The organism is Streptomyces sp. Ag109_G2-15 (assembly GCF_900215565.1).
Lineage (GTDB): Bacteria > Actinomycetota > Actinomycetes > Streptomycetales > Streptomycetaceae > Streptomyces > Streptomyces diastatochromogenes.
In genome coordinates this window covers 286,617-1,209,362 of record NZ_OCNI01000001.1, presented here as the reverse complement: position 1 = coordinate 1,209,362, position 922,746 = coordinate 286,617, and the positions used below count along the sequence as shown (strand labels likewise).

745 protein-coding genes, 6 tRNA genes, 3 rRNA genes, 23 pseudogenes and 3 riboswitches (2 of these 780 running past the window's edge) are annotated in these 922,746 nt (G+C 70.8%); of the genes and pseudogenes, 484 read left to right on the top strand and 293 right to left on the bottom strand.

What is annotated here, in order from left to right:
* Both mdlC and CRP49_RS05055 read right to left on the bottom strand, forming a co-directional pair.
* On the bottom strand, positions 1-1,199 hold the 5' portion of the coding sequence (gene mdlC, locus CRP49_RS05060; protein ID WP_097252328.1) for a benzoylformate decarboxylase. It extends 412 nt beyond the left edge of the window; only the first 1,199 of its 1,611 coding nucleotides appear in the window; it begins with the start codon at positions 1,197-1,199; its stop codon lies off the left edge, out of view.
* A 162-nt stretch (positions 1,200-1,361) separates the two neighbouring features.
* A pseudogene (locus CRP49_RS05055) lies at positions 1,362-1,856 on the bottom strand (alpha-hydroxy-acid oxidizing protein); the annotation flags it as partial.
* A 101-nt stretch (positions 1,857-1,957) separates the two neighbouring features.
* Here CRP49_RS05055 and CRP49_RS46730 point away from each other — a divergent pair.
* On the top strand, positions 1,958-2,122 hold the full coding sequence (locus CRP49_RS46730; protein ID WP_179851505.1) for a hypothetical protein: 165 nt from the start codon (positions 1,958-1,960) through the stop codon (positions 2,120-2,122).
* Between the two features lie 42 nt (positions 2,123-2,164).
* On the opposite strand, the gene CRP49_RS05050 is transcribed toward CRP49_RS46730, so the two are convergent.
* Both CRP49_RS05050 and CRP49_RS05045 read right to left on the bottom strand, forming a co-directional pair.
* Positions 2,165-3,337 carry a YbfB/YjiJ family MFS transporter gene (locus CRP49_RS05050; RefSeq protein ID WP_097257198.1) on the bottom strand — a complete coding sequence of 391 codons (1,173 nt, stop codon included), beginning with the start codon at positions 3,335-3,337 and terminating at the stop codon, positions 2,165-2,167.
* 153 nt (positions 3,338-3,490) lie between these two features.
* Positions 3,491-3,781, bottom strand: coding sequence for a muconolactone Delta-isomerase family protein (locus CRP49_RS05045; protein WP_097252327.1), 291 nt, complete (start codon positions 3,779-3,781; stop codon positions 3,491-3,493).
* A gap of 150 nt (positions 3,782-3,931) precedes the next feature.
* On the opposite strand from CRP49_RS05045, the gene CRP49_RS05040 reads away from it, so the two are divergent.
* From CRP49_RS05040 to CRP49_RS05030, 3 genes are all read left to right on the top strand, one after another.
* Positions 3,932-4,855, top strand: coding sequence for a LysR family transcriptional regulator (locus CRP49_RS05040; protein WP_097252326.1), 924 nt, complete (start codon positions 3,932-3,934; stop codon positions 4,853-4,855).
* Between the two features lie 219 nt (positions 4,856-5,074).
* On the top strand, positions 5,075-5,782 hold the full coding sequence (locus tag CRP49_RS05035) for an SDR family NAD(P)-dependent oxidoreductase (protein ID WP_097252325.1): 708 nt from the start codon (positions 5,075-5,077) through the stop codon (positions 5,780-5,782).
* A 9-nt stretch (positions 5,783-5,791) separates the two neighbouring features.
* On the top strand, positions 5,792-6,166 hold the full coding sequence (locus CRP49_RS05030; protein ID WP_097252324.1) for an SgcJ/EcaC family oxidoreductase: 375 nt from the start codon (positions 5,792-5,794) through the stop codon (positions 6,164-6,166).
* Positions 6,167-6,201: 35 nt separating this feature from the next.
* Here CRP49_RS05030 and CRP49_RS05025 read toward each other — a convergent pair whose 3' ends face one another.
* The 11 genes and pseudogenes from CRP49_RS05025 to glgX (CRP49_RS04980) form a co-directional block, all read right to left on the bottom strand.
* On the bottom strand, positions 6,202-7,959 hold the full coding sequence (locus tag CRP49_RS05025) for an ABC transporter ATP-binding protein (RefSeq protein ID WP_097252323.1): 1,758 nt from the start codon (positions 7,957-7,959) through the stop codon (positions 6,202-6,204).
* Positions 7,956-9,674: an ABC transporter ATP-binding protein gene (locus tag CRP49_RS05020; protein WP_097252322.1), complete on the bottom strand. Its 1,719-nt coding sequence runs from the start codon at positions 9,672-9,674 to the stop codon at positions 7,956-7,958. The genes CRP49_RS05025 and CRP49_RS05020 overlap by 4 nt, the downstream gene beginning before the upstream one ends.
* A gap of 24 nt (positions 9,675-9,698) precedes the next feature.
* Entirely contained in the window at positions 9,699-11,558 is a 1,860-nt protein-coding gene (locus CRP49_RS05015; RefSeq protein WP_097252321.1) for an ABC transporter ATP-binding protein, read from the bottom strand.
* On the bottom strand, positions 11,555-13,372 hold the full coding sequence (locus CRP49_RS05010) for an ABC transporter ATP-binding protein (protein WP_097257197.1): 1,818 nt from the start codon (positions 13,370-13,372) through the stop codon (positions 11,555-11,557). The genes CRP49_RS05015 and CRP49_RS05010 overlap by 4 nt, the downstream gene beginning before the upstream one ends.
* 120 nt (positions 13,373-13,492) lie before the next feature.
* Positions 13,493-14,902: a sulfatase gene (locus CRP49_RS05005; RefSeq protein WP_097252320.1), complete on the bottom strand. Its 1,410-nt coding sequence runs from the start codon at positions 14,900-14,902 to the stop codon at positions 13,493-13,495.
* Positions 14,903-14,986: 84 nt separating this feature from the next.
* Entirely contained in the window at positions 14,987-15,082 is a 96-nt protein-coding gene (locus CRP49_RS49065; RefSeq protein WP_373560327.1) for a putative leader peptide, read from the bottom strand.
* 67 nt (positions 15,083-15,149) lie between these two features.
* Complete coding sequence (locus tag CRP49_RS05000; protein ID WP_097252319.1) at positions 15,150-16,397, bottom strand: glycosyltransferase family 39 protein; 1,248 nt, start codon at positions 16,395-16,397, stop codon at positions 15,150-15,152.
* 23 nt (positions 16,398-16,420) lie between these two features.
* Positions 16,421-17,146: pseudogene (locus CRP49_RS04995) on the bottom strand (dolichyl-phosphate beta-glucosyltransferase); the annotation flags it as partial.
* A gap of 140 nt (positions 17,147-17,286) precedes the next feature.
* On the bottom strand, positions 17,287-17,817 hold the full coding sequence (locus CRP49_RS04990) for a hypothetical protein (RefSeq protein ID WP_097252318.1): 531 nt from the start codon (positions 17,815-17,817) through the stop codon (positions 17,287-17,289).
* 11 nt (positions 17,818-17,828) lie between these two features.
* A complete protein-coding gene (locus CRP49_RS04985) occupies positions 17,829-18,335 on the bottom strand; it encodes a SigE family RNA polymerase sigma factor (RefSeq protein WP_094220645.1) in 507 nt (168 codons plus the stop codon).
* 174 nt (positions 18,336-18,509) lie between these two features.
* Complete coding sequence (gene glgX / locus CRP49_RS04980) at positions 18,510-20,756, bottom strand: glycogen debranching protein GlgX (RefSeq protein ID WP_179851503.1); 2,247 nt, start codon at positions 20,754-20,756, stop codon at positions 18,510-18,512.
* Positions 20,757-20,990: 234 nt separating this feature from the next.
* Here glgX (CRP49_RS04980) and CRP49_RS04975 point away from each other — a divergent pair, with 234 nt between their 5' ends.
* From CRP49_RS04975 to CRP49_RS04945, 7 genes are all read left to right on the top strand, one after another.
* The gene (locus CRP49_RS04975; protein ID WP_097252317.1) at positions 20,991-22,217 is read left to right on the top strand and encodes an Ig-like domain-containing protein; all 1,227 of its coding nucleotides are present in this window, start codon (positions 20,991-20,993) and stop codon (positions 22,215-22,217) included.
* 157 nt (positions 22,218-22,374) lie between these two features.
* Positions 22,375-23,622, top strand: coding sequence for an Ig-like domain-containing protein (locus tag CRP49_RS04970; protein WP_179851502.1), 1,248 nt, complete (start codon positions 22,375-22,377; stop codon positions 23,620-23,622).
* 161 nt (positions 23,623-23,783) lie between these two features.
* Entirely contained in the window at positions 23,784-24,551 is a 768-nt protein-coding gene (locus tag CRP49_RS04965) for an enoyl-CoA hydratase/isomerase family protein (protein WP_094220684.1), read from the top strand.
* 194 nt (positions 24,552-24,745) lie between these two features.
* Positions 24,746-25,354: an ATP-binding protein gene (locus CRP49_RS04960; RefSeq protein ID WP_179851501.1), complete on the top strand. Its 609-nt coding sequence runs from the start codon at positions 24,746-24,748 to the stop codon at positions 25,352-25,354.
* A gap of 257 nt (positions 25,355-25,611) precedes the next feature.
* Positions 25,612-27,144: a PQQ-binding-like beta-propeller repeat protein gene (locus CRP49_RS04955; protein ID WP_179851500.1), complete on the top strand. Its 1,533-nt coding sequence runs from the start codon at positions 25,612-25,614 to the stop codon at positions 27,142-27,144.
* A 132-nt stretch (positions 27,145-27,276) separates the two neighbouring features.
* Positions 27,277-28,083: a polysaccharide deacetylase family protein gene (locus CRP49_RS04950; RefSeq protein WP_097252315.1), complete on the top strand. Its 807-nt coding sequence runs from the start codon at positions 27,277-27,279 to the stop codon at positions 28,081-28,083.
* A complete protein-coding gene (locus tag CRP49_RS04945; protein ID WP_097252314.1) occupies positions 28,083-29,270 on the top strand; it encodes a hypothetical protein in 1,188 nt (395 codons plus the stop codon). Before CRP49_RS04950 ends, CRP49_RS04945 begins: the two co-directional genes overlap by 1 nt.
* On the opposite strand, the gene CRP49_RS04940 is transcribed toward CRP49_RS04945, so the two are convergent.
* Entirely contained in the window at positions 29,249-29,896 is a 648-nt protein-coding gene (locus tag CRP49_RS04940; protein WP_097252313.1) for a GNAT family N-acetyltransferase, read from the bottom strand. The genes CRP49_RS04945 and CRP49_RS04940 overlap by 22 nt on opposite strands.
* 48 nt (positions 29,897-29,944) lie before the next feature.
* Here CRP49_RS04940 and CRP49_RS04935 point away from each other — a divergent pair, with 48 nt between their 5' ends.
* Positions 29,945-30,856 carry a MerR family transcriptional regulator gene (locus CRP49_RS04935; RefSeq protein ID WP_097252312.1) on the top strand — a complete coding sequence of 304 codons (912 nt, stop codon included), beginning with the start codon at positions 29,945-29,947 and terminating at the stop codon, positions 30,854-30,856.
* 59 nt (positions 30,857-30,915) lie between these two features.
* Entirely contained in the window at positions 30,916-31,128 is a 213-nt protein-coding gene (locus tag CRP49_RS04930; RefSeq protein WP_097252311.1) for an EF-hand domain-containing protein, read from the top strand.
* Between the two features lie 69 nt (positions 31,129-31,197).
* On the opposite strand, the gene CRP49_RS04925 is transcribed toward CRP49_RS04930, so the two are convergent.
* A complete protein-coding gene (locus CRP49_RS04925) occupies positions 31,198-32,904 on the bottom strand; it encodes a 2-isopropylmalate synthase (RefSeq protein ID WP_097257192.1) in 1,707 nt (568 codons plus the stop codon).
* Between the two features lie 198 nt (positions 32,905-33,102).
* Here CRP49_RS04925 and CRP49_RS04920 point away from each other — a divergent pair, with 198 nt between their 5' ends.
* A complete protein-coding gene (locus CRP49_RS04920) occupies positions 33,103-33,819 on the top strand; it encodes a FadR/GntR family transcriptional regulator (protein ID WP_097252310.1) in 717 nt (238 codons plus the stop codon).
* A gap of 65 nt (positions 33,820-33,884) precedes the next feature.
* Positions 33,885-34,547: an NADPH-dependent F420 reductase gene (locus CRP49_RS04915; RefSeq protein ID WP_097252309.1), complete on the top strand. Its 663-nt coding sequence runs from the start codon at positions 33,885-33,887 to the stop codon at positions 34,545-34,547.
* Between the two features lie 8 nt (positions 34,548-34,555).
* Here the strand turns inward: CRP49_RS04915 and CRP49_RS04910 are convergent, their stop codons facing one another.
* The 3 genes from CRP49_RS04910 to CRP49_RS04900 form a co-directional block, all read right to left on the bottom strand.
* Positions 34,556-35,113 carry a GH25 family lysozyme gene (locus CRP49_RS04910; protein WP_097252308.1) on the bottom strand — a complete coding sequence of 186 codons (558 nt, stop codon included), beginning with the start codon at positions 35,111-35,113 and terminating at the stop codon, positions 34,556-34,558.
* 117 nt (positions 35,114-35,230) lie between these two features.
* Positions 35,231-36,262: a phosphatidylinositol-specific phospholipase C domain-containing protein gene (locus tag CRP49_RS04905; RefSeq protein WP_179851499.1), complete on the bottom strand. Its 1,032-nt coding sequence runs from the start codon at positions 36,260-36,262 to the stop codon at positions 35,231-35,233.
* Positions 36,263-36,501: 239 nt separating this feature from the next.
* Positions 36,502-38,055, bottom strand: coding sequence for a bifunctional phosphatase PAP2/diacylglycerol kinase family protein (locus tag CRP49_RS04900; protein ID WP_097252307.1), 1,554 nt, complete (start codon positions 38,053-38,055; stop codon positions 36,502-36,504).
* A 264-nt stretch (positions 38,056-38,319) separates the two neighbouring features.
* Between CRP49_RS04900 and CRP49_RS04895 the strand changes: the two genes are divergently transcribed.
* The 3 genes and pseudogenes from CRP49_RS04895 to CRP49_RS04885 all read left to right on the top strand — a co-directional run.
* Positions 38,320-39,801, top strand: a complete 1,482-nt coding sequence (locus CRP49_RS04895) for an SDR family oxidoreductase (protein WP_257033647.1) — start codon at positions 38,320-38,322, stop codon at positions 39,799-39,801.
* Positions 39,802-39,874: 73 nt separating this feature from the next.
* A pseudogene (locus tag CRP49_RS04890) lies at positions 39,875-40,231 on the top strand (deoxyribodipyrimidine photo-lyase); the annotation flags it as partial.
* A 7-nt stretch (positions 40,232-40,238) separates the two neighbouring features.
* Positions 40,239-40,625 (top strand): annotated as a pseudogene (locus CRP49_RS04885) (sigma-70 family RNA polymerase sigma factor); the annotation flags it as partial.
* 407 nt (positions 40,626-41,032) lie between these two features.
* Here CRP49_RS04885 and CRP49_RS47705 read toward each other — a convergent pair.
* The 6 genes and pseudogenes from CRP49_RS47705 to gcvT all read right to left on the bottom strand — a co-directional run.
* A pseudogene (locus CRP49_RS47705) lies at positions 41,033-41,173 on the bottom strand (DNA-binding protein); the annotation flags it as partial.
* Entirely contained in the window at positions 41,170-41,337 is a 168-nt protein-coding gene (locus CRP49_RS49060) for a hypothetical protein (RefSeq protein WP_180360519.1), read from the bottom strand. The gene CRP49_RS49060 and the pseudogene CRP49_RS47705, both read right to left, overlap by 4 nt.
* Positions 41,338-41,581: 244 nt before the next feature.
* Entirely contained in the window at positions 41,582-42,949 is a 1,368-nt protein-coding gene (locus CRP49_RS04865; protein ID WP_097252304.1) for an L-serine ammonia-lyase, read from the bottom strand.
* A gap of 83 nt (positions 42,950-43,032) precedes the next feature.
* Complete coding sequence (gene glyA / locus CRP49_RS04860; protein ID WP_097252303.1) at positions 43,033-44,298, bottom strand: serine hydroxymethyltransferase; 1,266 nt, start codon at positions 44,296-44,298, stop codon at positions 43,033-43,035.
* Between the two features lie 14 nt (positions 44,299-44,312).
* Positions 44,313-44,690 (bottom strand): glycine cleavage system protein GcvH, encoded by a 378-nt coding sequence (gene gcvH / locus CRP49_RS04855; protein ID WP_094220633.1) that lies wholly within the window; start codon positions 44,688-44,690, stop codon positions 44,313-44,315.
* Between the two features lie 116 nt (positions 44,691-44,806).
* Entirely contained in the window at positions 44,807-45,925 is a 1,119-nt protein-coding gene (gene gcvT / locus CRP49_RS04850) for a glycine cleavage system aminomethyltransferase GcvT (RefSeq protein ID WP_097252302.1), read from the bottom strand.
* Between the two features lie 151 nt (positions 45,926-46,076).
* Positions 46,077-46,177: riboswitch (glycine riboswitch) on the bottom strand.
* A 178-nt stretch (positions 46,178-46,355) separates the two neighbouring features.
* Here gcvT and CRP49_RS04845 point away from each other — a divergent pair.
* From CRP49_RS04845 to CRP49_RS04800, 10 genes are all read left to right on the top strand, one after another.
* Positions 46,356-47,021, top strand: a complete 666-nt coding sequence (locus CRP49_RS04845; protein WP_097252301.1) for an AAA family ATPase — start codon at positions 46,356-46,358, stop codon at positions 47,019-47,021.
* A gap of 73 nt (positions 47,022-47,094) precedes the next feature.
* Positions 47,095-47,886: an enhanced serine sensitivity protein SseB gene (locus CRP49_RS04840; RefSeq protein WP_097252300.1), complete on the top strand. Its 792-nt coding sequence runs from the start codon at positions 47,095-47,097 to the stop codon at positions 47,884-47,886.
* Positions 47,887-48,077: 191 nt separating this feature from the next.
* Complete coding sequence (locus CRP49_RS04835) at positions 48,078-48,869, top strand: enhanced serine sensitivity protein SseB C-terminal domain-containing protein (protein WP_373560385.1); 792 nt, start codon at positions 48,078-48,080, stop codon at positions 48,867-48,869.
* A 351-nt stretch (positions 48,870-49,220) separates the two neighbouring features.
* Complete coding sequence (locus CRP49_RS04830; protein ID WP_097252298.1) at positions 49,221-50,219, top strand: ABC transporter permease; 999 nt, start codon at positions 49,221-49,223, stop codon at positions 50,217-50,219.
* A 34-nt stretch (positions 50,220-50,253) separates the two neighbouring features.
* Entirely contained in the window at positions 50,254-52,023 is a 1,770-nt protein-coding gene (locus CRP49_RS04825; protein WP_097252297.1) for an ABC transporter substrate-binding protein, read from the top strand.
* A 72-nt stretch (positions 52,024-52,095) separates the two neighbouring features.
* Complete coding sequence (locus tag CRP49_RS04820; RefSeq protein WP_097252296.1) at positions 52,096-53,103, top strand: ABC transporter permease; 1,008 nt, start codon at positions 52,096-52,098, stop codon at positions 53,101-53,103.
* A complete protein-coding gene (locus CRP49_RS04815; RefSeq protein WP_097252295.1) occupies positions 53,100-54,194 on the top strand; it encodes an ABC transporter ATP-binding protein in 1,095 nt (364 codons plus the stop codon). The genes CRP49_RS04820 and CRP49_RS04815 overlap by 4 nt, the downstream gene beginning before the upstream one ends.
* Positions 54,191-55,444: an ABC transporter ATP-binding protein gene (locus CRP49_RS04810; protein WP_097252294.1), complete on the top strand. Its 1,254-nt coding sequence runs from the start codon at positions 54,191-54,193 to the stop codon at positions 55,442-55,444. Before CRP49_RS04815 ends, CRP49_RS04810 begins: the two co-directional genes overlap by 4 nt.
* Before the next feature lie 99 nt (positions 55,445-55,543).
* Complete coding sequence (locus tag CRP49_RS04805) at positions 55,544-56,935, top strand: M1 family metallopeptidase (RefSeq protein ID WP_097252293.1); 1,392 nt, start codon at positions 55,544-55,546, stop codon at positions 56,933-56,935.
* Positions 56,936-57,000: 65 nt separating this feature from the next.
* On the top strand, positions 57,001-57,660 hold the full coding sequence (locus CRP49_RS04800) for a trimeric intracellular cation channel family protein (protein WP_097252292.1): 660 nt from the start codon (positions 57,001-57,003) through the stop codon (positions 57,658-57,660).
* On the opposite strand, the gene CRP49_RS04795 is transcribed toward CRP49_RS04800, so the two are convergent.
* Positions 57,569-58,846 (bottom strand): esterase family protein, encoded by a 1,278-nt coding sequence (locus CRP49_RS04795; protein WP_097252291.1) that lies wholly within the window; start codon positions 58,844-58,846, stop codon positions 57,569-57,571. The two genes, CRP49_RS04800 and CRP49_RS04795, sit on opposite strands and share 92 nt — an antisense overlap.
* 205 nt (positions 58,847-59,051) lie before the next feature.
* Between CRP49_RS04795 and CRP49_RS04790 the strand changes: the two genes are divergently transcribed.
* Positions 59,052-59,915, top strand: coding sequence for a thioesterase family protein (locus CRP49_RS04790; protein WP_097252290.1), 864 nt, complete (start codon positions 59,052-59,054; stop codon positions 59,913-59,915).
* Between the two features lie 3 nt (positions 59,916-59,918).
* Here the strand turns inward: CRP49_RS04790 and CRP49_RS04785 are convergent, their stop codons facing one another.
* Positions 59,919-60,509 carry a TIGR03086 family metal-binding protein gene (locus CRP49_RS04785; protein WP_097257189.1) on the bottom strand — a complete coding sequence of 197 codons (591 nt, stop codon included), beginning with the start codon at positions 60,507-60,509 and terminating at the stop codon, positions 59,919-59,921.
* A 372-nt stretch (positions 60,510-60,881) separates the two neighbouring features.
* On the opposite strand from CRP49_RS04785, the gene CRP49_RS04775 reads away from it, so the two are divergent.
* On the top strand, positions 60,882-61,862 hold the full coding sequence (locus CRP49_RS04775; RefSeq protein ID WP_097252289.1) for a YafY family protein: 981 nt from the start codon (positions 60,882-60,884) through the stop codon (positions 61,860-61,862).
* A 140-nt stretch (positions 61,863-62,002) separates the two neighbouring features.
* Positions 62,003-62,395: a hypothetical protein gene (locus CRP49_RS46725; protein WP_097252288.1), complete on the top strand. Its 393-nt coding sequence runs from the start codon at positions 62,003-62,005 to the stop codon at positions 62,393-62,395.
* A 125-nt stretch (positions 62,396-62,520) separates the two neighbouring features.
* Here CRP49_RS46725 and CRP49_RS04765 read toward each other — a convergent pair whose 3' ends face one another.
* Entirely contained in the window at positions 62,521-63,147 is a 627-nt protein-coding gene (locus CRP49_RS04765) for a TetR family transcriptional regulator (RefSeq protein ID WP_097252287.1), read from the bottom strand.
* Between the two features lie 145 nt (positions 63,148-63,292).
* On the opposite strand from CRP49_RS04765, the gene CRP49_RS04760 reads away from it, so the two are divergent.
* The 3 genes from CRP49_RS04760 to CRP49_RS04750 all read left to right on the top strand — a co-directional run bounded on the left by CRP49_RS04760 (position 63,293) and on the right by CRP49_RS04750 (position 65,098).
* Positions 63,293-63,460, top strand: a complete 168-nt coding sequence (locus tag CRP49_RS04760) for a hypothetical protein (RefSeq protein WP_097252286.1) — start codon at positions 63,293-63,295, stop codon at positions 63,458-63,460.
* A 32-nt stretch (positions 63,461-63,492) separates the two neighbouring features.
* Positions 63,493-63,771, top strand: a complete 279-nt coding sequence (locus tag CRP49_RS04755) for a DUF4190 domain-containing protein (protein WP_097252285.1) — start codon at positions 63,493-63,495, stop codon at positions 63,769-63,771.
* A 157-nt stretch (positions 63,772-63,928) separates the two neighbouring features.
* On the top strand, positions 63,929-65,098 hold the full coding sequence (locus CRP49_RS04750) for a cysteine desulfurase family protein (protein ID WP_097252284.1): 1,170 nt from the start codon (positions 63,929-63,931) through the stop codon (positions 65,096-65,098).
* Between the two features lie 64 nt (positions 65,099-65,162).
* Here CRP49_RS04750 and CRP49_RS04745 read toward each other — a convergent pair whose 3' ends face one another.
* Positions 65,163-65,846, bottom strand: a complete 684-nt coding sequence (locus CRP49_RS04745) for an N-acetylmuramoyl-L-alanine amidase (RefSeq protein ID WP_097252283.1) — start codon at positions 65,844-65,846, stop codon at positions 65,163-65,165.
* Between the two features lie 60 nt (positions 65,847-65,906).
* On the opposite strand from CRP49_RS04745, the gene mnmA reads away from it, so the two are divergent.
* Positions 65,907-67,037 (top strand): tRNA 2-thiouridine(34) synthase MnmA, encoded by a 1,131-nt coding sequence (gene mnmA / locus CRP49_RS04740; RefSeq protein WP_097252282.1) that lies wholly within the window; start codon positions 65,907-65,909, stop codon positions 67,035-67,037.
* Between the two features lie 9 nt (positions 67,038-67,046).
* On the opposite strand, the gene CRP49_RS04735 is transcribed toward mnmA, so the two are convergent.
* Positions 67,047-67,829, bottom strand: coding sequence for an alpha/beta fold hydrolase (locus tag CRP49_RS04735; RefSeq protein WP_097252281.1), 783 nt, complete (start codon positions 67,827-67,829; stop codon positions 67,047-67,049).
* Positions 67,830-67,866: 37 nt separating this feature from the next.
* Positions 67,867-68,190: a DUF427 domain-containing protein gene (locus tag CRP49_RS04730; protein WP_097252280.1), complete on the bottom strand. Its 324-nt coding sequence runs from the start codon at positions 68,188-68,190 to the stop codon at positions 67,867-67,869.
* A 51-nt stretch (positions 68,191-68,241) separates the two neighbouring features.
* Between CRP49_RS04730 and CRP49_RS04725 the strand changes: the two genes are divergently transcribed.
* The 5 genes from CRP49_RS04725 to CRP49_RS04705 all read left to right on the top strand — a co-directional run bounded on the left by CRP49_RS04725 (position 68,242) and on the right by CRP49_RS04705 (position 75,237).
* Positions 68,242-68,781: a TIGR00730 family Rossman fold protein gene (locus tag CRP49_RS04725; RefSeq protein ID WP_097252279.1), complete on the top strand. Its 540-nt coding sequence runs from the start codon at positions 68,242-68,244 to the stop codon at positions 68,779-68,781.
* Between the two features lie 7 nt (positions 68,782-68,788).
* Complete coding sequence (locus tag CRP49_RS04720) at positions 68,789-69,487, top strand: SDR family oxidoreductase (protein WP_097252278.1); 699 nt, start codon at positions 68,789-68,791, stop codon at positions 69,485-69,487.
* 31 nt (positions 69,488-69,518) lie between these two features.
* Positions 69,519-70,526, top strand: a complete 1,008-nt coding sequence (locus tag CRP49_RS04715) for a methionine synthase (RefSeq protein WP_097252277.1) — start codon at positions 69,519-69,521, stop codon at positions 70,524-70,526.
* A 15-nt stretch (positions 70,527-70,541) separates the two neighbouring features.
* Entirely contained in the window at positions 70,542-72,737 is a 2,196-nt protein-coding gene (ligA, locus tag CRP49_RS04710) for an NAD-dependent DNA ligase LigA (protein WP_097252276.1), read from the top strand.
* Positions 72,738-72,996: 259 nt separating this feature from the next.
* Positions 72,997-75,237, top strand: a complete 2,241-nt coding sequence (locus CRP49_RS04705) for a bifunctional diguanylate cyclase/phosphodiesterase (RefSeq protein WP_097252275.1) — start codon at positions 72,997-72,999, stop codon at positions 75,235-75,237.
* Between the two features lie 175 nt (positions 75,238-75,412).
* Here the strand turns inward: CRP49_RS04705 and CRP49_RS04700 are convergent, their stop codons facing one another.
* Positions 75,413-75,991 (bottom strand): TetR/AcrR family transcriptional regulator, encoded by a 579-nt coding sequence (locus CRP49_RS04700; RefSeq protein WP_097252274.1) that lies wholly within the window; start codon positions 75,989-75,991, stop codon positions 75,413-75,415.
* Positions 75,992-76,078: 87 nt separating this feature from the next.
* Here CRP49_RS04700 and CRP49_RS04695 point away from each other — a divergent pair, with 87 nt between their 5' ends.
* From CRP49_RS04695 to CRP49_RS04635, 13 genes are all read left to right on the top strand, one after another.
* The gene (locus CRP49_RS04695) at positions 76,079-76,450 is read left to right on the top strand and encodes a DUF4267 domain-containing protein (RefSeq protein ID WP_097252273.1); all 372 of its coding nucleotides are present in this window, start codon (positions 76,079-76,081) and stop codon (positions 76,448-76,450) included.
* Between the two features lie 36 nt (positions 76,451-76,486).
* The gene (locus CRP49_RS04690) at positions 76,487-76,978 is read left to right on the top strand and encodes a cupin domain-containing protein (RefSeq protein ID WP_094220601.1); all 492 of its coding nucleotides are present in this window, start codon (positions 76,487-76,489) and stop codon (positions 76,976-76,978) included.
* A gap of 276 nt (positions 76,979-77,254) precedes the next feature.
* Positions 77,255-77,551, top strand: coding sequence for an Asp-tRNA(Asn)/Glu-tRNA(Gln) amidotransferase subunit GatC (gatC, locus tag CRP49_RS04685; protein ID WP_018531282.1), 297 nt, complete (start codon positions 77,255-77,257; stop codon positions 77,549-77,551).
* Positions 77,552-77,555: 4 nt separating this feature from the next.
* Positions 77,556-79,049: an Asp-tRNA(Asn)/Glu-tRNA(Gln) amidotransferase subunit GatA gene (gatA, locus tag CRP49_RS04680; RefSeq protein ID WP_097252272.1), complete on the top strand. Its 1,494-nt coding sequence runs from the start codon at positions 77,556-77,558 to the stop codon at positions 79,047-79,049.
* The gene (locus CRP49_RS04675) at positions 79,046-79,285 is read left to right on the top strand and encodes a hypothetical protein (RefSeq protein ID WP_067008367.1); all 240 of its coding nucleotides are present in this window, start codon (positions 79,046-79,048) and stop codon (positions 79,283-79,285) included. Before gatA ends, CRP49_RS04675 begins: the two co-directional genes overlap by 4 nt.
* 16 nt (positions 79,286-79,301) lie before the next feature.
* Complete coding sequence (gatB, locus tag CRP49_RS04670) at positions 79,302-80,816, top strand: Asp-tRNA(Asn)/Glu-tRNA(Gln) amidotransferase subunit GatB (RefSeq protein WP_097252271.1); 1,515 nt, start codon at positions 79,302-79,304, stop codon at positions 80,814-80,816.
* A gap of 109 nt (positions 80,817-80,925) precedes the next feature.
* Positions 80,926-81,264: a hypothetical protein gene (locus tag CRP49_RS04665; RefSeq protein WP_097252270.1), complete on the top strand. Its 339-nt coding sequence runs from the start codon at positions 80,926-80,928 to the stop codon at positions 81,262-81,264.
* Between the two features lie 223 nt (positions 81,265-81,487).
* A complete protein-coding gene (locus tag CRP49_RS04660; protein ID WP_097252269.1) occupies positions 81,488-83,719 on the top strand; it encodes an MMPL family transporter in 2,232 nt (743 codons plus the stop codon).
* On the top strand, positions 83,697-84,272 hold the full coding sequence (locus CRP49_RS04655; protein ID WP_097252268.1) for a GNAT family N-acetyltransferase: 576 nt from the start codon (positions 83,697-83,699) through the stop codon (positions 84,270-84,272). The genes CRP49_RS04660 and CRP49_RS04655 overlap by 23 nt, the downstream gene beginning before the upstream one ends.
* 35 nt (positions 84,273-84,307) lie before the next feature.
* Positions 84,308-84,865: a hypothetical protein gene (locus CRP49_RS04650; protein WP_097252267.1), complete on the top strand. Its 558-nt coding sequence runs from the start codon at positions 84,308-84,310 to the stop codon at positions 84,863-84,865.
* Positions 84,866-85,061: 196 nt separating this feature from the next.
* The gene (locus tag CRP49_RS04645; RefSeq protein WP_097252266.1) at positions 85,062-85,253 is read left to right on the top strand and encodes a hypothetical protein; all 192 of its coding nucleotides are present in this window, start codon (positions 85,062-85,064) and stop codon (positions 85,251-85,253) included.
* Between the two features lie 116 nt (positions 85,254-85,369).
* On the top strand, positions 85,370-88,474 hold the full coding sequence (locus tag CRP49_RS04640; RefSeq protein WP_097252265.1) for a helix-turn-helix transcriptional regulator: 3,105 nt from the start codon (positions 85,370-85,372) through the stop codon (positions 88,472-88,474).
* 37 nt (positions 88,475-88,511) lie between these two features.
* Positions 88,512-88,724: a DUF6191 domain-containing protein gene (locus CRP49_RS04635; RefSeq protein ID WP_097252264.1), complete on the top strand. Its 213-nt coding sequence runs from the start codon at positions 88,512-88,514 to the stop codon at positions 88,722-88,724.
* A 21-nt stretch (positions 88,725-88,745) separates the two neighbouring features.
* On the opposite strand, the gene CRP49_RS04630 is transcribed toward CRP49_RS04635, so the two are convergent.
* The gene (locus tag CRP49_RS04630; protein WP_097252263.1) at positions 88,746-89,906 is read right to left on the bottom strand and encodes a PQQ-dependent sugar dehydrogenase; all 1,161 of its coding nucleotides are present in this window, start codon (positions 89,904-89,906) and stop codon (positions 88,746-88,748) included.
* Positions 89,907-89,946: 40 nt separating this feature from the next.
* Positions 89,947-90,945, bottom strand: a complete 999-nt coding sequence (locus CRP49_RS04625; protein ID WP_097252262.1) for an aldo/keto reductase — start codon at positions 90,943-90,945, stop codon at positions 89,947-89,949.
* A 74-nt stretch (positions 90,946-91,019) separates the two neighbouring features.
* Here CRP49_RS04625 and CRP49_RS04620 point away from each other — a divergent pair, with 74 nt between their 5' ends.
* The 6 genes from CRP49_RS04620 (at position 91,020) to serA (ending at position 100,947) form a co-directional block, all read left to right on the top strand.
* Positions 91,020-91,973: a 2-hydroxyacid dehydrogenase gene (locus CRP49_RS04620; RefSeq protein ID WP_179851498.1), complete on the top strand. Its 954-nt coding sequence runs from the start codon at positions 91,020-91,022 to the stop codon at positions 91,971-91,973.
* Positions 91,974-92,348: 375 nt separating this feature from the next.
* Positions 92,349-95,369: a bifunctional diguanylate cyclase/phosphodiesterase gene (locus CRP49_RS04615; protein WP_179851497.1), complete on the top strand. Its 3,021-nt coding sequence runs from the start codon at positions 92,349-92,351 to the stop codon at positions 95,367-95,369.
* Between the two features lie 243 nt (positions 95,370-95,612).
* Positions 95,613-97,463, top strand: coding sequence for an acetolactate synthase large subunit (locus CRP49_RS04610; RefSeq protein ID WP_179851496.1), 1,851 nt, complete (start codon positions 95,613-95,615; stop codon positions 97,461-97,463).
* Between the two features lie 21 nt (positions 97,464-97,484).
* Positions 97,485-98,009: an acetolactate synthase small subunit gene (ilvN, locus tag CRP49_RS04605; RefSeq protein ID WP_097252258.1), complete on the top strand. Its 525-nt coding sequence runs from the start codon at positions 97,485-97,487 to the stop codon at positions 98,007-98,009.
* Between the two features lie 120 nt (positions 98,010-98,129).
* Entirely contained in the window at positions 98,130-99,128 is a 999-nt protein-coding gene (gene ilvC, locus CRP49_RS04600; protein WP_094220586.1) for a ketol-acid reductoisomerase, read from the top strand.
* A gap of 229 nt (positions 99,129-99,357) precedes the next feature.
* The gene (serA, locus tag CRP49_RS04595) at positions 99,358-100,947 is read left to right on the top strand and encodes a phosphoglycerate dehydrogenase (protein WP_094220585.1); all 1,590 of its coding nucleotides are present in this window, start codon (positions 99,358-99,360) and stop codon (positions 100,945-100,947) included.
* A 166-nt stretch (positions 100,948-101,113) separates the two neighbouring features.
* Here the strand turns inward: serA and CRP49_RS04590 are convergent, their stop codons facing one another.
* Positions 101,114-102,658, bottom strand: a complete 1,545-nt coding sequence (locus CRP49_RS04590; RefSeq protein ID WP_097252257.1) for an MFS transporter — start codon at positions 102,656-102,658, stop codon at positions 101,114-101,116.
* 97 nt (positions 102,659-102,755) lie between these two features.
* On the opposite strand from CRP49_RS04590, the gene CRP49_RS04585 reads away from it, so the two are divergent.
* Positions 102,756-103,331: a TetR/AcrR family transcriptional regulator gene (locus CRP49_RS04585; protein ID WP_097257188.1), complete on the top strand. Its 576-nt coding sequence runs from the start codon at positions 102,756-102,758 to the stop codon at positions 103,329-103,331.
* On the opposite strand, the gene CRP49_RS04580 is transcribed toward CRP49_RS04585, so the two are convergent.
* The 4 genes from CRP49_RS04580 to CRP49_RS04565 form a co-directional block, all read right to left on the bottom strand.
* Positions 103,306-103,995: a dipeptide/oligopeptide/nickel ABC transporter ATP-binding protein gene (locus CRP49_RS04580; RefSeq protein WP_097252256.1), complete on the bottom strand. Its 690-nt coding sequence runs from the start codon at positions 103,993-103,995 to the stop codon at positions 103,306-103,308. The genes CRP49_RS04585 and CRP49_RS04580 overlap by 26 nt on opposite strands.
* Entirely contained in the window at positions 103,992-104,966 is a 975-nt protein-coding gene (locus CRP49_RS04575; protein ID WP_097252255.1) for an ABC transporter ATP-binding protein, read from the bottom strand. Before CRP49_RS04575 ends, CRP49_RS04580 begins: the two co-directional genes overlap by 4 nt.
* 69 nt (positions 104,967-105,035) lie before the next feature.
* Entirely contained in the window at positions 105,036-106,748 is a 1,713-nt protein-coding gene (locus CRP49_RS04570; protein ID WP_097252254.1) for an ABC transporter permease subunit, read from the bottom strand.
* Complete coding sequence (locus tag CRP49_RS04565) at positions 106,745-108,229, bottom strand: ABC transporter substrate-binding protein (RefSeq protein ID WP_097252253.1); 1,485 nt, start codon at positions 108,227-108,229, stop codon at positions 106,745-106,747. The genes CRP49_RS04570 and CRP49_RS04565 overlap by 4 nt, the downstream gene beginning before the upstream one ends.
* 405 nt (positions 108,230-108,634) lie before the next feature.
* On the opposite strand from CRP49_RS04565, the gene CRP49_RS04560 reads away from it, so the two are divergent.
* Together CRP49_RS04560 and CRP49_RS04555 are read left to right on the top strand one after the other, a co-directional pair.
* Entirely contained in the window at positions 108,635-109,714 is a 1,080-nt protein-coding gene (locus CRP49_RS04560) for a hypothetical protein (protein WP_097252252.1), read from the top strand.
* A gap of 49 nt (positions 109,715-109,763) precedes the next feature.
* On the top strand, positions 109,764-111,578 hold the full coding sequence (locus tag CRP49_RS04555; protein WP_101374583.1) for an Ig-like domain-containing protein: 1,815 nt from the start codon (positions 109,764-109,766) through the stop codon (positions 111,576-111,578).
* Between the two features lie 10 nt (positions 111,579-111,588).
* On the opposite strand, the gene CRP49_RS04550 is transcribed toward CRP49_RS04555, so the two are convergent.
* Complete coding sequence (locus CRP49_RS04550) at positions 111,589-112,788, bottom strand: PucR family transcriptional regulator (protein ID WP_373560326.1); 1,200 nt, start codon at positions 112,786-112,788, stop codon at positions 111,589-111,591.
* A gap of 167 nt (positions 112,789-112,955) precedes the next feature.
* On the opposite strand from CRP49_RS04550, the gene CRP49_RS04545 reads away from it, so the two are divergent.
* The 5 genes from CRP49_RS04545 to CRP49_RS04520 all read left to right on the top strand — a co-directional run bounded on the left by CRP49_RS04545 (position 112,956) and on the right by CRP49_RS04520 (position 118,659).
* A complete protein-coding gene (locus CRP49_RS04545) occupies positions 112,956-113,882 on the top strand; it encodes a proline dehydrogenase family protein (protein ID WP_097252249.1) in 927 nt (308 codons plus the stop codon).
* Positions 113,883-113,921: 39 nt separating this feature from the next.
* Entirely contained in the window at positions 113,922-115,553 is a 1,632-nt protein-coding gene (gene pruA, locus CRP49_RS04540) for an L-glutamate gamma-semialdehyde dehydrogenase (RefSeq protein ID WP_097252248.1), read from the top strand.
* Between the two features lie 640 nt (positions 115,554-116,193).
* Entirely contained in the window at positions 116,194-117,219 is a 1,026-nt protein-coding gene (locus CRP49_RS04530; RefSeq protein WP_257033312.1) for a cytochrome P450, read from the top strand.
* Between the two features lie 49 nt (positions 117,220-117,268).
* Positions 117,269-118,123, top strand: coding sequence for an alpha/beta fold hydrolase (locus CRP49_RS04525; RefSeq protein ID WP_097252246.1), 855 nt, complete (start codon positions 117,269-117,271; stop codon positions 118,121-118,123).
* Positions 118,120-118,659: a GNAT family N-acetyltransferase gene (locus tag CRP49_RS04520; RefSeq protein ID WP_097252245.1), complete on the top strand. Its 540-nt coding sequence runs from the start codon at positions 118,120-118,122 to the stop codon at positions 118,657-118,659. The genes CRP49_RS04525 and CRP49_RS04520 overlap by 4 nt, the downstream gene beginning before the upstream one ends.
* A gap of 25 nt (positions 118,660-118,684) precedes the next feature.
* Here the strand turns inward: CRP49_RS04520 and CRP49_RS04515 are convergent, their stop codons facing one another.
* Positions 118,685-119,677 carry an NADP-dependent oxidoreductase gene (locus tag CRP49_RS04515; RefSeq protein ID WP_097252244.1) on the bottom strand — a complete coding sequence of 331 codons (993 nt, stop codon included), beginning with the start codon at positions 119,675-119,677 and terminating at the stop codon, positions 118,685-118,687.
* A 103-nt stretch (positions 119,678-119,780) separates the two neighbouring features.
* On the opposite strand from CRP49_RS04515, the gene CRP49_RS04510 reads away from it, so the two are divergent.
* Together CRP49_RS04510 and CRP49_RS47695 are read left to right on the top strand one after the other, a co-directional pair.
* Positions 119,781-120,686, top strand: coding sequence for a LysR family transcriptional regulator (locus CRP49_RS04510; protein ID WP_097252243.1), 906 nt, complete (start codon positions 119,781-119,783; stop codon positions 120,684-120,686).
* 220 nt (positions 120,687-120,906) lie between these two features.
* On the top strand, positions 120,907-121,038 hold the full coding sequence (locus CRP49_RS47695; RefSeq protein WP_015493350.1) for a hypothetical protein: 132 nt from the start codon (positions 120,907-120,909) through the stop codon (positions 121,036-121,038).
* An 82-nt stretch (positions 121,039-121,120) separates the two neighbouring features.
* On the opposite strand, the gene CRP49_RS04500 is transcribed toward CRP49_RS47695, so the two are convergent.
* Positions 121,121-122,671, bottom strand: coding sequence for a metallophosphoesterase family protein (locus tag CRP49_RS04500; RefSeq protein WP_097257186.1), 1,551 nt, complete (start codon positions 122,669-122,671; stop codon positions 121,121-121,123).
* Positions 122,672-122,814: 143 nt separating this feature from the next.
* Here CRP49_RS04500 and CRP49_RS04495 point away from each other — a divergent pair, with 143 nt between their 5' ends.
* Together CRP49_RS04495 and CRP49_RS04490 are read left to right on the top strand one after the other, a co-directional pair.
* Complete coding sequence (locus CRP49_RS04495) at positions 122,815-123,858, top strand: 3-isopropylmalate dehydrogenase (RefSeq protein WP_097252242.1); 1,044 nt, start codon at positions 122,815-122,817, stop codon at positions 123,856-123,858.
* A 231-nt stretch (positions 123,859-124,089) separates the two neighbouring features.
* Positions 124,090-125,178, top strand: coding sequence for a branched-chain amino acid aminotransferase (locus CRP49_RS04490; RefSeq protein ID WP_097252241.1), 1,089 nt, complete (start codon positions 124,090-124,092; stop codon positions 125,176-125,178).
* Here CRP49_RS04490 and CRP49_RS04485 read toward each other — a convergent pair.
* On the bottom strand, positions 125,175-126,656 hold the full coding sequence (locus CRP49_RS04485) for a cytosine permease (protein WP_097252240.1): 1,482 nt from the start codon (positions 126,654-126,656) through the stop codon (positions 125,175-125,177). The two genes, CRP49_RS04490 and CRP49_RS04485, sit on opposite strands and share 4 nt — an antisense overlap.
* Before the next feature lie 147 nt (positions 126,657-126,803).
* Here CRP49_RS04485 and ureA point away from each other — a divergent pair, with 147 nt between their 5' ends.
* From ureA to cimA, 5 genes are all read left to right on the top strand, one after another.
* Complete coding sequence (ureA, locus tag CRP49_RS04480; RefSeq protein ID WP_097252239.1) at positions 126,804-127,511, top strand: urease subunit gamma; 708 nt, start codon at positions 126,804-126,806, stop codon at positions 127,509-127,511.
* Entirely contained in the window at positions 127,508-129,232 is a 1,725-nt protein-coding gene (locus CRP49_RS04475; RefSeq protein ID WP_097252238.1) for an urease subunit alpha, read from the top strand. The genes ureA and CRP49_RS04475 overlap by 4 nt, the downstream gene beginning before the upstream one ends.
* An 11-nt stretch (positions 129,233-129,243) precedes the next feature.
* Entirely contained in the window at positions 129,244-130,284 is a 1,041-nt protein-coding gene (locus tag CRP49_RS04470; RefSeq protein WP_097252237.1) for an agmatine/peptidylarginine deiminase, read from the top strand.
* 18 nt (positions 130,285-130,302) lie between these two features.
* A complete protein-coding gene (locus CRP49_RS04465; RefSeq protein WP_097252236.1) occupies positions 130,303-130,914 on the top strand; it encodes a TetR/AcrR family transcriptional regulator in 612 nt (203 codons plus the stop codon).
* 300 nt (positions 130,915-131,214) lie between these two features.
* Complete coding sequence (gene cimA / locus CRP49_RS04455; protein WP_097252235.1) at positions 131,215-132,825, top strand: citramalate synthase; 1,611 nt, start codon at positions 131,215-131,217, stop codon at positions 132,823-132,825.
* A gap of 6 nt (positions 132,826-132,831) precedes the next feature.
* On the opposite strand, the gene CRP49_RS04450 is transcribed toward cimA, so the two are convergent.
* From CRP49_RS04450 to CRP49_RS04440, 4 genes are all read right to left on the bottom strand, one after another.
* Positions 132,832-133,446 carry a GPP34 family phosphoprotein gene (locus tag CRP49_RS04450; RefSeq protein WP_097252234.1) on the bottom strand — a complete coding sequence of 205 codons (615 nt, stop codon included), beginning with the start codon at positions 133,444-133,446 and terminating at the stop codon, positions 132,832-132,834.
* Between the two features lie 76 nt (positions 133,447-133,522).
* A complete protein-coding gene (locus tag CRP49_RS04445) occupies positions 133,523-134,002 on the bottom strand; it encodes a hypothetical protein (RefSeq protein WP_257033311.1) in 480 nt (159 codons plus the stop codon).
* Between the two features lie 14 nt (positions 134,003-134,016).
* Positions 134,017-134,163, bottom strand: a complete 147-nt coding sequence (locus tag CRP49_RS46720; protein WP_179851493.1) for a hypothetical protein — start codon at positions 134,161-134,163, stop codon at positions 134,017-134,019.
* A gap of 252 nt (positions 134,164-134,415) precedes the next feature.
* Entirely contained in the window at positions 134,416-136,281 is a 1,866-nt protein-coding gene (locus CRP49_RS04440) for a ricin-type beta-trefoil lectin domain protein (protein WP_097252233.1), read from the bottom strand.
* A 115-nt stretch (positions 136,282-136,396) separates the two neighbouring features.
* Here CRP49_RS04440 and CRP49_RS04435 point away from each other — a divergent pair, with 115 nt between their 5' ends.
* Together CRP49_RS04435 and CRP49_RS04430 are read left to right on the top strand one after the other, a co-directional pair.
* Positions 136,397-139,408: a glycoside hydrolase family 3 N-terminal domain-containing protein gene (locus tag CRP49_RS04435; RefSeq protein ID WP_097252232.1), complete on the top strand. Its 3,012-nt coding sequence runs from the start codon at positions 136,397-136,399 to the stop codon at positions 139,406-139,408.
* A gap of 91 nt (positions 139,409-139,499) precedes the next feature.
* On the top strand, positions 139,500-140,870 hold the full coding sequence (locus CRP49_RS04430) for a hypothetical protein (protein WP_097252231.1): 1,371 nt from the start codon (positions 139,500-139,502) through the stop codon (positions 140,868-140,870).
* A 14-nt stretch (positions 140,871-140,884) separates the two neighbouring features.
* Here the strand turns inward: CRP49_RS04430 and CRP49_RS04425 are convergent, their stop codons facing one another.
* Entirely contained in the window at positions 140,885-141,325 is a 441-nt protein-coding gene (locus CRP49_RS04425; RefSeq protein WP_097252230.1) for a MarR family winged helix-turn-helix transcriptional regulator, read from the bottom strand.
* 62 nt (positions 141,326-141,387) lie between these two features.
* On the opposite strand from CRP49_RS04425, the gene CRP49_RS04420 reads away from it, so the two are divergent.
* Positions 141,388-142,431 (top strand): FUSC family protein, encoded by a 1,044-nt coding sequence (locus tag CRP49_RS04420; RefSeq protein WP_143669961.1) that lies wholly within the window; start codon positions 141,388-141,390, stop codon positions 142,429-142,431.
* Here the strand turns inward: CRP49_RS04420 and CRP49_RS04415 are convergent.
* Positions 142,398-142,634, bottom strand: coding sequence for a hypothetical protein (locus CRP49_RS04415; protein WP_097252228.1), 237 nt, complete (start codon positions 142,632-142,634; stop codon positions 142,398-142,400). The two genes, CRP49_RS04420 and CRP49_RS04415, sit on opposite strands and share 34 nt — an antisense overlap.
* Before the next feature lie 236 nt (positions 142,635-142,870).
* Positions 142,871-143,479, bottom strand: coding sequence for a YceI family protein (locus CRP49_RS04410; protein WP_097252227.1), 609 nt, complete (start codon positions 143,477-143,479; stop codon positions 142,871-142,873).
* A 286-nt stretch (positions 143,480-143,765) separates the two neighbouring features.
* On the opposite strand from CRP49_RS04410, the gene CRP49_RS04405 reads away from it, so the two are divergent.
* The 4 genes from CRP49_RS04405 (at position 143,766) to CRP49_RS04390 (ending at position 148,612) form a co-directional block, all read left to right on the top strand.
* Positions 143,766-144,263: a hypothetical protein gene (locus tag CRP49_RS04405; protein WP_097257184.1), complete on the top strand. Its 498-nt coding sequence runs from the start codon at positions 143,766-143,768 to the stop codon at positions 144,261-144,263.
* Positions 144,264-144,291: 28 nt separating this feature from the next.
* Positions 144,292-146,610, top strand: a complete 2,319-nt coding sequence (locus tag CRP49_RS04400; protein ID WP_097252226.1) for a polysaccharide lyase 8 family protein — start codon at positions 144,292-144,294, stop codon at positions 146,608-146,610.
* Positions 146,611-146,764: 154 nt separating this feature from the next.
* Positions 146,765-148,360, top strand: coding sequence for an acyl-CoA carboxylase subunit beta (locus tag CRP49_RS04395; RefSeq protein WP_097252225.1), 1,596 nt, complete (start codon positions 146,765-146,767; stop codon positions 148,358-148,360).
* Positions 148,361-148,417: 57 nt separating this feature from the next.
* Positions 148,418-148,612 (top strand): acyl-CoA carboxylase subunit epsilon, encoded by a 195-nt coding sequence (locus CRP49_RS04390; RefSeq protein ID WP_094220558.1) that lies wholly within the window; start codon positions 148,418-148,420, stop codon positions 148,610-148,612.
* A 140-nt stretch (positions 148,613-148,752) separates the two neighbouring features.
* Here the strand turns inward: CRP49_RS04390 and CRP49_RS04385 are convergent, their stop codons facing one another.
* The 8 genes from CRP49_RS04385 to CRP49_RS04350 all read right to left on the bottom strand — a co-directional run bounded on the left by CRP49_RS04385 (position 148,753) and on the right by CRP49_RS04350 (position 159,332).
* On the bottom strand, positions 148,753-149,334 hold the full coding sequence (locus CRP49_RS04385) for an ATP/GTP-binding protein (protein ID WP_071369867.1): 582 nt from the start codon (positions 149,332-149,334) through the stop codon (positions 148,753-148,755).
* The gene (locus CRP49_RS04380) at positions 149,315-149,884 is read right to left on the bottom strand and encodes a DUF742 domain-containing protein (protein ID WP_097252224.1); all 570 of its coding nucleotides are present in this window, start codon (positions 149,882-149,884) and stop codon (positions 149,315-149,317) included. Before CRP49_RS04380 ends, CRP49_RS04385 begins: the two co-directional genes overlap by 20 nt.
* A 96-nt stretch (positions 149,885-149,980) precedes the next feature.
* A complete protein-coding gene (locus CRP49_RS04375; RefSeq protein ID WP_003993185.1) occupies positions 149,981-150,394 on the bottom strand; it encodes a roadblock/LC7 domain-containing protein in 414 nt (137 codons plus the stop codon).
* 10 nt (positions 150,395-150,404) lie between these two features.
* On the bottom strand, positions 150,405-153,668 hold the full coding sequence (locus CRP49_RS04370; protein WP_179851492.1) for a nitrate- and nitrite sensing domain-containing protein: 3,264 nt from the start codon (positions 153,666-153,668) through the stop codon (positions 150,405-150,407).
* A 376-nt stretch (positions 153,669-154,044) separates the two neighbouring features.
* Entirely contained in the window at positions 154,045-154,620 is a 576-nt protein-coding gene (locus tag CRP49_RS04365) for an ATP/GTP-binding protein (RefSeq protein WP_067301226.1), read from the bottom strand.
* Positions 154,601-154,999 (bottom strand): DUF742 domain-containing protein, encoded by a 399-nt coding sequence (locus CRP49_RS04360; protein ID WP_019058642.1) that lies wholly within the window; start codon positions 154,997-154,999, stop codon positions 154,601-154,603. Before CRP49_RS04360 ends, CRP49_RS04365 begins: the two co-directional genes overlap by 20 nt.
* Positions 155,000-155,111: 112 nt before the next feature.
* Positions 155,112-155,525, bottom strand: a complete 414-nt coding sequence (locus CRP49_RS04355; RefSeq protein WP_003973453.1) for a roadblock/LC7 domain-containing protein — start codon at positions 155,523-155,525, stop codon at positions 155,112-155,114.
* A 9-nt stretch (positions 155,526-155,534) separates the two neighbouring features.
* Positions 155,535-159,332: a nitrate- and nitrite sensing domain-containing protein gene (locus CRP49_RS04350; RefSeq protein ID WP_097252222.1), complete on the bottom strand. Its 3,798-nt coding sequence runs from the start codon at positions 159,330-159,332 to the stop codon at positions 155,535-155,537.
* Between the two features lie 568 nt (positions 159,333-159,900).
* On the opposite strand from CRP49_RS04350, the gene CRP49_RS04345 reads away from it, so the two are divergent.
* The 9 genes from CRP49_RS04345 (at position 159,901) to CRP49_RS04305 (ending at position 163,926) form a co-directional block, all read left to right on the top strand.
* Complete coding sequence (locus CRP49_RS04345; RefSeq protein WP_097252221.1) at positions 159,901-160,092, top strand: hypothetical protein; 192 nt, start codon at positions 159,901-159,903, stop codon at positions 160,090-160,092.
* A gap of 174 nt (positions 160,093-160,266) precedes the next feature.
* The gene (locus tag CRP49_RS04340; protein ID WP_097252220.1) at positions 160,267-161,052 is read left to right on the top strand and encodes a fumarylacetoacetate hydrolase family protein; all 786 of its coding nucleotides are present in this window, start codon (positions 160,267-160,269) and stop codon (positions 161,050-161,052) included.
* The gene (gene gltX / locus CRP49_RS04335) at positions 161,045-162,529 is read left to right on the top strand and encodes a glutamate--tRNA ligase (protein ID WP_097252219.1); all 1,485 of its coding nucleotides are present in this window, start codon (positions 161,045-161,047) and stop codon (positions 162,527-162,529) included. Before CRP49_RS04340 ends, gltX begins: the two co-directional genes overlap by 8 nt.
* 113 nt (positions 162,530-162,642) lie before the next feature.
* Positions 162,643-163,374, top strand: coding sequence for an HAD family hydrolase (locus tag CRP49_RS04330; RefSeq protein WP_097252218.1), 732 nt, complete (start codon positions 162,643-162,645; stop codon positions 163,372-163,374).
* Between the two features lie 91 nt (positions 163,375-163,465).
* Positions 163,466-163,537, top strand: a tRNA-Gln gene (locus CRP49_RS04325).
* 21 nt (positions 163,538-163,558) lie between these two features.
* Positions 163,559-163,631, top strand: a tRNA-Glu gene (locus CRP49_RS04320).
* 29 nt (positions 163,632-163,660) lie between these two features.
* Positions 163,661-163,733: transfer RNA gene (locus CRP49_RS04315), tRNA-Glu, on the top strand.
* A 20-nt stretch (positions 163,734-163,753) separates the two neighbouring features.
* Positions 163,754-163,825: transfer RNA gene (locus tag CRP49_RS04310), tRNA-Gln, on the top strand.
* 28 nt (positions 163,826-163,853) lie between these two features.
* Positions 163,854-163,926 (top strand) — tRNA-Glu (locus CRP49_RS04305).
* 51 nt (positions 163,927-163,977) lie between these two features.
* Here CRP49_RS04305 and CRP49_RS04300 read toward each other — a convergent pair.
* Positions 163,978-164,622 (bottom strand): MerR family transcriptional regulator, encoded by a 645-nt coding sequence (locus tag CRP49_RS04300; RefSeq protein ID WP_097252217.1) that lies wholly within the window; start codon positions 164,620-164,622, stop codon positions 163,978-163,980.
* 80 nt (positions 164,623-164,702) lie between these two features.
* Between CRP49_RS04300 and CRP49_RS04295 the strand changes: the two genes are divergently transcribed.
* Complete coding sequence (locus CRP49_RS04295; protein WP_097252216.1) at positions 164,703-165,212, top strand: DUF4188 domain-containing protein; 510 nt, start codon at positions 164,703-164,705, stop codon at positions 165,210-165,212.
* Positions 165,213-165,292: 80 nt separating this feature from the next.
* Here CRP49_RS04295 and ndgR read toward each other — a convergent pair whose 3' ends face one another.
* Positions 165,293-166,009, bottom strand: a complete 717-nt coding sequence (gene ndgR / locus CRP49_RS04290) for an IclR family transcriptional regulator NdgR (protein WP_030577649.1) — start codon at positions 166,007-166,009, stop codon at positions 165,293-165,295.
* Positions 166,010-166,216: 207 nt separating this feature from the next.
* On the opposite strand from ndgR, the gene leuC reads away from it, so the two are divergent.
* The 4 genes from leuC to CRP49_RS04270 all read left to right on the top strand — a co-directional run bounded on the left by leuC (position 166,217) and on the right by CRP49_RS04270 (position 169,544).
* Positions 166,217-167,641: a 3-isopropylmalate dehydratase large subunit gene (gene leuC, locus CRP49_RS04285; protein WP_097252215.1), complete on the top strand. Its 1,425-nt coding sequence runs from the start codon at positions 166,217-166,219 to the stop codon at positions 167,639-167,641.
* Between the two features lie 5 nt (positions 167,642-167,646).
* The gene (gene leuD, locus CRP49_RS04280; protein ID WP_097252214.1) at positions 167,647-168,240 is read left to right on the top strand and encodes a 3-isopropylmalate dehydratase small subunit; all 594 of its coding nucleotides are present in this window, start codon (positions 167,647-167,649) and stop codon (positions 168,238-168,240) included.
* A gap of 298 nt (positions 168,241-168,538) precedes the next feature.
* Positions 168,539-168,769 (top strand): hypothetical protein, encoded by a 231-nt coding sequence (locus CRP49_RS04275; protein ID WP_094220546.1) that lies wholly within the window; start codon positions 168,539-168,541, stop codon positions 168,767-168,769.
* 136 nt (positions 168,770-168,905) lie between these two features.
* Positions 168,906-169,544 carry an HU family DNA-binding protein gene (locus CRP49_RS04270; RefSeq protein ID WP_094220545.1) on the top strand — a complete coding sequence of 213 codons (639 nt, stop codon included), beginning with the start codon at positions 168,906-168,908 and terminating at the stop codon, positions 169,542-169,544.
* A gap of 71 nt (positions 169,545-169,615) precedes the next feature.
* Here CRP49_RS04270 and CRP49_RS04265 read toward each other — a convergent pair whose 3' ends face one another.
* Both CRP49_RS04265 and cofC read right to left on the bottom strand, forming a co-directional pair.
* On the bottom strand, positions 169,616-169,819 hold the full coding sequence (locus tag CRP49_RS04265; protein ID WP_094220544.1) for a hypothetical protein: 204 nt from the start codon (positions 169,817-169,819) through the stop codon (positions 169,616-169,618).
* A gap of 257 nt (positions 169,820-170,076) precedes the next feature.
* Positions 170,077-170,715, bottom strand: a complete 639-nt coding sequence (gene cofC / locus CRP49_RS04260; protein ID WP_094220543.1) for a 2-phospho-L-lactate guanylyltransferase — start codon at positions 170,713-170,715, stop codon at positions 170,077-170,079.
* A gap of 199 nt (positions 170,716-170,914) precedes the next feature.
* Between cofC and CRP49_RS04255 the strand changes: the two genes are divergently transcribed.
* The 3 genes from CRP49_RS04255 (at position 170,915) to CRP49_RS04245 (ending at position 173,977) form a co-directional block, all read left to right on the top strand.
* The gene (locus CRP49_RS04255; RefSeq protein WP_257033310.1) at positions 170,915-171,742 is read left to right on the top strand and encodes a 1-acyl-sn-glycerol-3-phosphate acyltransferase; all 828 of its coding nucleotides are present in this window, start codon (positions 170,915-170,917) and stop codon (positions 171,740-171,742) included.
* On the top strand, positions 171,739-172,749 hold the full coding sequence (locus CRP49_RS04250) for an NAD(P)H-dependent glycerol-3-phosphate dehydrogenase (protein ID WP_097252213.1): 1,011 nt from the start codon (positions 171,739-171,741) through the stop codon (positions 172,747-172,749). The genes CRP49_RS04255 and CRP49_RS04250 overlap by 4 nt, the downstream gene beginning before the upstream one ends.
* Positions 172,750-172,819: 70 nt before the next feature.
* Complete coding sequence (locus CRP49_RS04245; RefSeq protein ID WP_097252212.1) at positions 172,820-173,977, top strand: D-alanine--D-alanine ligase family protein; 1,158 nt, start codon at positions 172,820-172,822, stop codon at positions 173,975-173,977.
* 15 nt (positions 173,978-173,992) lie between these two features.
* Here the strand turns inward: CRP49_RS04245 and CRP49_RS04240 are convergent, their stop codons facing one another.
* Positions 173,993-174,508: a DUF3515 domain-containing protein gene (locus tag CRP49_RS04240; RefSeq protein WP_097252211.1), complete on the bottom strand. Its 516-nt coding sequence runs from the start codon at positions 174,506-174,508 to the stop codon at positions 173,993-173,995.
* 20 nt (positions 174,509-174,528) lie between these two features.
* Complete coding sequence (locus tag CRP49_RS04235) at positions 174,529-174,762, bottom strand: Lrp/AsnC family transcriptional regulator (RefSeq protein ID WP_003997603.1); 234 nt, start codon at positions 174,760-174,762, stop codon at positions 174,529-174,531.
* Positions 174,763-174,967: 205 nt separating this feature from the next.
* Between CRP49_RS04235 and CRP49_RS04230 the strand changes: the two genes are divergently transcribed.
* Together CRP49_RS04230 and thiD are read left to right on the top strand one after the other, a co-directional pair.
* Positions 174,968-175,933: a thiamine-phosphate kinase gene (locus CRP49_RS04230; protein ID WP_097252210.1), complete on the top strand. Its 966-nt coding sequence runs from the start codon at positions 174,968-174,970 to the stop codon at positions 175,931-175,933.
* Positions 175,930-176,715, top strand: a complete 786-nt coding sequence (gene thiD / locus CRP49_RS04225) for a bifunctional hydroxymethylpyrimidine kinase/phosphomethylpyrimidine kinase (protein ID WP_097252209.1) — start codon at positions 175,930-175,932, stop codon at positions 176,713-176,715. Before CRP49_RS04230 ends, thiD begins: the two co-directional genes overlap by 4 nt.
* A 124-nt stretch (positions 176,716-176,839) precedes the next feature.
* On the opposite strand, the gene rpmB is transcribed toward thiD, so the two are convergent.
* Complete coding sequence (gene rpmB, locus CRP49_RS04220) at positions 176,840-177,025, bottom strand: 50S ribosomal protein L28 (RefSeq protein WP_009190838.1); 186 nt, start codon at positions 177,023-177,025, stop codon at positions 176,840-176,842.
* 256 nt (positions 177,026-177,281) lie between these two features.
* Between rpmB and CRP49_RS04215 the strand changes: the two genes are divergently transcribed.
* Positions 177,282-179,036 (top strand): DAK2 domain-containing protein, encoded by a 1,755-nt coding sequence (locus CRP49_RS04215; RefSeq protein ID WP_097252208.1) that lies wholly within the window; start codon positions 177,282-177,284, stop codon positions 179,034-179,036.
* Positions 179,037-179,048: 12 nt separating this feature from the next.
* Here CRP49_RS04215 and CRP49_RS04210 read toward each other — a convergent pair whose 3' ends face one another.
* Together CRP49_RS04210 and CRP49_RS04205 are read right to left on the bottom strand one after the other, a co-directional pair.
* Entirely contained in the window at positions 179,049-181,976 is a 2,928-nt protein-coding gene (locus tag CRP49_RS04210; RefSeq protein ID WP_097252207.1) for a hypothetical protein, read from the bottom strand.
* Complete coding sequence (locus CRP49_RS04205; protein WP_097252206.1) at positions 181,973-183,802, bottom strand: HSP90 family protein; 1,830 nt, start codon at positions 183,800-183,802, stop codon at positions 181,973-181,975. The genes CRP49_RS04210 and CRP49_RS04205 overlap by 4 nt, the downstream gene beginning before the upstream one ends.
* Before the next feature lie 215 nt (positions 183,803-184,017).
* Here CRP49_RS04205 and recG point away from each other — a divergent pair, with 215 nt between their 5' ends.
* From recG to mutM, 8 genes and pseudogenes are all read left to right on the top strand, one after another.
* Complete coding sequence (gene recG, locus CRP49_RS04200; RefSeq protein ID WP_097252205.1) at positions 184,018-186,228, top strand: ATP-dependent DNA helicase RecG; 2,211 nt, start codon at positions 184,018-184,020, stop codon at positions 186,226-186,228.
* A 158-nt stretch (positions 186,229-186,386) separates the two neighbouring features.
* A pseudogene (gene rsmD / locus CRP49_RS04195) lies at positions 186,387-186,977 on the top strand (16S rRNA (guanine(966)-N(2))-methyltransferase RsmD); the annotation flags it as partial.
* Positions 186,974-187,483, top strand: a complete 510-nt coding sequence (coaD, locus tag CRP49_RS04190) for a pantetheine-phosphate adenylyltransferase (RefSeq protein WP_094220532.1) — start codon at positions 186,974-186,976, stop codon at positions 187,481-187,483. The pseudogene rsmD and the gene coaD, both read left to right, overlap by 4 nt.
* A 73-nt stretch (positions 187,484-187,556) precedes the next feature.
* On the top strand, positions 187,557-188,609 hold the full coding sequence (locus tag CRP49_RS04185) for a cell division initiation protein (protein ID WP_097252203.1): 1,053 nt from the start codon (positions 187,557-187,559) through the stop codon (positions 188,607-188,609).
* Positions 188,610-188,741: 132 nt separating this feature from the next.
* Complete coding sequence (locus CRP49_RS04180) at positions 188,742-189,386, top strand: DUF177 domain-containing protein (protein WP_097252202.1); 645 nt, start codon at positions 188,742-188,744, stop codon at positions 189,384-189,386.
* A gap of 2 nt (positions 189,387-189,388) precedes the next feature.
* Complete coding sequence (rpmF, locus tag CRP49_RS04175) at positions 189,389-189,562, top strand: 50S ribosomal protein L32 (RefSeq protein ID WP_003951102.1); 174 nt, start codon at positions 189,389-189,391, stop codon at positions 189,560-189,562.
* 8 nt (positions 189,563-189,570) lie between these two features.
* Complete coding sequence (gene rnc / locus CRP49_RS04170) at positions 189,571-190,395, top strand: ribonuclease III (protein ID WP_179851491.1); 825 nt, start codon at positions 189,571-189,573, stop codon at positions 190,393-190,395.
* An 85-nt stretch (positions 190,396-190,480) separates the two neighbouring features.
* Positions 190,481-191,341, top strand: a complete 861-nt coding sequence (mutM, locus tag CRP49_RS04165; protein ID WP_097252201.1) for a bifunctional DNA-formamidopyrimidine glycosylase/DNA-(apurinic or apyrimidinic site) lyase — start codon at positions 190,481-190,483, stop codon at positions 191,339-191,341.
* Here the strand turns inward: mutM and CRP49_RS04160 are convergent.
* Positions 191,314-191,715 (bottom strand): helix-turn-helix domain-containing protein, encoded by a 402-nt coding sequence (locus CRP49_RS04160; protein WP_097252200.1) that lies wholly within the window; start codon positions 191,713-191,715, stop codon positions 191,314-191,316. The two genes, mutM and CRP49_RS04160, sit on opposite strands and share 28 nt — an antisense overlap.
* A 106-nt stretch (positions 191,716-191,821) precedes the next feature.
* On the opposite strand from CRP49_RS04160, the gene CRP49_RS04155 reads away from it, so the two are divergent.
* The gene (locus CRP49_RS04155) at positions 191,822-192,406 is read left to right on the top strand and encodes a flavodoxin family protein (RefSeq protein ID WP_097252199.1); all 585 of its coding nucleotides are present in this window, start codon (positions 191,822-191,824) and stop codon (positions 192,404-192,406) included.
* 28 nt (positions 192,407-192,434) lie between these two features.
* On the opposite strand, the gene CRP49_RS04150 is transcribed toward CRP49_RS04155, so the two are convergent.
* Positions 192,435-193,571 (bottom strand): CAP domain-containing protein, encoded by a 1,137-nt coding sequence (locus CRP49_RS04150; protein ID WP_097252198.1) that lies wholly within the window; start codon positions 193,569-193,571, stop codon positions 192,435-192,437.
* A 187-nt stretch (positions 193,572-193,758) separates the two neighbouring features.
* Here CRP49_RS04150 and CRP49_RS04145 point away from each other — a divergent pair, with 187 nt between their 5' ends.
* The 4 genes from CRP49_RS04145 (at position 193,759) to CRP49_RS04125 (ending at position 200,687) form a co-directional block, all read left to right on the top strand.
* Positions 193,759-194,040: an acylphosphatase gene (locus CRP49_RS04145; RefSeq protein WP_094220523.1), complete on the top strand. Its 282-nt coding sequence runs from the start codon at positions 193,759-193,761 to the stop codon at positions 194,038-194,040.
* A gap of 382 nt (positions 194,041-194,422) precedes the next feature.
* Positions 194,423-194,626: a hypothetical protein gene (locus CRP49_RS04135; protein WP_067004905.1), complete on the top strand. Its 204-nt coding sequence runs from the start codon at positions 194,423-194,425 to the stop codon at positions 194,624-194,626.
* 435 nt (positions 194,627-195,061) lie between these two features.
* The gene (locus CRP49_RS04130; protein ID WP_097252197.1) at positions 195,062-199,066 is read left to right on the top strand and encodes an AAA family ATPase; all 4,005 of its coding nucleotides are present in this window, start codon (positions 195,062-195,064) and stop codon (positions 199,064-199,066) included.
* A 202-nt stretch (positions 199,067-199,268) separates the two neighbouring features.
* Positions 199,269-200,687, top strand: a complete 1,419-nt coding sequence (locus tag CRP49_RS04125) for a sugar porter family MFS transporter (protein ID WP_097252196.1) — start codon at positions 199,269-199,271, stop codon at positions 200,685-200,687.
* A 124-nt stretch (positions 200,688-200,811) separates the two neighbouring features.
* Here the strand turns inward: CRP49_RS04125 and CRP49_RS04120 are convergent, their stop codons facing one another.
* The 3 genes from CRP49_RS04120 to CRP49_RS04110 are packed head-to-tail and all read right to left on the bottom strand — an operon-like array spanning position 200,812 to position 203,702.
* On the bottom strand, positions 200,812-201,171 hold the full coding sequence (locus CRP49_RS04120; protein WP_097252195.1) for a hypothetical protein: 360 nt from the start codon (positions 201,169-201,171) through the stop codon (positions 200,812-200,814).
* Positions 201,172-201,224: 53 nt separating this feature from the next.
* Complete coding sequence (locus tag CRP49_RS04115; protein ID WP_097252194.1) at positions 201,225-202,196, bottom strand: LLM class flavin-dependent oxidoreductase; 972 nt, start codon at positions 202,194-202,196, stop codon at positions 201,225-201,227.
* 54 nt (positions 202,197-202,250) lie between these two features.
* A complete protein-coding gene (locus CRP49_RS04110) occupies positions 202,251-203,702 on the bottom strand; it encodes a cytosine permease (RefSeq protein ID WP_097252193.1) in 1,452 nt (483 codons plus the stop codon).
* A 172-nt stretch (positions 203,703-203,874) separates the two neighbouring features.
* Between CRP49_RS04110 and ftsY the strand changes: the two genes are divergently transcribed.
* A complete protein-coding gene (gene ftsY, locus CRP49_RS04105; RefSeq protein ID WP_097252192.1) occupies positions 203,875-205,077 on the top strand; it encodes a signal recognition particle-docking protein FtsY in 1,203 nt (400 codons plus the stop codon).
* Between the two features lie 96 nt (positions 205,078-205,173).
* Here the strand turns inward: ftsY and CRP49_RS04100 are convergent, their stop codons facing one another.
* Positions 205,174-205,836 (bottom strand): bifunctional DNA primase/polymerase, encoded by a 663-nt coding sequence (locus CRP49_RS04100; protein ID WP_097252191.1) that lies wholly within the window; start codon positions 205,834-205,836, stop codon positions 205,174-205,176.
* Positions 205,837-206,292: 456 nt separating this feature from the next.
* Between CRP49_RS04100 and CRP49_RS04095 the strand changes: the two genes are divergently transcribed.
* The 6 genes from CRP49_RS04095 (at position 206,293) to ftsH (ending at position 215,969) form a co-directional block, all read left to right on the top strand.
* Positions 206,293-207,777: a hypothetical protein gene (locus tag CRP49_RS04095; protein WP_097252190.1), complete on the top strand. Its 1,485-nt coding sequence runs from the start codon at positions 206,293-206,295 to the stop codon at positions 207,775-207,777.
* Between the two features lie 344 nt (positions 207,778-208,121).
* On the top strand, positions 208,122-209,465 hold the full coding sequence (locus CRP49_RS04090; RefSeq protein WP_097252189.1) for an ammonium transporter: 1,344 nt from the start codon (positions 208,122-208,124) through the stop codon (positions 209,463-209,465).
* Positions 209,462-209,800, top strand: coding sequence for a P-II family nitrogen regulator (locus tag CRP49_RS04085; RefSeq protein ID WP_030990174.1), 339 nt, complete (start codon positions 209,462-209,464; stop codon positions 209,798-209,800). Before CRP49_RS04090 ends, CRP49_RS04085 begins: the two co-directional genes overlap by 4 nt.
* A 25-nt stretch (positions 209,801-209,825) precedes the next feature.
* On the top strand, positions 209,826-212,273 hold the full coding sequence (locus CRP49_RS04080) for a [protein-PII] uridylyltransferase (RefSeq protein WP_097252188.1): 2,448 nt from the start codon (positions 209,826-209,828) through the stop codon (positions 212,271-212,273).
* An 83-nt stretch (positions 212,274-212,356) separates the two neighbouring features.
* Positions 212,357-213,907: a signal recognition particle protein gene (gene ffh / locus CRP49_RS04075; RefSeq protein WP_097252187.1), complete on the top strand. Its 1,551-nt coding sequence runs from the start codon at positions 212,357-212,359 to the stop codon at positions 213,905-213,907.
* Positions 213,908-214,031: 124 nt separating this feature from the next.
* Positions 214,032-215,969 (top strand): ATP-dependent zinc metalloprotease FtsH, encoded by a 1,938-nt coding sequence (gene ftsH, locus CRP49_RS04070; RefSeq protein ID WP_097252186.1) that lies wholly within the window; start codon positions 214,032-214,034, stop codon positions 215,967-215,969.
* A 21-nt stretch (positions 215,970-215,990) separates the two neighbouring features.
* Here the strand turns inward: ftsH and CRP49_RS04065 are convergent, their stop codons facing one another.
* Complete coding sequence (locus tag CRP49_RS04065; protein WP_097252185.1) at positions 215,991-216,851, bottom strand: cyclopropane-fatty-acyl-phospholipid synthase family protein; 861 nt, start codon at positions 216,849-216,851, stop codon at positions 215,991-215,993.
* A gap of 523 nt (positions 216,852-217,374) precedes the next feature.
* Here CRP49_RS04065 and CRP49_RS04060 point away from each other — a divergent pair.
* The 23 genes and pseudogenes from CRP49_RS04060 to CRP49_RS03955 all read left to right on the top strand — a co-directional run bounded on the left by CRP49_RS04060 (position 217,375) and on the right by CRP49_RS03955 (position 237,523).
* On the top strand, positions 217,375-217,977 hold the full coding sequence (locus CRP49_RS04060) for a hypothetical protein (RefSeq protein ID WP_094220509.1): 603 nt from the start codon (positions 217,375-217,377) through the stop codon (positions 217,975-217,977).
* A 297-nt stretch (positions 217,978-218,274) separates the two neighbouring features.
* Positions 218,275-218,694, top strand: coding sequence for a 30S ribosomal protein S16 (gene rpsP / locus CRP49_RS04055; RefSeq protein WP_071370664.1), 420 nt, complete (start codon positions 218,275-218,277; stop codon positions 218,692-218,694).
* A 5-nt stretch (positions 218,695-218,699) separates the two neighbouring features.
* A complete protein-coding gene (locus CRP49_RS04050; protein ID WP_005479813.1) occupies positions 218,700-218,939 on the top strand; it encodes an RNA-binding protein in 240 nt (79 codons plus the stop codon).
* 82 nt (positions 218,940-219,021) lie between these two features.
* Complete coding sequence (gene rimM / locus CRP49_RS04045) at positions 219,022-219,564, top strand: ribosome maturation factor RimM (protein ID WP_097252184.1); 543 nt, start codon at positions 219,022-219,024, stop codon at positions 219,562-219,564.
* Positions 219,564-220,397, top strand: a complete 834-nt coding sequence (gene trmD / locus CRP49_RS04040; RefSeq protein WP_097252183.1) for a tRNA (guanosine(37)-N1)-methyltransferase TrmD — start codon at positions 219,564-219,566, stop codon at positions 220,395-220,397. Before rimM ends, trmD begins: the two co-directional genes overlap by 1 nt.
* A gap of 135 nt (positions 220,398-220,532) precedes the next feature.
* A complete protein-coding gene (gene rplS / locus CRP49_RS04035; protein ID WP_094220506.1) occupies positions 220,533-220,883 on the top strand; it encodes a 50S ribosomal protein L19 in 351 nt (116 codons plus the stop codon).
* 45 nt (positions 220,884-220,928) lie between these two features.
* Positions 220,929-221,630 (top strand): signal peptidase I, encoded by a 702-nt coding sequence (gene lepB, locus CRP49_RS04030; RefSeq protein ID WP_097252182.1) that lies wholly within the window; start codon positions 220,929-220,931, stop codon positions 221,628-221,630.
* Positions 221,623-222,762, top strand: a complete 1,140-nt coding sequence (lepB, locus tag CRP49_RS04025; protein WP_116129014.1) for a signal peptidase I — start codon at positions 221,623-221,625, stop codon at positions 222,760-222,762. The genes lepB (CRP49_RS04030) and lepB (CRP49_RS04025) overlap by 8 nt, the downstream gene beginning before the upstream one ends.
* Positions 222,665-223,576, top strand: a complete 912-nt coding sequence (gene lepB / locus CRP49_RS04020) for a signal peptidase I (protein ID WP_116129013.1) — start codon at positions 222,665-222,667, stop codon at positions 223,574-223,576. The genes lepB (CRP49_RS04025) and lepB (CRP49_RS04020) overlap by 98 nt, the downstream gene beginning before the upstream one ends.
* Before the next feature lie 65 nt (positions 223,577-223,641).
* On the top strand, positions 223,642-224,424 hold the full coding sequence (gene lepB, locus CRP49_RS04015; protein WP_097252180.1) for a signal peptidase I: 783 nt from the start codon (positions 223,642-223,644) through the stop codon (positions 224,422-224,424).
* Positions 224,414-224,938 (top strand): NUDIX hydrolase, encoded by a 525-nt coding sequence (locus CRP49_RS04010; RefSeq protein ID WP_097252179.1) that lies wholly within the window; start codon positions 224,414-224,416, stop codon positions 224,936-224,938. The genes lepB (CRP49_RS04015) and CRP49_RS04010 overlap by 11 nt, the downstream gene beginning before the upstream one ends.
* A 56-nt stretch (positions 224,939-224,994) precedes the next feature.
* Positions 224,995-225,303 carry a DUF2469 domain-containing protein gene (locus CRP49_RS04005; protein WP_003965949.1) on the top strand — a complete coding sequence of 103 codons (309 nt, stop codon included), beginning with the start codon at positions 224,995-224,997 and terminating at the stop codon, positions 225,301-225,303.
* A gap of 88 nt (positions 225,304-225,391) precedes the next feature.
* Positions 225,392-225,754, top strand: coding sequence for a YraN family protein (locus CRP49_RS04000; protein WP_179851490.1), 363 nt, complete (start codon positions 225,392-225,394; stop codon positions 225,752-225,754).
* A gap of 1 nt (position 225,755) precedes the next feature.
* Entirely contained in the window at positions 225,756-227,381 is a 1,626-nt protein-coding gene (locus CRP49_RS03995; RefSeq protein WP_097252177.1) for a YifB family Mg chelatase-like AAA ATPase, read from the top strand.
* Positions 227,378-227,842, top strand: a pseudogene (locus CRP49_RS03990) (DNA-processing protein DprA); the annotation flags it as partial. The gene CRP49_RS03995 and the pseudogene CRP49_RS03990, both read left to right, overlap by 4 nt.
* Positions 227,843-227,963: 121 nt before the next feature.
* Complete coding sequence (locus CRP49_RS03985; protein WP_218892954.1) at positions 227,964-229,349, top strand: hypothetical protein; 1,386 nt, start codon at positions 227,964-227,966, stop codon at positions 229,347-229,349.
* A gap of 53 nt (positions 229,350-229,402) precedes the next feature.
* Positions 229,403-231,250, top strand: coding sequence for a hypothetical protein (locus CRP49_RS03980; protein WP_097252175.1), 1,848 nt, complete (start codon positions 229,403-229,405; stop codon positions 231,248-231,250).
* A complete protein-coding gene (locus CRP49_RS47690) occupies positions 231,247-233,409 on the top strand; it encodes an apolipoprotein A1/A4/E family protein (RefSeq protein ID WP_257033309.1) in 2,163 nt (720 codons plus the stop codon). Before CRP49_RS03980 ends, CRP49_RS47690 begins: the two co-directional genes overlap by 4 nt.
* Entirely contained in the window at positions 233,406-233,837 is a 432-nt protein-coding gene (locus CRP49_RS03970) for a hypothetical protein (protein ID WP_097252174.1), read from the top strand. The genes CRP49_RS47690 and CRP49_RS03970 overlap by 4 nt, the downstream gene beginning before the upstream one ends.
* 172 nt (positions 233,838-234,009) lie before the next feature.
* A complete protein-coding gene (locus CRP49_RS46390) occupies positions 234,010-234,459 on the top strand; it encodes a hypothetical protein (protein WP_143669959.1) in 450 nt (149 codons plus the stop codon).
* Between the two features lie 643 nt (positions 234,460-235,102).
* Positions 235,103-235,795, top strand: a pseudogene (locus CRP49_RS03965) (DNA-processing protein DprA); the annotation flags it as partial.
* Positions 235,796-236,058: 263 nt separating this feature from the next.
* Entirely contained in the window at positions 236,059-236,901 is an 843-nt protein-coding gene (gene whiG / locus CRP49_RS03960; protein WP_094220492.1) for an RNA polymerase sigma factor WhiG, read from the top strand.
* 64 nt (positions 236,902-236,965) lie between these two features.
* Positions 236,966-237,523 (top strand): TetR/AcrR family transcriptional regulator, encoded by a 558-nt coding sequence (locus CRP49_RS03955; RefSeq protein ID WP_097252173.1) that lies wholly within the window; start codon positions 236,966-236,968, stop codon positions 237,521-237,523.
* A 201-nt stretch (positions 237,524-237,724) separates the two neighbouring features.
* On the opposite strand, the gene CRP49_RS03950 is transcribed toward CRP49_RS03955, so the two are convergent.
* Positions 237,725-238,282 (bottom strand): murein hydrolase activator EnvC, encoded by a 558-nt coding sequence (locus tag CRP49_RS03950; protein WP_179851873.1) that lies wholly within the window; start codon positions 238,280-238,282, stop codon positions 237,725-237,727.
* Between the two features lie 282 nt (positions 238,283-238,564).
* On the opposite strand from CRP49_RS03950, the gene rpsB reads away from it, so the two are divergent.
* From rpsB to CRP49_RS03925, 5 genes are all read left to right on the top strand, one after another.
* Complete coding sequence (rpsB, locus tag CRP49_RS03945; RefSeq protein WP_097252171.1) at positions 238,565-239,470, top strand: 30S ribosomal protein S2; 906 nt, start codon at positions 238,565-238,567, stop codon at positions 239,468-239,470.
* A 151-nt stretch (positions 239,471-239,621) separates the two neighbouring features.
* Positions 239,622-240,458 (top strand): translation elongation factor Ts, encoded by an 837-nt coding sequence (gene tsf / locus CRP49_RS03940; RefSeq protein WP_097252170.1) that lies wholly within the window; start codon positions 239,622-239,624, stop codon positions 240,456-240,458.
* 203 nt (positions 240,459-240,661) lie between these two features.
* On the top strand, positions 240,662-241,420 hold the full coding sequence (pyrH, locus tag CRP49_RS03935; RefSeq protein WP_094220487.1) for a UMP kinase: 759 nt from the start codon (positions 240,662-240,664) through the stop codon (positions 241,418-241,420).
* Between the two features lie 182 nt (positions 241,421-241,602).
* The gene (frr, locus tag CRP49_RS03930; protein ID WP_097257182.1) at positions 241,603-242,160 is read left to right on the top strand and encodes a ribosome recycling factor; all 558 of its coding nucleotides are present in this window, start codon (positions 241,603-241,605) and stop codon (positions 242,158-242,160) included.
* Positions 242,160-243,353: a phosphatidate cytidylyltransferase gene (locus CRP49_RS03925; protein ID WP_097252169.1), complete on the top strand. Its 1,194-nt coding sequence runs from the start codon at positions 242,160-242,162 to the stop codon at positions 243,351-243,353. Before frr ends, CRP49_RS03925 begins: the two co-directional genes overlap by 1 nt.
* An 86-nt stretch (positions 243,354-243,439) precedes the next feature.
* Here CRP49_RS03925 and CRP49_RS03920 read toward each other — a convergent pair whose 3' ends face one another.
* The 4 genes from CRP49_RS03920 to CRP49_RS49055 all read right to left on the bottom strand — a co-directional run bounded on the left by CRP49_RS03920 (position 243,440) and on the right by CRP49_RS49055 (position 245,367).
* Positions 243,440-244,252, bottom strand: a complete 813-nt coding sequence (locus tag CRP49_RS03920; protein ID WP_097252168.1) for an SMI1/KNR4 family protein — start codon at positions 244,250-244,252, stop codon at positions 243,440-243,442.
* A complete protein-coding gene (locus CRP49_RS03915) occupies positions 244,249-244,578 on the bottom strand; it encodes a deoxyxylulose-5-phosphate synthase (RefSeq protein ID WP_097252167.1) in 330 nt (109 codons plus the stop codon). The genes CRP49_RS03920 and CRP49_RS03915 overlap by 4 nt, the downstream gene beginning before the upstream one ends.
* A gap of 70 nt (positions 244,579-244,648) precedes the next feature.
* Positions 244,649-244,972, bottom strand: a complete 324-nt coding sequence (locus CRP49_RS03910) for a hypothetical protein (RefSeq protein ID WP_097252166.1) — start codon at positions 244,970-244,972, stop codon at positions 244,649-244,651.
* Between the two features lie 320 nt (positions 244,973-245,292).
* Entirely contained in the window at positions 245,293-245,367 is a 75-nt protein-coding gene (locus tag CRP49_RS49055; protein ID WP_099504217.1) for a 50S ribosomal protein bL37, read from the bottom strand.
* Between the two features lie 139 nt (positions 245,368-245,506).
* Here CRP49_RS49055 and CRP49_RS03905 point away from each other — a divergent pair, with 139 nt between their 5' ends.
* From CRP49_RS03905 to CRP49_RS03880, 6 genes are all read left to right on the top strand, one after another.
* Positions 245,507-248,308: a SpoIIE family protein phosphatase/ATP-binding protein gene (locus tag CRP49_RS03905; protein ID WP_097252165.1), complete on the top strand. Its 2,802-nt coding sequence runs from the start codon at positions 245,507-245,509 to the stop codon at positions 248,306-248,308.
* A gap of 85 nt (positions 248,309-248,393) precedes the next feature.
* On the top strand, positions 248,394-249,500 hold the full coding sequence (gene rlmN, locus CRP49_RS03900; RefSeq protein WP_097252164.1) for a 23S rRNA (adenine(2503)-C(2))-methyltransferase RlmN: 1,107 nt from the start codon (positions 248,394-248,396) through the stop codon (positions 249,498-249,500).
* A gap of 24 nt (positions 249,501-249,524) precedes the next feature.
* Positions 249,525-249,632, top strand: a riboswitch (TPP riboswitch).
* A gap of 81 nt (positions 249,633-249,713) precedes the next feature.
* Complete coding sequence (locus tag CRP49_RS03895) at positions 249,714-250,823, top strand: thiamine ABC transporter substrate binding subunit (RefSeq protein ID WP_097252163.1); 1,110 nt, start codon at positions 249,714-249,716, stop codon at positions 250,821-250,823.
* A 41-nt stretch (positions 250,824-250,864) separates the two neighbouring features.
* Positions 250,865-252,466 carry an iron ABC transporter permease gene (locus CRP49_RS03890; protein WP_097252162.1) on the top strand — a complete coding sequence of 534 codons (1,602 nt, stop codon included), beginning with the start codon at positions 250,865-250,867 and terminating at the stop codon, positions 252,464-252,466.
* Entirely contained in the window at positions 252,466-253,488 is a 1,023-nt protein-coding gene (locus CRP49_RS03885; protein WP_097252161.1) for an ABC transporter ATP-binding protein, read from the top strand. The genes CRP49_RS03890 and CRP49_RS03885 overlap by 1 nt, the downstream gene beginning before the upstream one ends.
* A gap of 24 nt (positions 253,489-253,512) precedes the next feature.
* A complete protein-coding gene (locus CRP49_RS03880; RefSeq protein WP_097252160.1) occupies positions 253,513-254,310 on the top strand; it encodes a maleylpyruvate isomerase family mycothiol-dependent enzyme in 798 nt (265 codons plus the stop codon).
* A 115-nt stretch (positions 254,311-254,425) separates the two neighbouring features.
* Here CRP49_RS03880 and CRP49_RS03875 read toward each other — a convergent pair whose 3' ends face one another.
* From CRP49_RS03875 to CRP49_RS03845, 7 genes are all read right to left on the bottom strand, one after another.
* Entirely contained in the window at positions 254,426-255,106 is a 681-nt protein-coding gene (locus CRP49_RS03875; RefSeq protein ID WP_257033308.1) for an LAETG motif-containing sortase-dependent surface protein, read from the bottom strand.
* A gap of 163 nt (positions 255,107-255,269) precedes the next feature.
* Positions 255,270-256,394, bottom strand: coding sequence for an LOG family protein (locus CRP49_RS03870; RefSeq protein ID WP_097252159.1), 1,125 nt, complete (start codon positions 256,392-256,394; stop codon positions 255,270-255,272).
* Between the two features lie 37 nt (positions 256,395-256,431).
* On the bottom strand, positions 256,432-256,839 hold the full coding sequence (locus CRP49_RS03865) for a VOC family protein (RefSeq protein WP_097252158.1): 408 nt from the start codon (positions 256,837-256,839) through the stop codon (positions 256,432-256,434).
* Between the two features lie 128 nt (positions 256,840-256,967).
* The gene (locus CRP49_RS03860) at positions 256,968-258,512 is read right to left on the bottom strand and encodes a hypothetical protein (protein ID WP_097252157.1); all 1,545 of its coding nucleotides are present in this window, start codon (positions 258,510-258,512) and stop codon (positions 256,968-256,970) included.
* Complete coding sequence (locus tag CRP49_RS03855; RefSeq protein ID WP_097252156.1) at positions 258,494-259,234, bottom strand: ABC transporter ATP-binding protein; 741 nt, start codon at positions 259,232-259,234, stop codon at positions 258,494-258,496. Before CRP49_RS03855 ends, CRP49_RS03860 begins: the two co-directional genes overlap by 19 nt.
* A 191-nt stretch (positions 259,235-259,425) precedes the next feature.
* Complete coding sequence (locus tag CRP49_RS03850; RefSeq protein WP_097252155.1) at positions 259,426-260,790, bottom strand: aspartate aminotransferase family protein; 1,365 nt, start codon at positions 260,788-260,790, stop codon at positions 259,426-259,428.
* A 2-nt stretch (positions 260,791-260,792) separates the two neighbouring features.
* Entirely contained in the window at positions 260,793-261,311 is a 519-nt protein-coding gene (locus tag CRP49_RS03845; RefSeq protein ID WP_094220469.1) for an Lrp/AsnC family transcriptional regulator, read from the bottom strand.
* 204 nt (positions 261,312-261,515) lie between these two features.
* Here CRP49_RS03845 and CRP49_RS03840 point away from each other — a divergent pair, with 204 nt between their 5' ends.
* On the top strand, positions 261,516-262,955 hold the full coding sequence (locus tag CRP49_RS03840; RefSeq protein WP_097252154.1) for a gamma-aminobutyraldehyde dehydrogenase: 1,440 nt from the start codon (positions 261,516-261,518) through the stop codon (positions 262,953-262,955).
* Positions 262,956-263,064: 109 nt separating this feature from the next.
* A complete protein-coding gene (locus CRP49_RS03835; protein ID WP_097252153.1) occupies positions 263,065-264,249 on the top strand; it encodes a spermidine/putrescine ABC transporter substrate-binding protein in 1,185 nt (394 codons plus the stop codon).
* Positions 264,250-264,282: 33 nt separating this feature from the next.
* Here CRP49_RS03835 and CRP49_RS03830 read toward each other — a convergent pair whose 3' ends face one another.
* Positions 264,283-264,972 carry a response regulator transcription factor gene (locus tag CRP49_RS03830; protein ID WP_097252152.1) on the bottom strand — a complete coding sequence of 230 codons (690 nt, stop codon included), beginning with the start codon at positions 264,970-264,972 and terminating at the stop codon, positions 264,283-264,285.
* A gap of 114 nt (positions 264,973-265,086) precedes the next feature.
* A complete protein-coding gene (locus tag CRP49_RS03825; protein ID WP_097252151.1) occupies positions 265,087-266,820 on the bottom strand; it encodes a SulP family inorganic anion transporter in 1,734 nt (577 codons plus the stop codon).
* A 218-nt stretch (positions 266,821-267,038) separates the two neighbouring features.
* On the opposite strand from CRP49_RS03825, the pseudogene CRP49_RS03820 reads away from it, so the two are divergent.
* Both CRP49_RS03820 and CRP49_RS03815 read left to right on the top strand, forming a co-directional pair.
* Positions 267,039-267,314 (top strand): annotated as a pseudogene (locus tag CRP49_RS03820) (sensor histidine kinase); the annotation flags it as partial.
* Between the two features lie 244 nt (positions 267,315-267,558).
* Entirely contained in the window at positions 267,559-268,068 is a 510-nt protein-coding gene (locus tag CRP49_RS03815) for a hypothetical protein (protein ID WP_097252150.1), read from the top strand.
* On the opposite strand, the gene CRP49_RS03810 is transcribed toward CRP49_RS03815, so the two are convergent.
* Positions 268,046-269,218, bottom strand: coding sequence for a serine hydrolase (locus CRP49_RS03810; protein ID WP_097252149.1), 1,173 nt, complete (start codon positions 269,216-269,218; stop codon positions 268,046-268,048). The genes CRP49_RS03815 and CRP49_RS03810 overlap by 23 nt on opposite strands.
* Before the next feature lie 312 nt (positions 269,219-269,530).
* Positions 269,531-270,058 (bottom strand): hypothetical protein, encoded by a 528-nt coding sequence (locus CRP49_RS03805; RefSeq protein ID WP_143669958.1) that lies wholly within the window; start codon positions 270,056-270,058, stop codon positions 269,531-269,533.
* A 264-nt stretch (positions 270,059-270,322) separates the two neighbouring features.
* Between CRP49_RS03805 and CRP49_RS03800 the strand changes: the two genes are divergently transcribed.
* On the top strand, positions 270,323-272,068 hold the full coding sequence (locus tag CRP49_RS03800; protein ID WP_257033307.1) for a delta-60 repeat domain-containing protein: 1,746 nt from the start codon (positions 270,323-270,325) through the stop codon (positions 272,066-272,068).
* Between the two features lie 117 nt (positions 272,069-272,185).
* Complete coding sequence (locus tag CRP49_RS03795) at positions 272,186-273,859, top strand: RNA polymerase sigma factor (RefSeq protein WP_097252147.1); 1,674 nt, start codon at positions 272,186-272,188, stop codon at positions 273,857-273,859.
* On the opposite strand, the gene CRP49_RS03790 is transcribed toward CRP49_RS03795, so the two are convergent.
* Positions 273,841-274,200, bottom strand: coding sequence for a helix-turn-helix domain-containing protein (locus CRP49_RS03790; RefSeq protein WP_097252146.1), 360 nt, complete (start codon positions 274,198-274,200; stop codon positions 273,841-273,843). The genes CRP49_RS03795 and CRP49_RS03790 overlap by 19 nt on opposite strands.
* A gap of 77 nt (positions 274,201-274,277) precedes the next feature.
* On the opposite strand from CRP49_RS03790, the gene CRP49_RS03785 reads away from it, so the two are divergent.
* Positions 274,278-274,874 (top strand): NADPH-dependent F420 reductase, encoded by a 597-nt coding sequence (locus CRP49_RS03785; RefSeq protein WP_097252145.1) that lies wholly within the window; start codon positions 274,278-274,280, stop codon positions 274,872-274,874.
* Here the strand turns inward: CRP49_RS03785 and CRP49_RS03780 are convergent.
* Both CRP49_RS03780 and CRP49_RS03775 read right to left on the bottom strand, forming a co-directional pair.
* On the bottom strand, positions 274,871-275,557 hold the full coding sequence (locus CRP49_RS03780) for a glycerophosphodiester phosphodiesterase (RefSeq protein ID WP_097252144.1): 687 nt from the start codon (positions 275,555-275,557) through the stop codon (positions 274,871-274,873). The genes CRP49_RS03785 and CRP49_RS03780 overlap by 4 nt on opposite strands.
* Before the next feature lie 43 nt (positions 275,558-275,600).
* Positions 275,601-276,671, bottom strand: a complete 1,071-nt coding sequence (locus CRP49_RS03775) for an adenosine deaminase (RefSeq protein WP_373560325.1) — start codon at positions 276,669-276,671, stop codon at positions 275,601-275,603.
* Between the two features lie 157 nt (positions 276,672-276,828).
* Between CRP49_RS03775 and CRP49_RS48805 the strand changes: the two genes are divergently transcribed.
* Positions 276,829-277,689, top strand: a complete 861-nt coding sequence (locus CRP49_RS48805) for a DUF4190 domain-containing protein (RefSeq protein WP_179851489.1) — start codon at positions 276,829-276,831, stop codon at positions 277,687-277,689.
* 353 nt (positions 277,690-278,042) lie between these two features.
* On the opposite strand, the gene CRP49_RS03765 is transcribed toward CRP49_RS48805, so the two are convergent.
* The gene (locus CRP49_RS03765) at positions 278,043-278,600 is read right to left on the bottom strand and encodes an NADAR family protein (protein WP_097252141.1); all 558 of its coding nucleotides are present in this window, start codon (positions 278,598-278,600) and stop codon (positions 278,043-278,045) included.
* 209 nt (positions 278,601-278,809) lie between these two features.
* Between CRP49_RS03765 and CRP49_RS03760 the strand changes: the two genes are divergently transcribed.
* The 8 genes from CRP49_RS03760 (at position 278,810) to CRP49_RS03725 (ending at position 288,505) form a co-directional block, all read left to right on the top strand.
* On the top strand, positions 278,810-280,345 hold the full coding sequence (locus CRP49_RS03760; protein ID WP_097252140.1) for a gamma-aminobutyraldehyde dehydrogenase: 1,536 nt from the start codon (positions 278,810-278,812) through the stop codon (positions 280,343-280,345).
* Positions 280,346-280,398: 53 nt separating this feature from the next.
* Positions 280,399-281,646 carry a PotD/PotF family extracellular solute-binding protein gene (locus CRP49_RS03755; RefSeq protein WP_097252139.1) on the top strand — a complete coding sequence of 416 codons (1,248 nt, stop codon included), beginning with the start codon at positions 280,399-280,401 and terminating at the stop codon, positions 281,644-281,646.
* 5 nt (positions 281,647-281,651) lie between these two features.
* Positions 281,652-282,806 (top strand): ABC transporter ATP-binding protein, encoded by a 1,155-nt coding sequence (locus tag CRP49_RS03750; RefSeq protein WP_097257180.1) that lies wholly within the window; start codon positions 281,652-281,654, stop codon positions 282,804-282,806.
* A gap of 2 nt (positions 282,807-282,808) precedes the next feature.
* The gene (locus tag CRP49_RS03745; RefSeq protein ID WP_097252138.1) at positions 282,809-283,738 is read left to right on the top strand and encodes an ABC transporter permease; all 930 of its coding nucleotides are present in this window, start codon (positions 282,809-282,811) and stop codon (positions 283,736-283,738) included.
* Positions 283,739-284,539, top strand: a complete 801-nt coding sequence (locus tag CRP49_RS03740; RefSeq protein WP_097252137.1) for an ABC transporter permease — start codon at positions 283,739-283,741, stop codon at positions 284,537-284,539.
* 38 nt (positions 284,540-284,577) lie between these two features.
* Positions 284,578-286,008, top strand: a complete 1,431-nt coding sequence (locus CRP49_RS03735; RefSeq protein ID WP_097252136.1) for an FAD-binding oxidoreductase — start codon at positions 284,578-284,580, stop codon at positions 286,006-286,008.
* Between the two features lie 145 nt (positions 286,009-286,153).
* The gene (locus tag CRP49_RS03730; protein WP_097252135.1) at positions 286,154-286,621 is read left to right on the top strand and encodes a hypothetical protein; all 468 of its coding nucleotides are present in this window, start codon (positions 286,154-286,156) and stop codon (positions 286,619-286,621) included.
* 69 nt (positions 286,622-286,690) lie between these two features.
* A complete protein-coding gene (locus tag CRP49_RS03725) occupies positions 286,691-288,505 on the top strand; it encodes a chitinase (RefSeq protein ID WP_097252134.1) in 1,815 nt (604 codons plus the stop codon).
* A gap of 55 nt (positions 288,506-288,560) precedes the next feature.
* Here the strand turns inward: CRP49_RS03725 and CRP49_RS47680 are convergent.
* From CRP49_RS47680 to gabT, 3 genes and pseudogenes are all read right to left on the bottom strand, one after another.
* Positions 288,561-288,707: pseudogene (locus tag CRP49_RS47680) on the bottom strand (hypothetical protein); the annotation flags it as partial.
* Between the two features lie 527 nt (positions 288,708-289,234).
* Positions 289,235-289,451: pseudogene (locus CRP49_RS49050) on the bottom strand (phosphoesterase); the annotation flags it as partial.
* A gap of 122 nt (positions 289,452-289,573) precedes the next feature.
* Positions 289,574-290,908 (bottom strand): 4-aminobutyrate--2-oxoglutarate transaminase, encoded by a 1,335-nt coding sequence (gene gabT / locus CRP49_RS03710; RefSeq protein WP_097252133.1) that lies wholly within the window; start codon positions 290,906-290,908, stop codon positions 289,574-289,576.
* A gap of 289 nt (positions 290,909-291,197) precedes the next feature.
* Between gabT and CRP49_RS03705 the strand changes: the two genes are divergently transcribed.
* From CRP49_RS03705 to CRP49_RS03690, 4 genes are all read left to right on the top strand, one after another.
* Complete coding sequence (locus CRP49_RS03705; RefSeq protein WP_097252132.1) at positions 291,198-293,345, top strand: ATP-binding protein; 2,148 nt, start codon at positions 291,198-291,200, stop codon at positions 293,343-293,345.
* 151 nt (positions 293,346-293,496) lie between these two features.
* The gene (locus CRP49_RS03700; RefSeq protein ID WP_097252131.1) at positions 293,497-295,086 is read left to right on the top strand and encodes a PucR family transcriptional regulator; all 1,590 of its coding nucleotides are present in this window, start codon (positions 293,497-293,499) and stop codon (positions 295,084-295,086) included.
* 239 nt (positions 295,087-295,325) lie between these two features.
* The gene (locus tag CRP49_RS03695; protein ID WP_097252130.1) at positions 295,326-296,771 is read left to right on the top strand and encodes an aldehyde dehydrogenase family protein; all 1,446 of its coding nucleotides are present in this window, start codon (positions 295,326-295,328) and stop codon (positions 296,769-296,771) included.
* Between the two features lie 191 nt (positions 296,772-296,962).
* Positions 296,963-298,336, top strand: coding sequence for a S8 family serine peptidase (locus CRP49_RS03690; RefSeq protein WP_097257179.1), 1,374 nt, complete (start codon positions 296,963-296,965; stop codon positions 298,334-298,336).
* A 101-nt stretch (positions 298,337-298,437) separates the two neighbouring features.
* On the opposite strand, the gene CRP49_RS03685 is transcribed toward CRP49_RS03690, so the two are convergent.
* Complete coding sequence (locus CRP49_RS03685; protein WP_097257178.1) at positions 298,438-299,127, bottom strand: serine/arginine repetitive matrix protein 2; 690 nt, start codon at positions 299,125-299,127, stop codon at positions 298,438-298,440.
* Positions 299,128-299,302: 175 nt separating this feature from the next.
* Positions 299,303-302,140, bottom strand: coding sequence for a glycoside hydrolase family 3 protein (locus CRP49_RS03680; RefSeq protein ID WP_097252129.1), 2,838 nt, complete (start codon positions 302,138-302,140; stop codon positions 299,303-299,305).
* Positions 302,141-302,492: 352 nt separating this feature from the next.
* Here CRP49_RS03680 and CRP49_RS03670 point away from each other — a divergent pair, with 352 nt between their 5' ends.
* From CRP49_RS03670 to CRP49_RS03640, 7 genes and pseudogenes are all read left to right on the top strand, one after another.
* Entirely contained in the window at positions 302,493-304,205 is a 1,713-nt protein-coding gene (locus CRP49_RS03670) for an extracellular solute-binding protein (RefSeq protein WP_097252128.1), read from the top strand.
* A 27-nt stretch (positions 304,206-304,232) separates the two neighbouring features.
* Complete coding sequence (locus CRP49_RS03665; RefSeq protein WP_097252127.1) at positions 304,233-305,267, top strand: sugar ABC transporter permease; 1,035 nt, start codon at positions 304,233-304,235, stop codon at positions 305,265-305,267.
* A complete protein-coding gene (locus CRP49_RS03660; RefSeq protein WP_097252126.1) occupies positions 305,264-306,211 on the top strand; it encodes a carbohydrate ABC transporter permease in 948 nt (315 codons plus the stop codon). The genes CRP49_RS03665 and CRP49_RS03660 overlap by 4 nt, the downstream gene beginning before the upstream one ends.
* Before the next feature lie 155 nt (positions 306,212-306,366).
* Positions 306,367-306,567, top strand: a pseudogene (locus CRP49_RS03655) (hypothetical protein); the annotation flags it as partial.
* Complete coding sequence (locus CRP49_RS03650) at positions 306,564-308,534, top strand: beta-galactosidase (protein ID WP_097252125.1); 1,971 nt, start codon at positions 306,564-306,566, stop codon at positions 308,532-308,534. The pseudogene CRP49_RS03655 and the gene CRP49_RS03650, both read left to right, overlap by 4 nt.
* Positions 308,531-310,726, top strand: coding sequence for a glycoside hydrolase N-terminal domain-containing protein (locus tag CRP49_RS03645; protein ID WP_097252124.1), 2,196 nt, complete (start codon positions 308,531-308,533; stop codon positions 310,724-310,726). The genes CRP49_RS03650 and CRP49_RS03645 overlap by 4 nt, the downstream gene beginning before the upstream one ends.
* A 36-nt stretch (positions 310,727-310,762) precedes the next feature.
* The gene (locus CRP49_RS03640) at positions 310,763-311,476 is read left to right on the top strand and encodes a hypothetical protein (protein ID WP_097252123.1); all 714 of its coding nucleotides are present in this window, start codon (positions 310,763-310,765) and stop codon (positions 311,474-311,476) included.
* A 55-nt stretch (positions 311,477-311,531) separates the two neighbouring features.
* Here the strand turns inward: CRP49_RS03640 and CRP49_RS03635 are convergent, their stop codons facing one another.
* Together CRP49_RS03635 and CRP49_RS03630 are read right to left on the bottom strand one after the other, a co-directional pair.
* Positions 311,532-313,574: a TIM-barrel domain-containing protein gene (locus CRP49_RS03635; protein WP_097252122.1), complete on the bottom strand. Its 2,043-nt coding sequence runs from the start codon at positions 313,572-313,574 to the stop codon at positions 311,532-311,534.
* Between the two features lie 86 nt (positions 313,575-313,660).
* Complete coding sequence (locus CRP49_RS03630) at positions 313,661-314,674, bottom strand: LacI family DNA-binding transcriptional regulator (protein WP_097252121.1); 1,014 nt, start codon at positions 314,672-314,674, stop codon at positions 313,661-313,663.
* Between the two features lie 480 nt (positions 314,675-315,154).
* On the opposite strand from CRP49_RS03630, the gene CRP49_RS03625 reads away from it, so the two are divergent.
* Positions 315,155-317,092: an acyl-CoA dehydrogenase family protein gene (locus CRP49_RS03625; RefSeq protein WP_097257177.1), complete on the top strand. Its 1,938-nt coding sequence runs from the start codon at positions 315,155-315,157 to the stop codon at positions 317,090-317,092.
* Here the strand turns inward: CRP49_RS03625 and CRP49_RS03620 are convergent.
* Positions 317,089-317,547, bottom strand: a complete 459-nt coding sequence (locus tag CRP49_RS03620) for a lamin tail domain-containing protein (protein WP_097252120.1) — start codon at positions 317,545-317,547, stop codon at positions 317,089-317,091. The two genes, CRP49_RS03625 and CRP49_RS03620, sit on opposite strands and share 4 nt — an antisense overlap.
* A gap of 198 nt (positions 317,548-317,745) precedes the next feature.
* On the opposite strand from CRP49_RS03620, the gene dxr reads away from it, so the two are divergent.
* From dxr to CRP49_RS03590, 6 genes are all read left to right on the top strand, one after another.
* Positions 317,746-319,017: a 1-deoxy-D-xylulose-5-phosphate reductoisomerase gene (gene dxr / locus CRP49_RS03615; protein WP_097252119.1), complete on the top strand. Its 1,272-nt coding sequence runs from the start codon at positions 317,746-317,748 to the stop codon at positions 319,015-319,017.
* Positions 319,014-320,318, top strand: a complete 1,305-nt coding sequence (locus CRP49_RS03610) for an RIP metalloprotease (RefSeq protein ID WP_097252118.1) — start codon at positions 319,014-319,016, stop codon at positions 320,316-320,318. Before dxr ends, CRP49_RS03610 begins: the two co-directional genes overlap by 4 nt.
* Positions 320,319-320,487: 169 nt before the next feature.
* Positions 320,488-321,645, top strand: coding sequence for a flavodoxin-dependent (E)-4-hydroxy-3-methylbut-2-enyl-diphosphate synthase (gene ispG / locus CRP49_RS03605; protein WP_094221078.1), 1,158 nt, complete (start codon positions 320,488-320,490; stop codon positions 321,643-321,645).
* A 100-nt stretch (positions 321,646-321,745) separates the two neighbouring features.
* Positions 321,746-322,594 carry a GNAT family N-acetyltransferase gene (locus CRP49_RS03600; RefSeq protein WP_097252117.1) on the top strand — a complete coding sequence of 283 codons (849 nt, stop codon included), beginning with the start codon at positions 321,746-321,748 and terminating at the stop codon, positions 322,592-322,594.
* 20 nt (positions 322,595-322,614) lie between these two features.
* On the top strand, positions 322,615-323,145 hold the full coding sequence (locus tag CRP49_RS03595; RefSeq protein WP_097252116.1) for a GNAT family N-acetyltransferase: 531 nt from the start codon (positions 322,615-322,617) through the stop codon (positions 323,143-323,145).
* Between the two features lie 74 nt (positions 323,146-323,219).
* On the top strand, positions 323,220-324,926 hold the full coding sequence (locus CRP49_RS03590; RefSeq protein ID WP_097252115.1) for a proline--tRNA ligase: 1,707 nt from the start codon (positions 323,220-323,222) through the stop codon (positions 324,924-324,926).
* Positions 324,927-325,021: 95 nt separating this feature from the next.
* Here the strand turns inward: CRP49_RS03590 and CRP49_RS03585 are convergent, their stop codons facing one another.
* Positions 325,022-325,339 carry a hypothetical protein gene (locus tag CRP49_RS03585; protein WP_257033306.1) on the bottom strand — a complete coding sequence of 106 codons (318 nt, stop codon included), beginning with the start codon at positions 325,337-325,339 and terminating at the stop codon, positions 325,022-325,024.
* Positions 325,340-325,360: 21 nt separating this feature from the next.
* Between CRP49_RS03585 and CRP49_RS47670 the strand changes: the two are divergent.
* From CRP49_RS47670 to CRP49_RS49045, 5 genes and pseudogenes are all read left to right on the top strand, one after another.
* A pseudogene (locus CRP49_RS47670) lies at positions 325,361-325,888 on the top strand (FAD:protein FMN transferase); the annotation flags it as partial.
* A 112-nt stretch (positions 325,889-326,000) separates the two neighbouring features.
* On the top strand, positions 326,001-326,309 hold the full coding sequence (locus CRP49_RS47665; RefSeq protein ID WP_257033644.1) for an FAD:protein FMN transferase: 309 nt from the start codon (positions 326,001-326,003) through the stop codon (positions 326,307-326,309).
* Positions 326,273-326,881, top strand: coding sequence for a ferric reductase-like transmembrane domain-containing protein (locus CRP49_RS03575; protein ID WP_306459770.1), 609 nt, complete (start codon positions 326,273-326,275; stop codon positions 326,879-326,881). Before CRP49_RS47665 ends, CRP49_RS03575 begins: the two co-directional genes overlap by 37 nt.
* A complete protein-coding gene (locus CRP49_RS03570) occupies positions 326,878-328,092 on the top strand; it encodes an NADH-ubiquinone oxidoreductase-F iron-sulfur binding region domain-containing protein (RefSeq protein WP_179851488.1) in 1,215 nt (404 codons plus the stop codon). The genes CRP49_RS03575 and CRP49_RS03570 overlap by 4 nt, the downstream gene beginning before the upstream one ends.
* A gap of 1 nt (position 328,093) precedes the next feature.
* On the top strand, positions 328,094-328,243 hold the full coding sequence (locus CRP49_RS49045; protein WP_107487105.1) for a ferredoxin: 150 nt from the start codon (positions 328,094-328,096) through the stop codon (positions 328,241-328,243).
* 7 nt (positions 328,244-328,250) lie between these two features.
* On the opposite strand, the gene CRP49_RS03565 is transcribed toward CRP49_RS49045, so the two are convergent.
* Genes CRP49_RS03565 through CRP49_RS03555 form a run of 3 tightly spaced genes read right to left on the bottom strand, consistent with a single transcriptional unit; the run spans position 328,251 to position 330,210 of the window.
* On the bottom strand, positions 328,251-329,159 hold the full coding sequence (locus CRP49_RS03565; RefSeq protein ID WP_097252113.1) for an aminoglycoside phosphotransferase family protein: 909 nt from the start codon (positions 329,157-329,159) through the stop codon (positions 328,251-328,253).
* 50 nt (positions 329,160-329,209) lie between these two features.
* Complete coding sequence (locus CRP49_RS03560; protein ID WP_097252112.1) at positions 329,210-329,695, bottom strand: ferritin-like domain-containing protein; 486 nt, start codon at positions 329,693-329,695, stop codon at positions 329,210-329,212.
* Positions 329,692-330,210 carry a hypothetical protein gene (locus CRP49_RS03555; RefSeq protein WP_097252111.1) on the bottom strand — a complete coding sequence of 173 codons (519 nt, stop codon included), beginning with the start codon at positions 330,208-330,210 and terminating at the stop codon, positions 329,692-329,694. Before CRP49_RS03555 ends, CRP49_RS03560 begins: the two co-directional genes overlap by 4 nt.
* 235 nt (positions 330,211-330,445) lie before the next feature.
* Here CRP49_RS03555 and rimP point away from each other — a divergent pair, with 235 nt between their 5' ends.
* The 9 genes from rimP (at position 330,446) to CRP49_RS03510 (ending at position 342,463) form a co-directional block, all read left to right on the top strand.
* Positions 330,446-330,955 (top strand): ribosome maturation factor RimP, encoded by a 510-nt coding sequence (gene rimP / locus CRP49_RS03550; RefSeq protein ID WP_097252110.1) that lies wholly within the window; start codon positions 330,446-330,448, stop codon positions 330,953-330,955.
* Positions 330,956-330,957: 2 nt separating this feature from the next.
* The gene (gene nusA / locus CRP49_RS03545) at positions 330,958-331,956 is read left to right on the top strand and encodes a transcription termination factor NusA (RefSeq protein ID WP_094221066.1); all 999 of its coding nucleotides are present in this window, start codon (positions 330,958-330,960) and stop codon (positions 331,954-331,956) included.
* Positions 331,957-332,057: 101 nt separating this feature from the next.
* Positions 332,058-332,339, top strand: coding sequence for a YlxR family protein (locus CRP49_RS03540; RefSeq protein WP_094221065.1), 282 nt, complete (start codon positions 332,058-332,060; stop codon positions 332,337-332,339).
* A gap of 166 nt (positions 332,340-332,505) precedes the next feature.
* The gene (infB, locus tag CRP49_RS03535; RefSeq protein WP_097252109.1) at positions 332,506-335,604 is read left to right on the top strand and encodes a translation initiation factor IF-2; all 3,099 of its coding nucleotides are present in this window, start codon (positions 332,506-332,508) and stop codon (positions 335,602-335,604) included.
* Positions 335,605-335,814: 210 nt separating this feature from the next.
* Positions 335,815-336,108, top strand: a complete 294-nt coding sequence (locus tag CRP49_RS03530; protein WP_097252108.1) for a DUF503 domain-containing protein — start codon at positions 335,815-335,817, stop codon at positions 336,106-336,108.
* A 38-nt stretch (positions 336,109-336,146) separates the two neighbouring features.
* Positions 336,147-336,608 carry a 30S ribosome-binding factor RbfA gene (gene rbfA / locus CRP49_RS03525; RefSeq protein WP_097252107.1) on the top strand — a complete coding sequence of 154 codons (462 nt, stop codon included), beginning with the start codon at positions 336,147-336,149 and terminating at the stop codon, positions 336,606-336,608.
* The gene (gene truB / locus CRP49_RS03520) at positions 336,605-337,510 is read left to right on the top strand and encodes a tRNA pseudouridine(55) synthase TruB (RefSeq protein ID WP_097252106.1); all 906 of its coding nucleotides are present in this window, start codon (positions 336,605-336,607) and stop codon (positions 337,508-337,510) included. Before rbfA ends, truB begins: the two co-directional genes overlap by 4 nt.
* Before the next feature lie 271 nt (positions 337,511-337,781).
* Positions 337,782-341,372, top strand: coding sequence for a serine protease (locus CRP49_RS03515; RefSeq protein ID WP_107487104.1), 3,591 nt, complete (start codon positions 337,782-337,784; stop codon positions 341,370-341,372).
* A 131-nt stretch (positions 341,373-341,503) separates the two neighbouring features.
* Positions 341,504-342,463 (top strand): bifunctional riboflavin kinase/FAD synthetase, encoded by a 960-nt coding sequence (locus CRP49_RS03510; protein ID WP_097252105.1) that lies wholly within the window; start codon positions 341,504-341,506, stop codon positions 342,461-342,463.
* Positions 342,464-342,567: 104 nt separating this feature from the next.
* Here the strand turns inward: CRP49_RS03510 and CRP49_RS03505 are convergent, their stop codons facing one another.
* The 3 genes from CRP49_RS03505 to eccE all read right to left on the bottom strand — a co-directional run bounded on the left by CRP49_RS03505 (position 342,568) and on the right by eccE (position 348,375).
* Positions 342,568-345,879 (bottom strand): SCO5717 family growth-regulating ATPase, encoded by a 3,312-nt coding sequence (locus tag CRP49_RS03505; protein ID WP_097252104.1) that lies wholly within the window; start codon positions 345,877-345,879, stop codon positions 342,568-342,570.
* 361 nt (positions 345,880-346,240) lie between these two features.
* Entirely contained in the window at positions 346,241-346,999 is a 759-nt protein-coding gene (locus CRP49_RS03500) for a hypothetical protein (protein ID WP_257033643.1), read from the bottom strand.
* Between the two features lie 5 nt (positions 347,000-347,004).
* On the bottom strand, positions 347,005-348,375 hold the full coding sequence (gene eccE / locus CRP49_RS03495) for a type VII secretion protein EccE (RefSeq protein WP_097252102.1): 1,371 nt from the start codon (positions 348,373-348,375) through the stop codon (positions 347,005-347,007).
* 206 nt (positions 348,376-348,581) lie between these two features.
* On the opposite strand from eccE, the gene eccB reads away from it, so the two are divergent.
* From eccB to CRP49_RS03480, 3 genes are read left to right on the top strand one after another with little or no spacing between them, the layout of a single operon-like run.
* Positions 348,582-350,105: a type VII secretion protein EccB gene (gene eccB / locus CRP49_RS03490; RefSeq protein WP_097252101.1), complete on the top strand. Its 1,524-nt coding sequence runs from the start codon at positions 348,582-348,584 to the stop codon at positions 350,103-350,105.
* Between the two features lie 27 nt (positions 350,106-350,132).
* Positions 350,133-351,398, top strand: a complete 1,266-nt coding sequence (mycP, locus tag CRP49_RS03485; RefSeq protein WP_097252100.1) for a type VII secretion-associated serine protease mycosin — start codon at positions 350,133-350,135, stop codon at positions 351,396-351,398.
* On the top strand, positions 351,398-352,006 hold the full coding sequence (locus CRP49_RS03480) for a hypothetical protein (RefSeq protein WP_097252099.1): 609 nt from the start codon (positions 351,398-351,400) through the stop codon (positions 352,004-352,006). The genes mycP and CRP49_RS03480 overlap by 1 nt, the downstream gene beginning before the upstream one ends.
* Positions 352,007-352,036: 30 nt before the next feature.
* Here the strand turns inward: CRP49_RS03480 and CRP49_RS03475 are convergent, their stop codons facing one another.
* The 3 genes from CRP49_RS03475 to CRP49_RS03465 form a co-directional block, all read right to left on the bottom strand.
* The gene (locus CRP49_RS03475; protein ID WP_257033305.1) at positions 352,037-352,456 is read right to left on the bottom strand and encodes a hypothetical protein; all 420 of its coding nucleotides are present in this window, start codon (positions 352,454-352,456) and stop codon (positions 352,037-352,039) included.
* A gap of 69 nt (positions 352,457-352,525) precedes the next feature.
* On the bottom strand, positions 352,526-352,879 hold the full coding sequence (locus CRP49_RS03470) for a DUF4333 domain-containing protein (RefSeq protein WP_097257174.1): 354 nt from the start codon (positions 352,877-352,879) through the stop codon (positions 352,526-352,528).
* Positions 352,880-353,059: 180 nt separating this feature from the next.
* Positions 353,060-353,749, bottom strand: a complete 690-nt coding sequence (locus CRP49_RS03465; protein ID WP_143669957.1) for a hypothetical protein — start codon at positions 353,747-353,749, stop codon at positions 353,060-353,062.
* Positions 353,750-353,913: 164 nt separating this feature from the next.
* Between CRP49_RS03465 and CRP49_RS03460 the strand changes: the two genes are divergently transcribed.
* From CRP49_RS03460 to CRP49_RS03450, 3 genes are read left to right on the top strand one after another with little or no spacing between them, the layout of a single operon-like run.
* Positions 353,914-354,219, top strand: a complete 306-nt coding sequence (locus tag CRP49_RS03460) for a hypothetical protein (protein WP_143669956.1) — start codon at positions 353,914-353,916, stop codon at positions 354,217-354,219.
* Positions 354,220-354,251: 32 nt separating this feature from the next.
* Positions 354,252-355,523 (top strand): putative T7SS-secreted protein, encoded by a 1,272-nt coding sequence (locus CRP49_RS03455; RefSeq protein WP_097252096.1) that lies wholly within the window; start codon positions 354,252-354,254, stop codon positions 355,521-355,523.
* A gap of 33 nt (positions 355,524-355,556) precedes the next feature.
* The gene (locus CRP49_RS03450; protein WP_179851487.1) at positions 355,557-356,072 is read left to right on the top strand and encodes a hypothetical protein; all 516 of its coding nucleotides are present in this window, start codon (positions 355,557-355,559) and stop codon (positions 356,070-356,072) included.
* Between the two features lie 64 nt (positions 356,073-356,136).
* Here the strand turns inward: CRP49_RS03450 and CRP49_RS03445 are convergent, their stop codons facing one another.
* Positions 356,137-356,850: a hypothetical protein gene (locus CRP49_RS03445; protein ID WP_097252095.1), complete on the bottom strand. Its 714-nt coding sequence runs from the start codon at positions 356,848-356,850 to the stop codon at positions 356,137-356,139.
* A gap of 393 nt (positions 356,851-357,243) precedes the next feature.
* Here CRP49_RS03445 and CRP49_RS03440 point away from each other — a divergent pair, with 393 nt between their 5' ends.
* From CRP49_RS03440 to CRP49_RS03425, 4 genes are all read left to right on the top strand, one after another.
* Complete coding sequence (locus CRP49_RS03440) at positions 357,244-357,753, top strand: hypothetical protein (RefSeq protein WP_097252094.1); 510 nt, start codon at positions 357,244-357,246, stop codon at positions 357,751-357,753.
* A 73-nt stretch (positions 357,754-357,826) separates the two neighbouring features.
* The gene (locus CRP49_RS03435; RefSeq protein ID WP_097252093.1) at positions 357,827-360,127 is read left to right on the top strand and encodes a hypothetical protein; all 2,301 of its coding nucleotides are present in this window, start codon (positions 357,827-357,829) and stop codon (positions 360,125-360,127) included.
* A gap of 254 nt (positions 360,128-360,381) precedes the next feature.
* Positions 360,382-360,690 carry a hypothetical protein gene (locus CRP49_RS46385; protein WP_143669955.1) on the top strand — a complete coding sequence of 103 codons (309 nt, stop codon included), beginning with the start codon at positions 360,382-360,384 and terminating at the stop codon, positions 360,688-360,690.
* A complete protein-coding gene (locus CRP49_RS03425; protein WP_143669954.1) occupies positions 360,677-361,315 on the top strand; it encodes a hypothetical protein in 639 nt (212 codons plus the stop codon). Before CRP49_RS46385 ends, CRP49_RS03425 begins: the two co-directional genes overlap by 14 nt.
* 970 nt (positions 361,316-362,285) lie before the next feature.
* Here the strand turns inward: CRP49_RS03425 and CRP49_RS46380 are convergent.
* The 7 genes and pseudogenes from CRP49_RS46380 to CRP49_RS03395 all read right to left on the bottom strand — a co-directional run bounded on the left by CRP49_RS46380 (position 362,286) and on the right by CRP49_RS03395 (position 368,067).
* Entirely contained in the window at positions 362,286-362,633 is a 348-nt protein-coding gene (locus CRP49_RS46380) for a hypothetical protein (protein WP_143669953.1), read from the bottom strand.
* Positions 362,634-362,996: 363 nt separating this feature from the next.
* Positions 362,997-363,428 (bottom strand): hypothetical protein, encoded by a 432-nt coding sequence (locus CRP49_RS03415; RefSeq protein WP_143669952.1) that lies wholly within the window; start codon positions 363,426-363,428, stop codon positions 362,997-362,999.
* Entirely contained in the window at positions 363,425-364,441 is a 1,017-nt protein-coding gene (locus CRP49_RS03410; protein ID WP_143669951.1) for a hypothetical protein, read from the bottom strand. Before CRP49_RS03410 ends, CRP49_RS03415 begins: the two co-directional genes overlap by 4 nt.
* 119 nt (positions 364,442-364,560) lie before the next feature.
* A complete protein-coding gene (locus CRP49_RS03405) occupies positions 364,561-366,795 on the bottom strand; it encodes a WXG100 family type VII secretion target (RefSeq protein ID WP_097252087.1) in 2,235 nt (744 codons plus the stop codon).
* A gap of 45 nt (positions 366,796-366,840) precedes the next feature.
* Positions 366,841-367,248, bottom strand: a complete 408-nt coding sequence (locus CRP49_RS03400; protein WP_179851486.1) for a hypothetical protein — start codon at positions 367,246-367,248, stop codon at positions 366,841-366,843.
* A gap of 188 nt (positions 367,249-367,436) precedes the next feature.
* A pseudogene (locus CRP49_RS47660) lies at positions 367,437-367,585 on the bottom strand (IS256 family transposase); the annotation flags it as partial.
* 179 nt (positions 367,586-367,764) lie between these two features.
* Positions 367,765-368,067: a hypothetical protein gene (locus CRP49_RS03395; protein WP_257033304.1), complete on the bottom strand. Its 303-nt coding sequence runs from the start codon at positions 368,065-368,067 to the stop codon at positions 367,765-367,767.
* A gap of 120 nt (positions 368,068-368,187) precedes the next feature.
* Here CRP49_RS03395 and CRP49_RS03390 point away from each other — a divergent pair, with 120 nt between their 5' ends.
* The 9 genes from CRP49_RS03390 (at position 368,188) to CRP49_RS03350 (ending at position 379,031) form a co-directional block, all read left to right on the top strand.
* Positions 368,188-368,415, top strand: coding sequence for a GntR family transcriptional regulator (locus CRP49_RS03390; protein WP_097252086.1), 228 nt, complete (start codon positions 368,188-368,190; stop codon positions 368,413-368,415).
* 694 nt (positions 368,416-369,109) lie between these two features.
* On the top strand, positions 369,110-369,538 hold the full coding sequence (locus tag CRP49_RS03385) for a hypothetical protein (RefSeq protein ID WP_097252085.1): 429 nt from the start codon (positions 369,110-369,112) through the stop codon (positions 369,536-369,538).
* Between the two features lie 2 nt (positions 369,539-369,540).
* On the top strand, positions 369,541-371,328 hold the full coding sequence (locus CRP49_RS03380) for a hypothetical protein (protein WP_097252084.1): 1,788 nt from the start codon (positions 369,541-369,543) through the stop codon (positions 371,326-371,328).
* A 90-nt stretch (positions 371,329-371,418) separates the two neighbouring features.
* Complete coding sequence (locus CRP49_RS03375; RefSeq protein ID WP_373560324.1) at positions 371,419-372,660, top strand: S8 family serine peptidase; 1,242 nt, start codon at positions 371,419-371,421, stop codon at positions 372,658-372,660.
* Between the two features lie 144 nt (positions 372,661-372,804).
* Positions 372,805-373,155, top strand: coding sequence for a WXG100 family type VII secretion target (locus CRP49_RS03370; protein ID WP_094221042.1), 351 nt, complete (start codon positions 372,805-372,807; stop codon positions 373,153-373,155).
* Between the two features lie 77 nt (positions 373,156-373,232).
* Positions 373,233-373,532, top strand: a complete 300-nt coding sequence (locus tag CRP49_RS03365; RefSeq protein WP_094221041.1) for a WXG100 family type VII secretion target — start codon at positions 373,233-373,235, stop codon at positions 373,530-373,532.
* A gap of 148 nt (positions 373,533-373,680) precedes the next feature.
* Positions 373,681-374,667, top strand: a complete 987-nt coding sequence (locus CRP49_RS03360) for a serine/threonine protein kinase (protein ID WP_179851485.1) — start codon at positions 373,681-373,683, stop codon at positions 374,665-374,667.
* 11 nt (positions 374,668-374,678) lie between these two features.
* Positions 374,679-376,892, top strand: coding sequence for a protein kinase (locus CRP49_RS03355; protein WP_097252082.1), 2,214 nt, complete (start codon positions 374,679-374,681; stop codon positions 376,890-376,892).
* 39 nt (positions 376,893-376,931) lie between these two features.
* On the top strand, positions 376,932-379,031 hold the full coding sequence (locus CRP49_RS03350) for a protein kinase (RefSeq protein ID WP_097252081.1): 2,100 nt from the start codon (positions 376,932-376,934) through the stop codon (positions 379,029-379,031).
* 67 nt (positions 379,032-379,098) lie between these two features.
* Here CRP49_RS03350 and eccCa read toward each other — a convergent pair whose 3' ends face one another.
* Positions 379,099-383,073 (bottom strand): type VII secretion protein EccCa, encoded by a 3,975-nt coding sequence (gene eccCa / locus CRP49_RS03345; RefSeq protein ID WP_097252080.1) that lies wholly within the window; start codon positions 383,071-383,073, stop codon positions 379,099-379,101.
* Between the two features lie 336 nt (positions 383,074-383,409).
* Between eccCa and eccD the strand changes: the two genes are divergently transcribed.
* On the top strand, positions 383,410-384,918 hold the full coding sequence (gene eccD / locus CRP49_RS03335; protein ID WP_097252079.1) for a type VII secretion integral membrane protein EccD: 1,509 nt from the start codon (positions 383,410-383,412) through the stop codon (positions 384,916-384,918).
* Positions 384,919-384,994: 76 nt separating this feature from the next.
* Here the strand turns inward: eccD and CRP49_RS03330 are convergent, their stop codons facing one another.
* Positions 384,995-385,288 (bottom strand): DUF397 domain-containing protein, encoded by a 294-nt coding sequence (locus CRP49_RS03330; RefSeq protein ID WP_094221036.1) that lies wholly within the window; start codon positions 385,286-385,288, stop codon positions 384,995-384,997.
* A 271-nt stretch (positions 385,289-385,559) separates the two neighbouring features.
* Between CRP49_RS03330 and rpsO the strand changes: the two genes are divergently transcribed.
* From rpsO to CRP49_RS03305, 5 genes are all read left to right on the top strand, one after another.
* Positions 385,560-385,847, top strand: a complete 288-nt coding sequence (rpsO, locus tag CRP49_RS03325) for a 30S ribosomal protein S15 (RefSeq protein ID WP_005479656.1) — start codon at positions 385,560-385,562, stop codon at positions 385,845-385,847.
* A gap of 322 nt (positions 385,848-386,169) precedes the next feature.
* Positions 386,170-388,389, top strand: coding sequence for a polyribonucleotide nucleotidyltransferase (locus CRP49_RS03320; RefSeq protein WP_094221035.1), 2,220 nt, complete (start codon positions 386,170-386,172; stop codon positions 388,387-388,389).
* Entirely contained in the window at positions 388,386-389,765 is a 1,380-nt protein-coding gene (locus CRP49_RS03315) for a pitrilysin family protein (RefSeq protein ID WP_097252078.1), read from the top strand. Before CRP49_RS03320 ends, CRP49_RS03315 begins: the two co-directional genes overlap by 4 nt.
* Before the next feature lie 26 nt (positions 389,766-389,791).
* Positions 389,792-390,544, top strand: a complete 753-nt coding sequence (dapB, locus tag CRP49_RS03310) for a 4-hydroxy-tetrahydrodipicolinate reductase (protein ID WP_097252077.1) — start codon at positions 389,792-389,794, stop codon at positions 390,542-390,544.
* A gap of 25 nt (positions 390,545-390,569) precedes the next feature.
* Positions 390,570-391,022: a hypothetical protein gene (locus tag CRP49_RS03305; protein ID WP_094221032.1), complete on the top strand. Its 453-nt coding sequence runs from the start codon at positions 390,570-390,572 to the stop codon at positions 391,020-391,022.
* A gap of 73 nt (positions 391,023-391,095) precedes the next feature.
* Here CRP49_RS03305 and CRP49_RS03300 read toward each other — a convergent pair whose 3' ends face one another.
* Together CRP49_RS03300 and CRP49_RS03295 are read right to left on the bottom strand one after the other, a co-directional pair.
* Positions 391,096-391,650: a hypothetical protein gene (locus CRP49_RS03300; protein ID WP_097252076.1), complete on the bottom strand. Its 555-nt coding sequence runs from the start codon at positions 391,648-391,650 to the stop codon at positions 391,096-391,098.
* 90 nt (positions 391,651-391,740) lie between these two features.
* Positions 391,741-391,923 (bottom strand): hypothetical protein, encoded by a 183-nt coding sequence (locus CRP49_RS03295; RefSeq protein WP_257033303.1) that lies wholly within the window; start codon positions 391,921-391,923, stop codon positions 391,741-391,743.
* 159 nt (positions 391,924-392,082) lie between these two features.
* Here CRP49_RS03295 and thyX point away from each other — a divergent pair, with 159 nt between their 5' ends.
* From thyX to CRP49_RS03250, 8 genes are all read left to right on the top strand, one after another.
* Positions 392,083-392,826 carry an FAD-dependent thymidylate synthase gene (thyX, locus tag CRP49_RS03290; protein ID WP_097252075.1) on the top strand — a complete coding sequence of 248 codons (744 nt, stop codon included), beginning with the start codon at positions 392,083-392,085 and terminating at the stop codon, positions 392,824-392,826.
* Positions 392,827-393,037: 211 nt separating this feature from the next.
* The gene (gene dapA, locus CRP49_RS03285; RefSeq protein ID WP_094221029.1) at positions 393,038-393,937 is read left to right on the top strand and encodes a 4-hydroxy-tetrahydrodipicolinate synthase; all 900 of its coding nucleotides are present in this window, start codon (positions 393,038-393,040) and stop codon (positions 393,935-393,937) included.
* Positions 393,938-394,093: 156 nt separating this feature from the next.
* A complete protein-coding gene (locus CRP49_RS03280) occupies positions 394,094-395,779 on the top strand; it encodes a ribonuclease J (RefSeq protein ID WP_097252074.1) in 1,686 nt (561 codons plus the stop codon).
* 495 nt (positions 395,780-396,274) lie between these two features.
* Positions 396,275-397,800: ribosomal RNA gene (locus CRP49_RS03270) — 16S ribosomal RNA — on the top strand.
* A 302-nt stretch (positions 397,801-398,102) separates the two neighbouring features.
* A 23S ribosomal RNA gene (locus CRP49_RS03265) occupies positions 398,103-401,221 on the top strand.
* Between the two features lie 85 nt (positions 401,222-401,306).
* Positions 401,307-401,423 (top strand): 5S ribosomal RNA (gene rrf / locus CRP49_RS03260).
* Together the 16S, 23S and 5S rRNA genes form the textbook arrangement of a ribosomal RNA operon.
* A 114-nt stretch (positions 401,424-401,537) precedes the next feature.
* Positions 401,538-402,200: a DegT/DnrJ/EryC1/StrS family aminotransferase gene (locus CRP49_RS03255; RefSeq protein ID WP_094216513.1), complete on the top strand. Its 663-nt coding sequence runs from the start codon at positions 401,538-401,540 to the stop codon at positions 402,198-402,200.
* Between the two features lie 85 nt (positions 402,201-402,285).
* Positions 402,286-402,358 (top strand) — tRNA-Thr (locus tag CRP49_RS03250).
* A gap of 73 nt (positions 402,359-402,431) precedes the next feature.
* Here CRP49_RS03250 and CRP49_RS03245 read toward each other — a convergent pair.
* The gene (locus CRP49_RS03245; RefSeq protein ID WP_097252073.1) at positions 402,432-405,188 is read right to left on the bottom strand and encodes a SpoIIE family protein phosphatase; all 2,757 of its coding nucleotides are present in this window, start codon (positions 405,186-405,188) and stop codon (positions 402,432-402,434) included.
* A 410-nt stretch (positions 405,189-405,598) separates the two neighbouring features.
* Between CRP49_RS03245 and CRP49_RS03235 the strand changes: the two genes are divergently transcribed.
* The 9 genes from CRP49_RS03235 to CRP49_RS03195 all read left to right on the top strand — a co-directional run bounded on the left by CRP49_RS03235 (position 405,599) and on the right by CRP49_RS03195 (position 420,025).
* A complete protein-coding gene (locus tag CRP49_RS03235; protein ID WP_097252072.1) occupies positions 405,599-411,058 on the top strand; it encodes a HAMP domain-containing protein in 5,460 nt (1,819 codons plus the stop codon).
* 272 nt (positions 411,059-411,330) lie between these two features.
* The gene (locus CRP49_RS03230) at positions 411,331-412,011 is read left to right on the top strand and encodes a two-component system response regulator (protein ID WP_094216510.1); all 681 of its coding nucleotides are present in this window, start codon (positions 411,331-411,333) and stop codon (positions 412,009-412,011) included.
* A gap of 124 nt (positions 412,012-412,135) precedes the next feature.
* Entirely contained in the window at positions 412,136-414,880 is a 2,745-nt protein-coding gene (locus tag CRP49_RS03225; protein WP_257033302.1) for a DNA translocase FtsK, read from the top strand.
* 279 nt (positions 414,881-415,159) lie between these two features.
* Positions 415,160-416,005, top strand: coding sequence for a helix-turn-helix domain-containing protein (locus CRP49_RS03220; RefSeq protein WP_094216508.1), 846 nt, complete (start codon positions 415,160-415,162; stop codon positions 416,003-416,005).
* A 93-nt stretch (positions 416,006-416,098) separates the two neighbouring features.
* Positions 416,099-417,571, top strand: a complete 1,473-nt coding sequence (gene rimO, locus CRP49_RS03215; RefSeq protein WP_097252070.1) for a 30S ribosomal protein S12 methylthiotransferase RimO — start codon at positions 416,099-416,101, stop codon at positions 417,569-417,571.
* The gene (gene pgsA, locus CRP49_RS03210; RefSeq protein ID WP_097252069.1) at positions 417,568-418,329 is read left to right on the top strand and encodes a CDP-diacylglycerol--glycerol-3-phosphate 3-phosphatidyltransferase; all 762 of its coding nucleotides are present in this window, start codon (positions 417,568-417,570) and stop codon (positions 418,327-418,329) included. The genes rimO and pgsA overlap by 4 nt, the downstream gene beginning before the upstream one ends.
* Positions 418,326-418,871 (top strand): CinA family protein, encoded by a 546-nt coding sequence (locus CRP49_RS03205; RefSeq protein WP_097252068.1) that lies wholly within the window; start codon positions 418,326-418,328, stop codon positions 418,869-418,871. The genes pgsA and CRP49_RS03205 overlap by 4 nt, the downstream gene beginning before the upstream one ends.
* A 109-nt stretch (positions 418,872-418,980) precedes the next feature.
* Positions 418,981-419,355: a helix-turn-helix domain-containing protein gene (locus CRP49_RS03200; protein WP_097252067.1), complete on the top strand. Its 375-nt coding sequence runs from the start codon at positions 418,981-418,983 to the stop codon at positions 419,353-419,355.
* A gap of 199 nt (positions 419,356-419,554) precedes the next feature.
* Positions 419,555-420,025, top strand: coding sequence for a Dps family protein (locus CRP49_RS03195; RefSeq protein WP_097252066.1), 471 nt, complete (start codon positions 419,555-419,557; stop codon positions 420,023-420,025).
* A 321-nt stretch (positions 420,026-420,346) separates the two neighbouring features.
* On the opposite strand, the gene CRP49_RS03185 is transcribed toward CRP49_RS03195, so the two are convergent.
* The 3 genes from CRP49_RS03185 to CRP49_RS03175 are packed head-to-tail and all read right to left on the bottom strand — an operon-like array spanning position 420,347 to position 427,041.
* On the bottom strand, positions 420,347-421,111 hold the full coding sequence (locus CRP49_RS03185; protein ID WP_097252064.1) for an SDR family NAD(P)-dependent oxidoreductase: 765 nt from the start codon (positions 421,109-421,111) through the stop codon (positions 420,347-420,349).
* Between the two features lie 32 nt (positions 421,112-421,143).
* Complete coding sequence (locus tag CRP49_RS03180; protein ID WP_094216500.1) at positions 421,144-421,989, bottom strand: Fpg/Nei family DNA glycosylase; 846 nt, start codon at positions 421,987-421,989, stop codon at positions 421,144-421,146.
* A gap of 57 nt (positions 421,990-422,046) precedes the next feature.
* The gene (locus CRP49_RS03175; protein ID WP_097252063.1) at positions 422,047-427,041 is read right to left on the bottom strand and encodes an ATP-dependent helicase; all 4,995 of its coding nucleotides are present in this window, start codon (positions 427,039-427,041) and stop codon (positions 422,047-422,049) included.
* 104 nt (positions 427,042-427,145) lie between these two features.
* On the opposite strand from CRP49_RS03175, the gene CRP49_RS03170 reads away from it, so the two are divergent.
* The 3 genes from CRP49_RS03170 to CRP49_RS03160 are packed head-to-tail and all read left to right on the top strand — an operon-like array spanning position 427,146 to position 429,126.
* A complete protein-coding gene (locus tag CRP49_RS03170) occupies positions 427,146-427,985 on the top strand; it encodes an AraC family transcriptional regulator (protein WP_097252062.1) in 840 nt (279 codons plus the stop codon).
* A 53-nt stretch (positions 427,986-428,038) separates the two neighbouring features.
* Positions 428,039-428,821, top strand: a complete 783-nt coding sequence (locus CRP49_RS03165; RefSeq protein ID WP_244201844.1) for an AzlC family ABC transporter permease — start codon at positions 428,039-428,041, stop codon at positions 428,819-428,821.
* Positions 428,818-429,126, top strand: a complete 309-nt coding sequence (locus CRP49_RS03160) for an AzlD domain-containing protein (RefSeq protein ID WP_097252061.1) — start codon at positions 428,818-428,820, stop codon at positions 429,124-429,126. The genes CRP49_RS03165 and CRP49_RS03160 overlap by 4 nt, the downstream gene beginning before the upstream one ends.
* 238 nt (positions 429,127-429,364) lie before the next feature.
* Here CRP49_RS03160 and CRP49_RS03155 read toward each other — a convergent pair whose 3' ends face one another.
* Positions 429,365-430,309, bottom strand: coding sequence for a hypothetical protein (locus CRP49_RS03155; protein WP_097252060.1), 945 nt, complete (start codon positions 430,307-430,309; stop codon positions 429,365-429,367).
* Between the two features lie 80 nt (positions 430,310-430,389).
* On the opposite strand from CRP49_RS03155, the gene CRP49_RS03150 reads away from it, so the two are divergent.
* Together CRP49_RS03150 and CRP49_RS03145 are read left to right on the top strand one after the other, a co-directional pair.
* Entirely contained in the window at positions 430,390-430,584 is a 195-nt protein-coding gene (locus CRP49_RS03150; protein ID WP_097252059.1) for a DUF3046 domain-containing protein, read from the top strand.
* A gap of 60 nt (positions 430,585-430,644) precedes the next feature.
* Positions 430,645-431,877, top strand: a complete 1,233-nt coding sequence (locus CRP49_RS03145; RefSeq protein WP_097252058.1) for an AI-2E family transporter — start codon at positions 430,645-430,647, stop codon at positions 431,875-431,877.
* Between the two features lie 56 nt (positions 431,878-431,933).
* Here the strand turns inward: CRP49_RS03145 and CRP49_RS03140 are convergent, their stop codons facing one another.
* A complete protein-coding gene (locus tag CRP49_RS03140) occupies positions 431,934-432,677 on the bottom strand; it encodes a hypothetical protein (protein ID WP_097252057.1) in 744 nt (247 codons plus the stop codon).
* 314 nt (positions 432,678-432,991) lie between these two features.
* Here CRP49_RS03140 and recA point away from each other — a divergent pair, with 314 nt between their 5' ends.
* From recA to CRP49_RS03125, 3 genes are all read left to right on the top strand, one after another.
* Positions 432,992-434,107 carry a recombinase RecA gene (recA, locus tag CRP49_RS03135; RefSeq protein WP_097252056.1) on the top strand — a complete coding sequence of 372 codons (1,116 nt, stop codon included), beginning with the start codon at positions 432,992-432,994 and terminating at the stop codon, positions 434,105-434,107.
* A gap of 3 nt (positions 434,108-434,110) precedes the next feature.
* A complete protein-coding gene (recX, locus tag CRP49_RS03130; RefSeq protein ID WP_097252055.1) occupies positions 434,111-434,863 on the top strand; it encodes a recombination regulator RecX in 753 nt (250 codons plus the stop codon).
* A 172-nt stretch (positions 434,864-435,035) separates the two neighbouring features.
* Positions 435,036-437,564 carry an ABC transporter permease gene (locus CRP49_RS03125; protein WP_097252054.1) on the top strand — a complete coding sequence of 843 codons (2,529 nt, stop codon included), beginning with the start codon at positions 435,036-435,038 and terminating at the stop codon, positions 437,562-437,564.
* Between the two features lie 41 nt (positions 437,565-437,605).
* Here the strand turns inward: CRP49_RS03125 and CRP49_RS03120 are convergent, their stop codons facing one another.
* The 8 genes from CRP49_RS03120 to CRP49_RS03090 form a co-directional block, all read right to left on the bottom strand.
* On the bottom strand, positions 437,606-438,025 hold the full coding sequence (locus CRP49_RS03120; protein ID WP_097252053.1) for a rhodanese-like domain-containing protein: 420 nt from the start codon (positions 438,023-438,025) through the stop codon (positions 437,606-437,608).
* Positions 438,016-438,561 carry a cysteine dioxygenase gene (locus CRP49_RS03115; RefSeq protein WP_097252052.1) on the bottom strand — a complete coding sequence of 182 codons (546 nt, stop codon included), beginning with the start codon at positions 438,559-438,561 and terminating at the stop codon, positions 438,016-438,018. Before CRP49_RS03115 ends, CRP49_RS03120 begins: the two co-directional genes overlap by 10 nt.
* Before the next feature lie 72 nt (positions 438,562-438,633).
* Positions 438,634-438,705, bottom strand: coding sequence for a putative leader peptide (locus CRP49_RS49040; protein ID WP_309544753.1), 72 nt, complete (start codon positions 438,703-438,705; stop codon positions 438,634-438,636).
* 92 nt (positions 438,706-438,797) lie between these two features.
* Positions 438,798-440,423, bottom strand: a complete 1,626-nt coding sequence (locus tag CRP49_RS03110; protein ID WP_097252051.1) for an FAD-dependent monooxygenase — start codon at positions 440,421-440,423, stop codon at positions 438,798-438,800.
* Between the two features lie 181 nt (positions 440,424-440,604).
* Positions 440,605-441,513 (bottom strand): amino acid ABC transporter permease, encoded by a 909-nt coding sequence (locus tag CRP49_RS03105; protein ID WP_097252050.1) that lies wholly within the window; start codon positions 441,511-441,513, stop codon positions 440,605-440,607.
* The gene (locus CRP49_RS03100; protein WP_097252049.1) at positions 441,510-442,175 is read right to left on the bottom strand and encodes an amino acid ABC transporter permease; all 666 of its coding nucleotides are present in this window, start codon (positions 442,173-442,175) and stop codon (positions 441,510-441,512) included. Before CRP49_RS03100 ends, CRP49_RS03105 begins: the two co-directional genes overlap by 4 nt.
* Positions 442,176-442,250: 75 nt before the next feature.
* The gene (locus CRP49_RS03095) at positions 442,251-443,087 is read right to left on the bottom strand and encodes a glutamate ABC transporter substrate-binding protein (RefSeq protein WP_097252048.1); all 837 of its coding nucleotides are present in this window, start codon (positions 443,085-443,087) and stop codon (positions 442,251-442,253) included.
* Between the two features lie 83 nt (positions 443,088-443,170).
* A complete protein-coding gene (locus CRP49_RS03090; RefSeq protein ID WP_097252047.1) occupies positions 443,171-443,947 on the bottom strand; it encodes an amino acid ABC transporter ATP-binding protein in 777 nt (258 codons plus the stop codon).
* A gap of 295 nt (positions 443,948-444,242) precedes the next feature.
* Here CRP49_RS03090 and CRP49_RS03085 point away from each other — a divergent pair, with 295 nt between their 5' ends.
* A complete protein-coding gene (locus CRP49_RS03085) occupies positions 444,243-444,929 on the top strand; it encodes a response regulator transcription factor (RefSeq protein WP_097257168.1) in 687 nt (228 codons plus the stop codon).
* Positions 444,930-444,938: 9 nt separating this feature from the next.
* A complete protein-coding gene (locus CRP49_RS03080; protein WP_097252046.1) occupies positions 444,939-446,348 on the top strand; it encodes a HAMP domain-containing sensor histidine kinase in 1,410 nt (469 codons plus the stop codon).
* A gap of 23 nt (positions 446,349-446,371) precedes the next feature.
* Here CRP49_RS03080 and CRP49_RS03075 read toward each other — a convergent pair whose 3' ends face one another.
* Complete coding sequence (locus CRP49_RS03075) at positions 446,372-447,370, bottom strand: TAXI family TRAP transporter solute-binding subunit (RefSeq protein ID WP_097252045.1); 999 nt, start codon at positions 447,368-447,370, stop codon at positions 446,372-446,374.
* 106 nt (positions 447,371-447,476) lie between these two features.
* On the opposite strand from CRP49_RS03075, the gene CRP49_RS03070 reads away from it, so the two are divergent.
* Positions 447,477-447,884 carry a MazG nucleotide pyrophosphohydrolase domain-containing protein gene (locus tag CRP49_RS03070; protein WP_097252044.1) on the top strand — a complete coding sequence of 136 codons (408 nt, stop codon included), beginning with the start codon at positions 447,477-447,479 and terminating at the stop codon, positions 447,882-447,884.
* Positions 447,885-447,887: 3 nt separating this feature from the next.
* Here the strand turns inward: CRP49_RS03070 and CRP49_RS03065 are convergent, their stop codons facing one another.
* The 3 genes from CRP49_RS03065 to CRP49_RS03055 all read right to left on the bottom strand — a co-directional run bounded on the left by CRP49_RS03065 (position 447,888) and on the right by CRP49_RS03055 (position 450,467).
* On the bottom strand, positions 447,888-449,306 hold the full coding sequence (locus tag CRP49_RS03065) for a hypothetical protein (protein ID WP_179851484.1): 1,419 nt from the start codon (positions 449,304-449,306) through the stop codon (positions 447,888-447,890).
* Between the two features lie 314 nt (positions 449,307-449,620).
* Positions 449,621-450,061 carry a MarR family winged helix-turn-helix transcriptional regulator gene (locus CRP49_RS03060; protein ID WP_097252043.1) on the bottom strand — a complete coding sequence of 147 codons (441 nt, stop codon included), beginning with the start codon at positions 450,059-450,061 and terminating at the stop codon, positions 449,621-449,623.
* Positions 450,062-450,107: 46 nt separating this feature from the next.
* The gene (locus CRP49_RS03055; protein WP_094216478.1) at positions 450,108-450,467 is read right to left on the bottom strand and encodes a DUF6204 family protein; all 360 of its coding nucleotides are present in this window, start codon (positions 450,465-450,467) and stop codon (positions 450,108-450,110) included.
* Between the two features lie 85 nt (positions 450,468-450,552).
* Here CRP49_RS03055 and CRP49_RS03050 point away from each other — a divergent pair, with 85 nt between their 5' ends.
* The 6 genes from CRP49_RS03050 to CRP49_RS03025 all read left to right on the top strand — a co-directional run bounded on the left by CRP49_RS03050 (position 450,553) and on the right by CRP49_RS03025 (position 458,461).
* Entirely contained in the window at positions 450,553-451,302 is a 750-nt protein-coding gene (locus CRP49_RS03050; protein ID WP_097252042.1) for a PP2C family serine/threonine-protein phosphatase, read from the top strand.
* 141 nt (positions 451,303-451,443) lie between these two features.
* On the top strand, positions 451,444-451,986 hold the full coding sequence (locus CRP49_RS03045; protein WP_094216476.1) for a hypothetical protein: 543 nt from the start codon (positions 451,444-451,446) through the stop codon (positions 451,984-451,986).
* Between the two features lie 98 nt (positions 451,987-452,084).
* On the top strand, positions 452,085-455,819 hold the full coding sequence (locus tag CRP49_RS03040; protein WP_257033300.1) for a CHAT domain-containing protein: 3,735 nt from the start codon (positions 452,085-452,087) through the stop codon (positions 455,817-455,819).
* Positions 455,816-456,589, top strand: coding sequence for a hypothetical protein (locus tag CRP49_RS03035; protein ID WP_097252041.1), 774 nt, complete (start codon positions 455,816-455,818; stop codon positions 456,587-456,589). The genes CRP49_RS03040 and CRP49_RS03035 overlap by 4 nt, the downstream gene beginning before the upstream one ends.
* Positions 456,589-457,260: an RES family NAD+ phosphorylase gene (locus CRP49_RS03030; RefSeq protein WP_097252040.1), complete on the top strand. Its 672-nt coding sequence runs from the start codon at positions 456,589-456,591 to the stop codon at positions 457,258-457,260. The genes CRP49_RS03035 and CRP49_RS03030 overlap by 1 nt, the downstream gene beginning before the upstream one ends.
* Positions 457,261-457,318: 58 nt before the next feature.
* Positions 457,319-458,461: a hypothetical protein gene (locus CRP49_RS03025; protein WP_097252039.1), complete on the top strand. Its 1,143-nt coding sequence runs from the start codon at positions 457,319-457,321 to the stop codon at positions 458,459-458,461.
* A gap of 81 nt (positions 458,462-458,542) precedes the next feature.
* Here the strand turns inward: CRP49_RS03025 and CRP49_RS03020 are convergent, their stop codons facing one another.
* Both CRP49_RS03020 and CRP49_RS03015 read right to left on the bottom strand, forming a co-directional pair.
* Positions 458,543-459,169 carry a TetR/AcrR family transcriptional regulator gene (locus CRP49_RS03020; protein WP_097252038.1) on the bottom strand — a complete coding sequence of 209 codons (627 nt, stop codon included), beginning with the start codon at positions 459,167-459,169 and terminating at the stop codon, positions 458,543-458,545.
* 43 nt (positions 459,170-459,212) lie between these two features.
* Positions 459,213-459,737: a TetR/AcrR family transcriptional regulator gene (locus CRP49_RS03015; protein ID WP_179851483.1), complete on the bottom strand. Its 525-nt coding sequence runs from the start codon at positions 459,735-459,737 to the stop codon at positions 459,213-459,215.
* Between CRP49_RS03015 and CRP49_RS46375 the strand changes: the two genes are divergently transcribed.
* Complete coding sequence (locus CRP49_RS46375) at positions 459,723-460,238, top strand: hypothetical protein (RefSeq protein ID WP_101418582.1); 516 nt, start codon at positions 459,723-459,725, stop codon at positions 460,236-460,238. The two genes, CRP49_RS03015 and CRP49_RS46375, sit on opposite strands and share 15 nt — an antisense overlap.
* A 65-nt stretch (positions 460,239-460,303) precedes the next feature.
* On the opposite strand, the gene CRP49_RS46710 is transcribed toward CRP49_RS46375, so the two are convergent.
* Positions 460,304-466,462 (bottom strand): LamG-like jellyroll fold domain-containing protein, encoded by a 6,159-nt coding sequence (locus CRP49_RS46710; RefSeq protein ID WP_179851437.1) that lies wholly within the window; start codon positions 466,460-466,462, stop codon positions 460,304-460,306.
* A gap of 396 nt (positions 466,463-466,858) precedes the next feature.
* Here CRP49_RS46710 and CRP49_RS03000 point away from each other — a divergent pair, with 396 nt between their 5' ends.
* The 3 genes from CRP49_RS03000 to CRP49_RS02985 all read left to right on the top strand — a co-directional run bounded on the left by CRP49_RS03000 (position 466,859) and on the right by CRP49_RS02985 (position 478,684).
* Positions 466,859-473,494: an RHS repeat domain-containing protein gene (locus CRP49_RS03000; protein ID WP_097252036.1), complete on the top strand. Its 6,636-nt coding sequence runs from the start codon at positions 466,859-466,861 to the stop codon at positions 473,492-473,494.
* Positions 473,495-473,676: 182 nt separating this feature from the next.
* Positions 473,677-473,976: a hypothetical protein gene (locus CRP49_RS02995; protein ID WP_097252035.1), complete on the top strand. Its 300-nt coding sequence runs from the start codon at positions 473,677-473,679 to the stop codon at positions 473,974-473,976.
* Between the two features lie 1,243 nt (positions 473,977-475,219).
* Complete coding sequence (locus CRP49_RS02985) at positions 475,220-478,684, top strand: NB-ARC domain-containing protein (RefSeq protein ID WP_143669950.1); 3,465 nt, start codon at positions 475,220-475,222, stop codon at positions 478,682-478,684.
* On the opposite strand, the gene CRP49_RS02980 is transcribed toward CRP49_RS02985, so the two are convergent.
* From CRP49_RS02980 to CRP49_RS47650, 5 genes and pseudogenes are all read right to left on the bottom strand, one after another.
* Positions 478,666-479,604 carry a M48 family metalloprotease gene (locus CRP49_RS02980; protein ID WP_257033299.1) on the bottom strand — a complete coding sequence of 313 codons (939 nt, stop codon included), beginning with the start codon at positions 479,602-479,604 and terminating at the stop codon, positions 478,666-478,668. The genes CRP49_RS02985 and CRP49_RS02980 overlap by 19 nt on opposite strands.
* 848 nt (positions 479,605-480,452) lie before the next feature.
* Positions 480,453-480,833 (bottom strand): hypothetical protein, encoded by a 381-nt coding sequence (locus CRP49_RS46705; RefSeq protein ID WP_179851481.1) that lies wholly within the window; start codon positions 480,831-480,833, stop codon positions 480,453-480,455.
* Positions 480,834-481,134: 301 nt separating this feature from the next.
* Complete coding sequence (locus tag CRP49_RS02975; RefSeq protein WP_097252031.1) at positions 481,135-481,593, bottom strand: hypothetical protein; 459 nt, start codon at positions 481,591-481,593, stop codon at positions 481,135-481,137.
* A gap of 15 nt (positions 481,594-481,608) precedes the next feature.
* Positions 481,609-483,261: a restriction endonuclease fold toxin-2 domain-containing protein gene (locus CRP49_RS02970; protein ID WP_097252030.1), complete on the bottom strand. Its 1,653-nt coding sequence runs from the start codon at positions 483,259-483,261 to the stop codon at positions 481,609-481,611.
* Positions 483,262-483,756: 495 nt separating this feature from the next.
* Positions 483,757-484,543, bottom strand: a pseudogene (locus CRP49_RS47650) (IS5 family transposase); the annotation flags it as partial.
* 651 nt (positions 484,544-485,194) lie between these two features.
* Between CRP49_RS47650 and CRP49_RS02955 the strand changes: the two are divergent.
* The 3 genes from CRP49_RS02955 to CRP49_RS02945 all read left to right on the top strand — a co-directional run bounded on the left by CRP49_RS02955 (position 485,195) and on the right by CRP49_RS02945 (position 487,012).
* Entirely contained in the window at positions 485,195-485,368 is a 174-nt protein-coding gene (locus tag CRP49_RS02955) for a CsbD family protein (protein WP_097252028.1), read from the top strand.
* Between the two features lie 324 nt (positions 485,369-485,692).
* On the top strand, positions 485,693-486,646 hold the full coding sequence (locus tag CRP49_RS02950; protein ID WP_097257165.1) for a YihY/virulence factor BrkB family protein: 954 nt from the start codon (positions 485,693-485,695) through the stop codon (positions 486,644-486,646).
* Between the two features lie 156 nt (positions 486,647-486,802).
* A complete protein-coding gene (locus CRP49_RS02945; RefSeq protein WP_095849775.1) occupies positions 486,803-487,012 on the top strand; it encodes a hypothetical protein in 210 nt (69 codons plus the stop codon).
* Between the two features lie 71 nt (positions 487,013-487,083).
* On the opposite strand, the gene CRP49_RS02940 is transcribed toward CRP49_RS02945, so the two are convergent.
* Entirely contained in the window at positions 487,084-487,911 is an 828-nt protein-coding gene (locus tag CRP49_RS02940) for a YhjD/YihY/BrkB family envelope integrity protein (protein WP_097252027.1), read from the bottom strand.
* Between the two features lie 154 nt (positions 487,912-488,065).
* On the opposite strand from CRP49_RS02940, the pseudogene CRP49_RS49035 reads away from it, so the two are divergent.
* Both CRP49_RS49035 and CRP49_RS02935 read left to right on the top strand, forming a co-directional pair.
* Positions 488,066-488,230, top strand: a pseudogene (locus tag CRP49_RS49035) (ribonuclease); the annotation flags it as partial.
* Between the two features lie 121 nt (positions 488,231-488,351).
* Entirely contained in the window at positions 488,352-489,398 is a 1,047-nt protein-coding gene (locus tag CRP49_RS02935) for an acyl-CoA desaturase (protein WP_097252026.1), read from the top strand.
* Positions 489,399-489,641: 243 nt separating this feature from the next.
* Here CRP49_RS02935 and CRP49_RS02930 read toward each other — a convergent pair.
* Positions 489,642-489,896 (bottom strand): annotated as a pseudogene (locus CRP49_RS02930) (carbonic anhydrase); the annotation flags it as partial.
* 13 nt (positions 489,897-489,909) lie between these two features.
* Here CRP49_RS02930 and CRP49_RS47640 point away from each other — a divergent pair.
* The 6 genes from CRP49_RS47640 (at position 489,910) to CRP49_RS02905 (ending at position 494,824) form a co-directional block, all read left to right on the top strand.
* Positions 489,910-490,032, top strand: coding sequence for a hypothetical protein (locus CRP49_RS47640; protein WP_257033298.1), 123 nt, complete (start codon positions 489,910-489,912; stop codon positions 490,030-490,032).
* 278 nt (positions 490,033-490,310) lie between these two features.
* Positions 490,311-490,859, top strand: coding sequence for a GNAT family N-acetyltransferase (locus CRP49_RS02925; protein WP_097257164.1), 549 nt, complete (start codon positions 490,311-490,313; stop codon positions 490,857-490,859).
* 74 nt (positions 490,860-490,933) lie between these two features.
* Positions 490,934-491,748, top strand: a protein-coding gene (locus CRP49_RS02920; RefSeq protein ID WP_257033297.1) for an IS5 family transposase whose coding sequence is annotated in 2 segments (ribosomal slippage) — positions 490,934-491,257 and positions 491,260-491,748 — 813 coding nt in all. Because the reading frame shifts where the segments join, the coding sequence is not laid out codon by codon here.
* A gap of 81 nt (positions 491,749-491,829) precedes the next feature.
* Positions 491,830-492,429, top strand: a complete 600-nt coding sequence (locus tag CRP49_RS02915) for a hypothetical protein (RefSeq protein WP_097252025.1) — start codon at positions 491,830-491,832, stop codon at positions 492,427-492,429.
* A gap of 118 nt (positions 492,430-492,547) precedes the next feature.
* Positions 492,548-494,077: a tRNA (N6-isopentenyl adenosine(37)-C2)-methylthiotransferase MiaB gene (gene miaB, locus CRP49_RS02910; protein WP_097252024.1), complete on the top strand. Its 1,530-nt coding sequence runs from the start codon at positions 492,548-492,550 to the stop codon at positions 494,075-494,077.
* A 33-nt stretch (positions 494,078-494,110) separates the two neighbouring features.
* Positions 494,111-494,824 carry a class III extradiol dioxygenase subunit B-like domain-containing protein gene (locus tag CRP49_RS02905; protein ID WP_097252023.1) on the top strand — a complete coding sequence of 238 codons (714 nt, stop codon included), beginning with the start codon at positions 494,111-494,113 and terminating at the stop codon, positions 494,822-494,824.
* An 81-nt stretch (positions 494,825-494,905) separates the two neighbouring features.
* On the opposite strand, the gene CRP49_RS02900 is transcribed toward CRP49_RS02905, so the two are convergent.
* On the bottom strand, positions 494,906-495,178 hold the full coding sequence (locus tag CRP49_RS02900; protein ID WP_097252022.1) for an antitoxin: 273 nt from the start codon (positions 495,176-495,178) through the stop codon (positions 494,906-494,908).
* Between the two features lie 25 nt (positions 495,179-495,203).
* A complete protein-coding gene (locus CRP49_RS46370) occupies positions 495,204-495,476 on the bottom strand; it encodes a hypothetical protein (protein ID WP_097252021.1) in 273 nt (90 codons plus the stop codon).
* Positions 495,477-495,654: 178 nt separating this feature from the next.
* Between CRP49_RS46370 and miaA the strand changes: the two genes are divergently transcribed.
* The 6 genes from miaA (at position 495,655) to hflX (ending at position 504,027) form a co-directional block, all read left to right on the top strand.
* Positions 495,655-496,593, top strand: coding sequence for a tRNA (adenosine(37)-N6)-dimethylallyltransferase MiaA (gene miaA, locus CRP49_RS02890; protein ID WP_094216461.1), 939 nt, complete (start codon positions 495,655-495,657; stop codon positions 496,591-496,593).
* A 108-nt stretch (positions 496,594-496,701) separates the two neighbouring features.
* On the top strand, positions 496,702-497,214 hold the full coding sequence (locus CRP49_RS02885) for a hypothetical protein (RefSeq protein ID WP_097252020.1): 513 nt from the start codon (positions 496,702-496,704) through the stop codon (positions 497,212-497,214).
* 115 nt (positions 497,215-497,329) lie between these two features.
* Positions 497,330-498,223 carry a diaminopimelate epimerase gene (dapF, locus tag CRP49_RS02880; protein WP_097252019.1) on the top strand — a complete coding sequence of 298 codons (894 nt, stop codon included), beginning with the start codon at positions 497,330-497,332 and terminating at the stop codon, positions 498,221-498,223.
* Between the two features lie 282 nt (positions 498,224-498,505).
* Positions 498,506-500,749 (top strand): bifunctional (p)ppGpp synthetase/guanosine-3',5'-bis(diphosphate) 3'-pyrophosphohydrolase, encoded by a 2,244-nt coding sequence (locus tag CRP49_RS02875; protein WP_097252018.1) that lies wholly within the window; start codon positions 498,506-498,508, stop codon positions 500,747-500,749.
* A 104-nt stretch (positions 500,750-500,853) separates the two neighbouring features.
* Positions 500,854-502,392, top strand: coding sequence for a M1 family metallopeptidase (locus CRP49_RS02870; RefSeq protein ID WP_097252017.1), 1,539 nt, complete (start codon positions 500,854-500,856; stop codon positions 502,390-502,392).
* A gap of 144 nt (positions 502,393-502,536) precedes the next feature.
* Complete coding sequence (hflX, locus tag CRP49_RS02865; protein ID WP_097252016.1) at positions 502,537-504,027, top strand: GTPase HflX; 1,491 nt, start codon at positions 502,537-502,539, stop codon at positions 504,025-504,027.
* 64 nt (positions 504,028-504,091) lie between these two features.
* Here hflX and CRP49_RS02860 read toward each other — a convergent pair whose 3' ends face one another.
* Positions 504,092-505,291: a serine protease gene (locus CRP49_RS02860; protein WP_097252015.1), complete on the bottom strand. Its 1,200-nt coding sequence runs from the start codon at positions 505,289-505,291 to the stop codon at positions 504,092-504,094.
* Between the two features lie 135 nt (positions 505,292-505,426).
* Positions 505,427-506,659, bottom strand: coding sequence for a serine protease (locus tag CRP49_RS02855; protein WP_097252014.1), 1,233 nt, complete (start codon positions 506,657-506,659; stop codon positions 505,427-505,429).
* Between the two features lie 290 nt (positions 506,660-506,949).
* Here CRP49_RS02855 and CRP49_RS02850 point away from each other — a divergent pair, with 290 nt between their 5' ends.
* The 4 genes from CRP49_RS02850 to CRP49_RS02835 all read left to right on the top strand — a co-directional run bounded on the left by CRP49_RS02850 (position 506,950) and on the right by CRP49_RS02835 (position 513,590).
* Complete coding sequence (locus CRP49_RS02850; protein WP_179851480.1) at positions 506,950-508,422, top strand: diaminobutyrate--2-oxoglutarate transaminase family protein; 1,473 nt, start codon at positions 506,950-506,952, stop codon at positions 508,420-508,422.
* A 274-nt stretch (positions 508,423-508,696) separates the two neighbouring features.
* The gene (locus CRP49_RS02845) at positions 508,697-510,643 is read left to right on the top strand and encodes an IucA/IucC family siderophore biosynthesis protein (protein WP_097252012.1); all 1,947 of its coding nucleotides are present in this window, start codon (positions 508,697-508,699) and stop codon (positions 510,641-510,643) included.
* Positions 510,644-510,712: 69 nt separating this feature from the next.
* A complete protein-coding gene (locus tag CRP49_RS02840) occupies positions 510,713-511,405 on the top strand; it encodes a GNAT family N-acetyltransferase (protein ID WP_097252011.1) in 693 nt (230 codons plus the stop codon).
* A gap of 211 nt (positions 511,406-511,616) precedes the next feature.
* A complete protein-coding gene (locus CRP49_RS02835) occupies positions 511,617-513,590 on the top strand; it encodes an ATP-dependent DNA helicase (RefSeq protein ID WP_097252010.1) in 1,974 nt (657 codons plus the stop codon).
* Between the two features lie 141 nt (positions 513,591-513,731).
* On the opposite strand, the gene lexA is transcribed toward CRP49_RS02835, so the two are convergent.
* A complete protein-coding gene (gene lexA, locus CRP49_RS02830; RefSeq protein ID WP_094216449.1) occupies positions 513,732-514,511 on the bottom strand; it encodes a transcriptional repressor LexA in 780 nt (259 codons plus the stop codon).
* A gap of 564 nt (positions 514,512-515,075) precedes the next feature.
* On the opposite strand from lexA, the gene nrdR reads away from it, so the two are divergent.
* From nrdR to CRP49_RS02815, 3 genes are all read left to right on the top strand, one after another.
* The gene (nrdR, locus tag CRP49_RS02825) at positions 515,076-515,627 is read left to right on the top strand and encodes a transcriptional regulator NrdR (protein ID WP_094216532.1); all 552 of its coding nucleotides are present in this window, start codon (positions 515,076-515,078) and stop codon (positions 515,625-515,627) included.
* A 163-nt stretch (positions 515,628-515,790) separates the two neighbouring features.
* Positions 515,791-518,685 carry a vitamin B12-dependent ribonucleotide reductase gene (locus tag CRP49_RS02820; RefSeq protein WP_097252009.1) on the top strand — a complete coding sequence of 965 codons (2,895 nt, stop codon included), beginning with the start codon at positions 515,791-515,793 and terminating at the stop codon, positions 518,683-518,685.
* Between the two features lie 146 nt (positions 518,686-518,831).
* On the top strand, positions 518,832-519,620 hold the full coding sequence (locus CRP49_RS02815; protein WP_097252008.1) for a DUF2785 domain-containing protein: 789 nt from the start codon (positions 518,832-518,834) through the stop codon (positions 519,618-519,620).
* A 3-nt stretch (positions 519,621-519,623) separates the two neighbouring features.
* Here the strand turns inward: CRP49_RS02815 and CRP49_RS02810 are convergent, their stop codons facing one another.
* Positions 519,624-520,196: a TerD family protein gene (locus CRP49_RS02810; protein ID WP_097252007.1), complete on the bottom strand. Its 573-nt coding sequence runs from the start codon at positions 520,194-520,196 to the stop codon at positions 519,624-519,626.
* Positions 520,197-520,310: 114 nt separating this feature from the next.
* Between CRP49_RS02810 and CRP49_RS02805 the strand changes: the two genes are divergently transcribed.
* The 3 genes from CRP49_RS02805 to CRP49_RS02795 all read left to right on the top strand — a co-directional run bounded on the left by CRP49_RS02805 (position 520,311) and on the right by CRP49_RS02795 (position 522,675).
* Entirely contained in the window at positions 520,311-520,916 is a 606-nt protein-coding gene (locus CRP49_RS02805; protein WP_097252006.1) for a YdbC family protein, read from the top strand.
* A 181-nt stretch (positions 520,917-521,097) separates the two neighbouring features.
* Positions 521,098-521,757, top strand: coding sequence for a histidine phosphatase family protein (locus CRP49_RS02800; RefSeq protein ID WP_097252005.1), 660 nt, complete (start codon positions 521,098-521,100; stop codon positions 521,755-521,757).
* A 12-nt stretch (positions 521,758-521,769) separates the two neighbouring features.
* On the top strand, positions 521,770-522,675 hold the full coding sequence (locus CRP49_RS02795) for an ADP-ribosylglycohydrolase family protein (protein WP_097252004.1): 906 nt from the start codon (positions 521,770-521,772) through the stop codon (positions 522,673-522,675).
* Positions 522,676-522,854: 179 nt separating this feature from the next.
* On the opposite strand, the gene CRP49_RS02790 is transcribed toward CRP49_RS02795, so the two are convergent.
* Positions 522,855-524,402 (bottom strand): MFS transporter, encoded by a 1,548-nt coding sequence (locus CRP49_RS02790; RefSeq protein WP_097252003.1) that lies wholly within the window; start codon positions 524,400-524,402, stop codon positions 522,855-522,857.
* A 186-nt stretch (positions 524,403-524,588) separates the two neighbouring features.
* Between CRP49_RS02790 and CRP49_RS02785 the strand changes: the two genes are divergently transcribed.
* From CRP49_RS02785 to CRP49_RS02775, 3 genes are all read left to right on the top strand, one after another.
* Positions 524,589-525,212 carry a TetR/AcrR family transcriptional regulator gene (locus CRP49_RS02785; protein ID WP_097252002.1) on the top strand — a complete coding sequence of 208 codons (624 nt, stop codon included), beginning with the start codon at positions 524,589-524,591 and terminating at the stop codon, positions 525,210-525,212.
* Between the two features lie 83 nt (positions 525,213-525,295).
* Positions 525,296-525,997: a ribonuclease HII gene (locus tag CRP49_RS02780; protein ID WP_097257163.1), complete on the top strand. Its 702-nt coding sequence runs from the start codon at positions 525,296-525,298 to the stop codon at positions 525,995-525,997.
* Between the two features lie 68 nt (positions 525,998-526,065).
* On the top strand, positions 526,066-526,698 hold the full coding sequence (locus CRP49_RS02775) for a hypothetical protein (protein WP_097252001.1): 633 nt from the start codon (positions 526,066-526,068) through the stop codon (positions 526,696-526,698).
* A 243-nt stretch (positions 526,699-526,941) separates the two neighbouring features.
* Here the strand turns inward: CRP49_RS02775 and CRP49_RS02770 are convergent, their stop codons facing one another.
* Together CRP49_RS02770 and CRP49_RS02765 are read right to left on the bottom strand one after the other, a co-directional pair.
* Positions 526,942-527,562, bottom strand: coding sequence for a hypothetical protein (locus CRP49_RS02770; RefSeq protein ID WP_094216438.1), 621 nt, complete (start codon positions 527,560-527,562; stop codon positions 526,942-526,944).
* 284 nt (positions 527,563-527,846) lie between these two features.
* Positions 527,847-530,012 (bottom strand): RecQ family ATP-dependent DNA helicase, encoded by a 2,166-nt coding sequence (locus CRP49_RS02765; RefSeq protein WP_097252000.1) that lies wholly within the window; start codon positions 530,010-530,012, stop codon positions 527,847-527,849.
* Between the two features lie 176 nt (positions 530,013-530,188).
* Between CRP49_RS02765 and CRP49_RS02760 the strand changes: the two genes are divergently transcribed.
* The 7 genes from CRP49_RS02760 (at position 530,189) to CRP49_RS02730 (ending at position 541,740) form a co-directional block, all read left to right on the top strand.
* Positions 530,189-531,745, top strand: coding sequence for a DUF4192 domain-containing protein (locus tag CRP49_RS02760; RefSeq protein ID WP_097251999.1), 1,557 nt, complete (start codon positions 530,189-530,191; stop codon positions 531,743-531,745).
* A gap of 248 nt (positions 531,746-531,993) precedes the next feature.
* A complete protein-coding gene (locus CRP49_RS02755) occupies positions 531,994-534,210 on the top strand; it encodes a glycogen debranching N-terminal domain-containing protein (RefSeq protein ID WP_257033296.1) in 2,217 nt (738 codons plus the stop codon).
* Positions 534,211-534,340: 130 nt separating this feature from the next.
* Entirely contained in the window at positions 534,341-535,099 is a 759-nt protein-coding gene (locus CRP49_RS02750; protein ID WP_094216435.1) for an NUDIX domain-containing protein, read from the top strand.
* Between the two features lie 129 nt (positions 535,100-535,228).
* Positions 535,229-537,727, top strand: coding sequence for an ATP-binding cassette domain-containing protein (locus CRP49_RS02745; protein WP_097257161.1), 2,499 nt, complete (start codon positions 535,229-535,231; stop codon positions 537,725-537,727).
* A 162-nt stretch (positions 537,728-537,889) separates the two neighbouring features.
* Positions 537,890-538,777 (top strand): FadR/GntR family transcriptional regulator, encoded by an 888-nt coding sequence (locus tag CRP49_RS02740; protein WP_097251998.1) that lies wholly within the window; start codon positions 537,890-537,892, stop codon positions 538,775-538,777.
* A 435-nt stretch (positions 538,778-539,212) separates the two neighbouring features.
* Positions 539,213-540,757 (top strand): RNA polymerase sigma factor, encoded by a 1,545-nt coding sequence (locus CRP49_RS02735; RefSeq protein ID WP_097257160.1) that lies wholly within the window; start codon positions 539,213-539,215, stop codon positions 540,755-540,757.
* Positions 540,758-540,879: 122 nt separating this feature from the next.
* Positions 540,880-541,740 (top strand): serine protease, encoded by an 861-nt coding sequence (locus tag CRP49_RS02730; RefSeq protein WP_097251997.1) that lies wholly within the window; start codon positions 540,880-540,882, stop codon positions 541,738-541,740.
* A 100-nt stretch (positions 541,741-541,840) separates the two neighbouring features.
* Here the strand turns inward: CRP49_RS02730 and CRP49_RS02725 are convergent, their stop codons facing one another.
* The gene (locus CRP49_RS02725) at positions 541,841-542,071 is read right to left on the bottom strand and encodes a hypothetical protein (RefSeq protein ID WP_067133002.1); all 231 of its coding nucleotides are present in this window, start codon (positions 542,069-542,071) and stop codon (positions 541,841-541,843) included.
* Positions 542,072-542,511: 440 nt separating this feature from the next.
* On the opposite strand from CRP49_RS02725, the gene CRP49_RS02720 reads away from it, so the two are divergent.
* The 6 genes from CRP49_RS02720 to CRP49_RS02695 all read left to right on the top strand — a co-directional run bounded on the left by CRP49_RS02720 (position 542,512) and on the right by CRP49_RS02695 (position 549,502).
* Positions 542,512-544,635 (top strand): type IIA DNA topoisomerase subunit B, encoded by a 2,124-nt coding sequence (locus tag CRP49_RS02720; protein ID WP_094216431.1) that lies wholly within the window; start codon positions 542,512-542,514, stop codon positions 544,633-544,635.
* A 304-nt stretch (positions 544,636-544,939) separates the two neighbouring features.
* Positions 544,940-545,461, top strand: a complete 522-nt coding sequence (locus CRP49_RS02715; protein WP_097251996.1) for a DUF1453 family protein — start codon at positions 544,940-544,942, stop codon at positions 545,459-545,461.
* Positions 545,458-546,609 (top strand): sensor histidine kinase, encoded by a 1,152-nt coding sequence (locus CRP49_RS02710; protein ID WP_097251995.1) that lies wholly within the window; start codon positions 545,458-545,460, stop codon positions 546,607-546,609. The genes CRP49_RS02715 and CRP49_RS02710 overlap by 4 nt, the downstream gene beginning before the upstream one ends.
* Positions 546,606-547,295, top strand: a complete 690-nt coding sequence (locus CRP49_RS02705; protein WP_097251994.1) for a response regulator transcription factor — start codon at positions 546,606-546,608, stop codon at positions 547,293-547,295. Before CRP49_RS02710 ends, CRP49_RS02705 begins: the two co-directional genes overlap by 4 nt.
* A 69-nt stretch (positions 547,296-547,364) precedes the next feature.
* Positions 547,365-547,913, top strand: a complete 549-nt coding sequence (locus CRP49_RS02700) for a DUF485 domain-containing protein (protein WP_097251993.1) — start codon at positions 547,365-547,367, stop codon at positions 547,911-547,913.
* A complete protein-coding gene (locus CRP49_RS02695) occupies positions 547,910-549,502 on the top strand; it encodes a cation acetate symporter (RefSeq protein ID WP_097251992.1) in 1,593 nt (530 codons plus the stop codon). The genes CRP49_RS02700 and CRP49_RS02695 overlap by 4 nt, the downstream gene beginning before the upstream one ends.
* A gap of 50 nt (positions 549,503-549,552) precedes the next feature.
* Here CRP49_RS02695 and CRP49_RS02690 read toward each other — a convergent pair whose 3' ends face one another.
* Positions 549,553-550,245 carry a response regulator gene (locus CRP49_RS02690; RefSeq protein WP_097251991.1) on the bottom strand — a complete coding sequence of 231 codons (693 nt, stop codon included), beginning with the start codon at positions 550,243-550,245 and terminating at the stop codon, positions 549,553-549,555.
* A 159-nt stretch (positions 550,246-550,404) separates the two neighbouring features.
* On the opposite strand from CRP49_RS02690, the gene CRP49_RS02685 reads away from it, so the two are divergent.
* The 3 genes from CRP49_RS02685 to CRP49_RS02675 all read left to right on the top strand — a co-directional run bounded on the left by CRP49_RS02685 (position 550,405) and on the right by CRP49_RS02675 (position 553,225).
* Positions 550,405-551,220 (top strand): ABC transporter ATP-binding protein, encoded by an 816-nt coding sequence (locus CRP49_RS02685; RefSeq protein ID WP_094216424.1) that lies wholly within the window; start codon positions 550,405-550,407, stop codon positions 551,218-551,220.
* Entirely contained in the window at positions 551,210-552,088 is an 879-nt protein-coding gene (locus CRP49_RS02680; protein ID WP_097251990.1) for an ABC transporter permease, read from the top strand. The genes CRP49_RS02685 and CRP49_RS02680 overlap by 11 nt, the downstream gene beginning before the upstream one ends.
* A gap of 84 nt (positions 552,089-552,172) precedes the next feature.
* The gene (locus CRP49_RS02675; protein ID WP_097251989.1) at positions 552,173-553,225 is read left to right on the top strand and encodes an ABC transporter substrate-binding protein; all 1,053 of its coding nucleotides are present in this window, start codon (positions 552,173-552,175) and stop codon (positions 553,223-553,225) included.
* Positions 553,226-553,243: 18 nt separating this feature from the next.
* Here the strand turns inward: CRP49_RS02675 and CRP49_RS02670 are convergent, their stop codons facing one another.
* From CRP49_RS02670 to CRP49_RS02655, 4 genes are all read right to left on the bottom strand, one after another.
* Entirely contained in the window at positions 553,244-553,924 is a 681-nt protein-coding gene (locus CRP49_RS02670; protein ID WP_097251988.1) for a response regulator, read from the bottom strand.
* Positions 553,921-555,600 carry a sensor histidine kinase gene (locus CRP49_RS02665; protein WP_097251987.1) on the bottom strand — a complete coding sequence of 560 codons (1,680 nt, stop codon included), beginning with the start codon at positions 555,598-555,600 and terminating at the stop codon, positions 553,921-553,923. The genes CRP49_RS02670 and CRP49_RS02665 overlap by 4 nt, the downstream gene beginning before the upstream one ends.
* A gap of 98 nt (positions 555,601-555,698) precedes the next feature.
* Positions 555,699-556,640 carry a sucrase ferredoxin gene (locus CRP49_RS02660; protein ID WP_097251986.1) on the bottom strand — a complete coding sequence of 314 codons (942 nt, stop codon included), beginning with the start codon at positions 556,638-556,640 and terminating at the stop codon, positions 555,699-555,701.
* 55 nt (positions 556,641-556,695) lie between these two features.
* Complete coding sequence (locus CRP49_RS02655; protein WP_179851479.1) at positions 556,696-557,952, bottom strand: citrate synthase; 1,257 nt, start codon at positions 557,950-557,952, stop codon at positions 556,696-556,698.
* A gap of 122 nt (positions 557,953-558,074) precedes the next feature.
* Between CRP49_RS02655 and CRP49_RS02650 the strand changes: the two genes are divergently transcribed.
* Together CRP49_RS02650 and CRP49_RS02645 are read left to right on the top strand one after the other, a co-directional pair.
* Complete coding sequence (locus CRP49_RS02650) at positions 558,075-559,238, top strand: citrate synthase/methylcitrate synthase (RefSeq protein WP_097251984.1); 1,164 nt, start codon at positions 558,075-558,077, stop codon at positions 559,236-559,238.
* A gap of 101 nt (positions 559,239-559,339) precedes the next feature.
* Positions 559,340-560,443: a GTP-binding protein gene (locus CRP49_RS02645; RefSeq protein ID WP_257033295.1), complete on the top strand. Its 1,104-nt coding sequence runs from the start codon at positions 559,340-559,342 to the stop codon at positions 560,441-560,443.
* Here CRP49_RS02645 and CRP49_RS02640 read toward each other — a convergent pair.
* Entirely contained in the window at positions 560,440-562,899 is a 2,460-nt protein-coding gene (locus tag CRP49_RS02640) for a DNA topoisomerase (ATP-hydrolyzing) subunit A (protein ID WP_097251983.1), read from the bottom strand. The genes CRP49_RS02645 and CRP49_RS02640 overlap by 4 nt on opposite strands.
* 262 nt (positions 562,900-563,161) lie before the next feature.
* Between CRP49_RS02640 and CRP49_RS02635 the strand changes: the two genes are divergently transcribed.
* From CRP49_RS02635 to CRP49_RS02620, 4 genes and pseudogenes are all read left to right on the top strand, one after another.
* Positions 563,162-564,556 (top strand): pitrilysin family protein, encoded by a 1,395-nt coding sequence (locus CRP49_RS02635; RefSeq protein ID WP_097251982.1) that lies wholly within the window; start codon positions 563,162-563,164, stop codon positions 564,554-564,556.
* Entirely contained in the window at positions 564,553-565,941 is a 1,389-nt protein-coding gene (locus CRP49_RS02630; RefSeq protein WP_094216413.1) for a pitrilysin family protein, read from the top strand. The genes CRP49_RS02635 and CRP49_RS02630 overlap by 4 nt, the downstream gene beginning before the upstream one ends.
* Positions 565,942-566,173: 232 nt before the next feature.
* A riboswitch (cyclic di-AMP (ydaO/yuaA leader) is annotated at positions 566,174-566,336 on the top strand.
* Between the two features lie 12 nt (positions 566,337-566,348).
* Positions 566,349-567,103, top strand: a pseudogene (locus tag CRP49_RS02625) (M23 family metallopeptidase).
* A gap of 197 nt (positions 567,104-567,300) precedes the next feature.
* Positions 567,301-567,996 carry a GntR family transcriptional regulator gene (locus CRP49_RS02620; RefSeq protein ID WP_097251981.1) on the top strand — a complete coding sequence of 232 codons (696 nt, stop codon included), beginning with the start codon at positions 567,301-567,303 and terminating at the stop codon, positions 567,994-567,996.
* Positions 567,997-568,178: 182 nt separating this feature from the next.
* Here the strand turns inward: CRP49_RS02620 and CRP49_RS02615 are convergent, their stop codons facing one another.
* Complete coding sequence (locus CRP49_RS02615; protein ID WP_094216410.1) at positions 568,179-568,460, bottom strand: HPr family phosphocarrier protein; 282 nt, start codon at positions 568,458-568,460, stop codon at positions 568,179-568,181.
* Positions 568,461-568,638: 178 nt separating this feature from the next.
* Here CRP49_RS02615 and CRP49_RS02605 point away from each other — a divergent pair, with 178 nt between their 5' ends.
* The 5 genes from CRP49_RS02605 to CRP49_RS02585 are packed head-to-tail and all read left to right on the top strand — an operon-like array spanning position 568,639 to position 574,436.
* Positions 568,639-571,521, top strand: coding sequence for a bifunctional GNAT family N-acetyltransferase/acetate--CoA ligase family protein (locus CRP49_RS02605; protein ID WP_179851478.1), 2,883 nt, complete (start codon positions 568,639-568,641; stop codon positions 571,519-571,521).
* 19 nt (positions 571,522-571,540) lie between these two features.
* The gene (locus CRP49_RS02600; protein WP_097251980.1) at positions 571,541-571,954 is read left to right on the top strand and encodes a hypothetical protein; all 414 of its coding nucleotides are present in this window, start codon (positions 571,541-571,543) and stop codon (positions 571,952-571,954) included.
* A 1-nt stretch (position 571,955) separates the two neighbouring features.
* Positions 571,956-572,552 carry a DUF5998 family protein gene (locus CRP49_RS02595; protein WP_094216408.1) on the top strand — a complete coding sequence of 199 codons (597 nt, stop codon included), beginning with the start codon at positions 571,956-571,958 and terminating at the stop codon, positions 572,550-572,552.
* Complete coding sequence (locus CRP49_RS02590; RefSeq protein WP_097251979.1) at positions 572,552-573,742, top strand: alkaline phosphatase family protein; 1,191 nt, start codon at positions 572,552-572,554, stop codon at positions 573,740-573,742. Before CRP49_RS02595 ends, CRP49_RS02590 begins: the two co-directional genes overlap by 1 nt.
* A 43-nt stretch (positions 573,743-573,785) precedes the next feature.
* On the top strand, positions 573,786-574,436 hold the full coding sequence (locus CRP49_RS02585) for a thymidine kinase (protein ID WP_094216406.1): 651 nt from the start codon (positions 573,786-573,788) through the stop codon (positions 574,434-574,436).
* Between the two features lie 16 nt (positions 574,437-574,452).
* Here the strand turns inward: CRP49_RS02585 and CRP49_RS02580 are convergent, their stop codons facing one another.
* Positions 574,453-575,244 carry a VOC family protein gene (locus CRP49_RS02580; protein ID WP_097251978.1) on the bottom strand — a complete coding sequence of 264 codons (792 nt, stop codon included), beginning with the start codon at positions 575,242-575,244 and terminating at the stop codon, positions 574,453-574,455.
* Positions 575,245-575,563: 319 nt separating this feature from the next.
* Here CRP49_RS02580 and CRP49_RS02575 point away from each other — a divergent pair, with 319 nt between their 5' ends.
* Entirely contained in the window at positions 575,564-576,415 is an 852-nt protein-coding gene (locus CRP49_RS02575) for a sulfurtransferase (protein ID WP_097251977.1), read from the top strand.
* A 60-nt stretch (positions 576,416-576,475) separates the two neighbouring features.
* Here CRP49_RS02575 and sepH read toward each other — a convergent pair whose 3' ends face one another.
* The 3 genes from sepH to CRP49_RS02560 form a co-directional block, all read right to left on the bottom strand.
* Positions 576,476-577,516, bottom strand: a complete 1,041-nt coding sequence (gene sepH / locus CRP49_RS02570; RefSeq protein ID WP_094216403.1) for a septation protein SepH — start codon at positions 577,514-577,516, stop codon at positions 576,476-576,478.
* A gap of 485 nt (positions 577,517-578,001) precedes the next feature.
* The gene (locus CRP49_RS02565; protein WP_097251976.1) at positions 578,002-579,321 is read right to left on the bottom strand and encodes a D-arabinono-1,4-lactone oxidase; all 1,320 of its coding nucleotides are present in this window, start codon (positions 579,319-579,321) and stop codon (positions 578,002-578,004) included.
* Positions 579,281-580,519 (bottom strand): MFS transporter, encoded by a 1,239-nt coding sequence (locus CRP49_RS02560; RefSeq protein ID WP_097251975.1) that lies wholly within the window; start codon positions 580,517-580,519, stop codon positions 579,281-579,283. Before CRP49_RS02560 ends, CRP49_RS02565 begins: the two co-directional genes overlap by 41 nt.
* 171 nt (positions 580,520-580,690) lie before the next feature.
* Here CRP49_RS02560 and CRP49_RS02555 point away from each other — a divergent pair, with 171 nt between their 5' ends.
* On the top strand, positions 580,691-581,818 hold the full coding sequence (locus CRP49_RS02555) for a ferrochelatase (protein WP_097251974.1): 1,128 nt from the start codon (positions 580,691-580,693) through the stop codon (positions 581,816-581,818).
* Between the two features lie 8 nt (positions 581,819-581,826).
* A complete protein-coding gene (locus CRP49_RS02550) occupies positions 581,827-582,642 on the top strand; it encodes an inositol monophosphatase family protein (RefSeq protein WP_097251973.1) in 816 nt (271 codons plus the stop codon).
* Between the two features lie 77 nt (positions 582,643-582,719).
* Here the strand turns inward: CRP49_RS02550 and CRP49_RS46700 are convergent, their stop codons facing one another.
* On the bottom strand, positions 582,720-582,893 hold the full coding sequence (locus tag CRP49_RS46700) for a hypothetical protein (protein WP_167444141.1): 174 nt from the start codon (positions 582,891-582,893) through the stop codon (positions 582,720-582,722).
* A gap of 413 nt (positions 582,894-583,306) precedes the next feature.
* Here CRP49_RS46700 and CRP49_RS02545 point away from each other — a divergent pair, with 413 nt between their 5' ends.
* The 4 genes from CRP49_RS02545 (at position 583,307) to CRP49_RS02530 (ending at position 586,835) form a co-directional block, all read left to right on the top strand.
* Entirely contained in the window at positions 583,307-583,960 is a 654-nt protein-coding gene (locus CRP49_RS02545; protein ID WP_007387794.1) for a response regulator transcription factor, read from the top strand.
* Positions 583,961-583,966: 6 nt separating this feature from the next.
* Positions 583,967-585,211: a HAMP domain-containing sensor histidine kinase gene (locus CRP49_RS02540; protein WP_097251972.1), complete on the top strand. Its 1,245-nt coding sequence runs from the start codon at positions 583,967-583,969 to the stop codon at positions 585,209-585,211.
* Between the two features lie 393 nt (positions 585,212-585,604).
* On the top strand, positions 585,605-585,901 hold the full coding sequence (locus CRP49_RS02535) for a DUF4193 domain-containing protein (protein ID WP_037654155.1): 297 nt from the start codon (positions 585,605-585,607) through the stop codon (positions 585,899-585,901).
* A gap of 13 nt (positions 585,902-585,914) precedes the next feature.
* Positions 585,915-586,835, top strand: a complete 921-nt coding sequence (locus CRP49_RS02530) for a hypothetical protein (RefSeq protein WP_179851477.1) — start codon at positions 585,915-585,917, stop codon at positions 586,833-586,835.
* A 15-nt stretch (positions 586,836-586,850) separates the two neighbouring features.
* On the opposite strand, the gene CRP49_RS02525 is transcribed toward CRP49_RS02530, so the two are convergent.
* Positions 586,851-587,339, bottom strand: a complete 489-nt coding sequence (locus tag CRP49_RS02525) for a DUF3093 domain-containing protein (protein ID WP_097251971.1) — start codon at positions 587,337-587,339, stop codon at positions 586,851-586,853.
* Positions 587,340-587,451: 112 nt separating this feature from the next.
* On the opposite strand from CRP49_RS02525, the gene CRP49_RS02520 reads away from it, so the two are divergent.
* From CRP49_RS02520 to CRP49_RS02480, 9 genes are all read left to right on the top strand, one after another.
* Positions 587,452-588,036, top strand: coding sequence for a PaaI family thioesterase (locus CRP49_RS02520; protein ID WP_097251970.1), 585 nt, complete (start codon positions 587,452-587,454; stop codon positions 588,034-588,036).
* A gap of 23 nt (positions 588,037-588,059) precedes the next feature.
* Entirely contained in the window at positions 588,060-588,611 is a 552-nt protein-coding gene (gene dut, locus CRP49_RS02515) for a dUTP diphosphatase (RefSeq protein ID WP_097257156.1), read from the top strand.
* Between the two features lies 1 nt (position 588,612).
* Positions 588,613-589,374 (top strand): DUF3710 domain-containing protein, encoded by a 762-nt coding sequence (locus CRP49_RS02510; protein ID WP_097251969.1) that lies wholly within the window; start codon positions 588,613-588,615, stop codon positions 589,372-589,374.
* 157 nt (positions 589,375-589,531) lie between these two features.
* Positions 589,532-590,701 (top strand): alginate lyase family protein, encoded by a 1,170-nt coding sequence (locus tag CRP49_RS02505; protein ID WP_097251968.1) that lies wholly within the window; start codon positions 589,532-589,534, stop codon positions 590,699-590,701.
* Between the two features lie 79 nt (positions 590,702-590,780).
* On the top strand, positions 590,781-591,473 hold the full coding sequence (locus CRP49_RS02500) for an ABC transporter ATP-binding protein (RefSeq protein ID WP_097251967.1): 693 nt from the start codon (positions 590,781-590,783) through the stop codon (positions 591,471-591,473).
* Between the two features lie 124 nt (positions 591,474-591,597).
* A complete protein-coding gene (locus tag CRP49_RS02495) occupies positions 591,598-594,156 on the top strand; it encodes a sensor histidine kinase KdpD (protein WP_097251966.1) in 2,559 nt (852 codons plus the stop codon).
* Entirely contained in the window at positions 594,150-594,869 is a 720-nt protein-coding gene (locus CRP49_RS02490; protein WP_097251965.1) for a response regulator, read from the top strand. Before CRP49_RS02495 ends, CRP49_RS02490 begins: the two co-directional genes overlap by 7 nt.
* Positions 594,870-594,999: 130 nt before the next feature.
* Positions 595,000-595,398 (top strand): OB-fold nucleic acid binding domain-containing protein, encoded by a 399-nt coding sequence (locus CRP49_RS02485; RefSeq protein ID WP_094216389.1) that lies wholly within the window; start codon positions 595,000-595,002, stop codon positions 595,396-595,398.
* A gap of 3 nt (positions 595,399-595,401) precedes the next feature.
* Entirely contained in the window at positions 595,402-596,169 is a 768-nt protein-coding gene (locus CRP49_RS02480) for a DUF3159 domain-containing protein (protein ID WP_097251964.1), read from the top strand.
* 60 nt (positions 596,170-596,229) lie between these two features.
* Here the strand turns inward: CRP49_RS02480 and CRP49_RS02475 are convergent, their stop codons facing one another.
* Entirely contained in the window at positions 596,230-596,898 is a 669-nt protein-coding gene (locus CRP49_RS02475) for a TrkA family potassium uptake protein (RefSeq protein WP_097251963.1), read from the bottom strand.
* Entirely contained in the window at positions 596,898-597,569 is a 672-nt protein-coding gene (locus CRP49_RS02470) for a TrkA family potassium uptake protein (RefSeq protein WP_014675526.1), read from the bottom strand. Before CRP49_RS02470 ends, CRP49_RS02475 begins: the two co-directional genes overlap by 1 nt.
* 436 nt (positions 597,570-598,005) lie before the next feature.
* On the opposite strand from CRP49_RS02470, the gene CRP49_RS02465 reads away from it, so the two are divergent.
* Positions 598,006-600,054, top strand: a complete 2,049-nt coding sequence (locus CRP49_RS02465) for an APC family permease (RefSeq protein WP_097251962.1) — start codon at positions 598,006-598,008, stop codon at positions 600,052-600,054.
* Between the two features lie 186 nt (positions 600,055-600,240).
* Complete coding sequence (locus CRP49_RS02460) at positions 600,241-601,569, top strand: class I SAM-dependent RNA methyltransferase (RefSeq protein WP_097251961.1); 1,329 nt, start codon at positions 600,241-600,243, stop codon at positions 601,567-601,569.
* Positions 601,570-601,859: 290 nt separating this feature from the next.
* Here the strand turns inward: CRP49_RS02460 and CRP49_RS02455 are convergent, their stop codons facing one another.
* Both CRP49_RS02455 and CRP49_RS02450 read right to left on the bottom strand, forming a co-directional pair.
* A complete protein-coding gene (locus tag CRP49_RS02455; protein ID WP_097251960.1) occupies positions 601,860-603,161 on the bottom strand; it encodes an RICIN domain-containing protein in 1,302 nt (433 codons plus the stop codon).
* Positions 603,162-603,260: 99 nt separating this feature from the next.
* The gene (locus tag CRP49_RS02450; protein WP_097251959.1) at positions 603,261-604,691 is read right to left on the bottom strand and encodes an endo-1,4-beta-xylanase; all 1,431 of its coding nucleotides are present in this window, start codon (positions 604,689-604,691) and stop codon (positions 603,261-603,263) included.
* A gap of 983 nt (positions 604,692-605,674) precedes the next feature.
* On the opposite strand from CRP49_RS02450, the gene CRP49_RS02440 reads away from it, so the two are divergent.
* Together CRP49_RS02440 and CRP49_RS02435 are read left to right on the top strand one after the other, a co-directional pair.
* Positions 605,675-607,111, top strand: coding sequence for a non-reducing end alpha-L-arabinofuranosidase family hydrolase (locus tag CRP49_RS02440; protein ID WP_097251958.1), 1,437 nt, complete (start codon positions 605,675-605,677; stop codon positions 607,109-607,111).
* 660 nt (positions 607,112-607,771) lie between these two features.
* Positions 607,772-608,295: pseudogene (locus CRP49_RS02435) on the top strand (diaminopimelate decarboxylase); the annotation flags it as partial.
* Between the two features lie 302 nt (positions 608,296-608,597).
* Here CRP49_RS02435 and CRP49_RS02430 read toward each other — a convergent pair.
* A complete protein-coding gene (locus CRP49_RS02430) occupies positions 608,598-609,107 on the bottom strand; it encodes a peptidoglycan-binding protein (protein WP_179851476.1) in 510 nt (169 codons plus the stop codon).
* A gap of 430 nt (positions 609,108-609,537) precedes the next feature.
* On the opposite strand from CRP49_RS02430, the gene CRP49_RS02425 reads away from it, so the two are divergent.
* From CRP49_RS02425 to CRP49_RS02405, 5 genes are all read left to right on the top strand, one after another.
* On the top strand, positions 609,538-613,773 hold the full coding sequence (locus CRP49_RS02425) for an FtsK/SpoIIIE domain-containing protein (RefSeq protein WP_097251956.1): 4,236 nt from the start codon (positions 609,538-609,540) through the stop codon (positions 613,771-613,773).
* A 154-nt stretch (positions 613,774-613,927) separates the two neighbouring features.
* Positions 613,928-614,227, top strand: coding sequence for a hypothetical protein (locus tag CRP49_RS02420; protein WP_097251955.1), 300 nt, complete (start codon positions 613,928-613,930; stop codon positions 614,225-614,227).
* Positions 614,228-614,239: 12 nt separating this feature from the next.
* On the top strand, positions 614,240-615,976 hold the full coding sequence (locus tag CRP49_RS02415; protein WP_097251954.1) for a hypothetical protein: 1,737 nt from the start codon (positions 614,240-614,242) through the stop codon (positions 615,974-615,976).
* Positions 615,977-616,264: 288 nt separating this feature from the next.
* Positions 616,265-616,543, top strand: a complete 279-nt coding sequence (locus tag CRP49_RS02410; RefSeq protein ID WP_097251953.1) for a pyrophosphorylase — start codon at positions 616,265-616,267, stop codon at positions 616,541-616,543.
* Positions 616,544-616,571: 28 nt separating this feature from the next.
* On the top strand, positions 616,572-618,254 hold the full coding sequence (locus CRP49_RS02405) for a serine/threonine-protein kinase (RefSeq protein WP_097251952.1): 1,683 nt from the start codon (positions 616,572-616,574) through the stop codon (positions 618,252-618,254).
* Positions 618,255-618,338: 84 nt separating this feature from the next.
* Here the strand turns inward: CRP49_RS02405 and CRP49_RS02400 are convergent, their stop codons facing one another.
* Positions 618,339-619,451 (bottom strand): helix-turn-helix domain-containing protein, encoded by a 1,113-nt coding sequence (locus CRP49_RS02400; RefSeq protein WP_179851475.1) that lies wholly within the window; start codon positions 619,449-619,451, stop codon positions 618,339-618,341.
* A gap of 331 nt (positions 619,452-619,782) precedes the next feature.
* On the opposite strand from CRP49_RS02400, the gene CRP49_RS02395 reads away from it, so the two are divergent.
* Positions 619,783-620,715: an XRE family transcriptional regulator gene (locus CRP49_RS02395; RefSeq protein ID WP_101374717.1), complete on the top strand. Its 933-nt coding sequence runs from the start codon at positions 619,783-619,785 to the stop codon at positions 620,713-620,715.
* Here the strand turns inward: CRP49_RS02395 and CRP49_RS02390 are convergent.
* Entirely contained in the window at positions 620,699-621,199 is a 501-nt protein-coding gene (locus CRP49_RS02390) for a peptidoglycan-binding protein (protein ID WP_097251950.1), read from the bottom strand. The genes CRP49_RS02395 and CRP49_RS02390 overlap by 17 nt on opposite strands.
* A 139-nt stretch (positions 621,200-621,338) precedes the next feature.
* Here CRP49_RS02390 and CRP49_RS02385 point away from each other — a divergent pair, with 139 nt between their 5' ends.
* From CRP49_RS02385 to CRP49_RS02370, 4 genes are all read left to right on the top strand, one after another.
* On the top strand, positions 621,339-622,295 hold the full coding sequence (locus CRP49_RS02385; RefSeq protein ID WP_097251949.1) for an XRE family transcriptional regulator: 957 nt from the start codon (positions 621,339-621,341) through the stop codon (positions 622,293-622,295).
* Between the two features lie 543 nt (positions 622,296-622,838).
* Positions 622,839-624,422 carry an FMN-binding glutamate synthase family protein gene (locus CRP49_RS02380; RefSeq protein WP_097251948.1) on the top strand — a complete coding sequence of 528 codons (1,584 nt, stop codon included), beginning with the start codon at positions 622,839-622,841 and terminating at the stop codon, positions 624,420-624,422.
* 13 nt (positions 624,423-624,435) lie between these two features.
* Positions 624,436-626,199, top strand: coding sequence for a thiamine pyrophosphate-dependent enzyme (locus CRP49_RS02375; RefSeq protein ID WP_097251947.1), 1,764 nt, complete (start codon positions 624,436-624,438; stop codon positions 626,197-626,199).
* A 95-nt stretch (positions 626,200-626,294) separates the two neighbouring features.
* Complete coding sequence (locus CRP49_RS02370; RefSeq protein WP_097257154.1) at positions 626,295-627,140, top strand: RNA polymerase sigma factor SigF; 846 nt, start codon at positions 626,295-626,297, stop codon at positions 627,138-627,140.
* Between the two features lie 410 nt (positions 627,141-627,550).
* Here the strand turns inward: CRP49_RS02370 and CRP49_RS02365 are convergent, their stop codons facing one another.
* Both CRP49_RS02365 and CRP49_RS46365 read right to left on the bottom strand, forming a co-directional pair.
* Positions 627,551-628,402: a YihY/virulence factor BrkB family protein gene (locus tag CRP49_RS02365; RefSeq protein ID WP_097251946.1), complete on the bottom strand. Its 852-nt coding sequence runs from the start codon at positions 628,400-628,402 to the stop codon at positions 627,551-627,553.
* Positions 628,403-628,859: 457 nt separating this feature from the next.
* Positions 628,860-629,087: a hypothetical protein gene (locus tag CRP49_RS46365; protein WP_143669948.1), complete on the bottom strand. Its 228-nt coding sequence runs from the start codon at positions 629,085-629,087 to the stop codon at positions 628,860-628,862.
* On the opposite strand from CRP49_RS46365, the gene CRP49_RS02360 reads away from it, so the two are divergent.
* The 4 genes from CRP49_RS02360 (at position 629,086) to CRP49_RS48800 (ending at position 631,466) form a co-directional block, all read left to right on the top strand.
* Entirely contained in the window at positions 629,086-629,256 is a 171-nt protein-coding gene (locus CRP49_RS02360; RefSeq protein WP_097251945.1) for a hydrophobic protein, read from the top strand. The genes CRP49_RS46365 and CRP49_RS02360 overlap by 2 nt on opposite strands.
* 571 nt (positions 629,257-629,827) lie before the next feature.
* Positions 629,828-630,229: an STAS domain-containing protein gene (locus tag CRP49_RS49030; RefSeq protein ID WP_373560323.1), complete on the top strand. Its 402-nt coding sequence runs from the start codon at positions 629,828-629,830 to the stop codon at positions 630,227-630,229.
* The gene (locus tag CRP49_RS02350; protein ID WP_097251943.1) at positions 630,229-631,161 is read left to right on the top strand and encodes an anti-sigma factor RsbA family regulatory protein; all 933 of its coding nucleotides are present in this window, start codon (positions 630,229-630,231) and stop codon (positions 631,159-631,161) included. Before CRP49_RS49030 ends, CRP49_RS02350 begins: the two co-directional genes overlap by 1 nt.
* A gap of 134 nt (positions 631,162-631,295) precedes the next feature.
* On the top strand, positions 631,296-631,466 hold the full coding sequence (locus tag CRP49_RS48800; RefSeq protein ID WP_180360534.1) for a hypothetical protein: 171 nt from the start codon (positions 631,296-631,298) through the stop codon (positions 631,464-631,466).
* A gap of 11 nt (positions 631,467-631,477) precedes the next feature.
* Here the strand turns inward: CRP49_RS48800 and CRP49_RS48795 are convergent.
* A pseudogene (locus CRP49_RS48795) lies at positions 631,478-631,621 on the bottom strand (NAD(P)-binding protein); the annotation flags it as partial.
* A 326-nt stretch (positions 631,622-631,947) separates the two neighbouring features.
* Between CRP49_RS48795 and CRP49_RS02340 the strand changes: the two are divergent.
* Positions 631,948-632,550: an ABC transporter ATP-binding protein gene (locus CRP49_RS02340; protein ID WP_097257153.1), complete on the top strand. Its 603-nt coding sequence runs from the start codon at positions 631,948-631,950 to the stop codon at positions 632,548-632,550.
* Positions 632,547-633,347, top strand: a complete 801-nt coding sequence (locus tag CRP49_RS02335; RefSeq protein ID WP_097251942.1) for a hypothetical protein — start codon at positions 632,547-632,549, stop codon at positions 633,345-633,347. The genes CRP49_RS02340 and CRP49_RS02335 overlap by 4 nt, the downstream gene beginning before the upstream one ends.
* A gap of 420 nt (positions 633,348-633,767) precedes the next feature.
* On the opposite strand, the gene CRP49_RS02330 is transcribed toward CRP49_RS02335, so the two are convergent.
* On the bottom strand, positions 633,768-635,489 hold the full coding sequence (locus CRP49_RS02330) for a SpoIIE family protein phosphatase (RefSeq protein ID WP_097251941.1): 1,722 nt from the start codon (positions 635,487-635,489) through the stop codon (positions 633,768-633,770).
* A 274-nt stretch (positions 635,490-635,763) separates the two neighbouring features.
* Positions 635,764-636,699: a LysR family transcriptional regulator gene (locus CRP49_RS02325; RefSeq protein ID WP_097251940.1), complete on the bottom strand. Its 936-nt coding sequence runs from the start codon at positions 636,697-636,699 to the stop codon at positions 635,764-635,766.
* Between the two features lie 133 nt (positions 636,700-636,832).
* Between CRP49_RS02325 and CRP49_RS02320 the strand changes: the two genes are divergently transcribed.
* A complete protein-coding gene (locus CRP49_RS02320) occupies positions 636,833-638,098 on the top strand; it encodes an MFS transporter (protein WP_097251939.1) in 1,266 nt (421 codons plus the stop codon).
* 431 nt (positions 638,099-638,529) lie between these two features.
* On the top strand, positions 638,530-639,723 hold the full coding sequence (locus CRP49_RS46360) for a M48 family metallopeptidase (RefSeq protein ID WP_143669947.1): 1,194 nt from the start codon (positions 638,530-638,532) through the stop codon (positions 639,721-639,723).
* Positions 639,724-640,231: 508 nt separating this feature from the next.
* On the opposite strand, the gene CRP49_RS02315 is transcribed toward CRP49_RS46360, so the two are convergent.
* Positions 640,232-642,001 (bottom strand): non-ribosomal peptide synthetase, encoded by a 1,770-nt coding sequence (locus CRP49_RS02315; protein WP_097251938.1) that lies wholly within the window; start codon positions 641,999-642,001, stop codon positions 640,232-640,234.
* Between the two features lie 189 nt (positions 642,002-642,190).
* On the opposite strand from CRP49_RS02315, the gene CRP49_RS02310 reads away from it, so the two are divergent.
* Complete coding sequence (locus CRP49_RS02310; protein ID WP_097257152.1) at positions 642,191-642,937, top strand: tryptophan 2,3-dioxygenase; 747 nt, start codon at positions 642,191-642,193, stop codon at positions 642,935-642,937.
* A gap of 22 nt (positions 642,938-642,959) precedes the next feature.
* On the opposite strand, the gene CRP49_RS02305 is transcribed toward CRP49_RS02310, so the two are convergent.
* Positions 642,960-644,543: a (2,3-dihydroxybenzoyl)adenylate synthase gene (locus CRP49_RS02305; RefSeq protein ID WP_097251937.1), complete on the bottom strand. Its 1,584-nt coding sequence runs from the start codon at positions 644,541-644,543 to the stop codon at positions 642,960-642,962.
* Positions 644,544-644,556: 13 nt separating this feature from the next.
* Positions 644,557-645,762, bottom strand: a complete 1,206-nt coding sequence (locus tag CRP49_RS02300) for a cytochrome P450 (protein WP_097251936.1) — start codon at positions 645,760-645,762, stop codon at positions 644,557-644,559.
* 153 nt (positions 645,763-645,915) lie between these two features.
* Between CRP49_RS02300 and CRP49_RS02295 the strand changes: the two genes are divergently transcribed.
* Genes CRP49_RS02295 through CRP49_RS02280 form a run of 4 tightly spaced genes read left to right on the top strand, consistent with a single transcriptional unit; the run spans position 645,916 to position 649,433 of the window.
* On the top strand, positions 645,916-646,662 hold the full coding sequence (locus CRP49_RS02295; protein WP_097251935.1) for a thioesterase II family protein: 747 nt from the start codon (positions 645,916-645,918) through the stop codon (positions 646,660-646,662).
* Positions 646,659-647,747 (top strand): isocitrate/isopropylmalate dehydrogenase family protein, encoded by a 1,089-nt coding sequence (locus CRP49_RS02290; RefSeq protein ID WP_097251934.1) that lies wholly within the window; start codon positions 646,659-646,661, stop codon positions 647,745-647,747. The genes CRP49_RS02295 and CRP49_RS02290 overlap by 4 nt, the downstream gene beginning before the upstream one ends.
* Positions 647,734-649,113, top strand: coding sequence for an NAD(P)/FAD-dependent oxidoreductase (locus CRP49_RS02285; RefSeq protein ID WP_097251933.1), 1,380 nt, complete (start codon positions 647,734-647,736; stop codon positions 649,111-649,113). Before CRP49_RS02290 ends, CRP49_RS02285 begins: the two co-directional genes overlap by 14 nt.
* Complete coding sequence (locus CRP49_RS02280; protein ID WP_097251932.1) at positions 649,104-649,433, top strand: antibiotic biosynthesis monooxygenase; 330 nt, start codon at positions 649,104-649,106, stop codon at positions 649,431-649,433. Before CRP49_RS02285 ends, CRP49_RS02280 begins: the two co-directional genes overlap by 10 nt.
* 52 nt (positions 649,434-649,485) lie before the next feature.
* Here the strand turns inward: CRP49_RS02280 and CRP49_RS02275 are convergent, their stop codons facing one another.
* The 4 genes from CRP49_RS02275 to CRP49_RS02260 all read right to left on the bottom strand — a co-directional run bounded on the left by CRP49_RS02275 (position 649,486) and on the right by CRP49_RS02260 (position 655,109).
* A complete protein-coding gene (locus CRP49_RS02275) occupies positions 649,486-650,460 on the bottom strand; it encodes an NAD(P)/FAD-dependent oxidoreductase (RefSeq protein WP_097251931.1) in 975 nt (324 codons plus the stop codon).
* A gap of 81 nt (positions 650,461-650,541) precedes the next feature.
* Entirely contained in the window at positions 650,542-652,920 is a 2,379-nt protein-coding gene (locus tag CRP49_RS02270) for an excinuclease ABC subunit UvrA (RefSeq protein ID WP_097251930.1), read from the bottom strand.
* A 40-nt stretch (positions 652,921-652,960) separates the two neighbouring features.
* A complete protein-coding gene (locus CRP49_RS02265) occupies positions 652,961-654,277 on the bottom strand; it encodes a DoxX family protein (protein WP_143669946.1) in 1,317 nt (438 codons plus the stop codon).
* A gap of 133 nt (positions 654,278-654,410) precedes the next feature.
* A complete protein-coding gene (locus CRP49_RS02260) occupies positions 654,411-655,109 on the bottom strand; it encodes a class I SAM-dependent methyltransferase (protein WP_218892953.1) in 699 nt (232 codons plus the stop codon).
* A gap of 267 nt (positions 655,110-655,376) precedes the next feature.
* On the opposite strand from CRP49_RS02260, the gene CRP49_RS02255 reads away from it, so the two are divergent.
* The 4 genes from CRP49_RS02255 (at position 655,377) to CRP49_RS02240 (ending at position 673,449) form a co-directional block, all read left to right on the top strand.
* The gene (locus CRP49_RS02255; protein ID WP_097251927.1) at positions 655,377-663,131 is read left to right on the top strand and encodes a non-ribosomal peptide synthetase; all 7,755 of its coding nucleotides are present in this window, start codon (positions 655,377-655,379) and stop codon (positions 663,129-663,131) included.
* Positions 663,132-663,138: 7 nt separating this feature from the next.
* Positions 663,139-672,543: a non-ribosomal peptide synthetase gene (locus CRP49_RS02250; RefSeq protein ID WP_097251926.1), complete on the top strand. Its 9,405-nt coding sequence runs from the start codon at positions 663,139-663,141 to the stop codon at positions 672,541-672,543.
* A 46-nt stretch (positions 672,544-672,589) separates the two neighbouring features.
* Positions 672,590-672,802: an MbtH family protein gene (locus CRP49_RS02245; protein ID WP_097251925.1), complete on the top strand. Its 213-nt coding sequence runs from the start codon at positions 672,590-672,592 to the stop codon at positions 672,800-672,802.
* Positions 672,803-673,068: 266 nt separating this feature from the next.
* The gene (locus CRP49_RS02240; RefSeq protein ID WP_244201831.1) at positions 673,069-673,449 is read left to right on the top strand and encodes a winged helix-turn-helix domain-containing protein; all 381 of its coding nucleotides are present in this window, start codon (positions 673,069-673,071) and stop codon (positions 673,447-673,449) included.
* 120 nt (positions 673,450-673,569) lie between these two features.
* Here CRP49_RS02240 and CRP49_RS02235 read toward each other — a convergent pair whose 3' ends face one another.
* The 3 genes from CRP49_RS02235 to CRP49_RS02225 form a co-directional block, all read right to left on the bottom strand.
* The gene (locus CRP49_RS02235; protein ID WP_097251924.1) at positions 673,570-674,757 is read right to left on the bottom strand and encodes an erythromycin esterase family protein; all 1,188 of its coding nucleotides are present in this window, start codon (positions 674,755-674,757) and stop codon (positions 673,570-673,572) included.
* A gap of 132 nt (positions 674,758-674,889) precedes the next feature.
* Positions 674,890-675,714, bottom strand: a complete 825-nt coding sequence (locus CRP49_RS02230; RefSeq protein ID WP_097251923.1) for an ABC transporter permease — start codon at positions 675,712-675,714, stop codon at positions 674,890-674,892.
* Positions 675,711-676,709, bottom strand: a complete 999-nt coding sequence (locus tag CRP49_RS02225) for an ATP-binding cassette domain-containing protein (protein ID WP_097251922.1) — start codon at positions 676,707-676,709, stop codon at positions 675,711-675,713. Before CRP49_RS02225 ends, CRP49_RS02230 begins: the two co-directional genes overlap by 4 nt.
* A 131-nt stretch (positions 676,710-676,840) precedes the next feature.
* Here CRP49_RS02225 and CRP49_RS02220 point away from each other — a divergent pair, with 131 nt between their 5' ends.
* Positions 676,841-677,590 carry a TioE family transcriptional regulator gene (locus CRP49_RS02220; RefSeq protein WP_097251921.1) on the top strand — a complete coding sequence of 250 codons (750 nt, stop codon included), beginning with the start codon at positions 676,841-676,843 and terminating at the stop codon, positions 677,588-677,590.
* 44 nt (positions 677,591-677,634) lie between these two features.
* Positions 677,635-678,441 (top strand): SDR family NAD(P)-dependent oxidoreductase, encoded by an 807-nt coding sequence (locus CRP49_RS02215; RefSeq protein WP_097251920.1) that lies wholly within the window; start codon positions 677,635-677,637, stop codon positions 678,439-678,441.
* A 6-nt stretch (positions 678,442-678,447) separates the two neighbouring features.
* Here CRP49_RS02215 and meaB read toward each other — a convergent pair whose 3' ends face one another.
* The 4 genes from meaB to CRP49_RS02195 all read right to left on the bottom strand — a co-directional run bounded on the left by meaB (position 678,448) and on the right by CRP49_RS02195 (position 684,074).
* Positions 678,448-679,452 (bottom strand): methylmalonyl Co-A mutase-associated GTPase MeaB, encoded by a 1,005-nt coding sequence (gene meaB, locus CRP49_RS02210; protein WP_097251919.1) that lies wholly within the window; start codon positions 679,450-679,452, stop codon positions 678,448-678,450.
* Positions 679,453-679,457: 5 nt separating this feature from the next.
* Positions 679,458-681,632: a methylmalonyl-CoA mutase gene (gene scpA, locus CRP49_RS02205; RefSeq protein WP_097251918.1), complete on the bottom strand. Its 2,175-nt coding sequence runs from the start codon at positions 681,630-681,632 to the stop codon at positions 679,458-679,460.
* Positions 681,632-683,437 (bottom strand): methylmalonyl-CoA mutase family protein, encoded by a 1,806-nt coding sequence (locus tag CRP49_RS02200; protein WP_097251917.1) that lies wholly within the window; start codon positions 683,435-683,437, stop codon positions 681,632-681,634. The genes scpA and CRP49_RS02200 overlap by 1 nt, the downstream gene beginning before the upstream one ends.
* A 133-nt stretch (positions 683,438-683,570) precedes the next feature.
* Positions 683,571-684,074 (bottom strand): MarR family winged helix-turn-helix transcriptional regulator, encoded by a 504-nt coding sequence (locus CRP49_RS02195; RefSeq protein WP_097251916.1) that lies wholly within the window; start codon positions 684,072-684,074, stop codon positions 683,571-683,573.
* Positions 684,075-684,218: 144 nt separating this feature from the next.
* Here CRP49_RS02195 and CRP49_RS02190 point away from each other — a divergent pair, with 144 nt between their 5' ends.
* Positions 684,219-684,734, top strand: coding sequence for a YceI family protein (locus tag CRP49_RS02190; protein WP_094216333.1), 516 nt, complete (start codon positions 684,219-684,221; stop codon positions 684,732-684,734).
* Here CRP49_RS02190 and CRP49_RS02185 read toward each other — a convergent pair.
* Positions 684,715-686,487 (bottom strand): hypothetical protein, encoded by a 1,773-nt coding sequence (locus CRP49_RS02185; RefSeq protein WP_373560322.1) that lies wholly within the window; start codon positions 686,485-686,487, stop codon positions 684,715-684,717. The two genes, CRP49_RS02190 and CRP49_RS02185, sit on opposite strands and share 20 nt — an antisense overlap.
* Positions 686,488-686,712: 225 nt before the next feature.
* Here CRP49_RS02185 and CRP49_RS02180 point away from each other — a divergent pair, with 225 nt between their 5' ends.
* From CRP49_RS02180 to CRP49_RS02165, 4 genes are all read left to right on the top strand, one after another.
* Positions 686,713-687,102, top strand: a complete 390-nt coding sequence (locus CRP49_RS02180; protein ID WP_097251914.1) for a cell division protein SepF — start codon at positions 686,713-686,715, stop codon at positions 687,100-687,102.
* A 104-nt stretch (positions 687,103-687,206) separates the two neighbouring features.
* Positions 687,207-688,472: an AAA family ATPase gene (locus tag CRP49_RS02175; RefSeq protein WP_097251913.1), complete on the top strand. Its 1,266-nt coding sequence runs from the start codon at positions 687,207-687,209 to the stop codon at positions 688,470-688,472.
* Entirely contained in the window at positions 688,469-688,813 is a 345-nt protein-coding gene (locus CRP49_RS02170) for a nucleotide pyrophosphohydrolase (RefSeq protein WP_094216330.1), read from the top strand. Before CRP49_RS02175 ends, CRP49_RS02170 begins: the two co-directional genes overlap by 4 nt.
* Positions 688,814-689,014: 201 nt before the next feature.
* Positions 689,015-689,479: a DUF6099 family protein gene (locus CRP49_RS02165; protein WP_097251912.1), complete on the top strand. Its 465-nt coding sequence runs from the start codon at positions 689,015-689,017 to the stop codon at positions 689,477-689,479.
* Between the two features lie 52 nt (positions 689,480-689,531).
* Here CRP49_RS02165 and CRP49_RS46695 read toward each other — a convergent pair whose 3' ends face one another.
* Entirely contained in the window at positions 689,532-689,690 is a 159-nt protein-coding gene (locus CRP49_RS46695) for a hypothetical protein (RefSeq protein ID WP_167444138.1), read from the bottom strand.
* Between the two features lie 213 nt (positions 689,691-689,903).
* Here CRP49_RS46695 and CRP49_RS02160 point away from each other — a divergent pair, with 213 nt between their 5' ends.
* The 3 genes from CRP49_RS02160 (at position 689,904) to CRP49_RS02150 (ending at position 692,291) form a co-directional block, all read left to right on the top strand.
* Positions 689,904-690,827 carry an LLM class F420-dependent oxidoreductase gene (locus CRP49_RS02160; RefSeq protein WP_097251911.1) on the top strand — a complete coding sequence of 308 codons (924 nt, stop codon included), beginning with the start codon at positions 689,904-689,906 and terminating at the stop codon, positions 690,825-690,827.
* A 121-nt stretch (positions 690,828-690,948) separates the two neighbouring features.
* A complete protein-coding gene (locus CRP49_RS02155; protein WP_097251910.1) occupies positions 690,949-691,461 on the top strand; it encodes a hypothetical protein in 513 nt (170 codons plus the stop codon).
* Entirely contained in the window at positions 691,458-692,291 is an 834-nt protein-coding gene (locus tag CRP49_RS02150; RefSeq protein ID WP_097251909.1) for a CbrC family protein, read from the top strand. The genes CRP49_RS02155 and CRP49_RS02150 overlap by 4 nt, the downstream gene beginning before the upstream one ends.
* A gap of 50 nt (positions 692,292-692,341) precedes the next feature.
* Here CRP49_RS02150 and CRP49_RS02145 read toward each other — a convergent pair whose 3' ends face one another.
* Entirely contained in the window at positions 692,342-693,262 is a 921-nt protein-coding gene (locus tag CRP49_RS02145; protein WP_097251908.1) for a D-alanyl-D-alanine carboxypeptidase family protein, read from the bottom strand.
* A 178-nt stretch (positions 693,263-693,440) separates the two neighbouring features.
* Between CRP49_RS02145 and CRP49_RS02140 the strand changes: the two genes are divergently transcribed.
* Genes CRP49_RS02140 through CRP49_RS02130 form a run of 3 tightly spaced genes read left to right on the top strand, consistent with a single transcriptional unit; the run spans position 693,441 to position 698,455 of the window.
* Positions 693,441-694,391 (top strand): hypothetical protein, encoded by a 951-nt coding sequence (locus CRP49_RS02140; RefSeq protein WP_097251907.1) that lies wholly within the window; start codon positions 693,441-693,443, stop codon positions 694,389-694,391.
* A 60-nt stretch (positions 694,392-694,451) separates the two neighbouring features.
* Complete coding sequence (locus tag CRP49_RS02135; RefSeq protein ID WP_097251906.1) at positions 694,452-695,918, top strand: 3' terminal RNA ribose 2'-O-methyltransferase Hen1; 1,467 nt, start codon at positions 694,452-694,454, stop codon at positions 695,916-695,918.
* On the top strand, positions 695,915-698,455 hold the full coding sequence (locus CRP49_RS02130) for a polynucleotide kinase-phosphatase (protein ID WP_097251905.1): 2,541 nt from the start codon (positions 695,915-695,917) through the stop codon (positions 698,453-698,455). The genes CRP49_RS02135 and CRP49_RS02130 overlap by 4 nt, the downstream gene beginning before the upstream one ends.
* A 1-nt stretch (position 698,456) precedes the next feature.
* Here the strand turns inward: CRP49_RS02130 and CRP49_RS02125 are convergent, their stop codons facing one another.
* Together CRP49_RS02125 and CRP49_RS02120 are read right to left on the bottom strand one after the other, a co-directional pair.
* Positions 698,457-699,347, bottom strand: coding sequence for an NAD(+)/NADH kinase (locus CRP49_RS02125; RefSeq protein ID WP_097251904.1), 891 nt, complete (start codon positions 699,345-699,347; stop codon positions 698,457-698,459).
* A complete protein-coding gene (locus CRP49_RS02120; protein WP_097251903.1) occupies positions 699,344-700,489 on the bottom strand; it encodes an SPFH domain-containing protein in 1,146 nt (381 codons plus the stop codon). The genes CRP49_RS02125 and CRP49_RS02120 overlap by 4 nt, the downstream gene beginning before the upstream one ends.
* Before the next feature lie 130 nt (positions 700,490-700,619).
* Between CRP49_RS02120 and CRP49_RS02115 the strand changes: the two genes are divergently transcribed.
* From CRP49_RS02115 to CRP49_RS02105, 3 genes are all read left to right on the top strand, one after another.
* A complete protein-coding gene (locus tag CRP49_RS02115; protein ID WP_097251902.1) occupies positions 700,620-701,843 on the top strand; it encodes an arginine deiminase in 1,224 nt (407 codons plus the stop codon).
* Positions 701,844-701,942: 99 nt separating this feature from the next.
* Positions 701,943-702,971 carry an ornithine carbamoyltransferase gene (gene argF, locus CRP49_RS02110; protein ID WP_094216319.1) on the top strand — a complete coding sequence of 343 codons (1,029 nt, stop codon included), beginning with the start codon at positions 701,943-701,945 and terminating at the stop codon, positions 702,969-702,971.
* 112 nt (positions 702,972-703,083) lie between these two features.
* Positions 703,084-704,529 carry an amino acid permease gene (locus tag CRP49_RS02105; RefSeq protein ID WP_097251901.1) on the top strand — a complete coding sequence of 482 codons (1,446 nt, stop codon included), beginning with the start codon at positions 703,084-703,086 and terminating at the stop codon, positions 704,527-704,529.
* Here the strand turns inward: CRP49_RS02105 and CRP49_RS02100 are convergent.
* Complete coding sequence (locus tag CRP49_RS02100) at positions 704,489-704,941, bottom strand: ATP-binding protein (RefSeq protein ID WP_097251900.1); 453 nt, start codon at positions 704,939-704,941, stop codon at positions 704,489-704,491. The two genes, CRP49_RS02105 and CRP49_RS02100, sit on opposite strands and share 41 nt — an antisense overlap.
* A gap of 293 nt (positions 704,942-705,234) precedes the next feature.
* On the opposite strand from CRP49_RS02100, the gene CRP49_RS02095 reads away from it, so the two are divergent.
* From CRP49_RS02095 to CRP49_RS02080, 4 genes are all read left to right on the top strand, one after another.
* Positions 705,235-706,062 carry an enoyl-CoA hydratase family protein gene (locus tag CRP49_RS02095; protein ID WP_097251899.1) on the top strand — a complete coding sequence of 276 codons (828 nt, stop codon included), beginning with the start codon at positions 705,235-705,237 and terminating at the stop codon, positions 706,060-706,062.
* 2 nt (positions 706,063-706,064) lie between these two features.
* Positions 706,065-708,446, top strand: a complete 2,382-nt coding sequence (locus CRP49_RS02090) for a bifunctional salicylyl-CoA 5-hydroxylase/oxidoreductase (protein ID WP_097251898.1) — start codon at positions 706,065-706,067, stop codon at positions 708,444-708,446.
* Positions 708,447-708,495: 49 nt separating this feature from the next.
* The gene (locus CRP49_RS02085; protein ID WP_097251897.1) at positions 708,496-708,999 is read left to right on the top strand and encodes a hypothetical protein; all 504 of its coding nucleotides are present in this window, start codon (positions 708,496-708,498) and stop codon (positions 708,997-708,999) included.
* Positions 709,000-709,142: 143 nt separating this feature from the next.
* Complete coding sequence (locus CRP49_RS02080) at positions 709,143-709,478, top strand: hypothetical protein (RefSeq protein WP_097251896.1); 336 nt, start codon at positions 709,143-709,145, stop codon at positions 709,476-709,478.
* Positions 709,479-709,490: 12 nt separating this feature from the next.
* Here CRP49_RS02080 and CRP49_RS02075 read toward each other — a convergent pair whose 3' ends face one another.
* Together CRP49_RS02075 and CRP49_RS02070 are read right to left on the bottom strand one after the other, a co-directional pair.
* Positions 709,491-710,306, bottom strand: coding sequence for a PaaX family transcriptional regulator C-terminal domain-containing protein (locus CRP49_RS02075; RefSeq protein ID WP_097251895.1), 816 nt, complete (start codon positions 710,304-710,306; stop codon positions 709,491-709,493).
* 15 nt (positions 710,307-710,321) lie between these two features.
* Positions 710,322-711,914, bottom strand: a complete 1,593-nt coding sequence (locus CRP49_RS02070) for an AMP-binding protein (RefSeq protein WP_097251894.1) — start codon at positions 711,912-711,914, stop codon at positions 710,322-710,324.
* 117 nt (positions 711,915-712,031) lie between these two features.
* On the opposite strand from CRP49_RS02070, the gene CRP49_RS02065 reads away from it, so the two are divergent.
* Positions 712,032-713,168: an acyl-CoA dehydrogenase family protein gene (locus CRP49_RS02065; protein ID WP_097251893.1), complete on the top strand. Its 1,137-nt coding sequence runs from the start codon at positions 712,032-712,034 to the stop codon at positions 713,166-713,168.
* Positions 713,165-713,563: a RidA family protein gene (locus tag CRP49_RS02060; protein WP_097251892.1), complete on the top strand. Its 399-nt coding sequence runs from the start codon at positions 713,165-713,167 to the stop codon at positions 713,561-713,563. Before CRP49_RS02065 ends, CRP49_RS02060 begins: the two co-directional genes overlap by 4 nt.
* A 4-nt stretch (positions 713,564-713,567) precedes the next feature.
* Here the strand turns inward: CRP49_RS02060 and CRP49_RS02055 are convergent, their stop codons facing one another.
* The gene (locus CRP49_RS02055) at positions 713,568-713,762 is read right to left on the bottom strand and encodes a DUF5999 family protein (RefSeq protein WP_097251891.1); all 195 of its coding nucleotides are present in this window, start codon (positions 713,760-713,762) and stop codon (positions 713,568-713,570) included.
* Between the two features lie 234 nt (positions 713,763-713,996).
* On the opposite strand from CRP49_RS02055, the gene CRP49_RS02050 reads away from it, so the two are divergent.
* Positions 713,997-714,422, top strand: coding sequence for a DUF6299 family protein (locus CRP49_RS02050; protein ID WP_097251890.1), 426 nt, complete (start codon positions 713,997-713,999; stop codon positions 714,420-714,422).
* Positions 714,423-714,512: 90 nt separating this feature from the next.
* On the opposite strand, the gene CRP49_RS02045 is transcribed toward CRP49_RS02050, so the two are convergent.
* From CRP49_RS02045 to CRP49_RS02030, 4 genes are all read right to left on the bottom strand, one after another.
* On the bottom strand, positions 714,513-714,704 hold the full coding sequence (locus CRP49_RS02045; RefSeq protein WP_097251889.1) for an acyl-CoA carboxylase epsilon subunit: 192 nt from the start codon (positions 714,702-714,704) through the stop codon (positions 714,513-714,515).
* Positions 714,705-714,715: 11 nt separating this feature from the next.
* Positions 714,716-716,260: an acyl-CoA carboxylase subunit beta gene (locus CRP49_RS02040; protein ID WP_097251888.1), complete on the bottom strand. Its 1,545-nt coding sequence runs from the start codon at positions 716,258-716,260 to the stop codon at positions 714,716-714,718.
* A gap of 32 nt (positions 716,261-716,292) precedes the next feature.
* On the bottom strand, positions 716,293-716,727 hold the full coding sequence (locus CRP49_RS02035; RefSeq protein ID WP_097251887.1) for a hypothetical protein: 435 nt from the start codon (positions 716,725-716,727) through the stop codon (positions 716,293-716,295).
* A gap of 122 nt (positions 716,728-716,849) precedes the next feature.
* Positions 716,850-717,635: an AfsR/SARP family transcriptional regulator gene (locus tag CRP49_RS02030; RefSeq protein WP_097251886.1), complete on the bottom strand. Its 786-nt coding sequence runs from the start codon at positions 717,633-717,635 to the stop codon at positions 716,850-716,852.
* 410 nt (positions 717,636-718,045) lie between these two features.
* On the opposite strand from CRP49_RS02030, the gene CRP49_RS02025 reads away from it, so the two are divergent.
* From CRP49_RS02025 to CRP49_RS02000, 7 genes are all read left to right on the top strand, one after another.
* Positions 718,046-719,053: a DUF2156 domain-containing protein gene (locus CRP49_RS02025; RefSeq protein ID WP_097251885.1), complete on the top strand. Its 1,008-nt coding sequence runs from the start codon at positions 718,046-718,048 to the stop codon at positions 719,051-719,053.
* A 28-nt stretch (positions 719,054-719,081) separates the two neighbouring features.
* A complete protein-coding gene (locus tag CRP49_RS46690) occupies positions 719,082-719,231 on the top strand; it encodes a hypothetical protein (protein ID WP_167444137.1) in 150 nt (49 codons plus the stop codon).
* Positions 719,232-719,469: 238 nt separating this feature from the next.
* Entirely contained in the window at positions 719,470-720,585 is a 1,116-nt protein-coding gene (locus tag CRP49_RS02020) for an acyl-CoA desaturase (protein ID WP_097251884.1), read from the top strand.
* 162 nt (positions 720,586-720,747) lie between these two features.
* The gene (locus tag CRP49_RS02015) at positions 720,748-722,115 is read left to right on the top strand and encodes an MFS transporter (RefSeq protein WP_097251883.1); all 1,368 of its coding nucleotides are present in this window, start codon (positions 720,748-720,750) and stop codon (positions 722,113-722,115) included.
* Between the two features lie 28 nt (positions 722,116-722,143).
* Positions 722,144-722,473, top strand: coding sequence for a ferredoxin (gene fdxA / locus CRP49_RS02010; RefSeq protein ID WP_097251882.1), 330 nt, complete (start codon positions 722,144-722,146; stop codon positions 722,471-722,473).
* Positions 722,470-723,237, top strand: coding sequence for an enoyl-ACP reductase FabI (fabI, locus tag CRP49_RS02005; protein ID WP_094216298.1), 768 nt, complete (start codon positions 722,470-722,472; stop codon positions 723,235-723,237). Before fdxA ends, fabI begins: the two co-directional genes overlap by 4 nt.
* A 164-nt stretch (positions 723,238-723,401) precedes the next feature.
* The gene (locus CRP49_RS02000) at positions 723,402-724,388 is read left to right on the top strand and encodes an Ig-like domain-containing protein (protein WP_373560321.1); all 987 of its coding nucleotides are present in this window, start codon (positions 723,402-723,404) and stop codon (positions 724,386-724,388) included.
* A gap of 73 nt (positions 724,389-724,461) precedes the next feature.
* On the opposite strand, the gene serS is transcribed toward CRP49_RS02000, so the two are convergent.
* From serS to CRP49_RS01940, 12 genes are all read right to left on the bottom strand, one after another.
* A complete protein-coding gene (gene serS, locus CRP49_RS01995) occupies positions 724,462-725,739 on the bottom strand; it encodes a serine--tRNA ligase (protein ID WP_097251880.1) in 1,278 nt (425 codons plus the stop codon).
* Positions 725,732-727,213 (bottom strand): APC family permease, encoded by a 1,482-nt coding sequence (locus tag CRP49_RS01990; RefSeq protein WP_097251879.1) that lies wholly within the window; start codon positions 727,211-727,213, stop codon positions 725,732-725,734. The genes serS and CRP49_RS01990 overlap by 8 nt, the downstream gene beginning before the upstream one ends.
* A 108-nt stretch (positions 727,214-727,321) precedes the next feature.
* Entirely contained in the window at positions 727,322-728,542 is a 1,221-nt protein-coding gene (locus tag CRP49_RS01985; protein ID WP_097251878.1) for a beta-ketoacyl synthase, read from the bottom strand.
* Positions 728,542-728,772: a phosphopantetheine-binding protein gene (locus CRP49_RS01980; RefSeq protein WP_020942802.1), complete on the bottom strand. Its 231-nt coding sequence runs from the start codon at positions 728,770-728,772 to the stop codon at positions 728,542-728,544. The genes CRP49_RS01985 and CRP49_RS01980 overlap by 1 nt, the downstream gene beginning before the upstream one ends.
* A gap of 67 nt (positions 728,773-728,839) precedes the next feature.
* Positions 728,840-729,859: a beta-ketoacyl-ACP synthase III gene (locus CRP49_RS01975; RefSeq protein WP_097251877.1), complete on the bottom strand. Its 1,020-nt coding sequence runs from the start codon at positions 729,857-729,859 to the stop codon at positions 728,840-728,842.
* Positions 729,856-730,836 carry a VlmB-like protein gene (locus CRP49_RS01970; protein ID WP_097251876.1) on the bottom strand — a complete coding sequence of 327 codons (981 nt, stop codon included), beginning with the start codon at positions 730,834-730,836 and terminating at the stop codon, positions 729,856-729,858. Before CRP49_RS01970 ends, CRP49_RS01975 begins: the two co-directional genes overlap by 4 nt.
* Positions 730,833-731,381, bottom strand: a complete 549-nt coding sequence (locus CRP49_RS01965) for a flavin reductase family protein (RefSeq protein ID WP_097251875.1) — start codon at positions 731,379-731,381, stop codon at positions 730,833-730,835. Before CRP49_RS01965 ends, CRP49_RS01970 begins: the two co-directional genes overlap by 4 nt.
* Positions 731,378-731,911: a hypothetical protein gene (locus CRP49_RS01960; RefSeq protein ID WP_097251874.1), complete on the bottom strand. Its 534-nt coding sequence runs from the start codon at positions 731,909-731,911 to the stop codon at positions 731,378-731,380. The genes CRP49_RS01965 and CRP49_RS01960 overlap by 4 nt, the downstream gene beginning before the upstream one ends.
* A gap of 18 nt (positions 731,912-731,929) precedes the next feature.
* Positions 731,930-732,415 (bottom strand): type II toxin-antitoxin system RatA family toxin, encoded by a 486-nt coding sequence (locus tag CRP49_RS01955; RefSeq protein ID WP_097251873.1) that lies wholly within the window; start codon positions 732,413-732,415, stop codon positions 731,930-731,932.
* A 2-nt stretch (positions 732,416-732,417) separates the two neighbouring features.
* Complete coding sequence (locus CRP49_RS01950) at positions 732,418-733,725, bottom strand: aspartate aminotransferase family protein (RefSeq protein ID WP_179851472.1); 1,308 nt, start codon at positions 733,723-733,725, stop codon at positions 732,418-732,420.
* Between the two features lie 129 nt (positions 733,726-733,854).
* Positions 733,855-734,997 (bottom strand): acyl-CoA dehydrogenase family protein, encoded by a 1,143-nt coding sequence (locus tag CRP49_RS01945; protein ID WP_097251872.1) that lies wholly within the window; start codon positions 734,995-734,997, stop codon positions 733,855-733,857.
* 27 nt (positions 734,998-735,024) lie between these two features.
* Positions 735,025-736,656, bottom strand: coding sequence for an aldehyde dehydrogenase (locus tag CRP49_RS01940; protein WP_097251871.1), 1,632 nt, complete (start codon positions 736,654-736,656; stop codon positions 735,025-735,027).
* A gap of 161 nt (positions 736,657-736,817) precedes the next feature.
* Here CRP49_RS01940 and CRP49_RS01935 point away from each other — a divergent pair, with 161 nt between their 5' ends.
* The 13 genes from CRP49_RS01935 (at position 736,818) to CRP49_RS01875 (ending at position 756,692) form a co-directional block, all read left to right on the top strand.
* Positions 736,818-737,117: an acyl carrier protein gene (locus CRP49_RS01935; RefSeq protein WP_097251870.1), complete on the top strand. Its 300-nt coding sequence runs from the start codon at positions 736,818-736,820 to the stop codon at positions 737,115-737,117.
* A gap of 11 nt (positions 737,118-737,128) precedes the next feature.
* Complete coding sequence (locus tag CRP49_RS01930; RefSeq protein ID WP_097251869.1) at positions 737,129-742,855, top strand: type I polyketide synthase; 5,727 nt, start codon at positions 737,129-737,131, stop codon at positions 742,853-742,855.
* 25 nt (positions 742,856-742,880) lie between these two features.
* A complete protein-coding gene (locus tag CRP49_RS01925; protein WP_097251868.1) occupies positions 742,881-744,482 on the top strand; it encodes a fatty acid--CoA ligase in 1,602 nt (533 codons plus the stop codon).
* Positions 744,479-745,480 (top strand): LLM class flavin-dependent oxidoreductase, encoded by a 1,002-nt coding sequence (locus tag CRP49_RS01920; RefSeq protein ID WP_097251867.1) that lies wholly within the window; start codon positions 744,479-744,481, stop codon positions 745,478-745,480. The genes CRP49_RS01925 and CRP49_RS01920 overlap by 4 nt, the downstream gene beginning before the upstream one ends.
* A 29-nt stretch (positions 745,481-745,509) precedes the next feature.
* Complete coding sequence (locus tag CRP49_RS01915) at positions 745,510-746,277, top strand: thioesterase II family protein (RefSeq protein WP_097257150.1); 768 nt, start codon at positions 745,510-745,512, stop codon at positions 746,275-746,277.
* A 165-nt stretch (positions 746,278-746,442) separates the two neighbouring features.
* Positions 746,443-747,915, top strand: a complete 1,473-nt coding sequence (locus CRP49_RS01910; RefSeq protein WP_097251866.1) for an MFS transporter — start codon at positions 746,443-746,445, stop codon at positions 747,913-747,915.
* Positions 747,916-748,157: 242 nt separating this feature from the next.
* The gene (locus tag CRP49_RS01905; RefSeq protein WP_097251865.1) at positions 748,158-749,351 is read left to right on the top strand and encodes a cytochrome P450; all 1,194 of its coding nucleotides are present in this window, start codon (positions 748,158-748,160) and stop codon (positions 749,349-749,351) included.
* A 347-nt stretch (positions 749,352-749,698) separates the two neighbouring features.
* A complete protein-coding gene (locus CRP49_RS01900) occupies positions 749,699-750,907 on the top strand; it encodes a cytochrome P450 (RefSeq protein WP_097251864.1) in 1,209 nt (402 codons plus the stop codon).
* A gap of 66 nt (positions 750,908-750,973) precedes the next feature.
* Positions 750,974-752,446 (top strand): MFS transporter, encoded by a 1,473-nt coding sequence (locus CRP49_RS01895; RefSeq protein ID WP_097251863.1) that lies wholly within the window; start codon positions 750,974-750,976, stop codon positions 752,444-752,446.
* Positions 752,447-752,501: 55 nt separating this feature from the next.
* Positions 752,502-753,332 (top strand): alpha/beta fold hydrolase, encoded by an 831-nt coding sequence (locus CRP49_RS01890; protein ID WP_097251862.1) that lies wholly within the window; start codon positions 752,502-752,504, stop codon positions 753,330-753,332.
* A 243-nt stretch (positions 753,333-753,575) separates the two neighbouring features.
* On the top strand, positions 753,576-754,526 hold the full coding sequence (locus tag CRP49_RS01885) for a diacylglycerol kinase family protein (protein WP_097251861.1): 951 nt from the start codon (positions 753,576-753,578) through the stop codon (positions 754,524-754,526).
* A 62-nt stretch (positions 754,527-754,588) separates the two neighbouring features.
* A complete protein-coding gene (locus CRP49_RS01880) occupies positions 754,589-754,957 on the top strand; it encodes a nuclear transport factor 2 family protein (protein ID WP_097251860.1) in 369 nt (122 codons plus the stop codon).
* Positions 754,958-755,123: 166 nt separating this feature from the next.
* Entirely contained in the window at positions 755,124-756,692 is a 1,569-nt protein-coding gene (locus CRP49_RS01875; RefSeq protein ID WP_179851471.1) for an MmgE/PrpD family protein, read from the top strand.
* 20 nt (positions 756,693-756,712) lie between these two features.
* Here CRP49_RS01875 and CRP49_RS01870 read toward each other — a convergent pair whose 3' ends face one another.
* Positions 756,713-757,114 carry a hypothetical protein gene (locus tag CRP49_RS01870; protein WP_097251859.1) on the bottom strand — a complete coding sequence of 134 codons (402 nt, stop codon included), beginning with the start codon at positions 757,112-757,114 and terminating at the stop codon, positions 756,713-756,715.
* 241 nt (positions 757,115-757,355) lie between these two features.
* On the opposite strand from CRP49_RS01870, the gene CRP49_RS01865 reads away from it, so the two are divergent.
* Entirely contained in the window at positions 757,356-759,236 is a 1,881-nt protein-coding gene (locus CRP49_RS01865; RefSeq protein ID WP_097251858.1) for a galactose oxidase early set domain-containing protein, read from the top strand.
* A gap of 65 nt (positions 759,237-759,301) precedes the next feature.
* Positions 759,302-761,632, top strand: coding sequence for a Dyp-type peroxidase (locus CRP49_RS01860; protein ID WP_097251857.1), 2,331 nt, complete (start codon positions 759,302-759,304; stop codon positions 761,630-761,632).
* 4 nt (positions 761,633-761,636) lie between these two features.
* Here CRP49_RS01860 and CRP49_RS01855 read toward each other — a convergent pair whose 3' ends face one another.
* Together CRP49_RS01855 and CRP49_RS01850 are read right to left on the bottom strand one after the other, a co-directional pair.
* The gene (locus CRP49_RS01855; protein WP_097251856.1) at positions 761,637-762,935 is read right to left on the bottom strand and encodes a helix-turn-helix domain-containing protein; all 1,299 of its coding nucleotides are present in this window, start codon (positions 762,933-762,935) and stop codon (positions 761,637-761,639) included.
* Entirely contained in the window at positions 762,935-763,666 is a 732-nt protein-coding gene (locus CRP49_RS01850; protein ID WP_097251855.1) for a GntR family transcriptional regulator, read from the bottom strand. Before CRP49_RS01850 ends, CRP49_RS01855 begins: the two co-directional genes overlap by 1 nt.
* Positions 763,667-763,991: 325 nt before the next feature.
* On the opposite strand from CRP49_RS01850, the gene CRP49_RS01845 reads away from it, so the two are divergent.
* From CRP49_RS01845 to CRP49_RS01805, 9 genes are all read left to right on the top strand, one after another.
* Entirely contained in the window at positions 763,992-765,272 is a 1,281-nt protein-coding gene (locus CRP49_RS01845) for an extracellular solute-binding protein (RefSeq protein ID WP_097251854.1), read from the top strand.
* A 91-nt stretch (positions 765,273-765,363) separates the two neighbouring features.
* Positions 765,364-766,362, top strand: a complete 999-nt coding sequence (locus tag CRP49_RS01840; protein ID WP_179851470.1) for a carbohydrate ABC transporter permease — start codon at positions 765,364-765,366, stop codon at positions 766,360-766,362.
* Positions 766,359-767,189, top strand: a complete 831-nt coding sequence (locus CRP49_RS01835) for a carbohydrate ABC transporter permease (RefSeq protein ID WP_097251852.1) — start codon at positions 766,359-766,361, stop codon at positions 767,187-767,189. The genes CRP49_RS01840 and CRP49_RS01835 overlap by 4 nt, the downstream gene beginning before the upstream one ends.
* 8 nt (positions 767,190-767,197) lie before the next feature.
* Positions 767,198-768,685 carry a glycoside hydrolase family 3 protein gene (locus CRP49_RS01830; protein ID WP_097251851.1) on the top strand — a complete coding sequence of 496 codons (1,488 nt, stop codon included), beginning with the start codon at positions 767,198-767,200 and terminating at the stop codon, positions 768,683-768,685.
* Between the two features lie 194 nt (positions 768,686-768,879).
* Positions 768,880-769,899 (top strand): phytanoyl-CoA dioxygenase family protein, encoded by a 1,020-nt coding sequence (locus CRP49_RS01825; RefSeq protein WP_097251850.1) that lies wholly within the window; start codon positions 768,880-768,882, stop codon positions 769,897-769,899.
* Positions 769,896-771,194, top strand: coding sequence for a DUF6271 family protein (locus tag CRP49_RS01820; RefSeq protein ID WP_097251849.1), 1,299 nt, complete (start codon positions 769,896-769,898; stop codon positions 771,192-771,194). The genes CRP49_RS01825 and CRP49_RS01820 overlap by 4 nt, the downstream gene beginning before the upstream one ends.
* Positions 771,191-772,387 carry a type III PLP-dependent enzyme gene (locus tag CRP49_RS01815; protein ID WP_097251848.1) on the top strand — a complete coding sequence of 399 codons (1,197 nt, stop codon included), beginning with the start codon at positions 771,191-771,193 and terminating at the stop codon, positions 772,385-772,387. The genes CRP49_RS01820 and CRP49_RS01815 overlap by 4 nt, the downstream gene beginning before the upstream one ends.
* 1 nt (position 772,388) lies before the next feature.
* On the top strand, positions 772,389-772,892 hold the full coding sequence (locus CRP49_RS01810) for a GNAT family N-acetyltransferase (protein ID WP_097251847.1): 504 nt from the start codon (positions 772,389-772,391) through the stop codon (positions 772,890-772,892).
* Positions 772,892-774,052: an MFS transporter gene (locus CRP49_RS01805; RefSeq protein WP_097251846.1), complete on the top strand. Its 1,161-nt coding sequence runs from the start codon at positions 772,892-772,894 to the stop codon at positions 774,050-774,052. Before CRP49_RS01810 ends, CRP49_RS01805 begins: the two co-directional genes overlap by 1 nt.
* Before the next feature lie 12 nt (positions 774,053-774,064).
* On the opposite strand, the gene CRP49_RS01800 is transcribed toward CRP49_RS01805, so the two are convergent.
* Positions 774,065-775,054, bottom strand: a complete 990-nt coding sequence (locus CRP49_RS01800; protein ID WP_179851469.1) for a GlxA family transcriptional regulator — start codon at positions 775,052-775,054, stop codon at positions 774,065-774,067.
* A 102-nt stretch (positions 775,055-775,156) separates the two neighbouring features.
* Between CRP49_RS01800 and CRP49_RS01795 the strand changes: the two genes are divergently transcribed.
* Positions 775,157-775,747, top strand: coding sequence for an isochorismatase family protein (locus tag CRP49_RS01795; protein ID WP_097251845.1), 591 nt, complete (start codon positions 775,157-775,159; stop codon positions 775,745-775,747).
* Positions 775,748-775,775: 28 nt separating this feature from the next.
* On the opposite strand, the gene CRP49_RS01790 is transcribed toward CRP49_RS01795, so the two are convergent.
* From CRP49_RS01790 to CRP49_RS01770, 5 genes are all read right to left on the bottom strand, one after another.
* The gene (locus tag CRP49_RS01790) at positions 775,776-776,756 is read right to left on the bottom strand and encodes an NADPH:quinone reductase (protein WP_097251844.1); all 981 of its coding nucleotides are present in this window, start codon (positions 776,754-776,756) and stop codon (positions 775,776-775,778) included.
* Positions 776,757-776,777: 21 nt separating this feature from the next.
* Positions 776,778-777,308: a PadR family transcriptional regulator gene (locus CRP49_RS01785; RefSeq protein ID WP_097251843.1), complete on the bottom strand. Its 531-nt coding sequence runs from the start codon at positions 777,306-777,308 to the stop codon at positions 776,778-776,780.
* A 127-nt stretch (positions 777,309-777,435) separates the two neighbouring features.
* Positions 777,436-778,362, bottom strand: coding sequence for an LLM class flavin-dependent oxidoreductase (locus CRP49_RS01780; protein ID WP_218892952.1), 927 nt, complete (start codon positions 778,360-778,362; stop codon positions 777,436-777,438).
* Positions 778,363-778,502: 140 nt separating this feature from the next.
* Positions 778,503-778,832, bottom strand: a complete 330-nt coding sequence (locus CRP49_RS01775; protein ID WP_097251842.1) for a TfoX/Sxy family protein — start codon at positions 778,830-778,832, stop codon at positions 778,503-778,505.
* Positions 778,833-778,887: 55 nt separating this feature from the next.
* Complete coding sequence (locus CRP49_RS01770) at positions 778,888-779,685, bottom strand: VOC family protein (RefSeq protein ID WP_097251841.1); 798 nt, start codon at positions 779,683-779,685, stop codon at positions 778,888-778,890.
* Positions 779,686-780,095: 410 nt separating this feature from the next.
* Between CRP49_RS01770 and CRP49_RS01765 the strand changes: the two genes are divergently transcribed.
* Positions 780,096-787,139: a polymorphic toxin-type HINT domain-containing protein gene (locus CRP49_RS01765; protein WP_097251840.1), complete on the top strand. Its 7,044-nt coding sequence runs from the start codon at positions 780,096-780,098 to the stop codon at positions 787,137-787,139.
* A 42-nt stretch (positions 787,140-787,181) separates the two neighbouring features.
* Complete coding sequence (locus CRP49_RS01760) at positions 787,182-787,520, top strand: hypothetical protein (protein WP_101418637.1); 339 nt, start codon at positions 787,182-787,184, stop codon at positions 787,518-787,520.
* A gap of 304 nt (positions 787,521-787,824) precedes the next feature.
* Here CRP49_RS01760 and CRP49_RS01755 read toward each other — a convergent pair whose 3' ends face one another.
* On the bottom strand, positions 787,825-789,354 hold the full coding sequence (locus CRP49_RS01755) for a UDP-N-acetylglucosamine 1-carboxyvinyltransferase (RefSeq protein ID WP_097251838.1): 1,530 nt from the start codon (positions 789,352-789,354) through the stop codon (positions 787,825-787,827).
* 149 nt (positions 789,355-789,503) lie between these two features.
* Positions 789,504-789,836 (bottom strand): hypothetical protein, encoded by a 333-nt coding sequence (locus CRP49_RS01750; protein WP_097251837.1) that lies wholly within the window; start codon positions 789,834-789,836, stop codon positions 789,504-789,506.
* A gap of 246 nt (positions 789,837-790,082) precedes the next feature.
* On the opposite strand from CRP49_RS01750, the gene acnA reads away from it, so the two are divergent.
* Positions 790,083-792,800, top strand: a complete 2,718-nt coding sequence (gene acnA / locus CRP49_RS01745; protein WP_097257146.1) for an aconitate hydratase AcnA — start codon at positions 790,083-790,085, stop codon at positions 792,798-792,800.
* Between the two features lie 176 nt (positions 792,801-792,976).
* The gene (locus CRP49_RS01740; protein ID WP_097251836.1) at positions 792,977-794,452 is read left to right on the top strand and encodes an ATP-binding protein; all 1,476 of its coding nucleotides are present in this window, start codon (positions 792,977-792,979) and stop codon (positions 794,450-794,452) included.
* Here CRP49_RS01740 and CRP49_RS01735 read toward each other — a convergent pair.
* The gene (locus tag CRP49_RS01735; protein WP_097251835.1) at positions 794,430-797,126 is read right to left on the bottom strand and encodes a SpoIIE family protein phosphatase; all 2,697 of its coding nucleotides are present in this window, start codon (positions 797,124-797,126) and stop codon (positions 794,430-794,432) included. The genes CRP49_RS01740 and CRP49_RS01735 overlap by 23 nt on opposite strands.
* Positions 797,127-797,428: 302 nt before the next feature.
* Here CRP49_RS01735 and CRP49_RS01730 point away from each other — a divergent pair, with 302 nt between their 5' ends.
* Positions 797,429-798,430 (top strand): lytic polysaccharide monooxygenase, encoded by a 1,002-nt coding sequence (locus CRP49_RS01730; RefSeq protein WP_097251834.1) that lies wholly within the window; start codon positions 797,429-797,431, stop codon positions 798,428-798,430.
* Positions 798,431-798,770: 340 nt separating this feature from the next.
* Positions 798,771-802,034, top strand: coding sequence for a GH92 family glycosyl hydrolase (locus CRP49_RS01725; RefSeq protein WP_097251833.1), 3,264 nt, complete (start codon positions 798,771-798,773; stop codon positions 802,032-802,034).
* Between the two features lie 60 nt (positions 802,035-802,094).
* On the opposite strand, the gene CRP49_RS01720 is transcribed toward CRP49_RS01725, so the two are convergent.
* Positions 802,095-805,838: a GH92 family glycosyl hydrolase gene (locus CRP49_RS01720; protein WP_097251832.1), complete on the bottom strand. Its 3,744-nt coding sequence runs from the start codon at positions 805,836-805,838 to the stop codon at positions 802,095-802,097.
* Positions 805,839-806,251: 413 nt separating this feature from the next.
* On the opposite strand from CRP49_RS01720, the gene ngcE reads away from it, so the two are divergent.
* The 3 genes from ngcE to CRP49_RS01705 are packed head-to-tail and all read left to right on the top strand — an operon-like array spanning position 806,252 to position 809,583.
* Positions 806,252-807,697, top strand: a complete 1,446-nt coding sequence (gene ngcE / locus CRP49_RS01715; protein ID WP_097251831.1) for an N-acetylglucosamine/diacetylchitobiose ABC transporter substrate-binding protein — start codon at positions 806,252-806,254, stop codon at positions 807,695-807,697.
* A 28-nt stretch (positions 807,698-807,725) separates the two neighbouring features.
* A complete protein-coding gene (locus CRP49_RS01710; protein WP_097251830.1) occupies positions 807,726-808,652 on the top strand; it encodes a carbohydrate ABC transporter permease in 927 nt (308 codons plus the stop codon).
* Positions 808,653-808,656: 4 nt separating this feature from the next.
* Positions 808,657-809,583 carry a carbohydrate ABC transporter permease gene (locus CRP49_RS01705; protein ID WP_097251829.1) on the top strand — a complete coding sequence of 309 codons (927 nt, stop codon included), beginning with the start codon at positions 808,657-808,659 and terminating at the stop codon, positions 809,581-809,583.
* A 6-nt stretch (positions 809,584-809,589) separates the two neighbouring features.
* Here the strand turns inward: CRP49_RS01705 and CRP49_RS01700 are convergent, their stop codons facing one another.
* Complete coding sequence (locus tag CRP49_RS01700; RefSeq protein ID WP_257033294.1) at positions 809,590-809,913, bottom strand: hypothetical protein; 324 nt, start codon at positions 809,911-809,913, stop codon at positions 809,590-809,592.
* Positions 809,914-811,230: 1,317 nt separating this feature from the next.
* Between CRP49_RS01700 and CRP49_RS01695 the strand changes: the two genes are divergently transcribed.
* From CRP49_RS01695 to CRP49_RS01655, 9 genes are all read left to right on the top strand, one after another.
* Complete coding sequence (locus CRP49_RS01695) at positions 811,231-812,442, top strand: ROK family transcriptional regulator (RefSeq protein WP_094221953.1); 1,212 nt, start codon at positions 811,231-811,233, stop codon at positions 812,440-812,442.
* 134 nt (positions 812,443-812,576) lie between these two features.
* Positions 812,577-813,677: a sugar ABC transporter substrate-binding protein gene (locus CRP49_RS01690; RefSeq protein WP_097251828.1), complete on the top strand. Its 1,101-nt coding sequence runs from the start codon at positions 812,577-812,579 to the stop codon at positions 813,675-813,677.
* A gap of 188 nt (positions 813,678-813,865) precedes the next feature.
* Positions 813,866-814,657 carry an ATP-binding cassette domain-containing protein gene (locus CRP49_RS01685; protein ID WP_179851468.1) on the top strand — a complete coding sequence of 264 codons (792 nt, stop codon included), beginning with the start codon at positions 813,866-813,868 and terminating at the stop codon, positions 814,655-814,657.
* A complete protein-coding gene (locus tag CRP49_RS01680) occupies positions 814,654-815,955 on the top strand; it encodes a sugar ABC transporter permease (protein WP_097251826.1) in 1,302 nt (433 codons plus the stop codon). The genes CRP49_RS01685 and CRP49_RS01680 overlap by 4 nt, the downstream gene beginning before the upstream one ends.
* Before the next feature lie 241 nt (positions 815,956-816,196).
* Complete coding sequence (locus tag CRP49_RS01675; RefSeq protein ID WP_097251825.1) at positions 816,197-816,649, top strand: hypothetical protein; 453 nt, start codon at positions 816,197-816,199, stop codon at positions 816,647-816,649.
* 130 nt (positions 816,650-816,779) lie between these two features.
* Positions 816,780-818,708, top strand: coding sequence for a 1-deoxy-D-xylulose-5-phosphate synthase (gene dxs, locus CRP49_RS01670; RefSeq protein ID WP_097251824.1), 1,929 nt, complete (start codon positions 816,780-816,782; stop codon positions 818,706-818,708).
* Between the two features lie 151 nt (positions 818,709-818,859).
* Positions 818,860-820,386: an amino acid permease gene (locus tag CRP49_RS01665; RefSeq protein ID WP_097251823.1), complete on the top strand. Its 1,527-nt coding sequence runs from the start codon at positions 818,860-818,862 to the stop codon at positions 820,384-820,386.
* Positions 820,387-820,460: 74 nt separating this feature from the next.
* Positions 820,461-821,909, top strand: a complete 1,449-nt coding sequence (locus tag CRP49_RS01660; protein ID WP_097251822.1) for a glycosyltransferase family 39 protein — start codon at positions 820,461-820,463, stop codon at positions 821,907-821,909.
* A gap of 82 nt (positions 821,910-821,991) precedes the next feature.
* On the top strand, positions 821,992-822,276 hold the full coding sequence (locus CRP49_RS01655; RefSeq protein WP_097251821.1) for a hypothetical protein: 285 nt from the start codon (positions 821,992-821,994) through the stop codon (positions 822,274-822,276).
* Between the two features lie 19 nt (positions 822,277-822,295).
* Here CRP49_RS01655 and CRP49_RS01650 read toward each other — a convergent pair whose 3' ends face one another.
* A complete protein-coding gene (locus CRP49_RS01650) occupies positions 822,296-822,688 on the bottom strand; it encodes an NTP pyrophosphohydrolase (RefSeq protein WP_097251820.1) in 393 nt (130 codons plus the stop codon).
* A gap of 72 nt (positions 822,689-822,760) precedes the next feature.
* On the opposite strand from CRP49_RS01650, the gene CRP49_RS01645 reads away from it, so the two are divergent.
* Positions 822,761-823,777 carry a hypothetical protein gene (locus CRP49_RS01645; RefSeq protein WP_097251819.1) on the top strand — a complete coding sequence of 339 codons (1,017 nt, stop codon included), beginning with the start codon at positions 822,761-822,763 and terminating at the stop codon, positions 823,775-823,777.
* Between the two features lie 159 nt (positions 823,778-823,936).
* The gene (locus CRP49_RS01640) at positions 823,937-825,064 is read left to right on the top strand and encodes a hypothetical protein (RefSeq protein ID WP_097251818.1); all 1,128 of its coding nucleotides are present in this window, start codon (positions 823,937-823,939) and stop codon (positions 825,062-825,064) included.
* A gap of 26 nt (positions 825,065-825,090) precedes the next feature.
* Here the strand turns inward: CRP49_RS01640 and CRP49_RS01635 are convergent, their stop codons facing one another.
* Positions 825,091-826,182: an LCP family protein gene (locus CRP49_RS01635; protein ID WP_097251817.1), complete on the bottom strand. Its 1,092-nt coding sequence runs from the start codon at positions 826,180-826,182 to the stop codon at positions 825,091-825,093.
* A gap of 393 nt (positions 826,183-826,575) precedes the next feature.
* Between CRP49_RS01635 and CRP49_RS01630 the strand changes: the two genes are divergently transcribed.
* Genes CRP49_RS01630 through CRP49_RS01610 form a run of 5 tightly spaced genes read left to right on the top strand, consistent with a single transcriptional unit; the run spans position 826,576 to position 835,715 of the window.
* Positions 826,576-828,204 (top strand): stealth family protein, encoded by a 1,629-nt coding sequence (locus tag CRP49_RS01630; protein WP_373560320.1) that lies wholly within the window; start codon positions 826,576-826,578, stop codon positions 828,202-828,204.
* A 15-nt stretch (positions 828,205-828,219) separates the two neighbouring features.
* Positions 828,220-829,845 carry a sugar phosphotransferase gene (locus CRP49_RS01625; RefSeq protein WP_097251815.1) on the top strand — a complete coding sequence of 542 codons (1,626 nt, stop codon included), beginning with the start codon at positions 828,220-828,222 and terminating at the stop codon, positions 829,843-829,845.
* Positions 829,842-831,605 (top strand): stealth family protein, encoded by a 1,764-nt coding sequence (locus CRP49_RS01620; RefSeq protein WP_097251814.1) that lies wholly within the window; start codon positions 829,842-829,844, stop codon positions 831,603-831,605. Before CRP49_RS01625 ends, CRP49_RS01620 begins: the two co-directional genes overlap by 4 nt.
* Positions 831,602-833,698: a glycosyltransferase family 4 protein gene (locus tag CRP49_RS01615; RefSeq protein WP_097251813.1), complete on the top strand. Its 2,097-nt coding sequence runs from the start codon at positions 831,602-831,604 to the stop codon at positions 833,696-833,698. The genes CRP49_RS01620 and CRP49_RS01615 overlap by 4 nt, the downstream gene beginning before the upstream one ends.
* Before the next feature lie 49 nt (positions 833,699-833,747).
* Positions 833,748-835,715 (top strand): PIG-L family deacetylase, encoded by a 1,968-nt coding sequence (locus CRP49_RS01610; protein WP_097251812.1) that lies wholly within the window; start codon positions 833,748-833,750, stop codon positions 835,713-835,715.
* A gap of 70 nt (positions 835,716-835,785) precedes the next feature.
* On the opposite strand, the gene CRP49_RS01605 is transcribed toward CRP49_RS01610, so the two are convergent.
* From CRP49_RS01605 to CRP49_RS01590, 4 genes and pseudogenes are all read right to left on the bottom strand, one after another.
* Positions 835,786-837,912: a 3-hydroxyacyl-CoA dehydrogenase NAD-binding domain-containing protein gene (locus tag CRP49_RS01605; protein WP_097251811.1), complete on the bottom strand. Its 2,127-nt coding sequence runs from the start codon at positions 837,910-837,912 to the stop codon at positions 835,786-835,788.
* Complete coding sequence (locus CRP49_RS01600) at positions 837,909-839,135, bottom strand: acetyl-CoA C-acyltransferase (RefSeq protein WP_097251810.1); 1,227 nt, start codon at positions 839,133-839,135, stop codon at positions 837,909-837,911. Before CRP49_RS01600 ends, CRP49_RS01605 begins: the two co-directional genes overlap by 4 nt.
* 118 nt (positions 839,136-839,253) lie before the next feature.
* Positions 839,254-840,291 carry a LacI family DNA-binding transcriptional regulator gene (locus CRP49_RS01595; RefSeq protein ID WP_097251809.1) on the bottom strand — a complete coding sequence of 346 codons (1,038 nt, stop codon included), beginning with the start codon at positions 840,289-840,291 and terminating at the stop codon, positions 839,254-839,256.
* Positions 840,288-842,057, bottom strand: a pseudogene (locus tag CRP49_RS01590) (glycoside hydrolase family 2 protein); the annotation flags it as partial. The pseudogene CRP49_RS01590 and the gene CRP49_RS01595, both read right to left, overlap by 4 nt.
* On the opposite strand from CRP49_RS01590, the pseudogene CRP49_RS01585 reads away from it, so the two are divergent.
* Both CRP49_RS01585 and CRP49_RS01580 read left to right on the top strand, forming a co-directional pair.
* A pseudogene (locus tag CRP49_RS01585) lies at positions 842,054-842,617 on the top strand (carbohydrate ABC transporter permease); the annotation flags it as partial. The pseudogenes CRP49_RS01590 and CRP49_RS01585 sit on opposite strands and share 4 nt — an antisense overlap.
* A complete protein-coding gene (locus CRP49_RS01580) occupies positions 842,614-843,444 on the top strand; it encodes a carbohydrate ABC transporter permease (RefSeq protein WP_097251808.1) in 831 nt (276 codons plus the stop codon). The pseudogene CRP49_RS01585 and the gene CRP49_RS01580, both read left to right, overlap by 4 nt.
* An 81-nt stretch (positions 843,445-843,525) precedes the next feature.
* Here the strand turns inward: CRP49_RS01580 and CRP49_RS01575 are convergent, their stop codons facing one another.
* The 3 genes from CRP49_RS01575 to CRP49_RS01565 form a co-directional block, all read right to left on the bottom strand.
* Complete coding sequence (locus CRP49_RS01575) at positions 843,526-844,818, bottom strand: ribonuclease D (RefSeq protein ID WP_097251807.1); 1,293 nt, start codon at positions 844,816-844,818, stop codon at positions 843,526-843,528.
* A gap of 252 nt (positions 844,819-845,070) precedes the next feature.
* Entirely contained in the window at positions 845,071-845,730 is a 660-nt protein-coding gene (locus CRP49_RS01570) for a response regulator transcription factor (RefSeq protein WP_094222346.1), read from the bottom strand.
* Between the two features lie 314 nt (positions 845,731-846,044).
* Positions 846,045-846,722, bottom strand: a complete 678-nt coding sequence (locus CRP49_RS01565) for a DUF3000 domain-containing protein (RefSeq protein WP_097251806.1) — start codon at positions 846,720-846,722, stop codon at positions 846,045-846,047.
* Between the two features lie 110 nt (positions 846,723-846,832).
* Between CRP49_RS01565 and hemE the strand changes: the two genes are divergently transcribed.
* On the top strand, positions 846,833-847,900 hold the full coding sequence (hemE, locus tag CRP49_RS01560) for a uroporphyrinogen decarboxylase (RefSeq protein WP_097251805.1): 1,068 nt from the start codon (positions 846,833-846,835) through the stop codon (positions 847,898-847,900).
* A gap of 10 nt (positions 847,901-847,910) precedes the next feature.
* On the opposite strand, the gene CRP49_RS01555 is transcribed toward hemE, so the two are convergent.
* Positions 847,911-848,735, bottom strand: coding sequence for a rhomboid family intramembrane serine protease (locus CRP49_RS01555; RefSeq protein WP_097251804.1), 825 nt, complete (start codon positions 848,733-848,735; stop codon positions 847,911-847,913).
* Between the two features lie 92 nt (positions 848,736-848,827).
* Here CRP49_RS01555 and CRP49_RS01550 point away from each other — a divergent pair, with 92 nt between their 5' ends.
* The gene (locus CRP49_RS01550) at positions 848,828-849,115 is read left to right on the top strand and encodes a hypothetical protein (RefSeq protein ID WP_097251803.1); all 288 of its coding nucleotides are present in this window, start codon (positions 848,828-848,830) and stop codon (positions 849,113-849,115) included.
* Positions 849,116-849,143: 28 nt separating this feature from the next.
* Here the strand turns inward: CRP49_RS01550 and CRP49_RS01545 are convergent, their stop codons facing one another.
* Entirely contained in the window at positions 849,144-850,538 is a 1,395-nt protein-coding gene (locus tag CRP49_RS01545) for an FAD-dependent oxidoreductase (protein ID WP_097251802.1), read from the bottom strand.
* A gap of 27 nt (positions 850,539-850,565) precedes the next feature.
* Positions 850,566-851,528 carry a DUF4349 domain-containing protein gene (locus CRP49_RS01540; protein WP_097251801.1) on the bottom strand — a complete coding sequence of 321 codons (963 nt, stop codon included), beginning with the start codon at positions 851,526-851,528 and terminating at the stop codon, positions 850,566-850,568.
* A gap of 158 nt (positions 851,529-851,686) precedes the next feature.
* Between CRP49_RS01540 and hemG the strand changes: the two genes are divergently transcribed.
* Positions 851,687-853,165: a protoporphyrinogen oxidase gene (hemG, locus tag CRP49_RS01535; protein ID WP_097251800.1), complete on the top strand. Its 1,479-nt coding sequence runs from the start codon at positions 851,687-851,689 to the stop codon at positions 853,163-853,165.
* A gap of 5 nt (positions 853,166-853,170) precedes the next feature.
* Positions 853,171-853,902, top strand: coding sequence for a hydrogen peroxide-dependent heme synthase (hemQ, locus tag CRP49_RS01530; protein ID WP_097251799.1), 732 nt, complete (start codon positions 853,171-853,173; stop codon positions 853,900-853,902).
* On the opposite strand, the gene CRP49_RS01525 is transcribed toward hemQ, so the two are convergent.
* From CRP49_RS01525 to CRP49_RS01495, 7 genes are all read right to left on the bottom strand, one after another.
* The gene (locus tag CRP49_RS01525) at positions 853,899-855,533 is read right to left on the bottom strand and encodes an alpha/beta hydrolase (protein WP_097251798.1); all 1,635 of its coding nucleotides are present in this window, start codon (positions 855,531-855,533) and stop codon (positions 853,899-853,901) included. The two genes, hemQ and CRP49_RS01525, sit on opposite strands and share 4 nt — an antisense overlap.
* A gap of 151 nt (positions 855,534-855,684) precedes the next feature.
* A complete protein-coding gene (locus tag CRP49_RS01520; protein WP_097251797.1) occupies positions 855,685-856,476 on the bottom strand; it encodes a TIGR04222 domain-containing membrane protein in 792 nt (263 codons plus the stop codon).
* 96 nt (positions 856,477-856,572) lie between these two features.
* Positions 856,573-857,340 (bottom strand): DUF4142 domain-containing protein, encoded by a 768-nt coding sequence (locus CRP49_RS01515; RefSeq protein WP_097251796.1) that lies wholly within the window; start codon positions 857,338-857,340, stop codon positions 856,573-856,575.
* Between the two features lie 231 nt (positions 857,341-857,571).
* Positions 857,572-858,861, bottom strand: a complete 1,290-nt coding sequence (locus CRP49_RS01510; protein ID WP_097251795.1) for a DUF692 domain-containing protein — start codon at positions 858,859-858,861, stop codon at positions 857,572-857,574.
* A gap of 128 nt (positions 858,862-858,989) precedes the next feature.
* A complete protein-coding gene (locus CRP49_RS01505) occupies positions 858,990-859,598 on the bottom strand; it encodes a TIGR03086 family metal-binding protein (protein WP_097251794.1) in 609 nt (202 codons plus the stop codon).
* A 93-nt stretch (positions 859,599-859,691) separates the two neighbouring features.
* Positions 859,692-860,333, bottom strand: a complete 642-nt coding sequence (locus tag CRP49_RS01500; RefSeq protein WP_097251793.1) for a TetR/AcrR family transcriptional regulator — start codon at positions 860,331-860,333, stop codon at positions 859,692-859,694.
* Between the two features lie 10 nt (positions 860,334-860,343).
* On the bottom strand, positions 860,344-861,060 hold the full coding sequence (locus tag CRP49_RS01495) for a peptidyl-tRNA hydrolase (protein WP_179851467.1): 717 nt from the start codon (positions 861,058-861,060) through the stop codon (positions 860,344-860,346).
* Positions 861,061-861,165: 105 nt separating this feature from the next.
* On the opposite strand from CRP49_RS01495, the gene CRP49_RS01490 reads away from it, so the two are divergent.
* Both CRP49_RS01490 and CRP49_RS01485 read left to right on the top strand, forming a co-directional pair.
* Positions 861,166-862,044 (top strand): ATP-binding cassette domain-containing protein, encoded by an 879-nt coding sequence (locus CRP49_RS01490; RefSeq protein ID WP_097251791.1) that lies wholly within the window; start codon positions 861,166-861,168, stop codon positions 862,042-862,044.
* Positions 862,041-862,712: an ABC transporter gene (locus tag CRP49_RS01485; RefSeq protein WP_097251790.1), complete on the top strand. Its 672-nt coding sequence runs from the start codon at positions 862,041-862,043 to the stop codon at positions 862,710-862,712. The genes CRP49_RS01490 and CRP49_RS01485 overlap by 4 nt, the downstream gene beginning before the upstream one ends.
* Here the strand turns inward: CRP49_RS01485 and CRP49_RS01480 are convergent.
* The 8 genes from CRP49_RS01480 to zapE all read right to left on the bottom strand — a co-directional run bounded on the left by CRP49_RS01480 (position 862,704) and on the right by zapE (position 869,181).
* On the bottom strand, positions 862,704-862,886 hold the full coding sequence (locus CRP49_RS01480) for a hypothetical protein (RefSeq protein WP_097251789.1): 183 nt from the start codon (positions 862,884-862,886) through the stop codon (positions 862,704-862,706). The genes CRP49_RS01485 and CRP49_RS01480 overlap by 9 nt on opposite strands.
* Positions 862,887-862,904: 18 nt before the next feature.
* Positions 862,905-863,741, bottom strand: a complete 837-nt coding sequence (locus CRP49_RS01475; RefSeq protein ID WP_097251788.1) for a polysaccharide deacetylase family protein — start codon at positions 863,739-863,741, stop codon at positions 862,905-862,907.
* A gap of 89 nt (positions 863,742-863,830) precedes the next feature.
* Positions 863,831-864,376 (bottom strand): YbhB/YbcL family Raf kinase inhibitor-like protein, encoded by a 546-nt coding sequence (locus CRP49_RS01470; protein ID WP_218892950.1) that lies wholly within the window; start codon positions 864,374-864,376, stop codon positions 863,831-863,833.
* 10 nt (positions 864,377-864,386) lie between these two features.
* Entirely contained in the window at positions 864,387-865,205 is an 819-nt protein-coding gene (locus CRP49_RS01465) for a slipin family protein (RefSeq protein ID WP_097251787.1), read from the bottom strand.
* A 168-nt stretch (positions 865,206-865,373) separates the two neighbouring features.
* Positions 865,374-866,870, bottom strand: a complete 1,497-nt coding sequence (locus CRP49_RS01460; RefSeq protein ID WP_097251786.1) for a SulP family inorganic anion transporter — start codon at positions 866,868-866,870, stop codon at positions 865,374-865,376.
* Positions 866,871-866,878: 8 nt separating this feature from the next.
* The gene (locus tag CRP49_RS01455; protein ID WP_097251785.1) at positions 866,879-867,457 is read right to left on the bottom strand and encodes a carbonic anhydrase; all 579 of its coding nucleotides are present in this window, start codon (positions 867,455-867,457) and stop codon (positions 866,879-866,881) included.
* An 80-nt stretch (positions 867,458-867,537) separates the two neighbouring features.
* Positions 867,538-867,912 (bottom strand): hypothetical protein, encoded by a 375-nt coding sequence (locus tag CRP49_RS01450; RefSeq protein WP_097251784.1) that lies wholly within the window; start codon positions 867,910-867,912, stop codon positions 867,538-867,540.
* Between the two features lie 165 nt (positions 867,913-868,077).
* A complete protein-coding gene (gene zapE / locus CRP49_RS01445; RefSeq protein WP_097251783.1) occupies positions 868,078-869,181 on the bottom strand; it encodes a cell division protein ZapE in 1,104 nt (367 codons plus the stop codon).
* Positions 869,182-869,218: 37 nt separating this feature from the next.
* Here zapE and CRP49_RS01440 point away from each other — a divergent pair, with 37 nt between their 5' ends.
* From CRP49_RS01440 to CRP49_RS01420, 5 genes are all read left to right on the top strand, one after another.
* Positions 869,219-870,091, top strand: coding sequence for a pyrimidine reductase family protein (locus CRP49_RS01440; RefSeq protein ID WP_097251782.1), 873 nt, complete (start codon positions 869,219-869,221; stop codon positions 870,089-870,091).
* 127 nt (positions 870,092-870,218) lie between these two features.
* The gene (locus CRP49_RS01435; RefSeq protein WP_179851466.1) at positions 870,219-870,692 is read left to right on the top strand and encodes an indole-3-glycerol phosphate synthase; all 474 of its coding nucleotides are present in this window, start codon (positions 870,219-870,221) and stop codon (positions 870,690-870,692) included.
* A gap of 192 nt (positions 870,693-870,884) precedes the next feature.
* Complete coding sequence (gene murC / locus CRP49_RS01430; RefSeq protein WP_097251781.1) at positions 870,885-872,276, top strand: UDP-N-acetylmuramate--L-alanine ligase; 1,392 nt, start codon at positions 870,885-870,887, stop codon at positions 872,274-872,276.
* Between the two features lie 24 nt (positions 872,277-872,300).
* A complete protein-coding gene (gene msrB / locus CRP49_RS01425) occupies positions 872,301-872,708 on the top strand; it encodes a peptide-methionine (R)-S-oxide reductase MsrB (RefSeq protein WP_097251780.1) in 408 nt (135 codons plus the stop codon).
* A gap of 78 nt (positions 872,709-872,786) precedes the next feature.
* Positions 872,787-874,079: a PP2C family protein-serine/threonine phosphatase gene (locus CRP49_RS01420; RefSeq protein WP_257033292.1), complete on the top strand. Its 1,293-nt coding sequence runs from the start codon at positions 872,787-872,789 to the stop codon at positions 874,077-874,079.
* Between the two features lie 25 nt (positions 874,080-874,104).
* Here CRP49_RS01420 and CRP49_RS01415 read toward each other — a convergent pair whose 3' ends face one another.
* Both CRP49_RS01415 and CRP49_RS01410 read right to left on the bottom strand, forming a co-directional pair.
* Complete coding sequence (locus tag CRP49_RS01415) at positions 874,105-875,550, bottom strand: cell wall metabolism sensor histidine kinase WalK (protein WP_097251778.1); 1,446 nt, start codon at positions 875,548-875,550, stop codon at positions 874,105-874,107.
* A complete protein-coding gene (locus CRP49_RS01410) occupies positions 875,547-876,239 on the bottom strand; it encodes a response regulator transcription factor (RefSeq protein ID WP_097251777.1) in 693 nt (230 codons plus the stop codon). The genes CRP49_RS01415 and CRP49_RS01410 overlap by 4 nt, the downstream gene beginning before the upstream one ends.
* 151 nt (positions 876,240-876,390) lie before the next feature.
* Here CRP49_RS01410 and CRP49_RS01405 point away from each other — a divergent pair, with 151 nt between their 5' ends.
* Genes CRP49_RS01405 through CRP49_RS01395 form a run of 3 tightly spaced genes read left to right on the top strand, consistent with a single transcriptional unit; the run spans position 876,391 to position 878,932 of the window.
* A complete protein-coding gene (locus tag CRP49_RS01405) occupies positions 876,391-877,728 on the top strand; it encodes a ferric reductase-like transmembrane domain-containing protein (RefSeq protein ID WP_097251776.1) in 1,338 nt (445 codons plus the stop codon).
* A 13-nt stretch (positions 877,729-877,741) separates the two neighbouring features.
* Positions 877,742-878,128: an FMN-binding protein gene (locus CRP49_RS01400; RefSeq protein ID WP_094222378.1), complete on the top strand. Its 387-nt coding sequence runs from the start codon at positions 877,742-877,744 to the stop codon at positions 878,126-878,128.
* A gap of 3 nt (positions 878,129-878,131) precedes the next feature.
* Positions 878,132-878,932 (top strand): FAD:protein FMN transferase, encoded by an 801-nt coding sequence (locus CRP49_RS01395; RefSeq protein ID WP_097257142.1) that lies wholly within the window; start codon positions 878,132-878,134, stop codon positions 878,930-878,932.
* Here the strand turns inward: CRP49_RS01395 and CRP49_RS01390 are convergent.
* Positions 878,925-880,970 carry a glycosyltransferase family 39 protein gene (locus CRP49_RS01390; RefSeq protein ID WP_097251775.1) on the bottom strand — a complete coding sequence of 682 codons (2,046 nt, stop codon included), beginning with the start codon at positions 880,968-880,970 and terminating at the stop codon, positions 878,925-878,927. The genes CRP49_RS01395 and CRP49_RS01390 overlap by 8 nt on opposite strands.
* Before the next feature lie 243 nt (positions 880,971-881,213).
* Between CRP49_RS01390 and CRP49_RS01385 the strand changes: the two genes are divergently transcribed.
* Genes CRP49_RS01385 through CRP49_RS01375 form a run of 3 tightly spaced genes read left to right on the top strand, consistent with a single transcriptional unit; the run spans position 881,214 to position 883,653 of the window.
* Positions 881,214-882,338 (top strand): ABC transporter ATP-binding protein, encoded by a 1,125-nt coding sequence (locus tag CRP49_RS01385; protein ID WP_179851465.1) that lies wholly within the window; start codon positions 881,214-881,216, stop codon positions 882,336-882,338.
* The gene (locus CRP49_RS01380; protein WP_094222380.1) at positions 882,335-882,988 is read left to right on the top strand and encodes an ABC transporter permease; all 654 of its coding nucleotides are present in this window, start codon (positions 882,335-882,337) and stop codon (positions 882,986-882,988) included. Before CRP49_RS01385 ends, CRP49_RS01380 begins: the two co-directional genes overlap by 4 nt.
* Positions 882,985-883,653, top strand: a complete 669-nt coding sequence (locus CRP49_RS01375; RefSeq protein WP_097251774.1) for an ABC transporter permease — start codon at positions 882,985-882,987, stop codon at positions 883,651-883,653. Before CRP49_RS01380 ends, CRP49_RS01375 begins: the two co-directional genes overlap by 4 nt.
* A gap of 3 nt (positions 883,654-883,656) precedes the next feature.
* On the opposite strand, the gene CRP49_RS01370 is transcribed toward CRP49_RS01375, so the two are convergent.
* Genes CRP49_RS01370 through CRP49_RS01355 form a run of 4 tightly spaced genes read right to left on the bottom strand, consistent with a single transcriptional unit; the run spans position 883,657 to position 887,661 of the window.
* Positions 883,657-884,253: an ATP/GTP-binding protein gene (locus tag CRP49_RS01370; protein WP_097251773.1), complete on the bottom strand. Its 597-nt coding sequence runs from the start codon at positions 884,251-884,253 to the stop codon at positions 883,657-883,659.
* Positions 884,240-884,656, bottom strand: a complete 417-nt coding sequence (locus CRP49_RS01365) for a DUF742 domain-containing protein (RefSeq protein WP_097251772.1) — start codon at positions 884,654-884,656, stop codon at positions 884,240-884,242. The genes CRP49_RS01370 and CRP49_RS01365 overlap by 14 nt, the downstream gene beginning before the upstream one ends.
* A gap of 30 nt (positions 884,657-884,686) precedes the next feature.
* Positions 884,687-885,166 (bottom strand): roadblock/LC7 domain-containing protein, encoded by a 480-nt coding sequence (locus CRP49_RS01360; protein ID WP_097251771.1) that lies wholly within the window; start codon positions 885,164-885,166, stop codon positions 884,687-884,689.
* Positions 885,163-887,661 carry a sensor histidine kinase gene (locus tag CRP49_RS01355; protein WP_097251770.1) on the bottom strand — a complete coding sequence of 833 codons (2,499 nt, stop codon included), beginning with the start codon at positions 887,659-887,661 and terminating at the stop codon, positions 885,163-885,165. The genes CRP49_RS01360 and CRP49_RS01355 overlap by 4 nt, the downstream gene beginning before the upstream one ends.
* 245 nt (positions 887,662-887,906) lie before the next feature.
* Here CRP49_RS01355 and CRP49_RS01350 point away from each other — a divergent pair, with 245 nt between their 5' ends.
* Positions 887,907-888,866, top strand: a complete 960-nt coding sequence (locus CRP49_RS01350; RefSeq protein WP_097251769.1) for an ABC transporter substrate-binding protein — start codon at positions 887,907-887,909, stop codon at positions 888,864-888,866.
* 157 nt (positions 888,867-889,023) lie between these two features.
* Here the strand turns inward: CRP49_RS01350 and CRP49_RS01345 are convergent, their stop codons facing one another.
* The 9 genes and pseudogenes from CRP49_RS01345 to CRP49_RS01305 all read right to left on the bottom strand — a co-directional run bounded on the left by CRP49_RS01345 (position 889,024) and on the right by CRP49_RS01305 (position 897,499).
* Positions 889,024-890,049, bottom strand: a complete 1,026-nt coding sequence (locus tag CRP49_RS01345; protein ID WP_257033291.1) for a sulfotransferase — start codon at positions 890,047-890,049, stop codon at positions 889,024-889,026.
* Between the two features lie 88 nt (positions 890,050-890,137).
* Entirely contained in the window at positions 890,138-891,838 is a 1,701-nt protein-coding gene (locus tag CRP49_RS01340; protein WP_179851464.1) for a lectin, read from the bottom strand.
* 265 nt (positions 891,839-892,103) lie between these two features.
* Positions 892,104-892,259, bottom strand: a pseudogene (locus tag CRP49_RS01335) (Lrp/AsnC family transcriptional regulator); the annotation flags it as partial.
* 26 nt (positions 892,260-892,285) lie between these two features.
* Positions 892,286-892,741, bottom strand: a complete 456-nt coding sequence (locus CRP49_RS01330) for a tellurite resistance TerB family protein (RefSeq protein ID WP_097251767.1) — start codon at positions 892,739-892,741, stop codon at positions 892,286-892,288.
* A 123-nt stretch (positions 892,742-892,864) separates the two neighbouring features.
* Entirely contained in the window at positions 892,865-894,487 is a 1,623-nt protein-coding gene (locus tag CRP49_RS01325; protein ID WP_097251766.1) for an LCP family protein, read from the bottom strand.
* Between the two features lie 26 nt (positions 894,488-894,513).
* Positions 894,514-895,491 (bottom strand): sporulation protein, encoded by a 978-nt coding sequence (locus CRP49_RS01320; protein WP_097251765.1) that lies wholly within the window; start codon positions 895,489-895,491, stop codon positions 894,514-894,516.
* A gap of 145 nt (positions 895,492-895,636) precedes the next feature.
* Entirely contained in the window at positions 895,637-896,287 is a 651-nt protein-coding gene (locus CRP49_RS01315) for a M15 family metallopeptidase (RefSeq protein ID WP_097251764.1), read from the bottom strand.
* Between the two features lie 53 nt (positions 896,288-896,340).
* A complete protein-coding gene (locus CRP49_RS01310; protein ID WP_097251763.1) occupies positions 896,341-896,796 on the bottom strand; it encodes a DUF6114 domain-containing protein in 456 nt (151 codons plus the stop codon).
* Positions 896,797-896,800: 4 nt separating this feature from the next.
* Positions 896,801-897,499, bottom strand: a complete 699-nt coding sequence (locus CRP49_RS01305) for a DUF6230 family protein (RefSeq protein WP_097251762.1) — start codon at positions 897,497-897,499, stop codon at positions 896,801-896,803.
* A gap of 672 nt (positions 897,500-898,171) precedes the next feature.
* Here CRP49_RS01305 and CRP49_RS01300 point away from each other — a divergent pair.
* The gene (locus tag CRP49_RS01300; RefSeq protein WP_097251761.1) at positions 898,172-898,825 is read left to right on the top strand and encodes a Tat pathway signal sequence domain protein; all 654 of its coding nucleotides are present in this window, start codon (positions 898,172-898,174) and stop codon (positions 898,823-898,825) included.
* 18 nt (positions 898,826-898,843) lie between these two features.
* Here the strand turns inward: CRP49_RS01300 and CRP49_RS01295 are convergent, their stop codons facing one another.
* The gene (locus tag CRP49_RS01295) at positions 898,844-899,776 is read right to left on the bottom strand and encodes a lytic polysaccharide monooxygenase (RefSeq protein ID WP_097251760.1); all 933 of its coding nucleotides are present in this window, start codon (positions 899,774-899,776) and stop codon (positions 898,844-898,846) included.
* Between the two features lie 436 nt (positions 899,777-900,212).
* On the opposite strand from CRP49_RS01295, the gene CRP49_RS01290 reads away from it, so the two are divergent.
* Positions 900,213-900,860 (top strand): ScbR family autoregulator-binding transcription factor, encoded by a 648-nt coding sequence (locus CRP49_RS01290; RefSeq protein ID WP_094220029.1) that lies wholly within the window; start codon positions 900,213-900,215, stop codon positions 900,858-900,860.
* Positions 900,861-900,882: 22 nt separating this feature from the next.
* Positions 900,883-902,067, top strand: a complete 1,185-nt coding sequence (locus CRP49_RS01285; RefSeq protein ID WP_097251759.1) for a damage-control phosphatase ARMT1 family protein — start codon at positions 900,883-900,885, stop codon at positions 902,065-902,067.
* Here CRP49_RS01285 and CRP49_RS01280 read toward each other — a convergent pair.
* Positions 902,060-903,361: a cytochrome P450 gene (locus tag CRP49_RS01280; protein WP_097251758.1), complete on the bottom strand. Its 1,302-nt coding sequence runs from the start codon at positions 903,359-903,361 to the stop codon at positions 902,060-902,062. The two genes, CRP49_RS01285 and CRP49_RS01280, sit on opposite strands and share 8 nt — an antisense overlap.
* Positions 903,358-904,140: an alpha/beta fold hydrolase gene (locus CRP49_RS01275; protein WP_097251757.1), complete on the bottom strand. Its 783-nt coding sequence runs from the start codon at positions 904,138-904,140 to the stop codon at positions 903,358-903,360. The genes CRP49_RS01280 and CRP49_RS01275 overlap by 4 nt, the downstream gene beginning before the upstream one ends.
* A gap of 165 nt (positions 904,141-904,305) precedes the next feature.
* Between CRP49_RS01275 and cyc2 the strand changes: the two genes are divergently transcribed.
* A complete protein-coding gene (cyc2, locus tag CRP49_RS01270) occupies positions 904,306-906,501 on the top strand; it encodes a germacradienol/geosmin synthase Cyc2 (protein WP_097251756.1) in 2,196 nt (731 codons plus the stop codon).
* Between the two features lie 215 nt (positions 906,502-906,716).
* Here the strand turns inward: cyc2 and CRP49_RS01265 are convergent, their stop codons facing one another.
* Positions 906,717-907,448, bottom strand: a complete 732-nt coding sequence (locus tag CRP49_RS01265) for a hypothetical protein (protein WP_097251755.1) — start codon at positions 907,446-907,448, stop codon at positions 906,717-906,719.
* Positions 907,449-907,541: 93 nt separating this feature from the next.
* Between CRP49_RS01265 and CRP49_RS01260 the strand changes: the two genes are divergently transcribed.
* From CRP49_RS01260 to CRP49_RS01245, 4 genes are all read left to right on the top strand, one after another.
* Positions 907,542-908,408, top strand: a complete 867-nt coding sequence (locus CRP49_RS01260; RefSeq protein WP_097251754.1) for a LysR family transcriptional regulator — start codon at positions 907,542-907,544, stop codon at positions 908,406-908,408.
* Between the two features lie 160 nt (positions 908,409-908,568).
* Positions 908,569-909,126: a PDZ domain-containing protein gene (locus CRP49_RS01255; protein WP_097251753.1), complete on the top strand. Its 558-nt coding sequence runs from the start codon at positions 908,569-908,571 to the stop codon at positions 909,124-909,126.
* 279 nt (positions 909,127-909,405) lie between these two features.
* The gene (locus CRP49_RS01250) at positions 909,406-910,533 is read left to right on the top strand and encodes an aminopeptidase P family protein (RefSeq protein ID WP_097251752.1); all 1,128 of its coding nucleotides are present in this window, start codon (positions 909,406-909,408) and stop codon (positions 910,531-910,533) included.
* A gap of 65 nt (positions 910,534-910,598) precedes the next feature.
* A complete protein-coding gene (locus tag CRP49_RS01245) occupies positions 910,599-911,543 on the top strand; it encodes an aminoglycoside phosphotransferase family protein (protein WP_097251751.1) in 945 nt (314 codons plus the stop codon).
* Positions 911,544-911,656: 113 nt separating this feature from the next.
* On the opposite strand, the gene treZ is transcribed toward CRP49_RS01245, so the two are convergent.
* Positions 911,657-913,402 (bottom strand): malto-oligosyltrehalose trehalohydrolase, encoded by a 1,746-nt coding sequence (gene treZ, locus CRP49_RS01240; protein WP_097251750.1) that lies wholly within the window; start codon positions 913,400-913,402, stop codon positions 911,657-911,659.
* A 174-nt stretch (positions 913,403-913,576) separates the two neighbouring features.
* On the opposite strand from treZ, the gene CRP49_RS01235 reads away from it, so the two are divergent.
* Together CRP49_RS01235 and CRP49_RS01230 are read left to right on the top strand one after the other, a co-directional pair.
* Entirely contained in the window at positions 913,577-914,128 is a 552-nt protein-coding gene (locus CRP49_RS01235) for a DUF1707 and FHA domain-containing protein (protein WP_097251749.1), read from the top strand.
* Positions 914,129-914,231: 103 nt separating this feature from the next.
* Entirely contained in the window at positions 914,232-914,645 is a 414-nt protein-coding gene (locus CRP49_RS01230) for an SSI family serine proteinase inhibitor (protein ID WP_097251748.1), read from the top strand.
* Between the two features lie 51 nt (positions 914,646-914,696).
* Here CRP49_RS01230 and CRP49_RS01225 read toward each other — a convergent pair whose 3' ends face one another.
* Positions 914,697-915,947: a M14 family zinc carboxypeptidase gene (locus CRP49_RS01225; RefSeq protein WP_097251747.1), complete on the bottom strand. Its 1,251-nt coding sequence runs from the start codon at positions 915,945-915,947 to the stop codon at positions 914,697-914,699.
* Positions 915,948-916,081: 134 nt separating this feature from the next.
* Positions 916,082-917,509 (bottom strand): dihydrolipoyl dehydrogenase, encoded by a 1,428-nt coding sequence (gene lpdA, locus CRP49_RS01220; RefSeq protein ID WP_179851867.1) that lies wholly within the window; start codon positions 917,507-917,509, stop codon positions 916,082-916,084.
* 93 nt (positions 917,510-917,602) lie between these two features.
* Between lpdA and CRP49_RS01215 the strand changes: the two genes are divergently transcribed.
* Positions 917,603-918,544, top strand: coding sequence for a LysR family transcriptional regulator (locus CRP49_RS01215; protein ID WP_097251745.1), 942 nt, complete (start codon positions 917,603-917,605; stop codon positions 918,542-918,544).
* A gap of 15 nt (positions 918,545-918,559) precedes the next feature.
* Here the strand turns inward: CRP49_RS01215 and treY are convergent, their stop codons facing one another.
* Complete coding sequence (gene treY, locus CRP49_RS01210; protein ID WP_179851463.1) at positions 918,560-920,929, bottom strand: malto-oligosyltrehalose synthase; 2,370 nt, start codon at positions 920,927-920,929, stop codon at positions 918,560-918,562.
* Positions 920,930-921,010: 81 nt separating this feature from the next.
* On the opposite strand from treY, the gene CRP49_RS01205 reads away from it, so the two are divergent.
* On the top strand, positions 921,011-922,486 hold the full coding sequence (locus CRP49_RS01205) for an MFS transporter (RefSeq protein ID WP_097251743.1): 1,476 nt from the start codon (positions 921,011-921,013) through the stop codon (positions 922,484-922,486).
* Between the two features lie 3 nt (positions 922,487-922,489).
* On the opposite strand, the gene glgX (CRP49_RS01200) is transcribed toward CRP49_RS01205, so the two are convergent.
* Positions 922,490-922,746, bottom strand: the 3' end of a protein-coding gene (gene glgX / locus CRP49_RS01200; RefSeq protein WP_097257139.1) for a glycogen debranching protein GlgX. It continues 1,855 nt past the right edge of the window; only the last 257 of its 2,112 coding nucleotides appear in the window; its start codon lies beyond the right edge, outside the window — the gene reads right to left on this strand; its stop codon occupies positions 922,490-922,492.

Genomic DNA, 922,746 nt, shown 5'->3' with positions numbered 1-922,746 from the left:
GTCGCGAAGAACGATCCGGTCCGGGTGGTGGGGAGCCACTCGATCTGCTGCGCCATCGTGGAGGTCGATTCGTTGACGATGACCGCGTCCGACGGCCGGACCCTGTTCAGGGCGGCATACACCTCCGGCGGAGTGAGCGGGGTGTTCGGCGCCTGCGGCAGCTCACGCGGGCGCGCCATCGGTTCCGGAGCGGTCCGTGCCGATCCCTCCGTGACCATGTCCAGGAGCAGCTCGATCGCCGTCCTGGGATCGCCCAGGAGGCTGTCGCCCACCCGCGCCGCGGCGGCCACCCCCGGATTGCCGGTGATCTGCAGCAGTTGGGTGCCTTCGGGGAGGTAGTCGCCGGGCACGTAGGGGTAGTAGCGGAACACCTCCGCGCCGATCACGACGACCAGGTCGTGCCCGGTCAGCCGGTCGCTGATGGTCTTCACCGACATGCCGAGCGGGCCGCGGAAGAGCGGGTGGTCCTCGGGGAAGGAGGCGCGGTCCAGCAGCGGGGCGCCGTAGACGGCCGCGCGCAGCTTCTCCGCCAGTGCGACGGCCGCGTCCCAGCCGCCGCTGCGGTCGACTTCCGGCCCGAAGACCAGCGCGGGACGGCGGCTCGCGGAGATGCGTTCGGCGAATCCGCGCAGTCGCTCGGCGTCGGGGGCCACGCGGTCGCTCACCGTGCGCACCCGGCTGAAACCGGACAGGGGCCGCTTCCAGTCGTCCATGGGAATCGACAGGTAGACAGGTCCTGTCGGCGGCTGCAACGCCTCCGCGTAGGCCCGCATGAAGGCCTCGGGGACGTCTTCGGCGCGGGCCGGTTCGTAGGACCATTTCACCCACGGCTTCGGAAGTGTGGTGGCCTCGCGGTTGCCGAGGTACGGCTCACCGATCACCAGTTCCCGGTGCTGCTGGCCGGAGGTGATGATCAGTGGCGTGCTTCCGTGGTAGGCCGCCACCAGGTTGCCCACCGCGTTTCCCATTCCGGCCGAGGAGTGCACGTTGACCAGCGCGGGGCGGCCGGTCACCTGGGCGAAGGTGTCGGCCATCGCGATGACGGACGCCTCCTGCAGCGCCAGGACATAGGTGAAGTCCTCGGGGAAATCCTGAAGGAAGGGCTGTTCGGTGGAGCCGGGATTTCCGAAGACCGTGGTGAGGTTCAGGGTGCGCAGCAGGTCGTAGGTCACGCTGCGGACGGTGGATTGCTCGGTCATGGTTGCCATCGACTTTCTTGCTGGGGCTGGGTTTCGGGCGTCGTGGGGGATGCCGTAGCCGGCGCGCCAGTCTGATCCTGCTCGACTAATAGGCTTATGTCCTGAAATGTGATCTGTTCGGGGACGGGCCTGCAGCATCCGGCCCCGGCCGGTCGACGGGTGTCAGCCGAGGCGGCGGAGGGTGTCGGGGGTGAGGTCGGCGAGAGAGGGGTAGCCGTCGACCGCCATGATCAAGTCGGCCTCGGCGAGCAGGGCCCGCAGGACGTGGACGACGCCGGCCTCGCCGCCGTGGGCGAGACCGTAGGTGTAGGGGCGGCCGACGCCGACGGCGGTGGCGCCCAGGGCGACCGCCTTGACGATGTCGGCTCCCGTGCGCACACCCGAGTCGAACAGGACCGGCATGCCGTCGGCCGCGTCGACCACGCCGGGCAGGGCGTCCAGGGCGGGCAGGCCACCGTTGGCCTGGCGTCCGCCGTGGTTGGAGCAGTAGATGCCGTCCACGCCGCCGTCCTTGGCGCGGCGGACGTCATCGGGGTGGCAGATGCCCTTGAGGAGCAGCGGCAGGTCGGTGGTCGAGCGCAGCCACGGCAGGTCGTCCCAGGTGAGGGGGTTGCCGAAGATCCGCGCCCACTCGGTGACCGCTGCCTTCGGGTCGTCTCGGTCCCGCCCTCATCCGCCTGCCCGAGACCCGCAACTGCGCCGCCGTCAGCGGCCCCCACAACCTCATCCTCCAGGCCGGCCTGCACTCCGTCAGCGACGTGCTGCGCCTGGAAACCCAACTCGCCACCGCCCGCCCGAGCCTCGACATCGTCGACCGCGTCATCGCCCTGCGCCAGGACAAACTGCTCGGGCACCTCCTGGACCCCCATGGCCGCTCCGTCGGCGTCGTCCCGCCCGACCTCTGGGCGGAGCCAGCGACTTGACGAGCCGTCAGCCCGTTCCGAGCCTGCCTCGGCTCCGCTCCCTCAGGCGTCGCCCCGGTCGGGGTCCGCCGTGGCCTCCGCAGGTGCGGGCCGTCGTACCGGAGTGCCCTGCCGCACCACCACCCCGTGGTGCGGGAACCCGATGCGCAGTACGGCGGCAGCCGTGGCGGCGGTCAGGACCACGAGGGCGGCCAGGAGCAGGGCCTGGTGGTAGCCGTGGCGGAGCAGGGGCGTGACGGCCAGGGGGCCGAGGATCTGGCCGACGGAGTAGCCGGCGGTCAGCAGCGCGACCGAGCGCGGGAAGCGCAGGCGGGCTCCCGCGGCGAGGGCGAGTGTGCTGACGCCGATGAAGGTGGCGCCGAACAGGAGCGCGGAGACGAGGGCGGCCGCCACCCCGCCGATCAGGGCCGGCAGAGCGATGCCGGCCGCCTGGATGACGAGCGCGACGAGCAGCAGCCCGGGCCGGGACCAGCGGCGTCCGAGCCGGGCCCACAGCGCGCAGGACGGTACGGCCGCCAGACCCACCAGCACCCAGGCGCCGCTGCCGATCCAGCCCGGTGAGCTCTGCCCGATCGCGGCGACGAGGAAGGTCCCGGCGACGATGTAGCCGATGCCTTCCAGGGTGTAGGAGGCGAACAGGACGCCGAACCAGCGGCGGGTGCGGAGGGCAGGAGTGCCGGCCGCCGACCCGGCCGGTGCCGCGGTGACCGCGGGAGCCGGCTCGGGGCGCAGTCGCCACGCGGCGATGGCGAGGATCGCGGTGAGGGCGGCCGAGGCCCACCAGGCGGCCCGCCAGTCGGCGACGGAACGCAGGGCGAGGACGAGCAGGCCGGACAGGGCGATGCCGCCGCCCACCCCGCCGAAGGCCCAGCCGGACAGATGGGCGGGGTGCTCGCGCAGATGGCTGTGGAGGGAGCTGACGGCGATCACGAAGATCACGGCGCTGGCGACGCCGGCCAGCAGCCGCAGCACGATCCACACCGCCGTGCTGTGGGTGGCGGGCATCGCGGCCAGGCTGACGGTCAGCGCGATCAGCGAGGCGCGCAGGAGGGCGGGGGAGCGGACCAGCGCGGGCACGAGGATCCCGGCGAGCGCGCCGACGAGGTAGCCGACGTAGTTGGCGGTCGCCAGATGGGCGCCCGCACCCGCGGACAGTCCCGCGCGGGCGTGCATCAGGGGGAGGATCGGGGTGTAGACGAACCGGCCGACCCCCATGCCCGCGGCCAGCGCGGCGGCGGCTTGGGCGACATGGGGCCAGGGGGAGCGGAGCTGAGCGCTTTCTCGGGCTGTCTCGGCCGAGGAGGGCATGAGGAAGTCCTGGCGGCGATGGGGTGGAGGGAGAGCGGGGTGCGGGCGGCGGCTGTGCCGTCAGTGGCTGCCCGGGTCGTTGGGGTGGGATTCGAGCGGGGTGACGGTCACGGTCATCCACGCGCGCAGGGGCAGGGTGCCGAGCACCTTCTCGTGGAGTTCCGCCTCGTCCGCGGCCCGCCAGACGCCGATGCTGCGCAGCTCGCCGACCGGGCGCCACAGCCGCGCCAGGTTGCCGGTGGCGGCCAGTTCCCGCGCGCGGACCGCCTCGGCGGCCCGCCGCCTGTCGACCTCGTCCTGGCTGGTGCCGTCGGGGACGGTGGTCGTGATCTCGACCAGGAACTCTCGCATGGTCCTGCTCCGCTTCGGTGGGGCGTACGGCCGGGCCCGCCGCGGTCACTTCTCGCCGGGCCTCCATGTCCTCATCGTCCGCCCGCCCCGGCGGGCACGCCACGACAGGCTTCCTCGCTCCTGGGAGGCGCCGCCTCTCACCGACGTAGCATGACCGGCGTGGAGCTGCGCCAACTTCGCTACTTCGTCGCGGTGGCCGAGGAACTCAACTTCGGCCGGGCCGCCAAACGGCTCCTGATCGCCGGGCCGTCCCTGTCCCAGCAGATCAAGGCGCTCGAACGCGACCTGGGGGTGCGCCTGTTCGACCGCGACCGCCGTTCGGTGGCCCTCACCCCGGCCGGCTCGGCGCTGCTCCCGCACACCCGCGCCCTGCTGGAACAGGCCGACGACCTGCAGCGACGCGCGCGTGGGCTGGCGGGTTCGGAACCGGTCCGGCTCGGCTACGTCAACTGGCTGCCCGCGGACCTGATCGCCCGTACCTCCGCCGTGGCCCAGGTTCACATCGACGCATGGGTCGCTCCCTCGCACGCCCAGGCCGCCCGGGTCGCCGACGGCGGCCTGGACCTCGCGGTGTGCTGGGTGCGCACCGAGGACCTGGAGCGGCGCGACCTGTGCGCCCGGCTCATCGGCGCCGACCGGCTCTATGCCGTCGCCACCGGCAAGGACACGAGCGAGGTGACCGCCGGGGAGACCGCCGTGCTCCTGGACGACGACGCCACCTCCTGGTCGTCCTGGAACGCCTACGCCGAGCAACTGGCCCGGGACACCGGGGCCCGCGCGCTGCGCATCTCCGACGGCGGCATCACCGGCCCCGCCTTCTTCGACCACGTCCGCCGCAGCGGCCGCCCCGTCATCAACTCGCCCAAGGGCCAGACGACTCCGCTCCCTCCCGACCTCGTCCAACGCCCTGTCGTCGCACCGCGGATCCACTGGACCTGGTCCCTGGTGTGGCGCCGCGACGAAGTCCGCACGGCGGTCCTCGCCGTCGTCGAGGCCCTGTGCGAGGGCGTCGGCGACCTGGGCATCCACGGCCCGGACAGCTGGCTGCCCGACGGGGACCCGTACCAGCGCTGATCGCTCCGCGGGTAGTGCCGCGATGTGCCGTCAGCCGACTGACGTGCACTGGGAGCCCGCGCCTCTCAGTTGCTAGGAAGCGGGTCCCGGCCCGGGCCTTCCCGACCTTTGACGCCCTTCGGCGAGTCGGCCTACGGTCAAATAGTCGACCGGTCGGCTAGTAACTGGACGTCAGGTCGCGGAATCCCTCGGTCCCACCCCACTCTGGAGAACATCCTCATGAGCACGCAGAAGGTCGCAGTCATCACCGGCGCCTCCCAGGGCATCGGCGCCGGACTCGTCGACGCCTACCGCAAGCTCGGCTACGCCGTCGTCGCCACCTCGCGCGGCATCGCGTCCTCCGGCGACCCGGAGGTCCTGACCGTCCAGGGCGACATCACCGACCCCGCCACGGCCGAACGCGTCATCGCCGCCGGCGTGGAGCGGTTCGGCCGGATCGACACCCTGGTCAACAACGCGGGAATCTTCGTCGCCAAGCCCTTCACCGACTACACCCAGGACGACTACGCCGCCGTGACCGGGGTGAACCTCGCCGGCTTCTTCCGCGTCACCCAGCTGGCCGTCGAGCGGATGCTCACCCAGGGCGGCGGTCACATCGTCAACGTCACCACCAGCCTGGTCGACCACGCGGACTCCCGTGTCCCCTCGGTACTGGCCTCGCTGACCAAGGGCGGACTGCAGTCCGCCACCAAGTCACTGGCCATCGAGTACGCCACCCGAGGCATCCGCGCCAACGCGGTCTCCCTGGGCACCATCAAGACGCCGATGCACCCGGAGGAGACCCATGAGGTGCTCGCCGGCCTGCAGCCGGTCGGCCGGATGGGCGAGCAGAGCGACATCGTGGACGCGGTGATCTACCTGGAGAACGCCCCGTTCGTCACGGGCGAGATCCTCCACGTCGACGGCGGCGTCAGCGCCGGCCGCTGAAGGAGAACCATGACACACACCAAGACGGACACCGAAGCGATCCTGCACAGCGTCCTCGACCGGTGGAAGGCGGGCGTCGACCACCACGAGCCGCGGCGGGTCGCCGCCCTCTTCACCGAGGACGCGATCTTCCAGGGGCTGCACCCCTACAGCGTCGGACGGCAGGGCGTCGCCGACTACTACGCGTCCCAGCCGCTGGGCCTGTCGGCCGAGTACCGCGTCCAGGAGAGCCGGCGCCTTGCCGACGACCTCGTGCTCGGCTACCTGAAGGTCGACTTCTCCTTCACCGACCGTCCCACGCTGACCGTCAACCTCGGCGTCCTGCTGAAGCGTTCGGACGACGACTGGCGCATCGACCACTACCAGGTCTCCCGCCTCGACTAGCGCCCGATCCGCCGGCCTGGTCCAGAAGACACCCCCTAGGGCGCGTCCCCGTGCCAGGTTCGCCACAGGGCCGCGTAGGCCCCGTTCGCGGCCACCAGTTCCTCGTGGGTGCCCAGCTCTGTCAGGAGGCCGTCCTCCATCACCGCCACCCGGTCCGCGTCGTGGGCCGTGTGGAGGCGGTGGGCGATGGCGATGACCGTGCGGGACTCCAGGACCGCGGCCAGGGCGCGTTCGGTGTGGCGGGCCGTGGTGGGGTCCAGGAGGGCGGTGGCCTCGTCGAGGATGAGGGTGTGGGGGTCGGCCAGCACGACCCGGGCCAGGGCGAGTTGCTGGGCCTGGGAGCCGTCGGTGGGGTGGCCGTTCGGACCCAGCGGGGTGTCGAGGGCGGAGGGGAGGGCACGGACCCAGTCGTCGGCGCCCACCGCCGTCAGTGCCGCCCACAGGTCGGCGTCGGTGGCCGTGGGTTCGGCGATCAGGAGGTTGTCGCGGACCGTGCCGAGGAACACGTGGTGTTCCTGGGTGACCAGGACGACCTGACGGCGCAGGCGTTCCGGTTCCAGGGACGCGATCGGTACGCCGCCGACCGTCACCGTGCCCGCCCTGGGGGTGTCGATGCCGGCAAGGAGCCTGCTGAGGGTGGTCTTGCCGGCGCCCGACGGGCCCACCACGGCGAGGCGTTCGCCGGGGCGTACCGTCAGGTCCACCCCGCGCAGCACCTCACCGCCGCGCTCGTACGCGTACCGCACCCCGCGCACGTCGATCCGGTCGTCCGCCGGCTCCGGAGAGCCGTCCTCCGCCTCGGCCCGGGGCGCCTGTGCCAGGCCCTCCACCCGCGCGAACGAGGCACCGCTGCTCTGCAGTTGCTCCACCCGCATCAGGATCTGGTCCAGCGGTTCGGTGAACTGCCGCAGATACAGCGCCGCGGCCACCACCGCCCCGACGCCCACCGCACCCCGCTCGTGCAGCCATCCGCCGAGCAGCAGCACCCCCACCACCGGGACGCTGTACGTCACCTCGACCGCGGGGAAGAACACCGTGCGCAGGTGGAGGGTGTAGAAGCGGGTCCGGCGGGACTTCTCCAGCGTGTCCCGGCTCGCCGTGATCCGCCGCCGCCGGAGCCGGAACGCCTCGACCGTCCGCGCCCCGGCCGCGGTCGCCGCCACGATCTCGGCGACCTCCGAGGTGGCCGCGCCCTCGGCGAGGTAACCGTCCCGCGCCCGGCGCAGGTACCAGCGCAGCGCCAGCCAGATCGGGGTCAGACCCAGCACGCCGAACAGCCCCAGCACCGGGTCGAGCGCGAACACCGCACCGAGCACGAACAGCGCCTGCACGGTGCACACCAGCAGCTCCGGTCCGACGTCCCGCAGCGTGGTGCCGACGGTCGCCACGTCGGCCGTACCGCGCGCGGTCAGGTCGCCGGTGCCGGCCCGCTCCACCGTCGACGCGGGCAGCGCCAGCACCCGGTCGACGTACTCCTCGCGCACCCGGGCCAGCGTCCGCTCCCCGAACCGGTGCCCCACGTATCGCGCCCAGCGCGCCAGCAGCAGCTGGGCCAGCGAGCAGACCAGGATCCACAGCGCCAGCCGGTCCACCGCCCCGACCCCGTGTCCCGCCCGCACCTCGTCGATGATCCGCCCGACCAGCCACGGCCCGGCGAGCCCCGCCCCGGCCGACAGCGCGTTGAGCACCAACGCGGCGGCGAACGCCCGCCGATCGGCCAGCACCAGCCGCCCGGTCGCCCGCCGCACCCCGGCCCGGTCGGCGACCGGCAGCAGTCCCGTGTCCGTGGTCACCGTACGGCCTCCTCGGCAGTGTCATCGGCGTCTCGTGCCACCAGCGCCCGGTACCCGGGCTCCTCCGCGAGCAGCCGTCGATGCGGGCCGCTCGCCGTCACCTTGCCGTCGGTCAGGAACAGCACCGTGTCGGCGCGGTCCAGCACCAGCGGTGAGGTGCTCACCACCACCGTCGTACGGCCCTCCCGGGCCTCCCGCAGCCGCTCGGCGACCGTGGCCTCCGTGTGGGCGTCCAGTGCCGAGGTCGGCTCGACGGCGAGCAGTACCTCGGGGTCCGCCAGCAGCGCCCGCACCAGCCGGATGCGCTGCCGTTGCCCGCCGGAGAGGCTGCGCCCCTGCCCGGTCACCGGCGAGTCCAGCCCGTCCGGCAGACCTCGTACGACGTCCTCGGCGGCGGCCGCGTACACCGCCCGGCGCAGCGCGGCCTCCTCGGCCGGGTGTTCGGCGGCCACGACCTCCCTCAGCGGTCCGGCGAACAGGTCCGCCTCGTTGTCCGCGACCAGGATCCGGGCCCGCACGTCGGCCAGCGGGACGGCGTCGAGCCGTAGCCCGCCCCAGGTGGCCTCGGTGGGGCCGTACCGGCCCAGGCGGTCGATCACGGCGGCGGCCTCCGCGGGGCGGGCGGCGGCCAGCGCGACCAGCCGGCCCGGCGCCACCCGGACCCCGGACGCCGGATCGCACAGCTCGGCCGGCCCGTCCGGTGCGGCCAGGGTGCCCGTGTCCGGCTCCGGCTCAAGGCGCAGCAGCCGTACGACCCGGCGCGCGGCGACCACGCCCCGGTTCAGGTCGTAGGCCATCTGCACGAAGAACGCCACCGGTCCGATCAGCACCGCCACATAGCCGTAGACCGCCACCAACTCGCCCACGCTGATGGACCTCTCGGCCGCCAGCCGGGCCGCGAGCCAGGTCACCACGGCCAGGAACAGCGTGGGCAGACCGACCCCGAGCGCCTGCACCCAGCTGGCCACCGCGCCCACCCGGTAGCCCTGCGCGCGCAGCCGCTGCGAGTCCTTCCGGAAGGCGTCCGAGAACAGCCCCTTGCCACCCAGGCCGTTGAGGACGCGCAGCCCGCCCGCGAGGTCTCCGATGCGCGCCGCCAGCACGCCCTGCCGCTCCCGGTACTCGCTCTCCGCGCCCTGCAGCCGCAGCGTCAGCGGTCCGGTGAGCAGTGCGATCACCGGCACCCCGAGCAGCACCACGGCGGCGAGCGGCGCCGAGATGGCCAGCAGCAGCCCGGCCACGACGATGTACACCACGATCGAGCCCACCCCGGGCCCGACCACCGTCAGCGCCTGCGCGAGGGTCGCCACGTCGCCGACCCCGATGGTGACGACCTCCCCGGCCCCGGCCCGGCGCGGCAGCACCGCCCCCAGTCGGGTCGCGTGTCCGACGACCAGCTTGACCGTACGGAAGTTGGCGTCCATCCGCACCCGGGTCATCGTGCGGTGCCGCATGATGCTCAGCCAGGCGTTCAGCGCCCCGACCCCGAACATCACGGCGGTCCACCAGCCGAGCACGTCCAACCGCCCCGGCACCAGCCCGTCGTCCACGGCCCGCGCCATCATGTACGGCTGCGCCGCCAGCAGCACCATCCACGTACTGCCCAGCAACGCCCCGGCCAGCGACCGCACCGGCTGACGCAGCACCAGCCACCACAGGTAGTGCCAGCCGCCACGGGTGTCCGGCTTGCCGGGGTCCTCGTACGCGTCGATCATCCTGCCCCCGTCCTTCGGCTGTCGCTACGCCAGACTGTCCCGCCACGCCCGGTGCAGGTCCGCGAACCTGCCCGTGCCCGCGATCAGTTCGTCCGGGCCGCCGTCCTCGACGATCCGGCCGTGTTCCATGACCAGGACCCGGTCGGCGATCTCCACGGTGGAGAGGCGGTGTGCGATCACCACTGCGGTGCGGCCGCGCAGCACCGTCGACATCGCTCGCTGGACGGCTCGTTCGCCCGGGATGTCCAGGGAGCTGGTCGCCTCGTCCAGGATCAGGACCGCCGGGTCGGCGAGCAACGCCCGGGCGAAGGCGACCAGTTGGCGTTGGCCGGCCGAGATGCGGCCGCCGCGTTTGCGTACGTCGGTGTCGTAGCCGTCGGGCAGTGCGCTGATGAACTCGTGCGCGCCGATCGCCTTCGCCGCCTGCTCGATCTCCTCGCGGGTGGCGTCGGGCCGGCCGATCGCGATGTTGTCCGCGACCGTGCCGGAGAACAGGAAGGCCTCCTGCGTCACCATGACCACCCCGCGGCGCAGTTCGGGCATGGCCAGTTCGCGCAGGTCGACGCCGTCCAGCTGGACCCGGCCGTCGGAGGGGTCGTAGAAGCGGGCGAGCAGCTTGGCCAGGGTCGACTTGCCCGCGCCCGTGGAGCCGACGACGGCGACGGTCTGCCCGGCGGGGAGGGTCAGGTCGAAGCGGGGCAGTACCTCGCCGCCGGTGCGGTAGGCGAAGCGGACCCCGTCGAAGACGACCTCGCGGCCGGGGAACTCGGACTTCAGCGGCGGGAGTTCACGGGGCGCCGACGGCTCCGGCACGGACGGCGTCTGCGCCAGCAGCCCGGCGATCTTCTCCAGGGAGGCGGCCGCCGACTGGTAGGAGTTCAGGAACATGCCGAGCCGGTCGATCGGGTCGTACAACCGCCGCAGGTACAGCACCGCCGCCGCCAGCACACCCAGCGCCAGCGAGCCGGACGCCACCCGGTAGGCGCCCCACAGCACGATCGCCGCGACCGCCGTGTTGGCCACCAGCCGGGAGCCGACCACGTACCGGGCCATCTCCAGCAGCGCGTCCCCGTTGGTCCGCTCGTGCCGCTTGTTGAGTACGGCGAACTCGGCGTCGTTCGCGGCCTCCCGGCGGAAGGCGCGCACCGGGCGGATGCCGTTCATCGTCTCCACGAACTTCACGATCACCACCGCGATCGCCGTGGACCGGATCCGGTACACCCGTCCCGCGCGCCGCTGGTAGAGCCGTACGAGCAGGTACAGCGGCACGAAGGAGGCCACCGCGACCGCGCCGAGGCCGAGATCCAGCCACAGCAGCATCGCCGAGATGTAGACGAAGGAGAGGATGACGGTCACCAGCTCCTGGAGCCCCTCGTTGAGGAGTTCGCGCAGTGACTCGACGTCCGTCGTGGAGCGGGAGATCAGCCAGCCCGAGGTGTACCGCTCGTGGAAGTCGACGCTCAGCGCCTGCGCGTGCCGGAAGATCCGGCCGCGCAGGTCCAGCAGCACGTCCTGGCTCACCCGGGCGGAGGCCTCGATGAACGCGAACTGCAGCCCGCCGGAGAGCAGCGCGCACAGCAGATAGGCGACGGCGACCGCGATCAGCGGACCGTGGTCGTGGTCCCGCAACGCCGGTACGGCGGTGTCGAGGGCGTACGCCACCAGCAGCGGGCCCGCCTGCACCGCCGCCTGCTGGAGCAGCAGGAGGACGGTGGTGAGGGCGACCCGGGCCCGCAGGGGCGCGAGCAGCGAGCGCAGGAGGGAGGCCGTGGCGCCCGGCGGGGTGGGCAGGACGTCCTGGTCGAAGGGGTCGCCGCCGGTGTCCTGGGGGCGGGGCAGTTCGTCGTCGTCCGTGGTGGGGGCGGCGGTCGTGGTGGTGGTCATCGGTGGTCCCCTCGATCCCCTTCTTCACCTTGTTCGACTTGTTCGCCTTCTTCGCCGGACATCAGGTGCGCGTACTCGGCGTTGGTGCGCAGCAGTTCCTGGTGGGTGCCGACGGCGGCGATCCGGCCGCCCGACAGCAGGGCGACCCGGTCGGCGAGCAGCACCGTGGACGGGCGGTGGGCCACGATCAGCGCGGTGGTGTCCGCGAGGACGTGCCGCAGCGCGGCCTCCACGGCGGCCTCCGTGTGCACGTCCAGGGCGGACAGCGGGTCGTCCAGCACGAGGAAGTCCGGCCGGCCGACGACCGCGCGGGCCAGCGCGAGGCGTTGGCGCTGGCCACCGGACAGGCTCAGGCCCTGTTCGCCGACCTGGGTGGCGGTGCCCTGCGGGAGCGCGTGCGCGAACTCGGCCTGCGCCACGGCGAGGGCGCGGTCGAGGTCCGACTCTCCGGCGTCGTCCGCGGCTCCCATGAGCACGTTCTCGCCCACGCTCGCCGAGAACAGGGTGGGTTCCTCGAAGGCGACGGCGACCTTGGCGCGCAGCTCCTCGCGGGGCATCGCGGTGATGTCGACGCCGTCCAGGGTGATGTGGCCGGAGGTCAGCTCGTGGAGGCGGGGGATGAGCGCGGTGAGGGTCGTCTTTCCGCTGCCGGTGGCTCCCACGAGGGCCATGGACTCGCCGGGGCGCACGTGGAGGTCGATACGGTCGAGGAGGGGCGCGGAGTCGGGCGGGGCGTCGGGGTAGCGGAACCGGACGTTCTCGAAGCGCAGTCCACGTACCTTTTCGGTGCTGGTCCGCTGCTCCGCGACCACGCCGGTGCTTTCCGGCTCCTCGTCCATCACCTCGAAGTACCGCTCGGTCGCCGTCGCCGCCTCCTGACTCATCGCCAGCAGGAAGCCGATCGAGTCCACCGGCCACCGAAGAGCAAGTGCCGTACTCAGAAAGGCGACCAGCGTGCCCGCGGACAGCTCACCGTCGGCCACCCGCAGAGCGCCCAGCACCAGCGCCGCCCCGATCGCCACCTCGGGAAGCGTCACGATGACGCCCCAGATGGTCGCGAGCAGCCGCGCCTTGCGCAGCTCCGTGCCGCGCAGGGTGCCCGACAGCTCCCGGAACGCGCGCGCCTGGCTGCGGTGCCGGCCGAAGCCCTTGATGATGCGGATGCCGAGCACGCTCTCCTCGACCACCGTGGTCAGGTCCCCGACCTGGTCCTGGGCGCGCCGCGCCACCTCGGCGTAGCGCCGCTCGAAGACCACGCAGGTCCACATCACCGGGACGGCCGGCCCGAGGATGACCAGCCCGAGCACCCAGTCCTGCATCAGCATGATCACCACGCCGACAAGGATCGTCACCCCGTTGACCAGCAGGAAGGTCAGCGGGAAGGCGAGGAACATGCGCAGCAGCATCAGGTCGGTGGTGCCCCGGGAGAGCAACTGGCCGGACGCCCAGCGGTCGTGGAAGGACACGGGCAGCCGCTGCAGATGCCGGTACAGACCCGCCCGCATCTCCGCCTCGACGTGCGACAGCGGCCGGGCCACCAGCAAGCGCCGTATGCCGAACAGGACGGCCTCGGCGATGCCGAGCAGGAACAGGTACAGCGCGCCGAGCCACACCCCGGCCGGGTCCCGGTCGGCGACCGGCCCGTCGACCATCCACTTCAGGACGAGCGGGATCACCAGTCCGGTACAGGAGGCGACGATCGCGACGAACGCGGCCGTGAACAGCCGGGCCCGCACGGGGCGGACGTACGGCCACAGCCGCAGAAGGGTGCGTACGGCGGAGCGGTCCTCGGTGGTTGCACGTGTCGTGGGCATCATCGCGAGCCTACGGATCCGCACTGACATCGCCCACCGAGTTTTGGCCGGACCCGCGTCCGTCGCTGGTCCTACGACCTGGGCGTTCGAGGAGTCGTACAGACCGATCCGTGCGGTGCCCTACGGGGCCGGATACGGAAGCAGCCCCGCTGCGATCTCCTCCCACGTCCCCTTCAGTTCGGTGAGCAACTCCGGCCTGTCCGGCGCCAGATCCGCCTGTTCGCGCAGGTCCTCGGCCAGGTTGTACAGGTGGTCCTTGCCGGCCGAGTCCTGGTAGTACTTCCAGTCGCCGCGCCGCAGCGCGCGATTGGCCCGCACGCGCCAGAAGAGGTCCCGCTCCGGCAGCTTCTCGCCGTGCAGCAGATAGCCCGCGAGGCTGGTGCCGTCCAGCGGGTAGGCCGGGTCGGGGCGGGCGCCGCCCAGCTCCAGCAGGGTCGCCGTCCAGTCGGGGGAGAAGTTCGGCTCGTGGCTGACCTGGTGGCCGTCGATGCGGGACGGCCAGCGCAGGATGGTCGGGACCCGGATGCCGCCCTCCTGGAGGACGAACTTCTCGCCGCTGAGCGGCCACAGGTACGACCAGCGCTCGCCGCCGTTGTCGCTGGCGAACAGCACCAGGGTGTTGTCCTCCTGGCCCGAGCGGCGCAGGGCGGCGAGCACCTCGCCGACGGCCGCGTCGAGGCTCTCCACCATCGCCGTGTACTTGGCGACCGAGCCGCCGTCGTAGTGGTTGAGGGCGTTGCTGACCTCCGCCTGGGTCTTGGCGGCACGGATCTTCGCCGCGATCTCGGCGCCGGTCTCCTCGTCGCCCTCAGCCAGCCACGGCCAGTGCGGGGTGGTGAAGTTGAGGTTCAGCAGCCAGGGTTCGTCGTGCTCACGGGTCACGTACTCCACGGCCCGCTCGGTGAGTACGGTCGTGTAGTAACGCAGGTCCTTGTACTCCGCGTCGCCCTCGTACAGGTCGTAGGCGCCCAGTTGGCCCAGCTTGGAGAAGTACTCCAGCACGCCCCCGTGGTTGCCGAAGAACTCGTCCCAGCCGGACTTGGTGGGGCTGTAGTCGGGCAGCCAGCCGCAGTGCCACTTGCCGATGAGGGCGGTGGCGTAGCCCGCCTGCTTCAGGAGGGAGGCGAGTGTGGGGTGGTTCGGGTCCAGGCCCTGCGTCCGGTTCGCGATGGGCTCGGCCAGGCCGCCCTTCGTACGGCCCGGATAGCGGCCGGTGTAGAGGCTGAACCGGGTGGGGGAGCAGGTCGCCGAGCCCGAGTAGGCATCGGTGAAGCGCACGCCCTGGCGGGCCAGCCGGTCCAGGTTCGGGGTCCTGATGTGCGGGGCGCCGTAGGAGGACAGGTCGGCCCAGCCGAGGTCGTCACCGAGGATGACCAGGAAGTTGGGGCGGCTCTTGTGGGACGCGGTCGTACGGGCTCGGAACGGGCGCTCGGCAGGAGCCGCCTCTGCGGTGGTCGCTGTGCCGGCTACGGCGGTGACCGCGCCGCCGCCGATGAGCCCGCCGAACGTACGGCGTGAAATGTCGGACATGCGGGATCCTCAAGACAGCCGTACCCCGGGGCGGGGCACGGCAGGGCGAAGGAAAGGGAGAGGAAGGGTGAGTGAGGCTCCGGCTCAGCGACAGATGGCGCTTGCCTGCCGGCACAGATCGACGTGACGCCGCGCCACGAGCGCGACGCACGCGCACCGGTGTTCCGCGGAAGGCCTCATGATCACAGGACCGTGCCAGCGGTTGGACGCGGCGTCAAGAAGCTGTCCGGCAGGTGGGATCGGGGATCTACGGCACCCCGAGTTCGAACAACGCGTACCCCGCGTACGAGCCGGAGGCCAGGGCCGCCAGGCCGAGCACCGCGCACTGGACGCGCAGGCTGACGCGGCGCATGGCGACGGCCAGGGGGATGAACAGGGGGAAGCAGGGGAGCAGATAGCGGGAGACGTTGGCGAAGATCTGCTGGCTGCCGAGGACCAGGGCGAGGGTGAGGACCGTGTGGATCACCAGGACCGCCGGGGGGCGCAGCCGCAGGAGGAGGGGGAGGAGGGCGAAGGCCAGCAGGACGACCCCGACGCCGATCACGTCCGCGAACGGCCAGGCGAACAGGTACGTGAAGTGGCCCACCGGTACGGACGTCAGCACGTCGAAGGTCTGCTTGCCGTAGTCGAAGCTGTGCGCCCACGCGCCCGACTGGAGCTTGAAGTAGCCGCCGTAGTCGCCCATCCGGTGGCCCACCCAGCCGAGGTAGCCGAGCAGGCCGAGCGGGGCCAGGGCCATGGCGAGCAGGGGGCGCAGGACGCCGTCGCGGCGGTCGCGCAGGGCGAAGAGCGCGGCGACGGCGAGCGCGGCGATCAGGGCAGCGGCCGTGGGGCGGTTGAGGCCGGCCGCGAAGGTGAGGACGCCGGCGGTGAGCCACCGGCGGGTCATGACCGCGTAGCAGGCCCAGGCGGCGAAGGCGACGTAGAGGGAGTCGGAGTAGACGGCCCACTCCACACCGGAGCCGGGCCAGACCGCCCAGAGGCCGGCCGCCGCGAGACCGGCCCGTCGGCCGCCGAACCAGTCGGCGACGGCGTAGATCCCGAGGGCGGCCACGAACGAGGCGAGGATCGAGACCAGGAGGCCGGCGCCGTACGGACCCAGGCCGGTGACCGCCGAGGTCAGCCGCATCAGCGCCGGGTAGAGCGGGAAGAACGCCGCCGAGTTGCCCTCCAGCGTGATCAGGCCGGTGGCGCCGGGGACATGGACGAGCTTCGGGTCGTAGCCGTGCACGGCGATCTGCTGGTACCACCAGCCGTCCCAGGTGGCCAGGACGTCCCAGGCGTGCGCTCCGCCGCCGAAGCGGGGGTGCTTGGTGCGGAAGTCACCGGCCGAGTCCAGCAGGTACATGAAGGAGCAGAAGCCGAGCAGCTTCAGGGCGCCGTAGAAGGCGAGGACCGGGCCGTGGTGACGGGCGGTGGCGCGCAGGCGCTCTCGGAGGGGGAGCGACTGTTCAGGAGCCGGGGTGGGTGTGTGGTGCAGGGGCGTCGTGGTCATACGGCGCTCGATCCCGTACGACGGCCGTGGGCCCGTGCGCGGCGCATCCGGGCGATCCCGCGCAGGTCGGCCAGCGCGGTGGCGAGGATGTCGACCCGGCTGTCGGGGTCGTCCACCCAGTCCACCGGCACCTCGTGGATCCTGAGCCCCGCCCGCTCGGCGAGCACCAGCAGCTCGGTGTCGAAGAACCACTCCCCGTCCCGCACCAGCGGCAGCAGCCGCTCGGCGACATCGCGCCGTACCGCCTTGAACCCGCACTGCGCGTCGGAGAAGCCGACGGAGAGCGTGCAGCGCAGCAGGGCGTTGTAGCAGCGGGAGATGACCTCGCGCTTCGGGCCGCGCACCACCCGGGCGCCGGGCGCGAGGCGGGTGCCGATGGCCAGGTCGGAGTGGCCCGAGATGAGCGGCGCGACCAGCGGCAGCAGCGCCGCGAGCCCGGTGGACAGGTCCACGTCGGTGTACGCCAGCACGGGCGCCCGCGAGCCCGACCAGGCCGCGCGCAGAGCGCGCCCCCGCCCCTTCTCGGGCAGCCGTATGCACTCCACCTCGGCCAGCTCGTCCGCGAGCCCGGTCGCGATGCGCGGGGTGCGGTCGGTGCTGGCGTTGTCGGCGACGGTGATCCGGAACGGGTAGGGGAACGTGTCCCGCAGGTGCGCGTGCAGCCGCCGGACGTTCGGCTCCAGGTCCTGCTCCTCGTTGAACACCGGCACGGCCAGGTCCAGTACGGGCTCGTCGTGATGGGCCGGCAGCGGGGCGCGCCGGGGCAGGGGAGTCCTCGCCGGTGTCGCCCGACGCGGGCGGAGTTTTATCACGTAAGTCCCTTGTGTTCTCGGATGCGAGGCGCGCCGAAGGAAGGCGCGGCGGTGAAGTGACGCAGGAGGGCGGCGCGTTATCCGGTCGGGCTGGCCACCTGGGAGGGGGCGTCCGACGAGTCGGCCGGCGGGCTTGCGGTGTCCGTGGGCGGCGGCGCGGTCTCCGTGTCCCGGAACGTGGGGGTGGCCGTGGCCGTGTTGGTGGGCGTCGGGTCGGAGGCCGGGTCGGAACTGTCCGACGACGCGGGCGGTACGGAGGTCTCCATGGTCCCGCCCGGGTCCGGTGCCTGCGTGGTCGCGGTCGAACTGGGCGGTGGGCTCGGCGAGTCGTCCGGCGAGGGGGACGTGCTCGGGGTGGGCGCCGGGCTGACGGCGGGCCGCGGGTGGGGTGCGCTGGGCCGGTCCGTGGTCGGTGCGTGCGGCCACAGGAACAGGCCGAGGCCGAGCCCGGCGACCGCCAGGACGGACCCGGCGGCCCGGCGGACCGCTCGCACCCGGCGCCGGGTGCGCACGCCCGTGTACAGCCGGTCCTGATGCCTGGCCTCGAAGGGGCTGTGTTCCTGGGTGCTGTGCATCAGCTGCGTCAGCTGCCGTTCGAAGTGATCCATGGCTTCTTTCCTCACCCCACCGGCTCGATGACGTCGGCCAGGAGCCGGCGCAGCCGGGCCACCCCGCGCGCGGCATGGGACCGGGCCGTGCCCACCGGGCAGCCCAGGGCCTCGGCGACCTGCCGGTCGGGCAGGTCCTGGTAGTAGCGCAGTACGACGGCGGCCCGCTGCTGCGGCGTCAGCTGGGCGAGCGCCGCCTCCAGCCGGGAGCGCTCGGCGACGGCCGCGGACATGTCGCCGGCCACCGCCACCTCGGGCAGCTCCTCGACGGGCCGCTCGCCCCACCAGCGCCGGCGGGCCGAGCGGGCCGCGGCCCGGGCCAGCACCTTGCGCACATACGCCTCCGGTGCCTCGTCGGCGACCTTCGGCCAGACGAACCACAGCTTGACCAAGGACTCCTGCAACAGGTCCTCGGCCCGATGCCGATCCCCTCCGGTGAGCAGACGGGCGAGATGGAACAACACCGACCAGCGGGCCGCCACGAACGCGTCGTACTCACCGGCGCGAGCCTGCTCCATTCCCACGGTCCCCGTTCTCGCCGGCTGTCTTCACAGGGGGAAAGGCCCTGGACCCCCTGCCGCGCTGCACTCGGCGAGCGTGATCCGCGTCACGCACAGCTGTCACACAGCGTCAGCCGGCCCAAGGGCCTGTCTGACAATTCCCGCCTGCCCCGCGACGCCTGGCACGCAGCCCTAGTTCACCCGCAGCAGCAGCACGGACCGCGCCGGCACCGTGATCTCCGTACCGGCCGGGTGGACCGTACCCGGCGCCTCGGCCTGCTCCTCGCGGGAGGTGTCGACCACGACCTCGTACCGCTGTGCCCAGGGCGCGCCCGGCAGCACGAAGCCGGTGGGCCGGTCGCCCGCGTGCAGGACCGTGAGGAAGCTGTCGTCCAGGACCGGCGCGCCCCGCTCGTCCCGGCCCGGGATGTCCCGACCGGACAGATACATGCCAAGCGTGGCGGCGGGTGCGTACCAGTCGCCCTCGGTCATCTCCTCGCCCCGGGAGGTGAACCAGGCCAGGTCGCGCAGTCCGTCCGCCGAGTGGGCGCGGCCGGAGAAGAAGGCGCGGCGGCGCAGCACCGGGTGCCGGTGGCGCAGGGCGATCAGCCGGGAGGTCAGGTCGAACAGGGGGCGCCAGGCCGGGTCGTCCAGCAGGGACCAGTCCAGCCAGCTGATCTCGTTGTCCTGGCAGTAGGCGTTGTTGTTGCCGCGCTGGGTGCGGCCGAGTTCGTCGCCGGCGACCAGCATGGGCACGCCGGTGGAGAGCAGCAGGGTCGTCAGGAGGTTCCTGAGCTGCCCGCGCCGCAGGGCCCGTACCCGCTCGTCGTCCGTCTCCCCCTCCGTCCCGCCGTTCCAGGAGCGGTTGTCGTTGGTGCCGTCCCGGTTGTTCTCGCCGTTCGCCTCGTTGTGCTTGGTCTGGTACGACACCAGGTCGCGCAGGGTGAAACCGTCGTGCGCGGTGACGAAGTTGACCGAGGCGTAGGGGCGGCGGCCGCCCCAGGCGTACAGGTCGCTGGAGCCGGACAGGCGGTAGCCCATCTCCCGTACGTCGGGCAGCGCATGGCGCCAGAAGTCCCGTACGGCGTCCCGGTAGCGGTCGTTCCACTCCGTCCACAGCGGCGGGAAGGCGCCCACCTGGTAGCCGCCCGAGCCGATGTCCCAGGGCTCGGCGATGAGCTTCACCCGGCGCAGCACGGGGTCCTGGGCGATGACCGCCAGAAAGGGGGAGAGCATGTCGACGTCGTGCATCGAGCGGGCGAGGGCCGCCGCCAGGTCGAACCGGAAGCCGTCCACGCCCATCTCCGTCACCCAGTAGCGCAGCGAGTCCGTGATCAGGCGCAGCACCTGGGGCTGGACCACGTGCAGCGTGTTGCCGCAGCCGGTGTAGTCGGCGAACCGGCGGGCGTCGTCCTGGAGGCGGTAGTAGCCGCGGTTGTCGATGCCCTTCAGGGAGAGCGTGGGACCCAGCTCGCCCGCCTCGGCGGTGTGGTTGTAGACCACGTCGAGGATGACCTCGATGCCGGCCGCGTGCAGCGCGCGGACCATCCGCTTGAACTCGCCGACCTGCTGGCCCGTCGTACCGGAGGCCGCGTAGGCCGCGTGCGGGGCGAAGTAGCCGATGGAGTTGTAGCCCCAGTAGTTCCTCAGGCCGCGGCGCAGCAGGTGGTCCTCGTGGGCGAACTGGTGCACGGGGAGCAGCTCCACGGCCGTGACGCCCAGCTTCACCAGGTGCTCGATCGCGGCCGGGTGCGCCAGACCGGCGTACGTGCCGCGCAGGTCCTCGGGGATGCCGGGGTGCAGCTTGGTGAAGCCGCGCACGTGCAGCTCGTAGATCACCGAGTCCGCCCACGGCGTCTTGGGGCGGCGGTCGTCCTCCCAGTCGTCGTCATCGTCGACCACGACACCCTTGGGGACGTGCGGCGCCGAGTCCCGGTCGTCGCGCACGGTGTCGGCGACATGCTGCTCCGGCCAGTCCCGGACGTGCCCGTACACCTCGGGCGGCAGCCCGAACTCGCCGTCCACCGCCCGCGCGTACGGGTCCAGCAGCAGCTTGGCCGGGTTCCAGCGGGCGCCGGTCCACGGGTCCCAGCGGCCGTCGACGCGGTAGCCGTAGCGCTGGCCCGGCATCACGCCCGGGACGAAGCCGTGCCAGATCTCGTGCGTCAGTTCGGTCAGCGGGACCTGCGTCTCCCTGCCCCGCTCGTCGAACAGGCACAGCCGGACCGCCTCCGCCCCGCCCGCCCACAGCGCGAAGTTGGTGCCCGCGACCCCGTCCGGACCGACCCGGAACCGGGCCCCCAGCGGGGTCGGCGCACCCGGCCACACGGGTGGGGAGGGCGGCACGGCCCGACGGGCGCCGTCCACCACGGCCGCCGGCTGCCCGCTCTCGGCGGTCCGCCCCGTGGCCCGTGCCCGCTGCTCGGCTGCGCTCGTCACCAGTCGGCCCCTCTTTCAGTGGCTCGCCCCCGGGGCGCAGTCGGCCGCGCCGAAGGGCCGAGCGTGCCCGGACCCTCCCGGATCCGGGCACGCTCGGCCGCCCGGTACGGCTGCGCCCCGGCGGCTCCGACGTGGGCGCGGCGGCTCCCCTTCGCGTCGTCCTCCCCACTGTTCTGCCCAGCCCTGGGGTCGCACTCACGTTTCCCCGGAGCAGGCCCGGTCGTTGAGGCCCACGTGAGGCACGTAAAAGGGCGCGCACGGCGCGCGGGGGCCGCGTTGGCCGCGGCAGTGACATGGGCGGGTCTGCTGGCCGGCTGCTCCTCGGGCAGCCCCGGCGGACTGGATATCGACCGGGTTCTCGGCGGCAAACCCCCGGCACCCGAGGACGTCATCCGGGTCACCCCCGATGACGGCGGCACGGCCGTCAAGCCCGGGGACCGGCTGCGGGTGCGGGTGCCCGACGGGCGCCTGGAGAAGGTGAAGGTCGTCAGATCCCAGGACGCGCAGGACTCCCCGGTCCCCGGGCACATCAGCGCCGACGGGCTCACCTGGGAACCGGACGGCAAACGGCTGGCGCTCGCCGCCAAGTACACCGTGGACGCGGTCGCGCTGGACGCCCACGGCCGCCGCTCGGCCCGGCACACCACCTTCACCACCCTCGTCCCCGGGGAGCGGTTCATCGGCTACGTCACCCCCGAGAACCGCTCCACCGTCGGCACCGGAATGATCGTCTCCCTCGCCTTCAGCCGGGACATCACCAACCGCGCCGCCGTCGAACGCGCCGTACGGGTCACCGCGAAGCCGCCCGTGGAGATCCGCCCGCACTGGTTCGGCGACAACCGCCTGGACTTCCGCCCCGAGCGCTACTGGAAGCCCGGCACCGAGGTCACCGTCGACCTCGGCCTCAGGGACGTCGAAGGGGCGCCCGGCGCCTTCGGCCTGCAGGACAAGACGTTCACCTTCACCGTCGGCCGCAGCCAGGTCTCCCTGGTGGACGCGGCCGAGCACATGATGGAGGTGCGGCGCGACGGGCAGCTGCTGGCCACCGTGCCGATCACCGCGGGCGCCCCCAAGACCACCACCTACAACGGGAAGATGGTGGTGATGGAGATGCTCGAGGTCACCCGCATGAACAGCCGGACGGTCGGCTTCGGCGGCGAGTACGACATCCCCGACGTCCCGCACGCCATGAAACTCACCGACTCCGGCACCTTCCTGCACGGCAACTACTGGTCCCCGGACGCTCCCGGACGGGTCAACGTCAGTCACGGCTGTGTGGGGCTGCGGGACGTCAAGGGCGGTGGTTCGGACACTCCGGCGGGCTGGTTCTTCGACCGCAGCCTGGTCGGAGACGTCATCGAGGTCGTCAACAGCAAGGACAAAACGGTCTCTCCCGACAACGGCCTCGGAGGGTGGAACATGGCCTGGAAGGAGTGGAAAGCGGGCAGCGCGGTCAAGTAACCAGATGAGGGGCGGGGTTTCGGGCGAGGGCGGCCGGTTGAATTTGCGACGGAACGGTGACATTCACCTGACACCTCGCTCAAAACCCTGCGGTTAACATGCGCACACCAAGTGTGGTGGGGAGCGGGCCTGACCTGGCCCGGCGAGGGGAGAACAAGTGAACGTGCGGCCTGTTTCGGGGGCGTCGGTGGGGAGCCGGGGGAGAGGCCGTAAGGGGCTGGCGCTCATAGCCGGCGCCCTGCTCGTGACCCTCACCGCGTGCGGCGGCGGTGACTCGGGGTCCGGGTCCGGTTCCGGTTCCAGCGACGGAAAGGGCAAGGACTCCAGCACGCAGCAGGGCAAGCAGTCGACGGCCGCGGTCAGCATCTCGCCCAAGTCCGGTGCCACGGGCGTCGACACCAGTGGCGCGCTGAAGGTGAACGTCAGCAAGGGCAAGCTGACCGAGGTCACCGTCAAGGACGCCAAGGGCACGAAGGTCGACGGCGCCATCGCCGCCGGCGGCGCCTCGTGGACGCCGTCGACGCATCTGGCCGGCGGCACCAAGTACACGGTGCACGCGGTCGCCAAGGACTCCGAGGGCCGCGAGGCCGCCGAGGACTCCAGCTTCACCACGCTCACCCCGAAGAACACCTTCGTCGGCTACTTCACCCCCGAGGACGGCTCCACCGTCGGCGTGGGCATGCCGTTCTCGGTCCGCTTCACCCGGGGCATCACCAACCCCGACGACGTCAAGAAGGCCATCAGCATCAAGACCGAGCCGGCCGTCGACGTCGAGGGCCACTGGTTCGGCAACGACCGCCTGGACTTCCGCCCCGAGAAGTACTGGAAGGCCGGCACGAAGGTCACCGTCGACCTCAACCTCGACGGCGTCGAGGGCCGCGACGGCGTCTACGGCGAGCAGCACAAGACGGTGAAGTTCACCATCGGCCGCGACCAGGTCTCCATCGTGGACGCCAAGAAGCACACGATGAAGGTCACCCAGGACGGCAAGGTCATCAAGACCATCCCGGTCACCACCGGCAAGCCCGGCTACGACACCTGGAACGGCCAGATGGTCATGAGCGAGAAGCTCACCGTGACCCGGATGAACGGCGAGACCGTCGGCTACGGCGGCGAGTACGACATCAAGGACGTCCCGCACGCCATCCGCCTCACCAACTCCGGCACCTTCATCCACGGCAACTACTGGGGCGGCGGCGCCTTCGGCAACTACAACGCCAGCCACGGCTGCGTGGGCCTGCGGGACGTGCGCGGCGGCTACAGCAAGTCCGTGCCGGCGGCCTGGTTCTTCAACCACTCCATCATCGGCGACGTGGTCGTCGTCAAGAACTCCCACGACCGCACGGTGGACCCGGCCAACGGCCTCAACGGCTGGAACATGAGCTGGGCCGACTGGAAGAAGTGAGCCCCCGCTGACGGACGGGCCCGGTGCTGTGACCTACGGCACCGGGCCTGCTGTCGTTGGTCACCGTGCTGTGCCTGCCCGGGGGCAACCCCCGGACCCCCGGCCGGGTGTGATGGACCGCACCGGACCGGTCGCCGTTAGTCCCCGTTAACCTGCTCCCCATGACCGTCTCTCTCGAAGTCGCCGAAGGCGTCGGAACCCTGCGTCTGGACCGGCCGCCCATGAACGCGCTGGACATCGCCACGCAGGACCGGCTCAAGGAACTCGCCGAGGAGGCCACGCGCCGCGAGGACGTGCGCGCCGTGGTGATCTACGGCGGCGAGCGGGTGTTCGCGGCGGGCGCGGACATCAAGGAGATGCAGGACATGGACCACACCGCGATGGTCCTGCGCGCCCGCGCCCTGCAGGACTCCTTCACCGCCGTGGCCCGTATCCCCAAGCCCGTCGTCGCGGCCGTCACCGGGTACGCGCTCGGCGGCGGCTGTGAGCTGGCCCTGTGCGCGGACTACCGCATCGCCGCCGACAACGCCAAGCTCGGCCAGCCGGAGATCCTGCTCGGTCTCGTCCCGGGCGCGGGCGGCACCCAGCGCCTGCCCCGGCTGGTCGGCCCCTCCAAGGCCAAGGACCTGATCTTCACGGGCCGGATGGTGAAGGCCGACGAGGCCCTCGCGATCGGCCTGGTGGACCGGGTCGTCCCGGCCGCCGAGGTCTACGAGCAGGCGCACGCCTGGGCCGCCAGGCTCGCCCAGGGACCGGCCCTCGCGCTGCGTGCGGCGAAGGAGTCGATCGACACCGGTCTGGAGACCGACATCGACACCGGGCTCGCCGTCGAGCGGAACTGGTTCGCGGGTCTGTTCGCCACCGAGGACCGAGAACGGGGCATGCGCAGCTTCGTCGAGGAGGGGCCGGGCAAGGCGAAGTTCCTGTGACGTTCACCGGGGAACTCCCCCGATGAACTTCCCCGACAGGGCTTGCAGTTGACGCGTTGTCTGATCCGGGTCCCTCGATGGGGCGGTTTATGGGAGCCTTAAGGCACCCTTAAACCTGCCTCGTCGAGGGAGTGCGTCGATTGCCCGGAAGTGAGCCGTCGTCGCAGGTCAGCCGGGCTGTTCCAAGATCGGACATGCCGTCGGCATATGCCGGCAGGCCGGAGCGCGGAGGGGGCGTACGGGGGGCGTATTCCTTCGGAACGGCCACGGAGACGGCTCCGGACGGCCATCATGGGGGCATGGCGGGGCTGGAGGGTATCGAACAGCCGCGGGGACACAGCCGTGCGGCCGCGGCGCGCTGGTCGCCCGCGGTGGAGGACGAACAGGCGCTCAAGGCGCTCGAACTGTACGGCAACCCCACGGAGGCGGAGGTACCGCTGCCGTCCCGCCCGGAGTCCGCCGCCACCGCACGCCGGCTGGCCCAGGTCGTCGTACTGCGGCACTGGGGGCTGACCCCCAAGATGACCGAGGACGCGGTCTTACTCGTCTCCGAACTCGTCGGCAACGCCGTACGGCACACCGGGGCCCGGGTCTTCGGCCTCCGGATGCGCCGCCGCCGCGGCTGGATCCGCGTCGAGGTCCGCGATCCGTCGCGCGGACTGCCCTGTCTGATGCCGGTTCAGGAACTGGACGTCAGCGGCCGCGGCCTGTTCCTGGTGGACAAGCTCTCCGACCGCTGGGGCGTCGACCTCCTGCCGCGCGGCAAGACCACCTGGTTCGAGATGCGGGTGGCCGACCGCTAGGCCCGGTGGCCGGGTCGAGCGGACCTGGCGGCTTGCTCCCTGTGAATGAATCCTCCGCCACGCCCTCCACGCGTGAGCCGTGCCGTGACTGTCAGTCACCACACTGGCCTTGCCGGATGCAGGCGTCCACGCGAGCGGAGACAAGGGCGGATCACATGGCGCGACTCATCACCCCGATGCACCGACGAGGAAGAGGGGAAGGGCAAGGACGAGAACGAGGACGAGGCCTGCTGAGGCCGAGGTCCAAGGCGGCGGCGATGGTGGGTCTCCTGCTGCTCGGGATCGCCGGTCCGTCGCAGGCCGTCGAGTCCACCATCTCGGTGAACAACCTGCGCACCGGGTGGGACTCGCACGAGCCGAAGCTCTCGCCGTCCGTGGTGTCGTCGTCCGCCTTCGGACAGCGCTGGTCGACCCCGGTCAACGGCGTGGTGGCGGCCCAGCCGCTGGTCACGGGCAAGAACGTGGTCGTCGCCACCCAGACCAACTACGTCTACGGCATCGACGCCGTGACCGGGAAGACCAACTGGACCCGCCAGCTCGGTCCGGGCTGGCCCACCTCGACCGTCGACTGCAACTCCGGGACCACCGGGATCACCGCCACCCCGGTGTACGACGCGTCGTCCAACACGGTCTACCTCACCAGCAAGGTCAACGACGGTCCGGACGTGATGCACCCGCACTGGTACATCCACGCGTTGAGCGCCTCCACCGGCGCCGAGCGCGCGGGCTGGCCGGTGACCGTCAAGGGCACGCCGACCAACAGCCCCGGCCACCCGTTCAACCCGCTCACGGCGAATCAGCGCCCCGGCCTGCTGCTGCTGAACGGGTCGGTGTACGCCGGGTTCGCCTCGTACTGCGACCACGGCCCGTACGTCGGCCAGGTGGTCGGCGTGAACGTCAGCAGCCGCAAGCTCACCCTGTGGTCCGCCGAGGCCGGTTCCGACAACAAGGAGGCCGGCATCTGGCAGAGCGGCGGCGGGCTGGTCTCGGACGGCAACGGCCGGATCTTCCTCGCCACCGGCAACGGCGCCGGAACGGGCGCCTCGCCGAGCGCCGGACCCGGCTACCTGCCCCCGGCCGGCCTCGGGGAGTCGGTGGTGCGGCTCGGCGTGAACAGCGACGGCAGCCTCTCGGCCAGGAACTTCTTCAGCCCGACCAACAACAAGACCATGGACGCGCACGACACCGACCTCGGCTCGGGCGGTCCGGTCGCCCTGCCGAACAGCTTCGGCACCACCGCGCATCCGCGCCTGCTGGTCCAGGTCGGAAAGGACGGCCGTATCTTCCTGCTGGACCGGGACCATCTGGGCGGCATGGGCCAGGGGCCGAACGGCACGGACAACCCGGTGAGCGTGGCCGGACCGTTCCAGGGCATCTGGGGCCACCCCGGCGTCTGGGGCGGCGACGGCGGCTACGTGTACACGGTGGCCACCGACACCGGCACCGGCCGCTCGCCGCTTCGGGCGCTGAAGTACTCGGTGAACAGCGCCGGCACCCCGGTCCTGACCTATGTCGGCACCAGCGCCGAGAACTTCGGCTACGGCTCGTCCTCCCCTGTGATCACCTCCAACGGAACGACGCCCGGCTCCGCCCTGGTCTGGACCGTCAACAAATCCGGATCCGCCAGCGCGCTGCGGGTCTACGACCCGGTGCCGGTCCACGGCGTCCTGCAGCTGCGCCGCTCCTTCCCGATCGAGACGGCGTCCAAGTGGTCACCGCCCGCCACCGACGGCGGCCGGGTCTACGTGGCCACCAGGGACGGGCACCTGGTGGCCTTCGGCACCGCGTAGCACCGCTGCACGGGCGTGCCCGACCCTCCTGTGGGCCGGGCCGCCCGTGTGCGCGGGATCCGGTGACGACGGCGACCCGAAATCGCCCCTCGATCGGACCAATCGGTGGTTTTCTTACCCAACGCCCCTTAAATGGTGCGGGTGACCACGACCAACCGACGCGGGGTGCTGCGCGCGGGCGCCGGGCTCGTCGCCGGGGGCGCGCTTGCCGCAGGGTGCGGTACCGGCCAGGACGCGCCGCCCGCCGCCGCGACCACCGGGGCCGCCTCGCCCGCCCGCGCGTCCGGCCATCCTGCGGGGACGTCCCACGCCGCCCCCGCCCCCCGCGCCTACGCCGGCCAACCCGCCCAGATCACCCACGGCCCGCGCACCCGCGCCCAGGTCGCCCTCACCTTCCACGGCCAGGGCGACCCCGACCTCGCCGAGTCCCTGCTCAGCACGGCCGAACAGCGTGGCGCCCGGCTCACCGTGCTCGCCGTCGGCACCTGGCTGGACCAGCACCCGGGCCTGGCCCGCCGGATCCTCGACGGCGGCCACGACCTCGGCAACCACACCCAACGGCACATCTCCGTCAACGCCCTGGCCGAGGCCGAGGCCCGCAAGGAGATCACCGACTGCGCGGACCGGCTGAAGCGGCTCACCGGGTCGATCGGCACCTGGTTCCGGCCCTCCCGCTCCCCGACCGCCTCCCCGCTGGTCACCCGGCTCGCCCGCGCAGCGGGCTACCCGCACGTGCTGTCGTACGACGTCGACTCGCTCGACTACACCCGCCCCGGCGCCGACGCCGTCACCCGCAAGGTTCTCGCCGAAGTGCGCAGTGGATCGGTGGTGAGCCTGCACTTCGGCTACCCGGACACGGTCGCCGCCCTCCCCGCCGTCCTCCACGAACTCGACCGCCGCCACCTGCGCGCGGTCACCACCACGGAGCTGCTGAGCTGATGCGAACCACGAAAGCCGCCCGCCTCCTGGCCGCTGGAGCCGCCCTCACCGCGCTGGCGCTGCTGTCCGCGTGCAGCGGCGGCGCCCAGCACAAAGAGAACGAGGCCCTCGCCAGCAAGGCGCCTGCCCGGCCGCAGGTGAACAAGGAGCAGGTGAACGGGTTGCCCGGGATGCCCCCGGTGCTGGACCCGACCGACGTCTACGCCGCCGACCGGCCGAACCAGCTCTCGCCGGCGGTCCGGGACTTCCCGTCCCGGGTGTACGTCCCCAACACCAACTCCGACACCGTCACGGTCATCGACCCGAAGAACTACCGGATCATCGAGACCATCCCGGTCGGCCGGCAGCCCCAGCACGTGGTGCCGTCCTGGGACCTGAAGACCCTCTGGGTCAACAACGACCTCGGCAACAGCCTCACCCCCATCGACCCGAGGACCGGGAAGGCCGGCAAGCCGGTCGCCGTGCACGACCCGTACAACCTGTACTTCACGCCCGACGGCAAGTACGCGATCGTCATGGCCTCGATGGACCGTCAGCTCGTCTTCCGCGACGCACACACCATGAAGGTCGTGAAGGCCGTCCCGGTCAGCTGCTACGGCGTCAACCACGCCGACTACTCCCTCGACGGCCGCTACTTCATCGTCTCCTGCGAGTTCAGCGGCGAGCTCCTCAAGGTCGACACCGCGCGGATGGAGGTCGTCGCCCAGCAGAAACTGCCGTTGCGCGGGGCGATGCCGCAGGACGTCAAGGTCTCCCCGGACGGCAGGCTGTTCTACATCGCCGACATGGTCGCCAACGGCATGTGGATCGTGAACGGCGACGCCTTCGACAAGCCGGAGTTCCTGCCCACCGGCAAGGGCGCCCACGGGCTGTACATCAGCCGGGACTCCCGGGAGATGTACATCTCCAACCGTGGCGAAGGCACCATCTCCGTCTTCGACTTCACCCGGAACCGGCTCACCAAGAAGTGGCACCTGCCCGGTGGCGGCAGCCCCGACATGGGCGGGGTCTCCGCCGACGGCAAGGTGCTGTGGCTCTCCGGCCGCTACAACTCCGAGGTGTACGCCATCGACACCGGCACCGGCACCGAACTGGCCCGCATCAGGGTCGGCAGCGGGCCGCACGGCCTCGCCGTCTACCCGCAGCCGGGCCGCTACTCACTGGGTCACACCGGTATCTTCCGCTGAAGCAGCACCTCCGAGCCCACCGGACGGTACCCGGCCGCCTGGAACGCCCGCAGACTGCGGGCGTTCCCCGCCGACACCTGGGCCCACACCGGCTCGCCGGCCAGCTGCCGCGCCGCCGTCACCAGGGCCCGGCCCAGCCCGCGGTGCCGTACCGCGTCGTCCACCTCGACCGCCACCTCCAGCCGGCCCGCCACCCCGCGCCCCAGCACCAGCACTCCGCCGTCCGCGGCCCACACCCGGACGTCGTCGCGCCGCAGGCGCGAGCCGACCACCCGCGGATGGGACGGGTCGGCGATCTCTCGCAGCGCGAGCGCCGGACGGCCCGGCAGCGGTGACCCGACGACCATCACGTCGATCGTGTCCGTACGGCGCCCCGTGCGGTCCATCAGCGCGGTCAGGAAGCGCGCGTTCATCGTGGCGGCCAGCGCGTCGCACTCCTCGGTGACCGCGCGCAGCGTCTCGTGCACCCAGTCCGGATCCTCGTCGGTGAACACGACCGAGTGGGCCGTGAAGGCCAGGACACCGGCGTCCCGGGGCGAGGGCTGGGACACGACCGTCGTACCGCCGTCCGCCGGCGGGAAGACGCCCTGCGCCGCCGCGTCGAGAATGTCCCGCAAGCTCTCCAAACCGCGCTCCTTGAGTCTCCACCGACTGGAAGGCCCAGACTCGCAGACGTGATCGATGACGGCACCGGACTTTTCACCATCGGCGAGCTGGCCCGGGCCACCGGCCTGACGGTTCGCACCATCCGCTACTGGTCCGACGAGGGCGTCCTGCCCCCGGTGGGCCGGTCCGCGGGCGGCTACCGGCTCTACGACGCCGCGTCCGTGGCCCGCCTGGAGCTGATCCGCACCTTGCGCGAGCTGGGGCTCGGCCTCGAGGACGTGCGCCGGGTGCTGGTCGGCGAGCGGACCGTGGCCGAGGTCGCGGCCACCCATGTCGCGGCGCTGGACGCGCAGATCCGGTCGTTGAAGGTGACGCGGGCGGTGCTGTCGAGCGTGGCACGACGAGGTTCGAGCGCGGAGGAGATGACCTTGATGAACAAACTGGCCCGACTGTCGGCCGCCGAGCGGCAGCGGATCATGGAGGAGTTCGTGGCCGAGACGCTGCACGGCCTCGACACGGTCGACCCGGAGATCCGGGAGCGGATGCGGCGCACCGCCGTGGACCTGGCGGAGAACCCGACGCCGGAGCAGGTCGACGCCTGGGTGGAGCTGGCCGAGATGCTCCAGGACCCGGAGTTCCGGGCGCAGATGCGCCGGGCGGTCGAGTTCAACGCCGCCGACCGGGGGCCCGACGCGCCGCGCGGGCAGTCCCTGTGGTTCGCCAGGCGGCTGGTGGAGCTGGTGGGCCCGGCGCGGGAGCGCGGCATCGCCCCGGCGGCGCCCGAGGCCGAGGAGGTGCTGCGGGACCTGTTCGGCGACGCGGACCGGACCGCCGTGCTGGACCGCATGACGGCCGGCTTCAACGAGCGGGTCGCCCGCTACCGCGAACTGCTCGCCGTCGTGAACCGGCAGCCCGCACCTCCGCACGCCGAGGACTTCGCGTGGGTGGTCGCCGCACTCCGTGTTCGCGCGGACCGTTAATCTGACCTGCGTCAGTACGCCAGCACGGCATGAGAAACACGAATAAAAGGGGCGGATCGGTGGCGGACATCGAGGAAGCACGCAAGCAGTTCCAGCGGATCGACGCGGACGGTGACGGATTCATCACCGCCGCCGAGTTCAAGCACGCCCTGGCCCAGGAGGGTGACTGGAACGTCACCGAGACGGTCGCCGAGGCCATCATCAAGCAGCGCGACCTCAACGGCGACAAGGTCCTGTCGTTCGACGAGTTCTGGGCCTACCTGAGCAAGTGACCGTGACCGAGGGGGTGCCCGTCCGCGCGGAGGGGCACCCCCTTCGTCATGCGGTGCGCGCGACGACCGTCATCGCGGCGTCGCCCGGTTCACCGCGGACAGCACCGCGCGGACCGAGGCGGACAGGGCGGAGTCGTCCTCGGCCGCGCCCCAGAGCGTGGTCCCGTTCACCCGGCAGCGGGCGTAGGAGAACCGTCCGGTGCGGACCGAGTCCAGGATCCGGACGGTGAACCCGGCGCCGGCCAGTGCGTCGGCGAACGCGGTCAGCGGTCCGGTGCCCGTGCCCTCGTGGTCCCCGGCGCGCCCCCCGTCGAGGCGCAGGGTGCAGACGAAGCGGTGCCGGCCCGGCGCCTCCTCCAGCACCGACCAGGAGTCGAGCCGTACGGCGTCGCCCTCCAGGTAGGCGGTGCGGAAGAGGTCGTACAGTTCCTTCGGGGTGGCCTCCCGGCCGCTGTCGTCGGTCGCCTCCTGGACCAGGCGGGCCACCTCGGGCCGCATCTCCGCCGGCAGGTCCACGCCGTGGTGGGTGTGCAGCAGATACGCCGTACCGCCCTTGCCCGACTGTGAGTTGACGCGGATCACCGCCTCGTAGGACCGGCCCAGGTCGGCCGGGTCGACCGGCAGATACGGCACCGACCAGGGCGCCTGCCGCTCCGGCACCCCCGACTCGGCGGCCCGGCGGGCGTGTTCGGCCAGGCCCTTGCCGATGGCGTCCTGGTGGGTGCCGGAGAACGCGGTGTGCACGAGTTCGCCGGCGTAGGGGTGCCGGGGATGCACCGGGAGGCGGTTGCACTCCTCGACCACCTCCCGGACCGCGTCGATGTCCCCGAAGTCGACCATGGGGTCCACTCCTTGGGCGAACAGGTTCAGCGCGAGGGTCACCAGGTCGACGTTGCCGGTGCGCTCCCCGTTGCCGAACAGACAGCCCTCGACACGCTGGGCGCCCGCCAGCACGGCCAGTTCGGCGCAGGCGACGCCGGTGCCCCGGTCGTTGTGCGGGTGGACGGAGAGGATCACCGAGTCGCGGCGGGACAGGTGGCGGTGGGCGTACTCGATCTGGTCGGCGTAGACGTTCGGGGTGGCGATCTCCACCGTGGCCGGGAGGTTGTGGATGACCGGGCGGTCCGGGCTCGCGTCCCACAACTCCGTCAGCCCGTCGCAGAGTTCGAGGACGAAGTCGGGCTCGGTGAGGTTGAAGGTCTCGGGGGAGAACTGGAAGCGGATCCCGGGCGCGTCCCCGGCCCGGCGGGCCATGTGCTCCGCCGCCGTGCGCAGGGTCCGGCGCACCCCGGCGCGGTCCCGGCGCAGCACCACCTCGCGCCACACCGGGGAGGTCGCGATGTACAGGTGCACGACGGCCCGGGGCAGCCCCTCGATCGCCTCGAAGGTGCGGTCGATCAGCTCCGTTCTGGCCGGGGTGAACACCACCGGGGTCACGTCCTCGGGTACGGCACCGGAGGTCACCAGATGCCGTACGAAGGCGAAGTCCGTGCGGCTGGCGGAGGGGTAGCCGATCTCGATCTCCTTGTAGCCCAGGGAGACCAGCAGGTCGAAGAAGCGGCGCTTGCGCGGGGTGTCCATCGGCTCGGCCAGGGCCTGGTTGCCGTCGCGCAGGTCGACCGGGACCCACAGCGGGGCCCGCTCGATGCGGGCGGCGGGCCAGTGCCGTTCGGTGACGGGCACGTGCACGCGCCGGTCGTGGGGTTGATAGCGGTGGTACGGCATGGGGCCGGGACGCTGGGGGTTCCACAGCGGCTGTGCGGAGGTGAGGGTCATCGTCGTCTGCTGCCTTCGGCTCGGTCGGTCGATGACCGGCAGCACGGCGTCCCGCGGCGGGGCGCCGGTCGCGTCAAACCCCGCCGCGGCAGCCGAGGAGAAGGAGACCGCAGAGCGTCATGCCCGGTACGCTAACCACTCATCAGGTCCTCAGACAAGTCAGAACCGCCCTACTCCTCAGACAAGTTGGTGACGCTCATGCCGCTCGGCGCCCTCCGCCCCAGCCCCCTGGTCGAACAGGCCGCGGAACGGCTGCGCGCGCACATCGCCGCGGGGCACTGGCCCGTGGGCGCGAAACTCCCCGGCGAGACGACCCTCGCGAAGGAGCTGGGCGTGGGCCGCTCCACGGTCCGCGAGGCCCTGCGCGCGCTGGCCGGCGCCGGGCTCGTCCAGCCGCGCCACGGCTCCGGCGTCTTCGTCCTCGCGACCGAACCCGTCGAGGACTGGCCCACGCGGCTGCGCCGGGCCGCCGTGACGGACGTCTACGAGGTCCGCATGGGCGTCGAGGTGCAGGCCGCCGCACTCGCGGCCGGGCGCCGCACCGCGGAGGACGTCACGGCACTGACCGCCGCGCTCGAAGGCCGCCGCACGGCCTCGACGGCCGGCGACGAGGCCTTCGTCGACGCGGACATCGCCCTGCACGCGGCGGTGGTCACGGCCGCGCACAACCCACTCCTGACCGCCCTGTTCGAGGAGTTCATCCCCTCCCTGCGATCCGGCCTCATCGACCTCCTCACCCTGACCGACCTGCGCGCACACGACCCGAACACCGGCGACGACACCCACGAGGCCCTCGTCCGAGCGGTCGTGGCGGGCGACGCGCGGGCTGCCGCCGAGGCACTGCGCGAGGAACTGGGGCGCACGCTGGATCTGCTGCTGACGGGGCAGTCACGTCTGGCGCAGTGTCCGGAATAGTCCCGGGACCCCTGAGGTTGTCGCGGACGAATCATGCACATGCATCGATCATCGGAAGGTCTGTCATGAAGATCGGCATCATCGGCGCGGGCAACATCGGCGGCAACCTCACCCGGCGGCTCACCGCCCTCGGCCACGACGTGTCCGTGGCCAACTCCCGAGGCCCCGAGACCCTGAAGGAGCTGGCCGCCGAGACCGGCGCGACCCCGGTCCCGGCGACGGAGGCCGCGAAGGGCGCCCAGGTCGTCGTGGTCACCGTCCCCCTGAACAGGGTCCCCGACCTCCCCGCCGGCCTGCTGGACGGCGCGGCCGAGGGCGTCGCCGTGATCGATACCAACAACTACTACCCGCAGCAGCGCGACGGCCGGATCGCCGGCATCGAGGACGAGGGCCTGACCGAGAGCCGCTGGACCGAACGGCACCTCGGGCACCCCGTGATCAAGGCCTTCAACGGCACCTACGCCCAGGACATCCTGGACCGCCCCCGCCCGGCCGGCGACCCCGAGCGCCTGGCCCTGCCGGTGGCCGGCGACGACCAGGCCGCCAAGCGGGTCGTCCGCGACCTCATCGACGAACTGGGCTTCGACACGGTCGACGCGGGCGGCCTCGACGACTCCTGGCGCCAGCAGCCGGGCACCCCGGTGTACGGCCTGCAGGCGGGCCTGGAGGCCGTACAGAAGGCCCTGGCGGAGGCGTCCCCGGAGCGGTCGGCGGACTTCCGCGGCTGACTCCGGCCTCAGTCCCCGGCGGCCCACTCCCGCAGCGCGTCCCGGTCCGCGAACGCGGCCACGTCCTTGTCGTGCGGCTCACTGCTGTACTGGTGGATGCGCCACTTGGCCTTGATGCGGGGGTGGCCCGCACTCACGTAGTCGGCGATCCACAGGCCGTCGCCGGCGTATGAGGTGACGTCCACGTTCAGCCAGTACTCCCGGTTGGCGTAGAGCAACACCTTGTTGTGGGGGCGGAGTTCCTTCACCGTCCGGATGAACAGGTCCTTCTCCGCGTTGCTGGCGTGCGTGCCGTCGCTGGTCGTCTCCCAGTCGACGGCGAGCAGGTCGCCCGCCTTCTCCGGGGCGTGCCGGACGAAGTACTCGGCCTGGGCGGTGACGTGGCCCGGCCACAGGAAGTGGTAGAAGCCGACGACGAGTCCCGCGTCACGGCCGTGTTTGGTCTGGGCCGCGAGTCTCGGGTTGACGTACGAACGCCCCTCCGTCGCCTTGATGAAGACGAAGGAGAGGCCGTCCGTGTCGTACGACGACGACTGGAACGCGCTGACGTCGATGCCATGCAGCATGAGGGGGACTCCCTTGAGTGTCAGTGGGGTGACAGGAGTTGACGCTTGTACACCCCACCTTGGCACGGGAGATCCGCCGGTGCACCCGAAATGTCGGGCGCGATGTCAGCCGCGATGTCAGCCGCGCGTCGCCACCGACCCCAGCACCGACGCCGACTTGGCCGACCAGTCCGAGGTGATGATGCTCGCGTGGTCCTTGGCCAGCAGGGCGAGCCGGGCGGCGACCTCGGCGTCCGTCGGGTTGGTGGAGGAGACCGCCGGGGACACGCCGTACGCGTCCGTCATGATCAGGATGTAGTGGTTCGTCGAGTAGAAGGACGTGTCGTAGCCGCTGTTCACGTATGTCGCCGCGTCACCGTCGAAGAACACGAACCAGGGGCGGATCGAGGCGTCGTAACGGCTGGTGCGCGGGTCGCCGTTCGCGGCGCCGAGCACGGCCGGGAAGGCCTGCGCCTCGCCGATCCTCCCCGCCGCGTACAGGTCGCGCAGGTGGTCGCCGTACTCCTCGTCCGTCCAGTACGAGTCGAGGGGGTTGCTCTCCTCGACCGTGCCGGGGATCAGCTCGAAGACGAACTTGCCCTTGAGCGCGTCACGGGTGGGCCAGGCGTTCGCCTTCGCCGCGGCGTCCAGCGTGGAGTACGTCCCGCCCAGCAGGTCGGACGGCTTGTAGACGCTGCTGCCCAGCTTCTTCGACACCAGGGTGTCGAACTCGTCGGGGCCCAGCCCGGCGTCGTTGTTGAAGCCGACCTTCATCTCGACCTTGACGACGATCGGGGCGTGGTCCGGGTGGAGCTGGTTCCAGGCCGCCATGTTGTCCAGGCAGCTGCCGAGGTCCTGGTTGCGGTCCTTGCTGTACAGCTCGCTCGGCTCGTCCGCGTACTCGCAGTTGTTGTCGTTGGCCAGCGGCTTGTCGTGGCTCACCCGCCACCGCCTGCTCACACTGTCCGCGTACACGTCCAGCTCCAGCAGCGAGGCCCCCGAGTCCAACGCCTGCGCCCAGTACGTGTACTTGCCCTTCTCGTACGCGTTGTGCGTGCCGATCGTCGTCGTCTCGGAGAACTTCGGCGACGCCGCCCGGGCGTTGCCCGGTATCGCCACCAACATCGCCGCCGCGCCCACGAGCGCCGCCGTCCGCCCCAGAACCCGCATGGGTCAATTCCCCTTCGCTGTCGCCGAGTTGGCGGCAGCGTAGGAGAAAGCGGTTACTGTGCGGTAGACCCGGAGGGAACATCATGACGGGGTCCGGCCGATCTTTCGGCCGGACCCCGTACTTGTGCCGGTTGTCGAGGCGGACCGAACCCGTGGGAGGCCATGGGGCCCGCGCGACCTCCAGCCGTGTGCCCGCCCCCGGCCCTACCAGCGGAAGGGCGACGGCTCGGCATCGGATATCAGGGCGCCTCGGGCAGCGGGCGGTACACGGTCAGCGCGCTCGGCGCCTTGTCCAGCAGCAGTGCGGGCGGCGCCGGGGCGGTCTCACCGTCGTAGGCCACGTGGGTGGCGCCGTCCAGGCCGGTGAGGCGCAGACGCTCGACGCGCCGAGCGGACAGCACAGGGGTACGGCGCAGGGTGCCGGACAGGGCAGCGGCGACCAGGCGCAGCCAGGCCAGGCGCCCGGACTGTACGACGCGGACGTCGAGCAGTCCGTCGGCCAGGTCGTGGCGGCGTACCGGTGCCAGACCAAGCCCACGGTAGGTGCAGTTGCCGGCGAACAACAGCCACATGCGACGCCGCCGCCCGTCGAACTCGGCCTCCACAGGACGCGCCGTGCGCAGCACGTGCAGCACCGCCAGCGCCCCTGCGGCCACGCTGCCCAGACGCGGCGACCACCTCTCCCGCACTCTGACCAGGTCGGTGTAGGCGCCGATGCTGAAGGTGTTGACGAAGTAGGCCTCGCGTCCGTGCGGCCCGGGCCGGAACCGTGCCACGTCCACGCTCACCGCGTGACCGCCGGTGATGGCCTCGGCCGCGTCCTCGACCGAGTGCAGGTCCAGGTCGTAGGCGAAGTGGTTGAGCGTCCCGCCGGGCAGGACCGCCAGCGGCAGCCCGTGCCGTACGGCCGCGGTGACGGCAGCGTTCACCGTGCCGTCGCCGCCGAGCACCCCCAGCGCGGTGGCGCGTCCGGCGGCCTGCTCGAACAGCTCCTCCAGCGAGGTGTCGGGCTCCGCGGTGACGAACTCCGCCTCCGGCAGTGCGGCGCGCGCCTGCCGCAACGCCTCGACTCCTGTGCCTGCCGCGGCGTTGGCCACGACCACCAGGCCGCGCCCGGCGGCCAGAGCCGGAGCCTCGGTGCGCGGACGGGCCTGCGGGCCCAGTTGCTCCCGGGTGGGAGCAATGCCGCGCACCGCGTACGCCGCGCCCACCCCGAGGGCCATGCCGGCGAGCACGTCGCCGGGGTAGTGCACCCCGGTGAAGACGCGGGAAAAGGCCACTGAGCAGGCCAGGGGAGCCAGGGCAAGGCCCCAGCGGCGGGACTCCAGGCCGGCGCCGAAGGCGAACGCGGCGGCCGAGGCGGCATGGCCGGAGGGAAACGAGGCGGTGAAGGGCAGGCGGGTGAGGTGCCGCACCGCCGGTACGCCATCCAGCGGCGGACGGGCGCGCCGCGCGGACCGTTTGGCCAAGGTGTTGACGGTGGCCGAGGCCACGGCCAGCGACGCGACGGCGCGGACGGCGACCCGCCGCCTGGTCCGCCCGCCGAGCGCGGCCATGCCGGTCGCGACCCCGAACCACAGCAGGCCGTGGTCGGCGCTGCGGCTCAGCCGGGGCAGCACTTGCTCGGCGAGCGGCCAGTGGCGGGCGGCGACCTCCTCGAAGAGGCGCCGGTCGGCACGGGACAGCAGTGTCCGGACCGGGCCGTGGGAGGAGCTGGCCCCGCCCCGGGCGGCGGGCGGCGGTGTGAGCAGGGTGCGCAGCGCGCGTGCGGTGTACTGAGGTCGGGACGCCATGCGATCAGCGTGCCCGCTGGGTGCGGCGTGATGCCATGGGCTGCTCCGGTCGCGCCGGGCGGTCCGCCCGCCCGGTGGCGCCGGACGCCACCCGATCACCGCGCGCACAAGGCGCAACCGGCCGGGCGCCTGCACTGTGGAAGTCCGGGAGAGCGCGATGCGGCGCACCGGCGCACGAGCGAGGACGGGACGGTACCCGTGGCGGACGAGAAGGCCGGGACGACGACCGGGGACGGGGCGACGGCTCACGGGGCGTCGACCTGTCTGGTCACCGGCGCGAGCGGCTATATCGGCGGTCGGCTCGTGCCCGAGCTGCTAGACGCCGGGTACCGGGTGCGCTGCCTGGCCCGCACACCGCGCAAGCTGCGCGACCATCCGTGGGCCGGCCGGGTGGAGGTCGTCCAGGGCGACGTCCTCGACGCCGCGTCGGTGGCACGGGCGATGGAGGGCGTGGACGTGGCCTACTACCTGGTGCACGCACTCGGCACCGGCCGTGGCTTCGAACGGACCGACCGTGACGCGGCCCGCGTCTTCGGCGAGCAGGCCCGCCGGGCCGACGTCCGCCGCCTCGTCTACCTCGGCGGACTGACCCCGGAAGGGATTCCCGAGTCGCAGCTCTCCCCCCACCTGCGTTCCCGCGCCGAGGTGGGCCGCATCCTGCTCGACTCGAGTGTGCCGACCGCCGTCCTGCGCGCAGCCGTCGTCATCGGATCCGGTTCGGCCAGTTTCGAGATGCTGCGCTACCTCACCGAGCGGCTGCCGGTGATGGTCACCCCGCGCTGGGTGCACACCCGCATCCAGCCCATCGCCGTGCGGGACGTCCTGCGCGTCCTGGTGGGCTGCTCAACTCTGCCCCCCGATGTCAGCCGTGCCTTCGACATCGGCGGCCCGGAGGTGCTCACCTACCGGGAGATGATGCAGCGGTACGCAGCCGTCGCCGGGCTGCCCCGGCGACTCATCGTGCCCGTGCCCGTGCTCACACCCGGTCTGTCAAGCCAGTGGGTCGGCCTGGTGACCCCGGTGCCGGCCTCGATCGCCCGCCCGCTCACGGAGTCCCTGCGCCACGAAGTGGTCTGCCGGGAGCGGGACATCGAGCGGTACCTGCCCAGTCCGCCCGGCCATCCGCTCGGCTTCGACCGAGCCGTCACCCTTGCGTTGCAGCGCGTCCGGGAAGCCCAGGTCGCCACACGCTGGTCCTCGGCTTCCGTGCCGGGCGTCCCCAGCGATCCGCTGCCGACCGATCCGGACTGGGCAGGCGGCAGCCTGTACGCCGATGTCCGCGAACGCGAGGCGGACGTGGCGCCGGAGGCGCTGTGGCAGGTCATCGAGGGCATCGGCGGCGAGAACGGCTGGTACTCCTTTCCACTGGCCTGGGCCGTGCGCGGCTGGCTCGACCGCCTCGTCGGCGGCGTCGGCCTGCGCCGGGGCCGGCGGGATGCCCGGCGGCTGCGGATCGGTGACTCGCTCGACTTCTGGCGGGTGGAGGAGATCGAACGCGGCCGGCTGCTGCGGCTGCGCGCCGAGATGCGGCTGCCCGGCCTGGCCTGGCTGGAGATGCGAGTGGACGGTAACGATGACGGAACTGTCCGATACCGGCAGCGGGCGCTGTTCCACCCGCGCGGACTGCTGGGCCACCTGTACTGGTGGAGCGTCTCTCCCTTCCACGCGATCGTCTTCGGCGGCATGGCCCGCAACATCGTCCGCGCCGCCGCCCGTGCCCAGCACGACCGTCCCCCGCACAGCTGAGCCCCTCACGACCGGCCGTACCGTGCCCGGAAGCGCTGAGCCGCCGGGGGACAGTGGAGAGAAGGTGAAGCCCATGCGTGTCTCGGTCGTCCTGTCCACCTCCGACCTGCGTCTGCACGACCACCCGCCGCTGCACGCGGCGCTGGAGTCCGCCGACGCGGCGGTCCCGCTCTTCGTGCGCGACCCGGCCGTCGAAGCCGCCGGGTCCGCCACGCCCAACCGCAGCGCCTTCCTCGCCGACTGCGTGGCCGACCTGGACGCCTCCCTGCGCGAGCGCGGCGGACGGCTCGTGGTCCGCTCCGGCGACCTGGTGGAGGAGGTGTGCCGCGCGGTGCGGGAGGCGGACGCCGGCGAGGTGTGCATGGCGGCGGCACACAGCGCCTTCGCCACCCGCCGGGAGGGCTGGCTCCGGCGGGCCCTGGAGTCCGAGGCCGCCGCAGCTCGCCCGCACATATGAGGAACTGCGCTCCCGACTGGGGCGGACACCGACGACCAAAGAGCTGTCCGAGCTGATGAGCCTGCCGGAGGACGAGGTCGTCGAGGCTCAACTGGCCTCCAACGGCTACAAGTCGGCTTCCTTGGACGCAGCGATCAACGCCAGCGAGGACGGCGAGGCTGCGCCGGCGGACTTCATCGGCGACAAGGACGAGGCTCTGGAACTGGTAGAGGACTTCCACGCCCTCGCACCGATGATCGCCGAACTCACCGAACGCGACCGCAAGATCATCCACTGGCGCTTCGTCGAGGAACTCACCCAGGCCCAGATCGGCGAACGCCTGGGCGTCTCCCGGATGCACGTCTCCCGGCTGATCCCCAGATCCTTGCCGACGCCCTCGAACGTGTTCTTCGGGTCCGACAGGTACAGCGCGACAGCGTCCGCCTTGAACTCCGCCGAATACACCTTCATCCCCATGCGTGACATCTCTTCCTCTGGACCCTCAAGGTCCGGTCTCCGAGGTTTCCACGCTCAGGGGGAAAGGCCCATCCGCTGCCGGCCGGCACACGTGCGGGGGGCAGGGCCCGCGTGAGCCAAGCACGCGAAGGCGGGCTGCAGCCCGATGCCGCGGCTCGCCTTCGCGGAAGCCGGTCAGGGGTTGCCAAGGATGTCCCTGCCGGCGTCCTTGACCTTCTCGCCGGCCTGCTTGACGTTGTCGGCGGCGGCTGAATCGTGACCCACTATCGCATGCGGTTATGAGTCGCCTTTCCGGCTGCGGCGAGGAGCTTGCCGGCCACGTGCATCGACGAGGGTGACGGAGCTGGTGACGACACGGACGTCCTCCGCCTCGGCTGCGGCCGGCCACTCGGTGAGCTCGGGTGCGCGTCGTACGAGTTTGGACAGGCCCTCGCAGTCCAGGCCGAGAGTGCCGCTCACGCGGCGTCCGCCGAGCCTGCACTGTCACCGCGCAAGACGGCTCGCTTCGCCTCGACCGCAGTCTGGCTTACGGGGCCGTGTTCGGCTTCCGCGTCTTCGATGAGCTCGCGCAGCCGGTCGCGCTCCGGCTGGCGCTGGATGAGGGCTTCGACGTAGGCGGACATGCCTCGCTCGCCGGTACGTGCTCTGAGGGCTGCGATGGTGCCTTCGTGAAGCGGTACAGAGACCGGGCGGACGGGGCCTTCGCCGGGAGCCGGGTAGGCGAACCCCAGGTCAGCGGCCGTTTCTAGCGTTTCCCGGGGACTTTTGAGCCTGTCCCAGGGACATTCCGGGGACTTTCCTCCGTATGAGCAGGGAAGGCTCTGACCGCGCTGAAAGACACGAACGCGCTGGTCAGGACCCATCCCCTCAGCACTCGATGATGTTCACAGCCAGCCCACCCCGAGCCGTCTCCTTGTACTTGACGCTCATGTCCGCGCCCGTGTCCTTCATGGTCTTGATGACCTTGTCCAGGGACACCTTGTGCGAGCCGTCGCCGCGCATCGCCATCCGTGCGGCGGTGACCGCCTTCACCGCGGCCATGCCGTTGCGCTCGATGCAGGGGATCTGGACCAGGCCGCCGACCGGGTCGCAGGTGAGGCCGAGGTTGTGCTCCATGCCGATCTCGGCCGCGTTCTCGACCTGCTCGGGGGAACCGCCGAGCACCTCCGCGAGGGCGCCGGCGGCCATCGAGCAGGCGGAGCCGACCTCGCCCTGGCAGCCGACCTCGGCGCCGGAGATGGACGCGTTCTCCTTGAAGAGCATGCCGATGGCGCCCGCGGCCAGCAGGAACCTCACCACGCCGTCCTCGTCGGCGCCGGGGATGAAGTTGATGTAGTAGTGGAGGACGGCCGGGATGATGCCGGCGGCGCCGTTCGTGGGCGCCGTGACCACGCGGCCGCCGGCCGCGTTCTCCTCGTTCACCGCCATCGCGTAGAGGGTGATCCACTCCATCGCGTGCGCCAGCGAGTCGCCCTCGGCGCGCAGCTGGCGGGCCGTGACGGCCGCCCTGCGCTTCACCTTCAGGCCACCCGGCAGGATGCCCTCACGGGACATGCCGCGCGACACGCACGCCTGCATCACCCGCCAGATCTCCAGCAGGCCCGCCCGGATCTCGTCCTCGGTGCGCCAGGCGCGCTCGTTCTCCAGCATGAGGGAGGAGATCGACAGGCCTGTCTCCTTCGTCAGGCGGAGCAGCTCGTCGCCGGTGCGGAAGGGGTACTTCAGGACCGTGTCGTCCAGCATGATGCGGTCCGCGCCGACCGCGTCCTCGTCCACGACGAAGCCGCCGCCGACCGAGTAGTACGTCTTGGAGACCAGTTCCGTGCCCGCGGCGTCGTACGCCCACAGCGTCATGCCGTTGGCGTGGTAGGGGAGCGCCTTGCGGCGGTGCAGGATCAGGTCGTCGTCGTAGGAGAAGGGGATCTCGTGCTCGCCGAGGAGCGAGATCCGGCCCGCCTCCTTGATCGCCTCCACCCGCTCGTCGGCCGTCTCCACGTCCACCGTGCGCGGCGAGGCGCCCTCCAGGCCGAGCAGCACCGCCTTGGGCGTGCCGTGGCCGTGGCCGGTCGCGCCGAGGGAGCCGTACAGCTCGGAGCGTATGGACGTGACGGATTCCAGCACCCCTTCGTTGCGCAGGCGCCGCGCGAACATGCGCGCCGCGCGCATCGGGCCGACCGTGTGGGAGCTGGACGGGCCGATGCCGATCGAGAACAGGTCGAAGACCGAGATGGCCACGGGGAACTCCTCAATGCGGGGGTGGTGCGGGGGGAGGGTGCCCCACTCACCTTCCAGTGTGTGGGGCACCGCTCGAAAAGGAACTACTTGTTCAGACCGGGGTACAGCGGGTGCTTGTCGGCCAGGGCCTTGACCCGGGCCTTCAGGCCTTCCGCGTCGTACGACGGCTTCAGCGCCTCGGCGATCACGTCCGCGACCTCGGCGAAGTCCTCGGCCGTGAAGCCGCGGGTCGCCAGGGCGGGCGTGCCGATCCGCAGACCCGAGGTGACCATCGGGGGGCGCGGGTCGTTCGGGACGGCGTTGCGGTTGACCGTGATGCCGACCTCGTGGAGACGGTCCTCGGCCTGCTGGCCGTCGAGCGCGGACTCGCGCAGGTCGACCAGGATCAGGTGCACGTCCGTGCCGCCGGAGAGCACGTTCACGCCGGCCTCGCGGGCGTCGGCCGAGGTCAGCCGCTCGGCGAGGATCCGCGCACCCTCCACCGTACGGCGCTGGCGCTCCTTGAAGTCCTCCGAGGCGGCGACCTTGAAGGAGACCGCCTTGGCCGCGATCACGTGCTCCAGGGGGCCGCCCTGGAAGCCCGGGAAGACGGACGAGTTCAGCTTCTTCGCGAAGTCCTTCTTCGCGAGGATGATGCCGCCGCGCGGGCCGCCCAGCGTCTTGTGGGTGGTGGAGGTGACGACGTCCGCGTACTCGACCGGGTTCGGGTGCAGACCCGCGGCGACCAGGCCCGCGAAGTGCGCCATGTCGACCCACAGGTACGCCTCGACCTCGTCGGCGATCCGGCGGAACTCGGCGAAGTCCAGCTGACGCGGGTACGCCGACCAGCCCGCGATGATCACCTTCGGGCGGTGCTCCTTGGCCAGGCGCTCGACCTCGGCCATGTCGACCAGGCCGGTCTCGACGTCCACGTGGTAGGCGACCACGTTGAACTGCTTGCCGGAGAAGTTCAGCCGCATCCCGTGGGTCAGGTGGCCGCCGTGCGCCAGGTCCAGGCCGAGGATGGTGTCCCCGGGCTGGGCCAGCGCGAACAGCGCGGCCTGGTTCGCGGAGGCGCCGGAGTGGGGCTGCACGTTGGCGTACTCGGCGCCGAACAGCTCCTTGATCCGGTCGATGGCGATCTGCTCGGCGACGTCGACGTGCTCGCAGCCGCCGTAGTAGCGGCGGCCCGGGTAGCCCTCGGCGTACTTGTTGGTCAGGACCGAGCCCTGGGCCTCCATCACCGCGAGCGGCGCGAAGTTCTCGGAGGCGATCATCTCCAGGGTCGACTGCTGGCGGTTCAGCTCGGCGTCGACCGCGGCGGCGATCTCCGGGTCCAGCTCGTGCAGGGACGTGTTCAGGACAGTCATACGGCTACGACTCCTCAGCCGGCGGTGAAGGCGGTGTACTCGTCGGCGGAGAGCAGGTCGGCCGGCTCGTCCGTGATGCGTACCTTGAACAGCCAGCCGCCCTCGAAGGGGGCCGAGTTCACCAGCGACGGGTCGTCGACGACGTCCTGGTTGACGGCGGTGATCTCACCGGTCACGGGGGCGTACAGGTCGCTGACCGACTTGGTCGACTCCAGTTCGCCGCAGGACTCGCCCGCGGTCACCGTGTCACCGACCTCCGGGAGCTGGACGAAGACGACATCGCCGAGCGCGTTGGCCGCGTGCTCCGTGATGCCGACCGTCGAGACGCCGTCCTCGGCGCCCGACAGCCACTCGTGCTCCTTGCTGTAGCGCAGCTGCTGGGGGTTGCTCATGGCCTGAATTCTCCTGTACGCGCGGGAGTGCTGATGAATGGGGGACTACTGGAACTGCTGGTGAGCAGGGGAAGTGTGCGCAGGGTCACGTTCTCGGTACGGACCGCGCCCAGTGTCTACTTCTGGCGCTTGTAGAACGGCAGCGCCACGACCTCGTACGGCTCGTGGCTCCCCCGGATGTCCACACCGACGCCCTCGGCGCCCGGCGCCGCGTGCGCCGCGTCGACGTACGCCATGGCGATCGGCTTGCCCAGGGTGGGGGAGGGGGCGCCGGAGGTGACCTCGCCGATCACCTCGCCGCCCGCGACGACGGCGTACCCGGCGCGCGGCACCCGGCGGCCCTCGGCGATCAGACCGACGAGCACCCGCGGCGGGTTCTCCTCGGCCTTGGCGGCGGCGTCGGTGAGCGCCTCGCGGCCCACGAAGTCGCCCTCCTTCTCGAACTTCACCACCCGGCCGAGCCCGGCGTCGAACGGCGTCAGGGACGTGCTCAGCTCGTGCCCGTACAGCGGCATGCCCGCCTCCAGGCGCAGGGTGTCCCGGCAGGACAGGCCGCAGGGCACCAGGCCGACGCCCTCGCCGGCCTTGGTCAGCGCCTGCCACAGCTCCACGGCGTGCTCGGGCTTCACGAACAGCTCGAAGCCGTCCTCGCCGGTGTAGCCGGTGCGGGCGATCAGGGCGGGGACACCGGCGACCGTGCCGGGCAGACCCGCGTAGTACTTCAGGCCGTCCAGGTCGGCGTCCGTGAGGGACTTGAGGATGCCGGGGGACTCCGGGCCCTGGACCGCGATCAGCGCGTACGCGTCACGGTCGTCGCGCACCTCGGCGTCGAAGCCGGCGGCGCGCTCGGTCAGCGCGTCCAGCACCACCTGGGCGTTGGAGGCGTTGGCCACGACCATGTACTCGGCTTCGGCGAGGCGGTAGACGATCAGGTCGTCCAGGATGCCGCCGTCGGCCTGGCAGATCATGGTGTAGCGGGCGCGGCCGACGCCGACGGAGGCGATGTTGCCGACCAGGGCGAAGTTCAGGAGGGCGGCCGCCTCGGGGCCGGTCACGGTGATCTCGCCCATGTGGGAGAGGTCGAAGAGGCCGGCCTTCGTGCGCACCGCGACGTGCTCGTCGCGCTCGGAGCCGTAGCGCAGGGGCATGTCCCAGCCGGCGAAGTCGGTCATCGTCGCACCGAGCGAGCGATGGAGTGCGTCCAGCGCGGTGTGACGGAGTTCGGTACTGCTCATCGGGCGGTCGTCTCCCAGGGCATGACGGGCGAGGTCGTTCCTCCCCATCTGTCATCGGAACCTGAGAGGTTCGCCGAGACCGCCACAGGGACGATCACGGCTTGCACCTTGGGTGGAGCCACTGACACAGCGGCCCGCTTTTCAGATGTGCCTCGCCCGCGCGGTAACGGGGCCTGAGAGATTCAAGGGAGGGACTTGCTCCTTCGGCGCCCCAGCGAAGGCTGCTGCTGGGGACTCTCCCGCGCGGATTCAAACGGCCGGTATGCAGTTGGCGGGCACATCATTGCACGCCGCACCCTCACCCGTCAGGGCCGCATCTGTAACCGACCTGTGGCAGTACGCGCACCGAACCACTGGACACGGCGCATTACCTTCTCTTTACATTCGATGGGCAAGAGATGACTGAGGCCCACAGGGGAGGACGATCACGGTGAACAGGACCACTGCCTACGCCGCCACCGGCATCGCGGTGCCGAAGCAGCCCTCCGCCCCGGCCCGCGAGCGCTGCGCCGACCGCCCGGCCCCGGTCGTGCGCGACCTGCGCGAGCGCGGCGGGCGCAGTCCGCGCGCCCTGCTCTTCGGGCCCGCCGACCTGGTGGTGATCACCGGCCTGCCCGGCAGCGGCAAGTCCACCCTGATGCGGCGCGCGGTCCCCGGTCACCGCATCGACTCCCAGGACACCCGCGACCGCTGGGACGCCCGCGCGCCCCGCTTCCTCCCCTACGCGCTCTACCGCCCCCTGGTCCGCCTCGCCCACTACGCCGGACTGCGCCGCGCCCTGCGCACCGGCGAGGGAGTCGTCGTGCACGACTGCGGCACCCAGCCCTGGGTGCGTGCCTGGCTCACCCGCGAGGCCCGCCGCCGCGGCGGCACCCTGCACCTGCTCCTCCTCGACGTCACCCCCGGCACCGCCCGCGAGGGCCAGCGCGAGCGCGGCCGCGGCGTGTCCCGGTACGCCTTCGGCCGCCACCGCCGTACGACCGCCCGGCTGCTGCGCGCGGTGGAGCACGGCGAGCTGCCCGCCGGCTGCGGCTCGGCGGTGCTGCTGGACCGGGACGCGGCGGACGTCCTGCACCGCATAGCCTTCTCGGGCTGATCGGCCCGGCCACTGTCACAGGCACCCGCTAGCCTTCTGATCCACAGCATGGTTCCCAGCAGGCGGTAGGCAGATGGACTTCCCGGCGGACATTCCCGCGGACTTCCCGGCACAGGCGCACCCCCACCCGCACGGCGGTTGGCCCGGCAACGAGCTGGAGGAGGTGCTCTCGGCCTCCCTCGGCATACCCTCCGCGGGCGGCCGGATCATCGAGGTGCTGGGCCGGAGCTTCTTCTGGATCCCGCTGCCGAGCGGCGGCGGCCCGCAGAGCGGTCCGCTGGACCTGCCCACGATGGACATCGAGGGCCAGGTGTACGTCCCGGTCTTCAGCTCCGAGGAACAGCTCCACCAGGCGACCGGCTCCCATATGTCGTACACCATCGCCCCGGCGGTGGAGTTCGCCCGCGGCCTGCCCCCGCAGGTCGGCATCGCCGTCAACCCGGGCGGCGTGGTCGGCATACCGCTCCCGCCCGAGGCGGTGGCCGACCTGTGCCGCGCGGGCCGCACCCCGCTGGACGGCCCCAACTCCGGCGGCCGGGTCCGCCTCTTCGAGCCCGACTGGCAGGACGACCCGGTCGACTTCCTGGCCGCCGCCTCCGCCGAGTTCGCCGCGACCGGCGTGGTCCTCACCGCCCGCCGCTGCCTCGCCGCCATAGAGACGGCCGACCCCGTGATGTTCGTCGGCGTGGAACTCTCCCAGTGGGAAGGCGACCTGCGCGCCCTGCCCCTGGAGGCCCTCGGCAAGGCCCTCGGCAAAGTCCCGGTCAAGTGGCCGGTCAACCTGGTCCTCCTCGACGTGGCCGAGGACCCGGTAGGCGACTGGCTGAAGACAAACGTGCGCCCCTTCTATCAGTACGGGCACTGAACGTACCCAAGGGGCGCGGGGCTGTATCCGATATGCGGCTCCGCCGCGGGGCGCGACCAGCCACCACGCACCCGCAGCGCGCCCGAACACAAGGCCCCGACCCAGTGGGCGCTTAAGCTGTCTCCACACGCGGGCCACTTCAAAGAAGGGCAAGACAGGTGAGCGCGAGCCCAAGCGGCAGCGTCGAGCACATGCTGCGCCAGGTCACCCCCGGGCGCTACGACGCCTACGAGGCACTGCTGCGCGCCCTCGCCACCCCCTCCTCCGGCCAGATCTGGATGCTGCTGTGGCACGGCCAGGCCGGCTCGCCCGACGCCCAGTACGGAAACATGGAGGTCGACGGCTTCAGCTACGCCCCCTGTGTGACCTCCGCCCAGGAGCTCTCGGCGAGCGGCTGGAACCGCTCCTATGAAGTGGTCGACGGCCTGGACGTGGCCCGCACCCTCTACCCCGACCACTTCGGCCTCTGGCTCAACCCGCACGCCCCGGGCGGCGGCGTCGGCATCCCCTGGCTGGATCTGCGCCGCATCGCCACCGGCCTGGACCGCCAGCCCGCCGGCCCGCTGCGCCTGTCCGAACCCGGCATCGAGATCCCGCAGTTCTACGCCCTGCTCGCGCAGAACGCCCACCGCACCCCGGCCCTGCGCTCGCTGCGCCGCGCCTGGGTCCAGCCCGCGCTCGGGGCGCCGTACCTCGCCATCGGCCTGGACGTGTACGACACCTCGCCGGCCGCGGTGGACTCGGTGCGGGCGATGATGCAGCAGTCGGTCGGCGCGGTCCCGGACGGGCTGCCGGTGTCGACGGTCGCGATGACCGACGACTACGACCCGGTCGTGATGTGGATGCGGGCCAGCGCCCGTCCGTTCTACGACCGCGAGGCCCACGCGGCCCCGCCCCCGCCCCAGCCGCAGTTGCAGGCCCCGCCCACCGGCTCCCCGGCCGCCGGCTACGGCTACCCGCCTCCGGTGCACGGCGGCTACTGATCAACGGGCCCGCGCGGGCCCGTTCTTGGACCGGGTTGCAGAATTTACCGTCTCTGGACACTTCTGCGCGCGTAGAAGAGCGCCGATCCTTCCGAACCGCGCAGAATTGCCGTTCTGTCCCAAGTGTCCCCTGTCCGGTGGCCGTTACCCACTGATCGGATAACGGAATCCCCAGGACAGCATCACGGTTGCGCATACTTTCTCCGTCAACTCTGGCGGGTGATCGCGGCCACGCTGAAGACTCCGGATTCAGACACGAGGTCGAGACCATGTGTCTGAGTGCAAGTCGACAAAGCCGCAAACCGCGGCAGGCGCAGGCCGGTCACCACCGGCGAGAGGGGTCGGGTCACTGTGACCGCACCGATCGAGACCACCGGGTCGGCAGCCGAAGCACAGCCGGAAGCTGTGCTGGAGGGTGCCGGTAAGGGGCAGATCGAGGGTCGTTCCCTTGGACAGATCGCCTGGTCCCGCTTCAAGAAGGACCGGGTCGCGGTGGCCGGCGGAGTCATCGTCATCCTGCTGATCGCCCTCGCGATCCTCTCCCGCCCCATCCAGGCCCTGTTCGGACTCGACCCCAACGCCTTCCACCAGGACCTGATCACCTCCGACACCACGCTGCCCAAGGGCGGCTGGGGCGGGATGAGCCTGGATCACCCGCTCGGCGTGGACCCGAAGTTCGGCCGGGACATCGCCACCCGCATCCTGGAGGGCTCCTGGGTGTCGCTGGTGGTCGCCTTCTGCGCCACGATCCTGTCCAACGTGATCGGCGCGATCATGGGTGTCGTCGCGGGCTACTACGGCGGCCGGGTCGACTCGATCATCAGCCGGATGATGGACATCTTCCTCGCCTTCCCCCTCCTGCTGTTCGCGATCGCCATCTCCGCCACGCTGCAGGGCGGCGCGTTCGGCCTCAACGGACTGCCGCTCCACCTGAGCGTGCTCATCTTCGTCATCGGCTTCTTCAACTGGCCCTACCTGGGCCGGATCGTGCGCGGCCAGACCCTCGCCCTGCGTGAGCGCGAGTTCGTCGACGCCTCCCGCGGCATGGGTGCCAAGGGCCCGTACATCCTGTTCCGGGAGCTGATGCCCAACCTGGTCGGCCCGATCATCGTCTACTCGACGCTGCTGATCCCGACCAACATCCTCTTCGAGGCGTCCCTGAGCTTCCTCGGCGTCGGCATCCAGCCCCCGCAGGCGTCCTGGGGCGGCATGCTCCGCGAAGCGGTCACCTACTACCAGGTCGATCCCCAGTACATGATCGTGCCCGGTCTCGCCATCTTCGTGACCGTCCTGGCGTTCAACCTGCTCGGTGACGGTCTCCGCGATGCTCTCGACCCGCGCAGCCGCTGACGCCTGCCACTGAGAGCCCAACAAGTTTCCGACTATGGAGGGGAAAGCGCCCATCATGCGAAGGTCAGCGCTGGCCGCGATCGCGGCCATCGGCTCCGCCAGCCTGCTTCTTGCCGGCTGCAGCAAGGCCGATGACAACAAGAACGAGAAGGACACCAAGTCCGCCGGGGCCAACGCCGCGACCCAGGGTGTCGTCAACGCCTCCGACAAGAAGGGCGGCACGCTCACCTACGAGCTGTCCGACGTGCCGGACTCGTTCGACCCCGGCAACACGTACTACGCGTACATGTACAACATCAGCCGGCTGTACGCCCGCCCGCTGATGACCTTCGCGCCCGGCGCCGGGCAGAAGGGCAACACCCTCGTCCCGGACCTCGCCGCGAGCAAGGGTGTGTCGAGCGACGGCGGCAAGACCTGGACGTACAAGCTGCGTTCGGGCCTGAAGTACCAGGACGGCACGGCGATCACGTCCAAGGACGTCAAGTACGCCGTCGAGCGCTCCAACTTCGCGCGTGACGTGCTCTCCCTCGGCCCGAACTACTTCCAGCAGTTCCTGGTCGGCGGCGACAAGTACAAGGGCCCCTACAAGGACAAGAGCGCCAAGGGCCTGGCGTCCATCGCGACGCCGGACGACACCACGATCGTCTTCCACCTGAAGCAGGCCTTCCAGGAGTTCGACTACCTGGTCGCGGCCCCGCAGACGGCTCCGGTGCCCCAGTCCAAGGACAAGGGCGTCGACTACGTCAAGAACATCGTGTCCTCGGGCTCGTACAAGTTCCAGAGCTACGACGAGGGCAAGCAGGTCGTCCTCGTCCGCAACGAGAACTGGGACGCGAAGACCGACCCGCTGCGCAAGCAGCTGCCGGACAAGATCGTCGTCAACCTGAAGGTCAACCCGGACACGATCGACAAGGACGTCCTCGCGGGCGACGCGATCGACCTCGGCGGCACCGGTGTCCAGACCGCGACCCAGGCGCAGCTGCTCACCGACGCCTCGAAGAAGGCCAACACGGACAACACCTACGGTGGCCGTCTGGTCTACATGGCGGTCAACTCCAAGGTCGCGCCGTTCGACAAGGTCGAGTGCCGCAAGGCCGTGGAGTACGCGATCGACAAGGTCTCGGTGCAGACCGCCGAGGGCGGCCCGATCCGCGGTGACATCGCCTCCACCGTCCTCCCGCCGGACATCCCGGGCTACGCCAAGGCGGACGTCTACGCCTCCAAGGGCAACAAGGGCGACGTGGCCAAGGCCAAGGCGCAGCTGAAGGCCTGCGGCAAGACGTCGATCAACACCAACATCACGGCGCGCTCCGACCGTCCGCAGGAGGTCGACGCCGCCACGGCGATCATCAACTCGCTGAAGAAGGTCGGCATCAACGCCACCCTCAAGACGTACCCGTCGGGCAAGTACTTCACCGACTACGCGGGTGTGCCGAAGTTCACCGAGAAGCAGAACATCGGTCTGATCATGGTCCAGTGGGGTGCCGACTGGCCGTCCGGCTACGGCTTCCTGCAGCAGATCCTGAACGGCAAGGCGATCAGCCAGTCCGGCAACATGAACCTGTCGCAGTACGACAACAAGGACGTCAACTCCCTTCTGGAGAAGGCGATCGGAACTCAGGACAACGCTGAGCGCAACAGCCTCTACACCCAGATCGACCAGAAGACCATGGACGACGCGGTGATCGTCCCGCTGACCTACTTCAAGGTCCTGCTGGCCCGCCCGAACGCCACCAACCTGGTTTCCACGGCGGCCTTCAGCGGTCAGTACGACTACCTCAACATCGGCGTCGCGTCGAAGTAGCAGCCCCGGAAGGCAGGTGAAGGCATTGGTGCCCGCGGGCTTCGCGGCCCGCGGGCACCAGCGCCGGTCCCCGTGATCTCGTACATCCTCCGCCGGACGTTCGCGGCAGTGATCCTGCTGCTGGTCGTCTCCGCGGTCACCTTCGCCATCTTCTTCCTGCTGCCACGGCTCGCCGGCCAGACAGCGGACCAGCTGGCGCAGCAGTACATCGGCAAGAGCCCGTCGAAGGCGGACATCGCCGCGGTCAAGCACAACCTCGGTCTGGACCAGCCCGTCTACGTCCAGTACTGGCACTTCATCAAGGGGATCGTGGCCGGCGCCACCTACGACCTCGGCCCCACCACGGTGCACTGCAACGCACCTTGCTTCGGCTACTCCTTCAAGACCCACGAAGCGGTCTGGCCGCAGCTCACCTCCCGCCTTCCGGTGACCATCTCGCTGGCCGTGGGGGCCGCCGTGCTGTGGCTGGTCTCGGGTGTGGCGATCGGTGTCGTCTCCGCGCTGAAGCCGCGTTCGTTCTTCGACCGCACCTTCATGGGCGTCGCGCTCGCCGGTGTCTCGCTGCCCATGTTCTTCACGGGCAACCTGGCGATCCTGCTCTTCACCTACCAGTGGCCGATCTTCGGCCGCACCTACGTCCCGTTCACCGAGAACCCCGCGCAGTGGGCCAACACCCTCTTCCCGGCGTGGTGTTCGCTGGCGCTCCTGTACTCCGCCATCTACGCGCGGCTCACCCGCTCGGGCATGATGGAGACGATGAACGAGGACTTCATCCGCACGGCCCGCGCCAAGGGCCTGCGCGAGCGCAAGGTGGTGGTCCGGCACGGACTGCGCGCCGCGCTCACCCCGATCATCACCGTCTTCGGCATGGACCTCGGTCTGCTGCTCGGCGGTGCCCTGATCACCGAGTACGTGTTCTCGCTGCACGGCATCGGTCAGTACGCGGTGCAGGCCATCGACGACAACGACCTGCCGCCCATCCTCGGCGTGACCCTGCTCGCCGCCTTCTTCGTCGTGATCGCAAATCTTCTGGTGGACCTGCTCTACGCGGCCGCCGACCCGCGGGTGAGGCTCTCGTGACCGAACTCTCCAAGACCGGCGCCGCAGTGGGGGAGCCCACCTCTCCCGGCCAGGCACCCGAAGCCTTTCTCGAGGTCCGCGACCTCAAGGTGCACTTCCCGACCGACGACGGCCTGGTCAAGTCCGTCGACGGGCTCAGCTTCTCGCTGGAGAAGGGCAAGACCCTCGCCATCGTCGGCGAGTCCGGCTCCGGCAAGTCCGTCACCTCGCTGGCCATCATGGGCCTCCACCGGCTCGGCCCGCGCGGCAAGAACGTGCGGATGTCCGGCGAGATCTGGCTGGACGGCCAGGAACTGGTCGCCGCCGCCCCGGACGACGTGCGCAAGCTGCGCGGCCGCGAGATGGCGATGATCTTCCAGGACCCGCTGTCCGCGATGCACCCGTACTACAAGGTCGGCGACCAGATCGTCGAGGCGTACCGGGTCCACCACAAGGTGAGCAAGAAGGTGGCCCGCACCCGGGCCATCGAGATGCTCGACCGGGTCGGCATCCCCGAGCCGGCCAAGCGCGTCGACGGCTACCCGCACGAGTTCTCCGGCGGTATGCGCCAGCGCGCCATGATCGCCATGGCGCTGGTCAACAACCCCGAGCTGCTCATCGCGGACGAGCCGACCACCGCCCTCGACGTCACCGTCCAGGCGCAGATCCTCGACCTGATCCGGGACCTGCAGAAGGAGTTCGGCTCCGCGGTCATCATGATCACCCACGACCTCGGCGTGGTCGCCGAGATCGCCGACGACGTCCTGGTGATGTACGGCGGCCGGTGCGTGGAGCGCGGCAAGGCCGACGAGGTCTTCGAGAAGCCGCAGCACCCGTACACCTGGGGCCTGCTCGGCTCGATGCCCCGCATCGACCGCGAGACCTCCGAACGGCTCATCCCGGTCAAGGGCCAGCCGCCGAGCCTCATCAACGTCCCCTCGGGCTGCGCCTTCCACCCGCGCTGCCCGTACGCGGACATCCCCAAGGGGAACGTCACCCGCACGGTGCGCCCCGAGCTGGAGCAGGTGGACACCGGGCACTGGTCCGCCTGCCACCTCCCGGCCGAGGACCGTCAGCGGATCTGGACCGAAGAGATTGCGCCGAAGCTGTGAGTGAGACCAAGAAGACGGACACCGTCGCCGAGGCCGTGATCCCGCAGCAGGGGTCGGCTCCCGAGGACCGTGAGGTGCTGCTCAGGGTCGAGGGTCTGACCAAGCACTTCCCGATCAAGAAGGGCCTGCTCCAGCGCCAGGTCGGCGCGGTGAAGGCCGTCGACGGGATCGACTTCGAGGTGCGCAAGGGCGAGACCCTGGGCGTGGTCGGCGAGTCGGGCTGCGGCAAGTCGACGATGGGCCGGGTCATCACCCGCCTCCAGGACCCGACCGGTGGCACGATCACCTTCGACGGGCAGGACATCACGCGGCTGAGCACCGGGCAGATGCGTCCGCTGCGCCGCGACATCCAGATGATCTTCCAGGACCCGTACGGCTCCCTGAACCCCCGTCACACCATCGGCTCGATCGTCTCCGCGCCCTTCCGGCTGCAGGGCGTGGAGCCCGAGGGCGGGGTGAAGAAGGAGGTCCAGCGGCTGCTCGAACTGGTCGGTCTGAGCCCCGAGCACTACAACCGCTACCCGCACGAGTTCTCCGGCGGCCAGCGCCAGCGCATCGGCATCGCCCGGGCGCTCGCCCTGAAGCCGAAGCTGGTCGTGGCGGACGAGCCGGTCTCCGCGCTGGACGTGTCGATCCAGGCACAGGTCGTCAACCTCATGGACGACCTTCAGCAGGAACTCGGCCTCACCTACGTGATCATCGCGCACGACCTCTCCGTCGTCCGGCACGTCTCGGACCGGATCGCGGTGATGTATCTCGGCAAGATCGTCGAACTCGCCGACCGCACCTCGCTGTACGAGGCGCCGATGCACCCGTACACCAAGGCGCTGATGTCCGCGGTGCCGGTGCCCGACCCGAAGCGCCGGGGCCAGAAGAGCGAGCGCATCCTGCTGCGCGGCGACGTGCCCTCGCCCATCGCCCCGCCCTCCGGCTGCCGCTTCCACACCCGCTGCTGGAAGGCGACGGAGATCTGCAGAACGACCGAGCCGCAGCTCGTGGAGCTGAGGCCCGGTCAGCGCGTCGCCTGCCACCACCCGGAGAACTTCGCCGACCAGGCCCCCCAGGACACGGTCCTGCTCTCGGCGGCGAAGGAGGCGTCCGAACTGGTGCCGGACTCGGTGCTGGAGGAGTCCGCGGAAGCGGCGGCCACGCCGGAGGCGACCGAGGAGGCCGTGACCGAGGAGGCCGCGACCGAAGAGGCAGCCGCCGAGGCTCCCGAGACCGACGCCCAGGAGTCAACCGACAAGTAGCACATGACAACTGGGCAAAGTCATGTACATGCATGAACGGGAGAGTGCAGAGTCGTCCGTGTCCGTCCACCGACCGGTACACGATCGAAAGGGACGACCATGGCACTCTCCCGTTCGGCACGCTTAGGGACCCTCGCCACCGCGGCGGCCTCCTTCCTCGTCATCGCTGCCGCCCCCGCCCCCACCGCGGGCGCACCCGGCATCGGCGACCCCTACTTCCCGCAGCTCGGCAACGGCGGCTTCGACGCCCGCCACTACAACCTCGACATCGCCTACGACCCGGACTCCGGCCGCCTGGACGGCCGTACGACCCTCACCGCGCGCGCAACCCAGAACCTCTCCTCCTTCGACCTCGACCTGCAGCAGCTGGAGATCACGAAGGTCGAAGTCAACGGCAGACGCGCCCAGTTCACGCGGGACGGCGACGAGGTCACGGTCACTCCGCGCGGAACCCTCGCCAGGGGCCGCGACTTCACCGTGACCGTCACCTACGGCGGCATACCCGAGCCCCTCGGCGGCCCCATCGTCTTCGGGTCGAAGTACGGCTGGATGAAGACCGCCGACGGCGTCTTCGTCGCCTGTGAGCCCAACGCCGCCTCCACCTGGTTCCCGTCCAGCGACCACCCCGCCGACAAGGCCACCTACGACATCCGGATCAAGGCGCCCAAGGGCCTGACCGGCGTCTCCAACGGCCGGCTCGTGTCGACGTACGACCGGGGCGACTCGACGTACACGCACTGGCGCGAGAGCAGGCCCATGGCCACCTATCTCGCCACCGCCACCATCGGGAAGTTCGACGTGCGGACCGGCCGCACCCCGGGCGGCACCCCGATCTACGTCGCCATCGACCCCGTACTGAAGAACAGCAACAACGTCGACGTGTACGCCGTCACGGCCGCCGCCACCGACTACTGGTCGCAGGTCTTCGGGCCGTACCCCTTCGAGGAGACCGGCGCGATCGTCGACGACATGCCCGAGGCCGGGTTCTCGCTGGAGGTGCAGAGCAAGCCCGCCTACTCGGCCGTGCGCAACGAGACGACCATCGTGCACGAGCTGGCCCACCAGTGGTTCGGTGACTCGGTGAGCGTGGCCCAGTGGAAGGACATCTGGCTCAACGAGGGCTTCGCCACCTACGCCCAGTGGCTGTGGGCGGAGCACCAGGGCACCCGCTCGGCCCACGACTCCTTCCTCGCCGCCTACAACGCCCGCCCCGCCGACGCGGCCTTCTGGCAGATCAAGGTGGCCGACCCGCAGCGCGACACGATGTTCGCCTCCGCCGTCTACCAGCGCGGCGCGATGACCCTCCAGGCACTGCGGGAACGGATCGGCGACCAGGCGTTCTTCAAGCTGCTGCCCACCTGGACCCGGCTCCACCGGTACGGCAACGCGGACACGGCCGACTTCGTCCGCCTCGCCGAGCGGATCAGCGGGCAGCAGCTCGACGACCTCTTCGACACCTGGCTGTTCACGACAGGGAAGCCGAGTCTCTAGGCCCGACCGGCCTGGCTGGCCTGGCTTTGTAAGGTTCACACCCCTTGACGGGTGAGAATGTCAGGGTGCAGCTCCAGCAACTCTTCAGTCCCTCCGTCCAGCACACGCTCGATGTCATCGGCATCTTCGTGTTCGCGATCTCCGGCGCGCTGCTGGCCGTCCGGAAGAACTTCGACGTTTTCGGCATCGCCGTACTCGCCGAGGTCACCGCGCTGGGCGGAGGGCTGTTCCGCGACGTGATCATCGGGGCCGTACCCCCGGCCGCCTTCACGGACCTCGGGTACTTCTTCACCCCGCTGTTCGCCGCGCTCGTGGTCTTCTTCCTGCATCCGCACGTGGAGCGCATCCAGTCGGCGGTCCTCGTCTTCGACGCGGCCGGCCTCGGCCTGTTCTCTGTCACCGGGACGACGAAGGCGTACTCCTACGGCCTCAACCTGACCGCGTCCGCGACCCTGGGCCTCGCCACCGCGGTCGGCGGCGGTGTGCTCAGGGACGTGCTCGCCAACGAGGTTCCCTCGCTGCTGCGCTGGGACCGCGACCTGTACGCGGTCCCGGCGATCGTCGGCGCCACCATGGTGGTGCTGTGCATCCACTACGACGTCCTGACGTCGTTCACCAGCGGGCTCGCGGTCGTCACCGCTTTCGTCCTGCGCCTGCTGGCGATGAGGTTCCACTGGCGAGCGCCGCGCGCGTGGAACCGCCGGTCGACGGTGTCAGAGGAGTAGACCCGGCGGACCCGGTGAGGGACCCGTTGGACCCGGTGAGGGACCGGTCCGCCCCTCTGGCGTGGTTCTGGCCCATCTGCAGGGTCAGCCAGCGGAACACCGTGGTGACCTGCGGCCGCCACAGCGCCATGGTGTGCCCGCCCGCGCTGCGCGGCAGGAACACCACGTGCACGGTCGTCGGCGCCTTGGCGATGGACTCCAGCGCCACGCCCGCCTGGTAGCCGTCGCCGGACTCGCCGGAGAAGTACAGCGCGATCCGGGGCGGTACGGCCGCCTTCTTGAGAAGCAGGTAAGGATTGTTCTCGGCGCGCAGGGTGGGGTTCTGGGCGGCGAGGGAGTTGCGCTCGCCGATCGGGTCGTTGTAGCCGGACATGCTCACCGCGGCCCGGTACCGGTCCGGGTGCGCCACGGCCAGCTTGACCGCGCAGTGCGCGCCGGCCGAGTACCCGGCCACTGCCCAGCCCTGCGGTGCCGGCTGGGCCCGGAAGTTGTCCATGACCATCTTCGGCACGTCGATGCTGAGCCAGGTGTCGGCGTTGACCTGGCCCGGGATGTTGGCGCAGCCGGTGTCCACGCCCGCCAGCAGGTTGGTGCGCGGGGCGACCAGGATGAAGGGCGCCACCTGGCCGCTCTTCATCAGCGGCAGCAGCTGCTCGTGCGTCTTCATCGACCCGAACCAGGCCTTCGCCGAGCCGGGGTAGCCCGGCAGCAGTTCCACGACCGGGAACTTCTTGTTGCGGTAGGCCGGCTCGTTGTACTGCGGCGGCAGCCAGACGTAGACCTCGGCGTTCACGCCGGAGACCCGGCCCTTGAGCTGGGTGACGCGCACCCCGCCGGCCGCGTGCATGCCGGGTCCGTCGGCCGGCTCGAAGTTCTGCTTGACCTTGGGCAACCGTTTCAGCGCTATGCCGCCGGTGCCGTCGCGACCGAGGTCGGCGGCCTGCTGGACGTGGTTGCCGGTGCCGAACAGGTCGGCCCAGTTGTCGTACAGGTTGTTCTGGTTGTTGACCAGTACGAAGACCAGCGTGACGGCCGTGCCCTGGGCGAAGAGCAGCATCAGCACCCGGGCTGCGACGCGCAGGGGCTTGGGCCCCCGCATCCTCGACCACAGGACGAGCGGCAATATGACGGCGACCACGGAGAGCACGATGGTCGTGTAGAGGAACGGAGTCCCGGTGAGGCTCATGTCCCCATAGAGGGGAAACAGGGGCCCGGGGTTGTGGACGTGTCGGGACACTTACCTAGAAATTGCCGGAACCTCACCCGGCAGGGGGGCCTCGGCACCCGGCGGGTGGCCTCGGCCCATCCTGTCATCCGCCCGGCGGGATCATGTCATCTGCCCGCAACATCCAAAGCTACCGCTTAGTAATTTCCTGTTGTACCGTTCAGGCATGCCAGAAGCAGCTTCCGCACCCTCCCCGTCGCGGGCCGTGATCGGCGACAGCGAGTTCGACCGCGACACGGCGGTCACCCGGCGCGAGCCCGGGGTCTACGACATCGACCTCTCCGCCGGCTGGACCATCATCAACGCCGTCAACGGCGGCTATCTGCTGGCCGTGCTCGGCCGGGCCCTCGCGGACACCCTGCCGCACCCGGACCCGTTCACCATCTCCGCGCACTACCTGACCGCGTCCCAGCCGGGCCCGGCGGTCATCCGCACCGAGCCGGTCCGCACCGGCCGCACCCTCTCCACCGGCCAGGCCTCGCTCTTCCAGTACGACGACGAGGGCAACGAGGTCGAACGCATCCGCGTCCTCGCCTCCTACGGCGACCTCACCACCCTCCCCGACGACGTCCGTACGACGGCGACCCCGCCGGCCATCCCGCCGCTGGAGCAGTGCTTCGGCCCGGACGACTCGCCCGCCCCGATCCCGGGCAGCTCGGCCATCACCGACCGGCTGATGCTCAAGCTGGACCCTGCCACCCTCGGCTGGGCGCTCGGCGCACCCTCCGGCAAGGGTGAGATGCGGGCCTGGTTCGGCCTCGCCGACGGCCGCGACGCCGACCCGCTCTCCCTCCTCCTCGCGGTGGACGCCCTTCCGCCCACCGCCTTCGAGATCGGCCTCAAGGGCTGGGTGCCCACGGTCGAACTCACCGTCCACGTCCGCCACCGCCCGGCCCCCGGCCCGCTGCGCGTGTCGATCACCACGCGCAACCTGGCCGGCGGCTTCCTGGAGGAGGACGCGGAGGTCTGGGACAGCGAGGACCGCCTGGTCGCCCAGTCCCGCCAGCTCGCCCGAGCCCGACTCGCCTGACCGTCAGCCCCGGTCGAGGGGGCGGCGGCCCATCCAGGCCGCCAGCTGCTCGTAGACGCCCGCTCCTTCGGGTGCCTGGTGGCGGGCGTCGAAGGGCGTCTGCTCGTCGCGGGGGCGGGAGTCGGGCAGTACCTGGCGGGCGGTGGTGAGAGCGAACTCGGCCAGTTCCGGGTCGAGTTCCTCGCGGTGGCCGAGGGCTTCGGCGAGGTCCCAGGTGTGGGTGACGATCTCCATGACGTAGCCGGAGAGCGCCGCATGGCCGGGGACCTCGCCCCAGGGCACGCGCACCGGGCTCGTCATCCGCTCGTCGGCCTCCCAGGCCTTCAGGACGCGGACGCGCACCTCGTCGTAGGCGGCCGCCCAGCCGTCGTCCGCGACGCCCTCGGCGGAGGGGTGGATCGCGAGTCCGTCGCCGCCCTCGCCGACCACGGCGATCCGCCGGGTGCCGCCGACGATGTGGCTCAGCAGGGCCCGTACGTCGAACTCGGTACAGGGCGTGGGGCCGTCGAGCTGTTCCGGGCGCACCGTCTTGATGAGCGCGGCCGCCTGCTCGGTGGCGCGGGTGTAGACGGGACGCGGGTCGATGGTGTTCATGGGGTGCCTCTCTGTCGGTCGGTGCAGTGAGGCTCCCTCGATAACCTGACAGTTTCCGTCAGGATTTCGGCCCGGTGTCACCACCTGCTCGGGTCGGGCTCGGCCGAGCGGCCTGCGGCCGAGCCAGCCGGCCAGTCGCCCGTAGCTGTCGGCTCCTTCGGCGGCCCGCCCCGGAATCTCGCCCCACGGCACGCGCACCGGTGACGTCATCCGGTCGTCGCTCTCCCAGGCCTTCAGTACCCGTGGCCTGACCTCGTCGTACGCCGCCGCCCAGCGGTCGCCCTCGACGTCGTCGACGAAACAGCGGCACGGTCTGCCCGTCACCGTCGCCGTCGATTGCTCCGGCCACCCGCTCGGCGGGATCCTGTCGGCGTGAAGTCCGACCGGCTGCTGTCGATCCTGCTGCTCCTGCAGACCCGGGGCCGTGTCCCCGCACACGAACTCGCCGACCGGCTGGAGGTGTCGGTCCGCACCATCTACCGGGACATCGAGGCGCTGTCGGCCTCCGGCGTCCCCGTGTACGCCGAGCGCGGCCGGCACGGCGGCATCGAACTCCTCGCCGGATTCCGCACGGACGTCACCGGCCTCACCGCCGACGAGTCCCGCGCCCTGTTCATCCTGGCCGCCCAGGGCGCCCACGCCGCACTCGGTCTGGACGCGGCGCTCGGCTCGGCCCTGCGCAAGGTGATGGCGGCCCTGCCGGCCCCGCACCGGCCCGCCGCCGAGGTCACCAGCCGCCGCATCCTGGTCGACGCCACCCGCTGGCGCACCGGCCCGCAACAGGCCGTCGACCTGGAGGTGCTCCAGGACGCGGTGTTCCTCGACCGGCGGTTGAGGCTGCGCTACCGGCACAGTGGTGAGCGCGAGCCGCGCACGTACACCGTGGACCCCTACGGCCTGGTCGCCAAGGCCGGGGTCTGGTACCTGGTCGCCGACCGGCGCGGCGCGCCCCGGCTGTTCCGCGCCGACCGGGTGCGCTCGGCACGCCTGCTGGACGATCCGGTGCGGCGCCGGCCCGGTGTCGAACTCGCGGACGTCTGGGAGGTGTTGCGCCGCCAGGTGGAGGAGCGGCCGGAGGACGGGATCGACGTCACGGTACGGCTCCGGCGCGAGCGACTCGACATGTTCCAGCGCATGGCCGCCGCGCAGCTGGCCGAACTCCCCGACGACGACGGCGAGAGCGAGTGGGTCACGGCCCGGTTGTCGTACCCGGTGCTGCGCGCCGTGCGCCAACTGCTCGCGTTCTCCGACCAGGTGCAGATACTCGACCCGCCCGAGGCGCGCGCGGAGCTGCTGCGGGCGGTCGGTTCTGTCACGGCCTTGTACCAGGGGGATGGCCCGAGCGACGGGTGAAAGCCCAGGTGGGCGGGGGTACTTGGGGTGCGCTTTACCCGATCGACAGGCGAGGCACAGGGCGGGCCCAAGAACGCCCTAACCGCCGTTGGTTGAGTGCCCGCCTCAGGATTCCCTCATCTTCCGCGGAGCTGACTCCCATGAAGCGTGCACGCCTCGTCCCCGCCGTCGCCCTCCTGGCGCTGTCCCCGCTGCTGCTCACCGCGTGCGGTTCGGGCGACTCGTCCTCCTCGACCAGTGGCACCTCCGGCCAGCAGGCCTGCCAGGCGCCGTCCGGCATGCCGACCGGTGGCACGGGCCGCCGGCCCAGCGGGGCACCGTCCGGCGCGCCTTCGGGCGCCTCCACGGTCAAGCCGACCGGGTCGCCGTCGGCCCGGCCGAGCGGTGCGCCCTCGGGCATGCCGAGCGGCGCGCCCGGCGGCGGGCAGGGCGGTCCCGGTGGTGGGCAGGGCGCTGGGCAGGGTGGCGGCTGCGGCGGTCCGGGCGGTGGCCAGACCGGTGGGCAGGCTGGGGGACAGGCCCAGCAGGGCTGATCGGCGGGGCTGATCGATAGAGCCGATTTGCAGGGCTGATCTGTAGGGCCGTACGGCCGTACGACGGCAGGGGCGGTGCGCTCGGCGGGACGGGCGTGCCGCCCCTGCGCGTGTGCCGCGGCCGGTCAGTCCAGCCAGTGCCGGCGGCCGATGCTGATGAGCCGCATCTGCCGGGTGGCGATCTGGGCGACGCGCTCCCGCTCGTCCTCGGATCCCTCCAGCGTCTCCAGGAAGAGCGAGGCGGTGATGAGCATCTGGTCGACGTAGAGGTGCGCGAGCATCAGCAGGTCGTCGTCGCTCCAGCCCTCGGCCTGCGGGTCCTTGGCCAGCTCGGCCTTCACCTCCTCGGCGAACCGGGCCAGTTGGGACTGGATGGCCTCGCGCACGGGCTGGACCCCGCCGTGCCGCTCGCGGGCGATGAAACGGACGTGGGCGGGATGGGTGTCCACGTGGTGCGCGATCAACTCGATCGCGCGCGTGATGCGTTCCTCGCTGTCGCCCGCCGTGGACACCGTCGTCCGCACCATCGGGTGCAGGCTGCCGAGAGCCTCGTCGACCAGGGCGACGCCGAGGTCGGCGGTGGAGCGGAAGTGCCGGTAGAAGGCGGTCGGGGCGACACCGACGGCGCGGGTGACCTCGCGCAGACCGAGGCTGCTCAGGCTCTGCTCCTCCAGCAGCGCGAGCGCCGCGTCCAGGAAAGCCTGCCGGGTCTTCTGCTTCTGGGCCTGCCGGATGCCGAGGGTGTGACTCATGTCATCCAGTTAACAACTGTTCTCTGGAATTGGAAAGCCGCGGGGCGCGCTAGACTCGAAGTCAGTGAACAAGTGTTACTACAACTGTTCACCGAAACTTCACAGGGGTCAAACCCAAGGCATCCCGGAGGGGGGATCTGATCCCATGCTGTTCCTCGTTGTCGCACTCATGCTGTTCGGCGTCGTGCTGGGCACCGTCGCTCACGCACCGCTGACCGTCACCGTCGCCGGTGCCGCTGTCATCGCCGCCTGGCTCGCCGTCTTCGCGATCCGCGAGCGCCACGGCCGCCGTCGCGGCACCTCGGCCAACTGACCTTCCGGAACGACTTCCAGGAGCTGAGCACCATGCAACTCACCGCACCGGCCACCGGCCGCACCGACACCCGCTCGCAGGCGCGGGACGCCGACGGGATGGCCGTGGCGTCCTTCATCCTCGGCCTGCTCGGCCTGCTCGTCCTCAACATCTTCCTCGGCCCGATCGCCATCGCCCTGGCCGCCGTCGCCCTCTGGCGCGGCACGAACCGCCGCGGCCGCGCCTACCTCGGCCTGACCCTGGGCGTGGCGGACCTGGCGGTCCTGGTGATCGCGATGGAGATGTCCCACACGGTTTCGTGGAGCCTGTGACCAACAGCCGAGAGCCCCGAGGACGACGGGGCACGGCTGTACTGCCGCCACTGCCGGGCGCGCCGCCACCGACCCCAGCCGCAGCACAGGCAAGGCGCACGGCCGTACCCAACCTCGAGCAAGGTCGATGAACAGGGCGCCGTAGAATCGGCTCACCATGGCTTACCTCGACCACGCCGCCACGACCCCGATGCTCCCGGAGGCGGCAGAGGCCCTGACCGCCCAGCTGAGCATCACCGGCAACGCGTCCTCCCTGCACGCCTCCGGCCGCCGGGCCCGCCGCACGGTCGAGGAGTCCCGCGAAACCCTTGCCGAGGCACTGGGCGCCCGCCCCAGCGAGGTCGTCCTCACCTCGGGCGGCACCGAGGCCGACAACCTCGCGGTGAAGGGCCTGTACTGGTCCCGCCGCGACGCCGACCCGGCCCGCACCCGCGTCCTGGCCAGCCCCGTCGAGCACCACGCCGTACTCGACGCGGTGCACTGGCTCGGCGAACACGAGGGCGCCACCGTCGAATACCTCCCCGTCGACTCCCACGGCCGCGTCCACCCCGAGGTGCTGCGCGAGGCCATCGCCCGCAACCCCGACGACGTCGCCCTGGCCACCGTGATGTGGGCCAACAACGAGATCGGCACCGTCATGCCGGTCCGCGAACTCGCCGACGTCGCGGGCGAGTTCGGCGTCCCCCTGCACGCCGACGCGGTCCAGGCCTTCGGTCAGCTCCCGGTCGACTTCGGCACCTCCGGCCTCGCCGCGATGACGGTGTCGGCCCACAAGATCGGTGGCCCGTACGGCATCGGCGCGCTGCTCCTCGGCCGCGAGTACACCCCCGTACCCGTCCTGCACGGCGGTGGCCAGGAGCGCCACGTCCGCTCCGGCACCCTCGACGTCCCCGCCGTCGCCTCCTTCGCGGTGGCCGCCCGCGTGGCCGCCGAGCAGCGAGAGTGGTTCGGGCGCGAGATCGGCGCCCTGCGGGACCAGCTGATCGACGCCGTCCGCACGGCGGTGCCGGACGCCATCCTCGGCGGCGACCCGGCACCCGAGGGCCGCCTCCCGGCCAACGCCCACTTCACCTTCCCCGGCTGCGAGGGCGACTCCCTGCTGCTCCTGCTGGACGCCCAGGGCATCGAGTGCTCCACCGGCTCCGCCTGCACCGCGGGCGTCGCCCAGCCCAGCCACGTCCTGCTCGCCACCGGCACCGACCCGGACCTGGCCCGCGGCACCCTGCGCTTCTCCCTCGGCCACACCTCCACGGACGCGGACGTCGAGGCCCTCGCGAAGGCGATCGGTCCGGCGGTGGAGCGGGCCCGGGCGGCGGGGCTGACGTAGGGCCTGTGCGCGGGGTTGACGTAGGCCCGGGGTGGGGCGCGCTTCAGGCCCGGTGGGGCGCGCCTCAGGCCCGCGCCCGCCGCACCAGCCCCAGATAGCGGTCCCAGTCCCAGTGGCGCCCGGGGTCCGTGTGGTCCGTCCCCGGCACCTCCACGTGCCCGATGACGTGCTCCCGGTCGACGGGTATGCCGTAGCGCCCGCATATCGCGGCCGTGAGCCGCGCCGAGGCCGCGTACATCGCGTCCGTGAAGGAGGAGGGGTCCTCCACGAAGCCCTCGTGCTCGATGCCGACGCTGCGCTCGTTGTACTCCCGGTTGCCCGCGTGGAAGGCCACGTCCAGCTCGCGGATCAGCTGGGTGATGCGGCCGTCCTTGCGCACGATGTAGTGCGCCGCGGCGCCGTGCGCGGGGTCCTGGAAGACCTTCACCGCCGACGCGTACCCGCCCTGCGTGACATGGATGACCACCCGGTCGATCCGGTAGTCGTCCGGCCGGTCCGCCCGCCGGTAGTTCGCCGGTGAGGCCGCCACCCAGCGCGCGCCCCGGAAGTCGACGGCCCCGGCCACCCGCGGCTTCTCCACCCCGGGCAGCCGCCACCACAGACGGGACAGCTCGTCGCGGGCCAGCACGGCCGTGCCCACGGCGGCCGCGGCCCCGCCGATGAGCAGGGCCCGCCGCCCCAGCCGCCGGTCCCCGTCCTTCGCCGCCGCCTCGGTCGTCCCCTCGGTGGTCTCACTCGTCGCCCCCATGTGATCGTCAACGGATATCCGGCGGCCCCGGTTCCCGCGCCCCCGTACTCTGGAAGGGCTATGACTGACACCCCGCAGCGCCCCCGCCCCCTCCGCGTCCTCGCCGCCATGTCCGGCGGGGTCGACTCCGCCGTCGCCGCCGCGCGGGCCGCGGAAGCCGGCCACGACGTCACCGGCGTCCATCTCGCGCTCTCCGCGAACCCCCAGTCCTTCCGCACCGGCGCGCGGGGCTGTTGCACCATCGAGGACTCGCGCGACGCCCGCCGCGCCGCCGACGTCATCGGCATCCCGTTCTATGTGTGGGACCTCGCCGACCGCTTCCGCGAGGACGTCGTCGAGGACTTCATCGCCGAGTACGAGGCCGGCCGCACCCCCAACCCCTGCCTGCGCTGCAACGAGAAGATCAAGTTCGCCGCGCTGCTGGACAAGGCGCTGGCCCTCGGCTTCGACGCCGTCTGCACCGGTCACTACGCGAAGGTGATCGTGGGCGAGGACGGCTCCCGTGAGCTGCACCGCGCCTCCGACATGGCCAAGGACCAGTCGTACGTGCTCGGGGTCCTGGACGACAAGCAGCTCGCCCACGCGATGTTCCCGCTCGGCGACACGGTCACCACCAAGGAGGAGATCCGCGCGGAGGCCGAGCGCCGGGGTCTGGCGGTCGCCAAGAAGCCCGACTCGCACGACATCTGCTTCATCGCCGACGGCGACACCCAGGGCTTCCTGGCCTCCCGCCTCGGCAAGGCGGAGGGCGACATCGTCGACGAGTCCGGCGCCACGGTGGGCACGCACGAGGGCGCGTACGGCTTCACCATCGGCCAGCGCAAGGGGCTGCGCATCGGGACCCCGGCCGCCGACGGCAAGCCGCGCTACGTCCTCGACATCTCCCCGGTGACCAACACGGTGACCGTCGGCCCGGCCGCCGCCCTGGATGTCACCGCGCTGACGGCGATCAGGCCCCGCTGGTGCGGCACCGCCCCGACCGGCCCCGGCACCTACACCGCCCAGCTGCGCGCCCACGGCGGCGAGACCGAGGTCACCGCGGAACTGGTCGACGGCGAACTGCGCGTCAGCTTCACCGAGCCGGTCCGCGGCGTCGCCCCGGGCCAGGCGATCGTGCTGTACGACAACACACGCGTGGTGGGCTCGGCCACGATCGCGTCGACCACGCGCGCGGCCGCAGCGGCGGTGTGACCGGCCCGCTCAGCGGGTGAGGAAGTCGGCCAGCACCGGGCCGAGGACCTCCGGTTCCACCATGTGGGTCTGACCCTCCAGCACGCGGTACGTGCCCTCGGGCACCGCCTCCGCGAGCGCGCGGTTCGCCCCGAGCATCCACTCGGGGCTCGCCCCGCCCGCGGCCACGAGGACGGGCACGGAGATCGCGGCAAGCCGCGCGCGCGGCAGCAGGCCGTCGCCCATGACCGCGTCGTCGTACGCCAGGCTCGGCGCGACGGCCTCCATACCGGCCCACATCGGCGACTGGCGGGCCCCCTGGATCATCTCCTCGCCGAGGCCCGTCAGCCGCAGGAACAGCTCCACGGCGTCCCCGCGCCGCCCCTCCGCGAGCGTCTTGTTCAGCTGCTCCTTGTACGTGGCCTCCCGCTCGGCGCCGCCCGCCAGGAAGTCCGCGAACGGCACCTCGTACACGGCCGCCCGGCGCACCGGCAGGCCGCTCGCCGCCGCCTCCAGCACCAGCGCACCGCCCGAGGAGACCCCGAACAACGCCGCCGCACCGCCCACCGCCTCGATCAGCGCGGCCAGGTCCTCGACCTCGCGCTCCACCGCGTACGGCTCGGTGTCACCGCTCTCGCCGCGACCCCGGCGGTCGTAGACGACGGCCGTGCAGCGGTCCGCGAGCCGGTGCGCCAGGGGCGTCACGGTGCCGCCGGTGGACATCGCGCCGCTCACCAGGATCACCGTCGGCCCCTGGCCGATCACTCCGTACGCGAGGGAGGTGCCGTCGCGGGAAGTCGTCATCTTGTCCATGCCGGTGCAGACTGCCGTACGGCATGGAATTCAGCGGTCACGACACGTCGGCCTCGTAGAAGCAGTAGTGGTCCCTGATCTCCGCCACGTCCGGCTTCGGGTCCGGGTACGCCCAGACCAGGTCGGGCGCGTCCGGCAGCGACCAGTAGGACGCGGTGCCCTTGAAGGGGCAGACGGTGTGGGTGTCGGAGGGCGTGAGCAGGTCCAGGCGGACGTCCTCGGCGGGTATGTAGTACCGCACCGGAGAGCCCGTCTCGCGCAGTACGAGGGGACGGTCGGTCTCCGCGAGCACCTGGTCGCCGTGCACCACGCGCACGTGCTGCTCGCCTCGTTCGATGGTGATCGTGTGTCCTGTGGTCATGTAGGAACAGCGCGCGAGGGCCCGTACTTCTTCCCGCGTACGGTGGGGGACATGAACATCTGCGTCTTCCTCTCCGCGGCCGATCTCGACGAGCGTTACACGCGCCCCGCGCGCGAGTTCGCGGAACTGCTCGGCAAGGGCGGGCACACCCTGGTCTGGGGCGGCTCCAACGTCGGTCTGATGAAGGTGGTCGCCGACGGGGTGCACGAGGCCGGCGGCAGGCTGCTCGGCGTCTCGGTCGAGTTCCTGTCGGCGAAGGCTTGGCCCGGCGCCGACGAGATGCTCATCGCGGCCGACCTCGCCGAACGCAAGAAGCTGCTCCTGGAGAAGGCCGACGCCGTGGTGATCATGGTGGGCGGCACCGGAACGCTCGACGAGGCCACCGAGATCCTCGAACTCAAGAAGCACGGCCACACCGAGAAGCCGGTCGTGCTGCTGAACACGGCCGGCTTCTACGACGGCCTGCGCGAACAGTTCCGCCGCATGGAGGAGGAGGGCTTCCTGCCCCGCCCGCTGTCCGACCTGGTGTTCTTCGCCGAGGAGCCGGCGGCCGCGCTGGCCTACCTGGAGGAGTCGTACGGCGCCCGGTGATGCGAGCATGGCGGGCATGGCTACTCATGTGATCACCGGGGCCGGTTCCGGCATCGGCGCGGCCGTCGCCCGCCGTCTGCACGCGCGCGGGGACGAAGTCGTCCTGCACGCGCGCGACGCGGGCCGCGCGAAGGAGCTGGCCGCCGAGTTCCCCGGGGCGCGCACCCTGGTGGGCGACCTGGCCGACCCCGACAAGCTCTCCTGGGCCTTCTCCCATCAGTCGCTCCCGGACCGGGTCGACTCGCTGCTGCACATCGCCGGAGTCGTGGACCTCGGCGAGGTCGGCGAGCTGACCCCCAAGTCCTGGCGTCACCAGCTCAACGTCAACCTGATCGCCCCCGCCGAGCTGACCCGGCACTTCCTGCCCCAGCTCCGCGCCGCCCGCGGCCACGTGATCTTCGTCAACTCCGGTGCCGGACTCAACGCATCGGCCGGCTGGTCCGCGTACGCCGCCTCCAAGCACGGTCTGAAGGCCCTCGCCGACTCCCTGCGCCACGAGGAGCACGGCAACGGCGTCCGCGTCACCTCCGTCTACCCCGGCCGCACGGCCAGCCCCATGCAGGCCAAGGTCCACCAGCAGGAGGGCAAGGACTACGACCCCGCCCAGTGGATCGACCCCGAGTCGGTAGCGACGACGATCCTGATGTCCCTGGACCTCCCGAGGGACGCGGAGGTGAACGACCTGACGGTGCGACCGGGGCGCTGAGCCCCCTGGTGCGTCGGCATACCCTGCCGAGGTGAGTGAGAACAGCGAGTTCAGGTTCCCGGGCGCCACCGGTGTCGGCTCCCTGCCCGGCGGGGACGCCCGGGAGGCCGCCAAGACCGCCACCGGCAGCTTCGAGGACTTCCCGTTTCTGCCCGAGCTGCCCGCCCGCGGCCCCGGCGCCGACATGATCGGCCGCACTGCCGGGATGCTCGTCGAGCTGTACGCGCGCGTGGAGCCCAGCGGCTGGCGCATCGGCGACCGGCCCGGCCGCGACACCAAGCGGGCCCGGTCCTGGCTGGGCGAGGACCTCGACGCCCTGGAGGAGTTCACCCAGGGGTACGAGGGCGACCTCAAGGTGCAGGCGGTCGGGCCGTGGACGCTGGCCGCCGCCCTGGAGCTGAGGAACGGCGAGTCCGCCCTGTCGGACCCCGGCGCCTGCCGCGACCTCGCCGGCTCGCTGGCGGAGGGCCTGCGGCTGCACCTCGCCGAGGTACGGCGCCGCATCCCGGGTGCCCGGCTCGTCCTCCAGCTCGACGAGCCCTCCCTCACCGCCGTACTGCGCGGACAGGTCCGCACCGCCAGCGGCTACCGCACGCACCGGGCCGTGGACCGGCAGATCGTGGAGGCGACCCTGAGGGACGTCATCGGCGTGCACGGCGACGAACCCGTCGTGGTCCACTCCTGCGCGCCCGACGTCCCGTTCGCCCTGCTGTGCAGGGCCGGCGCGGCCGCCCTCTCCTTCGACTTCTCGCTCCTCACCGAACGTGACGACGACGCCATCGGCGAGGCCGTGGAAGGCGGCACCCGGCTGTTCGCAGGTGTCGTGCCCGGCACGGACGGCCCATTGTCAGACCCTGCCGGTAGCGTCATGGGTGTCAGGACGCTGTGGCGCAGGCTGGGGCTGCATCCGGGGCTGCTCGCGGAGGCGGTCACGGTCACCCCCGCATGCGGTCTCGCGGGCGCTTCTCCCGCCTACGCACGCCAGGTGCTCGCCCACTGCGTCCGGGCGGCGAGATCACTCGCGGACAACCCAGAGTAACGGGAGGACAACACGGTGGCCGGCGACAAGCAAGCGGAGACGACGGCGGTGCCCGCCGAGGCCCGCGAGAAGCACGCCCAGCTCGCGGAGCAGGTCGAGGAGCACCGCTTCCGGTACTACGTGAAGGACGCTCCCGTCATCAGCGACGCGGAGTTCGACAAGCTCCTGAAGACTCTGGAGGCGCTGGAGGAGCAGTATCCGGAGCTGCGCACCCCGGACTCGCCGACCCAGAAGGTCGCGGGGTCGTACGCGACGGAGTTCACGGCGGTCGAGCACCGCGAGCGGATGATGTCCCTGGACAACACCTTCAACGACGACGAGCTGGCCGCCTGGGCCGACCGCATCGCGCGCGAGCTGGGCGAGCAGGAGTACCACTTCCTGTGCGAGCTGAAGGTGGACGGCCTCGCCGTCAACCTCACCTACGAACACGGCCGCCTCACGCGCGCGGCCACCCGCGGCGACGGCCGCACCGGCGAGGACATCACCCCGAACGTCCGGACGATCACGGAGATCCCGGACCGCCTCCAGGGCGACGACGTCCCCGACCTCGTGGAGATCCGCGGCGAGGTCTACTTCCCGATGGAGAAGTTCGAGGAGCTGAACGCCCGTCTGGTCGCGGCCGGCGACAAGCCCTTCGCCAACCCCCGCAACGCCGCGGCCGGTTCGCTGCGCCAGAAGGACCCGCGGGTGACCGCCACCCGTCCGCTGCACATGGTCGTCCACGGCATCGGCGCCCTGGAGGGCTTCACGGGCATGACCCGTCTCTCCCAGGCCTACGACCTGCTGAAGACCTGGGGCCTGCCCACCTCCCGGCACAACCGGGTGGTCGACGACCTCGACGGCGTCCGCGCGTTCATCGCCCACTACGGCGAGAACCGCCACTCCGTGGAGCACGAGATCGACGGCGTCGTCGTCAAGGTGGACGAGATCCGCCTGCAGGGCCGCCTCGGCTCCACCGCGCGTGCCCCGCGCTGGGCGATCGCGTACAAGTACGCGCCGGAAGAGGTCAACACCAAGCTCATCGACATCAAGGTGGGCGTCGGCCGCACCGGCCGCGTCACGCCGTACGCGCAGGTCGAGCCGGTCACGGTCGCGGGCAGCGAGGTCGAGTTCGCCACCCTGCACAACCAGGAGGTCGTCAAGGCCAAGGGCGTGCTCATCGGCGACACCGTGGTGATCCGCAAGGCCGGCGACGTCATCCCGGAGATCCTCGGCCCGGTGGTCGACCTGCGGGACGGCGCCGAGCGGGAGTTCGTGATGCCGAGCGAGTGCCCCGAGTGCGGGACGCCGCTGCGGCCCATGAAGGAGGGCGACATCGACCTCCGCTGCCCCAACGCGCGTACCTGCCCGGCCCAGTTGCGCGAGCGTGTCTCCTACCTCGCCGGTCGTGAGTGCCTGGACATCGAGCACTTCGGCCAGGTGGCCGCCGCCGCGCTGACCCGCCCGCTGGAGCCGGCCGACCCGCCGCTGGTGGACGAGGGCGACCTGTTCGACCTGACGGTGGAGAAGCTGCTGCCCATCAAGGCCTATGTCCTCGACGCGGACAGCGGCCTGCCCAAACGGGATCCCAAGACGGGCGAGGAGAAGGTCGTCACGGTCTTCGCCAACCAGAAGGGCGAGCCGAAGAAGAACACCCTCGCGCTGCTGGAGAACATCGAGGCGGCCAAGACCCGTCCGCTCGCCCGCTTCCTGAACGGGCTCTCCATCCGACACGTCGGGCCGGTGGCGGCGGAGGCGCTGGCCCGTGCCTTCGGTTCGATCGAACGGATCGAGGCGGCCACCGAGGAGGAGCTGAAGGACACCGACGGCGTCGGTCCGATCGTGGCCGCCGCCCTCAAGGAGTGGTTCGCCGAGGACTGGCACCGCGAGATCGTCCGAAAGTGGAAGGCGGCCGGGGTGCCGCTGGAGGACGAGTCCGCCGGCGAGGACGAGGGGCCGCGCCCGCTGGAGGGTCTCACCGTCGTCGTGACCGGCACGCTGGAGAACTTCACCCGGGACGGCGCCAAGGAGGCGCTGCAGAGCCGCGGCGCGAAGGTGACCGGTTCGGTGTCGAAGAAGACCTCGTTCGTGGTCGTGGGTGAGAACCCGGGATCGAAGTACGACAAGGCCATGCAGCTCAAGGTTCCGGTTCTGAACGAGGACGGTTTCGGCGTCCTGTTGGAGCAGGGCCCCGAGGCGGCGGCGGAAGTCGCACTTCCGACCGGGGAGTAGCGGTTGAAGGCCACCCGTTCGGCGCATATCAGTTGCATACGGGTGGCCCGGGCGCATTCGGGCAACCGTCGACGACCGCTGCCCGAGGAAGCCTTCTGCGGCCTACTGTTGAGGTGTGCGCCTGCCGTGCCCAACTGCGGTTGGGGCATCCCCCTGCCCGCCGAGGGCACGGGGAAGGTTTCTTCAACGCGGAGCCGCTGATGGTTGTCGGGCATCGGGCCGCGTGGCGTGGGCACCGCCGGCTGTGAGAGGGACGGGAATGGAACCGACCGAGAGCGCCGCCCCGGACTCACGGCTGCGCCTGCGCCGCCGCGCGGGCGCGTGGCGGGGGATCCGGTGGACCGGGTGGGGCGCCGAGCGCACGGGCACCCCGGCGCGCCCTGCCGGACCGGGCACCGCGACCGAGGCACACACACCGATCCCGCTGGCCATCGAGCCCGCCCCCGTGCTGCCCGGCACCGACCCCGAACGGCACCTGTCCTGGCCCGCGCTGCCCGCGGGCCTCGTGGCAGCCGCCGGGTTCGCCCTGGGCGCGGGCTTCTACCGCGCCTTCAGCGGCAACCACGCGCTCTTCCCGGGCGGCACGCTCGGCTGGTCGCTGGCCGTGCTCACCGGCACCATCGTCGGCCACCTCGTGATGCTCGGCCGCGCCCGCTGGTGGGGCGGCACCGGCTCCGGCGCGGCCCTCACCCTCGCCGTCCTGCTGCTGTACGGCTGGGTGCCCGCCGGGATGGTCAGCCTCACCGTCGTCGTCCTGGTGGGCATAGCCAGGCGGCACCGCTGGCGGCAGGGCGTGCTGCACGGCGCGGTGGACATCCTCGGGATCAGCGCCGGCGCCCTGGTGCTCGGCTCCTTCGGGCGCGTGCCGACCGTCGAGGACCCCTGGAGTCCCGACAGCTGGAGCGTCACCACCGCACCCGAGGTGGTGCTCGTCGCCGCCGCCTATCTCGCGGTCAGCCGCGGCCTGCTGTGGTACCTGCACGCGCCGCGTGGTGGCGGACTGCCCACCGTCGCCCGCACCGCCCTGGTCAGACAGGGTCTGGTCGCCGTCGCGCTGCTCGGCATCGCCCCGCTGGTGTGCGTGGTCGCCGACGCTCAGCCGATCCTGCTCCCGCTCTTCGCCATCCCGCTGATAGCTCTCGACTCCACGCTGTGGATGGCCCGGGCCCGCGCCGAGGAGCAGCTGCGCGACCCGCTCACCGGACTGCCCAACCGGCAGTGGCTGCAGGAGCGGATATGGACCGCCCTCGACGACGCCGAGCGCATCGGCGCTCGCGCCGCCCTCATGCTGATCGACCTCGATCGTTTCCGGTCGGTGAACGACACCCTCGGTCATCTCGCCGGTGACCGGCTGCTGCTGCAGATAGCCGAACGGCTCCGGATCGCCCTGCCGCGCGGCGCGGAGGCCGCCCGGCTCGGCGGCGACGAGTTCGCCGTCTTACTGCCGGTCGCCGACTCCACCACGTCGGCCACGCGCATCGCCCGCGGCCTCGTCGCCGCCCTCAGCTCCCCGCTCGACCTCGACGGGCTCACCCTCGTCCTGGAGGCCAGCGCCGGCGTCGCCGTCTTCCCGGACCACGCGCTGGACGCCGAGGGGCTGCTGCGGCGGGCCGACGTGGCGATGTACCAGGCGAAGCGGGACCGTACGGGCGTCGAGGTCTACGAGTCCAAGCGGGACTCCAACACCCCCGACCGGCTGGGCCTGCTCGGCGATCTGCGCCGGGCGCTGGACGCGCACGAGGTGCAGCTGCACTACCAGCCGAAGGTCCGCTTCGACGGACAGGTCGCCGGCCTGGAGGCGCTGGTGCGGTGGGTGCATCCCGAGCGCGGGAAGGTGCCGCCGGACGAGTTCATAGCGATCGCCGAGTCCTCGGGGCTGATGCCCCATCTGACGGAGTACGTGCTGGAGACCGCGCTCGCGCAGGTCGCCCGGTGGCGGGCCCAAGGGCTGCGGGTGCCGGTGGCCGTGAACGTCTCCCCGCGCGACGTCCACACGCCCGGCTTCGCGGGCTCCGTCGCCGCCCGGCTGGCCCGGCACGGGGTCCCCGCGGGGGCGCTCCAGCTGGAGATAACCGAGCATGTGCTGCTGGAGGACCCGCAGCGGGCCGCCGACACCCTCGCCGGGCTCACCGGACACGGCGTGAAGATGTCCCTGGACGACTTCGGCACCGGGTACTCCTCGCTGGTGCATCTGCGGCGGCTGCCGGTGAGCGAGCTGAAGATCGACCGGTCCTTCGTGGCCCGGCTGGCCGTGGACACCGAGGACGCGGAGATCGTGCGCTGCACGGTCGACTTGGCGCACTCGCTGGGGCTGCTGGTCGTCGCCGAGGGGGTGGAGGACGACGAGACCTGGGAGCGGCTGCGGGATCTCGGGTGTGACGCCGTGCAGGGGTGGCTGGTCGCCGCGGCGATGCCGCCGGAGGAGACGACGGCGTGGCTGCTGGCGCGGGGGTCTCGTGGCTGGCAGCGACCGCGGGCGGCTCTGCCGGCTGCCGAGTAACTTTTCCCACCCCGCCCGCCCGTTCAACCGGGCTGGATGGCTGCCGTCTCCGGTGGGGGCTGATCGCCGTCGGCGGCTGCGGGTGGCGCGGTCGTCGCCCGCCATGTGCCCGTTCAACCTGGCTGGAGCGGTGACCTTTCCCGCAGGGCTGATCGCCGTCGGCGGCTGAAGCTGTTCAGCCGCCTGCGAAGTGGCCGATCAGCAACGCCAACCGCCTCTCGTGCGCCTCCGCCGGCAGTCGTCCGCTGCGCATCAGCGTCACCAGGCCGTGCAGCCCCGCCCAGAACGTCTCCGTGAGGAGGCCGGGGTCGTCGCCCTCGGCTGCGATCGGCTCGACCGCGTGGAGCAGTTCGCCGAAGGCCTCGCGCAGGGGGGCCGGGGCCTCGGGCGTGGCGAACGGCAGGTCCACCAGGTGGGTGAACATCGCGTCGTAGAGGGCCGGCCGACGCTGGGCGAAGGACGTGTACGTCTCCGCCACCGCCGCCAGTGACTCCCGCACGCTCCGCGCCTTCGCGCGCGCGGCCCCCAGCTCGGCTGCCAGGTCCGCGCAGCCCTGCACCGCGACCGCCGCCATGATCGCGTCCTTGCCCTTGAAGTGGCTGTAGAGGACCGGCTGGCTGTACTCGATCTCGGCGGCCAGCCGGCGCGTGGTCACCGCGTCCCAGCCCTCCGCCTCCGCCAGTTCCCGCGCGGCCGTCACGATCAGCCGCTCGCGTTCCGCTCGTTCGCGCTCCCGGCGCGTCTGGATCGTCATGACCGTGATTCTAGCATCGCTAGCCTTTCTGTCGGCGCTCTGATAGCTTCGCTCTTGTCCCTAGCGCTGCTAGCGAGGAGAAGAGACATGACCGTCACCGCGTACACCCTGGCCGTCGTACTCGACCTGTTCTGCGTGTTCCTCGGGTACCGGTTCCTGTTCCAGCCCGCCTCCGCCGCGGCCGGCTACGGCGTCCCCGCCCGGCCGGACGGCGACGCCGGCGCCTACCTCTCGGTCAAGGGCCTCCGGGACGGCGCCTTCGGCCTCGTGGGTCTGGCCCTGCTGGCCTTCGTCGGCGCGCAGGCCGAGGCCTGGTTCATGGTCTGCGTGGCCCTTGTCCCGCTCGGCGACACGCTGATAGTCCTGCGCAACGGCGGTACGAAGGCCGTCGCCTTCGGGATCCACTTCGCCACCGCGGTCGTTGTGCTGATCAGTGCCGGACTGCTCTTCGCGGTCTGAGGACGTACGTCCACGTCATCAACAGGGGGTTCGGAAATGTCGTTGTTCGTACCGAAGTTCGATGAGTCCGTGATCGTGCGGGACGCCGAGGCCGAGGTGGTCGGCGGCGCCCCGGTCGGGGTCAAGCTGCTGGCCGACAGCAGCGCCAGCGGCGGCGCGCTGTCCACCGTGCGCGTCACCCTCGGGGAGGGGGCCGACGGCGCCAGGCCGCACCTGCACCACAACTCCGCCGAGATGTTCTACCTGCTCGACGGCGCCGCCGAGCTGCTCTCCGGCGACGACATCGTCACCGCCGAGCGCGGCGACCTGGTCATCGTCCCGCCCGGCAAGCCGCACGCCTTCGCCGCCGTGCCGGGCAGCACCGCGGACATCCTGATCGTGATCACCCCGGGCGTGGAGCGCTTCGAGTACTTCCGCCACCTCCAGCGCCTGCGCCTCGGCGAGGCGACCCTGGAAAGCCTCCTCGAAGCGCAGGAGCTGTACGACAACCACTACCTCCAGAGCGTGGCCTGGGAGGGGCGCCGCTGACCTCGTCGGACGAGGCCCCGGCAAACCGTTTCACGGGCACGGGCCCCCGCCCCATAGGATTGGGGCTAGTCGTCCCATTCCCGTCTGTCGCGCGACCCCTGGCACGCACGCTCGCCGCGTTGCCGAATCGTCCACGTGGCTCCGCCACGAGGACGCTCCGGCGCCTTGCGATCGCACGCGCCAGACGCCGCGCGACCCGCCCTTCGGGCGGACGACGGGAATGGGACGACTAGCCCCAGCCCCAAACCACACACACTCACCCCAGAGGATCGCTGCATGCCTGGCATCACGCGCGAGGAGGTCGCCCACCTCGCCCGGCTGGCGCGTCTGGAGCTGAAGCCCGAAGAACTCGATCACTTCGCAGGCCAGCTTGACGACATCATCGGCGCGGTCGCCCGCGTCAGCGAGGTCGCCGACCAAGACGTACCGCCGACCTCTCACCCGCTCCCGCTGACGAACGTCATGCGGGCGGACGAGGTCCGTCCGTCGCTCACCCCCGAGCAGGCGCTCTCCGGCGCCCCGGCCCAGGAGCAGCAGCGTTTCAAGGTGCCGCAGATCCTGGGGGAGGACTGATCCCATGACGGACATCATCAAGCTCACTGCGGCCCAGACCGCCGAGAAGATCGCCTCCGGCGAGCTGACGGCCGTCGAGGTCACCGAGGCCCACCTCGCCCGCATCGAGGCCGTGGACGAGAAGGTCCACGCCTTCCTGCACGTCGACCGCGAGGGCGCGCTCGCGCAGGCCCGTGCCGTGGACGAGAAGCGCGCCCGCGGCGAGAAGCTCGGCCCGCTGGCCGGCGTCCCGCTCGCGCTCAAGGACATCTTCACCACCGAGGGCGTGCCCACGACCGTCGGCTCGAAGATCCTCGAGGGCTGGATCCCGCCGTACGACGCGACGCTGACCAAGAAGCTGAAGGCCGCCGACGTCGTCATCCTCGGCAAGACCAACATGGACGAGTTCGCCATGGGGTCCTCCACCGAGAACAGCGCCTACGGCCCGACCGGCAACCCCTGGGACCTCACCAAGATCCCCGGTGGCTCCGGTGGCGGTTCCTCCGCCGCGCTCGCCTCCTTCCAGGCCCCGCTCGCCATCGGCACCGACACCGGCGGCTCCATCCGCCAGCCGGCCGCCGTCACCGGCACCGTCGGCGTGAAGCCGACGTACGGCGCGGTCTCCCGCTTCGGCATGGTGGCGTTCTCGTCCTCCCTCGACCAGGGCGGCCCCTGCGCCCGCACGGTCCTGGACGCGGCCCTCCTGCACGAGGTCATCGCCGGCCACGACCCGCTCGACTCCACCTCCATCGACGCCCCGGTCCCGCCGGTGGTCGAGGCCGCGCGCAACGGCAGCGTCGAGGGCATGCGGGTCGGCGTGGTCAAGCAGTTCCGCGGCGAGGGCTACCAGGCCGGTGTGCTCCAGCGCTTCGACGAGTCGGTCGCGCTGCTCAGGGAGCTGGGCGCCGAGATCGTCGAGCTGGACTGCCCGTCCTTCGACCTCGCGCTGTCGGCGTACTACCTGATCGCCCCGTCCGAGTGCTCCTCCAACCTCGCCCGCTTCGACGGCCTGCGCTACGGCCTGCGGACCGGCGACGACGGCAGCCACTCGGCCGAGGAGGTCACCTCCCTCACCCGTGAGGCGGGCTTCGGCCCCGAGGTCAAGCGCCGCATCATGCTCGGCACGTACGCGCTGTCGAGCGGCTACTACGACGCCTACTACGGCTCCGCGCAGAAGGTCCGCACGCTCATCACGCGCGACTTCGAGAAGGCCTTCGAGCAGGTCGACGTGATCGTCTCCCCGACGACGCCGACCACCGCCTTCGCGATCGGCGAGCGCGTGGACGACCCGATGGCGATGTACCTGGCCGACCTGTGCACCATCCCGACCAACCTGGCGGGCAACGCGGCCATGTCGCTGCCCTGCGGCCTCGCCCCGGAGGACAACCTCCCGGTGGGCCTGCAGATCATCGCCCCGGCGCTCAAGGACGACCGGCTGTACAAGGTCGGCGCCGCCGTAGAGGCCGCCTTCGTGGAAAAGTGGGGGCACCCGCTCCTCGAGGAGGCTCCGTCGCTGTGAGTGCACTGAACAAGGCCAAGGGCTTCAAGAAGTCGAAGTCCGGCACGTACCTGTCGATGGCCGGGACCGCGTTCGGCGCGATCGGTGTGGCCAAGCAGATCAAGAAGGCGCGCGCCGAGCACGACACACTGCGGCTCATCGACGCCACCGTGTCCGCCGTCGCGATCGTCACCGGCCTCGCCATCCTCTACCGCGAGCTGAAGCGGCTGGGCGACGACGACGTCCTGCTGGGCTGAGAGGGAAGTTTTCACCGTGACCACCACGACCGACCTGGTGTCGTACGAGGACGCGCTGGCGTCGTACGACCCCGTCATGGGCCTTGAGGTCCATGTCGAACTCGGCACCAAGACCAAGATGTTCTGCGGCTGTTCGACCGAGCTGGGCGCCGAGCCCAACTCGCAGACCTGCCCGACCTGCCTCGGCCTGCCCGGCTCGCTCCCGGTCGTCAACGCGACCGGCGTCGAGTCCGCGATCAAGATCGGTCTCGCGCTGAACTGCGAGATCGCCGAGTGGTGCCGCTTCGCCCGGAAGAACTACTTCTATCCGGACATGCCGAAGAACTTCCAGACCTCCCAGTACGACGAGCCGATCGCCTTCAACGGCTACCTCGACGTACAGCTGGAGGACGGCGAGACCTTCCGCGTGGAGATCGAGCGCGCCCACATGGAGGAGGACACCGGCAAGTCGACGCACGTCGGCGGCGCCACGGGCCGTATCCACGGCGCGCAGCACTCGCTCCTCGACTACAACCGCGCGGGCATCCCGCTCATCGAGATCGTCACCAAGCCGATCGTGGGCGCGGGCGACCGTGCCCCCGAGGTGGCGAAGGCGTACGTCCGTGAGCTGCGCGAGGTCATCCGTGCCCTCGGCGTCTCCGAGGCCCGCATGGAGATGGGCCAGATGCGCTGCGACGTCAACCTGTCGCTGATGCCCAAGGGCAGCGAGAAGTTCGGCACGCGGAGCGAGACCAAGAACGTCAACTCGCTGCGCTCCGTGGAGCGTGCGGCCCGCTTCGAGATCATGCGGCACGCGGCCGTCCTCTCGTCCGGCGGCACGATCGTCCAGGAGACCCGCCACTTCCACGAGGACACCGGGTCGACGACCTCGGGCCGCGTGAAGGAGGAGGCCGAGGACTACCGGTACTTCCCGGAGCCCGACCTCGTCCCGGTGGCGCCCTCGCGCGCGTGGGTCGAGGAGATCCGCGCCGCGCTGCCGGAGATGCCACTGGCCCGCCGCTCCCGCCTGCTCGCGGAGTGGGGCATCTCGGCCACCGACATGCAGGCGATCCTCAACGCCGGCGCGCTGGACCCGATCGTCGCCACGATCGACGCCGGTGCCGACGCGGCCTCCGCCCGCAAGTGGTGGATGGGCGAACTGGCGCGCAGCGCCAACGAGTCGGGCAAGTCGCTGGACGAGCTGGCGATCACGCCGGCGCAGGTCGCCCGGGTCACCGAGCTGGTCAGCTCCGGCGACCTGAACGACAAGCTGGCCCGCCAGGTCATCGAGGGCGTCCTCGCGGGCGAGGGCACCCCCGACGAGGTCGTCGAGAAGCGCGGCCTGAAGGTCGTCTCCGACGACTCGGCGCTGGGTACGGCCGTCGACGAGGCCATCGCCGGCAACCCGGGCATCGCGGACAAGATCCGCGGTGGCAAGGTGGCCGCGGCCGGCGCCCTGGTCGGCGCGGTCATGAAGGCGACCCGGGGTCAGGCCGACGCGGCCCGCGTCAAGGAACTGATCCTGGAGAAGCTGGGCGTCAGCGAGGGCTGACGTTCGTGAACTCCCTGGGGGGACACACCGGAACCGGTGTGTCCCCCCAGTCATGTGCCTACCGGCCCCGCATCAGGTTTCCCAGCCGGACGCGCTACGCTCGCCCGCCATGAGTGGACGCACCGCTTCCGACACAGCTTCCGACACCGTTTCCGACACCGAGCCCGTCATAACCGAGACGGAGGAGCCGGCGGACGAGGTCTCGGACGCCCGCCGGGCCCGCTGGATCGCCTCCGGCACCGGGGCGTTGCTGTGTCTGGCCGGGCTGGCCGCCGCGCTGCTGCGGCTCACCGGCTCCGCCCCGGCCCTCGTGCCCGCCGCCTATGCCCTCGGCGCCGCCGTCTGTGCCCTCGCCGCCGTCCTCGGCTCTCGTGGCCGTACCCGCCGCGCGCTGTGGCTGCTGATCGTGGGGACGATGGTCATGGCGCTCGGCGACCAGTTCGACTGAGGCGGCGCGAAAGCGTCCTAAAGTACCCGCAGGGACGACAGAGTTCACCTGATTGTCCTGTGACGTCCCTCCCACTCCTGTGAATAAGTCCACGAACGCGGCAAACGATCACTTTCGCCTGCAAGAGTGGCCCCCGTTGCTCATATGTTCTTTGCGGGCTGTTCAGTTCATGGACGATGGTTCCCGGCCAAAGATCCACAAATCGTCCCCTGGGAGCACGTCCTTGGCAGCCCTCACACGGTGGTGTGTCCGGCACCGCCTGATCGCCGTCCTGCTGTGGCTCCTCGCCTGTGGCGGGGTCAGTGCGGCCGCCGCCGTTGCCGGTTCGGCGTACTCGAACGACTACGAGGTCCCCGGCACCGAGTCGGGACGCGCCACCCAGCTGCTCAAGGAGGGCTTCCCGGGCCTGGGCGGCGACAGCGACACCGTCGTCTGGCACACCACCGACGGCACCGTCCGCGCGCACGGCGTGCGGCGGACCATGACCCGCACCCTGGAGCGGATCGCCGACCTGCCGGGAGTGGCCTCCGTGTCCGGCCCGTACGGCCGTCGGGGCGCCCACCGGATCAGCGCCGACGGCCACACCGCCTACGCCACCGTCACCTTCGCCCAGCCGGCCGAGCACGTCAAGAAGTCCCAGGCCGAGGCGGTCGTACGCACCGCAAGGGCCGCCGAACGGGACGGGCTGCGGGTGGAGCTGGGCGGCAGCGCCATCGGGCTCACCGAGTCCGCGCGCGGGGACACGGCCGAGGTGGTCGGTGTGGCCGTCGCCGCCGTCGTACTGTTCCTCGCCTTCGGCTCGCTCGCCGCCTCGCTGCTGCCGATCGCCACCGCGCTGATCGGCGCGGGCACGGCGTACGCCGGCATCGGGCTGCTAGGGCACGCGATGACCGTCGCCGACTTCGCGCCCATGCTCGGCATGCTGATCGGGCTCGGCGTCGGCATCGACTACGCGCTCTTCATAGTGACCCGGCACCGGCGCGGTCTGAAACGCGGCCTGAGTGTCACCGAGGCCGCCACCAACGCCGTCGCCACCACCGGACGCGCGGTCGTGTTCGCGGGTGCGACCGTGTGCATCGCCCTGCTGGGCATGCTGATACTGCGCCTGGGCTTCCTCAACGGGGTGGCCGTCGCCGCGTCGTTGACGGTCGCCCTGACCGTCGCGGCCTCCGTCACCCTGCTGCCCGCCCTGCTGTCGTACATCGGACCGCGCGCGCTGAGCCGCCGCGAACGGCGCCGGCTCGCCGAGCACGGGCCGCAGCCGGAGCTGCCCACCGGTCTCGCCGCCCGCTGGTCCGCGTTTGTGGAGCGCCGTCCCAAGCTGCTGGGCTCCCTCGCCGTCGCGGTCATCGCCCTGCTCGCGCTGCCCACGCTCTCCCTCCACCTCGGCACCTCCGACCAGGGCAACGACCCCCGCTCGTCCACCACACGGCAGGCCTACGACCTCCTCGCGCAGGGCTTCGGACCCGGCGTGAACGGCCCGTTGACCCTGGTGACACGCGTGGACGGCGGCGACGACAAGCTCGCCCTGGACGGCCTCGACACCACCCTGCGCGCCACCCGGGGCGTCGCCTCGGTCACCCCGGTGACCTACGACTCCGGCGGCGACACCGCCTACCTCACGGTCGTCCCCGACTCCGCACCCCAGTCGCAGCGCACCAGCGACCTCGTCGACCGGCTGCGCACCGAGGTGCTCGCGCGCGCGGAGACCGGCACCTCCCTCGACGTGCACGTCGGCGGAGTGACGGCGAGCTACGACGACTTCGCGGATGTGATCGTCGGCAGACTGCCGCTGTTCGTCGGCGTGGTCATCGGGCTCGGCTGTCTCCTGCTGCTGGTCGCCTTCCGCTCGCTCGGCATCCCGCTGAAGGCCGCCGCGATGAACATCGCCGCCGTGGCCGCCGCCTTCGGCATCGTCGTCGCCGTTTTCCAGTGGGGCTGGGGCAGCGAACTGCTCGGCCTCGGCCGGGCGGGCCCCATCGAGCCGTTCCTGCCCGTGATCATGGTCTCGGTGCTGTTCGGGCTCTCCATGGACTACCAGGTCTTCCTGGTCAGCCGGATGTACGAGGAGTGGCTGGAGACCGGCGACAACCGGCGGGCGGTGCGCGTCGGACTCGCCGAGACCAGCCGGGTGATCAACTCCGCCGCGGTCATCATGATCTCGGTCTTCCTCGCCTTCGTGCTCAGCGGCGACCGGGTGATCGCCATGTTCGGCATCGCGCTCGCCTCCGCCGTCGCCCTCGACGCCTTCGTCCTGCGCACCCTGCTCGTGCCCGCCCTGATGCACCTGCTCGGCGCCGCCAACTGGTGGCTGCCCGCCTGGCTGGAGCGCCGGCTGCCGCGCATCAGCATCGAGCCGCCCGAGTGCCGCGCCGCCCATGAGAGGCTCAGCAGGATGCCGGTGGAGGAACTGCGGGAGGAGCAGCAGCGCGATGTACGCGATATCCCTGGGTGACGACGGTGCCGAACTGCGGCCCCTGGAGGTCTGGCACGCCGAGGAGTTCCTCGCGCACCTGGACCGGGGCAGGGAGTTCATCGGGCAGTTCATCCCGTTCGGTTCGCAGGCCACGGACGTGGCGTCCGCGCGGGACACGCTGCAGCGATACGCCGACATGCGCGCCGCCGACACCGCCTCGTACCACGGCATCTGGCTGGACGGGAAGCTCGTGGGCGGGGTGCTGACGCTGAACTTCGACGCCGGGCAGGGCAACTGTGAGGTCGGCTGCTGGCTGGAGCCCGCCGCGACGGGACGCGGACTGATCACCCGCGCGATGCGGGTGCTCGTCGACTGGGCGATCGAGGAGCGGGGCATCCACCGGGTGGAGTGGCACGCGGCGTCCGGCAACCTGCCGAGCATCAACGTCGCCCGGCGGCTGGGGATGACACGGGACGGTGTGCTCCGGGAGAGCCACCCTCACCAGGGCGTCCGGCACGACATCGAGGTCTGGTCGGTCCTCGCCCCCGAGTGGCGTGCCGCACGCGCGCGCGGCGCGCACAACGATCATTAAGAGACCTCTCAGACAGCGTCCGTACGGTGCCGGGCATGGCAACGAAGACTGAGGACGTCACCAAGACCGACGACGAGCAGACGGCGGCCGTCGACACCGAAGCGGACGGTGCGGAAGCGGCCGAGCAGCTGACCGAAGAGCCCGAGGAGTCCGAAGAGGTAACCCAGGAGTCCGAGGAGGCACCCCAGGAGAAGACCCCCTCCGGGGTCGGTCAGGGAGCCGGTGCCGTCGTCTCCGCCGCGCTGGGCCTGGTCTCGCTCAGCGGCGGCTGGATCGGCACGGTCGCCGCCGCCCGCGAGACCCTGGTCGGCCAGCTCCAGACCTCGTCCACGGCGAGCGTCGCCAAGCAGGTCAAGGAGGTCTACGGCGACGCCTGGCACACCACCGCCCTGTGGGCCGGCCTGTTCGCGCTGGCCGCGCTGATCACCGGCGTGGTCGTGCTCGCCCGGCCCGCGTTCGGCGCCCCCGGCCGGCCGCAGGCCGCCTGGATCAAGTCGGCTGCCTGGGCGGGCGTCTCGCTCGGCGTCATCGGCCTGCTCCTGGCCATCCTGAAGTACTCCGACGCGCTCCTCGCCCTGCCCTCGACGGGCTGAGAAACCGCAGGTCGCAGGGGGCCTTAGGGAATCCGTAGGTACCTTACGGAGCCTCTGAGGCCCCTTAGGCGCGTCAACGGCCCGCCACGCGCGCGAAGATGCGGAACTCTCCCGATGTGGCGCACCCCCCTGGGAGACGAAGGTGGAGGCATCGCAGAAAGCGAAGCACGAAACCACCTCTCCCGAAGGACAGGCCATGTTCGAGTACGAACTCCACCGGATGCGTTCCGCCCAGCTGCGCGAGGAGGCCGCACAGGAGCGCCTCGCCCGCCAGGTCCGGCGCTCCCGCCGCACCGCGCGCCGGGAGGAGGCCGCACTGCACAGCACCGCGGGTGCCGAGACCCATACCGACCGCCCCCGCCGGCACCGGCTCCCGCGCACCGCGTGAGCGCGGGGAGGGCAGAGGGCGGCCGCACGGGGGTCGGCCGTCCTCTGCCCCAGATTCGTACGACCATCGCACCGGAGCTGTGGAAAACGGGTGCACCACCGTCCGGACCTCGTGCGATGCTCGGGCCCGTGGAGACCAGGTCCGTCAGTCCCGTGTTCGTCGGCCGCACCGACGAGTTGGACACCTTGAAAGACGCGCTCGCCCGTGCCGCCGCGGGCGAGCCTCAGGCGCTGCTGCTCGGCGGAGAGGCGGGGGTCGGCAAGACCCGCCTCGTCGAGGAGTTCGCCGCGGCCGCCTGCCGCCGCGGTGCCGTCGTCGCCGTGGGTGGCTGTGTGGAGATCGGCGCCGACGGGCTGCCCTTCGCCCCCTTCTCCACCGCGCTGCGGGCCCTGCGCGACGCCCTGCCCGAGGAGTTCGCCGCCGCCGGCGCCGGACAGGAGGAGGAACTGGCCCGGCTGCTGCCCGAGCTGGGGGAGTCGACCTCCAGCCGCCACGACGAGCAGGGCATGGCCCGCCTGTTCGAACTCACCGTCCGGCTGCTGGAGCGGGTCGCCGCCGCGCACACCGTCGTGCTCGTCCTGGAGGACCTGCACTGGGCCGACGCCTCCACCCGCCACCTCCTCGCCTACCTCTTCCGGACCCTGCGCACCGGCCGCCTCCTCGTCCTCGCCACCTACCGCGCCGACGACATCCACCGCCGCCACCCGCTGCGCCCCCTGCTCGCCGAACTCGACCGGCTGCGCACCGTCCGCCGCCTCGAACTCGCCCGCTTCACCCGCGAGGAGGTCGCCCGCCAGATCGCCGGCATCCTCGCCACCGAACCCGACCCGGCCCAGGTCGACGACATCTTCGAACGCTCCGACGGCAACGCCTTCTTCGTCGAGGAACTCGCCGTCGCCGCCACCGAGGGCTGCTGCACCGGGCTCACGGACTCACTGCGCGACCTGCTCCTGGTCCGGGTCGAGGCGCTGCCCGAGAGCGCCCAGGGCGTCGCCCGGATCGTCGCCGAGGGCGGCTCCACCGTCGAGTACCGGCTGATCGCCGCCGTCGCCCAGCTCGCCGAGGACGACCTCATCGAGGCGCTGCGGGCCGCCGTCGGTGCCAACATCCTCACCGCCACGACCGGCGGTGACGGCTACCGCTTCCGGCACTCCCTGGTCCGCGAGGCCGTCGCCGACGACCTGCTGCCCGGCGAACGCTCCCGGCTCAACCGGCGCTACGCCGAGGCCGTCGAGACCGACCCCACCCTCGTCCCCGCCGACGCGCGCGTGATGCGCCTGGCCAGCTACTGGTACCACGCCCACGACGCCGCCCGGGCCCTGCCCGCCGTCCTGGACGCCTCCGTCGTGGCCCGCCGCCGGCACGCCTACACCGAGCAACTGCGGCTCCTGGAGCGGGCGATGGAGCTGTGGGACTCCGCCCCCGACCAGGTACGCGCCGCCCTGCGCCCGGTCGACTACACCGACGTCTACCCTCCCCCACTGCCCGAAAGGCGTGGGGGGACCCCCAGCGGCTGCGATCCGGCCACCACCCCGCTGCGCTACCTCGACCTGATGGCGGAGGCGGCGGTCGCGGGCCGTTTCTGCGGGGAGCGCGAACGCGCCCTGAAGATCACCAAGAAGGCGCTGCGGCTCCTCCAGGACGAGCCGGACCCGCTGCGCGCTGCCTGGTTCTGGGTGCAGCGCTCCCGGCTGGTCCAGGCCCTGGCCCGGGGCGACGGCTGGCCGGAACTCGCCAACGCCCAGGACCTGGTACGTGGTCTGCCGCCCTCGGAGGTGCACGCCGACGTGCTGGCCAACGTGGCCGGCTGGTCCATGCTCCACCGGCCCGGCCCCGAGGCCTTCGCCGCCGCCGAACGGGCCGTGGAGTACGCGCGGATGGTGGGCGCCCGTGAGATCGAGCTGAACGCGCGCATCACCCTCGGCTGCCTGATGGTCGACGCGGGTGACGTCGAGGCCGGGCTGGCGGAGACGGCCCGGGTGATGGAGACCGCGCTGCAGGAAGGCGTGGCCCATGTCGCGGGCCGGGCTCATGTGAACCTGCCCTCCGAGCTGGAGTCGGTCGGCCGCTCCCGGGAAGCGGTGCCCATCCTGCGCGAGGGCATCGCCTTCGCCCGCAAGTACGGGCTGCTGGACTCCGAGGCGTGGATCTGGGGCAACCTCTCCGACTCGCTGTACGCGCTCGGCCAGTGGGACGAGGCCGCCGAAGCCGCGTCGGGCGCCCTGGGCTCCGCGGCCAGCGCCAAGCCCCGGGGCTCCGGCGCGCTGCGCCTCGCGCACATCGCCCTCGCCCGGGGCGACGCCGCCGAGGCCGGCCGCCAGCTGGCCATCTCCCACACCCACTACGGCACCCACGACCCGATGCCCCAGCAGCTGCTGCCCATCGCCCGCATCGCCATCGGTGTCGCCGCCGAGGAGGGCCGGATCCTCGACGCCCGGGCCGAGCTGGACCGCGCTCTGGAGGTCGGCTTCCCGCCCGGCACCCAGCGCTACGGCTGGCCCCTGCTGCTGGCCGCCGCCACCACCGAGGCCGACGCCCGCGCCCTGCCCGTGGCGGCCGACGGCCGCGCCGACGTCCTCGACAGGCTCACCCAAGCCGCACGGAAGCTCACCACCGGAGCACCCGTCTGGGACGCCTACGAGCGCTGGACCCGCGCCGAACTGCACCGCGCCCACGGCACCGACACCGCCGCGGTCTGGTCGGACGTGGTCACCGACTTCGAGTGCCTGGACCGCCCCTACGACCTGGCCCGGGTCCGCCGCCGGCTCGCCCAGGCCCTGCTCGAAGAGGCCGCCGGCGACGACGAACGCGACCGTGCCACGGAGCTGCTCCGCCTGGCCGGGGCGGTCGCCGACCACCTGGGCGCCCGCCCGCTCGCCGAGGCCGTCGCCCTGCTCGCCCAGCGCGCCCGGCTCACCCTCACCCTCCCCGACGCTCGGCTTCGCTCGCGCGGCGGGACCCCCGTCCCCCGCCAGGCCCTCGACCCCGCCGAGAGCCTCGGCCTCACCAACCGGGAGCGGGACGTCCTCCGCCTGGTCTCGACCGGCCGCACCAACCGCCAGATAGCCGAGGAACTCTTCATCTCCCCGAAGACCGCGAGCGTCCACGTCTCCAACATCCTGTCCAAGCTGGGTGTCGCGGGCCGGGGCGAGGCGGCGGCGGTGGCGCATCGGATGGGGTTGTTCCCGGCCGAGCCGGTCACGGCCCGGACGCCGGGCTGAGCCGTACGCTGGAGGAAACCGGCAGGGGGGAGAAGCCGTGTTCAACGCCTTCGAGGAACTGTTCGCGCCCAGTCGCAAGCACACCCATGACGAAGAGAAGCGCCTGGAGCTGACCCGGGAGGACGTCGGGGACAACGACCCGAGCCGGGGACCCATAGACCTCGCCTCGGGAAAGGTCGTCGTACGCCGGCCCGCTCCGCCTTCCCCGGAAGCGGAGCCAGGGGACGAGGAGCCGGGGGACGAGGAGTGAGCCCACGGATGAGCCGGGGAGCTACTTCACCTCCACCTCCAGCACCCGGTCGTCCCCCTTCCTCGGCGTCCCCCGCCCGTCCGTGTTGCTCGTGACCAGCCACACCTTGTCGCCGCCCGCGGCGACCACCGTGCGCAGGCGGCCGTACTCGCCGGTGAGGAAGGCCTGGGGGGCGGCCGAGGCCTTCGTGCCCTGCAGCGGGATGCGCCACAGGCGCTGGCCCTTGAGGGCGGCCATCCAGATGACGCCGTCGACGTAGGCGATGCCGCTCGGGGAGGCGTCGTCGGTGTGCCACTGGGCGATCGGGTTCTGGAAGCCGGGCTTCGAGGAGCTGCCCTCCGCGTCCGGCCAGCCGTAGTTGCCGCCCGGCCTGATCGCGTTCAGCTCGTCCCAGGTGTCCTGGCCGAACTCCGAGGCGAACAGGCGTTGCCTGGAGTCCCAGGCCAGGCCCTGGACGTTCCGGTGGCCGTACGAGTACACCGGGGACCCGGGCAAGGGGTTGCCCGGGGCCGGCTCGCCCTCCGGGGTCAGTCGGAGGATCTTGCCGCCCAGGGACTTCTTGTCCTGTGCGAGGCCCCGGTTGCCGCTCTCGCCGGTGCCGGCGTAGAGCATCCCGTCGGGGCCGAAGGCGATCCGGCCGCCGTTGTGGATGATTCCCTTGGGGATGCCCTTGAAGATCGTGTCCGGGGCGCCCAGTTGCTCGCCGGTCGGCTTCTGCGTGTCGTACAGCATCCGCACGATGCGGTTGTCCGAGGCCGAGGTGAAGTAGGCGTAGATCATGTGGTCCGAGGCGTAGTCGGGCGACAGGGCGATGCCCAGCAGGCCGCCCTCGCCGGCCGGGGAGACCCCGGAGACCTGGCCCAGCTCGGTCTTCCGGCCCGTCTTCTCGTCGATCCGGACGATCGTCCCCTCGTCACGGGACGAGACCAGCAGACCGCCGTCGGGCAGCGGAGCCAGGCCCCACGGTGACTTCAGGCCCTCGGCCACCGTGCGCAGCACCTTCACCGAGCCCTTGGCCGGAGCGGCCGACTCCGTGGCCCGGGCGGAGGAGGCGGCGGCGCCCGGTGACGTCGTACTCCCGCGACCGTCCGGCGAGCCACCGCTGCCGGAGGAACAGCCCGCCGTGAGCAGGAGCGCGGTCGCGGCCAACACGGCCGTCACAACTCGACGTTGCACGATCATGGTCCCTTCGAGGCGGTGACCCGGCGACAGGCGCGCCCTGTCAGTCCCAGGATCCCTGTGCCGCCGGCAGCCGCGACACCTCCGCCAGATCCTGCGCGGTCAGCCGCAGCGCGGCCGCCGCCGCGTTCTGCTCGGCCCAGCGCCGCTGCTTGGTGCCGGGCAGCGCGATCACCTGGCGGCCCTGGGCCAGCACCCAGGCCAGCGCCACCTGGGCCGCGGTGACGTCCTCGCCGTGCCGCCGGGCGACACGCCGCAGACCGGCGACGATCGGCTGATTGGCCGCCATCATCTCCGCCGTGAAGCGGGGGTGGCGGGCGCGGACGTCGTCCGGCTCGAAGCCCTCGCCCGGGGTGAGCGTGCCGGTCAGGAAGCCGTTGCCCAGGGGCATCGCCGCCAGGAAGCCCACGCCCCGCGCCGCGCACCACGGCAACAGCCCGTCCAGCGCCTCCGGCGACCACACCGACAGCTCCGCCTGCACCGCGCTCACCGGGAAGACCTGCTGCATCCGCTGGAGCTGGCGCAGCGTCGTGTCGTGCAGCCGGGACCCGGAGCGGCGCCCGCCGCGCGCACCCACCGCGCACACGCCCAGCGCCCGTACCTTCCCTACCTGCACCAGCTCGGCCATCGCGCCCCACGTCTCCTCGACCGGGACCTCGGGGTCCGCGCGGTGCAGCTGGTAGAGGTCGATCACGTCCGTCTGCAGACGCCGCAGCGAGGCGTCGCAGGCCCGCTTCACATACCCCGGACGGCCGTTGGCCACGATGTGCTGCTCACCCACGAGCAGCCCCACCTTCGTCGACACGAAGGCGTCCTCGCGCCGCTCCTTCAGCACCCGCCCCAGCAGCAGCTCATTGGTGAACGGGCCGTACATGTCCGCCGTGTCCAGGAGGGTCGAGCCCAGGTCCAGCGCCCGGTGCACGGTTCTGAGCGACTCGTCGCCCCGCTGCCGGGACCCGCTGTACGCCCAGCTCATCGGCATGCACCCGAGTCCGACGGCCCCCACCGCGAGCGCCCCCGCGCCGATCGTCCTGCGCTCCACCTGCTCGTGAACCTCCCTCTGCCGGCCCCCAACCTAACCTCTGCACACCTGTACGACTGACATAGCCTCCTGCCATGAGTGCAGACGTGTGGCTTCCCATCCCGCCGGACGAGATCGAGGGGCTCCCCGAGGGGCTCCGGTACCTGTTCTGGGACGGGGGCGAGAGCGGCGACCAGGAGTTTCCCGGCGACCCTGCCGACTGTGCCGTGTACGTGGTGCCGTACATGAAGCGGTGGCCGGTCAAGGTGCGCCCGCTGGAGCATCTGACCCACGTTCAGGTCATCCAGACGCTCACCGCGGGCGTGGACGACGTCACCGCCCGGCTGTCGGCGATCGTGCCTGGCGTGCGGCTGTGCAACGCGCGCGGTGTGCACGAGGCGAGCACGGCCGAACTCGCGCTGACCCTGACCCTGGCCTCCCTGCGCGGCATCCCCGAGTTCGTCCGGGCGCAGCAGGAGGAGCGTTGGCGGAGCGCGTTCCACCCCGCCCTCGCCGACAAGAACGTCCTCATCGTCGGTTACGGCGCCATCGGCAGCGCCGTCGAAGACCGGCTCGTGCCCTTTGAAGTAGCGCGGGTGGCGCGCGTCGCGCGCTCCCAGCGCACCACGGCGCGCGGTCCGGTGCACCCGCTCACCGAATTGCCCTCGCTGCTTCCGGAAGCCGATGTCGTGATCCTCTGCACGCCCTTGACGGAGGAGAGCCGGGGTCTGGTGGACGCCGAATTCCTGGCCCGGATGAAGGACGGAGCGCTGCTCGTCAACGTCGCCCGCGGAGCCGTCGTCGACACCAAGGCGCTGCTCGCGGAGGTGGAGAGCGGACGCGTCATGGCGGCCCTGGACGTCACCGACCCCGAGCCGCTGCCGCCCGGACACCCCTTGTGGCACGCGCCCGGCGTGCTCATCAGCCCGCACGTGGGCGGGCCCACGTCGGCCTTCCTGCCGCGCGCCAAGCGGCTGCTCGTGGACCAGTTGAACCGCTTCGTGAACCAGGAGCCCCTGCGGAACGTGATCCTCACAACAGGGGCGTAATCCGGTTCCGGTACCCTCCGCAATCCTCCGAACGCGGGCCGTGCTCACCCATCTGTTGATCGTCACGGAGCGTAGAGAAGCTATGTCCCTGAGTGACGATACTGGTGTATCGTCCCGACAGGGGCTGCGCCGGTGACGTTCGGCGCCGGGGATGGACATTTCAGATTTGTGAGGGGGGCGACGGGCGATGCACGGCCTATGGACGAACGATCCGACGCGGCGGAGCCGCCGACGGCGACCCTGGCGCACGGCGGCGCGCAGACGCGGCCATCACACGAGCCATCACAGCAGCCACCACCGCAGGCCGGGCGGCCGCAGGAGGCATGCGCACCGGGACCCACGGGACCCGGGGGCGGCGCGGACCGGGAGGCCCCGGTGAACGCGCCGCCCTCCGTGACCACCACCCTCGACGGCGCGCTGCGCGCACCGCACCCGCCGGGGGCCCCGCTGCCACCCCGTCCGCCGGCCGCCGGCGAGGGGAGGCGACTGGTCCATCAGCTCGTCCTCGCCCTGGCCTGCGGCGTCTACGTCATCGGGTCCATGTTCGACTGGGGTTCAGGCCGGCTCGCGCTGATCATGGGCGACTTCGGGCTGACCGCCGCGGCGGGCGCCGCCGCCGTCTCCTGCTTCATCTACGCTCGCAGCCAGCGGGTCCGCTTCCGGCCGGCCTGGCTGCTGTTCGCACTCTCCTCGGCGATGGCGGCCCTGGGCAACGCGGTCTGGGGGTGGTACGAGGTGGTCCTCGAACGCCCCGTGCCCAGCCCGAGCTACGCCGACCTGTTCTTCCTGTGCTTCGCGCCGCCCGCCATCGTGGGCCTGCTGGTCCTCGCCAAACGGCCGGTGACCCGGGCGGGCTGGATCTGCCTGGCGCTGGACGCCTGGCTGATCGGCGGCTCCCTGCTCACCCTGTCGTGGAGCCTCGCGCTCGCCCAGGCGGCCCGGTTCGACGGGCCGAGCGTCGCGCACACCGCGCTGTCCCTGGCGTACCCGCTGCTCGACATCGCGCTCGTCAGCATGGTGCTCGCGCTCCACTTCCGCCGCACCCCGGGCAACCGCACGGCGGTGAACACCGCGATCGGCGCGCTGGCCCTGACCGTGATGTGCGACGCGCTGTTCACCTCGCCGCTGCTGCACAGCAGCTACCACTCCGGACAACTGCTGGACGCGGGCTGGTTCGCCGGTTCACTGCTGCTCGCCTACGCCCCCTGGGCCGCCCCCCGGCGCCCGGGAGCACAGGACGACGAACGGCGCGTACCGGACGGGCACACGCGCGTGGTCCACGAGCACGTGCCCGGCCAGCGCGGCACCGGCCACCCCCATGTGCCCGCGCCCGCGCCGGGCGGCGAGCACACCCGGTACCCGGCCGGGCGGCCGATCACCGGTTCCCTCGCCGCGCTCACCCCGTACCTCGCCGCCGCCGTGTGCACCCTGGGCATCCTGTACAACGTCCTCAACGGCCGCCGGCCCGACCACGTCGTGCTGATCACCGCGGGTGGTGTCGTGCTGGCGCTCGTCATGCGCCAGGGCATCATGCTGCTGGACAACATCACCCTCACCCAGGAACTGGCGCAGACGGAGAACCACTTCCGCTCCCTGGTGCAGGGCTCCAGCGACGTCATCATGATCGCCGCGCCCAACGGCATCCTCCGGTACGTCTCCCCGGCCGCCGCCGGGGTCTACGGACGGCCCGCCGAGGAACTGGTGGGCACCGAACTGGCCGCTCTGATCCACCCGGAGGACCTGGGCTGCGTGGTGCACGAGGTGCGCCGCTTCCTCGCCGCCAGCCCGCCGGAGGAGCCCACCACCCGCATCGAGTGCCGTTTCCGCTCGGGCGAGGGCGGCTGGCTCAACGTCGAGTCGACCGTCAACCGGCACCACGGCGGCCTGATCTTCAACAGCCGGGACGTGACCGAACGCGTGCGGCTGCAGGCCCAGTTGCAGCACAACGCCGAGCACGACCCGCTCACCGACCTGCCCAACCGCGCACTGTTCACCAAGCGCGTCCAGCAGGCCCTGTCCGGCCGCCGCGCCACCGACCGGGGCGCCGCCCTGCGCGGTACGGCCGTGCTCTTCATCGACCTGGACGGCTTCAAGGCCGTCAACGACACGATCGGGCACCAGGCGGGGGACGAGCTGCTCGTCCAGGCCGCCCGCAGACTCCAGGACGCGGTCCGGCACGGGGACACCGCGTCCCGGCTGGGCGGCGACGAGTTCGCGGCCCTGATCGTCGGGGACGGCACCCGTGACCGTGCCGCCCGGGAGCGGAACATCCTGGAGCTCGCCGACCGCCTCAGGGTGACCCTCTCCCAGCCGTACGCGATCGGCGGCAACGATGTCCGCGTCAACGCCTCCATCGGGGTCGCCTTCGCCGAACCCGGCCTCGGCGCGGGCGAGCTGCTGCGCAACGCGGACCTCGCGATGTACCGCGCGAAGTCGGCCGGAAAGGGCCGCGTCGAGCTGTACAAGCCGCAGATGCAGCAGGACGTCGTACGCAAGGCGGAGCTGGCCACCCGGCTGCGTGCCGCGCTGCACGACGGCGAGTTCGCGCTGCTGCACCAGCCGGTGGTCTGCCTGGAGAGCGGCCGGATCACCTCGGTCTCCGCGCAGGCGCGCTGGCGCTCCTCCCAGGGGGTGCTGTTCACCCCGGCCGAGTTCCTGCGGGTGGCCGAGGACGGCGACAAGACGGCCGAGCTGGACCGCTGGATCCTCCAGGAGGCCGTGGAGCGGGCCGCCGAGCGGGCCGCCACCGGGACCGTGGTGCCGGTGTGCGTCCGCACGAGTGCCCGGCGGCTGCTGGAACGCTCGAGTCCGCTCGGCTCCGTGGAGGCGCTGCTGACCCGGCACGGGCTGCCGCCCGGCGCACTGGTCGTCGAGCTGTCGGACACCGACCCCAGGGCCTCCCTGGACGAGCTGGAGCGGCGCCTGACCGCGCTCGGCCGGCTCGGGGTGCGGATCGCGCTCGACGGCTTCGGCAGCGGCTACGCGGCGATCACGGCCCTCAGAAGGCTCCCCGTCGACATCCTCAAGCTCGACCGCGGCCTGGTCGACGGTGTCGTGGAGTCCGCGCGGCTGCACAAGATCACCAGCGGGCTGCTGCGCATCGCCGCCGATCTCGGGCTGCAGTCCGTCGCCGAGGGTGTCGACCTGCCGGAACAGGTGGTCGCGCTGCGCGCGATGGGCTGCACCCACGGGCAGGGCATGGCGTTCGCGGGGCCGCTGGACGAGTACCGGCTGCGCCGGGCGCTCGGATCCGGTCATTATCCCGTGCCGCACGCCCCGGCCGAGCCGGCGTTCGCGGGTGGGGGATCAGGGGTGTACACCGGAGGTGTGTCCGCCGTCTTCGGAGGTGGCAGTGGCCTTCGTTCACATAATGAGACTCCCGTCCCACCCACTTGACACGTGGTGCGCGTCGGGGGGAGGGTCAGTGCCATGCGCACCCGAATTCTCGTACTTGGACAGCGCGTCGGCTGAGCTGGGAACGACCGGAGGACGATCCGGAACCCCCAGCGACCACACCGGCGCGCTCCCCTCGCTTGCCCTACGGCACGAGGGGTTTTTTGTTGCACAGGCACCAGTCGTACCGCAGTCGTACACCGTACAAACCTCGCAAAAACCCTCAGCATCGAGAAGAGAATGCCGATGACCGAGCAGGCCACCGGGGCCCATCCGCAGCCGCGGCCCCGATCCGGAGGACAGCAGTCCGCCCCCGTTGAGCACGTCACGGGTGCGCAGTCCCTCATCCGCTCCCTCGAGGAGGTCGGCGCTGAGACGGTATTCGGTATCCCCGGCGGTGCGATCCTGCCGGCGTACGACCCGCTGATGGACTCCACCCGGGTGCGTCACGTGCTGGTCCGCCACGAGCAGGGCGCCGGCCACGCGGCCACCGGCTACGCGCAGGCCACCGGCAAGGTCGGCGTCTGCATGGCGACGAGCGGCCCCGGCGCCACCAACCTGGTCACGCCGATCGCCGACGCGCACATGGACTCGGTGCCGCTGGTCGCGATCACCGGCCAGGTCGCCTCGAAGTCGATCGGCACGGACGCCTTCCAGGAGGCGGACATCGTCGGCATCACCATGCCGATCACCAAGCACAACTTCCTCGTCACCAAGGCCGAGGACATCCCGCGGGTCATCGCGCAGGCGTTCCACATCGCCTCCACCGGCCGCCCGGGCCCGGTCCTGGTCGACATCGCCAAGGACGCCCTCCAGGCGAAGACCACCTTCTCCTGGCCGCCCACCATGGACCTGCCCGGCTACCGCCCGGTGACCAAGCCGCACGCCAAGCAGATCCGCGAGGCCGCCAAGCTGATCACCTCCGCCAAGCGGCCCGTCCTCTACGTCGGCGGCGGCGTCATCAAGGCGCAGGCCACGGCCGAGCTGAAGGTCCTCGCCGAACTCACCGGAGCGCCCGTCACCACCACCCTGATGGCGCTCGGCGCGTTCCCCGACAGCCACCCGCTGCACGTGGGAATGCCGGGCATGCACGGTGCGGTCACCGCCGTCACCGCGCTGCAGAAGGCCGACCTGATCGTCGCCCTCGGAGCCCGCTTCGACGACCGCGTCACCGGCAAGCTGGACAGCTTCGCCCCGTACGCCAAGATCGTCCACGCCGACATCGACCCGGCCGAGATCGGCAAGAACCGCGCGGCCGACGTGCCGATCGTCGGCGACGCCCGCGAGGTCATCGCCGACCTGGTCCAGGCCGTGCAGAAGGAGCACAGTGAGGGCCACAAGGGCGACTACACCGCCTGGTGGAGCGACCTCAACCGCTGGCGCGAGACCTACCCGCTCGGCTACGACCAGCCCGAGGACGGCTCGCTGTCCCCGCAGCAGGTCATCGAGCGCATCGGGCAGCTCGCCCCGGAGGGCACGATCTTCGCCGCGGGCGTCGGCCAGCACCAGATGTGGTCCGCGCACTTCATCCAGTACGAGCGGCCCGCCACCTGGCTGAACTCCGGCGGCGCCGGAACGATGGGCTACGCGGTCCCGGCCGCCATGGGCGCCAAGGCCGGCCGGCCGGACCGCACCGTCTGGGCGATCGACGGCGACGGCTGCTTCCAGATGACCAATCAGGAGCTGACCACCTGCGCCCTGAACAACATCCCGATCAAGGTCGCCATCATCAACAACGGCGCCCTCGGGATGGTCCGCCAGTGGCAGACCCTCTTCTACAACCAGCGCTACTCCAACACCGTGCTGCACAGCGGCCCGGAGGCGGACGGCAAGCAGCCGAGCGCCGGCACCCGCGTCCCCGACTTCGTGAAGCTGTCGGAGGCCATGGGCTGCTACGCGATCCGCTGCGAGCGCCCCGAGGACCTGGACAAGGTCATCGAAGAGGCGAACTCCATCAACGACCGCCCCGTCGTCATCGACTTCATCGTCCACGAGGACGCGATGGTGTGGCCGATGGTCGCCGCCGGCACCTCCAACGACGAGATCCTGGCAGCCCGGGACGTCCGCCCCGACTTCGGCGACAACGAAGACGACTGAGCGAGAGAGACGCAGAAGAAAATGTCCAAGCACACGCTCTCCGTCCTGGTGGAGAACAAGCCGGGCATCCTGGCCCGGATCGCCGCCCTCTTCTCCCGCCGCGGCTTCAACATCGACTCCCTCGCCGTCGGCGTCACCGAGCACGCCGACATCTCCCGCATCACGATCGTGGTGAGCGTCGAAGCCCTGCCGCTGGAGCAGGTCACCAAGCAGCTCAACAAGCTCGTCGAAGTCCTGAAGATCGTCGAACTGGAGCCGGGTTCGGCCGTTCAGCGCGAACTCGTTCTGGTGAAGGTGCGCGCCGACAACGAGACCCGCTCCCAGATCGTGGAGATCGTCCAGCTGTTCCGCGCCAAGACCGTCGACGTCTCCCCGGAGGCCGTCACCATCGAGGCCACCGGGTCCAGCGACAAGCTGTCCGCCATGCTCAAGATGCTGGAGCCGTTCGGCATCAAGGAGCTGGTGCAGTCCGGCACGATCGCGATCGGCCGCGGCGCCCGTTCGATCACGGACCGCTCGCTGCGCGCTATCGACCGATCCGCGTAAGGCTGAATACGGGCGGTCGGCGCCGCGCCGGTCGCCCGTATGCCGAGACCCGAAGACTTTCCGTCCCCTCACCGGCATACGGTGGGACGCACAACCTGCACACCAAGGAGAGAACCCAAAGTGGCCGAGCTGTTCTACGACGCTGACGCCGACCTGTCCATCATCCAGGGCCGCAAGGTCGCGGTCATCGGCTACGGCAGCCAGGGCCACGCGCACGCCCTGTCGCTGCGTGACTCCGGTGTCGACGTCCGTGTCGGTCTGCACGAGGGCTCCAAGTCCAAGGCCAAGGCCGAGGAGCAGGGCTTGCGCGTGGTGAGCCCGGCCGAGGCCGCCGCCGAGGCCGACGTCATCATGATCCTCATCCCGGACCCGATCCAGGCCCAGGTCTACGAGGAGTCCATCGCCCCGAACCTGAAGGACGGCGACGCGCTGTTCTTCGCCCACGGCTTCAACATCCGCTTCGGCTTCATCAAGCCCCCGGCCGGCGTCGACGTCGCCCTGGTCGCCCCGAAGGGCCCGGGCCACCTGGTGCGCCGCCAGTACGAGGAGGGCCGCGGCGTTCCGGCGATCGCCGCCGTCGAGCAGGACTCCACGGGCAACGCCTTCCCGCTGGCCCTGTCGTACGCCAAGGCCATCGGCGGCACCCGCGCCGGTGTCATCAAGACGACCTTCACCGAGGAGACCGAGACCGACCTGTTCGGTGAGCAGGCCGTGCTGTGCGGTGGCACCTCCGCCCTGGTCAAGGCCGGCTTCGAGACCCTGGTCGAGGCGGGCTACCAGCCGGAGATCGCCTACTTCGAGTGCCTCCACGAGCTGAAGCTGATCGTCGACCTCATGTACGAGGGCGGCCTGGAGAAGATGCGCTGGTCCGTCTCCGAGACCGCCGAGTGGGGCGACTACGTGACCGGCCCGCGCATCATCACCGACGCCACCAAGGCCGAGATGAAGCAGGTCCTCGCCGAGATCCAGGACGGCACCTTCGCCCAGACCTGGATGGACGAGTACCACGGCGGTCTGAAGAAGTACAACGAGTACAAGCAGCAGGACTCCGAGCACCTGCTGGAGACCACCGGCAAGCAGCTGCGCAAGCTGATGAGCTGGGTGAACGAGGAGGCGTAAGCCCCACGTCAGGGGGTCGGGGCAGACTGCTCCGGCCCCCTTTGTCCATCCCGTCCAGCCACGGACGGGTGATCCTTCCGCAGAGGCGTAAGACGCCCTCCGGCACGCCACTACACTGCTGCACAACATACGCGTCAGGCCCACAGCGTCGTGCGTCTTCCGCGGCTAGCCCCCTCCACCGCCAGCGGCCGTCGGGACGGCCGTCCGCATTGGACTTGTGAGGACTCACGTGAGCTCGAAACCCGTCGTACTCATCGCTGAAGAGCTGTCGCCCGCGACTGTCGACGCGCTCGGCCCGGACTTCGAGATCCGGCACTGCAACGGAGCCGACCGAGCCGAACTGCTCCCCGCCATCGCCGACGTCGACGCGATCCTGGTCCGTTCCGCCACCAAGGTCGACGCCGAGGCCATCGCCGCCGCCAAGAAGCTCAAGGTCGTCGCGCGAGCCGGCGTCGGCCTGGACAACGTCGACGTCTCCGCCTCCACCAAGGCCGGCGTGATGGTCGTCAACGCCCCGACCTCCAACATCGTCACGGCCGCCGAGCTGGCCTGCGGTCTGATCGTCGCCACCGCCCGCAACATCCCGCAGGCCAACGCCGCGCTGAAGAACGGCGAGTGGAAGCGCAGCAAGTACACGGGTGTCGAGCTGGCCGAGAAGACGCTGGGTGTCGTGGGCCTGGGCCGCATCGGTGCCCTCGTCGCGCAGCGCATGTCCGCCTTCGGCATGAAGGTCGTCGCCTACGACCCCTACGTGCAGCCCGCGCGGGCCGCGCAGATGGGCGTCAAGGTGCTGTCCCTGGACGAGCTGCTCGAGGTCTCCGACTTCATCACCGTCCACCTGCCCAAGACCCCCGAGACCCTCGGCCTGATCGGCGACGAGGCGCTGCGCAAGGTCAAGCCGAGCGTGCGCATCGTCAACGCGGCCCGCGGCGGCATCGTCGACGAGGAGGCGCTGTACTCGGCGCTCAAGGAGGGCCGCGTCGCGGGCGCGGGTCTGGACGTGTACGCGAAGGAGCCGTGCACGGACTCCCCGCTGTTCGAGTTCGACCAGGTGGTGGCCACCCCGCACCTCGGTGCTTCGACGGACGAGGCCCAGGAGAAGGCCGGTATCGCCGTCGCCAAGTCGGTGCGCCTCGCGCTCGCCGGTGAGCTGGTGCCGGACGCGGTGAACGTCCAGGGCGGTGTCATCGCCGAGGACGTCAAGCCGGGTCTGCCGCTCGCCGAGCGCCTCGGCCGTATCTTCACCGCGCTCGCGGGCGAGGTCGCGGTCCGCCTCGACGTCGAGGTCTACGGCGAGATCACCCAGCACGACGTCAAGGTGCTGGAGCTGTCCGCGCTCAAGGGTGTCTTCGAGGACGTCGTCGACGAGACGGTGTCGTACGTCAACGCTCCGCTGTTCGCGCAGGAGCGTGGCGTCGAGGTGCGCCTGACCACCAGCTCCGAGTCCGCCGACCACCGCAACGTGGTGACCGTGCGCGGCACGCTCGGCAACGGCGAGGAGGTGTCGGTCTCCGGCACGCTGGCCGGTCCGAAGCACGTGCAGAAGATCGTCGCGGTCGGCGACTACGACGTCGACCTCGCCCTCGCCGACCACATGGTCGTCCTGCGCTACGAGGACCGCCCGGGTGTCGTCGGCACCGTCGGCCGCATCCTCGGCGAGGCGGGCATCAACATCGCCGGCATGCAGGTCGCTCGCGCCGGCGTCGGCGGAGAGGCGTTGGCTGTGCTGACGGTTGATGACACGGTGTCCGCCGGGGTTCTGGCCGAGGTCGCCGAGGAAATCGGGGCGGCGTCGGCTCGGTCTGTGAACCTGAGCTGAGGTTGGCCGTACCTGGGGGCCGCCGCCCCCAGACCCCCGCTTCGGCCTGAACGGCCTCGTCCTCAAACGCCGGACGGGCTGAAATGCGGCTGATCGCCGTCGTGAAGCGCCGGGCGGACTGAGGGTTCTCAGTCCGCCCGGCGCTTTGGTGTGCTGTGAGTCGGGCTCAGACCACGGCCTCCTCGCGCTCCCCCGACGGAGTCTCCCGCACGTGGATCCGGCGCAGGGTCGTCGCCGCCCCGATCGCCGCGAGGGCCAGGACCGCCGCTCCCGCGAGGGCCGCGCCGTGCATGCCGGTGGTGAACGCCTCCCGGGCCGCCGTCGCCAGGGCGTCACCCGTGCGCCCCGGCAGCTGTCCGGCGACCGCGAGCGCGCCGCCCAGGGTCTCGTGGGCCTCGGCCGGGGCCGCGGACGGCATCTCGTGGCGGTAGATCGCCGTACCGATGGAGCCGAGGACCGCCATGCCCAGCGCGCCGCCGAACTCCTGGCCGGTCTCCAGCAGGGAGGAGGCGGCGCCCGCCTTCTCCACCGGGGCCGCACCCATGGCCAGGTCGGTCATCTGCGACATCACCATGACGATGCCGGAGGCCAGGACGCCGCAGGCGGCGAGGACGAGCCAGAGGGAGTCCGTGCCGGCCAGGGCCAGCAGGCCGTAGCCCGCCGCGGCGATGACGAAGCCCGCGGTGACCACGTAGGCGCGGTTGACGCCCTTCTGGACGAGGGAGGTCGCGATCGGGGCCGCCATGCCGATCGGCACCGAGGGCAGCAGCGCCCACAGGGCCGCCTCCATCGCGCTCTTGTCGAGCACCGACTGCAGGTACTGCGTGGTGAAGAACGCCGAACCCATCATCGCGAACGCGGAGACGAGGTTCAGGACCACCGCGGGGGCGAAGCCCCGGCCGCGGAACAGGGCCGGCGAGATCATCGGCGAGGCGGCCGTGCGCTGACGGTGGACGAAGAGGGCCGCGAAGAGCAGGCCGACGGTGGCCGAGACGACGTACTGCGGGTGCCAGCCCTCGGACGGGATCTCCTTGAGGCCGTAGACGACCGGGAGCACCGCCGCCATGGACAGCGGCACGCTCACGAAGTCGAAGCGGCCGGGCTCGGGGTTCTTCGACTCCGGCAGCAGGATCGGGCCGAGGACCAGCAGCAGCGCCATCGCGGGCAGGTTGACCAGGAAGACCGAGCCCCACCAGAAGTACTGGACCAGGACGCCGCTCAGCACGGAGCCGAGTGCGATGCCGCCGGTCATCACGCCGGACCAGATGCCGATGGCCTTCGCCCGCTGCCCGGGGTCGGTGAACATCGTGCGGACCAGCGCCATCGTCGAGGGCATCAGGGTCGCACCGCCGATGCCGAGGACCGCGCGGGCCGCGATCAGGGTCTCGGCGCTGTTCGCGTAGGCCGCCACCAGGGAGGCGGCCCCGAAGGCGGCGGCGCCGATCAGGAGGAGCTTGCGGCGGCCGATGCGGTCGCCCAGCGAGCCCATCGTCATCAGCAGGCCGGCCAGGACGAAGGCGTAGATGTCGAAGATCCACAGCTGCTGGGTGCCGCTCGGTTCGAGGTCCGCGCTGATCGCCGGGATGGCGAAGTAGAGGACCGAGACGTCCATGGAGACCAGCAGCAGCGGAAGCATCAGCACCGCCAGTGCGGTCCATTCGCGTCGACCGGCGCGCCCGGCGGGGGAGTTGGTGCTCGTCGAGTTCGTCATGCCGAGAACTGTACGAGCGTCTTAAACGCTTGTCTAGAACGCTTGTATAAGTCATGCGTCTAGGACGGTTGTATGGATCGGCGGTAGGGTGGTCCGCATGGGACACCGTGAAGATCTGCTGGAAGGCGCCAAGCGCTGCCTGCTGGAAAAGGGCTTCGCGCGCACGACCGCGCGGGACATCGTGAAGGCGTCGGGGACCAACCTGGCCTCGATCGGCTACCACTACGGCTCGAAGGACGCGCTGCTCGCGCAGGCCTACATCGCGCTCGTGGAGAACATGTCCGGCGCCTTCGAGGGGGGCGGCCCCGAGATCGAGGGCGCGCCCGGTTCGCTGGAGCGCTTCCGTTGGGTGTGGTCGAACATCGTCGGCACCATGCGGGAGCCGGGCTCGGTGTGGCGGCTGAGCATGGAGGTCATGACCATCGAACTGCCGGAGGTGCGTGACCACTTGGCCCGCGCCCAGCGGGAGGGCGGGCGCGGGCTGGTGGCTCTGCTGATGGGCGTGCCGGAAGAGGAGGTCTCCGACGAGACGGCGGACACGCTCGGCAGGTTCTACCTGACGCTGATGACCGGACTCATCGCACAGTGGACGTTCGACCCGAAGACCGCAGCCGACGGGGACGCCCTCACCGAGGGCCTGCGCCAGATCATCGAAGCGGCCGCGAAGAGCTGATCCGGCCGTCCCGCATCTCCACCACCCGGTCCGCGAAGTGCCGTACGACGGCCTGGTCGTGGCAGATGAACAGGCAGCCGAGGCCCAGGTCGTCCCGGAGGTCGGCGAGCAGGTTCAGGATGCCGGCCCGGACGGACGGATCCAGGGCGGCGACCGGTTCGTCGAGGACCAGCAGCCGGGGCTCGGAGGCCAACGCGCGGGCGATTCCGGCGCGTTGGCACTGCCCGCCGGAGAGTTCGTGCGGAAAACGGTCGCCGAGGGCGGGGGCCAGGCCGACCCGGTCGAGGAGTTCGGCGACCCGGGCCTGCCCGGTCTCCCGGTGCCAGCGGCCCTGCACCTTCAGTGGCTCGGCGACGGCGTCGCGGATGCGGTGGCGGGGGCTGAGGGAGCCGTACGGGTCCTGGAAGACCGGCTGGATGCGGGGGCGGAGCGGGCGCAGCTCCCGTTCCGGGAGGCCGGTCAACTCGCGTCCCTCGAAGCGGACCCGGCCGCTCGCCGGGCGGCGCAGCTGGAGCACCGCCAGAGCCGTCGAGGACTTGCCGCAGCCCGAGGGGCCGTTCAGGGCCAGGGTCTCGCCCACCGCCACGGAGAAGGAGACATGGTCCACGGCGGTGACGGAGCCGTAGCGGACGACCAGGTCCCGGACCTCCAGCAGGGGGTTCATGCGGGCAGCTCCTTCCGGAACAACTCGGCGGCGACGGGCGGGACTTGCTCCGCGTGGTGGCATGCGACCAGTCGGCCCGCCAGCTCCCGTGGCTCGGGCTCCGTGGCGCGGCAGGACTCCGTCGCGAGCGGGCAGCGCGGGGCGAACGCACAGCCCGGGGGCAGCGCACCCGGCGGTGGCGGGGAGCCGGGCAGTGTGGGCAGCCGGGGGCTGTCGGGGGAGTGGCCGGGCAGACAGGCCAGCAGGCCGGCGGTGTAGGGGGCGTGGGGGCGGGTCGACACCGCCTCGGCCGGGCCGAGTTCGACAGCCCGGCCGGCGTACAGCACCAGCACCCGGTCGGCGTGCTCCCGTACGGCGTCCAGGTCGTGCGTCACCAGGACCAGCGCGGCCCCGCGCCGAGCCGTCCGCTCGGCGAGCAGCCGCAGCACCTGCTCGCGGCGCTCCGCGTCCAGCGCGGTGGTCGGCTCGTCGGCGACGACCAGCTCCGGGTCGTTGACGGTCGCCATCGCCACCACCGCCCGCTGACGCATACCGCCGGAGTACTCGTGCGGATACGCCCGGGCCCGCCGCACGGCGTCGGGGATGCCGACCCGGTCCAGCGCGGCTACGGCCAGGGCACGCGCCTCCCGGCGGGACACGCGGCGCACCGACCTCACGGCGGCGGCGAGTTGATCGCCCACGGGGTGTACGGGGGAGAACGCGGACAGGGCGTCCTGCGGGACGAGGGACACGCGCCGTCCCCGGGCTGCGGCGAGGTCGGGCTCGTCGCGCAGCCGGACACTCCCGCTCGTCCTCGCGCCACGCGGCACCATGCCGAGCAGGGCCCGCGCGGTGAGCGACTTGCCCGCACCCGACTCGCCCACCACGGCCAGCACCTCACCCGGCCGCACGTCGAAGGACAGCCCGCGCACGGCGTCCACCCCGCGGAAGCCGATCCGCAGGTCGCGCACGGACAGCAGCACGTCATCCATCGGTTCGCTCATCCATCGGTTCGGTCATCCGTCGGCCGCTCATCCGTCGGCCGTTCCTCGGTCGGTCGCTCATCCATCGGTCCGTTCCTTCATGCGGGGCTGGGTGTACGGCGCCCCCGTGACGGCCAGCCCCGCGAGCAGCGCGAGTGCCGCCGCCGGAGCGAGCGCGGCCCAGGGTGCCCGCTCCACGTAGGCGCGGGACTCGTCGAGGAGGAGCCCCCACTCGGGGGCGGGTGGCTGGGCGCCGAGGCCCAGGAAGCCCAGTGAGGCCAGGGCGAGGGCGATGCCGGGCAGGCGCAGCAGGGCGTGCCGGGCGACCGGGCCGGCCACCGTCGGGAGCACGTGCCGGGTCAGGACCCACCACGGGGGCGCGCCGATGGCTCGCTGGGCCAGGAGGAACGCCGACGCGCGCACCTCCTGCACCAGCGCCGCCGCGTGTGCGGCGAGCGGCGGCCAGGAGATCAGCGCGACCGCGAGGGCGGCGCCGCCCGTGCCGGGGCCGGACACGGCCGCGACCAGGATGCCGACGATCACCGGAGGCAGCGCGTTGGCGATGTCCGCCGCGCCCGCCGCGACGCCGGGCAGGAAACCCAGGGCCAGGCCGGCCAGCAGGCTCAGCAGGCAGACGGCCGCCGCCGTGCCGACGGTGATGGCGGCGCCGTGCCCGAGGCGGGCGAGGACGTCGCGGCCGAGACCGTCCGTGCCGAGCGGATGGGCCACCGTGGGTGCGGCCAGGCGGGCGGTGGTGTGAACGGCGTACGGGTCGCGCAGCAGGCCCCAGCCGATTGCCGCGGCGAGGAGTGTGAACAGGGTCAACGGGACGGCCGGGTGTGTACGGACCGGCCGGGCGGCGGGCAGGGCGAGGGAGGCGTCACGCAGGGCGGGGCCCAGCAGCCGACGCCGGGTGAACGCCGCCGCCGCGCCCACGGCCAGTCCCAGCAGCAACAGCGCCAGCACCGCCCCCTGCAGCAGCGGCAGATCCTGCGACTTCGCCGCACCCAGGGCCGTACGCCCGATGCCCGGCACCGCGAACACCGTCTCGACCGCGACCGCACCACCCGTCAGTCCGACGGCCGCCATCCCGAACTGCGGGACCAGCGGCGGCAGCGCCCGGCGCAGCGCGGCCGCCGCGATCCGCACCCGGCTCACCCCCGCGCCCCGCCACAGCTCCACCCACCGCTCCCCGAGCACCGCGGGGAGCGCGTCCGCGACCAGCCGGCCGAGCAGCCCGCCGGCCGGCACCCCGAGCGCCACCGCCGGCAGCACCAGGTATCCGGGCCCCCGCCACCCGGACGTGGGCAGCAGGCCCAGCCACACCCCGCACACCAGCAACGCGACGGTCGCCAGCAGGAACTCGGGCACGGCCGCGAGCATCGCGGCCACCGCCCCGCCCGACCCCCGCCCCCGTACCAGCACGGGCGCGACGAGCGCGGCGGCCAGCAGCACCGCCACGCCCAGGGCCGCCCCCATCAGCGTCAGCGACACCTGGAGCCCGGCCAGCACGGACGGCAGAACTCCGCTGCCGGACACCCAGGACGTGCCGAGATCGCCGTGCGCGAGACCGGCGGCCCACTGCCCGAGCAGCGGCAGCGGACCGGCGTCCAGACCGAGGTCCCGGCGTACGGCGTCCAGGGCCTCCCGGGTCGGCTCCTGCTCGGCGGAGCGCGCCCGCAGCACGGTCAGTGCCGGGTCCCGGCCGGACAGCCAGGGCAGCACCCCGACCGCGGCCAGCACACCGGCCAGCGCGCCGGCCCGGGTCAACGTGTCGACGGAAGGCCTCACTTGACGTAGGTGTCCGCCGTGACCAGCTCCCGCTCCCGCGGGTCATGGGCCGCGCCCACCACATCCGCCGCGTCACCCTGGATCACCCGCTCGTGCAGCAGCGGCACGGCGGCGTCGGTGGCGAGCACGGCGGACTCGGCCGCGATCACGGCCTTGCGGCGGGCCGCACCGGTCCCGGTCCCGCTCGCCTCCCGCACCGCGCGGTCCACGGAAGGGTCCCGCAGCTGGGAGAGGTTGAAGGAGCCGTCGGAGGCGAAGTCGCTGTAGAGGTAGGCGGCCGGGTCCCCGGAGTCCAGGACGGTGGCCCGGGACAGCAGGAACGCGTCGAACTCGCCGGCCAGCGCGTCGGACTCGATGTTCGCGTACTCGCGCACGTCCAGCTTCACCCTGAACCCGGCCTTCCGCAGCTGCTGCTGGAGCGTGGCGGCGACCTCGGGCAGTTCGGCGCGGTCGGTGAAGGTGCCGAGGGTGAGGGAGCGCCCGCCCGGATCGCCGGCCTTGGCGCGCCGGACGCCCGGCCGCAGCCCGGCCGCCCACGGCAGTGCGGGCCCGAGCAGCCCCTCAGCCACGTCGGCCCGCCCCTCGTACACCCCCTCGACGACCGACCCGGCATCGATCGCCTCGCGCGCGGCCGCTCGCAGACCCCGGTCCTTGAAGGGGCCCTTGGCGGTGTTCAGGTACAGCGTGTTGGTGCGCGGCATCGGGACCTCGGTGACGAGGTCCTGGTCCAGCAGCGCGGCCTGCGACACCGGCACCGCCTCGACGATGTCGGCCTCGCCGCTGCGCAGGGCCGCGGCACGGGCGGTGCCGTCCGGGACGAACGACACGTCGATCCCGGGGGCCTTGGCCCGTCCGCCCCAGTAGCCGTCGTACCGGTCGAGGGTCGCGGAGGCGGTGCCCCGCACGGCGACCAGCGCGAAGGGCCCGGTCCCCGCCCCGACCGGATTCACCGTCTTCCCTTGGTACGCCCTGGCCGCCAGGATCGACAGCTGCGGGGAGCTGAGCCGCTGCGGCACCAGCGGGTCCTCCTCGGCGGTGGTGACGACCACCGAGTGGCCCTTCGCCCGCGCCGTCAGCTCGACGCCGTCCAGGATGCGGGGCTTGGGGGAGGCGGCCGCGGCCCGGGTGAGGGACCGTACGACGTCCTCGGCGGTCAGCTCGGTGCCGTCGTGGAAGGTGACCCCGTCACGGATCACGAACGTCCAACTGCGCCCGGAACGGCTCCACTTGGTGGCCAGCGCGGGCTTGGCGTCGCCGTCCTCGTCCAGCTTCACGAGCGTCTCGGCGGTGGACCAGCGGGACAGCTTGAACGCGTCGTCGGACAGCGGGGACAGGCCGGAACGCGGGGGCTGCATCATCGCGACGCGTATCCGCCCGCCCTCTTCGGAGTCCGGCCCGGCGCCGCTGAAGCAGCCGGTGAGCAGGGCGGAGGCCGCGGTGAGGGCGGCGGCGGGGAGCAGGCGGCGGCCGGGCAGGGGCACGGGACCCTCCGGGTAAAGGGGTGGTCAAGGATGGTGCGCCGACCGTAGCACGATGATAATCATTTTCAACAACTTGCCGTCCGCTGGAGCATCGCACGAGCAGGGTCGGGCGTGTCCGGCCGTTGTCTGTGTGGTTCACCCGAGGCGCGGTCGGACCGAAATGTGCATGCCGCATCTGCCAGGGATTTCCATCAAATAGCGCTGTAGATGCGACCCTTCCTGGCTGATATGGTCCGCATGCTCCAGCGGTCGGCGGGTGCCCCGAGACACCTGGGAGACGCCGCTGCCGCGGTATCGGAGCCAACTCCCCACAGGGAGTGAGTCGGCCCACGCGACGGCCGCCCGGCTCGTCGCCCCTCCGCACGGGGGCTCTCCCCGTAGCGGCATTCCCAAAGGCAGGACTCGATGAGGACAAGACGTCTGCGGCGGCTCGCCGTAGGAAAGACCCTGGTCATCGCCGCCGCACTCGCCCTCGCGGTGTCAGGTGTCGCGTACGCCAACACCGTGGGGGTCACGGTGAAGACCCCCGGCGCCACGGCCGGCCCCGCCTCCACCTTCTCCGAGATCAGCACCAACGCCCACTGCACGAGCGGCCTGATCTCCGGCGGCGGCATCAACCAGGCCATCGGCACCGGCACTTCGTCCAACGGCAACAAGATCAACGGCACCTCGCCCAGCCCCGACGGCAGCACCGAGTACACCGGCTCCACCGGCGTCGTCGGCACCGACGTCGCCTACTGGCTGGGCATCGGCGGCAGCGGGGGAGCGGTCAACGCCGACTTCTCCAGCACCCCGTACGCCCTGTGCCTCACCAGCAATCTCATCAACCACACCCAGGTGGTGATGAACAAGATCGCCGCTCCGACCACCAGCGGCACGGTCGGCCTGGTCACCGCCACCTGCCCGGCGAACACCCGGCTGCTCGGCGGCGGCGCCCGCATCACGCCCGCGAGCGTCGGCAGCCTCAAGCCGATCGCGAGCTTCCCCACCTTCAACAACTCCGCGCACGACTACGGACAGAAGGCCGCGGCCGACGGCGAGACCAACCCCGACTCCTGGACCGCGGTCGGCTGGAACGGCGGTGGCGGCAACAGCAGCAACACCACCTACGCCTACGCCATCTGCAGCGGCAACAACATCAACATCGGCGGTACGACCGTCAAGGTGCGCTTCAGCGAGGTCAGCGGGCCCACCGCCGCGACCAGCGGCCAGACCGTGACCGCCGGCTGCGGCCAGAACGACGGCAAGCTCGTCAGCGGCGGGGCCGCGATCAGCGGAGGCAGCGTCACCACGACCGACTTCACCGGCCCCGGCTCCGTCGGCGACCACCTCAACGGCAGCTACCCCAGCGACTCCGGCGGCACCCCGGTCGCCGACGGCACCACCACGGCCGCCTACTGGACCGCCTTCACCCACACCGGCGGCGGCAGCTCGCCCAGCACCTCCTCCGACGTCTGGGCCCTGTGCGCCGACGACGGCGTCTGATCCCGCCGCGCCGCCCCCGATGATCCGACTCCTCCCTCAGGGAACCCCGTTGAGCCTCCTCAGAACCACGCTCCTGCCCGCGGTCGGCGCGGCCGGCCTGGTCGCGGCGGTCCTCGCGCCGCTCCCGGCCGGGGCCGCCGTCCCGGCCGATCCCGCCGACTCCTCCACCGCCGCCCCCGCGTCGCCCTGCGGCACCGGCGGCCTGTTCACCACCGCCCCGCCCACCTGCACCTACAGCACCGCCGGGAGGACGGACACCTTCACCGTGCCGGACGGCGTGGACGCCATCAGCGTCGACCTGTACGGCGCCGAGGGCGGCAGCGCGGCCGGCTTCGTCGCCCCCAACCCGCCGAACACCGGAGCACCGGGCGGACTCGGCGGGAAGAGCCAGGCCCGGCTGGCCGTCACCGGGGACCAGAAACTCCAGGTCACCGTGGGGGCAGCCGGCATCCCGGGCACCTCGCGGCACGGCGAGTTCGCCCGGCCGGGCGGATTCGGTCACGGGTCCGGCGGCGGGGGCGCCCATGGCGGCGGCGGTTCCGGCGGCGGCGCCTCCGATGTGCGGGTGGGCGACTTCGGCGCCGCCGACCGGGTCCTGGTGGCCGGCGGCGGCGGAGGCGCGGGCAACGGCGGACCGCTCCTGCACGGAGGGGACGGAGGCGGCCCGGTCGGCCAGGACGGCGGCCAGGGCGGCGGCCCCGACGGGTCCGGCATCGCCGGTGGCGGCGGAAGCCGGACCACACCCGGCACCGGCAGCCCCAACTCCGCCCTCGGCGGCCCCGGAGGCGCCGCGAGCGACACCGACCCCAACACCGGCCTGCCCAACCCCGGCAGCGGCGGCACCGGCGGCAACGGTGCCCGGGGCGGCAACGGCGGCGGCGGAGGCGGCGGTGGCTACTTCGGCGGCGGAGGCGGCTCCGGCGGCGGAAACCCGGGCAACCTCTACGGGGCCGGAGGCGGCGGCGGAAGCGGCTACGCGACACCGGCCGCGTCCGAGGTCTCCCTGCTCCAAGGCGTCAACCACGGCACCGGCAAGGCGGTCGTCTCCTTCCGCTACGGGACCACCGTCTCGCTCGCCACGGACACGTCCACCCCGCTCTTCGGCCACCCCGTCACCCTCACCGCCACCGCCGCCCCGGCGAACCCCGCCGCGGGCACCCCGAGCGGCACGGTGACCTTCTCGGACGGCACGACCCCGCTGGCGACCGTGCCGCTCGAAGCCGGCCGGGCCCGCTTCACCACCGGCGGGCTCCGCCCCGGCGCCCACGCGCTCACCGCCACCTACAGCGGCGACGAGAGCTTCACACCGAGTGCCACCGACGGGCCCACGGACCTCACGGTCGGCTTCAGCCGGCCCTGCATCACCACCGCCCACCACGGCGCCCTGACCGTCCCGGCCGACCAGGCGATCTGCATCGGCCCCGGCGGCAGCCAGGACGGCAAGGTCACGGTGCAGACCGGCGGATCGCTCGCCGTCTCGGACGCCCGGATCACCGGAGCCGTCACCGCCGACGGGGCTCTCGCCCTCGCCGTCTGCCGGTCCACGCTCACCGGGCCCCTCACCGTCAGGCACAGCACCGGCTACGTACGGATCGGTGGCGACGCGACGACCTGTGCGGGCAACGTCATCCGGGGTCCGCTGACCCTGGACGCCAACACCGGCGGCATCGGGGCCGGCGGCAACACGGTGACCGGGGCAGTGAGCATCACCGGCAACAGCGGCAGCGGCCCGCTGCCCGACGAGGGCACCCCCACCTTCGAGGACAACCAGGTCAACGGCCCGCTCTCCTGCGACGGCAACGAACCCGCCCTGAACCAGAGCGACAACACGGTGACCGGGCCGCGGTCCGGACAGTGCCGCTGACCCGGAGGCCCTAGAGCCGCGCCCTCTTGAGCGCCATGTGCAGCAGCAGGCGGTCCTCGCCGTCGTCCAGGTCCAGGCCCGTCAGCTGCTCCACCCGGGAGAGGCGGTAGTAGAGGGTCTGGCGGTGGATGCCCAGCTCGGCCGCGGCGCGGCCGGCCTGGCCCGCGCGGTCCAGATAGACCTCGGCCGTGCGGGCCAGTTCCTGGTGGGCGGGGGAGAGGAGGAGGGCGACGGCCGGGTCGCGGGCGGCCTCCGGGGGCAGCGCGGTCAGCAGTCGGTACGGGCCGATGCGCCGCCACTCGGCCACGGGCCCCAGCCGCGGCTCGGCCAGCGCGGCGCGCGCGGCGGCGGAGGCCTCCTGCCAGACCGTGCCCAGTTCGGCGAGGCCGGAGCGGGGTTCGCCGACACCGGCCGCGGCCGCGCCCGACCGCTTCCCCTCCGCCTCCTTCAACAGCCGCGAGGCCGCCGTCAGCGCGGGCACCGCCACATCCGTCGAGCGCAGCCGCACCAGGATCGCGAGACTCTGACCGGTCGTCCCCCACGGCACCGTGCACAGCGCGGTGGCGTGCGGGACCGTCCGGACCGAGGGGGCCTCGTCCGGGTCGGCCGAGGACCAGGGGGCGACGCAGACCAGGGTGTGCGGGGCGTCCGCGCGGGGACCCAGGGCCGTGCGGAACTCGGCCACCGCCATGTCCCGCTGCCACCCGCTCTCCGCCGTCAGCACCGCCCGCAGCTCCCGGCTCAGACCCGCCCCCGCCTGCGCCTCGTCGGCGAGCAGGGCACCGATCCGGCCTGTCACCCGCATCGCGGCGGTCAGCTGGGCGTCCGTGGGGCCGGGGTCGTAGTCCAGGAGCCAGACGTAACCCAGCACCACACCCCGATGGCGTACCGGCAGGCAGATACGGCCCCGGTTCACCCCCGCCTCCGGGGTCCGCGGGATCCGTACCGGTCCCGTCGCGCGCGTGATGCCGAAGCCCTCGAACCATGCCCGCACCGCCGCCGTGGAGCGCCGGGTCAGGATCGAGCGGGTGCGCACCGGGTCCAGCGCGGAGGGATCCAGGTCGCCCTCACTGTCGTACGCACCGAAGGCGATCAGCTCGAAGTCCCGGTTCTCCAGGGTCGCGGGCGCCCCCAGCAGCTCCGAGATCTCGTCCACCAGCTCCTGGTAATCAGCCTTGAATTCCGCCGCCACTCGGGCATTCTCGCGCATTTCCGGGCCGCCTTCATACATCTGTCTGAGATCCAGTGCACGGATGCGTGACAGCTGTCGATGGCCGACGATCGGAGAGATCCTTAGGTTTCACGGTGGTTCTCCGTGCCGTACCCGAATCGTGGGATGTCGGCCGTCTTCTGGTGCTTTTGTTGTGGAGGTGCCCCGTGCTGGGTCCCGTGATTCTCGCCGCGTCGCGCAGCGACCGGATGCGACGCCTGATCTCGGCGGCCCCGGTGACCAAGCAGGTCGTGGACCGCTTCATCCCCGGTGAGACCGTGCGCGACATCGTCCCGATCATCAAGGACCTGACCGCCAAGGGCCTGGAGCTGACGATGGACGTCGTCGGCGAGGACATCACCACCCCCGAGCAGGCCACCGCCGCCCGGGACGCCTACCTGGAGCTGATCGACCGGCTGCGCGACCTGGAGCTGGGCGAGAAGGTCGAGATGTCCGTCAAGCTGTCGATGTTCGGGCAGGCGCTGGAAGGCGGCCACGAACTGGCCCTCGCCAACGTCCGGCCCGTCGTCGTGGCCGCCGCCGCCATCGGCACGACCGTCACGCTGGACGCCGAGGACCACACCACCCTGGACTCGATGTTCGCCATCCACGAGGAGCTGCGCAGGGACTTCCCGCAGACCGGCTGCGTCATCCAGGCCTACCTCTTCCGCACCGAGGCCGACGCCCGCCGCCTCGCCGCGGCCGGCAGCCGCGTCCGCCTGGTGAAGGGCGCCTACAAGGAGCCCGCCGAGGTCGCCTACCAGCAGAAGCACGAGATCGACAAGGCCTACGTGCGCATCCTGAAGACCCTGATGGAGGGCGAGGGCTACCCGATGATCGGGTCCCACGACCCGCGCCTCATCGCCATCGCCCAGGAACTGGCCCACCAGGCCGGGCGCAAACTGGACGAGTACGAGTTCCAGATGCTCTACGGCATCCGCGGCGAGGAGCACCTGCGGCTGGCCGCCGAGGGCCACCGCATGCGCGTCTACACCGCCTACGGCACCGACTGGTACGGCTACTTCATGCGCCGTCTCGCGGAGAAGCCCGCCAACCTGCGCTTCTTCCTCCGCTCCATGGTCAGCAAGGGCTGAGCCCGAACACCCGCTCACGTACAAGGAGTTACGGATCTCATGGACGCTGTGACCCAGGTCCCCACCCCCGTCAACGAGCCGGTGCACGGCTACGCCCCCGGCTCGCCCGAGCGCGCCCGCCTGGAGGCCAAGCTCAAGGAGCTGGCCGAGAACCCGATCGACCTGCCGATGACCATCGGCGGCGAGCAGCGGATGGGCGCCGGCGAGACCATCCAGGTGGTCCAGCCGCACAACCACAAGGCCGTCATCGGCACCCTGCGCAACGCCACCCAGCAGGACGCGCAGGACGCCGTCGACGCGGCCCTGGCCGCCGCGCCGGCCTGGCGCGCGATGTCCTTCGACGACCGCGCGGCGATCATCCTGCGCGCCGCCGAGCTGCTGGCCGGCCCCTGGCGCGAGACCATCGCCGCCTCCACCATGCTCGGCCAGTCCAAGACCGCCCAGCAGGCCGAGATCGACACCCCCTGCGAGCTGGTCGACTTCTGGCGCTTCAACGTCCACTACGCCCGCCAGATCCTCGCCGAGCAGCCCCCGGCGAACTCCCCGGGCGTGTGGAACCGCATGGACCACCGCCCGCTGGAGGGCTTCGTCTACGCGATCACGCCCTTCAACTTCAGCGCCATCGCGGGCAACCTGCCCACCGCGCCCGCGCTGATGGGCAACGTGGTGGTCTGGAAGCCGTCCCCGACCCAGACCCACGCCGCCGTCCTCCTCATGCAGCTGCTGGAGGAGGCCGGTCTGCCCAAGGGCGTCATCAACCTCGTCACCGGTGACGGCATCGAGGTCTCCAAGGTCGCCCTCGAGCACCGCGACCTCGCCGGCATCCACTTCACCGGCTCGACCAGGACCTTCCAGTACCTGTGGAAGACCGTCGGCAACAACATCGAGAAGTACCGCTCCTACCCGCGTCTGGTCGGCGAGACCGGCGGCAAGGACTTCCTCGTCGCCCACCCGAGCGCGGACCGCGCCGTCCTGAAGACCGCCCTCACCCGCGGCGCCTTCGAGTACCAGGGCCAGAAGTGCAGCGCGACCTCCCGCGCCTACATCCCGGCCTCCATCTGGAACTCGGGCTTCAAGGAGGAGTTCGCGGCCGAGGTCGACTACCTGACCATGGGTGATGTCACCGACCTGTCGAACTTCATCGGCGCCGTGATCGACGACCGTGCCTTCGCCAAGAACAAGGCCGCGATCGACCGCGCCAAGGAGGACCCGACCTGCACGATCGTCGCGGGCGGCACCTACGACGACTCGGTCGGCTACTTCGTCCGCCCGACCGTCATCGTCTCCACCGACCCGGAGAACGAGGTCTTCCGCACCGAGTACTTCGGTCCGGTCCTCGGTGTGTACGTCTACGAGGACGACAAGTACGACGAGATGCTGGAGCAGATGGAGTCGGTCTCCGACTACGCCCTCACCGGCTCGGTCATCTCCAACGACCGCGCCGCGGCGGCGTACACGATGGAGAAGCTGCGCTACGCGGCCGGCAACTTCTACATCAACGACAAGTCGACCGGCGCCGTCGTCGGCCAGCAGCCCTTCGGCGGCGGCCGCGCCTCCGGTACCAACGACAAGGCCGGCGCCCCGCAGAACCTGCTGCGCTGGACCCTGACCCGCGCCATCAAGGAGACGCTGGTCGCGCCGACCGACTACACGTACCCGCACATGGGCTGATCCTCAGCCCCCCGAGCGACGGGCCGGGAAGCCTGACATCCGAGCAGGCTTCCCGGCCCGTTTCCAATTCAACCTTATATATCCATACCTGCGACTTACCCGCTAAATGTGCGATATGTGGCAATATGGCACGCGTGGCATTTGGTGCTAGTGGGAACTTCTTTGCCGAAAACCCTCGGCTGGGAGTGCTCAGACAGGCGAGAGGAGTACGTCATGATCGCCAAGCTGCTCGGCAAGCTGTCCTTCACCCGCCACTACGGTGCGTACGGGGAACACGACTGGAACGCGTACGCCGGCGACGACTGGGCTTGACCGCACTGCCGGCGGGCGCCCCCGGGCGCCCGCCGGCGCCAGGGATGATCTCGTGGGCCGAACGAACGAGCCGCCGCGGTTGCCCGGAGGCAGCTTCGCGGCCTGGAGCCGCGACCGGCTGGCACTGGCGCGCCGTGGCGCTGACGAGTGCGGGGACGTCTGGCAGCTGGAGCCGGGTGTCTACGTAGCCGCTACGGCCGGGCCGTGTGAAGACGTTCTGCGCCGCGCGCAGGACTTCCCCAAGGTGCCCTCGCCTCTCTTCCCGCCGTTGAAGCGGTCGAGTGGAGCACCGACACCTGAGGAGCGTGCGCGCGCTCACGCCGCCCGCATGCGTGGACTACGCGCCCAGGCGGTTGCGGCCCGGATCGGTGAGATCGCGCCCGGGGCCGCTCGATTTGCCGACCAGTGGCCCACGGGCCAGGACGTCGAGATTCTGCCCCCGGTCCGGCACGCCCTGGCAGAGATCGGCGTGCGCTACCTCTTCTCCGAAGACGCTCCCACCCTGATGCCCTTTGCCGCACAGCTCTTCCTGGCCCGGGAGGTGCTCGTACGCCCCTCGCGCTGGGTATGGCCGCACTGGGTCCCCACACCGGCACGGCGGTTCCGCACACGGCAGCAAGTCGCCTTCACCGACGCGCTGCGGCCCATCGTCCGCCGGCGCCGTTCATCGGGCCGGCTCGGTGACGACATGCTGGGACAGATACTCCGGCCCTCCTCCCGCTACGGCCTACTGCCGGAAGAGGCCGTCCTCGACACTCTCCCCGGAATCACCGTCGCCACCTTCGAGACACCTACCCGGGCAGCCGGATGGATCCTGCTCCACCTGGCCCGGTACCCCCAGGCAGCGAGCCGCGTCGCGGCCGAAGCCGCCCTGTTGCCCGCGGACCCGGCCGAGACGACCAGCGCCCACCTCGACAGCCTGCAATACACCCAGGCAGTGGTACGCGAGGTGCTCCGACTGCACCCCCCGAGCTGGCTGCTGACCCGGCGCGCCACGCGACAGACTCAGCTCGCCGACTACACCGTCGACGCCGGGTCCACCGTTCTCGTCTGCCTCTACACCGCCCACCGCGACGCACGGGAACACCCCGAGCCGGACCGGTTCCAGCCCGAGCGCTGGCTCGACGATTCGGACTCGTCGGCGAAACCCGGGGTCTTCCTCCCCTTCGGTACCGGGCCGCACGGCTGCGAGGGAGCCGCCCTGGCCATGGCGATGCTGACGCTCCTGACCGCGCAGACCGCCCGCCGCTACCGCTTGAGCGAACCGCCCGGACCGGAACCCGCCTACCAGGTCGCCACCTTCGAAGGTCTCGCAACCGTCGGCTTGCGCCTGCGTGCCACCTCGCGCAGCTGAGGGCACCCGGGAATCCCCCTCCAAAAGGGGGAGCGGTCACACTTGACCCATGACGGTGACGACGGACGACGGAGTACGGCTGTGGGCGGAGCGCTCGGGCGGCGAGGGCGACCCGCTGGTGCTATCCCACGGCGGGCCCGGCCTGTGGGACATGTTCGATGACGTGGCCGAGCTGCTCGCGGACGTGACCCCGGTGATCCGCTGGGACCAGCGCGGCTGCGGGCGCTCCGAGCGCTGCGACGGGCCGTGGACGAGCGAGCGGTTCGTCGCCGATCTGGACGCCGTACGACGACACTTCGGGCTGGAGCGGATGGCGCTGCTCGGTCACTCCTGGGGTGCGCAGCTGGCGCTGAGCTACGCCCTGGCGCACCCGGACCGGGTGAGCTGTCTGGTGTACGTCGCGGGCACGGGCATCGGCCCGGACTCCGACTGGTACGGCGCCTACCACCACAACTTCCTCACCCGTCTCGCCGACCACCCCGAACGCCTGGCCCGCTGGCAGGAGTTGACCGCACGCGCGGAGCGCACGCGGGACGAGGAGCGGGAGCGGGCGGTCCTGCAGTGGTCCGCGGAGTTCGAGGACCGGGACGGCGCCCTGGAGCCCGCCGGGCGCATGGCCGACCCGTGGTTCGGGATCAACGCCGAGTCCAACACGGTGCTCAACGAGGAGCGCAAGCGCGTCTGGGGCACCCCGGAGCTGTACACCGCCTGCCAGGGGCTCGACGTACCGGCGCTGATCATCGACGGTGCCCGGGACATCCGGCCGCGCACGGCCGTCGACTCCCTCGCCAAGGCCCTGCCCCACGCCCGTCGGGTGATCCTCCCGGACGCCGGGCACCTGCCGTGGGCGGAGGACCCGAAGGGCTTCCGGGAGGCGCTCAGGCTGGGGATGCTTGGTCCGTGACCCTTCCTCTGCGCACCGCCCACACCGCCGACCTCGACCCCGCCGACCTCCGCGCCGCCCGCGCCCTCCTGGACGAGGCCTTCGACGGGGGCTTCGCTGACGAGGACTGGGACCACGGCCTCGGCGGCATGCACGTCCTCGTCCACGACGATGCCGGGCTCGCCGCGCACGGCTCGGTCGTGATGCGGCGGATACGGCACCGGGGGCGCTGGCTGCGCACCGGATACGTGGAGGCCGTCGCCGTACGGGCCGATCTGCGCCGGACCGGGCTCGGCGGGCGGGTGATGGGAGCCCTGGAGCGGATCGTCGACCGGGCCTACGACCTCGGCGCGCTCTCCGCGAGCGAGGACGGCGCCCCGCTGTACACGGCCCGCGGCTGGCAGCAGTGGAGCGGGCAGGTGTGCGCCCTCTCGCCGGACGGGATCGTCCGGCTCCCGGAGGAGGAAGGGGGCGTGTACATCAGGCCCGCGCTCGCCGGACCCCTGGACCCGGCCCATGCCCTCGTCCTCGACTGGCGTGACGGGGACGTCGCCTGACGGCATGTCAGGCCAGTAAGGCCAGTCACGCCTTGCGGATCAGGATCTTCCCCGTGTTGCCGCCCCGCAGCATGAGCAGGAACGCCTCCACGATCAGCTCGAACCCGTCGACCACCGTCTCGTCCAGCGCGAGCGCCCCGCTGCGCAGGTGCGGTACGGCGAAGTCGTACAGCTCCTCCTGCGCGTCCAAGTGGCCGCTCACCAGGAAGCCCTCGATGCGCAGGCTCTTCTCCACGACATCCGCGTGGTTGAAGACGACCGGCGGCGCGTCCGGGGTGTTGTACTGGCTGATCGTGCCGATCCGCACCACCCGGCCCCGCTCCCGCAGTGCGCCGATCGCCGCGCCGAGATGGTCGCCGCCGATGTTGTCGACGAACAGGTCGATGCCGTCGGGGGCGGCCGCGGTGAGGAGTTCGGAGACCGGGGCGGAGTGGTAGTCGAAGGCCACGTCGTAACCGACCTGCTCCGTCAGGTACTTCACCTTCTCCGGTGAACCCGCGCTGCCGATCAGCCGGCCCGCGCCCAGCAGCCGGGCGAAGCGGCCGGTGGCCGTGCCGACCCCGCCCGCCGCGCCGGAGACGAACACGTCGTCGCCCTCGCGCAGCCCGGCGATCCGGGTGAGGCCGACGTAGGCGGTCAGGCCCGTGCCGCCCAGCACGCTGAGATACGCCGACAGCGGCACGCCCGCGTGGTGGGGGAGTCGCCTGACCTCCTCGGGGCGGACCACGGAGTGCGTGCGCCAGCCCTGCCGGTGGAAGACGATCTCGCCCTCGGGGAGCGCCGGGGTGCGGGAGGCGACGACCCGGCCCAGGGTGCGGCCCTCCAGCGGGGCGTTCAACTCGAAGTCGCCGTCCATCATTTCGCGGTGGTAGGGGTCCACGGACCAGTACAGGTTCTCCAGCAGGGCCGTACCCGGGGCCGGTTCGGGGACGGGGGACTCGGCGAAGCGGAAGTGGCCGGCGGTCGGGAAGCCGGTCGGGCGGGCGGTCTGCTGCACGGTGAGCGCGATCTCGGTCATGACAGGGGACCGTAGGAAGGAATGCCGGGGCCGGGCAGGGGGTTGCGCTCATGGAACGCGGCGATCCATGAGCCGCCCTCATAGACGCAGGTGGGAGCCCCCGGTGACAGCAGCTGACCTTGCCCCGCAGGAGCTGAGGACCCTGGTAGCCGTGGCCGACGAGGGCGGCTTCTCGGCGGCGGCCGCCCGGCTCGGGGCCACCCAGTCCGCCGTGTCCCACGCCGTGCGCGGCATCGAACGCAAGCTGGGCGTCGTCCTCTTCGAGCGCGGCCGGTTCGGTGCCCGGCCGACACCCGCCGGGGAGCGGGCGGCGGCCCATGCGCGGCGCGTGCTGCGGATGCTCCAGGCGCTGGCCGCCGACGCCCGGGGCGCGGGCACCGGCGAGGCCGCCGGAGCGCTGCGCGTCGCCGCCTTCCGCGGCGCGGCCCTGCATCTGCTGCCGCCCGTCCTGGAGCGGCTCGCGCTACGGCACCCGGGCATCGAGGTGAGCGTCACCGTCGTACGGGAACTGGGCCCCGGCACCGCAGGCGAGGTCGCCGAAGGACGGGCCGACCTCGGCATCGCCACCCTCGGCGGCGGCTCGCCGCTGCCCGCCGGGCTGGTCGGCGACGTGCTGCTGGAGGAGCCGTACTCCCTGGTCCACCCGGCCGGACACCCGGCCCCGCGCACCCTCCCGCTGGTCGACTGGATGGAGAACTGCGGCTCCTACACCCGCGACTGGTGGGCCGCCCAGGACTGGATCCCGGCCGCGACCGTCCGCGCCGAGGACGACGGGGCGGTGCTGTCGATGGTGGGCAGCGGTCTCGGCATGGCGATCATGCCCGCGCTCTCCCTCAGTGCGGCCCCGCCCTCCGTGGCCGTCACCGACCTGGGACCGGAGCGGCCGTCCCGTTCCGTCGGCTACGTCACCACCCCGGAACTGGCCACGACCTCCGCCGTTCGGGCGCTCGTCCGGGAGCTGCGCTCCCTCCACCCGCGTACGGCGAAAGCGCAGGTCACGGCGGTGTGACCCAGTCCACCGTCTCAGATAGTAGGAAGTCCGAGTAATTGTGGAGACAGGCGCGGCCCGCTCCCTTAACTTTGTAGGAGCCGAACGTCTCGCTCGATCAAGCGAATGGCGGTCGTGAGCCGGGCCCCGTGCAGGCAACCCCTGCGGCACCGCTCCCCGCCCCTCCGGCGTCTCGTAACCCCCCTTGCCGCACTCCGGTTTGCCGAAGGAGTCGATTTCCATGGCCGAGACGACCGTCCGCCGCCGAGTCCGCCACGTGTCCCGCACGAGCGAGTCCGACCGCAAGAACGCCGCCGCCGCCCTCCAGCGCGCCCTCGACCGCCGCGACAACGGCGGCGAGACCGGCCACTGAGCCGCCACTGATCCGGGAGCCGCACCCTCCCCCACTCTCGGCTTCGCTCGAGCGGGGGGACCCCCATGGGTGCGGCGCGGCCTCAGCCGCCGCGCCGCACCTCGAAGTGGTCGATCCGCCGTCCGTCCTCGGCCAGCGCCGACACCGTGAGCCGCGGTGACGGACCCGGACGCGCCTCCACCTTCAGCAGCGAGAAGCCGGTGTAGCGCACCCGCGACCACGAGGCCGTCTCCGGTGCGCGCTCCTTGCCCTTGGCCCAGTGGAAGGTCTCCACGTCCTCGTGCCGGGTGACCTGACCCTCGTAGCTGTCCTTGACGCCCGAGGGGAAGGAGTACAGGTCCCGGCCGCCGCCGCCCGCGGTGACGTACACGATCCCGTCCCGCGTCGGATCCGTCGACGCGCCGATCGGGACGGACCTGCCGACCTCACCGCCCTTGATCGCGTCCGTCCGCTCGTACACGTGGTTGTGCCCGTTGATCACCAGGTCCACCTGATGCTTCGCGAACAGCGGCAGCCACTCCTTGCGCACACCTCCGTCCGAGGCGTGCTGCGAGGTGGAGTACGCGCAGTGGTGGAAGTAGACGACCAGGAAGTCCACGCCCTTCGTCGCGCGCAGCTCGCCCAGCTTCGCGTCCAGCCACTTGGTCTGCCGGCCGCCGCTGTTCCCGAAGTTGGCCGGGATCTCGTACGACACGTCGTTGGCGTCCAGCGCCACGAAGCCGGTGTTGCCGTAGGTGAACGCGTAGGCGCCCGGTGTCCCGTGCGGGTCGAAGCCGTTGTCCGGCAGGGAGAACCGGGCCAGCTGTCCGCCGTAGCCGTCCGGCGAGTACCAGGCCTCCATGTCGTGGTTGCCGGTCGTCACCATCCACGGCACCGACCTGGCGACCGGGTCGTTCTGCTTCAGGAACTGGTCCCAGAACGTGGGGTCGTAGCCGTCCTCGGTCTGTCCGGCGCCGTTGACGTCGGCGTAGCAGATGTCGCCCGCGTGCAGATGGAAGGCGGGGTCCTGCTGCTTCACGAGGTGGTCGTTGGCGTGCGCGGCCTGCCCCACGCCCTGGTCGCCGAAGGCCGTGAAGACGAAGTGCTCCGGGGTCGCGGGTGCGGTGCGGAAGGAGGCGAGGGTGGCGCGGTGGGCGGGAGCGGCCGGGTCCCAGCCGTCGTGGCCGACGCCGTAGTAGTACGTCGTGCCGGGCCTCAGGCCGTCCAGGGCCGCGTGCACGTAGTACTGCTCGACCGCGGGCCGCACCCCCTGCACCCCGGGCGTGTTCAGGTTGCGCACCTCGGCCGGGATCCGGCGGCCGAGGTCGTCGGGGCGCAGCCCGACGCGCACGTACGGCCGCCGCACCGCGAACGGCACCTGCCAGGAGACCCGCATCTGTGTCTTCGGGTCGGCGCCGAAGGCCAGATGGCGGCCGAAGGGCCGGACCACCGAGCCGGACACCCTCGAGGCGGCCGGGGCCGGGCGCGCCGTACCGGAGGCGGAGGAACAGCCGGTCAGCAGGCCGCCCGCCACCGCGCCCGCCGTCACCAGGGTGCGGCGGCGGACCAGCCGGGTGTGCAGGTACTCGTACTGTTCCGCCATGCTCATGCGTTCGGCGAGCTGTCGCGGGATGCCGACGTCTGGGGTCTCCATGTCGGGGAAGATGCCACCGGGGTCCAACGCCCGTGTCACATACGGGTGAACGACAGCCGACGGGATGACACCCGCAACCCGTACGGGTGTCCGTATGGCGGACGGGGCATGTCATCACCTGGGACGAGGAGTAGGGTGCCGACATGTCTCGCAGCATCAATCTCGCAGTGATCCCCGGTGACGGCATCGGCCAGGAGGTCGTGGCCGAGGGTCTCAAGGTCCTCTCCGCCGTCCTGCCGCAGGATGTGAAGCTGGAGACCAAGGAGTACGACTTCGGCGCCAAGCGCTACCACGCCACCGGTGAGACGCTCACCGACGCCGACCTCGCCGCCCTCAAGCAGCACGACGTCATTCTGCTCGGCGCGATCGGTGACCCGAGTGTCCCGTCCGGCGTCCTGGAGCGCGGCTTCCTGCTCAAGCTCCGCTTCGCCTTCGACCACCACGTCAACCTGCGTCCGTCGAAGCTCCTGCCCGGTGTCGCGACCCCGCTGGCCGGCCAGCCCGAGATCGACTTCGTCGTCGTCCGCGAGGGCACCGAGGGCCCCTACACGGGCAACGGCGGCACCATCCGCAAGGGCACCGAGCACGAGGTCGCCACCGAGGTCTCCGTCAACACGGCCTTCGGTGTCGAGCGCGTGGTCCGCGACGCCTTCGCCCGCGCCCAGGCCCGCCCGCGCAAGAAGCTCACGCTGGTCCACAAGAACAACGTGCTGACCTTCGCCGGGCACCTGTGGACGAACATCTTCAACAAGGTCGCCGCGGAGTTCCCCGAGGTCGAGACCGACTACATCCACGTCGACGCGGCGACCATCTACCTGGTCACCCAGCCCGAGCGGTTCGACGTGATCGTCACCGACAACCTCTTCGGCGACATCATCACCGACCTCGCCGCGGCCGTCTCCGGCGGCATCGGCGTGGCCGCCTCCGGCAACATCAACCCCAGCCGCGAGTTCCCGTCCATGTTCGAGCCGGTCCACGGCTCGGCCCCGGACATCGCCGGCCAGGGCAAGGCCGACCCCACCGCCACGGTCCTGTCCGTCGCCCTGCTGCTGCGCCACCTCGGCTACGACGCCGAAGCCGACCGCATCGACACCGCGGTCGCCGCCGACCTCACCGAACGCGTCGGCAAGCCGGCCCGCTCCACCTCCGAGATCGGCGACGCGCTCGCCGTACGAGTAGCCGGCTGACCCGCCGCGCTACACACCAAGCCGCCGGGTCGCATCCGCACCCGGCGGCTTTTCCTATGCGGTCGTCGGGTGCCACCATCAACCCTGGGCCGTTTTCACCCCGATTCCCTTCCGGCCGGAGCCCCGCGCGATAATCGAACGCGGAGCCGCGGTATGAGGGAAAGCTCGGACGTCCTAGCAGTGGGCGTGGATGCGGCCCGTCACTACACAACCGGTGAAGGACAACCACTCATGACGACGCCCACGATCGAGCTCAAGCCCTCCGCCCTTCCGCTCGCCGCCGCGGAGCGCGAGGCGATCCTGGCCAGCCCCGGATTCGGCCGCCACTTCACCGACCACATGGTGACGATCAAGTGGACCGAGGGCCGCGGCTGGCACGACGGCCAGCTCGTTCCGTACGCGCCGATCCCCCTCGACCCGGCCACCAACGTCCTGCACTACGCCCAGGAGATCTTCGAGGGCCTGAAGGCCTACCGCCAGCCCGACGGCTCGGTCGCCATGTTCCGCCCCGACCAGAACGCCAAGCGCTTCCAGCGCTCCGCCAAGCGCCTCGCCATGCCCGAGCTGCCGGTCGAGACGTTCATCGAGGCCTGCGACGCCCTGGTCCAGCAGGACAAGGACTGGGTGCCCGCGCACGGCGGCGAGGAGTCCCTCTACCTGCGCCCGTTCATGATCGCCACCGAGGTCGGCCTCGGCGTCAAGCCCGCCAACGAGTACCTGTTCCTCGTCATCGCCTCCCCGGCCGGCGCCTACTTCCCGGGCGGCGTGAAGCCGGTGTCGATCTGGGTCTCCGAGGACCGCGTCCGGGCCGTCCCCGGCGGCATGGGCGACGCGAAGACCGGCGGCAACTACGCCGCGTCCCTGCTCGCCCAGGCCGAGGCCGCCGCCAAGGGCTGCGACCAGGTCTGCTACCTCGACGCGGTCGAGCACCAGTGGGTCGAGGAGCTGGGCGGCATGAACCTGTACTTCGTGTACGGGGACAAGATCGTCACGCCGACCCTGACCGGCTCCATCCTGGAGGGCGTCACCCGTGACTCCCTGCTGGCCGTCGCCCGCGACCTCGGCTACGAGTCCGAGGAGGGCCGCGTCTCCGTCGAGCAGTGGCAGCGCGACTCCGAGAACGGCACCCTCACCGAGGTCTTCGCCTGCGGCACCGCGGCTGTGATCACTCCGGTCGGCACGGTGAAGCGGGCCTCTGCCGAGTGGAAGCAGTCGGATGGAGAGCCCGGCGAGGTGACCCTGCGCCTGCGCCAGGCTCTGCTCGACATCCAGCGCGGTACCGCTGACGACAAGCACGGCTGGATGTACCGGATCGGTTAAGCGCGCGGCTGGAAGTGCCGAGAAGGGGCGTCGGGCGTCTGCGGGTCCGTTGTGGCTGGTCGCGCAGTTCCCCGCGCCCCTTCGGGGCGCGGCCCCACTGCGCCTGACAGCGTCAGCAGCAGATACACCACCCCCCCGACCAGGCCCGACAGCAGGAAGCTGCAGTCCACCCCGCCCGTCAGCTTCAGCAGTGGGCCCTCGTACGACGGCAGGGACACCGCCAGCAGGCCGACCGCCGCGCCGGCCGCCCAGGACACGGTGGCCCGGATGTTCCAGCCGGCCCGGTACCAGTAGATCCCGCCCCGTGAGCGGCGGTTGAAGACCTGGAGGGCGTCGGCGTCGTACACACCGCGGCAGCGGGCGAAGCCGATGAGGGTGATGACCGCCCACGGGGTGCCGATGGCGGTGAGGAGGAGGACGAAGGACGTCATCGCGGACTGGGCGTTCCAGGCGTAGTGGCCGACGAAGACGCAGGCCGTGGCCACGATGGCGACCGTGTAGGTGGCGCGGGCGCGGGAGGCGCGGGGCAGGATCGCGTCCAGGTCGAGGCCCATGGAGTAGAGCATCAGGCCCGCGTTGCCGACCGAGCCCGCGGAGGCGGACAGCAGCAGCGGGACCAGGTACCAGGCGGGGGAGGCGGAGACCAGGGGACCGGCGTAGTCGGTCGCCGCGCGGGCCGCGTACGCCGTGAAGGTGCCGAACAGCTGGGGCACCAGCAGGCCGAGGATCAGCCCGAGCCAGGTGGCGTGCAGGACGCGGCGGCTGGAGTTTCGGGCGGGGGAGATGTAGCGGGTGTAGTCGCCGAGCAGGGTGATGAAGGCGATCGGTCCGGACAGCCCGGCCGCCACCGCCGCCAGGAACCAGGTCGGCCAGAAGGAGCCCAGCAGATAGCCGCCCGCGCCCGGCAGGGCCGAGGTCGTGAAGTGCGGGGCGTAGGCGAAGATCCCGAGGACCAGCAGGGTGGTCATGCCGATCGCCAGCACCCGGGACATGGCGAGCAGCACCCGGTAGCCGTACACCGCGCCGGCGACCGTCGCCGCGGCGAGCAGCGCGTAGACGGCGGCGTACGACACCCCGTCCGCGGGCAGCCCGAACAGCCGGCCGAGCACGCTCAGCATCACGTCGCCGCCGATCCATACGGTCAGGGCGGTGTAGCCGAGGGCCAGCAGCAGGCCGACGACCGAGCCGACCAGCCGGCCCCGCACGCCGAACTGGGCGCCGGAGGACGTGGACAGGTTGGTCGCGGTGCGCAGGGAGACCAGCGCCAGCGGGGCCGTGAACAGCGTGCCGATCACCGTGCCCGCCACGATCGCGGTCACCGACGCCCACCAGCCGAGCCCGAAGGACGGCGGCAGCCAGCCGAAGATGATCACCCCGAGGCAGAGGTTGGACCCGAGCAGGATCGAGACCAGGTCCCGTGGACCGCTGGTCCGTTCCTCGTCCGGGATGGTGTCGACACCGTGCTGTTCGATCGGCATGGCTGAGTCTCCTTCGACGGCCGCCTCTGAGAGTTTGAGCGACGTTCAATGTGACGTGAACAGTGGTCGTCGGTCAATGCTTCTGTTTCATGAAGAGTGCGTTTAGAGTGATGCTCAAACGTGTGGAAGGCAAGGAGGTGCCGCGTCGTGAGACTGACCCCCACGGAACGTGACCGGCTGCTGCTCTTCGGGGCCGCCGAGCTGGCCCGGGCCCGCCGGGCGCGCGGTCTCAGGCTCAACGTGCCGGAGGCCACCGCGCTGATCGCGGACACCGTCTGCGAGGCCGCGCGGGACGGCCGGCGGCTCGCGGAGGCCATCGAGGCCGCCCGGTCGGCCCTCGGTCCCGAGGACGTGCTGCCGGGCGTCGCCGACGTCGTCACCGAGGTGCACGTCGAGGCCGTCTTCGACGACGGCTCCCGGCTCGCGGTGGTCTCCGACCCGATCGGCGCCGGCTCGGGCGCTGAGGGTCCTGGCGCGCTGCTGCCGGGCCCCGAGCACCCCGAGCCCGAGCCGGCGCTCCGGCTCACGGTCACCAACACCGCGACCGTGCCGGTCTCCGTCACCTCCCACTTCCACTTCTTCGAGGCCAACCCGCGGCTGGACTTCGTGCGGGAGAAGGCCTACGGCATGCGGCTCGCCGTACCCGCCGGGTCCTCCGTTCGGTTCGGGCCGGGGGAGAGCGGCGAGGTCGGGCTGGTCCCGATCGGCGGCGAGCGGATCGCGATCGGCTTCGCCGGTCTGGTCGACGGGCCGCTGGACGCGCCCGGAGCGAAGGAGGAGGCCCTGCGCAGGGCCGCCGCCTGCGGATATCTCGGAGTCACGCAAGGAGCCACACCGGAAGGAGGCGAGCGATGAGCCGCTCGAAGGGACGCGAGATCGACGAGTCGATCCATATCGACCCCCATGCCTACGCGGCCACTCACGGACCTCGCGCCGGGGACCGCATCCGCCTCGGCGACTCCGGTCTGACGATCCGCGTCGAGTCCGACTCGCAGAAGTACGGCGACGAGTTCCTCGCCGGGTTCGGCAAGACCGCCCGCGACGGGCTGCACCTGAAGGCCGCCGCCGTCCGCGAGACCTGTGACGTCGTGATCAGCAACGTCGTCGTGATCGACGCGGCACAGGGCATCCGCAAGGTGTCCATCGGTATCCGCGAGGGGCGCATCTGCGCGATCGGGCGGGCCGGGAACCCCGACACCCTCGACGGGGTGGACGTCGTGGTCGGCACCGGTACGTCGATCGTGTCCGGCGAGGGGCTCATCGCCACCGCCGGGGCCGTCGACACCCACGTCCATCTGCTGTCGCCGCGCATCATGGAGGCCTCCCTGGCCTCCGGCGTGACCACGATCATCGGGCAGGAGTTCGGCCCGGTGTGGGGCGTCGGCGTGAACTCGCCCTGGGCGCTGCGGCACGCGTTCAGCGCCTTCGACGCCTGGCCGGTCAACATCGGCTTCCTGGGCCGGGGTTCGTCCTCGCACGAAGCGCCGCTCATCGAGGCCCTGGCCGAGGGCGGGGCGAGCGGCTTCAAGGTGCACGAGGACATGGGCGCCCACACCCGCGCGCTCGACACGGCCCTCAGGGTCGCCGAGGAGCACGACGTCCAGGTCGCCCTGCACAGCGACGGCCTGAACGAGTGCCTGTCCGTCGAGGACACCCTGCGCGTCCTCGAAGGCCGCACCATCCACGCCTTCCACATCGAGGGCTGCGGCGGCGGGCACGTGCCCAACGTGCTCAAGATGGCCGGTGTGCCGAACGTCATCGGCTCCTCCACCAATCCCACCCTGCCCTTCGGCCGGGACGCGGTCGCCGAGCACTACGGCATGATCGTCTCCGTCCACGACCTGAAGACCGACCTGCCCGGCGACGCCGCCATGGCCCGCGACCGCATCCGGGCGGGCACCATGGGCGCCGAGGACGTGCTGCACGACCTGGGCGCGATCGGCATCACCTCGTCCGACGCGCAGGGCATGGGCCGCGCGGGCGAGACGGTCCGCCGTACCTTCGCCATGGCCGGCAAGATGAAGGCCGAGCTGGGCCCGATGGAGGGCGACGGCGAGGCCGACGACAACGCCCGCGTCCTGCGCTACATGGCCAAGCTGACGATCAACCCCGCCCTCGCGCACGGCCTCGCGCACGAGGTCGGCTCGATCGAGGTCGGCAAGCTCGCCGACATCGTGCTGTGGCGCCCGGAGTACTTCGGCGCCAAGCCGCAGCTCGTCCTCAAGTCCGGCTTCCCGGCGTACGGCGTGACCGGCGACCCCAACGCAGCCACCGACACCTGCGAACCCCTCGTCCTTGGCCCGCAGTTCGGCGCGCACGGCGGCACACCCGCGGACATCTCGGTCGCGTTCGTCGCGCAGGCCGCCGTGGACCAGGGCAACGACAAAATGCCCACCCGGCGCCGCAGGGTCGCGGTACGTGGCACCCGGGGCATCGGCCCCGCCGACCTGCGCCTGAACGCCCGCATCGGAGCGGTCGACGTCGACCAGCGCACCGGCCTGGTCACCCTCGACGGCGACCCGCTGCGCTCCGAGCCCGCCGACTCCGTCTCCCTCAACCGCCTCTACTTCCTCTAAGGACCCGCGACATGACCACCCCCGCAGCCGACGGCTTCCGCATGCCCGCCGAGTGGACCCCGCACGAGCGCACCTGGATGGCGTGGCCGGGACCCAACACCACCTTCGAGGACCCGGACGACCTCACCCTGTCCCGCATGGCCTGGGCGTCGGTGGCCCGCGCCGTCCTCCGCTTCGAACCGGTGACGGTCGTGTGCGGCCCCGGCCAGTCGGCGGACGCGCAGGTGCTGCTCGGCCCCGGCGTCGACACCGTCGAGCGCGAGCTGGACGACGCCTGGATGCGGGACATCGGCCCCACCTTCCTCACCAACGGCCAGGGCGAACTGGCCGCCGTGGACTGGACGTTCAACGGCTGGGGCGCCCAGCACTGGGCCAGCTGGGAGCACGACGCGAAGATCGCCTCGTACGTCTCGGACCTCGCGGGTGCGAAGACGTACGCCTCCAGGCTGGTCAACGAGGGCGGCGCGATCCACGTCGACGGCGAGGGCACGGTGCTGCTGACGGAGACGGTCCAGCTGGGCCCCGAGCGCAACCCGGGCTGGTCGCGCGCGGAGGTCGAGGCGGAGATCCACGCCCACCTCGGCACCCGCAAGGCGATCTGGCTGCCGCGCGGCCTCACCGGCGACTACCCGCCCCACGGCTTCGGCACCCTCGGCCACGTCGACATCGTCGCCGCCTTCGCCCGCCCCGGTGTGGTCGTCGCCCACCACCAGCCGGACCCGGCCCACCCCGATCACGAGGTCACCAAGGAGGTCATCGGCATCCTGAGGTCGGCGACCGACGCGCGCGGCCGCAGCCTGGAGGTGGTCGAGGTGCCCGCCCCGACCGTCCTGGAGGCCGACGGCCACTGGGCCGACTACTCCTACATCAACCACTACCTCTGCAACGGCGGGGTCGTCCTGTGCGGCTTCGACGACCCGCGCGACGAGATCGCCGCCGGGATCTTCCGCCGTCTCTTCCCCGAGCGGACGGTCACCCTCGTGGACGCCCGTACGATCTTCTCCGGTGGTGGTGGCATCCACTGCATCACCCAGCAGCAGCCGAAGGTCTGACACACACAGGAGCAGCAGATGGCCGGTGCGGCCCGTGCGCGCAAGAACGCGCCGCCCCGCGAGGAGGTCCTCGTCGCCGCCATGGACATGATCGCCGAGCGCGGTCTGGAGAAGCTCACCATGGCGGGGCTCGGCCGTGAGGTCGGGATGAGCAGCGGCCATCTGCTGTACTACTTCCGCTCCAAGGACGAGCTGCTGCTGCAGACCCTGGAGTGGAGCGAGGGCCGGCTGGGCGCCGAGCGCGGCCGCCTGCTCACCCGCCCCGGGTCCGCCCGGAAGCGCCTGGAGGCGTACGTCGACCTGTACGTCCCCGACGGCCACCGCGACCCGCACTGGACGCTCTGGCTGGAGGTCTGGAACCGCTCGCAGAACGCCGACGACGACGCCCGCGAGCGGCAGGCCGCCATCGAGGGCGCCTGGCACCGCGACCTGGTCGCCCTGATCGCCGAGGGCATCTCGCGCGGCGAGTTCCGCCCGGTCGACGCCGACCGCTTCGCGGCGAAGTTGCGTGCGCTGCTTGACGGCTTCTCCATCCACGTTGCCATCGGGTTGCGCGGCACGGACCGGGAGCAAGTGATCTCCCATGTGCGGGAGTTCCTCGCCCAGACACTCCTCGCTCCGGACGCCTGACGACCGCATCCTGAGACAGTCGGTGAGCCTGGGGCAGGGCTGTGCCAGACTGCCTCCGTGCTCTCGTTCGCCATGATTATTGGCAGCAGGCGCGCCGGTCCGCAGTGACCACCACGTACGACCAGGTACGGGTGGCCACCGTCGTCCTCGACCCGCGCGCAGACCTCTCGCACCCGCGAGGGGTTTTTTCGTTTTCCGGCCCACCTTCAGCCGGGAACGGAGCGCGAGGGAGTATTGGGGGGACGGTGGAGCCGGTCATTCCGGTAAGACCGAAGATCCACAATCAGGAGCCTTGAGACCATGACCGAGACGGCAACCAGCGAGCTCGACGACTCGTTCCACGTCTTCGACACCACGCTGCGCGACGGCGCGCAGCGCGAGGGCATCAACCTCACCGTCGCGGACAAGCTCGCCATCGCACGGCACCTGGACGACTTCGGCGTGGGCTTCATCGAGGGCGGCTGGCCCGGCGCGAACCCGCGGGACACCGAGTTCTTCGCCCGCGCCCAGCAGGAGATCGACTTCCGCAACGCCCAGCTGGTCGCCTTCGGCGCCACCCGCCGCGCCGGCGCCAAGGCCGCCGACGACCCGCAGGTCAAGGCGCTCCTGGACTCGGGTGCCCCGGTGATCACGCTGGTCGCCAAGTCGCACGACCGGCATGTGGAGCTGGCGCTGCGCACCACGCTGGACGAGAACCTCGAGATGGTCCGGGACACCGTGTCCTACCTGCGTGAGCAGGGCCGCCGGGTGTTCGTGGACTGCGAGCACTTCTTCGACGGCTACCGCGCGAACCCCGAGTACGCGAAGGCGGTCGTACGGACCGCCTCGGAGGCCGGCGCCGACGTCGTCATCCTCTGTGACACCAACGGCGGCATGCTCCCCGCCCAGGTCCAGGCGGTCGTCTCCACGGTCCTCGCCGACACCGGCGCCCGGCTCGGCATCCACGCCCAGGACGACACCGGCTGCGCCGTCGCCAACACCCTGGCCGCCGTGGACGCGGGCGCGACCCACGTGCAGTGCACGGCGAACGGCTACGGCGAGCGCGTCGGCAACGCCAACCTCTTCCCGGTGGTCGCGGCCCTGGAGCTGAAGTACGGCAAGAAGGTGCTGCCCGAGGGCCACCTGCGCGAGATGACCCGCATCTCCCACGCCATCGCCGAGGTCGTGAACCTCACCCCGTCCACGCACCAGCCGTACGTCGGCGTCTCCGCCTTCGCGCACAAGGCGGGCCTGCACGCCTCCGCGATCAAGGTCGACCCGGACCTGTACCAGCACATCGACCCCGAGCAGGTCGGCAACACCATGCGCATGCTGGTCTCCGACATGGCGGGCCGCGCCTCCATCGAGCTGAAGGGCAAGGAACTCGGCATCGACCTGGGCGGCGACCGCGAGCTGGTCGGCCGGGTGGTCGAGCGGGTCAAGGAACGTGAGCTGAAGGGCTACACGTACGAGGCCGCGGACGCCTCCTTCGAGCTGCTGCTGCGCGCCGAGGTCGAAGGCAGGCCCCTGAAGTACTTCGACGTCGAGTCCTGGCGGGCCATCGTCGAGGACCGCCCCGACGGCACCCACGCCAACGAGGCCACGGTCAAGCTGTGGGCCAAGAGCGAGCGGATCGTCGCCACCGCGGAGGGCAACGGCCCGGTCAACGCCCTGGACCGGTCCCTGCGCGTCGCCCTGGAGAAGATCTACCCGCAGCTCGCCAAGCTCGACCTGGTGGACTACAAGGTCCGCATCCTCGAGGGCAAGCACGGCACGTCGTCCACCACCCGCGTCCTGATCTCCACCTCCGACGGTTCGGGCGAGTGGTCCACGGTCGGCGTGGCGGACAACGTCATCGCGGCCTCCTGGCAGGCCCTGGAGGACGCCTACACCTACGGCCTGCTGCGCGCCGGGGTCGAGCCGGCCGAGTAGTCGGCCTCAGGGAGCACGCCAGACGTTGTCGAAGGCGTCCTTCTCGATACGCCGCCGCTGCCGCACGGCCTCCAGCTCCGTCAATGCGCCGTTGACGGCAGCCAGGACGGTCACCGTCGCGTCGCCGGGAAGGTCCTCCGGGGCCTGTTCCGGCGCGCCTTCGGGGATCCCCAGGGCGGCCGCGAGACCGACGAGGACGGGTTCGCGGGAGGCCCAGCGGTCGGTGGCGTGCCGGCGTTCCGGCGAGTCGGCCGGAGCGCCTTCGTCCCCGCCCCTCCAGGGCAGCCAGTGGTGCCGTTCTCCGCCGGCCGCCCTCCCGCGCTCCTCCAGATCGTCGGCGTAGGCGGCGGCCAGACCGCGCCCGCGGCGCCACAGCCAGTCCTCGACGGACTCGTACGGCGCCTGCCGGGCGAGCGCCGCCCCCGCCGCGTCCAGCAGCCGGTCACCCGTCGCCGGCTGCAGACCGGGCACGATGCGCTCGTCGTCCAGCCTGACGGCCTCGGCGTCCATCAGGTCGACCAGCTCGGCTCCCGCCAGGGCGAGCGACAGGTCCCCCTGCTCGACGGGCCGACCGGACGGGACGTCCAGAGCGACGATCAACAGGTCCCGCGCTGTGCTCATGTCGGACTCCCTCGGGAAGGCGCCCGGCGGGATGCCGGCTCCCTTCATCGTCCCCCAGCCGGTGAGCGCCCGCCCATCAGCACGCGTCCTCGGCAAGCTTCTCGAAGGCCCCGAGCCGCATCGCCCGGCCGTCGGCCCACACCTGACCGGGCCCGAGCCGGCCGATCTGCTCGGTGGTGAACTCCACGGTCCCGTTGTACGAGTCACCGGTCACGTAGTGCCCGAAGGCCAGCGTGTACCGGTGGCCGGGGAGCAGCCGCTGCGCTCCCCGATGCCGGGCCTTCCACTCCCCGGGAGGGGCGAACAGCGGGAACTCGGCATCCCCGTGGAGCCCCTCCTTCCGCACGTCCCATCCGGTGGTGACGGGCCCGCCACCACCGTGGCGCGCCCGCCCGTCGAGCGAGGGCCCCTGGTAGCCGTCGCCGCCACAGGGCCGGAACAGGGCGTACGGCACCCCGTCCGCCCCGACCCGCACACCGGCGAGCGGCAGATCGACCGCCGTACAGCCGCTGAGCAGCAGCATCCCGCTCACGCCGCCGAGCACGGCGGCCGTCACCCTGCTCCGCCTGCTCAGCACTCGTCGTCCACCAGCTCGTCGAAGGCGTCCCGGCTCAGGGCCCGCTCGTCGGCCCACACCTGGCCGGGCTCCAGCCGGGTCAGGTAGTCGGCGGCGAAGGTGACCACGATGCGGTAGTCGACGTTCTCGCCCCGTCCCACGGTCCCCGAGAACCAGTAGTCGCGGCCGGTCAGCAGCCGCTGCGGGCCCCCTCGGTCCGCCTTCCAGGAGCGGGGCGGCGAGAAGAGCGGGAAGGTGACGGCCCCGGTTCCGGCGCCGGCCGTTCTCCAGAAGGTGTCGTCCGACGCCTCGTCCCCGGAGCCGCTCAGCGTGCAGACCCCCGGCCGCCGCGCCCAGCCCGGCTCCCCTGCGTCTCACGCCCGCCCCCCTCCGAGGGCGGGACGCGACCCGCCCTACTGCAAGTGCCACTTCTGGTTGGCGGCCCCCGTGCACGACCAGATCTGTGCCCTCGCCCCGTTCGCCGACGAGTTGTCCGTCACGTCCAGGCACTTGTTCGCCGCCGTGTTCACCACATCACCGGTGGACGCGTTGTACGACCACTGCTGCGCACCGGTTCCGTTGCAGTCGTACAACTGCGCCTTGGCCCCGTCCGCCGTCGACCCCGAGGTCACGTCGAGGCACTTGCCGAGCGCCCGGATCGAACCGTCGGTCTGGACGGTCCACTGCTGGGCGCTGGTGCCGTTGCAGTCGTAGAGCTGGACGGCCGTACCGTTCGCGCTCGAACCGCCCGTCAGGTCAAGGCACTTGCCCGCCAGGCCCACGAAGGCTCCGCTCTGGCCGCCTCCGCCCGACTGGGTGCCGGACCAGGTGAAGGTCGCCGAGGTCTTGCCGGGGAGGGAGTAAGTGGCGTGCTGCGAGCCCCAGTTGATCGTCACGGTCTTGGCGGCGGAGGAATCGTTGTACGCGATGAGCGCCTTGCTGCCGTCCGGGTTCCGCCACGCCACGTTCGGCACGGCGGACGAGGCCGTCGAGGCGATGCGCTGGGCTCCCGGCCGTACGAACTTCGTCAGATGGCCCATGGTGTAGTACTCGACCGTGTAGTCGACCGTCCCGCTCGCGCCGTCCCCGTTGTGCACGGTGATCAGCCCGGTGCAGGTGCCGCAACCCCCGTTGTGCGGGCCCATGTTCTGGTCCACCGCCAGCGACCACTTGGTCACCGACTTCGCCCAGTTGCGCGTGTAGTCGATGATGTTGGACATGTCCTCGCGCTGCTGGTTGGCGATCCAGGTGCCACCGGAGTGCTCGGTGCCGAAGGCGTCCAGCGTGGGGTACTGGTTGTGCACGGAGGTCTGCTTGCCGATGTCGCCGCCGTAGCCGTGCCAGGCGATCCCGCCGAAGTTGGGGTGGTTGCGGACCGCCGCGTCGTCCACCGTCTGGGCCGCGTAGGAGTCGTAGACGTCCCAGTTCCAGTCGTGCGCCAGCACCTTCGTCGACAGGCCCGCCGCCTGCAGCTTCGGCAGCAGCTCGCTCTTGGTGAAGTACGCGAGACCGCTCGCGTTCCAGCTCATCGACGGGTAACTCGAACAGCACGTCGGCTCGTTCTGCGCGGTGACGTACGAGACGTTGACGCCCTGGTCCTTGTACGCCTGGAGATACTTCACGAAGTAGGAGGCGTAGGCCCCGTAGTCCTCCGACTTCAGCCAGCCCCCGTTGAGCGAGCCGCTGTCCTTCATCCAGGCCGGCGCCGTCCACGGCGAGGCCATCACCGTCAGGGAGGGGTCGAGTTGGAGCGCCTGCTTGGTCAGCGGGACGACGTCCGCGAGGTCGTGGGCGATGGAGAAGCTGTTCAGGTTCGGGTCGGTCTGGCCGGACGGCACGTCGTCGTACGTGTACCCGTACCGCGCCAGGTCCGAGGCGCCCATCGGATTGCGCAGGAACGACAGCCCGATCCCGTCCGTCGGCGAGAACAGCTTGCGCATGGTCGCGTCCCGCGTGCTCTGCGACAGCGCCCCGCTGCTGTTCATCAGCCAGGCCGCGGTGTCCGTGAAGGACGCACCGCCGCCGGTGAAGGTCTGGTAGCGGGTGTTCTCGTCGACCGTGATGTTCTCGCCGCTGCCGCCGGTCCCGGACTGGAAGGCGAACGGCGTCTGCGCCTGGAGGCCGCGGGTGACATGCCGTCCGGCCGAGTCGTCGGTGGTGGTGAGCCAGGCCGTGACCTGCTCACCGGCCGCGTGCGCGGAGGTGGTGGCCGCGGTGAGGCCGGCCGTGGAGAGCAGTCCGGCCAACAGCAGCCGGACCGCGCGGGGGGATCTCCTCATGGGGCGTCGCCCTTCCCGAAATGTCTGACGTGACGTCTTGACGGGTCTGTGGGCCGTTAGTTAACTCACGGCGTGATCTAAGTCCTGAGTGAACCACGAGAGCCGAGGATGGTCCATGCCAAGAACCGCCCTGCTCGTCTCCGCCGCCTTGCTCACCGCTCTGCTGTCACCGACCGCCTCCCAGGCGGCCGACGACCCCGCCCCCGTCCCCGTCGACCGCTTCGAGGGCGAGGTCCCCTTCGCCTCCCAGCCTGCCGAGGGCATCTTCACCTGGGGCAGCGACACCGACGACCCGCCGGCCCTGCAACTGACCGCCCGCACCGACGCCCCAGAGGGCGCCAAGGTCCTCACCGGCAGCTACGACATCAGCGGCTACGGCGGCTTCACCCACGACTTCGCCGCGACCGAACCCGCCCACGACTGGTCCGCCCACAAGGGCATCCGCTTCTGGTGGGACGGCCAGGACAACGGCCGGAAGATCGCCTTCGAGATCAAGGACGGCGGCGCCAACGGCGAGGCCTCCGAGCTGTGGACGACCTCCTTCACCGACGACTGGACCGGCTGGAAACAGGTCGAGATCCCCTTCACCGACTTCGTCTACCGCACGGACTACCAGCCCGTCGGCGGCATCGACCACGTCCTCGGACTGACCGCGATGTGGGGCTACGCCGTCACCCTCCCGGCCGGCACCAAGGGCCGGTTCGCCCTGGACGACGTCGAGTTGTACGGCAGGGCCGACCAGTCCCTGCGGGCGAACGTCACCACGGACGCGGCCGTGTACCCGGTCAGGGAAGGCGGTACCGCGGCCGTGAAGGTCACCGTCGCCACCACCGGCTCCGCGCCGATCGACGATCCGGTGACCGTCACCTACGAGACCACCGGCGGCACCGCCGAACCGGGCAAGGACTACACCCCGGTCTCCGGCACCCTCACCTTCCCGGCCGGCACCGCCTCCGGCGCCTCCCGGACCATCGAGGTGCCCACCCTCAGGGACAGGGCCGCCGAGTCCGCCGAGACCGTCCCGCTCAAGCTCACGGTGACCGGCGCCAAGGCCCCCGCCGAGACCCCGCAGATCGTCGTCGACGCGCACGGACTGCCGTACCTGGACGCCAAGTTGCCGGTCAAGCGGCGCGTCGCCGACCTCCTGTCCCGCATGTCCCTGGCGGAGAAGGCCGGCCAGATGACCCAGGCCGAGCGCGGGGCCGTCGGAGGCGGCGGCGACATCGCGACGTACGCCCTCGGGTCACTCCTCTCCGGCGGCGGCTCGACCCCCACGCCCAACACCCCCGAGGCGTGGGCTGGGATGATCGACGCCTTCCAGCTGCGCGCCCAGGCGACCCGCTTCCAGATCCCGCTGATCTACGGCGTCGACGCGGTCCACGGCCACAACAACCTGGCCGGCGCCACGGTCATGCCGCACAACATCGGCATGGGCGCCACCCGCGACCCCGAACTCGCCGAGCAGGCGGGCGCGGTGACGGCCGCCGAGGTGCGGGCCACCGGCATCCCCTGGGACTTCGCACCCTGCCTGTGCGTGAGCCGCGACGAACGCTGGGGCCGCTCCTACGAGTCCTTCGGCGAGGACCCGGCCCTCGTCCAGTCCATGGAGACGGTCATCCAGGGCCTCCAGGGCCGCGCCAACGGCAGGGACCTGAGCCGGAACGACAAGGTCCTCGCCACCGCCAAGCACTTCGTGGGCGACGGCGGCACCGAGTACGGCTCCTCGACCACGGGGACGTACACGATCGACCAGGGCGTCACCAAGGTCACCCGGCAGCAGTTGGAGGCCGTCCACCTGGCGCCGTTCAAGACCGCCGTCGACCGGGGCATCGGCACGGTCATGCCGTCGTACTCCTCCCTGGACGTGCTCGGTGACGGGCAGGGCCCGGTGAAGATGCACGCCCGGGCCGACATGATCAACGGCGTCCTCAAGGACCGCATGGGCTTCGACGGCTTCGTCATCAGCGACTGGAACGCCATCGACCAGCTGCCCGGCGACTACGCGTCCCACGTCCGCACCTCGGTCAACGCCGGCCTGGACATGATGATGGTGCCGTACGGCTACAAGGACTTCACCGGCACGCTCGTCGACGAGGTGAGGGCCGGCCGGATCAGCGAGCAGCGGATCGACGACGCCGTCGCCCGCATCCTCACGCAGAAGTTCAAGCTGGGCCTCTTCGAGCACCCGTACGCCGACACGACCGGCGCCGCCGCGATCGGCTCCCCGGCACACCGGGCCGTGGCCCGCGAGGCCGCCGCCGAGTCCCAGGTGCTGCTGAAGAACACCGGCGGGCTGCTGCCGCTGAAGAAGAGCGAGAAGGTGTACGTCGCCGGGTCCAACGCCGACGACATCGGCAACCAGAGCGGCGGCTGGACCCTCACCTGGCAGGGCTCCTCCGGGAACATCACCCCGGGCACGACCATCCTCCAGGGCATGCGCGCGGCCGGCGGGAACGTCACTTACTCCAAGGACGCCTCCGCACCGACCGACGGCTACGACGTCGGCGTGGTCGTCGTCGGCGAGACCCCGTACGCCGAGGGCGTCGGCGACGTCGGCAACGGCCACGTGCTCCAGCTGTCCGCCGCCGACCGGGCCGCCGTGGACAAGGTGTGCGCGGCCATGAAGTGCGCGGTGCTGATCGTCTCCGGGCGCCCGCAGCTGATCGGTGACCGGCTCGACCGGATCGACGCGCTCGTGGCCTCCTGGCTGCCCGGCACCGAGGGCGAGGGCGTCGCCGACGTCCTCTACGGCAAGCGCCCCTTCACCGGACAGCTCCCGGTCACCTGGCCCAGGTCCGAGTCCCAGCTGCCGATCAACGTCGGCGACGAGTCCTACGACCCGCAGTTCCCCTACGGCTGGGGCCTGACCACCCTCACCCGGGTCCCGCAGGGCGGCACCGCGACCCTGCGCGCGCTCGCCCTGGCGGCGACGGCGGCCGAGCGGGCGGGCGCCGACCGGGCCGGACGCGAGCTGGTCGCCAAGGCGCGGCTGCTCGTCCAGCAGCAGGTGGGGCAGCGGATCACCGAGGCCGTGGCGAAGCCCTTCGCAGACGCGGACCATCTGCTGCTGACCGGCAGGTACGGAAAGGCGGTGCAGAAGCTGGCGGAGGCGTACCGGGCCGCGTAGGCCATCGGTCAGTCATCCGTCGGCATCCGTCAGTCATCCGTCTGATCTGAAGGGATGCCCACTTTTGGGAGGCTTCGGGTAGCTTCGAAGGATGAAGGCCGTCCTGCGGACCCGAAGCCTCCCAGTGCTTCTGCTGGCCGCCCTCACCCTGGTGATCGTGACCGTGCTGACCCCTGGCGCGATGGCGGCCACCAGCGTCTCCACCATCGCCGAGGCCCTCCGCAAGAGCCCGGTCTACGTCGACCCGGCGGCCTCCGCCCAGCTGTCCGCCGGCGACGCCGACACCCTCGCCAAACAGATCAAGGCCGCGAACAAACCCCTGTTCATCGCGGTCCTGCCGGCCGGCTACCCCACCCGGAACCTCTTCACCGACCTGCGCACGGCCACCGGCGTCACCGGCCTGTACGCCATCCGGCTCGGCGACCGCTTCGACGCCCGCGCCGACTCCTCGGTCCTCCCGCGCAGCGCCGTGCAGAACCTCGTCACCAGTGTCCAGGGGGAGAGCGCCAGGACCCAGCTCACCGACTTCACCGACCGCGCCCTGACCAACATGGGCGGTCACGCCCCCGCGTCCTGGGGCTCCTCCGGCTCGGGTGGCGGAGTGTCCAGCACGGCACTGATCATCACGGCCGCGGTGCTGGTGGCCGGCGGCGCGGGCGCCTACACCCTGGTCCGCCGCAACCGCCGCCGCCACGCCGAGGAGCAGCGGGCCGCCCTGGACCGGCTGCGGGTGGTCGTCGACGAGGACATCACCGCATTCGGCGAGGAACTCGACCGGCTGGACTTCCACCCGGCCGAGGCGGGCGCCGACGACGCCAAGCGCGGGGACTACGAACGGGCCCTGGACGCCTACGACAAGGCCAAGCAGTACATGGCCGACGCGCGGAAACCCGAGGACGTCCGCGCGGTCACCGAGGCCCTGGAGGACGGCCGCTTCTCCCTGGCCCAGCTGGCCGCCCGCCGCGAGGGCCGCCCCCTCCCGGAGCGCCGCCCGCCCTGCTTCTTCGACCCCCGGCACGGTCCCTCGGTCACCGACGCCGCCTGGACCCCGCCCGGCGGGTCCCCCCGCGAGGTCCCGGTCTGCGCGGCCGACGCCACCCGTCTGGCCGACGGCCGCGACCCGGTGATCCGCGAGGTCGACACCGACTACGGCCGCCGCCCCTACTGGGACGCGGGCCCGGCCTACGGCCCCTGGGCCGGCGGCTACTTCGGCGGCGGCATCCTGCCCGGCCTGCTCGTCGGCACCCTGCTCGGCAGCGTGATGGCCACCCCGTCGTACGCGGCCGACTACGGCACCGGGTACGGCGACTTCGGCGGCGCGGACTTCGGCAGCGGCGGCTACGAGGGCGGCGACATGTCCGGCGCGGACTTCGACCCCGGAGACTTCGGCGGCGGCTTCGGCGACGGAGGGGGCTTCGACGGGGGCGGGGGTGGGGGAGGGGACTTCGGCGGGGGCTTCTGAGGCGCGGCGGAGCATCAGCCCGGGCGCACTGGAACGTCGATCGTGCCCAGCCGCTCCATCACCGCCGCGGCCAGCGCCAGCACCCCCCGCTCGGTCTCACCGAGCGCCCCGAGCGCCTCGGCCAGCCAGGCGTCCCGCTCGGCCGTGTCCCGCTCCAGCGCCCGCCGCCCCGACTCGGTGAGCGTGAGCACGGACTGACGCCGGTCCACTGTGCCCGTCTCCCGCACGATCAGCCCATCGGTCTCCAGCTCGGCGAAGACCCGGGTGAGCGACTGCGGCCGCTGCCGTTCCTCCGCCGCGATCTCACCGGGCGTGGCCGACCCGTTCCGCTGTAGATACCCGAGCACCGCGAGCTGATTGGGGCTGAGACTCCCGTCCCCGCGCTCCTGCCTGAGCCGCCGGTTCAGCCGGACGACGGCACGCCGGAGAAGGGCGGCCTCGGAAAGGTGATCCATGGCTCTAGATGATACGCGAATCATTACTTCTGCCGCCCGGGCATCCTCAATACTCTGGGAATGTGACCGAGAAACTAATACGCAATGCGTACGAAGCGGCCCTGACGATGACGGCCGTCCTGCTCTCCTGGGCGATCGCCCTGTGGCTGGAGGGCGTGGCCGGACTGCACACGGACTCGGTCGTCCTCGCGGTGGTCCTGACCGTCACACTCGCCCGGACCCAGCGGACGGCGGACACCCGGGGCCGCCTCAGGGCGCTGGCCCTGCTGCCGGCGGTGTCGGCGGTCTGCGCCCTGGTCGGCCGCCTGATCGCCACCCACTACTGGCTGGGCGCGGCCGTCTTCACCGCGGGCATCTCCCTGGCGATCTGGATCCGCCGCTACGGCCCGGCCGCCACCGGGGCGGGCACCCTGATGACCCTCCCACTGGTGGCGCTCCTGGTGGTCCCGGGTCCTGCTCTGCCGCCCAAGGCGCAGGGGGAGTTGGTGAGTTGGGCATGGTCGGCGCTCATCGGCGTACTGGCGTGGGCGAGCGTGTGGCTGGTGCGGACGGTGGCCGACCGGTACGGCCCCTGGGCGGCCGAAGCCGACCCGGGCACCCCGCGCCGGCCCTCCCGGCTGCACCCCCGCCCCAGCACCCGGATGGCCGTACAGATGGCGGCGGCGGTGGCCGCGTCCTTCACGCTCGGCCGGCTGCTCTACGGCGACCACTGGCCCTGGCTGGTCCTGACGGCGTACGTCGTGGCGAGCGGCAACCGCGGCCGAACCGACGTACTGCGCAAGGGAGTCGAGCGCTTCCTGGGTGCCTGCGCGGGCACCCTGCTCGCCACGGGCGTGGCGGCGGTCGGCATCACCGGCCACGCGGCGGTGGCGGTGCTGCTCGCCGTCCTGGCCGTGGCCCTGTGGCTGCGCCCGCTCACCTACGCCTACTGGGCGGCCGGCATGACCACGGCCCTCTCCCTGCTCCTCGGCTACTTCGGCCAGGACGCGCAGAGTCTGCTCCCGACCCGCTTGGCGGCGATCGCCGTCGGCGCGATCCTGTCCGTCGGGGCGTCCTGGTTCCTGCTGCCGGTTCAGCGGCCGTCGTGGCGCCGGCGTACGGCGTGACGGGAGGCGTAACGCTCACCGGCGGCGTGCCACCAGGTGGGCGGGGAAGGGCCGTTGACGACGGAGGTGGGCTGGTCGGGATGGAGCCCGAGCCGCCACAGCGCCCGGGCGTCCACGTTCAGGCCGAGCGTGCCGTGCCAGTGCCCGTCCTCGGCGATGCGGCACATGAGGTCGATCCGTATCTCTTCCGCTTCGAACGGCATCCAGTCGATGCCGCGGTCACGCAGTCAACCGAGGAGGAATCGACCGGGGTGGGGCCGCCCCGGCACATTCTCGTACGAGGTGATGTGGACCCAGTCGGTCTGTTCGTACTGCCCGGACGATGTCATCGCGCCATCCTGGCACGCACGGGCCAACGCCCGCCCTCCCTTTTCGGGGGAGTGGAGGGCGGGCGCGCTCAGGGTGCGGAGGTCTTGGGACCGGCTCGGCCGCCGGAGGCTCACGCGTTCTTGATCGCCGAGATGTCGAAGACCAGCTTGATCTTGTCGGAGACCAGGAAGCCGCCGGTCTCCAGCGCCGCGTTCCAGGTCAGGCCCCACTCGGAGCGCAGGATCTCGGTCTTGCCCTCGAAGCCGACGCGCTCGTTGCCGAAGGGGTCCTTCGCGGCGCCGTTGAACTCCAGGTCGATGGTGATCGGCTTGGTCTCGCCGAGGATGGAGAGGTCGCCGGTGATGCGGTAGTCGTCGCCGCCCAGGGCCTCCGCCTTGGTGGAGCGGAAGGTCATCGCCGGGAACTCGTCGGTCTTGAAGAAGTCCGAGGACTTCAGGTGGCCGTCGCGGTCGGCGTTGCCGGTGTCGACGCTCTCCATCTGGACGTCGATGGTGGCGGTGGACTTGGCGGGGTCGGTGCCGTCCAGGTGCAGGGAGCCGGTGAAGTCCTGGAAGCTGCCCTTGACGTTGGTGACCATCGCGTGGCGCGCCACGAAGCCGATCGTGGTGTGCGCGGGGTCGAGCGTGTAGTCACCGGTCAGCGCGGCCAGGTCGGGGCTGACGGCGGCGGGCGCCGAGGCGGGGGCGGGGGTGCTTTCCTTGCGGCCGAAAATGCCCATGACGTGCTCCTTGGGGACGGGCGCGGTCGGCGGTGCCGAAGCCGCGGGGGCTTTCTGTTTAACGTTCAACGAATCCAACGACTCCGACCGTAGACCTATTCCGTTCGGTTTTCAACATCATCCGCATCGTGTTTTCACGGTAACCGGGAGTCACCGTGCGCGCCCTCTGGCGAACGCGCGAAGGGCTCGGGCACCATCTGCGTGCACCACCTGCACAGCCGCCCCTCAGGAAGCACGGCCATCCGCAGGAAGGGTCCCCATGAAGGCCACGAAGGTCACGAAGGCCATGAAGGTCCGCTCCGTCCTGACCGCGCTCGCCCTCGTCGTCGCCCCCGGCGTCGCCGTCGTCGGTACCGCCACCGACGCCTTCGCCGTCACCAAGATCAGCCATGCGACCGCCACCCAGATGTTCCGCGACGTCGGCATCACCTGGTCCTCCTCGGGCAACTGCTCCGACCGGAACAACCCCACCTGTACGTCCTTCGAGCAGCTCAACCTCGCCACCGCGCAGGGCGCCCAGACCCTCAAGCGGGCCAGTGGCTGCGCCCTGAACATCACCGGCGGCACCGAGACCGGCCACGCCTCCGGCACCTACTCCCACTGGAACGGCTACAAGCTCGACTACGGCAAGAACACCTGCGTCACGTCGTACATCAAGAACAACTTCACCTACATCGGCCTGCGTGGCGACGGCGCCCCGCAGTACAAGTCCGGCTCCGGCAACATCTACGCCGACGAGGGCAACCACTGGGACGTCCTCTACTACAACTGCGGCGGCTGCTGAGCCGGGGGAGGGGGCGGTGACCAGTCGTATGGGCATGACCCGACGCGCGTTGCTGCTGGCCGCCGCCCTCACCGCCACCCCGGCACCCCGGGCCCGTGCGGCACCCGCCGCCGACCCCTACGACCCCCTCCGCCGCCGCTGGCTCGACATCTCCCTCGGCACCGGATACGACCCGGCCGCCGAGCCGTACGCCTCCCGGCTCGCCCAACTCGGGGAACTGGCCCGGGACTTCCGGGCCACCATGGCCCCGGCCCCCGCCTCCCTCTGGCCCGGCCACCCCTTCGACCCGCCCTCCGGCATCACCTTCAGCTACGGCCGCCTGTGGACCATGGCCCAGGCCTACGTCCAGCCCGGCACCGGCTCCACCGGCGACGACACCCTCCTCGCCGACCTGCTCCGCGGCCTCGACCACCTCTCCACCACGGTCTACAACCCGGCCGCCACCCGCTACGGCAACTGGTGGGAATGGCAGATCGGCAGCCCCCGCCTCCTCATGGACCTCACGGCCGCCCTGTACGACCACCTCGGCGCGGCCCGCGTCGCGGCGGCCTGTGCGGCCGTCGACCACTTCATCCCGGACGCGATGCTCACCGAGTACTCCGGCACCTCCACCGGCGCCAACCGCGTCGACCTGTGCCGATCCGTCGCCCTGCGCGGCATCCTGGGCCGGGACGGCGGCCGCATCGCGCTCGCCCGGGACGCCCTGTCGCCGGTCTTCCCGTACGTCAGCCGGGGCGACGGCCTGTACGCCGACGGCTCCTTCGTCCAGCACACCTGGGTCGCCTACTCCGGCACGTACGGCCAGGTGCTGCTCGACGGCCTCGGGCGGCTGTTCGCCCTGCTCGCCGGCTCGCCCTGGGAGGTCACCGACCCGGCCCGGCAGAACGTCCTGGACAGCGTCGAGCACGCCTACGCGCCCCTGATCCACGACGGGTTGGTGATGGACTGCGTCAACGGCCGTGCCATCAGCCGGGGTTACCTGCGCGGCGACGACCTGCACCTCATGCGCGGCGACCACTACCACGGCCAGGCCCTGATCGCGGCCGTCACCCTGCTCGCCGGCGGCGCGAGCGAGGCGGAGCGGGAGCGGTGGTACGGCCGGATCAAGGGCTGGATCCAACGGGACACCGTGACACCGATCCTGGCGGCAGGTCAGTTCGGGGTCGCCGACCTCGCCCGGCTGCACGCCGTCGCCGACGCGGCCGTACCCGCGAGCCCGGAACCCGTCGGGCACCGCCTCTTTCCGGCCATGGACCGGGCCGTCCACCGTCGCCCCCGCTTCACCGCCGCGCTCTCCATGGCCTCCGACCGCATCGCGCACTACGAGTGCGGCAACGGCGAGAACCCGCGTGGCTGGCACACGGGCTCCGGGATGCTCTCCTGGTGGCCGGCCGGGCAGAGCGACCGGTCCGATCAGTACACGGACTGGTTCTGGCCGACCGTGGACTGGTACCGCCTCCCCGGCACCACCGTGTCGACCAGGCGCCTGGCCGACCGGGCCGGCGGTGAGTGGGGTGCCCCCAAGCCGGACGTCCGCTGGGTCGGCGGCGCGACCGACGGCCAGTACGCGGCCGTGGGCCAGCACCTCAAGGGGCTCGGATCGACGCTGGAGGCCCGCAAGTCCTGGTTCTTCCTCGCCGACGCCGTCGTCTGCCTGGGCGCCGGGATCACCTGCGCCGACGGCGTCCCCGTCGAGACGGTCGTGGACAACCGCAACCTCGGCGAGAACGGCACCCAGACCCTCGTCCACGGCCCCGGCTGGGCCCATCTGGAGGGCCACGGCGGCTGGATCCTGCCCTGCGGCGGCGAGCTGCGCACCCTCCGCGAGGACCGCACCGGCGCCTGGTCCGACATCAACACCACCAGCACGGACGAGCGGCGCACCCGCCGCTGGCAGACCCTCTGGCTCGACCACGGCACCGACCCCGCCGACGCCACGTACCTGTACGTCCTGCTGCCGGGTGCCTCCCGCGGCGAGGTCGCCGCCCGGGCCGCCGACCGTCACTGGCTGTGCGTCCTCGCCAACGACGCCCGCCGTCAGGCCGTCGCCGTGCCCGCGCTCGGCCTGACCGCCGCCAACCTGTGGGAGGCCGGTACGGTGGGTGCCCTGACCGCCTCCGCGGGCGCGAGCCTGCTCGTCCGGCGCCGGGGCCGGGCCGCTACCCTCTGTGTCAGCGAGCCGCCCCGCACGGGCGCACCGCTGGAGATCGTCTGGGACCACCCCGTGCGCTCGGTCGTACGGACCGACGACGCCGTGGAAGTCCTCTCGGCGGGACGCCGTCTGAGGCTCCGCGTCACTCCAGGGATGGCATGTTCCACCCACGAATGTGAGGTGGCTCTCAGGTGATGCCTTTGTGGCCTCCCTACAACGCCGACGCCCCCTGAGCAGTCGGAACGGCTGCATGCCGCTGTGGTTCTGTTCAGTGGCACCAGGAAAACGGGCCGGAGACTGTACGGAGTCGACGGCTCGCTTTCCTTGGTGTCCTTCGTAAGGTCGCTACATGACCGTTTTGGAAGAGACGACGGGTGAGCCGACCGGCGAGCCGACGGACGCGCGCGGACGGGTCGCCGAGCTGCACGAGATCCGTGCGCAGGCCGTGGCAGGCCCCAGCGAGAAGGCGACCGAGGCGCAGCACGCCAAGGGCAAGCTGACGGCGCGGGAGCGCATCGAGCTGCTCCTGGACCCGGGGTCCTTCCAGGAGGTCGAGCAGCTGCGCCGGCACCGGGCGACCGGTTTCGGCCTGGAGGCGAAGAAGCCGTACACCGACGGTGTCATCACCGGCTGGGGCACGGTCGAGGGCCGCACGGTCTTCGTCTACGCGCATGACTTCCGGATCTTCGGCGGCGCGCTGGGCGAGGCCCACGCCACCAAGATCCACAAGATCATGGACATGGCCATCGCGGCCGGGGCGCCGCTGGTCTCCCTGAACGACGGCGCGGGCGCCCGCATCCAGGAGGGCGTCTCGGCCCTCGCCGGCTACGGCGGCATCTTCCAGCGCAACACCAAGGCCTCCGGGGTGATCCCGCAGATCTCCGTGATGCTGGGCCCGTGCGCGGGCGGCGCGGCCTACTCGCCGGCGCTGACGGACTTCGTGTTCATGGTCCGCGAGACCTCGCAGATGTTCATCACAGGACCGGACGTGGTCAAGGCGGTGACGGGCGAGGAGATCACCCAGAACGGCCTGGGCGGCGCGGACGTGCACGCCGAGACGAGCGGTGTCTGCCACTTCGCGTACGACGACGAGGAGACCTGCATCGCCGAGGTGCGCTACCTCCTCTCGCTGCTCCCGCAGAACAACCGCGAGAACCCGCCCCGGGTCGAGTCCGGTGACCCGGTGGACCGCCGCAGCGACGTCCTCCTCGACCTGGTGCCGGCCGATGGCAACCGGCCGTACGACATGGCCAAGGTCATCGAGGAGATCGTCGACGACGGCGAGTACCTGGAGGTCCACGAGCGCTGGGCGCGGAACATCATCTGCGCGCTGGCCCGCCTGGACGGCCAGGTGGTCGGCATCGTCGCGAACCAGCCCCAGGTCCTGGCCGGCGTCCTGGACATCGAGGCGAGTGAAAAAGCTGCGCGCTTTGTCCAGATGTGTGACGCTTTCAATGTCCCGATCGTGACCTTCCTGGACGTACCGGGCTTCCTTCCCGGTGTCGACCAGGAGCACGGCGGAATCATCCGCCACGGCGCGAAGCTGCTCTACGCCTACTGCAACGCGACCGTGCCGAGGATTTCGCTCATCCTGCGCAAGGCGTACGGAGGTGCCTACATCGTCATGGACTCCCAGTCGATCGGCGCCGACCTCACCTACGCCTGGCCCACCAACGAGATCGCCGTGATGGGCGCGGAAGGCGCGGCCAACGTCATCTTCCGCCGCCAGATCGCCGAGGCCGAGGACCCCGAGGCCATGCGGCAGAAGATGGTCAAGGAGTACAAGGCCGAGCTGATGCACCCGTACTACGCGGCGGAGCGCGGCCTGGTGGACGACGTCATCGACCCCGCCGAGACCCGCGAGGTCCTGGTCAAGTCCCTGGCGATGCTGCAGTCCAAGCACGCCGACCTGCCCTCCCGTAAGCACGGCAACCCCCCGCAGTAACCGAGCGGACCCGCCGCGGCAACCCCGCGGACCTCTCTCTCACGGAGACTGACATCCATGAACACGCCTGACATCCGCGTCGAGAAGGGCCACGCCGAGCCCGAGGAAGTCGCCGCCATCACGGCCGTCCTCCTGGCCCGTGCGGCCGCCCAGCCGGCGCCTTCGGCCCAGACCCACCGAGGCCGTGCCAAGGCCGGCTGGCGCCGCCTGGAGCGCGAGCCCGGCTTCCGGGCGCCGCACAGCTGGCACTGAGTCTTTTTGCGCGTGACCACAGCCCCGCTTCTCCTTCGGGAGGGCGGGGCTGTGGTGTGTCCGCAGGCGTAGTACGACCGTCGTACGACGAAGGGGCCCTCTCCATGTGGAGAGGGCCCCTTCGGAAGAGCTGGGTCGAGCTAGCGCAGGCGGGCCATCAGCGCGTGCTCCACCAGCGTGATCAGCGCCGACTTGGCGTCCGCGCGGTGGCGGGCGTCCGTCGTGATGATCGGGGTGTCGGGGCCGATCTGCAGGGCCTCGCGGACCTCGTCCGGCTGGTACGGCTGGTTGCCGTCGAAGCCGTTGAGGGCGATGACGAACGGCAGCCCGCTGTTCTCGAAGTAGTCGACCGCGGGGAAGCAGTCGGCCAGGCGGCGGGTGTCGACCAGGACGATCGCGCCGATCGCGCCGCGCACCAGGTCGTCCCACATGAACCAGAAGCGGTCCTGGCCCGGCGTACCGAACAGGTACAGGATCAGGTCCTGGTCCAGGGTGATACGGCCGAAGTCCATGGCGACCGTGGTGGTCGTCTTGTCCCCGGTGTGGGTGAGGTCGTCGATGCCGGCAGACGCGGACGTCATCACGGCCTCTGTGCGCAGCGGGTTGATCTCCGAGACGGCGCCGACGAACGTGGTCTTGCCCACGCCGAAGCCGCCCGCCACCACAATCTTCGCGGAGGTGGTGGAGCGGGAAGGACCGCCGCTAGAGCTTGCGAAGTCCACTGAGCACCCTTTCGAGCAGTGTCACGTCTGGCTGGCCACCGGCGTTCTCGTCGCCGCCGGGCTGATGGATGGCGACCAGGCCCGCCTCCGCCAAGTCGGCGACGAGGATCCTGGCCACGCCGAGGGGGATCGTGAGCAGGGCCGAGATCTCGGCCACCGACTTGATCTCCCGGCACAGGTTGCAGATCCGCTGATGCTCGGGCAGCTGGCCCTGCATCTGGTGCGGAGCGGCGGTGGTGTGCACCAGTGCCTCGATGGCGAGCTGGTAGCGCGGGCGGGTCCGGCCGCCGGTCATGGCGTACGGACGCACCAGGGGGTTGTTGGAAGCCGTGGCCGGCGCCGGCTCGGGGCGGCGCTGGGGCTGTACCGGCTGGATACGCGGGGCCGGCGGCTGGTCGTACGGCGACGGGCCGGGGCCCTGCGGCGCGTACGGCTGCCGGTGGCTCGGGGCGGAGGGGAAGTTGTACCGGTTCGCGGATCCGTCGCCCTGGCCCTGGGCAGGGCCGTACGACCAGTTGCCCGTATTCGAACCGCCTGGGGGTGTTGCCACTTTCTCTCCTCCTCCGACCGTGCCGGGCACCCATCCCTGTGGAGCCGCGTCCCGAAACCTTACGGCCCCGGGACGCGTATACGCACCGTTCGTCTGTTAGTTGAGAAGGCTTCCCTGGAGTTCCGCGCGGAGATCCGGGGTGAGGACCGTGCCCGCGCGGTCCACCAGAAGTGCCATCTCGTACCCGATGAGGCCGATGTCCGCCTCCGGGTGGGCCAGAACCGCCAGTGACGAACCGTCGGATACGGACATGATGAACAGGAATCCCCGCTCCATCTCCACAACCGTCTGGTTCACGGCGCCCCCTTCGAAGATCCGGGAGGCGCCTGCCGTCAGCGACGTCAGACCGGATGCGACGGCCGCGAGCTGATCGGCGCGGTCGCGGGGGAAGCCTTCGGACATCGCCAGAAGGAGTCCGTCGGCGGAGACCACCACCGTGTGGGACACCCCCGGGGTGTTGTCCACGAAGTTGGTGATCAACCAGTTCAGGTTCTGTGCCGCCTGGCTCATCGGGCTCACACTAACGCTCCTGGTTGTAGGTGCTGTCAGGGCCGAAGCCCTGGCCGTTCGTTTCACTGCCCGCGTTGCGTCCGCGCTGGACGCCTCGACGCAGGTTGCTCAGCCTGCCCCGGACGTCCTCCGGGGCGCGGGAGACCTGTGGGCCTCCCTGAGGGGTGCTCTCGGCGGTGCCCTCGACCAGGTTGGCCTTGGGTACCCGCCGCGGCAGGCCGGAGGCGGTGACCCCGCCTGCCTTGGGCTTCCGGAGCTGCGAGGCCTGCTGCCAGCGCTCGTCGTTCGCCGAACGCCAGCCGCTGTCGCCGTTCTGCCCCAGGGAGTTCCCGGGCGCGGGAGCCGGCGCTTCCTGCTGCACATGTGCCGTGCCGTTGGCGGCACTCGAGCCGTTGGAGCCGCTCGGGGCGGATCCACGGCGGGGCAGCCCGGCGTCGGTCAGCTGGTGGGCGGCGGGAGAAGCCGGTCCCGGACGGTCGAAGCCTACGCGGTTCCGCTGCTCTGCGTCACCGGCCTGCGCGGATTCCGCTTCCGGAGCGTACTGGGCCGGGTAGCCGTTCTGGTAGCCGTCCTGCTGCGGCTGCTGCGGCCAGTCGTCCTGGTAGGACTGGCTCTCGTAGGAGCCGAATCCGTCGGACGCGGAGGCGTGCGCGGGCGCGGGCTCCTCCTGAGCGGGCTCCGCATACGCGGGCTCGGGGTAGCCGGCGCCGTTCGAGGCGAAGCCGTCGTTCTGCGGCAGACCGCCGTTCGGCGCGTAGTACTGGTCGTCGTACGACTTCTCGTACGGCTCCTCGTACGTCTGCTCCTGGTACGCCTGCTGCGGCTGCTCCTGGTACGCCGGCTGCTCGGTGTAGCCCGTGCTGCTGCCGTCGTAGCCCTGCTGCGCGTCGAACTCGCCCCGGAACCCGGGCTGTTCGGCGGACTCCTGCGGTTGGCCGTGGCCCTGGGACTCCAGGGCCGCCCGGCGCTCCTCGCGCATCAGGGAGCGGCCGACGGGGTCCAGGTCGCGGATGTCGTCGGGGACCTCGGAGTAGCGGCTGTCGTCGAAGCCCAGCTCGGCCGCGGTGCGCATCGGCGGCGCCACCTGCCCGAAGCTCTCACCCTGGAACTGCTGCTCCGGGATGATCTGGGAGACCGTGAACTCCTCGCGGTCCAGCGGCGCCTCGCCGCCACCACCGTGCGTGATCGCGTCCGGCAGCATGACCAGGGAGGTCGTACCGGCCTGCTCGCCCGAGGGGCGCAGCTGGACGCGGATGCCGTGCCGGTCGGACAGCCGGCCGACCACGAAGAGGCCCATGCGCTGCGAGATCGCGGCGTCCACGGTCGGCGGGTTGGCCAGCTTGTGGTTGATGTCCGCGAAGTCCTCGGCGGTCAGGCCGATGCCCTTGTCGTGGATCTCGATCATGACCCGACCGTCGGGGAGACGGGTGGCGGTCACGCGAACCTTGGTCTGCGGGGAGGAGAACGTCGTGGCGTTCTCCAGCAGCTCGGCGAGCAGGTGCACGAGGTCGGTCACGGCACGGCCGTGGATCTCGGCCTCCGGGACGCCGGACAGCTCGATGCGCTCGTACTGCTCCACCTCGGAGGAGGCGGCGCGCAGGACGTCGACCAGCGGGACCGGCTGGTCCCAGCGGCGGCCGGGCTCCTCGCCGGCGAGGACCAGGAGGTTCTCGCCGTTGCGGCGCATACGGGTCGCCAGGTGGTCCAGGCGGAAGAGGTTCTCCAGCTGGTCCGGGTCGGCCTCGTTGTTCTCCAGGTCGGTGATCAGGGTCAGCTGGCCCTCGATCAGCGACTGGTTGCGGCGCGACAGGTTGGTGAAGATCGCGTTGATGTTGCCGCGCAGCAGGGCCTGCTCGGCGGCGAGCCGGACGGCCTCGCGGTGGACCTGGTCGAAGGCCCGGGCGACCTCGCCGATCTCGTCGGTCGAGTTGATCGGGATCGGGGCGACCCGGGTGTCGACGCGGCCGGGGTCGGTGCGCGAGAGCTGGTCGACCAGCATCGGCAGGCGCTGCTCGGCGATGCCGAAGGCGGCGTTGCGCAGCTGGCGCATCGAGCGGCTCATCTGGCGGGCCACGGCACCGGCCAGGATGAAGGCGAGGAGCAGGGCCACGACGACCACGGCACCGGTGATGATCGCGGAGGTCTTGGCGTCGTCGGCGATGCTGGAGGCCTCGTTCACCGCCTTGTCGGCGAGATCCGACTCGATCTGGCGGTAGGCCTTGTACTTGAGCGTGTTGACCGCCCACCAGTTCTGGGCGGTGACGCCACCGGCCGCCAGCTGGTCACGGGTGAGCGCGCTGGTGTCCTTCATGGTGACGAGCAGCGAGACCATCTTGGACGGGTCGGACGGCGGGGCGATGTACTTCGGGTTCTTCGCCTTGGCCGCCGCGGCCATGGCGGCCCCGTCCGTCTTCATCTTCGCCTGCGCGTCGGCCAGCTTCTGCGCGTCGGCGTCGGTGCCACCGCCGATGTACTCCTCCAGAGCGATGCGCTCCAGGTAGGCGTACGAGGACAGGGAAACCCGCTGGGTCGCCAGGTTCGGGGCGTCCGGGCCGGGGTTGACCAGCAGATGCGTGCCGATCGACCGCTCCAGCGACAGCGCCGCCTTGGTCAGCGAGATGGCGTAGACGGTACGGCCGTAGGAGGTGATGTTGCCGGTGCCCAGACCGAGTTCGTTGGCGAACTCCATCAGGGGGTGGCTGACCCCGATGTAGCCCTCTTCGGTCTGCACGCCGGGGGTCTTGTACGCGACCTGGCGCAGCTTCGCCAGCTTGGTCTCCGCCTTGCGGAACTGCAGCAGGCGGCGCTGCAGACCGGACTTGTCCGGCATGTTCTGCGCGGCCGCGTCGAAGGAGTCGGCGGCCTGGTCGGTCGCCTTGCGGGCGCCGTCGACGATCGCCTTGCTCGGGGCGTCCTTCTTGTTCAGCAGCAGCGGGGCCGCGGTGACGTCACGCTCGTTCTCGAGGGCGTCGGCGTAGGTGAGGGCGGCACGCACCAGACGGGCGGTGTTCTCCGCGTCCTGGGCCTCCTGCCAGGTGTTGATCGAGCTCTTCACCTGGAAGCCGCCCATGACGAGACCCACCGCCACGGGTATGAGCAGAATCGCGTTCAGCCGGGTCGGCACGCGCCAGTTGCGCGGGGAGAAACGGCCACCGCTCTTCGCGGGAGTGGCCGCCGGCTCCGAACCGGGCACAGGGGTGGGCGCCGCAGCGCGCGGCGGCGGGGTGAAGTTGCCCCGCGCCGACGGCTCGGGACCGTTCTTGCTTCGCCTCACTCGACCAACAACCTCTCGGCGGTCGGCACCTTCGTCGTGCCGCAGTCTCTCAGAGCCCCGTTCGTCATCGACCACTAGGTACGTCTTTGACTATTGGGCAGTTCAGGCATTTGAGCATGTGAACCAGTGCTCTTCCAAACAGCGGAAACCCCAAGTGGGGCGGTTGTAAGCCCCAGATAAAACGGTCATAAAGAGCGAGCCCCGCCAAAAGGCGGGGCCTTCGTGAGCGCAGCGGTACCGCTCGACCGCGTCGCGTGGTGATCCCGGGGGATTCCTCTGCCGAACTGTTATGAACACCGGAGCCGACCGTGTCAAAGGCCACAGCCGGCTCCGATGGGTTTACGACAACTGCCGTACGGCACGTCGTATTTGGGTGCTACCGCAGGCGGGCCATCAGGGCGTGCTCCACCAGCGTGATCAGCGCCGACTTGGCGTCCGCGCGGTGGCGGGCGTCCGTCGTGATGATCGGTGCGTCCGGCCCGATCTGCAGGGCTTCGCGCACTTCGTCCGGGGTGTACGGCTGCTGGCCGTCGAAGCCGTTGAGGGCGATGACGAACGGCAGACCGCTGTTCTCGAAGTAGTCCACGGCCGGGAAGCAGTCCGCGAGGCGCCGGGTGTCCACGAGCACCACCGCGCCGATCGCGCCGCGCACCAGGTCGTCCCACATGAACCAGAAGCGGTCCTGGCCCGGCGTACCGAACAGGTACAGGATCAGGTCCTGGTCCAGGGTGATACGGCCGAAGTCCATCGCCACCGTGGTGGTGGTCTTGTCCCCGGTGTGGGTGAGGTCGTCGATGCCCGCCGAGGCGGACGTCATCACGGCCTCCGTGCGCAGCGGGTTGATCTCCGAGACGGCGCCGACGAACGTGGTCTTGCCCACGCCGAAGCCGCCCGCCACCACGATCTTCGCCGAGGTGGTGGCCCGGCCCGCGTCAGAGCTTGCGAAGTCCACTGAGCACCCTTTCGAGCAGCGTCACGTCAGGAGCGCCACCGTTGTTCTCGTCGCCACCCGGCTGGTGGATGGCGACCAGGCCGGCCTCGGCGAGGTCGGCCACCAGGATCCGGGCCACGCCGAGCGGCATGGCCAGCAGCGCCGACACCTCCGCGACCGACTTGACCTCGCGGCACAGGTGGCAGATGCGCTGGTGCTCCGGGAGCAGTCCCATGAGCGCTGCCGGGTCGGCCGTGGTGCTGATCAGCGCCTCGATGGCGAGCTGATAGCGCGGCCGGGTCCGGCCACCGGTCATCGCGTACGGACGTACCAGCGGCTGGTCGCCCTCGTCCCCGTACGGCTCCGCGTACGGATCATGAGAGGCGGTGGGCGGGGTCATGAATCCTCCGGGCGGGACAGCAAGTCGGTCAGTCAAGCCGTCTGAATGGGGCCGGTGGGGGGATTGTGTCGGCCGGACGGTGTTTTCGTGAGGTGGGTGGTGCCGGGGCGGGTCAGTGGAGCAGACTGCCCTGGAGTTCGGCGCGCAGGTCCGGGGTGAGTACTGCACCCGCGCGGTCGACGAGCAGTGCCATCTCGTAGCCGACGAGGCCGATGTCGCACTCAGGGTGGGCCAGAACCGCGAGGGACGACCCGTCCGAGACGGACATCAGGAAAAGAAAACCGCGCTCCATCTCGACGACCGTCTGCGCCACGTTGCCGCCCTCGAAGATCCGGGAAGCCCCGGCCGTGAGGGAGGTCAACCCGGAGGCGACGGCCGCGAGCTGGTCGGCGCGGTCGCGCGGGAAGCCTTCGGACATCGCCAGCAGAAGGCCGTCGGCGGAGACCACCACCGTGTGCGACACCCCGGGGGTGTTGTCCACGAAGTTGGTGATCAACCAGTTCAGGTTCTGTGCCGCCTGGCTCATCGGACTCAACTAACGCTCCTGCTGGTGAGTGGGGCTCGGGTAGCTGCCGGTCTGGCCGTTGCCGGCCTGGCGACCCTGTGCGATGCCCCGACGGAGATTGGTCAGCCGGCCGCGTACGTCGTCAGGCGCACGCGAGACCTGCGGACCGGCTTGGTGCTGTTGCTGCTGAGCCGTGCCCGGGACGAGGTTCGCCCGGGGCACCCGGCGCGGCAGGCCGGAGGTGGTGATGCCGCCCGCCGCAGGCTGCCGTACGCGCTCCGCCTGACGGACGAGTTCGTCGTTGGGCGAGGTGCGCCACGAGCCGGTGGCGGAGGCGGAGGGAGCACGCTGCGGAGCGGGCGCGGGCGCCTGCTGCTGCGGCGCGGGAGCCGGCGCCGGGGGGTTGTCCTGCTGCCCCGGCTGGTTGCCGTGGAACCAGTTGGTCTCCAGCGTGTCGTACAGCGGGGTACGACCGTCGACCGGACCGCTGGCCGGCGGCAGCGCCTCCGGCTCCCGGCGGGGCGGACGCGGCGCGGCCGGCGGGCGTGCGGCACCGAAGTCGCCGCGGTTGCCCTGCTGCGGCCGCTCGAACTGGCCGGTGTTCGCCGGACCCTGACCCGGGCGGCCGGGCAGCGCGTGCTGGCCGGTGGAACCGGCGTCGAAGCCGGTGTCGTAGGCCTGCGGCGCCGCGAACTGGCCGGTGCTCTGCGGGTCCTGCTGTCCGGGTGCCGACGTGCCGAACACGTCGGAGCGGACGAACCCGCCGCTGGTGTCCTGCTGGCCGTACTGACCGTTGCCCTGCTGGCCGTACTGGCCGTTGCCCTGCTGGCCGTACTGGCCGTTGCCCTGCTGGGTGCCGGGACGCTGGAACTGTCCGGTCGAGCTGCTCGCGCCGTTCAGGTCCGCACGCGGGAACTGGCCCGTGGAGCCGTTCGCGCCGAACTCCGGGCGGGGGAACTCGCCCGTGGCGGCCGGGCCCTGCGCGTCGATACGGGGTATCTCCGAGGTCGAGCCCGGGCCCTGCCGGTCGTCGACGCGCGGCATGCGCGCGGTCTGCGACGGGTCCTGCTCGTCATGGCCGCGCGGGGCGTCCAGCGAGGCGCGCGACAGCGGAGCCTGGGCGTTGTCGCTCCAGTCCGGGGTGCGCGAGGGCGGGTTGGCGCCGGGCAGCTCGGCCCGCGGACCGCCGCGCGGCGGCAGCTGCGGCTGACGGCCCTGGTCGGAAGCGCCCGCGCCACCGCGCGGCTGCGCCGGACCACGGCCACCGAAGGCGTCCTGCTGCGAGCCGCCGAAGCCCGCGGACTGCGAGCCCTGCGCGGCACCCGGACCGCCGAAGCCGCCCGCACCCGCACCGGCCGGAGCCGGCCGGCCCTGCTGCGGCGCACCCGGACCCTGCGGACCACGCGGCGCTCCACCCGGCGCACCGGGACGGCCGCCCTGGCCGGTGCCGGGCAGCGCGGCCCGGGGACCCTGGGCGGAGCCGACCTGGCCGCGCGGGGCGGGACCGGCGCCGAGGAGTCCGCCGCCGGACGGGGCACCGCCGAGGGCGCCGCCCTGGCCGTTGCCGCCGTTGTTGCGGCGGGCGGCGGCAGCACCGGCCGCGGCCTGCGCGGCGGCCGGACCACCGGTCGGCGCGGGCGCGCCGGGCTTGCCCGGAGCGGGCTTCTTGCCGCCCTGGGCGACGTCGACGGGGAGCATGACCAGCGCGGTCGTACCACCGGAGTCGGAGGGGCGCAGCTGGATGCGGATGCCGTGGCGCTGGGACAGACGACCGACCACGAACAGACCCATGCGGCGGGACACCGAGACGTCCACGGTGGGCGGCGAGGCGAGCCGCTCGTTGATCGCCGCGAGGTCCTCGGGGGAGAGGCCGATACCGGTGTCGTGGATCTCGATCAGCACACGGCCGTCGGGCAGCGCGTGACCGGTGACCTTCACCTTGGTCTGCGGCGAGGAGAAGGAGGTGGCGTTCTCGAGCAGCTCGGCGAGCAGGTGCACGAGGTCGTTGACCACGCGGCCGGCGACCTCGGTGGTCGGGACCGCGGCCAGCTCGATGCGCTCGTACTGCTCCACCTCGGACGCGGCGGCACGGAGCACGTCGACCAGCGGGACCGGGCGGGTCCAGCGCCGGCCGGGCTCTTCACCGGCGAGAACGAGGAGGTTTTCACCGTTACGGCGCATACGCGTCGCGAGGTGGTCGAGCTTGAACAGCGAGGACAGCTGGTCCGGGTCGGCCTCGCGGGACTCCAGCTCGGAGATCAGCGACAGCTGGCGCTGGATCAGACCCTGGGAGCGGCGCGAGAGGTTGGTGAACATCGCGTTGACGTTGCCCCGGAGAAGGGCCTGCTCGGCGGCGAGGCGGACCGCCTCGCGGTGCACGTCGTCGAAGGCCGCGGCCACCTGGCCGATCTCGTCCCGGGAGTGCACACCGACCGACTCCACGGACGTGTCGACGTCCTGCGGGTCGGCCTCGGACAGCTGCTTGACCAGCTCGGGCAGGCGGTCCTGGGCGACCTTGGTGGCGGTCTCCTGGAGGCGGCGCAGCGAGCGGATCATGGACCGGGCCACGACGAACGCGCCCACGAGCGAGATGCCGAGGACGATCAGGATCAGCGCACCGGAGATGATCGCGTCGCGCTCGGAGGCGCTGCGCAGCTCGCGGGCCTTCTGCTCCATGTCCTCGAGCAGCGTGTGCTCGATCTTCTTCATCTGGTCGATCTTGGTGGAGCTGTCGTCCACCCAGTCGCGGTACGAGCGCGGCGGCAGACCGTCGAGGCCGGTGGGGGACTCGAGGGTCCGCTTGGCGTACAGGTCGGCGGCCTGGATGATCGGGTTGTTCTCCTCGATCGGCTTGAGGAGTTCGTCCGGGTTCTGGCTGCTGTAGATCTTCCGGAAGATCGCGATCTCGGAGTTCTCGCTCGCGTAAGCCGACTCGCCGTAGAGGCGGTCGTTCGCGGAGAGCTTGCCCTTGGTGTCGCCGCTGGAGGTCAGCGCCGCGGCGATGACGGCACGCTGCACGGACGCGTACTCCTTGGCGGAGGAGAAGGCCGCCAGGGCGCGGGTGCGCGTGATCATCTCGGGGTTGCTGGACGCCTCGGCCATGGCCTGGGAGAGGTCGATCAGCTGCGTGATCAGCCGGTGGTACGACTCGACGGTCTGCGTCGAGTTGTTCTTCGACTGGTACGCGCTCTTGCGGATCTTGGCCAGGTCGTCCAGCTGGTTGGCGAGGCTCACCAGGGTGTCGCGGACGCCCTGGAGGTTGCCGTTCTTGCTCGCCTCGTCGATCTGCTCGGAGGCGTTGAGGAAGTTCTCGCGGGCCCGGTCGGTCTTTTCCTGGTCGCCCTTGATCTGGTAGTCGGTCGCCTTCAGACCGTGCGACAGGGGACCGGCGGACAGGTCACGCTCGTCCTGGAGCGCCTGGGCCAGCTCGGTGGCCTGCTTGGTCATCTCCGTCAGCAGCTTCATGTTGTCGAGCTGCTGGATGTCGGTGATGTTCTGGTCGATACGCAGCGCGCCCAGCGAGGTGGCCGCCACCACGGGGAGCGCGAGCAGCGACACCAGACGCGTGGAGATGCGCCAGTTGCGCAGGGCCATGCGCGAACCGGGGCCGGTGGGGCCCTTGGGGGGCTTCACGGCCGGGGTGGGGTTCCCGGTCTTCGCGGGGCCCGGCGAGGAGGACGCGCCGAGGCGCCCGGGGCGCTCACCGCCGTCTCCGGACGGGGCCGGGCCCGGGATCTGGGCGTGCTGGGGCGATGAGCCGCGGTCGGTCCCGCCGTGCGCCTCCGGCTCCGCCGAAGCGCTGCCATCCCTCTTGAAACGTCCCTGCACTAGCGTCGCAACCTCTGGACCAGGCACCCCTCCGCGTGAACGGAGGGACACGGTGTCGGCGTATCGGAGAGCGCCCTGAATGCACCCTCCGAGTGGTCTGGAGTGACCGGCGCAGGTTCCCCCTATCTCGCCGCCACCCGGCGCTGCTGTTGCGCCCCTTGCGCGCCGGCTCGATCCCGCGGCGGTCCGTGGAATTCCAGCACAGTGCCGGATCTCCAACAAGGGCCGTGCCCCGAGCTGTGACCTACGTGACGGGCTGTGAGGCCCGAGTCACCAGCTGTGGAGCGCGATCCCGACCAAAGTGGGCGTATCCCTGCGAGTCGCCCCCTGGTGTCACGTGTCCCAGTCGCCATGATCAGGAGCGGAATGATTGCTTCAGGGGGTCAATGTCCGTTTCGCAGGGGAGAGTTGTCAGCCGGAATTGACCGGTTTGCCCATGGATTCGTGAGCAAACTCACATGCGGATCATGGGGAGTTCATGACTGTGGCGGGGAATCGGATGTTTAGCCTGACGCTTTACAAGATGGGCAGCTCTGCCAACTCAACCCGAGCCACAGGACGTACAACGGTGAAGACGACGATGATGTTCCGCAACATAGCCAACCCGCGGCGCACGACTCTGGCGCACCTCGAGGACGCCGACGAACTGCAGACGCCCGAGCTGCCGGAGCACCCCGTCGACCTCCCCGCCCAGACGGCGAACCCCAGGCGCACGGTTCTCATGGAGGTCCCGGTGGCGGCGGCCACGGCCGGCGAGTAGCCGAGCGGGCACCGCACACGCACGTGGAGCGCGGCCCGGAAGATCGTCGCAGGTACGACGATCTTCCGGGCCGCGCTCCTCTTCTGCGTCCGTCGCCTTCCCGAACGCGGCAGGCCCGACCGGTTAACCTGGGGCGTCAGTACGCCGGTACTCAGTGAGGGGCGCAAGGATCCCGTGCGCATCGCCAGGTTCTCCATCGACGGGAACGTAGCCTTCGGCGCGGTCGAGGGCGACAAGCAGGACGAACTCGTCCTCGACATCATCAAGGGCATCCCGTTCGCGGACTACGAGCTGTCCGGGACGAAGGTGCCGCTGAGCAAGGTCAGGCTGCTCCCGCCGGTCCTCCCCAACAAGGTCGTGGCGTTCGGCCGCAACTACGCCGACCACGCCAAGGAGCTGGGCAACGAGGTGCCCGACGCCCCGTTCGCCTTCTTCAAGCCGTCCACCTCGGTGATCGGCCCCGGTGACGAGATCCAGTACCCGTCCTTCTCGCAGGAGCTGCACCACGAGGCCGAGCTGGCCGTCGTCATCGGCCGCATGTGCCGCGAGGTGCCGCGCGAGCGCGTCAAGGACGTGATCTTCGGCTACACCTGCGCCAACGACGTCACCGCGCGCGACGTGCAGAAGCGCGAGAAGCAGTGGGCCCGGGCCAAGGGCTTCGACACCTCCTGCCCGCTCGGCCCCTGGGTCGAGACGGACCTGGACCTCGACCGCGCGAACGACCTGACCATCCAGCTCACGGTCAACGGCGAACAGCGCCAGCTGGGCCGCACGAGCGAGATGATCCACTCCATCGAGGACCTGATCGTCAACATCTCCGAGGCCATGACCCTGCTGCCCGGCGACGTCATCCTCACCGGCACCCCCGCGGGGGTCGGCCCCCTGAACGTCGGCGACGAGGTCGCCGTCACCATCGAAGGCATCGGCACTCTCACCAACAAGGTTGTCAAGCGTGGCTAGCGCATCCGGCTCCCCCGTACGCGTCCGTTTCTGTCCCTCGCCCACCGGTAACCCCCACGTGGGCCTGGTCCGCACCGCCCTGTTCAACTGGGCGTTCGCCCGGCACCACCAGGGCACCCTGGTCTTCCGTATCGAGGACACCGACGCGGCCCGCGACTCGGAGGAGTCGTACAACCAGCTGCTCGACGCGATGCGCTGGCTGGGCTTCGACTGGGACGAGGGCCCCGAGGTCGGCGGCCCGCACGCGCCGTACCGCCAGTCGCAGCGCATGGACCTCTACAAGGACGTCGCCCAGAAGCTGCTCGACGCCGGCCACGCCTACCACTGCTACTGCTCCCAGGAGGAGCTGGACAGCCGCCGCGAGGCCGCCCGCGCCGCCGGCAAGCCCTCCGGCTATGACGGCCACTGCCGCGACCTGAGCGCCGAGCAGGTCGAGCAGTACCAGGCCCAGGGCCGCACCCCGATCGTCCGCTTCCGCATGCCGGACGAGACGATCACCTTCACGGACCTGGTCCGCGGCGAGCTGACCTTCACGCCGGAGAACGTCCCGGACTACGGCATCGTCCGCGCCAACGGCGCCCCGCTGTACACGCTGGTCAACCCGGTGGACGACGCCCTGATGGAGATCACCCACGTCCTGCGCGGCGAGGACCTGCTCTCCTCCACCCCGCGCCAGATCGCGCTCTACAAGGCGCTGACCGAACTGGGCATCGCCAAGCAGACCCCGGCCTTCGGCCACCTGCCGTACGTGATGGGCGAGGGCAACAAGAAGCTCTCCAAGCGCGACCCGCAGGCGTCCCTCAACCTCTACCGCGAGCAGGGCTTCCTGCCCGAGGGCCTGCTCAACTACCTCTCGCTGCTCGGCTGGTCGCTCTCCGCCGACCAGGACATCTTCACCATCGGCGAGATGGTCGCGGCCTTCGACATCTCCGACGTGAACCCCAACCCGGCGCGCTTCGACCTGAAGAAGTGCGAGGCGATCAACGGCGACCACATCCGCATGCTGGATGTGAAGGAGTTCACGGAGCGCTGCCGCCCGTGGCTGAAGGCGCCGTTCGCCCCCTGGGCGCCGGAGGCCTTCGACGAGGCCAAGTGGGAGGCGATCGCCCCGCACGCCCAGACCCGGCTGAAGGTCCTCTCCGAGATCACCGACAACGTCGACTTCCTCTTCCTCCCCGAGCCGGCCTTCGACGAGGCGAGCTGGACGAAGGCGATGAAGGAGGGCTCGGACGCCCTGCTGCGCACGGCCCGCGAGAAGCTGGAGTCGGCGGACTGGACTTCGGCCGAGGCCCTCAAGGAGGCCGTCCTGGCCGCCGGCGAGGCCCACGGCCTCAAGCTCGGCAAGGCCCAGGCCCCGGTCCGCGTGGCCGTCACCGGCCGCACGGTCGGCCTGCCCCTGTTCGAGTCCCTTGAGGTGCTGGGCAAGGACGCGACGCTGGCCCGCATCGACGCGGCGCTGACCAAGCTCGCGGCGTAACGAACGCCACACACGAAGGGGCGGCACCCGGGACACCGGGTGCCGCCCCTTCGTCGCACACGTTCGCGGTCAACCACCGGACATCCGGCCGTCCGCCCGGTTACCGTCGGGTCATGAGCATCCGAGCCGTGGTCTGGGACGTGGACGACACCCTTTTCGACTACACGACCGCGGACCGCGAGGGCATGCGGGCTCATCTGGCCGTGGAGGGGCTGCTCGGCGGGTACGACAGCCCGGAGCAGGCCCTGGTGCGGTGGCGGGAGATCACCGATCGGCAGTGGGCGCGCTTCTCGGCCGGGGAGGTCTCCTTCGAGGGGCAGCGGCGCGACCGCGTGCGGGTCTTCCTGGAGCAGGAGCTGTCCGACGCCGAGGCCGACGCCTGGTTCCGGCGGTACATCGCCCACTACGAGGCCGCCTGGAGCCTGTTCCCGGACGTGCTGCCCGCCCTGGACGCCCTCGCCGCCAGCCACCGGCACTCGGTGCTGTCCAACTCCAGCCTCACGGTCCAGGAACACAAGCTGCGCACCCTCGGCGTCCGCGACCGGTTCGAGAGCGTGCTGTGCGCCGCCGAGCTGGGCGTCTCCAAGCCGGAGGCCGGGGCGTTCCTAGCGGCCTGCGAGGCGCTCGACCTGCCCCCGCACGAGGTGGCGTACGTCGGCGATCACCCGGAGATCGACGGGCGGGGCGCGGCCGGGGCCGGGCTGCTGTCCGTCTGGATCGACCGCGGCGGGGTGTACGCGCAGAGCGCGGACGCCATGGCCGCGCACCGGATTTCGACCCTCGCCGAACTCCCCGCGCTGGTGCGCTCGGATACTCGTTTTGGAGCCCCGTCCACCTTCGGGTAATGTTCTTCCTGCGCCGCCGGGGAGCGGGCCGAAAGGCCGGGAACCGGAGGAGCGAACTAGAACGAGATCCCTTCAGGGGCTTGAGTTCCAGTGGCCTATGGTGTAATTGGCAGCACGACTGATTCTGGTTCAGTTAGTCTTGGTTCGAGTCCAGGTAGGCCAGCTCGCAGAGCTCATCTGCAAAGCCCCCGTTGTGTAGCGGCCTAGCACGCTGCCCTCTCAAGGCAGTAGCGCCGGTTCGAATCCGGTCGGGGGTACTGATCCTGATCCTGTCGGGATCGCTAGGGCCCCCGTTGTGTAGCGGCCTAGCACGCCGCCCTCTCAAGGCGGTAGCGCCGGTTCGAATCCGGTCGGGGGTACGACTGGTCTAAACCATCATTGGTCTATGGTGTAATTGGCAGCACGACTGATTCTGGTTCAGTTAGTCTTGGTTCGAGTCCAGGTAGACCAGCTCGGACCTGCGGAAACGCAGAGTCCACGCCCCCGTTGTGTAGCGGCCTAGCACGCCGCCCTCTCAAGGCGGTAGCGCCGGTTCGAATCCGGTCGGGGGTACGCACAGGGAAGGCCCTCCACTTCGGTGGGGGGCCTTCGTCGTACCCGGCCCTACTCGAAGCCGTACCGCCGGCCCGACTCCTCCTCCTGGGCCAGCCGGCGCAGCGCCTGCAGCATCGGCTCGGTCAGTACGGCGCCGAGCACCGCCGTCTCCATCTTCTCCGCCTCCGACTGATGCGTCTCCACGAAGTCCACGTCCAGTTTCGCGACCTCGTGCATCAACTTCCCGTACTCCACCAGCAGTTCGGCGCCCCAGTCGTAGCCCAGTCGGCGGAACGCGGCCACCGCCACCACCAGGGACCGGTACGCGGGCGAGATGGTCGTCAGCAGCCGGGCGTTGGACCAGCCCAGCGTCTCCAGCAGCTTGTCCGCTTCCCGGTGCGCGGCCTGGACGTACTCGTCCTCCTCGTCCGGCTCCGGCACCTGCGGCAGCGCCCACAGGGCCGCGCCCAGCCGGATCGCGCGCCCCAGGGACTCGTCGTCGACGTTCCGCAGCACCTCCCGGACCGTGGCCACCGGGAGCCTGCCGACCTGGATCATCGCGCGCACCAGCCGCAGCCGGCGCAGGTGCTCGTCGTCGTACTCCGCCGTCGTCGTGTTGATCTGGCGGCCCGGCGGCAACAGGCCTTCGCGCAGGTAGTACTTGATCGTCGCGGTGGACACACCGCTGCGTCTGCTCAGTTCGGCGAGCCGCATGTCTTGCGCTCCTTCTTGGATAAGGGCACTATCCAAGCATTCGTACTTGGATAGCGCCGCTCACCAACGAGGGGGAAATCATGGTGTCCCGTACGACCGCCGACGCGAAGGGCGAGGTCGTCGTCCTGCTGATCGGCATGCGGATCAACCGCTTCTGGGCGGTGCATCTGTGGCTGCCGGTGATGGTCGCGATGATCCGCATGCTGCGCGAACTGGAGCGGGCTCCCGAGCGGGGGCTGCGGAGCCGGGTGCTGCTCACCGCGTCGCCTCGGACGTACTACGTCGTGCAGTACTGGGAGTCCAAAGAGAAGCTGTACGCCTACGCGACCGCGCCCGACGCCCTCCATCACAAGGCGTGGGCCCTGCTCAACCGCAAGGAGCGGGCCGGGAAGCTGCGCGGGCAGGTGGGCATCTGGCACGAGTCGTACGTCGTGCCGGAGGGGTCGTACGAGGCGATCTACGGGGACATGCCGGCGTTCGGCCTGGCCGCGGCGCACGGGCAGGTGCCGTTGGAGAAGCGGGGCCGGTATGCGAAGGACCGGTTCGCGTACCGGTCGCAGAAGGCGCCGGCGGCGGAGAAGGCCGGCTGACGGGGAGGGGGAGCGGGGGAGCGAGGAGGGCCTGCCGCGGCGTTGGGGCAGGCCCTCCTCGGTGTTCCGGAAAGCCCGGCTCAGCCCGTGCGGCGCAGGGCCTCCGAGAGGCGGGCTGCCGCGTCGATGACCGCCTGGGCGTGCATACGGCCCGGGTGGCGGGTCAGGCGCTCGATGGGGCCGGAGACCGACACGGCGGCCACCACGCGGTTGGAGGGGCCGCGCACGGGCGCCGAGACGGACGCCACGCCCGGCTCGCGCTCGCCGATGGACTGGGCCCAGCCGCGGCGCCGTACGCCCGACAGGGCCGTCGCCGTGAAACGGGCGCCCTGGAGGCCTCGGTGCAGGCGCTCCGGCTCCTCCCAGGCCATCAGGATCTGCGCCGAGGAGCCCGCCTTCATGGTCAGCGTGGAGCCGACCGGGACCGTGTCCCGCAGGCCGGACAGGCGCTCCGCCGCGGCCACACAGATCCGCATGTCACCCTGGCGTCGGTAGAGCTGTGCACTCTCGCCGGTGACATCGCGGAGGTGGGTGAGCACGGGGCCCGCCGTGGCCAGCAGGCGGTCCTCGCCGGCCGCCGCCGCCAGTTCCGCGAGGCGCGGGCCGAGGATGAACCGGCCCTGCATGTCGCGTGCCACCATGCGGTGGTGTTCCAGGGCCACGGCCAGGCGGTGGGCCGTGGGTCGTGCCAGTCCGGTGGCCCCGACCAGACCCGCGAGGGTGGCCGGACCGGACTCCAGAGCGCTCAGGACGAGGGCCGCCTTGTCCAGAACGCCGACGCCGCTACTGTTGTCCATGCAACGATACTCACGTCTCACTCTGTGAAACGCAAGTTCAATTTTCCGTGGAACGCGCCACCCTGGAACCACACAGCGGCCCGCAGACCAACGGGCCTGGCGGTGGACGCCCGGAATCACGACTTCAGGGGCCCCTAAAAAGGCAGTCGCCGCTTCCTCAAGATCTCTAGTTGGGCCGGTGGACGTTTGCCGGTCGGAGGGAAAGCGATGGGTAGGACACTCGCGGAGAAGGTCTGGGACGACCACGTCGTCCGGCGCGCCGAGGGCGAGCCCGACCTCCTCTTCATCGATCTGCACCTGCTGCACGAGGTGACCAGCCCGCAGGCCTTCGACGGTCTGCGCAAGAGCGGTCGCCAGGTGCGCCGTCTCGACCTCACCATCGCGACCGAGGACCACAACACCCCGACCCTCGACATCGACAAGCCCATCGCCGACCCGGTCTCCCGCGTCCAGCTGGAGACGCTGCGCAAGAACGCCGCCGAGTTCGGCGTGCGCCTGCACTCGCTGGGCGACGTCGAGCAGGGTGTCGTGCACGTCGTGGGTCCGCAGCTGGGTCTGACCCAGCCGGGCACCACCGTTGTCTGCGGTGACTCGCACACCTCCACGCACGGTGCCTTCGGTGCGCTGGCGTTCGGTATCGGCACCTCCCAGGTGGAGCACGTGCTGGCCACCCAGACGCTGCCGCTGGCCCGCCCCAAGACCATGGCCATCACCGTCGAGGGCGAGCTGCCCGAGGGCGTCACCGCCAAGGACCTGATCCTGGCGATCATCGCCAGGATCGGTACGGGTGGCGGCCAGGGCTACATCCTGGAGTACCGCGGCTCCGCCATCGAGAAGCTCTCGATGGAGGCCCGGATGACCATCTGCAACATGTCGATCGAGGCCGGTGCCCGCGCGGGCATGATCGCCCCCGACGAGACCACCTTCGCGTACCTGAAGGGCCGTGCGCACGCCCCCGAGGGCGCCGACTGGGACGCCGCGGTCGAGTACTGGAAGACCCTGAAGTCGGACGAGGACGCCGTCTTCGACGCCGAGGTCGTCATCAACGCCGCCGAGCTGTCGCCGTTCGTCACCTGGGGCACCAACCCCGGCCAGGGCGCGCCGCTTTCGGCGTCCGTCCCCGACCCGGCTTCGTACGAAGACGCTTCGGAGCGCCTGGCCGCCGAAAAGGCCCTGGAATACATGGGGTTGGAGGCCGGTCAGCCGCTGCGCTCCATCAACGTGGACACCGTCTTCGTAGGCTCCTGCACCAACGGCCGGATCGAGGACCTGCGCGCCGCCGCGGACCTGCTGCGCGGCCGCAAAGTCGCCGACGGCGTACGGATGCTGGTCGTCCCGGGCTCCGCGCGGGTCGGTCTGCAGGCTGTCTCCGAGGGCCTGGACGTGGTCTTCAAGGAGGCCGGCGCCGAATGGCGGCACGCGGGTTGCTCGATGTGCCTCGGCATGAACCCCGACCAGCTGGCCCCGGGTGAGCGCTCCGCGTCCACCTCCAACCGCAACTTCGAGGGCCGGCAGGGCAAGGGCGGCCGTACCCACCTGGTGTCGCCGCAGGTCGCGGCCGCGACCGCCGTCCTGGGCCACCTGGCCTCGCCCGCCGACCTGTCCGACGCCCCTGCGCCCGCTGGAGTCTGAGAATCATGGAAGCCTTCACCACCCACACCGGCCGGGCCGTCCCGCTGCGCCGCAGCAACGTCGACACCGACCAGATCATCCCTGCTCACTGGCTCAAGAAGGTGACCCGGGACGGCTTCGAGGACGGCCTGTTCGAGGCCTGGCGCAAGGACGAGAACTTCGTCCTCAACCGGCCCGAGCGGCAGGGCGCCACCGTCCTGGTCGCCGGCCCCGACTTCGGCACCGGCTCCTCCCGTGAGCACGCCGTCTGGGCGCTGCAGAACTACGGCTTCAAGGCCGTGATCTCCTCGCGCTTCGCGGACATCTTCCGGGGCAACTCGCTGAAGAACGGCCTGCTCACCGTGGTTCTCGACCAGAAGGTCGTGGACGCGCTGTGGGAGCTGATCGAGCAGGACCCCACTGCTGAGGTCACTGTGGACCTCGAGGCGCGTGAGGTGCGCGCCGAGGGCGTCACCGCCTCCTTCGAGCTGGACGAGAACTCCCGCTGGCGGCTGCTGAACGGCCTGGACGACATCTCCATCACCCTCCAGAACGAGGGCGACATCGCCGCCTACGAGGCCAAGCGGCCCGGCTACAAGCCGCGCACGCTCCCGGTCTGATCCGGCTCTGATCCAGGTCTGATCCAAGCCTGATCCGGATCCCCCGAGCGAGTCGAGATTCGGCCACCCCAACACCCCGTCTGTACCCCCGATCGCCACGATCGGGGGTACAGCCATGTCTGCACCCGAACGGCCCTCGGCGTTCTCCCAGGTCCGCTCAACTCCCCACGTTAGGAAGGCCGTTGCTGGGGTACGCGAGTGTGGTGAACGCGGCTTCCGCAAGTGCCCGGAAGGCCGTTTGAGGCGGCAGTTGCACCCTGCGCAGGCGACAACTCGCCCCAGATGGCACAATCTGTGCATGGAACACGACGGCCAACTCGAGCTCTATGCGGCGGTCGCGGACCAACTGAAGGAAGCGCACACAAGAGTGCGCGCACTGCAAGTCCCGGAGGGCGTACGGATGGCGCTGACCCGGAAGCTGCTGGTCATTACGGCCGCGGCCAAGCACGATCTCGCCGATGCGGCAAGGCGGCTCGAGCGGTTCAACAAGGACCTCGACGAGGGTCGGATCCCCGACGAGGACCGCTGAACAGCCCGAGACAACCGAGTCCGTTGCGGCACAAGGGTGATAAGCCCGTTTCGTGTTTGATTTGCGGTATATATCTGCCTAACGTGCGAAAAAGCTTGAACACATTCGTTCTGGCGATGTCTCCGAAGGGGAAGACGTGAACAAGGCGCAGCTCGTAGAAGCGATTGCCGACAAGATGGGCGGCCGCCAGCAGGCCGCCGACGCTGTCGATCATGTCCTGGACGCCATCGTCCGCGCGGTCGTCGCGGGCGAGCGGGTCTCGGTCACCGGCTTCGGGTCCTTCGAGAAGGTGGACCGCCCCGCCCGTTACGCCCGTAACCCCCAGACGGGCGAGCGGGTTCGGGTCAAGAAGACCTCCGTGCCGCGCTTCCGCGCGGGCCAGGGCTTCAAGGACCTGGTCAGCGGCTCGAAGAAGCTCCCGCGCGGCGGCGAGGTCGCCGTCAAGAAGGCGCCCAAGGGCAGCCTGACCGGCGGGGCTGCCGCGACGGTCAAGAAGGCCGCGGCGAAGAAGGTCACCAAGGCCGCGGCGAAGAAGGTCACCGCGAAGAAGGCCGCACCGGCGAAGAAGGTCACGGCGAAGAAGGTCACCGCCAAGAAGACCACCGCCAAGAAGACGACGGCCGCCGCGAAGAAGACCACGGCGAAGGCCGCCGCGAAGAAGACGACGGCCAAGAAGGCCCCGGCGAAGAAGGTCACCGCCAAGAAGGCCCCGGCCAAGAAGTCGACGGCCCGCAAGACCACCGCGAAGAAGGCCACTGCCCGCAAGGCGTCGTAAGTCGCCAGGGCACTCACGCGCCGGGCCGGGCTCCCCTGGGGAGCCCGGCCCGCGGCGTTTTCCGGGAAGCCTCAGAGCGTCTGCAGGGTCACCAGCGTGATCCGCAGGCTGTCCCCGGCACCCTCCGTCTCGATCCGCACCCGCTGCCCGGGCCGCAGCAGCCGCAGTCCGCCCGCGTCGAACGCGGCCGCGTCGAAGGGCACGGGGGTGCCGTCGTCGAGCAGCACTTGGCCGCTGCGGGTGTCTGGGTCGTACGTGTATGCGGTTGCCTGCATGACGGCCAGCCTAATGCCCGCGGAGGTCAGGGGGCGCGGCGTCGGGGTTGATGTGCGTTGCCGGGTGGCGGGTCCGTTGTGGCTGGTCGCGCAGTTCCCCGCGCCCCTGGGGAGTTGCAGTCCCGTCGGCCGCACAGTTGCCGTCCGTAGCTGCGGGCAGTCGTGCCGCTTGGGGCGGCACCCGCTCCCAAAGAGAGCGGCACCCTGTCAGCGCCGGTAAGCGGCCCAACCCCCGTCCAGCCAGCGCGCCGGGCGCCTCAGGACCCCGGGATCAGCAACCCCGCCGACGCCGACGCCGTGTACCGCCCCACCCCGAGTACCAGTGCCGAGCGCAGGTCATGGCCGGTGTCCACGTCCTGGCGTACCGAATCGACCTCGGTGAGGGCGAGTTCCGTCGCGCCCGAGATGCGGTGGCGGGCCCGGGAATCCGTACCGAAAGCCGGCCGCAATTCTTCGGCAGGGGCCGCGGCCAGCAGCGTCGTGCCGAGTGCGGCCGCGTCCGCGAGAAAGGCGCGCGGGAATTCGGCCGCCGCGTCCAGTACCCGGGACAATTCCAGCGGGCGCAGAGCGGGAAGATCGGCGTTCAGCGCCGCCACCGCGGCACGGGGTCGCATTTCCCGTACGACGGCCGCTCCGTGCGCCAGAGCGGCGTTCAGGCCGCTCGCCGGAGCGTCCGGGACGATCCGGGCGCCCAGCGCCGCCAGCTCCCGGCCGGCCAGCGCGTCGTCCGTGACGACCGCCACATCCGCGACCGCAGGACAGGCCAGTGCCGCGGCCACCGTGTCCTGTGCGAACGCGAGTGCCAGCCCCGGGCGCACCCCGTCGTCGGCGGTGTCGGAGAGCCTGCTCTTGGCCCGCGCCAGAGGCTTCAGGGGGATGACCAAGGTCCACTGCACCGGCGTACCGCCCCTCTCTTGTCGCGCTCATTGTCACCCGGGGCATCCGGCACGCCGGGATCGGGGAGGGGCGCGAAGCTCCTCGCAAGGGCGGTGGCGGGTGACGGGCGGGCGTACGGTGTTCTCGACAGACCGGCGGCCTGGGGCGACACTTGTGCGGCCCCCGGGCCCCGAGCAAGTCCTAGAGGAAGGTGTCCGCGTGTCCCGCCGCAGAATCGGGTTCTGGTACCGCTTCGCAGCGGTCCTCTGCAAACCGCCACTGGTGGTTCTGATCAAGCGGGACTGGCGTGGAATGGAGCACATTCCGGCCGACGGCGGATTTATCACCGCGGTCAACCACAATTCCCACGTGGACCCCTTCGCGTACGCGCACTATCAGTACAACACCGGACGGGTTCCGCGATTCCTGGCGAAGAGCGGGCTTTTCAAGAAGGGATTCGTCGGTGCCGCGATGCGCGGCACCGGGCAGATCCCGGTCTACCGCGAGAGCACGGACGCGCTCAGCGCCTTCCGGGCCGCGATCGACGCCGTGGAGCGCGGCGAGTGCGTCGCGTTCTACCCCGAGGGCACCCTCACCCGCGACCCGGACGGCTGGCCGATGACCGCCAAGACCGGTGCCGCCCGGGTGGCCCTGCAGACCAAGTGCCCGGTGATCCCGGTCGCCCAGTGGGGCTGCAACGAACTGCTGCCGCCCTACGCCAAGAAGCCCCACCTCTTCCCGCGCAAGACCCACCACGTCCTGGCGGGCCCGCCGGTGGACCTCTCCCGCTTCTACGACAGGGAGATGACCGCGGACGTCCTCAAGGAGGCCACCGAGGTCATCATGGCGGCCGTCACCCGCCAGCTGGAGGAGATCCGCGGCGAGAAGGCGCCCGAGACGCCGTACGACCCGCGCCGCGAGCGGATCGAGCAACGGCGCAAGACCCGTGCGCAGAGCGGCGAGGAGGCCTCGCTGAGCGCGACGGAGGCGGCCCCGGCCGGCACGGAGGTCGCGCGGAGCGGCACGGAAGAGGAGAGCGGCAAGTGAGCAAGCCTGTCCGGGCGGCCGTCATGGGCACCGGCTCGTGGGGCACCGCCTTCGGCATGGTCCTCGCCGACGCGGGCTGCGAGGTCACCCTGTGGGCCCGCCGCCCCGAGCTGGCCGAGGCGGTCAACTCCACGCGGACCAACCCCGACTACCTGCCGGGCGTCGAACTCCCGGAGAACCTGCGCGCCACCGCGGACCCGGCCGAGGCGCTGCGGGACGCGGACTTCACCGTCCTCGCCGTCCCCTCCCAGACCCTGCGCGCCAACCTCGCCGAGTGGACCCCGCTGCTCGCGCCCGGCACCGTGCTCGTCTCCCTGATGAAGGGCGTCGAACTCGGCTCCACCATGCGGATGAGCGAGGTCATCGACGACGTCGCCAAGGTCGGTGCCGACCGCATCGCCGTGGTCACCGGACCCAACCTGGCCCGGGAGATCGCCGCCCGCATGCCGGCCGCCGCCGTGGTGGCCTGCACCGACGAGACGGTCGCCCGGCGGCTCCAGGCCGCCTGCCACACGCCGTACTTCCGGCCGTACACGGAGACGGATGTGGTCGGTTGCGAGCTGGGCGGTGCCGTGAAGAATGTCATCGGCCTCGCCGTCGGCATCGCGGACGGCATGGGGCTCGGCGACAACGCCAAGGGCTCGCTCATCACCCGCGGCCTCGCCGAGACCGCGCGGCTCGGTGTGGCACTCGGCGCCGACCCGATGACCTTCTCCGGACTCGCGGGCCTCGGCGACCTGGTGGCCACCTGTTCCTCGCCGCTGTCCCGCAACCACACCTTCGGCACCAACCTCGGCAAGGGCATGACCCTCGAGGAGACCATCGCCGTCACCAAGCAGACCGCCGAGGGCGTCAAGTCCTGCGAGTCCGTGGCGGATCTGGCCCGCCGGCACGGCGTGGAGATGCCGATCACCGAGACGGTCGTGGACATCGTGCACGAGGGCAAGCCGCCGGTGGTCGCCCTCAAGGAGCTGATGTCGCGCAGCGCGAAGCCCGAGCGACGCTGAGCGACGCCCCCTTTCCGGCGGCCCGTCGACGCTGTATCCGGGCTCTACCAACGGGTACTCTCAACGCGATATGAGCACCGAGAACCTCCCCCAGAGCCCTGAGCAGCCGTCCCGCAAGCCGCGCGTGGCCGTCGTGTTCGGCGGACGCAGCTCCGAACACGGGATCTCCGTGGTCACCGCCGGCGCTGTCCTCAAGGCCATCGACCGGACGAAGTACGACGTCCTGCCGATCGGTATCACCGCGGACGGCCGCTGGGCCCTGACGGCGGACGAGCCGGAGCGGATGGCCATCACCGACCGCCGTACCCCCAACGTGGCGGAACTGGCGGAGTCGAGCGAGGGCGGCGTGGTGCTCCCCGTCGACCCCGCCAGCCGCGAGGTCGTCTACAGCGAGCCCGGTTCCGTGCCCAAGGCCCTCGGCGAGGTCGACGTGGTCTTCCCGGTGCTGCACGGCCCGTACGGCGAGGACGGCACCCTCCAGGGCCTCCTGGAGCTCTCCGGTATTCCGTACGTGGGCGCGGGTGTGCTCGCCTCGGCCGTCGGCCAGGACAAGGAGTACATGAAGCGGGTGTTCACCTCCTTCGGGCTCAAGGTCGGCCCGTACGTGGTGATCCGGCCCCGCGAGTGGGAGCAGGACGAGTCCGCCGCCCGCAAGAAGATCATCGACCTCGCGGGCGAGCACGGCTGGCCGCTGTTCGTGAAGCCCGCGCGCGCGGGTTCGTCGATCGGCATCACCAAGGTCGACGACCTGTCCGGCCTGGACGAGGCGATCGCCGAGGCACAGCGGCACGACCCGAAGATCCTGGTGGAGGCCGCGGTGCGCGGCCGCGAGATCGAGTGCGGCGTCCTGGAGTTCGAGGACGGGCCGCGCGCCTCCGTGCCGGCCGAGATCCCGCCGCCGGACGCGCACGCGTACTACGACTTCGAGGCCAAGTACATCGACTCCACGCCCGGCATCGTCCCGGCCCCGCTCACCGACGAGGAGACCGCCGAGGTGCGGCGGCTCGCGGTCGAGGCGTTCGACGCGGCCTCCTGCGAGGGCCTGGTCCGCGCGGACTTCTTCCTCACCGAGGACGGCGAGTTCGTCATCAACGAGATCAACACCATGCCCGGCTTCACGCCCATCTCGATGTACCCGCAGATGTGGCAGGCCACCGGCATCAGCTACCCGGAGCTGGTGGACCGCCTGGTGCAGGCCGCACTGCGCCGCTCGACCGGGCTGCGCTGACCCGCACCGGCACCGTCATCTCATGGAGGCGATCCCCTTGGGGATCGCCTTCTTCACGGCGGGCGCGAGTCCGGTGAGCACGGGCGTGGCGTCCTCGCCGGGCATCCCCTCGGGCAGGTTCACCTGCACATAGGCCTCGCGGTTGGCGGTGGTGAACCGCCAGGTGCCGTCGCCCTGCTTCTCCATCAGCCAGTCGACACCGTCGACCCCGCCCGCCACGGCGTCCCGGTCCCCGCCCTCGGCCACCTTCGGATCGACCATCTTCGGCGGCCGTACGACACCGCAGCGCAGTATGATCGCCGGGCTTCCCCAGCCCGCCGTGTAGGCGGACCGGGGCTCGGGGTCGTGACGTCCCCGTCCGTCCAGCTTCTCGGGAAGCACCCGGTGCAGATCCCGGCACACCTTCGCCGTCCTCGCGTCGGGGCTGGGAACCGCCACCGTGGCGCTGTCGTCTGCTGTTGAGCAGCCCGCGACCGCGATCAGCAGCACGGGCGCGAGCAGGCCGAAGGGCCGGTGACGGAAGATGTTCACCGGCCAAGCGTAGACGGGGGCTACAGGTGCACGACCGGACAGGTCAGGGTGCGGGTGATGCCGTCCACTTGCTGGACCTTCGCGACCACCATGCGACCGAGGTCGTCGACGGTGTCGGCCTGGGCGCGCACGATGACGTCGTACGGACCCGTCACGTCCTCGGCCTGGATCACTCCAGGGATCTTGCTGATCGTCTCGGCGACGGTCGACGCCTTGCCGACCTCCGTCTGGATCAGGATGTACGCCTGTACCACGGAACCTCCAGGGCGGCCACGAGGATCATGTGGGGAAAAGGAACGCCACGGTATCGCGTCGCCGCTCCCCGCGGGGAGACCTGCGGGAACCGGGCTTGCGCGCCAGGGTGCAGGCACGACAGAAGTTGACGGTCACCTCGACCGTATCGGGGACACTGGTGGGGCGCGACCGGGCACGGCAAGGGACAGAAGGGGAGCAAGGGTCATGAAGGGCACTGTTGGTGAGCTGGGGGAGTTCGGGCTCATCAGGGAGCTCACCTCCCGTCTCACCACCACCCCGGCGGTCCGGATCGGCCCCGGCGACGATGCCGCGGTGGTCGCCGCGCCCGACCGACGGGTGGTGGCGAGCACCGACATCCTGCTGGAGGGGCGGCACTTCCGCCGCGACTGGTCCACGGCCTACGACGTCGGCCGCAAGGCGGCGGCGCAGAACCTCGCGGACATCGCCGCGATGGGCGCCGTACCGACCGCGCTGCTGCTCGGCCTGGTCGTCCCGGCCGAACTCCCGGTCACCTGGGCCAGCGAGCTGATGGACGGGCTGCGCGACGAGTGCCAGGTCGCGGGCGCCTCCGTGGTCGGCGGGGACGTCGTACGCGGGGACACGATCATGGTGTCGATCACCGCGCTCGGCGATCTGCGCAACCAGGAGCCGGTGACCCGCGCCGGCGCCCAGCCCGGCGACCTGGTGGCCGTCACGGGCTGGCTGGGCTGGTCCGCGGCCGGCTACGCGGTGCTCTCCCGCGGCTTCCGCTCCCCGCGCGCGTTCGTCGAGGCCCACCGGCGCCCCGAGCCGCCGTACCACGCGGGCCCGGCCGCCGCCGCGCTCGGCGCGACCGCGATGTGCGACGTGAGCGACGGACTGATCGCCGACCTCGGGCACATCGCCGAGGCCAGCAAGGTCCGCATCGACATCCGCTCCGGCGCGATCGACATCCCCACGCAGATGAACGACATCGGGCAGGCCGTCGGCGTGGACCCGCTGCAGTGGGTGCTGACCGGGGGAGAGGACCACGCGATCGTGGCGACCTTCCCGTCGGACACCAAGCTGCCGGCCCGCTGGAAGGTCATCGGCGAGGTCCTCAACCCCTCGGCGCTGCCCCAGGTGACGGTCGACGGGGCGCCCTGGACCAGCAAGGGCGGCTGGGACCACTTCGGGGACATCGAGTCATGATTCCCAGGGTCCTCACGGTGGCGGGCTCCGACTCCGGCGGCGGGGCGGGCATCCAGGCCGACCTGAAGACGATGCTGGCGCTCGGCGTGCACGGGATGAGCGTGATCACCGCTGTGACCGCGCAGAACTCCCTGGGCGTGCAGGGGGCCTGGGAGCTGCCCGTGGAGGCGGTGCGGGCGCAGTACCGCAGCGTCGTGGACGACATCGGCGTACAGGCCGTGAAGACCGGGATGCTGGCCTCGGCCGAACTGGTCGAGGCGGTCGCCGAATTGATCTCCGGCACGGACGCGCCCTCGGTCGTGGACCCGGTGGGCGTCTCCAAGCACGGGGACTCGCTGCTGGCCACGTCCGCGCTGGAGTCGGTGCGCACGAAGCTGCTGCCGGTGGCGACCGTGGCGACCCCGAACCTCGACGAGGTGGCCCAACTCACGGGGGTGCGGGTCGATTCGGAGGATGATCTACGACGGGCCGCCGAGGCCGTGCTGGAGTACGGTCCGCGCTGGGTGCTGATCAAGGGCGGGCATCTGTCCGGGGACGCCGTGGACCTGCTCACGGACGGCTCCGCGGAGCACTGGCTGCGGGCGCCCCGCCATGACAACCGGCACACCCACGGCACGGGCTGCACGCTCGCCTCGGCGGTCGCCTCGGGCCTGGCGAAGGGGCTCTCCGTGCCGGAGGCGGTCACCGAGGCCAAGGCGTACGTCACCGGGGCCATCGCCGCCGGGTTCGCGCTGGGGGCGGGGATCGGGCCGGTGGATCACGGGTGGCGGTTCCGGAAGTGAGCTGACGCGCGCGTACGGCACGCGTACGGCAAAAGAGCGCGGGGGCACGGCAAAAAGCCGGCCCACCCTGAGGTGGACCGGCTCAGTGCAGCGAACCAGCAGTGGCCGCGCGCTTAGCTGTGCGTCAGCGCGAGACCTTGCCGGCCTTGATGCACGAGGTGCAGGCGTTCACGCGCTTCGGCGTCCCGCCGACCACGGTACGCACACGCTGGATGTTCGGGTTCCAGCGACGGGACGTACGGCGGTGCGAAAACGAGATGTTGTTGCCGAAGCCCGGCCCCTTGCCGCAGACGTCGCAGTTGGCAGCCACGGGTCACTCCAAAGACTTCAGATGCACTTACGGATAATCCCGGCAGGCCGGGATCGAGATCGCAGGATCAGAGATCTGAGTGGCTTTGCCAGGGGAACGGCCCGATCTGGATCGAGCAACCGGAGCAGCATACAACGACTGCGCCAGTACAACGAAACTACCATGGCTGATCAGGGGCCCGCTCCCGGCCCTCTTCCGGAACACACCACTCCGGGGTCTACGCTGCGTCCACGTCCAGCCAGTCAGGGAGGCGCAGGTGGCGCAGGTGCCGCAGACATTCTTCGATGCTCTCGCGGTGCGCACCTGGTGCGGTCTGGCGCTGGGGGCGCTCGGGAGAGCGCGCGAGGAGATCGACGCGATCAACGTCTATCCGGTGGCCGACGGGGACACCGGGACGAATCTGTACCTGACCCTGGAGTCGGCGGCGACCGCCGTGGAGGCCGTGTTCGCCGGGTACGGGACGGGCGCGCAGGAGCCCTCTCTCGCGGACGCCGTGCGCGCGATGGCCCACGGGGCGCTCATAGGCGCCCGGGGCAACTCCGGGACGATCCTCGCCCAGCTGCTGCGGGGCATGGCCCAGGTGCTCGCGGACGACGCGTCTCTCGCCGACGGCGCGGGACTGCGGCTCGCCCTGCGGCAGGCCGCCGACTCCGCGCGCCAGGCCGTGGCCCACCCGGTCGAGGGCACGGTGCTGACGGTCGCCTCGGCCGCGGCGGACGCCGCCGAGGGAGCCGAGGGCGACTGCGGGACGGTCGCGCGGGCCGCCTACGAGGGCGCCAGGACGGCCCTGGCGGCGACTCCGGGACAGCTGGCCGTGCTGGAGCGGGCCGGGGTGGTCGACGCGGGCGGCAGAGGGCTCGTGGCCGTGCTGGGGGCGCTGGTGGAGGCGTTCACCGGGGAGGCGGTACGGGAGGCCGCGAAGGCACCGGAAGCCGTCCCGGGGGCCGCAGCCGTTTCCGACGCGCGCGTGGAGGCTGTTTTCGATTTCGACGCCCACGCGCGCGTGGAGGCAGTTTCCGAGTCCGACGCCCACGCGCGCGTGGAGCCCGTTTCGGATGCGGACCTGTGCGCCGAGGGCTCCGAGACCGGCGGACCCGCCTACGAGGTGATCTATCTCCTGGAGGCCGGTGACGAGGCCGTCGCCCGGCTGCGGGAGCGGCTCGACGGTCTCGGGGACTCGCTTGTCGTGGTCGGCGGCGACGGGCTGTGGAACGTCCACGTGCACGTCGACGACGCGGGCGCCGCCGTGGAGGCGGGCGTCGAGGCCGGGCGGCCGTACCGGATCCGGATCACGCACTTCGGGCTCGGCGACGTGCACACCGGCGGCGCGCGGCCGCCGCGCGAACGCGCCCAGCGGGCCGTCGTCGCCGTCGTGCCCGGCGAGGGCCTGGCCGGGCTGTACACCGAGGCCGGCGCGACCGCCGTCCTCGCGCGCCCCGGGGAGCCGCCCGCCAGCGGGGAGCTGGTGCAGGCCGTACGGCGTGCCCACGCGCGCGAGGTCGTGCTGCTGCCCAACGACGCCGAGCTGCGCCACACGGCCGCCGCGGCCGCCGAGCAGGCCCGCACCGAGGGCATCCGGGTGGCCCTGATCCCGACCCGTTCGGCGGTCCAGGGCATCGCCGCGCTCGCCGTGCACGAGCCGCAGCGCCGCTTCGACGAGGACGTCGTCCAGATGACCTCGGCGGCGGGCGCCACCCGGTACGCCGAGGTCGTCGTGGCCGAACGCCAGTCCTGGACCATGGCCGGCATCTGCCAGGCCGGGGACGTCCTGGGCCTGATCGACGGCGATGTGGCGGTGATCGGCGCGGACGTCACCGCCACCGCCGAGACCGTCCTGGACCGCATGCTCCAGGCCGGCGGCGAGCTGGTCACCCTCGTCGTCGGCGACGAGGCGCCCGAGAGCGTCGCCGACCGCCTGGAGGCACGCGTGCGCGAGTCCTACCTCGCGGTGGACACGGTGGTGTACCGGGGCGGCCGGCAGGGGGCGCTGCTGCTCATCGGCGTGGAGTGAGCGGGCGCGACCTCACTGCTCCAGCTGGAGCATCTGCGTCGCCTCCGCCCGCCGTGCCTGGACGGTCTCGTCCGCGTCGTCGGCGCCTTCGTAGGCCGCGAGCACGCCACGCGCGCGTGCCGCCGCCTCGGCGGGGCGGCCGAGGTCGGCCTCCAGCCAGCCCGCGGCGAGTTCCGCACCGGTACGGCCGTGCAGCCCCTCCGCGCCGAGCGCGCCGAACACCGCGCCCGCGCGGTCCATCTGGGTCAGCGCCGCCTCGAACGCGCCCTGGATCACCTCGTCCCGGTCCTCGTCGCCCTCGGCCGTCGAGCGGGCCAGCAGGTCGCCGAACTGGCGGTGGGTGTTGCCGAGTTCGGCGGTGAGCTGTTCCCGGGCCACCGGATCCGCGGCGTCCTCCAGCGCACGCTCGCACCCGCGCACCGCCTCCGTCATCAGCTCCCGCGCGCCCTCCGCTCCGGCCTTCCCGCGCAGCGCCAGCCAGGCACGGGCGCGCAGCGAGCGGACGAGGAAGTGCGGGTTGCCGAGCGAGCGCCACAGCTCGCCCGCGCGCGCGTAGGCCTGATCGGCCTCGTCCAGCAGCCCGGCGTTGCTCAGGGACTCGGCGGCCAGGTGGGCGAGCGTGGCATGGTCCTGCTGCTCGGGCCAGTGCCGGGCGATCTCGGCCGCCTGCAGCCGGCGTTCGGCGGCCGCCCGGTGCTCGCCCAGTTCGCTCAGGCAGTCCCCGAGCCACCACTGCGCCTGTACGACGGCCCCGTCGCCATGCGTCTCGGCGGACAGGTCGGGCAGCGCCGACTCCAGCACCTCGGCGGCCTCCGCGCACCGCCCCTGGCGCAGCAGGAAGCCGCCCAGCTGGTACCGCGCCCAGGCGCCCAGCGCGGCGCTCTCGCCCGCCTCGTCGGCCCAGTGCGCGGCTTCCAGGGCGTGCTCCGCCGCCTCCACGGCCTCGTCCCGGACGCCGAGCACCTCGGCGAGCTGGAGATGCAGCTGGGCCCGCCCGGTGGGCTCCACGTACGGTGCGCCGTGCTCCAGGGCGGCCCGCAGCGCCCGCTCGGCCTCGGCCAGCTCGCCGAGCTGGTGCGCCAGCGCCGCGACCTGCACCTCGTACTCCACCGCGAACCACGGCAGCCCGGCGCCCACGTACTCCGCGGCGGCCTGCCGGAACAGCTCAGCGGTCCGCTCGACGTCCCCGGACTCCCCGGCCAGTTCGGCGAGCATCGCCCGCGCCTCGGCGGCCCGCGCGGCCAACCGGACGTCGTCGCCGGCCCGCCCGTCGACGAGCGCCAGCACCTCGAGCACGGCCCGCTCGGCCGCCGCCCGCACGTCCGGGCTCTCCGTGTCCTCGGCGTCCTCGTGCACCCGCCGCATCAGGATCCGCGCCCGGCTCATCACCACCGACGCCGTCTGCCGTACTCCGGTGGCGTCCTCGGCGTACAGCGCGAGTGCCTCGTCGTACAGTGCGGCGACCGTTGTCAGGGCCGCGTCCACCTCGCCCGTCAGCGCGCGTACGTACGCCCCACGCGCGCGTGCCGCCAGGGCCTCCCCGGGGTCGCCCGCCTCCGCATACAGCACGGCGGCCTCATCGAACAGGGCGATGCCCTCGGGCCCCTGGGACATCGCCTCGTGATCGGCGATCTCCGCGCGGTCGCGGGCGTCGAGCTCGGTCCCCTCGGCGGCCCGCGCGACCGCCGCCCACGCCTCCAGGGCGTGCGGCTGCAGGGTGCGGGACAGCCGGCGTGCCTCGGTGAGCAGGTCGGCCAGATCCGGTTGCCCGGGAACCTCGGGAGCCTCGGGTGCCGGGGACGTGATCACGGGCTGCGGCGCGGAGCGCACCGTACGGACGCCCAGCGGCAGCCGGTCCACCAGCGGGCGCTGGGCCATGCGCGCGCGAACGCGGTCGCCGACGTACGACGTGCCGTTGCGCCGGTCGAACCGCTCCGCCAGCTCCAGTGCCTCCGCGCGCGCGTGGGCGGCCAGTTCCCGTGCCGTCCAGGACTGCCCGGCAGGCCCCGGCACCTGCCGCTCGCCGAGCCCCAGCCCGGTCAGCCGGTCCGTCAGCAGCGTCACCACGGCCATGAAGTCCAGCCGGCTGCGCGGATGCCCGGTGTCCGTGAAGTACGCCGGCCGCTCGGCGAGCAGCTCCAGACCGCGCGCCTCGTTGCCGGTGAGCGCGCAGAACTCCACGTGGTCCGCGTAGGCGCCCCGCATGCTCTCCATGGGGCGTACAAGGCGGAAGCCCCGCAGATGGTGGGCGCGGGCCTCGTCCAGGCGGCCCAGGCGCAGCAGGGGAGTCAGCGAGGAGGCGAGGACCGTGTGCGGCTCGTGGGCGCAGCTGTACTCGCCCTCCAGCACCGGCCGCCACAACTCCAGCGCCTCCGCGTCCCGGTCGCACTTCACCTGCCAGGCGCCCTGGCCGTGCAGCTCGCAGGCGTGGCAGTCGGCCATCCGGTCCCGGTCCGCGGCCAGCCAGGCGCCGTACGCCCGCTCCGCGCGCTTCAGGTCGCCGACGTGCGCGGCGACACTGAACTCGGCGCTGCGCACGGCCCGTTCGGAGTGCCCCGCGAGCCGGTAGCGGTGCTCCATCTCGCCGAGCCACTTCTCGATCGAGGCGAGCGGGATGTGCGGCTGGTCCAGCATGCCCGCCGACACCCACTTGAAGACCCAGTGCAGCGAGTGCGCCTCGTACTCGTCGAAGTCCTCCGGCCGTTCGTCCCACAGGCGCAGCAGCCGCGCGAACGGGACGAACATCCGGTCCTTCTCGGAGCTGTAGTTGTAGACCTTCAGCTGGTGCCCGAGCGCCTCGATCACGGCGAGCGGGATGTTCAGCTTCTCGGCCTCGGCGAGCAGCTGCTCCGCGCGCGCGTTGCGTGCGGGACCCTCCGGCTGCTCGGAGTTCTCCGCCATCGCCCGGCGCAGCGCGTCGAAGTCCGTGTTCTCACTCATCGGTGACCGTCCTCCCCGTGTGTGGCCCATTCCAGGAGGCCGATGAACGCGCGGTTCAGCAGCGCGGAGTCCGCGGGCCTGAGAGGACGCTGCGCCATCAGCAGCGCCTGCCCGTACAGCGACTCGGTGGCGGTGCCGATCAGTTCCGGATCCCTCAGTGAACTGATCCGCCGGATCAGCGGGTTGAGATGGTTGAGCACCAGACGCGCGCGGGGGGCGCTGCCGCGCAGCGAGCCCAGGATGCCCGCCCACAGGTCGTCGGCCTGCTCCTCGGCCTCGGCCCGCGCCTGCTCGTGCCGGGCGGCCCGGTCGTCCAGGTGCAGCGCGGGCACGGACAGCGGGTGGAAGGCGCGCAGCACCACGTCACAGCCCAGCGGATCGAGCTTCGCGCGCGCGGCCGCCAGGAACCCGGACAGCGCCAGCTCCTCGGCCGGGTCCACCGCGTCCAGATGCGCGGTCACGGTGTCCGCGTCCAGCTCCGCGACCACCGTCCCCGGCCGCACCGACGGCAGCGCCTCGACCAGCTCGCTGTCGTACGTGTAACCGCCGTTGACGACTCCGACGCCCTGCGCCGAGGCGATCGGCGCCACCTGCCGGTACTCCTCGACCGTCCGCGTGAAGTGCACCACCGGGTGCCGCTGCGCGAACTCCTCCAGGGACAGCTGCCCGTCGGTCGTCTCGAACGGCAGCCACGGCAGCATCGTGCGCAGCATGTCGCCGTCGTGCCGGGCCAGCGACTTCACGCCCAGGTGGTGCACGGCGAGAAACGCGGCCAGCCGCTCCGGATCGCCGGCCGCGAGGCCCGTGAGCCAGGACCGGATCCGCTCGCCGAGCGCCTCCCGAACGGCCGCCAGGGTCTCGTCCTCGTACAGCGACTCCCGCGAGGCCGTGGGCCGCAGGCTGTCGGTGTCCAGGACGCAGCGCACGAAGAACGCCCAGTCGGGCAGCAGCTGTTCGGCCCGCTCGGTCAGGAGCATGCCCTTCAGGTGCACGCGGTGCGTGGCCCGCTGGGCCGGGCTGACCGCCGACGGCAGCACGTACGCCACCCCGCGGATCCCGGCCAGCGGCACGTCCAGGTCGATCGAGTCCAGCGGGGTGAAACCGAACAGCTCGTGGCAGTGCCGGGCCAGCGCCACCCTGCGCGTGGCGGGACTCGGGTAGGCGCGGTCCCAGGGCGCCGGGAGGTCCGTGACCGCCTCCTCGCCCACCCGGACGTCGTACGGCAGCAGCGAGCCGAAGTCCCGGGCCAGGGTGCGGACCCGCTCGGGCGACAGCCACTCGGCCGCCCCGGCCCGCGCCACCAGGTGCACGGTGGTGCCGGGCTCGGGCCGCTCGGCGTCGGGCAGCGTCCGCACGGTGTACGAGCCGTCGTCGCGGGCCGTCCACTCCACGGGCGGGGCCTCGGGGGTACGGGCGCTGCGGCTGACCACCCGGATCCGCTCGGCGACCACGAAACAGGCCAGCAGACCGATGCCGAACTGGCCGAGGAAGTCGGACCGGGCCTCCTGCAGGCCGTCCGCCCGCTTGGAACTGCGGCCGATCGTCGCCAGCAGGCTGTGCACGTCCGACTCGGTGAGCCCGATACCGCTGTCCTCCACCCGCAGGGCGCCGTCCGCGGCATGCAGACGTACCCGGGCCGGGGCGTCCGGTTCCTCGGTCCGGCGGGCGGTGATGGCGTCCACGGCGTTCTGCAGCAGCTCGCGCAGGTAGACCTTGGGACTGGAGTAGAGGTGATGGGAGAGCAGGTCCACCAGACCACGCAGGTCGACCTGGAACGTATGAGGTGACTGGGATGCCTGGGATGACTGTGAGGTCTGGGAGTCCATCGTCGCAGCGCCGGTGGGGGGAGCCTGCGTTCGGCGCGGGGTCGGGCGGTCCCGGGTGGGGCGGTGACCGCGGGGGATGGCCGGAGCGGGCCATCCTAGGCCCGGAACAGCACCCCTGACCAGGGCTTCCGGGTACGTATACGGCACCTGTGCACACGGCACGAGGGCGGGGACCCGAGGGGACGTCTTCGGCATTGTCAGTGCCGTGGTGTGCAATGGATCTCGTGCCCGCACTGGAAGAACCACTGAAGAAGGTGCTCGGCCCCGCCACCGCGAAGGTGATGGCCGAGCACCTCGGCCTGCACACCGTCGGCGACCTCCTGCACCACTACCCGCGCAGATACGAGGAGCGCGGCCAGCTCACCCACCTCGCCGACCTCCCCATGGACGAGCACGTCACGGTGGTCGCCCAGGTCGCCGACGCCCGCCTGCACACCTTCGCCTCCGCCAAGGCCCCGCGCGGCAAGGGCCAGCGCCTCGAAGTGACGATCACGGACGGCAGCGGCCGGCTCCAACTGGTCTTCTTCGGCAACGGCGTTCACAAGCCCCACAAGGAGCTGCTGCCGGGCACGCGCGCGATGTTCGCGGGCAAGGTCTCCGTCTTCAACCGCCGTCTCCAACTCGCCCACCCCGCCTACGAGTTGCTGCGCGGCGACAGTGACGAGAGCGTCGAGACCTGGGCCGGCGCCCTGATCCCCATCTACCCGGCCACCGCCAAGCTGGAGTCCTGGAAGATCGGCAAGGCCGTCCAGACGGTGCTGCCCAGCGCCCAGGAGGCCCTCGACCCGCTGCCGCCGGGCCTCCGGGAGGGGCGGGGCCTGGTCACCCTCCCCGAGGCGCTCCTCAAGATCCACCGCCCGCACACCAAGGCCGACATCGCCGACGCCCGCTCCCGCCTGAAGTGGGACGAGGCCTTCGTCCTCCAGGTCGCCCTGGCCCGCCGCCGCTACGCCGACACCCAACTCCCGGCGGTGCCGCGCAGCCCGAAGCCCGACGGCATCCTCACGGCCTTCGACGACCGCCTGCCCTTCACCCTCACCGAGGGCCAGCAGAAGGTCTCCAAGGAGATCTTCGACGACCTGGCGACCGAGCATCCGATGCACCGGCTGCTCCAGGGGGAGGTCGGTTCGGGCAAGACCATGGTCGCCCTCCGCGCCATGCTCGCCGTGGTGGACGCCGGCGGCCAGGCCGCGATGCTCGCGCCCACCGAGGTCCTCGCCCAGCAGCACCACCGGTCGGTCGTCGAGATGATGGGCGAGCTGGCCGAGGGCGGCATGCTGGGCGGCGCCGAGCACGCCACCAAGATCGTGCTGCTCACCGGTTCCATGGGCGCGGCCGCCCGCCGTCAGGCCCTGCTGGACCTCGTCACCGGCGAGGCGGGGATCGTGATCGGCACGCATGCCCTGATCGAGGACAAGGTCCAGTTCCACGACCTCGGCCTGGTGGTCGTCGACGAACAGCACCGCTTCGGCGTCGAGCAGCGCGACGCCCTGCGCGGCAAGGGCAAGCAGCCCCCGCACCTGCTCGTCATGACAGCCACCCCCATCCCGCGCACGGTCGCGATGACCGTCTTCGGCGACCTGGAGACCTCCGTCCTGGACCAGCTCCCGGCCGGCCGCTCCCCGATCGCCACTCACGTCGTCCCCGCCGCCGACAAACCGCACTTCCTGGCCCGCGCCTGGGAGCGGGTGCGCGAGGAGGTGGGCAACGGCCATCAGGCGTACGTCGTCTGCCCTCGGATCGGAGACGACATCGACGAGGCGGCCGACCCCAAGAAGGCGAAGAAGTCCCCCGAGGACGAGGCCGAGAAGCGCCCGCCCCTCGCCGTCCTCGACGTGGCCGACCAGCTCGCCAAGGGCCCCCTCCAGGGCCTCGGGGTCGAGGTCCTCCACGGCCGTATGCACCCCGACGACAAGGACGCGGTCATGCGCCGCTTCGCCGCCGGCGAGACCGACGTCCTGGTGGCCACCACGGTCATCGAGGTCGGCGTCAACGTCCCCAACGCCACCGCCATGGTGATCATGGACGCCGACCGCTTCGGCGTCTCCCAGCTCCACCAGCTCCGCGGCCGCGTGGGCCGAGGCTCGGCCCCCGGCCTGTGCCTCCTGGTCACCGAGATGCCCGAGGCCAGCGCGGCCCGTCAGCGCCTGAACGCCGTGGCCTCCACCCTCGACGGCTTCGAACTCTCCCGCATCGACCTCGAACAACGCCGCGAGGGCGACGTCCTGGGCCAGGCCCAGTCCGGCGCCCGCACCAGCCTCCGCGTCCTGGCGGTCATCGAGGACGAGGAGGTCATCGCGGAGGCCAGAGAGGAGGCGGCGGAGGTCGTAGCGGCCGACCCGGAGCTGACCAACCTCCCCGCTCTGCGAACGGCCCTGGACGCCCTTGTGGACGAGGACAGGGAGCAGTACTTGGAAAAGGGGTGAAGTGGACCCACTCAGGGGCGCGGGGCTGTATCGATATGCGGCTCCGCCGCGTGGCCGCGACCAGCCACAATGAACCCGCACCGGCCGAAGGCGACCAGGCACCCACCCCCGACCGCCTGCCAAACTGAACCGTAAAGCCGCCCACGAAGAAGGACCCCGAAATGACCCGCGTGATCGCCGGCGCAGCCGGCGGACGCCGTTTGGCCGTCCCGCCAGGGACAGGCACCCGGCCGACATCCGACCGCGCACGCGAGGGCCTCTTCTCCACCTGGCAATCCCTCCTCGGCGGCCCCCTGGACGGCGAACGGGTCCTGGACCTCTACGCCGGCTCAGGCGCCGTAGGCCTTGAGGCCCTGTCCCGGGGCGCCGGCCACACCCTCCTGGTCGAGGCGGACGCCCGCGCAGCGAAGATCGTCCGCGAGAACGTGAAAAACCTGGACCTACCCGGCGCCGAGGTAAGAGCGGGCAAAGCGGAACAGGTCATCAGGACGGCACCCCCCGCAGAGCCGTACGACCTCGTCTTCCTGGATCCCCCGTACGCCGTCACTGACGACGATCTTCGGGAGATTCTGCTCACACTCCGCTCGGAGGGCTGGCTCACGGACGAAGCCCTCGTCACCGTGGAGCGCAGCACCAGAGGCGGTGAATTCCGCTGGCCGGACGGTTTCGAGGCCCTCCGGTCCCGTCGTTACGGCGAGGGAACGTTTTGGTACGGTCGCGCCGCCTCTACGTGCGAAGACGCACGATGACCGGACCGGAGAGCGAGGGATCTCAAGTGCGCCGCGCCGTCTGTCCCGGGTCGTTCGACCCGATCACCAACGGACATCTCGACATCATCGCCCGCGCTTCCCGTCTGTATGACGAGGTCTACGTCGCGGTGATGATCAACAAGTCCAAGAAGGGCCTGTTCGAGATCGACGAGCGGATCGAGCTGATCCGCGAGGTCACCGCCGAGTACGGCAACGTGATCGTCGAGGCCTTCCACGGCCTCCTCGTCGACTACTGCAAGCAGCGCGACATCCCGGCCATCGTCAAGGGCCTGCGCGCGGTCAGCGATTTCGACTACGAACTCCAGATGGCCCAGATGAACATGGGGCTCACGGGCGTCGAGACGCTGTTCGTGCCCACCAACCCCACCTACAGCTTCCTGTCCTCCTCGCTCGTCAAGGAGGTCGCGGCCTGGGGCGGAGACGTCTCCCACCTGGTGCCGCCCCAGGTTCTCGGGGCCCTGAACGAACGTCTCCGCAAGGCCTGATGGGACTAAGGCCTGATGGGACTAGAGTCGTCCCGTCCGTCTCCAACACAGCTGTAGAGAGTGGCGAGCACAGGTGGACGTCCAGAAGAAGCTCGACGAGATCGTCTCCACGGTCTCCGGCGCCCGGTCCATGCCCATGTCGGCCTCGTGCGTGATCAACCGTGCCGAGCTGCTCGCGATGCTCGAAGAGGTGCGCCAGGCCCTGCCCGGCTCCCTCGCGCAGGCGCAGGAGCTGATCGGCGACCGTGAGCAGATGGTCGAGCAGGCCCGTCAGGAGGCCGAGCGGATCATCGGGAACGCGCACGCCGAACGCGGCTCGCTGATCTCCGACACCGAGATCGCCCGCCGCTCCCAGGCCGAGGCCGACCGGATCCTCGCCGAGGCCCGCGCGGAGGCCGAGGAGGTCCGCGCCGAGGCCGACGACTACGTCGACTCCAAGCTCGCCAACTTCGAGGTCGTCCTCACCAAGACCCTCGGCTCGGTCGGCCGCGGCCGCGAGAAGCTCCTCGGCACCGGGCCCGGCCTGGACGAGAACGGCTACGAGGACGAGGACGCCCCCGAGCGCAGCCAGGACCCGGAGACCCTGCGCCACAACGCGGACGCCTACGTCGACACCAAGCTGGGCGCCTTCGAGGCGGTCCTCGCCAAGACCCTGGAGGCCGTGGGCCGCGGCCGGCAGAAGCTGCACGGCCGGATCGCCACGGACGACCTCGGCGCGCTCGCCGACGACACCACGACCTTCCAGCACTCCAGCGACGCCGACTACCTCGCCGACCTCGCGGCCATCGCCGACACCCCGGCCGAGCGCCCGGCACAGCCCCAGCAGCAGCCGCCGCAGCCGTCGTACGAGCCGCAGCCGGCCTACGGCTACCAGCAGCAGCCGGACGCGTACGCGGGCTTCCCGCAGCAGCCCGACTACGCCCAGCAGGACCCGTACGGCTACCAGCAGGCCGATCCCTACGCCTACCAGGGCTACGACGCCCAGCAGGCCGCCTATGAGCCTCAGCAGCCCCAGCAGCAGCCCCAGCCCCAGCAGGGCTACGCTCTCGACGAGACCAGCCTCTTCGACACGAGCATGATCAGTGCGGAGCAGTTGCGGGCGTACGAACAGGGCCGGGGTCTGTAGCAGGGCACCGGATTGGGCCCTGAGCGAAAGGTCCAGTATCCTGGCTCTTCGGTCGCGCGTACGTCCGCGATCAACGCTGCCCGGGAACACCGACGGGCGGCGTCCCTCCGAGTTTGAAGATCGAAAGCAGGAATGGCTCCCAACGCCCGCCTCGACCACCGCAACCCCCTCGTGTTCGACACGCACGAGCTGGGTCGGCGTCCTGGCGCGCTGCAGCGCCTGACCCGCGAGATCGACGCCCCCGTGGATCTCGGTATCCAGGGAGTCGTCGGAGTGCCGGAAGGCGCCCCGGTGGAGCTCGAACTCCGGCTCGAGTCGGTCATGGAAGGGGTGCTCGTCACAGGCACCGCCCGTGCACAGGCCGAGGGGGAGTGCGTAAGGTGTCTGGAGCCGGTCGAGCTGGAGCTCGAAGCGGACTTCCAGGAGCTGTTCTCGTACCCTGACGCCGACGACCGGGGCCGTGTGATCGCGGAACCGGGCGACGACGCCGAGGACGACGAGGACAGGTTCTTCCTCGAGGACGGACTCTTCGACCTCGAACCTCTGCTGCGCGATGCGGTGGTGCTCGCACTGCCGATGCAGCCGGTGTGCCAGGACGACTGTCCCGGCCTGTGCTCCGAGTGCGGAGCGCGGCTCTTGGACGACCCGGACCACCACCACGACGCCGTCGACATCCGTTGGGCGGCTTTGCAGGGACTCGCCGGTTCGCTCGAACCAGGCGAGAAGGACGAGATGAGCGGCGCCGAAGCGGGCGTCGACGAGAAGCAGGAGAAGTAGCCGTGGCTGTTCCGAAGCGGAAGATGTCGCGCAGCAACACGCGCCACCGCCGGTCGCAGTGGAAGGCTGCGGTCCCCACCCTGGTTGCGTGCGAGCGCTGCCACGAGCCCAAGCAGCAGCACATTGCGTGCCCGTCTTGCGGCACCTACAACAAGCGCCAGGTCCTCGAAGTCTGAGCGGGCTGGTGAGAGGCACTGTGTCCAGTCCCAAGAAGGCGGAAGACGCCAAGGCGGACGCACCCGCCAAGAAGAAGGCGGACAACACGGCCTCGTCCCACACGCTTCTGGAAGGGCGGCTCGGCTACCAGCTCGAGTCCGCCCTTCTGGTGCGTGCGCTGACCCACCGTTCCTACGCGTACGAGAACGGCGGTCTGCCGACGAACGAGCGGCTGGAGTTCCTCGGGGACTCCGTGCTCGGCCTCGTCGTCACGGACACGCTGTACCGCACCCACCCCGACCTGCCCGAAGGCCAGCTGGCCAAGTTGCGGGCCGCGGTGGTCAACTCGCGTGCGCTGGCGGAGGTCGGCCGTGGCCTCGACCTGGGCTCCTTCATCCGGCTCGGCCGGGGTGAAGAGGGCACGGGCGGCCGGGACAAGGCGTCCATCCTCGCCGACACCCTTGAAGCGGTGATCGGTGCGGTCTATCTCGATCAGGGCCTCGACGCGGCGTCCGAGCTGGTGCACCGGCTCTTCGACCCGCTCATCGAGAAGTCCTCGAACCTCGGAGCCGGCCTGGACTGGAAGACCAGTCTCCAGGAGCTGACCGCGATCGAGGGGCTCGGCGTGCCCGAGTACCTGGTCACGGAGACCGGCCCCGACCACGAGAAGACCTTCACTGCTGCCGCCCGCGTCGGAGGCGTCTCGTACGGCACCGGCACCGGCCGCAGCAAGAAGGAGGCGGAGCAGCAGGCCGCCGAGTCCGCCTGGAGGTCCATCCGGGCCGCGGCGGACGAGCGAGCCAAGGCGGCCAAGGAGCCCGCCGAGGACGACACGTCGTCCGCGACCGCCTGACCACAAGAGCACCACCCGAGCGCCCGTCCGAAGCCTGTCTCCGGGCGGGCGCTCGGTTCATCCACCGGTCCGTACGGGGGTCCAGATGCCCGAGTTGCCCGAGGTCGAGGTCGTCCGGCGGGGCCTTGCGCGGTGGGTCGCCCATCGCACCGTCGCCGATGTCGAGGTGCTGCACCCGCGTGCCGTGCGCCGGCACATAGCGGGCGCCGACGACTTCGCGCACCGGCTCAAGGGCCACCACATCGGTACGCCCAGCCGACGCGGCAAGTACCTGTGGCTGCCGTTGGAGGAGACGAACCAGTCCGTCCTCGCCCACCTCGGGATGAGCGGACAGCTGCTGGTGCAGCCGCACGAGGCGCCGGACGAGAAGCATCTGCGTATCCGCGTCCGCTTCGCCGACTCCCTGGGCACCGAGCTGCGCTTCGTGGACCAGCGCACCTTCGGCGGTCTGTCGCTGCACGACAACACCCCCGAGGGCCTGCCCGACGTCATCGCGCACATCGCCCGCGACCCCCTCGACCCGCTGTTCGACGACGAGGCCTTCCATCTGGCCCTGCGCCGCAAGCGGTCCACCATCAAGCGGGCCCTGCTGGACCAGTCGCTGATCAGCGGTGTCGGCAACATCTACGCGGACGAGGCCCTGTGGCGCGCCCGCATCCACTACGAGCGCCCCACGGCCAACTTCACCCGCCCGGTCACGGCCGAACTGCTCGGCCACGTCCGGGACGTGATGAACGCGGCCCTGGCCGTGGGAGGCACCAGTTTCGACAGCCTGTACGTCAACGTCAACGGCGAGTCGGGCTACTTCGACCGGTCCCTGGACGCGTACGGCCGTGAGGGCCTGCCCTGCAAGCGCTGCGGCACACCCATGCGCCGCCGCCCCTGGATGAACCGGTCCAGCTACTTCTGCCCGAAGTGTCAGAGGGCGCCGCGCGTCTCGTCGTAACGCGCACGGGACGCGAGGACGTCGTCCATCGAGCCCTCCACGCAGTGGATGAGGGCGAGCAGCCGCTCGGCGACCTGGCGGCCCAGGGGAGTCAGGTCGTAGTCCACGCGGGGCGGGTTGGTCGGCTGGGCCTCGCGGTGCACCAGGCCGTCGCGCTCCAGTGCGTGCAGGGTCTGGGACAGCATCTTCTCGCTCACGCCGTCGACGCGGCGGCGCAGTTCGTTGAAGCGCAGCGAGCCCTCGTACAGCGCGCCGAGCGTCAGCCCGCCCCAGCGGCCCGTGACGTGCTCCAGCGTGCCGCGCGACGGGCAGGCCTTGGCGAACACGTTGTACGCGAGGTCGTCCTCTGGGGTGAGCTGCTGAGTGCTGTCCATATCACAAGCGTACTCCAGGGCAGCGCTACCCACTAGGTTGCACTAACTAGAAGTTAGTGCTTTCCTGTGGTCACTGCTTCCGAGCTGCCCCTTCGAGGAGATACCTATGACCACCCCTGTCGTTTCCATCGCCTACCACTCCGGTTACGGCCACACCGCCGTGCTCGCCGAAGCCGTCCGAGCCGGTGCCGCCGAGGCCGGTGCCGAGGTGCACCTGATCAAGGTGGACGAGATCACCGACGAGCAGTGGGAGACCCTGGACCGCTCCGACGCGATCGTCTTCGGCTCGCCCACCTACATGGGCACCGCCTCCGGCGCCTTCCACGTCTTCGCCGAGGCGTCCTCCAAGCGCTGGTTCGGGCAGGACTGGAAGGACAAGCTGGCGGCCGGCTTCACCAACTCCGGCTCCAAGAGCGGCGACAAGCTGCACACCCTGCAGTTCTTCCAGATCCTCGCCGCCCAGCACGGCATGCACTGGGTCAACCTCGGCCTGCACCCCGGCTGGAACAACAGCGAGGGCTCCGAGCACGACCTCAACCGCCTCGGCGTCTTCGCCGGCGCGGCCGCCCAGACCAACGTGGACGAGGGCCCGGACGCCGTGCACAAGGCCGACGTGGCCACGGCCGAGCACCTGGGCCGCCGGGTGACGGAGACGGCGAAGGTGTTCGCGCTGGGCCGCGCCGCCGCGTGACCGCGGCCGCGGCCGAAGGGCTGCTGTCTCAGTAGCCGAAGTCCTGCGTCCACCAGGGGCCGCCCGGCCCGAGGTGCACGCCGACGCCGAGGGTCTTGAAGTCGCAGTTCAGGATGTTGGCGCGGTGGCCGGGGCTGGCCATCCAGGCCTCCATCACGGCGGCCGCGTCCGCCTGGCCGCGGGCTATGTTCTCGCCGCCGAGGTCGGTGATGCCCGCCTTCGCCGCCCGGTCCCACGGGGTGGCCCCGTCCGGGTCGGTGTGGTCGAAGAAGTTCCGCGCGGCCATGTCGTCGCTGAACGCCTCGGCCAGCTTGGTCAGCGAGGAGTTCGCCGCCAGCGCGCTGCACCCGACCTTCGCCCGCTCCTCGTTGACGAGCTTCAGCACCTGCGCCTCGGTGGCGGCCTGCGTCGACACCGTCACCGGGGCGGAGGACGCCGTCGGCGCCTTGGTCGCCTTGCGCGACGGGGTGGTCTTCGGCTTGGCGGCCGTGGCGGCCGGCTTCGGCTTCTGCGACGGCTTCTGCGACGGCTGCTTCGTCGGGGTGGCGGAGGCCGAGGCGGACTCGGAGGCGGAGGCGGAGGCGGAGGGTGAGGCGGAGGCGGAAGCCGAGGCGGACGGGGTCGGCGATGTCGCGGGCCGGGTCTCGCGGCTCGGGGCCGGGCTGTCCGCGCTGCCCGAGGTGCCGCCCTGCTCGGTGGCCGTGTTGCTGGGGGAGTCCGCGGCCTGTATTCGGTCGCCGCCGGTGGTGTGCGTACTGCCGCCCAGCTGGTAGTTCTGCAGCCCGGGCACCACACCTGTGGCCACCGCGACCGTGCCGAGGGCGACGGCGGCCGAGACCCCGAGCAGGCCGGTGCGCACCGGCTTCGCGACCCTCTTCTTGTGCCGGTGGCCACGGGACGGACCGCCGGCCGGAGTGAAGCCGCCCCCGCCGGAGGCGGCCGACGACGACTCGTCGCCCGTCGCGTACAGGTAGGCCGTGCTCCTGGCGTTGGTCTCGGCGTACGCCTCCGGGTTCAGGTACGGCGCGATGCCCATGGGGGCGCGGTCACCCGCGTACGAGTTCTGCGGGTCTTCGCCGCCCGTGACGGAGCGGTTCGTGTGGGTGACCCCCGTGGCGCGGCCCGTGGCGGCGCGGCCGGCGGCGGAGCGTCGGTGGCGTCCCATGTCCTTGCCCTCTTCCTCGTCTCGCGGGGTCGACCCGGCGCCCGGCGCCGTGGTGGCGATTGACCTCCGGTCAACCCGACTCACTCGATCGAGTGAGTTTCATATGAGATGTATTGGGTCGGGACGGTACCCCATACGGGTGAGGGGGGAAGTGTTCCGAGCGACTTTGGCCCGTTAGGTTGCACCCATGAGCGAGGATGTTCGACTGGTTGCCTGGGTCCGAGGACGCGTCCAAGGTGTGGGTTTTCGCTGGTTCACGCGGGCCAAGGCGCTGGAGATCGGTGGTCTGAGTGGTTTTGCTCTCAATTTGGGCGACGGCCGCGTCCAAGTGGTCGCGGAAGGGCCGCGGCCGGGTTGCGAGGGACTGCTGGACTGGCTGGGGGGCGGCGACACGCCCGGGCGCGTGGACGGTGTCACCGAGATCTGGGACACACCCCGTGGCGGCTATGACGGCTTCGCCATCCGCTGAACCGATTCTGTAAAGAGCCGCAGGCCGGCCCGCGGCGATCTGCCCCGGGCACATGCCCGAAGCAGAAATGGGCTGGTGGTTGCCAAGAAGAGCGTGGCATGGCAGGCTCCACCGATACAGCTGATCGTCACGCCCTGAGGGCCCCGCAGGAGCAGCAGCGCCGCCGTTCGAAGGCCGCGCGCCCCGGGTCTGCCCGCCAATACAGGGCGTGATCGTGTTGACCGTCAAACTTTTTGGTGAGACGCTGAAAGCCCCGCGCACCTTAGCTGTTTGGCATGTAAGAACGGCAGAGCAACACTCGAGTGTGTCAAGCACCGCGGGTGCGAATCCCTCACGACCCACACCGCATCGGTCGGTCACTCAGTGTGGAGGACCATCCATCATGGCAAAGGCGCTTCTCGGTTACGTCGGCGGCTCCGACCCTCGACTCCTCGCCGAGATGCGACGGCTGCAGCAGCGTGTCCAGGACCTGGAGTCCGAGCTCGGACGGATCCAGGCGGAGAACGACGCGCTGACGGCTGCCGCCTCTCAGGACAGGATCATGGAGAGCATCGACGCACACCAGGCGGAGCCTGCGCTCACCTGATCGCTGCATCAGCTCCACAACAGCAGTCGCAGCGGTTGGGCTGCCCGTATCAACCGCACAGTTGCCAGACGACTGAAACCCAGTCGTCAGATTTGCAAGGGACGCTTCGGCGTCCCTTCTTTCTTTCCCCCGCGCATCCTTTCACCTTCTTTAACGTCTGGTGTGCCCTGCATGTTCAACGGCGAAACCGTGGGACACGCACTCCCGGAAGGGAACGGGAGTTCTTGCATCGAATGTGTGACCTTTGCCGATGGCGGCCGAGCTGGGCGTCACCGTCGGTGGCTCCGGGGCGTGAGGGACCCCGCCCCCGCATTCCCGGACCGCGGACATGATCCGTGTCGCCGAATGCGGAGAGAAAGCGGGTGACCAGGGTGTCCAGCACCTGTTGCGAGTGTTCGTGGAGTGAGATAGCGGCGGAAGGTAGAGTCCAGCGGCGTGCACCTCAAGGCCCTGACCCTCCGCGGGTTCAAGTCGTTCGCCTCGGCGACCACGCTCCGGTTCGAACCGGGGATCACGTGCGTCGTCGGCCCGAACGGCTCGGGCAAGTCCAACGTCGTGGACGCGCTCAGCTGGGTCATGGGTGAGCAGGGTGCCAAGTCGCTGCGCGGCGGCAAGATGGAGGACGTCATCTTCGCCGGCACCACGGGGCGTCCACCGCTGGGCCGCGCCGAGGTGTCCCTGACCATCGACAACTCCGACGGGGCGCTGCCCATCGAGTACGCCGAGGTCACCATCACGCGGATCATGTTCCGCAACGGCGGCAGCGAGTACCAGATCAACGGCGACACCTGCCGCCTCCTGGACATCCAGGAGCTCCTCTCCGACTCCGGTATCGGCCGCGAGATGCACGTCATCGTCGGCCAGGGCCAGCTCGACAGCGTCCTGCACGCGGATCCGATGGGCCGCCGCGCCTTCATCGAAGAGGCCGCCGGTGTGCTCAAGCACCGCAAGCGCAAGGAGAAGGCGCTGCGGAAACTGGACGCGATGCAGGCCAACCTCGCGCGCGTGCAGGACCTCACCGACGAGCTGCGCCGCCAGCTGAAGCCGCTCGGCCGCCAGGCCGCGGTCGCCCGCCGGGCCGCCGTCATCCAGGCCGACCTCCGCGACGCGCGCCTGCGCCTGCTCGCCGACGACCTCGTACGCCTGCGCGACGCCCTGAAGACCGAGATCGCCGACGAAGCGGCCCTGAAGGAGCGCAAGGAAGCCGCAGAGCAGGAACTGAAGAAGGCGCTCCAGCGCGAGGCCCTGCTGGAGGACGCGGTACGGCAGCTCACACCGCGCCTCCAGCGTGCCCAGCAGACCTGGTACGAGCTGTCCCAGCTCGCCGAGCGGGTGCGGGGCACGATCTCGCTGGCCGACGCGCGGGTGAAGAGCGCCACCTCCGCACCCCCCGAGGAGCGGCGCGGCCGCGACCCCGAGGACATGGAGCGCGAGGCCGCCCGCATCCGCGAGCAGGAGGCCGAGCTGGAGGCGGCCCTGGAGGCGGCCGAGCGGGCCCTGGAGGACACGGTCGCGCACCGCGCCGAGCTGGAGCGCGAACTGGCCCTCGAGGAGCGGCGCCTGAAGGACGTGGCCCGCGCGATCGCCGACCGCCGCGAGGGCCTGGCCCGGCTCAACGGCCAGGTCAACGCGGCCCGTTCGCGCGCCGCCTCCGCCCAGTCCGAGATCGACCGGCTGGCCGCCGCCCGCGACGAGGCGCAGGAACGTGCCGTCGCCGCCCAGGAGGAGTACGAGGCGCTCAAGGCCGAGGTCGACGGCCTCGACGCCGGCGACGCGGACCTCGCCGAGCAGCACGAGGCGGCGAAACGGCAGCTCGCCGAGGCCGAGTCCGCGTTGACCGCGGCCCGCGAGGCGGCCACCGCGGCCGAACGCAGGCGCGCCGCGACCCAGGCCCGCCACGAGGCGCTGGCGCTGGGCCTCAGGCGCAAGGACGGCACCGGCATACTGCTGGGCGCCCGGGACCGCCTCACCGGACTCCTGGGCCCGGCCGCGGAACTGCTGACCGTGACCCCGGGCCACGAGGTCGCACTGGCCGCCGCCTTCGGCACGGCGGCCGACGCGATCGCCGTGACGACACCGGCATCGGCGGCCGAGGCGATCAGACTGCTGCGCAAACAGGACGGGGGCCGCGCGGCACTACTGCTGGCGGCTGCACCGGAGGAGGCAGCCCCCGCCGAAGTCCCGAGCGGGCAGGCGGCCGCGCGCTGGGTGAGTGCGAGTGGTGACGCAGGTGGACGCGGCTTGGCAGGCGGTGCCGGTGCGGGGCATCGCGCGCCGGAGGAGGCAACCTCGGCTGATGACCCGAGCGGGCAGGCTGCCGAGCGCTGGGCGAGTGCGGGCGGTCCGAGCGATGGCGCAGGCGGACACGGCCCGGCAGGCGGTACTGGTACCGGGCATGGCGCGCCGGAGACGGCCACCCCTGCTGAAGTCCCGAGCGGGCAGACGGCCGAGCACTGGGCGAGTGCGGGCGGTTCGAGCGGTGGCGCAGGCGGACACGGCCCGGCAGGCAGTACCGGCGCCGGGCATGACACGCCGCCCGCACCCACGCCGGGCGCGGCCACTGCCCCGGTGTCAGAGGCCGCCGCTTCGGGGCAGTACGCCCCGGACGCCGGCGCCCTGCGCCGCCCCCGCCCCGATGGGCACCCCTTCGCCGCCGACCTGGTCAGTGGCCCCGCGGAACTCATGCCCGCCGTGCGCCGCCTGCTGCGCGGGATCGTCGTCGTGGGCACGCTCGAGGATGCCGAGGATCTTGTCTACGCCCACCCCGAGCTGACCGCCGTCACCGCCGAAGGCGACCTGCTCGGTGCGCACTTCGCGCACGGTGGGTCCGCCGGGGCGCCCAGTCTGCTGGAAGTGCAGGCCTCCGTGGACGAGGCCGCGGCGGAGCTGGAAGAGCTGGCGGTGCGGTGCGAGCAACTCACCGAGGCGCAGCAGGCGGCGGCCGGGCGGCGTACCGAGGCCGCCGCGTTCGTGGAGGAGCTGGGGGAGCGGCGCCGGGCCGCCGACCGGGAGAAGTCGGCCGTGGCCCAGCAGCTGGGGCGGCTCGCCGGGCAGGCGCGCGGTGCCGCCGGGGAGGCCGAGCGGTCCACGGCAGCGGCGGCGCGTGCGCAGGAGGCGCTCGACAAGGCCGTACAGGATGCCGAGGAGCTGGCCGAGCGGCTGGCCGTCGCCGAGGAGATGCCGGTCGAGGAGGAGCCGGACACCTCGGTGCGGGACCGGCTCGCGGCCGACGGCGCCAACGCCCGGCAGACCGAGATGGAGGCCCGGCTCCAGGTCCGTACACACGAGGAGCGGGTCAAGGGGCTCGCCGGGCGGGCCGATTCCCTGGACCGTGCCGCCCGCGCCGAACGCGAGGCACGCGCGCGTGCCGAGCAGCGGCGGGCGCGGCTGCGGCACGAGGCGGCCGTGGCGGAAGCCGTCGCCTCCGGTGCGCGCCAGCTGCTCGCGCACGTCGAGGTGTCCCTGGCCCGCGCCGAGCGGGAGCGGGCCGCGGCCGAGGCCGCCAAGGCCGCGCGGGAGCAGGAGCTGACCGCCGCGCGCACCGCCGGCCGCGACCTCAAGGCCGAGCTGGACAAGCTCACCGACTCCGTCCACCGCGGCGAGGTGCTCGGCGCCGAGAAGCGGCTGCGGATCGAGCAGCTGGAGGCCAAGGCGCTGGAGGAGCTGGGCGTGGAGCCGGCGGGGCTCGTGTCCGAGTACGGCCCCCATCAGCTCGTACCGCCGTCCCCGCCCGCCGAGGGCGAGGAGTTGCCGGAGGACCCCGAGCACCCGCGCAACCAGCCGAGGCCCTTCGTGCGCGCCGAGCAGGAGAAGCGGCTCAAGGCCGCCGAGCGGGCGTACCAGCAGCTGGGCAAGGTCAACCCGCTGGCGCTGGAGGAGTTCGCGGCCCTGGAGGAGCGGCACAAGTTCCTCAGTGAGCAGCTGGAGGATCTGAAGAAGACCCGCGCCGACCTTCTCCAGGTGGTGAAGGAGGTGGACGAGCGCGTCGAGCAGGTCTTCACCGAGGCCTACCGGGACACGGCCCGGGAGTTCGAGGGCGTCTTCAGCCGCCTTTTCCCGGGCGGCGAGGGGCGTCTGATCCTGACCGATCCCGACAACATGCTCACCACGGGTGTGGACGTCGAGGCCCGGCCGCCGGGCAAGAAGGTCAAGCGGCTCTCCCTGCTGTCGGGCGGCGAGCGGTCGCTGACCGCGGTGGCGCTGCTGGTGTCGATCTTCAAGGCCCGGCCGAGCCCGTTCTATGTCATGGACGAGGTCGAGGCCGCCCTCGACGACACCAACCTCCAGCGGCTGATCCGGATCATGCAGGAGCTGCAGGAGGCCTCGCAGCTGATCGTGATCACGCACCAGAAGCGCACGATGGAGGTCGCGGACGCGCTCTACGGCGTCTCCATGCAGGGTGACGGCGTGTCGAAGGTCATCTCTCAGCGCCTCCGCTAGTCAACCCTGAAGATCAACTGACTCCGTCTTCACTTCTTGAACACAGAGCCCTTCGGCATATCTAAAAACTCACAGCAGTTGAACTATTGACTTCGAAACTTGAAGGCATAGTCTCTGCAACGTTGCTTTTACCTTCAGGTGTCACCACCTGAGAGGGCTCACCCCCACCCGGCAGCGTTGCCGGGCCCCGAGGAGATTTTTCGTGACCAGCACAGCGCAGGCACCTCAGCAAGGAGCCAGGACGGCTCACCCCGAACATCTGGGGCACGTCATCTTCATCGCGGCGGCGGCCGCCATGGGCGGTTTCCTCTTCGGCTACGACAGCTCCGTGATCAACGGCGCGGTCGAGGCCATCCGCGGCCGCTACGACATCGGCTCCGCGGCCCTTGCGCAGGTCATCGCCATCGCTCTGATCGGCTGTGCCATCGGCGCCGCCTACGCCGGACGGATAGCCGACCGCATCGGCCGCATCCGGGTCATGCAGATCGCCGCCGTGCTGTTCACGGTCAGCGCCGTCGGTTCGGCGCTGCCCTTCTCGCTGTGGGACTTCGCCCTCTGGCGCGTCGTCGGCGGCTTCGCCATCGGCATGGCCTCGGTCATCGGCCCCGCCTACATCGCCGAGGTCGCCCCGCCGGCGTACCGCGGCCGCCTCGGCTCCTTCCAGCAGGCGGCGATCGTCATCGGCATCGCCATCTCGCAGCTGGTCAACTGGGGTCTGCTCAACGCCGCCGGCGGCGACCAGCGCGGCAAGCTGATGGGCCTGGAGGCCTGGCAGGTCATGCTCGGCGTGATGGTCGTCCCGGCCGTGCTGTACGGCCTGCTCTCCTTCGCGATCCCCGAGTCCCCGCGCTTCCTGATCTCCGTCGGCAAGCGTGAGCGCGCCAAGGAGATCCTCGCCGAGGTCGAGGGCCAGGACCGTGACCTGGACGCCCGCGTCGCCGAGATCGAGCACGCGATGAACAGCGAGCACAAGTCCACCTTCAAGGACCTGCTCGGTGGCGGCTTCTTCTTCAAGCCGATCGTCTGGATCGGTATCGGCCTCTCGGTCTTCCAGCAGTTCGTCGGCATCAACGTCGCGTTCTACTACTCCTCGACGCTGTGGCAGTCGGTCGGTGTCGACCCGACGGACTCGTTCTTCTACTCCTTCACGACGTCGATCATCAACATCGTCGGCACCGTGATCGCGATGATCTTCGTGGACCGCGTCGGCCGCAGGCCGCTCGCGCTGATCGGCTCGGTCGGCATGGCCGTCGGTCTCGCCCTGGAGGCCTGGGCGTTCTCGTACCACCTGGTCGACGGCAAGCTGCCCGCGACCCAGGGCTGGATCGCCCTGATCGCCGCCCACGTGTTCGTCCTCTTCTTCGCCCTGTCCTGGGGTGTGGTCGTCTGGGTCATGCTCGGCGAGATGTTCCCGAACAAGATCCGCGCCGCCGCCCTGGGCGTGGCCGCCGCCGCGCAGTGGATCGCCAACTGGGCCATCACCGCGAGCTTCCCGTCGCTGGCCGACTGGAACCTCTCCGGCACGTACATCATCTACACGGTCTTCGCCGCGCTCTCCATCCCGTTCGTCCTGAAGTTCGTCAAGGAGACGAAGGGCAAGGCGCTGGAGGAGATGGGCTAGGCCCCACAGTCCCGAGGAGACGGGCCAAGTCCCCGCTGCCCGCCTCCTCGTACCGTCCGCCGCCCCCGCTCGGTCACTGTCCGAGCGGGGGCGGCGGTCCGCTGTCTCACCAGATTCTGCTGTCTCACCAGATGAGGACGCCGGCCCCGAGTCGACGGGCGCGCAGCGCCGCCGCCTCGATGTTGTCCAGGCGGCGGCCGATCCCCCACGGATCCACCCCGGTCGCCCCTCCGATCAGGTCCAGGTGGGCACGCAGCAGGGCGATCTCCGCCAGGAACTCCGGCACCTCCTCGGTCGCGACCTCGACCCACTCCCCGTCCAGCAGCGGAAACCAGCGGGCCCCGAGCGAGCGCACCGCGTCCGATCCCCATACCTTCCAGCGCCAGGACTCGAATCCAGCCGAGTCGTTGCAGCCCTCGGGCACGTCGAGCACGTCGAACTCCCCGTCCGGTCCCCGGACGACCACATCCACGCTCAGACTCATGACCCCAGTGCAGCACCGCAGCTCCCGGCCGGACCACCGGTTATCGCCGCAGCTCAGCTCCCCAGCACCGGAACCACCCGCTCCGCGAACAACCGCAGGCTCCGCCACCCCTCCGCCGCCGGCATCCCACCCGCCAGCGGATGCAGTACGAGACTGTCCAGGCCCTGCGCCACGCACTCCTCCGGTGTGAGGATCCGGTACACGCCCTCCGCGCGCAGCTCCTCGACCGTCGTGGCCGCCGATTTCACCGCCGAGCGGATGTCGCCGGACTGCCAGGAGGCGTAGGTCCGGGCCTCGTGCAGGAAGTGCTCGCCGTACGTGGACCACGCCCGGTCCGGATCCTCGGCGACGTGCAGCAGCGGAGTCTCGGCGGCGGGCATCATCGTCCAGCCCTCGGTGCCGTACTCCGTCAGCTGCTCCTTGTAGTACGCCTCCAGCTCCGGCAGATGCGCGCTGGGGAAGAACGGCAGGCCGAGCCGGGCGGCCCGGCGGGCGGCGGCCTTCGACGAGCCGCCGACCAGCAGCAGGGGGTGCGGATCGGTGTACGGGCGCGGGGTGAGCCGTACCGTACGGCCCCGGTAGGTGAACTCCTCGCCGGTCCACGCCTTCAGCAGGGTCTCCAGCAGCTCGTCCTGGAGCCGGCCGCGCCGCTTCCAGTCCACGTCGAACAGGGCGTACTCCTCGGGCCGGTAGCCGATCCCGGCCACCGTCACCAGCCGCCCGCCGCTGAGCAGGTCCAGCACCGCGATCTCCTCGGCCAGCCGCAGCGGATCGTGCAGCGGGCCGATCACCGCCGACACCGTCACCGCGATGTTCCGGGTCGCCCCGAACACCGCGCCCGCGAAGGCGAACGGCGAGGGCAGCCAGTTGTTGTCCGCGCCGTGGTGCTCCTCGGTCTGCACGGTGGTGATCCCGTGCTGGTCCGCGTACGCGGCCATCTCCAGGGCGGCCCGGTAGCGGGCGGCGAGAGCGGCGGGGGTGGCGCCGGGAGCGACGAGGTTGAAACGTACGACCGTGACGGGCATGGGAAGTCCCCCTCCGGTGCGGCTCGGTGGAGGGGGACGGTAGCTGACGGAGCGTCAGACGGCCAGAGGCTCGGCCTCCTTGGCCTCCTCCTCCGCCGCCCGCGGTGTGACCACCGCCGGCTTCGGCAGCGCCAGGTACAGCAGGCCGGAGATCACGATCGTGGCGACCCAGCCCAGGCCGTACTCGCCGATGACGTTGTTCTTCGCCAGCGGGCCGGTGAACCAGTCCGAGGTGGTGAACATCAGGCCCGCCACCAGGCCGATCGCCCAGGCGGCCACCGCGGCGGGGGAGAAGCCGCCCCGGTACCAGTAGGCGCTGGTGCGGGTGGTGTCGGTCATGGCGCGGCCGTCGTACTCCGTGCGGCGCAGCATGTCCGCGCCGAACACGCCGACCCAGGCGGAGAAGGCCACCGCGAGCAGGGAGAGGAAGGCGATGAAGGAGCCCATGAAGCTGGTCGCCACCAGCATCAGCACCCCGCCGAAGACCAGCGAGATCACGGCGTTGACCGAGACCGCCCAGTGCCGCGGCACCTTGAAGCCGAGGGTCTGCGCGGTGAAGCCGGCCGAGTACATCGACATGGAGTTGATCAGCAGCATGCCGATCAGCGCGATCAGCAGGTACGGCACCGCGATCCAGGTCGGCAGGATCTCGCCGAGGAAGGAGACCGGGTCGGAGGCCGAGGCCAGGTCGGGGGTGGCGACCGCCATCACCGCGCCCATCAGCACCATCGGCAGCACGACGATGCCGGCACCGCCCACCGCCGTGCCCACGATCGCCTTCGACGACGCCGTGCGCGGCAGATACCGGGTGAAGTCGGGTGCCGACGGGATCCAGCTGACGCCACCCGCCGCGATCATGCCGATACCGGTGATCACCGCCGCCGTGGAACCGGCGCTGTGGGCCGTCACCTTCGACCAGTCGGTGTTCACGGCCAGGTACACCAGGACCAGGAGCGAGAAGACGCCGAAGAAATAGGTCGCGTACTTGTTGCACTTCTGGACGGCGTTGATGCCCAGCCCCGAGATCGCGAAGGTCGCGACCACGAACACCAGCAGCGTCACCAGGTCCAGCGCGCTGTTGGCCTTGATGCCGAACACGATGTCCAGGATGGTGAGCATCGCGTAGGCGCCGGTCACCGCGTTGATCGTCTCCCAGCCCCAGCGGGCTACCCAGATCAGCGAACCGGGCAGCAGATTCCCGCGCTGCCCGAACACCGCGCGCGACAGCGCCATGCCGGGCGCCCCGCCGCGCTTGCCCGCGATGCCGATCAGCCCGACCAGGCCGTACGACACGATCGGCGCGGCGACCGCGACGACGAGCGCCTGCCAGATGTTCAGGTGGTAGGCCACCACCAGGCTCGCGCCCATGGTGAGCAGCAGCACGCTGATGTTGGCGCCGACCCAGGTCGGGAACAGCTCCCGGGTTCTCGCGGTGCGCTCGTGGTCCGGTACCTGCTCGATGCCACGGGTCTCGAGAGCGCCTTCGGTCTCGGCTGTCTTGCTCATGAAAGACGATGCCCTAGGGGTGGGGGGACAGGGGACGTGGGGACTCTACGCGCGTTGATAGAGTCGCTGCCATCGTACTTTGGTCCGACTCCTCGCCTTACGGGTCGTTTGTCTCTCAGAGGAAGGTACAAGCAGGGCTCTGCCGTAACCCATGGCTGATACTGGACGGGTTATGGAAACCGTCATCCTTGCTGTAGTCATCGCCGTGGTCGTGCTCGGCGCGCTCGGCGGGCTCATCGTCGGCAGCCGGCGCAGGAAGCCGCTGCCCCCGCCGCCGCCCGCCGCGCCCGACATCACCGCGCCCCCGGCCGAGCCGCACGTCGGCGACGAGGCCGAGACGCCGCGCGACGAACCGCGCCGGACGATCGAGGAGGTGGATCTCCCCGGCGGCTCGGCACCGGTCGCCGTGGAGGAGCCTCCCGTCATCGAGGCTCCCGAGATCGAGATCCCGGAGCCCACCGCGGGGCGGCTGGTCCGCCTGCGCGCCCGCCTGTCCCGCTCGCAGAACGCCCTCGGCAAGGGCCTGCTCACGCTGCTGTCCCGCGAGCACCTCGACGACGAGACCTGGGAGGAGATCGAGGACACGCTGCTCACCGCCGACGTCGGTGTGCAGCCCACGCAGGAGCTGGTCGAGCGGCTGCGCGAGCGCGTGAAGGTGCTCGGCACCCGCACCCCGCAGGAGCTGCGCGGCCTGCTGCGCGACGAGCTGCTCAAGCTGGTCGGCACCGACTTCGACCGCACGGTGAAGACCGAGCCCGAGGACCGCAAGCCCGGCATCGTGATGGTCGTCGGCGTCAACGGCACCGGCAAGACCACCACCACCGGCAAGCTCGCCCGCGTCCTGGTCGCCGACGGCCGTACGGTCGTTCTCGGCGCCGCCGACACCTTCCGTGCCGCCGCCGCCGACCAGCTGCAGACCTGGGGCGAGCGGGTCGGCGCCTACACCGTGCGCGGGCCGGAGGCCGGCGACCCCGCCTCCGTCGCCTTCGACGCGGTCAAGGAAGGCAAGGAGATGGGGGTCGACGTGGTCCTCATCGACACCGCAGGGCGTCTGCACACCAAGACCGGCCTCATGGACGAGCTGGGCAAGGTCAAGCGTGTGGTCGAGAAGCACGCCCCGCTGGACGAGGTGCTGCTCGTCCTCGACGCCACCACCGGCCAGAACGGTCTGGTGCAGGCCCGGGTGTTCGCCGAGGTGGTGGACATCACCGGCATCGTGCTGACCAAGCTGGACGGCACCGCCAAGGGCGGCATCGTGGTCGCGGTCCAGCGCGAGCTGGGCGTGCCGGTCAAGCTGATCGGCCTCGGCGAGGGCGCGGACGACCTGGCGCCGTTCGAGCCGGAGGCGTTCGTGGACGCCCTGATCGGTGACTGACTCAGGCAGTAAATTTACTGAGTCGCGAAAGAAGCGCCCGCCCCCAAGGTGCAGTTGGGGACGGGCGCTTCGCCATGTGCGTCGCGGATACGGCCGTCACGCCCGCGCCCGCGACCGGTGCGCCACATACGCCAGCGTGCCCAGCAGCAGCCGGGCCGCCGGTGGCCGGGTCGCCGAGTCCAGGGCCGGCGGGCGCAGCCAGCGCACCGGACCGAGGCCGCCCCGGTCGGAGGGCGGGGCGGTGACGTACGTGCCCGGGCCGAGGCCGCGCAGGTCCAGGGCGGAGGGGTCGTCCCAGCCCATGCGGTAGAGCAGCTGGGCGAGTTCGGCCGCGGCACCGGGGGCGACGAAGAAGTGGGCGCGGCCGTCCGGGGTCGCGGCGACCGGGCCGAGCGGGAGGCCCATGCGCTCCAGGCGGACCAGGGCGCGGCGCCCGGCGGGCTCGGCGACCTCGACGACGTCGAACGCGCGGCCGACGGGCAGCATCACGGACGCGCCCGGGAACTCGGCCCAGGCCTTGGACGCCTCGTCGAGCGTGGCCCCGGCCGACACCTGCGGCGCGAAGTCGAGCGGGTGCGCGCCCGGCGCCGGACAGTCCGGGTGCCCGCAGGAGCAGGCGCCCGCCGCGGCCCGTGCGCCCGGCACCACGTCCCAGCCCCACAGCCCGGTGAACTCGGCGACGGCGGTGCACTCCGACGAGCGGCCGCGCCGACGCGTGCCGGAGCGGATCTCGCGAATGCCGCCGATCGTGAAGCCCATGCCCCCTCCAACGGGTCCAGCGCGCCGGTGGTTACGACACGGAGCGAGACGGAAGCGGAACGTGACCCTACGGCTCCGCCTTCCCCCGCTCCCGCGAGGCCAAGGCGGCGCTTTGCAGCGCCACGGGTGGTGCATCGGACTTCGCGCGCCCCTGCGCGCATCACTCCGCCCACTTCCGGCCGTCCTATGTCAAGTGAATCGCGTGGAGGCGATCGGGAGTTCATTCGAAGGGGTGGCGAATGGTGGCGTTTCAGGGATCGCCATGGCTGGGTCGGTGATCGTAGGATTACTGTGAGTGTGCGAGGCCTGGGGGCACATGCACCCGTGGGTATGCCGGAGGCAAGTCGTCAGCTCGTTCGAAGGGTGAGAACCGGCGGACGGAGGCCGTATTTACCGGCATTCTGATAGGGCTTGGCGCATTCGGCGACAAGTGGTCTCAGGGATGGGGGCGTTCCAGTGGGCGGCAACGGCGGTAGCGGTACGAACGCTGACAAGCGCCCCAACGAGCTGCTCGGTTCGTGGTTCGTGCGCAGCGGCTGGTCCAAGGGCGAGCTGGCCCGCCAGGTGAACCGAAGGGCACGCCAGTTGGGTGCCAACCACATCTCCACGGACACCTCACGGGTGCGCCGCTGGCTGGACGGGGAGAACCCGCGCGAGCCGATCCCGCGGATCCTCTCCGAGCTGTTCTCGGAGCGCTTCGGCTGTGTCGTCTCCATCGAGGACCTCGGTCTGCGCGCCGCCCGTCAGTCACCCTCCGCGTCCGGCGTCGACCTGCCCTGGACGGGTCCGCAGACGGTGGCCCTGCTCAGCGAGTTCTCGCGCAGCGACCTGATGCTGGCGCGGCGCGGCTTCCTCGGGACCTCGCTGGCCCTGTCCGCGGGCCCGTCCCTCATCGAGCCCATGCAGCGCTGGCTCGTGCCGGCCCCCTCCTCGCCGGTCCCGCCCGAGTTCGAGCCCGAGCCCGTCTTCGAGTCCCGCAGGCCCGGCCGGCTGTCCAAGCCCGAGCTGGACCTGCTGGAGTCCACCACCCGGATGTTCCGCCAGTGGGACGCCCAGTGCGGCGGCGGCCTGCGCCGCAAGGCGGTCGTGGGCCAGCTGCACGAGGTCACCGACCTCCTCCAGGAACCCCAGCCCGAGGCCACCACCCGCAAGCTCTTCAAGGTCGCCGCCGAACTGGCCGAGCTGGCCGGCTGGATGTCGTACGACGTCGGGCTCCAGCCCACCGCGCAGAAGTACTTCGTCCTCGCCCTGCACGCCGCCAAGGAGGCCGGCGACAGGCCGCTGGGCTCCTACATCCTCTCCAGCATGAGCCGCCAGATGATCCATCTCGGCCGGCCCGACGACGCCCTGGAGCTGATCCACCTCGCCCAGTACGGCAGCCGCGACTGCGCGAGCCCGCGCACCCAGTCCATGCTGTATGCGATGGAGGCCCGCGCCTACGCCAACATGGGCCAGCCCGGCAAGTGCAAGCGGGCGGTCCGGATGGCCGAGGACACCTTCGGCGAGGCCGACGAGTGGGACGAGCCGGACCCCGACTGGATCCGCTTCTTCTCCGAGGCCGAGCTGTACGGGGAGAACTCCCACTCCTTCCGCGACCTCGCCTACGTCGCCGGACGCAGCCCCACCTACGCCTCGCTGGCCGAGCCGCTGATGCAGCAGGCCGTGGAGCTGTTCGCCAAGGACAGCGAGCACCAGCGGTCGTATGCGCTGAACCTGATCGGCATGGCCACCGTGCACCTGCTCCAGCGCGAGCCCGAGCGCAGCACGGAGTACGCCTCGCAGGCCATGGACATCGCCAAGAAGGTCCGCTCCGAGCGTGTGAACACTCGTATTCGAAAGACGGTCGACACGGCCGTGCGCGACTTCGGCGATCTCAGCGCCGTCGTCGACCTCACCGACCAGCTCGCCGTCGACCTCCCGGAGACCGCCGAGGCCGTCTGACCCCGAAGGACACGCATGCCCCGGCCGCGGCCGGTCCTCCCGAACTGCCCGACTCGGCTCCCCCACGCCAGGTCATCGAGAGGCCCGCCGCGGCCGGCCCTTTCCTCCGGAGGGATCCTCCGGAGAAGGTTGCGCCACGATAACGATCCCGCAGCCAGACATCTCGCACTTCATCTACGCGTAACACACAGGGCGCCTTCGTCACCCCGGCGAAACAACGAGGGGCTTCCACCGAAACCGCGCTGCGCCAATCTCATGGCGCATAACCGGCCCACCCCTCACTGAACCGGACCGCTCTCAGGCTTCGCCCGCACGGGGCCGTACCAACCGACGAGGAGACGCCGATGGCACCAGCCATCACGCTTGCCGCGGAGGCACCCAAGCTGTCCTCCGCGAACACAGGCTTCATGCTCATCTGTTCCGCCCTGGTGCTGCTCATGACCCCGGGCCTGGCCTTCTTCTACGGAGGCATGGTCCGGGTCAAGAGCACCCTCAACATGCTGATGATGAGCTTCATCAGCATGGGCATCGTCACCATTCTGTGGGTGCTCTACGGCTTCTCCCTCGCATTCGGCACGCACAACAGCCTCATCGGCTGGAACTCCGACTGGTTCGGCCTCAGCAACATCGGGCTGACGGAGCTGTGGGACGGCTACACCATCCCGATCTTCGTCTTCATGGTGTTCCAGCTGATGTTCGCGATCATCACGCCGGCCCTGATAAGCGGCGCGCTCGCGGACCGCGTCAAGTTCTCCGCCTGGTCGCTCTTCATCGCCCTGTGGCTCACGATCGTCTACGTCCCGGTCGCCCACTGGGTCTGGGGCGCCGACGGCTGGGCCTACAAGCTCGGTGTGATCGACTTCGCCGGTGGTACGGCGGTGCACATCAACGCCGGTGCCGGTGCCCTCGGCGTGATCCTGGTCATCGGCAAGCGCGTCGGCTTCAAGAAGGACCCGATGCGCCCGCACAGCCTCCCGCTGGTCATGCTCGGTGCCGGTCTGCTGTGGTTCGGCTGGTTCGGCTTCAACGCCGGTTCGTGGCTCGGCAACGACGACGGCGTCGGCGCGCTGATGTTCGTCAACACGCAGGTCGCGACGGCCGCCGCCATGCTGGCCTGGCTCGCCTACGAGAAGATCCGGCACGGCGCGTTCACCACGCTGGGCGCCGCCTCCGGTGCGGTCGCCGGTCTGGTCGCGATCACCCCGTCGGGTGGCGCGGTCTCCCCGCTCGGCGCGATCGCCGTCGGCGCCATCGCCGGTGTCGCCTGCGCCGCGGCCGTCGGGCTGAAGTTCAAGTTCGGCTACGACGACTCGCTCGACGTCGTCGGTGTCCACATGGTCGGCGGCATCATCGGCTCCCTGCTCATCGGCTTCTTCGCCACCGGCAAGGGCCAGTCCGCCGCCACGGGCGTCTTCTACGGCGACCACACCTTCACCCAGCTGTGGAAGCAGTGCGCCGGTGTCGGTGCGGTCCTGGCCTACTCGCTGATCGCCTCCGCGGTCCTCGCCTTCCTCCTCGACAAGACCATCGGAATGCGGGTCAGCGAGGACGAGGAGGTCTCGGGCATCGACCAGGCCGAGCACGCCGAGACCGCATACGACTTCAGCGGCGCCGGCGGCGGTGTCATCGGATCCGCCGCGGCCTCCCCGGCCCTGGCCGCCACGCACAGCAAGAAGGTGGACGCATGAAGCTCATCACCGCCGTCGTCAAGCCTCACCGGCTGGATGAGATCAAGGAGGCCCTGCAGGCCTTCGGCGTCCACGGGCTGACGGTCACCGAGGCAAGCGGTTACGGTCGTCAGCGGGGCCACACCGAGGTCTACCGCGGTGCCGAGTACACCGTCGACCTGGTCCCCAAGATCCGTATCGAGGTACTGGCCGAGGACGACGACGCCGAGCAGCTGATCGAGGTCATCGTCAAGGCGGCCCGCACCGGCAAGATCGGTGACGGCAAGGTCTGGTCCCTGCCGGTCGAGACGGCCGTACGGGTCCGTACCGGCGAGCGCGGCCCGGACGCGCTCTGACACGACAGAAGACAGGAGTCGCTGGGTGACGGGTACGGATGTGCGGAACGAAGCGGATGACTCGGGACCCAGCGGCTACGCGGCGGCCCGGCTGCGCCTCCTCACCGAAGGAGCGCGGTCCGGGCCGCCGCGCCGTGCCGCCCTCGCCGAACTGACCGACGACTGGCTCGCCGGGCTGTTCACGGCGGCGGCCGACGGACTCACGGGCGTCTCACTGGTCGCCGTCGGCGGCTACGGCCGTGGCGAGCTGTCCCCGCGCAGCGATCTCGACCTCCTGCTGCTGCACGACGGGAGCGACCCCGGCGCGGTCGCCGCCCTGGCCGACCGCCTCTGGTACCCGGTGTGGGACCTGGGCCTCGCCCTCGACCACTCCGTCCGCACCCCGGCGGAGGCCCGCAAGACCGCCACAGAGGATTTGAAAGTCCAACTCGGCCTCCTGGACGCCCGCCATCTCACCGGTGACCTCGGCCTCACCGCCGGACTGCGTACGGCCGTCCTGGCCGACTGGCGCAACCAGGCACCCAAGCGCCTCCCCGAACTCCAGGAACTCTGCACCGACCGCGCCGAACGCCAGGGCGAGCTGCGGTACCTCCTGGAACCCGACCTCAAGGAGGCCCGCGGCGGCCTCAGGGACGCCACCGCCCTGCGTGCCGTGGCCGCCTCCTGGCTGGCCGACGCCCCGCGCGAGGGCCTCGCGGACGCGCGCCGGCGCCTGCTCGACGTCCGGGACGCCCTGCACCTGGCCACCGGCCGGGCCACCGACCGGCTCGCACTGCAGGAACAGGACCAGGTGGCGGCCGAGCTGGGACTGCTGGACGCCGACACCCTGCTGCGGCAGGTCTACGAAGCGGCGCGCGTCATCTCGTACGCCAGTGATGTCACCTGGCGCGAGGTGGGGCGCGTGCTGCGCTCGCGCGCCGTCCGCCCACGCCTGCGCGCCATGCTGGGCGGCGGCAAGCCGGTCGCCGAGCGCTCCCCGCTGGCCGAGGGGGTGGTGGAGCAGGACGGCGAGGTGGTGCTCGCCCGGACCGCACGCCCCGAACGCGACCCCGTGCTCCCCCTGCGTGCCGCGGCCGCCGCCGCGCAGGCCGGACTCCCGCTCTCCCTGCACGCCGTACGGCGCATGGCCGCCACCGCGCGCCCCCTGCCCACGCCCTGGCCCGCCGAGGCCCGCGAACAGCTGGTGACCCTGCTCGGCTCCGGCCGCCCGACCGTCGACGTCTGGGAGGCCCTGGAGGCGGAGGGCCTGATCAGCCGCCTCCTGCCGGACTGGGAGCGGGTCCGCTGCCGCCCGCAGCGCAACGCCGTCCACATCTGGACCGTGGACCGGCACCTGATCGAGACGGCCGTCGGCGCCTCCGAGCTGACCCGCCGGGTCGGCCGCCCCGACCTGCTCCTCGTCTCCGCCCTCCTGCACGACATCGGCAAGGGCTGGCCCGGTGACCACTCGGTTGCGGGCGAGATCATCGCCAAGGACGTGGCCGCGCGGATCGGCTTCGACCGCGCGGACGTGGCGGTGCTGTCCACGCTGGTACGGCACCATCTGCTGCTCGTCGAAACGGCCACCCGGCGCGACCTGGAGGACCCGGCGACCGTCCGCTCGGTCGCCGAGGCCGTCGGCACCCAGAGCACGCTGGAACTCCTGCACGCCCTCACCGAGGCGGACGCCCTCGCCACCGGACCCGCCGCCTGGTCGTCCTGGCGCGGCTCCCTCGTCGCCGACCTGGTGCGGCGCGTCTCCGCCGTCCTCGCCGGGGACGCCCCCGAGGAACCCGAGCCCGCCGCGCCCACGGCCGAGCAGGAACGCCTCGCCATCGAGGCCTTCCGCACCGGCAGCCCGGTCCTCGCCCTGCGCGCACAGACCGAGCCGGTGCCGGAGGAGGCCGCCGGCTCGCCCGAGCCGCTCGGTGTGGAGCTGCTCATCGCCGTACCGGACCAGCCCGCCGTGCTGCCCGCGGTCGCCGGCGTCCTCGCGGTGCACCGCCTGACCGTCCGCACGGCCGAGCTGAGCGCCCTGAGCCTGCCCGACGACGTCGACGACGGCGCGGTCCTGCTGCTGAACTGGCGGGTCGCGGCCGAGTACGGCTCCCTGCCCCAGGCCGCCCGGCTGCGCGCCGACCTCGTCCGCGCCCTCGACGGCTCCCTCGACATCGCGGGCCGCCTCGCCGAGCGGGACGCGGCCTACCCGCGCCGCCGCGGCTGGGTGGCCCCGCCGCCCCGCGTGACGGTGGCCCCGGCGGCCTCCCACCACGCCACGGTGATCGAGGTGCGGACCCAGGACGCCCCCGGACTGCTGCACCGGATCGGGATGGCCCTGGACAAGGCCGGGGTGCGGGTGCGCAGCATGCATGTCAGCACTCTGGGCGCCAACGCCGTCGACGCGTTCTACGTCACCACCGGCACGGGTGCGCCCCTGCCCGCACAGGACGCGAACTCGCTGGCCCGGGTGCTCGAGGAGACCCTGCGGGGATGACCCTTCCCCGATGAGTTCACCGCCGGGATACCCTGGAGGGCGATTCCCAGCAGCCATCACCGACCCCGAGGACCGCGAGCGCCGTGTTCGACACTCTCTCCGATCGCCTGTCAGCGACTTTCAAGAGCCTGCGCGGCAAGGGACGGCTCTCCGAGGCGGACATCGACGCCACCGCGCGCGAGATCCGTATCGCGCTCCTCGAAGCCGACGTGGCCCTGCCGGTCGTCCGGACGTTCATCAAGAACGTCAAGGAGCGCGCGCTCGGCGCCGAGGTCTCCAAGGCGCTGAACCCGGCCCAGCAGGTGCTGAAGATCGTCAACGACGAACTCGTCACCATTCTCGGTGGCGAGACCCGGCGCCTGCGCTTCGCCAAGCAGCCCCCGACCGTGATCATGCTGGCGGGTCTGCAGGGTGCCGGTAAGACCACCCTCGCGGGCAAGCTCGGCAAGTGGCTCCAGGAGCAGGGCCACTCGCCGCTGCTGGTCGCCGCCGACCTCCAGCGCCCGAACGCCGTCAACCAGCTGAGCGTCGTCGCCGAGCGCGCCGGTGTCGCCGTCTACGCCCCGGAGCCGGGCAACGGCGTCGGCGACCCGGTCAAGGTCGCCAAGGACTCCATCGAGCACGCGCGGACCAAGGTCCACGACATCGTGATCGTGGACACCGCCGGCCGCCTCGGCATCGACCAGGAGATGATGCAGCAGGCCGCGGACATCCGCGACGCCGTCTCTCCGGACGAGATCCTGTTCGTCGTCGACGCGATGATCGGTCAGGACGCCGTCAACACCGCCGAGGCCTTCCGCGACGGCGTCGGCTTCGACGGTGTGGTGCTCTCCAAGCTCGACGGTGACGCCCGTGGTGGTGCCGCCCTGTCGATCCGCCAGGTCACCGGCAAGCCGATCATGTTCGCGTCGAACGGCGAGAAGCTCGAGGACTTCGACGCGTTCCACCCGGACCGGATGGCCTCCCGCATCCTCGACCTGGGTGACCTGCTCACCCTGATCGAGCAGGCGGAGAAGACCTTCAGCCAGGAAGAGGCCGCCAAGATGGCCTCCAAGCTGGCGTCGAAGAAGGGCCAGGACTTCACCCTGGACGACTTCCTGGCCCAGATGGAGCAGGTCAGGAAGATGGGCTCCATCTCCAAGCTGCTCGGCATGCTGCCGGGCATGGGTCAGATCAAGGAGCAGATCAACAACGTCGACGAGCGGGACGTCGACCGCATGGCCGCGATCATCAAGTCGATGACCCCGGCCGAGCGCCAGGACCCGACGATCATCAACGGCTCGCGCCGCGCCCGTATCGCCAAGGGTTCCGGCGCCGAGGTCAGCGCGGTGAAGGGCTTGGTCGAGCGGTTCTTCGAGGCCCGCAAGATGATGTCCCGCATGGCCCAGGGCGGCGGCATGCCCGGCATGCCGGGGATCCCGGGCATGGGCGGCGGCCCCGGCCGGCAGAAGAAGCAGCCGAAGCAGGCCAAGGGCAAGCAGCGCTCCGGCAACCCGATGAAGCGCAAGCAGCAGGAGCTGGAGGCGGCGCAGCGCCGTGAGGCCGCCGCACAGGGCGGAGGCGCCTTCGGGCTGCCGCAGCAGGGCGCTCAGGACTTCGAGCTGCCGGACGAGTTCAAGAAGTTCATGGGCTGAGTGCCGTAGCACGGCGGTACGGCCTGTAGCACGTCAGTACGACCTTGGGGGCGCCCCTCTTCGGAGGGGCGCCCCCGTCGTATCTGCACGTGCCGGTGCCGGATCGGTGTCGTAACGTCCCGATATGACCAACCCTGCGCCGCCGCGCAAGTCGCCGGACCAGCCCTGGCGTACCGAGGGTGCTCCCGAGGAGCCGCCGAAGTCGCCGCCCGGCGGGCGCAAGCTGCGCGGCGGCTGGTGGCGGCTTGTCTTCACCGCGCTGGTCGTGTACCTGATCGCCAACCTGGTGCTGTCCTTCTTCGATCAGGCCAACGAGCCGACGATCTCGTACACCGAGTTCAGCAAGCAGGTGAACGACGGCAACGTCAGCAAGATCTACGCCAAGGGCGACGCCATCCAGGGCAAGCTCAAGACGGAGCAGAGCAACCCGAGCGGCGGGAAGTACACCGAGTTCAACACCCAGCGGCCGTCCTTCGCCGACGACCAGCTGTGGGCGAACCTCACCAAGCACAACGTCACCGTCACGGCCGAGCCCGTCGTCCAGCACCGCAGCTTTCTCGCCAACCTGCTGATCTCGCTGGCGCCCATGCTGCTGCTGATCGCGGTGTGGGTGTTCATCGCGCGGCGGATGAGCGCGGGGATGGGCGGCGCGGGCGGCATGCTCGGCCGCAAGGCACCGCCGAAGCCGGTGGAGCTGATCCCGGGGGAGAAGCGCACCACCTTCGCCGACGTGGCGGGCATCGACGAGGTCGCGGGCGAGCTGAACGACGTCGTGGACTTCCTGAAGAACCCCGACGCCTACCGTCGCATGGGCGCCAAGATGCCCCGCGGTGTGCTGCTCGCCGGCCCGCCCGGCACCGGCAAGACACTGCTCGCGCGCGCGGTCGCGGGAGAGGCGGGCGTGCCCTTCTTCTCCGCCTCCGCCTCCGAGTTCATCGAGATGATCGTCGGCGTGGGCGCCTCCCGGGTGCGGGAGCTGTTCGCGGAGGCCCGCAAGGTCGCCCCGTCCATCATCTTCATCGACGAGATCGACACCATCGGCCGGGCCCGCGCCGGCGGTTCCGGGATGGGCGGGCACGACGAGCGCGAGCAGACCCTGAACCAGATCCTCACCGAGATGGACGGCTTCTCCGGCGCCGAGGGCGTCATCGTCCTCGCCGCCACCAACCGGGCCGACATCCTCGACCCGGCGCTGACCCGCCCCGGCCGCTTCGACCGGGTGGTCCAGGTCTCGCCCCCGGACCGCGGCGGCCGCGAGGCCATCCTGGAGATCCACACCCGCGACATCCCGCTCGCCCCGGGCGTCGACCTCGCCCAGGTCGCCCGTACGACCCCGGGCATGACGGGCGCGGAACTGGCCAACCTCGCCAACGAGGCCGCCCTGCTCGCCGTGAAGCGCAAGCAGGAGCAGGTGACACAGACCGACCTCTCGGAGGCGCTGGAGAAGGTCCAGCTGGGCGCCGAACGCCCGCTGGTGATGCCCGAGGAGGAACGCCGGCGCACCGCCTACCACGAGAGCGGCCACGCCCTGCTGGGCATGCTCCAGCCCGGCGCCGACCCGGTTCGCAAGATCACCATCGTGCCGCGCGGCCGGGCGCTCGGCGTCACGCTGTCCACGCCGGAGGCGGACCGGTACGCGTACACCGAGGACTACCTGCGCGGCCGGATCATCGGCGCGCTCGGCGGCATGGCGGCCGAGCAGGTCGTCTACGGCGTGGTCACCACCGGCTCCGAGAGCGACCTGGAACAGGTCACCAACATCGCGCGCGGGATGGTCTCCCGCTGGGGCATGAGCCACCAGGTCGGCCGCCTCTCCGCCCTGCCCAACGACGCCCAGCAGGCCTACGGCCTCGCCGCCGCCCCGCAGACCCTCGACGTGATCGACAGTGAGATGCGCCGGATCGTCGACGAGTGCTACGAGGAGGCGTGCCGCAAACTCCGCGACCACCGCGGCCAGTTGGACGCCCTCGCCCAGGCCCTGCTGGAGAACGAGACCCTGGAGGAGGCGGACGCCTACCGCATCGCCGGCATCACACGCCTCACCAAGGACCTTGACACCTAGTGCCTGTCCGGCGGATCAGCCCTAGGGCACGCGGGCGATCAGATAGCGGAAGACGTTCGGCATCCACACGGTGCCGTCCGGGCGCCGGTACGGATGCAGCGCCTCCGTCAGCTCCTTGTCCACCTGCTTGCGGTCGGTCGCCGCGATCGCCGCGTCGAACAGGCCTGTGGACAGCAGACCGCGTACGGCGTTGTCGAGATCGGCGTACCCGAACGGGCAGGCCACCCGCCCCGAGCCGTCCGGCTTCAGACCGGCCCGCTGGGCGACCTCCTCCAGGTCGTCACGGCGGGCGGGGCGCCAACTGCCCGCGCTGCGCAGGGGATCGGCCAGTTTCGTCGCCACCCGCAGCACCGAGGAGGTCGCGCAGCGCTCCGGCGGCCCCCAGCCGGCCAGCACCACGGCCGCCCCGCGCGCGGCCGGCGGCAGCGCGGCCGCCAGCAGCTCGCCGAGCCCCTCGGCGTCACCCGCCAGGCAGCCGATCGGCTCGAAGACGGTCACCAGGGTGTACCCGGGCGTGTCCGCGTCGGCCGCGTCCCCGGGAGCGCCCTCGACGAGTCGCGCGCCCGTACGCGCGCGCGTGCCGCGCGGAACGTCCGGCAGCAGGCGCTCGCGTGCGAGGGCGAGCCGTTCGGGGCAGGTGTCGACACCGGTGACCGCGGCACCTCTGGAGGCCGCCATCAGCAGGGCGAGCCCGGAACCGCAGCGCAGGCCCAGCAGCCGTGTGGCAGGGCCCACTTCAAGTCGCTCGTGGACGGTCTCGTAGAGCGGCACCAGCATCCGCTCCTGGATCTCGGACCAGTCACGCGCGCGTGCGCACAGGTTCGCCCGGGGAGGTACGGAGCCCGGGTGGGACAGGTGTTCCCGCACGAGCGTAGGTGTCATAGGTAAGCGCCCCATTCCGCCGACAGTTCGCCGTGTGCCCGATTGCGTGGCCCCCGATGCCGTGCGCTCGCACTATCCACGTATGTCAGGTAACTCCCGGCTCGCGGTGCCGTCCAGGGGTCGTGGGCCCCGGCTTGGGGGTCGGTGCCGAGTGTGGCGAGATTTCACATCCACGCAATCTGGGTGACCGTACGGTGTCCACTCGCCCGGGACGGGCCGGTGGCCGGGCGCGTGCACGTACCCGGTAACGTCGCGATCGTCACGGACGCTGTATGAGGTGACGGCCTCGTGCGAGAGCGACCGAAACACTTCTTGCGCATCCGCCGGGCACCGCTGTCCTCGCCGCTACAGGGCGGGCCGTACGTCAGACTACGCACCGGCTTGGTATGAGCTGTGCGTCTTCTCCGCAGATCAGCGCACCCGCCCTCGTCAGGACGCATCAGCGGCAACTGACGGGTACGTGCAAATTATTTGGGATGGCCCGGAATAGGAACACAGCGGCACCCCCGCTCGTTGTCATTACGTGAGCACGACACAGACACCACCTGTTCTCGCCGCAGAGCTGGCGCAGGCGTGGGCCGACATTCAGCGGTACCACCCCGAGCTGCCGGACCTTGCCGCGCCAGAGTCCCTGATCGGGGAGTCGTCGTCCGCGTGCGGTCACGAACTCTCCTTCGAGCGACTGCTCCATGAAGCAGTCCACGGCATCGCCGCCGCCCGCGGCGTGCGCGACACCTCCCGGGCCGGCCGCTACCACAACCGCAGATTCCTCGCGATCGCCGAGGAGCTGGGCCTGGACCACCCCGAGGAACCGCACCCGAGCAGCGGTTTCTCCCTGGTCACGCTCAACCCCGAGGCCAAGCGCCGCTACCGCCCGACGATCGAGCGGCTCCAGCGCGCCCTGAAGGCCCACACGGTGGCCACCTCCGCAGACACCTCACGCACGTTCCGCGGCCCGGCAGCCCGGCACGGCTCCTCCGGCGGCGGCGTCCGTGTGAAGGCCGTCTGTGACTGCGGGCGCAACGTCCGGGTGGTCCCGTCGGTCCTGGCCCAGGCCCCCATCGTGTGCGGCGGCTGCGGCAAGCCGTTCCGCATCCCGGAGGTCGTGGGGGCGGCGGCGAGCTGACACCGCGGCTGCTCGTGGCAGCCGCGGTGTGCGCGGACGGCAACTTCACAGCGCCGGGCAGCGCACCCGACGTAGGTCACCTCCACGCCGGGTGCGCCCCAGGCATGCCCGGACGCGGTCCGACCCCCTCGGCCGGAAGCGACCCGCAGGGTGTGGCACAATGGCTAGCTGTACTCGACAGCCGCACAGGACCCCTCTCTCCTCCGGCTGACGCGTCCATCGGGCACTCGGGTACCGCAACCCCACGCGGCAGTCTCGCCGTGCCCAACCACGTCAAAACCAGGAGAACCCACTCCCGTGGCAGTCAAGATCAAGCTGAAGCGTCTGGGCAAGATCCGTTCGCCTCACTACCGCATCGTCGTCGCCGACTCCCGCACCCGCCGTGACGGCCGTGCGATCGAGGAGATCGGCAAGTACCACCCGACCTACAACCCGTCGGTCATCGAGGTGGACGCCGACCGCGTGGCGTACTGGCTGGGTGTCGGCGCGCAGCCGACCGAGCCCGTCCTCGCCATCCTGAAGAAGACCGGCGACTGGCAGAAGTTCAAGGGCGAGCCCGCCCCGGCGCCGCTGCTCGTGGCCGCTCCGAAGGCCGCGCGTCCGTCGTTCGAGGCTCTCGGCGGTGACGACGAGGGCAAGGGTGAGGCGATCACCCAGAAGAAGAAGGCTGAGAAGAAGGACGAGGCCGCTGCCGAGTCCGAGTCGACCGAGGCCTGAGCAGCATGCTCGAAGAGGCGCTTGAGCACCTCGTGAAGGGCATCGTCGACAACCCTGACGATGTGCAGGTCGCCTCGCGCGACCTGCGCCGCGGGCGCGTGCTGGAGGTCCGGGTCCACCCCGACGACCTCGGCAAGGTGATCGGCCGCAACGGCCGTACCGCGCGCGCTCTGCGTACCGTCGTGGGCGCCATCGGCGGCCGCGGTGTCCGCGTCGACCTCGTCGACGTGGACCACGTCCGCTGACGCTTCATCGCAACCGGCTCGGGCCGGGGAGGGCCACTGGGCCGTCCCCGGCCCGCAGTCGTATGACAGGAGATCTGTACTCGTGCAGCTGGTAGTCGCACGGATCGGCCGCGCCCATGGCATCAAGGGCGAGGTCACCGTCGAGGTACGTACCGACGAGCCGGAGCTGCGGCTCGCCCCGGGCGCCGTTCTGGCCACCGACCCGGCCTCCACCGGGCCCCTCACCATCGCCACCGGCCGCGTCCACAGCGGTCGCCTGCTCCTGCGCTTCGAGGGCGTCAGCGACCGCAACGGCGCCGAGGCCCTGCGCAACACCCTGCTGATCGCCGAGATCGACCCCGAGGAACTCCCCGAGGGCGAGGACGAGTACTACGACCACCAGCTCATCGACCTCGACGTGGTGACCGAGGACGGCACGGAGGTCGGCCGGATCGCCGAGATCTCCCACCTGCCCTCCCAGGACCTCTTCATCGTGGAGCGCCCCGACGGCAGCGAGGTCCTGATCCCCTTCGTGGAGGAGATCGTCACCGAGATCGACCTCGAGGAGCAGAAGGCGGTCATCGCGCCCCCGCCGGGCCTGATCGACGACCGCGCGGTGATCGACTCGAACCGGGATGAGTCCTGATGCGCCTCGACGTCGTCACGATCTTCCCCGAGTACCTGGAACCGCTGAACGTCTCCCTGGTCGGCAAGGCACGCGCGCGTGGACAGCTGAACGTGCACGTGCACGACCTGCGGTCCTGGACGTACGACCGGCACAACACCGTCGACGACACGCCGTACGGTGGCGGCCCCGGCATGGTCATGAAGACCGACCCCTGGGGCGACGCCCTCGACACGGTCCTCGCCGACGGCTACGAGGCCGGCGCCCAGGCCCCCGCGCTGATCGTGCCCACCCCGAGCGGCCGCCCCTTCACCCAGGAACTCGCGGTCGAACTCTCCGAGCGCCCCTGGCTGATCTTCACCCCGGCCCGCTACGAGGGCATCGACCGGCGCGTGATGGACGAGTACGCCACCCGGATGCCGGTCTACGAGGTCTCCATCGGCGACTACGTGCTCGCCGGCGGCGAGGCGGCCGTCCTGGTCGTCACGGAGGCCGTGGCCCGGCTGCTGCCCGGCGTCCTCGGCAACGCCGAGTCCCACCGGGACGACTCCTTCGCGCCCGGCGCGATGGCCAACCTCCTGGAAGGCCCCGTCTACACCAAGCCGCCCGTCTGGCGTGGCCGGGACATCCCGGACGTGCTGCTCAGCGGCCACCACGGCAAGATCGCCCGCTGGCGCCGCGACGAGGCCCTGAAGCGTACGACGGCCAACCGGCCCGACCTGATCGAGCGCTGCGACCCCAAGGCCTTCGACAAGAAGGACCGCGAGATGCTCTCCATCCTGGGCTGGGAGCCGGACCCCGAGGGCGAGCCGTACGGCCGATTTTGGCGCCGGGCCGACGGCGTGGAAGAATAGGCCGTTGCTGTGCGTCCGTCCGGCGTGCGCCCCTGCCGCAGGGGGACACGACGCCCGCCCCGACCCGCACGGCAGACCTCTTGTACACCTAGTTCCCGTTGATGACCTGTGGCATCAGCGAAGAAAGCAGACGAAATGTCTCACCTGCTCGACACCGTCGACGCCGCGTCGCTGCGCAGCGACATCCCGGCCTTCCGCCCGGGTGACACTGTCAACGTCCACGTCCGCGTCATCGAGGGCAACCGCTCCCGTGTGCAGCAGTTCAAGGGCGTTGTGATCCGCCGCCAGGGCTCCGGTGTCCGCGAGACCTTCACGGTCCGCAAGGTCTCGTTCTCCGTCGGCGTCGAGCGCACCTTCCCGGTGCACACCCCGATCGTCGAGAAGATCGAGCTGGTCACCAAGGGTGACGTGCGCCGCGCCAAGCTGTACTACCTCCGTGACCTGCGCGGCAAGGCCGCGAAGATCAAGGAGAAGCGCGAGAGCTGAGCGCTTTCCCGGAGTCACAGCGGGGCCGGATAACATCTGGCCCCGATGGACACCGAAGCACAGCCGACGGAACGCGACCGCTCCTCCCACCCCGGTACTCCGGGGACGGAGGGCCGGTCGCGTTTCGCGTTGGTGTCGCGGCTCGCCGAGTGGCTGCCGGGCGGCAGGATCACCCTCACCCTCTTCGCCTGCCTGGCGTTTTTGCTGCTCCTCAACGCTTTCGTGGTGCAACCGTTCCAGATTCCGAGCGGATCCATGGAACAGGGATTGAGGATCGGCGACCGCGTTCTCGTAAATAAGTTGGCGTACCGTTTCGGTGCCGAGCCGCGCCGCGGTGACGTGGTTGTCTTCGACGGCACCGGGTATTTCGGGGACGCCGACTACATCAAGCGCGTTGCAGGGGTGGGCGGAGACCATGTGGTCTGCTGCGACAAGGAGGGGAGGCTCCAGGTGAACGGCCGGCCGGTCGACGAGACGGCGTTCCTCTATCCCGGGGACACCCCGTCCTCCGTCCCCTTCGACGTCGTCGTGCCCGCGGGCCGCCTGTTCGTCCTCGGGGACCACCGCAGCGACTCCAGCGACTCCCGCGACCACCTCGGCTCGCCCGGCGGCGGCATGATCCCCGTCGGCGAGGTCATCGGCCGGGCCGACTGGATCGCCTGGCCGTACGACCACTGGACGCACCTGACGCGGCCGTCCGCGTACGCGCGCGTGCCCGCGGCCTCCGCGGAGGGCGCGCATGGGTAACCGCGGCAAACCGCGCGGGGTGCCCAGCACGCCCGCCGACAACCTGCTGCCCACCGGCTCGCGCCGCACCTCCACGCCCGGTGGTGGCCGCACGCGTGCGGAGCGGCGCAAGCTCCAGCGCAAGGTGAAGCGCAAGCGCAGGCGGTCGGCTGTTCGGGAGATTCCCCTTCTGGTCGGTGTCGCCGTCCTCATAGCGCTGGTCCTGAAGACCTTCCTCGTCCAGGCGTTCGTGATCCCGTCGGGCTCCATGGAGCAGACGATCCGGATCGGCGACCGCGTCCTGGTCGACAAGTTCACCCCGTGGTTCGGCTCCAAGCCGCAGCGCGGGGACGTCGTCGTCTTCCACGACCCGGGCGGCTGGCTGGCCGACGAGCAGACCGCCAAGAAGCACGACCCCGTCGTCGTCAAGCAGGTCAAGGAGGGCCTGACCTTCATCGGCCTGCTGCCCTCCGACAACGAGAAGGACCTGATCAAACGGGTCATCGGGGTCGGTGGCGACCACGTCAAGTGCTGTGACGCGCAGGGCCGGGTCACCGTCAACGGCGTGCCGCTGACCGAAGCGGACTACCTGTACCCGGGCAACAACCCCTCCTCCACTCCGTTCGACATCACCGTGCCCAAGGGGCGGCTGTGGGTCATGGGCGACCACCGCGACAACTCCGCGGACTCCCGCGCCCACCAGAACACCCCGTACGGCGGCACGGTCTCCGAGGACTCCGTGGTCGGCCGTGCCATGGTCATCGGCTGGCCCGTCGGCCACTGGACCAGCCTCGACGAACCTAAAACCTTCGCAAGCGTTGCGAACTCCGTGTCGGGGTCGTCCGCGGCCCCTCCGCTGTCGCATAGGGTTGCCTCCGACGATCCGAACGCAATGACCCAACTCCCGACCCCTGCGGAACTCCCGCTCGTTATGGGAGTGGTGGGCCTGCACCGTGCTTGGGGCAGGCGGCGGCACAGAGTAAGGAGTTGGCGTGGGGGATGTGGCGGTTGGCGCACGGTCGGGACACGACGGCGAGGAGCACCGCGGGCACCCCGTGGACGGGAACGTTCCGGCTCCGGACGCAGCCGTGACCTCGGACTTCTCGGCGGCCGACGACGGCGCTCCCGGGGAGCAGCCGCAGACGGGGAGTGAGGGCACGGACGAGGCCGCACCCTCGCCGAAGAAGCCGCGCTCCTTCTGGAAAGAGCTGCCGATCCTGGTCGTCATCGCGCTGGTCCTGGCGCTGCTGATCAAGACGTTCCTGGTGCAGGCGTTCTCGATTCCGTCCGACTCGATGCAGAACACCCTCCAGCAGGGTGACCGCGTCCTGGTGGACAAACTCACCCCGTGGTTCGGCTCCGAGCCCGAGCGCGGTGAGGTCGTCGTCTTCCACGACCCGGACAACTGGCTGGCGGGCGAGCCGGCGCCCAACCCGAACCCGGTGCAGAAGGTGCTCAGCTGGATCGGCCTGATGCCGTCCGCGGAGGAGAAGGACCTGATCAAGCGGGTGATCGGGGTCGGCGGCGACACGGTCCAGTGCAAGGGCACCGGCCCGCTGACGGTCAACGGCAAGGCGCTGAACGAGCCGTACGTCTACCCCGGCAACACGCCGTGCAGCCAGGACGACCAGGGCGGCCAGTTCAAGGTGAAGGTCCCCAAGGGCTACATCTGGGTGATGGGCGACCACCGCCAGAACTCCCGCGACTCGCGCTACAACCAGTCCGACAAGCACCACGGCATGGTCCCCGTCGACAAGGTCGTCGGCCGCGCCATCGTCAAGGCCTGGCCGATCAACCGCTGGGGCACCCTGCCCGTCCCGGACACCTTCGACCAGGGCCTGGACCAGAAGTCCTCGGCTGCGGCGTCCCTGTCGGTCGCGCCGGAGGGCGTCGCCGTGGCGGCGGTCCTGCCGGTGGCGGTGTGGCGGCGCAGGCGGGCGGACCGCCCGGAGTCCAAGAAGCGGTAAGCAGTGGCCCAGGCCGCGAAAGAGGGGCTGCCCCTGCTCGGTACCGCCGGGTAGGGTGCGGGTCCATGGGTGGCGAGAGCACGACGCGTACGGCCCCGCGCAGCGCGGGCACAGGCACGGCACAGGCCGGCGGCAGCCGGATCGGGCACCGGCTGTCCGGGGTGGCCATGGCGCTGGGCCTGGTGCTGTTCCTGGCGGGCTTCGGCTGGGCAGCGCTGGTCTACCGGCCGTACACCGTGCCCACCAGCTCGATGAGCCCGACGATCGCCATCGGCGACCGGGTGCTGGCCCAGCGCGTAGACGGCACCGACGTCCGGCGCGGTGACGTGGTCGTCTTCCGGGACAAGAGCTGGGTCACCGACGCGAACGTGGTCAAGCGGGTCGTCGCGGTCGGCGGCGACACCGTCTCCTGCTGCACGAACGGCAAGCTCACCGTCAACGGCAAGCAGATCGACGAGCCGTACCTGCCCGCGGGCAGCCTGGCCGAGAACCAGAACTTCCCGACCGTGACCGTCCCCAAGGGCCGGCTCTTCCTCCTCGGCGACGAACGCCAGGGCTCCCTGGACTCCACCGCCCACCTCACCGACGCCGCCAAGGGCACCGTGTCCCGAGACGCCGTCTCCGCCCGCGTCGACTCCGTCGTCTGGCCCATGAAGGGCATGCTCAAGCGCCCCACCGGCTTCGAGACCCTGGGTGCCCTCTCCCAGCCGGGCCCGCTCCGGATCATCGAACTCATGATCGTCGTCGGCGCCGTCCTGGTCCTCGGCGGCGGCGCCTACGGCCCGATCGCCAAGCTGCTGGGCCGCTCCCGCAGCCGTACCAGCGCGGAGCCCGCCGGTGTCCGCTGAGACCACGCGGACCGGCGAGGACACCTACGAGGGCGGTCTGCGCAAGGTCGCCCGGGTGGTCCTGCTCGACCCCCAGGACCGCATCCTGCTGCTGCACGGCCATGAGCCGGAGGACCCGGCCGACGACTGGTGGTTCACCCCCGGCGGCGGCCTGGAGGGCACCGAGACGCGCGAAGAGGCGGCGCTCAGGGAACTCGCCGAGGAGACCGGCATCACCGACGTCGAACTCGGTCCCGTGCTGTGGCGCCGGCGGTGCTCCTTCCCGTTCGCAGGCCGCCGCTGGGACCAGGACGAGTGGTACTACCTGGCCCGTACGACCCAGACGGCCACCGAAGCCGTGGGGCTCACGGAGCTGGAGCGGCGCAGCGTCGCCGGAGCGCGCTGGTGGACGTGTCAGGAACTGACCCGGGCACATGAGACGGTGTATCCGACCAGACTCGCCGAGCTGCTGCGTACGCTGCTCGACGAAGGTCCCCCGGCCAGGCCCGTGACCCTTGACACGGAAATCGTCTGAGGGCTCGTCGGACTGGCGCACAATGGTGGGATCGCACGGCTGAAGGGGAACATGCCATGAGCGCCGAGGACCTCGAGAAGTACGAGACCGAGATGGAGCTGAAGCTCTACCGGGAGTACCGAGACGTCGTCGGTCTGTTCAAATACGTGATCGAGACCGAGCGGCGCTTCTACCTCACGAACGACTACGAGATGCAGGTGCACTCGGTCCAGGGCGAGGTGTTCTTCGAGGTGTCGATGGCGGACGCCTGGGTCTGGGACATGTACCGGCCGGCCCGTTTCGTGAAGCAGGTCCGTGTCCTCACGTTCAAGGACGTGAACATCGAGGAGCTGAACAAGAGCGACCTGGAGCTTCCGGGCGGGTGACGGAGTTATCCACAACCGCTGAGTAATCCACCAAGATCCACTTCTCCGGGTGTGATGCGTGACGGTTGGCGCCGGAGGTGGTGCCGACATGAACGCACGAGGTGCACTCGGCAAGTACGGCGAGGAACTGGCCGCGCGGCGGCTGACCGAGGCCGGAATGACCGTCCTGGAGCGCAACTGGCGCTGCGGCAGGACGGGCGAGATCGACATCGTCGCGCAGGACGGCGACGTCCTGGTGGTCTGCGAGGTGAAGACCCGCAGGGGCGGGCGCTTCGAACACCCCATGGCCGCGGTGACGCCGGACAAGGCGGAGCGGCTGCGCGGCCTCGCCGAACGCTGGATCCAGACCCACGGAGGAGCCCCTCCCGGCGGCGTCCGCATCGACCTGATCGGTGTCGTCCTCCCCGACCGCGGCGCCCCCGTGGTCGAGCACGCGCGGGGGGTGGTCTGAGATGGGATTCGCCCGTACGTGCTCCGTGGCCCTGGTCGGCGTCGAGGGCGTGGTCGTCGAGGTCCAGGCCGACCTGGAACCCGGAGTGGCCGCCTTCACCCTGGTGGGCCTCCCGGACAAGAGCCTGACGGAGAGCAGGGACCGGGTCCGGGCGGCGGTGGTGAACTCGGGCGGCGAGTGGCCGCAGAAGAAGCTCACCGTCGGACTCAGCCCGGCGTCCGTGCCCAAGGCCGGCTCCGGATTCGACCTGGCCGTCGCCTGCGCGGTGCTCGGCGCCGCCGAGCGCATCGACCCCCGGGTCCTCGCCGACATCGTCATGATCGGAGAACTCGGACTGGACGGCCGGGTGCGGCCGGTGCGGGGCATCCTGCCCGCGGTCCTCGCGGCCGCCGACGCGGGCTACGAACAGGTGGTCGTACCGGAGTGCGCCGCCGCCGAGGCCTCGCTCGTTCCCGGTGTGTCGGTGCTCGGCATCCGCAGCCTCCGGCAGCTGATCGCCGTGCTGACCGACGAGCCCGTGCCCGAGGAAGAGCCGGACGACCAGGGACGTCCGGACCCCCTGCTGGCCGGCCTGCGGGTGCCGGGCACGGGAGCCGCCACCGGTATGCACAGCGTCGGTGCGGCACAGCACGAACAGGACCACGACCTGGCCGATGTCGTGGGCCAGACCTCGGCGCGTACGGCTGTGGAGGTGGCCGCCGCCGGAGGGCACCATCTGTTCCTCGAGGGACCGCCGGGCGCGGGCAAGACCATGCTCGCCGAACGCCTGCCCGCCGTGCTTCCCCGGCTCACCCGGGAGGCGTCCCTGGAGGTCACCGCGGTCCACTCGGTGGCCGGGCTGCTGCCTCCGGGCAAGCCGCTCATCGACGTCGCGCCCTACTGCGCCCCGCACCACTCGGCCACGATGCAGTCACTCGTCGGCGGCGGCCCGGGCATCGCACGGCCCGGCGCGGTCTCCCTCGCGCACCGGGGCGTGCTGTTCCTCGACGAGGCGCCCGAGTTCCACAGCCAGACCCTGGACGCCCTGCGGCAGCCGCTGGAGTCCGGACACGTGGTGATCGCGCGCAGCGCGGGCGTGGTCCGGTTCCCCGCGCGCTTCCTCATGGTCCTGGCGGCCAACCCCTGCCCCTGCGGACGCTTCTCGCAACGGGACTCCCTGTGCGACTGCCCGCCGTCGGCGATCCGCCGCTACCAGGCCCGGCTGTCCGGCCCGCTGCTGGACCGGGTCGACCTGCGGGTCGAGGTCGACCCGGTCACCCGCGCCCAGCTCACCGAACCCGGCGCCCGGGGCGAATCCACCGCGACCGTCGCCGACCGGGTCAGGGCAGCCCGGGAGCGGGCGGCCGTCCGGCTCGCCGGAACCCCATGGCGCACCAACAGCGAGGTGCCCGGACGGGAGCTGCGCAGCCGCTTCCATGCCGCCGCCGGCGCGATGGACGACGCCGAACGGAACCTCGAGCGGGGCGTGCTCACGGCTCGCGGGATCGACCGGGTGCTGCGCGTCGCCTGGACGGTCGCGGACCTCGTCGGCCACGACCGCCCGGACGCCACCGACGTGTGCCTCGCCCTGCAACTGCGTACCGGAGTGCCGAGGGGCGTGCCCATGGCCCTCGGGGCCCTGACATGACCGGAGACGGTGAGCTGATGGCCCGGGTCTTCCTCGCCCGGGTCATCGAGCCCGGGGACGAAGCCGGTGGGCGGTGGCTGCGGGAGTTCGGGGTTCGGGAGGTGGTGCGGCGGCTGCGGGACGGTGGGGAGCCGTTGCCGGGGGTGAGCGGGACCCGGTGGGGCGGGCTGGTCGGGCGGGCCCGGCGGGCCGAGCCGGAGCGTGATCTCGAGGTGGCGCGGGCTGCCGGGGTGCGGTTCGTCTGTCCCGGGGACGCGGAGTGGCCGAGGCAGCTCGACGATCTCGGGGACGCCCGGCCCACGGGGCTCTGGGTGCGCGGGCCGGCCGGTCTGCGGATGTGGGCGCTCAGGTCCGTCGCCGTCGTGGGCGCACGCGCCTGCACCGAGTACGGCGCCCATGTCGCGGCCACCCTCGCCTCCGGGCTGGCCGAGCGAGGCTGGGTCGTCGTGTCGGGCGGCGCGGCCGTTCTGTAACCAGTGACTGTTGTTGCGGAGGCTCGTTGTCACGCGTATGGCGGAGTTGGAGTCGAGCGCGCGGTGCTGGCAGCTGCATAAGTACGCCTCGAGCCGTACGGCGGATGCCGTGGCCGAGTTACTGGGGGACGTGCTGCCGGGCCGTGCTGTTCCTATGGCGGACGTGGTTGTACGTGATGGGCAGCGCTTTGTGATCGGCCCCGACGGCCGGCCCGATCTACGAGTGAACTGGTGCCTGGGCTCGGCGAAGTGGCGAAAACTCGCCTGGCGGACACAGCGTGACTACGCGTACTCGCTGGTGGTGTGGCTGAACTACCTGCTCACGATCGATGTGAACTGGTGGGACGCTGATGACGAGGTGGCTTCTGACTTCGAGTTCTGGCGCATCACGGATCCCGTGAACGAGGACACGGTCGAGACCGGGACCTTCGCCCGGGACGTCGCCGGTCTGAAGAAGTTCTACAAGCTGGCTCGGCGCTTCGGGGTGGCTGACCCATTCGCGGACATGGAGCCGCAGCGCATCGTCCGGCACGCGGACGTCAAGTGGCTCGACCCCGGCGGATACGCCCGTTGGGTTGATCTGGGGGTCAGGGGCTTCGATCTCCATGGGCGGCCGGATCCGTGGTGGAAGGGTCGCAACGACCAGCGGGATCGAGCGTTCTGCGACGGCCTTTACGGCACCGGCCTGCGCGTCTCGGAGTGGGCCAGTGTGGTGCTGCCCGAGCTGCCTTCCTACGACCGGCGGCGGGGGTTCTTCACCTGCGAACTCGCTGATAAATGCGCGAAGGGCGGCTACGGGCACAAGTACTGGATGTCGCGATCGGCCCTGCGCGGGGTGCTGGGCTATGCCGAGGGGGCCAGGGCAGCGGCGGTCCGGCGGGCTCAGGCCGCGGGCCGTTACGAGCGGATCGCCGACCGGCGCATCGTGCTGGCTACCCACGGCAGGCACTCGGTGACCATGTCCTCGCTTGCTGGTCCCAAGCGGGAGCGGTGGAACGACGTTGGGCCGCAGACCCGGAGGCTTCTGTTCCGCAACACTGCCCAGGGCCTGGAGCCGGTGACCCTCTGGTTGAACGAGGACGGCTTGCCACGTGACGGCGGCGGCTGGGAGCACACCTTCGACGTCGCGAACGAGCGGATCGAGTCGCTCGGACTGGAGAACTTCAGCTGCACGGCCCACATGTTGCGGCATTCCTTTGCGCTGAGGTGGTACGCGGTCGGCAAGCTGATCAAGTACGGGCGGCTGGGGCATCTGACGGAGGACGAACAGCGTGATTTCCGTGAGGAGGTCGGCGACACCTGGCACTTGGTTCAGACGATGCTCGGACACCTCTGCGTCGAGACGACCAAGAACGTCTATCTCGAGCCCTTCCGGACGATGGAGGTGGAGGCATTGCTGGCTCATGCCGACGGCTTCCCGGTCGCGTCGTTCATGGCGGACGTGTTCGCCGAGCATCCGTGGGTTCGCACGGATCCGCTGGCGGTGGCCCGGTGAGCCGAGGACGGCGGGCCGCCCTGCCGGCTGGACGCAGGACTCGGCATGGACTGATGACGGCCGAGGACGGCCGCCGGGTCGTCCGGCGCTACAACCAGGACGGCGAGAGCCGCGTCGACCTGGACGTGTCGGTGCTGACGATGCCCGAGGCACTGCGCGAGCCGCTGATTGCGGCCCTGGCGGCCCGCACGGCACCCGGTGCGGGCCTGACGTCCCACCACTCCTTCAAGAAGTCCTATCTGTCCCTGGTGGCGTTCGACCGCTACCTCACGGAGTTGGACAGGGTCCCGCAGAGCGCGGCTGAGGTCGTCCCCAAACACTTCGATGGGTTCTACGAACACCGCAAGGCGGAGGGCGTCAAGACGGCCTCGCACGATCTGGCAGAGGTCCGGTTGCTGCTGCTTCGGACGGCGGGCATCAGCGACGCACTGGCGGGCCGGCTCGCGGGGGCGATGCCGTCCCGGCCCGACGGCGAGCCCGCCCACAGCTACAGCCGAGCCGAGTTGAAGAGGATCGCGCAGGCCGCCAGAACGATGTTGCGTTCGGCGGAGACGCGCATCCGCGGCAACCGCGAGTGGCTCGGGCAGTTCCGCGCGGGAAATCTCGACGTCAGCACCGACGTCCATCTGCGGCGTCGGCTGCAGATCCTCGATCATTTGGACCGATTCGGCGACGTCCCCCGTCGGATGCGCAACACCGCCGGGAAGATTCAGTACGCCCCCGAGGTCTGGGTTACCTTGCGCGGCTCGGTCAGGGACATCGTCGGTTGGCTCTATCTGACCCCGGAGGAGATCGCGGCCGCCGCGGTGCTGTTCGGCGTGATGACCGGCCAGAATCCGGAGCCGATCGTGAAGTTGACGGCCGCCCACCACCGGGCGGACGGCGGCGTCGGGCCCGGGACGGCGATTGTCGGCCTGCGCAAGCCGCGTCGCCAGAGCCGGGCCTACATGGATCTGGCGCTGTCGGAAGTCCCGGACTGGATCAGCATCCCGGACCAGCCTGATCAGCTGTCCACTCGAGACGTCCTGCACACGCCTTTCGGCCTCTATGTCCTCATCCACGACCTGACCGCGCGGGCCCGGCACTTCGCGGGCGGCAACCGCCTCCTGGTCACCTACATGTCCTCCGGCGGCGGCCCGCGCGCGGCCAAGGGCCGGGGATGGCGTCCGATGAGGACGGACGGGACCCTGATCAGCAGGCTCGGGAGAATCTGGAACCTGCCCTCGGACGAGACGGACAAGGAGGGCCGACCCATTCCGATGGCACCGCTGCGGCTGGAGACGCTGCGGATGACCTACATCGAGCTCCACCAGAAGCCCACGGCCCACACAGAGCGGACCGCGGCAACCCGCTACCTGGTCCGCAACCGCGGCAACATCAACGAATACCGCACGGTCGTCGCCCAGACGCTGACCGCTGAGGTCGCCAAGGCCCGAGCCCGCTCCAAGATCACCGTGATGACCGCAGAGCAGGTGGCCCAAGCCCTGGAGAACGTTGACCAGTCAGCTGCCGAGATGGGCCTGGAACCGACCGTGCTCAAGCGGATGCTCACGGGGGAGCTGGACACGGTGCTGGGAGCCTGCACCGACAACACCAACGGCGCCTACAACCCCGGAGAGCCCTGCCGGGCCTCGTTCCTGCTCTGCCTGGACTGCGAATGCGCCAGAGCCCTGCCCCGACACCTTCCGCTGCAGGTCGTCGTCCACGACCGGCTCGCAGAGCGACGCGAGCAGATGGACCCACTTCAGTGGGGCAAGCGTTTCGCCGGCCCGCACGCACAACTGGCCGACCTGCTGGACCAGGCGGACGACACCGCGGTCGAGGACGCCCGCAAGACCGCCGGACCGGCCGAGCACAAACTCGCCGACCGCCTGCTGAACAGGGAACTCGACATCCGATGACATCCCCAGCCCCGAACCTGCCCGTCGAGACGGACGGGCTCCCCGAAGGGCTCCCGGGCGGCACCGTCTGGCCGGGCCCCAGCACGCTCGTCCTGATGAACCGCCCGGTCAGGAGCGATGCCGATCCGGCCCGGATGTCACGCTTCGCAGACAACCGCTGGGACCTCAACCCTGGGATCTTCGAGGACCATGCACGGTCCGAGACCCTCAACTTCGAGATCATCCCCGAGCCGCTGCGGCTGGCCGCCAAGTTCTACGTCTGGCAGTTGATCAACCATCCGAAGGCCCGCACGATGCGGCGCTCGACGACGAGCCGGATGGCCCTCCACACGATCGAGATCTTCTTCTACGGCTCCCTGCAGCATGTCCTGAAATGGTTCGCAGCTCAGGGGATCACCGAGTTCTGCCAGGTCACCCACGAGATGCTCTGGGACTACCTGGACGCGCTCGACGCGGACGGCATCGCCATCTACAAGCGCTACCGCCGCATCACCGAGGTGAGACGGCTGTGGATCCACCGCGACCTTCTGCCGTTCTACCTGCGGCTTCCCGAAGCCCCTCCCTGGGACGGCGAAGACACCCAGGACCTGCTGGAACGGACCCGCGGCGACCGGGAAAACCGCACGAAACGGATCGGCGAGCACACCATGCAGGCCCTCCTGCGGTGGGCCATCCGCTTCCTGGAGGACTTCAGCGAGGACGTCCTGGCGGCCTGGGACGAGTACCGGACACTGCTGTCCCGGCGCCCCGAGCACATGCGGGGCAAACGGCGCCGCCGGCAGTCCGGCGAGCTGCAGGCCGACGTCACCGCCTACCTCGACCGGCTCCGCAGCCGCAGTGAGAGCCTTCCCGGCACCCGACGGGACGACGGAACCCTGGAGATCGCATGGCGTCACATCGCGTCCCAGCTGAACTGCGCGGGCTCGTTCCAGGTCACGACGTCCGGCCGCATGATCACGGAATCCGGCCTGCCCATCGATGAGGACGCCTACCTCGACACTCCTGTCACCGCCGAGTTGGACGGGCGGCCCTGGCACCCGCGGATCCCGTTCGACCAGGCACCGCAGCTGGCCCGGCTGCTGAGCACGGCCTGCTTCGTCATCGTCGCCTACCTTTCGGGCGCCCGCGTCGGAGAGGTCCTCAACCTGCGGCGGGGCTGCACCAGCCGCGATAAGGACACTGGCCTGTGGTTGATGGAGGGGCTCTACTTCAAGGGAGCCCAGGACGAGGACGGCAACAAGATCCCGGAAGGCACCGTTCGCGAAGAACCCTGGGTGGTCATCGAGCTCGTCGCGCAGGCGGTCGTGGTCCTGGAACGACTGCACGAGAGCCACCTGCTCTTCCCGAACCGGCTCAAGCCGATCAAGAACACCCCCGGCAAGGAACCCAAACGGCGTGGTGAAGCCCGCTCGGACCGTCTCATCGCCGAGGACCTGGCCAAGTTCGCCATCTGGGTCAACGAGCGCTGCCAGCAGGTGGGCCGCAAGGACCACATCCCCGCGGACGCGGGCGGCCCCATCGCCCCCAGCCGCTTCCGGCGGACGCTTGCCTGGTTCATCCGGCGCAAACCCCGCGGCCTGATCGCCGCATCCATCCAATACGGACACGCCTACACCCGGATGCTCCAGGGCTACGCGGGCTCCTACGAGGCCGGATTCCTGGACGACTACGCCTTCGAGGACTGGCTCTTCCGCATGGAAGGCATCGCCGAAGACGAACGCCGACTCCTTGCAGGCGAGCACGTCAGCGGACCCGCCGCCGACGCCTACCGCTACCGCGTCCAGGCAGCCAGCCGGGAGTTCGCCGGCCGCGTCCTGAACAGCGAACGGAACGCGCGCGACCTGCTCGGCAACCCTCTCCTGCAGATCCACCACGGCGAGGGCATGACCTGCGTCCTCAACCCCGCCGTCGCTGCTTGCCAGCTCAGAGGCTCGGCGGAGGACCCCATGGTCACCCCCGACATCGACGATTGCCGTCCCCGCTGCCAGTGCCTCGCCCGCACCGACCGCGACATCGAGGTCATCCAGGACCGCGTGGACGAGCTCGCCGAGATAGTCGCGGACCCCCTCGCCCCACCCATCCGTCACGCGCGCGAGCAGCATGAACTCGACCGGCTCCGCGCAATCATCCAAGATCATCAGTGCGGGGCCCAGAGATGACCGTCCTCTCTCTCGACGGCGAGACCGACCCAGTCCGCCGCGAGATCATTGCCGCAATCAACCGCCTCCTCGCCGGCACCCCGCACCGATCCAACGGACGCCTGAACGTCAGCCAGCTGGCGATCGAGGCCGACGTCAAGCGCTGGCACCTCACCCACCAGCACACGGATCTCAAGGACCGCTTCCAGGCCGAGATCGCACTCGCAGAAGCCAAGCGGGCAACCGCCGCCCAGTCCGTCGACGCCTACGAAGAACTGAAACGGGAGAACGCTGAGCTCCGCCAGCACTGCCGTCACCTGCAGAGCCGCCTAGAGATCTACGCGACGGCCCTCAACCAACTCGCACTGGAGCACGCAACCCTCTCCGGGCGCGATGCCGACGCCGCGAAGGTCAGAGCCCTGCCGCGAAGGAGACAGCCGCTGCCTTGATCGGGAGCTGACACCCTTGCACGTTGGCTTGGAACAAGCCCTGCCAACCCTGCCAATGCCTCAACGCGGTGTCGGCCAGTACGCTAAGAGCATGGTCTCGCGCCCACAGCATGATCACCGCGCAGCGGACAGTCCCGCTGCTGCGAATCATGGGCAGAGGCATGCCTCGACTTTGATCAAGAGCACCAGCTCAGCCAAGAAGGGCGAAGGACTGGCGCTGCTGGCAGCTCACATCAGGAGAAACCAGCCCGATCTCTCGCCGCTATGGCACCTCCTCCTTGCCGGCAGCCTCGGGCATCGAACTTCCATCAGACATGACCTGGAAGACATTGACGTTCTCGTGCGCCTGGGCACCTTCCGCAATGAGCACAGCCGTTCGATAGCGGCTATTCGCCGGGTGCTGGCTGATCTCCACGAGCAGGGCACCGGCATCGCTTGCCGCGTGAGCTACCCCCCGCAGCGAGGCCTTGTTCCTGGCCCCAGGCGGCTCCGCACCAGAGGAGTCGGCAAGCCGCTGATCGAGCAGATCAAGGCTCCGATGACTTCAACTCAGGCTCAGGCGATCAACGAGCGTCTAAGCGCGGAAGACGGTCCCCGTCGAAAGTTGCCGCCTAGGCCGTGAGTGCTTTCACATGGAGAACCCCGGAGAAGCAAGATCGCAGGCTGCTGCAGACTTTTACCTGTGCGGACGGCAAGCCTCCCAGTGGTCGCCCACTCTTCTGGGAGGAAGAGGTTCAGAAGTATTTCCGCCAGGAGGCTCTGGCGGATACGAACCGTTCAGCCCGCCTTGACCAGCGCTTTCGTATAGCCGAAGACCCCTCAGGGGTTGCTGCCGCCTATACCCATGCGCGACCGGAGAGCCTTCACCCAGACCTGCACCTTCCCGCAGGGCAAGCCTGCCGGTGCCTCCTCATGCTCGGGGTCGCCTTGCGGCACCGTTTCCAAGGCGGCAAGGTCGCTGACGAGGCGCTAGTCGATGCGCTCTACGACATCGTCGGGCGTGAGCCCGACAGTGAGTCTGTTGCCGTTTTGGCGCGCGTTGACCGCCGCAACGTTCCTAGCCAGACGTTGCTTCTCCGTTGGGGCTTTGAGGAAGTAATCCCAGGGACGGTCTCAGAACGACTCGGTTCGTGGCTACTGGTTGTGGAGCGCTGACCTCCGCGCCGGATGCAACAGGGCTGTTGCGCCACTAGCCCGAGCAAACCCCACTATTGGCCAGGCAGAACGTCGACCAACCACTTTGACTCGGGGTCGAAGCTACTGGCGGAAGAACCTATGGGATCGACGGAGCGGCCCACCGCGGCGCCCTCGCCGCCGGCGGAGCCACCGTCGCCGTCCTGGCCTGCGGCGTCGACCGGCCCTACCCCCGCGGCCACACCGCCCTGATCAACAGGATCGCGGAACAGGGGCTGGTGGTCGGGGAGTTGCCGCCCGGTGATCACCCGACCCCTAGCCGGTTCATCCTGCGGAACAGAGTGATCGCGGCGCTCACCCGGGGCACCGTCGTCGTGGAGGCCGCCTGCCGCAGCGGCTCGCTGGTCACCGCTCGGGCCGCCGCCCGCCTCGGGAGGTACACGATGGGCGTCCCCGGGCCCGTCACCAGCGGACTCTCCGCCGGAGTGCACGAGCTGCTGCGCGGCGAGGCCGTCCTGGTCACCGACGCCGCCGACGTCGTCGAACTCGTGGGCGACATCGGCGAGCTGGCCCCGCCCAGGAGAGGCCCCGTACTCCCGCGTGACCTGCTGGAACCGGCCGCCCGGGCCGTCCTCGCCGCCCTGCCCGGCAGCCGTGCGGCCCCCGTCGGGGAGATCGCGTGCGGCGCGCGCACCACGCCCGACGACGCGATCGCGAGGCTGTACGAACTCCGAGCACTTGGTTACGTCGAACGACACGGCGACGGCTGGAAGTTGACACGCCAGGCGATGATCTCGGCCCGGAGCCGTCACGGTCCGTGCTGACCGAGCGGGTTCGGCCGTCCGGGGGAATCCCCTACGCCCTTGGGATTTCCCGGAGTTGACCCCTTTGCCCGGTCACGCAGAGCGAGCTGCGGGGTGCGGTGGTGCGAGCAATGGAAGGGGCCCGCGCAGGGGTGGACCCTCACTGTTCGCACACCGCGACTCCTCGGTCACGCTACGCTCACGAAAGCCCCGGCGCAGACCGCGCCAACTCGACATCAGACCGACAGCTCACTCAGGTACGGCAGAACGGCACAAGGCGACGAATGCCCCAGCACACCTCCGGGTCCGACCGGGCGGCGATCCCCCCAGCCGTCCGCGACGGTGGCAGCGTGCGGCCGCCCGCTCCCTCGACGCTCGACGAGCTGTGGCGGTCGTACAAGGCGACGGGGGACGACCGGCTGCGGGAGCAGCTGATCCTGCACTACTCGCCGCTCGTCAAGTACGTGGCGGGCCGGGTGAGCGTCGGTCTGCCGCCCAATGTGGAGCAGGCCGACTTCGTCTCCTCGGGGGTGTTCGGGCTGATCGACGCGATCGAGAAGTTCGACATCGACCGGGAGATCAAGTTCGAGACGTACGCGATCACCCGGATCCGGGGCGCGATGATCGACGAGCTGCGGGCGCTGGACTGGATCCCGCGGTCCGTCCGGCAGAAGGCGCGGAACGTCGAGCGGGCCTACGCCACCCTGGAGGCGCGGCTACGGCGGACGCCGACGGAAGGGGAGGTCGCCACCGAGCTGGGCATGGAGGTCGACGAACTCCATGCCGTGTTCAGCCAGTTGTCGCTGGCCAACGTGGTCGCCCTGGAGGAGCTGCTGCATGTCGGCGGCGAGGGCGGGGATCGGCTCAGCCTCATGGACACGCTGGAGGACACCGCCGCCGACAATCCGGTGGAGGTGGCCGAGGACCGGGAGCTGCGGCGGTTCCTGGCGCGGGCGATCAACACGCTGCCCGAGCGGGAGAAGACCGTCGTCACGCTCTACTACTACGAGGGGCTCACCCTCGCCGAGATCGGCAACGTGCTCGGGGTCACCGAGAGCCGGGTCAGCCAGATCCACACCAAGTCGGTGCTGCAGCTGCGGGCCAAGCTGGCGAGCTTCGGGCGCTGACTCCTCCCTTCCGGGGTGGGTGGTCCGTAAAGTGGTTGACGTGCCAAGGATTCGAGCGGCCTCCGTGGCCGAGCACCGGTCGATGCAGCGAGCCGCCCTGCTGGACGCGGCTCGGTCCCTGCTGTCCGAAGGCGGGACGGAGGCGCTGACCTTCCCGGCCCTCGCCGAGCGGACGGGGCTTGCGCGGTCGTCCGTGTACGAGTACTTCCGCTCGCGGGCCGCTGTGGTCGAGGAGCTGTGCGAGGTCGACTTCCCCGTGTGGGCGGCGGAGGTCGCGTCGGCGATGGAGCGGGCGTCGTCGGCCGAGGGCAAGGTCGAGGCGTATGTGCGGCAGCAGCTGGCGCTGGTCGGGGACCGGCGGCACCGGGCTGTGGTGGCCATCTCGGCGAGTGAGCTGGACGCGGGGGCGCGGGAGAAGATCCGGGCCGCGCACGGGGGGCTGGTCGCGATGGTCGTCGAGGCGTTGGGGGAGATGGGGCACGGGCAGCCTCGGCTGGCGGCGATGTTGCTGCAGGGGGTTGTGGATGCGGCCGTGCGGCGGATCGAGCTGGGTGCCGCTGAGGATCCTTCCGTGGTGACGGACGCGGCGGTGGCCATGGCTCTGCGGGGTGTGAGGGGCTGACGTCGGCTGCGGCTGCGGCTGCGGCTGCGGCTGGGCGGGGGTGGGGTCGCTTGCCCGCGCTTGCGGGGTGCCGCTGCGCCCACCCGTGCCGCCCCTAGCGGCATGACTGCCCGCAGTTACGCAGGCGTGACGGCCGCTGCTGGGTGGGCGCCGCGCCGGCGGCATGACTGCCCGCAGTTACGCAGGTATGACTGCTCGCAGCTACGTAGGCAGCGGTACGCCGAGTACCGGCAGCAGTCTCGACGGCCCCCTCCGCAGAAGCCATGGCGGTAGCAAGGACAAGGGGTCCAGGTAGGTCTCGCCGCTGAGCAGGCCCCAGTGCACGCACGTGCCGGAGCAGTGCGACCCCGTTGCCTCGACCGTGCCCACCGCCTCACCCGCTCCCACCGCGTCCCCCTTCCGCACCGACGGGCTGACCGGCTCGTACGTCGTACGTAGGTCCGTCCCCGTCAGCTGGAGCGATACCACGCCACGCCCGGCCACGCGGCCCGCGAAGGTCACCCGGCCGGCCGCTACCGCTCGTACCGGGGCGCCGGGTGGTGCGGCCAGGTCGACGCCCCGGTGGCCGGGGCCGTACACCGTCGCCGGGGGCTGCCAGCCCCGTAGCACCAGTGGGCGGACGCCCACCGGCCAGGTGCGGGCGATGGCCGGAACCGGTGCCTCCCGGGCAGGTGGGGGCAGGGAGGCCCAGGCCGGGGGAGTCGGCGCCGTCGCCGCCGAGACCAGCAGCAAGACTGCCCACACGCCCACGCATCGCATCACTCGTCGCATGCGAGAACCCTCCCGCGCCCCCGCCGATCATGGCCGGGATCTGTGGACTACTCACCGGTTGTGGAGAGCGGCGTCACCCGGTGCCTCGTCGGTCCCGTACACTTCTTCTGGCGATCCGGGTCACCGGGTCGACTTCGCACGCCCCGACATCTGGTGATCACAAGCCGGTGTCAGCGCCTCTCGGTCCTTGTGGCACGGCGCAGGTGGGCGTCAGGCGCGGGAGCCGTCCGGCATCCGCGGCACAACCGAGGACTTCAAGGAGATACGGCCATGGCCGTCGTCACGATGCGGGAGCTGCTGGAGAGCGGCGTCCACTTCGGTCACCAGACCCGTCGCTGGAACCCGAAGATGAAGCGCTTCATCTTCACCGAGCGCAACGGCATCTACATCATCGACCTGCTCCAGTCGCTGTCGTACATCGACCGCGCCTACGAGTTCGTCAAGGAGACCGTCGCCCACGGCGGCACGGTCATGTTCGTCGGCACGAAGAAGCAGGCGCAGGAGGCCATCGCCGAGCAGGCCACCCGCGTCGGCATGCCCTTCGTCAACCAGCGCTGGCTGGGCGGCATGCTCACCAACTTCTCGACCGTCTACAAGCGTCTGCAGCGCCTCAAGGAGCTCGAGCAGATCGACTTCGAGGACGTCGCGGCCTCCGGTCTGACCAAGAAGGAGCTCCTGGTCCTCTCCCGCGAGAAGGCCAAGCTGGAGAAGACCCTCGGTGGTATCCGCGAGATGCAGAAGGTGCCCAGCGCCGTCTGGATCGTGGACACCAAGAAGGAGCACATCGCGGTCGGTGAGGCCCGGAAGCTCAACATCCCGGTCGTCGCCATCCTCGACACCAACTGCGACCCCGACGAGGTCGACTACAAGATCCCGGGCAACGACGACGCGATCCGCTCCGTCACCCTGCTCACCCGTGTGATCGCCGACGCCGTCGCCGAGGGCCTCATCGCCCGTTCCGGCGTCGCCACCGGCGACAAGGGCGAGAAGGCCGCGGGCGAGCCGCTCGCCGAGTGGGAGCGCGACCTGCTCGAGGGTGAGAAGAAGGACGAGGCTCCGGCCGCCGAGGCTCCGGCCGCCGAGGCTCCGGCCGAGGCTGCTCCGGCCGCCGAGGCCGCTCCCGCCGAGGCCCCCGCGGCCGAGGCCGAGACGGCCACCGAGGGCGAGCAGGCCTGACGTCAGCGTTGACGGCGGGGGCGGCGACATGAAGTCCGCCCCCGCTGTTCACCCGTAGGTCGGCGCGCCGTCCGCGATCCACGTTCACATGTGGACCGCAGACCGTACCGATCTCCGATCTCCCAAGACTTCGAGAAAGACTCACAGACTCATGGCGAACTACACCGCCGCCGACGTCAAGAAGCTCCGTGAGCTGACCGGCGCCGGCATGATGGACTGCAAGAAGGCGCTGGACGAGGCCGAGGGCAACGTCGAGAAGGCCGTCGAGGCGCTGCGTATCAAGGGCCAGAAGGGCGTCGCCAAGCGCGAGGGCCGCTCCGCCGAGAACGGCGCCGTGGTCTCCATCATCGCCGACGACAACTCCTCCGGTGTCCTGGTCGAGCTGAAGTGCGAGACGGACTTCGTCGCCAAGGGCGAGAAGTTCCAGGCCGTCGCCACGGCGATCGCCGAGCACGTCGCCAAGAGCTCCCCGGCCGACCTCGAGGCCCTGCTCGCCTCCGAGATCGAGGCCGGCAAGACCGTCCAGGCGTTCGTGGACGAGGCCAACGCCAACCTCGGCGAGAAGATCGTCCTGGACCGCTTCGCGCAGTTCGCCGACGGCTTCGTGCTGGCCTACATGCACCGCACGATGCCCGACCTGCCCCCGCAGATCGGTGTCCTCGTCGAGCTGGACAAGCCGAACGCCGAGGTCGCCAAGGGCATCGCCCAGCACATCGCCGCCTTCGCGCCGAAGTACCTCTCCAAGGACGACGTGCCGGCCGAGGTCGTCGAGACCGAGCGCCGAGTCGCCGAGGAGACCACCCGCGCCGAGGGCAAGCCCGAGGCCGCGATCGCCAAGATCGTCGAGGGTCGCGTCAACGGCTTCTTCAAGGACGCCACGCTGCTCGGCCAGCCCTACGCGCTGGACAACAAGAAGTCGGTCCAGAAGGTGCTGGACGAGGCCGGTGTCACCCTGAAGCGCTTCACGCGCATCAAGGTCGGCATCTGAGTCCGTACCGCGATCGACGCGCGACCCGAGGAGAATTCTCGATAGGGTCGACAGCAGTCGTCCGCGCACACCGCCACACCCAGGCACGTGGCGGACGGCAGCAGATCTGACGAGGAGGCCATTGCCGCGCATGGGAGCGAAAAGCGACCCCACCGGCAATGGCCTTCTTCGTATGTGCAACACGTGAAAGAGGCGGGATCTCCATGACCACCAAGGCCCAGAAGAGCGACGACGGCAAAGTACGCGGCCGGTTTCTGCTGAAGCTGTCCGGAGAGGCCTTCTCCGGTGGCGGGGGCCTGGGCGTGGACCCGGACGTGGTGCACAAGATCGCCCGCGAGATCGCGGCCGTCGTCCGGGACGGCGCCGAGATCGCGGTCGTCATCGGCGGCGGCAACTTCTTCCGGGGCGCCGAACTCCAGCAGCGCGGCATGGACCGCGCCCGCTCCGACTACATGGGCATGCTCGGCACCGTGATGAACTGCCTCGCCCTCCAGGACTTCCTGGAGAAGGAGGGCATCGACAGCCGGGTGCAGACCGCCATCACCATGGGCCAGGTCGCCGAGCCGTACATCCCGCTGCGCGCCGTGCGCCACCTGGAGAAGGGCCGCGTGGTCATCTTCGGCGCCGGTATGGGCATGCCGTACTTCTCCACCGACACCACCGCCGCCCAGCGTGCCCTGGAGATCGACGCCGAGGCGCTGCTCATGGGCAAGAACGGCGTGGACGGGGTCTACGACTCCGACCCCAAGACCAACCCCGACGCCGTCAAGTTCGACGCCCTCGGCTACGGCGAGGTCATCACCCGCGACCTCAAGGTCGCCGACGCCACCGCGATCACGCTGTGCCGCGACAACAAGCTGCCGATCCTCGTGTTCGAGCTGCTGGCGGAGGGCAATATCGCGCGGGCCGTCAAGGGTGAGAAGATCGGCACGCTGGTGGGTGACCAGGACAGCCGGGCCTGACCGGCACCCCCGTCACCCGGGATACGCCACCTGTCCGGGGGACGGACGGGACGCACCCTGGCCGGGGGATGGACAATGTCCTGCCGGTCGGGAACCGTGCAGGAAGAAGACGCGACGCAGCCGGCCGCCGCTCCGACGAGGAACCGCAGCCGGGCCTTACTCAAGACACGCAGGAGCAAGTGGTGATCGAAGAGACCCTCCTCGAGGCCGAGGAGAAGATGGAGAAGGCCGTCGTGGTCGCCAAGGAGGACTTCGCCGCGATCCGCACCGGCCGTGCGCACCCGGCGATGTTCAACAAGATCGTGGCCGACTACTACGGTGCGCTGACGCCGATCAACCAGCTGGCCTCGTTCTCCGTACCGGAGCCGCGCATGGCGGTCGTGACCCCGTTCGACAAGAGCGCCCTGCGCAACATCGAGCAGGCGATCCGCGACTCCGACCTGGGCGTCAACCCGAGCAACGACGGCAACATCATCCGTGTGGTGTTCCCGGAGCTCACCGAGGAGCGTCGTCGCGACTACATCAAGGTCGCCAAGGCCAAGGCCGAGGACTCCCGGGTCTCCATCCGCTCCGTGCGCCGCAAGGCCAAGGACGCCCTCGACAAGGCGGTCAAGGACGGCGACATCGGCGAGGACGAGGGCCGCCGTGCGGAGAAGGAGCTGGACGACACCACCCACAAGTACGTGGCCCAGGTGGACGAGCTCCTGAAGCACAAGGAAGCGGAGCTGCTCGAAGTCTGATGAGCGACTCTTCCTGGGGGGCACCGCCGCCGGCGGGGCAGGCCGGGTACTGGGGGCCCACCGAGGGTGGGCCTGTCCAGGGCGCTGCCCCGGCGGGTCCCGCGTACGATGCGCCTGAGGCGCAGCACACTCGCCCCATGCCCATCGTGCCCGACGTACCCGCGTATGGCGGAGACCAGGACGACGACCGGGGGGCCGCTCGGCTGGGCGGCCCCTTGTTCCGAGACGAGACGTTCCAAGGCGACACGTTCCACAACGGCACGTTCCACAACGACACCTTCCGCAACGACGCGTTCCCCGACGACACGTTCCGAGCCGACACGCAGAATCCGGAGCCCATGCCCGACGCCCCGCAGCCGGCGCCAGCGCCGCAGAAGAAGAGCGCGGGCCGTGACCTGAGCGCGGCCATAGGGGTCGGCGTCGGGCTCGGTGTGGTGATCATCGCGTCCTTGTTCATCTACAAGGCCGTGTTCGTCGGTGTGGTCGCGGTCGCCGTGGTCGTGGGTCTGTGGGAGCTGACCAGCAGGCTGCAGGAGCGCAAGGCCATCAAGGCGCCGCTCGTGCCGCTCGCGGTCGGCGGTGCGGCGATGGTGGTCGCCGGGTATGTGCGGGGTGCCGAGGGCGCCTGGGTCGCCATGGCCCTGACGGCGCTGGCCGTCCTGGTCTGGCGCATGACCGAACCGCCGGAGGGCTATCTCAAGGACGTCACGGCCGGCGTCTTCGCGGCGTTCTACGTGCCGTTCCTGGCGACGTTCGTCGCCATGATGCTCACCGCCGACGACGGCCCCTGGCGCGTCCTCACCTTCCTGCTCCTGACGGTCGTCAGCGACACCGGTGCGTACGCCGTCGGCTGGCGCTTCGGCAAGCACAAGCTCGCCCCGCGCATCAGCCCCGGCAAGACCCGCGAGGGTCTGCTCGGCGCGGTGCTGTTCGCGATGGTCGCGGGCGCGCTGTGCATGCAGTTCCTGATCGACGACGGCAGCTGGTGGCAGGGCCTGCTGCTGGGCCTCGCGGTCGCGGCCAGCGCCACCCTGGGCGACCTCGGCGAGTCCATGATCAAGCGCGACCTGGGCATCAAGGACATGGGCACCTTGCTTCCCGGGCACGGCGGCATCATGGACCGGCTGGACTCGCTGCTGCCTACGGCTCCGGTGGTGTGGCTCCTCCTGGTGATTTTCGTCGGGAGCGGCTGATCCGCGCTACGACTTCCGGGCCTCGTCCTGAACACAGGGCGGGGCCCGTTGTCGTACCCGGCGGGGGCCCGTTCGGTCTCGGCCGCCTAGCCGTCTGAATCCTCGGCGTCGTCGGAGTCGTCGGCGTCCCAGTCCGGCAGTGGCCGGCCCGTGGTCGAGGTGATCTCCAGGACCGTGCAGCCCATGAGGCGTACGGCGGCGAAGAGGCGGTCGCGGGCCTGCGTGCGGGCTTCGGGCGGGAAGGAGACGCGGATCTGGTGGGGGTGGGAGCGGTCGTAGGTGAGGTGCCAGTCGGTGTCGACGGTCGCGAAGTGGTCCTGGCCGTGGACACCGTCCTCGTCCTGCCACGATCCCCGGTCCGCGGTCGGCGCCAGCACGTCCCGGAGTATGCGCAGCCGCTCGGCGTACGGCCGGGGGCCCTCGGACAGGCGCAGGCACCGGTGCAGCCGGGGCCGGAAGGCGCTGAACCAGGGCGCCAGGTCCGGCTCCATGTCGGCCAGGACCGCGGAGCGCATCCGTCCCGTCACCCACCCCTCGACGAACCCGGCCGCACCCGGTGCGAACTCCTCCTGCTGCCGGATGCCCCGGCCCCGGACCACCACCGGCCACTCCTCGGGGTCCCCGTCGGTACGCCAGCACAGCCGGTCGGCGTCCATCGTGGTGCCCCAGACCAGCAGGCCGTCGTGCCACTCCAGGCCGTTGTGCGGGCTCGTGCCGAAGGGCGTGCGCAGGTACAGGTGGTCGCAGAACTCACCCCACCCGTACGTCTTCACCAGCAGCCTGTAGTCACCGGGCAGCCGCACCCCGAGCCGTGCCTCCACCTCGGCCCAGTCCCCACGGGCGTCGACCGGGTCGGCCGGCGGTGGCACGGCCCGGACCAGGGAGTCCAGGCCCGTCACGGCAGATCGACCCGGCGTAGCGCCGTCGCGGCGGGCTCACCGGTACGGCGGGCGTACGCCATCCGCTCGCGCACCTCGCGCAGTGTGCGCGGCCGGTAGCCCGGGCCGCCGCAGCAGCCCTTGTGGAAACCGGCGCCCGCGTTCAGCAGGACGGTGAGCGTCCGCCAGGCGGCTCTGTCCCGCTTCGGGGGCGCCGCGAAGGCCGAGCCCGCGTACGTCAGCGCACCCGCGCAGTGCGGGCAGGTCCGCTCCCGCCACGGGTCGTAGCACTGCTTGTACGAGACCCGGCAGGACAGACAGACGTACGACGTCTTGGCGGCAGGCATGCGGCCAGACTAGGGAGGCCCGGGAGCCCGGCCAAGCGGGTTTCCGGCACCCGGCCCCGAGGACGGTCCGTCAACGCCAGACCTGGATCCGGACCGAGAAGGCGCCGGACCCGTTTCCGGGCGTGTCGTCGTTGATGCGCAAGGCCAGGCGCGTCTCTCCCGGGCCGAGGCTCTCGTTCTGATAGGTGCGCCTGAGGGAGGAGCCGACGAAGAAGTAGCCGTCCTCCGCCGTCTTCCCGAGCAGGCTGAACGGAGCCGCTCCCGGAAGGGGGCTGTCGTTGCCGGCGCTCCATCCGGTCCACCCGTTGGGACCGTTCTCGCCGGTGAACCACACACCGGCCCAGATACTGCCGCTGGCACTGATGTCGACCCAGTCGCCGTTCCTGAAGTTCACGTTGGTGTCGACGTCGGTGTTCCATTCCGCGACGGGTGATGTACTTGTCCACGATGACAGGCATTTACCCTCAGTTCTTTGGTCGCGTCATCTTTCCCGGATACCTCTGGGAATTCACCTTCCAGCTTGGTGCCGGCTGATCGCAACGCCTGAACTGTCGTATATTTTCTGGCCGGGTGATTTATGGCTACGCCCGTCGCCGTGTCATGGTCCGCCGACGTGAGGGGGCTGATTACGGTCGACGCGGAATAGCCTCTGGGGCACGCCGAACACGAATTGCCTCAACCCCCTCAGATGGCACACTGTTGCCACATGTTCGCTCAGGCGTTGGGGCGCTTTCCGTGGTTGGCCTTCTTCTTCTTGCGGCCGCGTCGCTTGTTCCCTCGCTTGGCCATGGTCTACATCTCCCTAATTCGGAACTTTCCATTCTCCGGCCAGTCTAGATTCGGCCCGGGACGTCGGCATCAGCTGCGGGCACACGCTCACTGCCTCGGCAGGGACCCACATCACCGGAACCGGTGTTATCAAGGGTGTATGGAAGTATTTTCCGGGCGCCCTCGGGGTCCGGAACGTCATCCGCCCGTCGGGGGCTCGCGCGCACGTCGCGCCTCCCTGCTGGACCTGCGCAGTGCGGCCGGTCAGGTGTTCCTTCTCCAGGTCGTGATCGTGGTCCTGCTGGTCGTGGCCGCGGTGGGGGCCATGGTGCTCCAGGCGGCAAGTGCCGCCTTGCAGCAGGGGCGTAGGGAGTCGATCGTCGCGGCGCAGTCGTTCGCGAGTGCTCCTGGCGTGGCCGAGGCGCTGCAGAGCCCGGATCCGACGGCGGTGCTCCAGCCTCGGGCCGAGGAGGCGCGGAAGCGCGCGGGCGTGGACTTCGTCATCGCCATGAACACGGACGGGATTCGCTATACGTATCCCTACCCGCGGGAGATCGGGAAGAAGTTCGTCGGCACCATCGAACCGGCGCTGAAGGGCCGTACCGTCGTCGAGCAGGCCGGCGGGCCGCCTCTGCCCGCGGGCAAGGGGACGGACGTGCAGGCGGTGGTCCCGGTGACCGACTCGCACGGCAAGGTGGTCGGCCTGGTCTCCGCCGGAATCACGGTCAGGAACGTGGCGGGACTGTGGGTGCCGGAGCTGCAGATCATCCTGGGCAGCGGCGCGGCCGCGCTGGTGCTGGCCGTGACGGGAACGTCGCTGGTGTCCCGGCGGCTGCGGCGGCAGACGTTCGGCCTGGCACCGGAGGAGCTGGCGGAGCAGTACGAGCACCACGACGCGGTCCTGCACGCGGTGCGGGAGGGAGTGCTGATCACCAGCGCCGACGGACGACTGCTGCTGGCCAACGACGAGGCGACAAGGCTGCTCGGGCTGCCGGCGAAGGTGCGGGGGCGTCCGGTGGGGGAGCTGGGGCTGCCGGAGCCGATCATGCGTCTGCTGTCGTCGTCGGAGGAGGTCACCGATGAGGTGCGGCTCGTGGGGGACCGGATGCTCGCGGTGAACAAGCGGCCGACGTACCCGCGGGCCGGCCGGCCGGGCAGCGTGGTGACCCTGCGGGACACCACGGAGCTGGCGGCGGTCTCGGGACGGGCCGACGTCGCGCGGGAGCGGCTGAAGCTGCTGTACAAGGCGGGGGTGGGGATCGGGACCACGCTGGATGTGGGGCGTACGGCCCAGGAGCTGGCCGACGTGGCGGTGCCGCAGTTCGCCGACCTCGTGACGGTGGATCTGCTCGAAGCGGTGCTGCGGGGGTGGGAGCCCACCGCGGAGGGCTGGCGGCATCTGCGCCGGGCGGCGATCGGCGGCGACCGGCGGATGATTCCGGTGTATCCGCTGGGCCAGATGATCTCGTTCTCGCGCCTGACGCCGCAGATGCGGGCGCTCCAGGAGCAGCGGGTGATGCTCGAGGCGGACCTGCGGCAGGCACAGGGCTGGCGGGAACAGGATCCGGAGCGTGCCAGGAGGGCCCTGGAGTCCGGGCTGTGTTCGCTGGTGGCCGTGCCGCTGCGGGCGCGGAACGTATCGCTGGGCGTGGCGAACTTCTACCGGACGGCGGATTCCCCGGAGTTCGAGCCGGACGATCTCACCTTCGCGGAGGAACTGGCCGCGCGGGCGGCGGTGGCCATCGACAACGCCAGAAGGTTCACCCGGGAGCACGCGATGGCGGTGACGTTGCAGCGCAGCCTGCTGCCGCGGAGGCAACCGGAGCAGGACGCGCTGGAGGTGGCCTGGCGGTATCTGCCCGGGGAGGCGGGGGTGGGCGGGGACTGGTTCGACGTCATCCCGCTTCCGGGCGTCCGTGTGGCTCTGGTGATGGGTGACGTCGTCGGTCACGGGCTGCACGCGGCGGCGACGATGGGCCGGCTGCGCACCGCCGTGCACAACTTCTCCACCCTGGACCTGCCGGTGGACGAGGTGCTCGGGAACCTGGACGACCTGGTCGTGCGCATGGACAACGAGGAGCACACGGGGGACGCCGGAGAGGGCCACGAGGGGGAAGGCGTGACCGGAGCGACCTGCCTCTACGCGGTCTACGACCCGGTGACGGAGGTCTGCACGATGGCCCGTGCGGGGCATCCGGAACCGGTGGTGGTGCACCCGGACGGGACGGTCACCTGTGCTGACGTGCCGGCCTCGGCGCCGCTCGGCCTGGGCGGCTACCCCTTCGAGACCGCGGAACTGTCCCTGCCGGAGGGTTCGCAACTGGTGCTGTACACCGACGGCCTCGTGGAGGACCGTACCCACGACATCGACGTCGGGATGGAGCGACTGCGCCGGGCGTTGGGTGGGTCCGGGGGCCGCACGCCGGAGGAGACGTGTCAGGCGGTGATCGACTCGTTGAAGCCGTCGCACTCCTCCGACGACATCGCGCTGTTGACGGCACGTACCCGGAGGTTCCCGCGCTCGGATGTGGTCATGTGGGACGTGCCGCCGGACCCGGCGGTGGTTCCCTCGGTGCGGGCGCGCTGCCGGGAGACGTTGCTGGAGTGGGGGCTGGAGGAGACCGCATTCGCCACGGAGCTGATCGTCAGCGAGTTGGTCACGAACGCGATCCGGTACGGCTCGCCGCCGGTCCGCGTACGGCTGCTCCACGGACGCTGTCTGATCTGCGAGGTGTCGGACGGAAGCGGCACCTCGCCGCGCATGCGGCGGGCGGCGACCACCGACGAAGGCGGGCGGGGGCTGTTCCTGGTGGCGCAGTTCGCCCAGCGATGGGGGACGCGGTACACCACTCACGGCAAGGTCATCTGGACGGAGCAGCTTCTTGACGAGGGCGCATCCGCCGCCTTGGGCCTCGCCCCGGTCGACTTTCTTCTCGACCAGTTCGATGATCCTGACCTGTGAGTCGGCGTTGAGCACAGGTGGACGCCCCCCAGTGCACGGCTCGCGCCGCAAGTCACCCAATTGGATCTGCGACACTGGTACAGCCATGCCTAAGCCCGGAGAACTCACTTTCGTCGCCCCGCGCGGAGCCAAGAAGCCGCCGCGGCACCTTGCCGATCTCACGCCTGCCCAGCGCAAGGACGCGGTGGCCGAGATCGGGGAGAAGCCGTTTCGTGCCAAGCAGCTCTCGCAGCACTACTTCGCGCGGTACGCGCACGACCCCGAGCAGTGGACCGACATCCCGGCCGGCTCGCGGGACAGACTGCGCGAGGCGCTGTTCCCGGAGCTGATGACCGTCGTGCGGCATCTGTCGACCGACCAGGGGGACACGCGCAAGACGCTGTGGCGGCTGTTCGACGGCACGCTCGTGGAGTCGGTGCTGATGCGGTACCCGGACCGGGTGACCATGTGCATCAGCTCGCAGGCCGGGTGCGGGATGAACTGTCCCTTCTGTGCCACCGGGCAGGCGGGGCTCGACCGGAATCTGTCGACCGCCGAGATCGTCCATCAGATCGTCGACGGGATGCGGGCGCTGCGGGACGGTGAGGTCCCCGGTGGGCCGGCTCGGCTGTCCAACATCGTCTTCATGGGGATGGGCGAGCCGCTCGCCAACTACAACCGGGTCGTCGGAGCCATCCGCGCGCTCACCGATCCCGCGCCGGACGGGCTCGGGCTCTCGCAGCGCGGGATCACCGTGTCGACGGTCGGGCTCGTGCCCGCCATCCACCGGTTCGCCGACGAGGGCTTCAAGTGCCGGCTCGCGATCTCCCTGCACGCCCCCGACGACGAGCTGCGCGACACCCTCGTCCCCGTGAACACGCGCTGGAAGGTGCGTGAGGTGCTGGACGCCGGGTTCGAGTACGTCGAGAAGTCCGGGCGCCGGCTGTCGATCGAGTACGCGCTCATCCGCGACATCAACGACCAGGCCTGGCGCGGTGACCGGCTCGGACGGCTGCTCAAGGGCAAGCCCGTGCACGTCAATCTCATCCCGCTGAACCCGACGCCGGGGTCCAAGTGGACCGCCTCGCGGCCGGAAGACGAGAAGGCGTTCGTCGAGGCGATCGCCGCCCATGGGGTGCCGGTCACCATCCGGGATACGCGGGGGCAGGAGATCGACGGGGCTTGTGGTCAGCTCGCGGCCACCGAGCGGTAATCTGGCCACGTCAATCACATCTTCATATTCCGACAGGGGAGCGCCACAGCGCTGAGAGTGCGGCAAGCGGGCCGCAGACCCTCTGAACCTCGCCCAGGTCATTCTGGGTAGGAAGTTCGGTCACCACTCATGCTGTTGCGCCCTGCCCGGATCCTTCCCCGAAGGACCGGGCGGGGCCGCGTTCTTCCTGGCCAACCCCAGGAGGACACTCACGTGCACACCAAGACCCTCGTGGCCACGGCGGTCGGCCTCGGCCTGCTCACCTTGTCCGCGTGCGGATCGACGGACACCAAGGGCTCCGCGGACTCCAAGACCGTCACCCTCGTCAGCCACGACTCGTGGGCCGTCTCGAAGAACGTGCTCAAGGACTTCGAGAAGCAGTCCGGGTACAAGGTCAGGGTCCTGAAGGGCGGCGACGCGGGCCAGGCCGTCAACAAGGCGATCCTGACCAAGGACAACCCGCAGGGCGACGTCTTCTTCGGCGTCGACAACACGCTGCTGTCCCGGGCCCTCGACAACGGTCTCTTCCAGCCGTACGAGGCGAAGGGCCTCGGCACCGTCGGCGCCGCCTACCAGCTCGACCAGGACAAGCACCGGGTCACGCCCATCGACTACGGCGACATCTGCGTCAACTACGACAAGGCGTACTTCGGCGAGCACAAGCTGACCCCGCCGCAGACCTTCGCCGACCTGGCCAAGCCCGCGTACAAGAACCTCCTCGTCACCGAGAACGCGGCCACCTCCTCGCCCGGCCTCGGCTTCTTGCTCGGCAGCGCCGCGCAGTACGGGGATGGGGGCACCTCCCGCTCGAGCGAAGCCGAGAGTGGGGGAGGCTGGCAGGGCTACTGGCAGAAGCTCAAGGCCAACGGCGTCAAGGTCGTCGACGGCTGGGAGCAGGCCTACTACCAGGAGTTCTCCGGGTCGTCGGAGGGCAAGAAGGCGGGCGGTGACCGGCCGCTCGTCGTGTCGTACGCCTCCTCCCCGCCCGCCGAGGTGATCTACGCCAAGAAGCGGCCCAGCACCGCTCCGACCGGTGTGGCCACCGGCACCTGCTTCCGGCAGATCGAGTTCGCCGGGCTGCTGAGCAACGCGAAGAACACCAAGGGCGGCAAGGCGTTCATCGACTTCCTGCTCTCCAAGGAGTTCCAGCAGGACATGCCGCTGAACATGTTCGTGTACCCGGTGGTCAAGGGCGCCGCGGTGCCCGCCGACTTCACCAAGTACGGGCCGGCCGCCAAGGATCCCGAGACCATGGCCCCCGCCAAGATCGCCGCCAACCGCGACCAGTGGGTCAAGTCGTGGACGTCACTCGTACTGAAGTAGCCACGAGGCGGACGCGCGGGAGCGCGGCGCGGCTGGGGCTCATGGCCCTGCCCGTCGCGTTCTTCGCCGTCTTCTTCGCCTGGCCCGTGGCCGCGATCGTCGCGCGCGGGCTGAAGGTGGACGGCGTCTGGCAGTTCGGGCGGATGGCGGACGTCGTCACCCAGCCCGACATCCGGCACGTGCTGTGGTTCACCACCTGGCAGGCGCTCGCCTCCACCGCGCTCACCCTGCTGCTCGCCCTGCCCGCCGCCTACGTCTTCGCCCGCCTGGACTTCCCCGGCAGACAGCTGCTGCGAGCCGTCGTCACGGTCCCCTTCGTGCTGCCGACCGTCGTCGTCGGTACCGCGTTCCTCGCGCTCGTCGGCCGTGGCGGGCTCCTCGACGACCTGTGGGGCGTACGGCTCGACACCACCGTGTGGGCGATCCTGCTGGCGCACGTCTTCTTCAACTACGCGGTCGTCGTCCGCACGGTCGGCGGCCTGTGGGCCCAGCTCGACCCCCGGCAGGAGCAGGCCGCCCGGATGCTCGGCGCGTCCGCGCTGCGGGCCTGGCGGAAGGTGACGCTCCCCGCCCTCGCACCCGCCGTGGCCGCCGCCGCGCTGATGGTGTTCCTGTTCACCTTCACTTCCTTCGGCGTGGTGCAGATCCTCGGCGGGCCCACCTTCTCCACCCTCGAAGTGGAGATCTACCGCCAGACCTCAGAGGTCTTCGACCTGTCCACGGCCGCCGTCCTCACCCTCGTCCAGTTCGTCGCGGTGGGCGCGATCCTCGCCGTGCACGCCTGGACGGTACGGCGGCGGGAGACCGCCCTGCGACTCGTCGACCCGAAGGTTACCGCCCGCCGGCCGCGCGGTGCCGGGCAGTGGGCGCTGCTCGCCGGGGTCCTGGTCACCATCGCCCTGCTGCTGGTCCTGCCGCTCGCCGTGCTCGTACGGCGCTCCCTCGACGCGCCGGGCTTCGGCTACTACCGCGCCCTGACCGACGCCGACGGCGGCACCTTCCTCGTCGCGCCGCTGCACGCCGTGTGGACCTCCCTGGAGTACGCCGTCGCCGCCACGGCCATCGCCGTGCTGATCGGAGGCCTCGCCGCCGCGGCGCTGGCCCGCCGGGACGCGGGCCGGCTGATGCGCGGCTTCGACGCGCTGCTGATGCTGCCGCTCGGCGTCTCCGCGGTGACGGTCGGCTTCGGCTTCCTCATCTCGCTGGACAAGCCCCCGCTGGATCTCAGGCAGTCCTGGATTCTCGTCCCGCTCGCCCAGGCGCTGGTGGGCGCCCCCTTCGTCGTACGGACCATGCTGCCCGTGCTGCGGGCGGTGGACGGACGGCTCAGGGAGGCGGCGGCCGTGCTCGGGGCCTCGCCCTGGCGGGTGTGGCGGGAGGTCGACCTCCCGCTGGTGCGGCGGGCGCTGCTGATCGCGGCCGGGTTCGCGTTCGCCGTGTCCCTAGGGGAGTTCGGAGCGACCGTGTTCATCGCCCGGCCGGACAACCCGACGCTCCCGGTCGCCGTGGCCCGGCTGCTGAGCCGGCCCGGGGACCTCAACTACGGGCAGGCGATGGCCCTGTCGACGATTCTGATGGTGGTCTGCGCGGCCGCGCTGCTGGTCCTGGAGCGGCTGCGCACCGACCGGACGGGGGAGTTCTGATGCTGCTGAGCCTCGCGGCCGCGACCGTGCGCTTCGGCGGACGGCCGGTGCTCGACGCGGTCGACCTCGACGTCGCCGAGCACGAGGTGGTGTGCGTGCTCGGGCCCAGCGGCAGCGGAAAGTCGACGCTGCTCAGGGCGGTGGCCGGGCTGCAGCCCCTGGACGCCGGGCGGGTGCTGCTCGACGGCCGGGACCAGGCGGGCGTGCCCGCGCACCGGCGGGGCGTCGGGCTGATGTTCCAGGACCACCAGCTCTTCCCGCAGCGGGACGTCGGCGGCAACGTGGCCTTCGGGCTGCGCATGCACGGCGTGCCGAAGGGTGGACGGGACGCGGAGGTCGGGCAGTTGCTGGAGCTGGTCGGGCTGCCGGGCGCCGCCGGGCGGGCCGTCGCCGGGCTGTCCGGCGGCGAGCAGCAGCGGGTGGCCCTCGCCCGGGCGCTCGCACCCCGGCCCCGGCTGCTCATGCTGGACGAACCCCTCGGCCAGCTCGACCGCTCGCTGCGCGAACGGCTGGTGGTCGAACTCCGGGAACTGTTCGGCCGGTTGGGTACGACCGTGCTCGCGGTCACCCACGACCAGGGCGAGGCCTTCGCACTGGCCGACCGGGTGGTGGTGATGCGGGACGGGCGGATCGCCCAGTCGGGGACGCCGCTGGAGGTCTGGCAGCGGCCCGCCGACGAGTTCGTGGCGCGCTTCCTCGGCTTCGACAACGTGGTCCCGGCGACCGTCGCCGACACGGCGGCGGACACCCCGTGGGGCAAGCTGCCCGTGCCCGACGGCTCGCCCCAGGGCAGCCGCCCGCTGCTGGTCCGGCCCGCCGGGGTCCGGCTCGTCGCGGCCGACGAGGGCCTGCCGTGCACGGTGACCGCCCGCACCTTCAAGGGCACCCATGTGACCGTCCACCTCCGGCCCCGGGACGGCGGCCCGCGCCTGGAGGCGGCCTGCGCACTCCGGGACGCGCCGGAGGCCGGGGCGGAGGTGGGAGTCGGGTTCGACGTGGCCGAAATCGTCGTGCTCGGCTGATCACCCCGCCCCTAGGGTGAGGGCATGACTTTGCTCGCCCATGACCGTTACTGCGACGAAATCGCCCTTCAGGTAGGGCAGTTGAGGGCCGTGCTGACCTCCGGCACGGACCTCGCCACCACCGTGCCGACCTGCCCGGACTGGTCGCTGGAGGACCTCGTACGCCATATGGGTGGCGCCCTGCGCTGGGTGGACACCCTGGTGCGCAGCCGGGCGCAGGAGAACATCCCGCAGGAGGAGATCCCGCTCGGTGCCGGACCCGAGGAGCGGGGTGACGCGGCGGCCCTGGACAAGTGGCTGGCGGAGACCGGCGAGCTGGTCGTGGCGGCGCTGCGCGAGGCCGGGCCCGACACCACGGTCTGGGCGTGGGCCGGGAGCCTCGACTCGGGCTTCTGGGCCCGGCGCATGACGCACGAGATCACCGTGCACCGCGCCGACGCCGCGCTCACGGCCGGGCTGCCCTACGAGGTCGCGCCCGACATCGCCGCCGACGCCCTGGACGAGTGGCTGCAGCTCGTGGAGTGGGTGCAGCGGAACGCGGCGCTCCCGGCGGCCGGGGAGCTGCGTGGAGACGGACGCAGCATCCACCTGCACGCCACCGACACCGCCCCGGCCCTGAACGCCGAGTGGCTCGTCGAGCTGGGGGAGGAGGGCGTGAGCTGGCGCCGGGGCCACGAGAAGGCCACGGTCGCCCTGCGCGGCCCGCTCACCCCGGTGATGCTCGCCTTCTTCCGGCGGCTGCCGCTGGACACCCCCGGCCTGCAGGTGCTGGGCGAGCGCGAGGTGCTGGAGTTCTGGCTGGAGCGGACCAGCTTCGGCTGAAGGCCGAAGGCCGAGTGCTGAAAGCCGAGTGCTGAAAGCCGAGAACGCCGAACACGACCGCGGCCCGTCCCCCGGGGATACGGGGACGGGCCGCAGCGATGTGCGAAGTGAGGCGTCAGCGGCTGCTGTTCGCCCCACGGCGGCGCATGCCGAAGTAGACCGCGCCACCGCCGGCGACGACGAGGGCGCCCGCGACACCGGCGATCAGACCGGTGTTGGAGTTGGCACCGGTCTCGGCGAGGTTGCCGTCACCGGCAGCCGGGGACGGCGCGTTGCTCGGCGTGGTCGCCGGGGCGGAGCTGCTCTCGGAGGCCGACGGAGTCGGGGTGGAGGTGGACGCCGACGGCTTCGGCGTCGGGGTGGCCGGCGGAGTCGGAGTCTGGGACTCCTCCTTCTTGCAGGCCGTCGACGGGGTCACCAGGTCGGGCTTGACGTCCTCGTCGACCAGGTTGCCGGCCTTGACGTGGACGCGGTAGGTGGCGTTGGGCTTCCAGTCCTCCTGGAAGGTCACCGTGGTGCCCTGGGCGGAGCCCTTGACGTCCTGCGGCTCACCGACCTGCTTCTCGACACCGGCGGCGTTCTTCGAGAAGACGGTGATGGTGGCCGGGGTGCCGGAGCCGTCCTTGTCGGTGACGACGATGACACCCTTGTTGCCGTCGCACTGGGCTTCGGCGGAGAACTCACTGATGTTGCAGGCGAGCGCCTGGCCGGCGACACCGAGGGCCAGTGCGGCGGAGGCGGAGGCGACACCCAGGACGCGCACGGAACGGCGTGCGTTGCGGCGGGTTATGGACAACGTTTGTCCTTTACAGAGTGCAGAACTGCGGGGGGCTGAGAGGGGAGATGGGGCGACGGATGAGGTGAAGCCCCAGCACCCCCAAGAGGCTCACAGGTTTATAAGCGCTCCATAAGGAGTGTCAATGCATATGCCCACGAGGGCGGTTGGCTTTGCCTGCTTATTAACCACCGAGACGTTTCAACGCCTCCGGGGCCTGCTCGATCCGGTCAACAAGGGCGATACGGGACTCCATCGCCCGCCCCCGGGCCAGCGACCGCAGCAGCGGCCAGGTCGGCAGTTCCCGCGTCCAGTGCTCCTCGTTCACCAGCACCATCGGCGTGGGCTCGCCCCGCGACTCGTAGTAGTTCGGCGTCGCGTTGTCGAAGATCTCCTGTACGGTGCCGGCGGCGCCCGGCAGGAACACCACCCCGGCGGTGGAGCGGGCCAGCAGGCCGTCCTCACGGGTGGCGTTGGCGAAGTACTTGGCTATGTGCGCGGCGAAGGCGTTCGGCGGCTCGTGGCCGTAGAACCAGGTGGGGATGCCCACCGACTCCGCACCTCCCGGCCAGCGTTCGCGCACCTCGAAGGCCGCCCGCGCCCAGTCGGTGACGGACGGCCGGAACGAGGGCGCCTTGGCCAGGAGTTGGAGCGCCTCCTCCAGCATGCCGTCGGCGAAGGGGGCGGCGTACGCGCCGAGGTTCGCCGCCTCCATCGCGCCGGGTCCGCCGCCGGTGGCGACCGTGAACCCGGCGCGCGTCAGCTCCCGGCCCAGCCGCGCGGCTCCCGCGTACTCGGCCGTGCCCCGCGCCATCGCGTGGCCGCCCATGACGCCCACCACCCGGGTGCCGACGAGGAGTTCGTCCAGGGCGTCGGAGACGGCGTCGTCGTGGATCGCGCGCAGCATCGAGGCGTAGATGTCACCGTCGGCCTTGGTGCGCTGGAACCAGGCGTACGCCTGCGCGTCCGGTGTCGCCTCGTAGCCCTCCTCCAGCGACTCGAACAACTCGTCGGGCGAGTAGACGAAGCCGCGGTACGGGTCGAAGGGGAGCCCCGGAACCGGCGGGAACACCAGGGCGCCGGACGACCGGACGCGGGCGGCCGCCTCGGGGTCCATCGGGCACCCGAGGAAGACGGCGCCGGTGGTGTCGAGGCCGAGCAGTGCCTCCGTACGGCCCGTCAGATCGACGGCTTGGACACGGAACTGGGCCAGTGACCCGTGCGCGGCGACGACCTCGTCGAACTCGGCGAGTGACTCGATCTCGCGGTCGCGGGCGGCTGGGTGTGGCTGGGCGGATGTCGGTTGCACCCGCCCATGCTAGGCACGGATGTTCGGTCCGGAGGGGTCAGCCCTGAACCGCAGCCGGGTCCATCCACATGACCTCCCAGGTGTGGCCGTCGAGGTCGTCGAAGGCACGCCCGTACATGAAGCCGTGGTCCTGCGTCTCGCCGCTGGGCTTCCCGCCCGCCGCGATCGCCTTGTCCACCAGCTCGTCGACCTTCTCGCGGCTCTCGGCGCTCAGACACACCAGCACCTCGCTGGACGCCGTCGAGTCGACGATCTCCTTCTTCGTGAAGGTGGCGTAGTGCTGCTTGCTGAGCAGCATCGCGATGATCGTGTCGCTGATCACGACGCAGACGCAGTCGTCGGTGCTGAACTGGGGGTTGATCGTGTAGCCGAGTGCGGTGAAGAACTTCTTGGACGCCTCGACGTCGGCGGTGGCCAGGTTCACGAAGATCATCTGCTGGTACATGGGGTCTCTCCCTGGGGTCCGTGCGCTTGCTGCGGTTCGCTGGGGTAGACGCCGGGTCGGTGCGGAACTCATCGGCGGCCGGAGATTTTTCTCGGGAGAATTCCCGGGAGGGTTTTCTCGTACGGCGCTCAGTGGGCCATCGGCAGCGCCGCCAGGTTGGCGATCACCAGCGTGAGCGGGCCGAACAGGGCGAGCAGGGCGGCGGCGCGGAGAGCGGCGGCACTGCGCAGCATCGAGCCGGGGGCGCCGAGGCGCAGCAGGGCGGCGGTGGTGTCGGCGCGGCACTGGCGGGCCTCGGTGGCGGCCGTCAGCAGGGTCGCCACCGTGCTGCCGGTGACCACGAGCGCGCCGAGGGTGGTCAGCGGGCCGAAGGTGGGGGTGGGACCGTCGTACAGGGCGGTCATGGCGTAGGTGGCGGACGCCACCGCGCACACCACCCCGAGGGGGCGGCCGATCCGGGTGGCCTCCCCCATCAGGACCCGGCCGGCGAGCAGCCTGAGGGCGCCCGGACGGACGGCCTGGAGAAGGCGCCCGCACAGATGGGTGAGGCCGGGGGAGGCGAGGACGAGCCCGAGGGCGGTCAGGACCCAGCCGACCAGCACGGTGAAGGCCTCGACGGGCAGGTCGGTGAGGTCGGGGGCGGGAGTGGTACGGCCGGCGTAGGCCTGCACGGCGAGTCCCGCGGCGATGGTGGCGATGCCCCAGGGGAGGCCGACGGGGGCTTCGCGGGGCGGCGGGAGGTGGGTGGGGGTGCCGGCCTGGTCGGCGTACTGTGCTGGCGCCTCGGGGTTGGTGAGCCGGGGGTCGGTGGTGCTGGATTTGGTGAGCCGGGAGTCGGTGGCGCCGGGGCCGGTGGCCCGGGAGTCGGTGGTGCCGGAGTCAGTGAGCCGGGAGTCGATGACGCTGGGGCCGGTGGCCCGGGAGTCGACGACCCCGGAGCCGGTGGCCCGAGAAGCGATGGCCCCGGAGCCGCAGCCCCCGGAGTCGGTGCTCCGGGGATCGGTGACCTCGGGCGGAGCCTCCGGCGTGGTCCCCTTCCTCCCCGCCGCCGTACGCCACCGCGCCCCGAACCTCCCGTACGCCCCGAACGTCTCCCGCTGTGCCGAGTGGCCGTACGCGCCGAAGCGGCCGAAGGCGCGGGTGGCCTTGGCGGGTGGGCGGGGGTCCCTGGGGCGGAGGGCGACGGCCACCGTCGTCGAGGCGATCACCGGGACCAGGGTCAGCAGGGTCAGGGCCGCCGGCAGCGGGAGGGGCTGGTCCGCGGCCAGGAACTGGGCCGCCGCCCCGTCGAAGGGCATGCCCGTCAGGTCGCCGCGCAGGTGCAGGAAGACCAGCAGCGCCAGCATCGAGCCGAGGGTGGCGGACAGCGCCGTCGTCAGGGCCGAGATCGCCATCAGGCGGGCCGGGCCCAGGCCCACCGCCGACAGGCCCGGGCGGGGTCGGGTGCCGGGGTCCGTGCGGGCCACCGCGAGCGCGAAGTACACCGTGGCGGCGAGCGGAACCAGGCACCAGGCCAGCCGCAGCACGGCCGCGCCCGGGGTCTGCGGGTGGCCCAGCGCGTAGCCCAGGGCGCCGAGCAGGAGGAAGCCGGTGCCCCCCGAGGCGGCGGCCACCAGCAGGCGGCGCAGCTGGACGGCGGGCCGGGCCGCGCGGGTCAGGCGGAGAGCGAGCACGCGGCCCGGCCCTCCGTCTCCGGGCTCTCCGGCAGATGGACGGTCTTCACGCGCCGCCCGTCCAGCAGGGAGACCGCGCGGTCGGCGAGGGCCGCGGTCTCGGAGTCGTGCGTGGCCAGCACGACGGTGATGCCGTGCGAGCGGGCCGCCGTGGTGAGCGTGCGCAGCACATGGGCGCGGTCGGCGCGGTGCAGCGGGGCCGTCGGCTCGTCCGCGAAGAGGATCGTGGGCCCGGGGGCGAGCGCGCGGGCGATGCACACGCGCTGGCGTTCCGCCTGCCGCAGCTCGTGCGGGCGTCTGCGGGCCCGGTCGCCGACGTCCAGCCGCTCCAGCCACTCCAGCGCGGCCACCTTGGCCCGGCGGCGGCTGGTGCCACGCAGCATCAGCGGGAGGGCGGCGTTCTCCCAGACATTCAGCTCCGGTACGAGCACGGGGGCCGGGTCGATCCAGCAGAAGCGGTCGCGGCGCAGCCGCTCACGGGCCATCGGCCCCAGCGTGTGCATGGGCGCGCTGTTGAACCAGACCTCGCCCTGCTGCGCCTTGACCAGACCGGACAGACACCTGAGGAGCGTGGTCTTGCCGCTGCCGCGCGGGCCGCTGACGGCGAGGATCTCGCTCTGCCGCACCTCGAGCGAGACACCGGCCAGGCCGGGCGAGCCGTCGCGGTGCGTGAAGTGCAGGGAGCGTGCCCACATCACGTCGTTGTCCGGCGGGGCCTCCATGGGCGTACACCTCGGTTCTGATCCGTTGTTCCCGTGCTCCATCCCCCGTCCGGGGGAACGAAGGCTGGGCCGATCGGTCACTGGAACGCTAGGCAGCCGGTACCGGGAGGCCGGACAGCACACGGCCCCGGGCCGCCGTTCTCACTCGAACGGACGGCGCCGGGGCCGGTATTGATCATCCAGTCGGATGATCAGAGCTTGGTCCACGCCTCCGTGAGGGTGGCCCGCAGGATCTGCTCGATCTCGTCGAAGGTCTCCTGGTTGGAGATCAGCGGCGGGGCGAGCTGGATGACCGGGTCACCGCGGTCGTCGGCACGGCAGTACAGGCCGTTGTCGAACAGGGCCTTGGAGAGGAAGCCGTACAGGACGCGCTCGGTCTCCTCCTCGTTGAAGGACTCCTTGGTGTTCTTGTCCTTCACCAGCTCGATGCCGTAGAAGAAGCCGTTGCCGCGGACGTCGCCGACGATCGGCAGGTCGTGCAGCTTCTGCAGGGTCTGCAGGAAGGCGCCCTCGTTGTCGAGCACGTGCTGGTTGATGCCCTCGCGCTCGAACAGGTCGAGGTTGGCGAGACCCACCGCGGCCGACACGGGGTGGCCGCCGAAGGTGTAGCCGTGCAGGAAGGTGTTGTCGCCCTTGTAGAACGGCTCGGCGAGCTTGTCGGAGATGATGCAGGCGCCGATCGGGGAGTAGCCCGAGGTCATGCCCTTGGCGCAGGTGATCATGTCCGGGACGTAGCCGAACTTGTCGCAGGCGAACATCGTGCCCAGGCGGCCGAAGGCGCAGATGACCTCGTCCGAGACGAGCAGCACGTCGTACTGGTCGCAGATCTCGCGCACGCGCTGGAAGTAGCCGGGCGGGGGCGGGAAGCAGCCGCCGGCGTTCTGCACGGGCTCCAGGAAGACCGCGGCGACGGTGTCCGGGCCCTCGAAGAGGATCTGCTGCTCGATCTGGTCGGCGGCCCAGCGGCCGAAGGCCTCCGGGTCGTCGCCGAAGAGCGGGGCGCGGTAGATGTTGGTGTTGGGCACCTTGTGCGCGCCCGGCACCAGCGGCTCGAAGGGGGCCTTCAGGCCCGGAAGGCCGGTGATGGACAGGGCGCCCTGCGGGGTGCCGTGGTAGGCGACCGCACGGGAGATGACCTTGTACTTGGTCGGCTTGCCCTTGAGCTTGAAGTACTGCTTGGCGAGCTTCCAGGCGGTCTCGACGGCCTCGCCGCCGCCGGTGGTGAAGAAGACCTTGTTCAGGTCGCCCGGGGCGTAGTCGGCCAGGCGCTCGGCCAGCTCGACGGCCTTGGGGTGGGCGTAGGACCACACCGGGAAGAAGGCCAGCTCCTGGGCCTGCTTGAAGGCGGTCTCGGCCAGTTCCGTGCGGCCGTGACCGGCCTGGACCACGAACAGACCCGCGAGACCGTCGAGGTAGCGCCTGCCCTTGTCGTCGTAGATGTAGGTGCCCTCGCCCCGGACGATGGTCGGGACGGGGGAGTTCTCGTACGAGGACATGCGGGTGAAGTGCATCCACAAGTGGTCGTACGCGCTGCGGCTGAGGTCCTTCTCGGTCACGGTTATCGGGTTCCCCACATGTAGGTCTGCTTCTTCAGCTTCAGGTAGACGAAGCTTTCGGTGGAGCGCACGCCGGGCAGTGCCCGGATGCGTTTGTTGATGACGTCCAGCAGGTGGTCGTCGTCCTCGCAGACAATCTCGGCGAGGATGTCGAACGAGCCCGCGGTCATCACCACGTACTCGACTTCCGACATGCCGGTCAGCACATCCGCGATCGACTCGACATCGCCCTCGACGTTGATCCCGACCATCGCCTGCCTGCGGAAGCCCACGGTGAGCGGGTCCGTGACGGCGACGATCTGCATCACGCCCTGGTCCAGCAGCTTCTGGACGCGCTGGCGCACGGCCGCTTCGGAGAGGCCCACGGCCTTGCCGATCGCGGCGTACGGCCTACGACCGTCCTCCTGGAGCTGCTGAATGATGGCGAGGGAGACGGCATCCAGCGTTGGGGTGCCGTTCCTGGACTCGCGGGACGAGTCCCTCTGGTCTGCGCTTCGACTGGCCACGACCTCACTGTGCACGACGTCTCGACAGTTTCGCAAGGTCCGATCGATGAAATTCGTTGTTTTCGAGTCCGAGACTTGCGGATTTCGCAGAACTGGTGGCGACGGGGGTGTTGAAAACGTGGGTCTGCCGATTAGGGTGGGTGTCTCAGTGATTGGACAGCCGCACAGGCTGGACGAGCTGCACAGCTTGAACCCTCGAACCAGATCAGGAGGCCGGCAGTGAGCACCGAGCTGCGTCGTCTGCGCAACTACATCGACGGTGAGTTCCGGGACGCCGCCGACGGACGGACCACCGAGGTGGTCAACCCCGCGACGGGCGAGGCGTACGCCACCGCTCCGCTGTCCGGACAGGCGGACGTGGACGCCGCGATGGCGGCCGCCGCCGCGGCCTTCCCGGCCTGGCGCGACACGACCCCCGGCGAGCGGCAGAAGGCCCTCCTGAAGATCGCGGACGCGTTCGAGGAGCGCGCCGAGGAGCTGATCGCGGCCGAGGTGGAGAACACGGGCAAGCCGACCGGGCTGACCCGCTCCGAGGAGATCCCGCCGATGGTCGACCAGATCCGCTTCTTCGCGGGTGCGGCCCGGCTGCTGGAGGGCCGCTCGGCCGGCGAGTACATGGACGGGATGACCTCGATCATCCGCCGCGAGCCGGTCGGCGTCTGCGCGCAGGTCGCGCCGTGGAACTACCCGATGATGATGGCCGTGTGGAAGTTCGCCCCGGCCATCGCCGCAGGCAACACGGTCGTCCTCAAGCCCTCGGACACCACCCCCGCCTCGACCGTCCTGATGGCCGACATCATCGGCTCGATCCTGCCCAAGGGCGTCTTCAACGTCATCTGCGGCGACCGTGACACCGGCCGCGCGATGGTCGAGCACGACACCCCGGCGATGGCCTCCATCACCGGCTCCGTACGCGCCGGCATGTCCGTCGCCGAGTCCGCCTCCAAGGACCTCAAGCGGGTCCACCTGGAGCTGGGCGGCAAGGCCCCGGTCGTCGTCTTCGAGGACACCGACATCGCCAAGGCCGTCGAGGACATCTCCGTGGCGGGCTTCTTCAACGCCGGCCAGGACTGTACGGCCGCGACCCGCGTCCTCGTCCAGGAGGCCATCCACGACGAGTTCGTCGCGGCGCTCGCCAAGGCGGCCGCCGAGACCAAGACCGGCCAGCCGGACGACGAGGACGTCCTCTTCGGCCCGCTGAACAACCCCAACCAGCTCAAGCAGGTCTCCGGCTTCATCGAGCGCCTGCCCGCGCACGCCAAGGTCGAGGCGGGCGGCCACCAGGTCGGCGAGAAGGGCTACTTCTACGCCCCGACCGTCGTCTCCGGTCTGAAGCAGGACGACGAGATCATCCAGAACGAGGTCTTCGGCCCGGTCATCACCGTCCAGTCCTTCAGCGACGAGGACCAGGCCGTCCAGTGGGCCAACGGCGTCGAGTACGCCCTCGCCTCCTCGGTGTGGACCAAGGACCACGGCCGCGCGATGCGCATGTCCAAGAAGCTCGACTTCGGCTGCGTGTGGATCAACACCCACATCCCGCTGGTCGCCGAGATGCCCCACGGTGGCTTCAAGAAGTCCGGCTACGGCAAGGACCTGTCGGCGTACGGCTTCGAGGACTACACGCGGATCAAGCACGTGATGACGTCTCTCGACAGCTGATCGACAAGGTGTCGGGTCCCACCCGGTGGGCTCGACGCACCGTCGATTGTTCAGGTCTGGGGCACCACGGCATCCTGCCGTGGTGCCCCAGACTTCTTCGCGCCACCCCATGTCGTCCCGCCGTTCCGCGCTGTCCCGCCGCTCCCTGCTGACCGCGCTCGGCGGCACCGCCGCACTCGGTGCGCTGGCCGGCTGCGGGGTGCCCGCCGCCTACGTCGAGCCCGGCGACCGTGCCGTGACCGACGTGTCCGCCACCGACAAGAAGCTGACCTGGGCGAACTGGCCGCTGTACATCGACACCGATGACGACAACCCCAACAAGCGGCCCACTCTCGAGGCCTTCGAGAAGCGCACCGGCATCTCCGTCGACTACGTCGAGGAGATCAACGACAACGACGAGTTCTTCGGCAAGATCAGCCCCGCGCTGATGAACCACCAGTCGACCGGCCGCGACCTGATCGTCATCAGCGACTGGATGTGCGCGCGGTTCGTCCGCCTGGGCTGGGTGCAGCGGATGGACCGCGCCCACCAGCCCGATGTGGCGAAGTACCTGGACCCGCTGCTGCGCTCACCGGCCTTCGACCCGGGCCGCAGGTTCACGGTGCCGTGGCAGTCGGGGATCACCGGCATCGCGTACAACCGCCGCAAACTCGGCCGCGAGATACGCCAGGTCTCGGACCTCTGGGCGAGCGACCTCAAGGGCCGCGTGACCCTGCTCTCCGGCCTGGACGAGTCGTTCGCGCTGCTGATGCAGGGCAACGGCGTGGACATCACCCAGTGGACGGCGGCCGACTTCCACCGGGTCTGCGACCAGGTCGAGCGCGAGGTCCACCGGGGCCAGATACGCCGCTTCACGGGCAACGACTACACCAAGGACCTGGTCAGCGGCGACGTCCTCGCCTGCCAGGCCTACTCGGGCGACGTCATCCAGCTCCAGGCGGACAACCCCGACATCCGCTTCGTCGTCCCCGAGGAGGGCGCCGAACTGTGGTCGGACTCCCTGATGATCCCCAACCGGGCCCGCCACAAGACCAACGCCGAGCGGCTGATCGACTACTACTACGACCCCGAGGTCGCCGCGGAACTCGCCGCCTGGGTCAACTACGTCTGCCCGGTCCCGGCGGCCAGGGAAGTCCTGGCAGCCTCCAAGGACAAGGACACCGCGGCCCTGGCCGACAACCCCTTGATCTTCCCGGACACCACCATGCGCAAGCGGCTGGCCATCGCCCGGGACATCACCTCCACGGAGCGGGTGGAGTTCGCGAAGCGGTGGAACAAGATTGTGGGGTTGTAGGGCCCGGGAACTTCGCGCCAGTCGCGCCGCCCCTCAACCCCGTTCACCCTGCTGCTCCAGCTGCGAGGCCAGGACCGCTGCCTGGACCCTGCGTTGTACGCCCAGCTTGGCCAGTAGGCGGGAGATGTGGTTCTTGACGGTTTTCTCGGACAGGTAGAGCTCGGTGCCGATCTCGCGGTTGGTCAGGCCGTCGCCGATCAGGGCGAGGATGTCGCGTTCGCGCGGGGACAGGCTTGCCAGTTCGGGCGGCAGTGCGGGGGTCTCGGCGGGGCCGGCGCGCAGGGAGCGCATGAGGCGGGCGGTGGTCGCGGGGTCCAGCATCGACTGGCCCGAGGCGACCGTGCGGACAGCCGAGACCAGGTCGGAGCCCTTGATCTGCTTCAGGACGTACCCGGACGCCCCGGCCATGATCGCGTCGAGCAGGGCGTCCTCGTCGTCGAAGGAGGTCAGCATCAGGCAGGCCAGCTCCGGCATCCGGCTGCGCAGCTCCCGGCAGACCGAGATGCCGTCCCCGTCGGGCAGGCGGACGTCGAGCACGGCGACGTGCGGGCGCAGTGCGGGGCCGCGGGTGAGGGCGTGCTCGGCGGTGTCGGCGTCGCCGACCACGCGGATGTCCGGTTCGGCGTCGAGCAGGTCGGCGAGGCCGCGTCGTACGACCTCGTGGTCGTCCAGCAGGAACACCCGGATCGGGTGCTGCTCGGTGAAGGTGTGTGCCTCGGTCATGACGACCCCTCGTTCCCCGGCCGGGACAGCCTGAGGGCCGTCCTCAAGGCCGATCATCATCCGTGGGTGCCGTCCGCACCAGGGCCGATCGGCCCCATTGGCGGCGAAAGCGGGTCAGCGGTCGCGGCACCATGCCCGGTACGCGGCCACCGCCGTGGGCAGCGTCGGGAAGATGCGGCCGGCGCCGACGGACTCCGCGAGGCCGTACGCCTCGAGTTCGTCCAGCAGGTCCTGCTTGACCCGGGCGAGCGCGAACACGATGCCTCGGTCCGTGAGCACCCCGCGCAGCTCCTCCACGGCGTCCAGGGCGGTGATGTCGACCTCCACGTTGGCCTCGGTGTTGAGGACGAACCAGCGGACGGATTCGTTCTGTGCGTCCACGGCGGCCAGCGCCCGGCGCCGGAAGTCCTCCGCGTTGGCGAAGAACAGGGGCGAGTCGTAGCGGTACACGAGCAGACCGGGGATCGTGCGTGCCTCCGGGTAGTCGTCGACGTCGTGCATGCCGGCCACCCCGGGGACCAGGCCCTCGATCGCGTCGTGGGGCCGGGCCACCCGGGTCAGCAGTTCGGCGACCGACAGGCCGACGGCCACGAGCACCCCGTACAGGATGTCCAGGGCGAGCACCCCGGCCAGGCAGCCCAGGGCGAGGAACAGTTCCCGGCGCCGGAAGGAGGCGAGCCGGCGGAAGCCCGCGACATCGATCATGTGGGCGGCGGCGTAGACGACGAGCGCGCCGAGCGCGGCGGCGGGCATGCGGGACAGCAGCGGGCTGAGGAACAACAGGACGGCCAGCACCGCCGCCCCCGCGATCAGTGAGTACACCTGGCTGCGGGCGTGCGCGGAGGACGCGAGCGCCGTACGGCTGGCGCTGCTGCTGACGGGGAAGCCGTGCACGACACCGGCGCCGAGGTTGGTGGCGCCCAGGGCGAGGAACTCCCGGTCGGCGTCGAGCGGCTTCTGCTCGCCGCGGTCCGCGAACGCCCGCGCCGTGAGGATCATGTCGGTGTACGCGACCAGCAGCACACCGACCGCGGGCAGCGCCAGGTCCGGTACCTCGGCGAGATCCGGCAGCGCGAGGTCCGGAAGGCCGGAGGGCACCGTGCCGATCACCGCGACGCCGTACCGGCCGTCCAGGTCGAAGGCGACGACGGCCGCGGTGGCGAGGACCACGGCCAGCAGCGGTCCGGGGAGAGCGGGGAAGAAGTGGGCGACGGTGAAGAGGAAGACCAGTACGGCGGCGGAGAGGATCACGGTCGCCGTGTGGGCCTGCGCCAGATGGCCGAAGAAGGACCACAGCTGCGGGAAGAACTTCGTGCCGCTCGTCCGCACACCGGTGAGCCTGGGCAACTGGTCCACCGCCATGATCAGTGCCACGCCCGCGAGATAGCCGACCAGGACCGGCCGGGAAAGCAGATCCGCGAGGAAGCCCAGCCGGATCACCCGGGCCACCAGGCACAGCAGCCCGACCGTGACGGCGAGGGCGGATGCCAGAGAGGCGTAGCGGGTCGGGTCGCCGCCGGCCAGGGGGCCCACCACCGTGGCCGTCATCAGGGCCGTCGTGGACTCGGGGCCGACCGACAGCAGGTGCGAGGAGCCGAACACCGCGTAGAGGCCGAGCGCCGGAAGGATCGCCCAGAGCCCGGTGACCGGTGGCAGACCGGCCACGCCCGCGTACGCCATGACCTGCGGCACGAGGTACGCGGCCACCGTCACGCCCGCCGGCAGGTCGTCCCGGAGCCGGCTCCACAGGCCCGCGAGGAGTGCACCGGGTCCGGGCACGCGAGCGCGCAGCCCCGGAACCCGGCCGGCCCAGCCTTGGGCAATCCGCCCGGCCCAGCCTTTGGCCATGCGTCGACCTCCGCCGTCCGCCCTCAGGATCCACCGGCGTACGAGCCACCGCGAGGCGTACGGGCGATCAGGCGTCCTCGTCCTCCGGCACCTCGCCTCTCGTGGTCAGGAGCATGCCCGTGACCAGGACGGGATGGATACGCACCGCGTGGTCCATGCCCGGCAGGGCCGCCCACGGCTGCAACAGCGCAGGGATGCGGGCCAGGTCGTCCGCGTCGGTCGCCGACCACGTCGTGGCCGTGCTCTCCGAGGCCCTCGCCAACACCGCCCGGCACGCCCTCGCCGACCGGGCCCAGGTCGTCTTGCGGACCGACGGCCACGACGTGTCACTGACGGTCACCGACAACGGCGTGGGCATCCCGCCCGGCGGCCGCCGCAGCGGGCTGCGCAACATGGCCGAGCGGGCGGAGCGGCTCGGCGGGCACCTCGACGTGTCCACCCCTGACGGCGGCGGCGCCACGCTGGAATGGCGGGTACCGCTGCCCGCGCAGTAGACGCCGGGCCGGCGTGACGGCATGAAGGGCGGGAAGGGCGTCATCCACTTCTCGCGGATCCCGATTGCGCGGTGCACGGCAGTGAGCCGCTTCCCCGCGTCTCCAAGAGGTCCTTCCCGCCACGTCCAGCACACCACGGGAACGGCTGGTCCACCAGTGCCCGAAGGGCCTGGATCTCTCAGAAGACGCCAGAACGGGGAGGGGTGGTTTTGAACGTGTTCAAATGCAGGCGTACGCTCCTGCCATGAGCGACAGAGCCGCCCTGCTCAAGGGCATTCGCGTCTGGCTGGTCACCTTCGTCGTGTGTCTCGTGCTCAGCGGGTCCACCGCCTTTCCGCTGGTGCACGAACTCCGGTGGACGGAGAGCGTGCTGCGGGCGCTGTCCGTGCCCGAGCATCTGCCGGGGCTCATGGCGTGGATCTCGCGGGTGCGGGACGGACTCGAAACCGTCGACGCCAAGTACCCGTTCGTGCTGTACGGCACGGACTGGCTGGCGTTCGCGCATCTCGTCATCGCCGTCGCCTTCTACGGGCCGTACCGCGACCCGGTCCGCAACATCTGGGTCGTGGAGTTCGGGATGATCGCCTGCGCGGGGATCATCCCGCTCGCCCTGATCTGCGGACCGATCCGGGGAATCCCCTTCTGGTGGTCGCTGATCGACATGTCGTTCGGGGTGTTCGGGGTCGTCCCGCTGTACGTCGTACGGCAGAAGATCAAGCGGCTGGAGGCGCTCAGCGCTCCGGCTGCTGCTTGAGGGTGGCCATGATGATGCGCTGGGCGACCGCGTTCGCCGACTCGCCCTTGGCGTCCGTGGAGTTGACCGAGTAGACGAGGGTGCGGCTCAGGTTCTGGGTGGCGGCGATCGCCGTGCTGTATCCGTAGCGGGCGCCGGACTTGAGCCAGTACACCGTGCCCTTGTACTCGAACCGCTGCAGACCGGCGCTGTACGTGGCACCTGTGATGTTCGCCGGCACCGTGAACATCTCCCGCAGTTGCGGCTCGGGGACGATCTGCCCCCGGAACAGTGTCCTGATCAGCCGCTCCAGGTCGGCGGTCGTGGAGATCATGTCGCCCGCCGCCCAGCGGTCCGCCTGGTTCCAGTCGCTGACGTCCACGAACCGTGTGGTCCCGTCGGCGTCCTTCACCAGCTGGTAGCCGTGGTTGTGCGGGCCGTGGATCACGGGGTCGGTGCCCGGGAAGTAGGTGTGGCGCATGCCGGCCGGGCGCAGCACCAGCCGGGTCGCCTCGTGCGCGTACGAGTGTCCCGTCACCTTCTCGATCAGCATCCCGAGGATCGTGTAGTTGATGTTCAGGTAGTCCTGCTGGTCACCGGGGTCGAACTCCGGCCCCTTCGCCACCGCCGAGGCCACCACCTGCTCCGGGGTGATCGTGTCGAAGCGGTGCGGGTACTGGTCCGCGAAGTCGTCGCCCCAGCCGTCGCCCGGCTTGATCCCGCTGGTGTGGTTCAGCAACTGCCGTACGGAGATGGGCTTGAAAGCCGGGGTGAGCAGTCCGGGCAGGTAGCGCTGGACGGGAGTGTCCAGGTCGACCCTGCCCTCGGCCGCCAGCTTCAGCACGGTCGCCGCCGTCACGACCTTCGTCGTGGAACCGGCCCGGAAGAGGGCGTCCGGATCCGCCGCCCGCCCGCTCGCCAGATCGTGCACACCCGCGCTGCCCCGCCAACTGCCGTCGGTGCCGCCGATCCGCACCAGCGCGGCGGTCGCGTCGGAGTCGGGCAGCCCGGCGAGGGCGGCCTGCAGGGCCGCGGGATCCGGGACGGTCTTCGCCGTTCGCGCCGTCACCGCGGCCGTCGGCGCGGCGAAGGCGGGCGCCACCAGCGGGCTGGCCGTCAGGGCCAGGACGAGGGAGGCGGCGAGTACGGTGCTGCGGCTGCGCAGACGCATGGAGGCTCCTGGGGAGGATGAGGTGGGCTTTCGTGATCATCCTCGGCCGGTGCGCCGTGATCGGGATCGTCGGCAGGGAGGGGTCGCGACCCTGACACATCCCCCAGCAACCAGGGCGTGGATCAGGGGAGTTGTACGGGATGGCCCCTAGGCGTGGTGTCCGCATGCGGTCCGGATGTGGTTCGGATGGGGTTCGGAAAGGAGACGGGGCCCGGCTTCCCGGGCCCCGATCTCACTGCGGTGGCGGGTGCGTGAGCGTGGTCACGACGCCCCGCCCGTGAGCCGGTCCTGTGCGGCCGGCCCGTGCCTCTGTCAGGTGTAGTAGTTGCTGGGGATCCCGCAGACGTGGAGGTGGGTGGGGTTGTCGAACCCCACGCCGATGTTCTTGACCGGCGCGTGGAGGTCCTCGTCCGACTCGATGCCGTTGGGGAAGCCAGGCGCGCCGTAGCTGTAGAAGTTGGAGCTCGACCCGCCTTCGACGATGATCCCGCGGGCGGCGTACGGCCCGTTGATCGTGAAGTCGACCAGTTGAGCGGTGGAGGGGCCGTGAACGTCGAGGGTGACCGAACCGTTGTCGTTCGGGGAGTCGAAGGTGAAGGTCCCGTCGTTCACGGGTTGCTGCCTGAAATCGAACGTGAACGCGCCGGCCCCCAGGATGTCTTCGCAGCTCGGGTGCTGGTCGTACTCGACGGGCTGCACGCCCGCCGCGCTCGGCGGCCCCGGCTCCCGAGCGGCCGACGCGGGGCTGGCGGCGATGCCGAGAGCCACTGCCGTGGTCAGGCCGGCGCAGGCGAGCCGCGCTCCCCACACCTGTCTCTTCGAACGGGTAGTCACTCGCATGACGAGCACTCCTCCTTGTTGCTAGGGCCCCAGATCTCGGGCGCCTGATCTCGCCCTCACGAACTCCCAGGCTTCTTCTGTTGGGAGTTCGAGCGCTGGACGTCTGTCCACCAGGCGCCGTGAACATTTCCACAGCACGGTGGCCTGCACGCTTTGCGACTCCATTCCCTGGGCCATTTGAGTCCTATAAAAGGACCAGAAAGGCGATGTGGATGTCGGTGAAGCCGGGGAAACTCGGCCGAGCGAAGGGCCTGGTGCGCGGACATGCGGGCATTGCGAAACGGGCGCCCCGGGATGCTGCCGACGGGTGACGCGACGGTCGACGTCGGCCTGGGAACCACCCCGGCAAGGTGTGTAATTCGTATAGTTTGCGGGGCTTTCGTCACCCTCTCCCCTTCCGGCCACCCCTATACCACTTCCATCCCGGGATGTTCCATGCGTCTGAGGAAATGCACGACGAGGCTCGTCACCACGGCCTCGACCGTGGCCCTTCTCGCGGCCGCTCCGCCCGCGACCGCCCACGGCTCGCCGGCACGCGCCGAAAAGATCCTGACCGCCGCCCCTTTGGCGACATGGCAGACCAACGGCATCGTCTGGTCGGTCGCCTACGCGCGCGGTGTCGTGTACGTAGGCGGCACCTTCGACAGCGTCCGCCCGCCGGGCGCGGAACCCGGTCAGAAGGAGGTCGCCCGGAAGAACTTCGCCGCGTTCGACGCCGTCACCGGCAAGCTGCTGCCGTGCGCCCACTCCTTCACGGAGGCCGAAGGGACCGTACGGGCCCTGAAGGCGTCGCCCGACGGCAAGGTGCTGTATGTCGGCGGATCGTTCGGCAGGGTCGACAAGACCGGCGTGGCCAGCGCGGTCGCGCTCAACACGGCCAAGTGCTCGCTGCGCGAGGACTTCCGCCCCGCGGTGGGGGCCACGGTTCGGGCCATCGACACCACCAAATCCACGGTGTACCTGGGTGGCGACTTCGAGGCCGTCAACGGGGAGACCAGAAACCACATCGCCGCGCTCAGTACAAAGGGCTCACTCCTGCCCTTCACGGCGGACATCGATGAGCCGGTGCGGGCCGTCCTGGCCGCGCCCAAATACGGCAAGGTTCTCGTCGGCGGTGACTTCCACCAGGTCAACGGCGCGTCGGAAGGGTCGCTGGTCGCGCTGAATCCCTCGACGGGCTCGACCGTGACCTCGTTCCGGCGGTGGCTTCCGAAGTACTCGTCGGTGAAGACACTGGCACGCGACAAGACCAACTTCTATGTGGGGGCCGAAGGCAGAGGGACGGGCGTCTTCGACGGTCGCATCGCCGGCCGTCTGTCCGACGGCAAGATGGTCTGGAAGGACTACTGTCAGGGTGCCACCCAGGCCATTCTCGTGCACTACGGTGTTCTCTACAGCGCATCCCACGCCCACAACTGCGTGCGCACTCCCGGCGGCTTCCCCGATGGACGTCGTCGGCACTTCCTGGTCCAGTCCGTCAGCGACAGACGCATCCTGCACTGGTTCCCCGACACGGACGACGGACTCGGGGAGGCGGTCGGTCCCCGCGCACTGGTGATGGCCAAGGGAATCCTCTGGGCGGGCGGCGAGTTCACGACGGTCAACGGCAAACCCCAGCAGGGCCTGACACGCTTCTCGGCCGGCCCCGCGAACACCGCTCCCGAAGCAACCCCCGAGCTCACGGCCAAGAGTTCAGGCGACGGCAAGGTCACGCTCGCCTGGCAGGCCACCTGGGACCGGGACGACGCGGAGCTGACGTACCTGATCTATCGCGACGGAGTCCGTGTGGCTTCGCTGAAGAAGCGTTCGGTCGACTGGAACCTTCCGGAGATGACGTACGCAGACTCCGTCACCCCTGGCTCTCGCCACCGCTACACGATCGCCGTCACCGACGGCAGGAACACCACACGTCGATCGAAGCCGCTCGCCGCAACCGCAACCGCAACCGCGACCGCGGCGAAGCGATCGACGGGAGAACCTTGGTGGGTGAACCCCACCTCCACCCAGTAGAGCGAAAGCAGAGCGAAGACAGCCCGGAAAACTGTTATCCGGCCCCCGCCGAGCCCGTCTCCTCACTGTGATCCACGGCATTGCACGCAGGACGGCCCGGGCTGAGAAGGTGCGGGCATGAGGACGGACGTCAGCGGGCGGGAGTGGTCCGCCACCGTCGCCGCCGCGCAGGCCGGTGACCGGCGGGCCCTGGAGGAACTGCTGGAGGGCTGGCTGCCGCTGGTCTACAACGTCGTCGGCCGCGCCCTGAACGGCCACGCCGACGTCGACGACGTCGTCCAGGAGACCATGATCCGCGCCGTCGACAACCTCGGCACCCTCCGCGACCCGGACAGCTTCCGGTCCTGGCTGATGGCCATCGCCATGCGGCAGATACGCGACCGGGCGCGCCGGGGGAAGGGCCGGCGGTCCGCCGAGTGCCCGTCGCAGGACGGAGACTTCGCCGAACTCTCCGTCCTGCGGCTCCAGTTGGAGGGGCAGCGGCGCGAGGTCGCGGAGGCCGTGCGCTGGCTGGACGCCGAGGATCGGCAGCTGCTGTCGCTGTGGTGGCTGGAGGTGGCCGGCGAGCTGACCCGGCGCGAGCTGGCGGCCGCCGTCGGCATCAGCAGACAGCACGCCGCCGTCCGCGTGCAGCGGATGAAGGAGCGCCTCGCGACCTCCCGGGGCATCGTCCGGGCCCTGGCCGGAGCCTGCCCCGAGCTGCGCGAACTGACCGCCCGCTGGCCCGGCCGGCCCGACTCGGTGTGGCGCAAACGGCTGGCCCGGCACATCCGGGGCTGCGGCTACTGCGGCGACGCCCGCGAACCCGTCGTACCGGCCGAGCGGCTCATCGTCGGGATCGCCCTGGTGCCCGTACCGGCCGGGTTCACCCTGTCGCTGGCCCTCGGCGGCAAGACGGCGGCCGCGGCCACCACCGCCGGCTGGTCCACCAAGGTGCTGGGCGCCCTGACCAAGCCCGCCGTGGCCGTGACGGCCGGCGCGACACTCGTCGCGGGCGGCGCCTACATCGCCGTACGCACCCCCGGCGCACCGCCCGCCCGCACGGCACCCACGCCCACGGCGGACCGCACGGCCGTCCAGCCCCTCGTCACTTCGGCCTCGCCGCCTCGGTCGGCCTCACCCACCCCCTCACCCACGCCCTCTCCGACCCGGCAGAAGGCCGTCTACGGCAGGGTCGTCGACGCCGTCGACCGGGCACCCGACCCGGACACGCCTCCGGCCGCGCTGCCCCACCGGCCCGAGACCGGCATCACCAGCACCGGTGGCGCCAAGGCCGTGATGCAGCACCGCGGGGACAGCGTCACGCTCAGCGGCCGGGGCTATGTCCAGGTCCGCTGGCAGATCCTGCCCAAGTCCCGGCCCGGCTCGCTGGTCCCGCCGGCCTGGACCGGGCTGAAGGGCAAGCTGTTCCACGTCGCCTCGGGCGGCGGCCGCCGGATGGACGACCCCCTCGCGGGCAGCCCCGACGGCTACGCCACCGGCATGGGCGGCCCCACCATCGGCTACGCGGTGCTGCCCGCCGGCACCCAGCAGATGTGGCAGAACGAGTACTTCTACCTGGACGGCACGGTCACCCTCACCGTGAACGAACGCGGCTGCGACTACGGCGTCATCGTCTTCCCGTCCACCTGGCAGGCCGTGCACCAGGACGTCACCACCGGCCCCCCGCAGGGCACCATCCGCTACGGCCTGGTCCGCGACGACGGCAAGGACTCGGCGCCCGTCCCGCAGTACCTCACCCGCGCCACCCCCGCCGATCCGGCGACGGTCCCTCAGCGCTCGCGCGTGTAGCGCTCCTGCGCGGCCACGACCTCGTCCCCGTGCGCGAACGCCCAGGCACCGAAGGCGTCGATGGGCGCGAGCAGGGTCCGGCCGAGGCCGGTGAGCCCGTACTCCACCCGGGGCGGCGCACCGTCGTACGCCCGCCGCTCCACCAGGCCGTTGAACTGCAGCCGCCGCAGCGTCTCCGTCAGCACCTTCTGACTGATCCCGCCGATGTGTTCGCGCAGGGCGCCCGGGCGCCGGGGGCCGTCCTTGAGCGCCCACAGCACCACGGAGTTCCAGGTGTTGCCGAGCAGGTCGAAGGCGAGCCGGGCGCGGCAGTCGGCGAGGAAGTCCTGGTCTTCGGTCACGTACCGAATGGTGCCCGAGCCGCTCCCTACTGTCGTGGCCGTAGGTGAATCCAACCGACCTGGACGGGGTGGCAGTTGTGCGCATCGGAATTCTCGGCACGGGTGGCATGGCGGACGCGCTGGGGGAGCAGTGGAAGCGGGCCGGGCACGACGTGCTCGCGGGCAGCCGGTCGCGCGGGGACGTACGGGCGGCGGCGGGGCACGGGACGGACGCGGTGCTGCTGGCGGTGCCCTACGCGGCGGTCGTGGAGGTGGTCGCCGGACTCGCCGACGTCCTGCGCGGGAGGGTGCTGATCGACTGCACCAACCCGGTCGGCCCGGACTTCGGGCTGCTCACGGCCGGTGGCCCCGCGGCCGCCGAGCGGATCGCCTCCGCCGCTCCCACCGCCCGCGTGGTGAAGGCCTTCAACCTCTGCCACGAGAGCGTCTGGCGGCTGACCCCGCCGGTCTTCGCCGGCCGCCCCCTCGCCGTCCCGCTGTGCGGGGACGACGAGGACGCGCTCACGGTCGTACGACGGCTCGTACGCGATCTCGGCTGCGAACCCCTGCACGCCGGCGGCCTCGACCGGTCCGGCCTGCTGGAGGCCACGGCCGCGCTGCTGATCCGCCTGTGGGTGGGCGAGGGCGCGGACGCCCAGGCGATCGCGCCGCCGCTGGAGTTCGCCGCCGGTTAGCCGCCGTTGCGCAGGGCGTGCAGGGCGTCGATGCGGTTCGTGGTGATCGAGTCGACGCCCAGCTCGAGGAGGCGGCGCATGGAGCGGCGGGTGTCCGGGGTCCAGACGGACAGGAGGTATCCGTCGTGGTGGACGCGGGCCGCCAGGTCCCGGTCGACCAGGGAGAAGCGGTAGTTGAGCCAGCGGGGGCGCACCACGTCCAGCAGCGCCGGCCGGGGCGGGGCCAGGGTCGTCCAGGTCAGGGCGATCTCGGCGGCGGGGTCGGCGGAGCGGACGGCGAGCATGGCCTCGGCGTGGGCGCAGTAGTACACGCGGTCCCGGGCCCCGCTCTGCCGGACCACGTCCATCACCCGCTGTACGGTCCGGCGGTCGACCCGTCCGCACAGGTCCACCATCACCCGGCTGTCGCCGGTCGCGGCCAGCGCCTCGGCCAGCGTCGGTACCCCGCCCGCCGTGAGCCCGCGCACCTCGTCCGCCGACAGCGAGAGCAGGGGCCGGTCGTGCTCCCACAGCCGCTTCAGCGTCCCGTCGTGCAGCAGCACGGGGACGCCGTCGCGGGTGAGGCGTACGTCGATCTCGACCGCGTCCGCGCCCAGGTCGAGCGCGGAACGCAGCGAGTCGAGGGTGTTCTCCCGGAAGCGGTAGGGGGCGCCGCGGTGGGCCACGGCGGTCACGGTCTGCATGGCCCCCATTGTGACCATGGCGCGGTGGTCGATCGCGCAGGGATCAGGGGGCGAGCCACGTGGTGGTGTACGTGTTGATCTCCTGCGCGATCCTGGCCTTGCCCGGCGCGTCCAGGAAGGACGCCTCCACGGCGTTCTTGGCGAGGTCGGCGAGGCCCCGTTCGTCCAGGTCGAGGAGACGGGCGGCGACCGCGTACTCGTTGTTCAGGTCGGTGCCGAACATCGGCGGGTCGTCGGAGTTGATCGTGACCAGCACACCGGCCCGGGTGAACTCCTTGATCGGGTGCTCGTCCAGGGTGCGGACCGCCCGGGTGGCGATGTTGGAGGTCGGGCAGACCTCCAGCGCGATGCGGTGCTCGGCGAGGTGGGCGAGCAGCTTGGGGTCCTGCGCCGAGCTGGTGCCGTGCCCGATCCGCTCGGCGCGCAGCTCGGTCAGCGCGTCCCACACCGTCTCCGGGCCGGTCGTCTCCCCGGCGTGCGGCACGGAGTGCAGGCCGGCGGCGATGGCCCGGTCGAAGTACGGCTTGAACTGCGGCCGGGGCACGCCGATCTCGGGCCCGCCGAGCCCGAACGACACCAGGCCCTCCGGGCGGATCCGGTCGTCGGTGGCGAGGCGGGCGGTCTCCTCGGCGGACTCCAGACCGGCCTCGCCGGGGATGTCGAAGCACCAGCGCAGCATGGTGCCGAACTCGGCCTCGGCCGCCTTGCGCGCGTCCTCGATCGCGGCCATGAAGGCCAGTTCGTCGATGCCGCGCCGGGTCGAGGAGAACGGGGTGATCGTCAACTCGGCGTACCGCACCTGCTGGCGGGCCAGGTCACGGGCCACCTCGTAGGTCAGCAGCCGGACGTCCTCCGGGGTGCGGATCAGGTCCACGACGGACAGGTACACGTCGATGAAGTGCGCGAAGTCCGTGAACGTGAAGTAGTCGGCCAGCGCCTCGGGGTCGGTGGGGACCTTGGAGTCGGGGTGGCGGGCAGCCAGTTCCGAGACGATGCGGGGGGAGGCGGAGCCGACGTGGTGGACGTGCAGTTCGGCCTTGGGCAGTCCGGCGATGAAGGCGTGCAGATCGCGGTCGGGCGTACCGGCGGCGGGCACGGAGCTGCGGTCGGTCAAGGTTCCTCCCCGGGAACGGCGCCCGTGGAGCGAGGTCCGTGGTCCGGGCGCGGGTGATCGGCTGATCGATGACTCGGGATCATCGTAGGCCCCCGCCCACGACGCCCCGGCCCCCGCCGTAGCATGACGGGACATCGATCACAGGGGGGCCTGAGCCATGTCCGACGAGGCGCCACAGCCGACGCCACGGGAGCACAGCGCCGAGGGCGGGCCCGAGTCACCCCGGGTCTCCCTGAACAAGGGGAGCGCGGCGGATCAATGGGCGTCTCCGGCGACTGGGCCAGGTGAGCAGGGAGCCGGCGACACGGTCCTCTCCGGAGCACCGGGAACCCCGGCACCGCCACCGCACCCTTCCGTCCACGATCAGCAGACGGTCACCTCCTTCCCCACGCCGGACGCCCCTGCCGACGCGGTCCCACCGGCCTGGGCCAGACCGGCCGACCCGTACGCCCCTCCGGCCTCCGCGCCGGCGAACCCGTTCGCTCCGCCCACAGGAGCCCCGCAGAACCCGTTCGCTCCGCCCGCCGCCCCGCCCTCGGCGACGCCGTACGCCCCTCCGGTCGCCCCCGCCAACCCGTACGGGCCACCCATGGCCCAGCCCTACGAGACGGCCCCCGTACCCCCGCCGCCCGTATCCCCCGACGGCCCCGGACAGGTTCCGTACGGCTACCCGCCCCAGCAGCCGCACCCGCAGCCGGGCTACGGCGCACCCGGCATCCCCTCCTACCCCGCGGCGGGCGGCTACGGCTGGCCGGGCCTGCAGCCGCAGCCGAACAACGGCATGGGCACGGCCTCCCTGGTGCTGGGCATCCTGGCGACGGTCGGCTTCTGCGCGTGGCCGCTGGCCCTGGTGATGGGCGTCGTGGCCGTGATCCTCGGCGCGCTGGGCCGCGGCAAGGCCCGCCGGGGCGAGGCCACCAACCCTGGCGTGGCCCTGGCCGGGATCATCTGCGGCGCCGCGAGCATCGTGCTGATCCTGGGCCTCTTCGCGTTCGTGATCGCGGCGTACAAGAGCTGACCCGCGCGCCGGCCGTCCCGACCGGCACCCGCCGTACGACGGCCTGCCCCGTGCGTCGGCCGCCCCCGCCGACATCGCCTCCGCCTGGAAGCCGCCCCGCCCGACGGCCACCCCGCCCAACGACTGCCCCGGCCGCTCGGACGGAAGCGGACCCAGCCCAGCCCCCTGCGGTCCGGCTGACGGCGGGCCGGCCAGGGCTCAGCCCACCGGTCTGGCTGCCCCGCCCCGCTCATCCTCGCCGTGGGCCCGCAGGGTCAGCCTGCCCCCGCCCACTACCCCCGCCGTGGCCGCGCAAGGTCACGCCCCGCCCCACTCACCCCCGCCGAAGCCCCGCAGGGACACGCCCCGCACAGTCACACCCCCGCCAACCGCTCCCGAGCCTCCATAAGCGCGAACCCCAGGAGGTTCGGACCCCGCCACCGCTCGGGGTCCGCGGCCGCCTCGTCGTCGGCCGTCAGGCCGATGCCCCACACGCGGTCCACGGGGCTCGCCTCCACCAGCACGCGGTTGCCGGTGTTCAGCAGGAAGGTGCGGAGGCTGTCGTCCGAGGAGAACTTGTGGACGCTGCCCTCGACGACGATCCCGAAGCGCTCCCGCTCCCAAGTCGCGTCGTCGAAGTCGCGGACCAGGCGCCCCGCCTTCTTGGCCTCGGCGGGATGCTTCGCGGCCAGCGCCCGGCGCTCCGCCTCCGCGTCCCCGAACAGTCGCGCCTTGCCGGCCATCATCCAGTGCTCGGCCGTCGCGTATTCGACACCGCCGACCACGAAGGGTGACGGCCACCACTGGCTCAGACAGCTCGCGCCGACCCGGCCGTCAGGCCGCGGCCGGTGCCCCCAGAAGTGGAGGTACTTGATCTGAGCCCCCGCCCTGACTTCCCTGATCAGGGCTTCCAATCCGTCGATCTTTCCCATGCACGCGAGTCTGGCACGCACCACTGACACTCCGTCCGCCCTTTTCCGCGCCGACTCGACACCTGGTCGACAGATTCCGTCGCGTAACCAAAAGGCAACAACGGAATCACTTGTTGGAGTCCTATTGCTCTGTCAGGATCGGCACTCAAATCGAGCTGGAGCTACGCCACCCACCCCCCGGGACGGGGCAAACGGCGGAGGAGAGCGACATGCACAACCCGGGCACCGCCACCCCGGAACGATTCCCCGCACAGGAGCGCTTCGCGGACGGCGCGCAGTTCATCGCGGGCCGCCTGACGAAGGGCACCTCGGGCCGTACCCACGCCGTGGTCGACCCCGCCACCGGCGAGGAGGTGTACACCTACGAGCTGGCCGGCACCGACGACGTCGACGCCGCCGTCGCCGCCGCGCGCGACGCCTTCCCGGGCTGGGCCGCCACCACCCCGGGCGAGCGCTCCGACGCGCTGCACCGGTTCGCCGCCGTACTCGCGGACCGTGCCGAGGACTTCGCCCGCGCCGAGTCCCTGCAGTGCGGCAAGCCGCTGAAGCTGACCCGCGAGTTCGACGTACCGGGGACCATCGACAACACCGCCTTCTTCGCGGGCGCGGCCCGGCATCTGCAGGGTCAGTCCGCCGGCGAGTACTCGGGCGACCACACGTCGTACATCCGGCGCGAGCCCATCGGTGTCGTCGGGTCGATCGCCCCCTGGAACTACCCCCTCCAGATGGCCGCCTGGAAGATCCTTCCAGCCATCGCCGCGGGCAACACCATCGTGCTCAAGCCCGCCGAGCTGACCCCGCTGACCTCGCTGCTGTTCGCCCAGGCCGCCACCGACGCCGGGATTCCGGACGGCGTCATCAACATCGTCACGGGTACCGGCAAGGAGGCCGGTGAGCACCTCGTCGGGCATCCCGACGTGGCCATGACCTCCTTCACCGGGTCCACCCCCGTCGGCAAGCGGGTCGCCGAGGTCGCCACCGCCACCGTCAAGCGCCTCCACCTGGAGCTGGGCGGCAAGGCGCCCTTCGTCGTCTTCGACGACGCCGACCTGGAGGCCGCCGTGCACGGCGCGGTCGCGGGCGCGCTCATCAACACCGGGCAGGACTGCACGGCTGCCACGCGCGCGTACGTGCAGCGACCGCTGTACGAGGCCTTCGTGGAGCAGACGGCCGCGCTGATGGAGACCGTGCGGCTCGGCGATCCGTTCGCCCCGGGCACCGACCTCGGTCCGCTCATCTCGCACGTCCAGCGCGACCGGGTCGCCGGCTTCGTGGACCGGGCGCGGGCCTACGCGCGCGTGGTGACCGGAGGCGAGGCCCCGCAGGGGGACCTCAAGGACGGCGCCTACTACCGGCCCACCCTGATCGCGGACGCCGCCCAGGACAGCGAGATCGTCCAGTCCGAGATCTTCGGTCCCGTACTGGTCGTACTGCCGTTCGACAGTGATGATGAGGGCATCCGGCTGGCCAACGACACTCCCTACGGCCTCGCCGCCTCCGCCTGGAGCGGCAACGTCTACCGGGCCAACCGCGCCACCCGCGAGATCAAGGCGGGCTGCGTGTGGATCAACGACCACATCCCGATCATCAGCGAGATGCCGCACGGGGGCTACCAGGCCTCCGGCTTCGGCAAGGACATGTCGGCGTACTCGTTCGAGGAGTACACGCAGGTCAAGCACGTAATGTTCGACAACACTGCGGTGGCCAGGAAGGACTGGCACCGCACCATCTTCGGGGACCGCTAGAGACCGACCAGGCCAGTCACCAGGCCGATCCCTCCCGAAAGGGCACCAAGCGCATGGAGCAGTACGAGCCCGACCGCCTGACCCCGCCCCAAGTGGCCGCAATGCGGCGCAGCCTGCGTAACGGCCGGGCGGCGATGACCCGCCGGTCGCTGCTGCGCGCCTCCGCGGGCGGCGCGCTCACGGTCGGCGGACTCGGGGCGCTGAGCGCCTGCGGGATCCCCGCGGCGGGCAAGACGCAGGGCGGCATGTCCGCTCAGGACCACTCGGCCGCCGAGAAGGTCGTGAACTTCTCCAACTGGACCGAGTACATCGACGTCGACGACAGCGGCAAGCACCACCCGACGCTCGACGCCTTCCAGAAGCGGACCGGCATCTCGGTCAAGTACACCGAGGACATCAACGACAACAACGAGTTCTTCGGCAAGATCAAGCCGCAGCTCGCCGCGGGCCAGGACACCGGCCGCGACATCATCGTCCTCACCGACTGGCTGGCGGCCCGGCTGATCCGCCTCGGGTGGGTCCAGAAACTGGACCCGGCCAACCTGCCGCACGCCTACACCAACCTGTCGGCCCAGTTCCGCAACCCCGACTGGGACCCGGGACGCGCGTACTCGTACCCCTGGCAGGGCATCTCGACGGTCATCGCCTACAACAAGAAGGCGCTCGACGGCATCGAGGTGAAGTCGGTCTCCGACCTGCTCGACAACCCCAAGCTCAAGGGCCGCGTCGGCTTCCTGTCGGAGATGCGCGACAGCATCGGCATGACCCTGCTCGACATGGGCAAGGACCCGGCGAACTTCACCGACGACGACTTCGACGCGGTGATCGCCCGGCTCCAGAAGGCCGTCGACAAGGGCCAGATCCGCCGCTTCACCGGCAACGACTACACGTCCGACCTGACCAAGGGCGACTTCGCGGCCTGCATCGCGTGGGCCGGAGACGTGGTCCAGCTCAAGGCGGACAGCCCGGACGTGGACTTCATCATCCCGGACAGCGGCTACATGACGTCGACCGACAACATGTGCGTCCCCAACAAGGCACGTCACAAGACGAACGCCGAGCGGCTGATCGATTTCTACTACGAGCCCGAACAGGCCGCAGCGCTCGCCGCCTACATCAACTACGTGACTCCGGTCGACGGCGTGAAGCCCTACCTTGCGAAGATCGACAAGGATGCGGCGAACAACCCGCTGATCGTTCCCGACAAGGCCATGCAGGCAAAGTCCCACGCCTTCCGCTCCCTGAGCCAGAAGGAAGAGACGGCCTACGAAGAGAAGTTCGCGAAGCTCACAGGGGCGTGACGAAGATGACGACGACAGACAGCAGCGGCGACGTCCGCCTCACCGGTATCGGCAAGACCTACGGCTCCTTCACCGCCGTACACCCGCTGGACCTGACCGTGCCACAGGGCTCCTTCTTCGCCCTGCTCGGCGCCTCGGGCTGCGGCAAGACGACCACCCTGCGCATGATCGCGGGCCTGGAGGAGCCGACCAGCGGCACCGTGTACCTGGGCGACCAGGAGGTCACCCATCTGCCGCCGTACAAACGGCCGGTCAACACGGTCTTCCAGTCCTACGCCCTCTTCCCGCACCTCGACATCTTCGAGAACGTCGCCTTCGGCCTGCGCCGGCGCGGCATCAAGAGCGTGAAGAAGCAGGTCGAGGAGATGCTGGAGCTGGTCCAGCTCGGCGAGCAGGCGCGCAAGAAGCCGCACCAGCTCTCCGGCGGCCAGCAGCAGCGTGTCGCGGTGGCCCGGGCGCTGATCAACCACCCGAAGGTCCTCCTCCTCGACGAGCCGCTCGGCGCCCTCGACCTGAAGCTGCGCCGCCAGATGCAGCTGGAGCTCAAGCGCATCCAGACCGAGGTCGGCATCACCTTCATCCACGTCACGCACGACCAGGAGGAGGCCATGACCATGGCCGACACGGTCGCCGTGATGAACGCGGGCCGCGTCGAGCAGCTCGGCTCGCCGAGCGACCTGTACGAGAACCCGCAGACCACCTTCGTCGCGAACTTCCTCGGCACCTCCAACCTGATCGAGGCCGAGGTCGACACGAAGAACGGCGACGGCATCGTGCTCAAGGCGGGCGGCGACAAGCTCGTCCTCCCCGAGTCGCGCTGTGCCGCCCCGACGAAGACCGGCGGCAAGGTGCTGGTCGGCATCCGCCCCGAGAAGATCGCGCTCACCCACGCCGACGACGCCGGCTCCATCCCCGAGGGCCGCAACCGCATCACCGGCAAGATCGCTGACGCCAGCTTCATCGGCGTCTCCACGCAGTACGTGATCGACACCCCGGTCTGCGACGAGTTCGCGGTCTACGTCCAGAACGTCGAGCGCGACGGCCGGCTCGTCCCCGGTGCCGACGTCGTCCTGCACTGGAGCCCGGCCCACACCTTCGGCCTCGACGCGGCCCAGGACATCGACGCCGGCGTGGAGACCGTCGAGGAAGAGGCCGCGTAGACATGTCGACGCTCACCGAGGCGCCCCCGCCTCTCGCCCCCGCCGAGCCGGCGAAGCAGTCCCCGCGCAAGCGGGGCCGGTTCACGCCGTACTGGCTGCTGCTCCCCGGCCTGCTGTGGCTGGTCGTCTTCTTCGCGCTGCCGATGATCTACCAGGCCTCCACGTCCGTGCAGACGGGCTCCCTGGAGGAGGGCTACAAGGTCACCTGGCACCTCGCGACCTACTGGGACGCCCTGGTCGAGTACTGGCCGCAGTTCCTGCGGTCCGTGTTCTACGCCGCCGCGGCGACCGTCCTGTGCCTGCTGCTCGGCTACCCGCTGGCCTATCTGATCGCATTCCGCGCGGGCCGCTGGCGGAACCTGATCATGATCCTGGTGATCGCGCCGTTCTTCACCAGCTTCCTGATCCGCACCCTGGCCTGGAAGACGATCCTCGCCGACAACGGCCCGGTCGTGCACACCCTGAACACGCTGCACATCCTGGACCTCACCAACTGGATCGGCTGGACGGCCGGCGACCGTGTGCTGGCCACGCCACTCGCGGTGGTGTGCGGTCTGACGTACAACTTCCTGCCGTTCATGATCCTGCCGCTCTACACCTCGCTGGAGCGGATCGACGGGCGGCTGCACGAGGCGGCCGGCGACCTGTACGCCAAGCCGTGGACCACCTTCCGCAAGGTGACCTTCCCGCTGTCGATGCCGGGCGTAGTCTCCGGAACCCTGCTGACCTTCATTCCGGCGGCCGGTGACTACGTCAACGCCGAACTCCTCGGCTCGACCGACACCCGCATGATCGGCAACGTCATCCAGACGCAGTTCCTGCGCATTCTGGACTATCCGACGGCGGCCGCGCTTTCCTTCATCCTCATGGCCGCGATCCTGTTCATGGTCACGGTCTACATCCGCCGCTCCGGGACGGAGGATCTGGTCTAAATGCCCTTCGTCACCTGGCTCAAGCGCCGTCTCGTCGTCATCGCGGGCCTGTGTACGCTCGCCTATCTCCTGCTGCCGAACGTCGTCGTGACGGTGTTCTCCTTCAACAAACCGAAGGGGCGCTTCAACTACGAGTGGCAGCAGTTCTCCACGGACGCCTGGAAGGACCCGTGCGGCGTCGCCGACATGTGCGGCTCGCTGTCGATCAGCCTCCAGATCGCCGTCTGGGCGACGGTCGGCGCCACCATCCTCGGCACGATGATCGCCTTCGCGCTGGTCCGTTACCGCTTCCGCGCCCGCGGCGCCGTCAACTCGCTGATCTTCCTGCCGATGGCGATGCCCGAGGTCGTCATGGCGGCCTCGCTGCTCACCCTGTTCCTCAACATGGGTGCACAGCTCGGCTTCTGGACGATCCTGATCGCGCACATCATGTTCTGCCTCAGCTTCGTCGTCACCGCGGTCAAGGCGCGTGTGATGTCGATGGACCCGCGCCTGGAGGAGGCCGCCCGGGACCTGTACGCCGGCCCGGTGCAGACCTTCGTGCGGGTCACCCTGCCGATCGCGGCACCCGGAATCGCCGCGGGCGCGCTGCTTTCGTTCGCGCTCTCCTTCGACGATTTCATCATCACCAATTTCAACGCGGGCTCGACCGTCACCTTCCCCATGTTCGTGTGGGGTTCGGCGCAGCGCGGAACACCCGTTCAGATCAACGTCATCGGTACGGCCATGTTCCTCGTCGCCGTACTGTTCGTCCTGGTCTCGATGCTCGTCACCAACCGCCGTAACAGTCAAAAGGCGTAAAGCCCAAAGGCATGAACCCTCTGTAGGGAGTTGAAATCATGGCCCCAAGCGCCATGAGTCGTGGCAAAGACAACTGGATCGCCTCTCTTTCCGAAGCCCAGCCGGTCCCGTACTGGCTGGAAGACCCCGGCAAGCCACCCGCCGAGCCCGCCCTCACCGGCAACGAGACCTGCGACCTGCTGGTCGTCGGCGGCGGCTACAGCGGACTGTGGACCGCGCTCAACGCCAAGGAGCGCGACCCGCAGCGCGATGTGGTCCTGCTGGAAGGCCGCGAGGTGGGCTGGGCCGCCTCCGGCCGCAACGGCGGCTTCTGCGCCGCCTCCCTCACCCACGGCCTGCCCAACGGCCTGACCCGCTGGCCGGACGAGATCCAGCGGCTGGAGGAGCTGGGCCGGCGCAACCTCGACGAGATCGAGGCCGCCGTCGCCCGGCACGGCATCGACTGCGACTTCGAGCGCACCGGCGAGATCGACGTCGCCACCGAGACCTACCAGGCCTGGGAGCTGCGTGACTGGCACCGGGAGCTGGACGAGAAGGGCCTCGCGGACGGCATCGAGTTCCTCGACGCCGACGCCGTGCGCGAGCAGGTGAACTCGCCCACCTTCGAGGCGGGTCTGTGGGACCGCCGGGGCGTGGCCATGCTGCACCCGGCCAAGCTGGCCTGGGGCCTGAAGCAGGCGTGCGTCAGGCTCGGGGTGCGCGTGTACGAGCACACGCCCGCCCTCACCCTGAAGCAGTACGGCGCCGGCATGGCCGTACGCACGCCGTACGGCTCGGTCCGCGCCCGCCGGGTCGCGCTCGGCACGAACATCTTCCCGAGCCTGCTGCGGCGCGTGCGCTCGTACACCGTCCCGGTGTACGACTACGCCCTGATGACCGAGCCGCTGAGCGCCGGGCAGCTGGACTCGATCGGCTGGAAGAACCGCCAGGGCCTCGGGGACTCGGCGAACCAGTTCCACTACTTCCGGCTGTCCGCCGACAACCGGATCCTGTGGGGCGGCTACGACGCGATCCACCACTACGGCGGCCGGGTCCGCGCCGAGTACGACGACCGCCCCGAGACCTACGCCAAGCTGGCCGGCCACTTCTTCACCTGCTTCCCGCAGCTGGAGGGCGTCCGCTTCACCCACGCCTGGGGCGGCGCGATCGACACCTGCTCGCGCTTCTCGGCGTTCTTCGGCACGGCCCACCAGGGGAAGGTGGCGTACGCGGCGGGCTACACCGGTCTCGGCGTCGGCGCCACCCGCTTCGGCGCCGATGTGATGCTGGACCTGCTGGACGGGGAGCGCACCGAGCGGACCGAGCTGGAGATGGTCCGCAAGAAGCCGCTGCCGTTCCCGCCGGAGCCCTTCGCCTGGACCGGCATCGCCCTGACCAAGTGGTCCCTGGCCCGCGCGGACGCGCACGGCGGCCGCCGCAATCTGTGGCTGCGGACGATGGACCGGCTGGGTCTGGGCTTCGACAGCTGAGCCCTCTCCGGCGAGCCCTGCCGGACCGCAGCGGGAGTGACCCGGGTCACTCCAAAGAGGAGCCGGAAACCGCGTAATGCCCGCCGGAAGGCCTCCCTCTCCCTCGTGACGCGATCGCGTCCACAAGGGAAAGGGAGGCCTTCTCATGACTGGGGCGAAGACGGCGGTCGAATGGCTGGCATCCGTCGCACCGGATCCCGAGGCCTGCCGCTGGGAATGGGAGCGCAACCCCCTCGGGGTCGCGCTGCTCCCCGCCGGCAAGGTCTGGGACGTGCTGATTCTGCCGGGTGACCTCGGTTACCCCACGCTCGACGTGCTCACCCGGGTGCTCGATCAACCCGGCCCGGTGCTGGCCGACTTCGGCGACAACCGGGTCGGCTTCTTCGTGCCGCCGGGCACCGCGGCCCGCTGGCTCGGCACCGGCATCCGTACCGCCGGACCCGGCACCTGGATCGTTGTGCCGCACCCGGGCCGGGCCGCGCGGGGCGTGCGCTGGCTGGTGCCGCCGGACGGCTCCGGCACGCTGACCGACCCGGCGTTGCTGGAGCTGGCGATGCACGAAGCGGCGGCCGGGCTGGCCGGGGAGGGGGAGGGGGAGCACCGGACACCTTGACAAGAGGATTGGTCTGGACCAAGTTGAGTGCGCTCCACCCCTCCAACTCCCCCTTCACCGGAGGCCCTTGTGGACCGCGCCCGACGCGCCAGACGCCCCAGATCCGTCCTCGCCCTGCTCACGGCCGCGCTGCTGGCCGTGCCCGGGATCACCGCGCTCTCGTCGGCCGCCCGTGCGGCCGACGCGGACCTGGCCAAGAACGGCGGCTTTGAATCCGGCCTCGACGGCTGGACCTGCACGGCCGGTTCGACTGTCAACTCACCTGTGCACAGCGGGAGTTCGGCGCTGCAGGCGACCCCGGCCGGCAGCGACAACGCCCAGTGCGCGCAGACGGTGACCGTCCAGCCGAACGCCCAGTACACGCTGTCCGGTTACGTCCGCGGCTCCTACGTCTACCTGGGCGCGAACGGCACCGGAACCACCGACGTCTCCACCTGGACCCAGTCCGCCCCCGACTGGCAGAAGCTGACCACCACGTTCACCACCGGCGCCACCACCACGAAGGTCACCCTCTACACGCACGGCTGGTACGGCACCGGCGCCTACTACGCCGACGACATCTCCCTGATCGGCCCGGGCGCGAGCACCGGACAGCCGCCCGCCGCGCCCACCGGCCTCAAGACGGGGACGGTCACGTCCTCCTCCGTCGCCCTGTCCTGGAGCGCGGTGACCGGCGCCACGAGTTACGCGGTCTACCGCGACGGGGCCAAGGTCCAGACGGTGAGCGGCACTTCGGCCACCGTCACCGGACTCGCGCCCTCGACGGCGTACGGTTTCCAGGTCACCGCGAGCAACGACGCCGGCGAGTCCGCCAGATCGGCCGCGGTGACCGCGACGACCACGGCGGGCACCGGCGGCGGCTCGACCGACCTGCCCGCCCACGCCCTGGTCGGCTACCTCCACGCGAGCTTCGCCAACGGCTCCGGCTACACCCGCCTCGCCGACGTACCCGACAGCTGGGACGTCATCGACCTCGCCTTCGGCGAGCCCACCTCGGCCACCTCCGGCGACATCCGCTTCAACCGCTGCCCGGTCACCGAGTGCCCGAACGTCGAGAGCGACGCCGACTTCAAGGCGGCCGTCAAGGCCAAGCAGGCGGCCGGCAAGAAGGTGCTGATCTCGATCGGCGGCCAGAACGGCCAGGTCCAGCTGACGACGACGGCGGCCCGTGACGCCTTCGTCTCCTCGGTCTCGAACATCATCGACACCTACGGCCTCGACGGCCTGGACATCGACTTCGAGGGCCACTCGCTGTCCCTGAACGCGAACGACACGGACTTCAAGAACCCCACCACACCCGTGATCGTCAACCTCATCTCGGCCCTGAAGACCCTGAAGGCCAAGTACGGCTCGAAGTTCGTGCTGACCATGGCCCCGGAGACCTTCTTCGTCCAGATGGGCTACCAGTACTACGGCACCGGCAAGTGGGGCGGCCAGGACCCGCGCTGCGGCGCGTACCTCCCGGTCATCTACGCCCTGCGCGACGACCTGACCCTGCTCCACGTCCAGGACTACAACTCGGGCCCGATCATGGGCCTCGACAACCAGTACCACTCCATGGGCGGCGCCGACTTCCACATCGCCATGACCGACATGCTGCTCACCGGCTTCCCGGTCGCGGGCGACGCGAACAACGTCTTCCCGCCGCTGCGCCCGGACCAGGTGGCGATCGGCATGCCGGCGTCGACGAACGCGGGCAACGGGTACGTCGCTCCGTCCGAGGTCACCAAGACCCTGGACTGCCTGACGAAGAAGACGAACTGCGGCTCGTACCCGACCCACGGGACGTGGCCCGCTCTTCGGGGCCTGATGACATGGTCGGTGAACTGGGACCGCTACTCGAACTGGGAGTTCCAGCGGAACTTCGACGCGTACTTCGGCTGAGCACCACGGACAGGGTGGTCAGCAGCACCGTGCCCAGGCACCAGCTGGCCACCACGTCCAGCGGCCAGTGCCAGCCCCGGCGGACCAGGCCGTAGGAGACGCCGAGCACCAGAGCCACGCAGCCGCCGACGAGGGCCCGGCGGGCGGCGGGCGAGCGGAGCCAGGGGAGCAGGAGCAGGGTCGCTCCGCCGTACGCGATCATCGCCGTCGCCGTATGACCGGAGGGGAAGTAGCCGACCCCCGGCGGCATCAGCGGGGTCCCCGGGCGTGCGGTCCAGTCCTTCAGCGGTACGACGAACGCCGGGACCAGCGCCATCAGTACGGCCGCCGCGGCGGGCGGCAGCCACCAGCGGTCCGTACCGGTCGCGCGGCCGCGCCAGGCGGAGTACGCCAGGGCGAGGACGAGCACCGGCACGGCGACCTGGACGTTGCCGAGATCGGAGAGGCCTGCGGAGAAGCGGTCCGGGTGGAGGAGGTCCCGGCTCAACCGCGCGTCGAGGCGCAGGAGCGGGCCGTGGGTGACGACCTGCCAGGTGATCAGGGCGAGCAGGAGCGCGGGAAGGGCCAGGAGCGTGGGCAGGGCCAGGAGCGCGTACTTCGGGCGCGGATCCGGTGACGTCGACACGCGCTCCAGCTTCTCAAACCCGGCAGGGGAGGAAGGGGCTTCTCGGACCCGGCGGGGGAGGAAGGGGCTTCTCGGACCCGGAAAGGGGAGAAAGGGAAGGAGGTCGGCCGCCCCGGAACAGGGGGGGTGGTTCCGAGGCGGCCGTCCGGATCGGGACGTCGCGCGCCCCGGGGGGTTTGGGGCGGCGACCGTCCGATCGGTGAGGAGATCCCGGAGCCGTCAGGCCCCGGTTGTGTGCGCGAGGGCACGACCAGGTCGAAGCTGGGGAGGCCCCGGCCTGAGATCGCCCACAGTCCCCTGTGGGCGGGGTGTATCTCTCATCTGGGTAGAACCTACGGCAGCCCGAGGCGCTTGGGCAGACGGAATCGCGTTACGCCATCCACCCCGCACACCTTCTTCACACGGCCTGCCGTAGGCACCCTTCAGAGGTGCGAACCAGTCGCTCAGATGCGCGCGAAGGCCTGCTCGATGATGTCGAGACCCTCGTTCAGGAGGTCCTCGCCGATCACCAGCGGGGGCAGGAAGCGCAGCACGTTGCCGTAGGTGCCACAGGTCAGGACCAGCAGGCCCTCCTGGTGGCAGGCCTTGGCGAGGGCGGCGGTCGCCTCCGCGTTCGGCTCCTTGGTCGCGCGGTCCTTGACCAGCTCGATGGCGATCATGCCGCCACGGCCACGGACGTCGCCGATGATGTCGAACTTCTCGGCCATGGCGGTGAGGCGCGCCTTCATGATCGCCTCGATGTTCTTCGCCTTGGCGTTGAGGTCCAGCTCCTTCATGGTCTCGATCGCGCCGAGCGCACCGGCGCAGGCGACCGGGTTGCCGCCGTAGGTGCCACCGAGGCCGCCCGCGTGCGCGGCGTCCATGATCTCGGCGCGGCCCGTGACGGCGGCCAGCGGCAGACCGCCGGCGATGCCCTTGGCGGTCGTGATCAGGTCCGGGACGATGCCCTCGTCCTCGCAGGCGAACCACTGGCCGGTGCGGCAGAAGCCGGACTGGATCTCGTCCGCGACGAAGACGATGCCGTTGTCCTTGGCGAACTGGCTGATCGCGGGCAGGAAGCCCTTGGCCGGCTCGATGAAGCCACCCTCACCGAGCACCGGCTCGATGATGATCGCGGCCACGTTGTCGGCGCCGATCTGCTTGGTGATCTGGTCGATGGCCTGCGCGGCGGCCTCCGGGCCCGCGTTCTCCGGGCCGGTCAGCCAGCGGTAGGCGTACGCGACCGGGACGCGGTAGACCTCGGGCGCGAACGGGCCGAAGCCGTGCTTGTACGGCATGTTCTTGGCCGTCAGCGCCATCGTCAGGTTGGTGCGGCCGTGGTAGCCGTGGTCGAAGACGACGACGGCCTGGCGCTTGGTGTACGCACGGGCGATCTTGACGGCGTTCTCGACGGCCTCGGCGCCCGAGTTGAACAGCGCGGACTTCTTGGCGTGGTCACCCGGCGTGAGCTCGGCCAGCGCCTCGGCGACGGCCACGTAGCCCTCGTACGGCGTGACCATGAAACAGGTGTGGGTGAAGTCGGCCAGCTGGGCGCTCGCGCGGCGTACGACGGCCTCGGCGGAGCCGCCGACCGAGGTCACGGCGATACCGGAACCGAAGTCGATCAGTCGGTTGCCGTCGACGTCCTCGATGATGCCGCCGTCCACGCGGGTGGTGAAGACGGGCAGCACCGAGCCCACGCCCTGCGCGACCGCGGCGAGGCGGCGGGCCTGCAGCTCCTGCGACTTCGGACCGGGGATGGCGGTGACGACGCGGCGCTCCTGCGGAAGTGCGGTCATGAGGGCTCCCTGATGATCTTGCGTACCGGGTGTTCCCGGGCGGTTCCGGACGGTGCGTTTTTCGGACGCTTGTCTCTTTCTTCGCAGGCTAGGGCCGGAAATGGAGGGTGGGCATGCTCCATGTGGGCGTTGTCGGGAAGATTGGTTGTCCGTCGTGGACATAGCAGTAGGGGAGGGATGCGCCCGGTCGGCGCGTCCTTACGGCCGCGTAAGCGGTGAACTCCCTTTGTCGGGGCGTTAGATTGGCTCGCTGATGGTGGACGGAACGGCTGGTCAGGGGGCAAGGGCGATGGACAGCGACGGGACGCGGGACGCGCGCGGTACGCATGCGAATCCTGTGCCGCGCCCGGCGGTGCCCCCGGAGGGCCAGCCGGGGCCGGTCGAGGGTTCCGCCCTGCCGCCCATGCCGCCCGGGCCACCTGGGGTTCCGCCCAGGCCGGACGGCTCGGCCTTCCTGGCCTGGCTGCGGGCGTCCCGGCCGCAGGCCGCCCCGGGTGTGTGGCGGTTCGGGTACCGGCCCCGGCCCGAGCAGGAGCCCGAGCGGATCCCGGCCCGGCAGCTGCTGAGTGGTGCACTGATCGCCTTCCTCGTGGGCTGGCTGGTGTGGTCCCTGCTCTGGAACGGCTACCTCGGGGGCTGGTGGGTGCTGCCCCTGGAGCTGTTCACCCCGGACTCCTGGCGCCAGAGCAACGACCGCGTCGGCAACGCCCTCCTCTGGTACTCGTACTACACGCTCATCGCCGTCATCATCATGCTCGTCGTCGGCCGTCTCGGCCGCTGGGGCGAGGTCTGGCGCCGCTATGGTCCCCCCGCCTGGCGGGAGGCCGTACCCGCCGCCGAGCCCGCGCCCGCCCCGGAGCAGGACCCCGCCGAATGGCCCCAGCTGCGGAGCGCCGGAGCCCATGAGGCGGCCGAGCGGCTGGCCGCCGAGGCGAAGGCCGGACTCATGCGGGACGTCGACCACGCCCGGATCAGCCGGGCCTGGCAGGGCGTACGGTCCGGCACGCACACGCTCGCCTCCTTCACGGGCGCCGTACTGAAGGACGGCTCGGCCGCCTGTCTGCACCCCTCCGGAGAGCGCGACCTGCCCGCCCGGCACGCCCGGCACGACCTGCTCACCGGGCAGGTACGGCTCGGCACCACCGCGGACGACCCCCGCAACCCGTACCACTACCGCGGCTCCGGACTCGCCCTCGGCCCCGAGCTGCTCGCCACCTCGCTGCTCGCCGTCGGCCCGGCCGGCTCCGGCAAAACCGGCGCGGTCATCCGGCCGCTCACCGAGTCGCTGTGCCTGCACGCCCTCGCCGGACGGGCCGCCGTCGTGACCGTCGGCGCGGCGGGCGCCGGGCTCGGCCCCGCCGAGGCGTACGACGTCGTCGTACGGATCGGCCACCCCGAATCCGTCTACGACCTCGATCTGTACGGCGGCACCACCGACCCGGACGAGGCCGCCGCCATACTCGCCGAGGCCCTCGTCGGCGACCTCGCCGACCCGCACCCCGGCGGAGACAGCCGCCGCTCCACCACCGTCCTCGCCCAGCTGCTCGGCCCCTTCCGTGCCGTCCACGACCGCTTCCCCTCCGTCCCCGAGCTGCGCCAGCTCCTCGACGGCACACCGGGACCGCTGGCCGCACTCCGCAAGGGGCTCACGGACACCGGGCAGGAGTCGCTGCTCAGGGAACTGGACGCGCGCGAGCGGCAGATGGCCCACCCGGGCGATGTCGGCGCGGTGCTCGCCGACCGGATCGCCCTGCTCGACCGGCCCGCCTTCGCCGCCTTCTTCGACACCTCCGGGCAGTCCCGGCCGTTCTCTCTCAAGGCCCTCGACCACCCGGTCCGGGTCCGTATCGACCTGCCCCAGCGCGGGCACGCCGACGCCTCCCGGATCCTCGCCCGGCTGGTCCTCGCCCAGTTCACGGCCAGCGTGACGGTACGGGAGGACCGGTCGCTGTTCGCCTGCCTGCTGCTGGACGACGCCTCCGGGGTGATCACCCCGGAGTCCGTGCGCGGCATCCAGCGGCTGCGGTCCGCCCACGCGGGCACCGTGCTGACGCTGCGCACCCTCGACGACGTGCCCCGGCCGCTGCGCGGACCGCTGCTCGGCGCCACCGGATGCCGGATGGCGCTGTCCGGGCTCACCCCCTGGGACGGGCAGGACTTCGCCGAGGTGTGGGGCAAGGAGTGGACCGAGACCCGGGACGTCACCGACCGGCAGATCATCGCCGAGACCCCGGCCGGCAAGGCCGTGCACATGCTGCGCCGGGTCATCACCGGCCAGGCGCCCACCGCCCGGGCCGTCACCGTGCGCCAGGTGGAACGCGAGCGCTGGTCGGCCTCCGAGCTGGCGCACGGGGTGCCGCCCGGGCACGCGGTGCTGTCGCTGACGACCGTGCAGGGGGAGCACGCTCCGCCGTTGCTGGTCGATCTGCGGAGCTGAGGGCGCTCGGGGCAAGGGGCACCCGGGGACCGTACGGTGAGGCAGAATCGGCATAGGCTGTTCATACGCGGCGGCCAATTGATCTCCGTGATCACAGTGATCAACGGTTCTCCCCACCCGCTGTCCCGGTTCTCCCCTCCCTGAAGGCCTCATGCCCCCGACCCTCGCCTCGCTCGTCCACCACTCCGCGCTCAAGCTGACCGTGCGCGCGGGCGAGGACCGTCTCGACGTGCCCGTCCGCTGGGCGCACGTGAGCGAGCTGGCCGACCCCGTGCCCTACATGGAGGGCGGCGAGCTGCTGCTGATCACCGCGCTCAAGCTGGACGCGGAGGATCCCGAGGCGATGCGGCGCTATGTGAAGCGGCTGGTCGGCGCGGGTGTCGTAGGGCTCGGCTTCGCGGTCGGCGTGAACTACGACGACATCCCCAAGGCCCTCGTCGACGCCGCCGAGGAGGAGGGGCTGCCGCTGCTGGAGGTGCCCCGCCGCACCCCCTTCCTCGCCATCAGCAAGGCCGTCTCCGCCGCGATCGCCGCCGACCAGTACCGGGCGGTCACCGCGGGCTTCGCCGCCCAGCGGGAGCTGACCAAGCAGGCCCTGAACGCGGGCCCCGAGGGGCTGCTCGGCGCGCTCGCCGCGCAGGTCGACGGGTGGGCGGCGCTGTACGACGCCTCGGGCGCCGTCGTCGCCACCGCACCCGAGTGGGCCGGGCGCCGGGCCGCCCGGCTCACCGCGGAGGTCGAACGGCTGCGGGAGCGGCCCGCGCCCGCCTCCTCGGTCGTCGGCGGACCCGACAACGAGGACCGCGTGGAGCTGCACTCCCTGGGCACGGGCCGGCGCCCGCGCGCCGCCCTCGCCGTCGGTACGGCCGCTGCCCTCGGCACCGCCGAGCGGTACGCCGTCCACTCCGCGATCGCCCTGCTCACGCTCACCACCGAACGGTCCCGTTCGCTGCACGCGGCCGAGCAGCGGGTCGGCGCGGCCGTGCTGCGCATGCTGCTGGCCGGGGAGCCGGACCATGCCCGGGCCGTCGCCGGTGACCTGTACGGCGGGCTCCTCGACGCGCCCTTCCGGGTGATCGTCGCCGAGTCGGCGACCGGCTCCGCGGCGCGGGCGGACGCCGATGGGCTGGGCGGGATCGTGGAGGCCGTGGAGTCGGCGGCCGCCCGCGCCGGGGAGGCCGTGCTGGTCGTGCCCGAGGGAGAGCGGTTGGTGGTGCTGGCCGCGGACGGGGGTGCGGCGGTGTCCGCGTGTGCCGCGTACGCGGCTGCGCTGGAGGCGGGGCGGGCCGTGCCCGAGCAGGCGGCCGGGGACGAGGAGGAGCTGGTCGTCGGGCTGTCGGCCCCGGCCGGACCGATCGCCGCGGCGGCGGCCTACAAGCAGGCCGAGCAGGCGCTGTCCGTCGCGCGGCGGCGGGGGCGGGTGCTGGTGGAGCACGAGCAGCTGGCGGCGGGGTCGGTGCTGCCGTTGCTGGCCGACGACGCGGTGAAGGCGTTCGCGGACGGGTTGCTGCGGGCGCTGCACGAGCACGATGCGACGGGGCGGGGGGATCTGGTCGCCTCGCTGCGGGCGTGGCTGTCCCGGCACGGGCAGTGGGACGCGGCCGCGGCGGATCTGGGGGTGCATCGGCATACGTTGCGGTACCGGATGCGGAGGGTGGAGGAGATCCTGGGGCGCTCTCTGGACGACCCGGACGTCCGGATGGAGCTGTGGCTGGCTTTGAAGGCGACGTCCCCGGAGTAGCCGTCTCAGGGGGCTCCGCCCCCTGGACCCACGGCCTATGCCCACCCACCACCCGACTCGGTGGGTCGAGAAGTGGCCGAGACCCAAGAACACCCCACCTCAGCCCCCCCACCACGCCAAACCGGAGCATCCCCCACCCTCACCACTCCGACTCGGACAAGCGACCCCCGGCCACCCCCGCCCTACCGTGGGACACGCAAGCACACGCACACCCCCTACGCGGAAGGGCCGGGACTCATATGACTTCCACCCACGCCTTCTGGCTCGCCGGCCGCCAGGTCACCGGCGAGGACACCTTCGACGTCACCTCCCCGTGGGACGGCCGTCTCGTCGGCAAGGTCAGCGTGCCGACCGACGCCCAGGTCGAGGAGGCCGTGGCCGCCGCGTACGCCGTGCGGGACGAGTTCGCCGCCACCCCGGCGCACGTCCGCGCCGCCGCCCTCGACCACGTCAGCAAGCGTCTGGTCGAGCGCACCGAGGAGATCGCCCAGCTGATCTCCGCCGAGAACGGCAAGCCGATCAAGTGGGCGCGCGGCGAGGTCGGCCGTGCCGTGTCCGTGTTCCGGTTCGCGGCCGAGGAGGCCCGGCGGTTCAACGGCGGCGAGGCCCAGCGCCTCGACACCGACCTCGGCGGCCAGGGGCGCCTCGCGCTCACCCGGCGCTTCCCGAAGGGTGTCGTCCTCGGCATCGCGCCGTTCAACTTCCCGCTGAACCTGTGCGCCCACAAGGTCGCCCCCGCGATCGCCGCCGGCGCGCCCATCATCCTCAAGCCGGCCCCGGCCACCCCCCTCTCCGGCCTGATCATCGGCGACCTGCTCGCCGAGACCGACCTGCCCGCCGGCTCCTGGTCGATCCTCCCGGTCGCCAACGAGAAGATGCCCGCGCTGGTTCAGGACGAGCGCCTGCCGGTCATCTCCTTCACCGGTTCCGAGAAGGTCGGCTACGCGATCATGGACTCGGTGCCGCGCAAGCACTGCACCCTGGAGCTGGGCGGCAACGGTGCCGCGGTCGTCCTCGGTGACTTCGCCTCCGACGCCGACCTCGACTGGGCCGCGACCCGCATCGCGACCTTCTCGAACTACCAGGGCGGCCAGTCCTGCATCTCCGTGCAGCGCGTGATCGCCGACGCCTCCGTCTACGACCGCCTGCTGCCGCGCATCGTCGCCGCCGTCGAGGCCCAGGTCACCGGTGACCCGAGCGACGCCAAGACCGATGTCGGCCCGCTGGTCAGCGAGGACGCGGCCAAGCGCGTGGAGTCGTGGGTGAAGGAGGCCGTCGAGGCCGGCGCCACCCTCCTCACGGGCGGCGACCGCGACGGCGCCTCCTACGCGCCGACCGTCCTCACCGACGTGCCGGCGGACACCACCGTCGCCTGCGAGGAGGTCTTCGGACCGGTCCTCACCGTGCAGAAGGTGGACGGGGAGGCGGAGGCCTTCGCCGCCGTCAACTCCTCCAAGTACGGCCTCCAGGCGGGCGTGTTCACCCACGACCTCCAGGTCGCCTTCCGCGCCCACCGCGCGCTGGAGGTGGGCGGCGTGGTCATCGGCGACGTCCCGTCCTACCGCGCCGACCAGATGCCGTACGGCGGCGCCAAGCAGTCCGGTGTGGGCCGCGAGGGCGTGAAGTTCGCGATGGAGGACTACACATACGAGCGCGTGCTGGTTCTCACCGGTCTCGCGCTCTGACCTGCCACGGACAGGTCGGACGGAACGGCCGCAGCCCACTGTGCGGGGGCTGCGGCCGTTCCTTTTGCCGTTCCTATTGCCGGGTAAAGGATTCGGCATCGTCCGTTCAATAGTCTTGTTCTGTGCATGACTCACTCGATGGGATGCGAGTCGACCACTTCGTCCGACTCACGGACCACTCAGGGGAATTCATGCACATAGCCCGTACCGGGCGCGGCGTCGCGGCTTCCGCGGCCGCCACCGCTGCCCTCGTCGCCGCCGCGCTGGCGACCACCTCGCAGGCCGGCGTCACCCTCGCCGCGCCCGCCGCCGTGCCGCACACCAAGGCGGTTCCGGCCATCGCAGGGCACACCCTGGTTCACGGCGTGGCCAGCCCGCTCTCCAGCGAGCAGTGCCAGGCCAAGTGGCACATCAACTGCTACAACCCGCTCCAGTACCGCACCGCGTACAACCTCAACCCGCTGTACCGCAAGGGCATCACGGGCAAGGGGCGCACGATCGTCATCGTGGACTCGTTCGGTTCTCCGACCGTCCAGCACGATCTCGACGTCTACAGCAGGCAGTTCGGCCTGCCCAGCACCAAGGTCAAGGTGGTCAAGTGGGGGCACGTCCCCGCCTTCGACCCCAAGAACTCCGACATGACCGGGTGGGCCGGCGAGACCACCCTGGACGTCGAGATGGCCCACGCGGTGGCGCCCGGCGCCAAGATCGTCCTGGTGGAGACGGCCGTCTCCGAGACCGAGGGCACCACCGGTCTCCCGGAGATGATGTCCGCCGAGAAGCACCTGATCGACCAGGGCGTCGGCGACGTCATCACCCAGAGCTTCGGTGCCACCGAGAACACCTTCCCGGGCTTCAACCGGGGCGACTTCTCCAGCATCAAGAAGCTGCGGTACGCCTTCCAGGCCGCGAACCGCAAGCACGTGACGGTCCTCGCCTCCTCGGGCGACGGTGGTGCCACCGACATGAAGGCGGACGGCAAGCACTACTACGACAAGCGCGTCAACTCCTGGCCGTCCTCGGACCCGCTGGTCACCTCCATCGGTGGCACCCAGCTCCACCTGAACGACAAGGGTGACCGCGTCAAGCCGGACAGCGTCTACAACGACTACGGCGCGGGCGGCGGCGGCCAGTCCCACGTCTTCACCCGCCCGGGCTTCCAGGACGGCGTGAAGAACATCGTCGGCACCCGCCGCGGCACCCCGGACGTGTCGATGGCCGCCGCGGTCAACGGCGGCGCCTGGATCTACTCCAGCTACGACCCGACCGCCACCGGCTGGGACGTCACCGGCGGCACCAGCGAGGCCAGCCCGCTCTTCTCGGGCATCATCGCCCTCGCCGACCAGGCGGCGGGCCACCGGCTGGGCAACATCAACCAGGCGCTGTACAACCTCGCCAAGCACCGCAACACCGGCGTCGTCGACGTCAACGACGGCACGAACAACAGCTACGAAGGCGTCACCGGCTACAAGGCCGTCAAGGGCTACGACATGGCCACGGGCGTGGGCACGGTGGACGCACTCCACTTCGTCAACGCCATCGCGGCAGCGAGCCACCACAGCTGACGCGGCACTGATCCTTCGCATGCGAACGGCCCGGGTTCCACACCCGGGCCGTTCGTCTGTGCATGTAGGTCTCTGTCGACCGCCGCTCGGCTACCGCCGGACTAATACTGCGGGCCTGGCGGGGGCCCCGGTGGGGGACCGGCGGGCGGTGGACCCCACTGCGGTGGAGGGCCCCACTGCGGCGCAGGCGCCCAGCCGGCGGTGAGCCGCCGACGGTGGCGGCTGCGGCGGACGGCGGTGACGATGGTGATGGCCGCGGCCGCGACGAACGCGGTGAGGAAGCACACGACCCCCGCGGCGATGCTGCCGATCGTGGCCCCCACCTGGGGCTTGTCTCCCAGCGCGAAGTCGGCCGGCAGCTCCGAGGTGCAGGTGAGCGCGTACTCGCCGGTGCTGTCGGGCTTCACCTCGAAGACGCGCTCCCAGGTGCGGGACCCGATGGTGATGTGGAAGGTGCTGTTCGGTTGGGTCAGCGACCCGGGCCGCAGGTCCGGGATCCGGCACTGGACCCGGCCCTTCCCGGACTGGGAGACGTAGATCGCCTTGGTCTCCCCCTGGACGAAGTGGAACGTCTGCGAGTCGCCGCTGGAGAAGCTCCGGGTGGTGTCGATCAAGTCCACCGTGTTCTTCACCGTCACCACGATGAAGGCGGTGCCGACACCGGCGAGTACGAGCCCCAGCAGGGCTGCTACCAGGTACCAGATGCGCCGAGGCCGCAGGTCCTTCGCCGGGATGTTCGGCGGCGGAGGCCCGCCGCCGTAGGGCCCTCCCCAGGGCGTTTGTATTGCCACGACGTCGCATCGTACGGGGTACGCCATGACCGACGCACCACATCGGTACCGACCTAGCTAATGGGAACCATTTTCATGTAGGCTGCGTGCGACGCGGGCCCGGCGTCTGCGAAGGGGCCCGGCACCGCTGCCTTCCGGTGCCGGGCCCCTTCCTGGTGTCGGCTTCTCCGGACCCTCAACCGGTGAAGCCGACATGCGCGAGCCGCAGTGGGCCGCGCAGTCTGAGGTGGACGTCGTGGACGCCCTCGGTGACGATTCCGGCGCCCAAGGTGGTGTAGGTGTAGGCGTCCGCGGTGGGAGTGGGGAGGGTCAGGGCGGCCAGGGTCGGGCCGCCGTCCAGGGACAGTTCCAGGACGCCCTCGCCCGCCAGTTGAGCCGTCACCTCGATCACGCCGTCGCCGAAGTCGCAGGCGCGGTAGACCAGTTCGGCCGAGCCGCCGTCCACCGGGGTCACCGCGTCGCCCGCCGTCTTCGTACGGTCGACTATCGCGATGCCGGACTGCTCGTCGAAGTCGGCCGCCTCCAGGCCCCGTCGGACCACCGAGCGGGGCGCCGGGGCCTGACCGTCGAGGGTGACGGTCGTACGCAGCCGGATGTCCTCGCTGGACGCGCCGAGTAGGAGGTCGTACGGGCCCTGTTCCAGGCGCCAACCGCCCTGTGCCACATCCCAGAACTCGAAGGCGGACAGCGGGACTTCGAAGCGGAGTTCCGTCCGCTCGCCGGGCGCGAGCGTCACCCGGCGGTGGGCGAGCAGCTCGCGGCGCGGCCGGGTCACGGACGGGTCCACCGCCCGGGTGTAGAGCTGGGCGACCTCGTCGGCCGTGCGGTCGCCCGTGTTGGTGAGCGTGCAGCCGACGTGGACCGTGCCGTCCTGCACCCGGGCCGACAGGTCGGCGTAGCCGAAGGACGCGTACGACAGGCCGTGGCCGAAAGGGAAGAGCGGGGTGCCCTCGAAGTAGAGGTAGGTCTGGCGGCCGCCGATCACGTCGTAGTCGAGCAGGTCCGGCAGGTCTGCGTCGGACTCGTACCAGGTCTGCGGGAGGCGGCCCGCGGGGGAGACGTCACCGGCCAGCACCCGGGCCAGGGCCGTGCCCGCGGCCTGGCCGCCGTGCGCGGTCCAGAGGACGGCCGGCAGACGGGACGGCGCCTCCAGCGCGTACGGGTACGCCGACGTCAGGACCAGGGCCGTGCGCGGGTTCGCGGCGCGTGCCGCGAACAGCAGCCGCTGCTGGTGGGCGGGGAGGTCCAGGGTCGTACGGTCCTCCGTCTCACGGCCGTTGATGTGCGGGTCGTTGCCCGCGATCACGAGGACCACGTCCGCCTGCTCGGCGGCCCGGGCCACCGCCTCCTCGCCCCGCTCGACCGTGATCACCTCGAAGATCTCGCCCGCGTCGGCAACCTTCACGCCATCGGCGGCGACCGAGACAGGGCGACCCGTGCCCAGATGCCGGAGGAGGTGACCGTTCTGGTGGGGTTCCAGGCGGAACGTCTCCTGGACCACCCAGCCGCCGGGCTGGTCCGCGGAGGCACGGACGTGGCCGTCCTCGGCGACGGAGAGATAGCGGCCGTCGGGCGCGCGCAGGGTCAGGACGCCCTCGCCCCAGTCGGCCAGCGCGAACTCGGTGCCGGTGGCGTCCGTGGTGAGCGGGGGCAGGTCGGTGCGGCCGGACAGCAGGGCCGGGTCGAGGGCGCCCTCGGTGCCGCGCACCGTGTCGGGGGCGTCCGTGGGCGGCACATGGAGGAAGGCGCCGGCGGTGGTGCGCAGACGGACGCGGTCCACGCCCTCCGCGAACTCCACCCGCTCCGCGCCGAAACGCTCGTACAGGCCCTCCAGGGGTGTGGACCGGTGCAGGAGGCTGCCGCTGTACCAGTCGAGTTTGCACTCGTCGGCGAGCGGGCCGACCACGGCGATGCGGGTGTCGGGTGCGAGGGGCAGCAGGGCGTCGTCGTTCTTCAGGAGGACCACGGCCTGTTCGGCGGCCTCCTGGGCGAGCGCCCGGTGGGCCGGGGTGTCGAACTCGCCGGTGCCCCGGTGCGGGTCGTAGTGCGGGTCGAACTCGCCGAGGCGGAAGCGGACCGAGAGCTGGCGGCGGACCGCGGTGTCGATGTCCGCCTCCGTCAACAGGCCCTGTTCGAGGGCGCCCTTGACCCGTGCGGTGATCTGGGTGGCGTCCGTGCCGTGGTCGGTGAAGCTGTCCACACCGGCCAGGAGGGCGGCTGCGGTCGCCTCCTCGTGGGTGTCGAAGTAGTGCTCGGCGTCGACCAGGTTGGATGGCGCGCCCGCGTCCGAGCAGACCAGCAGGTCCTCCTCGGTCCAGGCGCGCAGGTGGGCGCGCAGGTACGGGGAGACATGGTTGGGGCGGCCGTTGACCAGGTTGTACGCGGGCATCGCGCCGGCCACCGCGCCCGCCTCGACCGTCTCCCTGAAGGCGCGCAGGTCGTACTCGTGCAGCACCCGCGGGCGGACGGAGGCCGACGACGTCGCGCGGTCCGTCTCGTTGTTGTGGGCCAGCCAGTGCTTCAGGACCGGGGCGGTGCGCCAGTACGTCGGGTGGTCGCCGCGCAGTCCGTGGGTGTACGCGGTGGCGATCGCCGAGGTCAGCTTCGGGTCCTCCGAGTAGCCCTCCTCGTTGCGGCCCCACAGCGGGTGGCGCAGCAGGTTGACCGTCGGGGACCAGACGTTGAGGCCGATCCGCTCGTCGTGGGCGCGCATCGCCCGGACCTCCCGGGACACCGCCTCGCCGACCCGCCGTACGAGGTCCGGGTTCCAGGTCGCGCCGAGGCCAACGGCCTGCGGGAACACCGTCGCCGGGCCCATCCAGGCCACCCCGTGCAGCGCCTCCTGGCCGGTACGGAACGCGGCGATGCCCAGACGCTCGACCGCGGGCGCGAACTGGTGCAGGAAGGAGACCTTCTCGTCCGGGGTGAGCCGCGCCAGCAGGTCGTCGAGGCGCTTCGCGACCGGCAGATGCGGATCGCGGAAGGGCGGCGTGGTCGGCGAGTGAACGGTCACGGGCGGTTCCCCTTGCGATGGAACGACGAGGAGCTGACTGAGAGGCTTTCGAAGCGCTTCGATGCTCATTCGACCACCCATGGGGTGTCAAGGCACTGTGTCGAATCAGCCCGGACTTCTCACCTACAAGGCATGCGGGACGGATGATCTGAGGGTGACGTGGCACATCGGAGGAATCTTGGGATCGACCCTTGTGCGCCCCCAGGTGTTCACTTAACCTCGCAGCAACATCGAAGCGCTTCGACTAGCCGCCCCCGCACTGCGAGCGCTTCAGCTCAGCCAGATCCACTCGAGACACCGCAGCCGACGGCCCACCGCCGGGTGTCCTGGTGCGCCATGAAGGGTTGACGCAATGACGCCGAACGCCGCCTCCGCATCCTCCGCGCCCAGCCGGAGAAGCTCCCCCAGCCGGAGAAGCTTCCTCGCCTCCACGGCGGTCGCCACTGCAGCGGTGGCGGGTGGCGTGCCGCTACTCGCCGCCTGCGGCGGTTCGGACAGCGGCTCGCGCGGAGGCACCACCTCGGGCAAGGGCGCGAAGAAGCTGCTGCCGGCCTACGTCGCGAGCAACGTGGTGACGCCCGACATCCCCGCCAGGAACGGTTCGGCGATGGGCTTCACCCGCGGGCTCGCGATCGCCGACCTCAAGACCTCCGTCCCGAAGAAGCTCGGCAAGGGCGGCAAGGTCACCATCATGTCGCCGTTCTGGGGCTCGCCGCCGAAGCAGAACAACGCCTACTACACGTCGATGAACGACCTGATCGGCGTCGACGTCCAGTGGCAGAACCAGGACGGCAACACCTACGACCAGAAGCTCGGCGCGGTCCTCGCCTCCAGCGACATCCCGGACGTGGTGGTCATCCCGGGCTGGAACATGACCGCCAAGATACCCAGCGCCATCATCGGCAAGTTCGCCGACCTCGGTCCCTACCTGTCCGGCGACAAGGTCAAGGAGTACCCGAACCTCGGGGCGATCCCCAGCGACGCCTGGCAGCGGTCCATCTTCGGCGGCAAGCTGATGGGCCTGCCGATGCCCGCTTCGTACGTCCAGAACATCGTGCCCCTCTACCGCCAGGACATCTTCGACAAGCAGGGCTACGAAGTCCCGAAGTCCGCCGACGAGTTCACGGCCCTGTGCAAGGAAATCACCAACGCCAGGGGCAAGCGGTGGGCCTGCGGTGACATGAAGTGGACCGCGTTCAACACCTTCGGTGTGATCAGCGGCGGGGAGAAGTCGCTCAGCTGGACCGTGCTCGACGGCAAGATGACCCACCGCATGGAGACCCCGGAGTACCTCGAAGCGCTGGAGTGGACGCGCAAGCTGTTCGCCGCTGGGTACGTCCACCCCGACTTCGAGCTGGGCAAGAGCCAGGCCACCGACCCCAGCTCCAAGTTCGCCGCCGGCGAGTTCCTGATCTGGAACAACGACATCTCCAACTGGTATGGACAGCAGGCCATCCAGGCCGCCCAGAACCCGGACTTCAAGGTCTGGGGCATGGATCTCTGGGGCCACGACGGCAGCAACCCCGTCCTGTGGGCCGCGAACCCGGCCACCATCTTCGCCTTCGTCAACAAGAAGGCCTCCGAGTCCGTCATCCGCGACGTGCTGGCCGTCGCCAACGTCACCGCGGCGCCGTACGGCACCAAGGAATGGATGATGACCAACTACGGCGTCGAGGGCACCCACTACACGCTCAAGAACGGTGTCCCCGTCAAGAACGACAAGGGCAACAACGAGGTCGCCAACGCCTACGTCATGGTCGCGAGCCCCGCCGCGACCATCGCCCACCCCGACTTCCCGGACTACACCAAGGGCATGGTCGAGTGGCAGCAGCGAATGGGTTCCTTCACCAAGAAGTCGTCCTTCTGGGGCCTGCAGGTCGTCGAGCCCAACCGCTACACCAACCTCACCAATGACATGGAGCAGCTGGAGGACGACATCGTCCGCGGCCACAAGAAGATCAGTGACATGCAGCAGTTCATCTCCGACTGGAAGAGCAAGGGCGGCGACAAGCTGCGCGACTGGTACAAGAGGCTCCTCGACGACAACGGCTCGGCGGCGAGCTGATCCGGCACCGAGGCAAGGAGGTCCGCGGTGTCCCACAGCACGGTGCCTCGAAGCAGTGCCGAGGCCAGTACGCCGGTGAAGACCCCGGTGGCGTCCGGCGGCGCCACCGGATCCAGGAAGAAGAAGGAGCCCGGCAAGCTGAGCTTCCGGCTCAGGTTCCGCCGCGACCGCGGCCTGCTCCTGATGACGCTGCCGGCCGTCGTGCTGGTCCTGGTCTTCAACTACCTGCCCATCCTGGGCAATGTCGTCGCCTTCCAGGACTACGACCCCTACATCAGCGACAACGGCGTCGTCGCGATCCTGCACAGCCCCTGGGTGGGTCTGGACAACTTCCAGCAGATCTTCGCGGACTCGGCCTTCTGGAACGCCGTGCAGAACACCCTGGTGCTGTTCTTCATCCAGCTCGTGCTCTACTTCCCGATCCCGATCCTGCTCGCGCTGCTCATCAACAGCGTGGTCCGGCCCCGGGTCCGGGCGCTCTCCCAGGCGATCCTCTACCTGCCGCACTTCTTCTCCTGGGTGCTGGTCATCGCTGTCTTCCAGCAACTCTTCGGGGGCGCCGGGCTGTTGTCGCAGCTGCTCAGGCAACACGGCTTCGACGGCCTGGACATCATGACCGACCCGTCGACCTTCAAGTTCCTCGTCACCGCGCAGAGCGTGTGGAAGGACGCCGGGTGGGGGATCATCGTCTTCCTCGCCGCGCTCGCCTCCGTCCCGCCGGACCTGTACGAGGCCGCCGCGATGGACGGCGCCGGGCGCTGGCGGCGGATGTGGCACGTCACCCTGCCGGCACTGCGGCCGGTGATCGCCCTGCTGCTGGTGCTGCGCGTGGGTGACGCCTTGACGGTCGGCTTCGAGCAGATCCTCCTCCAACGCGACGCCGTCGGACCGGGAGCGGCGGAGGTCCTCGACACCTTCGTGTGGTGGAACGGCGTGCGCAACCAGGACTTCGGCTACGCGGCCGCCGCAGGTCTCATCAAGGGCGTAGTCAGCCTCGGACTGGTCCTCGCCGCGAACAAAGTGGCCCATCTCATGGGCGAGCAGGGGGTGTACAAGAAATGACCGCCGTCATCGACAAGCCCGTGCGCGAGGTCGCGGCCGAGCGGGGCCGGTGGGCCGCCCCGCCCCGGCCGGTGTGGGAGGAGGAGCCCGGCAAGGTCGGTCTGGCGAGCAAGGGGCTCGTCCTCACCCTCGCCTGCCTGGGGATCCTGTTCCCGCTGTGGATCGTCGTGGTCACCAGCCTGTCCTCCCGGAAGACCATCGACGAGGCCGGCGGGCTGGTGATGGTGCCCAAGGGCATCACCTTCATCGCGTACAAGGAACTGCTCAGCGGGGGGCAGGTCACCCGGGCCGCGGTCATCAGCGTGCTCATTACCCTGGTCGGCACGTTGTTCTCGATGACCGTGTCCGTGTTGTGTGCGTACGGCCTCTCCCGGACCGGCTCGCTGGGGCACCGGTGGATCCTGATGGTCCTGCTGGCGACCATGTTCTTCAGCGCCGGTCTCATCCCGACGTATCTGCTGGTGCAGTCCCTCGGACTGATGGACAGTTACCTCGCGCTGATCCTGCCGAGTGCGATCAGCGTGTTCAACATCCTTGTGCTACGCGGCTTCTTCATGGGGATATCGCAGGAACTCATCGACAGTGCACGGATCGACGGAGCCGGGGACTTCCGGATTCTGCGGCAGATCGTGATGCCGTTGTCGCGGGCGGTGCTGGCGGTTATCACCCTGTTCTACGCCGTGGGGTATTGGAGCGCCTGGTTCAACGCGTCCCTGTATTTGAACAACCAGGACATGATGCCGCTGCAGAACGTGATGATCCAGCTGGTGCAGAAGCAGCAGGCGCCGGTGGGGTTGGGGCAGGCGATCCGGACTGGGCAGTTGTCGGGGTTGGCTGTGCAGATGGCGGTCATGGTCCTGGCGCTGCTGCCGGTTGCCGTGCTGTCGCCGTTCGTCCAGCGGCATTTCAAGAAGGGAATGCTGACGGGGGCGATCAAGGGGTGAGGGGCGTGCATACAGAGCTGCGGGTAGTTGTGCAGGCGGGTTTCCTCACGCCCCCGCCAGTGCTGGGCGCCCCAGCGGCTGGTGTAGGCAGGGTCGACGGCGATGAGGTCGATGCCAAGTCAAACCGCAGTAAACCGGCAGCGGATCCGAACCTTGCGATCTACCAGGCCGGCACCACGGACCCCATGACCGCCGTCCACCGTTCCGACGACGAGGCGAAGAGCTGGGTGCGCATCAACGACGACGCCCACCAGTGGGGGTACATCGGCGACGCCATCACCGGTGATCCGCGCGTCTACGGCCGTGTCTACCTCGCCACCGACGGACGGGGCATCCAGTACGGGGAGCCCGCATGAAGCCGACCCTCGCCGACGCCACCCGCGGGCGCATCCTCTTCGGCGGCGACTACAACCCGGAGCAGTGGCCCGAGGAGACCTGGCACGAGGACGTCCGGCTGATGCGGGACGCCGGCGTCAACTCCGTGACCCTCGGCGTCTTCTCCTGGGCGAAGCTCGAACCCGAGCCGGGACGGAGGGAGTTCGGCTGGCTGGACCGGCTGATGGATCTGATGCACGAGAACGGCATCGGCGTCGTCCTCGCCACCCCGACCTCCTCCCCGCCGCCCTGGCTGGGCCGGCTGCACCCGGACACCCTGCCCCGGGACGCCGACGGGCGGATCGAGTGGTGGGGCGGGCGCCAGCACTTCTCGCACTCCAGCGCCACCTACCGCCGTTACGCCGCCGCCATCACCGAGGACCTGGCCGCCCGCTACGCCGCCCATCCGGCCCTCACGATGTGGCACATCAACAACGAGTACTGCACCTTCGACCACGGCGACGAGGCGGCCGCCGCCTTCCGCCGCTGGTTGCGGGAGCGGTACGGCACCCTCGACGCCCTCAACTCCGCCTGGGGCACGGCCTTCTGGAGCCAGGGCTACGACACCTGGGACGGCATCCTGCCGCCGCGACGCGTGCACTACCTGCACAACCCGGCCCAGGTGCTGGACTTCCGCCGCTTCACGTCCGACATGCTGCTGGAGTGCTGCACCGCCGAGCGGGACATCGTCCGAAGGCACACCCCGCACCTCCCGGTGACCAGCAACTTCATGCCGCTGTGGTTCGGGCAGGACGCCTGGCGCTGGGCGGAGGAGGAGGACGTCGTTTCCGTCGACCTCTATCCCGATCCGCGTGACCCGCTGGGCGCCCAGCGCGGGGCCCTGGTGCAGGACCTCACCCGCTCGCAGGCGCGCGGCCCCTGGATGCTCATGGAGCAGGCGGCCGGACCCGTCAACTGGCGTGGTGTGAACCACCCCAAGCCGCGCGGTCTCAACCGGCTCTGGTCCTTCCAGGCCGTCGCCCGGGGCGCCGACGCCGTCTGCTACTTCCAGTGGCGCCAGTCCCGGCAGGGCGCCGAGAAGTTCCACTCCGGCATGGTCAGCCACGCAGGAGAGCAGGGTCGGACGTATCAGGAGGTCAGGCAGCTCGGCAACGAACTCGCCCGGATCGGACCCCAGGTGGCGGGGCAGCACAGCGGCGCCGAGATCGCGATCCTGCACGACTGGCACTCCTGGTGGGCCGGTGCCCACGAGGGCCGGCTGTCCACCGAGGTCGACCTGCCGGACGTGCTGCACGCCTGGCACCGGGCCCTGTGGGAGTCCCACCTCGGCACCGACTTCGCCCATCCGGAGCACGACCTGTCCCCCTACCGGGTCGTCGTGATCCCCCAGCTCTACCTCCTCACCGACACCGCCATCGCCAACCTCCTCCAATACGTCCGCGACGGCGGCACCCTGGTCTCCGGCTTCCTCACCGGCATCGCCGACGAGGACGACCGGGTCAGGCCCGGCGGGATGGACGCCCGGCTGCGCGAGCTGTTCGGCATCCGCACGTTGCACGAGTGGTGGCCGCTGGAGCCGGGGGAGACCGTGGAGTGCGACGGCTTCCGCGGCACCCTGTGGTCGGAGGAGATCGAGCCGGAGCCCGGCGCCGCCGAGACGGTGCCGTACAAGGGCGGCGAGCTGGACGGACTGCCCGCCGTGCTGCGCAGGGGCCGCGCCTGGTACGTCTCCACGCTCCCCGAACCGGACGCGCTGCGCGCACTGCTCGCCCGGATCGCCGCCGAGGCGGGCGTGCGCCCGGTGCTCGACGGGCTCCCGGCGGCCGTCGAGGCGGTGCGCCGGGGCGAGCTGCTGTTCCTGCTCAACCACGGGCGTGAGCCGGTCGCCGTCGAGGTCCCGGGCACCCACCACGAGCTGCTCGGCGATACGACCGTCACCGGCGAGGTCACCCTCGGCCGCTACGGCGTGGCGGTGCTGCGGTCATGAGCCACGCACCCGTCCACGGCAGCTGGGAGCCGGCCCCGGCCGCACGCTGGGAGGACGCCTTCCTGAGCGGCAACGGCCACCACGGCGCCCTTGTGTTCGGTGATCCGAACGATGACCGGGTCATCGTCACCCAGCACACCCTGGTCCGCCCCAACGGCAGCGAACACGCCCGGCCGCCCCGCCTCGCCGCTGAACTCCCCGCGCTCCAGGACCGGTTGCTCGCTGGAGACCGCCTGGCTGCCGAGAGTTTCACCGACGGGCGTCCGCTCCAGTGGGTGCAGCCGTTCCACCCGGCCTTCCAGATACGGCTGAGCAGGCCGGCCGACAGCGTGCGCGGCGGCTACCGCCGGGCCGTCGACTTCACCACCGGCGAGGCCACGGCCGCCTGTGCCGACTGGAACAGCCGCCTGTTCGTCTCCCGCGCGGACGACGTGATCGTGCAGGAGGTCACGGCGGCCGACCTGGTCGTCTCGCTGGACCACCGGCTCCCGGGCGCCCCGGCCGGCCTGGGCGTCGGCCACGGCGCGCTCCTCACCCCCGAGGGCGCCTTGCTGAGCCTGCGCGCCCGCTACCCCGACAGCGACCGCGCCTACACCGGCGTGACCCTGGTCGCGGCCTTCGGCGGCACCACCGAACTGGTCCCGCCGGGCGTCCGCGTCACCGGCGCCCGCTCGGTGCTGCTGCTGACCCGGGTGCGCCGGCACACCGGCGACCTGGACGTGGTGGCCGAGGGCCGGGAGCTGCGCGATCTCCTCGGGAGCGGCGAGGGGTCGTACGAGGATCTCCTCGGCCGCCACCTGGACCGCCACCGCACCGCCTACCGGCGGGTCACCCTCGACCTCGGCGCCGACCCGGCCGACCGCGCCCTGCCCGGCTCGGAGCTGCTCAAGCGCCCGCACACCACCGCCCTGCTGGAACGGCTCTTCGCCGCCGGCCGCTACCACCTGCTCTCCAGCAGCGGCCTGCTCCCGCCCCGCCTGACCGGCCTGTGGACCGGCGACTGGAACACGGCCTGGTCCGGGGCGTTCACCACGAACGCCAACCTCAACCTGCAGACCGCCTCGGCTGCTGCCGCCGCCCTGCCCGAAGTGACGGACGCGCACGCCAACTTGATCCACCGCCGGCTCGCGGACTGGCGGGAGAACGCGCGCGCCGTCTTCGGTGCCCGTGGCGTGGTCGCCCCCACGCACACCGACGGCGAGTCCGGGTACACGTACCACTTCGACCGCGAGTACCCCCACCAGCTGTGGACGGCCGGCGCCGACTGGCTGCTCAAACCGCTGGTCGACCACGACGAGACCCGGGGCGCACAGGATCCGCGCACGGCCGCCGTGCTCGCCGAGATCGCCGCCTTCTACGAGGACTTCCTCACCCGCACCGACGCCGACGGCCACCTCGTCGTCGTCCCGTCCTACTCACCCGAGAACCGTCCCGCGAACGCGAGCTGGGGCACGCTCAACGCGGCCATGGACCTCTCCGCCGCCCGGCACGCCCTGCTGACCGCTGCCCGCTATCACCCCGAACAGGCAGGGAAATGGCGCGAGTTGGCCGACCGTCTGCCCCCGCACCGGATCAATGCCGACGGCGCCCTCGCCGAGTGGGCCTGGCCCGGCCTGGACGACACCTACGACCACCGGCACCTGAGCCATCTCTACGGCGTCTGGCCTCTTGACGAGATCAGCCCCTACGACACCCCGGACCTGGCCGCCGCCGCCCATCGCGCCCTCGCACTGCGCGGCGCGGAGAACCACTCGGCCCACGGCCATCTCCACCACGCCCTGATCGCGGCCCGGCTCAGGGAGCCCGACCGGGTCGCGCACGCCCTGCGCCAGGTCCTGCGGGGCGACTTCTTCCACGCCTCCCTGATGAGCGCCCACTACCCGAACCGGGACGTCTACAACGCCGACGCCGCGCACACCCTCCCCGCCGTGCTGATCGAGATGCTCGTGCAGTCCACCCCGGACCGGCTCGTCCTGCTGCCGGCCGTCCCGGGCGCCTGTCCGCGGGGCGAACTGAGGGGCGTACGCACCCGGTTCGGCGCGGAGATCGACCTCAGCTGGTCCCCCGACAGTGCCCGAGCCGTCATCAAGCCCGGCCGCACCCACCGCATCGAACTGCGGACCTCCTCCGGCGCGGAGCCGCTCGACCTCGTCGCCGGAGAAGACCGCGTCCTCACCCTGGGGGCGCGGTAACCCGGAGAACTCCCCCCACCCATGGAAGGGACACCCATGGCAACAAGCACGCTGAGCAGGGTCGCCAAGGCCCTGATCGCCCCCGCCCTGGCCCTCGGCGCCACCGTCGGCCTCGCCTCGGCACCCGCCTCCGCCGCCGTCTGGAACTCCTGCGACCAGTGGGGCAACACCACGCTGAACGGCTACACCCTCTACAACAACATCTGGGGCTCCGGCGCCGGCAGCCAGTGCGTCTGGGCCAACTCCGGCACCAACTGGGGCGTCTGGGCCGACCACCCGAACACCGGCGGCATCAAGTCCTACCCCAACGCCAAGAAGGTGATCAACAAGTCGATCACCTCCCTCTCCTCGCTCACCAGCAGCTACAACGTCACCGTGCCGTCGTCCGGCGCGTACAACACGTCGTACGACATCTGGGACACCGGCTACAAGTACGAGGTCATGCTCTGGGTCAACAAGACCGGAGCCGTCGGCCCGCTCGGCACCTCACAGGGCTCCCTCACCCTCGGCGGCTCCACCTGGACCGTCTACAAGGGCAACAACGGCTCCAACGACGTCTTCTCCTTCGTCCGCAGCTCCAACTCCGGCTCCGGCACGGTGAACATCCTGCCGATCCTGAAGTGGATCAAGGACACCAAGGGGTGGTTCGGCGACGTGACCATCGGTGACCTCCAGTTCGGCTACGAGATCACCTCGTCGTCCGGCGGGATGGACTTCGTCACCAACAGCTACGGCGTCAGCAGCAGCTGAGCAGCGCGGAAGCGAAAGGGGCCGGTCCCGCCCGGGACCGGCCCCTCTTCCGTGCTCAGCCGGCGATCGGCAGCTCCGCGCCGTCCCGCAGGAACAGCGGGATGCGGTCCAGCGGGGCGTCCACCGTCACCGCCGTACCGCCCTCGTACGTCTCACCCGTCCAGGCGTCCGTCCAGCGCGCGCCCGCCGGAAGGTACGTCGTCCGGGCCGTGGCCCCCGCCGTCAGCACCGGGGCGACCAGCAGGTCGCGGCCGAAGAGGTAGGCGTCGTCGACGGACCAGGCCGCCTGGTCGTCGGGGAACTCCAGGAACAACGGCCGCAGCACGGGCTGTCCTTCCTCGTGCGCCTCCCGCATCACCTGGAGCACATACGGCTTCAGGCGCTCGCGCAGCCGCAGGTACTTCTCCAGGATCGCGCCGGCCTCCTCGCCGTACGACCACACCTCGTTCGGGCCGCCGGTCATGTCCGGGCCCAGCGGCATGCCAGGGTCACGGAAGCCGTGCAGGCGCATCAGCGGGGACAGTGCGCCGAACTGGAACCAGCGGACCATGACCTCGCGGTACGCCGGGTCGTCCGGGTCGCCGCCGTGGAAGCCGCCGATGTCGGTGTTCCACCAGGGGATGCCGGAGAGCGCGGTGTTGAGGCCGGCCGCGATCTGGCGGCGCAGGGTCGCGAAGTCGGTGCCGATGTCACCGGACCACAGGGCGGCGCCGTAGCGCTGACTGCCCGCCCACGCCGAGCGGTTGAGGGAGACCACCTCCGACTCGCCCGCCGCCAGCAGGCCCTCGTAGAAGGTGCGGGCGTTCTCGCGCGGGTAGAGGTTGCCGACCTCCAGGCCCGGGCCCGCCCAGTAGCGCAGGTTCTCCGGGAAGCCCGGCTTCAGCTCCGGCTCGCAGGCGTCCAGCCAGAAGGACGTGATGCCGTACGGGGCGAGGTAGTTGTCGCGGACGCGGGACCACACGAACTCCCGTGCCTCGGGGTTCGTGGCGTCGTAGAAGGCCACTTGGACGGTGGAGTCGACGCCCTTGTCCGGCCAGTCGGCGTGCGCCATCGGGGCGTACTGGGTGCCGATGAAGTAGCCGCGCTGTTCCATCAGCGGGTGGTTCTCGGACAGCGGCGAGACCGAGGGCCAGACGCTGACCACCAGCTTGATGCCCAGCTCGTCCAGCTCGCGGACCATCGCGGCCGGGTCGGGCCACTCCTTCGGGTCGAACCTCCACTCGCCCAGGTGGGTCCAGTGGAAGAAGTCGCAGACGATCGCGGAGATCGGCAGGCCCCGGCGCTTGTACTCCCGTGCCACGGCGAGGAGTTCGTCCTGGGTGCGGTAGCGCAGCTTGCACTGCCAGAAGCCCGCCGCCCACTCGGGGAGCATAGGCGAACGCCCGGTCACCGCGCTGTAGGCGCGCTGGCCGTCGGCCGGGGTGCCCGCGGTGATCCAGTAGTCGAGCTGCCGCGCCGAGTCGGCCACCCAGCGGGTGCCGTTGGCCGCCAGCTCCACCCGGCCGATCGCCGGGTTGTTCCACAGCAGGGTGTAGCCCCGGCTGGAGACCAGCACCGGGACGCTCACCTCCGTGTTGCGCTGCACCAGGTCCAGCACGAGGCCCTTCTGGTCGAGGCGGCCGTGCTGGTGCTGGCCGAGGCCGTACAGCTTCTCGCCCTCGTAGGCGGAAAAGCGCTGTTCCAGGCGGTGGTGGCCGTTGCCGACCGCCGTGTACAGGCGGGAGCCGGGCCACCAGAAGTGGGCGCGCTCCTCGGCGAGCAGTTCCGAGCGGTCGTCGGTGCGCAGGAAGCGGACCAGCCCCTCGGCGGTCACCTCGACGGTCAGCGCCCCGACCGTCAACTGGCCGTGCTCTTCGGCGATCTTGACGGTGCTCGCGGTGGCCGGCGGCGCGTCCAGGAGTGCGCCCGGCAGATCCTCCAGCACCGGTCCGCCGAGGCGGGCGCGCACCCGGACCGCGTCCGGACCCCACGACTCGATCCGCACGGTCTCCTGGCGGCCGCTCCACTCCAGCGCGCCGTCCCGCTCACGGAAGGTGCCGACGGTGGGGGAGGACTGGGCGAGGCTGACCTCGGGCTGAATTCCGGCAGGCTGATTCACGGGCATGCTCCTGAAGTAAGGAGTGCAGACAGGGACAGCAGGCAGAGGTGTGCCCCGCAGCCGCGAGGCAGTGAGAAGGGGGTACGTCAGGACGCGGCGGGCGCCGGTCCCGAACTCGCCCGTACCGTCAGCTCGGGCGCGATCAGCACGACCTCGTCGCTGCCCCGCCCGTCCAGCTTGGCCACCAGGTGCTGCACGGCGTGCCGGCCCATCTCCTGCGCGGGGATGGCGACCGAGGTCAGCCGCACCGAGGCCTGCACCGCGACCTGGTCCGGGCAGATCGCGACCACCGACACGTCCTCGGGCACGGCCCGGCCCTGCTGGCGCAGCAGCGCGAGCAGCGGCTCCACCGCGGACTCGTTCTGCACGACGAACCCGGTGGTGCCCGGGCGCTCGTCGAGGATCCGGGCCAGGGTCACCGCCATCGCGTCGTAGCCGCCCTCGCACGGGCGGTGCAGCACCCGCACGCCCGTCTCGCGGGCGCGGGAGCGGAGCCCGTCGAGGGTGCGCTCGGCGAAGCCGGTGTGCCGCTCGTAGACGGCCGGGGCCTCGCCGATGACAGCGATGTCCCGGTGTCCGAGCCCCGCCAGATGCTCCACGCACAGCGCACCCGTCGCACTCCAGTCCAGATCCACGCAGGTCAGACCGGTGGTGTCGGCGGGCAGGCCGATCAGCACCGAGGGCTGGTCGGTCCCGCGCAGCAGCGGCAGCCGCTCGTCCTCCAGCTCGACGTCCATCAGGATCATCGCGTCGGCAAGGCCGCTGCCGGTGACCCGGCGTACCGCGTCGGGGCCCTCCTCGCCGGTGAGCAGCAGGACGTCGTACCCGTGCATGCGTGCCGTGGTGGCCACCGCGATGGCGATCTCCATCATCACCGGCACGTACATGTCGGTGCGCAGCGGGATCATCAGCGCGATGATGTTCGACCGGTTGCTCGCCAGGGCGCGCGCGCCCGCGTTCGGGTGGTAGCCGAGGTCCCGGATGCTCTGCTCGACCCGCTGCCGGGTGGTGGCGGAGATGGACCGCTTGCCGCTGAGGACATAGCTCACCGTGCTCGCCGAGACTCCGGCGTGCTGGGCGACCTCGGCGAGGGTGACCATCCAGCTCTCCAAGATTGTGAAGCGCTTCGACACTGCGCAGGGGCTGACAAGGGTGAGTGAGGGTGTATTGACAGTAGCTTCAGTGGGGGTGGGTGTCCATAGGCTGTCGAAGCGCTTCGACAGCAATTCCGGAGCCGGGGGTTCGGCAGCCATTCGGCGGGCCGGCGACCACAGGGAGGCGGCAGGCGAACCGTCCCCCGGAAGGACCCCCCGACGCAACACCGCAGACCGCGCCTGTCGAAGAAGGCGAAGACGCTCCTGTCGGCCCACCGACGAGGTCATCAGGGCGACATCTTCAAGGGCTCCGGGCGGCTGGACACGAAGTCGTACTCGGTCGACATCGGCTGAACCCGTCCGGTGCCGTCCACCGAACGGCGCGCGAGGACTGGTGGGGGCGGCCGGATTCGGGTACGAACGATCCAGTAGCACTGGTCGGTAAGGATCGGTCCTCAACATCCCTATTGCGGCGAGGTGAGCCTCATGTCCGCCCCCACCACCCAACGCACCAACGTCACCGAGCGCGAGGCCCGGCAGGTGGCGGAGGCCGCCCGCGAGCAGGACTGGCGCAAGCCCAGTTTCGCCAAGGAACTGTTCCTCGGGCGCTTCCGGCTCGACCTCATCCATCCCCATCCGCTCCCGGAGGCCGAGAGCGTGCGCCGCGGCGAGGAGTTCCTCGCCAAGCTGCGCGTCTTCTGCGAGACGACGATCGACTCGGCCCGGATCGAGCGCGAGGCCCGCATCCCCGACGAGGTCGTCGCCGGCCTGAAGGAACTCGGCGCGCTCGGCATGAAGATCGACCCCAAGTACGGCGGTCTCGGCCTCACCCAGCTGTACTACAACAAGGCCCTCGCCCTGGTCGGCTCCGCCAGCCCCGCGGTCGGGGCCCTGCTCTCCGCCCACCAGTCGATCGGCGTACCCCAGCCGCTGAAGCTCTTCGGCACCCAGGAGCAGAAGGACGCCTTCCTGCCCCGCTGCGCCCGCACCGACATCTCCGCCTTCCTGCTCACCGAGCCGGACGTCGGCTCCGACCCGGCCCGCCTCGCCACCACGGCCGTACCCGACGGCGACGACTACGTCCTCGACGGGGTGAAGCTGTGGACCACCAACGGGGTGGTCGCCGACCTGCTCGTCGTCATGGCGCGCGTGCCGAAGTCCGACGGGCACAAGGGCGGCATCACCGCCTTCGTGGTGGAGGCGACCGCCGAGGGCATCACCGTGGAGAACCGCAACGCCTTCATGGGCCTGCGCGGCATCGAGAACGGCGTCACCCGCTTCCACCAGGTCCGGGTCCCGGCCGCCAACCGCATCGGCCCCGAGGGCGCGGGGCTGAAGATCGCGCTCACCACCCTCAACACCGGCCGGCTGTCGCTGCCCGCGATGTGCGCCGGCGCCGGCAAGTGGTGCCTGAAGATCGCCCGTGAGTGGGCCGCCGAGCGGGAGCAGTGGGGCAAGCCGGTCGCGCTGCACGAGGCCGTCGGCTCCAAGATCAGCTTCATCGCGGCCACGACCTTCGCCCTGGAGGCCGTCCTCGACCTGTCCTCGCAGATGGCCGACGAGGACCGCAACGACATCCGCATCGAGGCCGCCCTCGCCAAGCTCTACGGCTCCGAGATGGCCTGGCTGATGGCCGACGAACTGGTCCAGATCCGCGGCGGTCGCGGCTACGAGACGGCCGAGTCCCTGAAGGCGCGCGGCGAGCGGTCCGTCCCGGCCGAGCAGATCCTGCGCGACCTGCGCATCAACCGCATCTTCGAGGGCTCGACGGAGATCATGCACCTGCTGATCGCCCGCGAGGCCGTCGACGCCCACCTCTCGGTCGCCGGCGACCTCATCGACCCCGACAAGTCCCTGTCGGACAAGGCGAGGGCGGGCGCGAACGCGGGCGTCTTCTACGCCAAGTGGCTGCCGAAGCTGGTCGCCGGACCCGGCCAACTGCCCTCCTCGTACCACGCGTTCAAGCGGGAGACCGACCTCTCCGGCCATCTGCGCTACGTCGAGCGGCACGCCCGCAAGCTGGCCCGCTCCACCTTCTACGCCATGTCCCGCTGGCAGGGCCGGATGGAGACCAAGCAGGGCTTCCTCGGCCGGATCGTGGACATCGGCGCCGAGCTGTTCGCGATGAGCGCGGCCTGTGTGCGCGCCGAGCGGCTGCGCGGCGAGGGCGAGCACGGCCGCGAGGCCTACCAGCTCGCCGACGCCTTCTGCCGCCAGTCCCGGCTCCGGGTCGAGGAACTCTTCAACCGCCTGTGGGCCAACACCGACGACCTCGACCGCAAGGTGGTCAAGGGAGTGCTCGGCGGGGCCTACGAGTGGCTGGAGGAAGGCATCGTCGACCCCTCGGGCGAGGGCCCGTGGATCGCCGACGCGACCCCGGGCCCGAGCGAGCGTGAGAACGCCCGCCGCCCGTTCGGGGGCTAGCAGTACTTGTCGCTCGGATCCCGCGTCGTCCAGGAGCAGGAGTCGACCTTGGTGCCGCTCGCCTTGGTCAGCGTGGCCGTGTCCTTGTCGTTGTTCCAGACGTAGGCACGGCGGCCCTGGTACTTGGTCGACGCGGTGTCCGAGCCGCTGCCGGTACGGATCTTCATGTACTTCCCGGCGCCGATCTTGACGTCCGGGAAGACGTACTTGTGGTTCGAGGCGTCCTTCAGGACCCAGCCCTTGAGCGAGACGGCCGAGCTGCCGCCGTTCTTGATCTGGACCCACTCGGCGTTGAGGCTCTTGTTGGAGCGGTCGTCCGGGCCCGGGCTGTCGAACCAGACGTGGTGGATGTGCACGCCACCGGCCGCCTGGGCCGGGGTGCTGAGCAGGGTTCCGGTGAGCAGGGCCGCGCCCGCGAGGGCGGGCAGGGCGGCGCGTATACGCACAGTACGCATGGAGAGATCCCCCCAGGATGTCGTCCGCGAAGTCGTACCCGGGCCGGTCGTCCACCGGCCCGACTGAAGTGTTATCACATGATCTTCACTCGGACTTCACAAGCGGAAAAACGCTCCATCGGGCGACGAAAGCTGTTAACGCACCCGCCCGAGGGATGCCCTGTCCGCCTGCCCACGGCTTGCGGCCACAATGGGGGGATGACCGACAGTCCCGCCAGTCCGGCGCCCCTCGCCGATCCGCACCTCGTCTACGACCCCCTCGCGGCCGACGGCCCGAAGGACGTGGTGATCCTCGGCTCCACCGGGTCCATCGGAACCCAGGCCATCGACCTCGTGCTGCGCAACCCCGACCGCTTCCGGGTCACCGCCCTCTCCGCGAACGGCGCCCGCACGGCCCTGCTCGCCGAGCAGGCGCACCGCCTGCGGGTGCGCACCGTGGCGGTCGCCCGCGAGGACGCCGTACCGGCACTGCGCGAGGCGCTGACCGAGCGGTACGGCGCCGGGGAGCCGCTCCCCGAGATCCTCGCCGGACCGGACGCGGCCACCCAGGTCGCCGCCTCCGACTGCCACACGGTGCTCAACGGCATCACCGGGTCCATCGGCCTCGCGCCCACCCTCGCCGCCCTGGAGGCGGGCCGCACCCTCGCGCTCGCCAACAAGGAGTCGCTGATCGTCGGCGGCCCGCTGGTCAAGGCGCTCGCCAAGCCCGGGCAGATCATCCCGGTCGACTCCGAGCACGCCGCGCTCTTCCAGGCGCTCGCCGCCGGCACCCGCGCCGACGTGCGCAAGCTGGTCGTCACCGCCTCCGGCGGCCCCTTCCGCGGCCGCAGCAAGGCCGAGCTGGCGCACGTCACCGTCGAGGACGCCCTCGCGCACCCCACCTGGGCGATGGGCCCGGTGATCACGATCAACTCGGCGACCCTCGTCAACAAGGGCCTGGAAGTCATCGAGGCGCACCTGCTCTACGACATTCCCTTCGACCGCATTGAGGTCGTCGTGCATCCCCAGTCGTATGTTCACTCGATGGTCGAGTTCACCGACGGATCCACGATCGCCCAGGCGACGCCCCCCGACATGCGCGGGCCGATCGCCATCGGTCTGGGCTGGCCCGAACGCGTTCCCGACGCGGCGCCCGCCTTCGACTGGAGCAAGGCCTCCACCTGGGAGTTCTTCCCGCTGGACAACGAGGCCTTCCCCTCGGTGAACCTCGCCCGGCACGTGGGGCAGCTCGCGGGCACCGCCCCGGCGGTGTTCAATGCGGCCAACGAGGAGTGCGTCGAGGCCTTCCGCACCGGCGCACTGCCCTTCAACGGCATCATGGAGACCGTCACCCGGGTGGTCGAGGAGCACGGCACCCCGGTCACGGGAACTTCACTCACCGTGTCGGACGTCCTCGAAGCGGAGACCTGGGCACGGGCCCGGGCCCGCGAACTGACAGACCGGACGGCAACCGCGGAGGCGCGTGCATGACGACCTTGATGTTCATCCTCGGCATAGTGGTCTTCGCGGTCGGCCTGCTCGTCTCGATCGCCTGGCACGAGCTGGGGCACCTGTCCACGGCCAAGCTCTTCGGCATCCGCGTCCCGCAGTACATGGTCGGCTTCGGCCCGACCGTCTGGTCGCGGCACAAGGGCGAGACCGAGTACGGCATCAAGGCGATCCCGCTCGGCGGCTACATCCGGATGATCGGCATGTTCCCGCCCGACGACGCCGGCCGGATCTCCGCCCGCTCCACCTCCCCGTGGCGCGGCATGATCGAGGACGCCCGCTCGGCGGCCTTCGAGGAGCTCAAGCCGGGTGACGAGACGCGCATGTTCTACACGCGCAAGCCGTGGAAGCGGGTCATCGTCATGTTCGCGGGCCCGTTCATGAACCTGGTGCTCGCGATCGGCCTGTTCCTCACCGTGCTGATGGGCTTCGGCATCCAGCAGCAGACCACCACGGTCGCCTCGGTCTCGCCCTGCGTCATCGCGCAGAGCGAGCATCGCGACAGCTGCAAGAAGTCCGACGCCCCGTCCCCGGCCCAGGCCGCCGGCATGAAGAACGGCGACAAGATCGTCTCCTTCGACGGCACGCCGACCAAGGACTGGAACACGCTGTCCGACCTCATCCGGGACAGCGCGGGCAAGACCGTGCCGATCGTCGTCGAGCGGGGGGGCCAGGAGCTGACCCTGCACGCGAAGATCGCCACCAACCAGGTCGCCAAGAAGGACTCCAGTGGCACCTACGTCCAGGGCAAGTACGTGGAGGCCGGCTTCCTCGGCTTCAGCGCCGCCACCGGCGTCGTCCAGCAGAACTTCGGCGACTCCGTGACCTGGATGACCGACCGGGTCGGCGACGCCGTCGACTCGCTGGTCGCCCTGCCCGGCAAGATCCCGGCCCTGTGGGACGCGGCCTTCGGCAACGGCCCGCGCGAGCCGGACTCCCCGATGGGCATCGTCGGCGCGGCCCGGATCACCGGTGACATCGCCACCCTGGACATCCCGGCCTCGCAGCAGGTCGCCATGTTCGTGTTCGTGCTCGCCGGCTTCAACCTCTCCCTGTTCCTGTTCAACATGCTTCCGCTGCTCCCGCTCGACGGCGGGCACATCGCGGGCGCCCTGTGGGAGTCCCTGCGGCGGAACGTGGCCCGGGTGCTGCGCCGGCCGGACCCTGGTCCGTTCGACGTGGCCAAGCTGATGCCGGTGGCCTACGTGGTGGCCGGGATCTTCGTCTGCTTCACCGTCCTGGTGCTGATCGCGGACGTGGTTAACCCGGTGAAAATCTCCTAGCCATCCGACGTTCCAGGCGGCCCGGAACCCCGCGTTCCGGGCCGCCTTCCATTGAGTGGGTTTACCGGGTGGGATGTGCTGGCGCCGGGGCCGGTGCCGTAATCTCGAAGCCTGGAGCCCGCCGTCCACGGGACCGGACCTTGATCCACGACTTGGGGTTGCACAGCAGATGACTGCGATTTCTCTCGGCATGCCGTCCGTTCCGACCAAGCTCGCCGAGCGCCGGAAGAGCCGGCAGATCCAGGTCGGATCCGTGGCGGTCGGCGGAGACGCGCCCGTCTCGGTCCAGTCGATGACCACGACCCGTACGTCCGACATCGGCGCCACCCTCCAGCAGATCGCCGAGCTGACCGCGTCCGGCTGCCAGATCGTCCGCGTCGCCTGCCCCACCCAGGACGACGCCGACGCCCTCGCGACCATCGCCCGCAAGTCGCAGATCCCGGTCATCGCCGACATCCACTTCCAGCCGAAGTACGTCTTCGCCGCCATCGAGGCCGGCTGCGCCGCCGTCCGCGTCAACCCCGGCAACATCAAGCAGTTCGACGACAAGGTCAGGGAGATCGCCAAGGCCGCCAAGGAGCACGGCACGCCGATCCGCATCGGCGTCAACGCCGGCTCCCTCGACCGCCGCCTGCTCCAGAAGTACGGCAAGGCGACCCCCGAGGCCCTGGTCGAGAGCGCCCTGTGGGAGGCCTCCCTCTTCGAGGAGCACGACTTCCGCGACATCAAGATCTCGGTCAAGCACAACGACCCGGTCGTGATGATCGAGGCCTACCGCCAGCTCGCCGAGCAGTGCGACTACCCGCTGCACCTCGGCGTGACCGAGGCGGGCCCGGCGTTCCAGGGCACCATCAAGTCGGCCGTCGCCTTCGGCGCCCTGCTCTCCCAGGGCATCGGCGACACCATCCGCGTCTCCCTCTCCGCGCCCCCCGTCGAGGAGGTCAAGGTCGGCATCCAGATCCTGGAGTCGCTGAACCTGCGCCAGCGCGGCCTGGAGATCGTCTCCTGCCCGTCCTGCGGCCGCGCCCAGGTCGACGTCTACAAGCTCGCCGAAGAGGTCACCGCCGGCCTGACCGGCATGGAGGTCCCCCTCCGCGTCGCCGTCATGGGCTGCGTCGTCAACGGCCCCGGCGAGGCCCGCGAGGCCGACCTCGGCGTCGCCTCCGGCAACGGCAAGGGCCAGATCTTCGTCAAGGGCGAGGTCATCAAGACCGTCCCCGAGTCCAAGATCGTGGAAACCCTCATCGAGGAGGCCATGAAGCTGGCCGAGCAGATGGAGGCCGAGGGCATCGCCTCCGGCGAGCCGTCGGTCTCGGTCGCGGGCTGAACCCAGCAGGATCCCGGCGCCGCTCCCACGGGGGCGGCGCCTCCTGGTTTCGCCAGGTACAGTCTGGAGATCAGCAGAACCCCAGGGTGAGGCCCCGCACGTGTTGACCCAGACCACCTCTCGGGTGCTCGAACCGAGTGACCTGGACGCCGCGCTCGCCGTCCTCGACCGCGAGCCGGTCGCGAACGCCTTCGTGACGTCCCGGGTGCAGATCGCCGGGCTCGACCCCTGGCGCCTCGGCGGCGAGATGTGGGGCTGGTACGAGGACGGCATGCTCACGTCGCTGTGCTACGCGGGCGCCAACCTGGTCCCGATCTGCGCCTCCCCGCGCGCCGTCCGCGCCTTCGCCGACCGCGCCCGCAGGGCCGGCCGCCGCTGCTCCTCCATCGTCGGGCCCGCCGAATCCACCGCCCAGCTGTGGCGCCTGCTCGAACCGCACTGGGGCCCGGCCCGCGAGGTCCGCGCCCACCAGCCCCTGATGGTCACCGACCGCATGCCCGCCCACATCGCCCCGGATCCCTACGTCCGCCGCATCCGCAAGGACGAGATGGAGACGATCATGCCGGCGTGCGTGGCGATGTTCACCGAGGAGGTCGGCGTCTCGCCCATGGCCGGCGACGGCGGCCTGCTCTACCAGGCCCGGGTCGCCGAACTGGTCGGCTCCGGCCGCTCCTTCGCCCGCCTCGACGAGCACGGCAAGGTCGTCTTCAAGGCGGAGATCGGCGCTGCGACGAACCAGGCCTGCCAGATCCAGGGCGTGTGGGTGGCACCGGAATACCGCGGCAGGGGCCTCGCGGCGCCCGGCATGGCAGCGGTCCTGCGCTACGCCCTGGCCGACGTGGCCCCGGTGGTCAGCCTCTACGTCAACGACTTCAACACGGCGGCGAGAAGGACGTACCGCAGGGTGGGCTTCCAAGAGGTCGGAGCCTTCATGAGCGTGCTCTTCTGACCCACCTGTACCCTCCCCGCATGGACCTCGTGATCGGCCCCCTGGACCTCGCAGCCCACGTGGACGAGGCCCTCGCCGTCCAAGCCGTGGCTTTCGGACTCGAACCGGACGAAGTCGCCGTACGCCGCCAGATCGTCCAGCGCCACATGCAGTACCCGGGTGCCCGAGCCCTCGGCGCGACCACCCGCGGACAGCTCGTCGGATTCGTCTACGGCATGCCCAACTCCCGCACCCACTGGTGGTCCACGGTCGTGGAGCCCTACCTCCGCGCCCAGCACAACGACTTCTGGCTGGACGACTCCTTCGTCATCACCGAGCTGCACGTCCACCCCGCCCACCAGAACCGCGGCATCGGCCGCCGTCTGATCACCACCATCACCGACGGCGCCGCCGAACCCCGCTCCATCCTCTCCGCGATCGACACCGACAGCCCGGCCCGCGGCCTCTACCACTCCCTCGGCTACGTCGACCTCGCCCGGCAGGTCCACTTCCCGAGCGCCCCGAAGCCGTACGCCGTGATGGGCGCCCCTCTGCCCCTGCGTCGGCGCTAACCGATTTCCACCGGAACAGCCAGCCCGGCTAACCTCCTATGCCAGAACCCTTACCCGGCAGGAGTACGAGAACCATGGCGAACGCACCGGTCCAGCGCATGTCCCAGTTGATGGCGAAGACGCTGCGCGACGACCCGGCGGACGCCGAGGTCCTCAGCCACAAGCTCCTCGTCCGCGCCGGCTACGTCCGTCGCACCGCCGCCGGCATCTGGTCCTGGCTGCCCCTCGGCAAGAAGGTCCTGGCCAACGTGGAGCGGGTCGTCCGCGAGGAGATGGACGCCATCGGCGCCCAGGAGGTGTCGCTCCCCGCCCTGCTGCCCCGCGAGCCCTACGAGGCGACCGGCCGCTGGGACGAGTACGGCCAGGAGCTGTTCCGGCTCAAGGACCGCAAGGGCGGTGACTACCTTCTCGGCCCGACCCACGAGGAGATCTTCACCCTCCTGGTCAAGGACCAGTGCACGTCCTACAAGGACCTGCCGGTGATCCTGTACCAGATCCAGACCAAGTTCCGTGACGAGGCCCGTCCCCGCGCCGGAATCCTGCGCGGCCGCGAGTTCCTGATGAAGGACTCGTACTCCTTCGACACGGAGGACGAGGGCCTCGCCCAGTCCTACGCCCTGCACCGCGAGGCCTACCGGCGCACCTTCGAGCGCCTCGGCCTCGACTACCGCATCGTCGCCGCCACCGCCGGCGCCATGGGCGGATCCAAGTCCGAGGAGTTCCTCGCCCCGGCCGAGGCCGGCGAGGACACCTTCGCCGACTGCCCGAACTGCGACTTCGCCGCGAACACCGAGGCGGTCTCCTACGAGCTCAAGCCGGTGGACGGCTCGGACGTCCCCGCGCTGGAGGAGATCCCCACCCCCGACACCCCGACCATCGAGACCCTGGCCGCCTCCCTCGGCGTCCCGGCCTCCGCCACGCTGAAGAACCTGCTGGTCAAGGTGGACGGCGAGATCGTCGCCGTCGGCGTGCCCGGCGACCGCGAGGTCGACCTGGGCAAGGTCGAGGAGCACTTTGCCCCGGCGGTCGTCGAGATGGTCACCGAGGCGGACTTCTCGGGCCGCCCGGACCTGGTGCGTGGCTACGTCGGCCCGCAGGGCCTGGGCGAGAAGGTGAAGTACATTGCCGACCCGCGCGTGGCCCCCGGCACCGCTTGGATCACCGGCGCCAACAAGGACAACACGCACGCCAAGAACGTCGTCGCCGGCCGTGACTTCGAGGTCGACGAGTACGTGGACGTCGTCGTGGTCGTGGAGGGCGACCCCTGCCCCAAGTGCGGCACCGGCCTGAAGCTGGACCGCGCCATCGAGATCGGCCACATCTTCCAGCTGGGCCGCAAGTACGCCGACGCCCTCAAGCTCGACGTCCTCGGCCAGAACGGCAAGCCGGTCCGCGTCACCATGGGCTCCTACGGCATCGGCGTCTCCCGCGCCGTCGCCGCGCTCGCCGAGCAGACCGCCGACGAGCACGGCCTGTGCTGGCCCAAGGAGGTCGCCCCGGCCGACGTGCACGTCGTCGCCGCCGGCAAGGCCCTGCAGACCGAGCTGGCGCTCGACGTCGCCGACAAGCTGGCCGCCGCGGGCGTCCGGGTCCTGGTGGACGACCGGGCCGGGGTATCCCCGGGCGTGAAGTTCACCGACGCCGAGCTGATCGGCGTACCGCAGATCCTGGTGGCCGGCCGCCGCTCCGGCGAGGGCGTGCTGGAGCTGAAGGACCGCAAGACCGGTGAGCGCGAGGAGCTGTCCGTCGAGGACGCGATCGCCCGCCTCACCGCGCAGTAAAGGAAACCCTCAGGGAGTTCTCCCGGGGCCTATAGGCACCGCACAGGGTTCTCTCAGGCCGTTCCCCGACCGTAGGACGTGACACAGCGTCACGATCACCACGGGAGGGGAACGGTCATGGAGACCAGGGAACGGGATGCCGCGGCAGCGGTCCGCAGAGGGGCCCGGCGGACGGCGACCGTCGCGGCGGCGGTCACGCTGTCGGCGGCCGCCGGAATGTTCGCCCTGATCGGCACGATGCACTCGGCCACCGACACGGCGGCCGGCACCAGCAGCAGCACCAGCGCCGGCACGAGCACGAGCACCGGTACGAGCGGCAGCGGGTCGAGCGGCACGGGGTCGAGCAGCAGCTCCGACGACTCCGCGAGCCTGCAGTCCTCGGACGGTCTCGCCTCCTCCTCCGGCGGATCCACCGACGCCACCTCGGGGGCGTCGTGAGAACCGCCGCCGCCGACTGGCGTGCCCTCGGCACCACCGTCCGCCTGGTCGTCACCGACCCGGCCCTGCTGGACTCCTGCAACCTGCTCCTGGCCCGCCACCTCGCCGAGGTCGACGCGGCGTGCAGCCGCTTCCGGGACGACTCCGAGCTGACCGCCCTCGACACCGCCGCCGGCCGCCCGACCCGGGTCAGCCCGCTGCTCGCCGAGGCCCTGGCCGTGGCCCTGCGCGCCGCCGAGGCCACGGACGGTGCCGTGGATCCCACGGTCGGCTCGGCACTGGACGCGATCGGCTACGACCGCGACTTCACCCTGGTCCGCGAGGACGACCGCCCGGTGGCGCTGCGCCTGCGCCGGGTCCCCGGCTGGCGCCGGGTACGCCTGGACCGCGCGACCGGCACCGTCACCGTCCCCGAGGGCGTCCACCTCGACCTGGGCGCCACGGCCAAGGCGTGGGCCGCCGACCGGGCCGCGGCCACCCTGGCCCGTGCGGCGGGCTGCGGGGTGCTGGTGAGCCTGGGCGGCGACACCGCCGTCGCGGGCGAGGCACCGGCCGACGGCTGGCAGATCCGCGTGCAGGACGTCATGGGACCGGTCGGCCCACCCCCCCGCGCGGGGCTCGTACGACACCGTCGCCCTGCGCCACGGCGGCCTCGCCACCTCCGGCACCGCCGCCCGCCGCTGGCGCCGCGGCGGCCACGACCTCCACCACATCGTCGACCCGCGCACCGGCCTGCCCGTCCGCACCCCCTGGCGCACGGTCTCCGTGTCAGCTGCGACCTGCGCGGACGCGAACGCGGCGAGCACGGCGGCGCTGGTGAAGGGGGAGGGGGCGCCGCGCTGGCTGACACGGCGCGGGCTGCCGGCCCGGCTGGTGCGGCAGGACGGGCTCATCCTCACGACACCGGGATGGCCGACGTCGGCTCGTGCGGAGGTCGCCGCATGACCTCCGAGACCCTCTGGTACGCCAACCGGGCCACGGGAGGCGTCTGTCTCGCCCTGTTCACCCTGGTCGTCCTGCTCGGCATCGCCGTCCGCCTGCGGATCAGGCTCCCCGGCCTGCCCCGCTTCGGCACCGTCTCGCTGCACCGCACGCTCTCGCTGTCCGCCACGGCCTTCCTGGCGCTGCACATCGGTGTCGCGGTGACAGACGGCTACGTGAACATCGGCGCCCTCGACGTCCTCGTCCCCTTCGTCTCCGACTACCAGCCCCTGTGGCTCGGCCTCGGCACGGTCGCCGTGGACCTGATGCTCGCGGTCCTGATCACCAGCCTGCTCCGCGAGCGCGTCGGACAGCGCACCTGGCGTGCCGTCCACTGGCTGGCGTACGCCTCCTGGCCCGTCGCCCTGGCCCACGGCCTCGGCACGGACACCGGCATCGACTGGATGACGTGGCTGACGGTCTGCTGCGCGGCCGCCGTTCTCGCAGCCCTCGGCATCCGCGTGGCGCACTCCGCCCGTGCGGCCCGCCGCACCCCCGCCGCCCTTCTCCGCACGGCCGAAGGAGCCCGCCCGTGACCGCGACCTTCCCCGACCTCCACATGTCCCCGCGGCTGCTCGCCCCCGGCGCCACCCCGGCCGACCACACCACCCACGTGCGGCGCTACGGCCCCCTCGCGTACGGCGACCCCGCCGGGCTGCTGCGCACGCTCGCCGAGTCCGGGCTCACCGGGCGCGGGGGAGCGGCGTTCCCGGCGTACCGCAAGTTCGTGGCGGTCGCCCACGCGGCCCGGCGCACCGGGCGGGCGCCCGTGGTCGTGGCCAACGGCGCGGAGAGCGAACCCGCGAGCCACAAGGACCGCACCCTGCTGAGACTGTCCCCCCACCTCGTCCTGGACGGGCTCCAGGTGGCAGCCTCGGCGCTCGGCGCGGAAGAGGCGTGTCTCGCGGTCGAGGACGGCGCCTCCTGGCTGGAGGCCGCGCTCGCCGAGCGCCACGACCCGCTGCCCGTGACCGTCGTACGCCTGCCCCGCCGGTTCCTCGCCGGACAGGCCTCGGCCCTCGCCCGGTACGTCTTCGGCGGCCCCGCCCTGCCCACGCACCCCGACCCGCCGGTCCGTGAGCGCGGAGTGCGCCGGGTGCCGACCCTGGTCCAGAACGTCGAGACCCTGGCCCACCTCGCGCTGATCGCCTGCTACGGCGCCGACTGGTTCCGCGCCGCCGGCACACCGGCCCAGCCGGGCAGCGCGCTGTGCACCCTGCACGTGCCCGGGCGTGAAGTCCGGGTGGTGGAGGCCCCGTTCGGAATGCCACTGGCCCGGCTGCTGCCCCTGAACGGCACGGCGGCCGCCCTCGTCGGCGGCTACCACGGCACCTGGATCCCGACCGCCCAGGCAGCCCAACTCCCCCTCGACGCCGGCACATTGGGTGCCGGAGTCCTGGCCGCCCTCCCCGCCGACCGCTGCGGCCTCACCGAGACCGCCCACGTCCTGCGCTACCTGGCCCTCCAGTCGGCCGGCCAGTGCGGCCCCTGCCTCAACGGCCTCCCGCGCATCGCCGCCGCCTTCCGTACCCTGGCCGAGCCCGGCCCCCAGGGCGCCACCCGCGACGACATCACCCGCTGGACGGCCCTGACGGAGGGCCGCGGCGCCTGCCACCACCCCGACGGCACGATCCGCCTGGTCCGCAGCGCACTGACCACGTTCGCGCCCGAACTCGACGCCCACGCACGGGGCTTGTGCACCGCGACCGACCGCACACCCTTGCTGCCCGTTCCCCAGGAGACCTGACATGGACCAGCGAATCGACATCGACCGGACAACCTGCGAGGGCCATGGCTTGTGCGCCGAACTGCTCCCCGAGCAGATCACGGGTGCGGGACTGTATCGATATGCGGCTCCGCCGCGTGGGCGCGACCAGCCACGAATCACCCGCAGCTGAACACGGCCTAAAGCCACCCCGCAAACTCCAGCAACAACTCCGCATCCTTCGGCCGCCCAACCCGAAGCGCCCGCACCCCCGACTCCACGGCCCGGAACAACGTCCACCCCCGCAGCCGCTCCTGATCCACATCCAGCGACTCAGCCAACCGCTTCACCCGCCGCCGCGTCGTGGCCGCCCCCGACGGCGAGGCAATGAGGTCCTCCACCCGATCCCGCACCAACCGCGCCAGATCAAAGGCACACTCACCAACGACCGGATCGGGCCCCACGGCCAGCCAAGGCATCCGCTCCCCGGCAAGTACCTTGCTCTGCCGAAAGGTCCCATGCAGCAGCCGATCCTCGGGCGGCGCCGCCGACAACTCCGCGCGTGCAGCCAACGCGGCGTCGACCAACTCCGCCACTTCGGCGAACGCGGACGCGGTCGCCCGCATCGCCTCCGCCTGCCGTCCCGTCCGCTCGGCCACCGTCTCGAACGCGTGGCCGCCCGGCGGCTCCACCCACAGCCGCCGCAGCGTCCCCGCCGCCTCCAGCAGCGCCTTCGCCTCCGGCAGCGACCGCACCGACACGTCCGGGTGCAGCCGCTCCAGCAGCAGCACCCCCTCGGCGGCGTCCTCGGCATCCGTCTCCAGGAGCTGTACGGCGCCCAGGCCGGCCCAGTGCGCCAGCGCCGCCCGCTCGCTCTCGGGGCGGGCCCGGGCCGGGGCCAGCTTCAGTACGGCCGGGCTGTCGTCCGCCCGCCGCACCAGCACCACCAGGCTGCTGCGCCCGCCGGGCACCTGGACCCGCTCCACGGTCAACTCGCGCCGGGCGACCGCCCGCTCGGCCGTCCCGGGCAGCCGCGCCAGCCAGTCGTCCCCGGCCGGCGCCGTCTCACCGAGCGCCCGCACCAGCCGCTGGGGCGGTTCGAAAGCCATGCGCGAGTTGTTCCCTTCCTCCTGGGCCTGCCGTACGGGCGGCTACACGATCACGTCGTCGGGGACGCCGAGGTACGGGGGCCGGCCGCACCTGCGTCCTCACCGGCCCGCTCGGCGAGCCCAGGGAAGGCTACGCTCTCCCCGCTCCAGCCCACCGCCCGCACCGCCGCCTCGCGCAGCGCCGCGGCCGCCGAGCCACGCCGCGCGCCGGTCGCCGCCCGCACCAGGTCCGAGTACACCCCGGCCACCCGCTCCTCCAACTGGGCGGCCAGCCGCACCGCTGCGGCCGCGTCCGGCACCTGGAACGGCAGCGCGTACGCGGCGCTCGCGGCGACCGGCACGCCGCCCAGGTCGCGTACCTCGCGCACCAGCGCGTCACGGCGGGCGCGATGCGCGTCGTACGCCGCCCGCGCCTCCGCCCGGCGCCGCTGGTCGATCCGCCCGCCGACGACGCCGTACCCGTACACCGCCGCGTGCTCCGCGCCCAGTGCCGCCTGCAGCGCGGTCAGCTCGGCCTTCTGGGTCTCGTCGCTCACTTGGCCCCCTCGGTCAGCAGGTACGCGTGGGCCGCCCCGGCCGCCGCCACCGACGCCATCAGCCGGGCCAGCTCGCCCGGCACGTCCAGCAGGGCCTTGGTCCGCCGGTCGGCGAGGCCGCGCTCGGCGGCGGCGAGATCGGCGAGGGCGTCCTTCTCGGCGGCCGGAACGGCCGGGGGAGTCGCCGTGGAGGCCGTGGGGGAGGGGGACTTGGTGGCCCTGGCCCCGGCGCCCCCGAACGCCTGCGCGTGCGCCGCCACCTCCGCGCGCAGCGGGCGCAGCCGCTCGGCCAGCGCCGGATGGGCGGCGAGCACGGCGTCGTAGCGCTCCAACAGCCCCGCGCTGTCCTTGGCCGCACGCGCGCGTGCCCGTTCGGTCGCCGAGGGGGTGTCGCCGTCGCCCCCGGAGTCCGGATCGGCCGAGCAGCCCACCAGCAGGGCGGCCGCGGCGGCCGACGCGAACAGGGATCTTCTGCGCGGCCCCGAGGGGGTGCGCGGCGGCGGGGGGTACGGCACTGCAGACGTCCTCGGGGAACTCGTACGAAAGGAAGAACTATGAAAGGAAGAACTACCAAAGGAAAAACAGCGACGGGCGGCACGCCCGTGATCACGGTACCCGCGCTCCCCGCGCACACCACTCACCGGCACCGCGCGTACACAGGTGGACGGCAACACTCCCCTCGACCGGATACCCTTTGACCAGACACGCGACCCATCCCACAACAGCACACGCGGCCGAGGAGTCACCCGGATGAGCACCACCCAGAGCGAGAGGCTGCGAGAGCTGCTGGAACCGCTCGTCACCTCCCAGGGGCTGGATCTCGAAGAGATTGCCGTGGACTCCGTCGGACGCAAGAGGGTGCTGCGCGTGACCGTCGACTCCGACACCGGAGCCGATCTGGACCAGATCGCCGATGTGAGCCGCGCGCTCTCGGCGAAGCTCGACGAGACCAACGCGATGGGCGACGACGCCTACGACCTGGAGGTCGGGACCCCCGGCGCCGAGCGCCTCCTCACCGAGCACCGCCACTATGTGCGTGCCGTGGACCGCCTCGTGAAGTTCCAGCTGGCCGAGGGCGGCGAGCTGGTCGCGCGGATCCTGACGGTCGACGACGAGGGCATCGACGTCGAGGTTCCCGGGGTGAAGGGCCGTAAGGCGACCGCCCGCCGGCTCGGCTTCCCGGAGATCGCCAAGGCGCGCGTTCAGGTCGAGTTCAACCGCAAGGACAAGAAGGACATGAAGGAAGAGGAGGAGGCGTAGCCGTGGACATCGACATGAGCGCCCTGCGGGGCTTGGTTCGGGAGAAGGAGATCTCCTTCGACCTGCTGGTCGAGGCGATCGAGTCGGCCCTCCTCATCGCGTACCACCGCACCGAGGGAAGCCGCCGGCACGCGCGCGTGGAGCTCAACCGGGAGACCGGGCATGTGACCGTGTGGGCGAAGGAGGATCCCGAGGACCTGGAGGAGGGGCAGGAGCCGCGCGAGTTCGACGACACCCCGTCGGGCTTCGGGCGGATCGCCGCCACCACCGCCAAGCAGGTGATCCTGCAGCGGCTGCGGGACGCCGAGGACGACGCCACGCTCGGCGAGTACGCGGGGCGCGAGGGCGACATCGTCACCGGAGTGGTCCAGCAGGGCCGCGACCCGAAGAACGTGCTCGTGGACATCGGCAAGCTGGAGGCCATCCTGCCGGTGCAGGAGCAGGTGCCCGGCGAGTCGTACCAGCACGGCATGCGGCTGCGCTCGTACGTCGTCCGGGTGGCCAAGGGTGTGCGCGGCCCGTCCGTGACCCTCTCCCGTACGCATCCCAATCTGGTGAAGAAACTCTTCGCCCTGGAGGTGCCGGAGATCGCCGACGGGTCGGTCGAGATCGCGGCCATCGCCCGTGAGGCCGGCCACCGCACCAAGATCGCCGTACGGTCCACCCGTTCGGGCCTGAACGCCAAGGGCGCCTGCATCGGCCCCATGGGCGGCCGGGTGCGCAACGTGATGGGCGAGCTGAACGGCGAGAAGATCGACATCGTCGACTGGTCGGACGACCCGGCCGAGATGGTGGCGAACGCGCTGTCACCCGCCCGGGTGAGCAAGGTGGAGGTCGTGGACCTCGCCTCCCGCTCCGCCCGGGTGACCGTGCCGGACTACCAGCTGTCGCTGGCGATCGGCAAGGAAGGGCAGAACGCCCGGCTCGCGGCCCGGCTCACCGGCTGGCGGATCGACATCCGTCCGGACACCGAGCAGGCCGGGGAGCCCGCCGGGGAATAGATCTCGGCCGTACGCCGCTGAGATCACGACAGCCTGCAGCAGGCAACTGTTCGACTTTTCCCCCGAAGGGGTGAGGTCGGTACGGGGAGGTAGACTTAGGAGTGTCTGGCCGGACGCGTGCCCGCGCATGCCCTGAACGCACCTGTGTGGGGTGCAGGCAGCGAGCGGCCAAGGACGATCTGCTGCGCATCGTGGCGGATCAGGAACAGTGCGTTCCCGATCCTCGCGGTACGCTGCCCGGCCGGGGTGCCTATGTACACCCCGACCTGGTCTGTCTCGACCAGGCGGTACGCCGCCGGGCGTTCCCACGGGCGCTGCGCGTCCCGGGGCCGCTCGACATAAAGGCGTTGCGCCGGTACGTCGAGCAGTCAGACAGTTGCTGAGCAGGCAACACAGTAAGAAAGCGAGCCGTACGGATCCTCCTGTACGGCCTGGTACACCTCGCGAGTCGAAAGCAGGTCGAGATTGCGATGAGCACTCGATGAGTACGCGATGAGTACGCCCATGAACTAGCGACGGTCCGGCTTCCCCGGACCTCAAAGGAGCGAAGTGGCTAAGGTCCGGGTATACGAACTCGCCAAGGAGTTCGGTGTTGAGAGCAAGGTCGTCATGGCCAAGCTCCAGGAACTCGGTGAATTCGTCCGTTCGGCGTCTTCGACGATCGAAGCGCCTGTCGTACGCAAGCTGACCGACGCCTTCCAGGGTGGCTCCGGCAAGTCCGCCGGCAAGCCCGCCCCGCGCAAGGCCACCCCCAAGCCCGCCGCGCCCTCTCCGGCGCAGGCGGCCCGTCCGGCTGCTCCGAGGCCGGCGGCCCCCAAGCCTCCGACGGCTCCGCAGCCCGCTGCTCCGGCGGCGGCCGCGACTCCGTCGGCCCCTCTGACCCCCTCGCCGGCCCCGGGCCCGCGTCCGGGTCCGAAGCCCGCGCCGCGTCCGGCTCCGGCCGCCCCGGAGTTCACCGCTCCGCCGGCCGCTCCGGCCGCACAGGCTCCGGCCGCGCAGGCCCCGCAGGCTCCGGCCGCGCAGGGTCCGCGTCCCGGCGGCGCCCGTCCGGGTGCGCCGCGTCCCGGTGGCCGTCCGTCGGCTCCCGGTCAGGGCCAGGCCCGTCCGGGTCAGGGTGCCCCGCGCCCCGGTGGCCAGGCTCCGCGTCCCGGTGCCCGTCCGGCCGGTCCGCGTCCGGGTAACAACCCCTTCACCTCCGGTGGCTCCACCGGCATGGCCCGTCCCCAGGCTCCGCGCCCGCAGGGCGGACCTCGTCCCGGCGGCCACGGTGGCCCCGGTGCCCCCGGCGCCGGTCCCCGTCCGCAGGGCCCCGGTGCCCAGGGCGGCGGTCCGCGTCCGCAGGCTCCGGGCGGTGCCCGTCCGTCGCCCGCCGGTATGCCCCGTCCGCAGGGTGGTCCGCGTCCCGGCCCGGCCGGTCCGCGCCCGAACCCCGGCATGATGCCGCAGCGTCCCGCTGCCGGCCCGCGTCCCGGTGGCGGTGGCCCCGGCGGCCGCGGTCCCGGTGGCGGCGGTCGTCCCGGTGGCGGCGGCGGTCGTCCGGGTGGCGGCGGCTTCGCCGGTCGTCCCGGTGGCGGCGGTGGCGGCTTCGCCGGTCGTCCCGGTGGTCCCGGTGGCGGTGGCGGCGGCTTCGCCGGTCGTCCCGGTGGTCCCGGCGCCGGTACCGGCGGCGGTGGCCGTCCCGGCTTCGGTGGTCGTCCCGGTGGTCCCGGTGGCCGCGGTGGCACGCAGGGCGCCTTCGGTCGTCCCGGTGGTCCCGCGCGTCGTGGTCGCAAGTCGAAGCGGCAGAGGCGCCAGGAGTACGAGGCCATGCAGGCCCCGAGCGTCGGCGGCGTGATGCTGCCGCGCGGCAACGGCGAGACCATCCGTCTCTCCCGCGGCGCGTCGCTCACCGACTTCGCGGAGAAGATCAACGCCAACCCGGCGTCCCTCGTCGCGGTCATGATGAACCTCGGCGAGATGGTCACGGCCACGCAGTCCGTCTCCGACGAGACGCTGCAGCTCCTCGCGGGCGAGATGAACTACGAGGTTCAGATCGTCAGCCCCGAGGAGGAGGACCGCGAGCTGCTCGAGTCCTTCGACATCGAGTTCGGCGAGGACGAGGGCGACGAGGAGGACCTGGTGGTCCGTCCGCCGGTCGTCACCGTCATGGGTCACGTCGACCACGGTAAGACCCGACTGCTCGACGCCATCCGCAAGACGAACGTCATCGCGGGCGAGGCCGGCGGCATCACCCAGCACATCGGTGCCTACCAGGTCTCGACCGAGGTCAACGACGAAGAGCGCAAGATCACCTTCATCGACACCCCGGGTCACGAGGCGTTCACCGCCATGCGTGCCCGTGGTGCGAAGTCGACCGACATCGCGATCCTGGTCGTCGCGGCCAACGACGGCGTCATGCCGCAGACGGTCGAGGCGCTCAACCACGCGAAGGCGGCCGACGTCCCGATCGTCGTCGCGGTCAACAAGATCGACGTCGAGGGCGCCGACCCGACCAAGGTGCGCGGTCAGCTGACCGAGTACGGCCTGGTGGCCGAGGAGTACGGCGGCGACACGATGTTCGTCGACATCTCCGCCAAGCAGGGTCTGCACATCGACTCGCTGCTGGAGGCCGTGGTCCTCACGGCCGACGCCTCGCTCGACCTGCGGGCCAACCCGGCCCAGGACGCGCAGGGCATCTCGATCGAGTCCCGTCTCGACCGCGGCCGTGGTGCCGTGGCGACGGTCCTCGTCCAGCGAGGCACGCTGCGGGTCGGCGACACGATGGTCGTGGGCGACGCCTACGGTCGCGTGCGCGCCATGCTCGACGACAACGGCAACAACGTCGCCGAGGCCGGCCCGTCGACGCCGGTCCAGGTCCTGGGCCTGACCAACGTCCCGGGTGCGGGCGACAACTTCCTGGTGGTGGACGAGGACCGTACGGCCCGTCAGATCGCCGAGAAGCGCGCCGCCCGTGAGCGCAACGCCGCGTTCGCCAAGCGCACGCGCCGCGTCTCCCTCGAGGACCTGGACAAGGTGCTCAAGGCCGGCGAGGTCCAGCAGCTCAACCTCATCATCAAGGGTGACGCTTCTGGTTCCGTCGAGGCGCTCGAGTCCTCCCTGCTCCAGCTGGACGTCGGCGAAGAGGTCGACATCCGCGTCCTGCACCGCGGCGTCGGTGCGGTCACGGAGTCGGACATCGACCTGGCGATGGGCTCCGACGCCATCGTGATCGGCTTCAACGTCCGTGCGGCCGGCCGCGCGGCGCAGATGGCCGAGCGCGAGGGTGTGGACGTCCGGTACTACTCGGTCATCTACCAGGCGATCGAGGAGATCGAGGCGGCCCTCAAGGGCATGCTCAAGCCGGAGTACGAAGAGGTCGAGCTCGGTACGGCGGAGATCCGCGAGGTCTTCAAGTCGTCCAAGCTGGGCAACATCGCCGGTGTCCTCATCCGGTCCGGCGAGGTCAAGCGCAACACCAAGGCGCGCCTGGTCCGCGATGGCAAGGTCATCGCGGAGAACCTCAACATCGAGGGTCTGCGTCGCTTCAAGGACGACGTCACCGAGATCCGCGAAGGCTACGAGGGTGGTATCAACCTCGGAAACTTCAACGACATCAAGGTCGACGACGTCATCGCGACGTACGAGATGCGGGAGAAGCCGCGGGCGTAACGCCTACGGTTCGCTGCTGGCCGACGGGACTCCGGTCCCGTCGGCCAGCACGCCGTTCCAGGGGCTCCGCCCCCAGACGGGAGCCGCAGCCCAGGGTGCGGTAAAACCCCGTCGAGCCTCCGGCAGGAACGGGGTACCGTTCTTGATGTCCCCGGCCCGCACGGACCCGGGGCCATCGATCCCGTACCGGCGGGTGAACCGGCTACACACATGTACGTGGGGACTCTGTCCTTCGACCTCCTCCTCGGCGACGTCCACTCGCTGAAGGAGAAGCGCTCCGTCGTCCGCCCGATCGTCGCCGAACTCCAGCGGAAGTACGCCGTGAGCGCGGCCGAGGTGGACCACATGGACCTCCACCGGCGAGCGATCATCGGCCTGGCCATGGTCTCCGGCGACGCGGCGCACCTCACCGACGTACTGGACCGGTGCGAACGGCTGGTCGCCGGCCGCCCCGAAGTGGAGCTGCTGTCCGTGCGACGGCGCATCCACGGCGACGACGACTGACCACAGAACGAGAAGAAGAAAGAACGGGAGACGGACCAGTGGCCGACAACGCGCGGGCGAAAAGGCTGGCGGACCTCATCCGGGAGGTGGTGGCCCAGAAGCTGCAGCGCGGGATCAAGGACCCGCGGCTCGGCTCGCACGTCACCATCACGGACACCCGGGTCACGGGTGACCTGCGGGAGGCGACCGTCTTCTACACGGTCTACGGGGACGACGAGCAGCGGCAGGCCGCGGCCGCCGGCCTGGAGAGCGCCAAGGGCATCCTGCGCTCCGAGGTCGGCCGCGCGGCCGGCGTGAAGTTCACTCCGACCCTCACCTTCGTCGCGGACGCCCTCCCCGACACCGCCCGGACCATCGATGACCTCCTCGACAAGGCACGGCAGTCCGACGCGAAGGTCCGCGAGGCCTCCGCGGGCGCGTCCTACGCGGGCGGCGCGGACCCGTACCGCAAGCCGGCCGAGGACGAGAGCGCCGAGACGGACGGCGACGCCGCGGAATGACCCAGAAGCACACCACGCCCGACGGCCTTGTCATCGTCGACAAGCCGTCGGGCTTCACTTCGCACGACGTGGTCGCCAAGATGCGCGGCATCGCACGCACGCGCCGCGTCGGCCACGCCGGCACCCTCGACCCGATGGCCACCGGCGTCCTCGTCCTCGGTGTGGAGCGCGCCACCAAGCTCCTCGGGCACCTCGCCCTCACCGAGAAGGAGTACCTGGGCACCGTCCGGCTCGGCCAGAACACCGTCACCGACGACGCCGAGGGGGACATCACCTCCTCCACCGACGCGTCCAAGGTGACCCGGGACGCCATCGACGCCGGCATCGCCAAGCTGACCGGCGACATCATGCAGGTGCCGTCCAAGGTCAGCGCCATCAAGATCGACGGCGTACGGTCGTACAAGCGGGCCCGCGAGGGCGAGGACTTCGAGATCCCCGCCCGGCCGGTGCGCGTCTCCTCCTTCACGGTGTACGACGTCCGGGACGCCGTCGCCGAGGACGGCACCGCCGTGCTCGACCTGGTGGTCTCGGTGGTCTGCTCCTCCGGCACCTACATTCGCGCCCTCGCCCGCGACCTCGGCGCCGACCTGGGCGTCGGCGGCCACCTCACCGCGCTGCGCCGCACCCGCGTCGGGCCGTACAAGATCGACTCCGCGAAGACGCTGGACCAGCTCCAGGCGGAGCTGACCGTGATGCCGATCGCCGAGGCCGCCGCGGCCGCGTTCCGACGCTGGGACGTGGACGCCAAGCGCGCCCGGCTGCTCCTCAACGGCGTCCGGCTGGAGATGCCCGAGACGTACGCGGGCGCCGGCCCCGTCGCCGTCTTCGACCCCGAGAGCCGCTTCCTCGCGCTGGTCGAGGAGCACAAGGGCAAGGCGAAGAGCCTGGCCGTCTTCGGCTGACCGGCGTCCGGACCGCGCCGCTCCACGGGTACCAGCCCGTGGAGCGGCGGCCACGGGGTACTGCCCTTGCCGCCGCTCCACGGTCCCCCCTCGGTTCCCCCACCCCTAGGGTGTATCCAGCCGCCCCCGCCTATTCACCCGACCGGGCAGGCGCTCGGAGTGAAGGGGGGGAGCGGAAGGGGGCGCTTTCACCCCGAGTGCTGTCCCGCTGATCACCACGCCCCTACCGTCGATCGCGAGGGCACGTGTGTACGGGCGGGGAGGTACGGCCATGGCGGGTCGGGTCGGCGATGCGAACCGTACCGGCGTCTTCGGCCGGGGCCGGGACGAGAGCCACAGAGACCAGGACGAGAGCCGTAGGGGCCACGGCGAGCGCCGTGGGGACGGCACGGACTGTGCCGGCGATCCGCGCACGGGCCGTGCCGGCGATCCGGCTCGCACAGACGTCCTCGTCCGGATCCGAGACCTGGCCGGCCGCCCCCGCGGCGTCGGCTTCCTGGCCGACCATCACGGCACCCTCCTCACCAGCCACGAGGTCGTCGACGGACTCGCCCGGCTGGTCCTGCACACCGCCACGGACCGCACCCGCGTGGTCGACGCCGCCGACGTCACGCCGCTGCCCGCGCTCGGCCTGGCCCTGGTCCGCACCGAGGGCCTGGACGTGGACCCCCTGCCGCTGACCGTCCGGGAGCGCGTCGAGGCCGGCACCTACGTCCGGATCGCCGCCGGCTGCTGGCGCGAGGCACGGGTGCTGGCCGCCACCCAGGTGACGTACACCGCCACCGACCGCTTCCACCTCGTCGAGGACGCCCTGGAGCTGGCCATCGGCACGGCGGGCCGGGACGCGCTCCGGCTCGGCGGCGGCGCCTGCGGGGGACCGGTGCTGGACGCGCGGACCGGCGCCGTCCTCGGCGTCCTCGGCACGGCCCTGCACTCCACCGCGCCCTCCCCTGTGCACTCCGCCCAGCGCGACGCCTGCTTCGCGGTGCCGCTCCGGCCCGCCGACGGCCCGCTGGCCGAGCTGCTCGCCCGCAACGCGGCCACCGTGCCCGCCTACGGCGCCGACCTCAACCTGGCCGGCGTCCTGGAGCTGACCGCCACCTCGGTGGGCCAGGACGGCCCGCCCGGTGCCCTCGCCGGGCACGTCGGAACCGCCGGTCCCGGCCGCGTGCAACCGGTCGAACGCGCCGACGTGGCACGGGAGTTGTCCGACTTCGCCGACGGTGAACCCGACCGTGCCGTGCTCGGTCTGGTCGGCGCACCGGGCAGCGGCCGTACCACGGAACTCGCGGCCCTCACCGCCCGTCGGGGCCGGGCCGAGCGGCCCGCGCCCACGCTGTGGCTGCGCGGCGCCGACCTGAGGGACGCCGACGACTCCGTGGCCGACGCGGCCCGCCGCACCCTCCAGCGCGCCGCCCGGATCGTGGCCGCCTCCCGCTCCGCGCACCCCGCCGACCTGGGTGACCTCACCCCCGAGCGCCTGGCCCGCCTCGCCGGGCGGGCCGGCCGCCCGCTGCTGCTCCTGCTCGACGGCCCGGAGGAGATGCCCCCCGTGCTCGTACACCGGCTGCCCGAGTGGACCAAGGGGACGGCCGCGTGGCTGCGGGAGACCGGGGCGCGGCTGGTGGTGGCCTGCCGGGAGGAGTACTGGGAGCGCGCCGCGGCCGAGTTCCCGGCGGACCCGCTCCCTTGGCCCGCGTGCGTACGGCTCGCCGACCTCACCGAGGACGAGGCCCGCCGGGCCCGGACCCGCTACGGCATCCCCGACGGCGCCCTCACCGACCGCGACGCCAGGCACCCGCTCACCCTGCACCTCCTCTCCGAGGTCCGTGCCGCCCTCCCGGACGTCCCGCCCACCGGGCCGCTCGACCGGCACGAGGTCTTCGCCGCCCACCTCGACCTGATGTGCCTGCGCATCGCGGTCCGCCTCGCCGCCGAGAACGGGCTGCGCGGCACGGCCGTACGGCGGCTCGCGGCCCGGGTCGCCGGGCAGGTGCACGAGGCCGCCCGGTGCAGCCTCGGCCCCGGCCAGGGCGAGCTGGACCGGGCCTCCTTCGAGGCGGTGTTCCCCTGGGGGCCCGCCCCGGCCCGGCTCGGCGGCGGCTCCGGCTGGGCCTCCGCCGTCCTCACCGAAGGCCTGCTGGTCCCGGCCGGCGGCGGCTACCGCTTCGCGTACGAGGAGCTGGCCGACTGGATCCAGGGCATGCACCTCGACCTGGACGAGGCCCTGCACGCCCTGGTCCACCGCCCCCGCACCCCGCAGGGACCGCACCCGCTCCCCGTCCCGCACCACCGGATCGGCCCCGTCGTCCAGGCCATGCTCCTCCTCGGCCGCCAGCAGGGCCCCCGCCAACTCTCCCTCCGGCTAAGGGAGTTGGTGGATGCCCTGGACCTGGACCCCACCTCCTGGTGGGCCGCCCGGCTGCTCGCCCACACCCTCCTCCAGGTCCCGGACGCGACGCCGTACACCGACGTACTCCGCCTCCTCGCCGACCACATCGCCGGCTGGCGCCTGGCCCGACGCCCCGTACCCTCCGAGTTCGGCCCCGCCTTCTGGACCGCGCTGCCCCTCCCTGATGCGGAGCGCTTCGCACTGCTGCGGGGGCTGGTCCTGGCGGACGGGGAAGCGTCGGACCCGGGGTGCGCCGCCGCGGGTGAGCGCCACCTGGACGCCGTGGCCCGGCTGCTCGCCGCCGAGCCCGCTGTCGTACAGCCGCACCTCACCCGCTGGTTCGACGACGAGCGGCCGTTGCCCGCGACGCCGCACGCCACCGTGGCGACCGCCGCGCAGGCCCTGCTGCACACGCACCGGCACGGGGCCCTGGACGACCTCACCGAGGTGCTCGTGGAGAGCGCGCACCGCAGGGCCGACGAGCTGCTCGCCGTCCTCGCCGAGGACGAGCCCTCGGCGCTCTGCCGGGCCGTCGACCGCTGGGCGCACGACGAGCGCCCCGCCCGCCGGGTCGCCGCCGTGGCGTACGGGCTGCGCGCGGCCCCCCACGTCCGCTCGGCGGCCGACCGCGAACTGCTGCGCTACGCCGCCCTCGCCCTGCTCGCCCGCCCCGCCGACCGCACCCTGCCCGGCGGCGCCCTCGCCCTCCTGGTGCGCGACCCGGACACCCGCGACCGGTATCTCGCCGAGGCCCTGCGCCACTTCGCCGACGGCGACCCGCAGTTCCCGCCCGCCGCCCTGGTCCCGGCCCTGACCAGCCACACCGAGCCCGTCCTCGAGGCCTTCCGCGCCCGCCTGCGCGGCGCCCCGGACGCCGGGGAGACGCTCCGCACCCTCGCCGACGTCACCACGCCGGCCCTGGCCTGCCGGGTCGCCGCCCTCGTCCGGGAGGCCGCCGGGCTGCGGCCGGAGACCGCCGGACACGTGGCCGCGTACGTCGACCGCCGCCTCGACCAGGGCCCCGCCGCCCGCCCCGTCCTGCTGCCCCTGGTCACCCGCCTCCTCGATGGCGGCCCCGAAGGGGTCCGGGCGGCCCTCGCCACCGTGCTCGCCGCCCCCGGCACCCCCGTCTCCCGCCCCCTGCGCCGCGAGCTGCTGGACTTCCTGCTCGCCCGCGAGCACGAGCCGGACGTCCTGGACGCCGTCCTGCAGGCGGCGGCCCCGCACGGCGAGGACCGGGACGCGGAACTGCGCGCCCTGGTCCACCGCACCGGCCTGCTCCTCGTCCGCACCCCCGAAGGTGCGACCCGGTTCGACTGGGGCCTGGTCGTCCTGGCCCGGCACGTGCCCGGCTTCGCCGCCCGGATGGCCCGCTGGCTGGGCGAGACCCCTCAGGACTGGGCCGCGGTGGTGGGCCCCAGCACCCGCCGCATGATCGAGAACCTGGCCGGGGTACGCGTACCGGCCTGACCGGCCGCCGCGAACGTGCGCCCGGTCACAGCCCCCATGCCGATGCCGGACCGGGGCACCCGGCATGGCACCCTTAGACCTGCACAAGAGGTCAACGGTAGACACGGACACGGGTTCGAGGAGCGGTCACAGTGCAGCGCTGGCGTGGCTTGGAGGACATCCCCCAGGACTGGGGGCGCAGCGTCGTCACCATCGGTTCCTACGACGGTGTTCACCGCGGCCATCAGCTGATCATCAAGCACGCCGTCGACCGCGCCCGCGAGCTGGGCGTCCCGGCCGTCGTCGTCACGTTCGACCCGCACCCCAGCGAGGTCGTCCGCCCCGGCAGCCACCCGCCCCTGCTCGCCCCGCACCACCGCCGCGCCGAGCTGATGGCGGAGCTGGGCGTCGACGCGTGCCTCATCCTCCCCTTCACCACCGAGTTCTCGAAGCTGTCGCCGGCCGAGTTCGTCGTCAAGGTGCTGGTCGACAAGCTGCACGCCCGGGCGGTCGTCGAGGGCCCGAACTTCCGCTTCGGCCACAAGGCGGCCGGCAACGTGGAGTTCCTCACCGAGCAGGGCAAGATCTACGACTTCGAGGTCGAGGTCGTGGACCTGTACGTCACCGGTGAGGCGGGCGGCGGCGAGCCGTTCTCCTCGACCCTGACCCGGCGCCTGGTCGCCGAGGGCGACGTGGCCGGCGCCCGCGAGATCCTGGGCCGCCCGCACCGGGTGGAGGGCGTGGTCGTCCGCGGCGCCCAGCGCGGCCGCGAGCTGGGCTTCCCCACGGCCAACGTCGAGACGCTCCCGCACACCGCGATCCCCGCCGACGGCGTGTACGCCGGCTATCTGCACGCGCAGGGCGAGGTCATGCCGGCCGCGATCTCCGTCGGCACCAACCCGCAGTTCGACGGCACCGAGCGCACGGTGGAGGCGTACGCCATCGACCGCGTCGGCCTCGACCTGTACGGCCTGCACGTCGCCGTCGACTTCCTCGCCTACGTCCGCGGCCAGGCGAAGTTCGAGTCGCTGGAAGCCCTGCTGGAGCAGATGGCCGAGGACGTGAAGCGCTGCCGGGAGATCGTGGCGGCGGAGGCGGCGGCGGAGGCGTAGGCGTAGGCCTTCGCTTCTCTTCGGCTTCGCTTCTCTTCGATTTCGCTACGACACGAAAGGGCGGCCGGTGCGGTGAGCACCGGCCGCCCTTTCGTCGTGCCGTCCTACTGCTGGGGCGGCGGCGGGGCCTGCGGAGGCTGCCCGCCCTGCGGGGGCTGCGGGTAGCCGTACAGCTCGGGCTGGGGCGGCTGTCCCTGCTGCGGCGGGTACGGCTGGCCGGGGGCGGCCTGCGGGTACGGCTGTCCCTGCTGCTGCGGCGGGTAGGGCTGGCCCTGTTGCGGCGGGTAGGGCTGTCCCGGCTGCTGCGGATACGGCTGGCCGGGGTACTGCTGGCCCGGGACGGGCTGCCCCGGCATCGGCTGGCCCGGCATCGGCGGGGCGGCCACCGGCGGCGGGTTGCCGTTGCTGGTCCACAGTCCGTGCGACTGCTGGTGGCGTACGAAGTCCTCGGCGACCATGGCGGCGAGGTTGAAGTACGCCTCCCGCACCTTGGGCCGCATCATGTCGAGGTCGACCTCGGCACCGGCGGCCAGGTGCTCGTCGAACGGCACCACGACCACACCGCGGCAGCGCGTCTCGAAGTGCGCCACGATGTCCTCGACCTTGATCATCTTGCCGGTCTCGCGGACCCCGGAGATCACAGTGATGGAGCGGGAGACCAGGTCGGCGTAGCCGTGCGCGGACAGCCAGTCCAGCGTCGTACTGGCGCTGCTCGCACCGTCCACGGACGGCGTCGAGATGATGATGAGCTGGTCGGCGAGGTCGAGCACCCCGCGCATCGCGCTGTACAGCAGACCCGTGCCCGAGTCGGTGAGGATGACCGGGTACTGCTTGCCGAGCACGTCGATGGCGCGCCGGTAGTCCTCGTCGTTGAACGTGGTCGACACGGCCGGGTCCACGTCGTTGGCGATGATCTCCAGGCCGGAGGACGCCTGGGACGTGAACCGGCGGATGTCCATGTACGAGTTGAGGTACGGGATCGCCTGCACCAGGTCGCGGATGGTCGCACCGGTCTCCCGGCGCACCCGTCGGCCGAGCGTGCCGGCGTCCGGGTTCGCGTCGATGGCGAGGATCTTGTCCTGCCGCTCGATGGCGAGGGTGGAGCCGAGGGCGGTGGTGGTGGTCGTCTTGCCGACACCGCCCTTGAGGCTGATCACCGCGATCCGGTAGCAGGACAGCACCGGCGTGCGGATCAGCTCCAGCTTGCGCTGCCGCTCGGCCTCCTCCTTCTTGCCGCCCAGCTTGAAGCGGGACGAGGCGGCCGCGGGCCGGCCGCTCTTCGCCTTCTGCTTCTTGTTGTTGAGCAGCCGGTCCGAGGACAGCTCCACGGCCGCGGTGTAACCCAGCGGCGCCGCACCCGGGTTGGTCATCTGCCGCTGGTCGTGCTGGATGGGCTGCGGCCAGGCGGCACCGGCACGGGGGTCGGCGGTCGGCTGCGGGGCACCCGCGGCGGACTCGGGGTTCTGCGGGGGCTGAGGCTGCTGCCCCGGCTGCGGGAAGCCGTAACCACCGGGCTGGGCCGGGGGGTTGGGGGCGTCGGGCTGGGGGAAGCCGTAGCCGGACTGGGGGTTGGGGCCGTTCTGCGGGGGCTGAGGCTGCTGCCCCGGCTGGGGGAAGCCGTAACCGCCGGGCTGGGCCGGGGGGTTGGGGGTGCCTGGCTGCGGGAAGCCGTAGCCGGATTGCGGGTTGGGGCCGTTCGGCGGGGATGGCTGCTGTCCCGGCTGGGGGAAGCCGTAACCACCGGGCTGGGCCGGGGGGTTGGGGGTGCCGGGCTGGGGGTTGGGGCCGCTCGGCGGGGGCGGCTGCTGTCCCGGCTGCGGGAAGCCGTAGCCGCCGGGCTGGGCCGGAGGGTTGGGGGTGCCGGACTGCGGGTGGGGGCCGCCCGGCGGCGTCGGCTGCGGTGCCGGAGGCGGCGGGAAGCCGTAACCGCCCGGCGGGGTCGGCTGCGGTGCCGGTGCGGGGGGCGTCGGCTGGCCGGCGGTGGGGGCGGGGACACCGGGGACGCCAGGAACCGGCGGGGCGTAGGGCTGGCCGGGCTGCGGTGCGGGCTGCGCGGGCGCCGGAGCCGGCGGAGTGGGGGTGCCGGGCTGGTTCCAGGCGGCGGGCGCGGGCTGGGGTGCCTGCGGGTGGAACGGCGGCTGCTGCTGGGGCGGCACGGGCGGCTGCGCCTGGGCGGCGTACGGCTGCGGCGCCGACGGGTCGGTCGGCTGCGGCTGCGCGGGCCACTGCGCGGCCGGGGCCGGGGCGGCGGGCTGGTAGGAGGGCGGCAGCGGCGGCACGTTGCCCTGCGGCGCCGGTGGGGGAGCCCAGGCGGGCTGAGGGCCCGGTGTGGCTTCGGGGGCTGCGGAGGGGGAGCCGGCGTCGCCCTGTGCGGCGTCGGGGCCTGCGGGGGCGGATGCGGGGACCTGTGCGGCCTCGGCGCTCGCGACGGCGGGTCCGTCGGCCTGCGCGTCCGCGCTCACGGCGGGAGCCTCGCCCGCCTGGGCGCCGCTGTTCTCCGGGGCGGGCGCCTGCGTCTGCTCGCTCGGTGCGGAGGCGTCCGGGGACGCGCCCTCGGCCTGGGCGGCGTCCGCGCCTGCCGTGTCGCCTTCACCGGGCTCGGTGTCGGGCGCGGACTCGGCGTCGGTGTCCGGGAGGCCGGTCTCCGTGGCGTCCGCGCGGGCGTCCGTCTCGGCGTCGTCCTCGGACGCGGCGTCCCCGCCGTTCCCGTCGTCCTGTGCTGCGCCGTCGTGCGCGGTGGCCGCACGGGAGGACGTGTCCACGGCGGCTGCGGCTGCGGCTGCGGCCGCGGCCACGTCAGCGTCCGCCTCCGGACCGCCGTCGCCGTCTCCGCTCGCAGCCGACTCGGCAGCACCACCCGGCTGTTCGGCAGAGGGTTCACTGCCGTGCGTCTGGCTGCCGGTCTCGGCGTCGGTCCCTGCCTGGTCGGCAGTGGCAGCGGCTGCCGCGGCCGACCGCTCCGCGATCTCCCGCTTCACCGCCGAGGCGGAGATCCGCATGGTCGCGCCGCTGACGAGGTCACCGCTGTCCTCCTCGCTCGGCACCAAGGGCGCGACGGCAGGGGTGGCCGGGGCCGCGGGCGGGGCGACAGGGTCTGCCGGAGCCACGGGCGGAGCGACCGGGGTGGGCGGCGCCGTCCAGGCCGGCTGGTAGCCGCTCCCGGGCGGCACGTCAGGAACCGCGAAGGGCTGACCGACCGGCGGCGGCGGAGGCGTGGCGGGCGCGGCCGCCGGGGGCGGCACCGGGGCCGCGGTCGGCGTACCCGACGCACCACCCGACGCGTTCTGCGTGTACCAGGCGGGCGGCGCGTAGTCGATCGTGAACTCGCCCGTCATCTCGATGCCGGACTCCGCGTCGGTCTGGTCGTCGTCGGGTGTGTCCCAACCCCCGCGGATCCCGTCCCGATCGCTGTTCACAGTTCCTCCTGGTGTGGTCGAACACCCTCATGCCGTGCCTGGGGGCGACCGTTCCTGTCGTACGATTCGCCGGGCTTCCCCCTTGGGCCAGTTGGCCCCTTTTGTCGCGGAGCGCGCACTGCCCGCTCGCGGAAACCCGCGACGTGCCCGGTCCCAGCCTAATCACCTGAACCGTGGGCCCGGCAGGCCCGGCGGCCCCTTCACGCCCGTCCGACGCGTCACACCGGGCCTTCGACCTCCGCGGCACACACGTACGTACACCAAAACGTGACGAAGACGCGGCGCGCTCAGCCCCCGATAGTGCGCGAATTCACGCGATAGCGCGCCAGTCCCCGTGAAAACGGGCCAAGTTGGACGCCCGTCAGTCCATCCGGCGTGCCACGCCCAGCAGTCCGGTCTCGGGGTCCGTCGCCCGCGTCACCACGTACTGCCGGTCCCGCTCCGTGCACCACAGCGTCACACCGTCCGCCAGCGTGGGCAGCGACTCGACCTCCGGGCGCGGCAGCCCGAGCACCCGCCCGATCTCCGCCGCCTCGTCCGGCGACACCCGCTGCACGCCCACCAGACGCGCCTGACGCATCAACCGCGGCGCCACCGGGCTCAGATACGGCAGCAGCGTCAGCACGGACTGCCACGGCGCCGACACCACGCGCCCGCGCGGCGGCCGCATGCCGCAGTCCCGCACCACCAGCACGGGTGTGCCGGCCGAGGCGCCCTGCGGGGGCACGCGGCCGACGTCGTACACCGCGAGGCCGTTCTGCCCGCCGCCCATGGCGTGCACCATCGGCATCCAGGCCTGCGCCCGCCCCGTCTCGACCGCCACGCGCGCGCCCGTCGCCGCGGCGCGCAGCGCCATGACCTGTGCGGTCCACAGGCCGCCGATGAGCACGATGTCGTACGGCGTCGGACGGTTCACCCCGAGCACGGCGGGCTGGCCCTCGGCGTTGTCGCCGACCACCACACCGTCGTCGCCGATGGGCAGGGACAGTGCGTCGACCTGCTCCAGGGGCAGCGTGTGCCGCGGATGGCGGGGGCCCAGCAGGCCGAAGCCGGTGCGCAGCCGCTCGCCGAGGCCCGGCGCCGACCCGTTCGTGCCCGACGGTGCGGGCGAAGTCGTCATGGCCATCAGCGGGAACCTCCGAGCGGCAGGGTGGCGAGAACGCCGGGGAGTTGTTCACGGTCGAGACGCGCGAGCCCGGTCCGCGTCTGCCGCGCCGCATGCTCCAGATCGCGCCGCGCGTCGGTCAGCTCCTGGTTGCTGCGGCCGGTGATCCGCAGATGACCCGTGATGGCCACGTCCTGCTGCGCACCCTTGGCCAGCGTCAGGCTGAAGGTCGTCGCCAGCGCGGGAACCGCGGTCAGCTGCGCCACCAGCTGCGCCAGCGAGCCGCCCGATCCGCCCAGTTGGGGCCAGCGGCGCACCCAGTAGGTGGTGTGCCGGCGGTTGTCGCAGCGCCAGCTGCGGCTGGACTCCTCGGTACGGCGCTGCGGCGCCTCGCCCCGCCCGGCCTGGGCCGCCTGGGCCGTCACCATCGGGTTGGCGCAGGCGGAGGTGGCGATGGCGGCCGTCAGCTCCTCCTCGGTGAGCACGCTCGCCTGGAACCCGGCGCCGGTCAGCCGGCTCGCCAGGTGCTCGGCCGCGCGCGTCAGGCACTTCTGCGCGCCCGGCAGCCCGCCGCCACGCGCGGCCACGGCCTCCGGGCACAGCTCGGGATCGAGCTTCAGCGCGATCCACGTGATGCGCACCGCGGGGGAGCCGGTCTGGGCCTGCAGCGGCGCGTAGTTGCTGACCACGACCGACTGCTGGGGCAGGTGCAGCGCGGGAGCGGGCTGCGTGTGCACCACGATCTGCGCCGACTCCAGCCGGATCCCGTCGACTTCGAGGACGTCCCGTACGAGGGCCAGCGGCAGCGGTCTGCGGCTGCGCTCCGCGCGCAGCGCGTCGGCGTCCGACTCCACCTGGAGCACCGCGGTCAGGAAGCCGCCGTCGCCCACCATGCCGATCGGCCGCTGGTCGCGGTCGTCGCCGCGGCTGTAGCTGTACGTGCGCAGGGTCGGGTCGCACTCCACGGCGGGCGCGAGACCGGAGTCGGTGCCCGGCGGCAGCGGCGTGCTCGCGGCCCGCCGCCTGCGGGCCCGCAGCGCCAGCAGCGTGCCGAGCCATTCCGGCAGGGAGCGCCCCCGGCGTCGTACGACCGCGAGCACCACGAACAGCGCGGCGACCGCGACGGCGGCGATCAGCGCGACCGTACCCAGGAGCCACCCGCTCACCACGAGCGCACCCGCGATCTCCAGCAGCACCAGCCGCTGCACCGCGAACGAACCGCCGCGCCCCGAACGGGACTCCACATGCGGCGCGAACGCGCCCTGGTACGCCGTGGGTGCCTGCTGGGCGCCCGGCCGGGAGGAAGAAGTGCCGCGACCACGCGACCGGCGCGCGCCGCCCGATCGTGACCCCGATTGCGATCGCGACCGGGTCCGCGTTGCGGAAGCCATCACTCCAAAACCCCCGAACTCTCCCGAAAACCCTGGCGCTCCGGTCCCTTCAAGCCCTGAGCACCCTACCCGTGCCACACGCACGTCCTGGCAACAGGCATAGTAGGGGCCGGGTCTGACAGTCGAGACACCAGAGGCAACCGAGGGCGGGGGACGGATCTTCACAGGTCCCCCACGGCTCCGCAACGGGGAGAGAGCGGACACAGATGGCATCACGGCGGGACGAACTCAACGCCTACACCTTCGCGAAGCGCCGTACGCTCGCATCATTCCTGCAGCCCTCCCCCTCCGGCTCGGAGGAGGGCGCCCCCAAGCCGCTGAGCGCACTGGTGCCCGGCCTCGTCGTCGGCGCCGTGGTCCTCGCGGTGTTCGGCGCGATCGGCATGTTCAGCCCGACCGCGCCCAAGGGCTGGGACGACCCGGAAGCGCACGTCATCGTCGCCAGCGAGTCGACCACGCGGTACGTCGTCCTGAAGACGGGCAAGCAGAAGCAGCTGCACCCGGTCCTCAACATGGCCTCGGCCAAGCTCCTGCTGGACCCCGACAAGGACAGCGTCATCACCGTCGACGAGAAGATCCTCGACAGCGGCAAGCCCCCGCACGGCGCCACGATCGGCATCCCCTACGCCCCCGACCGCCTGCCCTCCCCGGACGAGGCCTCCGCCGCCAAGCGGTGGGCGGTCTGCGAACGCCCCGGCGACGGCGGCCGCGCCATCCAGAAGGCGGCGTTCGTCCTCGCGAAGAAGGAATGGCCCAAGACCGAGGGGTCCGACAAGCTCACCGGCGGCGACCTGATGTACGTCGTCGCCCCGGACGGCAAGACCCAGTACGTCGTCGACGCGCGGGGGACGGCGTACCAGATCGCCAACCCGAGCGACAAGGAACTGCTCAAGGCCCTCGACACCCAGGGCCGCGCCCCCCAGCGCGTCTCCCAGGACTGGCTGGACACCCTCAACAAGGGCGACGCGATCTCGATCCCGCCTATCGAGGGCACGCCCGGATCGAAGGCCGGCGCCGGCAGCCTGCTGGGGCAGTACGACAAGGTCGGCGAGATCCTCACGGCGCCCGACGGCCAGACCATGCAGTACTACGTCGTCCTGCGGGGCAAGGTGGCCCGCATCTCCGAGTTCACGGCCACACTCCTGCTCAACAGCGGTGCCCTCATCGACGTGGGCCAGGCGGGCGAGGCGCAGAAGGTCAGCCCCGCCGCGGTCGCGGACAGCACGACGTTCGACGGCAACCACAACTGGCCGACGTACAAGCCGAAGACGGTGAACGACGGCTCCAGCACCACCAGCGGCCGCAACACGGTCTGCAACGTCCTGCTCTCGGTCGCCGGCAAGGGCAAGACCACCCTGTCGACCTGGGTGGGCAAGGACTTCCCCGCCCAGCTGCCCACCGGCTCCTCCAGCGGCTACGTCACCGCCGGCTCCGGCCAGCTCTACCGTCAGTTCCAGGGCACGGAGACCGACGCCGGCGGTGTCTTCCTGGTCACCGACACGGGCCTGCGCTACGCCCTGCAGTCCAACAGCGACAGCGCCACCGACGACCAGGGCATCGGCACCTCCGCCAAGCAGCGCAAGGAGGAGCTGAGCGAGGCGCAGATCGCCCAGACCCGCCTCGGCTACGAGAAGGTCAAGCCCACGCCCATCCCCCTGGAGTGGTCGACGTTCCTACCGACGGGCCCGCGCCTGTCGGAGGCGGCGGCGCGGCAGCCGCAGGGTTCGTAGCGGCGCGGGCAGAGGAGAAGCGAACTGATGCTGAAGGCAAGGACGTCGGGGACCGTGGCCCGGGCAGGGGGCGTGGCCGCCGCAGTGGTCCTCACCGCGACGACCACGATGGTCGCCCTCCCCGCTTCCCCGGCCCGGGCGGACGACGGCCAGTGCACGTTCCCGTCGAAGCCCTACGCGGGCCGGCCCTGGGCGCTGCAGCGCGTCAACCTGGACGAGCTGTGGGCGCAGTCGACGGGCAAGGGGGTGCAGGTGGCCGTGATCGACACCGGTGTGGACGTAAAGAACGCGCAGCTCACCAAGGCCGTGGACGCCTCGAAGGGCAAGAACCTGCTGCCGCCCAAGAACGCCAAGGGCGAGAAGATAGAGCGCGGCAACAACTCGGGCACCACGGACACGGTCGGCCACGGCACGCGCGTGGCCGGCATCATCGCGGCCCGCCCGCTCAAGGGCACGGGCTTCGTGGGCCTGGCCCCAAAAGCGACGATCATCCCGATCAAGCAGAACGACGCCGAAGGCGACGGCACGGCGGACACGCTGGCCACGGCGATCAAGTACGCGGTCCAGGCGGGCGCCGACGTCATCAACATCTCCCAGGACACAGCCAAGGCGCTCGACCCGAAGGATTCGACCCTGAAGGACGCCGTCGACTTCGCCCTGCGCCAGAAGGTCGTGGTCGTGGCCTCGGCCGGCAACGACGGCCTGGGCGGCAACGTCAAGCAGACGTACCCGGCGTCGTACCAGGGCGTCCTGGCGGTGGCGGCGTCCGACCGCAACAACGAACGGGCCCCGTTTTCACAATCGCAGGACACGGTGGGCGTCGCCGCACCCGGTGTCGACATGATCTCCACAGTTCCCGGCGGCGGCCACTGCTCGGACAACGGCACGAGTTTCTCGGCCCCCTATGTCGCGGGCGTGGCGGCCCTGTTGAAGGCCAAGTACCCCAACTGGACGGCCCAGGAGGTCGTCGCCCAGATCGAACAGACCGCGGAACGCTCGATCCCCGGGCACGACCGGCTGGTGGGCTGGGGCGTGGTGGACCCGGTGAAGGCGCTGACCGACGTGGACCCGGGCCACCCCGTCGAGTCCCCGAAACCCGAGAACGGCGTCGCCAAGGGCGAGGCCCCGTCGGTCACGCCCCTGCACTTCGGCGAGACCGCGGACGAACGGAACTCCCGCATGGGGACGTACGTCGTGGTCGGGGGCCTGGTCGTGGTGGCGGGGCTGAGCGGTACGGCGGTGGCGGTGCGGGATGCGCGGCGCCGGCGCGGGCGGAGCCTGGGGGCCGGTTGATGGACACTCTGACCAAGCTGAACACACTGAGTCTGATCCTCTGCGCCGGCCTTGTCGCCATGGCGTGCGTGAAGGCGGACCGGGTGCGCGCCTGGCGCTCGAGCATCAATCCCTCGGCACCGGAACTGCCCGACGCCGCCTTCGTCGTCGGCCGCGTCACACTCGTGACCATGGCCGCCATCGGCGTCTACGCGTCGATCCAGGGATTCGGTGTCGCCGACGACTTGTCGTGGGACGACAGGGAGCTGAGCAGCGCGGTACAGCACGCCACGGACGACCTGGACGGCTACATGTTCAGGGTCGACGACTCCGGTACGCCGGACTACTTCAACAGCTACGAGTCGCTGCTGGAGGACAAGGTGATCGAGAACGGCGGCGGCGACGCCCCGCAGGACGGCGTGACCGCCACCGCGGCCGACGACAACACGGCCGACGACGCGTACTTCACGGTCACGGCCGAGGGCGCGGACAGCGCGTTCTGCACGCACATCGAACGCACCCGCTCAAAGAAGGACGACTACTCCCCGCCGGGTCTCAACGGTCGGGAGAGCTTCCTGAAGTATCGGGGATACAGGATGGCTGTGACGGCGCAGCAGGGGGAGTGCTGACCAAGGGGAGTGTCGGCAGGCCGAATGACCTCACAGATTGCCGAAGACCACTCCCCGCCAGGTCCAGCCGGACTTGAGGACGGTGTTCCGCAGTGGCTCGCGCAGCCGCGCGCTGTCGAAGCGGAAGGTCTCCGTCGCTTCGAGGCCACCGCTCTCCCCGCGTCCGATGGTCCACCGGCGGCTGACAGTCCGGCTCGGCCCACGCGTGTACTCCGACGTCCTCCGGAGCGTCGTCGAAGTCCCGACCCGGCTGACCTCCCACTGCTCCTCGAGAGCGCGCACCTCGTGCTCCTTGTGGTCCAGCCGCACCCGGATCCGCACGGCGTGACTGACCTGGGACTGGACGAAGAGGTGCTGCCAGGCGGGCTCCGTAAACCGCCACTCCGCGAGCAGGTCGCACTGCTCACCGCCGCCGTAACGGATGACGTACGGAACATCGGGCTGATCCAACCTACGAAGGAGTCGGCCCCGGCGGAACCGGGGAGCCTTCGACATCGCCCAAGTGGCCGTCGACGTCGCTCAGTTCGCGGCCGGCGAAGCCTTGGCGTCGGCCTTGATGTCGAAGTTGATCTGATCTCCCTTGACGGAGGAGACGGTGACCGTCACTCCCAGAGTGCTGCCATCGCTCGCCGTGAGCGTGCAGCGAGTGGTGGTGCCGACCTTCCCGGCGAGGTCCTCGGGGCAGGTGATCTTCGGCTTCGGCTGACCCGTCTGGGCGGCGAGCTTCTCGGAGACCGTGGTGGCCAGCTTGTCGGCGGACAACTTCGGCTCGGACTTCTCCACCTTGACCGAGGCAGAGCAGCCGACGAGCAGCACACCGGTGGCCACGGCCGAAAGGCTCCAAGCTGCTGCGGATACACGGCCTATGGTCATGTTGAGCTCCATTTCAGGTGATCAAGACAAGGGGACGCCCGAAGCATACCGACAGCATTCCTCCGGACTTCGTACCGAAGGAGCCGCCTGGCGCGAGCCGGAGGATATTGCCACTGCCACCCTGCAAAAGATCCTCACCGATAAGGAGAAGGATCGGCAATTGTGAGGGGTGAGTGAACGTCAGTCCCACACGGACGTCGGCGTGTGCTCAAGAACGTCACAAAGGAAATTGAGCTTCGGCAGCACGTCCGTGGGGCGTAGACGCCCCTCGAACCAGGTGATCAACTCGCCCTTGTCGAACCGAAGAGGAACGCCGTCGGCCCGGGGGTCGGTGCGGAGGAAATTCTCCAGCTTCCCGTTGGCGAACTTCCCGTCGAGATCGCCCGGTTCGTGGACCACGGCGCGGGGGACGGTGCCGGGTGTGGTGACCGAGAAGACGGAGTAGTACGTGGTCTTCGTGTCAAGGCGCTTCGGCCCCGCCGACCGGACGGTCTCCTCGTCGCGGTACTCGAAGCAGCGGATGCTACGGCCCCGGTGACGGCCCTCGATGTCGTCCCAGGCACTCAGCCCCGACGACAGGTTCGGGAAGGGGGCGACGCCTTCGTAGCGGTCGACGCCACCTGCGTCCTGCGCCTTGTACGTCCACCCGTGCTCGCTCGCGAGGGCAGTGAGGCGGGACAACTCCTCGTCGCTACGGGAATCTTTCCGCGCACTTGACCAACTGGCCCAGACGATACCGCCGAAGGCACCGGCGAAGAGCACGACGATTCCGGTGCCGGCCAGGAGGAAGTAACGCCGTGGAATTTCACGGTCGTTGACGATGACCACACGGCGTCGCTCGGCCGGGCGGGACGGGGCCTCATTGTTCATGGCACAGGAGGTTACCGGCGCTCTGGGTGGCGCTGAGCGGTAGGAGTCGTGTGGGGGTAGTGAGCTGGTGCAGAGGGGGCCGGTGTTGGTGCTAGCGTGAGCGAGCTAATTCGCCAAGGCATATATGTGCAGGCGGGGTTGAGGAAAGGGGGGACTGGGGTCTCGTGTCGACTGATCTGGGAGTGGAGCCGGGGGTCCTGAAGAAGGGCGCCTCGGACATTCTGGAATGTCTGACGCCGGTCCAGAAGGTGGACCTGAAGGGCCTGGCCGAGCAGGGTTCCGCGATCGGAGATGACTCTGCGGCCGAGGCGCTGGTCACGTTCTGTGGCACCTGGGAGCTGGGGGCCGAGTTCCTCGCCGACTGCGCGGCATCCCTGGCAGAAGGCCTGAACTCGGCCAACAACAACTTCACGGAGACGGACCAGGCCATCCGCGATGCGGTGAATTCGGTCAAGTCGGACTTGAGTTAGAAGACTGAATCAGAGACGGGGAATCCGAATCCATGGCAACCGAGCTGGGGTCGACGACCGACCCCAAGGAGCTCATCCCGGGAGACACCGGAAAGCTGACCGAGCTCGCCTCCTCCCTCACCGGCTGGTCCAAGAAGTTCGACAAGATCGGCGACGGCCTGCGCGACCTGAAGATCTCAGGCTGGAAGGGCGAGGCCAGTGACGCCTTCTGGCCCACTCTGGCCAAGGAGAAGTCCAACTGGTACCTCGCGGCCGACGCGATGTCGGGCGCGGCCGACGCGGTCACCTCGTACTCCTCCACCCTCGGATGGGCACAGAAGCAGGCATCGACGGCGATCGAGCAGTGGAAGTCCGGCGACCACGACGCGGCGCAGACGACGCTGAACGCCGCGCGCAAGCAACTCAAGCCCGAGCTCGAGAAGATGACGAAGAAGCTCGGCGACCTCGCGGGGGGTGCGGCACACAGCCCTGGCTGGCTGGTGAATGCCAGGCAACGGGTCGACGACTGGAAGTGGATCCAGGATCACAGCGTCGGCAAGACGAGTCAGAACCGGTGGAAGCTGGAGACCGAGCGCTGGCTCCCGAAGGGCGACGGCCACTATCGCGCCGACAAGGTCTGGGGCAAGGACGAGGACGGCAACTGGTTCATCCGGGACAAGCCCGAGCCGACCGGGGACGAGGAGGACGGGACCACCCCCGGCAAGAAGACCAACCTGACCGTCAAGCTCGCCGAGTGGCAGGGCGGTGCCAACGTCTGGTCGGACGGCACGAAGGGAGAGACGTCCTTCGCGGGTGACGGCAAGCTGACGGGGTCGTTGGGCGTCTCGGCGCTCGGTGTCGACGGCTCCGCCGGTGCGAGCATCACCAACGGACGGCTCCAGGCCGGCGTCTCGGGCAGCGCGTACCTCGCACAGGCCTCCGCGAACGGCAGTGTCGAATACGGCTATGCGGCGGCCCAGGCCGAAGGGAAGGCCTATGCGGGTGCCGAGGCCTCCGCGAACCTGGGCGTCGGCAAAGACGGCCTGCACGCCGGCGCCGAGGCGTTCGCCGGCGCCAAGGCCACCGGCTCGGTCTCCGGTGACGTCGCCGGTGTCGGCGCCGGTGTCGGCGGCGAGGCGTGGGCGGGTGCGGGTGCGTCCGCCAGCGCTGACCTGGGGATGAAGGACGGCAAGTTCACCATCGGCGGCGAGGTCGGAGTCGGCCTCGGAATCGGCGGCAAGGTCTCCTTCGACGTCACCGTCGATCCGCACAAGCTGGTCGACTCGCTCGGTGACGCGGCCGACGCGATCGGCGACTGGTTCTAGGCTGAGCTGACGCTCATCAAGGAAGGGAGCATCATGGCGACCACACTGCCGGTCAAGATCTCGTTCTCGTTGCCGGACGGCTGGCAGGCGGCGCCGCCGGACGAGGTGGGAGCCCCCGGCGCCGCCTTCGTCGCGCTCCACCCCGCCTCCATCGACGGCGGGTTCACGGCGAACATCACCATCGCCGGGCAGATGCGCAACGACAGCGCCACCATGTGGCAGATCGCCGACGAGTCGGTGCCCCGGCTCGAACAGGCGGGAACCGTTGAGGTCGTCAAGAAGTCCGAAGTAGGCACCCCGGACATCCCGGGCCTGACGGACGCCCCTGGCGTGGTCCAGAACCTCCGCCTCCACACCACCCTGAAGGGCGAGCCACTGGAGCTGCTCCAGAGCCAGGTGTACCTCGGCATGGAGGACGTCAGGAACACGGCGAAGCGCGCGGTGATCGAACTCGTCCTCACCGCGAAGCCGAGCCAGATGGCCGAGGTGCTGGACGACTTCAAGGCCTTCCTGCGGACGGTGCGCCCGGCCGAGGAAGACTCCGACTGAACGACAGAGTGCCCGTTTTCCCGCGACCCTGCCGGCCTCGGGAAAACGGGCACTCTGATTTTGCTCAGGCAGCGCTCCAAGCCCGTTCCGGAACCCGGTCCAGGACATCGCACAGGTAGTTCAGCTTCTCGTCGACGGCCTGTGGAGTCAGGGGGCCCCTGTACCACGTGAACAGTTCGTTGTCGCGCAGCTGGAGCGAGGACCTGGTCTTCGGGTCTGTCGTCAGATAGGGCACCACGGTGTCGCTCAGAGCGTTGCGGACAAAATCCTCATCCCGGGTGATGACCCGGAAATTCTTGTCGAATTCCGGCACACCGAGCTGCATCTTGGCCCTCCGGTCGAACAGTGTGTCCAGCACGCTCGGACGGAGTATCTGCACGAACGGCCCGGAGCCAGGCGCCGTGACGATGAAAACAGACTCGATGTTGGGCTGCTTGCGTTCCCCGGTGTCCGCGCCCGACTGGAGGTTCATGGAGCGGTACTCGAAGTACTTGAAGGTGCGACCGCGGAACTCTCCCGTGGTGTAGTGCCAGGCACGCAGATTGCTCCCGCGGCCCGGAAAGGGGCGCACGCCGCAGTACTGATCGATCTCCCCTTGCACGCGTGTCTGATATGTCCACCCACGTTCCGGTGCGATCCGGGCAAGCTGCGCGTAGCCCTCTCTGATCCGCGCATCCTTCTTACGCCCGCGCGCCGACACCGTGAACACGAGGATGAACATTCCCGCGATGAAGGCGAACAGCGACCACTTGATCAGTTCCCCAGCCCAATGCTCCATGGCCCCGATTATGGCGGATGGGGGTGGTGGGGTGAACCGGGGCTTCCGCTTGATGGCACAGGCCTGGAGACGTGAGGTCGTAGGGGTATGGAGCAGAAGTAACTGAGCCGACACGTAGCTCAGTTGGGGGGTGCTGAGCGACCCGGCCGATGGGGGTGCTGGCAGTAGACGCGCATCGGGTTCCTCCGCCCAGCCCCCGCCTCTGCAGCCGGCCCTCGCTCGTCACGGCGTGCATCTGCTTCGAACATTCACACCTGACAAACATCACACAACGGACGTGACGCAAATTTTCCATGGGATGGGTTGCTATTTTGACCGGGCACCGGAATTACGGCTCAGCGCCGACCGCCCGACGCGGTCACCGAGCGCCGGGCACGGGGGAAGGGGTCACCCATGGCATGGGACGAGTGGGAGCAGCTCAAGGCACAGGCAGCCGAGCGTCAGTCGACGCGCATGCAGCTGAACCAGGTCGACGGTGGCGGTGGTTACTCCGCCATGCCCAGCCAGACCGGTGACCTCAAGGTCAGGCACGACGATCTGGTGAAGATCGGCAGCGCTGCGCACCACCTGTACAACCAGCTGTGGGACAAGGCCCGCGTCGCCGTCCCCACCAGCGATTCCGCGGCCGGAGACCTTTCGAAGCAGGGATTCGCACTCGGGTCCGGACTGCAGCACGTGTCGAACCGGTGGGACGAGCAGCTGAAGTCCCTGATGGACGCGTGCGCTCAGATCTCCAACCACATGCAGGTCACCAAGGCCGTTCACGCGAACGACGACAACTACATCCAGCGGCAGATGAGCAGCATCGACGCATTGGACGCCGGGTTCGACGAGCGGGTCGGGGCGCCGGGCGAGAAGAACCCCTACTACGGGGAGAAGGACAAGAGCAAGAAGAAGGAGTAACGGCGCCGGGGAGCAGACGACGACACCCGCCATGTCCGCCTGATGCCGCTACTCCTGGGGACGAAGACAACCAATGGACTTCAACGCTCTGTTCCACGCCAACTTCAAGCTGCTCGACGACGCCGTCACCGACTGGCGGACGCTCGTCAAACAGCTGGAAGAACTGAAGAAGGACGCCGAGGACAGCCTGCACAAGGCCGCGAACAAGGCCGACTGGGCCGGCGTCAACGCGCAGGTGTCCAAGGAGTTCATCGGCAAGACCGCCGGCGAGTTCACCGACGCCCACACGCAGGCCACCACCATCCACAACATCCTGAGCGACACCCGGGACGAGCTGAAGGAATACCACCTGCAGCTGACCGACGCGGTCTCGTGGGGCCGGGGGAAGAACCTCACCGTGGTCGACACCGGCCACGGCGGCTTCACGGTCACCGGCAACACCCGCCCCGACTGGCACTCGGACCCGAGCGGCAACACGAGCACGACCAGCCAGAAGGACGTGGACGACCTCCGCGACAAGATCCAGGGCATCCTCAACAAGGCCACCGAGAGCGACAACACGGCCAAGGACGTCCTGACGGCCATCGCGGACCAGAGCGCGATGGGCTTCTCCGACGCCAGCTACAAGAACCGGGACGAAGCCGCAGAGGCCGTCAAGGAGGCCGACGAGCTGGCCAAGCTCGCGAAGAAGGACCCCGACGACCTGTCGCTCAAGGACTTCGACCGGCTGAACGCGGGGCTGAAGAAGTACCACGACGACCCGCTGTTCTCCGAGCGCTTCGCGAAGGACCTCGGCCCGGAGAAGACACTGTCGTTCTGGGCCGCCGTCGCCGACCCGGCCGTCAGCCCCGACATCACCAGGGACCGGCGCGAGCAGCTGGGCGAGCTGCAGAAGAACCTCAGCCTCACCCTCGCCACGGCCAGCCAGAGTGACACGGTCGACATGACCGAGTGGAAGCGGCACATGATCGACATCGGCGGCCAGCCGGTCAATGGCCAGCGCGGCAACATCCTCGGATTCCAGGTCATGAGCAACCTCATGCGCGCCGGTGACTACAACGACGAATTCATGACGCAGTACGGCAAGAGCCTCATGGAGACGGAGCGCAGGTTCACGGGCGACGGCAAGCACGCTGCATGGCAGCGGCTCGGCTTCGATCCGTACCTCAATCACATGTCGGGCGACTCCGGTTGGGACCCCATGTCGGGTTACCTCAAGGGACTCTCCAACAGTCCTGATGCGGCTACCCAGTTCTTCAACGACGACTTCATCCCGAAGGACGGGGACCACGAGCACGCCGTCTCCAACTTCAAGTACCTCTTCGAGGACCGGCACTGGCCGCACGAGAGCAACAGCGACCTCAGCCAGGGCGAGAGCATCGACGGCCGCAACAGCCTGGCCGCGGCGCTCGAGGCGGCCACCACAGGGCATCCGGCGGGTGAACTGCCGACGCACGACACGCCTGCGCACAATCCGGGGCAGACCAAGCTGTTCGAAAGCATCATCTCTTCGATCTCGGACGACAACGAGCGCCTCACGGACCACGTCTACATGTCCGACAGCATGGGTCAGATCGCCTCCGAGTACCTGCCCGACATCGACCGTGCGACAACCGACGTGGATCAGCACCCGGGCAAGGGGGATGAAGACGGCCAGGCGGCGTGGGAGCGTATTCAGAAGCTCTATCCCGTGGAAGGCTCGGCGGCTGAACTGGACCATCGCGAGGTCGCAAGGTTCCTCTTCGCCGTAGGCCAAGATCCCGAGGGCTACGCAGCGGTCGAAGTGGGCCAGAAGAAGTACATGGGTAAACTCATGGACTATCACCTTAATCCTGACCTTCCGGAAAATATGCGCCCGAATCACGATCCGGAACTTACAGTTCGGGCCATCGCCGAACACTCGGGCCAGGTTTCTGGAACCTTGGCGATGGGGCGAAGCGAAGCAATCGCGGGACCCGCCGACGTGAAGGACAAGGACTTCGATCACTCGGTGTCCCAGTGGAAGAACGTCCTGTCCGGCGGAATTGGCACAGGCGTGGGTGTCGGTACCTCCTTCATTGCGTCTCCTGCGGTCGGAGCCGGAGTGGGGGGTGCCGCTGGAACCGCGACCAGCGTCATTCTGGAGGAACTGTTCAAGGACGCCGAAGGAAGTGCCAAGGACGAGGCGGGTGCCAAGATGGGCGATAGTTGGCAGAGGGGATCGGTCGAAAACGTTAAATACACCCGCGGTGGCGCGTTTGCGGCAGCCTCTACCTACCATCTCGCGCACCGAGACGACATCGCCACGTGGGCGGAGGACGCTGCCTCCAAGGGATTTCTGGGCGCCAGCTCCTACATGCAACAGGTCGGACCCGAACTTGTTACGGACATCTAAGACCTCATGTCGCCCCGGTCGAAGGAGAGGCTCGGTATTTAATGGCTCGGCGAGTTATGGAAGCCACGGTGGTGCTTGCAGTTTTCGGCATGCTCGTCGGCTGCTCAGGGCCCCAAGAGAAGAAGGCATACGCCGTACCCGGGAAACTGTGCGGCGTCCCGGTGGACCCGAAGCTGGTCTCTCCCTTCCTCCCGCCGGGCAAGCAGGCTGAGGTTCGGGGTACGCATCCAGTGCCCAGTAGAAGAATCTGTCAGGTGAACGTCGACGACAAGTGGGCGCTGATCGCGAACCAGGAGTGGTGGGAGGAGGACGTGCCCATCACCACGTTGGCCCTCGGCAACCGGGCAGTGAAGTCGGGAAATCTGTCCGACGACGGTACCTTCATCTATAGCGGGACAGGGGCAGTGATGCGCGTCAAGGGTTGCAAGAAGCCTGATCGAGCTGGGCACACCCTTTACACCTCGATCCAGGTACGCGCCTCGGACCTCGGAAATGCACCCGCCATGAAGAAGTTGGCCACCGCGTACACCAAGGCTGTTGGGAACACCGATGAATGTTCGTAAGGCGGCTGTGGCGATCGGTGCCTCCCTTGCTCTCCTGAGCGGGTGCGGCGGCGGAACAGGAGAAGCACCCAGCCTCGACGCGAAGCAGACCGTGGCGACGCTCCCAGACGCCAAGTCCGTCCCCGGCTGGGAGGTCTCACTGGAGCCGGTGGCTTACTCCCTGAAGAAGGCGCTGTCGATGGGCGTGGGCCGTTGCTACGGGGAAGCGCCGGATTCCTGTGCGCGTGTGCGCTTCCTCGGAGTCTCGGCTTTCCATCAGCAGGGGAAGCCCGACCTTTCCTTCATCGTCCAGACGTACAAGGACTCAGCGACCGCGAAATCCGCGTACAGGGCAGTCTGGAAGGGCTGGAAGGGGCGAGTGCCCTCGTCGCGGCCCGTGAATGTCGGCGAGGTCGGTGAACAGCGTGATGCCGTGGCCGGTTTGAGTGCATCCATGGCGAAGGACTCGAAGGGGACGCTGGTTCAGGTGCGTGTTGGCAGCGTCATCATGTTGAGCATGGCCGAATCCGTTCCGCGTATCGAGATGGCGGATTCGTTCCTGACCAAGTTCGCCACGGTCTTCGCGCAGCGGGCCGACCAAGTGCAGGAGGGCAAGACGCCGACGGCCGGGCTGCGTGGCGTGTGAGGCCTCTTCAGCACTGCCCTGCCCGGCTCGTCACCGCGAACACGAAATTCGGTGCCGTGGCCGTGGACCGCACTCACTCGGCAAGACTGGGTCTGACCGCGGCCGGGACGTCGACCGCCTCCCGTAGCGAAGCGGCAGACGGCGGAGACGCCGATCCGGAAGATGGCGGCCAGTTGGGGTGTAGGTGTCGCCGCAGCGCAGGAGATCTTCATCGTCGACGGCTACCCGGACCCAGCCGACCTGTCCTCCAGGCCCTGATCGGCCCGTGTCTGGCCAACGACCCCGCACACCGGCCCGCCCCGGCCGCGATCGCTCAGGCGTTCGCCCTGCCGCGCGGCACCGACCGCGTTTGGCGTCACGGGCCCGTTGCCGCGGACATCCAGCGGCGGGAACGCCACCTGTACGAGCTGACCACCCTGCCCGGAACCAGTGGGCCGGGCGACCTCTCCGTCGCCATCTGTTGACGACCCTCGCGGTCGGCGGCCCGGTCGCCCTTGCCGACGCGGGCGGCACCGCCTGGTGGCTCTGGGGGGCGTAGGTCGAACCCGGGGCCGATGGCCGGTGGGGAGCGCGCTCGAGCGGGCCGTTCGACTGAGGTCAGCGCAGTTTGTTGAGGGCGTCGGTGCGGGCGGCGGCCGCGTTGTCGCGGGAGTCGTACGGCAATGAGTCTTTCGACCCCTGGTCGAGCCCAGCCCCTGGGTCCACAGACGGGTCATGTCCATGCTCTGCGCCTCCAGCCGCGTGAGCGCGTTCTTCGGGCCAGCGTCCTTCAGCTCGCGCTTCCACGAGTTCAGCAGATGACCGGTGGGGTTCGCACTGTAGGCGGGCGGGGCTTCGGCGTTCGCCGAGAGGCGCGCGATAACGTCCGCGCCCCACTTTTGCGCCTCACCCCGCCCCTGTGCCTGTGTGACCTTCTCCGCCACGCCGTCCAGGGAGCCCAAGACCCGGGCGCCGAGCTTGGCGCGGAGGCTCAGCGTGTCCTTCCCGGCGCTGCGGGGGGTCGCCGCGAGGTCGGCCGCGATGTGCCAGGTGGCGGCCTCCCGCACTGTGGCGTATGCGGCGGGCTGTGCGATATCGCCCGTACGACATGGAGCAGGGAGTCCACCGAGACGGACATGTGCACGCCGGCCTCGTCCTGCCACGGGGACGTGGACGAGGTCTCCGCTCGGATGTAGTCGACGTTCACTGAGGTCAGGATCTGGTCCGTGTCGTCCGCGTAGTCGGCCAGCGCCTCGGAGAAGGGAACGGCCAGGGCGGGCTCCACCTCCGCCGAGCCGGTTCCCGCCGTGTCGTCCATGGCCAGCAGCAGGTTCTGCATGGACCGCGCCTGCTGAAGGGAGTGTCTGCCCGCCGTGGCCCCCATGGTGGCCCGCTTGACAGCGGCTCCCAGCTCAGAGCAGCTGAGATCGCCCCGGTAATGCGCCCCGAGGGCTGAGCGCACGCGCTTGTCTTCCAGAAGCGGGTGACAGGTCCCGTCCTCATCGGTCGCTCCGAGACATAGCCAGGCCCCGACGGTACCGGCCGTGATCACGCCTGCAGCACCGACCGCGACGGTCAAGAGCAGGACACGCCGCTTCGCGCTGTTGGTGGTCACTGCCGCCACCCGTCTTCAGCAGCGCGACCGTCTCGGTCCTCATTTCCCGCCTGTCAGTCGAGCGCGGTCGTCCCCGCCAGAGCATTTTCACTTGGTTGCAGCGGAATAGGACATGTACGCGTTCTGAGAGGTGCAGTTCGCCTGGACCACGGCGCGGTCGCTTCCGATCGACGCATGCCCTGGGAAGGACACGTCCCGCTCGGCGGCGTACTTGTAAGACGATCTCACTGTCTTCCAGTTCACGGGATCCGGGGCGCGGTCCCAGCGCGTGATGTCGACGTACAGCACCCGGTGGCCGTCGACACTCAGGGCGCAGGCCGCACCCGGCTGTGCCTGGGTGGCCGTGTACGTCTGCTTTACCGATCCGTTTTTCGGGATGAGCGGTGAGAGGACCCCCTTCGGCACCGGGACCTTGCAGAACTCCGCGGGGACGGTGGCACGGGTGCTGCTGCAGCCCGCCGCCGCTGCCATTAGGGCAGTGCACAACAGGGCTGTGACCATCCGCCCGGATTTCTTCATGCCCGGGACATCATCTGCACGGCGGTGCAGCCGCGCTGCGTCGTTTCGTGGTCGGCGAAGGCCTTCAGTGCGAATTCGGCGAACGACGCGGAGTAGTGCGGGACCGGATAGCTGTCTGTGTCCCTGTCGTACAGGTGGTACAGCACGAACACCGCCGACTGCGCGGACTGAGGGCACGTCGCGGTGGCCCAGCTATAGTCCCGGTCGCTGTTGGTGGGGCCGTAGCCCTTCTTAAGGTGGCTGCGCTCGCTCGTGAGGAAGTCCTTGGCGGCGGCACCGTAATAGGCGTACAGGCCGTAGCCGGGCTTCCCGGTCTTCGTCACTAGGTAGCAGTTGGTCTGCGGAGCGTCGGGATCCGCTGGGTACTCCATGACCTCAGGGGTGCCGTTCTGGGCCGCCGCCGTACCCCGCAGCGCGACGCACGAGCCCTCGGCCTGTTGCAGCAGCTTGGCCGTGTCGGGCGTGCCGAGCCGTGCGGTGGACAGGCCGGTGAGCCGCTTGCCGGTCTTCACCTGGCAGCCGTACTTCTCGGCTGCCTTCTGGGCGGTCTCGGTGGTCACCCGGCCGAGTCCGCCCAGAGTCGTACTGTTCGCCGTACCGAGCAGGTCACCGTAGGCAACCAGAGCCTTGCTCTTCTGGTTCACGCAGTCGAGCGCGACCATGACCTGGTAGGTGCCGCTGTCGTACCTGACGACGCCAGACCAGCCGTGGCCGAGTGGGGCCGCCTGCGCCTTCACCCCGTTGTAGTCCGCGTTGTACCAGGCGAGGGTCCCGGAGGGGGCCGCCGCACTGCTCCAGCGCAGCTTCAGCTCCAGGGAACTGCCCTGTGGGCCGGATGCCGAGTTGTGGACGCTGCAGGCGGCCAGGTAATCGCTGTCGCCCTCGTCACCGGCGCTCAGGTGTGACGAGTGCAGAGCCGCCCGGAGCCCGTCCTGGGCCAGGGTGCCGTCACAGGCCCGGTCCAGTGAGCGGTCGTCACTCCCCGAGTCGAAGGCCCCAGTGCCGTAGAGCACGAGCCCCAGAAGCGCCAGAGCCAGCAGGCACGCCCCTGCGTACCACCCGGCGTGTATACGTCGGAACCCGGATTTCATCTGCATCGTGCTCATTCTGTCGGGGGACGTTCGGTGCCGTGTCAGCGGTCGGCGCGAAGCGTGCTCAGCGTCCGGTCACGGCCGTGCTCGTAGTCGTTCTGACCTGCGTGGACGTAGTACTTCGTCCAGTCGCTGTCGACGGCATGGCCGCGGCTGTCCGCCCATGCTCTGACCAGCTTCTCGACATCGTGCTGGCCGGCGTCGTAGGTCTTCGCGTTCTTCTCGGTCGCCTCGAGGTTCGCCTCGGACACGTGCTCCTTGTTCGACTCGTACGCCCACACGTCGAGGGTTCTCTGGCTGAGGTCTCCCACGGGGCTGAGATCACTGACGGGGTTGAACATCAGCGCCGTGCTGAGGGACGTGCCCAGGCCGTGGTTGAAGTCGGCGGCCCACTGCGTCTTCTTAAACCGCTCGTCGTAGATGATGTCCGACCGGATGCCGTCATAGGCGCCCATGGCACGGGACGACTCCACAACTCGATCCCGGATCGTCTTGTCTCCGGCGTCCGCGGGGATCCCGTCCATGACATGGTGTGCGTACTGCTGTTCGGCCCCATAGAGGTGTCCGAACGCCTCCGGGTCGTTGGCGACGCCGCGCATGACGGCAGCGAGGCGCTGGTGCCCCACGGCCATGTGCGAGCCGTCCTTGTCGCTCCAGACGGAACCCTCGCTGTCCCAGTCGATGTCGTACTTCGACGACGACTCCGCGTAGGTCTCGTGCGTGTCGGCCGTGTACGACGTCAGGATGTGGGCCAGCGGCTGGACCAGGTTCTTCGGCAGGTCCTGGGCATGCTTGTCGGTGTACAGCGTATTGATCGTGTGCTGCAGGATGCGTGCCTGCGGCTCGGTGTGCTGACCGATCGGGTGATAGCCGCCCGGCGCCTGGCCGGTCGTCGCGGCCTCCAGGGCCGCGCCGAAGCCCTTGCGGACGTCGCCGTCCTCCGCCAGGACGGGTATGCCCGTCGTCGTACCGCCGGGCGGGGTCGCGAAGTGGTCCACGACGGTGTCCCAGTCCCGCCCGTGGAGCAGGTACTCCAGGTTGTCGTTATGGGCCGGGTCCAGGTACTCGGTGCTGGTCTTGGGATCATGGGACATGATGCCGAGCACGCCGTCGAGCGGGTCGTTGGCGAACCAGCCCCGGTGGTTGTCGCTGAACTTGTCCCGCAGGGCCCAGATGGACTCGGTCGGGTTGTCCCCCTTGGCCGTGTACGACTCCTCCGCGTGCCGGATGTCGTCCGCGGTGTCCTCCAGGAACTGCCCGTTGTAGCCGTGACCCTGCTGCATCAGCGTAGCGAGGCTCTGGTAGCCGCGGACCTTCTCGTCCGGGATGGGACTGAGGCCATCGACCTTGAACTGTTCGGTTCCGGCCTTGCGCATGTCCTCGCGGAAGTCCTTGTAGAAGGACGAGTGCGGGTCCTGGGTCGCGGTCGCCAGCGTGGTGGCGAGGCCTTTCTGGATGTCCAGGTACTGGCCGCTGTGCTGTTTGTCGTTGTGGTACGCAAGGCCGTCGAGGCTGTTGGAGAGCTGCAGCGTGCCCTTGGCGCCCAGTTCGTCCAGCAGCGTCTGGCTGAACGCCTTGTCGCCGGAGTTGTCGTGGAAGAGGCGTTGCAGTTCCCGGTAGTCGGCCGCCGTGGCCTTGCCGGAGTTGACGCGCTGCGCGATGTCCTTGCCCTCGTCGGCCTCGTACTTCTCGATGTCGCCCTGAGCCTTACCGTTGAAGTCGGGGACCTTGCCGAGGCCCGTGTCGGGGCCCTTCACGACAGCGGTGAAGGCGACCTCGACGCCCTTGTCGGCGTCGTCCACGTCCTTCACGCACTGGTCGATGCTGGCCTGCCAGGAGGCGACGGCTTTGCGTACGCTCTCCTGGTAGTCGGGATCATGCGCGAGTGCCTGGCGATCTCCCTGGCTGAGCTTCCCGGTGTCGTACGAGACCACGCCCTGGTCCGACACCTTCATCCCCTGGGCGATGGCGTCGTCCCGGGCCGACTCCAGCTTCTTGCGCAGGTCCACGAACTGGGTGTGCGCATCGCGCAGGAGTGAGGCGATCGCCTTGGCCTCGGTCTGGGCGTTCTGGAACTCCGTGAGCCTGATTCCGAAGCGCGCGTTGGCGGCCTGCTGGCTCTCGCCGACCCACGTCGGGCGCAGGGTGATGCCGTGCACGTCCCGCCGGTAGGCGGTCTCCTGCTTGTGGAGCTCCTTCGCCATGCCGTCCCAGCGTTCGGCGGCCGTGGTGAGCGTGGACACGTCTGTCGTCAGGATCTCGTGGTATGTCGGCATGGGTCCCCGTTAGTCCAGTGGCGTGCGAGACGGCTCGGCTGTCTGTCAGTGCTCCGGTGGCGGTGAGTACGTGTCGAGCACGGAGACCTTGCGCACCCCGGCGCCCACTCCGACGTCCGTCCCGGTCATCAATGTGTTGTTGTTCCGGAGGGCCGATTCGTCCCCCGACAACTGGTTCACCAGGTTCTGGACCTGTTCACTCCAGGTCTTGTGCGCCTTGCTCACGGCACTGGACGTGACCCAGCCATGCCCGTCCTTCGCATCGAACGCCTTCACCACGGCGCTCGTCTCGTCGTCCGCCCAGGCCCCCGCCGTCGTGGTGTGTGGCTCGATCTCGTTGTGGAGCGTGTTTGCCGCGGCCTTCTTCTCGGCGGGAGAGGACGCGAGGTCCGGCTGCCCACCGCCCGGGGAGCTACCACCGCCCAGGTCGGCCGGCAGCTGGTTCAACCGCATTCCAACGGGCTGCCCCGTTCCAGCGTGGTGCTCGCCTTGAGTACTTCCTGCCATGGCCCCTATCCCCATCAGCTCTCTGGCGTACCGCGTCACATTGGCAACGGCATTGTCACATATGGCAGTTGAACAGCATGGCTCGGCATCGTTTCAACGGCCACCGGCCTGCCGGTGGCCCGCCAGAGTAATCGTCATCCTGGAGCGATTGAGGTGGCTGAGGCGGCGCTGAGCTCGTGGCGTTCGACGAGCTGGCCGCTTTCGAACGGGCTCCGGCCTGGACAAGGGCGACAAGGTAGGGCGCGTTCACCGTGCGCCAGCGGGCCTGGGCGGATTTGACGAGCATTTGAATCGCGGGGGCGGGTCATCGGTGATCTTCTTGACGGCCTTGGGGGGCTTCGCGTCGCAGAGTGTGCGGTTTCGTCGGCAAACAGCAGCTTGGCGTTCTGGGAGCCGAGAAGGTGCCGGAGCCCCGAGACGCGTCAGAACGAGCATGTCTTGGGGCTTGTCGTTCAGGGGTGACTACTTCTCGTCAGCGTACGGGGGGATTCGTCGGCTGCGGCTCTCAGCGATGTTGAGTACGTCCGTCAGTGACTCGATGAGGCGGCGGGTGATGAAGCGCAGTTCGTCGGCGGTGAGGTTCGCCTCTTCCTCGATCATCGGCTGCGCCAGGCTCAGGACGACGGCGGCCGTCTCCATCTGCTGGACCTCAACTCTGTCCGCCAGCAGAGCCAGCGGGCTGGCTGTGCCGTCCGTGACGAGATAGGCGGGCTTGCCCTCCGGGCCGCTCCAGGGCAGTAGGCGAAGGCGACTGGGCTGGCTCACTGGGGTCAGCTCCTCGGTAGCTCGTGTACATGTTCGCGGGCCGTTCGCTTCGGTTGCTAGTATACGCGCATACGCGCATTCGCGGTCGCGGGAATCCGAGGCTACGCGCATCCTCTCCGTATGGATCTCGACCGCAGCAAACCTGTATGGCCCCAGATCGCGGACGAACTGCGCCGTCGTATCGACGCGGGTACGTACGCCCCGGGGGCGCGGTTTCCCGCTGTAGTGGATCTCGCGACGGAACTGGACGTTGCCCCGTCCACGATCCAAAAGGCCGTGGCCGCCCTACGCGAGGAGGGCAGGCTCTACACCGTCCTTGGCCAGGGCTCGTTCGTTGCTGACAGCTGAGATGGGGCGGGGGCTTTGGTCTCCTTCCGTTGGATAGGGCGACTGATCTGCGGTGCAGACAGGGCGGCCGCGGGCAAAGTGCTCGCCGGGGCCATATGCTCGAACCGTGATGTTCTTGGCGGGAGTTGCTCGGCTGCGATCGATCACGCCTTCAACTCTGCAGAGCGTCTTCGGTAGGCTGCTCGCCTTTGAGTAGCCGATCGCGGGTGGCCTACACCGACACTCTGAGCTGCACCAGGCGCCTGCGGCGTGTTATCCCGGCGAGCGCTGTGCACGAACATGTTGATCACGAGGGTGATCATCCCGCCCATGGTCAGGATCATGAGAGTCGGCACCAGTAGGTTCATGGCACTCGCTTGTGTCTGATGTTCCGTACGGCGGGCAGCAGCGTGTGAGTTCGATGAAGATCTGGCGCAGACGGCGTCGAGCATGGTCATGGTGGGGCGGTGTCGCACCTGCGGTGTGATCGAGGAGCCAGTGCAACCACTGCCGCACACCGGCAAACCGGGCATAGTGCGGCACCGGGTTCGGTCTCGTAACTGAGTTAACACACAGCCAGGTTGGAGCCGTTGTACAGGTTGACTACAGTGTTAAAAGCGTTGTGAGGCGCGGCTCGCTTTGCGATCGTACGGCGAGCGGGTGGTCGGTCTCGATCCCCTCGGGGCCGATGGTGTACGGGGAAACGGGGAGGAACATGAGCGGGGGCGGGTCGGGGCCGAACCTGGAGGCCAACCGGGACGCGCTGAAGAAGTTCGTGGGGCGGGTGGACGCCGTGCTTCGTCAGCTCGAAGAGTCCGCCGGCAACCCGACGAGAGTTGGTGCGCAGACGGTCAGGCCCGCGTCACTGACTTCGGGACCGGCGAGCATCTTCCCTGAAGCGCACGATCTGTACAACCAGTACAAACGAGTCCATAAAGACCTCACGGACCTGTCCAAGAGCCTGCATCTGCAGATCGAGGCGATGGGCATCGCGGTTGACGGTGCGAGCAATGGCTTCGACGGGCTCGAAGAGGAGCAGCGCCAGCGGTTCTGGGCCATCCAGGAGCACATCCAGGACAGCCAGGATGTGAAGGATGGCAAACAGCACACCGGCAACAACGCCAAGAGTGGTGCGGGGTTGTAACGATGACTGACAAGCACGACGCCGATCTGAAGCGAGTCGGCAATCAGAACGACGCCACCGACTGGGTTCGCGGTTACGAGAGCAGTCCGCACAGCGGGTTCCTTCTCGGAATGGTTGACGTGGCCATCAGGGCCACACCCGTCGGGCGAGCGGTCGCCACTCGGACGGACTTCGGCAAGAGCGATCTCCCTCTCAACAAGATGATCGACTTGGTCGAGCAGATGGACCCGGAGGACCTCGAGACCTCCGGCAAGGCCCTATGGGATGCGCGCGACGCCATCAAGTCAGCAGCCGACGACCTTCATGCCTACATCGAGGGTGTGCACTGGGTTGGCCAATCGGGCAGTGACTTCCGTACCTGGGGCAGGAATCTCGTCAAAAATACGCACCACCTGAGCGAGTTCGCCGGAGCGGCAGGCGACGAGATCACGGCTGCCGCAGTGGGCCTTGCCGCCGTCCGCGGAGCCATGCCGCCTCGTGACACGGAAGCGAACCGGACGCGGCCCAAGGATTTCACGGCGGCCGAGAAGGCGGCAGACAAAGAGGGGTACGCCACTGCCGTAAAGGTGGAGAAGGACCGCCAAGAGGCGATCAACCAGATGAACCGGTTGGCGTCGTACTACGCGGTGTCCGAAGAAGTGATGTCGTCTTTGCCGACGAACGAGCCGAAATTCACGAGCATGCCGCCCAACGTGGGGGTTCCCAAGCCCGCGAAGAGATACGGCGTCGGCAGTCCGGGGTCCTCCACGGGTTCGGGCTCGCACGGAGATACGGGATCGGTATCCAGCGGCAGCCATCACGTGACGGCGCCGAGCGCTGACGTCACTAGGCATGTCACAAGTGACGGCCCGACGCCCACGCAGCACGTCCCGGACAAGATCCCGCACCCCGACCAGCCCGTCGGTACGCACATCGACACCACCGGCACGCTGCCACCACCCACGACAACGACGCCTGGGCCCAGCCACACTCCTCCGGTCACAGGCGCGCCTCCCACAAGTGGCAGCCAGCCCAATGTGTTCGACGGTGGTGGCTTCAAGCTGCCCATGCCCAACCCCACATCGGGCCGGAGCTTGAACGGCGCCGGCGGGTTCCGTAACCCTGCGACCGCTCAGGGGCGCGTGGGTACGTCCGAGTCGACCAGTCCAGGCTCCGGGCGCTCCACGGGGCGAGGGCCCATGGACCAGATGGGCCGCGCCACGTCGACCGGCCAGTCTGCGGTCAAGGGCGCTGGTGCCGGACCGAGGGCGTCCTCGCCGATGGGCCGAGGAGTCACGGGTGGCACGCCGCGCCCAGCAGGCACGGCGGGGCAGCGTACGACCAGCGGGCCGACCACCGGCGCCGGCCGGTCCAACGGAGTTGTCGGGGGACGGCCCTCCACCACGAATCCGTCGTCGAAGAACGGGTCGAGGATCCCTCGCGGCACGGTCATCGGCGGTGAGGAAGAGGCCAACTCCCGGTCTGCGACTGGCCGGCTCGGCCAGCGCGGTGTCTTCGGAGCGCCTGAGTCCGCGGCGCGGCCCGGTTCGAATGCGGCGGGCTCCCGTGCCGCTTCGGGATCGTCCGAGGCCGTCACCGGCAGGCCGACCGCGCGCAACTCCGCGGCAGGAGCTGAGCGTAACGGAATGACCCGTGGTGGTGCCGGTCTCGCGCGCGGCGTCGGCCACAACGGAAGGCCCGGCGAAGAGCGGAAGACGGATGGGACACCGCGACCGGACTACCTGGTCGAAGAGGAAGAGACACACCTGCCCGACAAGCCCCGGCGTGATGTGCCGCCGGTGATCAACTGAGCGCGAGCGAGGACACGAAAGACGATGAAGTCAGGGATCAGCCGACGAGCCGAGCAGGCTACGGTTCACAGAGCACGCTCCGGTAGACGAGTGCGTGCTGTAGCCGCGGTCGTTGGCGCCCTGGCCGCCACGACGGTGGGCTTGGCTCCGAGTGCCGCTGCGGACGACGTTCAGTCGAAGCAGTGGTACCTCGGTCCGATGCAGGCCGAAAAGATGTGGAAGGTCAGCACTGGGACGGGGGTGAAGGTCGCTGTCATCGACAGCGGAGTGAACGCAAACACCTCGTCGCTCAAGGGACAGGTCCTGACGGACGAAGTTCCGAAATCAGTCGCGTACCGGGCCACCGACGATTACGACGGCCACGGCACAACCATTGCCGAGTTGATTGCGGGTACTGGAGCGGGTGGCGGCCTGAAGGGTCTGTCACCTGGAGCGAAGATCATCCCGATCCGTGTCAAGTTCGAAGACCTGAAGGGCAGCGCGGAGGAGCTGAAGAAGACGGCCGACACCACCACCGCCATCCGGGCTGCAGCTGACACTGACGCGAAGATCATCAATATGTCCTTCGGTTCTGACGGACCTGACTCCGACGAACAGGCTGCTATCGACTACGCCGCTTCGAAGGGAAAGTTGCTGATTGCCGCAGTCGGGAATGACGGCGAGAAAGGCGGTCACATCGGTTATCCGGCGGCTGACGATTACGTGGTCGGTGTAGCTTCGACCGATGCAGCTGGCACGGTTTCCAAGTTCTCCTCGTCTGGCGGCTACGTCGACTTCTCGGCACCGGGCCAGAACTTCCCCGGCTGGTGCGACGGTACCTTCCGCTCGTACTGCGACAACATGAACGGTACGAGTTCGGCGGCGGCGATCGCCTCAGGCTCTGCCGCACTGATCTGGTCTGCGCACCCTGACTGGACGGTGAACCAGGTCACCCGCGCGCTGATCGACACGGCTGGACGTAAGTGGCCGAAGAACAAACCGAGCACGTACCTCGGCTATGGTGCCGTTCGCCCCCGAGTGGTTCTGGCGGATTCCCGCTACAACCCTGGCCCGGCGAACGTCGATCCACTCCGCAAGGAGAACGGCGGGGACCTGCTGGCCAAGTCGGCAAGTTCCTCTTCGTCTTCCAACTCGACCTCGCCCTCCGCTTCTGCATCAACCCCGTCACAAGCCCCGGAAAAGGGTTCTAGCGGCGCTACTTCAGCGGAAGGATCAAGCGCGAAGTCGTCGAGCGACAGCAACACCCTCTGGATCGCACTCGGCGCCGTCGCCGCGGTCGTCGTGATCGGCGGTGGAGGCCTGGCGGTCATGCGGGCGCGACGCGCCAGGTGACGTCCATAGCCGTCAACAGCCGCAGCAGCTCAATGCTGTTCGGATAGGGCAGGGCACTGCGTACTCACCGCTGCAGAGCGACAAGAACAGCGGTGAGCCGAAACCATCAGATCAACAACGGACACACGAAAGGCAGGGCCGATCATGGCCGGCGGAAAGCAGAAGCTCGAAGATGCCGCAGTAGTCCACCTGCAGAAGCAGATGGTGGAGAAGTACGAGGGCATCCAGAAGCGCGTGCACGGGCTTCAGGGCGTCATCGACGGCCTGGAAGGCCAGTGGCAGGGTATCGGTCGTGCCGCGTTCGACAAGAAGCAGTTCGAGATCAACGAATCGCTGCGGAACATCGGCAACATCCTCGGTGACGTCATCGAGGCGATGACCTCGACGCGCAACATCAAGGACAGCAAGGAAGACGAGGTGCGTGCGGCGGTCAACAAGATCGACCTCCAGGACGGCGCTCCCACGGTTCCGACGTCTTCCCTCAGCTCCTACTGAGTCGAGCGGCACCCAGGACAACTGCCGGGCAGCCGGCGCACCCACCAGCTACACACCAGTGAGACGAGGTAACAGGCATGGCCAACAACGCTGAGGGACTGTCAGTCACTTATGACGGGCTCGACGTCGCGGCAACCAAGATCGGTAACGAGGCGAGCACGCTCGAGCAGGACCTGCAGGAGCTCCGCAAGATGGTCGTGAGCAGCCTGCAGTACTGGGAGGGCGAGGCCCAGGGCACCTTCAACGAGAAGCTGCACCGCTGGGACAAGGAGGCGAACGACATCCACCAGGCCCTGACCGGCATCGGCCACGTCGTCGCCCAGTCCGGCGGTACGTACATGGAAGGTGACAAGAAGGCGGCCTCCTACTTCCGGTAGGCCGAACCTCGCAGAAGCAACTCCAGGGTGGGCGCGCGCGGGAGGCGCCCACCCTGTCGTTGGGCCGCAGCCCGATCTCGCACCGGTCGCCCGATTCTGTGTCGCGGCTGAGGCGTCGGGAAGCGCACAGACAAGGACTGGGAATCAGGTGCACGCGACAACTGCCGGAACCGGTGAAGCGCAGCAGGGCGTCCCGGCCTCCCGACGGATCGGCCCCTACGTCCTGATCACCGCGCTGGACGACCCCCGTAGCCATAACCCGGTGCCCGAGCGGCGCTACATCGCCCGCAGCGCCGACGGTGAGCACACCGTCTTGCTCAGCACTCCGCTCGCAGGCACCGATCCACAGCGCTTCATGGCGGAAGCCGAGGCCTCTCGTTACCTTCTCGGTCAGTTCATGTCGCCCGCCGTCACATGCGCCGCCTCCGGTGAGGCCGCCTGGCACGCCCGCCCCTATCTGCCTGCGCTTCCTCTGCCCACCGCACTCGCCGTCCACGGCGGCCCACTTCCCGAGCGGACCGTCCGAGCCCTCGGAGCGGCTCTTGCCGAGGCTCTTGTCATCGCGCACGGGCAGGGACTGACATACGCCGGTGTGTCCCCAGCAGCCGTGCTGCTCGCCGCCGACGGGCCACGCCTCACTTGCTTCGGAGCCGTACGGGCCGCGGCCCCGGACGGCACGCCCCGTTCCGGCCTGCCGGGACTCGAGCCGGGCAGCCTGCCGCCCGAGCAGGCGTCCGGCGGGCGTCCACGGCCACTGGGTGATGTGTACGCTCTGGGCGCCACGCTCGCCTACGCGGCCACCGGTCACACCACGCCCGAACGCGACGAACTTCCCTCCGCACTGCGTACGATCCTCAGCCGCTGCCTGGCCCGGGACCCGGGCGCCCGGCCTCAACTGGCCGAACTGCTCGACCTGTTCGCTCCAACCGCGGCGATCACGCCCTCGGCGCCCCATCCTGCCGACCCCGCCATGGTCCAAGTGCCGGTCGATGCCGGCTTCGCCACCAGAACCGCCGCGCTGCTCGGCCCGGGATGGCTGACGAGCCCCGTGATCGCCGCCATCGCCCACCAGTCGGCCGCCGTACTCAGCGCCGAGATTCCGCGCTCCACCGTGCCCACCTCACGCCAGGACTGACGACCACCGCCATGCCCACTCCGCTCACTCACGACGACCCGCAAGCGTTCGGACCGTACCGCCCGATCGTCCGCCTCGGCAGCGGTGGCATGGGCACGGTCTACCTGGCGCGCTCGGGCGGTGGACGGACCGTCGCGGTCAAGACGATGCACGCCGGCATAGCCTCCGACTCCAGTGCCCGAACCCGGTTCCGGCTGGAGGCCGATGCCGCCCGCGTCATCGGAGGGCTGCACGGCGCTCAGGTCGTGGAGGCGGACACGCAGGCCGAGACGCCATGGATCGCCACTGAGTATGTACTCGGCCCGCCGCTCGACGAGGCCGTCGAACTTGCCGGACCGCTCACCGAGGCAACCGTGCGTGCTCTCGGGGCGGCTCTGTGCGGGGCGCTCGGTCAGCTGCACAGCACCGAAGTGGTCCACCGCGACCTCAAGCCGTCCAACATCCTGGTCACGGCCTACGGGCCAAAGGTCATCGACTTCGGCATCGCACGCGCGATCGGCGACGACCGTCTCACGAGAGTCGGGGCGGCCGTGGGCACCCCGGCGTTCATGTCACCGGAGCAGGCGAGCGGAGAGGAGCACACCGGGGCGGGCGACGTGTTCGCGCTGGCCGGAGTGCTCGTCTTCGCCGCCACCGGCCGTGCCCCGTTCGGCCACGGTCAGACCGCCGATCTTCTCTACCGGGTCCGGTACGGCGATCCGGACCTGAGCGACGTACCCGCCGCCTTGGTCCCGATTCTCGGCCCGTGCCTGGACAAGAACCCGTTCCGCCGACCGACAACCTCGGAACTCGCCGCTCAACTGCACGACGGATCGGGCGAGTTCGCGGAGCACCTGCCGGACTCGCTGCTCGCGGAGATCGCCCGCCGTGCCACCGAGGTCTGGCAGATCGCACCTCGGCGACTCCCCGCACCGTCGGCACCGTACGCGGAATCGCCGACTGTACCGGCCGCGCCGACGTCCCGTCGCCGGCTGCTGCTGGCAGGCAGTGGACTGGCGCTCGGCGCGGCGGTCGCCGGGGCGGGAGCCTGGGCCTGGAGCCGGCGGTCCGGATCGCACGAGAAGCAGCCTGTCGCGAGTCCCAGCAACAACCTCCTGCCGAAGAAGAAGCTTGACTCGATCTGGCAGATCCAGGTCGCCGATCCGCCGTATGGCACGGTCCTACCCGCACAGCCGCTCGCCGTTGGAGATCTTGTAACGCTGGTGGCCGGTACCGGTCTGGGCGGAATCGACGCCGGCTCGGGACAAGTCCGGTGGACGTCGGAGCAGATGGAGATCCACTGGCAGATCGCCACCGACGGTGAGCGACTCGTGCGCATGGTGGCCCCGCCAGGATCCGAGGGGAACGCGGGCAAGCCTGGCGGATTTCCGCTCATCCTGGCGTCCGTCAACACTGGCACGGGAGCGGCGGCCAAGCCGTTCGCCCAGCTCACGGACTTCAACGGGGTCATTGACGAGAACCAGGTGCTGTGCACGGCCGATGGCGTCGTGTACGCGGCGGCCGGCAAGGGGAAGTACGACATCGCGTACTTCCTGGCATCCCAGTCCTGGTCCGTCTTCGCCGTCGACATCAGCACGGGGAAGAAGCTCTGGGCCGCGCCGCTGCCCTCACGACCGGACAAGACGGACCGCCTGCACTTTCTCACGGCCCGAGTCGTCGGCCACAACCTGGTGGCCCTGCAGGAGACGAACGCCGGCAAGGTACGCATCGTCGTACGGGACACACGTACGGGTGCCGTCCGCTGGGACAAGCCATTCGAAGGCGTCGCACCGGACCGCGTACAACTGCCGCTGGCGACAGACGCCGAGAACCTGTACCTGGGTAACGGGCGGTTGCAGGCTCTCCGGCTGAGCGACGGCGCTCAGGTGTGGGACTCCAAGACGGAGCGTCCCGGGCGCACCTACGGACCCCCGGCGGTCAAGGACGGCGTGGTCTACGCCGTCGAGAAGGGCCTCGGCCTCGTCGCCTTCGACTCCGGCAGCGGGCGAGTGCGGTGGGAGGAGAAGGGCGGCGCGGGAACGAAAGCGGATGTGTCCGCCGCACCGGTCATCGGCACGGACTACGCATACAGCAAGCGCTCCTCGGCACTCTGGGCGATCGATCTCGCGTCGCACACGCCCACGGCCTCCTACAAGACCACCGGGGACCGCTTCGTCGCCCACGAGAAGGCGAAGGTGACCATCGCGCTGGGCGGCAAGTTCCTCGCGGCATTCCCCCTCAAGTGAGCGCCGTCATCCGATGGACAGAAGAGAAGGCAGTCAGCGATGAAACCCCTGGGTACCGGTGACCCGATCCGCCTCGGGCCGTACCGTCTGCTCGGTGTGCTGGGCGAGGGCGGCATGGGGAAGGTGTACCTCGGCCAGGATGGCGCTGGGGCCATCGCCGCGATCAAGGTGCTCCGCCCGGAACTGGCCCACGACGCGAACCTCGCCCAGCGCTTCGTACGTGAGGCGCTCGCGGCGCAGGCGGTGCGAAGCCCGGGCGTGGCGGCGGTCCTGGGCGCACAGACCGAGGGCGGGCGACCCTGGATCGCTACCGAGTTCCTCGCCGGACCGACCCTGGACCAGGCGGTCGACAAGCACGGACCGCTCGATGAGACGGGCGTGCGCGCCTTGGCGGCGTCGATCGCGCAGACCCTGGCGGACATCCATGCGGTGGGCTTCATTCATCGCGACCTCAAACCCCAGAACATCGTGCTGACGTCGACCGGACCACGGGTCATCGACTTCGGCATCGCCCGCCCGGAGCACGGCCTGACGCTCACCACGACCGGCCAGATCCCGGTCACGCCGGGGTACGGCGCCCCCGAGCAGGTGCTGGGGCGGCGAGTGACACCCGCCGCGGACGTGTTCTCCCTGGGCGCCGTTCTCGTCTACGCGGCCACCGGCCGACGCGCGTTCGAGGGGGCCCATGTGGCCGCCGTACAGTACGAGGTCGTTCACGGCGAGCCGCGCTGGGACGGCCTGCCTCCTCAGCTGCACACGCTCGTCGCCCCCTGTCTGGCCAAGGACGGTGCGTCACGGCCGGCCCCGGGGCAGATCGCCACGGCATTCGCCCCACCGAAGAACAGCGGCCGCGTGTGGCAGCGCGGCCCGGTGGGGGACGAGATCAAGGAGCGGGAACGCCAGGTACGCCAGTTCACCGCGCCGCCCACGACGGGCTCCTCGACGACCGTGACGAGGCGCCGCCTGCTCACCGGCCTTGCCGCCGGTGGCACGGTGCTCGCCGCGGGGGGAGGTACAACGGGATGGTGGCTGCTCCGGCAGCAGGCACGCCGGGACAAGAAGGACGGCCTGTTCGACATCCCCCCCGCCGTGACGACGCCGAAGGCCCGGCTGCTCCTCGCGGATGACGGTGACTACATCGTCGGGGGGTCGCCCAAACCCCTGTGGAGCCGTCACGAGATCGTCGACAAGGACTCTGCCGCTCCGCTGCCCGTGCGGGACGTTGTCGTGGTCGGGGACTACGGCAACGGTGAACGCGGGATCGCGGCCTACAACGTCGTGGACGGAAAACTGCGCTGGGCGGCACGAGATGTACAGCCGGATCACTACCTCTCGCTGTCCGACCGCCTGATCGTCGCCGTCGACGCCGAAGGAACTCTGCATACGTTCGTGCCGTCCACCGGCGAGCGCAAGTGGACCGCGGACGCCGAGGCCGCGGTTGTCGTGGCAGCGGACGACAAGGCTGTCTACGTTATGACGAAGGACCACCGGCTGCGCAGCGTGGGCCGCTCGGATGCCAAGGTCCGCTGGACGGCACGGATTCCGTCGGAATACCGCGGAAAGATCTCCCCGAGGGTAGTTGTCGGCCTTGGACGTCTGGTGCTCCCGACGGTCGACGGCCACGTACTGACAGTGGCGACAGGTGATGGCCGTCCGGCGTGGCAGCGCCGCAACCAGGCGAAAGAGATCTCGATCAATCCCGTCGTGCGGGACGGGGTCGTGTACCTCAACGGCAGGACACTGACCGCGCTGAGGCTCGCTGACGGCCACAAGATCTGGAGCAGTACGACCACAGACATGTACGACGCCCCCGCAGAATGGGGTCCGGTGAGCGTCCACGGAGACTCCGTCTACGCGGTCGGCGGGACGTTTCCCGAACGCCGCGCCCTCACCGACGGCAGTAGCACCTGGACGTCCCGGCTCGACGGCAGCAGCGACAGCCCCGTCCTCATCCAGGGCACTGGCGTGTGGACGATCGACCACTCCTACAAGACCGAGGTCAACGCCGTGAACGTGTCGAACGGCTATCCGGGCTGGACGTACAAACTGCCCGAAGCCGAGCACCATGCGATCGTGGTCGCCGGCAACAGGGCGTTCATCAGAAACGACAGTTCGCTTTACGCGTTGCCGGTGTTCTGAACGCACACCAAGGGGCCGTGGTCGCCAGGCGACCACGGCCCCGAGTTCTCCATTCGTCAGCCCACCGTCACACGTGCTCGTCCGCCACCAGCCCCACCTGCACCATCGGCTTCCCCCTCTTCCGAGAAACGAAGATCCCCCGCCCCGCAGGCATCGCCCGCGGCCGCACCCCGCCGAGCAGGTCGCCCTCCGCCGGATCGCCCGCGAGGACCACGCCCTGGGCGCCGAGTTCCTTGATGCGCTGCATGAAGGACTCGTAGCCGGCGCGGGACGCGCCCGCCGTGGAGCGGGCGATGATGAAGCGGACGCCGACGTCGCGGGCGAACGGCAGCATTTCCGTGAGGCCCGCCAGCGGGTTGCCGCTGGACGTGGACACGAGGTCGTAGTCGTCGATGACGACGTACACCGTGGGGCCCCGCCACCAGCTGCGCTCGCGCAGCTGCTCCGGGGTCACGTCGGCCGTCGGGGTGCGGCGCTGCATCAGGTCGGCCAGTGCGTCCATGTGGTGCTGCATCTGGTTGGACATGGGGATGTACTCCGCCAGGTGGGACGGCGGGGTCACCCCGAGCAGCGAGCGGCGGTTGTCGACGACGAACAGCTTGCAGGTGTTGCCGTCGTAGCGCTCGGTGAGGCGCTTGATCAGCAGCTTCAGCAGGTTCGACTTGCCGGACTCGCTCTCGCCGAACACCAGGAAGAACGGGTCCTGTTCGAAGTCCACGAACACCGGCTCGAGGTTGTCCTCGTCGAGGGCGAAGGAGATGCCGCGGTTCGGGAAGCGGTCGCCCGGGGGAAGCTGGGCCGCGGAGAACTCGCGGGGCAGCAGGCGTACCTCCGGCGCGCCGGGCTCCTGCCAGTGACGGGTGACCTCGGCCGCGAGGGCGGTCGACGCCTCCGCGAGGTCCGTGTCGGAGGAGAGGCCGTCGATGCGCGGGACCGCAGCCATGAAGTGCTGCTTCTGCGGGGTCTGACCGCGACCCGGCACTCCGGTGGGGACGTTGGCCGCGACCTTGCGGTCGATCTCGGAGTCCATCGGGTCGCCCAGCCGCAGCTCCAGGCGGTTCATCAGGTGGTCCTTGAGGTTCGCGCGGACCTCCATCGTGCGCGAGGCGGTGAGGACGAGGTGGATGCCGTAGCCCAGGCCGCGCGCGGCGATGTCCAGGACCAGCGGCTCCAGGGCCTCGTAGTCCGAGCGGAAGTTGCCCCAGCCGTCGATGACCAGGAAGACGTCTCCCCAGGGCTGGTCGGTCACCGAGATCTCGCCCCGCGCGCGGCGGGAGCGGAACTCCGCGATGGAGGAGATGCCCGCGGAGCGGAAGTACTCCTCGCGGCGGGTCATGACGCCGTACACCTCGGCCGCCGTACGCCTGACCTTCTCGGGGTCCAGTCGCGAGGCGACACCGCCCACGTGCGGCAGGCCGGCCACCGCGGCCATACCGCCACCACCGAAGTCCAGGCCGTAGAACTGCACTTCCTGCGGGGTGTGGGTGAGCGCGAACGACGCGATGATCGAGCGCAGCAGCGTCGACTTGCCGGACTGCGGGCCGCCGACGATCTGCATGTGGCCGGCCGCGCCGCCGAAGTCGAGCCACAGCGGGTCGCGGCGCTGCTCGTAGGGCTTGTCGATGAGGCCGACGGGGACCACGAGCCGGCCCGCGCCCTCGTAGCCCGGCTGGGTCATGCCGCGGCCGGGCACCGGGGCCAGGCCCGGCAGCAGCGCGTCGAGCGACGGCGGGCTGTCCAGCGGGGGCAGCCACACCTGGTGGGCGGCCGGACCCTGCGCCTCCAGGCGCCGCACGATCACGTCGAGCACGGTGTCGGCGAGCGCGTCGTCCTTCTGCTCCTCGGGCGCCTCCTGGCGCTGCTTCGGAACCGGCGCGTACTGCACCGCGACCTCGGCCGCCGTGAAGAGGACCGGCCTGCGGTCCACGGGCAGCGGACCGCCCAGCGCGGCGACCTGCTGCGAGCTGGTGCGGTACACCCCGGAGACGTACGCCGCCTTGAAGCGCACCATCTCGTCCGTACCGAACTTCAGGAAGCCCGAACCCGGGACGTTCGGCAGCTCGTAGGCGTCCGGGACGCCGAGCGCGGCGCGCGACTCGGCCGCCGAGAACGTCCGCAGACCGATGCGGTAGGAGAGGTACGTCTCCAGGCCGCGCAGCCGGCCCTCCTCCAGGCGCTGGGAGGCGAGCAGCAGGTGCACGCCCAGCGAACGGCCGATGCGGCCGATCTGCACGAACATCTCGATGAAGTCCGGCTTCGCGGTCAGCAGTTCGCTGAACTCGTCGATCACCAGGACCAGGGACGGGATCGGCTGCAGCGGCGCGCCCGCCGCGCGGGCCTTCTCGTAGTCGTGGATGTTCGCGTAGTTGCCCGCGTCGCGGAGCATCTCCTGGCGGCGGTTCAGCTCACCCCGGATCGAGTCACCCATACGGTCGACGAGGGTCAGGTCGTCCGCGAGGTTGGTGATCACGGCCGCCACGTGCGGCATCTGGGCCATGCCCGCGAACGTGGCACCACCCTTGAAGTCGGCGAGGACGAAGTTCAGCGTCTCGGAGGAGTGGGTCACGGCGAGGCCGAGCACCAGCGTGCGCAGCAGCTCCGACTTGCCGGAACCGGTCGCACCGACGCACAGGCCGTGCGGGCCCATGCCCTCCTGGGCGGCCTCCTTGAGGTCCAGCATCACGGGCCGGCCGTCCTCGCCGAGACCGATCGGCACGCGCAGCCGCTCCGACTGCGAGCGCGGCCGCCAGGTCCGCTTCGTGTCGACCGAGGCCGCGTCGCCCAGGTTCAGCAGGTCCGTGAACTCCAGGTTGGCGAGCAGCGGTTCGTCGTCGTCGCCGCCCGACGCCATGCGCAGCGGTGCCAGCTGGCGGGCGAGCGCCTCCGCGGCCTCGTACGACAGGACGTCCGGCGTCCCGTCGTAGACCATGCCGTGCGCCGACTCCAGGCGCAGCTCCTTGGGCTGCACGAGGACGGAGAGGTCGCCGCGGCCGAAGGTGAGGTCGCCGGGCACGACCTCCAGGACCGTCACGCCCTGCATGCCCTCAGGGCTGGCCAGCAACGACGTCGGCGGCAGGGAGATGCCGTCGAGTACGACCACCACGTGCGGCTGCTCGGGCACCGGCGGTCCGCCGGGGTGGAAACGCGGGCGGCCCTGGAGGCGGGAGGCGAGCCGGTCCTCCAGCTCCACCGGGTCGGTGGTGATCAGACGCACGCTGCCGGCGCCGTCGGCGACGCCCGGTGCCTGCACGTGCGGCAGCCACTTGGCCCACTCCCACTCGGGCGCCGACGCGCGTCCGGTGACGACGGCGATGACCAGGTCCTCGGGGGAGTGCAGCGAGGCGAGGGAGGCGGTGACGGCCCGGGCGGTGCCGCGCACGGTGCCCGGCTCGCCGCTGATCGTCACGTGGTAGAAGGCGCGCAGCGACACTGCCATCGGCAGGTCGTCGAGGGCGCTGTGCGTGGCCAGGAAGCGCTGCATGGCGCCCGCGGTCAGTGGCTCCAGCTCGTCGACCGGGGCGGTCTGCGGTGGGATCAGGGGAGTTGCCAGGGCCTGTGGGCCGAGGCCCACCCGCACTTGCCCGAAGTCCTCGTCACCGGTGCGCCGTTCCCACACCCGGCTGCCCTCGGCGACCAGGGCCCACAGTTGCTCCGGCGAAGGGTGCAGGTAGTACTGGGCGTCACGCTGCGCCTGCGCGGTCTCCAGGGCGCCGCGCCGCGTCTGCGACAGGTAACGCAGGTAGTCACGGCGCATGTCGGCCATCTGCCCCTGGCTGCCGCGGCGGTAGCGGATCAGCATCGAGATGCCCATGCCGATCGTCGAGGCCACCATCACCATGCCCATGATCTTCATGAAGGGCTGGGCCTGGGGGTTGAAGAAGAACACCACGGACCCGCCCATGCCGAGCATGGGCAGGAGCTGCATCAGAGCGCCTTCCTGCTGGCCGCGCGGAAGCTCCGGCGGCGCTTGCAGTACGACCTCGTCCGTGGGCACTTCCTTCGGCAGTGCCCGCGGTGGGCGCTTGACGACGATGTGGCTCACTACGCACCAATTCCCTTGCCGGACCGAGATGTTTCGTCCGCCGCCCCGTGTCAGGCGGACGTCGACCGCGAAGCGCGATCCTACTGACAACCACTGACAACGGCGGGCGGTAGGGTGCCGGTGAGACGCGTGAGCAGTTGCGAATCGTGCCGGGAAAACCCGGGCAATCCGCAACGGTTCGAAGCAAGCGCCACCCCGCAACCCCCGGATACGACCGCTCGGTTGGCCGGCGGTGCGGATGGCGCGGCACAACCTACACAGGATCTTTACGGGCGGAAGGGTGCGCGGCGGCACGCAGGCCGCCCCACCACCGACGAGGGGGAACAGCAGGTGAGCATGACGGCCTCCGCGCCTGCCGGCGCGACCGGTGGACCGGGCACCGGAGCCCCTTCCGGGGCAGGCATGGGATTCGGCTTCTGCCGGGTCACCATCGTGGCGCCCGACAGCCGCATAGACGTGGCGCTGCCCGACGACGTACCGGTCGCCGACCTGTACCCGGAGATCCTGCGCCTGTCCCAGCAGAGCCCCTCCGAGGGCGCGCCGGTCGGCTACCACCTCGTCCGGCGTGACGGCACCGTCCTCGACGGCGCCCGCTCCTTCACGGCGCAGCGCATCCTCGACGGCGAGCTGCTCACCCTGCGCCCGTTCGCCGAGTCGCTGCCGCCCGCGGTCCTCGACGACGTCTCCGAGGCGGTGGCCTCCGCCGTCACCCGCGACCGCACCCTGTGGAGCGGCGACCTCACCCGTGCCGCCGGCCTCGTCGCGGGCGGCATCCTGCCCGCGCTGCTCGCGTTCGTGGCCTGGAGCTCCCAGATCCGCCACGACATGAACAGCCTGCAGGGCATCATCGCGGGCGTCACCGGCATCCTGCTGGTCACCATCGCCTGCGTCCGCGCGCGTGTGTACGGCGACCGGGGCTCCGCGGTCGCGCTGGGACTCGGAGCCCTGCCGAACGTGGCCGTGGCCGGTTCGGGGCTGCTGACGCTCTCCGCCGGCCAGGGCATCGGACGGCTCCAGTTCCTGCTCGCCTGCACGGCGGTCCTGGTCGCCTCCGTGGTGCTCACCCTGGTGTCGCCGGGCGGCGACGGACCCTTCGTGGCGTTCGTCTTCGCCTCCGCCATCGGTCTGATCACCAGCTTCATCGCGATCCTCACCGAGCTGAAGCCCATCGAGACGGCCGCGATCTGCGCCCCGCTGTCCGTCGTGGCGCTGGCCTTCCTGCCGGGCCTGTCCATGCGCTTCGCACGGCTGCCCATCGGCTTCGAGCCGCCCAACCCCTCGCGCGGCGGCTACGACAGCGGCGAGCCCGCCCCGCAGGAGCCCGTGGACCTCGAGCGGGTGGCCGCCCAGGCCCGGCGCGGCCACGAACTCCTCGTCGGCCTCGTCGGCGGCTGTGCCCTCGTCGCGGTGGGCGCGTCGATCGTCCTCGGCTTCTCCAGCAACCTCTGGGCCCAGCTCCTGGCCCTCGCGACCGGCGTGGCGATGCTGATGCGGGCGCACCTGTTCCGCTACACCGCGCAGGTCGGCGCCACCCTGGCCGCGGGCCTCGCCGCGATCGTCTTCCTCGGCCTCGGGCTCGCCCTGAACCCGCCCCGGAACTACCTGATCGACGCCTTCCAGGGCGACCACACCGCCCTCGACATCCGCAGCGTCTGGCTCGCCGCGGCGGTCGGCGCCGCCACCGCCCTGGTCACCGCGATCGCTCTGATCACTCCGCGGCGCGGTGTCACCCCCTTCTGGGGGCGCTTCCTGGAGATCGCCGAGAGCTTCGTCCTGCTCACGCTGATCCCGCTGGCGCTGGCCGTGTTCGACGTGTACGAGCAGGCGCGCGCGATGACCAGCTAGGTTCTCGCAGGCTCACCAGACGCGGAAAAAGGGCGGCACGCGCGCGTGCCGCCCTTTCTCACGTCTTACGTCGCGCTCACTGCGCCGCGAGCCCGCCGTTCTCCGGCGTCGGCTTCAGATCGAACTCCCCGTCCCGGGCACCCAGGACGAACGCCCGCCACTCCGCCTCCGTGTACCGCAGCACGGTGTCGTGGTCGAGGGAGGACCGCATCGCCACCGCCCCTTCCGGGAGGTATGCGATCTCGACCCGCTCCTCGTGCTCCTCCGTACCCGGGGCGCTGTGCCACTCGACGCCCGAGATGTCGAGCGCGTACAGCTCGTCGCGCTCCCGCTCCTTGCGCGCCTTGATCTCCGCTTCCGTCTCCGCCATCCCGAAGCGACCCCTTCCCGACGTCCGTACGATCAGCACGCTCACCCTAGTGGCCGCCTCCACCGTGCCCGGGGCGTTCCAAAAGGCGGGAGAGGGTTCCCGCCACTGGCTGGTACCCTGTGTGACGGCCGTTTGTGTACGCACCCCCGGAGCCCTCTCAGAAGGTTCTGGAGGCCGCGCCCAGCGGATCCCCGCCTCCCGAGTTACGGAAGCTCCCCCGAGAAGTGGACCGGGGGCACTCGATGGCACTCACAGACTATGAGGAGTACGCGTGTCGCTCGACGCCGCTACGAAGAAGCAGATCATCACCGAGTTCGGTACCAAGGAGGGCGACACCGGCTCCCCCGAGGTCCAGGTCGCCATGCTCTCGCGTCGGATCTCCGACCTGACGGAGCACCTCAAGACCCACAAGCACGACCACCACTCCCGCCGTGGTCTGCTGATCCTGGTCGGTCAGCGCCGTCGCCTGCTGCAGTACCTGGCGAAGAAGGACATCCAGCGCTTCCGTGCGCTGGTCGACCGCCTGGGCATCCGCCGCGGTGCTGCGGGCGCCAAGTAAGACGCCGTGAGGGGAGCGGTTCCCGGAAGGACTCCGGGACCGCTCCCTTTGCGTATGCACGAAGCCCTCGTCGTCAGGGCCGAAACGTGCGGAGTGTCACTCACGCTTTGTAGTGTGGTAGCACAACGCAATACGGACGACACAGCACGATAAAAAGAGGAGAAGTGCACCTCGCCGCCGCCGGTCCTCGGTAGTGGCCCCCGGGGGAAGCGAGCCCCGGGTGCTTCGATCGAAGACCGGCCCGCACCGCACGGCGCGCTTCTCCGTAACCGTCCCCCTGCCACACGGGCAGCCCAGGGACGAAGACGAGGAGAAAACGCTAGTGGAGAACGAGACCCACTACGCCGAGGCCGTCATCGACAACGGCGCCTTCGGCACCCGTACCATCCGCTTCGAGACGGGCCGCCTGGCCAAGCAGGCCGCCGGTTCCGCCGTGGCGTACCTGGACGACGACACCATGGTGCTGTCGGCCACCACCGCATCCAAGAACCCCAAGGACCAGCTCGACTTCTTCCCGCTGACGGTGGACGTCGAGGAGCGGATGTACGCCGCCGGCAAGATCCCCGGCAGCTTCTTCCGCCGTGAGGGCCGTCCCTCCGAGGACGCGATCCTCACCTGCCGTCTGATCGACCGCCCGCTGCGCCCGTCCTTCAAGAAGGGCCTGCGCAACGAGATCCAGGTCGTCGCGACGATCATGGCCCTCAACCCCGACCACCTGTACGACGTCGTGGCGATCAACGCCGCGTCCGCGTCCACGCAGCTGGCCGGTCTGCCCTTCTCCGGCCCGATCGGCGGCGTCCGCGTCGCGCTGATCAACGGCCAGTGGGTCGCGTTCCCGACGCACACCGAGCTCGAGGACGCCGTCTTCGACATGGTGGTCGCCGGTCGCGTCCTGGAGGACGGCGACGTCGCGATCATGATGGTCGAGGCCGAGGCCACCGACAAGACCATCCAGCTGGTCGAGGGTGGCTCCGAGGCGCCGACCGAGGAGGTCGTCGCCGCCGGTCTGGAGGCCGCGAAGCCCTTCATCAAGGTCCTGTGCAAGGCCCAGGCGGACCTCGCCTCGAAGGCTGCCAAGCCGACCGGCGAGTTCCCGATCTTCCTGGACTACCAGGACGACGTCCTGGAGGCCCTGACGGCCGCCGTCCGCCCCGAGCTGGCCCAGGCGCTCACCATCGCCGGCAAGCAGGAGCGCGAGGCCGAGCTGGACCGCGTCAAGGGCCTGGCCGCCGAGAAGCTCCTGCCGGAGTTCGAGGGCCGCGAGAAGGAGATCTCCGCCGCGTACCGCTCGCTCACCAAGCAGCTGGTCCGCGAGCGCGTGATCAAGGAGAAGAAGCGCATCGACGGCCGTGGCGTCACGGACATCCGTACGCTCGCCGCCGAGGTCGAGGCCATCCCGCGGGTGCACGGTTCCGCCGTGTTCGAGCGTGGCGAGACCCAGATCCTGGGCGTCACCACCCTCAACATGCTCCGCATGGAGCAGCAGCTGGACACCCTCTCCCCGGTGACCCGCAAGCGCTACATGCACAACTACAACTTCCCGCCGTACTCCACCGGCGAGACCGGCCGCGTCGGCTCCCCGAAGCGCCGCGAGATCGGCCACGGTGCGCTTGCCGAGCGCGCCCTGGTCCCGGTCCTGCCGACGCGTGAGGAGTTCCCCTACGCGATCCGCCAGGTGTCCGAGGCGCTCAGCTCGAACGGCTCGACCTCCATGGGCTCGGTCTGCGCCTCCACCATGTCGCTGCTGAACGCCGGTGTGCCGCTGAAGGCCCCGGTCGCCGGTATCGCCATGGGCCTGATCTCCCAGGAGATCGACGGCGAGACGCACTACGTCACCCTCACCGACATCCTCGGTGCGGAGGACGCCTTCGGTGACATGGACTTCAAGGTCGCCGGCACCAAGGAGTTCGTGACCGCCCTCCAGCTCGACACCAAGCTGGACGGCATCCCGGCCTCCGTCCTGGCCGCGGCCCTCAAGCAGGCCCGCGACGCCCGGCTCCACATCCTCGACGTGATGATGGAGGCCATCGACCGGCCCGACGAGATGTCCCCGCACGCTCCGCGGATCATCACCGTCAAGATCCCGGTCGACAAGATCGGTGAGGTCATCGGCCCCAAGGGCAAGATGATCAACCAGATCCAGGAGGACACGGGCGCCGAGATCACCATCGAGGACGACGGCACGATCTACATCGGTGCCGCCGACGGCCCCTCCGCCGAGGCCGCCCGCGCCACGATCAACGGCATCGCCAACCCGACGATGCCCGAGGTCGGCGAGCGCTACCTCGGTACGGTCGTGAAGACGACCACCTTCGGTGCGTTCGTCTCCCTGCTGCCCGGCAAGGACGGTCTGCTGCACATCTCGCAGATCCGCAAGCTCGCCGGCGGCAAGCGCGTGGAGAACGTCGAGGACGTCCTCGGTGTGGGCCAGAAGGTCCAGGTCGAGATCGCCGAGATCGACTCCCGCGGCAAGCTCTCCCTCGTTCCGGTGATCGAGGGCGAAGAAGGCGACGAGACGAAGAAGGACGACGCCGAGCAGTGACGTCCCGTAGCTCCAAGGCGACGGCCCGCACCTCTTCGGAGGCGCGGGCCGTTGCCCGTACCCAAACCCTGATCAAGGGCACAGCCGGCATCGGCACGGTCCGCAAGACCACCCTCCCGGGCGGCCTGCGCATCGTCACCGAGACCCTGCCCTCGGTCCGCTCCGCGACCTTCGGTATCTGGGCGCACGTCGGTTCCCGCGACGAGACGCCGTCCCTGAACGGCGCCACGCACTACCTGGAGCACCTGCTCTTCAAGGGCACGCAGAAGCGCAGCGCGCTGGACATCTCCGCCGCCCTCGACGCCGTCGGCGGCGAGATGAACGCGTTCACGGCGAAGGAGTACACGTGCTACTACGCGCGCGTGCTCGACACCGACCTGCCGCTCGCCATCGACGTCGTCTGCGACATGCTGACCGGCTCGCTCATCCTCGAAGAGGACGTCAACGTCGAGCGCGGCGCGATCCTCGAAGAGATCGCGATGACCGAGGACGACCCGGGCGACTGCGTGCACGACCTGTTCGCGCACACGATGTTCGGCGACAACGCCCTCGGCCGCCCCGTCCTCGGCACGGTCGACACGGTCAACGCCCTCAGCGCCGACCGCATCCGCCGCTTCTACAAGAAGCACTACGACCCGACCCACCTCGTGGTCGCCTGCGCGGGCAACATCGACCACAACAAGGTCGTACGACAGGTCCGCGCGGCCTTCGAGAAGGCGGGCGCCTTCAAGAACCTGGACGCGCAGCCCATCGCCCCGCGCGACGGCAGCCGTACGATCCGCACGGCCGGCAAGGTCGAGCTGCTCGCCCGCAAGACCGAGCAGGCGCACGTCGTCCTCGGCATGCCCGGCCTGGCCCGCACGGACGACCGCCGCTGGGCCATGGGCGTGCTCAACACCGCCCTCGGCGGCGGCATGTCCTCCCGCCTCTTCCAGGAGGTCCGGGAGAAGCGCGGCCTCGCCTACAGCGTGTACTCGTACACCTCCGGCTTCGCCGACTGCGGCCTGTTCGGCGTGTACGCCGGCTGCCGCCCGAGCCAGGTGCACGACGTGCTGAAGATCTGCCGCGACGAACTCGACCACGTCGCCGCCAACGGCCTCTCCGACGACGAGCTCGGCCGCGCCATCGGTCAGCTCCAGGGCTCCACGGTCCTGGGCCTGGAGGACACCGGCGCGCTGATGAACCGTATCGGCAAGAGCGAGCTGTGCTGGGGCGAGCAGATGTCCGTCGACGACATGCTGGCCCGGATAGCCGCGGTCACCCCGGACGAGGTCCGCTCGGTCGCCCGCGACATCCTGGGACAGCGTCCGTCGCTGTCGGTCATCGGCCCGCTGAAGGACAAGCAGGCCTCCCGGCTGCACGACGCCGTCGCCTGAAACACCACCGGTTAGGAAGCAGGAACATGAGCAAGCTGCGCGTGGCGGTCCTCGGTGCCAAGGGCCGGATCGGGGCCGAGGCGGTACGGGCGGTCGAGGCCGCCGAGGACATGGAGCTGGTCGCCGCCCTCGGCCGGGGCGACAAGCTGGAGACGCTGGCGGAGACCGGTGCCCAGGTCGCCGTCGAGCTGACCACCCCCGCCTCCGTCATGGGCAACCTCGACTTCTGCGTGCGCCACGGCATCCACGCGGTCGTCGGTACGACGGGCTGGACCGACGACCGCCTCGCGCAGCTGAAGGGCTGGCTCGCCCAGTCCCCTCAGACCGGCGTGCTCATCGCGCCGAACTTCTCCATCGGCGCAGTCCTGACCATGAAGTTCGCGCAGATCGCCGCGCCGTACTTCGAGTCGGTCGAGGTCGTCGAGCTGCACCACCCGAACAAGGTGGACGCCCCCTCGGGGACCGCCACGCGCACGGCCCAGCTCATCGCCGAGGCCCGCCGCGCCGCCGGCACGGCCCCGGCGCCGGACGCCACGGTGACGGCCCTGGACGGCGCCCGGGGTGCCAATGTCGACGGCGTCCCCGTGCACGCCGTCCGCCTGCGCGGCCTCCTGGCCCACCAGGAGGTGCTGCTCGGCGGCGAGGGCGAGACCCTCACCATCCGCCACGACTCCCTGCACCACAGCAGCTTCATGCCGGGCATCCTGCTCGGCGCCCGCCGCGTGGTCTCGACTCCGGGCCTGACCTTCGGCCTGGAGCACTTCCTGGACCTGAGCTGAGACCTGAGCCGAGCCTGAAGACGTCATGCGCGCGAAGATCACCTACCTCGTCACGGCCGCCGTCCTGCTGTTCTACTTCGTGCTGGTCGGCAGCCGCGGCGTCATGCTCATCCAGTCCGGCACGGTCCTCACCGTCACCTTCGGGATCGCGGTGCTCATCCTGCCGGTCATCGGCCTGTGGTTCCTGTGGAAGAACACCCAGTTCGTCCGCAAGGCCAACCAGCTCGCCGCCGAACTCGACGCGGAGGGCGGTCTGCCCGTCGACGAGCTGAAGCGCACCCCGGGCGGCCGTGTCGACCGCGACTCGGCCGACGAGGTGTTCGCCAAGCGGAAGGCCGAGACGGAGGCGGCTCCGGACGACTGGCGCAGCTGGTTCCGGCTCGCCGTCGCCTACCACGACGCCCGGGACACCCCGCGTGCCCGCAAGGCGATGCAGCGCGCCATCGCCTTGCATGACGGCAGGCCCGTCCAGGCCTGAGCCGTACGGCCGGGACGCCGGAGGGGCCGATCCGCAGCACAGCGGACCGGCCCCTCCGGCTTGTCGGCTTCGGTCAGCGGCGCACGTACTCCGCGGCCCACGCCTCCACCGTGTCCGCCGCCCGGTCGAAGGCCGCGGGGCGGTTCAGGAAGTCCAGGCCGTGCGAGGTCAGCAGGGGCGCGGTGTCCTCGGCGGCCCGGTCCTTGCGTACGAGCGCCAGGGCCTGTCCCTGCACCGTGCGCGGCAGCGCCAGCCAGCGCACCGGCTGCTGGGCCGTCCGCACCGAGACCACCCGCTGCCAGGGCACCGTACGCGTCACCAGGAAGCCGACCTGGCGCAGCCCGCGTGCGCTCACCCACACGCCCATGCGCAGCATCCGCAGCGTGCAGGCGATGACCGCCAGCGCCAGGCCGAGGACCACGCCGGCCGAGGACACCGAGCCGGTCAGGGCGATCGCGACCGCCGCGAACAGCACGAACGAGGAGAGCAGCAGCCCCAGGGCCGCCCCGCCCACCCGCCCGGGACCGGGCCGGTAGGGGCGCCGCCAGCGCTCCAGGTCGTCGAAGGGCAGCGGGCTCTCGGAAGCCGCCTCGAAGGTGCGGTCGGCCGTCAGGAAGGGCAGGGGCACGGCTGGTCCTCACTCAATCCTTGCTGGGGCTGTGCCCGGTGAGGCTATCCGGCCGTGTTCCCGCTCACCACCCTGGAGCGGCCGGAAGGGTCAGTGCCCCTGCGAGGCCTGGGACTGCTGGGCCGGCGTACTGGACGGCGTGGACAGGGCCGGCATGCCGATGACCACCGAGCCGACGAGCCCGGCCACGATGGTGAGGCCCAGCAGCCAGCCTCCGGCTATCTGGCGGGCGGACGCCCGCTGACGGGGCGGGGGAGTGACATTGCTGAGCACGGGGGGCACCGCTCCTCTCGGGTTCGAACACGCAGGCCTCATCGATACAGACGCACGAGTGACACAAAAGGTGCCCATGTCCGAAAAAATCCCCGACAAGGCCACGGTTCGGGCTCTGTCAGTGGGCCCCCGTACAGTGGGCGCGAACCTGAAGAAGTGATGGGAAGGACCCCCGTGACCACCCCCGAGTCGCTCACCCTGCGCAGTGACGTCACCGTCGAGCTCGTGAAGTCCAGCGCTTCGGATGCCGACGTCCTCTTCGCCGCCCGCGTCTCCACGCTCGGCGAGCAGTCCCTGGACGAGCTGAAGAAGGACCCCGAGCGCTCCAAGGGCCTGATCAACTACCTGATGCGCGACCGGCACGGCAGCCCGTTCGAGCACAACTCGATGACGTTCTTCATCAGCGCCCCGATCTTCGTCTTCCGCGAGTTCATGCGGCACCGGGTCGGCTGGTCGTACAACGAGGAGTCGGGCCGCTACCGGGAGCTGGAGCCCGTCTTCTACGTCCCCGGCGAGTCCCGCAAGCTCGTGCAGGAGGGCCGCCCGGGCAAGTACGTCTTCGTCGAGGGCAGTCCGGCCCAGCACGAGACCGTGCGCAGCACCCTCGAGGAGTCCTACGAGCAGGCCTACGCGGCCTACCAGAAGCTCCTCGCGGAGGGCGTCGCCCGCGAGGTCGCCCGCTCGGTCCTCCCCGTCGGTCTCTTCTCCTCCATGTACGCCACCTGCAACGCACGCTCCCTGATGCACTTCCTCGGCCTGCGCACCCAGCACGAGCTGGCCAAGGTGCCGTCCTTCCCGCAGCGGGAGATCGAGATGGTCGGCGAGAAGATGGAGGCGGAGTGGGCCAGGCTCATGCCGCTCACCTACGCCGCCTTCAATACGAACGGACGTGTGGCCCCGTAACGAAGCCCTGTTCCCCCACGCGGAACGGATGTACGGATCAGTCGCGCGAAGTGTCCGTATTGCGGCATTTGGAGAAGTTCATCTAGCCTGATCAAACGGACCCGGCACTGCTTGAACCCCCGAGCAGGCAGTGCCGGGCTCCGCATTTGTCCTGACTTTCCCGGCACCCCACGGGCAGACCCCGCATGGAGCACCGAGTAGCGTGTTACCCATGGCTCCGACCTCGACTCCGCAGACCCCCTTCGGGAGGGTCCTCACCGCCATGGTCACGCCCTTCACGGCGGACGGCGCACTCGACCTCGACGGCGCGCAGCGGCTCGCCACCCACCTGGTGGACGCAGGCAACGACGGCCTGATCATCAACGGCACCACCGGCGAGTCCCCGACCACCACCGACGCGGAGAAATCGGACCTCGTACGAGCCGTACTGGAGGCGGTCGGAGACCGCGCCCACATCGTGGCCGGTGTCGGCACCAACGACACCCACCACAGCATCGAGCTGGCCCGCGAAGCGGAGCGCGTCGGCGCGCACGGCCTGCTGGTCGTCACGCCGTACTACAACAAGCCCCCGCAGGAGGGCCTGTACCGGCACTTCACGGCCGTCGCGGACGCCGCCGGCCTTCCGGTCATGCTCTACGACATCCCCGGCCGCAGCGGCGTCCCGATCAACACCGAGACGCTCGTCCGCCTCGCCGAGCACCCCCGCATCGTCGCCAACAAGGACGCCAAGGGCGACCTCGGCCGCGCCAGCTGGGCCATCGCCCAGTCCGGCCTCGCCTGGTACTCCGGCGACGACATGCTGAACCTGCCGCTGCTCTCCGTGGGCGCGGTCGGCTTCGTCTCGGTCGTCGGCCACGTCGTCACCCCCGACCTGCGGGCCCTCGTCGAGGCGTACACCTCGGGCGACGTCGTCAAGGCCACCGAGATCCACCAGAAGCTGCTCCCGGTCTACACCGGCATGTTCCGCACCCAGGGCGTGATGACCACCAAGGCGGCGCTCGCCCTCCAGGGCCTCCCCGCCGGGCCCCTGCGCGCCCCCATGGTCGAGTGTTCGCCCGAGGAGATCGCCCAGCTCAAGATCGATCTTGCCGCCGGCGGGGTACAGCTCTGACAACAGACTTGGCACCACCCGAGCTTCACAACTGAAGAGACAACCGCATAAGCGGGCCACCGGTGCCCGCACCCCACAACGACAACTGCTTCTGCACGAACGTCATGCGCGCCACGTGCCCGACCGGTACGTGGCGCGTGTGGTGAGGAGAGTCTTTTGAGTCATCCGCATCCTGAACTCGGCCCGCCCCCGCCGCTCCCCGAGGGCGGCCTCCGGGTCACCCCGCTCGGCGGCCTCGGTGAGATCGGCCGAAACATGACGGTCTTCGAGTACGGCGGCCGTCTGCTGATCGTCGACTGCGGAGTGCTCTTCCCCGAGGAGGAGCAGCCCGGAATCGACCTGATCCTGCCGGACTTCTCGTCCATCCGGGACCGCCTCGACGACATCGAGGGCATCGTCCTCACGCACGGGCACGAGGACCACATCGGCGGCGTCCCCTTCCTGCTCCGCGAGAAGCCGGACATCCCGCTGATCGGCTCCAAGCTGACCCTCGCCCTCATCGAGGCCAAGCTCCAGGAGCACCGGATCCGGCCGTACACCCTGGAGGTGGCGGAGGGGAACCGCGAGCGCATCGGCCCCTTCGACTGCGAGTTCGTCGCGGTCAACCACTCCATCCCGGACGCCCTGGCGGTCGCCATCCGCACCCCCGCCGGCATGGTGGTGCACACCGGCGACTTCAAGATGGACCAGCTGCCGCTGGACAACCGCCTCACCGACCTGCACGCGTTCGCCCGGCTGAGCGAGGAGGGCATCGACCTCCTGCTCACCGACTCCACGAACGCCGAGGTCCCGGGCTTCACCCCGCACGAGCGGGACATCTCCAACGTCCTGCGCCAGGTCTTCGCCGGCGCCCGCAAGCGGATCATCGTGGCGAGCTTCGCCAGCCACGTCCACCGCATCCAGCAGATCCTGGACGCGGCGCACGAGTACGGCCGCCGGGTCGCCTTCGTCGGCCGCTCCATGGTCCGCAACATGGGCATCGCCCGCGACCTCGGCTACCTGAAGGTCCCGCCGGGCCTGGTCGTCGACGTCAAGACGCTGGACGACCTGCCGGACCACGAGGTGGTCCTGGTCTGCACGGGCTCCCAGGGCGAGCCGATGGCGGCCCTGTCCCGCATGGCCAACCGGGACCACCAGATCCGCATCGTCGACGGCGACACGGTCATCCTGGCCTCGTCCCTCATCCCCGGAAACGAGAACGCGGTCTACCGCGTCATCAACGGCCTGACCCGCTGGGGTGCCAACGTCGTCCACAAGGGCAACGCCAAGGTGCATGTTTCCGGCCACGCCTCCGCGGGCGAGCTGCTGTACTTCTACAACATCTGCCGCCCGAGGAACCTGATGCCGGTCCACGGCGAATGGCGCCATCTGCGCGCCAACGCCGAGCTGGGCGCGATGACGGGTGTTCCGCACGACCGGATCGTCATCGCCGAGGACGGCGTGGTGGTGGACCTGATCGAGGGCAAGGCGAAGATCTCGGGCAAGGTCCAGGCGGGTTACGTCTACGTCGACGGCCTCTCCGTCGGCGATGTCGGCGAGCCGGCCCTGAAGGACCGCAAGATCCTCGGCGACGAGGGCATCATCTCGGTCTTCGTGGTGGTGGACTCCTCCACCGGCAAGATCACGGGTGGCCCGCACGTCCAGGCCCGCGGTTCCGGCATCGAGGACGCGGCCTTCGCCGACGTCATCCCGAGGATCACGGAGATCCTGGAGCGCTCGGCCCAGGACGGCGTGGTGGAGCCCCACCAGCTGCAGCAACTCATTCGGCGCACCCTCGGCAAGTGGGTCTCCGACTCGTATCGCCGCAGGCCGATGATCCTGCCGGTCGTGGTGGAGGTCTGACACCCCGTCCGCGTGAACTTGGAGCGGGGCGCCTCGATTTGCATCGGGGCGCCCCGCTCCAGTACGTTTACGGCTCCGCCCAACCGGGAACCCGAGTGCCTCATACGTAGGACGACGGCGCCCCGGAGCGGGTGGGAAATCCGGCTCAGAACTTCTGATAAAGTCGGAACCGCCGGAAAGGAAACCGCGAGAGCGGAAACCTGGAAAGCACCGAGGAAATCGGATCGAGAAAAGATCTGATAGAGTCGGAAACGCAAGACCGAAGGGAAGCGCCCGGAGGAAAGCCCGAGAGGGTGAGTACAAAGGAAGCGACCGTTCCTTGAGAACTCAACAGCGTGCCAAAAATCAACGCCAGATATGTTGATACCCCGTCTCCGGCCATCACGGCTGGGACGAGGTTCCTTTGAAATAACACAGCGAGGACGCTGTGTCCGAGAGGATCATTCCTCCTCTTGGACCGCTCTCGTGATGTGTGCACCGGATTACCGGTAAACATTCACGGAGAGTTTGATCCTGGCTCAGGACGAACGCTGGCGGCGTGCTTAACACATGCAAGTCGAACGATGAAGCCCTTCGGGGTGGATTAGTGGCGAACGGGTGAGTAACACGTGGGCAATCTGCCCTTCACTCTGGGACAAGCCCTGGAAACGGGGTCTAATACCGGATACGAGCCTCCAAGGCATCTTGGGGGTTGGAAAGCTCCGGCGGTGAAGGATGAGCCCGCGGCCTATCAGCTTGTTGGTGAGGTAATGGCTCACCAAGGCGACGACGGGTAGCCGGCCTGAGAGGGCGACCGGCCACACTGGGACTGAGACACGGCCCAGACTCCTACGGGAGGCAGCAGTGGGGAATATTGCACAATGGGCGAAAGCCTGATGCAGCGACGCCGCGTGAGGGATGACGGCCTTCGGGTTGTAAACCTCTTTCAGCAGGGAAGAAGCGAAAGTGACGGTACCTGCAGAAGAAGCGCCGGCTAACTACGTGCCAGCAGCCGCGGTAATACGTAGGGCGCAAGCGTTGTCCGGAATTATTGGGCGTAAAGAGCTCGTAGGCGGCTTGTCACGTCGATTGTGAAAGCCCGAGGCTTAACCTCGGGTCTGCAGTCGATACGGGCTAGCTAGAGTGTGGTAGGGGAGATCGGAATTCCTGGTGTAGCGGTGAAATGCGCAGATATCAGGAGGAACACCGGTGGCGAAGGCGGATCTCTGGGCCATTACTGACGCTGAGGAGCGAAAGCGTGGGGAGCGAACAGGATTAGATACCCTGGTAGTCCACGCCGTAAACGGTGGGAACTAGGTGTTGGCGACATTCCACGTCGTCGGTGCCGCAGCTAACGCATTAAGTTCCCCGCCTGGGGAGTACGGCCGCAAGGCTAAAACTCAAAGGAATTGACGGGGGCCCGCACAAGCGGCGGAGCATGTGGCTTAATTCGACGCAACGCGAAGAACCTTACCAAGGCTTGACATACACCGGAAAGCATTAGAGATAGTGCCCCCCTTGTGGTCGGTGTACAGGTGGTGCATGGCTGTCGTCAGCTCGTGTCGTGAGATGTTGGGTTAAGTCCCGCAACGAGCGCAACCCTTGTTCTGTGTTGCCAGCATGCCCTTCGGGGTGATGGGGACTCACAGGAGACCGCCGGGGTCAACTCGGAGGAAGGTGGGGACGACGTCAAGTCATCATGCCCCTTATGTCTTGGGCTGCACACGTGCTACAATGGCCGGTACAAAGAGCTGCGATACCGTGAGGTGGAGCGAATCTCAAAAAGCCGGTCTCAGTTCGGATTGGGGTCTGCAACTCGACCCCATGAAGTCGGAGTCGCTAGTAATCGCAGATCAGCATTGCTGCGGTGAATACGTTCCCGGGCCTTGTACACACCGCCCGTCACGTCACGAAAGTTGGTAACACCCGAAGCCGGTGGCCCAACCCCTTGTGGGAGGGAGCTGTCGAAGGTGGGACTAGCGATTGGGACGAAGTCGTAACAAGGTAGCCGTACCGGAAGGTGCGGCTGGATCACCTCCTTTCTAAGGAGCACTTCTAGGCCGCCTAGCGGTCCAGAGGCCAGTACATCGGCGAATGTCTGATGCTGGTTGCTCATGGGTGGAACGTTGATTATTCGGCACGGTCCAGGATGGACCAGGCGCTAGTACTGCTCTTCGGGGCGTGGAACGCTGATCTGGTCGGCTGATCGTGTCGGGCACGCTGTTGGGTGTCTGAGGGAATGGATTTCCTCAGTCGCCGGCCCCAGTGCACTCGAATCTTGTGGTTCGGGGTGATGGGTGGCTGGTCGTTGTTTGAGAACTGCACAGTGGACGCGAGCATCTGTGGCCAAGTTTTTAAGGGCGCACGGTGGATGCCTTGGCACCAGGAACCGATGAAGGACGTGGGAGGCCGCGATAGTCCCCGGGGAGTCGTCAACCAGGCTTTGATCCGGGGGTTTCCGAATGGGGAAACCCGGCAGTCGTCATGGGCTGTCACCCACTGCTGAACACATAGGCAGTGTGGAGGGAACGAGGGGAAGTGAAACATCTCAGTACCCTCAGGAAGAGAAAACAACCGTGATTCCGGGAGTAGTGGCGAGCGAAACCGGATGAGGCCAAACCGTATGCGTGTGAGACCCGGCAGGGGTTGCGCATGCGGGGTTGTGGGATCTCTCTTCTGTCGTCTGCCGGCGACAGGACGAGTCAGAAACCGTTGATGTAGGCGAAGGACATGCGAAAGGTCCGGCGTAGAGGGTAAGACCCCCGTAGTCGAAACGTCAGCGGCTCGTTTGAGAGACACCCAAGTAGCACGGGGCCCGAGAAATCCCGTGTGAATCTGGCGGGACCACCCGCTAAGCCTAAATATTCCCTGGTGACCGATAGCGGATAGTACCGTGAGGGAATGGTGAAAAGTACCGCGGGAGCGGAGTGAAATAGTACCTGAAACCGTGTGCCTACAAGCCGTGGGAGCGTCGGAAGCACTTCGGTGCTTCTCGTGACTGCGTGCCTTTTGAAGAATGAGCCTGCGAGTTTGCGGTGTGTTGCGAGGTTAACCCGGGTGGGGAAGCCGTAGCGAAAGCGAGTCCGAACAGGGCGCTTCAGTAGCACGCTCAAGACCCGAAGCGGAGTGATCTAGCCATGGGCAGGTTGAAGCGGAGGTAAGACTTCGTGGAGGACCGAACCCACCAGGGTTGAAAACCTGGGGGATGACCTGTGGTTAGGGGTGAAAGGCCAATCAAACTCCGTGATAGCTGGTTCTCCCCGAAATGCATTTAGGTGCAGCGTCGTGTGTTTCTTGCCGGAGGTAGAGCACTGGATAGGCGATGGGCCCTACCGGGTTACTGACCTTAGCCAAACTCCGAATGCCGGTAAGTGAGAGCGCGGCAGTGAGACTGTGGGGGATAAGCTCCATGGTCGAGAGGGAAACAGCCCAGAGCATCGACTAAGGCCCCTAAGCGTACGCTAAGTGGGAAAGGATGTGGAGTCGCACAGACAACCAGGAGGTTGGCTTAGAAGCAGCCACCCTTGAAAGAGTGCGTAATAGCTCACTGGTCTAGTGATTCCGCGCCGACAATGTAGCGGGGCTCAAGCGTACCGCCGAAGTCGTGTCATTGCAGCATATAGCCCCAACGGGTGCTGTGATGGGTAGGGGAGCGTCGTCTGCCGGGTGAAGCAGCACCGGAAGGTAGTTGTGGACGGTTGACGAGTGAGAATGCAGGCATGAGTAGCGATACAAACGTGAGAAACGTTTGCGCCGATTGACTAAGGGTTCCTGGGTCAAGCTGATCTGCCCAGGGTAAGTCGGGACCTAAGGCGAGGCCGACAGGCGTAGTCGATGGATAACCGGTTGATATTCCGGTACCCGCTGTGAAGCGTCAAACATCGAACCTATTGATGCTAAGGCCGTGAAGCCGTTCCGGACCCTTCGGGGAAAGGAAAGTGGTGGAGCCGCTGACCCAAGATGGTAGTAGGTGAGTGATGGGGTGACGCAGGAAGGTAGTCCATCCCGGGCGGTGGTTGTCCCGGGGTAAGGGTGTAGGACGTGAGGTAGGCAAATCCGCCTTGCATGAGTCTGAGACCTGATGCCGAGCCGATTGTGGCGAAGTGGATGATCCTATGCTGTCGAGAAAAGCCTCTAGCGAGTTTCATGGCGGCCCGTACCCTAAACCGACTCAGGTGGTCAGGTAGAGAATACCGAGGCGTTCGGGTGAACTATGGTTAAGGAACTCGGCAAAATGCCCCCGTAACTTCGGGAGAAGGGGGGCCATTCCTGGTGAGAACACTTGCTGTTCGAGCTGGGGGTGGCCGCAGAGACCAGCGAGAAGCGACTGTTTACTAAAAACACAGGTCCGTGCGAAGCCGTAAGGCGATGTATACGGACTGACGCCTGCCCGGTGCTGGAACGTTAAGGGGACCGGTTAGCTCCATTTCGGTGGGGCGAAGCTGAGAACTTAAGCGCCAGTAAACGGCGGTGGTAACTATAACCATCCTAAGGTAGCGAAATTCCTTGTCGGGTAAGTTCCGACCTGCACGAATGGCGTAACGACTTCTCGACTGTCTCAACCATAGGCCCGGTGAAATTGCACTACGAGTAAAGATGCTCGTTTCGCGCAGCAGGACGGAAAGACCCCGGGACCTTTACTACAGTTTGATATTGGTGTTCGGTTCGGCTTGTGTAGGATAGCTGGGAGACTGTGAAAGCCATACGCCAGTATGGTGGGAGTCGTCGTTGAAATACCAGTCTGGTCGTGCTGGATGTCTAACCTGGGTCCGTGATCCGGATCAGGGACAGTGTCTGATGGGTAGTTTAACTGGGGCGGTTGCCTCCTAAAGAGTAACGGAGGCGCCCAAAGGTTCCCTCAGCCTGGTTGGCAATCAGGTGTTGAGTGTAAGTGCACAAGGGAGCTTGACTGTGAGACCGACGGGTCGAGCAGGGACGAAAGTCGGGACTAGTGATCCGGCGGTGGCTTGTGGAAGCGCCGTCGCTCAACGGATAAAAGGTACCCCGGGGATAACAGGCTGATCTTCCCCAAGAGTCCATATCGACGGGATGGTTTGGCACCTCGATGTCGGCTCGTCGCATCCTGGGGCTGGAGTCGGTCCCAAGGGTTGGGCTGTTCGCCCATTAAAGCGGTACGCGAGCTGGGTTTAGAACGTCGTGAGACAGTTCGGTCCCTATCCGCTGTGCGCGTAGGAGTCTTGAGAAGGGCTGTCCCTAGTACGAGAGGACCGGGACGGACGAACCTCTGGTGTGCCAGTTGTTCTGCCAAGGGCATGGCTGGTTGGCTACGTTCGGGAGGGATAACCGCTGAAAGCATCTAAGCGGGAAGCCTGCTTCGAGATGAGGACTCCCACCCACTTGATGGGGTAAGGCTCCCAGTAGACGACTGGGTTGATAGGCCAGATATGGAAGCCCGGTAACGGGTGGAGTTGACTGGTACTAATAGGCCGAGGGCTTGTCCTCAGTTGCTCGCGTCCACTGTGTTGGTTCTGAAACCACGAACAGCCCCATGTGGCCACGCATGGTCTGGTTGTCAGTTTCATAGTGTTTCGGTGGTCATAGCGTGAGGGAAACGCCCGGTTACATTCCGAACCCGGAAGCTAAGCCTCACAGCGCCGATGGTACTGCAGGGGGGACCCTGTGGGAGAGTAGGACGCCGCCGAACAAATTTTGAAAAGGTCGGATCCTGAACTTCGGTTCGGGGTCCGGCCTTTTTACGTTGTGCTTAACGTGTCGTTCACGTTGCGCGCCGAGCATCCAGTACATGGGTACTGCTGCAATGCTCAGGGCCGCCGGCGTCGGAGTCGGTGACGAGGTCGTCGTACCGGCCTTCGGGAACGTCGAGGTCGCCGAGGCCGTGGCTCTGGCGGGTGCGCTCCCGGTGTTCGCCGACATAGATCCGGTGACCTACTGCCTTGACCCGTCCGCTGTGGAAGCGGCCGTAACTCCCCACACGGCTGCGGTCGTTGTCGTGCACCGCTTCGGTCGGCACGCCGACATCACACGGTTGCACGAGGTCGGACAGCGGCACGGGCTGCTCGTGCTGGAGCAGGGCGAGTCCGAGGCGCCGTACGACGAGATAGCGCAGCGCAGGGAGCGGGCCGCCTATCTGGACGCCAAGTTGAAGGGCGTGAGCACCCCGGACGGGGGCGACGGGCACACCTTCCAGCAGTACGTGGTGCGGGTGCCGGGCAATGGCCGGCCGGACCGCGATGCCTTCGCCCGGGCCCTGAGGGCCAGGGGAGTTGAATGCCGTGTTCCCGTGAAGACGCCCGTGCACCGGCTGCCCGAGTTCCGGCGCTGTGTGGCGCTGCCGGAGACCGAGCGGGCCGCGGACGAGACGCTGGCGTTGCCCGTGGACGCCTCGCTGACGAAGCGTGAGATGCAGCGGATCGTCTCTGCCTGCAACGCCCTTGGCGGACTGCTCCAGCCCGCCTTCTGAACGGGCACCGAACGAATTTGGGAACTCCGGCCTGTTCGGGGTAGTCTTTTCTTGTCGCCGCGAGGGAAACCTCAAAAGCGACAAGGCCCCTATAGCTCAGTCGGCAGAGCGTCTCCATGGTAAGGAGAAGGTCAACGGTTCGATTCCGTTTGGGGGCTCAGCAAAGAAGGCCTCGCCCTATCGGGCGGGGCCTTCTTCGTATGTCCGGAGGCCCGGGCGGGCCCGGGGGCCTCAGTCCATGTGAAGCCCCGGGACCCGCATCGCCAGAATCGCCATGTCGTCGGACGGGGCGTCGGACGCGAAGCGTTCCACGGCGCGCATGATGCGTGCCGCGACCGCGCCAGCCGTGAGGCCCGTGCAGGTGGTGAGGACGTCGGCGAGGCCGTCGTCGCCCAGCATGCGCGTACCTTCGCGGCGTTCGGTGACGCCGTCCGTGACGCAGAGGAGGACGTCACCGGGGTCGAGGGTGATCGTCTCCTCGTACAGCTCCAGGTCCTCGATGACGCCGAGCAGCGGCTGGGGTTCGGCCGCGGCCGCCACCGTGCCGTCCTGGCGCAGTCGCAGCGGGAGCGGGTGGCCGGCGCAGACCACCTTCAGTTCGGCGCTGCCGTCCTCCTGCGGCCGCAACTCGCCGTAGAGCAGCGTCAGGAAGCGGCTGCGGTCGCCCTCGTCGAGGATCGCGGAGTTCAGGCGTTCCAGGACCGCCGGGCCGGACAGGCCCTCGCGGGCCAGCAGGCGCAGCGCGTGCCTGGCCAGGCCTGTGACCGCCGCCGCGTTCGGGCCCGTACCGCAGACGTCGCCGATGGCGAAGCCGTAGGCGCCGTTGCCGATCGGGAAGAGGTCGTAGAAGTCGCCGCCGACCTCGTTCCCCTCGCCGGCCGCGCGGTAGATGACCTCGACCTCGACACCGTCGATGTGGGGCGTGCCGGGCGGCAGCAGGCTGCGCTGGAGGGCCTGGCTGATGGCCGTGCGCTCCGAGTACAGGCGGGCGTTGTCCAGGGCGAGTGCGGCCCGGCGGCTCAGGTCCTCGGCCAGTTCGAGGATCTCCTGCCGGAAGTGCTCGTCCGTGGGCTTGCCGAGGGTCAGCATGCCGATGACGCGGTTGCGGGCGACGAGCGGCAGGACGACCGTCTCGCCGCCGACGGCGGAGGCCGTCGCGAGCGTGGGGCCGATGCCCGAGGCGACCTGGCGGGTGGGGCCGCCGGCCAGGCCGAGGCTGCGCATCGAGGAGCGCAGGGCCGCCTGGTGGGCCACCTCACCGGGGGCGGTCCAGACACGGGCGCCGGGCGTCGGTACCGGGTCGGGCGGGGGCATCTTCGACAGCAACGACTTGATGCCGTCGATGAGTTCCTCGTCCTCGTGCAGGACGTACGAGAGGTACGGCTCGGAGGCCTGGTCGGCGATCGTGTAGACGGCGCACCAGGTGGCCAGGGTCGGGACCGTCATCTGGGCCATCAGCGCCAGGGTCTGGTCGCGGTCCAGGGTGCCGGCCAGCAGGTCGGAGGCCTCGACCAGGAAGCTCAGGGAGCCGCGGCGCAGCCGCTCCAGCTCGCCGAGGCGGGCCGACTCCACGGCCAGGGCGATCCGGTCGGCGGCGAACTGCAGGCGCAGCGCCTCCTCGTTGGAGTACCGGCCGGGCGCCTCGGCCGCCACGCCGAGGGAGCCCGTGAGGCGGCCCTCGACCTTCAGTGGGACGGTAACGACCGAGCGCATGCCGGTGCCGGACAGCAGCGGTACGGCGCCGGGTACGGCGTTGAGGTCGTCGTGGACGGCGGGCATGCGCGCGGAGCCGTAGCGGCCGGGGCCGGCCTCGACCGGGACGCGGGCGAAGCGCTGGCGGGCGGAGGGCAGGCCGGTGGAGGCGCGGACCTCCAGCTCGGTCTCGTCGTCGGTGGCGAGGAGCAGGAACGCGGAGTCGCCGTCGAGCATGTCGCGGGCCCGCTCAACGGTGCGCTGCAGCAGGCCGTCGAGGTCGTCCGGGGCGGGAGAGCCGATGAACACCTCGAAGGGGTCGGTGCTCTGGCCGTCGGAGCCGGCTGTCTGGTCGGTGGTGGGGACGCGCAAGGGTGTCTGCAGGACGGCGCGTTCGTGGTCCCGTACCAGGAGGCAGACGGTGGAGGGTTCGCCGCCGGTGTCGCGGACCCTGAGGTGGGAGGCGTAGACCGGGGCCACCCGGCCGTCGGCGCCGCGGACGCCGTAACTGCCTTCCCAGCGCGAGAGCTGGAGGGCCTCGGCGATGCCGGTGCCGGTGCCCGGGGTGTGCGGCCAGGCGGCGAGGTCGGTGAGGGGTTTGCCGATGACCTCGGCGGACGGGTAGCCGAACAGTTCCTCCGCGTCCTCGTTCCAGGCGCTGATGGAGCCCTTCCGGTCGATCTGGAGGACCGCGACGCGCACCCGGCCGTCGGCGAGCGGGAGGAGGTCGGCGGGCAGGGAGGGGCCGGCGGCGCGGGTGCCGACCGGGCGCTCGGGCAGGTCGAGATGGAACCAGACGTTCTTGTGGGTGGGGGTGTAGTCCACGCCCCAGCGGGCGGCCAGGGCCGCGCACAGTTGCAGGCCGCGGCCGCCCTCGCGGTCGGGGCTGCCCATGGAGGCCGGTGAGGCCTGGAGGGGGACTTCGCGTTCCGGGTAGCGGTCCGAGACCTCGATGCGCACGCCGTCCTCGGTGCGCAGGCACAGCACTTCCGCGTGGGTGCCCGCGTGTACCACCGCGTTGGTCACCAACTCGCTGGTGAGGACCACCGCGTCGTCGACGATGTCGGCGAAGCCCCAGCCCTGGAGCGTGTCTCGGACGAAGGACCGGGCGGTCGCGACCGATCGCCCGACGGGCTCGAAACTGGCGGCCGCGCGCGCGGTGATCACAGAACTCCTCGGCCGGTTGTCGACGTACAGGGCTGCATGGCCGGCCGGCTCGCGCCGCTGCTGCGGCATTCGCTTGCCCGTCGGCCGTGGCTCCGGGGAATGTCCCCCGGGGATCAGTCCGGTGGTCATGGTCTGCGGCCGCCCCTCCGATGCCCGCTCGTGCTCGTGCCACCGCCCAGGCCGGTCGGACCGGTGCGGCTGGACAGCCGCATGCAAGGTTACTTACCTTCGCCCTCCGAGCGGATGCCGGTCGCCGGTGTTTACGCCCCCAGGGTGTGCGGACGATGTGCGAAGCTGCCGAACTGTTATGGCCTGGTTCGGCCGGGGTGAAACACTGGGCAAGCTTCTGATGAAGGTCCGGTCATGCTGCGTGTGTTCCGTGTACAGCGGGCAGCAGCCTCTGGTGTGGCCGGATCTGGTCTGGCAGAAATACCGAGCAGTAACGAATACGCGGAAGTAACCGGTAAGCCGGGTGATCGGCATGCCGGGCCGACGCGGTGAGCACGGCAGTAATGGTCTACCCCTTCGGGAGGGACACAGTGGAGTCTGGCGCAGCGACGCGGGGCACGAAGACGCGCGCGAAGGGCGGACCGTCCCTGGGCAGGAACGGCGGTACCACCGCCGTGGATACGGCTGCCCTGAACCGGCTGCTGGCGGCCCTCGTGTCGATGCGCGACGGCAACTTCCGCAAGCGGCTCACGGTGTCCGGCGACGGCGTGATGTCGGAGATCGCTGCGGTCTTCAACGAGGTGGCCGACCGGAATCTGCACCTGACCGGTGAGCTGTCGCGGGTGCGGCGCATGGTCGGGCGTGAGGGAAAGCTCACGGAGCGGCTGGAGACAGGCGCCTGTGAGGGCTCGTGGGCGGCCGCCATCGACAACTCCAACGCGCTGGTCGACGATCTCGTCTGGCCCGTCTCGGAGGTCAGCCGGGTCCTGACGGCGGTCGCCGAGGGTGATCTCTCGCCGCGGATGGACCTGCGCACCCAGGCGCCCGACGGCACCGGGCATCCGCTGCGGGGCGAGTTCCTGAAGGTCGGCCGTACCGTCAACAATCTGGTCGACCAGCTGTCGACGTTCACGGACGAGGTCACGCGCGTGGCCAGCGAGGTCGGCACCGAGGGCAAGCTCGGCGGTCAGGCCCGAGTGCGCGGTATGTCCGGTTCGTGGAAGGACCTGACCGAGTCCGTCAACACGATGGCGAACCGGTTGACCGCCCAGGTGCGGGACATCGCCCTGGTGACGACGGCGGTGGCGCGGGGTGATCTGTCCCGCAAGGTCACGGTTCATGTCGCCGGCGAGATGCTGGAGCTGAAGAACACCGTCAACACGATGGTGGAGCAGCTGTCCTCCTTCTCCTCCGAGGTCACCCGGGTCGCCCGAGAGGTGGGCACCGAGGGCATCCTGGGCGGCCAGGCGCAGGTGCCCGGGGTGGCTGGCGTGTGGAAGGAGCTGACCGACTCCGTCAACACGATGGCGGGCAACCTGACGGCGCAGGTGCGGGGGATCTCACAGGTCACGACCGCGGTCGCGAACGGTGACCTGTCGCAGAAGGTGACGGTTCCGGCGCGTGGCGAGGTCGCGCAGCTCGCCGAGACGATCAACCAGATGACGGAGACGCTGCGGATCTTCGCGGACGAGGTCACGCGTGTGGCCAACGAGGTCGGTGGGGAGGGACGGCTCGGCGGGCAGGCGAACGTGCCGGGCGCGGCCGGTACCTGGAAGGACCTGACGGACTCCGTCAACACGGTGTTCCGGAACCTGACCACGCAGGTGCGGGACATCGCCGCGGTGACGACCGCCGTGGCCAGCGGTGACCTGTCGCAGAAGGTCACCGTGGACGTGGCCGGCGAGATGCTGGAGCTGAAGAACACCGTCAACGGCATGGTGGACCAGCTGTCGGCGTTCGGTGCCGAGGTGACCCGGGTCGCGCGGGAGATCGGCGTCGAGGGTGAACTGGGCGGCCAGGCGCAGGTGTCGGGTGCGGCCGGTACGTGGAAGGACCTGACGGACTCCGTCAACACCGCGTTCCGCAACCTGACCGGTCAGGTGCGCAACATCGCCCAGGTGACGACCGCGGTGGCCAACGGTGACCTCTCGCAGAAGGTCACCGTCGACGTCTCCGGCGAGATGCTTCAGCTGAAGAACACCGTGAACACGATGGTGGACCAGCTGTCGAGCTTTGCCGACCAGGTGACCCGCATGGCCCGGGACGTGGGTACGGAGGGCCGGCTGGGCGGTCAGGCCCGGGTGGACGGTGTCTCGGGCACCTGGAAGGAGTTGACGGACTCCGTCAACTTCATGGCCGGCAACCTCACCTCGCAGGTGCGCAACATCGCCCAGGTGACGACGGCGGTGGCCAACGGTGACCTCTCGCAGAAGATCGACGTCGACGCGCGCGGGGAGATCCTCGAGCTGAAGAACACCATCAACACGATGGTCGACCAGCTCTCCGCCTTCGCCGACCAGGTGACCCGGGTCGCCCGGGACGTGGGTACCGAGGGCCGGCTCGGCGGTCAGGCGCAGGTGCCGGGTGTGGCCGGTGTGTGGCGGGACCTCACCGACTCAGTGAACGGCATGGCCGGCAACCTCACCGCCCAGGTGCGCAACATCGCCCAGGTGGCCACCGCCGTGGCCCGTGGTGACCTCTCCCAGAAGATCACCGTGGACGCGCGCGGGGAGATTCTTGAGCTGAAGAACACCCTGAACACGATGGTCGACCAGCTGTCGTCGTTCGCCCAGGAGGTCACGCGGGTGGCCCGTGAGGTGGGCACGGAGGGCATCCTCGGCGGTCAGGCCGAGGTCCAGGGCGTCTCCGGCACCTGGAAGGACCTCACGCAGTCCGTCAACTTCATGGCGAACAACCTGACCATCCAGGTGCGCAACATCGCCGAGGTCACGACCGCGGTCGCCAAGGGCGACCTGTCCAAGAAGATCACTGTTGACGCGAAGGGCGAGATCCTTGAACTCGTCACGACGGTCAACACCATGGTTGACCAGCTGTCCAGTTTCGCCGAGCAGGTGCTCCGGGTGGCCCGTGAGGTGGGCACGGAAGGCATCCTGGGCGGCCAGGCGCACGTGCCGGGTGTCACGGGCATCTGGAAGGACCTGAGCAACAACGTCAACCTGATGGCCAACAACCTGACCATGCAGGTGCGGAACATCTCCCAGGTGGCGTCGGCGGTGGCCAACGGTGACCTGACGCGGCAGGTGACCATCGAGGCGAGCGGCGAGGTCGCGCAGCTCGCCGACACCATCAACACCATGGTGAAGACGCTGAGTTCGTTCGCCGACCAGGTCACCAAGGTGGCCCGCGAGGTGGGCACGGACGGCATCCTGGGCGGCCAGGCGCACGTACCGGGTGTGGCCGGTACGTGGAAGGACCTCACCGAGTCCGTGAACCAGATGGCGTCCAACCTGACCGGTCAGGTGCGCAACATCGCCATGGTCACCACGGCCATCGCCAAGGGTGACTTGACGAAGAAGATCGACATTGACGCCCGCGGCGAGATCCTTGAGTTGAAGACGACGATCAACACGATGGTTGATCAGCTGTCAAGCTTCGCCGAGGAGGTCACGCGTGTGGCCCGTGAGGTGGGCACCGAGGGACAGCTCGGCGGTCAGGCACGCGTGCGTGACGTCGACGGAACGTGGCGGGACCTCACCGAGTCGGTGAACGAGATGGCCGGGAACCTGACCCGGCAGGTGCGCGCCATCGCGCGCGTGGCGACCGCGGTGACCCGTGGCGACCTGAACCTGAAGATCGACGTCGACGCCTCCGGCGAGATCCAGGAACTCCAGGACTACATCAACAAGATGATCGCCAACCTGCGCGACACCACGATCGCCAACAAGGAGCAGGACTGGCTCAAGGGCAACCTCGCCCGCATCTCCGCGCTGATGCAGGGCCGCCGGGACCTCGAGGACGTGGCCTCGCTCATCATGAGCGAGCTGACCCCGGTCGTCTCCGCGCAGCACGGCGCGTTCTTCCTGACGATGCCGCTGATGGACGGTCAGGACCTCAGCGGCGACGCCGAGGACCGCTACGAGCTGCGGATGCTCGGCTCGTACGGCTACTCGATGGGCTCCATGCCGACGTCGTTCCGGCCCGGTGAGGCGCTGATCGGCACGGCCGCCCAGGAGAAGCGCACGATCCTGGTCGAGAACGCGCCGAGCGGCTATCTGAAGATCTCCTCCGGGCTCGGCGAAGCCCCGCCCGCGCAGGTGATCGTGCTGCCGGTGCTCTTCGAGGGCAAGGTGCTCGGTGTGATCGAGCTGGCGTCCTTCACGCCGTTCACGCAGATCCAGAAGGACTTCCTCAACCAGATCGCCGAGATGATCGCGACCAGCGTCAACACCATCTCGGTCAACACCAAGACCGAGCTGTTGCTGAAGCAGTCGCAGGAGCTGACCGAGCAACTCCGTGAGCGGTCGGCGGAGTTGGAGAACCGGCAGAAGGCGCTGCAGGCCTCCAACGCCGAACTGGAGGAGAAGGCCGAGCTGCTGGCCCGGCAGAACCGGGACATCGAGGTGAAGAACACCGAGATCGAGGAGGCCCGGCAGGTCCTGGAGGAGCGCGCCGAGCAACTCGCGGTGTCGATGCGCTACAAGAGCGAGTTCCTCGCCAACATGTCGCACGAGCTGCGTACGCCGCTCAACTCACTGCTGATCCTGGCCAAGCTGCTCGCCGACAACGCGGACGCCAACCTCACCCCGAAGCAGGTCGAGTTCGCGGAGACCATCCACGGCGCGGGCTCCGACCTGCTCCAGCTGATCAACGACATCCTCGACCTGTCGAAGGTCGAGGCGGGCAAGATGGACGTCTCCCCGACGCGTATCGCGCTCGTCCAGCTCGTGGACTATGTGGAGGCCACCTTCCGGCCGTTGACCGCGGAGAAGGGCCTGGACCTGTCCGTACGGGTCTCGCCGGAGCTGCCCGCCACCCTGCACACCGACGAGCAGCGGCTGCTGCAGGTGCTGCGGAACCTGCTGTCGAACGCGGTGAAGTTCACCGACTCGGGGTCGGTGGAGCTGGTGATCCGGCCCGCCGGTGCGGGTGTGCCGCAGGCGATCCGGGAGCAGCTGCTGGAGGCCGGCTCGCTCAGCGATCCGGACGCGCCGCTGATCGCGTTCTCGGTGACCGACACCGGCATCGGTATCGCGGCCAGCAAGATGCGGGTGATCTTCGAGGCGTTCAAGCAGGCGGACGGCACGACCAGCCGCAAGTACGGCGGCACCGGCCTCGGCCTGTCCATCTCCAGGGAGATCGCGCAGCTGCTCGGCGGTGAGATCCACGCGCAGAGCGAACCGGGCCGTGGCTCGACGTTCACGCTGTACCTGCCGCTGCACCCGAGTGAACTCCCGCCGCAGGGCTACCAGCAGTCCGTGACCCCGCTGGAGGCCGGCGAGCTGGTCGCCTCCGAGGCCCGGCTGTCCTCGGAGCTGACCGCCGTGGAGATCGAGACGCCGGCGGAGGTGAAGTCGTACCAGGAGACGCAGAACGGCGCCGCCGCGCTCTTCCGGCGCCGCCGCCGGAGCCTGCCGCCGTCCGAGCTGCGGCCCGAGCAGTGGGCGACGGTCGCCGAGCAGGAGAGCACACCGCAGTCGGCCCGTGCGGTGCGGTTCGGCGGCGAGAAGGTGCTCATCGTCGACGACGACATCCGCAACGTGTTCGCGCTCACCAGCGTCCTGGAACAGCACGGGCTGTCGGTGCTGTACGCCGAGAACGGCCGCGAGGGCATCGAGGTGCTGGAGCAGCACGACGACGTGGCGGTGGTGCTGATGGACATCATGATGCCCGAGATGGACGGGTATGCCACGACCACGGCGATCCGCAGGATGCCGCAGTTCGCCGGACTTCCGATCATCGCGCTGACCGCGAAGGCGATGAAGGGCGACCGGGAGAAGGCGATCGAGTCGGGTGCCTCCGACTATGTGACGAAGCCGGTCGACCCCGATCATCTGCTGGCTGTCATGCGGCAGTGGATGCGTGCGGAGTGACAGGATGACCGGGGCGGATGTGAACGCTGCGGGAACCCTGGGTGTGCACTCGGAGTTGTCTGAGGAAGGGGCTGGGGACGTGTGGGAATCCCGGATTCCGGGAACTTTCCGGTCTCTCGCCGCGTTTCCGTTGCGTGCACAGTGACATCGCGGTGACAGGGTGTGGCGACAGGCGGGGTGCGGCTACGATGACCGGCACAAGGACGGGCGGCGAAACGGAGTCGTCCCCTGGGGCGGCGCCCGGTGTACCGCCGGGGCGAGGAGGGCGGGCCATGGTGCAGAAGGCCAAGATCCTCCTGGTCGATGACCGGCCGGAGAATCTGCTGGCGCTGGAGGCCATCCTCTCTGCGCTCGATCAGACGCTGGTGCGGGCATCGAGCGGGGAGGAAGCGCTCAAAGCACTGCTCACGGACGATTTCGCGGTCATTCTGCTGGATGTCCAGATGCCGGGCATGGACGGTTTCGAGACCGCCGCGCACATCAAGCGGCGGGAGCGGACCCGGGACATCCCGATCATCTTCCTCACCGCGATCAACCACGGTCCCCACCACACCTTCCGGGGCTATGCGGCGGGCGCGGTCGACTACATCTCCAAGCCGTTCGACCCGTGGGTGCTGCGCGCGAAGGTGTCCGTCTTCGTCGAGCTGTACATGAAGAACTGCCAGCTGCGGGAGCAGGCGGCGCTGCTGCGGCTCCAGTTGGAGGGCGGCGGCAAGGGTGCGGTCGGCGGCAAGGAGTCGGCCGGGCTGCTCGCCGAGCTGTCCGCGCGGCTCGCGGCCGTCGAGGAGCAGGCGGAGGCGCTGTCCAAGCAGCTGGACGACGAGTCCGCGGACGCCGCCGCGGTGGCCACCGCCGCACATCTGGAACGCAAACTCACCGGGTTGCGCCGCGCGCTCGACGCCCTGGAGCCCGGCGCGGGCAGCGGCACCGCCTCGGTGCCTTCGCAGAACTGACGCCCGCCGGGAGCGGAGTTGCCCATGAGCGTGCGTCAGCTCCGCGCCCCGGCAAGGGCGACACGAACGGGTGAAGCAGTGGGCACACGTGTCCGCTGTCGTCTCCCCCGGTAACCTCACACCCATGGCCTCACGTCCCACCGCAGCCAAGAAGCAGCCCGCGAAGAAGGCGGCCGCTCCCTCGAAGGCTCCGGCGAAGAAGGCCGCCGCGAAGAAAGCCCCGGCGAAGAAGGCGGCGGCCAAGAAGGCCCCCGCGAAGAAGGCCGCGCCCCCGAAGCCGGCACCGAATCCCACGGGGGGCGTGTACCGGCTCGTGCGCGCCCTCTGGCTCGGTCTCGCGCACGCCGTCGGCGCCGTCTTCCGGGGCATAGGGCAGGGCGCGAAGAACCTCGACCCGGCCCACCGCAAGGACGGCGTCGCGCTGTTGCTCTTCGGTATCGCGCTGATCGTCGCCGCCGGTACGTGGGCCGATCTGCGCGGTCCCGTCGGCGACCTGGTGGAGATCCTGGTCACCGGCGCCTTCGGCCGGCTCGACCTGCTGGTGCCGATACTGCTCGCGGTGATCGCCGTACGGTTCATCCGGCACCCGGAGAAGCCGGAGGCCAACGGCCGGATCGTGATCGGCCTGTCCGCGCTCGTCATCGGCGTCCTCGGCCAGGTCCACATCGCCTGCGGATCACCCGCCCGCAGCGACGGCATGCAGGCCATAAGGGACGCCGGCGGCCTCATCGGCTGGGCGGCGGCGACCCCGCTGACGTACACCATGAGCGAGGTGCTCGCCGTACCGCTGCTGGTGCTGCTGACGATCTTCGGGCTGCTGGTGGTGACGGCAACCCCGGTCAACGCCATCCCGCAGCGGCTGCGCGCGCTCGGCGTGCGCCTGGGCCTGCTGCCTGACCCGGAGGAGTACGAGCCCTCCGAGGACGACGCGCGCTACGACGAGCAGTGGCGCGAGGCGCTGCCCGCGCGCCCCCGTAAGCGCCGGAGCGCCCCGCAGGCGTACGACCCCGACAACGCCGAGGAGGAGGCCCTCTCGCAGCGCCGCGGCCGCCCCAGGCGCTCCGCTGTGCCCCAGCCCGATCTGCAACGCCAGATGGACGCGGTGGACGTCGCGGCGGCCGCCGCTGCCGCCCTCGACGGTGCCGTCCTGCACGGCATGCCGCCGTCCCCGCTGGTCGCCGACCTCACTCAGGGGGTGAGCGTGGGCGACCGCGAGGAGACCACACCGGTACCCGCGCCGTCGCCGGAACCCAAGCCGGCGCCGGTTCCGGCGCCGGCCGCGCGCCCCAAGCAGGAGAGGCTCAAGGTCGCGAGCGTCCCCGACCTCACGAAGGCGGCCCCCGAACAGCCCCGTGACCTGCCCCCGCGCGCGGAGCAGCTCCAGCTCTCCGGGGACATCACCTACGCGCTGCCGTCGCTCGACCTCCTCACGCGCGGCGGCCCCGGCAAGGCGCGCAGCGAGGCGAACGACGCGATCGTCGACGCCCTGCGCAACGTCTTCTCCGAGTTCAAGGTGGACGCCGACGTCACCGGGTTCACCCGCGGCCCGACCGTCACCCGGTACGAGGTCCAGCTCGGCCCCGCCGTGAAGGTGGAACGGATCACCGCGCTGACCAAGAACATCGCGTACGCCGTGGCCAGCCCGGACGTGCGGATCATCAGCCCGATCCCGGGCAAGTCCGCGGTCGGCATCGAGATCCCGAACACCGACCGGGAGATGGTCAACCTCGGCGACGTGCTGCGCCTCGCGGACGCCTCCGAGGACGACCACCCCATGCTGGTGGCGCTCGGCAAGGACGTCGAGGGCGGCTACGTCACGGCCAACCTCGCGAAGATGCCGCACATCCTCGTTGCCGGAGCCACCGGTTCCGGCAAGTCGTCGTGCATCAACTGCCTGATCACGTCGATCATGGTCCGCGCGACCCCCGAGGACGTCCGCATGGTCCTGGTCGACCCCAAGCGCGTCGAGCTGACCGCCTACGAGGGCATCCCGCACCTGGTCACACCGATCATCACCAACCCCAAGCGGGCCGCCGAGGCGCTCCAGTGGGTCGTACGCGAGATGGACCTGCGCTACGACGACCTGGCGGCCTTCGGCTACCGGCACATCGACGACTTCAACGAGGCCATCCGCGAGGGGAAGGTGAAGCTGCCGGAGGGCAGCGAGCGGGAACTCCAGCCGTACCCGTACCTGCTGGTGATCGTGGACGAGCTGGCCGACCTGATGATGGTCGCGCCACGGGACGTCGAGGACGCGATCGTGCGCATCACGCAGCTCGCGCGCGCGGCCGGCATCCACCTGGTGCTCGCCACCCAGCGCCCGTCGGTCGACGTGGTCACCGGTCTGATCAAGGCCAACGTGCCCTCCCGGCTGGCCTTCGCGACCTCCTCGCTCGCCGACTCCCGGGTCATCCTCGACCAGCCCGGCGCCGAGAAGCTGATCGGCAAGGGCGACGGCCTGTTCCTGCCGATGGGCGCGAACAAGCCGACCCGTATGCAGGGCGCGTTCGTGACCGAGGACGAGGTCGCGGCCGTGGTGCAGCACTGCAAGGACCAGATGGCGCCCGTCTTCCGGGACGACGTCACCGTGGGCAGCAAGCAGAAGAAGGAGATCGACGAGGACATCGGCGACGACCTCGACCTGCTGTGCCAGGCGGCCGAGCTGGTGGTCTCCACCCAGTTCGGGTCGACGTCCATGCTCCAGCGCAAGCTGCGCGTCGGCTTCGCCAAGGCCGGGCGGCTCATGGACCTGATGGAGTCCCGGAACATCGTCGGGCCCAGCGAGGGTTCCAAGGCGCGTGACGTTCTTGTGAAGCCTGACGAGCTGGACGGAGTGCTCGCGCTGATTCGCGGGGAGGCTGACGGATAGGGCAACGGGCCGCCCGGCGTGTCGGGTTTACGCCGGGTGGATGCACGGCCGTGATCCACCCGTTAGAGATCGGCGGGCAACCGTTTCCCTTTGTCGCACGTCAAGTTGAGCGAGAGGACAGGTTCGGGGCTCACTGTGGGCTTTCGGGCCTGGCCCGCCGTTGGGATGAGCGGCCGTTCCGATGGCGTACAAATAGCACCGCCCGGTCGCCCCACCCTTTCACACCCCCCTAGACTGAACTTCCAGCACAGGTGGCTCACACGCTCGAAAGGCGCCCCCGTGTCCATCGGCAACTCCCCTGAAGACGAGCGTCCGTTCCAAGACGTGTCCGAGGAAACAGGTCCCTCTGTGGGGCGCGCCCTGATGCAGGCGCGTATCGCGGCCGGGCTCACCGTCGACGACGTCAGCAGCGCCACTCGTGTCCGTATCGCCATCGTGCACGCCATCGAGGCGGACGACTTCGCGCCCTGCGGCGGCGACGTGTACGCCCGTGGGCACATCCGCACGCTGGCCAGGGCCGTACACCTCGACCCCGCACCGCTGATCGCGCAGTACGACGCCGCGCACGGCGGGCGGCCCGCTCCCACCCCGGCGGCGCCCCTGTTCGAGGCGGAACGTATCCGCCCCGAGCGGCGTGGGCCCAACTGGACCGCGGCCATGGTCGCCGCGATCGTCGCCGTCGTCGGCTTCGTCGGGTTCACCGCCTTCAAGGGCGGCGACAGCGGGAACGACGCCAAGTCGCAGGTGGCCGACGGCGCCCCCACGGCCAGCCCCAGCAAGGCCGCCTCGCCCACGCCCAAGAAGGACAAGCCCGCCGCACCGACGTCCGAGGCGTCCGACAGCGCCATCGCGGCGGCCCCGCAGGACAAGGTGACCGTCCAGGTCAGCGCGGCGGGCGGGCGCAGCTGGATCTCCGCCAAGGACCACAACGGCCGGATGCTCTTCGACGGGCTGCTGAAGCAGGGCGAGTCCAAGACCTTCCAGGACAGCTCCAAGATCAACCTGATCCTCGGTGACGCCGGCGCGATCCAGCTGTACGTCAATGGCAAGAAGATCGAGGACAACTTCCAGAAGGGCGCTGTGGAGCGCCTCACGTACACGAAGGGCGACCCCGAGGCCGGATGACGGGCCCTTGGGGGAGCGGATGTGAAGGGGTTGGCCAAGATCGGCCAACCCCTTCGACGTGGGGTGTCGGACGGACGAAGTAGTCTTGAGCCCATGCCTGAACGCCGTACCGTCGCACTCGTCACTCTCGGCTGCGCCCGTAACGAGGTGGACTCGGAGGAGCTCGCAGGCCGTTTGGAGGCGGACGGCTGGCAGCTCGTCGAGGACGCCGCGGACGCCGATGTCGCCGTGGTCAACACCTGTGGCTTCGTCGAAGCCGCCAAGAAGGACTCCGTCGACGCCCTTCTGGAGGCCAACGACCTCAAGGATCACGGCAGAACCCAGGCCGTCGTGGCGGTGGGCTGCATGGCCGAGAGGTACGGCAAGGAGCTGGCCGAGGCGCTGCCCGAGGCCGACGGCGTGCTCGGCTTCGACGACTACGCCGACATCTCCGACCGCCTGCAGACCATCCTGTCCGGCGGCATCCACGCCGCCCACACCCCGCGCGACCGCCGCAAGCTGCTGCCGATCAGCCCGGCCGAGCGCCAGGAGTCGGCCGCTTCCGTCGCGCTGCCCGGTCACGGCCCGTCCGACCTCCCCGAGGGAGTCGCGCCCGTTTCCGGCCCCCGCGCGCCCCTGCGCCGCCGCCTGGACGGCGCCCCGGTCGCCTCGGTCAAGCTCGCCTCCGGCTGCGACCGGCGCTGCTCCTTCTGCGCCATCCCGTCCTTCCGCGGCTCCTTCATCTCGCGCCGCCCGAGCGACGTGCTGAACGAGACGCGGTGGCTGGCCGAGCAGGGCGTGAAGGAGATCATGCTGGTCTCCGAGAACAACACCTCCTACGGCAAGGACCTGGGCGACATCCGTCTGCTGGAGTCCCTGCTGCCGGAGCTGGCCGAGGTCGACGGCATCGAGCGCGTGCGGGTGAGCTACCTGCAGCCGGCCGAGATGCGCCCGGGCCTGATCGACGTACTGACGTCGACCCCGAAGGTCGCCCCCTACTTCGACCTGTCCTTCCAGCACTCCGCGCCCGACGTGCTGCGCGCCATGCGCCGCTTCGGTGACACCGACCGCTTCCTGGAGCTGCTGGACACCATCCGCAGCAAGGCCCCCGAGGCCGGCGTGCGCTCCAACTTCATCGTCGGCTTCCCCGGCGAGAGCGAGTCGGACCTGGCCGAGCTGGAGCGCTTCCTGAACGGCGCCCGCCTGGACGCCATCGGTGTCTTCGGCTACTCCGACGAGGAGGGCACGGAGGCGGCCACGTACGACAACAAGCTCGACGAGGACGTCGTCGCCGAGCGCCTGGCCCACATCTCCCGGCTCGCCGAGGACCTCGTCTCCCAGCGCTCCGAGGAGCGCGTCGGGCAGACCGTGCACGTCCTCGTGGAGTCCGTGGACGAGGAGGAGGGCGTGTACGGCCGTGCCGCGCACCAGGCGCCGGAGACGGACGGCCAGGTGCTGCTCACGAGCGGCGAGGGCCTGAGCGTCGGACGTATGGTCGAGGCGAAGGTGGTCGGTACGGAAGGTGTCGACCTGGTCGCCGAGCCGCTGACCGGCTCGCTCGCGTGTAGTGAGGAGGCGGGCAGATGACCGGAGTCCCGGCATCCGCCGCGGGCGGCTCCTCCGGCGCGCAGGGCGCGCGGGGTTCCGCCGCCGCTGCCGACGGCGCTGCGTCCGAGGTCTCCGGTACTGCTTCCGGCTCCGCCGGCGAAGGCGGGAAGTCCCCGCGTGGCGCGAAGATCGCGGCCGCGGCCGTCAACCAGGCCAGCGTGTGGAACGTCGCCAATCTGCTGACGATGCTCCGGCTGGTGCTGGTACCCGGATTCGTGGCACTGATGCTGGCAGGCGGCGGCTACGACCCGGCCTGGCGCTCACTGGCCTGGGCGGCCTTCGCCGTCGCCATGATCACCGACCTGTTCGACGGGCATCTGGCGCGCACCTACAACCTGGTCACCGACTTCGGGAAGATCGCCGACCCCATTGCCGACAAGGCGATCATGGGTGCGGCGCTCATCTGTCTGTCCGCCCTGGGCGATCTGCCGTGGTGGGTCACGGCCGTGATCCTCGGCCGGGAACTCGGCATCACGCTGATGCGTTTTCTGGTCATTCGCTACGGCGTGATCCCCGCGAGCCGGGGCGGCAAGCTCAAGACGCTCACCCAGGGCGTGGCCGTCGGGATGTACGTCCTGGCACTGACGGGGTGGCTGGCCACCCTGAGGTTCTGGGTGATGGCTGTGGCGGTCGTCCTCACCGTCGTCACCGGTCTCGACTACGTGAGACAAGCCATTGTGCTGCGCCGGCGGGGAATCGCCGAGCGCGCGGCAGCGTTGGAGGAGAAGGAAGCGTGAGTTCCCCGGCCACCGAACTGGTGCGACTACTGACCGTGAGGGGCGAGAGCCTCGCCGTCGCGGAGTCGCTCACCGGTGGTCTCGTCGCGGCGGAGATCACGGCCGTCCCCGGGGCGTCCAAGGTCTTCCGGGGTTCGGTCACCGCCTACGCCACCGAGCTGAAGCACGAGCTGCTGGCGGTCGACGCCACCCTGCTGGCGGCGGAGGGTGCGGTGGATCCGCAGGTCGCGGCCCAGATGGCGGCCGGGGTGCGCAAGGCCCTGGGAGCCGACTGGGGGATTGCGACGACCGGTGTCGCCGGGCCCGAACCGCAGGACGGCAAGCCCGTCGGGACGGTCTTCGTGGCCGTCGACGGGCCGCTCACCTCCAGCTCCGGTTCTGCCGGTGGCGGAAAAGTCGCGGCGCTGCGGTTGAACGGCGACCGTGCGGAAATTCGTATGGAGAGTGTACGGAGCGTACTCGCACTGCTCCTGAGGGAGCTTGCGGGCGAACAGACCGGGAATGAGCGGGCACAGGATACGGAACGGAACGGGGGGTTTTGATGTTTGCAGCCCTGAGTGAACACGACATCGCTCCCCGCACGGCCGCGGCGCGAGGCGGTACGGTGGGGCGAGAAGGATGCGGCTACGCGGTCCGAGGAGGGAGCCACCGATGATTCTGCTCCGTCGCCTGCTTGGTGACGTGCTGCGTCGGCAGCGCCAACGCCAGGGCCGTACTCTGCGCGAAGTCTCCTCGTCCGCCCGAGTCTCACTCGGCTATCTCTCCGAGGTGGAGCGGGGGCAGAAGGAGGCTTCCTCCGAGCTGCTCTCCGCCATCTGCGACGCGCTGGACGTACGGATGTCGGAACTGATGCGAGAGGTGAGCGACGAACTCGCGCTCGCCGAGCTGGCCCAGTCCGCCACGGCCACCGAGTCCGTGCCCACGCCGGTCCGTCCGGTGCTGGGTTCCGTGTCGGTGGCCGGTGTGCCGCCGGAACGGGTGACCATCAAGGCGCCCGCCGGTGCGGTGGACGTGGTCGCTGCGTGACGTCCGCGTACGCGGCTTAGCGACCCCGAACGTGTGAAGCCCCGGCCGGGCTTGTCCAGGGAGACCTGGGGAAGCCCGGCCGGGGCTTTCGTTTGCTCCGGGCGTGTGATCTATGTCTCTTTTGCCTCCATTTGCTGGTATTCGACGGGGCGGTCATCGTGGAGGGACGTGCCGGCGCCGAACCACCGGAGGAAACCGGATGTACGTCGTGAAGAGTCCGTTGCCCGATCACGATCTGAAGACCGTGTCCGAGGCGCTGCACGGCGCCCTCGTCGACCTGGTGGACCTCTCGCTGGTCGCCAAGCAGATCCACTGGAACGTCGTCGGACCCCGCTTCCGGTCCATCCACCTCCAGCTCGACGAGGTCGTCGACTCCGCCCGAACGCACTCCGACACGGTGGCCGAGCGGGCGTCCGCCCTCGGGGTCCCACCCGACGGGCGCGCTGCCACGGTGGCCTCCGGCAGCGGCATCGGGACCGCCCCGGCCGGCTGGGTCAAGGACACGGACGCGGTCCGGACGATGGTCGACGCCCTCGGCGCGGTGATCACCCGGATGCGGGAGCGGGTCGAGGCGACCGGGGAGGCCGATCCGGTGTCGCAGGACATCTTCATCGGGATCACCGCGGACCTGGAGAAGCATCACTGGATGTTCCAGGCGGAGAACGCGTGAGCGTGCCGGAGTGCCCGGTGGTGCATCGGTGAGCCCTCGGTGCGCCTCCCCTGCGGGTCACGAGGCGTTCTAGCTTCCCGCTGGAGGTGGCGGCCATGGTGGGGCGGATACTGCGCTGGGGGGCCGTTCTCGTGCTGGGGGCGGTGTGGTGGTGGGCGGTGCTGCGGATCACCGTGGGGTCGGGCGCCGGGTTGCTCGAAGGGGCCGTCGCGGTCAGCGGGTGGGGGCTGAGCGTGCTCCCTGTGCACTGTGTGCCCAAGAGACGGGCGGTAGGGGCTGTGGAAACGGGGCGGTGGGCGGCTGCCTGGCGGGCGGGGGACGCTACCAGGGCATCGCCACACCCCCGTTCGGGCGCAGGATCTGACCCGTCGTGAACGCCGACGCGTCCGACGCCAGGTACAGCACCGTGTGTGCGACGTCGTCCGGTTCACCGACCCGGCCCAGCGGGGACATCCGGGCCATCAGGGACTCGGTGTGCGCCTGCGCCGCCCGGTCGTGACGGTCGGTCATGGGGGTCCGGATCCAGCCCGGTGCGACCGCGTTGACCCGGATGCCGTGCCGGCCGACCTCGGAGGCCAGCGTCTTCGTCAGCTGGACCACGGCCGCCTTCGATGCGCCGTAGCAGAGCAGCCCGGGGCCGCCGGTGTCGACCGCGCCGGAGGCCATGGTGACGATGCTGCCCCGGGTGTCGTGGGCGAGCATCAGCCGGGCCGCCTCCTGGCAGGCGTACAGCACGCCCTTGAAATTGACGTTCAGGACCCGGTCCAGGTCCTCGTCCCGGGTCTCCAGGACCGGGCTGCTGTGCATGATCCCGGCGATCGCGGCCATGACGTCCAGGCGCCCGCAGGAACGGACGGCCTCCGCGAGGGCGGTCCGGTCGGTGACGTCGACGGCGTGCGTACGGGCCGTGCCGCCGCGGTCCTCGATCAGCTTGGCGGTGCCGTGCAGGCCGTCCGCGTCCAGGTCGGCGCAGTGCACCGTGGCTCCCGCCGCCGCTAGCAGGACGGCGGACGCCCGGCCGATGCCGCCGGCGGCTCCGGTGACGAACGCGGTGCGTCCGGTGAGGTCGTACGCCTTGAGGGGCATACAGGGACGGTACGAGCGTTTCTGACGGTCCGTCAATTAGTTGGACGGGGATAGCGGTTACGCCACTGCTGTGCCGTTCCCGGTGCCGGTGCGGGACCCGTCTGGCAGGACGGGCACCAGTAGGTGGGGCGTTCCTGGGATCCGTCGCCCTGGTCGGCCACCCGGACCGGCGTGCGGCAGCGCAGGCAGGGGCGGGGTGCGCGGGCGTACACGAACAGGTCCTGCCGGTGCAGGCCCGTGGTCTGGCGGACCGGGCGGTCGCGGTTGGCCTCCAGGAGCTTCTTGGCGAGGGCGGGCAGCTTGGCGGCGCGGTCCGCGGGCAGGGCGCCGACCGGCAGCCAGGGCGTCACGCCGAGGAGGAAGCACAGCTCGCTCTTGTAGACGTTGCCGATGCCGGCGAGATTGCGCTGGTCGAGCAGGGCCTCGCCGAGGGGGCGGGCGGGGTCCGTGAGGAGGTTGGCGAGGGCACGCTCGGGGTCCCAGTCCGGGCCGAGCAGGTCGGGGCCGAGATGGCCGACGACGCGCTCCTCCTCGCCGGTGCGCAGGAACTCCAGCACTTGGAGGCGGTAGCCGACGGCCGTGCGATCGGCGGTGCCGAGGATCGCCCGGATCTGGTGCGCCGGGCCGCCCCGCCAGCGCTCGCCCGTGCCGTACACCTTCCAGGCGCCCTCCATGCGCAGATGCGTGTGCAGGGTCAGATCGCCCTCGAAGCGGGTGAGCAGGTGTTTGCCGCGCGGGGTCGTGCTCAGGACCGTACGACCCGTGAGGTCGACCGTCGCGTACTTCGGCACCCGGAAGTCGCTGCGGGTCAGCACCTTGCCCGCGAGGGCCTCGTGCAGCCGCTTCGCGGCCTGCCAGACCGTGTCACCTTCGGGCATGCGTCAAGGGTGCCACGGTGGGGTGACGCAGGACGGCCGTGCCCGGGGCCGCTGCGCTCAGGCTCTCAGGCGCAGACCGCGCGGGGTCGCGATGAAGCCCGCTGCCTCCAGAAGCGTGCCCAGGGGGGCGGTCAGGGCCTGGGCGCCGTTGATCCGCTCCACCGTGACCGTGCCGAGCGAGCCCGCGCGGGCGGCCGCGGCCAGCGCCTCCGCAGCCGTACGCAGGCGTGGATCGTCGGTCGCGGCGGTGTCCGGGGCGGAGGGCCAGGCCAGCAGCGTCTTGCCGCCGCGCTCCATGTACAGCGTCAGCTCGCCCTCCACCAGCACGACCAGGGAGCCCGCCTTGCGGCCCGGCTTGTGCCCGGCTCCGTTCGGCGGCTCGGGCCAGGGGAGTGCCGCGCCGTAGGCGTTGGCGGGGTCGGCCGCGGCGAGGACCACGGCGCGCGGGTCGGGGGACGACGAGCGCGTGAGGCGGTCGCCGAAGGCGCGGCTCGCCGGTGAGCCGTAGGGGGAGGCCCGTCCGCCGCCCCGGGGGCCGCCGTAGCCGGGGGAGGCGAAGGGATCGGTGGGAGCGAGGTCGCGGGGGGAGACGTACTCGTCGGCGCGACGGTTCTGCGGTGGCCAGGTGAAGTCGCCGGGCGTGGCCGGGTGGTCCTCCGGTGGCCAGGTGAAGTCGCCGTCGAGGCCCGGGTGGGCGAGTCCGGCGTCGGCCTGGTCGAAGGCGTTCGGGGTGGTGTGGCCGCCGTCGAGGAAGAGCGGGCTGCCACCGCCGAAGCCGTCCGGGACGCCCGGGGCGGGCAGGCCCTCGCCGCGTTCGCGGGCGTTGGACACCGCGCGCAGGCGGTCGACCGCGCCGTCCATCGCGAACTGGGCGGCGCCCAGGCCCTCGACCACGTAGCCGCGCCTGGCCTGGCCGCTGTCCTCGAACGCCGACAGCACCCGGTACACCGCCGAGAAGCCGCCCTCGACGCCCTCGGCGGCGACCGCCCCCCGGGTGACCACGCCGTGCCGGTCGAGGAGGACGCGCGCACGCGCGTGGGCGCGCACGGTGGCGTCCGGCTCGGGCGCGGGGAGCAGGGACCAGCGGCCGGCCACCGTCGGCGGGCCCGTGCGGGAGGCGGGGCGGGCAGCGGCCGTCAGGGAGCCGTAGCGGCCGCGCGGGACGGCGCGTTTGGCGCGATGGGCCGTCGAGCCCGCCGTGCGGCCCGAGCCCAGCAGGGAGCGCATGGGAGCGAGGGTGTCGTTGGTGAGCCGTCCCGTCCACGCCAGGTCCCACAGGGTGTCGGCCAGTTGGGGATCGGTGGCGTCGGGGTGGGTGGTGGCACGGACCTGGTCGGCGATCTGGCGGAAGAACAGGCCGTAGCCGCCGGAGAGGGCGTCCAGGACGGACTGGTGGAGCGCGGTCAACTCCAGGGGATGCGGCGGTGGCAGAAGCAGCGGGGCCGCGTCCGCCACGTACAGGGAGACCCAGCCGTCCTTGCCGGGCAGGGCGCCCGCTCCCGCCCACACCACCTCGCCCGCGGCGGTGAGTTCGTCGAGCATCGACGGCGTGTAGTTCGCCACGCGGGAGGGCAGGACCAGCTTCTCCAGCGCGGAGGCCGGTACCGACGCGCCCTGCAACTGCTCGACGGCGCGAACCAGTCCGTCGATGCCTCGCAGTCCGTGGCCCTTGCCGATGTGCTGCCACTGCGGCAGGAACTGGGCCAGGGCGGCCGGCGACACCGGTTCCAGCTCGTGCCGCAGCGCGGCCAGGGAACGGCGGCGCAACCGGCGCAGTACGGCCGCGTCGCACCACTCCTGGCCGATGCCCGCTGGGTGGAACTCACCCTGTACGACACGGCCGTTCGCGGCCAGCCGCTGCAGGGCGCCCTCGGTGACCGCCACGCCCAGGCCGAAACGGGCCGCCGCGGTGGCCGACGTGAAGGGGCCGTGGGTCCGGGCGTAGCGCGCGAGGAGGTCGCCGAGCGGATCCTTCACCGGCTCGGTGAACGCCTCGGGGACACCGACCGGCAGTGCCGTGCCGAGCGCGTCGCGCAGCCGGCCCGCGTCCTCGACGGCCGCCCAGTGGTCCTGTCCTGCGATCCGGACCTTGATGGCCCGGCGGGCGGCGGCCAGTTCCCGTGCCCACGGGGGCTCGGCGCCCCGCTCGGCCAGCTCGGCGTCGGTCAGCGGGCCGAGCAGGCGCAGCACGTCGGCCACGCCCTCGACGTCCTTGACGCGCCGGTCCTCCGTCAGCCACTGCAGCTCGCGTTCCAGCTCGGTCAGCACGTCCGCGTCGAGCAGCTCGCGCAGCTCCGCCTGGCCCAGCAGCTCGGCCAGCAGCCGGGAGTCCAGGGACAGCGCGGCGGCGCGGCGCTCGGCGAGCGGGGAGTCGCCCTCGTACAGGAACTGGGCGACGTACCCGAAGAGGAGGGAGCGGGCGAAGGGGGACGGCTCCGGGGTGGTGACCTCGACCAGGCGGACCTTGCGGGACTCGATGTCGCCCATCAGCTCCACGAGGCCGGGGACGTCGAAGACGTCCTGGAGACACTCGCGGACCGCTTCCAGGATGATCGGGAACGAGCCGAACTCGCTCGCCACCTGCAGCAGTTGGGCCGCCCGCTGGCGCTGCTGCCACAGGGGCGTGCGCTTGCCCGGGTTGCGGCGCGGGAGCAGCAGCGCGCGGGCGGCGCATTCGCGGAACCGGGCGGCGAACAGGGCGGAGCTGCCGACCTGGTCGGTGACGATCTGGTCGACCTCGCCCTTGTCGAAGGCGACGTCCGCCGCGCCCACCGGCGCCTGCTCGCTGTCGTACTCGGTGCCGGCCTTCATGGGCTCCTGGTCGAGCAGGTCCAGGCCCATCAGGTCGGCGTCGGGCAGGCGCAGCACGATGCCGTCGTCGGCGTGCATGACCTGCGCGTCCATGCCGTACCGCTCGGAGAGGCGGGCGCCGAGTGCGAGGGCCCAAGGGGCGTGGACCTGGGCGCCGAAGGGGGAGTGGACGACGACCCGCCAGTCGCCCAGCTCGTCGCGGAAGCGCTCGACCACGATCGTGCGGTCGTCCGGGACATGGCCGCAGGCCTCGCGCTGCTCGTCCAGGTAGGACAGCACGTTGTCCGCCGCCCATGTGTCCAGGCCCGCGGCGAGCAGCCGCAGCCGGGCGTCGTCCTTGGGCAGCGAGCCGACCTCGCGCTGGAACGCGCCCACCGCGCGCCCCAGTTCGAGCGGGCGGCCCAGCTGGTCGCCCTTCCAGAACGGCAGCCGGCCCGGCACGCCCGGCGCGGGGGAGACCAGAACGCGGTCGCGGGTGATGTCCTCGATGCGCCAGGAACTCGTGCCCAGCGTGAATACGTCCCCCACCCGGGACTCGTAGACCATCTCCTCGTCCAGCTCGCCGACCCGGCCGCCGCCCTTCTTGGGGTCGGAACCGGCGAGGAAGACCCCGAAGAGGCCGCGGTCGGGGATCGTGCCGCCGGAGGTGACGGCGAGGCGCTGGGCGCCCGGCCGGCCCGTGATCGTGCCGGCCACGCGGTCCCACACCACGCGCGGGCGCAGCTCGGCGAACGCGTCGGACGGGTAGCGGCCCGCGAGCATGTCGAGGGTCGCCGTGAACGCCGACTCGGGCAGCGAGGCGAAGGGGGCCGCGCGGCGGACCGCGGCGAGCAGGTCGTCGAACTGCCAGGTGTCCAGCGCCGTCATGGCGACGAGCTGCTGGGCCAGCACGTCCAGCGGGTTCGCGGGGACCTTCAGGGACTCGATGGCACCGGTGCGCATCCGCTCGGTGACCACGGCCGACTGGACCAGGTCGCCCCGGTACTTGGGGAAGACCACGCCGGTGGAGACGGCGCCCACCTGGTGCCCCGCGCGGCCGACGCGCTGGAGTCCGGAGGCCACCGAGGGCGGGGACTCGACCTGTACGACGAGGTCGACGGCGCCCATGTCGATGCCCAGCTCCAGGCTGGAGGTGGCGACCACGGCGGGCAGCCGGCCCGCCTTGAGGTCCTCCTCGACGAGGGCGCGCTGCTCCTTGGAGACCGAGCCGTGGTGCGCGCGGGCGATCACCGGGGGCGCGCCCTGGGCCGCGCCCGAACCGCCCATCAGCTCCGCCGGGGCGTGATGCTCCTCCAGGGGCTCGCCGGTCGCCCGCTCGTAGGCGATCTCGTTGAGCCGGTTGCACAGCCGCTCGGCCAGGCGCCGGGAGTTGGCGAACACGATCGTGGAGCGGTGGGCCTGGACAAGGTCGGCGATCCGCTCCTCCACATGCGGCCAGATCGACGGCTTCTCCGCCCCCTCGTTGCCGTCGGCCGCCGGGGAGCCTCCCAGCTCGCCCATGTCCTCGACCGGGACGACCACGGAGAGGTCGAACTCCTTGCCGGACTCCGGCTGGACGATCTCCACCTTGCGGCGCGGCGAGAGATACCGGGCCACCTCGTCCACCGGGCGCACGGTCGCCGACAGGCCGATCCGGCGGGCCGGCCTCGGCAGCAGCTCGTCCAGCCGCTCCAGGGACAGCGCGAGGTGCGCGCCGCGCTTGGTGCCCGCGACCGCGTGCACCTCGTCCAGGATCACCGTCTCCACGCCCGTCAGCGCGTCCCGCGTGGCCGACGTGAGCATCAGGAACAGCGACTCGGGGGTGGTGATCAGGATGTCCGGCGGGCGCGTGGACAGGGCGCGCCGCTCGGCGGCCGGGGTGTCGCCGGAGCGGATGCCGACCTTCACCTCGGGCTCGGGCAGCCCCAGGCGCACGGACTCCTGGCGGATACCGGTCAGCGGACTGCGCAGGTTCCGCTCGACGTCGACCGCGAGCGCCTTCAGCGGCGACACGTACAGCACCCGGCAGCGCTTCTTCGGGTCGGCCGGGGGAGGGGTCGAGGCCAGCTGGTCCAGGGCGGCGAGGAACGCGGCCAGCGTCTTGCCCGAGCCGGTGGGGGCGACCACCAGCACGTCCGAGCCCTCCCGGATGGCCTGCCACGCGCCCGCCTGGGCCGCGGTGGGCGCGGAGAACGCCCCCGTGAACCATCCGCGGGTCGCGGGCGTGAAGCCGTCGAGGGCTCGGTGTGCGGAGCTGACCATGCCACCCATCCTGCACCCAGCCACTGACAATCGCGCTGACCTGGGGAATCAGGGGTGGGCAGGCCGACGGGAGCGGATCGGAGGGCGGGACGGACAATGGTCGTATGACGGGTTCGGCGGAGCGGGCGCGGCACTGGCGGTACGAGGAGCTGCCCGGCGTCGATCTGCTGCGTGCCCGCTACATCCACAAGACCTTCGTCCGGCACACCCACGAGAACTTCGTGATCGCGGCCATCGCCGACGGCGTCGAGGTGTTCCACCACCGCGGCTCCGACGTGTCCGCCGGAGCCGGCGCCCTCGCGCTGGTCAACCCGGACACTTCGCACACGGGCCGGGCCGGTGTGCCCGAGGGCTGGCGGTACGGTGCCGTCTATCCCTCGCCCGAGGTGGTGGCCAAGATCGCGGCCGAGACCACCACGATCCGCGGCACGCCCGGCTTCGTCAGCCCGGTCCTCGACGATCCGTACACCGTCCGCCTGGTCCATCAGGTGCTCCGCGCCGCCGACGAGGGCAACGCACTGGCCGCCGACACCCTGCTGCGCGTGGCCGTGACCAGGCTGCTGCGGCTCAACGGCGGGCCGCTGCCGCAGCGGCGGACGCGGACCGCCGGAGCGCGGATCGCCGCACGCGCGCGTGCCGTGCTGGAGGAGCGGATGGCCGAGCCGCCGACCCTGGAGCGCCTCGCCACCGACCTCGGAACCAGCCCGTTCGCCCTGCTGCGGGCGTTCCGCGACGCCTACGGCATGCCGCCGCACACCTGGCTGACCGACGCCCGGGTGCGCCGCGCGCGGCTGTTGCTGGACGCGGGGACGGCACCCGCCGAGGCGGCCGTCGTCGTCGGCTTCACCGACCAGCCGCACCTCAACCGGCACTTCACCCGGATCGTCGGAGTGCCCCCGGGCGCCTATCAGCGCGAGCGCAAGAACGTACAAGACCCGGGCTGACGGCCGCCCGTACCGTCCGGGGCGTGGCACAACAACAGACAGCACTCGCGGACATGGCCGCCGACGGCACGGGAAAGCCCGACGCCGCCGTCGTGCGCGACGCCCTGGGCGTCGGCGTCGCCGTCGGACTCTCCGGGGTCGCCTTCGGGGTGACCTCGGCCGGCAGCGGACTCGGACTCCTGCAGACCTGCGCGCTCAGCCTCCTGGTGTTCACCGGCGCCTCCCAGTTCGCCCTGGTGGGCGCGCTCGCCGCCGGCGGCAACCCGTTGACGGCCGCCGCCGGCGCGTTCTTCCTGGGCGTGCGCAACGCCTTCTATGGGCTGAGGCTGTCGCAGCTGCTGGCCCTCCCGCGCGCGGTGCGGCCGTTCGCCGCCCAGTGGGTGATCGACGAGACCACGGCGGTGACCCTGGCCCAGCCGACCCGGCGTGCCGCCCGGATCGGGTTCACCGTCACCGGGCTCAGTCTCTACCTGCTGTGGAACCTCACCACGCTGCTCGGCGCGCTGGGTGCGAAGGCCATCGGGGACAGCGACGCGTGGGGCCTGGACGCGGCCGGGCCGGCGGTCTTCCTGGCGCTGCTCGCCCCGATGCTGAAGACCTCCACCGAGCGCGTGGTCGCCGGCCTCGCGATCCTGCTGGGCCTCGGCCTGCTGCCCGTCCTGCCGGCCGGCGTACCGGTCCTGGTGGCCGCGCTGGCGGCACCGGCCGTGCTGTTCGCCGAGGGTCGGCGCGGGGGTCGTACCCGACAGGACGCGCCGGACGGATCGGATGCGCCGAATGTATCGGGCATATCGGACGGACTGGATGTGCCGGACGGATCGGAGGAGGTCCGATGAACACCTGGATCGCGATCGGTGCGACCGCTCTCGGCTGCTATGCCGTCAAACTTGCCGGACTGCTGGTGCCCGCCGGCGTCCTGGAGCGGCCGTTCGTCCGGCGGCTCGCGGCCCTGCTGCCGGTCGCCCTCCTCGCCGCGCTCACGGCCCAGCAGACGTTCGCCGACGGGCACACGCTTGTGCTGGACGCGAGGGCCGCGGGGCTCGGCGCGGCCGCCGTGGCGCTGATGCTGCGCGCACCGTTTCTGCTGGTCGTCGCGGCGGCCGTGGTGGTGACGGCGGGGGTGCGGGCGATCGGCGGGTGAGGGCGGCCGGGGTCGGCGCCGGGGACAGCTGGGGCCGGGGACAGCTGATGCCAGCTGATGCCAACTGGGGTCGGCCGGGGCAGCCGGGCTCGGCCGGGGCCAGCTGGGCTCAGTCGGGTTCCGTCGGGCTCAGCCGATGTCAGCCGGGGGGCGAGCCGGGCCACCCGGGCCGCCTGGGCCAGCCGGGCTCGGCCGGGGCCAGTCGGGCTCGGTCGGCGTCAGCCGGGCTCGGCTCGGGTCAGCCCACGAAGCGGCCATACGCCCTGAGGGTGCGCAGGGCCTCGATGGTCACCATGGGGCGCGCCTCCAGCGTGGGAGCCGGTGCCCAGTGACGCCAGCGGACGGGCCAGCCGCCGTCCTCCTGCTGCTCGGCGGCGAGGAAGTCCAGGGAGCGCGCCATCTCCTCGTCCGTGAACCACGCGCGCGCGAGCGAGTGCGGGCTCTTCGCGAAGTCGTGCGGGAAGTGGTGCTCGCCCGGGGCGTAGCCGGAAGCGACCGGGTAGGCGTCGAGGCGATCCGGGTCCAGGGCCGCCAGCCGCTGCTCGCGCACCAGGCGGCCGAGACGGTCGGCCGCGGCCTCCGCGCGCGGGCGGTCGGGGGCGGAGTCCAGGAAGGCCACGGCGGCCTCCACTTCGTACGGGTGGGACTTCTCCAGGGACTCCACGGCCTGCCAGCAGAAGTCGGTGGCCCGGAACAGCCAGGCGTGCCACACCTCGTTGCGGTGCAGCAGCCCGACCACGGGACCGGTGGCGAGTAGTTCGCTGGGCGGGTCGTCCACGACCGGGACGAACGGGGCCACCGGATAGCCGCGCTGGCTGGGATGGATCGCCGGCAGGGCGCCGTCCGCGGTGGAGACGGAGGTCAGATAGCGGCACACCCGCTCCACCCGCTGCCCGCCGCAGCGCCCGACGGCGTCCAGCACGCGCAGCGCGTGACCGGTGTGCAGGGGCTGGCTCACCGGGCCGCGCAGATCGGGTTCCAGCGCGTGGCCGTACCCGCCGTCCTCGTTGCGGTAGGCGTCCAGCGCGGCCTCCACCGGATCGGCGGCGCCGTTCAGGAAGTGGTAGGCGAAGAGCCGCTGCTCCAGCACACGCGCGGTGAGCCAGACGAACTGTTCGGCGCGGAAGAGCGGGGAGCGCGCCGGGGTCGTAGAGGGGAGTGGGGAAGCTCCTGTTTCGGCCATGCGACAGACCGTAGGGCGGAAAGCGGTCTCGGCAAGCGGTCCCGGGCGGGCCCCACCCCCAGGGGCGGGATACTGGAGTCATGCGGTTGACGGTCTTCTGGCAGCGGATGGCGGAACACTTCGGTCCGGGGTACGCCGACACCTTCGCGCGCGATCATGTGATGACGGAGCTGGGCGGGCACACGGTGCACGAGGCCCTGGACGCCGGTTGGGAGGCCAAGGACGTGTGGCGCGTGGTCTGCTCGGTGATGAACGTGCCCGGGGAGCAGCGCTGACCGGGCACGAAGATCCCGGGCGGGCAGCGGGCTGTCGGTGGCGTGGGCGAGACTTGGCCCGTGGCACCCACTGACGAGACCGTGCCGGTCGACCGGCACGCAGCATCCCCGACCGCTACGACGACGCCCGACCGGCCCCCGGCCGACGCCGCCGCGCCGGGCGGCCGCATGCCGCGCTGGCTGCCGCGCGCCATGGTGCTCGCGCTCGCGCTCATAGCCGCCTTCCAGCTGGGCAGCTGGGCCTTCCACCAGCTGACCGGGCTGTTGATCAACATATTGATCGCGTTCTTCCTGGCCCTCGCCATCGAGCCCGCGGTGAGTCGGCTGGCCGCTCGCGGCATGCGCAGGGGACTCGCCACCTTCCTGGTCTTCCTCGGCCTGATGATCGTCACCGCCGGCTTCATCACGTTGCTCGGCTCGATGCTGGCCGGCCAGATCATCAAGATGGTCGAGGGCTTCCCCGACTACCTGGACTCGGTCATCAACTGGATCAACGAGACGTTCCACATGGACCTGAGGCGCGTGGACGTCCAGGAGGGCCTGCTGCACTCCGACTGGCTGCGCAAGTACGCGCAGAACAGCGCGGCCGGAGTGCTCGACGTGTCCGCCCAGGTGCTCGGCGGTCTCTTCCAGCTGCTGACGGTCACGCTGTTCTCGTTCTACTTCGCCGCCGACGGCCCCCGGCTGCGCCGCGCGCTCTGCTCCGTCCTGCCGCCCGCGCGCCAGGCGGAGGTGCTGCGGGCCTGGGAGATCGCCGTCGACAAGACGGGCGGCTACCTCTACTCGCGCGGCCTCATGGCGCTCATCTCCGGGATAGCGCACTACATCCTGCTCGCGGCCCTGGGCGTGCCGTACGCGCCCGTGCTCGGTGTCTGGGTGGGTCTCGTCTCGCAGTTCATCCCGACCATCGGCACCTACCTCGCGGGTGCGCTGCCGATGCTGATCGCGTTCACCGTGGACCCCTGGTACGCGGTGTGGGTGCTGGTCTTCGTCGTGGTCTACCAGCAGTTCGAGAACTACATGCTGCAGCCCAAGCTGACCGCCAAGACCGTCGACATCCACCCGGCCGTCGCCTTCGGCTCCGTGATCGCGGGTACCGCGCTGCTGGGCGCGGTCGGCGCGCTGATCGCCATCCCGGCGGTCGCCACGCTGCAGGCCTTCCTGGGTGCGTACGTGAAGCGGTACGCCGTCACGGACGACCCCCGGGTGCACGGACACCGCACGCGGGGGCCGGCCGGCCCGCGCCTGCGACGGCTGTGGCAACGGCGGCCCAGCACGGAGGAGTCCTCGTAGGAGCCCGCGTCGGGGGCAGGGGCCTGCGTCGGGGGCCGTGTCAGTACGTGCCGTGTTCAGTACGTCAGGACCGCCCACACCCCGGCGGCTGCGACGGCCGCCGCGTAACAGCCCACCGCGGTGGCCACGGTGCGCCACCGCACCCGCTCGCTCCAGGTCGTGCGGGACAGCAGCCAGGCCAGCAGCGGCAGCACCAGGACGGCGTGCAGGCTCACTCCGTGCAGCGGCTTGAGCGGGGCCGTCGAGTGATAGGCGGCCTCCTGGTGGCCGGTCCGGGTGAGCACGACCCCGCGAGCGATCATCGCCGCGCCCGAGGCCAGCGCCACGAGCAGGATCGCGAACCCCGAGCGCACCGCCAGCGGCATGCCGGCGGGGCCCGCCGGCCGGTGCCGGAAGGACGCGACGGCGAAGACGGTGAGCAGCGCCACCAGGACACCACCGCCCACCGCGAGCGTCATGGACACCGCCGTGTCGAAGGGGGTCTCCATGTTCAGGTGCGAGGGCACCCGGCGCCACGCCTGAAGGGTGATGCCGCCGACCTCCACCACACAGTCCGCGGCGAAGACGACGAGCAGGACGGTGCGCAGCCGCGCCCCGACGCGCAGGTAGGACGTGACCCAGGTGATCGCGATCAGCGTCACCCCGAAGGAGAGCCCGAACGTGACGGGCTTGCGCCAGGAGACGGGCCCGTCCCAGGGGCCGCCGTCGACCGCGAACACCACCAGGTGGGCGAGACCGGAGAGGACGAGGAGCAGACCGGTCGCGTGACACAGGCGCTCGGCGGGGCGCGGACTCTTCATGGCCCCAGGCTCCCGGGAGCGCCCCGCACGGTCGTCGTCCGGCCGAAGACACCCGCCGTACGACGCCGGGAGTAGCGGCGCGCGCCGCGGCGCGGAAGGGGCTCCGGGTACCGCGTGGTGCCGCTTGACACGAAAATCGAACATCCATTCTTATGGAGGCGCAGGCAAGGCTCCAGACGGGGATTTCGACGTGTTTCGTGGTGAGATGTCCCCTCGTTATCCACAGGCCGGGCCGGCGTCGGGGCGCATTGTCAGTGGCAGGCGTTAGCGTCTTTGACGTGAAGCGATCGACTCAAGCAAACCGGGTGGAACCCATGGCAGGAACCGACCGCGAGAAGGCGCTCGACGCCGCGCTCGCACAGATTGAACGGCAATTCGGCAAGGGCGCGGTCATGCGCCTGGGTGAGCGGCCGAACGAGCCCATCGAGGTCATCCCGACCGGGTCGACCGCACTCGACGTCGCCCTCGGTGTCGGCGGCCTGCCGCGCGGCCGAGTGGTGGAGGTGTACGGCCCGGAGTCCTCCGGCAAGACGACCCTGACCCTGCACGCCGTGGCCAACGCCCAGAAGGCCGGCGGCCAGGTCGCCTTCGTGGACGCGGAGCACGCCCTCGACCCCGAGTACGCGAAGAAGCTCGGCGTCGACATCGACAACCTGATCCTCTCCCAGCCGGACAACGGCGAGCAGGCCCTGGAAATCGTGGACATGCTGGTCCGCTCCGGCGCCCTCGACCTCATCGTCATCGACTCGGTCGCCGCGCTCGTCCCGCGCGCGGAGATCGAGGGCGAGATGGGTGACAGTCACGTCGGTCTCCAGGCCCGGCTGATGAGCCAGGCCCTGCGGAAGATCACCAGTGCGCTCAACCAGTCCAAGACCACCGCGATCTTCATCAACCAGCTCCGCGAGAAGATCGGCGTGATGTTCGGCTCCCCGGAGACCACGACCGGTGGCCGGGCGCTGAAGTTCTACGCCTCGGTGCGTATCGACATCCGTCGTATCGAGACCCTGAAGGACGGCACGGAGGCGGTCGGCAACCGCACCCGCTGCAAGGTCGTGAAGAACAAGGTCGCCCCGCCCTTCAAGCAGGCCGAGTTCGACATCCTCTACGGCCAGGGCATCAGCCGCGAGGGCGGCCTGATCGACATGGGCGTGGAGCACGGCTTCGTCCGCAAGGCCGGCGCCTGGTACACGTACGAGGGCGACCAGCTCGGCCAGGGCAAGGAGAACGCGCGCAACTTCCTCAAGGACAACCCGGACCTGGCCAACGAGATCGAGAAGAAGATCAAGGAGAAGCTGGGCGTGGGTGTCCGGCCGGAGGAGCCCGCCGCCGAGCCGGGCGCTGACGCGGCGGTGACCACCGCGGCCGAGGACGACGCCAAGGCGGCGCCCGCCAAGGCCACCAAGCCCAAGGCCGCCACTGCCAAGAGCTGACCCGTGACACGACGAACCGACTGGGCCGAGTACGAGCACGCCACCCCCGGTACCCCACGGGGGAGGGGCACCGGCGGCGACTCGGGCTCCGCCACGGCCGGTGACGACGGGTACGGAGACGGGGAGCACGGCGGGTCCGGGTCACGTCGCGGTCGGGGGCACGGCCGTGACCGTCGGCGGGGCGGCTTCGGGGAGCCGCCCGGTGAGGACGAAGACACCCCCACCTCGTCGAGGGCCGAGCGGGGGGAGTCTTCAGGGGACCCGGCTGAGCGGGCGCGGGCGATCTGTCTGCGCCTGCTCACCGGGACCCCGCGCACCCGCAAGCAACTCGCGGACGCCCTGCGCAAGCGGGAGATCCCCGAGGACGTGGCCGAGGAGGTCCTGTCCCGGTTCGAGGAGGTCGGGCTCATCGACGACAGCGCGTTCGCGGACGCCTGGGTGGAGTCCCGGCATCACGGCCGGGGGCTCGCCCGCCGCGCACTTGCCCGGGAACTGCGCACCAAGGGCGTCGACTCCGCGCTGATCGACGAGGCGGTCGGCCAGCTCGACTCCGAGCAGGAGGAGGCGACCGCCCGCGAGCTGGTCGCCCGCAAGCTGCGGGCCACCCGTGGCCTCGAACGCGACAAGCGGCTCCGGCGCCTCGCCGGCATGCTCGCCCGCAAGGGCTACCCCGAGGGCATGGCCCTCCGTGTCGTCCGCCAGGCCCTGGAGGAAGAGGGCGAGGACACGGAGTTCCTGGAGGGCGAGACCTTCTGACAGCCGGACGCCCGGCCGGGCGGTGGGGTTAACCCCCGCCCAAGACGCCGGGCCACCGCAGTGCTTGCGGACCCGTGCACGCGCGAGTGTGTATCCACGCCCCGGACCACGGCCCACGCCGAGGCCGGCGGCGCACGGACTCCGAGACGCACAACAGAAGAGAGCCCGCCCGATGCTGCTGCGCTACGCCCTCCAGACCATCCGCGCCCGTAAGGCGGGCTTCCTCGGCGCCTTCCTCGCCCTGATGTGCGCGGCCGCTCTGATCACCGCCTGCGGCACCCTCCTCGACACCGGCCTGCGCGGCACGATCCGCACCGAGCGCTATGCCGCCGCTCCCGTCGTGGTCTCCGCCGACCAGTACGTTCACCAGACCACCGTGAAGCACAAGAAGGGCAAGACCAAGGTCAAGCACAAGGCGAAACCCGTCGCCGAACGCGCCTGGCTCTCCGCGGACCTGCGGGCAAACCTCGCCCGTACCCCCGGCGTCGCCCGGGTCGTCCCCGAACTGACCTTCCTTGCACAGCCGTTGACCCCGGCCGGTACCGGCGGCCGTACCGCCTACGGGCACGCTTGGGACTCCGCGGCGCTGACGCCGTACCGGCTGACCGCGGGCAGCGCGCCCAGGGCCGCCGGCGACCTCGTCATCGACGACGACCTCGCGGCACGCGCCCACCTCCGGACCGGCGACCGCCTCACCGTGCAGTCGACCCAGTCACCGCGCAGTTACCGGATCACCGGTATCGCTACACCGGCCACCGCGGTGCGCCACCAGACGTCTCTGTTCTTCTCCACCGCGGAGGCCGAGCGGCTGGCCGCGCACCCCGGGCAGGTCACCGCGTTCGGCGTGCTCCCGGCCGAGGGCGCCGATCCGGGGGCGGTGCGGCAGGCCGTGGTGCGGGCGCTGCACGGCACCACCGCGCAGGTCAGCACCGGCGACGCCCGCGGGCCCGTCGAGTTCCTGGACGCGGCCGCCGCCCGCACCCGGCTGGTCAGCATGGGCGGCGCGATGGGCGGCACCTCGCTGCTGGTGGCGGTGCTCGTGGTCGTCGGCACCTTCGCGCTCTCCGTCCAGCAGCGCCACCGCGAACTCGCCCTGCTCCGTGCCATCGCCGCCACCCCCGGCCAGATCCGCAGGCTGCTGGGCCGGGAGGCGCTGATCATCGGCGCGGCCGCGGGCAGCGCCGGCGCACTGCTCGGGCTGCCGCTGGGCGGCTGGCTGCACTCCCGGTTCGTCGCCCTGGGCGCCGTACCCGTCACGCTTCAGCACACCGTGAGCGTCTTCCCGCCGCTCGCCGCCCTCGCCGCCACCCTGCTCGGTGCCTGGGCGGCGGCCCGGATCGCCTCCCGCAGGATCGCCGGGATCCGCCCGGCAGAAGCCCTGGCGGAGGCCCGGACCGAGCGCACCCGCCCGGCCTGGGGGCGTATCGCCGCCGGTCTGCTGCTCCTCGCCGGCGGAGTCGTCCTCGTCGTCGTCCTCACCTCCCTGCGCACCGAGCCCGCCTCGACTCCCGTGACCTTCCTCGCCGTCGTCGTCCTGTCCACCTCCGTGGCCCTGCTCGGCCCGCTGCTGGTCAAGGCGGCCGCGCTGCTGCTGGCCGGTCCCCTGCGGCTCACCGGTCAGGGTGGCCGCCTCGCCACCGCCAACCTGCGCGGCAACGCCACCCGGATGGCCTCCGTCGTCACCCCCCTCACCCTGCTCATCGGCATGACCTGCACCGTCCTGTTCGTCCAGTCGACCCTCGGCGACGCCGCCCGGACCCAGGCGCGCGAGGGTGTCACCGCCGACTGGGTCGTCGCCGCCCAGGGGCCCGGAGTCCCCGGTGAGGCAGCACGGCGGCTGCGCGCGCAGCACGACACCGTCACCGAGGTGGTCCGCACGACCGTCCGCGTCGGCCTCGACAAGTACCCGGCCCAGGGCGTCACGCCGACCGGTCTGACCCGCACCTGGGACCCGAAGGTCACCGCCGGCTCCCTGCGTGATCTCGCCCCCGGCACCGTCGCCGTCAGTGAACTGGCCGCGGACCAGCACCACTTGAAGCCCGGGAGCACCCTGAAAGTCACACTCGGCGACGGCACGCCCGCCACGCTCACCGTCGCCGCCGTCTACGCCCGGGGTCTCGGCTTCGGCGACCTCACCTTCGCCCATGACCTCGTGGCCCGGCACATCGACAACCCGCTCGCCTCCTCCGTCCTCGTCAGCACGACCCGTACACAGACACAACTCGCGACTACGCTGCGTGAGTTCCCGGGGCTGCGGATTCTTTCGCCGGCCGATGCGGACTCCCTCCAGGCCGACCGGCAGCAGGCGAATGCCGAGGTCAACTATCTGGCCATGGGGCTTGTGCTGGCCTTCACCGCCATCGCGGTCGTCAACACCCTCGCCATGTCGGTCGCTGAGCGTGTCCGGGAGTTCGCCCTGCTCCGCCTCGCCGGAGCGACCCGCCGTCAGGTGCTGCGCGTGCTGCGCACCGAGGCACTGTCCGTGCTGCTCCTCGCCACCGCGCTCGGCAGTGGCATCGCCCTCGCCGTACTCACCGCGTTCAGCCTCGGCATGACCGGCCGGGCGGCGCCCACGGTCACGCCCCTGCTCTACGTCGGCGTGGTCGCGATCGCCGCCCTGCTCGCGCTCGTGTCCAGTGCCCTTCCGGGACGGGCGGCGCTGCGCGTGCCGGCGGTGACGGTGGCCACGGCCAAGGAGTAAGAGGAGAGACAGGCCCTGGCCGCCGCCCCGCTGAGCCTCCGTCAGCCGTTCACCGGCTCCACCGGCAGCCCCTGCGCCCGCCATGCCTGGAAGCCGCCGACCAGGTCCGTCGCCCGGTGCAGGCCCAGCTGGTGGAGGGAGGCGGCCGCCAGGCTGGAGGCGTAACCCTCGTTGCAGATGACGACGATGCGCAGGTCGTGGCCGGTGGCCTCGGGGACCCGGTGGCTGCCCCGGGGGTCGAGGCGCCACTCCAGTTCATTGCGCTCGATGACCAGCGCGCCGGGGATCACGCCGTCCCGCTCGCGCAGGGCCGCGTACCGGATGTCGACCAGCAGGGCCTCACCGGTCCGCGCCGCCTCGTGCGCCTGCCGTGCCTCGATGCGCCGGTAGCCCGCGCGGACCCGCTCCAGCAGGTCGTCGATGCCCACGGGCTGTGTCTCCGTGCCGCCGCTCACTGCCAGTCCTCCGGGCGCTCGACCTGCTCCAGGCGCAGCACCTGACCCGTGCGACTGTAACGGCGGATCCGCGGCAGCGGCGGGTAGTAGGCGTGGACGGAGATGGCATGCCGGTCCGGGGACTCGTTCAGCACCTCGTGCACGTGGTGGCGGCCGAAGGAGCGGCCCTGTCCGGCGGGCAGCCGGCGCTCGCGGTCGACGCCCTCGGTGAGTTCCAGGGTCTTCCAGCCGTCGGTGGGCAGCCGGGCGGCCAGTGAGTACTCCTTGAGCTCACCCGCCGCGGTGAGGAAGGCGCCGACCGAGTCGGCGTGGTCGTGCCAGCCGGTGCCGGTGCCGGGTGGCCAGCCGATCAGCCAGGCCTCGCTGCCGCCGGGGCCCTCGAGCCGCGCCCAGGTGCGGCCCTCCGGGTCGAGCGGCAGCGAGGCGATCAGCTCGGTGTCGGCGGCCGTGCGCCGCGCGAAGTCGAGGAGGTCCGCCTGGGTCGGCGCCGAGCCGGTGGCACCGGCGGTGGCGGCGGGGGAGACGGAGGGGGATACAGACACGTGCACCGTCCTGAAGAGGGTTCGCCGAATGGGCGCACAACGGCGCCCGGAGAAAGAAGAGGGGGAGCGAATTCAGCAGGACGGACGACACACGCAGCCCGCATAGCGGACGAGGTCCATATGGACCCTCCGCCACAGGCGCACACAGGTGTCGGTCACGATCCGGAGTACAGCACGCTGCCGCACTCCGGTCAACTCACCGTCACCATGTGGACAGAGGGTGACCGGGCGCACGGTCAGCGCGCGCCGGAGCCGGCCTCCGCCCCCTCCTTCTCCTTTTCCTCCTTCGTCTGCACGGCGCCGCCCAGCGTCGCCTCCGCCGCCGCGTACAGGTCGGCCGGACGCACTCCGCTCAGCGCGGTGACCAGGTGGCCGTCGGGGCGCACGAGCAGCACGCTGTGCGCCGGCGCACCCGGGTAGTCCTCGGCGACCAGCAGCTCGGCCGGGTGCGGAAGCGCCGTCACCGCGGCGGCGAGCCGGGGCATGACCCCGGCGGACACCCAGTGCTTGCGGTCCCACACGCCCGTGCCCGGTGCGATCAGCACGACGAGCAGCGCGCCACGGCCCAGCCGGTCGCGCAGCCGTACGAAGGAACCGTCCTCCGCGGTGACCCGCACATCGGTCACCGCTGAGCCGAACGGCGTGTCGACCGGGATCTCCGCCTCCAGGTGCCGGGGTGCGAGCGGCGAGTCGGCGTACGCCCCCGGCGCACCCACCGGACCGCGCCCCAGGTGACCGTCCGTGAGCAGCGCGTCGTGACCCCGGGCCGCGCCCGGGACGTAGTGACGCAGCCCGCCCCCGCCGCGGAGCACCGGCAGCAACTGGTCGGCGGCGCGCAACCGGGCGGCGACCACCGCGCGCCGCTCGGCCTGGTAGCTGTCGAGCAGCGCCTCGTGGTGCCCGTGGTGCCAGGCCGGGGCCAGCTTCCAGGCCAGGTTGTCGGCGTCCCTGAGGCCCTCGTCGAGCCCCTGGGTGCCGAGCGCGCCGAGCAGGTGGGCCGCGTCCCCGGCGAGGAAGACCCGGCCGGCGCGCCAGCGCCGGGCCAGCCGGTGGTGCACCGTGTGGACACCGGTGTCGAGAAGGTCGTACGCCGGTGTGGTGCCCTCCGTCCAGCCTGCGAGGGTCTCGCGGATCCGGGCCACCAGGATCTCGGGCGTGACCAGGTCCTTGCCCGGCGGCAGCAGCCAGTCCAGACGCCATACGCCGTCCGGGAGGGGGCGGGCGGTCACCTCCCCGGCCGAGGGCCCGGACGACCGCCACGGCGGCATCCGATGAAGGAACGCCTGGCCCTCCCACGGAAGTTCCACGCGCAAGGCGGCCACCGCGTGCCGCTCCACCGCCGTACGGCCCGGGAAGCGGATGTCCTGCAGCTTGCGCACGGTCGAGCGGGGCCCGTCGCAGCCGACCAGGTAACTGCCCCGCCACCAGGTGCCCTTGGGGCCGCGGGTGTGGGCGGAGACGCCGGAACGCTCCTGCTCGATCGAGTCGAGCCGGCTGTCCACGGCGACCTCGACCAGCGGCTCGTGCGCGACGGCCGCGCGCAGGGCGCTCGTGAGGACGTCCTGGGCGAGGTGCAGCGGGGCGGCGGGATCGCCCTCGTCGAAAGTGATCTCGGTCATCACCTGCTTGCGCCTGACCGAGCGCCATCCGGTCCATCTCGCGCCGCGATCACCGAGCGCGACTCCGGTCAGCCGCTCCAGCAGGGCGGCCGTGTCCTCGCGCAGCACGACGGTGCGCGCCGGGCGTGGTTCGTCCTTGCCGGGGCCCTCGTCCAAGACGACGGAGGGCACTTCCTGGCGGGCCAGCGCCAGGGCGAGCGTGAGCCCGACGGGCCCCGCTCCGACGATGATCACCGGGTCCACGGCGCGGCGCCCCCTGCCCGCAGCGGTGCCCTGACGGACATGGAGGAACAGGAAGGTGAAGCGGGGTGCACGATCACAGAACGTATGCAACCCATTGGCAGAGTTTGCGTCAAGTGACCAGAGGCAGTGGCGATCATGCCACTGCCTCCGGATGGATCACACCACTTGAATGATCGTCAGCTCATGATGCACCGCCGGCACCGCCGGCTCCCGTCGCCGCCGTACCCGCGATGTTCACCATGTCCTCGGGCCCGAGCACCGCGCCGGTCGACTTCTTGCGCCGCCGCAGCCGTCCCTCCAGCCAGCTCGCGAACGAGGTCAGCGAGAAGTTGATGATCACGTAGATCACGGCCACGATGGTGAGGGAGGCGATGATGTTGGCGCCGTAGTAGCCGCTCATCGTGTTGGCCGAAGCAAGGAGTTCGGGGTAGGTGAGGACCGCGCCGCCGAGCGCGGTGTCCTTCACGATCACGACGAGCTGGCTGACGATCGCCGGGAGCATCGCGGTCACCGACTGGGGCAGCAGGATGAGCCGCATCACCTGGTTCTTGCGCAGGCCGATCGCCATGGCCGCCTCGGACTGGCCCTTCGGCAGGGCGAGGATGCCCGCGCGGACGATCTCCGCCAGCACCGACGCGTTGTACAGCACCAGACCGGTCACGACTGCGTAGAACGGACGGTCGTCCGAACTGACGTCGGTGTACTGGGCGAACAGGGCGAGCCCGAAGATCATCAGGACCAGCACCGGGATCGCCCGGAAGAACTCGACGACCATCCCGACCGGGACGCGGATCCACAGGTGGTCCGAGAGGCGGGCGATGCCGAGCGTGGCACCCAGCGGCAGCGCGATGACCATCGCGAGCGCCGCGGCCTTCAGGGTGTTCTGCAGACCGGGCCAGATGTATGTCGAGTAGGCCTCGGTACCGCTGAAGAACGGCTTCCACAGCACCCACTCCAGCTGGCCCTTGTCGTCCAGGGCCTTGTACACCCACCACAGGACGGCCGCGAAGGCGACCAGGAAGACCGCCGTGTACAGGACGTTGCGCCGCTTGGCGCGGGGGCCCTGGGCGTCGTACAGGACCGAACTCATCGCTTCACCGCCACCTTCTTGCCCACCCAGCCGAGGATCAGACCGGTCGGCAGGGTCAGACAACAGAACCCGAAGGCGATGACCGCGGAGATCGCCAGCAGCTGCGCCTCGTTCTCCACCATCTCCTTCATCAGGAGCGCCGCTTCCGCCACGCCGATCGCGGCCGCCACGGTCGTGTTCTTCGTCAACGCGATCAGCACGTTGGCCAGCGGCACGACGGCCGCGCGGAACGCCTGCGGCAGCACGACCAGGCCGAGGACCTGCGTGAAGCTCAGGCCGATGGCCCGGGCCGCCTCCGCCTGGCCGACCGGAACCGTGTTGATGCCCGCGCGGATCGCCTCGCAGACGAAGGCCGACGTGTAGAGGATCAGACCGAGCACGGCCAGCCGGAAGTTGGTCGTGTCGACCTTGTCCGAGCCCAGGTTGACGCCCAGCGTCTGGTTCAGCCCGAGCGAGGCGAACAGGATGATCACCGTGAGCGGGATGTTCCGCACGATGTTCACGTACGTGGTACCGAAACCGCGCATCAGCGGCACCGGGCCCACCCGCATGGAGGCCAGCAGAGTGCCCCAGATCAGAGAGCCGACGGCGGACAGCAGGGTGAGCTGCACCGTCGTCCAGAAGGCTCCCAGCACGTCGTACTTGTCAAGAAAGTCGAACACGATCTCCCGCGCTTCCGCGTGTAGGGATGCCCGGGTGCGCCGCCCTCATGGACGGCGCACCCGCCGGGCGTTTCCTCAGCTCTTGATGTCGCCGATCTTCGGAGCGGGCTCGTTCTTGTAGCCGGCCGGGCCGAAGTTCTTGTCCACGGCCTTCTGCCAGGAACCGTCGGACACCATGTCCTCCAGGGCCTTGTTGATCTTGGCCTTGAGGTCGCTGCCCTTCTTGACGCCGATGCCGTAGTTCTCGTTGGTCATCTTGAAGCCGCCGAGCTTGAACTTGCCCTTGAACTGGGACTGGGCGGCGTAACCGGCGAGGATCGAGTCGTCCGTGGTCAGCGCGTCGATCGCCTTGCTCTGCAGACCGGTCAGGCACGCCGAGTACGTCGGGTACTGCTGCAGCTGCGCCTTGGGGGCCAGCTTGTCCTTGACGTTCTGCGCCGACGTCGAGCCGGTCACCGAACAGAGCTTCTTCTTGTTCAGGTCCGCCGGCGACTTGATGGTGTTGTCGTCCGCGCGGATCAGCACGTCCTGGTGGGCCAGCAGGTACGGGCCGGCGAAGTCGACCTTCTGCTGACGCTCCGGGGTGATCGAGTAGGAGGCCGCGATGAAGTCGACGTCACCGCGCTGCAGCATGGTCTCGCGGTCGGCGCTCTTCGACTCCTTCCACTCGATCTGGTCGGGCTTGTAGCCGAGCTTGCCGGCCACGTAGGTCGCCACGTCGACGTCGAAGCCCGCGTAGCCCTGCGGGGTCTTCTGGCCGATGCCGGGCTGGTCGTACTTGATGCCGATGGTGATCTTCTTGCCGCCGCCGGAGGAGCCGCCCTCGTCCTTCTTGTCGCCGCCGCACGCGGTGGCGGTCACGGTGAGGGCGAGTACGACGGCAGAGGCGGCGGTGACCTTGCGGAGCTTCATCGTGAACATCCTTTGAGTGGTGAGGAACGCGGTCCGTGAGGGACGGGTGGCCCCGGGGTGTCCGGGGCGCGGGCTCGGTGCCGTCAGTGGTGCAGGATCTTCGACAGGAAGTCCTTGGCCCGGTCACTGCGCGGATTGCTGAAGAACTGGTCGGGCGCAGCCTGTTCGACGATGCGGCCGTCCGCCATGAAGACCACCCGGTTTGCAGCCGATCGTGCGAAACCCATCTCATGGGTGACGACGATCATCGTCATGCCCTCCCGGGCGAGCTGCTGCATGACCTCGAGGACCTCGTTGATCATCTCGGGGTCGAGGGCCGAGGTCGGCTCGTCGAAGAGCATGACCTTCGGGTCCATCGCCAGCGCCCGGGCGATGGCGACGCGCTGCTGCTGGCCGCCGGAGAGCTGGGCCGGGTACTTGTCGGCCTGGGTGCCGACACCGACCCGGTCGAGCAGGGCGCGGGCCTTCTCCGCGGCCTGCTTCTTGTCCGCCTTGCGGACCTTGACCTGCCCGAGCATCACGTTCTCGAGCACGGTCTTGTGCGCGAAGAGGTTGAAGGACTGGAAGACCATCCCGACGTCGGCGCGCAGCCGGGCCAGCTCCCTGCCCTCGTGGGGCACCGGCTTGCCGTCGATCGCGATGGTGCCCGAGTCGATCGTCTCCAGGCGGTTGATGGTGCGGCACAGGGTCGACTTTCCGGACCCGGAGGGCCCGATGACCACGACGACCTCACCGCGGGCGATCGTCAGGTCGATGTCCTGGAGTACGTGCAACGCGCCGAAGTGCTTGTTGACGCTCTTCAGGACGACCAGATCGCCGGACGCGGCCACGTCTTCCTTGGCCACCGATACTTTGGTCATCGCTCTCAGGCTCCGTCCTCCTCGGTTTCGGTGGACAGTAGTGATGGCCGGTGACCAGCGTCATCACATCTGAGGGGAATCTGAGCATCACGATCCGATAGCAATCGGACACGTGTCGTAGCACTTGAGATCCGCGCGCGTATCGGGCGGGTAACGGAAGCGGCAGGCAACCGGAACCCTCTTGACGCCGTCCTTCTCCATCGGCGTGACTTCCATGGTGCACGCGCGCGTGCGCGCGATCTATAAGCCGAACGAGAACCATGACCGTATGACCGCTGAACCGGAGGGGGCCGGGATGAGACTGCTGCTCGTCGAGGACGACAACCATGTCGCAGCCGCGCTGTCGGCGGTCCTCGCGCGGCACGGCTTCGAGGTCACCCACGCGCGCAGCGGCGAGGAGGCCCTCCAGGCACTCGTCCCCGAGGGCGCCGGATTCGGCGTGGTCCTGCTCGACCTGGGCCTGCCCGACCAGGACGGCTACGAGGTCTGCGGCAAGATCCGCAAGCGCACCAGCACGCCGGTGATCATGGTCACCGCGCGCTCCGACGTCCGCTCCCGCATCCACGGGCTCAACCTGGGCGCCGACGACTACGTGGTGAAGCCGTACGACACCGGGGAACTGCTCGCCCGGATCCACGCCGTCAGCCGGCGCACCGCCCACGAGGACGCCGTACCGGGCGCCGAGACCGCGCTGCGGCTGGGAGCCGTGCTCATCGAACTGCCCACCCGGCAGGTCAGCGTGGACGGTTCGGTAATCCAACTGACCCGCAAGGAGTTCGATCTGCTCGCGCTGCTCGCCCAGCGGCCCGGCGTCGTCTTCCGGCGGGAGCAGATCATCAGCGAGGTGTGGCGCACCAGCTGGGAGGGCACGGGCCGCACCCTGGAGGTGCACGTCGCCTCCCTGCGCGCCAAGCTGCGCATGCCCGCGCTGATCGAGACCGTACGCGGCGTCGGCTACCGGCTCGTCGCCCCGGCCGCCTAGCGGGGTCGGGTGCGCACACGGCTCCTGCCGCTGCTCATCGTCCTGATGGCGGCCGTACTCCTCGCCCTCGGCGTCCCGCTCGCCGTCAGCGTGGCCGCAGGCGAGCAGCAGCGGGTCGTCGTCGACCGGATCGACGACACCGCGCGCTTCGCGGCGCTCGCCCAGTTCGTCACCGACGGGCCCAGTGGATCCCGCCGTACCAGCCCGGACGAGCGCCAGGAGACGCTCCGCCGCGAACTGGACAGCTACTACGGCGTCTACGGCATCCGCGCGGGGGTCTTCTACCGCAACGGCTCGGCCGCCATGGCCAACGCCCCGGGCGACTGGTTCGTCCCCCGGACGGGGGAGGTCCGGGCGGCGTTCGCCGAGGCGCTGCTGAGCCGCCGCAGCCACGACCCCCGGCAGGTGTGGCCCTGGCAGCACAGCAGCCTGGTCGTCGCCTCGCCGGTGATCCGGGACGGGGACGTCGTGGCGGTCGTCGTCACCGACTCGCCCACCGGGCAGATGCGTTCCCGGATCCTGCGCGGCTGGCTGGTCATCGGGGCCGGTGAGATCGCCGCGATGCTGCTCGCCGTCGGTGCCGCGCTGCGGCTGACCGGCTGGGTGCTCCGGCCGGTACGGATCCTGGACGCCACCACCCACGACATCGCCACCGGGCGCCTGAAGTCCCGGGTCGCGGTCGCCGGCGGGCCGCCGGAACTCAGACGGCTGGCCCGGTCGTTCAACGAGATGGCGGACAACGTCGAGGACGTGCTTGAGCAGCAGCGCGCCTTCGTCGCGGACGCCTCGCACCAGCTGCGCAACCCGCTCTCGGCGCTGCTGCTGCGCATCGAACTGCTCGCCCTCGAACTCCCTGAGGGCAATGAGGAGATCGCCTCGGTCCGCACCGAGGGCAAGCGCCTCGCGCAGGTCCTGGACGACCTGCTCGATCTGGCGCTGGCCGAGCACGCCGCGGCCGACCTCATGCTGACCGACGTCGGAGCCATGGCCGAGGAGCGGGTGGCCGCCTGGTCACCGGCCGCCGGTGCCCAGGGGGTCCGGCTGGTCGGCGACTGCCCGCCCACCACCGCGTGGGCCGACCCGATCGCCCTGTCCAGCGCGCTGGACGCGGTGATCGACAACGCCGTGAAGTTCACCCCCGAGGGCGGCACGGTCGAGGTCGCCGTCTCCTCCAACGGCGACACCTCGACAGTCGTGGTCACCGACACCGGCCCCGGCCTCACCGACGAGGAACTCGCGCGCGTGGGCGACCGTTTCTGGCGCAGCGGCCGCCACCAGAACGTCAGGGGCTCGGGTCTGGGCCTGTCCATCACCCGCGCCCTGCTCGCGGCGGGCGGCGGCTCGATCACCTACGCGCACCACGAGCCGCGGGGACTCCAGGTGACGGTGACGGTGCCGAGGAACCCGGACAGCCTCTAGGGCTGCACCGACTGCACCGACCTCTACGGCTTCACCGACCGGTAGTAGCGCCGGGCGCCCTCCTGGAGGGGCAGCGGGTCCGTGTAGATCGCGGTGCGCAGGTCGACCAGCTGGGCGGAGTGGACGTGGGCGCCGATGCCGTCGCGGCTCTTGATCACCGTGCGGGTCACCCACTCGGTCAGCCGGGGGTCCATGTCCTTGCGGGTCATCAGCAGGTTGGACACCGAGATCGTCGGCACCGCGGTGCCGTGCTGCACGGACGGGTACGCCGACTCGGGCATGTTGGTGGCCCGGTAGTAGCGCGCGGTCTCTCCGCCGGCGTGCAGCCTGGTGACGAGGTCGCCGTCGATCGGTACGAACTTGAAGGCGTACTTCTTGGCCAGCTCGCCCAACCCCTTGGTGGGCAGCCCGCCCGACCAGAAGAAGGCGTCGATCCGGCCGTGCCGCAACCGGTCCGGCCCGGTGTCGATGCCCTCCGCCACCGGAGTGATGTCCTTCCGCGGGTCGATGCCCGCGGCCCTGAGCACCCGGTTCGCGATCAGCCGCACGCCGGAGTCGGGCAGCCCGATGGCCACCCGCTTGTGCCGCAGGTCCGCGACGCTGCCCACCTTCGAGTCGCGCGGCACGATCAGCTGCACGTAGTCGTCGTAGAGCCGCGCCACACCGCGCAGCCGGTCCGCGCCGGCGCGGTGCTGCAGCTCGTACGTCGCCACGGCGTCGGCCGCCGCGACCGTGAAGTCGGCCTTCCCGGTCGCCAGCCGCTCGACGTTCTCCTGCGAGCCGGCGCTGTTGAGCAGCTTCACCTTCAGCCCGGGCATGTCCTTGGCCAGCTCGGTGCGCAGCCGCTCGCCGTACTCCTGGTAGACCCCGCGGGGCGTGCCCGTGCTGAAGACGATCGTCCCGCTCGGTGGGGTCTCGCCCAGCGGCAGCAGCCACCACAGCAGCAGCCCGAGGGCCACGACGCCGACGGTCGCGCCCTGGAGCGCACGGCGCCTGCTGATACGGGGGAACACCTTGGACATGCGGGCGATCCTGCCAGGCCGTGCGTGGAGCTGACCAGCGCCGGGGTCGATCCGGGGCCCGGGGAAGCGCGGTGGGACTGTCAGTGGCGGCCGTTAGAGTCGCCGTATGAGTTCCTCGCCCGCCCGTCTCGTCCGCGAATTCCACCACGCCTTCGGCCTCGACGCCCGCACCACGCCGACGGAGGTGGCCCCCGAACTGGCCGCGCACCGCGGGCACCTGCTCGCCGAGGAGGCCGCGGAGGTCGCCGAGGTGTCCGTCGAGGGCCCGCTGAACCAGCTCGCGCACGAACTGGCGGACGTGGTGTACGTGGCGTACGGCACCGCGCTGGTCCACGGGATCGATCTCGACGAGGTGATCGCCGAGATCCACCGCGCCAACATGAGCAAGCTGGGCCCCGACGGCCAGGTCGCCCGCCGGGCCGACGGCAAGGTCCTCAAGGGCGAGCACTACCGGGCACCGGACGTGTCGGCCGTCCTGCGCCGCCAGGGCTGGATTCCGGGCGGCGCAGCCTGACGCCTAGGACGTGAGCGAGCCGCCCGCCAGCTTCCACTCGCGGTGCAGGGAGCCCAGCGGAACGCTCCGCTGCAGCACCGGCGTTCCGAAAACGGACAGCTGGATCCGCAGGGTGCCCGACAGGTCGACACCGCCGTACACCCCCCAGGTGCCCTCGGCCTTCGCGCCGGGCGTGTCGGAGGAGGCGGTGACCGTCCCGGAGGCCTCGCCGCGCAGGTACGGCGCCAGGTCGGCGGTGACGCCGACGGTGCCGTAGAGGCCGACGGAGGCCTCGGCGCCGAGGGCCGTCTTCAGGCTCCCGGCGGTGGTCAGGGAGGCCCGTACGGGCGTGCTCGTCATGTCCGCCGAGCTGACCGGCGTCCACCCCTTGCCCGCCCCGAAGGTGCCGCCCGCCTTGAAGGCGCCCTTGAGGCTCTGCTCGACGTCGACGGTGACGTGTCCGTCGCCGCTGATCTGGACGTAGCAGGTCAGGTCGAGGTTGACGACGACGGGGACCGGGCCGACCTGCAGCACGGGGTCGGCGTGCAGCTTGGCGAACGGGATCCGCAGCGGGGTGCCGGTGCCCACGCCGGCCTGGCCTTTCACGGCCCACCCGGAGGTCCAGTCGCCGGAGACACCGAGATAGGCCGAGCCGGGCGCCGCGTCCGTCCCGGTGCCGCCGTAGCGGAAGTCGACCTGCGGGGCCACCTGTACGAACCCGGACACCGAGGCGGAGGCCGAGACCGGGGCGCCCTCGGGCGTCGGCACCTTGGCGCCGACGTCGAGCCGGAGGCTGCCGAGCGGCACGGTCGCGCCCTTGGGCCCGACGTGTACGTCGCCCGCCTTGGACCAGGAGACCTTGACGTCGGGCAGCAGCTTGTCGACGGCGAAGGCGGACGGGTCGACCGGCACGGTGCCCTTGGCCGTGTCGTCGCCCAGCAGCGCGTTGAGTGCCGCCGGTTCGGTCTGCACCTCGGTGCCCCGGTCGGTCTCGCCGATCACCTTGGTGACCTTGGCGAGCAGGCCGTGCGGGGCCCCGGGCGCCGGGGCACTGGCGATGACGTCACCGACGGCGGCCTCGTGCGGCGCCGCCGAGGAGGACGGAGAGGGGGTCGTAGAGGGCTGCGAAGACCCGCTCCTCGCCGGTGCCTTGGCGATGACGGCGCGTCGGGTCCGGCCGTCGTACGAGCTGACGGTGAGCGTGGTCTTGTGGGCCCGCCGGTCTGTGCCGGACGTGCTTGCTGTGGCGGTCGCGGTGGCGGCGGGGGCCGCCGCGACGGTGAGGGAGTGGTCCGTGTCGCTGCTGGGGCCGTCGGTGGCCCGGACGTCCTGGCCCTGGCCTGCCGCCGGCTGTGCGGCGTGCGGCGCGGGCGAGGAGCAGCCGGCGGCGAGGAGGAGGGCGGTCACGGCGAAGGCGGGCAGGAGGGCACGCCGGTGCCTCATGCGTCTGCGCAAGGTTGGTCCCGGGATGGAGTGGGGGGTGGTGAGGAAGGCAGCACCGACGGCCCGGCTACCCGTGGGTAGAACCGGTCGGTAACTCGGTGGTGAGCCATGAGCATGCCATGGCTGCACGCACCGGCCCCTCACAATCCGGCCACATCCCAACGTGACCTGGCGCACGGCGAGTTCAGGCCATGCGATGGCTGGATCCCGGCGGCCAGCGCCGGCCGGGCAGGACGGACGGCCGGGTGGGACGGATGGCCGGGCGGGGCGGAGGGCCGCCGCTGCGGCGAGCCCCCGACCCGCCCGGGCGGAGGTCAGCCCGTCAGCCCCGTGCCACCGAGCCGGGTCAGCAGGCCGGACAGCAGTCCGATGTCCTCCCCGCTCCACCCGGGACCGGCGAAGATCTCGGCGGCGGTCTCCTCGGCCGTGGCCAGCATCTCCTTCAGCCGCTGCCGGCCGGTCCCGGTCAGCGACGCGTAGGCCACGCGTGCGTCACGGGCGTCCGACTCGCGGGTCACCAGCCCGATCCGCTCCAGGGGAGCCAGCCCGCGGGTCACGCCGGAGGCGGTCAGCCCCAGCGCCTCGGCCAGATCGACCCGGCGCATCCGGCCGCCGGGCGCCTGCCCCAGGCGCAGCAGCATCGTGAAGTCGGCCAGGCTCACCCCGTGCAGCCCGCCCAGCCGGGCGTCGAAGCGCCGCACGAGCGCGGTCTGGGCCCGCACCAGGCGCAGTGACGCGTCCAGGGCGTCACTCATCCCGCACCCCCGTCCTGTTGATTGCCATCTCCTTGACTACTCAAGTTTATGCGCCGCTCGTACGCGCGGCGCGCCGCTGCCGCTTCCCCAAGGGCGCCTGGGAGAGGTCTTCCGCGCTGGACCTCAGGTTCTTGAAGCCGTAGCCGCGCTCCGTCAGCCATGCCGTCGCCGCCTCCTCGGCCCGCTCGGTCGCCTCCAGGATGTCCTCCTCTTCCTCCCCGGTGTCCGAGAAGCGGAAGACGAAGGCCGGCCGGGCGGCGATGTCGTAACTGAGGTGCCCCTCGGGCGTGTAGGCGGCGTGCAGCACGTCGTGCCGGGCGGCGTCGGCGAGCAGTTCGGCCCGCTGGGCCTCGCTGAGCCCGTCGAAGGCGCCGCGGACGGTGATACGGAAGGTTCGGGTACTCATCCCGCGACCTTAGGCACGGCGGGCGGTGTGCCTCCACCGGGTTTCCGGCACGAAACTAGACTTGGAGGGAAGGCGGTGGCGTTCTATGCCGTACATGACTGTGACCGCGTTGAGCCATCCCGGGCTGCTCCGCGAGCGGAACGAGGACAGTCTCGTCGTAGGGCCGTGGACCCTGTGCGCCACCGTGACCGAGAGCCCGCAGACCCTGTTCTTCCCGCTCGGGACGCCCGTGGTCGTCGCCGTCGCGGACGGACTCGGCGGGCATCCCGGGGGTGACGTGGCCAGCGCGCTGGTCGTCCGCCGGATGGCGTCGATCGGGTCCGGCCTGAGCAGCGAGGACGCCGTCCGCGACGCCCTGAGCGCCTGCAACCGCGCCGTGTACCTGGCCGCCGGCGGCGACGAGGGAAGCGAGCTGACGGCCATGGGGACGACGGTCGCCGGCATCGTCGTACAGCCCGGCTCGCTGATGGTGTTCAACGTGGGCGACAGCCGGGTCCTCGCCGCCTCCGAGGACGGGCTGCGCCAGCTGAGCGTCGACGACAGCCCACCCCTCGAACCCGGGCAGCGCACCACCTCCCTCGTCACCCAGTGCCTGGGCGGCAGCCCCGGCTACCGCCCGATCCGCCCCCATGTGGCGGCCGCGCCCCTGTCGCCCGGCGACCGCTGGCTCATCTGCACCGACGGTCTGACCGATCCGGTGCCGCCGGAGGTGCTGGACGACGTGCTGCGGGAGCGCGAGGACAACCGGGCGGCCTTCGAGCTGTGGAAGGCCGCCATCGCGGCGGGCGGCCCCGACAACATCACGCTGGCGGTCGCGCGCGTCGTGGAGGAGTAGCCCGGTCGCGGCCCGGGCCGGGATGGCCCTGGTGGATGAAGGTGGTCCGGCAACTCCCTTACAACAACCGGAATGTGCCCCAGTGGTGCCCCGGATCGCGTGTCTCCTGGATGTAGTGACGGGACGACGGACGGAGGCGGCGTGGACGTCGGTGGTGCGACCGCGCTCGTGGTCGCGGTCGTCGGAGTCGTCGGGACGCTGCTGTCCGCGCTGCTGACCCAGCGCGCGGCCGACCGCAGTCGCCGACGTGAGCAGGAGCACGCCGAGGAACTGCAGGAGCGGCGCAGGCAGGCCCAGGAGCTGCGGTCGTGCTACGTCGCGCTGAACACCTCAGCCCGGCAGTATCTGGCCGCGCTCACCGACCAGGTGCACGCGCTGGGCCGCGACGAGGACCTGAGGGTCGTACGACAGCGGCTCACCGAAGCCCGTGACCAGTACCGGGACGTGTACGCGGAGGCGCAGCTGCGGGTGCCCGAGCGCGTGCTCGACCTCGCGGGCGACTTCAGCCATGACCTGGGCGTGGTCTACGGCATGGTCCGGCGGCTGGACGACGGCGCCCTGCGCGCGGGGGACTCGCAGGCCGCCGTACAGGAGAGCATCGACGCGCTGTGGAGCAGGCTGCGGCGGATACGGCGCGCGATGAGGGTCGAACTGGGCGCGTCCCGGGTGGATTTCGGGCGTTGAGCACCCGATGCGCGGGATCTTGACGCCGGCGGTGCGGCGGCTCGGCATAGTGGCGGTCAGTCCAAGGGCTGTCGAGGACCCGGAAAGGCAGGGCGCCGGTGAGCGACGAGGAGAGCGGCGGCGTACGGGGGCTGCGCGCGTGGGCGGTGGACGCGGCGGAGCGGGTCAAGCGGTTGATCCCGGCCATGGGGGCCGGTGCGGTGGCGCCGCGGGCCTACGACGCGTCGGTCGGCGAACTCGACCAGCTGGCAAGGCTGCTGGACCACGACCCCGCCCTGCGCAGCGCGGTCGGCGTATGGCTGGCAGGCGCGCTGGCCCAGCGGCACCTCGCCGGGGGCGGTGAGCCCGCGGACCGGGAGCGTGCGGAGACGCTGCTGAGGGACGCGCGGGACCCCGGTACGGTGCTGGGGGCGACGGCGACCGAGGAGGACCGGCGGTGGGCGGCGTTGTTCCTGCTGCCGCTCATCTCGCCGATACAGCCGCAGCGGGGCGGGTTCGGGGCGGCGCCCGACCTCTCCGCCTTCCTCGAGTGGGTCACCCGGGTGGGGCCCGCCGGGATGGCGAGCGTCGCGGCGGAGATCGAGGAGCTGACCGCGGAGGTGGTGGAGCTGCCCCTGCCGCCGGAGTTCCGAGGGCAGCTGCGGCAGATGCAGACGCTCTTCACGACCTTGCCCGGGCCGGGGTACTTCGACCCGATCACGAACATGATGCCCGCCGGGGATCCTTATGCGGATCTCTTCCGGAGGACGATGGACGGGGTGTTCGGCACGACCGTAACTCCCACGGGCGGGCAGACGGACGCGCCGGGAGCCGGCAGGACCGCGGACGCGGAGCCGTCTGCGGCCGCTGGTCCGTCTGCGGCGCCTGATGCGTCTGCGGCCTCTGGTCCGTCCGCGGAGCCCGGTGCGTCTGCGGCCTCTGGTCCGTCTGCGGAGCCCGGTGCGTCTGCGGCGTCTGATGCGTCCGCGGTGGCTGATGCGGCTGCTGGTCCGTCTGCGGCGCCTGGTGCGTTTGCGGCCTCTGGTCCGTCTGCGGCTCCCGGTGCGTGTACGGCGCCTGATCCGTCCACGGGTCCCGACGCGTCCAGGGCTCCTGATCCGTCCGCGGCGCCCGATGTGTCTACAGACCCTGATCCGTCCACGGCCCCTGATCCCTCCGCGGATTCCAACCCCCCTTCGGATCCGAAGCCCACGCTCACCGCCGACGACATCCGTCGGCTCGCCGCCGCCATGGACGCGGTGAACGCCGCCACGGACGGCCTCGACGGTGCGCTGAAGAGCGACGATCCCGCCGGGGCGATCAACGAACTCCTCCGCAGGCTGTACTCGGTGCAGGACCTGCCGCCCCCGGGGCCGGACCCGACCTCCGCCATGGAGGCCATGAGGGCGCTGCTGCTCAACATCAGTTCCGGCGCCGGCGGCTCGCTCCAGGACCAGTCGGCCGGCCGTGCCCACATGGAGCGGATCGTCGGCCACTTCGAGAAGCTCGCGGGATCGTTGCCGCCGGGCATGGGGGATCCCGGAGTCTGGGGCCGGGCGTTCCTGCTGTACAGCCGGGTCAGGGACGCCGGGGAGGCGGAGGACGTCCAGGCGCTGCGTGACGTGGTGGACGAGGCCGAGGCGCTGGAGAAGTCCGTACCGGAAGGTCATTCGTTCCGTTTCGTGGTCCTCATGACCCTGGGGGCGGCCTACGGCAGGCTCGGTGCCCTCACCAGGGACGAGGAGCTGATGCTGCGGTCCCTGCCGTACCTCGAGAAGGGGATGTCCGGCATCAAGGAGAGCGGTCTCCCGTTCGCCGACGAGCTCCCCGTGCCGTACCTCCCGGACATCGACCTGCTGCGCGCGGCGCTCACCCGCGACACGGCGGCGGCGAAGGACCACGACCCCGTCCCCCCGCCTCCGGGCGCCTCCACGGAGGACCTGCACCGTTCCGCGCTCTCCGTAGCCCTCCGCTACAGCCTCACCCGCGATCGCGCGGACCTCGACAGGCTGATCCGCGAGCTGGAGCTGGTCCGTGACGGCGTCCGGGAGGGGAGGGCGCCGCGGATCGCCGCCGAGGCGTTGTGGCAGCTCGCGATGGCCTATCGCGAGCGCGGTGTCGGCGACGACGACGTGCGGGACATCGCCGCCCTGGAAGCCGCCAAGGAGGCGCTGACCGCGCTCGCCGCCGACGTCCTCCTCCAGACCGGGGCGGAACACGGGCTGCTGACGGCCCGTGCCGGGGCGAGCAGGGGTGTGCAGGCTGCGCTGTGGGCGGCCTCGCAGGGCCGGCTGCACGAGGCGGTGGCCGTGCTGGAACTGGGCCGGGCCCTGGTGCTGCACGCGGCGTCCACCTCGTCGGCCGTGCCGGAACTCCTGGACGAGGGCGGCCACCACGCGCTCGCCGAGGCGTGGCGGGCGGTCGACGCGACCCAGCGCCCCGACGCCGCTGACGACGACGGCGTACCCGACGAACTGCCGAGCACGCTGCGCCGCCAGGCCCTCGAAGCCCTCGGCTACCGACGGGACGGCAGCCTGCTCAACACGCCCACGCTGAGCGAACTCGCGGACGGGGTCGAGGAGAGCGGCGCCGACGCGCTCGTCTACCTGGTCCCCGGCGAGGGCGAGAACCCCGGCGTGGTGATCGCGGTGGGGCCGCGACTCGGAGCCGGGGTGGGCGTACGGTCGCTCCTGTCCGGCGCCGAGAACGGCCCGTTGGAGCACTACCTCGACGCCACCGCCGTACGCGACGGCGGCCGGAACGACCCGTCCGCCGAACAGGCCTGGGAAGAAGCCCTCTCGGCGCTCTGCGACTGGGCCTATGAGGTGCTCGCCCCCCTCCTCACCGATGTCGGCGAGCGGCTCACGGCCGACGGAGACCCGGGCGACCGGCCACTCAGACTGGTCCTCGTGCCCTGCGGGCGACTCGGCATCGTTCCCTGGCACGCCGCGCGCCTCCCGGCCGAAGCGCCCCACGACTACCTCTGCCAGTCCGCCGTGATCAGCTACGCGGCGTCCGGCAGCCAGTTCCTGCGGACACTGAAGCGCGCGCCGCGCGAACCCGCGGCCGCACCCGTCCTGCTGGCCGACCCGACCATGGACCTCACGCACGCCGAGGTCGAGGTCATCGCCCTGCGCGACGCCTTCTACCGGCAGGCCCGGATGTGCGGGGGCCTCTTCCAGGTACCCGAGGAGGAGCTGGCCCCCGGCACACCCGAAGACGTCCTCGGGTTCCTCGCCGACGGAACCTCGCTGCTCCATGTCGCCTCGCACGGATCGGCGGGAACGCGTCCCACGGTCTCGGCCCTGCATCTCGCCGATGCCGATGCCGATGCCGATGGCAATGGCAATGGCGATGGCGGCGGACCGGGGACGGCACCGGACCCGGGCCTGCTGACGGTCACCCGGCTCCTCGACCGGCCGGGGCAACAGGCCGCCGAGGACGGGCCGTTGGTCGTCCTCAGTGCCTGCCAGACCGATCTGAGCACTCGCGACCACGACGAGGCGCTGACCCTCACCACGGCGTTCGTCGCGGGCGGCGCGCGGGATGTCGTCGGATCGCGGTGGACGACCCAGGACAGCGCGTCGGCGCTGCTGATGGCGGTGTTCCATCACCACCTGACCGTCGACGGGCTCAGCCCCGTCGACGCGCTCAGGGCCGCCCAGCTGTGGATGCTCGACCCGCACCGCACGAACCCGGGCTCGCTCGGCGGCGAACTGCTGCGGCAGCTGGAACGCCCCGATCTCGACCGGATCGCGCTCTGGGCCGCCTTCATCCACCAGGGGCATCCGGGAGCGGCGAGGACCGGAACCCGGGGAGAGACAGCTACAGCTACTGGAGGGGGGAACGCATGAACGACCGCGGTACCAGCGACGGCCCCGGCGGTCTGATGGAGCAGCTGCTCGCCCTGATCGGCGAGCACCAGGACACCATCCGGGAGGCGCTCGACGACGAGGAGTACGCCACGCTGCTGGCCCGGCTGGAGGCCCTCGCGGCCACGGACGCGGATGACGACAGGGCGGTGCGCAGGGCGTGCCAGGGTGTTCGCCTGGCCCTGCTGCGCCTGCCGCTGGACCATCCGGTGTACAGGGCGCTGGACTCCCTACGGCAGGTCGCGGCGCCCCCCGAGCCGACGGCCGTGGTGGGGGCGCGCGAGCTGTTGGCCCTGCTGATGACCCTGCCCACGGCGCCCGAACCGGTGTACGGCACCGCGTCCGACCCGGCGTCCGGCACCGCACCCGAACCCGCCTACGGCACCGCACCCGAACCGGCCTACGGCACCGCGCCCGAGGAGGACCAACTGCTGCTCGGGGCGCCGGCCCTCTCGGCCGACGAGGCGCGGGTCCGCTGCGGCGGCGCGCCGCCCCCCGAGCTGATCAGACTGCGGGATCCCCGGGACGGCGACCGCTATCCGGAGTTCCAGTTCACCGAGGGCAGCGGCACCCCGCGCGAGGTCGTCCTCGAGGTCAACCGGCTGCTCCTCGCCGACATCGACCCCTGGGGAGCCGCGGCCTGGTGGCTCAGCGGCAACACCTGGCTGGGCGGGACACCCGCGTCGCTGCTCGGCCGGCTGCCGGACCATCGGCTGGTCGGCGCGGCCACCGCACTGGTGGAGGGGGACTGATGAGCGACTTCTTCCCCATGATCGAGCTGGAGCTGCGCCCCAACCGGCTGGTGATGCCGGCAGGCACCGAGCTGTGGCGGGTGCACCAGTCCAAGTACGCGCCGGACCAGTTCAGCCCGAAGCTCGCGGACATCCACTTCGGCGGCGGCCGCTTCGAGGGCACGGTGCTGGATCCGTACCACAGCCTGTACGTGGCGGACACCCCGCTCACCGCCCTCGCGGAGAGCGTGCTGCGCTCCCGGCCCTTCGAACTGCCCGCCGGCACGCGGCGGATCCCGTACAGCGCGGTGTGGCGACGGTCGCTGAGCGGTCTGCGCACCCGGTGCGAGCTGACCCTGGTCTCCCTGGTCGACGGGAGGGATCTGGCCGCCGTCTGCCAGGACTCCACGCTCCTGGAGGACGAGAGCAACTACGCGACAGCGCGGCGCTGGTCGAGCGAGATCCGGGCGCAGGCACCCGATGCCATGGGGCTGATCTGGGAGTCCCGGCGCAACCGGTCCCAGCGCGCCCTGGTGCTCTTCCACGATCGCTTCGCACACTGCGACGGCGGGCCGCTGGAGGTGCTGCGGGACGGCGGGATCCCGGACCTCGGCTCCCAGGAGGGAATGAAGAAGGCCAACGAGATCCTCGAACCGCTGCGGGCGGTCATCTCGGAGCCCGTGTGGCAGTGATGGGGGGACCGTTCCGTCCCGCTTGTCGGTGGTCGAGGCGTGATGTCATCGTGGGCGCATGGCATCGTCCCTCCCTGACCATGCGTCACTTCTCCGTGAACTCAAGGAGGTCAGGCGCGCCGGACTGGTGAGGCTGCGCGGGCGGGAGCTGCCCGCCCTGGAGTCGGCGGCGCAGACGGTGACCGCGCCCGGCGCCCGGGCTCCCGGAGCGGCCGTCGAGACGCTGCTGCGACTCGCCGTGGCGCGCCTGGACGCCGGGACCCTGCGCACCGCCGCCGAGTACACCCTGGGGCTGGCCCAGGGCACCCGGGACTGGCCGGGGTCCTCCCGCCGGGCCCGGGCGGCTTCGGTGTACGGGGTGAGCGTCGAGCGGTTCCGCAAGGACCACGAGGTGATGGTCCTCGGACAGGTCGCCGAGCACGTGCTGCGGCTGGCGGCGGAGGCGGCCGCGGAGCCCGGAGCCGTCGTGGCCGAGGAGGGCGTCGGCACGCACCGGACCGTGCGGGTCAGGGCCGGCGAGCGGCCGGTGACGCTCACCCTCCATGTGCATCCGGTGGACCTGCTGCGCGACGTGGACGTGGTCGTCTCCCCGTCCAACGTCCACTTCGCGCTGCCCGAGCGGTACAAGTCGTCGGTCGCCGCCTCGTTGCGCCGGGCCGCCTCGGTGCGCGGTGTGACCGGTGACGTCCTGGACGACCCGGTCCACGACGAGCTGACCAAGTGGGCGTCCCGGAACGGAACTTCGGGGCGCGCCGTGCTGCCCGGCACCGTGGCCGCCACCGGTGCGGGGGCCCTGGCCGGACAGGGCGTACGGCGGATCTACCACGCGGCGGTGGCCGTCCCCCGGGCCGGGACCAACGACTACGACGTGCTGCCGTCCGACATCACCCGCGCCGCCTCCCGCGCTCTCGCGGTCCTGGCGGAGGAGCACGACCGCTTCGACCCGCCGCTGCGCTCGGTGTGCTTCCCGCTGCTCGGCTCGGGCCGCGGCGGACTGCCGTACGACGTCAGTCTGGCCGCCGTATGGGCCGCCGTGGAGGCGGAGTTGGCCCGCGGGGCCGGGTGGGACGTCCACTTCGTGGTGCGTACGCCCGCGGCGGCGGCGCTCGTGGAGCGCATACCCGCCGGGATCCGCCCGCCGCACGACCGGCGGACGCCCGGCCGACCCGATGGAATGGGAGAGGACCCGCGCTCCGCCTGAGCGGTGCGGGGGCCGGGCGGGCGGGTGCGAGGGGGGAACCCGCCCGCCCGGAGTTCCCTTGCTACGAGGACGGCAAAATGATCAGGACCTAGCCGCCGACCGCGCTGCCGCGTCGTACACCAGCCGCGCGTGCAGCTCGAACATCTCCACCAGGTCGCCGGCGTCCGCGTTGATCTCCTGGTGGACGAACAGGCCGTCGGCGCCGGCGATGGCGTAGGTGGTGAGCGTTCGTACGGCGTCCTCGTCCAGCTCGGGGAAGAGTGTCCTGAGCATGTCGCCGGTCCTCTGGTGCGCGATCCCGCGGACCTGGAGGAACACCGTCCGGCCCTGCGGTTCCTTGGGGCGCCGCTCCAGGGCGAGCATCAGTCCGAGGCGCAGGAACTCGGGAGTGGCGGCCAGCGACCGCGCCACGTTCGCCGCCATGGCGGTGACCCGTTCCAGCGGCGTGCCCGCCTCGTCGCCGGGCAGTTCGACGGCCGCCAGCCAGGTCTCGAAGCTGCGCTCGATGACCGCGGCGATCAGGTCGTCCTTGTCCTTGAAGTGCCAGTAGATCGAGCTGGCCGGCAGCCCGCACTTGGCGCTGACCGCCGCGATGGACGTGCCCTCGTACCCGCGCTCGCCCGAGATCTCCACCGCGGCGTCGAGAATGCGGCGGCGGGACTCCACGCCGTTGGCACGCTGCTTCCGCTCCGGATTCCCCCTGGTCATGCCCCCACTCTAATGGGGCGAGGCGCGACGGCAGGGGGCCGGCTCAGCGCACCAGGGTGTCCACGGCATCGAGGTCCGGCAGGTCGAGCGAGCAGATGCGCTCGGCCTCGTCGGCGGGGATGCCGAACTGGCGCAGGAGGCCGCGGACGGCCAGGTCCGCGGACGTCCCGTCGTCGCGGTCGGGCTGTGCGTGCAGCAGCGCGCCCAGTGCCAGCGCGGCGCCCGCCGTCACCGCCAGCGCGAGGTCCAGGTCCTCCACCTCGAAGCGGCCCGCGTCCACCGCGGCACGGATGTCGTGGAACGCACGCGGTGCCAACCCCTTCTCGGACTGGGCCAGTTCGAGCCCGTGGTGGAGCAGGACCCGGCTCAGCTCCGGATGGCGGCGGTGCAGCCGGCCGGTCATGCGGAAGCTCTGGGCGTACGCGACCGCGGGGTCCTCGATGTCCGCGGTGAGGCGGTCCATCACCGAGCCCCACCACTCCAGCGCCTCCTCGACCGCGACCCGGAAGAGGTCCTCCTTGCTGTCGAAGTGGTTGTAGAACGACGGGGAGCGGTGAAGGCCGCCCACCGCACCGCCGTACAGAGTGAACGCTGGTTCGGAGCGCGCGCTCGCGCCCGGCTCGGCCGGGAGATCGCCGACCTGGGAAACCTGGAGAACGAGGCACTCGGCATCGAACTCGGCTACCGCTACGACACCTCACCCGTCGTCTGCCCAGACCCCGGCGGCCGGGCTCCACGCCAGACCATGGACGCGTACACGCCCAGCACCTGGCCGGGCGCCCGCCCACCGAGCCTGCACCTTTCGGACGGCCGCGCCCTCTTCGACCTCTTCCACCGCGGCTTCACCCTGCTGCGCTTCGCCGACCACGACGTCACCGCACTCACCGAGGCCGCCGCCGAGCGCGACGTTCCTCTCGGTGTCGTCGACGTCCGCGACACCCACGCCCAGGCCCTCTACGAGCGCGACCTCGTCCTCATCCGGCCCGACCAGCATGTCGCCTGGCGCGGGGACACCCCGCCCGCGGACCCGCACTACGTCATCGACCGCGTCCGGGGCGCCCACCACTGAACCGACGACAGCGGGCCCCCGCCGCTCCGGGCAGGAGCGACGGGGGCCCGTTTCGGCGGTGGGGGTCAGTGCAGTGCGCTGACCTCGGTCGCCGACAGCGTCCGGGGGTAGACGTGGACATCGGCCACGGAACCGGGGAACGCCAGGTACGGGGTCGTGGCGGAGGCGCTGTTGACGCAGCCGCCGATGGTCAGGGGCAGGGAGGAGTCGTACTGGGGGCTGAGGTTCTTGGCCGTCCCCATCAGGGTGCCGTTCTGGTAGAGGGCCATGGAGCCGGTGCTGGAGTCCCCGGCGACCGGTGCCCGGTAGGTGGCGACCAGGTGGGTCCAGGTGCCGACCGGACCGGTGTTGTTGTCTCCCTCGGCGGTCGGGAAGTCGGAGTTGCTGTCGTTGGTGGTCGTGGTCTGGAACATCCAGGCGGCACTGGGTTTGTCGTAGGAGAGGTAGAAGGACTGGTGTTGCGTGGTGCCCTGACAGACGGCCGTGGTGCCGAGCGCCGAGTTGATCTTCACCCAGGCCGAGACGGTGTAGTCACCGAGGGTGTTCACCGCGCTCTGCTTGCTCTTGAGGAAGCCGGTGCTGCCGTCGAAGGCCGCGCTTCCGGAGAGCCCGCTCGGCGCGTCGGTGCCGAAGGTGACGGTGCCGGACGGGGTCACCGGGTTCAGGGACGCGGTGTCGGTGCCGTCCCCGGAGAGCTTCCACTCGTCCTCGGGCATGCCCTTGTCCCAGCCGCTCGGCACGATCACGCTGCCGGCGTCGGCGTCGCTCGGGGTCATGGCGTACGGGTAGACCTGCACGTCCGAGACGGAACCGGGGAAGGCGTTGTACGGCGACGTCGTGTCGGGGCTGTTGACGCAGCCGCCGACGGTCAGGGGCATGGACGAGTCGTACTGCGGGGTGAGGTTGGTGGCGGTCCCCATCAGGGTGCCGTTCTGGTAGATCGACATCAGGCCGGTGCTGGAGTCACCGTCCACGGGGGCGGTGTAGGTGACCAGGAGGTGAGTCCAGGTGCCCAGGGCCCCGGTGCCGGTGTCTCCTTCCGCGGTCGGGAAGTCGGCGTTGTCGTCGTTGGTGGTCGTGGTCTGGAACATCCAGCCCTTGTTGCCCCTGTCGTACCCGATGTAGAACGCCTGGTGCTGACTGGTCCCCTCGCAGATGGCGGTGGCTGGATTGTCCGCCGAGTCGAGCTTCACCCAGGCGGAGACGGTGTAGTCGGCGAGGGTGTTGACGGCGGTGTGGTCGCTCTCCAGGAATCCGGTGCTGCCGTCGAACGAGGTGGCGGCGGCAGGTGCGTTGACCGCGTCCGGTCCGGCCGCGTTGAAGGTCGCCCCACCGACCGCGGTGAACGGGTTGTCCCCGCGCGCGTCGGTGCCGTCGGCGGACAGCTCCCACTCGTTGTCGGGGGTGTCGCTGCCGGTGGCCAGCGGGACGATCAGGTTCGGCGCGATGCTGACGACCTGGGTGTTGGTGTCGTTGAGGTACCGGCCGGCGAGGTCGGTGTAGTACGCGTTGGACGGGTTGCCGCTCGACAGGTCGGCCGCCTTCACGGTCGACGACGTGGCCGTGCCGTCCGTGGAGACCGCCGCGGCGAAGTCGATGACCTGGGACGGGAAGTTGTCGAGCAGGTACTGGTTCACCTGCTCACGTGCGCTCTCCTGCGTCGCCGTGCCCGGGTGGGCGGCGGTGAACGGCGGGATCGTGGTGAGGTAGACGGTCATGTTGGAGTTCTGCGTGACCGGCTGCCCGTTGATGTAGGTCTGCCCGTCGTCGGTGTAGTACGAGCTGAGCTGGCTGTTGAGCGAGGCCAGTCCGTTCTCGACGTTGGTGGCGCAGGTGTTGGCGTCGCCGGTGCAGTTGAGCAGGTCGGTGGCGCCGGTCGAGACGAGGACGGTGCGCACGTTGCCCTGGGCCAGCACGTTGCGGTCCAGCGGGTTGAGCGCGTTGGTCGGGCTGTCGCTGTTGGTGATCTGCGGCAGCAGGTTGTTGCTCAGGCTGTTGCTGTTGGTTCCGGCGTTGAGCACGCCGTAGTCCACCGTGTCGTCGCCGTTGGGGTCGTTGACCAGGGCGCCGGTGATGGCGTCGCTGAGGTGGTGCTGGCCGTCGCCGCTCGCGGTGTCCCCGTTGACGCTCTGGTCGCCGTAGAGGACCAGCGAGCCGGTGGGCGCGGAGGTGGGCGTGGTGACGTCGATGCCGGCCAGGTACGGCAGACCGGTGTACGTCGTCTGCGTGTACTTGGTCGCCGCGGTGTCACCGGTGCGGTTGGCCGCGTCGCTCACCCACACCGGTGTCTGGGCGGCGGCATGGCCGGCCATGGCCGACACCGAGCCGTGCACCTGCAGGCTGACCAGCACGGTGGCCTGCTGCGCGACGGCCAGCGTCACCGGGTCGCTGGTGACGTCGCCGCCCGCGGGGACGGTGACCGAGGTGGCGCCGCCGAAGGTCAGCGCCGTCGGTGCCGCGGCCGCCGTGGCCCCGCCCGCGGTGCCGTCCTGCAGCGCGACGGAGGCCGCGTCGAAGGTCACCGGCGCGCTGCCCATGGCGTTGGACAGGTGGACGCGGACGCCGTTGCCGCTGTCGGCGCCGATGCTGACGTGCGCCGGGATGCGCAGCGTCTGCCCGTTGACGGTGGCGGTGGTGCCGCCGGACTGCTGCACCTTGGCGGTGTCCTGCACGGAGGACCAGGTGCCGACCCAGTGCTGGGCGCTGGATCCGCTGCCGGTGACGGTCAGCGGCCGCACGCCGAGACCGAGGATGTGCAGGGCGGGCTGGCCGGCCTGGACGCCGTTGGTGAACAGGGGCAGGGAGATGCTGCTGATGACCGAGCCGGGGCAGGCCAGCGGGACGCTGACGGCGTAGATCTTCGGGCCGGGGCTGGGGCTGTTCTGGGTGTTGTTGCTGTGGTTCTCGTGGACCAGGGTCAGCGAGGCCGCCGAGGACGGGCCGCTGAGCCAGTCCGGCACGGTGTCCAGCGTGTACGACTGGTCGGCGGGGTTGCCGTCCGGGTCCAGGCAGTTGTTCTTGGCGTAGGTGATGGTGCCGGTGGCGCCCTTCGCCGCGCCGCCGGTGGCGAAGCCGAGGAAGACCACGGCGTCACCGGTGTTCACGACGCCGCTGCCCGGCACGGTGACGGTCTGTCCGGAGGCCAGCAGGTTGTCGTAGGTGCCGCTGCCGAACGTCGGCAGCTTGATGCCGGCGCCGTCGACGGTCACCGTCTTGCCGCTCTGCCAGCCCGCCGTGCCGGTCAGGTCGGCGGAGTTGATGCTGTTGCCGGAGCCGTCGGCGTCGGCCGGGCTGGTCGTGGTGGTGAAGGTGCTGGTGGCGGTGTTGTTCAGGCAGCTGCTGGTGCTGTTGATGGCGCAGGTCAGCGCCGGCGCGAGCCGCAGCACGTCGAGGCCCGCCTGGTATCCGGTGGAACCGGTGTTCTTGCCGGTCAGGGTGAGCGTGAGAGTGTGCACGCCCTGCTTGAGGGTGAGCAGCTGGCCGTTCGCGTCCTTGGGCATGCCGAGGTTCACGAACCGGGTGGTGACGTAGGAGTTGTAGGCGTCGAAGTTGCTGAGCAGGGTGGACTCGGTGGGCTTGCCCGCGTCCAGGACCAGCTTGTAGATGCCGTAGTCCTTGGCCTTGGTCAGGTTGGCACCGAAGCCCCAGGGGCCGTCCTTGGGGATGTCGAAGCTGAACGTCGCGCTGTCACCGGCGACGACCTTGGTGGTGCTCTTGTTGGCGAGCATGGCCTGGTAGCCGTCGGCGAACTCGTAGCCGCTGCCGGCGGCCTGGCTGATCAGCTGACCACCGGTGGAGGTGGTGGTCGCCTTGGGCACGGCGGTGGTCGTGTTGTCCGCGTTGGTCGCCGTCCAGCCGCTGATCATCTTGTCGCCGTAGGCGTACGTCGGCGTGCTGGTGCCCGCGTAGAAGGCGTAGGCCGTCTGCGTGATGGACGTCGAACCGGCCTGGTCCACGGCCTTGGCGTACAGGGTGTGCGGTCCCGCCTTGGCGGGGGCGAAAGCGGGGGAGGCGCTGCCGTTGACGACCGCGGTGCCGGTGCCGGGGCCGTTGTCCGAGGTGGCGTAGTACACATGGGCCGGCACGATCGTCGTGCTCGTGGTCCATTTGGTGACGCTGCTGCTGTAGACCGTGTTACCGAGCGTGCCGTCCAGCGCGAACAGGTAACCGGTGATGTTGTTGGTGTGGTTGTTGCTGATCGTGAAGGTGCCCTTGTCGCCGAAGGCGGCACCGATCTGCTTGGCCGGGAACTGACTGGAGGTCACCGTGGGCGCGGGCGGCGCGCTGGTGTCCACCGTGAAGGTCTGGGTCTTGGTCCACACGCCGTTGCCGGTGCCGGCCCAGTAGCCCGCAGCGTTCTGTGCGGTGGCCTTCCAGGTGTAGGTGCCGTCCGGCAGGCTCGGGGTGGTCCAGTCACTGCCGTTGGTGTTGTACCGGGCGCGCTTCTTGGAGTCGAGGTTGGGGCCGAAGCCCTGTCCCACCTGGGTGCCGGAGGAGTTGTAGACGTGGTAGTCCATGCGCACCAGCTCGCTGCCGCCGGCCAGGTCGGGGTCGACCGCGCGCGCGGACAGCGTCGGGGTGTGGGTGGTGGTCATCGTCTTGCCCATGCTCACCGTGGACGGCTTGATGGCGGGAGTGCCGGTGCCGTTCTTGAGCTTGGGCCGGTAGCTGTAGGTGACCGACATGGTGGCGCCGCCGCCGAACGCGAGCTGCTTCCACTGCGTGGCGTCGTTCATGTCGGGCGACTGGACCATCAGCGTCATGCTCTTCCAGCCGCCGGCCGCCGCGCTCTGCGCGCGGGAGGTCACGTCGAACTCCAGCGAGGGCGGGCTGACCCAGGAGTTGGAACCTGAGGTGACCGGGCAGGTGCCGGCCTCATGACTCTTCGGGTTGGTGCCGAGCGAGCCGGTGCGTCCCCCGGGCTCGTGGCCCCAGTACAGCGAGGAGGAGCCCCAGCCGGCGGGGCGGTCGGTGCCGTAGACGGCGGCCGGGGTGTCGGCGCAGGAGGCGGCGGAGAGCTGCTTCACGTACAGCGAGGCGTGGCTGACCACGGCGCCCTTGATGCCGCTGGTGTTCATCTGGTAATAGGTGCGGGCCCGCTCGCCGTTGCCGGGGTAGGAGTTGTCCCACCCTTCGCGGGCGTTGTTCTCACCCGTGGTGGACGTCGAGTTGTAGACGTTCCATCCGTTGTCGGAGATCCGCGCCCAGTCCAGCTGGGACGGCCTGCCGCTCCACTCCGGGTCCACGTAGACCGGGTAGGTGGTGCTCTTGGAGGTGAGCAGCGTCTTGTCCAGGCCCAGCAGCTGCTTGCCGTGCTTGAGGGTCACGCGGACCTGGGCGCGGTGCTTGCCGACCTTGGCCGCAGCCTTGTGCTCGGCCCGGGCGGAGGAGGCGGTCGCGGTGTGGGCCAGGGGCGCGCCGGCCGCCTTCTGACCGGCGCTGTCCCACATCAGCGCGGTGTCGCTGTGGAACACCGTCTTGCCGGTGTGCTTGTCCGTGGCCTGTGCGCCACCGTCGTGCGTGGCGGCCAGCTTGAGGTTGGCCGACGTGGTCTGGAGCGCGAGGCCCTGCAGGTGCGGATCGGCCGCGGCCTTGGGGGACTTGACCACGAGGATCGAGGAGTAGCCGGAGGCGTCCGCGGTCAGCTGGAGGTCGACCTGGGGCAGTACGTCGGGGTAGGTGGCGGTGTCACCGGAGATCACCGGCTCGGGCAGCTTGCCCGGCCAGGAGAAGCCCAGCCGGTCCTTGCCGCTGCGCAGCGTGACCAGCGCACCGGAGCCGCCGTCGGAGAAGGCCACGTCCGTGACGGCGGCCTGGGGAGCCCAGGTTCCGTCCGCCTTCCGTACCAGCGTGGTGTCGATCGGCACCCACTTGCCGTGCTGCCGGGTGCGCTGCGGCATCGAGGAGTCGGTGCGGGTGAAGGTGCCGTTGGGGTTGGCCACCACCGTCGTGCCGGTGTCGGTGAGCTGGTCGATGGTCACCGGCTTGCCGGTCGCCTTCGCCCGGGCGGATGCCGACTCCGTGGGGTTGAAACGCCTGGCGGCGGACTGGGAACGCGTGCTGTGCGACTTCGCGTGAGACGACCGGGCGGGGGCGGCGGGTGCCGCGTGGGCCGACACCGTCGCGGTCAGCGACCCGGCCGCCAGGGCCGCGACGACGGCGGCGGCGAGGGGTCTGGACGCGGGACGTCTGGACGCACGTAGGGGTGTGCGGAAGGCGGACATCGAGGTTGGGATCCTTAGCAGGTATCAGGCGGTCCCCCCGTGGGTCCGCGCCGCTGTGCATTCTGAGGTCCCGTGTGATCGGGGGTCCATCGTCAACTGATCGAATGACGTCCGTAGTTAGTCCACTTTTGACGTATGCGAGATGGCTTGGGTTTCAACTTGGAACATCCCTTGGGGTTTTCACAGGAAATCCTTTGCCTGTGGAGATCGCGTGAGGCCCTAGCGTGATCCACTGCGGGGGGTGTGAGTTTTGTGTGCCCCTCTTTTGACGTGCACTCAGATGCCCGCGGGCGACCTGTGTGCTCTTGCCTCAGAGAGGAATCGCACACCATGGTGCGAACTACGGGGTGGCGAAAAGGGCGGTTGGCCTCACGCACCCGAAGACTTCGGCGTTCGGTGTTCGTCACGGTCGGCGCCGTGGTGGTGTCGGGCCTGCTGCCCGCGGGCACGGCCACGGCGGCCTCGCCGACGACGAAGCGTCACGTGTCGGCTCCGGCCGTTCCGCACGACAAGCGGATCCCCTTCACTCACGCCACGCCGAAGCGCGTCCCCGCGCACAAGGGGTTCAAGCACTTCGACCCCGCCGTGCACGCGAAGCTCCCCGCGCCGGGCAGCGCCGAGGTCACCCTGCCCGTCGCGGCCGCTTCCGCGCGCCTGAGCGCCAAGGCGACTCAAGTACGGGCGGGAGACACGCCTGTTCTGCTCGGTGCCGCCGCGGGTGCCCACCCCCAGGCGGCCGCCGTCGCCCGGTCACAGCGGGTGCGGGTGACCGTGCTGGACCAGAAGGCCGCGCGCGCCGCCGGTGTCCACGGTGTGCTCTTCACCCTGCAGCGCACCGGCCCCGGCGGCGGCAAGGTCGCCCTGCGCGTGGACGACTCGTCGTTCCGCTACGCCTTCGGCGGCGACTTCGCCTCCCGTCTCCACCTCGTCCAGCTGCCCGAGTGCGCCCTGATCACGCCGAAGCTGCGCAAGTGCCAGACCCCGACCCCAGTGCGCACCGCCCCCGGAACGCCGCTGTCCGGACAGGTCACCGTGCCGGGCGCGGCGACCGGCGGTGCCTCCCTCGCCCGGACGGCGACGGCGTCGTCCGGCGCGACGGTGGTCATGGCCGCGACGTCGGGAAGCTCGGGTTCGTCGGGTGACTACTCGGCGACGAGCCTGTCGCCCGCGGGTACGTGGTCGACCTCGGGCAACACCGGCGCGTTCACCTACAGCTACCCCATCTCGGTGCCGCCGGCGATCGGCGGCGCGGCGCCGCAGGTGGACCTTTCGTACGACTCCTCCAGCCAGGACGCGCGGACCGAAGGCACCAACAACCAGTCCTCCTGGCTGGGTGACGGGTGGAGCTCCACCGAGAGTTACGTCGAGCGCACCTACAAGTCGTGCGACGACGACTCGTCCTCGGGCGCGCCCAAGAACGACGGGGACGAGTGCTGGGCCGGGCAGATCCTCACCCTGTCGCTGAACGGCAAGTCCACGGAGCTCGTCTACGACGACTCGACCAAGACCTTCCACCCCACCCGGGACGACGCCACCACCAAGGTGGAGGATCTGACGGGGGCGACGAACGGCACCGACAACGGGGAGTACTTCAAGGTCACCCAGAGCGGTGTCCAGTACTTCTTCGGGCTCAACCGCCTCCCGGGCTGGTCGTCGGGCAAGGACGAGACCAAGTCGGCGTGGACGGTGCCGGTCTACCACGCGCACGGCGGTGTGTCGGCGTGCCCGGACAGCACGGACTTCGCGTCCACGTCCTGCACGCTGGGCTTCCGCTTCAACCTGGACTACGCGGTCGACCTGCACGGGAACGCCACCGCCTGGTACTACAGCCCGGAAACGGGCTACTACGGCGCGGACATGAAGGACACCGCGGTCTCCTACACGCGCGGCGGCACGCTGTCCCGGATCGACTACGGCATGACGTCCTCGACGGTCTACTCGGGCACCGCCCCGGAGCAGATCCTCTTCGACACCGCCGAGCGCTGCATCCCCGGCACCCCGTCGGGCAACACCTGCGCGGACAGCCAGTTCACCGCCGCCAATGCCGCGTACTGGCCGGATGTGCCGGTAGACCTGAACTGCACCTCCGGCTCGTCCAACTGCACCAACCACGGCCCGAGTTTCTGGTCGCGCAAGCGGCTGACGGCGATCACGACGCAGATCCAGACGGGTGGTGCGACCAAGCAGGTCGACAAGTACTCGTTCACGCAGTCCTTCCCCGACGGCGGCGACCACGCCCCCACCCTGTGGCTGGACTCCGTCCAGCGCACCGGCCTGGACACCCTGGGCGGGGCGTCGGGCAGCACCTCCACGCCGGCGGTGAGCTTCGACCCGCCGCTGCAGCTGCCCAACCGGGTCGGGACGATCCCGCAGATGCCGCTGATGTACCACGACCGTATCCAGACGGTCACCAGCGAGACCGGCGCCCAGACCACGGTCACCTACGACCGGCCCGACTGCTCCAGCGCCCCGGCCAGCGACCCCAACGACCCCACGGACGCGGCGGCCAAGACCTTCGCCTCCACCAACACCCTGTCCTGCTTCCCGGTGTACTGGACGCCCACCGGTGAGCCGGCGCCGTGGATGGACTGGTTCTACAAGTACAAGGTCTCCTCGGTCGTCACCAGCGACGCGCACAACTCCTACCAGGACGGCACCCAGCCGAAGCTGGAGACGGACTACGCCTACAAGGGCAAGCCGGGCTGGCACTACGACGACAACGAGGTCGTCAAGTCCAAGAACCGCACCTGGGGCCAGTTCCGGGGTTATCCGGAGGTGGACGTCACCACCGGTGACCCGAGCGTCTTCCACTACACCAACGGCGCCAAGGTCTACGACCAGAAGACGCTGACCAAGACGTACTACTTCCTGGGCATGAACGGCGACACCCTGCCCGGCGGCAAGACCCGCTCCGTGCCCGACCTCACGAGCCAGGACGGCGCCACCTCGGTCGCCGACGACGACGCGCTGGCCGGCCAGGTCTTCGAGACCGACACCTACACCGCCTCCGGCGGCAGCCTGGACAAGGCCGTCGTGACCGTGCCCACGATCATCGGCCCCACGGCCACCCGCAACCGCAGCGGCCTGCCGGACCTGACGGCCCAGATGGTCCGCACCGCCAAGTCCCTCACCCGGCAGGCGGTCTCCTACGGCTGGCGCAAGACCGAGACGGACACCTTCTACACCACCACCCTGGGCAAGCCGACCACCGGCATGCCGGTCCAGGTCGACGACCGCGGTGAGACCGCCGACAGCGACAACGTCGCCAGGTGCGCCTACACCCGGTACCTGTCCAACACCAAGCCACTGCTGACCCTGCCCGCGGAGACCATCACCACGGCACAGGACTGCTCCACCGCCGGGGCCACTCCCAGCGGGAAGCTGCTCTCCGACACCCGCACCTCCTACGACAAGAACCCCTTCGCCTACGACGGCGACGGCCAGCAGAGCCCGGCCCTGCCCGACACCGGGGACGCCACCCTGGTCCAGAAGGCCTCGGCCGCCAGCGGTGCCACCGGCACGGCGTTCGTCGACGAGAGCGCCACCACCTACGACGCCTACGGCCGCACCGCGACGGTCACCCGCACCCCGCACTCCACCTCGCCCGACAACAAGAGCCTCGCGCAGACCGTCACCACGGCCTACAACCCGAGCAGCGGGGCACTGCCGACCAGCACCGTCACAGCCACTCAGGTCACCCCGGGTGCCGCCTGCACCACCATCAGCACCTCCTCCAAGGACTGCCAGGTCGCCTCCATCACGGTCGACCCGGCCCGGTCGCTGACCCTGGCCAAGACCGACGCGGCCGGCCTGCTCACCTCGTTCACCTACGACGCGCTGGGCCGCCTGACCGGGGTCTGGCTGCCGAACGAGAGCAAGTCCGCCGGCGCGCCGGCGAACATGACCTACAGCTACCGCCTGTCCCAGACCGCTCCCACCGTGGTGGCGACCAACTCTCTTCTGGACAGCGGAAGTTACAAGACCGGTGAGACCCTGTACGACGCCATGCTCCGCACCCTGCAGACGCAGAGCACGGCGGAGAACGGCACCACCACCGTCTCGGACACGCAGTACGACTCGCACGGCTGGAAGGTCGTCACCAACAACGCCTACAACGTGGGCGGTGACCCCGGCAACAGCCTGATCTCGGTCTCGCAGGTGTCCATCCCCGACACCACCGTCACCGACTACGACGGGCAGGGCCGGGCCGACCTGGTCACCGAGGAGCACGACGGCGCCAAGACCTGGACCACGACCACCGCCTACACCGGCGACAAGACCACCGTCCTACCGCCGAAGGGAGGAGTCGCCACCGCCTCGGTCGTGGACGCCCGCGGCCAGACCACCGAACTCGACCAGTACACCGCCGCGCCCACCCTGAGCGGATCCGCCGCGGCGGGCTTCACCGCCACCGGCGGCACCCCTTCGGCCACCACCTACCAGTACGACGAGGCGGGGCAGCAGTCACAGGTGACCGGCCCGGACAAGGCGGTCTGGAAGTTCGGCTACGACCTGTTGGGCCGTAAGAAGTCCCAGAACGACCCCGACGCGGGCCCGAGCTCCTACGGCTACGACGACGCCGGCAACCTGATCTCCACGACCGACGCCCGCAAGATCGAGCTGGACTTCACCTACGACCTGCTCGGCCGCAAGCTGACCGGCAGCGACAAGGCCAAGTCCGACTTCCAGTTCGCCTCCTGGACCTACGACACCCTCCAGATCGGCAAGCTGACCTCCTCGACGCGCTACGTCCAGGGCACCACCGGCGGCTACACCGTGGCCACCACCGGCTACACCAGCCTGGGCAAGCCGACCGGCACCAAGATCACCCTGCCGGCGTCCGAGGCTCCGCTGCCGACCACCTGGACCACCACCTACGGCCACAGCACCAAGGAGCAGCTGCTCACCACCCAGGCCGACCCGCGCACCCAGGGCCTGAACAGCGAGACCATCACCTACGGGCACGACGCGCTGGGCAGCCCCACCATCACGAGCAGCAGCATCAACACCTACGTGGGCGCCACCACGTACACCGGCTACGGTGAGCCCTCCCAGCTCACCCTGGGCGCCTCGACCAACCCGGCGTGGGTCACCTACAGCTACGACGACCAGACGCGCCGGCTCACCGACCGCCTGATCAGCCGTACCCAGGCACCCGGTCCGACGGTCGACGACACCAAGTACACCTACGACACCTCCGGCAACCCGACGTCCGTCACCGACCAGCAGTCGGAGACCGGCAACACCGTCACCGACCAGCAGTGCTTCGGTTACGACACGCTGAACCGGCTCACCGACGCCTGGACCGCCAACGACAACTGCGCGGCCAACCCGCCCACCAGCGGCACCCTGGCCACCAGCGCGGGCGCCTACTGGCAGTCCTACAGCTACGACGCGATCGGCGACCGGCTCGGAAGCGTCGACCACGCCATCGGCAGCGGCGGTTCGACGGTCACGACCGGCTACACCAACGGCTGCACCGCCAACTGCAACACCACGGGTGCGCAGCCGCACACCCTGACCGCCACCACCGGTGGCACCAACGCGACCGACTTCGTCTACGACGAAGACGGCAACCTGCACACCCGTACCCCCAAGAGCGGCCCGGGCCAGAGCCTGACCTGGGACGACGAGGGTCACCTGGCCGAGGTGGACACCACCGGCGCCAGTCCCACGAGCACCAAGTACCTCTACGACGCCCAAGGCGCGCTGCTCATCCGGCGGGACCCGGGACAGACCGTCTTCTTCGCCGGTGACACCGAGATTGTCGTGAACACCGGCGTCACCCCGAACGTGCTGCTCGGTGCGGTCCGCACCTACACCCACGGCGGCATGCCCGGGTACCCGGTGGCCGTGCGGTCCAGCCTGTCCGGCGGCGGCCTGAAGTACCTCTTCAGCGACCTTCACGGCACCGCGTCCCTCGCGATGGACGCCACCACGCAAGCGGTCGCACGCCGTCAGACCACACCGTTCGGACAGTCACGTGCCAGTGCCAACACCACGGCCTGGCCCGACTCCACCCACTCCTTCCTGGGCAAGCCCCAGGACGCCGGCACCGGCTACACGGACGTGGGCGCCCGTGAGTACGACCCGACCCTGGGCCGCTTCATCAGCGCCGACCCCAAGCTGGAGACCACCGACCCGCAGCAACTCGGCGGTTACGCCTACGCGGCCGACAACCCCGTCACCTCCGCCGACCCGAGCGGCCAGGAGAGCTGCTACCCGCACTACTGCTCCGGGTCGAACGGTACGTACGGTGACTACCACTCGGAGAACGACCCGGCCTCGCCCGACTACGGGGGCAGCTCGCACTCCTGGCAGGACCATCACCGGGGCGGCAACACCTGCTACTACGTGCTGGTCAACCCGTGCGGCGGAAGCGGCACTTCGGGGCGTGACGCCACCGCCGCCATCCTGGTCCCGATCGTCGCGTCCCAGTTCGCCACCAAGCCCAGCACGGCGTTCTTCTGGTCCGGACGGACCGAGGGGGTCAACGCCGGCCCGGACAGCCTGGCCGACTGGGTCGCGCAGGAGCACGGCGGCACGACGCTGGAGATGCTCATGAAGGAGCGCGGCATCAAGCTGCCGGACTGGGATCCCGACAATCCCGACGTCGTCAAGGCGTGGGAGGACGCGTCGGCCGCCTACGCCAACAACGCCTCCGGCGAGGTGCGGGTGGTCCTCGGCGAGGACCAGCGCCCGGGCAGTGTCTGGGAGACCGTCGAGATGGACCGCCTGATGAACAACCCCAAGGTCTCCAAGATCACGATGCTCGACATCCTGGGTGACGAGACCGGCCAGATCGCGGTCAACCGCGGCGAGATGAGCACGGCGGCGGGGGCGGCCGCGGCGGAGAGCGACGCCCGGGAGGAGGTCGCGTCGGCAGTGCAGAAGGCCAATGCCAACGTCCAGACCCAGGAGGCCGAGGCGCTCGCCCAGGCGCAGACCGCGCGGGCGGAGGCCGAGGCGGAGGCTGAGGCGGAGGCCGAGGCGATAGCGGAGGCGGAGGCGATGGCCGCCGAAGAAGGCTAGCGCGCGGTGCCGCCGGTAGCGCCTGGTGCGCTACCGGCGGCCGGCCCGCGGATAGGCTGCCACCCGCCCACGGACCCGTGAGGTTCGGTGGGCGGGTGGCCCCGTCGCGGCCGGCAGTGAAGAGATCCTCGGGGCGGCCGTCCGGCGTCCCGGAGCAGTGTTCGAGGTCTGGGAGGCCCGAGATGTCCGACGAGAGGAAAAGCGCCGCGATCACGGTGTTCCTGGGGCGGGGCGAGTCGCCCTTCCCGCAGCGGGACGAGGCCGCGGTGCTCGCCCGCTTCGGCCCGGACGACGGCCCCGGGCTGGCGGCCTACGCGAAGGAGATCGTCAGCGAGGCCGCGGCGTTCGACATCGAATGGGGGGACCAGAGCCTCTCCTCCGGGACGGCCCATTTCCGTGAGGAAATGCGCAGGCGCCACCCGGAGCTGACCGACGAGGCCGTCGCGGCGCTCGGCTGGTTTTTCAGTTACATGTGGCGCTGATTTACCTGTGGCGCTGATTCAGGCGCGGGCGCCGGTTCTCGTAAAAACTGCTGGGGAAATTCCGTCCTCTTTCTCCAGGGAATTCCGCTCCCGCCGCAAGAGGCCGGAGCATGGGCGGAGCGGCACCCGCGCAAGGCGTGCCGACCGCGTGCACCCCGGCGGACCGGAGCACCGCGGCACCGGCTCTCCGGGACCGCCTACCCTTGACCCATGACCAGCAGCAGCGACCGGAGCCCGGCAGTGGACGTTCCAGCACCCAAGAGCTACGAGATCCGCACCTACGGGTGGTGACTTTCACAAACCCCGGCTAGCGTTCTGACCTGGCTTTTCGGGGGTGGTGCTCCCTGACTCGGGGCATAGCGGTTCGGTGCTGGCCGGCGATGTTGCCCTCTGGTGGAATGGCGCAGGGTGGGCACGGGAGAAAGCTACGCCCTGTTCTGGGCGCGAGCGGACTGGGACGAGCACAGGCATTTGCTGCTGGGCGACGGACTCACCGTGGTGGCCCATCGAGCCAGGCCGGTCAGGGGCGGGATGCGCGGCGCGGCTGACCGGATGACGACAGTGCTGATCGTTCCAGGGAGCGATCTAGCGAACAGACTGCGCCTGCACGCTGCGATCTCTGAGGCAGCACGCGGATTTCGTCTCGCATAGAACCCGCGCCGAGGGCCGTGATCTTCATGTCGGCTGCGTTGCCGCACCTCGGGTGCGGTCACGTTCGGCTTCTTTCCGATAACCCATCACGTGGAGTGCGCTGCCCACTTCATTACGCGCTTACCGCGGTCGGTGACCTCGGCCTCGACCTCCCGGGACCGGCCACCCACCTCGACCTCCAGATGTGACCGGCCCCCTCCATACGCGCGCCCCGCACTCCTTCCACGAAGCGTGGATAGTTCTCCACCCAGTGCAGGGTCTCCCAGGCCGTGTTCACCGGAATGCCGACGTCGACGTGTAGGTCGAGGATGACCTCCGAGACCTTGGTGCACAGGCAGCCGCTCCCTTGCACCTGTGGCCAGCCGCTGTCGACGGAGCACCCCATCACGGGAATGCGGTCGCTGCGGGCTGTGGCGACGAAGCCACAAAGTCCTCCTGCTCCAACATTCCCCTCCCAGCCCGTCTCCAGGAGGCTGATCTGGGCTCATGTGGCGGAGGACGAGGTGCCTGTACTCTCCCATCGCGAGAGTGGAGCGCGAGATCACTTCGGGGGTGGAGCGTGGCGAGTAAGTTGCGCGGCTCTGTTTTGGTGATGCTCACCATCACTGCGTGTGCCGTGGCAACGCTGGCAGCGCTGGCAGGCAATGCGGCGACGTCGCAGGAACATTGGCCATGGGGTCTGGACGTGTTGCGCCAGCACGCTTGGCCGGCGTCCGCCGCGTTGTTTGTCTTGGGCGGGGTGGTTGCCGTGGGTCTGCTCCTGTTCCAGGAGCGCTCGACTGTGGGGGCGGATGACCCGCCTCCGCCGACTCTCGTGACGGTGCCGGACTGGGTGGTCGATCGGGCTGAGAGTGACCAGGTCGTTGCCGCGGTGTGCACACGTAGTCGAGCTGTGGGTATCACCACGGCGCTGGAGGGCGCGGGAGGTTTCGGCAAGACGACGCTCGCCGAGGTAATCTGCGCCCACCCTCGAGTGAGACGCCGCTTCCATGACCGGATCTACTTCATCACAATGGGTCGGGACGTGCGCGGCCGCGCAGCAATCGCCCTGAAGGTTGCCGAGGCTACCCGGTTCATCACCGGGAATACGATGACCTTCGATGACCCCGATCTGGCCGGAGCCCACCTGGGGCGACTGCTTGACCAGCGCCCGAACACGTTGCTAGTCGTCGATGACGTGTGGGAGCCGGAGCAGCTGACTCCCTTTCTCGTTGGCGGTCGTCGTTGCGTGCGTCTCGTGACCACGCGTATCCCCGCGGCGCTGCCAGCCGGTACGCAGCGGGTCCAGGTTGACGAGATGTCTCCAGTTCAGGCCCGGCGCGTACTCACCTGGGGGCTGGCTCCGCTTTCGGAGGATGTGACACAGGGCCTTCTAAAGGCGACAGGGCGGTGGCCGCTTCTCCTACGTTTGGCCAATCGACTGATCGCGGCCGAGGTGGCCACAGGTGTGGATCCTTCGGTTGCCGCCGAGGATACTCTGCGTCGGCTAAATGAAAACGGACCGACAGGTGTTGACGATCCGTCGGCTAGTATCGATCTTGACGACCCGAAGCGACGGAAGCTTGCCGTGCGTGCAACAGTGGAGGCCGCCACGCGCCGTCTGCCTGCAGGTGGTTATGAGCGGTTCTCTGAGCTCTGCGTCTTCGCGGAGGACGAGTTCATCCCGCTGACTGTTGTAGCTGAGTTATGGAAAAGCACTGGATCCCTCACGGCGACTCAGACGCGGCAACTGTGTCGAGCCCTGGCCGATCTATCGCTGATCGGCCTCAGCGCAGAAGGCGGGGGGCATCTCACGCTTCACGACGTCATTCGCGACTATCTGCGTGGCGAAATCGGTACTACGCGCCTCGGTGAACTTCATTCCGTACTGGTGGATGCAGTCGCGGATGGCCTGCCGGTAGCTGCTCCGCTGGCCACCTCGGCCCCTGGCCCTGACGTCGCATGGTGGGAACTGACCGAGGGGTACCTTCTTGATCAAACTATCGCCCACATGGTGGCTGCTGGCCGTGTCACACAAGCCGAGGCCGTGGCGAGCGATCTGCGGTGGGTCGAGGCGCGGCTGTATCACCGGGGGCCCACCGCTCCGTGGATCGACCTGAGTAGGATCCCTACGCATTCAGCTGCGACCCGGGCACGTGACCTGGCCCGCATTGCCCACTTGCTAGCACCGACCGATCCCCCCGAGGCCCTTCGGGCAGTGCTGTACAGCAGGTTGGAGCCACTTACTGTTTGGCATGAACAAGTCCTGGTCCTCCAAGCTGCCCTGACCCAGCCTGCCCTGATCAATCGCTGGCGCCCCCCGGATCTGCCGGACCCTGCCCTTCAGCGATCCCTTACATGCCACAGGGGCTGGGTAAACGCAGTGTCCACAGCGCCTGACGGAAAAACTCTCGCTACGGGCAGCGAGGACTCGACAGTGCTGATCTGGGACGCAACCGCGGGCCGACTTGTCGCGACCCTCACTGGGCCTGCAGGGGCGGTGAATGCGGTCGCCTTTTCTCCCGACGGCACCTGGCTCGCCGCCAGTGGCCAGGATTCCTCCGTATGGATTTGGGAGACGGCCACAGGTGTGCTCAGGGCGACACTCACGGGGCACGCCAGCTGGGTGCACGCACTGGCTATCTCGCCTGATGGTCAACACGTTGTCACTGGGGGGACTGACGCGCGGATCCAGGCTTGGGACACGGCTACGGGCACCCTTGCCACCACACTTATTGCGCACAGCGGCGTCAGCGGTATGGCGTTCTCGCGTGATGGCGTCTGGCTGGCAACCAGCCACTACGACGGCGCAGTACGCGTCTGGGATTGGGGTGCCGGCACCCTCACCGCGACACTTACCGGGCACACAGGGGCGGCAAATGCCGTTTCGGTGTCGGCAGACGGTGCCTGGATCGCCTCTGGCGGCAACGACGGCACGGTGCGCATCTGGGACCGCGCCGTCGCAACGCTTGCCGCAACCCTTACGGGACACCGTGACTGGGTCAACGCGGTGGCATTCTCAGCAGATGGCGCCCGCTTGGTCTCAGGCGGCAACGACGGCATGGCCCTGGTCTGGGACCGTGCCTCCGCCTCCGCTTGCGCGGCCCTGACAGGGCATCGCGACTGGGTTCGCGCGGTGGCGTTCGCCCCGGACGGTACTTGGATCGCCACCGGGGGAAGCGACGTGCGTATCTGGGATGTGGATGCAGCCGGAATGACAGACGCGACGGATATCGGTGGGGCCGAGGCAGTGACTGTTGCCCCCTCCGGCTTGCACGTTGCCACCGGAGGCGAGGACACAACGGCCCGACTCTGGGACGTGGCCACAGGAAGGGTCTCCCTGAATCTTGATGGGCATGAAGGCGCAGTGACCTCGATCGCGTATTCGCCTGACGGAGCAAGGCTTGCCACCAGCGACGACTCAAGCATCCGCATCTGGGACCCGGATGACGGAAACCAGTTGACAAGGCTAAATGGTTTGACCGCTGCGGTGAGTTCGATGGCATTTTCGCCAAATGGTGCCTGGCTAGCGACGGCTGAAACCAATGCCGAGGTGCGGCTCTGGGATGTCGACACTGGTGGACAAATCGGCACGTTGGCTGGGCACCGCGGCTGGGTCGGGGCAGTGGCGGTGGCTCCTGACGGTGCATGGCTCGCCACAGGCGGGGAGGATGGTGCGCTGCGGCTTTGGGACCCCAACGCTGTTCGACGTACACGGACCCTGACTGGGCATCATGGCTGGATCGGCACGATTGCGGTTGCACCTGATGGGGCATGGCTCGCCAGCGGAGGTGAGGACGGCGTGGTGCGCCTCTGGCAGGTCGCCACCGGTCAGCTAACGGCGAGCCTAGAGGGCCACGCTGGGCCAGTACGATCAGTCGCGTTCTCCCCGGACGGCACACGACTTGCCTCAACTGGCCGCGACGGCACCCTCAGGATCTGGGACTGGAGACAGAAGCGAGCATCTACCCTGATGCGCACCGACAACTCCCTGGTCGCCTGCGCGTGGCTCCCGGATGGGAGTGGAATCGTTGCGGGTGGCAGGCAAGGCGCGTACCTCTACGAACTCCGCACCTGAACGGCACCTTTGGCCGTCACAGGGACGGTGGGTGTAGCCGTGGTGGAAGGCAGGTAATGACGGAGACGCTCAATGCGCTCTGAACCATCAGGGTGTGTCTCCAGCAGGCTCACCAGCATGCCTGGATTCTTCTTCTTGACGTCGGAGTTGGGCCGTTTCTCATCCTCGCCGGGTTCTTGCGCTACGGCGCTTTTCGCCACGACTGTGGCCAAAGTCGGTGCGAATCCCAGAAGCGCAGCGTGCCGATCGGCCCGCAACTCTGCCTGTCGTCCCACGGCAGCCAGCGTGTACGGCATCACCAGGAACAGCAGAGGCAACCCGAACGTCGCGCCAAGGGTCGCGAGCGCAACTCCTCCGATCAAGACTACGAAGACTCCTGTGCCCAGGCACCCGAAGGCCCTGGACACCATGAACACGAAACCGATCACACCCCGAAGCCCTTGCCATGCGAGCCGACCGGGCAACGCATACCAGTAGCCGAGCTGTGATGACCACGTATGGCCGCCCATGTGATGGCCCAGTTCGTGAGCTAGGACAGCGGCCAGTTCTCCGTCGGGAAGCCTGTTCAAGGCGAAGCGCGTGACACCGACGATGTGGCCGGCCGCTGCGACCGCGTTGATGTCATCGCTGTCTTCCACCCACAACTCATAGGTATACGCGGCGACACCGGCCCGGGCGGTGACCAGGTGCCAGACCGGTTCGAGCCTCGCTCGCTCCCGAGGAGTGGGTCGACGCAGGCGCAGCTGACGGCGGGCCAGGGTCCGCTCAGTGGGCCGATGAAACACAAGAGCCCCACTTACCAGCCAGACAGCGACGATCGCCCCGCTGAACGTCCAGGACAGAGCGCTGGCCAGGAGCGCCACGACGAAGAGACTCCCCGCAAAGTTCGGCAAGTGGCAGAGCAGGTTAATCAGGGTCATGACATCAACCCGCCGCTGTCGCGACGGCATGCGTACGCGTCGTGATCTAAGAGATGAGGCCACGCGCAACTCCTCCATTTGTCACCGTCCTCACCGACCAGACCAAGCCAGCCATGCCCCTCAGTGCAATTTGCCCGGCCGTGGAGAGCACCTTCGTGTCCGTTCGAAGCCCCGGCGGCAGACTGCCTCGATACCGTCAGCGATCACGGGCTGCTGAAACTCGGACGCACGCTGGATCGGCCGGAACTCCATGAGCATCCTCTCTCGGCACGACGTGTCGTGGCACCGTATCGCGGATACTTGCGTAGGACGGCTACGTCGCGCACGTTCCAGCCCGTTGTGGTGCGAAGCGGTCACAGTCGACTCCAAGAGCATGGGTGTGCAGAGGATGCTCCGGGCAACGGGGCATGCGCTGTGCGGATTCGAGTTCGGCGCGGGCCTAGCACCGGGGCCTGGTCGGCCTCTCGCACCGCCACGCGCGCGCTGCCTCACACCCTGGTCGAACTGGAGGAGGCGGAGGGTCAGTGCCTTGCCCTTCTCACAGCCGTTGATACCTCCCGACGCAGTCGGTTGCAGGCCTGGATCCGCCCCTGGAGCCGCCGAAGCACTGGCCAAGGCCCTGACCTCGGTGCGGTGCGGACTGCTGGTCGTTGTGTGCGTCGGATTCGACGGCACAGCCGGTCGTCCACCAGCTTCGGGCCGGGAGCCTTCTGCGGCCAAGGCGGCAGCAACGGCTCGATCAGCACCCACGGGTCGTCGTCCACGTTCCACGGCCGGTTCCCCACACCTCACGGACGGCGGAACCGTCACACCGGTCGCGGCCACCATCACACATCCACAAGATCGTGTTACGAGCTCTTAGAGACGATCTGCTCAGGTCCTTCGAGCTCGATCTTGCGATATGCGTCGGTTGCGCCCACAGATCGAGAATGAGCCGCTTCGAGTCCCAGCTCGGCCTCCGGTAGATCTTCGTCAGCGAGATGTCCTGCTACCTCTCCGGCAGCCAGCCTGAACTCATCCACGGCGCCGAGATATTCGACCCGGACGTCGCGCCTTACGGTCCGACGCCACTGTGCATTTTGGTCCCGTCCCTGCGCCTTGACCGCTTCGATGGCTGCGTTCGCCTGCTCCTGCATGCCGCGTGCCTGCCAGCGGGCCCCAAACAGGCCAAGTGCCACACCTGCCACCGCGAGCAGCGCCGCGAGTACGGCAGCTGCCCCCTGATCCATCCCGGCATTGTTTCACGCCGAAGATCACGCCATGGGGAACCCGACCGCGCCGACTGGTGGCCACGCATGCGACAGGTAGTCGGCCAGTCTCACGGCTGAGGCCAACCGGCTACTGAGCGACCGGGTTCGTGCATTCGGCCACGGGGCCGGAGATCCCACAGCGGCAAGGGGCAGCAGTTTGTCCCTCGACAAGTCGTGTGCGGCGTGCTGATCTGGGACGACTGGATTGAATGTCACCGGCTGTCCACGAAGGCCGGGCACCGGTCGGTGTGGGGAGCGATTGAAGGATCACCGGCCTGTCTCACGGGCGGTCAGCGTGATCGAGGTGATCCTGCAACACCCGCGCGATTTCCTCCCGATCTCCCTGAGGCGGGATCTGCTGGTAGTTGGTGTCTCCCCGGTCGAGCGCCAGCTCGCTGGTGAAGTACACCAGGTTGGGAGCAGGAGCGACGGAGTCCCGGAGCCAGCGGGCCAGGACAGCGGCTTCGTCTGCCGTGGCCATGACCGCCATGACGGACCCCATCCCCGGGTACGGCATGTTGGCGAGACCTTCGAGCCACACCCCGCCGCCCAGGGGAAGCTCGAACGACAGACCTTCACTGGCCCGCGGCCCCGAGGGCCCTTCCGGCGTGGCCGAGGCACCCGGAAAGGCTTGCAGCAGCCGGTTGGCGAGATCGTCGAGGCTCAGGTTCCATGCCGCCGCGTTGTCGACCGGCGGTGCGAAGCTGAAGGTGGTCCGGCGCGGGTTGGGTGTGCTCATGGTGGGTGTGAACTCCTAGGGAACGTATCGCGCGGTGCCGGTCACGCCGCTCATGACCATCATGCTTTGCCAGTACGGGGCCGCCTCCTGATCATTGGTGATGATCTCCAAGCCCCGCAGCTCACTGTTCCGGGGATCGGACAGCGCCGCACGGTAGCGGGCCAGCTCCTTGCCGTCCTTGAAGTACATCCCGTCGAGGTAGGGGTCGAACTTCACCTTGCCCTTGTCGTCCAGCTTGGGCGGAGTACCGAGCGTCTGATCGACCTTGGCGAGGCTGCGGTAGGTGCTGCGGCAGCCGGGCTCGCGCACGTGCTTCGCATCGATCGCGTAGCCGTCCGCCGGGCGCATCCCGTCCACCATCAGCCCCCTGCCGCTGGCGCCGGTGGCCGAAGTCGGCAGCGGGACCTCACGTTCTGGGTAGCCGGCCACGCGCAACTGGTAGGCGTTGTCCGGGTCAGTGGGTCCGCCGCCGCCGGCGAAACCACCCGCGTTGAGCGAGTTCGCCCAGGTTCGGAACTGCTGCTGCTCGGCCAAGCTGAGCAGGCGTGAGGTTCCCGGCTCCGGAGGGATGGGGTCCTGGCTGGGTATGGAGGGGTCGACCCTGCTGGCCATGGGCAGGATGCCCGGGGCCTGCCCGCGGTAGGAGGCGAGCATGAGCGGCAGAGGTTCCGGGACCGGGACGGGCAGCAGCGGCAGCCCGGGGATCCCCGGTGGATCGCCTGAGCCGTGTGGAAGCCTGACTCGCTTTTCGGAGGCATCCAGCGCGTGCGCAACGTTGCCGAGCCGGCGTATCCACGGGTCGTCCAGGACGGCGTCGTGCAGTCCGCCGTCGTAGCCGTTGCCGCCGAACATGGGCTGGTCCCACGGCATATCGATCGCGAACGGATCCACCTGGTGCTGGACGATCTTCTTCTTGGCCTCTTCGACATGGTCGGCGTACCGCTCGCATGCCTTGGCGAGCTGGGTGCAGGCAGCCACCAGGTTGGCGACCAGGGTCTCGTCCTCGTGGGCCTGCTCCGGTGGCGCGGCGAACCCTACGAACGCCTTGAAGTAGCGGCGGAAGGCATCGGCGGCTTCGCCCGAGTGCGCCTTGTCCGCGGTGTGCGCGTACACCTGCGCGTCTTCCAGGAAGCGCAGCATCAGCTTCCCGCCCTGGCGCCAGGTGCCGGCCACGTCCCGTAGTTTGTCCGGCGAGCCGCGGAATCGGTCGCTGATGCCTGCAGGCGCGTACTGGTCGTACCAGGCGGTGTCACCCACAACCTCGGGCAGTTCCTGGCCCAGGCCGAGGAAGCTCTCGGTGCAGTCCGCACCGGGGTTGCCCATGCCCGCGGTCAGGTCCACCTGCTTTCCGAGGATCGCGGAGGCGATAGCGCTCTCCTGGGCCATGAACTCACGCGCATTGCGCATCAGCCCCTTGCCGGTCTCGCCCATGACGTACGCGCTGAACCCGATCTTGTCGAGGGTGGTGGCTGCCGCCGACTTGTACACCTTCGCGAAGGCGCGCCCGGCATCGTCGTCGCCGGCCATGCCGTGCTGCCGGTCGAGTTCGTGGAAGAGCGCGATGGCAGTGTCCCGGGCACCGACCATCACCGTGTCCACCATGGCCATGGACGCTTTAATCATGCCCTCGGCGATGACCTTCAGGTCCGGTGGCAGCCCCACAGACATTCCCCCTCAAAGTGAACTCGCCTATGTGAACAGGCGGTTGGATCTCTGTTCTATCGCATGAGAATCCCGGAGACGCAGAGTGCCTACCACGCCACAACCGGCCGTCTTGAGGAGGCAGCGGGTCAGCCCGCAAGTAGCGCCGCAAGGCGAGGGGTCTTGGCGGTCCGACGCGCGGCCTCGCAGCACCAACCCCAGCCGGTACGGCCATACAACTCCCCCAGCGTGCTCACTCCGCACGGCTAGGCTCACTGTCACAGAAGTCGAAACGACTGGATTCGCTGTCAAACGCCTCGGTTGGTCTAGGGTCCGCAGTTTCGTTAGCAGAGGATGGCCTTCGACCTGCGCTGTTGTCGACGTGCACAGTTCGGCGGCGCTGACGCTGTCGGCGGTTGACGCGCAATCGAGGGGCTTGGTGGCGTCCTCGGGCTTCACGCTTGGTGAGACCGGGCGCTCATCCGGCCGGGGCCTGTTGTCTTCTAGGCGCTGTCCTGGCGATCACGAGCGGAGCCAGATCACGAGGGTTGCGGCGGTGACGGTGCCGAGGAAGACGTAGGCGCGCTTGTCGTATCTGGTCGCGACCGCGCGGAAGTTCTTCAGGCGGTTGATCGCCCGCTCGACGGTGTTGCGCTTCTTGTACCGCTCGGTGTCGAAGCCGGGCGGCCGACCGCCGGCGCTGCCGCGCCGACGACGGTTGGCCGCCTGGTCGACCTTCTCCGGGATGACGTGCCGGATCGAGCGTCTGCGCAGGTAGGCGCGGGTGCGGCGGTTGCTGTATCCCTTGTCGGCGCTGACGCTGTCCGGCTTCGTGCGGGGTCGGCCGACGGTCAGGCGTGGGACGCGGATGCGGTCCATGACCGGCTCGAACTGCGTGCAGTCGGTCCACTGTCCGGGCGTGAGGACCAGGGACAGCGGGCGGCAGCGGCCCTCCGCGCTCAGGTGGAGCCGCCGCGCGAACGGCCGAGCGCCTCACCTCCTCGACCACCTCCGCCAGCAGGGCGACCGGCTCCGCCCGGATCCGAGCGCTCTTGACCGCTTGGGCGGAGCCCCCTTTAACCGCGGGCGGCGCCGCCAGGCGGGCCCCGGCCGCGTGGTGGTGGGCGCGGACCGAGGTCGAGTCCACGGACACGTCCCAGTCGATGTCGCCGACCGCGTCCGCCTCGGCCTGGACCCGCCGCAGCAGCAACTCCCACGTGCCGTCCGCCGACCAGCGACGGTGCCGCTCGTGAACGGTCTTCCATGGCCCATAGCGTTCCGGCAGGTCACGCCAGGCGGTCGCCGGTCTCCGGGTGTGGAACCGTTTTTCCGGACGGAGGCCGGGAGTGGAAGCCGATCACGGGGATCGATGATCCTTCCCGTTTGTCGTGATCGCCAAGGTCGAGGCGGAGCCGTCGGGCCGGGCGGCCCGCAGCGGCGTTCGCCGAGGCCATGTGGCATCTCGGAATGCCATCCGAGCAAGGTGCTGACCGGCAGCGGGGAGTAGTTCACTTGCCGGTTCACCAGGCCCGCCCCGGCTGGGTGCTCTTCGAGCGGCAACACAAGCGTGACTCACCAAGCCCTCTCTCGACCACGGCCACCTAGAAGATCGAGCGGTGCCGCGGTCGATGGTCGCCAGCGAGTGAGCCGCCAGTCCCGGGGAATCCTGCCGTCCCTGCCGCGGTGGCTTCGTGGACGGTGCGGTTCTACCGTGGGAGCAGCGGGTAGATCCTTGGAGCGGGTCATGATCGTCATCCTCGGACGCGAACGCGCAGGGAGGCTCACTCCACGGTGATCGCGCTCCCGCCCCGGACGGCGGTCATCGGAGCAGACTGCACTTTGTTCGGGCACCGGCCCGCCCCCCGGTAGACCGCCCCCACGCTCAGATCGGTGGCCGGCCAGCGCCACGGATCTTCCTGCCACCGAACCCCAGCAGAGAACTCACCCAGGCAGGCCATCCATGAGTCTCGCTAAGAAGATCGCGCACAAGGCCGAAGCGATGAAAGGCGGCGCCAAGAAGACGACCGGCCGCGCCACCGGCAGTCGGCGCCTGCAGGCCGAAGGCCGCGGAGACCAAGTCAAGGGCAACATCAAGCAGGCCGGGGCGAAGATCAAGGACGCCTTCAAGCACTGACCACTGCGCCCTGGGGGCCCGGCGAAGTACGGGTCGATGGTTCCCGTGGGGCCGTTCCGCTAGGGGTGGAAGCCGTGCACAGTGGGGAGTTTTGCTGTCTGCGGGGAGTTGTCCGCCAGTGGGGTGATCGTTTCCGCCACCGGAGAGATCAAGGTTTCCGCTGACAACCCGGGCCCTCCAGCGGGTTTCGCCGTGCATGCAGGTCGGTCACCGCGACTGCCCTGTCCCTGAACTGGTGGCCAAGCGATCTCAGTACGGAATAGCGGGTTTCGCCGCCACATGCCTCTTCTCCCGCCGTGGGTACGCTGAGAGTAGGTGTTCACCATGGATTGGCTGACAAGGCTTCCTGGTATCGCACGGCTGATGCGTACGCACGTGTGGCGGGCGTACGAGCGGCTGGCCAAGACCCACTGGGCCCGGCTCGCCGCCGCCGTCACCTACATCAGTTTCGTCGCGCTCTTTCCGCTGATCACTGCGGGCGCGGCGATCGGCGCCAAGCTGCTGAGCGAGGACCAGCTCAGCAAGCTTGAGGACAAGATTGCCGGCCAGGCGCCGGGCCTTTCCAACCTGATGAACCTGAAGGGCCTCGTCGCGCACGCCGGAACCGTCGGGCTCATTGCGGGCGCGCTGCTGCTCGTGATCGGCATCAACTGGGTCGGCGCCCTTCGCGGGTGCCTGCGTGCGGTCTGGGAGAAGGAGCAGGACCCGGGAAATCCGATCCTGCTCAGGATCAAGGACACCGGGGTACTGGTCGGTCTCGGCGTGGTCGGGCTGGTCGCGATGGGCAGTTCGGTCTTCGCGAACAGCGCGGTCGGCTGGGCAGCCGACAAGGTCGGGATCGAGGGCGGGGCGGGACGGGTGCTGCTGTTCTTCGCGGGCTTGGCCATTGCCCTGCTCGTCGACTTCCTGCTCCTGGTCTACCTGCTCACCCGGCTGCCGCGGGTGCATCCCGGCCGACGTGCGGTCGTGGTCGCCGGTCTGATCGGTGCGGTCGGCTTCGAACTGCTCAAGCTGCTGCTGACCGGCTATTTCCAGGGCGTCGCAGGGAAGAGCATGTACGGCGCCTTCGCCGTCCCGGTCGCCGTCGTGCTGTGGATCAACCTCATGGCCAGGCTGCTGCTGTACTGCGCCGCCTGGACGGCGACGGGCACAGCAGCGCAGCCCAGCGAAGCAGACGCAGGTGAGGTCCCGGTTCCCGGGACCGGACCCGCAGTGACCGATGAACCCCAGCGGGCAGCGGACGGCAGCGGTCCACCAACAACACCGCGCAGGCCCTGATACCGAGCGGTCACCGACCCGCCCCTTGCGGCGAGTGCCCACCGCCACCCACCGAGGGGCGAGTGGGGTGGGGCTCCCCGGCCAGTTGCGCGTTCCCGGCTCGCCCCGGACGAAGCGACCCACCGCCCACGGGGGTCTCAACCAGAGGAGAGGCCGATGTACGAGATGATCGCCGACCCTGCGACGACCGGTGCCGGGGTCATGTGGCACGTCAGGGCCAAGGGTGATGCCCGCACCACACTGTGCGGACAGGAGGTCGCACGAACCGTGGGTGCCAGACCGGTCCTCGATGACACGCCGGCCGAACGCTACTGCTCGCCGTGTATGGCCGTCGTCCACGCGAGGATGCGGTCTGATGCACGCTGATCAGGCGCACGCCCCCGGCGTCGGGCGTTCGGGTGTGAGCAGCTCCGGGCTCCCGAGGCGCCGTCTCATCCTCACCGTTTCAGTGCACGTGCCACGCGTGGGAGCTCCTCGTGCAGCAGCCGGCCGACCAGGGCACCGCCGAATACGACGACGCCCACACCGACCAGCCAGGACTGGATGACCAGGACGGTTCCGACGGGGCCGTAGGTGACGGCGTTGGAGGCGATCAGCGGCGAGTAGACGAGCCGGGAGAAGATCCTGAGACCGAGCAGCCCGACCGTGGTAGCCACCGCGCCGGGAACCAGGGCGCGCCAGCGAACCCGCCCGCCCAGCAGTATGCGCTGCGACCACCAGAAGAACAGGACGGCGCTCAGCGATGCGACGAACCCACCGGCCAGGGATTCGGGTCGCAGCGTGGTGGTGGCGGAAGCGAAGAGGTAGCCGATGAGTACGCCGAGCCACACCACATGGCGCCACCTGGCCCACCAGCGGGCCGGGGGCAGATCCCAGACCTTCTCATAGCCGGACTGCACCGCTGCCCCGAAGGCCAGGCCGAAAGCGGCGAGGACGGCGATTCCGAACGCGGTCGTGGTCCGCAGAGCCTGACCGGGACTAGTGAACAACTGCTCCACATGTTCCCTGGAGGTCGTCGACACGCCGAGTCCTTCCCCCAGCCACTGCGCGAATCCCCGCCCATGCTTTGGATCGGCCGAGGAGACAATGATCAGCAGCGGCACCAGCGTGAGGAACCCCAGCGCCGCGAACCCCAGCGAACGCTGCCCCAACCCCAGGTCGCTGCTCCGCCGCCATCCGCGTCCAACCGGTGAATGGCTGATCACGCGGCCCAGCCGTTCGAACAGAGAGGAACGGCCTGCGGCACCCGGGGTCTGCATCGGCATGCCTGTCGACTACCACGGTCGACACCGGCGGCCCCCGAGGGCGCGACGCAGCTTCCCGAACGGCTCACGACGAGGCCATGATCCAGGAAGCCGATAACGTGAGTGGCGTAACCACCACGTAGTGGATCCTCGGGGCCACAGCATCATCGCCCTGCTTGCCGCGATCATCATCTACCTGGTCTGGACGTGGGATCTCCACCATCGCCATCCTGCTCGGCCTGGAATTCAACGCCGAACTAGAACGCGCCCGGGCCATCGACTGCGGCCACCCGCCCGGGAAGACCCCTACGTCGAGCCCCGCGACGCCTGCAAACTCTGACAAGCACCCCGGCTGGTGTGCCGGCCGCAGGGATGTGGGTACCCGGCTGCCGCCTCGCATCCGGCGCACGGACGGACGCGGCCCATCGGCCGGGAAGGACACACCGACAGCATGACCACGCATACCCCGCCCCGTCGCCCGCCTCCCCCCCCCCGCAGGCGGCAGTGATTTCGCCCGCCTGTCCAAGAAGATCGCCGAGGCCGGCCTGATGGACAGGCGCCCCGGCTACTACACCGTCCGCTCCATCGCCGTGGCCGTCGCCTATGCCGGTGGCTGGTGCGCGTTCGTCCTCATCGGCGCCGGCTGGTGGACCCTGGCGGTCGCCGCGTTCCTCGCCGTGATGTTCGGGCAGGTCGCTCTGCTCGCCCACGACGTCGCCCACCGCCAGGTCTTCCGCCGGCGCCGGCCCAGCGAGACGTCCGGCCGCATCGCCGGGGCCGCGATCGGGATGGGCTATGGATGGTGGCAGGACAAACACACCCGCCACCACGCCAACCCCAACCACGAGGACCTCGACCCCGACATCGCCCCCGACCTGCTGGTGTGGTCCCAGGACCAGGCCCGCGCCGCGACCGGACTGCCGAGGATCATCGGCCACTGGCAGGCATTCCTCTTCTTCCCCCTGCTCCTGCTCGAAGGGGTCAACCTGCACGTCTCGAGCGCGCGGGCACTGGGCAACCGCGCCCTGAAGAACCGTGCCCTGGACGGCACGCTGCTCTACGGGCACATCGCCTCCTACCTCACCGCGGTGTTCCTCGTCCTCCCGCCAGGCATGGCGATCGCGTTCCTGGCCGTCAACCAGGGCCTGTTCGGCCTCTACCTCGGCTGCCTCTTCGCCCCCAACCACAAAGGTATGCCCATCCTGACCGGCAACGACCGCCCCGACTTCCTGCGCCGCCAGGTCCTCACCGCACGCAACGTACGCGGCAACTGGCTCACCGACCTCGCCCTGGGCGGACTGAACCACCAGATCGAACACCACCTGTTCCCCAGCATGCCCAGCCCCCACCTGCGCAAGGCCCGGTCCATCGTCCGCCACTACTGCCAGGACCTGGGCGTGGACTACCTGGAAACCGGACTGATCACCTCCTACCGGCAAGCACTCGCCAGCCTCCACCGAGCAGGAGCGCCACTGCGGCGAGCCCGTGTCAGCATCGCCCACGTGTGACGCTCATCTGCCCCAGAGGGCTGTGTCCAAGGGGCACCTCGCACGGGAACTCGCGTTCAGTCCCTGGCAGATCCGGCCCGCTGCCCGCAAGCCACCCACCACCCCTGCCATCGCCCGGTATGGGCCGGGCAGGCGCAGAGCATCAAGGTGTTCATCGACAGTCCGCGAGTGACCAAGGGCGAGAAGATACGGCTGGTGCCCGAACGCGACCGTGCCCTGCGGGTCGTCGCAGAGACCGGGCGGTCAGGACGCGGTGGGGACCGCCGCGTCGAGGCCGCGAGAGGCGACGAGTTGGGCGCTGCCGTCGGACAGGCGGTAGCACAGACCGACCACGGCGGCCTGGCCGGCGGCGACCTTGTCGGCGAGCACCCGGGAGCGGTCCAGCAGCAGGTCGACGGTGTGCCTTATGTGCTCGGCGAGGATCTCCTCCGGCTCAACGTGTCCGGCGGCCCGTGCTGCCAGCACGCTGGGCGTCACCCGCTCCACGACGTCCCGGACGGAGAAGGCAGCGGTGGTGCTGGTCCTGGCCTGCGTCCCGGTCCCGCTGCGCCAGATCCTGGAGATGACCCGAGCCGATCACGTCCTGCGGGTCTTCGACAACGTCGCCGACGCCGAGGCCGCCCTGAGCGGCTGACGGCACCCCGAACGTCAACCTCGGTTACGGGCTTGGGGGAAATTGAGCTTCGGGCGTGCTGGCCTGGCGGCTCGGCTGGTGGGTGATCAGTGGGCGGCGTCGCGGACGAGGACGAGTTCGGTACTCGTCCGGCGGTAGGGCACGCTGCGCGGAGACGAGCGAGGCGATCGCGAGATGGGTCTCGGCGTAGGTATCGCGGCGTCCGTGTGGCCGTCACCATGTCCGCCGAGGCCGTAAAGCGGTGGACAGCTCTTCGGCTCTGGGTGAGCATCACCGCGATGAACAACGAACCTCTCTCCACCCCCAAACGCGTCCGCTTCGTCGAGCTCAGCGCAAAGACACTGCGGGCGCTTGCCGACGGTGACCTCGCCGGAGGCAGCGCCGAGGCCGGCGTCGACCTTGACGAACACTTCGTCGGTGAGCGAGCCCGCTGGATCTTCGGCTACCGCGCCGACCAGCTTGCCAAGGACCCCTCTGCCGCGCCCTGGATCACGCGGGCCGCGGTGTCCGAGCCGGACGGGGTCGTCGTTGGCGACGCCGGGTTCCACGGGCCGCCGGACGAGGCCGGCATGGTCGAGGTTGGTTATACCGTCGTGCCCGGGTACCGCCGCCAGGGCTACGCCCGCGCCATGCTGAGGGGATTGCTCGTCAGGGCCGCCGCCGAGCCCGGTGTCAGGACCGTGCGTGCCAGGATCGGATCCGACAACACTGCCTCCCTGGCCACCATCGAGGGCTTCGGCTTTACGCGCGTCGGCGAGCAGGGGAACGAGCACGACGGACTCACGATCATCTTTGAGGTCCCGGTAGATGCCATTCAGGCCGGGTAACTTTAGAGCTCGTAACAGGATCTTGTTGAAGTGCCCTGCTCGGGCGTGACCGATGTGACGATCTGACCCTTCGGATGGGTGTGACGACTCGGCCGTGGATCGTGGACGACGACTTGTGGGCGTTGATCGAACCATTGCTGCCGCCCTGGCCCGAGCGGTCGCCGGGTCCGAGACCGGTGCCTGATCGGTTGTGCCTGCAGGGCATCCTGTACGTCCTGCACCAGGACATCGCCTGGCAACTCCTGCCCCTGGAGCTGGGGTTCGGATCCGGGCAGACCTGCTGGCGGCGTCTGGATCGCTGGCAGCAGGCAGGGGTCTTCGACCAGTTGCACCGCATTCTGCTCGCGAAACTGAACGCGGCCGGCGAGCTCGACTGGTCACGAGTGTGTGTGGATGGCTCGCACGTCCGCGCGAAAAGGGGGGAGCCTCGACCGGTCCGTCGCCGGTCGACCGGCGCAAGACGGGTAGCAAACACCACCTGATCTGCGACGGGAAGGGCACCCCGCTCAAGGTGCTCACCACCGCGGCGAACGTCAATGACATCACGCAGACCCTCGCCCTCGTCGACGGCATTCCGCCCGTCGCCGGGCGTCCGGGCCGTCCCCGCCGTCGCCCCGACGCCCTGCTGGGCGACAAGGCGTACGACTCCCGGGCCGTGCGTTGCGAACTACGCAAACGCCGGATCATGCCGGTGATCTCCCGCAAGGGCGCCCCGAACATCCAGGGGCTGGGCAAGCTCCGCTACGTCGTCGAGCAGACCTTCGCTCTGCTCCACCAGTTCAAACGCCTCGCCGTCCGATGGGAACGACGCCTCGAACTCCACGACGCCTTCCTCTCGTTGGCCTGCAGCCTGATCTGCTGGCGGCGCATCAAGAGGAACCGCTCATGAACGTGTCGCGAGCTCTAAACCGACAAGCGCCCAAGGGGCGGGTCGTGAGAGGGTGCGGTTCGATCTGGGACAGGGGGAAAAGTGGGGCTGATCTACGGCTACGACATCTATCTGCATCCTCGGAACGTGGCCAGGGCGTTGGCCAATCTGGCCGAGCTGGCGCCACTGGCACGTGCCGTGCCGCCGCTTGAGATCACCCTGCCCGGCGGTGACCGGCTCGTCCTCCCGTTCACGTCCCACTTCAAGAGCGAGCCGGTCGACTGTTCAACGAGCAGCACGCTCGAGCTGGACATGTCCCTCATGTTCGACGCCTATGACGCACTGCGTGAGTACGCGCAGACGAACGGCCCTGAACCCGAGGCAGACAGGCGTATCCAGATCGGGTACATCTACGCGACGATCCGGTTCGAGTCCCTTCTGCACCCTGGCTACACGTCGGTGGAGTGCTGGGCAGCGACGTCGGGGATGAGCCGCTTGTTTGCGCGGTCGGCCAACATCAGGAAGGCGTTCACCGACCTCACCGCCGACAGCGGAGGAGTGTGCTGCCTGTTCGACACTGGCGACGGCGCCCCCGAGCAAGTGTGCTGGCTCAACGGTGAACTCACCCGGGAGACAGTCTCCGGTCCCCGCTTTCCAGATCGGCGAGCACTTGTGGCGACTTGGTCCGACTCCGAGAAGTGACCATCGGTGCTCCCTCTCTGAGGCCACAAGATCGTGTTACGAGCTCTCTGCAGCAGCGGTATGGGGCACCAGGAGTGCTCCGGAGAGGGTGCTGCTGGCGCGCCCTTACCCTTGAGGCATGACCAGCAGCAGTGACCGGGCCGAAGCGGTGGACGAAGTGGGCGTTACTCGAAGCTACGAGATCCGCACCTACGGGTGCCAGATGAACGTCCACGATTCCGAGCGATTGTCCGGACTGCTCGAAGAGGCCGGGTACGTGCGCGCGCCCGAGGGGTCGGACGGCGACGCCGACGTCGTCGTCTTCAACACCTGCGCGGTGCGCGAGAACGCCGACAACCGGCTCTACGGCAACCTCGGCCGCCTCGCGCCCAGGAAGGCGAGCCGCCCCGGTATGCAGATCGCGGTCGGTGGCTGTCTGGCGCAGAAGGACCGCGACACCATCGTGAAGAAGGCGCCCTGGGTGGACGTCGTCTTCGGCACGCACAACATCGGCAAGCTGCCCGTCCTGCTGGAGCGCGCCCGCGTCCAGGAAGAAGCGCAGGTCGAGATCGCCGAGTCCCTGGAGGCGTTCCCCTCCACGCTGCCGACCCGGCGCGAGAGCGCCTACGCGGCCTGGGTCTCCATCTCCGTCGGCTGCAACAACACCTGCACCTTCTGCATCGTCCCGGCCCTGCGCGGCAAGGAGAAGGACCGCCGCACCGGCGACATCCTCGCCGAGATCGAGGCACTGGTCGCCGAGGGCGTCTCCGAGATCACGCTGCTCGGGCAGAACGTCAACGCCTACGGCTCCGACATCGGCGACCGCGAGGCCTTCAGCAAGCTGCTGCGCGCCTGCGGCACCATCGAGGGCCTGGAGCGGGTCCGCTTCACCTCCCCGCACCCGCGCGACTTCACCGACGACGTCATCGCCGCCATGGCCGAGACGCCGAACGTCATGCCGCAGCTGCACATGCCGCTCCAGTCCGGCTCGGACACCGTCCTGAAGGCGATGCGCCGCTCCTACCGGCAGGACCGCTACCTCGGGATCATCGAGAAGGTACGGGCCGCCATCCCGCACGCCGCGATCACCACCGACATCATCGTGGGCTTCCCGGGGGAGACGGAGGAGGACTTCGAGCAGACCCTCCACGTCGTCCGCGAGGCGCGCTTCACGCAGGCGTTCACCTTCCAGTACTCCAAGCGGCCCGGCACCCCCGCCGCCACCATGGACGACCAGATCCCCAAGGAGGTCGTCCAGGCACGCTACGAGCGGCTCGTCGCCCTCCAGGAGGAGATCTCCTGGGACGAGAACAAGAAGCAGGTCGGCCGCACCCTGGAGCTGATGGTCGCCGAGGGCGAGGGCCGCAAGGACGGCGCCACCCACCGCCTCTCCGGCCGCGCCCCCGACAACCGCCTGGTCCACTTCACCAAGCCGGAGCAGGAGGTCCGCCCCGGCGACGTGGTCACCGTCGAGGTGACCTACGCCGCCCCGCACCACCTCCTCGCCGAGGGCCCCGTCCTCGCCGTGCGCCGTACGCGCGCGGGCGACGCGTGGGAGAAGCGGAACGCGGCTCAGGCCGCGAAGCCGGCCGGCGTGATGCTCGGGCTGCCGACGATCGGGGTCCCGGCACCGCTGCCGGCGGCTACGAGCGGCTGCGCGCTGGACTGAGCGCCCACGCCCCCTGGCAGTAGGCTCCCGATCATGCTTGTCGCAGCCGCCGTCTGCCCCTGCCCGCCGCTCCTTGTGCCGGAGGTCGCCGCGGGTGCCGCTCCCGAACTGGACACCGCGCGCGCGGCGTGCACCGACGCGCTCGGCGTGCTCGCCGCCGCCCGCCCCGACCTGCTGGTGGTCGTCGGGCCCGCCGAGCAGAGCGGGCGCGGCACGTACCCGCAGGGCACGCCGGCTTCCTTCCGGGGCTTCGGCGTGGACGTGGACGTACGGCTGGGCGCGGGGAAGGCCCCTGTCTCCGGGCGGGTCCTTCCCCCCTCCCTCGCCGTCGCCGGGTGGCTGCTGGAGCGCACCGGCTGGGCCGACGCCCCGATCGAGGGACTCGGCGTCGGGGAACCCCTCGCGCCCGAGCGCTGCATCGAGGTCGGACGGGACATCGCCGCCCGGGCCGACCGGGTGGCGCTGCTGGTGATGGGCGACGCCAGCGCCTGCCGCACGCTCAAGGCTCCCGGCTACCTCGACGAGCGGGCGGCGCCCTTCGACGCCGAGGTCGCGCGTGCGCTGGGGGCGGCGGACGTGGCGGCCGTCGAGGCGCTGGACGCCGAGCTGGCGTACGAGCTGAAGGCCTCCGGCCGCGCGCCCTGGCAGGTCCTCGCCGGAGCGGCCGAGGGCGCGGGCCTGAGCGGGGCACTGCTCTACGACGACGCCCCGTACGGCGTCGGGTACCTGGTCGCCACCTGGTCCTAGGCGTCGGCCGGGGGCGGAGACGACACGGCGGACGGCCGGGAGCGCTGGCGCTCCACGGCCGTCCGCCGATCCGTGTGCCGTTCAGGAAGCCGGTGGCGGGCCCTCCGGCCGGGTCGGGGTCGCGGCGTCGCCGGCCTCCGGACCCTCCTTGTGCGCCAGGCGGTCCATCGCCCCCTTCGCCTTGTCCGTACCGGCGTGGATCTTGTCGCTGTACTTGCCCTTGGTGCGATCGTCCACGGCCTTGGCGGCCTTGTCGAGGCCGTGCTGGACCTTGTCGCCGTGCTGACGTGCGAGGTCCGACACCTTGTCCTTGGCCGGGGCGAGCTTGGCCCTCACATTGTCCAAAAGACCCATGGTCCACCTTCCCTCACGGGGACAGTCATGTGCGGGCGCCCTCACCGGCCTCGCTGTCGGCGGCCTCGTCCGCGGACTGCTGCTTGGGGATCTCGGCGCCCTCGGCCGTGCCGGCCTCGGCGGCCTTCGACTCCGCCGCCTCGCCCTCGCGCCCGTCCTCGGCCGACCCCTTCGCCTCCGCCGCCCGCTCCGCTTCCTCCACCTCGGCCGCCTCCGGCTCGGTACCGGCCTGCGCCTCGGCGGCCGCCGCCTCCTGCGTCGCCTTCGACCTGCCGAGGAGCCGTGCAAAAACGCCCATATCCACTCCATACGTTACTCGTGCGGGCGAAATCCCGCGTCACACGGTGCGTCCATTTGCGCCACCCGGGTCACCGCGTCCAGCGACCGGCTGGCGGCACCTCGGTGCAACGACCCGGGATGCGTGTCGTCACGTAACTCGTTCGAGGCCTGGCCGTGAGGTTTGCGAGACTGGTGCGGTGAGCAGTGCACCCTCCGCCCCCCGCGTCATCGCCGTCGTCGGACCCACAGCGGCCGGAAAGTCCGATCTGGGCGTTTTCCTGGCCCAGCGACTCGACGGCGAGGTCGTCAACGCCGACTCCATGCAGCTCTACCGAGGGATGGACATCGGTACCGCCAAACTGACGCCCGAGGAGCGCGGAGGTATCCCGCACCACCTGCTGGACATCTGGGATGTAACGGTCACCGCTTCCGTCGCCGAGTACCAGAAACTGGCCCGCGCCCGGATCGACGCCCTGCTCGCCGAGGGCCGCTGGCCGATCCTGGTCGGTGGCTCCGGCCTGTACGTCCGCGGAGCCGTCGACAACCTGGAGTTCCCCGGCACCGACCCCGTGGTCAGGGCCCGCCTGGAGGAGGAGCTGGCGCTGCGCGGCTCCGGGGCGCTGCACGCGCGCCTGGCCGCCGCCGACCCCGACGCCGCCCGCGCGATCCTGCCCAGCAACGGCCGCCGTATCGTCCGCGCCCTCGAAGTGATCGAGATCACCGGCCAGCCCTTCACGGCCAACCTCCCCGGCCACGACTCCGTCTACGACACCGTCCAGATCGGCGTCGACGTCGCCCGCCCCGAACTCGACGAGCGCATCGCGCGCCGCGTCGACCGGATGTGGGAGGCGGGCCTCGTCGACGAGGTGCGCGCCCTGGAGGCGCAGGGTCTGCGCGAGGGCATCACGGCCTCGCGCGCGCTGGGCTACCAGCAGGTGCTCGCGGCGCTCGCCGGGGAGTGCACCGAAGCGGAAGCGCGGGCCGAGACCGTGCGCGCCACCAAGCGCTTCGCGCGCCGTCAGGATTCATGGTTCAGGCGGGATCCCCGGGTGCACTGGCTGAGTGGGGCCGTGGCGGACCGCGGAGAACTTCCGCGGCAGGCCCTGGCGTTGGTCGAACGACCGGTCACAGCCTGATCACGTCATGGCATCGGGATGCGCCGCCGGTCATCGGGGCCTGCGGTGCCGTGCCATCATCGTGCTTCGATCGACCAAGTGGAGTCCTAGTTGGGAGGGCGCGTGGCGATGGAGGCCGGCCCTCGCGACACCGCACAGAGTGCCGAGCACGTCACCACCGACGGTGACGCGCCGGACCAGCGCGAGGACCGTCTGAGCGAGCTGACCGACGACGGGCCCGACGAGACACCGGGCGGCGTGACCGCCGACGGGCCGGCGCCCGAGGAGATGTACGCGAGCGGTCCCGAGGTCGAGGTCGAGTTGCGCCCGCAGCGGCGGCTGCGCATCTGGCAGCTCGCACCCATCGTGGCCCTGGCCGCGGGCGGCTCCCTGATGTTCGCCTTCCCGCTCGCCTTCGACTTCGGCGACAGCGGCGCGGTGATCGCCATGCTCGGCCTGCTGATCTGCTCCTGCGCCGCAGGCTGGGGCATGATGGCCGCCCGCCGAGTGGGCTACACCTGGCCGGGCCTGCCGGCCCGGGGTTCGGGCCGCCGCCCGGACTGGCGGGTGGTGCTCGGGTACGTGCTGCTGGTGGCGGTCGTGGTCGTCCTTGCAGTCTGGCGAGTGGCAAGGCTCCGCTAGAGCGCCCCTTCAGGGGCGCGGGGAACTGCGCGACCAGCCACAGGCGGCACGCACTGTCCCACTGGCCCGCACCGCCCCTCGGCCCCCCAGCGCAGCCCTCCCGTACGATCGAGGAATGAGCACGCGGATCGCCTTCCTCAAAGGTCATGGCACCGAGAACGACTTCGTGATCGTCCCGGACCCCGAGAACACCCTCGACCTCACGCCGGAGGCCGTCGCCGCCCTGTGCGACCGCCGCGCCGGCATCGGCGGCGACGGGGTGCTGCACGTCGTACGGTCCGCCGCGCACCCGGAGGCCCGGGAGATGGCCGCCGAGGCGGAGTGGTTCATGGACTACCGCAACGGCGACGGCTCGATCGCGGAGATGTGCGGCAACGGCACCCGTGTGTTCGCCCGCTACCTCCAGCACGCCGGACATGTGACCGAAGGCGACCTCGCGATCGCCACGCGCGCGGGCGTGAAGAGCGTGCACATCGCCAAGACTGTGCCCAATAGCGGCTCCGCCGCGGGTGACGTCACCATCGGCATGGGCAGCGCCCGTCTCCCCGAAGGGGACGTCACGGTGAGCGTCGGCGAGCGCAGCTGGCCCGCGCGCAACGTGAACATGGGCAACCCGCACGCCGTCGCCTTCGTCGAGGACCTCGCGCACGCCGGCACCCTGTACTCCCCGCCGCCCGTCAGCCCGGCCGCCGCCTACCCGGACGGGGTCAACGTCGAGTTCGTCGTCGACCGCGGCCCCCGCCACGTCGCGATGCGGGTGCACGAGCGCGGCTCCGGCGAGACCCGCTCCTGCGGCACGGGCGCGTGCGCGGTCGCCGTGGCCGCCGCCCGGCGCGACGGCGCCGACCCGGCCGTCACCGGCACGCCGGCGACGTACACCGTGGACGTGCCCGGCGGGCGCCTGATCATCACCGAACGACCGGACGGCGAGATCGAGATGACCGGACCCGCCGTGATCGTCGCCGAGGGCGAGATCGACTCCGAGTGGCTGGAAAACGCGCTCCGCTGACCTGGGAAAACCGAGCAAAGAGCGGCTCCGGGCGCCGGGTTCAGCGCTTTCCGGCGGCCGGGACCGTTCGAAACCGCGGCCGAGTGCAGGGCAGGTGGCGCAAACTCTAAACCTCCTCCGCGTCGCTCGAATGGGTGATCCGTTTCACGCTCGGCGAGAGGCGGTCAGTCGCACGTGGTGGGCTCGGTAGCATCAAGCACCGGCACGGACGGGGGAACGTCGCCATCCCTGAGCCGCGCATGCCCTGGGCTCCGTCCGCCGGTCGACGAGCCGGAGGTGCCCATGAGTGCGGAGGCCACGAACCCTGCGACCCCTGGCCCGGTAGCGCCCCCGGCGCCCGCAGTGGCCCGCAGGAAGTCCCGGGCCCGGATCGACCTGCGCAGGCTCGGCCGGGCCGCGCTGCTCGGCCCCGCCGCGCGCGGCAGGCTGCCCGACGCGATCAGCCACGTCGTCGAGGCGCATCGCGCCCACCACCCCGACGCGGACCTCGAACCCCTGCGCCGCGCCTACGTCCTGGCCGAGTCCTCGCACCGCGGCCAGATGCGCAAGAGCGGCGAGCCGTACATCACGCACCCGTTGGCGGTGACCCTGATCCTCGCCGAACTCGGCGCCGAGACCACCACCTTGACGGCCTCTCTGCTCCACGACACCGTCGAGGACACCGATGTGACGCTGGACCAGGTTCGGGAACAGTTCGGCGAGGAGGTGCGTTATCTGGTCGACGGCGTCACGAAGCTGGAGAAGGTCGACTACGGGGCGGCCGCCGAGCCCGAGACCTTCCGCAAGATGCTCGTCGCCACGGGCAGCGACGTGCGCGTGATGTCGATCAAACTCGCCGACCGCCTGCACAACATGCGCACCCTCGGCGTGATGCGCCCCGAGAAACAGGCGCGGATCGCCAAGGTCACCCGCGACGTCCTCATCCCGCTCGCCGAACGCCTCGGCGTGCAGGCCCTGAAGACCGAACTGGAAGACCTCGTCTTCGCCATCCTCCACCCCGAGGAGTACGAACACACCCGGGAACTCATCGCCGGGAACGCGGCCCGCCCCGACGACCCCCTCGCGGAGATCGCCGACGAGGTCCGCGGGGTGCTGCGCGAGGCCGACATCCCGGCCGAAGTCCTCATCCGCCCCCGCCACTTCGTCTCCGTCCACCGCGTGTCCCGCAAGCGCGGAGAACTGCGCGGCGCCGACTTCGGCCGCCTCCTGGTGCTCGTGAACGAGGACGCGGACTGTTACGGCGTCCTCGGCGAACTGCATACCTGTATGACGCCGGTCGTCTCGGAGTTCAAGGACTTCATCGCCGTACCGAAGTTCAACCTCTACCAGTCCCTGCACACCGCGGTCGCCCGCGCGGACGGCCAGGTCGCCGAAGTCCTCATCCGCACCCACCAGATGCACAAGGTCGCCGAGGCCGGCGTGGTCGCCCTCGGCAACCCGTACGCGCCCGGCGCCGAGGACCCGGCCGACGGCGAGCGCGCCGACCCCACCCGTCCCGGCTGGCTCTCCCGCCTCCTCGACTGGCAGCGGGCCGCGCCCGACCCGGACACCTTCTGGTCCACCCTGCGCGAGGACCTCGCCCAGGACCGCGAGATCACCGTCTTCCGGCCCGACGGCGGCACCACCCTGGGCCTGCCCGAGGGCGCGACCTGCGTGGACGCCGCCTACGCGCAGTACGGCGAGGACGCCCACGCCTGCATCGGCGCCCGCGTCAACGGCCGCCTCGCGACCCTCAGCACGGTCCTGAGGGACGGCGACACGGTCCAGCTCCTCATGGGCCAGGATCCGGCCTCCGAGCCCTCCCGCGAGTGGCTGGAGCACGCCCACACCCCTGCCGCCCGCATCGCCATCCAGCGGTGGCTGGCCACGCATCCGGCCGGGGGCGGGGAGAGCGGGACCGAAGGGGCGGACGGGACCACCGCGGACGCGGCGAGCGGTGTGGAGGGCCAGACCGCCAGAGCCGGCGGGAGCACCGCGGGCACGGGAAGTGGCGCGGCCACCCGGTCCACCAGGACCGCCGGGACCCACGGGACCGATGGTGCCCCCGCCGTCCGCCCGCGCGGCGCCGACGTCCTGGTGGACCGTCCCGGAGCCGTGCCCCGCGCCGCCGTACGCCTCGCCGGATGCTGCACGCCCGTACCGCCCGACGAGATCACCGGCTTCGCCGTACGCGGGGGAGTGGTGACCGTGCACCGCGTGGGGTGCGCGGCGGTGGCGCACATGAAGAGCCGGGGGCGCGAGGAGATCGGCGTGCGCTGGGGGGACACCACCGCATGCCGGGTCACCCTGGTCGCTGAATCGTTCGGCCGCCCCCATCTGCTCGCCGACCTGACCGAGGCGATCGCCCTGCAGGGCGCCGAGATCGTCTCCGCGACCGTGGAACCGCCCAGCCAGCAGCGGGTGCGCCACACCTACACCCTCGAGCTGCCGGACGCGGCCCACCTCCCGGCCCTGATGCGCGCGATGCGCGACGTGCCCGGGGTGTACGACGTGAGCCGGGCCCAGCACCAGGCGCCGGCCCCCTGAGCAGACGCCGGGCTTCCTGAAAAAGGCGGCCCGGACCAACCCGTTCGGGTGGGCCGGGCGCGCGTCGCCGCCGTGGAGCACGCGCGCGCTGGTAGCGGTGTTGCATGCCGCTCACCTCTCGCCCGCGCGTGAAACACCGGCCCCTCCGCCGCCGGAGGGCGGCCCTGCTCGCCGCCGCCGTCTCCGTCTGCCTCCTGGCCGCCGGCGCACCCGCCAAGCCCCTGGGCATCGGCGACCGCCTCTACCCGTACCTGGGCAACCCCGGATACGACGTGGCGTCGTACGACCTGTCCTTCACCTACCCCGGCACCAACGACAAGCCGCTGCAGGCCGTCACCACCATCGACGCCTGGACGACCAGCCGCCTGGACCGCGTCAACCTCGACTTCGCGCACGGCAAGGTCGAGTCCGTCGAGGTCGACGGCCACCCCGCCGGCTTCACCAGCGCGGGCGAGGACCTGGTCGTCACACCGGACAGCCCCCTGCACAAGGGACGCTGGACCCGGATCACCGTCAAGCACACCAGTGATCCCGTCACCGGCAAGGACGAGGACGGCGGCTGGGTGCGCACCTCCGACGGCCTCGCCATGGCCAACCAGGCCGACGCCGCCCACCTGGTCTTCCCGTGCAACGACCACCCGTCCGACAAGGCCATGTTCACCTTCCACGTCACCGCCCCGAACGCCTACACCGCCGTGGCCAACGGCGTACCGGCCGGAGCGGACCGGGTCGGCGGCTCCACCACCTGGACCTACCGCACCCAGCACCCCATGGCCACCGAACTCGCCCAGGTGTCCATCGGCCGCTCCGCCGTCGCGCACCGCGAGGGACCGCACGGACTGCCCCTCCGGGACGTCGTGCCCAGCGCCGACCGCAAGGACCTCGAACCCTGGCTCGCGAAGACGCCCGACCAGATCGCCTGGATGGAGAGCAAGGTCGGCAAGTTCCCGTTCGAGACGTACGGCGTGCTCATGGCACAGGCCTCCACCGGGTTCGAGCTGGAGACGCAGACCCTCTCGCTCTTCGAGAAGAACCTGTTCACCGAGACCGCCTACCCCAAGTGGTACCTCGAGTCGATCATGGTGCACGAGCTGTCCCACCAGTGGTTCGGCGACAGCGTCAGCCCCCGCACCTGGTCCGACGTCTGGCTGAACGAGGGGCACGCCACCTGGTACGAGGCCCTCTACGCGGAGGAGAAGGCGCACAAGCCCCTGGAGGACCGGATGAAGGCCGCCTACAGCGCCTCCGACCGCTGGCGCGACTCCGGCGGCCCGCCCGCCCGGCCCAAGCCGCCCGCGCCCGGCCAGAAGATCGGCATCTTCCGTCCCAACGTCTACGACGGTGCCGCGCTGGCGCTGTACGCCCTGCGCCAGAAGATCGGCGTGCGGGCCTTCGAGCGCCTGGAGAAGACGTGGGTCAAGCAGTACCGGGACTCCAGCGCCTCCACCGCCGACTTCGTCCGCCTCGCCTCGACCGTCGCCGGCCGTGACCTGAGCGGCTTCCTCCAGGACTGGCTGTACGGCGAGAAGACCCCGCCGATGCCCGGCCACCCGGACTGGAAGACCGTGAAGCCGGCCAAGGACGCCACGGACACCAAGGACGCCAGGAACACCGGGAACACCAAGGGCCCGGCTCGGAAATAAGGCGGTGACGAGACGTGCCGTGCCGTGCGACCATTTTCAGGTCGGCTTCAGGTCGGCGCGGCACGCCGCACGGGAATCTCCGGGGGTGCTCGCGCGTTCTGACTATGACCGCCGAATCCGCATCCGCATCGACGTAAGGATCCAATGACCTCCTCTTCTTCCCCTTCCCAGGACACCAAGCGCCTCGCGCACGACTATCCCGAAGGTCTTCGGGCCGATGCCCTGATGGAAGAGGACGTCGCCTGGAGCCACGAGATCGACGGCGAGCGGGACGGCGACCAGTTCGACCGCTCCGAGCGCGCGGCCCTGCGCCGCGTGGCGGGCCTCTCCACCGAGCTGGAGGACGTCACCGAGGTCGAGTACCGACAGCTCCGCCTGGAGCGGGTCGTGCTCGTCGGGGTGTGGACCACGGGCACCGCGCAGGACGCGGACAACTCCCTCGCGGAGCTGGCCGCCCTCGCGGAGACTGCGGGCGCGCTCGTGCTCGACGGCGTGATCCAGCGCCGCGACAAGCCCGACGCGGCCACCTACATCGGCTCCGGCAAGGCGCTGGAGCTGCGCGACATCGTCATCGAAACGGGCGCGGACACCGTCATCTGCGACGGTGAGCTGAGCCCGGGCCAGCTGATCCAGCTGGAGGACGTCGTCAAGGTCAAGGTCATCGACCGTACGGCCCTGATCCTGGACATCTTCGCCCAGCACGCCAAGTCCCGAGAGGGCAAGGCGCAGGTCGCGCTCGCGCAGATGCAGTACATGCTGCCGAGGCTCCGAGGCTGGGGTCAGTCGCTGTCCCGCCAGATGGGTGGCGGTCGCGGTGGCCTCGCCACCCGTGGCCCCGGTGAGACCAAGATCGAGACGGACCGGCGACGGATCCGCGAGAAGATGGCGAAGATGCGCCGGGAGATCGCGGAGATGAAGACCGGCCGCGAGATCAAGCGCCAGGAACGCCGGCGCCACAAGGTGCCGTCCGTCGCCATCGCGGGCTACACCAACGCCGGCAAGTCCTCCCTGCTCAACCGCCTCACGGGCGCGGGCGTCCTGGTCGAGAACGCCCTGTTCGCGACCCTGGACCCGACCGTCCGCCGCGCCGAGACCCCGAGCGGCCGCCTGTACACCCTGGCCGACACCGTGGGCTTCGTCCGGCACCTGCCGCACCACCTGGTCGAGGCGTTCCGCTCCACCATGGAGGAGGTCGGAGACTCCGACCTGATCCTGCACGTGGTCGACGGCTCGCACCCGGTGCCGGAGGAGCAGCTCGCCGCCGTGCGTGAGGTGATCCGGGACGTCGGCGCCACCGACGTGCCCGAGATCGTCGTGATCAACAAGGCCGACGCGGCCGACCCGCTGGTGCTCCAGCGGCTGCTGCGGAACGAGAAGCGCTCCATCGCGGTCTCGGCCCGCACCGGCCGGGGCATCGAGGAGCTGCTCGCGCTGATCGACCGCGATCTGCCGCGGCCGTCCGTCGAGATCGAGGCGCTCGTGCCGTACACGCACGGCAAGCTCGTCGCCCGTGCCCACACCGAGGGCGAGGTGATCTCCGAGGAGCACACCGCGGAGGGCACCCTGCTCAAGGTCCGGGTGCACGAGGAACTCGCCGCGGACCTCGCGCCGTACGTCCCGGCGCAGCTCACCTGAGCCGCCTGGAACAGCCCGAAGGCCCGCCCCTTTCGCGAGGGGCGGGCCTTCGGTTTTCCGCGGGTCACCGACCGCCGTACGTCTTGCTCATGTTCTGGTAGAGCGCCTGCGCCTCCCGGCCCAGCTGCGGGCCGGCCAGCCAGGTGTTGTTCGTCGGGCCGATCGACGTGTTCGAGACCAGCTCCGTCTTGCCGTTCACCACGCGGAACCAGCCGCCGCCGGAGGAGCCGCCGGTCATCGTGCAGCCGATCCGGTACATCGTCGGCAGCGACGAGCTGAGCGACAGCCGGCCGGGCCGGTCGAGGCACTTGAACATCTTCAGCCCGTTGAACGGCGGCGCCGCCGGGTAGCCCCAGGCGCCCATGGTCGCCACCTCGGTCGCGGACGGCGCCGAGAAGTCGACGTCGAGGGCCGCCCCGACCGTCTCCTCCAGCGACTTCGCCCCGGACTCGGGCTTCACATGCAGCACCGCGTAGTCGTACGCCGCCCCCGCACCGCCCGTCTCCGAGCCGCCCTGGATCCACTCGTTCGAGGTCGAGGCCCAGTCCGCCCACCAGGTGCCGTAAGGGGCGACCTCCGAGGTCGTCGCGTTCGCCAGCTCCGACTCCGGCTTGCCGAGGTCGTTGTACGACGGCACGAAGGCGATGTTGCGGTACCAGCCGCCGTTCTTGCCGGCGTGCACACAGTGGCCCGCCGTCCACACCAGGTTGGACTTGCCCGGGTGGTTGACGTCCTTGATCACCGTGCCGGAGCAGACCATCGCACCCTCGGGCGAGTCGAAGAAGACCTTGCCCACGGGGGCCGCGTTCCGGTGGTACGGCGTCTTCTCCGCCACGGCCCGCACCGGCTGCGGCTCCGGATCGCTGACTCCCTGGTCGGCGGCGGCGTCCTTGGTGGACAGCGTCTTGTTGGCCTCCTTGGCGGACTTCATCCGCTCCGGCTTCCACAGGCCCTGGATCACCGGGTTGACGAAGTCCTTGGCCTCACTGAGCCACTTGTCCTTGTCCCAGTCCTTCCAGCCACCGTTCTGCCACTTGTCGACATCGATGCCGTGCTCCTTGAGCTTGCCGGCGATGTCGTCAGGGATGTGGATCTTGCCGCCGTCGTCGGTGGCCTGGGCAGCGCCGGCGCCGGCCTGGCCGCTCGCCTTGTTGTCGTCGGAGCCGTTGCAGCCCGTGGCGGTGAGCGCCAGGGCGGCGACGAGGCCGGTCGCGGCGAGGACGGTACGGCGACGGCCCACCGAGGACCTTCGTGCGGAACGCATGAGTGCGTAACCCCCCGTTGAAGCATGTGATGACATCCCACTATGCCCGTGGGATTGGGGACGGACGGCGGCGAGACGGTGAAGGTTCCTGTGAGAGGCCTCGCCGCCGCCCATGCCCGGGCTGTGCCCGCGGGCCTACTGCCCCGCGAACTTCTTGCTGACCGAGTCGTACACGCCCTTGGCCACCTCACCCAGCCGGGGACCCGCCAGCCAACCCGAAGTCACCGGGCCGATGGACGTGTTGGACACGAGCGCCGGCTTGCCGTCCGCGCCCGTCTCCACCCAGCCGCCGCCGGAGGAGCCGCCGGTCATTGTGCAGCCGATGCGGTACATCGTCGGGTCCGACTTGTTGATCGACAGCCGGCCCGGCTTGTCCTGGCACTGGTATGCCAGCCGACCGTCGTACGGAGCCGCCGCCGGGTAGCCGGTCGCCGTGATGCTGCTGACCTTCGGCACGGCCGGGGCGTTGAAGTTCACCGGAAGCGCTCCGCCGACCGTCTCCTCCAGCGACTTGCCGGCATTGCCCTGCTCCGGCGTCACATGGATCACGGAGAAGTCGTAGGAGGCACCGTTGCCGCCGGTCTCACCGCCCTGGTCGATCCACTGCTGGGACGTCTTCGCCGCATCGGCCCACCAGACGCCGTACGGCGCGACCTGCTCCCGGGTGGCGTTCTGCAGCTGGTCGGCCGACTTGCCCGCGTTGTTGTACGACGGCACGAAGGCGATGTTGCGGTACCAGCCGCCGTTCTTGCCGGCGTGCACGCAGTGGCCCGCCGTCCAGATGAGGTTGGACTTGCCCGGGTGCGCCGGGTCCTCGACGACCGTCGCCGAGCAGACCATGGTGCCCTCGGGGGAGTCGAAGAACACCTTGCCCGACGTGGCCGCGTTGGTGTGGTACGGCGGCCTGACCGCCTGTGCCTTCACCGGCGCCGGCGTCGGGTCCGTCACACCCTGGTCACCGGAGATGTCGTTGTCGTCGACACCCTTGTCCGGGTCGTTGGCGCCCCGCATCCGGTCCGGGTCCCACAGGCCCTTGATGATCGGGTTGATGAAGTCGTTGGCCTCGCGCAGCCAGTCGTCCTTGTTCCAGTTCTTCCAGGCGCCGTTCTTCCACTTGTCGATGTCGATCCCGTGCTTCTTGAGCTTGTCCTTGATGTCGTCCGGGATCTGGATCTTTCCGTCGCCGGCCCCGTTCGCCGTCGCACTGACGGTCGGCTTGCCGTCGGCGTGGTCGTCACCGTCGCCGTTGCAGGCGGTGGCGGTCAGCGCCAGCGCCGAAGCGAGGGCGACCGTCGCCAGCACGGGGGAGGTTCTGCGGGACACGCCCCTCCCTCGGCGAACGGTGAACGACGGCCGTATGGATCGCATGCTCTTGACTCCCCCTGCTGTAAAGGAACTCGGCGCTTCGGCCCCGACACCGGCCAGGAACTCATGGGGAGTTCATGCCGGTCTCACGGCCCTCTGGGAACGGGACCACACACTATGCGCTCGCTGTGGGGGACTTCCGACGGAAGCGCAACAGTTCCGTCACGGCAAGGATCTTGAGGCAACCCGTAACCCGCAGGCCGGTGAGCTGTTGGTAGCGGTGGGGATCCTGCTGCCTGTGCCCGGTCCCCGTGGATCAACTCGCCTCTGGACAGCGGGGAGGACAGCGAGCTGTGGCCGTGACCGAGTCGGTGGCTGAAGGCGCTCACGGGGGAGCGCGTGCCGTGCACGAGGGGATCCTCAGGCGCCAGTCGGCGCGTGAATCCGCGGCGCGCACCTACGCACGGGCCCTGCCCATCGTGCCCGTGCGGGCCCGGGGGCTGACCATCGAGGGCGCCGATGGCCGCCGCTACCTGGACTGCCTCTCCGGCGCCGGAACCCTCGCCCTCGGCCACAACCACCCGGTCGTGCTGGAAGCCATCCGCCGCGTCCTCGAATCCGGCGCCCCGCTCTCCGTCCTCGACCTGGCGACCCCCGTCAAGGACGCCTTCATCACCGAGCTGTTCCGCACCCTGCCGCCCGGGATCGCCGACCGCGCCCGCGTCCAGTTCTGCGGACCGGCCGGCACCGACGCGGTCGAGGCCGCCTTCAAACTGGTCCGGGCCGCAACCGGGCGCACCGGCATGCTCGCCTTCACCGGCGCCTACCACGGCATGACGTCCGGCGCCCTGGCCGCCTCCGGCGGCGCAGGCGATGTACGGGTCGCCCGCCTGCCGTACCCGCAGGACTACCGCTGCCCGTTCGGTGTCGGCGGCCCGACCGGCGCCGAACTCGCCGCCCGCTGGACCGAGTCCCTCCTCGACGACCCCAAGTCGGGCGTGCCTCTGCCTGCCGGGATGATCCTCGAACCCGTCCAGGGCGAGGGCGGGGTGATCCCGGCACCGGACGACTGGCTGCGCCGCATCCGGCAGATCACGGCCGACCGGTCCGTCCCGCTGATCGCCGACGAGATCCAGACCGGTGTCGGCCGGACCGGCTCCTTCTGGGGCGTCGGGCACAGCGGTGTCACGCCCGACGTCATGGTCCTGTCCAAGGCCATCGGCGGCAGCCTCCCGCTGGCCGTGGTCGTCTACCGCGACGACCTCGACGTCTGGCAACCCGGCGCCCACGCGGGCACCTTCCGCGGCAACCAGCTCGCCATGGCCGCCGGCACCGCCACCCTGGCCCACGTCCGGGAGAACGGCCTCGCCGAGCGAGCCGCCGCCCTCGGCACCCGGATGCTGTCCCAACTGCGGCAACTCCAGTCGGAGTTCCCCTGCGTGGGCGACGTCCGCGGCCGCGGCCTGATGATCGGGGTCGAGCTGGTGGACCCCGAGGGCGACGGGACCGGACCGGGCCAGAGCCCCTCCGCCGACGACCACCGCGGGGCACTGAGCGGACTGGAACCCACCCGCACGCCTCGCCCCGCCGACCCCGAACTCGCCCAGGCCGTCCAGCGGGAGTGCCTCCACCGCGGCCTCATCGTGGAGCTGGGCGGCCGCCACGACAGTGTCGTGCGGCTCCTTCCGCCGCTGACCATCAGCGACGAACAGGCGGCAGCCGTGCTGGACCGCCTGACCGACGCGGTGGCCGCGGCGGCCCGCCATCAGCAGGACCGCGGCCGCCGTCAGCGACAGCAGGACGGCCCTGCCCAGGGCACCGGCTAGAAACCGCACAGCGGAGGCCACACCGCCGAAGCCGGAGAGCCCACCGCGGCCTGCACCACACCCCCTCACCACCGCACCTCCGTCCAGCCCGTCCCGTCCCGCACCGTCATCCCCTCACCACCCGACAGACACCCCGACCACGCCCGCACGCCCCGCCCCACACGGCCCCGTCAGCGCTACCAGTCGCCCCCACCGACCACGGCACGACGACCGAGCGGACCCGACCGAACGAGAACCACCCCGCACCACCCCAGATCAGCCCCGAGGAGCCGTCTTGAACGCCACCCCCACACCCGACGGCTGGTCCGGCAGCCCCGACGACCAGGGGGACTCCGGCGCCCAGCCCACTCCCGTGCCACTCGCCGAGTCGGTTCCCCCGCAGAAGCGGCGCACCCCGGACGCCACGCGGGCAGGAGAGCCCGGCGCCGATCCGCTGGACGATCCCGACCCCCGCACCGCAGCCCAGGCCGCCGCCGTGGAGAGCCTCCTGCGCTGCTGGGTACGGGAGACGAACCTCGCCGCCCCCGCCACCAACACCCTGCGCATCCCGCTGCCCGCCAGCGGCACCGCCCTGACGGCACCGATCCGCCACTGGTCCCCGACGGGCTGGCACCGCTTCGGACCACCCCGTCTCGCCGGCGCTCCCGAAACGGCCCCATCCATCGACGCGGTCACCCTCGCGGCCCTGCTCGTCAGGGAGACACCCGGGGACAGGGAGGGCAGCAGCACCTCGAAGCCCACGGCCGCCGACGAGGGCGCCGACCTGGTCGCCAGGGTGGCCGACTCGCTGCGCCGCACCGCGGTCTTCGTCCGCGACCGCCGCGCACGCCCGGCGGACGGCCCCGACCTGTTCCTCAGCGCCGAGCAGGCCCTTCTCCTCGGACACCCCCTGCACCCGACCCCGAAGAGCCGGGAGGGCCTGACCGAGGCCGAAGCCCGGCTGTACTCACCGGAACTGCGCGGCTCCTTCCCCCTGCACTGGATGGCTGTCGCCCCCTCTCTGCTCGCGACCGACTCGGCCTGGACCGAGCGCGGCCGACCCGTCCCCGCCGACCACCTCGCGCAACGACTCGCCGGGACCGCCCTGCCCCTGCCCGACGGCTACTCCGTCCTCCCCCTGCACCCCTGGCAGGCACGTGAGATCCGGCACCGTGAGCCGGTCGCCGCCCTGCTCGACTCCGGCGCCCTGCGCGACCTCGGTCCGCTCGGCTCTCCCTGGCACCCCACCTCCTCCGTACGCACCGTCCACCGGTCCGGCGCCCCCGCGATGCTCAAGCTGTCACTGGGTCTGCGCATCACCAACTCCCGGCGCGAGAACCTGCGCAAGGAACTCCACCGCGGAGTCGAAGTGCACCGGCTGCTGCGCAGCGGCCTGTCCAAGCAGTGGCAGGCCGTGCACCCCGGCTTCGACATCGTCCGCGACCCGGCCTGGCTTGCCGTCGACGACCCGGACGGCCGCCCAGTGCCCGGCCTCGACGTCGTGATCAGGCACAACCCGTTCGCCCCGGCCGACGACGTCAGTTGCGTCGCCGGTCTCGTCTCGCCCCGGCCCCTCGCCGAACCCGGCACCGACGCCGCGCCGACGCACGGCGCCTGGCCCCAACGGTCCCGCCTGGCCCAGCTCGTCGCACGGCTGTCCGCACGCACCGGCCGGCCCGTCGGAGCCGTGGCCGCGGAGTGGTTCCTGCGCTACCTCGAGCAGGTCGTCCGGCCCGTGCTGTGGCTGGACAGTGAGGCCGGCATCGCCCTAGAGGCCCACCAGCAGAACACGCTGCTCCTGCTCGACCGCCACGGCTGGCCCGCCGGCGGCCGCTACCGCGACAACCAGGGCTACTACTTCCGCGAGTCCCGGCGAGCCGACCTCGATGCCCGGCTGCCCGGCATCGGCGAGCGCAGCGACACGTTCGTCTCCGACGAGGTCACCGACGAACGCTTCGCGTACTACCTCGCCATCAACAACGTGCTCGGTCTGATCGGCGCGCTCGGCTCCCAGCGCCTCGCCGACGAGCGACTGCTCCTCGCGGCGTTCCGCCGCTTCCTCACCGACGTCGCCTCGGGCCCCGTCGCCCCGCGCTCCGCGCTGCCCGGCCTCCTGCTCGACTCACCCGTGCTGCGCTGCAAGGCCAACCTGCTGACCAGGCTGCACGGCCTCGACGAACTCGTCGGCCCGGTCGACACCCAGTCCGTCTACGTCACCATCGCCAACCCCCTTCACTCCTGAACGAACCGCACTGTCTTCCGTCATCTCCGAGGACCATGACTCCCTTCGTCTCCTGAGAGGAGCGCAACCGTGCCTCCCACCGACGCGAGCACCGGCACCCCCTTCGGGGACGGCGAGGACACGCTGGACCTGCGCCTGCCCGAAGAGTTCGTCGCCCAGTTCGCCGGGGCGCGCCTCGCCGAGGCCCTGGACGACCTGCTCGACCATGTCTCCACCTGGGGGCCGATCCCCACCCCCGTGGGCAGGTTCCAGCTGGTGCCGGTACGCGTCGAGCACGACCTGCCGCTCATCAAGCGCTGGATGAACGACCCCGTCGTCGCCCCGTTCTGGGAGCTGGCCGGGCCCCACAACGAGACGGAGAGCCATCTGCGCGCCCAACTCGACGGGGACGGACGCAGCACGCCCTGTCTGGGAGTGCTGGACGGCACGCCCATGAGCTACTGGGAGATCTACCGGGCGGACCTGGATCCACTGGCCCGCCACTACCCGGCCCGTCCGCACGACACCGGGCTCCACCTCCTCATCGGCGGCGCCGCCGACCGAGGGCGCGGACTGGGATCCGCCCTGCTCAGATCCGTAGCCGATCTGGTCCTCGACCGCCGCCCCGCCTGCGCTCGTGTCATCGCGGAGCCCGATCTTCGCAACACCCCCTCCGTGGCCGCCTTCCTGAGCGCCGGCTTTCGGTACGCGGCCGAGGTCGACCTGCCCGGTAAGCGGGCCGCCCTCATGATCCGGGACCGAGTCCTGCGCGGTCTGATGTAACGCGATGTGACGACGCGTTCACATGTTGTACGTCCGGTGGGCTCTGGACGTTCCCGCTCGACGGAACGAATTTCGGAGCCCCGTCCCCGTCCCTATCCCCGTCCCGTCCCATCCCATCCCGTCCCGTCCCAGGAGTCCCGGCAGTGATCCCACCCCTCGCACCAGCCTTGACCGCCCGTTTGTCAGTGCCGGGCCGTAGGGTGGTCGGGCTATGACGAAGCCCTCACTCCCCGAACTCCTGCATGCCGCTGTCGCAGCCGTCGGCGGTACGGAGCGCCCCGGCCAGGTGGCCATGGCCGAAGCGGTCGCCGAGGCGATCGACGACGGATCCCATCTGCTGGTCCAGGCCGGCACCGGCACCGGAAAGTCGCTGGGCTATCTCGTGCCCGCGCTCGCGCACGGGGAGCGTGTGGTCGTCGCCACGGCCACACTCGCGCTGCAGCGCCAGCTCGTGGAACGCGACCTGCCTCGCACCGTCGACGCCCTGCACCCGCTGCTGCGCCGCCGCCCGGAGTTCGCCATGCTCAAGGGCAGGTCGAACTACCTCTGCCTGCACCGCCTGCACGAGGGCGTGCCGCAGGACGAGGAGGACGGGCTCTTCGACCAGTTCGAGGCCGCCGCGCCCACCAGCAAGCTGGGCCAGGACCTGCTGCGCCTGCGGGACTGGGCCGACGAGACCGAGACCGGCGACCGGGACGACCTCACGCCGGGCGTCTCCGACCGTGCCTGGGCCCAGGTGTCGGTGTCCTCGCGGGAGTGCCTCGGCGCGTCGAAGTGTGCCTACGGGGCCGAGTGCTTCGCGGAGATGGCCCGCGAGCGTGCCAAGCTCGCCGAAGTAGTGGTCACGAACCACGCGCTTCTGGCCATCGACGCCATCGAGGGTGCTCCGGTTCTGCCGCAGCACGAGGTGCTGATCGTGGACGAGGCGCACGAACTGGTCTCCCGTGTCACCGGCGTCGCCACCGGTGAGCTCACGCCCGGCCAGGTCAACCGTGCCGTGCGCCGAGCCGCCAAGCTCGTCAACGAGAAGGCCGCCGACCAGCTCCAGACCGCCGCCGAGGGCTTCGAGCGGGTCATGGAGCTGGCTCTGCCGGGCCGTCTGGAGGAGACCCCGGAAGACCTCGGCTATGCCCTGATGGCGCTGCGGGACGCGGCCCGTACGGTCATCTCCGCCATCGGCGCGACTCGCGACAAGTCCGTCCAGGACGAGGACGCGGTCCGCAAGCAGGCGCTGGCGTCGGTGGAGACGGTGCACGACGTGGCGGAGCGGGTCCTGAACGGTTCCGAGTGGGACGTCGTCTGGTACGAGCGCCACGACCGCTTCGGTGCCTCCCTGTGTGTCGCCCCCATGTCGGTCTCCGGGCTGCTCCGGGAGAAGCTTTTCGCGGACCGCAGTGTCGTCCTCGCCTCGGCGACCCTCAAGCTGGGTGGCGACTTCAACGGCGTCGGCGCCTCCCTGGGGCTGGGGCCCGAGGGCGTGGAGGGCGAGGATCTCCCGGCCTGGAAGGGCATCGACGTCGGCTCGCCCTTCGACTACCCGAAGCAGGGCATCCTCTACGTCGCCAAGCACCTCGCCCGCCCCGCACGGGACGGCGAGCGCACCGACATGCTCGACGAGCTGACCGAGCTGATCCAGGCGGCCGGCGGCCGCACCCTTGGACTGTTCTCGTCGATGCGGGCCGCCCAGCTCGCCGCCGAGGAGCTGCGCTCCCGGATCCCCGAGTTCCCGATCCTGCTCCAGGGCGAGGAGACGCTCGGTGAGCTGATCAAGAACTTCGCGGCGGATCCCAAGACCTGTCTTTTCGGCACGCTGTCACTGTGGCAGGGCGTCGACGTCCCGGGCCCCAGCTGTCAGCTGGTCGTCATGGACAAGATCCCGTTCCCGCGCCCCGACGACCCGCTGATGAGCGCCCGCCAGAAGGCGGTGGAGGACGCGGGTGGCAACGGCTTCATGGCGGTGGCCGCGACGCATGCGGCTCTGCTCATGGCCCAGGGGGCCGGCCGCCTCGTACGGGCCTCGGGGGACCGTGGTGTGGTCGCCGTGCTCGACCAGCGGCTCGCCACCGCGCGGTACGGCGGCTACCTCAAGGCGTCACTGCCCGACTTCTGGTCCACCACGGACCGTAATCAGGTCCGCAAGTCGCTCGCGGCGATCGACGCGGCCGCGAAGCAGACGGAAGCCTGATAGAGGTCTCCCACCTGGGCAGTCAGGCCCAGGTGGGCTGGGCGGCGGCTCTGGGGCGAACGCACAGGGCCCCGGAACCGGCGCAGGGGTTCCGGGGCCCGGTCAGGGAGCGGGCCGTTCCCGGCCCGCCCGCCGCAGCCGTCACACGCGCCGCAGCACGGCGACGACCTTGCCGAGGATGGTCGCGTCGTCGCCAGGGATCGGCTCATAGGCCGAGTTGTGCGGGAGGAGCCAGACATGGCCGTCCTCGCGCTTGAAGCGCTTGACGGTGGCTTCGCCCTCGAGCATGGCCGCCACGATGTCGCCGTTCTCGGCGACCGGCTGGCGGCGGACGGTGACCCAGTCGCCGTCACAGATCGCGGCCTCGATCATGGAGTCGCCGACGACCTTGAGGACGAACAGTTCGCCGTCACCGACGAGCTGCCGGGGGAGGGGGAACACGTCCTCGACCGACTCCTCCGCGAGGATCGGGCCACCGGCGGCGATACGGCCGACCAGCGGGACGTACGACGCGGCGGGCTTGCCCGCGGTGTCCGTGGGCTGCACGGTCACGGCCTGGTCGGAGCCGCGCACCTCGTACGCGCGCGGGCGGTGCGGGTCGCGGCGCAGGAAGCCCTTGCGCTCCAGCGCCATCAGCTGGTGCGCGACCGAGGACGTGCTGGAGAGCCCGACGGCCTGGCCGATCTCGCGCATCGACGGCGGGTAACCGCGCCGCTGCACGGAGTCCCTGATGACCTCGATCACCCGGCGCTGCCGGTCGGTGAGTCCGGAGCTGTCCGCCCGGATGCCTGGAGGTCGGCCCGGCAGGGAGCGCTTGTGTCCCTCAGGATTCGTGGCTTCGTTCATCGCATGTACCGGCTCGACTCGGCCCTGGGAGCGGTCCTGGGCAGTGATGGTGGCACTGTCTGCGGTGGTGGTCACGTCGGCCCCTCTCGATGGTCTCCCTGCTGGACAACGGTAGTTGCTTTCGAAAGGTTGCGCCAAACACACGTTCGAGTGAAAAAGTGCGATTCGCCTGACGCGATCATGTGTCCGGGTGTATGGCTAACGCGACCTCTGGCAGACAAAAGCGCCCATTGTTGTACGCTTCACTGCCGGGGTGGATCACCTCGTGGGCTGCTTCCCCAGTCTGCCACCCGGAGCCCCGTCAACCGGGATCCGGGTCCCATCTGCGCCGGAGTCCTACGCGTCCTCCGTGCGGCGCCCACGCTATCTCCGTAAGTGTCCCGGCGACACGTCCGCGCGCGCGTGTTTTCACAGGTGGCGGGGTGACTCCGCCGTACGGACGTGTGCGCGTGCGACACGCGCGAGCTGTCGATGTATCAGCCAATCCCCACATCTAGTGGTTGGATTGCTACAGCAGCCCACAAGTTGTGGTCCCCCGGGTCTGAGAGGGCTCCGCGATCGCCTATGCTTGGGGCTGCTTCGAGAGGCCCCTGAGGCCTCTGGGGGCTGTTTAGTCTGCTGTGAGGAGGGTTGGAGATCATGCACTGCCCCTTCTGCAGGCACCCCGACAGCCGTGTGGTCGACAGTCGTACGACCGACGACGGCACGTCGATCCGCAGGCGCCGCCAGTGCCCTGACTGCTCCCGTCGTTTCACGACCGTGGAGACGTGCTCGCTCATGGTGGTCAAGCGGTCCGGAGTCACCGAGCCATTCAGCCGTATCAAGGTCATCAACGGCGTGCGCAAGGCATGCCAGGGGAGGCCTGTCACCGAGGACGCACTCGCCCAGCTGGGTCAGCGGGTCGAGGAGGCGGTGCGGGCCACCGGAAGCGCCGAGCTGACCACCCACGACGTGGGTCTGGCCATACTCGGCCCGTTGCAGGAGCTCGACCTCGTCGCCTATCTGCGATTCGCCTCCGTCTACCGGGCGTTCGACTCGCTCGAGGACTTCGAGGCCGCCATCGCGGAGCTGAGGGAGGCGACGCGAGGCCCCGCCGCGGACGACGAAGACGCGGGAGCGGGGAGCCAGGAAGACGATCGCGGGCCCGGAGGGACCACTCAGGTCCCTGTGCCCGCCCACGCCGCCGACTGACCGGCAGGCCGGGAGCCGGACGGAGGCCCGGGTTCCGGCCGGGAGGCGGCGACCGAAGACCTGTTGCGGGCGGAGCTGAGGGTGCCCGCAACACAAGACAGAACACCGTGCCACGGGAACATCGTGGCACTTCAGGGCGTTTTAGCCCGTAGAGGGAGGCGGCATGACAGAGACGGCGAGCGGTCCGGCACGAGGTTCCCGAGCCAAGGGCACCAAGGCCACCAAGGGGCTGCGTATCGAGCGCATCCACACCACCCCCGGCGTACACCCGTACGACGAGGTGGAGTGGGCGCGCCGTGACGTCGTCATGACCAACTGGCGCGACGGCTCGGTCAACTTCGAGCAGCGTGGCGTCGAGTTCCCCGACTTCTGGTCGGTGAACGCGGTCAACATCGTCACCAGCAAGTACTTCCGTGGTGCCGTCGGCACCCCGCAGCGCGAGGTCAGCCTCAAGCAGCTGATCGACCGCATCGTGAAGACGTACCGGAAGGCCGGCGAGGACTACAAGTACTTCGCCTCGCCCGCCGACGCCGAGATCTTCGAGCACGAGCTGGCGTACGCCCTCCTGCACCAGATCTTCAGCTTCAACAGCCCCGTCTGGTTCAACGTGGGCACCCCGCAGCCCCAGCAGGTCTCCGCCTGCTTCATCCTGTCCGTCGACGACTCCATGGAGTCGATCCTCGACTGGTACAAGGAAGAGGGCATGATCTTCAAGGGCGGCTCCGGTGCCGGCCTGAACCTCTCCCGCATCCGCTCCTCCAAGGAGCTGCTGTCCTCCGGAGGCAACGCCTCCGGCCCGGTCTCCTTCATGCGCGGCGCCGACGCCTCCGCCGGCACCATCAAGTCCGGTGGCGCCACCCGCCGGGCCGCCAAGATGGTCATCCTGGACGTCGACCACCCCGACGTCGAGGACTTCATCGAGACCAAGGTCAAGGAAGAGGAGAAGATCCGCGCCCTGCGTGACGCGGGCTTCGACATGGACCTCGGTGGCGACGACATCACCTCCGTCCAGTACCAGAACGCCAACAACTCGGTCCGCGTGAACGACGAGTTCATGAAGGCGGTCGAGCAGGGCGGCAAGTTCGGCCTCCGTGCGCGCATGACCGGCGAGGTCATCGAGGAGGTCGACGCCAAGGCCCTGTTCCGCAAGATGGCCGAGGCTGCCTGGGCCTGCGCCGACCCGGGCATCCAGTACGACGACACCATCAACCACTGGCACACGTGCCCGGAGTCCGGCCGTATCAACGGCTCGAACCCCTGCAGCGAGTACATGCACCTGGACAACACGTCCTGCAACCTGGCCTCGCTGAACCTGATGAAGTTCCTCAAGGACGACGGCAAGGGCAGCCAGTCCTTCGACACCGAGCGCTTCCAGAAGGTCGTCGAGCTGGTCATCACCGCGATGGACATCTCGATCTGCTTCGCGGACTTCCCGACCCAGAAGATCGGCGAGAACACGCGCGCGTTCCGCCAGCTCGGCATCGGCTACGCCAACCTCGGCGCCCTGCTGATGGCGACCGGCCACGCGTACGACTCCAACGGCGGCCGCGCCCTGGCCGGCGCCATCACCTCCCTGATGACGGGTACGGCCTACCGCCGCTCCGCCGAGCTGGCCGCGGTCGTGGGTCCGTACGACGGCTACGCCCGCAACGCCGACGCCCACAAGCGCGTCATGAAGCAGCACGCCGACGCCAATGGCACGGCCGTCCGCATGGACGACCTGGACACCCCGGTGTGGGCCGCCGCCACGGAGGCCTGGCAGGACGTCCAGCGCCTCGGTGAGCAGAACGGTTTCCGTAACTCCCAGGCGTCCGTCCTCGCCCCGACCGGCACCATCGGCCTCGCGATGTCCTGCGACACCACCGGTGTCGAGCCCGACCTCGCGCTGGTGAAGTTCAAGAAGCTGGTCGGCGGCGGCTCGATGCAGATCGTCAACGGCACCGTCCCGCAGGCCCTGCGCCGCCTGGGCTACCAGGAGGAGCAGATCGAGGCGATCGTCGCCCACATCGGCGAGCACGGCAACGTGATCGACGCCCCCGGCCTCAAGCACGAGCACTACGAGGTCTTCGACTGCGCCATGGGCGAGCGCGCCATCTCCCCGATGGGCCACGTCCGCATGATGGCCGCGATCCAGCCCTGGATCTCCGGCGCCATCTCCAAGACGGTCAACATGCCGGAGACGGCGACCGTCGAGGAGGTCGAGGAGATCTACTACGAGGCCTGGAAGCTGGGCGTCAAGGCGCTCGCGATCTACCGCGACAACTGCAAGGTCGGTCAGCCGCTCTCCGCCAAGAAGAAGGAGGACGAGAAGGCCGAGATCGCCGAGAAGGCCGAAGGCACGATCCGTACCGCGGTCGAGAAGGTGGTCGAGTACCGCCCGGTCCGCAAGCGCCTCCCCAAGGGCCGCCCCGGGATCACCACGTCCTTCACGGTCGGCGGCGCCGAGGGCTACATGACCGCCAACTCCTACCCGGACGACGGTCTCGGCGAGGTCTTCCTGAAGATGTCCAAGCAGGGCTCGACTCTCGCGGGCATGATGGACGCCTTCTCCATCGCGGTCTCCGTCGGCCTCCAGTACGGCGTTCCGCTGGAGACGTACGTCTCGAAGTTCACGAACATGCGCTTCGAGCCGGCCGGTATGACGGACGACCCGGACGTGCGGATGGCGCAGTCGATCGTCGACTACATCTTCCGCCGCCTGGCGCTGGACTTCCTGCCCTTCGAGACGCGCTCCGCGCTCGGCATCCACTCCGCCGAGGAGCGTCAGCGGCACCTGGAGACCGGCTCCTACGAGCCGGCCGATGACGAGGTCGACGTCGAGGGCCTGGCCCAGTCGGCGCCGCGCGCCCAGGAGCTGAAGGCCGTCGCCGCCCCGAAGGCCGAGGCCGAGGTGGTCAAGCCGGCGCCGAAGCAGGCGCACACCAGCGCCGAGCTCGTGGAGATGCAGCTGGGCATCCAGGCCGACGCCCCGCTGTGCTTCTCCTGCGGTACGAAGATGCAGCGGGCCGGCTCCTGCTACATCTGCGAGGGCTGCGGCTCGACCAGCGGCTGCAGCTGATGACACAGGGTTCCTGAGGTAAGGGGCGCCGGCCGTTGGGTCGGCGCCCCTTACCTTTCCGGGGCGACGCGTTTTCGGGGTGACCACTTCCTTCGGGCGTCCGCGGAGTCGGTACCCGGGTCGTGCGGGCACCGTAGCCTCCGCTCATGACCACGAAACAGCCGTACGACGCCGACATCCGCGCCCTCCCGGAGGCGGACCGGCCCATGGCCCTCGACACCTTGGCCGAGGACCTTCGTTCACCCGATCCCGTGGTGCGCGACGACGGCGCCTACCTCGCGGCTGTCCGGTGGATACCCGCGCTCCTCCCTGGGGAGCGCGGCCGGCTCGGCGACCGTATGACCGTTCATCTGAAGGACCCGGCCGTGCAGGCACGCAGCTTCGCGCCGCTCGTCCTCGCCCGGATCGTGGAGGCCGGCGACTGGCGGGCGCAGTGGTGGGACGCCTTCGCGGACTGGTACCCCGCGGAAACGGATCTGCGCGGCCATGACCCGGACCTGGGCTGGGTACACGCCGTCGCCCACGGAGCGGATCTCCTGGCGGTGCTCGCCCGGCACCCCGGCCAGCCCCCCGAGCCGCTCGCCGAGTTGGCCGCGGCCCGGTTGCTGTCGCCCACACATCACCTCTTCGACGCGCAGGAGGACGACCGCCTCGCCTACGCGCTCGCGCAGATCCTCGGCCACCCCGCCCTCTCCGAGGCCGACTCGGTGCGCTGGCTGGCCCCGGTCGCGGCGGCCTTCCGGACCGGCGAACCCGGCCCGGTGCCCGCCTGGGCCTCCAACGCCATGCGCACGCTGCGGATGCTCTACGTCCTGGCCGACCGCGGGCTGAGCAGGCGCAACACGGACGAGCCGCCGCGCTCGCTCACCCACCGCGAGGCCGTCCTGGAGGAACTGGCCCGGACGCTCGCGATCGTGGCCCCCTACACGGCCTGAGCGTCAGGGCCGGTTCGCCCTGCCCATGACCCGGGTGAAGGTCGCCGGATCCTCGTCGAAGCCGTGGACACCGGCGCGGAAGGTCCAGCCGCCGGACGCGTCCCGCACGAACTCGGCGATCGTGGCCGCCGTGGCGCCGAGGACCGAGCCGAAGTCGTCCTCGGCGAGCACGGTGTAGCCCTCACGCACGCGCATGGCCGGATTGAGCACGTCGACGAACGTCCGGCGCCCGGGCTGCTGTTGGATGACGGCACCGACCACCACGCGCGTGTACCGGCTGTCGAGCCGGTCCAGTTCGAGCATCATGACCTCGTCCCAGCCGAACCCCCTGCCGTCCGTGCTGTCCCGGTTGAGGAAGATCGTGCCGTCCGGCGAGCGGCTGTCGAAGTGCACCAGATAGGCCGGAGTTCCGTACGGGTCACCGGACACGAAGGTCGCGGCGACGACGTCGAGGTCGGTGGGCGGCTGACCCGCCGGACTGGGGTCCCACTTGAGGGCGACCTCGATCTTGCGGTTTCCCTTGCTGAAGCCGGTCACCGGGCTTCCCCTTCCCCCCTGAAGATCCCTCTTCCCCAACTTCCCTGAAGTCGGGGCTCCTTGTTCATCGTGCCACGCGCGCGGGGGCGTATGCGCGGGCGATCTCCGCCGGAGCGTGACCGACGCCACGCCCGGTGGCCTTACGATGGCGCGGTGCTGGTCAAGTGGATTCGCTGCACCGTGGTGGACCGCCGCGGCTTCGAGCGGGGGCAGCGGAAATGGGCGGGGCTTCTGGGGGAGCCGGGATTTCGGGGACAGGGTGGAGGCTGGAGCCGGCAGCGGCCCGGAGTGGCGCACATCTTCGCCTTCTGGGAGAGCCGTGCCTTCTACGACTCCTTCATGGCCCGTTCCCACGACCGTCTGGCGGCCGCCCAGTCCGGCACGTTCAAGGACGCCCAGGTCAAGCTCTTCGAGTACCGCTTCGACGTGAAGACCGGCTTCGAGCCCCGGTTCACCGACTCGGACCTGATCCGGGTGGCCCTCTGCCGGGTGCACGAGGAGCGCGTCGAGCACTTCACCCTCATGCAGGAGAAGGTCTGGAACCCCGCGATGGCCGGCTCGCCCGGCATGATCCGGGGCATGTTCGCCGAGGCGCCTGAGAACGAGTTCCTGGTCCTGTCCATGTGGCGGTCGGCGGCCGAGCACGGCAAGTACCGCACCGAGCGGGTGGAGCGCCTCGCCCTGCGCGCCCAGACGGAGGCGGACATCGCCGCTCTCTCTGGTGACATCGTGGAGCTGGAACCGTCCTGGACGGTCTGAGACGGGTGTCCGTCGGGGCGGGGCCTCCAAGGCCGGGCGGTACGTGGCCAAGGTAAGTTTGAAAATCAAATGCTTGAATTGTGTGCCCGGGAGCGGTTCCATACGCGGGATTCGTGTGACCTACGCCGTATGGGGCCCGTACGAGTGCTCGACCGTCCCTCGCACGATCTAGGGTTTTGGCATGGCACGACCACGGCGCATCGTCCTTGTCCGGCACGGCGAGTCAACGGGCAATGTTGATGACTCCGTGTACGAGCGGGAGCCCGACCATGCTCTCGCGCTGACCGAACGCGGCTGGCGGCAGGCCGAGGAGACCGGCAAGACGCTCCGGGAACTCTTCGGCCGAGAACGCGTGAGCGTGTACGTCTCCCCGTACCGCCGCACGCACGAGACCCTGCGCGCCTTCCACCTGGACCCCGACCTCATACGGGTGCGTGAGGAACCCAGGCTGCGCGAGCAGGACTGGGGCAACTGGCAGGACCGCGACGACGTGCGCCTGCAGAAGGCGTACCGGGACGCGTACGGCCACTTCTTCTTCCGTTTCCCGCAGGGGGAGTCCGGCGCCGACGTGTACGACCGTGTCGGCGGCTTCCTGGAGAGCCTGTTCCGCAGCTTCGAGGCCCCCGACCATCCGCCGAACGTGCTCCTGGTGACGCACGGACTCGCGATGCGGTTGTTCTGCATGCGCTGGTTCCACTGGACGGTCGCGGAATTCGAGTCGCTGTCGAACCCCGGGAACGCCGAGATGCGGATGCTCGTTCTCGGGGATGATGGCAAGTACACACTCAACCGGCCCTTCGAGCGCTGGCGGGATCCGCTTCCGCACTGGGTCAGCGGATAGAGTGGCAAGGCGATGACCGCTGACTCCTCTTCTCTCCGGCGCCTGGAGCGCGCCCTGGCCAGCCTGCGTGGACTGGCGGTGGGGGACGCGCTGGGCTCGCAGTTCTTCGTTCCGGTGAACTACCCCCTGCTCAAGCGCCGCGAGCTGCCCGCGGGCCCCTGGCAGTGGACGGACGACACGGAGATGGCCTGCTCCGTGGTGGCCGTCATGGCCGCCCACCAGCGTCTCGACCAGGACGCGCTGGCTCGCTCCTTCGCCGAGCACCACGACTTCGACCGGGGCTACGGCCCCGCCGTCAACCGGCTGCTCCGCCTCGTCCGGGAGGGCGAGGACTGGCGTGAGCTGGCCGCAGGCCTCTTCAACGGACAGGGTTCCTGGGGCAACGGCGCCGCGATGCGTATCGCGCCCCTGGGTGCCTGGTACGCGGACGATCCGGAGCAGGCGACCCACCAGGCGGAGATCTCGGCGTATCCCACCCATCAGCACCGTGAGGCCGTGGTGGGTGCGATGGCCGTCGCCGCGGCCGCCTCACTGGCCGCCTCGCCGGACGGCCCGCCCAGCCCCGAGGCGCTCCTCGACGGCGTCATCGCCCTCGTGCCGAAGAGCGCCGTCGGCGCCGGGTTGCGCCGCGCCCGGGACATGCTCGACTACGGCGACGCGGGCACGGTCGCGGCTGTCCTGGGGTGCGGACGTCGTACGAGCGCCCATGACACCGTCCCCTTCGCACTCTGGTCGGCGGCGCGGTCCCTCGCCGACTTCGAGACGGCGTTCTGGACGACCGCCCAGGTGGGCGGAGACGTGGACACGACCTGCGCGATCGTGGGCGGTGTCCTTGCGTCCGGGAAGGCAGGGGCGCCGCCTGCGGAGTGGGTGGAGCGGGTCGAGGCGTTGCCGGACTGGGTGCCCACCGGTCTCTGAGGACCGTTCGACTCTGCACCTCTCTGCGACTCTCCGTGCGCGTCGGGAACTCTGCGTGACTGCCGCCCGTTTTCCCGGTATCCGCCGCCGGCCCGAGCCGAACGAGGGCTCGGCTGGGGCAGGCGGCAGACGAGGAGTTCAGGGGGGTGTGGGCAGTGCCGGTCGCCGTTGTGCTGGGGTCAGCCGATTCCCGGGCCCGCCGTTCCGGCGAGGGCTTCGAGGTCGCTCTTGCGGACCTTGATCGCCATCCAGGCGGTGAGGAACGCGAGTCCGGCCATCGCCACGGCAGGGATGAAGGCGATCGAGATGCCGTGGGCGAGCACCTCGCTTCCCCAGGGCGTCGGCAGCTGGTGCGTCTTGGCGAATTGCGCCTTCTGTACCGGCGTGCCCTGCGCGAGGAACTTCGGCAGCTGCTTCTTCGCCTCGTCCGTGCTCGCCGAGCCGAAGACGGTGGTCAGGATGGACAGGCCCAGCGAGCCGCCGACCTGCTGCGTGGCGTTGAGCAGCCCGGAGGCCGCACCCGCCTCGTGCTGGGCGACACCGGAGACCGCCGTGACGGTGACCGTCACGAAGTTCAGGCCCATGCCGAAGCCGAAGACCAGCATCGGGCCCAGGACCCCGCTGACGTAGGAGCTGTCAGGGGTGATGAAGGTCTGCCAGAACAGCCCGATCGCCACGAGCGCCGAGCCGGTCATCATGAACGGCTTGGGGCCGAGCGTGGGCAGGAACCGCTGCGACAGACCCGCGCCGACCGCGATGGCGACCGTCACGGGGAGGAAGGCCAGACCGGCCTTGATCGGGCTGTAGCCGAGCACGTTCTGGACGAACAGCACGATGTAGAAGAACATGCCGAACATCGCCGCTGCCAGGCTCAGCATGACCACGTAGGTGCCCGAGCGGTTGCGGTCGCGGAACATCTTGAGCGGGGTGATCGGTTCCTTCGCCCGCAGCTCGGTGAAGACGAAGGCCAGCAGCAGCACCACCGCCGCGGCGAACGAGCCGAGGGTGAGTCCGTCCCGCCAGCCGTCCTCCGAGGCGCGGATGAACCCGTACACCAGCGAGGCCATGCCCGCCGTCGACGTCAGCGCACCCGCGATGTCGAACCGTCCCGGGTGCCGCTGGGACTCGTTGATGTACAGCGGAGCGAGTGCGGCGATCAGCACGCCGATGGGCACGTTGACGAAGAGCACCCACCGCCAGTCGAGCCAGTCGGTCAGCATGCCGCCCGCGAGCAGGCCGATGGCACCGCCGCCCGCCGACACGGCGGCGAACACACCGAACGCCCGGTTGCGCTCGGGGCCTTCGGGGAAAGTGGTGGTGATCAACGCGAGCGACGTGGGCGATGCGATGGCGCCTCCCACACCCTGAAGGGCGCGTGCGGCCAGCAGCTGCCAGGGTTCCTGAGCCAGGCCACCCAGCAGGGAGGCGAAGGTGAACAGCAGGATGCCGGTCATGAACACCCGGCGCCGGCCGAGGATGTCACCGGCCCGCGCGCCGAGGAGCAGCAGACCGCCGAAGGTGAGCGTGTAGGCGCTGACCACCCAAGTGAGGTCCGTGGTGCTGAACTTGAGCGCGTCTTGAATGTGCGGGAGTGCGATGTTCACAATCGTCGCGTCGAGCACCACCATGAGTTGGCAGGCCGCGATGACGGTGAGCGCTATGCCGGGATGCCCCTCCCGGCGGGCCGCGCCTGGTTTCTGTTCCTGGATGAGCTGAGAGGTTGTCACTATGGGTCCCCCACAAAGGTGTTAGTGAACGCTCGCGTTCACTGTCGCGTCAACGGTAGTGAGTCCCCAACAGTGAACGCAAGCGTTCACTTAATCCTGTGTCGCGTATCGCGTCCCCCCTTGCTGCGACGCGACGCAGCCCCGCCCCGGAACCCCCGCTTCCCCTTGCACGCTGGAGAAACTCAGATGGTTACCTCGCGCTGGACGGCCGCCCCTGCTCAGACGGCTTCCTCTCGTCGGCGCGGTGCCGTGCTCGAGCGCGCGATCCTGGACGCCGCTCTGGAGCAGCTCAGCACGGTCGGCTGGAACGGCCTGACGATGGAGGGTGTCGCGGCCGGCGCCCAGACCGGCAAGGCCGCGGTCTACCGTCGCTGGCCCTCCAAGGAAGACCTGGTCGCCGACGCGCTCGAGGCCGGACTGCCCCGCTTCGAGGAGGTGCCCGACCTCGGCAGTGTGCGCGAAGACCTGTTGGCCCTGTGTCGACGGGCGCGGGACGCCATGTTCTCGCGCCCCGGTTTCGCGTTGCGCGCAGTGATTCACGAGTGCGATCCGGCGCAGGCCGAGCGCTTCCATGGCGTGATCTTCGACGGAGTGGTCGAGCCGACCCTCAAACTGCTGCGCGAGGTCATCACCCGTGGAATAGGGCGGGGGGAGGTGCGGTCCGACGCGGCCAACGGTTACGTCTTCGATGCCATTCCGGCGATGATGATGTACCGATCAAAGATGTGCGGCAGTGAATGGAACGATCGGGATCTGGAAGAGATGATCGACCAGCTGATGCTTCCGCTGCTACGGCCGCACGGCGCTTGATCCCGACTGCCGGCGACCTCGGCGCCGACCGGGGGGACCTGGGGTGTCGCGCGAGGATCCCGGCGGCGTACGCTATGGGCGCCATGCCGTACGAACCACCCACCCATACCGTCGAGCGCTCCCTGCGTGCCATGACCGGAGCGAAGGTCATCGCCGGTGTCGACGAGGTGGGACGGGGCGCCTGGGCAGGGCCCGTCACCGTCTGCGCGGCGATCACCGGACTCCGCCGGCCGCCTGAGGGTCTGACCGACTCCAAGCTCCTGACCGTCAAGCGGCGTACGGAACTGGCGGGGATACTGCAGTCGTGGGTGACGGCCTATGCCCTGGGGCACTCTTCCCCCGAGGAGATCGACGACCTGGGGATGACCGCCGCACTGCGGCTCGCCGCCGTCCGTGCCCTGGACGCCCTGCCGGTCCGCCCCGACGCCGTGATCCTCGACGGGAAGCACGACTACCTCGGTGCCCCGTGGAAGGTGCGCACGGTGATCAAGGGCGATCGGTCGTGCGTGGCCGTTGCGGCGGCGTCGGTGATCGCCAAGGTTCAGCGCGACAAAATGATGGCCGAACTGGGTATCGACCATGCAGACTTCGGGTTTGCGGACAACGCCGGGTATCCGTCGCCCGTGCACAAGGCCGCACTGGAGGTGCGGGGACCCACCCCGTACCACCGCCTGTCGTGGGCGTATCTTGATGCGCTGCCCCAGTGGCGGCACCTCAAGAAGGTCCGCAGCTGGGCGGACGGAAGCGCTCCGGAAATCGAGGGTCAGCTCGGCTTCGATTTCTGACGATTCCGCTCGCACTGATGTGCCACCCGGTCACCCGCGCCGCACCAACGTTTGATAAATATCAGCTCATGCCTCTCATTCCCGAGGAGCCTCAGATTCACGAGAGTGCCCAGGGTCCCCGCGCCACGCCGTCCAGCGGCCGTACCGCGCCGACCCCCCGCCCCGTACCCGGCCCCCGCCCCGCGGCTCCGTCGCGCCCCGGTCGTCCCGGCCCTCTGCGGCCCACGCCGCCGGTGCAGCGGACCCAGCGTGACGTGGCTCCGGCCAAGCCAGGCCCGTCGGGCCCGGCCACTCCCGCCGCCCCGGCGGCGACCCCGCAGATCCAGCTGATCCCGGCCTCGGCCGAGGGTGCGCTCGACGCAGCCGACGAGGCGGTGGACCTGCTTCTGGACTCGGGCCGTGCCCCCGGAGACGTGCTGGTGATCACCACCGGTGCCCAGCACCCGTGGGCCGAGCACGAGCTGTCCTTCGGCGAAGCCTCCTACTGGGCGCAGCATGACTCCGGTGACGACGTCTTCTACACGGACGCCGCCGTCGCCTCCCGTGCCGCGTCCCGCCCCGTGGTCGTCGTGGCCGTCAACGGCGGTTCCGCCGCCGCTGCCGCCACCGCCCTCCCGCTGGCCCACTCCCGGGCCGGAGCACTGCTGATCGTCTGCGGGGACCCGCAGCAGATCAACTCGGTGCTGGGCGCGGGCGTCTGAGTCCCGTCCGGCACCGCCGGGTGCCGAGGCGACGAAGGCGGCTCCGAAGACATCCGCACGGTGCGGTTTTCGGCATGCCCGGATGACTGGCAGTGGCCGTTCCTCCTCGGAGGACGACCGCCTGTCGGGACGTCCGGGCGTCCGTGTGAAGGCGGTGCGTCCGGGCGCCGGCGGATCGTGACGCACCGCGTACGAGCCTCGGTGCCGTGTGACTCGTACGCGGCCGAACCCTGAGCCGGGCCTTCAGCGAGCAGCCGCGCGGCGCAGGACCTCGGAGACCGGGCCGCCGGTGCGAGGTGGCAGGGGCGGGGCTTCCGACATGGCGAAGGGCTCCGGCTGCGAGTGGGTGTTCGGCCGACGTCCGCCGCGCCCCTCGCCGAGCACCTGCCAGCCGTCACCGGTCAGCGTGATGTACGCCCCGCAGCGCAGCCCGTGCAGGGTGCAGGCGTCGCGCAGCCCCCACATCCAGGCGCCGTCCTCCTCGGTCCAACGTGCGTCGCCCTCGCGGCAGTAGAGCAGCACGGCGGTGCGCACCGGGGTGCGGCGGCGCAGGTCGTGCGGAATGACCCGACGCAGCTGTGCGAGCAGCGCGTTGCGGAACATCCAGCCGTCGGCCGGTGCCGGACGGCGCAGGAACGAGGCGCTGGCGCACAGCCGTTCCTCGGGATCCAGGACGGCCACGATCGCCATGGACGGCTTGGGACGATGGCGGGCGTGCAGCCCGCTGACGACCTCACGGGGGTTGCGCAGCAGGGGGATTCCGGCGGCTGCCCACTCCGCGGGCTCGAGCAGGCGACTGGCGGAGGCGGCGGACGCGGACGTCGACAACGAGGCCGCCGAGGACGAGGCGAATCCGAAGGTCACGTTCCTCCCTTCGGCTACGCGCCCACACTGCGGGCGAGGTCGGATTCGGGGGACCGCGCGCCGCAGCAGAGCCCAACCGGATCACGGACGACCGTGCGGGGAGCGGACTTCAATTCTTCCTGTCGAACTTGGATGCGGCAACGAGCAATTGGGGCCACCGGCTGTTATCTGGTGGTGCGTGGCTTATATCCCTACCCACGAGAGCCCCTGATGACCCCTGTGGCGTTCGATCACGGCACGTGCGTGCGTCGGGCCGGGCGCCGACGCACCACGCGCCACGGTGGTCAGCCCTGGACGGCCAGCACCAGGGGCAACACCCCGCCGGCCCCGGCCCTTCTGAGCAGACGTGCCGCGACCGCAAGGGTCCAGCCGGTCTCCGTGAAGTCGTCCACCAGCAGGACCGGACCGCGGGCCTGCGCGAGCGCGGAGGCGAGGGCGGATGGCACCGTCAGCGAGCCGTCGAGGGCCTTCAGACGCTGGGCACTGTTGCTGCGCGGCACCCGTGACGCGTCACCGGCGTACTGCACGGAGCCGAGCAGGGGCAGCCTCCCGATCTCGGCGATGCGGGTGCCCAGGGAGTGGATCAGCGTCGGCCGGGTGCGTGAGGCGACGGTGACCACACCCACGGGCCGGGGCTGGTCGCCGGCCGCACCGGAGGCCCAGCCGCCGGGGCCCTTCGCCCAGTCGGCCAGCACCTCCACCACGGCTCGCGCCACGTCGTCCGGCACGGGCGCGTCCGAGGCCTGGGGACCGAACAGGGGCCGCAGCCGGTTGCCCCAGCCGATGTCCGACAACCGACCCAGAGCCCGCCCGGACGAGGCCTGTTCACCGACCGGAATACGTCCCTTGAGGTCGATGCCGATCGCCGGGAGGCCGGTCGGCCACATGCGGCGGGGCTCCACCTCGACCCCGGCACGGCCCAGGTCGACGCGCGCGGCGTCCAGGGCCGCCGTGGACGTGTCGACGGTGTAGCGCGGCCCCGCGCAGTTGTCGCAGCGACCGCAGGGCTTGGCGCCCTCGTCGTCCAGCTGGCGCTGGAGGAACTCCATCCGGCAGTCGGTGGTGGACGCGTACTCGCGCATCGCCTGCTGCTCGGCCTTGCGCTGCCGTGCCACCCAGTCGTAACGCTCGGCGTCGTACGACCATGGCTGCCCGGTCGCGGTCCAGCCGCCCTTGACGCGGTTGACCGCTCCGTCCACGTCGAGGACCTTCAGCATCGTCTCCAGCCGGGAACGACGCAGTTCCACCAGGGGTTCCAGCGCCGGCAGCGACAGGGGCCGGTCCGCCCGGGCGAGGACGTCCAGCGTGCGGCGCACCAGATCCTCGGAGGGGAAGGCGAGCGACGTGAAGTACTCCCAGATCGCCTCGTCCTCGCGCCCCGGCAGCAGCAGCACCTCGGCGTGCTCCACGCCACGGCCCGCGCGGCCGACCTGCTGGTAGTAGGCGATGGGGGAGGACGGCGAGCCGAGGTGCACGACGAATCCGAGGTCCGGCTTGTCGAAGCCCATGCCGAGCGCGGAGGTGGCGACCAGCGCCTTGACCCGGTTGGCGAGCAGATCGTCCTCGGCCTGCTGCCGGTCGGCGTTCTCCGTCCTGCCCGTGTACGAGGCGACGGCGTGTCCGCGCTGCCGCAGGAAGGCGGTGACCTCCTCGGCGGCGGCCACGGTGAGGGTGTAGACGATGCCGGACCCCGGCAGGTCGTCGAGGTGATCGGCGAGCCAGGCCATCCGGTGCGCGGCGTCGGGCAGCCGCAGCACACCGAGACTCAGGCTCTCCCGGTCCAGCGGCCCGCGCAGCACCAGGGCGTCCGAGGCGCCGCCGGTACCGAGCTGCTCGGCGACGTCGGCGGTCACGCGCGCGTTGGCCGTGGCGGTGGTGGCCAGCACCGGGACACCGGGCGGGAGGTCGGCGAGCATGGTGCGCAGCCGGCGGTAGTCCGGGCGGAAGTCGTGGCCCCAGTCGGAGATGCAGTGGGCCTCGTCCACGACGAGCAGTCCCGTCGCCGCGGAGAGCTTGGGCAGGACCTGGTCGCGGAAGTCGGGGTTGTTCAGGCGCTCCGGGCTGACGAGCAGTACGTCGACCTCGCCGGCCTCGATCTCGGCCTGGACGGCCTCCCATTCCTCGGTGTTGGAGGAGTTGATGGTCCGGGCCTGGATACCGGCGCGGGCCGCGGCGTCCACCTGGTTGCGCATGAGCGCGAGCAGCGGGGAGACGATCACCGTGGGTCCGCCGCCTCTGGCCCGCAGCAGCGAGGTCGCCACGAAGTACACCGCGGACTTGCCCCACCCTGTGCGCTGTACGACCAGGGCCCGGCGCCGGTCGGCGACCAGCGCCTCGATCGCCCGCCACTGATCCTCGCGCAGCCGGGCCGTGCCCGTGGCGTCCCCGACGAGCCGGGCGAGGACGGCGTCGGCCTGTGCCCGGAGGTCCGCGTTGCTCGTGTGCTCCATGCGTCCCATACAACAGGACGGGACTGACAATCGGGCGGCCGCCGGTCGTGAGCGGACGACCGTGACGGTCCCGCTATGGATGGAGCACCGAAGGCCGGGGCCGTCCTTGTCGTGTCCCTGATTCGAGTTATCCACAGGCTCAACCGGAATTTCGGGATCCGCGAGATCGTCTGCGCATGACGAATCATAGCGAAACGACTGGACCCTTCGAAAACGGCGACATCGCGGGACGAGAGCCGCTGGACGAGCCGTCCGCGCACGACACCCAGGTCACCCTGCGCACCCCGGCCGAGTTGGCCGACGCCCTGCCCTACCTCCTCGGGTACCGACCCGAGGACAGCATCGTGCTGGTCGCCCTGCACGACCGGGGAGGCCGCGGCAGGTTCGGCGGCCGGGCCAGGCTGGGCATCCCCGCAGGCGCGGACGACTGGAAGGAGGCCGTACAGCAGCTGGTCCGGGGCTTGGTGACCAGCAGCGAGCGACGCGGTAAGCGGCCCGAGCAGATGGTCGCCTACGTCTGCCGGGAACCGGGCCAGGGCGAGACGGGCCGGGACGTGATGCTCCGCCTCCAGCCGCTCGTCGAACTGCTGCGCACCCAGTGCGGTGACCTCGACGCGCCGGTGGTCGAGGCACTGTGCATCTCGGACGGCCGGTTCTGGTCGTACAGCTGCGCGGTCGAGGGATGCTGCCCCGATGACGGAACGCCGATGGGCCTGCCCGGCACCTCGGTGCTGGCCGCCGCGGCCACCTACGCGGGGATCCAGGTGCGGGGCACGCTCCGTGAGTTCCGGGCCAGGCTGCTGCCCTGGGAGACCAGTGCCGCCCTGGAGCAGGAGATCGCCCTGGACGCGGCCGGCATGTCCCTGGTGCCCCGCATCCTGGACGACGCGGCCCGGCAGAGTGTGGCGGAGGAGACCCTCGACCTGGCCGAGCGGATCATTCACAGGTTCGCCGCGGCGGCGCCGGTGTCCGGCACGCACCCGGCGGACCTACGCGACGACGAACTGCTCACCCACGACGAGGCGGCGACGCTGATCCTCGGGCTCCAGGACCGCACCACCCGCGACCAGGCGGCCGCGTGGATGGAGGGCGACGAGGCCGGTCCGGCTCTGCGGCTCTGGCGCGCACTGGCCCGTCGCTGCGTCGGGCCGTACGGCGAGCACGCTGCCGCCCCGCTGACCCTGGCGGGCTGGGTCGCCTGGTCCACCGGAGACGAGCTGGAGGCCCGGGAGGCCCTCGCGATGGCACTGGGCGCGGACCCCGACTACCTCTTCGCCCGCCTCCTGCACCAGGCCTGCAACGAAGGACTCGACCCCGAGTCGGTCCGCCGCTGCCTGCGTGCGGAACGCGCGGGGCGTGCCCGCACGGAGCGCGCGGAGCAGACGGATCAGGCAGAGGAAGCAGCCCCGGGTACGCCTTCGGACGCGGTCGTCGCAGACCCTGGAGCACCCGCTCGGACAGACGGTCGCGATGGTGACCGTGCCTCGCGGACCGGTGGTCCTCGGCGCCGTCGCCGAACGCGGGCCGCGGAGGGCGGAGACGGCAGGTCTCGGCCGTCGCGAGGGGAGGACGCACGGCGGCGGTCGGGCGGCTCCCACCCTCAATCGCCGGCCGGCGGACCTTCGCGTCCGGGCAGCGCCAAGCCGGACGGCATGCGCGCCCGTGCAGGTGAGGGCAGCAGCCGCGACACCGCGGCGGCGACCGGCCAGCGGGAGACCGAAGGGGACGGATGAGCGCCGGGACGCAGCGACGGAGGATGAGCCCCCTCTTCCGCACAGGTGCCTCCGTGGGATCCCTCCCGCCACGCCGTCGTCGGGCCGGCTTGCCCGATGTGAGGCGTGACCAGGAGGAGTCCCTGCCCGTTCACCTGAGTGGCGGAACGCCTGGTCGGGCCGTGCCGCCGTACGACCCTTGTCCCTACGGGTGCCCCACCCCGCGCCCAGAACGTCCGAGGCGCACCGAGCGGAGAAGAAGCCACCGCATGCAGCAGCAGCCGACTCGGCCCTCAGCCGCCGACGACAACCGCCCGCCCGGGGCCCGGCGCAGCCTCTTCCCACGGTCCGGTGCCGGGAACACCGCACCGGTCATCCGGGACCCCAAGCCACCGTCGCCCCCGGGTACGTCTCCGATCGCGCCAGCCGTCGACGATCGGCCCCAGGCCTCGGCGCAACCCACGAGCCGGCCGCGCCGCCCCACCACCGCATCGGCGCCCGGCGCTTCCCCGCGCACGCCGCACCCGACGCCCCGGCCGGCCCCCGACCTGCCGCCCACACACACCGCCCTGATCTGCGTCGCTCTGCCGGGCCTCGCCATCTCCGGCGAGCAGGGACAGCTGACCGGCCGGGGGCTGGAGGGGTTCTACCGGGGCGGCCGGCGCCTGCTCTCGCGGTGCCAGATCCGCATCGCCGGGCGCGAACCGCTCGCGGTGCAGGCCAGGATGACCGGGGCCGACCAGGCTCGCTTCGTCGGGACCCTGCGTGTCTCCCCGGGGGCGGGTCCGGATCCCGACGTCGTCGTCGAGCGGACCCGCAACGCCGACGGAACCGAACGCATCACGCTCCACAACGCCGGCCCACGCCCCCTCCGCCTCCCGCTCGAGGTCTCCCTCGGCACGGACCTGGCGGACCTCGGCGCCGTCGCCTCCGGCAGGGCAGGCCCCGAACTCCCGGCCAGCGTCCACGACTCGGGCCTGCGCTGGTCCTCGGCCGGCGGCGCCAGCGTCACCGCGCACCCTCCGCCCGCCGACGCACTGGCCTCCGCCGGACTGCTGCGCTGGGAACTGGAACTGTCTCCGGGCGGAACGGCAGGCGTGGAGCTACGGGTACGCCCGGACGGGGCCGGACCGCTGCGCGCCGTGGGCCAGGCCGCGACGAGCCCCTTCGCGCCCGCCAGGGCCGCAGGCGACGACCCGCGGGTGGCCGCCCTGCTGCGGGCCGCCGTCGACGACCTCCAGGCCCTGCTGCTGCGCGACCCCGCGCACCCTTCCGACACCTACCTGGCGGCGGGCGCACCATGGCGCTGCGGCATGGCACCGGCCGAGGCGCTCGCCGCGGCTCGGATGGCGCTGCCCCTCGGCACCCGGCTCGCCGCGGGCACGCTGCGCGCCCTCGCCCGCACGCAGCATCCGGGCCCGGGCCCACAGGCCGGCCTGATCCCCGGTCCGCGACGCGACGCCGGCGCGCTCCTCCCGCCGGCGTGCACGGGCACCGAGGCCACGCTTCTCTTCCCCGTCCTGCTCGCCGAGGCCCGTCGCTGGGGGCTCCCCGAGCAGGAGACACAGGAACTGCTGCCCGCCGCCGAGCGCTGCCTGACCTGGCTGCGGACCACCGTCGGAGACGGAACCCACCTCCCCGACCCGCAGCCGGGAGGCCCGGTCCGCTGCGAGACGCAGGCCCACGCACACCGCGCCGCTCTGCTCGGCGCCGATCTCCTCGACGCATACGGCAGGCCAGGGGGCTCGGAGTTAAGACAGTGGGCCCAGGCCGCGCGGAACGCGTTCCGCACGGGCTTCTGGGTCGAGGACCGCGGCGGCGGACGCCCGGCTGCGGCCCTGGCGCCGGACGGCCGGCCCCTCCCGCACCTCGGCTCCGCCGCCGTGCACCTGCTCGACACCGGCCTGCTCGGCGCCGGCCGGCTCGCCCCCGGCCTGCTCGACAAGGTGCAGACCGAACAGCTCGCCCGGCTGCTCGGCGGCCCGGCGATGGACGCGGGCTGGGGGCTGCGCGGCCTCGGCGCAAAGGAGGCCGGACACAATCCGTTCGGCCACCGGACCGGAGCCGTGCGGGTCCACGAGACCGCGCTCGCCGTCGCCGGACTGGCCGCCGCCGGTTACGAGAAGGAGGCGAGCGGCCTGCTGAGGGGGCTGCTGGCGGCAGCGGAGCACTTCGGCCACCGGCTGCCGGAGATGTTCGCGGGGGAGCAGCGCTCTGCCGGGAGCGCCCCCCTCCCGCACCCGGCGGCCTGCCGCCCGGCGGCCACCGCCGCGGCCTCCGCGGTCCTGGTCCTCACCGCGCTCGCGGGCATCCGGCCCGACGCCCCCGCCCGCACCGTCACCCTGCGCCCGGTGCAGAGCGCTCCGCTCGGTGAGATCGGTCTGACGGGGTTTCGCGTCGCGGGCGCTCCCTTCGCCGTGCGGGTCAGCCGACTGGGACTCGCCATGGTCGAGGAGGCGGCGGACGGCCTGCAACTAGGAGTGTGACCTCGTACGACGCCACAGGATCGACGCACGGGAGCCCGCCCTGCACCCCATACCGGAACGAAGCGGATCCGCCACCTGCGCGGTCGACGAAGGGAGTGTTTATCGTCAGGCAGACGACTATGATCGCCGCATGCCCTACGACCCGTCAGCCTTTCCGCCCTTCGCCGTCACCGTGGACCTGGTCGTGCTGACCGTGCGCCGCCATGCCCTGTGCGCGTTGGCGGTACGCAGGGGCGAGCCGCCGTTCCAGGGGCGCTGGGCGCTGCCCGGCGGCTTCGTACGGGCCGACGAGGACCTGTCCCAGGCGGCAGCGCGTGAGCTGGCCGAGGAGACCGGGCTGCGCGCCCACGATCCCTCGGCTCCGGCTCAGGACAACGGCGCCCACCTGGAACAGCTCGCCACCTACGGCGACCCGAAGCGGGACCCCCGGATGCGGGTTGTCAGCGTCGCGCACCTCGCCCTCGCCCCGGACCTGCCCGCGCCCCGGGCCGGCGGCGACGCGAGCAACGCGCGCTGGGCGCCGGTCGAGGAGCTGCTCCAGCAGGGCGGATACGGTCGCGATGGCGAACCCGTGGCACCGCTCGCCTTCGACCACGCCCAGATCCTCGCCGACGGGGTCGAGCGGGCCCGCTCCAAGATCGAGTACTCGTCGCTGGCCACCGCGTTCTGCACGCCCGAGTTCACCGTCGGCGAGCTGCGCCGGGTCTACGAGGCCGTGTGGGGCGTGGCCCTCGATCCGCGCAACTTCCACCGCAAGGTCACCGGAACGCCGGGATTCCTGGTTCCGACGGGCGGTACGACAACCCGCCAGGGCGGGCGGCCGGCCCAGCTCTTCCGGGCCGGCGGCGCCACCTTGCTCAACCCTCCGATGCTCCGTCCTGAGGTCTGATCCACCGAATCCACCGAATCCATCCAATCCATCGAATGGAGGACAAAAGTCCCCTTCGACTTGCGCGCCACCTAGGAACAGATCAGGCGATACCCGAAAAACCAGACATCCCGCGCTATCTTGCTGCAGGTGATCCAGGCTTTCGGACTGACCAGCAACCCCCGCAAGGGTCACCCGCCCGCCGTCGACGACGTCTCCCTCGAGGCGCACGCCGGCCGTGTCACCGTGCTCCTCGGGGCGGAGGGCGCGGGCAAGACGACGGCGCTCAGACTGATGCTCGAACTCCAACAGGGCCGCGGCATCACCTACTTCAGGGGTCGGCCCCTGCATCAGATCGCCCACCCGTCGCGGGAAGTCGGCGTGCTCCTCGGCGACGTACCCGGTCATCCGGCCCGCTCGGTCCGCGGGCATCTGCGCATGCTGTGCGCGGCGGCGGGAGTTCCCGTCCGGCGCGCCGATGAAGTCCTCGAGGTCGTGGGTCTCGTCAGCCTCCGCGAGGAACGCCTAGGCACCCTGTCGCGCGGCATGGATCGCAGACTCGGACTGGCCTGCGCCCTCCTGCCCGACCCGCACACGCTCGTCCTGGACGACCCCGCCGACGGCCTCTCCGCCCGCGAGGCGCGCTGGCTGCACGGCATGCTGCGCGCGCACGCGACCCAGGGCGGCACGGTGCTGTTCACGACTGCCGACTCCAAGGAAGCCGCACGCGAGGCCGACCGGGTAGTCACCCTCGACGGCGGCAGGATCGTCGCCGACCAGGAGGCAAGAGCATTCGCCCGCACGCGGCTGCGTCCGCGCGTGGCCGTCCGCAGTCCCCACGCCGCCCGTCTCGCGGCCGCGCTCACCAAGGAGGCCCGTACCGACCAGCGGTCCGTCGAGGTCGTGCGGGAGGGCGGCAACCGCCTCTCCGTGTACGGCAGTACGACCGCCGACATCGGCGAGACCGCGTTCCGGCACGGCATCCTCGTCCACCAACTCGCCGACGAAGTCGGGGACATGGGGCCGAGTGCGGAAGCCGGAGCCGGGGGCGCGGTGAGAGCGGGTGATGAGGAGGTGGCGGCCGGGCCGGAACAGACCGTGGCGGACCGCTCGCCGGAGGGCGGGGCAGAAGCCGTGTCCGGCTCGTCGTCGGAGGAGCGGGCTGCTCCGCCTGCGCTGGCAGCGTCCGGTCCCGCGTCCGCGGAGCAGGAGCGGGTGGTGTCCAGCGTCTCGACGTCGGAGTCGGAGTCGGAGCCGGAGTCGGAGGAGGGCGTCGGCGACGAGTGGTCGTCGCTCGGGGGAGTTCACGCCCACAGCTCCTTGCCGGGCCACACGAGGATCGCCGACGGCATCCCGGCCGATGGGCTGGCGCAAGCCGACACCGTCTCCGGAACCGGCCGTACGTCCCTTGGTGCTGCTCCTGGAGCCGACCTCACGTCCCCGGGTGCGGCCTCCGCCGCTGTGGACGGGGTGGGCGGCGGTGCCGAGGCGGCCGCTCCTGCCGGCGCGCCTGCGATCGCCGCCGACACCCGCCCCCTCGCGGCCGCACTCGAGGCCGACTCCTCGGAGTCCTCCACGGACCCGGGAGCAGAAGCCGACACCGCGAGCACAGCCGCGGTCGGCACGCTGGCGGTCGGCGCGACCGTCCCCGGCGCTCGGAATCCAGACGCTCGGAACCCAGAAGTCCGGAACCCAGAAGTCCGGAACCCAGATGCCCGGAATCCAGACGACCGGAATTCAGACGTGCGGAATTCCGGCAGTCCCCAAGCCCGGGCCGGGCAGGCCGGTCATGCCGGGCACCCGGCACGCTCGCATGCCGACTCCATCCCCGCTCGCGACGCTTTGTCCTCCCTCCCGCCCCCCATCTCCGTCCGACCCGCCCGCAGCCCCCTACGCCCCCTGCGTTACGAACTCCGGCGCGCCACCGGAATCGGCACCGGATTCCTCACCTGCGGGGCCGTGCTGGTGGTGTCCGCGCTCACCGCCGTACTCCTGGCGCGGCTCGGCCACACCCCGCAGGCGCGACTGTTCGCGGCGTGGCCGCGGGAACTGCCGCTGCCGCCCACGGCGCTCGCGGCGGGACTGCTCGGTGCGCTGGCCTTCGGAGACGAGTTCCGCCACCCCGCACTGGCGGCGGACCGCGGGACCGTGCCCCGCCGGCTGGGGCTGCTCACCGCGAAACTCCTCGTCTCCGGAGCCACCGCCCTGATGCTGGCCTTCCTCACCGTGGGCTGCAACGCCGAAATGCTCTATCTCGTCTACGGACGGGAGCTGACACAAGTTCCCTCGGACTGGCTCTCGATGAGTGCGAGTTGGCTCGGACTGGTCATCGGCTGCGCATGGGCCGGTGTCCTGGCGGCCGGTGTCTTCCGGTCCACCACGGCGGGCCTCGCCGCGGTCCTCGCCGTACCCGTCCTCGTCGTCCCCGCCGTGCACAAGGCGCTGCAGGGTCGCGCCGTGCGGATGGCGGCCGGCTTCCCGGTGCGGATGCGGGAGGTCTTTCTGCTGGATTGGCCCTTCGGAGGGGAGCGGTATCTGCTCGCCACGGCCCGGGTTCTCGCCCAACCCGTGGGTGGCGCACTGACGTTGTCGCTGGCCGCACTGCTCTGCGCGTATCTGGTCACGACGCTGCGCTCCAGGGCCCGATGACCACCGTCCGTACGCTTGCGGTCCTGCTGTGCCCACAACTCCCCGGAGAAAGCCCGTTTCTTTCCGATAAGGCGTCAATTGCGACGGGGTGAGCGATCACCCTTTCGTGTGCTTTTCACCAAAGACCTCAAGGGAGTTGGAGGCGGCGCCGACAAAGGATCCGTGAGTACCCTTGCGCACACCATGATGACCGCCGCCCGCTCCGCAGACTCTGGTCTGACCGGCCCGGGCGATCTCGACCGCTACCCCTACACCGAGGCCCCGGTGGCCGACCGTGTCGGAGCGCCCGCCTGGGACGGAGCCGACCCCGAGCTGGGCCGCGTAGGTCGGCGCGCCACCGGCAGCCGCGGACGCGGACTGCACGGCCAACTCGTCCAGCAGCTGGGTCAGATGATCGTCTCCGGGGACCTGGGGGCGGACCGCCCGCTGGTGCCCGAGGAGATCGGCCAGCGCTTCGAGGTCTCCCGTACCGTCGTCCGCGAGTCCCTCCGCGTCCTGGAGGCCAAGGGCCTCGTCAGCGCCCGCCCGAACGTCGGCACGCGCGTGCGTCCCGTCAGCGACTGGAACCTCCTCGACCCGGACATCATCGAGTGGCGGGCCTTCGGGCCGCAGCGCGACGACCAGCGCCGCGAGCTGAGCGAGCTGCGCTGGACGATCGAGCCGCTCGCCGCCCGCCTCGCCGCCGGGCACGGACGCGAGGAGGTGCAGCAGCGCCTGTCGGACATGGTCGAGATCATGAGCCACGCCATGGCGCAGGGCGACGCGCTGACCTTCTCGCGCGCCGACACGGAGTTCCACGCGCTGCTCATCCAGATCGCGGGCAACCGCATGCTGGAGCACCTCTCCGGGATCGTCTCGGCCGCCCTCCAGGTCTCCGGTGGACCGGTCACGGGCTGTGACCGGCCGAACGAGGCCTCCCTCGCGCTGCACGCGCGGATCGTCGACGCGCTCGGCACCGGCGACGGCGCGGCGGCGGAGGCGGCCATGCGTCAACTGCTCACCGTCCACCCTGAGGTGGAGCGCGTGGTTCCCGCCCCGCGCGAGCACTGACCCGTACCGAAGGCGGTGCGGTCGCCAGTGTGCCGCGTTCTCGTGGTTCTCGTGGCGGTGCCGGGCCTGGGAACCGGCCGTCGCCGGACCTCGCCGGATCCTTGGAGGTCCGGCGGGGCCCGGCGGCGCGGCGGGCCGCCCATGTTGGCAAAGTGGTTCCGGTCGACACATCAGTGATCCCCTCTGTCCATGTCTGACCGTTTTTGACCGCTTACGGGGTGTGACTCGGGCCACGCAGATTGGGCGTAACGCTCGCGGGAGCAGCGCGATGACCTAAGAGGTGACAGCCGCGAAGGGAATACGGACGCCATCACAGGCGCTGTGCATCTTCCCGGCCCCCGCCCGCTCCGTCGGCCCATCCCCAGGCCGGTGGTCGGCTCCTGTCCACTGTGGACGGGGCCGGAAGCCGTTTTCCAACGTTCCGAGAGGTTGTTCGTGTCGGCCAGCACATCCCGTACGCTCCCGCCGGAGATCGCCGAGTCCATCTCTGTCATGGCGCTCATTGAGCGGGGAAAGGCTGAGGGGCAGATCGCCGGCGACGATGTGCGTCGGGCCTTCGAAGCTGACCAGATTCCGGCCACTCAGTGGAAGAACGTACTGCGCAGCCTCAACCAGATCCTTGAGGAAGAGGGTGTGACGCTGATGGTCAGTGCAGCAGAGCCCAAGCGCACCCGAAAGAGCGTCGCAGCGAAGAGCCCGGCGAAGCGCACCGCCACCAAGACGGTCGCGGCGAAGACGGTGACCACCAGGAAGGCCACCGCCACCACGGCCGCTCCGGCCGTGCCCGCCGCCCCGGCAGTCGACGATCCCGCCGAGGAAGTCGCACCCGCCAAGAAGGCAGCAGCAGCCAAGAAGACGACCGCCAAGAAGGCGGCCGCGAAGAAGACCGTCGCCAAGAAGACGGCCGCCAAGAAGACCGCGGCCAAGTCGGACGACGTCGAGCTGACCGAGGACGAGGTCCTCGAGGACACCAAGGTCGCCGACGAGCCCGAGGGCACCGAGAGCGCCGGCTTCGTACTCTCCGACGAGGACGAGGACGACGCTCCCGCCCAGCAGGTCGCCGCAGCCGGTGCCACCGCCGACCCGGTCAAGGACTACCTCAAGCAGATCGGCAAGGTCCCCCTGCTCAACGCCGAGCAGGAGGTCGAGCTGGCCAAGCGCATCGAGGCGGGTCTGTTCGCCGAGGACAAGCTGGCGAACGCCGACAAGCTCGCCCCGAAGCTGAAGCGCGAGCTGGAGATCATCGCCGAGGACGGCCGCCGCGCCAAGAACCACCTCCTGGAGGCCAACCTCCGTCTGGTGGTCTCCCTGGCCAAGCGGTACACCGGCCGCGGCATGCTCTTCCTGGACCTCATCCAGGAGGGCAACCTCGGTCTGATCCGCGCGGTGGAGAAGTTCGACTACACCAAGGGCTACAAGTTCTCCACGTACGCCACCTGGTGGATCCGTCAGGCGATCACCCGCGCCATGGCCGACCAGGCCCGCACCATCCGCATCCCGGTGCACATGGTCGAGGTCATCAACAAGCTCGCGCGTGTGCAGCGCCAGATGCTCCAGGACCTGGGCCGCGAGCCCACCCCGGAGGAGCTGGCCAAGGAACTCGACATGACCCCGGAGAAGGTCATCGAGGTCCAGAAGTACGGCCGCGAGCCCATCTCGCTCCACACCCCGCTGGGTGAGGACGGTGACAGCGAGTTCGGTGACCTCATCGAGGACTCCGAGGCCGTCGTCCCCGCCGACGCCGTCAGCTTCACGCTTCTGCAGGAGCAGCTGCACTCCGTCCTGGACACCCTGTCCGAGCGCGAGGCCGGCGTCGTCTCCATGCGTTTCGGTCTCACCGACGGTCAGCCGAAGACCCTCGACGAGATCGGCAAGGTGTACGGCGTGACGCGTGAGCGCATCCGTCAGATCGAGTCCAAGACCATGTCGAAGCTGCGCCACCCGTCGCGTTCGCAGGTACTGCGCGACTACCTCGACTAGGTCCCGGTAGTACGACGGCGAAGGCCCGGCTCCCCTCGTGGGAGCCGGGCCTTCGTGCTGCGCGCAGCAGTGTCCTGAATGACTCTGGGTGTCCCAGTACCACCCCAGAGTGAGGAGCAGGCATGCGCCGTTCCATTGCCCGGGCACTGATCCGGCCCCTGGCCCTGGCGGCCACCATGACCGCCATACCCCTGATGGGAGCGGCCCCGGCGGCCGCCGACAGCGTGGTCGTAGGGGGTTTTCCGATAGAGATTTCCCAGGCCCCGTGGACCGTGGCGCTGTCCAGCCGTGACCGGTTCGGGGGTACGCGCGCCGGGCAGTTCTGCGGCGGGGTGGCGGTCAGCCGGACCACCGTGCTCACCGCGGCCCACTGCGTGGCCGAGGAGGTCCTGGGGGCGCCTGCGAACCAGATGCGCGACCTCAAGGTCATCGCGGGCCGCACGGACCTGCTGTCGGGTGAGGGCGAGGAGATCGCCCTGAAGGACGCCCGGGTGAATCCGCACTACGACGCCGTGACCAACTCCGGCGACTTCGCCGTGCTCACGCTCGCCGCGCCGCTGCCGCAGAGCGCCGTCGTGGCCATGGCGCCGACCGGCGACCCGGCGTACGCGGCGGGGACGCAGGCCATGGTCTCCGGATGGGGCGACACGACCGGCGGCGGCACCTATGCGCACCGGCTCCACGCCGCACGCGTGCGCGTGCTCGCGGACGATCTCTGCGCTCGTGCCTACCCGGGCGGCCTGGACGGCGTCTACCGGGCCGACTCCATGCTCTGCGCCGGAGAGGTCGCGGGCGGGCCGGACGCCTGTCAGGGCGACAGCGGGGGCCCTCTGGTGGCCTCAGGGCGGCTGATCGGGCTCGTGTCCTGGGGGAGCGGCTGTGGGCGCCCCGGCAGCCCCGGTGTCTACACGCGCGTGTCCGACGTCCTGCGCGCGCTGAAACCGGCCGCCGCTGGTCCGCAGCGGCCCCACAGGGGGTCCTGAGGGACTGCAGGGGGCCATGAAGCACAGGCGGCCGCTCCTGGTGAGGAGCGGCCGCCCGTGCGCTGGCCTGTGCCAGGGCTGGCTCGTCGTGGTGCGAGATTCAGCGCTCTTCTTCGGAAGCGATGCCAGGAACGGTCGTCAGCCGCTCCGTCTCGTCCTGTATCTCAGCGGCGATCTTCTTGAGTTCCGGCTCGAACTTGCGCCCGTGGTGGGCGCAAAAGAGCAGTTCTCCGCCGCTGAGCAGCACAACGCGCAGGTATGCCTGGGCGCCGCAGCGGTCGCAGCGATCGGCGGCCGTCAGCGGGCTCGCGGGGGTCAGAACAGTAGTCACGTCGCCTCTTCTCTAGCTCGACGAGCTGTCGTACCAGGGTCAACATCCAACCAGCCCGAAAACGTTCCCGCTCGTGGCTTTTCCTCGAAAAAATCTTCCGGGGCGGCTGTCTGCTGCCGGTTGGCGGCGAATGTGCCGTAGTGCGTGTCTTATGTGCTTTACGGTTTCGCGCTGTCTTGGGTTCACGTCCTCCCGGCCGGGTTGCCGGTTGTTCATGAGGACGTGCCCGGAGCCTAAATGGTTCATGCCTCCAAGGGAACGTGATATGTACTTCACTCCATCGAGGGATCGAACATGCATGCGAGCCTGGACTAGGCTGAGTTCCCGACGAGGGTGGCGTTACAACGGCTCTACCAGGCCTCGGTACCCTCTGAGCGGCAACCGAAGCCGCCCCCTTACCCAGAAGGGGGTCACCTGAAATTCAGCGAGGAGCGAACCGCGTGACCGCCGATACGTCCGTGCCGTCCACAGCGCTGCTGGCAGGAGCAGACCGGGACGGTTCCAACTACACCGCGCGGCACCTGCTCGTCCTTGAGGGGCTCGAGGCCGTGCGCAAGCGCCCGGGCATGTACATCGGCTCGACCGACAGCCGCGGTCTGATGCACTGCCTGTGGGAGATCATCGACAACTCCGTGGACGAAGCCCTCGGTGGCTACTGCGATCACATTGACGTGATCCTCCACGACGACGGCTCCGTGGAGGTGCGGGACAACGGCCGTGGCATCCCCGTGGACGTGGAGCCCAAGACCGGCCTTTCCGGCGTCGAGGTCGTGATGACCAAGCTCCACGCCGGCGGCAAGTTCGGCGGCGGCTCCTACGCCGCCTCCGGTGGTCTGCACGGCGTCGGCGCCTCCGTGGTCAACGCGCTCTCCGCCCGACTCGACGTCGAGGTGGACCGCAGCGGCCACACCCACGCCATCAGCTTCCGCCGTGGTGTGCCGGGGGCCTTCGGAGGAGACGGTCCGGACGCGAAGTTCGAGTCCAAGAGCGGTCTGGCCAAGGCCAAGAAGATCCCCAGGACCCGTACCGGCACGCGCGTGCGGTACTGGGCCGACCGACAGATCTTCCTGAAGGACGCCAAGCTCTCCCTGGAGACGCTGCACCAGCGCGCCCGGCAGACCGCCTTCCTGGTACCGGGCCTGACCATCGTCGTCCGCGACGAGTTCGGACTCGGCGAGGGCGGCAGCAAGGGCGAGGAGTCCTTCCGCTTCGACGGCGGCATCAGCGAGTTCTGCGAGTACCTGGCCAACGACAAGCCGGTGTGCGACATCCTCCGCTTCTCGGGCCAGGGCACCTTCAAGGAGACCGTCCCGGTCCTGGACGAGCACGGCCAGATGACCCCCACCGAGGTCAAGCGCGAGCTGGGCGTGGATGTGGCGCTGCGTTGGGGCACGGGCTACGACACCACCCTGAGGTCCTTCGTCAACATCATCGCCACCCCCAAGGGCGGCACCCACGTGACCGGCTTCGAGCAGGCCATCACCCAGACGCTGAACGACGTCCTGCGCGCCAAGAAGATGCTGCGTGTGGCCGAGGACAACATCGTCAAGGACGACGCTCTCGAGGGCCTCACCGCCGTCGTCACCGTGCGCCTGGCCGAGCCGCAGTTCGAGGGGCAGACCAAGGAGGTCCTCGGCACGTCGGCGGCCCGGCGCATCGTGAACAACGTGGTCACCAATGAGCTGAAGGCGTTCCTGACCGCCACCAAGCGTGACGCCGCCGCCCAGGCCAGGGTCGTCCTGGAGAAGGCGGTGGCTGCCGCCCGTACGCGCGTCGCGGCCCGCCAGCACAAGGACGCCCAGCGGCGGAAGACCGCTCTGGAGTCCTCGTCCCTGCCGGCCAAGCTCGCCGACTGCCGCAGCGACGACGTCGACCGCAGCGAGCTGTTCATCGTCGAGGGCGACTCCGCGCTCGGCACGGCGAAGCTGGCCCGGAACTCCGAGTTCCAGGCGCTGCTGCCGATCCGGGGCAAGATCCTCAACGTGCAGCGGTCGTCGGTGACCGACATGCTCAAGAACGCCGAGTGCGGCGCGATCATCCAGGTCATAGGAGCCGGATCGGGCCGCACCTTCGACATCGACGCGGCCCGCTACGGCAAGATCATCATGATGACCGACGCCGATGTGGACGGCTCCCACATCCGGTGCCTGCTGCTGACGCTGTTCCAGCGCTACATGCGGCCGATGGTCGAGGCGGGCCGGGTCTTCGCCGCGGTGCCGCCGCTGCACCGCATCGAGCTGATCCAGCCGAAGAAGGGCCAGGACAAGTACGTCTACACGTACTCGGACCGTGAGCTGCGCGACAAGCTCATGGAGTTCCAGAGCAAGGGCATCCGGTACAAGGACTCCATCCAGCGCTACAAGGGTCTGGGCGAGATGGACGCCGACCAGCTGGCCGAGACCACGATGGACCCGCGTCACCGCACCCTGCGCCGGATCAACCTCTCCGACCTGGAGGCCGCCGAACAGGTCTTCGACCTGCTCATGGGCAATGACGTGGCGCCCCGCAAGGAGTTCATCTCCAGCTCGGCGGCGACACTGGACCGGTCGCGGATCGACGCGTAACCGCTGAGCCGGGATTCGGCCGACCGGGCTGCTCACGGGGAGCGGGCCGGTCGGCCGGTGTGCGGGGCCGCTCCGCGGAGTGACTCAGCGGACTCGGCCGGCCATACCGACCTCGAGATCACCGCGTCCCTCGAGATCACCGCCTCGTCGCAGGTCTCTCCACCCGTGGGTGGAGGCGGGCCGGTCGCCGGATTCCACCCGCGATCCACCCCTGCTCCGATCTCCTGACCTGCGCATTTCCGTAACTTCGAAGGCGTCGGCAGCGCTCGCTTCCGACACCACCTTCTCGCTTGCGGAGGCTGTGATGTCCGGGCTCGTCAACGCATCGGTGACCGTGGCCGTGGTCGCCATAGTGATCGTGCGACAGTTCCGCGCCCGCGCGATCGACACCGACCGGCGCTGGTGGCTGCTGCCCGTGATCCTCGCGGTCGTCGCGCTGCGCCATCCCGGCATACTCGACGCCCAGCACCGGACCGAGTCCGCCGTGCTGCTCGCCGTGGAAGTGTTCATCGGCCTGGCCACGGGCGCAGGCTGGGCCTGGACCACCCGGGTCTGGACCGCGTCGGACGGTGTCGTGTGGACCAAGAGCACCAAGGCCAGCGCCGTCGTGTGGCTCGTCGGCATAGCCCTCCGGGTCGGCGTCTTCGCCCTCGGCACCGCGTTCGGCGTGCACCAGGACAGCTCGGCACTGATGCTCGGCCTCGCCGGCACCCTGCTCGTCCGTGCCGGGATCCTGGCCTGGCGGGCTCAGTCCCTCGGCTCCGCGAGCGACCCGGCGCCCGCGTACGGTGACGACATGCGGTCGGCGTGGAAGGAGCGCGTGTGAAGGACAACGCCTGGACGCGCTGGCCGTCGCGAGAGGCGCTCGGCCGGGCGGGAATCAGCCGGCCCCGGCGCATGCTGGCCTGGGCCGTCAGGGTGCTCGTGATCGCTCTGCTCCTGTGGAGTGCGTTCAGTCAGAAGCACGTCGGCATCTGGGGCGCGCTCGCGGCGGCGGCGGGCGTCGTGCTCACCGCTCTCCTCTCCTGGGCCTTCTTCCGCACCACTTACCAGCACCGGCTGGTGCCCTCCATGGTGCTCATCGGACTGATCCTGGGTATCGCGGTCGCCGCCCAGGCCACCGGGTTCAGAGGACCAGCCTTGGTGATCTGGTGCGGCTGCGGGATCGCCGCTCTGGAGCGGATGCCTCTCGGGGCCGCTCTGCCCGTGACGTCGGTTGCGCTGGCCTCGTACTCCGCGTTCAACAACGACGTGTGGCTGACCACGGCCGCCACGGTGGCGGGCATGGCCCTCGCCGGCTACGTCCTGCGGCTGGACGCGGAGGCCCGGGGCAGCGCGCAGCGGCTGCTCGCCCAGGAGCGGGCCGCGCGGGCCGCCGAGGCGGAGTCGGCGGCGCTGGCCGAGCGGGCGAGGATCGCCCGGGAGATCCACGACGTGCTGGCCCACAGCCTCTCCGCGCAGTTGGTGCACCTCGAGGCGGCGCGGCTGCTGATCGAGCGCGGTGCCGACCGGGAGAAGATCCTGGAGCGGGTGGTGGCTGCCCGGGGCATGGCCCGCGACGGCCTCGCCGAGACCCGGCAGGCACTGTCCGCGCTGCGCGGCGAGCTGACCCCGCTCGAGGACTTCCTGACCGAACTCGTCAGCGGGGCCGACGGCGCCGAGGTCACTGTCACGGGTGAGCGCAGACCCCTGCCGGCCGAGGCGTCCCAGGCCGTGCGCCGGGTGGCGCAGGAGGCGTTGACGAACGTCCGCAAGCACGCCCACGGCGCCAAGGTGCACCTGCGGCTCGACTACGGCCCGCACGAAGTGACGCTGGGTGTACGGGACTCGGGCGGCCGGCCGGGCGAACTCACGGGGTCCGGCGGCGGGTACGGTCTGCTGGGGATGCGGGAGCGCGCCGAACTGCTGGGCGGCTCGCTCGACGCGGGGCCGGACGAGGAGGGGTTCGTGGTGACGTTGAAGGTGCCGGTATGACGGAGACGGAGGGGGAGAGGAAGCCGGCGCGGGTGGTCGTCGCGGACGACCAGACCGTGGTCAGGGAAGGCATCGTGATGCTGCTCGGGCTGCTGCCCGGTGTGGAGGTCGTCGGTTCCGCGGGGGACGGCGAAGAGGCGGTGCGGCTGGTCGGGGAACTCGCCCCCGACGTGGTCCTGATGGACCTGCGGATGCCCCGCTGCGACGGCGTGGAGGCCACGCGGCGGATCCGGGCCCAGTACCCGGGGACCCAGGTCGTGGTGCTCACCACGTACGCGGACGACGAGTCGCTGTTCCCCGCGCTGCATGCGGGAGCGCGGGGCTATCTCACCAAGGACGCGGGGGGCGACGAGATCGTGCGCGCCGTGGAGAGCGTCCTGTCGGGGGACGCGGGACTGTCGCCGAGCGTCCAGCGGCGGCTGCTGGAACGGCTGTCGGAGCCCCGGCCCGAGCCCAAGCCGGCCGCGGTCGAGGCGCCCGACGGGCTGACCGCGCGGGAGACCGAGGTCCTGGTGCTGATCGCCGAGGGACTGAGCAACCAAGAGATCGCCCGCAAGCTGCATGTCTCCACCGCGACCGTGAAGACGCACATCAACAACCTCTTCGCCAAGACAGGCCTCAAGGACCGGGCGCAGGCGGTGCGTTACGCGTACGGGAAGGGGCTGGTCCGGCCACGCGCGGAGTGAATCACCTGATGGGGTGAAGAGCCGAGGGAAGAAGAGTCAGGGATCTTCCCGATCTGTCCATCCTTGGGCATGCAGTCAAGCAACGGTCGTGCCCGTGGAGACGGGGACGGTTCAGGGGACTCGGCCGAGAGCCAGGAAGACCCCGGCGCGGTGTCCCGCGACGCGAGGTACGAGGACCCTTGGTACGACGCGCTGGCCACCGGCTGGGGCGAGCTGGACGGCACCGGCATGCCGGCGCGGGCCGTACCGGCTGCACGCCGGGAGCAGGACGCGCCAGATGTTCGCGCTCGTGACGTGTACCTCGAGGTGCAGCGCAGCGAGGCCTTCCAGGAGGTACGCAGCCGGTACCGGAGGTTCGTGGTGCCGGGAGTCGCCGCCTTCCTCACGTGGTACGTGGCATACGTGGTCGCCGCGACGACGGCACCCGGGCTCATGGCCCGTCCCGTGGTGGGGGCGGTGAACGTGGCGATGCTGGCGGGGCTCGGGCAGTTCCTCACCACGTTCCTGTTCACCTGGGCCTACGCGCGGCATGCGCGGCTGCGCCGGGACCGGGCAGCGCTGGAGCTGCGCTGGGACACCCAGCAGCTGACGCGCGGAGCCCGGGGAGGCGCCTCGTGACCGGCGATCACCAGCTGCCGGCGCTGCTGCTGTTCAGCGGCTTTGTGGCCGTCACCCTGGGGATCACGACGTGGGTGAGCCGCAGGCGGCAGGGTTCCGCGGAGGAGTTCTATGCCGGCGGGCGGCTCTTCTCCCCGATGGAGAATGGTTTTGCCATCGCGGGTGACTACATGTCGGCCGCCTCCTTCCTGGGGGTCACCGGGCTTATCGCGCTGTTCGGCTACGACGGGCTGCTGTATGTGGTGGGCTTCCTCGTCGCCTGGCTGGTCGTGCTGTTCCTGGTGGCGGAACTGGTGCGCAACTGCGGCCGGTTCACCTTGGCCGACGTCGTGGCCGCGCGGATGAGCGAGCGGCCGGTGCGGATCGCCGTGGGAACCTCCTCGGTCACGGTGTCCATTCTGTATTTGGTGGCGCAAATGGTGGGCGCGGGCAGCCTGGTGGCGCTGCTGCTGGGGCGGACGAGCGGGGCGGCCCAGGCCTGGACGGTCATCGGCGTGGGCGCTCTGATGGTGATCTATGTGTCGCTGGGAGGCATGCGGGCCACCACCTGGATCCAGATCGTGAAGGCGGTCCTGCTGCTCAGCGGGACGGTCGCGCTGACCGTGCTGGTACTGGTGCGGTTCCACGGAGACTTCGACCGGCTGCTGGTCACGGCCGCGGAGCGCAGCGGCCACGGGAGTGCGTTTCTGGCGCCGGGGCTGAAGTACGGCGGGAGCTGGACCGCCCGTCTCGACTTCATCAGTCTGGGGCTCGCGCTGGTGCTGGGCACGGCAGGGCTGCCGCACATCCTGTCCCGCTTCTACACCGTGCCCACCGCGCGGGCGGCCCGGCGCTCGGCGGTGTGGTCCATCGGGCTGATCGGTGGCTTCTACCTGATGACGATCGTTCTCGGCTTCGGGGCCGCCGCTGTGGTGGGGCCGGACGTCGTCAGCCGCTCGAACGCCGCCGGAAACACGGCGGTGCCCCTGCTCGCGCTCGATCTGGGCGGCGGCGCCGGTTCCACTGGCGGAACGGTTCTGTTCGCGGTCGTCGCAGCCGTCGCCTTCGCGACGATCCTCGCCGTGGTCGCCGGAATCACGCTCGCCTCCTCGGCGTCCGTGGCGCACGATCTGTACGCGTCGCTGCGGCGGCGGCACGTCAAGGCGCGCAGCGAGGTGGCGGTGGCGCGCATCGCAGCGGTCGGTATCGGCGTCGTGGCGATCGCCCTGGGCCTGCTGGCCCGCGACCTCAACGTCGCCTTCCTGGTCGGCCTGGCGTTCGCCGTGGCCGCGTCGGCGAATCTGCCCGCGCTGCTCTACTCGCTGTTCTGGCGGGCCTTCACCACGCGCGGTGCGGTGTGGGCCGTGTACGGCGGGCTGATTCCCGCGCTCGGTCTCGTGCTGCTGTCCCCGGTGGTGTCCGGCAGCCCGGACTCGCTCTTCCCGGACGTCGACTTCCAGTACTTCCCCCTGCAGAACCCGGGCATCGTCTCCATCCCGCTCGGCTTCCTCGCCGGCTGGCTGGGCACGGTCACCTCGGACGAGGCCGCGGACGAGGCCAAGTACGCGGAGACCGAGGTGCGATCGCTGACGGGGGCGGGCGCGGCTTAGCCGGGAGCGTCCGCACGGCCGTGTCCCGGCTAGACGGCCACCCGGCCGCGTTACGGCGCCACCCACGCGTACCGGTGTTCCGGGCGGCCGGTGTCGCCGTACTTCAGGGAGAGGCGGAGGCGGCCCGCCTGTTCCAGGTGGCGGAGGTAGCGCTGGGCCGTGGAGCGGCTCAGGCCGGTTCTGGCGGCGACCTCGTGGGCCGACAGCGGCTGGTCCGCACGGTGCAGGACGCCGCAGATGAGGTCGGTGGTGGGTTCCGAGTGGCCGCTGGGCAGGCCCGGCGCGGACGGCGCGGGGGACGTACGCAGGGCACCGAAGATCCGGTCGACCTGCTCCTGGCCCGTCAGCCCCCGGCCGCCCACCCGGTCGACGGTGCGGCGCAGGGCCGCGTAGGAGTCCAGGCGGGTGCGCAGGGCGGCGAAGGTGAAGGGTTTGACCAGATAGTGCAGGGCGCCCAGACGCATCGCCTGCTGCACGGTCGTCACATCGCTGGCCGCCGTGATCATGATGACGTCGGCGCCGTGGCCCTGCTCCCGCATGCGGTGGACGAGTTCGAGGCCGGTCCGGTCCGGCAGGTAGTGGTCGAGCAGGACCAGGTCGATGGCACCGCGTTCGACGGCGGCCAGGGCCTGGGCGGCGCTGTGCGCGCGGGCGGTCACCCGGAAGCCGGGAACCTTTCCCACGTACTTGGCGTTTATCTCAGCGACGCGGAAGTCGTCGTCCACCACCAGGACGTCAATCATCAGGCCTCTCCTTCAAGGCCGGCGAGCGTTAAGCCCGTGTTACGTGCTCCGCAGTTGTAGCGCGAGCAAAATGAGCACAACAGGCTCTTGCGAGCAAAAGAACGGCTTGTGCTCACAAGACTGCAGCTGTGGCCGGGGCCACACCTACCGTCCCGGCCCATGAGCGCAGACACCAGCCCCGCCATCGAGCTACGGGGCGCGAGCAAGACCTTCAGGACCCCGTCGGGGGGTCTGCACACCGCTGTCCGGGATCTGGACCTCACCGTCGGGCGCGGTGAGTTCGTGGCCGTCGTCGGCCCGACCGGCTGCGGCAAGTCCACCACGCTGACCCTGGTCAGCGGCCTGGAGGAGCCCACCGAGGGCGAGGTGCTGGTGGCCGGGGAGCCGGTCGACGGCGTCGGCGACAAGGTCGGCTTCGTCTTCCAGCAGGACGCCACCTTCCCCTGGCGGACGGTCCTGTCCAACGTCATGGCCGGTCCCCGCTTCCGGGGCGTGCCCAAGGCGGAGGCCAAGCAGAAGGCCCGCGAGTGGCTGGCCCGCGTCGGGCTCGCCGCCTTCGAGGACCGCTATCCGCACCAGCTCTCCGGCGGCCAGCGCAAGCGCGTCGCCCTCGCCGCCACCTTCGTCAACGACCCCGAGATCCTGCTCATGGACGAGCCGTTCTCGGCGCTCGACGTGCAGACCCGCGCGCTGATGTCGGACGAGCTGCTGGAGCTGTGGGAGGGCACCGGCGCCTCCGTCGTCTTCGTCACCCACGATCTGGAGGAGTCCATCGCGCTGGCCGACAAGGTCGTCGTGATGACCGCCGGGCCCGCGACCGTGAAGCAGGTCTTCGACATCGACCTGCCCCGGCCGCGCAAGGTCGAGAAGGTGCGCCTGGAGCCGCGGTTCATCGAGATCTACCGCGAGATCTGGGAGTCCCTCGGCGAAGAGGTCCGCATCACCCGCGAGAGGGGTGCCGCCCATGTCGCCTGACGTCATGCCCGAGGCCCCGGTCGCGCTGACCATGACCGAACCCGGCAACAAGACGGACCGCGCGCAGTCACGCGCGCGTGCCGCCCGCAGACGCAAGATCGTCGTCATGGGCGCCCGCGTACTGCTCCTGGTCGCCGTCCTCGGCCTGTGGGAGGTGCTCTCCCGGGCCAAGGCCATCGATCCGTTCAACTTCTCGATGCCCTCGAAGATCTGGGACCAGATCTGGACCTGGGTGATGCACGGGACCGCCCAGGGCTCCCTCGGCGAGCAGATCTGGGCCACGCTTTACGAGGCGCTGCTCGGCTGGGTGCTCGGTGTGGTCGCCGGTGTCGTGTTCGGTATCGCCCTCGGGCGGATCACCTTCCTCGCCGACGTCCTTGGTCCATACATCAAGGTGCTCAACTCGATACCCAGGATCGTCCTTGCCCCGATCTTCGTGATCTGGTTCGGACTCGGCCCCGCCTCCAAGGTCGCGTCGGCCGTCGTGCTGGTGTTCTTCCCGGTGTTCTTCAACGCCTTCCAGGGCGCCCGCGAAGTCGACCGCAACCTGGTCTCCAACGCCCGGATCCTCGGCGCGAGCGACCGCAGGGTGACGCTCCAGGTCGTCATCCCGTCGGCCACCTCGTGGATCTTCACCAGCCTCCACGTCAGCTTCGGCTTCGCCCTCATCGGCGCCATCGTCGGCGAGTACATCGGAGCGACCAAGGGCATCGGCCTGCTCGTCGCGCAGTCGCAGGGCACCTTCAACGCGGCCGGTGTGTACGCCTCGATGGTCATCCTCGCCGCCGTCGCGCTCGTCGCCGAAGGGCTGCTCACCTTTGCCGAGCGCCGCATCTTCCGCTGGAAGCCGGCCGGCTCCGACAGCTGAACGCCCCCGAGCCACCCCCCTTTGAACGCTTCTCCGAGCCACCCCCCTTTCCCGCACCGCCCTCTCACAAGGACGTGAACCGCCATGCGCAAGTCCGCCAGATACACCACCCTGGCCGCCGCCGGCCTGCTCGCCCTCTCCTCCCTCACCGCCTGTGCCAACGACGCGGCCAGCACCGCCGCCGGCAGCAAGGGCGACGGCAAGGGCACCAAGGTCAAGATCATGGTCGGCGGCCTGGACAAGGTCATCTACCTGCCCGCGATGCTCACCCAGCGGCTCGGCTACTTCGACGCCGAGGGCCTCGACGTGGAGCTGCTGAGCGAGCCCGCCGGCGTCCAGGCCGAGACCGCGCTCGTCTCCGGCCAGGTGCAGGGAGCGGTCGGCTTCTACGACCACACCCTCGACCTCCAGGTGAAGGGCAAGTCGGTGGAGTCCGTCGTGCAGTTCTCGCACGCGCCGGGCGAGGTGGAGGTCGTCTCCGACAAGGCGGCGGGCGACATCGCTTCGCCCAAGGACTTCAAGGGGAAGAAGCTCGGCGTCACCGGTCTCGGCTCCTCGACCGACTTCCTCACCAAGTACCTCGCCGTCAAGAACGGCGTGAAGGTCAGCGAGTTCACGCCGGTCGCCGTCGGCGCCGGACCGACCTTCATCTCCGCACTCCAGCAGGGCGCGATCGACGGCGGCATGACGACCGACCCGACCGTCGCCACGATCCTGGACAAGAAGGCCGGCAAGGTCCTCATCGACATGCGCACCCCCGAGGGCTCGCAGGCGGCGCTGGGCGGGCCGTACCCCTCGTCAAGCCTGTACATGCAGACGGACTGGGTCAACGGTCACAAGGACACCGTCCAGAAGTTGGCCAATGCATTCGTCAAGACGCTCAAGTGGATGTCCACCCACAGCGCGGACGAGATCGCGGCCAAGATGCCCGCCGACTACTCCCAGGGCGACAAGGCGCTCTACGCCCAGGCGATCAAGAGCACGCTGCCGATGTTCACCAAGGACGGCGTGATGCCCGCGAACGGCCCCGAGACCGTCGAGAAGGTCCTCAAGTCGTTCAACCCCACCATCAAGAACGCCAAGGTGGACCTGAGCAAGACGTTCACGACCGAGTTCGTCGAGAAGGCCGCTGAGTGACCGCTCGCTGAAGCCCGCTCAGGCGCGGGTCGCCCACACGTAACGGTGTTCCGGGCGGCCCGCGTCGCCGTATTTGAGGGTCAGCCGGGCCCGTCCGGTGCGCTCCAGGAGCTTGAGGTAGCGCTGGGCGGTCTGGCGGCTCACCCCGGTCCGCTCGGCGATCTCCTGGGCGGACAGCGGCCCCTCGGCGCTCATCAGGGACTGGCGCACCAGCTCGGCCGTGGTGGGGGAGTGCCCCTTGGGCAGCTCCGGCTCCGACGGCGCCGACAGGGCGCCGAAGATGCGGTCCACCTCGGCCTGTTCGGCCTCGCCGCCGCCGTCCAGTGTGCGGCGCAGCTGGGCGTACGCCTCCAGCTTCGCCCGCAGCCCGGCGAAGGCGAACGGCTTCACCAGGTACTGCAGGGCGCCGTGCCGCATGGCGGCCTGGACGGTCGACACGTCCCGCGCTGCCGTCACCATGATCACGTCGGTCTGGTGGCCGCGCCGACGCATCTCCTGGACGACCGCGAGCCCGGTGTCGTCGGGCAGATAGTGGTCCATGAGAACCAGGTCGAGCCGCGGAAGCGCCTCCAACTGGCTCAGCGCCTCGGCCGCGTTGTGCGCCTCGCCGACCACATGGAAGCCGGGCACCTTCTCGACGTAGGCGGCGTTGACCCGGGCGACCCGCACGTCGTCGTCCACGACCAGGACCTCGATCATCGCGCCTCCTCCTCGGCGACAGCGGCGGTCTGAAGGGACTCCGCGAGCACCGCCGGCTCCAGCTCCGGCTCGGTCAGCGCCTCGGGCAGGACGACGGTGAACTCGGCGCCCCCGCCGTCCGCCGCGCCCACCGCCGCGCTCCCGCCCTGCCGTTCGGCGAGCCGGCGCACCAGCGAGAGGCCGAGGCCCCGCTTGCCGTGTGCGGGCGGCTTCTTGGTGGACCACCCGTCCGTGAAGATCAATTCCCGCTGGTCCTCCGGGATGCCGGGCCCGGTGTCGCGTACGCGAAGGACGACCGTACGTCCCTCGGTGCGCAACTCGACCTCCACGCGCGCGTGCGGGGTGCCCGCGACCGCGTCGAGTGCGTTGTCCACGAGGTTGCCCACGACGGTGACCAGACCCCGGGGGTCGATCAGCCGGTCCGGCAGCCGGGTGCGTTCCGACACCCACAGGGCGACGCCTCGTTCGGCAGCCACGGTCGCCTTGCCGACCAGCAGGGCGGCGAGCAGCGGGTCCTGGATCTTCTCGGTGACCTGCTCGGCGGTGACCCGGTGGTCCCCGACGACCTCGCCGACGAACTCCACGGCGTCGTCGTACATCTCCAGCTCCAGCAGGCCGAGCAGGGTGTGCATGCGGTTGGCGTGCTCGTGGTCCTGGGCGCGCAGGGCGTCGATCAGGCCGCGCGTGGAGTCGAGTTCGCGGCCCAGCTGCTCCAGTTCGGTGCGGTCGCGCAGGGTGGCCACGGCGCCGCCGTCGTCCGTGGGCATGCGGTTGGCGACCAGGACGCGCTGGCCGCGCACCGTCAGCAGGTCGGTGCCGGTCACCCGCCCGGCCAGGACGTCCGCCGTACGACCCTCGCCCAGCGCTTCGTCCAGGGACTTGCCGACGGCCTCGTCGCCTATGCCCAGCAGCCGCCGTGCCTCGTCGTTGAGCAGCCGGATGCGGCCGCCGCGGCCGAGGGCGACCACGCCCTCCCGGATGCCGTGCAGCATCGCCTCGCGCTCGGCGAGCAGCGCCGAGATGTCGGAGAAGGCCAGGTCCCGGGTCTGCCGCTGCACCCGGCGGGAGATCAGCCAGGCGGCCAGCGCGCCCACCGCGAGAGCACCGCCGGCGTAGGCGAACAGCCCCGGGATCGCGCTGATCAGCCGGGCGCGCACGCTGTCGTACGCGATGCCGACCGAGACCGCCCCGATGATCCGGTGGTCGGCGTCGTACAGGGGCACCTTGCCGCGCGCGGAGCGGCCCAGGGTGCCCTTGTCGATCTCCATGACCTGCTTGCCGGCCAGGGCGTCGCGGGGGTCGGTGGAGACCTGCTGGCCGATCTCGCTCGGCGTGGGGTGCGACCAGCGGATCCAGTGCCGGTCCAGCACCACGATGTACTCGGCGTTCGTGGCGTGCCGGATCCGCTCGGCCTCCTTCTGCACCGGGCCGTTCCTGGTCGGCGGGGTGTGCTGGACGCCCTCGGCGATCTGCGGGTCCTGTGCCGTGGTCTGGGCGATGGCCAGGGCGCGGCGCATCGCCTCCTGGTCCAGCTGTTTGCTCAGCGGGGCCAGGAAGAGCCCGGTCGCGAGCACCGCTACTCCCGCGGCGATCGCCACCTGCATCAGCAGCACCTGCGAGAAGACCCGCCGCGGCAGACCGAGGCGCAGGCGGCGCGCGGGGGGAGTGGGGCTCATACCCACGACGGTACGTGGGGGGACGGTGGTCGCCGTAGGGGTTGTGGCGTGGATCTCTTGACCATTTCTTGAAGAAGTGGGTTGGGGGGCGGCCCGGATCAGCTCGCCAGCGCCGTCGTCCGCAACTCGCGCACGGCCACCACGTCCATCCGCGCCGGCGCCCCGAGCACCGCCGCGTCGCAGCTCTCCGGGCGCGGCGGCAGGGACGCTCCCTGGGCCGCCGTGACGAGCCAGTGGCGGCCGTCGGTGTGGGCGACCATGACCTCCCAGCGCGGTGCCCTGCCCTCGGTCCGTACGACGCTCAGCGCGCCGGCCGCGTACTCGCCCGCCGCCGAGCGCACGGCCAGCTCGGCCGCCTGCCCGGGCCGGTCCCAGGCGGAGCACCCGCGGCATCCCTCGACCACCACGCGCCCCTCCTGGACCCCGTGCAGGGCCTCCTTGATGGTGTGCGCCTCCGCGCGGCCGTACGCGTAGCCGTACGGCAGGACGAGCACCGTGGGCGAGAAGCGATGACCACCCAGATGGGTGACCTCCCAGACGCCCCGCACACCGGAAGAGGCCAGCTCGGCGGCGAGGGGACGGCCCAGGAGGGCGCAGCAGCGGTCGCGCTTGCCGTTGGTGCACACGAGCGCGAGTGGGTCGCCCGTGTGTGGCCCGCAGCCCAGCGCCGCGTCGAAGGAACGGGGGTCGCCCGCGCCCAGAGCTGCGAGGTCGAGGCCGAGCAGCCGGTACGGATCGCGGGTGGTGGCGCTGTGCAGCCAGACGTTCCCGGGGACGGTGTGGGCCACGTACACCTGCCGGAGCGCGGGCGTGCCGGGGTCCGCGTGGCGGCCGGGGCGTCGGATGAGCGCGACGCGGACGCCGGTTCCCTCGGCGGCGGCCTCCAGGGCACGGCCCAGCGCGGGGTCGAGGTGGCTCGAAGTGAGCGCCTTGACACCCCACGGGCCGGGCTGTTCCAGCAGCAGCCACGTCGTCGCCGTGGCAGCCGTGCCGGCAACGGGCTCGTCGAGGCTCCGGGAGACGGTCGCACACCTACTCACAGAGGTGAGCCTAACCTGACTTCCCCCGGGGCGACTTCCGGCCGTGGCCGTTGCACTACTCCGGGAGGGGCTGCGGAGGGCGCGGACCGACGTAGTGACCGCTGGGGCGCATGCGTAGCGGGCGCTCGCCGTACTCCTCGAGGGCGTGGGCGATCCAGCCCGCCGTCCGGGCGACGGCGAAGATGGTCTCGCCGGCCGTGGCGGGCATGCCGCAGGAGACGGTGAACACGGCCAGGGCCAGGTCGACGTTGGCGTGCAGCGGGGTGTGGCGGGCGGTCGTGGCGACGATGTCGCGGGCCGCGAGCAGGGCGGGTTCCGCTCGCGGGAGCTGCTCCAGGAGGCCGAACAGCGCCCGCGCGCGCGGGTCTTCGCCGGGGTAGAGCCGGTGACCGAGTCCGGGGATACGGCGTCCCGCGCGCAGTTCGTCCGCGATCACCGGGACCGCGGTGCCCTGGTCGAGCACGTCGAGCAGCATCCGGTGGGCCAGGCCGCTGGCGGCGCCGTGCAGCGGCCCCTCCAGGACGCCGAGCCCGGCCGAGACGGCCGCGTAGGCGTGGGCGCGGGCCGAGGCGGCGACCCGGACGGCGAGCGTGGAGGCGGCCAGGTCGTGGTCGACGAGCAGGGCGAGGGCGGTGTCCAGGACGCGCAGTGCCGCCTCGTCCGTGGGGCTGGCGGTCAGCCGGCCCCACAGGCGGTGGGCCAGCGGACCGTCGTCCTCGGGGGCGTACAGGACCGGCGGCAGCGCGGCGACGAGCGTGGGGATGAGAATGCGCGCCGTGCCCAGCACGGCCTCCTCGGACAGGTCGAAGCGCAGCGGGTCCTCGGTCGCCGCGGCGATCGCCGCCACCCGCAGCCGGTCGGTGGGGGAGGTGTGCTCCGGCAGGGCCCGCACGACGTGGCGGGCGACCTCGACGGTCTCCTCGGGCGCGGTGAAGGTCACGCCCCGGGTCATCCGGCCCGTCCACAGCCACTCCGCGACCTCCTCGTAGGAGTGGCGGGCGGCCAGCTCCGTGGCGTCGACGCCACGGAAGTAGTACCGGTCCTTGTCGATGAAGGTGATCCGGGTCCGGACGGACAGATCCCCGCCGGAGCCCGGACTCCCCGCGGCCTCCCGCCGGTTGCGCCGGGCGAGGGCCTCGACCTCCCGCGCCTCGAAGGTGCTGGCGCGGCCCCCGGGTTCGCGCCTGCTGCTGAGCAGGCCGCGGCTCACGTAGGCGTACACCGTCTCGGGCTTCACGCCGAGCAGTTCGGCGGTCTCCTTGGTGGTCAGCCTTCGCCCGGGACGGTCGGGAGCGGGTTCGTGATCGCGCATGGAAGTCACCGTAGCCGCCTCTGCACATCTTGATGACCCCACTTGATGAACATTGATTAGATCAATGTTGACAGGAAAGTCGTCAAGCATGGACAGTCGGATCAAGTCCAGGGAGGAACATCATGTCCATCAACAGGACCGCACCCCGTGTCGACGTACCGCGCGGCCTTGCGGGAGTCGTCGTCACCGACACCGAGATCGGAGACGTACGGGGACTCGAGGGCTTCTACCACTACCGCCAGTACTCGGCCGTCGAACTCGCGCAGACCCGCGGCTTCGAAGACGTCTGGCACCTCCTCGTCCACGGCACGCTCCCGGATGCGGAACACCGTGCCGCCTTCAGCGCCGGGACCGCGCGACTGCGCCGGCTGCCCGAGGAGGTCCGCGCGGCCCTGCCCGCCATAGCGGCGGCGAGCCGCCTCTCCGGTCCGCTGGCCGGGCTGCGCTCGGCACTGTCGCTGCTGGGTGCTGCGCAGGGGTTCCGGCCCGTGTACGACATCGACGCCGACCGACGCCGCGCGGACACCGTCGCCGTCTGTGCGGCCGTACCGACCCTGCTGACCGCGCTGTACCGAATCGGGCAGGGCCTCGACGCGGTGGAGCCGCGCGAGGACCTGTCGTACGCGGCCAACTACCTCTACATGCTCACGGGTGAGGAACCGGACCCACGGCGGGCCCGTGCGGTCGAGCAGTACCTGATCTCAACCATTGATCACGGATTCAATGCATCAACCTTCACCGCGCGGGTCATCGCGTCCACCGGTGCCGACGTGGCGGCCTGCCTGGTCGGGGCCGTGGGCGCGCTGTCCGGACCGCTGCACGGTGGGGCGCCCAGCCGTGCCCTCGACACCCTGGACGCGATCGGAACACCCGACCGCATCGACTCCTGGATCCGGGAGCGGGTGCTCGCCGGCGACCGCATCATGGGCTTCGGGCACGCCATCTACCGCACGGAGGATCCCCGTTCGCGGATGCTGCGCGAGATCGCCGAGGGCTTCGGGGGCTCGCGCGTCGCCTTCGCAGTCGAGGTCGAGCGACAGGTCGAGACGATCCTCGCCGAGCTGAAGCCCGGCCGCGAACTGCACACGAACGTCGAGTTCTACGCGGGCGTGGTCATGGAACTGTGCGGCCTGCCCCGGGAGATGTTCACCCCCACCTTCGCGGCGGCCCGGGTGGTCGGCTGGAGCGCCAACATCCTGGAACAGGCGGAGGACCCGAAGATCATCCGACCGGTCGCCAGGTACGTCGGCCCGGAGCCGCCGGTGGCGGTGCCGGCACAGCCCTGAGGGACCCCGCAAGCCACAGGCGGGCCCCGGCGGCGCCCCGCCCCGGGGCGCCCCGCTCTTATCCTGGTCCGGCAGTCGGTCCACGTGAGAGAGGGCGCCCGTTGGGCAACAGCCGCACCCCGCAGCAGATCCCCGTCACCCCGCAGCAGATCCCGGTCATCGTGCTCGCCGGATTCCTCGGCTCAGGGAAGACCACGCTCCTCAACCATCTGCTGCACCGCAGCGGAGGCAGCCGCATCGGGGCGATCGTCAACGACTTCGGCGCCATCGAGATCGACGCCATGGCCGTCGCCGGCGCCCTCGGCGACTCGACCGTCTCGCTCGGCAACGGCTGCCTGTGCTGCGCCGTCGACGCGAGCGAACTCGACGTCTATCTGGACCGCCTGGCAGCGCCCGCCGCCGGCATCGACGTCATCGTCATCGAGGCCAGCGGACTCGCCGAGCCGCAGGAACTCGTGCGGATGGTGCTCGCCAGCGAGCATCCCGGCATCGTCTACGGCGGCCTCGTCGAGGTCGTCGACGCCGCCGAGTTCGACGGCACCCGAGCCCGGCACCCCGAGATCGACCGGCACCTCGCCCTCGCCGACCTCGTCGTGGTCAACAAGCTAGACCGGGCGCCCGACGCCGACCGCGTCCTTCACCTGGTCCGCTCGCTGACCGACCGGGCCGCCGTCGTCCCCGCCACCTACGCACGCGTCGACCCGGAGTTCCTCTTCGACTGCAGGCCGAGCGAGGAGCGCATCGGGCAGCTGTCCTTCGACGACCTGCCCGACCTGCACGACCTGCACGAACCCGACGACGACCACCACGGCCACCTGCACACGGGCTACGACAGCCTGTCCTTCACCTCCGACGTACCGATGGAGCCCCGTCGGCTGATCCGGTTCCTGGACAGCCGACCGGAGGGGCTGTACCGAATCAAGGGATACGTGGACTTCGGGCCGTACGACACCGTCAACCGCTACGCCGTCCATGCCGTCGGCCCGTTCCTGCGCTTCTACCCCGAACCGTGGCCGCCCGCCGACGCCCGCCTCACCCAGCTCGTGCTGATCGGCTCCGGCATCGAGGCGGACGCGCTCGGCAAGGAACTGGAGGGGTGTAGGAGCGACGACGCCCCACACGCCGACGAGCACGGCATGTGGGGCGTCCTGCGGTACGTACAGGGCTCCGAGGAGGAGCCCGACGCGGCGGCGTACCCGGTCTAGAACACCGGCCCCGCGACCACCGACACCGTCTTCGCCAGCGACGTGCCCGAGCCGTCCCGGCGCGGGTCCAGCTCCGGCAGCTCGGCCGGGGTGCCGTTCTTCTGCGCCGCCCGGGCCGGGACGGGGCCCGCCCAGCCCAGCGACAGGCAGTCCTCGCCCTTCAGGAACCGCTGGCAGCGCACGCCGCCGGTGGCCCGGCCCTTGCGCGGGTACTGGTCGAACGGGGTCAGCTTGGCCGTCGTCTGCACGGAGTCGTCCAGCGTGCCCCGCGAGCCCGCCACCGTGAAGACCACCGCGTCGGCAGCCGGGTCGACCGCCGTGAACGAGATGACCTTGGCGCCCTCGGTGAGCTTGATGCCCGCCATACCGCCGGCCGGGCGGCCCTGCGGACGGACGATGGAGGCCTGGAAGCGCAGCAGCTGCGCGTCGTCCGTGATGAACACCAGGTCCTCCTCGCCGGTGCGCAGCTCCACCGCGCCGACGATCCGGTCGCCCTCCTTGAGCGTGATGACCTCCAACTCGTCCTTGTTGGACGGGTAGTCGGGCACCACACGCTTGACGACACCCTGCTCGGTGCCCAGCGCCAGACCCGGTGACGACTCGTCCAGCGTCATCAGGCAGACCACCGTCTCGTCGTCCTCCAGGGAGACGAACTCCGCGAGCGGCGCCCCTCCGGCGAGGTTCGGCGCAGTCGCCGTCCCGGGCAGCTGCGGCAGGTCGACCACGTTGATCCGCAGCAGACGGCCCGCCGAGGTCACCGCGCCGACCTCGCCCCGCGTGGTTGCCGGGACCGCCGAGACGATCACGTCATGCTTGGCGCGCCGCGCGTCGGTGTCCTCCGAGAACGGCTCGTTGTCCGCCGTACGGGCCAGCAGGCCCGTGGAGGACATCAGCACCCGGCACGGGTCGTCGGCGACCTGGAGCGGCACGGCGGCCACCGGGGCACCCGCCGACTCCAGCAGGACCGTACGCCGGTCGGTGCCGAACTTCTTGGCCACGTCGGCCAGTTCGGCCGAGACCAGCTTGCGCAGCTCCGCGTCCGAGTCCAGGATCCGGGTCAGCTCCGCGATCTCCGCGGTGAGCTTCTCCTTCTCCGCCTCCAGCTCGATGCGGTCGTACTTGGTGAGCCGGCGCAGCGGCGTGTCGAGGATGTACTGCGTCTGGATCTCGCTCAGCGAGAAGCGCTCCATCAGGCGCTCCTTGGCCTGCGCGGAGTTCTCGCTGGCCCGGATCAGCCGGATGACCTCGTCGATGTCGATCAGCGCGGTCAGCAGGCCCTCGACCAGGTGCAGCCGGTCACGGCGCCTGCCGCGGCGGTACTCGCTGCGGCGCCGCACGACGTCGAAGCGGTGGTCGAGGTAGACCTCCAGCAGCTCCTTCAGGCCCAGGGTGAGCGGCTGACCGTCCACCAGGGCCACGTTGTTGATGCCGAAGGACTCCTCCATCGGGGTCAGCTTGTACAGCTGCTCCAGGATCGCCTCCGGCACGAAGCCGTTCTTGATCTCGATGACCAGGCGCAGGCCGTGCTCGCGGTCGGTGAGGTCCTTGACGTCGGCGATGCCCTGGACCTTCTTCGCGTTGACCAGGTCCTTGATCTTGGCGATCACCTTCTCCGGACCGACCGTGAACGGCAGTTCGGTGACGATCAGGCCCTTGCGGCGGGCGGTCACGGTCTCGATCGAGACCGTCGCGCGCATCTTGAAGGTGCCGCGGCCCGTCGCGTACGCGTCCCGGATGCCGTCCAGGCCGACGACCCGGCCGCCGGTGGGCAGGTCGGGGCCCGGGACGTGCCGCATCAGCGCGTCCAGGTCCGCGTTCGGGTACCTGATCAGGTGGCGGGCGGCCGCGATGACCTCGCGCAGGTTGTGCGGCGGCATGTTCGTCGCCATGCCGACCGCGATGCCCGAGGAGCCGTTGACCAGCAGGTTCGGGAAGGCGGCGGGCAGTGCCACCGGCTCCTGTTCCTGACCGTCGTAGTTGGGCGTGAAGTCGACCGTGTCCTCGTCGATCGACTCGGTCATCAGGCTCGTCGCCTCGGCCATCCGGCACTCGGTGTACCGCATGGCGGCCGGCGGGTCGTCGTTGCCCAGCGAGCCGAAGTTGCCGTGGCCGTCGACCAGCGGGAGGCGCATCGAGAACGGCTGGGCCATGCGCACCAGGGCGTCGTAGATCGACGCGTCGCCGTGCGGGTGCAGCTTGCCCATGACCTCGCCGACGACCCGGGCGCACTTCACGTAGCCGCGGTCACGGCGCAGGCCCATCTCGTTCATCTGGTAGACGATCCGGCGGTGCACCGGCTTGAGGCCGTCACGGGCGTCCGGCAGGGCGCGCGAGTAGATGACCGAGTACGCGTACTCAAGGTAGGAGCCACGCATCTCGTCCACGACGTCGATGTCGAGGATCTTCTCCTCGTACGAATCGTCGGGCGGCGGGGTCTTCGTGCTGCGGCGGGCCATCGCTGCCGGCTCCTTGCTACTGAAGCGTTTGATGGATCTGACGCGGACCATTGTGGACCGAGGCACTGACAACCCGTGCCACGACCCGGTCCCAGCGGGATTCCCGCACCCGCGGAGCCGGGTCCGGCGCAGGCTACGCGATCCGCTCTGGGCGTACGTCCGGCGGGAACTTCGCCGAGGCCCCGCACGCTTTGCATACAGTGGCAGGACCGGCAGGAAAACAGCGGTTTCGACGACCGCCTCCGCTCGCGAAGGGACGTACATGCCCATGGGTCACACGACCACAGCCGAGGCAGGCTCCGGGGGCCTGGCAGCGACCGAGCACCACCTGGCCAACGGTCTGCGCGTGGTGCTCTCCGAGGACCACCTGACCCCGGTGGCGGCGGTGTGCCTCTGGTACGACGTCGGCTCCCGACACGAAGTCAAGGGACGTACCGGCCTGGCTCACCTCTTCGAGCACCTGATGTTCCAGGGGTCGGGGCAGGTCAAGGGCAACGGCCACTTCGAACTGGTGCAGGGCGCCGGCGGCTCGCTGAACGGCACCACCAGCTTCGAGCGCACCAACTACTTCGAGACCATGCCCGCCCACCAGCTGGAGCTCGCCCTCTGGCTGGAGGCCGACCGCATGGGCTCCCTGCTCGCCGCCCTGGACGACGAGTCCATGGAGAACCAGCGGGACGTCGTCAAGAACGAGCGCCGCCAGCGCTACGACAACGTGCCGTACGGCACCGCCTTCGAGAAGCTGACCGCCCTCGCCTACCCGGAGGGCCACCCGTACCACCACACGCCGATCGGCTCGATGGCGGACCTGGACGCGGCCACCCTGGAGGACGCGCGCCAGTTCTTCCGCACCTACTACGCGCCCAACAACGCGGTGCTCTCCGTGGTCGGCGACATCGACCCCGTGCAGACCCTCGCCTGGGTCGAGAAGTACTTCGGGTCGATCGCCTCCCACGACGGCAAGCCCGAGCCCCGCGACGGCTCCCTGCCCAAGATCATCGGCGAGCAGCTGCGCGAGGTCGTCGAGGAGGAGGTCCCGGCGCGCGCCCTGATGGCCGCCTACCGGCTCCCGCAGGACGGCTCCCGCGAGGCGGACGCGGCCGACCTCGCCCTGACCGTCCTCGGCGGCGGCGAGTCCTCCCGCCTGTACAACCGGCTCGTGCGCCGCGACCGTACGGCCGTGGCGGCCGGCTTCGGCCTGCTGCGCCTGGCCGGCGCACCCTCGCTCGGCTGGCTGGACGTGAAGGCCTCCGGTGACGTCGAGGTGCCGGTGATCGAGTCCGCGATCGACGAGGAGCTGGCCCGGTTCGCCGAGGAGGGCCCCACCGCCGAGGAGATGGAGCGCGCCCAGGCCCAGTTGGAGCGCGAATGGCTGGACCGGCTCGGCACGGTCGCCGGCCGCGCCGACGAACTGTGCCGGTTCGCGGTCCTGTTCGGCGACCCGCAGCTCGCCCTCACCGCCGTCCAGCGCGTCCTGGAGGTGACCCCCGAGGAGGTCCAGGAGGTCGCCAAGGCCCGCCTGCGCCCCGACAACCGCGCGGTCCTCGTCTACGAGCCGAAGCACCCGGAGACGGTCCAGGACGCCGACGTACCCGAGGACCCGGAGCAGGAAGCGACCGTAGAGGCCGGTAACGACAACGAGGAGACGGCCAAGTGACCGAGCTCGCCACGATGGACTTCCACCCCCAGCCGCAGCCGGGCGAGGCCAAGCCCTGGGCGTTCCCGGCCCCCGAGCGCGGCACGCTGGACAACGGCCTGACCGTGCTGCGCTGCCACCGCCCCGGCCAGCAGGTCGTCGCCGTCGAGGTACTGCTGGACGCGCCTCTGGACGCCGAGCCGGCCGGCCTGGACGGCGTCGGCACGATCATGGCGCGGGCCTTCTCCGAGGGCACCGACAAGCACTCCGCCGAGGAGTTCGCCGCCGAGCTGGAGCGGGCCGGCGCCACGCTCGACGCGCACGCCGACCACCCCGGCGTCCGCCTCAGCCTGGAGGTCCCGGCCTCCCGCCTGGCCAAGGGCCTCGGCCTGCTCGCCGACGCCCTGCGCGCGCCCGCCTTCGCCGAGAGCGAGGTCGAGCGGCTGGTCCGCAACCGCCTGGACGAGATCCCGCACGAGCTGGCCAACCCCGCCCGCCGTGCCGCCAAGGAACTCTCCAAGGAGCTGTTCCCGGCGACCTCGCGCATGTCGCGCCCGCGCCAGGGCACCGAGGAGACGGTCGAGAAGATCGACGCGGCGGGCGTACGCGCCTTCTACGACCGCCATGTGCGGCCCGCCACGGCCACCGCGGTGGTGGTCGGCGACCTCACCGGCACCGACCTGGATGCGCTGCTCGCCGACACCCTGGGTGCCTGGACGGGCACCGCGGGCGCGCCGCGTCCCGTGCCGCCGGTGACGGCCGACGACACCGGCCGGGTGGTCATCGTCGACCGGCCGGGTGCCGTTCAGACGCAGCTGCTCATCGGCCGGATCGGACCCGACCGGCACGACCGCGTGTGGCCCGCCCAGGTGCTCGGCACCTACTGCCTCGGCGGCACCCTCACCTCGCGCCTGGACCGCGTCCTGCGCGAGGAGAAGGGCTACACCTACGGCGTGCGCGCCTTCGGACAGGTCCTGCGCTCCGCGCCGGACGACACCGGCGCCGCGATGCTCGCCATCAGTGGCTCCGTGGACACCCCCAACACCGGCCCCGCGCTGCAGGACCTGTGGACGGTGCTGCGCACGCTCGCGGCGGAGGGGCTGACCGACGCCGAGCGGGACGTCGCCGTGCAGAACCTGGTCGGTGTGGCGCCGCTGAAGTACGAGACCGCGGCGGCCGTCGCGGGCACGCTGGCGGACCAGGTCGAGCAGCACCTGCCCGACGACTTCCAGGCGACGCTGTATCAGCAGCTCGCCGGCACCGGCACCGTGGAGGCCACCGCGGCGGTCATCAACGCCTTCCCGGTGGACCGCCTGGTGACCGTCCTCGTCGGTGACGCGGCCGAGATCAAGGCGCCGGTCGAGGCGCTCGGCATCGGCGAAGTCACCGTCGTGGCCGCCGAGTAGCGGTCCGGCGGCGCCACGCGCGCGTGGGGGCCCTGACGGCCGACGGGTCGTCAGGGCCCTTTGCTGTGCGCGACGCTGGAGCACCTTCCCCAGATGTCCGAATTGGGGCGGAGGTTGCCTGTCTGACCTGTGGGATGCGCTACAAAAGCCCGGATCCGTTTGGGGATCGAAAGTCGGGCCCTTTAGCGTCTTCCGGGCTGTTCGTCAGGCAGTGCGCCGCGCCCGCGGCACCGGACAGTCATCGCCGAGTCCCCGTACGGCGCGAGCCAGGGGAGCCGGGGACCCACGCAGTCCCTGGGGTGAATCGGACGCCCGCGCGCGAGCGAGGGGGTCCGTAGGAGACCTTCCTGCTCCGAACCCGTCAGCTAACCCGGTAGGCGAGAGGGAAGGAAAGGACCAGCCACTTCATGGCGTTCATGTGCGCCACCGGGAAGCACCGCAAGCCCGGTCGGGTCAAGCGCACCACCGCTCAGGCGGCCGGTGTCGCGGCCCTCACCACCACCGGCGTCATCGGCACCCTGGCGGCCACCCCGGCGCTCGCCGCGGACAACTCCGTCGAGGACACCGGTCTCACCCCGGTCATCACCGTGAGCGACAAGGTCGCCGAGCAGATCGACGCGCAGGCCGAGGCCCAGCAGGAGGCCGCGCGGCAGAAGGCGGCCGAGGAGGCCGCGGCCAAGGCGGCGGCCGAGGAGGCGAAGAAGGAGCGCGAGGCCCAGGCCCGCGCCGCGCGTGAGGCCGAGCGCAAGCGCCTGAACGCCTTCGTCGCCCCGATCGCGCACTCGTACGTCTCCACCGGCTACCGGGCCAGCAGCTCCCTGTGGTCCTCCGGCTCCCACACCGGCATCGACTTCCACGCGGCCAGCGGGACGTCCGTCCACGCGGTCGGCTCCGGCACGGTCGTCTCCACCGGCTGGGGCGGCGCGTACGGCAACCAGATCGTGATCCGGATGGCCGACGGCATGTACACCCAGTACGGCCACCTGTCGTCGATCGGCGTCACCGTGGGCCAGAAGGTCCTCCCGGCCAGCAGATCGCCCTGTCCGGCGCGACGGGCAACGTCACCGGACCGCACCTGCACTTCGAGGCCCGTACGACCCCCGAGTACGGCTCGGACGTCGACCCGATCGCCTACCTCCGCCAGCACGGCGTGAACGTCTGACGCTCCGGCGCACGACATCCCGAAGCCCCGGCTCACGAGCCGGGGCTTTCGTCGTTTTTCGCAGCGCCTGCCGCATCTGCTGTCCAAAAAATATCCCTGGATTCCGGCCTGCCGTCGGAAATTCCGGCTCATTGCAATAGAGTCACGGAACACACGTCCACGTCGACGTTTCACGGGGATTAAGGCGGAGGTCGGTCATGCGTATTCCGGCGCACTCGGTGTGCACGGCGATCCGGGACGACATCGTCGCGGGTGTCTACGAGCGCGGCAGCCGCCTCACCGAGGAAGTACTGGCCCGTCGCTACGGCGTCTCGCGCGTCCCCGTCCGTGAGGCCCTGCGCACCCTGGAGGCGGAGGGCTTCGTGGTGACCCGGCGGCACGCGGGCGCGTGCGTGGCCGAGCCGACCGAGCAGGAGGCCGCCGACCTGCTGGAGATGCGCACGCTGCTGGAGCCGCTCGGCGCCTCCCGGGCCGCCCAGCGGCGCACCGAGGCCCATCTGAAGGTGCTGCGCGGTCTGGTCCGGCTGGGCCAGGAGCGGGCCAGGCGGGGCAACAGCGAGGATCTGCGCTCGCTGGGCGGCTGGTTCCACGAGACACTGGCGCAGGCCGCCGGCAGCGCCTCGCTGACGTCGATGCTGACCCAGCTGCGGCACAAGATCGCCTGGATGTACACGGTGGAGGCACCGCCGAGCCCGGTGGACTCCTGGGCGGAGCACGGCGCGATCGTGGACGCGGTGGCCCGCGGCGACAGTGAGCGCGCGCGGGCGATCACGGCGCTGCACACCGAGCGCTCGACGGGCGCGCACCGGTTGCGGTTCACCTCGGGTGGGGACCGCTCCGAGCGTGTGAGGAACTCGCAACATGCCGTAAACATGTCGAGCCTGCGGCATTAACACGGGCGCCGTATACAAAGAGGGGATATTCAGCGGACCGGTATTTCCGCTGCCCTTTTTCCGGCGCGCCGCGAATTCACGGTCGCGTGCCTTTCGTGTGCCCGTGGTGAATTCCTCGAACCGGGTGCGAAAACGCGGAAGCCGCGCCACCCGGAAAGGGCGACGCGGCTTCCTGGCGCACCTCAGACGGTCTCGGGAAGCTCTTCCAGACCCTCGGAGACCAGCTTGGCCAGACGGTCCAGGGCGACTTCGGCGCCCTCGGCGTCGGAGGCGAGGACGATCTCCTCGCCGCCCTGGGCGCCCAGACCCAGGACAGCCAGCATGGAGGCCGCGTTGACGGGGTTGCCGTCAGCCTTGGCGATCGTCACCGGGACACCTGCGGCCGTGGCGGCCCGGACGAAGATGGAAGCGGGGCGGGCGTGGAGGCCCTCGGCCCAGCCGACGTTGACGCGGCGCTCAGCCATGTGTTGCTGCCCTTCAGTGTTCAGGGTTGTCTAGACCAGTTTCCCATATCGTGAAGCGAGTCCGGAGCGGGGTGTTCGTCCTGCTCCGGTGTGACATCGGACCGCGGCCTCGGTCCGACTTCCGTCCTCCACAGACTGCCTCGCGCCGTTGTCGGACGCGAGCCGTACTCTGGGGCCCATGCAGAGCCCGGCGGACCGGCAGGACCGGCACGAGTACCCCGCCCACTGGGAGGCGGACGTGGTGCTGCGCGACGGGGGTACCGCGCGCATCCGGCCCATCACCGTTGATGACGCCGACCGCCTGGTCAGCTTCTACGAGCAGGTCTCGGACGAGTCGAAGTACTACCGCTTCTTCGCGCCGTACCCGCGACTCTCCGCCAAGGACGTCCACCGCTTCACGCACCACGACTTTGTGGACCGGGTGGGACTCGCGGCCACCATCGGCGGCGAGTTCATCGCCACCGTACGCTATGACCGCATCGGTGCCGACGGTCTGCCCGCGTCCGCGCCCGCCGACGAGGCCGAGGTCGCCTTCCTGGTGCAGGACGCCCACCAGGGCCGCGGGGTCGCCTCGGCCCTCCTGGAGCACATCGCGGCCGTCGCTCGCGAGCGCGGCATCCGCCGCTTCGCCGCCGAGGTGCTGCCCGCCAACAGCAAGATGATCAAGGTGTTCACGGACGCCGGGTACACCCAGAAGCGCAGCTTCGAGGACGGCGTCGTACGCCTGGAGTTCGACCTCGAACCCACCGACCGCTCCCTCGCCGTGCAGCGCGCGCGGGAGCAGCGCGCCGAGGCACACTCGGTACGGCGGCTGCTGGCACCCGGCTCCGTCGCGGTCGTCGGCGTCGGCCGCGCGCCCGGCGGGGTGGGCCGCAGCGTCCTCGGCAACATCCGGGACGCCGGCCATCCCGGCCGCCTGTACGCCGTGAACAAGGCCTTCCCCGAGGACCTCAAGGAGGTCGACGGGGTGCCCGCGTACCGCTCGGTGCGGGACATCGAGGGGCCGGTGGACCTCGCCGTCGTCGCCGTACCGGCCGAGCACGTGCCCGCCGTGGTCTCCGAGTGCGGCGAGCACGGGGTGCAGGGACTGGTCGTGCTGTCCGCCGGGTACGCCGAGAGCGGGCCCGAGGGGCGCGAGCGGCAGCGGGCCCTGGTCCAGCTCGCGCGCGCGTACGGCATGCGGATCATCGGCCCGAACGCCTTCGGCGTCATCAACACCGCGCCCGACGTCCTGCTGAACGCCTCGCTCGCCCCCGAGATGCCCCGCCCGGGCCGCATCGGCCTGTTCACGCAGTCCGGGGCCATCGGCATCGCGCTGCTGTCCCGGCTGCACCGGCGCGGCGGAGGCGTCACCGGGGTCACCGGGGTGTCCACCTTCGTCTCCGCCGGGAACCGGGCCGACGTCTCCGGCAACGACGTCCTCCAGTACTGGTACGACGACCCGGAGACCGACGTCGCCCTGATGTACCTGGAGTCCCTCGGCAACCCGCGCAAGTTCACCCGCCTCGCCCGGCGCACGGCGGCGGCGAAGCCGCTGGTCGTGGTGCAGGGGGTCGGCTCCGTGCCGCAGGGGCACGCGGTACGGGCGACACGGCTGCCGCACGCGACCGTCTCCGCGCTGCTGCGGCAGGCCGGGGTGATCCGGGTCGACACGATCACCGAACTGGTCGACGCGGGGCTGCTGCTGGCCCGGCAGCCGCTGCCCGCGGGGCCGCGCGTGGCGATCCTCGGGAACTCCGAGTCGCTGGGGGTGCTAACGTACGACCGGTGTCTCGCGGAGGGGCTGCGGCCGTCGCCTCCGCTGGACCTGACGACCGGGGCGACTGCGGAGGACTTCCATCGGGCGTTGTCGCGGGCGCTGGCGGACGAGACGTGTGACGCCGTCGTCGTCACGGCGATTCCGGCGATCGGGGAGGGGTCGCCCGGGGACGCGGAGCTGGCGGAGGCGCTGCGCTCGGCTGCGGCTGCCGTTCCGGGGAAGCCGGTGCTGGTGGTGCATGTGGAGCTTGGTGGGCTTGCGGAGGCGTTGTCGGCTGCGGCGAGTACGTCACCACAGGCCCTTGCGAAGGCGCCCGGCGCTGAGGGCGGTGCCCACCCTCCCCCACTCTCGGCTTCGCTCGAGCGGGGCGACCCCCATCGCCCTGCGGAACGACTGCCCACCGCCGGAGCGGAAGCACCGGAAGCCTCCCAGAGCTGCTCCCGGCTCATCCCCGCCTACCCCGCCGCCGAGCGTGCCGTGCGGGCCCTCGCCGAAGCGGTGAAGTACGCGCAGTGGCGGCGGGAGGCCGCTGATCCGGGCAAGGTGCCGGAGTACGACGACATCGACGAGAAGGGGGCCGCCGAGCTGATCGGCGGGCTGCTGGAGCGCGGGCAGGGGCTCACGCTCGGGCAGGCGGAGACCTGCGAGCTGCTGGACCGGTACGGCATCCACGTGCGCCGGGCGCTCCCCGCGCCCGCCCCGGACGCCGCCGCCGAGGCCGCCCGCACCCTCGGCTACCCCGTGGCCCTCAAGGCCACCGCGCCGCACCTCAGACACCGGGCCGATCTGGGCGGCGTACGCCTCGACCTGGCGGACGAGGAGCAACTGCGCAGGGCCTACACCGAGTTGACCGAGCTGTTCGGGCAGCCCGAGGAGCTGCGGCCGGTGGTGCAGGGGATGGCGCCCCGGGGAGTCGACACGGTCGTCCGGGCCGTGATCGACCCGGCCGCCGGGGCCCTGCTGTCCTTCGGCCTCGCCGGGGCCGCCTCACAGCTGCTCGGGGACATGGCGCACCGGCTGATCCCGGTCACCGACCGGGAGGCGACCTCGCTGGTGCGGTCGATCCGCACCGCCCCGCTGCTGTTCGGCTGGCGCGGCTCCACGCCCGTGGACACGCCCGCGCTGGAGGAGCTGCTGCTGCGGGTCTCCCGGCTCGTGGACGATCACCCCGAGGTCGTCGCCGTCACCCTGGAGCCGGTGGTCGTAGCCAAGCACGGCGTGAGCGTCCTCGGCGCCACCCTGCGGCTCGCACCGCCCCCCGCCCGCGACGACCTCGGCCCGCGCACGCTGCCGGCCTACTGAGCGGGGGAGGGGGGACCGGATGGAGATCGCCGGACGGGAACTGCCCGAGGGCAGCTGGTGGGACTGGGAAGTGATCGTCTGGGACGGCGGGCAGCTGCGGCTGGCCGCCGGGTACGACCTCACCTACCACCGCGGCCTGGAGCTGGTCTTCGTCGCGCCCGCCTTCGTGTCCTGCCCGCTCGCCTTCCAGGACCCCGTCTTCCGCGCCCCCACGGCCGAGGAGACCGCGCGTCTCGTGCGGGCCCTGGGCGAAGCACCGCCCCTCGTCGTCGCGTTCGAAGCGGACGCCGGCGGTCGCGAACCCGTCTCCTGTCTGGTCGGCGCCGAGCGGCTGGACATCCTGCCGGGGCTCGTCACACGGCACCCGCGCGCGGGTGCGAAGGCCGCCCCCGGTGCCCGCGACTGGCCCGGACCCCCCTTGCCCACGGATTAGGATGGACGCCATGGCCAAGACCAGTACGACGAACCAGGGGCTGCGCACGGCGATCGAGCGCAGCGGCTACTACCCGGCCCTCGTTTCCGAGGCGGTGGAGGCCGCTGTGGGCGGCGAGCCCGTCCGGTCGTACCTGGTCCACCAGGAGACCACCTTCGACCAGAACGAGGTGCGCCGGCACGTGACCGTCCTGGTCCTCACCGGCAACCGCTTCATCGTCAGCCACACCGACGAGCAGGCCGCCGACAGCACCTCCCCGACGCCGTACGCCACGACGTCCACGGAGTCCGTGAAGCTCGGCCGGATCTCGTCGGTCGTGGTCAGCCGGGTGGTCGCGAACCCGGAGCAGTACACACCGGGCACGCTGCCCCGCGAGGTCGTCCTGACCATCGGCTGGGGCGCGGTCAGCCGCATCGACCTGGAGCCCGCCGCCTGCGGCGATCCCAACTGCGAGGCCGACCACGGCTACACGGGCAACTCCACGGCGGACGATCTCAGCCTGCGCGTCAGCGAGGCAGGGGACGGCCCGGAGACGGTGCGCCAGGCGCTCGCCTTCGCGCAGGCCATCTCCGAGGCGACCGCGGACGTCACACGCTAATGGCCCTGCCTTCCCCCTGGGACCACCCGGAACCGCTCGCCCTGGACACCGCCCCGCTGCCCCAGTACGGCACCGGCTCCCTCGCCGACCTCCTGCCGACCCTGGCCGCCGGCCTCGGCGTCCCCGGTACGACCGCCACGATCACGGAGCTGACCCCGGCCGACCGGGTCTGTGTCTTCCTGATAGACGGGCTCGGCTGGGAGCAGCTGAGGGCGCACCCCGACGAGGCCCCGTTCCTCACCTCCCTGCTCGGCAGCTCGCGCGGCGGCACCGGACGCCCGCTCACCGCCGGCTACCCGGCGACCACCGCGACCTCCCTGGCCTCCGTCGGCACCGGCCTGCCCCCGGGCGCCCACGGCCTGCCCGGCTACACCGTCCGCAACCCGGCCACCGGCGAGCTGATGAACCAGCTCCGCTGGCAGCCGTACACCGACCCGCGCCCCTGGCAGCCGTACCCCACGGTCTTCCAGCTGGCCCACGAGGCCGGCGTGCACTCCGCCCAGGTGTCCTCGCCCGCCTTCGAGCACACCCCGCTGACCAAGATCGCGCTCAGCGGCGGCCGCTTCCACGGACGGCTGACCGGCGAGGACCGCATGGACCTCGCCGCCGAGCAACTGGCCGCCGGCGACCGCTCCCTGGTGTACACGTACTACGCCGAGCTGGACGGCGCCGGACACCGCTACGGGGTCGCCTCCGACACCTGGCGCGGACAGCTCATGTACGTCGACCGGCTCGCCCAGCGCCTCGCCGAGCAGCTGCCCCCGCGCAGCGCCCTGTACGTCACCGCCGACCACGGCATGGTCGACGTCCCCTTCGACGAGCAGCACCGCATCGACTTCGACGAGGACTGGGAGCTGCGCGCCGGAGTCGCCCTGCTCGGCGGGGAGGGGCGGGCGCGGCACGTCTACGCGGTGCCGGGCGCCGAGAACGACGTGCTGACCGTGTGGCGCGAGGTGCTCGGCGAGCAGTTCTGGGTGGCCTCGCGGGACGAGGCGATCGCGGCGGGCTGGTTCGGGCCGCAGGTGGACGACCGGGTGTACGCGCGCCTCGGGGACGTGGTCGCGGCGGCGCACGACGACGTGCTGATCATCGCCTCTGAGCGGGAGCCCAAGGAGTCGGCGCTGGTCGGCAACCACGGCTCGATGACCCCTGCCGAGCAGCTGGTCCCGCTGCTCGAAGTACGCTCCTGACACCTCCCTGCCCCGCCTCTTGCCGAAAGGTGCTCAACTCCTCATGCCCGAGCTGGTGTTCTTCTCCGGAACGATGGACTGCGGGAAGTCGACGCTGGCTCTGCAGATCGAGCACAACCGCTCCGCGCGCGGCCTCGTCGGCATGATCTTCACCCGGGACGACCGGGCGGGCGAGGGCAAGCTCTCCTCCCGGCTGGGCCTGGTCACCGACGCGGTGGAGGTCGAGGACGGCCAGGACCTGTACGCCTACCTCGTCGAGCACCTCTCGCAGGGCGGCCGCGCGGACTATGTGATCGCGGACGAGGCGCAGTTCCTCGCGCCCGAGCAGATCGACCAGCTCGCGCGTGTGGTGGACGACCTCGGCATGGACGTCTTCGCCTTCGGGATCACCACCGACTTCCGCTCCAAGCTCTTTCCGGGCTCCCAGCGGCTGGTGGAGCTGGCCGACCGCATAGAGGTGCTGCAGGTCGAGGCGCTGTGCTGGTGCGGCGCCCGCGCCACGCACAACGCCCGCACGATAGGCGGCGAGATGGTCGTGGAAGGCGCGCAGGTGGTCGTCGGCGACGTCAACCAGTCCGCGGGCGAGGTCGGCTACGAGGTGCTGTGCCGCCGTCACCACCGGCGCCGGATGACCGCCGCGTCGGCCCGCGCGGCGGCCCTGTCCCCGGACGTCCTGCCGGTGTCCGCGGTCTGAGGTCACCGCACACGGCTCAGCGCGGGCCCTGGACCACCGAGAAGATCGCTCCCTCCGGATCCGCCACCGTGGCGACCCGCCCGTGCTCGCTGTCGTGGGCCGGCCTGACCACCCGACCGCCCAGTTCGGTGACCTGCCGCAGCGTCTCGTCGGCGTCCGCCACCTCGAAGTACGTCAGCCAGTGCGGTCCCCGGTCCCGGGGCAGACCGTGCCCGATGCCGTGGATGCCGGCCACCGGGCGGCCCCCGATGTGCAGGGTCACGTAGTCGAAGTCGGCGGACACCACCGGCTCCTCCGCGTACCCGAACACGGTCTCGTAGAACTTGGTGACGCTCTCCGTCTCGAAGGTGAGCAGCTCGTTCCAGGCGGGGGTGCCGGGGACGCCGCTGAGCGCCGTGCCGAGGAGGGCGGACGCCTGCCAGATCCCGAACACCGCCCCGGCGGGGTCGGACGCGATGGCCATCCGCCCGGCCTCGGCCGCGTCCAGCGGTCCGACGGCCACCGTGCCGCCGCACAGCCGCACCATTTCGGCCGTGTGGTCCACGTCGTCCGAGGCGAGGTACGGCGTCCAGGCGACCGGCAGCCGGCGGTCCGGCGGCAGCTGGCCGATGCCCGCCACCTCGTGCCCGTCCAGCAGCGCCCGCACATAGGGGCCGAGCTGCTGCGGGCCCGGCCGGAACTCCCAGCCGAACAGCTCCCCGTAGAACTCCTCGGTCGTGGCCAGCCCGTGCACCATCAGGCTCACCCAGCAGGGCGTGCCCGGCGTGCGCCGCGCGTGCGGACCGGCCGACTCCCGTGCCTCGGTCATCGATCACTCTCTCCTCGGCCCCTCGCGGTGGCCGTGTCGCTTCCGCTCCCCGGAAGGGGGTGTGCCGCTGGCGCGCGCACGCCCATGCCTGGTACCCGCATCCTCCGGCGTGCCGCGTGCCGTGCGCGCCGACGCCCGGGCGGTACGTCTGGGAGGATGTCCGATCTGCCGTCTTAGGACGCTTCCTGACGATGGCCGACGGGTGTCCGTCAGCTGTACAGCGTGTGCCCGATCCCGTACGCCTCGTGATCGGACCTGTCCGGCGGGAGAGTAGCCGGACCTGGACGCCGCGGCCACCCCTGACGTAAGGATGGACGCCATGACAGCCATCATCACCGCAACCGAACTCGCCGCCGACCTGACCGGAGAGCGCCCGCCCGTCCTGCTGGACGTCCGCTGGCAGCTGACCGTGGCGAAGGCGGCGGGCGCCCCGGCCTTCGACGGCCGGGCCGAGTACGCGGCCGGGCACCTGCCCGGCGCGGTCTTCGTCGACCTGGACCGGGAGCTGGCCTCGGCCCCCGGATCACACGGTCGCCATCCGCTGCCCGACCTCGCGGAGTTCGGCGCGGCCATGCGCCGCGCGGGCGTGTCGGCAGGCCGGCCGGTCGTCGTCTATGACGGCGGACAGGGCTGGGCGGCCGCGCGCGCGTGGTGGCTGCTGCGCTGGACGGGTCACCCGGACGTGCGGGTCCTCGACGGCGGGTTGCCGGCCTGGCAGGGCCCGCTGTCGACGGACGTACCCGCCCCGGCGGAGGGCGACTTCGCACCGGCGCCGGACGCGGCCGGGCTGCTCGACGCGGACGGGGCCGCCGCCCTGGCCCGCTCGGGCGTGCTGCTCGACGCCCGCGCGGGGGAGCGGTACCGCGGTGAGGTGGAGCCGATCGACCGGGTCGGCGGGCACATCCCCGGTGCGGTGTCGGCGCCGACGAACGAGAACGTGGGCCCGGACGGCCGCTTCCTGCCCGCGGCGGACCTGCGGGACCGCTTCAAGGCCCTGGGCGTGTCCGAGGAGGCGCCGGTGGGCGCCTACTGCGGCTCGGGCGTCTCGGGCGCGCACGAGGTGCTGGCACTCGCGGTCGCGGGCATCCCGGCGGCGCTGTACGTCGGCTCCTGGTCGGAGTGGTCCTCGGACCCGTCCCGTCCGGTCGCGGTGGGGCCGGACCCGCAGTAGGCAGCGCGAAAAGTGGGGGCACGCGCGCGTGCCCCCACTTCATACGGCCGTACGGCCGGTTTACTCCTGCTTCTTGCGCCGGGTCCCGAACACGATCTCGTCCCAGCTCGGGACCGCTGCGCGGCGGCCGGGGCGGACGCCGTCGGCCTCGGCCTGGCGGTCGGTCGCGCCAGTGAGCCGGTCGCGGTGGCTGCCCACCGAGCGCGGCATGAGGACGTCCGCGTAGGCGGAGCCGGCCGAGGCGGCGGGCGCCGGGGGCTCCTCCGCCGCGGGCTCCTCGGGTGGCTCCTCCGGGGACTCCGTGAGCCGTTCCGGGACCACCAGGTCGCCCCGGAAGCTCGGCACCGCCTCCAACAGGCTGGTGAGCGAGTCGCGTTCGCCCGTGCTCTCCTCGGCGGGCTCGGACGACTGCGCCGGCAGGCTCGGCCGCTCCCGGTCCCCGCGGTCGAGGGCGCGGTCCATCGAACGCTCGCGCGGCAGCCGGGCGATGCGCGGGACGAACGGGAAACTCGGTTCCGGTACGGCGAGGTCGTCGGACTCGCCGATCAGCGAGCGCGCCTCGTCGTCCACGGCCTGGACGAGCCGCCGGGGCGGGTCGTAGGTCCAGCTCGCCGAGTGCGGTTCGCCCGCTACCAGGTAGACGAGAAGGACCTCCCAGGTGCCGTCGTCGCGGCGCCAGGAGTCCCACTGCACGGTGTCCTTCTCGGCACCGCGCAGCAGCAGCCGCTCCTGGACGGCCTCGCCGAGCAGCGGACCGGAGTTCTCGCCGGGGCGCCGGACCGGGGTCTTGCGGGCCCGCTCGGCCATGAAGGCGCGCTCGGCCAGCACCGGACCCTCGAAGCGCCGCACCCGGTCGACGGGGATGCCGGCGAGCTGTGCCACCTCTTCCGCGGTGGCACCCGCACGTATACGGGCCTGGATGTCTCGGGGGCGGAGATGGCTCTCCACCTCGATCTCGATCTGGCCGAGGCGGGGCCGGTCGCCCCGCACGGCGGCGCGCAGGCGTTCGTCGATCGGAAGCGTGTACTCCGTAGAGTCGGCAGCCTTGAGCACCAGCCGTGTGCCGTCATTCGAGACGGCCACGACACGCAGTTCGGGCATGGGGACCTCCCGGGTGGTGCCTGCCGACGTCACGTGCGTCGCTGCTTCCGCTAGTCGAGTGTGGCCTGCCCGGGTGCAGCCTGCCACAACCTTGCCGAGTTGCCCGGCGTGTCGGGCATGGGCCCTGGGTCGCCGTTATGGCACGGTTACCTATTCGCAACGCTAAGTGACGAACTTCATCACCCTGTGCAACTAGCCCCCTCCCAGCGGTCCTGCGAGGCCGCGGACACCCTGGTGGGAAACCGGACCCAGGGCTCGCAACAGTACTCCATTTGGACCATGTGCGTGGATGGGCGCGCCGCCCAACTTCTCGCAAGGGATGCGACTTGGCCGTGCGCGACCGGGTTTGGCGATCACGAACGTGGCGAACTTCACGCAATCCCCAGAAACGGAACTAATGGTTTCGTCCGTGCGTCCCTTTCCCGTACAGCCGTGCGCACCGGCGGCGGCCGTGGCCGCCGAACCGGCTTCGTACTTGGGAGTGCCTACGCCCCCAGAACCCTCCGCAAGTAGTCGTTCTGGAACAGGCGTTCCGGGTCGAGGCGGTCCCGCAGCGCCGTGAACTCGCCGAAGCGCGGGTACGCCTCGGCGAAGTACTCCGCGTCCCGTGTGTGCACCTTGCCCCAGTGCGGCCGGCCCTCGTGCGCCGTGAAGATGCGCTCGGCGGCGGTGAAGTAGGCCTGGTACGGCGTGCCCCGGAACATGTGGACGGCGATGTACGCGCTGTCCCGGCCGGAGGCGGTGGACAGGGTGATGTCGTCGGCCGGGGCGGTGCGCACCTCGACCGGGAAGCTGATGCGCAGACCGGAGCGGTCGACCATGGCCTTCAGTTCGCGCAGCGTCTCGGTCAGGGCCGCGCGCGGGACGGCGTACTCCATCTCCACGAAGCGCACCCGGCGCGGCGAGGTGAAGACCTTGTAGGGGATGTCGGTGTACGTCCGCGCGGACAGGGCCTTGCTGGAGATCCGGGCGATCCCCGGGATGGTCGCGGGCGCGGCGCGTCCGACCCACTGGGCCACCTGGAAGACGCCGTTGGAGAGGAACTCGTCCTCGAACCACCCGGCCAGCTGCCCCACCGGCTGCTCGGGGCCCGCGCTGCGGTTGTTGCGCTTGGTGTTGGTGTTGCCGGTGTGCGGGAACCAGTAGAACTCGAAGTGCTCGTTCTCGGCCCACAGTTGGTCGAACTCGGCCAGCACCCGCTCGAAGGGCATCGGCTCCTCGCGCGCGGTGAGCAGGAAGAGCGGCTCCACGGCGAAGGTGATCGCGGTGACGATGCCGAGTGCGCCAAGGCCTATTCGGGCGGCCGCGAAGACCTCCGGGTTCTCCTTCTCGGAGCAGCTGAGCACCGAGCCGTCCGCAGTGACGAGTTCGAGTGCCTTGATCTGGGCGGCGATCGAGGCCGACTCCCGGCCGGTGCCGTGGGTGCCGGTGCTGGTCGCCCCGGAGACGGTCTGCTCCATGATGTCGCCCATGTTCGTGAGCGAGAGGCCCTCGCGCGCGAGGGCCGCATTGAGTCTCTTGAGTGGAGTGCCCGCCTCGACCGTGACGGTCATGGCATCCCGGTCGATGTTGCGGATGCCGGTCAACAGTTGAGGGCGGATCAACACACCGTCGGTGGCGGCGATGGAGGTGAAGGAGTGCCCGGTGCCGACCGCCTTCACCTTCAGGCCGTCCTCCGCGGCCTTGCGCACGGCCGCGGCCAGTTCGTCCACCGAGGCCGGCTCGACCTGCCGGGCGGGGCGGGCGGCGACATTGCCGCCCCAGTTACGCCAGGTGCCGTTCTTCGCGCTCGCTGTGGTGCTCAACGGTGCCTCCCCGACCCGCGGCCGGCCTGCGGAGCCGGCGGTACCCGAGGAAACCGACCGCGACCGCGACGGCTCCGGACACGGCCGGAACCCCGTACCCGGCACGCGCGCCGGCTGCGTCGATCACCCAGCCGGCCACGGAGGAGCCGAGCGCGACGCCGACCGCGAGGCCGGTGCTCACCCAGGTCATGCCTTCGGTGAGCTTCGCGCGAGGTACGTGCTCTTCGATGAGGGACATCGTCGTGATCATCGTCGGTGCGATGGACAGCCCCGCAACGAACAGCGCAGCGGCCAGAAGCGGCAAGTTTCCGACCAGTAGGAGGGGGATCATACTCACGGCCATCGCCCCCACGCCCAGCAACCAGCGACGTTCCGGCGCTCCCGAGAACCGCAGCAGTCCGAAGACGGCGCCCGCGACGCAGGAACCGGCCGCGTACAGCGCCAGCACCACACTCGCCGCCGCCTTGTGGCCGCGCTCGTCGGCGAAGGCGACGGTGACCACGTCGACCGACCCGAAGATCGTCCCCGTCGCCGCGAAGGTCGCCACCAGGACCTGGAGCCCGGCCGAGCGCAGCGCGCTGCCGCCGCCGTGCCGCTCACGCGGGTGCGGCTCCGGCTCGGTGGCGCGCTGGGCGGTCAGCCAGAAGACGCCGACGGCCAGGAAGCAGGCCGCCAGCAGGGGGCCCGCCTCCGGGAACCAGGCCGTGGACAGGCCGATGGAGATGATCGGCCCGAAGATGAAGCACACCTCGTCCACCACCGACTCGAACGAGTACGCGGTGTGCAGCTTCGGCGTGCCCCGGTACAGGGCCGCCCAGCGGGCCCGGATCATCGCGCCCAGGCTCGGCACCGTGCCGATGCCGGCCGCGCAGACGAACAGCGTCCAGTCCGGCCACTTGAGATGTGCGGCGAGCAGCAGGCCGGCGGCCGCCAGGAGCGTGACCAGGGTCGCGGGGCGCAGCACCCGGCGCTGGCCGTGCCGGTCCACCAGCCGGGATATCTGCGGCCCGACCGCGGCGGCGGACAGGGCGATGGTGGCCGACAGCGCGCCCGCGAGGCCGTAGCGCCCGGTGAGCTGGGAGATCATGGTGACCACGCCGATGCCCATCATCGACAGTGGCATCCGGCCGAGGAAGCCCGCGGCGGAGAAGCTCTTGGTGCCGGGCTCGGCGAACAGGGCGCGGTAGGGGCTGGGCACGTGGTCTCCGGGGCGGTCGGTAAGGCGCGAATGCGGCTGATACAGATTACGAGTTAGGTGACCCTAATTGCACCAGGAATCACAGCCGGAAATAACGGACTAAACCGTCTGGAACTCGACTCTTCACCCTGCTGTTGCCCGGCTGTCAGAGCCGGGTGGCAGGATCGAGTCATGCCAGACGCGCTCGATGCCACCCCCTACGACGCCCTGCTCCTGCTCTCGTTCGGCGGCCCCGAAGGCCCCGACGACGTGGTCCCGTTCCTGGAGAACGTCACGCGTGGGCGTGGCATCCCCAAGGAACGCCTCAAGGAAGTCGGGCAGCACTACTTCCTGTTCGGCGGGGTCAGCCCGATCAACGACCAGAACCGCGCCCTGCTGGACGCCCTGCGCAAGGACTTCGCCGAGCACGCCCTGGACCTGCCGGTCTACTGGGGCAACCGCAACTGGGCGCCGTATCTGACGGACACCCTGCGGGAGATGGTCGCCGACGGCCGGCGCCGCATCCTGGTGCTCGCCACCAGCGCCTACGCCTCCTACTCCGGCTGCCGCCAGTACCGCGAGAACCTCGCCGACGCGCTGGCGGCCCTGGAGGCCGAGGGCCTCGAACTGCCGAAGATCGACAAGCTGCGGCACTACTTCAACCACCCCGGCTTCGTCGAGCCCATGGTCGACGGGGTGCTGCGCTCCCTGGTCGACCTCCCCGAGGACGTCCGCGACGGCGCCCACATCGCCTTCACCACCCACTCCATCCCGACCGCCGCGGCCGACACCTCCGGCCCCGTCGAGGCCCACGGCGAGGGCGGCGCGTACGTCGAGCAGCACCTGGACGTGGCCCAGCTGATCGCCGACGCGGTCCGCGAGCGCACCGGCGTCGACCACCCCTGGCGGCTCGTCTACCAGTCCCGCTCCGGCGCCCCGCACATCCCCTGGCTGGAGCCGGACATCTGCGACCACCTCGAGGAGCGGCACGCCGCCGGCGCCCCGGCCGTCGTCATGGCGCCCATCGGCTTCGTCTCGGACCACATGGAGGTCCTCTACGACCTCGACACCGAGGCCACGGCCAAGGCCGAGGAGCTGGGCCTGCCGGTGCGCCGCTCGGCCACCGTGGGCGCCGACCCGAGGTTCGCCGCGGCGATCCGCGACCTGATCCTGGAGCGGGCCGCAGTGGAGCTCGGACAGGAGGTCACCCCCTGCGCCCTGGGCGCGCTCGGCGCGAGCCACAACCTCTGCCCGATCGGCTGCTGCCCGTCCCGCGCCCCCCGCCCGGCCGCCGCGGGCGCCGATAGCCCTTACGCGTAAGGAGACCCGTGACCGACCCCCTGCACAGGGAACTGCTCGACCTGGCCCAGGAGGCCGCCCGCCGCGCCGGCGAGCTGCTGCGGGACGGCCGCCCCGCCGATCTGGCGGTGGCCAGGACCAAGTCGAGCCCGATCGACGTCGTCACCGAGATGGACATCGCCGCGGAGAAGCTGATCACCGATCTGATCTCCGGCCGGCGCCCGGGTGACGGCTTCCTCGGCGAGGAGGGCGCCGACACCGAGGGCACGAGCGGCATCCGCTGGGTGATCGACCCGCTCGACGGCACCGTCAACTACCTGTACGGGCTGCCGACCTGGGCCGTGTCCATCGCGGCCGAGCAGGACGGCGAGACCGTCGTCGGGGTCGTCGCGGCGCCGATGCGCGGCGAGACGTACCAGGCGGTACGCGGCGGCGGTGCCTGGGCCACGGGCGCGTGGGAGGGCGAGCGGGCGCTGTCCTGCCGCCCCGCGCCCCCGCTGGACCAGGCGCTGGTCTCCACGGGCTTCAACTACGTCGCCGAGGTCCGCGCCCACCAGGCCGAGGTGGCCGGCCGGCTCATCCCGCTGCTGCGGGACATCCGGCGCAGCGGGTCGGCCGCGGTCGACCTGTGCGACGTGGCCTGCGGCCGGCTGGACGGGTACTACGAGCGGGGACTCAACGCCTGGGACTTCGCCGCCGGGGACCTGATCGCGCGGGAGGCGGGCGCCCTGACCGGTGGACGGCCGGGAGAGGGCCCGGCACGCGATCTGACGATCGCCGGTACCCCCGGGGTCTTCGAGCCGCTCCAGCGGCTGCTGGAGGACTTCGGGGCGTGGCACGACTAGGTCCTACGTAGGGCGGACATGGACGGAACCCCCGGCGCTGGATTCGCCGGGGGTTCCGCTGTCGTGCTTCGGGCCGATCAGACGCGTGACGCGCTGACCTCCACACCGTGTTCGGCGGCCAGGCGGCGCAGGTCGTCGAGCTCTCCCTGCTCCACCTCGGCGAGGAAGTCGTCGCCCTCGTCACGAGCCCGCGACAGGTCGGACTCGGTCGCCTTTATGCGCTGCAGAAGTCCTGCGGTGAATGCGTCCATGCTGCGCCCCCTCGTCCTGGGTCGTGGGTCGGTGGCACGGGGGTGTGCCGTTCGGAAGGGGCGATCACGTCTCTCGCGGGTGCCCAGCGCTGCCCTGCTGGGCGGCGACGGTGCCGGACACCCACGCCCGCTCTGCGGAAGCGGATCGCGACGTACCGCATGGTGTTGCGGCACATGCAGAGCGTGATCGCGGGGTGTAAAGCCGTCCTCCCCCCGCGCCCTTCCGTGGAAACCTCAACCGCCCGAGAAAATCCCGCATTCCCGCCCCAGGAGGCGGATCTCTGCGGCCGGGACCCCGCCTTACAGCCGACTTATGGCCGAAAAGGGCAGGATGGAGGTCACATCCCACGGACACCCCTGCCCGCGCGCGCTCACGGAGCGCTACGCGGGTGGACACAGGAAGGACAAGCGACGTGCGCGTACTCGTCGTCGAGGACGAGCAGCTGCTCGCCGATGCGGTGGCCACCGGACTGCGCCGGGAGGCCATGGCCGTCGACGTCGTGTACGACGGTGCGGCCGCCCTGGAGCGCATCGGCGTCAACGACTACGACGTGGTCGTCCTCGACCGCGACCTCCCGCTCGTGCACGGCGACGACGTCTGCCGCAGGATCGTGGAGCTGGGCATGCCCACGCGCGTACTCATGCTCACCGCCTCCGGTGATGTCAGCGACCGCGTCGAGGGCCTGGAGATCGGCGCCGACGACTATCTCCCCAAGCCGTTCGCGTTCAGTGAGCTGATCGCGCGCGTGCGTGCCCTCGGACGCCGTACGAGCGTGCCCCTGCCCCCGGTCCTGGAGCGCGCCGGCATCAAGCTCGACCCCAACCGCCGCGAGGTCTTCCGCGACGGCAAGGAGGTCCAGCTCGCGCCCAAGGAGTTCGCGGTGCTGGAGGTGCTGATGCGCAGCGAGGGCGCGGTCGTCTCGGCCGAGCAGCTGCTGGAGAAGGCCTGGGACGAGAACACCGACCCGTTCACCAACGTGGTGCGCGTGACGGTCATGACGCTGCGCCGCAAGCTCGGCGAGCCGCCCGTGATCGTCACCGTGCCCGGCTCCGGCTACCGGATCTGATCCGCCGTGGCCACGACACCCGCGCCGCCCCAGGCGCCCCCGAAACCCACCTGGGACCCCCGGCGGCCGCAGCCCCCCTTCCCGTGGCTGCGCCCGACCATCCGGATACGGCTCACGCTGCTGTACGGCGGCATGTTCCTGATCGCCGGCATCCTGCTGCTGTCGATCATCTATCTGCTGGCCGCGCAGGCGATCAACACGGGCAACCAGCCGCTGTTCAAGATCGTCGGCTTCAACAGCCTGAACGTCGCCAGCCCCAGCTGCCACGCGATCACCAACGGCCTGTCGCTGCAGGCCTTCAACGACGCGGTCCGCGAGTGCATGGACAGCCAGCGCCAGGCGGCCCTGGACGACCTGCTCAGCCGCTCGCTGCTGGCCCTGCTGGGCCTCGCCGTGATCGCCTTCGCCTTCGGCTACGCGATGGCGGGCCGCGTGCTGTCCCCGCTCGGCCGGATCACCCGCACCGCCCGTCAGGTGGCCGGTTCCGACCTGTCCCGCCGGATCGAGCTGGACGGCCCGGACGACGAGCTGAAGGAGCTGGCCGACACCTTCGACGACATGCTGGAGCGCCTCCAGCGGGCCTTCACCGCCCAGCAGCGCTTCGTCGGCAACGCCTCCCACGAGCTGCGCACACCGCTCGCGATCAACCGCACGCTCCTGGAAGTGCACCTGTCCGATCCGAACGCCCCGGTGGAGCTGCAGCAGCTCGGCAAGACGCTGCTGGCCACCAACGAGCGCAGCGAGCAGCTGGTGGAGGGCCTGCTGCTGCTCGCACGCAGCGACAACCAGATCGTCGAGCGCAAACCGGTCGACCTGGCCGAGGTGGCCAGCCAGGCCATCGACCAGGTGCACGCCGAGGCGGAGGCCAAGGGCGTCAAGATCCGCGGCGAGCGCAGACCAGCCGTGGTGCAGGGCAACGGTGTGCTGCTGGAGCGGATCGCGCTGAACCTCGTACAGAACGCCGTGCGCTACAACATGGCCGAGAACGGCTGGGTCGAGGTCACCACGGAGGTGGAGCACGGGCAGGCGGTGCTGACCGTCTCGAACACCGGGCCGGTCGTGCCGGCGTACGAGGTCGACAACCTCTTCGAGCCCTTCAGACGGCTCCGTACGGAGCGCACGGGCAGTGACAAGGGTGTGGGCCTCGGCCTGTCCATCGTCCGGTCAGTGGCCCGCGCGCACGGCGGCCACATCGTGGCACAGCCCCGCGAGGGCGGCGGTCTGGTGATGCGCGTCACCATGCCGCTGTGACGAAGATCCGACACACGCGGAGGATGTTCGCTTTGCGCGGAATTTTCCGGGCGCTCGAACGGGTTTACCCTGTGTGATCGATCACATGGGCGGATTTCCGGCCATGTACTCTCTGTGATCATGACAGGAGTCGTAAAGCCGGGAAAATCCTGGTTTTCAGGGCACTTGATCACGGGAAGTACACGGTGAGGCGCCTTTGAGGTGCGGCATTCGAACCGTGTACGGTCCTCACCGCCATCCAAGCCGATCACTCTCGAGGGATCGGATTGGGTGTCGATTGAGTAACAGACCTTGATGTGAGGCAAAATCTCCGCCTCAGGTCGGGCACAAGTCCGGCCTCTCACGCGTTACGTGCGCTGGAGACACCGCAGACACCCAGAGGGGGAGAGCGACATGGCAACCGATTACGACACACCACGTAAGACCGACGACGACGTCGATTCCGACAGCCTCGAAGAGCTGAAGGCCCGCCGGAACGACAAGACCACCTCCGCGGTGGACGTCGACGAGTTCGAGGCCGCAGAGGGCCTCGAGCTGCCGGGCGCCGACCTCTCGAACGAGGAGCTGGCCGTCCGTGTGCTGCCCAAGCAGCAGGACGAGTTCACCTGCATGAGCTGCTTCCTGGTGCACCACCGCAGCCAGCTGGCCCGGGAGAAGAACGGTCAGCCGATCTGCCGCGACTGCGACTGAGGACGGGTCGGCCGTGACTGGCTCGACCCCTCCACGGAAGCGCCGCTTCCCCCTGCCGGGAGCGGACAAGGGGCCGCACGACGGCCCGCACGGCGCGCGTGACGGCGAGCGGGGCTCACCCGACGTGGGAGCCTCGCTCGAACCGGCGTCGGGCCCAGAAGGCCTGCCGACGCCGGTGCGGCGGCCCGCGCCCGTCGCCAGGCGACGGGCCGCGGTGATCCGTGACAGGGCCCGGGATCTGGCCCGGGAAGGCGCCCGTATGGGCGGCAGCCGCGCGCGGGCGGGGCTGGCGTACCTCACGGACCGGATCATCGAGATCGCCCCGCGTATCCCCGTACGCGACCTCGCGACCCTGCGCAGGCAGTTCCCGGGTCTCGGACCCGAGGAGATCGCCGACAAGCTCGTGGCGGGCGCGGCCGGCGCGACCTCGACGGTCGGGGCCGGGATCGGGGCGGCGGCGATGCTGCCGGTGCCGCCTGCCATGCCGACCGAGCTGGCCGCGGAGATCACCGGGGTCGCGGCGATCGAGCTGAAGCTGATCGCCGAGCTGCACGAGGTGTACGGCCTGCGACCGCCGGGGAACCTGATGGCCCGCAGTACCGCGTATCTGTCCTCCTGGTCAGGAGAGCGCGGGATCGACGTGATGAAGCCGTCGACGATCAACTCGGCCCTCGGGGGCCAGATGAAACGCGAGCTGCGTCAGCAGATCATGAAGCGCATGGTCCGGGACCTGCCCAACCTCATGCCGTTCATGGTGGGCGCGGCGGTGGGGGCGGTCATGAACCGCCGGGACACCAGAAAGCTCGCCGCGCGGATCCGGTCGGACCTGCGGAAGATCCAGGTGCCGTGGGACGCGCTGCCGGAGCTGCCGCCGCTGGAGAAGCCCGCGAAGCCCCTGAAACTGGCCGAGCCTCCCGAGGAGTGGGGGGACTGACGTCCCCGCACCTGGTTATGCCTGCTGGTCCTTGGCCTGGTCCTTGGCCTGGTGCTTCGCTGCCTCGATGGCCGCCGCCAGCCGTTCCGGCTCGCGCGTCGACAGGTACAGGTACGGCGTCGGGTCCTCCGGGTCCGTGACCTGCACCCGCAGGGCCCTGGGGATGTAGGCGCGCAGCAGCAGGAACGCGCGGGTGTCGGCCTTGTACGTGCGCCAGGCGCGGGCCTCCTCCGGGTCCAGGATCTCCGCGTCGCCGAGCGCCGAGACCGGGATCTTCGCCTCGCCCGCGATCAGGGAACCGCCCACGACGCGGATGCGCAGGGAGCCGTAGGCGCTGGCCACCACCGCGGCCGCGGCCGTACCGCCGACCAGGCCGCCGAGCAGCGGCAGGGTGCCGAACGGGAGCAGGATCAGGGCGAACGAGACGCCCACGAGGAAGCTGATCAGCCACCACGAGCGGGGGGCGGTGAGGCGTTCTTCGTAGGGGGTGGCGGAGAGCTGCATGGGGCCAAGCTTGGCACGGTATCCGGATATCGCCGGAGTCGGGGCAGTCAGCGCGAAGCGCTGTCGGGTAGGGCGGTGGTGGGTGACGGGCGGGCGGGTAAGGTCTGCGGCTGTGAGTGGTAGTTCCGCAGCTCTTCAGCCCCCCGCCGACGCGGTGAAACCGGTACGGCACCCCGACGCTCCCGCACCCGGCGAGCTTCTCGGTGCCCACTACGAACACTGTTTCGGTTGCGGTCCCGCGCAGCCGCACGGTCTGCACCTGGAGGCGCGCGCCGGTGCGGGTGTCTCGCTGACCGCCGAGTTCACCGTCCAGGCCGCCCACCAGGGCGCCCCGGGCCTCGCGCACGGCGGAGTGCTGGCCAGCGCCCTCGACGAGACCCTCGGCTCGCTGAACTGGCTGCTGCGGACGATCGCCGTCACCGGCCGGCTGGAGACCGACTTCGTGCGGCCGGTCCCGGTGGGCACCGCGCTGCACCTGGAGGCGGAGGTCACCGCCGTGGCCGGGCGGAAGATCTACTCCACCGCCACCGGCCGGATCGGCGGCCCAGAGGGGCCCGTCGCCGTCCGCGCGGACGCCCTCTTCATCGAGGTGAAGGTCGACCACTTCATCGACCACGGCCGCGAGGAGGAGATCCAGGCCGCCATGAGCGACCCGGACCAGATCCGCCGGGCCCGCGCCTTCGAGGTGAACCCGTGACCTTCGAGCACTCCCTCGCCCCGCTGCGCCGCGACCCCCTGAACGTGCTGATCCGCCGCGTCGACCCGGACGTACCGCTTCCGGCGTACGAACACCCCGGGGACGCCGGAGCCGATCTGCGCACCACCGAGGCCTGCGAACTGAAGCCCGGTGAGCGGGCCGTGCTGCCCACGGGTGTGTCGATCGCCCTCCCGGAGGGGTACGCGGCCTTCGTGCACCCGCGTTCGGGCCTCGCCGCACGCTGCGGTGTCGCCCTCGTGAATGCCCCGGGGACGGTTGATGCCGGGTACCGTGGGGAGATCAAGGTGATCGTGGTGAATCTCGACCCGCGCGAGGCCGTGCGGTTCGAGCGCTTCGACCGGATTGCCCAACTGGTCGTCCAGCAGGTCGAGAAGGTCCGCTTCCAGGAGGTGGCGGAACTTCCCGGCTCGGCGCGGGCCGAAGGGGGCTTCGGGTCCACCGGTGGCCACGCCTCGGTGGGCGGCGAGAGCGGCACAAGCGGTCCGGCCGCCGTGAGCGGCGGGACGGGTGGGAATCGATACGCTTCGGTCGTATCCGACCGGGAAGGACAGTGACGTGTTCGGACGTCGCAAGAAGAAGGGTGCCGCCGAGGACGCGGCCGGCGAGGCCGAGCAGGTCGTCGACAGCGTCGACACCGAGGCGGACGAGAAAGAGGCCGAGCGCGAGCGCGTTCGGCTGGAGCCCGAGCCCCGGCCCGACGGGCCGTGGGACAGCACCGAGGTGCGCGAGCCGGGCGAGGGCCGCGTGGACCTCGGCGGTCTTCTGGTGCCGGGCGTCGACGGCATGGAACTGCGGGTCGAGGTCGCCGGTGACGCGATCGTCGCGGCGACCGTCGTGCTGCGCGACAGCGCCATTCAGCTGCAGGGCTTCGCCGCGCCCAAGCGAGAGGGCATCTGGGGCGAGGTCCGCGAGGAGATCGCGGGCGGCATCACGCAGCAGGGCGGCATCGTCGACGAGGTCGAGGGTCCGCTGGGCTGGGAGCTGCGCGCCCAGGTGCCGGTGCAGCTGCCGGACGGCACCGGTGGCTTCCAGGTCGTGCGGTTCGTCGGCGTCGACGGCCCGCGCTGGTTCCTGCGCGGTGTGATCTCCGGCCAGGCCGCCGTGCAGCCGCAGGCCGCCGGCCTGCTGGAGCAGATCTTCCGGGACACCGTCGTGGTCCGCGGTGAGGGCCCGATGGCGCCCCGCGACCCGATCGTCCTCAAGCTGCCGAACGACGCTCAGATGGTTCCCGAGGGCGTCCAGCAGGAGGAGGGCTCGCGCTTCTCCGGTGGCATGGGCCAGCTGCAGCGCGGACCGGAGATCACCGAGGTTCGCTGACAACGCGACGACGAAGGGCCGTACCTCACGGGGTGCGGCCCTTTCGCATGCGCGCATGCGGGACCCCTTGACGGCGGATTGGTCTGTACCTACGGTCTCGGCTCAACGCCTGCGTTCACAAAGGCGCTCCACGTTCGCATACAAGAACGGAGTCGCTATGCGCCGTACTGGCCTGCTCGCCGCCCTGGCCGCCCTGCTGCTGGGCGCCCTCACGGCACCCGCCGCCCACTCCGCCCCCACCGCCTTCGTCCACCCCGGAGTCACCGTCTCCCAGGGCCAGCTGGACTTCGCCCGCGGCAAGGTGCTGGCCGGCGCCCAGCCCTGGAAGGGCGCCTACGACCAGATGATGGCGAGCCCGTACGCCGACCTGAACCGCACACCCAAGCCGCGGGCCACCGTGGAGTGCGGCTCCTACTCCAACCCCAACTACGGCTGCACCGACGAGCGCGAGGACGCGATAGCCGCCTACACCGACGCGCTCGCCTGGTACGTCACCCGCGACCCGCGCTACGCCCAGAAGGCCATCCAGATCATGGACGCCTGGTCGGCCACCATCACCAGCCACACCAACAGCAACGCGCCCCTGCAGACCGGCTGGGCGGGCTCCTCCTGGCCCAAGGCCGCCGAGATCATCAAGTACACGTACACGGGAAGCTGGGCCAATTCCGGCCGCTTCGCGACCATGCTCCGCAACGTCTATCTGCCGGTCGTCATCAAGGGCTCCAACTCCAACGGCAACTGGGAACTGTCGATGACGGAGGCGGCCGTCGGCATCTCCGTCTTCCTCGACGACAAGGCGTCGTACGACACCGCCATGGCCAGGTTCCGCACCCGTGCGGCCGCCTACGTCTACCTCGCCTCCGACGGCGACCTGCCGAAGACCGTGCCCAGCCAGAACCTGGACACCCGCGACAAGATCGTCTCCTACTGGCAGGGCCAGTCCACCTTCGTCACCGGGCTCACCCAGGAGACCTGCCGGGACTTCGTGCACACTGGGTACGGCATCTCCGCGATCTCGCACGTCGCCGAGACCAGCCGGATCCAGGGCCAGGACCTGTACGGCACCGACGTCGGCGAGCGGCTGCGACAGGCACTCGGCTTCCAGGCCAAGTACCAGCTCGGCGCGGCCGTTCCCAGCTGGCTGTGCGGAGGCTCCCTCACGCTCGGGCTCGGCCCGGTCACCGAGGTCGGCTACAACGCCCTGCACAACCGCCTCGGCATCGCCATGACCAACACCCAGACCCTGACCCAGAACAACCGCCCGGCCGGCAGCAACAACCTCTTCGTCGCCTGGGAGACCCTCACCCACGGCGACAACCCGAACTGAACCGTTGAACGGCCGGGCGTCCCGCGGCGATACTGACGCCCGGCCCACGGGGGACACGGGGACACACGGGGGAGGCGGAATGAGTCAGGTGCTCACCGAGACCATGGTGCGCGTCGAGGACATCCACAAGTCGTACGGGCGCGGCGCCGCCGCCGTCCACGCCCTGCGCGGGGTCTCCTTCGAGGTCCCGCGCGGCGAACTCGTCGCCCTCAAGGGGCGCTCGGGCTCCGGCAAGACCACCCTGCTGAACATCGTCGGCGGACTCGACACCCCCGACCGGGGGCGGGTCGAGGTCGGCGGACAGGACCTGGCCGGGCTCGGCGAGACCGGACTGCTGGAGCTGCGCCGGGACCGGATCGGCTTCGTCTTCCAGTCCTTCGGGCTGATCCCGATCCTCACCGCCGCCGAGAACGTCGGCGTACCGCTGCGGCTGCGCCGGGCCGACCCGCGCGAGCGCGAGGACCGCGTCGAGCTGCTGCTCTCCCTCGTCGGGCTCGCCGACCACGCGGCCCAGCGGCCGGGCGAGCTGTCCGGCGGCCAGCAGCAGCGGGTCGCCATCGCCCGCGCCCTCGCCAACCGCCCCGCCCTGCTCATCGCCGACGAGCCCACCGGCCAGCTGGACGCCGAGACCGGCCACGCCGTCATGGAGCTGCTACGGGCGGTCGTCCGCAGCGAGCGGGCCACCGCGCTGGTCGCCACGCACGACGCGACCCTGCTCGACCTGGCCGACCGGGTGCTGGAGCTGCGCGACGGGGAGATCGTGCAGCACTGAGGCCGTCCGGCCGTCAGAGTTGCGTCAAAGACCCCCGTTGACCGGGCCATCGTCCGCTTTGTCCGCATCGCTGGCCGTAAGGTCGACGCTGCGTACGCAACAGTCACCGGAAGACAATGGGGCCATGGCACGCGGCAAGCTTCGGATCTACCTCGGCGCGGCACCGGGCGTCGGCAAGACCTACGCCATGCTGTCCGAGGCGCACCGCCGGGTGGAGCGGGGCACCGACTGCGTCGTCGCCTACGTCGAGCACTACGGCCGGCCGCGCACCGAGGTGATGCTGCACGGCCTGGAGCAGATACCGCGCCGGGAGCTGCAGTACCGGGGCGCCACCTTCGGCGAGATGGACGTCGACGCGGTGCTGCGCCGCACCCCCGCCGTCGCCCTCGTGGACGAACTCGCCCACACCAATGTCCCGGGCTCCCGCAACGCCAAGCGCTGGCAGGACGTCGAGGAGCTGCTGGCGGCCGGGATCGACGTGATCTCGACCGTCAACATCCAGCACCTGGAGTCGCTGGGTGACGTCGTGGAGTCGATCACCGGGGTGCGGCAGCGGGAGACGGTGCCCGACGAGGTCGTGCGGCGGGCCGACCAGATCGAGCTGGTCGACATGTCACCGGAGGCGCTGCGCCGCCGTATGGCGCACGGCAACATCTACAAGCCGGACAAGGTCGACGCGGCCCTGTCGAACTACTTCCGGCCCGGCAACCTGACCGCCCTGCGCGAACTGGCGCTGCTGTGGGTGGCCGACCGGGTCGACGAGTACCTGAACGAGTACCGCACCGAGCACCAGGTGTCGACGATCTGGGGTTCGCGCGAGCGGATCGTGGTCGGTCTGACCGGCGGCCCCGAGGGACGCACCCTGATCCGGCGCGCCGCGCGGCTCGCCGAGAAGGGCGCCGGCGGCGAGGTGATGGCGGTCTACATAGCCCGCAGTGACGGGCTGACCTCGGCCTCCCCGAAGGAGCTGGCCGTCCAGCGCACCCTCGTGGAGGACCTCGGCGGCACCTTCCACCATGTGGTCGGCGACGACATACCGGCCGCGCTGCTGGACTTCGCGCGCGGTGTCAACGCCACCCAGATCGTGCTCGGCTCCTCGCGCCGCAAGGCCTGGCAGTACGTCTTCGGGCCCGGTGTCGGCGCCACGGTCGCCCGGGAGTCCGGCCCCGACCTCGACGTGCACATCGTCACCCACGAGGAGGTCGCCAAGGGCCGCGGACTGCCCGTGGCCCGGGGCGCGCGGCTCGGCCGGGCCCGGATCATCTGGGGCTGGCTGGTGGGTCTGGCCGGCCCGGCGATCCTCGCGGTGCTGCTGAACACCGTCGACCTCGGCCTCGCCAACGACATGCTGCTGTTCCTGGCCGTCACCGTCGCCGCGGCCCTGGTCGGCGGTCTGCTGCCCGCCCTGGCCTCGGCGGCCTTCGGCTCCCTGCTGCTGAACTACTTCTACACCCCGCCCCTGCACCGGCTGACCATCGCCGACCCCAGGAACATCGTCGCCATCGCGATCTTCTTCGGGGTCGCGGTGTCGGTCGCGTCGGTGGTGGATCTGGCGGCTCGCCGCACCCATCAGGCGGCCCGGCTGCGCGCCGAGTCCGAGATCCTCTCCTTCCTCGCCGGCAACGTGCTGCGTGGCGAGACCGGCCTGGAGGAGCTGCTGGAGCGGGTCCGGGAGACCTTCGCCATGGAGTCGGCCGCCCTGCTGGAACGGGCGAGCGACGTCGAGCCGTGGACCTGCGCGGGCCGCGCAGGATTCGGGCCGTCCCTGGAGCGGCCCGAGGACGCCGACGTCGACATGCCGATAGGCGACCACATGGCACTCGCGCTGACCGGCCGGGTGCTGCCCGCCGAGGACCGCCGGGTGCTCGCCGCCTTCGCCGCGCAGGCCGCCGTCGTACTGGACCGCAGGCGCCTCCAGGAGGAGGCCGACCAGGCCCGGACGCTCGCCGAGGGCAACCGCATCCGCACCGCCCTGCTGGCCGCCGTCAGCCACGACCTGCGCACCCCGCTCGCCGCGATCAAGGCCGCCGTCTCCTCGCTGCGCTCCGACGACGTGGCCTGGTCCGAGGAGGACCAGGCGGAGCTGCTGGAGGGCATCGAGGAGGGCGCCGACCGGCTCGACCACCTCGTGGGCAACCTGCTCGACATGTCCCGGCTGCAGACCGGCACCGTCACCCCGCTCATCCGCGAGATCGACGTGGACGAGGTGGTCCCGATGGCCCTGGGCGGCGTGCCCGAGGACAGCGTCGACCTGGACGTCCCCGAGACGCTGCCCATGGTCGCCGTCGACCCCGGCCTGCTGGAGCGGTCGGTGGCCAACCTGGTGGAGAACGCGGTCAAGTACAGCCCGCCCGGACAGCGCGTCCTGGTGTCCGCCAGCGCCTTGGTCGACCGTGTCGAGGTGCGCGTCGTGGACCGCGGGCCCGGGGTCCCGGACGAGGCGAAGGATCGTATCTTCGAGCCCTTCCAGCGGTACGGCGACGCCCCGCGCGGCGCCGGGGTCGGCCTCGGCCTCGCGGTCGCCCGCGGCTTCGCCGAGGCCATCGGCGGCACCCTGAACGCCGAGGACACGCCGGGCGGCGGGCTCACCATGGTGCTCAGCCTCCGCGCGGCAGGATCGCGTCCCGAGCCCCTCCCCCTCGGGAAGGCCGGCACAGAACAAGAAAGGCAGACCCTATGGTGAGCACCACTGGGGGGACCCCCCAGACCTCCACGAGGGTGCTCGTGGTCGACGACGAGCCGCAGATCGTGCGGGCCCTCGTGATCAACCTCAAGGCGCGCAAGTACGAGGTGGACGCGGCCGCCGACGGCAGGACCGCCCTCGAACTCGCCGCCTCCCGCCACCCCGACGTGGTCGTCCTCGACCTGGGCCTGCCGGACATGGACGGCGTCGAGGTGATCAAGGGGCTGCGCGGCTGGACCCGGGTGCCGATCCTGGTGCTGTCCGCCCGTCACTCCTCCGACGAGAAGGTCGAGGCGCTGGACGCGGGCGCCGACGACTACGTCACCAAGCCCTTCGGCATGGACGAGCTGCTGGCCCGGCTGCGGGCCGCGGTACGCCGGGCCGAGCCGGTCGGGCCGGGCGAGGACGACGTGACGACCGTGGAGACCGAGGGCTTCACCGTCGACCTGGCCGCCAAGAAGGTCAACCGCTCCGGCAAGGACGTCCGGCTCACCCCGACCGAGTGGCACCTGCTGGAGGTGCTGGTCCGCAACACCGGCCGCCTGGTCGGCCAGAAGCAGCTGCTGCAGGAGGTGTGGGGGCCGTCGTACGGGACGGAGACCAACTACCTGCGGGTGTACATGGCCCAGCTGCGGCGGAAGCTCGAGGCGGATCCGTCGCACCCGAAGCACTTCATCACGGAGCCGGGGATGGGGTACCGGTTCGAGAAGTGAGCTGCGGGGCGGCCGGGGGTCCGGGGGTTGCCCCCCGGGGGATGCAGCATCACGGAGCCGGGGATGGGGTACCGGTTCGAGAAGTGAGCTGCGCTACGGCGCCGTCGGTGGGCCCCGGTACGCTTCAGATATGACTGCTGTTCCTCGTTCCGAAAAGCCGGCCGGCCGGTTCCGGCGCATGCTCGACCGGCTCTCCACCTCGCAGGAGGACCTGGAGTCCGAGGAGCTGCGGGAAGACGCCGAGACCGCGGGGTGTACCCGGATCGGTGACTGCCTGGACCGGCAGATCGTCACCGTAACTGGTACCTTGCGCACGGTCACCCTGCGCCCGCGCGCCGGAGTGCCGGCCCTGGAGGCCGAGCTGTTCGACGGCTCGGCAGCGCTGGACGTGGTGTGGCTCGGCAGGCGCTCCATCGTGGGCATAGAACCGGGGCGCAAGCTGATCGCATCGGGCCGGATCTCCATGAGCCGGGGCCGCCGGGTGCTGTTCAATCCGAAATACGAACTGCGACCCCTCGGACGGGAGTAGCCGGTGACGTCCCTCGACAAGCCGACCGAAGACACCGAAAAGACCCAGTCGGACGACGCCCGCGCGGTCACCGAGGCCGCGCTGTTCGAGGCGTTCGGCGGTGTCCGAGGCATGGTCGAGACGGTCCTGCCCGGCCTTCTCTTCGTCGCGATCTTCACGGTCAACAAGGACCTGCACATCTCGGCGATCGCCGCGCTGGCCGTGTCCCTGGTGCTGGTCGTGGTCCGGCTGGTCCGCAAGGACACCGTCAAGCACGCGTTCAGCGGTGTCTTCGGTGTGGCCTTCGGCGTCCTGTTCGCGATGTTCACGGGCAACGCCAAGGACTTCTACCTCCCCGGCATGCTCTACACGCTGGGCATGGCGCTGGCCTACATCATCACGACCCTCGCCGGTGTCCCCCTGATCGGTCTCATCCTCGGCCCGATCTTCAAGGAGAACCTCTCCTGGCGCACCCGTAACCCGGGCCGCAAGAAGGCCTACGCGAAGGCCAGTTGGGCCTGGGGTCTGATCCTGCTCGCCAAGTGCGCGATCCTCTTCCCGCTGTACTGGTGGGCCAACACCGCCCAGCTCGGCTGGGTGCTGGTCGCCCTGAAGATCCCGCCGTTCCTGCTGGCGGTCTGGCTCACCTGGGTCTTCCTGGCGAAGGCGCCCGCGCCGATCGACGTGTTCGCGGAGATGGAGGCGGAGGAGAAGGCCGAGCAGGAACGCAAGGCCGCGCCGGCCACCGAGGGCGGCGAGCCCACGGGTGGACGGCACCGCCGGGACGCGTAGCCGGTCGTCGTACGACGAAAAAGGGCGCCCTTGGCATCAAGGGCGCCCTTCCTCGTGGGTTCAGCTCTCGCGTCGCACCGACAGCAGGTCCTCCAGCTGCTCCTCCCGGGCCTGCGCGGCCACGAAGAGGAGTTCGTCGCCCGGCTCCAGGGAGTCCTCCTTGGACGGGGTCAGAACGCGGGTGCCGCGGATGATCGTGACCAGCGTGGTGTCCTGCGGCCACTCCACGTCGCCGACCTGGGTGCCGGCCAGGGCCGACTCCTCCGGAAGGGTCAGCTCGACGAGGTTGGCGTCGCCGTGGCTGAAGCGGAGCAGGCGGACCAGGTCGCCGACGCTCACCGCCTCCTCGACCAGGGCGGACATCAGACGCGGCGTGGACACGGCCACGTCGACGCCCCAGGACTCGTTGAACAGCCACTCGTTCTTGGGGTTGTTCACCCGGGCGACGACGCGCGGAACGCCGTACTCCGTCTTCGCGAGCAGCGAGACGACCAGGTTGACCTTGTCGTCGCCGGTCGCGGCGATCACCACGTTGCAGCGCTGCAGCGCCGCCTCGTCCAGGGACGTGATCTCACAGGCGTCGGCCAGCAGCCACTCCGCCTGCGGCACCCGCTCCACCGAGATGGCGGTCGGGGCCTTGTCGATGAGCAGGACCTCGTGGCCGTTCTCCAGCAGCTCGCCCGCGATCGAGCGGCCGACGGCGCCGGCTCCGGCAATGGCGACCCTCATCAGTGACCGCCCTCCTCTTCCGGGCCTCCGGCGAACGCCGCCTCGACCTTGTCGACGTCGTCCGTCCGCATCATCACATGAACGAGGTCGCCCTCCTGCAGCACCGTCTGCGAGGTGGGCAGGATGGCCTCGCCCAGCCGGGTCAGGAACGCCACGCGGACGCCCGTCTCCTCCTGCAGCTTGCTGATCTTGTGGCCGACCCACTTCGGTGAGGCGTGCACCTCGGCGAGCTGGACGCCGCCGGTGGGGTCGCGCCACAGCGGCTCGGCGCCCGAGGGGAGCAGGCGGCGCAGCATCTGGTCGGCCGTCCAGCGGACCGTGGCCACGGTGGGGATGCCCAGGCGCTGGTAGACCTCGGCACGGCGGGGGTCGTAGATACGGGCGGCCACGTTCTCCACGCCGAACATCTCGCGGGCCACGCGCGCGGAGATGATGTTGGAGTTGTCGCCGCTGGAGACGGCGGCGAAGGCGCCGGCCTCCTCGATGCCCGCCTCGCGCAGGGTGTCCTGGTCGAAACCGACCCCGGTGACCCGGCGGCCACCGAACCCGGGGCCCAGCCGGCGGAAGGCGGTGGGGTCCTGGTCGATCACGGCGACCGTGTGTCCCTGTTGCTCCAGGGTCTGGGCAAGAGCGGAACCCACTCTTCCGCAGCCCATGATGACGATGTGCACGACCGTCCTTCCGGTGTCCAAAAGTTACTGCTCAGCATCAGGGTCTCAGACCGACGCCCAAAGCTACACACGAGTGGTTGGGGGCGGGCACCCCTGTGCCAGGGTTTCCCGCGATCACCTGCTGTGATCGCCCGGTGGCGATCACGGGCCACCGCTCACCGGCGCGTGCCCGACGGCGCCGACCGGCGAGTGATGCTGCGCACGCTGAACAGGGTCAGGATTCCGAGGCCGACCAGGGCGACCGTGGCCCCGATCAGCTCTGCGGGCGCGGGCATGGGACCTCCGAGGTGCGATGACTGGCGGGGTCTGCCATCTAGACACGGAGGGCGCGCGGACCACGGAATCCGCAGTTCCGTGCGCCCGCGATTTCACTCATGAGGCAGAACCGGGATGCCGGGTGGGCGGCTGCCAGTTCGAAGGCCTACCATCCTCTGTCGTGTCCAAACTGACCGACGTGCCCAAACGGATCCTGATCGGGCGCGCACTGCGCAGTGACCGGCTGGGCGAAACGCTCCTGCCGAAGCGCATCGCACTCCCCGTCTTCGCCTCCGACCCGCTGTCCTCCGTCGCCTACGCGCCGGGGGAGGTCCTGCTGGTCCTGTCCATCGCGGGCGTGTCGGCCTACCACTTCAGCCCCTGGATCGCGGTCGCGGTCGTCGTGCTGATGTTCACGGTCGTCGCCTCCTACCGGCAGAACGTCCACGCCTACCCGAGCGGCGGCGGCGACTACGAGGTCGCCACCACCAACCTCGGCCCCAAGGCCGGCCTCACCGTCGCGAGCGCGCTCCTCGTCGACTACGTCCTGACCGTCGCCGTCTCCATCGCCTCCGGCATCGAGAACCTCGGCTCCGCGATCCCCTTCGTGGTGCAGCACAAGGTGCTCTGCGCCATCGCGGTGATCGTCCTGCTGACGCTGATGAACCTGCGGGGCGTGAAGGAGTCGGGCAAGCTCTTCGCGATCCCGACGTACGTGTTCGTCGGCGGCGTCTTCATCATGATCGCGTGGGGCGCGTTCCGGGGCCTGGTCCTCGGCGACACTATGAAGGCGCCCACCGCCGACTACCACATCAAGGCCGAACACCAGGGCCTCGCGGGCTTCGCCCTGGTCTTCCTGCTGCTGCGCGCCTTCTCCTCCGGCTGTGCCGCGCTCACCGGCGTGGAGGCCATCTCCAACGGCGTCCCGGCCTTCCGCAAGCCCAAGTCCAAGAACGCGGCGACCACTCTGGCGGCCATGGGCCTGCTGGCCGTGACCATGTTCTGCGGCATCATCGCCCTCGCCATGGTGACCAAGGTCCGCATGGCCGAGAACCCGGCCACCGACCTGATCCACAACGGCATCGCGCTCGGCTCCGGCTACGTCCAGAACCCGGTGATCTCCCAGGTCGCCGAGGCGGTGTTCGGCAAGGGCAGCTTCCTGTTCATCGTGCTCGCCGCGGCCACCGCCCTGGTGCTGTTCCTGGCCGCGAACACGGCGTACAACGGCTTCCCGCTGCTCGGCTCGATCCTCGCCCAGGACCGCTACCTGCCGCGCCAGCTGCACACCCGCGGCGACCGCCTCGCCTTCTCCAACGGCATCGTGCTGCTCGCCGGCACGGCGGCCCTGCTGACGGTCATCTACGGCGCCGACTCCACCCGCCTGATCCAGCTGTACATCGTCGGCGTGTTCGTGTCCTTCACGCTCAGCCAGACCGGCATGGTCAAGCACTGGAACCGCCACCTGGCGACGGAGCGGGACCCGGCCAAGCGCCGACACATGGTCCGCTCCCGCGCGATCAACGCGTTCGGCGCCTTCTTCACCGGCCTGGTGCTGGTCGTCGTCCTCGTCACGAAGTTCACGCACGGCGCCTGGGTGGCCCTGCTCGGCATGTGCATCTTCTACGCGACGATGACCGCGATCCGGAAGCACTACGACCGGGTCGCCGACGAGATCGCGGCCCCCGAGGGCCCGACCGACGACAGCGTCCGCCCCTCCCGCGTCCACTCGGTCGTCCTCATCTCCAAGATCCACCGCCCCACCCTGCGCGCCATGGCCTACGCCAAGCTGATGCGCTCGGACACCCTGGAGGCGCTCACCGTCAACGTCGACCCGGCGGAGACCAAGGTGCTGCAGGAGGAGTGGGAGCGGCGCGGCATCGACGTACCGCTGAAGGTCCTCGACTCGCCGTACCGCGAGATCACGCGGCCGATCATCGAGTACGTCAAGGGCCTGCGCAAGGAGTCCCCGCGCGACGCGGTCTCCGTGATCATCCCCGAGTACGTGGTCGGCCACTGGTACGAGCACCTGCTGCACAACCAGAGCGCCCTGCGCCTGAAGGGCCGCCTGCTCTTCACCCCCGGCGTGATGGTGACCTCCGTCCCCTACCAGCTGGCCTCCTCCGAGGCGGCCAAGCTGCGCGCCCGCAAGCGGCAGGAGTGGAGCGCGCCGGGTGCGGTGCGGCGCGGTCCGGCGGGGGAGCGGCCCAAGGAGGCGGCGGTCAAGGACTGAGGCGTGCGGGGCTGAGGCGCCGAGGACTGCCTCGCGTAGGACCGAGGCGCCGAGGACTGAGCCGTCCGGCGAAGGCCGTAGACTGGTGGGCTGTTGTCAGCGCCACCGGTCTGCGGCCTCCCTCTTTCCCGCGGCCCAGTCCCTCCCCATCCCCGCAGTCCCCTCCCGATCTGGAGTCACCCCACCATGCAGGCAGAACCGACCAAGTCTCTGGTGGGCGAGGAGTACGAGGTCGAGATCGGCCCCGTCGCCCACGGCGGCCACTGCATCGCCCGTACCTCCGAGGGCCAGGTGCTGTTCGTCCGGCACGCGCTGCCCGGCGAGCGGGTGGTGGCCCGGGTGACCGAGGGCGAGGAGGGCGCACGCTTCCTGCGGGCGGACGCCGTCGAGATCCTGGACGCCTCCAAGGACCGCGTCGAGGCCCCCTGCCCCTTCGCCGGCCCCGGCCGCTGCGGCGGCTGCGACTGGCAGCACGCCAAGCCGGGCGCCCAGCGGCGGCTGAAGGGCGAGGTGATCGCCGAGCAGCTCCGACGGCTCGCGGGCCTCACCCCGGAGGAGGCGGGCTGGGACGGCACCGTCATGCCGGCCGAGGGCGACAAGCTCCCGGCGGGTCAGGTCCCGCAGTGGCGGACTCGGGTGCAGTACGCGGTGGACGCCGACGGCAACGCCGGACTGCGCCGCCACCGCTCGCACGAGGTCGAACCGATCGATCACTGCATGATCGCCGCGCCCGGTGTCAGCGAACTCGGCATCGAGGACCGGGACTGGGCCGGCATGGCGTCCGTCGAGGCGATCGCCGCGACGGGATCCCAGGACCGCATGGTGATCCTGGAGCCACGGCCCGGTGCCCGGCTGCCCCTCGTCGAGCTCGACAGGCCCGTCTCCGTCATGCGCGTCGACGAGAAGGACGGCGGCATCCACCGCGTCCACGGCCGCGCGTTCGTCCGTGAGCGCGCCGACGGCCGCACCTACCGCGTCGGCAGCGGCGGCTTCTGGCAGGTCCACCCGCAGTCGGCCGACACCCTGGTGAAGGCGGTCATGCAGGGCCTGCTGCCCCGCAAGGGCGAGACGGCGCTGGACCTCTACTGCGGCGTGGGCCTCTTCGCCGGCGCCCTCGCCGACCGCCTCGGCGAGAAGGGCGCGGTCCTCGGCATCGAGTCGGGCAAGCGGGCGGTCGAGGACGCCCGTCACAACCTGGCCGACTTCCCGCGCGTCCGCATCGAACAGGGCAAGGTCGAGTCGGTCCTCCCGCGCACCGGCATCACGGAGGTCGACCTCATCGTCCTCGACCCGCCCCGCGCCGGCGCCGGCCGCAAGACGGTCGAACACCTCTCCTCCCTCGGCGCCCGCCGCATCGCCTACGTCGCCTGCGATCCCGCTGCGCTGGCTCGGGATCTGGGGTACTTCCGGGACGGTGGGTATCGGGTGCGGATGCTCCGGGCGTTCGATCTGTTTCCGATGACGCATCATGTGGAGTGCGTGGCGATTCTGGAGCCCGCTGCAAAGGGCCTCTGACCTGCATGTCCTCCTGGATCGCCAAGGCGCGCCGGGAAGCCTCGACCTGTTTTTCCAAGTGCAAGACGTGAAGCGCGTGGTCTGCTGACGAACGCCGTTTGACCTGGCGTTCTAGTTGGCGTACCGGGACGGCGGTGCGGTCGTCCCTTCTCTCGGTACGTAGGGAGGCCGACCGCCTCGACGCTCAGTTGACGCTAGTTCTGATGGCTCGTCATGTGTGTTCGTTGCCTCCTCGGCGGCTCGCCTGTGGAGCCAGGATCATCCTGGCTCCACTCCACGGTGCGGGTGTGTCACTGGAACTGTGCGAAGAACCTCCAGATCTCTGCTTTGGTCCAGGTGGCAACGCCGCTTTCGCCGGAGGAGCCGTCGACCGGACCGGGTATGTGGCCTCCGTCGAACGCGGCCCATTGGACCGGGTATCCGGCACGGCAGCCGGAGTAGGTGGTGGTGATGTGCGTTCGGCTGCCCGGCGCGGGCTCGCGCGGGGTCTGGGGGGTGCAGCCGTTGTTCCTGACGAATCTGTCGCGCAGGGACCGTCCTTGCGCGATGTCGAGGACGGAGTCGCTGACGCCGTGGATTCCGAAGTAGGCGATGGGCTGGGTGCCGCCGCTGCACCCGCTGATCTGGGCGCCGGACATGACCGCGACGGCCCTGAAGACGTTCGCCCGGCTGCATGCGAGTGCGTAGCTCATACCGCCGCCCCAGCTGAATCCCGTGGCGAAACGCTGTGCCGGGTTGACACAGAGGCCGCCCTCGATTCGCCGGATCATGTCGTCGACGAAGGTGATGTCCTCACCGCCCGAGTTGGCCCAGCCGTTGCCGAGGCCCTGGGGGGCGACGAGGATCGCGCTGTTGTTCGACTGCTCCTGTTGGCCGTAGTAGGACCAGGCGTTGCCGCTCGTGCCGCCCGAGGCGACGTCGCCGGCGGTTCCGCCCCGCCAGTGGAACGCGAAGATCAGCCGGTAGGGGTGGCTGTTGTCGTAGTTGTCGGGAACCCTGAGGATGAAGCTGCGGCTCTTGCCGCCGCTCTGAATCGTGTGTGTACCGCTCGCCAGAGTCGGTGCGCTGCCGCATCCGCCGCCACCACCGGACGACAGCTTGATCATCTGCCATTGCTGGTTCGCGCCGCCCCAGTCGGTGTACTGGACGACGTTGCCGCCGTCGGCGGTGGAGGCGCCCTGCACCTCCACCGCCTTGCCGCTGTTGCGGTTGATCAGCCGGACGTGGCCCGCGTCGGAGTCGGCCAGGCGGAACTGCTGGTTGGCCCCGTTGTGGTCGGCCCACTGCTGGATCGCGGCACCGTCTGCGGTCGAGGCACCGGCCACGTCGAGAACCTTGCCCGAATGCCGGGCCTTGAGGCGGTAGAAGCCGTCGCCGGAGTCCACGAACTGCCACTGCTGGTTGGCTCCGTCGTTGCGCGTCCACTGGCTGACCCGCGCGCCGTCGGCGGTGGACGAGCCGGAGACGTCCAGCGCCTTGCCGCTGTTGCGGTTGACCAGGACGTACCAGGCACTGGTGTCCACCGTCGCCGCCTCGGCGGGCGCCGGATTCACCACGGCGAGCATGCCGATCGCGAGGGCGGCCGCCACCACGGCGGCGACCCGGGACCACCAGCGATGTCTTCCCGGAGGGACGAGGGATGCCGCACCGTGGGCCGTCATCGATCACCCTTTCGTCTGTGACAGGCCTCATCAGGCGCGGGTCCAGCGTTGGTTGCTGCCGTTCGAGCAGGTGTAGAGCTGGATCAGGGTGCCGTTGGCGGTGCCGGCCGCGACGGCGTCGAGGCAGAGGCCGGACTGGACGCCGACGATGGATCCGTCGGAGTTGAGGCGCCATTTCTGGTTGTCGCCGCCCCAGCAGCTGTAGATCTGGACTTTGGTGCCGTTGCCGGTGCCGGCGGCGTCCAGGCACTTGTTGCCGTAGACCCTGAGCTCGCCCGCGGCGGTGTACGTCCACTGCTGGTTGGTGCCGTTGTTGCAGTCCCACAGCTGGAGCTGGGTGCCGTCGGCGGTACTGGCGCTGGGCACGTCCAGGCAACGGCCCGAACCGACGCCCTTGATCTGTCCGGAATCCGCAGGGGGCGTCGTGGAGCCGCCGTTGAGTGCGTTGAGGACGGCGATGTAGGCGGGCTTCTTGCTGCCGTCGCCGTTGAACAGGAGCGGCGTGTCCCCCGATCGCCAGGAGTCGGTGTCGCGCACTCCCCAGACGGTGATGCCGAGGCAGCGCGAGACGGCCAGGCAGTCGTTGGTCACACTGGCGTAGGTCGAGGACGAGGCGCCCTGGATGTCGAGTTCGGTGATGGCCACGTCGACGCCGAGGGCGGCGAAGCTCTGCAGGGTGGTGCGGAAGTTGCTGTTGTAGGGGCTGCCACTGTTGAAGTGCGACTGGAAGCCGACACAGTCGATCGGTACGCCGCGCTGCTTGAAGTCCCGGACCATGGAGTACACGGCCTGGGTCTTGGCCCAGGTCCAGTTCTCGATGTTGTAGTCGTTGTAGCAGAGCTTGGCTGCCGGGTCGGCGGCGCGCGCGGTCCGGAAGGCGACCTCGATCCAGTCGTTGCCGGTGCGCTGCAGGTTGGAGTCGCGCCGGGCTCCCGAACTGCCGTCCTCGAAGGCCTCGTTCACGACGTCCCACTGGGCGATCTTGCCCTTGTAGTGGCCCATCACGCCGTTGATGTGGTCGATCATCGCCTGGCGCAGCGAGCTGCCGCTGAGGCTCTGCATCCAGCCGGGCTGCTGGGAGTGCCAGGCCAGGGTGTGACCGCGCACCTGCTTGCCGTTCTGCACCGCCCAGTTGTAGACGCGGTCACCGGCGGTGAAGTTGAACTGGCCCCGCTGCGGTTCGGTGGCGTCTATCTTCATCTCGTTCTCGGCCGTGACCATGTTGAACTCACGGCTCGCGATCGTCGTGTACGCCGAGTCGCCCAGCCTGCCCGAGGCGATGGCGGTGCCGAAGTAGCGGCTGCTCTGCGCCGCCGCGGCGCCGAGCGTGCTCTCGGCGGCGTGTGCGGTCGGCGGCGCGACCAGCGCGGTGACCGCACCGAGGACGCCGACGACCAGCGCCAGCAGCAGGCCGCGGATCTTCCGGCGGATAACGGGTCTGGGAAGGGCATACGAGCCCATGACTGTGCCTCCGAGGTAGAAATCATGGATGGACTGAAGTGCAGGGGATTGCGTCGTCCGCTCCCATTCGGCAGACGGACGGGGTGGGCCGGCGGACGGGGCGGGCCGGAGCCCGGGCAGCACGGAATCACCGGGCACCGCGGTCATGGGACCAGGACCATCCCAACCGGCACGGGCCGCACCCGGCCCGCCGTCGGGTGACGTACGGCGGGCGGCGGCGGTGTCGCGACACAGACATGGGGTACTCCATCGCGGCTCAGCCGGGGGACCGTCACGCGCCGTCGCGTACCTCTCCAACTGCGCGAACAGCCGGGATGCGCTGGTGCGAACCTCACCGGAACGAAACAGGGTGGCGCAGGTGCTGTGGTGCGCGGATCTGTCGTGCAGCTCGTGGATCTGCCGTGCAGCACGGATTGCCCAGGCCGGTAGGCCTCGGAATCTCGAACTAGGGCCGGTTTCTCAGACAGGGATGATTGAGGTGGTGACCATGGATCGTCAATACTTCCTGCAGGAGAAATTTCCGATCGTCATACGAAACTTTCGGAACTTTGAGCTGGCACGGTCGACCGTGTGTCAGCACCATCCGAGCATTCCGTTCCGGGGTCAAGTGGCGTACGAGTCAGTCATTTGACGGTGTGACGTGCGCTGTTCGGCGCGTAGGGGTTCGAAGGGTTTCGGTGTTGGTAGCGATATATGCGAGAGGTATTGACGCCGTTCACCGGCTCTCTATCATTCGGGTTGCTCGACACTTCGACCTATGTTCGATATGACGAACGTGTCGGGCTGCCCCATCACACAGCAGGGCCGTTCCGGGTGGCACCGCCTGAAGTCAGAGCCGCAAGGGCCAAATACCGCATGCGTATGTCATGACCGCGCCAACGCTCGTCGCCGTCTGCCGTGGTGCTCCGGCACCACACCGACAGTCCGGCCGGCCTCTGACGAGGCCAACCGGAACCGCCTACTCAAGGTTGAGGAAGTAATCCATGCACAGAGGAAGTTTCAGCCGCAGACATCCGTCTGTGGTGCTCGCCGCCGTGGCTGCGGCCCTGGCCGCGTTGGCGGCGATGCTCGTCGCCGCCCCGGCTCAGGCGGCTTCCAGCGGTGCCTTGCGCGGTGTTGGTTCCGGCCGGTGTCTCGATGTGCCGGGCGCCAGCCAGACCGACGGCACCTATCTGCAGATTTATGACTGCTGGGGCGGGACCAACCAGCAGTGGACGTTGACGGACAGCAACCAGCTCACCGTGTACGGCAACAAGTGCCTGGATGTTCCGGGCCATGCCACGGCGGCCGGTACCCGGGTGCAGATCTGGACCTGTTCCGGCGGGGCGAACCAGCAGTGGCGGGTGAACTCCGACGGCACGGTCGTCGGGGTGGAGTCCGGGCTGTGCCTGGAGGCTACGGGCGCCGGTACGGCCAACGGCACAGCGGTGCAGATCTGGACGTGCAACGGCGGCAGCAACCAGAAGTGGTCCGGCCTGTCCGGGACCCCGACCCCGCCGGACGGCACGTGTTCCCTTCCGTCGACGTACCGGTGGACGTCGACGGGTGCGCTGGCGCAGCCGGCGAACGGGTGGACCGCGGTGAAGGACTTCACCACTGTGACGCACAACGGCAAGCACCTGGTCTACGCATCGAACGTCTCGGGGTCGTCGTACGGCTCGATGATGTTCAGCCCCTTCACGAACTGGTCGGACATGGCGGCGGCCCGCCAGACCGGTATGAGCCAGGCCGCGGTGGCGCCCACGCTGTTCTACTTCGCGCCCAAGAACATCTGGGTGCTGGCGTACCAGTGGGGTGCCTGGCCCTTCATCTACCGCACCTCCAGCGACCCCACCAACCCCAACGGCTGGTCCGCTCCGCAGCCGCTGTTCACCGGCAGCATCCCCAAAACTGAATCCTCCACCGGCCCGATCGACCAGACCCTGATCGCCGACGGGCAGAACATGTACCTGTTCTTCGCCGGTGACAACGGCAAGATCTACCGGGCGAGCATGCCGATCGGGAACTTCCCGGGCAACTTCGGCTCGTCGTACACGACGGTCATGAGCGACTCGACGAAGAACCTGTTCGAGGCGCCGCAGGTCTACAAGGTTCAGGGCCAGAACCAGTACCTCATGATCGTCGAGGCGCGGGGTGCGAATGAGGAGCGCTACTTCCGCTCGTTCACGGCCTCCAGCCTGAACGGCCCGTGGACCCCGCAGGCCGCCACCGAGAGCAACCCCTTCGCGGGCAAGGCCAACAGCGGTGCCACCTGGACCAACGACATCAGCCACGGTGACCTGGTCCGCAACAACCCCGACCAGACCATGACCATCGACCCCTGCAACCTGCAGTTCCTCTACCAGGGCAAGTCCCCCACCGCGGGCGGCCCGTACGACCAACTGCCGTGGCGCCCGGGCGTCCTCACCCTGCAGCGCTGAACCGGCCTGTACCCCGTCGGCGGCCGGCCCCACCCTGATCGGGCCGGTCGTCGCCTTCCGTCAACGGGGCTGACAAGGCGCAGGTGCGACGCTCGTGTGTCGAATCGGGTACGAGTGCCTCGGGCTTCCCGACCCTGTGCTTGCCGCAGCCAGACGTCACACCTCACAGCACTCACGCGATCATCTCACCGTCATGACGCCCATTTGACGCTCGGTGCGTCCGGTGACTGCCGGGAAAGCCGTTAAACCGCTACTGAGCTGCCACTTTGCCGGGCCCACTCGTGGTGACGTGCTTCCGATGACGTCGCACGTGGAGTGCGTGGCCATTCTTGAGCCCACTACAAAGGGGGTCTGACCTGTTGTTTCTTGTGAATCGGCCAGTATGGCCGGGCGTGCTCGACCTGTTTCCCGAAGCGCACGACGTGAAGCGCGTCGTCTGCTGACGAACGCCGTCTGACCTGGCGTTCAGGGAACGTGCCGGGATGGCGGTGCGATCTTCGCCTCTCTCGGCACGAAGGGAGGCTGACCGCCTCGACGCTCAGTTGACGCTCATCCTGATGGAGCGTCATCGATCGGGGCGCTGGTACTGCCGCTCGGCCTTCACCCTGTCGTCGTGTGGTCGCAGCGGAGGGTCGCATGGGTGTCATGCGCCGCCGGCCCATGACCCGGCTGCACGAGCAGCATGGCCTGGTCCTGCCGGCACTCGACCTCGCGGCGGCCACGGCATTGCCTACCTTCCCGGCGAGGAGGCGTTGGACCTGACGGCACTGGCCCGCAAGGTCCGCCCGGAACCCGCCGGCGCCTGCGCCACCGCAGGACTCCCGGTACCCCGCCTGATCAACGAGCCGGGCCGTGGACGGAGAGATGAGTGACAACCCGCGCCGGCCCTGTACGGCGTGCGGTACACGCCACGACTGGTGGGTCGGCACAACACGGCGGCCCCGGCACCGGGCACCGTGGCCGGCCGGCGCTGAGAGGCGGGCGACGTGCTGGCAGTGGACGTGGCCCCCCCGCTGACGTGCGCCCCGGGGATGTCGGTGTCCGGCACTCACCGCTTGTCCATGGCCTCCGGTACAACCTGGTCGGCCGTCCTCCGGTGGCCGCCGGTACGCGACGGCCTTGCCCGCCTCCTGGTGCGAGGGGAGTCCCTGGAGGACATCCGCAGCCGCGACGTGGGCCTGTAGCCGACTCGCACCCCACATCTCCCGGGCGGGCCACTCTTCCCTCCCTCGTCGACCGACCTGCCCGGACCGTAGAGAGAGGGTCAGCCACCGACACGCCAACCAGGACGTAATGGACCAATGGCGCCTTCGGGTAAAGGGCGAGGGTGTCGCCAACGGACGTCCTGGGGCGGGCCTCCGCCACCTGCTCCAGCGTCGTCGGCGTGCTTGCGGCCGGCGCCCAGGAAGCGGGTGTAGGGGGTTGCCGTGCCGAGCACGAACGCGTGAGTAAGCCCGCTGGACTTTCCGCAAGCGCGGCGCCGCGCTCAGCACACACTGAAGGTGGCGGTGTTGTAGAAAAGCCCCTTCATGTCGCTGCCGATGTACATGTACCAGGCGCCGCTGTAGTCGTCTCGGTTGAACGTGATGTATCGGCCGTTGACCCCCTGGTAGATGTAGTTGGCACCTGATTGATCGAGCCATGTGCTGGCCTTCTTCAAGGTGTTGGGTCCGACGATGCCGTCGGCTGTGAGCCCGTGATTGCTTTGCCAGCTCTTGGTGGCCGACGTGGTCCCGGACCCGAATCGGCAGTCGATGCCGGAGTACGAGAGGTATCCGTCCGCCCAGAGAATCGTCTGCCACATCGCGGCCGCGTTGCTGTAGGAGTGCGACGACGCCGAGATCGGACCCTCGTCCCACCAGTCGTCGGTCCAGTCGCCGCTTCCTGAGACGTAGCCCAGGCTTGTGTCGGCCGAAGCAGGCGTCGTTGAGACGGTGATACCAGCGGCAACAGCGACGACCAAAGCCAATGCGGCTGTCTTAGGACGCAGTGACATGCGTGATTCCTTTCCGCGTGTGTCCGGTGTGACCACCGGTCTGCCGCGAGTCGTCGGTGACCGCGGCTTGCTCAATACCGTCCCTTCCGTCAGCAGGTGTGTCATTGATGCACAACGCAAAGTCATTGACGTCGAACGATCGGCTCATCGGAGGCGGAATGGGCCGTATGTGACGAAGGTGTGGGAAGCGGAGAGGTCCGACAGGCGGGGCGCGCCACCGGACGCCGTGGTCAAGCCATGCGTCTTTCCCGGCTCCGATGCCATGGACAGATCCCACGCTGAGCGTGACTGGCCTCGGTCCGGGCGGACGGGGCTGAACCGTTGCCGTTGCCTGCTCGGTCAACCGGTTTGCACCCGGTGCCGATGCGCTCCCTGGTGAGCCGCGGAAGGCTGGGACCCCCGTCACTAGACCAATGAGGAGTGGAAAGCGGTGCGGATCGTCTGTGTCGACGGTGGACGCGAGTGGGATGTGGAGGTGCGATTCGGCCGTCCGGACGCCACCCTCGCCGATCTGGCCGCTGCCGTGGGAATGCCAGGCCATGTGCTTGCCGTCGACGGGCGGGTGCTGCCCTCCGAGACGGTGGTGAACGAGTCCGGTCTCGTGCACGGGGCGCGGGTGGCCGGCGCCCGTGGACCTGTGGTCGGTGGACTACGAAAGCCCAGGGCCGTCCTACGGCTGGTGGGGGGTCTGGAGGCGGGCCGCAGCGTCCCGCTGGCGGTGGGCCGCACGGTCGTCGGGCGCGGAGCGGAAGCGGACGTCCGCGTTGTGGCCACGGGCGTCTCAAGGCTTCATGCGGCATTCGATGTCCTGCCCGACGGCCGGGTCACCGTCACCGACCTGGGCTCGGCGAACGGCACGGACGTCGACGGCGCCAGGATCCGCGAGACGGTCGAGGTCCAAGCGGACGACCTGGTGTCGCTCGGCGGTGAACTGCTTGTCCGGGTACTGCCCGCCGACCGGCTCGGTCCGGTGCAGCGGATCAACGCCGTCCGCGAGGCCGGGCCCGGTGGGACGCTGCCGTTCAACCGCCCGCCGCGGGGCGGGCGTCCGGCCGGCTCGGTGCCGATCGTCGTGCCCACGCCGCCGACTCGTACGCACAAGGCCCCCTTCAGTGTCGCGGCCCTGCTCGGTCCGCTGGCCATGGCCGCAGCGACCGTCGTGCTGACCGGCGACCCGCGCTACGCGGCCATCGCGGCGCTCACCCCGCTGATGTTCCTGGCCAACTTCACCGAGGAACGCCTGCGCGGCAGGTCCGCACTGCGCCGGGGGAGTCGTGAATACGCCGCACAGCTGGCGGAGTTCGAGACGGCGGTGGAGCGCAGGCACACCGAAGAGGTACGGTCCCGCCGCGCGGCCCACCTCGATCCGGCCGAGACGCTCTACCGGGCATCCGCCCCCGGGACCGCGCTGTGGGAGCGGCGTCCGGCCGCGGAGGACTTCCTCCAACTCGTGGTCGGGACGGCTGACCTGCCCTGGGATCCGCCGTTGGACCGGGGTTCCACCGAGCCCGCACCGGAACCCGCGGCCGTACTCGCGCGCAGCTCCGTACTGCCGCAGGTGCCCGTGGTGGTGGGAGTCTCGGCGGCTGAGGCCGTGGGTTTTGAAGGCAATCGGAGGGCGTGTCTAGCCGTCGCTCGGTCCCTGCTGTGCCAAGCCGTCGTGGGCAGCGGGCCTGCCGACGTCACGGTCGCGGTGTTCACCGACGCCGACCGGCTCGCCGACTGGGACTGGACCAAGTGGCTGCCGCACGGAGCCGACGTACGATCCGGGACGACACGGCTGGTGGCGGTCGGTCCGGAGCAGGCCGACACGCTGGCCCAGCACCTGCTCGCCGCGGGGCCGCCCGCGCAGGCCGCGGCCGGTCGGCCGACCACAGGTCCGGTGCTGCTCGTGGTCGTGGACGGCGCCACCCTGCTGGAGGGCCGCCCCAACCGGCTTCGCGACCTGATCGCGGGCACCTCCGTACGCTGCGGGGCGCTGGTGCTGACCACCCGCCTGCCCGCGCTGTGCACCTCCGTGGTCACCGCCTCGCCCGAGGGCATCGGACAGGTCCGTGACGTGGCCCTGGGCGTCACCGTGGAGCAGGTGCTGCTCGACGGCGTGCCGTTGGCCGAAGCGCGGGACACCGCGCGAGCCCTGGCCCGCTTCGAGGACCCGGAACTGCGGATCGAGGGCGCCGGACTGCCCGACCGGATCTCACTGCTCCCTCTGCTGGACCTGGAGGGCGTGGACGGCGCAGCGGTGGTCGGCCACTGGAAGAAACGGCTGCCCGAGCTCCGGGTCCGGGCGGTGCTGGGCGTCACGGAACGCGACCTGTTCACCGTCGACCTCGACGACGACGGTCCGCACGCGCTCATCGCGGGTACGACCGGTTCCGGCAAGAGCGAGCTGCTGCGCACGCTCATCGCGAGCATGGCGGTCGACGCCGACCCGGAGCACCTCACCTTCGCGCTGATCGACTACAAGGGCGGCGGCGCGCTGGACGAATGCGCCGCACTGCCGCACACCGTCGGCCTGGTCACCGACCTCGACGAGCAGCTCAGCGAACGTGCCCTGCGCTGTCTGGAGGCCGAACTGCACCACCGCGAACGGCTGTTGCGCGAGACGGGCCTGAGCCACGTGCGCGACTACCAGCGGCTGCGGGATACCGGGCGGACCGAACTCGAGCCGATGCCGCGGCTGGCCGTGGTCATCGACGAGTTCGCCACGCTGGTCAAGGCGCTCCCGGACTTCGTGGACGCCCTCGTCGGCATCGCGCAGCGCGGCCGCAGCCTGGGCGTGCATCTGATCATGGCGACGCAGCGGCCCGCCGGCTCCGTCAACGACGCGATCAAGAACAACGTCAAGCTCCGCATCGCGCTCCGGCTGGAATCCACCGGCGACTCGCAGGACGTCATCGACGATCCGGCCGCCGCGGCGATCGGCAGCCGGCAGTGGGGCCGCGCCTTCTACAGGCTCAGCGCTCGTGAAGTCGTGCCGGTGCAGACCGCTCTGTCCACCGGCGTCACCCCCGAGACAGCCGTCACGGCCCCGGCGACCGCCGACCCCTTCCTGCTGGCCCTGCCCGCCGCCGAGCCGGGCGCGGCGGAAACCGGCGGGGCGACCGACCTGCAGCGCCTGGTCGCGGCCGCCAGGGAGGCGGCAGGGCTGGCCGGTTTCGCCGAGCCACGCCGACCCTGGCCCGACCCCCTGCCCGCTGTCGTACGCGCCGCCGATCTGCCACCCGTCGCGGAACGCGGTCTGCAGACAGAAGCCGTCGGCCTCCCCGCGTACGCCCTCGCCGATGACCCCGAGCGGCAGCGGCAGTACCCGGTCGGCTGGGATCCCGCAGCGGGAAACATCCTGATCTACGGCGGCGGCGGTGCCGGGACGTCCACCGCTCTGGCCGCCCTCGCCCTGGCCTCCGCCGGCGCCGAGCCACCAGAGCGGTGCCACATCTTCGCCCTCGACATGGGTGCGGGCGACCTGGCGCCGCTGGCCGGCCTGCCGCACACCGGGGCCCACATCGGGCCGGCCGAACGCGAGCGGCAGATCCGCCTCATCCGGCTGCTGCGCCGGGAACTCGACGAGCGCAAGACGCGCGGCGTCGCGGCGTCCGGGCACGGGGCGCCGGCCCCGGACTGGCTGATACTCCTGGACAACCTCGGGGCGCTGCTGTCGGACTTCGACAAGGACATCGCCGGGATGAACCTCATTGACGAACTCGCCCGGGTCTACGCCGACGGGCCGGCCGTCGGCATCCGCTTCGCCGTCACCGCCGACCGGTCCGGCGCGGTGCCGTCCGCGTGGGCGGCACTGACCCAGCAGAAGCTGCTGATGCGCATGGCCGACCCGGGCGAGTACGGCTACTTCGACGTGCCGCGCGGCGCGGTCCCTACCTACGTTCCCGGGCGCGCGCTGGTGGCCGCGACCCGTCAGGTGATCCAGATCGGCCTGCCCGCCGAGGACCTCGGTGCCGCGGTGGCCGCCTGCGCCGCCCGCTGGCCCGGCGCCGCCACCACCGCGCCCAGGGTCGGCCTGCTGCCCGCCGAGATCACGCTCGGCGCCCTCGAGGCACAGGCTGCGGTGACCGCCGAGCCCTGGTACATCCCCGTCGGTCTGGACGCGGACACCCTCGGCGGCACCGCCATGCGGCTGTACGAACAGGAGCACGCGCTGATTGCCGGGCCGCAACGGTCCGGACGCTCCAGCGCCCTGTGCACGATCGCACGCCAGGTGACCGCCGCGGCGGACCCGCCGGCTGTGGTCGCGTTCGCCCCCCGCCGCTCGCCGCTGCGCGAACTGCCCGGGCTGACCGCGCTCGTCACCGAGTACGGCGCCCTCGAAGCGGCCCTCGCCCCGCACCCGGGCCCCACCCTTCTCCTCGTCGACGACGCGGACACCGTGGAGGACGATCTCGGGGTTCTGGATCGCTGGCTGTCCGCGGCCGTGCCCGGACGCCACCTCGTCGCCGCCGGCCGCGCCGACGCCCTGCGCCGCACCTACGGCCACTGGACTCAGCGCGCCCGCGACAGCCGCTGCGGCGTCCTGCTCGCCCCGGACCATGACCTCGACGGCGACCTGCTCGGCACGACCCTGCCGCGGCATGACCGCCTTGCCCCGCTCCCGGGCCGTGGCTATCTGGTCACGGACGGCGTCGCCGGCGGGGTGCAGGTGGCCCACTGACGGTGGGTGCACTGTGCGCGCAAGGTCAAGGGCATTGCGTCACCCGTCAAGGACGGGCCGAGGAGTGGCTGGGGAAGATGACGTATGTGGACCACGCCCTGCCGGGAGGAGTTCACCGAATGAAGACCGGGCCGTCCGACGCGCGGAGTTCACCATGCCACCTCAGGGGAAGGTCAAATACGACTTTGCCGCAGCCGACGAACTGAGCAGAGCGCTGCACCAATTGGTGGACAAAATCCACTGGTTGAACTGGGTTCGCGACACCCGAAGCAGCAAGTACTTCGACTGCGGGAAACAGTCGTGGCGCGGAAAGAACCATGACCAGTTCGTTCGGGACCTCCACGCCCAACGGCGGGCTCTGAACGCACTGGCCCAGGAGGCGGCGAGCCTTAAGGCGCAGGTGGACAACGCGACCGCTGCGGCGACGGCGAAGCTGAGCGCCAAGCATCACTGACAGGGAAGGCCCATGACCGACAGCGGAAGCGCGTCAGCGACGCCGCAGTTCCTCTTCGACTACTCCACGGCTGCGACCAACGCGGCGCGTCTCCTGGAGGAGTTCGTCCGCGGCACGCTGGCTCCCGCCGTCGCCGGTTACCAGGCGACCGCCATTGACTTCGGCAGCCACATCTTCCGTGCTTCCGCGGGATACGCGCCTGGTGCGCCCGGCACCATCGACGGGCAGGTGGCCGCCCTGCTGCCGCGGATCATCGCAACGGACGAGCATGTGGTCCTGGTGGGCAAGCTGTTCCAGCTGGCCGGCGGCACCCGTGAGACGGTGGTGAACGGGGTGCCGTTCGTCAATGGACCGCGCCCGGTGCTGGGACAACCGCCCCTGGCCGCCCCGGATCCGAATCTGACCGCCTTCACCGACGACGCGGCGCTCGCCGCTGCCGAGCGGGCCGTCGGACACTACGGTGGCGGAAACGCCTTGGCACTCTCCTTCGACTGGAGCTCGACGGATACCCACGACTTGGCTCCCGGGCTGAAGGAGCTTGCCAAGTACCAGGACGACGAGGCGTTCTGCGTGGAGTTTTTCAATTCCCTGCCGCGCGGCACGGTGGCGGGCCTGATCATCTACGGCGGCCCGACCGTGAACCGCGCTTTGGCCACTGCCTATGCGAGCGGACTGCTGGACGACCGCGTCGAACATGAGCTGGTGCGGTCGCTGGAGCTGCAGATGGAGCAGCCCAACGGCAACCCGGCGCCGGCGGCGACCCTCAACGCCCTGGCCGCCAACCCAGCCGCGGCGGCCGTCTTCGCCAGGTACCTCAGCAAGGATCCGGAGGCACTCCTGCATTTCACGGGCGGGCTCGGTTACCGGCATGAAGCGGACCCCGGATACACCCTCGAAGCTCAGTCCGGTTCGCAGCGCGCCTATCTGTCCCTGCTCACCTCCGCGGTGCCGGAGATGCACCCCGGGGAGGTGAAATCTCTGGTCGTCGCGATGGGAGCCCATTTCCCCGACGTGACCCCGGACGACCTCCAGGCGATTCTGCCCGACATGCGGCGCTTCCTGGCCACTGCCGCCGGTGCCATGAGCGGTCCCCTGCCGAGTGATCACACCATCGCAAGACACCCCGAGGCCCTGTCCAAATGGGCCAACAGCTTCGGCGCCAACATGCGTGCGTTCAACGGCATCTACGGGCACATCGCGAAGGTCTTCATCGATGCCCAGGTGCGTGACGACAAGGTCCAGGGCATCCTGACTGATGCGATGTTCGCTGTGGGTTTCGCCTTCGTCCCCGAAAGCGTCATGGCAGCCGGCGTAAGCCTGCCGCTCGGGAAGTGGGACGTCGGTTCGAAGACCGCGTCCGCGGTGAATGAGGATCTGGCCAAGCTGATGAGCCCGCCGATACCCTGGCCCAAGGGCGCGGATGGTGCGAAGATCTCCGACTTCGTCAAGGCCATGAACAGGAACAGTGCCCTGTACTTCATGTGCAACACCCTTTACTCGCACGGCATGATCACGCACAGGTCCGGCGAAAAGTGGGTTGCGACCAAGTGGCCAGACCTCAATGGACCGGACGGCCCGAACCAGCTCTTCGCGAGTCTGCGCGGCCCGCACGCGACGATGGACGACCCCGCCACGTCGGCATGGGCCTGGACCCAGCACTCCAAGGGTGGCCGGAAACTGGCGGAGCTGATCAACCAGTTCATGGGACCGGCCGACTCCGAGCCGACCTCCGTTCCGAGCGGCGGCTAGGCGTCGCGGGAGAGGTGGGATCGGTCGAACTCGGCCTGGTGACCTGGGCGGTCCCGTATCGTGCACCGCCGACGAGATCCTCGATGAAGTCGCCGCCTACTGCCACAGAATTCTGGATCCAGGTCACTGAGCGGCCCGAGGCCGCTTGGTCCCCGAACCTTGGATGACGCCCGCCTGCGCCGCACCGTGGATTGCGCACTGCGTCATGCCGTGTGCACTCGTAATCAATGACGTGGCGGGAGGTCGCTAGGGATACTGGCGGAAGTTCAGAAATCTCGGAGGAGAGAAATGGCGACCGTAAAGTCCACCGACCTGGCCCACCAGGAAGCCGGGAAAATGCTGAGCCTCATCACCAGTCAGCTTCCCGGGCTCATCGGGCAGCTGAACAGCCACGGGCAGACGCTGAGCGACCCGAACAACTGGGACGGACCGCTGGCGCAGAGGTTCAGGGGCGAGGTGTGGCCGCAGGCAAAGGGGGACCTGGACAAGATGAGGGCGTCGCTGGAACACCTGCAGCAGCAGGTCCAGAAAATCCTCACCAACATCTCGCACGCGGGTGGCGCGTAAGAGCCGCGAAGAGGACCGAGGACGCCCCATGCCCGACACGAACCCCCCTGCCTCCGGAACCGACGACCCGTCCGCAGCCGAACTGTCCGCGAACGACCTGGCGTTGCTCGGCGCCGAGCCACTGCGCCGCTCCGACCCGCCGGACATCGGCCCCTACCGGGTGCTCGCCCGGCTGGGCGGCGGGGGGATGGGCCGGCTTTACCTCGGGCGGGAGTCCGACACCGAAGGGGCGTACGGGGCGGGGGCGCTCGTCGCGATCAAGGTGATCCGCTCGGAGTACGCCGAGGACGAGCGGTTCCGCCGTCGCTTCGAACGCGAGATCGAGGCCGTACGCCGGGTGCACGGGACGTACACCGCCGAGCTGCTCGACTCCGGTTACGACCGCGACGAACTGCTGTGGATGGCCACGGCCTACGTGCCCGGCCTCAGCCTGGGCGAGGCCGTCGAGCGGTGCGGGCCACTGCCCGCGCCGGTCGTGTGGCGGCTGGCGTACGAGATCGGTCAGGCGCTCACCGCGATCGCCGCCGTGGGCATCGTCCACCGCGACCTCAAACCGTCAAACGTCCTGCTGGGGCCGGACGGTGCGCGCATCATCGACTTCGGGGTGGCGCACACCGCCGACGCCAGTTCGCTCACCATGACCGGTCAGCACCTGGGCACCCCGGCCTTCATGTCTCCGGAACAGGCGGACGGCCGCGAAGTGGGCACAGCCTCGGACGTGTTCTCCCTCGGCTCGGTCCTCGCCGCGGCGGTCACGGGCTCGGCCCCCTTCGGTGAGGGCACCACCGGCGACGTCGTCCACCGGATCATCTACGCGCCGCCGAACGAGCAGGTGATCGCGGAGGCCGCCCGGCGCGATCCCGGCCTCGCCGAACTGATCGGCCGGTGCCTGGACAAGAACCCGCGGCGGCGGCCGAGCCCGCAGGACGTCGTCGGCGCCACGCGGGGGCATGCCGTCGACGGGCAGTGGCCCGATGCGGTCGCCGAGACCGTCGCCGCACGGGCGGGCTGGCGCGGGACGGTGGTGGTGGTGCCGCCCATGGACCAGTTGACGATTCTGCGCCGCACCAAGCCCGAGGACCCGGGAAAGGAGATGTCCGGCCGACGCCGGTGGCCGCTGGTGGTGGGCGCGGCGGTAGTGGTCGCGATCGCGGGAGCGGCCGTCGCCCTGGGGGCCGCCGGAGGAGACGCCGCCCGCCATGAGGCCGCGGCCACGCCCGCAGGGTCACACTCCTCCGCCGCCACCACCAACTCGCCGCACGAGCAACAGGGCTCTCCACGGCCGCAGTCCCGGCCCAGGACGGCGGTGACCGCGACTGTCACGGCTCCACCGTCCTCGGGAAACCAGCCGGCCGACGGCGTCACGGATCCTGCCCAGCCGCAGCAACCGTACGATCCCCCGCCGGCCACGCGGCCCACCACCTCCGCCCCGACCACGAAACCCGCCCCGCCGCGCACCACACCCGCCGCGCCCTGGAAGTCCTGCACGTACTACTCCGGCACCACCCTCACGGTCTACGGCCAGAAGGGCTCCCGCGTGAAGGAGGTGCAGTGCATCCTCAAGGCCCGCGGCTACAACATCGGCCCCGGCGGGGTGGACGGCATCTTCGGCTACGACACGCTGACCGAGGTCAAGAAGTTCCAGAGCGAGCACCACCTCCAGGTCGATGGCGAGGTCGGCGTCAACACCTGGGCCGCGCTGCGGTCGTGACCGACGCGCCGCGCCCGGACCCGATGGACGGGCCGAGGCAGGCGGCCCCCGCAGGCCGCCTGCGCCCGCCTGGCTCTGGTCCGGTCACCACCGCAGCCGCTGCCTGCGGTACGAGCCGGGCGTGACTCCGTAGACCGACTTGAACGTCCGGTTGAACACCGCTGGGTCGCGGAAGCCCCAGCGCCTCGCGATGTCGCACACGCTGCGCTGCGCCTTGGCCGGGTCGGACAGATCGGTCCGGCAGTGCTCCAGGCGCCGCTCACGCAGGAACGCGCCGACGGTGAGCCCGTCCCGCTGGAACACGTGGTGCAGGTAGCGCAGCGAGATGTGGTTGGCGGCGGCGATGGAGGTGGGTGACAGGTCGGGGTCGTGCAGGTGGTGCTCGATGTACGTCTTGATGCCGTCCAGCAGCAGGTCGGCGGCGGGCGGGACGGGGTGGGGGCGAGGGGGCAGCGGTTCGGCCGGGCGTGGGCCGGTCCAGCCGCCCTGGAGCCGCGCGGTCTCGCTGTCGAGGAAGGCCGTCGCGAGGTTGACGGCGGCGGTGCCCAGCCAGGCGGCGTGTCGGTCCTCGGCGGAAGGCAGGTGCGTGGCCAGCCCGAAGACGAAGGACGCGAGGAGGGCCGCCGGGCCCGACCCGGTCGGTGTCGGACGCCCGGAGACGTCGCGCAGCACCTTGCCGGGCAGCGGCAAGGCCGCTTCGGGCAAGTGCAGGACCAGCGCGCGGACTTCGTCGGAGCCGGCGGACGCGCCGACGGAGAGCCGGAACGGCTCGGCGGCCTCCCACAACACCACGCTGCCGGACTCCAGCCGCACGAGCCGCCGATCGCGGCCGAGGACCAGTGGCCCACGCGGTGCGAAGACCAGGTGCCAGGTCAGCGGCAGGCCGCCGGCATACCGGCCCATCTCCAGAACGGCCGGTGGCACGGGCAGGCTGAGCAACGACAGCCGTACCGACCCGAGATCGACCTGGTGACGCTCCGTCGGGCCGGGCACGGCTGCTCGTACCGGAACCTGAAACTCGCCGGGCTCGGCGGTCTCCGGTGCTGCCGGGTGGTCGGCGGCGGAGCGGTACCGCCGTCCCGCGCCCAAGCCCTGCCTGCCGGCGACTGGCGGCGTACGGCGCCCGCCGGGGCTGGTCGACGTGATGTTCGTGATCTCCAGCTCGTCCGTGCCGGGCGAGCTGACGTGAGCCGTCATGCCGGAATTCCCCCGCAGTGTGCATAAGTGGTGTGCGCACCCGCGACGGTCGGACCGGAAGCCCGGACGTGGGACGAGGACTTCCGCGTGCAGGACGTTGGGTGCCGCCGCACGGGTCCTCTCCCGGGGCGGCGAGGACAGCCGATCCGGGGCCGTCCTGCAGGTGCTTCCCCGAGTCTGGTGGGGGCGGACGGCTGCGGGCCAGCGCTGCCCGCTAGTTGACTCAATCCTGGGACGGAGCCCTTCTGACCTGCGGAGACGTCCGGCGAATGGGTGGCGGGACGGGACGCCTGTGAGATAGTGGGCCCTGCGGGAGAAGGGGGACGCCGACGTGGGACGCTGGCAGCCGCTGCGGGGCGACCTGCCCGCCGAGGTGGTCCGGCTGGTGCGAGAGCTGCGGCGGTACGTGGACCGGTGCGAGATGACCACCATGACCGTCGCCGCCAAGACCGGTTACAGCCGTAGTTCCTGGCTGCGGTACCTCAACGGGCGGAGACTGCCCCCATGGGCGGCGGTGCTCGGACTGGGCCGGCTGGCGCAGGCCGATGTCGAATCCTTGCGTGTGCTGTGGGAATCGGCGGCCCACGCCTGGACGGGGGAGCGCCCGGCCGACGACTCTGGCCCGTCACCCGCACCGCTGCGTCCGGCAGGTAACGTACGGCACCCGGATCCCCCGGACGCCGTGCCCGCAGGCCCCTTACCGGCTGCGGACCGGCCGTCCTCACGCGGCTTTCGAGTGACGCACACGGGCGTACTGACCGCTGTCGCCGCATGCTCGCTGCTGGCCGCCGTGCTGCTCGCCCGGCCATGGGACGGCTGGTCCAGCGGGACGGAGGCCGACCGCCCCCCGGCCGGCGCTCCACCCGGAACGCCGGCCTGGCCGTGGCCCTTGCACAGCGCGGCGGAGAGGGCGGCCGCCGGGTGCCGGGCGGCCGGCTGCCGGGGCCTGGACCCCTACCGCGAAAGGTGCGACCGCGACAGTGTCGTCGTCCACCGGCTGCGCGCGTACGGCCGCGTCCTGACGCTTCAGTACAGTCCCGCCTGCCGGGCGAGCTGGGCGGAGGTCGACACCGCGGCCGCGACGGCCGGGTTGCGGATCGCCACGACGGGCGGCGACCAGCAGACAGCCACCGACGGCGGGGCGTACACGGCGATGGTGGCGAGCGGGCCGGACGCGGCACGTGCCACGGTCGTCGTCCATGGCCGACAACTCGGCGTCGCACAGTACGACAGCTGGATCGACGCCGTTAGCGGCAGCGCGTGAGGGTGACGGCGTTCGTGCGCAGCCGATGGAACCGCCCGGTGTCATAGACCTCGTAGACGCCGTCCGGGTCTGGGCGCAGCGGAAGACCGTAGCGTTCGCCCTGGTAGACCATCCACTGGCCGACGGGGACGATACGCTCCGCTGCGGCGCCCCAGGTGGCCGGCCCGACGATCCCGTCCGCGGACAGGTGGTGGTTGCTCTGCCAGACGCGGGTGGCCTCGGCCGTCGCCTTGTCGTACGTGCAGGTGACCGAGGAGCGTGCCGAGTATCCGTCGGCCCACAGCACGCTCTGCCACAGGCCGATCAGGTCGCTGCGCCGGGTGCGGCCGACCGCCAACTGCTGTGTGGCGCCAAGCCCGTCGGCGACGAGCACGCTGCCACGCCGGTCGTGGGACTGCTGGTTCAGCGAGGCACCGGACCCCGCGCACGCCACCGCCAGAATCAGTACGCACAGTGCGGCGCGCGCTGTCGTCCGTTCGCCCATGGCACCGTCTCACTCTCGTGACGTCAACTACGTTCTGAGCGTGCCCAGTTGCGCGAAACCAGCGGTTTCGCGATCGGCCGCGCAGATACAGTAGGAAAGTAGGTGACGATCCCGAGAGCATTGGGCCCGGAGGGCGTACGTGACTGACTGGAAGCCGTTACCCGGCGGCCTCGCCTCGGACGTCCGGCATCTGGTCGCTGAACTGCGGAACCTGAAGGACCGCGCCGGGTTGAGTCTGGCCGTCCTCGGCGGCCGCACTCCGTACAGCAAGTCCTCCTGGGAACGCTATCTCAACGGCAAGGCACTGCCGCCGCAGCACGCGGTGACCTCCCTCGGAAAGCTGGCCGACGCCGATCCCGCCCGGCTCGTGGCACTGTGGGAACTGGCGAACACCGCTTGGCACGACCACGGAACCAGTGACACGGACGGGGCCCGCGATGCCGACGATGTCCACGACCGGCCGTTCGAGGAATTCGCTTCCGTAACGGAGCGCGCTCCCGCCGCGCAGGCCGAGGAGCCGCCGTCCGTGAGCCGTCGGTTCGGCCGACGGCAGCTGATCCGGGCGGTGGTCGCCCTGGCCGCTGTCGTTGGCCTGTCCGTCTCGCTGTACGGCGCTTTCGGCCGGCATTCGGGCGCGCACGAAACCGACCGGGACGGCACCGTGGGCAAGGACGCACCGACCAGGCAACTCGACGTGAACTGCTTCGCGGACAGCTGTGCCGGGAAGAACCCCGGGCGAACCGGCTGTGGCGGCGACGCGTGGACCGCTGCCCTGTACAGGGTCGCCGGGGTCTACGTGGAGCTGCGCTACAGCGACGCCTGCAAGGCTGCCTGGTCCCGTATCAGCTGGGGGCACCCCGGCGACACCGCCCGGGTCGTCGGCGAGGGGGGCCGGACCTACCAGAACAAGGTCCACTACGACACCGACACCTTCAGCGCGATGGTCGCAGCGCCAAGCCCCTCAACGGCCAAGGCATGTGTTCTGCTCACCTCCGGGGTCCACGCCTGCACCTCCCCGGGCGGCACCCAGCACCTCACCGAGCCCCCGAACCCGCCAACCTCGGCCACCACCTCCGCGACGGTCGGCCCGAGGTAGGTGAGATCACCGAGCGGCCGTCGAGACACCACTCGGGCGGACGTGATCCGCGACGCTCGGTTGACGCTCCGAGGGTGCCGCGAGATGGCCAGAAGAGCCAAGAGATGCCGGACGACCTGTAGTTTCTTCCAGTTCTGCTACGTGGCGATATGTTTCCGATGACGCATCATGTGGAGTGCGTGGCGATTTTGGAGCCTGCTGCGAAGGGCTCCTGATCTGCGGGTTTGCGGCCCGGGTGGTTCGCTCGACCTGTTTCCTGTCTGCACCGGGTCGAGCGGACGGTTCCCTCGCGGTGGACATCTCAGTGCTGCTGACCTGCTGTAGGCCAGCCGGGTCTTGCCCATGCGGTACGGGCTGGGGCTGATGGCGTGTTCCCGTGTGGACGCGGCGCTGAGGGCGAGGGCGTTGTAGAAGCCCCATGCGGTCCACCACCCTGACGAGCGTGGCTGGGGGCTCGCGTCCCGTCCGGCGGCCACGGCGACCGGGAGCGTCCAGTGCCCGGCTGTCGCGCATGGCGATCGATAACCGGGCAACACGCCAGGTGTGACACGCGTTGGAATCGTCTTCCTGACTCTCGTGGCCGCTCTCGGGGCTTTGGCCGCGGCGCTCGGGATCTCGCCCTACTGGTGGTTCGCGGCCGTTCCGCTCATGTTCACGGGGATGTTGGGCGCCTGGGACCTGGTGCAGCGGCGGCACTCGGTGCTGCGCAACTATCCCGTCCTCGGCCATGCCCGCTACCTCCTGGAGCGCGTACGCCCGGAGCTGCAGCAGTACTTCATCGAGCGGAACTATGACGGGCGCCCCTTCGACCGGGATGTGCGCAGCATCGTCTACGAGCGCGCCAAGGGCACCGACGCGGAGGAGCCGTACGGCACCGAGCGGGACGTGTACCAGCCCGGTTACGAGTTCCTGGTCCCGTCGATGGCGCCGTGCCCGGTGCCGAAGGACCCGCCGCGCGTGAGGGTCGGCGGACCGGACTGCAGCCGTCCGTACGACATGGCACTGCTGAACGTCTCGGCGATGAGCTTCGGCTCGCTCTCCGCCAACGTGGTCCTCGCGCTCAACGGGGGTGCCGCGGCCGGGGGTTTCGCCCAGGACACCGGTGAGGGCGGGCTGTCCGAGTATCACCTCCGTCCGGGAGGCGACCTCGTGTGGGAGATCGGCACAGGGTACTTCGGCTGCCGTACCGAGGAAGGCGATTTCGACGCGGCCGAGTTCGCCGACAAGGCCGCACACGATCACGTCAGGTGTGTGTCCCTGAAACTGTCGCAGGGCGCGAAGCCCGGCATCGGCGGTGTTCTGCCGGGAGCCAAGGTGAACGCCGAGATCGCCCGGGTCCGCGACGTGCCCGAGGGGCGGACGGTCGTCTCCCCGCCGTACCACCGGGTGTTCGCCACCCCGCGCGAACTCGTGCGCTTCATCGCTCGCATGCGCGAGTTGTCCGGTGGCAAGCCTGCCGGGTTCAAGCTGTGTGTGGGCTCCCGCCGGCAGTTCCTGGCCGTGTGCAAGGCCATGCTGGAGGAGGGCACTGCGCCTGATTTCATCGTGGTGGACGGCGCCGAGGGCGGGACCGGTGCGGCGCCGCTGGAGTTCGCGGACCATGTGGGCACCCCGCTCACCGAGGGTTTGCACACCGTTCACAACGCCCTCGTGGGCGTGGGTCTGCGCGATCGGATCAAGATCGGGGCGAGCGGCAAGATCGCCACCGGCACTGACCTGGTCAAACGAATGGTGCAGGGCGCCGACTACGGCAACGCTGCGCGAGCGATGATGTTCGCCGTCGGGTGCATCCAAGCGCAGAGGTGCCATACCAACACCTGCCCCACGGGTGTCACGACCCAGGACCCACGGCGTGCCCGCGCCCTCGACGTAGGCGACAAGACGACGCGCGTCCAGCGCTTCCAGCAAGCGACCGTGGCCAGCGCGTTGCAGATCATGGCGTCCATGGGTGTCACCGATCCCGCGGAACTGCGTCCGCACATGCTCCGCCGGCGCGTCGACCCCTGCACCGAGCACTCCTTCGAGGAGCTGTACGAGTGGCTTGCGCCAGGGCAGCTGCTCGCCGAGCCGCCCGCCTCCTGGGCGGCCGACTGGCAGACCGCCGACCCCGACCGTTTCACCGTGTGACCTGGAGGACTACGTGACCCGTACTGTTGCCCGCGTCATCGTGGACGCGTTGAGCGAGCTCGGCGTGCGCCAGGTGTTCGGCGTCGTGGGAGACGCGCTCAATCCCCTGACCGACGCCATCCGCACCACCGAGGGCCTGGAATGGGTGGGCTGTCGGCACGAGGAGGCGGCGGCTTTCGCCGCGAGCGCCCAGTCGCAGCTCACCGGCGCCCTCGGCGTGTGCATGGGCACGGTCGGACCCGGTTCCGTCCACCTCCTCAACGGGCTGTACGACGCGGCGAAGAGCCACGCCCCGGTCCTGGCCATCGCCGGCCAGGTGCCGCTCGCCGAACTCGGCAGCGACTACTTCCAGGAGGTGGACAACGACGCCCTCTTCAGGGATGTGGCCGTGTTCCGCGCGACCATCACCTCGCCCGACCAGCTGCCGCAGATGCTGGAGACGGCGGTGCGTCACGCACTGGGCCGCAGGGGCGTTGCGGTCCTCACGGTGCCGGGTGACCTGGGCGAGCGGGAACTGACCGCCGACCGGCCGGCCCGGTTCTCCCTGAACGCCCCGGTGAGCCGGCCGGCCGGGTCGGCCGTCCACCGCGCCGCGGAACTCCTCGACCGCTCCGAACGGGTCACCCTGCTCGTCGGGGAGGGCGCCCGCGCCGCTCGCGAGGACGTCCTCACCCTCGCCGACCGCCTGGCCGCACCGATGGTGCTCACCCTGAAGGCCAAGGCGGGCTTCGAAGGCGACGACAACCCCTTCCAGGTCGGCCAGACGGGGCTGATCGGCAACCCCGCCGCCGCTGCGGCCCTCCAGGACGCGGACACCCTGCTGCTGCTCGGCACGGACTTCCCCTACCGGGACTGGTATCCCGAGGGCCGGACCGTGATCCAGGTGGACACCGAGGCCACCCATATCGGACGCCGGGTACCGGTCGACGTCGGGCTCGTGGGAGACACCGGCGCCACCGTACGCGACCTCCTGGACGACCTCGCCGCCGCGCCCGCCGGGTGCGAAGGCGCACGTGACCGCTCGCACCTGGAGAAGGCGCGTGAACGCTTCGACCAGTGGCGCACCGGTCAGGCCCGGCTTGCCGATCCGTCGCACGACAAGGGCGTGGTGGGCCGTATCCGCTCCGCGCTGGACAACCGCGCCCAGGACATCCGCCCTGAGGCGCTGGCCGCGGCCGTCGACCGGATCGCGGCCGATGACGCCGTCTTCACCTCTGACACGGGCATGGCGACGGTGTGGCTCTCGCGCTTCGTTGAGATGCGTGGCGAGCGGCGCCTCATCGGCTCCTACAATCTCGGCTCGATGGCCAACGCCATGCCCCAGGCCCTGGGCGCCCAGTGCCTGGACCGCGAGCGCCAGGTCGTGGCCTTCTGCGGCGACGGCGGACTGAGCATGCTCCTTGGCGACCTCATGACCCTCAAGACGTACCGCCTGCCCGTCAAGCTCGTCGTCTTCGACAACCGCCGGCTGGGCATGGTGAAACTCGAACAGGAGCAGTCCGGCCTGCCCGAGTTCGGCACCGTGCTCGACAACCCCGACTTCGCCGCCGTAGCCGAAGCCATGGGCATCACCGGCATCCGCGTGACCGACCCGGCCGACGTGGAGGGCGCCGTGCGACGCGCCTTCGGCACTCCGGGCCCGGTCCTGCTGGACGTCCTCACCAACCCCGACGAGATCGCCGTCCCGGCCAAGCCGACCGTCGAGCAGGGCTGGGGGTTCGCGGTCGCCAAGGTGAAGGAGATCGTACGCAGCCATGGAGAGTCCGGCGGCGACTGACAACAGTTCAAGGAATGCCGATCGGCGGACGGGTAGGCGCGTGCCTGCCGGACGATGGACCGGCGAGGACGAGGCTGATCGACTGGGAGGGCGCCATGATGCCGACGACGACCGTGCAGACTGCCGCGCAGACGCTGGACGTTCCGGAGATCGCGGATCCTTCCAAGGTCGCGCCGAAGGACGCGCGGGAGCTGTCGAAGCCGTTCTTCGACCGGCTGGCAGTGCTGGAGGAGGGGACGCCCGAGTACCAGTACGCGCGCAACACGCTGATCGAGATGAACATGTCCCTGGTCCGCTTCGCGGCCGGCCGGTTCCGCAGCCGCGGGCCGGAGGAGATGGAGGACATCGTCCAGGTCGGCATGATCGGCCTCATCAAGGCCATCGACCGCTTCGAGCTGACCCGCGAGGTCGAGTTCACCTCCTTCGCCATCCCCTACATCGTCGGCGAGATCAAGCGGTTCTTCCGCGACACCTCCTGGGCCGTGCACGTGCCCCGCCGGCTCCAGGAAGCCCGCGTCCAACTGGCCCGCGCCAGCGAGGAACTGCGCAGCCGACTGGGCCGGACACCGACCACCAAAGAGCTTTCCGAGCTGATGAGCCTTCCGGAGGACGAGGTCGTCGAGGCCCAACTGGCCTCCAACGGCTACAAGTCCGCCTCCCTGGACGCGGCGATCGGCGGCAGCGAGGACGGCGAGGCAGCGCTGCATAACTTCATAGGCGACGAGGACGCCGCCCTCGGCCTGGTCGAGGACTTCCACGCCCTCGCCCCGATGATCGCCGAACTTGACGAACGCGACCGGCAGATCATCCACTGGCGGTTCGTCGAGGAACTCACCCAGGCCCAGATCGGTGAACGTCTCGGTGTCTCCCAGATGCACGTCTCCCGGCTGATCTCCCGTCTCCTGGCCCGCCTGCGTGAAGGCATGTTCAGCACCGTCTGACGCGCGAAGGCATGCTCAGCACCGTCTGACGGTCGGGGGCCCGGCAGCCGGACGGCAGCCGGGCGTCCTGCGGAGCGGGGGAGATGTCGGGTGTAGTGCCTCACTTTTGCGAGGTCCTGCCGATCGGGCGGGGCCCCGCGGCTGCGTGGTGCGGTCCGCCTCCACGCTCGCCGCGATCGGGTACGGGCCGATGACAGATACGGCGCTCCGAGCACCGTTCCCCCCGAGACGCGGCGCACCGCGCGAGGCCGGAGGCCGCGACCGCCCCGCGGCTGGCGGGCAGACACCGCCACAGGTCAACTGAGCGGCCTGCTCACGGTTCGTGCGGTGTCGGCGCGTGCGTGCCGTACTAGGCGAACCGGCCGAGGGAAGGCTGCGGGCGGTCCCGCCGCAGGTACTGGAAGACCGGCTCATTCCCCGTGCACGGGCTTCGCCAGCTCTGCGTTGAACTGAGCGCCGACCAGCAGGGACAGGTTGGACAGCCATAGCCAGACCAGGAAGACCACGACGCCTGCCAGTGAACCGTACAGACGGTGGTAGGTGCTGACATGGGAGGTGTAGACGGCGAATCCGAGTGAGACCCCCAACAGAAGCACTACCGCCAATGTGCCGCCGGGTGCCATCTTCCCGACAGGGCGGGAGGGCGCCGGGCCCGAACGGTACAGGACGAGTACCAGGGCGACGGCGACGGCGGCCACGACCGGCCACCGCAGTGTGTCCCAGGCAGCCTGGGGCCAGGTGCCCAGAGACAGCACCCGGCCCAGACGCCGGGCCAGGCTGCCAGTGAGAGACAGCGCGAGGGTCGACGTGAGAAGCAGGGAGATCAGGACGAGGGCCGTGGCGATGATACGCGGAGCAGTGCGCCAGACCGGCCGGTGCGCGCTGGTCCGATGCATGGCGTGCAACGCCCGGCGGAAGACGCTCAGATAGCTGGACCCCGACCACAGGGCTCCCGCCCCTCCGAGGATGATCAACGTCCATGCCGCCGACGACTGTCCGGCCATCTGCAGCAGGGTGCTGCGCAGCAGAGCGCGGGATGCGACCGGAGCGGCCTGCGACATGTGGTCGATGACCTCCGGCCTGGCCGTGGGCATGGTCAGACCCAGGATCGAGAGGATCACCAGCAGCAAGGGGAACAGGGCCAGGACCGCGTAATAGGTCAGCGCAGCGGCCCAGTCCGTGACGTCGTCGTGCCAGACGGCCACCGGCGTCCGGCGCAGCGCCGCCCACCACCGAGCCGTGTGACCGTCTGCATCATCCATGATGCGGACGTTCTCACCTCCGTCCTCGGGCCGTCTCATCCAGCACTACGGTGCGACACCACCCGGCCGCGTGTGTCGCGTACCGCACCAAGTGCCTGCTGCCCGAGACGCTCTGGCCCTCACTGTACGCATGCCCGGCACGCTTTTCGAGCAGCCGCTCTGGCCGGCGGACGGTCACAGGGGGCCACGGTCCCCTGCCTCTCTCAGCCACCGTGTGGTGAACAGAGCCTTCGGCACGTTCCCGTGTCCGCCGGGAACCCGCGGGTGCGGGCCTGATGGCGACCTGGGCGACGGCCATGGACGGGAAATCGTCTGCATGGTGGCGGGCGAGAAGGCCGATGAGCAGTTGAGGCGAGACTCAGTTCCTGCGTGTTCGGCCCTCGGCGATCCGTCGGAAGGGGCTTTGCGGAGTGACGCCGGGCAGGCCCCTTTCGAATTCTCGGTGGAGAATGCAGGTTTAGTGCTTGAACGCGTCCTTCGCCTTTTCCTTGGCCTTGCCCTCGGCCTGCTCGCTCTTTGCCTTGGCCTTCTCGCCGGCAGTCATGGAAGAGTACCTCCTGATAGCTCGTATGCCGCTGTCGCGGTAACCCGCTTGTGCCCCGGCGTTCCTTTCACAAACAAAGCGTAGTTGGTGAATGGCGACGGAATTGCAGGGCAGACGAGCGTGCAGGAGGTTGATAAACATGGTTCCCCTGCTGCTTGTTCTGCTTCTTGCGCTGCTCCTCTTCGGTGCCGGCTTCGCCATCAAGATCCTCTGGTGGGTCGCCGTCGTCGTCCTGGTGCTGTGGCTTCTCGGCTTCGTCATGCGCTCCACCACCGCCGGTGGCGGCCGAGGTCGTTGGTACCGATGGTGATCTGACCCGCAGCGCGCCTTCATCACGGGGTCCGTCCGATATGACGGCCGGGCCCCGTGCGCATGCCGGACGTGAGGCGACCTGGTACGTAAGAGGCCATACAGCCCATAGGTTTCCCAAACGGCAGCAGGGTAGGGCGTGTTGCAGTCGGGGGCGGGACACGCACGCGCGATGGAACCCGCGCGACCTCCTGCCGTGTCCCCGCCCCCCGGCCTTACCGGCGGCCGTGCGCCCAGCCGGGCTGCGGCGGCGTGCGGAGGTCCCGCGGCGCGACTCCCGGACGCAGTGGCCGGCGACCGGGACGTGGCTACCGACGTGGCCAGGTAGAAAGCGACCACGGCCGAGCTGATCCGTCGCAGCCCCGACCACGCCCGTACGGACCTCCCGTTGCTTTCAGCGTCGGCTTCCGTTCGAAGCCTGACTCTGGGGAGACGTAACAGTGCTTCGATACCTGGATGCGGAGAGGTGGCCTGCTGGGCACCTAAGCGTGAGTCAGCATGGGCGCCACTACGGGAGGACACCTACTCGGTCGCATGAGCTCCACCAACTCGCCTATCGTGCAAGGTGATCGGTGGAGCCGCCGTGCGGCCGAGCCCGGGGAACTGGGGGCAAGAGCGTGGATGTCGTACCTGGCGTGGGCGGGTGCCCCGCCGTGCCGCCACGTGGTGCGGTACTGCAGATCAATCCGTTGCCTGACAGTTCGGGGCTGGGGGCGATAGGGGAGATCAGCATGAACACACGGTCCGTATGGCAGCAGGCGCTGAATCAGCTGGTCGAGCGTCGCACGGATGTGCTGCACGTGGATCTGTCCCGGGTGAGGTTCGTGGATGTGGCCGGTGTGACGGACCTGGCGGTCACCGCCCAGCGTCTCCCCGAGGGGCAGCGGATCGTGCTTCACCGACCACCGCCGCAGTTGCCACGCATCCTCGAGCATTTCTGGCCCGATATTGCCGCGATCGAGGTGGCTGCGTGATGAGCACAGCCACCTCGCACGAGCCGTTCGTTCACCCGGCTCTCTTCTACCGCGGCACGGACCAGTACATCGAGGGCACGGTTCCCTTTTTGCGGGAAGGGCTGGACGCCGGTGAGCCCGCAGCCGTCGCCGCTCCGCCGGATCGCCTGGAGCTGATACGCGAGGGGCTGGGTGAGCGAGCGGCGGAGGTGCGCTTCATCGACATGACCCAGGCCGGCCGCAACCCCGGCCGCATCATCCCCAGTGTGCTGCGCAAGTTCGCCGACGCCCAGCCGAGCGCCCGCCGGGTCCGCATCATCGGCGAGCCGATCTGGCAGGGTCGTTCCGCCGTCGAGTATCCGGCGTGCGTCCAGCACGAGGCGCTGATCAACACCGCTTTCACCGGGCGCGCGGTGACCATCCTGTGCCCCTACGACGCCGGGCAGCTGGACAAGCAGGCCCTCAGCGACGCCCTGGCGACCCACCCGGTCGTCATCGACGCCGATGGCCAGACGCAATCCACCGCCTATGGCCCCGAGCAGATCATCGCCCGCTACAACGAGCCACTGATCGCCCCCCTCGAAGCCGCGGCCCGCCCGTTCGCCGCCCAGACACTGCCCGACACCCGCGACTTCGCCGTGTCCCAGGCGCGGTCCCTGGGCGTGTCCGGCGTGAGCCTGGGAGATCTGGAACTCGCGGTGGCGGAGCTGACCACCAACAGCGTCATCCACGGCGCCGGTTCGGGGACACTGCGGATCTGGGCCGAGAGCGACCGGATCGTCTGCGAGATCCACGACGGCGGACAGCTGACCGATCCCCTGGCCGGCCGCCGCCCGCCGAATCCCACGCAGCCCGGCGGCCGTGGACTCCTACTCGTCCACCAACTCGCCGACCTCGTCCGCGTCCACACCGGCCCCGACGGCACCACCATTCGCTGTTACCTCCCCAGCTGACCACGACCAGGTGGCGGGCCCGCTCAACGCAGCACAGGTATGGGTACGGGAGTACGGGGTATGCGCTGCGCCGTCGGCCGTTCTGCAGGCGGTAGCGGTCGGCTCGAACTTCGGGAGGGCACAGCATGGCGGTCATGAGCATACCGGCGGCACTGGACGCACGAACGAGCGAACTGCCGGAGGTCGCCGACCCCTCCCGGGTGGCGCCCAAGGCCCGGCTCACCCACCGGCCCGCCTGGCGCGGCACCGACAGGCCGGGGAGTTTCGACGTGCTGGGAGTGGTATGCAGGCGCAGGTGGTCATAGCGCTGCGCCCAGCTCGCTCCCACGCGGTCCGACCGTTCCATGATCACGGCCGGCTCTCCGGAGCGGTTCAGTAGCGCGGCGGCCGCCAGGCCGTGGGGGCCGGCTCCGATCACGATCGTGGGAGCGCTGAGATCTCGTTGTGGTGTCGTGGGCATCGCCTCCTACGACGGCAGACCGCGGCGCACGTCACGCCCAACTGACGGGTGTAGAACAGCGGGTGACCGCCGTTACACCGGCGGTACGGAGTCGTTGGGCACTGGGCAGCAGACCTTGCGGGGGATCGGTCCGCCCCAGGGCCGGGCCGTCCGGGCAGGGCGCGGCTGAGCGGTCATGTCCCCTGGCACGCCAGGGGACATGAGCCTGCGCGGCCCCGCACTCTGTGGCGGGCTTTTCCTCCGGGTCGGGTCGCTCCACCTGTCCGATCCTTCGAGGGGCTCATGTGCAGGCAGTGACGACGCGCCACCGGTCACACCGGCCACGGCTGCGGATCAGCGGAGTCTGCAAGGCGTACGGCGGCAGGCAGGTCCTGCGCGATGTGGATCTTGATGTGTCTGCCGGGACGCTGGTGGGAGTCGTCGGCGAGAACGGGGCGGGGAAGAGTACTCTGCTGGAGATCGCCGTGGGACGCCTCGCACCGGACCGCGGAACGGTGACACGGACCGGGACGGTGGGGTACTGCCCGCAACGGGCGGTACTGAACGACGCGTTCACCGTCGAACAGCATCTGCGGTTGTTCCAGTTGGCCCACCGGCTGCCGACACTGGAGCGCGCCGACGAGCTGATGGAGCTGCTGGCGCTGACCGGCTGCCGGCGACAGCAGGCCGGCGAACTCAGCGGCGGAACGCGACAGAAGCTGAACCTGCTGATCGCTCTCATGCACGATCCGCAGTTGCTGGTCCTGGACGAGCCCTACCAGGGCTTCGACTGGGACGCCCATCAGCGGTTCTGGACCCTGGCCGCCGACCTGCGTGATCAGGGCCGGTCGATCATCGTGGTCTCTCACCTGCTGCACGACCTGCACCACTTCGACGCGATCGCTCACCTGCGCCAGGGGCGTCTGCACTTCGAGGAGACCGACCGATGAGGCTCTCCTGGACGGCATTCACCGAACTGCTGCGCTGCACTCTGCTGGGCCACCTGCGCAACCGGCTGGCCCTGGTTCTGACGATCGTGTTCATCCCCATCTGGATCGCCGTGGCACGCCTGTGCACCTCCGGCCAAGTGGTGCGCATCCGGCTGGACGCCATCAGCACCCCCGTCTCCGCCCCGGCCAGCCAGGCCGGCCAGGTGGCCAGCGCGCTGGGCGCCATCACCATGGTCGCCGGCTTCATCGCCTTCACCGAGACCTTCCAATCGCGGGAGATGGACCGCCGTCTACTGCTGGCCGGCTACCCCCGGCTGCCGATGCTGCTGGCCAAACTTGCTGCCGTCGCCCTCACCGCCGCCCTGCTGGCCTTCTACACCACGATCCTGCTGTGGATCTCCCTGCCCGTACGCCACACAGCACCCCTGGCGGTGGCCCTTGCGGGCGCCGGCCTTGCCTACGGCGGCATCGGTCTTCTGCTCGGCTCTCTGGTCCGCGGCGAGCTGGAGGGCTTCTTCCTCATCATCATGCTCAGCCTGGTCGACACCGGCCTGCAGAATCCCGTCTTCAACACGCTCATGGATGTGGCGGGCGTGTCCGCGCTTCCTCTGTACGGCGTGAACCAGCTGGCGCTGAGCTCAGCCCTCACCCCGCACATCCCCTGGTCCCACGGCCTGCTCTCCCTCACCTGGTCCGCAGCGACCGGCGCCCTGGCGCTGCTCGTCCTCCACACGCACCGCCCTTCCCGCCCCCCGTGGTCCCGCAGAACGAGAGTCCAGACAGGGCGATCACGGTGAGGACGGTCTTCCTCCCGGGCCCTCGTTGCCGGCCAAGAGGCTGTCCCATCATCGGTGTGCGTAAGGCGGTTGAGGCGAATGTCGTGCTGTGCCGAGTCCGCCGTCGAAGGTGATGGCCATACGCCGGAGCCGACCTGGACACCATGACGCCGATACCGCGAGCACCGCAGGACCTGCCGTACGCCTTCACCAAACAGCTCCTCCTGGCCGCCCCCGACCTACATGCCCACGGTGCCCGTCCTCCGCGGCGAACCGGCACGCGGACACCGCGTTCTGGCCCCGCTCACCGGCGGGGCAGTGCGGGGCCCGCACAGCGCGAAGTTCTCGCGCGGCGGAGGGAGGCGTTCGAAGCCTCAGCCCACCGGCTCAGGAGCTTCGGCAGTCTCCTGTTCCGCCCACTCGATCTGCCTCACGCGCGGGTCAGGCGGGTCCTACGGGAGGGGGTGTGCGCAGCGCGATCATGGCGACGTCGTCATCGTTGTCGCTGGGGCGGACCTGGTCCAGCAGCAAGTCGCAGAAGGAGTCGAGGGGGCGGTGGGCGAGGGAGGCCGCGTGTCGGCGCAGCCGGTCAAGCCCGTGATCGATGGAGTGGTGCGGGGATTCGACCAGTCCGTCGGTGTAGAGCAGGAGCGTGGCCTGGGGTGGCAGGACGGTGACGGCGTCGGGGCGAGGTCTGGTGACTCCGGTTCCGAGGAGTATGCCGTGAGCCTCGTCGAGGTAGCGGGTCCGACCGTCGTGGGTGATGAGCAGGGGCGGCGGGTGGCCGGCGTTCGTCCACCGTAGGCGCCACAGTGTGTCATTCCCGAGGGTGAGCCTGGCGAGGATCATGGTGGCCATGGGGACCTCGGCTATGTGCATCACGGCATCGTCGAGCCGTGTGACGACGGCGCTGGGTGCGGCCTCGGAGTGGGACCAGGCGAAGGCGCGCAGCATGTTGCGGACCTGCGCCATGCCGGCTGCGGCGTCGAGATCGTGTCCGACGACGTCGCCGATGGCCAGTGCGTGGGCGTGGGCGGCCAGAGCGAAGGCGTCGTACCAGTCACCGCCCACGGATGAGGCGTCCGGAGCGGGTACGTAGCGCGCGGTCATCTCCAGCCCGGGCAGGACGGGCAGCTGGGGCAGCAGGTGGCGTTGCATGGTCTCGGCGACTTTGCGCTGGCGCTGGTACAGGCGCGCGTTGTCCAGCGCCAGGCCCGCCCGGCGGGTGAGGTCCTCCAGCAGCGGCAGGTCGGCAGGGGTGAAGGCGTCATGACGCTGGGCGCGGCCCAGGGTCAGGGCGCCGAGTACGTCCCGCAGTCCGCGAATGGGTGCGATGACGGCGGAGTGCATACCTGTCGCGGTGAACAGGCGCTGCTGCTCGACCGCTATGCCGGAGTCGGGCGGACCTTGGTAGGTGGCGGGGCCGGCGAGGGAGGAGGCGGCGCCGCGCAGGGCCCGTGACAGGGGCATCGGTGACTCTGCCGGCACGGGAGGCATCGGGCCCTGCAGGTCGTCCCGCTCGACGAGAATGCCGTCCTTGTGCTCCATCACGAGAACGCGTCGTACTTCGTCACGTTCGGTGAGCAGGTCGAACACGGCCCAGTCCGCGAGCCGGGGCACGGTCAGGGCCGCCAGTCGGTGCAGCGCCTCGTCCGCGTCCAGGGTGGAGGTGAGCTGCGTGGTCGTCTCCGCCAGCAGGGACAGGCGGTCCAGTTCCGTCAGCGGCGCGGAGTGCCCGCCGTCGGTGTGGCGCACGTCCCCTGGCTTCGGCTCGTACAGCATCGCCAGCGCACCTGTCCCGCCCGGACCGGGTGAGTAGGGCGTGACCAGCCAGGACAACTGGACGAGAGTGCCGTCCCCGCAGGCGAACCACTCGGCGTCGCCATGTCTGGTCTCCCCCGTGAGGATGGCCTTCCTCATCCGGCAGCGCGTGCGCGGCACCGAGTGCCCGTATCTGTCCCGGTGCAGCAGGTCGTGGAAGTCCTGACCGACGAGTTCTGAGGCTTCCCTGCCCAGCAGACTTTGGGCCGCGCTATTGGCCGCGACGATGAGGCCATCGTCATCGACCGCGATGGCGGACGCCCGCAGGTTTTCCAGCGTTCCGTCGAGCGGGGCGCCAGAACGCGCCTGATGCCCGGACAGGGGAACGGCGACGTCGTCCATGGTCCTCCTCTGTTCAAGCCCGAATCGAGTCGAGTACCCCAACCGGATTCCGGCATGCACCGAAGGCTCGTCTTCCCTGCTGCGACTGCTCGAGCACATCCTGGTGGTGCAGGAAGAAGCTGTCCTTGAAGTCCTGAATGCCGGTCGCGAGTGATGAGGAGGAGGGGACTGTTGGTCTTGACGCTCTCGGCGCACGCACGCGGAGCAATGAGCCGGAAAACGGAGCTGTTTTGCTCCGTTGCTCCGGCCACGATGATCGTGGACGCGGCTGCGTTCAGCGCGGAAGCACCCAGCCCGGTGTCCACGTCCCGGCGGTCTCGTGGCCGGTTGCTGTGGCGGCGAGGTGGGTGCGGAGGGTGGCCAGCGCTGGGTGGGGGTTGTCGCGGTGCCAGAGGAGTGAGTGCGGGTAGACGGGCGTCGGGTCGGTCACCGGGATGCGGCGCAGGCCGTGGTCGGCGGGCCAGACGAGGCGGGTGTGCTCGCCCATGAAGGTGGCCAGGGCCGGGGTGTCGGCGATGGTGTCGAGGAGCGCGTCGGAGCCGAAGTTGGGGCCGGTCGCCTCGATGGTGAGTGCGAACTCCGCGACGAGGTCGTCGTAGTAGGCGGCCCACTCGGTACCGGGGACGATGCCGGGCATCCAGATCCGGTGTCCGGCGAGCTGGGCGACGGTCACCGACCGGGCGCCCGCCAGCGCGTGGGCGGGGCCGGTGAGGAGCTGGAGCGGCTCGTCGAGTACCCGGACGGACTCGATGTCCTCGGGAAGAGGCCGACCGGGTGCGGCGACGGCGCGGAAGGACGCGTCGATCGCACCGGACCGGATGGCGGTGACGGCCGTCTCGATGTCGAGCAGCATCACCACGTCGAGGTCGATCTCGGGGTGCGCGCGGTGGAAGCCGCGCATCAGGCCCGCCGCCGCGCCGCGCGAGGCGATCACGTCGACGCGTAGCGGACGGCGGCCGGGGCGCACGGACGCGACCGCGCGCTCGGCGACGCGCAGCAGCTCGCGCGCGTGGGGCAGGAACGCCTGCCCGTCGATGGTGAGTTCGGCGCCGCGCGCGGTGCGGGTGAACAGCCGCACGCCGAGGTTGCGCTCCAGCGTGGCGATGCGCTTGGAGACAGCCTGCTGGGTGACCTCCAGCTCGGCGGCGGCCTCCTGGAACTGACCCGCGTCGGCGGCGGCGACGAAGGTCCGGACGGTGTCGAGGTCCATGCCGACACCCTATGGGTACAACCGATGGTTGTGATCGGCTGCTCTGCGGTTGTTTGATCCCTGGGTATGGTGCTCGCTTTGATGCTTCTGATCGCGAATCGGTTGTACGAGCGAGGGGCGAGGGGCATCGGGCATGAGGAGCGGGCACCGGCTGGGACGGCAGTTCGGGTGGCTCTGGGGAGCGTACGGGACCAGCGCGCTCGGCACGTGGCTCGCCTTCGGCGCGTTCCCGCTGATCGCCGTCCGGGTGCTGCACGCCGGACCGGCCGAGGTCGCCGCGCTCTCCTCCGTGGGAGCCGCGGTGGGCGCGGCCGTGGCGGTGCCGCTCGGCCCGTGGGTGGAGTTCCGCCGCAGGCGGCCGGTGCTGATCGCGATGGACCTGGTGCGGTTCGCGGCGCTGCTGACGATCCCCGCCGCGTTCGCGCTCGGCGTGCTCACCTTCCTTCAGCTCCTGCTGGTCTCGGTCGTCGTCGCGGCGGCCGACATCACCTTCCGTGCCGCCTCCGGCGCGTACCTGAAGACGCTGCTGCCGGCCGAGGACCTGCTCGTCGCCAACGCCCGGTTCGAGTCCACGGCCTGGACGACCACGATCATCGGACCGCCGCTGGGCGGCGCGGCGATCGGGCTCCTCGGTCCGGTGGCGACGGTGGTGGCCGACGCGGTCAGCTACCTGCTCTCGGCCCTGGGCATCCGCGCGACGGGCGGGCACGAGCCGCGGCCCGAGCGCCGGGAGGCAGCGCGCATGCGGGCCCGGGACCTGCTCGACGGCTGGCGGTACATCCTCGCCGACGCGACGCTGCGTCCGCTGTTCCTCAACACCGCCTTGTTCAACGGCCTGGTGATGGCTACCCAGCCGCTGCTGGCCGTCCTGATGCTCGGCCGACTCGGGTTCGCACCATGGCAGTACGGCCTCGCCTTCGCCGCGCCCTCGATCGGCGGGCTGCTCGGTTCGCGGCTGGCCCGACCGCTCGTCACCCGGTTCGGACAGCACCAGGTCCTCGTCGCGGCCGGGGCGCTGCGCGCGCTCTGGCCCGTCGGCCTGGCTTTCCTGGGGCCGGGCACCGGAGGGCTGCTGCTGGTGATCGGCGTCGAACTCGGACTCATCTTCTGCTGCGGGATCTTCAACCCCGTCTACACCACCTACCGCCTCGAACGCACCGCGACGGACCGGGTCGCCCGCACACTGTCCGCCTGGGCGGTGACGACCAAGGCCTCGACCGCCCTCCTGACGGCCGTCTGGGGCGTGCTGGGCGGCCTGCTCGGCCCGCGTACGGCCATCGGCCTGGCCGGCCTGCTCCTGCTGGCGACCCCGCTGCTGCTCCCCCGCCGCGCGGCAGCGCACCTCTCCGAGCCGGAACCGGCACCGAACCGCGCTGCGGCTGGGCGGGGCGAAGGGTGACCGGGCACCGGACGCCACCGCTCGCGACAGGGGCCGGGAACCACTCCGGAGCCTGGTGTGGCCGCGCGGACGTCGTGCGTTCTTCGCATCGGCCGTCGCCACCGCACCCGTCCTGCTCCTCGCGTTCCTCTTGGCCCTCTGGGGGACGCCTACCGCCGGATCCACGCCCTGCCCGACAGCGCCTTCTTCGACGCCGTGGTGCTGCGTCGCTGGTCCCGGACCGGGCGGAAGGGCGGCCAAGGGGGAGGTGAGTACGTGCTGTACTACTGCGCGTTCGACGACGGTGAGCGGCCCCGACGTTACCGACGACATCCAACCCTCTCGTGCCTCACCCGGCCCATGGCGCACGGAGCAGATTCCGCGCACCCCGGCGGCTCAGATGTTGCTCAGACCGCTTGCTCGGCGCTCCGCCGCGATGGTCGGATCGGCACGTGTTCGAGCGGCACCGACCGTTCACCGCTGAGGGGGAGCATGTGGAACGTGATCGTCACAGTCGACCGGTAGGCGCTGCCCGCATCAAAATCACGACAGCAGCCGCGTACGCCGTCGCCGGCATGGTCCACCTCGTTACGGCGGCGCTGTTCACCGGCAGCCTGTTGTTGATCGTTCTCGGGTTCCGCACCGTTGTTCAGCCCCTGGTGGGTCTGGTGCTGCTGGGCCTGGCTCTTGCACTGCGCCCACGCCCCGGACGGCTGAATCCTGACCTGCCCACACTGCGGGGGGCAGATGCTCCGGCCCTGTTTCAACTGTTGAACGAGATAGCGGACACCTGCGGAGTACGGCGCCCCGATACGGTCCAGTTCAGTCCGGAGTTCTCGATCACCGTTACCCACTACGGGTTTCGCCGGAAGAGCTGCCTTGTTCTGGGCCTCCCGCTTTGGGCCGCTTACCCACCTCAGCAACGCATCGCCGCTTTGGCCCATGCACTGGCTTACGCAGCTCCTCGCAACGTCCGTTCTCGCGTATTTGTCGCCACGGCCCTTGAGTCACTTACCGCCGGGTCGGAGACAATGCGAGCCAACGGCAATGCGTACATCTCGTGGAATGCCAATGTTTATGCCTGGCGTGCGGACGATGTGGCAGGCGGAGCACGGCGCTTCAACATCCGGGCCCGGACCAGCGAGTGGTTGCTGTGGATCCCAAGAGCGGCAATGGCCGAGACAGCGCGCTTGCTGCTCTGGCTCACGCTGCCGGCCACACAGAGTGCGCAGCTGGAGGCGGACGACGCGACTGCCCGTACGGCTTCCTCCGAGGCCGCTGTCGCCGCACTGAACGACCAGCACCTTGCACGCGCGATATACCTGGAAGCACATCGTCTGGTGATTGAGGCAAAGACACTTTCCAGAAATCGATCCGCCACAACCCCCCAGCCGGACTTCTGGGAAAACGTTGCCCATCATGCGGAACGTCTACGCGAAAAACGAGGCAGTGGACAGTCCTCCGGCCCCGACGCTCTCACTAATCCTTTCGATGCTTTGCGCATGGCGCGATTGACGAATAACCCGCAACACCGCGCGACGATCATTCTGAATCAGTCCAGCCTAACCCGTATCGCTAACGAACTCCGGCTACCCGAACAGGCGGTGTTGAGCAAGGTGATGCGCGATGGCATCGCTGTGACATGAGCCCATTGCGCTGCAACGATGTACCTGTCGCGGCAACCGTACTTCCCCGGAATCCTGGACGCGATCGGCTCACCGAGCTGAAGGGTCATGAGGTCAGGCCGGCCCACTCAGGCGGGTGATGACGTGGACTGGAGAATCCCGGGCGGGACGAAGTCCGGAGTGTCGGCAGAGGCGCGGGACGACGCGGGGGGACGGATGAAGCAGTTGGTGGAACTGCCGGTCGACGTCAAGGACGGGCTGTCGCTGGCCGCCCAGGCCGATGTCGTCGACCATGGCCGTCCGCGTGACCGCGGCTGTTCCTTCGGCGAGGAGGTCAGCAGCCTCCGTCGAGCTGCCCGTCGAACGCTGCGGCGGCCACGGCTTGCAGGTACTCGGTCTTGCGCCAGGGCAGGTCGACGTCGATTGCGAGCAGTGCCTGCGGTGAGTGGAACACAGTCGCGGGCGTCCGAAGCGGTGGCGGCACCTCGTGGCCGCTGGTGACCGTGCCTGCAGCCCGTGATGTGCCCCATCAGGCGCTCTCCGGCCCCCTGGCCGCCTCCAGCACGCTCGCCAGCTCCGCCAGTGTCGTGGCCTGGAATATCGTCCGCATCGGGATCGCGACGTCGAACTCCTTGCGAATTCTCCTGGCCAGGAGGGTGGCCAGGACCGAATGGCCGCCGAGTTGGAAGAAGTTGTCCTCGGGCCGTGCCTCCGGGATGCCGAGGATCTGCTGGACGAGGTCGTACAGGTCCGTGTCGGCGGAGGGTGCCGTTTCCGGCGCGGGCGGGTTGGCGGTGCCGGCGGTGCGGAGGGCCGTGCGGTCGACCTTGCCGTTGGGGGTGGTGGGAAAGCGGTCGAGGACGATGACGGTGTACGGCACCATGTGCTCGGGCAGCGACCTGGCCACGTACTGCCGTAACTCCGCGCCGGTGGCTTCCGTATCCGCCGACGTGGTCACGTAGCCGACGATCCGGGCGGTCGCGAGATCACCCTCCACCACGACACAGGCGAGGTCGACGGCGGGATGCGCGGCAAGGCGTGTCTCGATCTCTCCCAGCTCGATCCGGAAGCCGCGGAGCTTCACCTGGTCGTCCGCGCGTCCCGCGAAGAACAGCTCTCCGTCCGCGCGGCGCCAACCCCGGTCGCCCGAGCGGTACATCCGGCTGCCCGGCGGACCGGCGGGGTCGGCCACGAACCGAGCGGCGGTCAGCCCGGGCTGGTTCAGGTACCCGCGTGCCAGGCCCGGTCCTGCCAGGTACAGCTCGCCTTCGTCGCCGTGGCCGGTCTCCGCCAGCCGCTCGTCGAGGATGTGCACGGTGCTGCCGGGGAAGGTCCGGCCGATGCTGATGTCGTCGGGTCCGGTGATCCGCCCGATGGAGATGCCGACGGTGACCTCGGTGGGGCCGTAGCCGTTGAGCAGGGACCTGCCCTCGGCCCAGGTCCGCACGAGGGACGGGGAGAGGGCGTCGCCGGTGGAGACGAGCGTCCCTCCGGGCAGTACGCCGTCCGCCTCGGTGACGCTGAGCGCCACCGGGGGCAGCGTGGCGTGCGTGACCTGGTTCTCGATCATCGTGTCCCGTAGCGGCTGGCCGGGCAGCAGGTCGTCGGCCGGTGCCATCACGAGCGCCGCACCGGACAGCAGGGCCAGCGAGATGTCCCAGAAGGCGGCGTCGAAGCTGATCGACGCCCACTGCAGAACGCGGTCGCCCGGGCCCGCCCCGATCTGCTCGGCCTGGCTCGCCACCAGGCCGGCGACGCCGCTGTGCGTCACCGCGACACCCTTGGGCCGGCCCGTCGACCCCGAGGTGTAGACGACGTACATGAGGTGTTCGGCGTGCAGGGGGGCGAGGCGCTCCCGGTCGGACACGTCGTGGTCGGGGTGTGCCTCGCACTCCGTACGGAACGCGGGGTCGTCGAGGACGATCTCCGGCACGCTCTCGTCCTGCAGTGCGAGTTGTGTGTGCTCCGATGCGCGGAGCAGCAGAACGGGCCGCGCGTCGGCCATCATGTGCGCCAGGCGTTCCACCGGATAGGCCGGATCGAGCGCGAGGTAGGCACCGCCCGCCTTGAGTACCGCGAGGAGCACCGTGACCAGGTCGGCGGACCGGGGCACGGAGACGGCGACCACCGAGTCCGGTCCCACACCACGGGCGATCAGGTACCTCGCGAGCCGGTTGGCCGCGGAGTTCAGCGCCGCGTAGCCGACGGCCTTGCCCTCGAACAGGACGGCGGTGTCGTCCCCCGCCTTGGCGGCGACGGCCTCGAAAAGCTGGGGGACGGTGTGCTTTGCATCGTCCATTTCGTTTCCATTCAGTGATGCATTGGAACGACGACCATTTCTCCTGGCGCTCATGGCTCCTCATCATGATGGTCTGCCAGGGTGGTGAGCCTCCCCCTTGAATGAGAGGTGACAGATTCTGACCTGCGGTCGGTTTCGCCGTGTTACCAAGGGGAGTCAACGCCCGGCGAGCGGAGGCCTCCACCCGTGATGAGTAATTCCCATTCCGCCTACTGCGGCTATCGTGATTACTTGGTTCTCGAAACGTTGCTCGACATTCAGAAGCCGATCACGGAACAGCATGACGAGTTGCTCTTCGTCGTCGTCCATCAGTCGCACGAGCTGTGGTTCAAGGAGTTGCTCCACGAACTGGACGCCCTCCAGGTGACGTTGAGCAAGGCGGACAGCGGCCCCGCCCTGCGGACGCTGCGCCGGGCCAGGGCGATCTTCCGGGCGCTGACGGCGCAGATCGACGTGCTGGAGACGATGACCTCGGAGCAATTCGACACGTTCCGCGACCAGTTGGTGGGCAGCGGCTTCTACTCGGCGCAGTTCCGTGAGATCGAGGTGGTGCTCGGCCGGCGTGACGGGACGGCGGCCGAGCACTTTCCCGAGAACAGCCCGGAGCGGGCGCGCATCAGGGCGAGGGCCGGCGAGCCCACCCTCTTCGACGCCTTCCTCGCCTATCTCGACGCCAAGGGGTACGCACCTCACGACCTGCCCTCCGCATTGCACGGCCTGCACAGCGACGACGGTGTGGTGGAACAGATCTGCCAGGGCCTGGTCGATCTCGACCAGGCTTTTCAGGAATGGCAGTACCGGCATGTCGTTCTCGTCCAGCGGGTCATTGGCAACAAGATCGGTACGGGGGGCACTTCCGGTGCGGAGTTCCTTCGTAAAGCGATTTTCACGCCTTCTTTTCCCGCCTTGTGGCACATACGGCACGGTGAGAAGTAGGAGAGGGCGCGGGGCCCTCACCTCACCTCGCCGACGTCACGGCGAGCGCACGCAGCGCCTTCTTGTCCACCTTCCCCATCGGGGTGCGCGGCAACTGGGCGAGCGGGACCAGTCGGTCGGGGATCTTGTACGTGGCCAGGCCGCAGCCCCGGAGGAACTCCTTCATCGCCGACGGCCGGATCTCCGACCCGGTCAGCACGAGGAAGGCGTACGTCCGCTCGCCGAGCACGGTGTCCGGGACGCCGACCACGGCCGCGTCCTGGACGGACGGGTGGGTGCGCAGTTGTCGCTCCACCTCCTCCGCCGAGACCTTCTCACCGGCGCGGTTGATGACGTCCTTGATCCGTCCGACGATCGTGATGTTGCCTTCCGGGCTGCGCCGGACGAGGTCGCCCGTCCGGAAGAACCCGTCCGGCGTGAAGGAGCGGGTGTTCTCCTCGGGGGCCCGGTAGTACCCGCGGATCGTGTACGGGCCGCGGGCGATCATCTCGCCGGCCTCCCCCTCGGGCACCGGGTTCCCGGACTCGTCGACGATCAGGACCTCGTCGTCCTCCGTCATGGGCCGGCCGTCCGTGCCCATGATCACGTCCTCGGGATCGTCGAACCTGGTGTGGGTCAGCAGGCCCTCGCTGATGCCGTACCAGCGCATGATCCGGCACCCGAGGACCTGTCCCGCCCGACTGGCGAGTGCGGGGTCGAGCGGGGCGCTGCCGACCTGGATGAGCAGGTGGGACAGATCGGGCTTCTGTCCGGAGTCGGCCCACAGCCGCAGCACGGAGGGCACGACCGTGGTCACGGTGACGTGCTCGCGGTGGATCAGCGGGAACACCTCGTCGGGCCGTACGCTCGACGTCAGGACCGCCTTGCCGCCCAGCAGGAGGCTCCCGAACACCCCCGGGCAGGCGAGCGCCGCCTGGTGCGCGACCGGATTGACGGCGAGGTAGGCCACCTCCTCGCCGACGTGCATCGCGTCCGCGGTGGCCCGCATGACGTAGGCGTAGTCGTCATGGGTGCGGGGGATCAGCTTCGGCAGTCCGGTGGTGCCTCCGGAGAGGAGGAAGAGCGCCGGATCGGACGGGTCGACGTGGGGCAGGGGGACGTTCTCGCTGCCCAGTGACTCCAGTGCGGTGAACTCCTGGGCGTCGCCGCTGACGAGGACGTGCCGGACCGGGGGGATCTCCCGGGCGAGTGCGCGGTAGTCGAATCCGCCGAACTCGTCCTTCACGGCATAGGCCACCGCACCGGAGTGGGCGCACAGGTGGGATATCTCGGACTTGCGGTGCCCGGGCAGCGCCAGGACCGGTATGGCTCCGGCCCGCAGCAGTGCGAAGACCAGGACGACGAACTCGGGGATGTTGGGCAGGTGGACGACCACCCGGTCGAGCGGTCTGATGCCCAGTTCGATCAGGCCGCCCGCCAGCCGGTCGGCCCGCCGGGACAGCTCCGCGTACGTCATCCTGCGCCCGTCGCAGACCACGGCCACCCGGTCGGCATGGCGCCGGCAGGAGTCGTACAGCAGGTCACCGAGCGCCCGGCCGAGCCAGATTCCCCTGCGGCGGTACTCCTCGGCGAGATGGCCGGGCCAGGGGACGAAACCGTCGAGCATGAGGCGTTCCCTTTCAGGAGGCGGACCGCGGCCGGAAGGCGACGGGGAGACTGCCGTAGCCGTACAGGAAGTTCGAGTAGATGCGCTGCGGCTCCCCGTCCAGCTCGATGTCCCGTACGGACGTGACGAGCGCCTGCAGCAGCGCGCGCAGCTCGGCCCGGCCCAGCGCCGCGCCGACGCAGAAGTGCGGGCCGTGGCCGAAGGTGAGGTGCTTGTTGGGGCGGCGGGACAGGTCGAGGGTCCGGGGGGCGGAGAAGACCGTCTCGTCGTTGTTCGCCGAGGTGTTCCAGAACGTGACGATGTCACCGGCGCGCACCCGTTGCCCGCCGAGGGAGAAGTCGCACAGCGCCGTGCGCGCGAAGTGCATGCCCGGCGTCGCCCACCGCAGCAGCTCCTCCACCGCCGTGTCGAGGTCGATCGTCCCCTCGCGCAGCCCGCGCCACTGGTCGGGGTACCGGGTGAAGGCCAGGATCGAGCTGATCGCGGTCATCCGCGACGACTCGTCCCCGCCCAGGAGCAGGCTGTAGCAGTTGAGCGCGATCTCCTCCGGGGTGAGCGGGCGGCCGTCGACCTCAGCGGTGGCGATCATGCTGATCACGTCGTCGCCCGGCTTCGACCGGCGCTCGAACGCCAGCTCCATCAGATAGAGCACGATCTCGTTGCGTGCTTCCAGAGCGTCCAGTCGGGCGCCCTCCTGATGCTCGGACGCCAGCGCCTCCTTGCTCCACAGAAGCAGCTGCTTGCGGTCCTGCGCGGGGATGGACAGCAGATCGCAGATGGTGTTCATCGGGATGTGCTCGGCGACCTCGGCGGCGAAGTCGAAGGAGCCCAACTCCGAGACGGTGCTGATGAGTTCCTGCGCGCGCTCCTCGACCTTGCGTACCACTTCGCCCAGCACCCGGGGCGAGAAGGCGCGGAGCATCAGGTTCCGCAGATGCCGGTGCCAGGGCCGGTCCGAGACGGCGAGCATCTTCCCGCCCGCCGAGTCGCCCCCGCGCAGCAGGACGTCCAGGACGTTGCCGCGGGCGGAGCTGAGCCGCTTCCAGTCGCCGTAGCAGGACAGGACGTCGTCGTACCCCGCCACGACCCAGAAACCGGGACGCTCCGCGGCGGACGGATGCCAGTACACGGGGCTCTCCTGGCGTACCCGGTGCCAGAACTCGTAGGGGTCGTTCCTGACGAAGGTGGCCGGGTCGGTGAGATCGAGCGACGGGCTCATCCGGGATCCTCCTTTTCCCCGCATCGTCATGCCCCGGCCCCACGGCGCCCCTGATGTCTTGCCGACATCTGTCGCGGATCCCGCGATTTCGTGCGCGGCGGAAAACATGGGACGGGACGGGTCAGCCGAGGGCCGAGGAGAGAGGCGGAGACGATGAGCCGGATACGGGAACGGGGCTGGGTGCGGTCTCTGACCACCGTCGAACGTCCCGAGCTTCGTGTGGTGTGCTTCCCGCACTCCGGGGGTTCGGCGACGGCCTTCGGCGAGTGGTCCACCGCGATGCCGCCCGGCGTGGAGCTGATGGCCGTCCAGTACCCCGGCCGCGGCGACCGGTTCGGGGAGCCGCTCGTGGACGACGTGGCCGCGATGGCCGGCCACGCGGCGGCGGACCTGCTGCGGCTTCCCCCGCGCGACTTCGTGCTCTTCGGGCACAGCCTGGGTGCGGTGGTGGCCTACGAGACCGCCCTGGTCCTGCGGGACGCGGGGGAGGAGCCGCGGAGCCTGTGCGTCTCCGCCTGCCAGCCGCCCGGAAGCGTGGAGGGCGGAGACCTCCACCTGGCACCCGACGACGAGTTCTGGTCGACGCTGGTGGGGCTCGGCGGTATCGAACCCGGGATCGCCGAGCACGCCGAGCTGCGCGAACTCCTGCTGCCGACGCTGCGCTCGGACCTGCGGGCCCACGCGGAGTACCGGCCGCGACCCGGGGCCAAACCGCTGTCCTGCGCCGTGAGTTGCTACCACGGCGTGGGCGACCCGCTGGTGGACGAGACACGCCTGGGGGAGTGGGCGCAGGTCACCTCCGGCGAGTTCGCGGTGCGCGCGCGGCCGGGCGGGCACTTCCACGTGACGACCGACGTGGCGGAACTGGTGGCGTACATCGTGCGCCAGGGCCGGCCATGAGCGGCGCCTCGAAAAGGATCACCGTGATCCCCGGCGACGGCATCGGGCCGGAGGTGATCGAACCCGCGCTGGCCGTTCTCGACGCCCTCGCACTCGGTGTACGGCTGGACGTCCTCGACCAGGTGAACGCCGAGACGTACCTGAGCGCCGGAAGTGCCCTGTCCCAGGCCGATCTCGACCGGATCCGGACCAGCGAGGCGACGCTGCTCGGTGCGGTCGGCGACCCTCGGCTGGGCGACACCGCGTACGTGCGGAGCGTGCTGTCCACACTGCGTTCCGAGCTGGACCTGTACGCCAACTACCGTCCCGTACGGCTGTGGCACGACCGGCTCAGCCCGCTGCGTGACGACACGCGGCGCGCCATCGACTGCGTGATCGTCCGGGAGAACACCGAAGGGCTGTACAGCGGTGTCGGCGGCAGCACCCGCACGGGCTCCCCGCAGGAGATCGCCATCGACGTGGACCTCAACACCCACCACGGTGTCTCGCGCATCCTGGACTTCGCCTTCTCCGTGGCACGACGGTCGGTGTGCGTGGTGGACAAGGCCAACGCCGTGCGCAACGGCGGGCAGTTGTGGCAGCGGTGCTGGCACGAGGCGGTCGAACGGCACCCGCAGTTCGACACCTCACATCTCTACGTGGACGCCGCCGCGATGAGGCTGGTGACCGACCCGACCACGTTCGACGTCATCGTCACGAACAACTCGTACGGCGACATCCTGAGCGATCTCACCGCCGCCCTCGCCGGCGGCCTCGGCGTCGCCGCGTCGGCCAATCTCAACCCCACCACGCGGCAGGGGCTCTTCGAGCCGGTGCACGGCAGCGCGCCCGACATCGCGGGAACCGGGATCGCCAACCCGTTCGCCGCCCTTCTCTCCGCGGCGCTGCTGATCGAACACCTGGGCCATGCCGAGGAGGCCGACGCCGTGCGCGGGGCGGTCGCGGCCGCCGTCGAGGCCGGAAGAGTCACCCCCGACCTCGGCGGGTCCCTGAGCACGAAGGAGGTGGGCGCTGTGGTCCTGGCCGAACTGCGGCAGCCGAACGCGGGCCGGACGAGGGGACGGCGATGCCATGCGGGGGCCTAGCGAAGGCCGCGCCGAGCGGAATCCCGAGATCGTCGTCGTCGGGGGCGGCCTGGTCGGGGTGGTCACGGCCATGTATCTCGCCCCCCGGTTCGGTCCGGTCACGATCCTGGAGAAGCGGGCGGACCCGCGCCGCGGTGGCGGCGGACAGGGACGGTCCCTCACGGTGATGCTGTCCGCACGCGGCTGGCGCGTCCTGTCCGACCTGGGCCTTGAGCAGACGGTGCGCGAGATATGCGTCCCCCTGCACGGACGCTGCGCGCACCTGCCCGACGGCAGCTCCCACATCACCCCGTACAGCAGGGACGGGCAGCCGATCTGGTCGGTCGAGCGCGAGCGGCTGCACCACATGCTGCTGGACGCCGCCGAGGCGACTCCCGGCATACGCGTCCGCTTCGAGCAGCGGGTGCGCTCCGTGGACCTGGACGAACCGGCCGTGCTCGTGGAAGACGGTGCCGGCACACAGCGGTTGACCTGCCGTCGCGTCCTCGGCTGCGACGGCGCGCACTCCACCGCCCGGGCTGCCCTCGCCGCCCGCACCGCACCGGCGGAGGTACGCAATCTCGAGCTGGCCTATCAGGAGATCGACGTGCCGGGCGGCTGGCTCGACAGCCGGACCATGCACTACTGGCCGACCGGTGACGCACTGTTCGCCGCGTTCCCCATGCCGTCGGGGGAGTACTCCGGCTCCCTGTTCATGCGTCGCGAAGGGCCGGCGCCCTCCTACGCCACGGCCGACGGCGGCCAGGACCTGTACGAGGTGTTCGCCGACCGCTTTCCCGAACCTACGGCCGCCATCCCGGACATCGCCGAACAGCTCGCCACCAAGTCAGTCTCCACCCTCACGGTCGTACGCTGCGACCGATGGGTCTGGCGGGACACGTTCGCGCTGCTCGGGGACGCCTGTCACGCGATGGCCCCCTTCATGGGGCACGGCATGAACTGCGGCTTCGAGGACGCCCGTACGCTCGTCGACTGCCTCGACGCCACCGAGGACTGGACGGCGGCCCTGGCCGCCTACGAGAAGTCACGGATCGAGGACGCCCACGCCATCTCCCGCCTCTCCTACCAGCACTACCACATCATGGCCAACCCGCCGCAGGACGAGACCGCACACGACAGGGGAGTCCTGCGCAAGCGTCTCGTCGACCTCTTCCCGGACCGCTTCGTGCCCCTGTACGAGCAGTGCGCCTTCACGGAGGAGAGCTACGCCTCGGTGCTGAGGAACGACCAGCGCCTGGACCGACTCGTGGAGAGCCTGCTCAGCCGGCACGGCGCGGAGCTGGTCACTGCGTCCGACAGCCGGCTGCGCGCCTGCCTGCCCCTCGACCCGAACACAGTCACCCTGGAGGACTCCGGATGTTCGTGATCCTGTTCAAGTCGCGCCTCACCGATCAGGCGGGCGAGGACTACTACGCCACCGAGGACGAGATGCGGCAGCGGGTCCGTGCCATCGCCGGGGACGATCTGGTGGACGTCCAGCACTACACGGGCGAGGACGGTGAGCGCCTCGCGGTCGTGCTGTGGCGCAACGCGGAGACCCTGGAGAAGTGGCGTGCCGACCCCGAGCATCAGGTGGCGCAGCGGCTGGGCCGGGAACGGTGGTACTCCTCCTACGAGTTGATGGTTGCCGAGGTGCTTCGCACCAGCTCGCACACGGCCACGGAGAAGCCGTCGGAGGAGGCGTAGGAGGACGCTACGTCGTGCGGTCGGTCCGTGGACCGACCGCACGACGACGTGGTCAGGGGCGGACGGCGCTCAGGATCAGCGAGGCGTGGATGGCCTCGGCGGCCGTGGCACCCGCCGCGGCCGCCGAGGTGAACGACTGCTTCCACCGGGAGGCCAGGTCCCCGGCCGCGTACAGGCCCGGGACGTTGGTGCACTGCATGTCGTCGACGGTCAGGTACCCCTCGTCGTCGGCCGTCAGTTTCAACTCGTCGATGGCCCGAGCGACGACAGGCTGTTGCCGCTGCGCCGGCGTCCACACCAGCGTCTCCCGCTCCAGGATGCGGCCGTCGTCGAACTCGACCGCGTACAGCGCCCCTTGACGGTGGTGCAGGCGGCTGATCGTGCCCGTGACGACGTCACCGCCCATGCTCTGCGCGGCGGTGCGAGCGCCCTCGGCACCCGGCATCGACTCGCGGCAGATCGCGACCGTGTCGCTGCTCCACGCACGGAACGCCACAGCCGAGAACATGGCGAGTTCCGCGTTGTCCACGACGACGCCCCACCGCCGGTCGGCGTTCTCCTCGCCGAGGCAGAACGGGCAGTGGATCACGCTCCGGCCCCAGCAGGCCGAGAACCCCTCCACGTCCGCCGGATGGATGTCTATGACACCGGTGGCGAGCAGCACGGTCGAAGCCTCGACGGTGTCCCCGCTGTCGAGACCGACCTGGAAGCGGCCGCCGTCCGTGGTGCGCACGCCGTCGACATCGGCTTCCACCAGCTCCACGGTCGCGTACCGGGAGAGTTCCTTCCACGCGCGCGAGCGGATCTCGGCGGGAGCGGCGCCGTCCAGGCCGACATGCCCGTGAACGCCTCCCGACGCGCTGTTGCGCGGTGCGCGGCGGCTGTCCACGAGGACCACGCGCTGGCGGTACCTGGCCAGGGCGAGCGCCGCCGTGAGCCCGGCGGGGCCGGCCCCCACGACGACCGTTTCGGTTTCGGTGCGCGAAGACATGGAGGTGTTCGCGGACATGGGGGTGTTCGCAGACATGGGTCGGTACCTTCCGTCGAGAACTTGGCCGGGCCCCGTCCCGGTTCTGCCGGGACGGGGCCGCACAAGGCGAGAGGCCGCTCAGCCGCCGACGTAGGCCGCGAGGTGCTCGCCGGTGAGCGTCGAACGGGCCGCGACGAGGTCGGCCGGGGTGCCCTCGAAGACGATCCGGCCGCCGTCGTGACCGGCACCGGGGCCGAGGTCGACGATCCAGTCGGCGTGCGCCATGACGGCCTGGTGGTGCTCCACGACGATGACCGACTTGCCGGAGTCCACGAGCCGGTCGAGCAGGGCGAGCAGCTGCTCGACGTCGGCGAGGTGCAGGCCGCTGGTCGGCTCGTCGAGGATGTAGACGCTGCCCGCACCGGACATGTTGGTGGCCAGCTTGAGGCGTTGCCGTTCGCCGCCGGACAGGGTGGTGAGCGGCTGGCCGAGGCTGAGGTAGCCCAGCCCGACGTCGTTGAGCCGGTCGAGGACGGTGTGCGCGGCCGGAGTGCGCGCCTCACCGGTGCGGAAGAACTCCTCGGCCTCGATCACCGGCATCGCGAACACCTCGCTGATGTCCCGGCCGCCGAGGCGGTACCGCAGCACCGACTCCTGGAACCGCTTCCCCTCGCACTCCTCGCAGGTGGTGGCGACGCCGGCCATGATCGCCAGGTCCGTGTAGATGACGCCGGCGCCCTTGCAGTTGGGGCAGGCACCCTCGGAGTTGGGGCTGAACAGCGCCGGCTTGACGCCGTTGGCCTTCGCGAACGCCTTGCGGATCGGTTCGAGCATGCCGGTGAACGTCGCCGGGTTGCTGCGCCGGGAACCCTTGATGGGCGCCTGGTCCACCGTCACCACACCGTCCCGGCCGGCCACCGAGCCGTGGATCAGGGAACTCTTGCCGGAGCCCGCGACCCCGGTGACCACGGTGAGCACGCCGAGCGGGATGTCCACGTCGACGCCCTGCAGATTGTGGGTCGCCGCGCCGCGCACCTCCAGTACACCGGACGGCTTGCGTACCGACGGCTTCACCGAGGCCCGGTCGTCCAGGTGCCGTCCGGTGATCGTGCCGCTGGTCCGCAGCTCCTCCACCGTGCCTTCGAAGACCACCTCGCCGCCGGCCGTGCCGGCCTTCGGCCCGATGTCGACCACGTGGTCGGCGATCAGGATCGTCTCCGGCTTGTGCTCCACCACCAGCACGGTGTTGCCCTTGTCGCGCAGCCGCACCAGCAGGTCGTTCATGCGCTGGATGTCGTGCGGATGCAGGCCGACCGTGGGCTCGTCGAAGACGTAGGTGACATCGGTGAGCGCGGAGCCGAGATGGCGGACCATCTTGACGCGCTGGGCCTCACCGCCCGAGAGCGTGCCCGACGCCCGTTCGAGCGAGAGATAGCCGAGGCCGATCGAGACGAACGAGCTGAGGGTCTCGTCGAGCACCTTCACCAGCGTCGCGACCGACGGGTCGTCGAGGGCGCGGATCCATGCGGCCAGGTCGCTGATCTGCATCGCGCACGCGTCGGCGATGCTGACGCCGTCGATCTTCGAGGACCGGGTCAGCGCGCTGAGCCGGGTGCCGTCGCACTCAGGACAGACGGAGAACGTCACCGCCCGCTCCACGAACGCCCGGATGTGCGGCTGCAGCGACTCCTTGTCCTTGGAGAGGAACGACTTCTGGACCCGGGCGAGCAGGCCCTCGTACGTGGTGTTGATCCCCTTCACCTTGACCTTGACCGGGTCCCGGTGCAGGAAGTCGTCCCGCTCCTGGCCGGTGTAGTCGCGGATCGGCTTGTGCGGGTCGAGGAACCCGGACTCGGTGAACGACTGCACCACCCAGCCGTCGGGCTTCCAGCCGGGGACGGTGATCGCGCCGTCGGCGAGCGACTTGGAGTCGTCGTAGAGCTGGGTCGGATCGATGTCGGTGACGGAGCCCATGCCCTCGCAGCGCAGACACATGCCGCCGACGACGCTGAAGCCCTTCTCGATCTTCTTGCCGTTCACCACCAGCGTGCCCGACGCGTCGGCCGTGGCCACGTTGAAGGCGAACGCCTTCTGCGAGCCGATGTACGGCTTGGCGAGCCGGCTGAACAGGATGCGCAGCAACGCGCCCGCGTCGGTGGCGGTGCCGACCGTGGAGCGGGGGCTGGTGCCCATCGGCTGCTGGTCGACGATGATCGCAGTCGTCAGCCCGTCGAGGATGTCGACCTCGGGGCGCGCCAGTGTCGGCATGAAGCCCTGGATGAAGGCGCTGTAGGTCTCGTTGATCAGCCGCTGCGACTCGGCGGCGATGGTGTCGAACACCAGCGAGCTCTTGCCCGAGCCGGAGACTCCGGTGAACACCGTCAGCCGGCGCTTGGGGATCTCGACGTCGACGTTCTTGAGATTGTTCTCACGCGCACCGTGCACGCGGATCAGATCGTGACTGTCGGCAGCGTGCAGCGCAGACGACTCTAAGTCCGTCCTCGTGCCGGGGGTCATGGTGTGCCTCCCATGTGTTCGTGAAGTTACCGCACCAGCACTACACCATGTACGAGTTGTCCTGCACCCAGTGGAAGCCACGGTCGACGAGCGGGAACGTGGCGAGATTCATTCGGTGCAGTCGTACACACAACCGCTGTCCGTCGACTTCACCGTCCAGGGTCAGCAGATCGTCCGCGGGGCGCTGCAGCGTGAAATGGGCGTTCCACTTCGGATCGGCCATCTTGAGCAGGGTCATCGAATGGCTTTCCGTGTCGACCGCCGCGACATAGCCGCCGTCGAGGGAATCGTCCATGCGCTGGATGGTCACGGCGTCGGCGGAGTCGAAAACGACGCGCCGCCATCGCTTTTCGTCGGTCGTCAGCGGTGCGTGCTGCTCGCCGTCGACCGAGAATGCGTCCACGTTCCAGATGCCGTACAGTTCGGGTTTTTCCCGTCCGCCGCCGTACGTCTTCCAGACCGTCCAGTCGTTGCGGAGCTGTGCGCGGAGCAGCCACAGACCCGCGGCGACCTGCGCGGCAGCGGCGATCCGGTTCGCGCCGGGCGTGCGGAACAGTTCCTGTCGGGGCGACGGCGGGACCGTCCCGTTCGACAGGAAGGTCTGGGCGAGGCGCGCCGATTCCGGTGCCAGCAACACCAGGCTCAGCAGGAGCAGATGGAACGAATGGATCTTCACCGGGACGTCGAAGGTCATGTTCAGGATGAACACCTGGGTCAGTTCCATCGCGCACAGCAGCGCACCCAGGGTCGCCGTCCTCGGCAGGACCAGCAGCAGTCCGCCGGCGATTTCCGCGCAGCCCAGTAGGACTTGGTACGGTTTCGAGGATCCCGCCTGCGACCACAGCACACTCATCGGACTGAAATTGCCGAACGGCTCGACGAGTTTGGTCAACGGTAGTTGAAACTGCAGCGGAATTGCCTTGGCGGCACCGTAGGAGAACATCTGCCCCGCGAGACAGAACCGGACGACCAGCCGGAACCACGAGTCCAGCGTCTCGTAGTTCGTCCGGCGCCGGTCCAGCAGGGACCAGATCGGGGTGGCCGCGGCGGCGCCCGCCAGCCAACAGAACTGTCCCACCCAGGCGTTCAGGTCGTCGCCGCCGTCGAAGCGTTCGCCCAATTCTTTGTCGAATACGTGAGCGGCCACCCACTTCCGCACCGGACGCATCGACCAGAGTTTCGCCCAGGCGTCGGCCGCCTCCTGCTTGTGGCCCAGTCCGCCACCCCGCAGCGTCAGAAAGATCTGGGGCGTCGTCAGGCAGTAGGAACCGGCGTAGACGAAGGCGAATCGGAAGGCGCCCCGGGCGGCCCCGCTCCAGCGCGGTGAGTCCGGTGAAGTGCCGGTCCGCAGGTGCATGCGTCTGGTCGCCCGGTTGGACTGTGCCGGGGCCAGGAGCCGTAGCAGTCTGCCTGCGCGTGCCTTCATGATCCATCACCTTCACACTGGCCGGATGCGCGGTTCGGACGTTCCCCGGTCGGTGGATCCCGGGTCAGGCGCGGCGGAAACGGCCGAGCCAGGCGGGCAGGTCGAGGGGTTCCGACGCGGACGGGAGGATCCCGTACAGGGTGGTGTCGGTGACGGACTCGACGGTCCAGCCGTCGGCGAAGCCCTTGCGCAGGTCGTCGGCGGACCGCTTCGGGCCGGGCGGCTCCGACGCCGGTATCCCCTCGATCACTTCGGCGAGCCGCGCCTGCATCTTCGCGGCCCCGACATCGCTGACCTCCAGCACATGCACCAGCGCGCCCGGGCGGCAGACGCGGTGCAGCGCCGCCGCGTAGCTCCGTAGCCTGTCGGCGTCGAAGGTGTGCGCGAGGCCGCAGTCGATCACGGTGTCGAAACATCCGTCGTAGCCGGCGAGTTCCAGGGCGTTGGCGACCGCGAAGGTGGCGTCGAGTCCGCGCTCCTCGGCCTTGTGCCGCGCGAGGGAGACCGCCTCCGACGACAGGTCGAGTCCCGTCACCGCGTAGCCCTTGCTCGCCAGGTGGAGCACGTCCTCGCCGGTGCCGCAGCCCGCGTCGAGCACCGCACCGCTGATGAGTCCCGCTTCCTCGAGTGCGACGAAGGCCGGCTGCGGCGCACCGATGTCCCAGGGCGGACGCTTACCGAACGGGCTCTCACCGCGGTAGACGGCGTCGAAGACATGGGTCAGCGCGTCCATTCCGTCGGGCTGGGAAGCAGGTTCCGTCATGCGGCCATGATTGCGCCGCCCTCGGTTCCGCTTTCGATCTCTTGCCGACTTCTGTCATCCGGTCGCCGCCGCGGACGCACCGGGCAGCCGTGGCGATCGCTGGGTTGATCAGGCCTTTCCCGCCTGGCTGCGGGGCGTACGTCCGGGTCTGGTCGGCTATCTGGCCGACATCTTTCACGTCGGTTGATCGGCCTCAGAGGGGCGACGACGATCAGGCACAGCGACTGGCCGCTGCTCTGGATACCACATGTACAGGGGGGACTCTGGATGGGTTACACAGGCGTTACGGCCGTACAGGAGGCCATGTGGCTCCAACAGGAGCTGGCCCCCGACCGGCCGAACAACGTGGTGACCCTGTGGGACGTCGACGGAGACCTGGACATCCCCCTGCTCACCGAAGCGCTGCGTACGGCCGTGTCCGAGGCCGGGGCGCTGACGGTGAACTTCCGGCGGGGCGAGGACGGTCTGCGGATGGTCGCCCGCGATCCGGAGAGGCCCGAGCCGTTCCACTTCGACGTCGGCGACGCGGACGACCCCGGCGACGCGGCCCGAGCCGTGGTCGCCGAGCTGGTGAGCCGGCCGTTCGACCTGGGCGAGGACGCCCTCTTCCGGGTCGGTTCCATCCGGCTGGGCGCCACCCGCCACCTCCTGGTTCTCGTCTTCCACCACATCGTCACCGACGCGTTCGGCGTCGTCACGCTGCTGTCGCAGCGGATCGCGGAGATCTATCGCGCGCTGCGCTCGGGTTCCGCTGTACCGGAGCTGCCCGCGAACGCGCGCGGAGACGCGCAGCAGAAAGACGCCGCGTACCGGGCATCCCAACGGTTCGCCCAGGCAGAGGAGTTCTGGCGGGACTACCTCGCGGACGAGCCGACCGCGGCGCGGCTTCCCGCCGGCGTCCGCCCCGCCGCCGACGGCCGGCCGGCCGGGCACTGGGACGGCCTCACCGAACCGCTCGGCATGACCACCCGGACCGCCAGGATCCCGGCCGGCGAACTCGCCGCCTGGCGGCGCACGGCCGACGCCGTGGGGACGAGCCTGCCGGACCTGCTCGCGGCGGCGGCCACGGCGTTCCTGCGGCACATGTGCGCCGTGCCCGAACCGCTGCACGAGTTCACCGTCAACCACCGCGTCGGTCCCCTGCGGCGGTCGCTCGGCCTGCTCTCGAACCGGCTGCCGATCCGCGTGGAGGTGCCGCCCGGGGCGACCCTCGTGGAGCTGGCCGAGGCGCTCGGCCGGGAGCGCCGGCGCGTGCTGCGGCACGCGGGCCACGACGTATCCCTGATCAAGCGGGCGACGGGGCACGCCGGGTCGGTGCGCAGCCCGTTCGGCGCCCTCGTCAACGTGATCCCCTTCGTCGAGGCGCTCGATCTCGCGGGCAGCGTGGCGCGGTTCGCCGGTGGCACGTTCGGTGTGATCGACGAGGTGATGATCTCGACCTACACCGACGGCGCGGCCGACAGCGACCAGTACGTCCGCTTCGACGCCCCGCGGTCGCACTACGGGGACCAGGACGTCGCCGGACTCGCCGACAGATTTGTGACGTTCCTCCGGGCCGCCCTGGCCGACCCGCGCGCCCGGGCCGGGGACGTCAGCGTGCTCAGCACAGCGGAACGCCACGCGCTCCTCACCGAGTACCCCGGCCCCGCGGTCACCCCGGTGGGCCTGACGCTGACGGAGCTGCTGGAGCGGCAGGTAGGGGCCACCCCCGACGCCATCGCGGTGACCTTCGAGGACACCTGCCTTTCGTACCGTGAGCTGGACGAGCGGTCCGGTCGGCTGGCCCGCCTGCTGATCGAGGGCGGCGCGGGGCCGGAACGGTTCGTCGCGGTCGCGATCCCCCGGTCGCTGGAGCTGGTCGTCGCGCTGGTCGCCGTACTCAGGGCGGGCGCCGCCTATGTCCCGGTCGACCCGGACTACCCCACCGCCCGCGTGGAGTTCATGCTCGCCGACGCCAGGCCCACGCTGCTGCTGACGGTGAAGGGCACGGCGGACCGGCTGCCCCGGACGGACATCCCCCTGATCACGGTCGACGAGGCCCCGCTCACCGACGGTCCCACCGCGCTCGCGCCGCACTCCGTCGAGCATCCGGCGTACATGATCTACACGTCGGGATCGACCGGCCGGCCCAAGGGCGCCGTCATCACCCACGCCGCGATCGTCAACCGGCTGCTGTGGATGCAGGACCGCTACCGGCTGGACGGCTCCGACCGGGTGCTGCAGAAGACCTCGGCCTCCTTTGACGTGTCGGTCTGGGAGTTCTTCTGGCCGCTGATCACCGGCGCCGGCCTCGTCGTCGCAAGGCCGGACGGGCACCGCGACCCGGCCTACCTCGCCGAGCTGATCCAACGCGCCGGGGTCACGACCCTGCACTTTGTTCCCTCGATGCTCGCCGAGTTCGTCAACGACGAGGCTGCGGGCGCCTGCACCGGCCTGCGCCGCGTCATCTGCAGCGGCGAAGCACTGCCGGCCGAACTCGCCGCGCGTTTCCACGAGTTACTGGGTGTGCCCCTGCACAACCTGTACGGGCCGACCGAGGCGGCGGTGGACGTCACCGCCTGGCAGTACCGGCCCGGGGCGAGCACCGTACCGATCGGCACGCCGATCTGGAACACCGCGCTGTACGTGCTCGACAGCCGGCTCGGACTGGTCCCGCCCGGCGTGTACGGCGACCTGTACATCGCGGGCGCCGGCCTGGCCAGGGGCTACCACGACCGCTCGGCCCTGACCGCGGAGCGCTTCGTCGCCTGCCCGTTCGGCCCGTCCGGGCGGCGCATGTACCGGACGGGCGACCTGGCTCGCTGGAACGGCAACGGCGAGCTGGAGTTCGCCGGACGCGCCGACCACCAGGTGAAGATCCGTGGCTTCCGGGTCGAGCCCGCGGAGATCGAGGCGACGCTGGCCGCACACCCCGGCGTGGCCCAGGCCGCCGTCCTCGCCCGGCGCGGCCGCGGCGCCGACGGGGCCGCCCAGCTCGTCGCCTACATCGTGCCGACGACCTCCGGCAGCATCGGCAGGCCCGGCGCCGACTGGGACCTCCACGCCGGGCTGGACATCGCCGAGCTGCGGGGCTTCGTCGCGGCCCGGCTGCCCGCCCACCTGGTACCCGCCGCCTTCGTCGCGCTGGACCGGCTGCCGCTGACCGCGAACGGCAAGCTGGACCGGGCGTCGCTGCCCGAGCCGGAGTTCGCCGGCCAGGCTCACCGGCCCGCCCGCACCAGCGAGGAGCACGTCCTGGCGGCCGCGTTCGCCGAGGTGCTCGGGCTGAGCCGGATCGGGGTGGACGACGACTTCTTCACCCTCGGCGGCGACAGCATCCGGGCCATCCAGGTCGTGGCCCGCGCCCGCGCGGCCGGCCTCGCGCTCAGCCCGCGCACCGTGTTCGAGTGCCGCACCGTCGCCGCGCTGGCCGCGGCCGCGACCCGGGACACCGCTCCCACGGCACTCGCCGAACTCGACGGCGGAGGCGTCGGTCTGCTGCCCCTGCCACCGATGGCCCGGCTCGTCGCCGAACGCGGACCCGGCCTCGACCGGCTCGCCCAGTGGCTGCTGCTGGAGGTACCGGCCGAGACGGACCACGACAACCTCACCGCGACGGTACGCGCCGTCCTCGACCGGCACGACGTCCTGCGGTCCCAACTGGTCGACGACGGCCTGCTGGTGCACCCGCCCGGCTCCGTCGACGCGGCCCGGCTCATCACACGGGTCGCCTGCCCAGGAGACTGGAGCGGCGACGCCTGGCAGACGCTGCTGCGCACCGAGGCGGCCGCCGCGGCCCACGACATCAAGGCCTCGGACGGTCGCATGCTCCGGCTGGTGTGGTTCGAGCCGGCCACCGGCGGACCCGGACGACTGCTGGTCGCGGCGCATCACCTGGTCGTCGACGGAATGTCCTGGCGGGTGCTGCTCCCCGACCTGGCCGAGGCATGGCGGCGAGTTCGGACCGGCGAGACACCGGCCCTGCCGCCGGTGGGGACGTCGCTACGACGGTGGCTGCGCGCGCTGGCCGACGAGGCGGTACGGCCCGGACGGGCGGCCGAGCTGTCCCTGTGGCGCGACCTGCTCGCCGCCCCCGTGGCCCCGGTCGGATCCCGGCCGTTCGACCCGAAGGCCGACGTCACCGCGGCGACGGAAACCGTGCGCGTCCAGCTCCCGGCCGACCTCACCGACGCCGTGCTGACCTCGGTGCCGGCGGCGTACCGCAGCGGCGTCGACGACGTGCTGCTCACCGCCCTCGTCCTGGCACTGGCCCGGCACCGGCGGGGCGTGAGGGACGACGCCACGGTCGTACGCCTGGAAGGGCACGGCCGGCAGGAGGAGCTGGCCCCGGGCGCGGACCTGTCCCGCACGGTCGGCTGGTTCACCACCGTCCACCCGGTCCGGATCGACCTCTCCGGCATCGATGTCGACGACGCGATCGCCGGGGGAGCGGCCGCCGGAGACGCCCTCAAACGCGTGAAGGAGCAGCGGCGCGCGCTGCCCGACCAGGGCATCGGCTACACGCTGCTGCGCCACCTCAACGACGAGACCGCGGCGGCGCTGCGCCCGTACCCGGCGGACGAGATCGGCTTCAACTTCCTGGGCCACTTCTCCTTCGACGGCCCGGAGCCGGCACACGGCCCCGGCTGGACACCGGCGCCGGAATGCCCCGAACTCGTCGCGGTACCCGACCCCGACATGCCCGCGCTCAGCGCACTCGAACTCAACTCCCTGGTCACCGACACCGGGGACGGCGCGCGACTCACCGCCCTGTTCACCTTCGCCACCGGCGTACTGCCCGCCGCCGAGGTCCGCGACCTCGCCGACACCTGGTGCGCCGCCCTGCGCGGCCTGCACACCCTGGTGAGGACGGGCGCGACCGGGCTGACCCCGTCCGATGTCGCGCCGGTGCACGTCGGCCAGGCCGAACTGGACACCTGGCAGCGGCGTTTCGGCCAGGTCAACGACGTATGGCCGCTCACCCCGCTGCAGGACGGCCTGCTGTTCCACACGATGCTCGCCGACACGGCCTCCGAGGCCTACCTGACGCAGTTCGTGTTCCGGCTCAGCGGCCCGGTGGACGCGGTGCGCCTACGGGCCGCTGGCCAGGCCCTGCTCAAGAGGCACCCGAACCTCAGGGCGGCGTTCCTGTCGAGCGCGACCGGCGAGTCGGTGCAGATCGTGCTGGACGACGTCCCCCTGCCCTGGCGGCATGTGGACCTCACCGGCGCGCCCGAGGCCGAGGCGCGGCTGGAGGAGATCCTCGCCGAGGAGCGGGACACCCGTTTCCGCCCCGACAGCCCGCCCCTGCTCCGGCTCACCCTCGTCACGCTGGGACCGGAACGGGCCGAACTCGCGCTCACCGCCCATCACGTCCTGCTCGACGGCTGGTCGGTACCGCTCATCGAGCGGGAACTGATGGACCTGTACGCCACGGGCGGCCACGACACCGACCCGCCACGCCCCCACGGCTACCGGGACTTCCTGCGCTGGCTGTCACGGCAGGACACGGCACGCTCCGCACAGGCGTGGGCCGCGGAGCTGGCCGGCGTGGCGGAGCCGACGCTCCTGGCGCCCACGGCACGCCCGGCCGGTGGCGGCAGCGGGCAGGTCGACGCGGCGCTGTCCGGCGAGGACGCCACCCGGCTGGCGCGCCGAGCCGCCGAGTGGGGCGTCACCCCCAACACCCTGGTGCAGGGCGCGTGGGCCGTCGTACTCGCCGAACTGACCGGCCGCGAGGACGTGCTGTTCGGCACCACCGTCGCCGGCCGGCCGTCCGAACTGCCCGGCGTGGACGCGATGATCGGCCTGTTCATCAACACGGTGCCGGTACGGGCGCGGTGCACCCCGACCGACAGCCTCCCGCGGCTGCTGGGGCGGCTGCAGGACGCCCAGGCGAGACTGCTGGACCATCACCACCTCGGGCTCGCCGACATCCAGCGGTCGACCGGGCTGAGCGCGCTGTTCGACACGCTCGTGGTCTTCGAGTCGTTCCCCGTCGACCGCGTCGGCCTCTCGGCGGCCGGCGCGTCGGCGGAGCTGGCCGTGACCGGCATCCGCCCGTACGCCCCACCGCACTACCCGCTGACCGTCATCGCGGCGGCCGATCCGCTGCTGCGCCTCTCCTTCCAGTACCAGCGCGATGCCTTCGAGCACGCCGAGGTGGAGGTGATCGCCGATCGGCTGGTGCGGGTGCTGCGGCAGTTCGCCGCCGAACCGGAGACCACCGTCGGCGCGATCGACGTGCTGTCCGACGCGGAGCGCGAGCAGGTGCTGCACGGCTGGAACGCCACCGCGGCCGCACTGCCCGAGCGGACCATCCCCGAGCTGATCGCCGAGCGCGCGGCGGCGACGCCGGACGCGGTGGCGGTCGAGTGCGACGGACACCGGCTGACCTACCGGGAGTTGGACGAGCGCGCCAACCGGATGGCGCACTGGCTTATCGAGCAGGGCGTGGGGCCGGAGTCCCGCGTGGTGGTGCTGCTGCCCCGCTCGCTCGACCTGGTCGCGGCGCTGCTGGCGGTGTGGAAGGCCGGCGGTGCCTATGTGCCGGTGGACCCGGAGTATCCGGCCGCGCGGGTGCGGTCCGTGGTCGAGGACAGCGCACCGGTGCTGGTGCTGGGCCCCCAGCGGCTGGCCGAGGCCGACCTGTCCGCGTATCCCGCCGACGACCCGAAGACCGCGGTCGGCTGCCACCACACCGCCTACGTCATCTACACCTCCGGCTCCACCGGCAAGCCCAAGGGCGTGGTCATCGAGCACGGCTCCCTGAGCAACCTGCTCACCGGCATGCAGGACCGTTTCTCGCTGTCACCGGACGACCGGCTGCTGGCCGTCGCCACCGTCGCGTTCGACATCGCCGCGCTGGAACTGTTCCTGCCCCTGCTGTCCGGTGCCCGGGTGGTGCTGGCCGGCAAGGACACCATCACCCAGCCCTCGGCACTGCTCGACCTCGTCCAACGCGCCGGCATCACCCACATGCAGGCCACCCCCGCCCTCTGGCAGGTGCTGGTCACCCACGCCCCGGCCTGCCTGACCGGCCTGCGCGTGATCACCAGCGGCGAGGCCCTGCCCACACCACTGGCCCACACCCTGTACGACCACGCGGCCGAGGTCACCAACCTCTACGGCCCCACCGAAGCCACCATCTACTCCACGGCCGCCCGCCTCGACCCCGGCACCGCCGGCATGCCACCTTCCATCGGCGGCCCCGTCACCAACGCGCAGATCCTCGTCCTCGACCGCACGCTCCACCCGGTGCCCCCCGGGGTGACCGGTGATCTCTGGATCGCCGGGCACGGCCTGGCCCGCGGCTACCACGACCAGCCGGGCATGACCGCGGAGCGCTTCGTGGCCAATCCGTTCGGCCCGGCGGGTACGCGGATGTACCGCAGCGGGGATCTGGCCCGCTGGACCAGCACGGGTGAGGTCGAGTACCTCGGCCGCTCCGACCACCAGATCAAACTGCGCGGGTTCCGCATCGAACCCGCCGAGATCGAGCGCACCCTGTCCGGCCATCCGGCCATCCGCCAGGCGACCGTCATCGCTCGCGAGGACAACCCGGACGACCGGCAACTGGTGGCGTACGTCGTGCCCGAGCCGGGCGCCGCCGTACCGCCGGCGGAGCAGTTGCGCACGCTGGTCGGGGAGCGGCTGCCGCAGTACATGGTTCCCGCGGCGATCGTGGTGCTGGCGGAGCTGCCGCTGACCCCGAACGGGAAGCTGGACCGGCTGGCACTGCCACGACCCGAGTTCGACGGGGACGAGTACCAGGCTCCGCGCACCCCGCGTGAGGCGGTGCTGTGCGGGCTGTTCGCCGAGGTGCTGGGCGTGGAGCGGGTCGGCATCGACGACGACTTCTTCGCCCTGGGCGGACACTCGCTGCTGGCCACCCGTCTGGTGGCGCGGGTGCGCGCCGAGCTGGGAGTGGAGATCCCGATCCGGATCCTGTTCACCGCCCCCACCGTCGCCGAGCTGACCGAGCGCTGGAACGAGATGTCGGCCTCTTCCCGAAAGCCGCTGCGCAGGATGACCGAAAGGTAGAAGCACCATGATTCCCCTCTCTTACGCGCAGCGGCGGATGTGGTTCATCAACCGCTTCGAGGGCCCGTCCTCGACGTACAACATCCCGCTGCTCCTGCGGTTCCACGGAGCGCTCGACACGGCCGCGTTACGTACGGCGTTCCAGGACGTGATGGTCCGCCACGAGGTCCTGCGGACAGTCTTCGACGACGTGGACGGACAGCCGTACCAGCGCATCCTCGACCCCGCCGAGATCGAGCTGCCCTGGCAGGACTGGGGCCGGGTGGCGCCCGACCGGGTGCCGGGTGTGGTGTCGTCGGTGGCCGGCAGCTGGTTCGACCTGTCCGTCGACGTACCCCTGCGGGGCTCCGTCGTGCAGTGCGGTGACCAGGAATTCGTGCTGGTGCTGGTCATTCACCACATCGCCGGTGACGGTGGATCGCTGGCGCCGCTGGCCCGGGACATCTCGACGGCCTACCGGGCGCGTGTGGCCGGGAACGCTCCGGAATGGTCCGAGCTGCCCGTGCAGTACGCGGACTACGCGCTGTGGCAGCAGGAACTGCTCGGGGACGAGTCCGATCCGGAGAGCGTCCTGTCGGTCCAGGCGGGCTACTGGCGCGAGGAGTTGGCGGGGGTCTCGCGGCCGCTGTCGCTGCCCCTGGACCGGCCCCGACCCGAAGTGGCGAGCTTCCTCGGCGACTCCGTGGAGATCGGGCTCCCGAGCGAGGTGCGGGCGCGGGTCGAGGATCTGGCGCGGGCCCGTGGCGTGACGGTGTCGATGGTGTTCCAGGCCGCGCTGGTGATGCTGCTGCACCGGCTGGGCGGCGACGAGGACATCACGGTCGGGGCCCCGATAGCGGGCCGCACGGACGAGGCCCTGAGCGATCTCATCGGGTTCTTCGTCAACACCTGGGCACTGCGGGTCCGGGTGACCGCGGACCGGTCCTTCGACTGGGTGCTGGAACAGGTCCGGCAGAAGGCGCTCGCGGCCTACGACAACCAGGACGTGCCCTTCGAGCGGCTGGTGGAGCTGCTGCGGCCGGAGCGGTCGACCGCCCATCACCCGCTGTTCCAGGTCGTGCTCGCGTGGCAGAACAACGCACGACCGGAGCTGGATCTGCCCGGTGTGGCGGTGTCGATGGAGCCCGTCCCGACGGGCTCGGCGAAGTTCGACCTGTTCTTCAACCTGGCGCCGGACGAGGCCGGCGGATCCGTCGTGGGGGAGATCGAGTACGCGACCGACCTCTTCGACCGTTCGACGGTGGAGGGATTCGCGGCGGGGTTCCTGCGGGTGGTGGAGCAGGTGGTGGCCGACCCGCAGGCCACCGTCGGCGCGCTCGAGATACCGGCCGAAGCACAGCGGGAGCACGGCACCGCGTCCGTACTGCCGTCGGGCGCGCTCGACGCGGATGAGCGCCACAAGATCCTGGTCGAGTGGAACGACACGGCCCGTGACTTCCCCTGCCCGGGCCCGGTTCACCTGCTCTTCGAGGAGCAGGCGAGACTACGGCCGGACGCGATCGCGCTGCGCTGGGCCGGCGGAACCATGACCTACGGCGAGTTGAATCAGCGGGCGAACCGGATCGCCTGGGACCTCAAGGAACGCGGCGTCGGCCCACAGACCGTCATCGGGGTCGGCATCCGCCGCGGCCCGATCATGATCGCCGCGGTGTTCGGCGTGCTCAAGGCCGGCGGCGCCTACCTGCCCCTGGAACCGTCACTGCCGGCCGAGCGCGTCGCCGACATGCTCGCCGACGCCGGAGCGACCACGGTGCTGACCACCTCGGACACCGAACGGTGGGCAGTCCCGGAAGGCGTCGAGGTCATCGAGGTGGACGGGGCCGAGGCGACACAGGCGGCGCTTCCCGATCCGGAACCGGTCGCCGGACCCGACAACACCGCGTACATCATCTTCACCTCCGGCAGCACCGGAAAGCCCAAGGGCGTCGAGGTCACCCACCGCCCGGTGCACAACCTGCTCAACTGGTGTTACCGCACCTTCGACTTCGGCTCCGACGACGTGGCCCTGTGTGTCACCTCGCTCGGCTTCGACCTCTCCGTCTTCGACATCTTCGGTCTCCTGGGCTGCGGCGGCGGCCTCTACATCGCGGACGCCAGCCAGCAACGCGACCCCCAGCTCCTGCTCGACGTTCTGCTCACCGAGCCGATCACCTTCTGGGACTCGGTGCCCACCACCCTCAACCAGGTGGCCTCCCTGCTCTCCGGGAACACCGGGTACGAGGGAACCGACGACCTCCGCCTGGTCTTCCTCTCCGGTGACTACACGCCGTTGTCCCTGCCGGACGAGGTCCGCAGGGTCTTCACCGGCGCCGAGATCATCAGCCTCGGCGGCGCCACCGAGGCGACGGTGTGGTCCAACTACTTCCGCGTGCGCGAGATCGACCCGGACTGGCGCAGCATTCCTTACGGCCGTCCCATCGACAACGCGCGCTATTACGTCCTCGACGAGGACATGGAGCCGTGTCCGGTCGGTGTCGAGGGCGATCTGTACATCGGTGGGGACTGCCTGTGCGTCGGCTATGTCAACCGGCCGGATCTGACGGCGGAGCGCTTCGTCCGCGATCCGTTCAGCGAGCGGGAGGGTGACCGGCTCTACCGGACCGGTGACCGGGCCAGCTTCTTCCCGGACGGGAACATCTGCTTCCTCGGCCGCGCCGACAACCAGGTCAAGCTGCGTGGATTCCGCATCGAACCCGGCGAGATCGAGCACACCCTGGCCCGCCATCCGGCTGTCCGCCAGGCCATCGTCACCGCGCGGGAGGATCAGCCGGGCGACCTGCGCCTGGTCGCGTACGTCGTCGCCGACCCCGAAGCCGTGGACAGCGCGGGCGGGGCGGACGAGCAGGTCGGCGAGTGGCAGGAGGTCTACGACCACGCCTATCTGGACGCCGGTGACCGCGAGTTCGGCGAGGACTTCGTCGGGTGGAACAGCTCGTACACCGGTGAGCCGATCCTGCTGGAGGAGATGCGTGCCTGGCGGGATGCGGCGGTGGACCGCGTGCTGTGCTGGTCGCCGAAGCGGGTCCTTGAACTCGGTGTCGGCTCGGGTCTGCTGCTCGCACATATCGCGGGGCGGGTGGAGGAGTACTGGGCCACGGACTTCTCGGCGCAGGTGATCGAGCGGCTGCGGCAGCAGGTGGCGGAGGCGGGCCTGGCGGAGCGGGTCGAGCTGCGGTGCCGGGCGGCCGACGACCTCTCGGGACTTCCCCGGGGCCGATTCGACACCGTGGTGGTCAACTCGGTCGTGCAGTACTTCCCGAACGAGCGGTACCTGGAGCAGGTCCTGAACGGCGCTTGGGAACTGCTCGCGCCGGGTGGCCGGATCGTCCTCGGCGACATCCGGCGGGCGGCGTCCCTGCGGGTCCTGCAGACGGGCGTCCAGCGGGCCAAGCACCCGGATGCCACACCGGCCGTGCTGGCCAGCGCGGTGGAGCAGGCGGTGCTGCTGGAGAAGGAACTCGTCATCGACCCGGAGTGGTTCCTGCGCTGGGCCGACCGTGCCGGGGGAGCCGCCGTCGACGTGCGGGTCAAGGAGGGCAGCGCCCACAACGAGCTGACCCGGCACCGCTACGAGGTCGTGCTGCACAAGTCGGGTGACGTGTTGTCCTTGGCGGCCGTCCCCTCCTTGGTGTGGGACGGAGACCTCGATCGCCTCACCGACCACGACGAAGCAGTCGTACGCATCACCGGCGTCCCGAACGCGCGCCTGACCGAAGAGGCCGCGGCAGCACGCGAGTTGGGCCAGGAGGACTCCGGCGCGCCGACGGTCCCGCCGCTGGACCCGCCCGCGATCCGCACGTGGGCCGAGCGGCACGGATGGGAAGCGCTCGTGACGCTCTCGGCGACCGCGGTCGACCAGGTGGACGTGCTCGTCTTCCGGGACGGCCCGGTGGCCGGCCGGATCCTGACCGGGTCGTACGTGCCAGGGCAAGGGGACCGGGCGCCGGTCAACAATCCCGCGGTCGCGAGCGGCGTCACCGCGCTGCTGCCCACCCTGCGCGCGCACCTCCGCGAGACCCTGCCCGAGTACATGGTGCCGTCCGCGATCGTGCCGATCGGCAGTGTGCCGCTGACGGACAACGGCAAACCGGACCGGCGCGCGCTGCCCGTGCCGGACTACTCGGCGGGCAGCAGCGGCCGCGCTCCGTCGACACCGGAGGAAGAGTCGCTGTGCGCGCTGTTCGCCGCGGTGCTCGGACTCGACCGGGTCGGGGTGGACGACAACTTCTTCACCATCGGCGGTCACTCGCTGCTGGCGACCAAGCTGGTCAGCCGTATCCGAGCCGAGCACGGCGTGGAGATCCCGATCCGGATCGTCTTCCAGGCACCCACGGTCGCCGAGCTGGCGGCACACCTCACGTCTCTGAGAACGGTCCGCCCGCCCCTGCTGCCCCAGGACCGGCCGGAGCGGCTTCCGGTCTCCTTCGCCCAGCAGCGGCTGTGGTTCATCCACCGGTTCGAGGGGCCGTCGGCGACGTACAACGTCTCCCTGGCCCTGCGGATGCGCGGTGACCTCGACACGGCCGCACTGCGCCAGGCCGTGCACGACGTCGTGGTGCGGCACGAGTCGTTGCGCACTGTCTTCGGTGAGGCGGACGGGCAGCCGTACCAGCAGATCCTGGAGCCGACCGCGATCCAGGTGCCCTGGGAGGAACGCGAGGTCACCGAGGCCGAACTCCCCGACACTCTGCGGGAAGCGGCGCGTCTGCCGTTCGACCTGGCGGCCGAGATCCCGATCCGGTCCTGGCTGTTCCGGATCAGCGAGCTGGAGTCGGTGTTCCTGATCGGCGCGCACCACATCGTGGCGGACGGCTGGTCGGCTCTGCCGCTCGCGCAGGACCTGACCGCGGCCTACGAGGCCCGCCGTGACGGCCGGCAGCCGGAGTGGGAACCGCTGCCGGTGCAGTACGCGGACTACACGCTGTGGCAGCGGGAGTTGCTGGGGAACAGTGACACCCCGGGGAGCCTGTACCGGCGTCAACTGGACTACTGGACAACCCACTTGGCCGACCTGCCTGAGTCCATCGACCTGCCTGCCGACCGCTCACGGCCCGCTGTGGCGTCGTACGCCGGTGATCTGGTGCCGCTCGAACTCGACGAGCAACTCACTGAGGGTGTGCGGCGGTTGGCCCGGGAGACCGGTGCGACGGTCTCGATGGTGCTGCAGGCGGGGCTGGCCGCGATGTTCACCAGGCTGGGCATGGGCACGGACGTGCCGATCGGTTCGCCGATCGCGGGACGCACCGACGAGGCGCTCAACCGTCTGGTCGGCTTCTTCGTCAACACCTGGGTCTTGCGCGCGGACACCTCCGGCGACCCGGGCTTCGCCGAACTCGTCAGCCGAGTACGGGAGATGAGCCTCGCCGCGTACGACCACCAGGACATTCCCTTCGAGCACCTGGTCGAGGTCCTGAACCCGGTGCGCTCGCCGGCCCACCACCCGCTCTTCCAGGTGTGTCTGGCGCTGCAGAACAACGCGCGGCCGGAGTTCGCCCTGCCGGGCCTGGTGGTGTCCGAGGAACCCTTCAGCATGGGCACCTCGCGCTTCGACCTGTTCATCAGCCTCACCGAACGGGACGACGCCGGCGCGCCGGCCCGGATCGAGGGGTTCGCGGAGTACGCGACCGAGCTGTTCGACGCCGGGACGATCACCACGATGCTCGACCGATGGCTGCACTTCCTGCGCCAGGTGGTCGCCGCCCCGGACACACCCATCGGGGCCGTGGACATCCTCGCCGACGGCGAGCGTGCGGCGCTGGAACGGTGGGGCGGCCAGGGCCGGGACGCCGGGTTCGGGGCCGGCACCGTTCACCAGCGGTTCGCCGCAACGGCCGCCGCGACCCCGGACGCGACCGCTCTGGTCTCCGCGGACGGCGCGTCCAGCTGGACCTACGCCGAACTGGACCGCTGGTCCAACCGCATCGCCCACCACCTCCGGGCACGCGGCGCCCGCCCGCACACCCGGGTGGCGCTCGTACTCGAACGCTCGCCCCTGCTCGTCGCCGCGATCCTCGGGGTGCTGAAGACGGGCGCCGCCTACGTGCCGGTCGACCCCACCTATCCGCCCGAGCGCATCGAGTTCATGGTCACCGACCTCACCCCCACCGTCGTAGTGGACGAAGGTCTCGCCGCCGAGGACCTCGACGGGTGTCCGGACTCGCCGCTGGAGGCCGACGGCGTCGGGGAGCACAGTGTCGCGTACGTGATGTACACCTCCGGCTCCACCGGCCGCCCCAAGGGTGTCGAGGTGACCCACCGGAACGTGGTCGACCTCGCGCTCGACGCCTGCTGGGCCACCGGTGCCCACCGCCGCGTCCTGGTCCACTCACCGCACACCTTCGACGCGTCGACGTACGAGCTGTGGGTGCCGCTGCTCGGGGGTGGCACCGCTGTGGTGGCACGCGCCGGAAGGCCGGACACCGCGGAGCTGGCCAGGGTCGTCGCCGAGCGGGCGGTGACCGGGCTGTGGCTGACCGCCGGGCTCTTCGCCGTGATGGCCGAGCAGCACCCGGAGTGCTTCACGCACGTCGCGGAGGTGTGGGCGGGCGGTGACGTGCTCTCGCCGACCGCGGTCCGCCGGGTCCTCGACACCTGTCCCGGCCTCACCGTGGTGAACGGGTACGGCCCGACGGAGACCACCACGTTCGCCGCCCGGTACCGGGTGTCCTCGGTGGACCGGTGCACCGACCCGCTGCCGATCGGCGAGCCCATGGACGGCAGCCGGCTGCTGGTCCTGGACGAGCGGCTGCGGCCGGTGCCGACCGGTGTGGTGGGTGAGCTGTACATCGGGGGCGACGGAGTGGCCCTCGGGTACGCGGGCCGGCCGGGCCTGACCGGCGAGCGGTTCGTCGCCGACCCGTTCGGGCCGCCCGGGGCGCGCATGTACCGCACCGGCGACCTGGTGCGCTGGAACACGGCCGGCAGCCTTCAGTACGTGAGCCGGGCCGACGACCAGATCAAGCTCCGCGGCTTCCGGGTGGAGCCGGGCGAACTCGAAGCGGTGCTGCGGGAGCGGGAGGGCGTGGCGCACGCGGTCGTCGCCGTACGCCGGGACCGCCTCGGTGAACGCAGCATGGTCGCCTACGTGGTGCCCGACGCGTCCGCCTCCACCGGCCGGGACGCGGTCGAGCAGGTCGGCGAGTGGCGTGAGATCTACGACGAGATGTACGGCGGCACAGCGGTGGACCCGGGCGGGGTCGGCGAGGACTTCACCGGGTGGAACAGCTCCTACACCGGCCGGCCCATCCCGCTGCCCGAGATGCGGGCCTGGCGCGAGGCCGTGCTCGGGCGGGTGCGCGCCCTGCGGCCGCGCCGGGTGCTGGAGATCGGCGTCGGCTCGGGCCTGCTGCTGGGACCGCTGGCGCCGGAGGCCGAGGAGTACTGGGGCACCGACTTCTCCGCCCCCGTCATCGAGCGGCTGCGCGCCCAGGTCGGCGCCGACCGGCGGCTCTCGGACAAGGTGTCGCTGCGCTGCCAGCCGGCCGACGACCCGGACGGCCTGCCGACGGGGTTCTTCGACACGGTGATCCTCAACTCGGTCGTGCAGTACTTCCCGGACGCCGACTACCTCAGCCGGGTGCTCGACCTCGCGATGGACCGGCTCGCGCCCGGCGGACGCATCGTGATCGGTGACGTCCGCAACTACCGCACCCTGCGGATGTTCAGCGCCGCCGTCCACCGTTCCCGGCAACCGGACGACGGCCCGGCGGCCGTGCGGGCCGCCGTCGAGCGGGCGGTGCTGGGCGAGAAGGAACTGGTCGTCGACCCGGGCTACTTCACCCGCTGGGCCGGGGCGCGTCCGGAGGCCGTAGCCGCCGACATCCGTCTCAAGCAGGGCAGCCACCACAACGAGCTGACCCGCCACCGCTACGAGGTGGTACTGCACAAGGAGCCCACCCGTTCCCTGCACCTGGCGGACCTGCCCACGGTGGTCTGGGGAGCGGACGTACGGGAACCGGCCGACGTGGAGACGGCGTTGGCCCGGCACGGCGGCCAACTGCGCCTGACGCGCATCCCCAACGCCAGGCTGGCCGGTGAGTGGGGCGCCCCGGTCGAGTCGGGGGGCACGCTCGACCCGGCCGAGCTGGAGGCGTGGGGCGCCGCACGAGGGCTCGCGGTGTACTGCACCTGGTCGGCCCAGGCGGCGGACTGCTTCGAGGCGGTCGTACTGCCCGACGTCGACGCCCTCTGCTGCGACGGTGTCTACCGGCCGGCCGACGCCCCCTCGTCCCGTCTGGTGAACGTTCCCGCGGTGTCCCGCCGTGTGTCCCGGCTGCCCTCGCGGCTGCGGGAGGAACTCGCGGGCCGGCTCCCGGAGTTCATGATGCCGAGCGAGATCATCGTCCTCGACCGGCTGCCGCTCACCGAGAACGGGAAGGTGGACCGCGCCGCGCTGCCCGAGCCCGACCCGACCGGCGGCGACTACCGCGCCCCGCGCACACCGCGCGAGGAGGAACTCGCCGGACTCTTCGCCGAGGTGCTGGGCCTGGACCGGATCGGGATCGACGACGACTTCTTCGCCTGCGGCGGCCATTCCCTGCGGCTGACCCGCCTGGTCTGGCAGATCCACGAGAAGCTGGGCGTGGACGTGCCGATCCGGACGGTGTTCCAGTACCCCACGGTGGCCGAGCTGGCGGCGCAGCTGTCCGCGGACACACAGGTGGGCTTCGAGGACCCGTTCGCCGTACTGCTGCCGATCCGCACCGAGGGGGACAGGCCCCCGCTGTGGTGGCTGCACCCGGGCGGCGGGCTGAGCTGGCCCTACCTGGGCTTCGCCCGGCACATCGACCCGTCCTGGCCGCTCTACGGCATCCAGGCGCGCGGCTTCGACGGCACCACACCGCCGGCGAACTCCATCGAGGAGATGGTCGACGACTATCTGGCGCAGGTGCTGGAGGTCCAGCCGAGCGGCCCCTACCACCTGCTGGGCTGGTCCTTCGGCGGCACCCTGGCGCACGCCATGGCGGCCGAACTGCAGCGCCGCGGACACGAGGTGGCGCTCCTGGCCCTGCTGGACGCCGCGCCCTCCAGCCACTTCGCCGATCTCGAAGCGCTCGACGAGGCCATGGTGCGCCGATTCCTGGCCAATTACATGGGACATCTGGCCGGAATGGAGGAATACCCGACCCTGGTCGCCACGGCCTCGTCCATCTTCGTCGGGGAGATGGAACAGATGCGGCGGTTCACCTCGCCGCGGTACCACGGCGATGTCGTCTTCTTCAACGCACTCCTCGACCCGGAGACCCACGACAAGCGGCAGCTCGAGGTGGAACTCGAGGTGCTGTGGCAGGAGTACGTCGACGGCCGAATGCAGCGCATTGACATCCCCTGCGCGCACAACGAGATGTACTGGCCGCGTAACGCGGCTGAAATCTGTCGTGTCATCAACCAGATTCTGCGCGCAGCGCAATGATCTGGCCCAAACCCTTGACCGGTGGAACGAGATCTGGAGGATTAGGGTGAGTATCAATCCGTTCGACGACGAGAATGGCCAGTTCTACGTGCTGGTCAACGACGAGGAGCAGCACTCGCTGTGGCCCGCATTTTCCGAGGTGCCGGCCGGCTGGCGCGTTGTCTTCGGTCCGGCGGGACGGGTGGAGAGCGTCGCCTATGTGGAGGAGAGCTGGACCGACATGCGGCCCCGCAGTCTCCGAGAGGCGATGAACCGGTAGGTCGCGCGCCGTGGTGCAAGGCGCACGCTGGGGGCGGGCCGGAATGGGCCGGTACCGCCTCCCGGTTGCAGGCCGAACAACCTAACATGGCATAGAGACATGGACCTGACCAATCCATGAGCGTCGACGGGGAGGCTTGTGCTGTGGCTGGCGCAAACAGCGACGTAATGTTCGTCCGATGGCCGGCACAAACGGATCTGCGGAATCGATGTAGGAGGGAGGGGGTGCCCCGTCTTCTCGTCGTCGAGGGAGGTGCACGACCTCCCGTGTGCAACGATCCGTTCGAGGACTGGGTTCGTGCGCCCATATCTCGAGAGGATTTGGACGCCCGTGTCAGGGCGTTACAGAACCGGCTCGACAGCCGCCAGGTTCCGACCCTCGATTCGGCCGGAACGCTGTGTTTCGGCCCGCATTCGATCACTGTTTCGAATGCCCAGACCGAATTGATGGAGCTGCTGATCGAGCACTTCGGTGAGGTCGTGTACCGGCACGAACTCACACAGCGGCTCGCCGACCGGGTTCCGATGCCCACGAGAAACTCGCTCGACCTCCACATCATGCGGCTCCGCCGCCGCCTGTCCCCGATCGACCTGGTCATCCGGACCGCATGGGGACGCGGCTATGTGCTGGAGAACGCGGCCGCCTGAGGGCGTGCGCCGCTACGACACCGCGTGCCGCAGCCGGGCCACGCGGTGTCGAGCCAAGAGAACATCACCCAGATGCCGGCCGACGCCCCGACAGTTCCGTCGGCGCGTCGCCGTGACCGATCATGACGTGACCGCCAGCGCGGGCAGGAGTGCGTCCTGCGACTGCCGGGCGGCGGCCGTGCCGTCGCTGATGTGCAGGACCGCGTCGGCTCCCTCCAGGATCGTCCGGTCGAGCGGGCGGTAGCCCTGGCGCGGAGTGATGTCGGTCCGGGTGCGGGCGGGAGCGTCCATGACGTCCGCTGTCAGCTCCCAGGCGGTGGTACGGCTCTGCAGCAGGCCCTCGTAGGTGTCCGGCTCGGGGTCCAGGAGCCCGAGAGCCTCGCTGCGGCCCAGGCTGCCGGCGACGAAGGCGTACTGCTCACCCATCAGCGGTCCCAGGACGGTGCCGGCGCCGTGCCAGTTGAGGTCCAGGTCCGCCTGGCACCAGGTGCTCAGGTCGCGCTGGAAGTGGAGGTTGTGGCCGAAGACCAGCGTCGGGCCCCGCCGTGCCTCGACACTGCGGACGTCGAGGAGGCTCTGGGCGATGAGCGCGTCCCGGGTGGCCAGCAGGCGGGAGATCCGTGCGGCGTGTTCGAGGCTCTGCGCACACTGCTTGTGATACCGCAGCAGGCCGAGGCCGGCCATCAGATGCGTCCTGGCCCTGAGCCACTTGGCGTGCGAGTCCGCCGCGGCCGGCTCCGGTGCGCGGGTGTGGAGCAGGGCGAGCATGGCGTCGGCGATCGAGCGCACCTGCTCGGCCTCGACCGTGCCGCCGAGCGACATGGCCGGGTCCATCACCGCCTCCGTACGGCTCCAGCCCTCGTCGTCGCCGAGGAGTTCCGCGAGGTCGACGCCGAGTTGCAGGTAGTCGCGGGTGTACTCGAGATAGCGTCGCGGGCTGGGCGCGCTGTGGTTCTCCGTCGGGGTGTCGAAGCCGTGGAACGCCAGGCGCTCCTCCGCGGGCCGGGTCTGGTTGTAGTCGCGCATCCAGGCGATCAGCTGCCGGTTGGGCTCCAGGTCCCCGAAGTCGTGGGAGAAGCCCTCGCGCAGGACCGTGTCGAGGCTTCCGGCTCCCCCCTGGACGAAGTCGTTCACGTCGAGGGCGGCCACGCGATCGGTTTCGAGGGCGATCGACCGGAAGCCACGCTCGACCAGCTGGACGAACAGCTCGTTGCGCACCCACCCGAAGGCGGGCTCCTGGTGGGTCGGCTCACCGAGCGCCAGCAGGTCACACGAGGGCACGGTGAGGTCGTGCAGGTTCTTTCTCATGTGTCTCAATTGAACCATTGGAAGACCGGTTGAGACTTCCAGCGCTACGGCCCCTCAAAGGAGGATCAACCACGCTGGAAAGTCTCAAACCGTCGATCAACCGGTGGGTCAGCGGAACAGCGGGTCGGCGGGTCAGCGGGAGCTTGCCGCGTACTTGCGCACCGAGAGCGGAGCGAAGACCACGATCAGGCCGATCGACCAGGCGATCGTCTGGAGGACGTAGCTGCCCGCCGGGCCACCGCTGAACAGTGCGCGCAGCGCGTTGACGGCCGCGGTCATGGGACTGTGGGCGGCGTAGGCCTGGAGCCATCCCGGCATCGTGCCGGTCGGCACGAACGCCGAGGAGATCAGGGTGAACGGGAAGATCCACACGGCGCCGGCCGCCTGGGCGGCCTCCGCGTTGGGCACCGACAGACCGATGAAGGCGCCGAACCAGGACACCGCGTAACCGAACAGCAGCAACAGCAGCATGCCGCCCAGCGCCGGAAGGAATCCGTTGAGGAACCGGAATCCGACGAGCAGGCCGATGAGCACCGTCACGGCCACGGTGACGGCGTTGCGGAAGATCTCCGACACCGTGCGGCCGACGAGTACGGCGGAGCGGCTCATCGGCATCGAACGGAAGCGGTCCATCAGACCTTCGCGCATTTCCGTGGCGATGCCGATGGTGGTGCCGGCGGCCGAACCGTAGAGCGCCATCTGGACGAAGATGCCGGGCAGCAGGAACTGGGCGTAGCGTCCGCCCCCGATGTTGATCGCGCCGCCGAAGACGTACGTGAACAGCAGGATGAACATGACCGGTTGGAGGAGCGAGAAGCTCACCAGCTCGGGGCTGCGCAGAGTGTGCCGGATGTTCCGCAGCGTCATCTCCCACACATCGGACAACCACCAGGAGACTCCGCCGTGCGGCTTCGTGTCCGCTCTGCCGCTCTGCAAGGTCAGGGCCGTGGACGTCATGACCGCTCGGTGTCCTTCCCGTTGGTGTCCTTCCCGCTGTTCTGCTGGTCGGTCCTGTGCTCGGCGGAGCGACCGGTGACGGCGAGGAACACGTCGTCGAGGGTGGGGCGGCGGACCGCCACGTTGGCGATCGCGACACCGGAGCCCTTGAGCAGATGCAGGAGATCGGGCAGCGTGCCGCCGTCGGCCAGCGGTGCGTGGACCACCAGCGTCTCGGGGTCGGCGACCGGCTCGGTGCCCAACCGCTCCCGCAGGAGTCTCGTGGTCTCCTCCAGGGCGGCGCCGTCGATGAGCGTGATGCCGACCCAGTCCTGGCCCACCTGCGCCTTCAGCTCGTCCGGCGTGCCGCCGGCGATGACCCTGCCCTGGTCGATGACGGACAGCGAGTCGGCGAGCTGGTCCGCCTCCTCCAGGTACTGCGTCGTGAGCAGCACGGTGGTGCCCTCGGCGACCAGTTCGCGCACCATCTGCCACACCGCCATGCGGCTGCGCGGGTCCAGGCCGGTGGTCGGTTCGTCGAGGAAGATGAGCCTGGGGCGTGCCATCAGGCTCGCTGCGAGGTCGAGCCTGCGGCGCATGCCGCCCGAGTACGTCTTCGTCTGCCGGTCGGCCGCCTGGCCCAGATCGAAGCGCTCCAGCAGCTCGCTCGCCCGCGCCCTGCTGTCGGACTTGGACAGCCGGAACAGCCTGCCGATCATGTGCAGGTTCTCGCGCCCGGTCAGTAACTGGTCGACCGCCGCGTACTGACCGGTGAGACCGATGATGGACCGTACGCGCCGCGGGTCGCTGCGCACGTCGATGCCGAACACCTCGGCCGTCCCGTCGTCCGGGCTGATCAGGGTGCTCAGGAGGCGGACCGTGGTCGTCTTGCCCGCGCCGTTGGGGCCGAGCAGACCGTGTACGGTGCCCTCCGGCACCGTGAGTTCAAGGTGGTCGAGTGCCATCACCGAGCCGAAGCTCTTGCACAGTCCAGCCACTTCGATCGCTGCTGGCATTTACCGGATTTCCTTTCCGAGCTGAGACGATTTCAGAACTTCCCTGCTCCTGATGCTTAAGCGTATACCTGCAATCCCGATGGAAACTTTGTAAGAAAAGCCCCTGCATTACTGCGCTAAAGTCTCAAACCATGGATCACCTGCGCCCCACCGACCTGGCCCGTGAGCACGGCATCTCGACCCAGGCGGTCCGCAACTACGAGCGGGACGGGTGCATCCCGCTCGCCGAACGCACGGCGTCCGGCTACCGGGTCTACACCGAGGTGCACGCGGCGGCCCTGCGTGCCTATCTGGCGCTCATCCCGGCGCACGGTTACGCCGTGAGCGGGCAGATCATGAGGGCGCTCAACACGGGCGAACTCGACGCGGCTCTCACGGCCGTCGACCGCAGTCACGCCCAACTGCTGCGCGACCGGGGCACCCTGGACGTGGTCGGACAGGCTGTGGCGCACCTGACCACCAACCCGGAAACCGCCGCACAGGCGCCGGTGAGCAGCGAGACCTTCAGCATCGGCGAACTGGCGCACCGCCTGGGCGTCACCGCGGCGACGCTCCGCAACTGGGAAGCGGCGGGCATCCTCGTCCCCGACCGCGCCCCGGTCACCGGACACCGCACGTACGGCGCCCCCGACATCCGCGACGCCGAACTGGCCCATCTCCTCCGGCGCGGCGGCTATCAGCTGGACCAGATCTCCACCGTGGTCCAGCAGATCCGCACCGCCGGCGGCACCCAGGCGCTGTCCGCCGCCCTCGACGACTGGCGGCAACGCCTGACCGTCCGAGGCCTCGCGATGCTCAACGCCTCCGTCCAACTCGCCCGCTACACAGCCCTCCTCGACCTCACCCCACCCGAGCCGCTGACCCACCCGGACACCGCCTAGGCTCGGACGCGCTGTGTGATCTCGGCTGAGGGGGCTGAACTTCGGTGTCGGACAAGCGCGTTGTCATCGTGACCGGTGGAGGTACGGGCATCGGGGAGGCCACCGCCCGGCTGCTGCGCGAGGAGGGGCACGAGGTGGTCGTCTCCGGTCGGCGGGCCGAACCCCTGCGGCGCGTCGAGCGGGAGACCGGGGCCCTCGCCCATCCCGCCGACGTCGGGGATCCCGCGGCGGCCGAGAGTCTCGTCCAGGCCGCTCTGGCCGCGCACGGCCGGCTCGACGGGCTGGTGCTCAACGCGGGCATCGGGCGCGGCGGAGCCGTGGGTGACCTGTCCCTGGCGGACTGGGACGAGGTGATGCGCACCAACGTCACCGGCCCGCTGCTCCTGCTGCGCGCGGCGATCCCGCACCTGCTGGAGAGCCGAGGGGCGGTCGTCGGCGTCGCCTCGGTCTCCGCACTGCGCAACGGCACCAGCAACGCCCCCTACGCCACCTCCAAGGCGGCCCTGCTCCAGCTCTGCCGTTCCGTCGCCGTCGACTACGGGCGGCAGGGGGTGCGTGCCAACATCGTCTGCCCCAGCTGGGTGCGCAGCGAGATGGCCGACCGGCGCATGGCACGCTTCGCCGAGGAGACGGACCTGGGCGACGGGGGCCTGGACGCCGCCTACGAGGAGGCGACCAGGCTGCTGCCCCTGGGGCGGCCGGGCGAGCCGCGGGAGATCGCGGAGGCGATCAGCTGGCTGCTGTCCCCGGCGGCGTCGTACGTCAACGGCGCCGTACTCACCGTCGACGGTGGAGCGACGGCCCTCGACCCCGGGACGCTCGCCTTCGACTTCCACATCGCGCCACGCTGAGAGGCTTCACCCGTCGGCTGCCGAAGCCGGCCCTCCCTCGAACGCCGCCAGGATGCGTTCCGCCGCCAGTGTCGCCGTCAACGTGCCGTCCCTGACCTGCTGTTCGAGGGTGGGGGCGGCCTCGCGAACACCCGGGTGCGCGTGCAGGCGGCCCAGGAGTTCGTCGCGGACCATCGACCAGGCCCAGTCGACCTGCTGGTCCCGCCGCTTGGCGGTGAGCCGGCCGGTGGAGTCGAGGAGCGTGCGGTGCTGTTCCAGCCGCTCCCACACCACGTCCAGACCGGACGACTCGCGGGCGCTGCAGCTCAGCACCGGCGGATTCCAGAACGCGTCCTTGCCGTGCATCAGGCGCAGCGCGCCCGCCAGTTCACGGGCGGCGGCGCGGGCGTCGCGCTCGTGGGGGCCGTCGGCCTTGTTGACGGCGATGACGTCGGCCAGCTCCAGGACGCCCTTCTTGATGCCCTGGAGCTGGTCACCGGTGCGGGCCAGGGTCAGGAGCAGGAAGGAGTCCACCATGTCGGCGACCGCGGTCTCGGACTGGCCGACGCCGACGGTCTCGACGAGGATCACGTCGTAGCCCGCCGCCTCCATCACCACCATGGACTCGCGGGTGGCCTTGGCGACCCCGCCCAGGGTGCCCGCGCTGGGGGAGGGGCGGACGAAGGCGTTCGGGTCCACCGCCAGGCGTTCCATCCGGGTCTTGTCGCCGAGGATCGAGCCGCCGGTACGGGTGGAGGACGGGTCCACGGCGAGTACGGCCACCCGGTGGCCCTGCGAGGTCAGCAGCGTGCCGAACGCGTCGATGAACGTCGACTTGCCCACGCCCGGCACCCCGCTGATGCCGATCCGCCGCGCCCGGCCGCTGTGCGGGAGCAGCTCGGTGAGCAACTCCTGCGCCAGCGCCCGGTGCTGGGGTCGGGTGGACTCGACGAGCGTGATGGCGCGGGCCACCAGGGCCCGCTTCCCGTCGAGCACACCCTTCACATACGTGTCGAGATCGATCGCTGCCATGCGGATCAGAGGTCGTGGCCGAGGTCGGCCGACAGCCGCTTCACCAGGTCGTACGCCGCGTCCGGGATCACCGTCCCGGGCAGGAACACGGCCGCCGCGCCCATCTCCAGCAGCACCGGCACGTCCTGCGGCGGGATGACCCCGCCGACCACGATCGTGATGTCCTCCCGGCCCTCCTCGGCGAGCTTCTCGCGCAGCGCCGGTACGAGGGTGAGGTGACCGGCGGCCAGCGAGGACACGCCGACCACGTGGACGTCCGCCTCGACCGCCTGGCGGGCGACCTCCTCCGGGGTCTGGAACAGCGGGCCGACGTCGACGTCGAAGCCGAGGTCGGCGAAGCCGGTGGCGATCACCTTCTGGCCGCGGTCGTGGCCGTCCTGGCCCATCTTGGCGACCAGGATGCGCGGCCGGCGCCCCTCGGCCTCCTCGAAGGCGTCCACCAGGGCACGGGTGCGGTCCACGGACGGGGACTCCCCTGCTTCGTTGCGGTACACGCCGGAGATCGTACGGATCTGGCTCGCGTGCCGGCCGTACACCTTCTCCAGGGCGTCGGAGATCTCGCCGACGGTCGCCTTGGCGCGGGCCGCGTGCACGGCCAGCTCCAGCAGGTTGCCGTCGCCGTCGGCCGCCCGGGTGAGTGCGTCCAGCGCGTCCCGGCAGGCGGTCTCGTCCCGCTCCGCCCGCAGCCGTCGCAGCTTCTCGATCTGCTGGGCGCGCACGGAGGAGTTGTCGACCTTGAGGACCTCGATCGCCTCGTCGTTCTCCACCCGGTACTTGTTGACGCCGATCACCGGCTGACGACCGGAGTCGATACGGGCCTGCGTGCGCGCGGCCGCCTCCTCCACGCGCAGCTTGGGAATGCCGGCGTCGATGGCCTGCGCCATACCGCCCGCCTGCTCGACCTCCTGGATGTGCGCCCAGGCCTTGCGAGCGAGGTCGTACGTGAGCCGCTCCACATAGGCGCTGCCGCCCCACGGGTCGATGACCCGGGTGGTGCCCGACTCCTGCTGGATGAGCAGCTGGGTGTTGCGGGCGATGCGCGCCGAGAAGTCGGTCGGCAGGGCGAGGGCCTCGTCCAGGGCGTTGGTGTGCAGCGACTGGGTGTGGCCCTGGGTCGCCGCCATCGCCTCCACGGCCGTACGCGTGACGTTGTTGAACACGTCCTGCGCGGTCAGCGACCAGCCGGAGGTCTGCGAATGGGTGCGCAGGGACAGGGACTTGGTGTTCTGCGGCTCGAACTGCGAAACCAGCTTGGCCCACAGGAGCCGGGCCGCCCGCAGCTTGGCGATCTCCATGAAGAAGTTCATGCCGATCGCCCAGAAGAACGACAGCCGGGGCGCGAACGCGTCCACGTCCAGGCCGGCTTCCCGCCCGGCGCGGATGTACTCGACTCCGTCCGCGAGCGTGTACGCCAGCTCCAGGTCGGCCGTCGCACCCGCCTCCTGGATGTGGTAGCCGGAGATGGAGATGGAGTTGTAGCGGGGCATCCGCTGCGAGGTGTACGCGAAGATGTCGGAGATGATCCGCATCGACGGCTTCGGCGGATAGATGTAGGTGTTGCGGACCATGAACTCCTTCAGAATGTCGTTCTGAATGGTCCCGGCCAGCTTCTCGGGCGGTACGCCCTGCTCCTCCGCCGCCACGATGTACAGCGCCAGCACCGGCAGCACGGCGCCGTTCATCGTCATCGACACGGTCATCTTGTCCAGCGGGATCCCGTCGAACAGCTGCCGCATGTCGTAGATCGAGTCGATGGCCACGCCCGCCATGCCGACGTCGCCGGTCACGCGCGGGTGGTCGCTGTCGTACCCCCGGTGCGTGGGCAGGTCGAAGGCGACCGACAGGCCCTTCTGACCGGCCGCGAGGTTGCGCCGGTAGAACGCGTTGGACTCCTCGGCGGTGGAGAAGCCCGCGTACTGGCGGATCGTCCAGGGCTGGTTGACGTACATCGTCGGGTAGGGGCCGCGCAGGTACGGCGCCATGCCCGGGTAGGTGCCGAGGAAGTCCAGGCCCTCCAGGTCACGTCCGGTGTACAGCGGCTTGACCCCGATGCCCTCCGGGGTCTCCCACAGCGGTGTCTCGCTGCCCGTGGCGTGCTTGACGGCCGTACGCCATTCCGCGTCACCACCCTCGGCGACGGGGGTCCCCAGCTCGATGCCGGAGAAGTCGGGGATTCCCATCAGGACACTCCCATGCGGTCGAGGGTCGCGGACAGCACGTCCACTGCGTCGCAGCCCGCGAAGACGTACGAGTCGATGCCGGCGTAGTCGCCCCGGCCCGCGAGGACCACGTGCCGGGCCCCGGCCGCCTTCAGCGACTCGGCCGTCCGCTCGGCCTGTTCGGCGTACTGCGCGTCGCTGGAGCACACCACGGCCTCGGTCGCGCCGCTGTCCTCGAATGTGCCCTCCGTGACCGGCTCGATGCCGCCCGCCTGGAAGAGGTTGGCGGCGAAGGTCGAGCGCGCGGTGAACTCGGCGGCCGAGCCCAGGGTGGCCAGGAAGATCCGGGGCCGGGAGCCGGTCGCCGCCAGGTGGGCGTCGGAGCGGGCGCGCAGCGCCTCGTACGCCTCGTCCCGGCGCACCCGGGGCAGCCCGCCGGACGGCGGCTCGGGCGCGGGCTCGCGCTCCACCGGCTTCTCGGCGAGGAACGGGAACTCGCTGACACCGGTGATGGGTTCGCGCCGCTTGGCGAGCTTCTTGGAGCGCTCGGCCCAGGTCGTCGCCAGGTCCGTACGGATCCGGCCGGAGCGCAGTACGGCCGCCTGTCCGCCGTCCCGCTCGATCGACCGGAAGAACTCCCAGGCGGCCCGGGCGAGTTCGTCGGTGAGCTGCTCGACGTACCAGGAGCCGCCCGCCGGGTCGATCACCCGGGCCAGATGGGACTCCTCGACCAGGATCGTGGAGGTGTTGCGCGCGATACGGCGGGCGAACGCGTCCGGCAGGCCGAGCGCGTGGTCGAACGGCAGCACGGTGACGGAGTCGGCGCCGCCCACCCCGGCGGCCAGCGTCGCGATCGTCGTACGGAGCATGTTCACCCACGGGTCGCGGCGGGTCAGCATCACCGGCGAGGTCACCGCGTGCTGCACCTGCGCACCCGCGCCGGGCGCCCCGGACACCTCGGCCACCCGCGCCCACAGCCGGCGCGCCGCGCGCAGCTTGGCGATGGTCAGGAACTGGTCGGCGGTGGCCGCGTACCGGAACTCCAGCTGCGCACAGGCCGCTTCGACCGTGAGACCGGCCTCGGTCAGCTCCCGAAGGTAGGCCACACCGGTGGCAAGGGACGCACCCAGCTCCTGCGCGGCCGAGCCGCCCGCCTCGTGGTACGGCAGCGCGTCCACGGTCAGCGTGCGCAGGCCCGGGTACTGCTCGGCGGTCCGCCGGGCCAGCGCGGCGAAGGGCGCGAAGTCCTGGGCCTCGCCCGTGCGGGCCTCGTACCCCAGCGGGTCGCCGCCGAGGTTGCCGCGCACCGCCTCCGGGTCGACGCCCCGCTCCTCGTACAGCCGCAGCAGCTCGGCCGCGGCGGCCTCCACGTCACGGCCGGCGTCCAGGACGACCGGGGCCAGGTCGAGGTAGACGCCGTCGAGGGCGCGGGCGACGCCGGACACCGGGATGCCGCCCTCGCCCACGACCAGCCAGAGCGAGGTGACGCCGTTCTCCAGGTCCGCCAGGACCGCCCCGTCGGCGAGCGCCGCGTGCCGCTGCCGTACGTCCCAGCCGCCCGCGGTGTTGCCCTCGGGGCGGCCGCCACGCACGAACGGGGCGAAGCCGGGCAGACCGGGGTCGGGCGCGCCGTCGCGCGCGGTGTACAGCGGCCGGGTACGCAGCCCGTCCTCGAGCGTGGTGGACAGAGCGTCCTCAGCTGCCGCGCCCGAGACTTCCTTGCCCGACTTGCGCAGCACACCCTCGACCAGGCGTTGCCACTGCTCGTGTGTCGCGTCAGGGAACTCGGCGGCCAGTGAGAGCCCGTCGTCAGGCAGGACCGTCATGCTCGGATGTTAGGTCAGGGCGCTCAAGTGACTGCAGAGCGTGGGCCTGTGACCTTTCCCTCCTTGCGGCTGTGACCTGCGCCCCTCGGGGGTGTGAAGGCCCCTTTTCCTCTGGTTGGTCCTGCTCCACTTCCTACGGTTGGTCCGGTTCGTCGGTGAGATCCGGCACCAGCGCGCACAACGCCTCGCGCTGCTCGGGGCCGACGAAGCGGGTGAGGGCCTCGCGGACCGTTTCGGCGAGGGTGTCGGAGGCCTCTCGCAGCAGGCGCCGGGCCTTGTCGGTGAGGGCTACCTCGATGCCGCGTTTGTCGCCGCACACGGACTCGCGGGTGACCAGGCCGGACCGCTGGAGGCAGGCGATCTGGTAGGTGAGCCGGGTCTTGGGGCGGCCGAGGAGCTCGGCGATCCGGGTCATGCGCAGGCCGCCCCGCGGCTGCTCGGCCAGCAGGCACAGGATGAGGAACTCGTCGTGCGAGACGTCGAGGGTCTGCTTCACGACCGACCGCAGCCGCTGCTCCACCGCTCCCGTCGCGGCCAGCAGCAGCATCCAGGCGCGCAGCTCGGCCGGGAGCAGTCCGCCGCCCGCGGCGGAGGGGCAAGGGGGCTGGTCGGCGGGGTGTGCGTCGGGGGCGGCCATGGCTTCGAGTCTACCTGTTGTCCAAATTTGGATAGTGGGCTAGCGTGAGGTCATCCAAATTTGAACGACCATGGGTCGTCGAACCCGTCACCGAACCCGTCATCAAACGTGTCATCGAACGTGTCATCGAAAAGGAGGACGGTCATGTCCGTCGCCGTGGAAACAGGTACCTGGCAGCTCGACCCGACCGCGTCCACCGTGGGCCTGCGGCACAAGACCTTCTGGGGCCTGGTCACCGTCAAGGGCACCTTCGCCGCCGTCACCGGCCACGGCGAGGTCCGGCCGGACGGCTCGGCCACCGGCACCGTGACGCTGGACGTGGCCTCCCTGGACACCAAGAACGCCAAGCGGGACGAGCACCTGCGCTCGGCCGACCTCCTGGACGCCGGCAACCACCCGGAGATCACCTTCGCCGTCCGCGGCGCCGACCGCCTCGACGGCGACAGCGTCCGGGTGACCGGTCAGCTGACCGTACGGGGCATCAGCCGGCCGGTGAACCTCAGCGCACGGCTGACCTCGGCGACGGCCGAGGCGCTCGGCCTGGAGGCCGAGTTCACCGTGGACCGCGAGCAGTTCGGCGTGACCTGGAACCAGCTCGGCATGATGCGCGGCCTGACCACGGTGACGGCCGCGCTCAAGTTCACCCGCGCTGCGGCCTGACCCCCAGCTCGGCCGGCCGTACGTCCAGGGTGGAGAGCGTCTGCGGGCTCGCCGTGAAGGCGCGCAGCCGGATGTGGGCGCTCTGCTTGACGGGCAGCGGGAACCGGCCGGAGGGCGCCCGCAGTTCGACGGTCGCCGTGGTGTGCGCGGGGATCGTGACCGGGCCGCGCCCCAGGGTCCAGTACCTGCTCATGCCCTGGCCGTTCGTGAGCATGTAGTGCGGGGTGAGCGGGGCGCTCCCCGTGTTGGTCACCCGCACGGTCAGCGCGGCCAGCGACTGCCCCGTGGCCCGGCGCGCCGACGTGATGTCCATCCGCAGCGGCGGCCGGCCCGTCACCGCCAGGGTCGCGCTCACCAGCGCGGGCAGCACCAGCAGGACCACCGCGCCCACCAGCGCCGGGCGGCGGCGTGGCCCCTTCAGCCGGCGGGGGCGCGGCTGCCAGGCCTGCGCGAAGTCCGACAGGGGCACGGTGATCGCCGCCGCGAGCCACAGCGGGGTCATCATCAGGTAGTAGCCGTCCTGGGAGCGGGTCGCCAGGTAGAAGGCACACCAGGGCAGTACGGTCGCGGCCGGGCCCAGCCGCCGTACGAACAGCACGAACAGCGCCAGCAGGGCGGCGGCGAGCAGCACGCTCGCGTGGCCGTACCAGTCGAGCCGGTCGCTGCCGTGCGTGAAGTACAGGGAGATGTCCACCAGGCCCTGGCCGTGCAGCACCGCGCCCTGGGTGATGGGCAGGGCGATGCCCTGGAGCCAGGGGCCGGGCTCGGTCACGATGAAGTACGTGTTGATCAGCAGCCAGGTCAGGGCGGCGATCCCGGCGATCCGCAGCACCACGCGAACGGCCTCCCGGCCGCCCAGTTCGCCGCGGCGGACGGCGTAGACGCCGGCCAGCAGGAACGGCGTCACGAACCAGGGCAGTTGCTGGGCCGCGCACGCGGCGCCGAGGCAGACGGCCCGCGCGATCCCGGCGGCGCCGAGCCGTCCGCCGGCGCCGATCCGCGGCCAGCGCACCACCACCGGCACCAGCAGAGCCATGGCGATGATCGCCGGGTATCCCTGGCGGGCGTACATCGGAAGGAAACTGAAGCCCAGGCACACCATCGTCGCCGCCGAGCGCCACGGCACCGGCAGCATCCGCCACAGCACGACCGCGCCCACGATCAGTACGAGTGTCGCGGCCGCCGTCGCCGGGGCGCCGCCGTGGCCCAGCCAGAGCAGGGGTGCGGTGAGCAGGGGGGCCAGTGGGGGATAGCCGTACGTGAAGTCGTAACCGCCGTCTATCGTCGCGGTCAGGGCGACGCCCTTGGTGTGGAAGAGCCACGGCCAGGGCTGTGCGTACAGCCTGTGCCCGTTGACCATCTCCCTCGCGGCCTGCGTGGTCAGGACCGCCTCGTCGCCGCCGGCGTGGTTCAGCGCCCAGGTGCACAGGACCAGCGCGATCGCGGTCAGCAGGACGACGAGGTCCAGGCGGGCCAGTGAGCGCGCCCGGCGGACCGTCAGGGCGAGGACGCCGCTGACCAGGATCGAGGCGTAGCAGACGGAGATGACCGCGGCGAGGGCGAGGCGGTGCGTCGCGGCCTGCGTCCACACCGCCCGGGTGCCGATGAAGAGGCTCACATCCGCGAGCAGGGTCAGGACGCGATGCCACTGCGCGGGGCTCTGGAAGTCTTCCGTGCGACCCCCCGGGGCGGCGGACACCGCCGACTGCGTCCGCCGGCCGGGTGTCACCAGCTGTGTTTCTGCCAAGTGCACGGCACCGGACGCTAGTGGCAGCCGGTGAGCGAGGCGTCGTGGCAGGTGAAGAGTCCGGTGTGAGGGCGGTAAGAAACGGGCGTATTCGTACATGTGCCGCGTGGCGGGGTGGAGGAGAGGCCGACGGATCTGTCGCGCTTCGTGTCGCTGTTGGGCCGAACGGGTGACTTGGCGTAAGAATTGGCTGGTGCAGGCATTGAGTGCGAGTCAGGTCAGGGGGAGCCGGTGAGCCGTTACGACGTCACCGATGAACAGTGGGAAGGGCTCGCCCAGGTCGTGCCGCTGCGGGGCCGGGACGCCTGGCCGTCCGCGGTGAACCACCGCTCGCTGCCGGACGCGGAGACCGAGACGCGGCGCCGTTTCGTCGTCCTGCGGGTCAACGTCTTCGCGGACGCCCGCGAGGTCGCCGAGACGCTGATGGCAGGGGTACCGGTGCTGCTCGACCTCTCCAGCGCGGAGGGCGAGGTCGCCAAGCGCGTCCTCGACTTCAGCACCGGCGTCGTCTTCGGCCTGGGCAGCGGAATGCACCGGGTCGACCGCAACGTGTTCCTCCTGACCCCGCCCGGCACGGAGGTCAGCGGGTTGATGGAGGGCGCGGGGGTTTCCGGGAGCTGAGGGGCGGGGCGGGGAGCCGGTTCTGTGTCCTACGGTCCCCCGATCGTAGGAAGGTGCCCTCGGCAAAACGGTTCGGCGTTGCTGTGGAGGCCTACCGTCCGGATATGGCCGTACCTTCCGCGTCCGCCGAGTCCTCCGCGTCGTGCGGGGCCTCCGCGGTCCCTGACCTCTCCACGTCCGTCCCGGAGCCCTCCGCGCCCACCGAGCCTACGATCGTGCCGGCGCAGCTTGCCCGCACGCCGGGATCCGCCCCTGTCGACGTACGCGCCCGGATCACCGAGTTGCGGCTCTCGGCCTTTGCCGGGCATCGGCGGGTCGCGTTTCCGCTGGGGTCCGTGACGCTCTTCGCCGGGCCGAGTGGTGCGGGGAAGTCGACCGCGCTCGGGGCGTACGAGGCGCTGGCGCGGCTCGGGGGAGGGGCCTGGCTCGCCGAGGTGTTCCCGGATCCGGTCGCCTGTGTGCCGGAGCGGGCGCGGCCCGATACCGAGGGGCGGCGGGGATTCCGGATCGGGTGTACGGCCGACGGTGCCGAGGGACCGGTCCGGCTCGACGTCGCCGTACAGGCCGAACCGGAACTGCGCATCGTGGGCGAGCGGCTGACGGCGCGGGGCGTGGTCCTGCTGGAGACCGCCCTGCGTGACCCCGGCCGCCGGACCGTACAGGCCGCCTGGCACACCGCGGGCTCGGCCCCGGTGACCCGCGCCCCGCTGCCCGACGACCGGCTCGGCACCGCCCTGCTGCCGCTGCGGGTGGCCGGCAAGACGGACGGACAGCGGCATGTGCTGGCCGCCGCCGAGCAGATGGTCGTCGCCCTGCGCTCCGTCTTCGCCTGCGACCCGCGCCCCGAGTACATGCGCACCCCCGTCCCGACCGGTACGGGACGGCTCATGCCCGGCTGCGACAACCTCGCCGACGTCCTGTGGCGCACCCGGTTCGAGTGCGGCCGCCGGCACTCCGCGCTGGTCGAGGCGCTGCGCGCGGGCTGCGCGGGGCCGGTGACCGACCTGGTCGCCGAGCCACTGACCGACGGCACGGTCCGGGCGCTGCTGGACCGCGGTGACGGCTTCCGCACCGAACTGGCCCGGCTGGGCGACGGCGAACTGCGCTATGTCGCGCTGGCTCTGGTGCTGCTGACCGGACCAGGCGTCCTGGACGTGGACACGCCGGGCGAGGTGCCCGACGCCCTGCGGACCCTCACCGTGCTCGCCGACGGCTTCGACCGCGCTCTCGACCCGGTCCAGCGCCGCGCACTGCTGGGGATGGCGGCCCGGATGGGCGAGCGCGGGCACATCCGCTGCGTCGGCGCGGTGAGCGACGCCTCGTGGGCGGCGGGGACCGAGGGGGTCACAGTGGTACACCTGAACGCGTGACGGAACACCCTGACCTCGCCGGACTCCAGCGCAGGCTGGCCGAGTTCGCCGCCGCGCGCAACTGGCAGCCCTACCACACCCCCAAGAACCTCGTGGCAGCCCTCAGCGTGGAGGCCTCCGAACTGGTCGAGATCTTCCAGTGGTTGACCCCGGAGGAGTCGGCCCGCGTGATGGACGACCCCGACACCGCGCACCGCGTCACGGACGAGGTCGCCGACGTGCTCGCCTATCTCCTCCAGCTCTGCGAGGTCCTCGGCATCGACCCGCTGACCGCCCTGTCGGCCAAGATCGACCGCAACGAACGGCGCTTTCCGGCCCCCGGTGCGGACGACACCCCCTGACATCGACCACGACTCCAACTCCCGGACCGCATGGCTCCGTTATTACTCTACGGAGTCAAATCCCCTACCGAATCCGAATTGTTGTCCACAGAATTCGGGCTACCTCTGGCTTTTCACCCCAAGGGGTTTCACGCTGGGTAGTGGACAAGGGAGTTCAAGCGGACGTGCGACGACGCACGACGAGTGGGACGGGGGCAGCGCATGGATGCGGTGCGGCTCATTGGGACCAGCAGGCGTGCTCTGGCGGCGGGCGCCGACATACCCGAGATCATGGCCGAGGTGTGGCAGGCGCAGGCCCTGGCCCAGGCGATCGGCAGCCGACTCGCGGTGTCCGGCCCGCCGGAGCTACGGGGCGAGGCACTGGGCCTGACCGAGCTGGCGGGCCGGGGCTGCGGCGTCCTGGACCCTCCCGAACTCGACCCGGGCGACCTGCGCGCCGCCCAGCTCACCGAGCTGGACGACGCCCGGCAGACGCTCCTGTGCCTCGGCGGGCTGCTCGGCGAGGTCGGCATAGCCCTGGTCGGCATGGCCAGCTCCGCGGCCGACGAGACGACCTACTGGCAGTGCATGGAGGCCATCGACGCCGCGGACGAGTCCCGGGACCGGGTCCTGGAGATGCTGCGCAAGCTGGCGGCGCGGGAGGAGGTGTTACCGGACCACACCTGAGCGGGGGTCATCAGCGGGGGCCGGGGACGACGGCCCCCAGTGCGACCGCATGTCAGGCGAGCTCGCCCTCTTCGGCCGACGCCCGCTGCAGATCCGCGTCCAGGGCTGACAGATCCGCGTTCAACGCGGCCATCAGCTCCTCCATCTGCTCCAGCAACCCCTTCGGCTGACCGGCGGATCCACCCCGCGAGGGAATGGACTCTTCTGACATGACGGCCTCCTCGGCCCGGCGCGCGACGGCGACGACCGTCCGCCGCGGGTGCCGGACGGCCCGGCTCCGACGGGCCAACGATCACCGCCGGGGCCGGTCACTGGCCCACGCCTCACCCGGTGCGATGGGTGGGCGAATTTCACCCGACCGGGGACGGCCGCGCCCGGCGGTACCGGTGAGGTTGACGGGGCAGGGGCCGTGCAGGATAGGTGTATGGACCTTCGAATCTTCACCGAGCCCCAGCAGGGGGCGACGTACGACACCTTGCTCACCGTGGCCAAGGCAACCGAAGACCTCGGATTCGACGCCTTTTTCCGCAGCGACCACTACCTGCGGATGGGCAACGTGGACGGCCTGCCCGGCCCCACGGACGCCTGGATCACCCTGGCCGGCCTGGCCCGTGAGACCAAGCGCATCCGCCTCGGCACCCTGATGACGGCCGCCACCTTCCGGCTGCCCGGCGTGCTCGCCATCCAGGTGGCCCAGGTCGACCAGATGTCCGGCGGCCGCGTGGAACTCGGCCTGGGCGCAGGCTGGTTCGAGGAGGAGCACCGCGCGTACGGCATCCCCTTCCCGAAGGAGAAGTTCGCGCGCCTGGAGGAGCAGCTGGAGATCGTCACCGGGCTGTGGGCGACCAAGGAAGGCGCGACCTTCGACTTCCACGGCACGCACTACGACCTCACCGACTCGCCCGCGCTGCCCAAGCCGGCCCAGGCGAAGATCCCGGTGCTCATCGGCGGGCACGGCGCGACCCGCACCCCGCGCCTCGCGGCCCGGTACGCCGACGAGTTCAACATGCCCTTCGCCTCCGTCGAGGACAGCGAGCGGCAGTTCGGCCGGGTGCGCGTCGCCGCCGAGGAGGCGGGCCGCAAGGCGGACGCCCTGACGTACTCCAACGCGCTCGTGGTGTGCGTCGGCAGGGACGACCAGGAGGTCGCCCGACGTGCCGCGGCGATCGGCCGCGAGGTGGACGAGCTGAAGACCAACGGTCTGGCCGGCTCGCCCGCCGAGGTGGTCGACAAGATCGGCCGGTACGCCGAGGTCGGCTCCCGGCGGATCTACCTCCAGATCCTCGACCTGGCCGACCTCGACCACCTGGAGCTGATCTCCTCCCAGGTCCAGTCGCAGCTGTCGTGACACCCCCGTGCCGCCTCCTCCGGCCCCGGTCGGAGGGGACGGCGCGACCTGTGACGGTCCTGTGACCGGAACTATGGCCTCCACCACAGCCATGCCGACCGGTCCCTGGTGATCTCGTCCGATGGACGACGACTCCTTGCTCGGCACGCTCTTCGCCCTGCTGTGCATTCCCGCCATCTTCGCCGTCCCGGTCTGGCTGATCGTGGTCGCCTTCAAACTCGTCTCCGTGGCCCTGCCCGGCCGGCGGCCGGACTGGCGGTCGGATCTGCTGCGCTGGTCCGCGCGGATGACCGGTTCGGGCGCCGTGATCCTGTACGTCCTCGGCGCCGGGGCGGTCGCGCTCTCCGTGCACGAGTCCTCGTCCGGCGCGGACTCGACGCCGGCCCACGAGTGCCGCGACGACTACCGGGCCGACCACCTGGTCGGCCAGACGGCCTCCTGGCTGCCGCTCCGCTTCGACTGCGTCCTGGACGACGGCGGCACCTACCCGAGCAGCCCCGCCTATTTCTGGATCAACACGCTGGTCGCCGTACTGGGCCTGGCCTCGATCGCGCTCGTCGTGGCGAACGGGTACGCCGCGGAACGCCGGGCCCGGGTGAAGGCAGGCGAAGGAGAGCGAGAGGCAGAGCGATGAGCTACCCCATCCACGTGCTGAAGTTCCGCGACGGCGAGCCGGTTCCGATGAAGGAGGCGGTGATCCGTGAGGTGCTGGGCCCCGTCACCGTGGGCGGCATGCCCGATCGGGGCCTGCCCGAGTGGTGGAACCTGCGGACCCCGGACGGCGGCGAGGCGGAGGTGTACGGCGACGCCACAAGCCTGTCGTTCACCCACGTCTCCAGCGGCCTCGTCCTCGACGCGCTGGCCGAACTCGCCCGCCGCGCCGGCGCCGTGATCATGCCGCATGAGTGTCCCGTGCTCCTGCAGCGGGAGCACGACCGGCGGCATCTGCCCGACGACGACATGCGCGCCCACGCGGTCGTCGTGCCGCACGCCGGCTGGTCGGGCAGGGCGATCGAGCAGGTCGTCCGCCCCTTGCCGGAGCCCCCGCAGCGGCCGGTCCTGCCCCGGTTCGCCTACCACTCGCTGGTCGGGGTGGTGGCGCCGGCGGACGAGCCGTGCGTGTGCTGCGGACAGGTGCGCGGCTGGGTGTACACGGGGCCGGTGTTCGGGGCCGAGGCGCCGGACGCGGGCATCTGCCCGTACTGCATCGCCTTCGGCAAGGCCGCCGCACGCTACGGCGCCACGTTCAACGACGTCATCGACGGCGACGTCCCCGACGAGGTGGCCCGGGGGATCCTGGAACGCACGCCGGGCATCCCGTCCTGGCAGTCCCCGCGCTGGCTGACCCACTGCGGCGACGCCGCCGAGTACCTCGAGGCACTCGACGCGGACGGTCAGCCGGCCTCCTACCTGTTCCGCTGCCGGGTCTGCGGCACCAGCCTCGCCTACTCGGACTTCACCTGAGAGGGGCCGGGCAGGCAGACAGGCACCCGCCTGCCCGGCCCCGCCGTCCGTCAGCCGCTCTGCGTGAAGCCGTAGTCCAGGATCTTCTTCGCGTCCTTGAGCCGCTCGTCCACCGACGTGTCCGCGAGCACGGTGCCCACGACCGTCTTGCCGTTGCGGGTGGCCGCGAAGACCAGGCAGAACTTCGCCTCCGGACCCGATCCGGTCTTCACGCCGATCGCGCCCCGGTAGGTGTTCAGCAGCGTGTTCGTGTTCTTCCACGGGGACATCGCGTGTGTTCCGCCACCGGGCCGGTACGACTTCATGTCGTCCTTCACCTTGGTGCCGACGACCGTCTTGAACGTCTTGTTCTTCAACGCGACCCCGGCCAGCTTCGCCAGATCTCGGGGGGACGCGTGGTTCTTGCCGTTGGACACCCCGTCGAAGGAGTCGAAGTGGGTGTGCGTCAGGCCCAGTTCGCGCGCCTTGGCGTTCATCTTCGCGATGAACGACTTCGTCCGCTGGGCCGTCGTCGATCCCGACCCGTAGGTGTCCGCGAGCGCGTACGCCGCGTCGCACCCGGACGGCAGGAGAAGCCCGTACAACAGGTCCCGCACGTTCATCGAGTCGCCCAGGATCAGGTTGGCGCTGGAGTACCGCTGGTTGTGGGTCACCGGATCGATGACGTAGTCCGTGTACTCCTTCTTGATCTTCACCTTGCGGTTGAGATCCACGTTCCGCTGCGACAGCACCACGAGCGCCGTCATGATCTTCGTCGTGGAGCCGGTCCGCAGCTCGGTGTCCGCGGCCTTCCCGAACAGCGCCTTGCCGGTGGCCGCGTTCATCGCGTACGCGCCCTGCGCCGACACGGAAGGCGCCGACGGAGCCGCATGGGCGGGTGCGGCCGCGAGAACCCCCGTGGACAGTACAGCGGCGGCCGTCGCCGCGATCGCGGCTCGTCTGTGCATGGGTACGCCTGTGTCGATGGTCATTCCCATCCCCGTTCTGTCAGTGGTCAGTTGACGGTCGCTCACTTCATCAGGTCCGGGACCGAAGGGCCATGGCGGAGATCACAGCGGGCAGGGTGATGTGCTCGGAATGTGGACTCTCTGTGCCGGAACTGTGGGCTCCATCACGGCGCACATGATCCAGTCCTGATCGGATGACCGGGTGCGTAAAGTGCTCCCTCTCGCCTCTCTCGCTGTCACCGGCCTGTTGGCCCTGTCGGCCTGCCAGTTCGTCGGCCATGACGACCCCGCCGACGCGGCCCGACGCCTCAACACCATGGAGTCGTTCCCGCTGCACGCCTACATACCGGACCCGTCGTCGGACGGGGGAAAGGCCGTCAGCAGGGCGCAGTGGATCCTCGCGAAGAAGTGCATGGTCCGGCTCGGCTTCGCCGGCTTCACGGTGCTCGACACCAAGGCTGTCGAGTCGACGTACCCGGTCCGGCAGGGAACCCTGATGGGCCGCGGCACGACCGGTGACGACAGCCCTTACGGGGTGGACGATCCCGACCGGGCCGCCGAGCACGGGTACCACAACCGGAATCTGAAGGAGTCCGACGCCCAGCCCCAGGAGTGGCCGGCCGACCAGTACGTCGCCCTCACCGGCTCGTTCGACTCCGGCGACAGCCACCAGGCCAACGGTCACCCCATCCCCGAGGGCGGTTGCCTGGGACGGGCGACGCGGACGATCTACGGCTCTCCGCCCAAGCCGACGAAGGTCAACGGCACGAAGCTCACCGGCTTTTACTCACTGGCCCTCGCACTGTGGTCCGAGTCCCACAAGGAGGCGCGGAAGGACCCGGCCTGGAAGAAGGCCGACCGCGCGTGGTCGGCCTGCATGAAGGAGAAGGGCTTCCGCTACCCCGACCCGGACGAGGCGTCGTTCGACACCGCCTGGTACCGGACGGACGAGCCGACGGGCAGGGAGAAGAAGACAGCGGCCGCCGATGCCCGGTGCAAGCTCGACACCGACTACATCGACACCGTCCACGCCGTCGAGGCCCGCGCTCAGAAGACGGTCATCGGCAAGCACGAGAAGGACCTGGACGCGATGCGCGCGGCGGACGACCGGGCTGTCGAGAACGCGCGGACGATCGTCGAGAAGGAGTCCTGAGCCGGGCGCCGCGCTAAAACCGATGGTCGGAAAGGTGCCGTACACGAGAGACTCGGACACGTGTTCCTGACGATCTCCACGAGCGGCACTGCCGCCCTCCCGGCCACCGACCTCGGGTTCCTGCTGCACAAGCACCCCGACAAGGCGCAGAAGTTCTCGACCTCCTACGGCACCGCGCACGTCTTCTACCCGGAGGCGGACGCCGAGCGCTGCACGGCCGCGCTGTTGCTCGAGGTCGATACGGTCGCGCTGGTCCGGCGGGGCAAGGGCAAGGGCCGTGGCGGAGCACCCGACGCGGCACTCGCCCAGTACGTCAACGACCGCCCCTACGCGGCCTCCTCGCTGCTCGCGGTCGCACTGAGCGGCGTGTTCTCCAGCGCCCTGCGGGGCGTGTGCAACGCCCGCCCGGAGCGGGCCGCCGCGCCCCTGCCGCTGCGCATCGAGGTGCCCGCGCTGCCCGCCCGCGGCGGCCCGGATCTCGTACGACAGCTCTTCGAACCGCTCGGCTGGGCGGTGACCGCCGACCCGGTCGCCCTCGACACCGAGTTCCCGGAGTGGGGCGACTCGCGGTACGTCCGCCTCGTCCTGGAATCGGAGAAGCTGACCCTCGCCGAGGCACTGCGCCACCTGTACGTGCTGCTCCCCGTCCTCGACGACGCCAAGCACTACTGGGTCTCCTCCGACGAGGTCGACAAGCTGCTGCGGGCCGGGGACGGCTGGCTGCCCGGGCACCCGGAGCAGAAGCTGATCACCAGCCGCTACCTCTCCCGTCGCTGGTCCCTGACCCGGCAGGCGATGGAGCGGCTGGAGCTGGTGCGCCTGGCCGAGGCCGACGACAGCGAGGTCGAGTCGATCGACAACGCGGTCGAGGAGGAGTCGGAGGCCGAGGAGAAGCCGACCCCGCTCGCCGTGCAGCGGCGCGAGGCGATCCTCGCCGCCCTGCGCGCGTCCGGTGCCGCCCGGGTGCTCGACCTGGGCTGCGGGCAGGGCCAGTTGGTGCAGGAACTGCTCAAGGACGTGCGGTTCAGCGAGGTCGTCGGGGTCGACGTGTCCGTCCGGGCGCTCACCATCGCCTCGCGGCGGCTGAAGCTCGACCGCATGGGGGAGCGGCAGGCGGCCCGCGTCAAGCTCTTCCAGGGCTCGCTCGCCTACACCGACAACCGGCTCAAGGGCTACGACGCCGCCGTGCTCAGCGAGGTGATCGAGCACCTCGACCTGCCCCGGCTGCCCGCCCTGGAGTACGCGGTGTTCGGACACGCGCGCCCGCGCACGGTCCTGGTGACCACCCCGAACGTCGAGTACAACGTCCGCTGGGAGACCCTGCCCGCCGGACACGTCCGGCACGGCGACCACCGCTTCGAGTGGACCCGGGAGGAGTTCCGCACCTGGTCGGCGACGATCGCCGAACGGTACGGCTACGAGGTCGAGTTCGCTCCCGTCGGCCCGGACGACCCCGAGGTGGGTCCGCCCACCCAGATGGCCCTGTTCCACCGCAACGACACCGAGAAGGAGGCGAAGGCAGCATGACCGAGAACCGTACGGGACGGGTCCTCCCCGTCACCGACCTCTCCCTCGTCGTCCTCGTCGGCGCCTCCGGCTCCGGCAAGTCCACGTTCGCCCGCCGGCACTTCAAGCCGACCGAGGTGATCTCCTCCGACTTCTGCCGCGGTCTGGTCTCCGACGACGAGAACGACCAGAGCGCGACCCGGGACGCCTTCGACGTCCTGCACTACATCGCCGGCAAGCGGCTGGCCGCCGGCCGCCGCACCGTCGTCGACGCCACCAGCGTGCAGCAGGACAGCCGGCGCCAGCTCATCGAGCTGGCCAAGAAGCACGACGTGCTGCCCATCGCCATCGTGCTGGACGTGCCCGAGGAGGTGTGCGCGGAACGCAACGCGGCCCGCACCGACCGCGCCGACATGCCCCGCCGGGTCATCCAGCGGCACATCCGCGAACTCCGCCGCTCCCTCAGGCACCTGGAGCGCGAGGGCTTCCGCAAGGTGCACGTCCTGCGCGGAGTCGAGGAGGTCGACAGCGCCACCGTCGTCACCGAGAAGCGCTTCAACGACCTGACCCACCTCACCGGCCCCTTCGACATCATCGGCGACATCCACGGCTGCGCCTCCGAACTGGAGTCGCTGCTGGCCAAGTTGGGCTACACCGACGGCGTGCACCCGGACGGCCGGACCGCCGTGTTCGTCGGCGACCTGGTGGACCGCGGCCCGGACAGCCCGGGCGTGCTGCGCCGGGTGATGTCCATGGTCGGGTCGGGCAACGCGCTGTGCGTGCCCGGCAACCACGAGAACAAGTACGGCCGTTACCTCAAGGGCCGCAAGGTCCAGCACACCCACGGGCTCGCCGAGACCATCGCGCAGATGGAGGGCGAGAGCGAGGAGTTCAGGGCGGAGGTGCGCCGCTTCCTGGAGGGGCTGGTCAGCCACTACGTCCTCGACGGCGGCAAGCTGGTCGTCTGCCACGCCGGTCTCCCCGAGAAGTACCACGGCCGCACCTCCGGCCGGGTGCGCTCGCACGCCCTGTACGGCGACACCACCGGCGAGACCGACGAGTTCGGGCTGCCCGTGCGCTACCCGTGGGCGGAGGACTACCGGGGCCGCGCGGCGGTGGTGTACGGCCACACCCCGGTCCCGGAGGCCGGCTGGCTCAACAACACCATCTGCCTGGACACCGGCGCGGTCTTCGGCGGCAAGCTGACCGCGCTGCGCTGGCCGGAGCGCGAGCTGGTCGACGTACCGGCCGAGCGGGTCTGGTACGAGCCGGCCAAGCCGCTGCGCGGCGAGGCACCCGGCGGGCACGACGGGCGGCCGCTGGGCCTGGCGGACGTGCACGGCCGCAGGGCCGTGGAGACCCGGCACGCGGGCCGGGTCGCGGTCCGCGAGGAGAACGCGGCGGCGGCCCTGGAGGTCATGAGCCGCTTCGCCGTCGACCCGCGCCTGCTGCCGTACCTGCCGCCGACGATGGCACCGACGGCCACCTCGCAGGAGGAGGGCTACCTGGAGCACCCGGTGGAGGCCTTCGCGCAGTACGCGGCGGACGGGGTCGCGCGGGTCGTGTGCGAGGAGAAGCACATGGGCTCGCGGGCGGTGGCCCTGGTGTGCCGGGACTCGGACGCGGCGCGCGAGCGGTTCGGTGTGGACGGGCCCACGGGGTCGCTGTACACCCGTACCGGGCGGCCGTTCTTCGACGACGAGAAGGTGACCGAGGAGATCCTCGGCCGCCTGCGCTCGGCGGTCGGGGCCGCGGGCCTGTGGGAGGAGCTGGACACTGACTGGCTGCTGCTGGACGCCGAGTTGATGCCGTGGTCGCTGAAGGCCTCGGGGCTGCTGCGCAGCCAGTACGCGGCCGTGGGCGCCGCCTCCGGTGCGGTGTTCCCGGGCGCGCTGGCCGCACTGGAGGCCGCAGCGGCCCGTGGCACCGACGTGGGCGGGCTGCTGGACCGGCAGCGTGACCGCGCCGCCGACGCGGCCGCGTTCACCGACGCCTACCGCCGTTACTGCTGGACGACCGACGGCCTGGACGGGGTCCGCCTGGCCCCCTTCCAGATCCTGGCCGCCCGCGGTCGCAGCCTGGCCGCGCTGCCGCACGACGAGCAGCTGGCCCTGATCGACCGGCTGGTGGAGCACGACGGCACCGGACTGCTGCAGACCACCCGGCGTCTGTACGTCGACACGGGCGACCCCGAGTCGGTCCGCGCCGGCGTCGACTGGTGGCTGGAGATGACCGGCCGGGGCGGCGAGGGCATGGTCGTCAAGCCGGTGGGCGCGGTGGTCCGCAGCCCGGAGGGCCGGCTGGTGCAGCCCGGCATCAAGTGCCGGGGCCGCGAGTACCTGCGGATCATCTACGGTCCCGAGTACACCCGGCCGGACAACCTCGCCAAGCTGCGGCAGCGGTTCCTGAACCACAAGCGGTCGCTGGCGATCCGCGAGTACGCCCTGGGCCTGGAGGCCCTGGACCGGCTCGCGGACGGGGAGCCGCTGTGGCGGGTGCACGAGGCGGTGTTCGGGGTGCTGGCCCTGGAGTCCGAGCCGGTCGACCCCCGTCTGTGAGCTAGCCCGCCAGCCGCAGCCGCTGCCCGCACACCCCCACCCGGACCGTCTGTCCCCAGGTGAGCTGGAGTGCGTCGCTCTCGATGCCGTCGCCGAAGGCGATGAGCCGGTCGGACTCCACGGTGACCGTGAGGGACGCCGAGGCCGCGAGTTCGCCCGCCACCAGGGTGGTACCGGTGGCGGGTGACGGCCAGGCCTCCCGGACGAACCACACCAGCCGGTCCTCGGTGGGGGAGGGCAGCGGGAGCCGGCTGTCCCGCTCCTGCCACACCGAGCGCAGCCAGCCGGTCGCGCCGGTGCCGGTCCCGACCAGCACCCCGGAGGAGGCCTGGGCCTCGACGGCACCCCCGTCGTCGTCGAGGCCCAGGCGGTAGCGGGCGGTCTGGTGGCCCGGTGTGCCGAGGTAGATCTCGTTGAGCGCCACCAGCCGCTGGGTGTCGTCGGCGACGGCCTCGACCATGGTGAGTTCGTCCACCGTGGCCGGTGCCGCCGCCAGCAGCTTCGCCGCGTCCTGCGGGCGGTGCCGTACCAGCACCCCGGGGTTGCGGCCCGGGTCGGTGTCGATGCCGATCACCGGCTGGCCCGCCAGGTACTTGGCGACGTTGGCGACCAGTCCGTCCTGGCCGACCACCACGACCACGTCCTCCGGCGCGAACAGGAAGCGGTCCAGGTCGGCCCGTTCCACCTGCGCCTGACGCCAGGTCAGGGGGACGGCCGCGGTCACCTCGGCCAGGGCGCCGCGGGCCCGCCGGTGGCGCTCGGCGACCTCCTCGATGTCCCGGCCCCGGGAGGCGAGGAAGAAGGCGGCCTGGCCGTGCGTGCCGTGCCGGGCCACCAACTCCTCGTACTCCGTGGTGCGATGGACCAGGACGGCACGCGGCGCGAGGCTCACTCCGCGGTCCCCGGGGAGAGCCTGGCGAGCAGTCCGGTGAGCACGTCCGGCGAGACGGTGACGCTGTCGATCCGCGGCAGGTTCTCGGCCAGTCGGGTCGCGGTGAGCGCCTGCAGGGTCGTCGTCCCGTCGATCCCGGCCTCCGCGTGCACCCGCAGCCAGGCCGCCTGGGCCTGCGCCCGCGCCTCGCCGACCTCACGGGCGCCCTCGGCCTCCGCACGGGCGACCCGCTCGGCCCGCGCGGCCTCCGCCTCGGCGAGCTTCGTCGTCCGGGCAGCCTCGGCCTCCGCCAGCGTGACCGACCGCGCCGCCTCGGCCTCGGCGAGCTTGACCGACCGCGTGGCCTCCGCCTCGGCGAGCTTCACCGACCGCGCCGCCTCCGCCTGGGCGCGTACCGCGTCCGCGGCCGCCTGCTCCTCGGCCTCGCGGCGCGCGTTGGTGCCCCGCTGCTCGACCAACTGCTCTTCCCGGCGGGCGAGTTCGATCCGGCTGGCCAGTTCGTTCTCGGCGATGGTCCGCTCCCGCTCGACCGCGACGGCCCGCCGCTCGTAGGTCGCCCGGTCGGCCTCCTGCTGGATCTGTTCCCGGGCCGGAGTGCGCAGCGCCCGCTCCACCTCCGGTTCCGGCCGCAGCGCCATCACGCGTACGGCCACCACCTCGATGCCGGTGGCCGGCAGCCGCGGTTCCGCGCCGAGCCCGGCCGCGACCCGCTCGCGCACCGCCGCGACCCCGTCCACCAGCGCCGCCGAGAGCGGCGTACGGGCGAGGACGTCCAGCGCGTGCTGCTGGGCCGTCTCGGTGAGCAGTGTGCCCAGCTGTTCCAGCGGGGTGCCGCGCCAGGCGCCGGTGTCGGGGTCGATCGAGAAGTCCAGGCGGGCGGCGGCGACGCCCGGGTCGGCGATCCGGTAGGTGACCGTCGCCTGCACCGCCACGTCCTGGAAGTCGGAGGTGCGGGCGTGGAAGGTCATCGCCAGTTCCCGGTCGTCCACCGGCACCTCGGACAGGGCGGCGGACAGCGGGCGGAACCAGAAGCTGAGCCCGGGACCGTCGTGGACCAGGGTGCCGGAGCGGTGGTGCCGTATGTGCGCCGTGGGCGCGCCGCGCAGATGGCGCCAGCCCAGGCGCCGGGTGATGTCGGCCATGAGTCCCCCTCGCTTTTCGTCATGGCGACGATAACCGTGCGGCCGATTCTCGTCAAGGGGACGAAAACAGGAAGGGGCGGAAACGGCCAAGAAGGGCGTGAAGGCGAGCATGAATGGCCAGGATGGTGGCATGGCATACCACGTCGACTCCGAGGCCGGTCGGCTGCGCCGCGTGATCCTGCACCGGCCCGACCTGGAGCTCAAAAGGCTCACCCCCAGCAACAAGGACGCCCTGCTGTTCGACGACGTGCTCTGGGTGCGCCGGGCGCGCGCCGAGCACGACGGGTTCGCCGACGTCCTGCGCGACCGCGGGGTCGCCGTGCACCTCTTCGGCGACCTGCTCGCGGAGGTGCTGGAGTTCCCGGCGGCGCGGGCGCTCGTCCTGGACCGGGTCTTCCACGAGAAGGAGTACGGCCCGCTGGCCACCGACCACCTCCGGGCCGCCTTCGAGTCCCTGCCCGTGCGCGAGCTGACCGAGGCCCTCGTCGGCGGGATGACCAAGCGGGAGTTCCTGGAGGCGCACGAGGAGCCGACCTCCGTGCGGTTCCATGTCATGGACCTCGACGACTTCCTGCTCAGGCCCCTGCCCAACCACCTCTTCACCCGTGACACCTCCGCCTGGATCTACGACGGCGTCTCCATCAACGCCATGCGCTGGCCGGCGCGGCAGCGCGAGACCGTGCACTTCGAGGCGATCTACCGGCACCACCCGCTCTTCCGCGACGAGATGTTCCACATCTGGTCCGAGGGGCAGGCCGACTACCCGTCCACCATCGAGGGCGGCGACGTCCTGGTCATCGGCAACGGCGCGGTCCTCATCGGCATGAGCGAGCGCACCACCCCGCAGGCCGTCGAGATGCTCGCGCACAAGCTGTTCGCCGCGGGGTCCGCGCAGGCGATCGTCGCGCTCGACATGCCCAAGAAGCGCGCCCTGATGCACCTCGACACCGTGATGACCATGGTCGACGGCGATGTCTTCACCCAGTACGCGGGCCTCGGCATGCTCCGCTCGTACACGATCGAGCCGGGCGCCGCCGACAAGGAGCTGAAGGTCACCGACCACCCGCCGGAGCACATGCACCGCGCGATCGCCGCCGCTCTCGGGCTCAGCGAGATCCGCGTCCTGACCGCCACCCAGGACGTCCACGCGGCCGAGCGCGAGCAGTGGGACGACGGCTGCAACGTGCTCGCCGTCGAGCCCGGTGTCGTCGTCGCCTACGAGCGCAACGTCACCACCAACACCCATCTGCGCAAGCAGGGCATCGAAGTGATCGAGATCCCGGGCAGCGAGCTGGGGCGGGGCAGGGGCGGCCCGCGCTGTATGAGCTGTCCCGTCGAGCGTGAGGCGGTGTGACCGAGCGGACTGTGTCGGCCCGCATACCGGACTGTATATAAATGCTGACCGTCGTATAGAATTCCAAGGTCCGTCCACCCGTACCCCTGGAGCGCCCCCATGGCGACAGTTCCGACCGCCCTCGCCGGCCGCCACTTCCTCAAGGAGCTTGACTTCACCGAGGAGGAGTTCCGCGGTCTGGTCGAGCTGGCCGCCGAGCTGAAGGCCGCCAAGAAGGCCGGGGCCGAGACGCAGTACCTGCGCGGCAAGAACATCGCACTGATCTTCGAGAAGACCTCGACGCGCACCCGCTGCGCGTTCGAGGTCGCCGCCGCCGACCAGGGCGCCCACACCACCTACCTCGACCCGTCCGGCTCGCAGATCGGGCACAAGGAGTCCGTGAAGGACACCGCCCGCGTCCTCGGCCGGATGTTCGACGGCATCGAGTACCGCGGGCACGGCCAGGGCGTGATCGAGGAGCTGGCCACCTACGCCGGAGTCCCCGTCTACAACGGCCTCACCGACGAGTGGCACCCCACCCAGATGCTCGCCGACGTGCTCACCATGACCGAGCACAGTGACAAGCCGCTGGCCGAGATCGCCTTCGCCTACCTCGGCGACGCCCGGTACAACATGGGCAACTCCTACCTGGTCACCGGCGCCCTGCTCGGCATGGACGTCCGGATCGTCGCGCCCAAGCTGCTGTGGCCGGACGAGACGATCATCGAGGTGGCCCGGCAGCTGGCCACCGCCTCCGGCGCCCGGATCACCCTCACCGACGACGTGAAGGACGGCGTACGCGGCGCCGACTTCATCGCCACCGACGTCTGGGTCTCCATGGGTGAGCCCAAGGAGGTCTGGGACGAGCGCATCGCCCTGCTCGGCCCGTACGCCGTCACCATGGACGTGCTGCGCGCCACCGGCAACGACCAGGTGAAGTTCCTGCACTGCCTGCCGGCCTTCCACGACCTCGGCACCGCTGTCGGCCGGGAGATCCACGAGCGGCACGGACTGACCGAGCTGGAGGTCACCGACGAGGTGTTCGAGTCCGAGCACTCCGTCGTCTTCGACGAGGCCGAGAACCGGATGCACACGATCAAGGCGGTTCTCGTGGCCACCCTGGCGGGCGCGTCACACAGCCTTGCCTGACCCACCTCACCAGGCCTTATCCTGACCGGCGGCCCGGCTCCACCCCTGCCACGGCCGCCGCAGCGATCGACCAGTGATCGCGCCCGCACCACCAGAAACGAGCACCACCCGCATGCCCGCTCCCCGCATCAAGTCCCCCGGCGCGCTCATAGCCGAATCCGGCGCCGACCGCGAAGGCCACGGCCTCAAGCGCACGATGGGTCTCTTCCAGCTGATCTGCTTCGGCGTCGGCGCCATCGTCGGTACCGGCATCTTCGTCGGCCTCTCCGACTCCGTCGCCCAGGCCGGCCCCGCCGTGGTCGTCTCCTTCGTCCTCGCCGCGATCACCTGCGTCTTCACCGCCCTCTCCTTCGCCGAGCTGGGCGGCGCGATCCCGGTCTCCGGCTCCTCGTACTCCTTCGCCTACGCGGGTCTCGGCGAGTCCACCGCCTTCCTGGTCGGCTGGTGCCTGCTGCTGGAGTACGGCATCTCCATCTCGGCGGTCGCGGTCGGCTGGAGCCAGTACGTCAACGAACTCCTCCACAGCCTGACCGGCTGGCAGCTGCCCGCCGCCCTGTCGGCCGGTCCGGGCGACGGCGGCATCGTGAACCTCCCCGCCGTGATCGTCATCGCGATGGCGTCCCTGCTGCTGGTGCGCGGGGTGCGCGAGAGCGCCCGGGCCACCGCCGCCATGGCGGCCGTGAAGCTCGTCATCCTCCTGGCCTTCTGCGCCATCGGCTACAGCGCCTTCAAGGACGGCAACCTCACCCCGTTCTCCCCGGCCGGCCTCGGCGGCATCGGCGCGGGCACCACCGCCGCGTTCTTCTCCTACATCGGATTCGACGCGATCACCACGGCCGGTGAGGAAGCGAAGAACCCGCGCCGGGACATCCCGATCGCGATCCTGGTCTGCATGGGCCTGGTCACCCTCCTCTACTGCGCGGTGGCGGTCGCCGCGATCGGTGCCATCGGCGGCGACCAGGTCGCCGGCCGTCCCGCTGCCCTCTCCTACGTCGTCAACGAGGTCACCGGCTCCACCGTCGGCGGCGGGGTCATCGCCTTCGGCGCGGTCGTCGCCATCGCCTCCGTCGTCCTCGCGGTGATGTACGGCCAGACCCGCATCCTGATGTCGATGTCCCGGGACGGCCTGATCCCGCGCGTCTTCGAGAAGGTGTCGCCGCGGACCTCCACCCCGGTGGCCGGAACGGTCATCGTCGCGGTCGTCTTCGCGGTCCCGGCGGCCTTCGCCTCCCTGGACGCGGTGATGAACCTGTGCACCATCGGCACGCTCGCCATCATGGCCGTGGTCAACATCGCGGTGATCGCCCTGCGCCGCCGTGAGCCGGGCCTCGACCGCAGCTTCCGGGTGCCGCTCTACCCCGTCGGCCCGCTGCTCGGCGTGGCCTTCTGCCTGTACCTGATGTACGAGACCGGCTGGCAGACCTGGCTCCAGTTCGCGGTGTTCCTCGCGGTGGGCCTGCTCGTCTACGTCGCCTACGGCCGCCGGCACTCCACGCTGGCCCAGCCGGCCCGCGAGGTCACGCCGGACGCCGCTGACCAGGAATTGCAGGCAGTCTGAACCACACCGCCTTGCCCGACGGGGTCGGGCGGTGACCGCAGGACGAGCTGAGAGCGCGGATCAGCAGCAGACCGCGCCCTCCCTCCTGCCAGGGGTCGGGCTCCTCGATCACCGGACGGGTGAGATGGCCCGGCGGCGCCGGGTCCGGGTCGTGCACCTCGACCTGGCAGCCGCTCGGCAGCAGCTCGACCACCAGCTCTATCGGGCCACGCCCGTCGGTGTGCTCCACCGCGTTGGCGACCAGCTCGGCCGTCAGCAGCTCGGCGGTGTCGGGATCGGCCGCGTGCTCCACCTCGGCGAGGGCCGTTCGGACCAGGGCACGCGCCACGGGCACCGCCGCTGCGGTGTGCGGCAGCGCGATGCGCCAAGAGGCCGGTTCGGCGGGGCGTTGGTACAAGGCGAGTCCGTTCATGGAGCAGGCTGTCCTGCTTTCAACCTCAGAAATGGTACGGGCCCGGCCACAGGGACCGTCGTCGGGCACCGCTCGGGACCTTCGGCCCCGGTACCGGGCGGCTTACCCGGCTGAACGCCCCGCCTCGCCCGGCTGTGCCCACTGTTACGACGCTGTGGACGATCAGTGACGCGCGTGACGGGACCCGGCCATCCAGAGGCGTGCTGTCGTGCCCTCGTGACGACAGTCACAAATACGTGTTAACTTCGTGGGGAGCGCTGCGTGAGGCACCACCCCCTAGGAGGCCGCACGTCATGAGTCCCTTCACCGGCTCCGCCGCCCGCACCTCCGACTGGGAGCACGTGCGGGTCCAGCTCGCCGACGGGGTGGCCACCGTCACCCTCGCCCGCCCCGACAAACTCAACGCCCTCACCTTCGGCGCCTACGCCGACCTGCGCGATCTGCTCGCCGAGCTGAGCCGGGAGCGGTCGGTCCGCGCCCTCGTGCTCGCCGGTGAGGGGCGCGGCTTCTGCTCCGGCGGCGACGTGGACGAGATCATCGGCGCCACCCTGTCCATGGACACCGCCCAGCTGCTCGACTTCAACCGGATGACCGGGCAGGTGGTACGGGCGATCCGCGAATGCCCGTTCCCGGTGATCGCCGCCGTACACGGCGTGGCGGCCGGCGCGGGCGCGGTCCTGGCCCTGGCGTCCGACTTCCGGGTCGCGGACCCCTCGGCGCGCTTCTCCTTCCTCTTCACCCGCGTCGGCCTCTCCGGCGGCGACATGGGCGCGGCGTACCTGCTGCCCCGGGTCGTCGGCCTGGGCCACGCGACCCGCCTCCTGATGCTGGGCGAGCCCGTTCGCGCCCCCGAGGCCGAGCGCATCGGCCTGATCAGCGAACTGACGGAGGAGGGCCGCGCGGACGAGGCGGCTTCGGTGCTGGCCCGCCGCTTGGCCGACGGCCCGGCCTTGGCGTACGCCCAGACGAAGGCCCTGCTCACAGCCGAGCTGGACATGCCCTTGGCGGCATCGGTGGAACTGGACGCCTCGACCCAGGCCCTCCTGATGAACGGCGAGGATTACGCCGAGTTCCACGCGGCATTCACGGAGAAGCGCCCGCCGAAATGGCAGGGGCGGTAACCATGGCAGCCGACGTGAGGAACGAAGGGGCGCGGGGCCCTGCTGATTTGCGGCTCCGCCGCGGGGCGCGACCAGCCACAACGCACCCGCACTCGCCAGACGAAACCAGCCACCCCCTACGCGTGGCGATCATCGGCGGAGGCCCCGGCGGCCTGTACGCGGCAGCGCTCCTGAAACGACTCGACCCCACCCGCGAAATCACCGTCTGGGAACGCAACGCCCCCGACGAAACCTTCGGCTTCGGAGTAGTCCTCTCCGACGAAACCCTGGGCGGCATCGAACACGCCGACCTCGTGGTCTACGAGGCCCTGCAGAAGGACTTCACCCGCTGGGACGACATCGACATCGTCCACCGAGGCACCCGCCAAACCTCCGGAGGACACGGTTTCGCGGCCCTCGGCAGGAAACGGCTCCTGGAGATCCTGCACACGCGCTGCCGCGACCTGGGCGTGGACATCCGCTTCCGCGTCGAGGCGCCGGACCCGGGCCGGCTCGCGGAGTCGTACGACCTCGTCATCGCCGCCGACGGAGTCCACAGCACCACCCGCGAGACCTACGCCCACGTGTTCCACCCCCGTGTGGCCACCCACCGCTGCCGCTACATCTGGCTCGCCGCCGACTTCGCCTTCGACGCCTTCCGCTTCGAGATCGCCGAGACCGAGCACGGCGTGATGCAGCTGCACGGCTATCCGTATGCCGCCGATGCCTCCACCGTGATCGTCGAGATGCGGGAGGAGGTGTGGCGAGCGGCCGGGTTCGAGGAACTGGACGAGGCCGAGTCCATCGAGCGCTGCGCCAAGATCTTCGCCGACGCGCTCGGCAGCAGGCCGCTGCGCTCCAACAAGTCCACCTGGACCACCTTCCGTACGGTGGTCAACGACCGCTGGTCCCACGGCAACGTCGTCCTCCTCGGGGACGCGGCCCACACCGCCCACTTCTCCATCGGCTCCGGCACCAAGCTCGCCGTGGAGGACGCGCTGGCCCTGGCGGCCTGCCTGGAGGAACAGCCCGACGTGCCACAGGCGCTCGCGGCGTACGAGGAGGAGCGCAAACCCGTCGTCGCCTCCACCCAGCGGGCCGCCCGGGCGAGCCTGGAGTGGTTCGAGAACCTGCGGCTCCACCTCGACCAGCCGCCCCGCCAGTTCGCCTTCAACCTCCTCACCCGCAGCCGCCGCGTCACCCACGACAACCTGCGGCTGCGCGACGCCCGCTTCACCGAGGCCGTCGAGGGCGAGTTCGGCTGCCCGCCCGGCACACCCCCGATGTTCACCCCGTTCCGGCTGCGCGGCCTGACCCTGCGCAACCGGGTCGTCGTGTCCCCGATGGACATGTACTCGGCCGTGGACGGCGTCCCGGGCGACTTCCACCTCGTCCACCTCGGCGCCCGTGCCCTCGGCGGGGCGGGTCTGGTGATGACCGAGATGGTGTGCGTGAGCGAGGAGGGCCGGATCACCCCCGGCTGCACCGGCCTCTACACCGGCCGCCAGGCGGACGCCTGGAAGCGGATCACCGACTTCGTGCACACCCAGGCACCGGGTACGGCGATCGGTGTGCAGCTCGGGCACTCCGGCCGCAAGGGCTCGACGAAGCTGATGTGGGAGGGCATGGACGAGCCGCTCCCCGACGGCAACTGGCCGCTGGTGGCCGCCTCCCCGCTGCCGTACAAGCCGGGCGGCCAGACCCCGCGCCAGCTCTCCAGGGCCCAACTCACCGACATCCGCGAGCAGTTCTCGGCGGCCGCCTGGCGGGCCGCCCGGGCCGGCTTCGACCTGCTGGAACTGCACTGCGCGCACGGCTACCTGCTCTCCGGCTTCCTCTCCCCGCTCACCAACCAGCGCACCGACGCCTACGGCGGCTCGCTGGAGAAGCGGCTGAGGTTCCCGCTGGAGGTGCTCGACGCCGTACGCGGGGTGTGGCCGGACGAGAAACCCCTGACCGTGCGCATATCGGCCACCGACTGGGCCGAGGGCGGCACCACCGCCGAGGACGCGGTCGAGATCGCCCGGGCCTTCGCCGCGCACGGCGCCGACGCGATCGACGTGTCGACGGGACAGGTGGTGTCCGAGGAGCGGCCGGAGTTCGGGCGGTCGTACCAGACGCCGTTCGCCGACCGCATCCGGCACGAGGCCGGCGTCCCGGTGATCGCGGTCGGCGCGATCTCCTCCTGGGACGACGTCAACTCCCTGATCCTGGCCGGGCGTACGGACCTGTGCGCCCTGGCCCGCCCACACCTGTACGACCCGCACTGGACCCTGCACGCGGCCGCCGAGCAGGGCTACGAGGGCCCCGGCATCACCTGGCCCGCGCCCTACCGGGCGGGCAGCCGCCGCCCGCAGACCGGCCGCACGGACGCCCCGAAACCCCGCCTGACGCTCGGCAGCTGAGGCTCGTCTGCTGTACTCGCGTGCGACACGGCGAGACGACGGAGAGACCATGAGCACGCTGTACGACTACTTCTGGGCGGCCGACCGGGCCACGGCGGTCGACTGGGCGGTCGGCCCGGACGGGGACTGGCGGAACGGAGGGTCGCTGGACGAGGCGTGCGCGGACCGGCTGGAGGTCAAGGGCCTGGACCCGAACGTCGTGCTGGGCAAGCTGGTCTCCTTCGCCGCCGGCATACCGTTCGGCAGCGTCGTGGACCCCGAACTGGTCTGGCCCGACCCGGTGGAGTGGCCGTACGGCCGGCAGGCGCCACCCGGCACGGCGTCCCCCTGGGACAGCGGCCTCATCCTCCAGGAGCTTCCCGAGAGCTGGCGGGACGCCCTCGCCGGGGTCGTGGAGGATGCCGTGCCCATGCTCGCCCTCCAGTGGTGGGACATCGAGGAGACCCGCTTCGCCGACTACCTGCACGCCGAGGACAGCGTCCGCACGTTCGTCGGTATGGCCCGCCGGGCCAGGGCGGCCGGTGCGCGGCTGTACTGCTCCTGCTACGTGTGACCAGCCGCGCGGCTCGGACAGCCTGCCCCCCGCTTGGTCACACCCCTTCCACGTGATTCGCACGGTTCCTGAACCGACCTGTTATCGGCGGCTGCCTAGGTTCTTTCGAGCCATTCGGAAGACCCACAGGGATCGAGACTCAGATGACTGACACCAGGCCGCTGCCCGAGCCCCCCGGATACGGCTACGACCCCTCTCCGCACCCGGGCACCCAGCGTGCCGCCCTGGTCATCCACACGATCGCCGACGTCGCGGCGGCGTTCCTGGGGCTGTGGATCGCGCTGTACCTGCTGGAGGCCAACCACGCGAACGTCTTCGTCGGGTTCGTGGAAGGTGTGGCGGACACCTTGGCCTGGTGGTCGCAGGACATCTTCACGATGGACACGGAGAACCTTCGGGTGCTCCTCAACTACGGTCTGCCCGCGGTGATCTACCTCGCGGTCGGGCACGGCGTCGCGATGCGGCTGCGCCGCTTCTGAGCCACCGGCCGCTCACACCACTCCTACGAACCCCGCCCCCGCGTCCCGCAGCCGCTCGTGCAGCCCACGGAACACCTGGGCCGAGCGGACGCCCGGCCAGTTGGTGGGGAGGAGGTGGGCGGGGAGGCCGGGGTCGGTGTAGGGGAGGTGGCGCCAGGAGTCGAGGGCGAGGAGGTAGTCGCGGTAGGCCTCCTCGGGCGGGGTGTCCGTGCGGTGTTCCCAGGCGCGCAGGACGGGTGCGTGGGCGTCCAGGAAGCGCTCGTGTTCCTTGGCGATCGCCGCGAGGTCCCACCAGCGGGTGACGGCCTCGGGGGTGGCGGCGAAGCCGAGGTGCTCGCCGCGGAAGAGGTCCACGTAGGGGTCGAGGCGGAGCCGGCGCAGGGTGTGCCGCGTCTCCTCGTAGAGGCGGGCCGGGGCGATCCACACCCCGGGGGCCGCCGTGCCGAAGCCCAGGCCGGCCAGCCGGGAGCGCAGTACGTGCCGTTTCTGCCGCTCCGACTCGGGGACGGAGAAGACCGCCAGGACCCAGCCCTCGTCCTCGGGCGGTGCCGTCGCGTAGATACGGCGGTCGCCGTCGTCCAGCAGCTGGCGGGCCTCGGGGGAGAGTTCGTACCCGGCGGCGCCGGTCTCGGTGCGGGCCGGCAGCAGCAGGCCGCGGCGTTTGAGCCGGGACACCGAGGAGCGTACGGAGGGGGCGTCCACCCCGACCGCGGCCAGGAGCCGGATCAGCTCGGCGACGGGCACCGGGCCGGGCATGAAGCGGCCGTACGCGCCGTAGAGCGTGACGATGAGGGACCTGGGGGCGTGCTGCTCGGACACGTTGATCATTTTAAGTCGTCGGCATCACTGCTGGTCGCCTCCGGTACGCAGCCGGAACCGCTGCAGCTTGCCGGTGGCCGTGCGGGGCAGTGAGTCGAGGAAGACGAAATCGCGCGGGCATTTGTAGGGCGCCAGTTCGGACCTGAGGAAGGTGCGCAGGGGTTCCGGGTCGTGCGGTGCCCCGTCCCGCAGGACCGTGTAGGCGACCACCACCTGGCCGCGCGCCTCGTCGGGGCGGCCGACGACCGCCGTCTCGACCACGTCCGGGTGGCGCAGCAGCGCGTCCTCCACCTCCGGTCCGGCGATGTTGTAGCCGGCGGAGATGATCATGTCGTCGGCGCGGGCCACATAGCGGAAGTAGCCGTCGCTCTCGCGGACGTAGGTGTCGCCGGTGATGTTCCAGCCGCCGCGCACGTACTCCCGCTGCCGCGGGTCCGAGAGGTAGCGGCAGCCGACCGGGCCGCGGACCGCGAGCAGGCCCGGCTCGCCGTCGGGCACCGGGTCGCCGTCGGCGTCCTGGACGCGCGCCTGCCAGCCCGGCACCGGGACGCCCGTCGTGCCGGGTCTGATCCGCTCGTCGGCGGCGGAGATGAAGATGTGCAGCAGCTCGGTGGCGCCGATGCCGTTGATGAGGCGCAGCCCGGTGCGCTCCTGCCAGGCCCGCCAGGTGGCCGCGGGCAGGTTCTCGCCGGCCGACACACAGCGCCGCAGGGACGAGGTGTCGTACCCGGCCAGGTGGTCGAGCATCGCCCGGTAGGCGGTCGGCGCGGTGAACAGGACCGAGACCCGGTGCTCGGCGATGGCGGGCAGCAGCTGGCGGGGACCGGCCTGTTCGAGCAGGAGGGAACTGGCGCCGGCGCGCAGCGGGAAGACCACCAGGCCGCCGAGGCCGAAGGTGAAGCCGAGCGGGGGACTGCCGGCGAAGACATCGTCCTCATGGGGGCGCAGCACATGTCGGGAGAAGGTGTCGGCTATGGCCAGCACATCCCGGTGGAAGTGCATGCACCCTTTCGGGCGACCCGTGGTGCCCGAGGTGAACGCGATCAGGGCCACGTCGTCGGAGGCGGTGTCGACCGCCGGGTAGGGGGTGCCGGGCGCGGGCAGGTGCAGCAGGTCGTCGGGCGCGTCACCGCCGTACGTGGTGATGCGCAGGCCCGGGATCTGGGCCTTCGCCAGGTCGTCCACGGCCCGGATGTCGCACAGCGCGTGCCCGACCCGGGCGATCTCGCATACCGTGGCCAGCTCGTGCGGGCGCTGCTGGGCCAGCACGGTGACCGCGACCGCGCCCGCCTTCAGCACGGCCAGCCAGCAGGCGGCCAGCCACGGCGTGGTGGGGCCGCGCAGCAGGACGCGGTTGCCGGGTACGACGCCCAGCTCGCCGGTGAGGACGTGCGCGATGCGGTCGACGCGGGCGCGCAGGTCGCCGTAGGTCCAGCTGGGGCCGGCCGGGGTGTGGAAGGCCGGGCGGGCGGGGTCGGTGCCGCCGAGCAGCTCGACGGCGCAGTTCAGCCGTTCGGGGTAGCTCAGCTCTGGCAGCTCGAAACACAGCTCGGGCCACTCGTCCGGCGGCGGAAGGTGGTCGCGCGCGAAGGTGTCGACGTGGGCCGAGAGATGCATGGCGCCCCCTTGCCGGGTTGGCTCGTGGTGGCCTAGCACAAGGAGCGTATCGTGTTGGTGACGACAGTCAATGGAGCGCGATACGGTCGGGTGACAGCACGGGAGAGGGGACCGGCGATGCCTGCATTCTCACTCGGACCGGAACAAGTCGCCTGGTGTGCCGAGCTGCGCACCCTGGCCGCGGAACGGCTGCGCCCGCTCGCCGAGAAGGCCGAGCCGGGGCGGGTCGACCGGCCGCTGGTCGCGGAACTCGGGCGGCTGGGGCTGCTGTCCCGGCTGTTCGCCTCCGGCGCCCTCGACCTCTGCCTGATGCGGGAGTCCCTGGCCTACGCCTGCACGGAGGCCGAGACCGCCCTCGCCCTGCAGGGCCTGGGCGCCCACCCCGTCCACGCCCACGGCACCCCGGCCCAGCGGGAGCGCTGGCTGCCCCGCGTGACCGACGGCACCGCGGTGGCCGCGTTCGCGCTCAGCGAGCCGGGGGCGGGGTCGGACGCGGCGGCGCTCGCTCTGGCGGCCGAGCCGGACGGCGGTTCCGGCTGGCGGCTCACCGGGCGCAAGTGCTGGATCTCCAACGCCCCCGAGGCCGACTTCTACACGGTCTTCGCGCGGACCACCCCCGACGCCGGCGCCCGCGGCGTGACCGCCTTCCTCGTCCCCGCCGACCGGCCCGGCCTCACCGGCTCCGCCCTGGAGATGCTCTCCCCGCACCCCATCGGCAGTCTCGACTTCGACGCCGTACCCGTGACCCAGGACGACGTGCTCGGGGAGGCCGACCGCGGTTTCCGGGTCGCGATGGGCACGCTCAACCTCTTCCGGCCGAGCGTCGGCGCCTTCGCCGTCGGCATGGCCCAGGCCGCGCTCGACGCGACGCTCGCCCACACCGCCCGGCGGGACGCCTTCGGCGGCAAGCTGATGGACCTTCAGTCCGTCGCCCACCAGGTCGCCGAGATGGCCCTGCGCACGGAGGCGGCCCGGCTGATGGTGTACGCGGCGGCGACGGCGTACGACGCGAGCGCCCCGGACGTGCCCAAGCGGGCCGCGATGGCGAAGCTGCTGGCCACCGAAGCCGCGCAGTACGTCGTCGACGCGGCCGTCCAGCTGCACGGAGCGCGGGCGCTGGAGCGGGGCCATCTGCTCGAACACCTCTACCGCGAGGTGCGCGCCCCGCGGATCTACGAGGGCGCGAGCGAGGTCCAACGGGGCATCATCGCCAAGGAGTTGTACGCCACCGCCACCCGGGAGGACCGACCGTGACGACCGAGCGCATCAACCCGCCCGAGCTGTCCCCGCCCACGGGCTTCTCGCACGCCGTCGTCGCCGCCGGCTCCCGCGTGGTGTTCCTGGCCGGCCAGACCGCCCTCGACGCCGACGGCAAGGTCAACGGCGCCACGCTCCCCGAGCAGTTCGAGAAGGCGCTCACCAACCTCCTCGCCGCACTCGGCGCGGCCGGCGGCACCCCGGCCGACCTCGCCCGCGTCACCGTCTACGCCACCGACGTCGCCGCCTACCGCACCCATGCCCGCCAACTAGGCGGAATCTGGCGGCAGTTGGCAGGATGGGACTATCCGGCGATGGCGGTCGTGGAGGTCGTACGACTGTGGGACGAACAGGCGCTGGTGGAGCTGGACGGGTTCGCGGTGCTGCCGTAGCCCGTCAGGCCGCCACGGCGAGCCGGCCCACGGGGACCCGGCGGGGCGGGACCACGCTGCCGTCCGCGAGCAGCTCCCCGCTGTCGTCGAAGCGGATCGAGCCGTCGCAGAGCAGGGCCCAGCCCTGTTCGGGGTGGGCGGACACGGTGTGCGGGGTGCCGGTGTCGGACGCGGCGCACGAGATTTCGTAGGAGCACATGGCGCACCTCCACAGCGGATGTGAGGGGGCGGACCGGTTCGGCCGCCGCCCGTCATGGATAGACCATGCTCCCGGCGTGAACGCCCCGGAACCGCCCGCCGTGAAGCGTGACAACATGCGGACAACTCCCGGACGGTTCCATGACGCGCCACCGAAGGGGTGACGATCACGCCCGGCGGCAACGCCGCCCGGTACCAGTGGAAGCCCCCACCCCACGGAACCGGGAGGTATCCCATGCCCGTACGCCCCGCCCTCGCCGCAGCACTCGGTGCCGCGGCGCTGCTGTGTGCCGCCGCCGGCCCGGCCACCGCCGACGCGAGCGAGACCGTCACCGTCGCCCCCACCGGCCGGATCGCCGCAGACGGCACCATCACCCTCTCTGGCACCTACCGCTGCACCGGCAACACCGGACCGGTCTTCGTCAGCTCCTCGGTCAGCCAGGACGACCCCCGGCTCAAGCACGGCATCGGCGGCAGCGCCGCCCTGTGCGACGGCGCCGAGCACCCCTGGCAGAACTCCGGCAAGGTCTCGGCCGACTCCCTCAGGGCCGGCACGGCCCATGTGGAGGCCACCCTCATGGAGCTGCGCCCCTCGGGCATCGTCCCGCTGCCCGCCTTCCACGCGGTCCAGGAGCAGGACGTCACCCTCGTCCAGGAGTGACACCCACGCCGAACGGCCCGGCACACGTCCAGGTACGTGTGCCGGGCCGCTCGGTCCTGTCGTCAGGAGTCAGGAGTCAGGAGTCAGACGTCAGGAGCGCTGCCAGCTGTGGGGGGCGTGGAAGGCGTGCGGGCGCCAGGACGTGGTGCCGGGGGAGGAGGGCTCGGCGCCGGACCCGGCCAGGGCGGTGCGGCTGAGCAGCAGCACCGCGAGGGCGGCCAGCTCCTCCTCGGTGGCCTCGCCCTTCTCGACGCGGATGGGGGCCGTGGGGGATACGGACATGGGGACCTCCGTCACTGAGGGGGGTTGCCGTGCTTGCGGGCGGGGCGTTCGGCGTGCTTGGTGCGCAGCATCGCCAGCGCGCCGACGAGGACGCGGCGGGTGTCGGCCGGGTCGATCACGTCGTCCACCAGGCCGCGCTCGGCGGCGTAGTACGGGTGCATCAGCTCGGCCTTGTACTCCTTGACCAGCTCGGCACGCTTGGCCTCGGGGTCGTCGGCCTCGGCGATCTGGCGGCGGAAGATGACGTTCGCGGCGCCTTCCGCGCCCATCACGGCGATCTCGTTGGTGGGCCAGGCGTAGGTGAGGTCGGCGCCGATCGACTGGGAGTCCATGACGATGTAGGCGCCGCCGTACGCCTTGCGCAGGATCAGGGAGATGCGGGGCACGGTCGCGTCGCAGTAGGCGTAGAGCAGCTTCGCGCCGTGGCGGATGATGCCGCCGTGCTCCTGGCCGACGCCGGGGAGGAAGCCGGGGACGTCGAGCAGGGTGACGATCGGGATGCTGAACGCGTCGCACAGCTGCACGAAGCGCGCCGCCTTCTCGGACGCCTCGATGTCCAGGACGCCGGCCAGGCTCTGGGGCTGATTGGCGACGATCCCGACGACCTGGCCGTCCAGGCGGGCCAGCGCGCAGATGATGTTCCGCGCCCAGCGCTGGTGGACCTCCAGGTACTCGCCGTCGTCGACGATCTCCTCGATGACCTTGGCCATGTCGTACGGCCGGTTGCCGTCGACCGGCACCAGGTCGGTGAGTGTCTCGCAGCGGCGGTCGGCGGGGTCGTCGCAGGGCACCGCGGGCGGGGTCTCGCGGTTGTTGCGGGGGAGGAGGGACAGCAGATAGCGGACCTCCTCCAGGCAGGTCTCCTCGTCGTCGTAGGCGAAGTGGCACACGCCGCTGGTCTCCGCGTGGACGTCGGCGCCGCCCAGGCCGTTCTGGGTGATCTCCTCGCCGGTGACCGCCTTGACCACGTCCGGTCCTGTGATGAACATCTGCGAGGTCTCGCGGACCATGAACACGAAGTCGGTGAGCGCGGGGCTGTAGGCGGCACCTCCGGCGCACGGGCCGAGCATCACGCTGATCTGCGGGATGACACCGGACGCGGCCGTGTTGCGCCGGAAGATACCGCCGTAGCCCGCGAGGGCGGTGACGCCCTCCTGGATGCGGGCGCCCGCGCCGTCGTTCAGGGAGACCAGGGGTGCGCCCGCCGCGAGGGCCATGTCCATGATCTTGTGGATCTTGGCGGCGTGGGCCTCGCCCAGCGCACCGCCGAAGATCCGGAAGTCATGGGCGTAGACGAAGACCGTGCGGCCCTCGACCGTGCCCCAGCCGGTGACGACACCGTCGGTGTACGGCTTCTTCGCCTCCAGGCCGAAACCGGTCGCCCGGTGCCGGCGCAGCGGCTCGACCTCCTGGAAGGAGCCCTCGTCGAGGAGCAGGCCGATCCGTTCGCGCACGGTGAGCTTGCCCTTGGCCTTCTGGGCGGCGGTCGCCTTCTCACCGGGGCCGGCGAGGACGCTCTCGCGTATGCCGGCCAGTTCCTCGACGTGGGACCTCATGTCTCCCCCTGCTTCCCTGAAGTGACGGAACGTCAGTTGCCGAGCCGGCGCAGACCGCTCGACTGGAGCGCGGCGAACGCCCCTACGACCGCTGCCTGCAGCACGGTCCACACCGTGCCGACGGTGTTCGGGCCGAACCAGCCGAAGACCGCGGTGGCGACGGACACCACCGCCCACAGTGCGTTGGCCTCGATGACCGCCTTGGTGGCGGCCCTGCCCGGGACCGGGCGGCTCGCCAGCAGCGCCACGAGGCCGCCGTACAGCGTGAGGAACACGCCGATGCCCCGCAGGAACCCGGTCCCGAGGCCGAGCAGATCGCCCACCGGGCCCGCGGCGAGCAGGTAGATCAGGCCGTTGGCGGCGGTCACGGCCGCGTCCAGCGCGAGGAAGGTCCGTAACGGGCGCGCCGCGGCGGCACGGGTGGGCGAATGCGTCGCCGCGTGCGCCGGGGTCTGGCTCGTGGTCATGGGGCCTCCAAAGGTAGGGGGTCTGATTCCACTTGCCCGTCGAGCGTGCCAAGGCGGACTGACCGGTGGCTGACGGAAGGCTTACGCGGTCCGGCTCGCGCCTTCCTCAAGTCGCCCGGCTGTCAGGCGGGTTGCAGCCGCAGGTCTCCGGTGAGCGCGGGGTCGTGGGAGAGGATCGCGCTCTCCACCCGGCGCAGGGCGGGGGAGGGCTGGATGCCGAGTTCGTCGTCGAGGTGGCGGCGCATCCGGCGGAAGACGTCCAGGGCGTCGGCCTGCCGTCCCGAGCCGTACAGGGCGATCATCAACTGCTCGCAGAACCGTTCCCGCAGGGGGTGGTTGGTGTGCGCCTCGGTCAGCTCCGCGAGGACCGCCGCGTGCCGGCCGAGCCGCAGCTCGGCGTCGAAGCGCAGCTCCATGGCCCGCATCCGGTACTCCTCGTAGCGGGCGCCCGCCAGCTGGCACAGCGTCCCGCCGGCGAACCCGCCGAAGACGGGGCCGCGCCACATCCCGAGCGCGTCGCCCAGCAGCCGTGCGGTGCGGGCCGCGTCGTCCGGCGCGGCGGACTCGGCCAGCCGCACCGCCCTGATGAACTCGGCCGCGTCCAGCTCGCCCTCCCCGACGCCGAGCCGGTACCCGGAGGGGTGCATGGTCACCCGGGAGGCCGGCCGGTCCGGCTCCAGGTCACGGAGTCTGCGGCGCAGCCGGCTGACATGGGCCTGGAGCGCGTTGGCCTGGTTGTCGGGGACGGCGTCCCCCCACATCTCCTCGGCCAGGCTCTCCCCGGACACCGGCTGGCCCTCGCTGACCAGCAGCGTCTGCACGAGAGTGCGCTGCAGATCGCCGGAGATGTCCGCCGGGCCGAACGCGGTGAGTATCTGCAGTGCACCGAGAATGGAGAACCTCAGCATGTATTCCCCCCTTGGTGAAAAATCCTGGCGAAGGTGTTTCTTTCTGGGGTCGGGCTGCGGTGAAAGAGAGGGTGACCGAACGCGCCACGCCCCGGCGGGCGTCTGCTTCCTCGACGACCCGCCGGGGCGGTTGCTCCGCCGGGACGGGGGGCGGCCGGCGGTCCTGGGACAACCGGTGCCGAGCCGCCATTGGCGCAGCACCGGGTGGGAAAAGCTCGTTCCGCACGCCGTCGGTGAATTCGAGGTCACCGTGTACGGAATTCCGGTCGAGCACCACATTGGCACCACTCGCTGACGGAATGCTGACACGCTTCTGACACCGGCAATGAATTCCTTGTGGCCCTTTTCCCGGACGTCCTCTCGGTGCTGTACTCCCTTCGATGGAAAACGCTCCAGAAAGGGGTACGGGAATGACCGCGACCACCACCGAAACCAGCACGGACAACCCGCTTCTCGACGCCGTACGCATCCACACGGCAAGCGAGAACCCGAGTTCGTTCCTGGCGCTCAACAGCGGAAACAGTACGTTCACCGTCCCGGACGCGGACGGTGTCGTCGTCTACCGCCGCACCGGCCGCTACGCCGTGCAGTTCGGCGGCCCCTTCGCCGCCGAGCAGGACTACGGCACCCTCCTGGCGGCCTTCCGGCAGTACGTCCGCGACGAGGGCCTCACCCTCGTCGGCGTCCAGCTCCAGCGCACCGACGCCGAGCGCTACGCCGCGCTCGGCTTCACCGTCAACCAGGTCGGCGCCTCCTGGGCGGTGAGCCTGCCGGAGTTCACCCTGCGCGGCACCAAGTTCATGCAGCTGCGCAACAAGATCTCCCGCGCCCACCGCAACGGCCTGCGGATCCAGGAGGTCGACGCGGCCGACGTGCGGGACGCCATCGCCACCATCGACCAGGCCTGGCTCGGCTCCAAGGGCGGCGCCCAGCAACTGGAGTTCCTCGTCGGCCAGATCGGCGGCGAAGCCCAGGCGCACCGCAGGCTCTTCATCGGCACCATCGACGGCGCCCCGGTCGCGTACATCTCGTACTCGCCGGTGTACGGCAGCCGGGCCGGCTGGATGCACGACCTCAGCCGCCGGATCCCCGAGGGCTCCCCGGGCCTGATGGAGGCCATCAACGCACACGCCATCGAGGTGTTCCGGGCCGAGGGCGTCGAGTGGCTGCACTTCGGGTTCACGCCGTTCACCGGCCTGGACGCGAGCCACGAACTCGACGGCCACAGCCCCGCGTTCCAGTGGCTGATGCACGCCCTGTGGGCCGAGGGCGCCGCGCTGTACCCGGCGCAGACGCAGCTGTCGTACAAGCAGAAGTGGGCCCCCGACGTGGTGATCCCCGAGTACGTCGCCTTCGACGGCCCGCAGGCCTCACTGCCCGGCTTCGCGCACATCTTCCGTGCCTGCAACGCCTTCTGACTGACCGTCACAACGACAGGAGACCGACATGAGCCAGTCCACCGAGGAACTCCAGCACGCCATGGTCGAGCAGCTGATGGCCGTCATCGGCGCCCCCGACGACCAGGCGGTCGCCGAGGCGGCCGACGCGGTCGTCCGCGCCCTGGACGAGCGGCTGAACGCCGGGGCGGCTGCCTGAACCCGGCACGGCACGTCCGATCAGAGGGACATCAGTGTCACATCAGCGCTCCACGGAACGCTGGACACACGTTCGCCCGGCGGTCCGGGCCCGGGAGCACCGCACTGTGCCCCCGTCTCCTCGGTCCGCCGGGCGGGCACCCCGCACGCGGGAGCCTTGTCGACTCGCGGCGCCCGCAGGTCCGCGGGGCAGCGGCGCCGCCGCCCGATCCGGGCACTTCTCCCAAGGAGAGCAACGCATGCAGCGTCCGCACACACAAGAAGCCGGGGCACTCGCCGCCGGTGGAGGCGCCGGCGCCGGGCAGCGCACCGGCGCCTCGGCGACCTTCGCCGAGCTGCTCAAACGGGTCAAGGCCGAGGGCCTCCTCGACCTCGACCCCCGTTACTACGTGGGCAAGCTGGCCCTCAACACCACCCTGCTGCTGATCGGGTTCGTCGCCTTCTTCGAGCTGGGCGACTCCTGGTGGCAGCTGGTCACGGCCGTGTGGATGGGCCTGTGCGGCGGCCAGTCGGCGTTCATGTGGCACGACGCCGGCCACAAGGCGATGTTCCGCAGCAAGAAGGCCGCCTCCGCGGTCGGCTACGTCCACGCCAATCTGGTCAACGGGGTCAGCTACGGCTGGTGGGTCAACCACCACAACCGGCACCACAGCAACCCCAACCACCTGGACATGGACCCGGACATCGGCCGGCGCACCGCCATCTTCGACCTCAAGCAGTACCCGAGCCGCAAGGGCACCCAGAAGTTCGTCGTGCGCTACCAGAGCGTGCTGTTCTTCGTGCTGCTGGTGCTCGAGGGCTTCAAGATGCTCAGGACCGCCGTCCTGTCGATCGTCCAGGGCAAGACCAAGCGGCCCGCCCTGGAGACGTTCCTCATCCTGCTGCGCGCCGCCGTCTACCTCGGCCTCGTCTTCACCGTGCTGTCCCCGGGCCTCGCGGTCGCCTTCATCCTGGTCCAGCACGCCGCCCTCGGCGTCTACTTCGGGATGATCTTCGCCCCGAACCACAAGGGCATGGACGTCCGCGACGGCGAGGAGGAGACCCTGGACTGGCTGGAGCGCCAGGTCCTCACCTCCCGCAACATCCGCCCCAACTGGCTCGTCGACTTCCTCTACGGCGGCCTCAACTACCAGGTCGAGCACCACCTGTTCCCGGCCATGCCGCAGAAGAACCTCGGTCGCGCCCGGGAGCTGACCATGGAGTACTGCGCCGAGCGCGGGGTGCCGTACCACGAGGTCGGGTTCTGGGCCTCGTACCGCGAGGTCGCCGCCTACCTGCACGAGGTCAGCGCGCCGGTGCGCCGCGGCGACGTGGCGGAGCAGCTCCGCCGCCGGGCCATGGAAGAAGCGGCCTGACCTCCTCTCACTCCCTTACTCACACCGCTGCTTCCCCCACACCCCCCACATTCCCCACACCCCGGCCCCCGGGCCGCACGCCCGGGCCGGCCGGTGGCCCGGGCGGTTCCTTCCCGGAAGCGACGGGGGCGTTCGCAAGGAGTCCCCAAAGGAGCCAGCCCCATGTCCCAGACCACCGCGGCGGCGGGCGGTGTCACCGCTCCCGCCTCGATCGGGGTCCGCCTGGACCGTATGCCGATCACTCCCCTGCACCGCAGACTCACCGCGGTCATCGGCGTCGGACTGTTCTTCGACACCTTCGAGAACAACCTGTCGGGCACCATCGGCAAGGTGCTGCAGAGCGACTTCGGCTTCGGCGCCACCTCGCTCAAACTCACCCTGGCCTCCGTGTTCGTCGGCCAGTTCATCGGTTCCCTGACGCTCGGCCGGATCGCCGACCGGTTCGGCCGGCGCCGGGCCTTCCTCGTCAACCTCGCGATCTACTCCGTCTTCTCGCTGCTCGGCGCCTTCTCCCCGAACGCCACCTGGCTGATCGTCACCCGCTTCCTCGCCGGGATCGGCATCGGCGCCGAACAGGCCCTGTCCGACTGCTACCTGGCCGACGTGCTGCCCGCGAGGAAGCGCGGCCGGTTCATCGCCGGGGCCTACACCCTCGCCTTCTGCGGAGTGCCCGCGGTGGGCTTCGCCGCGTTGTGGCTGGTGCCGCTGACCCCGCTGGGCGTGGCCGGCTGGCGCTGGCTGTTCGTGCTCGGCGCGCTGGGCTCGGCCGTGGTGTGGGTGCTGCGCCGGCAGCTGATCGAGTCCCCGCGCTGGCTGGCCGCGACCGGCAAGGCCGCCGAGGCCGAGCGGCTGGTGGCCCGGATGGAGGCGGAGGCGGCGGGCCGTGGACTGCCGCTGGAGACGCCCGAGCCGGCGGCCGAGGAGTCCGTGGACCACTCCCGTCCGCGTGACGTCCTCCGCCCCGGCATGCTCCGCCGCACCCTCGTGCTCTGGCTGTTCTGCGTGCTGTCGGTCATCGGCTACTACGGCTTCGGCACGCTGGCCCCGCAGATCGTCGCCGCCAAGGGCTACGGCATCGTCGCCGGCCTCGGCTTCACGGCGCTGTCCTTCCTCGGCTACCCGGTGGGCTCCGCGCTCGCCCTGCCCGTCGTGGACCGTGTCGAGCGGCGCACCCTGATCGCGCTGTCGGCGGCCGCGATGGTCCTGGCCGGACTCGGCTTCGCCTACGCCGGCTCGGCCGCGCTGATCGTCACCTGCGGCTTCGTCTACACGCTGTGCAGCAACGTCTTCTCCAGCGTCTCGCACGTCTACCTGTCCGAGCAGTACCCCACCGCGATCCGGGCCACCGCCTCCGGCGCCGCCTACTCGCTGTCCAAACTCAGCGCCGCCGCACTGCCGTTCGTGCTGCTGCCGGTCCTGGAGGCGCACGGACCTGGCGCCCTGTTCGCCGTCATCGCCGCGGCCATGGCCCTCCTCGCCGCCACCGTGCTGACCCTGGGCGAGCGCACCACCGGCCGACCGGTCCGTTGAACTCACCTGCACAGAGAAGGAGTTGAGCATGGCCTACGTCATCGGACTGCCCTGCGTCGACGTCAAGGACCGCTCCTGCATCGACGAATGCCCCGTGGACTGCATCTACGAGGGCCGACGCGCCCTGTACATCCACCCGGACGAATGCGTGGACTGCGGCGCCTGCGAACCGGTGTGCCCGGTCGACGCCATCTACTTCCAGGACGACCTGCCCGAGGAGTGGGGCGACGACCACGCGGCCTCCAACGCCGCCTTCTTCGAGAGCCTCGGCGAACCCGGTGGCGGCAGCGCCCTCGGCCCCCAGGGCCATGACTCCCCGCTGGTCAGCGCCCTGCCGAAGGGGGTGTCGGTGGCATGAGCGGCATCCTCGCCGGCAAGCGGATCCTGGTGACCGGGGTCGTCACGGACGCCTCCATCGCCTTCCACGCGGCCCGGATCGCCCAGGAGGAGGGCGCCGAGGTCCTGCTGACCGGCTTCGGCCGGCTCACCCTGATCGAGCGCTTCGCGTCCCGGCTGCCCAAGCCCGCCCCCGTCATCGAGCTGGACGTCACCGACCAGGGCCACCTGGACACCCTCGCCGACCGCATCGGCGAGCACGTCGACTCCCTCGACGGCGTGGTCCACTCCATCGCCTACGGCCCCCAGGGCGCCTTCTCCTTCCTGGACGGCACCTGGGACGACGTGTCGACGGCCGTGCACGTCTCGGCGTACTCCCTGAAGTCCCTGACCACGGCCTGCCTGCCGCTGCTGGAGCGGCGCGGCGGCTCGGTCGTGGGCCTCACCTTCGACGCGACGGTCGCCTGGCCGCACTACGACTGGATGGGCGTCGCCAAGGCCGCCCTGGAGTCCACCAGCCGCTACCTCGCCCGCGACCTCGGCCCCCGTGGCATCCGCAGCAACCTCGTCGCGGCCGGCCCCCTGCGCTCCATGGCCGCCAAGTCCATCCCCGGCTTCTCCCACCTGTCCGACGTGTGGGAGACCGAGCGGGCCCCGGCCGGCTGGGACCTCACGGACCCCGACCCGGCCGCTCGCGCGGTCGTGGCCCTGCTGTCGGACTTCTTCCCGCGCACCACGGGCGAGATCGTGCACGTGGACGGCGGGGTGCACATGATGGGGGCGTGAGCTACGGACCACAAAGGGGCGGGAGCCGAGGCCGCACACCTCGATCCCGCCTCCCGAGTCTTGAGACACGCTTTACGCAACGCATGCAACTGCGCCCCACCCCCTCGCTGTCTGACAGGGAGGTGGGCCCGTCAGGGCCGAGGCGCGAGAGAGCGGGGCAGGGCGTGGGACGGCGCAAGGGCGGCATAGGGATCGCACTCGTCACGGGTGCGATGCTGGTGGGCGCGAGCGCCTGCGGCGGGGGCGGCAGCGACAAGGCGGGCGGGGACGACGCGAAGGCGCCGGGCAAGCCGAGTGCGAGCGCCTCTCCGTCGCCGACGAAGCCCGCGGGGCCGCCGATGCTGCTGGAGACGATCACCCCGCAGACGGGAACCACGGTCGGCGTGGCCATGCCGATCTCGGTGGTCTTCACGAACCCGGTGGCGGCGAAGGCACGGGCCACGGTCGAGAAGCACATGAAGGTGAGCGCCTCGCAGCCGGTGGCCGGCGCCTGGCACTGGTTCGGCGACAGGCGCGCCGACTGGCGGCCGAAGACGTACTGGCCCTCCGGCACGAAGGTCAAGATCGACGCCGACATGCAGGGCGTCAGCAACGGCAACGGACGCTACGGCGTGCGCAGCTACACGCACACCTTCACGGTCGGCGACGACGTGCGCGCGGATGTCTCGGTGACCGGCCACACCATGAAGGTGACCCGCAACGGCAAGGCGGTGCGCACCCTGTCGATCAACGCGGGCAGCCCCCAGTATCCGACGTGGAACGGCACGATGGCCGTCATCGACAAGCAGGAGAAGGTCCACATGACCTCCTGCAGCGTCGGCATCAGCTGCGACAAGAGCAGCCCCAACTACTACGACCTCACGCTGCCCTGGGACATCCACCTGACCCAGTCCGGCACCTACGTGCACTACTCGACCGGCGACCCCAACCCGGGCAGCGGCAGCGCCCGCGGCTCGCACGGCTGCGTCCACCTGTCCATGTCGGACGCCAAGTGGTTCTACGGCCAGGTCAAGCAGGGCGACCCCGTCACCATCACCGGCTCGACCCGGGCCAAGGCTCCGGCCGACAACGGCTACGCCGACTTCAACCTGGGTTGGCAGGAGTGGCTCGCCGGCAGCGCGTCCGGTGAGGGGACGACCGCGACGCTGTGACGCGCGCACGCGCCCGCCCCGCCGGAGGAGCGCAAGCCTCGGGCGGGGCGGGTCCTCGTTGCGCTCACGTGCCTTACTCGGTCGCCCCGCCCGGCAGGATCCGTCGGAACCCGGTGTACGGCACCAGCGCCTCGGGCAGGACCACCGACCCGTCCTCCTGGACGCCCTGCTCCAGGAGCGCGGCGACCGTGCGGCCGATCGGCAGGGCCGAGCCGTTCAGGGTGGCCGCCGGGGTCTTGCGGCCGTCGGCGCGCTTGACGCGGATGTCGGCGCGGCGGGCCTGGAAGGTGCCGCAGTCGGAGACCGAGGAGATCTCCCGGTAGGAGCCGCCACCGGGCAGCCAGACCTCGATGTCGTACGTCATCCGGGCCGAGAAGCCCATGTCGCCCGCGGGCAACAGAACGGTCCGGAAGGAGAGTTCGAGGCGGCGCAGGCACTCCTCGGCCTGCGAGACCATCAGCTCCAGTTGCTCCTGCGCCTCCTCCGGGGCGCAGATGCGCACCAGCTCCACCTTCTCGAACTGGTGCAGGCGCAGCACACCCCGGGTGTCCCGGCCGTACGCCCCCGCCTCGGCGCGGAAGCAGGGGGTGCGCGCGGTGAACGCGTACGGCAGCGTCCGCGCGTCCAGGAGCTGTCCGGCCACCAGGTTGGTCAGCGGGACCTCGGCGGTCGGGATCAGGAACAGTTCGCGGTCGCCGACCTGGGTGCGGAACAAGTCCTCCTCGAACTTGGGCAGTTGGCCGGTGCCGGTCATCGTGTCGCGGCTGACCAGGAACGGCACCGACTGCTCGGTGTAGCCGTGCTCGCGGGTGTGCAGGTCCAGGAAGAAGTCGCCGAGGGCCCGCTCCAGACGGGCGCCGGCGCCGTGCGAGACGGTGAAGCGGGCGCCGGAGAGCTTGGCCGCCGCGGGGGAGTCGAGGATGCCGAGGGCCTCGCCGATCTCCGCGTGGTGGCGGGCGCCGGCCGAGGGGCGCGGGGCCGGACCACCGCGCCGTACCTCCACCGCCTCCTTCTCCGAGTCGCCGTCCGGGACCGTGTCCAGCGGGAGGTTGGGGATGCCGAGCAGCAGCTCGGTCAGCTCACCGGCGGCCGTGCGGGCGGCACCCTCCGCCTGCTGCACCTCGGCGCGCAGTGCGCGGGCGGCCTCCTTCTCCGCCTCGGTGGGCGGGCCGGAGCGGCGGGCCTTGGCGGTGCGGTTCAGCTCGGTGCGCAGCCGGGTCACGTCGGCCTGGGTGGCCGAGCGGGCGTGCAGTGCGGTGCTCAGGGTGTCCAGGTCGAGCGCGTAGCGGCGGCGGGCCAGGCGCCGTACGGCGTCCGGACCGGCCTCGATCAACTCGTGGGGATCATGCATGGCGGTCTCCTGACAGGGCGGGGGAGGAGGCGGGGGACTGCTCCGGTACGGCGGGCGCGGTGTGCCGGGTTCCGAGCAGGCGGTAGCGGAGCGGGTGGGCCGAGCGCAGTCGGGCCGCGTACATCAGGCCGCCCAGGGCGACCAGCGGCAGCAGCCAGGGCAGCGCGGCGATGACCTTGGAGGGGGAGCCGGTCAGCATGTCGAAGTTGCCGACCACCAGCCACACCGAGGCGGCGAGGCCGGCGAAACCCAGCAGCGGCGCGACCACCTCCCGCCACCAGTGCCCGCCACCGCCCCGCAGCCGCAGCCCGAGCACGGACAGCGCGGCCAGGGCCTGCAGGGCGACGATGCCCAGGGTGCCGAGGCCGAGCATGCTGGTGGTCAGGTCGGCGTACGGGTCGAGACCGGCGACGGCGAAGCCGGCCACGACCAGCGTGGTCAGCGCGCTCTGCGCGAGGCTGGCCCGGTGCGGGGAGTGGTGCCGCGGGTGCTCGGCAGCCAGGGCGCCCGGCAGCAGACCGTCCTCGGCGAGGACCTGGGCGTAGCGGTTGGCGGCGCTGTGCAGGGCCAGCGTCGCCGCGAACAGGCTGGTGCAGAGCAGGACCTGGAGCCCGGTGCTGCCCGCCTTGCCGAGGAAGTCGTCGCCGAGGACGAAGAACAGGTCGCCCATCTGCTTGCCCGCGACCTCGCGCACCCGGTCGCTGCCGACCGCGCCGACCGCCAGCCAGCTGGTCAGGGCGTAGAAACCGGCGATCAGGACGACGGCCGCATAGGTGGCCCGGGGCACGCTGCGCCGCGGGTCCTTGGCCTCCTTGCCGTACAGGGCGGCCGACTCGAAGCCGATGAAGGAGACGAACGCGAACATCAGCGAGACGCCGGCCCCGTGCCCGGCCGCGACATGCGGGGAGAAGGAGGCGGTGGGCAGGGCGTGCAGTCCGTGCCGGGCCAGGATCGCCACGTCCAGGGCGGCCAGCACGCCGATCTCGCCGAGCATCAGCAGGGCCAGCACCCGGGCGCTGAGCGCGATCTCCCGGTACCCGAGGACGGCCGTCAGCACCAGTCCGACGGCGGCGCACCACTCCCAGGACACCGACAGCCCGTGGGCGGCGAAGACCAGGTGGGTGAAGTACCCGAGCGCACCCGCGAGCCCGATGGTCGCGCAGTTGTAGGAGAGCAGGGCGACATACCCGGCGGCGACCGCGGGCGGCCGCCCGAGCCCGTCGGCGACGGAGGCGTAGAAGCCGCCGGAGCCTTCGGTACGGCGGGCACTGACCGCATACCCGACGGAGAAGCAGAGGAGGGTGACGCCGGCGAACAGGAAGGCCGCGGGTACGCCGGCTCCGTCGCCGAAGGCGAAGGCGAGGGGGACGGTGCCGACCATGGCGGAGAGGGGGGCGGCCGCGGCGACGATGAGGAAGAGGATGTGCCCGGTGCCGAGTCGGCTCCGGGAGGGCGGGGAACCGCTGGTGGACATGGGTGACTCCCGGGTTGCTCGAAGGGGTTGGGGAGAGGGACGGGAAACGTGCGACAGCCGCCCGCGGCGGACCGGCGGACGGCTGTTCGCTGTTGGCCTCGTACCTGGTCAGGCAGGTGCGATCGCCAGTGCCGTGTTCTGACCGCCGAAGCCCAGGGAGTTGCTCAGGGCCAGATCGATGGGCATCTCGGTGACGGTCTGGGCCAACTTGATCTCGATCCGAGGATCGGGCATGACCAGGTTGGCGACAGGCGGAATCAACTCGTGCTCGACACTCAGCACAGCGAACGCCGCCTCGACCGCGCCCGCCGCTCCCAGCAGATGACCGGTGACTCCCTTCGTCGAGGTGACCAACGGATCCCCACGCAGGGTCCGCTGGATCATCCGGGCCTCCGACAGGTCGTTCAACGGGGTCGAAGTCCCATGGGCGTTGACGTGCTGCACATCGTCCGGATCGGCCCCCGCGTCGGCGAGAGCCGCCCGTACGGCCGCCTCGATGCCGACGCCGTCGGGATGCGGTGACGTCATGTGATGTGCGTCAGCCGTCGCGCCGTACCCGATGATCCGGCCGTGGATGTGCGCACCGCGGGCGCGGGCGTCCGCGACACGCTCCATCACGAGGATCCCGGCGCCCTCACCGGCGACGAAGCCGTCCCGGTCCACGTCGAACGGGCGGGAGGCGGTCGACGGATCGTCGTGCCGCTTGGACAGGGCGCCCATCTGCGCGAACCCGGCCATGACCAGGGGGGTGATCATGGCCTCGCTGCCGCCGGCCAGCACGATGTCGCACCGGCCGAGCGCCAGCAGGTCCCGGGCCGTCCCGATGGCGGTCGCGCCCGAGGCACAGGCGGTGGCCACCACCAGGTTGGGTCCGGTCGCCCCGAACTCGATGGCCGTCTGACCGGCCAGCATGTTCGGCAGCTGCATGGGCAGCAGCAGCGGCGACACCCGGGCGGCGCCGTGCTCGCGCAGCACATGGTGCTGTTCCTCGACGGTGCCCGGACCGCCGTCGGCGCAGCCCAGCACCACGCCCACGCGGGCGCCGTCCCAGGTCTGCGGGTCGAGGCCCGCGTCGGCCACCGCCTCGTGCGCGGCGACCAGCGCGAACTGCACGAACCTGTCCAGGCGGTGGGCCCGCCGCGCACTCAGCAGGGTCTCGGGGTCGAAGCCGGGCACTCGGCAGGAGATCTGTACGGGGTTGTCCGCCAGCACCGGATCGAGGGCGGCGGCCGGCCTGCCGTCGCAGACCGCCGCCCAGCTCGGCCCGACCCCGACGCCACCCGGGGTGACCAGGCCGAGCCCGGTGACGGCGATGTCCATCCCGGCCATCAGACCTTCGCGCTCCGCTCCTCCATGAGCCGGACCATGTCGCCCACGGTCTCGGCCTCCAGGAGGTCGTCGTCGCTGATGTCCAGGTCCAGCTCGGACTTCAGCAGCAGCGACAGCTCCACCACGGCCAGCGAGTCCAGCTCGATGTCCTCCCGGGTGGCCTCCGGAGTGATCGACTCGGGCGACACCTTGAGCTTGTTGGACAGGATTTCCTTGAGCTGCTCCAGCATGTCGGTTCCTTTCGAAGGTGTACGCGCCCCGCGTACCGCTGAATCGATATGAGTGACTGACGATCGGTCAGATTGTTTGCAGCTCCGGCCAGATGACACTGGCGGCGCCCCAGGACAGGCCCCCGCCGAACGCGGTGAGCAGCACCCGGTGGCCCGCGGCGAGCCGGCCCTCGGCGGTGGCCTCGGCGAGCAGCAGCGGGATCGAGGCGGCGCCGGTGTTGCCGACCCGCGCGATGTTGCTCAGCTGCCGCTCGGCGGGGATGCCGAGCCGGTCCGAAACGGCCTCCAGGATCCGGGCGTTGGCCTGGTGCGCCACGAACCGGTCGACCTCGTCCAGCCGCCATCCGGCCCGTTCGGCCGCCTCGGTGGACGCGGCGGTCATGTGCTCGACCGCGTGCCGGTAGGTGTCCCGGCCGAGCATCCGGAAGTAGTGGTCCTCCGGGGCGGCCGGCCGGTCGGTGGACCGCTGCCGGGAACCGCCCGCCGGGACCTCGATCAGATGGCTCAGCTCGCCGTCGCTGCCGAGCACCAGCGGGCCGATCGCCCCGGGTTCAGCGGCCGAGCCGGCCCGCAGCACCACCGCGCCCGCGCCGTCCGCGAAGATCACCGCGGTGGTGCGGTCCTCGGGGTTGATGATCGTGGTGAAGGCGTCCGCCGCGATCAGCAGCACCCGGTCCGCGATCCCGGCCGCGATGAGCCCCGCGGCCGAGGCCAGGCCGTACAGGAACCCGGAGCAGACGGCCGCCACGTCGAAGGCGGGCACCTGCCCGAGCCCCAGCCGCGCGGCCACCTGCGGTGCGGTGGCCGGGCAGGGCTGGTCCGGGGTGGTGGTGGCCAGCACCACCGCCCCCACCTCCGCCCCGTCCTGCTGGTCGCACGCCGACTTCAAGGCCCTCAGGCCCGCCTCCACCGCCAGATCGCCGGTGGAGGTGCCCGGGGAGATGAAGTTCCGCTCGGCGATGCCGGTGCGCGACCGGATCCAGGCGTCGGAGGTGTCGAGGCGGGCGGCCAGGTCGTCGTTGGTCACCACATGGGGCGGGACGTACGACCCGATGCCGGTGACGACCGCGGCCCGCCCGGTGCTCATGCGCCGGCCTCCGAGGCGAGGACCCCGACCGGCAGGCCCATGTAGTCCATGCGGACCTCGGCCATCTCGTCGGTCCACCGCTCGGCCATGTCGTAGCGCTGTTCGGCGGTGGTGTCGAGCAGCCGGACGCCCGGCCAGATCTCGTAGTCCCCGATCTTGTCGGCGTGCTGGAGCATGCCCTCCTGGAACAGCTCCTCGCGGTGGATGACGAACTCCCGGTCCGGGATCTCGTCCCACAGCTTCACGCCCGAGCGCAGGATCTCCAGCAGCCGCGGCTTGTACTCCGGGTGCTCGATGACGTGGTCGCGCAGGATGGTGCTGGCCACGGTGAGGTGGCGGATCTCGTCGATCGCGGTGCCGCGCGAGATCTCGCCCGTCGCCGGGGACAGCGGGGTCCACTTGCGCTCGCTCAGCTCGGCGGCCGGCGCGAGCACGCCCTCGATGATGATGGCGAACACGGCGACCCCGCCGGGGAAGTCGGCCTGGTCGCGGACGATGTCCAGGGTGAAGTCCACGACCGGGTCCAGGACCCGCTTGCGGTAGTCCCGGGCCATCTCCTCGATGTCCTTGAGCAGGGTGCTCGCCGGGACGCCCAGCTCCACCAGGTGCTGGCGGAAGACCCGGGCGTGCCGGGCCTCGTCGATCAGCTGGGTGGCGTAGAACTCCATCTGCGGGATGCCGGGCGCGATGGAGACGTAGTGGCCGAGCAGCCGGGTGGCCAGTTCCTCCGCCAGTGCCCGGAAGCCGAACTCCAGCACCAGCGCCTCGCGCAGCGGTCCCGGCGCCTTGAGGAAGCCGGGCGTGAGCGCGTTCTCGTGGTGGCCGGTCACCCCGCGGTCGCGCAGCGTGCCCTGGGCCACCGAGGTGATCCAGTAGGCGAGGTCGCACTCCTCGGGGCCGAGGGTGAGTTCCTTCGCGCCGTCCAGCAGACCGGGTGCCTTCTCCCAGTCGGCCTCGGGTGCTACGGGTGCGGTCATGATGCGGCGGCCTCCTTCGCCGGGCGCAGGGAACCGGCGAACAGCCCGCCGGCGTAACTGAACAGGGGGAGCCGCCCGTTGTCGGCGGTGGCACGCACGACGTGGCCGAGCAGCAGCTCGCTGTCCCCCGCTTCGTGCGCGGAGTGGAACCGGCAGACGTAGTGGGCGAGCGCCCCCGCGATGAGCGGGGCGTGCGCGTACCGGTCCGCCGTCCAGGCGAGGCCCGCGAAGGCCGCGTCGCCGTCGGGCCGGCCGCTGTCGGCGAACCGCCGGGCCACGTCGGCCTGGTCCCCGCCGAGCACGTTGATCGCGAACCGGCCCTCGTCGGCCGCCAGCCGGGCGAAGGACGAGCCCGCCCGCAGGACGACCCCGACCAGCAGGGGCGAGCGCGAGACGAGGGTGACCGTGCTCGCGGTCGTACCGTGCATCCGCTCCTCGGGCCCCGTGGTCAGCACGGACACGGGGGAGGCCAGGTGGTACAGGGCCTGGCGGCGCTCGGCCGGGTCCTGGCGGACCCTGCGTCGTACGCCGGTCGCGGTGGTCATCGCACGGCCTCCGTCTCCCGTACGACCGGCCGCGCCGGGACGTGGCCGACCGGCACCGGGTCCATGGCGTGCCCGACCGGCTTCGGGTGGGGCAGGCCCAGGTCGTCGAGGAGGCGCAGGTAGCCCTCCTGGCGCACCGGCTCGAAGGGCAGCGCGAAGGACTTCATGAAGTTGCCGAACAGACCGCGGTCGCCGAACAGATGGAACGGCAGCACCAGCAGCGCCCACTCGGGCTTGACCAGCCAGCACCACAGCGCGGCCACCGCGCCCTGGGTGATGAGGCTGTGCATGACGTTGTAGAGGACGTAGTAGGCCTTGGGGATCGGCCGGCCGCCGCTCTTCTTGAACGCGACGGCGCCGGGGATGTAGCCGATCAGGTCGATGTAGAGGAACAGTCCGATCGCCGGCAGCCAGCGGATGTCACTGAAGTGGTAGACGATCAGGCCGGTGGTGACGGCGAGGCCCACCAGGTACTCGGCGCGGTGCAGCGAGTACGTGCGCGGTGTCTCGAAGGGGTTCGCCTGGTCCATGGTCAGCTCCTCGGCGGACTACTGGGCGCCGACCGCGGCGGGCTCGGTGAGTTCGACGCCGCCCTGGATGCGCACGGCCGGGTACAGCCCGGTCAGCGCCCAGGCGACGGTCTCCTTGATGACCCGCTCGGCGATCGGGTCGAGGATGCCCTCCAGGCTCGGGATGCCGAAGTCGAAGTCGGCGTCGAAGCGGACGGTGACGTCGGCGCCGTCCTGCTGGATCGACCAGGTCCCGGTGAAGGAGTCGAAGTCGCCGTCGGACTGCTCGAAGCGGATCTCGCCGCTCTCCGGCAGCACGGTGTCGTCCTCGGTCCAGCGCAGCAGGCCGCTGCGGAAGTGCAGCTCCCAGCTGGAGGAGGCCTTCGGGTCGGGGTAGGAGGCGTGCACGGTGGTCGCGTTGACGTGGGGCGCGAGGTCCGGGTACTTCTCCCAGCGCCGTACGGCGTGCAGGACCGTTTCGGCCTGCTCCGCGGGTATCAGGGCATCGAGTTCGACGTGCCGCACGATCAGTTACCGCCTTCCGGCATCTTGGCCGCGCCCCGGATGAGGTCGCGGGTGGCCAGGTCGAAGGAGTTGACGAGGAAGTCCACGTCGGTGTCGTCCAGCACGGCGGGCGGCGTGAACCGCACCACCGAGCTGCCGTTCATGGAGTGGTTGGCGACCACGCCGTGGTTGAACAGCTCGATCAGCAGCTCGCCGGCGAGGCCCGCCTCGACCAGCTCCACACCGATGAGCAGCCCCCGGCCGCGCACGTCCACCACCAGCTCGGGGATGTTGCGGTGGGCGACCTCCGCGATCCGCGGCAGCAGCCGGGCACCGAGGTCCATCGCCCGGGTGACCAGGCGCTCCTCCTTGACGGCCCGGATCGCGCCCTGCACCGCGGCCATCAGCACCGGCTGCCCGGAGAAGGTGGCGGTGTGGACGTAGGGGTCCTTGTCGAAGGGGCGGAACGCCTTGCGGGTGGCGACGGCCGCCGACACCGGCATCACCCCGCCGCCGAGCGCCTTGCCGGTGAGCAGGACGTCCGGGACGACGCCCTCGATGTCGGCGCCCCACCACTCGCCGAGCCGCCCGAAGCCGGACTGCACCTCGTCGAGGATCAGGAAGCCCTCGTACTCGCGGACCAGCTCCTCGACCCGCTTCAGGTAGCCCTTCGGCGGGAGGATCACCCCGCCCTCGCCCTGCACCGGCTCCAGGATCACGCACACCTCGCCCGGGTGCGCCCGCAGTTCCGCCTCCAGGGCGTCGGCGTCGCCGAACGGCAGGTGCTGGAAGTCGGGGACGAGCGGGCGGAACGGCGCCTGGTAGACGTCCTTCGCGGTCGCCGACAGGGCGCCCAGCGTCTTGCCGTGGTAGCCGCCGCGCATCGAGATCGTGCGCTTGAAACCGCCCGCACGGGCCAGCTTCAGGCCGGTCTCCACCGCCTCCGCGCCGGACAGCGCGAAGTGCACCCGGTCAAGTCCCGGCGGCAGCACGGAGACCAGGGCCTCGGCGGCCCGGGCCACCGTCGGCTCCAGCAGGATGCGGGTCGCGGTGGGGTGGGTGCGCAGCTGGCGCTCCACCTCCTCCATGACGATCGGGTGCCGGGCGCCCATGATGAACACGCCGTAGCCGCCCGCGTTCAGGAAGCGCTCACCGTCACTGGTGGTGAGCCAGGCGCCCTCGGACGCCACCTCCATATGACTGCCGAACAACTCGGCGAGCGTGGCCCGGCCCTTGCTGAGGTGGGCCCGGTACAGATTGAGGATCTCGGCCTCGTCGACGGCGGCGGTCGCCGGCGCCGGGACTTCGGGGGATTCCTGGATGACGGTCACTTGTCGCTCACTCCAAAGGGGGGTGTGCCATTGGGTCGGTGGGGTGCGGCGCCCCCAAAGGGGCGCGGGGAACTGCGCGACCAGCCACGACGGACCCGCAGTCGCCCACTCGGCTCTGCCGACCGAGCTCTACGCCAGAACCAGCGGCCCCCCGTCGAAATACGCGAGAAGCGGCTCGGCGGCACCGATACGGGACGGCGGATGAAAGGCCAGCGCCCGAGTAGCGGCAGCGACCTGCGCACTCGCCGGATTGCTGATGAAGTCCAGCCCCCCGAGCAGCTCCAGCGCCCGAGCCACAATGTCCGGCAGAGCGTTCTGCACCGCGTACCTTGCGACCAGCACCCGCGCCACCGACTCCTCGTCACCGGGCTCGGGACCGGTCCCGCGGGCCACGCCCTCCAACAGAGCGAGGGCGGCTTCCATGTCCACGGCGAGAGCCGCTCGCTCCTCGACGCTGCCCCGCTGCCGCTCCAGTACCTGCTCCACCAGCGCGGCGGCGGAGCCCGCGTACCCGGCGGAGATCAGCATCTCGAACCAGACGAACCCGGCCGACTGCAGGTCGTCGAGGCGGGTGGGGTCGTCGGCGCCGGCCCGGACGACCATCTCGGCCGGGACGAACACGTCCTCCAGACGCACCTCGTCGCTCTCCGCGCCGGCCAGCAGGTCGTTGCCCCAGAACGGGTGCACGGACATGCCGGGCGCGTCGGCCGGCACCAGCGCGAGCGCCAGCTCCGGCTCGCCGCCCTCCTCGCCGTGGATGGCGATGGACGCGGTCAGCAGGCTCATCGAACCCGACAGGCTGCACGGCTTCTTCGAGCCGGACAGCAGGAACCCGCCCTCGACCGGACGCGCGGTCACGGCCGGCTTCAGGATGTTCTGCGCGGTACGGCCCTCGGCCCAGCCGGAGGCCATCACCTGCTGCTCCGGCACGATCCGGTGCAGCAGTTCGGTCTGCCCGGCGGTGAGCCGGCCCGACTTGACCGCCAGCGAGTACAGCATGGCGGCGGTGAAGTGGTGCATGGACACGGCCGCGACCAGGGACGGCGAGAGCGCGCCGAGGGCGAGCTGGACCCGCAGCGCCTCGAGCGGGGCGGCGCCGTGGCCGCCGTAGGCCTCGGGTATCAGCAGACCGACCCCGCCGTGGATGCGGAACAGGTCGATCACCGGGCTGCCGGGCCGCTCCCGCTCGGCGTACGGAATCTGCTCCAGCTCCTTGAGGAGTCCGGGGTGGAACCGCTCGCAGACGGTCCGGGCAGCATCGAGGGAACGCACGGGAAACCTCCGCAGGACTGGGTGTGGTCAGGCGCCGAAGACCGCGTCGTACGGGCTCACGTCGCGGGCGATGCTGACTCCCTGGACGTGGGAGGTCTTGAGCATCGGGTAGTTGGCCTCGCCGAAGGCGCCGCCGGTGCGGCCGGTGCCGCCGTGGCTCGGCAGGTACGGCAGGAAGCCGATGTGGGAGTCGTTGACCTTGAGCAGGCCGCCGTTGACCACGCGGCGCACGAAGGTCTCGATGACGTGGTCCGAGCGCGACCACAGGGAGTTGCGCAGCCCGTAGTCGTTGCTGTTGACGAACTGCAGGAAGGCCTCGAGGAGGGCGTCGTCGTTGTCGCGCTCCGCTACCACGATCGGGATCAGCGGGAAGAAGGTCTCCTCGCGGACCACGTCGTACGTCCGGGCCCGGTCCAGGCCGTCCACCCGGACCACCGTCGGCTGCAGGAAGACACCGGTCTCGGAGACCGTGCCGTCGACCTCGGTGCGGTTGCCGCCGGTGACCAGCTCGGCGCCGTTGTCCACCGCCTGCCGCAGCAGCCGGAAGAAGCGCTCGCTGCGCCGGACCGGCGACAGCAGCACGTCCTCCTCCTCGGGCAGGCCCGGCTTGATGCCCTTGACCTGCTCCTTGACCTCGGCGATCAGCGCCTCGGCGATCTCGGGGTGGACCAGCACGTAGTTGGGCACCATGCAGATCTGCCCGGAGCCGTAGAACGACTCGGTGATGGCCTCGGCCGCCCACTTCACGTCGGCGTCCTTCCACACCACGATGCCGTCGTTGCCGGCGAGTTCGAGAATCGGCTTCTTGCCGTGCGCCACGCACTGCTGCTCGAAGCGCAGGCCCTCCTGGCTGCCGCCGATGTAGAAGATGTCGTTGATCAGCGGGTCGGCGATCCAGCGGTCCATGGTCTGCTTCGGGTTGGAGCACACCGCGTTGAGCACGCCGGCCGGCGCGTCGATCTCCTCCAGCAGCGGTGCGACGATGTCGCGCAGCAGCCACATGGTGGACAGCGCGATGCTGCGGGGCGCCCGCACCACCACGGCGTTGCCGGCCATGAGCGCCAGCACGCACAGGGCGGTGCTGGGCAGCGGGGCGTTCTGCGGAGGGTTGAAGGCGACCACGCCGTCCGGCTGGCGGTGCAGGATCAGCTTGCGGCCGTTGTACTCCTTCTCGACCCGCATCTGCTTCAGGTACCAGCGCAGGGAGCCCGGGGAGTAGATCTGCAGCAGGCAGCTCAGCTCCCAGCGGGCCAGCTTCACGGGGTGGGACTCGGCGACCAGCATGCGCAGGAACTCGTCCTGGTGCTTGATCAGTTCCTCGCGGAAGCGGGTGCCCAGCTGCATCCGCCGCTCCAGCGGTACGGCCGCCCAGTCGGGGGCGGCCGCCGCGGCCGCCTGGGTGGCCAGGTCGATGGCGGAGTCGTCCGCGATCGCGCAGCGCCCGACGACATAGGGGTGCTTGGCCGCCTCGGATTCCGGGTCCTGTTCGAGCGAGCGCTTCAGGGTGACGCTGGTGAACACGTCCTCCAGCAGGGAGCGCCCGCTGACGGTGTAGACCCATCCGTCCCCGGCGACGTCCTTGCCCGCGATGTAGAGGTCGTAACTCTTCAATCCGGAAGGTGCCTCAGCACTCTCCTCCTGCGCGGCTTCGCGAAGCATCTTCAGCCTTTCGGATATGGCGTGTGGATTTCTTGAAGCAATGCGAGCCTGACAGCGGAATCTGACCCGGCGCTGACACGTGACTGACCGCGCCGATCAAGCCATGGGAGCGCTCTCGGGGCTGTCAGCGGGGCGTCAGCCGCCCTTGCTTGCATGACCGCATGCCACCTGTCGACAGCACGATCCAGCGGTTGCGCGATCTGCCGCGCAGTGAACTCGCCGAAGAAATCGAGTCAATCGTCCTGAAGAAATTCAAGGCCGTACTGCTCATGGACGATTCCGAGGATCTTCCCCTCGACGTCAGCTATTTCGATCTCGGCCTCACCTCGCTGCGGCTGACCGAGATACGACAGAGCCTGGAGCAGCTCCTGGACCTGTCGATCAACGTCAACGTGCTCTTCAACGAGCCGACGATCGCCCACCTCGTGGACCACCTGACCCAGGCCATCCAGGAAGCTTGAGGAGTCGCTCCATGCCGCGTACGGAATCAGAGCAGGCGCCCGAGCCGGTAGCGATCGTCGGAATCGGTCTGCGGTTCCCCGGCGGCAGCGGCTCGCCCGACGAGTTCGACGCCTTCCTGCGGGAGGGCCGCAGCGGAATCGGCCCGATCCCCCGGGACCGCTGGGACGTCGACGCGTTCACGCCCGAGGGCCCCGACGACAAGGGCAAGATCCGCGCCTCGGCCGGCGGGTTCCTGGACCGCATCGACCTGTTCGACGCGGGCTTCTTCAACATCTCCCCGAAGGAAGCCCGCTACATGGACCCCCAGCAGCGGCTGCTGCTGGAGACCGCCTGGCAGGCCCTGGAGCACGCGGGCATCGACCCGGCGCCGCTGCGCCGCGGCAACGGCGGCGTGTACATCGGCGCCAGCTCCATCGACTACGCGCTCGAGCTGGACTCGCTGCCCTACGAGGAGCTGGACGGCCATCTGGCGTCCGGCATCACCATGTTCCCGCTGTCCGGCCGCCTGTCCTACTTCCTCGGCTGGCGCGGCCCGAGCATGAGCGTCGACACGGCCTGCTCGTCCTCCCTGGTCGCGCTGCACCTCGCGGTGCAGGCGCTGCGCGCCGGCGAGAGCGACATCGCGCTGTGCGGCGGCGTCAACGCCCTGCACCACCCGCGCATCCCGGTGATGTTCTCCAACGCGCAGATGCTCTCCCCGGACGGGCAGTGCAAGACCTTCGACGAGGCCGCCGACGGCTACGCGCGCGCCGAGGGCTGCGGCATCGTCGTCCTCAAGCGGCTCTCCGACGCCGAGCGCGACGGCGACCGGATCCTCGCCCTGGTGCGCGGCACGGCCGTCGGCCAGGACGGTGACAGCGCCGGTCTGACCGTGCCCAACGGCCCCGCCCAGGAGAAGGTCATCCGCAGCGCGCTGGCCGCCGCCCACCTGGCGCCCGAGGACATCCAGTACGTCGAGGCGCACGGCACCGGCACCCCGCTCGGCGACCCCATCGAGTTCGGCGCCATCGGCGACGTGTTCGTCGACTCCCACACCAAGGACCGGCCGGTGCTGGTCGGTTCGGTGAAGACCAACTTCGGTCACATGGAGCCCGCGTCCGGCATCGTCGGCGTCATCAAGACCGTGCTCCAGCTGCGGGCCGGCACGATATACCCGCACATCAACCTCAACACCCCGTCCGGGCGCATCCCCTGGGACCTCTACCCGGTACGGGTCCCGACGGCCTGCGAGCCCTGGGAGGCCGAGACCCGGCGCGCGGTCGTCAACAGCTTCGGGTTCGCCGGGACCATCGGCGCGGTCGTGCTGGAGCAGGCGCCGCCCGTGCCGGTCGAGCAGCCTGCCGAGGGCGGGGCCGCACCGGTGTTCACGCTGTCCGCGAAGAACGCCGGCGCCCTGCGTGAACTGGCCGCGCAATACCGGGAGCTGGTCGACGAGCAGCCGCTGTCGGCGCTCTGCCACAGCGCCAACACCACCCGCGCCCACCACCCCTACCGCGTCGCCGCCCCCGTCGCCGACCGCGCCGCGCTCGCCCGGCTGCTGGACAAGGCCGCCGAGGCCGAGCACGAGGGCCCTTCCGGCATCCGCAAGACCGCGTTCATGTTCACCGGCCAGGGCTCCCAGTACGCCGGCATGGGCGCCGCCCTCTACGAAGCCCTGCCCGTCTTCCGGGCGCAGGTCGACGCGTGCGACGAGCTGTTCGCCGAGCACCTCGGCCGCTCGGTGCGCGAGCTGCTGCTCGGCACCGCCGCCGACCCCGAGGCGATCGACCGCACCGAGTACACCCAGCCCGCCCTGTTCACCCTGGAGTACGCGCTCGCCCAGCAGTGGATGGCCTGGGGCGTGCGCCCCAACGTGCTCATCGGGCACAGCATCGGCGAGGTCGTCGCCGCCGCCGTGGCCGGCCTGTTCAGCCTGGCCGACGCGGTCACGCTGGTCGCCGCCCGCGCCCGGCTGATGCAGGCCGTGCGCACCGAGGGCGGCATGGCCGCCGTCGCCGCCCCCGTCGAGGAGGTCGCCCCCCTGCTGGAGGGCCGCGCCGACCTGGCCCTGGCCGGGATCAACGCCCCCGACCAGACGGTGATCTCCGGCGCCACCGCCGCCCTCGACGAGGTCACCGGCGTCCTCACCGATCGGGGTGTCCGCGTCGACCGCCTCACGGTCTCGCACGCCTTCCACTCCCCGCTGATGGCCGAGGTCTACGACGACTTCCGCGCCGCCCTGGACGGCATCACCTTCCACGAGCCGAAGATCAGCCTCATCTCCAACGTCACCGGACGCCTCGCCCGGTTCCGCGAGATCGGCGACCCCGACTACTGGGTGCGGCACATCGGCGAACCCGTCCGCTTCCTCGACGGCATCCGGGCCGTCGCCAAGCGCGGCCGGCACGCCCTGATCGAGGTCGGCCCGCAGGCCGGGCTCACCGCGCTCGCCCGGCGCGGTGTCACCGTCGAGGACCACCTGTGGCTGGCCAGCCTGCGCCGCCGCGACACCACCACCTCGACCACCCTCACCGCGCTCGCCGACTACTACGCGGCCGGCCTCGGCGTCTCCTGGGCCGACTACCACGCCGGGCACCCCACGCCGGCCCGCGTGGACCTGCCGACGTACGCCTTCCAGCGCAAGCGCTACTGGCTGCCCACCGCCACCCCCCGCAGGGCGGCCGCGAACGGCACCGCCCGGCACCTGCTGCTCGGCGTCGAGGAGCGGTTCGCGAGCGGAGTACGGGAGTTCAACGCCGAGTTCACCACCGAGGAACTCGGCGCGCTCGCCGACCTCGCCGACGGCGGCCGTACCGTCCTGCCGGCCGGCGCCTACGTCGACCTGCTGCTCGCCGTGCAGGACGCGGTCCAGGGCCATGCCCGCTCCGCAGTCCGCGACCTGAGGCTGCTCGCCCCGCTGGAGCTGCCCGCCGAGACCGTGACCGCGCTGACCACCCGCTGGCGGCCGCGCCCGGGCGGTGGCGCCGAGGTCGAGGTGTTCACGGTCGTCGGCGGCGAGGAGAACATCCACGCCACCGCGGTCGTCGCCGCGGAACGCGAACCCCTCGTTCCCGTATCGGAGTTGGCCGAACTGGACGCCACCCTCGCCCCGGCCGGACAGCAGATCGACGACGAGGACATCTACACCGACCTCGCCTCCGTCGGCCGCCCGCAGGGCCCGAGGATGCGGTTGCTGCTGCGCGCCGCCCGGCACGGCGACGGCCTGGTCACCGGCGAGCTGACCGGCCGCGACGCCACCGCCGTCGAGCACGTCCCGGCGGAGCTGCTGGAGGCCGCGGTGCAGGCCCTGGTCGTCCTCGACCCCGAGGGCCCGGTGTTCGTGCCGCGCGAGATCGCCTCCGTACGGCACTTCCGCAAGCCGCGCGGCGAGAACCTGCGCGTCCTCGCCCGGGTCCGCGGCGAGCAGGACCGGCGCCTGGCGGACGTGCTGCTGCTGGAGAACGGCGACCCGGTCGCCGAGCTGCTCGGCGTCCGCATGGCCCGGCCCGAGGGCCGCGGTGGCCGCCGCCAGTTCCTGCACCGCCCCGACTGGGTGCGCCGGGCGCTGCCCGCCAAGGAGCACGCGCCGGCCCGGCACGTCGTCCTGCTCGACCCGTCCGCGGTCCGCGCCGCCGAACTCGCCGCCGAGCCCGGTCTGAAGGTCACCTGGCTGCCCGACCTCACCGACCTCAAGGCCGCCGTGGAGGACCCCACCGTCACCGACGTCTGCCGGATCTGGCGGCAGCGCCCGGCGCCCATGTCCGACGGCAGGCTGCGCGTGGAGTGCGAGGACAACTACCGCGAACTCCTCACTCTCATCGGCGCGTTGGACGCCTCCGGCGCTCCGCGGCCGCCCCGGCTGTGGCTGGTCACCGAGGGCGCCCAGTGGCTGCCCGGAGACCCGGCCGGCGACGGCGGGCACCTCGGCGCCGCCACCTTGTGGGGCTTCGGCCGGGTGCTGCTGACCGAGTACCCGCAGTACCGGACGACCCTGGTGGACCTCGCGCCGGGCAGTGGTCTCGCCCCGCTCGCCGACGAGTGGCGCAGTGAGCCGCCCGGCGAGTACCAGGTCGCCCACCGCCCCGGCCGCCGCTATGTGCGCCGGCTGCTCGCCGGTGACTCGACCCTCACCTGGACATGGGGGTCCCCCCGCGCGAGCGAAGCCGAGCGTGGGGGAGGCTTCGAACTGCGCGCCCCCGACTCCGGTGACCTGTCCGACCTGGCGCTCGCCGCGGCCACCGGCCGGGCACCCGAGGCCGAGGAGGTCCAGGTCCGCGTGCACACCGTCGGCCTGACCGCCGAGGACGCCCGCACCGCCCTGGACACCGGACGCGCCGAGCGCACCGAGGAGGACGCGACCGAGGAGGAACCGCCCCCGCTGCTCGGCCAGTTGGCCCGCGGCACGGTCCTCGCCGCGGCCGCCGGCACCGGCTTCGCACCCGGCGACGAGGTCCTGGTCCGCCACGACGGCACGTTCCGCTCCACGCTCACCGTCCCCGCGGTGGCCGTCGTCCACGCCACCGGCTCCGACGACACCGCGCCCCGCTTCAGGCTCGACGAGACCGGCGAGGCCCTGCGCACCGCCCTGTCCGACCCGGCGGGCCGGACCTGGGTGACGCTGCCCGAGGACCCGGCCGAGGAGCAGAGCGACCCCGTCGACGAGGGCCCGGCCGGACTCCGCGCCGACCGCACCTACCTGGTCACCGGCGGTCTCGGCGGACTCGGCCTGGTCACCGCCCGCAAGCTGGTCGCCCTCGGCGCCCGGCACCTGACCCTGGTCAGCCGCAGCGGGCGGGCCACCGAGGAGGCCTCACCGGTCCTCGCGGACCTGGCCGCCGACGCCGAGATCGACGTCGTACGCGCCGACATCTCCCGCTCCGAGGACGTTCAGCGCCTGGTACGGCACCTCGCGGCGGGCCCGTACCCGCTCGGCGGGATCGTGCACGCCGCCGGCTCCTACGACAAGAAGCTGATCTCCGAGCTGACCTGGGAGTCGATCGACGCCCAGCTGGCGGCGAAGGCGTACGGCGGCTGGCTGCTGCACGAGGCGGCCGAGGAGTCCTTCCCCGAGCTGGAGTTCTTCGTCACCTACTCCTCCATCGCCTCCGTCCTCGGCGGAGCGACCCAGGGCCACTACGCCGCTGCCAGCGCCGGGCTCGACGCACTCGCCGAGTGGCGCAGCCGCCGCGGGGTACCGGGGCTCTCGGTCAACTGGGGCGCCTGGGCCCGGGTCGGTATGTCGGCCCGCCTGGAGGAGCACCTCAGCCAGGAGATCGAACGCAGCGGTGTCCGCTTCTTCTCCCCGACCCGGGCCCTGGACACCCTGGCCCGGCTGTGGGGGCGGCCGCGCACCCAGCGGATCGTCGGTGAGTTCGACTGGGACCGCTATGTGGCGGGCAGCGTCACCGGCGACCTGTTCTACGACCGGCTCGCCCGGCAGACCCCCGACGACGACGGCACCGGCCTCGACCTCACGGCACTGGCCGCGCTGCCCGGGGCCGAACGCCTGGCCGCCGTCACCGGCGTGGTGCGCGAGAAGGTCGCCGCCGTCCTGCACCTGGAGGAGGGCGACGAGCTGGACGTGTCCACCGAGTTCGTGTCGCTGGGCCTGGACTCCCTGATGGCCCAGCAGGTCAAGGCCGCGCTGGAGCAGACCTTCCGGCTGCCCCTGCCGGCCTCCCTCACCCACGACCACCCCACGGTCCGCGCGCTGGCCCAGTTCGTCGACGGGCAGCTCGCCCCGGCGCCGACAGCGTGACAGTCACAAGGGACGGGAAACCACGATGACCGACATACCGAGGGAGCGCTGGACGCTCCACCACTCCTCCCGGGCCCACGCCGGAAGCCGCCCGGACCACCCGGCGATCGTCTGCGAGGGCCGCGTCACCACCTACGAGAAGCTCCACCGCGACAGCAACAGCGCCGCGCACGCCCTGCACACCAGCGGGGTCCGGCGCGGCGACCGGGTCGCCTACCTGGGCCGCGAGTCGGCGAACTACTACCTGGTGATGATCGCCTGCGCCAAGGCCGGCGCGGTCCTGGTGCCGGTCAACTGGCGGCTCACCCCGAACGAGGTCGACCACATCCTGCGCGACTCCGGCGCCGCCCTGATCTTCGTCGACGACGAGTTCTGGGACACCGTCGCCACCGTCCGCCATCAGCTGCGCGGACTGCGCCGGGTGATCCGGGTCGACGGCACCGACGCCGACGGCGAACCCGCCCGCGGCGCGGGCCTGCCGGCCTGGGCCGCCGACCAGCCCGACACCGACCTCACGCCCGGCACCGGCCCGGACGACGCGGTCATCCAGATCTACACCAGCGGCACCACCGGCCTGCCCAAGGGCGCGGTCCTCGCCCACCGCAGCTTCTTCACGCTGCCGCACGCGAGCCGCGAGCAGGGCGTGGACTGGATCGACTGGCGGCCCGAGGACGTCGCCCTGATCTCCCTGCCGGGCTTCGGCGTGGCCGGCATCGGCTGGTTCCTGCACACGTTCAACGCCGGCGGCACGAACGTGATCATGCCCCAGTTCGACCCGCAGGAAGCCGTACGCCTCATCCGCGCCCACGGGGTCACCACCACCTTCGCCGCCCCGGCCATGCTCCAGGCGATGGCGGCCGAACGCGGCGCGGGCCCCGAGGCGTTCGCCTCCCTGCGCAAGATCGCCTACGGCGCCGCCCCCATGTCCGAGACGCTGCTCAAGCAGTGCCTGGAGACCTACCGCTGCGAGTTCGCGCAGATCTACGCCAGCACCGAGACCGGCAGCGTGGCCGTCTGCCTCCCGCCCGAGGCCCACCACCCCGGCAGCACCGTCCTCACCTCGGTCGGCATGCCGTGCCCCGGCAACGAGGTCAAGGTGATCGGCCCCGACGGCGCAACGCTCCCGCCCGGCGCCATCGGCCAGATCTGCGTCCGCGCCCCCTCCCGGATGCTCGGCTACTGGAACCTGCCCGAGGCCACCGCCCGCACCCTGGTGGGGGAGTGGCTGCACATGGGCGACGCCGGCTACCTCGACGCGGACGGCTACCTCCACCTGTGCGACCGCATCAACGACACGATCATCGTCGCCGGGCAGAACATCTACCCGGCCGAGGTCGAGAAGGCCCTCGCGGCCCACCCGGCCGTCGCCGACGCCGCGGTGGTCGGCCTCCCGGACGACCGCTGGGGCGAGAGCGTGCACGCGGTGGTCGTCCTCCAGCCCGGCGCGACCGCCACACCCCGGGAGCTCCTGCTGTCCCTGCGGGGCCGCATCGCCGACTACAAGATCCCGGGCACGTACCACTTCACCGAGTCCCTGCCCCGCAACCCCTCGGGCAAGATCCTGCGCCGCGCGGTACGGGAGCAGTTGACGACACCGGCCAGGGACCCACTGGGGAGTTCAGTGTGACTTCACTACGCATCGGCATCCTCCTGCCCACCCGAGAGCAGGCCATCAACGGCACCTATGCGGCAGCCCCGTTGCTGGACTTCGCCCGCCAAGCGGAGGCGCTGGGCTTCGACTCCCTGTGGGCCGGAGACTCCCTCACCGCCCGCCCCCGCCTGGACCCCCTCGTCGTACTCTCGGCCGCAGCGGCAGCGACGACGCGCATCTCGGTCGGCACCGCCGCCCTCACCCCCGCCCTGCGCCACCCCCTCATCGGCGCCAACATGGTCGCGAGCCTCAGCCATGTCGCCGCCGACCGGCTGATCCTCGGCCTCGGTTCGGGCTTCCCGATGGCCGAGACCGAGGAGGAGTTCGCCTCGGTCGGGGCCTCCTTCCAGGGCCGCGTCGGCCGCCTCGACGAGATCACCGCACTGTGGCGCACGGCGTGGCGGTCGGGTGAGGAGGGCGAACCCACCGAGTTCCAGGGGAAGTTCTGGCAGGCGGAGAACCTGGACCGGCTCCCCTCGCCCGCGATCCCCGGCGGCCCGCCGCTCTGGCTGGCCGGCAGCGACACCCCCAAGGTCCTGGCCCGCGTGGCGACCCGCTACGACGGCTGGCTGCCCTTCCTCCCGGACGTCGACGCCTACGCACGCGCCCGCCGTCGTGTCGCCGAACTCGCGGAAGAGGCGGGCAGGGGCGCCGGCGCGGTCGTCCCCGCGCTGTACGCCACCGTCACGGTCAACGCCAGTGAGACCGCGGCCAAGGCCGAACTGGAGCACTACATCAGCCACTACTACGGCCGCTCCCTGGAGCAGATGAGCAGCATCCAGGCCTACGCCTGGGGCAGCGCCGAGAAGTGCGCCGAGTGGCTCGGCGGCTACGTCCGCGCCGGTGCCCGGCACCTGGTCGTACGGATCGGATCCCTGGACCCCGAGCCGCAGTTGAAGGAGATCGCCGAGGTGCTGCTGCCCGCGGTACGCGCCCTCGGTTCGTCCACCACCGTTGGGAGTACGCAGTCGTGACCACCGCCATCGGCACCGTCGGCAGCCAGATGTCCAGCGAGGGGCACTGGTTCCATCCCGTGGAGCCCTCGCCCGACGCCTCCATCCGGCTGTTCCTGCTGCCCCACGCGGGCAGCGGCGCCATCATCTACCGCGACTGGGAGAGCCTGCTGCCCCCGGACATCGCGCCGCAGGCGGTGACCCTGCCCGGCCGGCACAACCGCCGCGAGGAGCTGACCTACGAGAACTTCTGGCCGCTGCTGGACGCCCTGCACGAGGCGGTCCTGGGCGACCTGGACGAGCGGCCGTTCGCCTTCTTCGGCCACTGCCTCGGTGCCCAGCTGGCGTTCCGGCTGGCGATCAAGATGGAGGAGGAGGGCGGTCCGGCACCGGTGATGGTCGGCATGTCCGGCTGGTCGCCCGTGGGCTTCTTCCAGCCGACCGAGGAGCAGAGCCGGATGCCGGAACCCGAACTCATCGAGTGGATCAAGAAGTTGGGGTCCTTCCCGGCCGAGGTCTATGACAATCCCGAGATGCTCGCGCTCGTCGTGCCCGCACTCCGTGCCGACCTCCGGGTCGCCGGCGACTACGAGGACGACGGCGCCGGTGTCACCTGCCCGCTCGCCTCCTACGGCGGCCGCAGCGACCCGCTGCAGGAGGCCCCGGACGCCATGACCCACTGGGCCGGGCGCACCCCCGCCTACCTCGGCCACAACGAGTACGAGGGCGGCCACTTCTACATCGACACGCACGCCCAGGCCGTCACCGCGCACTTCGCGCACCGACTGCAGCGGACCGTGGCCAAGGCCGCGGGCTGAGTCGCAGGGCTGAGCCACGAGGCCGCGTCAGCGCCGTGTCAGCGGGGCGCGGGACAGTGACCCGATGACTGCGTTCCGGGTGCCGTCCCGCGCCCCCGCAGTGCGTCGCGGACACCCCGCGGCCCGGATTCCACCAGCACGAAACGACCTAGGGAGGGTCGTCCCATGACCACCGAAGCGGAACTGACCGGCAGCGCGGCCTCGGCCGCACCGCCACCGGACATCGAGGAGGCCGCCGGGGCACCCGGCGCGGGCGCGCTTCTGGTCGTGCTGGCCGGCCTGTTCATCACCAACCTCGACTTCTTCATCGTCAACGTGGCCATCCCCTCGCTGCAACGGGGGATGCACGCCACCTCGGCCGAGATCCAGCTGGTCGCCGCCACGTTCAACATCGGTCTGTCGGCCATGCTGATCACCGGCGGCCGGCTCGGCGACCTCTACGGCCGCCGGCGGGTCTTCTCCATCGGCCTGGCCCTGTTCACACTCGCCTCACTGGCCTGCGGCATCGCGCCGAACATGGGCGAGCTGATCGCGGCGCGCGCGGTGCAGGGCGCCGCGGCCGCGCTGGTCATCCCGCAGGTCCTCGGCATCCTGACCACGACGTACACGGGCAAGGCCCGGGTCGCCGCGTTCAACGCCTACGGCCTGACTCTCGGCGCCTCGGCGGTCTTCGGGCAGCTGATCGGCGGCCTGCTGATCAAGGCGGACGTGTTCGGCTGGGACTGGCGGACCATCTTCCTGATCAACGTGCCGATCGGCGCCGTCGTCCTGCTGCTGACCCCGAAGCTGGTGCCCGAGTCCCGCGCCGACGGCCACACCGGCCTCGACCTGACCGGTGTGGTCCTGGTGACCGCCGGGCTGACCGCCGTCGTGCTGCCGCTGGTCGAGGGCCGTGAGCAGGGCTGGCCCACCTGGACCTGGGAGTGCCTGGTGGCCGCCGTGCCGCTGCTGGCCGGGTTCTGGTACACCCAGCGCCGCAAGGCCGCCCGCGGCAAATCGCCGCTGGTCAACCCGAGCCTCTTCGAGGACCGCGCGTTCGGCGTGGGTGTGGTCTCGCTGCTGGTGTTCTTCGCCGCGATGGCCTCCTTCTTCCTGGTCCTCGCGCTGTATCTGCAGGAGGGCCGCGGCCAGTCCGCGCTGCGGTCCGGGCTGTTGTTCATCCCGCTCGGCCTCGGCTTCTTCATCGGCTCGGTGCAGGCGCCGAAGGCCGCGGCCAAGCTGGGCAAGCAGGTGCTGGCCCTGGGCGCCGTGCTGCTGGCGGCGGGTGACCTGGCGCTGGCCGAGACCGTGTGGCACCTGGACACGAGCGGCTCCGTGGCCTGGTGCATCCCGGCGATGGTGCTCGGCGGGTTCGGCATGGGCTTCGTCGTCGCCCCGCTCACCTCGCTGGTCCTGGAGGGGGTGGCCCCGCACCACGCGGCCGCCGCGTCCGGTGTCTTCTCCACCGCCCAGGAGATGGGCAACGCCATCGGCATCGCGGTGATCGGCGTGGTCTTCTTCAGCGTGGCCGGGCACCGGATCGACGCCCACTCCTACGCACACGCCTTCGGCACCAGCCTGCTGGTGCAGGCCGGGTTCTGCGTCCTGGTGGCGGCTCTGGTGCAGTTGCTGCCGCGGGCGAGGCAGGCCGCTGCCTGACCGACGTCCGAAACGCGTCCCCGAAGGGGGCCGGCGAGAACTCGCCGGCCCCCTTTTCGCGTGTACGGAAGGCCATTCCCGCCGAATGTTCAGAACGCAACCTTCCCTTTTTGCCAAGCGGAAACCAGTCATTTACTGGCTGAAAACGCGTCAGTAATCCATCAGATTCCTGTCAGGGCCGCTCATCAGGATGTCTCCAACGCTGGAAACCCACTGGAAACCAGCCAACGGAGGGAATCCCCATGTCCGAATGCGAGCAGCAGCTGCCCGAGTGGCCCATGGCCCGTTCCTGCCCCTACGCGCCACCGGACGCGTACGCGGGCCTGCGCAAGGAGCCACCGGTGCGCGTGCGCATACGCGGCGGCGAGGCCTGGCTGGTCACCCGGCACGCGGACGTCCGCCAGGTGCTCAACGACAACCGCTTCAGCGCCGACGACCAGCAGCCCGGCTTCCCGATCCGGATCCAGCTGCCGCCGGAGCCCGGCGTGATGTCGTTCAACCGCATGGACGACCCCGAGCACGGCCGGCTGCGCCGCATGGCGATGACCGAGTTCACCGCCCGCCGCACCCGCGCCCTGCGCCCCGAGGTCGAACTCCTCGTCGGGCAGCTGCTCGACGAGCTGGAAAAGGGCCCGAACCCGGTCGACCTGGTGGAGCACTTCGCCGTCCGGCTGCCGTCGCTGGTGATCGCCCGCATGCTCGGCGTCCCGGAGGAGGACGAGGCGACGTTCACCCAGCAGAGCCAGGTCATCCTCTCCCAGGACGCGACGCCCGAGGAGACGTACGGCGCGTTCGTGGAGATGACCCGCTTCCTGGACCGGCTGGCCGCCCAGCGCACCGCCGACCCGCGGGACGACCTGATCAGCCGGCTGGCCACCCGCTACGTGGCGTCCGGCGAGCTGAGCCACCAGGAACTCGTCGCCATGGCCCGGTTCTTCCTGGTCGCCGGGCACGAGACCTCGGCCCACCAGATCAGCCTGAGCGTCCTCAGCCTGCTGCGCGATCCGGCCCAGCTGGCCGAACTCCGCGCCGACCCCGCCCTGTTCAAGCCGGCGGTCGAGGAACTCCTGCGCTACTGGTCCATCTCGCAGGACAACCAGGTGCGGGCCGCGGTGGCCGACGTCGAGCTGAGCGGGGCGCACATCCGCAAGGGCGAGGGCGTGATCGTCGCGATCCCCGGCGCCAACCACGACGAGTCGGTCTACCCCGACCCGGACCGCCTCGACATCCACCGCAACGCCTCCGGCCACCTCGCCTTCGGCTTCGGCGCGCACCTGTGCCCCGGCGCCTCGCTGGCCCGCATGGAGCTGGAGGTGTGCCTGAGCCTCCTCTTCGCCCGCTTCCCCGGGCTCCGCCTGGCCGTCCCCGTCGACGACGTGCGCTTCCGCGAGAACACCCTCGTGTACGGCCTGGAGGAACTCCCCGTCACCTGGTGACGGCCGCACCCCCCGGGTGACAGGAGGGCCGTGCCCCCACCACGGCCCCGCCCCCCACCGCCGCCCGCCGTCGTCAGCCTCCGGTCAGCATCGGGTCAGTCCTCCTTGGCAAAGTCATTACTCACCACCGACTCACACGGGCCCTTGCGGGGACCCGTGTCAGCGCTGTGTCAGCGCGGTGTCAGGGCACTGCGCGAAGGTGGCGTACGGCGTCCGCGCACAACTCGGAGGTAAAGATTCCTCTTTCACCCCGACGTCATGCCGCCCAGGCCCCCTTCACCGTGACCCACGCAGAAAGAGAGTCGGTGCCGAGGATCACCTTTGCCCCCCGATCACGGAGGACGAACATGTCACTCGCGGACCACACCGACATCCTGGACTGGCCCTTCGCCCGGACCGAGGACGGCGACCCGCCGCCCCTGCTGGCCGAGTTGCGCACGGCACCCCCCTGCGCGGTGCGCATCCCGGCGGGAGCGGCGGAGTCACGACTGGCCTGGCTGGTGACCCGGTACGCCGACGTACGCCAGGCCCTGGCCGACCCGCGGCTGAGCGCCGACGAGACCTTACCCGGCGCCCCCGTGCGCATCCAGGTGCCGCCCGGGGGCAACCCCAGCTCGTTCCTCCGCCTGGACGACCCCGAGCACGCGCGGCTGCGCGGCATGATCCAGACCGAGTTCACCGCCCGCCGCGTCAAGCGGTTGCGGGAGCCGGTCCAGAAGCTGGTGGACGAGCTGCTGGACGAACTGGAGGCCCAGCCGCAACCCGCCGACCTGCACGCCGTCTTCTCCCGGGCGCTGCCCACCCTCGTCATCGCGCGCTTACTGGGTGTCCCGGAGGAGGACTCCCCGTTCTTCATCGAGAAGACCCGCGTCACCATCTCCCAGGAGGACCCGGCCGTCTCCCAGGCCGCCTTCGTCGAGATGTCCGAGTACCTAGCCAAGCTGGCGCTGCGCAAGCTCGCCGACCCCGGGGACGACCTGATCAGCAGGCTCGCCGTCAACCACCACGCGACCGGCGCCCTCACCCTCGACGAACTCGTCGGCATGGCCCGCCTCGTCCTGGTCGCCGGCCACGAGACCACCACCAACCAGATCGCCCTGAACGTCCTCGCCCTGCTGCGCGACGACGAACTGCGGGCCCAGGTCGCAGCCGACGACGGCGCGCTCATTCCGGCATTCATCGAGGAGTCGATGCGTTACTGGTCGATCTCCCAGGACGCCATGGTCCGCCTCGCGACCGAGGACATGGAACTCGGCGGCGTGACGATCGAGAAGGGCGACGCCGTCGTCATCTCGGTGCCCGCCGGCAACCACGACGAGTCCGTCTTCGCCTGCCCGCACCGCCTCGACCCGCACCGCGACACCAGCGGCCATCTGCAGTGGGGCTTCGGCCCGCACTACTGCCAGGGCGCCCCACTGGCCCGGCTCGAGATGGAGCTGGCCCTGCGGTCCCTGCTGCGCCGATTCCCGAACCTCCGCCTCGCGGCCGACCCGCGCACGCTGTTCCGCCGCGGGACGGTCTTCCACGGGGTGAACCGTCTTCCCGTGACCTGGTGACCGGAGGAATCCCGGTGCACCGGACAACCCACAGTGCAAGATCAAGGAATAGGAAACGGAGTCGTCATGACTTCTGAAGCAAGCCCGGAAGTCGCGGTGGAGGGGCGTGAGAGGACGATCCCCGCGGACGCACCGGCTGCCGCCCCCTCCGCCGGTGCCCTCCTGGTGGTCCTCGTCGGGACGTTCATCACGGTGCTGGACTTCTTCATCGCCAACGTGGCCGTCCCCGCCATCAAGGCCGACCTGCACGCCACCGCCGCCCAGGCCCAGATGATCGTCGTCGGCTACGGCGTGGCCTTCACCTCGGGCCTGATCACCGGCGGCCGGCTCGGCGACCTCTACGGCCGCCGGCGGATGTTCGCCCTCGGCATGGCGCTGTTCATGGTGGCTTCGGCCGCGTGCAGCTTCGCGCCCTCGGTGACCGTTCTGATCGTGGCCCGGATCGCCCAGGGCGCGTCCGCCGCGCTGATGGTGCCGCAGGTGCTGGGGATCATCGGCACGGTGTACACGGGCGAGGCCCGCGACCGCGCCTTCAACGTCTACGGCCTGGTCATCGGACTCGCCGGAGTCTTCGGCCAGTTCATCGGCGGCGCGCTGATCTCGGTCGACGTGGCCGGCCTGAGCTGGCGCACGATCTTCCTGATCAACGTCCCGCTGTGCCTGCTCTCCCTCGCCTACACCCGCCGTACGATCCCCGAGTCCCGGGGCCAGGGCGGCACCCGGCTCGACCTGGCCGGCGCCCTGCTGGTCACGGCGACCCTGGGTCTGCTGGTGTTCGCGCTGCTCGAAGGACAGGAGCGCGACTGGCCGGTGTGGGTGTGGGAGGCGCTCGCCGGGGCGGCCGTCCTGCTGGCGGTGACCGTGTGGCACCTGCGCCGCAGGGCCGCGGCCGGGCGCGGGCCGCTGATCGAGCCGGGGATGTTCCGCTCCCGGCTGTTCTCGGTCGGCCTGGTCGCCACGGTCGTCTACTTCCTCGCCATGGGCTCCTTCTTCTTCACCCTCGCCCTCTACCTGCAACTGGGCCGGGGCCTGAGCCCGCTGGAGTCCGGGCTGATGTTCCTGGCGCTGGGCGCGGGCTACTTCGGGGCCTCCATCGTCTCGGCCCGGTTCGCCGCCTCGGTGACCGCCCGCCGGGTCGCCGCCGGCCCGGTGGTGCTGGCCGCCGGCTACACCGCGATCGCGCTGACGGCACGGGGCCTGGACATGAGCGGCCATGTGCTGTGGCTGCTGCCCGTCCTGCTGGTCGCCGGGCTCGGCATGGGCCTGACCACCGGCCCGCTGACCAACCTGGTGCTGGGCGGCGCGGTCCCCGAGCACGCGGCCGCCGCCTCGGGGCTGCTGAACACCGCTCAGGAGGGCGGGGCCGCCGTCGGTGTGGCGATCGCCGGCACGGTCTTCTTCCCGGCACTCGCGGACGCCGGCGGCAAGGCCGACGCCTACCCGCACGCGTTCGCCATCACCCTGATCCCGCTCGTCTGCCTGGGTGTCCTCGCCTCCCTGCTGATCCTCGCGGCCCCGGGCCGCACCGCCCGGAAGTGAACGCCCCGCACCCCGACGGGACAACCCCCGACCACAGGAAAGGAGGCAAGAAGGGATGCCGTACCTCACCACCCGGGACGGGACCCGGCTGCACTACAGCGACTGGGGCGACGGACGGCCCGTCGTCCTGCTGGGCGCGGCCATGGCGGACTCGCGCATGTGGGAGTTCCAGGCGCCGTTCCTCGCCGGGAACGGGCTGCGCTGCCTCACCTACGACCGGCGCGGCAGCGGCCGTTCGGACATCCCCTGGTCCGGATACGACTACGACACCCTGGCCGGCGACCTCGCCGACCTGCTCGACCACCTCGACCTGAGGGACGCCGTGCTGGTCGGCTACGCGGTGGGCGGCGGGGAGTGCGTGCGCTACCTGTCCCGGTACGGCACCGCCCGGGTGGCCAGGCTCGCCCTGGTCGCCTCGACGACGCCGTTCCTGCTGCGCGCGCCGGACAACCCCGACGGACTGGAACCCGGGCTCTTCGACCAGGTGGAACAGGCCATCCGGACCGACCGGGCCGCCTGGCTGGAGGCGCTGACCTGGCCGTTCTTCGCGGGCCCGGAGCCGGACCCGGAGAACCTGCCGCTCTCCGAGCAGCTCGCCGGCTGGCTGATCGGCATGTGTCTGAACACCTCGCCGAGAGCCGGGATCGAGATCTACCGCACGCTGTTCACCACCGACCAGCGCACGGAGACGGCCGCGGTCCCGGTGCCCACCCTGGTGATCCACGGGACCGCCGACCTGGCGGCGCCGTACCCGCTGTGCGGGCCGCGGACCGCCGGGCTGATACCCGGCAGCACGTTCCTCACCTACGAGGGCGCGGCACACGGGCTGTTCGCGACCCACGCGGACCGCCTCAACGCGGATCTGCTGGCCTTCGCCAAGGAGTGAGACCCGCCAAGGCGTGAGACCCGTCAAGGAGTGACACCGCCGAGGAGTGGCACCCGCCGCGTACCCGACGTCCGGCCCCCCGTAGCAAGGGGCCGGACGTTCGCGTTCCCGCCCCTCGCCGCCGCGTCAGCGCCACGTCAGCTCCGTGACAGCGCCCCCCGGCACAGTGGAGATCGCCGCGACGCCGGGCGCACAGCCGGCCCGGTCCACGCGGGTGCCGTCCGACGAAGGAGTACGCCCCCCATGGCAGACACCGCAGCCCCGGCTCCCACCCGGGCACTCGTCCTGGGCAACCCCGCTTCCGGCAGCCACTCGCCCGAACTGGTCGAGGAGGTACGCCAGTTGTGCGCCTCCTGCCTGGAGCGCGCCGAGGTGCACCTCACCACCGGACCGGGCGACGCCACCGTCGCCGTGCGCCGTGCGCTGCAGCGGACCGCCGGGGCGCCCGACCTGATCGTCGTCATCGGCGGCGACGGGACCGTTCGCGAAGCCGTACAGGGTCTTGTGCCCGTCACCGGGAACGCCACCCTCGCGGTGGTGCCCGGCGGTACCGGTAACTCCGGCTACAAGATGCTGTGGGGCGAGCGGCCCTGGAGCGAGTCCCTGAAGGCGATCCTGACCGACAACGGCATCGGCGGCAGCGCCCGGCTGCGCCGCCTGGACCTGGCGCGGCTCGCCGAGACCCGCAACTACGTCTATCTGGGCGCCTGTTCGGGCGTGATCGCCGACGCGCTGATCACCGCCCGGGAGCTGCCCCTGACCGGACGGGAGCGCTACGCCCGCGCCTTCGCGGACACGGCCGACGGCTATGCGCCGTACCCGGGCCGGGTCACCGTCGACGGCCGGGTCGTGCACGAGGGCCCCACGGTCCTCGCCAACGTCGGCGGCGGCCGGTACCGCGGCGGCCGGTTCCAGGTGCTGCCGGACTCGCTGCTCGACGACGGACTGCTCGACGTCTGTGTCATCGGCGGCGAGATCGCCGCAGCCGACGTGCCCGAACTGACCCTGCGCGCCGCGCACATGGACCACCCGGGGACCGTGTACGCGCGCGGCCGCCGGATCACCGTCGAGCGCACCGACGGCCGGCGGCTGCCGCTGGAGCACGACGGCGAGTACCAGCACGGCATCGGCGCCTCGGCCACCTTCGAGGTGCTCCCGGGAGCCCTCCCGGTCTGGGCGCCGGCCACCCCCTGAAGCCCGTACGAAGCCACCTGTCAGAAGAACAAGTCAAGCAAGTCACAGAGGAGAACGCCCGCATGAGCGACCTGACCACCACCGTCTCCCGTTACCTCGACATCTGGAACGAGGCGGACGCCGACAAGCGCGCCGCGGCCATCGCCGAGCTGTTCACCGCCGACGCCCCGTACATCGACCCGCTCGCGGCGGTCGAGGGCCACGCGGGCTTCGCGGCCGTGGTGGCGGGCGCCCGTGACCAGTTCAAGGGCCTCAGCTTCGAGCTGCACGGTGCCGTCGACGCTCACCACGACCAGGCCCGCTTCCAGTGGGGCCTGGTGACCGAGCCGGGTGCCGAGCCGATCGCGATCGGCTTCGACGTGATCGTCACCGACGCCGAGGGCAAGATCAAGGCCGTCTACGGCTTCCTCGACAAGGTGCCGGCCGCCTGACCACCACCCCCACACCGCGGGAGCACCGGGGCGACGGTGCTCCCCTTAGGCCCTGTCGTCGAATTCCCGCCTGGCCCGCCCTCCGGGCGGACGACGGGAATTCGACGACAGGGCCTAGTCGTGTTCCCACCCGTGACGCACGCACGGCAAGGAAGGTAGCCGCCTCATGACCGCTGTCCTCGGGGAGAGCGTCGCCCGGGCCCTGTGCGCCGACTGGGCCGAGCAGGCACAGACCCTGTCCCGGGCCGCCCGGGGCCGCACGCCCGTCGACACCCCGCTGCGCGAACTCTCGCACTGGGCCGCGACCCTGCGCCCGCAGCACATCCCGTGCCGGGTGCTGAAGCTCGCCGCGAGCCAGGTGCTGTCGCAGATCGCCTCCATCCGGGCCGGTCTCCAGCACCCCCTCGGCAGAAAACTGGTGGCCGCCTTCGGCCACCCCATGCAGCGCGACCCGCGGCAGGCCGCGGGCGTCTTCGCCGCGCTCGGCTCCTGGCTGAACCTGGACGACACCGCGTACGCCGGGCACCTGTCCAACTCCACGGTCGCGGTCCCGCTCGCCTTCGCCTACGCCCGCCGGCTGGACGGGCTCTCGCTGCTCACCGCGGTGGTCGCGGCCAACGAGTGCGCGGCCCGCATCACCGCCTCCGCGACCCTCGGACCGCTGCGCGGACAGAGCGCCGTGCACACCCACCTGGCCGGCGCGGTCGCGGGCCGCCTGCACTGCGACCGGGCCTCCGCCGCCCTCTTCGAGAACTCCTTCGGGCTGGCCTTCGCCATGCCCAACTGGCCGCTGATGCGGGCCTTCCTCGCCAGTGACGCCCGGCTGTTCAACACCTTCACGCCGGTGCGCACCGCGATGGACGCCTGCGACGCGGCGTACGCGGGGCTGCGCGGAGCACCCGACATCATGGAGCACGGCGACGGCTTCCTGGCCCGGTTCGCGACCGTGCCGCTGCCGCAGGCCGTGGCGAAGGGCCTGGGGCGCCGCTGGCACACCGACACGCTGTCGTTCAAGATGCACCCCGGCGGGCCCGGTATCGACGCCGCGGTGGACTGCGCCGCCGAGATCCACCGGGAACTCGGCCCGGTCAGGCCGCAGGACGTGGCCGAAGTGGTCGTCGAGGCCTCCCTGTACACGCTGTTCGCCGGGGAGCGGGCCGCCCAGTACGTCACCGGGCCCGGTTCACCGCTGGGGGCGCTGGTCCTTGACGTGCCCTATCCCGTGGCCACCACCCTGCTCACCGGCGAGTTCTCGGTGGACGACTTCTCCGCGCCGTATCTGGACGACCCCGACCGCTGGGCGCTGGCCAAGCGGATCCGGCTGGAGCACGACACGGAGATGACCCGCGAACTGTTCCTGTCCGACGCGCCGTTCGGCGAGGCCGTGCGGGAGGCGGGGGAGCTGGCCGTGCCGTGGCTGCGCGGCTTCGGCGGCGACGAACTCGTTGATCTGATCGGCGCGTTGCAGGCCGACGACCGGGACTTCTCCCGGTCCACCAAGGCCACCGGCGCCCGGGTCACCGTACGGTTGACGGACGGCCGTACGGTCTCCCGCACCCGGCTGATCCCGGTGGGCGCCGCCGGTCCGGAGACCCGGGCGGGCCACGCCGACCTGGTGCGGGAGAAGTTCCTGTCGGTCGGCGGCTCCCAACAGGTGGCCGACACCGTCGACCGGCTGCACCGGATGCGCCCGCGGGCGGTGCGCCGCTGGATCGAGACGGCGTTCCTGGACTGAGCGCACCGCCGAAGGTGTCGTCAGGCGCCGTGCGACATCGTCTCGTCGGTGCACACGAGGTGGATCCGCAGATCGGCCGGGCCGGCCTCGCGCCGGTCCGTGCCGGAGTCGTGGCCCTGCCACGTCGTCTTGCGCACGGCGACGATCCAGCCGGTGGCGTGGCTGTTGGGCCGGTTCTCCAGGACGTCGGCCGGTACCTCGGAGAACTCGGTGCCGGACTTGGCGCTGAGGGCGTACCCACCGCTCTGGACGTGCTGCATCCCGGGGCAGAACACCTCGTGGTGGTGGCCGTCGGCACCGCCGCTGATGAGGGGTCCGGCCAGGTGCTGCGGGGGCTGGTCCGCGGCGGCCGGTGCGGCGGCACAGCAGAGCAGGGTCAGGGCGCCCGCGGCCGCGGCGAGGGACGTGCGTGTTCCCGGCATGGTGACACTCCTCGGAAGAGCGTGTGGGGATGGGTTCCGCTCAGTGGAGCCCGCTGCCCCGCACCCGCCACGCCGGACACGCAGCGTTACCGCTCAACGGGGTAAAACGGTCAATCTTTCGAGCAGGCCCCTCTCGATCGCTACGGTGTGTGATTAACTGGGGGTATTCCGTCACTCTACGTGGTCGCCCCATGCCGCCCCCGTGCCGCCCGCGGCGCCGCGTGTTCCCACCAGGAGTCCCATGTCCCGCAGAGGGAACCCCCGCAGGAGGTGGACGTTCGCGGCCGGCTGTGCCGCGCTCGTTCTGTCCGTCACCGCGCCCGCCGCGCTCGGCCCGGCCCCGGCCTCCGCCGACCCCCGCCCGGGCGGCGTGCACATCACCCGCGCCCAACTCGCCAAGGAGGTCCGCCCCGAGGAGGTGAAGGCGTTCGGCCGGCCCCGCGCCGAACAACTCGCCCGGGACCGCATCGGCCTGCGCGCCGTCGACCGCGGCTACCCCCAGCCGATGCGCACCCGCAGCCTGAAGCGGCTCACCGACTCGCAGGCCGAGCTGAACGCGGCCTTCGCCCCGTCCCAGTCGGGCAGGTTCACCGACTACTTCTCCAGCCCCGACTACGGTGACCACGTCGCCCTGCTGCCCACCGGCAAGGTGCTGCTGTTCTCCTTCGAGGCCGTCGAGGAGAGCCCGAACAAGGAGACCGCGCCCACCGAGGTGATCGGCCGCGACAACGCGGGCCGCGCCTACGTCTGGGACCCCGCCAAGGGCACCGGCGCCGCCGCCTTCAAGTCCGTACAGCCGCCGGTCGTGAAAGTGGACGACGGCCTGGACGAGGACCGCCCCGCGCCGATCTTCTGCGCCGGCCACTCCTACCTCCCCAACGGCATGGTCGGCGTCTTCGGCGGCAACCTCGGCGGCAACCACGGCGCCGGCGCCCACCTCGCCCTGGTCTTCGACCCCTGGACCGAGACCTGGCACCAGCAGAAGGACCTGGCCGAGGGCCGCTGGTACCCGTCGGTCGTCACCGGCGCCGACGGCCGGCAGTTCATCACCTCCGGCCACGGGGACACCGGCTGGGGCAAGCTCTCCCAGACGATCGAGCGCTTCCCGGCCAAGAACACCGCGGTGTCGTACGACCCGACGGCCATCGCGGACGGGCAGGCGCTCGACAAGTGGCCGATCAAGGCCGAGTACTCGACCGACTATCCGCACCTGTTCTCGCTGCGGGACGGCAAGATCTACGGCTTCGGGCGCACGTACAACGAGCAGTACGTCTTCGACCCGCAGACCGAGACCGAGCAGCCGCTGCGCAACCGCCCCGACGGCGGCATGCGCAACTACGGCTCCGCGGTGGCCCTGCCGAACGGCACCCCCGGCAACGGGCCGGACTCCGTCCTGATCCTCGGCGGCGACCGCAACGACCCGAAGACGTACAGGTTCTCCGGCGGCCGCTGGACCGAGGACACCGCCCGTGCCTTCGGCCGTACCCAGGACGACACGCTGATCTTCCCCGACGGCCGGCTCTTCACCGTCAACGGCGGCTACGACATCCGCGACTACGGCAACGGGCTCTACAACCCCAACGCCCACGAGAAGTACCGGCAGACCGAGATCCGCGGCCTCGACGGCAGCTGGAAGCTCGGCCCCGTCCAGCGACTGCCGCGCGGCTACCACTCCAACGCCGTCATCCTGCCCGACGGCCGCATCATGGTCACCGGCGACGAGCTGCAGGAGATCGCCAACAACCCCGACATCAAGTCCGGGCAGAACGGCACCATCGAGATCTACGAGCCGCCGTATCTGCACCAGGGCGGCACCCGGCCGACGGTGACGGACGTGTCGAACCCCACCGTGGGCTACGGCGCCGGCCTCCGCGTCAGTACCAGCACGCCCGACCAGGTCGAGAAGGCCGTCCTGATGGCGCCCATCACCTCCACCCACTCGGTCGACACCAGTCAGCGCCGCATCGAACTGCCCATCACCAGCAGCGCCGGCAACAAGCTCGTGCTGAAGACCCCGCCGTCGGTCAATGACGCGCCGCCCGGCTACTACCTGCTGTTCCTGCTCGACGACCGGGGCGTGCCCAGCGTCGCCAAGTGGGTGCAGCTGCGGCCCGGCGCCTGACGGCCCCCGCACCCTCTCCCGCACCCCGGACCGTCCCCACCGTCCCCCTTCACCAAGGGAGTTCCATGACGACCCCGCTACCGCTGCGCGACAGCACCGAGATCCAGGGCGACATCCTCGCCGGGTTCAAGAAGGACTACATGACCCTGCTCTTCCTCCAGTTCGGCGACATGACCGCCGCCCGGAACTGGCTGGCGGAGCTGATCCCCACCATCGCCACCACCCAGCAGGTCGCCGCGTTCAACCAGAAGTTCCACGACGCCCGCGAGAACTCCGCCGGTGACGACCCGAAGAACCTCAAGGCCACCTGGGTGGGCGTCAGCCTCACCTATCCGGGGATCCTGTTCCTCACGGGCAAGGAGAAGGTGTTCGGCGACAAGCCCACGGGCACGATCCGGGCCTTCGTCCAGGGGTCCGCCGCCCGTGCCGAGGCCCTCGGCGACACGGGCTGCAACGAGCCGAAGCGCTGGATCTTCGGCTCCGCGCAGAAGCCCCCCATCCACGCCGTGCTGACCATCGCCGCCGACCTCAAGGACGACCACGACAACGAACTCAGGCGCCAGACGGAGGCCGCCTCACGCGCCGGAATCCTGATCGTCCACCCGCAGAGCGGCGCCACGCTGCCCGGTAGCCGCCGGGGCAAGGAGCACTTCGGCTTCAAGGACGGAGTCAGTGAACCGGACGTGCGGGGCTTCGACGTCCCGGTGGACGACAACGGCCCCGGGAAGGTCCCCGCCGGCCAGTTCGTCCTCGGCGCCGACACAGCCACCCCCATGCCCGCGGGCGCGCCCGACTGGATGAAGTACGGCTCCTTCCAGGTCGTACGACGTCTCGGCCAGGACGTCCCCGGCTGGTGGGCGCAGGTCAACGCCGAGCTGGCGAAGCTGCGGGAAGACGAGGTGGTGGACGGGAACACCAAGAGCGAGTGGCTCGCCGCCCGCCTGGTGGGCCGCTGGCGCTGCGGTGCCTCGGTGGCGAAGTTCCCCGACGCCGCGCCCCCGGCGGGCACCAAACCCGACAACGACCTCAGCTTCAGGGACGACCCCCACGGCGTCACCACCCCGCTCTTCTCCCACCTGCGCAAGACCGCTCCCCGCGACGGACTGGTCGACGGGGGCGAACTGGTGGACGTGGAGGAGTTCATGGACGCGCGCCGCATCATCCGCCGCGGCATCCCCTACGGCGCCCCCTTCGACCCCGCCAACGACGACGGAGGCGGCCCGGACGAGCCCCGCGGTCTGCTGTTCGTCTGCTACCAGGCCGACCTGGCCCGGCAGTTCGAGTTCATCCAGACCGACTGGGTCAACGACCCGAACTTCCCGCACGACCGCGATCCCAAGCCCGGCCCGGATCCCATGATCAGCGGCCAACTCCCCGGAGTCACCACGGGCGAGATCGCCTTCGAGAGCCGGGTCAACGGCAACGGCGACCGGAAGACCACCATGCTGAACTTCCAGCCGTTCGTGACCACCGAGGGTTCCGTCTACGCCTTCGCCCCGTCCCTCACCACCCTGCGCGGACTCAGCCGGGGCCGCCTGGAGGGCGCGACCTCGGCCGGCGGCCAGACCGGGGGCCAGACAGGGGGGCAGCAGACGACGACCACCACGGGCGGACAGACCGGGCAGCCCCAGCCGGTGCAGCCCGGTCCGCTGGACGAGATCCTGCCCTGGCCGGACGTCGACGGCCGCTACTGGATCTTCTCCGGGCGCACCGTCCGCGTCGCCGGCATCGGCGCGGCCGAGGCTGAGCAGCTGACCACCGGCGCGGACGACCGCACCGGGACCCTCATCGACCTGGGCACCGAGCTGTCCTCGTGGCCCGCCTTCGCGGGCGTGGAGAAGGTCGACGCGATCCTGCCCGTGCCCGACGAGCAGGGCCTCAACGGCGAGAGCAGCTACTGGCTGTTCCACACCAAGGGCGGCACCCAGGTCTACCGCCGCGTCAACATCGCCCACGACGCCCGTCACACCAGCCGCCGTGTCGGCGACGACCAGCAGCTGTCCCGGTGGAACTCCTTCGGCGGGGTCACCCGGGTCGACGCGGTGCTCCTGGTGCCGGACCAGCTCCGGGACAACGGCAAGTCGTGGTACTGGCTCTTCCACACCACTCCGCAGGGCCAGCGCTACCGGCTGATCTCGATCGCCGACGGCGGGATGCACACCGATGTCATGGAGCGCGGCGACCGCGACCTGACCAAGTGGACCTCCCTGCAGGGCGTCGGCAAGGTCGACGACTTCCTGTACGTCCCCGGCAGGTTCCGGGTGGGTGGCCAGAGCTGGTGCTGGGTCCTCCACGAGCAGCAGTACCGGGTCATCTCCATCGCGGACGGGGCGGGCCACCCCGACACCCGGGTCCGGGACTCCCGCCCGAACGCCCCGTGGTGCCGCCGCGGCTGAGCCTCTACAGGCAGTGCTGATGCCGCGCCCGCGGCAGTACGGCACCGTGTGCCACGTACAGGCGTACGGCGTCGTACAGGCGGTAGCGGATCTGCCCGTTCCGGTCCGGCTCGCCGGTGTGGATCATCTGGCGGTGCAGCAGGTCCTCCAGCAGGTCCACGGCGAGCCGGCGGGACGGGGTCACCCGGGACAGCATCTGGTCGATCCCGAAGTCGCCGCCGATCGGCTCCAGTTGGTGCAATGAGGTACGTAACGGGGGCGGCAGCAGCCGGTAGTAGGCGGTCACGCTCGTGTGCAGGGACAGGTCCCCGACGCGCAGCGAGCGCAGCCGTTCGCTCTCGTCGGCCAGCCGGTCCGCGAGGTCGCCGAGGGACCGGTGCGGGCGTGCCGTGAGCCACAGGCCGGCGATGTGCAGGGCCAGCGGCAGCCCCGCGCAGGACTCCACGACGCGCTGCGCCGCCGGGCGCTCGGCCCGGACGCGGGCGGTGCCCACCAGGTCCGCCAGCATCCGATGGGCGTCCGGCCGGTCCAGGGCGCCGATCCGGCGGTGGAACCCGTCGGGCAGCGCGGACAGTTCGCGCCGCGCGGCCACCAGGACCGCGCTCCGGCCGCCGTCCACGAGCAGCGGCCGTACCTGCGCCTCGCTGTCGGCGTTGTCGAGGACCACGAGCACCCGCCGTCTGCTGAGCGCGTCCCGCAGCCGGGCGCGCGCCTCCTCCGGGTTCTCCGCGGCCGCTGCGCCGCCGAGGGAGCGCAGGAGCCGGCGGACGAGCACGTCCGAGGTGAAGGGGAGGGAGGAGGTGGGGGAGATGGGGGAGGCGGGGTGCAGGTCGACGTAGACCTGTCCGTCCGGGAACCGGTCGCGCACCTCGTGGGCGGCCCGCAGCACCAGCGCGGTCTTCCCGGCCCCGGGAGGCCCGACCACCACGGCGGGCCGGCCGGGGCCGGGCTCGGGTCGCGCGAGACGGGCCGTCAGGTCCGCCAGGAGTCCCTGACGCCCGACAAGTCGGTGGCGGGGCGCCGCGGGCAGCTCCGCGGGGACGGACATCTCCGGGTGCTCGGTGCGGGGGAACCGCAGTAACCGCCCCGCCTCGCGGGACGGCAGCCCGAGCGCCTCGGCGAGCAGCAGCAGCGACTGTTTGCGGGGGCGGGCGGTGTGGCCCGTCTCCAGGTTGCGGATGGCCCGCACGCTCAGCCCCGACCGCTCGGCCAGTTCCCCCTGGGTGAGGCAGGCCGCCTCGCGGGCCCGGACCAGCGCGGCGGCCAGGCTGTCCGGGCCGGCCGCGGCGTGGGGCGGGCTCATCAGGGTGCCGGCCGGCGCAGGGCCGCGACGAACTTGTAGCGGGAGCCCCGGTACACCGAGCGCACCCACTCCACCGGTCTGCCCTCGGCGTCCCGCGAGTGCCGGGACAGCAGGAGCATAGGCAGGCCCACGTCGGTGGCGAGCAGCTGGGCCTCGCGCGGGGTCGACAGCGAGGTCTCGATCGTCTCGTCGGCCTCCACGAGTTGGACGCCGTACACCTCGGCGAGGGCCGTGTACAGCGACGGGTACGTGGCCAGCGACTGCCGCAGCCCGGGAAAGCGCCGGGCCGACAGATGGGTCGTCTCGATCGCCATGGGGTCGCCGCTGGCCAGCCGCAGCCGCTCGATGCGCAGGACGCGCTCGCCGACGTCGATGCCGAGGAGCGCCGACAGCTTGGCGTCCGCCGCGACCTCGCCGATGTCCAGCATTTGCGAGGCGGGCTCCAGGCCCTGGGCGCGCATGTCCTCGGTGTGCGAGGTGAGCTGGAGGGTCCGGTACAGCTTGGGCTGGGCGACGAAGGTGCCCTTGCCCTGGATGCGGTCGAGCCGGCCCTCCCCGACCAGCTCCTGCAGCGCCTGCCGGACGGTGGTGCGCGAGGTGCCGAGCCGGACGGCGAGCAGGCGCTCCGCGGGCATGGCCGAGCCGGGCTCGAGCGCCTGCGTCATCTCCAGCACCTGCTGCTTGATCCGGTAGTACTTCGGCACGCGCGCGCTGCTGACGTGGGTGGCCATGCCTGCCTTCCCGGCTGTGTGGGTGGGCTCCCGTTATAGCGACCAACTGCCCTATGGTCTAGTCCAACCAGTGCGGGAGGTCTAGTCCAGCAGGCGCGCCGCCCCCGGTCCGGGCAAAAGGGGACGGACGCGCTCCGGTGACTTTCTCGTAACGGCCGGATCGCCTTCCCGAACCACCCTTGACACCTCAAAAGGTCTAGGCCAAGCTCCACCGTACTGGTCTACACCATTAGTGGCCAGGTCCCGAGCCCTACGTGCAACAGCGTCGTACGCAGGTCACCGCCGAGGGCGTGGGGGGATTAGTGGCATCCCTGAGGAGGGTGGCGTGAAGCGCAAGCTTGCTGCCGCGATCGTGATCGCGGGCATGATGGTCTCCGTCTCGGCGTGCGGCGGCGACGACGGGAAGGACACGGGCAAGAACGCGGGTCCTGACAGCTTCAAGGGCCAGACCCTGACGGTCTGGACGATGGACGGCTCGGCGCCGCCCCAGTGGTCCAAGGACGTCCAGGCCGCCTTCGAGAAGAAGACCGGCGCCAAGCTGAAGTTCGAGATCCAGAAGTGGGACGGGATCCAGCAGAAGATCACCACCGCCCTCTCCGAGTCCAACCCGCCGGACGTCCTCGAGGTCGGCAACACCCAGACCCCGGCCTACGCGGCCACCGGCGGCCTCGCCGAACTGAGCGACCTCAAGCAGGAGATCGGCACGGACTGGACCCCCTCGGTCTCCCAGTCCTCCGTCTACGACGGCAAGCAGTACGCCGCCCCCTGGTACTTCGCCAACCGCGTCGTCATCTACAACAAGAAGATCTGGGCCAAGGCCGGCATCAAGGACACCCCGAAGACCCGGGACGAGTTCTTCAAGGACCTGGACACCATCGGCAAGAAGACCGACGCCGAGCCGCTCTACATGCCGGGCCAGAACTGGTACTTCTTCGACGGCCTGACCATCGGCCAGGGCGCCGACCTGGTGAAGAAGGACGGCGACAAGTACGTCTCCAACCTGAGCGACCCGAAGGTCGCCGCGGCCATGGAGATCTACAAGAAGTACGCCTCCTACTCCAAGGCCCCCAAGGACAAGGACGAGGCCACCCCGCAGCAGGCCCAGGTCTTCGCCAAGGGCAAGACCGGCGCCTTCATCGGCATGGGCTGGGAGGCCGGCACCGCGGTCCAGGCCAACAAGGCCATCGAGAAGGACCTCGGCTACTTCACCATCCCGGGCGCCACGGCCGACAAGCCCGAGGGCGTCTTCCTCGGCGGCTCCAACCTCGCCGTCGCCCAGGGCAGCAAGAAGCAGGCCCTGGCCAAGGAGTTCCTGAAGATCGCCCTGTCCGACCAGTACGAGGGCGAGCTGGCCAAGCTCAACGGCGTCATCCCGAACAAGCAGTCCCTGGAGACCAACCTCAAGGGCAACGCCGTCGCCGAGGCCGCCGCGCCCGGTGCCTCCGCCGGTGGCACCACCCCGCTGATCCCCGAGTGGGCCGCGGTGGAGAACACCCCGAACCCGATCAAGTCCTACATGACCTCCGTGCTCAACGGTAAGTCCCCGGCGGACGCCGCCAAGCAGGTCGAGGCCGAGATCAACAAGCGACTGGCCCAGCAGAACTGATGACCCGCGCCGGGGGCGTCGGCGGACGCCCCCGGCTCAGTCGTTCGTACGGCCGGTACGGCCGGTACCGCCACGGAAGAGATGGCAACTCATGTCAGTGCAGACCGAAGGCACGGACACGGCCGGAGAGCCCGCTGTCCGCAAGGCCCGGACACCAGGGCCGCCGAGGAGCGAGGACCACGGCTCCGGGTCCCCGTCCCGCCGCGGTGCCGCCGCCCCCTATCTGCTCCTGCTGCCCGCGCTGCTGGCCACCCTGATCCTGCTCGGCTGGCCCCTGGTCAAGAACGGCATGCTGTCGTTCCAGAACCTCAACCCGCGGCAGCTCATCCAGCACCTCACCGAGTGGAACGGCGGCGACAACTACAAGGAAGTCCTGACCGGTTCGGACTTCTGGCACGTCGTCGAGCGGTCGGTGGTCTTCACCGCGGCCAACGTCGTCCTGATCATGCTGCTAGGCACCCTGATCGGGCTGCTGCTCGCCCGGCTCGGCAAGAAGATGCGGCTGCTGCTCCTGCTGGGCCTCGTCCTCGCCTGGGCCATGCCCGTCATCGCGGCCACCACTGTCTACCAGTGGCTGTTCGCCCAGCGCTTCGGCGTCGTCAACTGGGTCCTGGACAAGCTCGGCTGGCACTCCATGGCCGACTACAACTGGTTCGGCTCCCAGTTCTCCACCTTCTCCGTGATCACTCTGCTCATCGTCTGGCAGTCGATCCCGTTCGTGGCGATCAACCTGTACGCCGCCACCACCACGATCCCCAGAGAGCTGTACGAGGCCGCGTCCCTGGACGGCGCCGGCGCCTGGAAGAGCTTCACCTCGGTGACCTTCCCGTTCCTCAGGCCGTTCCTGTACGCCACGACGTTCCTCGAGGTCATCTGGGTCTTCAAGGCCTTCCCGCAGATCTTCGCGCTGAACGAGGGCGGCCCCGACCACCTCACCGAGACCCTGCCGATCTACGCCTTCGTCGAAGGCGTCGGCAACCAGCACTTCGGCGTCGGCGCTGCGATCTCCTTCCTGACCATCGTGGTGCTGCTCGTCATCACCTCGTACTACCTGCGCATGGTGCTCAAGCAAGAGGAGGACGAGCTGTGAAGCGCTCGGTCTTCGGCCGTATCTGGCCCAACGCGACCGCCGTCATCCTCTTCGTCGGCTTCGTGTTCCCCGTCTACTGGATGTTCGCGACGGCCTTCAAGCCGACCGGCGACATCATCTCCGAGAACCCGGTGTGGTTCCCGACCGACCTCACCGTCGGCCACTTCACCAAGGCGGTGCACGCCGACCACTTCTGGACCCTGGTCCTCAACTCCGTCACCGTCACGGTCAGCGCGGTGCTCCTGTCGCTCGTCATCGCCCTGTTCGCCGCCTTCGCGCTCGCCCGGATGCGGTTCAAGGGCCGGCGCGGCTTCATAGTGACCTTCATGCTGGCGCAGATGGCGCCCTGGGAGGTCATGGTCATCGCCATCTACATGCTGGTCCGTGACAACGACATGCTCGACAGCCTGGTCCCGCTCACCGTCTTCTACGCGATCATGGTGCTGCCGCTGACCATCCTGACGCTGCGCGGCTATGTGGCCGCCGTGCCGAAGGAGCTGGAGGAGTCGGCGATGGTCGACGGCTGCACCCGCACCCAGGCCTTCGTCCGCGTCATCTTCCCGCTGCTGGCGCCCGGCCTGATGGCCACCTCGCTGTTCGGCTTCATCACCGCCTGGAACGAGTTCCCGCTGGTCCTGATCCTGAACAAGGACATCGAGAAGCAGACCCTGCCGCTCTGGCTCTCCCAGTTCCAGACCGCCTTCGGCGACGACTGGGGCGCCACGATGGCCGCCTCGTCCCTGTTCGCGCTGCCCATCCTGATCCTCTTCATCTTCCTGCAACGCAAGGCCGTCAGCGGTCTGACCGACGGCGCCGTGAAGGGATGACACCGCCGATGACAACGCTCGCCACTGGCTCGGACACCCTGACCCGGGACGCCCTCGCGGTCCTGCAGCCCGGATTCGACGGCACCACCGCACCGGACTGGGTGCGCCGCCGCCTCGGCGAAGGCCTCGCCTCCGTCGCCCTGTTCGGGCGCAACGTCGTCACCGAGGAGCAGGTCACCGCACTGACCGCCGAGCTGCGCGCCGAGCGGGACGACCTGCTGGTGGCCATCGACGAGGAGAGCGGCGACGTCACCCGCCTGGACGTGCGCACCGGCTCCTCCTTCCCCGGCAACCACGCCCTCGGCGCCGTCGACGACCCCGGCCTCACCCGGGGTGTGGCCCGCGAGCTGGGCCGGCGGCTGGCCGCCTGCGGCGTCAACTTCGACTGGGCACCCTCCGCCGACGTCAACGCCAACCCCGACAACCCCGTCATCGGCGTGCGCTCCTTCGGCGCGGACACCGCGCTGGTGGCCCGGCACACCGCCGCCTGGGTCGAGGGCCTGCAGTCCACCGGCGTCGCCGCCTGCACCAAGCACTTCCCCGGGCACGGCGACACCAACGTCGACTCCCACCACGCCGTCCCGCGCATCGACGTGGACGCGGACACGCTGTACGAGCGCGAACTGCCCCCCTTCCGCGCCGCCATCGCGGCCGGTACCCGGGCCGTGATGAGCGCGCACATCCTCGTCCCCGCCCTCGACCCGGACCGCCCCGGCACCCTCTCCCGCCGCATCCTCACCGAGCTGCTGCGCGGCGAACTCGGCTACCAGGGCCTGATCGTCACGGACGGCATGGAGATGCGCGCCATCTCCGGGACGTACGGGCTGGAGCACGGCGTGGTCCTCGCGATCGCGGCGGGCGCGGACGCGATCTGCGTCGGCGGCGGCCTGTGCGACGAGGCCACCGTGCTGAAGCTGCGGGACGCGCTGGTGTCCGCCGTACGCTCCGGCGAACTGCCCGAGGAGCGCCTGGCCGACGCGGCCGCCCGGGTGCGGGCGCTGGCGCGGTGGACCGCCGAGGCGAAGAGCGGCGCCGAGACCGCCGTACCCGACCCGGAGATCGGCCTGATCGCGGCCCGCCGCGCCCTCACGGTGACCCGCGCGGGCTCCGCCGCGCCGGTCACGGAACCGGTCCACGTCGCCCAGTTCAACCCGGCCCCGAACATCGCCGTGGGCGACGAGACCCCCTGGGGTGTGGCCGCCGAGCTGCGGCGGCTGCTGCCGGGCAGCACGGCCGGCTCCTTCAGCGGGCCCGACGCGGGCCGCCAGGCCCTCGCGGCCGCCGACGGGCGCCGGATCGTCGCCGTGGTCCGCGACGAGCACCGGCACGCCTGGATGGGCGCCGCCCTCGACACGCTGCTCGCCGCCCGGCCGGACACCGTGGTGGTCGAGATGGGCGTGCCGCAGGCCCCGCCGCGCGGCGCCCTGCACATCGCCACCCATGGCGCGGCCCGCGTGTGCGGGGTGGCCGCGGCGGAGGCGGTCGTCAGGGGCTGAACCACACCATCAACCCGCTCAGGCCGACACCGGAAGCCTCACCGGTGTCGGCCTTTGCTTTGCTCAACTGGCGGCACTTGTACGGCAGTTGGGCGGCACTTTGCCGGGGGTACCGACCGGTAATCGTTGACACCCACAATTGGTCTAGTCCAGCTTGGGAGGGCGCTTCAGTTCGATCACCACGGAGTGACGGCATGCACAAGCCCAGCCCCTACCTCCACCGAGCGGCGTCCGGCCGCCCCTACTTCAGCGCGGACGGCGAGACGTACCTCGCCCCGACCCCCCTGCGCGACCTCGACAAGTCCCGGCCCCTGCGGGTGCTGTCCGAGGAGGACTTCGCCTTCTGGCAGACGTACGGCTATGTCGTCGTCCGGGAGGCCATCACCCCCGGCGAGGCGAAGAGCCTGCTCGCATTCGCCTGGGACTTCCAGGGCCTCGACCCCGACCGCCCCGAAACCTGGTACGAGGAACCGGAGTTCCGCTCCGAACTCGACCAGCACCTGTTCATCTACGGCTTCGTGGAGGCGTACCACCACCAGCTGCTCTGGGACAGCCGCCAGACGCGGCGCGTCTACGACGCCTTCGTGGACGTGTGGGACTGCGAGGAGCTGTGGGTCACCCAGGACCGGCTCAACCTCAACCCGCCCAACGTCCGCACCCGTTCGCGCTCCCTGATCGAGCCGACCGACGAGGGCTTCGACATCGAGCTGCACTGGGACGTCGACACCACCCTCGCCGTACTGCCGCAGCGCGTCCAGGGCATCATCGCCCTGAACGACACCCGGCCCGAACTCGGCGGCTTCCAGTGCGCCCCGGAGCTGTTCCGCCGCTTCGAGGAGTGGCGCATCGCCCAGCCGGCCGGGCGCGACCCGATCCGGCCCGCGATCGACCGCACCGAGTTCCCCGTGGTCCGCCCCGACCTCCAGGCCGGCGACCTGCTCATCTTCAACGGACTCCTGGCGCACGGCGTGGCGCCGAACCTCTCCGACAACGCTGTCCGGGCCGTCCAGTACCTGTCGATGATGCCCGCCCTGGAGGAGCACACGGCCCTGCGGACATCGCGCGTCGAGTCCTGGCGCACGCTCGGCACCCCCGACTGGAACGCCACCCTGCTCGGCGACGCGCGCCGGCCGGAAGCCCTCCGGTACGGCCCCGCCGAACTGGACGACCTGGGCCGCAAGCTGCTGGGCCTCGACTCCTGGGCGGCACAGTGAACCGGATCTGCCTGAGCCTGCCCACCAACCGGGCCTGCCCCGCCACCATCACCGCGATCCACCGGGAAGCCGCCTACGCCGCCGAGCACTTCGGCGCGGACGTCCAGCTCCTGATCCTCGACTCCTGCGACGACGCCACCCGCGCCGAGCACGCCCGCGTCACGGCCGCACTGCCGCAGACGCCGAACGTCACCGTGCACCACCTCGACGAACGGCGGCAACGCGCCTTTCTGCGCCGCGTGATCGCCCGGGCCGGCCTGCCCGAGCCGGACCGGACGCTCGGCCTCCTGCTCCCGCCCGGCGTGTCCTACGGCTCCTGCACCGACCGTGCCTTCCTGCTGGCCACAGCCCTCGGCTGTGACTCGGTGCACCGCAGGGACTCCGACAGCACCTACCAACTCCTGGTCGGGAAGCCGGTCTTCCCCGTCCACCACGAACTTCCCTGGCTGGGCAGCCCTGCCGCCCAGGCCTCGGCCTCCGTCACCCGCACCGACCTCGCCCCGGCCCACACGGAGCGCCCGGTGTCGATGGCCGGCGCCTCCTTCATCGGTGAACTCTCCGTCGACATCGCCGACATACGGCTCCGGGACGAGGCCGTCTACCACGACGTGGTCGGCCTGTGGGCGCCCGCCGACGCGTCACCCGAGGACCGGCGCCGGCTGGTCGAGGAGTCCTTCACCGGAGCGGGCACGGCCCCCTTCACCGGCGACGACTCCACGCTGACCCTGGTGGACCCCATGCGGGTCGACATGTGCAACATCGCCTTCCACCACGACGTGTACGAGCGGATCCCGCTGCCCCCGGCCACCGACACCATCGGCAGCGACTACTTCCTCATCCACCTCGTCCACGACGCCACGCTCCCCGGCATCCTGCACAACCGGCACATCGAGAACTTCTACACCCCCGAACGCCGTACCGACGCGGGCTTCCTCGCCTACCAGACCCGGTTCGTGAAGTTCCTGCTGTCGATGCTCTATTTCCACCACGTCTACGACCGGATGGCCGCCGAGGGCGCCGGGCTCCTCGACGACCGGCAGCACGTACGGGCCGACCGGATCGTGGAGTTCCTGCGCGAGAGCACCGCCCTGGACCGCGCCGCGAACGGGTGGCGCCTGGACCGCGTCGACACCGCCTACCGCAAACTGGGCGGCCGCTACGAGGAGTTCGCCGAGCAACTCGCCGGGCGCCGCGAGCAGTTGCTGGCCGAGGCCTGCCGGGACATCGAGGACTTCGCGCTGCTGATCGAGGCCTGGCCGCACCTGGTCGAGGCGGCCGGACACGAGGGCTGGTGAGCGTGGAGATCAGCGCGCGGCTGGCCGCCGCACTGGCCGCCGCCCCGGCGGACCGCATCGTCTACGACCTCGACGGTATCGAGGCCCAGTACGACCGGCTGCTGGCCGAACTGCCCGGCGTCCAGGTCCGGTTCGCACTGAAGGCCTGCCCGGTGGACGAGGTGCTGCGATGCCTCGCCGACCGGGGCGCCGGCTTCGACGCGGCCGGCCCCGCCGAGATCGTCCAGGCCCTGCGCACCGGAGTGCCCGTGGACCGGATCCACTACGGCAACACCGTCAAGTCCGACACGGACATCGCCGAGGCCCACCGGCTCGGCGTCCGCACCTTCGCCACCGACAGCGTGCAGGACGTGCGGGCCGTCGCCGAACACGCCCCGGGCGCCCGGGTGTTCTGCCGCCTCGCCACCAGCGGGGACGGCGCCCTGTGGGGTCTGAGCCGCAAGTTCGGCTGTTCGGCCGAGGACGCCGTCCGGGTCCTGACCACGGCTCGCGCGTCCGGACTCGTCCCGGCGGGCCTGTCCGTGCACGTCGGCTCCCAGCAGATGACCGGCGAGGCCTGGCAGCAGGCCCTCGACTCGATCGCCGAGGTGCTGGTGACGCTGGACGGGCTGGGGATCGTACCGGACCACGTCAACCTCGGTGGCGGCCTGCCCGCGCTCGGCTACCTCGACCGCCACGGCAACCCCCTCGACCCGCCCCTGGACAAGATCTTCACCGTGATCCGCGAGGGCATGGAGCGCCTGAGCGGCCTCACCACCGCCCCGCTCGGCTTCGTCCTGGAACCGGGGCGGCACCTGGTGGCCGACCACGGCGCGGTCCGCGCGCACGTGTACCGGCTGACCGAGCGAGCGCAGCCCGACGGGACACACGCCCGCTGGCTGTACCTGAGCGTCGGAAAGTTCAACGGCCTGTATGAGATGGACGAGTTGAGCTACCGACTGGTCTTTCCCGGCCGAGCCGGCGAGGACGACGGGGAGAACGTCGGTGCCGTCGTCGCGGGCCCGACCTGCGACAGCGACGACGCCTACGGCGGTGGCCGGCACCCGGTGCGCGTCCCCGGGGCCCTCGCCTCCGGCGATCCGGTCTGGATCCTGTCCGCCGGCGCCTACGCCACCAGCTACACGACCCAGGGCTTCAACGGCATCCGCCCGCTGCCGTGCGTGTGCATCGGCGGCCCGGAAGGACACCACTGACATGACAGACCTCCTACGGGGCATCACCGAGGCCGACTGGCCCCAGGTCGCCGCCCTGGAGGCCGGGGCGTACGCGGACACCGCGCTGACGGAGGGCGAGGCCGCGCTGCGGTCCCGGGCCGCGGCGGGCACCTGCTTCGTCCTGGACCTCGACGGCCGGATCGCGGGATACGTCCTGGCCCTGCCGTACCCGATGTTCCGCTACCCGGACCTGACCCGGCCGGAGCGCGTGACCCACCGCTCGGCCAACCTCCACCTGCACGACCTCGTCGTCAGCGCGCCCCTGCGGCGCAGGGGGCTGGGCAGCCGGCTGGTGCGCCACCTGGCGGACGCGGCCGGCACCCGCGGCTTCCGGACGATGTCGCTGATCGCGGTCGGCGGCAAGGAGCCCTTCTGGCGGGCCAACGGCTACCGGGCGCACCGCGAGGCCCGGCTGCCGTCGGGCTACGGCAGCGACGCGGTGTACATGTCGGCCCGGGTGGCCGCGTACCGGGAGGCGAGCTGATGTCGGACGTCGCCGGTTTCCGCCGCGCCAAGTGGGCGATCGCGGCGCTGTTCTGCTTCCTCGGGTTCCAGTACGCCACCTGGGCCGCCCGGCTCCCCGCGCTGAAGACCAGGCTGGACCTGGGCGCCGGTGAACTGGGGCTGCTGCTGATGGCCTGCGGCGCGGGCGCGGCGGCCTCCTTCCCGCTCGTCGCCGTCCTGATGCGCAGGCTCGGCTCCCGGCGCCTTTCCCTCGTTTCTGCCCTCTGCCTGGTGGCGCTGCTGGCGGCCCTCTCGGTGGTGCCGAACTACCCGCTCGCCCTGCTGGTCATCTGCGGTGACGGTGTCGCCGTCGGCTGCCTGAACGTCGCCATGAACGCCCAGGGCGCCGCCCTGGAGACGGCGTACGGCCGCACCGCCATGTCCCAGCTGCACGCCACGTTCAGCGCGGGCCTGCTGGGCGCCGCGCTGCTGGCGTCCGGCATCACCGGTGTCACGGCGTCCGTTCCGGCGCACTTCGCGGTGGCGGCGGTGCTGTTGCTGCTTCTGCTGGTGTACGCGCGCCAGGGCCTCTTGCCGCACACCGCGACCCCGGACACACCCAAGCAGCGGACCCGCCTGACCCTGCCGTCCGGGAAGACCCTGCTGATGGGCTGCGCCATGGCCTTCGGCACCATCACCGAGGGCGCCATGAACGACTGGTCGACCCTCTACATGAAGGACGTCGTGAAGGCCCCCTCGGCGGTGGCGCCGCTCGGGATCGCGGTCGTCTCGGTCATGATGCTGCTCGCCCGGGTGCGCGCGGACCGCTGGCGCAGCCGCTGGGGCGACGGACACGTGGTGCGCACCGGCAGCGCCGTGGCCGGCCTCGGCCTGGCCCTCGCCCTGCCGGCCGGCGGGGTGGTGCCCACCCTTCTCGGGTTCGCCTGCGTCGGTCTCGGCGCGGCCGCCGTGACGCCGTGCGTGTACGTCGCCGCCGCCGAACGCGGCTCGGACGCGCTGGCCCTGGTCGCCGCGATGGGGACGACGGGACTGCTGGCCGGCCCCGCCCTGATCGGCTTCGTCGCGGGCGCCGGCGGTCTGACCCTGGGCATGGCCACGGTCGCGGCCTCGGCCCTGATCGTCACCCTGACCGCCACCCGCATCCCGTGGCGGGACCGGGTCCCGGTGCCGGCCGGGTGACGTACGGGACTGCTAGACGGAGTGCCGGAACCGGCTCCGGTACTCCGTCGGCGTCGTGTCGAGCCTGCGCCGGAACGCGCGGATCAGGGTGTCGACGGTGCCGAAACCGCAGGCGGACGCCACGCGTTCGAGGGTGTCGTCCGAGGTCTCCAGCTGGTTGCGGGCCACCTCCACGCGGGCGCTCTCGACGTAGGCGGCGGGGGTCACGCCGAGTTCGGTCCTGAAGATCCTGGTGAGCTGCCGCTCGCTGACGTGGGCGTACTCGGCGAGGTCGGCGAGGGTCAGCGGAGCGTCGAGGTGCCGGCTGATGTGGTGCCGCAGGTCGTCCATCCGCCGTGTGGTCGACACCGGCTCGATGGGGACGCTGAACTGGCTCTGCCCGCTGGGCCGTTTCAGGTACATCACCAGCTGCCGGGCGACGCGCAGGGCGGCGGCCTCGCCGAAGTCCTCGGCGACCAGGGCGAGCGACAGATCGAGGCAGGCGGTGATGCCCGCACCCGTCCACACGGCGCCCTCCCGGATGAAGATGGGATCGGCGTCGACCTCGACCGCCGGATGGTCGGCGGCCAGCTGCTGCGCGGTCGACCAGTGCGTGGTGGCGCGCTTGCCGTCCAGCAGCCCGGCGGCGGCGAGGAGGTGCGCGCCGACACAGACGGAGGCGACGCGCCGGGACCGGCCGGCGAGTTCCTTCACCCAGGAGACGACGGCGGGATCGGTGAGGGCGCGCACCCGCCGCTGGTCGTCGACGTCGACCGCGCCGGGCACCAGAAGCGTGTCGATGGCGCGCCCGGACACCTCCCGGAACGTGGTGTCGGGCAGGACGCGCACCCCGGCCGCGGTGGTGACCGGGTCCATGGTCTCGGCGGCCAGGACGACCTGATACCCCGTCTCGTCGTCCGTCTCCCGCCGGAGCAGCGAGAAGACCTCCGGGGGACCGGTGACGTCCAGCAGGTCGACGTCGGTGAAGAGCATGATGACGATGAGGCGGTTGACGCTGCCCATGGGCTCCGTCCGGTCGGTGAGCCGAGGGTCTCCCCAGCGGGTGTCCGGATCTGCAAGTTACATGACGTTGTGGCCGTGCCGGGCGGCTCCTAGCGTGGAGCCGTGACTACCACAACTCTTCGTGAACTCAACGGATTCGACCAGACCCCGGCCTCGCTGGCCGACGCCACCGTGATCCTGATCGACTACCAGAGCACCTACACCCGCGGCGTGATGGAGCTGGCGGGCTGGCAGGAGGCCCTCGACGCCGCCGCCGACCTCCTCGCCCGGGCCCGCGCGGCCGGTACGCAGGTCATCCACGTCATCAACGACGGCGGCGAGGGAACCCCGTACGACATCCGCGCCGAGATCGGCCAGATCCACCCCCGCGTCGCACCGGCCGACGGCGAGCCGGTAGTCGTCAAGCAGCTGCCCGACGCCTTCCTCGGCACCGACCTGGCCGACCACGTCGACGCCGCCGGCCACAAGGACGTCGTCATCGCCGGCTTCATGACCCACATGTGCGTGGCCTTCACCTCCCAGGGCGCGTTCCTGCGCGGCAACCGGCCCACGGTCGTGGCCGACGCCTCGGCGACCCGTCCGCTGCGCACCGCGGTGGCCGAGGTGAGCGCCGAGCAGCTCCACCACGGCGCCCTCGCCACGATCGAGGACCTCTACGGGGTGGTCGTCCCGTCGGCGTCCGCCCTGAGCTGACACTCCACCGCCGTCGGCCCTGTGCCGGTCAGTGCGGGACGGTGACCAGGACCCGGCCCCGGCCACCGGCGTCGACGCGGTCATGGGCCTCGGCGATGTCCTGAAGCGCGTAGCGGGCACCGACATCGACCGTGAGCGCACCGACCGCGGCCGCGGCGGTGAGGTCACGGGCCGCCTGCCGCTTCGCCTCGTCGGGGAAGTCGTCACTGCCGAGCAGGCGCAGCGTGACGTTGTTGAACAGCAGGGGCCAGAAGGGGAGTTCGGTCCGGTCGGCGTGGGTGCCGTAGGCGGCGATGACGGCGTCGAGCGCGGCCACGGCGTTGTCGAGGTCGGCGTTGGCGGAGAGCGACACCTCGACGATGCGGTGGACGCCGTCGGGCGCGTACGACCGGATCGCGGCCGCCGGGTCGCCGGCGTCCAGGGCCACGGCGTGGGACACGACGGCCGGGTCGACGTGATCGAGGTCGCTGCCGCGCCGCACGGTGCCGATCACGATGGCGCCGCCCCACCGGGCGAGCTGCGCGGCCAGGGAACCGACACCACCGAGGACACCGTGCACGAGCACGAGCCGGCCGTCGACCGGGCCGTCGGCGAACACGGACCGGTGGGCGGTGATGCCGGGGATGCCGAGGCTCGCGCCGAGTCCGTCGCTCAGGTGGCCGGGCAGGGGGACCGCTTGACGGTCGGGTACGACGGTGTACTGGGCGGCGGTGCCGAAGGCCCGGTAGGACTGGGCGCCGTACACCCACACCCGCTGCCCGACCCGGCGCCCGTCCACCCCGTCCCCGACGGCGTCGACGACCCCGGCGGCGTCGCTGTGCGGAATCACGCGCGGATATGGCATGGCTGAGCCGAGCCAGCCGCGCCGCTTCTTGGTGTCACCGGGATTGACGCCCGACACGGTCACGCGGACGCGGACCTCACCGGGCCCGGGCTCGGGATCGGGCAGCTCGCCGACGCGCAACACCTCGGCGGCGGGGCCTTGCCGGTCGTACCAGGAGGCGAGCATGAGGGGTTCCTCCGATGTCTCTCAGGGGTTCTCGGGGGTGTCCTCGCCGAGGACTTCGCGGAGCCAGGCGCGTTCGGCGCGGCTGGTGGCGCGGGCGGTCAGGAGCAGCCCGCGCCGGTAGGGGTCGGCGACCTCCTCCGCGCGCACGGGCCGGTCACCGTCGTAGAAGAAGCTCGCCGGCTCCTCCAGGAACGCCAGCCGCCTGCGCAGCACCGCGTGCTGTTCGCGCACGTCGGGAAGCAGGGAGAGGAACGCCAGGACCGTCTGGAACCGGCTGAAGTCGGTGATCTCGTGCTCGGCGGGCCTGCGCAGCCGTTCGTACATGTCCGCACGGCCGACCCCGCTCAGACTGAGCAGATACCGGGCCGCGCCCGCGCGGGGATCGGCCCGGCGCTCCAGCAGGCCGGCCTTGGCGAGGCGGTTGATCGCCGGGTAGAGGCTGCCGTCGCTGACCGGCCGGGTGTAGCCGATCAGCTGGGAGACACGGCGGCGCAGCTCGTGCCCGGGCAGGGGGCCTTCTGCGAGGAAGCCGAGGATCGCGAGTTCCAGCATGCGTCCATCGTCTCATAGGTCACATCGAATCGATATAGACATCGATTCGATGTAAAGCACCACCGTCCGTTACGGAAAAAGGGCCCGGCCTGCTTCAGTAGGCCGGGCCCGGAGTGGCGAAGTGGCGCTATGCGTCCGGGAGTTCCGCCCGCACCGGCTTGATGATCTCGTCCGTCAGCCACTGGGCCACGCCCTGCGGGTAGCCGCGCGGCAGGCTCAGGACGATGTGGTCGAGGCCGGCGTGGACGAGTTCGAGCACCTGGCGGCGGGAGGCCTCGATGTTGTCGTAGGAGATGACGACCTGGACGGACCTGCTGATCTCGGACGGGTCCCGCCCGATGGCCGCGCAGTGTTCGTCCAGGACGCGGGAGCGCTCGGTGATGTAGTCGATCTGGTTGTGCGGCGGGCCGGGGATGTTCCAGACGTCGGCGTGTTCCGCGACGAGCCGCAGCGTCTTGTTGCCCCAGCCGCCGATGAGCAGAGGCGGCCCCGACGGCTGGACGGGCTTGGGCTCGTTGCGGTTGCCCTTCAGCGTGTAGTAGCGGCCCTCGAAGTCGAACTCCTTCTCGGTCCACATCCGCTTGAGAATCGTGACGGTCTCCTCCAGCCGCTCGATACCCTCGCGCGGCGGCACCAGGGTGAGCCCGTACGCCTCGTACTCGGCGACGGCCGGGTTGTCACCGGCGATTCCGCCGGCGCCCGCGGGCTGGTGCGTGCCGCCCACGCCGAGGCCCATCACCAACCGGCCCCGGGACACGACGTCGACGGTGGTGGCCATCTTGCCGAGCACCGCCGGCTGGCGGATGCGGTTGCTGGTGACCAGAAGCCCGAGCCGCAGGCGCCGCGTCTGCGCGGCCAGCGCGGCCAGGAGCGTCCAGCCCTCGTAGATCTTCCCGTCCTTCGGACCGGCCAGGGGAAGCATGTGGTCCCACAGCCAGGCGTGCTCGATCTCGGAAATCTCGTCCGCCTCGAGCCACACCCGCAGGATGTCGTCGTAGTCGACATGCATCGGGGTGGTCTTGAGGCCAAAGCTCACTCGTTTGGGCTCACTCATCTGCACGTGCGTCCTTCATGCCAGGGAAGGGGGGCGGCAACTGCCGTGCGGTGTACCACGATCACCGCGTTTCCTGGTGGTTCGACCGATCACTTCCGGCCGCGGGGACAGGCCGGGTGCTGCCGAGCGGGCGCGGACTCCTACTTGGGCGGCAGACCTGCCGCGAAGGCGCGGCCCTCGTCGATCCACTCGCCCAGGACGTCGTCCTCCGCGACGGCTGAGCCCGCGACCACCACCCAGCCGCGCATCGGGCGGCCCGTCATGTCGAAGAGCCGTGCCCCCGGCCGGGCCAGGGCCGCGTCGGTGGCGTCCGGGCCGACGCGGACCATGAGGTCGTCGCCGGTGACACCGACGGCCATGTTGCCCCGGTGCAGGAAGGCGATTCCGCCGAACATGCGCTTCTCGGCGATGTCGGGATCCGCGCCGAGCTGTTCACGGATCCGCTCGGCCAGCCCCTCGTCGTAGGCCATCAGTCGCCTCCTCGCTGCTCGGTGAGCCTGTGTTCGAGGTCGCGGAAGTCGGGGCTCAGCTCCGGGCCGGGGTGAGCACCACGAAGTCGGCCTTCGACGGGTCCAGACAGACGGCCAGCCGGCCGACGCCCTCCACGTCCTCGGGCCCCATCTGCACGCTGCCGCCGTTCTCGGTGACCTTGGCGACCGCGGTGTCGCAGTCGGTGACATGGAAGACCGGGTGCCAGTACGGCCGTCCGCTCGCCAGGCCGAGGTGCTCCCCGGGGAGTTCCATGAGGCCGCCCTGCATGCGGTCCTCGGGAAGCCCGGCGGGGGTGATGAGTGAGTATGTACCCCCGCCGCCGGGCAGCTCCATGTCGCTGAACCGCCAGCCGAAGACGCCGCCGTAGAACTCCTTCGCGGCCGTGGCGTCGCTCGTGTACAGCTCGGTCCAGGACAGCGAGCCCGGCTGGTCCACCAGCTCGACGCCCTTGTCCGTCCCGGGCTGCCAGGCGGCGAACTGGCCCCCCAGCGGGTCGCTGTACTGCGCCATCCGGCCCCAGTCGCCGAGGTCCGTGGGCGCCACCCGCACCGTGCCGCCCGCGCGCTCCACTGCCTGGGTCGTGGCGTCCGCGTCGGTGACGCTGTAGTAGATCATCCAGGCCGAGCGCGCGCCCTCCTCGGTGAGCTTGCCGAGCCCGCTGACGATCTTGCCGTCCTTCCGGAACATACCGCCTTCCATGTCCTCCCCCTCGCCCATGGACTGGTACTCCCACCCGAGCACGGCGCTGTAGAAGGCCGCGGCGGTGCGGACGTCGGGTGTGCCGAGGTCGAGCCAGCAGGGGGAACCTGGGGCGAAGTCCGTGGTGATCATCGCGATCGTTGCCTTTCGTGGACACAGTGTGTACCCAGCGTGACATCAGCCACTGACAATCGCCTGTCGGCAGCGCTCCGGCGCCCCGTCACGTGCAGGGTCCGTTTTTGATGCATGCGGGTCGGCTTGGGATCCAACATGGGTGATTCCTTTGCACTCTGTGTGGAGATGCTTTGCATGTCGTGTCGATCTCAAGCCCTAGCGTGATGCTCCGCAGGAGGCCTTGATCGACAGTGCCTCCTTTTTTGACGCGCACTCAAACTGCTTAAGCCACAGGTGAGCTGCGCGTTGTGGGACCGACGAGGGGGACACACCGCATGGCGCGGGCAACGGGGTGGAGACGTGTTCGGGCGGCCTGGGCAGTCCGGAGAGCTCATCGCACGGCAGTGGTGACGGCAGGAGCCTTGCTGGTGGGGCTGCTGCCCTCGGGTATGGCCACCGCTGCCACGGTGGAGAAGCGCCACGTGTCGGCGCCGCCCGCTCCGCACGACAAGCGGATCCCCTTCACTCACGCCACGCCGAAGCGCGTCCCCGCGCACAAGGGGTTCAAGCACTTCGACCCCGCCGTGCACGCGAAGCTCCCCGCGCCGGGCAGCGCCGAGGTCACCCTGCCCGTCGCGGCCGCTTCCGCGCGCCTGAGCGCCAAGGCGACCCAGGTACGGGCGGGAGACACGCCTGTTCTGCTCGGTGCCGCCGCGGGTGCCCACCCCCAGGCGGCCGCCGTCGCCCGGTCACAGCGGGTGCGGGTGACCGTGCTGGACCAGAAGGCCGCGCGCGCCGCCGGTGTCCACGGTGTGCTCTTCACCCTGCAGCGCACCGGCCCCGGCGGCGGCAAGGTCGCCCTGCGCGTGGACGACTCGTCGTTCCGCTACGCCTTCGGCGGCGACTTCGCCTCCCGTCTCCACCTCGTCCAGCTGCCCGAGTGCGCCCTGACCGCACCGAAGCTGACGCACTGCCAGACACAGACTCCGGTGCGCGCGACCCCGGGTGCACCGCTGTCCGCCCAGGTCTCCATACCTGGTGCAGCCTCGGCCGCTTCCGGGGTCACCCTCTCTCCTCACTCGGCAATGACTTCACCCAGCCCGCTGGTTGTCATGGCCGCGACGTCGGGCACCTCGGGTTCCGCCGGTGACTACTCGGCGACGAGCCTGTCGCCCGGCGGCTCTTGGTCCACCTCGGGGAACACCGGCTCCTTCACCTACGACTACCCGATCACGGTGCCCGCGGCCATCGGCGGAGCAGCGCCGAAGGTGGACCTGTCGTACGACTCCTCCAGCCAGGACGCCCGCACGGAGGGGACGAACAACCAGTCTTCGTGGCTGGGCGACGGGTGGAGCTCGACGGAGAACTACATCGAGCGCACCTACAAGTCGTGCGACGACGATTCGTCCTCGGGCGCGCCGAAGAACGACGGGGACGAGTGCTGGGCGGGTCAGATCCTCACCCTGTCCCTGAACGGCAAGTCCACCCAGATCGTCTACGACGACAGCTCCAAGACCTTCCGCCCGGTCGACGACGACTCCACCACCAAGATCGAGAACTTGACCAACGCCACGAACGGCACGGCGAACGGGGAGTACTTCAAGGTCACCGAAGGGGGCGTGCAGTACTTCTTCGGGCTCAACCGGCTGCCGGGCTGGTCGTCGGGCAAGGACGAGACCAAGTCGGCGTGGACGGTGCCGGTCTACCACGCGCACGGCGGTGTGTCGGCGTGCCCGGACAGCACGGACTTCGCGTCGACGTCCTGCACGCTGGGCTTCCGCTTCAACCTGGACTACGCGGTCGACCTGCACGGGAACGCCACCGCCTGGTACTACAGCCCGGAAACGGGCTACTACGGCGCGGACATGAAGGACACCGCGGTCTCCTACACGCGCGGCGGCACCCTGTCCCGCATCGACTACGGCATGACGTCCTCGACGGTCTACTCGGGCACCGCCCCGGAGCAGATCCTCTTCGACACCGCGGAACGCTGCATCCCGGGCACTCCGTCGGGCAACACCTGCGCGGACAGCCAGTTCACCGCCGCCAATGCCGCGTACTGGCCGGATGTGCCGGTAGACCTGAACTGCACCTCCGGCTCGTCCAACTGCACCAACCACGGCCCGAGTTTCTGGTCGCGCAAGCGGCTGACGGCGATCACGACGCAGATCCAGACGGGTGGTGCGACCAAGCAGGTCGACAAGTACAGCTTCACCGAGTCCTTCCCCGACGGCGGCGACCACGCCCCCACCCTGTGGCTGGACTCCGTCCAGCGCACCGGCCTGGACACCCTGGGCGGGGCGTCGGGCAGCACCTCCACGCCGGCGGTGAGCTTCGACCCGCCGCTGCAGCTGCCCAACCGCGTGGGCACCATCCAGCAGATGCCGCTGATGTACCACGACCGCATCCAGACGGTCACCAGCGAGACGGGCGCCGAGACGACGGTCACCTACGACCGCCCGGACTGCTCCAGCGCCCCCGCCAGCGACCCCAACGACCCCACGGACGCGGCGGCCAAGACCTTCGCCTCCACCAACACCCTGCCGTGCTTCCCGGTGTACTGGACCCCGTACGGGCAGCCGGCGCCGATGCTGGACTGGTTCTACACATACCCGGTGACCTCCGTGGTGACCGAGGACACGCACAACGCCTACCAGGACGGCACCGAACCCAAGCTGGAGACGGACTACGCCTACAAGGGCAAGCCGGGCTGGCACTACGACGACAACGAGGTCGTCAAGTCCAAGAACCGCACCTGGGGCCAGGCCCGCGGTTATCCGGAGGTGGACGTCACCACCGGTGACCCGAGCGTCTTCCACTACACCAACGGCGCCAAGGTCTACGACCAGAAGACGCTGACCAAGACGTACTACTTCCTGGGCATGAACGGCGACACCCTGCCCGGCGGCAAGACCCGCTCCGTGCCCGACCTGACCAGCCAGGACGGCACGGTCAGCGTGGCGGACAACAACGCGCTGGCCGGGGAGGAATTCGAGAGCGACACCTACACCGCCTCCGGCGGCAGCCTGAACCAGGCCGTCGTCACCGTGCCCACGATCATCGGCCCCACGGCCACCCGCAACCGCAGCGGCCTGCCGGACCTGACGGCCCAGATGGTCCGCACCGCCAAGACTCTCACCCGTGAAGCCGTCTCCTACGGCTGGCGCAAGACAGAGTCCGACAGCTTCTACAACACGACCCTGGGCAAGCCGACCACCGGTATGCCGGTGCAGGAAGACGACCGGGGCGAGACCGCCGACAGCGACAACGTCGCCAAGTGCACCTACACCCGCTACCTCACCGGCACTGCAGACACCCTCGTGGTGCCCGCCGAGACCATCACGACCGCCCAGGACTGCTCCAGCGCCGGGGCCACGCCCAGCGGCACGCTGATCGCCGACACCCGCACCTCCTACGACGGGCACGCGTTCGCCTACGACGGCGACGGCCAGCAGAACCCGGCCCTGCCCGACCACGGTGACGCGACCCTGGTCCAGAAGGCGTCGTCCGCCAGCGGCGCGACCGCGACCGCCTTCGTGGACCAGGCGGCCACCACGTACGACTCCTACGGCCGAGCCACGAAGGTCACCCGCACCCCCAAGTCCACCTCCCCGGACGGCAAGAGCCTGGCGCAGACCGTCTTCACCTCCTACACCCCGAGCAGTGGCGCGCTGCCCACCAGCAGCACGACCATCACCCAGGTCACCCCCGGTGTGGACTGCTCCGCGACCACCACGTCCTCCAAGGACTGCGAGCTCGCCACCACCACTCTGGACCCGGGCCGGGCCCTGCCCACCGGCAAGACGGACGTGGCCGGTCTGCTCACCTCACTGACGTACGACTCGCTGGGCCGTTTGACCGCCGTGTGGCTGCCGAACGAGGCCAAGGCCAACAGCGCGCCGGCGAACATGACCTACACCTACACCCTGTCCCAGTCGGCACCGTCGATCGTCGCGACCAACACACTGCTGGACAGTGGGAGTTACCAGAACAGCGAGACCTTGTGCGACGCCATGCTGCGGCCGCTGCAGACGCAGGTGACGGCGGAGAACTCCAGCACCACGGTCTCGGACACGCAGTACGACTCGCACGGCTGGACGGTTGCCACCAACAACGCCTACAACGTGGGCGGCAACCCCGCGAGCAAGCTGGTTTCGGTCTCGCAGGTCTCCATCCCGGACACCACGGTCACCGACTACGACGGGCAGGGCCGGGCCGACCTGGTGACCGAGGAGCACGACGGCGCCAAGACCTGGACCACGACCACCGCCTACACCGGGGACAAGACCACCGTCCTGCCGCCCAAGGGCGGGGTGGCCACCACCACGGTCGTCAACTCCCGCGACCAGGCGACCGAACTCGACCAGTACACCGCCCCGCCCACCGTCTCCGGTACCGCGGCCACCGGCTTCACCACCACGGGTGGTACCACCTCGGCCACCACCTATGGCTACACCGCCGCAGGTCAAAGCCATCAGGTCACGGGCCCCGACAAGTCGGTGTGGACGTTCGACTACGACCTGCTCGGCCGCAAGAAGTCCCAGACCGACCCGGACGCGGGCGGGAGCAGCTACGGCTACGACGACGCCGGCAACCAGACCTCCACCACCGACGCCAAGAAGGTCGAACTCGACTACACCTACGACCTCCTGGGCCGCAGGCTCACCGGCACGGACAAATCCAAGTCCAACTTCCAGTTCGCCTCCTGGGCGTACGACACCCTGCGGATCGGCCAGCCGACCTCCTCCACCCGCTACGTCCAGGGCACCACCGGCGGCTACACGGTCGCCACCACCGGCTACACCACCCTCGGCAAGCCCACCGGCACCAAGATCACCCTGCCGGCCTCCGAGGCGCCGCTGCCGTCGACGTACACCACGACCTACACGTACACGACCAACGACCAGCTGCTGAAGACCCAGGCCGACCCGCGCACCCAGGGCCTGAACAACGAGACGATCACCTACGACCGTGACGCACTGGGCAACCCGACGAAGACCAGCAGCAGCATCAACACCTACGTCGGCGCGACGGTGTACTCGAACTATGCCGAGCCGTCCAAGGTCACCTTTGGCGCCTCGACGAACCCGGCGTGGGCGACGTACAGCTACGACGACCAGACCCGTCGGCTGACCGACCGTCTCGTCGAGCGGACCCAGGCCCCCGGCCCCACGGTCGACGACACCAAGTACACCTACGACGCCTCCGGCAACCCCACCTCCACCACCGACCAGCAGTCGGAGACCGGCAACACCGTCACCGACCAGCAGTGCTTCGCCTACGACACCCTGGACCGGCTCACCGACGCCTGGACCGCCAACGACAACTGCACCGCCAACGACAACTGCACCGCGAACCCGCCCACCAGCAGCACCGTCACGACCAGCCCCGGTTCCTACTGGCAGTCCTTCAGCTACGACGCGATCGGCAACCGCCACCAGAGCGTCGACCACGCCATCGGCAGCAGCGGCACCACCAGCACCACCACCTACACCGACGGCTGCTCCACCAACTGCACGCCCACCGGCGCCCAGCCCCACACCCTGACCGCCACCACCGGCGGCACCAACCCCACCAACTTCGCCTACGACGAAGACGGCAACCTGCACACCCGCGTCCCCACCAACGGCCCGGGCCAGACGTTGACCTGGGACGACGAGAGCCACCTGGCTCAGGTGGACACCGGCGGCTCCAGCCCGACGACCACCAAGTACCTCTACGACGCCGACGGCAACCAGCTCATCCGTCGCGATCCCGGCCAGACCACCCTGTTCGCCGGCGACACCGAGATCGTCGTCAACACCAGCGTCACCCCCAGCGTCCTGCTCGGCGCGGTCCGCGCTTACAGCCACGGCGGCAGCGGCATGCCCATGGCGATCCGCTCCAGCCTCTCGGGCGGCGGACTGAAGTATCTGTTCAACGACGCCCATGGCACCGCGACCCTGGCCATGGACGCCACCACCCAGCAGGTCGCCCGCCAGCAGTACACCCCCTACGGACAGCCACGCGCCAGCGCCAACTCCGCCGCCTGGCCCGACCCCACGCGCTCCTACCTCGGCAAACCCCAGGACACGAGCACCGGCTACACCGACATCGGCGCCCGCAAGTACGACCCCACGCTCGGCCGGTTCATCAGCGTCGACCCCGTCTTCGAAGCCACCAGCCCCCAGCAACTGGGCGGCTACACCTACGCCGCCGACAACCCCCTCACCAACAGCGACCCCACCGGCCTGACGCTTGACGGTGGCGGCGACTGCAGGCTCCAGGCAGGAGGCTGCAACCCCGACCCCGTGCACCCGTCGCATCACAAGAGTGGAGGCGGTCACCACGGTGGACACGGGGGCATGCAGAGCTGCAACCGTGCCTGTTTCGAGAACCCCGACGGCTACCACCGCATCCAGAAGGCCGCCGCTGCCGAGACGCTCTCTCAGAAGATCCACGACTACGAAGTGGTCGCCTCGGTCATAGGAAGCCTGGTCGTCGCAGTTCCCGCCGGCGTGGCCTGCACGGAAGGCGGCCCGGTCATCGGACCGGCCTGCGTCAGCGGGGTCAGCAGCCTCGGAAACGCCTTGAACTCGGCGTTCAGCGGCGCGAACGAGGGCGTGGAGCCGGTGGAGCCGACGGGGTGCAGCTTCACTCCCACGACGCGCGTGCTCCTGGCCGACGGCAAGACGAAGCCGATAGGGAAGATCAAGATCGGCGACCATGTCGAAGCCGCTGATCCCGACACTGGCAAGCATCAAGGTCCCCGCAAGGTCCTCGCCAGGTTCGTCAACCACGACAAGGACCTCATCGACCTCAGGGTCGAGACGGCACCCGGCCACTCCCGGACCATTCACACCACCTCCCGTCATCCCTTCTGGGACGACACGGACCACACCTGGGTCCCGGCAGGCCGCCTCAAGACCCATCACGTCCTGGAGACCGCCACAAACCGGCACGTCCGCATCCTCACCGTCCGGGTGCGCCCAGGCGCAGCGGACATGTACAACCTCACCGTCCAGCAACTCCACACGTACTATGTGCTGGCAGGCGACGTCCCGATCTTGGTGCATAACACCGACGGCGAGAGTTGTCGGATTGATCTCGGCGACGGCACATACCTGCATCCCGATGGATCCATTCGGGATAAAAGTGGTCACTACGCTGGCACAACCGGTGCTCAGCCAGGTGCGAACAACGAACAGACGGTCTGGGAGCATCTGGAAACCGAAGGTGTTGACGTCGTGCGTCGGGAGACGGGAGTTCGAGTACCCGGCTTCAAGCTGCGGAAATATGATGGGCTGGCGAACATTGACGGCCACTGGTATGGAATCGAAACAAAGGGGGCATCTGCAGGTCGTAATCCTGATCAGAAGCGCTTCGATGAATGGCTGAACAAGCCAGGGAATACCGCCGTCACGACAAATGGGATCGAACTGTATGGCGTCTTTGACGCCTGGGTGCCGCAGGATCCCCCGGCCGAGAAATAACTGGCGGCACGGACAGGTCCGATGTTCGATGGGAGTCGAGTGATGAGCTTTGATCTAGCGTTTTGGTACTCCAAGGATCCGGTTGACGCTTCGACCGCGCTTGAAATTTACCGGTCGATTCTCGACGAGGCCTCTGACGTTGTTGCGCCGAATTCGGCGGTTGGCGATTTTTTGGCCGACGTGGTAAAGGTGTTCCCGGATCTCACTGAGGAGAATATGGATAATTCTCCCTGGATGAGTCCTCTTTACTACAGTGATGCCTACGTTGTGGCAAGTATTTCGTGGTCCAGGCAGCAGGTGATGGCGCGGGCTCTTACTGCTCTGGCGCGTAAGCACGGTCTGGTCTGCTACGACCCGCAGGCCGAGGCTGTGATTTCTTGAGCTTTCCGAGAGACGCGGTTGTGGACTGGCTGGAGCATCCCGGAGGACGCCGAAGAAGCTCTTTCGGCATACGGCCTACCTGCGGTACCCGCTGACGACGCGTTCGTGCGCGTCGGCCACGGAACGGAAGGTTACGTTATCGGTTCCTGTGGAGATGTGAGCATCGTCGCTGATGTTTCGGTCGGCTCCGTCTATGCCATGCCGGAAGTGCGCGAGATGGATTTGAGTAAGGCGCCGCCGCACCCTGGCGAGGCCTGCACCACGCAGGTCACGCAAGGGGCGGCGGCGTTCCTTCGAAGCGCGCTCAGATGTCCCGGAAGATCTCGATCTGCGCCCCGATCGAGTTCAGGCGCTCCGCGAGGTCCTCGTAACCCCGGTTGATGACGTACACGTTGCGCAGGACCGACGTGCCCTCCGCCGCCATCATCGCCAGCAGGACCACCACGGCGGGGCGCAGGGCGGGCGGGCACATCATCTCGGCGGCGCGCCAGCGGGTCGGGCCCTCGACCAGGACGCGGTGCGGGTCGAGCAACTGGAGGCGGCCGCCGAGGCGGTTGAGGTCGGTCAGGTAGATCGCGCGGTTGTCGTAGACCCAGTCGTGGATCAGCGTCTGGCCCTGCGCGACCGCCGCGATGGCCGCGAAGAAGGGGACGTTGTCGATGTTCAGGCCCGGGAAGGGCATGGGGTGGATCTTGTCGATCGGGGCTTCGAGCTTGGAGGGGCGGACGGTGAGGTCCACCAGCCGGGTACGGCCGTTGTCCGCGAAGTACTCGGGGCTGCGGTCGTGGTCGAGGCCCATCTCCTCCAGGACCGCCAGCTCGATCTCCAGGAACTCGATGGGGACGCGGCGGACGGTCAGTTCCGACTCCGTGACGACCGCGGCGGCCAGCAGACTCATCGCCTCGACCGGGTCCTCGGAGGGGGAGTAGTCGACGTCGACGTCGATGTTCGGCACGCCGTGCACGGTGAGTGTGGTGGTGCCGATGCCCTCGACCTTGACGCCCAGCGCCTCCAGGAAGAAGCAGAGGTCCTGGACCATGTAGTTGGAGGAGGCGTTGCGGATGACCGTCACGCCGTCGTGCCGGGCGGCGGCCAGCAGCGCGTTCTCGGTCACGGTGTCGCCGCGCTCGGTCAGCACGATCGGGCGGTCGGGGCGGACCGTGCGGTCGACCCGCGCGTGGTACTGACCCTCGGTGGCCGCGATGTCCAGACCGAACCGGCGCAGCGCGATCATGTGCGGCTCGATGGTGCGCGTACCGAGGTCGCAGCCGCCGGCGTACGGCAGCTTGAAGGCGTCCATGCGGTGCAGCAGCGGACCCAGGAACATGATGATCGAGCGGGTGCGGACGGCCGCCTCCGCGTCGATCGCCGCCATCTCCAGCTCGGCCGGGGGCACCAGTTCCAGGTCGACCCCGTCGTTGATCCAGCGGGTGCGCACGCCGATGGAGTTGAGCACCTCCAGCAGGCGGTACACCTCCTCGATCCGGGCCACCCGGCGCAGCACGGTGCGCCCCTTGTTCAGCAGCGAGGCGCACAGCAGGGCGACGCACGCGTTCTTGCTGGTCTTCACGTCGATGGCGCCGGAGAGCCGACGGCCGCCGACCACGCGCAGGTGCATCGGACCCGCATAGCCCAGGGACACGATCTCGCTGTCCAGGGCCTCACCGATGCGGGCGATCATCTCAAGGCTGATGTTCTGGTTCCCGCGCTCGATGCGGTTGACGGCGCTCTGGCTGGTGCCGAGCGCCTCCGCGAGCTGCGTCTGTGTCCAGCCACGGTGTTGCCGGGCGTCACGGATGAGCTTGCCGATGCGTACGAGGTAGTCGTCTGCCATGAGGTTGAGGCTATCTCAGATATGAGATGGCGCCTGTTGGGGGGTCCATTCGGGTGACGGGACGTCAGTGACCAGCAACGATGCGGGGGATGTGGGATGATGTGGGGGATTCGTCCGGTACTTGTCCACTGTCCTGGTTTCTCTAGCAATCACCCGGATACAGCACAAATCCTCGCGTAGTCCCGGGCGAAGAACAGTGACGGCTCGAAGCGGACCGCCGGCACGGGGTCCGTCGCGTGCACCGGTGCGACGGGCGCGACGGCGTACCGGACCCGCTCGACGCCGCCGTATTCGTCGCGCACCTCCAGCACCCCCGGCTCCGGGCAGTGCCACGTGAACTTGGTGACGTCTTCCCCCAGGGCGTTGGCCACCGTGCCGCTGCCCCGTCCGTCGTCGAGGAACTCCAGCTCCGACGCCTCCATCACTCCGTAGTCGAAGGGGGAGCTGTCCCAGTGGCCGATCAGTGCGGTATCGAGAGACATGTCGCGATCTTCGCGCATCGTCCTGTGGCCGACGCCACCGAAAAACGGCAGGGTCGGGCCCGGCCGGACATGACCAGCCAGCCCCCGTGTACTAGAGTTATCTCGACATCGAGATATCTGCCGAGAAGCACCGCAGCCGCCACCCTGGTAAGGGTTACCTAACTTAGCCTTACCTTAGCGGATCGGCCCAGATGCCGTGGCGGCAGGATCGTGGTGAGTACGCGCACATCAATGAAGGAGACTGTCGTGTCGGCGAACAGCTTCGACGCCCGCAGCACGCTGCAGGTGGGCGACGAGTCGTACGAGATCTTCCGGCTGGACAAGGTGGAGGGCTCCGCTCGCCTGCCGTACAGCCTCAAGGTCCTGCTGGAGAACCTGCTCCGCACGGAGGACGGCGCGAACATCACCGCCGACCACATCCGCGCCCTCGGCGGCTGGGACTCGCAGGCCCAGCCCAGCCAGGAGATCCAGTTCACGCCGGCCCGCGTGATCATGCAGGACTTCACCGGCGTTCCCTGTGTCGTCGACCTCGCCACCATGCGTGAGGCCGTCAAGGAGCTCGGCGGCGACCCGGCGAAGGTCAACCCGCTCTCCCCGGCCGAGCTGGTCATCGACCACTCCGTCATCGCCGACAAGTTCGGCACCAACGAGGCGTTCGCCCAGAACGTCGAGCTGGAGTACGGCCGCAACAAGGAGCGCTACCAGTTCCTGCGCTGGGGCCAGACCGCCTTCGACGACTTCAAGGTCGTCCCGCCGGGCACCGGCATCGTCCACCAGGTGAACATCGAGCACCTGGCCCGCACGGTCATGGTCCGTAACGGCCAGGCCTACCCCGACACCCTCGTCGGCACCGACTCGCACACCACCATGGTCAACGGCCTCGGTGTGCTGGGCTGGGGCGTCGGCGGCATCGAGGCCGAGGCCGCGATGCTCGGCCAGCCGGTCTCCATGCTCATCCCGCGCGTCGTCGGCTTCAAGCTGACCGGTGAGCTGCCCGCCGGCACCACCGCCACGGACCTCGTGCTGACCATCACCGAGATGCTCCGCAAGCACGGTGTCGTCGGCAAGTTCGTCGAGTTCTACGGCGAGGGCGTGGCCGCCACCTCCCTCGCGAACCGCGCCACCATCGGCAACATGTCGCCGGAGTTCGGCTCCACCGCCGCGATCTTCCCGATCGACGACGAGACCCTGAAGTACCTGCGTCTGACCGGCCGCAGCGACCAGCAGGTCGCGCTTGTCGAGGCGTACGCCAAGGAGCAGGGCCTCTGGCTGGACCCGAAGGCCGAGCCGGACTTCTCCGAGAAGCTCGAGCTGGACCTGTCGACGGTCGTCCCGTCCATCGCCGGCCCGAAGCGCCCACAGGACCGCATCGTCCTCGCGAACGCCGCCGAGCAGTTCAAGCAGGACGTCCGCAACTACGTCGACAGCGTGGACGAGGCGGGCCAGGAGTCCTTCCCGGCCTCCGACGCCCCCGCCATCCACCCCAACGGCGCCCCGTCCAACCCGGTTCAGGTCACCGCCCCCGACGGCACGACCTACACCCTCGACCACGGTGCGGTGACGGTCGCGGCCATCACCTCCTGCACCAACACCTCGAACCCGTACGTCATGGTCGCCGCCGCCCTGGTGGCCAAGAAGGCGGTCGAGAGGGGCCTGACCCGCAAGCCGTGGGTCAAGACCACCCTCGCCCCGGGCTCGAAGGTCGTCACCGACTACTTCGACAAGGCCGGTCTGACCCCGTACCTCGACAAGGTCGGCTTCAACCTCGTCGGCTACGGCTGCACCACCTGCATCGGCAACTCCGGCCCGCTGCCGGAGGAGGTCTCCAAGGCCGTCAACGACCACGACCTCGCGGTCACCTCGGTCCTCTCCGGCAACCGGAACTTCGAGGGCCGTATCAACCCCGACGTCAAGATGAACTACCTGGCCTCCCCGCCGCTGGTCGTCGCGTACGCCCTCGCGGGCTCCATGAAGGTGGACATCACCAAGGACGCCCTCGGCACCGACCAGGACGGCAACCCGGTCTACCTGACCGACATCTGGCCGACCGAGGCCGAGGTCAACGACGTCGTGGCCAACGCCATCGGCGAGGACATGTTCAACAAGTCCTACCAGGACGTCTTCGCGGGCGACGCCCAGTGGCAGTCGCTGCCGATCCCGACCGGCAACACCTTCGAGTGGGACGCCGAGTCGACCTACGTCCGCAAGCCCCCGTACTTCGAGGGCATGGCCCACGAGCCGGCGCCCGTCACCGACATCGCCGGTGCGCGCGTCCTCGCCAAGCTGGGCGACTCGGTCACCACCGACCACATCTCCCCGGCCGGTGCCATCAAGGCCGACACCCCGGCCGGCAAGTACCTCACCGAGCACGGTGTGGAGCGTCGTGACTTCAACTCCTACGGCTCCCGCCGAGGCAACCACGAGGTCATGATCCGCGGTACGTTCGCCAACATCCGCCTGCGCAACCAGATCGCGCCGGGCACCGAGGGCGGCTACACGCGCGACTTCACGCAGGCCGACGCGCCGGTGTCGTTCATCTACGACGCCTCCCGCAACTACATCGAGCAGGGCATCCCGCTGGTCGTCCTGGCCGGCAAGGAGTACGGCTCCGGCTCGTCCCGCGACTGGGCCGCCAAGGGCACCGCGCTGCTCGGCGTCAAGGCCGTCATCGCCGAGTCGTACGAGCGCATCCACCGCTCGAACCTCATCGGCATGGGCGTCCTGCCGCTGCAGTTCCCGGAGGGCCAGAACGCCGAGTCCCTCGGCCTGACCGGCGAGGAGACCTTCTCCTTCTCCGGCGTGACCGAGCTGAACGAGGGCACCACGCCCCGCACCGTCAAGGTCACCACCGACTCCGGTGTCGAGTTCGACGCGGTCGTCCGCATCGACACCCCCGGTGAGGCGGACTACTACCGCAACGGCGGCATCATGCAGTACGTGCTGCGCAGCCTGATCCGCAAGTAAGCGGCAGGGCACAGCGGTACAGGGCCGCATCCCCGGTGACGGGGGTGCGGCCCTTCGCCGTACCCGAGCCGTACCCGAGCCGGTCCGGGCTGCGTCCGAGCCGGTCCGCCCCAGGTCATCACCCACCCTCAGGCGGAACACAGGGTTCCCCCAGCGGACCGGGACAGGATCGGTACATGAGCCGCCGCCCGTGGGCCCGCTCGCTGCGCACGCGCCTGCTGGTCCTCATCACCGCCACCCTCGTGGGCGTGTGCGCCGCGCTCGCCCTCACCACCGTCCTCGCCCAGCGCGCCTATCTCCTGGGCATCCTGGACGACCGGGTGAACGACGCCGCCGAACGCAGCGTGGGCGCGGCCGCACTCCACCCCGAACTCCCCGCCGACCTCGCCTTCCTGCGCGAGGGCGGCCACACCGAGGGGCTGCTCGCCGCCCGGCTGGATGCCGCCGGGCACCTCGTCGCCGCCGCCGTCGTCACCCGGGACGCGGCCCCGCGCACCCTCACCTCCGCCCAGCGCGCCGCCCTCACCGGCATCCGGGCCGACGGCTCGGCGCACACCCGGACGGTGCCCGGACTCGGCACCTACCGGGTCACCGCCCTCGACGCGAGCGGCATCCGCGTCCTCACCGGCCTGCCCATGGACGACGTCCGGGCCACGCTCGGCCGACTGGTCGAGACCGAGGCGATCGTCGGCGGCGCCGGACTCGCGCTCGCCGGCGGCGTCTGCGCGGTCGTCATCCGGCGGCAGCTGCGCCCGCTCGACCGGGTCGCCGCCACCGCCGTCGAGGTCTCCCGGGTGCCGCTCGGCCACGGCCGGATCACCGCGCTGCCGAGGGTGCCCGAGCCCGACACCGACCCCGGCAGCGAGGCCGGCCAGGTCGGCGCCGCCCTCAACCGGATGATCGACCATGTCGAGGCCTCGCTCGCCGAGCGCCGGCGCGGCGAGGAACGCATGCGCCGCTTCGTCGCCGACGCCAGCCACGAACTGCGCACCCCGCTCACCTCCATCGCCGGCTACGCGGAACTGATGAACCGCGTCGCCCCCGACCTCGCCTGGCGCAGCGTCCTCGCCGAGTCGGCCCGTATGACGGAGCTGGTCGAGGACCTGCTGCTGCTCGCCCGCCTCGACGAGGGACGCCCGCTGCAGACAGCCGAGGTGGACCTCGCCGCGGTGGTCGCGGAGGCCGTGTGGGACGCCCGGGCGGCCGGCGCCGATCACGTCTGGCGGCTGGAACTGCGCCCGGACACCCCGGCGCCGGTCACCGGGGACGCGGCCAGGCTGCGCCAGGCGGTGGCCCACCTGCTGGCCAACGCGCGCGTGCACACCCCGCCCGGTACGACCGTCACCGCCACCGTCGAGTCCACCGGCAGCCGCCATGTGATCCGCGTCCGCGACGACGGCCCCGGAATCCCGCCCGACCTGCTCCCGTCCGTCTTCGAACGCTTCACCCGGGCCGACACCTCACGCTCCCGGGCCCCCGGCTCCCAGGGCGGTTCGGGCCTCGGGCTCGCGATCGCCGCCGGGATCACGGCGGCACACGGCGGCGGCATCGGCGTGACCAGCGCCCCGGGCCGGACCGAGTTCACGGTCGAACTCCCCGCGGCCGCTCGGCAGCTCCGCCTGCATCCGCTCAGTCCGCAAACAGCTCCGTGACGTCCGGCAGCGCCACCTCGGCCCAGATCACCTTGCCCTGGGGTGTGTACCGGGTGCCCCAGCGCTCGGTCATCTGGGAGACCAGGAACAGACCCCGGCCGCCCTCGTCGGTCGTCGCGGCGTACCGCAGATGCGGTGAGGTGCTGCTGCCGTCGGACACCTCGCAGACCAGGGTGCGGTCACGGATCAGACGCACATGGACCGGGTCGGAGCCGTAGCGGATGGCGTTGGTGATCAGCTCGCTGAGCACGAGTTCCATGCCGAAACCCAGCTCGGCCAGGCCCCACTCCTCCAGCTTCTCGGACACGGCCCCGCGCATCCCCGAGACGGCGGCCGGGTCGCGCGGCACGTCCCAGTCGGCCACGTTCTCGGGCGGCAGCGCCTGGGTGCGCGCGATGAGCAGGGCGACGTCGTCCTTCGGCCGCTCGGGCAGCAGCTCGTCCAGCACCGCCTGGCAGCTCTCCTCGGGCGGCCGGTCGGGGTGCCCCGCCAGCGCCTGGCGCAGCAGCTCCATACCCACGTCCAGGTCACGCCGGCGGTCCTCGATCAGCCCGTCGGTGTAGAGGACGAGCTGGGTTCCCTCGGCCAGCTCCAGCTCGGCCGTCCGGAACGGCATGCCGCCGAGGCCCAGGGGCGGTCCGCCCGGCAGCTCGGGGAAGGTGACGCTGCCGTCGGGGTGGACCAGCGCGGGCGCCAGGTGCCCCGCACGCGACATGACACAGCGGCGTGTCACCGGGTCGTAGATCGCGTACAGACAGGTGGCGCCGACGATCTCCCCGGCCGACTGGGCACACGCGGACTCGTCCTGGTCGATGCGGCTCACCAGGTCGTCCAGATGGCTGAGCAGCTCGTCGGGCGGCAGGTCGAGCGTGGAGAAGTTGTGCACCGCGGTCCGCAGCCGGCCCATCGTCGCGGCCGCGTGCAGGCCGTGCCCGACCACGTCTCCGACGGCCAGCGCCACCCGGCTCCCCGGCAGGGGGATCACGTCGAACCAGTCACCGCTCACCCCCGACTGTGCGGGCAGGTAGCGGTACCCGACCTCCAGGGCGCTCTGCTCGGGCAGCGCCCGCGGCAGCAGGCTGCGCTGGAGGGTGACCGCCAGCGCGTGCTCGCGGGTGTACCGGCGGGCGTTGTCGATGTTGACCGCGGCCCGGGCCACCAGCTCCTCGGCGAGCGACAGCTCCTCCTCGTCGAAGGCGTCCCGCTTGGACCGCCAGAAGTTGACCATGCCCAGCCCGACACCGCCGGCCTTGATCGGGGCGGCGATGAGCGAGTGGATGCCGAACTCGATGATCTGCTGGGCCCGCACCGGGTCCTGTGCCTGCCAGCCCGGTGCGGCCGACAGGTCGGTCACCAGCTCGGAGCGGCCGGCGTCGTAGCCGCGCGCCTGCGGGGTGGAGGGCAGGAAGTCGATCAGCCGGCCCTTCTCGTAGAGCGGATGGTCGTCCCGGATGCCGTTCACGGCGACGCGCCGCAAGTCCGTCGCCGTGGGGGCCGGCTCCTCTCCGTGCAGCACGGCGTCGGCCACGTCCACGGTGACGAAGTCGGCGAAGCGCGGGACGGCGAGCTGCGCCAGCTCCTCGGCCGTGCGGACCACGTCGAGGGTGGTGCCGACGCCCAGTCCCGCGTCGTACAGCAGCTCGAGCCGCTCCCGGGCGGCCTCCGCCCTGCCGGACACCGCCTGCAGCTCGGTGGAGTCGCGGAGCGTCACCACGGTGCCCCGGGGACCTCCCGCGCGGTCCGTCGGCCGTTGGTTGACCGCCAGCAGCCGTCCCCCGGCGAAGTGCACCTCGTCGGTCGCCTCGCGCCCGGAGACCAGCAGCTGCGTCATCTCGGGGTCGAGGACCGACAGCTCCCGCACGTCTCGTCCCTCGGCCTCGGGGGGCAGCTCCAGCAGCCGCCTGGCCTCGTCGTTGGCCAGCAGCAGCCGCCCGTCGTCAGCGACGATCAGCACGCCTTCCCGCACCGAGTGCAGCACCGTGTCGTGGTGCTCGTACATCCGGGTCATCTCGGCCGGGGCCAGGCTGTGGGTCTGCCGCCGCAGCCGCCGGCCCACCAGGGCCGTCCCGCCGGTCGACAGCACGAGCGCTCCGGCACCGGCGGCCAGGATGATCGGCAGCTGCCGGTTCACCTCGCTGGTCACGTTCTTGACCTTCAGCCCGGCGGAGACGAGGGCGACCACCTTCCCGTGGGTGTCCTTGATCGGAACGGTCGCCTGGACCTCGTGGCCGAGCGGGCCGTGGACGCTCTCGGTGTAGACCTGCCCGGCCAGTGACGGTCCGATCTTGCCCACGAACCGATGGCCGATCTTGCTCGGTATGGGGTGGGTGTAACGGATGCCCTTGGTGTCCATGACGACGATGAAGTCGACGCCCGCGCTCTTGCGCCCCGCCTCGGTGAGCGGCTGGAGCACCTTCGACGGTTCGGGGGTCTGCAGGGCCTGGAGGACGCCAGGAGAGTGCGCGAAGGTCTGCGCGACGGCTATGGACCGCCGCTTGGCCTCCGTGCTGGTGTCACGCTCCGACTGCAGGACAAGGGCGAAGACGGCGCAGACCACAAGCACCACCACCAGCCCCACCTGCAGGATGAAGACCTGCCCGGCGACGCTACGGGGGCTCTTGCCGACCACTGCACGCCTTGAGATGCGCCTGAATCGGGCCAAAAGGTCCCACATGCGATATTTCTAGCACCGGCCTTTCTGGGTGACTACGGCTGGTCCAAGCGATGGACATCACATTCCGACTGGTATGCCGGTCCTTTTCTTCACGCCGGTCCTTGTGTCACAGCGCCGGCGACGGGCGTTTACACCTGACACCTTGCGCGCTAGCTTCACGCACTAGGGGTGGGAGCGCTCCCATAGGTCCCGATGGCCCTGTCGCGGCCCAGGTGGACCGGAACCCGCCCGGACCGCACGGGCGCGCTTCCGCCCTGTCCTCCTACCGTACGACTGCGACCACGCTCAAAGGTGGATATGTCATGTCTACGACAACCCAGCCGGGCCTCCCGAAGCGCCCCCGATTACCCCACCCCACCCGCGACGCAGCCCTCCTCCTCGTCCTCCTGGCCCTGCTCACCACCTTCCCCGCCCTCGGTCTGATCCTCGCCGCGAGCACCCCGGCCTCGGCCCACGGCACGCCCATGAAGCCGGGCAGCCGGACCTTCCTGTGCTGGCAGGACGCGCTCACCGACACCGGGGAGATCAAGGCCGTCAGCCCGGCCTGCAAGGCGGCGCAGCAGGCGGGCGGCACCACGCCGTTTTACAACTGGTTCTCGGTGCTGCGCTCGGACGGCGCCGGCCGCACCCGCGGCTTCGTGCCGGACGGCAAGCTGTGCGGCGGCGGCAACCCCAACTTCACGGGCTTCGACCTGGCCCGCGACGACTGGCCGGTGACCCATCTGACCGCGGGCGCCACGGTCGACTTCTCCTGCAACGCCTGGGCAGCACAACCGGGTTGGTTCTACGTGTACGTCACCAAGGACATCTACGACCCGACCAAGCCGCTCACCTGGGACGAGATGGAGGACCAGCCGTTCCTGACCGTCGACCACCCGCCGCTCAACGGCACCCCGGGCACGGTCGAGGCCGACTACTCCTGCTCCGACGTCGTCTTCGACGGCGGCAACGGAGAGGTCACGGGGGTCCACGACCCCGGCCACCCCACCGAACCCCCGCCCGGCACCTGCACCGCGAGCCGGAAGACCATAGGCACCTGGCCCGGCGGCTACCAGTCCGAGGTGACGGTGACCAACAGCGGTGACGTCCCGATGCTCGGCTGGATGGCCGACTGGACGCTGCCCGCCGGCCAGTCGGTGGCCAGCCTCTGGAACGGTAACGCGACTTACACCGGTCAGGACGTGATGGTCCACAACGCCGACTGGAACGGCTCGCTGAGTCCGGGGCAGAGCACGACGTTCGGCTACGTCGTCCAGGGCTCCGGCGGTGAAGATTCCACCACCCTTCCCTGTCAGGTCGGTTGAGCCGCTCTGGGCGGACCCGGTGGCCGTGCGCACCGGGTCCGCGAGCCGGGCAGGTGAGGGGGGTGTGTCCCTGCCCGGGTGGTGCTGGCTTGTGGCGGTGAGGCCTGGGCGGGCCTCGACCGTGTGGGGCGCGACAACGTTGTCGTATGGTCTGTACATGACTCTACCGCCTCAACCGACAACGATGTCAACCCACTTGGGGTAGCCCGACCGGGTGATCCCGGCGCGCGCCCGCCGGGGCGTACGCGGTCTTCCGTGCTACGGGTGGCGCACGTTACTGTCCCTGCGGCTTGTGCGACCTGTGGTGCGCGACCCGTCCGTCAGGAGGAAGGGCCGCGCCATGCGATTCCGTCCCACGTCCCTGCTGCTGGCCGCGGTGCTCGCGACCGGCGCCACCCCCGCCCTCGCGGCGACCGCAGCTCCCCCCAGTCTCGTCAAGGACCCGACCCCGTACGTCGATCCGCTGATCGGCACCAGAAACGGCGGCAACGTCTTCCCGGGCGCCGTCGTGCCGTTCGGCATGTTCTCCTTCAGCCCGGAGAACACCAGAGGCGACGCCACGCGTACGGCCGCGCCCGGCGGTTACCAGTACGACGCCACCCGCATCCGCGGCTTCAGCCTGACCCACATGTCGGGCACCGGGTGCGCGGGCGGCAGCGGCGACATCCCGCTCTTCCCGTACGCGGGCGAGGTCACCTCCTCCCCGGCGAGCGACACCAAGGACGCCGTCTACGCCTCGGACTTCCGGCACGCCGACGAGACCGCCGAGCCCGGCCACTACCAGGTGGGCCTCGCCTCCGGCGTCACCGCCGACCTCACCGCGACCACCCGCACGGGCTCGGCCCGCTTCACCTACCCGGCGGACAAGCCCGCCTCGCTGCTCGTGCGCACCGCCAACTCCGAGGTGGGCTCGGAGGACTCGACGGTCACCGTCGATCCGGCGACCCGGACCGTCTCCGGCTCCGTCACCTCCGGGAACTTCTGCGGCTACCTCGACCCGGAGGGCCGACGCTCCTACTACACCCTGTACTTCACCGCCCGCTTCGACCGTGACTTCACGGCCACCGGCACCTGGCAGGACGACAGGCTGAGCCCCGGCTCCCTGCATGCCTCCGGCGGCACGGGCGGCTTCTCGCACGGCGGCCGGCCGGTCGCGGGCAAGGGCGCCGGAGCGTATGTGCGGTTCGCGCCCGGCACCGGCCCGGTGAACGTCAAGGTCGGCATCTCCTACGTCAGCCAGGCGGGCGCCGAGGCGAACCTCGCCGCGGAGAACCCGCCGGGCCGTTCCTTCGACGCCGTCCAGGACGCGGCGCGGCGGGCCTGGCGCGACCGGCTGGACGCGGTCCGGGTCGGCGGCGGCACCGAGGCCGAACGCACCACCTTCTACACGGCGCTGTACCACTCCCTGCTGCATCCGAACGTCATCAGCGACGCCGACCGCAGATACCGTGGTGCGGACGGCAGGCCGCACACCGTCGACCGGCGCCACCACGCGCAGTACGGCACCTTCTCCGGCTGGGACGTCTACCGCGACCAGGTGCAGCTGCTCACCCTCCTCGACCCGCGCACCGGCTCCGACATCGCCCAGTCGCTGTACGAACTCGCCGGGCAGAACGGCGGGATCTGGGACCGCTGGCTGCACGGCGCGAGCGGCACCCACGTCATGAACGGCGACCCCTCGCCCACCGCCCTGGCCGGCATCCACGCCTTCGGCGGCACCGACTTCGACCTCAAGGGCGCCCTGGACTCACTGGTCAGGGCGGCGACCGTACCCACACCGCAGGACCTGTCCGCGGCCGGCAAGCCGGTGCTGTCCGTGGGCCAGCGTCCGTCGCTCGACAAGTACCTGAAACTCCACTACATGCCCAGCGTCTCCAACGCCTGGGGCGGCGCCGCCGAGACCCTGGAGATGTCCACCGCGGACTTCTCCCTCGCCCAACTCGCCGCGGCGGCGGGGGAGAAGGACACGGCGGCCGCCTTCGCCCGCCGCGCCCAGTGGTGGCAGAACAACTTCAACATCGCGGCCGACCCGAGCGGCGGCTACGTCGCCAACCGCAAGGCCGACGGCAGCTGGGTCACCGGCTTCACCCCCGACACCGGCAACGGCTTCGTGGAGGGCACGGCCGCCCAGTACACCTGGATGGTCCAGCACGACCCGGCGGGCCTGTTCGCGGCGCTGGGCGGCACGGACAAGGCGCTGGCCCGGCTCGACGACTTCTTCCACACCGGCGACGGAGACTGGGCCTTCACCGGCCAGGGCGGCACCAAGTCCGAGCTGGACAACGAGCCGTCCGTCAACGTGCCCTACCTGTACGACTACGCGGGCGCCCCCTACAAGACGCAGGAGACCGTCCGCGCGGCGATGCGCCGGCTCTGGTCGACCGAGCCCGGCGGCATCCCCGGCAACGACGACCTCGGCGCGATGTCGTCCTGGTACGTCTTCTCCGCGCTCGGCATGTACCCGCAGGTGCCCTCCCGGGCCGAACTCGTCCTCGCCTCACCTCTGTTCGAGCGGATCGAGATCGACCGCCCCCAGGGCAACCACATCTCCATCCGCGCGACGGGAGCCGCGGCCGACGCGCCGTACATCCGGTCCCTGAAGGTCAACGGGCTGGCCGGCGACCGGCCTTGGCTGCCCGCCTCCTTCGTGCGCGACGGCGGCCGCCTCGACTACACCCTCTCCACCACGCCCGACCGCACCTGGGGCGCGGCCTCCCCGCCGCCGTCCTTCCGGGAGGGCGAGCAGCCGTACCAGATCGGGGTCGGGCCCACCGCCGCCACGGTCGCACCCGGTGACAGCGCGAAGATCGGCATCCGCGCGCTGGCGCTGAGCGGCGGCACCGGCCCCGAGGTGCGCTTCCGGGTCGAGACCCCCTCCGGAGTCACGGCCACGCCCGCCGAGGGCACGGTCACCGACGGCTCCCAGGAGATCACCCTCACCGCGGCCGAGGACGCCGGCCAGGGCTTCTCCTCCGTCAAGGTCACGGTGACCTCGGGCGACACCTCCTACGAGCAGCCGGTCTCCCTCACCGTGGCCGCACCGGGCACCCTGCTCGCCGCCTACAACAACACCGGTGTCTCCGACGACGAGGGCGAGCACGACGAGGCCGACTTCGACGGCGGCGGCTGGAGCTACTCCCGCCAGGCCCTCGCCGAGGCCGGACTCACCCCGGGCGGGCAGGGCACGGTCGACGGTCTGACCTTCACCTGGCCGAACTCGCCCGCGGCGCGCCCGGACAACGCCTCGGCCACCGGCCAGACCATCGAACTGGCCAGCCCCACAACCCAGTTGTCCTTCATCGGCAGCGCCGTCAACGGCAACCAGCAGACCGAGGCGACCGTCACCTACACGGACGGCACGACCGACACCGTCGACCTCTCCTTCACCGACTGGACCGTCGGCGGTGGCGGCGGCACCGTCCAGTACGGCAACGAGGTCGTCGCCAAGACCGCGTACCGCAATGTCGCGGGCGCCGACAAGGACCCGGTGGCGACGTACGTCTTCGCCACCAAGCCGTTCGCGGCACCGGCCGGCAAGTCCGTCCGGAGCGTCAAGCTGCCGGAGAACACGGACCTGCACGTGTTCACGCTCGCCACCGGCTGAGCGCCGCACACACGACAGGGGGCGGACCCGAGCGGGCCCGCCCCCTTCTCCGTGCCGCGGTCAGGCCAGCAGCTCCACCTCCGCCAGCGTCGACTCGCCGTCGAGGACCAGGCGGTACTTCGCGTACGAGCCCGGGGAGGCGATGGTGAACGCCCGGGTCTGGCGGTCCCAGGTGAACGCCTCGCCGGAGCGGTGGTCCAGGGTCTTCCAGGTCGTGCCGTCGGCGGAGCCCTGCAGGGTCCAGCCGGTCGGCGCCCTGGTGTGGTCCGCCGCCGAAGTGAGCGTGTACTGGACGGGCTCGACGGCATCGCCGACCGGCAGGTCCACCGAGGTGACCGTGGCGCTCGTCGCCGATGTGTTGTCGAACAGGGCGCCGTCACCCAACAGCGCGTCCGCGCGGGGGGTCGGCACCTTGTCGTCCTGGGTGATGGAGGCCGGCGCCGCGTTCTTGCCCGTGCCCCAGGTCGAGGGCTTGGACCCCATGAAGAACTCCAGCACGCCGCCCTTGGCCAGCAGTGAGTGGGGGAGCGAAGTCGACGTCCAGGGGCGGCCGTTGACCGTCACGCCCTGCACGTACACGTTCTGCGCGCTGTTGCGCGGCGCCTTGATCACCAGATCCCGGCCGTTCTCCAGGTGCACGGTCGCCTTCTTGAACAGCGGGGAACCGATGGCGTACTCGCCGCTGCCCATGACCAGCGGGTAGAAGCCCAGCGAGGAGAAGAGGTACCAGGCCGACTGCTCGCCGTTGTCCTCGTCGCCGTGGTAGCCCTGCCCGATCTCGCTGCCCGTGTAGAGCCGGGACAGCGCCTCGCGGACGTTCGCCTGTGCCTTCCAGGGTTCGGCGGCCGCGTCGTACATGTAGATCACGTGGTGCGCGACCTGGTTGGAGTGGCCGTACATGCCCATGCGGACGTCCCGGGCCTCGGTCATCTCGTGGATGACACCGCCGTAGGAGCCGACGAAGTCCGGCGAGGCGGTCTCCGGGGTGGAGAAGTACGCGTCGAGCTTCTCCGCGAGGCCGCTCCGGCCGCCGTACAGGTTGGCCAGGCCCCGGCTGTCCTGCGGGGCGGTGAAGGCGTAGCCCCAGCCGTTGGTCTCCGTGTAGTCGTAGCCCCACACGCGCGGGTCGTACTTCGCGGAGTCCGTCCGCCAGTCGCCCCTGGCGTCACGGCCCTGGAAGAAGCCCGCCTTGGAGTCGAAGAGGTTGACGTAGTCCCGGGCGCGGTTGAGGAAGTACTGGGACTCCTCCTGGTAGCGCCTCTCGCCGGTCTTCTTGTAGAGGGCCTCGCCCATCCTGGCGATGCCGTAGTCGTTGACGTAGCCCTCCATCGCCCACGACAGGCCCTCGTGCGTGTCGGTGCTGGTGTAGCCGAGGAACGGCGAGGTGCTCATGCCCTTGCGGCCCACGCCCGAGGACGGCGGAACGACCGTCGCGTTCTTGACCGCCGCGTCGTACGCGGCCTTCGCGTCGAAGTCGACGCCCTTGACGTAGGCGTCGGCGAACGCCACGTCCGAGGAGGTGCCGGTCATCAGGTCGGCGTAACCGGGGGAGGACCAGCGGGAGGTCCAGCCGCCGTCCTTGTACTGCTGCACGAACCCGTCGACCATCTCGCCCGCCTGGGACGGCGTCAGGAAGGAGTAGGCCGGCCACGTGGTCCGGTAGGTGTCCCAGAAGCCGTTGTTGACGTACACCTTGCCGTCGACGATCTTCGCGCCGGTGTGCGTCGGGGTGTCCGGGCCCGGCATGGGCGAGAAGGGGGAGGCGTACTGCGCCTTTCCGTCGACCGTCTCGAAACCGGAGTTCGGGTACAGGTACAGCCGGTACATGCTGGAGTAGAGCGTGGTCAGCTGGTCCGGGGTCGCGCCCTCCACCTCGACCTTGCCGAGCAGCTTGTCCCAGGTCCGCTGGGCCTGCGCCTTGACGGTGTCGAAGGACGTGCCGTCCGGGATCTCCTGGCGCAGGTTGTCCTTCGCCTGGTCGACGCTGATCAGGGAGGTGGCAAGGCGCAGGGTGACCGTGCGGTCCGCGCCCGCGTCGAACCGCAGATAGCCCTTGACCCCGCTGGAGGCGCCGTCCGTCACCGGCTTGTCGAAGACGCCGTACACGAACAGCCGGGTGGCGCCCGTCGAGAGGCCCGACTTCACGTCCGAGTAGCCGGTGACGATCCCGTGCTCCTTGTCCAGGGTCAGGCCCGCCTGCTCGGTGACGTTGTCGAACAGCACACTCGCGTCGTCGCCCGGGTAGGTGAAGCGCAGCGCGGCCGCGTGGTCGGTCGGCGTCATCTCCGCCTTCAGGCCGTTCTCGAACCTGACGCCGTAGTAGTACGGCCGCGCGGTCTCGTTCTCGTGCCGGAAGGCCAGCTCCCGTGCCTCACGGCCGGTGTCCGGGGTGCCGGTCACGGCGGACGGCATCAGCTGGAAGGTCTGCCGGTCGCCCATCCACGGACTCGGTTCATGGCTCGCGCTGAACGCCTGGATCGTCGGCAGGTTGTCGCTGTTGTTCGCACGTGCGTACTCGTACAGCCAGCTCAGCGAAGACGCGTTGGTCACCGGCGTCCAGAAGTTGAAGCCGTGGGGGAGGGCCGTGGCCGGGAAGTCGTTGCCGCGCGAGAAGCTGCCGCTGGAGTTGGTGCCGCGGGTGGTCAGCGCGTAGTCCGACAGGTGCGCCTTCGGCTTCTCCGGGGCCACCGGCCTGAGCGCCACGTCGTCTATCCAGCCCCGGAACTTCGCCGGGCCGTTCGGGGAGTCGTACGCCACCAGGATCCGGTCGACGGTCTTGCCGGCCGCCACGGAGCCGATCCGCGAGGCCACGTTGTTCCACTGGTTGACGTAGAGCACCTTCGCCGCGCCCTGCCCGCGCGGCGACAGCGGGAAGCCGTGCTGGTCCCGCGCGCCCAGGTCGCTCAGATAGGTGCCGTCGGTGAAGGCCAGGTCCACGGAGACGTTGGTGGCGTCGTAGTCGCGGTCACCGTCGGCCATCGACGGGAAGATGCGGTACGACAGCTGCGTGTCGGCGCCGACCTTCACGTTCACGTCGAAGACCTTGTTGTACGAGTACGCCCGGCCGGCCGCCGTGTGCCGTCCGGCGTAGCGCAGGGCCCGCTTGCCGGTGAAACCGGCCCGCGCCTTGGCCGTGGGCGAGCCGCTCGGGCCCTTGTCCACCAGCGACAGCATGTCCTGCGGCACCGGGCCGCCCCCGCCGCCGGTCGAGAACTGCACGTCGGCGATCTGCAGGATGTCCGGGGCGCCGTTGTTCTTCGTCACGTCCAGCCGGAAGTGCTGGTACTCGCCCGGCTGGGCCAGGTCGTACGACTTGGTCTGGAAGCGCTCCGGGAAGGACTCGCCGGAGCGGGTGTCGATCGTCTTCCAGTCCTTGCCGTCCGTCGAGCCCTGCAGCGTCCAGTCCTTCGGGTCGCGCTCGTCGAAGTCGTTGGCCGAGGTGAGCGCGTACGTCACCAGCTTGACGGGCTTGTCCAGGTCGAACTCGACCCAGCCGGTGGGCTGGAAGGTCAGCCACTTGGTGCCGGGCTCGCCGTCGACGAGGTTCTCCTTCACCTCGCCCGCGCCCTCGTTCTCGCCACTGGCCCGGACCTCGGTCACATGGTCGGTGACATTGCCCGGAATGCCCGTGCTGTAGCCGCCGTCCACACCCGAGGCGCGCTTGCTCCCGTCCGCCGTCGTGTCGACGGTGTTGAGCCAGTCCGGCACCGGGTCACCGGTCTCGAACGAGGATGCGAACTCCTGGTCGGCGGCCGCGGCCCTGGCCGGCAGGGCGACCGCCGCGCCCTGCGCGCCGACGGCCATGACAAAGGCGGCCGTGAGGACGACCGCCGGACCGTATCTGTGCCGAGTTCTCCGCTGCCTCTTCCGCTGCATCTACGGATTCCCCTCCTGCGCTCCGCTCTGGACAACGTTGTCAACTTCGTGCGCAGGAACCAGTAGGTGGTCAAGTGGCCCCTGATGTCAAGGGTGTTGGGTGTGGCATTCAGGGGCCTATGTCGCCGATTTTTCGGCCGCGGTACCCACAGGCCGCTCATATTTCCGAGAGGTCTCAACTCGGAAAAGACCCACTGCCAACCTTGCATTCGATCTTGCTCCGCTGGCGGGAAGTGGACTATACCTGTCGGCGTTTCCCGCATGACCCTGCACTACCCGACCGCGGTGCCGGGGAGGATCCGGTTCACCGCCTGAGTCCTGGAGAAGGCGAGGACTTGAGCATGGGATCCACTGCGCACCACGGTGGCGAAGGTGTCGGCCGCCGCGATCTGATCAAGCGTTCGGCCGCGATCGGTCTGGTGGCCGCCCCCGGAATGGGGCTGCTGTCCGCCTGCGCGAGCAGCGGCGGCTCCGGACAGGACAAGGCGAAGACGGGCAAGAAGACCGCGAAGAACCCGCTCGGCGTCAACGAGACCGCGAAGATGGAGTTCGTCCTCTTCGACGGCGGTTTCGGCAAGGAGTACGCCCAGGACGCGGTGAAGATCTATCAGAAGGACTTCCCCAAGGCCACGGTGAAGTTCTCCGCCACCCAGAAGATCCAGTCCACGCTCCAGCCCCGCTTCAATCAGGGCAACCCGCCGGACCTCATCGACAACTCCGGCGCCGAGCAGATGGACATGGGCGTGCTCGTCGGTAAGAACCAGCTGGCGGACCTCACCCCGCTGCTGGACGCGCCCTCGTACGACGACCCCAGCAAGAAGGTCCGCGACACGCTGCGCCCCGGCATCGTGGAGATGGGCCAGTTCGACGGCAAGCCGGTCTGGATCCTGTACTACGCCTACACGGTCTACGGCGTCTGGTACTCGCAGAAGGCGCTGGACTCGCTGGACGCCACGTACCCCGAGACCTGGGACGAGATGCTCGCGGTCTGCGAGAAGGCCAAGAAGAAGGGCATGGCGGGCTGGACGTACGCGGGCAAGTACCCGTACTACATCCCCTTCTCGCTGTACCCGATGATCGCCAAGGTCGGCGGCCGCGAGGTGCTCGACGCCATCGACAACCTGGAGCCGAACGCCTGGAAGCACCCGGCGGTCAAGGCGTGTTTCGAGGCCTACTACGAGCTGTACAAGAAGGGCTACATCCTCAAGGGCACCCCGGGCCTGGACCACATCCAGTCGCAGACCGCCTGGGCCAAGGGCAAGGCGCTGTTCATCCCGAACGGCTCCTGGGTGGAGAACGAGTCGGCCAACGTCATCCCGGCCGACTTCAACCTCGCGGTCTCCGCGCCCACCGGCATCGACAGCTCGGACAAGATGCCCTTCGGCACCATCTGGGCCTCCGGCGGTGAGCCCTTCGTCGTCCCGGCCAAGGCGGCCAACGCCGAGGGCGGCATGGAGCAGCTGCGCATCATGCTCTCCGAGGCGTCCTCGAAGAACTTCACCGCCAAGGTGAAGTCGCTGACCGCGTACAACGGCGGCACCACCGGCATCACCCTCACCCCCGGTCTGAAGTCGGGTGTGGCGGCGCTGGACAAGGCCGGATCCAACGTGGTGAACCCGCGGCTGCAGGACTGGTACGTACAGCTGCAGAAGGAGAAGATCGGTGTGGCCGGTCTCGGCGAGATGATGGCCGGCCGCCTCACCCCGGCCGAGGCGGTCAAGAAGATCCAGGGCTTTGCCGACGAGGCCGCCAAGGACACCTCGATCAAGCACTACAAGCACCAGTAACCAGCACCTTTACCGCACCGGAGTGGCGATGCAGCACGGCAAGTACCGGTTCATCGTGGGGTTTCTGGCACTGCCCCTGGGACTGTACGCGCTCTTCGTGGTGTGGCCGTTCATCCAGTCCATCTACTACTCGTTCACGGACTGGACCGGCCTCAGCCCCGAATTCAAGATGGTCGGCTTCGACAACTACAAGAGGATGTTCCACGACGACATCTTCTGGAAGTCGTTGCAGCACAGTCTGCTCTTCGCTCTGGTGCTGCCACTGGTGACCATCGGTCTGGCGCTGTTCTTCGCCTTCATGATCAATGTGGGCGGACGGCGGAGAAGGGGCGGCCCCGTGATCTCCGGGGTCCGGGGCTCCTCCTTCTACAAAATCGTCTATTTCTTCCCGCAGGTGCTGTCGATCGCGATCGTCTCCCTGCTGTTCGCCTTCGCGTACAACCCGGACAGCGGCGCGATCAACTCACTCCTGCGCGGTGTCGGCCTCGACAGCGTCCAGCCGCTCTGGCTGGGCGACCCGAGCCTCGCGCTGTGGTGCGTGATGGCGGTGCTCGTGTGGTCCACGGTCGGCTTCTTCGTGGTCCTGTTCTCGGCGGGCATGGCGTCGATCCCGGCCGAGCTGTACGAGGCGGCCCTGCTGGACGGCGCGGGCCGGGCCACCACGTTCTTCCGCGTCACCCTGCCGCTGCTGTGGGACACGGTCCAGTCCGGCTGGGTCTACATGGGCATCCTCGCGCTCGGCGCCGAGTCGTTCGCGGTCGTACAGATCATGACGACCGGGCCGGGCGGTCCCGACTACTCGACCACCGTGATGGTCCTGTACGTGTACCAGAAGGCGTTCCGGGACGGTCAGGCCGCCTACGCCACCACCATCGGCGTCGCCCTGCTCGTCGTCACGCTCGCGTTCGCCGCGATCGTGATGCGGCTGGGCCGTCGCGAGCGGCTGGAGTACTGAAGCGATGAAGACGACCGAGACCTCCGCCCCGCTGCCGGCCGAGCCCGGCGCGACCGTCTCCAAGGTCGACGTGCCGCCGGCGCTGCCCGCCGGCCGGAAGAAGAAAGAGGGCACCGTCCTCAACGTCTTCTCCCACGGCATGCTGATCCTGTGGGCGTTCATGGTGGTCATGCCGCTGCTGTGGGCGGTGATGACCTCCTTCAAGGACGACGGCGCCATCTTCAACTCGCCCTGGTCCCTGCCGGACAAGCTGCACTTCGACAACTGGGCGCGGGCGTGGACCGACGCCAACATGAGCGACTACTTCCTGAACACCGTCCTGGTGGTCGGGGGCTCGCTGATCGGCACCCTGGTCCTCGGCTCGATGGCGGCCTACGTCCTGGCCCGCTTCGACTTCCCCGGCAACCGGTTCATCTACTACCTGTTCATCGGCGGCATGAGCTTCCCGATCATGCTGGCGCTGGTCCCGCTGTTCTACGTCGTGAACAACATGGGGCTGCTGAACACGATCCACGGCCTGATCCTGGTCTACATCGCGTACTCGCTGCCGTTCACGGTCTTCTTCCTCACCGCCTTCTTCCGCACCCTGCCCACATCCGTGGCGGAAGCGGCCTTCGTCGACGGCGCCTCGCACACCCGTACGTTCTTCCAGATCATGCTGCCCATGGCCAAGCCGGGCCTGATCAGCGTGGGCATCTTCAACTTCCTGGGCCAGTGGAACCAGTACATGCTCCCCACGGTCCTCAACACCGACCCCGACAAACGCGTCCTCACCCAGGGCCTGGTCCAGCTGGCGGCCAGCCAGGGCTACAAGGGCGACTGGTCCGGTCTCTTCGCCGGCCTGGTGATGGCGATGCTGCCGGTCCTGGCGGCGTACATCATCTTCCAGCGCCAGGTGGTCGCGGGCCTGACGGCGGGCGCGCTGAAGTAGCGGCCCTCACGAGGAGCGCACCCAGCTCAGCTGTGCCTCGCTCAGCGGGGGAGCGAACCCTTCCGGAAACATCAGCATGCGCGGATCCGGCCACATGTTCTCGGCCCCGTGCTCCGCACAGTGCAGCGCGATGACGTGATCCCCTTCCCCACAGGCCTCGTGCCGGTAGGCCCGATCATGCGCCCGGCAGACGTACCAGACCGACGTGCAGTTGTCCCCGCCCCCCGGCTCATGAAATCCGGGATCCCGCACGATCACGGTCACCGGCTCCTGCCGGTTGAACCGGGGGATGGGCCGGGGATCACGCCACAACAGCCGGGGTGGAAGCATCTGCCCATCCTGCCGCGCGGCCTGTCTGCCCGGGCCCGGGCCCGGGTCCGGCTCCCGAAGGAGCGCTCTGTCGCCGGACTGCCGAGCAGGGGTATGCGCGGGGGATGCTCTCGGAGTCCTGCGCGGGTGGTCGCCCTGTGGCCGCCCGCTGGTGCAGGCCGCCGGGCGGGTCCGGCTCTCGGAGCGGCGCGCGGTCGCTGAGCAGGGGTGTGTGCGCGGGATGCCCTGGGAGTCCTAGGCGGGTGGTCGCCCTGTGGCCGCCCGCTGGTGCAGGCCGCCGGGCGGGTCCGGCTCTCGGAGCAGTGCCACGTCGCCAGGAGCCGAGCAGGGGTACGTGCGCGACGCTCCCCGAGTCCTGTGCGGCCATCCGTCTTCGCGGGCCTCGCGCCCGCTCGCCGTGCCGCCCACCAGCCGGGCACTCGCGCACCGAGCCCAGCGCCAGGTGCCGAGGCGGCCCGGCCGAACGCGCGCGGCGGCGGCGTACGTCCAGCCGCTCAAGGCGCGGCCGCCGGCATCGCTCGCCTCGGTCGCGCGCCGCCCGACGGATGGCCGCCGAACCCGCCGGGCGGGTCCGGCTCTCGGAGCAGTGCCACGTCGCCGGGTGCCGAGCAGCGGTACGTGCGCGACGCTCCCCGAGTCCTGTGCGGCCGCCCGTCTTCGCGGGCCTCGCGCTCGCCCACCGGCCGGGCGCTCGCGTACCGGGCCCGGCCGTCCAGTGCCAGGTGCCGGGGCGGCCTTGCCGAACGCATGCGGCGGCGTACGTGGCGGCGGCTCATGGCGGGAGCCACGGTGCGCGAGGGGAGGCCGTCGTCTCGGTCGCGCGCCGCCCGTCGGATGGCCGCCGAACCCCCAGGGCGGACCCCCGCGCCCGCATGCCGTCGGCCGACGTCGTCGAACCGGTAGGAGCTTGATGGACGGGAGTCGGACCGGCTCGCGGAACAGTGACTCTTCGCACCTGCGATTCGCACGCTGCCGTCCGGTCGTCGGTCACGGCACGGTCACGTTCCGCCGCCCGGGATTCCGGGGCTGAACGATCCGCCGGCCCCCGCACGCCAACTCTTCCGCACCCCTCGATCCCCGCCCGGAAGCCCTGTCGGAACGTGCTTCCGCCCTGCTCGGGGGTGGCGTACACGTGTCGTGGGGGTGTCCGGTGCGGAACCGGAGAAGCGAGAGCGATTTCCGTCAAGGACTTGACTGCGGTAACCCGTACAGCCGAGCTTGGAGTTCATAACTTGTAAGTGGCCCGGTTCTGCAGATGTGACTTGGGCCACGGGCGGCGCAGGGGCCGCCCGGCCGATGGCGGGAGTGGATGGGTCGATGGAGACTCCGGGGTCGCAGTCGTCGCTGCACCGAGCCAACCTGGAACGAGTCGTACGGGCCGTGCGGCTGGCAGGGTCGCTCACGCAGGCGGAGATCGCGCGGACGACCGGCCTGTCCGCGGCGACGGTCTCCAACATCGTGCGGGAGCTGAAGGACGGCGGGACCGTCGAGGTCACGCCCACGTCGGCGGGCGGACGACGGGCCCGCAGCGTGTCGCTGAGCGGGGACGCCGGCATCGTGATCGGCGTCGACTTCGGGCACACGCACCTGCGCGTCGCGATCGGGAACCTCGCGCACCAGGTGCTGGCCGAGGAGTCCGAGCCGCTGGACGTCGACGCCTCCGCCACACAGGGCTTCGACCGGGCGGAGGAGCTGGTCAACCGCCTGATCGCGGCCACCGGCGTGGATCGGTCCAAGGTGGCGGGAGTGGGGCTGGGCGTGCCCGGTCCGATCGACGTCGAGTCGGGGACGCTCGGGTCCACCGCGATCCTGCCCGGCTGGGGCGGCACCAAGCCCGCCGAGGAGATGCGCGAGCGCCTCGGTGTGCCCGTGCACGTGGACAACGACGCCAACCTGGGCGCCCTGGGCGAGCTGGTCTGGGGCAGCGGCAAGGGCGTGCGCGATCTCGCCTACATCAAGGTCGCCAGCGGTGTCGGCGCCGGTCTGGTCATCAACGGGAAGATCTATCGCGGCCCGGGCGGCACCGCAGGCGAAATCGGACATATTACACTCGACGAATCCGGCCCGGTCTGCCGTTGCGGGAACCGTGGCTGCCTGGAGACCTTCGCGGCCGCGCGCTACGTGCTCCCGCTGCTCCAGTCCAGCCATGGCACCGACCTGACGATGGAAGGCGTCGTACGGCTGGCCAGGGACGGAGACCCGGGCTGTCGTCGGGTGATCGCCGACGTCGGCCGCCACATCGGCAGTGGAGTGGCCAATCTCTGCAACCTTCTGAACCCGAGCCGGGTGGTCCTGGGCGGTGATCTCGCCGAGGCCGGAGAGCTCGTTCTCGGGCCCATCAGGGAGTCTGTCGGCCGCTATGCCATCCCGAGTGCGGCGCGCCAACTGTCTGTTCTCCCGGGGGCACTTGGGGGCCGTGCCGAGGTGCTCGGAGCGCTTGCTCTCGCACTCAGCGAGATGGGCGATTCGACCCTTTTGGACGGCTCTGCTGCCGGCACGCTGTCCGCCGCCACGCCTGCCTTCACTTAGAGAACGATTGGCACCGTTGCCATCTCGTTAAGGATTTACTTCTTGACGTCGCACGTGTGGCCGAGTTGACTTCCAGCCACCTCGGCCGCAACGACGCGGCCTCGTCAGGGAGGTTTCAAAGAGTGAACATGCGTATGCGTCGTGCGGCCTTCGCCGTTGCTGCTGGTGCCATGGCCGTCTCGCTGGCCGCCTGTGGCAGTGCCAAGGAGTCGAAGGGCAGCGACAGCTCTTCCTCGGCGCCCGCCAAGGGCGACAACATCAAGGTCGGCCTCCTCCTTCCGGAGAACAAGACCGCCCGCTACGAGAAGTTCGACAAGCCGCTGATCGAGAAGAAGATCAAGGAGCTGACGAACGGCAAGGCGGACTTCCAGTACAACAACGCCCGTCAGGACGCGAACCTGCAGGCGCAGCAGGTCGACACCATGATCACCAACAAGGTGGACGTCCTGATCCTGGACGCGGTGGACGCCAAGGCCATCCAGAACTCCGTCCAGAAGGCCGTGGACGCCGGCATCAAGGTCGTCGCCTACGACCGCCTCGCCGAGGGCCCGATCAGCGCCTACACCTCGTTCGACAACGAGGAGGTCGGCAAGACCCAGGGCACCGCCCTGCTGAAGGCGCTGGGCAGCAAGGCCACCAAGTCCTCCAAGATCGTCATGATCAACGGCTCGGTCACCGACCCGAACGCCGCCCAGTTCAAGAAGGGCGCCCACGCCGTCCTCAACGGCAAGGTGACCATCGCCAAGGAGTACGACACCAAGGAGTGGTCGCCGGACAACGCCAACTCCGAGATGGAGTCGGCGATCTCCGCGGTCGGCAAGGACAAGATCGCGGGCGTCTACTCCGCGAACGACGGCATGGCCGGCGGTATCATCACCGCCCTGAAGGCCGCGGGCGTCTCCGTCCCGGTCACCGGCCAGGACGCCGAGCTGGCCGGTGTGCAGCGCATCGTCACCGGTGACCAGTACATGAGCGTCTACAAGCCGTACGCCCCCGAGGCCGACGCCGCCGCCGAGATGGCCGTCGCGCTCGCCCAGGGCAAGTCGCTCGACACGGTCGCCAAGGACAAGGTCTCCTCCGGCTCCGCCAAGGACGTCCCGTCGGTCCTGGTCCCGGTCACCGCGCTGACCAAGGACAACATCAAGGACACTGTCATCAAGGACGGCGTCTACACGGCCGCCGAGATCTGCACGGGCAAGTACAAGTCCGCCTGCGACAAGCTCGGCATCAACTAAGCAGCCCCCCAAGTCCCTTCCCGATCACGGGCATTCGCACTTGAATGCCCGTACGGGACCGGACGGACTGCCCAAGTCTCCTCCGGTGCCCCGCGCATCAGACAGCCCCGCAAGCTCGGTGCGGGGCGCCGGACGGAACTCCCCCCAAACTTCTGCACAACCTCCCGCCGGGTCAGGCGGCGAAGGAGATGGTTCACGTGTCCGCTACGCCCGTGCTGGCGTTGCGCGGGGTCTCCAAGCGGTTCGGTGCCGTTCAGGCGCTCACCGACGTAGAGCTTGAGGTCCACGCCGGTGAGGTGGTCGCCCTCGTAGGCGACAACGGTGCCGGAAAGTCCACGCTGGTCAAGACGATCGCCGGCGTGCACCCCATCGATGAGGGCGTCATCGAGTGGGATGGCAAGTCCGTTTCGATCAGCAGGCCGCACGACGCCCAGGCCCTGGGCATCGCGACGGTGTACCAGGACCTCGCGCTGTGCGACAACATCGACGTGGTCGGCAACCTGTTCCTCGGCCGTGAGCTGAGGAAGTGGGGTGTCCTCGACGAGGTCGAGATGGAGCGCCGCTCCCGCGAGCTGCTCACCACGCTGTCGATCCGCATCCCGAGCGTCCGCATCCCGATCGCCTCGCTCTCCGGCGGTCAGCGCCAGACGGTGGCCATCGCGCGTTCGATGCTCGGCGACCCCAAGCTGGTCATCCTCGACGAGCCCACCGCCGCCCTCGGTGTCGAGCAGACCGCCCAGGTCCTCGACCTCGTGGAGCGCCTGCGCGAGCGCGGTCACGCCGTCATCCTCATCAGCCACAACATGGCGGACGTGAAGGCGGTGGCCGACAAGGTCGCCGTGCTGCGCCTCGGCCGCAACAACGGCGTCTTCGAGGTCAAGTCGACCTCGCAGGAGGAGATCATCTCCGCCATCACCGGCGCCACCGACAACGCCGTGACCCGCCGTGCGGCGCGCACGTCCGGGGAGGTTTCCAAGTGAGCATCGACAAGACCTCCGCGAACGTGGACGAGACCCCCGACGCGCCCGTCGTGAACCCCGAGGCCCCCGCCGCCGCGGTCACCGCGGTCGACCCGCGCCTGCTGGTGCGCGAGCAGGGTCTGCTCGGCTACTGGACCGAGTTCAAGCGCAAGATGAAGGCCGGCGAGCTGGGTTCCCTCCCGGTCGTCCTGGGCCTCGCGATCATCTGTGTGATCTTCCAGGTCCTGAACTCCGAGTTCCTCTCCGCGCAGAACATCAGCAACATCACGGTCACGATGGTCGGCACGGGCATGATCTCCGTGGGCATCGTCTTCGTGCTGCTGCTCGGCGAGATCGACCTGTCGGTCGGCTCGGTCAGCGGCGCGGCCAGCGCCCTCGCGGCCGTCCTCACGGTCAACCAGGGCTGGCCCGAGTGGCTGGCCGTGCTCGTCGCCATCGCCGTCGGTGCCGCCATCGGCGCGCTGCACGGATTCTTCTTCGCGGTGCTCGGCGCGCCCGCCTTCGCCGTGACCCTGGCCGGTCTGCTGTTCTGGCTGGGCTTCATGCTCAAGGTGCTGGGCGAGGACGGCACGATCAACCTCGACAGCGACGGTCTGATCGGCAAGCTGACCACGTACACCTTCACGGACGTGGCCGCCGCCTACGGGCTCGCGGTCGCCGTGGTCGCGCTGTTCTTCATCAGCTCCTTCCTGGGCAACCGGCGCCGGGAGTCCGCGGGCGTCCCGTCCCGGCCGCTCAGCGACACGATCCTGCGCACGGTCCTGCTGGCCGTGGTCTCCTTCGCCGCGGCCTACATGTACAACCAGTACAAGGGTCTGCCGCTGGCCACCGTGATCTTCGTCGCGTTCCTGGTCGGCACGGACTTCGTGCTGCGGCGCACCGCCTACGGTCGCAAGATCTTCGCGCTCGGTGGCAGCGTGGAGGCGTCCCGGCGTGCGGGCATCAACGTCACCGCGGTGCGGATCTCCGTGTTCGCGATCTCCGGTGGGTTCGCCGCGATCGGTGGTCTGTTCCTGGCCTCGAAGATCGCGTCGGCCAACCAGAGCGCGGGTACGGGTGACCTGCTGATGAACGCGATCGCCGCCGCGGTCATCGGCGGTACGTCGCTCTTCGGTGGGCGTGGTCGTACGTGGAACGCGCTGCTGGGTGTGCTGGTGATCGTGTCGATCCAGTACGGCCTTCAGCTGGAGTCCATCGCGGAGCCGGTGAAGTACATGATCACCGCGGCTGTGCTGTTGACCACTGTGGTCATCGACTCCATCACTCGTAAGACGCAGAAGACGGCGGGCCGCGCGTAACGCCCGCCGCCGAAGGGCCCGGCGCCACCACTGGGATCCCCATGGTGGCGCCGGGCCTTTTCATGTGTTCCGGCGGTGTTCTTTTGTCGCGGCATATCGCGTGGTTTTCTTTCCGCCCCTTTTGGGTGCTTGTCGCTCCCTTTCGAGGCCGCCCCTTTTTTCATTGCCGCAAGATGATCTTGCATGCTACGCTCCGGCCGTTCTTTTCAAAGTGTTCGACCGAGGCGAAGGAATTTCTGGTATGAAGCGGATATGGGGCATTCTCGTGGCCGTTCTGGCCCTTCTCGGGGGCGGCCTGATGCTCGCACCCGCGGCGCAGGCCAGCGGCTACGGTTGCAGCGGCAACCTGATCGACAACTACCCGGTGACCTACAGCGGCAGCACGTTCGGCAACGTCTACCTCTATTACGACTCGTCCACCGGAAAGAACTGTGCGGTGACTGTCTCCAACAGTTCGCACGGTTATGGCAGCTCGAAGTGGATGCTTGTCGAGCTGGAAAAGTGCACCCAGACCGTCGACACCGGCACGTGTAGCAGCTATTCGCCCGCGCAGGAGGTCAAGGACCAGGGCAACTACCTCTACCAGGCGGGCCCGGTCAGCATTTCGGCCGCCGGCCACTGCATCCTCATTTACGGTCGCATCGACTGGGCCGGTAACACCGGTGGTGCGTTCGACATCGGCCACTGCGGCTGACGCACGACGTACGACGCCAGCGCCCGGCCCTGCGAAGGTGCCGGGCGCTGTCGTGTCGCGCAAAGCATGAACATTAGACTCGGGCGAGCCCGGCAACAGCTCGATCAGCTCTACTTGCAAGGAGGCACGGGTGCCGCTGCTGACCCGCATCAGGGGACCGCGCGATCTGGACCGGCTCAGCCTGGAGGAGCTGGACCAGCTGGCAGGGGAGATCCGGACCTTCCTCGTCGACGCCGTCGCCAAGACAGGCGGCCACCTCGGCCCCAACCTGGGCGTGGTCGAGCTCACCATCGCCCTGCACCGCGTCTTCGAGTCCCCGAAGGACAAGGTGCTGTGGGACACGGGCCACCAGTCCTATGTGCACAAGCTGCTCACCGGCCGGCAGGACTTCTCCAGGCTGAAGATGAAGGGCGGCCTGTCCGGCTACCCGGCGCAGGCCGAGTCCGAGCACGACGTCATCGAGAACAGCCACGCGTCCACGGTGCTCGGCTGGGCCGACGGCATCGCGAAGGCCAACCAGCTGAAGAAGCGGGACAGCCACGTCGTCGCCGTGATCGGTGACGGTGCCCTGACCGGCGGTATGGCCTGGGAGGCGCTCAACAACATCGCCGAGGCCAAGGACCGTCCGCTCGTCATCGTCGTCAACGACAACGAGCGCTCCTACGCCCCGACCATCGGCGGTCTCGCCAACCACCTGGCGACCCTGCGCACGACCGACGGCTACGAGCGCTTCCTCGCCCGGACGAAGGACATTCTCGACCGCACCCCGGTCGTCGGAAAGCCGCTGTACGAGACCCTGCACGGCGCGAAGAAGGGGCTGAAGGACTTCATCGCCCCGCAGGGCATGTTCGAGGACCTGGGTCTGAAGTACGTCGGCCCCATCGACGGACACGACATCGAGGCGCTGGAGTCCGCGCTGGCCCGGGCCAAGCGGTTCGGCGGTCCGGTCATCGTGCACTGCCTGACCGAGAAGGGCCGCGGCTACCAGCCCGCCCTCCAGGACGAGGCCGACCGCTTCCACGCCGTCGGCAAGATCCACCCGGACACCGGTCTGCCGATCGCCTCCTCCGGCGCCGACTGGACCTCGGTGTTCGGCGAGGAGATGGTCAAGCTCGGTGAAGAGCGCGAGGACATCGTCGCCATCACCGCGGCCATGCTCCAGCCGGTGGGCCTGGACCGCTTCGCCAAGCGATTCCCGGAACGGGTGTACGACGTCGGGATCGCCGAGCAGCACGGCGCCGTCTCCGCGGCCGGCCTGGCCCACGCCGGTGTGCACCCGGTCTTCGCCGTCTACGCCACCTTCCTCAACCGCGCCTTCGACCAGGTGCTGATGGACGTGGCCCTGCACAAGTGCGGGGTGACCTTCGTGCTGGACCGGGCCGGCGTCACCGGCACCGACGGCGCCTCCCACAACGGCATGTGGGACATGTCGATCCTGCAGGTCGTACCGGGGCTGCGGCTGGCCGCCCCGCGCGACGCCGACCAGGTGCGCGCGCAGCTGCGCGAGGCCGTCGCCGTCGAGGACGCGCCGACCGTGGTGCGCTTCTCCAAGGGCGCCGTGGGTCCCGCCGTACCGGCCGTGGGCCGTGTCGGCGGCATGGACGTGCTGCGCGAGCCGGGCACCGACCGCCCGGACGTGCTGCTGGTCTCCGTCGGCGCTCTCGCCCCGATGTGCCTGGAGATCGCCGGCCTGCTCGACAAGCAGGGCATCTCCACCACCGTCGTCGACCCGCGCTGGGTCAAGCCCGTCGACGAGGCGATGGCTCCGCTCGCCGAGCGGCACCAGGTCGTCGTCACCGTCGAGGACAACAGCCGCGTCGGCGGTGTCGGCTCGGCCGTCGCCCAGGCCCTCCGGGACGCGGGCGTGGACGTGCCGCTGCGCGACTTCGGCATCCCGCCGCGCTTCCTCGACCACGCCTCCCGCGCCGAGGTCATGGCCGAGATCGGGCTGACCGCGCCCGACATCGCCCGCCAGGTCACCGGACTGGTAGCCAAGCTGGACGGCCGGTTCGACCGTACGGCCGACGAGGTGGACTCCGTAGAACCCGCTCGCGACTAGGCACGTACGGGACAAGCACCCGTAGGGCCGGTTTCGCCCCCTCCCAGGTGGCGGACCCGGCCCTTTTGCGTTTACCTGCCTGTGCCGGGGCATACGCATCCCCAGCCCTCTCGATCATGTCGAGGACGACGAGCGTGTGGGAGGAAGGCCCGTGAGCAACAGCCTCTTCCGAACGAAGAAGGTCGAACAGTCCATCCTCGATACCGAGGAGCCAGAGCACGCGCTCAAGAAGTCCCTGACCGCGCTGGATCTGACCGTCTTCGGCGTCGGTGTCATCATCGGCACCGGCATCTTCGTCCTCACCGGCAAGGTGGCCAAGGAGACCGCGGGCCCCGCGGTCTCCTTGGGTTTCGTCGTGGCCGGCGTCGTCTGCGCCCTCGCCGCGCTGTGCTACGCGGAGTTCGCCTCCACGGTCCCGGTGGCCGGCTCCGCGTACACCTTCTCGTACGCCTCCCTCGGCGAACTGCCCGCCTGGATCATCGGCTGGGACCTGGTCCTGGAGTTCGCGCTCGGCACGGCGGTGGTGGCCGTCGGCTGGTCCGGCTACATGCGCTCGCTGCTGGACAACGCGGGCTGGCACCTGCCCGCCTACCTCGGCGGCCGGGACGGGGCCACCGGCTTCGGCTTCGACATCCTCGCCGCCGCGCTGGTCCTGGTGCTCACCGCGATCCTCGTCATCGGCATGAAGCTGTCCGCGCGGGTCACCGAGGTCGTCGTCGCCATCAAGGTGACGGTCGTCCTGATCGTGATCGTCGCCGGTGCCTTCTTCATCAACGGCGACAACTACAAGCCGTTCATCCCCAAGGCGGAGACCGTGCCGGCCGGCGGCAACCTCAAAGCGCCGCTCATCCAGCTGATGTTCGGCTGGGCGCCGTCCAACTTCGGTGTGATGGGCATCTTCACCGCCGCCTCCGTGGTCTTCTTCGCCTTCATCGGCTTCGACGTCGTGGCCACCGCCGCCGAGGAGACCAAGAACCCGCAGCGGGACATGCCGCGCGGCATCCTCGGCTCCCTGTTCATCTGCACGGCGCTGTACGTGGCGGTGTCCATCGTCGTCACCGGCATGCAGCACTACACCAAGCTGTCCGTCGACGCCCCGCTCGCCGACGCCTTCAAGGCCAACGGCCACCCCTGGTACGCGGGCGCGATCAGCTTCGGCGCCGTCATCGGCCTGACCACGGTCTGCATGATCCTGCTGCTCGGCCAGACCCGGGTCTTCTTCGCGATGAGCCGCGACGGCCTGCTGCCCCGCTTCTTCTCCATCGTCCACCCCCGCTTCCGGACCCCGCACCGGCCGACCATCCTGCTCGGCGTGCTCATCGCCGTGATCGCGGGTTTCACCAGCCTGAGCGAGCTGGCCGAACTGGTGAACATCGGCACCCTGTTCGCCTTCGTCGTCGTCGCGCTCGGCGTGGTCATCCTGCGTCGCACCCGCCCGGATCTGCACCGCGCCTTCCGCACCCCGTGGGTGCCGTTCATCCCGATCCTGTCCGTCGCCGCCACACTGTGGCTGATGCTCAACCTGCCCGCCGAGACCTGGCTCCGGTTCGCCATCTGGATGGTCATCGGCTCCTTTGTCTACTTCCTCTACGGCCGCTCGCACAGCCGCCTCGGCCGGCGCGAGGAGACCACCGTCGGCGAGGTCATGCACCGGCCACCGAAGGGCGACGCCGAGTAACCCGGCACGGTCCCCGCACCGGCCCCGTATGTCCCGCTTCGGCGGGAACTGCGGGGCCGGATAACGTGCAACCCATGCTTGCCGCCCCGCTCGTCCCCGCACGGACCGTGGTCACCCGGACGGCGTACTGGACGCGGCTGCTGCCCGCCCTCGCGGCTCTGGCCTGTGTCACCCGGGCCCCCTCCTTCGCCCGGCCGCTGTGGAACCCCGACGAGGGATACCTCGCCGTACAGGCGCGCCTCCTCGCCCATGGCGGGCATCTGTACGAGACGGTCGTGGACCGCAAACCCCCGCTGGTGCCCTGGCTGTACGAGGCCGCCTTCGCGGTCTGCGGCTCCGGCTCCCTCACCCCGGTCCGGGTGCTGGCGGTCCTCGCGCAGACGCTCACCGCCGTCCTGCTGGCCTCCCTGGCCCGGCGCCGCTGGGGCGACACCGCGGGCCGCACCACGGGGGTGCTGTACCTGCTGATCTCGGTCGGGCTCAACCCCGAGGACGCGCAGGCCGCCACCTTCGAGGTGTTCATACTGCCCGCCACGGCGGCCGCCCTGTGGTGCGCGGACCGCGGCCGCTGGGGTGCGGCCGGGGCCGCCGTCGCCTGTGCCTTCCTCGCCAAGCAGACCGGTGGCGCGGTGCTGCTGCCGGTGGTCTGGCTGCTGCACCGCGCGGGCACCCCGTGCGCGGGCGCGCTTCGGCTCGGAGCCGGGTTCGCCGTACCGGTTCTCGGCGCGGCCCTGGCCACGGACCCCGCCGGGTTCCTCTTCTGGACGGTCACCGGCTCCGCCGCCTACGCCTCCTTCACCGGCTCCGAACTCCACGTCCTGGGCCGTGGCGTGGCCAACACCGTGCTCCTGGCCGTGGCCTGCGCGGGCCTGATCCCGCCGGTCGTACGGTCCCTGCGCACCGCCCGCACCGGCGCGGCCGATCTGTGGCTGTGGCTGGCCTCCTCGGCCGTCGCCGTCACCCTCGGCTTCCACTTCTTCGGCCACTACTACCTGCAACTCACCCCGCCCGCGGCCCTGCTGGCCACGGCCGCGCTGCGGACCCTGCCCCGCGAACGGCTGTCGGGCGCCGTGTTCACCTCGGCCTGCTGCTGCGCCCTGTTCCTCGCCTGGGGCCTGCTCGCACCGCGCCCCGAACTCACCCACGCCCAGCGCCTCGCGGCCGCCCTCGCCCAGCGCACCGCGCCGGCCGACCGTGTCCTCGTGTGGGGCATGCACCCGGAGACGTACTGGCTGGCCCGCCGCACCCCCGCCACCCGCTACCTCACCGCGGGCCTGCTCACCAACTACAGCGGCGGCCGCGACGGCCCCCAGGTCGGCGAGAAGTACGCCGTCGAGGGCGCCTGGCCCGTGTTCCGGGCGGAGCTGGCCGAGCACGCCCCCGCCCTGGTCGTCGACGACTCCCGCGGCAAGCCGTACGCGCCCGACCGCGTCCCGAGCCTGCGCCGGCTGCTCGCGGCGCGGTACGAGGAGGTGGGGCGGGTCGACGGGGCGGTGCTCTACGCCCGGACTCCGCACGGCTGAAGGGGAGTTGGCGGGTCGCGGTCAGCATCCCCCTGTTATGCTCGGTACAGCGATTTGAACACGTTCAAATGAGGGGGATCACATGCCCGCGCCGACCACGCCCGGCCGAACCGACGACTCGCCCGCCGTCGCCCTGGGCCCCACCGCACTCGTCCTCGGGCTCATCGCGGCCACGGGCGCATGGCCCAGCCTCATGCTCGCCGTGCTCCCCTGGTCGTTCCTCGCGGGCGGCCTCGCCGTCACATTCGGCCTCATGGGCATCCACTACGCCCGCCAGGGCACCGGCCGCATGTGGACCGCCGTCACCGGAACCGTCCTCGGAGCCACGGGACTGGCCGGCTTCCTCACCCTGTTCGCGGCGTTCTAGGGCGGATCCCGGGTCGCCGTCAGCCGAGGACCGCGCGCGGCCCGGTCACCTCCGCGCCCAGCTCGGTCACCCGGCGCTGCAGTTCACGGTCGGCCGTGACCACGAGACGGGCCCGGTGGGGGTTCTCGGCGGCCAGCTCCACGATCCGGTCGTCCCCGCTGCCGGGCGCCTCCGCCACCCGTACCCCCGGCACGGACTCCACCCCACGGGCGGCGCCCTCGACGACGAGCACCAGTTCCACGGCGCCTTCATGACCCGGCAGCCCCTCGCGGGCCAGCCGGTCCCGCAGCCGCTCGGCGGCACCCCTGCGGTCCCGCCACCAGCCGTCGGGCCGCGACCCGACGACGTTCGCGCCGTCGACGATCACGAGCAGCAATCCGTCCGGGCCCGGGGAGCCGAGGGGGTCGTTCATGGAGCAAGGGTCCCATGTCACCCGTGCGGGGGCGGGCCCCGGCGTCCCGCCCCGGCCGCTTAGAGTGAACCGGTGAACGGCGACTGGCTCCTCCGTGGCCGCGACGGCCGGCTCAGTGCCTACCAGCTGTCGGGCGACGCCGTCCTGTGCCGGGCGGAGCGCGGCCCGGACGGCCCCTGGTCCGACCCCCGCACGGTGGGCGGCGACCAGAAACTCCACCCCGTCCTCGCCGTCGGCCAGGGCGCCGACGCCTACGCCCATCTGGTCTCCTGGCGGCCCACGACCAAGGGCGAGTCGGGCCTGGTGCACTCCACCCACTTCCGCCCGCGCCTCGCGGCCCTGGACTGGAACCCGATCGGCCACCCGAACAAGAAGGGCGACCGCACCGGCACCCCCGCCGTCGCCGTGGACGGGCAGGGCCGCGCCCATGTCTTCGTCCGCAACAACGGCGGCGGGGTGAGCCTGCTCGCGCAGAAGGAGAAGGGCGGCTGGGATCCCTGGCGGGACCTGAAGGGCAGTGAGGTCCAGGACGGCCTGGCGGCGGTGACGGGGGAGTCCGGCAGGGTCGAGCTGTACGCGGCCGCGCCGGGGGCCGTCCTGCACTGGCGTCAGGAGGAGCCGGGCGCCCAGCCGGTGCTCCGGGAGACCCTGGAGACGGGAGTGCGCCCCGGCACCCTGCATGCCGTGGCCACGTCCCCCGACAGCACGACCCTCTACTACACCGACGACTCGGGCGACCTGTGCGCCTGGCGCCCCGGCATCAAGCCCGTCACCCTCCTCCCCGCGGCGGGCCCCGGTCCGGTCACGGCGGTCCGCTGCGACCTCGACGGCCACGACTGCACGCTGCTGGCCCAGCGCTCGGCGAGCGGCCGGGTCGCCTTCGCCGCCTACCCGACCGAGCTGGAGTCGGCGGGCGCGTGGTGGGCGGAGTCGGGACCGCGGCTGCCGGTGGACGCGCTGGTGTCCCTGGCCGTGGACGAGGACGACCGGGTGGTGGCGGCAACGTTGTCCCCGTCGACCGGCCAACTCCTGCTGACCAGACGGAAGAACGAGCCGGGGCTGGCGCTGGAGGCGTGGCGTCAGGTGTGAGGGTCCGCCGCCCGGGCGCCGGGTGCGCACATGATCGTCACACCGCGTTCGTCGAACGTTCGACCTATGATGAGGCGCGCTCGGCCTCCCCCGTGCAACAGGTGTTCGGGAATCGGCAGGTCAACCACGCCGGGCGGCAGGGAAGGGGCGGGTCACGTCATGCGGACCGGATCCGGGCGCGGCACCGCCCGGCGCAGAGCTGCCGACCGCGTCGTCGCACACGCGCAGACGACTCAGGGGCACACGGCCGAGGCGACGGTGGCGGGCCGCTGGCTCGTGCTCGGCAAGGACGGCAGGCTGACCGCCTACGCCCGCACCCGCGCCGGCCTGCTGCGCTGGACCGAGACCCGGCCGGGCGGCCCGGACTGGACGGGCCCCGACTTCTTCCCCGTGCCGGACCTGACCCATCTGTCGGTGGCCCAGGGCGCCGACAGCTACGTCCACTTCGTCGGCCGGCGCGAGGTCCCCAAGGGCGACGGCCCGCCCGCCGTCGACATCGTGCACGCCCTCCAGTACCAGACCGGCCGCCCCGTGACCGAGTGGCGGTCGCTGGGCAATCCGCACAAGGACCGGGAGCGGGCCGTCCGCTTCGGCGTCCCGGTGGCCGCGGTCAGCGCCTCGGGACGCGTGCACGTCTTCGCGCGCAACGCCGGCCGCGGGCTGATGCTGCGCCGTGAGGGCCCCACCGGCAAGTGGGAGCCGTGGCAGGACCTCAAGGGCAGCAAGGTGCACGACGGACTGGCCGCGGTCGCCCACGCCTCGGGACGCATCGAGGTGCTGGCGGGCGGCGAGCAGGACGTCATGTGGTGGCGGCAGGCGGAGGCCGACGGCGACTTCCGGCAGGAGCCCAACATCCCGCTCCGGGTGGCTCCGGGCACGGCGTCGGCGCTGGAGACGGCACCGGACCGGGCGTCGTACTACTGGGCCGACCCGGACAGCGGCGGGCTCGTCGCGCATCGGCCCGGCGGCTGGGTGATCCCGCTCGGCGGCGCACCGGCCGGGGACCCCGTCGCGCTGCTGCGTGCGGTGCTCGACGGGTACGACTGCACGGTGCTGGCCCACCGGGACATGGACGGGCAGGTCGTGCTCGCCGCGTGCGGCGTGGAGAACGAGCAGGCCGGCCTGTGGTGGTCGCCGACCGGCGAGCACTGCATCGGCGCCCCGGCGCTCGCCCTGGACGCGTACGGCCGGATCGTGCTCGCCGTGATCGCGCCGGACGGGGCGCTGCACATCGCCCGCCAGGCCGGCGGCCCCGGCCTGGCGCTGTCCCCGTCGGTCCGCGTCTGACGCGCCCGCGCCCCGGGGCGGGAGCCCTAACCTCCCGTCGCGGGTGACTTCTTCGCCGACTCGGGAATCTCCTGGTCCTTGCGCAGCGCCTGCCACAGTCGGCCGGCCTGCGGCTGGGCGGCCACGACGCGGTTCGGGTCCTGGGTGTCGTACCGCACCGGCAGCATGATCGTCTCCATGGTGGACGGGTCGACGCCGTTCATGCTGCGCCCGAAGTCGGCGAGCTTGGTGAGGGAGGCGAGGCCCGAGTCGGTGGTGAGCGACTCGGTGAGCTTGTCGGCGATCCGGAAGGCCTTGGTGGGGCTGCCCAGCAGGTCCTGCTTCTTGATCTCGCTCAGCAGGGCGATCAGGAACTGCTGCTGGAGGCCTATGCGTCCGAGGTCGCTGCCGTCGCCGATGCCGTGCCGGGTACGGACGAACTGCAGGGACTGCGTGCCGTCGAGCCGGTGGGTGCCCGCGCTCAGGTCCAGTCCGCTGGACTTGTCGTGGATGTCCTGGTCGACGGTGACGGTGACCCCGCCGATCGCGTCCACGAGCCCCTTGAAGCCCGCGAAGTCGATCTCCACGAAGTGGTCCATCCGCACCCCGGACATCTGCTCGACGGTCTTGACCACACAGGCCGGACCGGCGAGCGAGTAGACCGAGTTGAACATCACACGCTTCGCGGACGGCAGCGCGGAGCCGTCCTTCCCGGTGCACTCGGGCCGGGTCACCAGGGTGTCGCGCGGGATGCTCACGGCAACCGCCTTCTTACGGCCCTCCGGTATGTGGATCACCAGCGCGGTGTCCGAGCGTGCCCCGGAGACATTGCCCGTGCCCAGCGAGGCGTTGGCGCCGGACCGTGAGTCGGAGCCGAGGACCAGGAGGTTCTGCCCCGAGGTGGGCAGCTTCTGCGGCCGGTCGTCGCCGATCGCCTTCTCCAGGTCGACGCCCTTGATGTTGCCGTTGAGGTCGCTGTAGAGCCAGTAGCCGACCCCGCCCGCGGCCAGCACGAGCAGGACGAGACTCAGCGCTATCCAGCGCCACACGCGCCGGCGCCGCCGTGGCGGTTTGGCCCGGCGGCCCGCCGGCGCCCGCCGTGATCTCCGGGGGCCCGTATCCGTCAGGGCGTCCGTCATTGCCTCGGTTCCTCTCTCGTGCCGGCTCGATGCCGCGGTACTCAGCAGCTCAGGGCACGAGTGGGGGGTTGGACCGGGCCCGTCTGCGGTGGTGGACAGACATCCACCGGTCATCAGACGTTCAACGTGGCGTAAGGGTTGTATGTGTTTTCTGTCATTTCCGGATCAAGTTGACAGGCATGTAAGCGCTTGATGAGATGTGCCGGTCCTGTGAAGGTTAAATTTTCGGTATGAACCGCTACGGCCTCGTGCCGTCGCGTCGACGTGGTCGCGAATCGAGCCGGGGGGCACGAGGGCGAGCGACCACCGGTACTCGCCCTTGGCCTGGTCCGGGTGAGGAGAGGGAGGGGTGGCTGTGCTGGTGCGTGCGTCGGCCCGTGGGGGGCGAGCGGCGTGACGACCGTCTCCGATCATGCTCTCCGGCAGGGGGCCGGCCCGGTGGGCCGTACCCCGCGAGGAGCAGCCGCACCGCAGCGTCCCGCCGAGGCCGGGCCCACCACGGTCACCGCGGAGCACGGCGACGTCTATGTCGAGCCGGGACTGACACCGCTTTCCGCCCGCGAGGCCAACCGCTCCGCGCTCACCGCCCTGCTCGACTCGGCCGGCGTCCCGCACTTCGCCGTACGCGGCACCTCCGACCACGGCACGGTCGTCGCCGTCGCCGAGGAGGACCGGGACCGGGTGCTCGGCGTGGTGTTCCGCGGACTCGGCCAGTACCCGGGCCACCTCAGCGTGATCGACCCGGACGCGCCCCGGCCGGCCAAGCCCGTCTCCTCCCGCGATCCCCGGGCCTGGCGTGACGTCACCGGCGCGCGCGTCCTGCAGATCAGCTGGTCCCGCACCGACCCGGGCCGGCATCTGCTGCTCGGGCACGAGTACGGCTGCGCCATCGAGTTCTGGCAGCGGCAGGGCACGTACCTCCTCGCGCCCCGCGCCAACCGCGCCACCTGGGCCGTCGCCGCCGACGGCGGGAACGTCCTGGGCTCCGCCCGGCTGTTCAGCCGGTTCGTCTCCGACTGGACCCCGCGCCACCTCGCGCCCGCGCTTCCCACGCGCCCCGAGTTCCTGGTGAACTGCGCGGACGACATCGCCTTCCCCGTCGACGCCGTCTACACCTGGGTCGACGGCAACGAGCCCGCCTGGCAGCAGCGCAAGGCGCAGGCGAAGGGCGAGGCCTACCACGCGGAGTCCGCCAGCGACGCCCGCTTCATCAGCCGCGACGAACTGCGCTACTCGGTGCGCTCCCTGCACCTGTTCGCGCCGTGGATCCGCAACATCTACATCGTCACCGACGACCAGGTCCCGGCCTGGCTGCGCGAGGGCGTGCCCGGGCTGCGCATCGCCACGCACCGGGAGATCTTCCGCGACCGGTCGGTGCTGCCCGTGTTCAACTCGCACGCGATCGAGTCGCAGCTGCACCACATCGAGGGCCTGGCCGAGCACTTCCTGTACTTCAACGACGACATGTTCATGGGCCGGCCGGTGGCCCCGCACGCCTTTTTCACGCCGAACGGCACGGCCCGCTACTTCCCCTCGCGCAACCGCATCCCGCAGGGCCCGGTCGTGGAGACCGACACCCCCGTCGACGCGGCGTGCAAGAACAACCGCGCCCTACTGAAGGAACGTTTCGGCAAGGTCATCACCCAGCCGATGGAGCACATCCCGTACGCGCTGCGGCGCTCGGCGATGGAGGAGGCCGAGCAGGACTTCCCCGAGGCCTGGGCGCGCACCGCGGGCAGCAGGTTCCGGGCGATGACCGACCTGTCGCCGACCTCGTCCTTCGCGCTCTACTACGCGGCGCTGACCGGCCGGGCCCAACCGGGCTCGATGCCCTTCACCTACCTCCAGCTGGCCGTGCCGGACCTGGCGGACCGGCTGCAACGGCTGCTCGACGGCCGCGACCAGGACTCCTTCTGTCTCAACGACGCCTTCTCGACACCCGAGGACATCGAGGCACAACAGGAGCTGCTGGACGGCTTCCTCGATTCCTACTTCCCGACGCCCAGCCCCCACGAGCGATGAAACGGAGTTCATGACGTGTCGGACCCGACGTCCATGAGCTCCGCGGTCAACGTCTACAAACGCCTCGTCCCCCAGCCGGTGCGCACCGCCGCCGCCACCACGGTGCCCGTGGGTGTGCGGCGCAAGGTCAAGCGGCAGCTCGCCCGCACCCTGAGCCGCCGCGAGGCACGGCTGCACCGCAGGGCCCTGCGCCGGGTGCGCAGGACGGAGTTCGGTCACTCCGAGCGCCGTACCCAGGCACCCGACGGCCGGGTCGGCCATGTGCACACCGGCCTCACCGCCGACCGGGCCCGCCGGCTCGACCACGACCTGGTCACCCAGGCCCTGGACGCCGCCGACATCCCCTGGTTCGCGGTCCCGGCGCTCGACGACCGCCGGATCAGCCTGGCCGTCGACCAGCAGGACAAGGGCGCGGTCCGCCGCGTGCTGCGCGCGCTGCTGGAGGAGCACACCGGCTATGTCGTCTCCGTCTCGCCCTCCCAGAACGACACCCGGGACGTCCCAGGCAGCCATGTGAAGGCGTGGAAGCACTACGGCAAGGCCAAGGTGATCCGCCTGACCTGGCTGCGCACCGAGCCCACCGGGAACCTCTGGGTGGGCGAGGACCAGGGCGTCGAGATCGAGTTCTGGACCGCCAACACCGACCTGCCCGCCGAGCGGCTGATCGGCCCGCGCCCCAACCGGGTCCAGCGCGCCGTGCCCAGCGACGCCCCCGGCGTCGAGATCGGCCTCGACCGGCTGTCCGGCTACTGCGACATCGACGGCGACCTGGAGCCGACGATCACGCTGGAGAACTTCGACGTCCCGCGCCTGGAGGAGATCACCTTCCCCGTCGACGCGGTCCTGCTGTGGCAGCACCCCACCCCGTGGGGCGAGGAGCTGCTGCGCGCCGCCCTGCGCTCCCTGCACCAGTACGCCCCCTGGGCCGACGTCGTCCACCTGGTCGCCGAGGCGGAGCCACCGGCCTGGCTGCGGGCCGACGACCGGCTCACCGTGGTCCGCGCCCGGCCGGGCTCGGAGTGGCATCTGCACCAACTGCCCGATCTCGCGGAGCACTTCCTGCTGCTGCGCCCCGGAGCCCTGCTCGGCCGGCCGGTCCGCCCCTTCGACTACTTCACCCCGAACGGTTCGACCCGCCCGCGGCGCGGCCCCTGGAACGCCCAGGAGTCCTTCGCCCACTGGACCCGTACCGCGTACGCGGCCACCGGCCGGGTCACCGCTCACGGCTACGCGCACGGCCCGCAGCCGCACCGCGCCGAGACGCTGGCCCGGCTCATGGGCTCCGGCGCCGCGCCGCTGCCCCTCGACGACGGACAGCGGCTGCCCGCCGTACCCGGCACGCACCCCCTGGACGGCGTGGTCCACCACTTCGGGCACACCGCCGGACTGGCCGACCCCTCCGGCGAGGCGTCGGTGGCGCTGCACGCGGCGCTCCCCGACATCGGCACCCACCTGGAACGCCTCCTGGTCCGCCGCGACACCCAGCAGATCCAGCTCTTCGGCCTCGGCACCGAGGAGGCACGCGTCCGCGGCGGCACCCAGGCCGTCGTGCGCTTCCTGCACCGTTACTTCCCGGTCCCCAGCGTCTTCGAGCGGGACCGGACCACCGACCAGCACGACGAGGCGGGCGACCAGCCGTGAGCATGGGCAACGCCGAGGCATCCGCCGCGGTCGGGGCGTACCGCACCCTGGTTCCCGCGGGCCTCAGACGCCGTATCGCACGCCGGGTACCGATGGGCCTGCGCATGGTGCTCAAGCAGCTGCTGCGCCGGCTGCACACCGTCAACCTGGGGGCCCGGCTGCTGCGCGGCGCGCGGGCCCGCCGCCGCTGGCCGCACCTGTTCGGCGCGGGCGAGCGGCTCGCCGTCCTCGCGGGGCACGGCGCCCGGATCGCCCTGGTCCGGCCGACCGTGTCGCCGCTGGGCCTGCGCGAGGCCAACCTCGAACTCGTCGTCACCGCCCTGGAGGAGGCCGGCGTCGACTACTTCGCCGTCCGCGGCACCTCCGACTTCCGCTCCTGCCTCGCCGTCGCCGAGGCCGACCGCGACCGGGTCGGCCAGGTGCTGGGGCGCTGCGCCGAACGCAGCCCCGTCTACCTGCGCGCCTGTCGCGGCGAGGCCGCGCAGGGCCACACCGCGCTGGCCGGCTCGCGCGGCGGCCGGCAACTGGCCCGCCGGGCCGCCGTCCTGCGGGTCGGCATGGTGTGGAGCGACCCGGCGGGCTCCCTGGTCCTCGGCCTGGAGCACGGCTGCGACATCGAGTTCTGGCGGCCCGAGGACGGCCGCCTGCTCGCCCCGCGGCCCAACCGCGTCACCGAGGACGTCGCCCTCGACGAGCCCCGTGTCACCGTCCCCGTCAGCCGGCTCACCGGCTTCGCCGCCCTGCACACCCGGCGCACCCGCTCGGTGCGCACCATCCGGCCCTGCGCCGACCCCCTGCCCGAGGACGTGCGCTTCCCCGTGGACGTCGTCTACACCTGGGTCGACGGCAGCGACCCCGACTGGCAGCGGCGGCGCGGCGCCTACGGCGCGGGCGGCTACCACACCGAGTCCGCGAACGCGGCCCGCTACATCAGCCGCGACGAACTGCGCTACTCGCTGCGCGCGCTGGAGCAGAACGCCCCCTGGGTGCGGCACGTCTACCTGGTGACGGACCGCCAGCGCCCGGCCTGGCTCCACGACGCCCACCCGCGCCTCACGGTCGTCGACCACGCGGAGATCTTCGAGGACCCGTCCGCGCTGCCCACCTTCAACTCGCACGCCATCGAGAGCCGCCTGCACCACATCAAGGGCCTGTCCGAGCACTTCCTCTACTTCAACGACGACATGTTCCTGGGCAGCCCCGTCACCCCGCAGGACTTCTTCCTGTCCAACGGCATGACCCGCACCTTCTTCTCGCCGTCCCAGGTGCCCCGCTGGGACCTCAGCCCCGTGGACCGCCCGGTCGACGCGGCCGGCAAGAACAACCGGCGCCTGCTGCTGGAGCACTTCGGCACCGCCATCGTGCAGAAGCTGCGGCACGCCCCCTACGCGCTGCGGCGCAGCGTGCTGCACGAGATCGAGCGCGAGTTCGCCGAGGAGCACTGGAACACCTCGCACAGCCGCTTCCGCAGCGCCACCGACATCTCCATCCCGTCCTCGCTCTACCACTACTACGCCTACTTCACCGGTCGTGCCGTGCCCTCGAACATCACCTTCGCCTACCTCGACCTCGCCAAGCCGGAGATCCAGCGCCGGCTCGGCATCCTGCTCGCCCGCCGTGACCGGCAGGCGTTCTGCATCAACGACACCCTCTCCGACGGTCACGACATCGACCGCCAGACACGGATGCTCGACACGTTCCTGCGCGCCTACTACCCGGTGCCGAGTCCCTTCGAGCGCAGGGAGGGCGAGGTCCGGTGAAGATCTCCTTCCTGATCAACAACATCTACGGCATCGGCGGGACCAACCGCACCGTCATCAACCTCGCCGAGGCGCTCGCCGTCCGGCACGAGGTGGAGATCGTGTCGGTCTTCCGGCGCGCCACCGCCACCAAGTTCGAGATCTCCCCGCGCGTCACCGTCCGCGCCCTCGTCGACCTGCGCCCGGGCTCCGCCGACCGCGGCGCCGCCGGCAGCGCCGAACCCAGCGAGGTCGTACCGCGCCAGGAGGAGTTCTACGCGCAGTACAGCAAGTTCACCGACGGGCGCATCATCCGCGAACTGCAGAAGACGTCCGCCGACGTGGTGATCGGCACCCGGCCCAGCCTCAACCTCTTCGTCGCCGCCCACACCCGCGACGGCGCCCTGCGCGTCGCCCAGGAGCACATGACCCACCTGGCCATCCCGCCGGCGGTGCGCGCGGAGATGGCCCGGGTCTACCCGCGGCTGGACGGGATCACCACGGTCACCGACGCCGACGCCCACTCCTTCATGGAGAACACACCGATCCCCGGCATCCCCGTGGTCGGCATCCCCAACAGCGTGCCCGAGCCGTCCGTCGAGCCCTCGGACTGCTCGCGCAAGGTCGTCGTCAGCGCGGGCCGCATGCACCCGATCAAGCGCTACGACCTGCTGATCCGCGCCTTCGCCGAGCTGGCCGAGGAGTTCCCCGACTGGCAGCTGCGGATCTACGGCGACGGCGGCGAGGCCGGCAGGCTGCGCGGCCTGGTCACCGAACTGGGCCTGACCGGGCGGGTGTTGTTCATGGGCGGCTTCTCGCCGATCGAGTCCGAGTGGGCCAAGGGCTCCATCGCGGCCGTCACCTCCAGCGCGGAGTCCTTCGGCATGACGCTGGTCGAGGCGATGCGCTGCGGACTGCCCGTGGTCTCCACCGACTGCCCCGTCGGCCCCCGCGAGATCCTGGCCGACGGCGAGGACGGCTTCCTCGTGCCCAACGGCGAGGTCGAGGGCATCGCCTGGGGCCTGCGCCGCCTCATGGCCGACGAGCCGCTGCGCCGCACCATGGGCGCCGCCGCGCTGCGCAACGCCGCCCGCTTCGACCCGTCGGCCGTGGCCGACCGCTACCTGGAGCTGTTCGAGGACGCCGCCCGCCGCCGCGCCGCCGCCGAGCGCGGCTACCGCGCCCCCGCCGGGCCCCGCAAGGCCGCGACCGAGCAGCTCACCGTGCCCCCGGCCACCCTCGGCGCGGCCACCGTGGACGTCACCGCCGACGACGCCGGCTATCTGCGCTTCGCCGCCGACGGGCCCGGCGAGGGCCGCCGCCGCTGGCAGTTCGTGCTGCGCCACAAGCCCACCGACGGCGACCGCCGCCCCGACCTCCCGCTGCGCACCTCCCGCACGGACCTTGACAACGGTGGCACCCGCTACACCGCCGTCCTCACCCCGTCGGCCCTCGACGACCTCGGTGACGGACGCTGGCAGGTGACCATGGCGTCCGCCAAGGCGTCGCCCGTCCACATGAAGGCCGGCGTCCGCGACACCCGCGCCCTCATCGACGCCCGCGCCCGCCTCGTCGCCCGCCCCCCGACCGGCCCGGTCGGCTGGAACCTGCCCTACGCCCAGCCCAACGGCCGGCTGATGCTGCGCACGGTGCTGCGCGAGGAACACGCCGAGTGCACCGGCGTGGAGGTGGCGGACGGCGCCATCACCGTGCGGGGCGTGCTGTGCGGCGGACGGCGGATCGAGCCGGGCGCCCTGTTCATCGTCAGCCGCCGCGGCCGGCACGGGGGCAGCTTCTCCGTGCCCGTCGAGGTCCTGGGCCGTCAGTCGTTCCGGGCGGCGGCGCCGCTGCGCCGGGTCGTCGACCACCGCCTGGAACGCTGGGAGGACTGGGACTGGTGGCTGCAGCCCGACCCGTTCGACCGCCGCAAGGTGCGCGTCTGCCACCTGCTGGAGGACTTCCCCGACGTCAAGGGCGCGTACGTCTACCCGTCCGTCCCGCTGGTCGGCGAGGAGGCCTCCGCGCATGTCGTGGTCCACCCGGCCCGCCCGGTGTGGGTACGGCCGTACTGTTCGGCGTCGGGTGCCATGGCGATGAACGTGGTGGACCGATGAGCCCGACCGCCCCGAGAACCCTGGTGAACGCGACGCCCGAGGAGGCCCGATGACCACGACCACCCGCTCGATCCTCCACATCGTCGCCCACCAGGACGACGACCTGTACTTCATGAACCCCGACCTGGTGCGCTCCCTGCAGGACGGCGACCGGATCACCACCGTGATCCTCACCGCGGGGGAGGGCGACGGCATCAACGTCGACACCGACGAACCCCAGCGCCGCGCCGTGCCGCCGGACTTCGCCCGGTACAGCACCGAGCGCGGCTGCGGGCTGCGCTCCGCCTACGCCCGGATGGCCACCGGCGACCGCGACCACCCCTGGCGGCGCGAACCCGTCGACCTCGTGCCCGGGTTCGCCGCGGAGCGGTTCACGCTCGTCGACCACGACTCCGTCTGCCTCTACTTCCTGCAGCTGCACCAGGGCGCCCCCACCGAGCGCGGCACCCGCACCCGGCTCCACGAACTGTGGGAGGGCGCCCTGCGCACCCAGCCCACGCTGCCGGTGCACGGCTGCACGGTCGGAGAGGTCCAGCACATCACCCGCGAGCAGGTGATCGCCGCCCTGACCGCGCTCATGGGCCACACCCGCCCCAGCACGGTGCGCACCATGGACCCCGACCCCGAACACGACGGCGGCCGCAGCGAGTTCGTCTGCTCCGACCACGTCGACCACACCACTGCCGCGCAGTTCGCGCTCGCCGCCCTCACCCGGCACCGGGAGGCGGGCCACACCCCGGTCGTCGAGCACTACCGCGCCTACGCCAACCGCTTCTGGGGCTACAACCTCGACTCGGCCGCCGTCACGGAGAAGGGCGAGTACCTGGGCACGTACGGCGGCCTGGACGCCCCCACGGTCTGCCCGCACGGCACCTGCCAGACCTGCGGCGACCGGCAGCTGGGGCCGAACCCGTACCGCAGCACGCACATGCGGAGCGCCGCCTACCGCTACTCCCCGTCGACCGACTGGCTGCGGCTGGGGCCGGGCGGGCGGCTCAACGCCTTCGGGGTGCTGGCCGGCCGGCTCGCCTTCTGGACGGAGACCGGTCCGGCGAGCGGCGAGTGGAAGGGGCCCTTCGTCCTCGGTGACGGCTGGATCGCGCCCACGCTCGCCGTCACCGGCCTGCCGGGCGGCCCGGCCGAACTCGTGGCCCTGCGCCGCCAGAACGTCGTCGGCAGCGGGGTGACCGTGGACGTCGTGCACACGGTCCAGGACCCCGGCGGCAACGGCTTCAGCGGCTGGCAGACCCTGGAGAACCCCGACTGGGCGCACGGCGACGGCCGCCGTCAGCGCGAGGTGGGCGTTCCCTCGGCGGCGGTCGACGCGGCCGGTCGGCTGTACGTCTTCGTCCGCACCTTCGACCAGGGCATCGCCGTGCGCCGCCGGGACACCGACGGCACCTGGTCCCCCTGGGAGGCGATCGGCGGCAGCTTCGTCCAGGACGCCGGCACCGCGCTGGTCACCGAGCGGGGCACCGTGGAGCTGTACGTGCCGGGCAAGAACACCGTGTGGCGCTGGCACCAGGCCGAACCCGGCGGTCCCTTCCTGCTCGACGAGACCCTGCAGACGGGCCGGCCGGCGACCGGCGGGATCACCGCCGTCGACTCGGGCGGCGGCCGTACCTGCCTCTACTTCCGGGAGGCCGGCACCCAGCAGGTCATGGCCTACCGCCAGCACGCCGACGGCCGCTGGCCCGGCTCCGGCGCGGGACTCGGCGGCCACGGGGGCACGGGCGCCGTCGCCGCGCTGTGGGCCCCCGAACGCGGCGCCCGCGAGGCCTTCCTGGCCCATCGCGGCAGCCGCGGCCGGCTCGTCGTCTCCCTGCCCGACCGCGACAAGAACGTCTCCGGCACGCACTGGCACGAGTCGGGCGAGATGGTCGCCCACGCCCCGGCCCTGGCGTACGACGCCGCGGGCGCCCTGGTCGTGGCCGTCATCGGCACCGACGGACAGCTGCACGTCCGCCGCCAGTTGTCCCCGACGGTGGGCAGCCCGCTGGGGCCCTGGCTCGCCTGAACGCCACCTCTCGCACATGACAGAGGGCCTCCGCCCGGAAGCGGAGGCCCTCTTCACATGTGCTTCGGTGTTACGCCGGAACCGACGCCACGCCCGGAGCCAGGAACTTCTTGCCGTTCACGCGCTCCGAGACACCCTCGCGGTCCAGGTACGGCGTGATGCCGCCCAGGTGGAAGGGCCAGCCGGCGCCCGTGATGAGGCAGAGGTCGATGTCCTGGGCCTCGGCGACGACGCCCTCGTCGAGCATGAGCCCGATCTCCTGCGCCACCGCGTCGAGCACGCGGTCGCGCACCTGCTCCTCGGTCAGGACGGAGTCGCCCTGCTGCAGCAGCGCCGCGACCTCCGGGTCCAGCTCCGGCTTGCCGCTGTCGTAGACGTAGAAGCCGCGCTTGCCCGCCTTGACGACGGCCGCGAGGTTCGGGGAGACCGTGAAGCGGTCCGGGAAGGCCCGGTTGAGGGTCTCCGAGACGTGCAGACCGATCGCGGGGCCGACCAGCTCCAGCAGCACCAGCGGGGACATCGGCAGACCGAGCGGCTCGACGGCCTTCTCGGCGACCTCGACCGGGGTGCCCTCGTCGATGACGTTCTGGATCTCGCCCATGAAGCGGGTGAGGATGCGGTTCACGACGAACGCCGGGGCGTCCTTGGTGAGGACCGCGGTCTTCTTCAGCTTCTTGGCGACGGCGAACGCCGTGGCCAGCGAGGCGTCGTCCGTCTTCTCGCCGCGGACGATCTCCAGCAGCGGCAGGACCGCGACCGGGTTGAAGAAGTGGAAGCCGACGACCCGCTCGGGGTGCTGCAGCTTCGACGCCATCTCCGACACGGACAGCGAGGAGGTGTTGGTGGCGAGGATCGCGTGCGCCGGGGCGACCGCCTCGACCTCGGCGAACACCTGCTGCTTGACGCCGATCTCCTCGAAGACCGCCTCGATGATGAAGTCGGCGTCCGAGAAGCCCTCGGCCTTGTCCAGGACACCGGTCACCAGCGCCTTGAGGCGGTTGGCCTTGTCCTGGTTGATCCGGCCCTTGCCGAGCAGCTTCTCGATCTCGGCGTGGACGTAGCCCACACCCTTGTCGACACGCTCCTGGTCGATGTCGGTCAGGACGACCGGCACCTCCAGGCGGCGCAGGAAGAGCAGCGCGAGCTGGCTGGCCATCAGACCGGCGCCGACGACGCCGACCTTGGTGACCGGGCGGGCCAGGTTCTTGTCCGGGGCGCCCGCGGGACGCTTGCCGCGCTTCTGCACCAGGTTGAACGCGTAGATACCGGCGCGCAGTTCACCGCCCATGATCAGGTCGGCGAGGGCGACGTCCTCGGCGTCGTAACCCTGCTGCAGGTCGCCGTTCTTGGCGGCCGCGACGATGTCCAGGGCGCGGTAGGCGGCCGGAGCGGCCCCGTGCACCTTGGAGTCCGCGATGAAGCAGCCCTTGGCGACGGCCTGGTCCCAGGCCTCACCGCGGTCGATCACCGGACGCTCGACCTCGATGTCGCCCTTGAGGACGTTCGCGGTCCAGATCAGCGACTGCTCCAGGAAGTCGGCGCCCTCGAAGATCGCGTCCGCGATGCCGAGGTCGAAGACCTGCTGGCCCTTGAGCTGCTTGTTCTGGTTGAGGCTGTTCTCGATGATCACCGAGACGGCCTTGTCGGCGCCGATCAGGTTCGGCAGCAGCGTGCAGCCGCCCCAGCCCGGGACCAGGCCCAGGAAGACCTCGGGCAGGGAGAACGCCGGGATGGCCTTCGAGACGGTCCGGTACGTGCAGTGCAGACCGACCTCGACGCCACCGCCCATGGCGGCGCCGTTGTAGTAGGCGAAGGTCGGCACGGCCAGGCCCGCGAGGCGCTTGAACACCTCGTGGCCGCCCTTGCCGATGGCCAGCGCGTCCTCGTGCCTCTTCAGCAGCTCGACGCCCTTGAGGTCGGCGCCGACCGCGAAGATGAACGGCTTGCCGGTGACACCGACACCGACGATCGTGCCCTCGGCCGCCTCCTTCTCGACCTGGTCGACGGCGGTGTTGAGGTTCGCCAGCGAGGCCGGGCCGAAGGTGGTCGGCTTGGTGTGGTCCAGGCCGTTGTCCAGCGTGATGAGCGCGAAGCGCCCGGCGCCGAACGGGAGGTCGAGGTGGCGTACGTGCGCCGACGTCACGACCTCGTCGGGGAACAGCTCGGCGGCGCCCTTCAGGAGTTCGGTGGTGCTCACTTGTCGCCTCCGGCGTCCTTGTGGTGCGGGTTCTCCCAGATGACCGTGGCGCCCATGCCGAAGCCGACGCACATGGTCGTGAGGCCGTAGCGGACCTCCGGCTGCTCCTCGAACTGGCGGGCCAGCTGCGTCATCAGACGGACGCCGGAGGAGGCCAGCGGGTGGCCGTACGCGATGGCGCCGCCGTACTGGTTGACGCGCGCGTCGTCGTCGGCGATGCCGTAGTGCTCCAGGAAGGCGAGCACCTGGACGGCGAAGGCCTCGTTGATCTCGAAGAGGTTGATGTCCTCGATGGAGAGACCGGCCTGCGCCAGGGCCTTCTCGGTGGCCGGGATCGGGCCGTAGCCCATGACCTCCGGCTCCACGCCCGCGAAGGCGTAGGAGACCAGGCGCATCTTGACCGGCAGGCCGTTCTCGCGGGCGAAGTCCTCGCTCGCGATGATCGACGCGGTGGCGCCGTCGTTCAGACCGGCCGCGTTGCCCGCGGTGACCCGGCCGTGGACGCGGAACGGCGTCTTCAGACCCGACAGGTTCTCCAGGGTGGTGCCCGGACGCATCGGCTCGTCGGCCGTGACCAGGCCCCAGCCCGTCTCGCCGGCCTCCGGGTTGGTGCGGCGCACCGAGATCGGCACCAGGTCCTGCTGGATCTTGCCGTCGGCGTACGCCTTGGCGGCCTTCTCCTGCGAGCGCACGGCGTACTCGTCGGCGCGCTGCTTGGTGATCGTCGGGTAGCGGTCGTGCAGGTTCTCCGCGGTCATGCCCATGAACAGGGCGGACTCGTCGACCAGCTTCTCGCTGACGAAGCGCGGGTTCGGGTCCACGCCCTCGCCCATCGGGTGGCGGCCCATGTGCTCCACACCACCGGCGATGACGGCATCGTAGGCGCCGAACGCGATCGAACCGGCGGTGGTCGTCACGGCGGTCAGGGCGCCGGCGCACATGCGGTCGATGGAGTAGCCGGGAACCGACTGCGGCAGACCGGCGAGGATGCCGGCCGTACGACCGAGGGTCAGGCCCTGGTCACCGATCTGCGTGGTCGCGGCGATGGCGACCTCGTCGATCTTCTTCGGGTCCAGGCCGGGGTTGCGGCGCAGCAGCTCCCGGATCGCCTTCACGACGAGGTCGTCGGCGCGGGTCTCGTGGTAGATGCCCTTCGGGCCCGCCTTGCCGAACGGGGTGCGGACGCCGTCTACGAAGACGACATCCCTGACGGTACGAGGCACGATGGCTCTCCTCCAGGGTGCGGGATGGCACTGCTGCGATGCGCTGAGCGCGCGCTCAGGACCCATGCTACTTATGAGTAACGTAGCTGCCCAGTCCTGCAGGGGGGAGCGGTGAACGTCACATCTTCGGGGGAGCCGTCGAACCTCTCGGGGTCAGTACCGGAGTCGGTACCGGATGCGAACCCGGGCCTTCCCCCGTGATCACCCCGAACAGCGTGTGCGCCGCATCCGCCCCGAACCCATGCACGTCATGACTCATCGCCGACAGCGTCGGATGCGTCAGCCGGCACAGCTGCGAGTCGTCCCACGCCAGCAGCGAGACGTCCCCCGGCACGCTCAGCCCCATCTCCGCGGCCACCGAGAGCCCGGCCACCGCCATGATGTCGTTGTCGTACACGATCGCCGTCGGCCGGTCCGCCGGCGCGGCGGTCAGCAGGGAACGCGTGGCCCTCGCGCCCGCCTCGCCGGAGTAGTCGGTGGTGACCTGCCAGGCCCCGGCCAGCTCCAGGACCTGGGCCGCCTCGTCGAACGCGGCCGTACGGATCCCGGTGTGGCCGAGGGCCGCCGCCCCGCCGACCCGGGCGATCCGCCGGTGCCCGAGCGCGGCGAGATAGCGCACGGCCTCGGTCACGGCGGTCGCGTCGTCGGTCCAGACGGAGGTGAGCCCGCCGGTCAGCGACGGATGCCCGACCGCCACCACCGGCAGGCCCAGCCGCTCGGCCGCGGCCACGCGCGGATCGTCCGCCCGGAAGTCGACCAGGATCGACCCGCCGATCTGCCGCCCCTTCCACCAGGAGTCCAGCAGCCCGGCCTCCTCCTCCGGACTGCGTACGAGCCGGAGCAGCAGCGAGCAGGATCGCTCCGTCAGGACGCTCTCCACCCCGGAGATGAACTCCATGTAGAAGGGTTCGAGACCCAGCATCTGCGCCGGCCGGCAGATCGCCAGGCCCACCACGTCGACGCGGGCCCCCGCCAGCGACCGGGCGGTCAGGCTGGGCGCCCAGCCCAGCTCCCGGGCGGCCGCGAAGATCCGGTCCCGGGTGGCCTCCGACAGTCCCGGCTTGTGGTTGAAGGCCAGCGACACGGCCCCCTTGGACACGCCCGCACGGGCGGCGACGTCCTTGATCGTGACCCGGGGGCTGGGCGTCGAGGTCATCCGGCGGGCTCCATGCAGTAGAGGGCGGAACGGGCGGCTGCCGGGTCGGGAGTCTGCCAGCCGCGCACACCGATGGTGACCCGTTCGCCGGGGAGCAGGGTGACCAGGCCGCGATCGGCCCGTGCCTCCGGCTGCAGCCGGTCGGCCTGCAGGAGCAGATCCCGTACGAGGGTGTGGGCCGTCACCGTCACCGCACCCGGTGCCACGGTCACGTCGAACTCCGGCCGGGAATAGGGGATTTCACGATCCGGCACGGGAAAGTGCACGGCCCTGAGTCCGTCCGCGTCGGCCACGAGGAACTCCTTGGCCCCGGCGGGCTCCAACTCCCGAGGCACCGCAACGATACCCACCGTCCGCGCCTCCACCCCCAGCTCAACCTCCACCTCCCCGACCACCGCACCCTCGACGGACATCCGCCGCAGCCTCACGACCCCCGTCCACGCCTTCGCCCCCTGATTGGCGGCCGCCAACACCAGCCCGGACTCCCGCGCTTGGAGGGTCAGCAACCGATCCGCGTACAGCCGTTTCAGCTCGTGATACAGCGGCTTCTCCCGCCCGTCGCCGTCGATTGCCGCCCAACTCGTCACCGGCCAGCAGTCGTTGAGCTGCCACACCACGGTTCCCGCACACACCGGCCAGTGCGACCGCCAGTGCTCGATCCCGGTGGCCAGGGCCCTCACCTGATTGACCTGCATGAGGTAGTGCCAGCGGTCGAAGTCCCCCTCGGGAAAGGCGAAATGACGCTCGAGGCCTCGCCTCAGCTTCCCGTTCCCGTCGTCGGCCTTCTGATGGTGCAGTACGCCAGGGGAGTCCGGCGCGAGCTCCTCCCGGGGCAGCGCACGCGCCAACGTGGCGAACGCGGGCGGCGCCTGCCAGCCGAACTCGGCCACGAAACGCGGCACGGTCAGCCGGTAGTCGGCGTAGTCCTCCCGGTTCCACACCTCCCAGGAGTGGTGGGTGCCGTGGGCCGGGTCGTTCGGATGCCGGTCCCAGGAGCCCGACCACGGACTGCCCGCCGTGTACGGCCGCGTTGGGTCCAACTCGGCCACTACTCGCGGCAGTACACCCAGGTAGTACCCCTCGCCCCAGGAGTTCCCCGCCAGCCGCCGCTCCCAGTCCCAGTCCCGGAAGCCCCACAGGTTCTCGTTGTTGCCGTTCCACAGCACCAGCGACGGGTGCGGCATCAGCCGTACGACGTTCTCCCGGGCCTCCGCCTCCACCTCGCCGCGCAGCGGCTGCTCCTCCGGGTAGGCCGCGCAGGCGAACGGGAAGTCCTGCCACACCAGCAGGCCCAGCTCGTCGCAGGCGTCGTAGAAGTCCTCGCTCTCATAGATCCCGCCGCCCCACACCCGCACCAGGTCCACGCCCGCGGCGGCCGCCTGCCCGAGGCGCCGCCGGTAGCGCTCGCGCGTGACGCGGGAGGGGAACACGTCGTCCGGGATCCAGTTCACGCCCCGCGCGAACAGCCGCTCCCCGTTCACCACCAGGGTGAACCCGGTGCCGTGCGCATCCGGCCGCCGGTCCAGCCCGACGGTCCTGAAGCCGATGCGCCGCCGCCACACGTCCAGCACCTCCTCGCCGTGCAGCAAGGTCAACTCGACGTCGTACAGCGGCTGTTCGCCGTAGCCGCGCGGCCACCACAGCCGCACGTCCGGCACCCGCAGCCGTACCGTCCCGCTCGACCCGTCCAGCGCGGCCCGCGCCACCCGGCCGCCCACCCGGGCCTCCACGCGCAGCGAGGCCTCCACCCGGGTCCGCTCACAAGGGAGTGCTGTTCTTCCCGTCCCTGATCAACGGGGTGGCGATCGGCTTCGTCTTCCTCTACTTCTTCCAGGACGGCGGCACCCTCGACACCGTGCTGCGCCTCTTCGGCGTCCACACCGACCACGCCTGGCTGGGCTCCCCGGTCTCCGCGAACATCTCCCTCGCCGGCGTCTCCGTCTGGCGCTACATGGGCCTGAACTTCGTCCTCTTCCTCGGCGCCATCCAGTCCATCCCCGGCGAGCTGTACGAGGCGGCCGAACTGGACGGAGCGAGCCGCTGGCACCAGTTCCGGTACATCATCGCGCCCGGCATCAAACCGGTGGTCACCCTCACGGTGATCCTCTCGGTCTCCGGCTCCCTGTCGGTCTTCGAGGTGCCGTACATCATGACCGGCGGTGCCACCGGCACCGAGACCTTCGTGACACAGACCGTGAAGCTGGCCTTCCAGTACAACAAGACCGGGCTCGCCTCGGCCGCCGCGGTCGTGCTGCTGCTGATCGTCCTGACGGTGACCTGGCTGCAGCGCCGGCTGGTCCCCGACGACAAGGTGGACCTCGTATGACGCGCCGTATCGCAGCCCGCGCGCTGGTGTACGCGACCCTGATCGCCGCGACGGTCGTGGTCCTGCTGCCCCTCGGGGTCGTCCTCCTGACGTCCCTCAAGTCCTCGCGGGAGATGGCGGACGACAGCGGGGCGCTCACCCTCCCCGACGACCTGCTGAACCTGCACAACTACGCGACGGCGTTCCAGGACGGCCGGATGCTCCAGGCCTTCGGGAACACGCTCTTCATCGTCGTCTTCGCCATCGGCGGCACGGTCCTGATCGGCTCGATGACGGCCTACGCCATCGACCGCTTCACCTTCCGCCTCAAGAAGCTGGTGGTGGCCCTCTTCCTGCTGGCCGCGCTGGTCCCCGGCGTGACCACCCAGGTGGCCACCTTCCAGATCGTCAACAGCTTCGGCCTCTTCGACACCCGCTGGGCGCCGATCGCGCTCTACATGGGCACGGACATCGTCTCGATCTACATCTTCCTGCAGTTCGTCCGCTCGATCCCGATCTCCCTGGACGAGGCGGCCCGCCTGGACGGCGCGAACGCGTTCACCATCTACCGGCGGATCATCTTCCCGCTCCTGAGACCGGCGATCGCCACGGTGGTGATCGTGAAGGGGATAGCCGTCTACAACGACTTCTACATCCCCTTCCTCTACATGCCCTCCCAGGATCTTGGCGTGATCTCGACGTCCCTGTTCCGCTTCCGCGGCCCGTACGGGGCGCACTGGGAGATCATCTCGGCGGGAGCGGTTCTGGTGATCCTGCCGACGCTGATCGTCTTCCTGGCCCTGCAACGCTTCATCTACAACGGTTTCATGCGAGGAGCGACCAGGTGAGTCGCTTTTAGGGGCGCGGGGAACTGCGCGAGCAACCCAAGACGACCCGCAGCCGCCGTACGCGAGGAAGCGCTACGGCGGCTAGGCACCCGCACCCTCACCCGCCAGCGCAGCAACAAGCACCGGCGCAACCTGCTCCACCTGCCAAGCCCGCGCGCCGAACCCCGCAAGCGCATCCTCCACGGCCTTCACATCGGCAGACGGCGGCTCCCAGCAGATCCTGCGCACCGTGTCCGGGGAGATCAAGTTCTCCTGAGGCATGTTGAGCTGCTCAGCCAAGGCCGACACACCCGCCCGAGCCGCGGACAACCGAGCCGCGGCAGCGGGGTCCTTGTCGGCCCAGGCCCGCGGCGGTGGCGGCCCGGCGACCGGCTGTCCCGGCTGAGGCAACTGCGACTCGGTCAAAGCCTTCGCCCGATCCACCGCCGCCTGCCACTGCTCCAGCTGCCGCCGCCCCATCCGATGCCCGAACCCGTTCAGCGCGGCCAGCGCATGCACGTTGCCGGGCAAAGAGAGCGCGGCCTCCACGATGGCCGCGTCCGAGAGAACCTTGCCCGGCGACACATCCCGTCGCTGGGCGATCCTGTCCCGCGTCTGCCACAGCTCCCTTACGACACCCAGCTGCCGACGCCGCCGCACCTTGTGCATACCGGACGTACGGCGCCAGGGATCCTTGCGGGGCTCGGCGGGCGGCGCGGACGCGATCGCGTCGAACTCCTGGCGCGCCCACTCCAGCTTGCCCTGCCGGTCCAGCTCCTTCTCCAGGGCGTCCCGCAGGTCGACGAGGAGTTCCACATCCAGGGCGGCGTAGCGCAGCCACGGCTCGGGCAGCGGGCGGGTGGACCAGTCGACGGCGGAGTGCCCCTTCTCCAGGACGAACCCGAGGACGCCCTCGACCATGGCGCCGAGACCGACCCGCGGGAACCCGGCGAGCCGGCCGGCCAGCTCGGTGTCGAAGAGGACGCTCGGCACCATGCCTATTTCACGCAGGCAGGGCAGGTCCTGGGTGGCGGCGTGCAGCACCCACTCGACGCCGGACAGCGCCTCGCCCAGACCGGACAGGTCGGGACAGGCGACGGGGTCGATCAGTGCGGTGCCGGCGCCCTCGCGGCGCAGCTGCACCAGATAGGCGCGCTGGCCGTAGCGGTAGCCGGAGGCACGCTCGGCGTCGACGGCGACGGGGCCGGAGCCGGCGGCGAAGGCGGCGATCACCTCGGCGAGGGCGTTCTCGTCGGCGATCACCGGCGGAATGCCCTCGCGGGGTTCGAGAAGTGGCGTCGGCGCCCCCGTCACAGAAGATCCGGCGTCGTCCGGAGGGGTGCCTCCGGTGGTGCGCAGGGCGCTGTCTGCTGCGGTCTCTTGGGCGTCGGTCACCTGTCAAGGGTATCTGTGTGTGGACAGCGCCCGTCGACGGAACGTTCCGTCGACGGGCACCGGAGGGTCGTAAACCAGTCAGGCCGGTGAAACTTACGGTTCACATGAGTGAACCGGGACTCCGCCGCGCGGCTCAGCGGCGGTGCGGGTCAGGGGCTCAAGGGCTTAGAGGTTCACGGGTTCAGCGGGCAGGGGATAGAGGGGTCAGGGGCAGGGGCAGGGGATAGAGGGGTCAGGGTCAGGGTCAGGGACTCAGTGGATGATCCCGGTGCGCAGGGCCACGGCGACCATGCCGGCCCGGTCGCCCGTGCCGAGCTTGCGCGCGATGCGGGCGAGGTGGCTCTTCACGGTCAGGGCGGACAGGCCCATCGAGACGCCGATGGCCTTGTTCGACTGGCCTTCCGCGACCAGGCGCAGCACCTCGACCTCGCGTCCGGACAGCTCGCGGTAGCCGCCCGGGTGGCTCGGGGCACCCGGGGGGCGGCGGTGCATCCGGGCGGCGGTGCCGAGAGGAGTGGCGCCGGGCCGGGCGGGGAGTCCGATGTTCGTCCGGGTGCCGGTGACGACGTAGCCCTTGACCCCGCCCGCCAGGGCGTTGCGGACGGCGCCGATGTCGTCGGCGGCGGAGAGCGCCAGCCCGTTGGGCCAGCCCGCGGCGCGGGTCTCGGACAGCAGGGTCAGGCCGGAGCCGTCGGGCAGGTGGACGTCGGCGACGCAGATGTCGCGGGGGTTGCCGATGCGGGGACGAGCCTCCGCGATGGACGAGGCCTCGATGACATCGCGCACACCGAGCGCCCACAGATGGCGGGTGACGGTGGAGCGGACGCGCGGGTCGGCCACGACCACCATGGCGGTCGGCTTGTTCGGGCGGTAGGCGACCAGGCTTGCGGGCTGCTCGAGGAGAACGGACACCAGGCCTCCTGGGGTGGGGGGACGGGGCCGGCTTGGGGGGAAGAAGCCGGGACGAACCGTGCTTTCAAGGTCACAGTCGTCTTCGGCAGCAAACGCGCCCGCCTTTAGAGAATGATCACGATCTAGTGAGTAACAATCCGTGCAATTCGGACACGCGATCGATCATCCGAAGATCGAGTCGGTTCGGGCCGGTGCGATTCGAGTGCGGAAAGTGGCCGTATCGACAAAGAGATGGTCAACAAGGGGTCTATGAGGAGTACCGAGGTGTGTTGCGGAGGTCTGTGCGGAGTACGCCGGTGCGACCGGGGGTCACGTCACCGGGACTGCGGGCCCCTGCGCTGCGGCAGGGACACCACCGAGGCGTCGCCCGGTCCGGCCGGGGGCAGCCCGCCGACCTGGGCCAGCAGATCGCACCAGGAGGCCAGGTGGCCGGCGGTGTCCGGCGCCCCGCCGAGGCCCTCGCGGGGCGTCCAGGAAGCACGGATCTCGATCTGCGAGGCGGCGGGGCGCTCGGCCAGACCGCCGAAGTAGTGCGAGCTGGCGCGCGTGACGGTGCCGCTCGGCTCGCCGTAGGTCAGCCCGCGCGACTGCAGCGCACCGGTCAGCCACGACCAGCACACCTCGGGCAGCAGCGGATCGGCCGCCATCTCCGGCTCCAGCTCCGCACGCACCAGCGTCACCAGCCGGAACGTGCCGTGCCAGGCGTCATGCCCGGCCGGGTCGTGCAGCAGCACCAGCCGCCCGTCGGCCAGCTCCTGCTCGCCGTCGGCCACCACGGCCTCCACCGCGTACGCGTACGGAGCCAGCCGCTGCGGGGCGGGCGTCGGCTCCACCTCGACCTGCGGCCTCAGGCGCGCGGCCCGCAGCGCGTCGACCGCCGCCCGGAACGCCGGCGGCCCCGCCGTACCCGCCCGCCCCTCCGCCTCCGCGTTCTCCTTCGCGTCGTCCATTCCGTCAGCGCCGTCCGACAGTCGTCCCTGAGCCGCAGCCATGCGGGGAAGAGTAAGGGGAACCGGGGCTTTGTGCAGGGCAACACACCCCGCACCCGCTGTTGCCGTGGCCACCTGCGTTCCGCTTCCCGGTGACATGCGAGACTTGCCCCGTGACCGCCAACGACGCCTCCACGGGCCAGCAGCCGACAGCGACGTACGACAGCGCCTTCCTCAAGGCGTGCAGGCGCGAGCCCGTGCCGCACACCCCTGTGTGGTTCATGCGTCAGGCCGGCCGCTCCCTGCCCGAGTACCGCAAGGTGCGCGAGGGCATCCCCATGCTGGAGTCCTGCATGCGGCCCGAGCTGGTCACCGAGATCACACTCCAGCCGGTGCGCCGGCACAACGTGGACGCGGCGATCTACTTCAGCGACATCGTCGTCCCGCTCAAGGCCATCGGCCTCGACCTCGACATCAAGCCCGGCATCGGCCCGGTCGTCGAGCAGCCGATCCGCACCCGCGCCGACCTCGCCCGGCTGCGCGACCTCACCCCCGAGGACGTCCCCTACGTCACCGAGGCGATCGGCCTGCTCACCCGTGAGCTGGGCTCGACCCCGCTGATCGGTTTCGCGGGCGCGCCTTTCACCCTCGCGAGCTACCTGGTCGAGGGCGGTCCGTCGCGTACGTACGAGAACGCCAAGGCGATGATGTACGGCGACCCCGAGCTGTGGGCCGACCTGCTGGACCGCCTGGCCGACATCACGGCCGCCTTCCTGAAGGTGCAGATCGAGGCGGGCGCCTCGGCCGTCCAGCTGTTCGACTCCTGGGTGGGCGCGCTGGCCCCGGCCGACTACGTGAAGTCCGTGATGCCCGCCTCGGCGAAGGTGTTCGAGGCCGTCGCCGGCTACGGCGTCCCGCGCATCCACTTCGGTGTCGGCACCGGTGAGCTGCTGAAGCTCATGGGTGAGGCCGGTGCGGACGTCGTCGGCGTCGACTGGCGCGTCCCGCTGGACGAGGCCGTGCGCCGCGTCGGCCCCGGCAAGGCGCTGCAGGGCAACCTCGACCCGACCGTCCTGTTCACCGACAAGGACACCGTCGAGGCCAGTGCCCAGCAGGTGCTGGACGCGGCCGCCGGTCTCGAGGGGCACGTCTTCAACCTTGGCCACGGCGTGCTGCCCAACACCGACCCGGACGCGCTGACCCGGCTCGTGGAGTACGTCCACACACACAGCGCCCGCTGAGCGCACCCGCTCACCACACCTGACGGGGCCGGGCCTGCCTGCCGAACAGCAGGCGGCGCGGTTCCGGCGGGGGCGGGGTGCCGGGCTTGAGCGGCCAGGCCAGCAGCATGCCCGCCACGAAGCCGACCACATGGGCCGCGTACGCCACCGTCCCGGCGCCGGAGACACCGTGCCCCGAGGAGTACACCGCCTGGAGCACGAACCAGAAGCCCAGCACCAGCCAGGCGGGCAGCCTGAGCGGCAGGAAGACCAGGAACGGGACGAGGACCCACACCCTCGCCCTCGGATACAGCACCAGATAGGCGCCCAGGACTCCGGCGATCGCCCCGGACGCGCCGATCAGCGGGTCGCCGGAGTCGGCGTTGAGCAGCGCGAAACCGTAGCCGGCCGCGTAGCCGCAGACGACGTAGAAGAGGAAGTAGCGGATGTGGCCCATCCGGTCCTCGACGTTGTTGCCGAAGATCAGCAGGAAGAGCATGTTGCCCAGCAGGTGCAGCCAGCTGCCGTGCAGGAACATCGCGGTGAACACGGACAGGGGCGGGGACTTGTCGTAGCGGGCCGGTCCCACCACACAGCCCGGACCGTGCGGGCCCACACCCACGTCGCCCGTCGGGACCACCCGCGGCAGCTGATGGTGGATCAGCTCCCGGGGGACCGCCGCGTAGTGGTCCATGAAGGCCTGCAGGTGGCACAGCTGTGCCAGGTCGCTGCCGCCGGCCACGGAGCCGGCTATGCCGGGTGTGGTGAGGAAGACGAGGACGTTGACGGCGATGAGCGCGTACGTCACGTAGGGCGTGCGGCGTACCGGGTTCACGTCATGGACGGGGATGACCACACAGGAGTAGTGCCCGCGATGCGGCGCGCGAACCGGTGAACGCGGGTGGGCGGGCTTGCGTATCTGTTCTCAACCGACGTGAGGATCAGGCGATGACGAACGCTCCGCAGGTTTCGGCGATGCATGCTCTGCCCGATGGGGAGGCCGAAGTCTCCCTGGTGGTGCGGCTTCCCTGGGAAGATGTCGCGCGGCTCGGTCAGGAAGCCGGGCGGCTGGCCGCGCAGACGGGGCGGCCGGTGACTCTGGACGAGGCGGTCAGCCATCGCCTGCGGTCCACCCGGCCGGCGGCCACACATGCGAGGCCCGCCGGGGAGCAGCCGACCGCCGTTTCTTCCAGCGCGTCCGTCGCTTCTCTGCCGCGGATCAGTGGGACGGCTTAGGAGCGTTGCGGGGTGAGGCAGGGGTGGCTCACCTTGCCCGTACTTTCGCGGTCGCCTTTCTCGCCGCCACCAGGACCGGGTCCCACACCGGTGAGAACGGCGGGGCGTAGCCCAGGTCCAGGGCCGTCATCTGTTCCACCGTCATCTGCGCGGTCAGTGCCACCGCCGCTATGTCGACGCGCTTGGCCGCGCCCTCCCTGCCGACGATCTGTACGCCGAGGAGGCGGCCGGTGCGGCGTTCGGCGAGCATCTTGACCGTCATGGGGGAGGCGCCGGGGTAGTAGCCGGCCCGGCTGGTCGACTCGATGGTGACGGTCTCGAACTGGAGGCCCACGCGGTGGGCGTCCTTCTCGCGCAGGCCGGTGCGGGCGATCTCCAGGTCGCAGACCTTGCTGACCGCCGTGCCGACCACGCCCGGGAAGATGGCGTAACCGCCGCCCGCGTTGCTGCCGATGACTTGGCCGTGCTTGTTCGCGTGGGTGCCGAGCGGGACGTACTGCTCCTGCCCGGAGACCAGGTTCAGCACCTCGACGCAGTCGCCGCCCGCCCAGATGTTCTCGTGGCCGCGTACGCGCATCGCGAGGTCGGTGAGCAGGCCGCCGCGGGCGCCGAGGGGGAGGCCCGCCGCCCGGGCGAGCGCGGTCTCGGGGCGTACGCCGATGCCGAAGACGACGATGTCCGCGGGGTACTCGGCGTCCTCCGTGGCCACCGCGCGGACCCGGCCGTCCTGACCGGTGAGCAGCTTGGTGACCTCGGCGTCGTTCACCATGGTGATGCCCAGGCCCTCCATGGCCCGGTGCACCAGGCGGCCCATGTCCGGGTCGAGGGGCGACATGGGCTCCTTGCCGCGGTTGACGACCGTCACCTGGAAGCCGCGGTGGATGAGCGCCTCGGCCATCTCCACGCCGATGTATCCGGCGCCGACGACGACCGCGCGCCGCCCACGCGTGTGGGCCAGCGAGTCGAGCAGGGCCTGGCCGTCGTCGAGCGTCTGCACGCCGTGCACGCCCGGGGCGTCCGCGCCCGGCATGTCCGGGCGGATCGGGCGGGCGCCGGTCGCGATCACGAGTTTGTCGTACGACACCCAGGACTCGTCCCCGGAATCGACGTCACGCGCGCGTACCCGGGCGCCCGCCACGTCGATCTCCGTGACCTCGGTCCGCATCCGCAGGTCGATGTCCCGCGCGCGGTGCTCCTCGGGTGTGCGCGCGATCAGCCGGTCCCGCTCGGGCACGTCACCGCCGACCCAGTACGGGATCCCGCACGCCGAGAAGGAGGAGAAGTGGCCGCGCTCGAAGGCCACGATCTCCAGTTCGTCCGGCCCCCGCATCCGGCGCGCCTGCGACGCCGCGGACATCCCCGCGGCGTCGCCGCCGATCACGACCAGCCGTTCCCTGCCGCCCCGCCCACCACTCATGCTCATGCGAACACGCTACGGGGCGAGATCATTTCAGTCCTCGTCGGGCGCGCGGGACGGGTCCGGCACCGGGCGCGCCTGGGGCAGCGGGGCGACGGGCGCCGTCGCGGGTGCGGGCTGTGCGTGGCGGGGCAGGCGGGGGCGTACGACGCGCAGCCACAGCAGCGCCAGCAGGGCCGCGAGTGCGGCGAACGGCAGGACCGCGCCGAGGGCCAGGGCGATCCAGCGCAGCATCGTGACGAACACGTGCCAGCCGCCCGACAGGGCGTCCACGAAGCCGGGCGTGTCGTCCTTGGCGGCCTTCTTCACGGGCGTCTCGGACAGCGCCAGGGTGATGGTCGCGAGGCTGGTGCGGTCCTTCAGGGACGCCTGCTGTGCGAGCAGCGCCTCCAGGTCGGCCTCCCGGCTGCTCAGCTCACCTTCCAGGGTGACGACGTCGCTCAGCTTGGTCGCCTTGTCCATCAGCTCGCGGATCCGGGCCACGCTGGCGCGCTGCGACTTGATCCGGCTGTCCACGTCCACGACCTGGTCGGTGACGTCCACCGCCTTCGCCGTGCGGTCGACCAGCTTGCCGGAGCCCTGCAGGTCGGCGAGGACCTCGTCGTACTTCTCGGTGGGCACGCGCAGCACGACCCGGGTCTGCTCGTGGCCCGCTGCGTCCCGGCTCGTGGTCTCGTTGCCGACGTAGCCGCCCGCGCTCTCGGCGGTCGTACGGGCCTCCTCCAGGGCCTTGGGCACGTCCTTGACCTCGACGGTCAGGGAGGCGGTGCGGATGATGGCGCTCGGGGTCAGCTTGGGCGCTCTGGGGGCCGACTTGGCGCCCTCCGCCTTGGCCCCGGCGGCACCCGGCTGTTGCGCCGCGCTGCCCGCGGCGGTTTTGGCGTCGCCCGAGTCGTTCGCGCCGCTGCACCCGGCGAGCGCGAGGGAGGCGGCGAGGAGGACCCCGGCCAGGACCTGGACGGATCGTGCGGAACGTGCGGAGCGTGGTGTGCGCATGGGCGGAACCCCCCGGTGACGGTGACCTGTGACGCTTCTTCGACGCCGGTGCGGGCGGGAACGTTGGACGGCGGCGGTTCCGATGCGGTCACGGTCCGGACTCGTCCCGGACACCGGGCCGGGGCGGCGGTGTCAGTGGGGTCTGAGAGAGTGGGGCCATGAGCGCAACGGGTACGAGCACGGGGCATGTCGTCGTCATCGGAGCCGGTATCGCCGGGCTGGCCGCGGCCCACCGGCTGCTGGGGCGTGGGCTGCGCGTGACCGTCCTGGAGGCCTCCGGCCGGGTCGGCGGCAAGCTGCTGCCGGGCGAGATCGCGGGCGTGCGGGTGGACCTGGGCGCCGAGTCGATGCTCGCCCGCCGCCCCGAGGCGGTGGCTCTCGCCCGCGAGGTGGGCCTCACCGGGCAGCTCCAGCCGCCGGCCACCGCGACCGCCTCGATCTGGACGCGCGGCGTCCTGTGCCCGATGCCCAAGGGCCATGTGATGGGCGTCCCCGGCACGGCGACCGCCCTGGCCGGAGTCCTGTCCGACGAGGGCCTGGCCCGCATCGAGCGCGACGCCGAACTGCCCCGCACGGAGGTCGGCGACGACGTGGCCGTGGGGGAGTACGTGGCGGCGCGGCTCGGCCGCGAGGTCGTCGACCGTCTCGTCGAGCCCCTGCTGGGCGGGGTGTACGCGGGTGACGCGTACCGCATCTCGATGCGCTCGGCCGTCCCGCAGCTCTTCCAGGCCGCCCGCACCCACGACTCGCTCACCGCGGCCGTCCGCGACATTCAGGCCAAGGCCGCCGCGAGCCGGCAGACCGGGCCCGTGTTCATGGGCATCGAGGGCGGGGTGGGCCGACTGCCGCTCGCGGTCGCCGAGTCGGTGCGGGCCCGGGGCGGGGAGATCCTGACCGGCGCCGCGGTGACCGAGCTGAGAAGGGTGGCCGAGCCGGATGCGGCGGCGCGGCCGCACACGGTCTGGCGCGTGGTCGCCGGCGACCGTGTCCTGCATGCCGACGCCGTGATCGTCGCCGTCCCCGCGCCCGTCGCGGCCGGCCTCCTGCGCGCCGAGTCCCCCGAGGCCGCCGCCGAACTCGCCGCCGTCGAGTACGCCTCCATGGCGCTGATCACCCTCGCCTACCGCCGGGCCGACCTCGCCCTCCCCGAGGGCAGTGGCTTCCTGGTGCCGCCCGTCGACGGCCGCACCATCAAGGCGTCGACCTTCGCCTCCCAGAAGTGGGGCTGGATCGCGGACGAGGATCCGGACGTGGTGGTGCTGCGCACCTCCGTGGGGCGCTACGGCGAGGCGGAGATCCTGCAGCGCGAGGACGCCGGCCTGGTCGAGGTCTCCCGGCACGACCTGCGCGAGGCGACCGGCCTGGACGCCGTACCCCTGCGGACCCGCGTGACCCGCTGGACCGACGGCCTGCCCCAGTACCCCGTCGGCCACCACGCGCGCGTGGCCCGCATCCGCGAGCACGTCACCAAGCTGCCGGGCCTCGCGGTGTGCGGCGCGCAGTACGACGGCGTCGGTATTCCCGCCTGCATCGCGAGCGCGTACGCGGCGGTGGACCAGCTGGGCGGCGACCTGGCCGGTGTGGAGGAGCTGATGACCAACCCGGTGCAGAGCCTGCACGGCGGAGCGGGAGAATAGGGACCATGAGTGACGACGCCCCCACCACCGAGTCCGGCAGGATCCCGAACAAGGGCAAGCTGGCCAAGGACCTCAACGAGGTCATCCGCTACACCCTGTGGTCGGTCTTCAAGCTGAAGGACGTACTGCCCGAGGACCGCGCGGGTTACGCCGACGAGGTCCAGGAGCTGTTCGACCAGCTCGCCGCCAAGGACGTGACGATCCGCGGCACCTACGACGTCTCCGGCCTGCGCGCCGACGCCGACCTCATGATCTGGTGGCACGCCGAGACCAGCGACCAGCTGCAGGAGGCGTACAACCTCTTCCGCCGCACCAGGCTGGGCCGCGCCCTGGAGCCGGTCTGGTCGAACATGGCGCTGCACCGCCCCGCCGAGTTCAACCGCTCGCACATCCCGGCGTTCCTCGCCGACGAGACGCCCCGCAACTACGTGAGCGTCTACCCGTTCGTGCGCTCCTACGACTGGTACCTGCTGCCCGACGAGGACCGCCGCCGCATGCTCGCCGACCACGGCAAGATGGCCCGCGGCTACCCCGACGTGCGCGCCAACACGGTCGCCTCCTTCTCCCTCGGCGACTACGAGTGGCTCCTCGCCTTCGAGGCCGACGAGCTGTACCGCATCGTCGACCTCATGCGCCACCTGCGCGCCTCGGAGGCCCGCATGCACGTCCGCGAGGAAGTTCCCTTCTTCACCGGGCGCCGCAAGTCGGTGGCCGAGCTGGTGGCCGGGCTCGCCTAGGCGGTCCTGCCCTTGAGCGAGTCCCGTAGGGACTGCTTCGGGGCACTGTCCGCGGGGGCCTCGGGCTTCGGCTCCGGGTGCGGTGCGCAGGCCGCGCGCCGCCCCGGGAGCCGGCCCTCCAGCAGGTAGGCGTCCAGGTGCGCGTTCACGCACTTGTTCGGGCCGCCCCCGATCCCGTGCGTGCCCGCGTCCCGCTCGGTCACCAGCACCGAGTCGGCCAGCCGCCGGTTCATCTCCAGCGCGCCCGTGTACGGCGTGGCCGCGTCCCGTTCGGCCGCCAGGATCAGCACCGGCGGCAGCTCACCGGGTCCGGTGCGCACGTCCAGCGGCTGCTGCCGGGGTGCGGGCCAGTAGGCGCACGGCAGGTTCATCCACGCGTTGTCCCAGGTGATGAACGGAGCCACGCGCGCGAGCCGCGTGTTGTCGCGGTCCCACACCTGCCAGTCCGTCGGCCAGGCCGCGTCGTTGCACTCGACGGCCGTGTACACCGCGTTGCCGTTCTCGGCCTCGGCGGCCGCCTCCGGGCTCGGCGCCGCCAGCCGGACCAACGGCTTCGCGTCGCCCCGCAGATAGGCCGACAGCGCGGCGGCCCGGCTCGGCCAGACGTCGTCGTAGTACCCGGCGGTGAGGAACGCGTTCTGCAACTGCCCCGGCCCGACCTTCCCGTCCGCGGCCTTCGCGGCCAGCCGCCCGCGCGCGGTGTCGTAGCTGTGCTGCACCTTCGCCGCCGTGTCGCCGAGCCGGTAGACGTCGTCGTGCCGGGCGATCCACTCGCGGAAGTCGGTCCAGCGGTCCTCGAACGCGGCCGACTGGTCGAGGTTGTCGCCGTACCAGACCTTCGCCGGGTCCGGGTCCACCGCCGAGTCCAGCACCATCCGCCGCACATGCGAGGGGAACAGCGTCGCGTACACCGCGCCGAAGTAGGTGCCGTACGACGCTCCCATGAAGGTCAGCCGGTCCTCGCCCAGCGCCGCCCGCAGGACGTCCAGGTCACGGGCGTTGTTGAGGGAGTTGTAGAACCGCAGCCTGCCGCCGGACCGTTCGGCGCAGCCGCGCGCGTACGCCTTCGCCTGCTCGATGCGCTGGCGCTTGTACTGCTCCGAGGGGTGCGTCGGCGACTGCGTGGGCCCCTTGAAGAAGTTCTTGGGGTCCACGCACGACAGCGGCGCCGAACGGTCCACCCCGCGCGGGGCGTAGCCGACCAGGTCGTAGGCGGCGGCGATCCGCTTCCACTCGGGGAGCATGCCGATCAGCGGGAAGTACATGCCGGACGCGCCGGGGCCGCCCGGGTTGTAGACGAGGGCGCCCTGCCGGGGCACCTTCCGCTTGCTGTTGTGCGGGTCCTTGTGGGTGGCCTTCACCCGGCTGACGGTCAGTCTGATCTGCCGGCCGTCGGGGTGCGCGTAGTCCAGCGGAACGCTCACCGTGCCGCACTGCATGCCGGCCGGCGCGTCCGGCTCGGCGGCGCACTTGCCGAAGTCGACGCCGGCCGCTCGGGCGCGCGCGGCGGCCACCGCGGTCCCCCGCAGCTCTGCCGAGCCCGGTGCGGCGGGGGCGCCGCCCGCCGGGGCCGCGGCCAGCGTGGTCAGGAGCAAGGAACCGGCGGCCGAGTACAGGGCGGCAGCTCTCATCGCGTATCCCTTCGGTGCGCCGCGGCGATGGCACGGCTGCCACGGCCCGGCGACGACAAAAGGGATGTTTCGTTCGGCTGTCGGCGAAGGCAAGCACCGTCCGGCGGGTGTCGCCGTCAATGCCCCCGATGCGCCCCCGAGTCCGCCGTCCTCACTCCCGCCAGGGCTGGTCGCGGTGGGTGAAGGCCGCGCGCAGTTCCGGCTCGCCGATCGCGCGGATGCCGCGTACGGCGACGGAGGTGAGGAAGGACCGCTCGTCGCCGTTGCCGTCGCCGGCCGACCGCCGGGTCAGCGTCCCGAGCAGCCGCTGTCCGGCGGGGGAGGCCCAGCGCGAGTACGGATGCACCTCGACCCGGGCGATGGCCAGGCAGCTCAGGGTCAGCGTGAGCGGCAGCGCGAACCACAGGGCGACCAGGAGGCGCGGCATGCCGGTCTGGCCGGGCATCAGCAGCGCGGTCAGGCCCAGCGCCAGCACGACCAGTGCGGCGGCGCGCACCTGGCGCATCCCGTCCGCCACCGTCGTCCGCGCGCCGTCGGGCACCGCGAGTCCCGCGCGCACCAGACCGTCGGCGAGCCGGCGCACGGCCTCGGCGCCCGCCGCCGCGGCCCGCACCGGAGCGATCCGGGACTGTCCCTCGGGCCCGATGGCCCCTATGACGGACTGCTCCATCTCGTCGCGGCCGCGCGGGTCCACCACCGTGGCCCACCCGGTGTGCGCGAGCAGCAGCCGCCGCTGCCGGGCCATGGACACCATGGTCACATCGGCGACCCGCGCGGGGCCGCCGGACAGGAACGCCGCCTCGTACAGCGTCAGGGCGTGACCGTGGTCCGCGGTGGTGCCGTCCGCGTCGACGGCCGCGGCGCGTACGGCGGCCAGGCACAGCCGGGTACACGTGATGCCGGCGAACGCCCAGGCCAGGAGCAGCAGGAGGACCCAGAACATGACGTTTTTCTATGCCAGAGGCCTGGGAAACGCCATGCCCTGTTCACCATCCGGACCGAGTGTTGCCGGTATGTGACGTTCCGTTTTTCCCGCAGGTCAGGGGCTGTTCGCCGGCGGCGGGCTGGAGGCGGCGGGCGGCAGGGCGTACGTCGTCGACGGCGAGGGCACCACCGGCACCGCGGAGGCGGGGTCGACCTCAGGGGGTGTGGGCACGGCGGAGGGGGGCGCGGCGAGGTCCCGGGCCAGCGCGGAGAAGTCGACGTACCCGGTCGCCTCCAGGACCTTGATGTGGTCCAGTACGGTCGCGTTGGCGTCGTCGGCCAGGTCGCGGACCAGGGAGTTCTGGGTGCCGGCGCGGACCTGGGCGACCAGCGAGAAGACCCGGCCGTGCGCGAAGCGCAGGATGCCGGCGAACTTGCGGTCGAAGTCCTGGCCCTGCGCCGAGTTCAGGGTGGCGAGCCACTGCTTCTGCTGCTCGTTGGGCTCGTTGGGCAGGGGCACGCCGAGCTGGGAGGCGACGGTGCGGACGTGTGCGTCGAGGGAGGTGTGGCCGTCGACCAGGTGCCGGCCGGCGTCCCGTACGGCCTGTGTCGTCCCCTTCCGCTCCGCCAACTGCCCGGCGGGCAGCTCCCACAGGCCCGCGAGCCGGACCTTGGTGACGAAGTCCCGGTCCTGCGCGGACAGCGGGCCGTACGGGGTCGTCACCGTCTGGGCGCTGAGTGTGGTGGCGTCGGTCGGGTCCGGTCGGTCGGCGTACGACCAGAGCGGAAAGAGCAACGCGGCGACTGTCGCCGCCAGGCCCGTGATGATGAGCCCGGTGCCGTTGAATATGCCTCGGCCCTTGATGGGGGGTCGCGGTCGCATGGTGCCTCCTGCTCCGCACGCCGGGGTGCTTGCTGCGGGTGCGGGCTTGGCATATTACTGCGGAGTTCGGAGTGGCTCGGTTCGGCACCGTTGAGCGCGGCCGCAGCCGCCCGCGGTCGGCCGTTCCGCCGTAGCTGCGGGCAGTCGTGCCGCTGGGGCGGCACGGGTGGGCGCAGCGGCACCCGGCCGGCGCCGGTGAGCGGACCCACCCCCGGCCCGCACCATCTCCGCTCACCGCCTACGGAGCAGTACCCTCGCCCGCGCCGCCAGCCCGGGCGACCGCGGGGCCGGACCCGCTCGGTCCAGCCACCACTCCCGCAGCTCCCGCCGGACCTTCGCATCGTCCGGCCGCCCGACCTTCAGCAGCTGCCCCACGAAGTCCAGCGCATCCCGCCGATACCCCCCGCTCATCGGCCGCACCCGCGCATACTCGAGGAACGCCTCCCGGTACCCCTCCCCGAGCAGCAGAGGCAACTCGGGCGCCACCTTCGCCACCACATCCGCCCGCTTCGCCGCGAGCGCCCGCGCCTGCACCCCCATCCGCGCCCGGTCGAACCCCTCCGGCACCGGAGTCCCGGCCACCAGCGAGGACAGCACCGCCGCCTGGGCGACACCGAGCCGCTGCCGGGCCTCGGGCGGGGCCAGGACGGCGACGCCCCCGCCCGGCCTCGCCGCACCGCCGACCACCGCGGCCGCCCGACCCGCCGCCACGGCCCCCCGGATCGCCCCCAACTCACGCTCCAGCTCGGCCGGTCCGGGGAAGTTCTCGTCCCGTTCCAGCAGCACCCCGGGCGGCGCGACCCGGGACGCGAGGTCGGTCAGGATGTCGAGCACCGGACGCGGCACGGGGTGCGCATGGCTGTCGTGCCAGACGCCGTCGCGCTCGAAGCCGCCCGCGACATGGACGTAGGCGATGGCCTCCAGGGGCAGCGTGGCGAGCGCCTCGGCCGGGTCCTCGCCCCGGTTGACGTGGTTGGTGTGCAGGTTGGCGACGTCGATGAGCAGCCGTACCCCGGTCCGCTCGACCAGCTCGGCCAGGAACTGCCCCTCGGTCATCTCCTCGCCCGGCCAGGAGAACAGCGCGGCGATGTTCTCCAGGGCGAGCGGCACCGGCAGCGCCTCCTGCGCGATCCGCACGTTCTCGCAGAGCACGTCGAGTGCGTCCCGGGTGCGCGGCACGGGCAGCAGATGGCCCGCCTCCAGGTGCGGGGAGGCGGTGAGCGCGCCGCCCGCCCGTACGAACGCGATGTGCTCGGTGACCAGGGGCGCCCCGAGCGCCTCCACCCGTTCCGCGAGCGCGGTGAGTCGGCCCTCGTCGGGGCGCTCCGCGCCGCCGAGGCCGAGGGAGACGCCGTGCGGGATCACGGTCACCCCGCGCTCGCGCAGCCGTAGCAGCGAGTCCGGGAGGTGGCCGGGGCAGACGTTCTCCGCCACGACCTCCACCCAGTCGATGCCCGGCATACGCTCCACGGCGTCCGCGATCTCCGGCCGCCAGCCGATTCCTGTGCCCAGTCGCCGCACGGCTCCACCCCCTCCGTCTCCGAGTGACGGGGGTATGGCCCCCGCGGACGGCTCCCAACCCCCGCGCCCGTGCGTTCAGAGCAACATTTGAGGTTCGCCGTTCCTCGATATGCGAGGTTCGCCGTCCCTCACCCCCGTACCGGCCACTCCTCCGGGACCCGGCCCAGCAGGCGCAACGCCTCCTCCAGGGGCCCGGACACCGATGGCACGTCCAGCGCCGGGGCGAAGGCGAAACCCGGCCCGCGCCGGGCAGGGTCGACCGGCACCCGCCGGGCCACGGCTAGCGCGGCGTGGAGAACGTGCTCCGGCAGGTCCAGGCGCACCCCGAGGGCGGCGGCGACATCCCAGGCATGCACCACGTAGTCGACGAAGTGGAAGCCGATCGCCTGGCGTGCCGGGAAGCTCCGGCCCAGCTCCGGCAGCGTGAACTCCCGCTCGGCCGCGCCCGGTTCGGCGAAGGCGGTGAGTACGGCGGTGGCGGCCACCCGGTGCACCCCGGCGGGCTCCCGCATGTCTTCCGGCTCCCGCCAGTACACCGCCTCGTGCCCCGCACCCCGCGCCGCCGCCGCGAAGCCGACGTGCTGTGCGGTCATGTGCGCCACGAGCCGCCGCAGCGTCCACCCCGCGCACGGGGTGCTCCGCTCCCAGTCCGACTCCTGCGCCAGTCCCACCACCCGCACGGCCTCGTGCACGGCGATGCGGTCGAGTTCCACGATGTCGTTCTCGGCGACGGTCATACGAGCGAGCCTAAAACTGTGCGAACGATCGTGCTAGTTTTTTACGACACTCGGGGACAACAACCCGGCCGCCGCCCTCAACAGCGCGCCCTCTCAAGGAACTTCGGGAATCGGGACCGCGTCTCCCGTCGCCGCCTCCCGCAACCGCCGCGCGATGCCCACCCGGGCTCTGCGGTAGGCGGTCTCCTCGTCGTGCAGCACGGAGAGGGCGTTCGCCGTCTCCAGCAACGCCACCAACTCGAAGGCCAGCTGGGCGACGTCCGTGTCGGCGCGCACCTCACCCGCCGTACGGGCCTCCTCGATCGTTCGCTCCACATGGGCCGACCAGTCGCGCTGGGCGCGGACCACCGCGTCGTGCACCGGGCCCGTCCGCGCGTCGAACTCGGCCATGGCGCCGTAGAAGAAGCAGCCGCCCGGGAACACCCGCCCCCGCGAGTACTCCAGCCACAGCTCGCACAGCCGCCACACCCGTCCGACGCCGGCCGGCACCTCACCCGCGGGCCGGATCACCCGCTCGATGAAGATCCGGGCTGCCTCCCGCACGGTGGCCAGCTGCAGCTCCTGCTTGGAGCCGAAGAGCGCGAACACCCCGCTCTTGCTCAGCTCCAGCTCGGTGGCCAGCCGGCCGACGGTCAGCGCCTCCAGCCCCTCGACCGAGGCGATCTCCACGGTCCGGCGCAGCACCAACTGCCGGGTCCGGTTGCCCCGTTCGACGCGCCCGTCGAGCCGAGTCACCCGGCACCCCCTACCGCAGCGCGGGGTGGTCGGCGACCACCGTGCAGGAGCCCGGCGCGATCTCCGTGAAGCCGGCGTCCCGCACCAACGGCAGCCCGCCGCCGGTCAGCCGGTGCCACTCGGCGGGATCGGCGGTGCGTACGGCCAACGGGAACCCGGCCTCCCGCCACGCGGTCCGCTCCTCGTCGGACAGCGCCCACCAGGCCAGCTGGGCGCCGTGCCCCGCCTGGGCCATCGTCTTCCCGGCGGACATGTCCAGTTCGGGGTTCAGCCACAGCACCGGCTGCGCGCGATCCGCCTCGACGGGCGGCTCCGGGTCGTCCAGCTCCGTTCCGGACACCTGCAGCTTCGCCAGATCCTTCGGCCAGCCGTCCAGCGGCACCGGCGGGAAGACCCGCACCTCGGCGGACTTGCCGTTCACCGTGATCCCGGGCAGCGCCTCGGCCCGCCGCCACTCCGCTCCCCGGGCCCGCCGCACGACCTTCCGGATCCGCGCGTCCTCCCAGTCCCGCACGGCCTGAGCCCACTCCCCGTCCCCGACGGCCCGCTCATCACTGAGCAGCAGAAGCACGGCCCGAGCGGCCGTCTCCAGCGCATCGGTACGGGCAGGAGGAGCACTCCGCTCGATACGGACGACAAGGGGCAGCACGTACTGCGGCGCCTCGTCGCGGGGGTTGGGCTCGGACTGGAAGGGACTGTCGCTGGGGGACGCTGGAACATGGCTCACGCCAGCCAACTTTAAGGGGCGCGGGGAACTGCGCGACCAGCCCCTGACGTCTCGCACACCGGACTCATGATCACCCCCTACGGCGAGACCGGACAAAATCCCCCCATGCAACGTGATCTTCGGCTGACCGGCGTAGGCCGCCGCTACGGCATCCGCGGCCCGTGGGTACTGCGCGGCGTCGACTTAGCGGTAGCGCCCTGCACACTCACCCGCATCGAAGGAGCCAACGGCACCGGAAAATCAACCCTCCTTCGCCTGGTCGCCCGCCTGGACGCCCCGACCGAAGGCCGCGTCACCGGGCGCCCACGCACGGCGTACGTCCCGGAGCGCTTCCCCTCGGCCCTGCCCTTCACCGCGTCCGGCTACCTGACCCACCTCGGCACCATCCACGGCCTCTCCCGCAAGACCGCCGCGAGCGCCGCGCACGGCTGGCTGGAGCGGTTCGGCGCAGCCGCCTACGCGACCACCCCCATGTCACGCCTCTCCAAGGGCAGCAGCCAGAAGGTCGCCGTCGCGCAAGCCCTCCTCGCCGACCCGGAGCTGCTGGTGCTGGACGAGGCGTGGACCGGGCTGGACGCGGCCGCGCGGGACGAGCTGGAGCGGGCGGTGGCCGAGCGGACCGCCGCCGGGGGTGCCGTCGTCTTCGTGGATCACGACCCGCGCCGCCTGGCCGGGGTGCCCGACGCGACGTACACCGTCGTGGACGGCGGCCTCAAGCTCCGCACGGACAGCGGGAGTTCACCGCCGACCGGGCCGCTCACCCGGGTCACCGTGCAGGGACCGCCGGGGGCGCAGCTGCCGCCCGACGCGGTGCGGACGGTCACCTCGGCGGAGGAGATCACCCCCGGCGTCCACCGCCTCGCCGTCCCCGCCTCCCGTTCGGACGTCCTCCTGCGCGCCCTGCTGACGGCCCGCCCGCCCTGGCACGTGGTGAGCGTCGAGCCGGACGGAACCACCCCACTCGACCCCGGAAGCCGCCCATGACCGCCCTCCTGCGCTATCAGGCCGACCTGCTGCTGCGCTCGCAGCGCTGGCTGCCACCAGTGATCCTCTACGCCGCCTTCCTCGCGATCGGCGTACAGAGCGGCCAGCCGGTGCTCGACTCGCTCGGCTACGCGGCCGCCGGTCTGCTGCCGGTGGCCGCCTGGCTGGTGCGGATCTGTGTCACCGGCGAGCCGGACGCCGCCCGTGTCTGCGTCGCCGCGGCGCGCGGTCCCGCCCGCACCCACCTGGCCTGCCTGCTGACCGCGCTGCTCGCCTCGGCGGCGCTCGGGGTGGTGGCGACCCTGGTCGTGACGCTGGTCAGCGACCCGGCGAGCAACGGCCACCGGATCCATGTCCCGCCGCTCAGGGCGGGTGCGGCCGGACTCCTGGCCGCCCTGGCCTGCGCGCTGCTGGGCAGTGCCGTCGGCGCGCTCACCAACCGGCCGGTGCTGCGCTCCACCGGCCGCGCGGTGCCGGCGATGCTGCTGGCCGCGCTGCTGTCGGTGGTGCTGGCGGGCTCCCCGGCCCAGGCCGCGGTCAGCGGTCTGGTGACCGGTTCGCAGTCCGGCCGGGTCCCGGTACCGCTGCTGCCCCTGGCCGGGGCCGGCCTCGTCGCCGCCGCGGCCTTCGCGGCGGCCTGCGCGCTCACCGCCCGCCGCTCACCCTGAACAGGCGGTGCGCTGTGCCTCCTGCCACTCGCACACCGGGCACAGAGTGATGCCCTTGTACGACTCCGGGTACTCCGTGGGCTCTTGGCACAGCACGCACGCGGCGTACGGCGGGCCGTCGGCCTTCGGGGGCCGGGGCGCGTCGGTGACGGTGCAGTAGTCGTCGTCGCTCATGCCCTCAGCGTAGGACGGTCAACGGTGGCCGTTCGTCTCGCCGATCAGCTCGGAGACCTTCACGAACCGGTAGCCCTGCTTGCGCAGCTGCGGCACGACCGTGCGGACGACCCGCTCGGTGGTCGGGGCGGCGCTGCGGGTGCAGTGCATGACGACCACCGATCCGGGCTTCACCCCGTCCAGCACGTCCCGGACCACCGCGTCGGCGTCCGTGGCGAACGCGTCACCGCTCACCACGTCCCACTGCACCGCGGTGACCCCGACCCCGCTGAGCGCGCGCAGCGCCTGACGGTCGTAACAGCCGCCGGGGAAACGGAAGTACGGCAGCGGGTGGGGCACGCCCGCCTTGCGGATGGCGGCGTACGCCCGCTCGACGTCCGACTTCATCCGGTCTGCGCCGATGGTCGGCAGGCCGTAGCAGTCGTCGGTGAACGAGTAGTGGCTGTAGGAGTGGTTGGCGACTTCGAACTGCGGGTCGTGGCCGAGGGATTGGGCCTGGGCCGGGTACTGCTCGGCCCACCGACCGGTCATGAAGATGGTCGCCGGCACCTTCAGCGCGCGCAGGGTGCCGATCAGGTCCGGGTTGTCGAAGTGCTCGCCGGAGGCGGCGCGGGGCCCCTGGTCGGCGGTCATGTCGGCGTCGAAGGTCAGCGCGACGGTCTTGCCCAGGGTGCGCGGGCCGTGCTCGAACACCGGCGTCAGGCCGCCCGGACCCGGGGCGAGCACGGGCGGCCGCGAGGCGGCCGGCTTGGCGGGGGCCGGCCGCGCGGGGCCGGGGGTGCCCGCGGTACCGCAGGCGGCGAGGGCCGCGCCCAGGGCGCAGGCGGCAGTGACACTGCGTGCTACTGAAATCACAATATGAAAATAGTACTAATTGACCGGCTCTGCGGTCCTATGCACCCATGCGTGGCAGTACCGTCACCCACGCAGGTGGCGGGGGGCTGCTAGCGGCCGTACCTACCGGTCAGGGTCCCCGTCGCCAGGGTGTGGCCGGACAGGGCCTGGAGGAGGTCGTTGGGGGTGGCGTCGGGGGCGAGGTCCGGTCGGCGGTCGGCGGCGTACACCGTGAGGACGTAGTGGTGCGGGCTGTCGCCGCGGGGCGGGCAGGGGCCGCCGTAGCCCGTCTTCCCGAAGCCGTTGCGGCCCTCGGCCGCCCCCTTCGGGCCCTCGCCGGCCGTGAGGTGTGTGATGTGCGGGTCGATGTCCCACACCAGCCAGTGCGTGAAGGTGCCGCGTGGGGCGTCGGGGTCCTGGAGCAGAAAGGCCAGAGATGCGGTCTGCGGGGGTACGCCGGCAACGGCGAGCGGGGGTGAGACGTTCTCGCCGTCGCAGGTGTAGCGGCTCGGGATCGTGGCGGCGTCGGTGTACGCGGGGCTCGTGACCGTGAGCCTCAGGGTGGTGGGGGAAGGGGCCGAGGACGAGCCGCCCCCGTCCGCGCATCCCGGTACGACGGCCATCGCGGCCATGGCGATCACCCAACCTTTGCGCATGCCCGGCACGCTAGCTGGAGGGAGGCCCACCGTCCGCGTGCGGCGCGAGCTGTTGCTGGCCTTTCTCCTGCTGCTGGCCCCTCTCCAGGAAGTGCAGCAGCTCCACCGGGATGGGCAGGACCAGCGTGGAGTTCTTCTCGGCCGCCACCGCCATCACCGTCTGCAGCAGCCGCAGCTGGAGCGCGGCCGGTTGGTCGGACATCTGCGCGGCGGCCTCGGCGAGCTTCTTGGAGGCCTGCAGTTCGGCGTCGGCGTTGATGATCCGGGCCCGGCGCTCCCGGTCGGCCTCGGCCTGGCGGGCCATGGACCGCTTCATCGCGTCCGGCAGGGACACGTCCTTGATCTCCACCCGGTCGACCTGGATGCCCCAGCCGACGGCGGGGCTGTCGATCATCAGCTCCAGGCCCTCGTTGAGCTTCTCGCGGTTGGAGAGCAGATCGTCCAGTTCGCTCTTGCCGATGATCGAGCGCAGCGAGGTCTGCGCCATCTGCGAGACCGCGAACTTGTAGTCCTCGACCTTCACCAGCGCGCTCACCGAGTCGACCACCCGGAAGTAGACGACCGCGTCCACGCGCACGGTGACGTTGTCGCGGGTGATGCCCTCCTGGGCGGGGATCGGCATGGTCACGATCTGCATGTTGACCTTGTGCAGCCGGTCCACGAACGGGATCACCAGGTTCAGGCCCGGATCGCGTACGTCACCCGAGACCCGCCCGAGCCGGAAGAGCACACCCCGCTCGTACTGCTTGACGACTCGTGCCGCCATCGCCAGGTACACGACCCCGACGGAACCCAGTGCCGCAAGGGCCCCCAGCAGATCCTGGAGCATGGTGACCTCCTCAGGGAGAGGCCTTGCTTTGTGTCCGCTGCTGTAACGATAGTTCCGGGCCGGGGCGGAAGCCATGGGCGGTGGGGCGGAAGCCATGGGCGGTACGGAAAGGCCGGGCCAGGGTGCCGAGGGGCGTCGGCGCCCTGGCCCGGGGACGACGGCCGGGTGTCAGGCGACCGTGGCTCTGGCGGGCTCCTCAGGTGCGGTCACCTGCACCGGCTCGGTGCCCGTCGCGCTGTGTCGCTCGGCCCAGTTCTCCAGGGCCGTGCGGCAGGCGTGGTCCAGATGGTGCAGACCGGACAGGTCGAGCCGGACGGGGCGGTCCTGGGGCAGCGACTCCAGGCTGTCGAGGATCTTCGGCAGCCGCAGGAAGGTCGCGTTGCCCGACAGATACGCCTCGATGGGACCCGCGCCCTTGTCGACGACCTCCATCCGGAGGTGCGAGGCCTCCCAGGCCGTCTTGACGATCGCCAGTGCCAGGCCGATGAGCACGCCCTCGAACATGCTGACCGCCACGATCGACACGGCCGTCACGGCGAGGATCAGCGCCTCGCCGCGGTGCTCGCGCCACAGCACGGCCAGCGCCCGGACCGGCACCAGCTTGGCGCCGGAGTAGATCAGGATGCCCGCGAGAGCCGGGATCGGGATGTAGGCGAGCACGCCCGGCAGCAGGGCCGCGAACAGCAGCAGCCAGACGCCGTGCAGCACGCGGGACGCCTTCGTCCGGGCACCCGCCTGCACGTTGGCCGCGCTGCGCACGATCACCGCGGTCATCGGCAGCGCGCCGAGCAGCCCGCACACCGCGTTGCCCGCGCCCTGGGCGATCAGCTCCTTGTCGTACTCGGTGCGCGGCCCGTCGTGCAGCCGGTCCACGGCCGCCGCGCTGAACAGCGACTCGGCGGACGCGATCAGCGTGAACGCGACGACCGTGCCGAGCACCCCGACGCCGGCGAACTCGGCGAAGGCGCTCAGCGGCGGCGGCTGGACGGCGCCCAGCAGCCCCTTCACCTCGACGGTGGCCACCGGCAGGCTGAGCAGCAGCGCGGCCAGCGTGGCCAGGCCGACCGCGGCGAGCGGGCCGGGCACCGTACGCACCTTCGCCGGTGCGTGCTTCCACAGCGCCAGCACCAGGACGGTGCCGGCGCACAGGGCGAGCGAGGCGAGCGCGGCCCCGTCGCCGAGGGCGTCCAGGAACGCCCTCGGCAGCCCGGCCATCTTGCCCAGGCCCGAGTCGGGGGCCTTGGCCGCCATGGCCGGATACAGCTGGCCGGCGATCAGGACCAGACCGATTCCGGCCAGCATGCCCTCGACGACCGAGACCGAGATGGCCCGGAAGTACCGGCCCAGCTTCAGCGCGCCCATGAGCAGCTGGAGCAGGCCGGTGGTGAGCACGATGGCGCCGAGCATCGGCAGCCCGAACTCCTTGACCGCCTCGAAGACGAGCACGGTCAGTCCGGCGGCCGGTCCGGACACCTGCAGGCTGCTGCCGCGCATCAGCCCGGTGACGAGACCGCCCACGATGCCGGTGACCAGGCCGAGTTCGGCCGGCACCCCGGAGGCGACGGCCACGCCCACGCACAGCGGGAGCGCGACCAGGAAGACGACGAGGGAGGCGGCGAAGTCCTGCCTCAGATGCGGGAAACGGGATATGAGAGTGCTGTTCATCGGCGCGCTCACAGGGCTTCGAAGGTGTCGGTCTGCGGGCGGTGCGCGCGTACGGCGCCGGTGTGCACCTCGTAGTACCAGGCGTGCAGGCCGAGCTGACCCTGCGCCAGCTTGCGCTCGATGCACGGGTACGAGCGCAGCCGCAGCAGCTGGGTCAGGGCATGGGCCTGGACGCCCTCGGCGACCTCCGGGTCCTCGGCCGCGCCGGCCGGGCGCGGGGTGGCGTGCGCGAGCCAGTCGCGCACGGCGGGTACGGCGGTCAGGTCGTCGCCGCGCACCAGCGCGCCGACGGCACCGCAGTGCGAGTGCCCGCAGACGACGATGTCGCGGACGCCGAGCACCTCCACGGCGTACTCGATGGTGGCGGCCTCGCTGGTGGGGTGCTGCGAGGCGTACGGCGGGACGATGTTGCCCGCGGTGCGCAGCTCGAACAGCTCGCCGGGGCGGGCGCCCGTGATCAGGGCCGGGACGACCCGGGAATCGGAGCAGGTGATGAACAGGACCTGCGGGGACTGGCCTTCTGCGAGTTTGGCGAACTCCTCAGGGCGCTGTCCGAAGGTACGGGCGTTGTCGATGAGGGGCTGCATATGTGTGGACTCCTCCTGGCGCGCCGCAGCGGCGCGTCGGGCTTGCACGACGTTCGTGGTGGGGGAGGACGAGCCGTCTCTCAGCAGCGGAAGACCTGAAGAGCTGCCGGGGAGTGGGCTCTGGAGGATCTCGTGGTGCGGTGGTGCGGGGCACCGGATGCGGCCGGCGTGTGCGGGGCGGCCGCCTGGCGGGCTATGAGCGGGCGCTCCTGCGCCCAGCCGGAGGCGGAGCCGCGCTGCCGGTCGCGCAGGTGCGGGGAGCCCACGGGCTCTTTCGAAAGGCCCAGGGCGCACACCGGCTGTACGGAAGATGCCGCGCCGGCCCTGGTCTTGGCCTTTGCTTCACTGAGCGTGTGCGCGGATGCGAAGGTTCCCGTGGGTGCGAAGAGCTGCAGGGCGAGCAGGGCGACGGTAAAGAGGGCAAGTGCGGTCCGGGTCGTCGTACCTCGGAACATGCGCCCCCCTTCCGGAAGTTCACACCTCTAGCCCACACCAAACATTGGTCAATGGATGGTCAAGAAACACATTAACCCTGCAAAGACCTTTGCAGGGTTAACGGAGGGTTACGGACGCAAGAGTGCGTGAAAAGTGCGGGTCGGGTGGCGTGAACTGGCCCTTGACTACGAGCTGACGAGCCCCTTCGCGTCCCGGGCCAGCGCGGTGAGCCGGGATATCGCGCGGAAGTACTTCTTGCGGTAGCCGCCGTTCAGCATCTCCTCGCTGAACAACTGGTCGAACGGCATGCCGGAGGCGAGTACCGGGACCTCACGGTCGTAGAGCCGGTCCGCCAGCACCACCAGCCGCAGCGCCGTCGACTGGTCCGGCACCGGCCGCACATCGGTGAGGCACACCGCCTTCAGCCCGTCGGTCAGGGCGCCGTACCGGCTCGGGTGCACCTTGGCCAGGTGGTCCAGCAGATGCGGGAAGTCGTCCAGCGAGGCGCCCGCGGTGGCGTACGCCGCCTTGGTCACCTGCTCGTCCGAGTACGGCGCCGGAGCCTCGGGCAGGCCGCGGTGGCGGTAGTCCTCGCCGTCGATGCGCAGGGCGCGGAAGTGGGCGGACAGGCCCTGGATCTCGCGCAGGAAGTCGGCGGCGGCGAACCGGCCCTCGCCGAGCTTCCCGGGCAGCGTGTTGGAGGTGGCGGCCAGCGCCACGCCCGCCTCGACCAGCTTGCCGAGCAGCGTGGAGACGAGCACGGTGTCGCCGGGGTCGTCCAGCTCGAACTCGTCGATGCACAGCAGGCGGTGGCCGCTGAGCGTCTGCACGGTCTGCTGGAAGCCGAGCGCGCCGACCAGGTTGGTCAGCTCCACGAAGGTGCCGAACGCCTTGAGCGCGGGCTCCGCCGGGGTGGCGTGCCACAGGGAGGCCAGCAGGTGGGTCTTGCCGACGCCGTAGCCGCCGTCCAGGTAGACACCGCGGGGGCCCGCCGGGGCCTTGGGCGCCTTGGCCCGGCCGAATCCGAAGAAGCCGCGCTTGCCGCCGCCGACGGCGTGGGCGCCGCCGAGCCCGGCCGCGAAGCCGTCCAGTACCCCGACGGCCTCGGTCTGGCTGGGCTGGTTCGGGTCCGGGATGTACGTGGCGAAGCGCACCGAGTCGAAACGCGGCGGCGGCACCATCTCGGCGACCAGTCGGTCCGCGGGGACGTGCGGCTCACGGGCGCACAGGGACTGCGGGCCCGCATCGGTCAAAGGGCTGGAACCGGGGGCGGCGGTGGAGGACGACACGGTTACCCATGCTAAGCGCCGTGTCACACTGCACGACATGCGACGCCTGTTCCCTGTGACCTACGAAACAGCAGCCCAGGCCTTCGGTGGGGGCTCGGAGGGGGAGGAGGTGCCTGGGGCGGCCGGTGCTCATGCCGCTCATGCGCTCGGTCAGGCCGCCATGGACCACCTGCTGATGAACCGCGAGTGGACCCTCGCCGAGCTGGCCGCCGCCTACGCGTACCCGGAGACGGGCTCCGGGCGCCGGCAGCCCTGGCTGCGGGCCAACATGGTCTCGACCCTCGACGGCGCCGCCCAGCACGAGGGGCACTCCCAGCCCATCTCCAGCGCGGCCGACATGCGCGTCTTCGGTACGCTCCGCGCCCTCGCGGACGTGATCGTGGTGGGCGCGGAAACGGTACGGCAGGAGGGGTACCGCCCGGCACGCGCGCGTGCGGAGTTCGCGGCGGCCCGGCAGGCCGCGGGGCAGGGCCCGGCCCCGGCGATCGCGATCGTCACCGCCGGCCTGGACCTGGACTTCACCCTCCCGCTGTTCACCTCGCCCCTGGTGCCCACCCTGATCCTCACCGGTGCCTCCGCCGCCCCGGACCGGGTCGCGGCCGCCGAGAAGTCCGGCGCCCGGGTGGTCGTCGCCGGGGAGGGTGCGGGCATCGACCCGGCCCGCGCGGTACGCGCCCTCGCCGACCTCGGCCACACCCGGCAGCTCACCGAGGGCGGGCCCCGGCTGCTCGGCCAGCTGGTGGCCGCGGACGTGCTCGACGAGCTGTGTCTGACCGTGTCCCCGATGCTCAGCGCGGGGAACGCGCAGCGCATCGCCGGGGGGCCGTCCGTCACCGTGCCGCGCCGCTTCGAACTCGCGTCCCTGCTGGAAGAGGACGGTTTCCTGTTCAGTCGTTACCGTCGGTCCTGAAATCGGCGGAATCAGCCGTTCCGTTTAGCTTCGGGCGGGCAGACTAGCTCCGGCACTACCCGTGCGATCACGGGGCAGGATGGTTTCCGCAGGGCCCTGCAGGGCCCACGGAGGGAAGAGGCGCCGCGTGTTCACAAGCGTTCTGATGATCGAGAAGGCCCTGACGTCCGCCGACGTGGAGTTCGTCACCACCTTGCACGGAGACGAGCCGGTCTCCTTCCATGTGCTCCTCCAGCCGCGCGGCGACCAGGCGGACCGGCTGCTGCGGGCCATCGACGACATCGCGCTCGGCGAACTCGACGAGGCGCGGCGTGAGGGGTCCACGCCGGAGGGGGAGGAGGCGCGGAGTGTCGGGCAGCAGGCTCTCGATGTGTCCGTCCAGGCCCTGCGGGGCGCCGGCAGTGAGGCCGAGGGGCGGTTGGTCGAGGATCATCCGCTGGACGCGCTGAAGTCTTTGGTCGCGGAGGTCGGTGCGGATGAGGTGATCGTGCTGACCGATCCTCACTATGTGGAGGAGTTCTTCCATCGGGACTGGGCTTCTCGGGCTCGGCACAAGGTGGGGGTGCCGGTGCTGAAACTGTTCTCGCACAGTAAGGCCTAGTCGCCGTGGGGCCTGTGGTGTGTCGGCGGCTGCGGCGGCGTCGTGGCTTGTCGCGCCCACGCGGCGGAGCCGCATGTCGGAGACAGCCCCGCGCCCCTGAGTGGGACCAGCTGTGCCCGTTGCTAAGTGACCCGGGTTCCAGCGCATAGGCTAGGGGCGCTCAGCCCCGCACCGGATCTTATGGAGACTTGCATGGCACCCGGACTTCCTGCCGCCATGGACCGACCGCACTTCATCGGCATCGGCGGTGCTGGGATGTCGGGTATCGCCAAGATCCTCGCGCAGCGCGGGGCCGAGGTGGCCGGGAGTGACGCCAAGGAGTCGGCGACCGCCGAGGCGCTGCGGGCGCTCGGTGCGACCGTGCACATCGGGCATGCCGCCGAGCACCTCGCCGACGACGCGAGCTGTGTCGTGGTGTCGTCGGCGATCCGCGAGGACAACCCGGAGCTGGCCCGCGCCGCCGAGCTGGGCGTCCCGGTGGTGCACCGGTCCGACGCGCTGGCCGCGCTGATGCTGGGGCTGCGGCCGATCGCCGTGGCCGGTACCCACGGCAAGACCACGACGACCTCGATGCTGGCGGTCTCGCTGAGCGAGCTGGGCCGCGAGCCGTCGTACGCCATCGGCGGCGACCTGGACGCGCCCGGCTCGAACGCGCTGCACGGCGAGGGCGACATCTTCGTCGCCGAGGCCGACGAGTCGGACCGCAGCTTCCACAAGTACGCGCCCGAGGTCGCCATCGTCCTCAACGTCGAGCTGGACCACCACGCCAACTACGCCTCGATGGACGAGATCTACGAGTCCTTCGAGACCTTCGCCGGGAAGATCGTGCCCGGCGGGACGCTGGTGATCTCCGCCGACCACGAGGGTGCGCGGGAGCTGACGCGGCGGCTGGACGGGTCGGTGAAGACCGTGACGTACGGAGAGGCCGCTGACGCCGATGTGCGGGTCCTGTCCGTCGTACCGCAGGGGCTGAAGAGCCAGGTCACCGCCGTGCTGGACGGGCGGGAGCTGACCTTCGAGGTCTCCGTGCCCGGCCGCCACTACGCGCTCAACGCGGTCGCCGCGCTGGCCGCCGGTGCGGCCCTGGGCGTTCCCGCCGAGGAGCTGGCGCCCGCGCTGGCCGCCTACACCGGGGTCAAGCGGCGCCTGCAGCTCAAGGGCGAGGCGGCCGGTGTGCAGGTGATCGACTCCTACGCCCACCACCCCACCGAGATGACCGCCGACCTGGAGGCCATGCGCGGCGCCGCCGGTGACTCCCGGATCCTGGTCGTCTTCCAGCCGCACCTCTTCTCCCGCACCCAGGAGCTGGGCAAGGAGATGGGCGAGTCCCTGGCGCTCGCCGACGCCTCGGTCGTGCTCGACATCTACCCGGCCCGTGAGGACCCGATCCCCGGGGTGACCAGCGAGCTGATCATCGAGGCAGCGCGCGCGGCGGGCGCCGACGTCACCGCCGTGCACGACAAGGCGGAGATCCCCGCGGTGATCGCGGGAATGGCGAAGCCCGGTGATCTCGTTCTCACCATGGGCGCGGGCGACGTGACCGACCTGGGCCCGCAGATCCTGGACCGCCTGTCGCAGCAGTAAGCAGCAGTAAAGGGGCTGAGGCTCATGTCGTACGACGTCGAGAAGCCGGACGAGCAGTGGCGCGCGGAGCTGACGCCGGCCGAGTACGCCGTGCTGCGCCAGGCCGGCACCGAACCGGCCTTCACCGGTGAGTACACGGACACCAAGACCAAGGGCGTCTACTCCTGTCGCGCCTGCGGTGCCGAACTGTTCACCTCCACGACCAAGTTCGAGTCGCACTGCGGCTGGCCGTCCTTCTACGACCCGAAGGACACCGACGCGGTGGAGCTGATCGAGGACCGCTCGCACGGCATGGTCCGCACCGAGGTGCGCTGCGCCCGCTGCGGCTCCCACCTCGGCCATGTGTTCGAGGGTGAGGGCTATCCGACCCCCACCGACCAGCGGTACTGCATCAACAGCATCTCGCTGCGGCTGGCGCCCGACGAGGCCTGACGCGGCGTGGCTCCACGGGCGGCCGGGACACCAGTGGCTGGTGCCCGGCTTGCCCCGGTTTGAGATTCTGTGAGGGTGATGGGTGTCGCGCGCTGGATCCAGGCCCGTCGCAGGCACGTGCCCGCCGACAGCCACCGAGCGGACGGGGCCGGTGAGCCGGAGGGCGAGGAGGTCCGGCTGACGGCGCTGCGGGCCGCCGCGGGCGCGATCGGTACGACGCTCGACGAGGAAACCACCTGCTCCGAGCTGACCCGGGCCGTCGTGCGGCTGGCGGGCGGCGCGGCCGCGGTCATGCGCCGGACCGGGAAGACCGTCTCCGGGTACGAGGCGATCGCCGGAGATCCGGACGTGCTGCCCGATGTCCGGTGGGCCACGGCCGTGGCCCTGGAAGCGGGCACCCCGGCGGTCGACAGACAACCGGAGCCCTGGATCGAGCAGCCGCCCGGCAGCCGCGGCCGACCCGCGCTCTGTGCGCCTCTGACCAGCGGAGACGACCAGTACGGTGTCCTGGTCGCGGGGCGGCACGGAGCGCGGTTCACCCGTTCGGAGGCCGAGCGGCTCGCCCTCCTCGCCGAACGCGCCGCCTCCCACATCCGGCACGCTCGCGCCTACGACCTGGTCAGCCAGACGGCCGGTGACCTGCAACGCGCGCTGCTGGCGGAGCCCGGCCGACCGCACCCGAACCTGGACGTCGCGATCCGCTACCTCCCGGCCGGCAGCAGCCGGGTGCTGGTCGGCGGCGACTGGTGCGAGACCGTACGGCTCCATTTCGGCCGCACCCTGCTGGTCGTCGGCGACGTGATGGGCCACGGCCTGGAGGCGGCGGTCGACATGAGCGCCTACCGCTCCTCGCTGCGCTACATCGCCTCCTCCGACCTGCCCCCACACCGCGTGCTGCGGCAGATGGACGACATCGCCGCCGGCGAGGCCGAGCGGAGGCCGGCCACCTGTCTGCTGGCGCGGATCGACCCCGGCCGGGGGCAGGTCACGCTCTCCAGCGCCGGTCATCTGCCGCCCGTGCTCATTAGCGGGGACGGGCGGACCGCACCGCTGCCCGTGCCGGTCGGGCCGCCGCTCGGCACCGGTTTCGGCGGCTACGAGTCGGCCACCCACCAGCTGGCCCCCGACCAGACCCTGGTGCTCTTCACCGACGGGCTCGTGGAACGCCGAGGTGAGGACATCGACACCTCCATGGCCCGCCTGTCCGCCCTGCGTTTCACCGGCCATGGCGTGGACGAGGTCCTGGACACCATCCTGACCAACCTGGACGCACGCCACGCGGAGGACGACGTGGCGGTCCTCGCGGCACGGCCGCGCCCGCGGCGGGAGAGCGCGGAACTGGAGGACGGCGTCGAGGTGATGGGTTCCTGAACCGTCCCAAGGAGGCGGGGCTTCTTCAGCGCGCGGCCCGCAGGGGCAGGCCGACCGTGAACACCGTCAGCCCCTCCTCCCGCTCCAGCCCGAGGCTCCCGCCGTGCGCCTCCACCAGCCCCCGCGCCACCGACAGCCCCAGCCCGCTGCCGCCCCGGTCCCGGCTGCGGGCCTTGTCCACCCGGTAGAAGCGGTCGAAGACGCGGTCCCGGTCGGCGGCCGGGATGCCGGGGCCCGCGTCGGCGACCCGGACCAGGGCGGCGTCGGACGTGACGGACACCGCCAGCGACACGCTCGTACCGGCCGGAGTGTGCACCGCGGCGTTGGTGAGCAGGTTGTCCAGCACCTGCCGGATGCGGTGCGGGTCAAGGCGCAGCTTCACCGAGGCCGGCCCCGGCGCGAGGGTCAGCGGGCGCTCCGGGTGGCCGGCCCGGAAGGCGGCGGCCGCCTCCTCGGCCAGCTCCACCAGATCCGCGTCCTGCGGCCGCAGCGGCGCGTCCACCTCCGCCGCGTCCAGGCGCGCGAGCAGCAGCAGGTCGTCCAGCAGAACGCCCATCCGGGCGGCCTCGGCGCGCAGCCGGGCCAGGTGCCTGTCCCGTTCCCCGGGGGCGTTCGCGGCGGCGTACTGGAAGAGGTCCGCGTAGCCCCGTACCGACATCAGCGGCGTGCGCAGCTCGTGCGAGGCGTCCGCGACGAAGCGGCGCAGCCGCTGCTCGGCCTCCGCGCGCACGGCGAGCGCGTCGTCGATGTGGTCCAGCATCGTGTTGAAGGCGGTGCGCAGCTCCGCCACCTCCGGGCCGCCGTCCCGCCCGTCCGCGCGCACCGGCAGCCGCGCCGCCGACTCCGTCAGATCGTGCGAGGCGATGCCGTGGGCGGTGTGCGCCATGTCGCTGAGCGGTTTGAGGCCGCGCCTGAGCGTCCTGCGGCCGAACACCACGAGCGCCAGCAGCGCGAGCCCGAAGGTGACCACCTGGACCGTGACCAGCCGCCGTACCGTGTTCTCGATGTCGTCGAGGGGTGCGCCACTGACCAGGACCACACCCGGCTCGACCTCGCAGGCGCGCAGCCGGTACTCGCCCTGGCCCGTGAGGTGCTCGGTGCGCAGCACCTCGGTGCCCGCGGCGATCTGCGCCCTGGCCACGGCGGTGACGTCGGCGATGTCCTGGGGCAGGTCGGTGCTCTCCTCGGGCCTGCGCAGGACGGGGGTGCCGTCCGACACGTCGTACACCGCGTAGTACCAGCGGTAGTACTTCTTGCCCTGGAGCGTGCCCTGCTCCGCGATGCTCTTGGACTGGGCGACCTGGGCGAGCCCCAACTGGGCGTCGAGCTGGTCCGACAGATAGTTCCGCATGTACGTCGTCAGGGCCGTGCCGACCACCGCGAACACCACCAGGGACAGTGCGCCCAGCCCGAGGGCCAGGCGGGTGCCGAGGCGGAGTCTGCCGTAGGCGTGGCGCAGCCGGGCGATCACCGGGCGGCCTGCCGCACGGCGTACCCGAAGCCCCGCACGGTGTGGATCAGCGGCTCGGCGCCCGGCTCGTCGAGCTTGCGGCGCAGCCGGCTGACGACCAGCTCGACGACGTTCGAGCGGCCGCCGAAGCCGTACTCCCACACGTGGTCGAGGATCTGCGCCTTGGTGAGCACCGAAGGCGACCTGCGCATCAGATAGCGCAGCACCTCGAACTCGGTGGGCGTGAGGGCGAGCAGCCGCCCCGCCCGGCGGACCTCGCGGGTGTCCTCGTCCAGCGTCAGGTCGGCGACCCGCAGCACGGACCGCTGGAAGCCGGGTCCCGCGCTGCGCCGCAGCACCGTACGGAGCCGGGCCATCAGCTCCTCCACCGCGAACGGCTTGACCAGGTAGTCGTCCCCGCCCCGGGTGAGCCCGGCGACCCGGTCGGCGACGCCGTCGCGTGCGGTGAGGAACACCACCGGCACCATCGTCCCGGAGCCGCGCAGCCGGTCGAGCACGCCGAAGCCGTCCACGTCGGGCAGCATCAGGTCCAGGACGACGATGTCCGGCCGGAACTCGGCGGCCCGGGTGAGCGCCTCCTCGCCGGAGTACGCCGTGACCGCCTCCCAGCCCTCGTACCGGGCGACCGTGGCGACGAGGTCGGCGATCGGAGGGTCGTCGTCCACGACCAGCAGTCGTACTTTCTCCACCCGCTCATACTCCTTCACGGGCCCTGTCGCGCCAGACCCGGCCGTCCCCACCAGGCACATCGATATCCAGTTGAAAGTTGTCCGACAGGAAAACGACAGCATCCCCGGGCGAAGCTCGACTCCCAGGTCCCGATCTAGGAGCTGCCCGCCCGTGACGACCCTCCAGTCCCGTCCCGCGCCCCCCACGGCGATACGCCCCCGGGTCGTGGCCCGCACCGGCCTGTACGCCCTGCTGGCCGCCAACGCCGTCGTCGTGGCCGTGCTCTTCACCGATGCCGGTCTCGGCTCCAACGCGCTGATCCTCATCGGCCGCCTCGCCGGGCTCTACGGCGCCCTCGTCATGGCCTTCCAGCTGCTGCTGGTGGCCCGGCTGCCCTGGCTGGACCGCCGCATCGGCATGGACCGGCTCACCTCCTGGCACCGCTGGACCGGCTTCGCCGTGCTCTGGACCCTCCTCGCGCACCTGGTCTTCATCACCTTCGGGTACGCCCAGCTGTCCTCCCTGGACCCGGTGGACCAGCTCGTCGACCTGGCCGAGACCACCGAGGGCGTGCTGCGGGCGATCGTCGCCTTCGCCCTGATCGTGGTCGTGGGCGCGGTGTCCGCGCGCTGGGCCCGGCGCCGACTCGCGTACGAGACCTGGCACTTCATCCACCTGTACACCTACCTGGCCGTCCTGCTGGCCTTCAGCCACCAGGTCGCGGCCGGTACGACCTTCACCGCGTCCACCGCCGCGCGGGCCTACTGGTACACGGTGTGGGGCACGGCCCTCGGCGCGGTCCTCGTGGGCCGGCTGGTCCTGCCGCTGTGGCGCAACCTGCGGCACCGGCTGCGGGTGACGGCCGTCGTCGCCGAGTCCGACACCGTCGTCTCGGTGTACGTCACCGGCCGCGACCTCGACCGGCTGCCCGCCGCTGCCGGGCAGTTCTTCCTCTGGCGGTTCCTGACCCCGGGCCGCTGGTGGCAGGCCAACCCGTTCTCACTGTCGGCCGCCCCCGACGGGCGGCAGCTCCGGCTGACCGTCAAGACCGCCGGCGAGGGCACGGCCGCCCTGCGCCGGATCGAGCCCGGCACCCGCGTCTTCGCCGAGGGCCCCTACGGCGCCTTCACCACCCTGCACCGCACCCGCCCCGACAGCCTGCTCATCGCGGGCGGGGTCGGCATCACCCCGATCCGCGCCCTGCTGGAGGACATCGAGGGCCACGCCGTCCTCCTTTACCGGGTGACGGCGGAGCGGGACGCGGTCCTGTACGAGGAGCTGTCCGAGCTGGCCGCCGCCAAGGGCGCCCAGCTGCACCTGGTCACCGGTCCTGCCGACCCCGGCCTGCTCGCACCCCGCGAACTGGCCCGCCTGGTCCCGGACATCGGCGACCGTGACGTGTTCGTGTGCGGCCCGCCCGGGATGACCGCCGCGGTCCTGCGCAGCCTGCGCGACATGGGCGTGCCCAAGCGGCAGATCCACTTCGAGCGCTTCAGCCTGGCGGGATGAGGAGAACGACACCGTGAAGCGAGCACTGCCCGTCCTGGTCCTCACCGTCGCCGGACTCGTCCCGCTGTGGCGCTACGAGCCGTCCCACGGGACCACGGCCACCGAGGCACCCACGACCGCCACGACCCCGAGCGCCTCCGCGTCCGGCCGGGTCGTGGCCGGGCCGACCGTCACCACCGAGAAGGGGGACGTCCAGGTCGAGGTGACCCTCGACGGGGACCGGATCAGCTCCGTGCGGATGCTGAAGCAGCCGGACAGCCCGCAGACCAAGGGCGCCGTACCGACGCTGATCCAGGAGACGCTCAAGGCGCAGAGCGCCGACGTCGACACGGTCTCCGGGGCCACGGTCACCAGCGAGGGGTACAAGAAGTCGCTGCAGGCCGCGCTGGACGAGGCGTAGATGCTGCGGCGGGTCGAGCACGTGATGGGCTTCCCGGTGTCGCTGCGGATCGACGACGAGGGCGCCTGGGACCCCGTGGCCGACGAGGCGTTCGCCTGGCTGCGTGCGGTGGACCGCCGGTTCAGCCCCTTCCGGGCGGACAGCGAGGTGTCCCGGCTGGACCGGGGCGAGCTGGCGGCCGGCGCGGTGAGCGCGGACCTCGCCGAGGTCCTGGGCCTGTGCGAGGAGTACCGGACCGCGACCGGCGGCGCCTTCGACGCCCGGCTGCCGGGACGGGGGCCAGGGGGTGTCTGCTGGACCAGGTCGGCGGGAAGCGACCCCGCGTCGCCGGCATGGTCCAGTAGACGCCGCCTAGACCCCTGCGCGGTGGTCAAGGGCTGGTCGGTGCAGCGGGCGGCGGAGCTGCTGACGGCCGCCGGGGCACGGCGGTTCTGCCTCAACGCCGGAGGCGACGTCGTGGTCTCCGGCGGGCCGTGGCGCGTCGGGATACGGCACCCCGAGGACGCCGGCCAGGTGTGCGCGGTGCTGGAGGTGACCGACGGGGCGGTGGCGACCTCCGGGCGGTACGAGCGCGGCGACCACATCCTCGACGGACGCACCGGCCGCCCGGCGACCGGGCTGCTCAGCCTGACCGTGCTGGCCCCGACCCTGACCGAGGCGGACGCCACTGCCACGGCCGCCTTCGCGCTGGGCGAGGAGGGCGTGGCCTGGGCCGCCGCCCGGGCCGGCTGCGAGGTGTTCGCGGTCGACGCCGGGCGGCGGGTGGTGCGGACGGCAGGGGTGCCGATGGCCGGGGTCAGCTGACGTCGGAGGGGTCCAGGCGGTACAGTCCGCTGCTCGTGGACGTGGACGTGGACGTGGACGTAGACGCCGAAGTAGATGTCGAAACAGACGTCGAAGTCGAGCCGTAGGCCGAGGACTTCACCGCCGTACCGTGCTTCTTCACCCAGGCGGTGATCTCCGCGTTGCTGCCCTGGCCGCTGTCGCCGACGACGATGTAGTGCAGCTTGCCCTCCTTCACCAGGGTCTTGAGCTTGGCGAGGGTCATGGCGTCGTCGCTGCCGGACCAGCCGCCCATGGAGATGACGGGTTCGCCCGACTCCAGGATCACCGAGGCGGCGGTCTGGTCGGTGGCCACGGCGAGCAGCCAAGTGGCGCCGTCCTGGTGCTTCTTGAGGTACGTGATCATCTCGGAGGTGACCTGGGTGCCGCCGCCCATGCCGCCGCCGGTGGGCCGGGTACCCGCGCTCCGAGGCGATGCGGTCGGCGCGCTGCTCGTCGCGGGCGCGCCCTTCATACCGCTCGTGCTCGGCCGCTGCCCGCCGCCACCGCCCGGACCTCCGCCCATGCCCCCGGTGCCGGGACCGGCCGTCGGATTGGTGCCGTTGGGGCTGGAGCCGGCCGCCGAGACCGCGTACGCGGTGGGACCGGCGAGCAGCGCGACCACGGCCGCCAGCGCCGCGACGCCCATCAGCCGGCGCCGCTCGAGGAACCGTCCGGCCAGGAGCCCGGTCACCGCGAGGGACCCCGCCACCGCGATCACGGCCTCCGCCACGGAGTAGAGGGTCCCGGAGACCCGCTCCAGCAGGACGACGGCCCACACCGCGCTCCCCGCGACGGCCGCCGGAAGCACCCAGGACCACCGGACGGAGCCTTCCCGGAAGGCCCGGTACAGCATGACCCCGCCCGCACCGGCCAGCGCCGCGATGCCCGGGGCCATGGCGGTGACGTAGTAGGGGTGGAAGGTGCCCTCGGCGAGGGAGAACGTCAGGTAGTGCAGGACGAACCAGCCGCCCCACAGGAGGAGTCCGGCCCGCTGGGCGTCCGTGCGCGGGGCCCGGCCGCGCAGCACCAGGCCGGCCACGAGTGCCACGGCGGCGAAGGGGATCAGCCAGGAGATCTGGCCGCCCATGATGTCGTTGAACATCCGGTACAGGCCCGCGCTGCCGCCGAAGCTCGCCCCGTTGCCCTGCGCGCCCACCGACGAACTCGCCCCGAAGATCCGGCCGAAGCCGTTGTAGCCGATGACCAGGTCCCACACCGTGTTGTCCGTCGAGCCGCCGATGTAGGGCCGCTCGGCGGCCGGGATCAGGTCGACGACCACCATCCACCAGGTGCTGGAGACGACGAGCGCGAGCGTGCCGACGGCGAGATTGCGGATCCGGCGGCCGAGCGAGGTGTGCGCGGCCCACAGGTACACGACGAAGAACGCGGGGAGGACGACGTACGCCTGCATCATCTTCGTGTTGAAGGCGAAGCCGATCGCCACCGCCGACCACGCGAGCGGCAGGAGCCTGCCGGTGCGCACGGCCTTCAGCAGGGCGGCCGCGCCCAGCAGCATCAGCAGGACCAGGATCGGGTCCGGGTTGGTGTCCCGGTTGATGGCCACCGTGATCGGCGTCAGGGCGAGCGCCAGGGCGGCGACGGTCGCCGCGACCGGGCCGAAGTCCCGCTTGACCATGCGGTGCAGCAGAGCCACCGAGCCGACGCCCGCCGCGGCCATCGGCAGCACCAGCTGCCAGGTGCCGTAGCCGAAGAGACGCGCGGACAGGCCCATCACCCACAGGGCGAACGGGGGCTTGTCGACGGTGATGAAGCTGCCCGCGTCGAGCGCGCCGAAGAAGAACGCCTTCCAGCTCTTCGTGCCGCTGTAGACGGCCGCGTCGTAGAAGGAGTTGCCGCTGAGCGAGGTCAGGTTCCAGGTGTACAGGGCCGCGGCCAGCACCAGGACCGCCCACAGCGCGGGCCGGGCCCAGCGGGGGTCCGGCGGGGCGGCGCGGCGCACGCCTTCCCTGCCGGGCGGCGGGGACTGCTTGCGGTGCGGCGGGGCGAGGATCGTCATGGCGCGTGCTCCCAACAGGAGGAAGGGTCCTGGCCGTGACGATCGGGGCCGCGTCTGGGGGATCTCTGAGTCCTCGCTGAGCGCGGCATGAGATTCAGGCAACTCACAGGTCAGGCACAGTCCGGTCACGCCGGGCTGCCAGGCGCTCTCCGGTCAAAGTGCTGCAACACTCGCCGTCTAGACTCTCCCCGCAACGGCCCAGGCTTCGCCAAAACCTGCCAAATCCGAAGGGTACGCGGCGTTTTGATACGGATAGATGCAGTCACCAAGCGGTACCCGGACGGCACGGTGGCCGTCGACCGGCTCTCGTTGGACATCCCCGACCGCGCGATCACCGTCCTCGTCGGCCCCTCCGGCTGCGGCAAGACGACGACCCTGCGGATGATCAACCGGATGGTGGAGCCCAGCGAGGGCAGCATCCTCCTCGACGGCCAGGACATCCGGCAGCAGCCGGTCAACACCCTGCGCCGGTCGATGGGATACGTCATCCAGAACGCCGGTCTCTTCCAGCACCGCACCATCCTCGACAACATCGCGACCGTGCCCCGCCTGCTCGGCTGGAGCAAGCAGAAGGCGCGGGAGCGGGCCGCGGAGCTGATGGAGCGGGTCGGGCTCGACACCGCGCTCGCCAAGCGGTACCCGTACCAGCTCTCCGGCGGCCAGCAGCAGCGCGTCGGCGTGGCCCGGGCGCTCGCCGCCGACCCGCCGGTGCTGCTGATGGACGAGCCGTTCTCCGCCGTCGACCCGATCGTGCGCAAGGGCCTCCAGGACGAACTTCTGCGCATCCAGGACGAGCTGGGCAAGACCATCGTCTTCGTCACCCACGACATCGACGAGGCCATCAAGCTGGGCACGATGGTCGCCGTGCTGCGCACCGGCGGCAGGCTCGCCCAGTTCGCCCCGCCGGCCGAGCTGCTCAGCGCGCCCGCCGACCCGTTCGTGGAGGACTTCCTCGGCGCCGACCGGGGCATCCGGCGGCTCTCCTTCTTCCCGTCCACCGAACTGGAGTTGCAGACGGCTCCCGTGGTCGCGATCGACGCGGGCGCGGAGAAGCTCGCCTCCCGCGGCGCGGCCCCCTACCTCCTGGTGACGGACGTCGACGGCAGGCCGCTCGGCTGGGGCACGCCGGACGACCTCACCGCCGGTGAGATCGACCGGGACCGACTGCTGCCGTACGGGCGGCCGTTCGTGCCCGGCACGGACTCGCTGCGCACCGCGCTCGACGGGGCCGTGCTCTCGCCGACCGGCTGGGCCGTGGCCGTGGACGGCGAGGGGCGCGCCGTCGGCGTCGTCTCCCAGCAGGTGATCGGCGAGGCGATCCGCGCCGCCCACACCGCGGGCCGGCCGGATGCGAAGGCCGCGCGATGAGCGGCTTCTTCGACATCCCGAGCGACCTCCAGAACAGCTACTTCGGCCTGATCGGCCTGCACCTGCGGGAGGCCCTGCTGCCGGTACTGGCCGGGCTGCTCGTCTCGCTGCCCGTGGCCCAGCTCTGCGTACGGTTCCGCTGGCTCTACCCGCCCGTGTTCGGTGTGACCACCGTGCTGTACGCCATCCCGTCCCTGGCCTTCTTCGTCGTCCTCATCGACTACACCGGCCAGACCGAGACCACGGTGATGATCCCGCTCGCCGTCTACAGCCTGGTGGTGCTGGTCCCCGCGATCGTGGACGGCGTCCGCTCGGTGCCGCCGGAGACCCTCGCCGCGGCCACGGCCATGGGCCTGGGACCCGTACGGCGTTATCTCCAGGTCCAGTTGCCCATCGCCGTACCGGCGATCATCGCGGGCCTGCGGGTGGCGACCGTGTCGAGCATCTCCCTGGTCAGCGTCGGCATGCTGATAGGCAACCAGGGCGCCCTCGGCAATCTGCTGCACGACGCCCAGATCTACAACCGGCCCCTGCTCGCCGTGAACTCCGTGGTGACGACGGCTGTACTGGCCGTCCTGGTCGACGCGGTGCTGGTCGGCGTGCGTGTTCTGCTGACCCCCTGGATGCCGAAGGAGCGCGCGGCCCGGTGAACGTCCTGCACTTCGTCAACGCCTTCTTCGGCGACAGCGCCCGCTGGCACGGCTACGACGGCATCCCGTACCGCGTCGTCGAGCACCTCCAGTACTCCCTGGAGGCGCTCGCCTTCGCCGCCGCGATCGGGCTGCCGATCGGCCTGGTCACCGGGCACTACGGGCGCGGCGGCAACGTGCTCGCGCTGATCGCCACCGCGGCCCGGGCGCTGCCCACCTTCGGCCTGCTGGTGCTGTTGGTCACCTGGCTGAGCTTCAGCACGGGGCTCGTGATGATCCCGCTGGTCGTGCTCGCCATCCCGCCGATCCTGGTCACGACCTACGAAGCGGTCCGGTCCGTGGACCCCTCCCCGGTGGACGCCGCCCGGGGCATGGGCATGCCGGAGTCACGGGTCCTCTTCCAGGTGGAACTCCCGGTCGCGCTCCCGCTGATCCTCAGCGGACTGCGCTCGGCCGCCATCCAGATCGTCTCGACGGCCACCATCGCCGCGTACGTCAGCCTCGGCGGCCTCGGCCGCTACATCATCGACGGCCTCTACCAGAAGAACTACGAGAAGGTCGTCGGCGGCGCCACCCTGGTCGCCGGGATGGCGCTCGCGACCCTCCTGGTGTTCTGGGCGGTGTCCCGGATCGTGGTCTCGCCGGGAGTGCGCCGGAGCAACTGACGTTCAGTTCTCGGTGCGGGCCAGCGCGAGTTCGAGTACGACGAGCAGCGCGTCCCGCACCGAGCCGCGCTCCCGGGCGTCGAACACCACGACCGGGACGCCGTCGGACACGTCGAGGGCCCAGCGGACCTCGTCCAGGGTGTGCTCCACCTGCCCGTCGAAGGCGTTGACCGCCACCGCGAACGGGATCTCCTTGTGCTCGAAGTAGTCGACGGCCGCGTAGCAGTCGTCCAGGCGGCGGGTGTCGACGATGACGAGACCGCCGACCGCGCCCTCGACGATGTCGTCCCACATGAACCCGAACCGCTCCTGTCCGGGCGTGCCGAACAGGTACAGCTTCAGCGTCGGGTCGATGGTGATGCAGCCGAAGTCCATCGCCACCGTGGTGGTGGTCTTGCGGGGGGTGTGCGTGAGGTCGTCCACGCCCGCCGCGACCTCGGTGATCGACGCCTCGGTGGTCAGCGGCTCGATCTCCGAGATCGAGCCGACGGTGGTGGTCTTGCCCACGCCGAAGCCGCCCGCGATCACCATCTTCACCGGCAGCGGCGGCCGCACGGCGGCTGCGGCCGTGCCCCGGGTGAGCGGTTCAGTCGGTGTCACTCGGTTCCCCTCGGGAGTCGGGGATGGCCCTGAGGCCATCGATGAGCCTGCGCAGGACGGAGGCGTCGTGGGTGGCCTCGGCGTCGGGCACGTGCACCGTCAGCTGCCCCGCCTCGCGCAGGTCTTCGGCCAGGACGCGGACCACGTTGAGGTGCAGCCGCAGCCGGGCCGCGAGTTCCGCGATCGACTGCGGCAGGCGGCAGGCGGCGACGATGTCGTACCGCTCGAAGGAGAGCCGGCCGAGCGCGTCGAGACCCGCGGCGGTCGCCACCACCTGGGTCTCCACGGGCATCGACCGGCCGGAGGCGGCATCCGCCACCCGGCCGGCGGTGACCAGGAACGGCCGTACGGCGGGGGCGGGGCCGACCGGGTCCGGGCCCGGGGGCGTGGTGCCGTCCGCCATGGCTGTTCACTCCTCCTGTCCGGGCGCGCCTCAGCGCGTGGCGCCGACGCTGTTCTTCAGCTCCAGCACCAGTTGCGGGCTGAGCGCCGCACCGGCGCGGTTGGCGAACACCGTCATCTCGTAGGCGATGTTGCCGAGCTTGGCGTCCTTGTCGGCGACCACGCCGAGGACGGCGCCGCTGCCGATCGCGGAGACGATGACATGGCCGCCCTCCAGATCGATGATGACCTTGTTCAGGCCGCCCAGGCCGCCCAGGCCGTAGTTGCCGGAGGCCCCGGCGGCCAGGCTGGTGATGCCCGAGACGATCGCGGCGAGCCGTTCGGAGTGGGCGCGCTCGCGCAGCTCCGACACGGCGATCAGCAGGCCGTCGGAGGAGACCGCGATCGCGTCGACGACGCCCGCGGTCTCGGTCGCGAAACGGTTCAGCAGCCAGGTGAAGTCGGCTGCGGCTGCCTGCAGGTCGGTCGGCGCGGTGCCGCCCGTCGGGGTGTCACCTGTCGACGTGCTCACTGCTCGGCTCCTTCCGGAAGGTGGTTCGGGTCGTGCGGCGGGGTCGGCGTGGGGAGAGGGGAGGAGGTCGGCTCGGGGTGCGGCCGTGCGTGGCTTCCGGTGTCGCTGTCCCGGTGGGCGCGTTCCACCGCCGCCTCGAACTCCTCCAGCGCGCTGCGCTCCGCCTCGGCGTCGCGGGGGCGCGCCGGCTGCGGTACGGCCGGGGAGGCGGCGGCGGTCGTGCGGAGCGTGGCCCCGCGGACGCGGCGGCGCAGGGGGCGGGCGGTGCCGGAGGAGACGAGCTGCGGCTGGTCCTCGGGGGTGGTGGAGGAGACGGGCTGCGGCTGCGCCTCGGGAGTGGCGGCCTCGCGGCTCGGCAGCCGGCGGGGCAGGGGACCGGCGGGTTCGGTCTTCTGCCCGGCGGGTTGGGTCCTCTCCCCGGTGGATTGGGTCTTCTCTTCGGGGTGTTGGGTCTTCTCCCCGGCGGAGCCGGACGGCACCGGTCCGGAGGGGACGTCCGTGGCCGTCGGTGCCACGGCGACCGGCTCCGCCACCGGGCTCATCGTCAGCAGCAGCGAGGCCGGCAGCGTCACCTCCGCCGTCACACCGCCGCCCGGTGTACGGGTCAGCTCGACCCCGATCTCCCAGCGGCGGGCCAGCGCGCCCACCACGAACAGGCCCAGCACCTTCGTCGGCATCAGGTCCAGGCGTTCGCGGCGGATCAGGCGGGCGTTCTCCTCGGCGAGCCGTTCGGCGCTCATGCCGAGGCCGTGGTCGGTGACGACGACGTGGGCGCCCTCGGCGCCGGAGCGGACGGTCACCTCCACCGGGCTGCCCTCGGGGGAGAACGACACCGCGTTCTCGACGAGTTCGGCCATCATCAGGGTCAGGTCACCGATGATGTCGGGCGCGACATTGGCGTCCGAGGCGGCGTACAGCCGTACCCGCTGATAGCCCTCGATCTGCCCGAGCGCGGCCCGCACCACGTTGGAGAGCGCCAGGGGCCCGCCGTCCAGCGCCGTCTCGCGGATGCCCGCCAGCAGCATCAGGCTGTCGGCGTTGCGGCGCAGGCGTACGGCGATGTGGTCGATGGAGTAGAGGCGCTCCAGCAGCTCCGGGTCGGTCTCGCCGCGCTCCACGGCGTCGATCAGCGCGAGCTGGCGGGAGGTCAGGTTGCTGACCCGGCGGCCGACGTTGCCGAACATCTCGGCGGTGTTGCGGCGGCTGAGCACCTGGCGTGCCAGCAGGGCCGCGGCGGTGGTCTGCACCCGGTTGAAGGCCTCGGCCAGGTCGCCGATCTCGTCGCGCGCGGTGACCGGCATGTCCCGCAGCCGGGGCGGCCCGTCGTCCTCGGCGTCGTCGTCGGCCACCCGGTCCAGCTCGCGCCTGGCCACCTCGGCGACCTCCTGCGCGGCCCCGGTGAGCGCCTGCACGGGCCGCACCACCGAGCGGCGCACCAGCACCGAGAAGGCGATCCACAGCGCGAACCCCACCAGCGAGCCGTACAGCAGCAGCCCCGCGCGCCACTGGGCGGAGGAGGACTCGCGGTCGGCGCGGTCGGCGATCTGGCCGATCAGCGAGGTGGTGATCTTCAGCCGGGCGGCGGCCTGTTCGGGGTAGTCGGGGTAGTCGGTCAGCGCGTCCTGGACCGCCTTGTGGATCTCGGCCTTCGACCCGGCCTCCAGTTGCGTGGGGTCGATCTGCAGCTCGGCGTACGCCGTCGCGATGTTCTGCTGCGCGGGGGTGTGGTCGATGCCGGCCAGCTGCTGCGCCTGGCGCTCGGTGGCGAACCGGGTGAAGCGGTCGGCCTGGTGGGTGTAGAGGTCGTACGAACCGACCGCGCTGGTGAACTCGATCAGCGCGTTGGTGTCCCCGGTCGTCGCGGAGAACACGCTGGTCTCGAAGGCGCCGTGGGCGGCGTCCGCGCGCAGCAGGGAGTCCAGCAGGCTGCCGGTGAAGGTCGACGCGAGAGCGGGGTCGCGGTCGAGTCCGAGGCCGTCGATCAGCCGGCCCGTCGGGTCGACGTAGGCGGGGTCGATGTTGTCGGCCGGCAGATAGCCCCGTTCGACGCTCTGGCGCAGGCTGGACAGGCCGTCGATGTCCCTGAGCGCCTGTTCCTCGGCATCCGGCAGCCGGTCGCCGTAGGTGGCACGCACCTTGTCGGCCTGGGCCTCCACCGCTTCCTGTGCCGCGCGGTAGGCGGCGAGCGACGGCTTGGACCAACCGGACTCGTAGCGCGCGGACAGCAGGATCGCCTGCTGGTGCTCGGCCTCGACGCGGTCCACGAGCCGGGCCACCTGGGCGCTGTCCCGCACCGTCCGGGCCGCCGACTCGGCGTTGTCCGACTGCTCGACCAGGTCGGTGACGAGGTACGACAGCAGTGTGGCGATGACGGCGAGCGGGATGGCGACGAGCAGGTTGAGCTTGCGCCGGAAGGGCCAGCGGTCGGCGAAGCCTCGTACACCGCTGGGTACCGGGGCATGCCGCGCGGGCGCGTCCACCTGGTTCGTGGACACCGAGCCTCCTTCATGGGGGGTGCCTTACGGCGGAAGCGGGCCCCGTGCACCGCTGTGACCGATTTCGACTCCCGTGAGACTACAGGCCCCTTGAAGGATCAATCACCTCGCCTTTTATCAAGAATGAGTTACAAGGTGAGCGCTCTCTGCGCACAACCTCTGCACACAACTGACCGCGTATCGAAGCCAATCGGTGACCCAGAGGTACTTGACTGACCGAGAACCGGCTGGATTGGATCAGTGGTGTGACTTCCACCAAGCGCATCAGCAGGCCCATCCGGAGGAACCGAGGCGCGGCGGCTGTCGCCCTCGCGGCGGCGACGGCCCTGCTGGCGGGCTGTAACTCCTCCGACAGCAAGGGCGACGACCCCCTTTCGGACAGCAAGGCGAGCGGCGACGGCGTGGTCGTCGGCTCCAACAACTTCGCCGAGAGCGTCCTGCTCGGTGACATCTACGGCGAGGCCCTCAAGGCCAAGGGCATCAAGGTCAGTTACAAGCCGAACATCGGCAGCCGCGAGACCACGTACGGTCTGCTCAAGAACGGGTCCATATCGGTCCTGCCCGAGTACAACGGCGCGCTGCTGGCCTACCTCGACCCGAAGGCCACGCCCAGGACGGTCGCGGCGACCACGTCGGCCATCGAGGCCAAGCTGGACTCCAAGCTGACCCTGCTGCAGCCTTCACCGGCGCAGGACAAGGACTCGGTGACGCTCAACGCGGCCACCGCGAAGAAGTACAACCTCACCGACAAGTCGTCCATCGCCGACCTCAAGGACATCGCGAAGGACCTGGTCATCGGCGCCTCGCCGGAGTTCCAGACCCGGCAGCAGGGCCTGGTCGGCCTCAAGGACGTGTACGGCCTGGAGTTCAAGTCCTTCAAGGCGCTGGACGCGGGCGGCCCGCTCACCAAGGCGGCCCTGAAGAAGAACACCGTGCAGGCCGCGGACATCTTCACCACGGACGCGACCATCTCCAAGGAGAAGCACGTCGTCCTGCAGGACCCGAAGAACCTGTTCGGGTTCGAGAACGTCCAGCCGCTCGTCTACAAGAGCGCCCTGTCCCAGAAGGGCGCCGACGCGCTCAACGCCGTCTCCGCCAAGCTGGACACGGCGACCCTGCTGGACCTGGGCGCCCAGGTGCAGTTGCAGGGCAAGGACCCGCTGGACGTCGCCAAGGCGTGGCTGAAGTCCGCCGGTCTCGACTGACGCACCGCGGCACGGACGCGACCGTGGACCCGACGACGCGGGTGCCCCCGGAGGCCGGGGGCACCCGCGTCGGGGCCGCTGCTTCGGGGGCCGAGGTGTTCCACGTGACCCGGCCACCGTTGGCCTGTGGCAGAGGGAGTTCGGGTCCGAGAGATGGTCACCGGAGCGGTCGACTCTCCAGAACGCGGGTACCCGGGGCGCAGCTTTCCCTCAGTTCAGCGAGTTCGGCGGCCGGCAGCCTCAGGGCGGAGCCGCGCCGGCTGTGGTCCAGCAGCGCGGATGAGGCGAGCAGCCACTGCGGGAGGGGATCGACACCGATGAACTCGGCCAGGCGGGTCAGCTCTTCGACGGGATCGTCGAGCAGGTCCTCGTACGCGAGTGTGGTGCGCTGCCAGGCAGGCAGTTGACCGAGGAACTCCGTTCCATCGGTGACGAGTTCGGACCACAGGGTGCCGAACGTCCGCAGGGGGAGGTCCCGGTCGCGTACGAGGGCGGGATCGAAGCGCTCGTCGAGCAGTGGTGACAGGTCCGCGGGCAGCGAGCGCACGTGCTCGTCGGTCAGGTCGGCCAGACTGCCGACGTCGGCTCGTGCCTTGATCTCGCGCAGCAGGGAGATGGTGCGGTATCCGGGATGACGGCTCATGGACAGGGCGCAGTCCGGTCCGTCTCTGAACATGTGCACGAACCTCGCGTCCGGGAACGCGGCCCGTAGCCCTGGTGCCCAGCCTGTCGAGTAACCGGAGCGCTCCACGACGGCGGTCCGACCGAACCGCTCGCAGAGCAGGCCGAACAGCGCTCGGTGGTGCTCGGCGGCGGTGCGCTCGGGCCACCGGACCAGCGCTGCCCGCAACTCGTCGAGGAGCCCGTCCGGGTCGTCGGTGAGGTGGGGCAACACCATCAGGGAGAGCGCGGGAATTCCGGTGGTCTCCGCCGCATACCTTCCGGGGCGGCGGGTGTAGAGGAACTCCGGCAGCGGCAGCCCGCTGCGGATCATCCGCTCGAAGTGCGGAGCGGGCCGGAAGAGCAACTGCCAGAATTCTTCACCCGTCACCTTCCCTTCGGGGAATGCGGCGTCGCCCACGGAGGCCATGAACTCGTTGAGGCTCAGTACGTCCGGGTGGGTGTTGAGGATGCGGGACAGCGCGGTCGAGCCGCTACGCCCCGTACCAATGACAAAGGCCAAGGAACGCAAAGTCACCCTCCGCAGCTTCGCGACACGCAGGACCAGGCCCGGCTACGGCAGCACTATCCCATGACGGGAACGACCGTCCCTACACCGTCGCCAGGTCGAACTGCTCCCAGTTCCCGATCGCCGTGCGGTTGGCTATGAGCGGGTCGGCTCCGCCGTTCTCGGCCGTCACATAGTTTCCGTTGGCGGAGGCCCGCAGGCTGACCGTGCCGTTGGAGTTGTGCACCAGCTGGAAGGTCTCCCAGGAGCCGATGGCGGTGCGGTTGGCGATCAGGGCGGAAGCGCCCGCGCTGTCCGCACCGACGATGCGGCCGTTGGCACGGGAACGCAGGGCGATGGTGCCGTTGCCCAGGTCGAGTTGGTCGAACCGTTCCCACAGTCCGGCCGAGTCGCGGTTCGCGATCAGGGACTTGGCCCCGGCGCTCTCGGCCGTCACGAACTTGCCGTTGGCCCGCGCGCGAAGCGTGATCGTGGCGGTGGCCGGAGTGGCGGCCGAGGTGCCGTTGACGTAGGGCGGGGTGGGGCGGGTGGCGGTCAGGGCGAGTTCACCCTTGAGCATGCGGCCGCCGTCGCCGGTCAGGCGCAGGTAGTAGTCCGCGGAGCAGGCCGTGCCGTCCTCGTCGAGGGCGAGCAGTCCCGAGCCCGTGGGTACCCAGTCCTTCGACTCTGCCGTCTTGGCGATCTGGTTCCCCTCGTTGTACTCGTCGTACATGGAGATGTAGATGCCCTGTACTCCGGCCCGGACCATGTTGTAGAACTGCCGCCACATGAAGTCGCCGTGGGCGCGCTGGTGTTCGGCGACGTCGCCGGGCAGGATGCACGGCTGGTAGTCGATGCCGTGGGCGGCGCAGTCCGCGAGGTCCGGCACGGTCGCGTTGGTGTAGAAGTTGTCCGCGTCGGAGGCGTTGCCGATCCGGCCCACCATCCACGGCGAGATCATGTTCAGGGCGTGATAGACGTCGGCGAAGCCGGAGCGTGAGTCGCCGGTGCCGGTGCGCCACCAGGTCGGCACGCCGCCGATCACGTAACAGCCCTGGTTCTTGAACCAGTTGATGACGTCAAGGCAGGCGTCCGCGGTGAACGCGTGCTTGTCGTCGTTGAATCCGAAGCCCCAGACGCACACGACCGGCTTGCCGTTCTGGCGCGCGTACGCCGAACTCTGCGTGTGCGCGGACATCTTGTTCGCCCAGTCGGTCTTGATCTCCGACTGCATGGTGGTCCAGCCGCTGACGTCGTACATGATGTAGAACTTCCGGCCGTACGCCTCGGCGGCGCTGCGCACCTTCTGGGCCATGGCGTCCCGCGTCGGGCCCTCGCTGCCGCCCGGGTTGAAGCGCTGGAGCGCGGCGGTGTCGATGCCGTACTGCTGCATCCACAGGAAGTGGGTGTCGACGGTCTGCTGGTCGTACGAGGAGAACAGGGACGCCGTGCGACCGTTGCCGAGGTTTCCGAACGCGGTCGGATACGTCTTCGTGTAGTCGCGGACGTCGGGCCAGGCCTTGATGCCGTTGTTGGAGGGGGAGGGGGTCTGTGCGCTGTTGGGGGCCCAGTGCCACCAGGCGTTGATCGGCGCGCCGTCGCCCTTGCAGGCGAACCAGCCCTGGTAACCGACGGTTGTCCTGCCGACCACGTCGCCCGGGCTGCTCGCGGTGGCGCTCGTGGTGGCCGCCGAGGCGGCCCGCGCGACACCGAACGCGCCCAGGGCGGCGGCCGCGGTGCCCCCGGCCGTCGCGCCGAGCACCTTGCGGCGTGTCCAGGTCGGTGTGCGGTGTGACTTCGGCATGCGTGGGGCTCCGTGGGGGGATGACCCGGGCGGGGCCCGGGCGAGAAGGGCAAGGGAAGAGCGACGCAAATTTCAAGTCGTGAGTTAAGTGGTGAGACTGGCGGGGCGTCAAGGCGCGTGCACCACATGCGGACAATGCACGGAATGCTTGCTTCACCCCGGCACGGCGCCCACGCCGACCTCACCGCGATGGGCGCCGCACTCGCGCCAGGTCCGTCAGCACCCCGAACAGCCCCGCGTCGACCTCCATGTCGACGAACAGCGCGCCCGCCGCCCGCGGCCCGGCCTCGGTGCGCAGTCGGCGGTAGCGGCGGGCGACCGTCTGCGCCGAGACACCGAGCACCCCGGCGATCCTGCTGAACGGCGCCCGGCCGTCCAGGTGCAGGGCGTGGATGAGGGCACGGTCGAGGTCGTCGAGCATGCCCCGTCCTCGCGGGTGGCGACGGATCAGAGGTCGAACTCGTGCGGCGGCAGGTCGAGCGTGTAGCACGCCTCACGCACCACCGCCTGCTCGGTCTTGTCGAAGTCCCCGTCCGCGCCGCCGATGACGATGCCGATCTGCACCACGGCCCGCGCCTCGGCAGGCTTCTTCTTCGCCTTGGCGATCTCCTGGAGCACGCTCACCTTGCCGAAGTCGAAGTCGGTGGTCAGCTTGTTCAGGTTCTCCTCGAAGCGGCGCCTCAGGTCGTCGGCCGGGAAGTTCTGCAACACCTCGTTCGTCGCGATGAGCTGGGCCACCCGCTGCCGCTCCGACGGGTCGATGGTGCCGTCGGCGGCGGCCACGAGCGCACACATCGCCATGCTCGCGTCGCGGAAGGCGCCGCTCTTCAGGTCGTTCTTCTTCGCCACCAACTGGGTCTGCATCTGCGACGCCGACTCCTTGACGCGGTCCCACAGGGCCATGCGAACTCCTCGTATCCACGGTCGAATGCCTCGACGCGATGTCTACAGCAACTTCTACAGCAACGTAGAAACTCGTGAGGCCGCCGATAAGTTCCGGCAACCTGGACTGAATTCGGAGCGATGTCAGCCGTAGGTCAGGTTCGCGCAGGGGTCCTCGTCCGCCGACCGTGCCCCGTCGGCCACCGCGGTCGGCACCGCGGTCGCCGTCGGCGGGGCGGCGGAGCCGGTGCCGGCGTACGACCGGCCGAGGACGACGTTGATGCGGGCCGCGCCGATCTGCTCCAGCTCGGCGCCCGGGAACACCTCGGCCACGGTCCGCGCCCGCGCCGCCAGGCCCGGACCGTACTGGACGACCGTCGTGGCGTGGTCCTGGGAGGCGGCGGTCGCGGTACCGGTGACGGTGAAGCCGTCCGCGCTGAGTTCGCCGGCACCCTTGGCCGCGAGCCCGCTGACGGTGGTGCCGTTGTAGACGGCCACCTCGATGCCCGCGCCGGAGACGGGTGAGGAGGTGGGGGAGAGCGAGGGCGAGGGGGACGCGGACGCCCCGTCGGCGCTGCCCTTCCTGCCACCCGCGTCCGTGCCGTCGATCGTGCGGTCCGCCTTCAGCGCGGCCCACAGCTCGCCGGCGTCCGGCTCCACGACGGCCACCCGCGATCCGGAGTACCGCCAGGGGACCGTCACGAACTTGGTGTTGTGCAGGTCGATGTCCTTCAGCGACATCGCGAAGGCTATGAGCTTGTCGGCGGTGCCCAGCCCGGTGTCGACGGTGAGCGACCTGGTCGCCGCGTCGGCCAGCGGAAGCAGCTTCGTCGGCGTGAGCCCCTCGCTCTTGACCGACTTCAACAGACTGGACACGAAGGCCTGTTGGCGCTTGATCCGGCCGATGTCCGAGCCGTCGCCGATGCCGTGCCGGATGCGGACGTAGTCCAGTGCCCGCTGCCCCGAGACGGTCTGCACACCCTTCCTGAACAGCAGGCCGCCGCGGGTGGTGCGGTGGGGGTTGAGGTCGTTCTCGTAGACGTCGTTCGGCAGGCACACCCGCACACCGCCCACGACCTCGGTCAGCGCGGCGAAACCCTTGAAGTCCACGACGACCGTGTGGTCCACCCGCAGCCCGGTGAGCTTCTCCACCGTGTTCTGGGTGCAGGCCGGGTTGCCCTTGTCGGTCTCCCCGACGGAGAAGGCCGCGTTGAACATGGTGTCGGTCTGCGTTCTGGTCCAGCTGCCGTCAGGGAGCTTGCACGGCGGGACGGTCACCAGGGTGTCGCGGGGGATGGAGACCGCGAGGGCGTGCTGGTGGTCGGCGTATATGTGCAGCAGAAACGTCGTGTCGGACCTGCCGATGTCGCCCCTGTCGCCGCCGCCGAGGGCCGCGTTGCCGTCGGTGCGCGCGTCCGAGCCGATGACCAGCACGTTCTCGCCCTTCGACGAGTCGGCCCCGGGCCGGTTGTCGGAGAGACCGCCGGAGTCGAAGGTCCGGATGCCGCCGTCCAGCTTCAGATACAGCCAGCCGACGCCCGCCGTGACCAGCACCAGCAGCGGCATGCAGAGGGTGAGCGCTCTGCGGATCCTGCGACCGCGGGGAATACGCGGACCGTGCCGGTCGGGCCGGAGGGCTTCGGGGCGGCCATGGGTGTCGTGGCCGCCACGGCCGTTGTGGGCGCCGCGGCCGTCGTGCCCGTCGCGGCCGTTGCCGGTGCTGCCGTGCCGCGACGGAGCCGTACCCCGGTTGCTGGTGACGCTCATCGGCCCCCTCCCGTCCCCCGTAGTCCTCAGTCCTCCTCTTCGTCGTCCGCGAAGAAGTCCCCGATCTCGTCCGCGACTTCCGCGGCCACCATCCCGCCCACCACACCGACGGCCAGGCCTGCCGCGCCCGCCGCCACGGCCGTACCCAGGCCCGGGCCGGAGTGGTGGTGGCCGGAGTCGTGGACGGGGTGCGTCTCGTCGTGGCCGTACGCCGTGTGGGTGCCGTAGGCCTCGCGGTGCTCGGTCAGCTGCCGGATCCAGCCGTCCACCTCCGTGTTCCAGTCGAGGGTGGCGGCGTCCTCGTGGCGCACGACGAACCGGGTCAGCGCGTCGTGCCCGGAGGAGAAGAGGCCGCCGCGCTTGTCCGCTTCCAGGACGACCTCGCTGCCGGTGGGGGAGGCGAGGAAGGTCAGCTCGATCTCGTTCACCGCGTGCGCGTACTGCGGGGCCGGGGTCAGCTCGATCTCCTGGTAGAAGGGCAGCTGCTGGCCCGTACCGCCGATGCGGCCGTACTCGAGGTCGGCGGATCGGAAGCCGAAGCCCAACTGACCGAGGGCCTCCAGGAGCGCCTCCTGCACGGGCAGGGGGCGGACGGTGAGCGGATCCAGATCGCCCTTGTCCCGGGCGCCGGCCACCGCGACCTCCGTGCGCACGCCCAGGACGATGCCGAGCGGCTGGCCGTACAGCTCGGTGACCGGGGCCTCCCAGGGCAGCGGCACGCTGAAGGGCAGTTCGCGCTCCTCATGCTCGCCGAGCCGGAAGCCGCCGCCGACGGTGAACCGCTCGAAGACGACGGCTCCTTCGCTCTCGCCCTCCTCGTGCTCCGCCTCGACGCGTGCGATCAGCTCCAGGCCGATGTGCTCGACCTCCACGGCCGTGCCGCCACCGCGCAGCAGCACACGCCCCGACAACGGGCCACCGGGCAGGGCCGCCCTGCCGTCCAGCACGGTGTCCACGGAGGGGCCGCCGACCCCGATCGCCCCCAGCAGCCTTTTGAACACCATGACTCCGCAGCTCCTTCACACATCGCCTCATCCGGACGGCCTTCCACTGCCATCCGTCCGACCGATGAACTCGCCGCGACGGCGGTGAAGTTCCCAGGTCACCTGTTCGGGTGACGGTGTAGTAAGAGAACGCGTGGCGGTCCGGTCAACCGAGTTCGCCCGGGCCGTAGATCGCGCTGTCGGCTCCGGTGGCCAGGGCCCAGTAGCGGTCGCCGAAGGACCAGTGCCACCACTCGGTGGGGTAGTTCACCAGGCCCGCTGCGGTCAGTGCGTCCCCGAGCAGCCGCCGGTTGGCGCGTGCTTCGACGCCGACGTTGTCGGCGTCCGTGTAGCAGGCGCCCGCACTCTCCTCGGGGCTGGCGTTCATCCGGGTCCCCATGTCGAGTTCCCGCCCGTCGGCGGAGACGAGGGTGAGATCGACCGCGGCACCGGCACTGTGCGGCGCGATCTCCGGCGGCGACACGTACCGGCTCGCGGCCTCCCGCACCTGCGCCGGCGACCAACCCGGGTTGTCGCCTCGCAGTTCGTCGGCATAGCTCTCGAAGTAGCGGCGCTGCAGCGCGGGCGGCCGGTACCCCTCGACGAACAGCAGCCGTATGCCGTCCGGCAGCAGTTCCTGAGCCTTGAGCAGCCGGGTCAGCACCCCTTCTCGCAGATGCGCGAACGCCCCCGAGTCGTTGGCGTTGCGGGCATCGACGGCGAGGTCCCGCAGCCGGACGTCGACGAGCGGTTCACCGCAGTCGACCACCGGGACGGCCGCGATCTTCGGATCCGACATCAGCACGATCTCGTTCATGCACTGATCATTGCCCACGACCCCACTCGGCCTTGAGCGGTAGAGCGCCGAACTCAGGCCGGTTCCCCTGCCCCCGCCCCTTCCCCCAGCCCCTGCCCCGCCGCCCGGGCCGCCTTGCGGCGTTGGCGGCGGCTCACCCGGGGGGCCTGGTCGGGGAGCCAGCCGAAGGCGAGGCAGCTGCCGGTGGCGCCGAGGAGGAGGCCGATGAAGAAGCCGCCCAGGTTGGAGGTGAGCCAGGTGCCCAGGGAGAGCAGGATGCCGGTGATGGAGTAGAAGAGCCGCTGGGAGGGGTTGAAGAGGATCAGCAGACCCAGCAGCACCATCAGCGTAGGCAGCAGATAGCCGGCCAGGCCCTGCATGCCGATGTGCATGACGACCTTCAGCGAGGCCTTCTCGGTGAGCAGGATCCAGCCGCCGCCGAGGGCCAGCAGCAGCCCGCCCAAGAACGGCCGGCGGGCCCGCCACCTGCGGAAGGCGGGCCTCAGTCCCTGATGTGGACGCTCCGGCATCGGATCAGCAAGCCTTGTCGCTGAAGCTCAGCTTGAGTCCGGGCAGCTTGAACACACCTGCGGTGGTCGCGTAGTTGGTCTGCCGCAGGTTGCCGATGTGCACCGTGTCGGCCTGCTGGCTGAAGACGCCGATCGGGCCCTTCGCGTTCGCCTTGTTCAGCGTGCTGGCGTCGTTGCCGATCTCGATGTTGTTGAAGGCCGCGTCGCCCGACAGCTCGGTCGAGTCGGTGGTGAGATCGCTCGCGGTCACCTTCTGGTCGCCGCCGCCCGCGGTGATCTTCAGGTTGGTGCCGCCCAGGTCGACGCTCTGGCACAGCTTGGTGAGCGTGGCGTTCTTGATCGCGGAGGTGACGACGAGTACCTGACCGCCGGTGTCCCCGGCGTTCGGGCTGCCGTCCGCCATGTTGTCGAGCCCGCCGAACTGCTCGAACCCGGTGCCGTTGAGTTCCGTGGCCGTGACGGTGAACGGCATGCCGGAGATCGCGAACTGCACACCCAGCGCGCCCTCCGCGGTGAGGATCGCGAGGCCGGCGGCGACGATGGTGGCAGGCACCGCCATGACAGCGGCCCTGCGCAGTCGTACCCGACCTCGTCTTTCGCCGCCGCCGGCGGTACCTGACGCGGCTGAGGTTTCGGACGGGGAACCGCTTCCCGGGTTCTCGGGGGTGTTGTCGGCGGACGAGAGGTCCGGGGACGAGGCCATGTCTGCTCCCATGGGCATAGATCAATGCGGGTTGGGCTTCAGTGGCGCGTTGTCCTGGCGCGGACAGTGGCTGCCGCGCACGCCTCCTCGCACTCCCGGCGGATGCAAGGGCTTTCTCGTTACGCGGCAGTAGCCTGCGAGGAAGTTACCGCCGGTTACTTTGGAGGGTCAAGGGAGATGTGAAAAAAGGGTGTTGGATGTGCGCGGACGCCGACAGGCCCGGTCTGGAGGGGGTATCCGACCGCCGTCAATAACAGCAACTCCCTTGCTGTGCCTTGACGTTGATGGTTGATCAGGTCTACAACTCTCCCTGGTTTCCCCGGATCCGTGGCGCCGGATCCGCCGAGCGGCATCGGCCGCGTTCCCGGCCTTCATTCGGTAACCGCTCTGCCTTCCTCAGACAACCGACAACCGCTCCGCACCAGCGCGGCATCGGCACGGTCGCTTCCCTCTCCTCGGCCCGTGCCCGGCCGCCCCCTGTCCGGCTCGGTCGGAGGCCTTCCCCCGAGGCCTTCGACCGGTGCCCGGCCGGCCGCCGTCGCCGGTCCGTCACGTACGGAGAAGGCGTCACGGCCCGGCGACGGCGGCACCCCCCACCCACCATCCCCCCATGCCGCCAACACCCCCCACCTCACCCCACGTTGCCCCCCACCTCAGGAAAGAGGCACCCGCATGCGTACGCGCTCCCTCCTCGCCCTCGCCGGAACCGTCACCGCGCTCACCCTGGCCGCGGCCGTCCCCGCCTCCGCGGACGGCAGTGCCGTCCTCACCACGGGCAGCGCCGGCGGCACCGCCGCCGCGGTCGGCGACACCCTGACCGCGCCGCTGGCCAGTGGCACCACCGCGACGCTCTACTCCAGCGCGACCGGCACCAGCGGGGTCACCTGCACGTCGTCGCAGTTCACCGCCGCGGTCACGGGCAACCCGACCGCACCCGGTACGGCCACCGAATCGGTCACCGGGCACACCTTCGCCAGCAGCAGCTGCACCAGCAACGTCACCGGTGTGCTCGGCGTCGGCGGCATCACGGTCGACAACCTGCCCTACACCGCCACGGTCGCCTCCGACGGCACCCTCACCGTCACGCCGGCCAGCGGCTCCACCATCCAGACCACGGTCAAGCTGCGCACCCTGCTGGGCACCATCACCTGCGTCTATCAGGCACCCAGCCTGACCGGTAAGGCCGACAACAGCGACAGCAGCATCACCTTCACCAACCAGCAGTTCACCAAGAGCTCCGGTTCGTCGCTGTGCTTCGCGAACGGCTACTTCACTGCCAAGTACGCCCCCGTCACCGACGCGGGCGCCCGGGTCTACGTCAACTGACCCTCGTAGCAGGAGGGTTCAGCGTCGCCGTAGACGCAGAACCAGGGCGGCGCCCCCGGTGAGCACCAGCACCGCGGCGGCGCCGCCCGCCAGCAACGGCGCCGAGGGGCCCGCGTCCGAGCGGGTCGCCTCGGCCACCGGCGCGCTGTCGCTGCTCGTGCCGGTGGAAGTCCCCTTCTCCTCGGTGGGAGTCGGCGTTCCGGACGCGGGCTGCGCAGTCTTCGTCGGTACGGGCCGCGGGCTCGCCGGCGCCTTCGAAGCGGCGGAAGTCTCCGTGGCCTTGACCGGCCCTGACCCCGCCACCGCGCTCGCCCCCGCGAACACCACGTCGGAACACGAGTAGTACGTGTCCGGCGTGCTGCTGTTCTGCCAGATCGTGTAGAGCACCTGACGGCCCGTCCGGTCCTTCGGCAGCGTCGCCCGGATGTGGTACGCCCCGTTCGTCAGCGGCGGGTCCGTGACCTCGACGAAGGGGCGCGTCGGCAGGTCGGCCCACTTCAGCGGCTTCGCCGGGTCGTAGCCGGGCCTGGTGAGGTACAGCCTGAACGTGCCCGTGTGCGCGATCGTCGAGGCGTACGTCATCGTCAGTCTGCCGCCCGGGGTCAGCCGGGTCGCCGGCCAGTCCCGCCGGGCCAGATCGAGGCCCCGGTAGGCGGGCAGGTTCCCGCTGCACAGCCTGCCGTCCGGAATCACCTGCCGGTCCCGGCCGTTCACCCCCGCCACGCGCAGGTTGTCCCATGCGGTGAACGGGGCGCCGTTCGCGCTGATCGCCGCCCGGCAGGCCGCCGACCGGTTCGCGCTGCCGCCCGAAGGGGAGCAGGCGTACACCCGGCTGACCGGGTCCGTGGGGGCACCGTGCGCCTGGGCAGACCCCGCCACCCACGGCAGGAGCAGGAGCGGGGCCGTCGCAGCGGCCGCCGTGACGCTCAGGCGGGCGGTCATCCGAGTCATCCGGGACGTCTCCTCGGCAGGCGCGGGAACGGGGTCTGCTGCGTCCAGTACGGGCCACATCTCGACTCCGTTCACCCTCGCCAGCGTCCCCGGCACCGTTCGGCGTACGACTCAGACCGGTCAGACGGTTTTGCCGACCCCCTTCCGGAGTGCACCGGAGTGCGGGCCGAGCGCCCCCTGTGACGGATGTCAAAGGCGAGGTCAGCGACGCCCCTTGGCTTCCGGAAACATGCAGGGGCAGTGGAAGGAGGGCGTTCTGGGGCCGTCCGTTTGCGGAGTGTTACGCCTGGGCCTGATGTCGTACGGGTGAGTGACAGCTGGCGGATAGGGAAGTCCGACCGTCTGACTCCCTTTGGCGCCTGGTGAGTTATCGTATGCGTGGGGTCAAAACAAACCGCGTGTCCCGTTCGTTAGAGCTGCGAGGAGGGGTCAGTCGATGGCGAGGCAATTACGCGCTGAGCAGACCCGGGCGACGATCATCACTGCCGCCGCCGATCTGTTCGACCGACAGGGCTACGAATCCACCAGTTTGAGCGACATCGTGGGTCACGCGCAGGTCACCAAGGGGGCGTTGTACTTCCACTTCGCCGCGAAGGAGGACCTGGCCCACGCCATCCTGGAGATCCAGGCCAGGTCCGCGCAGCAGGTGGTGGCCGAGGTCGAGGGTCGCGGCTACTCCTCGCTGGAGGCCCTGATGCGCGCCACGTTCGCCGTCGCCCGACTGGCCGTGGAGGATCCGGTGCCGCGCGCCGGACTCCGCCTCGCCACCGCGGACGTCCCGGTACGGCCACCGCTCAGGCATCCCTTCACCGAGTGGCTGGAGTTCGCCACCCGCAAGTTCAGCGGCGCCGTCAAGGAGGCGGATGTGCACGCCGAGATCGATGTCGGGGTCGTCGCCCACTCCCTCGTGTGCTTCTTCGTCGGCACCCGGGTCGCCGGCCGCTCTCTCGAACCGGTCGGACGGCTGCCCCGCAGGGTGGCCGAGATGTGGCACCTGATGGTCCGGGGTCTGGTGCCGGTGCACCGCCGCCCCCGCTATCTGACCCTCGCCACGCAGCTGGAACGGGAGGTCAGAACCGGCTGACCCGCACGGTACGGTGACGCCCATGCCCGACACCCCCACGGCACCGGTCATCCTCGGCGACGAACCCGGCTCGTTCCCGCACAGTGTGCTGGCCGAGCGGCACCCCGCGATCATCCGGCAGGTGCGGGACGCCTTCCCGTACGGCCCCGGGCAGCACCACGCGCTCGACGAGCTGCTGAAGAGCTGCACCGAAGGGGTGATCGAGCAGTTGCCCGAGGATGCCGGCGACCTGGACCGGTGGCGCGCCTGGGGGCTGGACGACCAGGTCGGCCGGTCCTGGTTCGAGGTGCCGTGGCTGTGGTCCGAGAGCCACTTCTACCGCCGGCTGCTCGACGCGGTGGGCTACTTCGGCCCGGGTGCCTGGCAGGGCATCGACCCGTTCCGCCCCTTCAAGCGTGCCGAACTCGACGCCCCGGAGACCGACGAGGAACTCGCCGCGCTCGACGCGCTCCAGGACCGTCCGGAGCCGGAGCGGGCCCGCGCCCTGCTGCACGGCTCGCTGTGGGGCAACCGCGCCGACCTCGGCTTCCGGCTGTCCGCGGTGGGCGCCGAGGCCGCGGAACCGGTCCCCGCTCTGGTCGCCGACGACAGCGAGACCCTGTGGTCGCTGCTGCCGCCCTCCGGCACGGGCACGCTCGTGCTGGTCGCGGACAACGCGGGTCGCGAACTCGTCCCCGACCTGCTCCTGATCGCCCATCTCCTCGCCGAGGGCCGGATCGGCCGGGCGGTCCTGCACGTCAAGCCGTACCCCTACTACGTCTCCGACGCCACGACCGCCGACGTGGTCGACGCCCTGCAGCGCCTCGCCGCGGCACCGGGCGCGGCCGCCGGGTACGGGCGCACGCTCTGGTCGGCCATGGCCGACGGCCGCCTCACGGTGCGGGCCCACCCCTTCTCCTGCGCCCCGCTGCCGTACGCCGACCAGCCGGACGATCTGTGTGCCGAGTTCGCCTCGGCCACGCTGACCCTCTTCAAGGGCGACCTCAACTACCGCCGTCTGGTGGGCGACCGGCTGTGGCCGCCCACCACGCCCTTCCAGGAGGTGACCGCCTACTTCCCCGGCCCGGTCGCCGCCCTGCGCACCCTGAAGTCCGACGTGATCACCGGCCTGACCCCGGCCACCGAGGCCGCGCTGGTCGCGGCCGAGGAGCAGCGCTGGCGCACCGGCGGCACGCACGCGCTGATCCAGGTGAACGCCCTCAAGTGACCTGTACGGGAAGCGACTTGAGGCCGTTGATGAAGTTGGACACCAGACGTCCGGCCGGTCCTGCGGGTCGCAGGCCGGGCAGTGCGCGCAGCACCTCCTCGTAGAGCAGCCGCAGCTGCAACCGGGCGAAGTGAGCGCCCAGACACACATGCGGGCCGTCCCCGAAGGACACGTGCGGGTTGGGTGTGCGGGCGAGGTCCAGCCGGTCGGGCCCGGTGAAGACCCGCTCGTCGCGGTTGGCCGAGGCGTGGAACACCACGACTTTGTCGCCCGCCCGGATCCGGCGGCCGGCCAGCTCGGTGTCCTGCGCGGCCGTCCTGCGGAAGCTCAGGACCGGAGGATGCCAGCGCAGCAACTCGTCAACCGCAGACGGTATGCCGACTTTCCCGGCGTGCAGCAGCTCGTACGCCTCCGGATGCTCGGCCAGGGCCAGCAGTCCGCCGGGGGCCGCGCTGCGCACGGTGTCGTTGCCCGCGACCGTGAGCAGGAAGAAGAACATCTCCAGTTCGGCTTCGGCGAGTTCGGCGATGGGGGTACCGCCCGGTTCGAGCGAAGCCGAGAACTGGGGGAGCGCGAGCGTCGTCATGATGTCGTCGGCGGGATACCGTCGTTTGTATGCGGCCAACTGTCCGGCGTAGGCGAACATGTCCCGCAACATCGCCGGCGAACGCGGGTTGACCGGCTTGCCCGCCTCGTCCAGCACCGGGGGACCCGCCTCGTCCGGATCCTGGTAGCCGATGACCCGCTGCGTCCAGTGCAGCAGCTGCCGCCGGTCGCTCTCCGGAACCCCCAGCAGATCCGCCAGGTTGAGCAGGGCGTACTCGTCGGTGACGGCGGCGACCAGGTCGACCGTGCCGTCGCCCGACCGGGCCTGGTCCAGGGCCCGGTCGAGCAGGGTCCGTGCCCGCTCGCGCGCCACCGCCGTGAACCGGTCGACGCGCCCCGGAGTGAAGGCCCGGCTCACCAGCCGCCGCAGCCGGCCGTGCTGCGGCGGATCCTGATTGAGCATCATGCGCCGGATGAACGGAAGGTCGTCCGGGTCGGGGTCACGGATCTGGGTCGCGCCGATGTACGAGGAGTACGTCGCCGAGTCCTTGAGCACGCGGACTACGTCGGAGTGCCGGGTCACCGCCCAGAACCCGGGGCCGGCCGGCCAGCCCAGCACCTCCGGCTCGTCCTGCCAGGCCACCGGATGGTGGTCGCGCAGGACGCGGTAGTCGGCGTACGGCACCCCGGCGGCGTACCGGCGCGGGTCGAAGACGTCGGGCACCGGGGGGGCCTCCCGTACGCTCACGCCGGCTCGCCCGCGTCCGCCAGCAGAAAGTCCTCCACCGTGCGGATCAGCTCCAGCGGAGTCTCGTCCATGGCGTAGTGCCCGGCGCAGGGCAGCCCCACGAGTTCGGCACGCGGATACCAGGACATCCACGTCTCCCGCATCAGCGCGGGCGACAGCGCCGGATCGAGTTCGCCGGCCACCGCCAGTGCGGGCACTTCGCTGCCCTCGACGTCGGCGCGGAAGTCGTCGCCCGCCCAGGAGTCGAGCCAGGCCCGGAACGCCTTCGCGTCGCTGCGCTCCAGGGAGAGGTCCACCATCCGGTCGAGCCAGGCCGCGGGACGGCGGCTCCCGGTGGTGAAGTCGATGATCGCGCGCCGGTTCTCCGGCCTGTGCGCCGCGTCCGCGAACAGCACGCCCTGCTCGCCGGGGAGCGGCAGCCCCGAGGCGGGCACGGGGGAGACCCCGACGATCCGCCGCAGCCGGTGCGGTGCGACCGACAGCAGCCGCTGCGCCACCGCACCGCCCATCGAGTGTCCGATCACCGAGAACCGCTGCCAGCCCAGCCGGTCGGCCAGCTCCACCAGGTCCACGGCCGCCTCGGTCGTCGTATAGGAGCCCACGGCGTCCCTGGCCGCTCCGTAGCCGCGCAGATCGACCAGCGCGTAGGTGAAGGCGGTCCGGTCGAGATCCGGCAGGACGGCCGCGTAGGCGGACCGGTCGGCGAACCAGCCGTGCACGGCGAACACCTTGTGGGCGCCGTCGCCGTGCACCTCATGGGGCAACACGAAGGAGGTCATGCGCCTACCGTGACCCGCGCGCGGGGGCTCGGCAAGGGTACGGACGGGCCACGCCGACGCCACAGGAACCCGTGAAAGGTCCCCGTTTCGACGGCGGTTCACGCGATGGTGTGATCATCGGCCGCGCAGCGGATGGCCCTTCCGGCCCCCGGGTAGGGCCCCGCCATGACGCAGCCGTTCGAACTCCCGCACTTCTACATGCCGTATCCCGCGCGGCTCAACCCGCATGTCGACGAGGCGCGTGCCCACTCGACGGCGTGGGCGCGCGAGATGGGCATGCTGGAGGGCTCCGGGGTCTGGGAGCAGGCCGATCTGGAGGCGCACGACTACGGGCTCCTGTGCGCCTACACCCACCCCGACTGCGACGCACCGGCCCTGTCGCTGATCACCGACTGGTACGTCTGGGTGTTCTTCTTCGACGACCACTTCCTCGACATGTACAAGCGCACCCAGGACCGCGCCGCCGGAAAGGCCCACCTGGACCGCCTGCCCCTGTTCATGCCGCTGGACCCGGCCACCCCCGTGCCGGAGCCGGAGAACCCGGTCGAGGCGGGACTCGCCGACCTGTGGAGGCGCACGGTGCCGTCGATGTCCGCCGACTGGCGCCGGCGCTTCTCCGTCGCCACCGAGCACCTGCTGAACGAGTCCATGTGGGAGCTGTCCAACATGAACGAGGGGCGGATCGCCAACCCGGTCGAGTACATCGAGATGCGCCGCAAGGTGGGCGGCGCCCCCTGGTCGTCGGGGCTCGTGGAGTACGCGACCGCGGAGGTGCCCGTCGCCGTCGCCGGCACCCGGCCGCTCAGGGTGCTCATGGAGACGTTCTCCGACGCGGTCCACCTGCGCAACGACCTCTTCTCCTACCAGCGGGAGGTCGAGGACGAGGGCGAGAACAGCAACGGCGTGCTCGTGCTGGAGACGTTCTTCGGCTGCACCACCCAGGAGGCCGCCGAGACCGTCAACGACATCCTCACCTCGCGCCTGCACCAGTTCGAGCACACCGCGCTCACCGAAGTGCCCGCCGTCGCCCTGGAGAAGGGGCTCAGGCCCGACGAGGTCGCCGCGGTCGCCGCCTACACCAAGGGACTTCAGGACTGGCAGTCCGGCGGCCACGAGTGGCACCTGCGCTCCAGCCGCTACATGAACAAGGGCGCCACCTCCCTCGCGCCCTGGCAGAAACTGACCGGTCCCGGCACCTCCGCCGCCGATGTCGGCGCGCTGCTCGCCACGGCCGCCGCGATGGGGGCACCTCCCACGCCTTTCGGGCAGTGGGGGAGGCTGCGGGCCTACGCGCACGTGCCCTTCCAGAAGGTCGGCCCGTCGCTGCTGCCCGACTTCCACATGCCCTACGAGGTCGAGCTGAGCCCGCACCTGGACGCGTGCCGCCCCCGCCTGACCGCGTGGATGCACCGCATGGGCATGCTGGAGGAGGGCGTCTGGGACGAGGACAAGCTCGCCGCCTACGACCTCGCGCTGTGCTCGGCCGGAATCGACCCGGACGCCACCCCTGAGGCCCTGGACCTCAGCGCCCACTGGCTGGCCTGGGGCACCTACGCCGACGACTACTACCCACTGGTCTTCGGTGCCCGCCGCGACCTGGCAGCCGCCCGGCTGGCCACCGCCCGCCTGTCCGCGTGCATGCCCTGCGACGGCGAGGAGACGACCGTCGTCCCGGTCACCGGCATGGAACGCGGCCTGACCGACCTCTGGGCCCGCACCACCGCCGGCATGACCCCCGACCAGCGGCGCGCCCTGCGCGACTCCGTCGACAAGATGACCGAGAGCTGGGTGTGGGAGCTGTCCAACCAGCTGCAGAACCGAATCCCCGACCCGGTCGACTACCTGGAGATGCGCCGCGACACCTTCGGCTCCGACCTCACCCTCGGCCTGTGCCGCAGGGGCCAGGGCCCCGCGATCCCGCCGGAGATCTACCGCACCGGCCCCGTCGAGGCGCTGGAGAAGGCCGCCATGGACTACGCGTGCCTGACCAACGACGTCTTCTCGTACCAGAAGGAGATCGAGTACGAGGGGGAGCTGCACAACGCGATCCTCGTCGTGCAGAACTTCTTCGGCTGCGACTATCCGGCCGCGCTCGGCATCGTCCACGACCTGATGACCCAGCGCATGCAGCAGTTCGAGCACATCATCAGCCACGAACTGCCCGTCCTGTACGACGACTTCGCTCTGTCGACCGAGGCGCGCGAGGCCATGGCGAACTACGTGGCCGACCTGCAGAACTGGCTGGCGGGCATCCTGCACTGGCACCGGGAGGTCGACCGCTACAAGGCCCCGTTCCTCGCCCGCCGCGCCCACGGCTTCCTGCCCGACCGTGCCCCGGCACCCGTGACGCTGGTCAGCTGACGTCCCCGATCCGCTCCACCACCTCCGCGGCAAGCTCGTCCAGCCCCTTGACGGCCGCTCCCCGCAGCTCGCCGCGTATCGCGTCACCGCCCGCCCGCGGCCAGCACGGTGAGATGCCGGTGCTGCCTGAGCAGCCGCAGGGCGTGATCGGTCATGTCACCGAACGTAACAGCCGCCACTGACAGCGAGGCAACGGCGGTGCGGTGGCGGTCGGTTCAGGCCGACTGGCGCACCCTCGTGGCGTGTTCGACCGCCGCCCGCGCCAGCGCCCGTACGACGGGGTGCGGACGTGAGCCGTCGCCGGACAGCTCCGGCTGGAACAGGGTGGCCAGGAAGAAGGGATGGCCCGGCAGTTCGGCCACCCGGACGTGCCCGTCCTCGTCGCGCCCGGAGAACCGCAGGCCGTGGGCGCGCAGGGTGTCGAGGTGGCGGGAGGGGCCGTACGCGCAGAAGTACCGCTCGACCGTGCGCGCCGAGCCGATCACCGACTCGGCCAGCGACCCGGGCTCGATGGCCACCGCGGCCTCGTGGCCCACCAGTGAGCAGGCCAGCGGCTCGATGAGCGGGTCCTCGGCGCCGGGGTCGTTCTCGGCGTGCGCGACCCGGGTCAGCCCGCACACGTTCCGGGCGAACTCCAGCAGCGCGTGCTGGAAGCCGCCGCACGTGCCCAGGAACGGGATGCCCTCCTCGCGCGCGGTGCGGATGGCCGCGAGGACGCCCGCCTCACTGCGGTACGGGCTGCCCGGCAGCACCCACACCGCGTCGAAACCGCGCACCGCGTCCTCGGCCGCCGCGTCCTCCGACGGGATCCAGTAGGCGTCCAGGACCAGCCGGTCGCGTTCGGCGAGGGCGTCCAGCAGGAGCGGGATGCGGGTGTGCGAGACGACGTTGGGGGAGCGGTCCCCGACGAGCGCGAGGGTGGCGGTGTGAGCTGCGGTGTTCGTCATGCCGTTCATCCTGGGCGGCACACGTGGTTCACGTCCAACGATGATTCCTGCACAGTCGATAAGCACTGCTGATGGAGTGGGATCCTGTTCCGCATGGACCCGCACCTGCTGCGCACGTACGTCACCGTGGCGCGCCTCGCCTCCTTCTCCGAGGCCGCGCGCGAGCTGGGCTACACCCAGTCCGCGGTGTCCCAGCACATCGCCGCCCTCGAACAGGACCTCGGCGCGCCCCTGCTCACCCGGCGGCCCGTCGCACCCACCGCGGCAGGCGAACGCCTCCTGGAGCACGCGGGCCCGCTGCTGCTGCGCCTGGACGCGGCCCGCGCCGACGTGGTCCGCATGGCCGCCGCGCCCGCCCACGGCCTGACCCTCGCCACCACACCGACCGCCCTCGGCCCCGGCGTCCTGGGCGCGCTCCCGGCCGCGGGCGTGACCCTGCGTGTCCTCACCCGGGACGAGATCCCGGCCGCCGTCGCCACCGGCACCGCCGACCTCGGCCTGGTCGACGGCCTCGCCGCCCCCAGCGATCCGCTCAGGCTGCCCGACGTGGCCCCGCTGACCACGCACGGCGTCGCCGAGGAACCCGTCAGCGTCCTGGTGCCCACCGGCCACCCCCTCGCCGGCCGTTCCGGCCTGCGCCTCGGCGACCTCGCCGAGGCCCGCTGGCTGGACGCGCCCGGCGCGGCCCTCCCGCTCGCCCACCTGCGCGGCGCCAACGGCGGCGGCGCCTTCCGCCCCGCCCTCCGCTACGAGGGCACCGACCTGCGCACCCTCACCGCCCTCACCGCCGCCGGCCACGGCCTCACCCTGCTGCCCCGCTCGACGGCGACGGGCATCCCGGGCACCGTCGCCGTCCCGCTCACCGCACCGCGGGTCGTCCACCGCACGGAACTCCTGCACGGCGGGGCTCCGAGGGGCGCGGCGGCGGAGGTGGTCCGGCAGCTGGTTGACCGTGCGTGAGCGGGGGTCCGGCAGCTGGCTGACCGTGTGTGAACGGCGGTCCGGTGCTTCGCCTCGACGACTATGACTACCCTCCGCCACGCTCCGGCCAGTCTCACTCGTTCGTGTCTCGTCGTGGAGCGGAGCCCCGGGTAGAGCACCAGCCGGAGGCGAGCGAACCATGGATCAGACTGCGTTGCGTCCCAAGCCGATGCCCGGTCAGGAGCGGCCGGGAAGCGGCACTCCCGGCTCCGCCCGGCGCCCGCACGCCGCGCGCCGCCGCGGCCGGCGGCTCAGGACCCTGCTGTTCGGGCTGTTCACCGGCACCGTCCTGGTGCTCTCCGGGGTCGGCATCGGCACGGTCGGCGCCACGGTGATCGGCATGAGCAGACTGGCCGAGCTGCAACGCCAGGCCCCGCCGCACCGTCCCCCGGCCCAGCCCGCCCCTTCCCCGAGCCCTTCGGAGACCCGGACCGGCGCGACCCTGGGGGTCGAGGCCGTCGACGCCGACAAGGTCGGCGCCCTGGTGGTGGGCGTCCACGTGCCCGGCCCCGGCTACACGGCGGGCCTGGTCCGCGGCGACATCCTGCTGCAGTTCGGCAGCGCCCGCGTCGACACGGCCGCCGACCTCGCCCGGGCCGTCGCCCACGCCCGCCCCGGAACGGAGGTGACCCTCACCGTGCGCCACCCCGGCGGCGGCTACCAACAGCTGACGGTCGTTCCGGGGGTGGTGACCTGACGGGGTGGTCGACTGACGGGGTGCTGACCAGACGGTGTGCTGACTTGACGGGATGCTGACCTGACCGCGGCCGAAGTGACGGTCCTGAGGGTCCGGACACGTCGGGAAACTCGCTGGTCGCACCCCGCCCCACGCGCCATGATGGCCCCATGCCGAGCCCCGTCCCAGCGGACCGCCGCAGCAGGACTCCGCGATCGGCTCGCGCCGCCCTGTCCGGCCGGGCAGGATGCTGCCCGAGACCGCTTAGCCCCGTCACCACGACCGCGCTCGGAGGCCCGGATGACCGGTAGCACGCCCGCGCCCTTCACCGCCGACGACTACAGGGCCCGTATGGAGCGTGCCGCGCGCGCTGCCGTCGACGCCGGCCTCGCGGGTCTGCTCGTGGCGCCGGGGCCGGACATGGTGTGGCTGACCGGCTACACGCCCACCGCGGTCACCGAACGGCTCACCGTGCTGGTCCTCACCCCGGGGCACGACCCCGTGCTCGTCGTGCCCACCCTGGAGGCCCCGGACGCCGAGCACGCGGTCGGCGCGTCCGCCTTCACCCTGCGCGACTGGACCGACGGCAAGGACCCCTACGCCGTCACCGCCGCCCTCCTCGACCACAGCGGCCGCTTCGGCATCAGCGACAACACCTGGGCGATGCACCTGCTGGGCCTCCAGCGCACCCTGCCCGGCACCTCCTACGCCTCGCTCACCGACGCCCTGCCCATGCTGCGCGCCGTCAAGGACGCGGCCGAACTGGAACTCCTGGCAGCCGCGGGCGCGGCTGCAGACGCAACGTTCGAGGAGATCCGGAAGGTTCCCTTCGCCGGGCGTCGCGAGTCCGACGTCGGCCACGACCTCGCCGACCTGCTGCGCCGCTTCGGGCACTCCCAGGTCGACTTCACCATCGTCGGCTCGGGCCCCAACGGTGCCAACCCGCACCACGAGGTCGGCGACCGCGTCATCCAGCACGGCGACATGGTCGTCCTCGACTTCGGCGGCCTCAAGGACGGCTACGGCTCCGACACCACCCGCACGGTCCACGTCGGCGAGCCGACCGAGGAGGAACGCACGGTCCACGACATCGTGCGCGCCGCCCAGGAGGCGGGCTTCCGGGCCGTACGGCCGGGCGTCGCCTGCCAGGAGGTCGACCGTGCCGCCCGCGCGGTGATCACCGACGCCGGCTACGGCGAGTACTTCATCCACCGCACCGGGCACGGCATCGGCGTCACCACGCACGAGCCGCCGTACATGATCGAGGGCGAGGAGCAGCCGCTGGTACCGGGCATGTGCTTCTCCGTGGAGCCCGGCATCTACCTTCCCGGTCGCTTCGGAGTGCGCATCGAGGACATCGTCACGGTGACCGAGGACGGCGGTCGCCGCCTCAACAACACCACCCGTGAGATGGTCATAGTGGACTGAGAGAACGGCTGACAGACCAGGAGACACCCGCTCGACGACATCCCGGAACGGCTACGGCGCGACCCATGACCCAGGCACCGACACCCACCGCGGACACCGTCCGCAGACTGGTCCGTACCCTGCTCAAGGAGAGCAAGGCGGCCGCGAACGGCACCGAGGGCCCCGACGTCCGGCCCGTCACCGAGGGCCGCGAGCACACCTGGTGGGTCGGCACCCGCCATGTGCTGCGCCTCGCCCCCGACCGGGAGGCCTCCGTCCGCCGCCGCCGCGAACTGCGCCTGCGCGACCTGGTCCGCCCGCACGTGCCCGTCGCCGTCCCGACCAGCGTCGCCCACGGCGACTGGGCACCCGGCCTCGCCTACACCCTCGACACCAAACTGCCCGGCGGCACCGCAGACGAGCACGACGTCTCCGCCGTCGGCGAGGCCGACCTGGCCGGACTGCTCAGCGGACTGCGCGCGGTGCCCGCACGGCAGGTGGAGGCGCTCGGCGTGCCGCGCACCGCCCCGCGCTCCCTGGATGCGCTGCGCCGCATGGCCGTGCACGCGGCCGAACGGCTCGCCGCCGCCGACGAGTTCGACGCCGCCCGCCTGCACCAGCTCACCCCGCCCGGCGCCGCCCAGCTCGCCGCTCAGACCGGCACCGCCGTGCTCACCCACCACGGCCTCACCGGCGAGCACGTGGTGGTCAGCGCCGACGGACGGGTCCGCGGCATCCTGGACTGGACAGAGGCCGCCCTCGGCGACCCCGCCGAGGACATCGCCGGCCTCGCCGTCGCCGTAGGCTCCCCGGCCGCCGTCCGCGCCGCCACCCTCGCCGGCTACGGCGCCCGCCCCTGCCTGCGCGGTCTGTGGCTCGCCCGCTGCGACACCGTCGTCCGCCTCACCGACCACATCGAAGGCCGCGCCACCGGCTCCCTGCCGCTGCTGCGGATCCAGCTGCGGCGCGCCTGGGAGCCGATCCTGCTGGAGCGGGTGACCGAGTTCAAGGACGACGAGACGGAGCCCTAGGGCCTGTCAGACAATTCCCGCCTGCCCCGCGACGCCTGGCACGCACGATCGCACCAGACGCCGCGGGGCCCGCCCTCCGGGCGGACGACGGGAATTGTCAGACAGGCCCTGGCTCAGGGCTGGACCAGCACCACGCACGACTCCCCGGGCACCTGCAGCAGCCCGTCCGGGCCCGGTGCCGCCACCGGGTCCCAGGCGGCGAGCACCCGCACCCGCCCGGTGCCCAGCGGGATCGCCGCCGGCTCCTTGCCCAGGTTCACCGCCACCCGCACGTCCCCGCGCCGGAACGCCAGCCAGCGGGCCTCCTCGTCGTACGCCACCTTCGTGTCCGCCAGGTCGGGATCGGTGAGGTCCGGCTGCTCCCGGCGCAGCTCGATCAGCCGCCGGTACCAGGCCAGCACGCGCGCGTGGGGCTCGCGTTCCGGCTCCGACCAGTCGAGACAGGACCGCTCCCGGGTCGCCGGGTCCTGCGGGTCCGGTACGTCCTCCTCGGCCCAGCCGTGCTGCGCGAACTCCCGCCGCCTGCCCCGCCGTACCGCGTCGGCCAGCTCCGGATCCGTGTGGTCGGTGAAGAACTGCCAGGGCGTGCCCGCCGCCCACTCCTCGCCCATGAACAGCATCGGCGTGAACGGTGCGGTCAGCGTGAGCGTTGCCGCGCAGGCCAGCAGACCGGGGGAGAGCAGGGCGGAGAGCCGGTCCCCCTGAGCGCGGTTTCCGACCTGGTCGTGGGTCTGGCTGTAGCCCAGCAGCCGGTGCGCGGCCACCCGCGCGCGGTCCAGCGGCCGGCCGTGGCCGCGGCCACGGAAGCTCGAGTACGTGCCGTCGTGGAAGTAGCCGCAGGTGAGCGTCTTGGCGAGCGCGGCGAGCGGAGCGCGCGCGAAGTCGGCGTAGTAGCCCTGGGACTCGCCGGTCAGTGCGGAGTGCAGGGCGTGATGGAAGTCGTCGTTCCACTGGGCCTGCAGCCCGAGGCCGTGCTCCGCGCGGGGGGTGATGATCCGCGGGTCGTTCAGGTCGGACTCGGCGATCAGGAACAGGGGGCGGTCCAGCTCACCGGCGAGGCCGTCGACGGCCGCCGACAGCTCCTCCAGGAAGTGGCACGCGCGCGTGTCGTGCAGCGCGTGCACCGCGTCCAGGCGCAGCCCGTCGATCCGGTAGTCCCGCAGCCACGCCAGCGCGCTGCCCACGAGGTACGCGCGCACCTCGTCCGAACCGGGCGCGTCCAGGTTCACCGCGGTACCCCACGGCGTGTGGTGCGTGTCCGTGAAGTACGGCCCGAACCGCGGCAGATGGTTGCCCGACGGGCCCAGATGGTTGTGTACGACGTCCAGCACGACACCCAGGCCCAGTTCGTGCGCCCGGTCCACGAACCGCTGCAGCGCCTCGGGGCCGCCGTACGGCTCGTGCACCGCCCACAGCGACACCCCCTCGTACCCCCAGCCGTGCCGCCCCGGGAAGGGACACAGCGGCATCAACTCCACATGCGTGACGCCCAGTTCCGCCAGGTGCTCAAGACGCCCGGCGGCCGCGTCGAGGGTGCCCTCGCGGGTGTACGTGCCCACGTGCAGCTCGTAGAGCACCGCGCCCGGCAGCTCGCGCCCCGCCCAGGCGGAACGCCACGCGCGGCGCCCGTGGTCGACGACCGCGCTCAGACCGTCCGGACCGTCCGGTTGACGGCGCGACCGCGGGTCCGGCAGCACCGGACCGTCGTCCAGCGCGAACCCGTACCGCGAGCCGTCCTGTGCCTGCGCCTCCCCCGTCCACCAACCGGCGCGTCCGGAATCGCGCGCCAACGCGCGCGTGGCGCCGTCGCAATGGAGCGTCACACGGTCTGCCTGCGGTGCCCACACCTCGAACTGCACGGACGGTTCCCCTTCGTCTGCTCACCGTGATGTAGCCCGTCCATCGTGCCGCGAAAGCGATCAATCCGCTTTCGAATCCGCCCTTTCCCGGCAGGTGTCGTGGAACGATGCGCGTGCGGTAACCGTTTCCCTCGTTTCTGGACACCACGGGTTCGCTGTCCGACAATCACCAGCGTGACGTCGTCCTTCGAGTTCCCCACGTACCCCGCGCGGTTGTCCGACGCGGAGCGCGACAAGGCGCTGCAGGTGCTGCGAGACGGCGTCGCCATGGGCCGCCTGTCGCACGACACGTTCGTACGCCGCATGGATCTCGCGCTGGCCGCCCGCCGCGCCGACGAACTCGCCGCCCTCACCGCCGACCTGCCCCGCGAGAACCGCCTCTCTCGCGCGGTCCTCGGCACCGTCGAGGCCGTCTCCGGCTTCACCGTACGGCTGCGCCGGGCCTGGCAGGCCGAGCGGCTGCCCAAGCTGCGGCTGCCGCACCCGGCGAACGGCCATCCGCTGCGCATCGGCCGCGACCCCGCGAACGGGCTGCGCCTGAACCACGAGACCGTCTCCCGCGTGCACGCCGAACTGCGCCGCCAGGGCGGCATGTGGGTCCTCAGGGACCTCGGGTCCACCAACGGCACCACGGTCAACGGCCGCCGTGTGGTGGGCGCCGTCGTGGTCCGCGAGGGCGACCAGGTCGGCTTCGGACGGATCGCCTTCCGGCTCTCGGCGGACTGAGACACCGTCCCGCATTCGAACTGACGCACCGCTGTGCGCCCGTACGGTCCCGTTCGGGTGAGTCGGGGTGCGGAACGCGGGCCGCCGCGTCGATGCTTCGGGAATGACGTACATCACCCGAGCGACGGCGGCGGCAGGCGCCGTGCTGGCCTCCGTCGGTCTCCTCGCCGCGGGCCCGGCCCAGGCCGCACCCCGCGACAGCCTTCACGGCAACTGGCTCGACCTCACCGTCACCCGCGGCGACGCCCAGACCGGCTACACGCGCGGCACGCTGCTGCTGTGCGACCCGCCCCTCGGACACCCGCGCGCGGCCGAGGCCTGCACCGAACTCGCGGCCGCCCACGGCGACATCGCGCGCATCCCGGCCAAGAAGGTCTTCTGTCCGATGATCTTCGCTCCCGTGACCGTCCACGCGCGCGGGCAGTGGAACGGACGGCCGGTCGACTACCAGGAGACGTACTCCAGCAAGTGCGTCATGAACGCGCGGACGGGAGCGGTCTTCGCCCTGGACGGCTGAGCCCCGCAGCGCGGCGGGCGCGGGAAGCGCGTGAGGGTCGGCGTGGAGGCCTCACGCCGCCCGTTCACGGGCCTGCTGGGCGGCTACGAGCACGGTCCGGGACTGGTGCTCCACCTGGTTCTCCAACGGCACCCAGCGGGCCCGGAAACGCTCCGCGAAGGACTCGCACCAGGAGGCGACCAGCTGTTCGAGCCGGGGCGCCGCCCGGTCGTCCGTCTCCCGCAGCACCCGCAGCAGCATCGCCGCCGCCCGCAGCGGCAGCCGCCGTCCGAAGGCGTCCACACTGCCGACGTACGCCATCGTCGTGGCGGCCGGCGGTGTGTGGATCCAGTCCTGCGCCAGGCCCGGTATCAGCTCCAGCGCCCACTGCGAGGCCCGCAGCAGCGGCCCGTCCGCACCCTCCAGCCGGGGCAGCGCCTCGGCGAGCACCCGCTCCACCTCCAGCGAGTCCCGCAGCAGCCGCTGGGCCAGGCGGTGCATCGCCGCCACCGGTGCCGGGTGCGGCGCCGGGTCGTCCACCAGGTCGCTGGCCCACATCGGCACCTCCACCACGGCCGTCAGACCGCCGTAGCGGTGCGCGTGGTACCAGGTGCTGTGCCGGGCGTCGTCCGGCAGGCTCGGATAGGCGACGCCCGTTTCCGGGCCGGGCATCACATGCACCCCGGGCCCCGAGGCAGGCCAGCCCGCGGCGTCCGAGGCGCCCGTCTCGACCGGGATGTGCAGCTCGGCGGCGGACTTGGCGAACGGCTCCGCGAGGCCCGGCACGTCCTTCGTCAACTGCACCCAGCTGCCGCCCAGATCGGTGCCGTGCAGGGTCACCTGGAGGTAGGGGCGCAGTTCGTCGATCACCCTGGTCAGGGTTCGGGTCTCGGGCGGCAGGCGGTCCGGCGGGAGCACCGCCGGGGACCACTCCGGCTGCTCCGCGCCGGTCGGCCGGTAGAAGCCGAGGTGGTAGTCGAGCAGGCTGCGCGGGGCCGGGGTCACATGCAGGCTCGCGCCGTCCGGGTCGGCGCAGAGCAGGAAGTGCCAGGAGGTGCCGGTCCGCAACTCCCGCTCGGCCAGCACGCGTTCGGCCAGGACCCGGAGGGTGGAGCCGCCCGTCGGCTCGTTGGCGTGGGCGCCCGCGACGACCAGCACGGCGCGGCGGGCGTGTCCCACCGACAGCAGGTGCAGGGGCCGGCCGGCTCGCGAGACGCCCACCTGTCTGAGCGAGCACAGCCCGGGCTCCTGAGCGGCCAACGCCCGTGCGGAGGCGATCAGTTCGGGAACGCTGGGGTAGCGCAGCTCCGGCAGGAGACTCACCCCCGACTTGTCCGCCCGGCTTCGCCCTCCCAGTGCCGCACGGCATGGGTGAACTGTCAAGCATCCGGCGGGGAGGCTCCAGGGGGCGCCCGGACGCATTCACGGGCGGTACCGGACCGCCGCGATCCGGGGGCTCACTGCTGGTGCAGGCCGCGTCCCGCGAGCGTCAGGAACACCTCGCCCACCGCCTCCGACAGCGTGGGATGCGCGTGCACGTGCCGGGCCACGTCCGAGGGCTGGGCGTCCCAGCCGACGATCAGCTGGCTCTCGGCGATCATCTCCGACACATTCGGGCCCACCAGGTGCACACCGAGCACCTGCCCGCCGCCGGCCTCGGCGACCACCTTCACCATGCCGCCCTGCCCGTGCACCATCCCCTTGGCGACGGCGGTCAGCGGCATCGTGTTGACCTCGACCTCGTGCCCACGCGCGCGTGCCTCCGCTTCGCCGAGCCCCACGGAGGCGGTCTGCGGCGACGAGTACGTCACCCGGGGCACCGCCGCGTAGTCCACCGGAGACGACGGCAGCCCCGCCAGCGTCTCCGCCACCAGCAGGCCCTCCGCGAAGGAGGCGTGGGCCAGGCCGAGCGAGGGCGGCGGCAGCAGGTCGCCCACGACATGGATGCCGGGCACGGCCGTCTCCAGCCGGCTCCAGTCCGCCGGTGCGACGAATCCCCGCTCGTCCGTAGTCAGGCCGGCGGACGTGAGGTCCAGGCCTTCGGTGACCGGGACCCGGCCGACGGCCACCAGCAGCCGCTCCGCCTCCACGGTCCGGGTCTCCCCGCGCGCGGTGCGCACACGGGCGCGTACGCCGTTCTCCAGCACCTCCGCGTCCAGCAGCCGCGCGCCCGCCTGCACGTCCACGCCCCGCTTCTTCAGCCCGCGGGTCAGATGCCGGCTCACGTCGGTGTCCTCCAGCGGCACGATCCGGTCGGCGGCCTCCACGAGGGTGACCTCCGCGCCCATCGACCGGTGGAAGGAGGCGTACTCCACCCCGATCGCACCCCCGCCCAGCACCAGCACGGACCCGGGGAGCCCGGGCGCGAACAGCGCGTCGTCACTGGTCACCACGCGCCGTCCGTCAGACACGAGTCCCGGGAGCGTGCGCGGTCGCGAGCCGGTGGCAAGGACGATTCCCCGGCGCGCGGTGAAGTCGTGCACGCCGGGCGTGGAACCTTCGTGCACATCCTCCACGCGTACCGTGCGTGCCCCGGTCAGCCGCGCGCTGCCCCGCACCACCCGCACGCCCGCGTGTGCCAGATGTGCCTCCACGCCCTTGTGGTTGCGCGCCACGATGTCGTCCCGTGTGGCCGTGAGCGCCGGCCAGTCCACGGATTCCAGCGTCGCCTTCACGCCCCAGCGTTCGCGGGCCTCGGCGATGCCGTCGACGAGTTCGGCGGCGTGCAGCATCGCCTTGCTCGGGATGCAGCCCCGGTGCAGACAGGTTCCGCCGACCTTGTCGCGCTCGACCAGCACGACGTCGAGCCCGAGGGAGGCGGCGCGCAGGGCGGTGCTGTACCCGCCCGTGCCCCCGCCGATGACGATGACGTCCGGTGTGTTCATGCTCATGGCCCCACCCTCCGCCCGCCCCTTGCCATGAGTCCAAGGCAATGTTCTTGTGGAACCCATGCAGGATCTTCATGGGAAGGAGCGGAGTTGAGCCTGCGACAGATGGAGTACTTCCTGACGGTCGTCGAGGAGGCGTCCTTCACACGCGCGGCGGAGCTGCTCCACGTCACCCAGCCCGCGCTCTCGCACCAGATCAAGGCCCTGGAGAAGACGGTCGGTGGCGCCCTGCTGGAGCGCATGCCGCGCGGAGTGCGCCTCACCCCGATGGGCCGCGCCTTCCTGCCGCACGCCGAACTCGCCGTCCGCAGCGCCGCCCAGGCCTGTCGCGCGGCCCGCGCCGCCGCCGGCGCCGAGGGCGGTGAGCTGCACATCGCGGCCCTGCACTCCATCGCCGTCGGCGCCCTCCCCGACGTCTTCGCCCGCTGGCGTACGGCCCACCCCAGGGTCCTGCTGCGGCTGCACGAGTACGCCACCTCCGAGGCCCTGGAGGAGGCGGTCCAGCGCGGCACCGCCGACCTCGCGATCGGCCCGGAGCCCGTCGGCGCGCCCGGCACCGTCGTACCGGTCGGCGAGGAGGAACTCGTCCTCGTCGTGCCCTTCGACGACCGGCTCGCGGGCCGTACGAGGGTGACGCTGCCCGAACTCGCCGACCGCGCCTGGATCCGCTGCGCCATGGAACCCGTCGTTCACGGCGAGCGCTTCCTCGACTGGGCGTGCGGACGGGCCGGATACCGCCCCCGGACGGCCGTGTGGACCGAGCACACCTCCACGGCCGTGCGCATGGCTGCCGCCGGGGTCGGGGTGTGCGTGGCGCCCGCCCACGTCGTACGGGGTGCCGTCGGCGAGGACTGCGTCGTCCTCACCCCCGACCCGGCCTGGAAACGCGCCCTGACGATCTACGCGCGCGTACCGCCCACCGGGGCCGCCGAGGCCTTCGTGGATCTCCTGCGTGCCACGTGGCCCTTGCTGGGGGCGGCCGTCGTCCGGGAGTACGAGGAGTGCGACGTGCCCGTCGCGCGGGCCGGCTGAGCGGGCGTCAGCACCTCACTCCTCGGCTGTCCGCTCCAGCAGCGCCACCGGCAGCCCTTCGAGAAGGTCCGCCACGCGCGCGTGTCCTGTGAACTCCCGTCCCGGGGTCAGTACGTCCGCCCAGCGCCCCGGCGGCAGGTCCAGCCGTGTCTCGCGCCAGCCGCCCGACTCCGCCAGTCGCAGGGACAGCCGGGTCACCGCCGTGATCACCGCTCCGGAGCGTGCGAACGCCACGCAGTGCTCCGCTGCCGGCCCGTCCGCGGTGAGCGGGGCGTACGTCGCCGACGGGCCGAAGGCGTCGGGCCGCCGTGCGCGCAGCCGTAGCGCGGCCGTCGTCAGCGCGTTCTTCTCGCCGGGCGCCGCGGGGGGAAACGGCACCGGTCGCCGGTTGTCCGGGTCCACCAGTGCCCGGTACTCGCCCTCCGTGCCCTGGTACAGGTCCGGCACGCCCGGCATCGTCAGATGGACCAGCGCGGTGCCCAGGACGTTGGCCCGGACGTGCGGCTCCAGCGCCTTGCGGAAGGCGGTCACCCGCTCCCCCGGCGGTCCGCAGGGCCCGGCCGTGACGAAGGCCGCCACCGCGTCCTCGTAGGGCGGCTCCTGCTCCGTCCAGCTCGTGTACATGCCGGCCTCGCGCACATGCTTCAGCAGCGCCCCCTGGACCCGCTCCTCCTCCGCCGGGCCCAGCCCGAACACCGTCTGCCAGGCCGCCCAGGCCAGCTGCCCGTCGGGCACGCCCTCCTCGGCCAGGGTCACCTCGGCGAGCAACTCCGCCCAGCGGTCCGGGCATTCGGTGAGCACCGCGAGGGCCGCGCGCACATCGGCGCTGCGCTTGGTGTCGTGGGTGGACACGACCGTGCCGGTGGCCGGCCAGTCGCGCTGCACGCGCGCGCAGTACGCGTGGAAGTCCTCGGGGGACACGCCGGGCGCTCCCGGATCGCCGCCCACCTCGGCCGCCGACAGCAGCGGGACATAGCGGTAGAACGCCGTGTCCTCCACGGCCTTGGCGCGCAGCGCCGACGCGGTCTGCGCGAACCGGGCGCGGAACTCCGCCCGGCCGGCGTGGTCCGTCGCCGGCCCGCCACCGGGCGCCTCGACCAGCAGCCGGCGCACGATGCCGACGGCCTCGGCCTCCTCGGACACCACGAAGGCCAGCCGGGCCTCCTCGGCGGCCTCCTCGGTGACGACGGCGGCCGCGTCACCGGAGGCGTAGGGGCGGTACACCCGCAGCCGGACCAGCAGCTCCTCCAGGGCCGTGCGCAGAGCCCAGGGCGCCCGGTCGCGCAGCGAGAGGTCCGGGGAGGCGGCGCACAGCCGGGCGGCCACCCGGGTGAGCCGGTCGGTCTCGGCGGCCAGCTCGTGCGTGATCACCTTGTAGGCGGCCCGCCGCACCGTGGCCTCCCAGTTGCCGCCCCGGTCCGTCTGCGGCGCCGCGAACGCCCGGTACCGACCGAGCAGTCGATACGCCCCGGTGTGATCCGTGAACAGGCCGTCGACGTGGCGCAGGGCGTCGTAGCCCGTGGTGCCCGCGACGGGCCAGGAGGCGGGCAGGTGCTCACCGTCGGCGAGGATCTTCTCCACGACCGTCCAGCGCCCGCCGGTCGCCTCGTGCAGCCGCTCCAGGTAGCCGTCGGGGTCCACCAGCCCGTCGGGATGGTCGATCCGCAGCCCGTCGACCACGCCCTCCGCCAGCAGCTGCAGGATCTTGGCATGGGTGGCGTCGAACACCTCCGGGTCCTCGACCCGCAACCCGATCAGCTCCGAGATGCTGAAGAAACGCCGGTAGTTCAGCTCGGTGCGGGCCAGCCGCCACCACACGGGGCGGTACCACTGCGCGTCCAGGAGCTGCGGCAGCGGCAGTTCCTCGGTGCCCACTCGCAGCGGGAACGCGTGCTCGTGGTAGCGCAGGACACCGCCGTCGACCACCAGGTGGTCCAGCTCCGTCCCGACCGGTCCGCCGAGCACGGGCAGCAGGAGGCGTCCGCCCTGCGCCTCCCAGTCGATGTCGAACCAGCGCGCGTAGGGCGACCCGGGCCCCTCGCGCAGTACCTCCCACAAGGCGTGGTTGTGCCGCGGTGCCATGGCCATGTGGTTCGGCACGATGTCCACCACCAGGCCCAGGCCGTGCTCCCGAGCGGTGTGCGCGAGCGCGCGCAGTCCCTCCTCGCCGCCCAGTTCCTCGCGCACGCGCGCGTGGTCCACGACGTCGTAGCCGTGCATGGAGCCCGGAACCGCCTCCAGGACCGGCGACAGGTGCAGGTGCGAGACGCCTAGCGACGCCAGGTACGGTACGGCCGCCGCGGCGGCGGCGAACGGGAACGCGGGCTGGAGTTGCAGCCGGTAGGTGGCCGTGGGCACCCCCGGTCCGGGTCGCGCAGAAGTCATGGAAACCTACGTACCCAGCCCGCCGCCTTTCGTGTCATCGCCCCCTGCACGCACCCACGCGCGCGTGCCTAGCTTCGAGTGATGGGGACGAAGAGACGGCTCTGGACACGGCACGGCACGCTCGACACGTACCGCGAGGTGATCGGCCTGACCGGGCCGCTGCTGCCCTGCGTGTCGTTCCTGGGGCGGCTGCCGACCGCCACCATCCAGTTCGGCAGCGTGCTGCTCGTCGCCCGCACGAGCGGTTCGCTGGCCGCCGCGGGACTGACCGGCGGCGCGCTCGCCCTCGGCCAGGTGGCCTGCGGGCCGCTGGTGGGGCGGCTCGCGGACCGGCACGGCCAGCGGACGGTCGTGCTCGCGTTCTCGCTCGCCAACGCGCTGGCCGTGGCCGCCCTGGTCACCGGCGCCCTGGCCGGCCTGCCCACGCCCGTCCTGGCCCTCCTGGGGGCCGCGGCCGGCGCCACCGTGCCGCTCGTGGGCCCGCTGGCCCGCACCCGACTGGTCGCCCTCGCCCGCCGCGCGGGCGCCCCCGAGGCGACCGTCGGCACCGCCCTCTCCTTCGAGAGCACCCTGGACGAACTGTCCTTCGTCCTCGGCCCGGCCCTGGTCGGCCTGGCCGCGGTCCTCGCCCACCCGGCGTACGCGCTGGCCGGCGCGGCCGTCCTGGTGGCGGTGTGCGGCAGCGCCTTCGCCCTGCATCCGACCGCCAGGGCCGCCGCCCCCGAGTCTCATGACCCGGCACGCGCACGGGACACCGTCCCGGATGGGACGGCGAAGGCTCCGTGGCCCACCCGGGTCGGTGACCGCCGGGCGCGCGCCCGTGACACCCCGCCGGATCCCGTGGTGGAGGCCGGCCACACCGCCCCGGGCGCCCACCGCCCGGCACGAGCGCCGCGCGGCGCCCATACCACGGGACGGCTCCCCATGCCCCGCTCCGTCCACGCCCTGCGCGCCGCCCTCGCCCTCCAGGGCGCCATGTTCGGTGCCTGTCAGGCCGGGATCACCGCACTCACGGCCCGGCTCGGGCAGGAGGACCAGGCGGGGCTGGTGTACGCCGCCATGGGCGTGATGAGCGCCGTCGCGGGGCTCGCCATGGCCGCCGTACCGGCGCGCTTCGGGCTCCCGGCGCGCTGGCGTCTTGGCACCGGGGCCGCGCTCGTGCTGTCGCTGCCCCTGCTGCGGACCGACGGGATGACCGCCCTGTACGCCGTCGTCACCGTCCTCGGGATCGCCTACGCCCCGCACCTGATCACGGTGTTCGGGCTCACCGAGCGCGCGGTACCGCCCGCCCGGCTGTCCGAGGCGATGGCCTTCGCGACCAGCGCCCTGGTCGGCGGCCAGGCCCTCGCGGTCGCCGTCACCGGCCGCCTCGCCGAGTCCTACGGCCCCTCGGCGGCCTTCGCGGCGGCGAGCACGGCGGCCGCGCTCACCTTCGCCATCGCCCTGACGGCCCGTCCGACGGCGTACTCGGCGGCGTGCCCGGCGACACACCCGGGGCAGCCCGGAAACGCCCCCCACGCGCGCGTGGAGGGCGAACGGGAGCGGACGACCCCCTGAACGCTAGGCGGGCCGCTGCAGCACCGTCAGGCTCCGGTCCGGCAGGGTGATGCGGTCGCCGGCCGCGACCTTCGCGCCCGTCCCCGGCGGCACCTCGTCCGTGCGGGCCGTGTCGACGACGACCTGCCACTGCCGGCCGTGGTCGACCGGCACCAGGAAGTCCAGCGGCCCGGGCGAGGCGTTGAACATCAGCAGGAACGAGTCGTCGGCGATCCGCTCCCCGCGCGGACCGGGCTCGGAGATCGCGTTGCCGTTCAGGA

Bases quoted from the DNA above. Each gene is read 5' to 3' on its own strand.
- CRP49_RS05050 (WP_097257198.1), bottom strand. From the start codon at position 3,337: ATGGGGGTCGGCCGGTTCGTCTACACCCCGATCCTCCCCCTGATGCAC.
- CRP49_RS05045 (WP_097252327.1), bottom strand. From the start codon at position 3,781: ATGCGAGAGTTCCTGGTCGAGATCACGACCACCGTCCCCGACGGCACC.
- CRP49_RS05040 (WP_097252326.1), top strand. From the start codon at position 3,932: ATGACCGGCGTGGAGCTGCGCCAACTTCGCTACTTCGTCGCGGTGGCC.
- CRP49_RS05035 (WP_097252325.1), top strand. From the start codon at position 5,075: ATGAGCACGCAGAAGGTCGCAGTCATCACCGGCGCCTCCCAGGGCATC.
- CRP49_RS05030 (WP_097252324.1), top strand. From the start codon at position 5,792: ATGACACACACCAAGACGGACACCGAAGCGATCCTGCACAGCGTCCTC.
- CRP49_RS05020 (WP_097252322.1), bottom strand. From the start codon at position 9,674: ATGATCGACGCGTACGAGGACCCCGGCAAGCCGGACACCCGTGGCGGC.
- CRP49_RS05015 (WP_097252321.1), bottom strand. From the start codon at position 11,558: ATGACCACCACCACGACCGCCGCCCCCACCACGGACGACGACGAACTG.
- CRP49_RS05010 (WP_097257197.1), bottom strand. From the start codon at position 13,372: ATGCCCACGACACGTGCAACCACCGAGGACCGCTCCGCCGTACGCACC.
- CRP49_RS05005 (WP_097252320.1), bottom strand. From the start codon at position 14,902: ATGTCCGACATTTCACGCCGTACGTTCGGCGGGCTCATCGGCGGCGGC.
- CRP49_RS49065 (WP_373560327.1), bottom strand. From the start codon at position 15,082: ATGAGGCCTTCCGCGGAACACCGGTGCGCGTGCGTCGCGCTCGTGGCG.
- CRP49_RS05000 (WP_097252319.1), bottom strand. From the start codon at position 16,397: ATGACCACGACGCCCCTGCACCACACACCCACCCCGGCTCCTGAACAG.
- CRP49_RS04990 (WP_097252318.1), bottom strand. From the start codon at position 17,817: ATGGATCACTTCGAACGGCAGCTGACGCAGCTGATGCACAGCACCCAG.
- CRP49_RS04985 (WP_094220645.1), bottom strand. From the start codon at position 18,335: ATGGAGCAGGCTCGCGCCGGTGAGTACGACGCGTTCGTGGCGGCCCGC.
- CRP49_RS04965 (WP_094220684.1), top strand. From the start codon at position 23,784: ATGACCGTCTCTCTCGAAGTCGCCGAAGGCGTCGGAACCCTGCGTCTG.
- CRP49_RS04960 (WP_179851501.1), top strand. From the start codon at position 24,746: ATGCCGTCGGCATATGCCGGCAGGCCGGAGCGCGGAGGGGGCGTACGG.
- CRP49_RS04955 (WP_179851500.1), top strand. From the start codon at position 25,612: ATGGTGGGTCTCCTGCTGCTCGGGATCGCCGGTCCGTCGCAGGCCGTC.
- CRP49_RS04950 (WP_097252315.1), top strand. From the start codon at position 27,277: ATGGTGCGGGTGACCACGACCAACCGACGCGGGGTGCTGCGCGCGGGC.
- CRP49_RS04945 (WP_097252314.1), top strand. From the start codon at position 28,083: ATGCGAACCACGAAAGCCGCCCGCCTCCTGGCCGCTGGAGCCGCCCTC.
- CRP49_RS04925 (WP_097257192.1), bottom strand. From the start codon at position 32,904: ATGACCCTCACCTCCGCACAGCCGCTGTGGAACCCCCAGCGTCCCGGC.
- CRP49_RS04920 (WP_097252310.1), top strand. From the start codon at position 33,103: ATGCCGCTCGGCGCCCTCCGCCCCAGCCCCCTGGTCGAACAGGCCGCG.
- CRP49_RS04915 (WP_097252309.1), top strand. From the start codon at position 33,885: ATGAAGATCGGCATCATCGGCGCGGGCAACATCGGCGGCAACCTCACC.
- CRP49_RS04910 (WP_097252308.1), bottom strand. From the start codon at position 35,113: ATGCTGCATGGCATCGACGTCAGCGCGTTCCAGTCGTCGTCGTACGAC.
- CRP49_RS04905 (WP_179851499.1), bottom strand. From the start codon at position 36,262: ATGCGGGTTCTGGGGCGGACGGCGGCGCTCGTGGGCGCGGCGGCGATG.
- CRP49_RS04900 (WP_097252307.1), bottom strand. From the start codon at position 38,055: ATGGCGTCCCGACCTCAGTACACCGCACGCGCGCTGCGCACCCTGCTC.
- CRP49_RS49060 (WP_180360519.1), bottom strand. From the start codon at position 41,337: ATGTCCGCCTACGTCGAAGCCCTCATCCAGCGCCAGCCGGAGCGCGAC.
- glyA (WP_097252303.1), bottom strand. From the start codon at position 44,298: ATGACTGTCCTGAACACGTCCCTGCACGAGCTGGACCCGGAGATCGCC.
- gcvH (WP_094220633.1), bottom strand. From the start codon at position 44,690: ATGAGCAACCCCCAGCAGCTGCGCTACAGCAAGGAGCACGAGTGGCTG.
- gcvT (WP_097252302.1), bottom strand. From the start codon at position 45,925: ATGAGCAGTACCGAACTCCGTCACACCGCGCTGGACGCACTCCATCGC.
- CRP49_RS04840 (WP_097252300.1), top strand. From the start codon at position 47,095: ATGGACTTCCCGGCGGACATTCCCGCGGACTTCCCGGCACAGGCGCAC.
- CRP49_RS04835 (WP_373560385.1), top strand. From the start codon at position 48,078: ATGCTGCGCCAGGTCACCCCCGGGCGCTACGACGCCTACGAGGCACTG.
- CRP49_RS04825 (WP_097252297.1), top strand. From the start codon at position 50,254: ATGGAGGGGAAAGCGCCCATCATGCGAAGGTCAGCGCTGGCCGCGATC.
- CRP49_RS04805 (WP_097252293.1), top strand. From the start codon at position 55,544: ATGGCACTCTCCCGTTCGGCACGCTTAGGGACCCTCGCCACCGCGGCG.
- CRP49_RS04795 (WP_097252291.1), bottom strand. From the start codon at position 58,846: ATGAGCCTCACCGGGACTCCGTTCCTCTACACGACCATCGTGCTCTCC.
- CRP49_RS04790 (WP_097252290.1), top strand. From the start codon at position 59,052: ATGCCAGAAGCAGCTTCCGCACCCTCCCCGTCGCGGGCCGTGATCGGC.
- CRP49_RS04785 (WP_097257189.1), bottom strand. From the start codon at position 60,509: ATGAACACCATCGACCCGCGTCCCGTCTACACCCGCGCCACCGAGCAG.
- CRP49_RS46725 (WP_097252288.1), top strand. From the start codon at position 62,003: ATGAAGCGTGCACGCCTCGTCCCCGCCGTCGCCCTCCTGGCGCTGTCC.
- CRP49_RS04765 (WP_097252287.1), bottom strand. From the start codon at position 63,147: ATGAGTCACACCCTCGGCATCCGGCAGGCCCAGAAGCAGAAGACCCGG.
- CRP49_RS04760 (WP_097252286.1), top strand. From the start codon at position 63,293: ATGCTGTTCCTCGTTGTCGCACTCATGCTGTTCGGCGTCGTGCTGGGC.
- CRP49_RS04755 (WP_097252285.1), top strand. From the start codon at position 63,493: ATGCAACTCACCGCACCGGCCACCGGCCGCACCGACACCCGCTCGCAG.
- CRP49_RS04750 (WP_097252284.1), top strand. From the start codon at position 63,929: ATGGCTTACCTCGACCACGCCGCCACGACCCCGATGCTCCCGGAGGCG.
- CRP49_RS04745 (WP_097252283.1), bottom strand. From the start codon at position 65,846: ATGGGGGCGACGAGTGAGACCACCGAGGGGACGACCGAGGCGGCGGCG.
- mnmA (WP_097252282.1), top strand. From the start codon at position 65,907: ATGACTGACACCCCGCAGCGCCCCCGCCCCCTCCGCGTCCTCGCCGCC.
- CRP49_RS04735 (WP_097252281.1), bottom strand. From the start codon at position 67,829: ATGGACAAGATGACGACTTCCCGCGACGGCACCTCCCTCGCGTACGGA.
- CRP49_RS04730 (WP_097252280.1), bottom strand. From the start codon at position 68,190: ATGACCACAGGACACACGATCACCATCGAACGAGGCGAGCAGCACGTG.
- CRP49_RS04725 (WP_097252279.1), top strand. From the start codon at position 68,242: ATGAACATCTGCGTCTTCCTCTCCGCGGCCGATCTCGACGAGCGTTAC.
- CRP49_RS04720 (WP_097252278.1), top strand. From the start codon at position 68,789: ATGGCGGGCATGGCTACTCATGTGATCACCGGGGCCGGTTCCGGCATC.
- CRP49_RS04705 (WP_097252275.1), top strand. From the start codon at position 72,997: ATGGAACCGACCGAGAGCGCCGCCCCGGACTCACGGCTGCGCCTGCGC.
- CRP49_RS04700 (WP_097252274.1), bottom strand. From the start codon at position 75,991: ATGACGATCCAGACGCGCCGGGAGCGCGAACGAGCGGAACGCGAGCGG.
- CRP49_RS04695 (WP_097252273.1), top strand. From the start codon at position 76,079: ATGACCGTCACCGCGTACACCCTGGCCGTCGTACTCGACCTGTTCTGC.
- CRP49_RS04690 (WP_094220601.1), top strand. From the start codon at position 76,487: ATGTCGTTGTTCGTACCGAAGTTCGATGAGTCCGTGATCGTGCGGGAC.
- gatC (WP_018531282.1), top strand. From the start codon at position 77,255: ATGCCTGGCATCACGCGCGAGGAGGTCGCCCACCTCGCCCGGCTGGCG.
- gatA (WP_097252272.1), top strand. From the start codon at position 77,556: ATGACGGACATCATCAAGCTCACTGCGGCCCAGACCGCCGAGAAGATC.
- CRP49_RS04665 (WP_097252270.1), top strand. From the start codon at position 80,926: ATGAGTGGACGCACCGCTTCCGACACAGCTTCCGACACCGTTTCCGAC.
- CRP49_RS04655 (WP_097252268.1), top strand. From the start codon at position 83,697: ATGTACGCGATATCCCTGGGTGACGACGGTGCCGAACTGCGGCCCCTG.
- CRP49_RS04650 (WP_097252267.1), top strand. From the start codon at position 84,308: ATGGCAACGAAGACTGAGGACGTCACCAAGACCGACGACGAGCAGACG.
- CRP49_RS04645 (WP_097252266.1), top strand. From the start codon at position 85,062: ATGTTCGAGTACGAACTCCACCGGATGCGTTCCGCCCAGCTGCGCGAG.
- CRP49_RS04640 (WP_097252265.1), top strand. From the start codon at position 85,370: ATGCTCGGGCCCGTGGAGACCAGGTCCGTCAGTCCCGTGTTCGTCGGC.
- CRP49_RS04630 (WP_097252263.1), bottom strand. From the start codon at position 89,906: ATGATCGTGCAACGTCGAGTTGTGACGGCCGTGTTGGCCGCGACCGCG.
- CRP49_RS04620 (WP_179851498.1), top strand. From the start codon at position 91,020: ATGAGTGCAGACGTGTGGCTTCCCATCCCGCCGGACGAGATCGAGGGG.
- CRP49_RS04610 (WP_179851496.1), top strand. From the start codon at position 95,613: ATGACCGAGCAGGCCACCGGGGCCCATCCGCAGCCGCGGCCCCGATCC.
- ilvN (WP_097252258.1), top strand. From the start codon at position 97,485: ATGTCCAAGCACACGCTCTCCGTCCTGGTGGAGAACAAGCCGGGCATC.
- CRP49_RS04590 (WP_097252257.1), bottom strand. From the start codon at position 102,658: ATGACGAACTCGACGAGCACCAACTCCCCCGCCGGGCGCGCCGGTCGA.
- CRP49_RS04585 (WP_097257188.1), top strand. From the start codon at position 102,756: ATGGGACACCGTGAAGATCTGCTGGAAGGCGCCAAGCGCTGCCTGCTG.
- CRP49_RS04580 (WP_097252256.1), bottom strand. From the start codon at position 103,995: ATGAACCCCCTGCTGGAGGTCCGGGACCTGGTCGTCCGCTACGGCTCC.
- CRP49_RS04575 (WP_097252255.1), bottom strand. From the start codon at position 104,966: ATGGATGACGTGCTGCTGTCCGTGCGCGACCTGCGGATCGGCTTCCGC.
- CRP49_RS04560 (WP_097252252.1), top strand. From the start codon at position 108,635: ATGAGGACAAGACGTCTGCGGCGGCTCGCCGTAGGAAAGACCCTGGTC.
- CRP49_RS04550 (WP_373560326.1), bottom strand. From the start codon at position 112,788: ATGCGCGAGAATGCCCGAGTGGCGGCGGAATTCAAGGCTGATTACCAG.
- pruA (WP_097252248.1), top strand. From the start codon at position 113,922: ATGGACGCTGTGACCCAGGTCCCCACCCCCGTCAACGAGCCGGTGCAC.
- CRP49_RS04530 (WP_257033312.1), top strand. From the start codon at position 116,194: ATGCGTGGACTACGCGCCCAGGCGGTTGCGGCCCGGATCGGTGAGATC.
- CRP49_RS04525 (WP_097252246.1), top strand. From the start codon at position 117,269: ATGACGGTGACGACGGACGACGGAGTACGGCTGTGGGCGGAGCGCTCG.
- CRP49_RS04515 (WP_097252244.1), bottom strand. From the start codon at position 119,677: ATGACCGAGATCGCGCTCACCGTGCAGCAGACCGCCCGCCCGACCGGC.
- CRP49_RS47695 (WP_015493350.1), top strand. From the start codon at position 120,907: ATGGCCGAGACGACCGTCCGCCGCCGAGTCCGCCACGTGTCCCGCACG.
- CRP49_RS04500 (WP_097257186.1), bottom strand. From the start codon at position 122,671: ATGGAGACCCCAGACGTCGGCATCCCGCGACAGCTCGCCGAACGCATG.
- CRP49_RS04495 (WP_097252242.1), top strand. From the start codon at position 122,815: ATGTCTCGCAGCATCAATCTCGCAGTGATCCCCGGTGACGGCATCGGC.
- CRP49_RS04490 (WP_097252241.1), top strand. From the start codon at position 124,090: ATGACGACGCCCACGATCGAGCTCAAGCCCTCCGCCCTTCCGCTCGCC.
- CRP49_RS04485 (WP_097252240.1), bottom strand. From the start codon at position 126,656: ATGCCGATCGAACAGCACGGTGTCGACACCATCCCGGACGAGGAACGG.
- CRP49_RS04475 (WP_097252238.1), top strand. From the start codon at position 127,508: ATGAGCCGCTCGAAGGGACGCGAGATCGACGAGTCGATCCATATCGAC.
- CRP49_RS04470 (WP_097252237.1), top strand. From the start codon at position 129,244: ATGACCACCCCCGCAGCCGACGGCTTCCGCATGCCCGCCGAGTGGACC.
- CRP49_RS04465 (WP_097252236.1), top strand. From the start codon at position 130,303: ATGGCCGGTGCGGCCCGTGCGCGCAAGAACGCGCCGCCCCGCGAGGAG.
- cimA (WP_097252235.1), top strand. From the start codon at position 131,215: ATGACCGAGACGGCAACCAGCGAGCTCGACGACTCGTTCCACGTCTTC.
- CRP49_RS04450 (WP_097252234.1), bottom strand. From the start codon at position 133,446: ATGAGCACAGCGCGGGACCTGTTGATCGTCGCTCTGGACGTCCCGTCC.
- CRP49_RS04440 (WP_097252233.1), bottom strand. From the start codon at position 136,281: ATGAGGAGATCCCCCCGCGCGGTCCGGCTGCTGTTGGCCGGACTGCTC.
- CRP49_RS04435 (WP_097252232.1), top strand. From the start codon at position 136,397: ATGCCAAGAACCGCCCTGCTCGTCTCCGCCGCCTTGCTCACCGCTCTG.
- CRP49_RS04430 (WP_097252231.1), top strand. From the start codon at position 139,500: ATGAAGGCCGTCCTGCGGACCCGAAGCCTCCCAGTGCTTCTGCTGGCC.
- CRP49_RS04425 (WP_097252230.1), bottom strand. From the start codon at position 141,325: ATGGATCACCTTTCCGAGGCCGCCCTTCTCCGGCGTGCCGTCGTCCGG.
- CRP49_RS04415 (WP_097252228.1), bottom strand. From the start codon at position 142,634: ATGCCGTTCGAAGCGGAAGAGATACGGATCGACCTCATGTGCCGCATC.
- CRP49_RS04410 (WP_097252227.1), bottom strand. From the start codon at position 143,479: ATGGGCATTTTCGGCCGCAAGGAAAGCACCCCCGCCCCCGCCTCGGCG.
- CRP49_RS04405 (WP_097257184.1), top strand. From the start codon at position 143,766: ATGAAGGTCCGCTCCGTCCTGACCGCGCTCGCCCTCGTCGTCGCCCCC.
- CRP49_RS04400 (WP_097252226.1), top strand. From the start codon at position 144,292: ATGGGCATGACCCGACGCGCGTTGCTGCTGGCCGCCGCCCTCACCGCC.
- CRP49_RS04395 (WP_097252225.1), top strand. From the start codon at position 146,765: ATGACCGTTTTGGAAGAGACGACGGGTGAGCCGACCGGCGAGCCGACG.
- CRP49_RS04390 (WP_094220558.1), top strand. From the start codon at position 148,418: ATGAACACGCCTGACATCCGCGTCGAGAAGGGCCACGCCGAGCCCGAG.
- CRP49_RS04375 (WP_003993185.1), bottom strand. From the start codon at position 150,394: ATGAGCCAGGCGGCACAGAACCTGAACTGGTTGATCACCAACTTCGTG.
- CRP49_RS04360 (WP_019058642.1), bottom strand. From the start codon at position 154,999: ATGACCCCGCCCACCGCCTCTCATGATCCGTACGCGGAGCCGTACGGG.
- CRP49_RS04355 (WP_003973453.1), bottom strand. From the start codon at position 155,525: ATGAGCCAGGCGGCACAGAACCTGAACTGGTTGATCACCAACTTCGTG.
- CRP49_RS04330 (WP_097252218.1), top strand. From the start codon at position 162,643: ATGAGCATCCGAGCCGTGGTCTGGGACGTGGACGACACCCTTTTCGAC.
- CRP49_RS04300 (WP_097252217.1), bottom strand. From the start codon at position 164,622: ATGCGGCTCGCCGAACTGAGCAGACGCAGCGGTGTGTCCACCGCGACG.
- CRP49_RS04295 (WP_097252216.1), top strand. From the start codon at position 164,703: ATGGTGTCCCGTACGACCGCCGACGCGAAGGGCGAGGTCGTCGTCCTG.
- ndgR (WP_030577649.1), bottom strand. From the start codon at position 166,009: ATGGACAACAGTAGCGGCGTCGGCGTTCTGGACAAGGCGGCCCTCGTC.
- leuC (WP_097252215.1), top strand. From the start codon at position 166,217: ATGGGTAGGACACTCGCGGAGAAGGTCTGGGACGACCACGTCGTCCGG.
- leuD (WP_097252214.1), top strand. From the start codon at position 167,647: ATGGAAGCCTTCACCACCCACACCGGCCGGGCCGTCCCGCTGCGCCGC.
- CRP49_RS04275 (WP_094220546.1), top strand. From the start codon at position 168,539: ATGGAACACGACGGCCAACTCGAGCTCTATGCGGCGGTCGCGGACCAA.
- CRP49_RS04265 (WP_094220544.1), bottom strand. From the start codon at position 169,819: ATGCAGGCAACCGCATACACGTACGACCCAGACACCCGCAGCGGCCAA.
- CRP49_RS04245 (WP_097252212.1), top strand. From the start codon at position 172,820: ATGAGCACCGAGAACCTCCCCCAGAGCCCTGAGCAGCCGTCCCGCAAG.
- CRP49_RS04230 (WP_097252210.1), top strand. From the start codon at position 174,968: ATGAAGGGCACTGTTGGTGAGCTGGGGGAGTTCGGGCTCATCAGGGAG.
- thiD (WP_097252209.1), top strand. From the start codon at position 175,930: ATGATTCCCAGGGTCCTCACGGTGGCGGGCTCCGACTCCGGCGGCGGG.
- CRP49_RS04210 (WP_097252207.1), bottom strand. From the start codon at position 181,976: ATGAGTGAGAACACGGACTTCGACGCGCTGCGCCGGGCGATGGCGGAG.
- CRP49_RS04205 (WP_097252206.1), bottom strand. From the start codon at position 183,802: ATGGACTCCCAGACCTCACAGTCATCCCAGGCATCCCAGTCACCTCAT.
- recG (WP_097252205.1), top strand. From the start codon at position 184,018: ATGGATCTCGTGCCCGCACTGGAAGAACCACTGAAGAAGGTGCTCGGC.
- coaD (WP_094220532.1), top strand. From the start codon at position 186,974: ATGACCGGACCGGAGAGCGAGGGATCTCAAGTGCGCCGCGCCGTCTGT.
- CRP49_RS04180 (WP_097252202.1), top strand. From the start codon at position 188,742: ATGGCTCCCAACGCCCGCCTCGACCACCGCAACCCCCTCGTGTTCGAC.
- mutM (WP_097252201.1), top strand. From the start codon at position 190,481: ATGCCCGAGTTGCCCGAGGTCGAGGTCGTCCGGCGGGGCCTTGCGCGG.
- CRP49_RS04160 (WP_097252200.1), bottom strand. From the start codon at position 191,715: ATGGACAGCACTCAGCAGCTCACCCCAGAGGACGACCTCGCGTACAAC.
- CRP49_RS04155 (WP_097252199.1), top strand. From the start codon at position 191,822: ATGACCACCCCTGTCGTTTCCATCGCCTACCACTCCGGTTACGGCCAC.
- CRP49_RS04150 (WP_097252198.1), bottom strand. From the start codon at position 193,571: ATGGGACGCCACCGACGCTCCGCCGCCGGCCGCGCCGCCACGGGCCGC.
- CRP49_RS04145 (WP_094220523.1), top strand. From the start codon at position 193,759: ATGAGCGAGGATGTTCGACTGGTTGCCTGGGTCCGAGGACGCGTCCAA.
- CRP49_RS04135 (WP_067004905.1), top strand. From the start codon at position 194,423: ATGGCAAAGGCGCTTCTCGGTTACGTCGGCGGCTCCGACCCTCGACTC.
- CRP49_RS04120 (WP_097252195.1), bottom strand. From the start codon at position 201,171: ATGAGTCTGAGCGTGGATGTGGTCGTCCGGGGACCGGACGGGGAGTTC.
- CRP49_RS04115 (WP_097252194.1), bottom strand. From the start codon at position 202,196: ATGCCCGTCACGGTCGTACGTTTCAACCTCGTCGCTCCCGGCGCCACC.
- CRP49_RS04110 (WP_097252193.1), bottom strand. From the start codon at position 203,702: ATGAGCAAGACAGCCGAGACCGAAGGCGCTCTCGAGACCCGTGGCATC.
- ftsY (WP_097252192.1), top strand. From the start codon at position 203,875: ATGGAAACCGTCATCCTTGCTGTAGTCATCGCCGTGGTCGTGCTCGGC.
- CRP49_RS04100 (WP_097252191.1), bottom strand. From the start codon at position 205,836: ATGGGCTTCACGATCGGCGGCATTCGCGAGATCCGCTCCGGCACGCGT.
- CRP49_RS04090 (WP_097252189.1), top strand. From the start codon at position 208,122: ATGGCACCAGCCATCACGCTTGCCGCGGAGGCACCCAAGCTGTCCTCC.
- CRP49_RS04085 (WP_030990174.1), top strand. From the start codon at position 209,462: ATGAAGCTCATCACCGCCGTCGTCAAGCCTCACCGGCTGGATGAGATC.
- ftsH (WP_097252186.1), top strand. From the start codon at position 214,032: ATGACCAACCCTGCGCCGCCGCGCAAGTCGCCGGACCAGCCCTGGCGT.
- CRP49_RS04065 (WP_097252185.1), bottom strand. From the start codon at position 216,851: ATGACACCTACGCTCGTGCGGGAACACCTGTCCCACCCGGGCTCCGTA.
- CRP49_RS04050 (WP_005479813.1), top strand. From the start codon at position 218,700: ATGCTCGAAGAGGCGCTTGAGCACCTCGTGAAGGGCATCGTCGACAAC.
- trmD (WP_097252183.1), top strand. From the start codon at position 219,564: ATGCGCCTCGACGTCGTCACGATCTTCCCCGAGTACCTGGAACCGCTG.
- rplS (WP_094220506.1), top strand. From the start codon at position 220,533: ATGTCTCACCTGCTCGACACCGTCGACGCCGCGTCGCTGCGCAGCGAC.
- lepB (WP_097252182.1), top strand. From the start codon at position 220,929: ATGGACACCGAAGCACAGCCGACGGAACGCGACCGCTCCTCCCACCCC.
- lepB (WP_116129014.1), top strand. From the start codon at position 221,623: ATGGGTAACCGCGGCAAACCGCGCGGGGTGCCCAGCACGCCCGCCGAC.
- lepB (WP_097252180.1), top strand. From the start codon at position 223,642: ATGGGTGGCGAGAGCACGACGCGTACGGCCCCGCGCAGCGCGGGCACA.
- CRP49_RS04005 (WP_003965949.1), top strand. From the start codon at position 224,995: ATGAGCGCCGAGGACCTCGAGAAGTACGAGACCGAGATGGAGCTGAAG.
- CRP49_RS04000 (WP_179851490.1), top strand. From the start codon at position 225,392: ATGAACGCACGAGGTGCACTCGGCAAGTACGGCGAGGAACTGGCCGCG.
- CRP49_RS03995 (WP_097252177.1), top strand. From the start codon at position 225,756: ATGGGATTCGCCCGTACGTGCTCCGTGGCCCTGGTCGGCGTCGAGGGC.
- CRP49_RS03980 (WP_097252175.1), top strand. From the start codon at position 229,403: ATGACGGCCGAGGACGGCCGCCGGGTCGTCCGGCGCTACAACCAGGAC.
- CRP49_RS47690 (WP_257033309.1), top strand. From the start codon at position 231,247: ATGACATCCCCAGCCCCGAACCTGCCCGTCGAGACGGACGGGCTCCCC.
- CRP49_RS03970 (WP_097252174.1), top strand. From the start codon at position 233,406: ATGACCGTCCTCTCTCTCGACGGCGAGACCGACCCAGTCCGCCGCGAG.
- whiG (WP_094220492.1), top strand. From the start codon at position 236,059: ATGCCCCAGCACACCTCCGGGTCCGACCGGGCGGCGATCCCCCCAGCC.
- CRP49_RS03950 (WP_179851873.1), bottom strand. From the start codon at position 238,282: ATGCGATGCGTGGGCGTGTGGGCAGTCTTGCTGCTGGTCTCGGCGGCG.
- rpsB (WP_097252171.1), top strand. From the start codon at position 238,565: ATGGCCGTCGTCACGATGCGGGAGCTGCTGGAGAGCGGCGTCCACTTC.
- tsf (WP_097252170.1), top strand. From the start codon at position 239,622: ATGGCGAACTACACCGCCGCCGACGTCAAGAAGCTCCGTGAGCTGACC.
- pyrH (WP_094220487.1), top strand. From the start codon at position 240,662: ATGACCACCAAGGCCCAGAAGAGCGACGACGGCAAAGTACGCGGCCGG.
- CRP49_RS03925 (WP_097252169.1), top strand. From the start codon at position 242,160: ATGAGCGACTCTTCCTGGGGGGCACCGCCGCCGGCGGGGCAGGCCGGG.
- CRP49_RS03915 (WP_097252167.1), bottom strand. From the start codon at position 244,578: ATGCCTGCCGCCAAGACGTCGTACGTCTGTCTGTCCTGCCGGGTCTCG.
- CRP49_RS03905 (WP_097252165.1), top strand. From the start codon at position 245,507: ATGGAAGTATTTTCCGGGCGCCCTCGGGGTCCGGAACGTCATCCGCCC.
- rlmN (WP_097252164.1), top strand. From the start codon at position 248,394: ATGCCTAAGCCCGGAGAACTCACTTTCGTCGCCCCGCGCGGAGCCAAG.
- CRP49_RS03890 (WP_097252162.1), top strand. From the start codon at position 250,865: ATGGCCCTGCCCGTCGCGTTCTTCGCCGTCTTCTTCGCCTGGCCCGTG.
- CRP49_RS03885 (WP_097252161.1), top strand. From the start codon at position 252,466: ATGCTGCTGAGCCTCGCGGCCGCGACCGTGCGCTTCGGCGGACGGCCG.
- CRP49_RS03880 (WP_097252160.1), top strand. From the start codon at position 253,513: ATGACTTTGCTCGCCCATGACCGTTACTGCGACGAAATCGCCCTTCAG.
- CRP49_RS03865 (WP_097252158.1), bottom strand. From the start codon at position 256,839: ATGTACCAGCAGATGATCTTCGTGAACCTGGCCACCGCCGACGTCGAG.
- CRP49_RS03855 (WP_097252156.1), bottom strand. From the start codon at position 259,234: ATGGAGGCCCCGCCGGACAACGACGTGATGTGGGCACGCTCCCTGCAC.
- CRP49_RS03835 (WP_097252153.1), top strand. From the start codon at position 263,065: ATGTCGTCCCGCCGTTCCGCGCTGTCCCGCCGCTCCCTGCTGACCGCG.
- CRP49_RS03830 (WP_097252152.1), bottom strand. From the start codon at position 264,972: ATGACCGAGGCACACACCTTCACCGAGCAGCACCCGATCCGGGTGTTC.
- CRP49_RS03825 (WP_097252151.1), bottom strand. From the start codon at position 266,820: ATGGCCAAAGGCTGGGCCGGGCGGATTGCCCAAGGCTGGGCCGGCCGG.
- CRP49_RS03815 (WP_097252150.1), top strand. From the start codon at position 267,559: ATGAGCGACAGAGCCGCCCTGCTCAAGGGCATTCGCGTCTGGCTGGTC.
- CRP49_RS03810 (WP_097252149.1), bottom strand. From the start codon at position 269,218: ATGCGTCTGCGCAGCCGCAGCACCGTACTCGCCGCCTCCCTCGTCCTG.
- CRP49_RS03805 (WP_143669958.1), bottom strand. From the start codon at position 270,058: ATGCGAGTGACTACCCGTTCGAAGAGACAGGTGTGGGGAGCGCGGCTC.
- CRP49_RS03800 (WP_257033307.1), top strand. From the start codon at position 270,323: ATGCGGGCATTGCGAAACGGGCGCCCCGGGATGCTGCCGACGGGTGAC.
- CRP49_RS03795 (WP_097252147.1), top strand. From the start codon at position 272,186: ATGAGGACGGACGTCAGCGGGCGGGAGTGGTCCGCCACCGTCGCCGCC.
- CRP49_RS03780 (WP_097252144.1), bottom strand. From the start codon at position 275,557: ATGCAGACCGTGACCGCCGTGGCCCACCGCGGCGCCCCCTACCGCTTC.
- CRP49_RS48805 (WP_179851489.1), top strand. From the start codon at position 276,829: ATGTCCGACGAGGCGCCACAGCCGACGCCACGGGAGCACAGCGCCGAG.
- CRP49_RS03765 (WP_097252141.1), bottom strand. From the start codon at position 278,600: ATGGGAAAGATCGACGGATTGGAAGCCCTGATCAGGGAAGTCAGGGCG.
- CRP49_RS03760 (WP_097252140.1), top strand. From the start codon at position 278,810: ATGCACAACCCGGGCACCGCCACCCCGGAACGATTCCCCGCACAGGAG.
- CRP49_RS03755 (WP_097252139.1), top strand. From the start codon at position 280,399: ATGGAGCAGTACGAGCCCGACCGCCTGACCCCGCCCCAAGTGGCCGCA.
- CRP49_RS03750 (WP_097257180.1), top strand. From the start codon at position 281,652: ATGACGACGACAGACAGCAGCGGCGACGTCCGCCTCACCGGTATCGGC.
- CRP49_RS03745 (WP_097252138.1), top strand. From the start codon at position 282,809: ATGTCGACGCTCACCGAGGCGCCCCCGCCTCTCGCCCCCGCCGAGCCG.
- CRP49_RS03740 (WP_097252137.1), top strand. From the start codon at position 283,739: ATGCCCTTCGTCACCTGGCTCAAGCGCCGTCTCGTCGTCATCGCGGGC.
- CRP49_RS03735 (WP_097252136.1), top strand. From the start codon at position 284,578: ATGGCCCCAAGCGCCATGAGTCGTGGCAAAGACAACTGGATCGCCTCT.
- CRP49_RS03730 (WP_097252135.1), top strand. From the start codon at position 286,154: ATGACTGGGGCGAAGACGGCGGTCGAATGGCTGGCATCCGTCGCACCG.
- gabT (WP_097252133.1), bottom strand. From the start codon at position 290,908: ATGACCGCACTTCCGCAGGAGCGCCGCGTCGTCACCGCCATCCCCGGT.
- CRP49_RS03705 (WP_097252132.1), top strand. From the start codon at position 291,198: ATGGACAGCGACGGGACGCGGGACGCGCGCGGTACGCATGCGAATCCT.
- CRP49_RS03700 (WP_097252131.1), top strand. From the start codon at position 293,497: ATGCCCCCGACCCTCGCCTCGCTCGTCCACCACTCCGCGCTCAAGCTG.
- CRP49_RS03695 (WP_097252130.1), top strand. From the start codon at position 295,326: ATGACTTCCACCCACGCCTTCTGGCTCGCCGGCCGCCAGGTCACCGGC.
- CRP49_RS03690 (WP_097257179.1), top strand. From the start codon at position 296,963: ATGCACATAGCCCGTACCGGGCGCGGCGTCGCGGCTTCCGCGGCCGCC.
- CRP49_RS03670 (WP_097252128.1), top strand. From the start codon at position 302,493: ATGACGCCGAACGCCGCCTCCGCATCCTCCGCGCCCAGCCGGAGAAGC.
- CRP49_RS03660 (WP_097252126.1), top strand. From the start codon at position 305,264: ATGACCGCCGTCATCGACAAGCCCGTGCGCGAGGTCGCGGCCGAGCGG.
- CRP49_RS03650 (WP_097252125.1), top strand. From the start codon at position 306,564: ATGAAGCCGACCCTCGCCGACGCCACCCGCGGGCGCATCCTCTTCGGC.
- CRP49_RS03645 (WP_097252124.1), top strand. From the start codon at position 308,531: ATGAGCCACGCACCCGTCCACGGCAGCTGGGAGCCGGCCCCGGCCGCA.
- CRP49_RS03640 (WP_097252123.1), top strand. From the start codon at position 310,763: ATGGCAACAAGCACGCTGAGCAGGGTCGCCAAGGCCCTGATCGCCCCC.
- CRP49_RS03630 (WP_097252121.1), bottom strand. From the start codon at position 314,674: ATGGTCACCCTCGCCGAGGTCGCCCAGCACGCCGGAGTCTCGGCGAGC.
- CRP49_RS03625 (WP_097257177.1), top strand. From the start codon at position 315,155: ATGTCCGCCCCCACCACCCAACGCACCAACGTCACCGAGCGCGAGGCC.
- CRP49_RS03620 (WP_097252120.1), bottom strand. From the start codon at position 317,547: ATGCGTACTGTGCGTATACGCGCCGCCCTGCCCGCCCTCGCGGGCGCG.
- dxr (WP_097252119.1), top strand. From the start codon at position 317,746: ATGACCGACAGTCCCGCCAGTCCGGCGCCCCTCGCCGATCCGCACCTC.
- CRP49_RS03610 (WP_097252118.1), top strand. From the start codon at position 319,014: ATGACGACCTTGATGTTCATCCTCGGCATAGTGGTCTTCGCGGTCGGC.
- ispG (WP_094221078.1), top strand. From the start codon at position 320,488: ATGACTGCGATTTCTCTCGGCATGCCGTCCGTTCCGACCAAGCTCGCC.
- CRP49_RS03595 (WP_097252116.1), top strand. From the start codon at position 322,615: ATGGACCTCGTGATCGGCCCCCTGGACCTCGCAGCCCACGTGGACGAG.
- CRP49_RS03590 (WP_097252115.1), top strand. From the start codon at position 323,220: ATGGCGAACGCACCGGTCCAGCGCATGTCCCAGTTGATGGCGAAGACG.
- CRP49_RS03575 (WP_306459770.1), top strand. From the start codon at position 326,273: ATGGCCGACGTCGGCTCGTGCGGAGGTCGCCGCATGACCTCCGAGACC.
- CRP49_RS49045 (WP_107487105.1), top strand. From the start codon at position 328,094: ATGGACCAGCGAATCGACATCGACCGGACAACCTGCGAGGGCCATGGC.
- CRP49_RS03565 (WP_097252113.1), bottom strand. From the start codon at position 329,159: ATGGCTTTCGAACCGCCCCAGCGGCTGGTGCGGGCGCTCGGTGAGACG.
- rimP (WP_097252110.1), top strand. From the start codon at position 330,446: ATGAGCACCACCCAGAGCGAGAGGCTGCGAGAGCTGCTGGAACCGCTC.
- CRP49_RS03530 (WP_097252108.1), top strand. From the start codon at position 335,815: ATGTACGTGGGGACTCTGTCCTTCGACCTCCTCCTCGGCGACGTCCAC.
- truB (WP_097252106.1), top strand. From the start codon at position 336,605: ATGACCCAGAAGCACACCACGCCCGACGGCCTTGTCATCGTCGACAAG.
- CRP49_RS03515 (WP_107487104.1), top strand. From the start codon at position 337,782: ATGGCGGGTCGGGTCGGCGATGCGAACCGTACCGGCGTCTTCGGCCGG.
- CRP49_RS03500 (WP_257033643.1), bottom strand. From the start codon at position 346,999: ATGACGACTTCGCCCGCACCGTCGGGCACGAACGGGTCGGCGCCGGGC.
- eccE (WP_097252102.1), bottom strand. From the start codon at position 348,375: ATGGCTTCCGCAACGCGGACCCGGTCGCGATCGCAATCGGGGTCACGA.
- eccB (WP_097252101.1), top strand. From the start codon at position 348,582: ATGGCATCACGGCGGGACGAACTCAACGCCTACACCTTCGCGAAGCGC.
- mycP (WP_097252100.1), top strand. From the start codon at position 350,133: ATGCTGAAGGCAAGGACGTCGGGGACCGTGGCCCGGGCAGGGGGCGTG.
- CRP49_RS03480 (WP_097252099.1), top strand. From the start codon at position 351,398: ATGGACACTCTGACCAAGCTGAACACACTGAGTCTGATCCTCTGCGCC.
- CRP49_RS03470 (WP_097257174.1), bottom strand. From the start codon at position 352,879: ATGACCATAGGCCGTGTATCCGCAGCAGCTTGGAGCCTTTCGGCCGTG.
- CRP49_RS03465 (WP_143669957.1), bottom strand. From the start codon at position 353,749: ATGAACAATGAGGCCCCGTCCCGCCCGGCCGAGCGACGCCGTGTGGTC.
- CRP49_RS03455 (WP_097252096.1), top strand. From the start codon at position 354,252: ATGGCAACCGAGCTGGGGTCGACGACCGACCCCAAGGAGCTCATCCCG.
- CRP49_RS03450 (WP_179851487.1), top strand. From the start codon at position 355,557: ATGGCGACCACACTGCCGGTCAAGATCTCGTTCTCGTTGCCGGACGGC.
- CRP49_RS03445 (WP_097252095.1), bottom strand. From the start codon at position 356,850: ATGGAGCATTGGGCTGGGGAACTGATCAAGTGGTCGCTGTTCGCCTTC.
- CRP49_RS03440 (WP_097252094.1), top strand. From the start codon at position 357,244: ATGGCATGGGACGAGTGGGAGCAGCTCAAGGCACAGGCAGCCGAGCGT.
- CRP49_RS03435 (WP_097252093.1), top strand. From the start codon at position 357,827: ATGGACTTCAACGCTCTGTTCCACGCCAACTTCAAGCTGCTCGACGAC.
- CRP49_RS03425 (WP_143669954.1), top strand. From the start codon at position 360,677: ATGAATGTTCGTAAGGCGGCTGTGGCGATCGGTGCCTCCCTTGCTCTC.
- CRP49_RS46380 (WP_143669953.1), bottom strand. From the start codon at position 362,633: ATGCAGAACCTGCTGCTGGCCATGGACGACACGGCGGGAACCGGCTCG.
- CRP49_RS03415 (WP_143669952.1), bottom strand. From the start codon at position 363,428: ATGAAGAAATCCGGGCGGATGGTCACAGCCCTGTTGTGCACTGCCCTA.
- CRP49_RS03405 (WP_097252087.1), bottom strand. From the start codon at position 366,795: ATGCCGACATACCACGAGATCCTGACGACAGACGTGTCCACGCTCACC.
- CRP49_RS03400 (WP_179851486.1), bottom strand. From the start codon at position 367,248: ATGCGGTTGAACCAGCTGCCGGCCGACCTGGGCGGTGGTAGCTCCCCG.
- CRP49_RS03390 (WP_097252086.1), top strand. From the start codon at position 368,188: ATGGATCTCGACCGCAGCAAACCTGTATGGCCCCAGATCGCGGACGAA.
- CRP49_RS03385 (WP_097252085.1), top strand. From the start codon at position 369,110: ATGAGCGGGGGCGGGTCGGGGCCGAACCTGGAGGCCAACCGGGACGCG.
- CRP49_RS03380 (WP_097252084.1), top strand. From the start codon at position 369,541: ATGACTGACAAGCACGACGCCGATCTGAAGCGAGTCGGCAATCAGAAC.
- CRP49_RS03370 (WP_094221042.1), top strand. From the start codon at position 372,805: ATGGCCGGCGGAAAGCAGAAGCTCGAAGATGCCGCAGTAGTCCACCTG.
- CRP49_RS03365 (WP_094221041.1), top strand. From the start codon at position 373,233: ATGGCCAACAACGCTGAGGGACTGTCAGTCACTTATGACGGGCTCGAC.
- CRP49_RS03355 (WP_097252082.1), top strand. From the start codon at position 374,679: ATGCCCACTCCGCTCACTCACGACGACCCGCAAGCGTTCGGACCGTAC.
- CRP49_RS03350 (WP_097252081.1), top strand. From the start codon at position 376,932: ATGAAACCCCTGGGTACCGGTGACCCGATCCGCCTCGGGCCGTACCGT.
- eccD (WP_097252079.1), top strand. From the start codon at position 383,410: ATGACGGCCTCCGCGCCTGCCGGCGCGACCGGTGGACCGGGCACCGGA.
- CRP49_RS03330 (WP_094221036.1), bottom strand. From the start codon at position 385,288: ATGGCGGAGACGGAAGCGGAGATCAAGGCGCGCAAGGAGCGGGAGCGC.
- dapB (WP_097252077.1), top strand. From the start codon at position 389,792: ATGAGCAAGCTGCGCGTGGCGGTCCTCGGTGCCAAGGGCCGGATCGGG.
- CRP49_RS03305 (WP_094221032.1), top strand. From the start codon at position 390,570: ATGCGCGCGAAGATCACCTACCTCGTCACGGCCGCCGTCCTGCTGTTC.
- thyX (WP_097252075.1), top strand. From the start codon at position 392,083: ATGGGAAGGACCCCCGTGACCACCCCCGAGTCGCTCACCCTGCGCAGT.
- dapA (WP_094221029.1), top strand. From the start codon at position 393,038: ATGGCTCCGACCTCGACTCCGCAGACCCCCTTCGGGAGGGTCCTCACC.
- CRP49_RS03255 (WP_094216513.1), top strand. From the start codon at position 401,538: ATGCTCAGGGCCGCCGGCGTCGGAGTCGGTGACGAGGTCGTCGTACCG.
- CRP49_RS03245 (WP_097252073.1), bottom strand. From the start codon at position 405,188: ATGACCACCGGACTGATCCCCGGGGGACATTCCCCGGAGCCACGGCCG.
- CRP49_RS03230 (WP_094216510.1), top strand. From the start codon at position 411,331: ATGGTGCAGAAGGCCAAGATCCTCCTGGTCGATGACCGGCCGGAGAAT.
- CRP49_RS03225 (WP_257033302.1), top strand. From the start codon at position 412,136: ATGGCCTCACGTCCCACCGCAGCCAAGAAGCAGCCCGCGAAGAAGGCG.
- rimO (WP_097252070.1), top strand. From the start codon at position 416,099: ATGCCTGAACGCCGTACCGTCGCACTCGTCACTCTCGGCTGCGCCCGT.
- pgsA (WP_097252069.1), top strand. From the start codon at position 417,568: ATGACCGGAGTCCCGGCATCCGCCGCGGGCGGCTCCTCCGGCGCGCAG.
- CRP49_RS03200 (WP_097252067.1), top strand. From the start codon at position 418,981: ATGATTCTGCTCCGTCGCCTGCTTGGTGACGTGCTGCGTCGGCAGCGC.
- CRP49_RS03195 (WP_097252066.1), top strand. From the start codon at position 419,555: ATGTACGTCGTGAAGAGTCCGTTGCCCGATCACGATCTGAAGACCGTG.
- CRP49_RS03185 (WP_097252064.1), bottom strand. From the start codon at position 421,111: ATGCCCCTCAAGGCGTACGACCTCACCGGACGCACCGCGTTCGTCACC.
- CRP49_RS03180 (WP_094216500.1), bottom strand. From the start codon at position 421,989: ATGCCCGAAGGTGACACGGTCTGGCAGGCCGCGAAGCGGCTGCACGAG.
- CRP49_RS03175 (WP_097252063.1), bottom strand. From the start codon at position 427,041: ATGGTCAGCTCCGCACACCGAGCCCTCGACGGCTTCACGCCCGCGACC.
- CRP49_RS03170 (WP_097252062.1), top strand. From the start codon at position 427,146: ATGACGGGTTCGGCGGAGCGGGCGCGGCACTGGCGGTACGAGGAGCTG.
- CRP49_RS03165 (WP_244201844.1), top strand. From the start codon at position 428,039: ATGGCCGCCGACGGCACGGGAAAGCCCGACGCCGCCGTCGTGCGCGAC.
- CRP49_RS03160 (WP_097252061.1), top strand. From the start codon at position 428,818: ATGAACACCTGGATCGCGATCGGTGCGACCGCTCTCGGCTGCTATGCC.
- CRP49_RS03155 (WP_097252060.1), bottom strand. From the start codon at position 430,309: ATGGCCGAAACAGGAGCTTCCCCACTCCCCTCTACGACCCCGGCGCGC.
- CRP49_RS03150 (WP_097252059.1), top strand. From the start codon at position 430,390: ATGCGGTTGACGGTCTTCTGGCAGCGGATGGCGGAACACTTCGGTCCG.
- CRP49_RS03140 (WP_097252057.1), bottom strand. From the start codon at position 432,677: ATGAAGAGTCCGCGCCCCGCCGAGCGCCTGTGTCACGCGACCGGTCTG.
- recA (WP_097252056.1), top strand. From the start codon at position 432,992: ATGGCAGGAACCGACCGCGAGAAGGCGCTCGACGCCGCGCTCGCACAG.
- CRP49_RS03125 (WP_097252054.1), top strand. From the start codon at position 435,036: ATGCTGCTGCGCTACGCCCTCCAGACCATCCGCGCCCGTAAGGCGGGC.
- CRP49_RS03105 (WP_097252050.1), bottom strand. From the start codon at position 441,513: ATGAGTTCGGTCCTGTACGACGCCCAGGGCCCCCGCGCCAAGCGGCGC.
- CRP49_RS03095 (WP_097252048.1), bottom strand. From the start codon at position 443,087: ATGAAGCTCCGCAAGGTCACCGCCGCCTCTGCCGTCGTACTCGCCCTC.
- CRP49_RS03090 (WP_097252047.1), bottom strand. From the start codon at position 443,947: ATGACCAAAGTATCGGTGGCCAAGGAAGACGTGGCCGCGTCCGGCGAT.
- CRP49_RS03085 (WP_097257168.1), top strand. From the start codon at position 444,243: ATGAGACTGCTGCTCGTCGAGGACGACAACCATGTCGCAGCCGCGCTG.
- CRP49_RS03075 (WP_097252045.1), bottom strand. From the start codon at position 447,370: ATGTCCAAGGTGTTCCCCCGTATCAGCAGGCGCCGTGCGCTCCAGGGC.
- CRP49_RS03070 (WP_097252044.1), top strand. From the start codon at position 447,477: ATGAGTTCCTCGCCCGCCCGTCTCGTCCGCGAATTCCACCACGCCTTC.
- CRP49_RS03065 (WP_179851484.1), bottom strand. From the start codon at position 449,306: ATGAGGCACCGGCGTGCCCTCCTGCCCGCCTTCGCCGTGACCGCCCTC.
- CRP49_RS03060 (WP_097252043.1), bottom strand. From the start codon at position 450,061: ATGAGTGACGCCCTGGACGCGTCACTGCGCCTGGTGCGGGCCCAGACC.
- CRP49_RS03055 (WP_094216478.1), bottom strand. From the start codon at position 450,467: ATGAGTACCCGAACCTTCCGTATCACCGTCCGCGGCGCCTTCGACGGG.
- CRP49_RS03050 (WP_097252042.1), top strand. From the start codon at position 450,553: ATGCCGTACATGACTGTGACCGCGTTGAGCCATCCCGGGCTGCTCCGC.
- CRP49_RS03035 (WP_097252041.1), top strand. From the start codon at position 455,816: ATGAACGACCGCGGTACCAGCGACGGCCCCGGCGGTCTGATGGAGCAG.
- CRP49_RS03030 (WP_097252040.1), top strand. From the start codon at position 456,589: ATGAGCGACTTCTTCCCCATGATCGAGCTGGAGCTGCGCCCCAACCGG.
- CRP49_RS03025 (WP_097252039.1), top strand. From the start codon at position 457,319: ATGGCATCGTCCCTCCCTGACCATGCGTCACTTCTCCGTGAACTCAAG.
- CRP49_RS03020 (WP_097252038.1), bottom strand. From the start codon at position 459,169: ATGACCAGGGGGAATCCGGAGCGGAAGCAGCGTGCCAACGGCGTGGAG.
- CRP49_RS46710 (WP_179851437.1), bottom strand. From the start codon at position 466,462: ATGTCCGCCTTCCGCACACCCCTACGTGCGTCCAGACGTCCCGCGTCC.
- CRP49_RS02995 (WP_097252035.1), top strand. From the start codon at position 473,677: ATGTCCGACGAGAGGAAAAGCGCCGCGATCACGGTGTTCCTGGGGCGG.
- CRP49_RS02985 (WP_143669950.1), top strand. From the start codon at position 475,220: ATGCTCACCATCACTGCGTGTGCCGTGGCAACGCTGGCAGCGCTGGCA.
- CRP49_RS02980 (WP_257033299.1), bottom strand. From the start codon at position 479,604: ATGACCCTGATTAACCTGCTCTGCCACTTGCCGAACTTTGCGGGGAGT.
- CRP49_RS46705 (WP_179851481.1), bottom strand. From the start codon at position 480,833: ATGGATCAGGGGGCAGCTGCCGTACTCGCGGCGCTGCTCGCGGTGGCA.
- CRP49_RS02975 (WP_097252031.1), bottom strand. From the start codon at position 481,593: ATGAGCACACCCAACCCGCGCCGGACCACCTTCAGCTTCGCACCGCCG.
- CRP49_RS02970 (WP_097252030.1), bottom strand. From the start codon at position 483,261: ATGTCTGTGGGGCTGCCACCGGACCTGAAGGTCATCGCCGAGGGCATG.
- CRP49_RS02955 (WP_097252028.1), top strand. From the start codon at position 485,195: ATGAGTCTCGCTAAGAAGATCGCGCACAAGGCCGAAGCGATGAAAGGC.
- CRP49_RS02950 (WP_097257165.1), top strand. From the start codon at position 485,693: ATGGATTGGCTGACAAGGCTTCCTGGTATCGCACGGCTGATGCGTACG.
- CRP49_RS02945 (WP_095849775.1), top strand. From the start codon at position 486,803: ATGTACGAGATGATCGCCGACCCTGCGACGACCGGTGCCGGGGTCATG.
- CRP49_RS02940 (WP_097252027.1), bottom strand. From the start codon at position 487,911: ATGCCGATGCAGACCCCGGGTGCCGCAGGCCGTTCCTCTCTGTTCGAA.
- CRP49_RS02925 (WP_097257164.1), top strand. From the start codon at position 490,311: ATGAACAACGAACCTCTCTCCACCCCCAAACGCGTCCGCTTCGTCGAG.
- miaB (WP_097252024.1), top strand. From the start codon at position 492,548: ATGACCAGCAGCAGTGACCGGGCCGAAGCGGTGGACGAAGTGGGCGTT.
- CRP49_RS02905 (WP_097252023.1), top strand. From the start codon at position 494,111: ATGCTTGTCGCAGCCGCCGTCTGCCCCTGCCCGCCGCTCCTTGTGCCG.
- CRP49_RS02900 (WP_097252022.1), bottom strand. From the start codon at position 495,178: ATGGGTCTTTTGGACAATGTGAGGGCCAAGCTCGCCCCGGCCAAGGAC.
- CRP49_RS46370 (WP_097252021.1), bottom strand. From the start codon at position 495,476: ATGGGCGTTTTTGCACGGCTCCTCGGCAGGTCGAAGGCGACGCAGGAG.
- CRP49_RS02885 (WP_097252020.1), top strand. From the start codon at position 496,702: ATGGAGGCCGGCCCTCGCGACACCGCACAGAGTGCCGAGCACGTCACC.
- dapF (WP_097252019.1), top strand. From the start codon at position 497,330: ATGAGCACGCGGATCGCCTTCCTCAAAGGTCATGGCACCGAGAACGAC.
- CRP49_RS02875 (WP_097252018.1), top strand. From the start codon at position 498,506: ATGAGTGCGGAGGCCACGAACCCTGCGACCCCTGGCCCGGTAGCGCCC.
- CRP49_RS02870 (WP_097252017.1), top strand. From the start codon at position 500,854: ATGCCGCTCACCTCTCGCCCGCGCGTGAAACACCGGCCCCTCCGCCGC.
- hflX (WP_097252016.1), top strand. From the start codon at position 502,537: ATGACCTCCTCTTCTTCCCCTTCCCAGGACACCAAGCGCCTCGCGCAC.
- CRP49_RS02860 (WP_097252015.1), bottom strand. From the start codon at position 505,291: ATGCGTTCCGCACGAAGGTCCTCGGTGGGCCGTCGCCGTACCGTCCTC.
- CRP49_RS02855 (WP_097252014.1), bottom strand. From the start codon at position 506,659: ATGCGATCCATACGGCCGTCGTTCACCGTTCGCCGAGGGAGGGGCGTG.
- CRP49_RS02835 (WP_097252010.1), top strand. From the start codon at position 511,617: ATGACGAAGCCCTCACTCCCCGAACTCCTGCATGCCGCTGTCGCAGCC.
- nrdR (WP_094216532.1), top strand. From the start codon at position 515,076: ATGCACTGCCCCTTCTGCAGGCACCCCGACAGCCGTGTGGTCGACAGT.
- CRP49_RS02820 (WP_097252009.1), top strand. From the start codon at position 515,791: ATGACAGAGACGGCGAGCGGTCCGGCACGAGGTTCCCGAGCCAAGGGC.
- CRP49_RS02815 (WP_097252008.1), top strand. From the start codon at position 518,832: ATGACCACGAAACAGCCGTACGACGCCGACATCCGCGCCCTCCCGGAG.
- CRP49_RS02800 (WP_097252005.1), top strand. From the start codon at position 521,098: ATGGCACGACCACGGCGCATCGTCCTTGTCCGGCACGGCGAGTCAACG.
- CRP49_RS02795 (WP_097252004.1), top strand. From the start codon at position 521,770: ATGACCGCTGACTCCTCTTCTCTCCGGCGCCTGGAGCGCGCCCTGGCC.
- CRP49_RS02785 (WP_097252002.1), top strand. From the start codon at position 524,589: ATGGTTACCTCGCGCTGGACGGCCGCCCCTGCTCAGACGGCTTCCTCT.
- CRP49_RS02780 (WP_097257163.1), top strand. From the start codon at position 525,296: ATGCCGTACGAACCACCCACCCATACCGTCGAGCGCTCCCTGCGTGCC.
- CRP49_RS02775 (WP_097252001.1), top strand. From the start codon at position 526,066: ATGCCTCTCATTCCCGAGGAGCCTCAGATTCACGAGAGTGCCCAGGGT.
- CRP49_RS02765 (WP_097252000.1), bottom strand. From the start codon at position 530,012: ATGGAGCACACGAGCAACGCGGACCTCCGGGCACAGGCCGACGCCGTC.
- CRP49_RS02760 (WP_097251999.1), top strand. From the start codon at position 530,189: ATGACGAATCATAGCGAAACGACTGGACCCTTCGAAAACGGCGACATC.
- CRP49_RS02755 (WP_257033296.1), top strand. From the start codon at position 531,994: ATGCAGCAGCAGCCGACTCGGCCCTCAGCCGCCGACGACAACCGCCCG.
- CRP49_RS02750 (WP_094216435.1), top strand. From the start codon at position 534,341: ATGCCCTACGACCCGTCAGCCTTTCCGCCCTTCGCCGTCACCGTGGAC.
- CRP49_RS02730 (WP_097251997.1), top strand. From the start codon at position 540,880: ATGCGCCGTTCCATTGCCCGGGCACTGATCCGGCCCCTGGCCCTGGCG.
- CRP49_RS02715 (WP_097251996.1), top strand. From the start codon at position 544,940: ATGTCCGGGCTCGTCAACGCATCGGTGACCGTGGCCGTGGTCGCCATA.
- CRP49_RS02705 (WP_097251994.1), top strand. From the start codon at position 546,606: ATGACGGAGACGGAGGGGGAGAGGAAGCCGGCGCGGGTGGTCGTCGCG.
- CRP49_RS02700 (WP_097251993.1), top strand. From the start codon at position 547,365: ATGCAGTCAAGCAACGGTCGTGCCCGTGGAGACGGGGACGGTTCAGGG.
- CRP49_RS02690 (WP_097251991.1), bottom strand. From the start codon at position 550,245: ATGATTGACGTCCTGGTGGTGGACGACGACTTCCGCGTCGCTGAGATA.
- CRP49_RS02685 (WP_094216424.1), top strand. From the start codon at position 550,405: ATGAGCGCAGACACCAGCCCCGCCATCGAGCTACGGGGCGCGAGCAAG.
- CRP49_RS02680 (WP_097251990.1), top strand. From the start codon at position 551,210: ATGTCGCCTGACGTCATGCCCGAGGCCCCGGTCGCGCTGACCATGACC.
- CRP49_RS02675 (WP_097251989.1), top strand. From the start codon at position 552,173: ATGCGCAAGTCCGCCAGATACACCACCCTGGCCGCCGCCGGCCTGCTC.
- CRP49_RS02670 (WP_097251988.1), bottom strand. From the start codon at position 553,924: ATGATCGAGGTCCTGGTCGTGGACGACGACGTGCGGGTCGCCCGGGTC.
- CRP49_RS02665 (WP_097251987.1), bottom strand. From the start codon at position 555,600: ATGAGCCCCACTCCCCCCGCGCGCCGCCTGCGCCTCGGTCTGCCGCGG.
- CRP49_RS02655 (WP_179851479.1), bottom strand. From the start codon at position 557,952: ATGCGCGATCACGAACCCGCTCCCGACCGTCCCGGGCGAAGGCTGACC.
- CRP49_RS02650 (WP_097251984.1), top strand. From the start codon at position 558,075: ATGTCCATCAACAGGACCGCACCCCGTGTCGACGTACCGCGCGGCCTT.
- CRP49_RS02640 (WP_097251983.1), bottom strand. From the start codon at position 562,899: ATGGCCCGCCGCAGCACGAAGACCCCGCCGCCCGACGATTCGTACGAG.
- CRP49_RS02635 (WP_097251982.1), top strand. From the start codon at position 563,162: ATGCCCATGGGTCACACGACCACAGCCGAGGCAGGCTCCGGGGGCCTG.
- CRP49_RS02620 (WP_097251981.1), top strand. From the start codon at position 567,301: ATGCGTATTCCGGCGCACTCGGTGTGCACGGCGATCCGGGACGACATC.
- CRP49_RS02615 (WP_094216410.1), bottom strand. From the start codon at position 568,460: ATGGCTGAGCGCCGCGTCAACGTCGGCTGGGCCGAGGGCCTCCACGCC.
- CRP49_RS02605 (WP_179851478.1), top strand. From the start codon at position 568,639: ATGCAGAGCCCGGCGGACCGGCAGGACCGGCACGAGTACCCCGCCCAC.
- CRP49_RS02600 (WP_097251980.1), top strand. From the start codon at position 571,541: ATGGAGATCGCCGGACGGGAACTGCCCGAGGGCAGCTGGTGGGACTGG.
- CRP49_RS02595 (WP_094216408.1), top strand. From the start codon at position 571,956: ATGGACGCCATGGCCAAGACCAGTACGACGAACCAGGGGCTGCGCACG.
- CRP49_RS02590 (WP_097251979.1), top strand. From the start codon at position 572,552: ATGGCCCTGCCTTCCCCCTGGGACCACCCGGAACCGCTCGCCCTGGAC.
- CRP49_RS02585 (WP_094216406.1), top strand. From the start codon at position 573,786: ATGCCCGAGCTGGTGTTCTTCTCCGGAACGATGGACTGCGGGAAGTCG.
- CRP49_RS02580 (WP_097251978.1), bottom strand. From the start codon at position 575,244: ATGACCGAGGCACGGGAGTCGGCCGGTCCGCACGCGCGGCGCACGCCG.
- CRP49_RS02575 (WP_097251977.1), top strand. From the start codon at position 575,564: ATGACAGCCATCATCACCGCAACCGAACTCGCCGCCGACCTGACCGGA.
- sepH (WP_094216403.1), bottom strand. From the start codon at position 577,516: ATGCCCGAACTGCGTGTCGTGGCCGTCTCGAATGACGGCACACGGCTG.
- CRP49_RS02555 (WP_097251974.1), top strand. From the start codon at position 580,691: ATGCCAGACGCGCTCGATGCCACCCCCTACGACGCCCTGCTCCTGCTC.
- CRP49_RS46700 (WP_167444141.1), bottom strand. From the start codon at position 582,893: ATGGACGCATTCACCGCAGGACTTCTGCAGCGCATAAAGGCGACCGAG.
- CRP49_RS02535 (WP_037654155.1), top strand. From the start codon at position 585,605: ATGGCAACCGATTACGACACACCACGTAAGACCGACGACGACGTCGAT.
- CRP49_RS02525 (WP_097251971.1), bottom strand. From the start codon at position 587,339: ATGCAGCTCTCCGCCACCCCCTACGAAGAACGCCTCACCGCCCCCCGC.
- CRP49_RS02505 (WP_097251968.1), top strand. From the start codon at position 589,532: ATGCGCCGTACTGGCCTGCTCGCCGCCCTGGCCGCCCTGCTGCTGGGC.
- CRP49_RS02500 (WP_097251967.1), top strand. From the start codon at position 590,781: ATGAGTCAGGTGCTCACCGAGACCATGGTGCGCGTCGAGGACATCCAC.
- CRP49_RS02495 (WP_097251966.1), top strand. From the start codon at position 591,598: ATGGCACGCGGCAAGCTTCGGATCTACCTCGGCGCGGCACCGGGCGTC.
- CRP49_RS02490 (WP_097251965.1), top strand. From the start codon at position 594,150: ATGGTGAGCACCACTGGGGGGACCCCCCAGACCTCCACGAGGGTGCTC.
- CRP49_RS02485 (WP_094216389.1), top strand. From the start codon at position 595,000: ATGACTGCTGTTCCTCGTTCCGAAAAGCCGGCCGGCCGGTTCCGGCGC.
- CRP49_RS02475 (WP_097251963.1), bottom strand. From the start codon at position 596,898: ATGAGGGTCGCCATTGCCGGAGCCGGCGCCGTCGGCCGCTCGATCGCG.
- CRP49_RS02460 (WP_097251961.1), top strand. From the start codon at position 600,241: ATGCAGGCAGAACCGACCAAGTCTCTGGTGGGCGAGGAGTACGAGGTC.
- CRP49_RS02450 (WP_097251959.1), bottom strand. From the start codon at position 604,691: ATGGGCTCGTATGCCCTTCCCAGACCCGTTATCCGCCGGAAGATCCGC.
- CRP49_RS02440 (WP_097251958.1), top strand. From the start codon at position 605,675: ATGCACAGAGGAAGTTTCAGCCGCAGACATCCGTCTGTGGTGCTCGCC.
- CRP49_RS02430 (WP_179851476.1), bottom strand. From the start codon at position 609,107: ATGTCACTGCGTCCTAAGACAGCCGCATTGGCTTTGGTCGTCGCTGTT.
- CRP49_RS02420 (WP_097251955.1), top strand. From the start codon at position 613,928: ATGCCACCTCAGGGGAAGGTCAAATACGACTTTGCCGCAGCCGACGAA.
- CRP49_RS02415 (WP_097251954.1), top strand. From the start codon at position 614,240: ATGACCGACAGCGGAAGCGCGTCAGCGACGCCGCAGTTCCTCTTCGAC.
- CRP49_RS02410 (WP_097251953.1), top strand. From the start codon at position 616,265: ATGGCGACCGTAAAGTCCACCGACCTGGCCCACCAGGAAGCCGGGAAA.
- CRP49_RS02405 (WP_097251952.1), top strand. From the start codon at position 616,572: ATGCCCGACACGAACCCCCCTGCCTCCGGAACCGACGACCCGTCCGCA.
- CRP49_RS02400 (WP_179851475.1), bottom strand. From the start codon at position 619,451: ATGACGGCTCACGTCAGCTCGCCCGGCACGGACGAGCTGGAGATCACG.
- CRP49_RS02390 (WP_097251950.1), bottom strand. From the start codon at position 621,199: ATGGGCGAACGGACGACAGCGCGCGCCGCACTGTGCGTACTGATTCTG.
- CRP49_RS02370 (WP_097257154.1), top strand. From the start codon at position 626,295: ATGATGCCGACGACGACCGTGCAGACTGCCGCGCAGACGCTGGACGTT.
- CRP49_RS02365 (WP_097251946.1), bottom strand. From the start codon at position 628,402: ATGGATGATGCAGACGGTCACACGGCTCGGTGGTGGGCGGCGCTGCGC.
- CRP49_RS02360 (WP_097251945.1), top strand. From the start codon at position 629,086: ATGGTTCCCCTGCTGCTTGTTCTGCTTCTTGCGCTGCTCCTCTTCGGT.
- CRP49_RS46365 (WP_143669948.1), bottom strand. From the start codon at position 629,087: ATGTTTATCAACCTCCTGCACGCTCGTCTGCCCTGCAATTCCGTCGCC.
- CRP49_RS02350 (WP_097251943.1), top strand. From the start codon at position 630,229: ATGAGCACAGCCACCTCGCACGAGCCGTTCGTTCACCCGGCTCTCTTC.
- CRP49_RS48800 (WP_180360534.1), top strand. From the start codon at position 631,296: ATGAGCATACCGGCGGCACTGGACGCACGAACGAGCGAACTGCCGGAG.
- CRP49_RS02335 (WP_097251942.1), top strand. From the start codon at position 632,547: ATGAGGCTCTCCTGGACGGCATTCACCGAACTGCTGCGCTGCACTCTG.
- CRP49_RS02330 (WP_097251941.1), bottom strand. From the start codon at position 635,489: ATGGACGACGTCGCCGTTCCCCTGTCCGGGCATCAGGCGCGTTCTGGC.
- CRP49_RS02325 (WP_097251940.1), bottom strand. From the start codon at position 636,699: ATGGACCTCGACACCGTCCGGACCTTCGTCGCCGCCGCCGACGCGGGT.
- CRP49_RS02320 (WP_097251939.1), top strand. From the start codon at position 636,833: ATGAGGAGCGGGCACCGGCTGGGACGGCAGTTCGGGTGGCTCTGGGGA.
- CRP49_RS02315 (WP_097251938.1), bottom strand. From the start codon at position 642,001: ATGGACGATGCAAAGCACACCGTCCCCCAGCTTTTCGAGGCCGTCGCC.
- CRP49_RS02310 (WP_097257152.1), top strand. From the start codon at position 642,191: ATGAGTAATTCCCATTCCGCCTACTGCGGCTATCGTGATTACTTGGTT.
- CRP49_RS02305 (WP_097251937.1), bottom strand. From the start codon at position 644,543: ATGCTCGACGGTTTCGTCCCCTGGCCCGGCCATCTCGCCGAGGAGTAC.
- CRP49_RS02300 (WP_097251936.1), bottom strand. From the start codon at position 645,762: ATGAGCCCGTCGCTCGATCTCACCGACCCGGCCACCTTCGTCAGGAAC.
- CRP49_RS02295 (WP_097251935.1), top strand. From the start codon at position 645,916: ATGAGCCGGATACGGGAACGGGGCTGGGTGCGGTCTCTGACCACCGTC.
- CRP49_RS02290 (WP_097251934.1), top strand. From the start codon at position 646,659: ATGAGCGGCGCCTCGAAAAGGATCACCGTGATCCCCGGCGACGGCATC.
- CRP49_RS02285 (WP_097251933.1), top strand. From the start codon at position 647,734: ATGCGGGGGCCTAGCGAAGGCCGCGCCGAGCGGAATCCCGAGATCGTC.
- CRP49_RS02280 (WP_097251932.1), top strand. From the start codon at position 649,104: ATGTTCGTGATCCTGTTCAAGTCGCGCCTCACCGATCAGGCGGGCGAG.
- CRP49_RS02275 (WP_097251931.1), bottom strand. From the start codon at position 650,460: ATGTCTGCGAACACCCCCATGTCCGCGAACACCTCCATGTCTTCGCGC.
- CRP49_RS02270 (WP_097251930.1), bottom strand. From the start codon at position 652,920: ATGACCCCCGGCACGAGGACGGACTTAGAGTCGTCTGCGCTGCACGCT.
- CRP49_RS02265 (WP_143669946.1), bottom strand. From the start codon at position 654,277: ATGCACCTGCGGACCGGCACTTCACCGGACTCACCGCGCTGGAGCGGG.
- CRP49_RS02260 (WP_218892953.1), bottom strand. From the start codon at position 655,109: ATGACGGAACCTGCTTCCCAGCCCGACGGAATGGACGCGCTGACCCAT.
- CRP49_RS02255 (WP_097251927.1), top strand. From the start codon at position 655,377: ATGGGTTACACAGGCGTTACGGCCGTACAGGAGGCCATGTGGCTCCAA.
- CRP49_RS02250 (WP_097251926.1), top strand. From the start codon at position 663,139: ATGATTCCCCTCTCTTACGCGCAGCGGCGGATGTGGTTCATCAACCGC.
- CRP49_RS02235 (WP_097251924.1), bottom strand. From the start codon at position 674,757: ATGAGAAAGAACCTGCACGACCTCACCGTGCCCTCGTGTGACCTGCTG.
- CRP49_RS02230 (WP_097251923.1), bottom strand. From the start codon at position 675,714: ATGACGTCCACGGCCCTGACCTTGCAGAGCGGCAGAGCGGACACGAAG.
- CRP49_RS02225 (WP_097251922.1), bottom strand. From the start codon at position 676,709: ATGCCAGCAGCGATCGAAGTGGCTGGACTGTGCAAGAGCTTCGGCTCG.
- CRP49_RS02220 (WP_097251921.1), top strand. From the start codon at position 676,841: ATGGATCACCTGCGCCCCACCGACCTGGCCCGTGAGCACGGCATCTCG.
- meaB (WP_097251919.1), bottom strand. From the start codon at position 679,452: ATGGCAGCGATCGATCTCGACACGTATGTGAAGGGTGTGCTCGACGGG.
- scpA (WP_097251918.1), bottom strand. From the start codon at position 681,632: ATGGGAATCCCCGACTTCTCCGGCATCGAGCTGGGGACCCCCGTCGCC.
- CRP49_RS02200 (WP_097251917.1), bottom strand. From the start codon at position 683,437: ATGACGGTCCTGCCTGACGACGGGCTCTCACTGGCCGCCGAGTTCCCT.
- CRP49_RS02195 (WP_097251916.1), bottom strand. From the start codon at position 684,074: ATGGCCGCCCCCGACGCACACCCCGCCGACCAGCCCCCTTGCCCCTCC.
- CRP49_RS02190 (WP_094216333.1), top strand. From the start codon at position 684,219: ATGTCCGTCGCCGTGGAAACAGGTACCTGGCAGCTCGACCCGACCGCG.
- CRP49_RS02175 (WP_097251913.1), top strand. From the start codon at position 687,207: ATGGCCGTACCTTCCGCGTCCGCCGAGTCCTCCGCGTCGTGCGGGGCC.
- CRP49_RS02165 (WP_097251912.1), top strand. From the start codon at position 689,015: ATGGATGCGGTGCGGCTCATTGGGACCAGCAGGCGTGCTCTGGCGGCG.
- CRP49_RS46695 (WP_167444138.1), bottom strand. From the start codon at position 689,690: ATGTCAGAAGAGTCCATTCCCTCGCGGGGTGGATCCGCCGGTCAGCCG.
- CRP49_RS02160 (WP_097251911.1), top strand. From the start codon at position 689,904: ATGGACCTTCGAATCTTCACCGAGCCCCAGCAGGGGGCGACGTACGAC.
- CRP49_RS02155 (WP_097251910.1), top strand. From the start codon at position 690,949: ATGGACGACGACTCCTTGCTCGGCACGCTCTTCGCCCTGCTGTGCATT.
- CRP49_RS02150 (WP_097251909.1), top strand. From the start codon at position 691,458: ATGAGCTACCCCATCCACGTGCTGAAGTTCCGCGACGGCGAGCCGGTT.
- CRP49_RS02145 (WP_097251908.1), bottom strand. From the start codon at position 693,262: ATGACCATCGACACAGGCGTACCCATGCACAGACGAGCCGCGATCGCG.
- CRP49_RS02130 (WP_097251905.1), top strand. From the start codon at position 695,915: ATGACCGAGAACCGTACGGGACGGGTCCTCCCCGTCACCGACCTCTCC.
- CRP49_RS02120 (WP_097251903.1), bottom strand. From the start codon at position 700,489: ATGGCCGACATCACCCGGCGCCTGGGCTGGCGCCATCTGCGCGGCGCG.
- CRP49_RS02115 (WP_097251902.1), top strand. From the start codon at position 700,620: ATGGCATACCACGTCGACTCCGAGGCCGGTCGGCTGCGCCGCGTGATC.
- argF (WP_094216319.1), top strand. From the start codon at position 701,943: ATGGCGACAGTTCCGACCGCCCTCGCCGGCCGCCACTTCCTCAAGGAG.
- CRP49_RS02105 (WP_097251901.1), top strand. From the start codon at position 703,084: ATGCCCGCTCCCCGCATCAAGTCCCCCGGCGCGCTCATAGCCGAATCC.
- CRP49_RS02100 (WP_097251900.1), bottom strand. From the start codon at position 704,941: ATGAACGGACTCGCCTTGTACCAACGCCCCGCCGAACCGGCCTCTTGG.
- CRP49_RS02095 (WP_097251899.1), top strand. From the start codon at position 705,235: ATGAGTCCCTTCACCGGCTCCGCCGCCCGCACCTCCGACTGGGAGCAC.
- CRP49_RS02090 (WP_097251898.1), top strand. From the start codon at position 706,065: ATGGCAGCCGACGTGAGGAACGAAGGGGCGCGGGGCCCTGCTGATTTG.
- CRP49_RS02085 (WP_097251897.1), top strand. From the start codon at position 708,496: ATGAGCACGCTGTACGACTACTTCTGGGCGGCCGACCGGGCCACGGCG.
- CRP49_RS02080 (WP_097251896.1), top strand. From the start codon at position 709,143: ATGACTGACACCAGGCCGCTGCCCGAGCCCCCCGGATACGGCTACGAC.
- CRP49_RS02075 (WP_097251895.1), bottom strand. From the start codon at position 710,306: ATGATCAACGTGTCCGAGCAGCACGCCCCCAGGTCCCTCATCGTCACG.
- CRP49_RS02070 (WP_097251894.1), bottom strand. From the start codon at position 711,914: ATGCATCTCTCGGCCCACGTCGACACCTTCGCGCGCGACCACCTTCCG.
- CRP49_RS02065 (WP_097251893.1), top strand. From the start codon at position 712,032: ATGCCTGCATTCTCACTCGGACCGGAACAAGTCGCCTGGTGTGCCGAG.
- CRP49_RS02055 (WP_097251891.1), bottom strand. From the start codon at position 713,762: ATGTGCTCCTACGAAATCTCGTGCGCCGCGTCCGACACCGGCACCCCG.
- CRP49_RS02050 (WP_097251890.1), top strand. From the start codon at position 713,997: ATGCCCGTACGCCCCGCCCTCGCCGCAGCACTCGGTGCCGCGGCGCTG.
- CRP49_RS02045 (WP_097251889.1), bottom strand. From the start codon at position 714,704: ATGTCCGTATCCCCCACGGCCCCCATCCGCGTCGAGAAGGGCGAGGCC.
- CRP49_RS02040 (WP_097251888.1), bottom strand. From the start codon at position 716,260: ATGAGGTCCCACGTCGAGGAACTGGCCGGCATACGCGAGAGCGTCCTC.
- CRP49_RS02035 (WP_097251887.1), bottom strand. From the start codon at position 716,727: ATGACCACGAGCCAGACCCCGGCGCACGCGGCGACGCATTCGCCCACC.
- CRP49_RS02030 (WP_097251886.1), bottom strand. From the start codon at position 717,635: ATGCTGAGGTTCTCCATTCTCGGTGCACTGCAGATACTCACCGCGTTC.
- CRP49_RS02025 (WP_097251885.1), top strand. From the start codon at position 718,046: ATGACCGCGACCACCACCGAAACCAGCACGGACAACCCGCTTCTCGAC.
- CRP49_RS46690 (WP_167444137.1), top strand. From the start codon at position 719,082: ATGAGCCAGTCCACCGAGGAACTCCAGCACGCCATGGTCGAGCAGCTG.
- CRP49_RS02020 (WP_097251884.1), top strand. From the start codon at position 719,470: ATGCAGCGTCCGCACACACAAGAAGCCGGGGCACTCGCCGCCGGTGGA.
- CRP49_RS02015 (WP_097251883.1), top strand. From the start codon at position 720,748: ATGTCCCAGACCACCGCGGCGGCGGGCGGTGTCACCGCTCCCGCCTCG.
- fdxA (WP_097251882.1), top strand. From the start codon at position 722,144: ATGGCCTACGTCATCGGACTGCCCTGCGTCGACGTCAAGGACCGCTCC.
- fabI (WP_094216298.1), top strand. From the start codon at position 722,470: ATGAGCGGCATCCTCGCCGGCAAGCGGATCCTGGTGACCGGGGTCGTC.
- serS (WP_097251880.1), bottom strand. From the start codon at position 725,739: ATGCATGATCCCCACGAGTTGATCGAGGCCGGTCCGGACGCCGTACGG.
- CRP49_RS01990 (WP_097251879.1), bottom strand. From the start codon at position 727,213: ATGTCCACCAGCGGTTCCCCGCCCTCCCGGAGCCGACTCGGCACCGGG.
- CRP49_RS01985 (WP_097251878.1), bottom strand. From the start codon at position 728,542: ATGGCCGGGATGGACATCGCCGTCACCGGGCTCGGCCTGGTCACCCCG.
- CRP49_RS01980 (WP_020942802.1), bottom strand. From the start codon at position 728,772: ATGCTGGAGCAGCTCAAGGAAATCCTGTCCAACAAGCTCAAGGTGTCG.
- CRP49_RS01975 (WP_097251877.1), bottom strand. From the start codon at position 729,859: ATGAGCACCGGGCGGGCCGCGGTCGTCACCGGCATCGGGTCGTACGTC.
- CRP49_RS01970 (WP_097251876.1), bottom strand. From the start codon at position 730,836: ATGACCGCACCCGTAGCACCCGAGGCCGACTGGGAGAAGGCACCCGGT.
- CRP49_RS01965 (WP_097251875.1), bottom strand. From the start codon at position 731,381: ATGACCACCGCGACCGGCGTACGACGCAGGGTCCGCCAGGACCCGGCC.
- CRP49_RS01960 (WP_097251874.1), bottom strand. From the start codon at position 731,911: ATGGACCAGGCGAACCCCTTCGAGACACCGCGCACGTACTCGCTGCAC.
- CRP49_RS01940 (WP_097251871.1), bottom strand. From the start codon at position 736,656: ATGCTTCGCGAAGCCGCGCAGGAGGAGAGTGCTGAGGCACCTTCCGGA.
- CRP49_RS01935 (WP_097251870.1), top strand. From the start codon at position 736,818: ATGCCACCTGTCGACAGCACGATCCAGCGGTTGCGCGATCTGCCGCGC.
- CRP49_RS01930 (WP_097251869.1), top strand. From the start codon at position 737,129: ATGCCGCGTACGGAATCAGAGCAGGCGCCCGAGCCGGTAGCGATCGTC.
- CRP49_RS01925 (WP_097251868.1), top strand. From the start codon at position 742,881: ATGACCGACATACCGAGGGAGCGCTGGACGCTCCACCACTCCTCCCGG.
- CRP49_RS01915 (WP_097257150.1), top strand. From the start codon at position 745,510: ATGTCCAGCGAGGGGCACTGGTTCCATCCCGTGGAGCCCTCGCCCGAC.
- CRP49_RS01910 (WP_097251866.1), top strand. From the start codon at position 746,443: ATGACCACCGAAGCGGAACTGACCGGCAGCGCGGCCTCGGCCGCACCG.
- CRP49_RS01905 (WP_097251865.1), top strand. From the start codon at position 748,158: ATGTCCGAATGCGAGCAGCAGCTGCCCGAGTGGCCCATGGCCCGTTCC.
- CRP49_RS01900 (WP_097251864.1), top strand. From the start codon at position 749,699: ATGTCACTCGCGGACCACACCGACATCCTGGACTGGCCCTTCGCCCGG.
- CRP49_RS01895 (WP_097251863.1), top strand. From the start codon at position 750,974: ATGACTTCTGAAGCAAGCCCGGAAGTCGCGGTGGAGGGGCGTGAGAGG.
- CRP49_RS01890 (WP_097251862.1), top strand. From the start codon at position 752,502: ATGCCGTACCTCACCACCCGGGACGGGACCCGGCTGCACTACAGCGAC.
- CRP49_RS01885 (WP_097251861.1), top strand. From the start codon at position 753,576: ATGGCAGACACCGCAGCCCCGGCTCCCACCCGGGCACTCGTCCTGGGC.
- CRP49_RS01880 (WP_097251860.1), top strand. From the start codon at position 754,589: ATGAGCGACCTGACCACCACCGTCTCCCGTTACCTCGACATCTGGAAC.
- CRP49_RS01875 (WP_179851471.1), top strand. From the start codon at position 755,124: ATGACCGCTGTCCTCGGGGAGAGCGTCGCCCGGGCCCTGTGCGCCGAC.
- CRP49_RS01870 (WP_097251859.1), bottom strand. From the start codon at position 757,114: ATGCCGGGAACACGCACGTCCCTCGCCGCGGCCGCGGGCGCCCTGACC.
- CRP49_RS01865 (WP_097251858.1), top strand. From the start codon at position 757,356: ATGTCCCGCAGAGGGAACCCCCGCAGGAGGTGGACGTTCGCGGCCGGC.
- CRP49_RS01860 (WP_097251857.1), top strand. From the start codon at position 759,302: ATGACGACCCCGCTACCGCTGCGCGACAGCACCGAGATCCAGGGCGAC.
- CRP49_RS01855 (WP_097251856.1), bottom strand. From the start codon at position 762,935: ATGAGCCCGCCCCACGCCGCGGCCGGCCCGGACAGCCTGGCCGCCGCG.
- CRP49_RS01850 (WP_097251855.1), bottom strand. From the start codon at position 763,666: ATGGCCACCCACGTCAGCAGCGCGCGCGTGCCGAAGTACTACCGGATC.
- CRP49_RS01840 (WP_179851470.1), top strand. From the start codon at position 765,364: ATGTCAGTGCAGACCGAAGGCACGGACACGGCCGGAGAGCCCGCTGTC.
- CRP49_RS01830 (WP_097251851.1), top strand. From the start codon at position 767,198: ATGACAACGCTCGCCACTGGCTCGGACACCCTGACCCGGGACGCCCTC.
- CRP49_RS01825 (WP_097251850.1), top strand. From the start codon at position 768,880: ATGCACAAGCCCAGCCCCTACCTCCACCGAGCGGCGTCCGGCCGCCCC.
- CRP49_RS01810 (WP_097251847.1), top strand. From the start codon at position 772,389: ATGACAGACCTCCTACGGGGCATCACCGAGGCCGACTGGCCCCAGGTC.
- CRP49_RS01805 (WP_097251846.1), top strand. From the start codon at position 772,892: ATGTCGGACGTCGCCGGTTTCCGCCGCGCCAAGTGGGCGATCGCGGCG.
- CRP49_RS01800 (WP_179851469.1), bottom strand. From the start codon at position 775,054: ATGGGCAGCGTCAACCGCCTCATCGTCATCATGCTCTTCACCGACGTC.
- CRP49_RS01790 (WP_097251844.1), bottom strand. From the start codon at position 776,756: ATGCTCGCCTCCTGGTACGACCGGCAAGGCCCCGCCGCCGAGGTGTTG.
- CRP49_RS01785 (WP_097251843.1), bottom strand. From the start codon at position 777,308: ATGCTGGAACTCGCGATCCTCGGCTTCCTCGCAGAAGGCCCCCTGCCC.
- CRP49_RS01780 (WP_218892952.1), bottom strand. From the start codon at position 778,362: ATGAGTGAGCCCAAACGAGTGAGCTTTGGCCTCAAGACCACCCCGATG.
- CRP49_RS01775 (WP_097251842.1), bottom strand. From the start codon at position 778,832: ATGGCCTACGACGAGGGGCTGGCCGAGCGGATCCGTGAACAGCTCGGC.
- CRP49_RS01770 (WP_097251841.1), bottom strand. From the start codon at position 779,685: ATGATCACCACGGACTTCGCCCCAGGTTCCCCCTGCTGGCTCGACCTC.
- CRP49_RS01760 (WP_101418637.1), top strand. From the start codon at position 787,182: ATGAGCTTTGATCTAGCGTTTTGGTACTCCAAGGATCCGGTTGACGCT.
- CRP49_RS01755 (WP_097251838.1), bottom strand. From the start codon at position 789,354: ATGGCAGACGACTACCTCGTACGCATCGGCAAGCTCATCCGTGACGCC.
- CRP49_RS01750 (WP_097251837.1), bottom strand. From the start codon at position 789,836: ATGTCTCTCGATACCGCACTGATCGGCCACTGGGACAGCTCCCCCTTC.
- CRP49_RS01740 (WP_097251836.1), top strand. From the start codon at position 792,977: ATGAGCCGCCGCCCGTGGGCCCGCTCGCTGCGCACGCGCCTGCTGGTC.
- CRP49_RS01735 (WP_097251835.1), bottom strand. From the start codon at position 797,126: ATGTGGGACCTTTTGGCCCGATTCAGGCGCATCTCAAGGCGTGCAGTG.
- CRP49_RS01730 (WP_097251834.1), top strand. From the start codon at position 797,429: ATGTCTACGACAACCCAGCCGGGCCTCCCGAAGCGCCCCCGATTACCC.
- CRP49_RS01725 (WP_097251833.1), top strand. From the start codon at position 798,771: ATGCGATTCCGTCCCACGTCCCTGCTGCTGGCCGCGGTGCTCGCGACC.
- CRP49_RS01720 (WP_097251832.1), bottom strand. From the start codon at position 805,838: ATGGCCGTCGGCGCGCAGGGCGCGGCGGTCGCCCTGCCGGCCAGGGCC.
- ngcE (WP_097251831.1), top strand. From the start codon at position 806,252: ATGGGATCCACTGCGCACCACGGTGGCGAAGGTGTCGGCCGCCGCGAT.
- CRP49_RS01710 (WP_097251830.1), top strand. From the start codon at position 807,726: ATGCAGCACGGCAAGTACCGGTTCATCGTGGGGTTTCTGGCACTGCCC.
- CRP49_RS01705 (WP_097251829.1), top strand. From the start codon at position 808,657: ATGAAGACGACCGAGACCTCCGCCCCGCTGCCGGCCGAGCCCGGCGCG.
- CRP49_RS01700 (WP_257033294.1), bottom strand. From the start codon at position 809,913: ATGCTTCCACCCCGGCTGTTGTGGCGTGATCCCCGGCCCATCCCCCGG.
- CRP49_RS01695 (WP_094221953.1), top strand. From the start codon at position 811,231: ATGGAGACTCCGGGGTCGCAGTCGTCGCTGCACCGAGCCAACCTGGAA.
- CRP49_RS01690 (WP_097251828.1), top strand. From the start codon at position 812,577: ATGCGTCGTGCGGCCTTCGCCGTTGCTGCTGGTGCCATGGCCGTCTCG.
- CRP49_RS01685 (WP_179851468.1), top strand. From the start codon at position 813,866: ATGGTTCACGTGTCCGCTACGCCCGTGCTGGCGTTGCGCGGGGTCTCC.
- CRP49_RS01675 (WP_097251825.1), top strand. From the start codon at position 816,197: ATGAAGCGGATATGGGGCATTCTCGTGGCCGTTCTGGCCCTTCTCGGG.
- CRP49_RS01660 (WP_097251822.1), top strand. From the start codon at position 820,461: ATGCTTGCCGCCCCGCTCGTCCCCGCACGGACCGTGGTCACCCGGACG.
- CRP49_RS01655 (WP_097251821.1), top strand. From the start codon at position 821,992: ATGCCCGCGCCGACCACGCCCGGCCGAACCGACGACTCGCCCGCCGTC.
- CRP49_RS01650 (WP_097251820.1), bottom strand. From the start codon at position 822,688: ATGAACGACCCCCTCGGCTCCCCGGGCCCGGACGGATTGCTGCTCGTG.
- CRP49_RS01640 (WP_097251818.1), top strand. From the start codon at position 823,937: ATGCGGACCGGATCCGGGCGCGGCACCGCCCGGCGCAGAGCTGCCGAC.
- CRP49_RS01635 (WP_097251817.1), bottom strand. From the start codon at position 826,182: ATGACGGACGCCCTGACGGATACGGGCCCCCGGAGATCACGGCGGGCG.
- CRP49_RS01610 (WP_097251812.1), top strand. From the start codon at position 833,748: ATGACCACGACCACCCGCTCGATCCTCCACATCGTCGCCCACCAGGAC.
- CRP49_RS01595 (WP_097251809.1), bottom strand. From the start codon at position 840,291: ATGACCTCGACGCCCAGCCCCCGGGTCACGATCAAGGACGTCGCCGCC.
- CRP49_RS01580 (WP_097251808.1), top strand. From the start codon at position 842,614: ATGACGCGCCGTATCGCAGCCCGCGCGCTGGTGTACGCGACCCTGATC.
- CRP49_RS01565 (WP_097251806.1), bottom strand. From the start codon at position 846,722: ATGGCTGCGGCTCAGGGACGACTGTCGGACGGCGCTGACGGAATGGAC.
- CRP49_RS01550 (WP_097251803.1), top strand. From the start codon at position 848,828: ATGACGAACGCTCCGCAGGTTTCGGCGATGCATGCTCTGCCCGATGGG.
- CRP49_RS01545 (WP_097251802.1), bottom strand. From the start codon at position 850,538: ATGAGCATGAGTGGTGGGCGGGGCGGCAGGGAACGGCTGGTCGTGATC.
- CRP49_RS01540 (WP_097251801.1), bottom strand. From the start codon at position 851,528: ATGCGCACACCACGCTCCGCACGTTCCGCACGATCCGTCCAGGTCCTG.
- hemG (WP_097251800.1), top strand. From the start codon at position 851,687: ATGAGCGCAACGGGTACGAGCACGGGGCATGTCGTCGTCATCGGAGCC.
- hemQ (WP_097251799.1), top strand. From the start codon at position 853,171: ATGAGTGACGACGCCCCCACCACCGAGTCCGGCAGGATCCCGAACAAG.
- CRP49_RS01525 (WP_097251798.1), bottom strand. From the start codon at position 855,533: ATGAGAGCTGCCGCCCTGTACTCGGCCGCCGGTTCCTTGCTCCTGACC.
- CRP49_RS01520 (WP_097251797.1), bottom strand. From the start codon at position 856,476: ATGTTCTGGGTCCTCCTGCTGCTCCTGGCCTGGGCGTTCGCCGGCATC.
- CRP49_RS01515 (WP_097251796.1), bottom strand. From the start codon at position 857,340: ATGCGACCGCGACCCCCCATCAAGGGCCGAGGCATATTCAACGGCACC.
- CRP49_RS01505 (WP_097251794.1), bottom strand. From the start codon at position 859,598: ATGACCGTCGCCGAGAACGACATCGTGGAACTCGACCGCATCGCCGTG.
- CRP49_RS01490 (WP_097251791.1), top strand. From the start codon at position 861,166: ATGCAACGTGATCTTCGGCTGACCGGCGTAGGCCGCCGCTACGGCATC.
- CRP49_RS01485 (WP_097251790.1), top strand. From the start codon at position 862,041: ATGACCGCCCTCCTGCGCTATCAGGCCGACCTGCTGCTGCGCTCGCAG.
- CRP49_RS01480 (WP_097251789.1), bottom strand. From the start codon at position 862,886: ATGAGCGACGACGACTACTGCACCGTCACCGACGCGCCCCGGCCCCCG.
- CRP49_RS01470 (WP_218892950.1), bottom strand. From the start codon at position 864,376: ATGCGCAAAGGTTGGGTGATCGCCATGGCCGCGATGGCCGTCGTACCG.
- CRP49_RS01465 (WP_097251787.1), bottom strand. From the start codon at position 865,205: ATGCTCCAGGATCTGCTGGGGGCCCTTGCGGCACTGGGTTCCGTCGGG.
- CRP49_RS01460 (WP_097251786.1), bottom strand. From the start codon at position 866,870: ATGAACAGCACTCTCATATCCCGTTTCCCGCATCTGAGGCAGGACTTC.
- CRP49_RS01455 (WP_097251785.1), bottom strand. From the start codon at position 867,457: ATGCAGCCCCTCATCGACAACGCCCGTACCTTCGGACAGCGCCCTGAG.
- CRP49_RS01450 (WP_097251784.1), bottom strand. From the start codon at position 867,912: ATGTTCCGAGGTACGACGACCCGGACCGCACTTGCCCTCTTTACCGTC.
- CRP49_RS01440 (WP_097251782.1), top strand. From the start codon at position 869,219: ATGCGACGCCTGTTCCCTGTGACCTACGAAACAGCAGCCCAGGCCTTC.
- murC (WP_097251781.1), top strand. From the start codon at position 870,885: ATGGCACCCGGACTTCCTGCCGCCATGGACCGACCGCACTTCATCGGC.
- msrB (WP_097251780.1), top strand. From the start codon at position 872,301: ATGTCGTACGACGTCGAGAAGCCGGACGAGCAGTGGCGCGCGGAGCTG.
- CRP49_RS01420 (WP_257033292.1), top strand. From the start codon at position 872,787: ATGGGTGTCGCGCGCTGGATCCAGGCCCGTCGCAGGCACGTGCCCGCC.
- CRP49_RS01390 (WP_097251775.1), bottom strand. From the start codon at position 880,970: ATGACGATCCTCGCCCCGCCGCACCGCAAGCAGTCCCCGCCGCCCGGC.
- CRP49_RS01380 (WP_094222380.1), top strand. From the start codon at position 882,335: ATGAGCGGCTTCTTCGACATCCCGAGCGACCTCCAGAACAGCTACTTC.
- CRP49_RS01365 (WP_097251772.1), bottom strand. From the start codon at position 884,656: ATGGCGGACGGCACCACGCCCCCGGGCCCGGACCCGGTCGGCCCCGCC.
- CRP49_RS01340 (WP_179851464.1), bottom strand. From the start codon at position 891,838: ATGCCGAAGTCACACCGCACACCGACCTGGACACGCCGCAAGGTGCTC.
- CRP49_RS01330 (WP_097251767.1), bottom strand. From the start codon at position 892,741: ATGGCCCTGTGGGACCGCGTCAAGGAGTCGGCGTCGCAGATGCAGACC.
- CRP49_RS01325 (WP_097251766.1), bottom strand. From the start codon at position 894,487: ATGAGCGTCACCAGCAACCGGGGTACGGCTCCGTCGCGGCACGGCAGC.
- CRP49_RS01320 (WP_097251765.1), bottom strand. From the start codon at position 895,491: ATGGTGTTCAAAAGGCTGCTGGGGGCGATCGGGGTCGGCGGCCCCTCC.
- CRP49_RS01315 (WP_097251764.1), bottom strand. From the start codon at position 896,287: ATGAACGAGATCGTGCTGATGTCGGATCCGAAGATCGCGGCCGTCCCG.
- CRP49_RS01310 (WP_097251763.1), bottom strand. From the start codon at position 896,796: ATGCCGGAGCGTCCACATCAGGGACTGAGGCCCGCCTTCCGCAGGTGG.
- CRP49_RS01305 (WP_097251762.1), bottom strand. From the start codon at position 897,499: ATGGCCTCGTCCCCGGACCTCTCGTCCGCCGACAACACCCCCGAGAAC.
- CRP49_RS01300 (WP_097251761.1), top strand. From the start codon at position 898,172: ATGCGTACGCGCTCCCTCCTCGCCCTCGCCGGAACCGTCACCGCGCTC.
- CRP49_RS01295 (WP_097251760.1), bottom strand. From the start codon at position 899,776: ATGACTCGGATGACCGCCCGCCTGAGCGTCACGGCGGCCGCTGCGACG.
- CRP49_RS01290 (WP_094220029.1), top strand. From the start codon at position 900,213: ATGGCGAGGCAATTACGCGCTGAGCAGACCCGGGCGACGATCATCACT.
- CRP49_RS01285 (WP_097251759.1), top strand. From the start codon at position 900,883: ATGCCCGACACCCCCACGGCACCGGTCATCCTCGGCGACGAACCCGGC.
- CRP49_RS01275 (WP_097251757.1), bottom strand. From the start codon at position 904,140: ATGACCTCCTTCGTGTTGCCCCATGAGGTGCACGGCGACGGCGCCCAC.
- cyc2 (WP_097251756.1), top strand. From the start codon at position 904,306: ATGACGCAGCCGTTCGAACTCCCGCACTTCTACATGCCGTATCCCGCG.
- CRP49_RS01265 (WP_097251755.1), bottom strand. From the start codon at position 907,448: ATGACGAACACCGCAGCTCACACCGCCACCCTCGCGCTCGTCGGGGAC.
- CRP49_RS01260 (WP_097251754.1), top strand. From the start codon at position 907,542: ATGGACCCGCACCTGCTGCGCACGTACGTCACCGTGGCGCGCCTCGCC.
- CRP49_RS01255 (WP_097251753.1), top strand. From the start codon at position 908,569: ATGGATCAGACTGCGTTGCGTCCCAAGCCGATGCCCGGTCAGGAGCGG.
- CRP49_RS01250 (WP_097251752.1), top strand. From the start codon at position 909,406: ATGACCGGTAGCACGCCCGCGCCCTTCACCGCCGACGACTACAGGGCC.
- CRP49_RS01245 (WP_097251751.1), top strand. From the start codon at position 910,599: ATGACCCAGGCACCGACACCCACCGCGGACACCGTCCGCAGACTGGTC.
- CRP49_RS01230 (WP_097251748.1), top strand. From the start codon at position 914,232: ATGACGTACATCACCCGAGCGACGGCGGCGGCAGGCGCCGTGCTGGCC.
- lpdA (WP_179851867.1), bottom strand. From the start codon at position 917,509: ATGAACACACCGGACGTCATCGTCATCGGCGGGGGCACGGGCGGGTAC.
- treY (WP_179851463.1), bottom strand. From the start codon at position 920,929: ATGACTTCTGCGCGACCCGGACCGGGGGTGCCCACGGCCACCTACCGG.
- CRP49_RS01205 (WP_097251743.1), top strand. From the start codon at position 921,011: ATGGGGACGAAGAGACGGCTCTGGACACGGCACGGCACGCTCGACACG.